Below are 919493 nucleotides of genomic sequence, written 5' to 3'. Positions count from 1 at the left end.
GATGTAGCCGGTGTCACCGGTGACGACACCGTTGTCGATGATGTCGGCGTTCAGGCTGGGCAGATACAGGGTGGCGCAGGTCTGGAGCAGCTGGAGACAGACCAGCAGCACGATGGGTTTCTTGTACGGGCCCAGATGGGCCCGCAGGAGTTTTATGAGCACGCGGGTCTCTCGGAATCGGCGGAAGGCAGAGGCCGAACCAGTTTCGCGTACGCCGTACTCCGAGAGCGAACCCTTTTCCCCAAGCCCGGGTCAAACCTGGAGCACGCGGGGAGAACCCGCGCGCTCCGGGGGCGCGGCGGCGCGCTCGGGCGTCATGGCCGCACGCCGACGCCCGCGCTCACTCCGGGTGGACGCCCCGGAAGGCCCCGGGATGGATCTGGTCCCGGGTCGCCGCGTACTGCTGACGCACCGCACCGCCGACCGCCAGCTCGTCGCCGGGCTCCAGCACCTGGGCCGCCGCGCCCTGCCAGGCCGGGGGAGTGCGCGGGTCGAGGGAGCCCTGCGAGACCCCGAGCGCCCAGGCCGCCTGCCGGGCCGCGCCGAGCGCCGCGTACTGGGCGGGCTGCGGCACCACGACCTGGGTGCCGAACACCGCCGGCGCCAGCGCCTGCACGGCAGGCAGCTCGGCGGCGGCGCCCAGCAGGAACACCCGCCGCACCTCCACACCCCGCCCGCGCAGGACGTCCAGGGCGTCGGCGAGCGAACACAGCATGCCCTCGAACGAGGCCCGCGCCAGATGCTCCGGCTTCATCGACTCGCGCCGCAGCCCGCTCAGGGTGCCCGCGGTGTGCGGAAGCTGCGGGGTGCGCTCACCTTCGAGGTAGGGCAGCAGGACGAGCCCCGAAGCGCCGGGCGTCGACTTCAGGGCGAGCGCGGACAGCTCCTCAAGACCGTCCACGCCCAGCATCTCGGCGGTGCCGCGCAGCGCGCGTACGGCATTGGAGAGGTGCACCACCGGCAGATGCATCCCGGTGGCGTCGGCGAACGAGGTGATCATGCCGCTCTGATCGGCGAGCGCCTCGTGGTGCACCGCCATCACGGACCCGGAGGCCCCCAGCGACACCACCGCGTCGCCCACCGCGACCCCGAGCCCGAAGGCCGCGGCCATGGTCTCGCCGGTGCCCGCGGAGATCAGCAGCCCTTCCGGGGTCATCCCGGCGGAGTCGGCGGGCCCGAGCACCTCGGGCAGCGCGGCGGAGTGCCCGAGGGCGATCTCCACCAGATCGGGGCGGTAGGAGGCGGACCCGGCCGACCAGTACCCGGTGCCCGAGGCCGCGCCCCGGTCCGTGGTCCGCCGGGCGGGCCGGCCCAGCAACTGCCACACGAGCCAGTCGTGCGGCTGGAGCACGGCGGCCACCCGCTGGGCGTTCTCCGGCTCGGTCCGCGCCAGCCAGCGCAGCTTCGCCACCGGCTGCGCGGCGCTCGGCACGGCCCCGACGGCCTCCGCCCAGGCCTGCCGCCCGCCCAGCGCGTCGACGAGATCGGCGGCCGCGACCTGCGCCCGCCGGTCGTTGCCGAGCAGCGCGGGACGCACGAGGTTGCCCTGCTGGTCCAGCGGCACGAGCCCGTGCTGCTGCGCGGAGACCCCGATGGCCTGCACGCCTTCGAGCAGCCCGCCGGAGGCCGCCTCACCGAGCGAGAGCAGCCAGGCCTGCGGATCGACCTCGGTGGCCTTCGCCTCGACCGGGTGGGCGGCGTACCCCTCCCGGAGCACGGCGCCCGACTCCGTGTCGCAGACGACGATGTGAGTGAAGGCGGAAGAACTGTCCAACCCCGCGACTATGCCCATACGGAGATTCTGCCGCACCACGCGACGTTCCCGTAACCGACGCCTTCGGCCGCCGGGCCCCCGTCGCTCAGGTGTTCGTGGTCCCCCAGTCGTCCTCGACGCCGCCGTTGTGGCTGCTGCGCTCCCGCAGCGACCGCACCCGCTCGGCGACGGAGGCGGGCACCTTGTCCCCGACCTTGTCGCTGACCGAGTGGTACGCCTTGCCCGCGATGTCCCGCCCGCTGTGCGCGGCACTCTCGGCGGCGTTGCGCACGGCGGGGTTCTCCGCGAACTGCCGGGCCGACTTCTTCAACTGCTCGTAACGCTCGCGCCCGGCTCGCGTGCCGAGCACGTAACCGAGGGCCACTCCGGCGATGAACGTGAGCCGGTACCGCATGGCTGCCACCCTTCCTACGCTTGGTGCGACGTGTGCAGCCCGCCTACCCGCGAGCACCCGAGATCACCCCGGGCGATACCGATTGGCGGAGCACCCCCCTGCTTGCGCTAATGTATGTGTCGCAGCGAACGCGCGCCGCCCGGCAGCCGCCAGGCAGGTACGATTTCGAAGCAACGCAGCAATCCCCTGTAGCTCAATTGGCAGAGCAGCCGGCTGTTAACCGGCAGGTTACTGGTTCGAGTCCAGTCGGGGGAGCGCGATCCCCTGTAGCTCAATTGGCAGAGCATTCGGCTGTTAACCGGAGGGTTACTGGTTCGAGTCCAGTCGGGGGAGCGGAACGGAAGAGGGCCCCTCGGGGTCCTCTTTCGCGTGTGGCCCGGATCCCCTTCCGGGGCCCCGGGCGGACCCGGAGGACGACTCTTTCGGGTCTCCTCGATCTCGCCCGCAACCGGGCAGCACGCAGCGACGTCCTCAAGATCAGGTGAAGCCGGTCAACCGGAGCGAGAGATCGTATGACCGGCTATGCTGCGGCAGACGGTGCGCACACTTGTACGCGCCACGCCGAAACGGGGCGGTAGCTCAGCCGGTTAGAGCAGCGGACTCATAATCCGTCGGCCGTGGGTTCGAGTCCCACCCGCCCCACCGAGCGATGACTGGCAGGAACGTTCCGACCAGCGTTGAAGCGCCCCAACTGGTGGAGACCAGAGTGGGGCGCTTCGGTGTTTCAGGGGTACTCGGCTCCGGGGGCCGCCGGGCGTGCGGGCGCGACCGTGAGGCGTCACGAATCACGCGAACGCGTGATGGCAGCCCCCGGCCGCTCCAGGATGCTCGGTCCGCAAGCTGACTGGATGCTGCGGCAGGAGGCCTACCGTGACCCGTTCTGTGCCGACGAACTCCTGGCTCGGGAGCCCGGACCATGGGTGAACACCGGCGTGACATCGATATCGCGGTCATCGGCGCGGGCGTGCTCGGGCTCGCGACCACGGACAGTCTGGTGCGCCGGGGCGCCGACGTCGTCTGCTTCGACGGGCGGGTGCCCGGCAGCGGGCTGTCCGGCGGGCTGACCCGGACGTTCCGGCACCGGCACGACGACGAGCGGCATGTGGCGCTCGCGGTGGACGGGCGGGCCGGGTTCGCCGAGTGGGAGCGGCGCAGCGGGAAGGTGCTGATCGGTGACGAGGGCGCCGTCTACGCCGGCATGGGGCCCGCCGATGTGAAGGGGCTGGCCCTGCACGGGGTGGCGCACCACTTCGTGGAGGCCGCCGGGCAGGACTCCGTGTTCCCCGGGCTCGCCCCGGTGGACGGTCCGCTGCTCGTCGACCCGGGGGCCGGAGCGATCCGGGCCCGGCACACCATCGACGCGCTCGTCGGCTGGGTGCGCGACCGGATCGTCAACGCCCACATCCACAGCGTCACCGTGCCCGCCGACGGCGACGGCGTGGAGATCCAGACCACCGAGGCCATCTACCGGGCCCGGCACGTCGTGATCGCCGCGGGCACCGCCGTACCGGCCCTCGCCCGGGGCGTCGGGATCGACATCCCGCTGGAGTCGCGGCTGCACGTGCGCCCGCACTTCCGGGTCCGGGGGCACGAGCCGGGCCGCACCCGGGCGTTGCCGTGCTGGGTCGACCGCGCCGGGATCTGGGGCGAGACGGTGTACGGGTCTCCGATCGGCGACACCGGGCGGTATGTGATCGGGCTCATCGGCACCGAGGTCGACATCCCGTTCGGCCCGGACGGCGCCCTGCCCGAGGGCAGCACCACCCTGGACGACGCCCGGCGGGTCGTCGCGTACGTCGAGCGGGCGCTGCCCGGACTCGACCCGGAACCCGTGGGCGTACGCGTCTGCGTGATGACCAAACTGCCGGCGGGCAGCGACGCGCTCCGGGCCTGGCACACCCCCGGCGTCACGGCCGTCGCCGGGCACAACCTGTTCAAGATGGCCCCCGTGCTCGGCGAACTCCTCGCCGACACCGCCCTGGAGGACCGGCTGCCCGACCGGCTGGCGGACGTCGGGGCCGGAGCTCTGGTCGCACCGTGACGGCGCCCCCCGCCGGCCGGATCGCGGTGACCGGGGCCACCGGCACGCTCGGCAGCGCGCTCGTACGGGAGTTGGCGGCGCGCGGCCACCGGCCCCTGGCGCTCGTCCGGCCGGGCCGGGCCGGGGCGGTCGTGGCGGCGGCGGACCCGGTCGAGGCGGAGCTGGGCGACGGCGGGCCGGAGGCCGTACGGCGGCTCGCCGAGGCGCTGTCGGACACCCGGGCCCTGTTCCTGCTGACTCCGTTCCACCCCCGGCAGGACCTGCTCCAGCGAACCGTCATCGAAGCGGCGGCGGCCGCCGGGGTCGCCCATGTCGTCAAACTGTCGGCCCTGGGCGCGGACCCGGAGTCACCGGTCCTCGTCCACCGCCAGCACGGCCTCGCCGAACGGGCCCTGGCCGACCGGGGCGTCGCCCATACCGTCCTGCGCCCCAACGCGTTCACGCAGAACGCCGCCCAGTGGCTCGGCACCATCGCCTCCCGGGGCGCCGTACTGCTCCCGGTCGGGCGGGCCCGCGTCAGCATGGTCGACGTACGGGACATCGCGGCGGCCGCCGCGACCCTGCTCATCGGCCGGCCCGGCCACGGCGAGGCGTACGAGCTGACGGGGCCCCGGGCGCTCACCTACGCCGAGGCCGCCGAGGAGCTGACGGCGGCCTCCGGGCGGCGGATCCGCTACCTGGACGTCTCCGAGGACGTGGCGCGCGAGGCGATGCTCGGGGCGGGCGTCCCGGCCTGGGCGGTGGCCGCCCGGCTCCAGCTGTACGCGACCTACACCGCCGGGGAGGCCGAGACGGTCACCGGGGCGCTGCGGGAGCTGACCGGACGGCCGCCGAGGCCGTTCGCGGACTTCGCGCGCCTGCTCGCGGAGCGCATCCGGGCCCTGCCCGCCCCCGGCCCGGCGGAGGTGACCCGGTGAGCACCGACAGCGATACCGTCCGCGGCCCGGCGGAGGTGGCCCGGTGAGCATCGACGTCGCCCCCGGCACGCTGGTCGTCTTCGCCGACATCGGGTGCCCCTGGGCCCACCTCGCCCTCTACCGGCTGCACACCACCAGGACCGCGCTCGGGCTCGACGATCGGGTGCGCTTCGACATCCGGGCGTTCCCGCTGGAGCTGATCAACGAGATGTCCACGCCCAAGACGATCCTGGACGCGGAGACCCCGGTCGTCGGCGCGCTGGAGCCGGCGGCCGGCTGGCAGATGTGGCAACGCCCCGACCACACCTACCCGGTGAGCACCCTGCCCGCGATGGAGGCCGTCGAGGCGGCCAAGGAGCAGGGGCTCGCGGCGAGCGAGACCCTCGATCTGGCCCTGCGCGTGGCGCTGTTCGGGCAGAGCCGCACCATCACCATGCGCCACGAGATCCTCGCCGTCGCCCGCGCGTGCGCCGGGGTGGACGCCGAGGAGCTCAAGCGGGCCCTGGTGCGCGGGCGGGCCCGGGCCGTCATCGAGGAGCAGCTGGCCGTCTCGCTGGGCGACGCCGTGCAGGGCAGCCCGCATGTGTTCGCTCCCGGCGGGCTCGACGCCCACAACCCGGGCGTCGAGCGCCACTGGCTCGGCCCGATGGGGGCCGGCTTCCCCGTCGTGGACCGGGACGAGCCCGGTCCCGTGTACGAGGCGCTGCTCAAGCGGGCCGCCCAGGGCTGAACCCCACGGAACAGCGACAGGAACAGCCACCGGAGCAGCGACGAACACAGCGGCGGAGGCCGCCCACCGGAGGAGTGTCGGTGGGCGGCCTCCGCCGCTGTGTCCTGTCGTGTCGCGGTGGCGTCGTGCCGCGGCCACCGCGACCACCACGCTCACTCCGGCACGATGATCATGCCGAAGTCCTCCGCCCGCTGCACCACCAGCTGTTCGTAGCCGACCGGCTCGTCCGGGCGGTCCTTCCCCGGCACGACCGGCGAGCCGATCTCCATGAAGAAGTTCTCGAAACCGGCCGGAGCGAGCACGAAGAGCAGCTTCGTGATTTTGCTGGAGTCATTGCGGAATTTGTGCTTCGCGCCGCGCGGAATGAAGATGAACGCGCCGCTCTCCGCCTTGATGACTTCGTCGCCCGACGCCACGGTGAGTTCACCGTCGAGAAGATAGAAGATCTCGTCCGCGTCGTTGTGGATGTGCATCGGCGGACCGTTGTCCGGGGCTATCTCCCCTTCGAGCAGGGTGAATCCCGGGCCGGTGGTGCCCTTTCCCGCCTTCACCGTGTACTTGTCGCCCTGCAGGGCCCAGACACTGGGCCCTTCGCCGGGAGCCACGTACGTAATCGATTCCGATCCTGTTCCAGCGCCCTGCGGGCCCCACGGGATACTCATCGGCTTCCTCACGGTCGTCGTCACGGTCGTCACGTCGTTGCCGTGGTCAAGTCAACCGGGGAGCCGTGCGCCGGGCATCACGTGATCACGTGATGTGGCGGTGCGCGCCGCGATGACATCTTCCCCGGAACAGGCATCCCGGCAGCTCGCCGGGGATCGTCGACAACGGAGGAAGAACCATGACCCCGGTATCGCGCAGACGACTTCTCACCGGCACCGCGGCGGCGGTGGGGGCCACGGCGCTGGTCGGGCCGGCCGAGGCGGCGGCGTCCGGGAGCCCCGCCCGTACGCGGCAGATCCGCGCGCTGACCGTGGCCCCGGCGGACATCCGCTACTCGGGGCTGACCAGCGGTCAGAACCAGCTGTTCAGCAGCAGGCCCGAGGCGATACGGCTGCCGAACAGCACCGCCCAGGTGGTCAGCGCGGTGCAGGAGGCGGTGACGGCCGGCAAGCGGATCAGCGTCCGCGGCGGAGGCCACTGCTACGAGAACTTCGTCGACCACCCGGACGTCAAGGTGATCATCGACATGTCGGCCATGCGCGCGGTCGCCCACGACGCGCGGATGAACGCGTTCTCGGTGGAGGGCGGCGCCACGCTCGGCGAGATGTACCAGGTGATGTTCCGGCAGTGGGGCGTCACCCTGCCCGGCGGGGCCTGCTACTCGGTCGGCGTCGGCGGCCATGTCACCGGCGGCGGCTACGGCAACCTGAGCCGCCTCCACGGGCTGGTCGTCGACTATCTGTACGCGGTCGAGGTCGTCGTCGTCGACCCCGATGGGCGGGCCCGCTCCGTCATCGCCACCCGCGAGGCCGACGACCCCCACCGCGACCTCTGGTGGGCCCACACCGGCGGTGGCGGCGGCACCTTCGGCGTCGTGACCCGCTACTGGTTCCGCTCGCCCACCGCGACCGGCACCAACCCCTCGGCCCTGCTGCCCGCCCCGCCCTCCGACGTCCTGGTGACCTGGCTCCAGTGGCCCTGGGACCGGCTGAACGAGCGGAGCTTCACCCGGCTCGTGCACAACTACGGGCTCTGGAACGAGCAGAACAGCGCGCCCACCTCCCCGTACACCGGGCTGACCGCCCGTCTGGAGCCCGGCCCGAAGGCGGCCGGCGGCGGCGTCCTGCTCGCCGTGCAGATGGACACCGCCGTTCCGGGCGCCTCCCGGCTCCTCGCCGACTTCCTGGCCGCCGTCAACGACGGCGTGGGCGTGACCCCCGTAAACGTTCAGGAGCTGCACCGGCTGCCCTGGTTCCAGGCCACCGGCTGGCCCGGGTTCTGGATGAGCAACCCCACCGACCGCTACAAGTACAAGTCCAGCTACCACCGCAAGGGGCTCACCGGCGAGCAGACGGCCGGCCTCTACCGGGTGCTCACCGACTCCGACTACGACCACCCGGCCTTCGTCGTCTCCATCGCCGCGCACGGCGGCCAGGTCAACGCGGTGTCCCCGACCGCGACCGCCCAGCCGCACCGCGACAGCGTGCTGAAGCTGCTGTGGGGCACCGCCTGGGCCAACCCCGGCGACGACGCGAAGCACTTCGCGTACATCCGGCGGGCCTACTCCACCGTCTACGCCTCGACCGGCGGGGTGCCCGTCCTCGACGACGTGACCGACGGCTGCTACATCAACTACGCCGACGGCGATCTCACCGACCGGGTGCGGCGCAACCGCTCCGGCGTCGCCTGGCACGACCTGTACTGGAAGCAGAACTACCCCGCGCTCCAGCGTGCCAAGTCCCGCTGGGACCGGCGGAACGTCTTCCGCCACGCGCAGTCCGTCAGGCCGGTCGGATCCTGACCCGCGCGGTCGGCGGGGCGCCCGGATCCCGGATCGCGGGAACCGGTGCCGGGCGCCCGTCGCTCAGCGGTCCGCGTGCCGGGCCAGGACCCGGTCCGCGAGAATGCCGGCCGCGCCCAGATAGCCCGAGGGCTCCAGCAGGTCCTTCGGCGCCCCGGGGCCGGTGAACAGCGCGGCGGCCTCCGGTACGGCGGCCAGCCGCTCGGCGAACGAGGCGCCGGGACCGCCCGCCGCCGCGCGCGCTTCCGTGACCTCCGACGCCGCCGCCTCCGAGGCCCCGGCCGCCTCCGCCGACAGCCGGGCCAGCAGCCGCTTCGCCGCCGCCTTGCCCACGGTCGGCGCGAGCAGCGCGTTGAGCCGTTCCGCGAAGAGCTCGCCCTCGCCCGACTCGAGGTTGGCGCGCATCCGCTCCGGGAACACCGTGAGCCCGGAGGCCAGTTCGGCCGCGCTGTCCGCCGCGCCCGCCGTCAGCCGCAGGCACTCCCGCAGCGGCTGCCACTCCGCGTGCCAGCCGCCCGCCGCCCGCTCGTCCTCGGAGACCAGCGCCTGGGTGAGGACGAGGGCGAGCGGCGGCACCTGGCGGGCGGCCGAGGCGATCAGCGTGGCGAGGACCGGGTTACGTTTCTGCGGCATGGCCGAGGAGGCGCCCCGGCCCTCGCCGGACGGCTCGGCCGCCTCCGCCACCTCCGTACGGGCCAACCCCTGGACGTCCACCGCGAGTTTGCCCAGCGTGCCCGCCGTGAAGGAGAGCACCGCGCCCAGGTCGGCGAACGGGGTGCGCAGCGCGTGCCAGGGCACCGAGGGGGCGGTCAGGCCGAGGCGTCGGGCGAACGGTCCGACCAGCTCGGTGCCCCGGCCGGGCAGCCCGCCGCCGACCGCCGCCGGGGTGCCGACGGCGTACTCGTTGTACGCGGCCAGGGTGCCCGCCGCCCCGCCGAGCTGGGCGGGCAGACCGGTGGCCAGCACCGCCCTCAGCCGGTCCGACGCGTCCAGCACCAGGCTCAGCCAGCCCGCCGCCTTGAGCCCGAAGGTGATGGGCACCGCGTGCTGCGTCAGCGTCCGGCCGGCCATCGGGGTGTCGCGGTGGAGCGCCACCAGCAGCGCCAGCGCGTCCGCCGTCCTGACCAGGGCGTCGTCGGTGTACCGCAGCGCCCGGGCGGCGACCAGGACGGTCGCGGTGTCCAGCACGTCCTGACTGGTGCAGCCGTGGTGCACATGCTCCGCCGCCTCGGGCGACAGCTCCGCCACCGCCTCGGTCAGCGCCCCGACGAGCCCGACGACCGGGTTCGCCGCCCGGCGCGAGCCATGGGCGAGCGCCACCGGATCGATCCGGCCCGAGCGGGCCGCCGCCCTGATCGGGCCGACCGACGAGGCGGGCACGATGCCCAGTTCGGCCTGGGTCTCGGCCAGCGCGACCTCCACCTCCAGCATGGCCTCCAGATAGGCGCGGTCGGAGACCAGCGGTTCCGCACCGCCGCCCGCCCAGACCGGGGAGAGCAGACCCACGTCGTGCCGATCGCCGTTCATGAGGCTCCTTGGGCGGTGGGGGCGGGGACGGCCGCCGGCGGGCAGCTGGTGGGCAGCCAGGGCAGCGGGATGTGGCGGCGCAGCGGGGCGTCGTGGCGGGCCGGAGCCGCGGCGGCCGGCCGGACCGCCGCCAGGCAGCGGCGCGCGATGGCGTCGCTGTCGCCGAGGATGACCGAGTTGACGCCGGGACGTACGCCCGCCGCCGTCACCCAGTGCACGGACTCGGTGGGCACCCCGAAGGCGAACCGGCGCGGATGCGGGCGGCGGGCCGCGTCCAGCAGGTGGTACGGCCTGCGCGAGACGGCCACCCCGCCGGTCTCGTGGAACCCGCCGGCGCCGTCCGGGATGCGGTACGGCGCGCACTGGCCCGAACGCAGCAGCGAGCGCAGCAGCGGATCGGTGGTGGAGCGGAGGTCGGGCTCGCTGAGCCGCGCCTCGATCAGCGCCGAGACCCGTACGCCGGAGGCGGGCGCTCCGGCCGACCGGAGGACGAACCCGCCGTGTTCCGGCTCCGGTTCGGCCCGCACCCCGGGCAGGCACATCCGGACGACGCCGGCCTCGACGAGGGCGATCAGCTCCTCGATCCGGCGGGCGGGCGGGCCGATCGAGAGATACGCGTTGAGCGGGGTGTACCAGGCCCGCAGCTCGTCGCGGTACGAACGGCCGTTGATGCCGGCGTGGTCGACCACCAGCCGTATCTCGTTGCGCAGATCGCGCAGCACGTCCAGGGCCGCCTTCAACGGGCTGCTCACATTGCCCTTCAGCGCCTCGGCCACATCCTCGCGCAGATGGTCGAGCAGCCACCCCTGGAACACCCACCGGTCCGCGAACTCCCGCTCACCGTAGGGCCGTTCGATCAGCGGCCAGGACCAGCGCCGCTCCGCCGGAATGCCGTGACGGTCCAGCAGCGCGGCCTCCTCGGCGCCCTCGGGGCCGCCCCGGGCCACGAACTCCGCGCAGAACACCGCACCGGCCGCCGGCTCGCCCCGCTCGGCGAGCAGCGCCCGGTAGTAGACCGCGCGCACCTCCCGGGAGACCAGCGGCCAGACGTGCTCGTTGAAGGACAGCGTTCCGGTGCTCCGGTGCCGCTCGCGCAGCTCCTCGATGACCGAAGGGGTCAGGAACAGCGGCTCGTGCCGCCCGGAGACGCCCTTCTCGTTCTCACCGCGCGCGTGGTACGGAATTCCGCGCCGCGACCCCGCGTACAGCACCGGCTCCAAACCCGACGGGCGGTACACCAGCGCCCCGCCGCCGTCGCGCTCGAACACCCCGCCGCGCCCGCCGGTCAGCAGCGCGACGACGTCGAAGAAGGTCAGCCCCATCCCCAGCAGCCCGGTCGGCTGCCCCGCCCCGATCGCGGCGAAGTCCACGTCGGCGGGGTTGGCGGGCGGGAAGTAGAGGAGCCCGTTGCGCCGCGCGTACCGCCCGAACTCCCGCTCCCGCGCGGTCGGTTCCACCGGTACGTGGCCCTGGGCCAGGACCACCGCGTCCAGCTCGGCCAGCTCGCCGCCCCGGTCCAGCGTGACCACCTGGGTCCGCCGGCCGCCCGGTGCGTCGCGCAGCGCCACGGCCGTGGCGTGATGGACCGTGATGGTCAGGTTGGGCGGAGCGCCGCGCCGCAGCCGGTCCAGGACCCACATCAGATAGTGCCCGTAGAGCCGGCGCGTGGGGTACGCGTCGGGGCCCAGCGCCGCCGCCTCCCGGCGGACGTCGGCCGGCAGCCCGCCCGAGCCCAGCTCCTCCAGCAGGGCCGCCCACTGGTGCAGGCTCGGGCCGGGCACGACCGGCCCCGCGCAGTCCACGGACTCGTCGCAGTACAGCGTGATCTGCGACGCCACCGTGTTCATCAGCAACTCGGCCCGCTGACCGGTGCGCCACACCTGTCCGCCGTCCGGAAACGGGTCGACCAGGTGCACGGCGTACCGGCGCTCGCGTGCGTACGGGAGACCGGCGTTGGCGCAGAGCCGCTCCACCACCGAGATGCCGCGCGGGCCCGCGCCGACCACACAGATGCGGGTGACGCCCCCATCGGCCGGTGCCGAAGCAGAAGCCGCCGTCGAAGCCGAAGCCGAAGCCGCCGTCGAAGAGGCCGACGGCGGATCACCGGCCGTCCGGCCCTCGTCCGTCTCCTGGCCGGTGAACGGCCTTGCGCTGTCATTCGGCATGACACTCCTCGGGCCCCGGGCCGTACACGGAGAACAATCGGACTACCCCGCGGACGCTATGCCGTATCGCCGCGGCGGCACATCACGCCAACGCGGGATATCGGCGGCCCGCGCGCGGAGTTCGGGCATCCGCGGATTTCCGGAACGCCGAAGCCCTACATCACGTGTATCCGTGATCCGGTACCCATCGCCGATGTGTAGAAATGAATGCGCGCAACGTCATGTGCCCCGATCATCCGGTGCGAGGACATATGCCAGCAGCGATCCAGAAGTTCGGCGGGAGTTCCTTGGCGACTCCCGAGAAAATCCGCCAGGTCGCGGAGGTCGTCGCCCGTTCCCATTCCGTGGAGCGGGGCTCGGTGGTCGTCGTCTCGGCCCGGGGCGAGGAGACCGACGTCCTGCTGGCGGCGGCCGCGGAGCTCGGCGCCGCGCCGCCGCCCCGGGAGCTCGACCAACTGCTCACCACGGGGGAGAACGCCGCCGCCGCGCTGCTCGCCGTCGCCCTGCACGACCGGGGGCTGCCCGCCGTCTCGCTGACCGGGCCGCAGGCGGGCATCCGGGTGAGCGGCACGTACGGCGCGGGGATGATCTCCGCGATCGAGACGGGCCGGCTGCTCGCCGAACTGGGGCGCGGCCGGGTCGTCGTGGTCTCCGGCTTCCAGGGCGGTGACGGGAGAGGAGACGTGATCACACTCGGCCGCGGTGGTTCGGACACCACCGCGGTGGCGCTGGCGGCCGTGCTCGGCGCCCGCGCCTGCGAGATCCACACGGACGTTCCGGGGATCTACACCGCCGACCCCCGGGTCGTACCGGAAGCGCGCGTGCTGCCCACCGTCGACGCGGCGGTGATGGCCGAAATGGCCTTCGCCGGGGCGCGGGTGATGCATTCGCGTGCGGTGGAACTGGCCGCGGCCAACGGTCTGGACGTGGTGGTACGCGGCTCGTTCTCGGCAGAACCCGGAACCACCATCCTCGGACGGAGCGCCGACATGCTCGAAACGCAGGAACCTGTCACTGCCGTCGCGCACGACATGAACATCGCGATGGCCCTCACCCGCTCGGACCGTGTACGCGACGGTCTCGCGGCGGACATCCTCACCGAACTGGCCCGGTCCGCCGTCCCCATCGACCTGCTCTCCTTCGGCGTCCCGGACGGTCCGGGCCTCCGGATGGGGTTCGCCGTGCCCGGCAGCAGGCTGCCCGCCGCGCGGGAGGCCATCGACCGGATCGCCGCGCACCTGGGCTGCGAGACGGAGGTCGACGAGAAGGTCGGCAAGGTCTCGCTGGTGGGGGTGGGCCTGCTGAACCGGCCCGACTGCACCGCGCGGCTCCTCGCCGTACTGGCCCGGCTGGACGCCACCCCGAGCTGGGTCTCCTCGACCAACCTGCGGGTCTCGGCGATCGTTCCGCTGGACCGGGTACCGGAGGCGGTCAACGCCCTGCACCAGGAGTTCGGCCTCGGCCGCGACGACCTCGAAGCGCAGACGCTGGTCACGGCATGACCGGTGACGAGCACAGAAGGAGCACCCCCATGACGCTCAACGGCTCGTTCGGCGCGCGCCTGCGCGCCCGCAAGCTCTACCGGAACTCTCCCGACCGGCTGCTGGTGGTCCCGCTGGACCACTCCGTCACCGACGGGCCCATCGCCTCGGCCGCGGGCCTGAACCACATGGTGGGCCGGCTCGCCGACAACGGGGTCGACGCGGTCGTGCTGCACAAGGGCACCCTGCGCCGCCTCGACCCCGAGCCCTTCACCCGGACCTCGCTGATCGTGCACCTCAGCGTGAGCACCATGCACGCCCCCGACCCCGACGCCAAGTACCTGGTCAGCGACGTCGAGAACGCCCTGCGGCTGGGCGCGGACGCGGTCAGCGTCCATGTGAACGTGGGCTCCGCGGGCGAGGCCGCCCAGGTGTCCGACATGGCCGCCGTCGCGGACGCCTGCGACCGCTGGAACATCCCGCTGCTGGCGATGATGTACCCGCGCGGCCCCGAGATCAGCGACCCCCGGGACCTGGTGCTCATCAAACATGTCGCCACCCTCGCCGCCGACCTGGGCGCGGACCTGGTCAAGGTCCCCTGCCCCCGTACGGTGACGGACCTGGCCGACGTGGTGAGCGCCTGCCCGGTCCCCGTCCTGGTGGCCGGCGGACAGGCCGCCGCCACCACCGAGGAACTGCTCGACGCGGTGGGCGACATCCTCGACACCGGCGTCGGCGGGCTCGCCATGGGGCGCAACATCTTCCAGGCCGACGACCCGGGCAAGCGCGCCCGCCAGATCGCCGACCTGGTGCACGCCCCGTCCGCCCGGTACGGCCCGGCCGGCCTCTGACCATCCCCGTCACCACCTCGCCCCATCCGGAACGCACCGAGGAAACCGAGGAAGAGGACCATGAAGCTCACCTGGCTCGATCTGCGCAAGAAGAACGACGTCACCCCCGCGATCCTGGAGGAGGCGGTGCACCAGCGGCTGGACGGTGTGGTGGCGTCCTCCGCGGCGGACCTGGCGGACCTCCCGCCGACCGTGAAGAAGGTGCTCTTCCCCGACGGCCCGGAACTGCCGGAGGACTTCGGCCCGGCCGACATCGTGATCGTGCGGCCGGAGCTGCACGGCGAGCCCGCCGCCCTCGCCGCCCGCCACCCCGGTGTGGAGTTCGGCCGGTACGTGGAGATCGTGGACGCCCCGACCCTGGAGGTGGCCTGCCGCGCGGCCGCCACCGAGCGGTGGAGCATCCTGTGGTTCCGCGACCCCACCAAGATCCCGCTGGAGATCGTCATCGCGGCGGGCAAGGCCGCCAAGGGCACCGGCAGCATCATCACGGTCGCCCAGGACGTCGAGGAGGCCGAGATCATCTTCGGTGTGCTGGAACTCGGCTCCGACGGCGTGATGCTGGCCCCGGCGAAGGTCGGCGACGCCACCGCCCTCAAGGCCTCGGCCGTCTCCCGCACCCCGGACCTCGACATGGTCGAACTCACCATCACCGCCACCGCCCACATCGGCATGGGGGAGCGGGCCTGCGTCGACACCGTCACGCACTTCCGCCAGGACGAGGGCATCCTCGTCGGCTCCCACTCCAAGGGCATGATCCTCTGCGTCAGCGAGACCCATCCGCTGCCCTACATGCCCACCCGGCCGTTCCGGGTGAACGCCGGAGCCATCCACTCGTACACGCTGTCCCAGAACTCCCGCACCCACTACCTCAGCGAACTCACCGCCGGCAGCAAGGTGCTCGCCGTCGACGTCAAGGGCCAGACCCGGGTGGTGGCCGTCGGCCGGGTCAAGATCGAGAGCCGTCCGCTGCTCTCGGTGGACGCGGTGGCCGCCAACGGCACCACGGTCAACCTGATCCTCCAGGACGACTGGCACGTGCGGGTGCTGGGCCCCGGCGGGGTCGTGCACAACAGCACCGAACTCAAGCCCGGCGACGTCGTCCTCGGCTACCTGCCCACCGCCGACCGGCACGTCGGCTACGCGATCGACGAGTTCTGCCTGGAGAAGTAGGCGGCGGACGCCGGGGCCCGGGGAACCGATCGGTTCCCCGGGCCCCGGGCCGTTCACCGGCCGTCCCGCTACGCGGGCACCGCCACGATCACGCTCGTGGGCGCCCGGGTCGGCCGGGTCTCCTTGTGCCGGAACCCGGCCTTCTCGAAGAGGTCCACGTACTCGGCCTCCGTCCGCACGTGCCCGGTCAGCAGCGTCAGCATCACGATGTCCTCGAACTTGCCGAAGTGCGGGGTGTCGCCCTCCGGCAGCACCTCGTCGATGATGATCAGCCGGCCCGAATCGCCCAGCGCCTTACGGATGTTGCGCAGGATCCGTACGGCGTCCTCGTCGTCCCAGTCGTGGATCGTCCAGGACAGCACATAGGCGTCGCCGCCCTCCGGAACCGACTCCAGGAAGTCCCCGCCGACGCACTCCGCCCGGTCCGAGAGCCCCAGACCGGCCAGCACCGCCTCCGCGTCCGGCACCACCCTCGGCAGATCGTGGACCACCGCGGTCATCTCCGGATAGCGCTGGAGCAGCGAGCCCACCAACCGCCCGTGCCCGCCGCCGACATCGACCAGCCGGCGCACGTCGGAGAGGTCGTAGGCGTCCAGCGTGCTGGAGTTGACCATCACCGACATGCTGCTCATCGCACTGTTGAACAGCGAGGCCAGCTCCGGGTGTTCGGAGAAGTACGTCCACCAGTCCGTGCCGTGCAGATGGTTGAACGACGGCTTCCCGGTGCGCAGGCTGTGGGCCAGCGCCCCGAAGGAGTTCTGCCGCTCGGGCAGTCCGACGTACCGCGCCAGGTCCCGCATCGACCCCGGTACGTCGCTGCGCAGCGTCGCCGCCAGCGGGGTCAGGGCGAAGGTCCGCGGCTCCACCTCCGTGAAGACCCCGACGCTCGCCAGCGCCCGCAGGCCCCGGTAGAGCGCGCCCGGGTGCGCGCCGGTCCGCTCCGCGATGTCGTCCACATGGCGCACCTCGTCGCCGATCGCGTCGGCGACCCCCAGATCCGCCACGGCGATGATCAGCTGGCTCACCAGCGAGCTGTAGAGCATTTCGTACATCCGGACCGGCGGAGGAACATCGCCGGTCGGCTCGGGGTCGAACTGGTAGCGGGTCATGAGCTGCTCTCCTCGGTGCCCGGCGACGAGGGCCGGACGAGTACGTCGGCGAAGTGTTCGCGCAGGCTGCGCTTGAGGACCTTGCCGGTGGCGCCGGTCGGGAAGTGCTCCGGCTCGGTGGCGAGCACCGCCGCGCTCAGGGCGGTGAGCCCCCTGGCGTGCAGTACGTCGTTGAGCGTGGCCAGCAGGTCGGCCGGGGCCTTCGCCCCGGGCTTCAGCAGGACCGTGGCGAAGGGCGCCTGCTTGCCGAGCGGCGGGGGAGCGTCGACCGCGACGACCGCGCAGTCGGCCACCTCGGGCAGGCCGAGCAGGATCGCCTCCTCCATCGGCAGGCTGTAGACCGGCCCTTCGGCGGTCTCGATGACGTCCGGCACCCGGTCCAGATGGAAGAACCGGCCGCGCCGGTCCCGGTAGACGATGTCCCCGGTCAGCCAGAAACCGGAGACGGACGACTTGCCCGTCAGCTCGGTGTTGCCCCAGTAACCCGGCGTCCTGGTCGGCGAGATGACGCCGAGCCTCCCCGCCCGGCCGGGGCCGAGCTGCCGTCCGTCCGGGTCGAGCACGGTGGCCCGCTCCACCACCTTGACCGGCCTGCCGACGCACCGGTCGTAGTCCTGCCGCTCCGGTTCGCTGACCTTGCGGAACAGCGCCATGCCCATCTCGGAGGAGCCGAGCCCGTCGATGAACCGGGAACCGGCCCGCGAGCTCCGCCCGCCGGGCCACCCGCCGGGCAGCGGGACCGGCAGCCTGCCGTTCCGCCCGCCGGGCCGCCGCCCGTGCCGGATGAGCGCCTTGATGTGCGCCTCGTGCGCGGAGTCGCCCGTGTTGATCCAGGTGTGGACGTTGCCGACCGCCGAGGGCGACAGATCGAGCCGGGCGAGTTCCGCGTACGTCTGCGGGAAGGCGACCACCAGGGTCGGCCGGAACCAGCCGGCCGCGTCGTGCACCGCCTCGCCCGAGGAGTCCGCCATGACCAGCGTCGGCAGCCCGAGCAGGGTGGCGGTCATCAGATAGCTGATGCCCGCCGAGTGGGTCTGCGGCAGCGCGGACAGCATCCGGTTGGAGCCCGCGTCGGGGAAGCTCACCAGCCGGTGCCGCTTGCCCCGGAAGAACTGCCGGTGGCCGAAGGTGACGGCCTTCGGCGGCCCGGTGGTGCCGGAGGTGTGGCACAGCATCACGAGGTCGTCCTCGCCGTGCCGGTAGGGGAAGACGCCGGGCAGCGAGGGCCGGGCGCTCCGGGTGCGCGGGAAGGTGCGCAGGTCCTTCTCGAAGGCCAGGGTCTTCGGCAGGCCGCCCGACTCGCGCAGCCGGTCGATGCCCTCGGCCGTGCCGACCAGGCCGTACACCCCGATCCGGGTCAGGTACTCGGCGGCCACGGCCGGCTTCATCCGGCCGTTGACCAGGGCGGCGATGGCGCCGAGCGAGCTCAGCGCCAGGAAGTGCAGGAAGGCGTCGATGCCCTCGCCGGCGTAGACGCCGACCGGGTCGCCCTTGCGCACGCCCGCCTCGTGGTACCAGGAGGCGTACGCATCACGTATCTCCGTCAGACGGTCGAGGCTCAGCCGCTCCAGACCGTCCTCCTCCGGGCCTCCCGCGTGCTGCGCGAGGAGGAAGGGGGCCGACGGGTCGGGGCTGACGGCACGGGCGTGATCGAGGAAACTGCCCACCCCCAGGGTGGGTTCGGCCAGGAGCCGGAGGCGGGCACGCAGCGGCATCCGTGCCGCCGGCGCGAGGCCCATGCTGATGACGCCGGTATTTTCGCGCATGCGTTCCTTCCGGGAAGAAGTGACGACGGGACCTGCGCTCGCGACGGCCGCCGCCGCCCGCGCGAGGGCGTGCGGCGGCGGCCGGAAGCGCTCGAAAGCACTCGGTAGCGCTCGGGAGCGGCCGGAGCGGCCGGATCAGCCCTCGTAGGCCGTCAGTTCGTAGCCGTCGGGGTCCTTGAACTGGAACTCCCGGCCGCAGAACCCGTCGCAGGGCGGCTTGGTGATGGTCACGCCGTGGTCCGCCACCGTCTTGGCCAGACCGTCCGGGTCCTTCGCCTTGATCCACAGGACGACGCCCCAGCCGAGTTCCGTCACGGAGTCCAGGTCCACCGTGGCCTGGCGCAGGGCGATCTTGATGGGCTCGGTCTCCAGCACGGCGGCGGTGGGGACCTTGGACTCCGTCTCCTTGAAGCCGATCACCTCCGTGTAGAAGCGCCGGGCCCGTTCGACGTCACGGACCTGGAGGGTGAGGAAGTTGGGTCCGATCGCGTTCGTCATGAAGTGCCTCTCTGCCGTTGCGTCACCAACCCTTGGACGGCTCAAGTGTGTTGGGGCACGGGATACGCGGCATCACGTGTTCTCGTGAACTCGGCCGGGCACGGGCGGACGCCGCCGGCTCAGGCCGGACCGGCCGGCGGGACCTCCTCGTGGGTCAGCACCTGACGGGTCAGCTCGACCCGGCTGGTCACCCCGAGCTTGGTGAAGCTGTGCCGCAGATGGCTGTCCACGGTGTGCGGGGAGAGGAACAGCTTCTCCGCCACCTCCCGGTTGGTCAGCCCCTGCGCCACCAGCCGCACCACGCGCAGCTCGGACGGGGTCAGCTGGTCCCACCGGGCCCGGGGCCCCTCGACCGGGTCCAGATCCCGGTCCCGCCCCCGGGTGCGGCGCCGCACCGCCAGGGAGCGCAGGGTCTTGCGCACGCGCAGGGCGTCGCCCCGGGCGCCGTGGTTCTGGTAGCGCGCCAGCGCCTCGTCGAGCAGACCGATCGCCGTGCTCCGGCCGCCCGCCTCGTTCTCCGCCAGCGCCAGGTCCTCGGTCGCCGCGGCGAGCGAGAGCGGCCGGGGCCCGGAGCGGTACGCCGACACGGCGGCGCGCAGCCGGTCCACGTCGTTGCGCAGGACGCCCTCGGCGTGCGCGGCGGCGGCGACCGCCGAGGCCACCGTGGGGTTACGGGTGGCGACCAGGCGCGCCGCCCCGGCGACGGCCGTGGCGCGTTCGCAGTCCCCGGCGCTCATCGCCGTACGGACCAGGCAGGCGCCCGCGTGCGGTTCCCGGGTGAGGAGCAGGGGCCGCTTCGGGACGCCGGAGTAGACGGGGGAGAGGGTGTCGTGAGCGGACTGCCGGTTCTCCTCCGCACTGTGCAGCAGGGCCGTCACCCAGGACAGCTCTTCGCGCGCCTCACCGCTCGCGGCCGCCGACAGCCGGGAGGCGTGGACGACGTGGCGGTTGGCCTCCGTCAGCTCGTGGCGGTGGACCGCCACCCGGATGCGCAGCGCGAGCGGCCCGACCGCGAGGGCCGGTGCGGCGAGCCGCTCACAGATGCGCACCGCCTCGACGGCGTCCTCGTCCGCCTCCTCCAGCTGCCCGGCCGCCAGCTTCAACTGGGCGCGGTGGTAGTGCCACATGGGCCGCACCCAGGGCAGCGCCACATGGTCGGAGGGGTCGCACCGCTCGGCGAGGATCTCCCCGGCCTGGTCGAACTCGTCCGACGCGGTCAGCGCGACCGCCAGCCACAGCCGGTGGTGGGCCCGGCTGGTCCGGTCCCCGTGGTCGCGGGCGATCCGCAGCGCCGCGCGGGCGTGCGCGACCATCTGCGCGTGCAGCCCCTGCACCTGGGCGGCCGAGTACCGCAGCGTCGTCCGGTGCATCAGTTCGGCGTACGGGGCCGGTGGCGGGGCGTGCGGAGCGGCCGTGCCGCCGGCGGCGCCGGTGAGGACGAGCCGCCCGGCCTCCGGCACGAACGGTCCGGCCTCCGGCAGGAACTGCCCCGTCTCCGGTACGAACGGCCCGGCCTCCGGCAGGAACTGCCCGGCCTCCGGCACCGACGGCGCGGCCGTCGGCACGAACTGTTCCGGCTCCGGCGCGAACCGGGCCTCCGCACGTACGGCGGCCGGGACGAGGCCGTCGCCCTCGCCCCGCCGGCCGAGCATCAGATGCTCCAGGAAGGTGGGCGCCGACCGGCCCTCGCGCCACAGGGTGGCGGCCGCCTCGCGGTGCAGGGCGGTCCGGGTGGGCTCGGAGAGCCGGTCGTACAGGGTCTCGCGGACCAGCGGGTGCCGGAAGGCGAGGGTGGGCCCCTCGTCCTCCAGCACCGACGCGGCGATCAGCTCGCCGATCAGCGGCAGCAGTTCCACCGGATTGCGGCCCAGCAGCCCGGCCGCCTCATGGATGGAGAACCTCTGGCCCAGCACGGCCACGGCATCCAGAATGCGCAGGCATTCATGGGAGAGCCCGCGCAGATGATGCACGACGGCCTGCCGGAATGCGGGTGCGGGCTCGGCGTCGAGGAGGACGGCGACACCGTCCTGAACGCACATCCTCCCGTCGGACAGGGAGGTGACGAGAAGTTCTTTGAGGAGAAAGGGATTTCCGTTGACGCGGGCCACCAGTGCGAGAACGTCGTCATCGGGGCGGGCGCCGATCAGTTCCGCGGATATCTCCGCCACGGCTTCCGGTGAAAGCGATTCCAGCCGGTGGTGCGCGGCCCCTTCCCGGATGAGCCAGTCGATGGTCTCCTGGGCATGACCGGGTGTGCGCGAGGTGCCGCGCGCCAGTAACCACAGGACCGGCAGGGTGACCGAGGCGTCGATCAGATTGCGCAGGGCGTCGGCGGTGAGATCGTCCACGAGGTGTGCGTCGTCGAGGGCCACGAGCAGCGGCCGGTCCCGGGTGGAGCGCCGGAGGAACTCCACGATGCGGTCGACCGGAGCGAGCGGATCGAAGGTCCGGCGATCGGTGAGGAGGACATAGTCCCGCGCGGAGAGATTCTCCCTCAGGACGCGGCGCAGGGTGCTGAACGGGGCTCCGGTGTCCAGGGGTACGGCCGTGCCGGCGACGAGGCCGAATCCCGAGGCCTCCCCGTGCATTCCGGCCAGGCGCAGCAGTTCGCTCTTCCCGGTCCCCGCGGCGCCTTCGACGACCAGGCAGCCGCCGCCCCCGGACGCCGCTCGCCCGAGGGCCTGTCGTATCTCGTGGAGGATGGTCTCTCTGCCCGGAAAAGCGGGCGCGGTGGATTTCACATCGTTGCCCATCAACATCCGTAACCTCAACAGATCAAGTCACTGAAATACTTCCGGCCTCCTGTCCGAGACGGCTCGGTGGCAGGCCCCAGGCACGGCTGGGCGGCGGGCGGGAAGAGTGTGCTTGGTGCGGTGCGAATTGCTGAGAAGTGAGTCTGACCCGGAACTGGGGGGATCTACCCCATTCACGGATTTCCAATCTGGCTGAAATGTTCTTGTCACGAGTCAGTGGCCTATTGTCGGGATACCGGTGTGTGATTGTCGCGATTTCGCTTGTGGCACGTTCGTATCCAGGCCCCCGCGCGGGGCGGGGGCCTGGATGGGGCGGGGCCGGGCGACCCCGGGCGGGCTCAGGCTTCCAGCAGCCTCAGCCCCACCACTCCGGCGATGATCGCCACGACACAGGCCAGCCGGGCCGCGGACGCGGCCTCGCCCTGGACGATGCCGGCGGTGACGACTCCCGCCGCGCCGATGCCGACCCAGACCGCGTAACCCGTGCCGACCGGCACCTCACGCAGGGCGAAGGTCAGCAGCACGAAGCTCAGCAGGGAGAAGGTGACGCCGATGACGCTGGGCCAGAGCTTGGTGAAGCCGTTCGATTCCTTCAGGGCCAGGGCCCATACGATCTCCAGCAGACCGGCCGCCGTCAGGATCACCCATGCCATCGCTCCTCCGCCCGTCCGTGTCGCCGGTCCGTCGGTGGTCATGGCGACGCACCGTCGCTTCCTGTCCGTCGCCGTCCGGCGACCCGGTCACGGTCAGGCGGTGTAGCCACCGTCGACCGCCAGTGAGGTGCCGGTGATCCACTGGGCGTCCGGGCCGGCGAGGAAGGCCACGGCCTTCGCGGTGTCGGCCCCCGCGCCCAGCACCTTCGCCGCGGTCCTCAGGCGCTCCTCCTCGGCCTCGTCCGTGCCGTCCGGGTTCATGTCGGTGACGGTGGGGCCGGGGTCCACGATGTTCGCGGTGATCCCCTTGGACGCCACGTCGTGCGCCAGACCCTTGGTGAAGCCGATCAGCGCCGACTTGCTCATGGCGTACAGCGTCACGTCCGGCACCGGCACCCGGGTGGCCCAGCAGCTGCCGACGCTGATGATGCGTCCGCCGTGTCCCAGGTGCGGGATCGCGGCCTGGGTGGCCAGGAAGACGGCCCGCACATGGACGGCCAGCGTGCGGTCGATCTCCTCCAGCGTCACGCCCTCGATCGGCCCGTAGGGGAAGATCCCGGCGTTGTTCACCAGGATGTCGAGCCGGCCGAGCTCGGCAGCCGTCTGCTCGACGGACCGGACGACGGCCGCCGGGTCCGCGCTGTCGGCCTGGATGGCCAGGCCCTTGCGGCCGAGCGCCTCGATCGACTTCACGACCTCCTGGGCCTTGTCGGCCGCGCTCACATACGTCAGGGCGACGTCCGCGCCCTCCTCCGCCAGTCGGAGGGCGGTCGCGGCACCGATCCCGCGGCTTCCTCCGGTCACCAGTGCCACCTTGCCCGCAAGCTGAGGCATCTCGCTCCATTCACGCTAAGGTATATATCTAGGTCGGACGATCCAGAAATACTAAACAGGCAGGATGTCCGGGGGTCAACCCTTCCCCGAGGAGGCACAGATGGCCGAAAGAGGCCGACCGCGCGCGTTCGACCGCGCCGCGGCGCTGCGGCGCGCGATGGAGACGTTCTGGGAGTTCGGGTACGAGGGCACGAAGCTCACGGACCTGACCGCCACCATGGGCATCAACTCCGCCAGCCTGTACAACACCTTTGGCTCGAAAGAGCAGTTGTTCCGCGAGGCCGTCGCGCTCTACGACAGCACCACGGGCTCGGCGACCAACCGGGCCCTGCGCGAGGCGCCGACGGCACGGGCCGCCGTGGAGGCCATGCTGCGCGGCAACATCGACACCTTCACCGACCCGGCGACGCCCAGCGGCTGCATGATCGTCCTGTCGGCCACCAACTGTTCGCACCAGAACCGGCAGGTCGCCGAGCATCTGTCCTGGTGGCGGCGGACCTCGGTCACGGATCTGGAGAAACGGCTCGAACGGGCCGTCGAGGAGGGTGAGCTGGCCCCGGAGACGGACGTCCGCTCGGTCGCCGCCTTCTACGCCACGATCCTGCACGGCCTGTCGATCGAAGCCCGCGACGGCGTCCCGCTGGAGCGGCTCCGCTCCACCGTCGACCACGCGGTCGCCCTGTGGGACTCGCTGGTACGGCAGCCGGTGGGGTGAGAACGCCCCGCCGGGAAGGCGCTGGCTACCATCCCGTGTGACCGAAACGAGCGAACCACCTGTACACCGCAGCCATATATTCGCCGACCTGACGCCGCTGCGGGCCTCGCCCGACTACCGGCGGCTCTGGTTCGGCAACACCGTCTCCTGGATCGGCCAGGGCATGACGGCCCTGGCCGTCTCGCTCCAGGTCTACGACATCACCGGGTCCGCGTTCTCCGTCGGGCTCATCGGCTTCTGCTCGCTCGTGCCGCTCGTCGTCTTCGGGCTCTACGGCGGGGCCGTCGCCGACACCGTGGACCGGCGCAAGCTCGGCCTGTTCAGCGCCACCGGGTCGTTCGTCCTCTCCCTCGTCCTGGCGGGCGCGACCGTCGCGGGCGTCGAACACGTCGGTCTGCTGTACGCGATCGTCGCCCTCCAGGCCGTTTGCTTCGCCCTCAACGCACCGGCCCGCTCCTCGATGATCGCCCGGCTCCTCCCGGCCGAGCAGCTGCCCGCGGCCAACGCGCTGACCACCATGACCAGCACGACGGGCACGCTCGTCGGCCCGATGCTCGGCGGACTGATCGTCGGCTGGTGGGGCTACCGCGCCGCGTACACCGTCGACGCCGTCTGCTTCACCGCCTCGCTGTACGCCATGTGGCGGCTGCCCTCGATGCTGCCCGACCGGCAGAAGAGCGACACGGGCAAGCGGGCCTCCGTCCTGGACGGGCTGCGCTTCCTCGGCACCCGGCCCAACCTGCGGATGACCTTCTTCACCGACCTGTGCGCGATGGTCCTCGCCCACCCCCGCGCCCTCTTCCCGGCCGTCGCCGTCCTCTGGTACGGGGGCGACGCCCGGACCACCGGACTCCTCGTCGCCGCCCCGGCCCTCGGCGCGCTGCTCGGCGGAGTGTTCTCCGGTTGGTTCGGCCGGGTCCGGCGGCACGGACTGGCGATCCTGCTGGCCGTCGGCTCCTGGGGCACCGCCATCGCCGTCTTCGGGCTCACCCGCGACCTCTGGCTGGGGCTGCTCTTCCTGGCGTTCGCCGGATGCGCCGACACCGTCTCCATGGTCTTCCGCAACACCATGCTCCAGGCGGCCGTGCCCGACGAGATGCGCGGCCGGCTCCAGGGCGTCTTCATCGTCGTCGTGGCGGGCGGCCCCCGCCTCGGCGACTTCCTGGCCGGTTCGGTCGCCGACCTCGTCTCGCCCGCCGTCGCCGTCACCGGCGGCGGCATCCTCTGTGTGACGGGCGTGGCCCTGCTCGCGCTGAAGTGGCGCGCCTTCGCCCGCTACGACGCCCGCGACCCGCAGCCGTGACCACGCCTCCCGTTCAGCCGACGATCGAGCGGGCGAAGCCCAGGTCCACGAGGTCCTGCGGGCGCAGCCGCAGCTGGTCGGCGGTGGCCCCGGTCTCCGACGGCGGCCGCTTGAGGATCGCGGCGGCCAGTTCGGGCGCGATGACCGAGAAGTAACTGTCCGCCGTGACATGGGTGTTGCCCGGAGCCGCGAGAGCCAGCGCCCCGCCCGAGCCGCCCTCGCCGATCACCAGGGTGGTCACCGGCACCCGGGCCGCCGCGATGGCCGCGAACGTCTCCGCGATGGCCGCGCCCGCCCCGGCCCGTTCCGCCTCGGCGTCGTTGGCCGCGCCCGGGGTGTCGACGAGGGTAAGCACCGGGGCGCCGAGTCGGTCCGCGAGCCGGATCGTCCGGGCCGCCGTACGGTATCCGGCCGGACGGGTCGCGGTGCCGCACTGCGCGACGTACGCCACCGCACTGCCGTCCGCGCGCAGCCCGAAGCCGCACAGCAGCCCCGGGTCCGTGCCGCCGCACCGGTCCCCGTGCAGCGGCAGCCGTACGGCGAAGTAGTCGGCCAGATACGCCTCCGCACGCGGCCGCCGGGCATCGCGGGCCCGCGCCACCGCCTCCCGTCCGGTCTCCGGCAGCCGCGCGGTGGCCGACGGTACGGCGGGAGCCGACGGTACGGGCAGGGCGCGGGGCACCGGGGCGGCGGGCGGCGGGTCGTGCGGCCGGGGCGGGGCGGCGTCGGGCGCGTCGGCCCCGGGCGCGCCGGACGGGTCGTGCGGGCCGGTGCCAGACGGCTGTGCGCCGGCCTGCGGCCCGAGCGCGCGCAGCCAGTGCGTCACCGTGGCGGCCAGCTCGTCGGCCGGTACCACCGCGTCCACCTGGCCCGCCGCGAACTGGCCCTCGGCGCTGTACGCGTACGGATCAGCGTCCGCCGGCCGCACCCGGGACCCGGCGAAGCCGACCTGCGCGCCCGGCAGGGCCAGCACCACATCCGCGCCGGCCCCCACCGTGGCCCAGCCGCCGCCGGTCGTCGGATCGCGGACCACGGCGATCTGCGGGAGCCCGGCCGCCCGCAGCCGGGTGGCGGCCGCCGCCACCCGCTGGAGCTGGGTGAGCGCGACCATGCCCTCCTGCATCCGGCTGCCACCGGTGGCGACGAGCGCGAGCAGCGGCAGTCGCCGGGTCAGGGCCAGCGCGTACGCGGCCTCCAGCCGGTCGCCCGTCCGCTGCCCCAACGAGCCGCCCAGGAAGCCGAATTCGAAGGAGAGGAGCACGCACGCGCGGTCGCCGACGACCCCGGTGCCGTACACCACGGACTCCTCCTCGCCGGTCCGCGTCCGGGCCCGCTCGCGCGCCGCGTCGTAACCGGCCCAGCCGAGCGGTCCGTCGGCCGGCAGCTCGCGCGGCGGCGGCAGGTGCTCGGTGAAGCCGGCCGGGCCGGTGAGCAGGGTGACGGCCTCGCGGGCCGTCATCCGGGCGGGGGTCTCGTCAGGCACGGAGCGACCTCTTCATGATCTTGCCCAGGTCGTTCCGGGGCAGGGCGTCCAGATAGCGCACGGTGCGCGGGCGCTTGTGCGGGGCGAGCTGGGCCGCCACATGGTCCGCCAGCTCCTCGGCGGCGGGCGGAGAGCCGGGGTCGGCAGCGACCACCCAGGCCACGACCCGTTCGCCGAGGTCGGCGTCCTCCTCGCCGGTCACGGCCGCCTCCCGGACGCCGGGATGGGCGAGGAGCACGTTCTCGATCTCGCCCGCGCCGATCTTGTAGCCGCCGCTCTTGATCAGGTCGGTGGCCTTGCGCCCGACGATGGCGACGTACCCGTCGGTGTCCACCGTGCCGACGTCGCCCGTACGGAACCAGCCGTCCGCCGTGTGCGCGGCGGCGGTGGCGTCGGGCCGGTTGAGGTAGCCGGTGAACAGATTCGGCCCCCGCACCTGGATCTCACCGATCGCCCCGGCCGCGTCGAGCACCGTGCCGTCCTCCTCCACCAGGCGCAGCTCCACACCCGCGAGCGGCGGGCCCACCGTGCCCGGGCGCGGTGGGCCGTCCGCCCGGATCCCCGTGTTCATCAGGGTCTCCGTCATCCCGTACCGCTCGATCACCCGCCGCCCGGTCGCCGCCGCGATGCGTTCGTGGTCGTGCACGGGCAGCGCCGCCGACCCGGAGACCAGCAGCCGGGCCGACGCCAACGCCCCCGCCAGCGCGTCCCGTTCGGCGGTGCCCGCGGGCGCGTCCAGCACCTCCGCCAGCCGGTGGTACATCGTCGGCACGCCGAAGAGCATCGTGCCTCCGGAGCCCAGTTCACGGGCCACGCAGTCGGCGGAGAACTTCCCCAGGTGGCGCAGGGAGCCGCCCCGGCGCAGCGGGCCGAGGACGCCCAGGATCAGCCCGTGGACGTGGAACAGCGGCAGCGCGTGGACCAGGACGTCGTCGCCGCTCCACCCCCAGGCGTCCTCCAGCGCGTCCAGCGACGCGGCGACGGCCCGGCGGGGCAGGACGGCTCCCTTGGGCGGGCCGGTGGTGCCGGAGGTGTAGACGATCAGGGCGGCGGCCTCGGGGTCCTCGACGCCCGCGTTCCCCTCCAGGCCCGCCGCGACGCCCGCGCGCTCCTCCGGGCCCTCCGCCGCCTCCCGCGCGTCCACCGTCACCCGCCGCAGCTTCTCCAGCCCGGACGGCAGTACGTCGTCGGGGCCCGCCAGCACCGCCGTGGGCGCGCTGTCGGCCAGGATGTGCGCCAACTCACGCTCTCCGGTACGCGGGTTGAGCGGCACGGCGGGCACTCCGGCCCGCAGCGCCGCGACCACCGCGATCACCGTCTCCGGCGTCGGGGTGGCCCAGACGGCGACCCGGCCCGCGTCCGCGACACGGGCGGCGAGCGCGGCGGCGGCCCCGGCCAGCCGGCCGTAGGTCAGCGAGAGATCACCGAAGCGGACGGCCTCCCGGGAGGCTGCCGGGCCGGTGGGGGACTGGAGCGCGGGAAGAAGGAGGGTCACCCGGGAAGCCTAGACGCCCCTATGGGTGGAGGCCCGGCGGAATCGCTGCACGAAGCACCGAACCGGAATTTTGACACGACCTTGACAAACTATTTTTGCGTTGCCAGCATGCAAAAAGCCTGCCCGGCAGGAGCGTTGGAGCGCTCTCCGGAAGCAAGAATCTGCCTGCGCCCGTGCACCGGCGCAGTCGTCGCACGCCTGCACGCCGCATGCCCGTACACCGTGCCCCGCACGTCGTGCACCCGCATGCCCGCACGCCGTACGCCCCGCGCACCGGGCCCCGTACGTCGCAAAGCGCGACAGCGCCTTGCCTGACAGACCCCACGTACCGTCAGGAAGGAACGACCGACCATGTCACCCGCACCCCCACGGTGGTCCAGATACGTCACCGCCCTCGCCGCTCTCCTCGCGGCCACGCTCGCCGTCCCCGCCGCCGGACCTGCCCTCGCCGCCGACCCCGAGGCCCGCGCCCCGCGCATCGCGGCCGACGACATCCCGGCCGCCGACTACCAGCAGGTCCAACTCGCCCTCGGCGCGGCCGAACTGGGCGAGGCCATGTCGCTCGCCGTGCTGCCGGACCGGTCCGTGCTGCACACCGCCCGCGACGGCACGGTCCGGCTGACCGACGCCGCCGGGGCCACGAAGACGGCGGGCAAGCTCGACGTCTACACCCATGACGAGGAAGGCCTCCAGGGCATCGCCGTCGACCCGGCCTTCTCGACGAACCGCTATGTCTACCTGTACTACTCGCCCCTCCTGAACACCCCGCCCGGCGACGCCCCCACCACCGGTTCCGCCGCCGACTTCGCGCCCTGGAAGGGCCACCTCAGCCTCTCGCGCTTCGTCCTCAAGGCCGACGGCACCCTCGACCTCGGCAGCGAGAAGGTCGTCCTGGAAGTCGAGAGCGACCGGGGCCAGTGCTGCCACGTCGGCGGTGACATCGACTTCGACGCCGCCGGGAACCTGTATCTGACCACCGGCGACGACACCAACCCGTTCGAGTCGAGCGGCTACGCGCCGATCGACGAACGTACCGACCGCAACCCGCAGTTCGACGCCCAGCGCTCCTCCGGCAACACCAACGACCTGCGCGGCAAGCTGCTGCGGATCACGCCCACGGCGGACGGCGGCTACACCGTCCCGGCGGGCAACCTCTTCGCCCCCGGCACCGCGAACACCCGGCCCGAGATCTACGCGATGGGCTTCCGCAACCCGTTCCGGATGTCCGTCGACAAGAAGTCCGGAGCCGTCTACATCGGCGACTACGGCCCCGACGCCGGAACCACCGACCCGAACCGGGGCCCCAGCGGTCAGGTCGAGTTCAACCGCGTCACCCGGCCCGGCAACTTCGGCTGGCCGTACTGCACGGGCACCAACACGCCCACGGAGACGTACGGCGAGTACACCTTCCCCAGCGGCCCGTCCGGCGCGAAGTACGACTGCGCCTCCGGCCCCGCCAACAACTCCTTCCGCAACACCGGCCTCGCCACCCTGCCGCCCGCCCAGCCCGCCTGGATCCGGTACGCCGGTGACGCGGGCTCACCGCCGGAGTTCGGCGGCGGCTCCGAGTCCCCGATGGCCGGACCCGTATACAACTTCGACGCGGACCTCGACTCCGCCGTGAAGTTCCCCGCCTCGCTCGACGGCCGCTTCTTCGCCACCGAGTACGGCCGCAAGTGGATCAAGCCGGTCGAGGTCAAGGCCGACGGGTCGCCGGGCGTCATCGACACCTTCCCGTGGACCGGCACCCAGGTGATGGACTCCGCGTTCGGCCCCGACGGCGCGCTCTACGTCCTCGACTACGGCACCGGCGCGAACAACCAGGCGCTCTACCGCGTCGAGTACCTCGCGGGCAGCAACCGGTCCCCGGTCGCCAAGGCCGCCGCCGACCGGAGCTCCGGGCCCACCCCGCTCGCGGTCTCCTTCTCCTCGGCCGGCAGCGCCGACCCCGAGGGCGGAAACCTCACCTACGCCTGGGACTTCGGCGACGGGGCCACCTCCACCGACGCCAACCCCGGCCACACCTACACCACCGCCGGGACCTTCAACCCGACCCTCACCGTCACCGACCCCGAAGGGCTCACCGGCACCGCGAGCCTGGTCGTGACGGCGGGCAACACCGCGCCCACCGTCACCCTCACCACCCCGGCCGACGGCAGCCTCTTCTCCTTCGGCGACTCCGTCCCCTTCACCGTGACCGTCAGCGACCCCGAGGACGGCACGGTCGACTGCTCCAAGGTCAAGGTCACCTACCTCCTCGGCCACGACAGCCACCGCCACCAGATCACCTCGAAGAACGGCTGCTCCGGCACCATCGACGTCCCCGTCGACGGGGAGCACGACAGCGCCGCCAACATCTACGGGGTCTTCGACGCCGAGTACACCGACGCGGGCGGGCTCACCACGCACAGCGACGCGATCCTCCAGCCCCGCCACCGCCAGGGCGAGCACTTCGCCGCCCAGAACGGCATCGAGATCGCCCCGCACGGCGCCGCCGAGGGCGGCGCGGCGGTCGGCTACACGGACGACGGCGACTGGGTCTCCTTCACGCCGTACGTGCTCTCCAACGCCGGCACCATCACGGCCCGGGTCGCCTCCGGCGGCGCGGGCGGCACCCTGGAGGTACGGGCCGGCTCCCCGACGGGCACCCTGCTCTCCTCCCTGCCCGTAGCCCCGACCGGCGGCTGGGAGAACTACGTGGACGTCACGGCGGACGTGAACAACGCCCCTGCCGGATCGACCGAGCTGTTCTTCGTCTTCACGGGCCCGACAGGTCAGGGCAGCCTCTTCGACCTGGACGCCTTCACCTTCAGCACTCAGGGAGCACAGGTGAACGACCGATGAGACGACCCCGTGTCCGCCGCCTCGCCTGCGCCGTGGCCCTCGCCCTCGGGGCGGCCCTCCTGAGCCCCGGCGTGCAGAGCGCGGCGGCCGCCGACCCGTACCAGGTCCTGGTCTTCTCCAAGACCGCCGGATTCCGCCACGACTCCATCCCGGCGGGCATCACCGCCCTCCACGAGCTGGGCGCGGCCAACGACTTCACCGTCACCGCCACCGAGGACGCGACCGCCTTCACCCCGCAGAACCTCGCCGACTACGAGGCCGTCGTCTTCCTCTCCACCACCGGCGACGTCCTGAACGACACCCAGCAGAGCGCCCTGAAGGGGTACGTGGACGGCGGCGGCGGATTCGTCGGCGTCCACGCCGCCGCCGACACCGAGTACGACTGGCCGGAGTACGAGGACCTGGTCGGGGCGTGGTTCCAGAGCCATCCGGCGATCCAGGAGGCCCGCCTCACCACCGAGGACCACGTCCACCCGGCGACCGCGCACCTGGACGACACCTGGACCCGGACCGACGAGTGGTACAACTACCGCTCCAACCCGCGCGACAGCGTCCACGTCCTCCAGTCGCTGGACGAATCCAGCTACAGCGGCGGCGAGATGGGCGGCGACCACCCGATCACCTGGTGCCACCCGCAGCAGGAGGGCCGCTCCTTCTACACCGGGCTCGGCCACACCATCGAGTCCTTCGCCGACCCGGACTTCCGCCAACTCCTGCTCGGCGGCGTGCAGTACGCGGCCGGGGCCGTCGAGGCGGACTGCGGAACCGGCGACCCGGGCCCGGACCCGGGCGGCGACAGCGCGGAGGCGGAGGCGTACACCTCCTCCTTCGGCGTCCAGAGCGCCGCCCACGGTTCGGCGAGCGGCGGAGCCACCCTCGGCTACATCGACGACGGCGACTGGGCGGGCTACTCCTCCCTCGACACCGCCGGGGCCACCGCCTTCACCGCCACCGTCTCCTCGGCCGGCGCGGGCGGCACGATCGAGGTCCGCTCCGGCTCCGCCACCGGCCCGCTCCTCGGCTCGGTGGACGTCGCCCCGACCGGCGGCTGGGAGACCTTCACCGAGGTCACCACCGCCCTGACCACCGCCGGGACGGGCCCGCTGTTCCTGCGGTTCACCGGGGGAGCGGGCGCGCTCTTCGACGTCGACCGCCTCACCCTGACCCGCGCCCCGGCCGCCGAGGCCGAGGGCTCGTCCAACGTGCACCTCTTCTACTACCCCTGGTACGGCACCCCCGACGGCTCGGGGAGCTGGCGGCACTGGCAGCAGGGCGGCCACACCCCGCCCGACTCCATCGGGGCCGACCTCTACCCGAAGCTCGGCCCGTACGACTCCGGAGACATCGCCGGAGCCGTCGACCAGCACATGGAGTGGGTGAAGCGGTCCGGCGCGGGCGTCATCGTCTACAGCTGGTGGGGGCAGGGCGGGTACGAGGACGGCCTCGCCGGTGACGTCCTGGACGCCGCCGCCCGCCACGGCATCGAGGTCGCCTGGCACATCGAACCGTACGGCGGCCGCACCGCCGCCTCCGTCGTCGACGACATCGCCTATCTGGAAGGGAAGTTCGGCGACCACCCCGCGTTCTACCGGGACGCGGCGAACGGCGACCGGAACGCCTACTACATCTTCGAGAGCCTCAAGATCCAGGACTGGTCGGCCCTCGACGCCGTCAAGGACACCGCCATCGTTCTCGCCCAGACCACCGACACCAGCAAGGTCGACCACTTCGGCGGGATCTACACCTACGACGGCATCGCCGGGGCCACCGCCCCCGGCTGGAAGAACGCGGGCGACTACGCCAAGGCCAACGGCCTGGTCTGGGCCCCCTCGGTCGCCCCCGGCTACATCGACGACCGCGCCGTCCCCGGCAACACCACCCCCACCCTGGGCCGCGCCGACGGCGCCTCCTACGACCTGGAGTGGAACAACGCCCTCGACCCGGCCATCGGCGGCGACCCCACCTGGGTCTCCGTCACCTCGTTCAACGAGTGGCACGAGGGCAGCTCCATCGAACCGGCCTCCTCCACCCCGCCCCCGGGCCACGGTTACGAGACCTTCGACGGGGCCTACGGAAAGACCGGGGATGCCGCCGAGACGGCCTACCTCGACCGGACCGCGTACTGGGCGGACCGGTTCGAACAGCGGCTCCGGCAGCGCTGACGGCCGCACCGGGCCAGGCGAACGAAGGGCCACGCACACGAACGGCCACGCACACGAACGGCCACGCACACGAACGGCCGCGTTCCGGCGGGAACGCGGCCGTTCTTCCGTGCCCGAGGGCTCACCCGTCGCGCTGGATGTTCCGCATCCGCCCGTACGCGTACACACACCCCGCCAGCGCCAGATCCGACAGCAGCATGAAGCCGATCGCGTAACTGTCCTTGGCGCTGTAGATCGCGCCCATCACCAGCGGCGGCACGAAGCCGCCCAGCCCGCCCATCGCGCCGACGATGCCCGTCACACTGCCCACCTTCGGCTGCGGCGTCACCTGCGAGACCAGGGCGAACACACTGCCGCTCGCGGTGCCGAGCCCGGCCGCCATGGCCAGCAGCGCGATCGTGCCGACCGGGTTCAGCGGCGGCTCGAAGGCCTGCACGATCGCCATCAGCGCGGCCAGCAGCAGGGCCGCCGAGGTCACCAGCGCCGGATGGGCCCGGTCCGAGAGCCAGCCGCCGATCGGCCGGAAGACGACCGTGACCAGGGCAAACCCGGCCGCCTTGGTGCCCGCTTCGGTCGGTGACATCTCGTACCAGGTCTTCAGGTACGTCGGCAGATAGACCCCGAACGCCACGATGCCGCCGAAGCCGATCGCGTACAGCGCCGACAGCTCCCACGTCACCCGCAGCTTCCCGGCCGCGCCGAGCCGGTGCACCAGCGTGTCCGTCGGGATCTTCCGGCCCGGGTGGTCGGTCACCAGCACGGCGGCCACCAGGGCGAACACCACCAGCGCGCCCGCCACCACGAGGAAGGGCAGGTTGTCGCCGTGCTTCGCGATGCGCGGGGTGAAGTAGCCCGACAGCGCCACCCCGCCCATGCCCATCCCGAACACACCCAGCGCGAAGCCCCGCTTGGCGGGCGGGAACCACGCGTTGACCAGCGGAACACCGATCGCGAACGTCGTGCCGCCGAGCCCGAGGAGAAAGCCGACGGCGAGCATCGCCCCGTAGGAGTTCTTCGCCGGGATCAGCAGCAGCACCGGCACGATCGTCAGCGCGGAGACCAGCGGGAACATCAGCTTCGCGCCGTACTTGTCGGTGAGCGCCCCCACCGGGATCCGGCCGAGCGACCCGACCAGCACCGGCACGGCCACCAGGAACGACTGCTGGAACGAGCTGAGCCCCAGCCGGTCCTTGTAGTCCCCGGACATCGGCGCGATCAGGTTCCACGCCCAGAAGGTCAGCGCGAAGCCGACCGTCGCCAGGACGAGATTGCGGTACGCGGCCGAGGGCGGCGCGGCCGCCGCCGGGACGGGCGGCTCGGGGGACTGCTTGACGGGGGTGTCCACACCCGCAAGTCAAGGGCGCGGGCCATCGAACGGCCCGCCGGGCTGCGCCGACCGGGGGACGGTGCGCGCCGCCGGCTTCACCCGGCTTCCTTCAGCCGATATCGCCGCAAGCTGGGACAATCACGGTATGGATCGGCTGGACAGGGAAATCCTCGGCATTCTCCAGGAGGACGCCCGGATCTCGTACCGGGATCTGGGCGTACGGGTGGGGCTCAGCGCCAACGCGGCGGGCGACCGGGTCCGCCGGATGCGCCGCGACGGGGTCATCCGCGGCTTCACCGTCATCGTCGACCCGGCCGCCGACACCCGTTCGGGCCTGGTCGTCTTCATCGATGTGACGCTGCGCCTCGACACGACGAACGAGGAGTTCGAGCGCTCGGTGCTGATGCTGCCCGGGATCACGGAGGTGGTCCATGTGACGGGCGGCCACGACTACCTCGTACGGGCCACCGCCGCCGACCCGGGAGCGCTGGACACGCTGCTGCGCCGGCTGAAGCGGGAGGCGGGCATCGCCCACTCCAACACCCGGATCGCGCTGCGGGCGGCCCCGAAACACTGAGACCGGGGCTCCTCGCCCGCGGACCGGGCCCCTGCGGGCGGGCCCCCTCGGCCCGGACCGGGACCGCCCGCAGGGGCCCGCCCGCCCGCCGGGCCCGGGATCAGATCGGGGTCTGCCAGGTCACCGTCGTCGGCCGGCCGTCGTCATCGCCGCGCCCGTCGTCCGCGACCACCAGCCGCACCCCGCTGCGCCCGTCCGGCAGCCGGACGGGCGCTTCCACCTCCACCTCGATCGCCGAGACCCCGGGCCTGCGGTGCGCGGCGGCCAGCGCCCCGCGCAGGGCGGCCAGCAGCTCCTTGCCCGGCTCCGCGCCCACCAGCGCGTCCACCGCCCCGGTGAAGTGCACCGACGGCGGGAAGCCCAGCAGCGCCGCCGCACCCCCGGTCTCCCGCAGCACCCGGCCCCGGAAGGTGCTCGGAGCCTCGGCGGGCGGCTGCTGGAGGGCGAAGATCGCGGTGCGCACCTCCTGGATGGTGGAGTCCAGCTCGTCCACCGCCCGGCCCAGCAGCTCCCCGGCCTCCGCCTCCGAGGCGGCCCGCCGCCGGGTCGACTCCAGCATCATCTCCGTGGCGAAGAGCCGCTGGACCACCAGATCGTGCAGGTCACGGGCGATCCGGTCGCGGTCCTCGTACACCGCGAGCTGCTCCCGGTCGGCCTGCGCGTCCGCCAGCACCAGCGCCAGCGCCGCCTGCGAGGCGAACTGGGTCGCCAGTAGCCGGTCCAGGTCCGTGTAGGGGCGCTCGCCGCGCCGCCGGGGAAGGGCGAGGGTGCCGATGAGCCGCCCGCCGCTCTGCAACGGCAGCATCATGCTCGGCCCGAACCGGGAGCGTACGGCGGTGGTCATCCGGGGGTCGGTGGCCGAGTCGTCGATGAAGACCGGCTCGCCGCCGAGCAGCTGCACCAGCACGGCGGAACCGGGCTCGATCACCGTGCCGACGATGCCCGCCGGATCGTCCTGCGTGGAGGCGGTGACGATCTCCATGCCGCCCTCCTCGGTCGGCTGGAGGATCACCCCGGCCGACGCGCCCGCCAGCGCCCGGGCGCGCTCGGCCACGGTCATCAGCGCGTCCGCCGCGTCGGTGCCGGTCAGCAGGGCGGTGGTGACGGCCGCCGCCCCCGCGATCCAGCGCTCGCGCTGCCGGGCCGTCTCGTACAGCCGGGCGTTGCCGATCGCGATGCCGGCCTGGGCGGCGAGGACCCGCAGCAGCGCCAGGTCCGTGTCGGTGAACGGCCCCGACGGCTTCCCGGCGAGGTAGAGATGGCCGAACACCTCGGTCTGCACCCGGATCGGGGCGCGGAGAAAACTCCGCACCGGCGGGCCGTCCGACGGGCTGCCCGGCGAACGGCCCGGCGAACGGCGGGGCGGACGGCCCGGCCGGGTCAGGGTGGCCGGACGCCCGGCGGGCTCGTCCGGGAAGAGGTCGAGGTGGCGCCGCTCCGCCTCCGTCATCCCGGCGGTGTACAGACCCTCGATCCGGTCCCGGTCCGGGTCCAGCACCCCGAGCGCGCCGTGACGGGCCCCGGTCAGGGCGGCGGCGGTGTCCACGATCTGCTGGAGGGTGGAGCCCAGCTCCAGATCGCTGCCGACGTTGAGGACCGCCTCCAGGAGCATCGGCAGCCGCCCGGCCGCCGCCGGACCGGGCTCCACGGGCCCCTTCACCCGCACCGTCCGGGCCGACGCCCCGTCCGTACCGACGGGCTCACCCCGCCAGGGGGTTCAGGACCATCGGCTGGATCTTGCCGTCCAGCATCGCGCCCAGACCGAGCACCGAGCAGACGTCGGGGCGCTCCGCGATGTGCACCGGCATCCCGGTCGCGTCGCGCAGCATCTGGTCGAGGCCCGGGAGCAGCGCGCTGCCGCCCACCATCATGATCCCGCGGTCGGCGAGGTCGGCCACCAGATCGGGCGGGCAGTCGCGGAGCACCTTGCCGACCCCGTCCAGCACCGCGGTGAGCGGGGTGTGGATGGCCTGCCGTACGGCGGCGGTGTCGACCTGCACCGAGCGGGCCAGCCCGGTCGCCACGTCCCGGCCGTGGATCTCGGTCAGGGCCGGGCCGGTGAGCTGGAGGCCGTTGCCGTGCAGCGCCAGCTGGAGCGGGCGCACGGACTGGCTCGGCAGCAACAGCTCGTGGTGCTGGCGCAGATGCTGGATGATCGCCTCGTCGATCGCGTTGCCGCCCACCGGGATCCGGACGGCGGTCACGATCGAGCCGAGCGAGAGCACCGCGATCTGGGTGGTGGCGGCCCCGCACACCATGATCATGGTGGCGGTCGGCTGCTCGACCGGCAGCCCGCAGCCGACGGCCGCCGCGATCAGCGTGTCCACCAGCTCGACCCGGCGCGCGCCGAGCCCGACCAGCGTCTCCACGGTCGCGCGCTGGGCCAGCGGATCGGCCTCGTGCGGGGTGCAGGCGGCGGCGCGCAGCCGGGGCTTGCGGCGCAACTGGCGACGGAGCTTGTCGCCCAGCAGATGACGCAGCATCCGCTGGGCCATCTCGATGTCGACGACGGTGCCGCCGGAGACCGGGCGGGCCACCCGGATGTACTCCGGGGTGCGGCCGGTCATCTGCTCGGCGAGCGCGCCGACGGCGATGAGGGAGCCGGTACGGGTGTTGACCGCGGCGACGCTCGGTTCGTCGACGACGAGCCCGAGCCCCTTGACGTACACCCGGGTCCTCGCGGCCCCGAGATCGACGGCGACATGGCAACGCTGCAACTGCTCAAGGCTGACGGTCACGGCGAGTTCTCCCGAGAGCGCGGATGGGGGCACCGGCGGCAGCCGGTCTCTCCTTGCATGGTCGCGCCGTCCGGCCCTTCGCGCGCGCTGAGCTGCGCCGTAAGGGGGCGGGAGCTGACGGCTCCTCAGCTCACCCCGTCGGCAGCAGCCGCTGGAACAGGCCCCAGGTGAACTCGGCCACGCGCTCCTGCCCGGTGGCCGGATCGGTGAGGGCCAGCGACCAGCGGGTCGGGGCGCTGCCCTCCATCGGCCGGGCCGGCGGAAAGGCGCGGGCCGCCTCGTCCACCGTGCACGACCAGGGGCGCAGATCGGTTACGGAGGTGAGGTCCGGGCCCGCCGCGCCCGGCGCCCGCACCAGCCACTCGTTCCACACGGCCCCGCCCGGACCGGCCGTCACCTCGAACCGCAGATCCGGCCAGAGCGGCACCGGCCACAGCAGCGCCTCGCACTCCAGGTCGCCGACCCGGCGCGGCAGGACCAGCTCCGGTTCGCCGAGCACCGAGCGGTAGCGCCGCAGCGATCCCCGCCCCCGGGGCGCGCGCACCATGGCCTGCCAGCGGCGGTTGGCCTCCCGCATGTCGGCGAGCGAGGCGCTCAGTTCGTGCCGGGCCTCCTCGACCAGGCCGGGCTGGAAATCGGCCATCCGGCGCAGCAGGACGAGCTGGAACCGGAGGGGGCCGAAGGGGGCGGGAGCGGTCATGTGGCCCATCCTCCCGCGTGTCAGGCGTATCGGACCGGCTGTCACCGGAATCCGTTCTTCCTCACACAATCCTCACCTGGGCGGCTTCCCCGGTTGTTCCGCGCCCGCCTAACCTGCGGGCGCCATGGATTACTGCCACCCGTGCCGACGGCATCTCAACGGAGCCCTGGCCTGCGCCGGGTGCGGTACGCCCGCGGAGGCGCTGGGCCCCTACGCGATGCCCGGGGACGCGGCCGCCGGGCCCGCGCCGGACGGGACACCCGCACCGGCCGACGAGACCGGCCCCCGACGCGGCACGCGGCGGGACGCCCGGACCGGAGGGCGGTCCGCCCGGCGTGAAGCCGCACGCGGCGCCCGGCGCGAGACGGCACATGACACCCGCCCCGGCTCCCGGCGGAAGGCCGGGCGGTCCGGCCGCTCCGGGCGCGGCAGCCACCGCCGGCGCGGCCGTACCGTCCTGCTCGCCGCCCTCGGGCTGCTCCTCGCGGCCGGTGCGCTGAGCCTGGCGGAACTGGCCCTGGAGCCCGGGCGGGACGACACCGCCGCCGACTTCGTGAGCGAGGCTTCGGGCGGTCCGGCCGAGCCCGCGCCCGCGGAGACCTCCGCCGACGCGCCCCGCGATCCCGGCCCGGTCGGCACCCGGGCCGGGGCGACCACGGGCCCCGGCACGGACGCCTCACCGGCCGGCTCCGGGGGCGGGGGCTCTTCGGAGTCGCCGAGCCCCGAGGTCTCCGGCACGGACGAGCCCACCGCCTCGCCGGACCCCGAGGACCCGGACCCGTCCGAGGCCCCCGACAGTCCGCCCGCCGATCCGCCGGGTCCGGGCGACCCGGACCCGGCGGAGCCGACCACCGCGCCCGCGCCCCCACCGCCCCCGGCCGAGCCGACGCCCACCCCGACGCCGTCCCCGACCTGCACCCGTTTCCTCTGGTGGTGCACGTAGGCGCGACGCCTACGGGGCCTCCTCGCCCAGCATCCGGCGCAGCAGATCCCGCAGCACCGTGCGCTCGGCGTCGGAGAGCCCGGCCAGCGGCTCCCGGGCGAAGTCCAACGCGTCCCGCAGCTCGCGGGCCGTACGCCGGCCCTTCTCCGTCGCGGCGGCCAGCTTCACCCGCCGGTCGGCCGGATCGGGCCTGCGCTCGACCAGCTCCCGGGTCTCCAGACGGTCGATGATCCCGGTCACGTTCGACGGCTCGCACTTCAGCCTGAGCGCGATCTTCCGCATCGGCAGCGGCTCCAGCGAGAGCAGCCCGAGCACCCGTGCCTGCGCGCCCGTGAGGGAGTGCTCGGCGGCGGCCCGGTCGTACTCCTCGTGGTAGCGCGCCACGACGGTGCCGATGAGCTCGACGACCTCAAGGGTCAGGGTGTCTGTGCGAGTGGCCATGGACGACAGCGTACCGATTTACTTGACATCATGAAATATTCAGGAGCATGGTTGTTTCATGTCATGAAGCTTTTCGCGCGGTAGCCAGTACGGCGCGGAGGCTCACCCCCCCCGTAGGACATTGAGGAGACACCGAGCCCATGTCTGCAGCACTTCCCACGTCCAGCCGTGAATGGCACCTCGTCGCCCGCCCGCACGGCTGGCCCAAGGCCGAGGACTTCGCGCTGCGTGAGGCCGCGGTCGCCGCTCCGGCCGAAGGCCGCATCCTCGTCCGCAACAAGTACTTCTCGGTCGACCCGTACATGCGCGGCCGGATGAACGACGTGAAGTCCTACACCCCGCCCTTCAAGCTCGACCACCCCATGGACGGCGGCGCGGTCGGCGAGGTCATCGCCTCGAACGCCGAGGGCTTCGCCGTCGGCGACCACGTCCTGCACGGTCTCGGCTGGCGCGAGATCGCCGACATGCCCGCCAAGCACGCGGTGAAGGTCGACCCCGACATCGCCCCGCTCTCCGCCTACCTCGGCGTGCTCGGCATGCCCGGGCTCACCGCCTACGCGGGCCTGTTCGAGGTCGCCTCCTTCAAGGAGGGCGACGCGGTCTTCGTCTCCGGCGCGGCCGGCGCCGTCGGCAGCCAGGTCGGCCAGCTGGCGAAGCTCAAGGGCGCCTCCCGGGTCATCGGCTCCGCCGGCTCCGACGAGAAGGTCAAGCTCCTCACCGAGGAGTACGGCTTCGACGCCGCGTTCAACTACAAGAACGGGCCGGTCCGCGACCAGCTCAAGGCCGCCGCCCCCGACGGCATCGACGTCTACTTCGACAACGTCGGCGGCGAGCACCTCGAAGCCGCGATCTCCTCGTTCAACCTGCACGGCCGCGCCACCATCTGCGGCATGATCGCCCAGTACAACTCCACCGAGCCGACCCCCGGCCCGAGCAACATGGCGCTCATCATCGGCAAGCGGCTGCGCCTCCAGGGCATGCTCGTCGGCGACCACGCCCACCTCCAGGGGCAGTTCGTCCAGGAGGTCGCCGGCTGGCTGGCCTCGGGCGAGCTGAAGTACCAGGAGACCAAGGTCGAGGGCATCGAGAACGGGTACGACGCCTTCGTCGGCCTGCTGCGCGGCGAGAACACCGGCAAGATGATCGTCTCCCTGGTCTGATCCCCGGTCCGACCCAGCTCCTGCGCTCACGGGCCACGCGTTAGGCTCGTCCACAGGCCGTCGCGATCGTGGGCGCGAGTCGCGGCGCACCAACCGGAGGAATCGTCACACCATGACCATCCAGAAGATCGACGTCGCCTACACCGCCGTCGCCACCGCCGAGAACGGCCGCGACGGCCGGGTCTCCTCCGACGACGGTCAGCTCGACGTCGTCGTGAACCCGCCGAAGGCCATGGGCGGCAGCGGCGCGGGCACCAACCCCGAGCAGCTCTTCGCGGCGGGCTACAGCGCCTGCTTCCAGGGCGCGCTGGGCGTCGTCGCCCGCCAGGAGAAGGCCGACATCTCCGGCTCGACGGTGACCGCATCGGTCTCCATCGGCAAGACCGAGGCCGGCGGCTTCGGCCTGGAGGTCGCGATCAGCGCCTCCATCCCGAACGTCGACGCCGCCACCGCGCAGGCGCTCATCGAGAAGGCCCACCAGGTCTGCCCGTACTCGAACGCCACCCGCGGCAACATCAAGGTCGAGCTCTCGGTCGCCTGACCGGTCGAGGCCCCGCGCGAGGACCGCACCCCACCCCGGGGTGCGGTCCTCGCCCCTTTCCGCACGCCGTACGCTGACGCCCATGAGCGATCTCGGGGCAGGATTCGGCTACTTGGTGAAGGGGCAGCGCTGGGTCCTCCAGCACGGACGGTGGTTCGGCTTCGGGCTGCTGCCCGGACTCGTCACCCTCGTCGTCTACGCCGGAGCGCTGATCGGACTCGGTTACGGGGCCGACGACTTCGTCGGCTGGGCGACCCCGTTCGCCGACGACTGGTCCTCGCCCTGGCAGGGCGTCCTGCGCACCGGGCTGACCGCGCTCGTCTTCGTCTTCGGGCTGTTCCTCGCGGTCATCACCTTCACCGCCGTGACCCTCCTGATCGGCCAGCCCTTCTACGACGCGCTCTCCGAGGAGGTCGAGCGCAGCGAGGGCGGCGAGGTCCCCGAGTCCGGACTGTCGCTCCGGCAGGAGCTGTGGATCTCCGCACGCGACTCCGTACGCATCCTGCTGCGCGTCGCCCTCTTCGGGATCGCCCTCTTCGCCTGCGGGTTCATCCCCGTCGTCGGCCAGACCGTCGTGCCCGCGATCGGCATCTGCGTCTCCGGCTACTTCCTGGCCGAGGAGCTGACCGGCGTGGCGCTCCAGCGCCGTGGACTGGCCCTGAAGAAGCGGCTCGGCCTGCTGCGCCGCCGCCGGGCCCTGGTGCTCGGCTTCGGCGTACCGCTCGCCCTGTCGTTCCTGGTCCCGTTCGTCGCGGTGTTCCTGATGCCCGGAGCGGTCGCCGGAGCCACGCTCCTCGCCCGCGACCTGATCGGCCCCGACCCGGGCTTCGCCACCGGCCCCGGCGGGGCCGCCGCCGAGGAGGCCCGCACCGCATGACCGAACTCCTGGCGGTCGCCGCCATCACCGTCCTCGCGGTCGTCTCCCCGGGCGCCGACTTCGCGATGGTCGTCCGCAACAGCTATCTGTACGGGCGCACCACCGGCGTCCTCGCGGCCACCGGCGTCGCGGCGGGCGTCCTGGTCCACGTCACGTACACGATGCTCGGCGTGGGGCTGCTCATCGCCTCCTCGACCGCCCTGTTCACCGCGGTCAAACTGGCGGGCGCCGCCTATCTGATCTACATCGGGGTGCGCACCTTCCTGGCCCGCGCCGATCTCGACGTCGATCTGACGGACCGGCCGGGGCTCTCCCCGTTCGGGGCGCTGCGCAGCGGTTTCCTGACCAACGCCCTCAACCCGAAGACGACCCTGTTCGTCGTCGCGACCTTCACCCAGGTCGTCGGACCCGGCACGGCGCTCTGGCAGCAGGCGGGTTACGGACTCTTCATGGCCGCCGCCCACCTCGGCTGGTTCTCGCTGGTCGCGCTGTTCTTCTCGCACTCCCGGCTGCGCGGCGCGATGCTGCGCCGGCAGAAGGCGCTGAACCGGTCGATCGGCTCGGTCCTGGTCGGCCTCGGCGTCACCCTGGGCCTGGCCCGCTGAGCGGAGCGCCCGAGGAGGCGGGGTCTCAGCGCACCGAGAACGCGTACGCGGTGCGCGAGACGAACTCCTCGCCCGGCCGGAGCACCGTGGAGGGGAAGTCCGGCCGGTTCGGCGAGTCCGGGAAGTGCTGGGTCTCCAGCGCGATCCCGGCGCACGGTCCGAACGGCCGCCCGTCGAAGTGGTCGGCCGTGTACAGCTGGAGCCCCGGCTCGCTCGTCCGTACCGTCAGCACCCGCCCGGACGCCGCGTCGTACAGCTCGGCGGCGACCCCCTCGGCATCCTCGGCCCGCTCGTCCAGCACGAAGTTCTGGTCGTACCCCGAGCCCACCGCCCGCATCTCCCGGAAGTCGAACCGGCCCCCGGCCACCGGCGCGAACGCCCCGGTCGGCACCGACGCCGCGTCCGCCGGCGTGATCCGCCCCGCCGCGATCCGCAACTGCTGCCCCAGCGCGCTCCCGCTCTCCGCGCCCGCCAGGTTCCAGTACAGATGGCTGGTCGGGTTCAGCACGGTCGGCGCGTCGGTCACCGCCCGGTAGCCGAGCCGCAGCTCCCCGCCGGGCCCCAGGGTGTACGTCACCGAGAAGTCGAGCCGCCCCGGATACCCCTCCTCGCCGTCCGTCGACACCAGGGACATCCGCACCCCGTCCGGCACCGCCACCGCGTCCCACACCCGCTTGTCGAAGCCCCTGGCCCCGCCGTGCAGATGGTTGCCGCCCTCATTGGCCGTCAGCCGGTGCGTCCGCCCGTCCAGGACGAACGACGCACCCCCGATCCGGTTCGCGTACCGCCCGACCACCGCGCCGAAGTAGGGGTTCGGGAACTCCTCGTAGCCCGCGACCTCCGGCAGTCCGAGCGCCACCGGGGCCCGCGACCCGTCCCGCGCGGGCGTCTCCACCGACTGCACGATCGCGCCGTACGTCAGGATCCGCACCCGGACCCCGTCCCGCTCCAGCGTCCACCGGCGTACGGGCGACCCGTCCGCGAGAACACCGAAGTCTTCCGTGTACGTGGCCGTGTCCGCGCTGGTCGTCATGGTCACCGACCCTACGCGGACGGCTCCGGGGCCGTGACGTTGCGGTAGGCGATCTCCGCCAGCCGGGCCTGGCCGTCGCGGCTCGGATGGAACCAGTCCCACGAGCTGAGCTGCGCCCCGCTGAAGCGGAAGTCGAACACCGCGCCGCCGTCGTACCGGCAGTACCGGTCCTTCGCGCACACGTCCCGCAGCACCTCGTTGTACGCCACCACCCGCTCGCGCACCGCGTCCCGCCGGGCCACGGCGGCCGGTCCGAGGTCGTCCGCGTCGGCGAGCATGGACTGACAGATCCCGAGGCCCCAGATCTTCTTGCCCAGCTCGTTGACCCGACCCGTCGACCAGAGCCGCTTCAGGTCCGGCACGCTGGAGACGTACACCTGCGCCTTCGGCGCCCCGGCCCGCAGCTGCCGCATCGACGCCTCGAACGACGCCCGGAAGTCCGCCACCGGCGTCATCAGCCGCACCGAGTCCCGGCACGCGTCGTTCGCGCCCGTCATCACCGTCACCAGCTCCGGCCGCTCCGCCGCCGCCCGCTTCATCTGCTCGGGCAGCTGCACCATCCGCGACCCCGACACCGCGTGGTTCCAGCTGCGGTCCGCCGCCTTCGACGGGCCGAGCAGCCGGACCGCGAGACTGCGCACCGCGTCGTCCGTGCCGGTCGCCCAGGACACCTCGGGGCAGTCGGCCAGCACCGAGCACGCGTCGAAGCCCCGGGTGATCGAGTCGCCGACCGCCGCGACCGACCGGGGCCGCGGGTTCCAGTCCGGTGTGGGGGTGGGGGAGGGGGACGGCGAGGCGCTGCGCTGGGCGGCCGGAGCGTTCCGCGACACGCCGCCGTCCGCACCGCCACCGCCGCATCCGGCCAGCGCGGCCGCACCGACGAACGAGAGCGCGCTCAGCGCCGCGGCGGCGGTACGCATTCGTGGGCGTGTCACACGCTCCGGCATCGGTCGGATCCCCTCCGGTCAACCCCTGGCTTATGCCTCTGGACATGCCCCCGGCAAGCACATGATCCCCAGGTCGGGGCGGTGCGCGCCCTGCCGGGTGAAACCCGGCGAATCAGAGGCCTGAGACCGACGGTACGTCACACGGACGGCCCCTGCGCACGGTAGCTTTTCCCCGTCGAACCAGTGGCGTCCCGCCCGCCCGCGTACACACGGGCGGCTCCGGTACATTACGTCACGTCACATACTGTCCCTTTTCAGGAGATTAACTCCCGATGCTGTTTACTGAAGACAACCTCGGGATCCGGCCGAAAAGAGGCGGTACGGGCGCGAGGCCGCTGGGGAAGGCGTACCTCGTCCCACACGGGAGGTTCCGGTGACGACACGTGGAGTCCTGTACGTTCACTCCGCACCGCGCGCGCTGTGCCCACATGTCGAGTGGGCAGTGGCGGGCGTCCTCGGTGTGCGGGTCCAGCTGGACTGGATCAGACAGCCGGCCGCGCCCGGCACCTGGCGGTCCGAATTCTCCTGGAAGGGCCGCGCCGGCACCGCGTCGCAGCTCGCCTCCGCCCTGCGCGGCTGGGACCTGCTGCGCTTCGAGGTGACCTCCGAGCCGTGCCCCACCGCCGAGGGCGAGCGCTACAGCTCCACCCCCGGCCTCGGCATCTTCCACGCCGTCACCGGCATGCACGGCGACATCCTGATCCCCGAGGACCGGCTGCGGGCCGCACTGGCCCGCTCCGTGCGCGGCGAGAGCGACCTGGAGACGGAGATCGCCTCGCTGCTCGGCAAGCCGTGGGACGACGAGCTGGAGTCCTTCCGCCACGCGGGCGAGGGCGCGCCGGTCCGCTGGCTGCACCAGGTGGTGTGATTCAAGCCCTTCCGGGGTTCCTCACCCCGCGGCGACCGGGGCGCAATTCAAGCCCCTCCGGCGATTGAGGAGCGGGGTCCGGGGCAGCGCCCCGAAAAACGATGAAGCCCGCCTCCCGGACGACCGGGAAGCGGGCTTCACTGAGTACGAGCGGTGGCGTTACACGGACCGGAACGCCAGCACCACGTTGTGCCCACCGAACCCGAACGAGTTGTTGATCGCCGCGATCGGCCCCTCGGGCAGCACCCGCGGCTCACCCCGCACGATGTCCGCGTCGATCTCCTCGTCGAGCTCGTCGACGTTGATGGTCGGCGGAGCGATGCGGTGGTGCAGCGCCAGGACCGTCGCCACGGTCTCGATACCGCCCGCGCCGCCCAGCAGATGACCCGTCATCGACTTCGTCGCGGAGATCGCGACATGGTCGAGGTCGTCGCCCAGCACCTTGCGCAGCGCCTTGATCTCCGCGAGGTCACCCTGCGGCGTCGACGTGGCGTGCGCGTTGAGGTGGACCACCTCGGACGGCTTGAGGTCGCTGGAGTCCAGCAGGTTCTGCATCGCGGCGGCGATGCCCCGCCCGGTCGGCTCGGGCTGCGCGATGTGGTGGGCGTCGGCCGACAGGCCCTGGCCCAGCACCTCGCAGTAGACCCTCGCGCCACGCTTGGCGGCGTGCTCGGCTGACTCCAGGACGACGACGCCCGCACCCTCGCCGAGGACGAAGCCGTCCCGGCCGGTGTCGTACGGGCGCGAGGCCTTCTGGGGCTCGTCGTTGTTCTTGGACATCGCCATCATGTTGGCGAACGCGGCGATCGGCAGCGGGTGGATCGCCGCCTCGGTGCCACCGGCGACGACCACGTCGGCACGGCCGGTACGGATCATCTCGACGGCGTACCCGATCGCCTCGGCGCCCGAGGCGCAGGCGGAGACGGGCGTGTGGACACCGGCCTGGGCGTTGACCTCCAGGCCGACGTTGGCCGCCGGGCCGTTGGGCATGAGCATGGGAACGGTGTGCGGGGAGACGCGGCGTACGCCCTTCTCCTTCAGCACGTCGTACTGGTCGAGCAGGGTGGTCACGCCGCCGATGCCGGAGGCGATGACCGAGCCGAGGCGCTCGGGGGCGATGGACTCGTCCTCGCCGGCCTTGGCGGTGTAGCCCGCGTCGGCCCAGGCCTCGCGCGCCGCGATCAGCGCGAACTGCGCCGAGCGGTCCAGCTTGCGGGCCAGCGGGCGGGGAAGGACGTCGCCCGGGTCGACGGCCGCGAGGGCGGCGATCCGGACGGGCAGTTCGGCGAAGCGCTCGCCTTCGAGAGGCTTGACGCCGGACCGGCCGGCCATCAGACCTTCCCAGGTCGATGCGGAGTCGCCACCCAGCGGAGTGGTTGCGCCGATACCGGTGACGACCACGGTGCGATTGGTCGAGTTCACTGGAAAATCTTCTCCACGTGTAGAGGGTCGTGAATCAGCGGCGCCACCGCCGGGTGGCGACACAGCCGGGCTGGGATCAGCCCTGGTGCTTCAGGATGTAGTCGGCAGCGTCGCCGACCGTCTTGAGGTTCTTGACGTCCTCGTCGGGGATCTTCACGTCGAAGCGCTCCTCGGCGGCGACGACGACCTCGACCATGGACAGCGAGTCGACGTCCAGGTCGTCGGTGAAGGACTTGCCCAGCTCGACGTCCTCCTCCGGGATACCGGCGATCTCGTTGACGATCTCGGCGAGACCCTTGACGATCTCTTCCTGCGTGGCGGCCATCTTGGCGCTCCTTCGGTGGGTTTCTTCGGTGTGCGTAGCTACGGACCCAAAAGGTCCGGTGTGCCTAGGGGAGGGTAACGACCGTCGCGGCGTAGACGAGACCCGCCCCGAAGCCGATGACGAGCGCGGTGTCGCCGCTCTTCGCCTGACCGGTCGCCAGAAGCCGCTCCATGGCGAGCGGGATCGAGGCGGCGGACGTGTTGCCGGTGGACTCGATGTCACGGGCGACCGTGACGTGCTCCGGCAGCTTCAGGGTCTTCACCATCGAGTCGATGATCCGCATGTTGGCCTGGTGCGGAATGAAGACGTCCAGGTCCTCCGGGGCGATCCCGGCCGCGTCCAGCGCCTGCTGCGCGACCTTCGCCATCTCGAAGACGGCCCAGCGGAAGACCGCCTGGCCCTCCTGCGTGATGGCCGGGAACTTGACCTCGCCCTTCGAGTCGAGCGGCAGCTGCGAGACGTCGCCGAGACGGAACTCGTTCCAGCCGACGGTCTGCTTGATGGTCTCGGACTTGTCGCCCTCGGAGCCCCACACGGTCGGGCCGATGGCCGGTTCCTGGGAGGGGCCGACGACGACCGCGCCCGCGCCGTCACCGAACAGGAAGGCCGTCGCGCGGTCCTCCAGGTCGGTCAGGTCGCTGAGCCGCTCCACGCCGATCACGAGGACGTACTCCGCGGAGCCCTCGACGACCATGCCCTTGGCGAGCGTGAGGCCGTAGCCGAAGCCCGCGCAGCCGGCCGAGATGTCGAACGCGGCGGGCTTGCCCGCACCGATCTTGTGCGCGATCTCGGTGGCGACGGCCGGGGTCTGCTTGAAGTGCGAGACGGTCGAGACGACGACCGCGCCGATCTGCCCGGGGTCGATGCCCGCGTCCGCGATGGCCTTGCCGGACGCCTCGATCGACATCGCGGCCACGGTCTCCTCCTCGGAGGCCCAGTGGCGGGTCACGATGCCGGAGCGGGAGCGGATCCACTCGTCGGACGAGTCGATCGTTTCGAGGATCACCTCGTTCGGCACGACCCGGGTCGGGCGGTAGCCGCCGACGCCGAGGATCCGCGCGTACGGGGCGCCCTTGCTGGGCTTGATCTTCGACATGCTCGCTCCTTAGACGCCTGCGTGCTCGGACATGAGCGCGCGGGCCGCGTCGAGGTCGTCGGGGGACTTGAGCGCGAGCGTCTTCACGCCGGGCAGCCCGCGCTTGGCGAGTCCGGTCAGCGTGCCGCCGGGGCTCAGCTCGACGAGTGCGGTGACGCCCAGGGACTGGAAGGTCTCCATGCACAGGTCCCAGCGGACCGGGTTGGCGACCTGCCCGACCAGCCGGGCGATGACCTCGGTGCCGGTGGCCACGGTGTGGCCGTCGGCGTTGGAAACGTAACGCACGGTCGGGTCGGAGACCGTGAGGTCACCGACCGCCGCGCGCAGCTTCTCCACGGCCGGAGCCATGTGGTGCGTGTGGAACGCGCCGGCCACCTTCAGCGCGACGACCCGGCGCACGCCCTCGGGCTTGTCGGCCTCCAGGGCGGCGAGCTGGGCGGCGGTGCCCGCGGCGACGATCTGGCCGCCGCCGTTGACGTTGGCCGGGGTCAGCCCGAGCTTCTCCAGGTGCGGGACCGTCACGGCGGGGTCGCCGCCGAGGAGGGCCGCCATACCGGTCTCGGTGACCGCGGCGGCCTCGGCCATGCCGAGTCCGCGGGTACGGACGAAGCGCAGCGCGGCCTCGTCCTCGATGACGCCGGCGAGCGCGGCGGCGGTGATCTCACCGACGCTGTGGCCCGCGACGACGTCGGGCGATGCGGCGTCCAGCGCGGTCGCCGAGAGCAGTCCGGCGGCGACCAGGAGCGGCTGGGCGACGGCCGTGTCGCGGATCTCGTCCGCGTCGGCCTTCGTGCCGTAGTGGGCAAGGTCGAGCCCGATGGCGTCGGACCAGGCCGCGATGCGGTCGGCGGCACCGGGGAGGTCGAGCCAGGGAGTCAGGAAGCCGGGCGTCTGAGCGCCTTGGCCGGGAGCGACGAGTACGAGCACCCTCACACTCTCTCTTGTGGACGGCTCCGCACGCCCGTGGGGACAGGGACGAAGAACCGTCGGGGGAATTGTTGAAGTCCAACAAAAGTCTAGGACTGAGGATCCGCAGCCGCCAAGCGCCCCAGGATCAGGGCGATCCGCAGCGTGAACGCGGAGCGCACATCGGAGGGTGACCACCCGGTGACGTCGGTCACACGTCGTAGCCGGTAGCGCACGGTGTTGGGGTGCACGAAAAGCATCCGGGCGGCGCCCTCCAGACTGCTCGCCTGCTCCAGATAGACACTCAGCGTTTCCAGAAGAGCCGAACCGGCCTCCTCCAGCGGTCTGTAGATCTCCTCCACCAACTGGTCCCGCGCGGCCGGGTCTCCGGCCATCGCGCGCTCCGGGAGGAGATCGTCCGCCAGGACCGGGCGCGGGGCGTCCTGCCATGCCAGGCACGCCTTCAGTCCGGCGGCCGCGGCCTGCGCGGACCGGGTCGCGGCCAGCAGGTCCGGCACGACGGGTCCGGCGACGACGGGCCCGGCGGCGTACGGCCCGATCAGGCCCTTCGCGACCTGGAGCGGATTGTCGCTGCCGCCCGCGATGACGACGAGCCGGTTGCCGAGGACCCCGGTGAGGACCTGGAGCTTGGCGTGCCGGGCGGCGCGCCGGATCGCCTCCACGGTCAGCTCGCTGTCCCCGTCGGGCGCGGTGCCGAGGACGACGCACACATGCTCGGGCGAACTCCAGCCGAGCGCGGCGGCCCGCGACACGGCCCCCTCGTCGGCCTCGCCGGAGAGCACCGCGTTCACCACCAGCGACTCCAGCCGGGCGTCCCAGGCGCCCCGGGCCTCGGCGGCCTGGGCGTAGACCTGGGCGGTGGCGAAGGCGATCTCGCGCGCGTAGACGAGGAGCGCCTCGCGCAGCACCGACTCGTCGCCGGGGGCGGCCACCTCCTCGATCGCGGCCTCCATGACCTCGATCGTGGTGCGCACCATCTCCACGGTCTGCCGCAGGGTGATGGCCCGGGTCAGTTCGCGCGGCGCGGTGCCGAACACATCGGTCGAGATGGCCTGCGGCGTCTCGGGATGCCGGAACCACTCGGTGAACGCGGCGATACCGGCCTGGGCGACCAGGCCGATCCAGGACCGGTTCTCCGGGGGCATCGCCCGGTACCACGGCAGCGATTCGTCCATGCGGGCAATCGCGTTCGCGGCCAGCCGGCCGGAGGACTGCTCCAGCCGTTTCAGGGTCGCGGCGTGCAGGTGGGCGTCGTGGGCGGGGGGCTGCTCAGGATCGGGTCGGGGCACGAGGACAAGACTGCCTTATCGGGCCGATGGATCGGTGGGCCGGGGCGACGGTGCCCCGTACCGGCGGGTAGCCGAACACCTGCCGGACACCGCCGTCGTCCGCGCGTCCGCACGGCTACCGTGGCCGGGTGATTTCCGTGCACCGGTCCGACGACCGCTACCGGGGCGGGGACGAGGCCGCCGGGATCGACACCCGGCACGCCCTCTCCTTCGGCCCCTTCTACGACCCGGACAACCTCCGCTTCGGCCCGATCCTGGCCTGCAACGAGGAGCGCCTCGTCCCGGGCGCGGGCTTCGAGGAGCATCCGCACAGCCATACGGAGATCGTCACCTGGGTCGTCGAGGGCGAGCTGACCCACCGCGACTCGGCCGGGCACTCCACCGTCGTCCGCGCCGGCGACGTGGCCCACCTCAGCGCCGCCTCCGGGGTCCGGCACGTCGAACGCAACGACGGCACGGTCCCGTTGACCTTCCTCCAGATGTGGCTGGTGCCGCTGGAGCCCGGCGGCGAACCCTCGTACACGGTGGTGCCCGGCATCGCCGACTCCACCCCGTACGCCCTGCCCGGCGCGGGCGCGATGCTCCATGTCCGCCGCCTGGCCGAGGACGAACGCACGGCGGTCCCGGACGCGGTGCGCGTGTACGTCCATGCGGTGCGGGGCCGGGTCGCCCTGGACGGCGAGGAGCTGGGCCCCGGCGACGCCGCCCGGATCACCGGCGCGGAGGGCCTGGAGGCGGTCGCGGTGGCGGGCCCCGCGGAGCTGCTGATGTGGGAGCTGGCGGGCTGAGGCCCCGCGCCGGGACCGCCGGAGGGCGGGGGCACGGGGCCTCGGTGGCCCAGGGGGCCGGTCGGGGTCAGCTGATGGACGTGATCCTTTGCCAGCCGCTGTTTCCGACCTGGATGCTCGGGCCGTGGACCGGGCCGGTGGCCGAGCTCGCGCCCTTGTAGAACTTCAGGGTGCCGTCGGCCGCGGTGGTCCACATGTCCGCGACGCCGTTGCGGTCGGCGTCGGCCGCGCCCGCGATCAGGGGGCGGTTGGTGACGGTGAAGTTGCTGCCGTACTGGGTCCGGCCGCCGAACGAGTTGTCCGGCAGACCGAAGTAGAAGTACAGGATGCCGTTACGGCTGCTCCGGGCCAGCAGGTCGACCCGGCCGTCCTTGTCGGCGTCGCCGGGAGCCGTCAGGTCCATCACGTCCCAGCCACTGTTGCCGATGACCACCGGGGCGGCGACGGTCGGCGTGGGCGCGGACTTCCCCTTGTACAGGTACAGCTTGTCGCTGTGCTGGACGACCAGGTCGGGGTGTCCGTCCCGGTCGACGTCCCCCACGCTGACCAGCTTCGAGGTGGTGGGCAGCCCGGTGAGGAGCTTGACCGGGGAGCCCAGGGTGCCGGTGCCGAGGTTGGGGTAGACACGCAGTTCGCCGCGGACGATGGCGACGACGTCCTCCATGGCGTCCCCGGTCCAGTCGCCGCGGTGCGTCACCGCGGCGCCCGACCAGCCGCTGTTGCCGATCTGGATCCGCGAGCCGAGGGCACCCGTGCCGGTGCCCGGGTAGACGAACAGCTTGCCCGTGTTGTCCACCGCGACCAGGTCGGGCTTGTTGTCGCCGGTCAGGTCGCCCGGGACGGCTGCCGTGGTGTCCGTGATCCAGCCGCGTACGTCGTCCACGCGGGTCGCGACGGCGCCCGTACGGGTCTCGGTGGCCGGTGTGCCGACGCAACCGCCCATCCAGGACCTGCTGGTGACGGCGAGCAGCTCCTGCCGCCCGTCGCTCTCGCGCAGGATCGGGCCGCCCGCGTCCCCCTGGCAGATGACCGTGTCGCCGACCGCCGTCAGCACGACGTTCGCCGAGGCGTCGCCGTTGGCGGTGAACTCCCCGGTGTGCAGCCGGTCGGGCACCCAGGTCGTCCTCGTCCGGCCGAACCCGGCCGCGGTCACGCTCTCGTCGGCCGTCGCCGGAGTGGCGGACAGGGCGACCGGCTGCACGGTGGCGACGCCCACGCCCAGCTTCACCAGGACCAGGTCACGGTCGGCGTGCGGGACGAGCTCGACGGCGGTCCGGACGGCCCCGCCCGTGGTCTGCGTCAGGTCGGTGCGGCCGACCGTGACGGTGGTCGTGACCTTGGGCTTGCCCGGCTGGACCACGCCCGTCGCGTCGGCGAAGCAGCTCGCGGCGGAGAGCACCCACCGCGGGTCCACGAGCGTTCCCGTACAGGAGCGGTCGGAGGCGCCGACGACGATCCTCGCGGTGTGCCCGAAGACGGCCGCGTCGGCCGGCGCCCCGTGCAGGGCCATGGCGGGCGAGGTGACGAAGCTCCCCGCCAGGGTTGCGGCGACAGCGGCGCCGACGGTCCGGATTGTGCGTCTGTGCGAACGAGGCACGACGTTTACCCCCACTGAATGAAGTTCCCGGGGCCCGCGCCTGCTGACGACGAGAGCCCGTAAGTGACGGGATTCAAACACGACTTGACCGGGTCTGTACGGCCAAGATCAGGCACAACGCGCAAAGTTCGCGGCGGACCGTATGGACTATGTCACTACAACCCTGTCCGTTTTGCGCACACGGGCTCGGCTACCCGGCGAGACGGGCCCGCCACAGGTCGCGGAGCAGCGCGATCTCGGCCATGTGGTGGATGAGCTCCAGATTGGCGTTGGCCAGCGTGCCCACGTACGCGTCGTCGGGGTCGGAGCCGTACGGGTACTGCGAGAGGCCGACCGTGTCGAGCTGCTCCTCGGTGAGCGTGCCCATGCTCGCGCGATGGAGGTCGAGCGTTGCCCAGAACCGCTCCAGCGCGAGCGAGGCGGACGGCGTGAAGTCGACCAGCAGATGCGGGTCCTGCCGCCGCTCGCCGAAGGTCCACTCCCAGCGGCCCGCGAAGTCGGAGTGCAGATGGCCCAGCCGCCACGCGATGGTCGTGATCGGTACGACGTCGGGCTCCGGCTCACCGGTGAACGCCAGGACCTCCTCGACCCGTTCGACGCTCACGCTCCAGTCCTCGGCGATCTTCGCGACGGACATGCCGTCCGCCGCCTGCCGCGCGACCTCCGCGTACTCGTTCGCCGGAATCTCCGGCGCCCCCTTGTCGAGCACCCAGTCGCCCGGCCCGTACGCCCGGGGCGTCGTGGCCTCCTCGCGCCGCCGGATCGACCAGCTGCCGGGCGCGGGCTCCCACAGATACTCCTCGTCCCCGAGCCCGTGCAGCCGGACCTCGGCCATCTCCCGCGCCTGGTCGAACTGCTCGATCAGAATGCTCAGTCGGTCGGTCCGCTGTTCCTGGCCGCTCATGCCCATCTCCCCTGTGATGCGTCCGTCGCGACGCGTCCGCGCCGTGACGTGTTCAGTCCTCGGAGCGCTTCTCCCGCTCGTCCGCCAGCCGGTCCAGTTCGCGCATCGCCTGGGAGTGCCCGCTGAGCCGTCGGCTCACATGGCCGGTCGTCGCCAGCGCGGTTCCCACGAGCGATACGGGTATGGAGAGCCCCAGCACGGCCAGCGCCTCGGGCCAGTCGCGCTCGTCCGCGCAGTAATCTCCGGCCCACACACCGTCGTTGGCCGTACCGCCCTCCGTGAACAGCCGCGCGGCGCACTCCTTCGTGTTGCTGCCGCGCGTCTCGACCTCGTAGTCGGTCAACAGCAGAACGGCGCACCAGCCCCACAGCAAGGCCCCCACGAACAGGAGCCCGACGCCCCAGTCGCGTGTGCGGGCGGCCCGTTCCCGGAATTCGAGGTCGTACTCTCGTGATCGCATGGCGGCCGAATCTAGCAGCGCACACATGTGCGGGTCTTTCCGGTTTCCGCCCCACGGGTCCCCGTTCCGCAGCTCTCCGTCCTACGGGTTCGCGTCCTTCCGCGCGCGGACGGCCAGGACGGCGACCAGGAGCGTCGGTACGAGCAGCAGCGAGAAGGCGATGGCATACCCGCCGAGGCGGCTCGCCCCGGCCGCCAGACCGGCGTTGAGCACGGCGGTGGCGAACGCCAGGACGACGACCTGCCCGAGGTTCATGTTGGTCTGCATGGCACTGGTGGTGTGGCCCAGCCGGTCCGGCGCGCTGTGCGAGAGCGAGAGCACCGTGACACAGGGGTCGAGCATGCCCATCCCGATCGCCGCCAGCGGCATGGCCGCCATCGCGAGCAGCGGCGACACCCCGGAGAAGCTGCCCACCACGGCGAAGACCACGGACGCCGCCATGACCAGCGCACCCACCGTGACGAGACGGTGCCGGGCGACGTCCTGGAGCAGCTTCCCCTGCACCCACGACGCGACCGCCCACAGTACGGCGGAGGCGGTGAACGCGACGCCGACCGTCACCGCGGCCACCCGCCGCTCGGTGATCAGCATCAGCGGAACCAGCGCCTCGATGGTGAAGTACGTCCCCGACGTCAGCCCGCGCAACAGCACCGCGGTGGGCAGGCCGCGAGCACTGCGCCAGGTGCCGGCCGGCAGCAGCCGGGGCGCGAAGACCACGAGGAGCGCGACCCCGGCGGCGACGAACAGCAGATGGCGCGTGTCCCACCCGGACACGCCGTACTGGCCGAGCGCCGCGCCCAGACTCAGCAGCGCCGCGACCAACAGCGGCGGCCGGGACGCGCGTTCCTCGGCGGGCGGAAGGTCGGCGGCCCGGGCGGCATCGCCCGCCGGGGCCCGACGCAACACCGCCACCAGGGCGACCGCGGGCAGCGCCGTCAGCGCGGCGAGGCCGTAGAAGACCACCCGCCAGGACCACGCCTCGGCGACCACACCGGCGATCGGCGGCCCGACCAGCGACGGGATGATCCAGCTCGCGCTCATCATCGCGAGCATCCTGGGCCGCAGATACTCGGGATACGACTGCCCGATGGCGGTCGTCACGGACACGGCCACCATCCCGGCGGCCAGTCCGTCGACGAAGCGGCCGACCACCAACTGCCAGATGGACAGGCTGGACGCGGACACCAGCAGCGTCACCACGGAGAGGACCATGCCGAGCGCCAGGGGACGGCGAGCCCCGGAGCGGTCCGCCCAGTGCCCGCCCAGCACCCCGCCGAGCAGACTGGCGGCCACGAAGCTGCCCGCGACCAGGGGGAACAGCGGCACGCCGTCCAGATCCTCGGCCGCCGTGGGCAGCGTGGGCACCACGGCGAGGGCGGCGAACCCGGTCAGGAACATCACCGTGGCGAAGGTCAGCGTGGCCGCCGCGTGCTGCCGGGAGAAGAGGCCCGGCAGTGCCTCGCCGGTGTCGCCGGAGTCGTTCGGCGAAGGGTGGACGGCCTGTTCCGCAGTCAATCGATGCCCCGTTGACGTAGCTCGACACCCCGAGGCTTGGTCTGGACCACCCGGGGCCAGGCGAGAAGCTATGTCAGGCCCGAAGCGTGGGCAACTGCTTTAAGGGCGGGCCGGTTACAGGCCTAGGTGTCCTGCTCGCCGTGTGATGCCGCAGGCGGGGGCAGCGCGCCGGGAGCCTGGCTTTCGCGTATCCGCCGTGCCCTCAGTGCGCGTCCCCAGAACATCCCGATGCCCAGCACAACCATCCCGCCTGCGGTTCTTACCCATGCGACGCCTGTAGCGTTGGCGGCGATCAGGATGAGCACAGCGAGGACCGTCAGCACCACGATGGGTCTGACCAGATCGCTGCGCGGCCTCATATGTCATCCCGCATGCGGTGCACGATCCTCTCCGTGCGAGCCGCGTCAGCGCAGCCCGTCCACGAACGCCTGCCAGGCGGGGGCCCCGAGGAGGATGGCGGGGCCGGTGGGGTTCTTGCTGTCGCGGACGGGGACGGAGCCGCAGGAGGGGGTGGGGGCGACCTCGACGCAGTCGCCGCCGGTGTTTCCGCTGTAGGAGGAGGTGCGCCAGGCCGCGCCGCCGGTGACGGTGCACTCGACGCAGTCGCCGCCGGTGCTTCCGCTGTAGCTGGACTTCCGCCAAACCGCGCTCGTCAGGTCAGGGCCGTGCTCCATAACGCTCCTCCATCACGCGGCTGATCCGCGCCACCGATTCCTCGACGGAGAGTGCGGTGGCCTGGAGGTGAGCGTATCGGAGCGAGGCCTCCCTGATGGTTTCAGGGTTGGCCGTCATATGGCCGGAGATGCGGTCCTCGGTGTAGATGATGTCCGGGTCGTCGTCGAAGCGCAGGAGGTTGAACGAGCCGTCCAAGCTCGCGTGTTCGCCCGCCTCGAACGGCAGCACCTGAATCCGCATCCACCGGTGCGTCGCGTGATCCAACAACTTCTGGAGTTGGGCCCGCATCACCTCGTGGCCGCCGATCGGCCGGTACAGCACCGCCTCGTCCAGGATCGCCCACGCCAGCGGCGGCTTCGCCCGCTCCAGGATGCGCTGGCGCTCCATCCGGGCGGCGAGCAGACCCTCCAGGTCGTCCGGCATACCGGTGGCCAGCACTGCCCGCGCGTAGTCCTCCGTCTGCAACAGCCCGTAAACCAACTGCGCCTGGTACGTGGAGATGTACGCGGCCTTCGCCTCCATGTCCGCGTACGGCTGGAACCACGTCGGCAGTTGGCTTCGCAGCACCAGGCCCACCAGGCGGGAGAACACTCCGTCCGTGCCCAGAGCCGCGTCCACGCGTTCCGAGAAGTCGCGGGTGGGGACCTTCTTCGTCGTCTCGACCTGGCCGACCAGCGAGCCCGTGCAGAAGATGGCGGAGCCCAACTGCGGCTGCGTCAGGCCCTGGGCTTCACGGTGGCGGCGCAACTCCGCGCCGTAGTAGGCGAGCGGTGAAGCGTCGGGATCGAGCGTCTGGATGTTGGCCACGGCGACGGACCTCCGGGTGCAACGCCTCGCGGCGTTCGTTTCGGTACGTAGCCGAGCGTAGCCATCACGTCGCAGCCTGGTGACATGAATCACGTAGTTGTCCCCCGGAGGGATCCCGGGGAGCCCGTCTACCGCTCCGACTTCGCCCTCGGCGAGCACTCCGCCCGGCATCTGCGCCGCGTGCTGCGGCTCTACCTCAAGGGCTGGGAGCTGACGTTCCTCGTCGACGCGGCGGAGCTGGCGCTCACCGAGCTGATCGCCAACGTCGTGCAGCACGTGCCCGACCGGCGCGGCCAGACCCTCATCTTCCGGTTGCCGCGCGGCGAGGGCGTCCGCGTCGAGGTCGCGGACAGCAGCCCCGTCCTGCCCCTCGCCATCACGGGCGACCCGCTGGACGACGGGGGCCGGGGGCTCGTCCTCGTCAACGCCGTCACCGACGACTGGGGCATCATCAAGCGGTGGGACGGCGGCGGGAAGACCGTCTGGTTCGAGTGCCTGACGCCGCCCGAGCTGGGCGGCAGCCGGTTCAGGACAGCTCGGCCAGAACCGCGTCCGTGAACGGGGTCCAGGCCTCCGCCGCCCACGGGCCGAAGGCGCGGTCGGTCAGCGCGACGCAGGCGACGCCCGCGACCGGGTCGATCCACAGGAACGTGCCCGACTGGCCGAAGTGCCCGAAGGTGGCCGGGGAGGACGTGTTGCCCGTCCAGTGCGGGGACTTGGAGTCGCGGATCTCGAAGCCGAGGCCCCAGTCGTTCGGGCTCTGGTGGCCGTAGCCCGGCAGCACGCCCTTGAGGCCCGGATGCACGACGCTCTGGGCCTCCAGGACCGTACGCGGGTCGAGCAGGCGCGGGGCCTGGACCTCGGCGGCGAAGCGGACCAGGTCGGCGACGGTGGAGACGCCGTCGCGGGCGGGGGAGCCGTCGAGGGTCGTGGAGGTCATGGCCAGGGGCTCCAGGACGGCCTGGCGCAGGTACTCCGCGAACGGGATGCCGGAGGCCTTGGCGATGTGGTCGCCCAGCACCTCGAAGCCCGCGTTGGAGTACAGGCGGCGGTTGCCGGGCGGGGCCGTCACCCGGTGCTCGTCGAAGGCTAGGCCGCTGGTGTGGGCGAGCAGGTGGCGCACCGTGGAGCCCTCGGGCCCGGCCGGCTCGTCCAGCTCCACGGCCCCCTCCTCGTACGCCACCAGCGCCGCGTAGGCCGCGAGCGGCTTGGTGACCGAGGCGAGGGGGAAGCGGTGGTCGGCCGGCCCGTGCGTGCCGAGGACCGTGCCGTCCGCCCGGACGACGGCGGCCGCCGCCGTCGTGACCGGCCAGGTGTCGATGATGCGCAGGCTCTCCATGTCCCCGAGCCTAACGGCCGTGCCCGGCATCCTGCCCCGGGCCCCGGGAGGCCCGAGGCCGCCGCCCCAGCCCGAGGCCATCGCCCGGTCCGAAGCCACTGCCCCCGGCCCGAGGCCATCGCCCCGGCCCGAGGTCACCGCCCCGGCCCGAGGCCGCCGCCCCGGTCCGAGGCCATCGCCCGGTCCGAGGCCATCGCCCGGTCCGAGGCCATCGCCCCGGTCCGAGGCCATCGCCCCGGTCCGAGGTCACCGCCCCGGTCCGAGGCCGCCGCCCCGGTCCGAGGCCGCCGCCCCGGCCCGAGGCCACTGCCCCCGGCCCGAGGCCATCGCCCCAGCCCGAGGCCGCCGCCCGGCCCGAGGTCACCGCCCCAGCCCGAGGCCGCCACTCCGGGCCCCAGGTCGCCGCCCGGGGCCCGAGACCTCACGCGGCCAGCGGTGCCAGCCGGGTGCCGAGTGCCATGATCCGCATCGCCCGCTCCGTGGCGTCGGCCAGGAACTCGTCGCTCCGGCCGATCGCCTCCACCAGCGTCATCGGCGCGGGCAGGATCGCGCTGTACGCGTCCACGCCCACCGCCCGCACGTCCTGCGCCCCCGGCCCGATCGTTCCGGCCAGCACCAGGACCGGCACTCCGGCGGCCCGGGCCCGCCGCGCCACCTCCGCCGGGATCTTGCCGCGTACGGTCTGGTGGTCCAGTGCGCCCTCCGCCGTGATCACGAAGTCGGCGCGGGCCAGCCGGGCGTCCAGGTCGAGGCCGTCGAGGAGGACGTCGTAGCGGGGGAGGAGCCGGGCTCCCACCGCCGCGAGTCCGGCTCCGAGGCCGCCGGACGCGCCCGTGCCGGGAGCCGTCCGCAGGTCGAGAGCCGCCGTCGCGAAGGCCGGGGCCAGGTCGCGGGTGAGGACGGCGGCCAGCCGCTCCAGGCCCGCCGACAGCAGCTCCACCTCCGCCGGGGTCGCCCCCTTCTGCGGGCCGAACACCCGGGCCACACCGCGCTTTCCGCACAGCACGTTGTACGGGTTGCAGGCCACGAGCAGGTCGGCCCCGGCCAGCCGGGGGTCGAGGCCGGATGCGTCGATGTGCTCCAGCTCGTGCAACGACCCGCCGCCGCGCCGGAGTTCACGGCCGTGCCGGTCGGTCAACCGGGCCCCGAGCGCCTGGAGCGCACCCGCGCCGCCGTCCGACGTACCGGAGTCGCCGCAGCCGACCAGGATGCGCCGGGCCCCCGCGTCCAGCGCCGCCCGGATCAGCTCGCCGACGCCGTACGTCGTGGTCGCGCCCGGGTGGCGGAGGTCCGGCGGCACCAGGGCGAGCCCGGCGACGGCCGCCATCTCGACGACGGCGGTCAGCGGACCGGGTCCGCCCAGCAGCGCGAAGTGCGAGGCGACCGGGTCGCCCACCGGGCCCGTCGCCGTGCACGGCACCAGCCGGCCGCCGCCCGCCAGGGCCAGCGCCTCCGCCGTGCCCTCGCCGCCGTCGACCAGCGGGATGAGGTCGAGATCGGCGTCGGGCAGCACCCGCCGTACGCCCGAGGCGATGGCCTCGGCCACCCGGGCGGCGGACAGCGACTCCTTGAAACCGCTGGGGGCGATGGCGATGCGGTGGGTCATGGCTGGGGCCTTTCGTTCGGATCGAGAAGGACGGGTACGCCGAGCAGCGGCCAGACGACGAGCGCGAAGGCGAGTACGAGGGCCGCCGTGAGCGGCGCGAGGAAGGCGGACAGCCGCAGCAGGTCGCGCGGCGTGTACGTCGGGGTGCCGGGCACGTCCGCGAAGAGCGCGACCGGCTTGGCCGAGGACGGCAGCGTGTGGCAGAAGCCGGCGGCGGCCGTGGACGCCAGCGCCGCCGTGACCGGGTTGACCCCGGCCCCGACCGCCGCCGCGACCACCAGCGGGACCAGCACGGAGGAGCGGGCGGAACGCGACTGGAGCGCCAGGTGGGCGGCCGTGCTGACGACGACCACGCCGGTCAGGAAGAGCCACGGGGGCGTGGACGCCCCGAGCGGTATCCAGCCCACCAGCCAGTCGGCCGCGCCCGAGTCGGAGAGGGCGACGCCCATCGCCATGGTTGCCGCCATGAACAGCAGCAACGGCCAGGGCACCGTCCGCAGGCCGTCCTTGAAGCGGACCGTGCCCAGCGCGGGCGAGGTCGCCACCAGCGCGCCGATCAGCGCGACCACGGCGGGCGACACCCCGTGCAGCGGCTCGCTGCACCAGAGCAGGACGACCGTCGCCAGCAGGAGTAGACACCGGGACTCGGCCGGGGTGAACGGGCCTTCGACGGCCGTCTCGGAGTGCTCCTGGATCTGCGCCGCCGTGATCGTGACCGGGCCCTTGCGGTCGGCCCGCCGGGTCGTCGTCAACAGCACCAGTTCGGCGGCGAGATGGGAGGAGACGACCGCCAACGGCAGCCCGACGACCAGCCATTGCACAAAGCTCAGCTGCTCCCCGGTCTGCTCCCACAGCACTCCGACCGTGATCAGGTGCGCGCCCGCCCCGATGAGCGTGGCGACGGCGGAGAGCAGGATGACGGTCGGGAAGAGCAGCGCCAGCATCACCACCAGGCGGGTTCGTTCACGGAGTGCGGCGGCCAGCGCCAGGAACACCGGAAGGGCGAGCGCGGCCCGGCCCGAGGTGGCCGGCACGGCGAACGCGGTGACGACCAGACCGGCCGTGGTCAGATGCGTCAACTGGCGTACGGTCCGGGCCCCGCCGACCAGGAAGACGGCGGCCCGGCCCGCCAGACCGGTCCGGGTCACGGCGGCCGCGAGGACGAAGGCGCAGATCAGCAGCCACACCGTCTCGTCGCCCAGGGTGGCGAACAAGGTCTCGCTGCTGATCACCCCCGTCACCGTCAGCGCCAGGCCCGCGCCGAGCGCGATGTAGGCGTCGTCCACCGGAGCGGCGATCCAGGCGGCGGTGGCCAGGACGAAGACGGCGAGCGAGAGCCGCCCGTCGGCGCTGAGGCCGGGGGCGGCGCCGGGGACGGCGAGGAGGGCGCAGAGTCCGAGGACGGCGCAGAGGCCGACGGTCTGCCGGAGGGTGAGAGGCACGCTGTACAGCCTCTGAAGGCGGGGTGAGCGGTCGATGAGCGGCCGGTTAAGGACTTTTCATCCGGCCGCGGCCCTCCCCGCAAGCCGTGGCCCGTCGTCGGCCACGGCCTCCGCCGGCCCGGCTCCCGCAGGCCGTGGCCCGCTGCCGCCGCGCGGAGCTACGGCAGCCGGTACCCCATGCCCCGTACCGTCTCCAGCCGCTCCGCGCCCAGCTTCCGGCGCAGCGCGCGGACGTACACGTCCACGATGTTGGAGCCGGGGTCGAAGTCGTACCCCCACACATGCGACAGGATCTGCTCGCGCGACAGCACCTGGCCCGGGTGGCGCAGGAACATCTCCAGCAGCACGAACTCGCGTGCCGTCAGGTCCACCGTCCGGTCCTCCGCGCGGGCCCGGCGCGTGCGCAGGTCCAGGGCGAGGCTGCCGCTGCGCAACAGGGTCACCTCGGGCGCGCGGGCGGCGGTGCGTTGGCGCAGCCGTACCCGGGCGAGCAACTCCTCGAAGCGGAACGGCTTCGTCATCCAGTCGTCGGCCCCGCCCTCCAGACCCGCCACGGTGTCTCGTACGGAGTCGCGGGCGGTGAGCACGATCACCGGCAGCGTGACGCGGGCCTCGCGCAGCTCCCGCAGCACGGTGAAGCCGTCCCGGCCCGGCAGCCCGATGTCGAGCACCATCAGGTCGAAACCGCCGGTCAGCGCATGGCCCAGCGCCAGGTCACCATCCTCGGCGACGACCGTGGTGAAGCCGTTGGCGCGCAGGCCCTTCTGGACGAACGAGGCGATGCGCTCCTCGTCCTCGGCGATCAGGATGCGGTTCATGAATCGGTCTCCAGCGTGATGACGAAGGTGGCTCCGCCGCCTTCGGTACGGCGTAGCTCCACGCGGCCGTGGTGGCCTTCCGCGATGGCTCTGACGATGGCGAGGCCGAGGCCCGCGCCGCTGGTGCGGGTGCCGCGCCGGGACGTGCCCCGGCGGAACCGTTCGAAGATCACTTCGGCGTCCTCCGGCGGAATGCCGGGCCCGTGGTCGGCGACGTACAGCTCCACGCGCCCCGCATCCGCCCGCGAGCCGATACGGATGCGCTGGCCGGGCACGGTGTGCTGGACGGCGTTCTGCGCGAGCTGGACCATCGCCTGCGTCATCCGCTGCTCGTCCAGGCGCACTTCGCGGTCCGCGACGCCGTCGAGCTGCCACTCCCGGTCGCCGAGGGTCCGCACCTTCACGAACACGTCGGCCGTCAGCTCCGCGAGCTGGACGGGCTCGGGGCGTACGAAGTCGGGGCGCTCGGCCCCCGCGAGCAGCAGCAGGTCCTCGACGATCCGGCTCATCCGGTCCAGTTCGTCCGTGACCAGCCGCACCGTCTCCTCCCGGTCCGCCGGATCGTCGCCCATCAGCTCCAGATGGCCCCGGACGATGGTGATCGGGGTGCGCAGCTCGTGCCCGGCGTCGTCGACGAAGACCCGCTGCGCGGCGAACGCCTGCTCAAGGCGGTCGAGCATCGCGTTGAACGTCTCGGCGAGGGCCGCGATGTCGTCCCGGCCCTCCACCGGGATCCGCCGGGTGAGGTCCTGCTCGGTCAGTTCCGCCGCCGTCGTCCGCACCAGCCGTACGGGCGCGAGGATGCGCCCGGCGACCGCCCAGCCGATGCCGGTCGTCATCAGCAGCGCCACCCCGGACAGCGCGAGCAGCGTCCAGAACGTCTGGTCGGCGACGGCCCGTTCGCGCTCCGGGTGGAAGGCGACGACGAACGCGCCGGGCTGCCTGCCCCCGGACGGCCCGATCGCGACCTTGGCCCAGCGCAGCTCGCCCTGCGGGCGCTCCAGCGTCCCGAAGGAGTCCTCGGAGGCGTGGATCCGGGTCAGCGAGGCCGTATCCCGCCACAGGGCGCTGTCCGGGGGTAGGTCGCGGCGCTGTCGGATGACGTCGGGCCGTGCGCCGGGCCGGCCGGTCAGACCCAGCAACTCCTCGTCGGGGTCGGCGTACTGCCGTTGCAGATAGACGCGGAGCAGCCGGTCCGCCGTGTCGAAGCGGCCTCCGGTGTCCGGATCCACCCCCTGCGGCACGAAGTTCGCGAACTCGCCGGTCTCCTGGGTGAGCAGCTGGCTGATGCGATGGTCCACGTCCCGCTGGAGGATCGAGCGCACGGTGACGGCGACCGCGCCCAGCGCGACCGCCATCACGACCAGCAGCCACAGCAGGATCCGCACCCGGGCGGAAATCCTCGGAAGGCCCAGCGACGACCGGCTAACCGTCATCACCGAGGTCGTCGTCGTCATCGTCGTCGTCGGCCGCGGAGGGGCCCGGCACGACGGAGCTGTCCGCGGTACGGGTCGGAGCGGGGGTGCCGCTCGGCGACGGCGGTGTGGGGCGTGGACTCTCGTCCAGCTGAATGGTGGGGGGCACCTTCGGCGCCTCCGAGGTGTCGGTCATGGCGTAGCTGGTGGCCGCTATGCCCAGCGGCACGGCGACGACGGCCGCCAGGGCCGCCAGACGAGGTGAGAAAGCCATGGGTTCACCCTGACGGCCCCGGGCGGTACGAACATGAAGCCAGGATGAACATTCCTTCATCTCGGGCAAACGCGACATATTAGCCCCGGGGGATGGGTGAGGAAGCCCCGATCGCGCTTGCTTCGAGTGCACTCCAAGGATCTAGCGTGGAGAGCATGACGGGCACAGGTACAGGCACGGACACGGGCAGCTACAGCATCAGCGAGGTCGTCGCCCGCACCGGGCTCACCGCGCACACCCTGCGCTGGTACGAACGCATCGGCCTCATGCCCCACGTCGACCGCTCGCACACCGGCCAGCGCCGCTTCAGCGACCGCGACCTGGACTGGCTGGCCTTCGTCGGCAAGCTGCGGATGACCGGCATGCCCGTCGCCGACATGGTGCGGTACGCCGAGCTGCTGCGCGAGGGCGAATCCACCTTCGAGGAACGGCAGGAACTGCTGGAGGCGACCCGCCGCGATGTGCTCTCGCGGATCGCGGAGCTCCACGACACCCTCGCCGTCCTCGACCACAAGATCGAGTTCTACGCGGGCGCCCGCAGGGCGCCGGAGAGGCACAGCGCCTGATGACTGGCAACGACAGCAACAAGATCGCCACCACGGAGCTCGGCGCCGGCGGACCCCGGGTCGGCGTCCAGGGGCTCGGCTGCATGGGCATGAGCGAGTTCTACGGAGACACCGACCTCGCCGCCGCCCGCGACACCCTGGACGCGGCCCTGGAGGCGGGCGTCACGCTCTTCGACACCGCCGACGCCTACGGGCGCGGGGCCAACGAGGAATTCCTCGCACCGTTCGTCGGGGCCCACCGGGACGAGATCACCCTCGCCACCAAGTTCGCGCTCGTCCGCACCGACGACCCGCAGTACCGGGGCATCAGCAACGACCCCGCCTACATCCGTACCGCCGTCGAGGCGAGCCTGCGCCGGCTGAACACCGACGTCATCGACCTCTACTACATGCACCGCCGCGACCCCGCCGTCCCGCTCGCCGAATCGATCGGCGCACTGGCGGAGCTGGTCCGGCAGGGGAAGGTCAAGCAGCTCGGCCTGAGCGAGGTCACCGGCCCGGAGCTGCGCGAGGCGTACGCCGTCCACCCGATCGCCGCCCTCCAGTCGGAGTGGTCGCTCTTCAGCCGGGACGTCGAGCGCAGCGCCGTCGGCGCTGCGGCCGAACTGGGCGTCACGCTCGTCCCGTACTCCCCGCTCGGCCGGGGCTTCCTCACCGGGGCCTTCACCGACGCGGGCAAGGACCTCGCGGCGAACGACTTCCGCGCCCACCAGCCCCGCTTCACCGGCGACAACGCCAGGACGAACGCGGCCCTGCTGGAGCCCGTCCACAAGATCGCCGCGGCCCACGGGGCGACCGCCGCACAGGTGGCCCTCGCCTGGGTCCAGCAGCGCGCCGAGGTCCACGGCCTGAACGTGGTCCCGATCCCCGGCACCCGTAAGCGCGGCCGCCTCCTGGAGAACGTCGCCGCGACCCGGCTGACCCTGACGGCGGACGAACTGGCCGCCCTGGAGCCGATCGCGGACCGGGTGGCTGGGGACCGCTACCCGGACATGAGCAGCACGGCGACGGTGCGGGAGCGGTAGCCCGGAGTGCCGCACTCGGGCACCACCCCCTCGGCCCCTCACGCCAGCCCCAGCGCGAACACCGCGAACCCCGCCGCGAGCAGCCCCGCCAGCGCGCGGCGGGCGTTCGCGGCGCGGGTGCCCGCCTGCCACGGGGCCTCGAAGCGGCGCGCGTACCGGGCGATCAGCACCAGCAGCCCGGCGAACACCGGCAGCCAGGCGAACCGGGCCAGCAGCCAGCCCACCGTGTCCGGCGCGGTCGTCAGCCCGGCCACCGTCGTGCCCGCCGCGCCCGCGAGCGAGGCCGGTACGGCGGCGGCCAGCATCGCCGTCTGGTGCCAGCAGAGGATCGTCATCGCCGACAGGTTGACCACCACGACCGGCGCCCACAGCAGCGGCTTGCTCAGCAGCCGCCCGAGCCGGTCGCGCAGCAGGATCGCCGCCCCGCTCTGCGCCGCAGCCAGCGCCACCACCAGCAGCGACGGCGGATGCGAGTTCGTCCGGGCCTCGCCCGGCACGCCGACCATCGACGCCGGGTAGTGGAAGGCGAGCAGCAGCACGGCGAACAGCACCCCGCCGCCGATCAGCAGCAGCCGCGCCCCGCGCCGGCCGATCCGCCCCTCGCCCCAGGAAACGCCCAGCTGATAGGCGAAGAGCCAGCCGGGCAGGATGTTGAGCGCGCTCAGCCAGGACGGCATCGCCTCCGCGAAGGGGCCGTAACGCAGGAAGTCCACCACCGCGACGGAGACCAGCAGCGGCAGCGCCGCCCAGCCGCCGAGCCGTCGTGCCAGCCGTACGCAGACCGGGGTGAGGGCCGTGACCACGGTGTACACCCCGACGAACCAGAGCGGCTGGATCACCAGCGTCGACGCCGTACGCAAGGTGTCGCCGGGCACGCCCAGCGCGGACAGCGCCGAGAGCAGCACCGCCCACACGGCGGTCACCCCGAGCACCGGCCGGCCGAGGCGGGTCAGCCGGCCGCCCAGCCAGGCGGCCGTCGTCGAGGTCCGGCGGCGGTAGGAGAGCACCGAGGCGTACCCGCCGACCAGGAAGAAGATGCCCAGCATCTGGAGCACCCAGCTGACCGGCGCGAACCCGCCGAAGGCCGAGAGCGGGCTCGCGTTGTGCAGTCCGTCGGCGTCCAGCCGGAACCCGCCGAGCATCCAGTGGCCGAGCGGCACGGCGAGCAGCGCCAGGGCCCGCAGGCCGTCGATCGCGCGGTCGCGGTGGGCGGGGGTGGAGGAGTCGATACGGGCGGCGAGCCGCCGGACGTCGCCGCGTACGGCGTTCTTCCGCAGTGGTGTCTTCGGTACGGCGTTCATCGGGTCGCACCTTCCGGAGTGGTCGTGCCCCGCGCGATGGCGGCGAAGGCCCGGAGCGAGTCCGTCCCGGGCGCGAAGTAGCCGGCGTGGCCCCGGGCCTCGTCCGCCGGTACGCGGCGGGCGCCGAACGCCGGGTCGGTCGGGTCCGTGCCGTGGCCGAGACCGGCGAAGCGCACGTTCGGCACGTTGTCGATCCAGTCGGTCGGGTCCTTCGCCGCCCACACCCGGGCCTTCGTCCGCAGCCCCGCGGCATCGTCCGCCCGCATGCCGGGGGAGCCGAGGACCACCAGGTCGGTGGCGGGCAGGCGGTGGGCGGCGATCCCGCAGACGACGGAGCCGTAGCTGTGGCAGAACATCGCCGGCTCGGGCAGCCCGTCCGCCGTCAGGCCCTCCGCGAAGCGGGTCAGCCGCCCGGCGCCCGCCTCCGCGAGCCGCCCGGTCGCCGCGTCCATGCCGACGCCGACGGGGGTGGTGTACCCGGCCCAGGCGATGACGGCGGTCTCCGGACCCGCCTCCACCTGCAGGGTCCGGGCCATTCCGGCCGGGGCCCCGTGGGCGGCGACCTTCCGGTCGAAGGTCCCGGCGTCGTTGTCGGACCCCGGCACCACCACCGAGACCCGCTTTGCCGCGCGCAGATCCCCGAACACCTCGGCGACCAGGCCGCGTCCGCGCGGGTCGAAGGCGAGGATCTGGCGTCCGGGCGCGGCCAGCGAACGGTAGCGGGGGTCGTCGGAGGCGGTCAGCGCGAGGGAGTTGGCGCGGTAACGCACCTCCAGCGGCGCGCCGTCCAGGTTCCCGACGACCGACGGGTGCCGCAGCACCAGCAGTTGCCGCTCCTTGGCGCTCAACCCGGCGAAGAACGACGCGACTTCGGCGGCCGTCGAGCGCTCCGGATCGGGCAGCTCCGCCCCCAGCGCCCGGTCCGCCCGCCACTGCGCGGTGCCCGGCGGCGGCCCGGTCAGCGCCTGCTGCGCATCCCCCGAAACCCAGCCCGCCGTTCCCGCCACCACGCTGGTGGCCAGTGCGAACGCGACCACGGTCCTCGCGTATCGACGCATCGTGCCCTCCCTCTCCGGATCCGCACCGAGCGGTGCGACCGGGAGGAAGGTAGGAAGCGGACGGGGGACGCGACGTCACACCGGGGAGCCAACTGCGGGGTGATACCGGGGTAGGGGGTGGACGAGAACCGGGACGTGCCGCCGGGCGCTCTCGTCGGGACGTACCACTTCGCCCCGGCGTCGGGACGTACCGCTACGCCCCCGCGTCCCCCGGAGTCACCAGCCCCGACTCGTACGCGAAGATCACCGCCTGCGCCCGGTCCCGCAGGTCCAGCTTGGCCAGCACCCGCCCGATGTGCGTCTTGACGGTCTGCTCGGCCAGCACCAGCCGCCCCGCGATCTCCTGGTTCGACAGCCCCCGCGCGATCAGCTCCAGCACCTCGCTCTCGCGCGGGGTGAGGCCGTTGAGCCGGAGCGCCTGGCCGCCGCGCGTCGCCCCGGCGGGCCGCTGCGCCGCGAAGTCCGCGATCAGCCGCCGGGTCACCGAGGGCGCGAGCAGCGCGTCACCGGCCGCCACCACCCGTACCGCCGCGATCAGATCGGCGGGCGGGGCGTCCTTCAGCAGGAACCCGGACGCCCCGGCGCGCAGCGCCTCGTACACGTAGTCGTCCACGTCGAACGTCGTCAGCATCAGCACCTTCGGCCGGTGCACCACGCCCACCGGCGGGTTCAACAGCTCGCGGGCGGCGGCCAGTCCGTCCATCTCCGGCATCCGGACGTCCATCAGGACCACGTCGGGATGCTGGTTGCGGCTGACGTCCACGCCCTGGCGGCCGTCCGCCGCCTCGCCCACCACGTCGATGTCGCTCTGCGCCGACAGCAGCGCCGCGAACCCGGCCCGCACCATGGCCTGGTCGTCGACGATGATCACGCGGATGGTCACAGATCCTCCGGAAGGGGTGGGACGGCAGAGGGCCGGGCGGACGGCGCGGTGGCCGGAGGCAGCGGCATCCGGGCGGCCACCCGGAACCCGCCGTCGGGCAGCGGCCCGGTGTCCAGCGTGCCGCCGGTCAACCGTACGCGCTCCCGCATGCCCACCAGCCCGTGCCCGGTGCCGGTGCTCTCCAGCGGCTCGGCGGGCTTCGGCGCGGGCCCGTTGACCACCAGCACGTTGAGATGGCCCGCGGACGCCCGGACCGAGACCTGGGTGCGCGCGCCGGGTGCGTGGCGCACCACATTGGCCAGCGCCTCCTGCACGATCCGGTACGCCGACAGATCCACCGCCGACGGCACCTCGCCCAGATCCGCGGCGAGCGACAGCTCCACCGGAAGCCCGGCCCGTACCGTCGCCTCCACCAGCTGCTGGAGCCGGTCCAGGCCCGGCTGCGGCGTCAGATCGCCCTCGGTTCCGTCGCTGCGCAGCACCGACAGCAGCCGCCGCATCTCGCCCAGCGACTCCCGCGCGGCCGCCGCGATGGCCGCGAACTCCTCCTGCGCGGGCTCCGGCAGACCCGGGATCCGGTAGGGCGCGGAGTCCGCCTGCACGGTGATCACCGACATGTGGTGCGCGACCACGTCGTGCAGCTCCCGGGCGATCCGGGTCCGCTCCTCCAGCAGCGTGCGCTGCGCCCGTTCCGCCTCGCTGATCGTCTCCTGCTCGGCCAGCCGCCGGGTCGCCTCGCCCCGTTCCCGTACCGCCCCGCCGATCACCAGGACCACCGCGCCGAGGATCGGCAGCAGCAGGGCGCTGCCGGTGCTGCGGTCGGCCGGCGCGATCAGATGCAGCACCAGCCCGGCCAGACACGTCGCCACCCATACGGAGACCGCGGTCCGCCGTGTCTCGCGCAGCCCGATGGCCAGCAGCAGGAAGAGGTAGGCGACCAGCACCGGCGGGATCCACGGCCAGACGTCGTGCTGCTCGGAGGGGTGCGCCAGCAGCACCAGCGCGCCCACGATGTCGGCCGGGAAGATGATCCACCAGGCCTGGAGCGGCCGGTGGGCCAGCATCAGCAGCGGAGCCGCCCCGGCCACCCCGAGCGCCCCGGCCAGCGCGCCCGGCACGTCGTACTGCGAGGTCAGGACGGTGATGGTGACCGGGATGAAGGTCGCGGCCAGGGCGAGCACCACGACGTACGGCAGCAGCCGCTGCCACAGCTTCGGGGCTTCGGCCAGCAGCGGCGTGGACGGATGGGAGGCGTGGGACAGCCCGTGGGCGAGCTCGCGCAGATTGCGGCGGGCGGCGCTCAGCAGGCCGTCGGCGGGCGGCGGGGGCCCGGCGGGGGAGGAGGATGAGGATGTGGATGTGGACATAGCCCGGTCAGCGTAGGCAGACCGGGGGCCCGGGGGAGTCATACCGGGGTTCCGACCTGCGGCCGGTCCGCCTCATACTCCGGTACGGGGTCACGGCTCGGCGGGCGTACGGCTGACGAGGTCGCGGCCCGCCGACCGTACGGCTGACGGGTCGCGGCCCGGTGACCGTGCGGGTCACAGCTCCGCGAGCAACTGGGCCTTCTTCGCGGTGTACTCGGCGTCCGTCACCAGGCCGGCCTGATGCAGTTCGCCGAGGTGATGTATCCGCTCGGCGATGTCCGCCGGGTCGCGCCGCCCGGCGTTCACCAGGGCCGGGGCGGAGGCGGCGGGTGCGGGCTGGGTCCTGCGTACGGACTCCAGGACGGCGGCGGCGAAGGGCAGCGACTCGTGCACCGGCCCGTAGCCCAGGCCGAACAGCACGGCGGCCGGATCCTGGTCCGGGCCGACGGACGGGGCCCCGGCGGGCACCCCGTCCGGCGCACCGCCGTCCACGTCCGCGGAGCCGCCGGGACCGTGCAGATCGCCCAGGCTGCCGCCGGTGCGGTGGTCGACCGGGGCGGCCGCGCGGGGCAGCAGCCGCAGATAGCCGTCGAGCGCCTCGGGCGAGCGCCATACGATTCCGGCCAACTCGCTCACGCGGAAGGTCTGGTCGCCGGCCTTCCACTTGGCGCTGGAGGCCCCGGTCCAGGACCACCGGAAGGAGATCCGCTCGCCGTCGAAGCCGGCCCGGCCGTCGTACGCCTTGAAGTTCATCGGGGCCTCGGGGGCCGCCACCAGGAAGCGGTCGGCGGGCTCGTCGGACGCCGGGTCCAGCAGGGCCCGCAGCTCGTCGGCGTAGTACTCGGCGAGCACCTCCCGCTCCGCCGGAAGCACCAGGCGATAGGGGTCGCACCCCTCCTTGAGCTGCCCGGCGGCAGCCTCCACCAGAGGATCGGCACCCGGTCGCGGCACGGCACGCAGGACCACCGTGCTCCGCTTGCCCGGGGTCAGCGTCACCGACGACAGCGCCGCATACGGGATGCGGCGTTCCCGCAGGCTCTGGAAGAGCTTCGGTGTGCGGATGCCCCGTTCGAAGCGGATGAGCACGGAGTCGGTGTCGAACTCCCAGGTGGCATGAATTCCGGCCAGCACATCACCCATGTGCCTCATCGTATGCGGCACAGTCGCCCGCGTCCCCCCTCGGAGTAAGTCCCAATTAATCCGCCCGACACGCTCCTCTACGCGCGTCAGCCGTCCCGCGCACCGGAAATACCGCTGTGGCATGCGCTGTCGGCACGCGCGCAGCTGACCGAGCCGTACGCTCCGACACCGATCGCGGCGAAGTTGTCCAGGCTCTCGGTGCCCGGTTCGAAGTAGCCGCTGTGCCCGGCGGCCCCCGCCGCCGAGACGATCCGCGCGCCGAACTCCGGGTCGACCGGATCAGCCCCGTGACCGATCCCGCCGAATTCGAGATGCGGTACGTCCCCGATCCAGTCGCCACCGTCCCGGGTCGCCCAGATCCGGGCGTCGGTCTCCAGCTGCCCGGCGTTGGCGGCCCGCATGCCCGGACTGCCCGCGACCGCGATGTCGGCCACCCGGTCGGGGGCCGAGTGCGCGGCCACCCCGCAGACCACCGAGCCGTAGCTGTGGCAGAACAGCGAGACCTTCGAGACGCCGGGCAGCGCACCGATCATCGCGTTCAGCCGGATCGCGCCGTTCGCCGCCAGACCGCCCAGCGCCGCGTCCATGCCGAGACCGGCCGGGGCGGTGTAGTCGGCCCAGGCGATGACGGCCGTACGGGTGCCCGGGGAGGCCGAGCGCTCCGCGCCGTACAGCGACTTGGCCATGCCGACGGGGGCCGCGTACTGGCGCCGGCTGCGTTCCAGGGTCAGCAGATGGGTGTCGACGCCGGGGACGACGACGGAGACCCGGGCGGCCCGGTCGAGGTTGCCGAACACCTCGGCCGCCCGGCCCTTCCCGGACGGATCGAAGGCCAGGATCTGGCGTCCGCCCTTGAGCAGCGACCGGAACCGGTCGAGCCGGGCCCGCGCCTCGTCGCGCCCGTCCGGCGAGAGCTTCTCGTCATGTGCCCGCACCTGCTCCACGGCCACGGCCTGTCTGAGGGCGACCCGGTTGGCCCGGTAGCGCAGCGTGACCGGTGCGCCGTTCAGATTTCCCACCACCGACGGGTACTTGCCCGCCAGCGCCGTCCGCTGTCCCGTGGTGAGGGTGGCGAAGAAGTGGGCCAGCCGATAGGCGGGGGCGTCGGCCTCCGGCAGCGAACGGCCCGCTATCCGGTCCCGTGCCCAGGCGGCGAGCGCGAGCTCGCGAGGCCCGTCGGGGTGCTGATCGCGGACGGCGCTCCAGCCCGTCGTCGCCAGCATCACGAACACGACCGCGACGGCGAGCAGCGCGCGCCATGCGGTCAACGTGGGAGAGGTGTCGAAAGAAGTCACTGCGCCACACCCTAGGAGACGCGCGTCGGCCACCGTGATTCGGGTGACGTACATCACCCGTCCGCAAAGGATTCACTCCGGATTTCTCACGGAGGGTCACCGTGGTTCCGGAGGTGCGCCCTTGTCGACGCGAGCCCGGCGTTTCGTGACCCGATGTCTGTTTCGTTCTCCGACGTCTACGGACGCCAGTCCCGGGCGAGGGCCGGGGCGAGCTGGTCGAGGTACTCCTCGGTCAGATCGCGCAGCGCCTCCACGCTCGGGTCGCGCCCCTGGCCCCACAGCTGGCCGGTCACCCGCATCACCCCGGAGAACGCGGCGACGGCCACCCGCGGCCGGGGGTCCCGGTCCACGTCCAGCCCCTCGCGCTCCGCGATCAGCAGGGCGATGTGGTTCTCCAGGGCGATACCGCGCCGCATATGGGCGGCGAGCAGGGTCGGGGTCGACTCGATCATCTGGTAGGTCCGCATATGGAGGTCGACCGTGATGACCTCCTCGATCGCCTCGCCGATGCTGTTCCACGCGCACAGCACCGCCCGGCGCATGGCCTCGAAGGGCGCCTCGTCCGCGGGGCGCCGGCGCAGCTCCTCGATGAAACGGGACTCGACCATCTCCTGCACCGCGAAGGTGGTGTCCTCCTTGCTCGCGAAGTAGCGGAAGAAGGTGCGCTGGGAGACCTCCACGGCGTCGACGATCTCGTCGACGGTGGTGCGTTCGTACCCCTGGGTGGTGAACAGTTCGAGGGCGGCGCGCAACAAGGCGTCGCGGGTGCGCTGTTTCTTGCGTTCACGCAGTCCGGCGCGGGGCTCGACTGTCTGCCCGTCGGTCACGTACCGGTCCCTCTTTTCCCGTGTTTGTCCAGCTCAGCATACCTGTGCGCTACGTGTGAGCTACGTGACAGTTACTGACTTGTGAATTGGTTTGTCAACTGTCAGCGGCTGTCACTAGTCTCCCCGTATGACTAGTCAGACCACCGTCGAGAAGGCGCCGCGGGAGCCCGAAGACAACGCAGTACCCGCCCCGGTCAAGGGGCTTCGCGGCCACCCCTGGCTGACCCTCTTCGCCGTCGCCATCGGCGTGATGATGGTCGCCCTCGACGGCACCATCGTCGCCATCGCGAACCCCGCGATCCAGAAGGACCTCGGCGCCTCGCTCGCCGACGTCCAGTGGATCACCAACGGCTATCTGCTCGCCCTCGCCGTCGCCCTGATCACCGCGGGCAAGCTGGGCGACCGCTTCGGCCACCGTCAGACCTTCCTCATCGGCATCGCGGGCTTCGCCCTCGCCTCCGGTGCGATCGGTCTCTCCAGCGAGATCTCGCTGGTCATCCTCTTCCGCGTGCTCCAGGGCCTCTTCGGCGCCCTGCTGATGCCGGCCGCGCTCGGCCTGCTGCGCGCCACCTTCCCCGCCGAGAAGCTGAACATGGCGATCGGCATCTGGGGCATGGTCATCGGAGCGTCCACCGCGGGCGGTCCGATCGTCGGCGGTCTGCTCGTCGAGCACGTCAGCTGGCAGTCGGTCTTCTTCATCAACGTGCCCGTCGGCATCGCCGCGCTCGCCTTCGGCCTGGTGATCCTCAAGGACCACCGCGCCGCCAACGCGCCGCGCTCCTTCGACCTCCTGGGCATCGCGCTGCTCTCGGGCGCGATGTTCGCCCTCATCTGGGGCATCATCAAGGCCGGTGAGTCCTGGGGCTGGGGCGACGGCCGGACCTGGGCGTGGCTGGGCCTCGCGATCCTGCTCTTCCTGGCCTTCGGCCTCTGGGAGACCCGGGTCAAGGAGCCGCTCGTTCCGCTGGGGATGTTCCGCTCCGTGCCGTTGACGGCCGGTGTCGTCCTCATGATGCTGATGGCCTTCGCCTTCATGGGCGGCCTCTTCTTCGTGACCTTCTTCCTCCAGGGCGTCCACGGCCTCAGCCCGGTCGACAGCGGTCTGCATCTGCTGCCGCTCACCGCGATGATGATCGTCTCCTCGCCGGTCGCCGGTCTGCTGATCACCAAGTTCGGCCCGCGCGTCCCGCTGGTCGGCGGCATGGTCTGCACGGCCACCGCGATGTTCGGCATGACCACGCTCACCGAGTCCACCGGCACCTTCGCCATGTCCCTCTGGTTCGCCCTGCTCGGCTGCGGGCTCGCCCCGGTCATGGTCGGCGCCACCGAGGTCATCGTCGGCAACGCGCCCATGGAGCTCTCCGGCGTGGCCGGCGGTCTCCAGCAGGCCGCCATGCAGGTCGGCGGCGCGCTCGGCACCGCCGTCCTCGGCGCGGTCATGTCCTCCAAGGTCAGCTCGGAGTTCGCGGAGAACTGGGCGGGCGCGGGCCTGCCCGGCGAACCCGACCCGAATCTGGAGCAGGCCGCCGAGTTCGGCATGGTCCCGACCGAGGCGCTCGCCAAGGCTCCCGGCATGACGCCGGACATCGTGGACCGCATCGGCGGGGTCATCCACGACACCTTCATGTCCGGCATGGGCCTGGCCTTCACGGTCGCCGGCGTCGTCGCGGTGATCGCCGCCTTCGTCGCCACGCTCACCAAGCGCGGCGCGAACGCCGAGGCCGGTGCCGGAGTCGGCCACATCTGACGCGCCCCGCACGACGAGGCAGATCGTCAACACAGTGCAGGTCACAGCCCCGCCGAATCCTTTCGGCGGGGCTGTCGCCTATCAGGGTGGCAACCCCCCGGCCCGCCTTCCGTACACCGCGCATGGTGACGCAGAGTGATCGGCGAACACATCGCCGACCGACCACGGGGGTTGATCCACCATGCGTACGACCACGACACCTACGACGAACACGACACCTACGACGGCCACGACACGTACGACGGCCACGACACGCATGACGGTCACGCGCACGACCGTTCTCGCGGCCGCACTGGCCGTCACCGCACTCGTTCCCCAGGCCCTGGCCCACGACCGGGCCGCGGCGGCTCCGGAGCGCTCCCCGGGGTCCTCGGGCGTCAGCCTCGGGTCCTGCGAGGCGGGCCGGCTCTGCCTCTGGAAGAAGCCCGACTTCACCGGCGCCCGCCACACCTTCGAGCTCTCCGACACCGACATCGAGAGCTGCGTCCCGCTGCCCAAGGGCGGCGACGCCCAGTCCCTCGCCAACCGCACCGGGCGGCCCGTCACCACCTACCAGTCCGCCGAGTGCGCGGAGACCGGCGAGTTCGAGACGTACCCCGGCGGCGGCACCTGGACGCCCCGCTCCCCGTACCAGGTACGCGCCTTCAAGATCTGGGAGAACTGAGCCCGGACACGCCGGAGGGGCGGCGACGCTTCCGCGCCACCGCCCCTCCGGGCCGAAACTTCCCTGCCTACGCGTCGCCGCCCGCCGCGCCCGGATCGGCCGCGGCCACGTCCAGGAGCTCGTAGCGGTCGACCGCCGTCTTCAGGGCCGACCGGTCGATCCTGCCCTCCTTGGCCAGCTCGGTGAGGACCGCCAGCACGATCGACTGCGCGTCGATGTGGAAGAACCGGCGGGCCGCACCCCGGGTGTCCGCGAAGCCGAAGCCGTCCGCGCCCAGCGACTGGTACGCACCCGGCACCCAGCGCGCGATCTGGTCCGGCACCGAACGCATCCAGTCCGAGACCGCCACGAACGGGCCCTGCGCCCCGTCGAGCTTCTTGGTCACGTACGGGACGCGCTGCTCCTCCTCCGGGTGCAGGAGGTTGTAGCGCTCCACGTCCACCGCCTCGCGGCGCAGCTCGTTCCAGGAGGTCGCCGACCAGACGTCCGCCTTGACGTTCCACTCGTCCGCGAGGATCTTCTGCGCCTCCAGGGCCCAGGGGACCGCCACGCCGGACGCCATGATCTGGGCCGGGATCTCGCCCTTCTCGCCCGCGCTGAAGCGGTGGATGCCCTTGAGGATGCCCTCGACGTCCACGTTCTCGGGCTCGGCCGGGTGCTGGATCGGCTCGTTGTAGACGGTGAGGTAGTAGAAGACGTCCTCGTTCGCCTCGCCGTACATCCGGCGCAGCCCGTCCTTCATGATGTGCGCGATCTCGAACCCGTACGCCGGGTCGTACGCGACACAGCCCGGGTTCGTCGAGGCCAGCAGCTGCGAGTGGCCGTCCGCGTGCTGGAGCCCTTCACCGGTCAGCGTGGTCCGGCCGGCGGTGGCGCCCAGCACGAAGCCGCGCGCGAGCTGGTCGGCCATCTGCCAGAACTGGTCGCCGGTGCGCTGGAACCCGAACATCGAGTAGAAGACGTACACCGGGATCAGCGGCTCGCCGTGCGTGGCGTACGCCGAACCGGCCGCGATCAGCGAGGCCGTACAGCCCGCCTCGGAGATGCCGTCGTGCAGCATCTGCCCGGTCGGCGACTCCTTGTACGCGAGCAGCAGATCGCGGTCGACCGCCTCGTACTGCTGCCCCAGCGGGTTGTAGATCTTCGCACTCGGGAAGAACGCGTCCATACCGAAGGTGCGGTACTCATCGGGCGCGATCAGCACGAACCGCTTGCCGATCTCCTTGTCCCGCATGAGGTCCTTCAGGATGCGGACGAACGCCATGGTGGTGGCGATCGACTGCGAACCCGAACCCTTCTTCGCAGCCGCGTACGTCTTGTCCTCGGGCTGCGGCAGAGGCTTCGCACGCACCACCCGGGTCGGGACGTAACCGCCCAGACCCTGGCGGCGGTCGTGCATGTACTGGATCTCCTCCGAGTCGCGGCCCGGGTGGTAGTAGGGCGGGTAGCCCTCGTCCAGCTGCTTGTCCGTGATCGGGATGTGCAGACGGTCCCGGAAGCGCTTGAGGTCCTCGACCGTGAGCTTCTTCATCTGGTGGGTCGCGTTGCGGCCCTCGAAGTTCGGCCCCAGCGTCCAGCCCTTGACCGTCTGCGCCAGGATCACCGTCGGCTGGCCCTTGTGCGCCTTGGCCGCCGCATAGGCCGCGTAGACCTTGCGGTGGTCGTGACCGCCGCGGCCCAGGTGCAGGATCTGCTGGTCGGTCATGTCCTTGACCATGTCCCGCAGCCGCGGGTCGTCGCCGAAGAAGTGCTCGCGGATGTACGCGCCGGTCTCCGTGGCGTACGTCTGGAACTGGCCGTCCGGCGTGGTGTTCAGCTTGTTGACCAGGATGCCCGTGCGGTCCTGCGCCAGCAGCGGGTCCCAGGAGCGGTCCCAGACCAGCTTGATGACGTTCCAGCCGGCGCCCCGGAACTGCGACTCCAGCTCCTGGATGATCTTGCCGTTGCCACGCACCGGGCCGTCGAGCCGCTGCAGGTTGCAGTTGACCACGAAGGTCAGGTTGTCCAGGCCCTCACGCGCCGCGATGGACAGCTGGCCCAGCGACTCCGGCTCGTCCATCTCGCCGTCGCCCAGATAGGCCCAGACGTGCGACTTGGAGGTGTCGGCGATGCCGCGCGCCTCCATGTAGCGGTTCATCCGTGCCTGGTAGATCGCGCCGAGCGGACCGAGGCCCATCGAGACGGTCGGGAACTCCCAGAAGTCCGGCATCAGCCGCGGGTGCGGATAGCTGGACAGGCCGTTCGGCGCCTTCGACTTCTCCTGGCGGAACGCGTCCAGCTGCGCCTCGCTCAGCCGGTCCAGCAGGAACGCGCGGGCGTAGATCCCCGGGGACGCGTGCCCCTGGAAGAAGATCTGGTCACCGCCGTCGCCCTGGTCCTTGCCCCGGAAGAAGTGGTTGAAGCCCACGTCGTACAGCGAGGCGGAGGACGCGAACGTGGCGATGTGGCCGCCGACGCCGATCCCGGGGCGCTGCGCCCGCGAGACCATCACGGCGGCGTTCCAGCGGGTCGCGTTGAGGACCTTGCGCTCGATCTCCTCGTCGCCGGGGAAGAACGGCTCGTCCTTCGTGGCGATCGTGTTCACGTAGTCCGTGCTGCGCATCTCCGGCACGGCGACGCGCTTCTCCCGCGCGCGCTCGATGAGCCGGAGCATCAGATAGCGGGCCCGCTCACGGCCGCGCTCGTCGACGGCGGCGTCGAGGGAGTCGAGCCATTCCCGGGTCTCTTCAGGATCGAAATCCGGGACCTGGCTCGGAAGGCCGCCAATGATGATCGGGTTGCGATCGGATCCGGAAGCCACACTGTTCCTTCGCTGTTCGGTGGTGCTCTACGGGGCCTGTTCACGGGGAACGGGCCCCCGTACGACTCTGCCAACTCTGTGTGCGCCGTCTCCATCGTGCTACCGCGAGGCCCCGAACGTCATCTCTACCGTGGGGTAACCCCGAGGTTCCGAAAACTCGTCGGAGGGGCACGAGTGTGGGCAGTGCGCGGCTGGGTACGGGCAAACCGCAACCTTACGCCCAAGGCGTCCAAGCGTTCCCAAAGGCTGTTCGACTCCGATTGGCGGATCGAAACCGCATAAGCTGAGGAAGGACGTAAACGGATGGAGCGACGCGGGGGAGACCCCGGGAAGCCGCCGGAGAGACTTGCCGGAACTTGCGGCGACGTGGCAGGGAACGTCACCGTATAGGCGGTCTCGCACGCTGGGTACTTGCGCGATTCGCCGAGCCCGTGTGGACTACGGCCAACGCCCCGCGCACGCGCGTGGCTGCAGCATTTTCCGAAGACATGATCAGGAGGCAACCCGTGAGCGCGACCGCGGACCACGCGGAGGAGCGGACCAACCCGGCAGCACGCCTGGGGTTCGAGCCCGGACAAGTGGTCCAGGAGATCGGCTACGACGACGACGTCGAGCTGGAGCTCCGTGAGGGCATTGAGGCCACTACCGGCCAGGAACTCGTCGACGAGGAGTACGACGACGTCGCCGACGTCGTCCTGCTCTGGTTCCGCGACGAGGACGGCGACCTTACGGACGCGCTGGTGGATGCCATTGGTCTGATCGAGGACGGCGGGATGGTCTGGCTGATGACGCCGAAGACCGGCCGTGACGGATACGTCGAACCGAGCGACATCAATGAGGCCGCCCAGACGGCCGGGCTCGCCCAGACCAAGAGCATCAGCGCGGGCAAGGACTGGACGGGCAGCCGTCTGGCCACCCCCAAGGGGGCCAAGGGCAAGCGCTGAACCACTCTCTGCACCACCCGAGGCCCTCGCGGGCGCACACCGTGCCCGTGAGGGCCTTCGTACGCCCGCGACCGGCCTGCGTAGGGTGGGTGTCACCCGGACGGACCCGGCCCGGGAAGCGGAGAAGCGGCGATAAGGATGCGTGTTTCCATGACGATCGAGGTCGGCAGTCAGGCCCCGGACTTCCAGCTCAAGGACAACCACGGCCGGACCGTGCGGCTGTCGGAGTTCCGCGGCGAGAAGAACGTGGTGCTGGTGTTCTACCCGTTCGCCTTCACCGGCGTCTGCACCGGCGAGCTGTGCGCGCTCCGCGACGAGCTGCCCCGCTTCGAGAACGAGGGCACCCAGCTCCTCGCCGTCTCCAACGACTCCATCCACACCCTGCGCGTCTTCGCCGAGCAGGAGGGCCTGGAGTACCCGCTGCTGTCCGACTTCTGGCCGCACGGCGAGACCTCGCGGGCTTACGGCGTCTTCGACGAGGACAAGGGCTGCGCGGTGCGCGGCACCTTCGTCATCGACAAGGCGGGTGTGGTCCGCTGGAGCGTCGTGAACGGCCTCCCGGACGCCCGGGACCTGAACGACTACGTCAAGGCGCTCGAAGCGCTCTGAGACGATCTCCTGGCGACGCCCGGTCAAAAGCCTGTTTTGGCCGGGAACCGGTCACTAGGATCCAATCGTTGATCCGATGCCAACGAACGACGGGGACGCTGGTGTCTGCCGGCCCCTGAGAAAACTACTGGAGGACTCGTGGGAGTCAGCCTCAGCAAGGGCGGCAACGTCTCGCTGACCAAGGCCGCGCCCAACCTGACCGCGGTCATCGTCGGTCTGGGCTGGGACGCCCGCACCACCACCGGGGGTGACTTCGACCTCGACGCCAGCGCGCTGCTGACGAACACCGAGGGCAAGGTCGCCACCGACGGCAATTTCGTCTTCTTCAACAACCTGAAGAGCCCCGACGGCTCCGTCGAGCACACCGGTGACAACACCACCGGTGAGGGCGAGGGCGACGACGAGGTCATCAAGGTGAACCTGGCCGGTGTGCCGGCCGACGTCGACAAGATCGTCTTCCCGGTCTCGATCTACGAGGCCGAGACCCGCCAGCAGAGCTTCGGCCAGGTCCGCAACGCGTACATCCGCGTGGTCAACCAGGCCGACAACACGGAGCTGGCCCGCTACGACCTCAGCGAGGACGCTTCGACCGAGACCGCCATGGTCTTCGGCGAGCTGTACCGCAACGGCGCCGAGTGGAAGTTCCGCGCCATCGGCCAGGGGTACGCCTCCGGCCTGCGCGGCATCGCCCAGGACTTCGGCGTCAACGTCTGAGGTTTCTGGCCCCAGGGTGTGTCCGGACCGGTTCCGGGCCGGACCCTGACCGGGCGCTGACGCCCGGCCCGGGCGTCGAAAGCGCCCGGCAGCGTTTTACACGACTCGGGGAGGACACACATGGGCGTCACGCTCGCCAAGGGAGGCAACGTCTCCCTCTCCAAGGTCGCACCCAACCTCACACAGGTGCTGGTCGGGCTCGGCTGGGACGCACGCTCCACCACGGGAGCCGCCTTCGACCTCGACGCCAGCGCACTGCTGTGCCAGTCGGGCCGGGTGCTCGGTGACGAGTGGTTCGTCTTCTACAACAACCTCACGAGCCCGGACGGCTCCGTCGAGCACACCGGCGACAACCTCACGGGGGAGGGCGAGGGCGACGACGAGTCCGTCATCGTCCGTCTCGACCAGGTTCCCGCCCACTGCGACAAGATCGTCTTTCCGGTCTCGATCCATGACGCGGACAGCCGGGGCCAGGCCTTCGGCCAGGTCAGCAATGCCTTCATTCGCGTCGTCAATCAGGCCGACGGTCAGGAACTGGCCCGTTACGACCTCAGCGAGGACGCCTCGACGGAGACCGCGATGATCTTCGGAGAGCTCTACCGGTACAACGGCGAGTGGAAATTCCGTGCAGTCGGGCAGGGGTACGCGTCGGGCCTGCGCGGCATCGCTCTAGACTTCGGCGTCAACGTTTCTTAAAGCCGCGCACGGCGCGGGGGGCCCCGACACACCGGGGGAGACCCTTTTACATAACACGATGGGGTAGCCAGTGGTTCTGAAAACCTTCGGCTGGTCGTTCGCGGTCACCGCGCTCGGCCTGGTCGCAGCGATCCTCTACGGGGGGTGGCAGGCTTTCGGCATCGTCGCGATCCTGTCCGTCCTGGAGATCTCGCTGTCCTTCGACAACGCGGTGATCAACGCCGGAATCCTGAAGAAGATGAATGCCTTCTGGCAGAAGATCTTCCTCACCATCGGCATCCTCATCGCCGTCTTCGGTATGCGACTGGTGTTCCCCGTCGTGATCGTGGCCGTGAGCGCCCAGCTCGGACCGATCGAGGCCATCGACCTGTCCTTCAACGACCCGGACAAGTACAAGGAACTGGTCACGGACGCCCATCCGTCGATCGCCGCCTTCGGTGGCATGTTCCTGCTGATGATCTTCCTCGACTTCATCTTCGACGAGGACCGTGACATCCAGTGGCTGCGCTGGATCGAGCGTCCGCTCGCCAAGCTCGGCAAGGTCGACATGCTGTCGGTCTGCGTCGCGCTGATCATCCTGCTGATCACCGCCATGACCTTCGCGACCAACGCCCACCAGCATGGTGGCGGTCACGCCGACAAGGCGTCGACGGTCATGCTCTCCGGCATCGCCGGTCTGATCACCTACCTGATCGTCGGCGGGCTCTCCGGCTTCTTCGAGAACAAGCTCGAAGAGGAGGAGGAGCGCGAGCACGAGGCCGAGGAAGAGGCCAAGAAGAAGGGCAAGCCCGTCACCGGGGTCGCTCTCGCCGGAAAGGCCGCGTTCTTCCTCTTCCTCTACCTGGAAGTCCTGGACGCCTCGTTCTCCTTCGACGGCGTCATCGGCGCCTTCGCGATCACCAACGAGATCGTGCTGATGGCCCTCGGCCTCGGCATCGGCGCCATGTACGTCCGTTCGCTCACCGTCTACCTGGTGCGCGAGGGCACGCTCGACGACTACGTCTACCTGGAGCACGGGGCGCACTACGCGATCGGCGCGCTCTCCGTCATCCTGCTGATCACCATCCAGTACGAGATCAACGAGCTGATCACCGGCTCGGTCGGTGTCATCCTGATCGCCCTCTCCTTCTGGTCCTCGGTCAAGCGCAACCGCGCGCTCGCCGCGGAATCCGGCGGGGACGGCGGCTCGGACACCAAGGCAGAAGTGTCCTCCGGGGTGTGACCCGGTAAGGATTGAGGAACGCTCTCTGCGGGGCGGCCCACACGGCGACGGCTCTCCGGGAACTCCCGGACCCGGCCCGGTGGCCGCCCCGCAGTGATGTCCGGGCGGCGCGGAACAGGTGGGGGTTGGTATGGGATTCTTCGACGGCCTGTGGCCGGGGCGGGCAGCGCAGTTCGACTCGGGCAACTCGACGTCGAGCGCCATCGTGCTGTCCAAGCGGAACGCCACGATCTCGCTCAGCAAGCAGGGCGCCCTGTCGGGCAACCTCCGGGTCAATCTGTCCTGGCGGATGCGGACCTCGGACATCGAGGGCCGCTCACGCCAGAGCGGCCGGCTGCGGCACCCCCTCCAGCTCTTCAAGCCCGAGGTGGTCCAGGCGCACACCCAGGGCGTCGTCAACGTCGACCTGGATCTCGGCTGCATGTACGAGCTGACGGACGGCACCAAGGGCGTCGTGCAGCCGCTGGGCAGCCTCATCGGCGACCTCAACGGCCCGCCCTACGTCCGGCTCAGCGGCGACGACCGGTTCGGCGCCCCCTCGGGCGAGACGGTCTACGTCAACCTCGACCAGCGCGACAAGATCAAGCGGCTGCTGTTCTTCGTCTACATCTACGACCGGACGCCCGCCTTCGACCGCACCCACGCCAAGATCACGCTCTACCCGGGCAACGGACCGCGCATCGAGATCGAGCTGGACGAACGCGCACCGCAGGCCCGCTCCTGTGCGGTGTTCACCGTGGAGAACGTCAAGGACGAGCTGATCGTGCGCCGCGAGGTGAAGTTCGTGTACGGCTTCCAGTCGGAGCTGGACCGGCTGTACGGCTACGGCATGCAATGGGGGCGCGGCTACAAGACCCGGACCTGAGCCCGGGGGGTGTGGCCGGCGGACCGGGACGGCTCAGGACCGGACGAGGCTCAGGACCGGACGAACTGCGGACCTTGTGGAGGCAGCACGAAATGGGGGTCGGGCGCGTGCGCGGCGGCTGCCGCGGGCTGCGGATAGCCGTACGCGGGTGGCGCGGCGGCCGGCTGCGGATAGCCGTACGCCGGCTGCTGGGGCGCGGCGGCGGCGGGGTGCGCGACCGGCGGCGGATAGCCGTAGGAGGGCTGCTGGTGCTGGACCGTGGCCTGGGAGTCGGGCCCGGCGGTCACGGGGGCTGCGGGCCCCGGCGGCACGGCCGGAGGCGGGGGCACGGCGGCCGGGAGCGGCCCCGCGGCCGCCGGAGCGGCCGGGTCCTGGGCGTCGTTCGCCGCCTCCGACTCGTCCACCGAGATACCGAAGGCGGTGGCCAGGCCGATCAGGCCGGTGGGATAGCCCTGGCCGACCGCGCGGAACTTCCACCCCTCACCGCGGCGGTAGAGCTCACCGCAGATGATCGCCGTCTCTTCCCCGGTCTCCGGCCGGACATCGAACACCGCCAGCGGATCGCCCTCGGCGAACGCGGCGTCGAACAGGAGTATCCGCAGGTCCGGCACCTGCTCGAAGGCGGCCCCGTCGGAGGAGGCCGCGATGACCACCTGGTCCACCGAGGCGTCGAGCGCCCCGAGGTCCGCCTCGATCGTGTCCGTCAGCCCTTCCGGGACGCTGCGCTTCGGCAGCCGCCGGACCAGGCCGGAGGGGTGCCGGGGCTGGTTGTAGAAGACGAAGTCCTCGTCGGACCGCACCCGGCCGGACGCACCGAGGAGCAGGGCGGAGGCGTCCACGTCGGGAACCCCGGCGCCCGGGGTCCAGCGCAGCACGGCCCGGACGGCCGCGGCATCGACAGGGACGTTCGAGCCCTTCAGCATCGTGTGCGTCATGACCGTCATCCTGCCTGCTGGGGGCCCGTGCGGACAACGCGGGGGGCGGCACGACCGTGCCCGGCGGCGGTGCGGGCCGGGCGTGACGATACCGCGCGAGGGGGTCGGACAAGGGTCGGGTAACCGGAAATTCATGTACATGGGGAACTGTTGACACCCGTCCGTACGTACTATTACCGGCCATACGTTGTTCGGCCGGTCAGGCAGTTCGGGGGAAAATCATGCGTCACTTCGGGCACATATCGCCCACTGCCCGCGAGGGCCTGTTCTTCCGGGAGCCCAGTACCTTCACCGCCGAATCGCCGGCCCGGATGCTCTCCGTCGCCCTGGGAGCCACGCTCTACTCCCCGGCCACCCGCCCGTCACTCGCCGACGACGTGCTCAAGCAGGCCGGGCGCGGCGTGGTCTCCATGGTGCTGTGCCTGGAGGACTCGATCGACGACGCCGAGGTGACCGGCGCCGAAGCCAACCTGATCAGGCAGTTCGCCGCGCTGGCCGCCCGCACCACGGCCCCGGGGACCGCCCCGGAGGGCCCGGCCGACGCCGGCGGCACACCGGACATGGCGGGAGCCGATGTACCGCTGCTCTTCATCCGCGTACGGGAACCGGCCCAGATCACCGACCTGGTGCGGCGCCTCGGCGACTCGGTCCGGATGTTGTCCGGTTTCGTACTTCCCAAATTCACCGAAGAGCGCGGAAGGCAGTTCCTGGAGGCGCTCGCCGAGGCCGAAACGGCGTGCGGCCGACGACTCTTCGCCATGCCGGTCCTCGAATCCCCCGAACTGCTCCATCTGGAGACGCGCGGCGACATCCTCCAGGGCATCGCCCGGAGCGTCGACAAGTACCGGGACCGGGTGCTCGCCCTGCGCCTGGGCGTCACCGACTTCTGCTCGGCCTACGGACTGCGCCGCGCGCCCGACATGACCGCGTACGACGTCCACATCGTCGCCTCCGTCATCGCCGACGTGGTCAACGTGCTCGGCCGGGCCGACGGCACCGGCTTCACGATCACCGGCCCGGTCTGGGAGTACTTCCGCCGCCAGGAGCGCATGTTCAAGCCCCAGCTGCGCCGCAGCCCCTTCCTGGAGGGCCGGGCCGAGGAACTGCGTACGGCCCTCATCGAGCACGACCTCGACGGACTGCTCCGGGAGATCGAGCTCGACCGCGCCAACGGACTGCTGGGCAAGACCTGCATCCACCCGTCGCACGTGGCGCCGGTGCACGCCCTGTCCGTGGTCAGCCACGAGGAGTACACGGACGCCCAGGACATCCTGAGCCCCGAGCGCGGCGGCGGCGGGGTGCTGCGCTCGGCGTACACGAACAAGATGAACGAAGTGAAGCCCCACCGGGCCTGGGCGGAGCGCACGCTCCAGCGCGCCGAGGTCTTCGGAGTGGCGAGGGAAGACGTCGGCTTCGTGGACCTGCTGGCCGCCGGCCTGACGAACTGAGCGCGCGTCGATGAGCGAGCGCGCGACGAGAGAAGAGACCGTGAACGTGGTGTGGTCGGGCAACTGGGTGGCCGAGCGGCTGGGAGTCGCCCTCGAAGGCGACGGAGAGCTCCGGGAGCTGCTGGGCCTCGCCCTGCGCCGCAACCCCAAGCGGGCGCATCTGCTGGTCTCCAACGTGCTGGGCAAGCACGTGCCGCAGCGGCCCTCGGTCGTGTACGGGGCGGGACACGGGCTCGGTGAGCGGGTACGGGAGCTGCTCGGCGAGGAGGAGGCCCGCCGCGCGGTGGTGCTCGGATACGCGGAGACGGCCACCGGCCTCGGCCACGCCGTCGCGGACGGCCTGCGGGACGCCCCGTACCTGCACTCCACCCGGCGTCCGGTGGCGGGCGTAGCGCAGGCGGGCGGCTTCGAGGAGTCCCACTCGCACGCCACCTCGCACCTGCTGCTGCCGGAGGACGGCGAGCTGCTGGCGGGTGGCGGGCCCGGCGAGGACGCCTCCACGCTGGTCCTGGTCGACGACGAGTTCTCCACCGGCAACACGGTCCTGAACACCATCCGCGCGCTGCACGCCCTGCACCCGCGCGAGCGGTACGTCATCGTCGCCCTGGTCGACATGCGCTCGGCCGACGACCGTGACCGGCTGACCGCCTTCGCCGCCGAGATCGGCGCCCGCGTCGACCTGGTGACCCGCAACACGGGCACGGTCACGCTGCCGGACGGCGTTCTGGAACGCGGCCAGGCGCTGGTCGCGGCACAGGAGGCGGAGCAGGCGGCACAGGCGGAGCGAGTGAGGCAGGCGGAGCGGGCCGGGCCGGCGGAGCAGTCCGGGCAGTCCGGGCGGGCCCATGAGACCGATGAGCATGCCGCCCCCGTCACCCGCGTCGACCTCGACTGGCCCGCGGGCGTCCCCGACGGCGGCCGGCACGGCTTCACCCCGGCCCACCGGGCGGCGCTCGAAGCGGCGCTCCCGGCCATGGCGGACCGGATCGCGGCCGCGCTGGGCGGCGGTGCACGCCAGAGCCACGGCCGGGTCCAGAGCCAGAGCCACGGCCGGGTCCAGGGCCAGGGCCCGGTCCAGAGCCCCCGCCGGATCCTCGTCCTCGGCTTCGAGGAGCTGATGTACGCGCCGCTGCGCCTCGGCACCGCCCTCGAAGCGGCCCTCGGGCCCGACGCCGAGGTCCGCTACTCCACCACCACCCGCTCGCCGGTCCTGGCCGTCGACGACCCGGGCTACGCGATACGCACCCGCCTCGTCTTCCCGGCCCACGACGACCCGGCGGACGGCCCCGGCGACCGGTACGCGTACAACGTGGCGGGCGCCGGCTTCGACGCCGTGGTCGCCGTCGTCGACTCCACCGCCGACACCCCCGAACTGCACGCCCCCGAAGGGCTGCTGGCCCGCCTGGCGCCCCACACCGGCCAGGTGCTCCTCGCGGTCGTCCCCTCGTACACCCCCACACCTGTCCCCCACGCGCAGGAGTCCACCGTGCTGCCCGAGCCCCTCCGAGGCCCCGACTTCTCCAGTTACGCGCCGGAGGACGTCGGCTGGCTGCTCCAGGACCTCTCGGACACCGAACTGGAGGCGCCCACCGAGGAGCGCGAGGAGGCGATCCAGAGCGGCGGCGCGCACTACGCGGAGTCACTGCCGGTGGAGTACCAGCCGAGCGCCGCGTACCAGGCCCTGTTCACCGCCGCCCTGGAGACCTCCGCCGCCCGCATCGCCCGCGCGGTGGGCACCGTCACCGAGACGGTCCTCGCCGAACGCGGCCCGCGCCCCGTGCTCGTCTCGCTCGCCCGCGCCGGAACCCCGGTCGGGGTGCTGATGCGCCGCTGGGCCCGGCACCGGCACGGCCTGGACCTGCCGCACTACGCCATCTCCATCGTCCGGGGCCGGGGCATCGACGCCACCGCCCTGCGCTGGCTGGCCGCCCATCACGACCCGGCCGACGTGGTGTTCGTCGACGGCTGGACCGGGAAGGGCGCGATCACCCGCGAACTGGCGGCGGCGCTGGAGGAGTTCGAGGCCGCGGGCGGACCGGCCGGCTTCGACCCGGAGATCTCGGTGCTCGCCGACCCGGGCGGCTGCGTCCGGACGTACGGCACCCGCGAGGACTTCCTCATCCCCTCGGCCTGCCTCAACTCCACGGTCTCCGGCCTCATTTCCCGTACGGTGCTCCGCGCCGACCTGGTCGGCCCCGACGACTTCCACGGCGGGAAGTTCTACCGGGAACTGGCGGACTCCGATGTCTCGGGTCTCTTCCTCGACACCGTCGCCGCCCGCTTCGACGAGGTGGCGGGCCAGGTCGCGGACGAGGCCAAGGAACTGCTCGCCGCCGACCGCGCCCCGACCTGGGAGGGCTGGGCGGCCGTCGAGCGGATCAGCGAGGAGTACGGCATCCACGACGTCAACCTGGTCAAGCCGGGAGTCGGCGAGACCACCCGGGTCCTGCTCCGCCGGGTCCCCTGGAAGATCCTCGCGAAGCGCGGCGCGGGCGCGGACCTGACCCACATCCGGCTGCTGGCCGAACAGCGCGGCGTCCCGGTCGAGGAGGTCGACGACCTCCCGTACAGCTGTGTCGGTCTGATCCACCCCCGGTTCACGCGCGGCGCGACGGGCGCGGACGGCAAGGCGGTGCAGGGCGCATGAGCGTGACCTCTTCGACCACCACCCTGGTGGCGAGCGACCTCGACCGTACGCTGATCTACTCGGCGGCCTCGCTCGACCTGTCCATGCCGGACGCGGAGGCCCCCCGGCTCCTCTGCGTGGAGGTGTACGGCCACAAGCCGCTCTCGTACATGACGGAGAGGTCGGCCGCCCTCCTCACCGACCTGGCCGGCTCCACGGTCTTCGTGCCGACCACCACCCGCACCCGCGAGCAGTACCACCGCATCCATCTGCCCGGCCCGGCACCCCGGTACGCGATCTGCGCCAACGGCGGCCACATCCTGGTCGACGGCGTCTCCGACCACGACTGGCAGCGGCGGGTCGAGACCCGGATCGCGGAGGAGTGCGCGCCCCTCACCGAGATCCGCGCCCACCTCGCCACCACCGCCGACCCGGCCTGGCTCCTCAAGGAACGGGTCGCCGAGGACCTCTTCGCCTACCTCGTCGTCGAACGCGCCCTGCTGCCCGAGGAATGGGTGAAGGAACTGGCCGCCTGGGCCCGCCCGCGCGGCTGGACGGTCTCGCTCCAGGGCCGCAAGATCTACGTGGTCCCGGCGCCGCTCACCAAGAGCGCCGCGATGCACGAGGTGGCCCGCCGCACCGGCGCCACGCGCACGCTCGCCGCCGGAGACTCCCTCCTCGACGCCGACCTGCTGCTCGCCGCCGACCTGGGCTGGCGCCCGGGCCACGGCGAACTGGCCGACGAGGGCTGGAGTGCCCCGCACGTGGTGGCCCTGGAAGAGCGGGGCGGGGCGGCGGGGGAGGAGATCCTGCGCCGCTTCCTGGCTGCCGCAGCCGGCTGATTTCGGCTGCGCGCGGGCGCGCGTTGCGCGAGGCTGGGGCCATGACCAAGGGCAACGACACAAAGATCACCGACGAGCTGTACGCGTACATGCTGGCCCACAACCCGCCGCTGGACCCGGTCCAGCGGGAGCTGGTGGACACCACGTACGCGGAATTCCCCGACCACGCGGGCATGGTGTCGGCCGAGGAGCAGGCCCCGCTGCTGGCCTTCCTCGTCCGGCTGGTGGGCGCCCGGCACGTGGTGGAGGTCGGCACGTTCACCGGGTTCAGCGCCCTGGCGATGGCCCAGGCGCTGCCCGCCGACGGCACGCTGATCGCCTGCGACATCTCGGAGGAGTGGACGGCGTACGGGCGCGAGGCCTGGGCGAAGGCGGGCGTCGCGGACCGGATCGACCTGCGCATCGCCCCGGCCCTGGACACCCTGCGCGCGATGCCCGCCGAGCCGCACATCGACTTCGCCTACCTGGACGCGGACAAGGGCGGCTACATCGCGTACTGGGAGGAGCTGGTGCCCCGGCTGCGGCAGGGCGGGGTCATCGCCACGGACAACGTGCTCTTCCACGGCGGGGTGACGGACCCGGAGGCGACGGGCCCGACGGCGGCGATCAAGAAGTTCAACGACCATGTGAGCGCCGACGCCCGGATGGACAGCGTCCTGCTGACGGTCGCGGACGGCCTGACGCTGTCCCGCAAGAAGTAGACCGGGTCTCAGCCGCAGCACCCACCGCCGCAGCAGCCTCCGCCCCCGCCGGACGGCGCGGGAGCGGAGCCGGCGGTGCCGCCCACGGCCACGGCGGACAGCAGCTTGACGGTGTCGTCGTGGCCGGCGGGGCAGGAGGCGGGGTCCGAGGACCGGGCCATGGGACGGCTGAGTTCGAACGTGTCTCCGCAGGTGCGGCAGCGGAATTCGTAACGGGGCATGGGCTCAGGCTAGAGCCATCGAGCCCCGGAGACCACGCCCCCTGACGCCGGAAGGATCAGGTGCCGCCGCCGCGCTCCTCGCGGATGTCGGAGACGACCCGGGCGGCGGTCTGCCGCACGGCCTCGGTCTCGGTCAGGAAGTGCCAGTAGTCCGGGTGGCGTCCCTCCAGCCCGGCGATGGCCCGCTCCAGCCGGGCGACGGAGTCGTCGAGCGGCCGGGCGTGCCGGGGGTCGGGCGTGTGCCGGCCGGCCATGGCGAGCCGCTGGGCGTCGCGCACCGCGAACCGGGTCCGCTCGATCTCCTGCTGCGGGTCCTTCGCCACGGCGTTCAACCGCTGCAACCGGTCCCCGGCGGCGGACACCGCCTCGTCCGTGGCGTTGAGCAGGGCACGGACCGTGGACAGCCGTGACGTGGCGTCCGCCCAGTGCTGCTCGTCGCGCGCCTTCGCCGCCTCCGCGAGCTTCTCCTCGGCCTGCCGTACGTTCACGGCGGCCTGCTCCGGGACGGGCTGGAGGTCCTGCCAGCAGGCGGCCGAGAAACGCCGCCGCAACTCGCTGAGCACCGGCTCCACCGAACCGGCCCGCGTCGTGAGCGCCTGCGCCCGGGTCCGCAGCGACACCAGCCGCCGGTCGATCTCGGCGGCCCGCTCGGGCAGCCGCTCGGCCTCGGTCCGTACGGCCTCGGCGTCGCGCAGCACCACATCGGCCCGCTGGAGCGTCTCCGCGACCCCGTGCTTCCCCGCGCCCTGGTTCAGCTTGGTCAGCTCCGGGGCGAGCGCGGCGAGCCGGGCGGCGAGCTCGTCGGCCCGCAGCCCCGCGGCCCGTACCGCGTCGAGAGCGTTGCTCGCGCCGAGCAGCGCCTGCCGGGCCCGCTCGACGGCGGGGGCGAGGCGGGCGAGCTGCGTCTCCGCGCTGCCCAGCAGCGGCCCGAGACCCTGCGCGAAGCGGTCCAGCTCGCCCTTGACCCGTACGAGGTCGTCCTTGGCCCGGGTCAGTTCCGTACGGGCCCGGGAGGCGACGGCGGGCTCCAGATCGTCCCGGTCCAGGTCATGGCTGTCGACGGCGGTGATGTAGGCGTGACTGACCTCGTCGATGCGCCGACCGAGCGCGGCGAAGTCCTCGGAGGCCTTGCGGCCGCGCGAGGAGCTGTCCACGGCGTTGATGGTCTCGATGGAGATCCTGAGATCACGCTGGGCGCTGTCCAGCTCGTAGAAGGCCTCGGCGGCGGCATCCTTCGCGGCCTGCGCCTCGGCCCGCTCGTTCTCCCCGCGCCCGCCGAACCACCGGCGCGTACCGCCACCGGCGAAGGCGGCGGGCAGCGTGGCGAGCACGAGGGGCACGGGCAGCAGCATCAACGCCAGAAGATCCCGCGCCCCGGAACCGGGGGAGCGCCGCCCGGGCAGGCCCTGCCCACCCTGACCACTCTGGACGGCGGAACTTCCACCCGCTCCTGCCTCCGGCCGCGCGTGTGTCGCCGTCACATCCCTCTCCCGTGCCGATTCGCCCTGCCCGGTACATTCTCCCACCAGGTAAGGACGAACACACGGGCCGGTTAGTTCGCGCTTCGCACCGTGACTTGGCCGTTGTCGCTGCGCGCCTTCACCACATGGGCGCTGTCGTCACCGCGCGGCACCTCGACGGAGACGTCCCCGTTGTCGGCGGAGGCGTCCACCGCGTACTTCTGCCCGCCCGGCGGCAGGTCGATGGTGATGCCCCCGTTGTCGCTCTCGGTGTCCACGAGATCGGGCACCGAACTGAAGCCCAGCCGGATCTCCCCGTTGTCGGCGCGGGCGACCACGGAGGAGCCGGAGATCCGGTCCGCCCGGATCTCCCCGTTGTCGCTCTTCAGCTTCAGCGCGCCGCTCGCCTCCCGGACGTTGATCTCCCCGTTGTCGGAGGAGAGGTCCAGCGCCCGGTCGAAGCCGGTGGCGGTGATCGTCCCGTTGTCCGACGCGGCCGTCACATCGACACCGCGCGGCACCTTCACCCGGTGCCGGGAATCGCAGTTGTTGAGCACGCCCTCGCACTTCACCCGGAGTGTGAGCGTGTCCTTCTCCATCTTCCAGACGGAGTCCGGCCCACTGCCGAACACCGACCACCCGTCGACCTGCCGCTCCACCTCGACCTGCTCCACATCGGCCGGCACGAGGTCCACGATCCCGTTCTCGGCCTCGATGGTCAGCACCTTCCCCGCCAGCGCGAAGGACTCCCGCTCGACGGGCGCGCCGTCCACATCCGTCCCCCCGCACCCGGTGAGAGCCAGCGCCAGCAACGCGACCCCGCCCCCGAGAGCGAGGGCCCGCCCGGGCGCCCCGGGGCGGGTGCGGGTCGGTGCGCTCGAAACGATGTCCACGATGATCGGTCCCCCAGTGCGTGCGGTACGTGCCACCGGACGTCGTTGCCGGTGCACTCGAACCGTATGCACCCGGGCCCTCCGGCGGGATCCGGACGGCTACCGTCTTCGGGGTGGGGTTATCCCCCGGAACGGTTTATGAGCAGGGGCCCCGGTCCATGTACGCTGTTGCCTCATCCACGGGTGCGTAGCTCAGGGGTAGAGCGCTGCTCTTACAAAGCAGATGTCGGCGGTTCGAAACCGTCCGCGCCCACCAGCGGAAGACATGGCGAAGGCCCCCGACCGATCATGGTCGGGGGCCTTCGTCATCCTGGCCGAGGGCCGGAACCAGGCATACGACACCGGGGCCGGCAACGGTCCGTTGCGGGGTACGCCGCTGGCCCACGCCGAGTTGAACGCGCTGGGCTCCGCCCGTACGGAATGGGACCTGGGCGCCACCACGCTCTGGAGCACCCAGGAACCCTGCTCGATGTGCTCGGCCGCCGCGTCGTTCACCGGGGTCGGCGCGGTGCGCTACCTGGCGCCCGACCCCTGGGCCCTGGCCACTGGGAACGAGGGTTCCTCCTCGGGGACGTGCGTGACCGGGGGCGGGTGGCTGGTCGCGGCCAACGCGATGTTCCTGAAGAGCGTCTCGGAGGCGGCGGAGGGCGGGGAGGAGCCGGCCACACTCGCGCGCAACCGCCTGCTGGAGCCGGAGACGGCTCACCTGCACGACGGTCTGCCTCCCGGGCTTCCGGCGTTCCCGTCGGTGCGGGTGTGGCTCTCGGAGGCGTGGCCGGGGATCATCGAGGCAACGGCCGTGCGCCGGCTGCGTACAGGCGGATGAAGCGTCTCTGCTTCCATCGTGCCGCGTGGCGACCCGGCGGCACACGGCGGTCGGGCCGAACGGCCAAGGACGAGGGGGCACTTCATGGGGCAGGCGCTGGCGGAGATCCTGGATGCCGCGGCGTGCGGGCGGTTTCCGGAGGCTGATGGGGGCACGACCGTGGTCGCCGCGCCGAGCGGCCGTGACACGGGGGTGATCGCCTTCACCGCGCACTCGGTCGTGTTCACCGACGAGGATCCCGGGTGGGTCCATGCGACGCTCGCCGCTCTGGACTGCGATGCGCTGGCCGCGACCATGCATCCCCGCTTTCTGCTGGCCCTCCTGGAACGCACCGGGCGGGTCACCGACACCATCGACCTGCTGACCGTGGCGTCCCCGCTGCCCGGTGCGCCCGGGCTGGAGCTGCGGGAGGTCACCGATCCCGTGCACCCGCGCGTGGTCAGCGCCCGTCGGCGGCGGGACGGGGTGCGGATGTGGGAGGTCGACGGGGGTGTGCTGGTGCTCGGGCGTGGGGTGGCCGGCCGGTGGGAGGTCGCCGTCGAGCTGGAGGAGAACGCCCGGCACCGGGGCCTCGGCCGGGCTCTCGCCACCGCCGCGCGGCACCTGGTGCCCCCGGGCGAACCGCTCTGGTCGCAGCAGGCCGCGGGCAACGCGCGCAGCATCCGGGCGTTCCAGGCCGCCGGGTTCCGGCCCGTCGGCTCGGAGGCGCTGCTCCTCGGCCACCGGGAAGGCGCGTGAGGGAGAGGGAGGGGGAGGGGAGAGGGGGTGTTGTTGTGGTGGGGGCTTGCGGCCGTGGTTGGTTTTCCGGGCGGCGTACGGGGGCTCCCGCTAGCCTGCTCTTCATGATCGACTCACCTGCCGAGCTGACCGACACCGAGACGGCCGCCGCCGCGGCGCTGGCCGGGGCGGCAGTCGTGCGCGCCCGGTACGGGCAGCTCCACTCCCGTATCGACAAGGGTGCCGGAGACTTCGCCACCGATGTCGACGTGGCGGCCGAGGAGGCCATCCTCGACGTCCTCCGCGCCGCCCGGCCCGAGGACGCGGTGCACGGCGAGGAGGGTGGCCGACGGGGTGCGGTCGGTGCGGGGCGGGAGTGGTTGGTGGACCCCTTGTGCGGGACGCTCAACTACGCCGTCGGCTCCCAACTGGTCGCCGTCAACGTGGCGTTGCGCGACGGTCCGGCGGCCGTGGCCGATCCGTTCAGCGGCGAGGTCTTCCTCACCGACGGAGAGACCGCCCGGGTCCGGTCCGGGGACACGGGCGACGCGCCGTTGGCTCCCACGGCGGACACCCGGCTGGTGGACGTGAACCTCGATCCGCCCTTCCCGGGCGCGCCCGGATTCCGGGCGGTGGACCTGCTGGCCCATCCCGGGTTCGTCGAGCACTTCCGCCCGCGCGTCGTCTCCACGTCGCTCGCGCTGGCCTGGGTCGCGGCCGGTAAGCGGGCCGCCTACGTCACCGACGGCGGCGACCTGAGCGGAAGCGTCCACTTCGCCGCCGGGATCGCCCTGTGCCGGGCCGCCGGCTGTGTCGTCACCGGGATCGACGGCGCCCCGGCCCGACCGGGCGGCCGGGGTCTCGTCGTGGCGGCGGACGCCGGGACGCACGAGCTGCTCATGTCCATGGTCGGCAGGCCCGGCCCCGGGCGCGGTGCTTGAACGGTCGCCTCCGCCCGTCTCCTCTCAGATGTGCAGTTCGGGCGGGAAGTCGGTCCAGCGGAGCTCGGCGGGCAGGTGCCCGGTGTCGTTGAACAGAAGGAGGGCCGGAGCGCGGCCGGGCGCGTAACGGATCACGGTCAGCGCGGCGTTGGCGTGGTTGAGGCCCAGCCAGCGCGACTTCGGGGCGTCCAGCGCGGCCCGGACGAGCCAGCCGGCCAGGAAGTTGTGGGTGACGAGGAGTTCGTGGCGGGGCTCGTCGCCCTCGACCGTGCCCGTGAACCGCGCGAGCGCCTCCTCGGCCAGCCCGGGACCCAGCTCACGCTCCGCCGCTGGGAAGCCGGCCAGCCGGGCGAGCGTCTCGTCGGCCGTCTCCGCCGGCAGCTCCTCCCGCGGCGGCAGGTACGGGAGGTAGTCGCCGGCCGGTTCGGAGGGAACCAGAGGAACGGCCGGAAGCCGCTCGCTTATCAGTTTCGCCGTCTGCTCGGCGCGCGGCAGCGGGCCGTGGTGGATCGCCGTGATCGGAGCCCCGCGGAGCCGCTCCCCGAGCAGCGCGGCCTGACGGCGGCCCGCGTCCGTCAGCGTGGTCTCGTCGGCGGACGCCTGACCGTGCCGGGTCACGTACAGATAGCGGGCAGCCGTGGTCGCCATGGGCGGGTCCTCCGTCGCGGTTCATGATCGTACGAACGTGGGCAGGGACGTCGGGCCACGCCCGGGCGGTTCCGTGGCGGGGCGGGCGGTCCGCCTCCCGGGATGCGCGGGGGCAGTGCTCAAGGCACCGTGGAGGCATGGCCGAGCACCCGCCCGTGATCGTCTATCCGCCTTCCGCGACCGGAGGGCGGCGGGTCACCGTGCACGGCCAGATCGTCGGACTGGCGCACGGGCGGGGCGAAGTGGCCGCGCTGCTGAGGGCCGCGGGGTTCGCCCCGGGGCCCGACAAGGTCGTCGAGCTGGACCGGCCCGGGCTGATCGAATGGCGCGGCGGCGACCTCGACACCTGGGGGTGATCCCGTGAAGCGCCGTCGTACGGTACGCGAGAGCGCCTCGATCGAACCGCCGCCCGGGTACTACGTGGCCGGGGCCGAGCCCCCCGACGCGGCGCAGCGCACGCTGATCCTGGACTGGGTGGTGAGCCGGCGCATCGCGAGCGGCTGGCGCGTCGAGTCGCGCTCCGGGAGCCAGGTGGTGCTGGTGCGCGGGCAGCCGGTGAACCATGTGCTGCACGCCTTCCTCACCGTCTTCTCGTGCCTGGTGTGGGGCATTGTGTGGGCCGGCGTCGCCCTCGTCAACCGGGTCGAGCGCGTGGCCCTCACCGTCGACGCCCAAGGACGCATCGTGACGGTCAGCGCGCCGTGACACATCACCCGAACGGGTGCGTCCAGGTGGCTCCGCGCGGGGGCCGCGAGGAACGTCGGAGCTGATCCGCCCGCACCACCGGGGCAGGTCAGGACAGCAGGCGCCCGGCGCCTGTTCCGACCAAGGAGGCCTCATGTCGCAGCCCAGCACACCCGGCGCCTCGCGCCCCGCCGACCCGCGTCCGGGGGGATACACCGGCAGCGGGTGGGCGGCCGGAGGAACAGTGTTCGCCGGTGTCCTGCTCTTCGTGGACGGCATCCTCGGAGTACTGAAGGGCATCGCGGGAATCGCCTCGAACGACGTCTACACGCGGATCAACGACTACGTCTTCAAGTTCAGCGTGACCTCGTGGGGCTGGATCCACCTCGTCCTCGGCGTGATCCTCATCCTCGTGGGCTGGGGCATCCTCAAGGGCGCGACCTGGGCCCGCGCGGCGGGCGTCGCCCTCGCCTCCCTGAACCTCATCGCCAACTTCATGTGGCTCCCGTACACCCCGGTCTGGGCCATCGTCACCATCGCGATCGACGTCTTCGTGATCTGGGCCCTGTGCACGGACCGGTCGGACCCGAGCGACCTGGTACGGAGCTGAACCGGCCGGGACGGCGGGCGGCGATGGATGCGGCGACGGGTGTCCGTTGTCAGTGGGGCGGTCCACACTGGAGACATGTGCCGCAGCATCAAGACGCTCCGCCCGCCCGCCCTCCCCGAAGAGGCCACCGAGGAGGACATGCGGGCCGCCGCCCTTCAGTACGTACGCAAGGTCTCCGGGTTCCGCGCGCCCGCCGCGCACAACCGTGAGGTCTTCGACCGGGCCGTCGACGAGATCACCGCAGCCACCATGAAGCTGCTCGACGGCCTGGAGATACGGGGCGCGGCCAAGGGCTGAGCCCCGTCGCCGCGCGACCGTCCTCGGTTCAGGGGGCGGCCGGAGCGGGTGTGCCCACCGCTGCCGGCCCGCCGGGGCCGGTGGGGCCGGTGGGCGCGACTGCCGGTGCCCCCGCGCCGGTCACCGTCACCGCTCCGGTCCCAGCCCCCGCCCTGGTCTCCGCCACTGTGTCCGTCTGCGCTGGCACCGGCGTCTTCGCGGCCTCCGCCGCGATCCCGGCCGGAGTCGCCGTCCGCGTCGCGGGGCGCTTCACGACGAACGCGGCCAGCGCGCCCGCCACGAACAGGGCCAGGACCGAAACGGCCGTGCCGAACCACGTCGAGCCCAGCCACCGGCCGCCGAAGTAGCCGAGCCCCACGCTGTAGCCCGCCCAGGCCAGGCCTGCAAGCGCGGACCAGGGCAGGAAGTCCCGCTTCCTGCGGTGGGCGGCGCCCGCGCCGAGGGAGACCACGGAGCGGCCCGCCGGAGCGAACCGGGCGATGATCACCAACGCGCCGCCGCCCCGGCTCAGGGCGGCGCCGAGACGTTCCTGCGCGGTGCTGAGACGCCGGGAGCGGGCGATGGCCCGGTCCAGCCGGTCACCTCCGCGCCAGGCGAGCCGGTACGCGACGAGGTCGCCGAGGACCGAGGCGGTGGCCGCGCACAGGATCAGCACGACGAGCGAGGGGACCTGCCCTCCGGTGCCCCCGCCGGCGCCGCTGACGGTGGTGGTGCCCGCCGCGGCCGCCGTGGCGGCCGTGATGACGAGCACGCCGCTGGGCAGCAGGGGCAGAAAGACGTCCAGGAGAACGGAGAGGGCGACCACCGCGTAGATCCATGGGCTGCTGGTCAGCGCGGCCACACTCTCTAGCACCGTCTACTACTCCCCGATCGTGTCAACGCCGCGACGTCGCAGGGGAGCGGCAGGGGCGGCAGGTTCAGCTGTACAGCGTACGCGTGAGGGTTCCCGGGGCCTCGTCCAGGTCGGGTGATGTTGTGCAGGTCACGTACACCTGGAGGCCATGCGCCCGTTAGGAGGGGTGAACGACCGGCACGAGGGCCGGTACGAGCGAGGAGCAGCGCATGACGGCATGGATGGTACGGACGGGACACGGGCCGTCGCACCCGAATTCCGGGCGGCGGAGGACGGACGTTCCGCGGGTCCCGGGGGTGCTGGTGGGCACGGTGGCTCTGCTGACGCTGGCCTGCGGTGTCGGCGTCGCCCACGCGACGGACGACGTGGCGCACGGTGGCCACGGTGCGGATGGTGCGCACGGGGCTCCTGCGGCGGGGAGCCCGGCACAGGAGCCGAGCGGCGGCGGCGGTCCGAGCCGCGGCGACGGCGCTGTCACGGCGGGCGGCAGTTCGTGGATGCGGGCCGCGGGGGTGTTCTCCCCGCCCGGTTCCTTCGTGCCGTCCGACGCGCTGACGTACGACACCCGGCTGGTGCCGGCGGGCGCGCGGATCGAGGTCACGCAGTTCACGGACCCGTCCGGCACCCGGGTCGGGGCCCGGCTGCGGGGGCTCGTGCCCGGCCGTGCGTACGGGATGCATGTGCACACCTCGCCCTGCGGCGCCGATCCCGCGGCGGCCGGTCCTCACTACCAGCACCGCCCGGAGCCGACCGCGGACCCGGCCAACGAGGTGTGGCTGGACTTCCGGACGGACGAGGACGGCGACGGGCGGGCGGAGGCCCTGCACGGCTGGGACTTCCGGGAGGGCGGGGCGCGGTCGGTGATCATTCACGACCGGCAGGGCGGTGCGGGGGAGCGGGCGGCCTGCTTCACGGTGCCGTTCGGGCCCGCCGGGGAGGTGTGACGGAGGCTCCGCACCGTACCTTCGGGCGGATCCCGGTGCGGGGGCGGACGCGGCGCGGGGGCGGTGCCCCGCCACCCCGTGCCGGGGCAGTGGGCACCGCCCCCGCGCCTGTGCGCCGCTCCTGCGGAGTCTCACCCGCGCACCGGGTCGGCGCCGGAACACGAGGGTCCGGGAGCGGGCGGGTGGGCGGACCGCCGGTCAGACAGGGACGGCCGGGGCCTGCTCGCGCCGGGCCGGGTCCTCGGTGGTGGCCGTCGTGCCGCGCGAACCGAAGAAGCGGTCCAGGGCGACCGCTCCCGGGCCGGTGAAGACCAGCAGCAGGAACGCCCAGCAGAACATCGCCGACGCCTCGCCGCCGTTCTGGATCGGCAGGAGCGCCTCGGGCTGGTGCACCTTGAAGTACGCGTACGCCATCGATCCCGAGGCGAGGAAGGCCGCGGCACGGGTGCCGAGGCCGAGGGCGACGAGGGAGCCGCAGACCAGCTGGATCAGGGCGGCGTACCAGCCGGGCCAGGCGCCGGTCTCCGCCTGGGTGCCGCCCAGCACTCCGAAGAGCGTGGCGGCGCCGTGGAAGGCGAAGAGCAGGCCGACGACGAAGCGGAAGAGGCTGAGCGCGTAGGGCTGTGCCTGGTTCAAGCGGATGAGCATGGGGGCGGGCTCCTTCGGTTGTGGTGGGGACGTGAACCGACCGAGCGCCTCAGGCTAGGAAAACCTCACTAGTGCTTGCAACTTCAACATTCCGTCGAGTGGCCGGATAGTGCTTCACTCTCAGGGGTGAGTGAACGCTCAAGAACCGTCTCCAGCTGGGCCCCCGCGCTGCCCGCTGTGGCCTGCACCAATGTCAGCGCAGACTTCCGGCCAAGCAACGTGAGCGTCATGAGCTGGTTACCGAACCAGGGCCCGCCGGCCCTGCTCCAGGTCACCGGCGGCGCTCCCGTGCGTCCGTGGCGGGCCAGTGCCCGGCCGATCCACCGGCCCGCCCGGCTCCAGCCGAACCGGAAGCCCGTCCGGATGGATCGCGGGATCGAGTTGTGCACGGGGGAACAGGTCAGCTGGAGGACGCGGGAGGCCGGGGCGACCCCGGAACCGGCGGTGGAACCGGGTCCGGAGCCGGTCGCGGGGGCGGGCCCGGTGTCCGGTCGGCGGGGTCCGGTGTCCGGCCACCGGGGTTCGGCGATGTAGGCGTGGTGCACATCGCCCGAGAGGACGCATACCGTCGCCGGGGCGTCCGGACCGCTTCCCGCCTCCCGCAGCAACTCCGTGAACCGGTCGAAGGATTCCGGGAAGGCGGCCCAGTGCTCCAGGTCGGACGCGCGGCGCAGCTTCTCGCCGAACCGTGCCCAGCGTCGCCCGCGTACGCCCGCGCACAGGGCGGCGTTCCAGTGCTCCGCGTCGTGGATGAGCGGCGGCAGCAGCCACGGCAACGAGCTGCCGATGAGCAGATGATCGTACGAAGTCGGGTCGTCCAGGACCGCTTCCCGCAGCCAGCCGGCCTCCTCGGCGTCGAGCATCGCCCGCTGCTCCTCGGCCAGGACGCGGGCCGCGCGGGTGTCGACCATCACCAGCCGTACTCGGCCGAAAACACGCCGGTAGCTCCATCGGGTCCGGGCGGGATCCGCGTCGGTCTCGGCGGCGAAGCGGCGCAGCGCCTCGGTGCCGTCGGGTGAGGCCCTGACCGCCGCGTACACGGGGTCGGCGGCCAGCTCGGCGGGGGAGAGATTGCCCAGATGCTGGTGGACCCAGTACGACATCAGCCCGCTGACGATCCGTTCGTGCCACCAGGGTGTGGCGCGCATGTCCCGCTGCCAGGCGGCGCTGGTGTTCCAGTCGTCGATGACGTCGTGATCGTCGAAGATCATGCAGCTGGGCACGGTGGAGAGCAGCCAGCGCACCTCGGGGTCGCGCCACGATTCGTCGTAGAGGTAGGTGTACTCCTCGTAGTCCGCGATCTCCGCGCCCGGCGGCTCGCGCAGATCCCGGCGGGCGGCGAGCCTGCGCCGGGTCGCCGCAGAGGTCTCGTCCGCGTACACCTGGTCGCCGAGGAGCAGCAGCACGTCGGGCCGCTCGGCCGCCGGGTCCGCCGCGAGCCGGGCGGCCAGCGTGACCAGGGCGTCCGGCCCGACGGGGTCGTGCCCGCCGCCGGGAGCGGCGGCCCAGCGGCACGACCCGAACGAGATCCGTACGCCGGGCGGTTCGGCCCCGGCGCCCGCCGACGCCGTAGCCGCGGTGGTGGCCGTGGTCGCCGTCGCCACCGGTGGTGTGGTGATGGTGCTCGGCGGGAGGCGGGCGTCGTCGGGCGGCCAGACGCGCCGGGGGCCGATCAGCACCTCGTACGCCGTGGTGGAGCCGGGGGTCAGGCCCGTCACCACCACCAGGGCGTAGTGGTGCCCGGCCACCGCGAAGGTCGGCGACGAACCCGAGGCGCCGTCCGCGCACCGGACCTCCACGGTGCACGGACGGCTCGCCTCGACCCAGACGGTCGCGGTGGACCCGGTCTCCCAGTCGACGTACCGCAGCAGTGGACCCAGGCGCAGTCCGGCCATGTGATGTCTCCTCGCGCCACCGTCACGGACGGGCTCCGTGGACCGGCTCCGTAACGTACAGAACGAGGAAGGGCCGCGCACCGGTTCCGGCGGGTCAGCAGCCGTTCAGGGCCGACTGCAGGGCGCTCTTCTCGGCGGAGTCCACGCTCAGGTTGTAGTGCTTCTTGACGTGGACCCAGGCGCGGACGTACGTGCACTTGTACGAGGAGCGCGGCGGCATCCACTCGGCCGGGTCCTTGTCGCCCTTGGACTGGTTCACGTTGTCGGTGACCGCGATGAGCTGGGGGCGGGTCAGGTCGTTGGCGAACGCCTGGCGTTGGGCGGTGGTCCAGCTGCTCGCGCCGGAGCGCCAGGCCTCGGCGAGCGGCACCATGTGGTCGATGTCCACGTCGGACGCGGCGCTCCAGGTCGCGCCGTCGTAGGGCGAGTACCAACTGCCGCTGACCGCGGCGCAGGAGGAGTCCTGCTGGACGTTGGTGCCGTCGCGCTTGAGGACGACCTCACGGGTGTTGCAGGCGCCCGACTGGGTGATCCAGTGCGGGAACTTGTCGCGGCTGTAGCCGCTGGACGAGCCCTCGGCGCCGACGGTGAGCTGGCCGAGGTAGGTGCGTGCGGTCGCCGCGCTGACCGGGGTGGGCATGGCGGCCTGGGCGTTGGGGGCGGCGAGCAGGGCGGACGAGGCGGCGAGTGCGGCGGTTGCTGCGACGACGGAGAGGCGACGCGCGTAGATACCGGACATGCGAACTCCCTTGACGTGGGGGGTGCGTGGGCGGGCGGTGGGTGGGCCCGGCCATCGTGGCGACGCCAGGTTTCTGCGGGGTGGGCGTCAGGTAACAGAGTGGCGACATGTGCACGTCACATCAAGGGGTGTGCAAGGGGAGTGACGGATCGCGGGGGCGCGCGGGTCCGTCACGGGGGGTTTGTCCGGGTGGTGTTGGGGGGTGGATCGGGGAGTGGGGGCGTGCGGGGGTGCGTGTACGCCCCCTTGGGGCTTGAGGGCTTGGGGCTCGGGGCTCGGGGTGCGCAGGGTGTCCGGGCCCTGCGGGGAGGCCGGGTGGTGATGGGGTCGGGGTGGGTGCGGCTCGCTCTATCGTTGCCGCGTGCTGCTTCCGGTCTCCCTCACGCTCGGCGTCGTTCTCGCCGTCCTGCTGGTCCTTGCCGCTGCCGTCGCCGCGTGGGCCTCGCTGGGCCGGTCGCGCGAGATTCTCGTCGCCGGGGTGCGGGCGGCGGCCCAACTCGCCGCCGTCTCCCTGCTCATCGGCTGGGTGGTCCGGTCCCTGGCGCCGCTTCTCGGGTTCGTGGCGCTGATGTTCGCCGTGGCGGTGTGGACCGCCGGACGCCGGGTCACCAGCAACCGCACCTGGCGCTGGGCGGCCGTGCCGATCGGGGTGGGCGTGCTGCCCGTGGTGGCGGCGCTGCTGCTCACGGGGCTCGTGCCGGTCCGGGGCCTGGCGCTCATTCCGGTGGCGGGCATCCTCATCGGCGGGGCGCTCACCGCGACCGTGCTCGCCGGACGGCGCGCCCTGGACGAACTCGCCGCCCGGCGCGGCGAGGTGGAGGCGGGCATGGCCCTCGGGCTGCTCGACCGGGACGCCCGGTTGGAGATCGTGCGGCCGGCGGCGTCGGACGCGTTGCTGCCCGGGCTCGACCAGACCCGGACGGTCGGGCTGGTCACGCTGCCGGGGGCGTTCGTGGGCATGCTGCTGGGCGGCGCCTCACCCGTGGAGGCGGGCGCCGTGCAGCTGTTCGTCCTGGTGGCACTGATGGCGGTTCAGGTGATGGCGGTCGCGACGGTCCTGGAACTGGTCGCGCGCGGGCTGCTGAACCGGGACTGAACGCCGGGGCCGGTGCAGGGGCCCGGACCGGGTGAGTCTCAGGCCTCGCCGATGTGCAGGCGGATCGAGCCGTCCTCGGCCGCCTCCACCCGTACCCGCGTCAGGTCCTCGACATGGGCGTCCGGTGCGAGGGCCGCCGCGCGCGGGCCGACGCCCACGACGCGCATGCCCGCCGCCCGGCCCGCCGCGATGCCCGCCTCGGAGTCCTCGAACACGATGCAGTCCGCCGCGTCGAAGCCCAGCTCCGCCGCGCCCTTGAGGAAGCCCTCGGGGTCCGGCTTGCTGGCGCCGACCTGCTCGGCGGTGACGCGGACGGCGGGCATCGGCAGCGCGGCCGCACCCATCCGGGCCGTCGCGAGCGCGGTGTCGGCGGAGGTCACCAGTGCGTGCGGCAGCTCGGCGATCGCGGCCATGAACGCGGGCGCCCCGTCGATCGGCATGACGCCCTCGACGTCGGCGGTCTCCTGGGCGAGCATCCGCCGGTTGTCCGCGTAATTCTCCTCCACCGGGCGGTCCGGGAGCAGCACGGCCATCGTGGCGTACCCCTGCCGGCCGTGCACCACCTTGAGCGCGGCCTCGGGGTCCAGTCCGTGCTCGACCGCCCATTGCCGCCAGCAGCGCTCGACCACCGCGTCGGAGTTCACGAGGGTGCCGTCCATGTCGAGCAGGAGGGCTTGTGCGGTGAGGACGGTGGCCGGCATCGGCTGCTCCAGAACGCGGGGAGGTGTACGAACGGCCCGGGTGCGCGTGCCGTGGGGCGGGGCGTACGCGGGCCGTGAAGGCGGTGCGGTACGTGGATGTGCGATACGGGGTTCCGCAGGCGTGTCCCGTACCAGAGCAACCCCCGCCCGCCGGTCAGGGAGTGCGGGCGGGAGCTACTTTGTTCCATCACGATACAAAAACCGCGCCCGGAACGCCAATCCCCCCGCCCGGCGGCCGCGCTCAGTGGCGTCCGCGTCCACTCGTCTCCGCCTCCAGCGCGCGCCGGGTGTTCGGCCCGTACACGCCCGCCGGGTCGCCCTGGATCGCCTTGTACGACTGGTAGACCGCCACGGCGTTCTCCACCCGGCCGTTGTAGTTCGCGTCGGACGGGCCCGAGTAGAGCCACACCTCCATGAGCCGGTTCTGGAGCTCGGCGACCTCCGGGCCACGGTCGCCGGGCCGCAGCGAGGGGCCGGCCAGTTCGGCGGGCGGCGCCTCGGCCGGCGGGGCCGAGGACGCGCCGCCACCGCCGTCCGGGGTGGCCGGTGCGCTCGCCGTCGGCGACGCGGACGCGGTGGCGGTCGGGGTGGGCTCCTGGCTCCTCGTCGGCGCGGCGGACGCGGACGGCGAGGCGGACGGAGTGGCCGGGGCGGACGGGGTACGGGACGGAGCGGCCGATGCGGAGGGCGACGGGGCGACCGACGCCGCCGGTTCGTCCTCGGTGTCCGGGACGCTCGTGGTGGCCTCCGGCAGCGCCTCGTCCCGGCTGTCGTCGCCGCCGAACAGCCCGCCGGCGAAGGCCGCCGTGCCGACCACCGCGGCCACGGCCGCCCCCACGGCGAGGGCCCCGAAGGGTCGCCTGCGGCGCGGCTGCACGGGGTCGGGAGCGAAGACCGGCTCCGCGCCGGCGGAACGTCTACGGCCCCCCGGTCCGGCAGGCGCACTCGCACCCGCGACCGTGCCCGTACCGGTATCCATGCCCGTACCCACGCCCACGCCCGGGCCGTCGTCGCCCAGGAACAGCGGCATCGTGGTCTCCGTGGCCCCCGGAGCGCTCGGGGTGCCGACAGGGGCGGTCGCCGCCTCCGGGGTCCCCGGCCCGCTCGTGGTGGCGGAACCCCCGGACTCCGCGAGTCCGCCCCCGCCCGCCCTTGCGTCGAGGTCCGTCAACGTCACGTACGGCCGGATGCGCAGCGGGTCGAAGTCCTCGGCCGCGGCGATCTCCGCCGTACGGGCGGCCCGCTGTTCGTCCTCCGTGAGCGGTGCGGCACCCGCGCCCGCGCCGCACCGGCACGGCACCCGGTGCTCCGTGCCGGGCTCCCCGGCCGTCCGTCTTCCGCACTCCGGGCATGCGTGTCCGGTCATCGTGGGTCCCCTCCCCTTGAACTGCCTGCGATTATGCAGCCCGCCCCGGGGAAGCCCAACGGGCTGCCGGGCCTCGCCTCGCCCTCGGCAGTACATAACAGGCCATAACAGAACGAAACGTCCAGGATGGGTGTGTAGCGGATCGGAGCGGATCGGATCCGTGCGTCCAGCGCATCGAGGAGACGACGCCCATGGCCCAGCAGCTGAGCCCGCCACCCCCGGCCCCCGGTGAGGGACAGTCCCACCGGAGCGTCCTGGTGGCGATCGGGGCGCTGCTCCTCGGCATGCTGCTCGCGGCACTCGACCAGACCATCGTCTCCACGGCGCTCCCGACGATCGTCAGTGAGCTGGGCGGACTCGACCACCTGTCCTGGGTGGTGACCGCCTATCTGCTGGCGGCCACCGCGGCGACCCCGCTGTGGGGCAAGCTCGGCGACCAGTACGGCCGCAAGAAGCTCTTCCAGACCGCGATCGTGATCTTCCTGATCGGCTCCGCGCTCTGCGGAATCGCCCAGAACATGCCCCAGCTGATCGGATTCCGCGCGCTCCAGGGGCTCGGCGGCGGCGGGCTCATGGTGCTGTCGATGGCGATCGTCGGCGACCTCGTCACGCCGCGCGAACGTGGCAAGTACCAGGGACTCTTCGGTGCGGTCTTCGGCGTGACGAGCGTCCTCGGACCGCTCCTCGGCGGCTTCTTCACCGAACACCTCAGCTGGCGCTGGGTGTTCTACATCAACCTGCCGATCGGCGTCGTCGCGCTGGTCGTCATCGCGGCCGTCCTGCACATCCCGGTCCGCCGCGAGAAGCACACCATCGACTACCTCGGCACCTTCCTCATCGCGTCCGTCGCCACCGCCCTGGTGCTCGTCGCCTCCCTCGGCGGTACGACCTGGGCCTGGAGCTCCCCGCAGATCATCGCGCTCGCGGTGCTCGCCGTCGTCCTGCTCGTGGCGTTCATCGCCGTCGAACGGCGCGCGGTCGAACCCGTCCTGCCGCTGAAACTGTTCCGGATCCGCACCTTCAGCCTCGTCGCCGTGATCAGCTTCGTCATCGGCTTCGCCATGTTCGGCGCGATGACCTACCTGCCGACCTTCCTCCAGGTGGTCCACGACATCACCCCGACGATGTCCGGCGTGCACATGCTGCCGATGGTGTTCGGCCTGCTGATCACCTCGACCGCCTCCGGCCAGATCGTCAGCCGGACCGGCCGCTGGAAGGTCTTCCCGCTCGCGGGCACGGCCCTCACCGCCGTCGGCCTCCTGCTGCTCCACAACCTCGACGAGAACAGCTCCACCTGGCTGATGAGCGCCTACTTCTTCGTCTTCGGCGCCGGTCTCGGCCTGGTGATGCAGGTCCTCGTCCTGGTCGCCCAGAACTCCGTCTCCTACCAGGATCTCGGCGTCGCCACCTCCGGCGCCACGTTCTTCCGGTCCATCGGCTCCGCGTTCGGCGTGGCCATCTTCGGCACCATCTTCGCCAACCGGCTGACCGGCCAGCTCACGGACGCGCTCGCCGGACAGTCGCTGCCGTCGGGCGTCGACGCGGGGCGGCTGGCCGCCGACCCCCGGGCCATCGGGCAGCTCCCGGCCGACCTGCGGCCCGGCGTCCTCGGCGCGTACTCGACCTCCATCACGGACGTCTTCCTGTACGCCGTCCCGGTCGTCCTCCTGGCCTTCGTCCTCGCCTGGTTCCTCCGCGAGGACAAGCTCCGGGGCTCGGTCACCGCCCCCGACGCCGGCCAGACCCTCGCCTCCAACCCCGTCGAGCGCTCCTCGTACGACGAGTGCGCCCGTGCGCTGTCGGTGCTGGCCACCCGGGAGGGCCGCCGCGAGATCTACGAGAAGATCACCGCGCGGGCCGGTTACGACCTGCTGCCCGCGGCCAGCTGGCTGCTCCTGCGGATCAAGCGGCACGGCACCGTCGAACCCGCCCGGCTCGCCGAGACCGCTCCCGTACCGCTGCATGTGATCACCGACGCGGCCCGGCAGGTCGAGGAACGCGGACTGGCCCGCCGGGAGGGCCTGCAGATGATCCTCACCGACGCGGGGGCCGAGGCCGTCGTCCACCTCTCCCAGGCCCGCGAGGACTCCCTCGCCGAGCTCCTCGGCGACTGGTGGGGCCCCGAGCGCCCCACCGACCTGGTCAGACTCGTCAGCGAACTGACCGCCGAGGTCAGCGGCTCGACCAGGGAGCGCCCGCACTCCCCGACGCCTCCCCGCGACCACGAGGCCCACCTGCGCCCCGACGAGCGCGAGGCCCACCTCCGGGCCCTCGACGACCAGGACGACCCCGGCCACCCGCACCCGCCCGCCTGAGCCCTCGACGGTTCACGCGCGCCGGGGCCGGGTCACAGCTCCTTGGCGAACCAGCGCTCCGCGTACGGGTTACGGCGGTGGAACGCCGGCACCTCCCGGTACCCGTGCTTCGTGTACAGCCCGCGCGCCTCGACCAGGTCGTGGCGGGTGTCCAGCCGCAGCAGCCGTACGCCGTACGACCTCGCCGCCTCCTCCACGGCGGCCAGCAGCAGCCCGCCGCCGCCCGTGCCCCGGAACGCCGGCCGCACGTATACCCGCGTCAGCTCCGCCGTACCCGGCCCGGCCGCCTCCGTCAGCACCAGCCCGGCACAGCTCGCGGCCTCGCTCCCGTATCGGCCGACGACGAACTGCCCGGTCGGCGGTACGAGCAGGCCGGCCCCGTCGTCGGCGAGTCCGTCGGCGATCTCCTCGGCGGTGGCGGGCCGCTGCCAGTAGCGGCTCGCGACCTCGTCGTAGTAGTCCCGGCGCAGTGCGCTCGCGTCGGGGGAGTCGTATCGTTCGGCGGTCACGGTCCAGGTCATGCGGGGCATTGTCGCCGCCGCACGGCCGCATGACGACGCAATTCCTATCGAGGGGGCAGCAGTGACGGATGTGGCCACGGGATCCACGGGACCCACGGGACCCACAGGAAGTACGGCATCCACCACCGGAGTGATCCAGCGTCTCGCCGAACGCTGGATACAGGACGGCATGGCCGCCGCGACGGCGGGAGAGGGCCGCGACGACCGCGACCGTACGGAACCGGGCAACCGTATGGAGCCGGGCACCGGCTTCGTGTGCTCGCCCGCCGGGCTGTGGCTCGCGCTGGCCGCCGTGGCCGCCGGTGCGCGCGGCGCGACCGCCGCCGAGCTGCGGGCCCTCCTCGGCACCGCGGACCAGGAGGCCGCGCCGGTCGTCACGGCGGTCGCCCGCGAACTGGCGGAGACCGGGGCGCTGGGCGTGGCCACCCGGGTCTGGAGCCGGGTGCCCGTGCTGCGCGCGTACCGGGAGGCGCTGCCGGACGTCCGCTTCGGCCCGATGGACCCGGCGGCCGTCGACGCCTGGGTCCGCGAGGCCACCGGAGGGCTGGTCGAGCGGCTGCCGCTGGAGATCACCGACGAGATCCTGCTCGCCCTGGTCAACGTGCTGGCGCTGAAGGCCCGCTGGGAGAAGCCGTTCGAGGCCTGGCGGACCCAGGACCTGCCGTTCACGGACGCGGCCGGGGCGGTCGCCCCGGTGCCGACCATGTTCGCCCACGTGCCGCTGTCCGACGCCTGGACGGTCGGCGGAGCGTACGTCGTCGAGCTCCGCTGCGCGCCCGAACCGGACGGCCGCCCCGGGGCCCGGGTCCGCCTGGTCCTGGGGGAGCCGGGTGCCGGGGCCGGCCGGGTGCTGCCCGCGGGCTGGGCGCCCCGGGCCTCGGGTGTTCCGCTGGACACCGACCGGGTGACCATCGGGCTGCCGAGGCTCGCGCTGCGGACCCGCGTGGCCGTCACCCGGCAGCTGCCCGCCCTCGGCATCCGGCTGGCCGCCTCCGACGACGCGGACTTCTCCGGCCTCTCGCCCGAACCGCTCACCATCTCCGACGTGGTCCAGGAGGCCGTGCTGAAGGTCGCCGAGGAAGGGGTGGAGGCCGCCGCCGTCACGGTGGTCGCCATGGCGCCGGCGGGCGCCGCCCCCCGGCCGCAGCGGGTGCACCACATCGCCTTCGACCGCCCGTTCGGCGTCGTCGTGCTGGCCGGGTCCGAGGACGTACCGCTGTTCACCGCCTGGCAGGCGGACGCCCCCGCCGCCGCCCCGAACGCCTGAGGCCTTCGGCGCCTTCTCATCCCCTTCTCATCCCCGCGAACGACTTCTTCCGGACCGCAGCAGGATGACAGTCAGGCAAAGAGGGGGTTGATTGTGTCTACCTCGTAGGGCAATGCGAGGCTTCATCCGGCATCGCCTCCAATCGAAGGGGCGGTGCATGGAACGGTGGGAGGGTCGGCGCAGCGTGGTGAATGCGGATCACAGTGTGCGCGGTGACGCGGCGGCGGACGCGGGAGCGAGGACCGGGCTGATCCGTGCCCTGCTCTGGCTGGTCGCGGCCGCGCTGGCGGTACGGCAGGTGGCGGCGGTGCTCCGGCAGCCACCGGGGGAACGGCTGCTCGACCTGGAGACCTGGATCGGGGAGAACGGCGTCCTGCACCTGACGGGCTCGCTGTACGAGAGCGGCCGGTTCACCGGGACGCCCTTCGCCGGACTGGTCCTGAAGCCGCTCACCTCCTCGGCCCAGCAGACCCTGGGCGTCGTGTGGACGTTCGGCTCACTGCTGCTCGTCGTCGCCCTCGGCGTCGTCGTGGCCCGGGCCCTGCCCACACCGGTGGGCCGCCGGACGGCCCTGCTCGCGGCCCCCGTCGCGATCAGCCTGTTCATGCTGTCGCTGCCGGTCCGCAACGCCCTGCACCTGGGCCAGACCAGCATCCTGCCCGTCCTGCTGGTACTGCTGGCCTGCTTCGTCGTCCGGGAGCACCGTGCGGCGGGTGTCCTCGTGGGCCTGGCCGCCGCCTTCCAGCCGGTGCTGCTCCTGTTCGCCGCCCTGCTCTGGCTGACCGGCAGGCGGCAGGCCTCGGTCGGCGCGGGCGCGACCTTCGCCCTCGCCACGGCCGTCGCCTGGGTCGCGGGGCCGAAGGACTCATGGACGTACTGGGTGCACCATCTCGCGGGCGCCGGGCTGGGCGAGCGGCCGGACAGCCTGGCCAACCAGTCGCTGCACGGCGCGCTGCTCCGGCTCGGCCTCGAAGGGCCGCTGGAGATCGCCCTCTTCCTGGTGCTCGCCGCCGCCGTCGTGGCCGTCGGTCTGCGGCGCGCGGTGCGGTACGCCCAGGACGGGCAGCTGCTCCTCGCGGTCGCCGTGACCGGCTGCGTCGTGGTCGCCGTCTCGCCGACCGCCTGGCAGCACCAGCTGCTCTGGGTGCTCCTCGCGGTCGTCGGCAGGGTCGGCAAGCGGGCCTCCGACCGGCTGGTCTGGCCGTCCGTGGTGGTGCTGGTCGTCACCCTGCCGGGCACGATGCTGCTGCCGAACCTCGAACCGCTCTTCCCGGTACGCGACAACGTGCTGCTCCTCGTGGCGCTCGGCGCGGCCTGCCTCGCCCCGTTCCTGCCCCGCACCTCGCCGTACTGGCAGCACCCGGTTCCCACCGACTACGCGAAGCCGGTCGCGGCGCGCTGGAGACGCGTGCCGCTCCTGCCGTTCTGGCGCCGGGTCCTCACCCGCCCCAACCTGCTGCTGGAACTCCTGCTGATCCGGGTCGTCTACGACGCGTACGCCCAGGTCCGCCTCGCCGCCCGGGCGGGCCGCCCGCTCGCCGAGGAGCACGGCCGGCAGATCCACGCCATCGAGCAGTGGCTGCACATCGACATCGAGCACTGGGTCAACCACACGGTCGTCCAGATCACCTGGCTGCGTGAATTCTTCGACTACTACTACTCCACGTTCCACTTCATCGTCCCGCTGACGATCCTCGGCGTGCTGTACGTGCGCCGCCCCGCCGACTACCGCTGGGTCCGCTCGTCCATCGGCTTCGCGACCCTGCTCGCGCTCGTCGGCTTCTGGCTCTACCCGCTGGCCCCGCCCCGGCTCATGCCCGGCCTCGGTTTCATCGACACCGTCCACGGGGTGCAGGACTTCGCGAAGCCCGACTACGGGACGCTGACCACGGTCACCAACCAGTACGCGGCGATGCCGTCGCTGCACTTCGGCTGGTCGCTGTGGTGCGGTGTGGTGATCGTGATGCTGGCCCCGAAGCTGTGGATGAAGGCGCTGGGCCTGCTGCACCCGCTCTTCACGATCGCCGCGATCGTGGCCACCGCCAACCACTGGGTGCTCGACGCGGCCGGCGGCGCGCTGGTCGTGTCGCTGGGCTTCGGGCTGACGTATCTGCTGTCGGGGCCGCGCAGGCTGGTGGCCGGGGAGCGGGAGGCGGCGGCGGAAGCGGAAGCCGTGGAACAGCCGCCCGCGGAACCCGCGGAACCCGCGGAAGCCGCAGATTCCGCGGAACCCGAGGTCGATGCGGAGCCCGTACCGGCAGGGAAAGCGGCAGGTACGGGCACGTAGACGGCAGAGGGAGAGCAGGCCGAAGGGGTGCCGGGACGATGGACGTCGTCCCGGCACCCCTTCGGCATGGATCGCCGCGCATCCATCGTCCGCCCGCGCGGCCGGTGCCGCCACTCGGGACCGGCGCACCGACGCACCGACGCACCGGCGCGATCGGCGTATTCGGCGTATTCGGTGTCAGGATTCCGCCGCCGTGGTCACCTGAAGCTGCTTGATCCCGTTGAGCCACGCCGAACGCAGCCGTCGCGGGTCCTCCAGCAGCCGCAGATCCGGCAGTACGTCGGCGATGGCGTTGAAGATCAGGTCGATCTCCATCACGGCCAGCGACTTGCCCAGGCAGAAGTGCGGACCGCCGCCGCCGAACCCGAGGTGCGGGTTGGGGTCGCGGGTGATGTCGAAGGTCTCCGGGGCGTCGAACACCTCCGGGTCGTTGTTGGCCGAGGAGTAGAACAGCCCCACCCGCTCGCCCTTCCTGATCCGCCGGCCGCCCAGCTCCAGGTCCTGGGTGGCGGTCCGCTGGAAGGAGACCACCGGGGTCGCCCAGCGCACGATCTCCTCGGCCGTCGTCTTCGGGCGCTCCCGCTTGTACAGCTCCCACTGCTCGGGATGGGTGAGGAAGGCGTGCATGCCGTGGCTGATCGCGTTACGGGTGGTCTCGTTGCCGGCCACCGCGAGCAGGATCACGAAGAACCCGAACTCGTCGGAGGACAGGTTCCCTTCGCCCTCCGCCGCGACCAACTGGCTGACGATGTCCTGGGCCGGGCACTCCTTGCGGGCCGCCGCCAGGTTCATCGAGTACGCCACGATCTCCATCGCCGCCTCGGCGCCGACCTCCTCGGTGATCGCGTACTCCGGATCGTCGTACGCGGCCATCTTGTTGGACCAGTCGAAGATCTTGGAACGGTCCTCCTGCGGTACGCCGATGAGCTCGGCGATGGCCTGGAGCGGCAGCTCCACCGCGATGTTCGTCACGAAGTCGAAGGAGCCGTCCGCGTCCGCCGACGCGAGGGCCGTCTCCACGATGGAGCGGGCCCGGGAGCGCAGGGCCGCCTCCAGCGAGCGCACCGCGCGCGGGGTGAAGCCGCGCTGGACGATCTGGCGGACCCGGGTGTGTTCGGGCGGGTCCATGTTGAGCATGATGAGCTTCTGGACGTCGATCTGGTCGCGGCTGATCGTCTCGTTGAAGCGGATGACGGCGGTGTTGGTGTTCGAGGAGAACAACTCGGGATGCGTGGAAACGTACTTGACGTCCGCGTGGCGGGTGACGACCCAGTAGCCCGCGTCGCCGAACCCGGAGATGTTGGGCGGCTGGGTGCACCACCAGACCGGCGCGGTCTCCCGCATCAGGGCGAACTCCGGGTGCGGCACGCGGGCCTGGAGGAGATCGGGGTCGGTGAAGTCGAACCCGTCGGGCAGATGGGGGCAGCGCATGGGCACCTCTCCACTCCGGATCTGATCGCGAACCGTCCGACGCCCCGCCCGGCCGGTTCACCTCTCTCCCCGGCATCCTGACGGACCATCAGAAGATGCCCGCAAGGTAGTAACGAGTTCTACAAGTGGCAAGGGCCGTGGCCGGATCTGTTGCCCCGGCGCCGTCGCCCGGCCCGCCGCCTCGCCGGAGGGCGTGCGTGCGGTGCGTGCACGCCCCTTGCGCAGCCGGGCCGCCGTCACGAGACTGCTTGCAGAACTAGAACGCGTACTAGTTCCTTCCGCGGGCGCCGGGACGCCCCCTGCGGAAGCGCGAGGAGAGGACGAGCTCATGGCCGCGGAACCCGTCATCGTCGAAGCCGTACGCACCCCCATCGGCAGGCGCGGAGGCGCACTCGCCAATCTGCACCCCGCCTATCTGCTGGGCGAGACCTACCGTGAACTTCTCGGCCGCACCGGCATTCAGGCCGACTGCGTCGAACAGATCGTCGGCGGCACCGTCACCCACGCCGGCGAGCAGTCGATGAACCCGGCCCGCAACGCCTGGCTGACGGTCGGCCTGCCGTACGAGACCGCCGCGACCACCGTGGACTGCCAGTGCGGCTCCTCGCAGCAGGCCTCCCACATGGTCGCCAACATGGTCGCCGCCGGGGTCATCGACGTGGGCATCAGCTGCGGCGTCGAGGCGATGTCGCGGGTGCCGCTGGGCAGCGGCTCCAAACACGGCCCCGGCAAGCCCTGGCCCGACGAGTGGAACGTCGACCTGCCCAACCAGTTCGAGGCCGCCGAGCGCATCGCCCGCAAAAGCGGTCTGACCCGGGAGCGGGTCGACGCGCTCGGCCTGCTCTCCCAGCAGCGGGCGGCCGCCGCCTGGGCGGAGGAGCGCTTCAAGCGCGAGACGTACGCCGTCCAGGTCCCGACCACCGAGGAGGAGCAGGCGGCGGGCCAGGGCATGTGGCGGCTGGTCGACCGGGACGAAGGGCTGCGCGACACCTCGATGGAGGCGCTCGCCGGGCTGAAGGCCGTCATGCCGAGCGCGATCCACACCGCCGGCAACTCCTCGCAGATATCGGACGGGGCCTGCGCCATCATGTGGTCCTCCAAGCGCATGGCCCGGGCCCTCAAGCTCAAGCCCCGGGCCCGGATCGTGGCCCAGGCCCTCGTCGGGTCCGACCCGCACTTCCACCTCGACGGCCCGATCGACGCGACCCGGGCGGTGCTCGGCAAGGCCGGCATGTCGCTGCGGGACATCGACCTCGTGGAGATCAACGAGGCGTTCGCGTCCGTGGTCCTGAGCTGGGCGCAGGAGTTCGAGGCGGACCTCGACGGCCTGGAGAAGGTCAACGTCAACGGCGGCGCGATCGCGCTGGGCCACCCGGTCGGCGCGACGGGCGCCCGGCTGATCACCACGGCCCTGCACGAACTGGAACGCCGCGACAAGGAGTTCGCGCTGATCACGATGTGCGCGGGAGGAGCCCTGGCGACGGGCACGATCATCCAGCGACTGTGAGCACGCCCCCCCCCCGCGTCCGGGGAGCCCTAGGTTCTGTCGTCAAATGTCACGCCCACATCAGGAGTGAGGCGAGGGTGACGGCTGCTTCGTAGGACTGGACGGTCTTGTCGTAGCGTGTGGCGATGCCGCGCCATTGCTTCAGACGGTTGAAGCACCGCTCCACGACGTTGCGGTGCTTGTAGGCCTCGCGGTCGAAGGCCGGCGGGCGGCCACCGCGGCTGCCCCGCCGGGCCCGGTTGCCGATCTGGTCGGCCCGCTCGGGAATCGTGTGGGGGATGCCGCGGCGGCGGAGCCAGGTGCGGATCGCCTTGGAGCTGTAGCCCTTGTCGCCCAGGACGTGATCGGGCCGGACGCGGGGACGGCCGGGGCCGATCCGGGGCACCCTGATCGCGTCCATCACGGCGGTGAACTGGGTGCAGTCGTTGGTGTTGCCGCCCGTCACGACGAAGCCGAGCGGACGGCCCCGGCCGTCGCAGGCCAGGTGCACCTTGCTGGTCAGACCGCCCCTGACCGGCCGAGGGCCGGGTCGCAGAGCCCCTCGAGCCCCGGCAGCATGCTGGTGGGCCCGGACGACCGTGGAATCGACCGACACCAGCCACTCGATGTCGCCCGCCGCGTCGGCCCTCGCCTGCGCGGCCCGCAGCATCCGTTCGAACGTCCCGTCCGCCGCCCACCTGCGAAAACGCGTATGCAGCGTGGCCCACGGCCCGTAGCGCTCGGGCACATCCCGCCAGGCCGTCCCGGTCCGGAACTTCCACACGATCCCGTTCAGGACCCTGCGGTCATCCAGCCGCTTCCGCCCCCGCAACGACACGGGCAGCAACGGCCGGACGAACTCCCACTCAGCATCAGACAGTTCATGACGACGTATCACGACACCATGATCCACCAACGATGATCATTTGAAGACACCGCCTAGGGCTCCTGGGCCACCTCCGGCTCCCCGAACGCCGCGCGCGCGTCGAAGGCGGCGCGGCGGGTGGCCCGGCGCAGCGCCTTCAGCAGGGTCGGCCCGAGCGTGAGGGTCAGGACCACGGTCAGCACCGCCCGCCCCAGGTCCCAGCCCAGCGAGGTCGCCGCGCAGTAGGCGAGGAACCGCACCAGGTTCTCGTGCAACGGGTCGCCCGCGACGAACGAGATCCCCGACCCCAGACCGGTGATGAGCGTCCAGCCCTGCAGATTCATCACCGTGCCGTACGCGAACGCCGCCACGCAGCCGTACAGCGCGAGCATCGCCAACTCGGCCCGCCCGCGCAGCCGGTCGGGCCCCGGCAGCAGCCCCGCGCCCATGGTGAACCAGCCCATCGACAGCATCTGGAACGGCATCCACGGCCCGACCCCGCCGGTCAGCAGCGCCGAGGCGAACATGGTCACCGAGCCGAGCACGAAGCCGAACCCGGGGCCCAGCACCCGGCCGCTCAGCACCATCAGGAAGAACATCGGCTCCAGGCCCGCCGTGCCCGCCCCGAGCGGGCGCAGCGCCGCCCCGACCGCCGCCAGCACCCCGAGCATAGCGACGGCCTTCGCGTCCATCCCGGACTCGGAGATCGTCGCCACCACCACCGCGACCAGCAGCGGCAGCAGCGCCGCGAACAGCCAGGGCGCGTCCCGCGCGTGCGCGAGCCCGGACCCGGCGTCCGCCAGCAGCGGCCACCCGAAGGCGACCACCCCGACGGCCCCGGTCAGCAGCAGCACGGCCACCGACTTCGGCCCGAGCCGCACGGGCCGGGGAGCCCGTTCCCGTACCTCCGTCACCGCCTTCACGCTCCCGCCTCCAGCGCCCCGCGCACCTGGGACACGGTCAGCCACTCCTGCGGGGCGAGGATCTTCGCCGTCTGCGGGGCGAACGCGGGGGAGGAGACCACCACCCGCCCGGTCGGGCCGTCCGCGACGACCTCCCCGTCGGCGAGGATCACCACCCGGTGCGCCAGCTCCGCCGCCAGCTCCACGTCGTGCGTCGCCAGGACGATCGCGTGCCCCTCGGCCGCCAGCCCCCGCAGGACGCCGACGAGCCGGGCCTTCGCCGCGTAGTCCAGACCCCGCGTCGGCTCGTCCAGCAGCAACAGCGGCGGCCGGCCCGTCAGCACCAGCGCCAGGGCGAGCGCCAGCCGCTGCCCCTCGGACAGGTCCCGGGGGTGGGTGTCGTCCCCGACGCCCGGCAGCAGCTGGGACACCAGCGCCCGGCAGGCGCCCTCCGCCGCGCCCGCGTCCCGGTCGGCGGCCGCGCACTCGGCGGCCACCGTGTCCGCGTACAGCAGATCGCGCGGCTCCTGCGGTACGAGGCCGACCCGGCGCACCATCGCCCGCGGGTCCGTCCGGGCCGGGGCCAGGCCGCCGACGCGCACCGTGCCCGCGGTGGGCTCGATCATGCCGACGAGCGCGCCGAGCAGGGTGGACTTGCCGGCCCCGTTACGGCCCATCAGGGCCACCGTCTCGCCCGGAGCCACGGTGAGCGTCACCCGCCGCAGCGCCTCGACCCGGCCGCGCCGCACCCCGAGCCCGTCGACCCGGGTGACCGGATCGGCGGCCGCAGGGGTGGCCGGGGCGGCGGACCCCCGCCCCAGGAGCCGGGCGAACCGGCCGGTCCGCGGCTGTACGACAGCGGCCGGAACGGGCACCTCCGACGCCCCCGACGGCCCCGACGGACCGTCCGCCCGCACCGGCACCGCGTCCGACGCGGCCTCCGGCGGCACCGCGTCCGCCAGCCGCTCCCGCAGCCCGCCCGCCGCGCGCCGGGCGTCCCGTACCGACAGGGGCAGCGGGGACCAGCCCGCCAGCAGCCCCAGCTCCGCCACCGGCGGCCGCACCGGCGACACCTTCATGATCCCGGCGGGCGGCCCCATCACGGGGGCCGCGCCCGGGGCGGGCAGCAGGACCACCTGGTCCGCGTACTGCACCACCCGCTCCAGCCGGTGCTCGGCCATCAGCACGGTCGTGCCCAGGTCGTGCACCAGCCGCTGGAGCACCGCGAGGACCTCCTCGGCCGCCGCCGGGTCCAGCGCGGAGGTCGGCTCGTCCAGCACCAGCACCTTCGGGTGCGGAGTGAGCACCGAACCGATCGCCACCCGCTGCTGCTGGCCGCCCGACAGGGTCGCGATGGGCCGGTCGCGCAGCTCGGCCAGGCCCAGCAGGTCGAGCGTCTCCTCCACCCGGCGGCGCATCACGTCCGGGGCCAGGCCCAGCGACTCCATGCCGTACGCGAGCTCGTCCTCGACGGTGTCCGTCACGAAGTGCGCGAGCGGATCCTGGCCCACGGTCCCGACCAGATCGGCCAGTTCACGCGGCTTGTGCGTACGGGTGTCCCGGCCGCCCACCGTGACCCGGCCCGACAGGAGCCCGCCCGTGAAGTGCGGGACGAGCCCGGAGACCGTACCCAGCAGAGTCGACTTGCCGACACCGGACGGGCCGACGAGCAGGACCAGTTCACCCTCGGGGACCGTGAGGTCGACGCCCGACAGCGTGGGACGCTCCGTGCCCTCGTACCGCACGGAGACCCGCTCGAACCTGATCACACCTGCTCCTTGCTGCGACGCGCCGGTGGTCCGGGCGCCCGGGTCGACGGCGGTACGGGGGCGACCAGCGCGGGCACCAGCCCGACCAGCACCGCGGCTGCGGGCCACAGCGGCAGCACCGGCGCGGTCAGCGGGACGACCCCGGGGTGCAGCGCGTCCGGATCCACCGCCCCCGCCCAGATCATCGCCGCCGCGACCACCACACCCGAGCACGCCACCAGCCAGGCCCGCGCACCCCACCGGTCCGGCCGGTAGCGGGTGCGCACCGAGCGCCGCCCGCCGAGCCGCAGCCCGGCCATCGCCGTGACCAGACCGGCCAGCAGCAGCGGCAGCCCGTACACCGCCCCCTGCGCGGCCAGCAGCCCGTACGTGCCGGCGCACACCCCGAGCAGCCCGCCCAGGGTCAGGACGTTCGTGGTGTGCCGGACGGCCGCCGGAACCTCGGCGGTACGACCGTAACCGCGCGCGTCCATCGACGCGGCCACCGCCACCGACTGCTCCAGCGCGCCCTCCAGCACCGGCAGCCCGATCTGTGCCACGGCCCGCACCCCACCGGTCGGCCGGCCCCGCAGCCGGCGCGCGGTGCGCAGCCGGACCACGTCGGCCACCATGTTCGGCGCGAACGTCATCGCGACCACGACGGCGACCCCCGCCTCGTACAGCGCGCCGGGCAGCGACTTCAGCAGCCGCGCCGGGTTGGCCAGCGAGTTCGCCGCACCGACGCAGATCAGCAGGGTGGCCAGCTTCATCCCGTCGTAGAGGGAGAAGACGAGCTGCTCGGCAGTGACCCGGCCACCGATCCGCACCCCCTGCGCCCAGTCGGGCAGGGGCAGTTCGGGAAGGACGAAGACGGTGTGCGAACCGGGGATCGGCGAGCCGAGGAAGACGGAGAAGACGAGCCGCAGCGCCACGACGAACAGCCCGAGCTTGACGAACGCGCCGTAGGACCGGGCCCACGGCGCATCCGTGCGCCGCGCCACCACCACATAGCCCGCCACCCCGACCAGCAGCCCCAGCAGCAGCGGGTTCGTGGTCCGGGACGCGGCGGTGGCGAGCCCCAGCGCCCACAGCCACCACGCCCCGGCGGGCAGCGCGTTGCCGCGGTCCGCCTCGGGGGCGTGCAGGGCGCGGCGCAGCAACCGTGCCGCGGCCGGGGAGGCGGTCACCGGCGGCGGCGGGCCTGGACCACGGCGGCGATGCCCAGCAACAGGACGGCGCCGATGCCGACGAGGAGCCCGACGGACGGACCGCCGCCGTCGCCTTCCTCGCCCTTTTCCTGGCCGTCGGCGGTCTTGGCCGGCTCGGACGGCTCCGCGCTGACGCTGTCGCCGGACACCTGCTCGCCGCAGCCCGACGCCGGATAGCCCGAGATCGCGCAGAGCATGGCACTGCTGTCGTACCGCAGCGGCTTCGCCACCGCGGCGAGCGCCTCCGCACTGCTGGCGTCCGGCGCGACCTGCGCGCACGCCGTACGCGGGGCGGGCGGCTTCTCGCCGTCCGGGGCGTCCGCCGCCGTACCCGGATCGATCACCAGCGCCACCCGCTTCTTCCCGTCCTCCGCCGGGGTGTCCGCGCAGATCGCCCCGAAGTCGGGGGCGCGGCGCGGCTGGTCGGCGTCGCCGGAGTCCTCGCTCACGGCGAACCGGAAGCCCTGGACCGTACCGTCGTCCGGGCGCAGGACCGACGGCCCCTGGGTGGCGTACTCCCAGTTCTTGCCGTTGCCCTGCCAGAAGGACCAGTAGCGGTATCCGGCGGCCTCGGCGGTGCCCGCGCCGAGCAGCACGGCCGAGGCGGCGACCAGGGCGGCGAGCAGCGCGACGAGCGGATTCCGCAACCGGGCGACGGCAGGGCTCGGCAACCGCGCGGGGACCGGCGTACGAGGTGTGCGCGGCGTACGGCTCACGGCTGCTGCTTCTTCCGCCGCATGCTGAGCAGGAAGCCGATGCCCGCGCCGGCGGCGAGACCGATGCCGATCAGCCACCCCAGGCTCAGCCCGCTGTCGTCGCTGTCGGTGCCGCTGGAGGGCTGCGGACCGGTCGGCGTGGGCGAGGGGAGGGCGGTGGCGGCGGGGGAGGGGCCCATCGAGTTGAGCTGCTTGACCAGGTCGACGCCGCCGAAGCTGCGGGCGTCCGCGCCGGTGGCGTGCGCCGCGAGGATCAGCTGCGCGGTGGCGGCCGGACCGCCCTGCTTCGCCCAGCCCGTGGCGTTCTTCTGCAGCCAGGAGACGGAGGCCTGGGCCTTGTTCTTGTGCCCGGAGGCGGCGAGCGCGACGACCGCGTCCGCGGTGTTGCCGTAGTCGGGCTGCGGCGTGCTGTCCTCGGCGCCCGGCATCGGGGCCTGCTCCAGGTACGGCTGCTTCTTCAGCGTGTCCGCGAGGAAGAAGGCGCCGTTCTGGGCGGTCTGCTCCGGGCTGAGGCCGTCGCCCTTGGTGCAGGAGGGGTCCTTGACCGCGTTGGACGTGCCGGAGGCGATGCCCTTGCCCATCAGACCGAGCACGGAGGCCGCGGTGGCGTCCGGGTTGGCGGTCAGCTCGCCCTTCTTGCCCGGCTGGTAGGCGAACGCGCCGCCGTCCTCGTCCTCGCAGGCGATGGCCAGGGACTGGAGCGCGGTGTACGGGGTGCTGCCGTCGGCGGTGGTGAGCTCGCCGACCGGGACGCCGGTGCGGGCGAGCGCGCCGATCACGATGGAGGTGGAGTTCGCGTCGCTGGGGCTGCCGGGGTTGTAGCCCCAGCCGCCGTCCTCATTCTGCACGGACTTCAGCCAGTCGGCCCCGTTGTTGGCGTCCTCGCGGCGCTGGTTGATCTCGACGAGGGCCTGGACGGCGATGGCGGTGGCGTTGGTGTCCATCACGGTCGACGCGTCGCAGGGCTGGGAGGTGTCGGCCCGGTACGAGGTGAACGCCCCGCTGTCGCACTGCTGCCCCACCAGCCAGTCCACCGCCTGCGTGGACGGCGTGACGTACTCGATCTTCTGCGCGAGGAAGGCCAGCGACTGCCGCCACACCCCGTCGTACGTGGGGTCCGTGGTGCCGTAGAGCCCGGCCGGCAGCTCCGCCGACGGGGAAGGGCTCGGCGCGGCGACCGCCACGGGGGCGGCCGCGCCCAGGAGCACGGCGGTGGTCGCGAGCGCGGCTGCGCTGCGGCGTACGGTCATGGCTGGCTGGGCCTCTCCTGCGAGGGCCGGACTCCCCGGGCGCACGAGGGCACCGGGCTCCGGCCCCGTATGCCTCGACGGTGCCGGCCACCGGGGTTCCGGTGGCCCGAGCCGGTCACGCTCCGCGGCGGGCGGTCCGGCTGCCGTCGGGCGGACGGGTCACGGCTGGGGCGCAGCGCCGGATTCGCACCGGCTTCCCCCTGTACGGGCATGATGACGACCTGCCCACTCTACCGGTCCGTAGGGGAGCGGCCGGGGCCTCACGTGGCGATGTACGTCACCGGCGGCGCGGGGCTCCGGGACTTCATGCGCTGCGGGGCTCGGGGGGCTCCATGCGCTGCGGGCCTCGGGGGCTCCGTTGCGCTCCGGTGGTTCAGACGGCGATGTACGTCACCGGGGGCCCGCCCGGCACGGCCTCCGCGCGGCCGAGCTTCACCAGCCGCCGCAGATGGGACTCGGCCTCCGACACGGCGATGGACCGCGAACCGTGCGGAATCTGCTCCCAGGGCCGGTTCCACTCCATCCGCTCGGCGAGCTGCCACGGGGTGAGCGGCGTGGCGAGCAGGGCGAGGAGCCCGGTCAGCCGCTCCTCGTGATGGTCCAGCAGCTCCCGCACCCGCCCGCCCGCATCGGTGAACGCGTGCTGGTGCGCGGGCAGCACCTCGGCCACCCCGAGCCGCCCGATCCGCTCCAGCGAGGCGAGGTAGTCGCCGAGCGGGTCGGTGACGGCGGTGTCGTCCGGATCCTCGTACAGCCCGATGTGCGGACTGATGCCGGGCAGCAGATGGTCGCCGGAGAACAGCCGCCCGTTCCCTTCCAGCCCGGCGGGATGCCGCTCCTCCAGATGGAGGCAGACATGGCCCGGGGTGTGCCCGGGCGTCCAGACGGCCCGCAGCTTCCGCCCGGCGAGGTCGAGCAGCTCGCCGGGCACGATCTCCCGGTCCGGCAGGGCGGCACGCAGCCCCGGCAGGGTCCGCAGCCGCCCTCCGCCGCGGGCGGCGCGCAACGGAGCGAGGTGGTCGTCCGGCGCGCCGACGGCGGCGAGCTTGCGGGTGAGGTAGTCGAGCCAGGTGCCGGGTTCGGATTCCCGGGTGCGGCGGACGATCGCGGTGTCGGCCTCGTGCATCGCGATCCAGGCCCCGGACGCCTCGCGGACCTGGCCGGAGAGGCCGTGGTGGTCGGGGTGGTGGTGGGTGATGACGACGCCGTGGATCTCGGTGACGGCGGTGCCGAGGGCGGAGAGCCCGGCGACCAGGGTGTCCCAGGAGGCGGGATCGTCCCAGCCGGTGTCGATGAGGACCGGGCCCCGGTCGGTGTCGACGAGATGGACGAGGGTGTGGCCGAGCGGGTTGTCAGGGATGGGCACCTTGATGCTGTGGACGCCTCCGCCGTGGTCGGTCACCTGAGGCACCTGCGTCACCTGAGTCATGGGCTTCCCATCTCCGCGCCGGCCTCCACTGTAACGAGAACTCGTTCCAGTGGTAGCCCGGGTCTACCAATTATTCGCCTCCGGGTGCGGTCCGCACCGTGGACTCCTGAAACGGGAACTGGTATCAGTTCTGACGAACAGTCAGTTAGGGTGTGCGGGTTCGCGGGAGGCGGCAGCCATGACGGAACGTACGGAGCTGGTGGAACACGGACACCTGTTCATCGGCGGGGAGTTCACCGACCCGCTCTCCACCGAGGTCATCGAGGTGATCTCGCCGCACACCGAACAGGTCATCGGCCGCGTGCCGCACGCGTCCGAGGCCGACGTGGACCGGGCGGTCGCCGCCGCCCGCCAGGCCTTCGACGAGGGCCCCTGGCCGCGCATGCCGCTGGACGAACGGATCGCGGTGATCACCCGGATCAAGGACGCCTTCGCCGTACGCCACGAGGAGTTCGCCCGCCTCATCAGCGCCCAGAACGGCACCCCGTACAGCGCGAGCGTCATGGTGCAGGCGCTGGCCGCGATGATGGTCTGGGACTCGGCGATCACGGTGGCCCGTACGTTCCCGTACGAGGAGCGCCGCGACGGCGTCCTCGGCCCGCTCCTGCTCCGCCGCGAACCGGTGGGCGTGGTGGCCGCGGTGGTCCCGTGGAACGTCCCGCAGTTCACGGCCGCGGCGAAACTGGCCCCGGCGCTGCTGGCGGGCTGCACGGCGGTGTTGAAGGTCTCCCCGGAAACCCCTTTGGACGCTTACCTGTTGGCGGACATCGCAGCAGAGGCAGGCCTGCCGCCCGGGGTCCTCTCCATCCTCCCGGCCGACCGTGAGGTCAGTGAGTACCTGGTGGGCCACCCGGATGTGGACAAGGTCTCCTTCACCGGCTCGGTGGCGGCAGGCCGCCGCGTCATGGAGGTGGCCTCACGCAACCTGACCCGCGTCACGCTGGAGCTGGGCGGCAAGTCGGCGGCGGTGATCCTCCCGGACGCGGACCTGGAGGCGGCGGTGGCGGGCATCGTCCCGTTCGCCTGGATGATCAACGGCCAGGCGTGCGTGGCCCAGACCCGCATCCTGGCCCCGCGCAGCCGTTACGACGAGATAGCGGAGGCCTTCGCGGCAGCGGCAGGCGCACTGAGCGTGGGCGACCCTTTGGACCCGACCACCGAGTTGGGCCCCTTGGTGGCACGCCGTCAACAACAACGCTCGCTGGACTACATCAAGTTGGGTCAGGAGGAGGGCGCCAAGATCCTCACGGGCGGCAGCGTGCCGGCCTCCCAGGAGCGAGGCTGGTACGTAGAACCCACCCTCTTCGGCTCGGTCGACAACTCGATGCGCATCGCCCGCGAGGAGATCTTCGGCCCGGTGATCTGCCTGATCCCGTACGGAGACGAGGCCGAGGCCGTCCGCATCGCCGACGACTCTCCGTACGGCCTCAGCGGCAGCGTCTGGACATCGGACACGGAACGCGGCATCGACGTGGCCCGCCGCGTCCGCACGGGCACGTACAGCGTGAACACCTTCAGCCTCGACATGCTCGGCCCCTTCGGCGGCTACAAGAACTCGGGCCTGGGCCGCGAGTTCGGCCCCGAGGGCTACGGCGAGTTCTTCGAGCACAAGATGATCCACCTGCCCGCCGGCTACCGGGAGGCGTGATGGGTGACCGCTGGCACGTGGAGGTCGACCGCTCGGTCTGCATCGGCTCCGGCATGTGCGTCAACCACGCGAGCGACGCCTTCCACCTGGACTCGGCCCGCCAGTCCCACCCGACCGAGGAGAACCGCGACGCGGGCGAACACGTCCTCGCGGCGGCGGAAGGCTGCCCGGTGGAGGCGATCACGCTGACGCTGGCGGGGTCGGGGGAGGTGGTTTTTCCGCCGGAGGAGTGAGGGGCCGCCGGGCCAGCGCAAGGGACTGGGCTGGCCATCAGCGGATCCCCAACCGATGAAAAGAGTCAGAGACCTCGGGAAACAGCTTCATCCGATAGTCTATGTAGAATCTTTTCAAGATCTGCAGCCGACTCGGCGCAGAATCTCTGATCACTTTGAGAAATCGCAACCATCGCTTCATTGAATTTACTCGCCGCCGGGCCGGCCTCTAGGATGAGCCGCCTTGGAACGATCATCCAGTTCTTTGCAGATCTAAATTCCCACTCGACTTTTGTTGTCGTCTCTTGCACAATGGAGTCGAGGATCTCTCGGATGTCTTCGCGAAGTTCAGCGAAACGCCAGCCGACGAACGCGACTTGCAGTTTGCCATCGTTAGGGTTTCGTTCAACCGGCGACCGAAACCAGACTACTCTGCCGAAGTGGCTTAGGGCTTGTTTGGCCAACTCGTTTCGCTTCATTCCAGACCCTTGTTTCCGCTTCTATTTCTATCGGCGACCCCATGGAGAGCCTATCTTGTATCCCCCATCGTTTCTGATGATTTTCTCACCGCCATTCTCTTAGTGCCCGTACCCGTATCGGAGTCGACTCTGCCTGCTGTGCGGCGCTGCAGGCGTGGCTCGTTGTGTGGACAGGTCCGGATCGCTCGTCACTTCGATGAGCCTCACTTCGGTATCTCCGCAGTCTTCGGGGAGGCGTGATGCGCCTCCTCCTCGACACCCCGATGATCCTCTGGTGGCTCGGTGATTCCCCGGAGTCGTCCGAGGAGGCCAAACACCTCCTCGATTCCGCCGACGCCGTACACATCAGCGCCGTCTCGCACTGGGAGATCACCTTCAAACAGCACCTCGGGCTGCTGGAGGAGCCGGGCGACCTGGCCCAGCGCGCACGCGACATCGCCTTTCCGCGTCTCCCCGTCACCGCCGCGCACGGGGTGCGGGCCGGGCGGCTGCCGATGGTCCGCGCCGAGCCCTTCGACCGGCTGCTCGTCGCGCAGGCGCAAGACCATCGGCTGGTCCTCGTCACCCATAACGCCTGGATCCCGCAGTACGACGTGCCAGTCATGCGGGTCTGACCGGCACGTCGTACTCCCGGTGCGACCGGCAGCTCAGACCGCCGGTTGGGCCTCCGTCTTCGTCGGGAGTGCGCCCTCCGGAGCCCGCCGCAGTGCCCGGATCGCCGGGACGCTGAGCATGACCGCCAGCAGGGCGAACGACATCACCGACGAGAAGATCAGCACCTCGTTCGCGCCGAACGCGTCCGCCGCCGGGCCCGCCAGGGCGCGGCCCAGGGGGATGACCATGATGGAGCCCGCGACGTCGTACGCCGAGACGCGGCTCAGGACCGTCAGCGGGATGTGCGACTGGACGCTCGTCGCCCACATCACGCCCCAGAACGCGAAGCCGTAGCCCGCGATCACGTGGGCGATCGCCGTGGCCGCGAAGGACCATTCCAGGGCCGGGGCCAAGGGGTTGAGCGCGAAGCAGAGCATCGCCAGGGCGCCCGCGACCAGGGGGCGGCGCGGGCGGACCCGCATGCCGATCAGGCCGCCGATGATCGTGCCCGCGCCGTCCGCCGAGGCGATCCAGCCGTAGCCGTTCGCCCCGTGCTGCTCGATCATCAGCGTCGCGCCCAGCGGCAGTGCGGGGCCGAACACGAACAGGCCGTAGACGGACCAGACCGCGATGACGCCCCACAGCCACTGGCGGGAGCGGAACTCCTGCCAGCCCGTCGCGAGCCTCCGCCACATCGGGGCGTCGCCCTCGTCGCGTTCCGTGTGCAGCTTCCGCAGGGGGAGCAGGACCAGGGCGCTGAGCGCGTACGCCGCCGCGATGACCAGGTACGAGCCCGAGACCTGCCAGTACGCGACCAGGATGCCCGCCAGGCCCGGGCCCAGCAGCGTGCTCAGGGCCTCGGAGATCCGCAGCAGCGCGTTGGCCTTCTGGATGTCCTCGGCGACCCGCGGGACCATGCTCGCCATGCCGGGCTGGAACATCGCCGTCGCGGCACCGCTCAGCGCCATCAGGCCCATGATCTGCCACAGCGGGACGCTGTCGGAGGAGAAGAGGAGAGCGGCCAGGGTGAGCATGGCCAGCATGCGCGCCACGTCCGCGCAGATCATCATCAGCTGGGGGGTGAACCGGTCCGCCAGCACGCCGCCGAACAGCACCAGCAGCACGATCGGGGTCATCCACGCGGCCAGCGCGTACCCGACGCCGCTCGCCCCGTGGCCGGCGCCCAGCACCGCCGTGGTGAGGGACACCATCAGCATGCCGTCGGCCAGCAGCGACGCGCTGCGGGCCGTGAAGAACAGCCGGAACCGGCCCGACCGCCAGGGGCTGGGCAGCGGTTCGGGCTTCTGGAGGGTCGTGTCGTCAACGCTCATGTCACACCTGCCGGCTCCTGCCGGTCCCTTCATCGATGGTGTTCAGCCGACGCCATGCGTCGCTCCGGTCCGGCTCGGTGGGCGGGTTCTCGACGATTACGTAGCGGTGGGGCGCCAGGACTCCCGAACCGGCGGCCGGAATGAGGGCGGTCAGCGCCCGGTGGGCCTCCTCGGGCGTCAACGGGGTGTCGCCGCGGGCGATGTACGCCGTCAGGTGCGGGTCCGTGCCTGACGCGCCTGCCGCTGAGCCGCCCGGTGCCGGTTCCTCCGCCACCCGTACCGGTAGTCCCCCCACCGCCCGGCCGAGCGTCTCGCGTACGGCCTCGGGCGAGACCCAGCAGCCGTCCACCCGGAGCCAGCCGGCCCCGCGTTCGGCGGGGCGGACCCCCGTCACCTCGGACAGCTCCTCCATCGGTACGTCCCCGGCGGCGGCCGCCTCCAGGAGCAGGACCAGGCCGGAGAGGAACCCCTCCGCCTCCTCGGGAGTGAAGAGCGAGGGGGCGGCCCACAGGGAGATGTGGAGCCGGGGCGCCGTCCGGTACGTGAAGGCGAGCAGCCGGGTCGGCAGCGTCTGGGGCGGCCCCCAGGTCAGCTCCTGCCCGGCGTCGTCGCCGTCCTGCGCGTCGGTGCCCAGGAGCGGGGCGGGCAGGGCGCTCACGTCGTTGAACACCACGTCCCGGCCGAAGTGGCTGCCGCGCTCGGTGGTGACCCGGTCGATCATCTCCCACAGCCGTACGGAGTCGAACTGACTGTGCCGGTAGGCGTTGAGCACCGCCCCCCAGGTCCGGGCGACCAGGGCGTCGAAGGCGGGCACCCGGACGTCCAGGTGAAGCAGCGCGTCCTGGGAGGTGGTGGTCACCGAACGGGCGACCCGGGTGTTGAACCGGTTGGCGCTCGGAACGGCGGTGACACAGCTGTCCTGGCCCGCCCGGTGGGCCACCAGCGCGCACCAGGCGGCCATCAGCACGGTGGCCTCGGGGTGTCCGGTACGGCGGGCCGCCTCGGCGAGCGCCCGGCCGCCCCGGCGGGAGCGGAGCGTCAGCTGCCGGGCCTCCTCGTCGGTCCCCGGCATCCTGCCGCGCGGCTCCGCGAACATCTCCTGCGGCCCGGTACGGAGGATCCGCTCCCAGTACCGCAGGGAGGCCTCCGACTTCCGCAGTCCGGCCGGGGAGGCCTCCACGGCGGCCAGGTCGACCGGGGGCAGGGACGTCAGCTCCGGCAGCTCCTTGCCCGCCAGCAGTTCGGTGAACTCCTCGCGCAGGATGGCCATCGCGCTGCCGTCCGCCACCGCGTGGCTGAACGCCAGTGCCACGTACGCCGGTTGTCCGGCGAGGGTGAGTAGCGTGATCCGCATCGGGAACTCCCGGTCCAGGGCGAAGCGCCCGGACCGTGCCGCCCGCGCCACCGACTCCGCGTACTCCGCCGGATCGGCGGGGAGTTCGGCGTGGTCGAGGACGGTCACCGTGAACGTGCCCTCCGCCGCCACGACCTGGTCGACCGGTGCGGCCTCCGGCGGGTGCGGGAAGGTGGTGCGGAGTCCCTCGTGCCGTACGGCCAGGGCGCGCAGGGCGTCGGTGACGGCCGCCACGGTGGTGGCCTCGGGGACGGGCCACACATCGTGGATGTTGATGTGGGTGGGATCGTCCCGCAGGATGCAGCGGATCATGTTGGCCTGGCCCATGGTGATCGGGCCGCGCCGTTCCGTACCGCCCGCGTAGGCGACGGTGACCGTGGTCGTGGCTGTGTGCGGGGGGTTTTGGCGCATCGTTTCCCTGTCGGCGGCGGAGTTCATCGGGTCACGGCCCGGACCTGCTGCTCCAGGCCCGCTTCGGCGCTCGCGCCGGACAGCGCCTCCCAGTGGTCCATCAGGAGTGCGAAGTCGGCCATGTCGTCCCGGGCCTCGTCCAGGAGCCGGCCGCTGTTCTCCGCGAGCGTGTCCGCGACCGTCGGGTAGCGGCCGCCGAGCCGTCGGTAGGCCCGGTCGATCACGTCGAGGCGGCGGGCGGCCTCCGTGCGGTCGAGATCGATGCTGTCGCGTACGAAACCGGCGACCACGGACGCCCGGATGTGGCCCCCGGCGTCGAGAAGCGCGTCACCGGCCTTCGCCGTCCTCGCGTACACGGCGTTGAGATACGTCTTCGCCAGCAGGAACTTCGCGAAGCGGAGCTGGTACGCGAGGAAGCCGTCGTCCGTACGCCGTTCCGCCGTATGGAAGTTGACGATGTGCCGGTTGTGCTGGAGGCCGGGCAGCCGGGCGTCGTGGGCGAGATGGAGAAGGAAGTAGTCGCTGCCGATGGTGTCGGTGGCGGGCGGCAGCGGGATCCTGCGGTAGACCTCGTGGTCGAGCGCGATGTTGCACATGTCCACGCGCATCGGGCTGATCGGGGCGAGCGTGGTGCGGTCGCCGTCGAACGCCCCGTTCCCCGCGCCCCGGAACGACTCGTCGATCAGATGCTTGCGCACGAATTCCGGGTATCCCTCGGGCAGCGACAGACCGATCAGTTCGCCGTACGTGTCCGGGTCGAGCTCGCGGATCTCCGCCACGTCCACCGACATCTCGCCCACGAACGAGCCGCCCGCCACCGCCACCCGGCGGTCGCCCGAGCCCGGTGGCAGCTTGCTCCTCGTCGCCGACTCCCGTACGTCCTCCGCCCGTCGGCCCAGGTGGGCCAGCTCCTGGTGGAGCGGGAAGACCGGCTCTCCGTCGAGGTGCTGGTAGCGGCTGTCGGAGTCCCGGCGGTGCACGGACGTGCAGCCGAGGGCCTGGGCGACGAGGAACGCCCGGTTGGTGCAGGCGCCGTAGGAGACGCCGGACGGCAGCATCAGGTCCAGCAGCCGGTCCGCCACGGCCGAAGGCGCGCCGGACCGTTCGGTCACCTCGCTCAGGAAGGCGCGCTGCTCGTCCTCGTCGAGGTGGTGGACGGTCACACCGGGGGAGGCGGGCAGCGCGGCCACCGCCTCCCGGTGCTCGGCGAGGACCGGCCCGGGGGAGGAGTCCAGGATCAGGAGGTGCACCTCGACGCCGAACTCCCGTGCCCCGTACGCCGCTTCCTCGCCGACCGCCGCGATGGTGCCGGAGCAGGCCCGGTGGGTGGGCAGGGTCAGGCAGACGCGGCGCACGAAGGCTCCCCGCTCGGAGCGGCGGAGGCCGCTCCGGCGTCACCCGGGGTGTCCTCGGTCTCCTCGACCGGGTCCTGCCAGGAGGCGAGGCCCAGCAACCGGCTGCCCAGAGCGTTCAGTTCGGAGGTCGGGTAGCGCTTGGACTCGGGCAGCACCGGGTCGCCGACCAGCGTGCGGTTCCAGCGCGGCGTCCGCAGATGGCGCCAGGACTCCACCCGGGACCTGCGCAGCCGCTCGTGCTCCTCCAGCGCGGGCATCATCGACAGGTACTGCACGGCCCGCACGCCGTTCTCGGAGAGGTTGCGCGCCACCCCGTGGGCCAGCAGGCCGTTCCAGATGAGCAGGTCGCCGGGGCGCAGATCCGGGCGTACGACCGGGAGTTCGTCCCGGTCGATGTCCGGGCGCAGCGGGTCCCGGTCACCGGGCTGGGCGACCTTCCAGGCGTCGAACTGGCGGAACAGCTCCGGGCAGCACTGGAACCCGCCGGTCTCCGGCCGGGTGTCGTTGAGCGCGATGATGCCCTGCACCCGCTGCGGCGGCACGGCGAGCGTGGTGTCGATGTCCCAGTGGAGCTCGATGTCGAAGCCCCGGTCCGTCGGTTCGATCAGGGCGCGGTCACGGTTGCCCCGGTTGGGCGGGTTGAGGTTGAGCCGGTCCAGGGTGACCCACAGCTCCTCGCAGTCCCACACGTCGACGAAGGCGTCGTACACCCGCTGCGACTGCCGGTTGTTCCACAGCAGTTGGTGGTGGTACGCCTCCACGAAGCCGTAGATGTGCAGCTGCTGGTCCAGTTCGGAGCGCAGCGGCCGGTCCTCGTACCAGCTCTCCGGCCGCTCCGGGTCCAGGCCCTGGAAGTCCCAGGTGAAGTCCAGCAGTTCACGCGCGACCGAGGCCGGGACCGCCTCGCGGACGATGACGTAGCCGTACGTCTGCCAGTGGGCGAAGTCCTCCTCGGACAGCACCCGCAGCGGACGCGACTTGTCGAGCTCCCGCAGGGCGGTCTGCGCGAGGTAGGCCTCGCCGTCCGCGCTGAAGTACGGGATGTCCGACGCCGCGCGGTGCAGGCGCGGCCGACGGCGAGGGGCGGGTGTCGTCATGAGGTTCATGGCAGGTTCTTCTCCTCGGCCGGCCGTGCGGCGACCCCGGGGGAGCGGGGTCGCCGCGGACGGCGGGACGGATGGCAGTGCCGTGGTGGGAGGAGCCGTGACCACGTCGATCAGCAGGATTGGTCCAGACCGCCTGAGCTGTCAAGTGCCGCGCACATATGGGGATATGGGGTGTGGTCATGTGCTTGACAGACATGGAATCGATACGTGGCGTTCGGTATTTTTGGTCTAGACAACAAGCGAGCGACGGGCCTAATGTCCAAGGGCGCGGCCGGGTTCGTGACGGGCTGTCAAGCCGTTTTCCCTGCCCGCGCTCCGGCCGGTGACGGCCCTGCTGACGGACCTGTCGACGGCCCTGCTCAGAGTCGCCGCCGTCATGGCGATGCGGTTCGTACATCCGGTGGGTCGCCGATGGCCGGCCCGACCGAGAAAGACGCGGTTTCATGAACACATCCAGCATCACGGCCCTGCCGGGTATCGAGCTGAAGAGCCCCGGTGCCGGGCTGATCACGCTGGACCCGGTCCGCACCGCGCTGCTGCGCGGGCTGGACGATCTGCTGACCGGTCTGGCCGCGCGGCTCTCCGCCCCCGAGGTCGTGGGGCCGCCCCTGCTGTCCGTCGACGGACTGGCACGGCTGGACTTCTTCCGCAACTTCCCCCATCTCGGCGTCTCAGCGGGGCGGTTCGGCCCGGACGTGCTCGACGGTCTGGCCTCCGGGGGCTCGCCCCAGGACCTCCCGCTGCACCCGACCGGCCATGTGCTGCCGTCCGCGACCTGCTACGGACTGCTGCTCTCCCTGGAGGGCCAGGACGTCGGCGAGGACGGGCTGCGGCTCTCGGCGGTCGGCCGCTGCTTCCGCAACGAGACCCACTACGACGGCCTGCGCCGTCTCTGGGGGTTCCACATGCGTGAGGTGATCTACCTCGGCACCAAGGGCGCGGCCTCCGAACACCAGGAACGCGGCGGCGAGTTCATCCAGGAGGTGGCCGGGCGGCTCGGCCTGACCCTGACCCGGGCGGCGGCCGACGACCCGTTCTACGACAACGGGGGATCGCGGGCCCGCCTGATGGCGCTGGACCCGGTGAAGTACGAGTACAGCGCCCCCGACGGCACGGCCATCGCCTCCGTCAACCGGCACCGCAACTTCTTCGGCGAGCGGCTCGGCATCCGCGCCGGCTCGCACGGTCCCGCGTACAGCTCCTGCGTCGCCTTCGGCGTCGAACGCTGGGTGCACGCGATGATCCTCGCCCACGGCACCGCCGAGCAGGCGCTGGAGCGGCTCCGCGCGGCCGGTTCCTGACCTCCGTCCGCCCGGCAGCCCTCGGAGTCCTTCGAGTCCTTCGAGTCCTTCGAGAACACAGAGCAAGAGAACGCAGAACAACGAGGAGCGGTTTCTCCCATGGAACGTGTCGTAGCGTGGCTCAACGAGAAGAATCCCGGCCTCGACGGCCCGATCGGTGTCGACGAGGACCTCATCGAGGCCCGTCTCATCGACTCGATGGACTTCCTGGAGTTCATCGATCTCCTGGAGGAGATCTCCGGAGACAGCATCGACCTGCAGGAGGTCACCATCGACGACTTCCGCACCCTCGCCCGCGTCAAGGAGCGCTTCCTGGGCTCCGTCGGCCTCGCCGAGGCGCAGGCGGGGTGAGTACGGGCCGGGTGAGCACGGGCCGGTGGTAACCCTCCTCCCGACGCCGTACGCGACGGGCGCGGCCACCGTCGCCCTGGTCGCCACCACCGCCGAGGTCCTCGCCTGCCCGGAGCTGGACGAGGACATGCTCGCCCCGTGGGAGCGGGACCGGCTCGCGGCGGTGCGGGTGCCCGCCCGGCGTGCCGATGTCGTGGCCGCCCGGCTGCTGCTGCGGCTGTGCGCCTCCCGGGTCACCGGGCGGCCGCCCCACGAGATGGGGCCCGCCCAGCGCTGCCCCGGGTGCGGGGAGAGCGGGCACGGACGGCCGTATCTGCCGGACCGCCCCGGCCTGGGCGCCAGTCTCAGTCACGCCGACGGGCTGGCCGCCGCGGCGGTCGGGCCCGGCCCGGTCGGTATCGACGTGGAGCCCTTGACCCGGCGGCCCGGGCCGCTGCCCGTACTGCGGCGGCTGCTGCCGGAGGCCGAGGTGGACGCCGCCCGCGCCGGGCCGGACCCCGGCCCGGCGCTGCTGCGGTTGTGGGTCCGGCGGGAGGCGCTGTTCAAGGCCGGGCGGGACGACGCCCGGCTGACCGAGTGGACGGACCACCGCCGTGCGGCCGTGGTGGCGCTGGCGGGCGCCCGGCCCCTCAGCCCCGCTCCGGCTCCGGCCGCTCCTTTGCCGTCAGGTCGATGAGGCGGCAGACCGTCTCGATGTCGATCTTCACCTGGGCGATCGAGGCCCGCCCCGACAGCCAGGTGATCAGCGCCGAGTGCCAGGTGTGCTCGATGACCCGGACCGCCGAGAGCTGCTCCGGGGTCGGGTGCTCCAGGCCCATCGCGTCCAGGATGATCGCCGTGGTGAGCCGGGAGACGGTGTCCACCTCGGGGCTCACGCTGCGGTCCGCGAAGGTCAGGGCGCGGACCATGGCGTCCGCGAGGTGCGGTTCGCGTTGCAGGGCGCGGAAGGCGCGCATCAGCGTTTCGGCCACTCGCTGGGCCGCGTCGTCACCGGCCGGCGGGCGCTTGCGGAGCGTGGTGTGCAGGTGCTGGAGCTGGTCCTGCATGGTCGCGACCAGCAGATGGATCTTGGAAGGGAAGTAGCGGTAGAGGGTGCCCAGCGCGACCCCGGCGGCCTCCGCCACCTCCCGCATCTGCACCGCCTCGAAGCCGCCCCGGCTGGCCAGCTGGGCGCTGGCGTGCAGGATGCGGCGGCGACGGGCCTCCTGGCGCTCGGTCAGCGGAGGCGCTGCCGGTCTGGCGTCCGCGGTCATGCTGTCCCCGATCCACGATCCGTGATCCATGGCTTGATACCGCACCCGGACGGACGAAGCGGCCCGGCCGGGCGCGCACAGCATGCCAGGGCGTCCGTCGTGGCGCGAATCACCTGATCCGGCCGTTCCGCCGACGCTACCTGCCGGTAGATTCGATGCACGCCGAACGATCAAGTGTGCAGCTTGTTCTATCAAGTCTGAAACTTGTTCTAGATTAGCGCGACCGGTTACGCTCCGGCGAACACGCAGTCAGAAGGGGGCCGAGTGTGACCGCTGAGGCCATAGAGACAGGCCCCCGCACGGGCGACGGCAGCTCCGCCGGGACCGGCGACCGGCCGTTGCGCATCGCACTCCTCACCTACAAGGGCAATCCGTTCTGCGGCGGCCAGGGCGTGTACGTCCGCCACCTCGGCCGCGAGCTCGCCCGGCTCGGCCACAGCGTCGAGGTCATCGGCGCCCAGCCCTACCCGGTGCTCGACGAGGGCGTTCCGCTCACCGAGCTGCCCAGCCTCGACCTCTACCGGCAGCCCGACCCGTTCCGTACGCCGAAGCGCGGCGAGTACCGCGACTGGATCGACCTGGCCGAGGTCGCCACCATGTGGACCGGGGGCTTCCCCGAGCCGCTCACCTTCAGCCTCCGCGCCCGCCGCCATCTGCTGGCCCGGCGCGGCGAGTTCGACGTCGTCCACGACAACCAGACCCTCGGCTACGGGCTCCTCGGCGAGCTCGGGGCCCCGCTGGTGACGACGATCCACCACCCCATCACCGTGGACCGCAGGCTCGACCTGGAAGCCGCGACCAGCCGCCGCCGACGCGCCTCCGTACGCCGCTGGTACGCCTTCACCCGGATGCAGAAGCGGGTCGCCCGCAAGCTGGACACCGTCCTCACCGTCTCCGGCTCCTCCCGCGACGAGATCGTCGAGGACCTCGGCGTGCGCGAGGACCGGATCAGCGTCGTCCACATCGGCGCCGACACCGACCTGTGGTCGCCCGACCCCTCCGTCGCCGAGGTGCCCGGCCGTATCGTCACCACCTCCAGCGCCGACGTCCCGCTCAAGGGCCTCGTCCACCTCGTCGACGCGCTCGCCAAGCTCCGTACCGAGAACCCCGCCGCCCACCTCGTCGTCGTCGGCAAGCGCGCCGAGGACGGGCCGGTCGCCCGCGCGATCGAGCGGCACGGCCTCGCGGACGCCGTCGAGTTCGTCAAGGGCATCAGCGACGCCGAACTCGTCGACCTCGTGCGCAGCGCCCAGGTCTCCTGCGTGCCCTCGCTGTACGAGGGCTTCTCGCTGCCCGCCGCCGAGGCCATGGCCACCGGCACCCCGCTCGTCGCCACCACCGGCGGCGCGATCCCCGAGGTCTCCGGCCGCGACGGGGAGACCTGTCTCGCCGTCCCGCCCGGCGACGCGGACGCGCTGGCCGGGGCGCTGGCCCGGCTGCTGGGCGACGCGGAGCTGCGCGCCCGGCTCGGCGCGGCGGGCCGGGCGCGGGTGCTGGCCAACTTCACCTGGGCCCGGGCGGCCGCCGGAACGGCCGAACTGTACCGTCGGGCGATCACCGCCCGCGGAGTCCGCAGGTGACCGTGGACTCCCGGGCGGCCGCGCGCCCCCGGGCGACCGCGGACCCGCTCGTCGCAACCCGTACCTCTGACCTCGAAGGCAGGCCCTCGTGCTGACCGTCGACTTCACCCGCTTCCCGCTCGCCGCCGGCGACCGAGTGCTCGACCTGGGCTGCGGTGCCGGCCGGCATGCCTTCGAGTGTTACCGGCGCGGTGCGCAGGTCGTCGCGCTCGACCAGAACGGCGAGGAGATCCGCGAGGTCGCCAAGTGGTTCGCCGCGATGAAGGAGGCCGGTGAGGCCCCCGAGGGCGCCACTGCCACCGCCATGGAGGGCGACGCGCTCAACCTGCCCTTCCCCGACGACTCCTTCGACGTCGTGATCATCTCCGAGGTCATGGAGCACATCCCGGACGACAAGGGCGTCCTCGCCGAGATGGTCCGGGTCCTCAAGCCGGGCGGCCGGATCGCCATCACGGTCCCGCGCTACGGCCCCGAGAAGATCTGCTGGACCCTCTCCGACGCGTACCACGAGGTCGAGGGCGGCCACATCCGCATCTACAAGGCCGACCAGCTCCTCGCCCGGATCCGCGAGGCCGGACTCAAGCCGTACGGCACCCACCACGCCCACGCGCTGCACTCGCCGTACTGGTGGCTGAAGTGCGCCTTCGGCGTGGACAACGACCAGGCGCTGCCGGTGCGCGCCTACCACAAGCTGCTGGTCTGGGACATCATGAAGAAGCCGCTGGCGACCCGGGTCGCCGAGCAGCTCCTCAATCCGGTCGTCGGCAAGAGCTTCGTCGCCTACGCCACCAAGCCGCACCTTCCGAAGGCCGAGGCGTGAGCACTCCCGAACAGACCGAACACCTCGTCCTGCCCGGCGTTCTGACGGCACGTCAGGCGTCCGAGACGGTCGCCGCCCTGCTCGCCGCGCAGCGGGCGGACGGGGCGCTGCCGTGGTTCCGGGGCCACCACCTCGACCCGTGGGACCACACCGAGACCGCGATGGCGCTCGACGCGGCCGGTGAGCACGAGGCCGCCGCCCGCGCCTACGACTGGCTCGCCCGCAACCAGAACGCCGACGGCTCCTGGTACGCCGCCTACCACGACGGCGACCCGCAGCAGCCGACCGACCGGGGCCTGGAGAGCAACTTCTGCGCGTACGTGGCCGTCGGCGTCTGGCACCACTACCTCGCCACCGGCGACGACGCGTTCGTCGACCGGATGTGGCCCACGGTCTACGCGGCCGTCGAGTTCGTCCTCGGCCTCCAGCAGCCCGGCGGGCAGATCGGCTGGAAGCGGGAGCCCGACGGCACGCCCGTGAGCGACGCGCTGCTGACCGGCTCCTCCTCGATCCACCAGGCGCTGCGCTGTGCGCTGGCCATCGCCGAGCGCCGCGAGGAGCCGCAGCCCGACTGGGAGCTGGCGACCGGAGCGCTGGCCCACGCGATCCGCAGCCACCCCGAGCGCTTCCTCGACAAGAGCCGCTACTCGATGGACTGGTACTACCCGGTCCTCGGCGGCGCGGTCACCGGGGCCGAGGCCACCGCCCGCATCCAGGAGAGCTGGGACCGCTTCGTGGTGCCCGGCCTCGGGGTGCGCTGTGTGCTGCCCAACCCCTGGGTGACCGGCGGCGAGAGCTGCGAACTCGCCCTGGCCCTCTGGGTGACGGGGGAGTCGGACCGGGCGCTGGAGATCCTCCAGTCCGTCCAGCACCTGCGCGCCGAGGGCGGGCTGTACTGGACGGGGTACGTCTTCGAGGGCAACCGGGCCTTCTGGCCCGAGGAGCTCACCACCTGGACGGCGGGCTCCCTGCTGCTGGCGGTGGCCGCTCTCGGGGGCGACGAGGCGACCACCGCCGTCTTCGCGGGCGAGCGGCTGCCGGTCGGCCTGGAGCCGGACTGCTGCCGCTGAACACGCCCTGAGACGGGGCCGGTTCAGCCCCGGCGGAGCCGGCCCGCCACCGCGTGCCCGATGAAGAGATAGACCGCGGCCGCCAGACCGTAACCGGCCACCACCCGCGCCCACGCCTTGTCGAACGTGAACAGGTCGTACGACCAGCCGGCCAGCCAGCGGGCCGAGTCGTGCACCCACTGCACGAAGTCGTTGCCGCGGTTGGCGTCCAGCAGGTACATCAGGATCCAGAGAATGATGATGAAGGCCAGGATGTCGGCCACGACGGCGATCACACGAGCCGCTGAACTGCTTCCTGAACGGGTTCTGGGAGACATGGAACTCTGGTTGCCGCTTTACGCAGGGTGAAACCCGGACGGCCCGCACCGGGTGGCGACCGGGGGGAGTACGGGCGACGCTGAACCGGAGTGCCGAGGTCCGTCACTCGCTGTGACATGCCCGGGTTGGCCCGTTCAGTCCGGTCAGGAGGCCCGCCGTGTTCCGTCCCGTACCGCTCCGCCGCACCCTGACCGCGCTGCTGCTGTCCTGCGCCCTCCTGGCGGGCGCCACCGCGTGCGGAGACTCCGGAGACTCCGCGGGCGGGAACGCGGCGAGCGCGTCGGCGGCGGCCGACCCCTCCGGCGCCGGCCCGTCGCCGTCCGCCGAGAAGCAGCGGCTCGCCAAGACCCGGTTCGTCGCCAACGCGGGGCTCGCGGCGGGTGCGACGTACCAGTGGATCGTGAAGCCGTACCGGGCCGGGACGTTCAAGAAGGGCGCGGAGGGCCGGCGTCTCGCCCTCGTCAAGGCGGGCCTGGCGGGCGGGTTCGCCTACAACCGGCTCAGGGCCGCGGCGGAGAACGCCAAGGGCGACCCGCTGCTGTCGAAGGCCGTCGCCCCGCTCACCGCCGGAATCGAATCGCTCAAGGGACTGGGGACGAAGCTCCGCAAGGGCGAGGCGGGCGAGGGCGATGTGGGCGCGTTCGAGAGCGTCATCGACAGCATCAAGAACGCCGGCAAGGACGCGGGCGCCGAGGTGAAGGAGAAGGTTCCCTCCACCTCCCAGCTGACCGGATAGCGGCGGCGCGACGATCCGGACAGCGGCGGCGGAAAAGATTCGGGTGGCCCTTCGCCCGCGGTCGTGACCATGTGGATGATATGAATATTCGGCTCGGCATGTGAAGTTGACGTGCCGGGTGGACGGTACGTGCCGAGGGGGCCTCGATTTCGGTCGAGCGGCGCATCACTGCTCCCTCGTGCGGCCGTTCCTGTGGCCCGACTACGAGAGGCTGATGAAGCAGTGAGAGCCCGTTCCTTCCTTTCCGCCGCCCTGGCGACCGCCGCCGTCACCGGAATCGTCCTGGTGGGCGCGCCGTTCGCCGGAGCCGAGCCCGGCGCCCCGGCCGCCGCCGCCGACGAGCTGCCGCCGGTGGCCGTGGAGGACTTCGCCTACCCGGAGGCGGACAAGATCTTCGCCGAGCAGGGCATCCTCCTCAAGCGCGGCGACGGACACATCCTGCTCGCGGACTGCGCGTCCGCCACCGGACTGGTCGAGGTCTTCTCGCGCGAGAAGGGCCGCTTCTGCTTCCGGGTCACCGGCAACAGCGGCTTCCTCTCGCTCGAACTCCCGCAGGTCTACGGGGTCAAGGGCAACGACTACACGCTGCGGGTCGACATGGAGGCCGTGGGCGGCGAAGAGGCCTCCTTCGACGTCCCGAAGAACACCTGGACGCCGGTCGGCGAGACCGCCGACCCCGAGAACCGCGACCACACGCTTCTCGAGATCCACGCCACCAAGTAGAGCGCGGTCCGTCCTTCCGTAACCAGCGAGGAATCCTTGTGTCTTCGAAACCCTCCCGCCGTGTGCGGGGTACGGCTCTGTTCGCGGTGGTCGCCGCGGCCGGGGCGATGACCGTGACCTCACCCGCCCAGGCCGTCGTCGGTGACGCGGTCGCCGACGGTACGTACGCCTTCACCGCGAAGCTCGACATCGGTGAGGGCGACACGAAGCGCGCCTGCACCGGTTCGCTGGTCGACGCCCAGTGGATCCTGACCGCGAGCAGCTGCTTCGCGGCGGCCGGGCAGCCGGCGTTCCCGCTGCCCGCCGGCGCCCCGGCGCAGAAGACCACCGCGACGATCGGGCGCACCGATCTGACCGGCACGGGCGGCAAGGTCGTCGAGGTGACCGAGCTGGTTTCGCGCAGCGACCGTGACCTGGTGATGGCCAAGCTGGCCCAGCCGGTCACGGACATCGCGCCGGTCCTGCTCGCGGACTCCGCCCCGGTGGCGGGCGAGAGCCTGCGGGCGGTCGGCTACGGCCGCACCGCGTCGTCCTGGGTTCCCGACCGGCTGCACGCGGGCACGTTCGACGTGACCGCGACCGGTGCGACGACGGTGGCCGTCACCCGCGACGGCGGCGCGATCTGCAAGGGCGACGCGGGCGGACCCGCCCTGCGCGAGCAGAACGGCACGGTCCTGCTCGCCGCCGTCCACAGCGCCTCCTGGGGGGCCGGCTGCTTCGGCTCCGACGAGACCCGCCCCGGTGCGGTGGAGTCCCGTACCGACGACCTCACCGACTGGGTCACCCAGGTCCGCGGACTGCCCCGGGAGTCCCAGGTCGCCTCGGGCGACTTCAACGGCGACGGCCGCGAGGACATCGCCGCGTTCTACGACAACGGCCCCTCCGTCGAGGGCAAGAACCGGGCCTCGCTCTTCGCCTTCTACAGCACCGGCACCGGCTTCGGCGAGCCCAAGCGGGTCTGGAGCACCCCGGGCGGCTTCACCTGGAGCAAGAGCCAGCTGACCTCCGGCGACTACACCGGCGACGGCAAGGCAGACCTCGCGGTCCTCTACGACTCCGGCTCCTCCGACACCGGCAACATCACCTCGCTGTACACCTTCACCAGCACCGGCACCGGCTTCAGCGCGCCGAAGCAGACCTGGACCACTCCGGGCGGCTTCACCTGGAGCAAGAGCAAGGTCACCTCCGGCGACTACAACGGCGACGGCAAGGACGACGTCGCCGTCTTCTACGACTCCGGCTCCTCCGACACCGGCCGGGTCTCCTCGCTGTACACCTTCACCAGCACCGGGACCGGCTTCGCCGACCCGCGCAAGACCTGGACCACCCCCGGCGGCTTCACCTGGGCGGCCGGCCAGGTCACCTCCGGCGACTACAACAAGGACGGCAAGGACGACATCGCCGTCCTCTACAACAACGGCACGTCTGCGGACGGCAAGTTCGTCTCGTCGCTGTACACCTTCGACAGCACCGGCACCGCCTTCGCCAACCCGCGCAAGACCTGGACCAGCAGCGGATCCTTCAACTGGAACGCCACCAAGCTGACGTCCGGCGACTACAGCGGCGACGGCCGGGACGACATCGCCGTCCTCTACAACCGGGGCACCACCGAGGCGGGCGTGCACCAGTCCGCGCTCTTCACCTTCACGAGCACCGGAACGGCCTTCGCCGCACCCCGCGAGGTGTGGACCAGCACCGGATCCTTCTCCTGGGCCGCGAGCCAGCCCGTGTCCGGCGACTTCGACAAGGACGGCAAGGCCGACGTCGGTGTCCTCTACCGCGCCGGAACCACCGTCGACGGCCGGCGCATCGACGCGCTGTTCTCGTTCACCAGCACCGGAACCGGAGTCAGGGCGCCGGTGAAGCACTGGACCGGCAGCGTCGTCTGACCGGCCGGACGCACAGGGCGGGCCGGACCGGCCGGACCGCCCCCTGACCGGCGGAAATCCGGGTGATCGACCCGGGTTCCGCCGGTTAGGGTGCGCCGCATGACGCTTCTCTCCCACGACCGTTACTGCGACGAGATCCTGGCCCAGACCGACGCCCTGCGCGCGGTGCTGACCGGGGCCGACCTCACCGCGACCGTCCCCACCTGTCCGGACTGGACCCTGCGGGAGCTCGCCGTGCACGTCGGCGGCGCGCACCGCTGGGTCGGCGAGATCGTCCGCGGCCGGGCCGCCGACGAGGTCCCGGAGGACAAGGTGCCCGGCTTCGCGGGTCCGGAGAGCGAGGATCCGGCCGCGCTCGACGCCTGGCTCGCCGAGGGCGCCGCCGCCACCGCCGCGGCGCTGCGGGCGGCCGGGCCGGACGCCGAGGTGTGGACCTGGGTGACCGAGCGGCGTACGGCCTTCTGGGCGCGGCGCATGACGCACGAGACGGCGGTGCACCGGGCGGACGCGGCGCTCGCCGCCCGCGCCCCGTACGCCGTCGACGCCGAGGTGGCCGCCGACACCATCGAGGAGTGGCTGGGCATCGTCTCGCTGGCCCAGGCGGAGGGCGACCCGGAGGCGGCCGAACTGCGCGGCGGCGGGCGGTCGTTGCATCTGCACGCCACCGATGTGCCCGGCGCGGAGTGGCTGATCGAGTTCGGCGAGGACCGCTTCACCTGGCGGCGCGCGCACGAGAAGGCCACGGTCGCGCTGCGCGGGACGCTCACCGATCTGATGCTCGTCTTCAACCGCCGCCTGGAGCCCACCAGTTCACGCGTCGAGGTGCTCGGCGACGCGGCGCTCCTGGACTTCTGGCTGGACCGCTCCTCGTTCGGCTGAACCGCCGTGCCTACGCGTTGAGTTCCGCCAGGACCCGCAGCGTGTGCGGGTCCGGGGCGGTGACCAGCAGATCCGTCACCGGGCCCTTGCGCCACAGCTCCAGCCGCTCCGCGATACGGGCGCGCGGCCCGATCAGCGAGATCTCGTCGGCGAACGCGTCCGGCACCGCCCGTACCGCCTCCTCCTTGCGGCCCTGGAGGAACAGCTCCTGGATGTGCCGGGCCTCCTCCTCGAACCCCATCCGGGCCATCAGGTCCGCGTGGAAGTTGCGGGCCGCGTGCCCCATCCCGCCGATGTAGAAGCCGAGCATCGCCTTCACCGGCCACAGCCCCTCGGCCACGTCCTCGCAGACGTGCGCACGGGCCATCGGCGCGATCATGAAGCCGTCCCGGAGCCCGGCGAGCGAGGCCCCGTAGACATCCGTGCGCAGCGGCGACCAGTACAGTGGCAGCCAGCCGTCCGCGATCTCCACCGTCTGCGCGATGTTCTTCGGACCCTCCGCGCCCAGCAGGACCGGGAGCGAGGCGCGCAGCGGGTGCGTGATCGGCTTCAGCGGCTTGCCGAGACCGGTGGCGTCCGGGCCGGTGTACGGGTGGGAGTGGAAGCGTCCCGCCAGCTCGACCGGGGCCTGCCGCGCCAGCACCTGCCGGATCACCTCGACGTACTCGCGGGTCGCGGTGAGCGGGCTCCTGGGGAACGGCCGCCCGTACCACCCCTCCACCACCTGCGGCCCGGACAGGCCGAGGCCGAGCAGCATCCGGCCGCCGGAGAGGTGGTCCAGGGTCAGCGCGTGCATGGCCGTCGCGGTGGGCGTACGGGCCGCCATCTGGACGATGCCGGTGCCCAGCCGGATCCGCGAGGTGTGGGCGGCGATCCAGGTCAGCGGCGTGAAGGCGTCCGAGCCCCAGGCCTCCGCCGTCCACACCGAGTCGTAGCCGAGCCGCTCGGCCTCCTGGACCAGGGCGAGCTGGCCGGGATCCGGGCCGCGGCCCCAGTATCCGAGCGCGAGTCCGAGCCGCATTCCGTTCCCTCCAGCCGTAACTGACGAAGCGTCAGGCAAGGGTGTGCGGGTTGGACTGTACGACAACGGCCCCCCGCCCGGAAGGGCGAGGGGCCGCGCGTTCGTGCGTACGGGATCAGCCGCGCTGGATGCCCGTGGTGTCCTGGAGGACGCCGCGACGGCCGTCCTGCGTCTGGGCGACGAGGCTCTGGCCGCGCTGCTCCACCGCGAGGTACCAGGTGCCCGGCGCCAGCTCGGCGATCGGGTTCGGCGAACCGTCCTCGCCGTACAGCGGACGCGCCACCGGAACGGCGAACCAGAACGGGGTGAAGTCGCCCGCCGGGGCCGCGCCGCCCTGCGAGGGCTGCTGGGCCTGGGCCTGGTCGGCCGGGGCGGGCTGGCCCTGCTGGGGCGCGCCCGGGTAGCCGTAACCCTGGCTCGGCTGGGCGCCGTACGGCTGCTGCTGCGCGCCCGGGTAGCCATAGCCCTGGCCGGGCTGCGCGCCGAACTGGGGCTGGCCGCCCTGCACGCCCTGTGCCGGGGCGGACGGGCTGAGCAGCGGGGCCTTGAGGAAGGGCACCAGCGGTCCGGCGATGGCGCCCGCGGCGAGCACCATGGTGGCGAGCAGGCCGAGGATCAGGCCGGCGCCGGCGTTGCTGATGTCGAGGATCGTCCAGAAGGCGGTCCACAGGGCGAACACGGTGAGCGCCACGCCGAACTGACCGAGGTCGAGCCCGGCGACCTTGCGGCCCGGCATCGCACGGCTGACGATCAGCAGCGCCGCGGCGATGACGCCGGCCAGGAAGACGCTCATCAGGAGCCCGAGCGAGTCCCAGGCGTTCGGGTTGTCCACCCGCGAGCAATCGATGCCCGACGGGCAGTAGCTGGAGTAGTCGAGGAAAGAGGCGATGAACAGCACGACCGCTGCTCCGATCACCACGCCGTCGCCTCGAGTGAGGGAGCGGATATTCACGTGAAGGTCCTTAGTCGGTCGTCTCGTCGGGGCGGTCGTCGCTGCCGCCTGTGCGGCGGTACGGCGTGAAGCTCGGGGGTGGCTCCCCATCGTACGGATGAATCTATCGTCTGCCCGGGCGGGTTGTGTCCCGGACCGGATCGTGAGCTGCTATCCCCCCACATATCGCCCATCGCCCCTCACTCATCATGAGCTGCCGCAGAGCTACCCCTTCAGGTAGCTGCTAATGCCGTCCGCCAGTCCTCGGGCCGCCTTCTGCCGCCAACTCGCGCTGGTGAGCAGGGCGGCGTCCTTCGGATCACGCATATTGCCGCATTCGACGAACACCTTGGGCACGGTCGACAGATTCAGTCCGCCGAGATCATTACGCGTGTCCAGACCGCTCTTTCCGCCGATGTAATTGGAAGGCGCGCTTCCGGTCGTGCGGACGAAGTGTCCGGCGATCCGTGCGCCGAGATCGGCCGAACTCTTCACGATCTTCGAGGTGTCGGAGCCGCCGCCCTTCACCGCCGCGGGCAGGATCACATGGAAGCCCCGGTTGCCCACGGCCGATCCGTCGGCGTGCACCGAGACCACCGCGTCGGCCTTCGCCTCGTTCCCGATCCGGGCCCGTTCGTCGATGCACGGCCCGAACGGCCGGTCCGCGTCGTGCGTCAGCCGGACCCGGGCGCCCTCGGCCTCCAGCAGTGCGCGCAGCCGGTGGGAGACGTCGAGGGTGAACCGGGCCTCCGCGTAACCGTCGTTCGTGGACGTACCGGTCGTATCGCACTCCTTGCGACCGGTGCCGATGTCGACCTTCTCGTTGATCTCCCGGGTGTGATCGCGGTTGCCCGGATTGTGCCCCGGGTCGATCACCACGGTCCGGCCGGTCAGCGGGCCCTTCGGCAGCGGTGTCGCGGAGGCGGACCCGGACGGCGTGGCCCCGGCCTCGGCGGATCCGGACGGTTCCGGCCGCTGGTCCTCCGGCGTCGCGGCCGTCGAGGACGCGCCGCCGGCACCCGGTCGCGGCGCGGCCGCACCGGTCTCGTCGGCTTCCGGGCCGCCACCGCATCCGGCGGCGGTCAGGCATACGGCGGCCAGCGCGGCGGCCACGGACAGGGGCCGGGCGCGGCGGGCGGGGGGAGGGCTGTCGTCGTACGGCACGCGGCGATGCTACCCACCGGCCTGCCGGGCTGCCCGGATCCCGGTCCGCGTCCGGCGACCGGGCGGCTCAGATCCCGGTGCCCGTACGGCGCAGCACCCGCAGCGAGTCCGTCACCGACACCTCGGTGAACGCCCCGGAGGCCAGGGCGCGCCGATAGATGCGGTACGGGGCCTGCCCGCCGTCGGCCGGGTCCGGGAACACGTCGTGGATCACCAGCAGCCCGCCGTCGGCGACATGCGGGGCCCAGCCCTCGTAGTCCGCGTTCGCGTGCTCGTCGGTGTGCCCGCCGTCGATGAAGACGAGCCCGAGCGGTCCACGCCACACGGCGGCGACCTGCGGCGACCGGCCGACGAGCGCCACCACGTGGTCCTCCAGACCGGCCCGGTGCAGGGTGCGGCGGAACGTCGGCAGCGTGTCCATCAGCCCGACCTCCGGGTCCACCACGCTCGGGTCGTGGTACTCCCAGCCGGGCTGCTGCTCCTCGCTGCCCCGGTGGTGGTCGACCGTGAGCGCGCTCACCCCGGCTCCCCGCGCCGCGTCCGCGAGCAGGACGGCGGAGCGCCCGCAGTACGTGCCCACCTCCAGCAGCGGCAGCCCGAGCGCACCGGCTTCGGTGGCGGCGGCGTACAGCGCGAGCCCTTCGTGGACCGGCATGAAGCCCTTGGCGGCCTCGAACGCGGCGAGGACCTCCGGTTCGGGCCGGGCAGAGAACGCGGCGGCGGTCACGGGGTTCCTCCAGGTGGGGCGGGGTGCGATCGACGGCGACCCATCGTGCCGTACGCCCCCGCCGAAGGGATCGGCGGGGGCGTACGCGGGGTGAGCCCGGGTCCGGGCGGCCCCCGGGCGGAACCGTCGACCCGAGGGTCAGCAGCTCTGCCAGAGGCGGGTCATGACGCGGACGCCGAAGCGCAGGCCCTCCAGCGGGACGCGCTCGTCCACGCCGTGGAAGAGGCGGCCGTAGTCCAGGTCGTGCGGGAGCTTCAGGCCCTTGAAGCCGAAGCAGCGGATGCCCAGGTGGGTGAAGGCCTTGGCGTCGGTGCCGCCCGGGTTGCAGTACGGGACGGGATGGCCGTCCGGGTCCTCGGCGCGTACGGCGTCGCACATCGCGTCGACCAGCGGGCCGTCGAACGTCGTCTCCATCGCGATGTCGTGGTTGACCCACGCACGGCTGACGGAGGGGAGCAGGAGCCGGTCGATCGTGTCGATCAGTTCCTGCTCATGACCGGGGAGGAAGCGGCCGTCGACGCGGGCGGTGGCCTTCCCGGGGATGACGTTGGTCTGGTAGCCGGCGGTGAACATGGTGGGGTTCGCCGAGTTGCGGAGCACCACCTGCATGAAGTCCGCCACCGGGCCGAGCCGGGCGAGGCTCGCCTCGATGTCGTTCTCGTCGAACGCGACGCCGTAGAGCCGGGCGGCCTCCTCCAGCAGGGCGCGGACCGGTTCGATCAGCCGGACCGGGAAGGTCGCGCGGCCGATCCGGGTGAGGGACTCGGCGAGGTCGGTGACGGCGTTCTCGTCGTTGGGCGACGAGCCGTGGCCGGCCCGGCCGTTCGCGGTGAGCTCCATCCAGGCCATGCCGCGCTGGGCGTTCTCGATCGGGTACAGCCGGCGCGTGTCGTCGAGGGCGAAGGAGAAGCCGCCGCCCTCGCCGATCGCCTCGGTGACCCCGGAGAAGAGGTCCGGCCGGTGCTCGACCAGCCAGTGGGCGCCGAACGTGCCGCCCGCCTCCTCGTCGGCGAGGAAGGCGAGCACCACGTCGCGGGCCGGCTTCGTGCCGGTGCGGGCGAAGTGCCGGGCGGTGGCGAGCATGACCGCCACCGTGTCCTTCATGTCGATCGCGCCCCGGCCCCAGAGATAGCCGTCGCGGATCTCGCCCGAGAACGGCGGCACCTGCCACTCGGCGGCGTCGGCGGGGACGACGTCCAGGTGGCCGTGGACCAGCAGCGCCCCGCGGGCGGGATCGGACCCGGCGACCCTGGCGATCACGTTGGCCCGGCCCGGGGCGGACTCGACCAGCTCGGAGGCGATGCCCACCTCGGCGAGGCGGTCCACCACCCAGTCGGCGGCGGCACGCTCGTCGCTGGTCGGGTTGGAGGTGTCGAACCGGATCAGTTCGGCGCAGAGGTCGACGACCTCGCTCTGGGCCTGCTCGGAGGCGGGGGTGAGGGTCATGCTGCTCCTGCCGGAGTGGTCGCGCGGGCGGCGGGGGCGGGGCTGCTGCCGTCCTCGTCGTCCAGGGTGGAGGTGCCGTACGGCCTGACCCAGCCCAGCAGGCCGAGGGCGCAGTACAGCAGGAAGGCGGTGGCCAGCGAGTTCAGGGCCGGGATGCCGCCGTCGTAGAACTTGCCGACGCAGAACGCCACGACCCAGATGACCAGGGACATCGGCACCCACGTGGGCGAGGTCAGCGGCAGGGTCTCCGCCTCGCGGGTGTCGTCCAGCGGCTTGCGCATCCGCTTCACGACCCAGTACTCGGCGACGATGATGCCGCCGATCGGCGGGATCATCACGCCCAGCAGGGAGAGGAACTCCGTGAAGTGGGTCATGATGCCGACCGCGGACAGGAGCGTGCCGGCGATACCGAGGACGACGGTGACCACACCGCGGTGCAGCCGCTTGCGGAAGACGACCTGGAAGAAGTTGACGACGCCGAGCGAGGAGCCGTACAGGTTCCAGTCGTTGATCTTCGCGGTGGACATCAGGACCACCATCACACCGAAGGCGCCCGAGGTGGAGAGCACGATGTGGGAGACGTCGCTCGACTTCACCAGATGACCGAGCAGCACGCCGACCATGCCGACGATGTACTCGGAGAGGATCATCGAGGAGGCGCTCTGCACGAAGACGTGCGAGCCCTTCTTGTTGTAGCGGGTCATCTCCGGGGAGACGATGGCGCCGGTCATGTAGCCGCCCGCGATGGCGGTGGCGGCGACGGCCAGCGGGATCGCCTCGCCGGGCGGCGGCGAGCTCATCAGCTCGCTGACCGAGTGGTCCTTCAGCGTCGTGATGATCGACCAGGCGACCATGCCGAAGAACAGCGGCGTGACGATCTTGGCGAACAGGGCCATGTACCGGAAGCCGAAGATGACCAGGCCCGTGATGGCGACGCCCGCGATCACGCACCACATCCAGGACGGTCCGCCGACCAGCGCCGAGACGCTGTTGCCGAAGATCGTGTTCTGGACGCCGAACCAGCCGACCAGGCTGACCGCGATGACGAAGCTGACCAGGGCCGAACCGTTGCGGCCGAAGCCCGTCCAGCGGGTGAGCATCGGGGTCGCCAGACCCTCGCGCATTCCGGCCAGACCGATCGCGAAGATCACGATCTCCAGGATCACCGCGCCGAGCGTGAAGGCGAGGAAGGCGTCCCCGAAGGTCATGCCGACGCCGATGGTGGCGCCCAGCGTGAACTGGGAGATCGAACCGGACTGGGCCAGCCACTGCAGGAGCATGGACCAGAAGCCGAAGCGCTTGTCGCGCGGGACTCGCGAGAGCGAGTAGTCGTCGCTGCCGATGCTCTTGACCTCGGGGGCCGTGGCGTCGGCCCGGTGGGCGGATGCCATCAGGACTCCTGGGTGGTGCGGCCGAGGGTCTGGAGGTGAGCCAGCGACCCGTAGCGGTGGACGAGGTTGTCGAACTCCACCGCGTCGTGGAAGTCCAGGCTCCCGGCGCCGAAGCCCTTGGCGACCTCCACGGCGTAGCGGGCGGCGGACGCGATGTCGCTCTCGTGACTCGCGCCCGTCTGGCAGCCCGGTACCGCGGCGGCCGAGGTGACCGCGAGACCGACGACCGGAGCGGCGGTCGCGGTGGCGGGCTGGAGGATCGAATTGATGTGGTGTGCACCGTTACCGTACGGCGTGATGTCCTGGGTGGTCACCGGGTATGTGACCAACGGCTCACCGGTCACCACGGCCAGCAGCTCGCCGAGCCGCTCGCTGACCCGGAGCACCCAGCCCTCCTTGACGGTGGGCGACAGGGCGAGCCCCTTGTGGTTGATGATCCGGTTGCCCTTGGTGGTGTCGATGGAGAGCACGGCCTCCATGTCGGCGGTCACCTCGTGCCGGTTCATCGTGGCGATGTCCACGGGCGAGCCCATGAACGGCACCGGGTCGTGCGGCTCGGTCGGCGCGTCCGGGCAGATGTGGGTGGCGACGACCACGTCACCGGGCAGCACATCGCCGCGACGGCGCATGTCGAGCAGCTTGGCCGCCGTGGCGAGGGCGGCGGCAGCGCCGTCGGCGTCGGAGACCAGACCGGTCGCCTCGGGCCGGGCGCCGATACCGCCGAGCCGGCCCACCACACCGAGGGTGCGGGCGTCGCCGCCGGACGTCCGGCCGTGGGAGCCGGGGATGCGGACGAGCACGAAGTCCGTCGAGCCCTGGTCACCCGTGACGGTGGTGACCTGCGCGGACGAGCCCTCGGCCCCCGCTGCGGCATCGAGGTACTCGACGACCGTCTTGCCATTGACCTGGGGATCGTCCAGAAGCTCGACGATGTCCAGTACGTACTTCAACATGGGGGCTTTCTCCTGATCCTGACACCCGCCCGGCGCTCGACGGGGGGAGCGCGGGGCGGGGTGCTGAGGCAACATTCGGGATCGGATAGCGTTGAGCGCAACTGTTTCCCGTTATTTGCAATTCCGGTCTGAATGGTGAGATGACGATGGCCGTATTCGATCTGGACCGGCGTACGCCCGCCGGGGCGCTGCAGACCGTCGACCGGGCCCTCCTGGTCCTGCTCGCCTTCGAGCGCACCCGGCCCGACTGGGGCGTCACCGAGGTCGCCGAGGAGTTCGGCTGGGACACCTCCGTCGCCCAGCGGCTGCTCGCCACCCTGGCCGGCCGGGGCTTCCTGGTCTCCGACCCGGCCACCCGCCGCTACCGCATCGGCCCCGCCGTGCTGCGGCTCGGCCGGCTCTGGGAGCGCTCGGGCTCACTGGAGCTGCTGGCCGGTCCGGTGCTGGAGGAGCTGCGCCGGACCACCGGCGACACCGTCCTGTTCTGCCTCCCGGACAACTTCCACATGCGCTGCGTGGCCGCCGAGGAGGGCGAGACCGGGCCGCTGCGCTACTACCCGCTGGTCGGCGAGCTCTACCCGGCGCACGCGGGCGCGACCAGCAAGTCGTACTACGCCCATCTGCCCGACGAGCAGCGCCACCGGCTCTTCCGGGGCCGCCCCATGGCGCGCTTCACGGACCGCACCGTCACCGAACCGGACCTGCTGGAACGGGAGTTCATGCAGATCCGGGCCCAGGGCTACGCCTGGACGGTCGGCGAGTACGACACCGGCATCGCCACCGTCGCCGTACCGGTCTTCCTGGGGCGCGAGCCGTACGGAAGCCTCAGCCTCGGCGGCGGTGAGGACCGGTTCCCTGGGGCGCCCGAGGACCGGCTCGACGCGCTGCGCCACGCGGCCCAGCTGCTGGAGCAGCGCCTCACCCACCCGCCGCAGCGGCCGAAGTCCCGCACCCGGCAGCCCCGCACCACCTGACCGACCCGCATCGCCCGACCGGCCCGCACCATCCGGCCGACCGATCCGCCCGACGTACCCGAGGACCCCGTGAATCTGCTCCTGCTCTCCAACTCCACCCAGTACGGCTGCGGTTACCTGGAACACGCCCTGGACACCGTCACCGCGTTCCTCCCCACGAACGCCCGCCTCGCCTTCGTCCCGTACGCGCTCGCCGATCACGCCACGTACACCGCCCGGGTCCGCGCTGCCCTGGAGCCGTCCGGCATCACCGTGCGCGGCGTCCACGAGAACGCCGACCCGGTCGCCGAACTCGCCGCGTCCGACGCCGTGTTCATCGGCGGCGGCAACTCCTTCCGGCTGCTCGCCGCCCTCTACCGCACCGGTCTGCGCGAGGCCGTGCGCGACGCGGTACGCAACGGGCTGCCCTACATGGGCGCGAGCGCGGGGACCAACATGGCCGCGCCGACCCTGCGCACCTCCAACGACATGCCCATCGTGCAGCCGCCGTCCTTCGAGACGCTGGGCCTGGTCCCGTTCCAGATCAACCCGCACTATCTGGACCCGGACCCGGCCAGCACCCACAAGGGCGAGACCCGCGAGGAGCGGCTCACCGAGTTCCTGGAGGAGAACGACGTGCCCGTGCTCGGGCTGCGCGAGGGCTCCTGGCTCCGTGTCGACGGGGACCGGGCCCACGTCCAGGGCGCCCGCCCCGCCCGGCTGTTCACCCGCGCGGCCGAGGCTCAGGAGCTCGCGCCGGGGTCCGACGTGTCCGGGCTGCTCACTACGGCGCCGCGGTTCGACGCTCCGGTGCGCTGACCGCGCTCCGCACGTCCTCCGCGGCCCGGGCGTCCTCCGCGGCCTGCGCGTCCTCCGCGCTGCTCGCCAGGAGTACCGGGTGCGCGGAGGGCCGCTGCGCGGGCAGGAACGCCGCCAGCACCAGGCCGATCAGTACCGCGCCCGTGGCGATCAGGAACGAGATCCGGAATCCCTCCATCGACGGCACCTGGGCCGAGCCCATCGTCACGGAGGTGTTGGCCAGCACCATGCCGATGACCGCGCTCGACACCGAGGTGCCGATCGAGCGCATCAGGGTGTTGAGGCCGTTGGCCGCGCCGGTCTCCGACGGGTCGACGGCCCCGATGATCAGGGCGGGCAGCGAGGAGTAGGCGAGGCCGATCCCGGCGCCGAGCACCACCGCGATCAGCACGGTCTGCCAGGCGGCGGAGAGCAGCCCGAGCCCGGCCCCGTAACCGACCGCGATGACCAGCATGCCGAGCATCAGCGTGGTCTTGGGGCCGCGGCGGGCCGAGATCCGGGCGTAGAGCGGGGCGACGAACATCATCGTCACGCCCAGCGGGGCCACGCAGAGACCGGCGACCACCATGGACTGCCCGAGGCCGTACCCGGTGGACGTGGGCAGCTGGAGCAGCTGCGGCAGCACCAGCGAGACCGCGTAGAAGGCCACGCCGACCATGATCGAGGCGAGGTTGGTGAGCAGCACCTCGCGGCGGGCGGTGGTGCGCAGATCGACGAGCGGCGCCGGGGTGCGGAGTTCGAACCGGCCCCACAGCAGCAGGGTGGCGACGGACGCGGCGAGCAGCCCGAGGGTCGGGGCCGAGGTCCAGCCCCAGTCGCCGCCCTTGGTGACGGGCAGCAGAAGGAGCACCAGGCCGAGCGAGAGCCCGAGGGCGCCGATCACGTCGAAGGTGCCGGGGGCGCGCAGCGGCGGCTCGGGGACGAGCGTGTACGTGAGCGCCATCGCGAGCAGTCCGAGCCCGGCCGAGCCGAGGAACAGCGCGTGCCAGTCGGCGTGCTGGGCGACCAGCGCGGCGGCGGGCAGCGCGAGGCCGCCGCCCACCCCGATCGAGGAGCTCATCAGGGCCATCGCCGAACCGAGCTTCTCGCGCGGCAGCTCGTCGCGCATGATGCCGATGCCGAGCGGGATGGCGCCCATCGCGAAGCCCTGGAGCGCACGGCCGGTGATCATCACGACCAGGTCGTCGGTGGACGCGCAGATCAGTGAGCCGATCACCATGACGGCCAGCGAGGCGAGCAGCATCCGCCGCTTGCCGTAGAGGTCGCCGAGCCGCCCCATGATCGGTGTGGAGACGGCGCCCGCGAGCAGCGTGGCGGTCATCACCCAGGTGGCGTTGGCCGGGTCGGTGCTCAGCAGGACCGGCAGGTCCTTGATGACCGGGACCAGCAGCGTCTGCATGACCGCGACGGTGATGCCCGCGAAGGCGAGGACCGGCACGATCGGTCCTGAGCGCGCTTTTCGCGGCTCGGGAAGCTCCTCCGCGTGCCGTATCCGTTGCGTCCTTCGCATGCGTGGGGCCTCCCGGGCAGCCGTCGATCACCCGGGCTCCCCCAAGTGCATGCAGGGTGAACGCTTCTCGGTGGCGGTGGTATTCCGGTTCGGATCCGGCAGTCTCCTGACCTTCCGTCAGATTGAAACGTGTTCTACTCTTGCGCCGTTCCAGTGGCTGCGACCGGCGGAGACGCGCATGGGCAGGGGCACGGCGATCGGTACCGGCATCGGCATCACCGAGGAGCACCGCGCGCTGGCGCACTCCGTACGGGGGTGGCTGGCGCGGGCCGCACCACCCGGCGAGGTGCGCAAACTCCTCGACGCACACGGCCCGGCGGCCACCGGCGTGCGCCCCGCCCACTGGGAGGCGCTCGCCGCGCAGGGGCTGACCGGTATCCATCTGCCCGAGGCGTACGGCGGTGGCGGCGGGGACCTCCTCGACCTCGCCGTGGTCCTGGAGGAGACCGCGTACGGGTCGCTGCCGGGGCCGTACCTCGCGACCGCGCTGGTGGGCGCGGTGCTGCGGAGGGCGGTGGGCCCCGGGACCGGTGACCTGCTCCGGGCGCTGGCCGCCGGGGACCGCACCGCCGCCTTCGCCCTCACCCCCGGCACCCTCACCGCCACCCCGGCCCCGGGCGGCCACCGGCTCGACGGGACCGCCCCGCCCGTCCTGACCGGCGAGGCGGCCGATCTGCTGCTCCTGCCCGCCGCCGACGCGTCCGGCGGGGTGCTCTGGTTCCTCGTGGACGCCGGGACCGACGGGCTCACCGTGCGCCCGCACCGCAGCGTCGACCCGACCCGGCCCACGGCCGAGGTGCGGGCCGACGCCGTCCCCGTACCGGCCCACCGGAACCTGCCGCTCGACGCCACCCTCGTCCGCGACCTGGCCGCCGTCCTCCTCGCCGCCGACGCCTGCGGGACCGCCGCCCGGAGCCTGGACACCGCCGTCGCGCACGCCGCCGTACGCGAGCAGTTCGGGCGGCCCGTCGGGGCGTTCCAGGCGGTCAAGCACCTCTGCGCCGACCTGCTCGTCCGCCTCGAACAGGCCCGCGCCCTCACCTGGGACGCGGCCCGCGCCGCCGACGAGAAGCCCGAGGTGCGCGGGCTCACCGCCGCCCTCGCCGCCGCCACCGCGCCGGAAGCCGCGTACACCTGCGCCAAGGACGCCATCCAGATCCTCGGCGGCATCGGTTTCACCTGGGAGCACGACGCCCACCTCCAGCTGCGCCGGGCCGTCCTCGCCCGCCAGCTCCTCGGCCCCGCCGACCTCCACCGGCTGCGCGCCGTCCGCCTCGCCGAGGCCGGAGCCCGCCGCGAACTCACCCTGGAACTCCCGCCCGAGGCCGCCCGCCACCGCACCGAGGCCCGCCCGCACCTCGCCGCCGCCCGGGGCCTCGCACCCCGCGAGGCCCGCCGTGCCCTCGCCGGCACCGGCTACGCCGCCCCGCACCTCCCCGCCCCGTACGGGCTGGGCGCCGGACCCGTACAACAGCTCGCGATCCAGCAGGAGTCACGCGAGCAGGGCATCCGGCTCAGCGACCTCTCCGTCGCCACCTGGGTGGTGCCGTCACTCATCGCGTACGGCACCGAGGAGCAGCGCGAGCGCTATCTGCCCGCCACCCTGCGCGGCGACCTCCAGTGGTGCCAGCTCTTCTCCGAACCCGAGGCCGGCTCCGACCTCGCCGCGCTCCGCACCCGCGCCGTACGGACCGACGAGGGGTGGCGGATCACCGGGCAGAAGGTCTGGACGAGCGCCGCCCGCACCGCCGACCACGGCATCCTGCTGGCCCGCACCGACCCGGACGCGCCCAAGCACCGCGGGCTCACCTACTTCCTGGTCGACATGAGGAAGGCCCGGGGCATCGACATCCGGCCGCTGAAGGAGATCACCGGCGACTCCCTCTTCAACGAGGTCTACTTCGACGACGTGCTGCTGCCCGCCGACGCCGTCGTCGGCGAGGTCGGCGGCGGCTGGCGGGTCGCCCGCGACACCCTGGGCAACGAACGCGTCCACATGGCCGACCAGATGACCTTCGACAGCGGGCTCGAAACGCTCATCGCCCGCTCGGCCGGCCTCGACGAGCCCGTCAGGGCCCGGACCGGCGCGCTCGCCGCCGAGGCCCACGCGCTCGGCTGCATCGGACTGCGCACCACGCTCCAGCAGGTCTCCGGCCGCGAACCGGGCGCCGGGGCCTCCGTCCGCAAGCTCGTCCAGACCCGCCACCAGCAGAAGGTCGCCGAGCTCACCCTCGAACTCCTCGGCCCGGACGGCGCGGTGGACGAACCGGCGGCGGGCGGACGGGCCCTCCACGGCTTCCTGATGTCCCGCTGTCTCACCATCGCGGGCGGCACCACCCAGATCCAGCTGAACGTCGTCGCCGAGCGGATCCTCGGCCTGCCCCGGGACTGACCACGGGAACGTGGAAGAGAGGAGTCGGAAGATGAAGGCCTACATCGTCGGCGTCGGCATGACGAGGTTCGAGAAGCCCGAGACCCGCGACTGGCAGTACTGGGACATGGTCCGCGAGGCGGGCACCGCCGCCCTGGACGACGCCGGGGTCCGCTACGACCAGGTCGAACAGGTCCCCGTCGGCTACTGCTTCCAGGCCTCCACCGCCGGACAGCGGGCCGTCTACGAACTGGGCCTGACCGGCGTCCCCGTCTACAACGTCAACAACAACTGCGCCACCGGCTCCACCGCCCTGATGCTGGCCCGGCAGTTCGTCGAGGGCGGCGGCAGCGACTGCGTCCTGGCCGTCGGCTTCGAGAAGATGGCCCGGGGCGCGCTGGGCGGCGGCTCCGACGGCGGCGACTTCGCGACCTCGCCCGTCGCCCGGCACTACGGGATCATGGCGGCCGGCCACGGCTTCGTGAACGCCCCGCCCACCGCCCAGATCTTCGGCAACGCGGCCCGCGAGCACATGGAGCGGTACGGGACGACGCCCGCACAGCTCGCGGCGGTCGGGGCCAAGAACCACCGGCACTCGGTGAACAACCCGTACGCCCAGTTCCAGGACCCGTACACGGTCGAGGAGGTCCTCGCCGCCCGCACCGTCCACCGCCCGCTCACCAAGCTCCAGTGCTCGCCCACCTCGGACGGGGCGGCGGCCGCCGTCGTCGTCTCCGAGCGGTTCGTCGAGCGGCACGGACTGGGGGAGCGGGCCGTGGAGATCGCCGCCCAGGCCATGACCACCGACACCGAGGCCTCCTTCGCCTCCGGCAGCTGCGTCGACGCGGTCGGCGCCCCGATGTCCAAGGCCGCCGCCCAGCAGGTCTACACGGCCGCCGGCCTCGGCCCGGACGACCTCGACGTCATCGAGCTGCACGACTGCTTCTCCATCAACGAACTCCTCACCTACGAGGCGCTGGGCCTGTGCGGCGAGGGGGAGTCCGGCAAGCTCGTCGAGTCCGGCGCGACCACCTACGGCGGGCGGTGGGTGGTGAACCCGTCCGGCGGGCTGATCTCCAAGGGCCATCCGCTGGGCGCCACCGGCATCGCCCAGGCCGCCGAGCTGACCTGGCAGCTGCGCGGCGAGGCCGGAGCCCGCCAGGTGCCCGGCGCCCGGACCGCCCTCGCCCACAACATCGGCCTCGGCGGAGCGGCGGTGGTCACCCTGCTGCGGCGCGGCTGAGCCGGAGGGGCCCCGGGGCCCATGACGTGTGGCCGGTGCTTCCCAGGCGTGGGGTCCGGGACCGTCGTCCTAGGTCCTGCGACCGGTGGCTCTGGCGCCGGACCTGGATCCGATACCGGATGTACGGGCCGTTCGCCGCCTGGGACCATGGCCGTCATGCCCGACGTCTCCGCGCCCGTCTCCGCCCCGCCCGCTCCCGCCCGAATACGGCCCAGCACCTGGGCCGTCGTGCTCGCCGCCTGCACCGGCCAGTTCCTCGTCGTCCTCGACGTCTCCGTCGTCAATGTGGCGCTGCCCTCCATGCGGGCCGACCTGGGGCTGAGCGCCGCAGGTCTCCAGTGGGTCGTCAACGCCTACTCGATCGCGTTCGCCGGGTTCATGCTCCTGGGCGGGCGGGCCGCCGACATCTACGGGCGCAAGCTGATGTTCCTCGTCGGGCTCGGCGTCTTCACCGCCGCCTCCCTCGCGGGCGGTCTCGCCCAGGAGGGCTGGCAGCTCCTCGCCGCCCGCGCCGCACAGGGCCTCGGGGCCGCCGTCCTCGCCCCGGCCACCCTCACCATCCTCACCGCGGCCGTGTCCGAGGGCCCGGCCCGTACCAAGGCGATCGGCACCTGGATGGCGGTCGGGGCGGGCGGCGGCGCGGCCGGCGGGCTCATCGGCGGGGTCCTGACCGACGCCCTCTCCTGGCGCTGGGTCCTCCTGATCAACGTGCCCGTCGGCGCTCTCGTCCTGATCGCCGCCGCCCTGCGGATCACCGAGGGCCGCGCGGGCGACCGCCGCCGTATCGACCTGCTGGGCGCGGTCCTCGCCACCACGGGCCTCGCCGCCGTCGCGTACGGCATCGTCCAGACCGAGGCCGAGGGCTGGACGGCCGCCGCCACGCTCGTACCGCTGCTCTCCGGCATCGCGGTGCTCGCCGCCTTCGTGCTGGTGGAGGCGCGGACCGCCGTTCCGCTGATCCCGCTGCGCGTCTTCTCCGCACGGGCCGTGTCCTCGGCCAATGTGTCGATGCTGCTCATGGGGTCGGCGACCTTCTCGATGTGGTACTTCATGACGGTGTACGCCCAGAACGTCCTGGGCTACACCCCGTTGAAGGCCGGACTCGCGCTGATACCGACCTCGGCCGCCGTCGTCATCGGCTCCAAGCTGGCCCCCCGCCTCATGGTGCGCACCGGGGCCAAGAGCCTCGCCGTCGCCGGGGTCCTGATCACCGCCGCGGGCTTCGGCTGGCAGTCCACGATGGGCGTGGACGGCTCCTACCTCACCGCGATCTGCCTGCCCGGCGTGCTGATGATGGCCGGGGCCGGGCTCGCCTCCACCCCGCTCGCCACCCTCGCCACCTCCGGCGCGGAGCCGGGCGATGCCGGACTCGTCTCGGGCCTGGTCAACACCTCCCGCACCATGGGCGGTGCGCTGGGCCTCGCGGTGCTCTCCACGGTCGCCGCCGCGCGCACCGCGGGCTCCGGGGGCGCGGCCGAGGTCACGGCCGGATACGCGCTCGCCTTCCGTACGGCGAGCGGGGTGCTGCTGGCCGGGGTGATCGTGATGCTGATCTGGCTGCCGAACCACCGCGCGCCCCGCTCCGGGCGTCACCCGGAAACAGTGATCTGACGCGACGTCAGCAGTCTTCCCAACTTCCGGGCCCTGCGTTATACATGGGCCATCGGCTAGAACGCGTTCTAGAAGGTGTGTCCGTTCCGGAAGGGGCGTGTCCTGCCGGTCACCGCACGACCTCGGTGCGGCCGACGGTGCGGACGGCCGTGCCGAGGTCTTTCCACCACCACGGACCACCCCACGGACCACCCCGGACCACCCCACGGACCGCCAAGGACGCCCAGGACCATCAGGGAGCTGCTTCGTCATGCCCATCGATGCCTCAGCGGCCCTCGCCGCCGAACCCCGCCGGGCCGAGATCGACTGGAACCACAAGGACGTCCAGCTCTACCACCTGGGCCTCGGCGCGGGCATCCCCGCCACCGACCCCGGCGAACTGCGCTACACCCTGGAGTCCCGGCTCCAGGTGCTGCCGAGCTTCGCCACCGTCGCGGGCGCGGGCACGGCCGCCTTCGGCGGCATGGGGGCGCAGGGCATCGACGTGGACCTCGCCGCCGTTCTGCACGGCGGGCAGTCCGTCCGCGTCCACCGCCCGATCCCGGTGACCGGCCGCGCCGTGCAGACCTCGAAGGTCGCGGCGGTGTACGACAAGGGCAAGGCCGCCGTCATCGTGCTGCGTACCGAGGCGGCCGACGACGACGGACCGCTGTGGACCAACGACGCCCAGATCTTCGTCCGCGGCGAGGGCGGCTTCGGCGGCGAACGCGGGCCGTCCGACCGGCTCGCCCCGCCGGACCGCGACCCCGACCGCACGGTCGAGCGGACCATCCGCGAGGACCAGGCGCTGCTGTACCGGCTCTCCGGCGACTGGAACCCGCTCCACGCCGACCCGGACTTCGCCGAGCTCGCCGGCTTCGACCGGCCGATCCTGCACGGGCTGTGCACGTACGGCATGACCCTGAAGGCCGTCGCCGACACCCTGCTGGACGGCGATGTCTCCCGGATCGCCGCCTACCGCACCCGGTTCGCCGGAGTGGTCTTCCCCGGCGAGACCCTCCGTATCCGGATGTGGACCGAGGACGGCCGCGTCCGGGTGACGGTCACCGCCGCCGACCGGGACGACGCCCCGGTCCTCGCCGACACGCTCGTCGAACACTCCTGAGCACACCAGCACCGGCGTCAGCGCCGGAACCCCGCCGAAGATGACGATGTGAGAGGAGCCGCACCATGCGCGCAGCCGTACTCCACGAGATAGGCCAGGAGAAGCTCGAAGTCCTCGACGACGTCGAGGCGGTGGGCTTCGGCCCCGGAAAGGTCAGACTCCGCATCCGCGCCACCGGCCTCTGCCACTCCGACGTCTCCGCGATGAGCGGCGTCCTCCCGCAGCCCGCCCCCTTCATCCCCGGCCACGAGGGCGCGGGCGAGGTCGTCGACATCGGCGACGGGGTGACCGGGCTGAGCGCCGGCGACCGGGTCCTGGTCTGCTGGCTGCCCGCCTGCGGCGCCTGTCCGTCCTGCAAGCGCGGCCAGACCCAGCTGTGCCTGGCCGGCTTCATGAACGCGGGCACCCCGAACTTCAAGCGCCCCGGCGGCGACGTCTTCGGCTTCGCGGGCACCGGCACCTTCACCGAGGAGGTCGTCGTCGGCGCGGGCTGCGCGGTGCCGATCCCCGACGACGTACCGTTCGAGATCGCCGCCCTGATCGGCTGCGGGGTCACCACCGGGCTCGGCGCGGCCATCAACACGGCGAAGGTGGAGGCCGGTTCGTCGGTCGCGGTGATCGGCTGCGGCGGCGTCGGCATCTCCACGATCCAGGGCGCCCGGGTCCAGGGCGCGGCGCAGATCGTCGCCGTCGACCCGGTCGCCTCCCGCCGCGAGGCGGCCCTCCGGTTCGGCGCCACCGAGGCCGTCGCCCCCGGTGAACTGGCCGACGCCAAGCAGCGCATCACCGGCGGCGAGGGCTTCGACTACGTCTTCGAGGTCGTCGGCAAGTCCGCCACCGCCCGCACCGCCTACGAACACACCCGCCGCGGCGGCACCCTGTGCGTCGTCGGGGCCGGGGCGATGGACGACCACTTCCAGGTCAACATGTTCGAGCTGTTCTTCGACGAGAAGCGCATCCTGCCCTCGATGTACGGCGGCGGGGACGTCCTGCGCTCCTACGAGCGGGCCATCGCGCTCTGGCGGGCGGGCCGCATCGACCTGGAGTCGATGATCACCCACCGGGTCCGGCTGGACGGGGTCAACGACGCCCTGGACCAGATGCGCACGGGCGAGTCGCTGCGCACCTGCATCGAGCTCTGAACCCCGCCCGCAGCCAAGGAACGCGAGGACCGTGATGTCACTTCCCCTTCCGCTGGACGGACTCTCCGCGATCGTCACCGGCGCGGGCCGCGGCCTCGGCCGGGCCGAAGCGCTCGAACTGGCCCGCCTCGGCGCGGCCGTCGTCGTCAACGACTACGGGCAGCCCGGCCGCGACGGCTCCGGCGAGGCCTCCGCCGCCCCCGCCGAGGAGGTCGCCGCCGAGATCCGCGCGGCGGGCGGCCGGGCCGTCGCCCATCTCGGCGACGTCTCCGACCACGAACAGGCGCGTCAGCTGGTCGAGTCGGCGATCTCGGCCCACGGCCGGCTCGACATCCTGGTCAACAACGCGGGCATCCTGCGCGATCGGATGGTCTTCTCGATGACCGAGGAGGAGTGGGACTCGGTCGTCCGCGTCCACCTCAAGGGCCACTTCAACACCACGCACTTCGCCGCCGCCCACTGGCGGACCCGCTCCAAGGAGACCGGCGGGCCGGTCTACGGCCGGATCGTCAACACCTCCTCGGAGGCCTTCCTCGCGGGCTCCGCCGGACAGCCCAACTACGCGGCGGCCAAGGGCGGCATCGTCGGTCTCACCACCTCCACCGCGCTGGCCCTCGCCAAGTACGGCGTCACCGCCAACGCCATCTGCCCGCGCGCCCGGACCCGGATGACCGAGGACGTGTTCGCGGGCTTCCAGGAACCGGCGGACGGCGCCCTCGACCCGCTGGCGCCCGAACACGTCTCCCCGCTCGTCGGCTATCTCGCCTCACCGGCGGCGGCCAGGGTCAACGGGCAGCTGCTCGTCGTCCACGGAGGCATGGTCGCCGTCGTCGAACGGCCCCGGGTGGCCGCGCGGTTCGACGCGACGAAGGAGACCTTCACCTTCGCGGAACTGGACGAGCTGCTCACCCCGTACTACGCGGACCGGCCCCCGAACGAGACCTTCGCCGCCGCCGAGGTGCTGGGGCTGAAGCGGCGGTAGCCGTACGTACGGATGCGAAGGGCCCGGACCGGCGGTCCTCCCGCCGGTCCGGGCCCTTCGCTCCGCACTGCTCGGCGGCTCAGGCCGCCCTGGACTGCTCTTCGGCGGGCCGGCGGTGGCGGCCGTGCGGCTGCACCGACGTGTTCTCCGCCGACGCACCCCCTCGGTGCTTGCCGGAACCACCGGTTCCGGACCCCTCGTCCGCCCCCGTCGGGCGCTGCTGGGTGGTGTCGGTCCGTGCTTCGGACATGTGGGAAGTCACCCCGTTGTGATCGCTTACTTCTGTCGCACCTACGTGTGTCGCAAGCCCCGCCACCGCCGTCCGACGCCGGTCACCGTCGGTACCCGCCCGTCACGGCCGCGTAGCCAGGGGTCGCAAGCTTAGTCAGATCGAGCGGCTCGGTGCAGAGGCGCCTGCCCCAACGGAACCGGCTTACACACAGCAGGAGCGCCGACAGCGGCGGACGGTTCCGTTCCGCCCGCACCGTCACTCGGACAGCCGGGTACGGGGGAGGGGTCGACGTCCTCCGGAGCCTCCAGCAGCGCCACGCCGCAGGGCGTCGCCGCGTTCGCGTACGGGAGGTGCAACACCCCGTCCCGGCTCCAGTAACCGGCCCCCGGCGCCCAGCCCAGCGGGGCCGCGAACTGGTGCAGCCGGCGGCCCGCCGGACGCCAGACGCCCACCCAGCTGCCCGCCGCCCCGTCGATCCGCAGCGCCACCGCACAGCTCTCCGGCATCAGCATCTGGCCCGGCTGCACCGCGAACGGGGTCACCGCCGCGTCCGCGAGGCGCAGGCACTCCGGGAACCTGACCGGCAGACAGCTCCCCAACACCCCCCAGCCGAGCCGGTCATGGCCCGGCGCGTCGGAGCGGAGCAGCAGCAGTCCGCTGTCGGCGTCCGCGAGCAGCAGCCGGTCATCGCTCTCCGGTGCGATCTGGAGCAGCGGCGTCACCTCGCCCTGCCTGCCCAGATCGACCGCGACCGCCTTCACCGGTCCGCCGCCCGGCGCCCGCCGGTCCAGCGCCAGCATCCGGCCCGCCCGGTCCAGCCACACCCCGCCCGAGCAGTGCCCGGGAATCCGGGCGACCTCCTCGGGCCCGAACGCCCCGCCCGCCACCAGCCAGAGCGACGACTCGTGCGCGCCGGCCGACAGGGCGTACACGCACCGGCCGTCCGGCGACGGCGGCAGCAGGGTCATCCGCGCGCACGCGACCGCGCCCAGCAGGAGTTCGCCGGTCCCCGGCCCGGTCGGGTAGAGCAGCGAGAACATCTGCCGGTCCGCCACCTGCCGCTGGATCAGCACCCGCCCGTCGGCGAGCGGCGCCACCTGGGTGTCCGGCTCCTCGGGCTGGTCCAGGGGCAGGGGCACCGCATACGGCTCGGGCCCGTCCAGCGTCCACCGCTCCGGATACCAGGCGCGCTCGCCCGGCGGGCCGGGGGCCGCGGTCAGCCGGGCGGCATAGGCCCCGTCCGCGGTGAGCGTGAACCCGCGGGGAAGGGGGGCGTCGTCGGCGTGCGACCGTGCGTCGGCCGCCGTGGACGACGCTTCCGCTTCTTCGCCGCCCCGGGCTTCCCGGGCTTGCCCGGCTTCGCTGTCTTCTCTGTCTTCCCCGGCTTCCCCGTCCGCCCCGGCGGGCCTTCCGGGCTCTTCCGGTTCGGGTTCCGCTTCCGGGTCCGCCGTCGTGGCGGCCCCGGCGGATCCACCCTCGATGGCACAGGCAGTCATGGACTCGTCACCTCCGGCTACGAAAGCTAGTTTTCGCACTTCCAGCCGAACAACACGAGCCACCGCACTTCACACATAAGGGTGGCGATGCCCGGATTCTCCTGAGGTGGCAGGGGTGAGTGTGCTGTCGGAGATGGCCACGTCTATGGTTAGGCGGCCCTAACCAAACACCCGTGCCCCCACGCACGTACGCGGACAACTGGAGTAAGTGATGTCCCTTCGACCCCGCGGTACCGCCGCAGTCGCCCTGGCCGTGGCGGCCGCTCTCTCCCTGTCGGCCTGCGGGGGCGGCGACGGCGGCGACGCGGACGCGGCGAAGTCCGACGCGGGCGGCGGCAAGAAGGCCGCCGTCGCCACGGGCGGCAAGGACTTCGCGGACGCGGCGAAGAAGACGGCGGCGTACGGCACCGACGCCGCGGCCGGCCAGTTCCCCCGTACGGTCACCCACGCCATGGGAAAGACCGAGATCAAGGCGGCCCCCAAGCGCGTGGTCGTGCTGGATGTCGGCGAGTTCGACAACGTGGTGTCGCTGGGCCTGAAGCCGGTCGGCTACGCCCCCAGCGAGGGCGACGCGGCCATCCCCTCGTACCTGAAGAAGGACGCGGGCGAGCCGAAGAGCGTCGGCACGATCAACAGCCTCAACCTCGAAGCCATCGCGGGCCTCCAGCCCGACCTGATCCTCGGCAGCCAGCTCCGCGCCGCGGACAAGTACGACGAGCTGTCCAAGATCGCGCCCACCGTGTTCTCCATCCGCCCCGGCTTCACCTGGAAGGAGAACTACCTCCTCAACGCCCAGGCGCTGGACCGCACCAAGCAGGCCGAGACGAACCTCGCCGCGTACGAGGCGAAGGCCGTCAAGCTCGGTGAGGACATCGGCCCCGACAAGCCGACCGTCTCGATGGTCCGCTACATGCCCGACCGCCTCCGGCTCTACGCCAAGGCCTCGTTCATCGGCACGATCCTTGAGGACGTCGGCCTGCCGCGTCCGAAGAACCAGCAGATCGACGACCTCGCCGCCGAGATCAGCCCGGAGAAGATCGACGAGGCGGACGCCGACTGGATCTTCACCGGCGTCTACGGCGACGCGAAGGCCACCCAGCGCGACACCGCCCGGTCCAACCCGCTGTGGAAGAACCTGAAGGCCGTCAAGGAGGGCCGGGCCAAGGACGTCTCCGACGAGACCTGGTACCTGGGTCTCGGCGTCACCTCGGCCGACCTCGTCCTCGACGACCTCCGCGCGGACCTGGTGAAGTGACCGCCCGGTCCGGTGAGAGCCGGCCGGTGACGTAACGATTCGTGTCCGGCCGCCGGTCCTGGCGTACAGGTCCGGCGGCCAGGGGCGGCGGGCGTGCCCGGACAGGTAGCCTTTCCCCCGTGCCCCGTCTGTCTGAAGTCATCGCCGCCCTCGACGCCCTCTGGCCCCCCGAGCGGGCCGAGGGATGGGACGCGGTCGGGACGGTCTGCGGCGATCCGGACGCGGAGATCGACCGGGTGCTGTTCGCCGTCGACCCGGTCCAGGAGATCGCCGACGAGGCCCTGGAGCTCGGCGCCCGGCTGATCGTCACCCACCACCCGCTCTATCTGCGCGGGACGACGACGGTGGCCGCCGACACCTTCAAGGGCCGGGTCGTCCACACCCTCATCAAGCACGACATCGCGCTCCACGTCGCGCACACCAACGCCGACACCGCCGACCCCGGCGTCTCCGACGCCCTCGCCGGCGCCCTCGACCTGCGCGTCACCGGGCCGCTCGTCCCCGACCCCACCGACCCCGCCGGGCGGCGCGGACTCGGCCGGATCTGCGAGCCGGCCCACCCCGAGACCCTGGCCGACTTCGCCGCCCGCGCCGCCGCCCGGCTCCCCGCCACCGCGCAGGGCATCCGGCTGGCCGGCGACCCGGAGGCACTGGTGCGTACCGTCGCCGTCAGCGGCGGCTCCGGCGACAGCCTCTTCGACGCCGTGCGCGCCGCCGGTGTCGACGCCTTCCTCACCGCCGACCTGCGCCACCACCCGGCGTCCGAGGCCGTGCAGCACTCGCCGCTCGGCCTCGTCGACGCCGCGCACTGGGCCACCGAATGGCCCTGGTGCGAGCAGGCGGCCGCCCAGCTCGACGCGCTTTCCGACCGCCACGGATGGGACCTGCGGGTCCATGTCTCGAAGCAGGTCACCGACCCCTGGACCACCCACCATTCCTCTGGAGCCCCCAACTGAACGCCGCGCCCGCCGACCAGATCCGACTTCTCGACGTCCAGGCCCTCGACCTCCGTCTCGCCCAGCTCTCGCACAAGCGCACCTCGCTGCCGGAGCACGCCGAGATCGAGCAGCTGAGCAGCGACCTCGCGCAGCTGCGTGACCTGCTGGTCGCCTCCACCACCGAGGAGAGCGACACCACCCGCGAGCAGACCAAGGCCGAGCAGGACGTCGACCAGGTGCGCCAGCGTGCCGTCCGCGACCAGCAGCGCCTGGACTCCGGCGCGGTCTCCTCGCCCAAGGACCTGGAGAGCCTCCAGCGCGAGATCACCTCGCTCGCCAAGCGCCAGGGCGACCTGGAGGACGTCGTCCTGGAGATCATGGAGCGCCGCGAGGCCGCCCAGGAGCGGGTCACCGAGCTGACCGGGCGGGTCGCCGCCGTCCAGGCCAAGGTCGACGACGCCACCGCCCGCCGGGACGCCGCCACCGCCGAGCTGGACGCCGAGGCCGCCACGGTGACCAAGGACCGCCAGGTCGTCGCCGAGGTCATCCCCGCCGACCTGCTGAAGCTGTACGACAAGCTCCGCGCCCAGCAGGGCGGCGTCGGCGCCGCCCGGCTCTACCAGCGCCGCTGCGAGGGCTGCCGCCTCGAACTGAACATGGCCGAGGTCAACGACGTGAAGGCCGCGTCCCCCGAGACGGTCCTGCGCTGCGAGAACTGCCACCGGATCCTGGTCCGTACCTCGGAGTCGGGCCTGTAATGAGCGTCGCCCGCCAGGTGGTGGTCGAGGCCGACGGCGGCTCCCGGGGCAATCCGGGGCCCGCCGGTTACGGCGCGGTCGTCATCGACCCGGCCACCGGCGAGCCGCTCGCCGAGGCCGCCGAGTACATCGGCGTCGCCACGAACAACGTCGCCGAGTACCGGGGCCTGATCGCCGGTCTGGAGGCCGCGAAGGCGCTGTTCCCGGACGCGGGTGACGCGCTGCGGGTCCACGTCCGGATGGACTCCAAGCTGGTCGTCGAGCAGATGTCGGGGCGCTGGAAGATCAAGCACCCCGACATGAAGCCGCTGGCCGCCCGCGCCGCCGCGATCCTGCCGCCGTCCTCCGTGACGTACGAGTGGATCCCGCGCGCCCAGAACAAGCACGCGGACCGGCTCGCCAACGAGGCGATGGACGCGGGCCGCGACGGCAGGCAGTGGGAGGCGTCCGCCTCCACGGCCGCCCTGGACGCCCCGTCCGCCCGCACCCCGATCGCTTCGCCGCCGGTGCAGGGCCCGCCCGGCGACCAGGCCGCGGGCGCGGCCAAGGCCCGCGCCGCGCTGGCGGCGGCACGTGGCGCGGCGGCCCCGGAGGGGCTTTTCCCGCTGCCGGAGGCAGCGGTTCCGGAGTCGGCCGCGCCGGAGACAACAGCCGCGCCGGAGGCGGCCGGAAGCGGTCCCGAGGCCGCCGGAGCCCCGCAGACCGGCTGGGGCGCGGCCCCCGACCTGGGCGCGCCCGCCACGCTCGTCCTGCTCCGGCACGGCGAGACCGCCCTCACGCCCGAGAAGCGGTTCTCCGGCAGCGGCGGCACCGACCCCGAGCTCTCCGCCACCGGCCGCGGCCAGGCCGAACGGGCCGCCGAGCACTTTGCCGCCCTGGGCACCGTCCAGGACATCGTCAGCTCCCCGCTGCGCCGCTGCCGCGAGACCGCCGCGGCCGTCGCCGCCCGGCTCGGCCTGGACGTCCGGATCGACGAGGACCTGCGCGAGACGGACTTCGGCGCGTGGGAGGGGCTGACCTTCACCGAGGTACGGGAGCGGTACGGCGACGACCTCACCGCCTGGCTCGCCTCCCCGGACACCGCCCCGACCGGCGGCGGCGAGAGCTTCACGGAGGTCACCGAGCGGGTCGCGGCCGCCCGGGACCGGATCGTCGCCCGGTACGCGGGCCGCACGGTCCTGCTCGTCACCCATGTGACCCCGATCAAGACGCTCGTCCGGCTCGCCCTGGGAGCCCCGCCGGAGTCGCTGTTCAGGATGGAGCTGTCGGCGGCCTCGATCTCCACGGTCGCTTACTACGGCGACGGCAACGCCTCCGTACGCCTGCTCAACGACACCTCGCACCTGCGCTAGCGGCGGGCGCGCATGAACTGGTCCACGGGGCTGCTCGGGTTCGCCGCCGGGCTGCTGATCTCGGTGGCCACCGCCCCGGTCGGGGTGTCCGGTGCGGTGTTCCTGCTGCCGGTCCAGATCAGCGTGCTCGGGGTGCCCAGCCCGGCGGTCACCCCGACCAACCTGCTCTACAACGTGGTGGCGGGGCCCGGGGCCCTGCTGCGGCACCACAGGGCCGGGACGCTCCGGGGGCCGCTGACCCGGCTGCTCGTGCTGGGCACGGTGCCCGGGGTCGTCGTCGGCGCGGTGATCCGGGTGTTCGCCGTGCCGGGCCCGTCGGTGTTCCGGCTGCTCATCGCCGTGCTGCTGCTGCCGCTGGGCGGCTGGCTCTGTCTGCGCACGCTGCGCCGCGCCTCCCGTACGGCGCCCGCACGGGAGCCCTCGGCCCGCGCCGTCACCCGGCTGGCCATGGCGGTCGGCGTCGCCGGTGGGATCTACGGGATCGGCGGCGGCTCGCTCCTCGGCCCGATCCTGGTCGGGCGCGGCATGCCGGTGGCGAAGGTCGCCCCGGCCGCGCTGGCCGCCACCTTCGTGACCTCGGTCGTGGGCGCGGGCACGTACGCGCTGCTGTCCCTGTCCGTCACCGGCGACATCGCGCCGTACTGGTCCCTCGGTCTGGCCTGCGGGCTCGGCGGACTGTGCGGGGGCTACCTCGGCGCCCGCCTCCAGCCCCGCCTGCCGGAGACGGCGCTGCGGCTGCTGCTGGGGGTGCTGGCGCTGGGCGTCGGCGGTCTCTACGCCGTACAGCTCCTGCGCTGAGCGGGCCCTCGCGGATCTACGGGGCGAGCGCCGCCGCCTCGGCCGCGAGCCGGGCCACCCGGTCCCAGTCCTTCGCCGCCACCGCGTCGGCCGGGACCATCCAGCTGCCGCCCACACAGCCGACGTTGGGCAGCGCGAGGTACGACGGGGCGGAGGCGAGCGAGATGCCGCCGGTCGGGCAGAACCGGGCCTGCGGGAGCGGCGCGGACAGGGCCTTCAGATAGGCCGTGCCGCCCGCCGCCTCGGCCGGGAAGAACTTCATCTCCCGCACCCCGCGCTCCAGCAGGGCCACCACCTCGGAGGTGGTCGAGACACCGGGCAGGAACGGCACCCCGGACGCCTTCATGGCCTCCAGCAGCGCGTCCGTCCACCCCGGGCTGACCAGGAACCGTGCCCCGGCGTCGACCGTGTCCCGTACGTGCTCCGGCGAGATCACGGTGCCCGCGCCGACCACCGCGCCCGGCACCTCGGCCGCCATGGCCCGGATCGACTCCAGCGCGGCGGGCGTCCGCAGCGTCACCTCGATCGCCGGCAGCCCGCCCGCCACCAGGGCCCGCGCCAGCGGCACCGCGTCGGCCACGTCGTGCAGGACGACGACGGGGACGACGGGCGCGAGATCCAGCACGGAGGCGGCGGGGGCGTCGGGGGCGGCGGACGGCACGGAGGAGGTCATGGGGCCATCCTGCCGCGAGCAAGGCGCTGGCTGCAACGAGCGTTGCGCAGAGTGCAACGTGACCGTCCCGGGGTGATCAACCGCTTCCGTCCCGGGTGGTCAGTGGATCTCCGTCACCACCACGTCCAGCGACCACGGCCGCCCGGCCCGCGCGGGGGCCTCGGCCTCCACCACGTACCCGAGATCCCGCACCGCCTCCACCAGCTCCGCAGGACCCTTCGGCCGCGCACCGGCGATCAGCAGATCGCGTACCAGCCGGCCCTTGGTCGCCTTGTTGAAGTGGCTCACCACGGACCGCTTCTCCACCCCGTCCACCAGCTGGGAGTGCAGCACCCGCACGCTCGCCGTGCGCGAAGCCACCTCGCCCTTCGGCTTCCAGGCCGACGCGTACGCCGAGGACCGCAGGTCCAGGACGAGCCCGTCCCCGGCGGCCTCGGGCAGGACGGTCTCCATCGGGGTACGCCAGTACGCGCCGAGCGCACCGAGGCCCGGCAGCTTCACGCCCATCGAGCAGCGGTACGGCGGAATCCGGTCGCCGATCCGGACCGCGCCCCACAGCCCCGAGAAGACCAGCAGCGACGAGGCGGCCCGCCGCCGCGCGGCCGTCTCCAGCGAGGCCAGGTCGAGGGCGTCGTACAGCACCCCGGTGTACAGCTCTCCGGCCGGACGGGTTCCGGCGGTACGCAGCTCGGCGTTCTTGCCGACCTCGCCCGCGAGACCCACGCTCAGGCCCAGCACCTCACGGGCCTTCTCCTCGTCCGCCTGGCAGAGCTCGACCAGCTCGTCCAGCACCGCCGCACGGGCCGGGGCGAGCCCCGGCAGCGACAGCGACTCCGGCTTCAGGGAAGCCCCGCGCCCCGAGGCGGCCTTTCCTTCGGAGGGCGGCAACAGCACGAGCACGGCGGTTCTCCTTCGTACGTACGGCGCAAGCGCGGACCCGGGCGGCGTGCGGGCTCACCGGGTCCTCGGCAAGGGTACGGGGACGGGCCGGCGCTTCCCGTACGGCAACGGCAACGGCAACGGCAACGGCAACGGCAACGGCAACGGCAACAGCAACAGCAACAGCAACGGCAACGACCCCGACCACGGGACGGCCGGACGGTCGCGGACCGGTACGGCGGCAGGCACGCACGCACGTGCCGACGGCCGGCGAGCGGGAAACACCGTCCGGGCGGGGGCGCTCGGCCCGGATGCCGCCCGCCCCCGCCCGGCCTACGCTCGGTCCATGCCCCGCCGCCACCTCCGTATGACCGGTGCAGCCGACTGCTCGCTCGGGACCGCCCTGCGGGCGCTGCGCACCGAGCTCGACCTGCCCGGCGCCTTCCCGCCCGAGGCGCTCGCGGAGGCGGCGGAAGCGGCGCGGAACCCGGACCTGGCGGCCCACGAGGACGCCACGGACCTGCCGTTCCTCACCATCGACCCGGCGAGCTCGACGGACCTCGACCAGGCGATGTTCCTGGAACGCCGCCGGGGCGGGTCCGGCTACCGGGTGCACTACGCCATCGCGGACGTCGCCGCGTTTCTCCGGCCGGGCGGCGCGCTCGACGCCGAGGCCCACCGCCGGGTCACCACCCTCTACTTCCCCGACGACCGGATCCCCCTCCACCCCACCGTCCTCTCCGAGGGCGCCGCCAGCCTCCTCCCCGGCGAGACCCGGCCGGCCGCACTGTGGCGGATCGACCTGGACGGCGACGGGCGGGCCGTCGCCACCGACGTACGCCGGGCCCTGGTCCGCAGCCGGGCGAAGCTCGACTACGCGGGCGTCCAGCGGCAGATCGACACGGGCACCGCCGAGGAGCCCCTCGCCCTGCTCCGGGACATCGGACGGCTGCGCGAGGAACAGGAGCTGGCCCGGGGCGGCATCTCGCTCGACGTGCCCGAACAGGAGATCATCGAGCACGACGGCTCCTACGGCCTCGCCTACCGCGCCCCGCTCCCCGCCGAGGCGTGGAACGCGCAGATCTCGCTGCTCACCGGCATGGCCGCCGCTCGCCTGATGGCCGACACGGGCACCGGCATCCTGCGCACCCTCCCCGTCGCCCCGGACGGAGCCGTCGCCCGGCTGCGGCGCTCCGCCCGCGCCCTGCGCATCGACTGGCCGCACCACGTCCCGTACGCCGAGGTCGTCCGCTCCCTCGATCCGGAGCAGGGCAACCACGCGGCGTTCCTCCTGGAGTGCACCACCCTCCTGCGCGGCGCGGGCTACACCGCCTTCGACCACGGCGAACTCCCCGACCCCGCCGTGCACGCGGCGGTCGCCGACCTCTACACGCACTGCACCGCACCGCTGCGCCGCCTGGTCGACCGGTACGCGTCCGAACTCTGCCTCGCCGCGACGGCGGGGAAGGAACCTCCCGCGTGGGTACGGGAGGCCCTGCCCGCCCTGCCGAAGGAGATGGCCGAGGGGACGCGCCGGGCCAACACCGTGGAGCGGTCCTGCGTGGACCTGATCGAGGCGGCGTTGCTGGAGGGTCAGGTGGGGCAGCTCTTCGACGCGTACGTCGTCGACGTGCAGGAGCGGAACCCCACCACCGGCACGGTCCACCTCCGGGACCCGGCGGTCGTCGGCCGGATCGAGGGCGGCACGGCCCCGCTGCCGCTGGGGGAGCGGCTGCGGGTCCGGCTCACGCAGGCGGGTCCGGCGTCGAGGACGGTGCTGTTCGCTCCGGCGTGAGCGGGGGAGTGAGCGCGGGCGTGGCCTGGGACGCGGGCGCGGGCGTGGGCTGGGGCGTGGCCCGGGGCGCGGGCTTCACGAGAGCCGCGACGGCCGCCCGGGGATCGTCCGCGTTGAACCGGAGCGTACGGGCGGTGCCGCGCCGGCCGAGCGGCCGCACGAACTCCACCGGCTCCGTCAGCTCCACGGTCACCGTCGTCTGGCTCCCCACCGCCAGGTCGAGCGTTCCGTCCTCGTCGACCCGGACCAGGCCGCCGCCCGGGAAACGCCGGTCCACCCGGGCGGCGGCGATGACGGCGGCGGGCACCCGGAGGTCGAACAGGGCGCCGTAGCGCAGCCGCAGCGAACCGTCCGCCTCCACCACGTGCGGCCGGGTCACGCACGCGGCGTGGATCGCGAGGACCACGACGACGCCGTACACATCCACGACGAGCAGGATCGCGTGGACCAGCGGCCAGGGGATCACCAGGGCCAGCACCACCGTCTCCAGGACGGAGACGAACGCGAAGGCGTACATCACCCCGGTCTGCGGCTCGGTGTACGGGACGGGCAGCGCCCCCTCCGGAATCCGGTGCCGACGGCGTACGACCCACAGCCCGAGGCTGTGCAGGGCCCGGAACTCGTGCACCACGAGCCGCCGCAACGCCACCGGCACCAGGGCGCCCACCGCCGACCGCAGGGCCTCCCGCCGCCCGGCCCCGTCCCGCCGCCGGGCCGCCGTGTACAGCCGCCACAGCACCGAGGCGTCCAGGACGAGCACGGCCACCACCAGGGCCTCGGCGCCCAGCAGGACCGGGGCGGGTATCCGTACCCCGGCCACCGGACAGACGACCAGGACCAGTTCGGCGGGCAGCACCGACCACGCGACGGCCCGGGCCGCCCGCAGCCCCACCGCCGTCACGGCGTTCCCCGGTGAACGCGCAGCCGGACCCGCTCGGCCAGGGCCACCATCACCCGGCGCACCACCTCGCGCTGCGCGGGCGGGTAGTCGTCGAGCAGCACCCGCCCGAACCCGCTCGGCGAGGGCTCCCCGTCCGGGATCACCGCCAGCACCTCGTCCGGCACCGCCGCCACCAGCTCGGCCGCCAGGGGCGCGATGCGCGGATCGTCCACCCCGGCCCCGGCCAGCTCGTCGAGCCGCTCGTACAGCGCGAGGACACCCGGATCCTCGGCCAGCGGCCGCAGCGCCGCGAACACCTCGGCCCCGGCCCCACCGCCCGCCGCGTCCAGCAGCGCCAGATGCTCGCGGTCCTTCGCGGCGGCCGGGGAGCCGGTGGCGGGCGCCTTCTCCAGAAGCGCGGCCAGGGCGGGGGAGAGGAACGGCCCGTCCGGGGTGAGCGGCGCCTCCAGCAGCACGGCCAGGACCTGCCGCCGCTCCTGGATCTCCCGCTCCTGCCGCGCCAGATCGGCGTCCAGCTCCCCGAGCACCTCGGCCAGCTCCCGCCCCGCGTCGTCGGCGAGCACGTCCCGCACCTCGTCGAGGGAGAGCCCGATCTCCGTCAGCCGCCGGATCCGGGCCAGCAGCACGGCATCGCGGACGGTGTACGCCCGATAGCCGTTGGCCTGCCGGGCGGGCTCGGGCAGGAGGCCGATGTGGTGGTAGTGCCGGACGGCCCGGGAGGTGACTCCCACGAGCGCGGCGATCTCTCCGATACGCATGCGGCCAGTAGAAACGTTGACGCTGCGACAAGGTCAAGCACCACGCTCCTCTGTGATGCGGAGACCGGGACTTCGGCCGAGGACGCCGGCAGGGCCGCCCGTAGGGCCCGGTAGGATGGCGATCACGGCAGACGAGTCGTGCGGACGGCCGCGTGAGGATCCCCGGATCCTCCCGAGGAACGTCCGGGCTCCACAGAGCAGGGTGGTGGCTAACGGCCACCCGGGGTGACCCGCGGGACAGTGCCACAGAAAACAGACCGCCCGGGACTTCGGTCGCGGGTAAGGGTGAAACGGTGGTGTAAGAGACCACCAGCGCCTGAGGTGACTCAGGCGGCTAGGTAAACCCCACCCGGAGCAAGGTCAAGAGGGGCCGTGCCGGAAACGGGACGGCCCTGCGTGAACGTCCGAGGGCTGCTCGCCCGAGTTCACGGGTAGACCGCACGAGGCCGGCAGCAATGCCGGTCCTAGATGGATGGCCGTCTCCACGGCCGCCGCGAGGCGACCGTGAGACAGAACCCGGCGTACAGCACGGCTCGTCTGCCCCCAAGAGCCCCTGGAGCCCCTGACCGGCGTCGAGCCGGCCAGGGGCTCTTTCCTGGCTCCCTGGCTTTCTTACGTTCTCGCTTTCTTCGCCGGCATCAGTACTTCGTGTACTTGATCCAGTCGTAGCGGGCGGTCAGCGGAGTGCCCGGATAGGTGAACCGGCCGAGCCAGTCGTCGACCCCGATCCCCGGCCACAGGTTGGTCATGATGCGCATCGGGCGGGTGGGGAGCGGGCCGCGGGAGCCGTTCTCCTGGTGGACGAGCCGACCGTCCACGAACCAGTTGATCGTGCCCTGGTTCCACCACTCGATGGCGTAGTCGTGATACCCGGCGGAGGCGTCGAACCCGAGGTCGATCACGGTCTCGTGGCCGCCGACACCGTTGGTGAAGTAGTTGGTCTGCATCTGGGTGGTGTTCTTGCCGAGGATCTCGACGTCGATCTCGTCCCAGGGCTGACCGTCGCTCGGGCCGGTGTAGGTGAAGAACCCGGTCACGACGCCTTCGCGCTTGACCGCCTGGAGCCGGGCCTCGAAGCGGCCGTACGAATACAGGTCGTTGGTGCGGTACTCGCCGGAGGCGTAGGGCTTGCCCGAGCAGCCGGAGGGGCAGGTCGCGACGTCGAGGTTCTGGCCCATGACGCCGCCGTTGAACCAGGTGTGGTCGGCGCGCCAGCCGACGTTGAACATGTCTCCGTTGGACCAGCCGTCGGCCTTGCTCCAGCGGCCGGTGTCGTGGAAGTCGAAGTTGTCGGTGAAGCTGCCGCCGACGGCGTACGCGGGGCCGGTCAGCGGGGAGAGGACCAGCGCGAGGGCGGCGAGCGGTGCGAGCAGCCAGCGAGGTGTGCGGAACCGACGCGATGTCGTGGGGGAGTGCATCTCGGCCTCCTAGTGCCGTGAAACCCATGTGCGGGACAGGCTCGGCGTCCGCTGACGGCACGACTGTGCGGGGGGAGGGACGCCTGTGGTGCGGAGAAACTGGGAGCGCTTCCAGAAAGTAGCAGCGCATGATGAGGGCGACAAGCGATAGGGCGTGCTCGGTCAGGCTGGAAGCGCTCCCGGTTTCGGTGCGCGGCAGCCGACAGCCGACAGCCCACCGCCGGTACCGGCCGGTGGCGGCGGGGTCGGCGCCCGTCAGGTACTGGAGCGCTTCACCAGACGGGTGGGCAGGATCAGCGGGCCGGAGGTGTGGCCCGCGATGAGCCCGACCAGCATCCGGGCCATCTCGCGCCCGAGCCCCCGGATCGGCTGGTGGATCGTGGTGAGCGCGGGCTCCGTGACCTGTGCGACGGCGAGGTCGTCGAACCCCACCACGGCCACGTCCCCGGGCACCGACCGGCCGGCTCCGCGCAACGCGCGCAGCGCGCCCGCCGCCATGTTGTCGTTGGCCGCGAACACCCCGTCCAGATCCGGATGCGCTTCCAGCAACCGGGCCATGGCGGCGGCTCCGGCGGCTTCGGAGAAGTCCCCCTCCTCGGGCGGGCGAGGCGGCAGACCGGCGAGCGTCATCGCTTCCCGGTAGCCACGATGCCGGGATCTCGCCACCTCGGTGTCCAGCGGCCCGCAGATCGTGACCACCCGGGTCCGCCCCCGTGCGAGCAGGTGGTCGGTCGCCTCCCGCGCGCCGCCGACGTTGTCGATGTCCACGTACCAGCGCGGTTCGAAGTCCACCGGGCGCCCGCCGAAGACCACCGGCAGCGGGCTCTCCTTGGCGATCCGGGCCAAGGGGTCGTCCTCGTGCGACGCCGTCAGCATCACCCCGTCGACGGCCCGGGAGCGCACGAGCCGTTCCACTCGCTCCCGGCCGCGCGGGGTGGCGGCCACGCACAGCATCAGGTTCAGGTCGGCCTCCTCCAGGGCGCCGGCCACTCCGGCGATGACCTGACCGAAGAACGGGTCCGTCAGCACCTCCGGGTCGTCCCGCGAGATGACCAGCGCGGCCGCACCCGCCTGACGCGTGGCCAGGGCACGTGCCTTCAGGTCGGGGACGTAGCCGAGCTTCCTGATCGCCCTTTCCACGGACTCGCGCTTGGCCCGGCTGACATGGGGAGCGTGGTTGATCACCCGGGAAGCCACCGACCGCGACACTCCGGCCAGTGCGGCCACCTCGTCGAGCGTGGTGTGCCGACGCGGCAGCTCCTCAGCCATGGACACCGGCTTTCCCTCGCGACGGATGTGGAAGCCCTTCCATTGTGGCCTGTCCGAGGTCCTGGCGGGGTGGCTGAGTCCCATGATCCGGTCATCCGCGTGACGGGCCGTGAGTCCGGGCGCGGCTGCTACTGCTCTTCCGTCGGCACCGGTATTTCACCTGCGCGCCGACACCTTGGCGTGGTCTGCTGCCCGCGGCCATGGTGCCCCGCCCGCACGGGCGGGGGCGTACGGGCCCTGAGACGGGAGTGGCGCGGGTGGCGGAGAGCGGGTACGTGGGCGGGGCCGGGGCGGCGGGCGCGGTGCGGATTCGCCGGGCGACCGGGCGGGACGCGGAAGCCGTGACGGAGGTGTTTCTGGCCTCCCGTGCCGCCGCCATGCCCTGGCTGCCCCGGATCCACGGCGACGAGGACACCCGCGCGTGGATCACCCATGTCGTGCTGCCCACCAGCACCGCGGTGTGGGTGGCCGAAGACGCGGGCGGCGAGGTGCTGGGGTTCGCCGTGCTGGCCGGGGGCGACGAGCTCGATCAGCTCTATCTGCGGCCCGACTCGTTGCGGCGCGGGATCGGGAGCCGGCTGCTGGCGGAGGTGCGCGGGGCGGTGGACGGGTCGATCGGCCTCTATGTGTTCCGGCGCAACGCCGCCGCCCGCGCCTTCTACGAGCGGCACGGGTTCACCGCCGTCGCGTTCGACGACGGCGGCCGCAACGAGGAGAACGAGCCCGATGTGTTCTACCGCTGGACGCCGTAGGACCACCGGGCCGCAGGTCAGATGACCGGCGGGCGGCCCAGCCGCGTCATCTGCCACACCGTGGACCAGCGCATCGGGCTGCGCTCGCCGCACGGGGTGCGGACGCCCTCGGCGAAGCCGCCCGCCCAGGCGCGCAGGCCCTTCGGGTCGCGGGTGCGGGCCAGCGTGAGCAGGGTCCAGGTGCCGAGGTAGGCGGGGACCAGGGGGAGGGGCAGGTTGCGGCGGGCGAGCCAGACGCGGTTGCGGGCCGTCATCCGGTAGTAGACCGCGTGCCGGGCCGGGGACGTCTTCGGGTGCTGGAGCAGCAGCTCGGGCTCGTACAGCACCTTCCAGCCCGCGTCGAGCGCGCGCCAGGCGAGGTCGGTCTCCTCGTGGGTGAAGAAGAACTCCGCGGGCCACAGGCCGGTCTGCTCCAGCATCTTCATGGAGAACGCGTGGCCGCCGCCGAGGAACGCGGTGACCTCGCCGCCGCGCATCGGGTCGCCCGCCCGCAGCCGCGGCACATGGCGGCGCTGCGTCTCGCCGAGCTCGTCCGCGATCCGGAAGCCGACGATGCCGAGCCGGTCGTCGGCCGCGAAGTGGTCCCGTACCCGCCGGAAGACGTCCTTGTCGACCAGCAGCCCGTCGTCGTCCAGCTCGATCACCACGTCCACGTCGCCGATCTCGGCGAGCCTGCGCAGCCCCTCGTTCCGGCCGCCCGGGCAGCCGAGGTTCTCCGGCAGCTCGATGGTGGTCACCCCGCCGTCGAGGTTCTCCAGGCCGGGCGTGGAGGAGTAGTCCGGGAGCTGCGTGCCGTTGCCGATGATCACGAGCCGGGTGGGCCGGACGTCCTGCATGGCGACCGACGCCAGCAGCGCCTCGACCGCCTGCGGGCGGTCCCCCATGGTCACGATGGATACGCCGATACGGGGTGCGGACGGTGCGGACAAGGTCGGTACTCCTGGGCTCGGCTGCCGGTCGTCGGCTGCTGGTCGGCAGCGGTGCCCGCGATCGTAACGCCTCGCTGTTCAGTTCGCGGTCGCCGCCCGGTCATCTGCGGGCCCGTCGGTGTTCAGCAGCGCGTACACGGTCATGTCCCGTCGCTCGTCGCCCACCTGCTGCCAGCCGCGCAGCAGCCCCTCCCGCCGGAAGCCGACATCCTCGGCGACCTGTGCGGAGGCGGTGTTCCACGGTTCGACGAAGAGCTGGAGGCGCGGGACGCCGAGGTCGCGCAGTGCCCAGCCCGTCACCGTACGCAGCGCGGCGCGGGCGACGCCCTGGCCCCGGGCGGACGCGGTGAGCCAGTAGCCGAGGGAGGCGCGGCCCTCCGGCAGATCGCGCAGCCACAGTCCGATCGCGCCGACCGGGCGCCGGTCCCGGGAGCGGACGATGGCGAACGGGTACCCGGTACCGGTGGCGGCGCGCGCCCACTGCCTGCGGACGAACGCCTCGGCGGCCGCGTTCGAGTAGCGGGCCGGGATGGTCGTGATGAGCGGGATGTACGGGTCGAGCGAGGCCTCGCGGACCAGCGTGAGGTCGCTCATCTCCCAGGGGCGCAGGACGAAGTCGGGGCCCGCGGACATGCTCGGGACGGTCAGCGGATCGGGACCGGGGGTGGGTGCGGGGTCGGGACCGGGGCCAGAGTCTGGGCCAGAGGCAGGGTCGGGACCGGAGTCGGGGGCGGCGCCGGGATCAGGGTTGGCGCCGGGGCCGGGCTTGGGGGCAGCCATGTCCGTATCCTCCCGCCGTCGATCCCGTTCCGCCCCCGGGGAGGCCGCCCCGCCCACGTACCGGTACCGCTCACGCGTCCTTCGGCCCGCGGCCCTCGTCTGTCAGGAAGTACCCGGCGAGCAGGGCTCCGGCCAGGACCAGGGCCGAGTTCACGAGGATGGCCGTGGAGACCCCGGACAGGACCGCTTCCGGCCCGGTCGCCGCCCCGGTGCCGGCGGTGACGACCGCGCTCATCACCGGGATGCCGAGGGCGATGCCGACCTGCTGCGTCATCGTCGCCAGTCCGGTGGCCCGCCCCTGTTCCGCGTCCGGCAGGCCCGAGGTGGCCGTGACCATGAAGCCGACGATCATCAGCATGTTGCCCACGCCGCCGACGAAGGTGGCGGCCAGCAGCAGCCAGATCCAGGCCCCGGAGGTGCCGAGGGCCACCAGGGCGAGGGTGGCCGCGGCCTGCACGGCGCCGCCCAGCACGATGGCGCGGCGGTTGCCGAAGCGGCCCACCGCCCGTCCGCCGAGCAGCCCGCCGACGACCGTGCCGATGCCCAGCACGCCGAACGCGAGGCCGGTGGCCAGCGCGGAGTAGTCGAGGACCTCCTGGAGGTAGAGCGTGAGCAGGAACACCAGCGAGGTCTCGGTGGCGAAGGCGATCAACCCGGCGGTGTTGCCCCAGACGACGCTGCGCCGCCCGAGGATGTGCGTCGGGACGAGCGGGGCCGCGGCCCGCTGCTCGATGCGGACGAAGGCGGCGAGGAGGACGGCTCCGGCGGCCAGGGCCGCCAGCGTGGCGGGGGTGGTCCAGCCGGTCTCGCCGGCCCGGGTGAGCCCGAGGACGAGCAGCAGCAGCCCGCCGGTGACGGTGACCGCGCCGGGCACGTCCAGCCGGGGGCGCCGCTCCGGCCGCGAGTCGGTGATCACGGACGGGGCCAGGGCCAGGACCAGGGCCGCTACCGGTACGTTGATGAAGAAGGCCCACCGCCAGGAGAGCAGGTCGGTCAGCAGGCCGCCGAGGATCGCTCCGGCGGTGAACCCGGCCGACATCAGGGCCCCGTTCAGCCCGAGCGCGCGTTCGCGCAGCGGTCCCTCCTTGAACGCGGTGGTCAGCAGCGCGAGTCCGGCGGGGGTGACGGCCGCGGTGGCCAGGCCCTGGAGCACGCGCGCGGTGAGCAGGACCTCGGGCGAGCCGGCGAGGCCGCCGAGCGCGGAGGAGAGGCCGAGGACGGCCATGCCGCCGATGAACAGGTTCTTGCGGCCCACGAGATCGGCGACGCGTCCGAAGAGCAGCGTGAATCCGGCTGCCGCGAGCGCGAAGGACGTGGCGATCCACTGGAGGTGGGCGAGCGAGAAGCCGAGCCCTTCCCCGACGACGGGCAGCGCCACGTTCAGGATCGAGAAGTCCACCGCGATCATGAACTGGGAGCCGAGCAGCAGCGCCAGTACGAGCTTCTGACGGCCGGTCATGCGGGGGCCGGCGGGCTCCGGGCCGGCCGTCGTCGGCCCAGTGGGTGCGGTAGTGGTGGTGGTACCGGGAGCGGTGCACGGTGTGGGCATGGCGGGGCGCCTCCTGTTTCTGTTCTGCTTCTGTTTCTGGGCGTTCCTGGACGGGAGAAGCGTTAACGGTCCTGTGGTTCCGTTAAGCTGGTGGCGTCACCGTAACAGGAGGGGTGGCTTTAATGGAACTGGAGACCCGTTATGACGTCTGATGGTCCCGCCGCCGACGGCGTGGAGCCCGGTACGGTGCGCCCCGGCGGCCGTACCGCCCGGGTGCGGGAGGCGGTGCTGCGGGCGACCGGCGACGCGCTGGTCGAGCACGGCTTCGACGGGCTCGACCTGGCCGATGTCGCCCGGCGGGCCGAGGTCGGCAAGACGACCGTCTACCGGCGCTGGTCCGCCCCCGCCGGGCTGGTGGCCGATCTGCTCTCGGACATGGCGGAGCAGTCGCTGCCGCGCGCGGAGACCGGGTCGCTGGCCGAGGACCTCCGGGCCAACGCCCGCCTCGTGGTCCGTACGCTCACCGATCCCCGGCAGGGCGCCCTCTTCGCGGCCGTGATCGCCGCCGCCACCTGCGACCCGCGCACCGCCGATGCCCTGCACCGCTTCTACGCGGTGCGGATCGAGGAGTGGTCGGGGTGCGTCGAGGAGGCCGTCGGCCGCGGTGAACTGCCGGTGGGCACGGACCCGGGCGAGGTGATCGCGGCGGTGTCGGCGCCGCTGTACTACCGGCTGCTGGCCAGTGGCGCCCCGCTGGACGAGGCGGCGGCCGACCGGGCCGCCGACGCGGCGGTCGCCGCCGCGCGGGCGGGGGTCTTCGTCCGCTGAGGGGGCCGGGGGAGTCTCGGCGGTGAGCCTGGGCGGCCTTGGTGGCGCGTGCGGGAAGCCGCTGCGGTGAGCCCGGGAAGTCCGGTGGGCGACCGGCTTCGTGGTGCCCGGCGGTACGTCGATAAAGTGCTGGAATGATATTCGGCAGATCCGGGTTCGGAGGCGCGGTCGCGGACTTCGAGGCCGCCTCCGTCGCGCAGGACGCCAAGCGGTCCGGCAAGGCGTTCCTCCGGCTGCAGGAGACCTACGGCCAGGCCAAGGAGTCGGAGGTGCTGGACGGCGGGCCGCGGCTCGCCGCCGTACTGGACCGGGTGCCGCCCGGCCCCCGTGCCGTCGTCGCCGTCCTCGTGGGTGCCTGTGTCGAGCGCGGTGCGGACGCCGAGCGCTGCGCGCCGGGCGTCCTCGCCGGGTTGCGGTCGGCGCTGGAGGAGGCCGTGGCGTTCGCCGACGCGTGGGCCGCGACCGGCGGCGGAGCCTTTCCCGTACCGCGCGACGGCGAACCGGGCGAGGACGTCGTCGAGCGTGCGGGCCTCGACGCGGCGCTCGGCTGGTGGACGCTCCGCCAGTGGGAGATGGCGGCCGTCGCCCTGCTCAACCACCGCGCGGTGCGCGCCCGGCTCGCCCCCCGGCATGAGCTGCTGCGTCTGCTCACCACCGTGGCGCGGGCGTCCGGCCAGGAGTTCAGGTCGCTCGCCCATGCCCTCCTGGTGCTGGACGAGGAACCGCTCGTGGCCCTCCACCGGGCGAGCGGCACCGGGTACTTCCTGCGGATCTCCGGCATCGGCGACAACTTCCAGCTGCACACCCTGCTCGCCGACGCGCTCATAGGCGGCGGCCATGTCGAGGGCCACGCGCCGTCGCCGCAGGAGGCGGCCGTCTGCCGGGAGACCCCCGGGCAGGTGGAGACCGTGGGCTCCTTCGACCTGGCGGCCCCGGACGGCACTCCGATCGGGAACGAGGGCGCTCCGGCCGGCATCCCGGTCGTCGACGGCGTCCGGCTGCTGGTCCTGGACGAGCCGTCCGTCCGGCTGTCCTGGCCGGCCGGGCGCTTCTTCCCCGGGATGCGCGGCGACGCCGTCCTGGAGCGCGCCCTCGAACCGGAGGAGACCGAGCGCTGGTTCACCCACGTCTCCCCGGCCAAGGAGTCCGCCGGGGCCGAAGAGCCCGCCGGGGCTCAGGGGTTCGCCGGCCGCTGAGCTGTGGCCCCCCGTGCGGCGGCGGCGCGCCGGTCAGCCGATCCTGGTGCCCGTTCCGCTGACCCGGACCCGGGCGTCGTCCGCGCGCAGTTCGACGGTGAGCGTGCCGGGGCGGCCCATGTCCGCCCCCTGGTGCAGCGTCAGCACCGCCGCCTCCGGTACGGCCCCGAGCTCGCGCGCGTACGCGCCGAAGGCCGCCGCGGCCGCGCCCGTCGCCGGGTCCTCCACGACCCCGCCCACCGGGAACGGATCGCGGACGTGGAAGACCTCGGGCCCCTCGCGCCACACCAGTTGCAGGGTGGTCAGGTCCAGCCGGTGCATCAGCGCTTCGAGCCGCGCGAAGTCGTAGTCCAGGTCCGCCAGCCGCTCCCGGGTGGCGGCGGCCAGCACCAGGTGCCGGGCGCCCGCGTAGGAGATCCGGGGCGGCAGGGCCGGGTCGAGATCGGCGGCCGCCCAGTCCAGGGCCGCCAGCGCCTCCGCCAGGTCCGCCGCTTCGGCCTCCTCGACCCGCGGGGCCACGCTGGTCAGGGTGGCGCGGAGCTCACCGTTCTCGCGGACGACGGTGACCGGCACCGTACCCGCGGCCGTGGCGAACTCCAGCTCGCCGGGACCGTCCCGCTCCGCCAGTGCGAGCGCCGTGGCGACCGTGGCGTGGCCGCAGAAGGGCACCTCGGCCTTCGGGCTGAAGTAGCGGATCGTGTACGCGCCTTCGCCGGTCCGCTCCGTCAGGAACGCCGACTCGCTGTAGCCCACCTCCGCCGCGACGGCGAGCATCCGCTCCGCGTCGAGACCGGAGGCGTCCAGGACGACACCGGCGGGGTTCCCGCCCGCCGGGTCGGCGGAGAAGGCGGTGTAGCGCAGGACCTCGGGCCCGTGATCACGTGTCATGCACCACTCCAACCGTGCCGCCGCGCCCCGCATTCCCGGTACGGCACGCGCACGGGCCGGTCGCGGCCCCCCGTTCCGCGACCGGCTCTCCTCGGGTGCGTCAGTGGCAGTTCTTGACGCCCTTGTTCGCCTTCGTGGACTTCTTCCAGGAGCAGGAGTCCTGGAGCTTTCCGTTCGGCTTGATCAGCCGGGCCTTGTCGCCGGTGTTGTTCCAGACGTACGAGCCCCGGTTCCAGTGCACGGTGCCCGAGACGTTCTTGCCCTTGCCGGTGCGGAGCTTGACGGTCTTGCCCGCGCCGATGCTGTAGCTGCCGAAGGTGTAGGTGTAGCCGGTGTTGTCCTTCACCTTGAAGCCCTTGAGCTGGACCTTCTTCTTGCTGTTGTTGTGGATGTTCACCCACTCGGCGTTCAGCGACTTCTTCGACCGGTCGTCCTTGCCGGGGCCGTCGTACTGAACCGTCCCGAAGTGCAGCCCGCCCTGGTGGGCGGCCGCCGTGGCCGGGGCCGCCGTGGCGAGGAGCGAGCCGGCCAGTGCGGTGGCGGCGGCCAGGGCGATCGGCGCAGCGGTGCGTATGCGCATGCGGTGTTCCTTCTGTGTCGTTCTGGTGAAGGCGTAACAGGATGCGATCATACGGACAGCACGCGCTTGCTCCCTCATAGTGAGAGAAATTGGCAAATCCGGTCAGTAAGTGGCCAGTTCGAGCCGTGTTCGGCCGAGTGCGGTCGCGTTCGGGCTCAGCCTCGTCCGACGTACGGCATGTTCGTCGCCAGGACCGTGACGAACGGGATGTTCGCCTCCAGCGGCAGCTCCGCCATGTGCACCACCGTCCGCGCCACGTCGGCCGCGTCCATCACCGGCTCCACCGCCAGCTCCCCGTTGGCCTGGAGGATCCCGGTCCGCATCCGCTCGGTCATCTCCGTCGCGGCGTTGCCGATGTCGATCTGTCCGCAGGCGATCCGGTAGGGGCGGCCGTCCAGCGACAGCGACTTCGTCAGCCCGGTGATCGCGTGCTTGGTCGCGGTGTACGCGATCGAGTGAGGGCGCGGCGCGTGGGCGGAGATCGAACCGTTGTTGATGATCCGGCCGCCCTGCGGGTCCTGCTCCTTCATCAGCCGGTACGCCGCCTGCGCGCACAGGAACGCGCCCGTCAGGTTCACGTCCACCACCGCCCGCCAGTCCTCGGCGGCGAGCTCCTCCAGCGGTACGCCGCCGGGGCCGAACGTGCCCGCGTTGTTGAACAGCAGGTCCAGCCGGCCGAACCGGTCCCGTACGGCGGTGAAGAGCGCGGCGACCTCGTCGGCATCCGTCACGTCCGTGGTGACGCACAGCGCCTCGGTGTCCCCGGCGGCGGCCGCCGTCTCCGCCAGCGGCTCGGCCCGCCGGCCCGCCAGCGCGAGCGACCAGCCCGCCTGCGCGAGGGCGAGCGCGACGGCCCGCCCGATCCCCGATCCCGCGCCCGTGACGACGGCGACCTTCCGCCGGGTCCGCCGGGCCTGCTCGGTCTGTGCTGTCTGCTCGGTGTTCATGGCCCGGCAGCGTACGGGACAGATCCGTGCACGGGGCACGCGGTGCTCATCGACCCGCCATGCGGATGTTGTGCACGCGACAACGGTGAGTCGTCGCGGGTGGCTGCCATGAATCCCGACAGCATCCGGGCTGAGGAGGGGCATATGACAGCCGCACAGACCATCATGACGCCCGATCAGAGCACCCGAGCGAACGAACTCCGCGCCGCCGCCCGCTTCCTGCGACCGGGCGTGGGGCGCAGGCGCTTCCTGACCGCCACCGGGGCCGCCGCCGCGCTCGCCTTCGCCGTGAACCTGCCCGCCGCCGGCACGGCGAGCGCCGCCGAACTCGACTCCCGACGGATCACCGAGGACCCGTTCACCCTCGGCGTCGCCTCCGGCGACCCGCACCCCGGGTCCGTCCTGATCTGGACCCGGCTCGCCCCGCGCCCCTACGAGCCGGGCGGCGGCCTGCCGGGCGCCCGGGTCGCGGTGCGCTGGGAGGTGGCCCGCGACGAGCGCTTCCGCCGCGTCGAGCGGCGCGGAACGGTCACCGCCCACCCGGAGTTCGCCCACAGCGTCCGCGCCGAGGTCCGGGGCCTCGACGCCGGCCGGATCTACTACTACCGCTTCCGCACCGGCGGCTGGACCAGCCCGGTCGGCCGCACCCGCACCGCCCCGGCCCCCGGAGCCCGCAACAGCTCCCTCACCCTGGCCGCCGTCTCCTGCCAGGCGTATCACGACGGGTACTTCACCGCCCACCGCCACCTCGCCGCCGAGGACGTCGACGTCGTCTTCCACCTCGGCGACTACCTCTACGAGTACGCCGTCACGGCCACCGGCGGCGCCCGGAACTACACCGACCGCACCCTGCCCGCGCACTACAACCGCGAGACGCAGAACCTGGAGGACTACCGGATGCGGTACGCCCTCTACAAGTCCGACCCGGACCTGCGCGCCGCCCACGCCGCCCACCCCTTCGTCGTCACCTGGGACGACCACGAGACCGAGAACAACTACGCGGGCGGGATCCCGGAGAACGACGTGCCCCCGGAGGAGTTCCTGCTGCGCCGGGCCGCCGCGTACCGCGCGTACTGGGAGAACCAGCCGCTGCGCACCCCGCAGCGCCCCACCGGCCCGGACATGACGCTCTACCGCCGCCTCCGCTTCGGCCGGCTCGCCCAGTTCGACATCCTCGACACCCGCCAGTACCGCAGCGACCAGGCGTACGGCGACGGCTGGCGCACCCCCGGGCCCGAGTCCGAGGACCCGGCGCGCACCATGACCGGGGCCACCCAGGAACGCTGGCTGATCGACGGCTGGCGGGCCTCCGACGCCACCTGGAACGTCGTCCCGCAGCAGGTCACCTTCGCCCGGCGGCGCGATGTGCCCGCCGACGCCTACAAGCTGTCGATGGACTCCTGGGACGGCTACCCGGCCTCCCGGCAGCGGATCCTGGCCGGGGCCGAGGCCGCCGGGGTGGAGAACCTGATGGTCCTCACCGGAGACGTGCACGTCTCCTACGCCTTCGACCTCAAGAAGGACTTCGACGACCCCGCCTCGCGCACCGTCGGCACGGAGATCGTCACCACCTCCGTCTCCAGTGGCAAGGACGGCGCGGACCGGCCCGCCAACTGGGAGAACCAGACCCGCGCCAACCCGCACCTGAAGCACTACAACGGGCGGCGCGGCTATGCCGTCGTCACCCTCGGCGCCGAGGAGGCCCGCGCCGACTTCCGTACGGTGGCGGCCGTCACGACCCCCGGAGCGCCGCTCGCCACCGCCGCATCCTTCGTCACCGAGGCGGGGAACCCGGGGCTCACCCCCGTGTAGCCGGGCTCAGCGGTCCGCCGGATAGCGGACGCCGATGCGGTCCCGCACCGCGTCGAGCGTCCGCATCACCGCGAGCGAGCCCGCCGTCGGGACGAGCGGCGACTCGGTCTCGCCCGCCCGCACCGCGCGCATCACCTCGGCGGCCTCGTACTGCATGCCCGAGAGCCCCTGCGGGCCGGGCCCCGAGGTGATCGTCTCCGGCTCCGCGCCCGCCCGCCGCAGCACGACGTGGTCCGGGTGGAAGAAGTCGCGCGGGATGTCGATCCGCCCGGCCGTGCCGATGACGGTCGCCGCCGTCGGGTGGTGGCCGACGATCGAGCACGAGAGCAGCGCGTTCGCGCCGGAGTCCCAGCCGAGCAGCATCCCCGTGTTCAGGTCGACGCCCTCGGGGGAGAGCAGCGCGTCGGCCTGGATCCGGTCCGGCTCGCCCAGCAGCAGGTGGGCGAACGACACCGGATAGACCCCGAGGTCCAGCAGCGCCCCGCCGCCCAGCTCCGGATCGCGCAGCCGGTGCCCCGGAGCGAAGTCGCCCGCGAAGCCGAAGTCCGCCTGTACGGTACGGATCTCGCCGATCGCCCCGTCGCGGACCAGCTCCGTCAGCCGGCGGACCACCGGGTTGAGGTAGGTCCACATGGCCTCCATCAGGAACAGGCCGCGCTCCCGGGCCAGCTCCACCAGCTCCACCGCCTCCCGGCTGTTGAGCGTGAACGCCTTCTCGCACAGCACGTGCTTTCCGGCCCGCAGCGCCAGCCCGGCCGCCGCGTGGTGCGCCGAGTGCGGGGTGGCCACGTACACCACGTCCACCGCATCGTCGGCGACCAGCTCCGCCCAGCTGCCGTAGGCCCGCCCGATCCCGTGCCGCTCCGCGAAGGCCCGCGCCGAGGCCTCCGTACGCGAGGCGACGGCCACCACCTCCGCGTCGGGCAGCTTCTGTACGTCCGCCGTGAACGTCGCGGCTATGCCGCCCGTCGCCAGAACACCCCAGCGCACCGTCTCACCCATGCCCGCCACCCCAGCCCGCCCGAAAAAGGTATCGACCACTCCGGCCGAGCTGAGAGCATAGATGCGGATTCAACGATGTGGAGAAGAGAATGCCGGACAGCGGCGGCAGCCGGGCCCAGCGAGCGCACATACCCACCTCCGGGACCGGTCCCGGAACCGACGCGGACCTCAGGACCGGCCCGGGTGCCGACGGCGACCCGACCGTCCCGCACGGCGACGCGGGCGCCCTCGCCGTCGACCCGGCGGCCCCGCAGGCCACCGCCCCCGCAGGCCTGCCGGAAGCCCCTGTCCTGCCGAAGGCCCCCGGAGCCCCCGGCCTCTCCGGCCCGGCGGCGAAGGCCGCCCGGCGCACCGGGCTCCTGGTCACCCTGGTCCTCGGCGGACTCACCGCACTGCCGCCGCTGTCCATGGACATGTACCTCCCGGCACTCCCCGCGGTCACCGACTCGCTGAGCGCCCCCGCCGCCACCATCCAGCTCACCCTGACCGCCTGCCTGGCCGGCATGGCCCTCGGCCAGCTCGTCGTCGGACCGATGAGCGACCGGTGGGGCCGCCGGAAGCCGCTGCTCCTCGGCATGGTCGTCTACGTCCTCGCCACCGCGATCTGCGCCCTGGCCCCCACCGCCGAACTCCTCATCGGCTTCCGCCTGCTCCAGGGGCTCGCGGGCGCGGCCGGCATCGTCATCGCGCGGGCCGTGGTGCGCGACCTCTACGACGGCGTGGAGATGGCCCGGTTCTTCTCCACCCTGATGCTGATCTCCGGCGTCGCCCCGATCATCGCGCCGCTGATCGGCGGCCAGGTCCTGCGGGTCACCGACTGGCGCGGCATCTTCGTCGTCCTGACCGGCGTCGGCATCGCGCTCACCCTCGTCGTGTGGAAGTGGCTGCACGAGACGCTGCCGCCCGCCGACCGCCACACCGGCGGCGTCGCCGACGCCCTGCGGACCATGCGCGGGCTCCTCGCCGACCGGGTCTTCACCGGCTACATGATCGCGGGCGGCCTCGCCTTCGCCGTCCTCTTCGCCTACATCTCCGCGTCCCCGTTCGTCGTGCAGGAGATCTACGGGGCCTCGCCGCAGACCTTCAGCCTGCTCTTCGGTCTCAACTCGATCGGCCTGATCGCGGTCGGGCAGATCAACGGCAAGCTGCTCGTGGGCCGGTTCAGCCTCGACAAGGTGCTCGGCTTCGGCCTCGCGGTGATCGTGCTGGCCGCCGTCGCGCTGCTGCTCATGACGACCGGCGTCTTCGGCGAGGCCGGACTGGTGCCGGTCGCGGCCGGGCTGTTCGTGCTGATGTCGGCGATGGGCCTCGCGATGCCGAACACCAACGCCCAGGCCCTGATGCGGACCAAGCACGCGGCGGGCTCCGCCTCCGCGCTGCTCGGCACGTCCTCGTTCCTCATCGGCGCCATCGCCTCCCCGCTGGTCGGCATCGCCGGGGAGGACACGGCCGTCCCGATGGCCGTCGTCCAGGTCGTGTGCGCGGTGGCGGCGGTGGCCTGCTTCCTGCTCCTGTGCCGCCCCTGGCAGCGCGCGGGACGCGAGGCCGGCGGCCTCTGAGGCCCCGAGGAGCGGGCCGGGGACGGCTCAGCCGGTGCGCGGGTAGCCGATCAGATGCGTGCGGTCCTGCCGGTCCGTCCAGCGGAACACCCCGACCCCCGTCGTCTCCGTCCCCGGCAGCCGGGCGTTGCGCGACAGCCGCTCGGTGCTCCAGGTCGCGAAGTCCATCGTGACCGGGAGCCCGCCGCCGCTCAGCGCCTCCGAGGCGTCGCGCGCGTTCTCCGCCCCGTACGCGATGCCGTCGTCCGTCACCGTGGCCAGGGTCAGATGGGCGGTGCCGCCCTCGTCCTCGAAGCAGCGGCCCTGCTTGGCCTCCAGATCGAACGCCAGGTTCCCGGCGATCAGATACTCGCCCGAGGGCGAGAGGACCGCCTGCGGATAGCGCCCCGGCTTTATGGCGGGCCGGTGGCACTCCACCGAGGCGAGCACCTCGCCGGTGGCCGCGTCGTGCACCGCCCACAGCTCATGGGTCGCCGCCCGCTTGGTCTTCTTCGCGGGCGCCCACTTCGCCAGCACCTGGTCCGTGGTCACCGACGTCACCACACCGCTGTCCCGCTCGGTGCCCTTGGGCGCCACCTTCCGGCTGAACCAGCCGCCGCGCACCCAGAACTCCCGGGCCCCGCCCAGCAGCAGGCCCCCGGCCGTCTGGCCGTGCACCTCGGTGAGCTGCTTGCAGGCCGTGCAGCCCTTGGGGTACTTCAGCTCCGCCGCGCCCAGTTCGGATACCTCGCCGGTGACCGGGTCGACCAGCGTGCTGTTCGCCTTCGCGTCGCTGATCACGATGTCCGGCCCGGTCGTGCTGACGTCCGGGGCCCCGGACCACGGCACCTCGACGCGCTGCCGCTTCCCGTTGGTGACGTCGTACAGATCGAGCGCGAGGAAGGTGCTCGACGGGGACAGCCCGTCGCCGACCTTCCCGTAGGACCAGGTCACGAAGAACTGCCGGTCGCCCTTGGTCACCGTGGCGAGCTTCGGGTAGTGCAGCGGGTCCGGCGGCCGCCAGGCCCGGCTCTTCCAGCCCAGCTCGCCGGTGGCCGTGTCGACCGTGCGCAGCCGGTAGCGGTTCCCGTCGGCCCGCTCCAGATAGGCCAGCAGACCCGTCGCGTGGGAGACGGTGACGTCGGGGGAGGAGCCGATGATCTCCCAGCCCCGGTCCGTCGTGTACTGCGGCGGAACCGTCAGCCGGGTCACCGGACCCGCGCTCGGCAGCACCGGCTTCGCCGCCCCGGAGGCCGCGTCGTCCTTCCCGCCGCGGTCGGGGCTGCCACCGCAGGTGGCCAGCAGCAGGAGCAGGGCGAGAAAAACCACCCCGCCGACCAGGGTCAGCCGCACGATCTTCTGTCTCATGGCTCCCCGCCGGACCATCGTGATCTCCTGCCGTCCACGCGCGGGCCAGCGTAGCAACAGGCTTCCGGCCGTGTGGAGTTCGGCGGAATCCTGTTCCGTACCGGTTACCTGGAACCGCGGTGCGGGCCCGCCGCTCGGACCGCGTGGTCTCCCGTACCCCCGGGGGCGGCGGTGAAGCGGAATGCGTCCGCCGGGTCGCCTCCGCCTACAATTCGGCGGTGAACGTCACCCTCCCCACCGCACAGTCCCTGCGCGCGGCGCTGGCCGGGCTGCTCGACGGACTGCCGCCCAAGCAGGCCACGCAGGCCGTCGACCGGCTGATCGCCAGCTACCGCGGGGAGACCCCGACGAACGCCCCGATCCTGCGCGACCGCTCCGACGTCGTCGCGTACGCCGGGTACCGCATGCCCGCCACCTTCGAAGCCGTACGGTCCGCCCTCGACGCCCTCGTCGAGGCCGCGCCCGGCTGGACGCCCGCCACCCACACCGACGTCGGCGGCGGCACGGGCGCGGCGAGCTGGGCGGTCGCCGGGGCCTGGGAGGGCCCGGCCACCACCGTCCTGGACTGGGCCGAACCCGCCCTCGCGCTCGGCCGCGAACTGGCCGAGGCCTCCGGAGTGCCGGCGCTCCGCGACGTGCGCTGGGAGCAGGCCCGGATCGGCGCGGCCCTGGAGCTGGCCCCGGCCGACCTGATCACCGTCAGCTACGTCCTCAAGGAGCTGACGGCCGCCGCCAGGACCGAGCTGGTCGACGCGGCGGCGGCCGCCGGGCAGGCCGTGGTGATCGTGGAGCCCGGCACCCCCGACGGATACGCCCGGATCATCGAGGCCCGCGACCGGCTGATCGCCGCCGGGCTGAGCATCGCGGCCCCCTGCCCGCACAGCGACGCCTGCCCGATCGCCCCCGGCTCCGACTGGTGCCACTTCTCGGCCCGGGTCAGCCGCTCCTCGCTGCACCGGCAGGTCAAGGGCGGCTCGCTCAGCCACGAGGACGAGAAGTTCAGCTACGTCGTCGCCACCCGCTTCCCCACCGCCCCGGCGGCCGCCCGGATCACCCGCAGGCCGCAGATCCGCAAGGGCCAGGTGCTGCTCGAGCTGTGCACCCGCGAGGAGGGCCTGGCCCGCTCCACGGTCACCAAGCGGCACGGCGAGCTCTACCGGGCGGCCAGGAACATCGCCTGGGGCGACCCCTGGCCGCCGGAGAGCACCGGCTGACCGCGTGACGGTGCCTAGCCGCGCAGCTCCTGGGTGCAGCACTTCACGCTGCCGCCGCCCTTGAGCAGCTCGCCCAGATCCATCGGAATCGGCTCGAAGCCCCGGTCCCGCAGCGGGTCCAGCAGCCCCGTCGCGCCCTGCGGCAGCAGCACGTGCCGCCCGTCGCTCACCGAGTTGAGGCCGAACGCCGCCGCGTCCGCCTCCCGGGCGAGCAGCGCGTCCGGGAACAGCCGGCGCAGCACCGCCCGGCTGGCGGGGGAGAAGGCGTCCGGGTAGTACATGATCTCGTCGGCCGCCGCGTCCAGCACACAGAGCGCGGTGTCCAGGTGGTAGTAGCGCGGATCCACCAGATCGAGGCCGATGACCGGCACCCCGAAGAACTCCTGGGCCTCCATGTGCGACAGCGGGCTGGAGCGGAAGCCGCGCCCGGCCAGCAGATACGAGGCGGTGACGGCGAAGTCCCCCTCGCCCTCGTTGACGTGCTCCGGCTCATGGACCTCGGCGAAGCCGTGCTCCCGGAACCAGTCCCGGTGCGCCCCGGCCTCCTCGAACCGCTCCCGGTACGCGAACAGCGCGCCGAGCACCCGGCCGTCGATCACCGTGGCGCCGTTGGCGGCGAAGACCATGTCCGGCAGATCCGGGCGGGGCGTGAGCAGCTCCACGGTGTGGCCGAGGGCGCGGTAGCGGTCGCGCAGGTCCTCCCACTGGGTCTGGGCCAGCGGCAGGTCGACGGGTTTGGACGGGTCCATCCACGGGTTGATGGAGTAGGTGACCCGGAAGTGCGTCGGCGCGCACATCAGGTAGCGACGAGGGGTGGCGTCACGGTTCAACTCGGGCTCCTCGCGATCGGCGGCGGTGGCCGCGGAACGGTGGGATGCGCACGGTCTGTGCGTGAGCCCATGGTGCGCCGTGCGCGCCGGATCCGCAGTGAACCGATCGGGTGGTTCACCGGACCGCCCGGTCACGGACACCGGGACGCCGCTCGACGGCACCGGGACGGCACGCGGCGGTACGGGACGGCACGCGGCGGTACGGCCGGCGCCGGGGCGCCGCGTACCGGGACCAAGACGATACGTATCGGCTCGCCCGGCGCTAGATTGGCCGTATGGCACCCACCAAGGCACCCGACTCCAGCCGCCGCAGCGACCGCTCCCGCCGCGCGATCCACGACGCCGCCCTCGCCCTCGTCGGCGAGGTGGGCTACCGGCGCACGACGATCGAGGGTATCGCCGCCCGTGCGGGGGTCGGCAAGCAGACCATCTACCGCTGGTGGCCCTCCAAGGCCGCCGTGCTGATGGAAGCCTTCCTGGACCTGGCGGGCCGGGCCGCCGATGAGGCCGGTCCGGAGTCCGGCGAGGCCGCGCAGGGCATCCCCGACACCGGCGATCTCGCCGCCGACCTCAAGCTCGTCCTGCGGGCCACCGTCGACGAGCTGAACGACCCGGCGCTGGCGGTCCCCACCCGCGCGCTGACCGCCGAGGGCATCGTGGACGCGAAGCTGGGTGCCGAATTCGTCGAGAAGCTGCTCGAACCGCAGCTCGCGTTGTACGTCACACGGCTGCGGGCCGCCCAGGAGGCCGGAGACGTCCGCGCCGACGCCGATCCCCGGATCGCCCTGGAGCTGCTGATCGGCCCGCTGATGCACCGCTGGCTGCTCCGGACGCAGCCGCTCACCCACGCGTACGCCGACGCGATCGTCGACTACACCCTCGGCGGCCTCACCCCACGGCCCTGACCCGGCGATGATCGATATCCGGTATGTGGCGACATCGGGCGTGATGGTGCTCACTCGGTGCAGTGGTACACGGCCTCGCTGGTGAACTCTGGCCACCCGAACCGCAGGATGGTGCGACCATGGACAGGCAACGCTGAGGTGAACTGCTGAGGTGAGGGGATAGATGGGCGCCGATTCCGGCCGTTTCCGCGGCACAGAGAGCAGGATCTCCCAGTGGCTGCGGCGACGTCCCAAATCACCGGGGGCCGAAGCCGAGGAGTCGGCCAGAGTGGAGCTGCTCCTGGCGGTCGCCGACGCGGGTATGCCCATCGCCCCCGCCGCCCACCCCGTCGGATACCGATGTTCGTGCGAACGCATCGGCTGTCCCACCCCCGCCCGGCACCCCGTCTCCTTCGCCTGGCAGACGCAGTCGACCACCGACCGCGCCCAGATCGAGCGCTGGGCCGCCGGTCAGCCACAGGCCAACTTCATCACCGCGACCGGCATGATCCACGACGTGCTGGACGTCCCGCTCACCGCCGGCCGCAGCGCCCTGGAGCGGCTGCTCGAAGCGGGCATCGACGTCGGCCCGGTCGCCCAGTCCGGCGAGGACCGGATGCTCTTCTTCACCGCCACCCGCGGCACCCCCGAGGACGAGGACGAGTGGTGGCCCTGCGAGCTGGACTGCCATCCCGAGACCATGGACGCCCATCCGGGCCTGCGCTGGCACTGCCGGGGCAGCTATGTCCTCCTGCCGCCCGCCCGCCTTCCCGGTGAGCTGGACGTCCACTGGGTGCGCGGCCCCGAGCACGAGCTGCCCGACCCGCTGACCCTGCTGGAGACGCTGACCGACGCCTGCGCACGGTATGCGGGCAGCGCCGAGCAGAGCGAGCTGGACCACGACGCGATCGCCTGGCCGCTGAGCCGCTGAGCCGGGCCGAGCGGCCTCCCGCCTTCGGCGAGCCGTCCGCCCGGGCCGCTGACGGCTCGGGCGGACGGCGCCGCTAGGCGCCCTTCGCCGCGACCAGGCCCGGAAGCCGGTTCAGCATCCGCACCTTGTCGCCGGAGCCCCCGCCGGAACCGGCCCCGGCCGCCCCGGCGCGCGGCGGCACGTGCACCAGCTGGCTGGAGACCCGCTCCTTGGTGAGGCTGCTGTTCACCTCGCCGGTCAGCAGCGCCTTCACATCCCGGTTGACCTCCGGCCTGAGCCCCTTCGCCGCGGTCTGCCGCTCGAAGTGCTTGCTGCTGAAGAAGACCAGCGCCCCGCCGTCCTCGGTGCGCAGCCCGAGCGGCGCGAACGCCGCCCCGGTCAGCGGCTGGTCGATGTACTGGTACGTGAACCCCGCCCGCCGGGTGGTCCGCCGCGTCTCGCGCCAGCCCGAGGTCGCCGTGCCCGGCGTGAACACATCGGGCTCGCCGTCCCGCAGATACGCGGTGTAGGAGGCGCTCAGATCCGCCGGGGCGACGGCCAGCTCCTCGTCCTGCGGCTCCACCGGGGTGGCGAGCCCGTCCTCGTCCAGGGTGAACTCCGGTACCTGGGACGGCGGGACGACCGCGAGATACGACGCCTTCCACAGCGCGTCGGGGCCCGACCGTACGAACACCACCAGCCAGCGGGTGTCCAGCTTCCCGCCGTCCTGGTCGCGGTTGGAGTCGGTGTCCGCGAGGAACCAGCGCGGCCAGCCCGCCTTCTTGGGGATGATGTAGGTCGCGTCGTCCAGCACCAGCGGCTTGTGCGCCTTGTTGCCGTCCGGGTTGTACGTCTGCCGGGCCTTCAGGCCCGCCTGGTTGATCGCGCCGAGCGAACCCGTCACCCGGTCCGCGTCCAGCGCCGGATCGAACGCCTTGTCCGCCGCGTTGTAGGCGTCGGTGAAGTCCTTCAGCGCCTGCGCGGCCTCGGACTTCTTCGCCCCGGGCAGCACTTCGAGCTCCCCGTGCACCGTCACACAGCCGCTCGCCGTCAGGCACAGCACCGTCGCCGTCGCGAGCCCCGCCGTCAGCCGACCCAGTCCAGGGTGTCTCGTCATCCGCTGCTTCCGCGCCTTCTGATCCGTCGCCCGCACTGACCGTCGAAACCCTACCCGGGCGGTGAACGGCGTGCGGGCGGGGACCGGATACAGCGTCCACACCGTGACCTGAGCGCGGACGAGCCCGCGAACCGCGTCAGTTCCGGCGTACCGGCACGATCAGCGGCGTACCCGTACGCGGATGGGGGAAGACCTCCACCGGCTGCCGGTAGACCTCGCCGAGCAGTTCCCCGGTGAACACCTCGTCCGGCGCGCCCAGTTCCGCGATCCGCCCGTCGTGCAGCACGGCGGCCCGGTCCGCGTACGCCGCGGCGAGGCCGAGATCGTGCAGCACGACCACCACCGCGTCCCCGGCGGCCGCCCGCTCCCGGCAGATCCGCAGCACCAGCTCCTGGTGGCGCAGGTCCAGGGCGGCGGTCGGCTCGTCGAGCAGCATCAGCGGGGCCCGCTGCGCCAGCACCCGGGCCAGCGCCACCCGGGCCTTCTCGCCGCCCGACAGCGCGGAGAACGGCCGGCCCGCGAACCGGGTCACCTCGGTGGACGCCATCGCCGCCGCCACCGCCGCGTCGTCCTCGTCCTCCCGCTCCGTACCGGCCCAGGGCGCCCGCCCCATCCGTACGACGTCCTCCACCGGGAACGGGAAGGACAGCGCGGCGGACTGCGGCAGCACCGAGCGGCGCAGCGCCAGTTCGGGCGCGGACCAGGCGCCGGCCGGGCGGCCGTCGATCCGCACCTCACCGCTCCCGGGGGCCAGATCGGCGGCCAGCGCCGCCAGCAGCGTCGACTTGCCCGCGCCGTTCGGCCCGACCAGGGCGACCACCTCGCCCGCGTGCGCGGTCAGATCGACGGAGTCCAGCACCTGCCGCTGCCCGAGCCGGACCGACAGGCCGGCCGCCTCGACGGCACAGGAGCCGGCGGCGACGGGCGAGGGCAGCTCCCGGGGACGTACCGCGAACAGGTCTCTCAGCGTCCTCATGCCCAACCACCTTGCTTACGACGGGTCCTGCGCAGCAGCCAGAAGAAGAACGGGCTGCCGAAGAGCGCGGTCAGCACCCCGAGCGGCAGTTCGGCGGGGGCCGCGACCGTACGGGCCGCGAGGTCGCCCGCCACCAGGATCAGGGCGCCGCCGAGCGCACTGCCCGGGACGAGGAAGCGGTGGCCGGGGCCGTTCGCCATCCGCAGCAGATGCGGGACGAGCAGACCGACGAAGGAGATGATCCCCGCGACGGCGACCGCGGCGGCCGTCAGCAGCGCCACCACCAGCACCAGCACGATCCGCAGCCGCTCCACGTCCACGCCCAGGTGCCGGGCGGGCCGCTCGCCGAGGGCCAGCAGGTCCAGCTTGCGCGCGTAGAACGGGGCGATGAGGAGCCCGGCCAGCGCGCACGGCAGCACCGCCAGCACCTTGGGCCAGGTCGCCTGGGAGAGCGAACCGAGCTGCCAGAAGGTGATCTGGGTGATCTGCGCGTTGTCCGCGAAGAAGATGAACAGACCGATCAGCGCGCCCGCGAAGGCGTTGACGGCGATACCGGTGAGGATCAGCGTCACCACCTCGGTCCGGCCGCCGGAGCGCGACAGCGCGTAGACGAGCAGCACGGTGGCCAGGCCCGCGACGAACGCGAAGACGGTGATGGTCCAGTTGCCGAAGAAGGTCAGGCCGAGCGCGATCGAGGCGACCGCGCCGACCGCCGCGCCCGCCGAGATCCCGATCACACCGGGCTCGGCCAGCGGATTGCCGAACACGCCCTGCATCAGGGCGCCCGCGCAGCCGAGCGACGCGCCGACGAGCACCGCGAGGGCGACCCGGGGGAGCCGTACGTTCCACAGGACGCTCTCGCCGACCCGGTCCAACGCCTGGCCGCCGAGCCCGATCCGGTGCTGCACGGAGGACAGGACGTCACCGAGCGGAATGTTGTACGCGCCGATCGCGGCGGACAGCAGACAGCCGGCGAGCAGGGCGAGGGAGAGCACGGCGGTGAGGACGAACGCCCTGCTGCGAGGGGACTTGGGCACAGCGCCCGCCGTGCCCTCCGCGTCCTTCGGCCCTTTCGCGCCCTTGCCCGTGGACTTCCCCACGGGCTCGGTGCGTTCCTCGTACGAGGTGGTCACCGGCCCTTGCCGCCCTTCGCGTACAGCTGCTCGACGATCTCGGTGAGCACCCGGTCGGTGCGCGGCCCGTAGTTGAGCAGCACCCCGTCGTCGACCGTGACGACCCGGCGGTCCATGCCGGCCGGGGTCTCCGCGATACCGGGGATCTTCACCAGGCCGTCCATGCCGCCGACCGACTCGAACCCCTTGGTCATCAGGAGGATCGCGTCCGGCGCGGCCTTGGCGAGCGCCTCGCTGGTGATGGCGGTGAAGTCCTTGCTCAGCCCCGACTCCTTGCCGGCGTCGACCGCGCCCGCCGCCTCCAGCAGCGAACTGGCCCCGGACTCCGCGCCGCCCAGCAGATAGACGGAGGCCGAACCGCGCAGATAGAGGAAGGCGACCCGGGGCTTCTTGCCGTCGGCGTGGTCCGGGATGGACTTCTGGACGTCGGCGATCCGCTTCTCGGTGCGCTCCTTCAGCTCGGTACCGGCCGACGGTACGCCCAGGGCCTCGGCGACGGTGTCGATCCGGCGGCCGACGTCGTCGAGCCCCTTGGCCGGCTCGACGACGAGCAGCGGGATGCCCGCGTCACGGATCTGGTCGATCGCCTCGCTCGGCCCGGTGGTGGTGTCGGCGAGGACGATCGTCGGCTTCAGCGAGAGCACGCTCTCCGCCGAGACGTCATGGGCCCGGGTCACCACCGGGAGCCTTTCCGCCTGTTCGAAGGTGGCGGTGATGTCCCGGGCGACGACCTGCTTGCCGAAGCCGAGCGTGAAGACGATCTCGCTGAGCGATCCGGTCAGCGGCACGATCCGGTCGGTGGAGCCGATCGTGACCTTCGTGCCGTCCGCCGAGTCGACCGTCACCGGCAACTTCGGTGCGGGCGGGGCCGCCAGCGGCTCGACCCGGTCGGCGTCGGCGGAGCTCTTGCCGGACGCGGACTTCGGCGCGGGACCGTCACCTCCGCCGCAGCCGGTCAGGACCAGGGCGAAGGCCACGGCGGCGGTGAGGGCGGCGGCCGCCCTGCCCCGGGCCGGGCGACGGCGGGCCGTGCGTCCGGTGTCCGGGCCCGTCGGGGCGAAGTCCTGCGAGATGCGCACTGGGCACCGTCCTGTCGTTCCGCGGCGTGCGGTGGGTGGTTCGGATGTGTGGAGATGGTGGAGGTGGCGGAGGGGTTCCGGCACAGGCTGGGAATACCTTAGGTTAGCCTTACCTAGGTATCCAGTCCTCGGAGGGGTCTCTCATGCTGCCGTCCAGATCGGCCCGCGCGCTCGCCGTCGCGCTTCTCGCGGTACTGCTGGGAGCCCTGCTCCCCGCCGCCACCGCGCAAGCGGCAAGCCGCACGGTGCAGGGCGGCCGCCTGGACTGGGGCATCAAGTCCTCCTTCCAGAGCTACGTCACCGGGCCCATAGCCAACGGCAGTTGGAACCTGACCGGTGGCGCGGCCACCGTCGGCGGCAGCCAGTTCCGCTTCCACTCGGCGACCGGCTCCTACGACCCGGACACCGGGGCGTTCAGCTCCGGCTTCTCCGGCGGGGTGCACTTCACCGGTCACACGAAGGCGGACGGCACCAACGAGCTGGACCTCACGATCAGTCGGCCCACCGTCCGGATCAACGGCGGCAGCGGCACGCTCTTCGCGGACATGGTCAGCAAGGAGCGGGGGACCGGCAAGGTCTCCAACCGCTCCCAGGTCCCGCTGGCCAGGCTCGGCCTCGGCGGGATCGACATGAAGGGCGGTTCCACCCCCGTCGCCCTCACCAACATCCCGACCACCCTGACCGCCGAGGGCGCCTCCGCCTTCGCCGGCTACTACACCGAGGGCACCCCGCTCGACCCGGTCAGCCTCTCCGTCGACACCAAGGGCGCGGCCGAGCCGAAGCCCTCCGCCCCGGACGAGAAGAAGGACGAGGACGGGAAGAAGGACAAGGCGGAGAAGAAGGACAAGGGGAAGGCGGGCCGCTTCGAGGACGCCGCCGTCGACTGGGGCGTACGCCGCACCTTCCGCGAGTACGTCACCGGCTCCATCGGCCAGGGCAAGTGGACGCTCGCCGACGGCGCCCAGGACGGCGGGGCCCTGTTCCGCTTCCCGCAGGGCAAGGGGACGTACGACGCCAAGAAGGAGACGCTGGACGCGGACTTCAGCGGCAGCATCCGCTTCACCGGCGCCCACGACCTCGACCTGAAGTTCGCCGCCGTGACCGTCGCCGTCACCAAGGGCGAGGGCACCCTCTCGGCCGACGTCACCAGCGAGGGCAGGACCACCAAGGGCGTCCCGATCGTCACCTTCGCCGCCGAGGACTTCGCGCCGAAGGAGGGCCTCGCCACCCTCACCGAGGCCCCCGCCACCCTCACCGCCGACGGGGCCGAGGCGTTCGGCTCGATGTACAAGGCGGGCACCGCGATGGACCCGGTCTCGCTCGCCGTGGCCGTCGACGAGAAGGCCCAGCTGCCCGCGCTGCCCGACCTCGGCAGCGAGCCGACGGCCGCCGCCGAGCCCACGAAGAAGGCCTCGGCCGAGCCCTCCGCCGAACCGGTCGCCGCCGCCTCCGACTCGGGCCCCGGCACCGGCACCTACGCCGCGATCGGCGGCGGAGTGCTGCTGCTCGTCGCGGCCGGAGCGGCGTTCTTCGCCCTGCGCCGCCGAGGCGCGCAGCCGGCCCCCGCGGCCGCCGACGCCTCCGCCGGCCCCGATTCCTCCCCGACTTCCTGACCCGGCACCCCCATGCGTGCCTTATGGATCATCACCCCCTCCCCCCACGCTTCGCTTCCACCCCCTGTCCCTTGAGGAGACACACCGACATGGCAGCAACTCGCCGCCCCATAGCCCTCGCCGCGGCCGTCGCCACGGTCGCCGCCCTCGGCGCCACCGCCTTCGCCCTCCCGGCCATCGCCGCCTCTTCCCCGGCGGCCGCGCCCGCCGCGGCCCCGAAGCTGGAGCTGGTGGACGGCAAGCTGGAGTGGGGCATCAAGGAGTCCTTCCGCAAGTACATCGCCGGCCCCATCGCGCAGGGCGAGATCACCGTCGCCGACGGCGCCCAGCAGGCCGACGGCAACGGGGTGTTCACCTTCACCGACGGCAAGGGCGCCTACGACACCGCGACGCACGCCTCGGACACCGCGTTCAAGGGCAGCGTCCGGTTCGAGGGCCACCACGGCGTGCTCGACGTCAAGCTGAGCGACATCAAGGCCGGCACGGGCCGTGAGACCGGCACCATCACCGCCGACTTCACCAGCAAGAAGACGGACGGCACCGTCGTCACCAAGGACGACGCCCCCATCGCCGCGCTCGACATGACCGACGTCAGGCCGGGCGGCGGCGCGGGCGGCGAGATGGTCTTCGCCGACATCCCGGCCACCCTGACCGCGGACGGCGCCGAGGCCTTCGCCGGCTTCTACGCGGAGGGCTCCGCCCTCGACCCGGTGACCCTGTCGGTCAAGCAGGCCCCCAAGCCCCCGACCGAGCCCCCGACCACGCCGCCGACCACGCCCCCGGTGACGCCCCCGCAGACCGGCAAGCCCACCGAGCAGCCGACCGGCCAGCCGACCGGCCCCACCGAGGAGCCCACCGGCAAGCCGACCCCGACCGCCTCCGAGACCGCCGCGCCCGTCAGCGGCCCGGTCGTCGACGGCACCCTCGACTGGGGCGTCAAGGAGAGCTTCCGCGCCTACGTCGTCGGCAACATCGCGCACGGCAAGATCGAGACGAGCGGCGGCGCCTCCGCCAAGGACGGCGGCTACCGCTTCACCAAGGCCACCGGCCTCCTCGACGCCGACAAGAACACCCTCGACGCCGCGTTCAAGGGCAAGGTGCGCTTCCTCGGCCACGAGACCAAGGGCGCGTACGTCCTCGACCTGTCGATCAGCAATCTGAAGGTCGACATCGAGGGCACCTCCGGCAAGCTCCTCGCCGACGTCTCCGCCAAGGACCAGGCGACCGGCAAGGTCAGCGAGTACGCCGCCCTGTCCTTCGCCGACCTGAAGGTGCCCGCCGGCGCGCTCGCCGCCAAGGACGGCATCGTCACCCTCAAGAACGTCCCGGCGACGCTCACCACGGACGGTGCCAAGGCGTTCGGCGGCTTCTACAAGAAGGGCGAGGAGCTCGACGCGCTGAACGTCGCGGTCTCCATCGACAAGGACGCCCAGCTTCCGGGCGACTCCACCGGCGGCTCCGGCTCCACCGGCGGTTCGGGCTCCACCGGCGGCTCCACGGCCGGCGGTTCCACCACCGGCGGCGGCACGGTCGGCGGCTCCACCGGCGGTTCGGTCGGCGGCTCCGGCGCTCTGGCCTCCACCGGCTCCGACGTCCCGACCGGCGCCCTGATCGCCGCCTCCGGTGTCGTCGTGGCGGCCGGCGCCGGTGTCGTGATCGCGGCCCGCCGTCGCCGCAACGTCACCGCCTGACCCACCCGCACCACCCGCACGTCCCCCCGGGGCCGTACCGGCAGCAGCAGTGCTCGCCGGTGCGGCCCCGCGGCCGTACCCGCTCGGTTCCCGCCCCGGCGCCGCACAGTGCTTGAATGCCCCCGTGAACGACTACGACGTACCCCGGGGCATCGACGTCCTGCGGGTGTTCTGCGGACCCGACGGCCGGCACGGCAACGCCCTCGGCGTCGTACGCGACGGAAGCGGCCACCCCGACGAGGCGTCCCGGCAGCGGCTGGCCCGGCAACTCGGCTTCAGCGAGACCGTGTTCGTCGACGACCCGGAGCGCGGGCGGGTGGACATCCACACCCCGGGGCTGCGGCTGCCGTTCGCCGGGCACCCGCTGGTGGGCACCGCCTGGCTGCTGGACCTGGAGATCCTGGAACTGACGGTCGGGGACGTGTTCGCGCGCCAGGACGGGGAGTTCACCTGGATCACCGCCCGCCCGGAGTGGGTCCCGCCGCGCACCCTCCAGCAGTACGCCACCGCCGCCGAGGTCGAGGCGCTGCCGGGACCGCCGCCCGGCGAGGGCTGGCTCTACGCCTGGGCCTGGGAGGACGAGGCCGCCGGGCGGGTGCGCGCGCGGGCCTTCCCGAGGCGCGGCGGGGAGGGCGGCATCGTCGAGGACGAGGCGACCGGCGCGGCCGCCCTGCTGCTCAGCGCCCACCTCGGCCGGGCCCTCAACATCACCCAGGGACGCGGCTCCCAGATCCTCACGGCACCCGCGCCGGACGGCACGGTGGAGGTCGGGGGCCGCGTCCTGATGGCCGTCCGGGGCTGAGCCCCGGACGGCCCGTGCAGTCGCGCTCTAGCGGATCGCGCCGCCGAACGCCTTGCCGGCGGCCGGCAGGCCGCCCTTGCCCGGCTCGTAGCTGGTCACGGCCTGGACCGCGCCGCCGGTGACGTTGGACCACGGCATCAGATGCGCGGCGCCACGGGCGCCGGGCCCGTTGGGCATGCCGATGTACAGATCCGTGGCGGTGGCGTGGATGCTGCTGCCGAGCAGCTCGTTGGTGCCGGGGACGCCGGGCAGCCCCGCCGCGCCGCCCGGGGAGATCCAGCGGTCCGTGAGGCCCGGGGCGCCCAGCAGCGAGAACGTCTGGACGGCGCCGGAGTCGACGACCGTGCCCTCGTTCTCGCCCGGGATGCCGACGGCCAGCAGCATCGACGTGGTCGTACCGACGGTCCTGGGCGAGGTGTTGACGACGGAGACCTGCTCGCCGAACCGGTCGCCCGTCTCGGAGCCCCCGGTGACGTCCGCCTTCTCCTGCTGGATGTCCTGGAGTTCGCTGACCGCGCCGCCCGCCGTGACGCGCAGGGTGACCACCCGGCCGGCGTTCGTCCTGTTCACGCCCGCGACCACGATGCCCTCGCCCGGCGAACCGACGGCGATGATCGAGTCGCCGTCCGCGGCCGCTCCCTCGGGCCGGTAGGAGGCCACCGACAGCGCCTTGCCGAACAGGTCGTTCGCCTCGGCCGCGCCGCTGATGCCCGCGGTGTCCTGGTTGATGGACTTCACCGGCGTCGGGATCTTCTCGGCGTTGAACTCGTGCTTCAGGATCTGGATCATGCCGGTGTTCGCGACGGTGCCGATGGCCTCGTTCGGGATGCCGATGGCCAGGTGGTTCGGCGAACCGGCGACGGAGTAGCCGAACTGGTCGCCGGTCTCGGGACCGCCCGCCACGCTCTCCTTGTCCTGGTTGATCGCGACGTTGGTGTCACCGCGTACGTAGATCGCGCTGCCCGCGTCCACGACGGTGCCCAGGTCCTCGCCGGGCACGCCGATCAGGATGTACGGGTCGCCCGCGGCGGTGGTCCCGGCGGCGATCGAGAAGCCCATGTGGTCCTTGGCCTCGGAGGCCGAGCCGAGAAGAGCTCCGGATCCGCTGCCCTGCTCGAACCAGGTCCCGCCGCGCCCCTTGCCCAGGCCCTCGGGCGAACCGTAGACGATCTGCGCCGCCCCGGCGTCGGCGACCTTGCCGATGTCCTCGTTGGGCACGCCGACCACCAGATCGGTGTAGCCGTCGGCGTTGTAGTCCACCGTGGCCAGCGCCGTACCGAATCCGTCGCCCGCCTCGGGGCCGCCGTTGACGCCGGGACCGCCCTGGATCACCTCGGACACGCCCGCCCCGTTGCCGTACACGACGCGGACCAGGCCGGCCTCGGCCACGGTGCCCACCGTCGCCTTCGGGTCGGCGATGGCGACATCGCGGTGGCCGTCGCCGTTGAAGTCGACGAACGGGGCGGCCGTCACGGTCTCGGAGAGCCAGCCGTCGAGGTCGTCGACGCGGCTGCCCACCGCGCCGGTACGGGTCTCCTCGGCCGGGGTGCCGAAGCAGCCGCCCTGCCAGGAACGGCTGTTGACGCCCACGAGGGTGGCACTGCCGCCCTGCTCGCGGAAGACCGGACCGCCGGTGTCACCGGCGCACACGGCGGCGCCGTCCACGCCGGTGATGTTCACGGTGGTGGCGTCCGACCCGTCGACCGAGAAGCGGCCCTGGTGCATCTTGACCGGGGCCCACTCGTCGGCGGTCCGGCCGAAGCCGGTGCCGGTGAGGGTCTCGCCCGGGGCGGGCGCGGTCGTGGCGAGGGCGGCCGGGGTGATGGTGGTGACCGGCTTGGACAGCCGGGCCAGCACCAGGTCCCGGTCGCCGCGGGGCACCAGCCGGACCACCGTGCGGACCTGGCCCGCGGTGGTGGTGCTGTCGGTGCGGCCGACGTACGCCGTGGTGGCGTCCTTCGGCGCGCCCGGCAGGAGCTGCTGGGCCTCGGCCGGGTTGTCCGCGAAGCAACTGGCCGCCGTCAGCAGCCAGTCACGGTCGACCAGCGTGGCGGTGCACGCGCGCTTGCCGTCGCCTATGTCCAGCCGTGCGGTGAACGCGTGGGCGTTGTCGGCGGACGGGGTTCCCACCACGGCCTGGGCCGCGGGAGCCAGAAAGGTGCCTGAGACGAGGGCTGTTGCCAGCAGCCCGCTCGTCACAGCCGCACGGGGGCGGAGTCGGGGCACGATGATATTTCCTGTCGCCGGACATGACTCCGCGGCGGGAATTCTCTCTTTCAGGCATGGCACCCACGCATCAGAAGGCCCCCCGCCCGGATGTCATGTGAAAGTGAAGTGAAGACGGCACGGGAATCTACCCGCAGGTGGATGGGGCGTCAAACCCCTTATGGCGAGCGGTATTTCCCTTTTCCGGCGGCAAAAAGGGGAAAAGCGGAAATGGGAAAAGCGCACGGCTCCACCAAACCTTCGGTGGAACCGTGCGCTCACAGCCCTGCGTTCACCCCGTGCTGCTAAGGGGTGTCTAAGCGCTGAGCGGGAAGACCTCGCCCAGCTCGCGGAAGACCGCGGTGTTCAGTGCGAAGGCCCGCTTGCACTCCTCGACGATGCGCTGCTTCTCCAGGTCGTCCGCGTTCACCGCGTCCAGCAGCTCGCGGTAACCCCGCTTGAAGGCGGCCGGGTTGGTGATCTCCTCGAAGACGTAGAAGCGCACGCCGTCGCCCTTGCGCTCGAAGCCCCAGGTCTTCTCCGCCTTGTCGCGGATGATCTGGCCGCCGGAGAGGTCGCCGAGGTAGCGCGTGTAGTGGTGGGCGATGTATCCCGCGGGCCAGGTGCGTGCGCACTCCGCGACCCGGTCCGCGTATGCGGCGGTGGCGGGCAGCGCCTCCAGGCCCTCGCGCCAGTTCGCCCCGCGCAGATGCGCCAGGTCGCGCTCCAGTTCGGTGGAGCGCATCAGCTCGGGCTGTATGAACGGCCCGGCGACCGGGTCGTTCCGCAGGGCCTCCGAGCCCTCCTCCAGCGCCCGGTACACGAACCACAGCTGCTCGGTGTAGCGCGTGTACGCGTCCACTCCCAGCCGCCCGCCGAGCAGGTCACCCATGAAGGTCGAGGTCTCGGCCTCGGTGTGCTGTTCGTGCGACGCGGTGCGGATGAGCGTCGAGAAGGGAGTGACGGTGGCGGTTGCGTCCAAGGCGGGCCTCCGGGGACCGAGGGGGACGGGAAGTCCAGAAAGAGACGGAAATATCGGCAGGCGACCGCCGCGACGGTGCGGCGGCGCGCGCCGGTACGCCCGATCCTCCTACTTAGGTTTACCTAAGTCAACTGGTTCCCGACTGCCTGTCGGTAAAAACCTACGCCCAGGGGGAGCGAAGGGTGCGCTTCTGACCGCTTCGGGGTGATTTACGGAAGGGTGAGGATGTCCGCTCCGGTCTCCGTGACCACGAGCGTGTGCTCGAACTGGGCCGTCCGCTTCCGGTCCTTCGTCACCACGGTCCAGCCGTCCTCCCACAGGTCGTACTCGTGGGTGCCCAGCGTCAGCATCGGCTCGATGGTGAACGTCATGCCCGGCTGCATCACCGTGGTGGCGTGCGGGCTGTCGTAGTGCGGAATGATCAGACCGGAGTGGAACGAGGAGTTGATCCCGTGCCCGGTGAAGTCACGGACGACCCCGTAGCCGAACCGCTTCGCGTACGACTCGATGACCCGGCCGATCACATTGATCTGACGCCCGGGCCGGACCGCCTTGATCGCCCGGTTCAGCGACTCCCGGGTGCGCTCGACCAGCAGCCGGGACTCCTCGTCCACGTCACCGCAGAAGTAGGTGGCGTTGTTGTCGCCGTGCACCCCGTTGATGTACGCGGTGACGTCCAGGTTCACGATGTCGCCGTCGCGCAGCACGGTGGAGTCGGGGATGCCGTGACAGATGACCTCGTTGAGCGAGGTGCACAGCGACTTCGGGAAGCCCCGGTAGCCGAGCGTCGAGGGGTACGCGCCGTGATCGACCATGAAGTCGTGGGCGGCCCGGTCGAGCTCGTCCGTGGTGACCCCCGGGGCGATGTGCTTGGCGGCCTCCTCCATCGCCTGCGCGGCGATACGGCCCGCGATGCGCATCCGCTCGACGGTGTCGGCGTCCTGGACCTCCGGGCCGGTGTACGGCTGCGGAGCCGGCTTCCCCACGTACTCGGGACGCCGGATGTTTCCGGGTACGGAACGGACGGGAGTGATCTCCCCTGGTACGAGAAGCGACTGGCCAGACATGCCAGCGAGTCTAACCAGCGGCCCCGGGGCACCATGGCAGGGAGGAAAGGAGCCGTCGATGGCCCTGTTCAAGAAGCGCACGGTCGGCAAACCGGGCGAATGGTACTACTGCCTGGAGCACAAGAAGGTCGAGGAGGGCCCGGAGTGCCCTGCCCTGAACCGCTTCGGCCCCTACACCTCCCGCGAGGCGGCCCAGCACGCCATGGACACGGCCCGCGACCGCAACCTGGAGTGGGACACGGACCCGAAATGGCACGACGAGGACAAATCAAGCCCGTCGGGCGGCCCCTCAAGCCCGTCCGGCGATTGAGGACGTCTTTCAGCCCCTCCGGCGTTTGAGGAGCGGGGTACGGGGCGGAGCCCCGGGTCACCCCTCCACCCGGGCCTCCCGCCTCCGCACCGCATCCTCATCCGTCTCCGAGTCGTACCGCACCAACTTCGGCAACGCCGCCGTCAACAGCACCACCGACGCCACGCACGCCACCCCGCCCGACCAGATCGCCGACCGGGTCCCCGTCCAGCCGGCCATCGCCCCGGCCCGCACCTGACCCAGCTGCGGGCCGATGCTGTACGAGAGCACCTCGATGCCCGCGAGCCGCCCCCGCAGCTCCTCCGGGATCGTCTGGTTCCAGATCGTCGCGCGCCCCAGCCCGCTCAGCATGTCGCCCGCCCCCGCCACCGCCAGGCACAGCAGCACCACCCACACGCTGGAGAACCAGCCCGCCGCGGCGATGGCCAGCCCCCACGCCGCCGCTCCGAACACCACGAACAGCCCGTGCCTGCGCACCCGTGACGTCCAGCCGCTGGTCAGCCCCAGCACCAGCGAGCCCACCGAGCCCGCCGCGTACATCAGCCCCAGCGACCACTCCGCGTCCAGCTCGTCCGCCAGGAACGGGAAGATCGTGTTCGGGAAGGCGAAGAACATCGCCGCCAGGTCGATCGCGTACGTCCCCAGCAGCACCGGCCGGCTCCACGCGTACCGCGCGCCCTCGACGATCCCGCGCAGCGACGGCTTCTGCGCGTCATGGGCCGGCGGCGCGGGCGAGAGCCGCAGACAGAGCACGACGGAGACGGCGAACGTGCACACCGTCACCGCGTACGCCGTGCCGTGACCGGCGTACGCCACCACCAGACCGGCCAGCGCCGGGCCCGCGATGGCCCCGATCTGCCAGCGCAGCGAGTTCAGCGCGGCCGCCGCCGTCTGCTGAGCGTGCGGAACGATCCGGGCCATCAGTGAGTCCAGCGCGGGCCGCTGGAGCCCGGCGAGCGCGGACACCCCGCCGGCCACCACGTACAGCGGCCACAGCAGCGGCTCCGGAAGCAGCGCGTTCACCAGCAGGATCGCGGCGAGCACCCCGAGCCCCGCCTCGGTCAGCAGGATGACCCGGCGGCGGTCCACCGAGTCCGCGAGCGCCCCGCCGTACAGCCCGAAGACCACCAGCGGCACCAGCTCGACCGCGCCCATCGCCCCGACCGCGAGCGGCGAGCCCGTGAGGTCCTTGATCTGGAGCGGCAGCGCGATGAGCGCCATGAAGCTGCCGAAGTACGTGATCAGGCCCTGCACCCACAGCAGCCGGAAGTCCGCCGAGGAACGCCACGGCGCGAGGTCCGGCAGCAGGGCGCGGATCCGGGCCGACCACGGCGAGGACGGGGGAGCCGAGGCGGACGGGGGAGGAGTCGGGGAGCCCGAGGGCGGGGGAGGTGCTGAGGTCACGAGGGGCCATGATCCGTACTGCCGGGCGTTCCGGGCAAGCCGATATTCCGGTACGCCCCACAACCGCGCTTCCGCCGCCCCCGGGCCGCCCGCCGGCCGCTCCTTCACCCGAACGGACGACCGCGCGGCGACCGGCGGGGAGGGCCGTCCGGCGACCGGGTCCGAGGGCCCACGAGGCGGCTTTCCCGGCGCTACCTGGCAGTAGGGTCGGCACCATGACTACACAGGACAGCGGCAGCGCGCCCAAGCCCCCCGCCAAGGACCCCTGGGACCTTCCCGACGTCTCCGGCCTGAGCGTCGGCGTGCTCGGCGGGACCGGCCCGCAGGGGCGCGGCCTCGCCTACCGGCTCGCCCGCGCCGGACAGCGGGTCACCCTCGGCTCCCGGGACGCGGCCCGCGCCGAACAGGCGGCGGCCGAGCTGGGCTTCGGCGTCGAGGGCGCGGACAACGCGGAGTGCGCCCGGCGCAGCGACATCGTGATCGTCGCCGTGCCGTGGGACGGCCACGCCAAGACGCTCGCATCCCTGCGCGAGGAGCTCGCGGGCAAGCTCGTGATCGACTGCGTCAACCCGCTCGGCTTCGACAAGAAGGGCGCCTACGCCCTCAAGCCGGAGGAGGGCAGCGCCGCCGAACAGGCCGCCGCCCTGCTGCCGGACTCCCGGGTCACCGCCGCCTTCCACCACCTCTCGGCCGTACTCCTCCAGGACGAGTCCATCGAGGAGATCGACACCGACGTCCTGGTCCTCGGCGAGGCACGGGCCGACACCGACCTCGTGCAGGCACTGGCCGGCCGGATCCCCGGAATGCGGGGCATCTTCGCGGGCCGCCTGCGCAACGCCCACCAGGTCGAGTCGCTGGTCGCCAACCTGATCTCGGTCAACCGCCGCTACAAGGCCCACGCCGGACTGCGCACCACCGACGTCTGACCGGGCCGCCGCCCTCGCGAAGGCTCCCGGGGCGGGGCGCAACGGGGCGACAACGGGGCATGGGGGACACTGGACGGGACCGCGACCCGTTCCCGACAGGAGCCGACCCCCATGCCCCGTATCGCTCTCTACGCCCTCGTCGTCTGCGTCCTCGCCGTCGCGGCGGCCGTGGTCTCCTTCGTACAGGGCAGCCTGCTCGGGATCGTCTGGGTGCTCATCGCGGGACTCTCGTCGAACATGACCTGGTACTACGTCCGCAGGCAGCGCGTGCTGACCGCCGCCGAAGCGGGCTGACCCTCCGCCACCTCCCCGCCCCTCCGCCGTTCGGGTCGAGAGGCCCGTCCGTGGGGCGCGTCCCGGAGACCTGGTGCCGCCCGGGGCCGACCATGTGACGGCCTCGCCACGGCCGTGGCGGGCCGACGAGGGAGGACCGCGTGGCAGACGCGAGGGACGACGGATACGGAGCCGGGTCCGGGGCCGGATCGACCGCACGGGCGGCGGAAGCGGACCGGGGCTTCCTGGGGGAGGTGCGCGACGCCGTCTCCACCCGGTCCGCGCTCGTCATGCTCGGGGTGCTCCTGCTCCAGCTCGGCTTCGCGCTCTCCTACATGGGCGCCTTCCACGCCCCCCAGCCGCACAAGGTGCCGATCACGCTGGTCGCCCCGGCCGCCGTCGAACGCGACCTGGTGGCCCGGCTCGACGCACTCCCCGGCGACCCCCTCCAGGTCACCCCGGTCGCGGACCGCGCCGAAGCACGGGCGCGGCTGCTGGACCGGCGCACCGACGCGGCCCTCGTCGTGGACCCGGCCCGCCGCACGGACACCCTCCTCGTCGCCTCGGCGGGCGGCCCGTCGGCCACCACGGCGGCCACGGAGATCCTCCAGGAGGTCGCGCGGGCGCAGGACCGGACCATCGTCGTACGCGACCTCCGCGCGCCCTCGGCGGGCGACTCGCGGGGCCTGTCGTCCTTCTACCTCGTCCTCAGCTGGACCATCGGCGGCTACCTCGCCGCCTCGGCCCTGAACATGGCGGCCGGCTCCAAGAAGCCCACCCTGCGCCGCACCCTGGTCCGGCTCGCCGCGATGCTCCCGTACGGCTTCGTCTCGGGCGTCGGCGGCGCGCTCATCGTCGGCCCGGTGCTGGACTGCCTGCCGGGGGCGTTCTGGGAGCTGGTCGGGATCGGCACCCTGGTGGTGTTCGCCTCCGGCGCCGTGGGCGTCGCCCTCCAGTCGGTGGCGGGCACGGTCGGCCTGGGCCTCACCATCCTGATCTTCACGGTCCTGGGCAACCCCAGCTCCGGCGGGGTCTACCCGTCCTCGCTGCTGCCCCCGTTCTGGGCGGCGATCGGCCAGGCTCTGCCACCGGGGGCCGGGACGACCGTGGTGCGCAACACCGTCTACTTCGACGGCAACGCCACCACCGGCGCCCTGTGGATCCTCGGCGCCTGGGCGTTCGGCGGGGTGGCCGTGGCGATCCTCGCGGCCGCTCTGCGGGAGAAGCGGAAGCGGGAACCCCGCACGGCGTCCGCCGTCCCGGCCTGAGAACGCGGGAACGGCGCCCGTCCGGGCCGCGCGGTCAGCCCACCGCGCAGCCCGGATCCTGCTCGTCGAAGAGGCCCCGCCAGAAGCGGTAGAGGTCGTAGCCGCAGTACCGCTGGTACTCCTCGACACCGAGCCCGCGCAGCAGTGCGTGGATCGCGTCGAAGAACACGATGTTCACCTCGGGGATCCACAGGATCGCGAACACCGCGATCAGCCCGAACGGCGCGATCGGCTCCACCTGGCGCCGGATCCTGTACGAGAGCCAGGGCTCGATCACCCCGTAGCCGTCCAGGCCCGGGATCGGCAGCGAGTTCAGGATCGCCGCCGTCACCTGGAGCATCGCCAGGAACGCCAGCGCGTACTGGAAGGCGCGCGGCACCCCGTCCAGCGCGTCCAGCCAGAACGGTGCCGTGCAGACGACCGCGAACGCCACGTTCGTCAGCGGGCCCGCCGCCGAGATCAGGCTGTGCTTCCACCGGCCGTGGATCCGGCCGCGCTCGATGTACACCGCGCCGCCGGGCAGCCCGATCCCGCCCATGATCACGAAGAGCACCGGCAGCACGATGCTGAGCAGCGCGTGCGTGTACTTCAGCGGGTTGAGCGTCAGATAGCCCTTCGCCCCGACCGACAGATCCCCGCTGTGCAGCGCGGTACGGGCGTGCGCGTACTCGTGCAGACAGAGCGAGACGATCCAGGCCCCGGTGACGAACAGGAAGACCGCGAAGCCGGTGGCGTCCGCGAAACCCGTCCACACCGCCCAGCCCGCGACCGCGGTGACGGCGGCGATGCCGAGGAAGACCGGGCTGATCCTCCGGTCGCCGGTCCTGGTTGCGGTGGTCATCGGTGCTCGACTCCTGAGGTGGGGGACACGAAGGGCGGGTGGCACCGGGCGCGGGCCCGGGAAGGGCGATCGTACGGTTTCGACGGTTCCGGCAGGGCGGGAACGTCGGGGAAGGGCGACGGAGTTCCACCCGGTCAACGCCGCGCCCCGCACCGTCACGGACAATGGGCCCGTGCGCTACTGCATCCTCGGCACCACCCGGGCACTCCGCGACGACGGTACGGCCGTCGCCCTCGGCGGGGCACGGCTGCGCGCCCTGCTCACCGTTCTCGCGCTGCACCCCGGACGGACCGTCCCGGCCGGCGCCCTCGTCGACGAGGTGTGGGACGGCGACCCGCCCGCCGACGCGGCCGGCGCCCTCCAGGCCCTCGTCGGGCGGCTGCGGCGGGCCCTGGGCCGGAGCGCCGTCGAGTCCGTGGCGGGCGGCTACCGGCTCGCCGCCCCGCCGGACGCGGTGGACCTGCACCGGTTCGAGCGGCTGGCGGGGGAGGGGAGCCGGGCCCTGGCGGACGGCGACGCCGCGAGCGCCCTCGCCGTCCTGGGCGAGGCCCTCGCCCTGTGGAACGGGCCCGCCCTCGCCGATCTGCCCGACCGTACGGCGACCGCGTCCCGCTGGGAGGCCCGCAGGCTCGACGCGCGCCGCGCCGCGTTCGGCGCCCTCCTCACCCTCGGCAGACCGGAGGCCGCGCTGCCCGAGCTGGCCGCGCTCTGCGACGCCCACCCGCTCGACGAACCGCTCCAGGTCCTGCGCATCACGGCCCTGCGGGACGCCGGACGCCCCGCCGAGGCGCTGGCCGCGTACGAGGAGGTCCGCACCCTCCTCGACGACCGCCTCGGCACCGCGCCGGGCCCGGCCCTGCGCGCCCTGCACGCCGACCTCCTCCACCAGGAGCCGGCCGAGCCGAACCCTTCGGGCCGGACCGGGCCGGGACTTCCGGGCCCGGCTGCACCGGAGGTCTCGGGCCCGGCTGCCCCGGAGCCCGCGGGCCCGACCGCCCAGGGTCAGGCCCTGGACCCGGCCCGGACCCCGACCGCCCAGGCGCCGGCACCACCGGCCCCGACCTCACCGGCCCAGGCGTCACCCGTAACAGCGCCCCCGCCCCCGCCCGCCTACGGAAACCTCCGGGCTCGGCTCACCAGCTTCGTCGGCCGCGACACCGATATCGCCACCCTGCGCGAGGACCTCGGCCGGGCCCGGCTGGTCACCCTGCTCGGACCCGGAGGGGCGGGCAAGACCCGGCTGTCGCAGGAGGCCGCGGAGGCCGCCGCCGAGGCCTGGCCCGACGGTGTCTGGCTCGCCGAACTGGCCCCCGTCGACGACCCGGACACCGTGCCCGAGGCCGTCCTCGGCGCCCTCGGGGCCCGCGAGACCGTGCTGCGTGGGGCGGGCGCCGAGGAGCTGCGCGCCGCCGACCGCACCGGTGACGACCCCCTCGTGCGGCTCACCGAGCACTGCGCCCCGCGCAGGATGCTGCTCCTGCTGGACAACTGCGAGCACGTCGTCGGGGCCGCGGCCGCCCTCACCGACCACCTCCTCACCCACTGCCCCCAGCTCACCGTCCTCGCCACCAGCCGCGAACCCCTCGGCGTACCGGGCGAGTTCGTCCGACCCGTCGAACCGCTGCCCGACCCGATGGCGCTGCGTCTGCTCGCCGAGCGCGGGGCCGCCGCCCGCCCCGGCTTCCGTACCGACGCGGACGAGGCGACCGCGGCCGCCTGCGCCGAGATCTGCCGACGTCTGGACGGGCTGCCGCTCGCCATCGAACTGGCCGCCGCCCGGCTGCGGATGCTCACTCCGCGCCAGATCGCCGACCGTCTCGACGACCGCTTCCGCCTCCTCACCAACGGCAGCCGGACCGTGCTGCCCCGCCAGCAGACCCTGCGCGCCGTCGTCGACTGGTCCTGGGACCTGCTCGACGCCGCCGAACGCGCCGTGCTGCGCCGCCTCTCCGTCTTCGCCGGAGGCTGCTCGCTGGCCGCCGCCGAGGAGGTCTGCGCCCTGCCCGTACCGGCCGACGGCGTCATCGTGGACGCCCTGGACGTCGCGCCGCTGCTCGGCTCCCTCGTCGACAAGTCGCTCGTCGTCGCCGCGCCGGGCGACGACGGGGAGATGCGCTACCGGCTGCTGGAGACGGTCGGCGAGTACGCCGCCGAGCGCCTTGACGAGGCCGCCGAACGGGACGCGGTGGAACGCCGCCATCTGACCCACTACCGCGAGCTGGCCCGGATCACCGGGCCGAAGGTGCGCGGCGCCGGGCAGTTGGCGGCCATCGCCGTCTTCCAGCGCGAGTACGAGAACCTGCGCAGCGCGCTCCGCCACGCCGTCGCCGTACGGGACGAGCACGAGGCGCTGTGCATCGTGCTGTCGATGGCCTGGTACTGGATGCTGCGCGATCTGCGCTCGGACGCCCGCCAGTGGGGCGAGTGGGCCGGCTCGCTCGGCCCCGACCCCTTCGCCGCGCCCGGCGTCCGGGCCCCCTCGCTCCTGGAGCGGGCCACCGACCGGCCGCCGCCGATGGACGACGAACAGCTCGCCGAGGCACGGCGCGGGGTGGCGCTCATCCAGCTGTCCGGTGTGGACGACGCGATCAGCACGTGGACGACGCCCGAGGGCAAGGCACGCCTGCGGATCATCGCCGACACCTACCGCCCCGGCATGCCGCAGACCTGCCGGATGCCCGGAACGCTGTGGATCTTCGCGATCCTGCTCACCGGCGACATGGACCGGTTGCACCGCCTGCTGGACGAGACGGTCCGGGCCACCCGGGTCTACGGCTACGAGTGGGAGCTGGGCTCCGCGCTCCACACCCGGGCCAACCTCCTCTCCAACAACCCCGAGCTGGTGGCGGACGCCCGCGCCGACGCCGACGAGAGCCTGGAGATCTACACCCGGCTGGGCGACGACTGGGGTGCTGCCGAGGCGCTCTCGGCGCGGGGCGAGGCCAACGAGCGGGCCGGTGAGTTCCTGGAGGCCCTGGACGACTACCGGGCCGCCGTGGAGTACGCGCGGAAGATCGGCGCCCAGAGCCAGGTGGGGCTGTTGCGCGCCCGGTACGCCGGCGCCCTCATCGAACTCGACCGTCTCCCGGAGGCCGAGGAGATCCTGCGCGACGTCACCGGGAACAGCCGGCAGTCGGGCCACGAGGCGACGCCGATGGCCCGTATGCACCTGGTCTTCGTCCTCGGGCTCCAGGGCCGGGTGGACGAGGCCCGTGAGGAGGCGGAGCTGGTCCGGGCGGACTTCCGGTCGCGCGATGTCGCCATCTTCGGCGGCTTCGTCTTCGGCGTGCTGGCCTGGCTGGACAATCTCGACGGCGACCACGCCTCCGCCCTGGACAACGCGCTGACCGCGCTGGCCGGTGCGCGGGAGCCGCTGTCGATGATGGTGGCCCCGCAGATGCCCTCGGCCCATCTGACGGCCATCGCCCAGGCGCTCGCCGGATTCGGGGGCGCCGACGCGGCGAAGGACGCCGCCCGGCTGCTGGCGTTCCAGGCGACGCTCCTGCCGAAGGCCCATGTGCCCAGCGTGATGGAGGCCCGCAACCTGGTGCTCGCCGACCGGGCCGTCCGGGCCCGGCTCGACGACGAGGCGGCGTTCACGGCGGCGTACGCGGAGGGCGGCGGCCTCACTCTCGACGAGGCCACCGCCCTGGCGGAGACGTACCGGCGGGCGCACCCACCCGCCTGAGACCCGTTGGCTCAGGCCTTCTTGCGGAACTTGGCCACCGCGAGCGGGGCCATCACCAGCGTGATGCCGGCCGCCCAGGCGAGCGTCAGCCAGACCGAGTGGGCGACCGGGCCGCCGCCCATGAGGCCGCGCACCGCGTCCGCCAGGTTGGACAGCGGGTTGTAGTCGGTGAAGGCCTGGAGCCAGCCCGGCATGGTCTGGGTCGGCACGAAGATCGAGGAACCGAACTGGAGCGGCATCAGCACCAGCATTCCCATCCCCTGGACGGACTGGGCCGTCTTCATGCTCAGCCCGAGCAGGATGAAGATCCACATGATGGCGGCGCCGAACACCGCCGCCAGCGCGACGGCCGCCAGGAGTCCGAACACCGAGGTGCCCAGGCTCATGCCGAGGGCGAAGCCCATCGCGAGCAGGATGGCGATGGCGACCATCATCCGGCCCAGCTCGACCACGATCTTGGCGATCAGCACCGAGGAGCGGGCGATCGGCATCGTCCGGAACCGGTCCATGACGCCCTTGCGGAAGTCGTCGTTGACGCCGGTGCCGACGGCCATGGCGATGTTCATGCCCATCATCGCCATCAGCCCGGGGATCAGGTAGTTCAGGTAGTCCTGCCGGTTTCCGCCGAGGCTGGCGCCGACCGATCCGCCGAAGACGTACACGAACAGCAGCGTGAAGATGACCGGCATCAGAAGGACGTCGAACATCGACTCCGGGTCCTTCTTGATCTGGAGCAGATTGCGCCGCGCCAGGGCCCCGATGTGCCGCAGATTGGCCCGCAGACCGATCCGGCCCTCCTCGTCGCGCGCCGTCACGGGCGCGGTTGCGGCGGTCCCGGCGGGGGCCGGGGGCAGTGTCGTGGTGCTCATGCGGCGACCTCCTGGGGAGCCTGGTCGGAGAGGGGTGCGGCCTTGTCGCCGGTGATCGCGAGGAACACCTCGTCGAGGCTGGGCAGCGCGGTGGAGACATGGGCGAGGGAGAAACCCCGGACGCCCAGCAGCCCGATCACCGCGGTCAGCTGCTCGTCGCTGAGGATCGGCACGTACAGCAGTCCTTCGTCCGGTACGGCCTGCGCCCCGGCGACGCCGTCGAGCCCGGCCTCCCGGACCGCCCGCGCCATCGCGGCCAGCTCCGCCGGGTCCGAGGGCCGGATCTGGAGGGTGCGGCCGCCGACCTTCGCCTTCAGCTCGTCGACCCCGCCCCGGGCGATGATCTTCCCCCGGTCGATCACCGTCAGCTCCTTGGCGAGCTGCTCGGCCTCCTCCATGTACTGGGTGGTCAGCAGGACGGTCGCGCCCTCGGCGACCATCCGCTGCACCTCGTCCCAGACCTCGTTGCGGGTCCGGGGGTCGAGCCCGGTCGTCGGCTCGTCCAGGTAGAGGACGGCGGGGCTGCCGATCATCGAGGCGGCCAGGTCGAGCCGGCGGCGCATCCCGCCGGAGTACTCCATGCAGGCCCGCTTGGCGGCCTCGGTCAGCGAGAACCGCTCCAGCAGCTCGTCGGCGCGGGCCCGCGCCTTCTTGCGGGGCAGATCGAGCAGCCGCCCGATCATGTAGAGGTTCTCCCAGCCGGACAGCTTCTCGTCGACCGAGGCGTACTGCCCGGTCAGACCGATGGTGCGGCGGAGCTGCCGGGGCTGCTTCACGACGTCGTGGCCCGCGACGACCGCGTGCCCGGCGTCGGGGGTGATCAGGGTGGACAGACAGCGTACGAGGGTGGTCTTGCCGGCGCCGTTCGGGCCGAGCACACCGAGGACGGTGCCTTCGCGGACGTCGAGGTCCACGCCGTCCAGTGCCTTGGTCTCGCCGTAGTGCTTGACCAGCCCCCGCACCTCGACGGCGTTCCGGCCGCTGCTGGGGTTCTTGTCGATGCTTTCCATGTCCACCAGCAGACCAGCGCCCGCCGACAGCTCACCGACAGCCCGCCGACACGGCCCGGCACCGGCCGCCGCGCAGGCGACAGCCCGCCGATGGGGGATGTCGGCGGGCTGTCGGTGGTGCGGGAAATGGCAGGCGGGACCCGGCGGGTCAGTGGAAGGTGTGCTCCGGCGCCGGGAACGTACCGCCGACGACCTCGTCCGCGAACTCCTTCGCCGCGTCGCCGAGGACCTGGCGGAGATTCGCGTACTGCTTGGTGAAGCGCGGCACCTTGCCGCCGGTCAGCCCGACCATGTCGGTGTAGACCAGCACCTGCGCGTCGGTCGCGGAACCGGCGCCGATCCCGACGGTCGGGATGTGCAGCGTACGGGTGACCTCGGCGGCCAGCTCGGCGGGCACCAGCTCCAGCACCACGGCGAACGCGCCCGCGTCCTGGACGGCCTTGGCGTCGCGCAGCAGCTGCTGCGCGGCCTCCTCGCCGCGGCCCTGCACCCGGTAGCCCATCGCGTTGACGGACTGCGGGGTCAGACCGATGTGGCCCATGACCGGGATCCCGGCCTCGACCAGCAGCCGGATCTGCTCGTGGGACCGCTCACCGCCCTCCAGCTTGACCGCGCCGACGCCCGACTCCTTGATCAGCCGGGTGGCGTTGCGCAGCGCCTGGACGGGGCCTTCCTGGTACGAGCCGAAGGGCAGGTCGGCGACGATCAGGGCCCGCTTGGTGCCGCGTACGACGGCGGCGGACAGCAGGGCGATCTCGTCCATCGTGACGGGCACGGTGGTCTCGTAGCCGAGGTGGACATTGCCCATCGAGTCCCCGACGAGCATGACCGGGATCCCGGCCTCGTCGAAGACGGACGCGGTCATCGCGTCGTAGGCGGTGAGCATGGGCCACTTCTCGCCGCGCTCGGTGGCGGCGGCGATGTCGTGGACGGTGATGCGGCGGGTGGACTTCCCGCCGTACAGCGCTTTGCCGCTGTCGGCGGGGGAGGACTGGCTCCCGCCCGCGGGGGAGGACTGATTCTGCGCAGCCTGAAGCGACATGGCCAACGGCTCCTTCGTCATCTCGAGGCGCCCTGACGGCGTCCCCGGATCCCTTCCATGGTGGCATCCCGCCCGGCCACTCGGGAAGTGGGCCCGCACACGGCGCCCCGGAGGCCATCGGGTAAAGCTTTAACAATACGAGACGGTCTCGTATCGAAATGGGTCTAGGATCGTCCCATGTCCATACCGTCCGGCGCTCCTGCCGCGCCCGCCGTGCCTCGTGTTCCCGAGGCGATCCACCGCCGCCGCTGGTGGATCCTCGCCGTCCTCATGTTCAGCCTGCTCATCGTGGTGCTGGACAACTCGATCCTGAACGTCGCGGTCAAGACGATCGCGAGCCCCGCCCCCACCGGCATCGGAGCCACCCAGAGCGAGCTGGAGTGGGCGATCAACTCCTACACGCTCGTCTTCGCCGGGCTGCTGTTCACCGCCGGTCTGCTGGGCGACCGCATCGGCCGCAAGAAGGTCCTCCTCGCCGGCACCCTGGTCTTCGGCCTCGGCTCCGCGCTGGCCGCCTTCTCCGCCTCGCCCGGTGAGCTCATCACCTGGCGGGCGCTGATGGGCTTCGGCGCGGCCTTCGTGATGCCCGCCACCCTCGCCGTCCTGATGAACGTCTTCGAACGCGACGAGCAGCCCCGGGCCATCGGCATCTGGGCGGGCAGCGTCGGCCTCGGCATCGCCATCGGCCCGATCACCGGCGGACTGCTCCTGGAGCACTTCTGGTGGGGCTCGATCTTCCTGGTGAACGTCCCCGTGGTGGTGATCGCCCTGGTCGCCATGGCGATCCTGGTCCCCGACTCCCGCGACCCGAAGCCCGGCAAGGTCGACCCGGTGGGCGTCGCGCTGTCCATCGTGGGTCTGGTCCTGCTGGTGTACGGGATCATCCGGGGCGGCGAACTGGCCGACTTCACCGACACCACCGTCCTGCTCTCCATCGTCGGCGGGCTCCTGGTCCTGGCCGGATTCGTCTGGCACGAGAAGCGCAGCAGCCACCCGGCCATCGACATCTCGTACTTCCGCGAGCCGGCGTTCGCCGCCGCCGTCGCCGCCATCGCGCTGGTCTTCTTCGCGCTGATGGGCGTGACCTTCTTCGCGGCCTTCTACCTCCAGAGCGTGCGCGGTTACACCGCCCTGGAATCGGGCCTGCTGATCGTTCCGCTCGCGGCCGCCCAGATGATCTTCGCGCCCCGGGCCCGGCTGGTCGTCGACCGCTTCGGCGCCCGCGCGGTCTGCACGGTCGGCATGCTGCTCGTCGCCGCCGGACTCGCCGCGTTCGCCCTGTTCGACGCCGGTACGCCGGTGTGGGTGATGTGCCTCGTCTTCTTCGTCCAGGGCACCGGGATGGCGCACGTCATGCCGCCCGTCACCGTCGCCGTGATGCAGGCACTGCCCCGCGAGAAGGCCGGTTCCGGTTCGGCCATCAACAACACCTTCCGCCAGGTCGGCGGCGCGCTCGGCATCGCGGTGCTCGGCTCGGTGCTCTCGACCGTCTACCGGGGCGACATCGAGGGCCACCTCGGCGCGGTACCGGCCGGGGCCAGGGAGGTGGCGGGCGAGTCCATCGAGGCCACGCTCGGCGTCGCCGAGAAGCTCGGCCCGGTGGCCGGAAAGCCTCTGGTCGCCGCCGCCAACGACGCGTTCATCGGCGCCATGCACGTGACCGCCCTCGGCTCGGCGGCCGTCGCCCTGATCGGCGCCGTCGTCGTCGGCCTGTTCCTGCCCGGCCGGACCCCCGCGGAGACCGCGGCCCCGGCGGACCCCCGGCCCGCGGAGAAGCAGCCGGTCCGCTGACGCCGCGGTGAGGTCCGTCGCCCCGCGTACCCCGGGTCGGCGAGAATCGGGGCGATGTACGTACGCGAGACGTCAGGCGGACGCACGGCGGACGTACGGCACGCGTACGGCGGACGTACGAGGAAGAGCGGCGCGGTGGAGAGGCGGCTTCAGGTGCAAGGCCAGCAGGGCCAGGACGACGACCGGGACCGGTACGGGGCACGGGGCGAGGGTGAGCCGCCGGCCGGGGCGGCGGATCCGGAGCCCCGCCGCGGCCGGCCCCGTTCCGCCGCGGCGGAACGGGCGATCCTGGACGCCGTCATCGCCCTCCTGGAGGCGGGCGAGCCGCTGGCGGGCCTCTCCATCGAGCGCATCGCGCGCACGGCGGGCGTCGGCAAGGCCACCATCTACCGCCGCTGGTCCGGCAAGGAGGAGCTCTTCGTCGACGTCGTACGCGATATGGAGCCCACCGACCCGCCCGTCTCCGGCACCGCCGGACTCGCCGATCTGCGCGTGATGCTGGAATCGCTGCGCACCCGGGGCCTCGCCCAGCGTTCCTCGGTGCTCCTGGTCAACATCTTCGCCCAGATGAAGAGCCACCCGAAGCTGTGGGAGGAGTACCACGGCACGGTGATCGCCCCCCGGCGCGTCGCGATGCTGGAGGCGGTGCGGCGCGCCGTGGCCGCCGGGGAACTGCGCGACGACCTCGACGTGGAACTGATCGACGACCTCTTCGTCGGCCCCATGCTCGTCCGCACGGTCCACCGCCCCGACGCGTCGCTGCCCGACGACCTCGCGGACCGCATCATCACCGCGCTGCTGCAGGGCCTCGCCCCGACAGCACGTGCCTGAACAGGGCGGGCGCGACCGGTACGAGTGTGATCGTTCTGTCACAAGGCGCCCGGGCCGGCCCCGGCCCGGAACCTCTCGTCCCGTCCCCGCCGTCCTGCACGTCGAAAGGCCGACGCCGGGATCGACGGCGGGGTCGACGGCGAGAATGCCGCCGCTCATCACCTAGGGTCGAGAGCGCGGCGATGTGCAGGGCAAGGCAGTGAGGACAGCGCGATGGTGCAGGCGTACGGAGCGGACACGGGCAACGGCAGCGCGGAGCAGCCGGAAACCGGCGGGTCCCGCTTCCGGGGCCTGCGGGACAGGCTGACGTCCGACCGGGGCATCTGGCGGCGCGGGATCGTGCTGGCCCTCTGCTCGGTGCTGCTGACCCTGCTGATGGTCGTCCACGCGCGGATCCCCAACCGGGTCGGCAACCTCGGCAGCCTCATCGAGACGTTCCTGCCGTGGGTCGCGGTCTTCATCCCGGTGCTGCTGGTCCTGGCCCTGGTGCGGCGCTCCGCGACCGCGCTGATCGCGCTGCTGCTGCCCGCCGTGGTCTGGCTCAACGTGTTCGGCGGCCTGCTCACCGACAAGTCCGGCAGCGGCGGCGACCTCACCGTCGCCACCCACAACGTCAACGCCGGCAACCCGGACCCCGACGGCACCGCCCAGCAGGTCGCCGGTTCCGGGGCGGACGTCGTGGCCCTCCAGGAACTCCCGGGCAAGCAGGTCTCCACGTACGAGAAGTCGCTGGCCGGCCGCTACCCGTACCACTCGGTCCAGGGCACCGTGGGCCTGTGGAGCAAGTACCCGCTGGCCGACACCAAGCCCGTCGACATCAAGATGGGCTGGACCCGGGCGATGCGCTCCACGGTCAGGACCCCGCAGGGCGAGGTCGCGGTGTACGTGGCCCACCTGCCGTCCGTCCGCGTGAAGCTGCACGCCGGATTCACCGCCAACCAGCGCGACAACAGCGCCGACGCGCTCGGCGAGGCCATCGCCGACGAACGGGTCGGGCGAGTCGTCCTGCTCGGCGACCTGAACGGCACGATGAACGACCGCTCGCTGAACGCGGTCACCTCCCAGATGCGTTCCACCCAGGGCGCGGCGGGCGACGGCTTCGGCTTCAGCTGGCCGGCGTCCTTCCCGATGGCCCGCATCGACCAGATCATGGTCAAGGGGGTCGAGCCGAAGTCGTCCTGGACGCTCTCGGCGACCGACAGCGACCACCTCCCGATCGCGGCCCGCGTGGAGCTGTGACGTACGGCCGTGGGGACCGGAGCGCTGCGGCTGCCGGGCCGGCGCAACGAGCCGTTCACCTGCCGGTAGACGCCCCGGCATAAACATCTGCGAGAATTTGTTCCGGTAACTTACATATAGGCGGTGTGAGCCGTCGCCCAGCATCCCCGGGTGCCGAGGCGACGGCTCCCGGCCGTGCGCCCCCGCCCTCCCCGCGTCGCGAAAGGTCCCTTCTCCATGCCCCTGGCTCTCCTCGCCCTGGCCGTGAGCGCCTTCGGCATAGGCACGACGGAGTTCGTCATGATGGGCCTGCTGCCCAACGTGGCGGACGACCTGGGCACCTCCGTGCCGACCGCCGGATACCTCGTGTCGGCGTACGCGATCGGCGTCGTCCTCGGCGCGCCGCTCCTCGCCGGCCTCGGCTCCCGCGTCCCGCGCAAGAAGATGCTGCTGCTCCTGATGGCGCTCTTCACCGTCGGCAACCTGGCCTCGGCACTCGCCCCCGACTTCGGCTGGCTGCTGGCGGGCCGCTTCCTCGCCGGACTCCCGCACGGCGCGTTCTTCGGCGTCGGCGCGGTCGTGGCCACCCGGCTGGTCGCCGAGGGCCGCCAGGCGCGGGCGGTGGCGACGATGTTCCTCGGCCTGACGGTCGCCAACATCGTCGGCGTCCCCGCCGCCACCCTGCTCGGCCAGCACCTCGGCTGGCGGGCCACCTTCCTCGTCGTGGCGGCGATCGGCCTCACCGCGATGGCGGCCCTGGCCCGCCTGGTGCCGGCCGTCCCGGTCGAGGCCCATCAGGACGTACGCCGCGAACTCCGCGCCCTCGGCAACCGCCAGGTGCTCCTCGGCCTGCTCACCGCGGTCTTCGGCTTCGCCGGGGTCTTCGCCGTGTACTCGTACCTCTCGGCCATGACCACCAAGGCGATGGGCTTCGGCGAATCCTCGGTCACGGTCGTCCTCGCCCTCTTCGGCATCGGGATGACCCTGGGCGCCCTGGCCGCGGGCCCCCTCACGGACCGGGCCCTGCGCCCGACCCTGTACGGCTCGCTCGGCGCGTTGGCGGTGATCCTGGTGGCCTTCCCGTTCACGGTGCACGTGCAGTGGGCGGCGCTGGTGATGGTGGTGCTGCTGGGCGGAGTCGGCTTCATGACGACGACCCCGCTCCAGATGCTGGTGATGAACAAGGCGAAGGACGCCCCGACCCTGGCCTCCGCCTCCAACCACTCGGCCTTCAACCTGGCCAACGCGGGCGGCGCCTGGCTGGGCGGCGTGGCCATCGCGGCAGGCTGGGGCTGGACGTCCCCGGCGTTCGTGGGCGCGGTACTGGCGGTGGCGGGCCTGGCCATCGCGGCAACGGCGGGGTATTTGGACCGGGGCGACGGAGGAAAGTCCCGAGTGGTGGCCAATTCCACCCAGCCCAGCCCCCACTCCACCCCGCCCGACGCCCACCCCACCCCGTCCGGCACCCATTCCAGCCCGTCCGACGCCCACTCCAGCCGGTCCGGCACCCACTCCAGCCCGTCCGGCGTTTGAGGACGGAACCTTCACGCCGGGCTGGCCCGAGGCAGCATCACCCTCGGGCCCGGCGGCCCACTCCAGCCCGTCCGGCGCTTGAGGACGGAACCGACACGCCGGACGGGCCGGACACCCACGTGGGAGCCCAGCCCGTCCGGCGCTCGAGGACAAAGGCGGCCGCCGGACGCCCCCGGCAACCACCCCCCCCCCGCTAGGACGACTCGCGCCAGCGATTAGTGATCGGCAACCGCCGATCCTTCCCGAACCCCTTCGGCGAGATCTTCGTCCCCGGCGGATACTGCCGCCGCTTGTACTCCGCCGTATCCACCATCCGCAACGTCTTCGCCACCAGTTCCGCATCGAACCCGGCCGCCACGATGGCATCCATCCCCTGGTCCCGGTCGACGTACATCTCCAGGATCGCGTCCAGGACGTCGTAGTCCGGCAGCGAATCCGTGTCGACCTGCCCCGGCCGCAGTTCCGCACTCGGCGGCTTGGTGATCGAGGCCTCCGGGATCGGCGGGGTCTGCCCCCGCTCCTCCGCAGCTTGGTTGCGCCACTTCGCCAGCCGGAACACGGCCGACTTGTACACGTCCTTGATCGGCCCGTAGGCCCCGACCGCGTCCCCGTACAGCGTGGAGTACCCCACCGCCAGCTCGGACTTGTTGCCCGGCGCCAGCACGATCTGCCCCTCCTGGTTGGAGATGGCCATCAGCGTCGTACCCCGCAGCCGCGCCTGGAGGTTCTCCTCGGCCAACCCGGTGAGCTGCAACGACTCCATGTACGCGTCGAACATCGGCGCGATCGGCACCGTACGGAAGTTGAGCCCGGTACGCCGCGCCAGCTCGGCCGCGTCGCCCTTGGAGTGGTCCGAGGAGTACTTCGACGGCATCGAGACGCCGTACACGTGCTGCGCACCGAGCGCATCGCACGCGATGGCCGCGCAGATCGCCGAGTCGATCCCGCCGGAGAGCCCGATCAGCACACTGCTGAAACCGTTCTTCGCGGCGTACGCGCGTAGCCCCACGACCAGCGCCGAGTAGATCTCCTCCTCGTCCGTCAGCCGCTCCGCGTACCCGCCCGAGAGCTCCGGCTCGTACGCGTCCACGGGCCGGTCGGACAGCACCACATGGTCGATGCGCAGCCCGTCGTCCACCACGCCCGAGGGCGCCACGGCGGCCGCGGCGGGCAGCTCCAGGTCGAGGATGACGCTGCCCTCGGAGAACTGCGGGGCGCGGGCGATGACCTCGCCCTCCTTGTCGACGACGATCGAGTCGCCGTCGAAGACCAGCTCGTCCTGGCCGCCGATCATCGCCAGATAGGCCGTCGTGCAGCCGGCTTCCTGGGCCCGCTTGCGGACCAGCTCCAGCCGGGTGTCGTCCTTGTCCCGCTCGTACGGCGAGGCGTTGATCGACAGCAGCAGCCCGGCCCCGGCGGACCGGGCGGCCGGGACGCGCCCGCCGTCCTGCCACAGGTCCTCGCAGATCGCGAGGGCCACGTCGATGCCGTGGACCCGGACGACGGGCATCGAGTCGCCCGGCACGAAGTACCGGAACTCGTCGAAGACGCCGTAGTTCGGCAGGTGGTGCTTGGCGAAGTTGAGCGCGATCCCGCCGCGGTGCAGCACGGCGGCGGCGTTGCGCGGAGACCCGGCGGGCTGCCCGTAGCGCGCCGCGGCGTGCTCGGAGCGGTCCAGGTAGCCGACGACGACCGGCAGTTCGCCGAAGCCCTCCGCGTCGAGCCGGGCGGCCAGCGCGCGCAGCGCCTGTCGCGAGGCCTCGACGAAGGACGACCGCAGGGCCAGGTCCTCGACGGGGTATCCGGTCAGCACCATCTCGGGGAACGCCACCAGGTGGGCGCCCTGCTCGGCGGCGTGCCGGGTCCAGTGGACGATCGCCTCGGAGTTGCCGGCGAGGTCGCCGACGGTCGAGTCGATCTGATTCAGTGCGAGGCGTAGTTGAGGCACGTCCGCCAGTGTAATCGTCTTTCTGACGCGATGTCCCGGCGGGCCGGGCAAAATCTGTTCCGGCCCGCCGAAACCGCAGGTGGAGGCAGCTATGTGCGCCGACCCGCAGAAGCCCTGGGACCCAGGGGGTGTCCGGCTAGCTGCGATAGCCGAGGACCGCCATCATCCCCGCCTCCGCGTGGTAGACGTTGTGGCAGTGGACCATCCACAGCCCCGGGTTGTCGGCGTCGAACTCCACGGTCAGCGACCGGTGCGGCAGCACGATCGCGGTGTCCTTACGGGCCCCGGCGGCGTTCCCGCCGAGCGCGAACGTGTGCCCGTGCAGATGGAGCGGATGCCACATGGCCGTCCCGTTGTCGAAGACGACCCGCACCCGTTCGCCCGCCTCGACCGGACGCCGCTGCTCCGCGCTGTACGGCTGCCCGTCGAAGGCCCAGTCGTACCGCGCCATCCCGCCGGTGAGCCGCATCTGGATCGTCCGGTCCGGCGCACGCCTCGCCAGCGCCACCGCCGGGTCCGGCGCCAGCCGCCCCGCCTCGATCAGCTTCCCGTCCAGCTCCTCGGGCCGTACGGAAGCGGCAGGCGCACGCCCGCTCCCGGTCCGCAGCACGGCGAGCGCGGACGCCTTCTTCCCCTCGGCCAGGGCGGTGAGCGGGAAGACCCCGTCCTCGGCGGTGACGAGGACGTCGTACCGCTCGCCCATCCCCAGCAGCAGCGCGTCCCCCGTGGCGTGCCGGACCGGGAACCCGTCGGTGTGCGTCACGGTCATCCGGTGCCCGCCGAGCGCGACCCGGAAGGCGGTGTCGCCACCGGCGTTGATGATCCGCAGCCGGATACGGTCACCGGGCCGCGCGGAGAAGGAGGACGGATCCTCCGGCACCCGCCCGTTGACGAGGTAGTGCGGATAGGCGACATCACCGGCGTCACCGCCGAGCAGCGCGCTGCGGGCGCCCATCATCATCCGGGAGGGCCCGGCACGGCCCGGCTCCTCCGTCTCCGCTCCGGACATGGTGTGCGCGCCATGATCCATCCCGCCGCCGCCCTCGCTCGTCCCCTCGGAACTCATCCCTCCGGAACTCATCCCTCTGGACAGCTCCTTCAGCACCGCGTCGGGCGTCGACCCGTCCACCCCGTCGACCCAGTCGTCGAGGACGACGACCCACTCCCTGTCGTACGCCAACGGCTCCTTCGGGTCCTCGACGATGAGCGGCGCGTACAGCCCCCGGTCCTGCTGGACGCCGGAGTGCGGGTGGAACCAGTACGTCCCCGGATGCGGCACGGCGAACCGATAGCCGAAGTCGGCCCCCGGTGCGATGTCCCGCTGGGTCAGCCCGGGAACCCCGTCCATGTCGTTGCGCAGGGCGAGCCCGTGCCAGTGCAGGGAGGTGGGCGCCGGCAGATGGTTGGCGAGGGTGAGCGCGAGCGTGTCGCCCGCCGTCACCCGCACCTCGCGCCCGGGCAGCCGGTCCCCGTACGCCCAGGAGGCGACGGTGGTACCGCCGCCGAGGTCGAGCCGGGTACGGGTGGCGGTGAGGGAGACCTCGCGCACGGGCCCGGAGCCGCGCGCCGCCTCGGCCGCCCGGACCTCCTTGCCGCCGGGGGAGACGTACGTACCGGAGTCCTGGGCGCCGCCGCCGGGGGAGTGGGAGCCGCCGTGGCCGCTGCCGCCGCCGGAACAGGCGGCGAGGGCTCCGGTACCGGCGACGGCGAGAGCGGCGCCGAGCACGGAGCGTCGGGTGGGTTGCATGGGCATGCTGCATACACCTCTGAGGAACTGTGGTTCGAGGAAGAGGAAAGGGAGAAGGGCGGAGGTGAACGCCCACTCCTAGATACGCAGCACCGAAACGCTGGCGAGCACCGATATCGGCGGCGGCGGATTCGGCAGCAGCGCGAGCGGAAGCCCCGCCCCCACCGGCGTACCGAGGGGCCGCCGGTCCGCACGCGCTCCGAGCAGCCGGGCGCCGACGAGCGCGAGGCCCCAGACGCCGAGGACGGCGAGGCAGACGGAGAGCGGATCCATGCCGCCCATGGGGGCGTCGGAGCCGGGGGAGCCGTGCGCCGCCGGGTGCGACGGGCCGGCGACGGGTGCGGCCGGGACCATGTGCTCGGCGGTGGAGGCGGTAGTCGTGGTGACCGCTGCGGATACATCGCTGTGCTCCGCCGGATGTCCGACCGTATGCATGGTGACGATCCCGAACAGCAGCGCGGCGAGCAGCATCAGCCGCCCGAACGTCCCGCTGCCGCTCCGCGCCGTACCCGCCATGCGGGCCACCCTACCCCCGGTGGGTATACGCACATACGGAGGCCCGGCACCCTCCGCCGGAGCGGGCCATGGGGTGCCGGGCCACTGTCGTACACGTGTGTCAGCTGCGGGAGTAGACCTTCTCGGCCCAGCCCGCGATCTGCTCCTCGGTGAGGTGCTGGGCGAGATCGGCCTCGCTGATCATGCCGACCAGCTTCTTGTTCTCGACGACGGGCAGCCGACGGATGCGGTGGGTCTGCATCTCCTCCAGGACCGCGTCCACACCGGCCTCCGCCTCGATCCAGCGGGGCGTGCCCTGCGCGAGATCGCCGGCCGTGACCTTCGCCGGATCGTGCCCCTTGGCCACACAGCCGACCACGATGTCGCGGTCGGTGATGATGCCGACCATCCGGTCCGAGTCACCGTTGGCGGAGACGGGCAGCGCGCCCACGTTGTGCTCGCGCATCAGCTGCGCCGCACGGTCGAGCGTCTCGTGGGCCGGGATCCAGCGGGCCCCGCTGTGCATGATGTCTTTGGCGGTCGTCATGGGGGATTTCCTCCTGCGTGCCGATGGCACTGCCGTACGGCCCCGAGCGCAACCCATCGTCGTGGGCCCGCCGGGGCCGCGCGACCGCAACCACCCGTTCGAGTGCGCTGCGGACAGGACGCAAGCTGACGCACCCGCACCCGCACCCGCACCCGCATCCGCACCCGCGGCCACCGGCCACCGGCACCGGCCACCAGGCACCGGCCACCGGCACCGGCCACGGTCACCGGCGACCGCTCACCCGCCGTCCGGGCGCGGCCCGCATCGGCTCAGGCCCGCATCGGCTCCGGCCCGCCCCGGCTCAAGCCCGCTCATCGGCTCAGGACCGAGGCGCGGCGCCCCGCTCGGCGAGCATGTCCCGCATCAGCCCCAGCTCGGACCGCTGCCCCTCGACCATGCCCCGGGCGAGCCGCCGCTCGGCCGGAACCGAGCACTGCGACGCACAGGCCTCGGCCATGGCGACACCGCCCTTGTGGTGGTCGGTCATCAACTGGAGAAAGAACACCTCTGCCTGCTCGCCGTCGAGCCGCCCGAGCCGGGCCAACTCGGAGCGACTGGCCATACCGGCCATGAGCACGCCGTCACCGTCACCGTCACCGCTGCCGCCACCACTACCGCTGGCGTCACCGTCCGAGTGGTGCCCGCCGTGGGCGTGCCGGCCCCCGCCTTCCATCCAGGCCATGGGCGGCTCCCCGCCGGGCGCGACCTTGGGCAGCTCCCACAGATCGAGCCAGCCGAGCAGCATGCCGCGCTGGTTGGCCTGGGTGTTGGCGATGTCGTAGGCGAGACGGCGTACGTCCTCGTCGTCCGTGCGGTCGCGGACGACGAAGGACATCTCGACGGCCTGCTGATGGTGGACGGCCATGTCCCGGGCGAACCCGGCGTCGGCGGACGAGGCAGCGGGAACACGCGTGTTTCCGCTCTCCTCTCCACTGCCGTCGCCACGCGCGGAGGCGACCGTGGCGGCCCCCGCGAAGAGCAGGGCGAGGACGACGGCGGCACCGGCGGCCAGGCGGACGCGCCGGGTCCGCCGCCGCTCCACGAGGACGTGAGGGTCGTGGCCGTCAGCTGCCGACCGCTCGTCGGTGACGTCCCGGGCCGTCACCGCGGCACCGTGGCCAGCCCGCCGGTGCAGGGGGCTCCGGGCTCGGGGGTCTGCGCGCCCTGGACGTACTGGGCGAGGAACTGGTCCACCCGCTTGTCGCCGGCGGAGTCCACGGTGACCTGCTTGCCCCAGGCGGAGAGCATGATCGCGCCCTCCTGGGCGGCGTACGGGCTCATCAGCGTGAACGGGGTGGCCTTGACGCGCTGGGCGAGCTTGGAGACCTCCGCGTCGGCGGCCGTGTCGTTGTACGTGATCCAGACCGCGCCGTGCTCCAGGGAGTGCACGGCGTTGACGTCCGGGAGGGGCTTTTCGTATACGTCGCCGTCGCAGTTCATCCAGGACGCGTTGTGGTCGCCGCCGACCGGGGGCTTCATCGGATAGTCCACGGTGCCCGCCACGTGCTGGCGGCCGAGCTTCGCGGCGTCCCAGGACTTCAGCCCCTCGATGGCCCCGCCCTTGGTGTCGTCGTGGGAGTCGCCGTGCCCGTCGGGGTGCTTGCCGTCCTGGGCGGAGGAGGCGTTGTCGGACTTCTCGTTCGCCTCGGAGTTCTCCAGCAGCAGGTACGAGCCGAAGGCGACGAGACCGGCCACGACGGCGGCGCTGACCCCTATGGCGATGGCCCGGTTGCGGGTGGAGCGAGCGCGCGGGTCGGAGGCCTGCGGCTGGGAGTACCGGGGGTCGAAGCTCATGTCGTCGCGTCCTTCTGCGAAGGGGGCCGGGAGGCGGGAGAACGGTCCGTGGACCGGTGCGCGCGGACGGGCGTGAATGCCGGTCGTCACCCGGTCGCCGCCCCCGTGCGCCACGGTCGCCGATCGTAGTGGGTGGCCGAGTGCTCCCTCTCACACCGAGTGCGTAATGTGGGTGAAATCCCGGGTCGCGATACTGGCTGTGTCCCCCTACCCCGGGCGGTGGTGCACGGACCGTCTGAACTGCAAGGATGTGGCAATGGACAAGCAGCAGGAATTCGTCCTCAGGACCCTTGAGGAGCGCGACATCCGCTTCGTGCGGCTGTGGTTCACCGACGTCCTCGGGTTCCTCAAGTCCGTCGCCGTCGCTCCGGCCGAGCTGGAGCAGGCCTTCGACGAGGGCATCGGCTTCGACGGCTCGGCGATCGAGGGCTTCGCCCGGGTCTACGAGTCGGACATGATCGCCAAGCCGGACCCGGGCACGTTCCAGATCCTGCCCTGGCGCGCGGAAGCCCCGGGCACCGCGCGGATGTTCTGCGACATCCTGATGCCGGACGGCTCGCCGTCCTTCGCGGACCCGCGCTACGTACTGAAGCGGATCCTGGCCAAGACGTCCGACCTGGGCTTCACCTTCTACACCCACCCCGAGATCGAGTTCTTCCTGCTGAAGAACAAGCCGGTCGACGGCACCCGCCCGACCCCGGCGGACAGCTCCGGCTACTTCGACCACACGCCGCAGAACGTGGGCATGGACTTCCGCCGCCAGGCGATCACGATGCTGGAATCGATGGGCATCTCGGTGGAGTTCAGCCACCACGAGGGCGCCCCGGGCCAGCAGGAGATCGACCTCCGCTACGCGGACGCGCTCTCCACGGCGGACAACATCATGACGTTCCGCCTGGTGATGAAGCAGGTGGCGCTGGAGCAGGGCGTGCAGGCCACGTTCATGCCGAAGCCGTTCTCGGAGTACCCGGGTTCGGGCATGCACACCCACCTCTCCCTCTTCGAGGGCGACCGCAACGCGTTCTACGAGTCGGGCGCGGAGTACCAGCTCTCCAAGGTCGGCCGCTCCTTCATCGCGGGCCTCCTGAAGCACGCGGCGGAGATCTCGGCCGTCACCAACCAGTGGGTCAACTCCTACAAGCGCATCTGGGGCGGCTCCTCCCGCGCGGCCGGCGCGGGCGGCGAGGCCCCCTCGTACATCTGCTGGGGCCACAACAACCGCTCCGCCCTCATCCGCGTCCCGATGTACAAGCCCGGCAAGACCGGCTCGGCCCGCGTAGAGGTCCGCTCCATCGACTCCGGCGCCAACCCGTACCTCACCTACGCGGTCCTGCTCGCCGCGGGCCTCAAGGGCATCGAGGAGGGCTACGAACTCCCGGCCGGCGCCGACGACGACGTCTGGGCCCTCTCCGACGCGGAACGCCGCGCGATGGGCATCGAGCCGCTCCCGCAGAACCTGGGCGAGGCGATCTCGCTGATGGAGAAGAGCGAACTGGTCGCCGAGACGCTGGGCGAGCACGTCTTCGACTTCTTCCTGCGCAACAAGAAGCAGGAGTGGGAGGAGTACCGCAGCGAGGTCACGGCCTTCGAGCTGAAGAACCTGCTGCCGGTGCTGTAGCGCCTGGAAGTAAGACTGCGGGCCGACAGTGGCGCACTGTCGGCCCGCAGTCGTAGCGGCGTCATCCTGGTGTGGTCAGGGTGCCGCGGCCCAGACGTAGAGAGGCCCGCTGACCGAGACTTCGTTGGTCGTCTCGTCGGCGATGTGCTCGATCACCGCCATCGCCACAGCGCCCTTGTCCGTGACGGAGCACACCGCGGCGCCTTCGACGAATCCCCGCCGCTCACGATCGGGGCGCTGCGCGAGCGCAAGCGCGCCGAAACCCGTGCCTGCCGCGGCCCGGCAGGAGTCGAACGACTTCGGGGCGTCGGCGCGGAGGAGTCCCACGCGGGTGTTGGGCAGTGCGCGCACCATGTAGTCGGCGATTCCGGTGCAGGTGTCGGGCCAGTACAACAGCTCTGCACCGCCGGGCTCCTGGACCGCGCCGTTGTCCTCGTCCTCCGTCCGGCTGGTGCCGTCGTCGAGGTCGACGAGTTGCTGTTCGTGCTGCGTGCACGGGACGGGCGCGAGACCCCACATCGTGCTGAGCGCCTCCGCGTACCCGTCGGGCGCCGTGAGGTCGGCTTCCGGCGTCGCGGATGAGGAGGCGGACGGTGTCTTGTCCGTGGCGGCGGGCGTCTCGGGCTCCGTCGCGTCCGCGTCCTCGGAGGGAGGGGTGCTGGACGCGCTGGGGGAGGCGGGCTGCGTGACGCTGTCGACCGGGCCGGGGGCGGGTGCGGCGGTCGGTCCGGAGCCGTTGCCCCCGAACGCCACGGTCACCAGGATGCCGACCAGGGGGATGGCGATACCGCCGACCCACCACGCCCATCGCGGAGGGTCGGTGCGCGGAGGCGTGGGAGGTGCGGGCGGGTACGGCGGCGGTGGTGGTGGAACCGGCGCTCCTGACCCTGGTGGTGTACCCATGTCCCCCTCCGGCAAGCCGACTTCGTGCGACGGCCCAGCGTAGCGATCATGAGGCGCGGTGCACCTGGGTTTCGCGGCATCTACGCCCCGTACCCGCCGCGCGACGGGTACAGGCCGACAGGTGGTGGCCGGTGGCGCTACACCGGCGGTGTTCCTCGCGGTGACGGGGCCGGTGGCGGGTTGGGCAGCGGTGGGCCCGGGTTCGGTGGGGTTTTCGGGGGGCCGCTGCCGTGTTTGCCGTCGTTCAGGAGCTTGCGGGTCGTCAGGCCGTAGATGCCGAACGGCGGGAAGAGGTCGACGCGGCGCGGGTAGTCGCCCTCCGCGCACTCCTCGCAGATCAGGTCACGGCCGGCGGGGGTCTGTCGGGCGGCGGTGACCGGGGCGTTCCAGCACGCCTCGCAGGTGCGGGTGTCCGTGGCGGAGAGGGTGATCATCCGGGCCTCCCGGGTGGGGCCGGTAACGCCTGGTGGGTGCTGCGCATCAGGTGCCTCCGTCTCTGGTGGGGCTGATGTGGCTGGTGGCGCTCACCGACGGGTCTCCCGCCAGACGCGGACGAGCTTCGTCGCGTCGGGGCAGATCGCGCCGGTCCGGCATGCGGTGCAGGTCATGGTGTGGCCGAGCAGGGCGCGGTACGCCGTGTCCGGGGATTCGGTCGTGGTCACGTTCGCCTCTCTGCTGATTTCGGCCCAGACGTATTCGGCGGCGCGGCTGAGCGTGTGGCCGTAGCGGTCCGCCGTGGCCAGGGCGGCCAGGACGGCCGTGTGGGCGGTGGCGCTCAACTCGGCGGGGAGATCGGCCTCGACGCGGAAGGCGTCCAGGCCGGTGGTGACGCGCGGTTCGGTGCCTGTGGCGGCGGCGAGCATGCCGGTCAGCGCCGCAACCCGCGCTTGTGCAGAGCGCACACTTCTCCCCTGGTGAACCGAATGTCACTCCATGTAATGCTGAGTATTCAGCTTCAACCTGATGGGTTAGCTTTGTCAACAGCGACGCCCATATCGACGCCGAACACACGGAGCTGCTCAAATGCCACGTGATACGCCGTACTTGAAGGTGGCGGATGCTCTGCGGGCTCGCATTCGGGCCGGCGACTGGGCGGTGGGGGACAAACTGCCGTCCCGGGCCCGGATCGCCGAGGAGTACGGCGTCGGCCAGTCCGTGGCGCAGCGGGCCATGGAACGTCTGATCATCGAGGGCATCCTCGAAGGCCGCGCCGGATCCGGTACGTACGTCCGCCGGGCCCGCGTGCGCCGGCGCATGGTCCGCTCACGTCAGCGCGAGCAGCACGGCAAGAGCCCTTTCGCCTCAGCGATGAAGGAGCTCGATCACGAGGCGGACTGGGAGTGCACCAGCACGGCGCGCGTCCCCGCGTCGGAGGACATCGCGGAACGGCTGGCGATCGAGCCCGGCGACCTCTGTGTCGTGACCGACTACGAGTTCCTCGCCGACGGCCTGCCCGTACAACTCGCCAAGAGCTGGGAGCCGATGGCCATCACCGACGGCACGCCGGTCCTCCTCCCGGAGATGGGGCCGCTCGGCAAGCTCGGCGTCGTCGAGCGCATGCGTTCCATCGACGTGAACATCGCCACCGGCATCGAGCTGCCCCGCCCGGCCCGCGCGACGCGTGAGCAGGCGAATCTGCTCGGGATCTCCGTCGGCGACCTGGTCATCGAGATCGAGCGCACGTACTTCGACCGGGACGGCCGCCCTGTCGAGACGGCGAACGTCACCGTGCCGGACATCCGGTGGGAGATCGCGTACGAGATCCGCGTCGATCAGCCGGATTCCTGAGCGGGGGAGAGGGTGTTGATGCCGGGCTCCTTTCGGGTCCGGCATCTTCGGTCGTCCGTGAGCCGGACCCGTAACTCGTAACCCGTTGTCCGTAACCGCGCGCCCGGCTTCGGCGGGTCAGGCCGTGATGACCGACGGTCCGGTGAACTCCGATGCCAGCGCGTCCATCAGGAGTTCATCGCAGACCGTGCCCAGCCAATAGCCCGCCTCGCGAAGGGTTCCCGCGGTGCGGAAGCCGGCCTTCTCGTAGGCGCGCACCCCCGCCTTGTTGGGGGCGAGGACCTTGAGCCAGACCATCCGCAGGTTGGTGATGTGGAACGCGTAGTCGAGGACCAGCCGGGTGGCGACCGTGCCCAGTCCGCGTCCGCGTGCCTCGGGGGCGAGCATCACGACGTACTCCGCCGTGCGTACGGACGGGTCGGGCAGCAGCGTGGCCACACCCGCCGGTACCGGACTGCCGGTGGCGAGGTCGTACACCGTGAAGCGGATGTTGTCCCCGCGCAGTTGATGGGCGATGCCCTCCGTGCGCGACTCCAGGGACACCGGCTGCTGGCGTCCGTAGCCGACCAGGAGCGCCGGGTCCTGTTCCCAACGCCAGTACGTCTCCACCAGGTCCGCCCGATACGGGCCGAGCGCACAGGTGTCGGTGCCGATCCAGAGAACGGGTTCAGAGGCGGTGCTGATGGCGGGCTCCGATGGTCAGCGCTGGTGTGTACGCGAGGGTCGAGGGCGGTTCGGCGACCGAAGCCCCGTCCACAGTCTGCACCCAGGCGTGCAGTCGGACGGGGTCCGCGGCGATTCCATGACACCAGACGACGGAGAGCCGTCGGGTCGCGAGCAGGAGCGTGGCAGCGACCGATTCTTCCAGGCAGGCAGTTCTTACGGGCGCATGCCACGCGGAACGGCGAACGGCCTGGACTGCCTCCGCTGCCTCTGTGGGAGAAGCCGGTCGACGCGTCGTGGAGGAGGACGCCCGCAGAGCCACGATGAGCCGGTTCATCGCCCGCTTCCTATTACCGGACCGCTTGATGCTCCATGTTGCGGCGAGAGCAGCGGCTGCCTCCGCGCTGAAGGGGCCGGTTCCCCGTGTGAGCCCCGCCGGATGCTCGGCCCCGCCCCAACTTGCCGGAGGCGCTGGTGCCGAGAGCGGCATGTCCCACGGCGTGTGCTTCTGCGTGGGGGACAGAACCCCTGTGCGAATCAGGTGGGCCGCCAGTGGTGGCGGCATTGCGGTGAGCCGACCGGATCGGGCCGCCTCCTGCCAGTGAGCCGCGCTCTTCGGCAGCAGACACTGCACATGGCCGGTCCGGTAGTCGATGAGAACCAGGACGTGGGGGAAGGCGACGGCATGGACGTGCCGGGAGGCGTGAGCGAACGGCGAAACGTCAGTCATGACACGGTCCCGCAGGCGTGGAGGTCCACACGGGCTCAGGTTCTCGAGCGTGCGCCGTCAGCCAGGCCTCGGCGCTGAGAGCCTGCTCGAGAGTGGCCAGCGGCATGGGCACGCCGGCTGCGGCCTGGCCCAGGGACGGAACCAGATGTGCGGCATCGATCAGCCCCATTTCTGCAAGGTGCCCGTGTGCCAGTTCAAGGAGTTCGGGCATGTTGGCCCGGAGGCCTGCGTAGTGGTCCGCGTCGAAGCTGCCTTTGGTCTGCCGGTTTGCGACGGTACGAGGTAATAGACCAGCCATCGCCTTGCCCAGAAGCGGTTTGTAGGAGTGGAGAGGGGGACGCAGGTCGATGGGCGTCCGGAGTACGGCGTCCACGACCAACGGGTCGAGGAAAGGGTTGTTGAGATCGATCCCCGAGGCCGCGGCCAGTTCGGCGTCCGCGGCAGCGGTGCGTGCGACTTCGCGGACCTCGTCCACCAGCGTGCGTACCGAGGCGTCGAGGCCAGGCATCCCGTCCGGGGCCGAGGCGGCTCGGAGCGCGCTGGCGCTCAGCAGGGCAGGCGCGGCGGCACCGGCCCACGAGGGATGGGGCAGCAGGGGAAACCAGCCGACCCTTCCATGGTCGCTGCGTCGCCTTCCACCGATGGAATCGACGAGTTCGGACAGGGCGCGAGCGCGGGCCGTCCGCGAGACGAGGACAGCGTCGCGCAAGAAGGGTACGGGAGACGCGCGGCGCAGCCTGGCCCAGCCGAATGCCTCGCTCACGGCACGCCTGATGCGGCCGTGGCGGACGAGGTCGGCAAGGTGGACGGGTGGCTGGAAGAACAGGCTGTCGCCGCCGTCGCCCGTCATATGGGTGCGGGTTCCGCATTCCTGCCGCAACCAGCGGAACTGCCCCATGAGCCGGGCCTGCGTGATCGTGGAGGGAGCCGGTTCGTCGGTCGCCGGAACGGCAGACATCGCGGTGTACGGCAGGTGCTTCGCCGACATCGCCAGCAGACGGTGATTGATCCGCCCGGAGTACGCATGGGCTGCCTGGCGTGCGTAGCGCAGGTCCGCGCCCGCGGTGTCGCCCTCGGGATGGATCGTGATGGCGTTGAGCCGCATGCCGTACGGGAGAGCGACAGCGGCGAGAGCAGCGACAGAGGTGGAGTCGAGTCCGCCCGAGAGGTCACAGGAGACCTCTGGATCCGACACGACTCTCTCGGTGACGGATGTGAAGAGCGCCGTGCGCAAACGCTCTGCGGGTGGTTGAGACTCGTCCGGATCTGGAATCCACGCTGTTGTTGTCCGAGGGGCGCTTCCGTCGACCGGCAGAACGATCCGGCACCCTGGTGGGAGTTGTCCGACACCCGCGAAGAATGTTCGTCCCTCGCAGAGCGCGGGAACCGACGGCAGGAAGATCGAGCAGGCGAGGCGTTCCACGTCCACCGTGGCACGAGTGAGTGAGGCCAGAGCCCGGGCTGAGCTGGACCATACCCACCCGTCGTCGTGGCCGACGAGATAGATGGGGCGAGCGGAGGCCGGGTCGGTATGGATCACGACGGCTTCTTCGGATTCCTCGATGACCGTATAGGTGCCTGGCCACCTCCAGGCGACGTCCTCGGGCAGCGCCGGACTCAGGCGGTGCAGATCGGATTCCTTCGCTCCGCACCGCCCGAGGATGAGCACCTGTCGCCGATCGCCGGGACTGGTCACGGACCGGACCGGAACGGCACCGAGCGCCCAGGTGTGGAGCCGCGAAGAGAGATGGCGAGATCCCACGGGTCGGAATCCCGGTCGGGAAGGGGAACCGCTACCACCGAAGATCATGGTCAGAACTCCAGAGTCGAGGTCAACCCGTGGGTGCGGGCGCTGGGGCCCGCACCCACGAGAAGGGATCAGCTGTTGTAGGCGCGGCGCTTGTCTTCGCTCTGGCCGCCGCCCTGACCCTCGGTGAGCACGGTCGCTTCACCGATCTCGACAGGGAGCAGGTCGTTCTCGTCGGTGTTCTCCGCGATCTGAAGTGGGTTCATGACGTTCTCCTTCTGTTGGGCGATGGGTGACTTGACGCCGGGCTGAACGGACCGGGTCGGGTGTGAGGAACGTGATCTGTCAGCGGTCGCTGACAGCCGTCAGGACCCCGGGCCCCGTACGGACGAGAGGCCGGAGCACGTTGAGGAACCGCTGGACGATGGCTTGCGATGCGCAACGAAGGTAGAGGGACCGTCGCTTGGCCGATGGCTCCATGGGCAGGGCCAGCTCTGCCCAGACCCGCTTGCCCCGCGAGGTGTTCTCGGCTCCGCAGGCGATCGACAGGTGCTCGACGAGCACCATGCCCCGGCCGCTTTCGGAGTCAAGGCTCGGGCGTCGGAACCGGGGCAGAACCGGGGAGCTGTCGTGGACTTCGATCAAGAGCCTGCTTCGGCCGATGTCCGCACGCACGGTCACCGTGAGCAGATCGCCGGCTCCGTGAGACACGGCGTTGGTGACCAGTTCCGAGACCACCGTGGTCATGGCCAGGTGGCTGTCCTCGTCCTTGGGCAGGTGCCAGGCGCTGACGAGGGCGAGCAGCCGCCGACGGCTGATCGCCGCCGAAGTGTCGGCGCGCACCAAGTAGAAGCTTTGGCAGCTCACATGCCTCACGAGAATCCCTTTCGTCGGAACACGCCCTGGACTCGAATGGGATGCCCACTCTCGGGAAAGGCTTGTTCCATCCGGTCGTTACGCCTGCTGGTGTTTACTCAACTCCGTTACGGGACAACAGTCGTGGGCCATCCAGTGGTGCAAATTCCTGCCGGGGGGCCGCTTTGGGGGGCCAGAAATCGACATGACACTTCCAGGAGCTTGGGGGACGGGCATGATGGCACCGGAAGGCATCGGGGCACTGCTGAGGGGAAGCCGTGAAGCGGCTGGCCTGACACGTGAAGAACAAGCGTCGGTGTTACAAGCGGCTCAGGGCGGAAAGTGGTTCGACCCGGAGAATTTGAAGCGCTGGGAGACCGAGCGGCGCCTGCCCACGCCGATCTGGCACGCACTGCTCGCCGAGTGCTACGGCAGGTCCACGGAGGAAATCGTGCGTGCCGTCGTGGCCAGCCGACGTCATCGAAGGCTCTATCGGCTGATTGATCAAGAAAAGAGGGAGGAGGGCTCGGTAGTGGACCGACGTCAGTTTCTCGGCGTGGCAGCGGCGGCTACGGGAATGGCGGGGGTGCCGGACATCTCGGAGGCGCGGCAGGGGATCAATGCGGGCCTGTCCGCCTCGGACGGCAGTGATCTCGCCTATCTGAACGGGGCATTCGAACGTCATCGCGGTGGATATCGGGGGCGTCCGCCCCATGAAGTGCTGGAGCAGATGAAAGTCGATCTCGACCTGCTGCGGGAGCTTCTCGGACGCCCTCACCCGGCTGCGGTGCGCAAAGACCTGGCGCGCACGGCCGCCGGCATCACCGGCTTGGTGGCTGTCATCCAGCATGATCGAGGCGAGCAACGGGACGCGGTCGGCTGGTTCGCCACGGCCGAGCAGGCCGCTCGCGAGTCCGGCGATCGCCACATGCTCGCCTGGGTGCTCAGTCGGCACGCGATGGTGCCGCTGAACTACGGAGCCCCGAACGCCGCCGCAGTGATGGCCATGCGAGCCCGAGCCGAAGCCGGCCGGTCTCCGAGTGCTGCCGCTGCTCTGGCCGCGGCCGTGACTGCGAGGTCACTCGCCTCCGTCGGGGACCGGGAGGGAGCGCTGCGAGCGGTCGGTGACGCCCGCGCCACCGCGGCGCGACTCGATTCGGCGCAGGTGGCCGATACCTGGTTCGGCTACCCGCCGCAGAAGCACCACGTGCACCTTTCCCAGGCGTTCACGCTCATGGGGCGGACCCGCGAGGCCTATGCCGAGCAGGAGTCCGCACTCGCGCTCACCAAGGCCCCGTCCGTCATGACTCGCGCGCTGGTCGCCGTCGATGGTGCGGCCTGCGTCCGGGCGGACGGCGATCCGACCACTGCGGCCGGCCTCGCCCTCGATGTCTGGCGTCAGCTTCCCCCTGCCTACCGGGGCGGCTTGGTCCGCTCCCGGGTCGAGTCGTTGTGCCAGTCACTTCCCGGGCGTACGGGGAACACGTTGCGCGAGGCACTGGCCGGCTGCTGAGGCCTTGCGGGGACGGCCAGATCACTCACCCTCACACGAACCCCCGCCCCATCTCGTCCAGGATCTCGTCGATCACCGCCGCCGGCTCCCGTGCCAGGTCCTCCTCGATCCACATGCGCATCGCGATCCGGAGCGAGGACAGGAAGCCCGCCGCCAGGACGATCGGGCGGACCGGGGCGGAGGACGGGCCCGGGCGGGTGGCCACGGCTTCGGCCAGGTCGCGTTCGAGGGTGGCGTGGTTGGCCAGTTGGCGGGCCAGGAGGGAGGGGTGGCGCATCGCCAGGCGGGTGCGGATCGCCCACTCACGTTCGGGGGGTGCCACCCGGTCCGCGAACTGGGCCACCGCCGCGCGCAGGGCCGGCCAGGCGGGTTCGTCGGTGGGGCGGTCGCGGACCGTGCGGACCAGGGCCCTGATCTGCTGTTCCTCGCCGTAGAGGAGGGCGTCCTCCTTGTTGGTGAAGTAGTTGGAGAACGTCCGGCGGGAGATTCCGGCTGCGTCCGCCACCGCCTCGACCGTCACGTGGTCGAAGCCGTGTTCCACCGTCAGGCGCAGGGTCGCCTCGTGCACGGCCTGGCGGGTGGCTTCCTTCTTGCGTTCCCGGAGGCCCGGTCCCGCGGTGCTGCTGTCCATGGGGGCATTATCCCCCGGGGTCCGAGATTGTTGCGCAGTGGGCAAAATTGCGCAGTGTGCATGTATGGTGAAGTCTTCTCCCTCCCGTACCGGCGTCGCGCGCGGACCAGCCCGTGGCCACCGCCTCGTACGGGCCTCTCGTACGAACTTTCCGGAGGTTGCGCGTGAGCGCAGCAGACACCGCCGCCCCGGCCGGGGCCCCCGCCGCCGCACCCATGGACCACCGCCACGTCCTGCGGTCCCTGAGCGGGCTGCTCATCGTCCTGTTCGTGGCGATGATCAGCAGCACCGTGGTCTCGGTCGCCCTCCCGCAGATCATCGGGTCCCTCGACGGCACGCAGTCGCAGTACACCTGGGTCGTCACCGCGACCCTCCTGGCCTCCACGGCCTCCACCCCGATCTGGGGCAAGCTCGCCGACCTGTTCAGCAAGAAGCTGCTGCTCCAGATAGCCATCGGGATCTTCGTCGTCTCGTCGGTCGCCTGTGGGTTCGCCCAGTCCACCGAGCAGTTGATCGCCTTCCGCGCTGTCCAGGGGCTCGGGATGGGCGCGCTCCAGGTGCTTGTGCAGGTGATCATCGCCGCGATGATCAGCCCGAAGGAGCGCGGCCGCTACAACGGCTACCTCGGCGGTGTCATGGCCGTCGCCACCGTCGGCGGTCCGCTGCTCGGCGGGTTCATCACCGACGCCTCCTGGCTCGGCTGGCGCTGGTGCTTCTTCATCGCCGTGCCCTTCACGCTGCTCGCCTCCGTGATGCTCGCCCGCACCCTGCACCTCGTCGAGGTCCGCCGGCCCGACACCAAGGTCGACTACCTCGGCGCCTCCCTCATCGCCGCCGGGGTCAGCCTCCTGCTCCTCTGGGTCACCTTCGTCGGCGACGACTTCGGCTGGCTCTCCTGGCAGAGCGCACTGATGGTCGGGGGAAGCGTCGTCATCCTGACGGCGGCCGTTCTCGTCGAGGCGCGCGTCAAGGAGCCGGTCGTTCCGCTGCACGTCGTACGCCGCCGGGACCCCGCCCTCGCCATCGTCGCCAGCCTCGCCGTCGGCATGGCCATGTTCGGCGGTGCGGTCTTCCTCGGGCAGTACTTCCAGATCGGACGCGGCTACTCGCCGACCGAGGCGGGACTCCTCACCATTCCGCTGATGGCGGGCGTGCTCGTCTCCTCCACCGTCGCCGGACGCCTCGTGTCGAAGACCGGCAAGGTCAAGCCGTTCATCGTCGCCGGTGTGGTCGTCCTCGCCCTCGGCTTCCTCGGCCTCTCCTTCATCGACCACCGGACCTCGCTCGTCCTGGTGTCGGCCGGCATGCTCGGCGTCGGCGCCGGGGTCGGCATGTCGATGCAGAACCTGGTGCTCGTCCTCCAGAACACCGTTCCGCTCAGCGAGATCGGCGCGGCCAGCGGGGCCATCACCTTCTTCCGCTCCCTCGGCGGCACCATGGGCGTCTCCGTCCTCGGCGCGGTCCTCGCCCATCAGGTCGCGAACAAGATCGCCGACGGGCTGACGAAGCTGGGAATCGATCCGGCCGCCTCCGGATCCGGCGGATCCACCCTCAACGTCGCCGCCATGCCGCCCCAGGTCCAGGACGTCGTCCGGGCCGCCTACGGGGAGGCCACCGGGCACATCTTCCTCATCTCGGCCGGCATAGCCGTGGTCGGTGTCATCGCCTCGCTGTTCCTGACGCCCACCAAGCTGCGGGACAGTGTGGATCTCTGAGCCCCCGCACGGCTCGTACCGCCCGCTTTCGCGCCCTCGCACGGGGTGCGGAAGCGGGCTGTTGTACTGTTGCGACCCCCGTACGCCACGGGAACGATGAGATCGACCGAGGAGGTGAGACCCATTACCGCTGGATCAGGCTGGGTGCTCACCCCGCGCGATCACATCGGACGACCGGCAGCAGCAGCGCCAGCACAAGCACCAGCACCCGCAGCGGCTGATCGGACGGTCTAGGACGATCGCGGAGCGCCCATCGGTTTTCCCGAAAGGCTTCGCTCGTATGCCGGTTCACCCCGCTCTCTCCTTCTCCACCGCCCTCTTCGCCTCCACCGTCGTCGCCCTCCGTCGCGCCGGCTGTGTCTTCGCCGAGGACGAGGCCCGCCTCCTCCACGAGGCCGCCGCATCCCCGGACGGACTGTCCGCCCTCGTCGAGCGCCGCGCCGCCGGGCTGCCCCTCGAACACGTCCTGGGCTGGGCGGAGTTCCACGGCCGCCGCTACGCCGTGGACCCCGGCGTCTTCGTACCCCGCCGGCGTACGGAATTCCTGGTGGCGCAGGCCGCCGCCCTCGCGCCCCGCCGGGCCGTCGTCGTCGACCTCTGCTGCGGGTCCGGCGCGCTCGGCGTCGCCCTGGCCGCCGCGTCGGAGGCCGCCGAACTGCACGCCTGCGACGTCGAACCCGCCGCCGTGCGCTGCGCCCGGCGCAACGTCGGCGAGCTGGGCCAGGTGTACGAGGGCGATCTCTTCGCTCCTCTTCCCGCCGCCCTGCGCGGCCGGGTCGACGTACTGCTGGCCAACGTCCCCTACGTCCCCACCGACGACGTCGAGCTGCTGCCCGCCGAGGCCCGCGTCCACGAACCGCGCGTCGCCCTGGACGGGGGCGGCGACGGCCTCGACGTCATGCGCCGGGTCGCCGCCGAAGCGCCCGCATGGCTCGCGCCGGGCGGCAGCCTGCTGGTGGAGGCGAGCGAGCGGCAGCGCGACACGGCGGTCGGGGTCCTGCGCGCCGCCGGGCTGAGCCCCCGGGTCCTGGTCTCCGAGGAGCTGTACGCCACCGTCCTCGTCGGGACGGCGGCGAACAGCCCCTTCGAGGATCACCCGAAGCGGTAGCGCGTCTGGCTGTACGGCTCCCCCTTGCCGAAACCGAAGGCCGTACGGGGGCGGACCGCGAACACCTGGGCGTGGCCCGCCTCCGCCTGGACGAAGCTGCCGTCCTCGACGTCGAAGTGCCAGTCGGAGCCGTACTTCGCCTCCCACTCCCGGGCCAGGGCGGTCAGCCGCTCGTGGTCCGTCACCCGGTCCGCCCGGCCCTCCACCACGACGTCGAACCCGGAGTCCAGGGTGTTCGCGCCCGTCGTCAGGACCACCTCGGGGTTGGCCGCCAGGTTGTGCGCCTTGCGCTCCTGCGGGCCCGTGCAGAAGTGGAGGGCGCCGTCGGACCAGACGCCGATCAGCGGCGTGACATGGGGGCGGCCGTCCGGGCGGACCGTGGACAGCCAGTACAGCGGGGCGTCGGTGAGCACGGCGGCCGCCTCCGGCCACGGGCGGGCCGGGGGCGTTCGGTCGTGGACATGGTTCCTCCGGGAGGGCGTCAAGGGGTGCTGTCAGGTGCTTTCCCCATGGGTGGACTCCGCCCCCGCCCCGAATTCATCGGCACAGGACTAGGCTCGGAGAGCTGTGACGCCGGCGAACGAAGCGGCCGAGCAGTTACGCAGATCGGTTCGGGCGGCGGGAGAGCGTGCAATGACGACGGTGCCGGGGCGCAGGAGCAGTACGTTCACCCGGTTGCTGCGGCACGGATTCACCGACCCGTCCGCCGCCGAGCAGCTCCTCGACCTGGACGCGCTCGCCTCCGTACGGTCGGATCCGGTCCTCCTGGAGGCGCTCGGGGCCACCGCCGATCCGGATCTGTCCCTGCGCGGACTGGTCCGGATCGTGGAGGCCGAGACGGCGGACGAGCGGCAGGTGCTGCTCGACACCCTCGTCACCGCCAAACCCCTGCGCGACCGGCTCCTCGGGGTGCTCGGCGCGTCGGAGGCGCTCGGCGACCATCTGGCCCGGCATCCGCGCGACTGGCAGGCGCTCGTGACCTACGAGGCGATCGACCTGCACCCCGGGGTCGCCGAGTTCGAGCGGGGGCTCGCCGACGCGGTCGACCCGGACTCGCTGCGGGTCGCCTACCGCCGGTGCCTGCTCACCCTCGCCGCCCGGGACGTGTGCGGCACCACCGACCTCGCCCAGACCGCCGCCGAACTGGCCGACCTCGCCACCGCCACCCTGCGCGCCGCGCTCGCCATCGCCCGCACGGCCGCGCCCGAGGACGCGGCGCAGTGCCGGCTCGCCGTCGTGGCGATGGGCAAGTGCGGCGGGCGGGAGCTGAACTACGTCTCCGACGTCGACGTGATCTTCGTCGGGGAGGCGCGCGACGGGGTCGACGAGACCAAGGCGATGCAGGCCGCCACCCGGCTGGCCGCCCACATGATGCGGATCTGCTCCGAGACCACCGCCGAGGGCACCATCTGGGAGGTCGACGCCAACCTCCGCCCCGAGGGGCGCAACGGGCCGCTGGTGCGCACCCTCAGCTCGCACCTCGCCTACTACCAGCGCTGGGCCAAGACCTGGGAGTTCCAGGCCCTGTTGAAGGCCCGCGCGGTGGCCGGCGACCCCGAGCTGGGCGCGGAGTACGTCGAGGCGGTGTCGCCGCTCGTCTGGGGCGCCGCCGACCGGGAGAACTTCGTCCCCGACGTGCAGAAGATGCGCCGCCGCGTCGTCGACAACATCCCCGCCGACCGCATCGAGCGCGAGCTGAAGCTCGGCCCCGGCGGCCTCCGTGACGTCGAATTCGCCGTCCAGCTCCTCCAGTTGGTGCACGGCCGCAGTGACGCCTCGCTGCGCAGCGGCTCCACCCTGGAGGCGCTGCGGGCGCTCGCCGAGGGCGGTTACGTCGGACGTGCGGACGCCGCGCAGCTCGATGAGGCGTACCGCTTCCTGCGCTCCATGGAGCACCGGATCCAGCTCTACCGGATGCGCCGCACCCACCTCGTCCCCGAGGACGAGGCGGATCTGCGGCGGCTCGGCCGGTCGCTCGGGATGCGCACCGACCCGGTGGCCGAGCTGAACAAGGCGTGGAAGCGGCACGCCTCCGTCGTACGGCGGCTGCACGAGAAGATCTTCTACCGGCCGTTGCTGGACGCCGTCGCCCAGCTGGCCCCCGCCGAGTCCCGGCTCAGCGCGAAGGCCGCGGCCCACCGCCTGGAGGCCCTCGGGTACGCCGACCCGGCCGCCGCCCTGCGGCACCTGGAGGCCCTCTCCTCCGGGGTCTCCCGCAAGGCCGCCATCCAGCGCACGCTGCTGCCGGTGCTGCTCGGCTGGTTCGCGGACTCCGCCGACCCGGACGCCGGGCTCCTCGGCTTCCGCAAGGTGTCCGACGCGCTCGGCAAGACCCCGTGGTACCTGCGGCTCCTGCGCGACGAGGGCGCGGCCGCGGAGAACCTCGCCCGGGTCCTCTCCGCCGGCCGCCTCGCCCCGGACCTGCTCATGCGGGCCCCGGAGGCGGTGGCGATCCTCGGCGATCCGGAGGGGCTCACCCCCCGCACCCGGGCCCACCTGGACCAGGAGGTGCTGGCCGCGGTGGGGCGGGCCGGGGACGCGGAGTCGGCCGTCGCGGTGGTGCGCGGGGTGCGCCGGCGCGAGCTGTTCCGTACGACGGCCGCCGACCTCATCGGCTCGTACGGCACCGAGGACAGCCCCGCCGAGCAGGACCACGGGGCGCTCGTCGACCGCGTCGGCTCGGCCGTCACCGACCTCAACGCCGCCACCATCGCGGGCGCGCTGCGGGCCGCCGTCCGAGAGCGGTGGGGCGACACGCTGCCGACCCGGTTCGCCGTCATCGGCATGGGCCGCTTCGGCGGGCACGAGCTGGGTTACGGCTCCGACGCGGACGTCCTCTTCGTCCATCAGCCGCGCGAGGGCGTGAGCGACGAGGAGGCGGGGCGGGCGGCCAACGCGGTCGTGGGGGAGATGCGGAGACTGCTCCAACTGCCGACCGCCGACCCGCCGTTGCTCATCGACGCCGATCTGCGGCCGGAGGGCAGGACCGGGCCGATGGTGCGCACGCTCAAGTCGTACGAGGCCTACTACCGGCGCTGGTCGCTGGTCTGGGAGAGCCAGGCGCTGCTGCGGGCCGAACCGGTGGCGGGCGACGCGGAGTTGGGGCGCGCGTTCATCGAGCTGGCCGATCCGTTGCGGTATCCGATGGAAGGGCTCGGCGAGGACGCCGTACGCGAGATCCGCCGGCTCAAGGCGCGGATGGAGTCCGAGCGGATGCCGCGCGGCGCGGACCCCACGCTCCACGCGAAGCTGGGGCGGGGCGGGCTGAGCGATGTCGAGTGGACCGTGCAGCTGATGCAGATGCGGCACGGGTGGTCGGAGCCGGGGCTGCGGACGACGCGGACGCGCGAGGCGCTGGCCGCCGCGTGTGCGGCGGGGCTGATTCCGGCGGAGGACGCGGAGACGCTGGACGAGGCGTGGGTGCTGGCCACGCGGGTGCGCAACGCGGTGATGCTGGTGCGGGGGCGGCCGGGCGACACGTTTCCGTCCGAGGCGCGGGAGATGACGGCGGTGGGGCGGTACCTGGGGTACGAGCCGGGGCATGTCGGGGACATGTTGGACGACTATCGGCGGATCACTCGGAGGGCTCGGGCGGTGGTGGAGGAGCGGTTCTACGGGGCGGCGTCTTAAGCGTTCGCTCCCGGGGCCCGGACCCCGCTCCTCAAACGCAGGAGGGGCTGATAAGGGCGCCCTCAAGCGCCGGGCGGGCTGACGGGCACCGGGGGTAGCGGCCCCGACCGGGCGAACAGGGTGTGGGGCGGACACGACGTCCGCCCCACACCCCGTTCCTCGCCGTACGAGGACTACGCCCTGCGCGCCCCGGCCGTTTCCGTCTCCGTCTCCGGCTCCGTCTCCGGCTTCGGCTCCGACGCCGGGCGCGGCAGTCTGGCGGCGCGCAGCCCGGTCAGCCGGCTCTTCCCGTCGCCGGACCCGGTGGGCACCCGCTTCGGCAGCCGGTGCGGCAGTGAGCCGTACCAGACGCGGGAGATCGCGTAACCGAACGCGAGGCAGGCCATGCCGCCCACCGCGTCCAGCCAGAAGTGGTTGGCGGTGGCCACGATGACCACGAGGGTGAGCGTCGGGTAGAGCAGGCCCAGAATGCGGGCCCAGGGCGCCGAGGCCAGGGCGAAGATCGTCAGGCCGCACCAGAGCGACCAGCCGATGTGCATCGACGGCATCGCCGCGTACTGGTTCGACATGTTCTTGAAGTTGCCCGACGCCATCGAGCCCCACGTCTCGTGCACCAGCACGGTGTCGATGAAGTTCGCGCCGTTCATCAGACGGGGTGGCGCCAGGGGGTAGAGGTAGTAGCCGAGCAGGGCCACCGCCGTCGTCGCGAAGAGCACGAGCCGCGTTGCCGCGTACCGGCCCGGGTGGCGGCGGAACAGCCAGACGAGGACGCCGATGGTCACGACGAAATGCAGCGTCGCGTAGTAGTAGTTCATCGACACGATCAGCCATGTCACGGAATTGACTCCGTGATTGACCGTTTCCTCGAAGGCGAGACCGAGTGTCTTCTCCGCCGACCAGATCCAGTCCGCGTTGCGCAGGGCCGCCGCCTTCTGCTCCGGAACGGCGTTGCGCACGAGTGAGTACAGCCAGTAACTGACCGCGATGAGCAGGATCTCGAACCAGAGCCGGGGACGGCGGGGCATCCGCAGCGAACGGAAGCGGGCGGACCAGCCGGACCCGGCCGTCCGGTCGGTCACGATGGGTGTAGGACCGGCCGTCGACCGGCCTTCCTGTGCTGTCACCTGTGTCTCACCCATAGGCAGAGAGTCTTCCATAGAGATTCCCCTGCCCCCGATCATCCTCCGGTCGGGTTCGGGTCGCACGTCCTGCGTCTCAAGGACGAGGCGGGGACCCTGAGCCGCCTGCGGGTCCGGCGGCCGTCGAGCCGCGAACCACCAGCTCGGGCATGAAGACGAACTCGCTGTGCGGGGCCGGGGTTCCGCCGATCTCCTCCAGGAGCGTGCGCACCGCGGCCTGGCCCATGGCCGTCACCGGCTGCCGGATCGTCGTCAGCGGCGGGTCGGTGAACGCTATGAGCGCCGAGTCGTCGTAGCCCACCACCGACAGATCGCGCGGCACGTCCTTCGAAAGCCGGCGGGCCGCCCGGATCGCTCCGAGCGCCATCATGTCGCTCGCGCACACGACCGCCGTGCAGCCGCGCTCCATCAGGGCGGAGGCGGCCGCCTGGCCGCCCTCCAAGGTGTACAGAGAGTGCTCGATCAACTCCTCCACCTCGTCCGGGGCGAGGCCCAGCTGCTCCCGCATCGTGGCGTGGAAGCCCTCGATCTTGCGGAGCACCGGAACGAAGCGCTTGGGGCCGAGCGCGAGGCCGATGCGCTGGTGGCCGAGTGCCACGAGATGCGTCACCGCGAGGCGCATCGCCGCCCGGTCGTCGGGCGAGATGAACGGCGCCTGCACCTTGGCCGAGAAGCCGTTCATCAGGACGAAGGGGACTCCCTGGCCGCGCAGTTGCTCGTAGCGCTGCACATCGGCCGAGGTGTCCGCGTGCAGCCCGGAGACGAAGATGATGCCGGAGACGCCCCGGTCCACCAGCATTTCGGTGAGTTCGTCCTCGGTGGAGCCGCCGGGGGTCTGGGTCGCCAGCACCGGGGTGTAGCCCTGCCGGGTCAGCGCCTGGCCGATGACCTGCGCCAGCGCCGGGAAGATCGGGTTCTCCAGCTCGGGGGTGATCAGGCCGACCAGGCCCGCGCTGCGCCTGCGCAGTCGCACCGGGCGCTCGTAGCCCAGGACGTCGAGCGCCGCGAGGACGGATTCGCGGGTGGTCGCCGCGACTCCGGGCTTGCCGTTCAGGACTCGGCTGACCGTCGCTTCACTGACCCCCGCCTGAGTTGCGATATCGGCAAGCCGTGCGGTCATGGGATGGGACTGTACCGGGCCCGTGTCGGATTGCCCACCGTGAGCGGGGTGGTGCGGAGACACCGCCGCGTGGCTGTCGGAGAGGTCTTCGGCGGGCTTCCCGGCAACGTCTTGCAAGGACTTGCGGCACCGGATCGCGGACTGCGGTCGGATCGTCGCACTGCGGATATGGCGTGTCCCACCTGCTTCTGCCAGGGGTCGGCGGCCGCCGTCAAGGGGGTTGACGGCAACCTTGAGGACACGCGAATGTAACGATCGCCAAGGCTTGCAGAAATCCTCCGCAAGGTCTTTCGATCGTCTTTCATCCTTGTTACGTTCACGTCGACCCGGCGCCGCGACGGAGCGGTACGGCAGTTGAAGGAGTTCAGATGCGACGTGGCATAACGGCCACCGCCCTGGTCGCGGCCCTGGCGCTCGCGGCGACCGCCTGCGGCAGCGACGACGAGTCCGGCGGCGGCAAGAGCTCGGGTGAGCTCTCCGGCACCGTCACCTGGTGGGACACCTCCAGCGTCGGCAGCGAGGACAAGGTCTTCAAGAAGCTCGCCGAAGGCTTTGAGAAGAAGCACCCGAAGGTCGACGTCAAGTACGTCAGCGTGCCCTTCGGCGAGGCACAGAACAAGTTCAAGAACGCGGCCCAGGCCGGCGACGGCGCGCCCGACGTGATCCGCTCCGAGGTCGCCTGGACGCCGGACTTCGCGAGCCTCGGCTACCTGGCCCCGCTGGACGGCACCTCCGCCCTGAAGAACCAGGACGACTTCCTCAAGCAGGCTGTCGCGTCCACCAAGTACGAGGGCAAGACCTACGCCGTCCCGCAGGTCATCGACTCCATGGGCATCTTCTACAACAAGAAGATGTTCAAGGAGGCCGGTGTCGAGGTGCCCGCGAACCTGGACGACCTCAAGACCGCGGCCAAGAAGATCAAGGACAAGACCGGCAAGACCGGCCTCTACCTCCGCGGCGACGACCCGTACTACTTCCTCTCCTTCCTGTACGGCGAGGGCGGCGACATGGTCGACGCCGGCTCCAAGAGCGTCACCATCGACAAGCCCGAGGGCGTCAAGGCGTTCAAGGCGGTCAAGGCCCTGGTCGACGACGGCACCGCGAAGACGGACGCCTCGGACGGCTGGGAGAACATGATGCAGTCGTTCAAGAACGGCGACGTCGCGATGATGATCAACGGCCCCTGGGCCGTCTCCGACACCCTGACCGGCAAGGAGTTCACGGACAAGGAGAACCTGGGCATCGCCCCGGTCCCGGCCGGCTCCGCCGCCCAGGGCGCCCCGCAGGGCGGCCACAGCCTCGCCGTCTACGCCGGCTCCAAGAACCTCGAGGCCTCCTACGCCTTCGTCGAGTACATGACGTCCGTGGACAGCCAGGCCACCGCCGCCGGCGAGCTGAACCTGCTGCCGACCCGCACCTCCGCGTACGCCAAGAAGGAAGCGGTCGACAGCGAGATCGTCGGCTTCTTCAAGCCGGTCGTCGAGACCGCCGTCGAGCGCCCCTGGATCCCCGAGGGCGGCAGCCTCTTCGAGCCGCTGCGCGTCGAGTACACCAAGGTCCTCACCGGCCAGACCACGCCGGAGAAGGCCGCCAAGGCCACCGGTGACTCCTACCGCAAGCTCCTCGAGGGCTGGAAGTAACAGGAAGGTTGTCCGACTGATGGCTGTCCACACCAGCCAGTCGGTGGTGAAGGCCGCGGGCGAGAACGTCGCCCGCGGCCGGAGCCGCGGTACTGGCACCCCACCGCCGACCCCCGGCCGTCTCCGGCGGGCCCTGTCGGTCCACTGGTACGCCTGGGCCATGGTCGCCCCGGTCGTCCTCGTGATCGGCGTGATCATCGGCTACCCGCTGGTCCGCGGCATCTACCTGTCGATGACCGACGCCGACGAGCGCAACGTCGCCCGTTCCATCGGCGTCAACGAGATTCCTGCCACCTACGAGTTCGTCGGCGCGGACAACTACATCGACGCGCTGACCGGCTCGCAGTTCCTCGGCACGCTCGGCTGGACGCTGGTGTGGACGGTCTCCTGCGTGAGCATCACGTTCGTTCTCGGCATGGCCCTGGCGAACATCCTCAACCGCCGCATCGCCGGACGCTCCGCCTACCGCATGGCCCTCATCCTGCCCTGGGCCATCCCCGGCTTCGTCTCCGTCTTCGCCTGGCGCTTCCTCTACAACGAGGAGCGCGGTCTGCTCAACAAGATCCTCGGCGGCGCCGGCATCGATGCCGTGCCGTGGCTGAACGACCCGACCTGGGCCAAGTTCGCGGTCATCGCCGTCAACGTCTGGCTCGGCATTCCATTCATGATGGTCGCCCTCCTCGGCGGGCTCCAGTCCATCCCCTCCGAGCAGTACGAGGCGGCCGAGATGGACGGCGCGACCGCCTGGCAGCGGTTCCGCCACATCACGCTTCCCGGACTTCGCCCGGTCTCCACCACGGTGGTCCTGCTCTCCACCATCTGGACCTTCAACATGTTCCCGGTGATCTTCCTGCTGACCCGCGGCGGACCCGGTGAGGCGACCCAGATCCTGGTGACCCAGGCGTACAAGTTCTCCTTCGAGATCAGCCCGCGCGACTACGCGCAGTCCTCCACCTGGGGCGTGCTGATCCTCGTACTCCTGATGCTCTTCGCCGTGGTCTACCGGCGAGTCCTGCGCTCCCAGGGAGACAACTGGTGACCACTGCGACCGACACCCCCGCCCGGCACGCCGTACGCAAGGTCCGCCTGCGCGGCGAGCGCTCCCCGCTCGCCTCCGTGGTCCTGCACCTGACCCTGATCGTCGCCTCGGTGATCGCGGTCTTCCCGGTGCTGTGGGTCCTGCTGACCTCGCTCAAGCCCGCGAAGTACGCGACCACCACGGACTTCTTCCGCGAGACGACGTTCGTCAACTACACGAACCTGATCCGCGACACGGAGTTCCTCAACTGGTTCGCCAACTCCGTGATCATCTCCGCGCTCTCCACCGTGATCGGCGTCTTCGTCGCCGCCACCACCGGATACGCGGTCAGCCGCTTCCGCTTCCCCGGCAAGCGCGGGCTGATGTGGACGCTGCTCGTCACCCAGATGTTCCCGGTCGCCGTCCTCATCGTGCCGATCTACAACATCATGTCGAGCCTCGGACTGCTCAACCAGCCCGCCGGTCTCGTCATCACCTACCTCACCATCTCGGTGCCGTTCTGTGCCTGGATGATGAAGGGCTTCTTCGACACCATCCCGCGCGAGATCGACGAGTCCGGCGAGGTCGACGGCCTCACCCCGTTCGGTACCTTCTTCCGGCTCATCCTGCCGCTGGCCAAGCCGGGCCTCGCCGTCACCGCGTTCTACTCCTTCATCACCGCCTGGGGCGAAGTGGCCTATGCCTCCGCCTTCCTGGTCGGCGACGAGAACCTCACGCTGGCCGGCGGGCTCCAGAAGTTCGTCAACCAGTACGGAGCCCAGTGGGGCCCCATGACCGCCGCCTCCGTCCTCATCGCCATCCCGGCCGCCCTGGTGTTCCTCTTCGCCCAGAAGCACCTCGTCACCGGCATGTCCGCCGGAGCCGTCAAGGGCTGAGCACCTCCCGGACCCCAGCACCCGCACGTACCACCGCACCCGTCACGGCGGCGCCGGAACCCGACCCGGACCCGGCGTCGCTCCCCACCCAGACACCTCAGGGACGACATGACCCAGCATCTCGCTGCCCCCTCCACCGGCACGTCCGACGACGCCCCGGGCCACCGCACCGGCTGGTGGCAGGACGCGGTGATCTACCAGGTCTATCCGCGGAGCTTCGCCGACGGCAACGGCGACGGCATGGGCGACCTCCCCGGCGTCACCGCCCGCCTGCCCCACCTGAAGGACCTGGGCGTCGACGCGGTCTGGCTCAGCCCCTTCTACGCCTCCCCGCAGGCCGACGCCGGCTACGACGTCTCCGACTACCGGGCCATCGACCCGATGTTCGGCAATCTGCTGGACGCCGACGCGCTGATCCGCGAGGCCCACGGCCTGGGCCTGCGCGTCATCGTCGACCTGGTCCCCAACCACTCCTCCGACCAGCACGAGTGGTTCAAGCGCGCCCTGGCCGAGGGCCCCGGCTCCGCCCTGCGCGAGCGCTACCACTTCCGCCCCGGAAAGGGCGCGAACGGCGAACTCCCGCCCAACGACTGGGAGTCGATCTTCGGCGGCCCCGCCTGGACCCGTACGGTGAACCCGGACGGCACCCCCGGCGACTGGTACCTCCACCTCTTCGCCCCCGAGCAGCCCGACTTCAACTGGGAGCACCCGGCCGTCGCCGACGAGTTCCGCTCCATCCTGCGCTTCTGGCTCGACATGGGCGTCGACGGCTTCCGCGTCGACGTCGCCCACGGCCTCGTCAAGGCCGAGGGCCTGCCCGACCTCGGCACCCACGACCAGCTCAAGCTGCTCGGCAACGACGTCATGCCGTTCTTCGACCAGGACGGCGTCCACGCGATCTACCGCAGCTGGCGCACCATCCTCGACGAGTACCCGGGCGAGAGGATCGCCGTCGCCGAGGCCTGGACGCCCACCGCCGAGCGCACCGCCAACTACGTGCGCCCCGACGAGATGCACCAGGCGTTCAACTTCCCGTACCTGGCCACCGCCTGGGACGCCGCCGAACTGCGCAAGGTCATCGACGCCTCGCTCGACGCCATGCGCCCGGTCGGCGCGCCCACCACCTGGGTGCTCTCCAACCACGACGTCACCCGGCACACCACCCGGTTCGCCAACCCGGCGGGGCTCGGCACCCAGATCCGTACCCCCGGCGACCGTGAGCTGGGCCTGCGCCGGGCCCGCGCCGCCTCGCTGCTGATGCTCGCCCTGCCCGGCTCCGCCTACGTCTACCAGGGCGAGGAGCTCGGTCTGCCCGACGTCACCGACCTGCCCGACGAGGCCCGCCAGGACCCCTCGTTCTTCCGCGCAGCGGGCCAGGACGGCTTCCGCGACGGCTGCCGCGTGCCGATCCCGTGGACCCGCGAGGGCAGCAGCCACGGCTTCGGCGACGGCGGCAGCTGGCTCCCGCAGCCGGCCGGCTGGGGCGAGCTGTCCGTCGAGGCGCAGACCGGCGTGGAGGGCTCCACCCTGGAGCTGTACCGTGCCGCGATCGCCGCCCGCCGCGACCACCCGGGCCTCGGCGCGGGCACCGGCGTCGAGTGGCTGGACGCCCCCGAAGGCGTCCTCGCCTTCGCCCGCCCGGGCTTCGTCTGCACCGTCAACACCACCGGCGCCCCGGTCCGCGTCGCCGCCCGCGGCCAGGTGCTGATCGCCAGCTCCCCGGTCACCGTGGACGGCGCCGAGGCCGAGCTGCCCGCCGACACCACGGTCTGGTGGACGGTGTGACACTGCCGTCGCCCAGGATCACGGCCGCGCCCCGCCTGTCCGACATCGCCGGACAGGCGGCGGTCAGCGAGGCGACCGTGAGCCGCGTCCTGAACGGGAAGCAGGGCGTCGCGGACTCCACGCGTCAGCGGGTGCTCGCGGCGCTCGACATCCTGGGCTACGAGCGGCCCGTACGGCTGCGGCAGCGCAGCGCCGGACTGATCGGCCTGGTGACGCCCGAACTCACCAACCCGATCTTCCCGGCGTTCGCGCAGTCCGTCGAACAGGTGCTGGCCGGGCACGGCTACACCCCCGTGCTCTGCACCCAGGTGCCCGGCGGGGCCACCGAGGACGAACTCGTCGAGCAGCTCGTGGAGCGGGGCGTCGGCGGCATCGTCTTCCTGTCCGGGCTGCACGCGGACACCTCCGCCGACCCGGAACGGTATGCCGCGCTCACCGAGCGCGGCATACCGTTCGTCCTGATCAACGGCTACAACGAGCGGATCAGCGCCCCCTTCTTCTCGCCCGATGACAACGCTGCCGTACGGATGGCCCTCGGGCATCTCGCCGACCTGGGCCACCGCCGGATCGGCCTGGCCATCGGCCCGCAGCGCTACGTCCCCTCCCGCCGCAAGCACGACGGGTTCGTGGAGGCGGCCGTCTCGGTGCTCGGCATGGACCGGGCGGGGGCCGAATCGCTGGTCTGCTCCACGCTGTTCAGCGTCGAGGGCGGTCAGGTGGCGGCCGGCGCCCTGCTGGACGCGGGCTGCACGGGCATCGTCTGCGGGAGCGACCTGATGGCCCTCGGAGTGGTCCGTGCCGCCCGGGGGAGGGGGCTGGAGGTGCCGCGCGACGTCTCGGTCGTGGGCTTCGACGACTCGCCGTTCATCGCGTTCACGGATCCGCCGCTGACGACGGTGCGCCAGCCCGTGCAGGCGATGGCGGCGGCCGCCGTGGGCGCGCTGCTGGAGGAGATAGGCGGAAACCCGGTGCAGCGCACGGAGTACGTCTTCCAGCCGGAGCTGGTCGTCCGGGGCTCGACGGCGGCGGTGCGCACCCAGGGCTGACGAGCCCCGGGGACACAGGAAGCAGGACAGGCACGCACAGGAGAGGCACCAGGAGTCGGCCCAGGACGGGCCGGCGGGGAGTTGTAGCGACTCCGGGTGCCTCTCTTGTCGTGACCGGCCCGGCCGGCCGGGCGCGTGGGGTCCGGCACCGCGCGAGCGACGCCGGAACCCCCGGCCGACCGGACCGGAGTCGGATGAAACGTAACAGGCGCGCAATATCTTGCGAAAGACCTTGCAGCGAGAAATCGCGCGGATGTCAGGAAGAAAACGCCGTTGTTTCACGGATGTGAGCGGCTGATGTCCAAAGGGTTGACCGGTGCCTGGCGGGCTCGTACGGTCTGGTCCGCGGCAAGGTTTGCATTCTTGCAGCAAGAACCTTCAGGAGCCTTGAGGGCATGGCGCGTTGCCGGCTGAGGCTGCACCGTCACCCGCGTTTCCCCCACCCGCAGGAGGAAAGACATGGCACGCAGACCCCTGTCTGTCGCGCTCGCCCTCGTGGCCGGCGCCGCCGCCCTCGTCATCCCCACCGGATTCGGCGCCGCGTCACCCGCGCAGGCCGCCGCTCCGGGCGACAAGGACGTCACCGCCGTGATGTTCGAGTGGAAGTTCGCCTCCATCGCCAAAGCCTGCACGGACGCCCTCGGTCCGGCGGGCTACGGCTACGTCCAGGTCTCGCCGCCCCAGGAGCACATCCAGGGCGGCCAGTGGTGGACGTCCTACCAGCCCGTCAGCTACAGGATCGCCGGGCGGCTCGGTGACCGCGCCGCCTTCTCCGCCATGGTCAACACGTGTCACTCGGCGGGCGTCAAGGTCGTCGCGGACGCCGTCATCAACCACATGGCGGCGGGCAACGGCACCGGCACCGGCGGCTCCCCGTACACCAAGTACGACTACCCGGGCATCTACTCCGGCGCCGACATGGACGACTGCCGCGCCCAGATCAGCAACTACAACGACCGCGCCAACGTCCAGAACTGCGAACTGGTCGGCCTGGCCGACCTGGACACCGGCGAGGACTACGTACGCGGCAGGATCGCCGGCTACCTGAACGACCTGCTCTCGCTCGGTGTCGACGGCTTCCGCATCGACGCCGCCAAGCACATGCCCGCCGGCGACCTCGCCAACATCAAGTCCCGGCTGAGCAACCCGAACGTCTACTGGAAGCAGGAGGCGATCCACGGAGCGGGCGAGGCCGTCTCGCCCTCCGAGTACCTCGGCACCGGCGACGTCCAGGAGTTCCGTTACGGGCGGAGCCTCAAGCAGGTCTTCCTCAACGAGAACCTCGCCCACCTGAAGAACTTCGGCGAGGGCTGGGGCTTCATGGAGTCCGGCAAGTCCGGCGTCTTCGTCGACAACCACGACACCGAGCGCGGCGGCGACACCCTCAACTACAAGAACGGTTCCGCCTACACCCTCGCCAACGTCTTCATGCTGGCCTACCCCTACGGCTCCCCGGACGTCCACTCCGGCTACGAGTTCAGCGACCACGACGCCGGACCGCCGGGCGGCGGCCAGGTCAACGCCTGCTACAGCGACGGCTGGAAGTGCCAGCACGCCTGGCGCGAGATCTCCTCCATGGTCGGCTTCCGCAACGCCGCACGCGGCCAGTCCGTCACCAACTGGTGGGACAACGGCGGCGACCAGATCGCCTTCGGCCGGGGTGACAAGGCGTACGTCGCCATCAACCACGAGGGCTCCGCGCTGAACCGGACCTTCCAGACCTCGCTGCCCGCCGGTGACTACTGCGACGTCCAGTCCGGCAACAGCGTCACCGTCAACGGCTCCGGCCAGTTCACCGCCACCGTCCTGGCCGGCACCGCCGTCGCCCTGCACGTGAATGCCCGTACCTGCTCCGGAGGCGGCGGCACGAACCCCGACCCGGGCCCCGGTGACGGCTCCTCCGGCGCCTCCTTCGGCGTCAACGCCACGACCCAGCCCGGCCAGAACATCTACGTCACCGGCGACCAGGCGGCCCTCGGCAACTGGAACCCGGCGAACGCGCCGAAGCTCGACCCGGCCGCGTACCCCGTGTGGAAGCTCGACGTGGCCCTGCCCGCCGGGACCACGTTCGCGTACAAGTACGTCCGCAAGGACGGCAGTGGCAACGTCACCTGGGAGAGCGGGGCGAACCGCACCGCGACCGTCCCGGCCTCCGGGAAGGTCACGCTGACCGCCGACGTCTGGCGCGGCTGACCCGTACCCCCTTCTCCGCGGGCCGGTGGCAGCGCCACCGGCCCGCAGCCCACCCTCCTGACACCAGCCGAGGAGCACCCTCCGTGTCCCGAACCACCTTGAGACGAGGGGCGGTGGCCGCCCTGTGCGCGGCGCTGCTGCCCGTCGTCCCGGCGGCCACCGCCGCCGCGTCGCCCCGGCCGCCGGCCCCGCCCTCCGACGCGAAACTGGCGAAGGAGGCGGCCCGGCACGACCTCACGCGCGAGCAGTTCTACTTCGTGCTGCCCGACCGCTTCGCCAACGGCGACGCCTCCAACGACCGGGGCGGGCTGACCGGTTCACGTCTCGACCACGGCTACGACCCCACCGACAAGGGGTTCTACCAGGGCGGCGACCTCAAGGGCCTGACGTCGAAGCTCGACTACATCAAGGACCTCGGCACCACCGCCATCTGGCTGGCCCCGATCTTCAAGAACCGGCCCGTCCAGGGCACCGGCAAGGACGCATCGGCGGGCTACCACGGCTACTGGATCACGGACTTCACCCAGGTCGACCCGCACTTCGGCACCAACGCCGATCTGGAGAAGCTGATCGACAAGGCCCACGCCAAGGGCATGAAGGTCTTCTTCGACGTCATCACCAACCACACCGCCGACACCGTCGACCACGCGGAGAAGGCCTACGGCTACAAGCCCAAGGGCGCCTTCCCCTACCTCGACAGGACCGGCCGTCCCTTCGACGACCGCGAGGGCGTCGGCAAGGTGGACCAGGACTCCTTCCCGTACACCCCGGTGCAGGCTCCCGGGGCGGAGAAGAAGGTGCCGTCCTGGCTCAACGACCCGACCATGTACCACAACCGGGGCGACTCGACGTGGGCCGGCGAGTCCACCGAGTACGGCGACTTCAACGGGCTCGACGACCTGTGGACGGAGCGTCCCGAGGTCGTGAAGGGCATGGAGAAGATCTACGAGAAGTGGGTCCGCGACTTCGACATCGACGGGTTCCGCATCGACACCGTCAAACACGTCGACCTGGACTTCTGGACCCAGTGGGCCACCGCGCTCGACGCGTACGCCGAGAAGCGCGGCCGGGACGACTTCTTCATGTTCGGCGAGGTCTACTCCGCCGACCCCGAGATCACCGCGCCCTACGTCACCCGGGGCCGCCTGGACTCGACGCTGGACTTCCCGTTCCAGGAGGCCGCCCGGCAGTTCGCCTCCCAAGGCGCGCCCGCCGACAAGCTCGCCTCGGTGTACGGCAACGACTTCCGCTACACCACCGACAAGGCCAACGCCTACGAGCAGGTCACCTTCCTCGGCAACCACGACATGGGCCGCATCGGGACCTTCCTGAAGCAGGACAACCCGAAGGCCGACGACGCGGAGCTGCTGAAGCGCGCCCGGCTCGCCAACGAGCTGATGTTCCTCGGCCGGGGCAACCCGGTGATCTACTCCGGCGACGAGCAGGGCTTCACCGGCGCGGGCGGCGACAAGGACGCCCGCCAGCCCCTCTTCGCCTCGAAGGCCGCCGACTACCTCGACGACGACCAGCTCGGCACCGACCGCACCCACGCCTCGAACGCGTACGACACCGAGCACCCCGTCTACCGCTCCATCGCCGCGCTGTCGAAGCTCACCGAGAAGCACCCGGCGCTGCGCGACGGCACCCAGATCGAGCGGCTCGCGGACGGCTCCGTGTACGCCACCTCGCGCATCGAGACGAAGCGGCCGTACGAATACCTCGTCGCCTCCAACAACGGCACGAGCCCGAGGACGGTCCAGCTCGCCACCGAGTCGGCCGGAATGAACTTCCGTACGGTCTACGGCGGTTCCGGCCAGGTCCGCAGCGGCAAGGACAAGAAGGTCACCGTCACCGTGCCCGCCCTCTCCAGCATCGTGCTGAAGGCGGACCGGGCCGTGGGCGCCCCCGCCGCCAAGCCCACGATCTCGCTGAAGGCCCCGGCCGCCGGCGCTACCGGCACCGTCGAGATCGCCGCCGACGTGGACGGCGGACAGCTCAACCGGGTCGTCTTCGCCGCGCAGACCGGCGACGGCAGGTGGAAGACGCTCGGCAGCGCCGACCACGCCCCGTACAAGGTCACCCAGTATCTGGACGCCTCGGTGCGGGCGGGAACGCCCCTGCGCTACAAGGCGGTCGTCGTCGACCGCACCGGCCGCACCTCCAGTGCCCTCGCCTCCACCACCGCCGGTCAGGCACCGGACCCCGGCAAGCCCGTCGCCGTCGAGCGCGACCGGGCCGTCGTCCACTACCAGCGCCCCGACGGCGACTACGACGGCTGGCAGCTCACGTCCGGCGAGAAGACCGCCGAGTTCATCGGCCGTGACGCGTACGGCGCGTTCGCCTGGATCGACGTGGAGGAGGGCACGGGCTCCCTTCCGTACACCGTCGAGAAGGACGGCAAGGCCGACGGCCCGGAGCGGACCGTCGACCTCGGCGTGACCGGACAGGTCTGGATCGAGCAGGGCAAGGACGAGCAGACGGCCGAGGCGCCCGAGACCCCGCCGCAGGACACCACCAAGGCCGTCCTCAACTACCACCGCCCGGACGGCGATTACGACGGCTGGGGGCTGCACACCTGGGCCGGCGCCAAGGAGCCCACCGACTGGGCGAAGCCGCTCGCGCCCGTGAAGAAGGACGCCTACGGGGTCACGTTCGAGGTGCCGCTCGTCGACGGCGCCACCACGCTCAGCTACATCCTGCACAAGGGCGACGAGAAGGACCTGCCCACCGACCAGTCCCTCGACCTCGCCACCTACGGCCACGAGGTCTGGATGCTCGGCGGCAAGCCCGGCTACCTCCTCCCGCAGACCGGCGGCGGCGCGGCCCCCGACCTCTCCAAGGCCGAGGCGCAGTGGATCGACGCGAACACCGTCGTCTGGAAGGTGAAGGCCACCGAGGCCACCAGCCAGCAGCTCGTGTACGCGAAGAAGGGCGGCATCTCCGTCGTGGACGGGGCGCTCTCCGACGAGGGGCAGTGGCTGCGGCTCACGCAGTCCGCGCTGAGCGACGCGCAGAAGGCGAAGTACCCGCATCTGAAGGACTATCCGGCGTTCACCGTCGACGCCCGCGACCGCGACCGCGTCCGGGAGTCGCTGCGGGGCCAGCTCATCGCCACCCAGCGTGCCGCCAACGGCGCTCTGCTCGCCGCCACCGGCGTACAGACGGCCGGCATCCTGGACGACCTGTACGGCAGGAAGGCCGCCTCCGCCGAACTCGGCCCGGTCTTCCGCAAGTCGACGCCCACCCTCTCCGTCTGGGCCCCGACCGCCGCGACCGTCGCCCTCGAACTCGACGGCCGTACCCACCCGATGAAGCGCGACGACCGCACCGGCGTCTGGTCGGTCACCGGGAAGAAGAGCTGGCAGGGCAAGCCCTACCGGTACGCCGTGACCGTCTGGGCGCCCACCGTCCAGAAACTGGTCACCAACAAGGTCACCGACCCCTACTCCACCGCCCTGACCGCCGACTCCGCCCGCAGCCTCGTCGTCGACCTCACCGACCCGAAGCTGGCGCCGCGCGGCTGGTCGGGCCTGAAGAAGCCCGCCGCCACCCCGCTGCGGGACGCCCAGATCCAGGAGCTGCACGTCCGGGACTTCTCCATCACGGACCGCACGGCCCAGCACCCCGGTGAATACCTCGCCTTCACCGACACCCGTTCCCAGGGCATGCGGCACCTCAAGAAGCTCGCCGACTCCGGCACCAGCTACGTCCACCTGCTGCCCGTCTTCGACATCGGGACCGTCCCGGAGAAGAAGAAGGACCAGGCGGAGCCCGCCTGCGACCTCCACGTCCACGCCCCCGACTCCGAGGAGCAGCAAGCCTGTGTGAGCAGGGCCGCCGCCAAGGACGGCTTCAACTGGGGCTACGACCCGTTCCACTACACCGTCCCCGAGGGTTCCTACGCCTCCGACCCGGACGGCACCCGGCGCACGGTCGAATTCCGGCAGATGGTCCAGGGCCTCAACCAGGCCGGTCTGCGCACGGTCATGGACGTCGTCTACAACCACACCGTCGCCTCCGGGCAGGACGACAAGTCGGTCCTCGACAGGATCGTGCCCGGCTACTACCAGCGGCTCCTGGAGGACGGCAGCGTCGCCACCTCCACCTGCTGCGCCAACACCGCGCCCGAGAACACCATGATGGGCAAGCTCGTCGTGGACTCGATCGTCACCTGGGCCAAGGAGTACAAGGTCGACGGCTTCCGCTTCGACCTGATGGGCCACCACCCCAAGGACAACATCCTCGCCGTCCGCAAGGCGCTCGACTCCCTCACGCCCGCCAAGGACGGCGTCGACGGCAAGAAGATCGTCCTGTACGGCGAGGGCTGGAACTTCGGCGAGATCGCGGACGACGCCCGCTTCGTCCAGGCCACCCAGAAGAACATGGCCGGCACCGGCATCGCCACCTTCTCCGACCGGGCCCGCGACGCCGTGCGCGGCGGCGGCCCCTTCGACGAGGACCCCGGCGTCCAAGGTTTCGCCACCGGCCTCTACACCGACCCCAACTCCTCGCCCGCCAACGGCACCCGCGCCGAGCAGAAGGCCCGGCTGCTGCACTACCAGGACCTGATCAAGGTCGGCCTCACCGGCAACCTCGCCGACTACACCTTCACCGACACCACCGGGCGCACGGTCAAGGGCTCCGACGTCGACTACAACGGGGCGCCCGCCGGATACGCGGCCGCACCCGGCGACGCCCTCGCCTACTCCGACGCCCACGACAACGAGACCCTCTTCGACGCCCTCGCCTTCAAGCTCCCGGCCTCCACCACGGCCGCCGAGCGGGCCAGGGCCCAGGTGGTGGCGATGGCCGCCTCCGTCCTCTCCCAGGGGCCCTCGCTCTCCCAGGCGGGCAGCGACCTGCTGCGCTCCAAGTCGCTGGACCGCAACTCCTACGACAGCGGCGACTGGTTCAACGCCCTGCACTGGGACTGCCGCGACGGCAACGGCTTCGGCCGGGGCCTGCCGCCCGCCGCCGACAACCAGGACAAGTGGCCGTACGCCAAGCCGCTGCTGGCCGCCACCGGCACCATCGCCCCCGACTGCGCCCAGATCGACGGGGCCTCGGCCGCCTACCGCGACCTGCTCACCATCCGCTCCACCGAGAAGGAGTTCTCCCTGAGCACCGCGGACCAGGTGCAGTCCGCCCTGTCCTTCCCGCTCTCCGGCAAGGACGAGACGCCCGGCGTGATCACCATGCGCCTCGGCAAGCACGTCGTCGTCCTCAACGCCGCGCCCGACACCGCCACCCAGCGGCTCGCCGCACCGGCCGGAAAGACGTACGCCCTGCACCCGGTGCAGGCCAAGGGCGCGGATCTTACGGTCAAACGAGCCAGGTACGACGGGAAATCAGCCACTTTCACCGTCCCGGGACGCACGGCGGCCGTCTTCACGCTGCGCTGACCTCGCGCGGCACTACGGTGACGGCAGACGTCGGCAACGGTGCCGCGACAGCCGTCCTGGTCCACCGGGCCGGTCCCGCTCTCCCCGCTGGGGAGGCGGGGCCGGCCCGCGGCCGTCGGCCCTCCGGCGCCCCCTGCCCCAGCGCGCGGACGGTGATGATGACCACGGTGGGATACCTTCCCGAGGAGACGAGCAGCTTCGTCGGGAGGCGGGCCGAACTGGCCCGGCTGCACACCGCGTTGACCACCCGGCGGATGACCACCCTGATCGGCCCCGGCGGCGTCGGCAAGACCCGGCTCGCGCTCCGGGCCGCCCGCGCCGCGGCAGACCGTTACGCGGACGGCGCGTGGTGGGCCGACCTCTCCCCGCTCTACGACGACGGGCTGCTGCTCCCCACCGTCTCCGACGCGGTCGGGCTCGCCGACCACACCCTGCGGATGCCCGTCGAGGCGCTCTGCGAATGGCTCGGCGACAAGCACCTCCTGCTGGTCCTCGACTCCGCCGAACACCTCCGCGCCTCCTGCTCGCACCTGCTGGCCGAGATCCTGACCACCTCCGCGCGGCTGACCGTCCTGGTCACCAGCAGGCAGCCGCTCGGCACCCACGGCGAACACGTCGTCGCGGTGCCCCCGCTCCCGGTCGACGGCGCGCCCGACGCCCTCCAGCTCTTCGCCGACCGGCTGCGCGCCGCCGACCCCGGGGCCGGTCTCGACGCCCCCGGCGACGAGGCGGCCGCCGCCGAGATCTGCCGCCGCCTCGAAGGCATCCCGCTCGCCATCGAACTGGCCGCCGCGGGCATCGGCCGGCACAGCGTGGCCCAGCTCGCCGACCGGATCGGCACCCGCTTCGACGCCCGCAGCGCCCCCTCCGGCACGCTCTTCGGCACGCCGTGGAGCACGCCCGGCCGGAGCGGCGGCCTCGCCCTCGGCCCCGGCTCCGGCACGCCGGGCGCGGGCGGACCGGGCGGGTCCGTCGGGCTCGGCGGGCCCGACGAGGACCCGGGCACGGCCCGCCTCGACCTCCTCGCCGACGCGACCGTGTGGCCCCGCCGCCACCGCACCCTGCGCACCGCCATCGGCTGGTCCCACGAGCTGTGCACCCCGCTGGAGCGTCTGCTGTGGGCCCGTCTCACCCCGTTGCGGACCGACTTCGACGAGGAGGTCGCCCGCGAGGTCTGCGCCGGGGGCCCGCTCACCGCCGACGAGGTGGACCGGGCGCTCCAGGGCCTCGTCGCCCAGTCCGTCGTCCAGCGCGACGGCGACCGCTACCGGATGCTCGACACCCTGCGCGAGTACGGCCGGATGTGGCTCACCGAGCTGGGCGAGGCCCGCGCCGCCGGCGACCGGCACGCGAGCAGCTTCCTCGGCCTCGCCCGCCGCGCCCACGAGGGCTGGACAGGGCCGGACCAGGTGTCCTGGTACCACAAGGTGTCCGACACTCACCTGGACCTGTGCGCCGCGCTGGAGCACCTGCTCGCCCACGACGTCGAAGGGGCCCAGGAGATGGCGGGCCGGGTCGGCTTCTTCTGGGCCTGCTGCGGCCACCTCTCCGAGGCCCGCAGCTACGCCCGGCGCGCCCTGGACGCGGGCCCCGCCGAGGGCCCCCACCGGACCAGGCTGCACTGGGTCATGGGCGTCGCGGCCCTGCTCCAGGGCGACTTCGCGACCGCCGAGAAGTACGGCGCGCTCTGCACGGCCGTCGCCCTGTACGACCGGGACCACGAGGGCATGCTCGGCGCGGCCTATCTCTCCGGCCTCACCCAGCTGATGACCGGGCAGCCCGCGGCGGCCCTGGAGGCGGCCGAGCGCGTCCTGCGGATGACCGGGAGCGTACCGGCGGGCTCGGCCCACCGGCTGCGCTGCCACCTCGTCACCGTCTTCGCGCTCACCGCGCTCGGCCGGCTCACCGAGTCCGAGGCGGCGGCCACCGCCCTGCGCCGGGCCTGCGAACGCGGCGGCGAGTACTGGACCCGCTCCTACGCGGACTACCAGCTCGCCCTGATCGCCCTGCTCCAGGGCCGCCCGGCGGACTCCGCCACGCACGCCCGGTCGATGCTCGCGGGCAAGCACCGGCTCCGCGACAGCTTCGGCATCGCGCTCGGCCTGGACATCCTGGCCGCGGCCATCGCCGCCCAGGGAGCGGGAGCCCAGGCCGCCCGGGTCTACGGCACCGGACACGCGTACTGGCGGATGGTCGGCCACCCCCAGCGCGGCACGCCCGAGCTGGGTCCGGTCCGCGAGACCTGCGAGCTCCAGGCGCGGGCGGCGGTCGGCGACGAGGCGTACCAGCGCGCCTTCGAGCGCGGCCAGTCCGACAACGCGGAGGTCGGTCTCGCCGCCGCGCTGCGTACCGGGCTCCAGCTCTGACCAGGAAGGGAGCGTCTCTCGTGTCCCCGGACTACCCGCATCCGCCGCCTTGCGGGTAAGGTTAGGCATGCCTAAGTAGCCACTTGGGTTCCGCTGACCCTCCCTGGAGACCTCGGATGCGTCTTTCCCGCCCCCGCGCCACGCAGCCGACCCGCGCCGAGCGTGTCCGGTCGATCCTGACCGTCGCCCACTCCATGACGGTGGTCAGCGACGGCCTGCACACCGAAGTCCGCCGCCTCGACGGCACGGGCGCGATGGGCCACATCCACCTGCATGCCCCGAACGACGGCAGCCACGCACCGAGCGGCGAACGCGTCCCGGCCCGCCTGGAGTTCACCGACATCGCCCCCACTCCCGTACGCGACCGGCTGCGCGCCCGCGTCACGGTCACCGGGCTGCTGGCCACCCCGTACGGCACCGACACGCAGGAGAGCACCTGCATGGAGTTCGGGCAGGCCGTCCTGGAGGACGCCGAGGGCCGCACCTTCGTCACCCTGGAGGAGCTGGAGGAGGTCGAGACCGACCCGATCGCCCCCTGCGAGGCGGGCATGCTCACCCATCTGGTGGACGACCACGCCGAACTCGTCCCGCTGCTCCTGCGCCTCGTCCACCCGCGCCCCGAGCGCGGCATGACCCGGGCCGTGCCGCTGGCGATGGACCGCTTCGGGCTGACCCTGCGGCTCGAATACCCCCGCACCCACGAGGACGTCACCCTGCCGTTCCCCCGCCCGGTCACCGAGATCGACCAGGCGGGCCCGCAGATCCACGCCCTGCTGGCCGCCGCCCGCCGCGTCTCCCACCGCAACGGCCTGCCCGCCTGAGCGGATCGCGGCGTCAGCGCGGCAGCCGCTGCGCCGGGACGGCGGGCGTATCCGGGGCGAACGCGGAGAGCCGGGACAGCAGTTCACCGAACGGGCCGTCCGCCGGCTCCTGGGACAGCACCCGCAGCACGATGCCCGCCATCTCCTGGTCGTACGCGGCGCTGACGGCGGCCAGCGCCGCGAAGTCGTGCACCAACTGCATCTCCAGCTCCTCGCGCGGAATGCGCCGCCCGTCCAGCCAGATCAGCGCCGTCGACTCGGCGAGCGAGACCCAGGAGCGGACCACCAGCTCCAGCCGGGCGGGCGGTTCGCTCACCCCGAGGTGCGTGATGATCTGCTCGTACGCGGCCTGCCGCACCCCGTCGATCATGGCGTTCGCCGTCGAGGAGCCGACCGCGGGCCCACCCCGCATCAGCGCCGAGAAGCCGGGCCCGTGCTCGTCCACGAAGTCGAAGAAGCGCCCCATCACCCGCAGCAGCCGCGCCCCCAGAGGCCCCTCCAGGGGCTCCAGGAAGCGGGCCGCCAGCTCGTCGGCGGCCCGCCGCAGCGCCGCCTCGTACAGGCTCTGCTTCCCGGGGAAGTAGTGGTACACCAGCGGACGGGAGATCCCCGCGGCGGCGGCGATCTCGTCGATCGACACATCCTCGGGCGAGCGGCGGCTGAACAAGTCCAGCGCGACGCCGATCAGTTGCTGTCTGCGCTCGTCGACGCCCATCCTGCGCCGCACCCCGGTCGTCATGCGAACAGCCTATCCGGGGCGCGGTCGCGCGGACCCTAGAGGTCCAGGACGAGACGCCCGCCCCGGCAGCGGGAGACGCAGATCAGCATCGAGTCGCCCCGCTCGTCCTCGGTCAGCAGCTCGTCGCGGTGGTCGATCTCGCCCTCCAGCACCCGCTGTTGGCAGGTCCCGCAGAACCCCTGCTCGCAGGAGTACGCGACATGGGGCAGCTCGGCGCGGACGGCGGCCAGCACCGACTGCCCGGCCGCGACCGGCACCGTACGCCCGCTGCGCCGCAGCTCCACCTCGAACGCCCCGGAGCTCGCGCCGGGGCCCGTCGCGGCCGAGAACCGCTCCAGGTGCAGCGGGTGCCCCTCGGGGAGCGCGGCGGCGACGGCCTCCATCAGCGGCTCGGGCCCGCAGCAGTAGACCGCGGTGTCCGGGGCGAGGTCCGCCAGCGCGCCCGCCACGTCCGGGTGCCCGGCCTCGTCCTGGGCGACGACCGTGACCCGGCCCCCGTCCGCGCCGAGCTTCTCGACCTCCTCCAGGAACGGCATCGACGCCCGCGACCGGCCCCCGTACAGCAGCCGCCACTCGGCCCCCGACGCGGCCAGCGAGCGCAGCATCGGCCACACCGGGGTGATGCCGATGCCGCCGACGACGAAGACGTAACCCGGGGCCTCGGTGAGCGGGAAACGGTTGCGCGGCCCGCGCACTTCCACCTCCAGGCCCTCCTGGAGCTGCTCGTGCACCTCCCGCGAGCCGCCCCGGCCGTCCGCCACCAGCCGGGTCGCCACCGTGTACGCACCGGTGTCCGAAGGGTCGCCGCACAGCGAGTACTGCCGCACCAGACCGGACGGCAGCACCAGATCCAGATGGGCCCCCGGCTCCCAGGGCGGCAGTCCGGCGCCTTCCAGCCGGAGCTGCACCACACCGTCGGCGACCACGGTCCGCCCGGTGATCAGCAGCCGGCGGACCGCCGTCGCCCGCCGTGCGGAGTGGCCCGATATCGGCTCGGGCAGCGCGGGCAGCGGCCACAGCGGTGACCGGGCGATCCGGCGTTTCAGGGCCCGGCGGGTGAGCAGGGCGGCACCGGCGACGACGGCGACGGTACGCAGACGGGGCAGCGCCATGGTTCAGGACCCTCCGGTCGTGGCGGCCTCGGCGGCGAGGGCGGCGGGGGAGCGGGTCAGATAGTCCACGGCCTGGGCCGTACTGCCCTCCTGCGAGGGGTGGTAGGACCGGCTGAGATAGCTGGGCACGGACCGCAGGATCGCGCCCGTGCTGGGCAGCGTGCCCTGCTTCCCGCTCGCGTGGAACGCCTTGAAACTGGCCTTGCCGTCCAGCAGCGTGGGGTCGTTCTCCATGAAGAAGCGGGTGCCGCGCTGCCAGAGGAACACCAGCGCGGAGAAGGCCGTCGCCCAGGTGCGCACCCGCCGCCGGTAGCCGCCGTCCACATGCATGAAGACGTCGAAGGCCACCGACCGGTGCTCGACCTCCTCCGCCCCGTGCCAGCGCAGCAGATCCAGCATGGTCGGGTCCGCGCCCCGGCGGTCCAGCGCCTCGGCGTTGAGTATCCAGTCGCCGAGGAACGCGGTGTAGTGCTCGATCGCCGCGATCATCGCCACCCGCTCCATCAGCCACCACTGCGACGCCCGCCCCGGCGGCAGGGTCCGGTCCCCGAGCAGCTTCTCGAAGAACCAGTCGACCTGCGCGGTGTACGGGGTCGGGTCGAGGCCCAACTCCCTTAGATGCGGCAGCACATCGTCATGGGCCTGCGAGTGCACGGCCTCCTGCCCGATGAACCCGATGACGTCCTCGCGGAGTTGGTCGTCATGGATGTACGGGAGTATCTGCCGGTACACGTGGATGAACCAGCGTTCCCCGGCCGGGAGCAGCAGATGGAGCACATTGATGGTGTGCGTGGTGAACGGGTCGCCCGGCACCCAGTGCAGGGGCGTCTTCTCCCAGGCGAAGGAGACCTTGCGGGCCTTGAGGGGCGTCCGCTCCGACGCGACCGCCGCTGGCTGCGTGTTAGACATGGTGTCAATGTACTGACGGGTATGCGGGGGGACCAGAGGCGTGCACGGATTTCCGTGCCGTTCCGCGAGGCCCCGCGCGATCATTGCCCGTATGACGAAACCCGTGCAGGCCCGGTCCTTCGACGCCATCGCCGCCGCCTACGACGCCCACCGCCCCAGCTACCCGCCCGCCCTGTTCGACGCCATCGAGGAGCTGGCCGGGGTGGAGCTCGCCGGAGCCCGGGTCGCCGACGTCGGCGCGGGCACCGGACTCGGCACCGCCCGGCTGTACGAGCGCGGGGCCCGGGTCACCGCGGTGGAGCCGGGCGACGGGATGGCCGAGCAGTTCCGCCGGAGCCTGCCGGACGTGCCCCTGGTCCGGGGCGACGGGAACAACCTGCCGCTGCGGACCGGCTCCATGGACCTCATCACGTACGCCCAGGCCTGGCACTGGACCGACCCCGCCCGCTCGATACCCGAGGCCCGCCGGGTGCTGCGGCCGGGCGGGGCACTCGCCCTGTGGTGGAACGACGGCGACCCGTCGGTGGAGTGGCTGGTCGAGCAGGAGAACCGGATGCGGGTCTTCTTCGGGGTGGAGATCCCCGCCGCCCCGAACCACCGGGCCCGCTTCCGCGCCGTGCTGCCCGACGGGCTGGACTTCCGCACCCGGCAGGTGGCCTGGAGCCGTCGCGTACCGGTCGACGCCCACATCGCCAACATGGCCACCCACTCCGATTTCCTGATCGGCGACCCGGTCGAGGTCCGCGACTTCTTCGACCGCGAACGGGCCCTGCTGGCCGCTCTGTTCCCGGACGGCGAGGTCGAGGAGGCCTATCTCGTGAGTCTTGCCGTAGCCCATCCCTGAGCCCGGAATCGGGTGCAGGATGGCCCGATGGCGACAGAACCGGAATGGCGAGGCGGGCGGCGCGGCGGGGCGACTGCGGTGGTCCTGGTGGGATTTCTGCTGCTGGCCGGGTGCAGTACGGAACCGGCCGACGACGGCAGGGGACAGCAGCGGCCCACGCCGAAGCCGGCCGCGACGGGCACGCTGGAGCAGCTGGCCGAGAAGGCCGGCTGCGACCCGAACGTGCAGACCGACGCGGCCGAGCTCAGGCAGGCCAACTGCAGGACGGACGAAGGACGTTACGTTCTCACCACCTTCGCCACCGACCGCGGGCAGCGGGAGTGGATCAACGAGGCCAAGGACTACGGCGGTTCGTACCTCGTCGGCCGGCGGTGGGTGGCCGTCGGCGATCCGGAGGTGGTCGCGGCGCTGCGCGGCCGGCTCGGGGGGACGGTGGAGACCGCCTCGCCTCACCACTCGGGGGACAGTGGCGGAGGGGGGAGCGAGGACGGGCACTCCGGTCACCACCCGGGCTGACCGCGCAGGTTCACGGGGGCCGCACGCGCCGCGTCAGCGGCAGCGGCGGCCGTCGTTGATGCAGCGCACCATCTTCTTCATCAGCCGCTCGTCGAAGACGTTGATGAAGTCACCGTGATCGGTGATGGGCTTGTGCAACTGCTCGGGGAAGGAGTCCACGGCGAAGCCCGGCCCGGGCGGCACGTCGTAGACGATGCGCTGCACCAGCTGCGGCACCGCCCGGAACCCGTTCGGGCACCGCCCGTTCTCCTGGGCGAACGCCACATGGGTGCGGTGGTTGGCGCTGTCGGTGTTCTGCCCGTCCCAGCAGTTCTGGAAGGCGAACGTCCGCACCACCTGACTGCCCTCGGGGCAGATCGGGTACTTGTCCGTCAGCTGGCGGTCCTCGAATCCGGTGCAGCTCCACGAGGCGTTGGCTTGGGCGTCGCCGTTGGTGAACGCCTTCGCGTCCCCGGTGATGATCCGCAGGAAGCGCGGCATCGCGGTGACCCTGCCGACGGGCGATCCGACGAACTTCAGCGTCACCTCGGACGGCGTCCGGATCTCGCCGACGTTCTGGTCCCGGCCGCCGCCGTCGGCGTCCACGTCGTTCTCGTCCTGCCCGTTCTGCAGCCGCAGGACGGGCCAGTAGTAGGTCGACCGGTCGCCCTGGTTGCGGCAGGTGGTCGCGCCGTCCGCCAGATCGTCGTCGCTCGCGAAGGCGTCGTTGGCCTGGTTGCCGATGTAATCGTGCATATGGTGCGCGCCGTTGCTCACGCCGGGCGCCACGATGACGTTGTCCGGGTTGAACTTCCCGTTCTCATTACGGCCGCAGTCGGTGGTGAAAGTGCCCCGGGACGCGCCGCGGCGCTGGCGGGGCCGGTCGACATTGGGCTGGACGGACTGGATGTCGACGAAATCGGCGGCCACGGGCCCGTTGCCGCCCTGGCCCTGGTCCTGCCCCGGGTCTCCGCCCTGGCCCGGATCCTGGCCGCCCGGGTCCTGGCCACCGTCCTGCCCCTGGCCGCCGTCCTGACCCTGACCTTCGTTCTGGCCCTGATTCCGGCCTTGGTCCTGACCCTGGCCGTCATCCTGGCCGCTGTCACCGCCACCGTTGTCTCCGCCGTTGCCGGGGCGGTTGTCGTCGGCGCGCAGGCTGCATCCGGCAAGGCTCTCCAGCCCCGCCGGTCGCTCGCCCACCCGTCCGATCGCGATGCCGATGCGGTCGAGGCTCGCGGTCCGCTTGCTGCGCAAGGGGCCCAGCACGGAGTTCTCGGCCAGCCCGGGGTCCCGGGCTATCTGCTCCTTCCGGTCCGCGAACTGCCGGTAGGCGTCGGTGATCTGGGTATCCATCGCCGCGAGTTCGCGGTCGACCTCCCCGCGGGCCTCGTCCGGCACCTCGGGCAGCCCGTTCACGGCTTCGGGGCAGTCGATGGTGGACATCTGCCGGCCGGCGGCGTTCTGCGTCCGGGTGGGCGGAGAACCGGACGGTCCTTCTCCCGCGGAGGCGTAGACATTGACTGCGACCAGACCGCCTCCCCCCAGGATCAGGGCTGCGGAGGCGGCAATGGCCCGGTTGGCCAGTGTGGAACGTTTCTTGCGCGATGTGCGTCGCATGGGACTCCTCTGCTTCGAGGGAGAAGCGTGACGTCCCATACGCGCGGGCCCCGCGACCCGTTCAGCCCGCCGGCCGATTCGTGCGAAGCTCCAGCCGGAAAGCGGTCCGAACCACCGGCTCTCAGGCGAAGACGGCCAATGGGGCGTCCACCGGGGCCGCCGTGAGCCGGTTGGCCAGGGTCGACAGGGTGTACGCGCCGATGCCCAGGACCACTTCGAGGGCATTCTGCTCGGTGTAGCCGTACGCGAGGAAGTCCCGCAGGACCGCGTCCTCCACCGCCCCCGCCGAGGCGATCACCTCCAGGGTGAACCGCCGTACGACGTCGAGCCGTTCGTCCGGCAACGGGCCGCCGTCGCGGTCGCGCAGGGCGGCGATCAGCGCCGGGCCGGCGTCCAGGGCGGTCAGCTTCGCGGTGTGCATCGCGACGCAGAGGTGACAGTCGTTGCGGGTGGCGATCGTCATGATCAGGACCTCGCGGGAGAGCGGGTCCAGGGTGCAGGACTCGAAGATCGCGCTGATCCTCAGGAAGCCGTCCAGGGCGTGCGGCGATGCGGCGAGCCGGGCGATGGCGGCGGGCCGGTAGCCCAGCCGCTCCGTCACCGCCTCCATGGCGCGGCGCGATGCGGGCGGGGCGGTCTCGGGGGTGAGATCGGGAAAGGGCATGGCGGGCCTTTCACGGAGATAGGGTCGACAACATGGTTGACGAAAAAAAGGTAAACCAGGTTGTCGAGTCTCGCAACGGCTTCGAGCTGCCGCTGCTCCTCCTCGCCGGCTTCCGCTCGATCATCGACGCCCTGCACCAGGACCTCGCCGAGCACGGACACCCCGGAACCCGCCCCGCGTACGGCTTCGCCCTCCAGGCCGTGGGCTCCGACGGCGCGGCCATCAGCGAGATCGGGCGGCGGCTCGGGGTCTCCAAGCAGGCCGCCGGGAAGACCGTCGAGAAGCTCGCGTCGCTCGGTTACGTGGAGCGCGCCCCGGACCCCGCCGACGGCCGGCGCACCCTGATCCGCCTCACCCCGCACGGCGTCGACCTGCTCACCCGGTCCGCTGAGGGCTTCGACCGGCTGCGGGCCCAATGGGCCCGGACGCTCGGCGAGGAGCGGCTGGCCGCCCTGGAGCGGGATCTGCGCACGATGGCCCCGGGCGGCGCGTTCCGGCTGGACGCGGCGGGCTGGTTCACGGACTGAGGGCGGGCCGGAGCGCGCGGAAGGGTCCGGAGGGGCTGGATCAGCCGTGGTCCAGATAGGCCAGCACCGCCAGCACCCGGCGGTTGTCGTCGTCCGACGGAGGCAGGTCGAGCTTCCCGAAGATGTTCGAGGTGTGCTTGGCCACCGCCCGCTCCGTGATCACCAGCTGGGCGGCGATGGCCGCGTTCGACCGGCCCTGGGCCACCAGCTCCATCACCTCCCGCTCGCGCGGGGTGAGGCCGCCCATCGGCCTGTCCTGCGAACGGCGCGACAGCAGCTGGGAGATGACCTGCGGGTCCATCGCCGTACCGCCCGCCGCCACCCGCCGTACCGCGTCGACGAACTGGTCCGCGTCGAAGACCCGGTCCTTCAGCAGATAGCCGATGCCGCCGTTGCCGTCCGCCAGCAACTCCCGTGCGTACAGCTGCTCCACGTGCTGCGAGAGCACCAGCACCGGAAGCCCCGGCCGGGCCCGGCGGGCGGCCAGCGCGCACTGCAGGCCCTCGTCCGTGTGGGACGGCGGGAGCCGGACGTCGACGACGGCGACGTCCGGCTCCAACTCGGCCAGTGCCTTGGTCAGTTCGGGCCCGGTCTCCACAGCCGCGGCGATCTCGAAGTCGTACGCCTCCAGCATGCGCACCAGGCCGTCGCGCAACAGGAAGAGATCTTCGGCTAGGACAACTCGCAAGGAATCTCCATGGTCACCATGGTGGGACCGCCCGCGGGACTGCTGACGGCCAGTACGCCGTCGAATGTACCCAGTCGCCGTTCGATTCCGCTCAGCCCCGAGCCCGATCCGACCACCGCACCGCCCCTGCCGTCGTCCGTCACGGAGATCCGGAGCATGCCCTCCGCGTGGTGCAGGTCCACGTAAATCCGTGTGGCCGCCGCGTGCTTCACCGTGTTCGTCAGGGCCTCGCTGACCGCGAAGTACGCCGCCGACTCCACCGGGGCCTCCGCCCGCCCCGGCAGCTCCACCGTCACCTCCGAGGCGACCGGCAGCCGCAGGGCCAGCGCCTTCACCGCGTCGCCGAGACCCCGCTCCGCGAGCACCGGCGGATGGATGCCCCGGACCAGATCGCGCAGTTCGGTCAGCGCCTCCGCCGACGACTCGCGGGCCATCGCCAGCATCTTCTTCGCCTGTGCCGGGTCCTTCTCGATCAGCGCCTCGATCGTGCCCAGGTTCATGCCCATCGCGACCAGCCGGGCCTGCGCACCGTCGTGCAGATCCCGCTCGATGCGGCGCAGTTCGGAGGCGGCCGTGTCCACGGCCTCGTGCCGGGTCTCCGTCAGCCGCTGAACCCGCTGCTCCAGCTCCTGGTCCTGGGTGGGCGCCAGCAGCGTACGGGCGAGCACGAAGTGCAGCCGCAACAGCGGCCGGCTCGCCCACATCCCGACGTGGAAGAGCGCGATCCCCAGGGCCAGCGCGGCGAGCCCGGTCAGCTGGCTGTCCACCGGCACGAACCCGTACCAGTACGGGTCGTCGCGGAACACGTGCCACAGGCCGGCCGCGAGCACGAGCCCCTCGACGGGGTAGATCATCAGGCCTGCCGCCAGGAACGCCACCACCGTGCCGGCCGTCATGTCGACCAGCAGCCACTGCAGGTCCCGCCAGGTCGCCGGGTCCTTCAGCATCAGCGAGGTGCGCTCCACCTGCCCGGTGACGCCCGTCCGCAGATCCTTCGGGAAGGGCCGGTACGGCACCGGAATCCGGACGTCCGACCAGGTCACCGCCCACAGCCGCCGCTGGTTGGCGTGTTTGCGGACCGCCTCCAGCACCACCGGGGTGGTGAACACCCCGATGCCCAGCAGGATGAAGGAGATCGAGAGGACCGCGAGGACGAACAGGGTGATGGAACCCGCCAGACCGGCGACCGCCAGGAACAGCCCCCGCCCCGCCGCCACCATCGACGGCCGCAGCCGCCCCGAGAACACCTTCATCGTGGTCCCTCTCCCCTCACCGGATCCGGGCTGTTCCCGGTCCGCAGCCAGTCTCACCCGGGCCGGGCCCGTCGCGTCAGCCGGTCCGCCACCCGGCGGGGGGTGTACCTGGCACCACCCCTTTATCCGCCCCCTACACCTCCGTGACCGGGGGCTTCGACGGCTGGGGCGGCCCGCGCCGGATTCCTAGATTCGAAGCGTCCCGATCCACCGATCCGACGCCTACCTCTGGGGGAGAGACCACATGAGGCGCAACCTCGCCGCACGCATCGGCGTGTGGAGCACCCACCACCGCAAGACGGCCGTTCTCGGCTGGCTGCTCTTCGTCGTGCTCGCCACAGGCATCGGCGGAGCCACCGGCATGGTCGAGATGACCAACGCGGAGAACGGCGCGGGCGAATCCGCCCGCGCCGAGCAGATCCTCCTCGACGCCGGACTCGACAAGCCCGCGGGCGAACTCGTCATGGTCTCCGCCCCCGCCGCGGGGGAGTGGAAGCCGGCCGCCGACGCCCTCGCCGACGCCGTGCGCACGACCGGCGAGACGCGGAACATCGCCCCGCCCGTCGCCTCGAAGGACGGCAAGGACGCCCTGATCACCTTCGAGATGAAGGGCGAGGCCGCCACCTCCTCCGACCGGATCCAGCCCGTCCTGGACGCGGTCGCCGCCGTCGGCGAGGACCACGCGGACATCGAGATCCACCAGTTCGGCGAGGCCAGCGCGGGCAAGTGGCTGGGCGACCTGCTGGCCGAGGACTTCAAGAAGGCCGAGTTCACCGCCGTACCGCTGGCCCTCGGCATCCTCCTCGTCGCCTTCGGCGCGGTCGTCGCCGCCCTGCTCCCGGTCGGCCTCGCCCTCACCGCGTGCATGGCCGCCTTCGGCCTCCTCTCGATCGCCAGCCACCAGTTGCACCTGTTCCAGACCACGTACTCGGTGATGTTCCTGATGGGCTTCGCCGTCGGCGTCGACTACTGCCTCTTCTACCTGCGCCGCGAACGCGACGAACGCGCCGCCGGGCGCGACGCCGAGACCGCCCTGCGCATCGCGGCGGCCACCAGCGGCCGGGCCGTCCTCGTCTCCGGACTCACCGTGATGGTCGCGATGGGCGGCATGTTCCTCTCCGGGCTCCTGCTGTTCAAGGGCTTCGCGCTCGCCACGATCATCGTCGTGTTCATCGCCATGCTCGGCTCGGTCACCGTCCTGCCCGCCCTGCTCTCCTGGCTCGGCGACCGCATCGACGCGGGCCGTATCCCGCTGCTGAACCGCCGGGCCAAGCACGGCCAGGCCGGCAGCGGCCGCATCGTCGGCCGGGTGCTGGGCCCCGTACTCGCCCGCCCCCGCGCCTTCGCCGTCGCCGCCGTCGTCCTGCTGCTCGCCCTCGCCGCGCCCGCCCTCGGCATGAAGACCGAATCCCTCGGCCTGGAGAAGCAGTTCGGCTCCGACTCGCAGCTCTCCATCGCCCACACCCGCATCACCGACAGCTTCCCCGGCGGCCCCGCACCCGCCCTCGTCGTGGTCACCGCACCCGACATCACCGCCCCGAAGGTCGCCCGGGCCCTCGACGGCTTCGAGGACGTCACCGTCCACCGGGGCAAGAACGTCGCCGAGATCGAGATCCCCCTCCCCGGCGGCACCACCGACCTCACCGAACTCCGCGAGAGGACCCTGCCCGCCGCCTTCGACGGCACCGGCGCGAAGACCCAGGTGACCGGCGAGATCGCGGGCTCCGTCGACTTCAACGACCAGTTGCGGCGCGGCATCGTCCCGGTCTTCGCCTTCATCACGGCGGTCACCTTCCTGCTGATGCTCTTCTGCTTCCGCAGCTACGTCATCGCCGTGACGTCCATCGTCCTCAACCTGCTCTCGGTGGCCGCCTCCTACGGCGTGATGACCGCCGTCTTCCAGCACGGCTGGGGCGCCTCGCTCATCGGTTCGGAGGGGGTCGGCGCGATCGAGGCGTGGATGCCGCTGTTCGTCCTCGTCGTCCTGTTCGGCCTGTCCATGGACTACCACGTCTTCGTCGTCTCCCGGATCCGCGAGGCGCGCGGCGGCGGCCTGGACAACCGGGCCGCGATCGAGACCGGCATCCGCCGCACGGCCGGGGCGGTCACCGGGGCGGCGGCCATCATGGTCGCGGTGTTCGCGGTGTTCGGAACCCTGTCCATGCAGGACATGCAGCAGATGGGCGTCGGCCTGGCCGTCGCGGTGCTGCTGGACGCCACCGTCGTACGGATGGTGCTGCTGCCCTCGGTGATGCTGCTCCTGGGCGAGCGCAACTGGCGTACCCCGCGCGGCCTTTCGCGGCTGCCGAGCCTGGAGCACGACGAGCCGGCCGAGCCCGTGCGCGACACCGTACGGGTCTGAGAGCACGCCGGTACGTGAACCGCCGGCACCACGGGAACACGGCGGCGGCCCCGGACCACGGTGAGGAGGAACCGTGGTCCGGGGCCGCCGTTGGTGCGGGTGCCGGTCAGGGCGTGTACTTGTACCCGACCCGGCGGACCGTCTGGATCGAACGGCGGTACTCCGCACCGAGCTTGCGGCGCAGCCGGGCGACATGGACGTCGACGGTGCGCCCGTCGCCCACATGCCCGTAGCCCCAGACCGTCGTCACCAGCTGGTCACGGGTGTGCACCCGGTGCGGGTGCGCCACCAGATGGGCCAGCAGCTCGAACTCCAGGTACGTGAGGTCGAGGGCGACGCCGTCGACCGAGGCCGTACGCCGGGTGGCGTCGATCCGGACCGGACCGGCGGGCGCCCTGTCGTCGGCGGCCGGGTCGGGCGCCGGCTGCTGGGGGAACGGCGAGCCGCCCGCCCGGTGCTGGGAGGCGGCGACCGCCCCCGCGAGCGCGGGCTGCTGATCGGCCGGCACGAGCACCAGGTAACCGATCATCGGCGGCTGACCCGGCAGCGCGGGCAGGGTGTGCGGCGGGGCCGGCAGCCAGGTGGCCCCGGGCGGGAGGAAGCCCGCCACATCGGCCGGGGCCGCGACCTCGTCGCGGTCGACCGCGCGCAGCCGGTGCCGGTTCGGGTGGGCGGGGAGGGAGCGGGCGGTGGGGTGGGCCGCAGCGGGCGCCGGGGACGCCGCGGTGGCGGCGGACGCGGCGGAGAAAGTACGAGTGTTCGCCATGAGGGTCAGCTCTTTCGCGCGAGGAGTCGTCTGGGACGGACTTGCGTCGTGCGCGCGGACCGAAGGCCGGGGTGAGCGGCTTTAGTGGGCCTGCGCGTTCCACGCGCGGCAACACACCCGGTCGAAATCATGGTGCTGACGGGAAGGCCAGAACGGTTCGAGGTCGCTGCGACCCGACGCGATGTGCTGGTAGCTGGCCATGTGCTCCATTGAAGCAGACATTGCGGCCGTGCATCAGACTCCTCTCACCCGTCGATACGGACCCTTGGCGTTACGTTCCTCACGCCGGGCCGCCGCGACGCACGAAGAGGGGCCCACCGGCGAACCGGCGGGCCCCTCTTCGTGCGTCCGGTACGTGACCGGCGGCGGGATCAGACCTGGTCGGCCTTCTCCAGCGCGGTGCAGCAGGTGTCGACGATCAGCCGCGTGACGACGTACGGGTCGACGTTGGCGTTGGGACGGCGGTCCTCGATGTACCCCTTCTGGTCCTGCTCGACCTGCCAGGGGATACGGACCGAGGCGCCGCGGTTGGAGACGCCGTAGCTGTACTCGTTCCACGGGGCGGTCTCGTGCAGACCCGTGAGCCGGTCGTCGATGCCCGCGCCGTAGTTCTTCACGTGGTCCAGCGGCTTGGAACCCTCGCCCAGCGACTCGCACGCGGTGATGATCGCGTCGTAGCCCTCGCGCATCGCCTTGGTGGAGAAGTTGGTGTGCGCGCCCGCGCCGTTCCAGTCGCCCTTGACCGGCTTCGGGTCCAGGGTGGCGGAGACATCGAAGTCCTCGGCGGTGCGGTAGAGCAGCCAACGGGCCACCCACAGCTGGTCGGAGACGTCCAGCGGGGACAGCGGGCCGACCTGGAACTCCCACTGGCCGGGCATGACCTCGGCGTTGATGCCGGAGATCCCGAGCCCCGCCGCCAGGCAGTTGTCGAGGTGCTTCTCCACGATCTCGCGGCCGAAGATCTCGTCCGCGCCGACCCCGCAGTAGTAGCCGCCCTGCGCGGCCGGGAAACCGCCCTCGGGGAAGCCGAGCGGCCGGTGGCCGTCGAAGAAGGTGTACTCCTGCTCGATGCCGAAGATCGGGGCCTGGCCCGCGAACTGCTCGGCGACCGGACGCAGCGCGGCACGGGTGTTGGACTCGTGCGGCGTCATGTCGATGTTGAAGACCTCGCACAGCACGAGGACGTCGTCGCCGCCGCGGATCGGGTCCGGACAGGTGAAGACGGGCTTCAGCACCCGGTCGGACGCGTGGCCCTCGGCCTGGTTGGTGCTGGAGCCGTCGAAACCCCAGATGGGCAGATCCGCCACGTCACCCGACGGCGCACCGTCCATGATCTTCGTCTTGGAGCGAAGCTTGGCGGTCGGCTCGGTGCCGTCTATCCAGATGTACTCAGCCTTGAACGTCACGGACGCCATCCTTTGCGGGTGCAGCGGTCTATGCAGCGCAGCTTGGCAAGACGCGATTTCCCGTCCGTTGCCCGGATGTGAACCCCGTGTTACCGAGGTTTCCTCTGTTTTGCCCGTGCGGAACGAGGCATCTGATCCGCCTCCGGTCCACCCCTGATCCACCCCGTCACCGGCCGACCCGAACGCTCACACATGGCCCTTGAGCAGCGCCGAGAACCCGGCCGCCCGCAGCCGGCGCACCAGCTCCTCCCGGCTCGACCCCAGCGCGGCGGCCGCCGTGTCCAGGTGCCAGTCGGCCCCGGCCACGGTCCGCAGCAGATGGCCGCGGCGGATCTGCGCGTCGGAGAGCCGGAACGTCTTGAGGTAGGCGACCCGCCCCCGGTGATCGGTGATCGTCTCCCCGATGTGCTGCCCGCCCGTGTCCCGGACGAACGGCGGCAGAAAACGCCACAGAGTGAAGGACGTCATCCGGTACACCTGGTCGAACGTGTACGAGGAGTCCAGCAGCTCCCGCGCGAACACGGTGTCGTGCGCCTCCTCCCACACCCGCTCCTGAGCCCGCGCGGCCGCCCGCAGCCCGCCGAGGTCCCGGATGTGCTCCTCGCCCCCGATCCGCACCGGCAGCTCCGGCACCGGCGCCCCGTACAGCGCGTACTGGTGCACCAGCTCCCCGTAGAGGTCCTCCACCAGCGAGGCGTGCAGAAGGCGGTAGTCGTCCGGGTGCGGGACGACGAAGGCGGCGGCGAGCGCGTCGGAGACGTACACCATCACCCCGCACTGGCCCGGGTGGATCTCGAAGATCCGCAGCGCGTCCGCGAGCCCGCGCACCGAGCGCCCGAGGTACGCGTCCTCGGCGCGCGGCGAGAGCCCGTCGCGCAGGGCCGTGCGCGACCACTCCTCCCAGGCGGTCGACGGACCGCCGAAGTGCAGCGCGAGATAGCCCTCCAGCGCCAGATGCAGCGGCAGGAACCGCAAGCGGTCGCCGGGCCGCCGCTTGGCCATCCGGTGATGCGGCAGCGGCGGCAGCACGGCGGCCCGGGGCGCGCCGCCCCCGCCGAACTGGGTGCCGTACGCGGCCGACTGCCGGCCCGCCTCCGGGCCGTCCTCGTCCGACCAGTCGGCGACCAGACCGTGCGGAATGTACGAGACATAGCGCTCCCGCGGCCCGAGCTCGACGATCCCCGCGCCCAGGCCCTCGTACACCTCGCGGTGCAGCCGCAGCCCCGCCACCGGCTCCGCGCGGACCAGCGGGACGAGCCGGACGCCGCCCCACACCTGCGAGGGCCGGGCGGTGAGCCCGGTCAGCTCCAGCCGGTTCACCGGACCACCGCCCCTTCCGCTTCTCCTTCTGCTTCTCCGGTGAACCGGGCCACGCGCCGGTCCAGATACGCGTACAGCTCCGCCGGCCCCGTACGCCCCTCCGCGAACCGGGCGATCTCCACCAGGGCGGGCAGATCCTCCGCGTCCCGGATCCCGGCGGTCGCCACCCCCGCCGCCAGCCGCCGCACATCGAAACCCTCGGCGTCGTATACGGGGTTGACGTGCACCACGGCCGTCCGCCGCTCCGGATCCAGCCGGCGCCGCCACACCCGCAGCACCTCGCCCGCGAGCCCGGCCGGGGCGTTGTCCCAGCCGTCCGAGACGATCACCAGCCGGTCCGGGGCCGCCCCGCCGGGACCCGGCTCCAGCGCGTCCAGGACCCGCATCCCCAGCGGGGTCGGCCCCCACGGGCGTACGAGCAGGGCGTCGCCCGCGCCCGAGGTCCACAGCCCCCGGTACGCGCCGGGCGCGGCGAGCGCCTCCAGCAGATGGTGACAGGCCAGCGCCACGGCGAGCGGCCGCCGCCGCTTCTGCCCCGAACCGGACGAGGAGAAGCTGTCGTCCAGCACCGCGTGCACCCGCCCCCAGCTCCCCGCTTGTGCGCCCGCCGCCCGGCGGGCCGCCGCGCGCAGGGCGCCGGTCAGTTCGGCCCGCCGCTCGGACCGCTGCTCGAAGCCGAGCGACAGCACATACAGGGCGATCCGGGTCAGCGGCATCACGGTCAGATCCACCTGCGCGGCCGCCGGAGCGTTCGGCCGCCGGTCGGCCGCCGCCCGCTGCTCCTGGGTACGCAGCCGCTCCAGCCGGGTCATCCGGGGCGCGGCCCGCTTCAGGAACACCTCGCGCTTCATCCCGTGCTTGGCGGCGAACCCCTCCGCGACGGTGAACGGCAGCTCGGCCACCGCCCCCTGCTCGTAGTGGGCGCGCCGCCAGGCGTCGAGCAGCCCGTGCTCGTAGCGGGGCAGCCGCCCCGGCCGGAACAGGAACGCCCCGACCTCGGCGAGCGGCGCGGCCCCCTCCGGGCAGGGCAGATGGATGTGCCGGGCGGCGGTCTTCAGCCCGGCGCGGTACTTCACGGCGTCATGGCCCAGATCCGGCCGGGCCGCCAGCCAGTCCCGCATGATCGCGCGGGTCCGCCGGTTGTTGACTCCGGCCCGGCGCAGCTCGCCGAAGAGCCGGTAGACGCGCGGCGGCGGCAGCAACGCCAGCCGGGCGGCGATGAGCCGGCCCTCGGTACGCCGCTCCTCGGGGCTCGCCTCGCCCGCCGTCTCCAGCAGCCGGCGCACGATGAGCGCCGCGTTGTGGTGGTTGATGTCCAGAGCCAGCGAAGCGGCGTACACCCGGCGGTAGTTGACCCGTACGTAGGCGTGCAGGAAGTCCAGGGAGAGCTGCTGGTCGGCGGCGCCGGAGCGGAACTCGCGCTGCCCGGTCGCGGTGATCGCCGCGTTCACGAAGAGCAGGACGTCCTCAGCGGCGACGAGGTCGGCGACGCGGCCGGCGACGAGGTCGGCGACGCGGTCGGCAGGGCTTTCGGTCGTGTTCATGGTCGTCCCCCGGGAGGCTGGAGTGCCGGCCGGGGAATGGAGGCGCGAACAACGAAATCATCGCTTCACAGGCAAGTCCCGGGAGTCGCGCCGGAGTCCCGCGGCCGGCCCCGGAAACGTAGCGGGGCAAGGCCGCTTCGCGCCACCGCATTCGGGGTCCGGGTGCCTTCCGGGGCGTGGCGGCGTGCGGGGCCGGGCATCCTGGCCCGGTGCCTGCCCGGGCCGGCGGGCGAGCGGGCGCGTGAACGCCCCGGCCCCCTGCCCGGCCGCCCGCCGCACCCGGCACACTGGCACGCATGACGACTGCAGGCACCACACCTCTGCGCATCGGCCTCCTCGGCACCGGCCCCTGGGCCCGCAACACCCAGGCCCCCGCGCTCGCCGCCCACCCCGGCGTCGAGCTGAGCGGGGTGTGGGGCCGCCGCGCCGAGGCGGCGGACGCCCTCGCCGCCGCGCACGGGACGCGCGCGTACACCGGTGAGGAGGGCATCGACGCGCTCCTGGAGGCGAGCGACGCGGTGGCCTTCGCGCTGCCGCCGGACGTGCAGGCCCCGCTCGCGGTCCGGGCGGCGGAGGCGGGCTGCCACCTCCTGATGGACAAGCCGGTCGCCACGACGGTGGCCGGGGCCCGCGCGGTGGCCGATGCGGCGGAGAAGTCGGGGGTGGCCTCGGTCGTCTTCTGCACGCTGCGCTTCGCGCCCGAGACCTCCGCGTGGATCGCCGAACAGGCGGCGGTGGACGGCTGGTTCACGGCCCGCGCCCAGTGGCTCGGCTCGCTCTACGCCGCGGGTTCGAGCAGCGAGTACGCGGACTCCCCGTGGCGGCGCGAGAAGGGCGGCCTGTGGGACGTCGGCCCGCACGCGCTCTCCGTGCTGATCCCGGTCCTGGGCGACGTCGAGCGCCTGACCGCCGCCCGGGGTCCGGCCGACACCACGCATCTGATCCTGCGCCACACTTCGGGCGCGTCCAGCACGGTGACGCTCGGGCTGAGCGCCCCGCCCGGCGCGGCGGGCGTCGAGATCGAGTTCCGGGGCGAGCGGGGCACGGCGTCGATCCCCGGCTGGGCGGGCGCGGAGACCGCGTTCCGGGGTGCGGTGGACGCCCTGGCCGAAGCGGTACGTACGGGGGTGCCGCACGCCTGCGACGCGCGCTTCGGCCGCCACCTCACGGAGCTGCTGGCGGCTGCGGAGGAGCAGGCACAGGCGGGCTGACCGGCGGCAGGGAGCGGCACAGGGCGTCGAGCGCCTCCGGGTAGGCGGATTCGGCGGGGGTCGCGTACCCGACGACGAGCCCGTCGCGGTGGGGGACGGGGGAGGTGGCGGCGGTACGTGTGGATCGGAGGGAGGCACCGGCGGTACCGGTGGTACGGAGGGAAGCAGCGGCGGTACCGGTGGAACGGGAGGGGCGTCCCGCCCCCGGGTGCCGGTAGACGCCCAGGCCCTCCACCGCCAGCCCCTGCCAGGCCGCCGCCCGGACCGCCGACCGCTCGGTGCCGGGCGGCAGCTCCAGCACCGCGTGCAGCCCGGCCGCGATCCCGGTGACCCGGACGTGCGGGGCCCGCGCATGCAGAGCGGCCACCAACTGGTCCCGGCGGCGGCGGTGGCGCTGCCGCATCCGGCGCACCTGCCGGTCGTACGCGCCCGACTCGACGAAGTCCGCGAGCGTCAACTGCTCGGTGGCGCTGGAGAACTGCTCCCGTTCGCCCTTGGCCGCGACGACGGGGGCGACGAGCCGCTGGGGCAGCACCATCCACCCGATCCGCAAGGCAGGCGAAAGGCTCTTGCTCACCGACCCCACCAGCACGACATGCTCGGGATCGAGCCCCTGGACGGCCCCCACGGGCTGCCGGTCGTAGCGGAACTCCCCGTCGTAGTCGTCCTCGACGACGAGCCCGCCGGTGGACCGGGCCCAGTCGACGACGGCCGCCCGCCGCGCGGGGTGCAGCGGCCCGCCGGTGGGGAACTGATGGGCGGGCGTGAGGAGGACGGCACGGTCGTGGCGGGTGAGCCCGTCGACCCGGGCGCCGTCCGCGTCCACGCCGAGCGGCCGGGTGCCGACCCCGTGCGAGGCGAGGATCTCGCGGTGGAAGGGCAGCCCGTACTCCTCCGCCGCCCACGGACCGCCGACCACCTCCGCGAGGAGCCGCAGCCCGTGCGCGGCCCCCGAGCACAGGACGATCCGTTCCGGCGCGGCCCGCACCCCGCGCACCCGGGCCAGATAGCCGGCCAGGGCCCGCCGCAGCTCGGGCCGCCCGTGCGGATCGCCGGGCCCGAACGCGTCGTCGGGGGCGGCGGCCAGCGCCCGCCGCGCCGAGGCCAGCCAGGCGGTGCGCGGGAAGACCGAGGGGTCCGGCTGCCCCTGGACCAGGTCATGGACCGGGCGGGCCGGGCGCTCGGGGGTACGCGGCCGATGCGCCGGGGTCACCGGGACGGCCCGCTCGGCGACCCGCGTCCCCGACCCCTGCCGGGCCGCCAGCCACCCTTCCGCGACCAGCTCCGCGTACGCGTCGGCGACGGTGTTGCGGGCCAGGCCCAGGTCGGCGGCGAGCGAACGGTAGGGCGGCAGCCGGGTGCCCGGGGCGAGCCGCCCGCTGCGCACGGCCTCGCGCAGCGCGGCCATCAGGAGGGCCCGGCGATTGCCCGTACCGGAGAGCTCCAGCGGCAGATCGCTGCCCAGGATCTCCGCGGAATTGACCCATGAATCCGTCATAGAAGTGCACCCCACACCCAGTCACCGATAGCCCTAGATTCGTACCCATGACGACGACGGAGATCAAGACGAACGACCGCACCGCCACCGAGGCCACCACCGTCCGGCCCAACACGGCCACGACCACACCCCGGCTGAACTTCGCGAAGGCGGCCCCGAAGGCGTTCCGGGCCGTGATCGGCCTGGACGCGGCGGCCCGCGAGGGCCTGGACCCGACCCTGGTCGAACTGGTCCAGATCCGCGCCTCGCACCTGAACCGGTGCGCGTACTGCCTGCACATGCACACCACGGACGCACGCAAGGCGGGCGAGAGCGAGGAGCGCCTGCACATGGTCGCGGTGTGGCAGGAGGCGGACCACTTCTTCACGGAGAAGGAGCAGGCCGCCCTCGCCCTGACGGACACGGTCACGAGGATCGGCGACGCGGGCGTGCCGGACGAGGTCTACGACCGGGCGGCGGCCCACTTCGACGAGGAGGAGCTGGCCCACCTGCTGGCCCTGATCTTCACGATCAACACGTGGAACCGCATCGCCCTGTCCACGGCGAAGCGAGCGGGCACGGACGAACGCTGAGGCGGTACGGCACGGCTGCACGGACTCTCATCCGGGCCACGGGCCACGGGCCACGGGCCACGGGCCCACGGCCTTCAGGCACCACGGCCTTCAGGCACCACGGCCTTCAGGCACCCACACCCTCAGGCACCCACACCCTCAGGCACCACGCGGTCTTCAGGCGCCACGCCCCAGAGCGTCCCGCACGGCTTCCTCGCTCCGTGCCACCACGGCCGTGCCGTCCTCGGCGGTGATGATCGGCCGCTGGATGAGCTTCGGGTGCTCCGACAGCGCGACGATCCACCGCTCCCGCGCACCGGCGTCCCGGGGCCACTCCTTGAGGCCCAGCTCCTTCGCCGCCGCCTCCTGCGTCCGCGTGATGTCCCACGGCTCCAGACCGAGCCGGTCCAGCACGGCCCGGATCTCCTCCGGCGACGGCACGTCCTCCAGGTAACGGCGGACGGTGTAATCGGCCCCTTCGGCGTCCAGCAGAGTGAGTGCGCTGCGGCACTTGGAACAGGCGGGATTGATCCAGATCTCCATGGGGCCAAGGTTACGCGAGGGGCTGCCGAAATGGCCTCTGGCCAGGGGCGATTGTCAGTGGGGGGCAGTAAAATGGAGGGAGTTCGTGAGGGTTCCACCACGCTGCCAGGAGGATGCCGATGGCCGTCGCCACAGTCACGACCGAGCCGCTCGACCGACAGCTCCCGATGCCCTTCCACCCGCCGCTTCCCGCGCCGCCCGCGAAGAAGCGGCTGCCCGCGGGCCGCCCCCGCGAGTGGTACGTCTCCCACAACCGCCGCCTCAAGGCCATGCGCCTGGCCATCGCCCTGCTCGACAGCGGGGTCTACCAGCCCTCCAGCGCCGGCAACCACCGGATACGGATCACCGCCGAGCGCCTGGGCATCCACCCGCCGTCCGACACCACCTGCCGCATGGTCCGCGCCCTGATCCGCTACGGGCGCTGACGCACAGCCCCGGCCTGCCGTTGTGCCCCCGGACCGTCTCGTCCGGGGGCACCCGGCTGCCGGGCTCCGCCCGTGCGGGACCATGGCCCCCTGACCGCACAAGGACTCGGGCGAAGGGGCATCACCATGGCAGCCGATCTCTGGACTTCGGCCCTGTCGCTCGCCGGTGTCGCCCTGGGCGGCGGCCTGACGGCTCTCGCCCAGCGCGCCACCCAGCGCTCGGCGGAACGCGTCGAGGAGCGCCGCCAGGCGGTGGCGACGACGGAGAGCCGCCGGGCCGAACAGATCGACGTGCTCAAGGAGTTCGTCACCTGCGCCCAGGCCGCGGAACGGGCCGCCTACCGCCGCCCCGACCCGTGGGGCGACGACGAGGACGGCTGGATGACGGAGACGGGCCCGGTGATGACCGCGCTGTGGACCGCGTCCGGCAATGTCACGCTCCTGTGCGCGGAGGCACTGCGCGAGCCGGTGAGGACGTACGGCCACGCGCTGAACGCCGCCGTGTGGCGCGACATCGGGGACGTCGAGGTCAACGAGCACCTGGAGGAGGCCAAGACGGCGTTCATGAACGCGGCACGGGCGAGCCTCGCCGGCTCCTGACCCGGTGAGGGCGACGGGTAGGATCCCAGCCCCATGAAGGCACTCATCTCCGTCGACATGGAAGGCGTCTCGGGCATCGTCCACCCCTCCGAGACGAACCCCGAGCGTGACGACTACCAGCGCGGCCGGGAGCTGATGACGGCCGACGCGAACGCGGTGATCGCGGGCGTCCTGGACGCCGAACCCACGGCCGACGTCCTGGTGGCGGACGCGCACGGCACCTTCCGCAACCTCCTGCCGGAGCGACTCGACCGCCGCGCCCGCCTGGTCCGGGGCAAGCCGCGCACGCTGAACATGCTCGCCGGGCTCGACGCGGAGACCGACGCGGCGCTGTTCGTCGGCTACCACGTGCGGGCGGGGGAGGGCCCGGGCGTGCTGGCGCACACGATGAACGACGCGATCCTCGACGTACGGGTGGCCGGCCGCTCGCTGGGCGAGATCGGACTCAACGCCGCGATGGCCGGCCACCTCGGCGTACCGGTCGTCCTGCTCAGCGGCGACGACGCGGCCTGCGCCGAGGCGGCCGACCTGATCCCCGAGGCGGTCACCGTCCCGGTCAAGGAGGCGCTGGGCGCGGCGGCCGCGGTGACCCTGCACCCGGAGGAGGCGGGGGACCGGTTGCGCCGGGCGGCGGCGGACGCGATCACGCGCCGCGCGGAGATCCCTCCCCTGACGCTCGCCCCCGCCCCGCTGGACGTGGAGGTCGACCTCGCGGGCGCGCACACGGTCGACCTGGCGACCCTCGTCCCGGGCGTCTCGCGCGCGGCGGGCGCCCGTACGGTCACGTTCACGGCCCCCGACTACGCGACGGCGTACCGCCTGATCCTGCTGCTCGCGCAACTGGCCACGATCAGGCCCGCCTAGGGCCTGTCGTGCCGATCAGGCCAGGCTCGCGGGGTCCGGCCTGATCGACAGGACACCGCCTAGTACCAAGGGCGGGTGTCGTGCGTGGGCAGCGGCCGCAGTTCCGGCCAGCGCGCCAACAGGCGCACGGCCAGGGCGGAGCTGAGGCGGCCCACCGCGAACAGGTGGTCGTGGTCGCGGGTCATGTCGGCGACCACGCCGAGGCGATGGACCAGTCGCTCGCGGGCGGAGACGAAGCCCCACTCGAAGTCCTCGGTGGGTACGCGAGCGAGCTGGTCGACCGTCCCGCGGTGGGCCCGCTCGACGAGCGCGTCCCCCTGGATCAGCCAGCCGGCGCACGCGTCGGCGAGGTCGCCCGGCACATCTCTGCCGGTGAGGCCGCGCCAGGTGGTTCGGTAGATGTCCTCGACCTCCGCGAGCGGGGCCGCGGTGACCGACATCGCGCACCAGCAGGTGGGGAAGCCGATGCGGAAGTAGGCGAGTTCGACCAGGCCGTTGCCGAGCGAGGCCCGTTCGAAGTCGACGAAACGGACACCGTCGGCGGTCCGCAGATCGTTGCCGGGGCATGGGTCGCCGTGCAGCAGCGCATGATGCGGGGAGGGGTTCAACCGGTCCACGAGAGCGGTGAGTTCATCGAGCACCGCGGACGGGACGGGCACGTCGAACGTACGGGCCAGGGCGAGGAAGGACTCCGCGTCGGCGGCCGTGGGTCCCGGCCAGGCCGGGAGTGCGCCCTCGTCGGCGGGTCCGGTCAGGGCGTGCAGTCGGGCGAGCGACTCGGCGTACCCCGGCATCCAGTCGTCCGTCCTGCCGAGGTCGTCGACATGCTCGAGGACCATCACCCGCGAGGGCGGGTCCGTGGCGAGCACCGCGGGAGCCACGGCGGGCCCGCTCGTCCGTCCCGCCAGGCGCAGCCCGGCCACCTCCCGCGCGAAGCGCGTGTCGGCGTCGGCGCGGGTGTCCCCGCCGTCGGTGATCTGCTTGACGACGACCTGACTCCGGTCGGCAAGCCGGACCCGCCACACCCGTGACCGCGGACTGCTGTCCAGGAGCTCGCTCCGGTCGGGGACGCCCACGGTGGAGCGCAACACTTCGTCGAACGGAAGCCGGTTGGGCATGCGGTCGAGCCTAAGGGCTGTCCCGCACTTCCGCACGCGCGCGGGAGCCGCGGTCCGGGTCGATCCCCGTTCCCGGACGCGCCCGGGGCCGCGCGTGGCGAAGGCCCCCGAAAACGCCTCGAACACGGCCCCGGTTGCCTCTAACGTGTCCGGGTGACAACCCAAGTGATCGTGCTGAACGGCGGCTCCAGCTCCGGCAAGTCCGGCATCGTACGTTGCCTCCAGGCGGAGTTGCCGACCCCGTGGCTCGCCGCCGCGATCGACACCTTCGTGGACTCCCTGCCCGCGTCCCTGAGGTCGGCAGGCGAAGGCATCGAGTTCGCGGCGGACGGCGGCGTGACCGTCGGCGAGGAGTTCCGGAGACTGGAGGCGGCCTGGCGCGAGGGCGTGGCCGCGATGGCGCGGGCGGGAGCGAACGTCATCGTCGACGACGTGTTCCTCGGCGGCCCGGCCTCCCAGGAAGGGTGGCGCAAGGCGCTGACGGGCCTGAACGTCCTGTGGGTGGGCGTCCACTGCGAAGGCGCGGTCGCGGAGGCCCGCGGCATCGCCCGGGGCGACCGCCCGAAGGGCATGGCCGCGGTACAGGCGGAGACGGTCCACCGGGGCGTGACGTACGACCTGGAGGTGGACACCACGCACACGGAGTCCCTGACCGTCGCGCGAGCGATCTCCCCCCACGTAACCTGACCGACCGACGCACCGACCGACCTGACCGCCCCCTGCATGCACGCACCAGTCTGGAGCCCGATGAGCGACCTGTGGACCGGCGAGAGGGTACGCCTGCGGGGCATCGAACCGCAGGACTGGGAGGGCTTCCGGGCCCTGGCCCTGCACACCGTGGACGCCCGCAACGCCGACGTGGTCGAACCCCCGCGCTCGGACGAGAGCTTCCGCGCCTGGGCCGCCGAACGCGCCGGCCGCACCCCGAACCCGGCCTCGTACCAACTGGTCATCGAGACCCGCTTCGAGCACGCCTTCGTGGGCGCGGTGTCGGTCGGCGAGACGGACGCGAGGGCGGGCCGCTTCCGTACGGGCATCGAGGTCACCCGCGAACACCGCCGCCAGGGCTACGCGGCCGAGGCCACCGAACTGGTCCTCACCTACATGTTCGCCGAACAGCGCTGCCACAAGTGCGAGGTGGAGGTCTACGCCTTCAACGACGCCTCGCTGGCCCTCTACCGCAAACTCGGCTTCGTGGAGGAGGGCCGCCTGCGCCAGCACGAGTTCTTCGCGGGCACGTACCACGACGTGGTCCTGCTGGGCATCACGGCGGACGAGTACTGGGCGGGGCGGACGCGGCCCTCACTGCGCTGACGCCGCGCCCACGCCACCCGTACGGACCCCTGACGATCAGTGGGCCCGCTGCCCCGTCGAGGCGGCGGAACTCGCGAACTCGAACTTGAAGTGGGTGCCGTCCAGTACGTCGCTGGCGATGACCTTCCACTGACCCGCCGTGGTGGTCTTGTACGCGCTCTGGCAGTAGTTGAGACCACCGCTGCTGCTGTAGAAGCAGACCCGCACCCTGCGGCTGGTGTTGGTCTTGATGTTGATGTCGGCACAGTTGCCGGTCGTGAAGTACGTGACGCTCTGCGGCTGGAGGAAGGCGCCCGACGGCTTGCTGTAGCTCCATGCGCTGCCGTAGCAGGACTGGGCGACGACATCCCCCTGGCCGGTCGCGCCTGCCGTACCGGCCGCACCGCCGACGAGACCGGCTCCGGCGAGCGTGCCGGTCATGGCGACGGCGAGGAGACGCTTGCGGATCTGCATGAGAACCCCCGTGTTGTCGATGCCTGCGGCCCGACCCCCGTTGAACCGGGCCGAAGGTCACCGGCGACCACGATGGCGGACCGGGCCCGGGTGCGGTACCTGGAATGTTGTAGGTACGGCCCGCTCCGCCCGCCCGCCACAGTGGCGGGAACCGCACGTCAGTACACCCAACGGGGAAGGGCCCTCCATGAACCTCCACAAGCGGTTCGCCACCGCCGCCATGACCGGCGCGCTCATCGGCGGTGGCCTGCTCGCCACCGGCAGCGCCACCGCGGCCACCCCGGGGGAGGTGGTCGCCCAGTCCTGCTACGGCAACGCCAAGACCTATACGAAGGCGGCGGGCACGCAGATCTACCCGAACTACCCCACGTTCAACTACCTCAAGACGACGAGCAGCTGCGCCGACATCAACATCAAGACCGGCACGGACCGTTACGTGAAGGTCTGCTTCCTCCCGCAGAGTGGTGGCAGGAGCTGCCAGGCCGACTACAAGCTCGCGAAGGCGGGCAGCTGGAAAGTGATCGCCACGAACGTCAAGGACAACACGCAGTACCAGTTCCACTTCCGGAGCGACGCCAAGTCGTCAGGCTCGTACGCTTCTTGACCGGACCGGACCGAACAGTTCACCTTCGTGGTCGGCACCGGCGGCGTGCTTCGGCCGGCTCCCCGACGCAGCGCCGCCGCATGACCTGCGCTGCTAGCGTCCCCCACGTGAACGACAGCGTGTACGTGGGCAACGCGGGCAAGGATGCGGCACTGGACCGAGGATGGCTCCTCGGCCACTTCAAGGACGCCGACGACCCGCGCCACAGCGAGGCCGTGGAGATCAAATGGGGCGTCCACCCGCGTGGGGACGCGCGAGCGCAGTGGGTGAGGGGCGAGGAACGCACGGCTCTCCTCGTCCTCATCAGTGGCCGCTTCCGCGTCGAACTGCCGGGCCGTGACGTCCTGCTGGCGGAGCAGGGCGACTACGTCGTGTGGGGGCGCGGAGTCGATCACTCATGGTTCGCGGAGGAGGAGTCGGTGGTCCTGACGGTCCGCTGGCCGTCCGTGCCGGGTTATGCGGTCCTGCCCGGTGACACCAGGGTGCCTGATTCCCGCTGACGTCGCCGTCGGGCAGAACCTCCTCCACCGGGCGGGCTTGCACCAGGCAGAGGCCCGGATCCTCGACGCTCCGGAGCCGGGAGACACCGGCACTCTCATCGTGCGAGCGAGGCGCGGCGCTCACTGTCCGGGACCATGAAGAAGGCCGTCGGCCGCACCCCCGGAGGGGTACGGCCGACGGCCCGCGGTCAGTGCGACCTGTGGCTCAGATGTCGAAGTACAGCTCGAACTCGTGCGGGTGCGGCCGCAGCTGGATCGGGGCGATCTCGTTCGTGCGCTTGTAGTCGATCCAGGTCTCGATCAGGTCCGACGTGAAGACGCCGCCCGCCTGGAGGTACTCGTTGTCCGCCTCCAGGGCGTCGAGCACGGCCGGGAGGGAGGTCGGGACCTGCTGGACGTTGGCGTGCTCCTCGGGAGCCAGCTCGTAGAGGTCCTTGTCGATCGGCTCGGCCGGCTCGATCTTGTTCTTCACGCCGTCCAGGCCCGCCATCAGCAGCGCGGAGAACGCGAGGTACGGGTTCGAGGACGGGTCCGGGGCGCGGAACTCGACGCGCTTGGCCTTCGGGTTCGAGCCGGTGATCGGGATGCGCATCGCGGCGGAACGGTTCCGCTGCGAGTACACCATGTTGACCGGGGCCTCGAAGCCGGGGACCAGGCGGTGGTAGGAGTTCACCGTCGGGTTGGTGAAGGCCAGCAGCGACGGGGCGTGCTTCAGGATGCCGCCGATGTAGTAGCGGGCCATGTCCGACAGGCCGGCGTAACCCTGCTCGTCGTAGAAGAGCGGCGAGCCGCCCTGCCACAGCGACTGGTGCACGTGCATGCCCGAGCCGTTGTCGCCGAAGATCGGCTTCGGCATGAAGGTCGCGGTCTTGCCATTGCGCCAGGCGACGTTCTTCACGATGTACTTGAAGAGCATCAGGTCGTCGGCCGCGGCGAGCAGCGTGTTGAACTTGTAGTTGATCTCCGCCTGGCCGGCCGTGCCGACCTCGTGGTGCTGGCGCTCGACCTGGAGGCCGTTCTTGTCCAGCTCCAGGGAGATCTCGGCCCGCAGGTCGGCGAAGTGGTCCACCGGCGGGGCCGGGAAGTAGCCGCCCTTGTAGCGGACCTTGTAGCCGCGGTTGTTCTCGACCGCACCGGTGTTCCAGGCGCCGGCCTCGGAGTCGATGTGGTAGAAGCTCTCGTTCGCCGACGTCTGGAAGCGGACGTTGTCGAAGACGTAGAACTCGGCCTCGGGGCCGAAGTACGCGGTGTCCGCGATGCCGGTCGAGGCGAGGTAGGCCTCGGCCTTCTTGGCGATGTTGCGCGGGTCACGGCTGTACTGCTCGCCCGTGATCGGGTCGTGGATGAAGAAGTTGATGTTGACGGTCTTGTCGCGGCGGAAGGGGTCCACCCGAGCCGTCGACAGGTCGGCGCGCAGCGCCATGTCGGACTCATGGATGGCCTGGAAGCCGCGGATCGACGAACCGTCGAAGGCCAGTTCCTCGGCCGGGTCGAAGGTCGCTGCCGGGATCGTGAAGTGCTGCATCACCCCGGGCAGGTCGCAGAACCGGACATCGATGAACTTGACGTCGTTGTCCGCTACGTACTTCTGCACTTCGTCGGCGTTCTGGAACATCCAACTCCTCCTACTCCCGGCCCGGGAGGGACGGGGTTGTAGCTCGTGGTGCGGCCAGTGCGGTGGCGCACGCTGGACCCGACCATAGGCAGGCGTGATTTCTCAAGCGTGACCCATTTGTTTCGCCCAAGTTAACCGGGGCGGTGGTGGGCGGCATCTCAGCGGCTGTCTCCGCGCGGCTGTTTCCGTGCCCCGCCCGGCCGGGGGCAAACATGGGCGCAGTACCGTGGACGGGTGGACAACAGGCAAGCAATCGGATCGTGGCTCTCGGGGCCCCGCGCGGCCGCCGAACAGATGGGCGCCGACTTCGGCTACCGGGGTAAGGGACTGGGGCTGCCCGAGGAGGGGCCCGGCTCGGTCGCTCCGCTCGGGCGGCGCTTCGGAGCCCTCTTCATCGACTGGTCGCTCTGCATGGTGATCGCATACGGGCTGTTCGCTCGCGGTGACCAGCAGGCGGCGGGGAACTGGGCGCTCGGGATCTTCCTCGTGATGAGCCTGCTGACCGTCGGGACCATCGGCTGCACCCCCGGGAAGCGGCTGCTGGGCGTGCGCGTCGTCGCCGAGGGCGGCGGCAGGCTCGGGTTCGTGCGGGTGGCCGTGCGGACCGTGCTGCTCCTGCTCGTCATCCCCGCGCTGGTCTGGGACCGCGACGGGCGTGGGCTGCACGACCGGCTGTCGCGGTCCGTGCAGGTGCGGATGTGACCCCCACCGCCCAGAAGCGTGAGGACCGCCTGGAGGCGTGAGAAACGGGGCGGCCCCGGGACCGTTCACCGGTCCGGGGCCGCCCCGTCGTGTTGCGTACGTCGGCCGCCGCCGTCAGCGCATCTTTCCGCCGCGCGGCATCCGCATGCCCTTGGGCATCGGGCCCTTCGGCAGTGGCATGTTGCTCATCAGGTCGCCCATCGCGCGCAGCCGGTCGTTGGTGGAGGTCACCTGCGGGCCGGTCAGGACGCGGGGGAGCTTCAGCATCTTGGTGCGGACCTTCTTCAGGGGCACCTGGCCCTCGCCGTTGCCGACGATGATGTCGTGCACCGGCACGTCCACCACGATGCGGGCCATCTTCTTCTTCTCGGCCGCCAGCAGGCTCTTCACCCGGTTCGGGTTGCCCTCCGCCACCAGGACGATGCCGGCCTTGCCGACCGCCCGGTGGACGACGTCCTGGCTGCGGTTCATCGCCACCGCGGGGGTGGTGGTCCAGCCGCGTCCGATCCGGTCCAGGACGGCGGCCGCCGCTCCGGGCTGGCCCTCCATCTGTCCGAAGGCCGCCCGCTCGGCGCGCCGGCCGAAGATGATCGCCATCGCGAGGACGGCCAGGACGAAGCCCAGGATGCCCAGATAGACCGGGTGACCGATCGCGAAGCCGATGCCGAGGAGGACACCGAACGTGAGGATTCCGACACCCGCGACGACAAGACCGATCTTGCTGTCGGTCCGCTTGGTCATCTTGTAGGTCAGGGCGATCTGCTTGAGCCGCCCTGCGTTCTCGGCGCTGTCCGCGCCTTCAGTTTTTGCCTTCCTCGCCATGTACCGAAGTTTACGTGGCGAGGGAGCGAGTCAGGAACGTGGGAGCGGTCCAGGAACGTGGGAGCGACCTAGGAACGGTGGTCGGCCACGGCTTCCAGCACGTGCTGGGCCTCCACCCGGTCCTTGGCGCGGCGGCGGTCCTCCAGGACGGCCGTCCAGGCGTTGCGGCGGGCGGTGCGCTGGCCGCTGCTCAGCAGCAGCGACTCGACCGCGCGCAGGGCGGTGGTGACGGACGGAAGAGCGTGGGCGCGGACCGGTGCGGCCTGCATCGTGGTGTTCCCCCTCGGAAGGATGCGCCCCGGGGGCGCGGATGAGTGTGGGAAGCGGTGACGGCGGCGGCCGACGGAGTCGCCGCCGCACGTGTACCTAGGGTCACTGCTTGGTGTTACCAGCGCGTGACCGGGCGGTCAAACACCAATGAAGCCTTGATTCCGGTGGAGCGCACGCCGAAGCGGTCCGTACGCGTCCCCCACCTGCGGGGAGCGTACGGACCGCTTCGGTCACGCGGTGACGGCGTGGTGGTCGCTCGTGAGCGGATTCACACGGCCGGTGCGGGCTGGACGGTCCCGGCGGCGACGCCGCGCGCCTCCATCGCCTGCTGGAACAGACGCCCCGCGCGGTACGAGGAGCGCACCAGCGGACCCGACATCACGCCGGAGTAGCCGATCGCGTCGGCCTCGTCCTTCAGCTCGACGAACTCCATCGGCTTCACCCAGCGCTCGACCGGGTGGTGCCGCACGGAGGGGCGGAGGTACTGCGTAATCGTGATGAGCTCGCAACCTGCGTCGTACAGGTCCTGGAGCGCCTCGCTGACTTCCTCGCGGGTCTCGCCCATGCCGAGGATCAGGTTGGACTTGGTCACCAGACCGGCCTCACGGGCCCGGGTGATGACCTCCAGGGAACGCTCGTAACGGAAGCCGGGGCGGATCCGCTTGAAGATCCGCGGCACCGTCTCCACGTTGTGCGCGAGCACCTCGGGGCGCGAGGAGAAGACCTCGGCGAGCTGCTCGGGCTCCGCGTTGAAGTCGGGGATCAGCAGCTCGACCTTGGTCGCGCCGGCCTCCCGCTCCGCGGTGAGCGTGTGGATCTGGCGGACGGTCTCGGCGTACAGCCAGGCGCCGCCGTCCTCCAGGTCGTCGCGGGCGACGCCGGTGATGGTGGCGTAGTTCAGGTCCATCGTGACGACCGACTCGCCGACACGGCGGGGCTCGTCGCGGTCCAGCGCCTGCGGCTTGCCCGTGTCGATCTGGCAGAAGTCGCAGCGCCGGGTGCACTGGTCGCCGCCGATGAGGAAGGTGGCCTCGCGGTCCTCCCAGCACTCGAAGATGTTGGGACAGCCCGCCTCCTGGCAGACCGTGTGCAGCCCTTCGCCCTTCACCAGCTGTTGCAGCTGCTTGTACTCGGGGCCCATCTTCGCCCGCGTTTTGATCCACTCGGGCTTGCGCTCGATGGGGGTCTGGCTGTTTCGGACCTCCAGGCGCAGCATCTTGCGCCCGTCGGGTGCGACAGCGGACACTCCGGCTCCCCTTTGCTATCTGCTGCGTTGGATTCGCGGTTCGCATCGCAGTTCGAATGCGCTTTGGATTCTTTGGCGAACACCAGGGTACGCCCGTACATCAAACGGTCCTACGCCTGCCCAACCTGCGGCCGGCGGGGCCTATTCCCCGGTCGGCGGCGGTGGTCGGGGCTACCGGCCGGTACGGCCGGTCGGCCCTAGGCGGGTGCGGGCGCCGGGGCGGATGTCGGAGCCGGGGCCGCGGCCTTCGGCTGCTCCACCGCCCGCGGAGCGAGCTCCGCGTTCTCCAGGATGTCCCGCAGGTGCTTCTCGATCACCGGCAGCACCTCCTCGATCGTGATCTCCCGGCCCAGCTCGCCCGAGAGGGACGTGACCCCGGCGTCGCGGATCCCGCACGGCACGATCCGGTCGAACCAGGTGTTGTCCGGGTTCACGTTGATCGCGAAGCCGTGCATCGTGACGCCCTTGGCGACCCGGATCCCGATCGCGGCCAGCTTGCGGTCCTCGCGGCGCTGGCCGGCGTTGGACGGGGCGTACTCCGGGCCGTTCAGCCGCGGGTCGAACTCCTCGTCCTGGAGCCGCGGGTCGAAGTCCAGCGAGAGGCCGCCCAGCGCCTGGCGCTGCTCGACCGGGTCGCCGAGCACCCAGACGCCGCTGCGGCCCTCGACCCGGCTGGTCTCCACGCCGAAGTCGGCGGCCGTGCGGATCAGCGCGTCCTCCAGCCGGCGCACGTGCGCCACGACGTCGACCGGGCGCGGCAGCTTCTGGATCGGGTAGCCGACGAGCTGCCCGGGGCCGTGCCAGGTGATCTTCCCGCCGCGGTCCACATCGATGACCGGGGTGCCGTCCAGCGGACGCTCGCTGTCCGCCGTGCGGCGTCCCGCGGTGTAGACGGGCGGGTGTTCCAGGAGCAGACAGGTGTCCGGCACCCGGTCCTCGAACCGGTCCGCGTGCACCTCCCGCTGCTTCTGCCAAGCCTCCGTGTATTCGACGGCCTGTTCGCCGAAGCCCAGACGGACGAACCGCAGCTCGCTCACCGATGCCTCCCTAGGTGGGCCCCGCATGCCCGGAGGGGTGTCCCCGGGATGACGGCGCCCTGCACTGATCGCGCCCGCATCCACTGTACGGCCGTCGCCCGAACGGCCCCCCGGCAGGTGGAACGGCCGCATTCCGGGCAGGTCGGCCCCGCACTCATGGGCGCGCCGGACCCGTGTCCCACGGTCTCACCGGTCGCGCACTCATGTGCCGGACGTTTCCGTCAGCTCTGTCCGGAATCCTCACACGATCGGATGAACGTGGAGCAAAGGGCGGCGATGACCGCCCCGGTGGCCGCTAAATTCGCGCCGTTCCCAAGAGGGCTGCCCGTCCGGCCCCGAAGGCAGGAGACCGTACAGCGATGTCGGAACGACCCCCGCAGCGCACGCCCAACCGCCGACTCGCCTCACTCATCGCCGAAGCCGGGTTCTCGCACGCCGGTCTGGCCCGGCGGGTCGATCAGCTCGGCCTCGAACACGGCCTCGACCTGCGGTACGACAAGACCTCGGTCACCCGCTGGCTGCGGGGGCAGCAGCCGCGCGGCACCACGCCCGCGCTGATCGCCGAGGTGTTCACCCGGCGGCTCGGGCGACGGCTCTCCGCCCAGGACCTCGGGCTCGACGCCTGCGCGCCCGTCTACGCGGGGCTGGAGTTCGCGGCCACGCCCACCGAGGCCGTCGACATCGTCAGCGGCCTCTGGCGCAAGGACTCCGGTACGCACACGGAGCTGCGCAAGATCGCCTTCACCCCCGCCGGACTCGTCGTGCCCAGCCGTGACTGGCTGATCGGCCGCGCCGACGAATGGGTGGCCCGGGACGGCGGCGCCGCCCGCCGGGCCGGGGGAGAGGCCGGGGCCTCCGGGCGTACGGACGGGGCGTCGCGCACCGAGGGCCGGGGCCTGCCGCGCCCGGCCGCCGGACCGCTGCGGCCCACGCCCCCGGGCCCGCCCGCCACCCATCCGCCCGCCGCGCACCCGCCGACCGGGTCCGGTGCGCTGCCCGTGGTCCCGCGCCAGCGGCAGACGACCAGCGGCACCGGGCTGCGGGTCGGCGGCGGGGACGTCGCCGCGCTGCGCTCGGTCGGCGAACTCTTCCGCACCCTGGACCACGCGTACGGCGGCGGCCATGCCCGGCAGGCCCTCGTGCGGTATCTGGAGCACGAGGCCGAGCCGATGCTCCGGGGCACGTACGGCGAGGCCACCGGGCGGCGGCTGTTCGCCGCGGTCGCCGACCTGACCCGGCTGGCCGGCTGGACCTCGTACGACATCGCCGCCCACGGCCTCGCCCAGCGGTACTTCGTCCAGGCGCTGCGGCTCGCCCAGGCCGCCGGCGACCGCGGCTACGGCGCCTATGTGCTGATCACGATGAGCCGGCAGGCGGTCTACCTCGGGCACGGCCGGGAGGCCGTCCAGCTCGCCCGGGTCGCCCAGCAGGGGGTCGGCTCCTCCGCCCCGCCGCTCGTCCAGGCGCTGCTGCACGCGGTCGAGGCACGCGGCCACGGCGTGCTCGGCGAGGCGCGCTCCTGCACCGCCGCCGTGACCCGGGCCGAGCACGCCCTGGAGACCGCCCGCCCCGGCGACGAGGTGCCGCACTGGGCCCGCACCTTCGACGAGGCGCAGCTCGCCGACGAGCTGAGCCACTGCCACCGCGACCTCCAGCAGTACCGGGCGGCCGCCCAGCACGCCGAGCGGTCGCTCGCGCTGCGCGCCCCGGCGTACGCCCGGAGCAGACTGTTCTGCCGGGTGGTCCTCGCCTCGGCCCGCCTCGGCCTGGGCGAGCTGGAGCAGGCCTGCCAGCTGGGCGCGGAGGCGGCCCAGCAGGCGGCCGAGATGCGCTCGGTGCGCGCCACGGAGTACGTACGCGCCTTCGAGCGCAGCCTGGAGCCCTACCGGGACGCCGTCGCCGTACGCGGCTACCGCGACCGGGTCGCCGCCCTCGGCTGAGCCCGCGGGCGCGGCGGCGACCCGGCCCAGGGGCTCACGCCGCCCGGGGCAGGCTCCCCTCGTGGGCGCCGGGCACGGCCAGGTCGGTGAGGATCGCCTCCGCCGCCCGGCGGCCGGAGTGCAGCGCGCCCTGGACCGAGCTGGTGTCGCGGTGGTCGCCGCACACATACAGCCCGGCCAGCACCCGCACCGGCCGGCGCGGATCGTGCGGGGCCTCCATCGCGGGCACCGCCTCCGGGTCGTGGTGGGCCGCCAGCAGCTCCCAGCCGTCCGTCGGCACGCCGTACAGCGACGCCAGATGCGCCCGCACCGAGCGGTCCAGGTCCGGCGGCGGGGTGCCGAGCACCGTCGAGGTGATCAGCGCCCGGCCCTCCGGCGCCCGCGAGGGGTCCACCTCGCTCATGACCGCGGTGTACGCCACCGGGCCCGACCGGTCCCCGTCCAGCACCAGCGACCTGCCCGTCGGCGGCGGGGCGGGCGCGGTGTGGTGAAGGACCGTCACCGGGTGGAAGGACGGCACCCGCAGACCGGGCAGCAGCTCCGCCGCCGCCCCCGCGCCCGTCGCCAGCAGCAGCGAGCGGCACCCCAGCTCGCCGTGTTCCTTGGTGCGTACGGAGGTGATGTCGGCGGCCGTCACATGCACCCCGGTCCGGACCGTGCCCGGCGGCAGCGAGGCCGCCAGCAGCTCCGGCAGCGCGGCCGAACCGCCCGCGGGTACGCACAGCCCGCCGCGTGCGTAGTCCCGCAGCGCGAGATCGGCGCACCGGCTCGACGTGGTGAGGGCGGGGTCGCTGAGCAGTGTGGTGAGGAGCGGGCGCAGGACGCCGTCGACCGTACGGGCGGGCAGCCCGACGCCGGCCAGCGCTCCGGCGACCGTGCGCTCCGGGCGGGCCAGCAGCCGGTCCCGGGGGGTGGCCGCCAGCCGGGACAGCGCCGCGCCCAGCCGGGCCCGGTCGATCGCCCCGGCCACCGCACCGCCCCGGCCGCCGCCGCGCGCGGGAGCGCCGTGCTCGTGCCCGTACGCGCTCTGCGCCGCCCAGGGCGTGCGGTGCGCTCTGGGGGCGCTCGAACGGGTGCGTACGGCTTTGAGCGCGCCCCTCGCGCTCCGTATGTCGCCGGTGAGATGGCGGCGGCCCTCACTGTGGACCAGGAGCCCCGGCGCGAACTCCCGCAGCTCCGGGGCGCCGAGCCCCGGAGTTCCGGTCAGCTCGGGCCAGGAGGTGCAGAGCAGCGGGCCGAGCCGGTCCAGCCGGAACCCGTCCACCTCGTCGGTGGCGAGCCGGCCGCCCACCCGGGGCTCGGCCTCCAGGACACTGACGCCGAGCCCCGCCCCGATGAGCAGGTGGGCCGCTGACAGGCCGGCGATCCCGGCCCCGATGATGACCACGTCTGCGTGGTGTGCCGTGCTGCGCACGTGCCCCTCCCCGAGTCGGTGCGACTGGTGGGGGGCTCTTGCCCCCAACAGGCCCCCGGAATGCCGGAGTTCGCATCGAGGCTAGGAGGATGGCTGATACTGGGTCAGACGCGCGCCGGGGAGCACCGGGGCACGGGGTCGCACACGCCGCGCCGGGCGGGCCGCGAAGGGGCCGACGGTCAGCGCCGCGCGGCTCGGATCGCCCCGTCGATGCCGGGGAAGGCGAACGTGAAGCCGGAGTCGAGCAGCTTCGCCGGGAGCACCCGCTGACTGCCCAGCACATCCTCCGCGAACTCCCCGAGCACCAGCCGCAGCGCGGGCGCCGGCGCGGGGAACAGCGTCGGGCGGCGCAGCACCCGGCCCATCGCGGCGGTCACCTCGGCGTTGGTGACCGGCTCAGGACCGGTCAGGTTCACCGGCCCGGTCAGCGACTCGGTGTCCAGGATGTGGCGCAGCGCCGCGACGTGGTCGTGCAGCGCGATGAAGCTCCAGTACTGCCGGCCGTTGCCCAGCTTCCCGCCGAGCCCCGCCTTGAACAGCGGGAAGAGCCGCCCCCAGGCCCCGCCCTCGCGGCCGACGCATCGAGGCGGATGGCGTGCACCGTACGGTCAGCCGCGCCGGGGAGCACCGGGGCACGGTCCCACACGCCGCGCCGGGGCCGCGAAGGCCGACGGTCGCGCCGCGCAGCCGGATCGTCCCCGTCGTGCCGGGGAAGGCGAACGCAGCCGGAGTCGAGCAGCTCGCCGGGAGCACCCGTGTCGCCCAGCACATCCTCCGCGGACCCGAGCAGCCGCGACGCGCCGGCGCGGGGAACAGCGTCGAGCCGCAGCACCCGGCCCATCGCGGCGGTCACCCGGCGTTGGTGACCGGCTCAGGACCGGTCAGGTTCACCGGCCCGGTCAGCGACTCGGTGTCCAGGATGTGGCGCAGCGCCGCGACGTGGTCGTGCAGCGCGATGAAGCTCCAGTACTGCCGGCCGTTGCCCAGCTTCCCGCCGAGCCCCGCCTTGAACAGCGGGAAGAGCCGCCCCCAGGCCCCGCCCTCGCGGCCGACGACCAGGCCGGTCCGCGCGTGCACCGTACGGATGCCGGCCTCCTCGGCGGGGGCGGTGGCCGCCTCCCACTCCTCGCAGACCGAGGGCAGGAACCCCTCCCCGGGCGGCGCGCTCTCGTCCACCGGCCGGTCCCCGGTGTCGCCGAACACCGGGAACACCGCATGGCACAGTGACCCCATGGCCGCACTGACCCTCCGCCCCGCCCGCCCCGCCGTGCCCGCCGACGACGACGAGCTCGCCGAACTCGACCGGTCCACCTGGTCGACGCTGCACGCGGTCCTGCCGAGGCCGGCGCCTCCGTACGAGCCCTTCTTCGACGAGGGGCACGGGCCGGAGGACTTCCTCGTGGTGGAGGCGGAGACGGCGGACGGGCGGACGGGCATCGCCGGGTACATCCGGCTCGTCCCGCCCACCCCGCTCGCCGCCAACGCCCACGTGCGCCAGATACGCGGCCTCGCCGTGGCGAACTGGGCACGCGGGGCCGGAGCCGGGCGGGCCCTGCTGCGGGCCGCGTTCGCCGAGGCCCGCCGCCAGGGCGCCAACCGGATCACCCTGCGGGTCCTCGGGCACAACGACCCGGCCCGCGCGCTGTACGCCTCCGAGGGCTTCGCCGTCGAAGGGGTACTGCCCGGGGAGTTCTTCCTGAACGGGCGTTACGTCGACGACGTCTGCATGGGCCGCTCGCTCGGCCCCGCCTGACGGGCCCGGCTACGGGGTGGGCCCGAAGCGTTCCCACAGCTCGGGGAAGCGGGCGGCGAGCGCCGCCTCGTCCTCGAAGTCGACCGGGCTGCCCAGCGGCTCGGCGGGCTGCGGCGGCAGCCCCAGGTCCGGCGCGACCACCCCGGTGAGCTGCTCGTACGCCTCGTCGGCCGCGTACCCCAGGTCCTCGCCGTCGCCGTCGATCTCCTCGTCGAACTCGTCCAGCAGCTCCGCCAGGGCGTCCGGATCGTGCAGCGCCCCCTCGAAGACCTCCCGGCCCTGGCCGATCAGCCAGCAGCGGAACCAGTCGAACGCGTCGTCGCTCGCCCCGCCCAGCAGCACGGCCGCCGCACCCCACAGATCCCAGGCGTAGGCGCGGTTGTAGCGGGCCTCGAAGTGCCGGGCGAAGTCCAGCACGGAATCGGGATCGAGCTGCGTCAGCCGTTCCACCAGCAGGTCGGCGTGGTCCTCGGGGTCGCCGTCGGCGGCCTCGCGGGTGCTGTCGATGATCTCCCAGAATTCCGTTTCGTCCATCACGGGTCCAGCATCCAGCCTGCCGGGGGCTCCCGCACGCGCAGACACCGAATTGAAGCCTTTCAGCGATACAGCTCGCGCAGGCGTTCGGCCGCTTCGGTGAACCGCGCCCGCAGCTCCTCGGGCGCCACCACCTCCAACTCGGGCCCCAGCGCCAGCAGCTGGCCGTACGCCACGTCCAGGGATTCCACCGGCAGCGTGAGCGTCCGCCACCCGTCCGGGCCCGGCTCCGAGGCCTCCGCCAGCGCCGCCGCGGCCGCCGCCCGGTCACCGGCGTACGCGAGCATCCGCCCGCCGCGCTCGGACACCCGTACGGTCACCTCGGTCCGCAGCAGGGACCGGGCGAACCCGGCGGCCCGCTCCGCCCAGAACCCGGGCAGATCGAAGCTCTCGTCCCGCTCGAAGCGCTCGTCGGCGGGGTCCGCGGCGGTGAAGCGGTCGATCCGGTAGACCCGGAAGTCCTCGCCCGCCCGGGCACAGAGGTACCAGACGCCGGCCTTGAGGACGAGACCGTACGGAGCCAGCTCCCGCGCCACCTCCGTACCGGCGTGGTCGCGGCCCCCGCCCCGGCGGTAGCGGGCCCGCAGCAGCCGGTCGTCCCAGACCGCGTCGGCGATGGCGGGCAGCAGGTCGGGGGTCTCCGGCTCGTGGTACCAGGAGGGCGCGTCCAGGTGGAAGCGGCGGGCGGCGGAGGAGGAGGCGTCGCGCAGCGAGGGCAGCAGCGCCGCCGACACCTTGAGGCGGGCCGCCGATGCCGCGTCCTCCAGGCCCATCTCGCGCAGCGCCGCGGGCAGTCCGGAGAGGAAGAGCGCCTCCGCCTCGTCCCGGGCGAGGCCGGTCAGCCGGGTGCGGTAGCCGCCGACGAGCCGGTAGCCGCCGGCCCGGCCGCGCTCCGCGTAGACCGGCACGCCCGCGTCGGACAGGGCCTGCGCGTCCCGGGTGACCGTACGCTCCGACACCTCCAGCTCGGCCGCCAGCTCGGCGGCGGTCATCGCGGGGCGGGCCTGCAGGAGCAGCACCATCTTGATCAGCCGGGCAGCACGCATGGGCCCATTGTGGCGGCAGGGCGGACCCGTCCCCATGCGAAACCCCCGGCCGCCGGGCAGGCGCGCTGTCGGACGCGCCCGCCCGGTGACCGGGGGTTCGGCTGGGGTTCTACGGGAGCGGTGCTCAGATCCCGTAACGCTCCCGTGCCTCCTTGACGGCCGAGGCCGGGATCTCGCCGCGCTTGGCGAGCTGCGCCAGCGAGGCCACCACGATCGACTGCGCGTCGACGCCGAAGTGGCGGCGGGCCGCGTCGCGGGTGTCGGAGAGGCCGAAGCCGTCCGTGCCGAGCGAGGACCAGTCCTGCTCCACCCACTGGCTGATCTGGTCCGGGACCTGGCGCATCCAGTCGCTGACCGCGAGCACCGGGCCCGGCGCACCGGCGAGCGCCTGGGTCACGTACGGCACCTGCTGCTCACCGCGGAGCAGCGCCTCGTCGGCCGCCAGCGCGTCGCGGCGCAGCTCGCCCCACGAGGTGGCGGACCAGACGTCGGCCGTGACACCCCAGTCGGCGGCCAGCAGCTCCTGGGCCTCCAGGGCCCAGTGGATCGCCGTACCGGAGGCCAGCAGCTGGAGGCGCGGCGCGTCCGCCTTCGCGGGCGTGCCCTCCTTGAAGCGGTACAGGCCCTTGACGATGCCCTCCTCGACGCCCTCGGGCATCGCGGGCTGGGGCTTCGGCTCGTTGTAGACCGTCAGGTAGTAGAAGACGTCCTCGGCGTCGGGACCGTACATCCGGCGCAGACCGTCCTTGACGATCACCGCCACCTCGTACGCGAACGCCGGGTCGTAGTTGAGCGAGGCCGGGTTGGTGGCCGCGATCAGGTGCGAGTGGCCGTCCGCGTGCTGGAGGCCCTCGCCCGTCAGGGTCGTACGGCCCGCCGTGGCGCCGACGATGAAGCCCTTGCCGAGCTGGTCGGCGAGCTGCCACATCTGGTCGCCGGTCCGCTGCCAGCCGAACATCGAGTAGAAGATGTAGAACGGGATCATCGTCTCGCCGTGCGTCGCGTACGACGTGGCGGCGGCGATGAAGTCGGCCATGGCACCGGCCTCGGTGATCCCCTCGTTGAGGATCTGGCCGTCCTTGGCCTCCTTGTAGTACATCAGCTGGTCGCGGTCGACCGGGTCGTACGTCTGACCCAGCGGCGAGTAGATGCCGGCCGACGGGAACAGCGACTCCATACCGAAGGTACGGGCCTCGTCCGGGACGATCGGCACCCAGCGCTTGCCGGTCTCCTTGTCCCGCATCAGGTCCTTCACCAGGCGGACGAACGCCATGGTGGTGGCCATCTCCTGCTTGCCGGACCCCTTGTACAGGGCCTTGAACGCGCGCTCCTCGGGCTGCGGCAGCGGCGCGGAGGCGTGCAGCCGGCGGGCCGGGGCCGGACCGCCGAGGGCCGCGCGGCGCTCCTGGAGGTAGCGGACCTCGGGGGAGTCGGCGCCGGGGTGGCCGTAGGGGACCAGACCGTCCTCGAAGGCGCTGTCGGAGATCGGGAGGCCGAGCAGCTCGCGCATGCCCTTGAACTCGTCGATCGACAGCTTCTTCATCTGGTGGTTGGCGTTCTTGGACTCGAAGCCCTTGCCGAGCGTGTAGCCCTTGACCGTCTGGGCCAGGATCACGGTCGGCGCGCCCTTGTGCTCGATCGCCGCCCGGTACGCCGCGTAGACCTTGCGGGCCTCGTGGCCGCCGCGCGAGGTGTAGAAACACTCGGCGATCTTCGCGTCGGTGAGCAGTTTCGCCAGCTCGACGAGGGCGGGCTCGGCGCCGAAGAAGTGCTCGCGGATGTAGGCGACGTCGCGGGTGGCGTACGTCTGGAACTGTGCGTCCGGGACCTCGCGCAGCCGGCGCAGCAGCGCACCCTGGGTGTCCAGCTGGAACAGCTCGTCCCAGGCGTTGCCCCAGAGCGTCTTGACGACGTTCCAGCCGGCCCCGCGGAACTGCGCCTCCAGCTCCTGGACCACGCGGAAGTTGGCGCGGACCGGGCCGTCGAGGCGCTGCAGGTTGCAGTTGATGACGAAGGTCAGGTTGTCGAGCTGCTCACGGGCCGCCAGCGCCAGGGCGGCGGTCGACTCGGGCTCGTCCATCTCGCCGTCGCCCAGGAAGGCCCAGACGTGCGAGTTGGCGGTGTCCTTGATGGAGCGGTTGGCCAGATAGCGGTTGAAGCGCGCCTGGTAGATGGCCGAGAGCGGGCCGAGGCCCATCGACACGGTGGGGAACTCCCACAGCCAGGGCAGCCGCCGCGGGTGCGGGTAGGAGGGCAGACCCTCGCCGCCCGCCTCCTGGCGGAAGTTGTCGAGGTGCTGCTCGGTGAGCCGCCCGTCGAGGAAGGCGCGGGCGTAGATGCCGGGGGAGGCGTGGCCCTGGATGTAGAGCTGGTCGCCGGAGCCGTCCCCCTCCTTGCCGCGGAAGAAGTGGTTGAAGCCGGTCTCGTAGAGCCAGGCCGCCGAGGCGAAGGTGGCGATGTGGCCGCCGACCCCGAACCGCGCACCACGGGTCACCATCGCGGCCGCGTTCCAGCGGTTCCACGCGGTGATCTTCGATTCCATCTCCAGGTCGCCGTCGAACGCGGGCTCGGCGGCGGTCGGGATGGTGTTGACGTAATCGGTCTCCAGCAGCTTGGGCAGCGCGAGACCGGCGCCCTCGGCGTGCTGCAGCGAGCGGCGCATCAGGTACGCGGCGCGGTGCGGGCCGGCAGCCTTGGTGACGGCGTCCAGGGAGGCCGCCCATTCGGCGGTCTCCTCGGGGTCACGGTCCGGGAGCTGGTCGAGCTCGCTCGGAAGCTTTCCTACGGGGTCGGTCATGATCGCCGCCTTCCGGAGAGGAGGGGGGTGGAGAAGGCTCTATCTGGCAGGACAGAGCGATGGGGCCGGTGGGCCCGCGAGTGAACTGTAAGGCGCTGATCGATGATCGATCAAAGGATTGAAGGCAAAACTTCTCGATACGAAGAAAAGTGGCATGGGGTGCCTCGAAACAGGGCACGGAGTGACGCGAAATAGCGTGCAAATAGGGCGCTGACCTGCACGGAAGAGCAGGTCGCGCACCAGATGATCGGAGCCTCGCGGACGGGTCAGGCGCGCGGCGCGCAGCCCAGCACATGCGCCTTCACCAGGGCCCCGATCTGCGGGTCCTCGGCGAGGAACGCGTCGATGAGCGCCTGGTGCTCCTCCGCGTACGACTTCTGCACCGTGCCCAGCCAGCGGATCGACAGGGCCGTGAACACCTCGATGCCCAGCCCCTCCCAGGTGTGCAGCAGCACCGCGTTCCCGGCGGCCCGCACCAGCTCCCGGTGGAAGCCCACCGTGTGCCGCACCTGCGCCTCGCCGTCGGCCAGCCGGTCCGCCTCGTACAGCGCGGCCACGTGCGGGGCCAGCGCCGAGCAGTCCTGGCCGAGCCGGGGGGCCGCCAGCTCGGCCGCGATCTGCTCCAGGCCGGCCCGGACCGGGTAGCTCTCCTCCAGGTCGGCGGCGGTCAGATTGCGGACCCGGACGCCCTTGTTGGGGGCCGACTCGATCAGCCGGAGCGTCTCCAGCTCGCGCAGCGCCTCGCGCACGGGCGTCTGGCTGACCTCCAGCTCGGTGGCGATCCGGCGCTCCACGATCCGCTCGCCCGGCTTCCAGCGCCCGCTGACGATCCCCTCCACGATGTGCTCGCGGATCTGTTCGCGCAGCGAGTGGACGACGGGCGGGGTCATGAGGTGCTCCTTCAGGGCAGACCGGTGCTGCCTACATCATCACGGTGGCGGTAGGCCTCCCGGGCTGTTTAGACAATACGGCGGCGCCCCCGCCCGGAAGGGTTCCGGACGGGGGCGCCGCTGGTGAGGCTGGTTACAGCGGGGGCGCTCACAGGCCGAGCTCGACCTCGAACTCACCGGCCTCCAGGATCGCCTTGACCGAGGTCAGGTAACGGGCGGCGTCCGCGCCGTCCACCAGACGGTGGTCGTAGGAGAGCGAGAGGTACGTCATGTCGCGCACCGCGATGGTCTCGCCGAGGTCCGGGTGGTCGATGACCACCGGACGGCGGACCGTCGCGCCGATGCCCAGGATGGCGGCCTGGTTCGGCGGCACGATGACCGTGTCGAACAGGGCGCCGCGCGAACCGGTGTTGCTGATGGTGAAGGTGGCGCCGGACATGTCGTCCGGCGTCAGGCCGCCACCGCGCGCCTTGCCCGCGAGCTCCGCGGTCTTCTTGGCGATACCGGCGATGTTCAGGTCGCCCGCACCCTTGATGACCGGGGTCATCAGACCCTTCTCGGCGTCCACGGCGATGCCGATGTTCTCCGAGTCGAAGTACGTGATGGTGCCCTCGTCCTCGTTGATCCGGGCGTTGACGACCGGGTGGGCCTTCAGCGCCTGGGCCGCCGCCTTCACGAAGAACGGCATCGGGGACAGCTTGACGCCCTCACGGGCGGCGAAGGAGGCCTTCGCCTGGTTGCGCAGCTTCATCAGCTTGGTGATGTCGACCTCGAGGACCGAGGTCAGCTGGGCCTGCGAGTGCAGCGCCTTCATCATGTTCTCGCCGATGACCTTGCGCATGCGGGTCATCTTGACCGTCTGACCGCGCAGCGGGGACGCCTCCAGCTTCGGCGCCTTGGCGGCCGCCGGAGCAGCAGCCGGAGCCGGGGCAGCGGCGGCGGCCTTGGCGGCCTCCGCGGCGGCGACGACGTCCTGCTTGCGGATGCGGCCACCGACGCCGGTGCCCTTGACCGAGCTCAGGTCCACGTTGTTCTCGGACGCGAGCTTGCGGACCAGCGGCGTGACGTACGCGCCGTCGTCACCGGTGGGCGCGGCCGGGGCGGCCGGCGCCGGGGCGACGGGGGCGGGCTGCGCCGGAGCCGGGGCCGGAGCGGCGGGAGCCGCCGGGGCCTGGACCGGAGCCGGAGCCGGGGCGGCCGGAGCCGGGGCGGCCGGAGCCGGGGCGGCCGGAGCCGGAGCGGCGGGGGCGGCCGGAGCCGGGGCGGGGGCCTCCTGCTTCGGGGCCTCCTGGACCGGGGCGGCGGGCTGCGCCGGAGCGGCGGCGGCCGGAGCGGCGCCCGGGGCGCCGATGACGGCGAGCTTGGCGCCGACCTCGGCGGTCTCGTCCTCGCCGACCACGATCTCCAGCAGCACACCGGCGACCGGGGCGGGGATCTCGGTGTCGACCTTGTCCGTGGAGACCTCCAGCAGCGGCTCGTCCTCGGCCACCTCCTCGCCGACCTCCTTGAGCCAGCGGGTGACGGTGCCCTCGGTGACGCTCTCGCCGAGCGCCGGGAGGGTGACGTCGGTGCCGGACGCGCCACCGGCCGGGGCGGCGGCCGGAGCCGGGGCCTCGGGAGCCGGAGCGGCGGGGGCCTCGGCAGCCGGGGCCGGAGCCTCGGCGGGGGCGGCGGGGGCCTCGGCGGCGGGGGCCGCGGCCTCGGCCGGAGCGCCCGAGCCGTCGTCGATGACGGCCAGCTCGGCGCCGACCTCGACGGTCTCGTCCTCGGCGACCTTGATGGAAGCCAGCACACCGGACGCGGGGGCGGGGATCTCGGTGTCGACCTTGTCGGTCGAGACCTCGAGCAACGGCTCGTCGGCCTCGACGCGCTCGCCCTCGGCCTTCAGCCAACGGGTGACAGTGCCCTCGGTGACGCTCTCGCCGAGCGCCGGAAGGGTTACGGAAACCGACATGGTTTCAGTTGCTCCTTACGAAAATGCGGAAGTGGTCGGTCGTCGCGCCCGGGACCGGGGGATCAGTCGTGGGCGTGGAGAGGCTTGCCGGCCAGCGCCAGGTGAGCCTCGCCCATCGCCTCGTTCTGCGTCGGGTGTGCGTGGATGAGCTGGGCGACCTCGGCGGGCAGCGCCTCCCAGTTGTAGATCAGCTGGGCTTCGCCGACCTGCTCGCCCATGCGGTCGCCGACCATGTGGACGCCGACCACGGCACCGTCCTTGACCTGGACGAGCTTGATCTCGCCCGCGGTCTTCAGGATCTTGCTCTTGCCGTTGCCCGCGAGGTTGTACTTGAGGGCGACGACCTTGTCCGCGCCGTAGATCTCCTTGGCCTTGGCCTCGGTGATGCCGACGGAGGCGACCTCGGGGTGGCAGTACGTCACCTTGGGCACGCCGTCGTAGTCGACCGGGACGGTCTTGAGACCGGCCAGCCGCTCGGCCACCAGGATGCCCTCGGCGAAGCCGACGTGGGCGAGCTGGAGGGTCGGGACGAGGTCGCCGACGGCCGAGATCGTGGGCACGTTGGTCTGCATGTACTCGTCGACCAGGACATAGCCGCGGTCCATCGCGACGCCCTGCTCCTCGTAACCGAGGCCCTGCGAGACCGGGCCGCGGCCGATCGCGACCAGCAGCACCTCCGCCTCGAAGGTCTTGCCGTCGGCGAGCGTCACGCGGACGCCGTCCTGGGTGTACTCGGCCTTGTCGAAGAAGGTGCCGAGGTTGAACTTGATGCCGCGCTTGCGGAACGCGCGCTCAAGAAGCTTGGAGCTGTTCTCGTCCTCGACCGGGACGAGGTGCTTGAGGCCCTCGACGATGGTGACCTCGGTGCCGAACGACTTCCACGCCGAGGCGAACTCGACGCCGATGACGCCGCCGCCGAGCACGATCGCGGACTTCGGGACGCGGTCCAGCTTCAGCGCGTGGTCCGAGGAGATGATGCGGTTGCCGTCGATCTCCAGGCCGGGCAGCGACTTCGGCACGGAGCCGGTCGCCAGCAGCACGTGGCGGCCCTGGACGCGCTGGCCGTTCACGTCCACCGAGGTGGGCGAGGAGAGCTTGCCCTCACCCTCGATGTAGTGGACCTTGCGCGAGGCGATGAGACCCTGGAGACCCTTGTACAGGCCCGAGATCACCTCGTCCTTGTACTTGTTGACGGCCTCCATGTCGATGCCCTCGAAGGTGGCCTTCACGCCGAACTGGGCCGACTCGCGGGCCTGGTCCGCGATCTCGCCCGCGTGCAGCAGCGCCTTCGTGGGAATGCAGCCGTTGTGCAGGCAGGTGCCGCCGACCTTGCCCTTCTCGATCAGGGCGACGTCCAGGCCCAGCTGCGCTCCGCGCAGGGCCGCGGCGTAACCGCCACTGCCACCGCCGAGGATCACTAGGTCGAAAACGGTGCTGGCGTCGTTCGCCACGTCACGTCCTCCATGCATGTGCGCCGTACGCCGGGCCCCGTCGCTGGGGTGTGACCGGCCGGTCGGCTGGTGTGCGGCCGCTTTTGTCTTCGGCCCTGTGGTGGGGGCCCTGTCCTGCCGAGAACCCATCTTCGCACTTGTCGACGGTGGGCGGGACGCGGGGCCCGGGTCCGGGACGGACGATCATCCGTTCCGGAGGGTTACTGCTGCGTAGATACCTACGGATTCGGTCGGTGTTCGTCGAGAGCGAAACCCGGTCTCCGCTCACCGGTTCCGCCCCGGACGGTCCCGCCCGGACAACACGTACGGCCCCGGACCTATGCCCGGGGCCGTACGCGTTCATCGGCGGGATCCGGCTCAGCCGAGGTCGCCGTCGGCGGTGCGCTCGGCGAGCCGCACCAGGGTGCGGACCGCGGAGCCGGTGCCGCCCTTGGGCGTGTAGCCGTACGGCGCGCCCTCGTGGAAGGCCGGGCCGGCGATGTCCAGGTGCGCCCAGGCGATGCCCTCGCCCACGAACTCCTTCAGGAACAGACCGGCGACCAGGCCGCCGCCCATCCGCTCGCCCATGTTGGCGATGTCCGCGGTGGGGGAGTCCATGCCCTTGCGGAGGTCGGCGGGGAGCGGCATCGGCCAGGAGGCCTCGCCGACCTCCTCGGCGATCTCGTGGATCGACGTACGGAAGGCGTCGTCGTTGGCCATCACACCGAAGGTGCGGTTGCCGAGCGCCAGCACCATCGCGCCGGTCAGGGTCGCCACGTCGACGATCGCGTCCGGCTTCTCCTCCGAGGCGCGGGTCAGCGCGTCGGCCAGGACGAGCCGGCCCTCGGCGTCGGTGTTGAGGACCTCGACGGTCTTGCCGCTGTACATGCGCAGCACGTCACCGGGGCGGGTGGCGTTGCCGGAGGGCATGTTCTCGGCCAGCGCCAGCCAGCCGGTGACGTTGACCTTCAGGCCCAGGCGGGCGGCCGTGACGACGGCGGCGAACACGGCGGCGGCGCCGCTCATGTCGCACTTCATCGTCTCGTTGTGGCCGGCCGGCTTGAGCGAGATGCCGCCCGAGTCGTAGGTGATGCCCTTGCCCACCAGGGCCAGGGTCTTCTCCGCCTTCGGGTGCGTGTAGGCGAGCTTCACCAGGCGCGGGCCGTGCGTGGAGCCCTGGCCGACGCCGAGGAGGCCGCCGAAGCCGCCCTTGACGAGGGCCTTCTCGTCGAGGACCTGGACCTTGATGCCGTGCTCCTTGCCCGCGGCGGTGGCCACGGCGGCGAAGGACTCGGGGTACAGGTCGTTCGGCGGGGTGTTGATCAGGTCGCGGGCCCGGTTGATCTCCTCGACCAGCGCGAGGGCGCGCTCGACCGCGGCCTTGTAGGCCTTGTCGCGCGGCTTGGCGCCGAGCAGCGCCACCTCGGCGAGCGGCAGCTTCGGGCCGCTGTCCTTGGACTTCGCGTCCTTGGGGGCCAGCTTGTTCTCGCCGCCCTGGTAGGCGGTGAAGGCGTACGAGCCGAGGAGCGCGCCCTCGGCGACGGCGGCGGCGTCCTCGACGGAGCCGGCGGGCAGCGCGAAGCCGGCCTTCTTGGAACCGGTCAGCGCACGGGCGGCGGTGCCCGCGGCGCGGCGCAGCGCCTCGGCGTCGTACGCGTCCTCCTTGTCCGGGACCGGACCGAGACCGACCGCGACGACGACCGGGGCCTTGAGGCCGGACGCGGCGGGCAGCTTGGTCAGTTCGCCCTCGGCACCGGTGGCACCCAGGGTTTCGAGGACGGCGGCGAGCTTTCCGTCGAACGCCTTGTCCACGGCCTCGGAACCGGGCGCCAGGACCGGTCCCTTGACGCCCTTGGCGACGCCGACGACGAGTGCGTCGGCGCGCAGCGTCGCCGCACCGGCAGTGCTGAGAGTGAGAGCAGTCACGGTGGTGAAATCTCGCTTCCGTTGAGTTCGAGTTCGGTCGAGGGGTGGGCCGACCGTGCCCGGCGCATCGTAGACGCCCCGACGATGTGCCGGGAATGAGCCTACGCGCGCGGTTCCTGCTCCGTGACGGCGGCGGGCCGTTCCCCTGCCGCCGCGGCCGGGAACGCCCGGTGTGCCGCGCCGTCAGGTACCGAGGGTCAGCACCACCAGCGCCGCCGTCGCCGCGGTCTCCTCGACGCCCCCGAAGACGTCCCCGGTGACCCCGCCGAACCGCCGTACGCAGTGCCGCAGCAGCAGTTCGGCGGCGGCGAGCGCGCCGACCACCGCCAGCGCGTGGCGCAGCGCCGCGTACGGGCCCAGCAGCGCGCCCGCCGCCGCGCACAGCGCCACCGTCACCACCACCGCGAGCAGTGCCCGCCCGGCCGGGACCGTGGCGGCCACCGTCGCCCCGAGCCCCTCCGGCCGGGCCGCCGGGACACCCTGACGGGACGCCAGGGTCATGGCGAGCCGGGCGGCGACGGCCGCGACGACGGCCCCGAGCGCCCCGTGCGCCCAGCCCTGCCCGTACAGCTCGAAGAGGACCGCGACCTGGGCCAGCAGCACCAGCAGCAGCGTGATGACACCGAACGGCCCAATGTCGGACTGCTTCATGATCCGCAGCGCGTCCTCGGCCGGCTTCCCGCTGCCGAGGCCGTCCGCCGTGTCCGCCAGGCCGTCCAGATGCAGCCCCCGGGTGAGCGCGGCCGGCACCGCCACGGACGCCACCGCCGCGAGCAGCGGCCCCGGGCCGGCCAGCAGCGACAGCGAGCCGAGGGCGGCGGCGAGCAGCCCCACGACGAGTCCGGCGAGCGGGGCGCAGAGCATCCCGGCGCGGGCGGTCGCGCGGTCCCAGCGGGTCACGCGGACGGGGAGCACGGTCAGGGTGCCGAAGGCGAAACGCAGCCCGTGGCTGTTCAGGGAGGTCACCGCGGGCAGGCTAGCCGCCGGCGCCCACCGATAGATTGGCCGAAACACGGCAAAGAGCTGCGAAACCGGATGTATCGGGAGTGGGTGGCATGGGTCACTGGTGGCACGACAACATCACGGAGCCGGGCAAGCTGCCGCTGCTCCTCGCGCTGGCCGCCTTCGTCCTGACCTTCGCGATCACCCGCACCATCACCCGCATGATCCGGGCCGGGAAGGGCCCGTTCCGCAACATCACCCCGGGCGGGGTGCACATCCACCACGTGGTGCCGGGGGTCGTGCTCTCGGTGATCGGCGGGTTCGGCGCGGTGGCCAGCGGGCGGCAGGGCGTGGCCGCCGGGGTCTGCGCGGTGATCTTCGGGGTGGGGGCCGGTCTGGTGCTCGACGAGTTCGCGCTGATCCTGCATCTGGACGACGTGTACTGGACCGAGGAGGGCAGGCAGAGCGTGGAGGTGGTCGTGCTGACCGCCGCGCTGGTGCTGCTGGTCCTGGCGGGCTTCTCCCCGCTCGGCGTCGACGACGTCACCGACGAGGAGCAGCAGGGCCGCTTCGGCGTCATCACCACCTACGTGATCAACTTCTGCTTCGTCCTGATCGCCCTGTTCAAGGGCAAGACGAGGATGGCGGTGCTCGGCACCCTCGTCCCGTTCGTCGCGCTGGTCGGCGCGATCCGGCTGGCCCGCCCGACCTCGCCCTGGGCCAGGCGTTTCTACCGCCACCGCCACCGGGCCCGCTCCAGGGCGCTGCTGCGGGCCTACCACCACGACGTGCGCTGGGTCGGGCCGCGCCGGAAGTTCCAGGACCTGATCGGCGGAGCGCCGGACCGGGTCCCGCTGCCGCCTTCGCCCAGATCCTGAAGCGCCCCGGAACCGCCCGCGCCCCGGTCCCGAGCGCCGCCCCGCCGCCCGAGCCACTCCCGTACGCCGCACACCACCAGGACGGCGGCGATGGCGGCCAGATGCTCGCGGCCCGCCAGGTTGTCCTTGACCAGGACCTCCACCACCATCGCGAGAACCACCAGCGCCCCGGTGAACCAGGCGCGTTGCCGGTGGCAGACGTACACCGCGAGCCCCACGACCGCCGCCGAAGGGCCGGTGTCCACCACCTGCGCGTCCGAGGCGGGCAGTCCGGGGAACGTCCCGGGGCCGAGTGCGACGCCGATCCGGGCGTACAGCGTCCCCGCCAGCGTCGCGAGGTACGCGACGGCCAGCGTGCGCCACCGCCCCAGGCACACCTCCGCGATGCCGAACACCAGCAGGATCTGCGCCAGCGCACCCCACACCGGCAGATCGAGCGCGGGCACGAACAGCGACAGCGGCGTCCGCAGGAGGGCGAGCCAGAGCGGGTCCTCGGCCCGTACGGCACCGAGGTTCCGCACCGGCCGGTAGCCCCACGCCTGGTTCTGCACCACCTGGACGGTCGCGGTCAGCGCCACCGCGGTCAGCGTCAGCGCGAGCGCCCGCACCCACCGTCCGGCGAGCCCCCGCCGTACGGTCGCGCACAGCGGGCCCCACTCCCGTACCGCCGCCCCGCGCAGGGCCGGGAGACGGCTCATCCGCTCTTCTCGAACAGCATGGAACAGGCCCCCGGTCGGTCGTCGGTCGGTCGTCGGTCGGTACGTGGGTACGTGGCGCCGGCGCGGATGCGCGCCGGGCCGCGGTCCCTCCCGAAGACGGGCCGGGGCAGCGCGAAGTTGAGCGGCACCGGAGTGATGCCGATCTCGTCCGCGCGAGGAGGAGGGCCGGGGCTCAGACGCCGTCGAGAGCCGCGGCGTCCGACTCCGTTTCCGATGCCACCGGGGCCTCCGGCTCCTCGTCCGGGGTCTTCTCCGGCTCACGCTCCGGCAGTTCGGCGGCGAGCGCCGCCGCGGCCTGCACCAGCGGCAGGGCCAGCAGCGCGCCGCTGCCCTCGCCGACCGTCACCCCGTGGTCCAGCAGCGGGGTCAGCGCCATCCGGTCCAGCGCCTTCGTCTGCGCGGGCTCCCCGCTGACCTGGCCCGCCAGCCACCAGTCCGGCGCCCGGAACGCCGCCCGCTGCGCCACCAGCGCGCAGGCCGCCGAGACCACCCCGTCCAGGATCACCGGCATCCGGCGCACCGCGCTCTGCAGCAGGAAGCCCGTCATCGCCGCCAGGTCCGCCCCGCCGGAGGTGGCCAGCAGCTCCAGCTGGTCGCCGAGCACCGGCCGGGCCCGGCGCAGCGCGTCCCGGATCGCCGCGCACTTGCGCATCCACGCCAGGTCGTCGATGCCCGCGCCACCGCGCCCGGTCACCACGGAGGCGTCCGTTCCGCAGAGCGCGGCGACCAGGGTGGCCGCGGCCGTCGTCCCGCCCACGCTGAGGTCGCCGAGCACCACCAGATCGGTGCCGGAATCCGCCTCCTCGTCGGCGACGGCCATGCCCAGCCGGACGGCCTGCTCGGCCTCCTCGGCGCTCATCGCGTCCTCGACGTCGATCCGCCCCGAACCCCGCCGCACCCGGTGCCGCACCACGGACTCGGGCAGCAGCTCCGGATCGCAGTCCAGCGACACGTCCACGATCCGCATCGGCACCGAGAAGCGCCGCGCCAGCACCGCGACCGGGCTCGCTCCGTCGAGGGCGGAGCGCACCAGCTCGTACGCGCCTCCCGCCGGCCGGCCGGAGACGCCCAGCTCCGCCACCCCGTGGTCACCGGCGAAGAGCACCAGACGCGGCTGCTCCACGGCCCTGACCGGCACGGACTGCTGCGCGGCGCTGAGCCACTCGCCCAGCTCGTCGAGCCGCCCGAGCGCCCCCGGCGGTACGGTCAGCCGCTCGCGCCGCTCCTCGGCATCGCGCCGGACACCCCCGTCGGGGCGTTGGATCAGGTCGGAGAAGTCGTCCAGGTTCACGGAGGTCTGCCTCGCGGGTCGTCACGTCGGGTCCGGTGCGGGAACCCGGCGGCGGGCCCCCGGGGCGGGTCCGCCGGACACGCCCTGCCGGGAACAGTACCGGTCGGCCCGGGGGACGGACCGGGCTCCGCAGGGCACGGCCCGACTCACCCCCGCAGCACCAGCACCTGACCCGCCACCACCAGCAGCACCTGCTCGCACTCCGCCGCCACCGCCGCGTTCAGCCGCCCCAGCTCGTCCCGGAACCGCCGTCCCGCCGCCGTCGCCGGAACCACCCCCGACCCCACCTCGTTGGTCACCAGCACCACCGGCCGCTGGGTCCCGCGCACCGCCGCGACCAGCTCCGCGACCCGCGCCCGCAGCGCCTTCTCGCCGCCGTCGTGCCACCGCTCGTCCTCCCAGGCCGCCACCCGGTCCATCGCGTCGGTCAGCCACAGCGACAGGCAGTCGATCAGCAGCGGCGGCCCGTCCGCCCGCAGCAGCTCCGTGAGCTCGCAGGTCTCCTCGGTCCGCCAGGCGCCCGGCCTGCGCTCCCGGTGCAGTCCGACCCGGGCCGCCCACTCCGGGTCGCCGTCGCGGCGGCCGCCGGTCGCCACGTACACCACCTCCGGGAACGTCTCCAGGCGCTGCTCCGCCTCCAGCGACTTCCCCGACCGCGCGCCCCCGGTCACCAGCACCCGGCGCGGCACGTCCGGCACCGCGTGGTACTCGCCCACCACCAGCGTCGTCCCGTCCGGCACCGCCCGCGCCCCGGCCGCCGCGAGCCGCCGCTCCAGCGCCGCGCCCGGCGGGGCGTCGTGGTCCAGGTGGACCGCGATCACCTCGGTCGTCGGGCCGACCGCGCCGGCCGACCGCAGCCGGGCCACCGCGTCGGGCCGTCCGATCACATCGAGGACGACCATGTCGTAGTGCTGCTCCGCGGGCCCGTCGAGCCCCGCCGGTGCGGCCCCCGGCGGCAGGTAGAGCAGCCGCTCGCCCTCCGGCGCGGTCACCTCGTACCCGGTCCCCGGCGCGTCCATCGCCACCGCCCGCACCCGGTGCCCGCTGATCAGCGTCAGGACCTGGCCGTCCGGCACCCGGGCGGCCGGCGGCAGCAGGGCGGGCAGTTCGACGGCGGGCCCGTCGTGCGGATGGGTCAGCAGCACCTGCCGGACCGCGCTCAGCGAGTGCCCCGCACGGGCGGCCGCGAACACCGCTCCGGGGGTGAGGTCCAGCAGCAGGGCGTCGTCGACCAGCAGGGCCGTCGCGGCCCGCGCCCACGGACCGCGGGCCGAGGCGCAGACCGCGCAGGGGCAGGAGGGGCGCGGCAGCCCTTCGGGGGCTCCGGTGCCGAGCAGAGTCAGTTCCACACCTTGATCCTCCCGCGTCCCCCGGCCAGGTGCGCGCCCGGCTAGGCTGCGGAGCAGCAACGCGACCCGGGAGGCTGGCATGGCGTGGACGTGGCGGTTCGAGAAGTCCGACGGTACGGAGACGGAGCCGGCGTTGCAGCCGGAGGAGTTCACCACCCAGGGCGACGCGGAGTCCTGGATCGGTGAGTACTGGAAAGAGCTCCTGGAGGGCGGCGCCGCACAGGTGACGCTCTTCGAGGACACCACCAAGATCTACGGCCCGATGAGCCTGCAGGCCGACAGCGCCTGACGCCCGGCCCACGGGAAGGGGCGGTACGGGAACCCCGTACCGCCCCTGTCTTCATGCTCTTCGGGCTCTTCAGGGGATCAGATCTCCCCGAGCGTGACCTCCGCCGTCCGGCTGTCGCCGTCGCGGGTGTACGTCACCGTCACCTTCTGGCCCGGCCTGTCACCCGCCAGCGCCTCCGAGAGCGAGGTGATCGTGGTGACCGCGGTGTCCCCGATCTTCGTGATCGTGTCGCCGGGCTCCAGCCCCGCCTTGTCCGCGGCCCCGCCCCGGTCCACGCTGACCAGCGCCACCCCGGCCGGGCGGTAGTTGTCGTCGACGACCGTGCGGCCGGTGATGTTCAGCGCGGCCCGGCCCGAGTCGGTGACCTTGCCGTCCTTGATGATCTGGTCGGCGACCGTCTTCACCATGGAGACGGGGATCGCGAAGCCGATGCCCGGCGCCGCGCTGTCGCCCATCTGCGGATCGGTCGCCGCGAGGGTCGGAATGCCGATCACCTGGCTGTCCAGATTGACCAGCGCCCCACCGCTGTTGCCCGGATTGATCGCCGCGGACGTCTGCACCATGTTGGCGATCGTCGCCCCCGTGCCACCGCCCGCCCGGCTCTCGCTCACGGTCCGGCCGAGCGCCGAGACGATGCCCTGGGTGACGCTGCTGGACAGGCCGAGCGGCGAGCCCATCGCCAGCACGATCTGGCCCACCTCGACCTTCTCCGCGTCGCCGAACTTCGCGGGCTTCAGCCCGTCCGGCACATCGTCGAGCTTGATCACGGCCAGGTCCTGCTCCGGGTAGGAGGAGACCAGCGAGGCGTTCAGCACCGCCTCCCCGGTGGCCACGCTGACCTTGAACTTCTTCTCGTCGCCGACCACATGGGCATTGGTGACGATGTGTCCCCGGTCGTCGTAGACGACCCCGGAACCGAGGCTGTCCGAGGCGTCGATCTGCACCACCGACGGCAGCACGTCGTTGATGACGGCCTGGTAGGCGTCCTGCAGATCGTCGGGGGCGCGCTTGACCGCACCCTGTGCCGTGCCCGAGGCGGGGGCCTCGGGCGCCGGGGCCGGAGCCGTACCGGAGCAGCCACCCGTCAGGGCGAGGGCGCAGACGGCGGCGGACAGGGGGATCAGCAGCCTGCGCGCCCGGCTGCGGGAGGGGGATGCGTCCATATCCGGAGTCTGGCGGCCGGCCCGTTCGGGTGCCCGTGCTGATGGGCCGAACGGGCCCGCTCAGCGGAAGTCGTCGGCGTGGTCCCGCGCCCAGGAACGGAAGGTGCGCGCGGGCCGGCCGAGCAGGCGCGGCACCGTGTCGGTGACGCGTTCGGGTACGTCCACGAAACCGGCCCACGCCTTCAGCCTGGCGTCCACGAAGCCGCTGTCGCCCCAGGCCTCCGTGAGCTGCCGACGGGCGGTCTCCACCGGCAGCTCCTCCCAGCGCACCTCGCGCCCGATCGCCTCGCCGATGATCCGGACCTGATCGGTGTGGGTGATCGCCTCCGGGCCGGTGAGCAGGTACGCGGATCCGCCGTGGCCCTCGGAGGTGAGCGCCTCGACCGCCACGTCCGCGATGTCCCGCTCATGGATCAGGGACCGGGCCGCGCCTCCGTAGGGCAGGCGTACGACGCCCTGTCGGATCTGGCCGGCCCAGCCCAGGGTGTTCGTCGCGAAGTCGATGGCCCGCAGGAAGGTCCACTCGGCTCCGGACCTGCGGATCAGCCGCTCGATCTCCTGGTGGTAGGAGGTGGCGGGCTCACCGTCGGCGAGGTCGGTGACATCGGTGGAGAGGTAGACCACGTGCCGGTCCGGTCCGGCCACCGCCTCCACGGTCTTGGGCTCCACCGGAAGGCCCGGCCACATCAGGAAGACCCCGCGCACCCCGCGCAGCGCGGCCTCCAGCGTCTCCGGAGCCGTGAGGTCGCCGGTCACGGCCTCCACGCCGTGCGGCAGTGCGGCCCGGTCCGGATCGCGGACCAGCGCACGCACCGGAACCCCCTTCGCCGCCAGGGAGGACACCACGTGCCCGCCCACTTTGCCCGTCGCACCGGTCACCAGAATCGTGTTCATACCGGGTACAACTTCCCCGGCCCTTGAAGGACACCGGTCCGTCGTCACTGGTCCGTCGTCACCGGCCTGCCGGTCCGCGGCCGCCCGTGAGCTCCGTCAGACGTACCGCGCAGTGCGCCACGGACACCAGCGTCGTGTGCCGGTGCCAGCCCGCGAAGGTCCGTCCGGTGAAGTCCCTGATGCCCAGGCGGCCGGTGACGTGCTCCAGGCCGTGATCGGCCGCCCGGGTCAGAGCGGTGAGAGCGGTCAGCCGCGAGACAGGTGTGTCGGCCATGTCGGTCAGCCACGGCCCGTCATCCGTGCCGTCCCCGCCCAGGAGCAGCAGATCGTCCGCACCCGGCAGGCTGTCCGGACGGGCCGCGCGCAGGGCCGAGCGCACCCGTACGGCGGGACCCGGAGCGTCGGCGGAGGCGAGACCACGGGCCGTCGCCAGGAGCCGGCGGGCGGAGGCCGGCCGGGCCGGGGCCCGGCCGGGGTTCCGGCCGACCACCGCGAGGGGGACGCCGCGGCCCGCCCGCACCAGGAAGGGCAGGCCCGCGGAGCGCAGCTGCTGGATCACACCGATCGCCTCCGCCTCGTCCACGGCGGCCACCACCGGGCGCACCGGCCGGTCCGCGGCCACCTCCAGACAGGCCCGTACCGCGCACTCACCGGGGGTCTCGGCGCGTACGGACGGCGGAATCGAACCGCGGTCGCGGAGCTCGGGGTCGTCGGCCCACGTACGCGGCAGCAGAAGGCGCCAGTTCAGCGGATGGCAGGTGTCGCCGGTGGCGGACCACAGCCCCACGGCGTACTGGACGTTGACCATCCGGCCCTGGTCGGGCGCGTAGCGCCGGTGGACCCCGACGGAGCCGTTGCCGTCCTTCGGCACGACCACCGGACGCAGCACCCAGGCGTCCGGGGCCGCCGCTTCGTCCATCACCGTGCTCAGCGCTCGGCGTACCGGCGCCCAGTCCCAGGTCGAGCAGCTGACGAAATGGTGCAGCCGCTGTTCGAGCGTGGTGCCGCCGCCCAGCCCCCGGGCCATGTTCCGGAAGGTCTTCCGGCCTTCGGTGGTGAGGAGGGCACGGACGTATCCATGGGCCCTCTCCCGCTGGTCGCTGCGCGGCAGCGAGGCGAACACGGTGGCGCAGAGATCCGCGAGGACCGGGGCGTCGACGCTGATCGGCCGGTGCGGTGGGCCGGTTGGCAGGACGTTGTCCATGATTCCCCCGTCGGTCGGCGATGGCCCGCTGTCGGTCCGGGCGGTCCGGAGGGCCGCGGCGCGCGCGGACTCCGGGCCCGCCGGTGGCCGCCCACCGCGCGGAACGCGGCGGACGGCCACCCGTGGGCACTCCGGTCAGGCGGTGGCGGGCTCCGCCGCCCGCGCCTTGAAGGCGCCCGCGCCGCCGAAGACCACCGCGGCGAGGAGCAGGCAGAGCACGGTGAACCCGGCCACCCCGTAGAAGCCTTCGAACTCGGTCAGCAGGACGCCGCCGACGAATCCGCCGATGGTCGTGCCGACGTACAGCGCCGTGGTCGCCAGCGAGGAGACCGTGCCCCTCGCCGCCGTGGTCTGCGACAGCAGCATGGCCATGAAGATGGGGTAGTTGATGCCGAGCATCGCGGAGCCGAGGGCCAGCAGGGTGATGGCGACGGCGAGGTTCGGCGCGAACGGAACGGCGCCGTACAGCACGACGAGCGCGACGAACGTGCAGGCGAGTGTGCGCGGTTCGCCGAGCCGCTTGATGACATGGCTGCCGAACACCGAGGTCAGCGCCATGCCGACGCCGAGCGCCATCATGGCGGCGCCGATGGCGCTCACGCCGAGTCCGAAGTCGCGCGAGAGCCAGGAGCCGATGAAGGAGATGGTCTCGAAGACCCCGGTCTGGTAGGCGAGATAGCCCACCAGGTACCAGGTGAAGATACGGGAGCGGAAGAGCCCCGCGTAGGTCGCGAAGAAGCCGGTCCGCTCGGTGGCGGGGGTGGCCTGGACCGAGGGGAAGACCCGGAAGAGGACGAGCCAGGCCACCGCGGAGAGGCCGGCCACCGCGAAGAACGGGACGTGCCAGGAGCTGGCGGCGAGCCAGCCGCCGAGCGGAACGCCCACGACCTGGGAGATCGACATTCCGGCGCCGGCGAAGCCCATGGTCTTGACCACCGCGTTCCCGGGGACCAGTACGGGGATCGACGCCCAGATCTGCGGAGTGACGAGCGCGGCCGACATCCCGGCCAGCACCCGGAAGAGGATCATGCTCCAGAAGCCCTGGGCCACCCCGCACAGCGCGGTCGCCGCGGCGAAGCCGGCGAAGCCGAGGAGCAGCACGCTGCGGCGGTCGCGGCCGTCCGAGAGCGGGCCCGCCACGAGGGCGAACAGGGCGAAGCCGAGGGCGTACGCACTGACCATCCAGCCGGAGACGCTGGTGGTCACGCCGAACTCGTCGGACAGCGTCGGGAGCATCGGCGCCACCAGGAAGGTGTCGGTTCCGATGACGAACATGGTGACGAAGGACAGCCAGGCGATCACCGTGCTGGACGGCTTTCGCTCAGGAGGAGCCGTGGTCGGCTGGGTGTTGGACTGCGTTGAACTCATGGAGGGGCACCGCCGTTGTCGCTGGGGTTTCGAGGTGCTCGGCCGCCGGCCGGCACCGTGGGGACGGAGGGGAGGGGAGCGGGGGAGGAGCCGGGAGGAGAGGGGCGGGGAGGGGAGGCGCGGTCAGGCGGCGGGTTTGCGGGCCCAGGCGGAGTAGACGTACGTGGAGACGTCGGGCGCCGGGTGGCTCTCCACCAGTTCGCGTGCCGCCTCGACCTGCTGCCCGGTGGCGAGGCCCGCGTCGACCAGGCTCGGCCCGCTCTGCACCATGCGGATGCGCAGCAGTTCGTCCTGGACGGCGTCGAGGCCGAGGCCGCCGGGCGTGACGGAGACACCGACCTCGTCGAGTCCGGCGGCGGCCAGCGCGGCAGGGAGTCGGCGTGCCCATGACAGGTCGATACCCTGTGCCGCCAGCGCGGCCAGCCAGGCGCCGTTGATCTGCTGCCACGCGGGATACGGCGAGTCGGCCGCGGGAAGGAAGTGCACGTCCTCCAGGACGATCCGCCCGCCGGGAGCCAGCCACCGGACGGCACGGCGGAGGATCGCCTCCCGGTCCGGCAGATGCATGAACACCGCGCGCGCGTGGATGAGATGGAACGAGCCGGCCGGGAAGTCCTCGTCGGCGATGTCGGTGGCCGACACCGTCAGTTGGGGCGCGTACTCGGCGTCGACGTACCGCGGGTCGATGTCGAGCGCGAGGACCCGCCCGTCCGGCACCCGGTCGGCCAGCCAGTAGGCGATGGAACCGGCCCCGGCCCCGATCTCCAGGCAGTGCCAGGAGGGTTCGACGCCGATCCGGTCCAGGATCGCCGTGGTGCCGGGGTCGTACACCTTCTCCAGCAGACGCAGCCGGTCGATCTCGGTCGGCAGATCCTTGCTCAGCAGCCCCGTGGCATAACCGTCGGCCGTCGCGGTGTCCGCGCTCATCGCGTGTCGTCCTTTCCGTGGTGACCGCCCGTCATGAAGAACGGATTCGGGAATCATTCGTCGAAGTATCCGGACGAGTGCAGAATGCGCAGCCACGTTCCGTCGGGCTGCCTCCTGGCCACCTGATAACGGCCGCGGCTGCGGTCCGCCGGACTCGTGGACGTGAGCGCGATATCGCCCGTCCGCAGGGTCGGAAGCGTCTCCTCCGACTCGAAATGCGTGTAGTGCTGCAACATGTGCGCGAAAGCCGTCCGAATGGCGTCCCTGCCCACGTGCTCCACGCCCATCGGGAACACCATGACGGCGTCCTTCTCGTAGAGCGCGGCCAGTCCGTCGGCGTCTCCCGCGTTGGCGCGGTCCACCCAGAGACGGGCCAGGTCCTCGGGTGTCGCGGCGTGCTCATATGCGGTGGTCATGGCTGTCGAACCTCTCTTCTCGACTGGTGTGCGGATCGGACGGAGGCCGTCCCGCGTCAGATGGAGGCCATCTCGCGCGCGTCGTAGACCGCGCGGATCGAGGTGATCCTGCCGTCCTCGACATGCAGCCAGTTGGCGACCTTGTTGGGCGAGGCGACGGACGTGTGCACGGTGAAGAAGGTCACCACGTCGGCGTCGGAGACGAAGGACCTCTCCACGACCAGATCGGTCATGACGCCGCCGAGCCGGGCGAGCGTGTCACGGCACTCGTCGGCATTGTCGATTTCCGCCAGCGGGCCCGAATAGCTGAATGTCCCGTCGGACAGAAGCAGTCTCAGGTCATCGAATCGCTTGCTCCGCCAGGCGTTGAAATAGGCGACTGCTACATCGCGCGGTTCCGCTGTCACACCGTCCTCGTTTTCTCTCCGTCCGATGGCTTGCAGAGAAATTGTGCGGGCCCCGGGGCGGCGGAGCGATGGCGGGCGCGGAACTATGTCAAGTCGCCGGGGCGGGCACGCCGATGGCGCGGCGGGCCCGTCGGCCGCCGCGCCATCGGCTGTGCTGTTCCGGCCGGTCTCAGGGCTGGAGACGCCGCACCGACCAGCCGTCGCCTTCACGGTCGTAGCGCAGCCGCTGGTGCAGCCGGTCCTCGCCGTTGGCCCAGAACTCCACGCCGTCGAAGCGCAGCAGATAGGCCACATAGCTCTGCGGGCGCGGCAGTACACCGCCGATCTCGGCCATCCGGTCGATCTCCGCGCGGATCGCCGCGAGGTCCACCAGCTCCTCGCTCTGCCGCGACACCACCGACGCCGGATACGTGAACAGGGGCCGGCTGAGCCACTTCTCCTCGGCCTGCTCCCGGCCGAGGAGCTCCACCGCACCGCTGACGTTGATCTGCTGACTGGTCTCGCGCCAGTACAGCGTGCCGGAGGCCCACGGATTCTCCGTCAGCTCCCGGCCCTTCTGACTGCCGAGATGCGTCGCGAAGACGATCCCCTCGTCGGTGATCTCGTTGACCGCCACGATCCGGCTCGACGGCCGGCCCCGCCGGTCCGCCGTGGCCAGGGCCAGCGCCTTCGGTTCGCGTACGCCGGTCCGCAGCGCGGTCTCGTACCACTGCCGGAACAGCCCGGCCGGACCGGCCGGCGGGTGGTGGTACTCGGGGAACGGGATCTCGACGGAACCGGTGAGGGTTTCCGACCTGCCTCCGGCCATGACGGCCTCCTTCTTCGACTGACGTACGGGGATGTGCGGGCCCGGAACGAGGGGCTGAGGGTGTGTCAGACCAGGGCTGTGCCACGGGAGAAGAGCGCTCCGGACCCGCCGACCTCGATGCTGTGGAAGCCCTCGGCGGAGCCCTCCGCCCGCGCGAGCATCAGAGAGGGGCGGCCCATCTCCACACCTTGCAGGATCTCGATCGGCTGTCCGTACGGGATCTGTCCGTGCCGGGCCAGATGGATGGCGAGCGGTCCGGCCGCCGATCCGGTGGCGGCGTCCTCGACGACGCCGTACGCCGGGGAGAACATCCGGCTGCGCCACCGCGTGCCCGACCCGGCGAAACAGTTGGTGGCCATGTCCGGGAACCGGGAGAGCGCACGGTGGTCCGGGTGTGCCTCGGACAGGGCCCGGATGTCGGGAAAGCCGACGAACACGTGGCGCGGGCCGTTGCGGTAGATCTCCACCGGCAGGGTGGAACTCTTCACGCCGATGGCCTCCAGCAGTTCGTCGGCGCGCTCGAACGGCTCCCAGGTGGGCACCGGCTGACGCATCCGCGCGGCCACCACCCGGCCCTCCGCACGGTCCAGTTCGAACGGCACGGTGCCCATCGCGGTCTCCAGCAGCAGCCGGTCCTGCCGGGTCCTGGCGCCGAGCGCGATGGCGGTGCCGAGCATCGGATGGCCGGCGAAGGGGAGTTCGTTCACCGGGGTGAAGATCCGGATCCGGGCGTCGCCGCCCTGCTCGGCGGAGAGCACAAAGGTGGTCTCCGAGAGGTTCATCTCCCGGGCGATGCTCTGCATGCGCTCCGCGGACAGGTCGTCGGCGTCGAGGAACACCGCCACCGGGTTGCCGCGGAGGGGCTCCTCCGCGAAAGCGTCCACGACCACGTACGTGTGCATCTGGCTGTCCTCCTGGTGGTTGTCGAGCGGGACGTTCACGGCAGCAGGACGTCGCGCACCAGGGAGCCGACGATGCGCGGCCCGTCCTGGGTGAGCACCGACTCGGCGTGGAACTGCATGGACGCGAAGTGCGGACCGCGCAGGGCGTGGACCTCACCGGAGCGCGGATCGCGGCAGACCTCCACGAGCCCGGTCCCGTCCACCTCCTTCTTGTCCGCCGTGCTGACCGCCGCGAACGTGTTGTAGAAACCGACGTTCTCCGTCCGGCCGAACAGATCGATCTCCCGCTGCACCCCCTGGTTCGGCATGTCTCTGCGCCGTAGTTCGAAACCGAGCCGCCGGCTGAGCACCTGATGGCTGAGGCAGACCGCGAGAAAGGGGCGGCGGTCCCGCAGCAGGCCGCCCACGGCGTCGTGCAGATGGCGGATCTTGGGATGCCCGGCGGCTCCCGGGTCTCCGGGGCCCGGCCCCATGACCACCAGGTCGTACGCGTCCGGCCGGTACTCCTCGTCGAACCGCCGTACGGTCACGGACATGCCGAGCGATCTGATCTGGCCGGCGATCATCGCGGTGAAGGTGTCCTCCGCGTCCACCACCAGCACCTCGCGCCCGGCCAGGTCGGCGACCGGGACCGACCGGCTCTGCGTCGGGTCCTGCCAGAAGCGCGCGATGTCGGTGTTGCGGCGCTCCAGAGCTGCCAGCACGGTCGGGTGGGTGGCGAAGCGGCTCGGACCGCTCTCCAGCGCCGCGATCAGACCGGCCGCCTTCGCCCGGGTCTCGGCCGCCTCCGCCACGGGATCGGAGTGGCGCACCAGGGTGGCCCCGACCCCGATCCGTACCCGTCCGGTCGCGGAGATGTCGGCGGTACGGATGACGATCGCCGAGTCCAGCGTGCGGCGCCGCCGCTCGTCACGGCCGATCAGGGCGACGACGCCGCTGTAGTAGCCGCGCCCCTCGGGCTCGTGCCGGCGGATGACACGGCAGGCGCTCTCCAGCGGGCTGCCGGTGACCGTCGGCGCGAAGAGCGTCTCGCGGAGAACCTCCCGGACGTCGCGGTCCGTGTGCCCCTCGATGAGGTACTCGGTGTGGGCGACGCGGGCCATCTCCTTGAGGTACGGGCCGACGACGCGGCCGCCGTCCGCACAGATCCGGGCCATCATCTTCAGTTCCTCGTCGACCACCATGTACAGCTCGTCGACCTCCTTGCGGTCGGCGAGGAAGTCGATGAGCCCCGGCAGTTCGGGGCCGGTCGGCGGGTAGCGGTACGTACCGCTGACGGGGTTCATCACGGCGGTGCCGCAGCCCTGGACACTGATGTGCCGCTCGGGCGACGCACCGACGAAGGTCCGGTCGCCGGTGTGCACGACGAAGGTCCAGTACGCGCCCGTCTCGCGCTCCAGCAGCCGCCGGAAGAAGGCCAGGGCGGCGCCCGGACCGTAGTCGGAGATATCGGCGACGAAGGAGCGCTTGATGACGAAGTTGGCTCCTTCGCCGGTGCCGATCGACTCCGTGACGACCCGGCGTACCGTCCGCGCGTACTCCTCGTCGTCGATGTCGAAGTGGGCGCCGGTCAGCACGGTCGGTACGTCCGGGACGGCCGCCATCACCCGCGCGAGCGGCACGCGTTCCTGACCGGTCACGGTGAGCGCGATCAGCGGTGCGCCGTCGTCCGCCGCGCTGAAGCCGCGCTCGGCGATCTGCCGGTACGGGACGACGGCCAGCACCTCGTGGCCGGGCTCCGCGTCCGGGGCCGAGGCGGGGCGCAGCGGGATGTCGGCCAGGGACGCGGGCCGGCAGACGTCGCCGACCAGGAGCTCCAGTTCGTCGGGGCCGGTCGCGCCGGGCCGGTGGAGCAGGGCGTACGGGCCCGGGTCCGGGCCGAGCACCCGGTCCAGCAGGCTCACCCGAGCACCTCCTTGGCGGTGACGACCATGGCACAGCGCTCGGCGGCGTAGCGCAGTGCCAGGTGGTGGTACTCCTCGGAGAAGTCGGCGACCGCGTCGGCCACCAGGAAGGGCCGGATGTCGTTGGTGAACGCCTCGACGGCCGACATCAGGACCCCGACGTGCGCGTAGACCCCGCACACGACGATCTGGTCCCGCCCGGCGTCCCGCATCCGCCGGAGCAGGTCGGAGCGGAAGAAGGCGCTGTAGCGCCACTTCGTGAACACCCAGTCGTCCGGCCGGGGCGCGAGTTCGTCCACCACCTCACGGTCGGCGGGCGCCGTACGCATGCCGGGGCCCCAGAAGTCCTTGAGCAGACCGCGCTGTTCCTCGTCCATGCCGCCGGGCTGAGCCGTGTACGCCACCGGCGCCCCGCGCTCCGCGAACCACTCGCGCAGCAGGACCGCGTTGCGCACCAGCGGACCGCGTACGTCGTCGGGAAAGGGCCGCAGGAAGTAGCGCTGCATGTCGTGCAGGAGCAGCACGCAGCGGTCCGGATCGACGGACCAGCGGGCCGTGTTGGCCGGCAGATCACCGGATGCCGGCAGCGGGTAGGAGTTGATACGGGGTATACCGGACACGTCCTGTGCCTCCTGGTTCTGGTTTCCGGGCTCTGGTTTCCGGGCTCCGGTTTCCGTGGGGCGGTGCGTCAGCCGTTCCAGGCCGAGACGACGCGCAGGGCCTGGGCCGGGTTCAGCCGCGGATCGCAGCGGCTGGTGTACCGCTCCGCGACGCGGCCGAGGGCCGCCTCGTCGTCCGCGCACTCGGTCACCGCGTCGGGCGTGGTCTCCAGGTGCAGCCCGCCCGCCACCCCGCCGGCCGAGACGACCGCCTCCCGGAAGGCGGCCGCCTCACGGGCCACCGTCTCCACCATCCGGGTCTTGAGGCCCCCGGGAGCCGGCACGGTGTTGCCGTGCATGGGGTCGGTCAGCCAGATCACCGGATGGCCGGCGCCCCGCACCGCGTGGACGAGGGCGGGCAGCCGGTCGGCGACCGTGTCGGCGCCCATCCGGGCGATCAGCGTGAGCCGGCCCGGCTCCCGGGAGGGATCGAGCCGTTCGCACAGGGCCCGCAGCTCGTCGGGGGTCATCGACGGGCCCACCTTGCAGGCGACCGGATTGAACACCTTGGAGAGCAGTTCCACGTGTACGGAGTCGAGCTGCCGGGTCCGCTCGCCGATCCAGGGCAGATGGGTGGAGCTGAGGTACAGACCGCCGTGCTCGTCCTGGCGCAGCATCGGGATCTCGTAGTCGAGCAGCAGCGCCTCGTGGCTCGTCCAGACCGGCGCCTCGATGCCGCTGCCGTCGGTGCGGCCCTTCCAGCCCAGATGCTCCACGATGTCGTTGGCCGCCATGTATCCGGCGAGGATCCGCAGCGGGTCGGGACGGCGGCTCTCCGGGGAGGGCTCCGGACCGTTCACCATGTCTCCCCGGTACGAGGGGAGTTCGAGGCCGTCGACGATCTCGGTGGGCCGGGACCGCGGCTTGGCGAACTGGCCCCCGATCCGGCCCACCCTGATCACCGGCAGATGGGTCGCCATGCGCAGCGAACCCGCGAGCAGGTCCAGGACGGCCGTCTTGCGCGAGACATAGCCGGTGGTGTGTTCGTCCACGTCCTCGGCACAGTCGCCCGCCTGGACCACCATGGCCTCGCCGGCCGCGGCCCTGGCCAGGAGTGAGCGCAGCGTCCGGATGTCCTGGGCCCGTACGAGCGGCGGGCGTGCCTCCAGGGTCTCCCGCACCCGCCGGAGCTGCTGCAGATCGCCCCACTCCGGCTGTTGCAGGGCGGCACCGCTCTCGATGCCGTGCAGTGCGTTGTTCATTCCGCTCTCCTGTCCGGAGGACGATCAGGTGGGTATGCCGGCGCGCTTGATCTCCGGCACGGGAATGCTGAGCGCACGGAGCTGCTCGAACGGATTCATGAACTCGCGGTTCTGCTTGATCTTCCCGTCCTCCAGTGCGAAGGAATGAAGGAAGTGGTTCTCGTAATATCCGTCGGGATATCCGGGGAAGCGGATGCTGCCGTGACCGTCGCATTCCACCCAGAAGTGGTTCGGGTCGTCCGTCCCGAAGACGCGGATGTTGTACCACTCCCAGTCCGGGAAGCACTGCAGCGACCAGACCGCGTGCTCGGCCAGCCGGTCCCGGCCCTTGATGACGATGGGGGAGCCGGTGTCCGTCGTCCACAGACCGCCGCTGCCGTCCTCGGTGAACAACTCGTGCCGGCGAAGCCGGTCCTGGCCTTTCGTGTTCATGTACGTCTCGACGACGGCGCGGTTCCTGCGGCGCAGCTCCACGGCATCGGTGAAGCCCTGGGAGTCATTGTTCTCGGGCACGCTTTTCCCTTCGCGGTGAACGGCGAGTGCTTACGTATAAAGACACTAGGGGCCGCATCACGGGCGGAGAAGAAAACCGCACACACGTTTTTCGGGGCTTTCGATATACCGTTGGATTTCCGGGACGGAGGCCGGGTGGTCAGGCCGCTCCCGAAGCCCCTCGTGCCACCGCTCCGGCGAGCGCGGCCCAGTCCGCGGCACGGCGGGCCGCCGCGGCCCGGACCAGCGGAGCGCAGTGGTCGGGAAGCGCCGCCGCGATCTCCCGCCACTGCTGTTCGCTGATCTCGGTGGCCAGGAGGGTGCGCAGGAGCAGCCGGCCGGGCTCGGAGCCCTTGAGCGAAGGATCCTTCACCAGCCTGCGCACCGTGTCGGTGGCGGTCGCGTCACATCGGTACACCGCGCCGGCCGGACGGGGAACCGCCGCGGGCGTCGTCGGCGGGGGCTCCTCACCGGCTGCCGGCCGGCCGGCGGGAACGGGGTCGTCGCCACGCAGCACCCGGTCGCGCACATCGCGGACCGTGGCGGTGGACACCCCGGCCAGCCGGGCGAGTTCCCGCAGCGAGGCGCCGGGGTCCGCGGTCATCAGCCGCGCGGCCAGCAGGCGGCCCTGTTCGCTGTTGACCGGCCGCACCGTGCCGTCGCGGCCCGTCCGGGTGGGCGACTGAGGAATTTCCTCGGTCGCACACCTGCGCAGGCGCCCCACGGTCTTTCCGCTGAGCCCCACGCACTCCGCGACGGACCGGTCGGACCAGTGCGGATGGGAGCGCAGGATCCGGGTCGCCGCCGTGCGCCGCTCGTCGAGCGTGAGCGGCAGTCCGTGCCGGACGTTCGCCCGCGCGGACAGGACGTAGGCGTCCGCCTCGCTTCCGTCGAAGAACCGGACCGCGATGTCCTGCCGTCCGCGCAGCACCTCGGCGGAGAGCCGGTGCATGCCGTCGATGACACGCAGGGTCGGCCGGTGCACGAGGACCGGCTCGAAGTCGCCCTCCAGCGCCGCGAGCACCTGCACGTGCTTCTCGTCGAGAGCGCCACGCGCCGAGTCGGCCGGCAGGAGCGAGTCGACCGGAACCCTCACCGGTGGTTCCTTCGCCACCGCGCCGCCGTGGCCGTCGGGCCGTGCCTCCCTGCGCGTCACCGAGCCGTCCCCCTTCCGGCCGGTCCGTCGGCCGCCACGTCAACCACATCTCCGCCGGCACGATCGTGCGGGACGGAGCGACGCGGGGCCAACAAGGATTCCGCGACTCCGTCAGGTGCGCGGTAATCCGTCAAGTCCGGCGGGCCGTCCTGGGGGAGAAACGGCGACCGGGCCTCCGTGTCGCATATGGATATCGGTTCGCCTTTTCTGTGGATCGCCTGTTGTTGCGCCTTTCGATGGCCTGTAGCACCGGTTCTCCGGTTCGCCATGCGTGGAAAAGGTGTCGCAAGGAACGCGCAGTCGACGGCTCGTTCCGTTCATCTGTTCACACAGATTTCATAAAGCGTGAGTTCGATGTCCGCGGCGCCTTCCCGAAGTCGCCTGCGACGCAGTGGCCGCAGTGTCCGGCCGCACTCGTCGGCCAGTCGTCGCAGCAGTCCGAGATCCCCGCGCTCGCTGAACTGGAGCAGCGCGGCGCCTCCGGGAGCCACCAACCCGGGCGCCTCGGACAGATAGCGCCGGTGCGCCCGGTAGCCCGGGTCCACATAGGCGCGCTCGATGTCGGCCTCGTACCGGTATCCGGCCGGAGCCAGCACGTAGTTGGAGTGCCAGTACACGGTGTCGAAGCGCTCGTGCGCGCCGAGCGGCTCGAAGAGATCCCCCTGCAGTGCGGTCAACCGCCCCGCCAGGCCGTGCCGTCGGGCGTTGAGCGCGGTGTTCCGGGCGGCGGCCGGGTTGATGTCCGTGGCCACCACCCGATCGCATCCGGCCAGTGCCGCGGACACCGCGATGACGCCCGTACCGGAGCCGATCTCCAGGAAGGAGCCCCGGCGGCGGAAGTCCTGCCCGCCGCCGGCGAGGCCCAGCAGTTCCATGGCCACGAGGGTCGTCGCCGAATGCGTGGGTGCGAACACCCCGTCCAGCAGGTCCCATTCGCGACCCGCCAGCGCGAAGACCCGGGAGCCGCCCGCGCTCGTCGGCGTCGCCCTGCTGCGTGCGAGCGAACCCGCGAAACCGGCTGTTCCTGTCATATTCACCCCTGTTGAAATCCGGGCATCGCTCCCCGGGTATGTCCTACGCGATGATTTCCGGCTGCACCGCGGCCCGAAAGGTGGTCCGGCGACCCTGCGAGCCGAAGAAGATGTGGCCGGAACACACCGTCGAATGCCGGAATAATGGACACTGCTTGCCGTGCCGTGCGGGAGGAAACTACGCTCTGCCAGCGATCTTGACTTCTGAACCGGGGGATTCAGTGGAATCAGAGACCTCAGAGAACGCTGAGAGCGATTTCGGAGTGGGCGAGATCCTCGACCTGCTGGCCAGGGACGCCCCTCCGGGGGACTTCGAGAGCCTGCTCCGCCGGGCCGGCGAGCTCCCCCTCGGACCCGACCGGAGGAACCGGCTCCGCCACGCCGTCCGCACGGCACTGGACATCCGTGCCACGACGGAGCGGCAACGCCGCCGCGAATCCGCGCTGGCGGCCCTGGTCGACACCGGGCGGGACATCTTCCGCCACAAGGGCCTGGACGAGCGCCTCGACGTCGTGACCCGGCACGCGCGACGGCTGCTGGGCCTCGACATGGCCTACGTCAGCCTGCGGATCGCCGACGGCGGCAGCTACGTCCACAACTCCGACGGTGACACCACGGCCCTCAACGTGGGCCTGGAGATGGACCGGGGACGCGGTCTGGGAGAGCTGGCACAGGACCGGAGCGCCCCGTACTGGACCGCCGACTACCTGGCCGACGACAGCTTCCCGCACACCGAGGAGATCGACCGGGTCGTCCGCTCCGAGGGCCTGCACGCGGTGCTCGCCGTGCCGATGTCGAGCGGCGGCCGGATGGTGGGAGCGCTGTACGGCGCGTCCCGGGCGGTCCGGCACTTCACACCGGACGAGGTCAGCCTGCTGCGTCTGCTGGCGGACCTGTCGGCGCCGGCGATCGAGGCGACCAGGCGGATGGACGGGGTCCGCTCGGAGCTGGCCCGCGCGCTCGCCGAGAACGCCCGCCTCGACGAGGAGCTCGCCGCGGCCCGCCGGCTGGCCGACGCCCAGACCACGCTCTCCGGCATGTGCCTGGAGGGCCGGAGCCTCCACGACATCGTCCGGTACGCGGCGAGCGCGCTGGGCGGCGACCTCGCCGTGCGGGACGCGGCCGGACGCGTGCTGGCCGGCACCGGCGAGCCGCCCCGGGCCGACGCCGCCTCGATGGTGCGCGGCATCGCGGACTCCAGGGCGGGCGCAGCCGCCGTACGACTCGCCGACGACCTGTGGGCCGCCCATGTGACCACCGGGGTGGAAGGCCCGGGACTGCTCATCTGCCGGACCGGGGAGGCGTTCGGCGACGAGCGCCGACGCCTGCTCCACTTCACCGCGCAGACCGTCGCCACCGTGCTGCTGCGCCACGACCTGGCGACCGCCGCCGGCCCGATCCGTGACGACTACCTCGACGATCTGCTCTCCGGAACCACCGGCGCCCCGCGCCATCTCGCCGAGCGGGCCCACCGGCTGGGCCTCGACCCGGCGGTCGACCATGTGATGGTGGTGCTGCGGCCCGAGGGCAAGCAGGGCGAGGCGGCGATCTGGGCCTCCTCCTACGCCTACCGGCACGCCGGTCTGAAGACCGTACGCCGTGAGTGCCTGGTGCTGCTCCTGCCGGGCTCGGACCCCTCGGCCGCGGCCAGGAGCGCCGTCGACGAACTGACGGCGCTGCTGGGCCACGCCGTGTCGGCCGGCGCCGCCGGACCGGTCCACGGCTTCGCCTCGGCGGACACGGCCTACGCGGAAGCGGTGCGCTGCCTGGACACCCTGATCGCGATCGGCGGCCGCGGCGGCGTCGCGGCCGCCGGTGACCTGGGCTTCCTCGGGCTGCTGGTCTCCGACGACCATGATGTGGAGGCCTTCGTCGCCTCCGCCATCGGCCCGGTCCTCGACTACGACCGGCAGCGCTCGACCGATCTGGCCGGCACGCTGGACGCGTACTTCTCCAACGGCGGCAGCCCCAGCCGTGCCGCGCTCGAACTGCATGTGCACACCAACACCGTGGCGCGCCGCCTGGAGCGGATCACCGATCTCCTCGGGGCCGACTGGCAGCGGCCGGCGACCGCGCTGGAGATCCAGCTCGCGCTCCGCCTCCAACGCGCCCGCGAGGCCGTCCGGCGCCCCTGATCCGGGCCCGCGCCCGGATCAGGCGGACCGCGGCCCGTGACCGTCGGCGGCGGACCGGGGCCCGCTCAGGGCGGCGACGGCGTGGGCGGCCGAGGCCAGGGTGATGTGCCGGTGCCAGCCGTTGAACGACCGGCCCTCGAAGTCCTTGAGGCCCACGTCCTCCCCGGCGGCGGCGAGATCGCGGCACGCCCTCCCGCCCAGCCGCGTCAGCCGCAGCAGCGCCGGAGCCGGCGCCGACGTCATGTTGGTCACCCACAGCGCCTGCGGTGAGTGCCCCGCCCCGTCCCACTCGCCGAGCAGCGACAGCTCCCCGCGGTACGGATCGGCCCCGCCGCTCTCCGCGCCCACCCGCACCGCCGCCGTCAGCGTCCCCCGCGACTCGCGGTACGCGCCCGGCTCGTCGGCCCACTCCACACCGCGCCGCAACCGCATGGCGGCCGTGGCGATCAGCCCGGCCGGCAGCGGGGCGCCGCCCCGGCCGGGCAGCGCGGGATCGTGGACGGTGAGCCGTGCCGTCGCGCCGATCCGCGCGATCACCGGGATGCCCACTTCGGTGAACCGGCCCATGGTGGCGGCGGCGTGGGCGATGTGGGTGTTCAGCACCACCGGTCGCGACGGCACGTCCCAGGAGCCCAGGACGTCCAGTGCCGCGGTCGCCGCGCACTCCTCCAGCGTCTCCTCCCGGGTGCCTTCCGGAATCTCGGCCTGCCGCCGGCGCAGCGGGTCCTGAACCCAGGAACCGGACAGGAACAGGCGCCAGTTGACCGGGGAGTTGAGGGTCCTCGATCCGTACCAGACGCCGAAGGCCCGCTGCCCGCGGAAGGCCCCGAGGCACGGATCGAAACCCTGGTCGACCCCGACGGACCGGTCACCGGCCTTGGGAATCGGCATCGGGTGCACCACCCAGGCCTGGGGCGGGTCGATCCGGGTGAGATATCCCGCCAGCGCCTGCCGGACCGGCCTCCAGTCCCAGGTGGAGCTGGAGATGAAGTGGTGCAGGCTCTGCTCGGTCGCCGCACCCCCGACGTGCGCGGCGATGTTGCGGATGGACTTGCGGCCCGGAGTGCTCAGCATGCCGCGCAGATACTGCTCGCCCTTGCGCCGCTGGTCGCTCCTGGCGAAGGAGGCGAACAGCACGTCGGCCATCGCCCGGGTCGCCTCTTCCCGTCCGCCTCCGCGCGCCGTGCCCGGCCACCGCACGGGGACCGCCGCCGTGTCCCGTACCGCCGTACTTTCGTCGCATGACACGGTCATTGGCTCCCCCTCGGACACCCGTGATTCCTGCCTACCGCCAGAGTGACCCGGCGGAGGCGGCCGTGCAGAGGTGTCCCGACGCCCTGACTGCGGCCCCCGCCAGTGGCGGGAGCACCGGGGGCGCGAGGAGAGACGTACGTGGAGAGGGCGGGCGCGGCGCTGTCAGCCGCGCACCCCGCACAGATGCAGCAGCGCCGCCACACCCCGGTACGGGTCGGTCCGCCCGGCCCGGTCCTCCAGGGTCAGGATCCGGTCCAGCTCCTCGGCCGGCGGCTCCGCCTCGCTCTCCACGCCGTCGGTGAAGACCCGCACCCCGTACCAGGCGTGCAGCGGCGCGGCGATGCCCGCGAGCGTGGCCCGCAGCGCGTCGAGCCGGTCCGCGCGCACCGTGGTGCCGAGGTGGTCGGTGTACGTGGCGGTGTCGAAGGCGGTCAGGGCCGCGCCGAAGTCACCGGCGAGCCCCGGGCGCATCGCGAGCGCGTCCGCGTTCCGTACGAGCAGGGAGAGCAGGCCGCCGGGGGCCAGCATCCGGGCGAGCCCGGCCAGCATCGGGTCCGGCTCCTCGACGTACATCAGGACGCCGTGGCAGAGCACCACGTCGAAACTGCCGGGCAGGAAGTGCACACCGGTGTCCCGGCCGTCGCCCTCGATCAGCCTGACCCGATCCCGGATGCCCTCCGGCTCGGTCGCCAGGGCCGCGCGGGCCGCCGTCAGCAGCCCGGCGTCCGACTCCAGGCCGGTCACCGAGTGACCGGCCCGCGCGAGGCGCAGCGCCTGGGTGCCCCGGCCCATGCCGACGTCCAGGACGCGCAGCCGCCGCCCCACCGGGAAGCGGGCGGCTATCTGCTCGTCCAGCTGCCGTGCGACGAGCTCCTGGCGGACCCGGTCGCGTACGCCGACGGGACCTGCCGGGCACGCCGAGGAGACCCCGGTCGTGCCGGAGGTCTCCGTGCTCAGGGCCGCTCTCCGCGCTTGACCTGCGGCTTCGGGAGCCTCAGTCGGCGCATCTGGAGCGTGCGCATCAGGCCGTACGCCACGGCTCCGCGCTTCGGCGTGTCCGGGAAGCGCTCGCGCAGCTGCTTCTTCAGGCGCAGCGACAGACCGATCGAGTCGATCACGATCAGGATGATCACGCCGAGCCAGAGCAGCAGCGAGATGCTCTGGATGTTCTGCACCTGGATCACGCTGAGGATCAGGATGATCACGGCGAGCGGCAGGAACCACTCGGCGATGCAGAAGCGCGAGTCCACGTAATCGCGGACGAAGCGCCTGACCGGGCCCTTGTCGCGGACCGGGAGGTAGCGCTCGTCGCCCGACGCGAGCGCCTCACGCTGCCGGGCCAGGTCGGCCCGGCGCGCTTCGCGCTGGCGCTTCATGGCCGCCTTGCGGTCGGTCGGCGCGCTGGACGCGGCACGTCGGCGCTGCGACTGGGCCTCGCTGCGCTTGGGGGTGGGGCGACCCTTGGGAGCCTGCGGGTCGCGGGGCTGCTGGGAGAGGTCCGCCGTCACCTTGTCGGTGGGGGCCTTCTCTGTCTTGGCACGGCTACGGAACACAAAACCCAAGGGTACGGGGTTCTCGCGCGGGCCCGTCGACCCGGGCGGGAACGATCCGGCAACGGACGGCGTCCTCGAAAGTGTTCGGGCAGGTGGCGACGGGTGGAGACGGGTGGATACGGGCGTTAACCGCCCGTTCCGGAGTTCGTCATGGAGAGGTCCCGGGGCCTCACCTACACCCTGGGCGGGAGCGTTCCGCGGGTGCAGTCGTCCTTGGGGAGGAGCACATCGGCGTCCGAACAGTGCGGTAATAGAGGCAGGGCCCGTACTGTGGGTTCTATCGGGAGTGCTGGAGCTCAGTCCGTCAGAAGGGGGCGCGCGAAGCCCATGAGCGGTGTCATGAAGCGTATGGGGATGATCTTCCGCGCGAAGGCAAACAAGGCCCTTGACCGGGCCGAGGATCCGCGCGAGACCCTCGATTACTCGTACCAGAAGCAGCTGGAGCTGCTTCAGAAGGTGCGCCGCGGCGTCGCCGACGTGGCGACGTCCCGCAAGCGCCTGGAGCTGCAGCTCAATCAGCTGCAGGGCCAGTCGTCCAAGCTGGAGGACCAGGGCCGCAAGGCGCTGGCGCTGGGCCGCGAGGACCTGGCGCGCGAGGCGCTCTCACGGCGCGCCGCCCTCCAGCAGCAGGTCACCGACCTGGAGACGCAGCACACCACGCTGCAGGGCGAGGAGGAGAAGCTCACCCTCGCGGCCCAGCGGCTGCAGGCCAAGGTGGACGCCTTCCGCACGAAGAAGGAGACCATCAAGGCCACCTACACGGCGGCGCAGGCCCAGACCCGGATCGGCGAGGCCTTCTCCGGCATCTCCGAGGAGATGGGCGACGTCGGCCTCGCGATCCAGCGGGCCGAGGACAAGACGCAGCAGCTCCAGGCGCGGGCCGGCGCCATCGACGAACTGCTCGCCTCCGGCGCCCTGGACGACCCGACCGGCACGGCGAAGGACGACATCGCCGCCGAGCTGGACCGGATCTCCGGCGGCAGCGACGTGGAGCTGGAGCTGCAGCGCATGAAGGCCGAGCTGGCCGGCGGCTCCTCGTCCTCGCAGCAGGCCATCGAGGGCGGCACGCAGGACAGTGCGCAGCAGTCGCAGCAGTCGTCCCCGCACAAGTTCGACAAGCAGTGAGGGCAGCGTCATGATCGTACGGATCATGGGGGAGGGCCAGGTCAAGCTGGCCGACAGTCACTTCGTCGAACTGAACGAGCTCGACGACGTCCTGCTCAAGGAGATGGAGAGCGGCGACGGCCCCGGCTTTCGCACGACGCTCCACGCGCTCCTGGACAAGGTGCGCGAGCTCGGCACTCCGCTGCCGGACGACTCCCTGGAGCCGTCCGAGCTGATCCTGCCGGCGCCCGACGCCACCCTCGAAGACGTACGCGCCATGCTCAGCGACGACGGCCTCATTCCCAACTGATTCCACGGGCCGGCCCCCGGCGGGCCCGTGGACCGGCCGCGTACCGTTGCTGGACGTGACCACCCTCTCGTCCGGCTTCGCGCGCGCCCGCCGCTGGCTCCGGGACCACCCGCTGGCGTTCGACGCGGCCCTGGCCCTCGGCGCCCTCGTCGCGATGATCGGCGGCTCCTTCGCCGACCCGGGCACCGGACACGGGCCGACCTTCGGCACCCGCACCCCCGAACCCCTCAGCGTCCTCCTGATGGTGCTCGCCGCCCTCGCCCTGGTGCTGCGGCGACGGCGTCCGATGGCGGTCCTCGCCGCCACCGGGCTCCTCTCGGCCACCGAGTACGTCCTGATGGACCCGCCGGCCCCGGTCGTGATGAGCGCGGTCATCGCGCTCTACACCGTCGCCTCGCGCACCGACCGCCCCACCACCTGGCGGGTCGGACTGCTCACCATGGGCGGGCTCACCGGGGCGGCGATGGTCTTCGGCTCGACCCCCTGGTACAGCCAGGAGAACTTCGGCGTCTTCGCCTGGACCGGACTGGCCGGAGCCGCCGGGGACGCCGTACGCAGCCGGCGCGCGTTCGTCGACGCCATCCGGGAACGCGCCGAGCGGGCCGAGCGCACCCGCGAGGAGGAGGCCCGCCGCCGGGTCGCCGAGGAGCGGCTGCGGATCGCCCGGGACCTCCACGACGTGGTCGCCCACCACATCGCCCTGGTCAACGTCCAGGCCGGGGTCGCCGCCCACGTCATGGACAAGCGCCCGGACCAGGCCAAGGAAGCGCTCGCCCACGTCCGCGACGCCAGCCGCTCCGCACTCAACGAACTCCGGGTCACCGTCGGCCTCCTGCGCCAGCAGGGCGACCCCGAGGCGCCCACCGAACCGGCCCCCGGGCTCGCCGTCCTCGGCGAACTGGTCACCACCTTCCGCAACGCCGGGCTCCCCGTCGAGGTGGCCCGCGCCTACCGCGACCCGCTGCCCGCCGCCGTCGACCTGGCCGCCTACCGGGTCATCCAGGAGGCCCTGACCAATGTCCGCAAGCACGCGGGCGCCGGGGCCAAGGCCGAGGTGAGCGTCGTCCGGGTGGGCGCCACCGCCGAGGTCACCGTGCTCGACAACGGCCGGGGGAGTGCCGGCCGGCCGCCCGGCTCCGGAGCGGCCGGCACCGCGGCCGACGACGGCCTGGACAGCGGCGGCCACGGCCTGGTCGGCATGCGCGAACGCGTCACCGCGCTCGGCGGCGCCCTCACCGCGGGACCTCGCTACGGCGGCGGGTTCCGGGTCCATGCGATCCTTCCGGTCGAGGCCCGCACGGGTGAACCGGAGCGGCCGGGCACAGCGGGCGGGACGGGGATCCGCCGATGACCCAGCCGACGCCCGAAGCCGGGGAGGCGCCGATCAGGGTGCTGCTCGCCGACGACCAGGCGCTGCTGCGCAGCGCGTTCCGGGTGCTGGTGGACTCCGAGCCGGACATGGAGGTGGTCGGCGAGGCCGCCGACGGGGCCCGGGCGGTGGAGCTGGCCCGCTCCACGGGCGCCGACGTGGTGCTCATGGACATCCGGATGCCGGGCACCGACGGACTCGCCGCGACCCGCATGATCAGCGCCGACCCGGAGCTGTCCGCGGTGCGGGTGGTCATGCTCACCACCTTCGAGGTCGACGAGTACGTGGTCCAGTCGCTGCGCGCCGGGGCCTCCGGCTTCCTCGGCAAGGGCGCGGAGCCGGACGAACTCCTCAACGCCATCCGGATCGCCGCGGCCGGCGAGGCGCTGCTCTCCCCGGCGGCGACCAAGGGCCTCATCGCCACGTTCCTGGCCCAGGGCGGCGACGCGGGGGAGGGGCCGGACAGCGCGGAGTACGCGGAGCGGCTGGCGGCGCTCACCGGCCGCGAACGCGAGGTGCTGATCCAGGTCGCGGGCGGCCACTCCAACGACCAGATCGCCGAGCGGCTCGCGGTCAGCCCGCTCACCGTCAAGACCCATGTGAACCGGGCGATGGCGAAACTGGGAGCCCGGGACCGGGCCCAATTGGTGGTCATCGCCTACGAATCGGGCCTGGTGCGGCCTCGCGCGGACTGACCGGACGGCGGTACGGCGTACTCCGGCGTACTCCAGCTGCGGTATGCGCGGCGTGAGAAAGCAGCCCGGGGGGCGACGTTTCGGCGACGCGCAGCGGAGATCGTAGGACTGGGCTGGAGGTGTCCCGCTATTTCCCTCCCCGCCCCTCTGCCGCGTACGCCACAGAAGAGAGACCCACCCATGTCCTGGCTGTCCAGATTCAGCCTCGCGCAAAGGGCCCTGATCGGGCTGATCTCGATCGTCGCGCTGGTCTTCGGCGCGATAGCGATCCCGCAGCTCAAGCAGCAGCTGCTGCCGACCATCGAACTGCCGATGGTCTCGGTGCTGGCGCCCTACCAGGGTGCGTCTCCCGATGTGGTCGAGAAGCAGGTCGTCGAGCCCCTGGAGAACTCCCTCAAGGCCGTCGACGGCGTCGAGGGCATCACCTCCACCGCCAGTGAGGGCAACGCCCTCATCATGGCGACCTTCGACTTCGGCGACGAGGGCACCAAGCAGCTCGTCGCGGACATCCAGCAGGCGGTGAACCGGGCCCGCGCCCAGCTGCCCGACGGCGTCGACCCGCAGGTGATCGCCGGTTCCACCGACGACATCCCGACCGTCGTCCTCGCCGTCACCTCCGACAAGGACCAGCAGGTCCTGGCCGACCAGCTCGACGCCACGGTCGTCCCGGCCCTCCAGGACATCGAGGGCGTCGGCCAGGTCACCGTGGACGGCGTGCGGGACCTCCAGGTCTCCGTCGTCCCCGACGACCGGAAGCTCGCCGCGGCCGGCCTGAACGCGGGCACGCTCTCCCAGGCCCTCCAGGCGGGCGGCGCCACCCTGCCGGCCGGCTCCTTCTCCGAGTCCGGCAAGAGCCGCACCATCCAGGTCGGCGGCGCCTTCACCTCGCTGAAGCAGATCGAGGACCTCCAGGTCGTCGCCAAGGACCCGGCGGCCGGCCCGGGCGAGGCAGGAAAGCCGGTGCGCGTCGGCGATGTCGCCGAGGTGAGGCAGGAGCCGTCCACGGCGGTCTCCATCACCCGCACCAACGGCAAGCCGAGCCTCGCCGTGATGGCGACGATGGACAAGGACGGCAGCGCCGTCGCCATCTCGGACGCCGTCAAGGACAAGCTCCCCGACCTCCGCAAGGACCTCGGCGCCGGCGCCGAGCTGACGGTCGTCTCCGACCAGGGCCCGGCCGTCTCCAAGTCGATCTCGGGCCTGACCACGGAGGGCGCGCTCGGCCTGGCCTTCGCGGTCGTCGTGATCCTGGTCTTCCTCGCCTCGATCCGTTCGACGCTGGTCACCGCGGTCTCCATCCCGCTCTCCATCGTCCTCGCGCTGATCGTGCTCTGGACCCGCGACCTGTCGCTCAACATGCTCACCCTCGGCGCGCTCACCATCGCCATCGGCCGGGTCGTCGACGACTCGATCGTGGTCCTGGAGAACATCAAGCGTCACCTCGGCTACGGCGAGGAGCGTCACGCGGCGATCATCACCGCGGTCAAGGAGGTCGCCGGAGCGGTCACCTCCGCCACCCTCACCACCGTCGCGGTCTTCCTGCCCATCGGTCTGGTCGGCGGCATGGTCGGCCAGCTCTTCGGCTCGTTCTCGCTGACCATCACCGCCGCCCTGCTGGCGTCCCTGCTGGTCTCGCTCACCGTCGTACCGGTGCTGTCGTACTGGTTCCTGCGCGCGCCCAAGGGCACCCCCGAGGACGCGGCGGAAGCCCGCCGTCTCGCCGAGGAGAAGGAAGCGGCCAGCCGGCTCCAGCGGATCTACGTCCCGGTCCTGCGCTTCGCGACCCGCCGCCGGATCACCAGCCTCGTCATCGCCGTCGCCGTGCTCCTCAGCACCTTCGCGATGGTCCCGCTGCTGAAGACGAACTTCTTCGACGCCGGTGAGCAGGAGGTCCTGAGCGTCAAGCAGGAACTCGCCCCCGGCACCAGCCTGGAAGCCGCCGACGAGGCGGCCCGCAAGGTCGAGAAGGTCCTCCAGGAGGACAAGGGCGTCAAGGACTACCAGGTCACCGTCGGCTCCTCCGGCTTCATGGCGGCCTTCGGCGGCGGCACCGGCGCCAACCAGGCCTCCTACCAGGTCACCCTGAAGGACGCCGCGGACTACGAGGACGCCCAGGACCGTATCGACGAGGCCCTCGGCAAGCTCGACGGCATCGGCGACACCACCATCGCCGCGGGCGACGGCTTCGGCTCCCAGGACCTGAGCGTCGTGGTCAAGGCCGCCGACGCCGACGTCCTGAAGAAGGCGGCCGAGGCCGTCCGTACCGAGGTCGCCACCGTCAAGGACGTCACCGACGTCCAGAGCGACCTGGCGCAGAGCGTCGGCCGCGCCGGAGCCGTCCGCGGTACGCCCGCCGGCACCGCGACGCTGGACGACACCGAGCGCGACATCGTCATCCGCTCCTCGAAGCCGGCCGCCACCATGGCCGAGCTGAAGGCCCTGCCGCTCGGCCCGGTCGAGCTGGGCGACATCGCCGATGTGAAGGTCGTCCCCGGCCCGGTCTCGATGACCCGGATCGACGGACAGCGCTCGGCGACGATCACCGCCAAGCCGGTCAGCGACAACACCGGCGCGGTCAGCACCGAGCTCGCGGAGAAGATCGACGCGCTGGACCTCCCCGAGGGCGCCACCGCCACCATCGGCGGCGTCACCGAGGACCAGAACGAGGCCTTCGGCCAGCTCGGCCTCGCCATGCTGGCGGCCATCGCGATCGTCTTCATGCTGCTGGTGGCCACCTTCCGGTCGCTCGTCCAGCCGCTGATCCTGCTGGTCTCGGTGCCGTTCGCGGCCACCGGCGCCCTGGCCCTCCTGCTCATCACGGGCACCCCGCTGGGCATCCCCGCGATGATCGGCATGCTGATGCTCATCGGCATCGTGGTCACCAACGCGATCGTGCTGATCGACCTGATCAACCAGTACCGCGCCCAGGGCCTCGGCATCATGGAAGCCGTCATCGAGGGCGGCCGCCACCGCTTCCGCCCGATCCTGATGACGGCGCTCGCGACCATCTTCGCCCTGCTCCCGATGGCGCTCGGCGTCACCGGCGAGGGCGGCTTCATCTCGCAGCCGCTGGGCATCGTGGTCATCGGCGGTCTGATCAGCTCCACGCTGCTGACCCTGTTGCTCGTGCCGACGCTCTACGCGATGGTCGAGCTCCGCAAGGAGCGCCGCGCCAAGAAGAAGGCCGCCAAGCGCGCGGCCAAGGCGGGCGCGGCGGACCAGCCGGAGCCGGAGGAGGCCCGCGAGGCCGAACCCGCGCAGGCCTGACCCGGCGGCCGGACGGAGCATCGGCCGGACAGCGAAGAGGGGCCTGTTCCACGCATCCGCGTGGGGCAGGCCCCTTCGGCGTACAAAGAGATCTCAGGCGTCCCCGCCCAGCGCTCGGATGATCCGGTGCCAGGCCTTCCCGTGCTGCTCGGGGAGCCGGACGCTCAGCGCGACCGTCTCCCGCACCAGCCGGGCGCGGGTCTCCTCGGGGGCCCGGTGCCGGAGCGCGGCCAGGTCGTCCGGTTCGAAGCCCCCGGTGGCCCCCGCGAGCACCAGGGCCACCTGCGCATGGGTGAGCGAGGAGAGCCGGTCGCCGAACACCTGGCCCTCGATGCCCCCGCCGTGCATCAGCGCCACCCCGTCCCCGGCCGCCAACGCCCGGTCCACGTACGCCTGGAGGGCCTCGCGGTCCTCGACGAGCCGGTACGCGGCGTCCAAGCCCTCGGCGCGGCCGATGTCGAGCATCGCGACATGGGCCAGCGGCGTGGCGTCGGGCGGCCGCACGGTCAGCAGCCGCGGGTGCTCCTCCAGATAGGCCCGCGACTCCTTCCAGTCCGCGCACTCCAGCCACTGGGCCAGCTGCTCCCGCAGGATCAGCTGGTCGTAGGCGGCGGTCACCCCGTGGGCGAGGACCGCGTCGCGGAGCAGCGCGTGCTGCCGCGCCCCGTGCGGATGCAGGATCGCCAGCTCGTCCAGGGCCGTCGCGGCCTCCTCGCCGCCGAGGACTTCGGCGTTGCGGGACCAGAAGTCGCGCGACCGGGGCCAGTTCGGCGCGAACATCCAGGCGCTGACGGCATCCAGGGTCTCCGTGGACAGGACGAGCCAGTCCGGCACGGGCGTGAAGGTCTCCTCCTCCCACGCCGTACGCACCGCCGCGCCGTCCTCGTACGCGCGCAGCGCCTGCCGGGCCCGTACGGTCACGGCGTCCGCGCCACCGGCCGCCTCCGCGTCCTCGTCGAGCCAGTTCACCAGCTCGGTGATCCCGGTCGTGGGCCAAGGAGCGGGGCAGCGCAGCAGAAAGGCGCTCCGCTCGACGCCGAGCCGCCGGGCGGTCGCCGGGGCGGCCCCGGCGAACTCCTCGACGGTCTCGTCGAACTCCTCGACGGCCGCCGCGTGTTCGCCGGTACGGGCGAGCGCCCGGGCCAGGTCGTCGAGAGCGGAGACCAGGGCGGCGTCGGGGCCGCCGGGGGACTCCGGCGTCAGCGACCGGCGCAGGGCCAGCGCCTCCCGGAACGCCTCCACCGCCCCCTCGGCGTCCCCGCCCCGCTCCAGGTGGGCGCCGAGTGCCTGGAGGGAGCCGGCCAGCTCGCCCAGGACGGCGTCGCCCTGTTCCCGCAGCAGCTCGACGGCCTCCCGCGCCGGAACCGAGGCCTCCTCCGGCCCTTCGGTACCGGCCAGGCTCCGGGCGAGGGTGCGCAGCGCGGCGGCCAGGCCCGGCCGGAAGACCTCGGGCCGCTCCGCGACCAGCTCGCGGTGGAGGGCCACGCCCTCCCGCGCCACCCGCAGACCCGCCCCGGTGTCGCCCTCCTGGTTGAGGTGACGGGCGAAGGCGTCCACGGCCGTGGCCAGCTCCGGACGGAACTCGGGCCGCCGGGCGGCGAGCACGCGGAAGCGGCCGCGCGCCTCGTGGGCCGCTTCGACCGCCCCGGAGGCGTCGCTCACGGCCGCGCGATGGTGGCCGAGCGCGTGGAGAGCCGCGGCGAGCCGGGGCAGGAAGGCGTCCGGATCCTCCTCGGCGAGGCTCCGGAGGAGCTCGACCGCCTCCTCCGCCTGCGGCACGGCCGCCACGGTCTCCCCGGCGTCCGCCAGCCGCGCGGCGTAGTTCAGGAGATACTCCGCGAGCGCCGGGACGGACGCGCCCGGCCGCTCCTCCTCGACCAGCTCGCGCTGGAGCCGCACGGACTGCTTCACGAACGGCACGGCGGCCGCCGGGTCCCCGGTGTCGGCCACACGGTCGCCCAGCGCGCCCATGGTCAGGGCCAGTTCGGCCTGGAAGTCGCCTGGGCGCTGCGTACCGAGCTCGGCGTAGATCCGCGCGGCCTCCTTCGCCGTGGCCAGTGCACCGGCGCGGTCCCCGGTGGCGGCGCGCAGGTGGGAGAGCCGGTGCAGGGCCGAGGCCAGGGCGGGCAGACCGGCGGGGTCCCGCCCGGCGGCGTCGCGCCGGTCGCGTACCTCGTGCTCCGCCCGCGCCAACGCGGCGGCTCCCTCCGCACGTGTCTCGTCGGCCACGCCCGCTTCACGCGTCTCGTCGCCCACGCCCGCCCCACGGTCCTCGTCGTTCATGCCCGCCCCACCGTTCTCGCCGTTCTCACCCGCGCGGTTCGCTGCGGTGAGTAGCAGCGTAGTTACGCGGTGACGTCATCGGCTGCCGTATGGAGGAACCGGCCGGACCGCGACCTGCCCACGGACCGCGAGAGCCCAGCAGGCCGGAGCCCGGCAAGCGAAAGCCCCGGTACGCCGGCCTGCGGCATACCGGGGCTTCCCGGGCGTCCCGGTCCCGGACCGGATGGGGCGTTACGGCAGCGCCAGCATCCGCTCCAGGGCGAGCTTGGCGTACTTCTCCGTCTCCGGGTCGACCTCGATCCGGTTGACCAGCTTGCCCTCGGCCAGCGACTCCAGGGTCCAGACCAGGTGCGGCAGGTCGATGCGGTTCATCGTCGAGCAGAAGCAGACCGTCTTGTCGAGGAAGACGATCTCCTTGTCCTCCTCGGCGAAACGGTTCGCCAGGCGGCGGACCAGGTTCAGCTCCGTACCGATGGCCCACTTCGAGCCGCGCGGGGCCGCCTCCAGGGCCTTGATGATGTACTCCGTCGAGCCCACGTAGTCCGCGGCGGCCACGACCTCGTGCTTGCACTCCGGGTGCACCAGCACGTTGACCCCGGGCATCCGGGCCCGGACGTCCTCGACCGACTCGACCGAGAAGCGGCCGTGGACCGAGCAGTGCCCGCGCCACAGGATCATCTTCGCGTCGCGCAGCTGCTCGGCGGTGAGGCCGCCGTTCGGCTTGTGCGGGTTGTAGAGGACGCAGTCCTCCAGGCTCATGCCCATGTCCCGTACCGCCGTGTTGCGGCCCAGGTGCTGGTCGGGGAGGAAGAGGATCTTCTCGCCCTGCTCGAAGGCCCACTCCAGGGCCCGTTTCGCGTTCGAGGACGTACAGATCGTGCCGCCGTGCTTGCCGGTGAAGGCCTTGATGTCGGCGGAGGAGTTCATGTACGAGACGGGCACCACCTGGTCGGCGACCCCGGCCTCCGTCAGCACGTCCCAGCACTCGGCGACCTGCTCGGCGGTGGCCATGTCGGCCATCGAGCAGCCGGCCGCCAGGTCGGGCAGCACGACCGCCTGGTCGTCGGTGGTCAGGATGTCGGCGGACTCGGCCATGAAGTGCACACCGCAGAAGACGATGTACTCCGCCTCCGGGCGCGCGGCCGCGTCACGGGCCAGCTTGAACGAGTCGCCGGTGACGTCCGCGAACTGGATGACCTCGTCGCGCTGGTAGTGGTGGCCGAGGACGAACACCTTGTCCCCGAGCTTCTCCTTGGCGGCGCGGGCGCGCTCCACCAGGTCCGGGTCGGACGGGGAGGGGAGGTCGCCGGGGCATTCGACGCCGCGCTCGCTCCTCGGGTCGGCCTCGCGGCCGAGCAGCAGCAGCGCGAGGGGTGTCGGCTGTACGTCCAGGGGCTGGGCCGTGGTCACGTCACGCACCCTTTCTTCTCTGCGTTCTGCTCTGCGCTTCGGCGAACGCGCCTTTTCGTCTATTTGACGCTATCTATCATAGCCGCTTCGTGTCACTTTGACGATGCCGATAGCGTCGATGTGACGCATCCCCCGGGCGACCGGGTGTGCGAGCATGAAAAGGAACAGACAAGCGCTGGGCCCGGAATGAATCCGCGGCCGAGGCGGTTGAACCGTCGGCAAGCAGTCCGTACAACCCGGGAGAGAAGCAGATGTCCGTATCGGACGAGACCACCACCGTGAGCGACGGCATCCTCCTGTCCGACGCCGCCGCCGCCAAGGTCAAGGGCCTGCTGGAGCAGGAAGGCCGCGAGGACCTGGCGCTGCGCGTCGCCGTTCAGCCCGGCGGTTGCTCGGGCCTGCGCTACCAGCTCTTCTTCGACGAGCGTTCGCTCGACGGTGACGTCGTGAAGGACTTCGACGGTGTCAAGGTCGTCACCGACCGGATGAGCGCCCCGTACCTGGGCGGCGCCTCCATCGACTTCGTCGACACCATCGAGAAGCAGGGCTTCACGATCGACAACCCCAACGCCACCGGCTCCTGCGCCTGCGGCGACTCCTTCAGCTAAACGCCGAAGGCGGGACACACGGCATACGGCGGCGGCCCCGGGAATCACTCCCGGGGCCGCCGCCGTACGTATGCCGTGCCGCCGTCCGCGTCAGCCGCGCGGCACCGCACCGCCCGAGGCCGCGTCGATCACCGTACGGTCGCCCAGCGGCTTCTCCAGCGTCACCGTCCGGGTCAGCTCCTTGGCGATCATGATGCAGGCCTTCTTGCCCTCCTGCGGCTTCTCCGTGACCGAGATCCGGACCTGGCCCGCGCTCTCCTGGGCGCTCGCCGTGTACGTACTGCACACACCGCCCCAGAACGTCACATCGAGGGTCCGCCCGTCCGTGCCGTACGAGGTCACCTTCCGGTCCCCGGAGGGCGTCGGCGTCCGAGGCTTCTCGATGAACTCCGGGTCCACGGCGACCTGCGTGACCGTGTGCTCGGGACCGCCCGGCGCCTGCCGGACCGTGAACAGCCAGGACGGCACCAGCGTCTGCCGGCCGTCCACGTAGTTCAGCGCCAGGCCGAACACCGCGTCCTCGACCGTCTGCGTCACCGGGGCCCGCTTGCCGTTCGACGGCACGCACTGCGGATCCGACGGGGACTTCTGCTCACCCTCCAGCGGGACGGGGGTGGCGCAGCCGCCGATGTCGCCGGAGGCGTCGCCCTTGCCCTTGCTCGCCGCGTTCAGCTGCTTCAGCGCCTCGTCCGCGCCGACCGTCGGATAGGTGGCGCCCTTCTCCAGCGCCTTCAGATGTCCGCTGCCGCCGGTCACCTTGCCGTCCGGGCCCACCTGGACCCCGGTCGACCAGCCGTACGTCGGGAGCCCGTCGATCTTCGGATCGGCGTTCACCACCCGGACGTCGCCCATCAGCTGGCCCGCGTTCAGCGCCGCGTCGTCCTGCCCGGCCGCCTTGAGGACCGGGACCGCGGCCGCCTTCGCCGCCTTCTCGCTCACCGGGTCGCCGCCCGGCTCCGCGGGCCCGTTCGCACACATCTTCCCCGGCTCGCACGGTGTGGTGGGGGTGGTGCGGGCGAACGTCCAGGTGCCCGGCGCCTGCTTCGTCACCTTCAGGAGCGCACCGGGGCCGTCGTCGTCGCCGACCACCCAGGACGCGCCCTCGGTGCGCGGCGAGCCCGGGATGCCCAGCGCCTTCGCCAGCCGGGCGACATCGGCCGACGCCACCGTGCCCTTCGCGTGGTGGACCGCCGCCTCGTCCGGGCCGTCCGGGAGGTCGCCCTCGGCCCGGTAGGTCACGGGCGGGCCGCCCGGATCCGGTTCACCGGGGGCGATGCCCGGGGGAGGGGTGTCGGAGGACGAGGCGGCCCGGTCCGGGCCGTCCGCGGCGGCGTCCAGGGCCAGCGGCGGGGCCTCGCCCTTCGCCGCCGCACCGCTGTCCGCCCTGCCGCCGTCGCCCGAAGCGGTCGAGGCCCAGTACGCCCCGCCGCCCCCGGCCAGCAGCACGGCCGCGGCCACCGAGGCCACCGCGAGCGGCGGACGCCGCCGCCGGGGGCCGGTCACGTCGTTGTCGGGTCGCTCGGTGCTCACCGGATCGCTCCTTCGACTGCGTTGCCGTCGCGGTGCCTACCGCGTGCCCCCGGACGGGGACACCGATGGGACGGAACAGAGGAGCGGGCGGTTCCCCCGGCCGACGGAGGTCCGGACGCGGTCGCCGTACGGTTTTCGCCGGAACCTGCAACGAAAGGGCCGAAACACGGTGCCGGCCGGCCCGGCCGGGTCCGCCCTCAGTCGCCGTACTCGGACATCGCGTCGATCAGCCGCGCCGACGAGGGCGGCACCGTCACCCCGTTGATCAGGGACGGCTTCACCGGAACCGGCGCGCTCTTCACCGGCGCCGTCCAGTGCGGAGCCATCCGCGCGCAGTCTCCGCGCAGTGCGGCCAGGCTCAATTCCGACTCGGGCAATGCGGTGTGCTTCGACATATCCGCACCGTAACCACGGTCGAGCTCAGGTAGAAAGCCCTACTATCGGGTAGTTTTCCCTTTTCCCGGCCGTCGGCTCACCCGGTAGCGTGAACTGTCACGTCGTCCCGGAGGGCGCACTCACGGCCCTTCGCCTTCCGCAGGAGTAGCCTCCCCGTGCGTATTGCAGTCACCGGCTCGATCGCCACTGACCACCTCATGACCTTCCCCGGCCGCTTCGCCGACCAGCTGGTCGCGGATCAGCTGCACACGGTCTCCCTGTCCTTCCTGGTCGACAACCTCGATGTGCGCCGGGGCGGTGTCGCCGCCAACATCTGCTTCGGGATGGGCCTGCTCGGCACCCGCCCGATCCTGGTCGGCGCCGCCGGAGCCGACTTCGACGAGTACCGCGCCTGGCTCGACCGGCACGGCGTCGAGACCGGTTCGGTCCGGATCTCCGAGGTGCTGCACACCGCCCGCTTCGTCTGCACCACCGACTCCGACCACAACCAGATCGGCTCCTTCTACACGGGCGCGATGAGCGAGGCCCGCCTCATCGAGCTGAAGAGCGTCGCCGACCGCGTCGGCGGCCTGGACCTCGTCTCCATCGGAGCCGACGACCCGGAGGCGATGCTCCGCCACACCGAGGAGTGCCGCTCCCGGAACATCCCGTTCGCCGCCGACTTCTCGCAGCAGATCGCGCGGATGGACGGCGACGAGATCCGCATCCTCCTCGACGGCGCCACCTACCTCTTCTCCAACGAGTACGAGAAGGGGCTCATCGAGTCCAAGACCGGCTGGAGCGACGAGGAGATCCTCGCCAAGGTCGGCCACCGTGTCACCACCCTCGGCGCCCGCGGTGTCCGGATCGAGCGGGTCGGCGAGCCGGTCATCGAGGTCGGCTGCCCCGAGGAGGAGACCAAGGCCGACCCCACCGGCGTCGGCGACGCCTTCCGGGCAGGCTTCCTCTCCGGCCTCGCCTGGGGCGTCGGCCTGGAGCGCGCCGCCCAGGTCGGCTGCATGCTCGCCACCCTGGTGATCGAGACGGTCGGCACCCAGGAGTACACCCTGCGCCGCACCCACTTCATGGACCGCTTCACCAAGGCGTACGGCCACGACGCCGCCGCCGACGTCCGTCAGCACCTGGCCTGATCAGGCGAGCCGGCGGACCACATAGGCCGAGCCCCGGTCCGCCGGCTCCTCGCCCACGTACTCCTGACCCCGCATCTCGCACCAGGCCGGGATGTCCAGCCGGGCCGCCTCGTCGTCGGCGAGCACCGTCACCGTGGCGCCCACCGCTACCTCTCCGATCACCTTTGCGAGTTCGATCACCGGGATCGGGCAGCGCCGGCCCAGCGCGTCGACCACCAGGGACGCGGCGGGACCGGGGGAGGGCGGCGTCGGGCGCGGGGCGGCCGGGACGCCGAGCCGCTCGCGCACCTCGGCCACCACCCCCGGCAGGACCTCCAGGAAGCGGTCCACGTCCGCGGCGGCCGTGCCCGGAGGCAGCGACACCCGGACGTTCCCCTCCGAGAGCACCCCCATCGCCTTGAGCACATGGCTCGGGGTCAGCGTGCTGCTGGTGCAGGACGAACCGGACGATACGGAGAATTCCCTACGGTCCAGCTCATGCAGCAGGGTCTCCCCGTCGACATAGAGACAGGAGAAGGTGACCAGATGCGGCAGCCGCCGCTCCGGATCGCCCACCACCTCGACATCGGGCACCCGCTCGGCCACCACCGACCGGATCCGGCCCACCAGGGCCCGCAGCCGCACCGACTCCGCCGCCGCCTCGTCCCGTACCGCGCGCAGCGAGGCCGCGGCCGCCACGATCGCCGGCAGGTTCTCGAACCCCGGAGCCCGCCCCGACTCCCGCTCCCCGGCCGGTCCTTGGGGCGAGAAACGGGTCCCCTTACGGACCGCGAGCAGCCCCACCCCGGCCGGCCCGCCCCACTTGTGCGCGCTCGCCGTCAGCAGCGACCAGCCCGCCGGGACCGGCCCCCAGCCGAGCGACTGGGCCGCGTCCACCAGCAGCGGCACCCCGGCCTCCGCGCAGAGCGCGGCGACCTCGGCCACCGGCTGCTCGGTGCCCACCTCGTGGTTGGCCGACTGGAGACAGGCCAGCGCGGTGTCCGCCCGCAGCGCCCCGCCGAACACCGCCGGGTCCACCGCCCCGGACCGCTCCACCGGGACCTCGGTGACCGAGCCGCCCGCCGCCTCGTGGGCCGCCGCCGAATGGAGTACCGACGAGTGTTCGACCGCGGAGAGGGCCAGATGGCGGCCGACACGCCGACGCCCCGAAAGAGCCCCGGCAATTCCGGCGTGCACCGCCGTCGTCCCCGAGGAGGTGAAGACCAGCTCGTCCGGGCGGCATCCGACGGCCTCCGCCGCCGCCTCCCGGGCCGCGTCCAGCAGCAGCCGGGCCCGTCGCCCCTCCCGGTACAGCCGGGCGGGATCGGCCCAGCCCTCGTCGAGCGCGGCAAGCAGCGCCTGGCGTGCGACGGGGTGCAGGGGGGCGGCGGAGGCGGCATCGAAGTAGGGCACCCCGCCACGCTAGCCCGCACCCGCCCCCACCTCGGCGGGGGCCGCCCCTTCCGGACGGGCGAGTGGCCGTCAGATGAGGGTCGGAGGGCCGGATTCCATCCCCAGGGGGTGTCGGGCGGCGCGTTGGGCACCCTCCCCGCGCGACCCCAAATAGCGTCCAGTAGGGTTTGGTCCGCATAAACATCCAAACCCCTGCCCGCGTCAGGGCCGGCGACCGACCAGAGACATACGGGCGCGCCGACCGTGCGGGCGAGACTCTCGGGAAGGCGCTACGTGAGTCCCAACGGCTCCGACCGCTCGTCGCGGCGCCCGATGCGGCGGAAGCTGCCGCAGGTGCTGACTGCGGGCCTGGTCCTGGCGACAGCCTCCGGTTGTTCATACAACTGGGAGGATTTTCCCCGCCTCGGAATGCCCACACCGGTAACGGAAGAGGCCCCTCGGATCCTCTCCCTCTGGCAAGGCTCGTGGGCGGCAGCGCTCGTCACGGGTGTCCTTGTCTGGGGGCTGATCCTCTGGAGCGTCTTCTTCCACCGGCGTAGCCGGACCAAGGTGGAGGTACCCCAGCAGACCAGGTACAACCTGCCCATCGAGGCGTTGTACACAGTGGTTCCCCTCATCATCGTCTCGGTGCTCTTCTACTTCACCGCGCGTGATGAGTCGAAGCTCCTCGAGCTCTCCGACAAGCCCGCCCACACCATCAACGTGGTCGGCTACCAGTGGAGCTGGGGCTTCAACTACATCGAGAAGGTGGACGGCCAGCCCGCGGCGGGCCCCGAGCTCCCCAAGGAACTCGACGCCATCCCCGACCGGTTCCGCAAGGACTTCCCCGAGGGCGCCGGCGGCGTCTACGACGTGGGCATCCCCGGGACCCGTAACCCGCAGAACGGCAACCCGGGTCCGACCCTGTGGCTGCCGAAGGGGGAGAAGGTCCGCTTCGTCCTCACTTCGCGTGACGTCATCCACTCCTTCTGGGTGGTGCCGTTCCTCATGAAGCAGGACGTCATCCCGGGCCACACCAACGCGTTCGAGGTCACTGCCACCCGCGAGGGCACCTTCATGGGCAAGTGCGCCGAGCTCTGCGGAGTCGACCACTCCCGGATGCTCTTCAACGTCAAGGTCGTCTCCCCGGAGCGTTACCAGCAGCACCTCAAGGAGCTCGCTGAGAAGGGTCAGACGGGCTACGTGCCGGCGGGCATCGCGCAGACGGACCCGGCCAGGAATGCGGAGAAGAGCCAACTGTGAGCATCCTCAACGAACCTCAGGGTGCCGCTCCGGCAGACGACTCGTACGAGGACGAACTGCCCGTGCGGCGCAAGCAGCCGGGAAACATCGTCGTGAAGTGGCTGACCACCACCGACCACAAGACGATCGGTACGCTCTACCTGGTCACCTCGTTCGTGTTCTTCTGCATCGGCGGACTCATGGCGCTCTTCATGCGCGCCGAGCTGGCCCGTCCGGGCACGCAGATCATGTCGAACGAGCAGTTCAACCAGGCGTTCACGATGCACGGCACGATCATGCTGCTGATGTTCGCGACGCCGCTGTTCGCCGGATTCGCGAACTGGATCATGCCGCTGCAGATCGGCGCGCCCGACGTGGCGTTCCCGCGGCTGAACATGTTCGCGTACTGGCTGTACCTCTTCGGTTCGCTCATCGCGGTGGCGGGCTTCCTCACCCCGCAGGGCGCGGCCGACTTCGGCTGGTTCGCCTACTCCCCGCTCTCGGACGCGGTCCGTTCGCCGGGTGTCGGCGCCGACATGTGGATCATGGGTCTGGCCTTCTCCGGCTTCGGCACGATCCTCGGTTCGGTCAACTTCATCACCACGATCATCTGCATGCGCGCCCCCGGCATGACGATGTTCCGCATGCCGATCTTCACCTGGAACGTCCTGCTGACCGGTGTTCTGGTCCTGCTGGCCTTCCCGGTCCTCGCCGCCGCGCTCTTCGCGCTGGAGGCCGACCGTAAATTCGGCGCGCATGTCTTCGACGCGGCCAATGGCGGCGCATTGCTCTGGCAACACCTCTTCTGGTTCTTCGGCCATCCAGAGGTGTACATCATCGCGTTGCCATTCTTCGGAATCATTTCCGAGGTCATCCCGGTATTCAGCCGCAAGCCGATGTTCGGCTACATCGGTCTGATCTCCGCGACGATCGCCATCGCCGGCCTTTCCGTGACGGTGTGGGCGCACCACATGTACGTCACGGGCGGTGTGCTCCTACCGTTCTTCTCCTTCATGACGTTCCTCATCGCCGTACCGACAGGCGTGAAGTTCTTCAACTGGATCGGCACGATGTGGAAGGGGTCGTTGTCCTTCGAGACACCGATGCTCTGGGCCGTCGGCTTCCTGATCACCTTCACCTTCGGTGGTCTGACCGGCGTCATCCTGGCCTCGCCCCCGATGGACTTCCACGTCTCGGACTCGTACTTCGTCGTCGCGCACTTCCACTACGTCATCTTCGGCACCGTGGTCTTCGCGATGTTCTCCGGATTCCACTTCTGGTGGCCGAAGTTCACCGGCAAGATGCTGGACGAGCGGCTCGGCAAGATCACGTTCTGGACGCTGTTCGTGGGCTTCCACGGCACGTTCCTGGTGCAGCACTGGCTCGGTGCCGAGGGCATGCCGCGTCGTTACGCGGACTATCTCGACGCCGACGGCTTCACCGCGCTGAACACGATCTCGACGATCTCCTCGTTCCTGCTCGGCCTGTCGATGCTGCCGTTCTTCTACAACGTGTGGAAGACCGCCAAGTACGGCAAGAAGATCGAGGTCGACGACCCGTGGGGTTACGGCCGTTCGCTGGAGTGGGCGACCTCCTGCCCGCCGCCGCGGCACAACTTCCTCACCCTGCCGCGGATCCGTTCCGAATCCCCGGCGTTCGACCTGCACCACCCGGAGATCACGGCGCTCGAACAGTTCGACCACCTCTCCGAGTCGGACAAGGCCCTCGCCGGCGGCAAGGAGGCAGGCAAGTGAAGATCCAGGGACAGATGTTCATCTGGCTGAGCGTCTTCATCCTCGCCATGGCCGCCGTGTACGGCCTGTGGTCGAAGGAGCCGGTCGGCACCACGGCGCTCTTCCTGGCCTTCGGGCTGTCCATCATGATCGGCTTCTACCTGGCCTTCACGGCCAACCGGGTCGACGCGATGGCCCAGGACAACAAGGAGGCCGACGTCGCCGACGAGGCGGGCGAGCTGGGGTTCTTCTCCCCGCACAGCTGGCAGCCGCTCTCCCTGGCGGTCGGCGGAGCCTTCGCCTTCATGGGCGTCGTCTTCGGCTGGTGGCTGCTGTACTTCTCCGCCCCCCTGCTCCTGATCGGCCTCTTCGGCTGGGTCTTCGAGTACTACCGGGGCGAGAATCGCACCCAGTGACACCGCACTCCGTGCCACCGCAGCGGCGGTGACACGCGCTACACCAGGAAAGGCCCGCATCGCCGAAGGCGACGCGGGCCTTTCGCTCGTTCGGAGTCACTGAACGCGCTGGAACGGATGAACCTTCTTAGCGTGGACGGCATGAACCACACGCCTCGCATCCGCACCGTAGTGAGCTGCACCCTGCTGGTCGTGACCCTCGCCGCGGGTGCGACCGCCTGTGGCTCGCCCGACGGTCACCCGCTCTCGACGAAGCCGTACGACGCGGGCGACCAGGTCTCCTTCAACGGCCCCTCCAAGAAGGAGAAGGCCGACCCCGACAAGCCCCTGGAAGTCACCGTCAAGGGTGACGACGGGCGCATCACCGACGTCAGCGCCGTGGACACCGGCGGCCGCCACCTCGCGGGGGAGCTCTCCGCCGACGGGAAGCGCTGGCGCTCCACCGCCCCGCTCGCGGCCGGCACCGGATACACCGTCAGGGTCTCCACCGAGAACGGCGACGGCGCCCCAGGCGTCCGTACGCTCTCCTTCGGCACCTCCTCGCCCAAGAAGCTGCTGAAGGTCGCCTTCGGCCCGGAGGCGGGCACCTACGGCGTCGGACAGCCCATCACGGCGGAACTCAGCGCTCCGATCACCGACAAGGCGGCCAGGGCCACCGTCGAGCGCGCCCTGAAGGTCCGCTCCACCCCGGCGGTCACCGGCTCCTGGTACTGGGTCGACGACAAGAAACTGCACTTCCGTCCGAAGGAGTACTGGCCCGCGAACGCCACCATCGAGGTGCGCTCCAACCTGGCGGGCATCAAGGTGACCAACGCCCTCTACGGAGCCGAGGCCAAGCCTCTGAAGCTCACCACGGGCGACCGGATCGAGGCCATCACCGACGCCTCGGACCACTCCCTGACGGTGTACCGCAACGGAGAAGTGATCAACACCATTCCGGTCACCACCGGCAAGCCCGGATTCTCCACCCGCAACGGGGTCAAGGTGGTGCTCGCCAAGGAGCAGTTCGTCCGGATGCGCGGGGAGTCCATCGGCATCGCGGCCGGCTCCTCGGAGTCGTACGACCTGCCGGTCTACTGGGCCACCCGGGTGACCTGGAGCGGCGAGTACGTCCACGCCGCCCCCTGGTCCACCGGCTCCCAGGGCAACGCCAACGTCAGCCACGGCTGCACCGGCATGAGCACGAGCAACGCCGAATGGTTCTTCGACACCGTGCGCGAGGGCGACATCGTCAAGGTCGTCGGCAGCGCCGGCGAGGACATGGACCCGTTCGGCAACGGGTTCGGCGACTGGAACCTCTCCTGGGAGAAGTGGCAGAAGGGCAGCGCCCTGAACGAAGGGGCGCCGGACAGCCCGCAGACCCTCCAGGCCGCCCGGCTGCGTCCCCACGTCTGACCCGGGCCGGTAAGTGCCCCGCTGCGCGGAACGGCCCTCAGCGGGGCACAGGGGCCGCTCAGGCCTCCACGGCGAGCCGGTGGCGCAGCAGCGCCGCCAGCGCGTCGGCGAACTCCACCGGGTCCACCGGGAGCGTCACAGCGGCGTCCGCACGGCTCCAGGTGGCCAGCCACGCGTCCTGCGGGCGGCCGATCAGCAGGAGCACCGGCGGGCAGCGGAAGATCTCGTCCTTGATCTGGCGGCAGACGCCCATGCCGCCGACGGGAGCCGTCTCGCCGTCCAGCACACAGACGTCGACGCCGCCGCCGTCCAGTGCCTTCAGGACGGCCGGGAGCGTCGCGCACTCCAGGAACTCCACCGGTGGGACGTCCGCGGCAGGCCTGCGACCGGCTGCCAGCCTCACCTGCTCGCGGATGTTGGCGTCGTCGCTGTAGACCAGGACCGTGGCGGTCGCCTGCATTGTTCCTCCGTGACATCGACGTCGTCGGGGCTCTCGGGGCATGAACCGATGCGCGGATCGTACTCCGCCCGACCGGCCGTCAGCACCGGTAATGACGACGATTCGATGGGCCGTTCGGCGCAGGGCAGGACCCCTGCAGACGGTACGGACACACCGAACGGCACCCCCCGGGGTGAGGGCGGGATAAGCGACCGACATAATGTCGGTCGTGGCGACAGCAACGACAGTAGAAACCGGGCACGCGCACCCGTCGGTCAATCGGCCGAACCTCACCAGCGTCGGAACCATCATCTGGTTGAGTTCCGAGCTGATGTTCTTCGCGGCCCTCTTCGCGATGTACTTCACCCTGCGATCGGTGATGGGACCCGATTACTGGAAGGAGATGGCCGGCCATCTGAACTTCCCGTTCTCGGCGACGAACACCACGATCCTGGTGCTCTCCTCACTCACCTGCCAGCTCGGCGTCTTCGCCGCCGAGCGGGGCGATGTGAAGAAGCTCCGCACCTGGTTCATCATCACGTTCGTGATGGGTGCGATCTTCATCGGCGGCCAGGTCCTGGAGTACACCGAGCTGGTCAAGGACGCGGGGCTCTCCCTCTCGTCCGACCCCTACGGCTCGGTGTTCTACCTGACCACCGGCTTCCACGGTCTGCACGTGACAGGCGGTCTCATCGCCTTCCTGCTGGTCCTCGGCAGAACGTACGCGGCCAAGAGGTTCACCCACGATCAGGCCACCGCCGCCATCGTCGTGTCCTACTACTGGCACTTCGTCGATGTCGTATGGATCGGCCTGTTCGCAACGATCTACATGATCAAGTAACCGGGGCTCGCACCCGCCCACCATCGACGCAGAAGATCCTGACACCGGGGTAATCCGTGAAAAAGCTCTCCGCACGACGACGCCATCCGCTGGCGGCGGTCGTCGTACTACTCCTCGCGCTGGCGGCCACCGGGGGGCTGTACGCCGCGTTTGCGCCTGCGGGCAAGGCGCAGGCCGATGAAACCGCCCAGTCCCTCGCCATCGAAGAGGGCAAGAAGCTCTACGCCGTAGGCTGCGCCAGCTGCCACGGAACCGGCGGTCAGGGCACCACCGACGGGCCGTCCCTCGTGGGCGTGGGCTCCGCCGCCGTCGACTTCCAGGTCGGTACGGGCCGTATGCCCGCGCAGCAGCCGGGCGCCCAGGTACCGAAGAAGAAGGTCATCTACACCCAGGCGGAGATCGACCAGCTGGCGGCGTACGTCGCGTCGCTCGGCGCCGGTCCCGTCACGCCGACCGACAAGCAGGTCGACCCGTCGGGCGCGAACGTCGCCAACGGTGGCGAACTGTTCCGCACCAACTGCGCCCAGTGCCACAACTTCACCGGTAAGGGCGGGGCCCTGACGGAGGGCAAGTACGCCCCCGACCTCGAAGGCGTGAGCCCGAAGCACATCTACGAGGCCATGCAGACCGGCCCGCAGAGCATGCCCTCCTTCCCCGACACGACGATGCCGGAGCAGGAGAAGAAGGACATCATCGCGTACATCGAGTCCGTGAACGGTGACGAGACGGAGAGCCCCGGCGGTCTGGCCCTCGGCGGTCTCGGTCCGGTCAGCGAAGGTCTGTTCGCCTGGATCTTCGGACTCGGCGCGCTCGTCGCAGTCGCCGTTTGGGTCGCGGCCCACACCGCTAAGGCCAAGAAGTCATGAGTAGCCAACAGATTCCAGAAGACAGCCTGCCCGTGGTGCAGGAGACCGCGCACGGCGCGGTCGAGGGTACGGACGACCCGTTCGCCGACCCGGGACTGCCGGCCCACCAGCCGCGCATCCAGGACCTCGACGAACGCGCCGCGAACCGCTCGGAGCGCGCCGTCGCGTTCATGTTCACCCTCTCGATGCTGGCGACGGTGGGCTTCATCGCCTCCTACGTCATCTTCCCGGTGGACAAGATCGTCTACATCTGGCCCTTCGGCCATGTGAGCGCGCTCAACTTCTCCCTGGGTCTCACCCTGGGTGCGGCGCTCTTCTTCATCGGAGCGGGCGCCGTCCACTGGGCGCGCACCCTGATGTCCGACGTCGAGGTCGCCGCCGACCGGCACCCGATCGAGGCGGAGCCCGAGGTCAAGGCCCAGGTCATGGCCGACTTCGCGGCCGGCGCCGAGGAGTCCGCGATCGGCCGTCGCAAGCTGATCCGCAACACCATGTTCGGTGCGCTGGCCCTGGTGCCGCTCTCCGGTGTGGTCCTGCTGCGCGACCTCGGTCCGCTGCCGGAGAAGAAGCTCCGCAACACCCTCTGGGCGGAGGGCAAGCAGCTCATCAACATGAACACGATGAAGCCGCTGCGCCCCGAGCACATCACCGTCGGGTCGCTGGCCTTCGCCATGCCCGAGGGGCTCGACCCGGAGGCGCACGACTTCCAGACGCAGATGGGCAAGGCCGCCCTGATGATCGTCCGCATCGAGCCGGACGACATCAAGGACAAGCGCCAGCGTGACTGGGCCCACGAGGGCATCGTCGCGTTCTCCAAGATCTGCACCCACGTCGGCTGCCCGATCAGCCTGTACGAGCAGCAGACGCACCACGTGCTCTGCCCGTGCCACCAGTCCACCTTCGACCTCTCCGACGGCGCTCGCGTCATCTTCGGTCCGGCCGGCCACCCCCTTCCGCAGCTGCGGATCGGTGTCAACAGCGAGGGCAACCTCGAGGCGCTCGGCGACTTCGACGAGCCCGTCGGTGCTGCCTTCTGGGAGCGCGGATGAGTACTGCGACAAAGAACCCCTCGGCCGCCGAACCGGCGAGCGGACGCAAGGCTCCGGCCGGCGAGCGGGTGGCCGACTGGGCGGACGGCCGGCTGGGCATCTACGGCCTGGCCAAGGCCAACATGCGCAAGATCTTCCCAGACCACTGGTCCTTCATGCTCGGTGAGGTCTGCCTCTACAGCTTCATCATCATCATCCTCACGGGTGTGTATCTGACGCTGTTCTTCCAGCCGAGCATGGGCGAGATCGTCTACCACGGTCCGTACGAGCCCATGCAGGGCATCCGGATGTCCGAGGCCTACGCCTCGACCCTGAAGATCAGCTTCGAGGTCCGCGGCGGTCTGCTCGTCCGGCAGATCCACCACTGGGCCGCGCTGATCTTCCTGGCCGGCATGTTCGTGCACATGATGCGCGTCTTCTTCACGGGCGCCTTCCGCAAGCCGCGCGAGATCAACTGGCTCTTCGGCTTCCTGCTGTTCGTGCTCGGCATGTTCACCGGGTTCACCGGCTACTCCCTCCCGGACGACCTGCTCTCCGGTACGGGTGTCCGCTTCACCCAGGGCGCGATCCTGTCCGTGCCGATCGTCGGCACGTACATCTCGATGTTCCTGTTCGGCGGCGAGTTCCCCGGCCACGACTTCGTGGCCCGGTTCTACTCGATCCACATCCTGCTGCTGCCGGGCATCATGCTCGGCCTGCTGGTGGCGCACCTGATCCTGGTCTTCTACCACAAGCACACGCAGTTCGCGGGTCCCGGCCGGACCAACAAGAACGTCGTCGGCATGCCGCTGCTGCCCGTGTACATGGCGAAGGCCGGAGGGTTCTTCTTCCTCGTCTTCGGCGTCATCGCGGCCATCTCGGCCATCGCCACGATCAACCCGATCTGGGGGATCGGCCCGTACCGGGTCGACCAGGTGTCCACCGGCGCCCAGCCCGACTGGTACATGGGCTTCGCCGAGGGTCTGGTGCGTGTGATGCCGGGCTGGGAGATCAACCTGTGGGGCCACACGCTCGTCCTGGGCGTGTTCATCCCGCTGGTCGCCTTCGGCCTGGTGCTCGGTGTCATCGCGCTCTACCCGTTCATCGAGTCCTGGATCACCGGCGACAAGCGCGAGCACCACATCCTGGACCGCCCGCGCAACGCCCCGACGCGTACCGCGTTCGGCGTCGCCTGGATCACGGCGTACTTCGTCGGCCTCGTCGGCGGTGGAAACGACCTGTGGGCCACGCACTTCCACCTGTCGATCAACTCGATCACCTGGTTCGTCCGGATCTTCTTCTTCGCCGGACCGGTCATCGCGTTCATCGTCACCAAGCGGATCTGCCTCGGCCTCCAGCGCCGCGACAAGGAGAAGGTGCTGCACGGTCGTGAGACCGGCATCATCAAGCGCCTGCCGCACGGTGAGTTCGTCGAGATCCACGAGCCGCTCAGCCAGGGGCAGCTGCACACGCTCACGGCGCACGAGCAGTACACGCCGCTCGAACTCGGCCCCGCGGTCGACGAGAACGGCGTCAAGCGCAAGATCTCCCCGGTGCAGAAGCTGCGCGCCAAGCTCAGCAAGGGCTACTTCGCCGACGGGAACCAGATCCCCAAGGCGACCCCCGAGGAGTACAAGGAGATCAGCGAGAGCCACAGCCACCACTGATCGCCTTACCTGATCGCCACCGCGAGAGCCCCGTCCACTCGATGGACGGGGCTCTTCGCGGTCCTCCCGGCTGGATAGGGTGGAGCCGATCCTTCTGACCGGCTGTGGACCCTGGAGCGGACCATGAACGTTGTGACCCCGAGCGGCGGCGACAGCGTGGCGGCCCACTCCTGGCCCGGCCTCCTGAACCCCCTGCTGCGCGGCGAGAACCTCAGCTCCGACGAGACCGCCTGGGCCATGGACCGCATCATGAGCGGCGAGGCCACCGACGCGCAGATCGCCGGGTTCGCCGTCGCGCTGCGGGCCAAGGGCGAGACCGTCGACGAGGTCACCGGACTCGTCCGCGCGATGTACGCCCACGCCAACACCATCCAGGTGCCCGGCCGAACCGTCGACATCGTCGGCACCGGCGGCGACCTCGCCAAGACGGTCAACATCTCGACCATGTCGGCGATCGTCATCGCCGGCACCGGCGCCAAGGTCGTCAAGCACGGCAACCGCGCCGCCTCCTCCGCGAGCGGCTCCTCCGACGTACTGGAGAAGCTCGGCGTCAACCTGGAGCTGACCCCGCAGCGGGTCGTCGAGGTCGCCGAGGCGGCGGGCATCACCTTCTGCTTCGCCGTGAAGTTCCACCCCGCCCTGCGGTACGCCGCCAAGGCCCGCAAGGAGCTCGGCGCGCAGACCACGTTCAACATCCTGGGCCCCCTCACCAACCCGGCCCAGGTGCGCGCCCAGGCGGTCGGGGTCGCCGACGCCCGGATGGCGCCCATCGTCGCGGGCGTGCTCGCCGACCGGGGCAACTCCGCGCTGGTCTTCCGCGGCGACGACGGGCTCGACGAGCTGACCACCACCGCCACCTCCCGGGTCTGGGTGGTCCGCGACGGCGCGGTCCGCGAGGAGGCCTTCGACCCGCGCGACGTCGGGCTGCCCATCGTGCCCGTCGAGGCGCTGCGCGGAGCCGACGCCTCGTACAACGCCGATGTGGCCCGCCGCCTGCTGGACGGCGAGACGGGCGCGGTACGGGAAGCGGTGCTGCTCAACTCGGCGGCCGCCCTGGTCGCGCTGGACCCGGGCGCCGGTCCGCTGGCCGAGCAGCTCGCGGCGAAGATCGCGGTGGCGGCCGAGGCCATCGACTCCGGAGCCGCCAAGCGTGCGCTGGAGCGCTGGATCGCGGCGAGCAACGCCTGAGCGGAGTCCCAGGCGCACGCGGTGTGACGCAGGGCGCAGTCCGGATGCCGGACTGCGCCCTTGCGCGTGTGCACACGTATGGCAAGATGCTGCGCAGGTCATGAGTGACAGCGACTACGGCCCCGGCCCGCTGTCCGGCAACCCTCCGTCCGTGGCGGGGTGCCCCGGGTGAAGACCAGGCCGTAGGCAGCGAGGTCTGCGGCAAGCGCGGGCCCCTCGGCATCCAGCGGATGCCAGCCCCCGGGGTCCTGGTCCCTAGGGAGCCTTCTGTGAGCAAGCGAATGCGCTAGGGCCTGTCGTCACATTCCCGTCTGCCGGGCGACGCCTGGCACGCACGCTCGCGGCGTTGCCGAAATGGCCAAGTAGCTCCGCTACGAGACCATTCCGGCGCCTTGCGATCGCACGCACCATGCGCCGCCCGGCCGCCCTTCGGGCGACGACGGGAATGTGACGACAGGCCCTAGGGCTCGTCCCAGGGCTTCTCCATGCCCTGTGCTGACCGCCCTTCTTCAGCGCACCTTCTTCCTTCTTTCTCCGCGCCGTCGCGTATCCGCAGGCGCGTGGATTTCGCCTGCCTGTTACGGGAGTTCGCCATGTCTGTCTCCACCGCTGTCCTCGATTCGTCGGTTTGTGCACCGCTGCCCGTTCTGGGGCAGGACGTCACGGTTCCGCTCGTCACCGGCGGTGAGGTCACCTACGCCGCGCTCGACTACGCCGCCAGCGCCCCCGCCCTCCAGCGGGTCTGGGACGACGTCGCCGCGTACGCCCCGTACTACGGCAGCGTCCACCGCGGCGCCGGCTACCTCTCGCAGCTCTCCACCGACCTCTTCGAGAACAGCCGCCGCACGGTCGCGGAGTTCCTCGGCTGCCGCGCCGAGGACCAGGTGGTCTTCACCCGCTCCACCACCGACTCCCTCAACCTGCTGGCCGCCGCGATCCCCGCCGACTGCCAGGTCTTCGTGTACGAGACCGAGCACCACGCCTCCCTGCTGCCCTGGCGCGACGCCCAGGTCACCTACCTCAACGCGCCCCGCACCCCGGCCCAGGCGGTGGAGACCCTGGAGCGCGCGCTCGCCGACCGCGACCCCTACGGCCCGGCCCTCGTCTGCGTCACCGGCGCCTCCAATGTGACCGGCGAGCTGTGGCCGGTGCGGGAACTGGCCGCCGCCGCCCACGCGCACGGCGCCCGCATCGTCCTGGACGCCGCCCAGCTCGCCCCGCACCACCCCGTCGACATCGACGAACTGGACGTCGACTGGGTCGCGTTCTCCGGCCACAAGCTGTACGCGCCCTTCGGCTCCGGGGTCCTGGCCGGCCGCGCCGACTGGCTCCAGGAGGCCGAGCCGTACCTCGCCGGCGGCGGCGCCTCCCGCAAGGTCGCCCGGCGCGCCGACGGTGGTGTGGACGTCGACTGGCACACCACGGCCGCCCGCCACGAGGCCGGTTCGCCCAACGTCATCGGCGTCTACTCCATCGCCTCCGCCTGCAAGGCCCTGACCGAGGCGGGCTTCGACTCCCTGGTGGCCCGGGAGCAGGAGCTGGTGGGCCGGGTCCGTGAGGGTCTGGCGGCGGTGCCCGAGGTGCAGGTGCTCTCGCTGTTCGGCGACGACGCGCCCCGGGTCGGCGTCATCTCCTTCGTGGTGCGCGGCTGGAACAGCTCGCACTTCGCCGCCGCGCTCTCCGCGGAGTACGGCATCGGCGTCCGCGACGGTCTCTTCTGCGCCCACCCGCTCGTGCGCACCCTGCTCGGCAGCGACCCGCAGGACCCGGGCGAGTGCGGCGCCCCCGAGGCCGAGCCGGGCGAGCGGTCTCTCAACGCGATCCGCGTCAGCTTCGGCGCCGGTACCCCCGACGAGCACATCGACCGCTTCCTGCGCGCGGTGACCGAGCTGGTCCGCGAGGGCGCCCAGTGGAAGTACCGCACCGAGGACGGCCGCTGCGTCCCGGACCGCGGCGAGGCCGCCCAGGTCTGAGGACGCGACCGTACGGAAACACCTCGGCCGGGGACGGGCGCGCTGCCCGTCCCCGGCCGAGGTGTGCCGGAGTTACGCGTCGAGGCCGATGGCGAACGCGGCTTCCAGGTCGTGCTGGGAGTACGTACGGAACGCCACATGGGTGTCGGTGCCCTCGACGCCCGGGATCTTGCTGATCCGGCCGGGGATGACATCGGCGAGGTCGTCGTGCCGGGCGACCCGGACCATGGCGATCAGGTCGTAGGTGCCGGTGACGGAGAAGACCTCGCTGACGCTGTCCAGCGCGGCGATGGCCTCGGCGATCTCCGGAATCCGGTCCACGCTGGTCTTGATGAGCACGATCGCGGTGATCACGGCTGGCTGTCTCCCTCGGTGGCTGGAACCTTCACTCTAGCCCTCCGCCCATAACGCACCCACGCGTACAGGAACCCGACCGCGAACCCGGCCACATGCGCCAGATACGCCACTCCCGGCCCCGCGTCCGCGCCCTGCGCCGCGGCCCACTGGAGGGCGAACCAGAAGACCAGCACGATCCAGGCGGGGAAGCGCAGCGGCAGGAAGAAGAGGAACGGGAACAGGCTGGTCACCCGGGTCTTCGGGAAGAGGTACAGGAACGCGCCGAGCACCGCCGAGATCGCGCCGGACGCGCCGACCAGCGTCTGCGCGGAGTCCGCGTGCGCCGCCGCGTAACAGACCAGCGCCACATAGCCGCAGCCCACGTAGAACAGCGCGAACTGCACCCGGCCCATGCGTTCCTCGGCCATCGCGCCGAACACGTACAGGAACAGCAGGTTGCCCAGCAGATGCAGCCAGCTGCCGTGCACGAACAGCGCGGTGAACGGCGTGATCAGGGCGTGCGCCGAGCCCTCCCACAGCTCCGCCGGGATCACCCCCCACCGCTCGAAGTACCCGGCCTGCGCGGCGAGCAGCGCGTCCTCGCTCCGGTGGGCGGCGCCGCCGAATCCGGAGAGCGGGCTGATCAGGAAGACCACGCCGCAGACGCCGATCAGTCCGTACGTGACCGGGGCGCCGCTCGACGCCGCCGCGTCCCGGATCCTCCCCGCCGTGGTCCGCCAGTCGGCCTGCCGCCACTCGATCATGTACAGAGCATGACGTACCGGCGGAGAACGGGACGGAGCGCCTCGCCGTGCCGATGCCTATACGCGAGGCCGTAGGGTTACGCCAGGACTTCCGCAGTTCGACGGCGCACCGCGAGATCCTTGACGTAGACAGGTGGAGTCGCGGCGGCGCGCCCGGCGCGGACTCCTGGAGACGACGAAAGAGGACGCAACGATGACGACGGTTCCCCTGCCGACCGACTCGACCCGCTGGCGCTGCACCCTGTGCGGCAACCTCACGCGCTTCGACGTGACCCGTTCCTCCAAGGTCGTGGAGTACGTGCACCTCGACCTGGCCGGTGAGTCGAGTGTCGAGGAGCGGGAGGTCGTCAGTGAGACCATCGAGTCGGTCCGCTGTCGTTGGTGCAACGCGGTGGATCAGATCGAACTGGTGGACAGGCCGGGTGCCGCTTCCTGAGGGAGCGCACCCTTCGACATATCTATGGGGTGACGGACGGTGGATCAGCCGACCAGCGGCGCCGGACCGGCCGATGCGGCCGACGGCGGTGCAGAGGCGCTCGGCCGTCCGCTGCCCGAGGGTGTGCGACGGCGGGTCGTCGCGCTGGTCTCGGACGCCTTCGGCGGACTGACCGTCTCCGAACTGCCCGCCCAGCTGCGGCAGTACGCCCGGTTCACCCCGACCCGGCGGGCCAAGTTCGCCGGGAACGCGATGGCCGCCGCGCTGGAGAGCGACGCCCTGTTCCGGCAGCGCATCGGTGAACGGCTGGCCCAGTCCCAGCCGGAGCTGACCGGTGCGCTGGAGGCGGGGTCGCCGCCCGCCGCCGCCGATCCCCTCGATGTGGCCGCGGCCGCCTATGTGCTGCGCCCGGCCGGCTGGGTCAAGCTGGTCGAGGCGGCCGGCGAGGAGGTCCAGCGCGCCGACGCCGAACGGGCGGACGAGGAGACCCGGCGCGAACTGGAGCAGCTGCGCGAGGAGCTGGAGCGGGCCCGCGCCCACACCCGCACCGAGACCGAGCGGCTGCGCACCGAGCTGGAGGCGGCCCGCAAGGAGGCCGAGTCGCTGCACCGCAAGCTGCGCAGCGCGCTCAGCGAGGTGAAGCGCGGCGAGGCGGCCCTGCGCCGCAGCGCCGCCGAGGCCGACGCCGTACGGGCCGATTCGGCCGCCCAGCTCTCCGCAGTGGAGAGCGAGTCGCGGCGGCTCAAGGGGCGGCTGGGGGAGGCCGAGGCGGCCCTGGAGGCGAGCCGGCGGGCCGCCCGCGAGGGCCGCTCGGTGGAGGACATGCGGCTGCGGCTGCTCCTGGACACCGTGCTGGACGCGGCCTCGGGGCTGCGCCGAGAGCTGGCGCTGCCCCCGGCGACGACGCATCCCGCCGACACCGTGGACGCGCTGGAGCCGGGCCGGATGTCGCCCAAGGACATTGCCACGCGGGCGCTTTCGGAGACCGATCCGGCTCTCCTCGACCAGCTGCTGGCGCTGCCGCAGGCCCACCTCATCGTGGACGGCTACAACGTCACCAAGACCGGCTATCCGCAGATGCCGCTGGAGAAGCAGCGGTTGCGGCTGCTGGGCGGCCTCTCGGTGCTCGCGGCGCAGACCGGCGCGGAGATGACCTGTGTCTTCGACGGGGCCGAACTGGCCGCCCCGGTGCTGCTCGCCCCGCCGAGAGGCGTACGGGTGCTGTTCAGCAAGCCCGGTGTCACGGCGGACGAGGTGATCCGTCAACTGGCCCGCGCGGAACCGCCGGGGCGGCCCGTGGTCGTCGTCTCGACCGACCGCGAGGTGGCGGACGGTGTGGCGAAGGCCGGGGCGCGGCCGGTCGCGTCCGTCATGCTCCTCAAGCGCCTTTCGCGCGTCTAGAGGAGTTTGCGCGGCATGTGTGACATGCCGGATTTCTGGGAACGTACCGTCAAGTCACCGCTACACGCGGTGGGGTGAGAGTAAAGAAGTGCCTGGTGTGACGAGAAAAATCCTGTGAGGATTTGAACTGATCACAAGATGGTCACTAGGGTCAGGCCTCGAACCTTCGCACGGTTGATCACCCATTGGGGGTGACGGCGAAGGAACCGCCGAGTCCGTCATGTGCACGGAGCCGGGGAATCTTTCCCCCACAAGCCCGGTAGGCGGCTCTGAGGAAGAAGGAGCTCGCCTTCGTGGCGTCCCACCGTCGTCCCAAGCAGCCGAGCCGCACCCGCGTGACCGTGCTCACCGCGACCGCCGCCGCGGCCGTGGCCCTGACCTCCCAGGCCGCCCACGCCGACCCCAAGCCGAGCAAGAGCGAAGTCAAGGCGAAGGTCGACAAGCTCTACCACGAGGCCGAGGCGGCCACCGAGAAGTACAACGGGGCCAAGGAGCAGCAGGACAACCTGAAGAAGGAAGTCGACGCGCTCCAGGACAAGGTCGCCCGCGGTCAGGCCGAGCTCAACACGCTGCGCGGCGAACTCGGTTCGATAGCCACCGCCCAGTACCGCTCCGGCGGCATCGACCCCTCGGTGGCCCTCTTCCTCGCCTCGGACCCGGACAGCTTCCTCGACCAGGCCTCCGCGCTCGACCAGCTGACGGTCAAGCAGACGGAAGCGCTGCAGAAGATCCAGTCCAAGCAGCGCACCCTCGCCCAGCAGCGCAAGGAAGCCCAGGACAAGCTCGGCGACCTCGCCGACGTCCGCAAGGCGCTCGGCGAGAACAAGAAGAAGTACCAGGGCAAGCTGGCCGACGCCCAGCAGCTCCTCAACACGCTGACCCAGGCCGAGCGGGCCAAGATGCAGCAGGAGGAGCAGCGCGCCAGCCGCGCCGCCAGCGACCGGGTCGAACTCGGCAACGAGGCCCCCGCGTCCGGCCGTGGCGCCGCCGCCCTCAGCGCGGCCGCCACCCAGATCGGCAAGCCGTACGTCTCCGGCGGCTCCGGCCCCAACTCCTACGACTGCTCCGGGCTGACCCAGTGGGCCTTCGCCCAGGCCGGCGTCTCCATCACCCGGACCACGTACACCCAGCAGAACGACGGCCAGCGCATCGGCCGCAGCCAGCTCAAGCCGGGCGACCTGGTCTTCTTCAACGGCCTCTCGCACGTCGGCTTCTACGCCGGCAACAACCAGATCCTGCACGCCCCGAAGCCGGGCACCGTCGTCCGCTACGAGTCGATGGACTACATGGGCACCTTCCAGTTCGGCGTCCGCATCTGACCGGACCGCGCCGGGCGGCACGCCACGGCACGCCCGAACGAGGGAATCGCCGCGCACCACGCTGACGCCGCCGCCCCGCCGGAGACCAAGGTCACCGGCGGGGCGGCGGCGTTCGGGCGCCTCTTCCGCCACCGGCGCGGTCTTTGGCCGGTGCGTAGTCGTCCGATTACTGTCTGGCTGCTGTGCGGCTCCCGGTCGTCGATCCGCCCGTCCCGGGCGGCAGGGGCCGCGCACTACCGCGTCAGCGGAAGGGAGTGCGGCTACCTGTGGTGTCCCATCGCCGTTCCACACAGTCCGGCTTCAACCGAGGCGTCCGGGTCACGGTCATCTCGGCGGCCGCCGCCACCGCGGCCGCGACCCTGACCGGGGCCCCGGCGAGCGCCGACCCGAAGGACACCCGGGAGAGCGCCAAGGCCGCCGTCGACCGGCTCTACGCGGAGGCCGAGCAGGCCACCGAGCGGTTCAACGAGGCCGGGGAGCGGGCGACCCGGCTGCGCGGCGAGGCGGACCGCGCCCAGGACGCCACGGCCCGGGGCCAGGAACGCGTCAACCGGATGCGCAACGCGCTCGGCGCCATGGCGGGCGCCCAGTACCGCACCGGCTCCATCGACCCGGCGCTCGCGCTGCTGCTCTCCGCCGACCCGGACAGCTACCTGGAGCAGGCCGCCGCCCTCGACCGGGCAGGCGCCCGCCAGGCGATGACCCTGGACAAACTCCGGCACGCCCAGCGCAGGATCGCCCAGACCCGCGCCGAGGCCACCCGCGCCCTGACCGAACTGGAGCGCAACCGGGCCGCCGTCACCCGCCACAAGCGCGCCGTCGAGGGGAAGCTCCGCGAGGCCCGCCGGCTGCTCGACGCGCTGCCGCCCGAGGACCGGGCCTCCTTCGACCGGGCCTCGCGCACCGGCCGTGACGGACTGCCCGACCTCTCCGGCATCGCCCCCGGCTCCGGCCGCGCGATGTCCGCCGTGGCCGCCGCCCACCAGGCGCTCGGCAGACCCTACGTCTGGGGCGCCAACGGGCCCTCCGGATTCGACTGTTCCGGCCTGATGCAGTGGGCCTACGCCCAGGCCGGGGTGAGCCTGCCCCGCACCTCCCAGGCCCAGCGCTACGCGGGCCGCATGGTGCCCCTCTCCCAGGCCCTCCCCGGTGACCTGGTCGCCTACCGCGCGGACGCCAGCCACATCGGCATGTACGTCGGCAACGGCCAGGTCATCCACGCCCCCTACCCGGGCGCCCCGGTCCGCTACGATCCGGTCGGCATGATGCCCGTCTCCTCGGTCACCCGGATCTGACCGTACGATCGGCAGGGTGGCCGTACGAGGACGTGGAGCGCGCGGGGGAGGCCCCCGGGAACGGCGGCGTGCGGCGGGCCTGCTGCTCGCCGCGCTCCTGACCGCGTCCGCCTGCACGGCCCCCGACGACCCGGACACCTTCCTCACCGCCGGCGCCCTCGACGCCACCCTGGCATCCCGCGCGGCGGCCGTCCTCGCCCAGGACCCGGCCGGCTACCTCGACGACCTCGCCCCGGAGGCCGCGAAACTGCGGGCCGCCCAGCGCACCGAACTGGCCCATCTCGCCGACGTGCCCCTGAAGTCCTGGACCTACGAGGTCAAGGGCATCACCAAGCAGGACGGCCGGTGGGCCACCGCCGACGTGGAGCTGCGCTACCGGATCGCCGGGTACGACACCGCCCCGGTCGCCACCCGCCGCGTCCTGGAGCTGATGCGCGACGGCGAACGCTGGTACATCACGGCCGACCGGCCCGCCAAGGGCTCCTCCGGGCAGCTCTGGCAGCAGGGCGACGTGGCGGTCGTCGAGGGCGCCCACAGCATCGTCCTGGGCGTCGGACGGGGCGAGGAGGAGCTGCGGCAGATCGCCGACACCGTGGACCTCGCCGTCCCGGCCGTGTCGGACGCCTGGCCGCGGCCCTGGACCCGCCGGGTGGTGGTCCTCGTCCCGGACTCCGTCGAGGACATGGCGGGACTGCTGGGCTCGCCGGAGGCCAGCTACCGGGGCATCGCCGCCGTCACCACCGGCGAGGTCGGCGGCACCGGCAAGCGCCCGGCCATCGCCGACCGGGTGATCGTCAACCCACAGGCGTACGCCACCCTGGGCAGCTTCGGCCAGCGGATCGTCCTGACCCATGAGACGACCCATGTCGCCACCCGGACCAGCACCTCCACCGCCACCCCGGTCTGGCTCTCCGAGGGCTTCGCCGACTGGACCGCCTACCGGGGCGAGGACCGCGCCGCCGACACGATCGCCCCCGAACTGGCCGAAGCGGTCCGCGACGGCCGGACCCCCGCCGAACTCCCCGCCGACCCGGACTTCGGCTTCGACGGCGACCCGGCGAAGCTCGCGGGGGCCTACGAGGGCGGCTGGCTGGCCTGCGAGCTGATCGCGGAGCGGTGGGGCAAGGAGAAGCTGATCGCCTTCTACGAGGCCGTGGGAGCCCACGACGGGCGCGAGGGGGCGGTGGAGCAGGCGCTGGACGCGGTGCTCGACACCACCCCCGAGCAGTTCACCGCCGACTGGCGCGACTACCTCGCCACCCGGCTCGGCTGACCGTCGACCGCGAGCGGGGCGGCGTCCGTACGCGGTACGCCCGGCACCGTCGACCGCCACAGCCGCCGCGCCGCGATCAGCGAGGCCGCCACCAGCAGCCCGTTCCGTACGAACAGGAGCGTCACGCCCCACGCGTCGCTCGCCACCACATGGCCGAAGCCGACCGGGAACTCCAGCACCGTCACCCCCGCCGCCACCAGCACCAGGACCGCCGGAAGCGTCATCGCGGCCGCCCGGAACGCCAGGCACACCGCCGCGAGCCCGACCAGCCACACCACGTACTGCGGGCTGATCACCCGGCTGGTCACCGTGAACAGCAGCACCGCGGTGAACGCCGCCTCGGCCGGGGTGTGCGCCGCGAACGACCCCGCCCGCAGCCGCCACAGCACCAGCCAGCCCGCCGCCAGGACGCCGAGCCCCAGCGCCAGCGTCGACACCAGCTCCACCTGCGGTCCGACGAACTCCAGCGAGCCGTAGCGCAGCTCCACCCGCCCCTCCCAGCCGAATTGCCGCGCCCCATGGAAGACCAGCGCCCCCAGCGACTCGACCTCCGTGCCCCGGTCCCGCTGGAAGGCCAGGAACGCGAACGCCCCCGGCATCCACAGCGCGAAGGAGACCGCGAGACCGGCCCCCGCCAGCGCCGCCGACCCCCAGGCCGCCCGCGTCGGACGCCCCTTCCGCACCCCCACCAGCAGCAGCGCCGGCCACCCCTTCAGCAGCGCCCCGAACGCCGCCAGCGCCCCCAGCGCCCGCGGCTGACGCACCCCCGCCAGCAGCGCCGCCACCGCCACCGCCGTCACCATCAGGTCGTACCGGGCGTACACCGTCGGCCCCAGCAGCGGCACCCCCACCACCCAGACCCACGCGCCCGCCGCCCTTATCCCCGGCCGCCGCCCCGCGTACAGCAGCAGCCCCAGCGTCAGGGCGTCGCAGAGCAGGACGAGGACGAAGAAGGCCGCCGCGTACTCCAGGAACGGCAGCAGGCCCGGGGAGAGGATCGCCAGGGCCGCTCCGGGCGGGTACTGCCAGGTGACGTCGTCCAGCGGGTACGTGCCCGTCAACAGCGTCTCGTACCAGCCCCGGTAGATCACCGACACGTCCACCGTGACGTCCGGGCCCGGCACTGTGACCACCTTGAACACACAGGCCAGCAGCCAGGCCCGGGTCAGCGCCCACACCGCGTACGGCCAGGGTCCCGCGCCGGTGGATGCCCGTCCCGTCATCGCCGTCCGCCTTCGTCGTCGCCGCCGGGCCCCCGACGGCCCATGATGCCGGGGGCCGTGCGCGTCAGCGGTGAAGCGCGGCCGTTCGGTACTGTCGGCGGCGATGGACAAGACCTTGATCGTGACCAATGACTTCCCGCCCCGCCCCGGTGGCATCCAGGCGTTCCTGCACAACATGGCGCTGCGCCTGGATCCCGACCGGGTCGTCGTCTACGCCTCCACCTGGAAGCGCGGCGAGGAGGGCGCGGCGGCCACCGCCGCCTTCGACGCCGAGCAGCCCTTCACCGTGGTCCGCGACCGCACCACGATGCTGCTGCCGACCCCGCGCGTCACCCGCCGGGCCACCGCCCTGCTGCGCGAACACGACTGCACCTCCGTCTGGTTCGGCGCGGCCGCCCCGCTCGGCCTGATGGCCCCGGCGCTGCGCCGCGCGGGCGCCCGGCGGCTGGTGGCCACCACCCACGGGCACGAGGCCGGCTGGGCGCAGCTGCCCGCCTCCCGGCAACTGCTGCGCCGCATCGGCGAAGGCACGGACACGATCACCTATCTCGGTGAGTACACCCGCTCCCGGATCGCCGCCGCCCTCACCCCGGACGCGGCCGGCCGCATGGTGCAACTGCCGCCCGGCGTCGACGAGAAGACCTTCCACCCGGGCTCCGGCGGCGACAGGGTCCGGGCCCGGCTCGGGCTCTCCGACCGCCCGGTGGTCGTCTGCGTCTCCCGCCTGGTGCCGCGCAAGGGCCAGGACACCCTGATCCTGGCCATGCCCGCGATCCTGGCGCAGATCCCGGACGCGGTGCTGCTGATCGTCGGCGGCGGACCGTACGCCGAGGACCTGAAGCGCCTCGCGGCGGAGACCGGCGTCCAGGACTCGGTGCGCTTCACCGGGGCGGTGCCCTGGGCCGAACTGCCTGCGCACTACGGGGCCGGTGACGTCTTCGCCATGCCGTGCCGGACCCGGCGGCGGGGGCTCGACGTGGAGGGCCTCGGCATCGTCTACCTGGAGGCGTCCGCGACCGGACTGCCCGTGGTGGCCGGCGACTCGGGCGGCGCCCCGGACGCGGTGCTCGACGGCGAGACCGGGTGGGTGGTGCGCGGCGGCAGTGCCGAGGAGTCGGCGGACCGGATCGTGACGCTGCTCGGCGACCCGGAGCTGCGGCAGCGGATGGGGGAGCGGGGCCGGGCCTGGGTCGAGGAGAAGTGGCGCTGGGACCTGCTGGCGGAGAAGCTCAAGACGTTGTTGTGACCGTACGGCGAAGGGGCCCGCGCTCTGCGAAAGGCGCGGGCCCCTCCGACGTATCCCCTCAGGCGCGGTAGATCGACTCCACCTCGTCCGCGAAGTCCTTCGCCACCACGTTCCGCTTCAGCTTCAGCGACGGCGTGATGTGGCCCGCCTCCTCGGTGAACTGGGCGGGCAGGATACGGAACTTGCGCACCGACTCGGCCTTGGAGACCGCCGCGTTGCCGTCGTCCACCGCCCGCTGCACCTCGGCCAGCAGCTCCGCGTCCTCACGCAGCGACAGGGCCGTCGAACCGGCCGGCTTGCCGTGCTCCTCGGCCCAGCGGCTGAGGAACTCCTCGTCCAGGGTGACCAGCGCGCCGACGAACGGGCGCCCGTCGCCGACCACCATGCACTCGGCGACCAGGGCGTGCGCGCGGATGCGGTCCTCGATGACGGCCGGGGCGACGTTCTTGCCGCCCGCCGTCACGATGATCTCCTTCTTGCGGCCGGTGATCGCGAGGTAGCCGTCCTCGTCGAGCGTGCCGATGTCCCCGGTGTGGAACCAGCCGTCGGCCAGCGCCTCGACGGAGGCGGATTCGTTCTTCCAGTACCCGGTGAACAGGTGCTCGCCGTGCAGCAGCACCTCGCCGTCGTCCGCGATCCGTACGACCGAACCGGGCAGCGGCTGGCCGACCGTGCCGATCTTCTGCCGGTCCCACGGGTTGAACGCGGTCGCCGCACAGGTCTCGGTCAGGCCGTAGCCCTCCAGGACCGTGAAGCCGATGCCCCGGTAGAAGTGGCCGAGCCGCTCACCGAGCGGGGCGCCGCCGGAGATCGCGAACTCGCCCCGGCCGCCGAGCACCGCGCGCAGCTTGCCGAAGACCAGCTTGTCGAAGAGCTTGTGCCGGAGCTTCAGACCGAGCGAAGGCCCCTGCGGGGTGCTCAGCGCCCGGCTGTAGGCGATCGCCGTGTCGGCGGCCCGGTCGAAGATCTTGCCCTTGCCGTCCGCCTGCGCCTTGGCGCGGGCCGCGTTGTAGACCTTCTCGAAGACCCGGGGCACACCCAGGATCAGCGTCGGCCGGAACGAGGCCAGCTCGTCGGTGAGGTTCTTGATGTCCGGGACGCAGCCGAGCTTGATCGGGGCCATCACCGAGGCCACCTCGACCAGCCGGCCGAAGACGTGCGCGGCCGGCAGGAACAGCAGCACCGAGCACTCGCCCGTACGGAACAGCGGCTTCAGCCGCTCCACCACGTTGCCGCACTCCGCGAAGAAGCTGCGGTGGGTGAGCACACAGCCCTTGGGACGGCCGGTGGTGCCCGAGGTGTAGACGATCGTCGCCGGGTCGTCCGCCTTGGCGCTGAGCATCCGCAGGTCCATGGTCTCGTCCGAGACCTCGGCACCCGCCTTGCCGAGCGCCTCCACGGCGCCCGCGTCGATCTGCCAGACGTGCTCCAGCTCCGGCAGCGCGTCCCGTACGGAGGCCACGGAGGCGGCGTGCGCGTCGCTCTCCACGAGCACCGCCACCGCCCCGGAGTCACCGAGGATCCACTGCACCTGCTCGGCGGAGCTGGTCTCGTACACCGGCACGGTCACCGCGCCCGCGCTCCAGATCGCGAAGTCCAGCAGCACCCACTCGAAACGGGTGCGCGACATCAGGGCGACCCGGTCGCCGGGCTGCACGCCCGAGGCGATCAGCCCTTTGGCGGCGGCTCTCACCTCGGCCAGGAACTGGGTGGCGCTGACGTCCGTCCAGACGCCGGCCACCTTGCGGCTCATCACCGCTACATCGGGATGCTGAGCGGCATTGCGGCGGATGAGATCCGTCAGGTTGCCGTCCGTCGGGACCTCGTACAGGGCCGGAAGGCTGAACTCGCGCAAGACTGCTGCTCCTCATCGGGCTCCGGTGCCACGGCTCTGTGTGACGCACCGGCTGCGGTCCAAGAATGGCGGGTGCTCAGTGGGGTGAGCACAACTGGACTGCCCGGACGTTACCCACCGGTACGCGGTTCCGGATAGGGGGTTCCGGCCAGATGTCTTATGCATCACACATATAAATGGCCCTTTCGCGCACAGTAGTCCACCGGTGTCCCGACGTGGAAGTAACCGCAGGTCCGGACGGTCTACCCAGCGATGGAACGGGCGGCCTAGGGTGATCCCATGCGAGGCAGCGAACCGGACAACGGGGGCTCGGCCGCCCGGTCCACCCGGATACACGTGGTCAGCGACGTGCACGGCAACACCGAGGCCCTGGCCCGCGCCGGGGACGGCGCCGACGCCCTGATCTGCCTGGGTGACCTGGTGCTCTTCCTCGACTACGCCGACCACTCGCGCGGCATCTTCCCCGACCTGTTCGGCAAGGAGAACGCCACCCGCATCGTCGCCCTGCGCACCGCCCGCCGCTACGACGAGGCCCGCGCCTTCGGCCGCGAACTGTGGGCGGGCCGCGACCGCAACACCGAGATCCTCGGCGCGGTACGCAGGCAGTACGCCGAACTCTTCGCCGCCTTCCCCACCCCGACGTACGCCACCTACGGCAACGTCGACGTCCCCGGCCTCTGGCCGGAGTACGCCCGCCCCGGCACCACCGTGCTGGACGGCGAGCGCGTCGAGATCGGCGGCCGGGTCTTCGGCTTCGTCGGCGGCGGCCTCAAGACCCCGATGAACACCCCGTACGAGATCAGCGACGAGGAGTACGCGGCCAAGGTCGAGGCGCTCGGCCCGGTCGACGTCCTCTGCTCGCACATCCCGCCCGAGGTCCCCGAGCTGACGTACGACACCGTCGCCCGCCGCTTCGAACGCGGCAGCACCGCCCTGCTGGAGGCGATCCGCGCCACCCGCCCCCGGTACGCGCTTTTCGGCCATGTTCACCAGCCGTTGGTCCGCCGGATGCGGATCGGTACCACCGAGTGCGTCAACGTCGGCCACTTCGCCTCGACCGGAAAGCCCTGGGCGCTCACCTGGTGACCGCGGGCGGCCGGGCCGTGGACCGGAGCGCCCCGGGCACGCGATAGCCTGCACAGCGGCAGGCTCCTGCCGAACGCGACCGGAAACACCGCACTGGAGGGCCACGGCGATGGCTGAACACACCAGCTCGAGCATCACGATCGAGGCGGCACCGGCCGACGTCATGGGCGTGATCGCCGACTTCGCCCGCTACCCGGAGTGGACCGGCGAGGTCAAGGAGGCCGAGGTCCTCTCCACCGACGACCAGGGCCGCGCCGAGCAGGTCCGCCTCGTCCTGGACGCCGGAGCGATCAAGGACGACCACGTCCTCTCCTACACCTGGACCGGCGAGAACGAGGTCAGCTGGAGCCTGGTCAAGTCTCAGATGCTGCGCTCCCTGGACGGCACCTACGCGCTCGCCCCGATCGGCGGCGGCGAGCGCACCGAGGTCACCTACCGGCTCGCCGTCGACGTCAAGATCCCGCTGCTCGGCATGATCAAGCGCAAGGCCGAGAAGGTCATCATCGACCGCGCCCTGGCCGGTCTGAAGAAGCGCGTCGAGTCCGCCCCGGGGACCTGAGAGCCGTGCGTACGGTACTGGTCACCGGCCTCGGCGGCGCGGGCCGCAGCACCGTCGCCGCCGCCACCGCACTGGCCGCCGCCGCACGGGGCGACCGCACCCTCCTGATCTCCGCCGAGGTCATACCCGGCCTCCCCGCCGGTACGGAACCCACCCGGGTCGCCGACCGCCTGGACCACGCCCGTATCGACTCCGGCGAGCACTTCCGCGCCGAACTCACCGAACTCCAGAAGCGCGCTTCCGGCGTCCTGGACCTGCTCGGCGCGGGCCGGCTGGAGGGCGAGGAGCTCACCGAACTCCCCGGCTCCGCGCAGCTCGCCCTGCTGCACACGCTGCGCCGGGCCGCCGAGGGCGACTGGTCCGGCTACGACACCCTCGTCGTCGACCTCCCGCCGTTCACCGAGGCCCTCGCCCTGCTCGCCCTGCCGCAGCAGCTGCGCCGCTATCTGCGCCGGCTGCTCCCCGCCGAACGCCAGGCCGCCCGCGCCCTGCGCCCGGTCCTCGCCCAGCTCGCCGGGGTCCCGATGCCCGCGCAGTGGCTGTACGAGGCCGCCGCCCGCAAGGACGAGGAGCTGGCCGCCGTCCAGGCCCTGATCGAGGACGGCTCCACCACGCTCCGGCTGGTCGCGGAGCCGGGCCCGGCCGCCGAGGACGCCCTGCGCACCGCCCGGACCGGCCTCGCTCTGCACGGACTGAGCGCCGACCTGCTGGTCGCCTCCCGGGTGCTGCCCCGGCACTCCTCCGACCCCTGGTTCGCCGCGCTCGCCGCCCAGCAGGAGAAGTGCCTGGACCACTGGAACCAGGACGTGGCCCCGGACGTCCCCGTGCACGAGGCCGCCCACCTGGGCCGCGACCCGCAGGGCCCGGACGACCTGGCCGCGCTGGAGCTCCCCGCCCCCGACGACCGCACGCCCGGCCGCGCCGAGGACCCCTGGTGGACCGAGGAGGAGACCGGCGCCGAGGAGACGCCGACGGTCCTCACCTGGTGCCTGCCGCTGCCCGGGGCCGCCAAGGAGGACCTGCGCCTGGTCCGCCGGGGCGACGAACTGCTCCTGACCGTCGGCCCCTTCCACCGGATCATCCGGATCGCCTCCGCGCTGCGCCGCTGCACCGTCTCCGGCGCGGCCCTGGCCGACGGGGTGCTGCGGGTGCGGTTCACCCCGGATCCGGCCCTGTGGCCGCGCACCTCCTGAACGGCGTGCGGCCATTCGGGTAACGTCGGTGGTACGTGAACCGCAGGCCGACCGTCGGCCGCCCGCGTCGCAGGAGTCCGCCATGAGTGAAGCCACCGATCGTCCCGTCGACGGCGACGCGTGGGCCGACGCCTGCGCCGAGGACCTCGCCGCCGAGAAGGCCCGCCGCCGGGCGCAGTACGGTACGCCACCCGGCTCCGCCGCCGAGGAGCTGCGCAAGCTGGTCGACGCAGTCGCCGACAAGGTCTCCTCGCTCCAGACCCCGCTGCTCGGCGTCGCCGCCCAGGGCGCGGTCCAGCAGGCCATCCGGCAGGCGAAGTCCGCCGTGGAACCCGTCATCGAGCGCAACCCGGAGCTCTTCGACCACCTCGCCGCCGCGGGCAACGAGCTGCTGGCCGCCTACCGCTCCGCGGTCGAGGGCCAGGAGAGCCGCTGGACCCGCACCACCGAGGGCGCGGCGGGCACCGCCGGCCCCGCGAAGCAGGCCGCCGAGGACCCGTCCGACCCCCGGGACGAAGGCCCCTCCGGCACCGAACGCATCGACCTCGACTGACCGGACACAACGGCCGGGACCGACCGGCCCCGGCCGGGCCGGGCCACGCCTCGGGTACGGTTGCCCCTAGCGGGGCTCGACCGAAACTGAGGGATTCATGGGACTCACCATCGGCGTCGATATCGGCGGCACGAAGATCGCGGCTGGAGTGGTCGACGAAGAGGGCCGGATCCTCTCGACGTTCAAGGTGGCGACCCCGCCGACGGCCGAAGGCATCGTCGACGCGATCTGCGCGGCGGTGGCCGGGGCGAGCGAGGGCCACGACGTGGAGGCCGTCGGCATCGGCGCCGCCGGTTACGTCGACGACAAGCGCGCCACCGTCCTGTTCGCACCGAACATCAACTGGCGCCACGAACCGCTCAAGGACAAGGTCGAGCAGCGTGTCGGCCTGCCCGTCGTCGTCGAGAACGACGCCAACGCCGCGGCCTGGGGCGAGTATCGCTTCGGGGCCGGCCAGGGCCACGACGACGTCATCTGCATCACGCTCGGCACCGGCCTCGGCGGCGGCATCATCATCGGCAACAAGCTGCGCCGCGGACGCTTCGGCGTGGCCGCCGAGTTCGGCCACATCCGGGTCGTCCCGGACGGACTGCTGTGCGGTTGCGGCAGCCAGGGCTGCTGGGAGCAGTACGCCTCCGGCCGCGCGCTCGTCCGGTACGCCAAGCAGCGCGCCAACGCCACCCCCGAGAACGCCGCCGTCCTGCTCGGTCTCGGCGACGGCTCGGTGGACGGCATCGAGGGCAAGCACATCAGCGAGGCCGCCCGCCAGGGCGACCCGGTGGCCATCGACTCCTTCCGCGAGCTGGCCCGCTGGGCCGGCGCCGGACTGGCCGACCTCGCCTCGCTGTTCGACCCGTCCGCGTTCATCGTCGGCGGCGGCGTCTCGGACGAGGGCGAGCTCGTCCTCGACCCGATCCGCAAGTCGTTCCGGCGCTGGCTGATCGGCGGCGAGTGGCGCCCGCACGCCCAGGTGCTGGCCGCTCAACTCGGCGGCAAGGCAGGGCTCGTGGGCGCGGCCGACCTGGCCCGCCAGGGCTGACCGGCCCGGCCGCATCCGAGCACGACGGACGCCCGTCGCCGCCCTCCGGGGCAGCGGCGGGCGTCCGTCGTAGGGTGGCCCGCATGGTCCTGACGCCGTTGCCCGACTCCCGTACCGAGCCGGACGGTTCAGCCGTGATCCGCGTGCTGAGCTACAACGTCCGCTCCCTGCACGACGACACCGCCGCACTGGCCCGGGTGATCAGCGCCTGCGCGCCCGACCTGGTCCTCGTCCAGGAGGCCCCGCGCTTCTTCCGCTGGCGCAAGGCCGCGGCCAGGCTCGCGAAGAGCAGCGGTCTGGTGGTGCTGAGCGGCGGGGCCACCGCCGCCGGGCCGCTGCTGCTCTGCTCGCTGCGGGCCTCCGTCGAGCGCACCGAGGACGTCCTGCTGCCGCTCACCCCCGGCCTGCACCGCAGGGGCTTCGCCACCGCCGTGGTGCGGATCGCCGGGGCCCGGCTCGGGGTGCTGAGCTGCCATCTGAGCCTCCAGCGCGACGAACGCCTCGCCCAGGCGGACCTGCTGCTGGAGCGGCTGGCGGCCATGGGCGTGGAGCACGCGGTGGCAGGCGGCGACCTCAACGACGTACCGACCGGGAAGGCCTTCCGGCGGCTGGCCGGGACGCTTCAGGACTGCCGGGCCGTCGCCCCGTGGGGCGGCGAGCTCACCTTCCCGCCCGACGCGCCCCGTAAGCGCATCGACGCGGTGTTCGCGACCCCGGGCATCGAGGTGCTCGGCTGCGGGGTGCCGAGCGGACTGCCCGGGGTGAGCGAGGACGACCTGAGGGCGGCCACGGACCATCTGCCGGTCCTGGCCGCCCTCAGGGTGCCCGTCACGCGCTGACCTACACGACCGCGCCGCGCCCCGGGTCGCCGTAGGTGTCGTCATCGTCGTCGTGCGGCATCCGGGCCACCAGGGTGGCGAAGCCGCCGAGGAAGCCGCCGATGCAGAGCGTGGTGAGCCACCACGTCATCTCCCACCGCAGCAGCACCGCGATCAGCATCAGCACCGGCCCGCCGATCACCGCGAGCCAGGCGAACTTCGCCGTGACGTCGGCCTCCGGCAGCGGCGGCGGCTCCGGGGGCACGAAATGACCCTCGTCCGCGTCGTCCGGCACATCGATGCCGTCGTCCTTGGACTCGGGCAGTTCGTAGTCCCGCGGACCGGCGACGCCGGGCGCGAAGACCACGGAACTGCCGAGCGGCTTCTTCTCCGGCGGCTTCGGGGGCGTCTTGCCGGACCCCTTGTCCGCCGGGTCACCGGCGGAGCCGTCGTCCGGCCCGGTCACATTGCGCTGGTCGTCCTCCAGCAGGGCCAGGTCCTCGATGGACTTGAACGGCTTGGCGCCCGGCGGGTCCGGCGGCTCCTCCCCGTACCCCGCGACGATCGCGGCCCACGCCGCGTCCTCGTCGATCGCCCGCTCCTGCTCCGCGCCCCCGTCGCCGGCCGGCTTCGTCCCCTCCGGGACGGCCGCGGGCTCCGTGGCGCGCGGTTCGCGCTCCTCGTCGCTGCCTGTGCGTTCCGCGTCGTGCTCAGCCACCGGACGTGCTCCCCTTCATCCCGACGTTCGGTGCGAGACGGCCGATGAACCGGTAGCTCTCATCGAAGATCCGCTCCGCATCATGGTCCAACGTCGCCACGTGGTAGCTCTGTTCCAGCAGGATCTCCGAAACATCCGTGGAGGAGATCCGGCCGAGGATCCGCGCGCTGTCCGCGGGCGGCACGACATGGTCCTGCGGGCTGTGCAGCAGCACCACCGGCTGGGTCACCTGGGGCAGCTCCCCGTCGACCAGCCGGAGGAACTTCCGCAGCGAGTGCGCGGCGTGCAGCGGCACCTTGGTGTAGCCCACCTCGTGCGAGCCCGGCAGCGCGATGTCGTCGGCCACGCCCTTCGTCGTCCGCACCAGGTGACGGGCGACGGGCAGCGCGTACGCCGAGAGGCCGTGCACCTTGTTGGCCGGGTTGACCAGCACCAGACCGCTGATCACGTCCCCGTGCTTGGCCGCCAGCCGCAGACTCAGCGCGCCGCCCATGGACAGCCCGAAGACGAAGACCTGCTCGCACTTCTCCGCCAGGACCCGCAGCTCCCGGTCGACCTCCGCGTACCAGTCCTGCCAGCCGGTGACCGCCATGTCCTCCCAGCGGGTGCCGTGGCCGGGCAGCAGCGGCAGCGAGACCGTCAGCCCGCGCTCGGCGAGGTGGTCGGCCCAGGGGCGCAGCGACTGCGGGGATCCGGTGAAGCCGTGGCAGAGGAGGACGCCGACCTCTCCGCCCTCGTGGCGGAACGGCTCGGCTCCAGGGAGGACCGGCACCAGGGTCTCCTGTTCATGGGACGGGGTGGGGGCGGGCGGGGCACCTGGGGGAGTGCTCGACGGATGACTTCACCGTACGCGACCGGACCGACACCGACCAGGGCCGTCACGCCCCCGGAGGCCGCCCCGCTGGGCCCGGGTGCGCAGCCGGGGCCCCTGCCGGGCAGAGGCCGCGACGGCCGCACAGGTTAAGGTCTGACCGACAGCACACAGGAGGCACAAGAGTTGATCTACGGCGCAATGAAGTTCTCCATCGGCGGGTCCCTGAAGCTCGCCTTCCGGCCGTGGGTGGAGGGCCTGGAGAACATCCCCGAGCGCGGTCCGGCGATCCTCGCGAGCAACCACCTGTCGTTCTCCGACTCGTTCTTCCTCCCGGCCGTGCTGGACCGCAAGGTCACGTTCATCGCCAAGGCCGAGTACTTCACCGCACCCGGAGTGAAGGGCAAGCTCACCGCCGCCTTCTTCAAGGGCGTCGGCCAGCTCCCCGTCGACCGCTCCGGAGCCCGCGGCGCGGGTGAGGCGGCGATCAGGGCGGGCATCCAGGTCGTCGAGAGCGGGGGCCTCTTCGGCATCTACCCCGAGGGCACCCGCTCGCCCGACGGCCGCCTCTACCGGGGCAAGCCCGGCGGTCTGGCCCGGGTCGCGCTGGCCACCGGAGCCCCGGTGATCCCGGTCGCCATGATCGACACCGAGAAGATCCAGCCGCCCGGCCAGGTGATGCCCAAGCTGATGCGCCCCGGCATCCGGATCGGCAAGCCGCTGGACTTCAGCCGCTACCAGGGCATGGACGGCGACCGCTTCATCCTGCGCTCGGTGACCGACGAGGTCATGTACGAGATCATGAAGCTCTCCGGCCAGGAGTACGTGGACATCTACGCCACCGCCGCCAAGCGCCAGATCGCCGACGAGGCGAAGGCCAGGTCGGAGGAGGCGAAGGCCAGGGCCGACGAGGCGAAGCGGGCCCAGAAGCAGGCCGCCGCGAGCGACGAGAACGGAACGGAACGGTCCGGCGCGTAACCGCGTCGTTCACCGTCCGGGGGGTGGGCCATGGCCAAGCGTGAGCGGGTCGTACGGATGTCGGTCGAGCTGCCGCTGTGGCGTGCGCTGACGGGCTACCGCGTCCTGACGATGATCTACGCGGTGCTCCTCGCGATCTTCGGCAAGGACAACGCCGGCCAGCAGAGGTTCGAGCGGCCCTGGGTGGCCGTCGCGTATCTGGCGTTCCTCTTCGTCTGGACGCTCGCCACGCTGCCGAAGGTCCGCTCGGCGGCGAGCTGCACCAAACGCTTCCTCGTCGCCGACCTGGTCGTCGCGCTGACCGGCATCCTGCTCACCCCGCTCGCCGACTTCGACAGCCAGTCCTTCGACGGCCCGACGCTGCCGTCGATCTGGACGGCCGGCGCGGTCCTCGCCTTCGCGATCAAGGGCGGCTGGCGGTGGGCGGCCTTCGCCTCCACCTTCGTCGCCGCCGCCAACATCATCCAGCGCGGCGAGCCCAGCCGGGACACCTACCACAACGTCCTGCTGGTCTGGGTCGCCTCCATCGCCATCGGGTACGTCGTCGAGGTCGCCCGCGCCAGTGAGCGCACCCTCGCCCGCGCCCTGGAGATCGAGGCCGCCACCCGCGAACGCGAACGGCTCGCCCGCGACATCCACGACAGCGTCCTCCAGGTCCTCGCCATGGTGCAGCGCCGGGGCACCGCCATCGGCGGTGAGGCGGCCGAGCTGGGCCGGATGGCCGGGGAACAGGAGGTCGCCCTGCGCACCCTGGTCTCCAGCGGCCTGGTCCCGCCGACCCGGGTCTCCGAGGACGCCGCCGAGGGCGCCGTGGTCCGCACGGTCGAGGTGGACGAGGCGGACGAGGCGGAGCGCTCCGGCGACGGGGTCACCTGTGACCTCAGGGCCCTGCTCGCCCCGCACGCCGGATCCCGTACGAGCTTCGCCGAACCGGGCGCCCCGGTGCTCCTGCCCGCCGCGTCCGCCCGGGAGCTGGCCGCCGCCGTCAGCGCCGCCCTGGACAACGTCCGGGTGCACGCCGGCCCGGACGCCCAGGCGTGGATCCTGGTCGAGGACGAGCCGGACGAGGTGATCGTCACCGTCCGGGACGACGGCCCCGGCATCCCGGAGGGGCGGCTCGCCCAGGCGGAGGGGGAGGGGCGGCTCGGGGTCGCGCTGTCCATCCGCGGCCGGCTGCGCGACCTGGGCGGCACGGCAGAGCTGATCTCGGTGCCCGGACAGGGCTGCGAGGTCGAGTTGAAGGTTCCGAAAGCACCGAAGGTTTCCCGGGGGAAGGCAGGATCGGCCCGATGAGCACGAACACACCGCAGGACGAGCAAGGGGCGGCGGACCGGCCCATCAAGGTGATGGTCGTCGACGACCACCCCATGTGGCGCGACGCGGTCGCCCGCGACCTGGCCGAGTCCGGCTTCGACGTCGTCGCGACCGCCGGGGACGGCCCGCAGGCGGTCCGCCGGGCCAAGGCCGTGGGCCCGGACGTCCTGGTCCTCGACCTGAACCTCCCCGGCATGCCCGGCGTCCAGGTCTGCAAGGAGCTCGTCGGCTCCCACCCGGGCCTGCGGGTCCTGGTCCTCTCCGCGAGCGGCGAGCACGCCGACGTCCTGGAGGCGGTGAAGTCCGGGGCCACCGGCTATCTGCTGAAGTCCGCCTCCACCCAGGAGCTGACCGACGCCGTCCGCTCCACCGCGGCCGGCGACCCGGTCTTCACCCCGGGTCTGGCCGGGCTGGTCCTCGGTGAGTACCGCAGGCTCGCCTCCGACCCCGCACCCGTGGCGTCGAACGAGCCCAAGGCCCCGCAGCTCACCGACCGGGAGACCGAGGTGCTGCGGCTGGTCGCCAAGGGGCTCTCGTACAAGCAGATCGCCGAACGCCTGGTCATCTCGCACCGCACCGTGCAGAACCATGTGCAGAACACCCTCGGCAAGCTCCAGCTGCACAACCGGGTGGAGCTCGTGCGCTACGCCATCGAGCGCGGCCTCGACGACGTCTGATCCGGCGGGCCCGGAAGCAGCGCCGTAATATGCGCGATATTCGCGTATATGCGGCGCTGCCCCTGTCCTGCCCTCCAGACACAGCTCGGGAGAACCCGTGGAAATCCTGGCCTTCGGTGTGCAGTCCGACGAGAAGCCCCTGATCGAGAAGGCCTTCGAGGGGCTGCACGAGGTCCGCTGTCTGGACGTCTTCCTGAACCGGGACACCGCGCCCATCGCGGCCGGTCACGAGATCATCTCCACCAGCGTCAACGCCGACCTCGGCTCCCCGGTGCTCCAGACGCTCGCCGCGGGCGGCACGCAGATGATCGCCCAGCGCTCCACCGGCTTCAACAACATCGACCTGGAGGTCGCCGAGCGCCTGGCCCTGCGCGTCGCCCGGGTCTCGTACTACTCGCCGTACTCGGTCGCCGAATTCGCCTGGACGCTCGCCATGGCCGTCAACCGGCGCATCATCCGCGCCGCGAGCCGCACCCGTGACTTCGACTTCCGCCTCGACGGACTGCTCGGCCGGGACATGCGCGGCCGGACCGTCGGCGTGCTCGGCACCGGGAAGATCGGCGAGGCGTTCACCCGGATCGCCCACGGCTTCGGCATGAAGCTGCTCGGCTGGGACGTGGCCCGGAACCCGGCCTGCGTCGAACTGGGCATGGAGTACGTCGACAAGGACCGGCTGTTCGCCGAGGCCGACCTGATCAGCCTGCACGTACCGCTGCTGCCCAGCACCCAGCACATCATCGACGAGGCCGCCCTCAAGGCGATGAAGGACGACGCGATCCTCGTCAACTCCAGCCGCGGCGGCCTCATCGACACCGCCGCTCTGGTCACCGAACTGCGCGCGGGCCGCTTCCTCGGCGTCGGACTCGACGTGTACGAGGCGGAGGCCGGACTGTTCTTCCTCGACAAGTCGCTGGAGGGCATCGACGACGACACCCTCGCCCGCCTGGTGACCTTCCCGAACGTCGTCGTCACCTCCCACCAGGCGTACTACACCGAGGACGCGGTGGGCCAGATCGTCGACGCGACCGTCCAGAACGTCACCGACTACCTGGCCCGCCGCCACAGCGAGAACGTCCTCGTACCCAGGACTCCCTAGAGGGCGCCCTGCCTCAGCTCGGCACGGGCAGCCCCGCCAGCAGCTCCGTCACGATCGCCGAGCCCCGCACGGTCAGCACCGACTCCGGGTGGAACTGCACCGAGGCGAAGCCCGGTCCGCGCAGCGCGTGCAGCTCACCGCTCTCCTCGTCACGGCTCACCTCGATGCCGTGCGCGGCCAGCTCGGCGGCGGCCGGGCCGTCGCACCGAGCGGTGAAGCTGTTGTAGAAGCCCACCGTCTCCGGCCGCCCGAACAGCTCGATCCGGGTCTGCGCCCCCTGGTACGGCACGGCCTTGCGCACGATCTCCAGTCCCAGCTCCGCCGCGATCAGCTCGTGCCCGAGGCAGACGCCCAGCAGCCCGTGCCGGTGGTCCCGCACCAGCTCGGCGGTGATCTCGCGCAGCAGCCGCATTTTCGGGTCGGTGAGATCGCCCGGATTCCCAGGGCCGGGGCCCAGCACCACGGGCCCCTCGTGCGCCCGGACCACCTCGCGCAGCCCCGGCTCGTCGTAGCGGCGCACCGAGACGTCAAGACCGGAGGCCCGCAGCAGATGGGCCAGCATCGCGGTGAACGTGTCCTCGCCGTCCACCACCAGCGCGTGCCCGGCCAGATCCCGGACCCGCTCCTGCATCCGCAGCCAGAACGGGGCGAGGGAACCGCGCCGGTCGTCCAGCGCCGCCCGCACCCGGGGGTCGGAGGCCAGCCGCGGCCGGTCCGCCTCCGCCGTCGGGCGGCCCGGCCGCACACCGAGGGCGGCCAGCACCCCGGCCGCCTTGGCGTGCGTCTCGGCGACCTCGCTCTCCGGGTCCGAATGGCGTACGAGCGTGGCGCCGACGGGCACCCCGAGCGAGCCGTCCGGGGCGATGTCGGCGGTACGGATCAGGATCGGCGAGTCCAGCGTCTGCGCCCCGCTGGCGTCCCGGCCCAGCAGGGCCAGCGCCCCCGCGTAGTAGCCGCGGCCCCCGGGCTCGTACCGCTCGATGACCCGGCACGCGTTCTGCACCGGGGAGCCGGTCACGGTCGCCGCGAACATCGTCTCGCGCAGTACGTCCCGCACATCCAGCGAGGACTTCCCGCGCAGCTCGTACTCGGTGTGCGCGAGGTGCGCCATCTCCTTGAGCCGGGGCCCGACGACCACCCCGCCCATGTCGCCCACCGTGCACATCATCTTCAGCTCCTCGTCGACCACCATGGACAGCTCCTCGCTCTCCTTGCGGTCGCCGAGGAACGTCAGCAGGCTCTCGGCGGTGGGCCCCCCGTCCGGGTAGCGGTAGGTCCCGCTGATCGGGTTCATCACGACCGTCCCGCCGGACATCCGCACATGCACCTCGGGGCTGGCACCGACCAGCACGCGGGCCCCGGTGTGGACGACGAACGTCCAGTACGCGCCCCGCTCGCCCGCCAGCAGCCGCCGGAACAGCGCCAGCGCGTCCGCCCGCCCGAAGCCGGGGATCTCGCCCCGGAACGTCCGCCGGATCACGAAGTTCGCGCCCTCGCCCTGCCCGATCTCGTCCCGGATCACCCGCCGCACGATGTCCGCGTACTCCTCGTCCGGCACGTCGAAGCCGTGGTCCGTCACGCTCACGTCATGGGCGGGCAGCGCCGCCAGCAGCTCCGCGAGCTCCAGCTCATGCGTCTCGTCGGCGACCAGCACGCTCAGCGGGGTGCCGTCGTCGCGCACGTCGAAGCCGCGCTCGGCGATCTGCCGGAACGGCACCAGGGCGAGCGCGGGCGACGCGCCCACCGGCAGATCGGCCAGCCGCTCCGCCTCCCGCACCCCGCCGATCAGCAGTTCGACGTGATCGTGGTCACGGCCGGGCGTACGCCGGCGCAGCAGGGCGAAGGGCGGGGCGTCGTCGGCGAGCAGCCGGCGGACGAGGGCGGCGGCGGACGGGGACGAGGTCTGGGACATGGGGAGCAGGTTCCTTCCGGACGGTCCGTACGGGGCCCACAGGGGATCCGCACGGGGTTCACAGGGAGAGGAACGGCTCCTGAACACAGAAAAAGCCGCCCCTCGGGCGGCCTTCGCGAAGTGTCAGCGCGATGAATCAGCGGGCCGCCGGATGAGCGGTCCACCACCAGTTCTGGATCGAGATCTGGATCTGTTGCGTCGACATGCTGCGACCCTAGCGGACGTTCCGGGCATCGGAGCGGGTGTCTCAACTATTGAGCGCTCGAATGGACGCCCTCCGCGAACCCGTAATGTTGTCCACGTGACCGTGAACGCCAATACCTCCGTCGCCGGTGGCAACACCTGGCGAGACCTTCCCGCGGCGCAGCAGCCCGAGTACCCCGACTCCGAGGCCCTGCGCGATGTACTCGCGGACCTCGCGTCGTATCCGCCGCTCGTCTTCGCCGGCGAGTGCGACCAGCTGCGCGCCCGCCTGGGAGCCGTCGCCAAGGGCGAGGCGTTCCTGCTGCAGGGCGGCGACTGCGCCGAGGCCTTCGACGCCGTGTCCGCCGAGCACATCCGGGCCAAGCTGAAGACGCTGCTCCAGATGAGCGCCGTCCTGACCTACGCGGCCTCCGTGCCCGTGGTGAAGGTCGGCCGGATCGCGGGCCAGTACTCCAAGCCGCGCTCCAAGTCGACCGAGACCCGCGACGGCGTGACCCTGCCGACCTACCGCGGCGACTCGGTGAACGGCTTCGCCTTCACCGAGGAGGCCCGGGTCCCGGACCCGGCGCGGCTGAAGCAGATGTACCACGCGTCCTCCTCCACGCTGAACCTGGTGCGCGCCTTCACCACCGGCGGTTACGCCGACCTGCGCCAGGTCCACGCCTGGAACCAGGACTTCGTGAAGTCGTCGCCGGCCGGTCAGCGCTACGAGGCTCTGGCCCGCGAGATCGACAACGCGCTGAACTTCATGAAGGCGTGCGGCACCGACCCGGCCGAGTTCAAGGCGGTCGAGTTCTACGCCTCGCACGAGGCGCTGCTGCTGGACTACGAGACGGCGCTGACCCGCACCGACTCGCGCACCGGCGAGCTGTACGACACCTCCGGTCACATGGTCTGGATCGGTGAGCGCACCCGCCAGATGGACGGCGCGCACATCGAGTTCGCCTCGAAGGTCCGCAACCCGATCGGCATCAAGCTCGGCCCGACGACCACCGTGGACGAGGCGCTCGGTTACGTCGAACGCCTCGACCCGGACCGCGAGCCCGGCCGGCTGACCTTCATCGTCCGCATGGGCGCCGACAAGGTCCGCGACAAGCTCCCCGAGCTGGTCGAGAAGGTCACCGCATCGGGCGCGACCGTCGCCTGGGTGACCGACCCGATGCACGGCAACACCTTCGAGGCCGCCTCCGGCCACAAGACGCGCCGCTTCGACGACGTCCTGGACGAGGTCAAGGGCTTCTTCGAGGTGCACAAGGGCCTCGGCACCCACCCGGGCGGCATCCATGTGGAGCTGACCGGCGACGATGTCACCGAGTGCGTGGGCGGCGGCCACGAGATCTTCGTGGACGATCTGCACCAGCGCTACGAGACGGCCTGCGACCCCCGGCTCAACCGCAGCCAGTCGCTCGACCTGGCCTTCCTCGTCGCCGAGATGTACCGCGACCAGTAGAAGTCTCCGCCGGACACACCTGTGGGGCACGGATCGATGTGATCCGTGCCCCACAGGCCGTCCCAGGACTTTTGCGCCGCCCGGGGGACGGGTAAGGTTAGGTTAGCCTCACCGACGAAGACCGGGACGGCGCCAGCGACCGACCCGCAGGGAGGTGAACCGCATGTACGTCTGCTCCTGTTTCGGCGTGACCGAGGCGCAGGTGAAGAAGCATGCGGACGCCGGTGCCTGCACACCCCGGCAGATCGCGTCGGCCTGCAAGGCCGGCACGGACTGCGGCGGTTGCGTCCGCCGCATTCAGGCGCTGCTGGGACGCGGCGACTGCCCGCGCCGCGAGCTGCTCGACCAGCGGCAGGAGCCCGTGGTCGCCTCCGTCGCCCGCCCGGCCCTCTCCGACGCCGCCTGAGCGTCAGCTCTCCGGCTGCTCGATCAGCTGGGCGATGTAGAGCGGCTCACCGAGCTTCTCGACCAGCTCCAGCTGGGTGTCGAGATAGTCGATGTGGTGCTCCTCGTCCTCCAGGATCGACTCGAAGATGTTCGCGGACGTGATGTCGCCCTTGCCGCGCATCACCTCGATACCGCGCTTGAGGCGGTCGATCGCCTCCACCTCGACCTGGCGGTCCGCCTGGAACATCTCGGTGACCGTCTGGCCCACCCGGACATGGAAAAGCCGCTGATAGTTCGGCAGGCCGTCGAGGAACAGGATCCGGTCGGTGAGGATCTCGGCGTGCTTCATCTCGTCGAAGGACTCGGCCCGGGTGTACTTGGCGAGCTTGGTCCACCCGAAGTTCTCCTGCATCTTGGCGTGCAGGAAGTACTGGTTGATGGCAGTCAGTTCGGCGGTCAGCTGCTCATTGAGAAACTCAAGGACCTCGGGGTCGCCCTGCATGGCAAAGGTTCCTTCCAACCGGTGATCGATCTGGCAAGTTGGCCAGATCCTCGCACCGCGCTCAGCGGCCGTCCAGTAAGTGCACGCTTAGTACGAGTTGCCCGGATGAGGTCCTTCCTGGTCATGACCACCCCTGCCTGTCTGTCACCATGGAGGCATGGGTCAGCCGGAAAGCCGGGAGAATCGCGAAACAGAGCAGTCCGAGCTTCCGCCGGGACAGCGACTGCAACGCGGATGGCCGGTCACCCACTACGGGCCCGTTCCCAAGTTCAAGCCCGACCGCTGGGAGTTCCGGGTCTTCGGAGCCACCGCCGACGGTGACAAGCACTGCTGGAACCACCAGGAATTCTCGGCGCTGCCGTTCTCCACGGTCGTCGCCGATCTGCACTGCGTGACGAAGTTCAGCATGCTCGGCGCCGAATGGGGCGGGATCCCCGCCCGTACGGTCCTCGAACTGGCGCCGCCCGCCCCCGACACCACCCATGTGATGGTCTGGGCCGAGTACGGCTTCTCCTCGAACCTGCGGTTGGCGGACTTCGCCTCCGAGCACACCCTCTTCGCCACCCACAAGGACGGCGAACTCCTCACCGCCGAGCACGGTTTCCCGCTGCGTCTCGTCGTTCCGCATCTGTACGCCTGGAAGGGCCCGAAGTGGGTCCGGGGCATCGAGTACATGACGGCGGACCGGCGCGGATTCTGGGAGGAACGGGGCTACCACAACATCGGCGACCCCTGGAGCGAGCAGCGCTACTCCTACCAGGAGGAGCCCGGGGACGGCCCCGAGTTGTAGCGGCTAGCGGGCGCCGCGCAGTTCCTTCAGCCGGGCCACGTCCGCCGCGTGCCCCTCCTTGCCGCCGGGGGTCTCGATGATCAGCGGTACGCCCTCGGTCGCCGGATGCGCGAACAGCTCCCGGAAGGGCTCCGCCCCGATGTGACCGGCGCCGATGTTCTCGTGCCGGTCCTTGTGGGCGCCCACCACGTCCTTGGAGTCATTGGCGTGGATCAGCTTCAGCCGCCCCTCGCCGACGGTCTCCACCAGCAGATCGAGCGTCTGCCGCATCCCCGCCGGGCCGGCCAGATCGTGCCCGGCGGCGTAGATGTGGCAGGTGTCCAGGCAGACGCCCAGCTTCGGGTGGGAATCCAGCGCCTCGAAGTACGGCCCGAAGTCCCAGGTCCGCGAGCAGAGCGAGAAGCCCTGGCCGGCCGTCGACTCCAGCAGCAGATCCGGATCGTCGTCGTGGGTCAGCTCGTCCAGCAGCGGGCGCAGGTGCTCCCGCACCTGGGCCAGCGCCTCGGCACGCGGCCGCCCGCCGGTCGCCGAACCGGTGTGCACCACCACGCCCAGCGCCCCGATCTCCCGGGCCCGCCGCAGCGAGTGGCGCAGGGACTCCACCGACTTCTCGACCGTCGCCTCGGTGTGCGAGCCGAAGTTGATCAGATAGGGGGCGTGGACGTACGCCGGGATCGAGGCCGCCGCGCACGCGGCGCGGAACAGCTCGTCCTGCGCCGGATTCCCGACGGGCGTCGCCCAGCCGCGCGGGTTGGCCACGAAGACCTGCACGGTCTCCGCCGCCAGCTCACGGGCGTACTCCAGGCCGACCTTGGCGAGCCCGCCGGCCACCGGGACATGTCCGCCGACCGGATTGCGCGGTGCGTCCATCTGGTTGCTAGAACCCCTTGGTCTTGATCGTGATCGTGGACCCCTCGGGGGCCTGCTCGCCGCCGTCCACCGACTGGCTCGCGATCGTGTCGCTGAAGGAGAGGAACGGCCGCTCGACCTCCACCTCGAAGCCCGCCTCCTCCAGGGTGCTCCGCGCCTCGTCGACGTCCCGGCCGGTGACGTCCGGGACGTCCAGCATCCGGGGGCCCTTGGAGATGGTCAGCTGGACCGTGTCGCCCTCGGCGGCCTCGGCGCCCTCGGCGGGGGACTGCTCGGTGACATCGCCCTCGACCTCGGCGGAGTGCACCCGGCCGGGCAGCACCTCGGCCTTCAGCCCTTCGGCCTCCAGCTCGGCGGTGGCGTCCTCGACCGAGAGACCGCTGACGTCCGGGACCTCCACGGGGGCGCCCTTGCTGACGACGAGCGCCACGGCCGTGTCCGGGTTGCGGTCCGTGCCCGCGCGCGGATCCGTGCGGATCACCTCGCCGCGGGCCACGCCCTCGCTGAACTCCTTGGTCACCATCCCGGGGGCCAGGCCCACCTTCTTCAGGGCGCGCCGGGCGTCCGCGAGCGAGCTGCCCACCACATCGGGCACCCGCACGATCTCCGGGCCCCGCGAGACGACGAGCTTCACCGCGCCGTTGCCCCGGATCCGCTCGCCCGAGGCCGGCTCGCTGCTCACGACCGAGCCGCGCTCGACGGTGTCGCTGAAGACCCGGTCCACGCCCTTGAGCCCGAGCCCCTCGTCGGAGAGCCGCTGCTCGGCGGTCTTCTGGGTCTGGCCGAGCAGCGAGGGGACCTGGGTGAACTGGCCGGAGTTGATGTACCAGACGCCCGTGCCGATGCCGAGCGTCAGCAGTACGGCGGTGAGGATCGTGATCAGCTTGCGGTGCGGCCCGCCGAACGGGCCGCTCCGGGCGGTCCCGCGCCGGGGGGCGGCGGGGCCCGCGGGCGGCATCTCCAGCCGGCTGGTGCGGTGCACTCCGGCCCCGTCGCCGTCCGCCGGGAGGGCCCGCGGGATCACGCTCGTACGGTCGTCCGCGCCGTCGTGCGTCCCCGACAGCGCCTGCGGCGGTACGGCGTCCAGCTCGGCGTCGGTCAGCGCGGCGCGCGCCTCACGGGTCTCGGCCAGCAGCAGCACCGCGTCGTGCGGGCGCACCTCGGGATTGCGGGCGGTCGCGCTCGCCACCAGGCTGTCCAGCGCGACCGGGAGCCCCGGCACGACGGCGGACGGGGCCGGGACGTCGGAGTTGAGGTGCTGGTAGATGACCTGGGCGGCGTTCTCGCCGGTGTGCGGCTTGGCGCCGGTCAGCATCTCGTACAGCACGACCCCGCAGGCGTACACGTCGCTGCGGGTGTCGGCGGAGCCGTGCTCGATCTGCTCGGGGGCGAGATACGACACCGTGCCCAGCAGCGAGCCGGTCGTGTCGGTGGCGGTGCCGACCGCCCTGACCAGGCCGAAGTCGGCGACCTTCACCCGGCCGTCGTCCCCTATCAGGACGTTCTCGGGCTTCATGTCACGGTGCACGAACCCGGCCCGGTGCGCGGCGCCGAGCGCGGCGAGGACCGGCTCCAGGATGTCGAGGGCCGCCCGGGGCTGCAGGGCTCCGCGCTCGCGCAGCACATCGCGCAGGGTGCAGCCCGCCACGTACTCCATCGCGAGATAGACGTACGCACCCTGGGCGCCCTGGTCGAAGACCGCGACGACATTGGGGTGCGCCAGGCGCGCCACCGACTTGGCCTCACGGATGAAGCGCTCGACGAACGAGACGTCGGTGGCGAGCGCCGGGTGCATCACCTTGAGGGCGAGCACCCGGTCCAGGCGGGTGTCCACGGCCCGGTAGACCGTGGCCATCCCGCCGACGGCGATGCGCGCCTCAATGCGATACCGGCCGTCGAGCAGCTGCCCGACAAGAGGGTCCTGGAGGGTCGTGTCCACCCCGAGAGTCTACGAGCCGCCACCGACACCCCGGACGGGCCGGGGCACTCCCGGGTCCGTTCTGCAGCCGATCCGTGACAGGGACAATTCAAGCCCCTCCTCAAGCCTCTCCGGCGATTGAGGAGCGGGGGCCCGGGGGCAGCGCCCCCGGACACGTACCGACGGCTCAGAACGCCGGCCGCTCCGGATCCAGCACCGCCCGCCCGTCCACCGGCGACGACGCCTCGGCGAAGCGGCGGCGCGGAATCCGCCCCGCCCGGTACGCGAGCCGCCCGCCCTCCACCGCATGACGCATCGCACCCGCCATCAGCTCCGGCTCCTGGGCCCGGGTCACCGCCGAGGCCAGCATCACGGCCGCGCACCCCAGCTCCATCGCCTGCGCCGCGTCCGAGGCCGTCCCGGCGCCCGCGTCGAGGATCACCGGCACCCCGGCACGCTCGACGATCAGCTCGAAGTTGTGCGGGTTGCGGATGCCGAGTCCGGAGCCGATGGGGGAGCCGAGCGGCATGATCGCCGCGCAGCCCACGTCCTCCAGCTTCCGGGCCAGCACCGGATCGTCGTTGGTGTACGGCAGCACGACGAACCCGTCGTCGACCAGGGTCTCCGCCGCGTCCAGCAGCTCGACGGTGTCCGGCAGCAGGGTCCGCTCGTCCGCGATCACCTCCAGCTTGACCCAGTCGGTGCCGAGCGCCTCCCGGGCCAGCCGGGCGGTCAGCACCGCCTCACCGGCGGTGAAGCAGCCCGCGGTGTTCGGCAGCACCTGGATGGAGAGCCGCTCCAGCACCGAGAGCACCGAACCCTGCACCGTCGGGTCCAGCCGGCGCATCGCCACGGTGGTCAGTTCGGTGCCGGAGGCGATCAGCGAGCGCTCCAGCACCTCCAGGCTCGGGGCGCCGCCGGTGCCCATGATCAGCCGGGAGCCGAAGGCGGCGGGCCCCAGGGAGAAGACGTCGTCCGACATGGTCAGCCTCCCTGCACGGCGGTCAGGATCTCGACGCGGTCGCCCTCGCCGAGCGGCGTGGCGGCCCACCGGCCGCGCGGGACGACGCTCTCGTTGACGGCGACGGCGACCCCGGAGCGGGCCGGGGTCACCGTGGCGACGAGGGCGTCCAGGGCGGTCCCGGCCACCACGGCACGGGCTTCCCCGTTCACCGAGACGGACACGGTGGCGGTCGCGGTGGCCTCCGGTGCGGCTGCTCGCGGTACGGCGACGGCATCCGGGACGGCGGGCTGCTGGGTCATACGGGCTGCTCCTGGAGTACGGGGGCGGCGGGGGCGGTCGCCGCGAAACGGCCGGGGGCGAAGGGGCGCGCCGGCTCGGGCAGCTCGCCGGTGGTCAGGGCGTCGGCCATCGCGTCCCCGGTGACCGGGGTCAGCAGGACGCCGTTGCGGTGGTGGCCGGTGGCGAGCAGCAGACCGGGCAGGGCGGTCGGGCCGAGCAGCGGGGCGTTGTCGGGCGAGGCGGGGCGCAGACCGGCCAGGGTCTCGGTGAGCGGCAGCTCGGTGATGCCGGGCACCAGTTCATGGGCGTCGCGCAGCAGCTCGTACACCCCGCCGGCGGTCACCGTGGTGTCCCAGCCCAGCTCCTCGCTGGTGGCGCCGACGACCAGCTCGCCGTTCTCGCGCGGTACGAGGTAGAGGTGGCCGCCGCGGACCACGGCGCGCACGGTGCGGCTGAGGAAGGGGGCGTACGCCGGTGGCACGGTGAGCCGCAGGACCTGGCCCTTGACCGGGCGGACCGGCGGCACGAACTCCGGCGGAAGCCCCGCGAGCCGGCCGCTGAGGCTGCCCGCGGCGAGCACGACCTGATCGGCCGCGAACACCGTACCGTCGCCGAGCAGCGCCCCGGCCGCCCGGCCCCCGGCGACGGTGAGCCGCTCGGCGGTCGTCCGGCGGAACGCGACCCCGGCCCGCTCGCCCGCGGTCAGCAGCGCCGCGGCGAGGCGGCGCGGATCCACCTGGTGGTCGCCGTCCACCCGCAGGCCGCCCCGCACGCCCGGGGCCAGCATCGGCTCCAGACGGCGGCACTCACGGCCGCTCAGCCAGGTCGATTCCAGCCCCGAACGCTCCTGGAGGGCGTGCAGTTCGCGCAGATGCGCGCGGTCGTCGGAGTCCAGCGCGACGGCGAGCGTGCCGCAGGTGCGGAAGCCGGTGTCCCGGCCGCTCGCCTCCTCCAGCTCGGCCACGAACGCCGGATAGCGGGCGGCGGAGGCGAGGTTGAGCCCGAGCAGCATCTGCTCGCCGTAGTGCAGTTCGGTGACGGCGGCCAGCATGCCCGCCGCGACCTGTGCGGCGCCGCCGCCCGGTGCGGGGTCCGCCACCGTGACGCGCAGCCCCCGCTGGGCGGCCCGCCACGCGGTGACCAGACCGATGATGCCGCCCCCGATGACGAGGACGTCGGATCCGGCGGTTCTCCGTGAGGCTCCTGAGGTGTTCCCCGAGGCGCACATGGGTGTCCAACCCCTCCCTTCGCCGGCATGACCCGGAGCAGGTTCGTACGGTCGGAGGCCGTCCAGCCTCCCTCTCAGCCCGGTGCGTCCGGGCTCCCGTGAGTGTTCTACCTTGGCCACCATAAACCCCGCCGTCCACCGCCCAGTCAGGGAGCAGCCACCATGGCCCGTTCGCTCGACGGACTCGTCCTCGCGCCCGTCGCCGACCAGGCCCCGGGCCAGGTCGGCACCCGCACCCGCTTCACGTACCACGAGCAAGGCGGCCGGATCTGGGCCGAGTACACGGGCGGCGACGTCGTCCGCGGCCATCTCGTCGGCACCCGGGACGGGGACGCGCTGGACTTCCGCTACGTCCAGCTCAAGCAGGACGGAACGACCTCGTCCGGACACTGCCTCTCCACCGTCGTCGACCTCGCGGACGGCCGGGTGCGGCTGGAGGAGCGGTGGCGGTGGGAGTCCCAGGAGGGCAGCGGGACCAGCGTGGTGGAGGAAGTGCCCTCCTGACGGCCGTCGTTCCGGCATTCCGCCGACCGCCTTCCTGACGATGCGTCAGGTGATTAAGGTGGGCAGGTGAGCGAGCAGCAGACGCAGAAGAGTCCGGACCGGAACGTCGTGGTCGTCGGAGCGGGCATGGCGGGCGTGCAGAGCGCCGTGGCCCTGCGCGAGGCGGGCTTCGCCGGGCCCGTCACCCTGATCGGCGCCGAGCCCCACCAGCCCTACGACCGCCCGCCGCTCTCCAAGGCCGTCCTGCTCGGCAAGGCCGAGCACTCCGCCTTCGACGTCGACTTCGAGGCGCTGGACATCACCCTGCGCCTCGGCCTGGACGTCACCGCCCTGCGCGCCGCCGACCATGTGCTGGACACCGCCGAGGGCCCCGTCCGCTATGACTCCCTCATCCTCGCGACCGGCGCGGAGCCCATCACCCTGCCCGGCGCCGAGGGCGTGCCCGGCGTCCATCTGCTGCGCACCCTCGACGACGCCGCCCGGCTGCGGCCCGTCCTGGACCGGCAGCACGACGTGGTCGTCGTCGGGGCGGGCTGGATCGGCGCGGAGTTCGCCACCGCCGCCCGGGCCGCCGGCTGCGCGGTCACCGTCGTCGAGGCCGCCGCCCGCCCGCTCGCGGGCACCCTGCCCGCCGAGGTGGCCGCCCCGATGGCCGACTGGTACGCCGACAGCGGTGCCGAACTCCTCACCGGAGCCCGGGTCGACCGCGTCGAGGAAGGAGCCGTCGTCCTCACCGACGGCCGCACCCTGCCCGCCGGAGCCGTGGTCGTCGGCATCGGCGCCCGCCCCGCCACCGGCTGGCTGGCCGGCTCCGGGGTCGAGCTCGGCCCGGACGGCTCGGTCACCGCCGACAGCGCGCTGCGCACCTCGCTGCCCGATGTGTACGCGGTCGGCGACTGCGCCTCCTTTCCCTCCGCCCGCTACGGAACACGCCTGCTGGTCCACCACTGGGACAACGCCCTCCAGGGTCCGCGCACCGCGGCCGCCGCGATCCTGGCGGCGCGGAGCGGCGAACCGGTCCCGGTCTACGACCCCGTCCCGTACTTCTGGTCCGAGCAGTTCGGCCGCTTCGTGCAGTACGCCGGCCACCACGCGGACGCCGACACCCTGCTGTGGCGCGGCGACGGGTCGGACGCGGCCTGGTCGGTGTGCTGGCTGCGCGAGGGGGCGCTCGTCGCCGTGCTCGCCGTGGGCCGCCCGCGGGACCTCGCCCAGGGCCGCAGGCTCATCGAGTCGGGGGCCGTCCTCGACCCGGAGAAGGTGGCCGACCCGGCCGTACCGCTGAAGTCCGCCGTCCTCTGAGCGCTCCGGGGCCGCCGCGGACACCCCCGTACGGTCGGCCCGGCTACCGGCTGTCAGTCCGGGATGGCACGCTTGTCCTTGTGACCGAGATTGACGCAAAGACCGATGCTCTCGTCCCCGCCTGGCTCCACCTTCCCGACATCGCGGAAATGCTCGATGTCCAGGTGACGCGCGTACGGCAGCTGGTCAAGGAGGGCCAGCTCATCGCCGTACGCCGTGGTGAGAACCGGACGCTCCAGGTGCCGGCCGCCTTCATCGACGGCGACCGGGTGGTCAAGGGCCTCTCCGGCACCCTGACCCTCCTGAAGGACGACGGCTATTCCGACGAAGAGATGCTGGAGTGGCTCTTCACTCCCGACCCGACCCTGCCCGGCACCCCCGCCCAGGCGCTGAGCGAGAATCGCGGTACGGAGGTGAAGCGCCGGGCCCAGGCGCTCGCCGTCTGACCGATACGACAGAGAGCGGAGCACGGGCCGCCCGGTGCGGCCCGTGCCCCGTCACGACCACGGGGGAGCTCCACCATGTCCACGCCTCGCGAGCAGCTGTCCGACGCCCGGCTCTATCTGTGCACGGACGCCCGTAAGCGCCAGGGCGACCTCCCCGCCTTCCTGGACGCGGTGCTCGCCGCCGGGGTCGACATCGTCCAGCTCCGGGACAAGGGCATGGAGGCCGCCGAGGAGCTGGAACACCTCGCCGTGTTCGCCGACGCCTGCCGCCGGCACGGCAAGCTCCTCGCGGTGAACGACCGCGCGGACGTCGCCCACGCCATCGGCGCCGACGTCCTGCACCTCGGACAGGACGACCTGCCGGTCCCCGCCGCCCGCGCGATCATCGGCGCCGACCGGCTGATCGGCCGCTCCACGCACGCCGAGGCCGAGGTCGACGCGGCCGTCGCCCAGGACGGCGTGGACTATTTCTGCACCGGCCCCTGCTGGCCCACCCCCACCAAGCCCGGCCGCCACGCCCCCGGCCTCGGCCTGGTGCGCCACGCGGCCTCCCTCGACCAGCCGCGCCCCTGGTTCGCGATCGGCGGGATCGACGCGGGCAATCTGGACCAGGTGCTGGACGCCGGGGCCCGCCGGGTCGTCGTCGTCCGGGCGATCACCGAGGCCGACGATCCGGCCGCCGCCACCGCCGACCTGGCCCGACGCATCCGGGCGCACGCGCTCTGACCTTCCGGGCCGTCCGGCCCACGTGTTCCGGCTCACGCGAACGGGGGATATCTCGGGCTCCTGTCCGAGGGATGGACAAGAGACCGACAAATCGGCGCAAAGTTTGCTGCTCTGGTTGGGTGAGTGTCCACCCCCTGGTTAACCTCCCCTTATGGCCCTTGGCACACCTTCCACCAGGACGGATCACGCCCGCACGGTGCGTGATCTGCTGGCGACCGGCAAAACGTCGTACTCCTTCGAGTTCTGGGCGCCCAAGACGGAAAAAGGTGAGCGGAACCTCTGGAACGCGCTGCGCCGCGTCGAGGCGGTCCGCCCGAGCTTCGTCTCCGTGACGTACGGAGCCGGCGGCTCCACCCGCGCCGGGACGGTCAAAGCCACCCAGGAGATCGCGGCGGACTCCACACTCACCCCCGTCGCCCACCTCACCGCGGTCGACCACTCGATCGCCGAACTGCGCAACATGGTCGGGCAGTACGCCGACGCGGGCATCAGGAACATCCTCGCGGTCCGCGGTGACCCGCCGGGCGACCCGATGGGCCCGTGGGTGGAGCACCCGCAGGGCGTGAAGTACGCCGCCGACCTCGTCCGGCTCATCAAGGAATCGGGCGACTTCTGCGTCGGCGTCGCGGCATTTCCTGAAATGCACCCCCGGTCGACCGACTGGGAGACGGACATCGGCCATTTCGTGGACAAGTGCCGGGCCGGCGCGGATTATGCGATCACGCAGATGTTCTTCCGCCCGGAGGACTATCTGCGGATGCGTGACCGCGTGGTCGCTGCGGGTTGCGAAACGCCGGTGATCCCCGAGGTCATGCCCCTTACCAGCGTGAAGCAATTGGAAAAGTTCTCCCAGCTCAGCAACGCGACCGTGCCCGCGTCGTTGAAAGAGCGCATCCTCGCGGCCAAGGACGATCCGGCCGCTGTACGCTCCATTGGCATCGAGTTCGCGACGGAGTTCTGCGCGAAGCTGCTGTCCGAGGGTGTGCCCGGACTGCACTTCATCACGCTCAACAACTCGACGGCTACGCTCGAAATCTACGAGAAACTCGGACTGCACAAGCAGTCGTGACCGGTCGTACCCGCCCCCGAAGCGGCGACGGCCGAAGGAGGGGGCGGGCGTGGGCTGGACGGTCCTCTACATCGCATTCGGTCTGGTGGCCCTGTGGCTGCTCGGCGAGGTGCTGCTGCAGTACAAGGCACGGCTGCGCTGGCGGCTCCTCGCCTTCGCCGGCTTCCTCGGCGTGGTGGTCGGGGTGCTGCTGGCCTCCGTCCCGGTCATCGTCGTCGGCACGATCGCCTTCGCCACCGGCCAGACCTTTGTGACGCTGTCCTTCCGGCGCGGCTTCTCCACCGGCTGGGCCATAGGCGGCAGCCCGGGGGAGAGCCGGCGTCGCAAGGGCGGCGGCGAGGGCGTCGCGGTGAAGGAACCCACGCTGGAGGTCTCGGACCTGGAGGTCGCCGGCCCCGGGTACGACCAGGCCCCGCCCGCGCCTTCCGTGCCGCCCACGCCGTCCGTCTACGAGACGCAGCCGATGCCCGACGACACCGGCCAGTACGGCGTGTACGGGGACACCGGCTACGACACGAACGGCAACGCCCACCAGGACCAGGGCCACGGGGCCGACCCCTCGGCGCAGCCGCAGTACGCCGCGTACGACCCGTACACCGGCTACGAGCAGCAGCCCGCCCAGGACCCCTACGCCGGGACGTACGACTACGGCACCGGCCAGCAGAGCTACGCCGCCTACTCCGACCCGTACATCGGCACCACCAACGGTGCCCCCTCCTACGGCGGTTACGACGCCTACGGCAACGGCAACGGCAACGGCTACGACAGCCAGGGCGGTCAGCAGAGTTACGCCGACCCCTACGCCCAGAGCTACGGCGCGGAGACGTACGGCACCGACACCCCGCCCGGCGGTGTCTGGGTCCCGCAGCAGCGCGACGCCGAGCAGTACCCCCCGATGGAGCCGGAGCAGCCCGCCGGGCCCGCCTCGTACGGCAACGGCTACGACACCGGCCAGAACGAGCAGTACCGCTACTGAGCCCCCGGCTGCCAGGGCGCGGCCCCGGCAGCCGGGCGTCCTCAGCGCGAGCCGCGGAAGTCGTCGCCCTCCACGACGAGTCCGGCCACCAGCGTCCCCGACATCCCGGCGTGCGCGAGTCCGCCGCCGGGGTGCGACCAGCCGCCCGCGCGATACAGCCCCGGCAGCCGGGTGGGATTGCCCGGGTGCAGATACGCGCCGCCCGCCCCGGCCAGCGCGGGCGGCGGCACCGCACCGCCCTCGGCCCCCGTCTCCGCCTCGGTCTCCGCCGGTGTGCGGATCTCCGTGTGCAGGATCCGCTCCCGCAGCCCGGGCACGGCCGCCGCCGCCCGCTCCACCAGGACGTCGGCGAACCGCTGCCGCACCGCCGCGTCCCGCCAGTCGACCGGACCCTGCGGGGCCACCGTCGCGGTGAGCGTCACCGCCTCGTGCTCCGCGTCCGGCCGGGTCGCCGGATCGTCGGGGCGCAGCACCGTCACCGTGGGGTGCCCGGCGACCCGGCCCCCGAACACCGCCTCCTGCTCCGCCGCACCCTGGGCGCTGTGCACCACGGTCCGGTGCACCGCGTCGGCCTCCCGGGCCCCGCGCACCGACAGCAGCACCGTGAACCGGCCCGCCGCGCCCGCGCCGGAGCCCGCCCGGACCGGCACATCGCCCGCGCCCACCGCCTGCTGACCCGGCACCAGATCCGGGCGCGGCCGGACCCCGAGCACCACCCGGTCCGCCTCGGCCACCGCACCGCCCGCCAGCTCCACGCCCGCCGCCCGGCCGTCCTTCTCCACGACCCGGACCACCTCGGCCCCGAAGACGAACTCCACCCGGCGGGCCACGCACCGCTCGTACACCGCCCGCGCCAGCTCCCGCATCCCGCCCCGCACGTACCAGCTGCCGAAGGTCTGCTCCATGTACGGCAGCAGCGCGGCGCTCGCGGGGGCGGAGCGCGGGTCGAGGCCGTGGGACAGCGCGTACCCGTCGAGCAGGGCGGCGAGCCGGTCGTCCGCCAGCTCCCACGCGCCGATCTCCGCGACCGTGCCCGCCTGCCGGGCCCCGCGCAGCAGACGCCGCTGCCGCACCGCCGGATACGGATCGCGCCCCAGCACCTGGTGGTCCGCCCGCAGGGGCTCCTCCAGAAGCGGTCGCCGCGACCGGTCCCAGGTGTCCCGGGCCCGGTCCATGAAGGCGCTCCAGCGCGCCCCGGCGCCCGCGCCGAGCGCCCCGTCCAGGGCGGCGGCGACCCCGGCCCGGGAGGCGTTGGGCAGCGACACCGCCGTGCCGTCCGCGAAGAGATGACGGCTCGCCGGATCGACCTGGGTCAGCGTCACGCACTGCTCCAGCGACTCCTTGCCGGTCTTCACGAAGAGATCGCGCTGGACGGCGGGGAGGTGCAGCAGCCCGGGCCCGGTGTCGAAGACGAAGCCCTCGTGCTCGAAGCGGCCCACCGAGCCGCCGTAGCTCGCGGACCGCTCGTACACCGTCACCCGGTTGCCCGCCACGGCGAGCCGGGCGGCCGCCGCCATCGCGCCCGTCCCGGCGCCGATCACCGCAATTCGTGCCATGCCGGTGACTTTATCGACCGGCGCCGACAGCTCAGCCAGGAGGCCAGGGACCGCCCGTCCCGGCCAGCCGTTTCTCCTCGCGGCGCTGGGCCCGGCGGCGCAGGAAGCGTCGGATCCGCGAGGCGAGGAAGACCACTATGACGATGCCCAGCACCAGCAGCACGGCCGCGATGATGGCGGCCGCCACCGGATTGAATATGGCGAACGTGACGACCCCGGCGACCCCGAGGTCCTCCGCGATGCTCATCCCGACGTTGCTGAAGGGCTCCGGAGAGGTGTTGACGGCCATCCGCGTGCCCGCCTTGACCAGATGGCTCATCAGCGCCGTGGAACCGCCGATCGCACCGGCCGCCAGCTCCGGCAGCGAGCCGCTCTCCCCGGCCAGCAGCGCGGCGATCACCGCCCCGGCCACCGGCCGGATCACGGTGTGCGCCGTGTCCCAGACCGAGTCCACGTACGGGATCTTGTCCGCCACCGCCTCGCAGAGGAACAGCACACCGGCCACGATCAGGACGTCGGTGCGTTGCAGCGCCGCGGGCACCTCGTCGGACACGCCGGTGGCGCCGAACAGGCCGAGCAGCAGGACCACCGCATACGCGTTGATCCCGCTCGCCCAGCCGCTTGTGAACACCAGGGGGATTACGGACACGCAGGCGATCGTAACGACCTCGCGCCGGACCCGGGTGGGGTTCGGCGCGGACCCCTGAGTACCCGTACTCAGGAACACAGATGAGTAGCTGCGCGGATAGGCCCCCACCTGCGCGGACGGCAGAGTGAGGGGCACGGAAGGGGCGCTGCGCCAGGACCGCCGGCACGGGGCGGCGGAACGGCGCGGTTCCCCCGACGCAACGGGGGTGCACGACGGAGGCCCGGGGACCACGGGGGACATGCGGGGTCACGGGGAACGGGTTTCCGACAAGCACGGAAGACGCCGGTCCGATGACGTTCGCGGGGGATGCGAACCTCAACGGCCGGCGTCTTCGGCTTTCCCGGTGGCTCACCGGACGTGCGGCCTCAGTGCCCGCTGACCCGCCCGTGCAGCAGCAGCGACAGCGCCGAGTGGACCTCGTCGATCGAGCGCTCCGGCTGGAACGCCTGCCAGTCCAGCGCCGCCACCAGCACCATCCCGACCAGCGCGGCGGCCGTCAGCGGGATGTCGATCTCCTCGCTCAGCTCACCGCTGCGCACCGCCTCGCGCAGCACGTCCTCGACGACCGCGACGGCCTCCTGACGCACCACCAGCAGGGTGGACTGCCAGGCGCGGTTGGTACGCCAGAGCTCGGCCACGTACAGCTGGGTGAAGGCCGGGTAGCGGTCGATGAAGGCGAGCCCGGCCCGGATCATCGCGTCCAGCGCCTCGACCCGGGTGCCGCCGCGCTCCGCGGACTCCTCGGCGGCGGCCCGCAGCGAGGCGGTGAGCAGCCCCACACCGTGCCGGAGCAGCTCCTCGAACAGTTCGGTCTTGCTCTTGAAGTTGTAATAGACCGTGCCCTTGGCGACCCCGGCCCGCTCGGCGATCTCGTCGACGGTGGTCGCCGAGAAGCCCTTCTCGGCGATGAGCGTCACCGCCGCCTCGTAGAGCTTCTGCCGGGTGGCCTGGCGGCGCGTGGTGCCACTGCTTTCCATGAGCCCGATTCTTCCAGGCCCCGGCGGACCCACCGGCCCGGCACCCGGCGCGCTCACAGGCTCAGCTCCGGGTGCAGCCGACTCAGGCTCCACACCTGCTTGCGGCGGGCGGTGAACGCGGTCAGGGCGAGCGCTCCGACCGTGAAGGCCGCCAGCACCGCGCAGCCCAGCCACACCGGGGTGAGCGGCCCGCCGGTGATCAGCCTGCGCAGCCCCTCGACGACGTACGTCATCGGGAGGTACGGGTGGATCGCGCCGAAGAAGCCGGGGCTGGTCTGGACGGGGTACGTACCCCCGGCCGAGGTCAGCTGGAGCATCAGCACCACCAGCACCAGGATCCGCCCGGCCGCGCCGAAGCAGGCGTTCAGCCACTGCACGATCGCGGCGAAGCAGCAGGTCACCAGGGCCAGGAAGCCGATCGTTCCGGCGGCGTGGGCCATCTGGAGGCCGAGGCCCCAGTGCAGGACGGCCATCAGGGCGCCGACCTGGGCCGTGCCGATGGCGGCGACCGGGAGCCAGCCGGCGAACGCGATCCGCCAGGAGGAGGCCCCGGCGGCGAGGGCCCGCCGGTTCATCGGCTGGATCAGCATGTACGCCACCATCGCGCCGACCCAGAGGGACAGCGGGATGAAGTACGGGGCGAAGCCGGTGCCGTAGTTGGGCGCGGCGTGCAGCGACTTGGAGGCCAGCTGGACGGGGTCGGCCATGACGTCGGTCCGCGCGTCGCGGTCCTTCTTGTCGTAGTCCGGGATCCTGTCCACGCCGTCGTTGAGGCCCTGGGCCAGTTCGGCCGAACCATCGCCGAGCCGGAACAGCCCGCCGTCCAGGTTCTCCGCACCGGTCTTGAGCTTGCCGACGCCGGTGTCCAGGTCGCTGGAGCCGGTCTGCGCGCCGCCGAGCCCGGTGTGCAGCGCCTGCGCGCCCTTGGCGACCTTGTGGGCGCCGGTGTTGAGCTCGTTGACCTTGGCCACGGCCGACGCCAGGTCGTCGTCCAGCGTCGGTGCGCGCTTCGCGAGGTCCTCGGCCTGCTTCTGGAAGGTGGTCAGCTGGGTGCTCAGCTTCTTCAGGTCGCCGTTCTGGTTGGTGACCAGGGTGTTCACATCGGCGGCGATCTTCGCGACGTCGACGGCCGTGACCTTGGCGCGCTCCAGCGGCGGGCAGACCGTGGCGTCGGGCTCCTCGGCCTCCTCGCACCGGGAGCGGTGGATCTCGGTCAGCTCGTCGGCCGCCTTCTTGGCCCCGGCGGCGGCGGTCGGCGCGTTCTTCACGAGCAGGTCGAGGTTGTGGCGTACGGCCGCGGAGGTGTCGGCGACCAGGCGTGCCGTGTCGCGGATGGACTTCCCGTTGTCCTGGAAGAAGGGCCGTACGTCGGTGGCGATGCCGTTGACCTTGTCGGCCAGGACCTGGGTGCCTCCGGCGACCTGGGCGGAGCCCGTGGCGAGGTCGCGCGAGCCCTTGTTCAGCCTGACGATCCCGTCGGAGAGCTTCTTGCTGCCCTCCTTGGAGTCCTTGAGGCCGTCCGCGAGGTCCTTGGAACCCTTCTTCGCCTTCGAGATGCCGCCCTTGAGGTCGTCGGCGCCCTTGGCCGCCTCGGCGGTCTTGTCGTGGAGATCGGAGAAGTTGATGAAGATGCGGTCCAGGAAGGACCGGGAGGCGTTGGTGGAGGCGGCGTTGCGCACCTCGCCGAAGACCGTCTTGGAGATCTGCCCGACGATGTAGTTGTTGGCGTCGTTCGTCCGCACCTGGAGCGCGCCGGTCTCGGGGGAGTCACCGCCGCTGGAGGCGATCTTCTCGCTGAAGTCGGACGGCATCGTCAGCGAGAGGTAGTACGTGCCCTCCTCGACGCCCTTCTCGGCCTCGGCGGCGCTCACCTCGTGCCAGGCGAAGACCTTGGAGTCGAGCAGCTTCTCGCTGATCTCGTCCCCGGCCGTGACGCGCTTGCCGCCGCTGCCGGCCCCCTTGTCGTCGTTGACCAGCGCGACGGGCAGCTTGTCGAGCTTTCCGTACGGGTCCCAGAACGAGCACAGGTACAGGGCGCCGTAGAGCAGCGGCAGGAGCAGCAGGGCCACCAGCGCGGCGGCCGGCAGCTTCCCCCTGCCGAACCGCTTCAGCTCAAGCGCGGCCAGCTTCGGCGATCGCATCGGCCGTCTCCTCGTCGGTGGGTTCCTGGGTGGCGGTTTCCTCGGCGGCGGACTCCCCGGCGGACTCCCCGGCGGACTCCTCCGCGGCGGGCGCGGTGCGCACGACCTGGGTGTTCTCCGGGGCCTCGCTGCACACGGCGAGCACGGTCGTCCCGGCGTCGGCCACGGAGCGCAGCAGCGCCCAGGCCCGGTCGCGCTCGGCGTCCGAGAGCTTGAGGTCGGTGTCGTCGACGGCCAGCAGCCGCGGCTTGCCGATCAGCGCCAGGGCGACGGACAGCCGCAGCGCCTCCAGCCGCTCCAGATCGCGTACGGAGGTGCGCCCGGACTTGGGCAGCGTGGCGGGGTCGAGGCCCGCGGCCTCCAGGGCCTCGTCGACCCGGGCCTCGGCCGCGGCCCGGCGCTCGGCGCGCGGGCGCAGGAGGGTGCGCAGGGAGGCGCCGTAGCGGCCCTGGAGGAGGGCGCGCTCGCCGAGGTGCTCGGCGACGGTGAAGGCGGGGTCCAGCTCGCTGACGCCCGGCACCGGGCCCAGGGCGGCGATCCCGCGGACCGCGGCGGCCTGCTTGGGCAGCCGGAGGCCGCCGGTCTCCGCATGGCCCTCGGTGGTCCGCATCCGGCCGGTCAGGGCGAGCAGCAGGCAGGTGCGGCCCGATCCCGACGGGCCCTCGATGGCCACCAGCGACCCTGGCTCGGCACTGAACGTCACGTTCCGGAAGACCCGGCCGCGCGGTCCCTCCAGTCCGAAGTCCTCGGCGCTGACAGCCGCGCCGTGCGGGCTCTCCACAGAGACCCTCCCCTAATTGAACTGACCAGTCAGTGCAAAAAGGTAGTCCGAACTCGCGCTCGAAGCAAAACGGCAGGTCGGGGCCGCATTCGGGCCGATTGTCAGTGGTGGCCGCCACCATGGACACAGACGGCCACGGAGCCGTCACACGACGACAGGAGGTTCGTCATGGCCAGCTCGTCCGCAGCCGCCGCCCCGCGGCGCCGCGCAGTCAGCCCTGCCCCCTCACTGACCGGTCCGGCCGGCGATGTCCACCCCGTGCTGCGTCGCAGCACGGCGCCGCCCGCCGCTCTCGAACTGCTCGCCAAGGCCCGCTCCGGCCTCGACGAGGCCGCCGTGCTCCACGAGCCCAACGAGCGGTACGCCACCGCCCACCTCGCCGCCCTGCGCACCGCGGCGGCCGTGCTGGCCGCCCGCGGCCGCCCCGAGACGAACAAGCGCCGCCGCGACCGCATCCGCAGCGCCTGGGAAGTCCTCCCGGAAATAGCACCGGAACTGACCGAATGGAGCGCGCTCTTCGCCTCGGGCGCCGACCGCCGGGCCCGCGCCGAGGCCGGAGTGCCCGGAGCCGCCGGCGAGCGCGACGCCGACGACCTGCTCCGCGACGCGGCCATGTTCCTGCGCCTGGTGGAACGGCTGCTGGTGCTCCAGCCGGTCCTCCCGCAACCCCGCCAGGAGCGTCCCGGCGGCGGGTGAGCTGTCCAGGGGCGCGAGGCAATAGGGTGGTGACCGCTCACATCACCACCCGCACTGTTCACGCTCCGCCGTCCCCGGCGGCACCGTGCCGAGGAGTCATCTGCCGTGTCGGACCAGCCGCGCCCCCGCGCCTCCCTCCGTACCGCCGTGGTCTGGGAGGTCCTCAAGGAGGCTCTGGACCGTCAGGTCAAGGCGACCGGCAGGGACGCCCTGGACGTCCTGGACACCGGCGGCGGCACCGGTAACTTCGCGGTGCCCGCGGCCCGGCTCGGCCACCGGGTCACCGTCGTCGACCCCAGCCCCAACGCGCTCTTCGCGCTGGAGCGCCGCGCGGCCGAGGCCGGGGTCGCCGACCGGGTCCGGGGCGTCCAGGGCGACATCCTCGGACTGTTCGACGTCGTGGAGCGCGACGGCTTCGACGCGGTGCTCTGTCACGGCGTCCTGGAGTACGTCGACGAGCCCGCCGAGGGCGTACGCAACGCGGTCGAGGCGCTGCGCCCCTCCGGCGCGCTCAGCCTGCTCGCCGCCGGCCTGGGCGGAGCCGTCCTGGCCCGCGCGCTCGCCGGTCACTTCACCGAGGCCCGGCAGGCGCTCACCGACCCGGCCGGCCGCTGGGGCGAGGGCGACCCGGTGCCCCGCAGGTTCACCGCCGATCAGCTCTCCGACCTGGTCTCCGATGCCGGACTGGAGATCGCCGCGGTGCACGGTGTCCGGGTCTTCGCCGACCTCGTGCCGGGGGTCCTGGTGGACACCGAGCCCGGCGCCCTGGAGGCGCTCCTCAAGCTGGAAGCGGCCGTCGCCGAGCAGCCCGCGTTCCATTCCGTCGCCACCCAGCTGCACGTTCTGGGCGAGAAGCGCCGCTGATCAGCAACGCAGCTGTGGACGGAGTGGGACTCAGGACCCCCGTAAGGGGCGTGCGCCCCGTATGATCGGGTGACACCATCCGGCATGGCGGATCGGTCGTCGGGGAATCTACGCCTCAGCAGCCGAGCCGACACAGCGGTCCGGACTGGCTGAACGCTAGAGGGCGGGTTTCACGGGGGCGAATCCCTGCCTATCCTGGAAGGGCCGCATACCGGTCGCCCCCGCGGCCGACGACGAGGAGGATCCCGTGCCGCTCTCGGAGCACGAGCAGCGCATGCTCGAGCAGATGGAGCGAGCGCTGTACGCCGAAGATCCCAAGTTCGCGACAGCGCTCGAGGGAAGCGGACTGCGTACGTACACCCGTAAAAGGGTCTACCAGGCGGTCGCTGGCTTCCTGGTGGGTATCGCGCTCCTCATGGCCGGAATGGTCGCCCAGCAGATCTGGATCAGCGTGGTGGGGTTCCTCGTCATGCTCGGCTGTGCCGTGCTCGCGGTCACCGGATGGCGCAAAGCGCCCAAGCCCGGTGAACAGCAGCCGGCCGCCGCGGACGGCGGGGACAGCGGCGCACGCCGCCGACCGAGACAACGCCGGTCGATGATGAACCGCATCGAACAGCGGTGGCAGCGCCGCCGCGACGAACAGGGCCAGTAACCGTCGGCCGAACGACTCGGTGCCGTTCACGCACCGGGCCGTGCCACGGCACGACGCAGGACACCGATGGGTGAGGGGCGGTCGCTTTCCGCGACCGCCCCTCACCCATGTGCCTGTGTGTGCCCGCCTCAGCCGTGCTGGCGCGAGAGGCGCCGCAGCCGGGCCGTCCAGCGACCGGCCCCCGGACGGTTCGCCCAGCGCTCGGCGAGTGCGGTGCGGCGCTCCGCGATGGCCCACACCACCCGGACGGACGAGCGGGGCAGGAGCGTTGCCCGCAGCCGGGCGCCCCGGCCCGCCGACGCCCGCAGACCCGCCCGTACCGCCAGCGCGTCCTCGGCCAGCCCGGCCGCGGGGCGCGGCTCGGGGGCGTACAGCACCTGCTCCACCGAGCCCGCGATCCGGTGCACGGCCTCGGCCGCGCCGGTGTCGAGCCGGCCCAGCCGCACGATCCTGGCCGCCGCCTTGCGGGGCGTCAGCGACTCGTCAGGACCGATGCCGTGGTCCCAGGCCGTATCGGTGATCTCCCGCCAGGCGGCCAGCGTCCGGGCCGCCGCGTCCGCGGGCGTCCGGCCCCCGGAGCCCAGCCGCCGGTTGCGCGTCCGGGTCCGCCACAGCAGCGGTGACAACGGCAGCACCACCGCCAGGACCGCCGCGAGGATCACCAGCAGCACCGTCCCGGCCGGGGTGCCCCGGTCGGTCGGCAGCGCCGCTCCCGCGTCCTGCGAGGGCCCGCACCCGCCTTCCTGGCGCAGCTGCGGCGGGCAGCTGTCATCGGCGGAGGGTGCGGCGGACGGCGCGTCCGAGGTGTCCGCGGACGGCTCGGCCACGTCGCTCGCGCTGTCCGTGGGGACCTCGGGCCGGGTGTACGAGGGAGCGCTGCCCCGGCTCGGGGTGGGCTCGAACCGGGTCCAGCCGACCCCCTCGAAATACAGCTCGGGCCAGGCGTGCGCGTCCCGCAGCCCGACCGACGTCGCGCCGTTCGCCTTCATGGTGCCCGGGGTGAAGCCCACCGCGACCCGGGCCGGAATGCCCAGCGTCCGGGCCATCGCCGCCATCGAGAACGAGAAGTGGACGCAGAAGCCCTCCTTGTCGCGGAGGAACCGGGCGATGGCGGACGAGCCGGTCCCCGAGGTGACCGTCGTGTCGTAGGTGAAGCCGCCGTCGGACGCGAACCAGTCCTGGAGCTTCACCGCCTGCTCGTAGGCGTTGGCCGCGCCCTCGGTGACCTCCTCGGCGGTGTCGGCGACCACACCCGGCAGCGAGCCGGGCACCCGGGTGTACTCCCGGACCAGCTCCTCCGGCGGTGTGCCCGCGGCGGCGAGCTGGTCCGCCGTCGGCTCGACGACCAGGCTGCCGACCTCGTACTGCGCGCCGCGCGTCGTCTGTCCGTCGTCGCCGACCAGGGTCCGGCCCTCGGGCTCGTACCGCCAACGGCCGCCGACGCGGACTTCGCTCGCCGGGTAGGGGAGCGGCAGATAGGTCTGCTGGTAGGAGCGCGAGGCGGAGATGTTCGTCCGGACCTCGGTGACCGCGACGTCCCCGCTCAGCCCGGTGGGCTGCGGGAGGCGCTCGGGCACGTCCGTCAGCCGCCGGGTGGAGGAACGCCACTCGCTGCCGTTGAACTCGTCCAGGGCCAGGATCCGGAGATAGAGGCTCTGCGGGTCCTCGATGTTGCTGCGGTACGTCATCACCTCCCGGTTGTCCGGCTGGTTGAGGTTGTTCTGCAACGAGACCAGCGGATTCACCGCGGAGATGGTGCCGCCGCCGCTGCCCTTGCCGTTCCCCGGGCCGCTGCCGCCCAGCAGACCGCTGTCCAGGGCGGGCAGCGCCAACGGGGCGACCAGCGCGATGCCGAGCGCCAGCACACCGATCCGCCGGCCGGTCCGGACGGGGGAGGTGCCGCCGCCCACCCCGGCCAACCCGTCGGACAGACCACCCGCACTCCGCGCGGCGCCGCCGAAGACGCGCCCCCACTGGGAGAGCCGGTCCCGGCCCTCCGCCAGCAGGAGCAGCAGATAGCCGGAGGCGGCCAGCAGGAACCACAGCCAGCTCGCGCCGCCGTCGGAGAGACCGGCCGCGACCGAATACAGGGCGAGCAGGGGCAGTCCGGCCGGGGCCGCGCTGCGGAAGGTCACCGCCAGGGCGTCCACCACGAGACCGATCAGCACCACCCCGCCGATCACCATCAGCTTGATGCCGTCGGTCAGCGGGGCCGGGGTGGAGTACGTGCCGACGTCCTCCCCGCCCGCCACCAGCAGCTCACCGAGCCGCATCACGGCCCCCGGTCCTGGCAGCAACCCGAACAGGGCGTGGTCCCGGGCGAACACCAGCGTCAGCAGCACCAGGGTGACCAGCGTCTGGAGGGCGATGGTCAGCGTCCGGGCCAGCGGCACCCGGCGCGCGAGGGCGCCGACCCCGCTCTGGACGCCGAGCAGCATCGCCGCCTGCACCAGCCAGCCGATCCCCTCCACCAGCGGGATCAGCGAACCCGCCGCCAGCAGTGTCGCCGCATAGGCGCACAGCGCCAGCCTGGCCCGCCCGCTCATGACCATCCCCCCGCGAAACCTGTCGTGCCGCCGCTCGGGGCGGACGGCGTGTCCGTGCGCATCCGGCCCGCCAGCTGCCACAGCGCGGGCAGCTCGGCCCCCGGCTCCACGGGCACCACCGTCCAGCCCGACTCGCGCAGCCGTCGCAGCCGCTCCTCGGTCCGATCCGGTGCGGCCTCCTCACCGGCCCAGGCGGCGCTGTCCAGGACGAAGGCGACGCCCGCGCCGGCGCGCTGCCGCATCCGGGCCGCGACCGCGGCCTGCTCCTCGTCCAGATCGCCGAAGAAGGCGATGAGCAGCCCCTCGTTGCCGCCGCGCAGCACGTCATGGGCGCGGGAAAGACCCCCGCCGTCGGAGTGGCCGACCACCGCGAGCGTGTCCAGCATCAGCCCCGCCGAGTCCGCGGACTCCTGGGTCGAGCCCGCGAATCCGCCGGACCCCTCGCCGGGCACCGCGTTGCCGTCGTCGGTGAGCAGCCGTACGGCGAAGCCGCGCTCCAGCATGTGCACCAGCGCGGAGGCCGCCCCCGAGACCGCCCACTCGAACGCCGAATCGGGTCCGGCGCCCTGGTAGGCGATCTGCCGGGTGTCCAGCAGAACCGTGCACCTGGCCCGCTGCGGCTGTTCCTCACGGCGCACCATCAGCTCGCCGTGGCGCGCGGTGGAGCGCCAGTGGACCCGGCGCAGGTCGTCACCGTGCCGGTAACCGCGCGGAATGATGTCGTCCTCACCGGCGAGCGCCAGCGACCGCTGCCTCCCGTCGCCGTACCCGGAGGCCTCGCCCGCCAGCCGCAGCGCGGGCAGCGGCACCGTACGCGGAATGACGACGAGGGTGTCGTACGCGCTGAAGGAGCGGGTCAGCTCGCACATGCCGAACGGGTCGCTGAGCCGCAGCTGCAACGGGCCCAGCGGATAGCGGCCGCGCAGGTCGGAGCGGACCCGGTAGGACACCTCGCGCCGGCCGCCCGCCTCCACCCGGTCCAGGACGAAGCGGGGGCGCGGACCGAGCACGTACGGAACCCGGTCCTGGAGCATCAGCAGACCGGTGGGCAGCCGGGAGACGTTGTCCATGCGCAGGTGCACCCGGGCCTCCGAGCCCGCGGGCACGCGGGACGGCGAGAGCCGCCGGGTGCCGGTCACCCGGTAGCGGGTGCGGTAGAGCACGGTCACGCAGACCAGCGGCAGCACGGCCAGCAGCAGCCCGACCCGCAGCAGGTCGCCCTGGCCCAGGACGTACGCGCAGACGGCGGCGGCCAGACCGGCGGCCAGGAAGGAGCGCCCCCGGGTGGTCAGTCCGCCCAGGGCCGCCCGGAGACCGCCCTTGCTGTCGCCGTCCTCCACGGCGCCGGGCTCGCCGCCCGCCATCACAGCCGCCGTGCGCCGTGCTGCTGGTTGTACAGCGGGCGGCCCGGCTCCTGCCCGGCGGGCGCGGGCGGCGCGGTGCCGCCGGCCGAGGTCGGCACCGGGGTGCGCTGGATGATCTCCAGGACCACCTGCTCCGCCGTGCGGCGGTTCAGCTGCGCCTGGGCGGTGGGCAGCAACCGGTGCGCGAGCACCGGCGTGGCCAGCGCCTGGACATCGTCCGGCAGGGCGTAGTCGCGCCCGCTGAGCGCGGCGGACGCCTTCGCGGCGCGCAGCAGATGCAGCGTCGCGCGCGGGGAGGCGCCGAGTCGGAGGTCGGGGTGGCTGCGGGTGGCCGCGACCAGCTCCACGGCGTAGCGCCGTACGGCGTCGGCGACATGCACCGTACGGACGGCGTCGATCAGCTTCACGATGTCGTGGGCGTGCGCCACCGGCTGGAGGTCGTCCAGCGGGGAGAGCCCCCCGTGCACATCGAGCATCTGGAGCTCGGCCTCCGGGCTGGGATAGCCGATGGAGACCCGGGCCATGAACCGGTCGCGCTGGGCCTCGGGCAGCGGGTAGGTGCCCTCCATCTCGACCGGGTTCTGGGTGGCCACCACCATGAACGGGTCGGGCAGCTCGTAGCTGTGCCCGTCGATGGTGACCTGGCGCTCCTCCATCGACTCCAGCAGCGCCGACTGCGTCTTCGGCGAGGCGCGGTTGATCTCGTCGCCGATCACGATCTGGGCGAAGATCGCGCCGGGCTTGAACTCGAAGTCCCGCCGCTGCTGGTCGAAGATCGACACACCGGTGATGTCCGAGGGCAGCAGGTCGGGCGTGAACTGGATCCGTCGCACCGAACAGTCGATGGACCGCGCCAGCGCCTTGGCCAGCATGGTCTTGCCGACCCCGGGAACGTCCTCGATGAGGAGATGCCCCTCGGCGAGCAGCACGGTCAGCGAGAGCCGTACGACCTCGGGCTTGCCCTCGATCACACTCTCCACCGACCTGCGCACCCGCTCTGCTGTGGTGGTCAGATCAGTGAGGCTCGCTCGATCGTCATAGGTCGTCACCCGGCCCTCCTCGGCCCTTCGCGCAGGGGCCGTCGCGCGTACCCGCGCGGCCCACCCCGAAAAATCGGACACTCCTCCGGAAGGCCCGGCGGAGGTCACACCCGCATTCTTGTTGCCGTTACCGCTTCGTGTCACTCGCCTGTGGATAAGTGGGTGTGAAAAGTCAGCTTCTGTCACGATTTCGCCACCGTGAGCCACGGTGTTGGGTGCGTGAGGTGCGGCGGGGGGCCGGGAAACGAGGGGGATGCGTTCAGGAAACGGAGTCGATCTCGCGCAGCAGACCGGTGGTCACGTCGAACACGAACCCGCGCACGTCGTCGGTGTGCAGGAGGAACGGCGAGGTGCGCACCCGCTGCATCGACTGGCGCACGTCCTGGTCGGCGTCCGTGTAGGCCTCCACGGCCCAGGCCGGACGCTGGCCCACCTCGCGCTCCAGGTCCTGCCGGAAGTCCTCGGTGAGGGACTCCAGACCGCAGTTGGTGTGGTGGATCAGGACCACGCTGCGGGTGCCGAGCGCCCGCTGGCTGATGGTCAGCGAACGGATCACGTCCTCGGTGACCACACCGCCCGCGTTACGGATGGTGTGACAGTCGCCGAGCTCCAGACCGAGCGCGGCGTGCAGGTCGAGACGGGCGTCCATGCAGGCGACCACGGCGACCTGGAGGACCGGGCGCGCGTCCATGCCCGGGTCGCGGAAGTCCTGCGCGTATCCGGCGTTCAGCGCGACGAGCCGGTCGGTGACCTGGCCCCCTTCGCGGACCGCCGGAGCGGAGGACGTCACGGACTCGGCGGCGGGGGTAGCGGAAGTCGACATGGATACGACGTTAGCGTTCCCACCTGGCACGGGCGGGCTGTGAGAGCGGACAAAGAACGTCAACACGGCTTGTTGTGAGCTAACCCACAGAACTCGGGGGGACGCGCCTGTTCGAGTGAGTTCGGCGCATCCGTACGGGTGGAGCGACGCGCTGCGCGGTTCGTTGATCGCGCATCGATCGAATGGCAGGGTGGACTAAAGTAACGCGAAGTCACCATCCACCTCCGTACCCACTGCCCCACGGCACCCCCCGCACCTTCTGCAATATTCCGTATTTCCCCCGTGATGTGCGGCGTACGTGCGACCCGGCCCTCTCCCGCTCTCGGTCGGCCGACGCCACTTCCCCGGCGCCGGCGGACCTCCCCTTCAGAGCGGGCGGGGACCAGGACGTACGTGCCGGCCGCGCGGGACAGAGCCTGAGAGGGCGCATTGAGCCAGACCCGACACGTCCCGGTGATGCTCCAGAGGTGTCTGGACCTGTTGGCCCCGGCTCTCCAGGACCCGGCCCACCCGGAGCCCGTGGTCGTCGACTGCACCCTCGGCCTCGGCGGACACAGCGAGGCCCTGCTCGCCTCCTTCCCCACCGCCCGGCTGATCGCCCTGGACCGCGACAAGGAGGCGCTCCGCCTCTCCGGCGAACGGCTCGCCCCCTACGGCGACCGGGCCACCCTCGTCCACGCGGTCTACGACGAGCTTCCCGAGGTCCTCGAACGGCTCGGCGTCCCGAAGGTCCAGGGCGTGCTGTTCGACCTCGGCGTCTCCTCCATGCAACTGGACGAGGCCGACCGCGGATTCGCGTACGCCCAGGACGCCCCGCTCGACATGCGCATGGACCAGTCCACCGGTGTGAGCGCCGCCGAGGTGCTCAACACCTATCCGCCCGGCGAACTGGTCCGGATCCTGCGCGCGTACGGCGAGGAGAAGCAGGCCAAGCGGATCGTCTCCGCCGTCGTGCGCGAGCGCGAGAAGGAGCCGTTCAGCAACAGCGCCCGGCTCGTCGAGCTGATCCGCGACGCGCTGCCGCAGGCCGCCAAGCGCACCGGAGGCAACCCCGCCAAGCGGACCTTCCAGGCCCTGCGCATCGAGGTCAACGGCGAGCTGAGCGTCCTGGAGCGGGCCATTCCGGCCGCCGTGGACAGCCTCGCCGTCGGCGGCCGGATCGCGGTGCTCTCCTACCACTCGCTGGAGGACCGGCTGGTCAAGCAGGTCTTCGCGGCCGGCGCGGCCAACACCGCGCCCCCCGGGCTGCCCGTCGTCCCCGAGCGCTACCAGCCCCGGCTCAAGCAGCTCACCCGGGGAGCCGAGCTGCCCACCGAGGAGGAGGTCGCCGAGAACCGGCGCGCCGCCCCCGCCCGGCTGCGCGGCGCCCAGCGCATCCGCGAGGAGGAGCGGTGACCACCGGGACCGGGCGCCGCACCGGGGGAGTCGCGGGGTGAGCAAACCGGCCGCACCGCTGAAGGGACGGGCCGCGCGGCTCGCCCGGCTGATGCCGTCCACCGGGCCCAGCACCGCGGCCCGCACGCCCTTCGTCCTGCTGGTCGTCCTGCTCCTGGGCGGCGGGCTCATCACCCTGCTCCTGCTGAACTCCGCCCTCAACGAAGGATCGTTCAGGCTCAGCGAGCTGAAGCGGGACACCACCGAGCTCACCGACGAGCAGCAGGCCCTCCAGCGCGACGTCGACAGCCGCTCCCAGCCCGACGCCCTGGAGAAGCGCGCCCGGGAGCTGGGCATGGTCCCCGGCGGCAGCCCCGCCTTCCTGAACCCCGACGGCACGGTCCGCGGCGACCCCGCCGAGGCCACCGCCCCGCCGTCGCCCAGCCCCAGTCCCAGCCCCACCCCGAGCACCGACGCCACCCCGGACCCCGACGCCCCCGCAGCCGGGACCCCGGCCTCGGCCGGAACCTCCGGTTCCCCGTCGCCCTCCGGATCCGTGTCCGCGACCGGCCCCGACCCCGCGGCCGCCCCCTCGGCGGAGAACAGCCCGCCCCCGACGAGCCCCGGCAGGTGACGCAGTGCCGCCCAAGGAACCGCCGCGCCGCCGCGTCCCCGGACCGGCCCGCCCCCGTAACGCGGGACAGGGCTCCGGCCGCTCCGGCGCACGCCCACCGGCCCGCCGCCCCCGCCCCGCCCCGGGGCGCACCACCGCGCGCGGAGGGACCCCGCGCTCCCTGCGTCTGGGCAGCCCGCGCCCCCGGCTGCGGCTCGTCAGCCTCGGGCTGACGCTGGTCATGCTGGCCTTCGTGGCCCGGCTGCTCCAGGTCCAGGCCGTCGACGCCAGCGCGTACGCGGCCAAGGCCGAGAAGAACCGCTACCTGGAGTACACGGTCGCGGCCGAGCGCGGCGAGATCACCGACCGCAAGGGCGTCGCCCTCGCCACCAGCGTGGACGCGCACAACATCACCGCCGACCCGAAGATGTTCACGCCCGAGGACAGCAAGGCCCCCGACGCGCCCCAGCAGGCCGCCGCCCTGCTCGCCCCGATCCTCGGCAAGGACGTCGACGAGCTGGTCAAGAAACTCTCGACGCCCAAGTCGCGCTACACCGTCCTCGCCTACCGGCAGACGCCCCAGGTCTGGAAGCAGATCAAGGACCTCAAGACCGTCTTCGCCGAGAAGGCGTCCGAGGACAAGCTCAAGGGCGGCCCGGGGGCCAACGTCCTGGCCGGCGTCCTCCAGGAGCCCACCACCAAGCGCGTCTACCCCAACGGGGATCTCGCCGCCGGAATACTGGGATTCGTCAGCGACGACGGCAAGGGCGGCGGCGGCCTCGAATCACAGCTGAACAAGGAACTCGCGGGCGAGGACGGCAAGATCCGCTACGCCCAGGCCGGCGGCCGTCGCGTCCCCACCGCGGGCAGCAGCGAGATCCCGGCCGTGCCCGGCTCCGACGTCGAGCTGACCATCGACCGCGACATCCAGTGGGCCGCCCAGAAGGCCATCAGCGACCAGGTCGCCAAGTCCAAGGCCGACCGCGGCTACGTCATCGTGCAGAACACGAGGACCGGCGAACTGCTGGCCATGGCCAACGCCCCCGGCTACGACCCCAACGACCTCTCCCAGGCCACCTCGGCGTCCCTCGGCAACGCGGCCCTCCAGGACGTGTACGAGCCCGGCTCCACCAGCAAGGTCATGTCCATGGCCGCCGTGCTGGAGGAGGGGGCCGCCACACCCGGCACCCACGTCACCGTCCCCAACCGGCTGCACCGCGGCGACCGGCTCTTCAAGGACGACGTCGACCACCCCACCTGGTACCTCACGCTCAACGGGGTCCTCGCCAAGTCCAGCAACATCGGCACCATCCTGGCGACCGGTCAGCTCGGCAAGACCCAGGCGGAGTCCAACCAGGTCCTCTACGACTACCTGCGGAAGTTCGGCCTCGGCAAGAAGACCGGGCTCGGCTACCCCGGCGAGTCGCCCGGCCTGCTGGCCCACCCGAAGGACTGGTCGACCTCGCAGCAGTACACGATCCCCTTCGGCCAGGGCCTCTCCATCAACGCCGTCCAGGCCGCCTCGGTCTACTCCACGGTCGCCAACGGAGGCGTACGGGTCGCCCCCACCCTCGTACGCGGAACCAAGGGCTCCGACGGCCGCTTCACCCCGGCCGAGGCGCCCGAGGAGAACCGGGTGGTCAGCGAGAAGACCGCCAAGACCCTGGCGACCATGCTGGAGTCCGTCGTCGACGACCGCGAAGGCACCGGCACCAAGGCCGCCATCCCCGGCTACCGGGTCGCCGGCAAGACCGGCACCGCCAACCGGGTCGACCCCGTCCGCGGTGTCTACAAGGGCTACACCGCCTCCTTCGCGGGCTTCGCCCCCGCCGACAATCCGCAGGTCACCGTCTACTGCGCGATCCAGAACCCCACCAAGGGCAGCTACTTCGGCGGCCAGATCTGCGGCCCGATCTACAAGCAGGTCATGGAGTTCGCGCTCAAGACGCTCCAGACCCCTCCGTCCGGCAGCGAGCCGCCCCGGCTGCCGGTGTCCTTCAAGCCCGGCGAGTGAACACGGGGATGCGCGAGCATCTCCTCCAAGGGAACCCTCAGTGACAACCATCACCCCCGATCCCGGGAACCGGAACGAGAACCGCCGGAACCAGGGTGCCTCGCTTCGCGAGAGCCCGCACCGGCCCGGTACGCTCACCGCCGTGCCCCACGCTGATCAGTCCCAAACCTCTCAGAAGGACGCGCCTGTGACCTACCCGGGAGCGCCCCGACCGGACCGGCTCCGGCCCACCCCTCTCGGCGAGCTGGCCGGCCGGCTCGGCGTCGAAACGGCCGGGTCCGGTGAGATCACCGGCATCACGCACGACTCGCGGGCCGTGCGCCCCGGCGATGTGTACGCGGCCCTGCCCGGCGCCCGCCTCCACGGCGCCGACTTCGCCGCCCAGGCCGCCGGCCTCGGCGCCGCCGCCGTCCTCACCGACCCCGCCGGCGCCGAACGCGCCGCCGCCACCGGCCTGCCGGTCCTGGTCACCGAGAACCCGCGCGCCGTGATGGGCGAGCTGGCCGCCGACATCTACGGGCGGCCCGGCATCGGCCTCCTCCAGATCGGCATCACCGGAACCTCCGGCAAGACCACCACCGCGTACCTCGTCGAGGGCGGACTGCGCGCCGCCGGACGGCCCACCGGGCTGATCGGCACCGTCGAGATGCGGATCGGCGACGAGCGCATCAAGTCCGAGCGCACCACCCCCGAAGCCACCGACCTCCAGGCCCTGTTCGCCGTCATGCGCGAACGCGGCGTCGAGGCCGTCGCAATGGAGGTCTCCAGCCACGCCCTGGTGCTCGGCCGGGTCGACGGCTGCGTCTTCGACGTCGCCGTCTTCAACAACCTCAGCCCGGAGCACATGGAGTTCCACTCCGGCATGGAGGACTACTTCCAGGCCAAGGCCCGGCTCTTCACCCCCGAGCGCAGCCACCGCGGCGTCGTGAACTTCGACGACGAGTACGGCCGCAGGCTCATCACCGAGTCCGGGGTGCCGGTCACCAGCTTCTCCGCCGAGGGCCACCCGGACGCCGACTGGCACGCCGAGGACGTCGAGGTCGGACCGCAGGACAGCACCTTCACCGCCGTCGGCCCCAAGGGCGAGCGGATCACCGCCCGCGCCCCGCTGCCCGGCCCGTTCAACGTCGCCAACACCCTCGCCGCGATCGTCACACTGGCCGTCGCGGGCGTCGACCCGCAGATCGCCGCCGACGGCGTCGCCGCCGTCCCCGGAGTGCCGGGCCGCCTGGAGCGGGTGGACGCCGGACAGCCCTACCTCGCCGTCGTCGACTACGCGCACAAGACCGACGCCGTCGAGTCCGTCCTGCGCTCCCTGCGCAAGGTCACCGAGGGCCGGGTGCACATCGTCCTCGGCTGCGGCGGCGACCGCGACACCACCAAACGCGGCCCGATGGGCGCCGCCGCGGCCCGGCTCGCCGACACCGCCGTACTGACCTCCGACAACCCCCGCTCCGAGGACCCCCTCGCGATCCTCGCCGCGATGCTCTCCGGCGCCGCCGAAGTGCCCGTCCACGAGCGCGGCGACGTGCTGGTCGACGCCGACCGCGCCTCGGCCGTCGCCGCCGCCGTCGCCCGCGCCGAACCGGGCGACACCGTCCTCGTCGCGGGCAAGGGGCACGAACAGGGCCAGGACATCCACGGGGTGGTACGCCCCTTCGACGACCGCAAGGTCCTGCACGCAGCCATCGAGCGGTCCCTGACGCGCCCCGGCGCCGCGGACCGTGCCCCTCACCACGAGAACAACAGTCAGGGATGACCAAGTGATCACCCTTTCCCTCGCCGAGATCGCCGAAATCGTCGGCGGGCAGCCGCACGACATACCGGATCCGGCAGTCACCGTGACCGGACCCGTCGTCATCGACTCCCGCGAGGTCGTGCCCGGCAGCCTGTTCGCCGCGTTCGCCGGCGAACGGGTCGACGGCCACGACTACGCCCGGCGCGCCGTCGAGGCGGGCGCGGCAGCCGTCCTGGCGGCCCGGCCCGTCGGCGTTCCGGCGATCGTCGTGGACGACGTCGTCGGCGCGCTCGGAGCCCTCGCCCGCGCCGTCGTCGAACGCCTCGGCACCTCCGTCGTCGCGCTCACCGGCTCGGCGGGCAAGACGTCCACCAAGGACCTGATCGCGCAGCTCCTCCAGCGCCACGGCCCGACCGTCTGGACGCCCGGCTCCCTCAACAACGAGATCGGGCTGCCGCTCACCGCCCTGAGCGCCACCGCCGAGACCGAGCACCTGGTCCTGGAGATGGGCGCCCGCGGCATCGGCCACATCAGCTACCTCACCGAGCTGACCCCGCCCCGGGTCGGCCTGGTCCTCAACGTCGGCTCCGCGCACCTCGGCGAGTTCGGCAGCCGGGAGGCCATCGCCCAGGCCAAGGGCGAGATGGTCGAGGGCCTGCCCGAGGACGGCTGCGCCGTGCTCAACGCGGACGACCCGCTCGTCCGCGCCATGGCCTCGCGCACCAAGGCCCGCGTCCTGCTCTTCGGAGAAGCCCCGGAAGCGGACGTACGGGGCGAGAAGGTCCGGATGACCCCCGACGGGCGGCCCGCGTTCGAGCTCCACACACCCACCGGGTGCAGCGACGTGACCATGCGCCTGTACGGTGAGCACCACGTGTCGAACGCGCTCGCCGCGGCCGCCGTCGCCCATGAGTTGGGCATGTCCGTGACCGAGATCGCCGAGGCGCTCTCGGAGGCGGGCACCCTCTCCCGCTGGCGCATGGAGGTCACCGAGCGCGGGGACGGTGTGACGGTTGTCAACGACGCCTACAACGCGAACCCCGAATCCATGAGAGCCGCACTGCGTGCGCTGGCTGCCATGGGCCAGGCCCGAGGGGCCGACGGGGGGCGCACCTGGGCGGTGCTCGGTCAGATGGCCGAGCTCGGTGACGCGTCGCTCGCCGAGCACGACGCGGTCGGACGGCTCGCCGTCCGGCTCAACGTCAGCAAGCTCGTCGCTGTCGGGGGGAGAGAAGCCTCCTGGCTGCAACTGGGCGCATATAACGAGGGTTCGTGGGGTGAGGAGTCGGTGCACGTGTCCGACGCACAGGCGGCCGTCGACCTGTTGCGCAGTGAACTGCGCCCGGGAGACGTCGTGCTGGTGAAGGCGTCCCGGTCGGTCGGCCTGGAGAAGGTCGCCCTGGCACTGCTGGAGAACTCGACCGAGGGCGAGGTCGCCGGCCGATGAGGCAGATCCTCTTCGCGGGGGCCATCGGGCTCTTTCTGACCCTGGTCGGTACTCCGCTGCTGATCAAGCTGCTGGCCCGCAAGGGCTACGGCCAGTTCATCCGGGACGACGGCCCGCGCACGCACGGCAGCAAGAAGGGCACGCCCACGATGGGCGGCATCGCCTTCATCCTGGCGACGATCGTCGCGTACCTTCTCGCGAAGGTCATCACGGGTGAGGACATCCGCTACTCCGGCCTCCTCGTGCTGTTCCTCATGGCCGGGATGGGCCTCGTCGGCTTCCTCGACGACTACATCAAGATCGTCAAGCAGCGTTCGCTGGGTCTGCGGGCCAAGGCGAAGATGGCCGGGCAGCTGATCGTCGGCATCGCCTTCGCGGTGCTCTCGCTCCAGTTCCCCAACTCCATGAACTACACCCCGGCCTCCACCCGGCTCTCGTTCGTCGAGGACTTCGGCTGGTCGATCGGCCCGGTGCTGTTCTGCGTCTGGGCGCTGTTCATGATCCTCGCCATGTCCAACGGCGTGAACCTCACCGACGGCCTCGACGGACTGGCCACCGGCGCCTCGGTGATGGTCTTCGGCGCCTACACCTTCATCGGCCTCTGGCAGTTCCAGGAGTCCTGCGCCAACGCGGACAACCTGACCAACCCGAGCGCCTGTTTCGAGGTACGCGACCCGCTCGACCTCGCCGTCGTCGCCGCCGCGCTGATGGGCGCCTGTTTCGGCTTCCTGTGGTGGAACACCTCGCCCGCCAAGATCTTCATGGGCGACACCGGCTCGCTCGCCCTCGGCGGCGCCCTCGCGGGCCTCGCGATCCTGTCCCGCACCGAGTTCCTGCTCGCCATCCTCGGCGGCCTCTTCGTGATGATCACCATGTCCGTGGTCATCCAGGTCGGTTCGTTCAAGATGACCGGCAAGCGGGTCTTCCGGATGGCGCCGCTCCAGCACCACTTCGAACTCAAGGGGTGGTCCGAGGTCCTTGTCGTGGTCCGCTTCTGGATCATCCAGGGCATGTGCGTGATCGTCGGCCTCGGCCTCTTCTACGCGGGATGGGCAGCCAAGAAGTGAGCACCGTGGACTGGCAGGGCAAGCACGTCACCGTCGCCGGGCTCGGCGTCAGCGGCATCCCCGCCGCCCGCGCCCTGCACGAGCGCGGCGCGCTCGTCACCGTCGTCAACGACGGCGACGACGAACGCGCCCGCGCGCAGGCGGCCGAACTGGAGGCGCTCGGCATCACCGTGCGCCTCGGCGACGGCGCCACCCTGCCGCCGTCCACGGAACTCGTCGTCACCGCCCCCGGCTGGCAGCCGGACAAGCCGCTCTTCCTGGCTGCCGCCGAGGCGGGCGTACCGGTCTGGGGCGACGTCGAACTGGCCTGGCGCCTGCGCGGCGACAACGGCCGCAAGGCCGCGCCCTGGCTCGCGGTCACCGGCACCAACGGCAAGACCACGACCGTGCGGATGCTGGCCTCCATCCTGGAAGCGGCGGGCCTGCGCACCGCGGCCGTCGGCAACATCGGCGTATCGCTGCTGGACGCCGTCCTCGGCGAGACGGAGTACGACGTCCTCGCCGTCGAACTCTCCAGCTACCAGCTGCACTGGGCGCCCTCGCTGCGCGCCCACTCCGCCGCCGTCCTCAACCTGGCGCCGGACCACCTCGACTGGCACGGCTCGATGGAGGCGTACGCCGCCGACAAGGGCCGCGTCTACGAGGGCAACACCGTGGCCTGCGTCTACAACGTCGCCGACCCGGCAACCGAGGACCTGGTCCGCGAGGCCGACGTCGAGGAGGGCTGCCGGGCCATCGGCTTCACCCTCGGCGCCCCCGGCCCCTCGCAGCTCGGCGTGGTCGACGGCATCCTCGTCGACCGGGCGTTCGTCGCCAACCGCCAGAAGCAGGCCCAGGAGCTGGCCGAGGTCACCGACGTCACCCCGCCGGCCCCGCACAACATCGCCAACGCCCTCGCGGCCGCCGCCCTCGCCCGCGCCTTCGGCGTGGAACCGGCCGCCGTACGCGACGGACTGCGCGCCTTCCGGCCGGACGCCCACCGCATCGAACACGTCGCGGACATCGGCGAAGTCGCCTACGTGGACGACTCCAAGGCCACCAACACCCACGCCACCGAGGCCTCGCTGGCCGCCTACGACTCCATCGTCTGGATCGCCGGCGGACTGGCCAAGGGCGCCACCTTCGACGACCTGGTCATCGGCGCGGCGAAGCGGCTGCGCGGCGTCGTACTGATGGGCGCCGACCGGGCACTGATCCACGAAGCCCTGACGCGACACGCCCCCGAAGTCCCGGTGGTCGACCTCGACCGGACCGACACTGGGGCGATGTCCGAAGCGGTCGCGCGGGCCGCCGAGCTCGCCCGGCCGGGCGATACGGTACTGCTGGCCCCGGCCTGTGCCTCGATGGACATGTTCACCAACTACAACAAGCGGGGCGAGGCGTTCGCGGACGCGGTCCGCGCACGCGCCGACGAGAGCGCCTGACCGACCGGGCCTCCGCGCCCGGGGTCACCGGCCCCGGGGCACGAGCAGTGGAGGGGACAGCGACAATGCCGGCCGACGAGAGATTCGCCGTACGGCGGGCGAGCGCACGGGCCTCGGTACCCCGCCCCCTCGCGGCGCCCGCCCCCGCCGGCGCACCGCTGCCCCCCGGGCTCGCCCTGCGCGGACGCCTCGCCACCGGCGCCCGGCGCCCCGAGGCACCGCGCGGCTCCGGACGCGGCGGTTCCGGGCGCGGCGGTTCCGGCTCCCGTACCCCGCGCTCCGGGCGTCGCGGCGGACCGCGCCGGGCCTACGAGCGGGCACGGCGGGCCTGGGACCGGCCGCTGACCGCCTATTACGTGATCCTCGGCTCCAGCCTCCTGATCACCGTGCTGGGCCTGGTGATGGTCTACTCCGCCTCGATGATCAAGGCGCTGGACATCAGCAAGCCCGCGACGTACTTCTTCGGCAAGCAGTTCCTCGCCGCCGTCATCGGCGGCGGGCTGATGCTGATCGCCGCCCGGATGCCCGTGAAGCTCCACCGGGCGCTGGCCTACCCGATACTGATGGTCACCGTCTTCCTGATGATCCTGGTCCAGGTGCCGGGGATAGGGATGTCGGTCAACGGCAACCAGAACTGGCTCTACCTGGGCGGCCCGTTCCAGCTCCAGCCCAGCGAGTTCGGCAAGCTGGCCCTCATCCTGTGGGGCGCCGACCTGCTGGCCCGCAAGCAGGACAAGCGGTTGCTGACGCAGTGGAAGCACATGCTCGTGCCGCTCGTCCCGGTCGCCTTCATGCTGCTCGGACTGATCATGCTCGGCGGCGACATGGGAACCGCGATCATTCTCACGGCGATCCTGTTCGGTCTGCTCTGGCTGGCCGGCGCCCCCACCCGGCTCTTCGCCGGAGTCCTCGGCTTCGCCGCCGTCCTCGCCTTCCTGCTGATCAGAACCAGCCCCAACCGGATGTCCCGGCTCGCCTGCATGGGCGTGAGCGAACCCGATCCGGAGGGCGGCTGCTGGCAGGCGGCCCACGGAATCTATGCTCTGGCGTCCGGCGGATGGTTCGGTTCCGGGCTGGGTGCGAGTGTGGAAAAATGGGGTCAACTGCCGGAACCCCACACCGACTTCATCTTCGCGATCACCGGTGAGGAACTGGGTCTGGCAGGGACGCTGTCCGTGCTCGCCCTGTTCGCGGCTCTAGGCTATGCGGGTATCCGCGTGGCCGGACGCACGGAGGACCCCTTCGTGAGGTATGCCGCGGGAGGCGTGACCACGTGGATCACGGCCCAGGCCGTGATCAACATCGGTGCGGTGCTCGGCCTGTTGCCGATCGCCGGGGTTCCGCTCCCGCTGTTCTCCTACGGGGGGTCGGCCCTGCTGCCGACGATGTTCGCGGTCGGGCTGATGATCGCCTTCGCACGGGAGGATCCCGCCGCGAAGGCGGCCCTGGCCATGCGGAGGCCCGGGGTGAGATGGAAGACGATGAGACGGCGCGTCAAGAAGCGTTCGTCCGGAGAGCGGTGAATTTCGGTGCATGTCGTACTCGCCGGCGGGGGGACCGCCGGACACATCGAGCCCGCGCTTGCCCTCGCAGACGCCCTGCGCAGGCAGGACCCGACCGTGGGAATCACTGCCCTCGGCACGGAACGCGGACTGGAGACCAGGCTCGTGCCCGAGCGGGGATACGAGCTGGCGCTCATCCCCGCGGTCCCGCTGCCCCGTAAGCCCACGCCCGAACTGATCACCGTCCCGGGCCGGCTGCGCGGCACCATCAAGGCGGCCGAGCAGATCCTGGAGCGCACCAAGGCGGACTGCGTGGTCGGCTTCGGCGGCTACGTCGCGCTGCCCGGCTATCTGGCCGCCAAGCGGGCCGGTGTGCCGATCGTGGTCCACGAGGCCAACGCCCGCCCCGGCCTGGCCAACAAGATCGGCTCGCGGTACGCCCACGGGGTCGCCGTCTCCACCCCGGACAGCAAGCTGCGCGGCGCCCGCTACATCGGCATCCCGCTGCGCCGCACCATCGCCACCCTGGACCGCGCCCGGGTCCGCCCGGAGGCCCGCGCCTCCTTCGGCCTCGACCCCAACCTGCCCACGCTGCTGGTCTCCGGCGGCTCGCAGGGCGCGCGCCACCTCAACGAGGTCGTCCAGCGGGTCGCGCCGCTGCTCCAGCGCTCCGGGATCCAGATCCTCCATGTGGTCGGCCCGAAGAACGAATTGCCGCGGATCGACAACATGCCCGGGATGCCGCCCTACATCCCGGTACCGTACGTGGACCGGATGGACCTCGCGTACGCCGCGGCCGACATGATGCTCTGCCGCGCCGGCGCGATGACCGTCGCCGAACTCTCCGCCGTCGGGCTCCCCGCCGCCTATGTTCCGCTGCCCATCGGCAACGGCGAACAGCGGCTCAACGCCCAGCCGGTGGTCAACGCCGGCGGCGGCCTGCTGGTGGACGACGCGGCGCTCACCCCGGAATGGGTGCAGGGCAACGTCCTGCCGGTACTGTCGGACCCCCACCGGCTGTACGAAATGTCCCGCGCCGCGGCCGAGTTCGGCCGGCGCGACGCCGACGACCTGCTTGTCGGCATGGTGTACGAAGCGATCGCCGCGCGCCGTTAGGCGTACGGCGCGATGCGGTGCGGACCCGGGGCGGGCGCCCCGGGTCCGGCGAAGGAGCGAGCGTGGCCGGACCGACGACCGCCCAGCGCGGCGCACCCGGGCGGGCGGACACCTCCGCGCGACCGCCGCACATCGGCCCCGAGGGGCCCCGGATCAGCCGCCGTCTGCTGCTGATCCTGATCGGCGTCGCGGCCGCCCTGCTCGCCGCGTTCGTGATCTGGGTGCTCTACGGCTCCTCCTGGCTCCGCGTCGAGAAGGTCACCACGAGCGGCGTCGAGGTCCTGACCCGCGAGGAAGTGGAAGCGGTTGCCGCCACTCCGATCGGCGCCCCGCTGGTCTCCGTGGACACCGACGCCATGGAGCGCCGGTTGCGCCAGAAGTTGCCTCGTATCGACACAGTTGATGTCGTTCGGTCCTGGCCGCACGGCATCGGCCTTAAGGTGACGGAACGGAAGCCGGTCCTGCTCGTCGAGAAGGACGGGAAGTTCGTGGAAGTGGATGCCGAGGGCGTGCGCTTCGCGACCGTGGACAAGGCGCCGAAGGGCGTGCCCCTGCTGGAGCTGACTCCCGAACCGTCCGCGAGCCTGCGCCGTTTCGGCGGTGACCGTCTGTTGCGGGAAGCGGTCCGGGTGGCCGGGGACCTTCCGGCGGGCGTCGCGAAGGACACCGAGGCCGTGCGCGTCACCTCGTACGACGCGATCTCCTTGCGGCTCACCCGCGATCGTGTGGTGACCTGGGGGAGCGGCGAGGACGGACCGGTGAAGGCGCGGGTGCTCGGTGCGCTCATGAAAGCCGCCCCCAAAGCGGGACACTTCGACGTAAGCGCTCCCACCGCCCCGGCGGTATCGGCGAGTTGACGGGCATTTGTGCTGGCCAGCACCCTGGTTGGTCAGCGCTACGGGTGATCACATAGGGTGAAAAGAAAAACGGGAGGTTCGGCGTGTTCGTTGAACGTGCGCCACTTGTCGACTTAGTGTCCTGTTCGGAAGAGTCCAGGAAGCAGACACACTGGTAACCCTAAACTTCAGCGTTAGGGTTTGGGTCGGCGTTCGGACCGTCCCCATCGACATCAGTCGTCGCCGCGGGGCCACCGCAGAGCGACGACACGTAACTCGAGGCGAGAGGCCTTCGACGTGGCAGCACCGCAGAACTACCTCGCAGTCATCAAGGTCATCGGTGTCGGCGGCGGTGGTGTCAATGCCATCAACCGAATGATCGAGGTCGGTCTCAAGGGCGTCGAGTTCATCGCGATCAACACGGACGCACAAGCCCTGTTGATGAGCGACGCCGACGTCAAGCTCGACGTCGGCCGCGAACTCACCCGGGGCCTCGGCGCCGGGGCGAACCCGGCCGTCGGTCGTAAGGCGGCAGAGGACCACCGTGAGGAGATCGAGGAGGTCCTCAAGGGGGCCGACATGGTCTTCGTCACCGCCGGAGAGGGCGGCGGCACCGGCACCGGCGGCGCACCCGTCGTCGCCAACATCGCGCGCTCGCTCGGCGCCCTGACGATCGGCGTGGTCACCCGCCCGTTCACCTTCGAGGGCCGGCGACGCGCGAACCAGGCGGAGGACGGCATCGCCGAACTCCGCGAAGAGGTCGACACCCTCATCGTCATTCCCAACGACCGCCTGCTGTCCATCTCGGACCGCCAGGTCAGCGTGCTCGACGCGTTCAAGTCGGCCGACCAGGTGCTGCTCTCGGGTGTCCAGGGCATCACCGACCTCATCACCACGCCCGGTCTGATCAACCTCGACTTCGCCGACGTCAAGTCGGTCATGTCCGAGGCCGGATCGGCGCTCATGGGCATCGGCTCGGCGCGCGGCGACGACCGCGCGGTGGCGGCCGCGGAGATGGCGATCTCCTCGCCCCTCCTGGAAGCCTCCATCGACGGCGCCCGCGGTGTCCTGCTCTCCATCTCCGGCGGCAGCGACCTCGGTCTCTTCGAGATCAACGAGGCCGCCCAGCTGGTGAGCGAGGCGGCGCACCCCGAGGCCAACATCATCTTCGGCGCCGTCATCGACGACGCCCTGGGCGACGAGGTGCGGGTCACCGTGATCGCCGCGGGCTTCGACGGCGGACAGCCGCCCGCCCGCCGGGAGAACGTCCTCGGCGCCAACAGCAGCAAGCGCGAGGAGCCGGCCGCCCCGGTCAGGTCCTCCGTCGAGCCCGCACGTCCGACCGGCGGACTCGGTTCCGTACCTCCGCGCGAGGAGAGCCCGGCCCCGGCCGAGCCCGCCCCCGCGTCGGCTTCGAGCGAGAGCGCGCTCCCGCAGGTCTCTCCGCCGCACGTCCCGCCGGCCCGTCCCTACCAGGACACCCAGGCCGAAGAGCTGGACGTACCGGACTTCTTGAAGTGATAGGTCAGCATCGGGCGGCAGCCGTCACGGGCAGCGCTCATTTCGCCTTCACCGACCGGTGGGGCGGAGTGAGCGCCGCTCCGTACGGTGAACTCAACCTCGGCGGCGCGGTCGGTGACGACCCCGCCGCCGTCGGCGCGAATCGCGAGCGCGCGGCCCGCGGCCTCGGCATCGACCCGGCCCGCGTCGTCTGGATGAACCAGGTGCACGGCCGGGACGTCGCGGTGGTGGACGGGCCCTGGGGCGCGGACGCGGAGATTCCGGCCGTGGACGCGGTGGTGACCGCCCGGCGCGGGCTGCCGCTCGCGGTCCTCACCGCCGACTGCACCCCCGTACTGCTCGCCGACCCGGACGCCGGAGTCGTCGGGGCGGCGCACGCCGGGCGGCCGGGGCTGGTCGCCGGAGTCGTGCCGGCGGTGGTGGAGGCCATGGTCGCGCTCGGCGCACAACCCTCCCGGATCACCGCGCACACCGGACCGGCCGTCTGCGGACGGTGTTACGAAGTGCCCGAGGCGATGCGGGCCGAGGTCGCCGAGGCCGTCCCCGGCACCTGGTCCGAGACCAGCTGGGGAACGCCGGCGGTCGACGTCACCGGCGGAGTCCACGCCCAGCTCGCCGCCCTCGGGGTGGCGGACCGGCACTCCTCGCCGTACTGCACCCTGGAATCGGGCGACCACTTCTCGTACCGCCGCGACCGCACCACCGGGCGGCTCGCCGGATATGTCTGGTTGGACTGATAGGGCATGACGGACCGTAAGGCTCAACTCGCCGCGAATCTGGCACAGGTGGAGGAAAGGATCGCCTCCTCCTGCGCCGCCGCCGGTCGCAAGCGCGAGGAAGTGACCCTGATCGTGGTCACCAAGACCTACCCCGCGAGCGATGTGCGGATCCTGCATGAACTCGGTGTGCGCCATGTCGCGGAGAATCGTGACCAGGACGCGGCCCCCAAAGCCACCGCTTGTGCGGATCTTTCGCTGACATGGCACTTTGTCGGACAATTGCAGACGAACAAGGTTCGTTCTGTGACCAGTTATGCCGATGTCGTGCAGTCGGTCGACCGCGCCAAGCTGGTCACCGCTCTCTCCGCCGCCGCGGTGCGCGGGGAGCGCGAACTCGGCTGTCTGGTCCAGGTCGCCCTGGACGCGGAGAGCGGCGAGCGCGGTGAGCGCGGCGGTGTCGCGCCGGACGGGGTCGAGGAGTTGGCGGCCGCGATCGACGCGGCGCCCGGGCTCCGGCTCGACGGACTGATGACCGTGGCGCCGCTGGCCGGGGAGTACGCCGGCCGGCAACGGGCCGCGTTCGACCGGCTGATGGAAATCTCATCCCGCCTGCGCGCCGGTCATCCGGCTGCGAACATGGTCTCCGCAGGTATGAGCGGGGACCTGGAGGACGCGGTGGCGGCCGGAGCGACACATGTACGCGTCGGTACGGCGGTACTCGGAGTCCGACCCCGGCTCGGGTAACGTCGCGAAGCAAGTCGGACCACAGCAGAAAATATGGTCATTACCGCCCAGGGCGGACAGGCCACCGTGGATCGCGGGCACTTGGTGACGAATGCCGATCCACCACAGAGCGGAGGACTCGGAGCATGGCCGGCGCGATGCGCAAGATGGCGGTCTACCTCGGCCTCGTGGAGGACGATGGGTACGACGGTCCGGGGTTCGACCCCGATGACGAATTCGAACCTGAGCCGGAGCCCGAGCGCGACCGGCGGCGGCATCAGCCCCCGCACCAGGTGGAGCGGGAACGCGAGCGGGATCGCGAGCGTGAGCGCGAAAGGGACGAACCGGTACGAGTGGTGCAACCACCCGCCCAGCGCGAGCCGGTTCAGCTCCCCGCGGAAAGCGGGCGACCCGCCCGAATCGCCCCCGTGGCATCCATCACACCTGAACGCCCGAACATGGAGAAGAACGCACCGGTGATCATGCCCAAGGTCGTGTCCGAGCGGGAGCCGTACCGCATCACCACGCTGCACCCCAGGACCTACAACGAGGCCCGTACCATCGGGGAACACTTCCGTGAGGGCACTCCGGTGATCATGAATCTCACGGAGATGGACGATACGGACGCGAAGCGACTTGTCGACTTTGCCGCGGGACTCGTCTTCGGACTCCATGGCAGCATTGAACGCGTGACGCAGAAGGTGTTCCTGTTGTCGCCTGCTAACGTCGATGTCACGGCGGAGGACAAGGCCCGCATCGCAGAGGGCGGATTCTTCAACCAGAGCTGAGAACACGACACCGGGAACAACCCGGCCGAGAGGCCGGTGCCGGCCACGAGGCCGGAGCTACGAGAGCCAGGGGAGAGGGAACAGCGGGACATGGGCGTCGCACTGGATGTGGTCTATATCGCGCTGATGTGTTTCCTCATCGTGCTGATCTTCCGGCTGGTCATGGACTATGTCTTCCAGTTCGCACGTTCATGGCAACCCGGCAAGGCGATGGTGGTCGTACTTGAGGCCACCTACACTGTCACCGATCCACCGCTCAAGCTTCTGCGGCGGTTCATCCCGCCGCTGCGTCTCGGGGGCGTGGCACTCGACCTGTCCTTCTTCGTTCTGATGATCATCGTCTACATCCTGATCAGCGTTGTGGTCAGGTTGTGAGCGATACGGTCTTGCCGACTGCCGACGACTACGTAGAGGTGAAGAAGAGATGCCGTTGACCCCCGAGGACGTGCGGAACAAGCAGTTCACGACCGTCCGCCTCCGAGAAGGCTATGACGAGGACGAGGTCGATGCCTTTCTAGACGAGGTCGAATCGGAGCTGACCCGTCTGCTCCGTGAGAACGAGGACCTGCGCGCCAAGCTGGCCGCCGCGACGCGTGCCGCCGCGCAGAACCAGCAGCAGCAACAGCAGCAGGGCATGCGCAAGCCTCCGGAGCAGCAGGACCGCCCCGGTGCGCCCGTTCCCGCCGCCATATCCGGACCGCCGCAGCAGCAGCAGCCCCCGCAGATGGGTCCGCCCCAGCTGCCCGGTGGCGCGCCGCAGCTGCCCGCAGGTCCCAGTGGCCACGGCCCCCAGGGTGGCCACGGCCCCGGTCCGCAGGGCCCGCACGGCCCCGGCCCGATGCAGGGCGGTCCCATGGGTGGCCCGATGGGCGGCCCCATGGGTCAGCACCCCCAGCAGCAGCAGATGCAGCAGATGCAGCCGCCGCAGATGCAGCAGCAGGGGCAGGGCCCCGGTGGCGACAGCGCCGCCCGTGTCCTCTCGCTCGCCCAGCAGACCGCTGACCAGGCGATCGCGGAGGCCCGTTCCGAGGCCAACAAGATCGTCGGCGAGGCGCGCAGCCGTGCCGAGGGTCTGGAGCGCGACGCGCGCGCCAAGGCCGACGCCCTGGAGCGGGACGCGCAGGAGAAGCACCGCGTGGCGATGGGCTCGCTGGAGTCGGCCCGCGCGACGCTGGAGCGCAAGGTCGAGGACCTGCGTGGCTTCGAGCGCGAGTACCGCACGCGGCTGAAGTCCTACCTGGAGAGCCAGCTGCGTCAGCTGGAGACCCAGGCGGACGACTCGCTCGCCCCGCCGCGGACGCCGGCCGCCGCTTCGCTGCCGCCGTCGCCCTCGCTGGCTCCGGCCGGTGCGGGTGCGATGGGTCACTCCATGGGCGGCTCCAACCACGGTGGCCATGGTGGCCAGCAGATGGGTGGCGGCCAGTCGATGGGCGGTGCGCCGTCCTACGGTGGCCAGCAGCAGATGTCGCCCGCGATGACGCAGCCGATGGCGCCGGTGCGGCCGCAGGCGCCGCAGCCGATGCAGCAGGCGCCTTCGCCGATGCGTGGGTTTCTGATCGACGAGGACGACAACTGAGCGGTATGCGCTCGCTGAGCGCGTAGCCGTCGGCAGGCAAAGGGCCGGGCCCCGGGTTTCCGGGGCCCGGCCCTTGCCGGGCGAGGCCGGGGTGCCCTCAAGCGCCGGGCGGGCTGATTTTCGGGGCTCCGCCCGGACCCCGGTCCTCAAACGCCGGACGGGCTGGGAATGCCGAGCGCCGGGCGGGCTGGGAATGCCGAGCGTCGGTACACCCAGCCCGTCCGGCGCTTGAGGACATCTTTGAGCCTGGCCGGCGATTGAGGCGCGGGGTTCGGGGCGGAGCCCCTGAGGAAGGGCCCGCCGGAACGGATTCCGGCGGGCCCTTCGGGCTGTTCCTACCGCTTGCGCAGGCGGAACGTGAGCGCCAGGCCCTCGTCCTCGAACGCATCGCCGTACGTCTCGTCCGCCTCGCCCTCCGCGTAGTCCAGGGCCAGGACCTCCTCGGAGATCAGGGAGGCGTGCTCCGTGAGGGCCTCCGCCGTTGCCGGGGACGTCGTCGTCCAGCGGACGGCGATGCGGTCCGCCACGTCCAGGCCGCTGTTCTTGCGGGCCTCCTGGATCAGGCGGATCGCGTCACGGGCCAGGCCCGCGCGGCGGAGCTCCGGGGTGATCTCCAGGTCCAGGGCGACCGTCGCGCCCGAGTCCGAGGCGACCGACCAGCCCTCGCGCGGGGTCTCCGTGATGATCACCTCGTCGGGGGCGAGGGTGATCTGCTCGCCCTCCACCTCCACCGTCGCCGTGCCCTCGCGCAGGGCGAGGGAGAGCGCTGCCGCGTCCGCCTCGGCCACGGCCTTGGCCACCGCCTGCACGCCCTTGCCGAACCGCTTGCCCAGCGCGCGGAAGTTCGCCTTCGCCGTCGTGTCGACCAGCGAGCCGCCCACCTCGGAGAGCGAGGCCAGCGATGTGACGTTCAGCTCTTCCGTGATCTGCGCCCGAAGGTCGGCGGGCAGTGCGTCGAAGCCGTTCGCCGCCACCAGGGCCCGGGACAGCGGCTGGCGCGTCTTCACGCCCGACTCGGCGCGCGTCGCCCGGCCCAGCTCCACCAGGCGGCGCACCAGCGCCATCCGGGAGGAGAGCGTCGGGTCGATCGCCGATGCGTCCGCCTTCGGCCAGGAGGACAGGTGGACCGACTCCGGGGCGTCCGGCGTCACCGGGGCGATCAGGTCCTGCCAGACCCGCTCCGTGATGAACGGGACCAGCGGGGCCATCAGACGCGTGACCGTCTCGACCACCTCGTGCAGCGTGCGCAGCGCCGCCTTGTCGCCCTGCCAGAAGCGGCGGCGCGAGCGGCGTACGTACCAGTTGGAGAGGTCGTCCACGAACGCCGAGAGCAGCTTGCCGGCGCGCTGGGTGTCGTACCCCTCCATCGCCACCGTCATCTGGTCGACCAGCGCGTTGAGTTCGCTCAGCAGCCAGCGGTCCAGGACCGTGCGGTCCGCGGGGGCCGGGTCGGCCTCGGAGGGGGCCCAGCCGGACGTGCGGGCGTACAGGGCCTGGAAAGCCACCGTGTTCCAGTAGGTGAGAAGTGTCTTGCGGACCACCTCCTGGATCGTGCCGTGGCCCACCCGGCGTGCCGCCCACGGGGAGCCGCCCGCCGCCATGAACCACCGCACCGCGTCCGCCCCGTGCTGGTCCATCAGCGGGATGGGCTGGAGGATGTTGCCCAGGTGCTTGGACATCTTGCGGCCGTCCTCGGCGAGGATGTGGCCCAGGCAGACCACGTTCTCGTAGGACGACTTGTCGAAGACCAGCGTGCCGACCGCCATCAGCGTGTAGAACCAGCCGCGGGTCTGGTCGATGGCCTCCGAGATGAACTGCGCCGGGTAGCGGCTCTCGAAGATCTCCTTGTTCTTGTACGGGTAGCCCCACTGCGCGAACGGCATCGAACCCGAGTCGTACCAGGCGTCGATGACCTCCGGGACGCGGTACGCCTCCAGCTGGCAGTTCTCGTGCGTGCAGGTGAAGGTGATCTCGTCGATGAACGGGCGGTGGGGGTCGAGGGACGACTGGTCCCGGCCCGTCAGTTCCGTGAGTTCGGCGCGCGAGCCCACGCACGTCAGGTGGTTGTCCTCGCAGCGCCAGATCGGCAGCGGCGTGCCCCAGTAGCGGTTGCGGGACAGCGCCCAGTCCACGTTGTTGTTCAGCCAGTCGCCGAAGCGGCCGTTCTTGACCGAGTCCGGGAACCAGTTGGTCTTCTCGTTCTCCTGGAGGAGACGGTCCTTGATCGCGGTCGTACGGATGTACCAGGACGGCTGCGCGTAGTAGAGCAGCGCCGTGTGGCAGCGCCAGCAGTGCGGGTAGCTGTGTTCGTACGGGACGTGGCGGAAGAGCTTGCCGCGGGCGTCCAGGTCCGCGGTGAGCGCCTCGTCGGCCTTCTTGAAGAAGACGCCGCCGACCAGGGGGAGGTCTTCCTCGAACGTGCCGTCGGGGCGGACCGGGTTGACCACCGGGAGGCCGTACGCGCGGCAGACCAGGAGGTCGTCGGCGCCGAACGCGGGGGACTGGTGGACCAGACCCGTACCGTCCTCGGTCGTGACGTACTCGGCGTTGACCACGTAGTGCGCCTCGGCCGGGAAGTCGACCAGGGCGAACGGGCGCTCGTAGGTCCAGCGCTCCATCTCCGCGCCGGTGAACGACCGGCCGGTGGCCTCCCAGCCCTCGCCCAGCGCCTTCTCCAGCAGCGGTTCGGCGACGACGAGCTTCTCCTCGCCGTTCGTCGCGACGACGTACCGGACGTCCGGGTGCGCGGCGACGGCCGTGTTGGAGACCAGCGTCCACGGGGTGGTCGTCCAGACCAGGAGGGCCGCCTCGCCGGCCAGCGGGCCGGAGGTGAGCGGGAAGCGGACGAAGACCGAGGGGTCGACGACCGTCTCGTAGCCCTGGGCCAGCTCGTGGTCGGACAGGCCGGTGCCGCAGCGCGGGCACCAGGGGGCGACCCGGTGGTCCTGGACCAGCAGGTCCTTGGTGAAGATCTCCTTGAGCGACCACCACACGGAGTCCACGTACTCCGGGTCCATCGTGCGGTACGCGTCGTCCAGGTCGACCCAGTAGCCCATGCGGGTCGTCAGCTCGGCGAAGGCGTCGGTGTGCCGGGTCACCGACTCACGGCACTTGGCGTTGAACTCGGCGATGCCGAACGCCTCGATGTCCTTCTTGCCGTTGAAGCCCAGCTCCTTCTCCACCGCCAGCTCGACCGGCAGGCCGTGGCAGTCCCAGCCGGCCTTCCGGCCGACGTGGTAGCCCTGCATGGTGCGGAAGCGGGGGAAGACGTCCTTGAAGACGCGGGCCTCGATGTGGTGCGCGCCCGGCATGCCGTTGGCGGTGGGCGGGCCCTCGTAGAAGACCCACTCGGGGCGGCCCTCGGACTGGTCGAGGCTCTTGGCGAAGACCTTGCTCTCGCGCCAGAAGTCGAGCACGGCGTGCTCCAGCGCGGGCAGGTCGACCTGGGCGGGTACCTGGCGGTACTGCGGCGATGTCATGTGCGGCTTCCTCCGGCGGACGTCTTCCACTTCCGTCGGAGGGACGAGAGCCGGATCTGCTCCCGCGGTACCACCCTCCTTGGCCCTGGGCGTGTGCCCCTGGCCCCCTCATTGGGGTCGCGATGCCGGGTCTAGTGGCCTGGCTCCCATGGGCGTGACCCACGTGTCCAGACGTTCTTCCGGCGGCTCCGGGGTGATCTTCACGTCGCGCTCGCCCCCGGGCTCCCACCGTCCCCGGGTCGCTGCTGGCCGCGTACGACGCTACTCGTCCCATCCACGCCTCTCGCTGGGCCCAGTGTACGGGCCCGTACGGGCGACGGCCGACCGGTTATCGGCGGCGCGCGGGCGTGACCCGAGTGGCGGGACGGGGCGTCCGGAGTTCCCGGCGGCGGCCGGTGGCCGGATTACCGGGCGGGGAGCTGGGAACAACGGAGGCAGGCGCGCCACGACCGGACACGGGGAGGGGCGAGATGGCGGCGTGCCCCGTTGCCGCGGGGCTGGAGTCGATTTATCGTCCCAGCACGATTCGCGAGCAAGATCACAATATGTGAAGGGGCCGCGGCCATGGTGGCGAAGAAGACGGCGGAAGAGACCGCGGCCGAGCACGACGGCACCCACGAGCCACCGGCCGGCCAGGAGGCCGCGCCCGCGAAGAGGACGGCGAAGAAGGCCGCCGCCAGGAAGACGGCGGCCAAGAAGACGGCGGCGAAGAAGACCGTGGCCAAGAAGGCCGCGGCGAAGAAGACGGCGGCCGGCGAGAAGCCCGTCGCCAAGAAGACCGCCGCCAAGAAGAGCGCGGCCAGGAAGACGTCGGAAAAGGCCGCGACGGCGGCCACGGAGGCGGCCCCGGCCGCCGAGCAGACGGGAGCCCCAACGGTGGTAGCCAAGAAGAGCGCGAGTCGTCCCGCGGCAGGCGGACAGGCCACGGCCCCGGTGCCACCGGCCCGCGCCGCCGCCCCCGACGAACTGGCCGTCCGGCCCGGGGAGGACCCCTGGACGCCCGAGGAGGTCACCGAGGCGCGCACCCTGCTCACCAGCGAGATCCTGCGGCTCCGCAGCGAGCTGGAGGCCTCCGGCGCGGCGCTCGCCGGGCTGATGCGGGACTCCGGCGACGGCGCGGGCGACGACGAGGCCGACACCGGCACCAAGAACATCACCCGCGAGCACGAGCTGTCGCTCGCCGCCAACGCCCAGGAGATGCTGGAGCAGACCGAGCGGGCGCTGGCCCGGCTGGAGGCGGGGACGTACGGCCTCTGCGAGATCTGCGGCCAACCGATCGGCAAGGCGCGGATGCAGGCCTTCCCCCGGGCCACCCTGTGCGTCGAGGACAAACAGAAGCAGGAGCGGCGCGGCTGATCCGCACAGGTGTGTCGTACCCTCATCCGAAGGCATGCACCTAGGGTTGAGGGACTTACGTGGCAGAGGCGGAGCGCATCATCGGTACGCCGGAGAATCCCGAGGCCGAGGGCACGGACGAAGGCGGCAGCACGGCCGCCGACGCCGCCGTGAACGCGGGCCGGGGCAAGCGGAAGGTCCTCGTCCTGCTGAGCGTGGCCGTCGTGGCCTATCTCCTGGACCTGGTCAGCAAGATGATCGTGGTCGCGAAGCTGGAGCACCAGCCGCCGATCGACATCGTCGGCGACTGGCTGCAGTTCCGGGCGATCCGGAACGCGGGCGCCGCCTTCGGGTTCGGCGAGGCGTTCACGGTGATCTTCACCATCATCGCCGCCGGTGTGATCGTGGTGATCGTCCGGCTGGCCCGCAAGCTCTACAGCCTGCCGTGGGCCATCGCCCTGGGACTCCTCCTGGGCGGTGCGCTCGGCAACCTCACCGACCGGCTCTTCCGGGCGCCCGGTGTGTTCGAGGGCGCGGTGGTCGACTTCATCGCCCCCAAGCACTTCGCCGTCTTCAACCTCGCCGACTCCGCCATCGTGTGCGGCGGCATCCTCATCGTGATCCTCTCCTTCAAGGGCCTCGACCCCGACGGGACCGTGCACAAGGACTGACCGTCCGCACGGACCGGGCGGGGCCGGGCCGCGCGGAGAGCTTTCCGCGCAAGGCATACTCGACAGGTGAGTACGCACCCCGAGATCCGCACCCTGCCCGTACCGGACGGCCTGGAAGGCGAGCGTGTCGACGCCGCCATCGCCAGGATGTTCGGTTTCTCCCGCACCAAGGCCGCCGAGCTGGCCGCAGCCGGGAAGGTCCAGGTGGACGGCTCGGTGGCCGGGAAGTCCGAGCGGGTCCACGGGGGCGCCTGGCTGGAGGTCGAGATGCCCGGGGCGCCCGCTCCGGTCCAGATCGTCGCCGAGCCCGTCGAGGGCATGGAGATCGTCCACGACGACGACGACATCGTCGTCATCATGAAGCCGGTCGGCGTCGCCGCCCACCCCAGCCCCGGCTGGACCGGCACCACCGTCATCGGCGGCCTCGCCGCCGCCGGCTACCGGATCTCCACATCCGGCGCCGCCGAGCGCCAGGGCATCGTGCACCGCCTCGACGTCGGCACCTCCGGCCTGATGGTCGTCGCCAAGTCCGAGCGCGCCTACACCCTGCTCAAGGCCCAGTTCCGCGACCGGGTCGTCGACAAGAAGTACCACGCCCTCGTCCAGGGCCACCCGGACCCGATGAGCGGCACCATCGACGCCCCCATCGGCCGGCACCCCAACCACGACTACAAGTGGGCGGTCACCGCCGAGGGCAAGCCGTCGGTGACCCACTACGACCTGATCGAGGCCTACCGCGCCGCCAGCCTCCTCGACATCAAGCTGGAGACCGGCCGCACCCACCAGATCCGGGTCCACATGTCCGCCCACCGCCACCCCTGCGTCGGCGACCTCACCTACGGCGCGGACCCGACCCTGGCCAAGCGCCTCGGGCTGACCCGCCAGTGGCTGCACGCCGTGCGGCTCGGCTTCGAGCACCCGAGCGACGGCAGCTGGGTGGAGTTCTCCTCCACCTACCCGGCCGACCTCCAGCACGCCCTCGACACCATCTCCGCGGAGAGCCAGTGACCGCCGGGCCCACCCCGTACAGCACCCGCAGGGCCGTCGAGGAGAGCGATCTCGCCGCCTGCTTCCAGGTCCGCAAGGACGTCTTCGTCGGCGAGCAGAACGTGCCCGAGGAGCTGGAGTACGACTCCTACGACGCGACCGCCGTGCACGTCCTGGCCGTCGCCGCGGACGGCACCGCGCTCGGCACGGGCCGGCTGCTGCACGGTGCGGACGCGGCCGCGAAGACCGGCGGCGACCCGGCCGTCGGCTCGCTGGGCCGGCTCGCCGTGAGCCGTGCCGCCCGCGGTCTCGGGGTCGGCGCGGCCCTCGTCGTGGCCATCGAGGACGAGGCGCGGAAGCTGGGCCTGGCCGCCGTCGACCTGCACGCCCAGACCCATGCCCTCGGCTTCTACGAGCGGCTCGGATACGCCGCGTACGGCCCCGAGTTCCCCGACGCGGGCATGCCGCACCGGGCGATGCGGCGGGAGATCCACCCGGTCTGAACGCCGGAAGCGGGGGGTATCGGCTGAATCGCACACCCCGCGTGGCAGGGTGGAGTCCTTGTTCGGCCGCTCGTGACGTGCCGGACCCGCACGCTCCGGAAGGCCCCTCGTGGAACAGATGTCCCTGCTGCTCCTGCTGTTGCTCGGGGCCGTGGTCACGGTGCCGCTCGGAGCACGGCTGGGGCTGCCGGCACCGGTGCTGATGACGCTCGTCGGCATCGCGATGGCGTTCATGCCGTTCGTGCCGAACGTGGACGTCCCGCCGGAGATCATCCTCCCCGCGCTGCTGCCGCCCCTGCTCTACGCCACCGTGCAGCGCACCTCCTGGCGGCAGTTCGCCGCCAACAGGCGGCCGATCTTCCTGCTGGCCGTGGCCCTCGTCTTCGTCACCACGGCCGCCGTCGCCGCGGTCGCCAACTCCATCGTGCCGGGGCTGCCCATCGCCGCGGCCGTCGCCCTCGGCGCGCTCGTCGCCCCGCCCGACCCGGTCGCGGCGACCGCCGTGGCGGGCTCCGTGGGGCTGCCGCGCCGGCTGGTGTCGATCCTGGAGGGCGAGGGGCTCTTCAACGACGTGACCGCCATCGTGCTCTACCACGTGGCCATCGCCGCCGCCGTCAGCGGCACCTTCTCGCTCCCCGAGGCCTTCGGACTGCTGGTCCTCTCCGCCGTCGTCGCGGTCGCCGTCGGCCTCGCGCTCGGCTGGCTCACCATCAAGCTGATGAACCTGCTCGGCGACGCCACCCTCCAGGTCGGCCTGACCCTGCTGGTGCCCTTCGTCGCCTACGTGCTGGCCGAGGAGCTGGAGGGCTCCGGGGTGCTGGCCGTCCTGACCATCGCGCTGTTCCTCGCCGAGCACACCGCCGACGCCGACGACGTGCTGGGCCGGCTCACCGGACGTACCTTCTGGGACATCGTCGACACCCTGGTCACCGGCGTCGCGTTCGGGCTCATCGGCCTGGAGCTGCACACCGTGTTCGGCACCGCCGACGGGCACGCCCTGGAGATGGTCGGCTGGGGGCTCGCGATCGTCGCCGTCGTCGTCGGCGTACGGCTGCTGTGGCTGCTGCCCGCGACCTGGCTCGCCAAGAAGCTGCACACCCGACGCGACGTCAGCGAGGAGATCCCCACCAGCTGGCGGGAGACCGTCGTGATGTGGTGGGCCGGGATGCGCGGGGTGGCCTCGGTCGCCCTGGCGCTGGCGATCCCGCTGGAGACCGATGACGGGCAGCCCTTCCCCGGGCGCGACGAGATCATCTTCATCGCCTTCGCCGTGATCATGGCCACCCTGGTCTTCCAGGGGCTCACCCTGCCCTGGCTGGTGCGGAAGCTGAGGGTCCGGGCCGACACCGACGCCGAGGAGGCGCTGGAGCGGGACCTCGCCATCCGGGCCGCCAAGGCCGCCAAGTACCGCCTCAAGGAGATCCAGGAGGTCGAGGACTTCCCCGAGGAGGTCGTGGAGCGGCTCCAGCGCGCCGCGTACGACATCGGGGCCCGGATCAGCCCGGACATGGTCGACGAGGAGCGGCGCGAGGCCTACGCCAAGCGCGCCGAGCGCTTCAAGGCGGTCAGCCGGGTCCAGCGCGAGATGATGTCGGCCGCCCGCCACGAGGTGCTCTCCGCGCGCAGCGAGCCCGGCTCCGACCCGGAGGTCGTGGACCGGGTGCTGCGGTATCTGGACTTCCGCTCGCTGCGCTGAGCCTTTGGCGGCCTCAGCCGCGGCCCGTGCGCGGGGCCTTGGAGTCGCCCCGGTCGACGGGCGGCGACGTCCCGTTGCGGCCGGGCCGGTCCGTCCCCGCACCCGTCGGCTCCGCCCACTGCTCGCCCGGCGGCAGCACGGCGGGCGCGGTGGCGATCCGCGGCAGCGCGTACGGATGGTGGTCGCGCAGCCAGCCGATCAGCTGCTCACGCACCGCGCAGCGCACCGTCCAGATGTCGTTCGCGTCCTTCGCCGTGACCACCGCCCGCACCTGGATCGTGGACGGCGTCGTGTCGGTGACGGCCAGCGACCAGTCCCGGCCGTCCCAGGCCGCGATGTCGCCGAGCAGGTCCCGCAGCTTCTCCCGCATCGCGGCGACCGGGGCCGAGTGGTCCAGGTGGAAGAAGACCGTGCCGGTCATCTGCACCCCGCCGCGCGACCAGTTCTCGAACGGCTGGCCGGTGAAGTACGAGACCGGCATCGTGATCCGCCGCTCGTCCCAGGTCCGCACCGCCAGGAACGTCAGGGTGATCTCGTCGATCGTGCCCCACTCGCCGTCCACCACCACGGTGTCGCCGATCCGCACCATGTCGCCGAACGCGATCTGGAGCCCGGCGAAGAGATTGCCGAGCGTCGACTGGGCGGCGACGCCCGCGACGATGCCGAGCAGTCCGGCCGAGGCCAGCATCGACGTGCCGACCGCCCGCATCGGAGGGAACGTCAGCAGCATCGCCGCGATGGCGACGACGGTCACCACCGCTATCACCACCCGCTGGATCAGCGTCACCTGGGTCCGGACCCGGCGGACCCGGGCCGGGTCGCGGGTGGCCGTGGCGTACCGGGCGTAGCTGGCCTCCACGACCGTCGCCGCGATCCGCACCACCAGCCAGGCGGACGCGCCGATCAGCACCAGGGTCAGCACCTGGCCGATCCCCGCCCGGTGGTCCCACACCCAGTCGATCCTCGTCTGGCGGTAGCTGCCGCGCAGCAGCGCCGTGATGACCACCACCTGCAACGGAGGCCGGCAGCGCCGCAGCAGCCCCCACAACGGGGTCTCGTGGTGACGGCTGTCGGCCCGCCGCAGCAGCAGGTCGGCCAGCCAGCCGATCAGCAGGGTGATCACCACGGAACCGCCGATGACGATCAGCGGGCGCAGCACGCTCTCCATTGCCTCGTCCTCCTGGCTGTAGGGCGGACCTCAGGGCACAAATGGCACCATGGGCCTCATGAACATCATGCTTTTCCACTCGACGTACGGGCTCACGCCCGCCGTGCACGCCGCGGCCGCGCGCCTCAGGGACGCCGGCCATGAGGTGCGCGTGCCCGATCTGTTCGAGGGGCACACCTTCGACACGGTGGAAGAGGGCATGGCCCACAAGGACGAGATCGGCAAGGACGAGCTGCTCAGGCGTGCCGTGCTGGCCGCCGCGCCCTACTCCGACCAGGGGCTCGTCTACGCCGGTTTCTCCCTCGGCGCGGCGACCGCGCAGACCCTGGCGCTCGGCGACGCGAAGGCCCGCGGGCTGCTGCTGTTCCACGGCACCTCCGACATCGCGGAGAACGCATCGGTGGACGAGCTGCCCGTCCAGCTGCACGTCGCGGACCCGGACCCCTTCGAGTCCCACGACTGGCTGAACAGCTGGTACCTCCAGATGCAGCGGACCGGTGCGGACGTGGAGGTCTACCGCTACCCGGGGGCCGGGCACCTGTTCACCGACCCCGATCTGCACGACTACGACCAGGCGGCCGCCGAGCAGACCTGGAAGGTCGCACTCGGCTTCCTCGCCACCTTGTAGAAGCGGTCCGGCCCGCTCAGCGCACCGGTCGGTCGGCCCGCTCGACGCGCTGGGTGCCCCGGCGGGTGCGGTAGGAGCGGGTCCAGGCGGTGGTGGCCTCCCGGTCCGTCTTGTCGGACAGCGTGTAGTAGTCCATCTGCGCCCGCTCCGCGGTGACGTCCAGCACCCCGTAACCGTGGGCGTCCATGTCCACCCACTTCACATGGCGGTTGGCCGCCCGCACGGCCGCCGCCGCGACCACGGACACGGTCCCCGGCGCGACCCGCAGGATGTCGTCGAGGTTGTCCGAGGTCACCGACGTGACGACGAACTCCGTGGCGGCCGACGCCGACAGCGGATACGTGGCCGCCTTCACGGGTACGTCGTTGGCCCAGGCCATATGGATGTCACCGGTCAGGAACACCGTGTCGGCGACGCCCCGGTCCCGCAGATGCGCGACCAGCTCCCTGCGGTCGTCGGTGTAGCCGTCCCACTGGTCGACGTTGACCGCCAGGCCCTCCTTCGGCAGCCCCAGCAGTCCGGCCAGCGGCTCCAGCAGATGCGCGGGCAGCGCGCCGAAGGCGACCGGCGAGATCATCACCGAGGTGCCGACCAGCTTCCAGGCCGCGTCCGACCCGGCCAGCCCCGCCTTCAGCCAGTCCAGCTGGGCCCGGCCGGTGACCGTGCGCTCCGGATCGTCCACCGCCCCGCTGCCGACCGACGCCTGCTCGGAGCGGAAGCTGCGCAGATCCAGCAGATGGAGTTCGGCGAGCCGCCCGAACCGCAGCCGCCGGTAGACGGTCCCCTCGGTGGAGGCCCGCACCGGCATCCACTCGAAGTACGCCTGCTTGGCCGCCGCCACCCGCTGCTCCCAGGCCCCCTCCGCGACCGGCGTATGGTTCTCCGCACCGCCCGACCAGGCGTCGTTGGCGAACTCGTGGTCGTCCCAGATCGCGATCACCGGGTGCGCCGCGTGCAGCGCCCGGAGATCGGCGTCGGTCTTGTAGTTCCCGTGCCGGGTGCGGTAGTCGGCGAGGTCCAGGATCTCGTGGGCGGGCCGGTGCGCGCGCAGCGTGGTGCCCCGGGTGCCGTACTCGCCGGTCCCGTACTCGTAGAGGTAGTCGCCCAGGTGCACGACCGCGTCCAGGTCGGGCCGGGCGGCGAGATGCCGGTACGCGGAGAACCAGCCGGCCTCCCAGTTGGCGCAGGACACCACGCCGAACCGGATGCCGGACACGGCGGCGTCGGTGGCGGGCGCGGTGCGGGTGCGGCCGACGGGGGAGACCACGGCGTCGGCGGTGTCGTCGCCCGCCGTGAAGCGGAACCAGTACGCGGTGGCCGGCCGCAGCCCCCGTACGTCGGCCTTCACCGTGTGGTCGGACGCGGCCGATGCGATCGTCGTGCCGGTCGCGGATATCCGGGTGAACTCCCGGTCCTCGGCGACCTCCCAGCGCACCGGGGTGTCCGCGCCGAGCCCCGAGCCGGGCTCCGCGCCGGGCTCGGGGGTGACGCGCGTCCACAGCAGGACGCCGTCGGGCAGCGGGTCACCGGAGGCGACGCCGTGCAGGAAGGCGGGGGCCCCGGCGGCCCGGGCGGGGGCCGCGGAGGTGACGGACGCGGTGGCGAGCACGGGGACGGCGGCGGCGCTCGCGGCGGCGGCCCGTACGACGGTGCGGCGGCTCGGCGAGGGAAGGTGTCGACTGGTCACGGCCGATCACCCTACGGGCGCGTACGGCGAACGGGCGGGCGAACAGAGGAAGTTCGCCCGCCCGTCGGGAAACGGTCGCCGGCCGGTGGCCCGGCGGACCCCGGAGCGGCCGGAGGCCGCCGGGGTCCGGAGGCGTTACGCCTTGAGCGCCTTGTCGATGGCCTTGGTGAACTCGTCGGCCGTCATGGGGGCGTTCTCGCTGCCCTCGCTGGTGATCTTCTCGCCGTCCATCTTCAGGGTCGGCGTGCCCTGCACCCCGCTCTTGTCGAAGGTCTTGGACATCTTCATCGCCCAGGCGTCGAAGGTGCCGTCCTCCACGTTCTTCTGGAAGTCCTTGTTCCCCTTCAGCGCGTCGACCGAGTCCGCGACCTCGATCAGATAGCTGTCCTTGGCGAACTTGTCGTCGCTCTCCTCGGGGTGGAACTTCGCCGAGTACAGCGCGGCCTTGTACTCCAGGAACGCCTCGGGGCTCACGTCCAGCGCGGCGCCGAGCGCGCTCAGGGCGTTCTTGGAGCCCTCGCCGTTGTCGGTGTTGTCGATGAAGGTCGCGCCGACGTACTTGACCTTGTACTTGCCGGCCTCGACGTCCTTCGAGACCGTCTCGCCGACGCCCTGCTCGAACGTGGCGCAGACCGGGCAGCGGGAGTCCTCGTACAGCTCCAGGGTCTTCTTCGCGCCGGACTCGCCGACCACTACGGTGGTGCCGTCCTTGCCCGAGGTGTTCTTCGGCGCGGTGACGTTCTTCGCGTCCGCCGCCGCCTCCCAGGCGTCCGGCTTGTTCAGCTGCATCACGCCGTAGGCGATGCCGCCGAACACGGCGAGGGCGGCGACGACCGAGCCCGCCACGACGAGCTGCTTGCGGCTCTTGTCCTTCTTGGCCTGGCGCTCGCGCTCGGCCCGCAGCCGCTCGCGGGCCGCCGCCTTGTTCGCCTGGGTGTTGCGCTTGCTCATGATCGTTCTCCGTGGGTACGTGTGTGGGGAGTGGGCCTGCCGTGTGTCGCGCGTCGCCGTGCCCTCAGGCAGCGGCGTACGGCGCGGACGGCGGACCCCTGCGGCCCACACAGTGCACGAGGAAGCGGGCGGTCAGCGGCGGGTGCGGACGCCCGGCGGGCCGGGCCCGGCGAGCCGCGGAACGGACGCCCGCGCGCACCACGGCGACCGCGGTCAGCAGCGGCCGGAACGCCAGCAGGGCCGCCGCGCGCACCAGCCCGGCCAGGGCCGCCTCGCCGCGCCGCAGCCAGGCCGCGGCCAGCAGCCCGACCGCCACATGGGCGACGAGCAGCAGCCACGGCACGGCCGGTCCCGGCTGGGCGAGGAGCGCCGCCGCACGGTCGCCCGCACCAGCCACATCGGCCAGCGGGGTGCCCACCGCGCCGACGCCCGCGATCCGGGCCCCGCCCGTGCCGACCTCACCGCCGCCGCACAGGACGTCGAAGCCCACCGCGCGCAGCGGACCGGCGACCGGGCCGCCGGCCGCTCCGTAACAGAGGTGCTGGCCCGTGGTGAAGAGCGTGTCGGCGGCCAGCTCCAGCGGGACCAGCAGCCCCGCGATTGCCCCGAAGCCGCGCTCCCGGCCGGCCAGCGCGTACGCCACCGCGAAGACGACGCCCGCCAGCAGCGCCACCGCGGTCAGCGGCAGCGGAACCCGGGAGAGCAGCACGTGGGACGCCGTGGACAGGGTGACGACGAGCGCGGTGAAGACCGCCGCGCGCGCGACCCTGAGCTGCGTCCCTGAGATGTCCATCGCCGGAAAGTGTGTCATGCGTGGAGGTAAGCGGACCTTAAAAGAGGCTGAGAGTCCCCGGGCGGGGCCGCCCGGGGACTCTCAGGCCCTACAGGCCCGGGATCCGGCCGTTGCGGAAGAGGTCCACGAAGATCTGGTGGTCCGCGCGGGCCCGGGCCCCGTAGCTGTGGGCGAAGTCGACCAGCAGCGGCGCGAAGCCCTCCTCGTCGGCCGCGATGGCCGCGTCGATCGCCCGCTCCGTGGAGAACGGCACCAGCGAGTGGCCGCTCTCGTCGTCGGCGGCCGCGTGCATGGTGGCCGTCGCCCGGCCCAGGTCCGCGACGACCGCCGCGATCTCGTCCACCTCATCGATGTCGGACCAGTCCAGATCGACCGCGTACGGCGAGACCTCGGCGACCAGCTGACCGGAGCCGTCCAGCTCGGTCCAGCCCAGCCACGGGTCCGCGTGCGCCTGGAGCGCGCGCTGCGAGATCACCGTGCGGTGCCCCTCGTGCTGGAAGTACTCCCGCACGGCGGCGTCCGTGATGTGCCGGGAGACCGCCGGGGTCTGCGCCTGCTTGAGGTAGATCACCACATCGTTCTCCAGGGCGTCGCTGTTGCCCTCCAGAAGGATGTTGTACGAGGGCAGCCCGGCCGATCCGATGCCGATGCCCCGGCGGCCCACCACGTCCTTGACCCGGTAGGAGTCCGGCCGGGTCAGGCTCGACTCCGGCAGCGTCTCCAGATACCCGTCGAACGCGGCCAGCACCTTGTAGCGCGTCGCGGCGTCCAGGTCGATCGCCCCGCCGCCGTCCGCGAACCGGCGCTCGAAGTCCCGGATGACCGTCATCGAGTCCAGCAGCGAGAAACGTGTGCGCGAACGGGCGGCCCGCAGCGCGCCCAGCAGCGGGCCGTCCGCGGTGTCCAGCGTGAACGGCGGTACCTCGTCGTTCTTCGCGCCCGTCGCCAGCGCGTGGATCCGCTCGCGGTAGGAGGCGGCGAAGATCCGGACCAGCTCGGTGATCTGCTGGTCGGCCAGCGCCTTCGCGTAACCGATCAGCGCCACGGAGGCGGCGAACCGCTTCAGGTCCCAGGTGAAGGGGCCCACGTACGCCTCGTCGAAGTCGTTGACGTTGAAGACGAGACGGCCGTTGGCGTCCATGTACGTGCCGAAGTTCTCCGCGTGCAGATCGCCGTGGATCCATACCCGGCCGGTGCGCTCGTCCAGGAACGGGCCGCCGTGCCGCTCCCGCTCCAGGTCGCTGTAGAACAGGCAGGCCGTGCCCCGGTAGAAGGCGAAGGCCGAGCCCGCCATCTTGCGGAACTTGACCCGGAAGGCGGCCGGATCGGCGGCCAGCAGCTCCCCGAAGGCGGTGTCGAAAACGGCGAGAATCTGCTCCCCGCGCTGCGCTGCGCCGGTCTGCGTTTCCGACATCTCTTGCTGCCTCCTGCTGTAGCTGGCGTGTCTGGCCGGACCCCGGGCCCAGGTGACCGAGTGCATGACAAAACGGACACGTGTCCCGCCTTCTCCAACGCTCGGCGGAAGCCGGGAGTGCCCGTCGTTCGACTCCGTCACGTCGTAGACTTCCACGCTGTCCCCCCGTCCGTCATCGCCCGACTTCCCGGAGGCCCGACGCCGTGACCAAGCCGCCCTTCACGCACCTGCACGTTCATACCCAGTACTCGCTGCTGGACGGTGCGGCGCGGCTCAAGGACATGTTCGAGGCGGCCAACGAGATGGGCATGACGCACATCGCGATGACCGACCACGGCAACCTCCACGGCGCGTACGACTTCTTCCACTCGGCGAAGAAGGCGAACGTCACGCCGATCATCGGCATCGAGGCGTACGTCGCCCCGGAGTCGCGCAAGCACAAGCGCAAGGTGCAGTGGGGACAGCCGCACCAGAAGCGCGACGATGTGTCCGGATCCGGTGGTTACACCCACAAGACGATCTGGGCGTCCAACAAGACCGGGCTGCACAACCTCTTCCGGCTCTCCTCCGACGCGTACGCCGAGGGCTGGCTCCAGAAGTGGCCCCGGATGGACAAGGAGACCATCTCCCAGTGGTCCGAGGGGCTCATCGCCTCCACCGGCTGCCCCTCGGGCGAGGTGCAGACCCGGCTGCGGCTCGGCCAGTTCGACGAGGCGGTCCAGGCGGCCTCCGACTACAAGGACATCTTCGGCGAGGGCAAGTACTTCCTGGAGCTGATGGACCACGGCATCGAGATCGAGCGCCGGGTCCGCGACGGGCTGCTGGAGATCGGCAAGAAGCTGAACATCCCGCCGCTCGTGACGAACGACTCCCACTACACGTACGCCCACGAGGCCACCGCCCACGACGCCCTGCTCTGCATCCAGACCGGCAAGAACCTCTCGGACCCCGACCGCTTCCGCTTCGACGGCACGGGCTACTACCTCAAGACGACGGACGAGATGTACGCCGTCGACTCCTCCGACGCCTGGCAGCAGGGGTGCGCCAACACCCTCCTGGTCGCCGAGCAGATCGACACCTCCGGCATGTTCGAGGCGAAGAACCTCATGCCGAAGTTCGAGATCCCGGACGGCTTCACGGAGATCACCTGGTTCCAGGAGGAGGTCCGGGTCGGCATGGCCCGCCGCTTCCCGAACGGTGTCCCCGACGACCGGCAGAAGCAGGTCGAGTACGAGATGGACATCATCATCCAGATGGGGTTCCCGGGGTACTTCCTGGTCGTCGCCGACTTCATCATGTGGGCCAAGAACAACGGCATCGCCGTGGGCCCCGGCCGTGGCTCCGCCGCCGGTTCGATCGTGGCCTACGCGATGGGCATCACCGACCTCGACCCGATCGAGCACGGTCTGATCTTCGAGCGGTTCCTCAACCCCGAGCGCGTCTCCATGCCCGATGTCGACATCGACTTCGACGAGCGTCGGCGCGTCGAGGTGATCCGGTACGTCACCGAGAAGTACGGCGCCGACAAGGTCGCCATGATCGGCACCTACGGCAAGATCAAGGCCAAGAACGCCATCAAGGACTCCGCCCGCGTGCTGGGCTACCCGTACGCGATGGGCGACCGCCTCACCAAGGCCATGCCCGCCGACGTCCTCGGCAAGGGCATCGACCTCAACGGCATCACCGACCCCAAGCACCCGCGCTACAGCGAGGCCGGCGAGATCCGGGGGATGTACGAGAACGAACCGGACGTCAAGAAGGTCATCGACACCGCCAAGGGCGTCGAGGGCCTCGTCCGGCAGATGGGCGTGCACGCCGCCGGCGTCATCATGTCCAGCGAGCCGATCGTCGACCACGCGCCCGTCTGGGTCCGGCACACCGACGGCGTCACCATCACGCAGTGGGACTACCCGCAGTGCGAGTCGCTCGGCCTGCTGAAGATGGACTTCCTCGGCCTGCGCAACCTGACGATCATGGACGACGCCATCAAGATGGTGAAGTCCAACAAGGGCATCGATCTGGAGATGCTCTCGCTGCCGCTGGACGACCCCAAGACGTACGAACTGCTCTGCCGCGGTGACACGCTCGGCGTCTTCCAGTTCGACGGCGGGCCCATGCGCTCCCTGCTCCGCCAGATGCAGCCCGACAACTTCGAGGACATCTCCGCCGTCTCGGCCCTCTACCGGCCGGGCCCGATGGGCATGAACTCGCACACGAACTACGCGGAGCGCAAGAACGGCCGCCAGGAGATCACCCCGATCCACCCGGAGCTGGAGGAGCCCCTCAAGGAGGTCCTCGGCCTCACCTACGGCCTGATCGTCTACCAGGAGCAGGTCCAGAAGGCCGCCCAGATCGTCGCCGGGTACTCGCTCGGCGAGGCCGACATCCTGCGCCGCGTGATGGGTAAGAAGAAGCCCGAGGAGCTGGCGAAGAACTTCGTCCTCTTCGAGAAGGGCGCCAAGGAGAAGGGCTTCTCCGACGCGGCGATCAAGGCACTGTGGGACGTCCTGGTGCCGTTCGCCGGGTACGCGTTCAACAAGGCGCACTCCTCGGCGTACGGCCTGGTCACCTACTGGACCGCCTACCTCAAGGCGAACTACCCCGCCGAATACATGGCGGCCCTGCTGACCTCGGTCAAGGACGACAAGGACAAGTCCGCGGTCTACCTCAACGAGTGCCGCCGCATGGGCATCAAGGTGCTCCCGCCCAACGTCAACGAGTCGCTGTCCAACTTCGCCGCCCAGGGCGACGACGTGATCCTCTTCGGCCTGACCGCCATCCGCAACGTCGGCCAGAACGTCGTCGACTCGATCATCCGGTCCCGCAAGGCGAAGGGGAAGTACAGCACCTTCCCCGACTTCCTGGACAAGGTCGAGGCGGTCGTCTGCAACAAGCGCACCGTGGAATCGCTGATCAAGGCCGGCGCGTTCGACGAGATGGGGCACACCCGCAAGGGGCTCGTCGCCCACCACGAACCGATGATCGACAACGTGGTGCAGGTCAAGCGCAAGGAGGCCGAGGGACAGTTCGACCTCTTCGGCGGCATGGGCGAGGAGGAGAGCGACGAGCCGGGCTTCGGGCTCGACGTGGAGTTCTCCGACATCGAGTGGGAGAAGGCCTACCTGCTCGCCCAGGAACGGGAGATGCTCGGCCTGTACGTCTCCGACCACCCGCTCTTCGGCCTGGAGCACGTGCTGTCCGACAAGGCCGACGCCTCGATCTCCCAGCTCATGGGCGGCGACTACAGCGACGGCTCCGTCGTCACCGTCGGCGGCATCATCTCCGGCCTCCAGCGCAAGATGACCAAGCAGGGCAACGCCTGGGCCATCGCCACCGTGGAGGACCTGGCCGGCTCCATCGAGTGCATGTTCTTCCCCGCCACCTACCAGCTGGTCTCCACCCAGCTCGTCGAGGACACCGTCGTCTTCGTCAAGGGACGCCTCGACAAGCGCGAGGACGTGCCCCGGCTGGTCGCCATGGAGATGCAGGTCCCCGACATCTCCAACGCCGGGACCAACGCCCCCGTCGTCCTCACCATCCCCACCGTGAAGATCACCCCGCCCATGGTCACCCGGCTCGGCGAGGTGCTCAGCCACCACCGGGGCGACACCGAGGTACGCATCAAGCTCCAGGGCCCCCGCAAGACCACCGTCCTGCGGCTGGACCGGCACCGGGTCAAGGCCGACTCGGCGCTCTTCGGCGACCTGAAGGTGCTGCTCGGCCCGTCCTGCCTGGCCGGCTGAGCCCGAGCACGACACGACAGACATGACGAGAGGGGCGTCCCGCCGGTGCGGGGCGCCCCTCTCGCCGTCCTCAACGCCAGTCTCTACCGCGAGCGGCCGACGGGTCAGTTGTGGCCGAAGCGTCGCTGATGCTTGCGCGCCACGTCGGACGGGCTGCCCTGGGCCTGCGCCTGCGACTGGTTCTGGGACTCGAACGCCGTCGACTTGGCCTGCTCCGCACTACGCTCCGACGCGGACGCGCGGTCGTGCTGGCTGCCCTGCTTGCGGTTCTTGTTCTTGGCCATGGTGAATGCCTCCTGTGGGGAATCCTGGGGGGCCAGGACCGCTGTCAGACTCACATAGCGCTGCAAACACCGCATGTTGGATCATTACCGTGCGTAGCGGTTTCCGCGGTGGCCTGCCGTTCCGCCGCCTTTTCGCCTTCTTCCCGTATTCCTTTCCGGATCCGCCACGCCGATGATCCAGTTCCGGCCGTTAACCCCCGCGAGGTCGGGCAGACTCGAAGGAAACCCTGGGTAAGCGGACCCGGTCATCGAGGAGCGGGCCGCTGAACCGTTCCCGAATTCTGGAAGAGGGTGGAACGCGTGGACCGTTGCGTCGTCCTGGTGGACGCCGGCTACTTGCTGGGCGCAGCCGCGAGTCTGCTGGCAGGAGAGCCCGCCCGTTCCCGCATCACCGTCGACCACGCGGCCCTCATCCAGGGGCTCCGCGAGCGCGCCGAGGCCGACACCCAACAGCCCCTGCTGCGCATCTACTGGTTCGACGGCGCCCCCGACCGGGTGCCCCAGCCCGAGCACCGCCGGCTCCGCGTGATGCCCCGCGTGACCGTACGGCTGGGCGCCCTGACCCGCAGCGACGGACGCTGGGCGCAGAAGGGCGTCGACGCCGCCATGCACGCCGAGCTCACCGAACTCGCCAGGAACCGGGCCTGCTCCGATGTGGTCCTGGTGACCGGCGACGGCGATCTGCTGCCCGGTCTGATGTCCGCCAAGGAACACGGCGTCGCCGTCCACCTCTGGGCCGTACAGGCCGCCGACGGCGACTACAACCAGTCCGAGGACCTGGTCGCCGAGGCCGACGAACGCCGGGTCCTCGACCGGGCCTGGATCACCAAGGCGGTACGCGCCAAGGACACCGGCGGCAGCTGCGCCCCGCCGCCCGCCCCGCGCCCCGAGATCGCCGCGATCCTCTCCGCACCGCTGCCCGAGGCGGCCCTCGCCGCCTCCGCCGAACGCGCCTCCGAGGCCCAGGCCGCCGCCGCCCGCAGCGGCACCGAGGCCCCCGCCGAGAACGCCCCCGCCGCCGCCTCGCCGGACACCCCGTCCGTCCCCGGGCACAAGACCGTCCCCACCCCCAAGGACCTGGCCGCGCTGCGCGCCCACGCCACCCACCCCGACCGCCAGCACCCGCCCCAGCCCGCGGGCGCCACCCTGCGCTGGTCCTCCGACAAAGGGTGGGTGGAGCGCGGCGGCCCCCTCGGCGAGCCCGCCGAGACCGCGTCCCTGCCGACCCTCGCCCAGGTCACCAGCGCCGAACAGCGCTGGGCGGACCGGGAGGAGGACATCACCACCGTCGGCGGCGACCCCTTCGAGGTGGGCCAGGTCTTCGCCCGCCGCTGGATGGAACGGCTGCCGGAAACGGTCCACCTGCAGAGGCTCTCCACCATGTACCCGCGCATCCCGCACCGGATCGACGGCGAACTGCTGCGGTACGCGGCCCGCTTCGGACTCCTCGCCCACAAGGACGACCAGATCGACGAGCACGACCGCTACGCGATCCGGGCCGGCTTCTGGCGGGAGATCGACGTACGGGCCGCCGCCGAGCACGTACCGGCGGGGGAGTAGGCCCGATCACCGGACACGCCCGGCCACCCGTGCGCGGGGCGACGCGGGGTGGCCCCGGACGCGAGCCGGGGCGGGTGACCCCGTACCCTCGTACCTCGTGAGTACGGGCACAGCACAGGCGCAGAGGGACACCGGCACCGTGTGCGCGGTGCGCGATCTGGTCAAGACCTATCCCGCCGCCCGGGGCCGCCGAGGCACCCCCGCGACCCCCGAGATCCGCGCCACGGACAGCATCAGCCTGGACGTCGAACGCGGCGAGATCTTCGGACTGCTCGGCCCCAACGGCGCCGGCAAGTCCACCCTGGTCCGTCAGCTCACCGGACTGATGCGGCCCGACTCCGGCAGCGTCGAGGTGCTGGGCCACGACCTCGTACGCCACCCCGAGCGGGCGTCCCGGCTGATCGGCTACCTCGGGCAGGAATCCACCGCCCTCGACGAACTGACCGTCTCCCTCGCCGCCGAGACCACCGGACGGCTGCGCGGCCTCGCCGTACGGGAGGCCCGCGCCGAGCGCGACGCCGTCCTGGAGGAGCTGGGCCTCACCGAGATCGCCGGGCGGCCCCTGAAGAAGCTCTCCGGCGGTCAGCGCCGGCTCGCCTGCTTCGCCGCCACCCTGGTCGGCGACCGGCCCGTCCTGGTCCTCGACGAACCGACCACCGGCATGGACCCGGTCGCCCGCCGCGCCGTCTGGGCCGCCGTCGACCGCCGCCGCGCCGAGCGCGGGGCCACGGTCCTGCTGGTCACCCACAACGTGATCGAGGCCGAGACCGTCCTCGACCGGGTCGCCGTCCTCGAACGCGGCCGGGTCATCGCCTGCGACACCCCGGCCGGGCTCAAGGAGAAGGTCGCCGGGGAGGTGCGCGTCGAGCTGATGTGGCGCGAACGGGCCCCGCTGGACGTCCCCGAGGTGGCGGCGCTGCGACCGTCCGCCCAGGAGTCCGGGCGGCGCTGGGTACTGCGGCTGAGCCCCGACGAGGCGCGGGCCGCGGTCGCCGCGGTGACGGGCGGCGCGGCCTTCGCCGCGCTCGACGATTTCACCCTGGCCACACCCAGCCTGGAAGATGTCTATCTCGCGCTCGGGGGAGACGCGGCCAATGCGACCAAGGGGCTGGTGAAGGCGTGAGGGACAGGACAGGCGTGGGGAACGTGAACGCCGCGGACGCGGCGGACGTACTCGACAGGGTGGACGGTCCGGACGTGTGGTACGTGCCGGACGGGTTTGACCTGGTGGACGTGTCTAAGGGGAGCGGCCTGAGGTGACGAGCATCATTCCGGCCAGGACCGTACCGTCGCGCGTCCGGCCCGGGCCCGGCCCGTCCGGCCAGGCCCCCGCCCGTACCGTCGCCGAGCCCCTCGCCCCGCGCGCCAGGCTGCTGCCCTCGCTGGCCGCCGTCTACCGCGCCCAGCTCTCCCGGGCGCGGGTCGCCCGGATCCCGCTGCTCTTCGTGGCGACCTTCCAGTCCGTCGGGATCATGGTCCTGATGCGGGGTGTCGTGGACGGCGGCGCGGAGGCCCGCGCGGTGGTCGCGGGATCCAGCGTCCTGGTCGTCGCGTTCGTCGCGCTCAACCTGCTCGCCCAGTACTTCGGGCAGCTGCGGGCGTCCGGCGGGCTCGACCACTACGCCACGCTGCCCGTGCCGCCTGCCGCGGTGGTGCTCGGGGCGGCCGGGGCGTACGCCTCCTTCACCGTGCCCGGCACCATCTTCACCGCGATCACCGGAAGCGTGCTGTTCCAGCTGCCGCTGACCCATCTGTGGGTCCTGGTGGCCGTCGTGCCGCTCTCCGGAGCCGCCCTGGCCGGTCTCGGCGCGGCCCTCGGGCTGCTCGCCCCGCGCCCGGAGCTGGCGACCCTGCTGGGGCAGCTGGGCATGTCGGCCGCCCTGCTGCTCGGGGTGCTGCCCGCCGAGCGGCTGCCGGAGCCGGTGGGGTGGGCGCGCGATCTGCTGCCCTCGACGTACGGGGTCGAGGCGCTGGCCCGGTCCTTCGACGCCCGCCCGGACTGGGGGATCATCGCCTTCTTCCTCGGGATCTGCGCGGTGGTGGGGGTTCTCTCGCTGGCGGTGGCGACGTGGGCGTACCGGCGGGCCGCCGTACGGTAGCCGGTGAGGCGCCTCACAGGGTGGCCTGGCACGATGGCAAGGTGACCGCACCTCTGACGCCGCCTCACCAGCCCGGCCCCCACGATCCGTGGCAGGCCCCGCCCTCGGGCTCCCACCTCGCGCCCTTCCAGGGCTCGCCGGACGACCCGGACACGGCCACCGAGCTCCGTCAGGCCGCCGTCGTCGTGGTCCTGGTCGCGCTCGCGGGCCTCGTGCTCGGGCTGCTGTGGCTGTGGTTCGCGCCGCGTGTGCCGCTGGTCTCCGACGACACGGCCGTCTTCCTGAAGAACAGCGAGGGCGAGGAGGCGATCGGCGCGGACGGCACGTTCGTCCTGCTGGCCATCGGCTTCGGGGTGCTCTCCGCCGCCGCCGTCTTCTGGCGGTTGCGCCGCGGGGGCGTCCTCGTGGTCGTGGGTCTGGCGCTGGGCGCGGTGCTCGGCTCGCTGCTGGCGTGGCGGGTCGGCATCTGGCTGGGGCCGTCGTCCGATGTGGTGGGCCGCGCCCGGGAGGCCGGTCAGGGCGTCACGTTCGACGCGCCGCTGGAGCTGCACGCGGTGTGGGTGGCGATGATGGCCTGGCCGTTCGCGGCGATGGGGATCCATCTGCTGCTCACGGCGGCGTTCGGGCCGCGGGATGTGGAGCCGGACTGGGTGGGGTCGGGGTACGCGAAGTATTACGGGGAGCCGGATTCCGGGGCTCCGGCGCCGCCTGCGGGGAGCGGTGGGCCGGCGTAGGGGCGCCTGCGGCGGGCCTGTTCCCCTACCCGCCCCTTCCCGAAACCGGGGCTCCGCCCCGGACCCCGCTCCTCAAACGCCGGAGGGGCTGGATTTTCCAGCCCGTCCGGCGATTGAGGACATCTATCAGGCGCGCGCGATCTCCGCGAACGTCGCCCCCGTCAGCTCCGCCAGATCCGTCGCCGCCAGCTCGACCTCCAGGCCCCGCCGGCCCGCCGACACGCAGATCGTGGCGTGCGCGCGCGCCGACGCGTCCAGCACCGTGCGCAGGCGCTTGCGCTGGCCCAGTGGGGAGATGCCGCCGCGGACGTAGCCCGTGGTGCGTTCCGCGGCCGCCGGGTCCGCCATCGCGGCCCGCTTGCCGCCCACCGCGGCGGCCAGGGCCTTGAGGTCCAGGGAGCCGGCCACCGGGACCACCGCCACCGTCAGAGCGCCGTCGACGTCCGCCACCAGGGTCTTGAAGACCCGGTCGGGGGAGACGCCCAGGGCCTCGGCAGCCTCCTCGCCGTAGGACGGGCTCGCCGGGTCGTGGTCGTAGGCGTGGACCGTGAAGGCGGTGCCCGCCGCGGTCAGGGCGACCGTGGCGGGGGTGCCGCCCGACTGCTGCTTCTTGGGCTTCTTCGCCAACGCGGGCCGGTCCTTGTCAGTTGGGGTGGGTGGGGGCCCGCGTCAGGTCCGTCGCGGGCAGCGAGGGCAGGTGCCGGATGACCGCGGTCTCCTTGCGCAGCAGCGTCAGCTCCTCGCGCAGCCGGGTCGCGGTGTCCGGGGCCTGGAGCAGCCGCTGTTTGGTGGGGACGTCCAGGACCGTGGCCGCGGCGACCAGGTAGGAGATCACCGACGGGTCGTCGGGGAGGTCGGCGCCGGTCGCCAGCGAGCGTTCGCTCGCTCCGGCCAGCCGCTTCTGGTAGGCGCGGAAGGCCCGCAGAACGCCCTCCGCCAGGGCCCCGGCCTCGTCGCCCTCGTCCTCGCCGGGCGGCTCCTCGGCCAGGTCCTCGACCTCGGCGGTCAGATACGGGCCGCTCGTCTCGACCGACAGCAGCCTGACCCGGGTGGTGCCGGTGGCCAGGACCTCGAAGCTGCCGTCGGCGCGCTCGCGGATCGTCGCCGCGTCGGCGACGCAGCCGACCCGGTGGAAGGTCTGGATCGGATCGGGGCCGAAGCCCTCCGCCGGGGCGCGCTCGGCGGGCGGGGCCGCCGCGACCGTGTCCGGCATGCCGGTGGCCGTCGGGGCGATCTCGCGGCCGTCGCGGATCGCGACCACGACGAAGCGGCGAGGTTCGTCCTCGTCGCTCTTCAGCAGCTCCCGCATCATGGCGCGATATCGCTCTTCGAAGACGTTGAGCGGCAGCACCAGGCCGGGGAACAGCACCGCGTTGAGCGGGAAAAGGGGAAGGCGGGCGGTGGTCACAACGCTCAAGCGTAATGGCCCCGGGGGCGGCCGTGGTCGGCCCGGTTGCGCAACGGGGTCAGCGAGGCCACCTGGAGCCGTGCGCCGTCCCGCGCGTCCATGAACCGGCCGAGCGCGTCGTCGGACACCGACGACCACGGGAACGACGTCGCGTGCAGCCCGATCAGGTTGAACTGGTGCAGCGCCTCCGCCCAGCGGCCCCGGGTGAGCAGGACGTACGCGAGGAGGTTGCGGACCTCGGCCGGCCACGGGTCGCCGGGCCGGTAGGCGGCGGAGAGCCCGATCGCCAGGTCGGCCGCCGCGTCGATCCGCTCCTCCAGTACGGAGGTGGTCCGGCCGACCGCCTGGGTGTCCAGGAGCAGCGCGAAGGCCGCCCGGACCGGCAGGGCCTGCACCAGGGAGTCGGGCCGGGCGTCCGCCGCGGCCTGCTCGGCGAAGTCGAAGCACTCGCGGTGCGAGCCGTACCAGGCGGCCGACAGATAGCGCAGCGCCGCCACATGGCAGCCGTAGTGGTGCGCGGAGCGCCGTACGGCCTGCTCCCACAGCGACTCGAAGGCGGTGTGCGTGGCGTGGGTGCCGCGTGCGTGGTCCAGGGCGAGCCGCCACGGCACGGGGTCGTGCGGGTCCGCCTCGGCGGCGGCGGTGATCAGCGGGCCGACCTCGCGGAGCCGTTCCGCGCGGGCGGGCGACTCCCAGGCCCGGCGGACCGCCAGCTCCGCCTTGACCAGCAGCGCGTCCGGATCGCGCGGGGCGGCGGCCAGCCACTGGTCGAGCCAGCCGTCCCGGCTGCGGGCGAAGGTGACCAGCCGGCCGAGATAGCGGTCCCGGTTCTCCCAGTCGGCGGTGTCCCGGGTGGCGGCGAGCAGCTTGGCGGCCGGTTCGTGGTCGCCCAGGGCAGCGGCGACCAGCGCGGGAGAGAGCCGCTCGTCGGGGGCGTCGAGCAGCACCGCGTCATCCGCGGACAGTCCGGCGGACAGCGGAGGGCTGTGCCGGATCATGCGCGCGGTACTGAGCAGAGCGCGAAGGAAGGCCATGGTGCAGACCATTGAAAAGGCCTGGTGGGGGCCGCGCCAGGGGTGTGCTGTGAAGCTTCTGTGCCGAGTGAATGGGTTGTATCGGGCCAGGTCAAGAAAAGGCAAAGGAATGGGTGTTGGTTGGCTTGATTGCGCTCTCCCGTGCGGCCCGTCAGCCCCTGTGGCCCCCCGGGGCGGACGGCCGGAACCTCGGCTCCGACCGCCCGCGGCCGCCCGGGAACGCCCCTGCGGTCACCCCCTGCGCAGCATCCGGGAGGCCCCGGCCGCCACCGTGGTGGCCAAAACCCACCCCACCAGCACCAGACCGGCCGCGGCCCACTGCCAGGCGCCCTCCATCCGCCAGTAGCCGTCCTGCCCGAGGTTGATCACCGGGATCAGCAGATCCAGCGCGTACAGCGCGGGATTCCACATCGGAGACTCGTCGTCCTTGACCGCGGGCGGGGTGTGCTGCGCGAAGGCCGCCGTGCCCGCCGCCCACAGCACCGCCATCCACACCGCCGCCCGCCCCGGCCGGTAGCCGTACGCCACCGTCCAGTCCTGGAGATACCCCCAGGCCTTCGCGGCGGGCGGCAGCGTCTCGCGGCGGCGGCGCTGCTTGGCGAGCAGCACCTCGCGCGCGTCCGCGTCCTCGCCGCTGCTGCGCATCACCGTGGCCAGCCGCTCGTACGGCTCGGGGACGTACTCCGGCGTCGCGGCCTGCACCCACGCCAGGCGCCGGGAGAGCGGGAAGTGGCCGTAGGGGACGAGGTTCTCGTAGACGAAGCCGCCCATCGCCAGACCGCCGGGGCCCGGCCAGCTCGTCGACAGGTCGATCAGGGTCACCACCTTCGCGCCGTTCAGGACGACCCGGCCCTCCTCCGGGCGCTCCGCGTTGAACCGCAGCTCCGGCGTCACGATCCGGCGCATCGACAGCTCCTCCTGCCGGGTCATGACGAACCGCGCCTTGTGCAGGTCCACCGCGTCCCCGAACCGCCCGTCGTCCAGGCGCACCCCGCCCCGGCACTCGAAGATCTGCGAGCGGGTGCCGCGCGCCGGGGTCGGGGCGTAGACCACGCCGTACGGGGGAGTGGTGCCCTGGTTCCCGGTGTCGACGCTCACCCACGCCTCGGTCATGTAGAGCGTGCGCTCCACCGTCAGCTGCGGGGCGTTCAGCGCGCGCCGGTCCTCGGCGGCCCGCAGCCGGCTGCCGCGCAGGCTCAGCGAACCGCCCACCTTCGTGCCGCGCAGACTCAGCTCGCCGAGCGTCTCGACCATCTCGGCCTGCAGGTCCTGCGCGACCGTCATGCCGTCCCCGACGACGGCCCGCCCGTGCCGGTCCGGGCCGACGCTGAGCTGGTTGATCAGCAGGTCCGTGCCGATCTGGGCGTCGGTCAGCCGGATGCCCCGGTCGATCCGGCAGCGCGGCAGATGCAGATCGCCCTCGGTCTGCAGCCGCGCCGCCTCCAGCCGGGGCAGCGCGCAGCCCACCAGCCGCAAGGTCGTGAAGTGGCACTCCGGGAGCACCACCTCCTGCTCGAAGCGGCAGCCGGTCAGCTCCACGTACGGAGCCACCCGGCCACCCGCCAGATCCAGCTTTCCGGTGATCCGCACCCCCCGGAGCTTCAGCGCCGCCACCCGGCCGGGCCGGGCGGGCGGACCGCTCAGCAGCAGCCGTGCCACCGTGCGCGCGCCGACGCTCCGCTCGGGCCCCCACGCCTGCGGGGTGAACGGATCGTTCTGGGTCGTGTCGTAGCTGCGTAAGTCATAGGTGGTCCCGTTGCGGAAGGACTGCCACATGCCCAGCTCCGCTGCGCTGAGGCCGTCCGGGATATCGCCTTCGTGCGGCTCGGTCACGGCCGCTCCCTCCGTGCACACATGCTGTAGTGCCGTTATTCCCTGGTGTGACGTCGTGAAGCCAGTGGTCAGCAGTGACAGCCGGACATGGCCGAGACGCGTATCGGCCAGTGGTACGAGCGACCGGTATCAGCCAGTGATACGGGCGACCGGACGCTCCGGACGGTCTGAGAGAATTGCCGTGTGATCTCTCGAATCGATCTGCGCGGTGACACCCTCCCCGAGGGTGGAGCCCTGCGCGACCTGCTGCCCCGTGCCGAGTTCGACGTGGAAGCCGCCCTGGAGACGGTGCGGCCCATCTGCGAGGACGTACGCCATCGTGGCTCCGCGGCAGTGATCGAGTGGGGGGAGAAACTCGACGGTGTCCGGATCGAGTCGGTCCGGGTGCCCGCCGAGGCCCTGACGAAGGCCCTTCAGGAACTGGACCCCGCCGTCCGCGCCGCGCTGGAGGAGTCGATCCGCCGCGCCCGCCTCGTCCACCGCGAGCAGCGCCGCACCACGCACACCACCCAGGTCGTCCCCGGCGGCACCGTCACCGAGAAGTGGGTGCCCGTCGAGCGCGTCGGGCTCTACGTCCCCGGCGGCCGCGCGGTCTACCCCTCCTCCGTCGTGATGAACGTCGTCCCGGCCCAGGAGGCCGGCGTCGAGGGCATCGCCGTCTCCTCCCCGCCGCAGAAGGACTTCGGCGGCCTTCCGCACCCCACGATCCTCGCCGCCTGCGCCCTGCTCGGCGTCGACGAGGTGTACGCCGCCGGCGGCTCCCAGGCCGTCGCGATGTTCGCGTACGGCACCGAGGACTGCCCCCCGGTCAACCTGGTCACCGGCCCCGGCAACATCTACGTCGCCGCCGCCAAGCGCCTCCTCAAGGGCCGCATCGGCATCGACGCCGAGGCCGGGCCCACCGAGATCGCGATCCTCGCCGACGCCACCGCCGACCCGGTGCACGTCGCCGCCGACCTGATCAGCCAGGCCGAGCACGACCCGATGGCCGCCGCCGTCCTGGTCACCGACTCCGCGGAGCTGGCCGCCGCCACCGAGGCGGAGCTGGTCCCGCAGGTCGCCGCGACCAAGCACATCAAGGACCGCATCGAGCCCGCGCTCGCCGGCCGCCAGTCCGCGATCGTCCTGGTCTCCTCGATCGAGGACGGCCTCACGGTCGTCGACGCGTACGGCGCCGAGCACCTGGAGATCCAGACCGCCGACGCGGCCGCCGTCGCCGGCCGCGTCCGCAACGCCGGAGCGATCTTCGTCGGCCCCTGGTCGCCCGTCTCGCTCGGCGACTACTGCGCCGGCTCCAACCACGTCCTGCCCACCGGCGGCTGCGCCTGCCACTCCTCGGGCCTCTCCGTGCAGTCCTTCCTGCGCGGCATCCACATCGTCGACTACACCCGCGACGCGCTCGCCGAGGTCACCCACCATGTCGTGAACCTCGCCGAGGCGGAGGACCTCCCCGCCCACGGCGCAGCGCTCAAGGCACGGTTCGGCTGGAAGGTTCCGCAGCAGTGACGAACGGCAGCACCACCCCCCGTAACCCCTGGGACGAGCTCCCCATCCGCGACGAACTGCGCGGCCAGTCCCCGTACGGAGCACCCCAGCTCGACGTCCCCGTACGGCTCAACACCAACGAGAACCCGTACCCGCTCCCGGAAGCGCTCGTCGACCGCATCGCCGAGCGGGTCCGCGAGGCCGCCCGCGGCCTCAACCGCTACCCCGACCGGGACGCCGTCGAACTCCGCACCGAGCTGGCCCGCTACCTTTCGCGGACCGCCGGACACGCGGTGACCGCGTCCCACGTCTGGGCCGCCAACGGCTCCAACGAGGTCCTCCAGCAGCTGCTCCAGACCTTCGGCGGGCCCGGCCGCACCGCGATCGGCTTCGAACCCTCGTACTCCATGCACGCCCTGATCTCCCGGGGCACCGGCACCGGCTGGATCTCCGGGCCGCGCAACGAGGACTTCACCATCGACGTGGACGCCGCGCGCGCCGCCATCGCCGAGCACCGCCCCGAGGTCGTCTTCATCACCTCGCCCAACAACCCCACCGGAACGGCGGTGAACGCGGAGACCGTCCTCGCGCTGTACGACGCCGCGCAGGCCGCCGGGCCCTCGATCGTCGTCGTCGACGAGGCGTACGGCGAGTTCAGCCACCACGCATCGCTGCTCCCGCTGATCGAGGGCCGCCGCAACCTGATCGTCTCGCGGACCATGTCCAAGGCGTTCGGCGCGGCCGGGCTCCGCCTCGGCTACCTCGCCGCCGACCCGGCCGTCGTCGACGCGGTCCAGCTGGTGCGGCTGCCGTACCACCTCTCCTCCGTCACCCAGGCCACCGCGCTCGCCGCCCTGGAGCACACCGATACGCTGCTCGGGTACGTCGCGCAGCTCAAGAGCGAGCGCGACCGGCTGGTGGCCGAGCTGCGCGCCATCGGCTACGAGGTCACCGACTCGGACGCCAACTTCGTCCAGTTCGGCCGCTTCGACGACAGCCACGCCGTCTGGCAGAGCATCCTCGACCGGGGCGTCCTGGTCCGGGACAACGGCGTACCGGGCTGGCTGCGGGTCACCGCGGGCACCCCGGCAGAGAACGACGCGTTCCTCGATGCGGTACGCGAACTCAAGAAGGAGCACGACGCATGAGCCCCCGCGTAGGCCGCGTGGAACGCACCACCAAGGAAACGTCCGTGCTCGTCGAGATCAACCTCGACGGCAGCGGAAAGGTCGATGTCGCCACCGGGGTCGGCTTCTACGACCACATGCTCGACCAGCTCGGCCGCCACGGCCTCTTCGACCTCACGGTCAAGACCGAGGGCGACCTGCACATCGACACCCACCACACCATCGAGGACACCGCCCTCGCGCTCGGCGCCGCCTTCAGGCAGGCCCTCGGCGACAAGGTCGGCATCTACCGCTTCGGCAACTGCACCGTCCCGCTGGACGAGTCGCTCGCCCAGGTCACCGTCGACCTCTCCGGCCGCCCCTACCTGGTGCACACCGAGCCGGAGAACATGGCCCCGATGATCGGCGCCTACGACACGACGATGACCCGCCACATCTTCGAGTCCTTCGTCGCCCAGGCGCAGATCGCCCTGCACATCCACGTCCCGTACGGGCGCAACGCCCACCACATCGTCGAGTGCCAGTTCAAGGCCCTCGCCCGGGCCCTGCGGTACGCCTCCGAGCACGACCCGCGCGCCGCCGGCATCCTGCCCTCCACGAAGGGCGCCCTGTGACCGGCCTCAACACCATCCTGATCGTCGTCGGCCTCTTCCTGGCCGGCGGCGTCTACTCCTTCGCCAAGCAGGGGATGCCCAAGGGCGTCATCGTGCTGCTGTCGATCGGCTCCGTGATGTGCCTGGTGGCGGGCATCCTGCGGATCCAGGGCCTGTGGGACTGAGGACAGGTACGTCATGAGTGAGAACCAGAAGAAGGTCGTCGTCTTCGACTACGGCTTCGGCAACGTCCGGTCCGCCGAGCGCGCCCTCGCCCGCGTCGGGGCGGACGTCGAGATCACCCGCGACTACGACCGCGCGATGAACGCCGACGGGCTCCTCGTCCCCGGCGTCGGCGCGTTCTCCGCCTGCATGGACGGGCTGAAGCGGGCCCGCGGCGACTGGATCATCGGCCGCCGGCTCTCCGGCGGCCGCCCGGTCATGGGCATCTGCGTCGGGATGCAGATCCTGTTCGAGCGCGGCATCGAGCACGGCGTGGAGACCGAGGGCCTGGACGAATGGCCCGGTACGGTCGGCCCCCTGAAGGCCGACGTCGTCCCGCACATGGGCTGGAACACCGTCGAGGCCCCCGGGGACTCCCGGCTCTTCGCCGGTCTGGGCCCCGAGGCCCGCTACTACTTCGTGCACTCCTACGCGGCGCACGACTGGTCCCTCGAAGTCACCAACGCCAAGATCCGTGCGCCCAGGGTCACCTGGGCCACGCACGGCGAACGGTTCGTGGCCGCCGTGGAGAACGGCGCGCTGTGGGCCACCCAGTTCCACCCCGAGAAGTCCGGCGATGCCGGCGCCCAGCTGCTGACCAACTGGATCGAGACGCTGTAATGCCGAAGCTTGAACTGCTCCCCGCCGTCGACGTCCGCGACGGCCAGGCCGTCCGCCTCGTGCACGGCGAGTCCGGCTCCGAGACCTCCTACGGCTCCCCGCTGGAGGCCGCCCTCGCCTGGCAGTCCGCCGGCGCCGAGTGGCTGCACCTCGTCGACCTGGACGCCGCCTTCGGCACGGGCGACAACCGCGCCCTGATCGCCGAGGTCGCCGGGGCCATGGACATCAAGGTCGAGCTGTCCGGCGGCATCCGCGACGATGCCTCGCTGGAGGCCGCCCTCGCCACCGGCTGCCGCCGCGTCAACCTCGGCACCGCCGCCCTGGAGACCCCCGAGTGGGTCGCCAAGGTCATCGCCGAGCACGGCGACAAGATCGCCGTCGGCCTCGACGTCCGCGGCACCACCCTGCGCGGCCGCGGCTGGACCCGCGACGGCGGCGACCTCTACGAGACGCTGGCCCGCCTCGACTCCGAGGGCTGCGCGCGCTACGTGGTGACGGACATCGCCAAGGACGGCACCCTGGAAGGCCCCAACCTGGGCCTGCTGCGCGACGTCTGCGCCGCCACCGACCGCCCGGTCGTCGCCTCCGGCGGGGTCTCGTCCCTGGACGACCTCCGCGCGATCTCCCTCCTCGTCCCCGAAGGCGTCGAGGGCGCGATCGTCGGCAAGGCGCTGTACGCGAAGGCGTTCACCCTGGAAGAGGCGCTCAAGGCGGTCGCCGTATGACGGACGCCGCTTCCGCCGTGCGCCGGATCTCCACCGGCGCACCCTGGGAGGAGAAGTTCGGCTACTCGCGCGCCGTCGAACTCCCCAACGGGCTCGTCCTGGTCGCCGGCTGCACCTCGGTCGTCAACGGCCAGATCTCCGCGGGTTCCCCGTACGAGCAGACCGTCACCGCCTTCGACGTCGCCTTCGCGGCGCTGGAGCAGGTGGGCCTGAGCCGCGAGGACGTCGTCCGCACCCGGATGTACCTCACGCACGCCCGGGACGTGGACGAGGTCGGCCGCGCCCACAAGGAGCTGTTCGACGCCGTACGCCCCGCCGCCTCCATGATCATCGTGTCCGGTTTCGTGGACCCGAGCCTGGTCGTCGAGGTCGAGGTCGAGGCCTACCGAGGAGGTGCGCGGTGACCCTCGCCGTACGCGTCATCCCCTGCCTCGACGTCGACAACGGCCGGGTCGTCAAGGGCGTCAACTTCCAGAACCTGCGCGACGCGGGCGACCCCGTCGAGATGGCCAAGCTGTACGACGCCGAGGGCGCCGACGAGCTGACCTTCCTCGACATCACCGCCTCCAGCGGCGACCGCGAGACGACGTACGACGTGGTCCGCCGCACCGCCGAGCAGGTCTTCATCCCGCTCACCGTCGGCGGCGGCGTCCGTACCCCGGACGACGTCGACAAGCTGCTGCGCGCCGGGGCGGACAAGGTGGGCGTCAACACCGCCGCCATCGCCCGCCCCGACCTCATCCGCGAGATCGCCGAACGCTTCGGCCGCCAGGTCCTGGTGCTCTCGGTCGACGCCCGCCGCACGCCCGAGGGCACCTTCGAGGTCACCACGCACGGCGGCCGCAAGGGCACCGGCATCGACGCCGTCGAGTGGGCGCACCGGGCCGCGGAGCTGGGCGCGGGCGAGATCCTGCTCAACTCGATGGACGCCGACGGCACCAAGGACGGCTACGACACCGAGATGATCGAGGCGGTACGCAAGCACGTCACCGTCCCCGTCATCGCCTCCGGCGGCGCGGGCCGGCTCGCCGACTTCGCCCCGGCGATCGAGGCGGGGGCCGACGCGGTGCTCGCCGCGTCCGTCTTCCACTTCGGCGACCTGCGGATCTCCGAGGTCAAGGGCGCCCTGCGGGAAGCGGGCCACCCGGTCCGCTGAGCCCGTACGCGGTACGAGGCGGTATCACCGGTCCGCCGAGACCGGTGATACTGCCGATGCGTATCCACGGGCCGCACCGTGAGAGTGGCGTACGCCGGCGAACGACGCCGGCGGCCACGCGGTGCACCCCGACAGCCCCGGGACGACGGGCTCATGGGCCTCGCGTGGTGTGGTTCCCCCCGCCACCACCGAGAGGATTCCCCGTGCAGCAGCACCTCCCCTCCGGCACCATCCCCCCGCACCCTTCCCGCCCGAGCCGCACCGGTACGTTCCTGGGCCGTTCCCGTACGTCGACGGGGCTGGTGGCCGCCGCCGCGGCCACCGCCGGCCTTCTGCTGACCGGCCTGGCACCCGGCGCCCAGGCCGTCGCCGCCAACCCCTACGAGCGCGGCCCGGCCCCCACCAACGCCTCCATCGAGGCGAGCCGCGGCTCGTACGCCGTCTCCCAGACCTCCGTCTCCTCGCTCGTCGCGAGCGGATTCGGCGGCGGCACCATCTACTACCCGACCTCCACCGCCGACGGCACCTTCGGCGCGGTGGTCATCTCGCCCGGCTTCACCGCCTACGAGTCCTCCATCGCCTGGCTCGGACCACGCCTGGCCTCCCAGGGCTTCGTGGTCTTCACGATCGACACGAACACCACGCTCGACCAGCCGGACAGCCGGGGCCGCCAACTCCTCGCCGCCCTGGACCACCTGACCCAGCGCAGCTCGGTACGGACCCGGGTCGACGCCTCCCGGCTCGGCGTGATGGGCCACTCGATGGGCGGCGGCGGCTCGCTGGAAGCGGCGAAGAGCCGTACGTCGTTGAAGGCGGCGATCCCGCTGACCGGCTGGAACACCGACAAGACCTGGCCCGAACTGCGCACGCCCACCCTGGTGGTCGGCGCGGACGGGGACACGGTCGCGCCGGTCGCCACGCACTCCAAGCCCTTCTACACGTCGCTGCCCGGCTCGCTGGACAAGGCCTACCTGGAGCTGCGCGGAGCCTCGCACTTCACGCCGAACACCTCCAACACGACGATCGCGAAGTACAGCATTTCCTGGCTGAAGCGATTCATCGACAACGACACCCGCTACGAGCAGTTCCTCTGCCCGCTCCCGCAGCCGAGCCTGACCATCGCGGAGTACCGGGGCAACTGCCCGCACACCGCGTAGATCCGGCGCTCCGGACCCTGCCGCGCTGTGCTCCGGCACAACGCGGCAGGCCTCCGTCTGGGAGCCCGCACCGCACCGGCCCGTCCCCGCGCGGGACCCGGACACGGCGCTTCCTCCCTCGCCGAGGCGAACGTACGGTGCCGATGTGACCTCATCGACGACCGTGCGCAGTCCGCTCCGGCTGTACGGCCGGGATGCCGAACTCGCCACTCTGGAAAGCCTGTTGGAGCTGTTGCGGCGCGGAGACGGCGGCGCGCTCGTCCTGGCCGCACCACCCGGCCTCGGCCGTACGGCACTGCTGCGCGCGGCCGCGGAGGCGCACCGGGACCGGGGGCCGGTGCTGTACGCCACGGCCACCGGGGCGATGCGCGCGGTGCCCGGGGGCGGATTGGGTGCGCTGCTCGGGTCGGTGGCGGCCGGCTCCGACCCGCTCGGGCCGCTTGCCGCGGGGCGTGCTGCCGCCGGCCCGTCGCCCGCCGCGCCGCCCGGCGCGGATCCGCGTGGTCCGTCCGCCGCCGGGCCCGCCGCCATCGGTTCGCCGGCTCCGTCGGGCCCGGGGCCGGCCGCTGCCGATCCGCCGCCCGTCGCTCCGCGTGTCTCGGCCCCGGTCGGCCCGCTTGCCGCGGGCTCCGCCGTCACCGGTTCGCCGTCCGCCGTCCCGGCCGGCTCGGTCCCGCGTGACTCGGCCCCGCCTGGTCCGCTTGCCGCCGGGCCCGCCGTCACCGGTCCGCCATCCGCCGCTTCGCCCGGCTCGGGTCCGGGTGGTCCGTCCGCCGCCGGGCCCGCCGTCACCGGTCCGCCATCCGCCGCGCGGCCCCCGGCCATCAGCCCCGACGCGCTGCTCGGCCGGTTGCGGGAGCTCAGCGTCGGGCGGCCCCTGTTGGTCTGTGTGGACGACGCGCACGCCTGGGATCCGGCGTCCCGGGACGCCCTCGCTCTCGTGGCCCGCGGGCTGGGCCCGGGCAGCCGGATCCTCGTCCTGCTCACGGCCACCGACAGCACCGCCTTCGCCGGACTGCCCACGCTGCAGCCGGCGCCCCTGGACGAAGGCGCCGCCGGGGCGCTCCTGGACCGGCTGACCTCCGGTACGGAAGGGCTGGACCCGGTCGTCCGCGCCGAACTCCTCCGTGAGGCGGCCGGAAACCCCCGCCTGCTCGCCGGACTCGCCGGCCGCCTCACCCCGGACCAGCTCGCCGGCCGCACCCCGCTGCCCTTCCCTCTGCCCGGCGGCGAAGCGGTGCTGGCCGCCCATGCCGAACGCCTCGACGGCCTCCCGGACCGGACCCGCGCCCTGCTCCTGCTCGCCGCAGCGGCCCAGGAGCATGAGCCGGACGGCGCCGGTGCGGACGCCCTGCTCCTGCTGCGCGCGGGCACCCGCAGCGGACTGCCCCGCACCTTCCTGGACCGGGCCCTGTTCGGTACGAGCGTCACCGGCTCCATCCTTCAACGGGCAGGCAGCCGCGTCCACTTCACCCACCGCCTCGTCGCCCGCGCCGTACTCCACCACGCCCCCTGGCCCCACCGCCGCGCCGCCCACGAACTGCTCGCCACCCTGCTGACGGAGGCCGCCCCCGCGCCTCCGTCGGCCGCGCCTCCGCCAGGCACCGCCCCTGCCTCGCCCGTCCCGCTGGCCGCCCTGGTGCAGCGGGCCTGTGCCGCGCCCGGGCCGGACGCCGTGCTGGCCGCCCGGATCGAAGCGGCCGCCGTCGCCCCCTTCCCGCACGCCGAACGCTCCGCCGCCCTCGCCCGTGCCGCCCAGCTCTCCACCGAACCGGCGTCGCGCGCGGCCCGGTTCGCCGGGGCGGCCGAGCAGGCGGGGCTGGCGGGCGACCCGTGCCTGGCGCGTGCCCTGCTGGCCAGGGCCGGACCGCGTACGGTCGGCGCGGCGGGCCCGGGCGGCGATCCCGGGCAGGGTCTCGCGCCCTACGTGCACGGCATGCTCGCCCTGCGCTCCGGGCCCGCGGCCGACGCCCACGAAGCGTTGCTCGCCTCGGCCGGGCTGCTCGCGCCGCACGATCCCCGCCGGGCCCTCGACGCCCTCCTCGGCGCGGCCGAGGCCGCCTGGGCGGCGGGGGACGCACTCGGCTACCTCGATGCCATGAACCGCCTCGCCCGCAGCCCGGTGGACCCGGACCTGGAGCACTACCGGGCCGGCATGTGCGCCGTACTCGAAGGGCGTACGGCCGAGGGTCACGCCCTGCTCCGCCCCTGCCTCGACCCGGCCGGTGACCCCGGCGCCCCGGCCGCGCTGCTGCGGTCCGGGGTCGCGGCGCTGGTGCTCGGGGACGTCGCCGCCGCCTGCCGCGCGGGGGCCCGTGCGCTCGCCGCCGTACGGACCAGAGGGCCCGAAGCGCTGCTGCCGCAGGCCCTCGAACACCTCGCCTACGCCGAACTGCGGGCCGGGCGGCACGCCGGTGCGCGGGCCCACGCGCTGGAAGGGCTGCATGCCGCCCGCCGTACGGGGCAGCCCAACAGCTCCGCCCATCTGCACGCCGTGCTCGCCCTCGCCGCCTCCGTGGAAGGGCCCGCCGAGGCGTGCGCCGCGCATGCCGAGGCCGCGCTGGCCGGGGCGGGGCCGCACGGGCTGGCCCAGGCCGGCACCCTCGCCACCTGGGCCCGGGCCCGCGCGGACCTCGCCTCCGGACGGCCCGGCGAGGCGGCCGCCCGGCTGGCCCCGCTGGTCGGGACCGGCCCGGGCCGGGGCCACTTCGCCGTCCGGACGCTCGCCGTGCCCTGCTGGGTCGAGGCCGCCGTGCTGGCCGGCCGGCTGCCCGAGGAGTCCGGCGAACTCCACGCCGCCGTCGACGAGTTCGCGTCCTGGACCGCCCGGACCGCCGACCCGGGCGCGCCCGCCCAACTCGCCCGCTGCCGGGCTCTGCTGGCCCCCGCCGACGCGGCCGACGCCCGTTACGCCGAGGCCCTGGACCACCACGGCCGGGCCGGCGGCGACTTCGAACGGGCCCGCACCCAGCTGCTGTACGGGCAGTGGCTGCGCCGCCGTCGGCGTACCCGCGAGGCCCGCGGCCCGCTGCGCGACGCCCTGGTCGCCTTCCAGCGCTGCTCGGCCCGCGCCTGGGCGGAAAGGGCGGCCGGGGAGCTGCGGGCGGCGGGGGAGCCGGTCGCGGAGCGGCGGGACGCGCCGGGCGAACCGCTGGCGGCGCTCACCCCCCAGCAGCAGCGCATCGCCCGCTGCGTCGCCGAGGGCGCCACCAACCGCGAAGTGGCGCTGCGGCTGTCGCTCAGCCCGCGCACGGTCGACCACCACCTCCGTAACGTCTTCGCCGCCCTCGGCATCCGCTCCCGTACCGAACTGGCCCGGCTGCTGAGCCCCTGACGCCCCGGGTGGCCGGGAGGTTGCGAGACCGTGATGACGAGTTCCGCGCAGACCCCTAGGTACCGACTGGGCGGTATGTCATTCTGCGGGCGTCAGGATCGTGTCGCCGCGCTCGCGCCCCGCCCGGGCCGGTGCGCCGGGCCCGCCGCGCGCGCGGCCGGCCGTATCCCGGTGGAGGCCGCCATGCCACAGGTCGTACGTCCGCGGATCGGGGCCCTGACCGGCCCGCCCCCGACAGCACCGTTGCCGCACCGCTTCCGTTCGCTGGCCGACCGCGAGGCCGTGGAGGTGCTGCACCGGGCCGCCCGGGTCCTCGTCGCCTCGCTGCCGGCCCTCACCGACCGGCTCGTCGAGGCCCTGTACGCCCAGGAGCCCGGCTACCGGGCGGCGATCGAGTCCGACCGGGCCGAGGTCTGGCAGGAGGTCCACCACTCGCTGCGGCACAACGTGGGCTCGCTGATCCAGCCCCGGGAGTTCCGCGAGTCCGCCCACCGCACCTCCCGCTGGATCGGCGAGATCCGCGCCGAGCAGGGCGTACCGCTCGACGCCGTCCTGCACGCCTTCCGGATGGGCGGCGCGATGGTCTGGCAGGACCTCGTGGACGAGACCGCCCGGCGCGACCCCGAGGACGTACGGCTGCTCGTCCATGTCGCCGCCGATGTGTGGAACTTCGTCGACGAGCACTGCGGGATCGTCGCCGACGCCTACCGGCAGGCCGAGCGGCGGCTGACCTGGCGGCGCGAGAACCGGCAGCGCCTCATGGTCGCCGCCCTGCTGGACGGCACCGCCAGGATCGCGGACCTCGCCGATGCGGCCGTGATGCTGGGGCTGCCGGAGCAGGGCCGGTACGCCGTGCTCGCGGTGGCCACCGCGCCGCGCGGGCCCGGGGCCGCCGCCCGTCCCGCGCTGACGCTGCCCGCCGCCCCGGAGGCGGTGGTGCTCTGGCATCCGGGCCAGGACGCCGAGTTCGCGATCCTGCCGCTGGCGGGCGCGCCCGGTGAACTGAGCGAGCTGGCCGCCGCGCTGGACGTACCGCCCGGCGCCCGGGCCGGGATCGGCTCCGCCGTCGAGGGCCTGGCCGCGCTCGGCGACGCCCGCCGGCTGGCGGAGACCGCGCTGCGCGCCTGCCCCGCGTCCGGCGGCACCGTCCTGCTCGACGAGCACCTCCCGGACGCCCTGGTCGTCTCCTCCCCGGCGCTCGCCGGAGCGCTCGCCGACCGGGTGCTGGGCCCGCTGGACCGGCTTGACCCCGCCGACCGCGACGTCATCGTGGAGACCCTCACCGCCTGGCTGGACGCGGACGGCTCCGCGCAGCGGGCGGGCGCGCGGCTCTACTGCCACCGCAACACCGTCCTCAACCGCCTCCGCCGCTTCGAACAGCTCACCGGCCGCTGCCTGACCCGGCCCCGGGACGCGGTGGAGGTCTCGCTCGCGCTGGCCGCCCGCCGGCTGCTCGGCGCCTGAAGGAACGCCACGTCCGAAAACTGCGCAACAAATATTGCGCAATTCTTCTTGCGCAACGTTTCCTGCGCGTCTACGGTCAGGTCATGCCCAGTGAAGAGCGACGCCGCGTCTCCGACCTCGACACCCTCAAGGCGATCGGCCACCCCCTGCGCCTGAAGCTCTACCGCGCCCTGCACATCAAGCGCACCGCCACCGCCTCCCAGCTCGCCGAACTGGTCGACGAGGCGGTCTCCCTCGTCAGCTACCACCTGCGCAAGCTCGCCGACAGCGGACTGATCGAACCCGCCGAGGGCCAGGGCACCGACGGCCGGGAACGCTGGTGGCAGCCGTCCTCCCGCGGACTGACCTTCAGCGACGAGGACTTCGACGACGCGCCGGACAAGGCGGCCGTCTACGCCGCCGCCAACCGGATGTCCTTCGACCAGCACGTCGAGCTCTACCGGGCCCACCAGGACTCCCGGCACACCTGGGACACGGAATGGCGCAGCGCCTCCTGGAGCTCGGAGAACCTCCTCCGGCTCACCGCCGGGGAACTGGCCTCGCTCAGCCGGGAGATGGGCGCGCTGATCGACCGTTACGAGGAAGCCGGCCGTGCCCGCGACGAGGCGGGCGACACGGAGGGCCGGGAGAGCGTCGCCCTGCACACCTACGGGTTCCCCTTCCGCCCGTGAGCCCGCCGATCCTTCCGGACCGCCTCACTTCCTCAGGGACGAACCCATGACCACCACCGTGGAATGCCCCGAACGGCCCGCGCACCGCGACCCGAACGTCCTGCGCTGGCTCGGCGCGTACACCGCGTCGATGATCGGCGACAGCGTCTACTTCATGGCCCTCGCCTGGGCCGCCGCCCGCACCGGCAGCGCCTCCGGCACCGGCCTGGTGCTCGCCGCCGGCTCCCTGCCCCGGGCCCTTCTGATGCTCGGCGGGGGAGTGCTCGCCGACCGGCTCGGCCCCCGCCGCGTCGTCATCGGCAGCGATGCCGCCCGCGCGCTCCTGGTGCTCTCGCTCGCCGCCGTCCTGGTCCTCACCGCGCCCACCGTGGGCGTCCTGGTGGCCGTCGCCCTGCTCTTCGGCGCGGTCGACGCCCTGTTTCTGCCCGCCGTCGGAGCGCTGCCGCCCCGGATCAGCGGCCCGGGCCAGCTCGCCCGGATCCAGGGCCTGCGCGCACTGGCCGCGCGCGGCTCCTCGATCATCGGCGCGCCGCTGGGCGGGGTCGCCGTGGCCACCGGCGGACCCGCGCTCGCCTTCGCCGCCGCCGGGGTGCTCTTCGCCCTGTCCCTGCCGCTGCTCCTGCGACTGCGGATCAGACCACTGCCCGAGCCCACGGAGACCTCCGGTGAGGCGCCGGCCGCCGAGAAGGCCCCCAACGCCTGGCACGACCTCGTCGACGGGCTCCGGTACATCCGCCGCCACCCGCTGCTCGGCCCGCTCATGCTCGTCATCGCCCTCAGCGAGCTCGGCTTCGTCGGCCCGCTCAACCTCGGCCTCATCCTGCTCTCCGAGCAGCGCGACTGGGGCGCGGCCGGCATGGGCTGGATCGTCGCCGGATTCGCCGGCGGAGCGGCCGGGTCCGCCCTCGTCCTCGCCGTCCGGGGCCGGGTGCCGCGCGCCGGGACGGTGATGTGCCTGATGGCCCTCGTCGGCGCCACCGGCATCGCCGCCCTGGCGCAGGTGCCCTCGGTGGCCCTCGCCGCCGCGATCGCCGCGTTCGTCGGCCTCACGGCCGGGCTGGCCGGGGCGCTGTGCGGAGCCCTCGTCCAGACCGCCGCCGACCCGGCGTACCTGGGCCGAGTCACCTCCGTATCGACGTTCTTCACCTACGCCATCGCCCCGCTGAGCTACCCCGTCACCGGGGCCGCCGTCGCCCTCTGGGGCACCGGGCCGGTCTTCGCGGTCAGCGCGGCCGTGTGCGCGGCGGGCGGCGTGATGGGTCTGGCCGTCACCACGCTCCGCCGCGCCGAACTGCCCCGCTGACCGGACGGGCTCCAAGCGGACCGGCCCCGACCGGACCCGTCCCGACCGGACGCGACCCGACCTGTGCGGCCGGGTCCGGGGCTACAGGGGCTACATCCCCAGCTCGGCCGACTTCAGCCGCTCCACCGCCGCCTGGTCGCCCTCCACCTCGACGTCCGCCGCGTCCTGCCGGCCGAACGCGTACAGCAGCAGCTCGGCGGGCTCCCCGGTCACCGTCACCACCGGCGTCCCCCTGTGCGCCACCGCCGTCTGGCCGTCCGGGCGGCGCAGCACCAGCCCCACCGGGGACCGGCGGCCCAGCAGCCGGGCCGTCTTCTCGGTCCGGGACCACAGCACATCGGTGAAGACCGGGTCCAGCTCACGGCGCGACCACTCCGGCTGGGCCCGGCGTACGTCCTCCGTGTGGACGAAGAACTCGACGGTGTTCGCCGCCTCGTCGATCTGCTTGAGGGACATCGGGGAGAACCGGGGCGGGCCGGTGCGGATCAGCTGGATCAGTTCCTCGTACGGCTTCGCCGCGAACTCCGCCTGCACCCGCTCCAGCCGGGCCTTCAACGCACTCACCAGCAGCCCGCCCGCCGCGTCCGCGCGGCGTTCGCGGACCACCACATGGGCGGCCAGATCGCGGGTCTTCCAGCCGTCGCACAGCGTCGGGGCCTCGGGACCGGCCGCTTCCAACAGATCGGCGAGCAGAAGACGTTCACGCTTCGCATGGGTCGACATGCCCGCCAGCGTACGACCGCCGCCCGGGGTCCGCCCAGTGGACGTCCGCCCGGAAAGCCCTCGCGACCACGGCACAATGGGCCCATGACCAGCACGCCCGGCGCCACGCCACCCGCCAGCAGCCTCGACCCGGCCATCGCCGCCCGCCTCAAGCGCGGCGCCGACGGCCTGGTCCCGGCCATCGCCCAGCAGTACGACACCGGCGAGGTGCTGATGCTCGGCTGGATGGACGACGAGGCGCTGCACCGCACCCTCACCACGGGCCGCTGCACCTACTGGTCGCGCAGCCGCCAGGAGTACTGGGTCAAGGGCGACACCTCCGGTCACGTCCAGCAGGTGAAGTCCGTCGCCCTGGACTGCGACGCCGACACCGTCCTGGTCAAGGTCGACCAGACCGGCGCCGCCTGCCACACCGGCGACCGCACCTGCTTCGACGCCGACGTCCTCCCCCTCCTCGACCAGTAAGGTCACCGGCCATGGATCTCGACACCTTCCGCAAGCTGGCCGTCGACCGCCGTGTCGTCCCCGTCAGCCGCCGCCTCCTCGCGGACGGCGACACCCCGGTCGGCCTGTACCGCAAGCTCGCCGCCGAGCGCACCGGCACCTTCCTGCTGGAGTCCGCGGAGAACGGCCGGACCTGGTCGCGCTACTCCTTCATCGGTGTCCGCAGCGACGCCACCCTCACCGCCCGCGACGGCCAGGCCCACTGGCTCGGCACCCCGCCCGTCGGCGTCCCGGAGACCGGCGACCCGCTGGACGCCCTGCGTGCCACCGTCGAGACCCTGCACACCCCGCGCGACCTGGTGAGCGACCTGGGCCTGCCGCCGTTCACCGGCGGCATGGTCGGCTATCTCGGCTACGACGTCGTCCGCCGCCTGGAGAAGATCGGCGAGCACGGCGGCGACGACCTGAAGCTGCCCGAGCTGACCATGCTCCTCACCTCGGACCTCGCCGTCCTCGACCACCAGAACGGCACCGTCCTCCTGATCGCCAACGCGATCAACCACAACGACCTCGACACCGGCGTCGACGAGGCCCACGCGGACGCCGTCGCCCGCCTCGACGCGATGGAGCGCGACCTGCGCCGCCCGGTCGAGAACGCCCCCGCCGTCCTGCCCCCGTCCGAACTGCCCCCGTACACCGCGCTGTGGGGCGGCGAGGCCTACCAGGCGGCCGTCGACGACATCAAGGAGCGCATCCGGGCCGGCGAGGCCTTCCAGGTCGTGCCCTCCCAGCGCTTCGAGACCCCGTGCACGGCGAGCGCCCTGGACGTCTACCGGGTGCTGCGGGCCACCAACCCGTCCCCGTACATGTATCTCTTCCGCTTCGACGGGTTCGACGTCGTCGGCTCCAGCCCCGAGGCCCTCGTCAAGGTCGAGGACGGCCGGGCCATGGTCCACCCGATCGCCGGGACGCGGCACCGGGGCGTCACCCCGCAGGAGGACCAGGCCCTCGCCGACGAACTCCTCGCCGACCCCAAGGAGCGCGCCGAGCACCTGATGCTCGTCGACCTCGGCCGCAACGACCTGGGCCGGGTCTGCGAACCGGGCAGCGTCGAGGTCGTCGACTTCATGTCGATCGAGCGCTACTCCCACGTGATGCACATCGTCTCCACCGTCACCGGCCGCGTCACCGACGACCGCACCGCCTTCGACGTCCTCACCGCCTGCTTCCCGGCCGGCACCCTCTCCGGCGCCCCCAAGCCCCGCGCCATGCAGATCATCGAGGAACTGGAGCCGAGCCGCCGCGGCCTGTACGGGGGCTGCGTCGGCTACCTCGACTTCGCCGGGGACTCCGACACCGCCATCGCCATCCGCACCGCCCTGCTCCGCGACGGCACCGCGTACGTCCAGGCCGGAGCCGGGGTCGTCGCCGACTCCGACCCGGTCGCGGAGGACACCGAGTGCCGCAACAAGGCGGCCGCCGTGCTCCGCGCCGTCCATACGGCCAACCGGCTCCACGACCGCTGAACCGGTAAGGGATAGTGGAAGGCGTGAGTGCCGTCCCCGTACCCCAGCCCCGTGCCCGAACCGCCGACTCCGCGTCCGGCGCCGCGCCCGACTCCGCGGGGAGCCGTCGCTCCCTCGCGGCCGGTCTGCTCCTCGGCGCGGCCGGTGCGACCGTCGTCCTGCTCGCCTCCGGGCAGACCTGGGCCGAGGGCCAGGCGGCCACCGGCGGCGGCGCCCTGCCGCTGACCGCCGACGGCCGGGACGTCACGGGCGTCCCCGCCGCCCTCGCCATCGTCGGTCTCGCCGCCCTCGTCGCCGTCTTCGCGGTACGCGGCGCGGGCCGCCGGATCGTCGCCGCGCTCCTGGCGCTCAGCGGCCTCGGCGCCGCCCTCAGTGCCTGGGCCGGCGGCTCCGACAGCGCGGCCCTCGACGAGGAGGCGGCCAGGACCACCGGTGACGCGGCGGCCACCATCCACGCCCTCAGCCACACCGCCTGGCCCTACGTCACCGCCGTCGGCGGCCTGCTGATCCTGCTGGCCGGGCTCCTCGCCCTGCGCTACGGCAGCCGCTGGCCCGCCATGTCCGGAAAGTACGAGCGCGACGGCACCCCCCGCCCCGGCAAGGCGCCCCGCACCGCCCCCGACCCGGACCGGCCCGAGGACCTGTGGAAGGCCCTGGACCGCGGCGAGGACCCGACGCGCGAGGCGTGACCCCACGCTCACCTCTCGCTGTCCCGTACGGGACAATGGAGCCGAGCCGTCCTGCGGGCGGCGGCCACACGTACAGCGTCACCCACGGCGCAACACCAACGAGGAGCAACTCATGGCGGGCACGAGCCACGGACACACCCCGGCCGCCTGGACCGGTGCCATCATCACGTTCATCGGGTTCTGCGTCGCAGGCGTCTTCATGGTCGCGGCCAACCCGCTCGGCTTCTGGGCCGGTATCGCCGTCGTCTTCGCCGGAGGTCTCGTGGGCCTCGCCATGCGGGCCGCCGGTCTCGGTGTGCAGAAGGAGTCGCCCGAGCTGATCGAGGCCCGGGAGCGTGCCGGACGGGCGCAGATCTCCCACTGAGCCGGTCGCCGGGCCGGCCCGGCGACCGACACGCAGACAGGCGCAGCCCCGGTGGGGCTGCGCCTTTTCGCGTCGTCGGGGGACAATCACCGGGTGGACGCCTCGCCTACCCCCGCCGCCCCCCAGCCGCCGGACCATGATCCCGCCGAGCACGACCGGCCCCGCCCGGCCGCCGACCCGCAGGGCGTCGGCCCCTGGAACCTCCCCCTGACGGCCTGCCCCACCCCGGACATGGCCCACCCAGAGCTCGAACCCCCTGATCCAGCCCGCCCGCCGCTTGAGGATGGACCCCTCGCTGTTCCAGCCCGCTCACCGCGTGAGGCCGGAGCCGCTGTCCCAGCCCGTCCGCCGCTTGAGGACGGACCCGCTGATCCAGCCCGTCCGGCGTTTGAGGACGGAACCCTCGGCAGGGAGAGCCCGCAGCTCACAGGATCCTCGGGCGAGGGGCCCTCGCAGGTGCCCGGCCCCCAAGGCCACGGTTCCGTCCTCAAACGCCGGACGGGCTGGGTGGGCACAGCCGAACGTCAGTCCGACCGGACAGGCCGGGTGGGCGCGGCCGAACGTCAGTCCGGCCGGGAAGGCTGGGTGGGCGCGGCCGAGCGTCAGGCGGACCGGGAAGGCTGGGTGGGCGCGGCCGAGCAACAGGCTGACCGAGCAGGCTGGGTAGGCGCGGCCGAGCGTCAGACGGACCGGGCAGGCTGGGTGGGCGAGGCCGGACGCCCGGCGGCTCGGGCGGGCCGGTTGCGTCGGCTCGGTACGCCCGTAGGGATCCTCGCCGCCGTCACAGCCGCCTTCGGCTACGTCGGCACCGTCGACCCCAACGACCCCGGCCACTACCCCGTCTGCCCCCTGCTCAGGCTGACCGGCGTCCTCTGCCCCGGCTGCGGCGGACTCCGCAGCGCCCACGCCTTCATCACCGGCGACCTCGGCACGGCGCTCTCCGCCAACGCGATCGCCACCGTCGGCTACGTCCTCTTCGCCGCCGTCTGGGTCCTCTGGCTGACCAGGGCCTGGCGCGGACAGCCCCTGCGGATCGCCCTGGCCCCCGCCTGGTGGTGGGGCGTGGGCGCCGTCCTGCTGGTCTTCACCGTGGTCCGGAACCTGCCGTTCGGCTCCGCACTGGCCCCCTGAATGCCCAGGTAGTGGGACGCCACGTGGCCGGATGCGAGCCCCGGGCGCTCCTGCGGATACCATCGGTATGGCTGATCCTGTTCCCTCATCACCGTTCGGAAGGGGGCCGCTCGCGTGAGTGTGCTCGACGAGATCATCGACGGCGTACGCGCCGACCTCGCGGAGCGGCAGGCGCGCGTCAGCCTCGACGAGCTGAAGGAGCGCGCGGCCCGCGCTCCCCAGGCCAAGGACGGAGTCGCCGCCCTGCGCGGCGAGGGCGTGACCGTCATCTGCGAGGTCAAGCGCTCGTCCCCCTCCAAGGGGGCCCTGGCCGCCATCGCCGACCCGGCCGCGCTCGCCGCGGACTACGAGGCGGGCGGCGCGTCCGTCATCTCGGTCCTCACCGAGGAGCGCCGCTTCGGCGGCTCGCTCGCCGACCTGGAGGCCGTCCGCGCCAAGGTCGACATCCCGGTCCTGCGCAAGGACTTCATCGTCACCTCGTACCAGCTGTGGGAGGCCCGGGCGTACGGCGCCGACCTCGCCCTGCTGATCGTCGCCGCCCTCGACCAGGAGGCCCTGGTCTCCCTGATCGAGCGGGCCGAGTCGATCGGGCTCACCCCGCTCGTCGAGGCGCACGACGAGGAGGAGGCGGAGCGCGCCGTGGACGCCGGAGCCAAGATCATCGGCGTCAACGCGCGCAACCTGAAGGACCTCAAGGTCGACCGCTCCACCTTCGAGCGCGTCGCCCCCGAGATCCCCGACCACATCGTCAAGGTCGCCGAGTCCGGTGTCCGCGGCCCGCACGACCTGATCGCGTACGCCAACGCAGGCGCCGACGCCGTCCTGGTCGGCGAGTCCCTGGTCACCGGCCGCGACCCGCGCGCCGCCGTCGCCGACCTGGTCGCCGCGGGCGCCCACCCGGCGCTCCGCCACGGCCGCGGCTGACCGGGGCGGACGACAGCGACCATGACCGGACGTCCCGTGCCCCGCACCCGACCGGGCCTCGGCCTGGCCGGGTCCCCGGCCAGGGACCCGCACGCCCCGCTGGCGCGCGGGTGCAGGCCGCGCGGCTGCCGGGCGCCCGCCCGGCGCGTGCACGGACGGCGCGTGCGGTACGTCATCGGCGACGAGCCCGGCCAGGTGAACGGGATGCGATGGCGCCCGGGGTCCGCGCAGTAGCGAGCCCCGGCCGACGTACCGCAGCACCCGTCCCGTACGTACGACCGCACCGCCCCGACCGCACGCCGGTCGCGGTGGGGCTCGCTCCTTTGCGCATACGGTGCATCCATCCGTTGCCATGCCAAGGAGCACGTCGCATGTCGTCCGACTTCTTCATTCCGGACCCCGAGGGTCTGATCCCCAGCGCCGAGGGCTATTTCGGCGCGTACGGCGGCAAGTTCATCCCGGAGGCGCTCGTCGCCGCCGTGGACGAGGTCGCCGTCGAGTACGACAAGGCGAAGGCCGACCCGGCCTTCGCCGCCGAGCTCAACGAGCTGATGGTCGACTACACCGGCCGGCCCAGCGCGCTGACCGAGGTGCCGCGCTTCGCCGAGCACGCGGGCGGCGCCCGGATCTTCCTCAAGCGCGAGGACCTGAACCACACCGGCTCGCACAAGATCAACAACGTGCTGGGCCAGGCGCTGCTCACCAAGCGCATGGGCAAGACCCGCGTCATCGCCGAGACCGGCGCCGGCCAGCACGGCGTCGCCACCGCGACCGCCTGCGCCCTCTTCGGCCTCGACTGCACCATCTACATGGGCGAGATCGACACCCAGCGCCAGGCGCTGAACGTCGCCCGGATGCGGATGCTCGGCGCCGAGGTCGTCGCCGTGAAGTCCGGCTCGCGGACCCTCAAGGACGCCATCAACGAGGCGTTCCGCGACTGGGTCGCCAACGTGGACCGTACGCACTACCTCTTCGGTACGGTCGCGGGCCCGCACCCCTTCCCCGCGATGGTCCGCGACTTCCACCGCGTCATCGGCGTCGAGGCCCGCCGCCAGATCCTGGAGCGCGCGGGCCGCCTCCCGGACGCGGCGGTCGCCTGCGTCGGCGGCGGCTCCAACGCTATCGGCCTCTTCCACGCCTTCATCCCCGACGCCGACGTCCGCCTGGTGGGCTGCGAGCCGGCCGGGCACGGGGTGGAGACCGGCGAGCACGCGGCGACCCTCACCGCGGGCGAGCCCGGCATCCTGCACGGCTCCCGTTCCTACGTCCTCCAGGACGACGAGGGCCAGATCACCGAGCCGTACTCCATCTCGGCGGGCCTGGACTACCCGGGCATCGGCCCGGAGCACTCCTACCTCAAGGACACCGGGCGCGGCGAGTACCGCGCGGTCACCGACGACGCCGCCATGCAGGCCCTGCGCCTGCTCTCGCGCACCGAGGGCATCATTCCGGCCATCGAGAGCGCCCACGCGCTCGCCGGCGCGCTGGAGCTCGGCAAGGAGCTGGGCAAGGACGGGCTGATCCTCGTCAACCTGTCCGGCCGCGGCGACAAGGACATGGACACCGCCGCCCGCTACTTCGGGCTCTACGACACCGACGCCGCCGTCGAGGCGGACGCCGACAGCGACCGCGCCGAGATCGAGGGGGACGCCAAGTGAGCGGCAACATCGAGCTGTTGAACACCACCCTCGCCGCGGCGAAGGCGGCGGACCGGGCGGCGCTCATCGCCTACCTCCCGGCGGGCTTCCCGACCGTCGACGGCGGCATCGAAGCGGTCAAGGCCGTCATCGCGGGCGGCGCGGACGTCGTCGAGATCGGGCTGCCGCACAGCGACCCGGTCCTCGACGGGCCGGTCATCCAGACCGCCGACGACATCGCCCTGCGCGGCGGCGTCCGGATCGCCGACGTGATGCGCACGGTCCGTGAGGCGTACGAGGCCACCGGCGTCCCGATCCTGGTCATGACGTACTGGAACCCCATCGACCGGTACGGCGTCGAGCGCTTCACCGCCGAGCTGGCCGAGGCGGGCGGCGCCGGGTGCATCCTGCCCGACCTGCCGGTCCAGGAGTCCGCCCTGTGGCGGGAGCACGCCGAGAAGCACGGTCTCGCCACCGTCTTCGTCGTCGCCCCCAGCAGTCAGGACGCCCGCCTCGCCACCATCACGGCGGCCGGCAGCGGCTTCGTCTACGCCGCCTCGCTGATGGGCGTCACCGGCACCCGCGCCTCCGTCGGCGCCCAGGCCCAGGACCTGGTGGGACGCACCCGCGCCACCACCGATCTGCCGGTCTGCGTCGGCCTCGGCGTCTCCAACGCGGCACAGGCCGCCGAGGTTGCCGGGTTCGCCGACGGTGTGATCGTCGGCTCGGCCTTCGTCAAGGCCATGCTGGACGCGCCCGACGAGGCCGCCGGCCTCGCCGCCGTCCGCTCCCTGGCGGGCGAACTGGCCGAAGGTGTTCGAAAGCGCTGAGCCGTGAACCACCCGAATGGGTGGATTGTGGACCGGGGAGGCGCGGAGGCGCCTCCCCGGTTCGTTTCCCGGGTGTGAGCGACAAGATCCCTGAGGGAAACAGAAGCGCGCGTGAGCGCCTGGCCCAGCAGCGCGAGCGGGAGAAGGGGCGCGAGAAGCGCCGCCGGACCCTGATCGTCGCCTCGGCCGTGGTCGGGGTGCTCGCCCTGGCCGCCGTGGTCGGCCTGATCGCGGCCAACGCCGGCAAGGACGACGGCGGCGACACCGCCTCCGGTCCCGCCATCGCCCCGTCGGGCGCGACCGGCGAGGCCGCCCTGACCCTCCCGGTCGGCGCGCCCGACGCCCCGTCCACCCTCACCATCTGGGAGGACTTCCGCTGCCCGGTCTGCGCCCAGTTCGAGAACGCCTTCCGGGACACCATCAAGGAGCTGGCGGACGAGGGCCAGGTCAAGGTGGAGTACCACCTGGCCACGATCATCGACGGCAATCTCGGTGGCACCGGCTCGCTGCGCGCCGCCAACGCCGCCGCCTGCGCCCAGGACGACGGCAGGTTCGCCCCGTATCACGACGTCCTCTTCAGCAACCAGCCTCCCGAGCCGGACGACGCCTTTGGCAAGAACAGCCGGCTGATCGAGCTGGCCGGGAAGGTCGAGGGGCTCGACACCCCGGGCTTCCGCAGCTGTGTGGAGGACGGCGAGCACGACAGCTGGGTGAAGAAGTCCGACACGGCGTTCCGCGAGGGCGGCTTCCAGGGCACGCCGACGGTGCTGCTCAACGGGGAGTCCGTCTTCCCGAGCAAGGGCGACGAGCAGATCTCCCCGGAGAATCTGAAGAAGTGGGTCGCCGCGGCCAACAAGGGCAAGAAGCCCGGCACCGACGCTCCGGCCACCCCGGAGGAGGGCGCGTCCGAGGGCTCGTCCGACCCGGCCGCCCCGTCGTCCGCCGCCGGTTCCTGACCGGCCTCCGCGACCGCCCGTGACGCGGTCCTCGTTACCCAGACGTTGCCGGGTGGCTTGCCGTACCCACCGCCCGGCAAGGTAGCGTCGACCTCGCCATGAACCTTGCCTTCATTCCCAGCCCGTCGACCGGCGTGATCGAGCTCGGCCCGATCCCGCTCCGCGGCTACGCGTTCTGCATCATCATCGGTGTCTTCGTCGCCGTCTGGTTCGGCAACAAGCGCTGGATCGCCCGGGGCGGCAAAGCCGGCACCGTGGCCGACATCGCCGTCTGGGCCGTGCCCTTCGGTCTCGTCGGCGGCCGGCTCTACCACGTGATCACCGACTACCAGCTGTACTTCAGCGACGGTGAGGACTGGGTCGACGCCTTCAAGATCTGGGAGGGCGGCCTCGGCATCTGGGGCGCCATCGCGTTCGGCGCCGTAGGGGCCTGGATCGGCTGCCGCCGCCGGGGCATCCCGCTGCCCGCCTGGGCCGACGCACTGGCCCCGGGCATCGCCATCGCCCAGGCCATCGGCCGCTGGGGCAACTGGTTCAACCAGGAGCTCTACGGCAAGCCCACCGACCTGCCCTGGGCGCTGGAGATCAGCGACGGCCCGAACCGGGTCGCCGGGACGTACCACCCGACCTTCCTGTACGAGTCGCTGTGGTGCATCGGTGTCGCGCTGCTGGTCATCTGGGCCGACCGCCGCTTCCGGCTCGGCCACGGGCGGGCGTTCGCGCTGTACGTCGCGGCCTACTGCGCGGGACGCGGCTGGATCGAGTACATGCGGGTCGACGAGGCCCACCACGTCCTGGGCCTCCGCCTGAACGTGTGGACCGCGATCCTCGTCTTCGTCCTCGCCGTCGCCTACATCGTGATCTCCGCGAAGATCCGCCCGGGCCGCGAGGAGATCGTCGAGCCCGACCGGGACGCGGACGCCACGAAGAGCACCGAGGACGCGAAGACCGCCGCCGCCGACGCCGCCGGGAAGGACGGCGCCGAGGACGCGGACGCGCCGGAGACCGACAGCGCCGACGAGGACCCGCTGAAGAAGGACCGGCTCCGGAAGGACTCCGCCCCCGAGGCGGCCGACAAGAGCTGACCGCCCGCGCCCCGCACGGCGCGCGCCCCGCACTGCCCCGATCGCCGGGCGGACCTGAGAAACCTCAGGACCGCCCGGCGATCGCCAGTGTGCGGCGGGCGGACGCCACCACCGCCGCGTCCACGAACCGCCCGTCCGGCAGCGCCAGCGCCCCCGCCTCCACCGCCGAGGCCGCGACGATCTCCTCCGCCGCCTCGATCTCCTCGGCCGTCGGCCGGAACGCCCGCTCGATCACCTCCAGCTGGCGCGGATGGATCGCCGCCCGCCCCAGCAGCCCGAGCGCCCGCCCCCGTGCGCACGAGGTCCACAGCCCGTCCAGGTCCCGGACGTCGGGGAACACCGACTGGGCGGGCGGCGGCAGCGCGGCCGCCCGGGCCGCCACCACCAGCCGGCTGCGCGACCAGTCGAGCCCGCGGTCCTCCCGTACGCCCAGGTCGGCCCGCAGGTCCGCCTCGCCCAGCGCGACGCCCCGGACCGCGGGGTCGGCCGTGGCGATCGAGTACGCGTGCTCCACGGCGAGCGCCGACTCCAGCAGCGGATACAGCGGTACGCCGGGGGCCACCGCCGCCACATGGTGCACCGAGACCGCGTGGGTGATCTTGGGCAGCCGCAGACCGGACAGCCCCGGCAGCCCCGTCAGCGCCCGGATGTCGTCCTCGCCGTGCACCCGGACATGGACCGGTACGGCGTCCGGCGACGCGGTCACCGGGTCCGCGAGGAGTTCGGCGGTGGCGGAGCGCGCGTACTCCTTGCGGTCCGGGGCGACGGCGTCCTCCAGGTCGACGATCACCACGTCCGCCCCGCTGCCCAGCGCCTTGGCCACCACCTCCGGCCGGTCCCCGGGCACGTACAGCCAGGTCAGCGGCGGCCGGCCGGGCGGCACGGGAGCGTCCTCCGGCAGCGGAGGGACGGCGGCGGCCGTGCAGTCGCTCACAGCGCCCCCTGGTCCCGCAGCGCCGCGATCCGGTTCTCCGAGAGACCCAGCCCGGCCAGGATCTCGTCGGTGTCCGCGCCGTGCGGGCGGCCCGCCCAGCGAATCCCGCCCGGCGTCCCCGAGAGCCGGAAGAGGACGTTCTGCATCCGCAGCGGCCCCAGCTCCGGGTCGTCGACCTCGGCGATGGTGCCCAGCGCCCGGTACTGCGGGTCCTCCATCACCTCCCGTACGTCCTGGATCGGCGCGACGGCCGCCTCCGCCTTCTCGAAGCCGTTGATCACCTCCTCGCGGCTGTGGCGGGAGATCCAGTGGCCGACCGCCCCGTCCAGCTCCTCGGTGTGCTCGGCCCGGGTGGTGCCCGCGCCGAACCAGGGCTCCTCGATCAGGTCCGGGCGGCCGACGAGGCGCATCACCCGCTCGGCGACGGACTGGGCGGAGGTGGAGACCGCGACCCAGTGGCCGTCGGCGGTGCGGTAGGTGTTGCGCGGGGCGTTGTTGCGGGAGCGGTTGCCGGTGCGCGGCTGGACATGGCCGAGCTGGTCGTACCAGAGCGGCTGCGGGCCCAGCACGGTGAGGATCGGCTCGATGATCGCCAGGTCCACCACCTGCCCCTCGCCGGTCTTCTCCCGCCCGGCGAGCGCGGCCATCACCGCGTACGCCGTGGCCAGCGCGGCGATGGAGTCGGCGAGCCCGAACGGCGGCAGCGTCGGCGGCCCGTCCGGCTCCCCGGTGATCGCGGCGAACCCGCTCATCGCCTCGGCGAGCGTCCCGAAGCCGGGGCGGTGGGCGTACGGCCCGAACTGGCCGAAGCCGGTGACCCGGGCCAGCACCAGACGCGGGTTGACGGCGTGCAGCTCCTCGGGGCCGAGCCCCCAGCGCTCCAGGGTGCCGGGCCGGAAGTTCTCCACGATGACGTCCGTCCCGGCGGCCAGCCGGAGCAGCACGTCCCGGCCGCCGGGCGCGGACAGATCGAGGGTGAGGGCGCGCTTGTTGCGGCCGAGCAGCTTCCACCACAGGCCCACCCCGTCCTTGGCGGGCCCGTGCCCGCGCGAGGGGTCCGGCTTACGGGGGTGCTCGACCTTGATCACATCGGCGCCGAAGTCGCCGAGCATGGTGGCCGCGAGCGGTCCGGCGAAGAGGGTGGCCAGGTCGATGACCTTCAGCCCGGTCAGCGGTCCCGCCGCTGTCGTACTCGTCGGGCCTGCTGCTGTGGTGCTCATACGGTCTCCGCCTCGATCTCGCTCCGGTAAGGCATGGACGTGGACGCGCCCGGTTTCTGGACGCAGAGCGCGGCGGCCGCGGAGGCGAAGGCCAGCGCCTTCGCCACCGGCCGCCCCTCACCGAGCGCCACCGCCAGCGACCCGACGAAGGTGTCTCCGGCCCCGGTCGTGTCGACGGCGTTCACCGAGGGCGCCTCGAAGAGCACCGGCTCGCCGCCCCGGGCCGCGTACAGACAGCCCTTCGCGCCGAGCGTGACGATCACCTCGGGCACCCGGCGCAGCAGGATCTGAGCGGCGGCGTGCGGTTCGGCCTGCCCGGACAGCTCGGCGGCCTCGTGCTCGTTGGGCACCAACAGGTCGATGTGGTCGAGGAGTTCGTCGGGCAGCGGCTGCACGGGGGCGGGGGTGAGGATGGTGCGGACGCCCTGGGCGCGGGCCGCGCGGGCTCCTTCGACGACGGCGGACAGCGGGAGTTCGAGCTGCATCAGCAGCAGATCGGCGGCGGCGATCGCCGCGATCTCCCCGGGTCCGAGCGCGGTCACCACACCGTTGGCGCCGGGGATCACCACGATCGCGTTGGACCCGGTGTCGTCGACCACGATGTGCGCGGTGCCGCTGGGGCCCTCGGCGGTGTGCAGCAGATCGGTGTCCACCCCCGCGTGTTCGAGGCCGTCGCGCAGCAGGGTGCCGTAGACGTCGTCGCCGACCGCGCCGATCATCGTGACCTCGCCGCCCGCGCGGGCGGCGGCGACGGCCTGGTTGGCGCCCTTGCCGCCGGGGATCGTCCGGAACTCCCGTCCGGTGACGGTCTCGCCGCGGCCGGGGGCGCGGGCCGTGTAGGCGACGAGGTCCATATTGGTGCTGCCGAGCACCGCGATACGGGTCATGGGCGCAGAGCCTCCTGATGGGTCAGTGCGGCGAGGGTGTCGAACCCGGTCCGGTCGAAGCCGGGTACGGAGGTGGCGAGCCGGTTCTTCAGCGGAGCCGTCCACCGTTCGGGCAGGGCGTCCGGCCCGCCCGCCAGCAGCCCGGCCAGCGACCCGGCGGTCGCCCCGTTGGAGTCGGTGTCCCAGCCGCCCGAGACCGCGCGGCCGATCGACCGGGTGAAGTCGCCGTCGGCGTGGGTGAGGGCGGCGGCCAGCAGCGCGGCGTTGGGCAGTACGTGCACCCAGTGGTGGGTGTCCGCGTACGCGGCGTGCAGCCGGTCCACCACCACGTCGAACTCCCCTTCCGTACGGGCGGTTTCGATGCCGAGGCGGATCGCGCGGGCGTACCGCGAGTGCGGCGGCACCACCCGCAGCCCGGCGGCCAGGCAGCCGTGCACATCGCTCTCGCCGCCCGCCGCGACGGCCAGCGCGGCGGCGGTGAACATCGCGCCGTACACCCCGTTGCCGGTGTGGGTGAGGACCGCGTCGCGGTGGGCCTGGGCGGCGGCCCCGGCCGGGTCGCCGGGGTGGGTCCAGCCGTGCACGTCGGCCCGGATCTGCGCGCCGATCCACTCCCGGAACGGGTTGCGGAAGCGGGCGGTCTCCGGCGGTTCGACGCCCGCGAGGAGATTGCCGTACGCGATGCGCTCGGCGGTGAACGTCCGGCCGGCCGGCAGTTCGTCCAGCCAGAGCCGGGCGAGATCGGCGGTGGTGAAGGACCGCCCGTGCCGCTGGAGCAACAGCAGGGTGAGCAGGGGGTGGTTGAGGTCGTCGTCCTCCGGCATGCCGTCGATGTTCTCGGCGAGCGAGGTGGGGGCCGAGCGGCGGTTCCAGGGGTGGGCGGCGAGCAGTTCGGCGGGCACGCCGTGTGCGGTGAACCAGGTGGAGAGCGGCCAGTTGCCGGTGGCGCGGGCCAGGGCCCGGATGCCGGTCAGCGGCAGCTTCTCGACCGGCTTGCCGAGCAGACAGCCCGCCGCCCGGCCCAGCCAGGCCGCGTGCAGCCGGTCCCGGCCGACCGGGAAAGGCGTGTCCACGGGGCCCGGCCAGTGCGGGCAGGCGGCGACGATCGCGTCCAGGTCGGTGGGCTCGTCGGCGGCCAACGGCGATTCCAGCAGCGCGAGTTCGTCGAGCAGCCGCTCGGCCAGTGCGCGCAGTCGCGGCGGCGCGGGCGGTTCGGACGCGCCCGCGCGGTCCGGGGCGGGCGCGCCCCCGGCCGCGTACCACCGCTCCTCGATCTCCCGGGCGTCCCGGCCGTCCAGCGCGGCCTGCCGCAGCTCGTGCCCGACCAGGTCCTCCGGCTGCACCCAGGTGAGGCGGAGGTTCATCGGGTACCGGCCAGCGCGGTGAACGTCTCCTCGTGGGCCCGGCGGCGCTCCAGGTCCCGGGCGAAGACCTCCCGGGCGACCTCCGTCAGGGTCCGGGCGGGGGTGTGCAGGTCCAGCCGGCTCGCCTCCGCGACGGTGGCCGCCCAGTCGGCCGGGACCTCACCGCCGAGCGCGCCCACGATCGCCCCGCTCATCGTCGCGATGGAGTCGCAGTCCCGCCCGTAGTTCACCGAACCGAGCACCGTACGCCGGTAGTCGCCGCCCCCGACCAGCAACATGCCGAGCGCGACGGGCAGTTCCTCGATGGCGTGCAGCCGGGAGGGGCGGCGCGCGCCGAGCGAGGGGGCCCGGTAGTCGGGGCCGACCGTGTCGAAGGGCTCCACCGCGGCCCGCAGCGGGGCGAGCGCGGCCTCGAAGTCCTCGTGGCGCGCGGCCACTTCGCAGACCGCCTCGATCGCGGAGCGGGTGCCGTCCTTCGCCAGGGCGAGCGCGGCGTCGACCACCGCCTCCGGTGTGGCGCCCGGGCGGCACGCGGCGGCGACGGCGGCCGCGAAGACCCCGGCGGCCTCCCGCCCGTACGAGGACTGGTGCGGGGCCGCGACCTCCAGCGCCTCGGCGTAAGCGGCCCGCGGATCACCGGCGTTGACCAGCCCGACCGGGGTCATGTACATCGCCGCCCCGCAGTTGACGATGTTGCCCGCACCGGCCTCGCGCGGGTCGATGTGCCCGTAGTGCAGCCGGGCCACGATCCACTTCTCCGCCAGGAAGATCCGCTGGAGCGGCAGCGCCTCGGCCTCCAGCTCCGGGATCCAGCGCGGGGAGAGCAGATCCGGTACGAGATGGTCGGCGACGGCGTACGCGTCGAGGTGGTCGCGGACCTTCGCGTAGACCCGGATCAGCGCATGGGTCATCAGGGTGTCGTCGGTGACGTGCCCGTCGCCCTTGTGGTACGGCGCGATGGGGCGCGCGGTGCGCCAGTCCTCGCCGTACCAGGGGCCGACGATCCCGGTCACCCGGCCGCCGTGGCGTTCGGCGATCTGCTCGGGGGTCCAGCCCTCGACCGGGCCGCCGAGCGCGTCGCCGACGGCGGCTCCGACGAGGGCCCGGGTGATCCGGTCATCGAGTCCGGGCGTGGTGGGGGAGGGGTGCGGGGCCGAGGGGGCGGCTTCCATGGCCGTTGTGGGCGTCATGCCGGAATTGTCCACCCGGGGTGGCCGGTTCCGTGGCTGCCAGCAGCCCGGCGAGTTCGATCAGGTCCGTGCCCGCGAGCCGGGGCAGCGCGCAGCCCGCCAGCGTCCGGCACGCCTCGCGCCAGCCCGCCGGTACGGCGGTGATCGAGCCGATCGCCCCGGTCAGCGCCCCGGCCAGGGCGGGCGCGGAGTCCGCCACCCGGGAGAGGCAGGCGGCGGCCGGGAGCGCCTGGGCGATCTCGCCCCGGGCGGCGGTGGTGAGGGCCAGGGCGACGGGGACGGTCTCCGCCGCCGCGATCCCGTAGCTGTAGACGTGGTCCACGATCTGGTGCTCCAACACCGGGACCAGGGCGAACGCCCCGGCCGGCTCGTCCGCGAACTCCCGGGCGAGGCGGACCGCGTGCACGGCGTTGCGGGCGATCTCGATGCCCTCGGGGAGCTGCTCCAGGGCGGCGTTCACCACGGCGTCGACGTCCGCCCCGGCCAGCGCCACGGCGACCGCCGCCGCCATGGCCCGCGCCCCGTGCACCCCGTCGCCGTCCTGGGTGTAGCGGGCGTCGAACTCGGCGAGCGCGGCCGCCTCCGCCGGATCGCCCGGGTGGACCACGGCGAGCACGGCGGCCCGGACGCACGCGGCGTCGTCGAAGTAGTGCGGGTTGTCGTGCCCGGTGGCGGGCGGCCGCAGCCCGGCGGCCAGATTGCCGAGCCCGGCCCGCACCGAGATCCGGGCCCGCAGCGGCAGCACCGCCGCCTCGACCTCGGGGGCCCGGGCGCTGGCGGCGGCGACGGTGGCGGCCAGCGCGTTCCAGGCCCGGTCGACCGCGTCCCGCATCCGGCGGCCGGGGGCCAGGCCCGCCGCGTCGTCGGCCGCCGCCGCCAGCACCGTACGGGCGGCGAACGCGGCCCACTCGGCGTCGTCGGACGGCCCGAGCCGCAGCGGCTCGGGCGGCTGGTTGAGGGCGATGGGCACCGGGAGCGTGGTGGTCGCGTTCTGCTCGGCGAAGGTGTCCAGCTCCCGGGTGAGCCGCCGGGTCCACTCGGGCATCCGGGCCGCCCGGTGCCGGGCGGCGGGCCACCCGGCGGCATCGCCCGCCGCCAGCCCGAGCAGCAGCCCCTCGATCCGGGCCCGGCGGGTGGGCGCGGGGGTCCCGATGGTCGTGCGCGCCGAGGGCGTCGCCGCCTCTCCCGCGGAGGTCGTCGCCGGGCGGCTCCTGACCGGTCCGCCGGTCGCGGTCGTCGCCGGGCGGCTCCTGACCGGTCCGCCGGTCGCGGTCGTCGCCGGGCGGCTCCTGACCGATTCGCCGGTCGCGGTCGTCGCCGGGTGGCTTCCGGCCGTTCCGCCGGTGGCGGTCGTCGTGGGCGCGGCCGGGGCCCCGGCCGTCTCGCGGGCCGCGGTCATCGCCGCTCCTCCCGTACGGGCGCGAAGGCGGCGGCCACGGACGCCATGTCCCGTACGGCCGACGGCTCGCGACCGCCGCCCCGCTCCTGGGGGTGTTCCGCCGCCCCGGCCGCTCCCGGATCGTCCGGCGTCAGCAGCTCCGCGATGTCCAGCACGTGGTAGCCGCGCATCGAGGGCAGACAGCTGCCCCGGACCGGGCCGATCGCGGCCGCCCAGTCCGGCGGGATCGAGCTCTCCCCGTGCAGCGCCCCGGCCAGGGCGCCCGCCACCGCCGCCGTCGTGTCCGCGTCGCGGCCCATGTTGACGGCCGTGAGCACCGCCGTCCGGAAGTCCCCGCGCGCCGCCGTGAACGCCCCGAACGCCAGGCCCACCGCCTCCGGCGCCAGGTCCGTCCACGGGTAGCCGGCGATCACCACCGCCGAGCGCACCGCCCGTTCCATGGTGAGCCGGTCGGGGTAGGGCCGCTGGGCCGCCGCCACCGCCCGGCGCAGCGACCGGGCGGTCCAGGAGTCCATCGGGACCACCGAGAGCGCGGCCGCGATCACCGAGGCGAGGCCCGAGCCCACCATCGCCGCGGCCACCCCGGCCGCCACCGCCTGGCCCCCGTAGATCCCCTCGCCCTCGTGGCTGACCCGGCCGTCCACCGCGACCAGCCGGGCCGCCTCGGCGGGGCGGCCCGCCGCGAACACCCCGAAGGGCGCCGCCCGCATCGCGAGCCCGTCGCTCCAGGCGTGCCGGTGCTGGGCCGAGATGGGCGCGGCCAGGCCCCGGCGCAGATTCTCCAGCGTGCCGCGCTCGCTGAACCCGGCGCCCCGGAACGGGCCCTCGTCCAGATCGGCGATCCAGTGGTGCCAGGCCCGCTCCACGTGGGAGACGTCGAGCGCCGAGCCGTGCCGGGCCAGCAGCAGCCCGGAGAAGATCGCGTACTCCGTGTCGTCGGTGCCCGCCGGGTCATCGCTCACGAAGCCCTCGATCCGCCCCCAGCGGCGGCGGATCTCGGAGGGCCGCAGATTCTCCGCCGGGGCGCCGAGCGCGTCCCCGACCGCCAGGCCCAGCAGCGCACCCCTGGCCCGGTCATTGCCGACGGCCGTGTCCATCGCGTCGCCCTTCCGCTCGTCCGGCGAGTCCGTATCCGGGCCCTGTCCGTATCTGTGCCACGCGGAGGCCGGTCGGAGGCGGGAACGGGCCGGAAAAGGGCCACTCGGATGACCGGCCGGATAGCTGAGGCTGGCCTTTCTTCGCAGGTCAGAGGGGTGGTAAGCCAGGCCTGCCTTGCTGGCGGCGGTCGCCCGACCGGCGTACATTGGACTTTGTCGAAAGTTGTACGGAATGGGGAGAAGGGCACCGTGGCCATCATCGAGACCAACGCCGATCTGCACGAGGCGCACCGGGACAACCACACCCACCGGGATGTGAACGGCGGCTGGCTGCGGCCCGCCGTCTTCGGCGCGATGGACGGTCTGGTCTCCAACCTCGCCCTGATGACCGGGGTCGCGGGCGGCGCGGTCTCCCAGCAGACCATCGTGATCACCGGCCTGGCCGGGCTTGCGGCCGGGGCCTTCTCCATGGCGGCGGGCGAGTACACCTCCGTCGCCTCGCAGCGCGAACTGGTCGAGGCCGAGCTCGACGTCGAACGCCGCGAACTGCGCAAGCACCCCCAGGACGAGATGGCGGAGCTGGCCGCGCTCTACGAGTCGCGCGGCGTGGACGCCCCGCTGGCCCGCGAGGTCGCCCGGCAGCTGTCGCGCGACCCGGACCAGGCGCTGGAGATCCACGCCCGCGAGGAACTCGGCATCGACCCGGGCGACCTGCCCTCACCGCTGGTGGCCGCCGTCTCCTCGTTCGGCGCCTTCGCGCTCGGCGCCCTGCTGCCCGTCCTGCCCTACCTCCTCGGAGCGAGCGCCCTGTGGCCCTCGGTGCTCCTCGCCCTGCTCGGCCTCTTCGGCTGCGGCGCGGTGGTGGCCCGGGTGACGGCCCGCAGCTGGTGGTTCAGCGGACTGCGCCAGCTCGCCCTCGGCGGCACGGCGGCGGCCCTGACGTACGGGCTCGGCACGCTGTTCGGCGTGGCCGTCGGCTGATCCGGAGCGGGGCGGCGGACGGCGTAACCCGGTCGCCCGAACAGCGCAACCGCCCGGCAACGTGTGTGACGTACGTCTTGGCGCCGCCCACTGGGCGCGACAGGCTCCGCGGCCGTAAAATGAGACGCTATGCAGCGCTACACATAAGTAGCCGTTACTCGGTGGTTTCGTTTCCCGTGCCGCCGGGCAAGAGCCGTAAGCACCGCAGGCAACGACGCCTGCTCTCTGCGACTCCCCGGGCGCCGATCGTTCCGACCGCGACCCACCCCTTGGTAGAGCCGGTCACCTCTGGTCACCCAGTCACTTCCGGTCACCACGGTGTCCGCATACTGGAACAAGCCTTCCGCTTCTTGAGAAGCGCCCCATCATGTAACCTGCACGAAATTTCGCAGAGGGCCAACGTCGTCCCTCGGCACCGCAAATGCCACGACGACGACGGGAGAGCCGATGCGTATCGACGCCTGGTCGCCCATGGACGGTCGCCCCGCCCAGCAGGGGATGTACGACCCCCGTAACGAGCACGACGCCTGTGGCGTCGGGTTCGTGGCCACTCTGACCGGTGTGGCCAGCCATGAGCTGGTCGAGCAGGCGCTGACCGTACTGCGCAACCTCGAACACCGCGGCGCCACCGGCTCCGAGCCCGACTCCGGCGACGGCGCCGGCATCCTCTGCCAGGTCCCGGACGCCTTCCTGCGCGCCGAGACCCCTTTCGAACTTCCCGAGGCCGGCTCGTACGCCGTGGGCATCGCCTTCCTGCCCGCGGACGACTCCACCGAGGCCGTCCGCACGATCGAGGAGATCGCCGCCCAGGAGGGCCTGAAGGTCCTCGGCTGGCGCGACGTCCCGGTCACCCCCGCACTTCTCGGCAACGGCGCCCGCGCCACCATGCCCACCTTCCGCCAGGTCTTCGTCGCCGACGGCGAGTCCACCGGCATCGTCCTGGACCGCAAGGCGTTCGTCCTGCGCAAGCGTGCCGAGCGTGAGGCCGGGGTGTACTTCCCCTCGCTCTCCGCCCGCACCCTCGTCTACAAGGGCATGCTCACCACGGGGCAGCTGGAGCCGTTCTTCCCGGACCTCTCCGACCGCCGCTTCGCCTCCACGGTCGCCCTGGTCCACTCCCGCTTCTCCACCAACACCTTCCCGAGCTGGCCGCTGGCCCACCCGTACCGCTTCGTCGCGCACAACGGCGAGATCAACACGGTCAAGGGCAACCGCAACTGGATGAAGGCCCGCGAGTCCCAGCTCGCCTCCGAACTCTTCGGCCAGGCGCAGCTCGACCGGATCTTCCCCGTCTGCACCCCGGACGCCTCCGACTCGGCCTCCTTCGACGAGGTCCTGGAGCTGCTCCACCTCGGCGGGCGCTCGCTGCCGCACGCGGTGCTGATGATGGTCCCCGAGGCGTGGGAGAACCACGACTCCATGGACCCGGCCCGGCGCGCCTTCTACCAGTACCACTCCGCGATGATGGAGCCCTGGGACGGCCCGGCCTGCGTCACCTTCACCGACGGCGTCCAGGTCGGCGCGGTCCTCGACCGCAACGGTCTGCGCCCCGGCCGCTACTGGGTCACCGACGACGGCCTCGTCGTCCTCTCCTCCGAGGTCGGCGTCCTCGACATCGACCCCGCGAAGGTCGTCCGCAAGGGCCGCCTCCAGCCCGGCAAGATGTTCCTCGTCGACACCGCCGAGCACCGCATCATCGAGGACGACGAGATCAAGGCGTCCCTCGCCGCCGAGCAGCCCTACCAGGAGTGGCTGGAGACCGGCGAGATCGAGCTGAGCGACCTGCCCGAGCGCGAGCACATCGTGCACACCCACGCCTCGGTCACCCGCCGCCAGCAGACCTTCGGCTACACCGAGGAAGAGCTCCGCGTCATCCTCGCGCCGATGGCCCGCACCGCCGGCGAACCGCTCGGCTCCATGGGCACCGACTCGCCGATCGCCGCGCTCTCCGAGCGCCCCCGGCTGCTCTTCGACTACTTCACCCAGCTCTTCGCCCAGGTCACCAACCCGCCGCTGGACGCCATCCGCGAGGAGCTCGTCACCTCGCTGCGCTCCTCGCTCGGCCCCCAGGGCAACATCCTGGAGCCGACCGCCGCCGCGGCCCGCAGCGTCACGCTGCCCTTCCCGGTGATCGACAACGACGAGCTCGCCAAGCTGATACACATCAACGCCGACGGCGACATGCCGGGCATGCGGGCCGCCACCCTCTCCGGTCTCTACCGGGTGAGCGGCGGCGGCGACGCCCTGGCCGCCCGGCTGGAGCAGATCTGCACCGAGGTCGACGCCGCCATAGAGGACGGCGCCCGCCTCATCGTCCTCTCCGACCGGCACTCCGACGCCGAGCACGCCCCGATCCCCTCGCTGCTGCTCACCTCGGCCGTCCACCACCACCTCATCCGCACCAAGCAGCGCACCCAGGTGGGCCTGCTGGTCGAGGCCGGGGACGTCCGCGAGGTCCACCACGTCGCGCTGCTCATCGGCTACGGCGCCGCCGCCGTCAACCCGTACCTCGCGATGGAGTCCGTCGAGGACCTGGTCCGCGCCGGTACGTTCATCGAGAACATCGAGGCCGAGCAGGCCATCCGGAACCTGATCTACGCGCTGGGCAAGGGCGTCCTCAAGGTCATGTCCAAGATGGGCATCTCCACCGTCGCCTCCTACCGCGGCGCCCAGGTCTTCGAGGCCGTCGGCCTCGACGAGGCCTTCGTCGCGACGTACTTCAACGGCACCGCCACCAAGATCGGCGGCGCCGGCCTGGACGTCGTCGCCAAGGAGGTCGCCGCCCGGCACACCAAGGCGTACCCCGCGTCCGGCATCGCGGCCTCGCACCGCGCGCTGGAGATCGGCGGCGAGTACCAGTGGCGCCGCGAGGGCGAACCGCACCTGTTCGACCCGGAGACGGTCTTCCGCCTCCAGCACGCCACCCGCAACCGGCGCTACGACATCTTCAAGCAGTACACGGACCGGGTGAACGAGCAGTCCGAGCGCCTCATGACGCTCCGCGGCCTCTTCGGCTTCGACTCCGGCCGCGAGCCGATCTCCCTCGACGAGGTCGAGCCCGCGTCCGAGATCGTCAAGCGGTTCTCCACCGGCGCCATGTCGTACGGCTCGATCTCCCGCGAGGCGCACGAGACGCTCGCCATCGCGATGAACCAGCTCGGCGGCAAGTCCAACACCGGCGAGGGCGGCGAGGACCCCGACCGTCTGTACGACCCGGCGCGCCGCTCCTCCATCAAGCAGGTCGCCTCCGGCCGCTTCGGAGTGACCAGCGAATACCTGGTCAACGCGGACGACATCCAGATCAAGATGGCCCAGGGCGCCAAGCCCGGCGAGGGCGGCCAGCTGCCCGGCCACAAGGTCTACCCGTGGGTCGCCAAGACGCGTCACTCGACGCCCGGCGTCGGCCTCATCTCGCCGCCGCCGCACCACGACATCTACTCCATCGAAGACCTCGCCCAGCTGATCCACGACCTCAAGAACGCCAACCCCGCGGCCCGCATCCACGTGAAGCTGGTCTCCGAGGTCGGCGTCGGCACGGTCGCCGCCGGTGTCTCCAAGGCCCACGCGGACGTCGTCCTCATCTCCGGCCACGACGGCGGAACGGGCGCCTCCCCGCTCACCTCGCTCAAGCACGCGGGCGGCCCCTGGGAGCTCGGCCTCGCCGAGACCCAGCAGACGCTGCTGCTCAACGGCCTGCGCGACCGCATCGTCGTGCAGACCGACGGCCAGCTCAAGACCGGCCGCGACGTCGTCATCGCCGCGCTGCTCGGCGCCGAGGAGTTCGGTTTCGCGACCGCGCCGCTCGTCGTCTCCGGCTGCGTCATGATGCGCGTCTGCCACCTGGACACCTGCCCGGTCGGCATCGCCACCCAGAACCCGGTCCTGCGCGACCGGTTCTCCGGCAAGGCCGAGTACATCGTCAACTTCTTCGAGTTCATCGCCGAAGAGGTCCGCGAGATCCTCGCCGAGCTGGGCTTCCGCTCCATCGAGGAGGCCGTCGGCCACGCCGAACTCCTCGACACCGACCGCGCGATCACCCACTGGAAGGCGCAGGGCCTCGACCTCGCCCCGCTCTTCCACGTGCCCGAGCTGCCCGAGGGCGCGGTCCGCCACCGCATCGTCGAGCAGGACCACGGCCTGACGAAGGCGCTCGACAACCAGCTGATCAAGCTGGCCGCCGACGCGCTGGGCGCCGAGAGCGCCGAGGCCGCCCAGCCGGTCCGGGCCCAGGTCGCGATCCGCAACATCAACCGGACCGTCGGCACCATGCTCGGCCACGAGGTGACCAAGAAGTTCGGTGGCCCGGGCCTGCCCGAGAACACCATCGACATCACCTTCACCGGCTCGGCCGGCCAGTCCTTCGGCGCGTTCGTGCCGCGCGGGGTCACCCTGCGCCTGGAGGGCGACGCCAACGACTACGTCGGCAAGGGCCTCTCCGGCGGCCGCGTGATCGTCCGGCCCGACCGGGGCGCCGACCACCTCGCCGAGTACTCCACCATCGCCGGCAACACCATCGGCTACGGAGCCACCGGCGGCGAGATCTTCCTGCGCGGCCGCACCGGCGAACGCTTCTGCGTCCGCAACTCCGGCGCGCTGGTCGTCTCCGAAGGCGTCGGCGACCACGGCTGCGAGTACATGACCGGCGGCCAGGCGGTCGTCCTCGGCGAGACCGGCCGCAACTTCGCCGCCGGCATGTCGGGCGGCGTCGCGTACGTCATCGACCTCAACCGCGACGACGTCAACGTCGGCAACCTCGGCGCCGTCGAGGAGCTGGACGACACCGACCAGCAGTGGCTGCACGACGTCGTGCGCCGCCACCAGGAGGAGACCGGCTCCACCGTCGCCGAGAAGCTCCTCGCCGAGTGGGACACCGCCGTGACCCGCTTCAGCAAGATCATCCCGTCCACGTACAAGGCAGTGCTCGCCGCCAAGGACGCCGCTGAGCTCGCCGGTCTCTCCGAGCAGGAGACCACCGAGAAGATGATGGAGGCGGCGACCCATGGCTGACCCCAAGGGCTTCCTGACCACCGGACGCGAGGTCGCCCAGACCCGCCCCGTGGCCGAGCGCGTCAAGGACTGGAACGAGGTCTACGTTCCGGGCTCCCTGCTCCCGATCATCAGCAAGCAGGCCGGCCGCTGCATGGACTGCGGCATCCCGTTCTGCCACAACGGCTGCCCGCTCGGAAACCTCATCCCCGAGTGGAACGACTACGCCTACCGCGAGGACTGGACCGCCGCGTCCGAGCGGCTGCACGCCACGAACAACTTCCCGGAGTTCACCGGGCGGCTGTGCCCGGCCCCCTGCGAGTCGGCGTGCGTCCTCGGCATCAACCAGCCCGCCGTCACCATCAAGAACGTCGAGGTCTCCATCATCGACAAGGCGTGGGACAGCGGCGACGTCACCCCGCAGCCGCCCGAGCGCCTCTCCGGCAAGACCGTCGCCGTCATCGGCTCGGGCCCGGCGGGACTCGCCGCCGCCCAGCAGCTGACCCGGGCCGGCCACACCGTCGTCGTCTACGAGCGCGCGGACCGCATCGGGGGCCTCCTCCGCTACGGCATCCCCGAGTTCAAGATGGAGAAGTCGCACATCAACCGCCGCATCGAGCAGATGCGCCTGGAGGGCACCAAGTTCCGTACGGGGGTGGAGATCGGCCAGGACATCGACGCCGCCAAGCTCCGCCGCCGCTACGACGCGGTCGTCATCGCGGCCGGTGCCACCGTCTCCCGCGACCTGCCGGTCCCCGGCCGTGAGCTGAACGGCGTCCACTTCGCGATGGAGTACCTGCCGCTCGCCAACAAGGTGCAGGAGGGCGACCTGACCGTCGCCCCGATCCACGCCGGCGGCAAGCACGTCGTCGTCATCGGCGGCGGCGACACCGGCGCCGACTGCGTGGGCACCGCCCACCGCCAGGGCGCCGCCTCCGTCACCCAGCTGGAGATCATGCCGAAGCCGGGCGAGGACCGGAACGCCAACCAGCCGTGGCCGACCTTCCCGATGCTCTACAAGGTCACCTCCGCGCACGAGGAGGGCGGCGAGCGGGTCTACTCCGTCTCCACCACCCACTTCGAGGGCGACGAGGACGGCAATGTCCAGGCCCTCCACCTGGTGGAGGTCGAGTTCAAGGACGGTAAGCTGGAGCAGAAGCCCGGCACGGAGCGGCGCATCCCCGCGCAGCTCGTCACGCTGGCCATGGGCTTCACCGGCACCGACCAGTCCAACGGTCTGGTCCAGCAGTTCGGCCTGGAGCTCGACCAGCGCGGCAACGTCGCCCGCGACGAGAGCTACGCGACCAACGTCGACGGCGTCTACGTCGCCGGTGACGCGGGACGCGGCCAGTCGCTGATCGTGTGGGCCATCGCCGAGGGCCGCTCCGCCGCCCGCGGAGTGGACCGCTTCCTGACCGGGACCAGCGCCCTGCCGGCCCCGATCCGCCCGACGGACCGGTCCCTGCTGGTCTGAGCACCACCCGGGTTCCCCCTGGGCCACGCGGCCCGGGGGAGCCCCCACAAGACGTCCCGTACAACGGCGTACGGAACTGAACGCGGCGCCTGCCCGTCCCCGACCGGACATCAGCGGGCGCCGTGGCGCGTCCGGGGCCGGGGAGGTCCCGGCCCGGATCGGCAGGACATCCCCTAGGCTCAAGGCCTGCCGAACACCGAACGGGGGAGCCGTCATGCGCGGTGCGGACACGGCCGTGGGCGGGAGCGGCCCGGCCATCAGCCTGACCAAGGTCCAGGAGACGGCTCCGGCCCTGGTCAGCCTCTACAAGAGCGCCGGGGTCTCGCTGGAGAAGCGCGGCCTCGGCGGTCACCGGGCGGCCGTCTACCTCGTCCTCGACTACTCCGGTTCGATGAAGCCCTATTACCAGGACGGCAGCGTCCAGGCGCTGGCCGACCGGGTCCAGCTCTGGCGGCCCACCTCCGCGCACGAGACGACGGCAGCGGGTTCATCTTCTCCACCCGACGGTTTCGCGCAGAGTCACGGCATCGCCCTCGACAGGCCACCACCGGTGGAGGTCGAGTTCAGGACGGTAAGCTGGAGCAGAAGCCTGGCACGGAGGCGCATCCCCGCAGCTCGTCACGCTGGCCATGGCCTTCACCGGCACCGACCAGTCCAACGGTCTGGTCCAGCAGTTCGGCCTGGAGCTCGACCAGCGCGGCAACGTCGCCCGCGACGAGAGCTACGCGACCAACGTCGACGGCGTTCATGTCGCGGTGACGGGACGCACAGTCGTCGATCGGTGGGCCATCGCCGAGGGCTGGCTCCTGCCGCCGGCGGAGTGGACCGCTTCCCCGACTGGGACCGCGTCTGCCGGCCCCGATCCGCCTGACGGACCGGTCCCGGCTGGTTCAGTGACCACCTGGGTTCCCCTGGCCACGCGGCCCGGGAGCTCCTCAGCCGCGACGTCCCAACGGCGTACGGAACTGAACGCGGCGCCTGCCCGTCCCCGACCGACATCAGCGGCGCGCTGGCAAGCGTCCGGGCCGGGAGGTCCTGGCCCGGATCGGCAGGACATCCCCAGCCTGGGCCCTCCGCTGAACACCGGAACGGGGAGCCAGCTCACAAGCGGCCTGTCAGTCGCCCTGTCCGGGCCCGGCAGGCCCGGCGGTCACCGGCGGCCGCCTGCTCACCGGTTTCGACAGTTCGAAAAGTGGCCGACGCCTCCAAATGGCATCACCGGGCACGGCCCCGTCGTCCTTTCTCCACCGACGTCGACCGCACCACATCGCCGACCACGCCTCGAGAGACGCGTCGCAAGAAGCGATGCCGCCGTTCGACCACTTCGATAGCGGCTCGCCGCTCGCCCTGGTCCTTTGACGGCGCTGACTAACAAGCTGCCGAGCGCCCTGCAAGGGCGCGCTGAACCCGTTCGGCTTGGCAACGTCGTCGACGCAGCCCCTCGGGCCGTTACGTGCCCCACCGATCGGTCGCGAGTTCCTGCCTGCCGCCCGGTCGTCAATCGTCTGGTGATTGTGGCTGGATCCGCGGCGCGCTGCTGACTGACCGCGTCAGCCCGAGCGCTCGACCGTGATGCCGACTCCTCTGCTTCTGACCGCATCCCCGTCGACGGCGCAGTGGTTCGCGGCGGTCGTCGACGAGCCCTGTGGCCGCACCGTTACTGGCGATTCGCCTGCCCGGCGTTTCCCGTGACAGTGCCATTCCCGCAGCGGTCGCCGCTGACGCGGCGCGGATGGCACTGCCGTATCGCGACAGAAAGCGGATGACGTGCATCGCGCCCGGTGCGCAACGTCGACGCGAATGGTGATCCGCCACATGCCCGATAACGAGAACGCTTGATGACATTGGCCGCCAGTCATCCCGCAGGGTGAGGGCGACGAGACGTGAGATCCGAATCCGTCCACGCCCGTCGGAGTCGAACGGCCGGGTGGTTCTTGGCCTGGACGCCGAGATCGGCGGCCTTTTCGTGGCTCCGGAAGCACAGGGCACCGGGATGGGCCGACGCCTCGTCGAGCACGCGGCGGCGCTGCACGGCTCCCTGACCCTCGAGGTGTACGAGAAGAACACGCGGGCCCGCGGCTTCTACGCCCGGATGGGCTTCGTGGAGGAGAGCCGTCGTGTCGACGAGGAGTACGACGAGGTCCTGCTCAAGCTCGTCCGGCCGGCCCCGGAGACGGTCCGGAGCGATGAGGCGGTCGGCCCGGTCTGACTCCATCCCGGGGTCCGCCCGCCTGTCGTGCCCAAATGCCGACAGGAGATGTCGGGTATCCGGTGTTGCATGGCGCCCATGACGTCTTCATCGCCTTCATCCGCACCTGCACCCGCACCCGTCTCCTGGGAGAGGTTCGCCGCCGCCGAACCCGACTTCGCCGACACCGTCGAGCGCCGCTTCCGCCTCTACAAGCACCACGTCCTGGCCACCCTGCGGAAGGACGGCTCGCCCCGGGTCACCGGCCTGGAGGCCGACTTCCGCTTCGGTGAGCTGCTGCTCGGCATGATGCCGGACTCGCTCAAGGCCCTGGACCTGCGCCGCGACCCGCGCTTCGCGCTCCACGCCAACCCGGGCCCCGACGCCGAGATGAACGACGGCGACGTCCGGGTCAGCGGCCGGGCCGTGGAGATCACGGACCCGGAGCTGATCGCCCGCTTCATCGAGGAGGCCACCCCGCCCGAGCCCTTCCACCTCTTCCGGGCCGAGCTGAGCGAGGTGGTCCGCATCGGGCTCGACGGCGACGAGCTGGTCATCCGGTCCTGGCGGCCGGGGCAGCCGCTGCGCACGGTACGCCGGAAGTGACGCCGGCCCGGCGGGCGGAGCGGACCCGGCTCGGAGCCGCCCGCCCGGCCGCCTGGCCCGGACCGGGGGCGCTCGCCCCGCCGACGCCCGGGGCCCGGACCGGAGGCGCTCACCCCGCCAGCACCCGGGCCCGGCACGCGGACGGCGTCCCCCAGGCGTCCCGCAGCGGCCGGGCCCGGCGCAGCCACCAGGCGAGGGCCGGCTCCTCGGTGTAGCCGATCGCGCCGTGCGACTGGAGCGCGGTGCGGGCCGCCGCGTACCCGGCCTCGCCCGCCGTCACCTTCGCCGCCGCGACCGCCGCCCCGGCCCCGGACGGCCCCTCGGCCAGCTCCACCGCCGCCCCGTACAGCAGCGGGCGTGCGAACTCCAGGCCCAGCAGGGTGTCCGCCAGCCGGTGCTTGACCGCCTGGAAGGAGCCGACGGGCACCCCGAACTGGGTGCGCTGCTTCACGTACGCCACCGTCGCCCGCAGCAGCTCCTCCCCGCAGCCCAGCGCCAGGCCCGCCGTCGCGAACGCCGCCCGGTCGCCCGCCGCCCGCGCCGCCTCGCGCACCCCCGGCCCGGCCGCCACCACCTCGCCGTCCGGCTCCGGCCGGAACAGCCGCCGCGCCGGATCCACCGAGACCACCGGTGAACCCGGGCCCGGCGCGATCCGCAGTTCGTCGCCGGTCACCGTGAACACCGCGTCCGCCGCGTCCGCGTCCAGCGCGTACGGCCCGTGCCCGTCCAGCAGCAGCGACACCACCGCCGTACCCGCCGCGATCCTCGGCAGCCACTCCTTCGCCGCCGGGCCGCCCACCCCGCCCAGCAGCTCCCCGGCCGCCAGGGTCTCCGCCACCGGACCGGGCACCGCGTGCCGCCCCAGCTCCACGCAGGCGACGGCGCTCTCCACGGGGAGCGGACCCAGACCCCCGTACGCCTCCGGAACCGCCAGCGCGAACACCCCGGCGTCCGCGAGCCGCCCCCACAGGGCCCGCCCCGGCCCGTGATCCCCGGCCGCCCACGCCCGCAGGACCGCCGGGGTGTCGGCCGCCGTCAGCAGCGCGTCCAGGGAGCGCCCGAACTCCCGCTGCTCGTCGGTGAGCAGGAAACGCATCAGCGCCGTCCTTTCGGCAGGCCGAGCAGCCGCTCGGCGATGATGTCGCGCTGGATCTCGTTCGTCCCGGCGTAGACCGGCCCCGCCAGGGCGAAGACGTATCCCTGCGCCCACGCCGTGTCCGCCCGTTCCGCGTCCGGGCCCAGCAGGTCCAGCGCCGTCTCGTGCAGAGCGATGTCGTAGTCCGACCAGAACACCTTGTTCAGGCTGGACTCCGGACCGAGCGACGCCCCCGCCGCGAACCGGGCCGCCGAGGCGGCCGTGAACAGCCGGTACGCCCGCGCCCCGATCACCGCGTCCGCCACCCGGTCCCGCAGCGCCGTGTCCGCCGGGTCGCCCGCCTCCCGCCACAACTCCGTCAGCCGGTCGGCGGCGGCCAGGAAGCGGCCGGGGGAGCGGAGTGTGAGCCCGCGTTCGTCCCCCGTGGCCGACATCGCGATCCGCCAGCCCTGCCCCGGCTCCCCGATGACGTCCTCGTCCGGTACGAAGACCTCGTCCAGGAAGATCTCGGCGAACGCCGGCTTCCCGTCCAGCCGGCCGATCGGACGCACCGTGACCCCGGGGTCCCGCAACCCGAACATCAGGTACGTGAGTCCCTGGTGCGGTTTCGCCGCCCCCGGGTCCGTACGGAAGATCCCGAACGCCCGGTCCGCGAACGCAGCCCGCGAGGACCAGGTCTTCTGCCCCGACAGCAGCCAGCCGCCCGCCGTCCGCACCGCCCGCGAGCGCAGCGCCGCCAGGTCCGACCCGGCCTCCGGCTCCGACCAGGCCTGCGCCCAGATGACCTCGCCGCTCGCCATCGGGGGCAGTACCCGGGTCCGCTGCTCCGCCGTGCCGTGGGCGAGGAGGGTGGGGGCGAGGAGGCTGACCCCGTTCTGCGAGACCCGGCCCGGCGCGCCCGCCGCCCAGTACTCCTCCTCGAACGCCAGCCAGCCGAAGAGATCCGCGCCCCGGCCCCCGTACTCCTGCGGCCAGGAGACCGCCGACCACCGGCCTCCGTACAGCTCCGCCTCCCACGCCCGGTGCGCGGCGAACCCCTCTCCGGTCTCCAGGGAGGGCAGCGGCCGGGCGGGTACGTGCTCGCGGAGCCAGGCCCGGGCCTCGGCCCGCAGCGCCCCGGTCCGTGCTGTCTGCGCCAGGTCCATGGGGCCTGCCTTCCGTAAGGCCGTTCCCTAACAAGTGTTTGGTAGGTTAACGTACGGCTCACGCACCGTCGAGAAGTCGGGGGAACGGGCCATGGACGCACCGCCGTACCTGCCGGGACACGGACTGCTGGCCGGCCGCACCGCCGTGATCACCGCCGCCGCCGGAGCCGGCATCGGCGGCGCCACCGCCCGCCGCTTCCTGGAGGAGGGCGCGCGCGTGGTGATCGGCGACGCCCACGCCCGCCGGCTGAAGGAGAGCGCCCACGCCCTCGCCGACGCGTTCGGACCCGACCGCGTCACCCATCTGACCTGCGACGTCACCGACGAGGAGCAGGTGGCCGCCCTCTTCTCACACGCCGAACACACCCACGGCGGCCTCGACATCGTCGTCAACAACGCGGGCCTCGGCGGCACCGCCGAACTCACCGAGATGACCGACGACCAGTGGACGAGCATCCTCGACGTCACGCTGAACGGCACCTTCCGCTGCACCCGCGCCGCCCTGCGCTCCCTCAAGGCCGCCGGAACCGGAGGCGTCCTCGTCAACAACGCCTCCGTCGTCGGCTGGCGCGCCCAGCGCGGCCAGGCCCACTACGCCGCCGCCAAGGCCGGCGTCATGGCCCTCACCCGCTGTGCCGCCCTCGAAGCCGCCGACTACGGCGTGCGCGTCAACGCCGTCGCCCCCAGCCTCGCCATGCACCCGCACCTCGCCAAGGTCACCTCCGCCGAACTCCTCGCCGAACTCACCGAGAAGGAGGCCTTCGGCCGGTACGCCGAACCCTGGGAGGTCGCCAACGTCATCGTCTTCCTCGCCAGCGGCTACTCCTCGTACATGACCGGCGAGGTCGTCCCCGTCAGCAGCCAGCGTGCGTGAACACACAAGCCATGGACGGACAATGGCCGGGTGCCTACCAAGAAGAAGCCCCAGGTGACCCCCACGCCGGAGCGACGCCGAGAACTGCTCGCCACCGCCGCCGAGGTCTTCGCCGCCCAGGGATACAACGCCACCACCGTCCGCCGGATCGCGGACGAGGCCGGGATGCTCGCGGGCAGCCTCTACTACCACTTCGATTCCAAGGAATCGATGCTCGACGAGATCCTCTCCACCTTCCTCGACGAGCTCTGGCAGGGCTACGACGCGGTCCTGGCGGCCGGCCTCGGCCCCCGCGAGACCATCGAGGCCCTGGTCACCGAGTCCTTCCGGGAGATCGACCGGCACCGCCCCGCCGTCGCGATCTACCAGAAGGAGTCCAAACACCTCGCCACCCAGCCGCGCTTCGCCTACCTCGTCGACTCGCAGACCAAGTTCGAGAAGGCCTGGCTCGGCACCCTGGAACGCGGCGTCGCCGAAGGCGTCTTCCGCGACGACCTCGACATCCGCCTCACCTACCGCTTCGTCCGCGACACCGTCTGGGTCGCCGCCTCCTGGTACCGCCCCGGCGGACACCACAGCCCCGAAGAGATCGCCCGGCAGTACCTCTCGATGGTGCTCGACGGCATCGCCCTGCGTATCTAGCCACCTCTCGATGACCGAGGAGCAGCAGCCATGACCGAGGCCTACATCGTCGAAGCGGTACGCACCCCCGTCGGACGGCGCGGAGGAGGCCTCGGGGCCGCCCACCCCGCCGACCTCGGAGCCCATGTGCTGCGCGAGCTGATGGCCCGCTCGGGCGTCGACCCGGCTGCCGTCGAGGACGTCGTCTTCGGCTGCCTGGACACCGTCGGACCGCAGGCCGGCGACATCGCCCGTACGTCATGGCTCGCCGCCGGACTGCCCGAGGAGGTCCCCGGCGTCACCGTCGACCGGCAGTGCGGCTCCTCCCAGCAGGCCCTCCACTTCGCCGCCCAGGGCGTCCTCTCCGGCACCCAGGACCTCGTCGTGGCGGGCGGCACCCAGAACATGACCCAGATCCCCATCGCCTTCGCCTCCCGCCGGGCCGCCGAACCCCTCGGCCTCACCCAGGGGCCCTTCGCGGGCAGCGAGGGCTGGCGGGCCCGCTACGGCGACGCCCCCGTCAACCAGTTCCACGGCGCCCAGCTGATCGCCGAGAAATGGGGCATCGGCCGCCGCGACATGGAGGAGTTCGCCCTCACCTCCCACCGGCGGGCGGTCCGCGCCGCCGACGAGGGCCGCTTCGCCCGCGAGACCGTCGCGTACGGGGACGTCGTCGCGGACGAGGGGCCGCGCCGCGACACCACCCTGGAGAAGATGGCCGGCCTGAAGCCGGTCGTCGAGGGCGGCACCATCACCGCCGCCTGCTCCTCCCAGGTCTCCGACGGGGCCGCCGCCCTGCTCATCGCCTCCGAGCGGGCCGTCGCCGAACACGGCCTCACCCCACGGGCCCGCATCCACCACCTGTCCGTACGCGGCGAGGACCCGATCCGGATGCTCTCGGCCCCGATCCCCGCCACCGCGTACGCCCTGAAGAAGACCGGCCTCACCATCGACGCCATCGACCTCGTCGAGATCAACGAGGCGTTCGCCCCGGTCGTCCTCGCCTGGCTGAAGGAGACCGGCGCCGACCCCGAGCGGGTCAACGTCAACGGCGGCGCCATCGCCCTGGGCCACCCGCTCGGCGCGACCGGCGCCCGGCTCATGACCACGCTGCTCCACGAACTGGAACGCACCGGCGGCCGCTACGGTCTCCAGACGATGTGCGAGGGCGGCGGACAGGCCAACGTCACCATCGTCGAGCGGCTCTGAGACACCCGGAACTCCGGGATACCCGGCATACACCTTCTGGTCAGCCAAGCTTTCCCTCCGGCGGCGTGGCGTGATCCACCGCCGGAGGAGAGGACGTGCTAGGGTGTTTCCCGTTGCAGTTTTGGTACCCATGAACTTTATGTGCGCCTGACGGGAATGCTTCCTCAGGCGCATTATTGTTTTCCGGCTTTCTCCGGATGGGGCTCAATGCGGCGACTTGGAATCCGTAAAGTGCGGATTTCCGGCACTGCACCTCTTTTAGGAGAATGACATGGCTACTGGAACCGTGAAGTGGTTCAACTCGGAAAAGGGCTTCGGCTTCATCGAGCAGGACGGCGGCGGCGCCGACGTCTTCGCCCACTACTCCAACATCGCCACCTCGGGCTTCCGTGAGCTCCAGGAGGGCCAGAAGGTCTCCTTCGACGTCACGCAGGGCCAGAAGGGCCCGCAGGCGGAGAACATCGTCCCGGCCTAATTGCCGGACGCGTACCTCGCTGACCGGGGCCCGCACCGTGAAGGTGCGGGCCCCGGTTTGTGCTGTCCGAGCGACCATCCGTCGCAACAACCCGTTCTGTGCGCACATCCTGGGGGCGCACCCGGACGGCCGGGCCGGCACATCGCAGTAAACCCACTCGGCAGTTGCCCAGGAATCCCCCAGGAGGGCAATTCCCCATGACCAGCTCCGAACGCTCCGAACGCCAGGACCGCACCCCCCGCTCCCGTCCGGCCCGTGGCCGAGGCCGCGGCCAGGGCGCGGGCCCCCAGGCCGCCTCGAACGGCCGGGGCGGCGCACCCCGCTCCCGTAACCAGGGCGGCTCCAAGCCCGCGGCCCGCCGCAAGCCCGCTGTCGCGCAGCCCGCCGAGTTCGCTCTGCCGGAGACCGTGACCCCCGCGCTGCCGTCCGTCGAGGCCTTCGCCGACCTCGACATGCCCGCCGCGCTGCTGAAGACCCTCGCCGCGCAGGGCGTCACCGAGCCGTTCCCGATCCAGGGCGCGACCCTGCCGAACTCGCTGGCCGGCCGCGACATCCTCGGCCGCGGGCGCACCGGCTCCGGCAAGACCCTCGCCTTCGGCCTGGCCCTGCTGGCCCGCACCGCCGGGCGCCGCAGCGAGCCGCGCGCCCCGCTCGCCATGGTCCTCGTCCCCACCCGGGAGCTGGCCCAGCAGGTCACCGACGCGCTGACCCCGTACGCGACCGCCGTGAACCTGCGGATGGCCACCGTCGTCGGCGGCATGTCGATCACCAAGCAGTCCGCCACCCTGCGGCGCGGCGCCGAAGTCCTCGTCGCCACCCCGGGTCGGCTCAAGGACCTCATCGAGCGCGGCGACTGCCGCCTGGACGAGGTCTCCATCACCGTCCTCGACGAGGCCGACCAGATGGCCGACATGGGCTTCATGCCGCAGGTCGTCGCCCTGCTCAAGCAGGTCGAGGCGGACGGCCAGCGCATGCTGTTCTCCGCGACCCTCGACAAGAACATCGACCGGCTCGTCAAGATGTTCCTCACCGACCCGGTCGTGCACTCCGTCGACCCGTCCGCCGGTGCGGTCACCACGATGGAGCACCACGTGCTCCACGTCCTGGACGAGACCGACAAGAAGGCCGTCGCCACGAAGATCGCCGCCCGCGACGGCCGGGTGATCATGTTCGTCGACACCAAGCGCGCCGCCGACCGCTTCGCCAAGCGGCTGCTCGCCAGCGGTGTACGGGCGGCCGCCCTGCACGGCGGCCGCTCCCAGCCGCAGCGCAACCGGACGCTCGACCAGTTCAAGACCGGTGAGGTCACCGCGCTCGTCGCGACGAACGTCGCGGCCCGCGGCATCCACGTCGACGACCTCGACCTGGTCGTCAACGTGGACCCGCCGACCGACCACAAGGACTACCTCCACCGCGGCGGGCGCACGGCGCGCGCCGGGGAGTCCGGCAGCGTCGTCACGCTGGTGCTGCCCGAGGAGAAGCGCGAGATGACCCGGCTGATGCAGGACGCGGGCATCGCGCCGCGCACCACGCGGGTCACCTCCGGCGACGCGGAACTGTCCCGGATCACGGGCGCGCGTGAGCCGTCGGGCGTCGCGATCGTGATCGAGGTACCGCAGCCGACCCCGCCGAAGCAGAGGGCCCGGTCGGGCGGTTCGGCGGGCTCCGGTTCCGGCGGGGGCGCGGTGCGTTCCGGCAGCCGGGGGCGGGGCCGGCGCGGGGCCGGCGGTGCCGGCGGGACCGGGGGCGGTGCGGGGCGCTCCGGCGGTGCGGGGCGCTCGGGCGGCGAGGCCCGCGGCGCCGGCCGCTCCGGGGCGCCGGCACGCGGCCGCCGGGCGGCGTAGGGCCCCTTCAAGCCGTCCGGCGATTGAGGACCCAGGTCGCACTTCAGGCCCTCCGGGGATTGAGGACCGCCGGTCGTACTTCAGGCCCTCCGGTCTTTGAGGACCGCCGGTCGCACGTCAAGCCGTCCGGCGATTGAGGACCGGGGTCCGGGGCAGAGCCCCGAAAGCCCCGGGCCGGGGCTTTGTCCTCAATCGCCGGACGGGCTTGATGGAGGGCCGTCAAGGTCTTCTCCGCCTCCGCCAGGATCCGTGTCACCAGCCCCGCCACACTCGGCAGATCCTCGATCAGGGCCGCCACCTGGCCGGAGGCCATGATGCCGAGGTCCGTGCGGCCCTCCACCATCGACGCCCTCAGCAGCATCGGCGCGTTCGCCGCCATCAGCACCTGGCTCCAGCTCAGCTCCTTGCCGTGCCGCATCGCCAGGCCGTCGCGGACCATGCCCGGCCAGCTCAGGCCGGACAGCCGGCGGAAGCGGGACGCCCGGCGCACCGCCCCGTACAGCGAGCGCAGCCGGCCCGCGCCCTCCAGCTCCGCCACCAGCTCCGTACGGAGCATCCGGTGCGGCAGCCCGTCCACCGCCCGCGTCAGCGTGATGTCCTGGGCGGCCGCCGCCAGATAGCGCGCCTTCACCGCGTCCGGGACCGTGGAGTCCGAGGTCAGCAGGAACCGGGTGCCCATCGCGACGCCCGCCGCCCCGTACGCCAGCGCCGCCACCAGCCCCCGGCCGTCGTGGAAGCCGCCCGCCGCGACCACCGGGATGTCCACCGCGTCGACCACCTGCGGCAACAGCACCGTGGTGGCGACCTCCCCCGTGTGGCCGCCGCCCTCGCCGCCCTGCACGATCACCGCGTCCGCGCCCCACGCCGCGACCTTCTCCGCGTGACGCCGGGCCCCCACCGACGGGACGACGACCACGCCCGCGTCCTTCAGCTCCGCGATGAGGTCCTTCGACGGGGCGAGCGCGAACGACGCCACCCGTACGCCCTCCTCGACGATGATCCGTACCCGCTCCCGGGCATCGCCCGCGTCCGCCCGCAGATTCACCCCGAACGGCGCGTCGGTCCGGGACCTCACCTCCCGTACGGCGGACCGCAGTTGCTCCGGCGTCATGGTCGCCGACGCCAGGATGCCCAGCGCCCCGGCCCGCGCGGTCGCGGTGACCAGGCGGGGGCCCGCCACCCAGCCCATCCCGGTCTGCACGATCGGGTGCCGGACGCCGACGAGGTCGGTCAGGGCGGTACGCATCAGACCCTGACCTCCCGGTCCCGGGTGCGGGCCGGGTCGACGACCTCGCGGATCAGGGCGAGTTCGGCAGGGGAGGGGGCGCGGGTGAACGGGACGTCGGCGGGGACCGTGAGCGGGAAGCCCGTCGCCTCGCGGACCCTCTCCACCGTGACGCCCGGGTGGACCGAGGCCAGCCGCATCGAGCGGTCCGGCGTCGCGAAGTCGAAGACCCCGAGATCGCTGACGACCCGGGGGATGCGGTGGAAGCGGGTGGCCGAGGGGCCGGCCGCCCGCGCGCGGTCGTGGCCGACCCCGCAGACCATGTCGACGCGTTCGACGAAGACCCGGGGCGAGTGCCGGGGGATCCAGTAACTCACCGGGTTGTTCAGGGTGTTGACCGGTGCTCCACGCACTCCCAGGAGCTGGCGGGCCGGTTGCTCCCAGTCGCCGATGCAGGAGATGTTCTGGTTGCCGAACCGGTCGATCTGGCTCGCGCCCATCATCACGTGCCGCCGCCCCCCGGTCACCAGGGCCAGATGTCTGCGGTACGGGAGCCAGCCCTCCGGCTCGCCGTCCGGGCCGACGAGCGTCGCCTCGCCGTCCGTGAGCAGCAGGTCGGGCGCGAAGGTCAGCCGGGCCAGCCGCGCGCCGACGGACGGCACCGCGCCCATCGGACTGGCCAGGATCTCGCCGCCGCCCCGCCAGGCCTCCGCGCAGGCGATCACGCAGTACTCGGCACGGGTGGCGCTCTCCACGGCGGACGCGTTCACTTCTGCTCCTCGTGCCAGGTGCGGACCGCCTGCTGGTAGCCCTTCTCGTCGCCGTCCGGCGGCAGGAAGCGGGCCGCGAACGCGGCCCAGGCGGCGGGATCGGCCGCCGCCGTCGCGTACGCCTTCTGGAACGGCTCGTCGCGCGGGTGGTCGGGGACGCAGGAGGTGAAGTGCGCCCCGCCCGGCGTCTCCACGACACCGGTGACGGCGTGCCGTTGGACGAGGAGGTTCGACAGCGGCCGCCCGCCCTCCGTCAACTCCCGGGCCTCCACCAGGCGTTCGCAGGAGACGTACGCCGCGTCCGCCGCCTCGCAGAACAGGTCGTCGAAGTACGGGTCGGGGCCGAGGTACTGGCCGTTGCCGAGCCGGTCCGCCCGGTTGAGGTGGACCAGCGCCGCGTCCATCCGCAGGGCAGGCGCCGCCACGAACTCCTCGCCGTCCTCGTACGGTGAAGTCACCGTGCGCAGCCCGGGGTTGACCCGCATCACGTCCGAGCCGAGCCCGGCCCGCACCGGCAGGAACGGCAGCCGGTTCGCCGCCGCGTGCAGCCCCCACATGAACATCGCCTCGTCGATCTCCGTCAGCGCGAACGCCCCGCGCTGCCGGGCCGCCCGGTAGTGCGGCTCCAGCGGGATCGAGTCGAGCGTCACGAACGCCGTGACCAGACGGCGGATCCGCCCCGCCGCCGCCAGCAGGCCGACGTCCGGGCCGCCGTAGGAGATCACCGTGAGATCGGTGACCGATGACCGCAGCAGTGCCCTGACCAGCGCCATCGGCTTGCGGCGCGAGCCCCAGCCGCCGATCCCGATCGTCATCCCGCTGCTCAGCCGGCCGACGACCTCCTCGGGCGTCATCGTCTTGTCGCGTCGCTGCGGGGGAGTGGTCACGGCCGTGCCTCCTTGCCGAAGGTGTCGCGGACCCGGGCGGCGGTCCCGGCGAGGTTCGCCTCGAAGGTGAACCCCTGCTCGAAGCGGTAGCTGCGCTGTACGTCGACGGGGTCGATGCCGTTCAGCGCGGCCTTGGCCAGCCGCAGCAGATGGCCGTCCTTGGCGGCGATCTCGGCCGCCAACTCCAGTGCGGAGGACATCAGTTGTTCGGTCGGGACCACCCGCCAGACCGAGCCGTGGGCGAGCAGTTCGGCGGCGGTGACCGTGCGCGAGGTGTAGTACAGCGTGCGCATCAGGTGCTGCGGCACCAGACGGGCGAGGTGGGTCGCGGCGCCGAGCGCACCCCGGTCCAGCTCCGGCAGACCGAAGACCGCGTCCTCGCTCGCGACGATCGCGTCGGCGTTGCCGACGAGGCCGATACCGCCGCCCAGGCAGAAGCCCCGCACCGCCGCGACGACCGGGACCTCGCACGCGTACACCGCCGCGAACGCCTCGGCGCAGCCCCGGTTGGCGCCGATCAGCGCCCCGTGCCCCGGATCGCGCTGCAACTCCTTGATGTCGACGCCCGCGTTGAAGCCGCGCCCGGCGGCGGCCAGGACGACGCAGCGCACCTCCGGGTCGCGGCCCGCCGTCCGGACGGCGTCGGCCAGGTCGTACCAGCCCTGCACGGGCAGCGCGTTGACGGGCGGACGGTCGACGGTGACGACGCGGACGCCGTCGTTCCCGGGAGGCGACGCGGTGGAGACAGTCATCGGAGGATCAGCTACCTTTCCACCAAACATTTGTTAGGTGGACGGTAGCAGTCACGCCCCCGCCCGCCAACCAGGCCCACGTCCCAGGGAGTTGCGATGACCGAACCCACCGCCCCCACCGCACACCGTGCCGGACTCTGCGCGGGCCGGGTCGTCGCCGTCACCGGCGCCGGGCGAGGGCTCGGCCGGGCCCATGCGCTGGCCTTCGCCGCCGAAGGAGCACGGGTCGTCGTCAACGACCTCGGCGTCCGACCCGACGGCAGCGGGGGCGGGGGCTCCTGCGGACCGGCCCGTGAGGTCGCCGAGGAGATCGTCGCGGCGGGCGGCGAGGCCGTCGTCCACGGCGGCGACATCGCCACCGCCGAAGGCGCGGCCTCCCTCGTCACCACCGCCCTGGACGCCTTCGGCCGCCTCGACACCCTCGTCAACAACGCGGGCTTCCTCCGCGACCGGATGCTCGTCAACCTGGACGAGGACGACTGGGACGCGGTGATGCGCGTCCACCTCAAAGGCCACTTCCTGCCCCTGAAGCACGCCGCCGCCCACTGGCGGGCCGAGGCCGGGGCGGGCCGCCCACCGGTCGCCCGGGTGATCAACACCAGCTCCGGCGCCGGACTCCTCGGCAGCGTCGGCCAGGGCAACTACGCGGCGGCCAAGGCCGGAATCGTCGCCCTGACCCTGGTCGCGGCGGCCGAACTGGGCCGGTACGGAGTCCAGGTCAACGCCCTCGCCCCGGCCGCCCGGACCCGGATGACCGAACAGGTCTTCGCCGCGACCATGGCGGCCCCGGGGGAGGGCGCGTTCGACGCGATGGCCCCCGCGAACGTCTCGCCCCTCGTCGTCTGGCTCGGCTCCGCCGCGAGCGACGGGGTGACGGGCCGCGTCTTCGAGGCCGAGGCGGGCCGCATCACCGTCATGGAGGGCTGGCGCCCGGGCCCCACCGACGACCGGGGCGCGCGCAGGTCACCGGCCGAGGCGGGCGGGACGGTGCGCCGGCTGCTGGCGGAGGCGGCGGAGCCGGGGCGGGTCTACGGGGCGTCCTGAGGGGAATGACGCGGGCCGGGTCGTCCGTGCCGGGAAACCCGCTTGCGGGGGCCGTCCCGTACCGGACACCCTCGCAGCACACGACCACAGGAACAGGGCCCGAACCGATGAACGAGTTCTGCTGGATGGACCTCAAGACCCACGACCCGTCCGGCACCGCCGCCTTCTTCTCCTCCGTGCTGGGCTGGGACTTCGCCGTGGACGAGGAGTTGTGGCGGCGGGCCGTCACGATCTCCGCCGGAGGCGCCCGGATCGGTGGGGTGAGCGACCTCGCCCAGCCGGTGTACCCGCCCGGAACGCCACCGCACATCGCCTACTACCTCGCGGTCGACGACGTGGACCACCGTACGGCTGTGGCGGTCGGGAACGGAGCGCGGATCGTCGTCCCGCCCTTCGACGCGGGGGACCAGGGCCGGATCGCCACCCTGGTCGACCCGGTGGGCGCGGCCTTCTCCCTCTGGCAGCGGCACAGGCCCGCCGGGTGGCCGGCGCCCGCCACGGTCGACGCCGGCCCGCACCGTACGGTCCTGGTCTGCGAAGACCCCGAGCGGGCCCGGCAGTTCTACGCCGCCACGATCGGCGCGCCCCTCGGCCGGGCCGACTTCCGGGCAGCCGTCCCCGGTCCGGCCGCCACCGACTCCGCACCGCGGTGGGAACTGGCCATCGGCGTGGACGACCTGGACGGGGTGATCCGGCGCGCCCGCGCCCACGGCCAGGAACCCGACACGCTCCCCGCGGAGGGGGACGGCCGTCGTGCCGTGCGGCTGCGCAGTCCGGAAGGGCTGACGTTCCGGATCCAGGAGGAGGATCGCCCTGGGCCGGTCTTCCTGGAGACCGACCGGCTCGTCCTGCGCCCCGTCACCGCCGCCGACGCCCCCGATCTGCTCGCCCTCGACAACGACCCCGCTGTCATGCGGTACATCAACGGCGGCCGGCCCACCAGCCCCGAGGACATCCGGGACCGGACCCTGCCGAGGCTCCTCCACCACTACCCGTGCACCGGAACCCGCGGCTACTGGGCCGCGCGGCGGAAGGACACCGGGGCCTTCCTGGGCTGGTTCGGACTCCGGCCGCTGGCCGACCACGACCCCGCCGTCGTCGAGCTCGGCTACCGGCTGAACCGGGCCGCCTGGGGCCGCGGTTACGCCACCGAGGGGGCGCGGGCCCTGGTCGACAAGGGGTTCACCGACCTCGGGGTCCAGCGGGTCACCGCCAACACCATGGCGGTCAACACGGGATCCCGGCGCGTGATGGAGAAGGCGGGGCTGACCTTCCTGCGGGCCTACACCGAGGACTGGCCGGAGGTCATCGAGGGCTCCGAGCACGGCGACGTGGAATACGAGCTCACCCGGGAGGGGTGGGCGCGTAGCCGGCAGCCGGTGGGGCGGGGCGGCCCGGGCGGTGTCTACGCCGGTGCGCCCAGCAGGGCCGCGATCTCGGCGTGCCCCGTGTGCTGGTCCACGCCCGCCGACGGCACCCCGTCCCGGAGCAGCTCCACCGCTGTCGTCTCCTCGCCGTCGCGCCGGTCGTGGAGCGTCACCGTCTCGATGCCGGAGCCGTACATCTCCTCCAGCCGCCGCCGCAGCTCCCGCTCCGGATCGAGTCCGGCGATGCGCCGCGCCTCGGCCAGGGCCAGGGCCACCGCGGGTTCCTGGCCCTGCGCGCCCGCGCCGTGCGCGAGCAGTGCCCGTACCGTGCGCAGGGATCCGCGCTGGGCCGCCAGCACGAGCATCGACTCCCCCTGCGGGCCCGGCAGCAGCGGGTCCGCGCCATGGGCGAGGAGCAGCTCCACCGTCGCGGAGTGCCCCAGGCCGACCGCCCACCGCAGCGCCGTGAAGCCGAACTCCTCGCGCAGATCCGGCCGGGCCCCGGCGGACAGCAGCGCCTCCACCACCTCGGTGTGCCCGCCGCACGCCGCCCCGCACAGCGGCAGGTCGCTCGCCCCGGGCCCGCTCGCCCGGTCGGGGTCGGCCCCGGCGGCGAGCAGCAGGCGTACCGCTTCCAGGCGGTCCTGGACCGACGCCAGATAGAGCGCCGTCGTGCCCTCCTCGTCGCTCGACTCGGCCCGCGCACCCGCGCGCAGGGCCCGTACGACCGCGTTCTCGTCCTCGTACAGCGCGTCGAACAGGCATGGTTCGTCCCTGATCGGCTCGTTCGTCATGCTTCGATCCTACGGCGGGCCGCCGACACCGCCCCGGCTCAGGTGTCGCACTCCAGAGCGGTCCGGCACAGCCCGCAACGCGCGGTGAACCGGCCCCGGACGGGGACCCGGATGCGCTGGTGGCAGGTGGGGCAGGGGAAGGAGACGCGCAGGCCGCCGTCGCCGGTCTCGAAGGTGTACGGAACGCTCGGGTCCGGGGCGGCGCCGGGGTGGTCCTGGGCGAACCGGCGGTCCTTGGCGTAGCGGCGGCGGCCCGACCAGCCCGCGGCGGTCAGTGGCGGCCGGCGCAGATCCCGCAGCGCCCGCTCCCGGCCCCTGGTGTACGCGGTGTACGCCTGGGGGCTGGTGAACCACGGCGAGGGGTCCTCGTCGAAGGCGAACGCCCGCTTGGCCAGGACGTATCCGAACTCCTCCGGGGTGAGGTAGCCCAGCTTCTGGCGGGAGGTGGCGTCCTCCCGGAACGCGTCCAGCAGCAGCCAGCCCGCGCCGAGGTAGGCCGTCGTGGTGTCGGTCAGGATCTCGTTGGCGCGGGTCCCGGGGAACTCCAGGCCGAGCCGGTGCAGCAGCACATGGGTGACCTCGTGCGCGAGCGCCGCCCCGATGTCCCTGCGGTGGGTGCGGAAACGGTCGTTGAGCTCGATGAAGTACTCGGGGCCCGCGGTGAGTTCCACGCTCGCCGCGTGCTCCATCGCCCGGAAGCCGACGATCATGCGGGCCTCGGGCAGATGGAGGTGCTGGACCAGGGAGCGCGCCACCCGCTGGGCTCCCAGGTGCAGATCGTCCTGGTCCGCGAACGCGGCGTCGGCGGGCGGGAGGCTGGTGGCGTAGGCGTGGACGCCGTCCGCGGAGAGCCGGCGGTAGAGCGCGGTGATGGCGGAGCGGACCGTGTCCAGATGCGGAAAGCCATGGACGACGGGTGCGCCCGGAGGGCTGTTCGCCACGTCGGACCCCCCATCCGCGACGGTCGACGGACCTCCACTGTATGCCGGGCCGGAAACCCGCCGATGATCTTGGCTGAAAAGTGCGCCTTGTGGCAGCGGTCACCCGGCACCGATAATCGGATCGTTCTTGTCGGGTACATGACTAATTCGGCTTCGGTGCCGGAGGCCGTCACCCCGGCCGGGACGTGCGTGCCGGACCGCGCAACCCCACAGCAGCACCGGAATCCCGCCTACCGGAAACCCGCGTACCGGGACTCCTGCACCACAACGCAGCAGCGCAACCTCCCACAGCAACCCCCCACACGAAATCCCCCCACGAAAGAAGGCGTCCGTGAAGCTTCTGACCGTGCTGAAAAGGTGTTCCGTCGCCATAGCCGCCGTCGCCCTCGCGACCGTCAGCCTCCAGCCCGCCGCCGCGGCCCCCCAGCCGATCGTCGGCGGAGAACGCGCCGAACAGGGCGAGTTCCCCTTCATGGTCCGGCTCTCCATGGGCTGCGGCGGTGCGCTCTACGCCCAGGACATCGTCCTCACCGCCGCCCACTGCGTGGACGGCTCGGGCGACGACACCTCGATCACCGTCACCGGCGGTGTCGCCGACCTCCAGTCGCCCGACGCCGTCGAGGTCCAGTCCACCAAGGTCCTCCAGGCCCCCGGCTACAACGGCACCGGCAAGGACTGGGCGCTGATCAAGCTCGCCCAGCCGATCGACCAGCCCACCCTGAAGATCGCCACCGACGACACCTACGACGAGGGCACCTTCACCGTCGCGGGCTGGGGCGCCGACCGTGAGGGCGGCAGCCAGCAGCGCCACCTGCTGAAGGCCGACGTGCCGTTCGTCTCCGACGCCGACTGCTCGTCCGCCTACGGCGGCGACCTCGTCGCCGACGAGGAGATCTGCGCCGGCCTCCTCGGCACCGGCGGCGTCGACAGCTGCCAGGGCGACTCCGGCGGCCCGATGTTCCGCAAGGACGACTCCGACGAGTGGGTCCAGGTCGGCATCGTCAGCTGGGGCCAGGGCTGCGCCCGCCCCGACTACCCGGGCGTCTACGCCCAGGTCTCGCACTTCGCCGGTGACATCGCCTCCGCGGCCGACTCGCTCTGACCCACCTCGGAGCCCGGCCACAGGTCACCGCACGTCCGGCCGGTGATCACGGCTGAACCACCCCGGGAGCGCCCGTACGAACGGGCGCTCCCGGACCCAGTTCCACCCGCGGCTCGCCCGCCTCCTCCAGCTCCAGCACCCACACCTCGTTGACGCCATCGCGTAGCACCGGACCCGGCACGTACAGAGTCCGCTGCGGGCCCGCCGACCAGTACCGGCCCAGGCAGAAGCCGTTCACCCAGACGAACCCGCGCGTCCAGCCGGGCAGTTCGAGACCGGCGTGATCGACCCCCGGCACGCCGGTGACACCTGAGCCGCCCGTGACGCCCGCGGCGTCCCCGACCGTGAACGTCCCCCGGAACAGGCCCGTCCGCCCCGCCTCACCCGTCCCCGCGGCGGCCTCCACCGGACCGAACGGGACCGCCGCCACCGTCTCCGCCGCATCGAAGGCGTCCAGCCGCAGCGCCCGGGCCCGTACCCCGTGCAGATACTGCCGCTCGTGCAGCACTCCGCCCGTCACACCCTTCGGCTCACCCAGCCGCGGCCCGTAGTTGACCCGGCCCAGCGACTCCACCCACAGCTCGACCTCCGCCGGGCCCGCCACCGGCTCCGGCAGCGGCCCGGACTCCTCGGTCAGCACCCCGGCCCGCACCCCGTCCACGTACACCACCGCCCGGTCCCGCAGCCCCGAAACCCCCAGCGGATACGCCTGGCGCGGCCCCGGCACCGCCACCCGGTAGCGCACCAGGCCCCGGTCCACGCCCAGCTCCTCGAAGGTCGGCGGCACCCCCGACTCCGCCGTCTCCGGATCGCCCAGCACCTCCAGTACGTCCCCGAGCCCGGCCCACCCGTCCAGCTCCACTCGTACCGGCCCGGCCAGCCCCACCGGCTCCGGCGGCAGCGCGGGCAACGGCCCCTCGGCGTACCCCTCCAGGACCTCCCGGAACAGCCGGAACTTCTCCGTCGCCCGCCCGTACTCGTCGACCGGCGCGTCGTAGTCGTACGACGTCACCGTCGGCTGGAACACCCCGTCCTGCAACGGGCCACCGCGGTTCGCCCCCGCCCAGCCGCCGAAGTTCGTCCCCCCGTGCGCCATGTAGACGTTCACCGACGCCCCGCACTCCAGGATCTCCCGCAGCGCCCCGGCCGCCTGCCCCGGATCCCGTACGACGGGTTCGGCCCCCCAGTGGTCGAACCAGCCGCACCAGAACTCCATGCACATCAACGGGCCCTTCGGCTGGTGCCGGCGCAGCACCTCGAAGCCCTCCCGCGCCCCCGAACCGAAGTTCGCCGTCGCGAGGAGACCCGGCACCGAACCACCGGTCAGCATGTGGTCCTCCGGGCCGTCCGACGTGAACAGCGGAACCGTCACCCCGCACTGCCGCAACAGCCCCGCCAGCCACTCCAGATACGCCGCGTCGCTGCCGTAACTCCCGTACTCGTTCTCCGCCTGGACGAGGATCACCGGACCGCCCCGGCCGGTCTGCCGCCGCACCACCTGCGGCAGCAGCCGCCGGAACCACCGCTCCACCACCGCCCGGTACTCCGCGTCCCGGGTCCGCACCCGCCGCCCGAACCGGCCCGTCACCCACACCGGGAGACCGCCGTTCTCCCACTCGGCGCAGATGTACGGCCCCGGCCGCACGATCGCCCACAGCCCCGCCCGCTCCACCGCGTCCAGGAACCGGCCGAGCGCCCCCACGTCCCGGACCTCGCCCTCCCGGGGCTCGTGCAGATTCCACGGTACGTACGTCTCGACGCAGTTCAGCCCCATCGCGGCGAGCATCGCCAGCCGGTGCTCCCACTGCTCCTCGTGCACCCGGAAGTAGTGCAGGGCGCCCGACAGCAGCCGTACGGGCTTCCCGTCGAACCGGAAGCCGTCGTCCCCCACGGTGAAGTCGGTCATCGCGCTCGTACGCTCCTGTGCCCGGCCGCACCCGCGGCCCTGAGGTGAATTGGTCCGACCACCTTCACCTCTGGCGCGCACCGGGTCCATGGACAAAGATCGCTGCTGATTGGACACAATTGACCGGCACGACGCGCAGGACACCGGACGCGACGCGCAGGACATCGGACCGGACGCGCGGACCACGGACACCACGCGCAGGACGACGTGCGCGGAAAGGAGAAGCGGGATGCCGACCTACCACACCTGGATGCGCTTCTTCACGCCGAGCCCGCTCCACCACCGCCTGGGCCTCGTCTGCCTCGGCGTCGGCCTCCAGCACGGCGCGCTGCCCACCGTCGGACCCCGCACCCTCGACCACCACGTCGCCGTGGTCGTCAACTCCGGCACCGGCTGGTTCAAGGGCCCCGACGGCCGCCGCACCCCCGTCACCGGCCCCAGCCTGATCTGGCTGACCCCCGGCACCCCCCACCACTACGGCGCCGACCCCGGCACCGGCTGGGACGAGAGCTTCGTCGACTTCACCGGCCCCGCCACCGCCACGTACACCGAACTCGGCTACATCGAGCCCGACCGCCCCCTCGTCCCGCTCTCCGACACCGCCGCCCCGCGCGCCGCCGTCAGCCGCATCGTGCGTGCCGCCCGGCGCGGCAACCCCCTCCTGGAGGTGGAGACCGGGGCCGCCGTCCACGAACTCCTCGTCTCGCTCCGCCGCGCCCGCGCCGACATCGGCCCCGACGGCGATCCGGTGCTCCAGGCGCTGGCCCGCGACGCGTACCAGCCGCTCACCGTCGCCGAGCACGCCTCCCGGCACGGCATGACCCCCGCCGAACTCCGCACCGCCGTACGGCGCGGAGCCGGCTGCAGCCCCAAGGACTATCTGCTCGGCATCCGCCTGGGCCGGGCCAAGGAACTCCTCGCCGCCACCGACCTGCCGGTCGCCGCCGTGGCCCGCCGCGTCGGCTACGACGACCCCGCCTACTTCTCCCGGCTCTTCGCCCGCCGGGTCGGCACCGCCCCCGTCCGCTTCCGCGAACAGCAGGGCCGCAGCGTGCCCGGCGGCTGGAGCGACCGGGTGCCCGATCCGGACGACCCGCCGACGATCACCACCTGACGGCGGCCGTCTAAGCTCGCTGACCATGAGCACGAGCGAAATCGACCCGTCCGTCCAGGCCGAGCTGAACCGGCTGCGCGAGAGCATCGACAACATCGACGCCGCCGTCGTCCACATGCTGGCCGAGCGCTTCAAGGCCACCCAGCAGGTCGGCCGCCTCAAGGCGGACCACCGGCTGCCGCCCGCCGACCCGGCCCGCGAGACCCGCCAGATCGCCCGGCTCCGGCAGCTGGCGCAGAGCGCGAACCTGGACCCGGCGTTCGCCGAGAAGCTGCTGAACTTCATCATCGCCGAGGTGATCCGCCACCACGAGCGCATCGCCGACGAGACGGGTAACGGCGACGGCGGCGAGCCCCGCACGGGAACCGGAGCGCCCACCGGGGCCTGATCGTACGCAGGACTCCGGGACCGGGTGGGCCGGGGGAGGCGGAAGAGGGGGAGGCCGTCCATTCACCCTCGCCGAGGACGAGGACCGGGTCGAACATCACCACGACGGCCGCCAGGAGCAGGAACGCCAGGGGCCCGACCATCATCGGCAGCATGATCGAGACAGCGGTGTCACCCCCGGGCGGCCGGGCGCCGTGGGCCTCGTGCAGTCGCACCGCGAGACCGCTCATGCCCGTGTAGTGCATGCCGGTGACGGCGACGCCCATCACCAGGGCGGCGCCGAGGCTCGGCAGGAACCCTGCGGCCTTAGGGTCGCCTTCCCGCATGGCCAAATCCAGCCGTCTCAAGACGGGGCGAAAGGGATGAAAGCTGCGTAAATCATGGGTTGTTAGGTATATATCGAGCCGATCGGCATCATGGTCAAGACACTCCGGCGCAAGGCATCGCAGCGACCGATCGCCACCCCGCCCGCCACGGCACGGACCCTGCTCGCCCTCCGCGGCACGGACCCCGCCCGCCCACCCGGCGGTCCGCCCGTCCGCCCAGGGAGAAACCCCGCTGTGCCCGCCGTCCCCCGTACGGCAGCATGGAGCCATGTCCGTACTGACGCGCGACGAAGCGCAGACCCGAGCCCAGTTCCTCGACGTGGAGCGGTACACGATCGCCCTCGACCTCACCACCGGCGAGGAGGCCTTCGACTCCGTCACCGCCATCCGGTTCACCGCCCGCGCGGCCGGAGACACCTTCGTCGAGGTCAAGCCGGCCACCCTGCGCTCGATCAGCCTCGACGGACACCCCCTGGACCCCGCCCTCCTCGACGGCAACCGCTACCCCCTCACCGGGCTCACCGCGGGCCCCCACGAGCTGCACATCGACGCCGCGATGCACTACTCCCGCACCGGCGAGGGCATGCACCGCTTCACCGACCCCACCGACGGCGAGACGTACCTCTACACCCAGCTGTTCATGGAGGACGTCCAGCGCGTCTTCGCCGCCTTCGACCAGCCCGACCTCAAGTCCGTCTTCGCCATCGACGTCACCGCCCCCGAAGGCTGGACCGTCCTCGGCAACGGCGTCGCCGAACACACCGGACAGGGGCGCTGGACCATCGCCCCCACCCCCCTCATCTCCACCTACCTCGTCGCCATCGCCGCGGGCCCCTGGCACTCGGTCACCACCGAGCACGCCGGACTGCCCTTCGGCATCCACTGCCGCCGCTCGCTGGCCCCCTACCTCGACGCCGACGCCGACGAGATCCTCGACATCACCCGCGCCTGCTACGACCGCTACCACGAGAAGTTCGACGAGCCCTACCCGTTCGACTCCTACGACCAGGCCTTCGTCCCCGAGTTCAACGCCGGCGCCATGGAGAACCCCGGACTCGTCACCTTCCGCGACGAGTTCGTCTACCGCTCCGCCGTCACCGACACCGAACGCCAGACCCGCGCCATGGTCATCGCCCACGAGATGGCCCACATGTGGTTCGGCGACCTCGTCACCCTCACCTGGTGGGACGACATCTGGCTGAACGAGTCCTTCGCCGAGTACATGGGCTACCAGACCCTCACCGAAGCCACGCGCTTCACCGACACCTGGGTCGACTTCGGCGTCGCCCGCAAGGGCTGGGGCTACGACGCCGACCAGCGCCCCTCCACCCACCCCGTCGCCCCCGACCCCGACGCCGTCCCCGACACCGCGTCCGCCCTCCTCAACTTCGACGGCATCAGCTACGCCAAGGGCGCCTCCGCCCTGCGCCAACTCGTCGCCTGGCTCGGCGAGAAGGACTTCCTGGCCGGCATCAACGCCCACTTCGCCCGCCACCGGTTCGCCAACGCCACCCTCGCCGACTTCATCGACAACCTGGCCTCCGCCACCGACCGCGACGTCCACGCCTGGGCCGAACAGTGGCTGCGCACCACCGGCATCGACACCCTCACCGCCGAGACCGGCACCCCCGAGCCCGCCGCCGCCCCCAACGCACCGAACGGCAACGGCAACGGCCAGTCCTGGTCCCTCACCGTCACCCGCGACGGCTCCCGCCCCCACCGCATCACCGTCGGCGCCTACGACCACGCCCTCGGCACCCAGGCCGGACCCGGCCACCTCGCGCTGCGCGACCGCTTCGAGATCGACGTACCCGGCGACGGCACCCCCACGATCCGCCCCGGCCGCCGCCCCGCGCTCGTCGTCCTCAACGACGGCGACCTCACCTACGCCAAGGTCCGCCTGGACACCGCCTCCTGGGACACCGTCCTGACCGGCCTCTCCGGCATCCCCGACGCCCTCACCCGGGCCGTCCTCTGGAACACCGCCCGCGACATGGTCCGCGACGGCGAACTCGACCCGGCCACCTACCTCGCGACCGCCCGCACCCACCTCCCGCACGAGAGCGACCTCGCCCTCGTCCAGGGCGTCCTCTCCTTCGCCGCCGGACAGATCGCCGCCCGCTACGTCGCCCCCGAGAACCGCCCGGGCGCCCTCGCCACCCTCACCGACCTCTGCCGCGACCTCATCCGCCGCACCGAGGACGGCTCCAACCCCGGCCTGCGCCTCATCGCCGTACGCCACTTCATCGACGCCGCCACCCAGCCCGACACCCTGCGCACCTGGCTCGACGAGGACACCGTCCACGGCGGACCCGAACTCGACCCCGAGCTGCGCTGGCGCATCCTCACCCGGCTCGCCGTCCTCGGCGCCACCGACGAGACCACCATCGCCGCGGCCCTCGAAGCCGACCCCAGCGCCACCGGCCGCGAAGGCGCCGCCCGCTGCCGCGCCGCCCTGCCCACCCCCGAGGCCAAGGCCGCCGCCTGGGACGCCCTGTTCACCGACGACACCCTGTCCAACTACCTCTTCACCGCCACCGCCCAGGGCTTCTGGCAGCCCGGCCAGGAAGAGCTGACCGGCGACTACGTGCCCCGCTTCTACCCGGAAGCCACCGCACTCGCCGCCCGCCGCGGCCCCGCCATCGCCGAGGCCGCCGGACGCCACGCCTTCCCCGCGTACGCCGTCGACGCCGAAAGCCTCGCCACCGGCACCCGCGCCCTGGAGGACCCGGCCCTCATCCCCGCCCTGCGCCGCAAGCTCGTCGACCAGCTCGACGACCTCCGCCGCGCCCTCGCCGTACGGACATCGGCTGACCGCTAACGGGTATCAGCGCGGCCCGGACGACCGTCGTCCGGGCCGTCGTTCCCCGACCGCAGATCGGCGAGCAGCTCCGCCTGGCCCGACAGCACCCCGGTCAGGATCGTCCGCGCCACCCGCAGCAGCTCCGCCACCCCCGGGTCGGCCAGCGAGTAATGGACCGCCGAGCCCTCCCGCCGGGCCGTCACCAGACCCGCGCGGCGCAGCACGGCCAGCTGCTGCGAGAGATGGGCGGCCTCGACCCCCACCTCGGTCAACATCTCCGAGACCGCGTGCTCGCGTTCACTGAGCAGTTCGAGCACCCTGATCCGCACCGGGTGCCCCAGCGTCTTGAAGAACTCCGCCTTCAAGCGGTACAGCGGCGTACTCACCGGCGGGGCCCCGTTCCGCACGGCGGAAACCCGCCGCACCACACCTGACCAGAACTCTTCTCCATGGGTTCATCCTCGCGCCTTCGCACCACGAGGATGAACCCGGGGACCGGCCCGGCCGGGTCAGGCCTTCTTCAGGAACTCGGTCTTCAGCACGAGCCCCTTGACCTTCTTCGTGTTGCACTCGATCTCACCGGCGCGCCCGGTGAGCCGGATGTTCTTCACCAGCGTGCCGCGCTTGAGCGTCTCCGACGTGCCCTTCACCTTCAAGTCCTTGACCGTGGTCACGGAGTCACCGTCCGCCAGCACGGTCCCGTTGCTGTCCTTCACGACGATGTCGCTCATGGCGCTCTCCTGCTCTTCTCCACCCGGTACAGATCTTGCACCGGACATCTCTCAACGATCATGTGACCGGCCGTTCCGCCGCAGCGGCAGCGTGACCCATATGCTCTTGCCGCCCTCGTCGACATCGCCCCGCACCACCGCGCTGCCGCCCAGACCATGGGTCAGCTCCATCACGGTCGCCAACCCCCGACCCGGCGCTATGCCGGCGGACGCGAACAGCGCCGGGCGGTACGGATGGCGGTCGTGCACACCGAACGCGAACGTGTCGGGGCCGCCCGCGAACACCACCGTCACATTCGGCGAGAGCTCCGCCGCGTGCCGCACACTGTTGGTCACCAGCTCACTGACGATCAGCAGCGCCGGATCCCGGCACGGCTCCTGCGCCGCCACGCCCCACTCCGCCAGCACCTGCTCGGCGGTCTCCCGGGCGATCCGCACGGCCGAACCCAAGGTGGGCAGCGTCAGCACATGCCGGTACGGCAAGGTGTCCGGAGGCGTGATCATCGGGCCGCCTCCTCGGCCGGAGCCGCCACCGGCACCTCCCGGCCGCCCCGGGCCGGCCCCACCCCGGCGGCCGCCACCGCCCCGTCACCCCGCGCCGCACCGGCCACCGCCAGCCGCTCCCGGGCCGCGCCGAACGCCTCGGACGCCGTGGCGTACTCACGCCCCTCCCGCCGCAGCAGCTCCAACGCCCCCACCGACTCCAGCGCCCGCCGCTGATCCGGCCGGATCCCGGAGGCCAGCACCACGATGCCCCGCCCGTTCAGCCGGTGCACGGTGTCCTTCAGCGCCAGCGCACCGGTGGCGTCCACCGTGGTCACCCGGCACATGCGCAGGATCACCACCCGTACGCCGGAGATCTCACCCAGCTCCAGCAGCGAACGGTGCGCCCCGGCGAAGAACAACGGCCCCTCGACCCGGTACGCCACCACCTGCCCGGCCGTCCCGGCAAGCTCGCCGCCGCCGTCCGCGTCGCCGCCCTTGTACGGTTCCGCGCCCGGCAGCTCCGGCACCTCGCCGCCGTACGTTTCCGAGCCCGGCAGCTCCGGCACACCGTCGTCGTACGGATGCACCCGGTCCACCCGCGCCTCCGCCGCGACCGCGCGCAGGGCCAGCAGTCCGGCCACCGCCAGCCCGATCACGACCGCCAGCACCAGATCCAGCACCAGGGTCGCCACCGCCGTCAGCACCAGCACCACCGCGTCCGACCGCGTCGCCCGCGCCATCGCCCGCAACGCCCCCACCTCGACCATCCGCACCGCCGTGGCCAGCAGCACCCCGGCCAGCGCGGCGAGCGGGATCCGCGACACCAGCGGAGCCGCCGCGAACACGATCACCGCCAGCACCGCGGCGTGCGTCAGCGCCGCCAGCCGCGAACCCGCGCCCGTACGGACATTGACCGCCGTCCGCGCGATCGCCGCCGTCGCGGGCACCCCGCCGAACAACGGCGCGGCCAGATTCGCGATGCCCTGCCCGAACAGCTCCCGGTCCGGATCATGCTTCTGGCCCGTCGTCATCCCGTCCGCCACCGTCGCCGACAACAGCGACTCCAACGCCGCCAGCGCCGCCACCGCGACCGCCGGAGCCACCAGCGAGCCCACCGCCGACACATCCAGGAACCCGAGCGAAGGCGCCGGCAGACCCGCGGGCAGCGCACCGATCGGCGTCGCCCCGTCCAGATCGAACAGCTGTACGGCCAGCGTCGCCGCGACCACCGCCACCACCGAGAACGGCACCCCCGGGCGCAGCCGCGCCCCCGCCAGCATCAGCCCCGCCACCCCGACGGTGATCGCGAGCGCGGTCCAGTTCGGGCCGCCCGCGAACTCCTCGACCGCCCGCCACGCCACCACCAGCACCTTGTCGCCCTCCGGGGCGGCCACCCCCAGGGCGTTCGGAATCTGCTGGAGGGCGATCACACACGCGATCCCGAACGTGAACCCCTCGACCACCGGCGCCGGCACGTACCGCATCGACCGGCCCGCCCGCAGCAGCGCCAGCACGATCAGCAGGCCTCCCGCCATCAGCCCGACCGTCAGCACCCCGCCCGGACCGTACTCCGCGACGATCGGCACCAGGACCACCGTCATCGCCCCGGTCGGGCCCGACACCTGGAGGTTCGACCCGCCGAACACCGCGGCCAGCGCCCCCGCCACCACCGCCGTCGCGAGCCCCGCCTCCGCGCCCAGCCCCGACGCCACCCCGAAACCGAGCGCGAGCGGCAACGCCACGATCGCCACCGTCAGACCGGCGAGCAGATCACGGCGCGGAGCACGGGCCATGGCCGCGAAGTCCGCGCGCACGGGCAGCAGCGCCCGCACCCGCCCCCGACCCCGGGCCGCCACATCCGGGAACCCGCTCACGGCGCGGTCACCTCGGCCTCCCGCAGCTCGGCCAGCAGCCCGTCCCGGTCGGACAGCATCTCCGTCAGGATCCGCCGCGCGGCCCGCATCAGCTCGGTGACATCACCGCCCGCCAGCTCGTACACCACCGTGGAACCCTCCCGGGTCGCGGTGACGATGCCGGACCGGCGCAACACCGCCAGCTGCTGCGAGAGCGCCGAAGGCTCCACCTCGATCGCGGCCAGCAGATCCCGCACCGGCAACGGCCCCGCCTGGAGCAGCTCCAGGACCCGGATACGCACCGGATGCCCGAGCATCCGGAAGAACTCGGCCTTGGCCTGGTACAGGGGGACCGGCACGGCGGAACCTCTCCTCGGCAGTACGTCACCGCCGCGGGCGGAAGAGCCGGGCGGGGGCCGCGAACCGCGCACGACGGCGGAACGGCCCACACAGCATGTAGTGAATTGCAGAATTTCGCAATTCACTCATTGAGCAACACCACGTGAGACCACACCGCCGCACCCCACCCGCACACCCATCCAGAACCCGCACACCCATACCACCCCGACCCCCACCGGCCCGGCCACACCGACCGCCAGTACCCCTTTCGAGTTCAGATCGTTGACCTCTTCGGCCGCGCCACCCGAAACCCGGGACAAGCTGGCATGTCCACCCCCGCGCACCCCGAAGGACCACCCCACCCATGCCCACCCCGCCCCTCGCCGGAGGCACCGCAGGCCCCGACGCACTGCGCCCCCTCATCGACACCGTCCTCACCGCACTCCACGACGGCGCGACCCTCCGCGGCGGCCCCCTCCCCGCAGGCGGACCCGACACCGTCACCCCCCGCACCCGCACCGCCACCCACCCCCTCATCCCCGACCACGGCACCGGCGCCCACCACGCCCTGCGCACCCTCGTCACCGCCCTCGCCGCAGGCGCCGCCGACCCCGCCCACCCCCACTGCGCCGCCCACCTCCACACCCCGCCCCTCGCCCTCGCGGCCGCCGCCGACCTCGCCGCCAGCGCCCTCAACCCCTCCATGGACTCCTGGGACCAGGCCCCCGCCGCCTCCGCCCTCGAAGCCGACCTCACCAGCGCACTCGCCGCCGAGATCTACCCCCGCACCCCCTCACCCGACGCCGTCATCACCACCGGCGGCACCGAAGCCAACCAACTCGCCCTCCTCCTCGCCCGCGAACGCCACGGCCCCGTACAGACCGTCTGCGGCGCCAACGCCCACCACAGCATCGCCCGCGCCGCCTGGCTCCTCGGCCTCCCCGAACCCGTCGTCGTCCCCGCCCCCACCGGCACCCTCGACCTCGCCGCCCTCGACGAAGCCCTCACCGAACTCCACCGCCCCCTCCTCGTCGTCGCCACCGCCGGAACCACCGACACCGGCGAGATCGACCCCCTCGACGCCATCGCCGACCTCTGCACCACCCACGGCGCCGAACTCCACATCGACGCCGCCTACGGCGGACCCCTCCTCCTCAGCCCCACCCACCGCACCCTCCTCCACGGCCTCGACCGCGCCCACAGCGTCACCCTCGACCTGCACAAACTCGGCTGGCAACCCGCATCCGCCGGCCTCCTCGCCGTACCCGAACGCCACCACCTCACCCCCCTCCACCACCACGCCCCCTACCTCAACGCCGACGACGACACCGAAGCCGGCCTCCCCGACCTCCTCGGCCGCTCCCTGCGCACCACCCGTCGCCCCGACGCCCTCAAGATCGCCACCACCCTCCAGGCCCTCGGCCGCACCGGACTCGCCGACCTCGTCGACCGCACCGTCGCCACCGCCCACCACCTCGCCGATCTCATCGCCACCACCCCCACCCTCGACCTCTACGACCGCCCCACCATCAGCACCGTCCTCTTCCGCCCCACCGGAACCGACGACCACACCGTCGCCACCGTCCGACGCACCCTCCTCCAGCGCGGCCACGCCGTCCTCGGCCGCGCCCACGCCGAAGGCCGCCTCTGGCTCAAAGCCACCCTCCTGAACCCCCACACCACCCCCGACGACCTCCAAGCACTCCTGGACCTCGTCACCGCCACCACCACCGACCTCCTGACCGGCCCCGTCACGGCCACCCCGGCCGACCTCGGCACGGCCACCCCGGCCGACCTCGGCACGGCCACCCCGGCCACCCCGGCCGACCCCGGCCCGGCCACCCCGGCCGACCTCGGCCCGGTCTCCCCGGCCGACCCCGTCACGGCCACCCCGGTCTCCCCGGCCGACCTCGGCCCGGCCGCCCCGGCCGACCCCGGCCCGGTCTCCCCGGCCACCCCGGCCGGCCTAGGCCCGGTCTCCTCGGCCGGCGCCACCCCCGGCACCACCCACCCCACCCCCCACCCCACGGAAGGCGACACCCCGCGATGACCGACCGGCCCGCCCACGAACCCGACCAGCCACACGACCTCGTCGGCATCGGCATCGGCCCCTTCAACCTCTCCCTCGCCGCCCTCGCCCACACCATCCCCGCCACCCCCGGCGACCCCCGCCCCCTCGCCGCGACCTTCTACGAACAACGCCCCGCCTTCCACTGGCACCCCGGCCTCCTCCTCGACGGCGCCAGCCTCCAAGTCCCCTTCCTCGCCGACCTCGTCACCCTCGCCGACCCCGCCAGCCCCTGGAGCTTCCTCAACTACCTCCGCACCCGCGACCGCCTCTTCCCCTTCTACTTCGCCGAGCGCTTCCACATCCAACGAGCCGAATACGACGCCTACTGCCGCTGGGTCAGCGAACAACTCCCCGGACTCCACTTCGGCCACCAGGTCGACGCCGTCCGCTGGAACACCGACCGCGCCCTCTTCGAAGTCGACTTCACCCAACTCGACCGCGACGGCGAAGCCGAAGCCCTCGGCCGCGCCTACGCCCGCCACATCGCCCTCGGCATCGGCACCGAACCCTTCGTCCCCGAACCCCTCAAACCCCTCGCCGAAGCCGAAGCCGTCCCCGTACTCCACTCCGCCGACTACCTCCGCCACCGCGAACGACTCCTCGCCGCCGGACACATCACCGTCATCGGATCAGGCCAGTCCGGCGCCGAGATCTTCCTCGACCTCCTCCGCGCCCGCCCCGAAGGCGCCGAGAACATCCACTGGCTCGCCCGCACCCAGGCCTTCGCCCCCATGGAGTACTCCAAGCTCGGCCTGGAGCACTTCACCCCCGACTACAGCCGCTACTTCCACGCGCTCCCCGAATCCGCCCGCGACGAACTCGTCCCCCGCCAATGGCAACTCCACAAAGGCATCGACGCCGACACCATCGCCGCCATCCACGACGAGCTCTACCGCCGCACCCTCCACGGCGGCTGGCCCGACGCCACCCTCACCCCCGGCGTCCACGTCCGCACCGCGGGACGCCTCGCCAACACCCGCGTCGAACTCCACCTCGAACACACCCAGCAAGGCACCCGCACCCGCCTCACCACCGACGCCGTCATCCTCGCCACCGGCTACCGCGAACGCCCCCTCGACGCCCTCCTCGGCGGCCTCGACCCCTACCTCCGCCGCGACGCCTCCCACCGCCCCCGTATCGACGACCAGTACCGCCTGATCCTCGACCCCACCGTCACCGGACACGTCTACGTACAGAACGCCGAACGCCACACCCACGGAGTCGGCGCCCCCGACCTCGGCCTCGCCGCCTGGCGCAGCGCCACCATCCTCAACAACCTCACCGGCGCCAACCCCTACCCCCTCCCCGAACGCACCGCCTTCACCACCTTCGGCCTCACCCCCCAACCACCCGGAATCCCGTCCCAGGCCCCCGCACTCGTCCCCCTCAGCCAGACCCTCTGACCCCCGGGGACAACGAACGGCCCGGGCCCCCACCGAAGGAGACCCGGGCCGAACGAACAGCACACACCCAGCAGCGTTACGGGAACACCGGCGTCCCCTCACGCGTCAGCCGCCACCCCACCGAAGCGAACGCCGCCGGATCCACCGAACCCTTCTCCCGCACCCACCCGATGATCGTGTTCCGGATCTCGTCCGAATCCGCCCACAGCTGCTGCGCACCCGGCACGTGCGGGAAGTTCCCCCCACCACTCGCCCGGTAGTTGTTCACCGCGAACACGAACCGCGCCGCCGGGTCGATCGCCTCGCCCTCGAACGACAGACCCACGATCCGCGAACCCGCCGGCTGCGCGATGTCGACGTCGTACGTCACGCCCGACACCGCGTCGTAGTTGTAGTCCGGAATCCCGTCCGCGTTCGTCAGCTTCGCCGTGTCCACCGGACCACCCGCCGGCGTCCGCACGTAATACCGCGCCGAATACTCCAGATAGTCCTTCAGCTGGGCGCCCGTGATCAGCCGCGCCTCCAGCGTGTTCTCGAACGGATACAGCCCCGCCGCGTCCTTGATCGTCACATCGCCGGCCGGAATCCCCGCCGTACGCGAGAAGCACGACGCCTGCGACAGCACCGGCAGCGCCGCGTACTCCCCGCCCGCCAGCGCCGCCTTCACCGTCTCCGTCTGCACCACGTTGATCAGATCGATGATCGGCTCGTCCTTCCACGGCGCGTCCGCCGTCGACATCGCCACCACCGACGTACCGATCACCTGGTTGACGTACTCCACCACCTTGCGGTGCTCGCGGCGCAGCAGCGACGTCACCTTCCGGTCCTCCGGCACCGTGTTGGAGTTCAGCACCCGCGAACCGGCCTTCTCCACCGTCCAGCGGCCCTTCTCCCACACCAGGTCGAAGTCGAACAGCGTCAGCCGCTGCCCCCACTTCGCCGGCTCCGACAGCACGACCTGCTTGCCGGTCTCCTTGTTCGTCACGAAGTGCTCGGCGATCTCCACATGCGCGTGGCCCACCAGAATCGCGTCGATGCCGGGCACCTGCTCCGCCACCAGAGCCGCCGCGTTCTCCACGTACGGCAACTGGTCACCCCACGACGAGGTCCCCGAGGAACCCGAGTGCGCCGACACGATCACCACGTCGGCACCCATCGACCGCAGCTTCGGCACCCACTTCGCCGCCTGCTCCTCCAGACCCGGGAACACCATCTTCCCGCCCACATTCGCCTTGTCCCAGATCGCGATACCAGGATTCGTCAGCCCCAGCACCGCCACCCGCACATCACGCCCGCACGGCGTGTGCATCCGCTTGACGACATACGGAGCGAACGCCGGCCGCAACGTCTTCGCATCCAGCGCATTCGCCCCCAGCAGCGGGAAATCACACTGCTCCTCGAATTTCCGCAGCACCGGAATGCCGTAATTGAACTCGTGATTCCCCAGCGCAGCCGCGTCGTAACCGATCGCGTTCATCGCCCGCGCCATCGGATGCACCGGACCACGCCGCGCCGTGATCGGATCCACCTTCGCGTAGTAGTACGACAACTGCGTGCCCTGAATCGTGTCACCCGCGTCGATCAGCAGCGTGTTCCGGCGGCCCTTCTCCCGACGCACCTGATCCACCAGCGTCGAGATCTTCGCCAGACCGACGTCGTTGTGCGCCGAGTCGTCGTACTCCTTGTCCGTGAAGTAGTCCCAGTTGAAGACGTTCCCGTGCAGGTCGGTCGTGCCCATCACCGTGAACGAGTACCGCTTCGGAGGCCGCCCGTGACCATGCCCGTGGCCCTGCCCCGTGGCCTCCGCCGCACCCGCCGAGCCGACGACCGCACCGCCCGCCATCGCCACACCCGCACCCGCGGCGGCCGAACGGCCCAGAAACGTCCTACGGTTCAACGGCATCTCTTCACTCCTCGTTCAGTAGGGCAACGCGCGTAGATTCTGGCCCAGCACCCCACACCCGCAACACCCCACGCAGGTTTCGATCTGATGACCACCCGGCACACACCCCGTGGTGACACCCGCCGTGCCACAGTGAACACATGACCGAAACCCCCACCCCCGCACCCCACCCCTCCCACGGCACCCCCACCGCCCCCCACGTCACCGTCCGCGGCGAAGCCCACCTCGAAGTCGACCCCGAAATCGCCCGCATCACCGTCACCCTCACCGCCCGCAACACCGACCGCCGCACCACCCTCGACGACCTCACCCGCCGCAACGCCACCACCCTCGACCTCATCAAGGGCTACGGCGACGCCATCGAAAAACTCGAAACCGGCACCCTCGCCATCCGCCCCGAACTCACCCGCCACGGCCGCGGCGAACGCATCCGCGCCTACCACGGCAGCATCCAACTCACCGCCACCCTCAGCGACTTCACCGTCCTCGGAGAACTCGTCGCCCGCCTCGCCGACCAGGAACTCACCCGCGTCGACGGACCCTGGTGGGCCCTGCGCCCCACCTCACCCCACCACGCCGCCGCCCGCCGCCAAGCCGTCCAGGAAGCACTCCAGCGCGCCCGCGAATACGCCGAAGCCCTCGACACCCGCATCGACGCCCTCCTCGAACTCAGCGACACCGGAAGCGTCGGCGGAGCCACCTTCGCCACCGCCACCTACGGCGGCGCCGGCATCATGCGCTCCGCCCGCGCGGAATCCGCCGCCGACGCGGCCCCCGTCGACCTCGAACCCGTACGCCAGAACGTCGACGCCCAGGTCGAAGCGGCCTTCACCCTCATCCCGCCGAACCTCGGATAAACGCTCATCAGAGCACCCCGCCGCACAATTCAACACTTGTCAATAACCCTTCATCCAAAGGTTGTTGAGGTGTCATACGGAGCCAAATACCTACCCGTAGGTAAGGTTTAGGCTCGAACCATGCGCCGAGCGAAAATCGTTTGTACCCTGGGACCCGCCACCGACTCATACGACCAGATCAAGGCCCTGGTCGAAGCGGGAATGGACATCGCCCGCTTCAACCTCAGCCACGGCAGCTACGCCGAACACGAAGAGCGCTACCACCACGTCCGCAAGGCGTCCGAGGAAACCGGCCGCAGCGTCGGCATCCTCGCCGACCTTCAAGGCCCGAAGATCCGCCTCGGACGCTTCCGCGAAGGCCCCGTACTCCTTGAACGCGGCGACACCTTCACCATCACCGTCGAACCCCTCGAAAACCAGGGCACCGGCGACATCTGCGGCACCACCTACGACGGCCTCGCCGCCGACGTCACCACAGGCGAACGCATCCTCGTCGACGACGGCCGCGTCACCCTCGAAGTCACCGACGTCGACGGCCCCCGCGTCCACACCACCGTCATCGAAGGCGGCATGGTCTCCGACAACAAAGGCCTCAACCTCCCCGGCGTCGCCGTCTCCGTCCCCGCACTCTCCGAAAAGGACATCGACGACCTCCGCTGGGCCCTGCGCACCGGCGCCGACATCATCGCCCTCTCCTTCGTCCGCACCGGACGCGACATCGACGACGTCCACCGCATCATGGACGAAGAAGGCCGCCGCCTCCCCGTCATCGCCAAGGTCGAAAAACCCCAGGCCGTCGACAACATCGACGACATCGTCGCCGCCTTCGACGGCATCATGGTCGCCCGCGGCGACCTCGGCGTCGAAATGCCCCTGGAACAGGTCCCGATCGTCCAGAAGCGCGCCATCAAGCTCGCCAAGCGCAACGCCAAACCGGTCATCGTCGCCACCCAGATGCTCGACTCGATGATCGACAACTCCCGCCCCACCCGCGCCGAAGCCTCCGACGTCGCCAACGCCATCATCGACGGCACCGACGCCGTCATGCTCTCCGGCGAGACCAGCGTCGGCAAATACCCCATCGAGACCGTGCGCACCATGGGCCGCATCGTCGAAGCCGCCGAGGAAGACCTCCTCGCCAAGGGCCTCCCGCCCCTCACCGAACGCAACAAGCCCCGCACCCAGGGCGGAGCCGTCGCGAGGGCCGCCGCCGAAATGGGCGACTTCCTCGGCGCGAAGTTCCTCGTCGCCTTCACCCAGAGCGGCGACACGGTCAAGCGCCTCTCCCGCTACCGCTCGCCCATCCCGCTCCTCGCCTTCACCCCCGACGAAGCCACCCGCGCCCAGCTCAACCTCACCTGGGGCGTCGAGACCTTCCTCGGCCCGAAGGTCGACTCCACGGACGCGATGGTGGCCCAGGTCGACGAGGAACTGCTGCGCATCGGCCGCTGCAAGAAGGGCGACGTCGTGGTCATCACCGCCGGCTCCCCGCCCGGCGTGGCAGGCTCCACGAACCTGGTCCGCGTCCACCACATCGGCGAGGACGACAGCCCGAAGTAGGGCGGCTCAGTATTTCGGCCCGACGTGCGCATCCATGAGGGCGACGGATGCCCGTCGGGCTACGGAGATGTTGTAGGGCCTGCCCGCGCGCGTGCAGTGCGTCCAGACGATGCCGAGCGTGTCGAGGGTGTCGGTGTAGAGACGGCGGATGTCGTCGGAGACGTTGGTGAACCAGTACCGGGGGTACTCGTAGCGCTTGCGTTCGCCGCCGACCACGCGTGTGGTCCAGTTGGTGAGCCGACAGCCGTCGGAATGGATGAGGCCTCGGATGAGCTGCCAGGGATGCGTGTCGACGATCCTCTGCTGCCAGGGCTCCAGAGCGATCTCGCGCTCGTGCTTCCTGCCCGGACCGTGCTGCGGGAAGTAGCAGACGAGGTGCTTCGAGTACACCTTGATGTTGTGGCAGCCGGTCCTGCGGACCCGGCATGTGGCGTTGTCCGGGAAGGCCCTGCGTAACGCTTTCTCTGCCTCGTCCTGGATGCCGGGCCATGTGTCATCCAGCGTGATCATGAGGCTCGGTGCCCGATGGGCCGAGTAGCGGCTGATATGGCCGTCGCCCAGGTAGAGCCCGAGCAGATACGCATAGGCGGGCTCGTCGAGTTCTGTGCCGTCGCATCGGTGGCAGGACGGGTCGTGCGCCCCAGGGCATTCACCACGCTTGGCGCGGTCCATGTGCAGCCAGTAGGAGACGGTGCCGTACGGCACGTTCAGCCGGCGAGCCACTTCGGCATTCCTGGTGCCGCTCCGAAGGAGCGAGAGCGCCTGCTGGTGTACCTCAGTGCTGTGTGCGTTCATTCGTCCACTCTTGGTGGAGAGGGGCGACCTTGGGCAGCGAAAAGCGGATGTTCACGCGAAAGTGAACATCCGCTCCGCAAGATGTGCCGGGTATGGGATTCGAACCCACATGTCCTTTCGGACAGAGGTGTTTGAGACCTCCGCGTCAACCAATTGCGCCAACCCGGCGTGGTGGCCGATCAGCAGTGTACCTGGTGTCAGAAGGCGGCAGCAGATAGGTAGGCTGCTTCGCAGCAGCGCCTGGCCTGAATCAAGGAGCCCCGTGACCACCCCCGAGTCGCCCCAGCCCGTAGACGCCGTCGACGACGACAAGTCGCACGTCCCGCCGCTGACGACCCGCGTCGTCATCGCCGAGGACGAGGCCCTCATCCGCCTCGACCTCAAGGAGATGCTGGAGGAGGAGGGCTACTCCGTCGTCGGTGAGGCGGGCGACGGGCAGCAGGCCGTCGAGCTGGCCCGGGAGCACAAGCCCGACCTGGTCATCCTGGACGTGAAGATGCCGGTCCTCGACGGCATCTCCGCCGCCGAGAAGATCGCCGAGGAGTCCATCGCCCCGGTCCTCATGCTCACCGCCTTCTCGCAGCGCGACCTCGTCGAGCGGGCCCGGGACGCCGGGGCCATGGCGTACCTGGTGAAGCCGTTCAGCAAGAGCGACGTGGTGCCGGCCATCGAGATGGCCGTCTCCCGGTTCGCCGAGCTGAAGGCGCTGGAGAGCGAGATCGCGGACCTGTCCCAGCGGCTGGAGACCCGCAAGCTGGTGGACCGCGCCAAGAGCATCCTGCAGACGGATTACGGGCTCTCCGAGCCGGCCGCGTTCCGGTGGATCCAGAAGACGTCGATGGACCGCCGGATGTCGATGCAGCAGCTCGCGGAGGCGTTGATCGAGGACGCCGAGGAGAAGAAGAAGTCGGCCGAGTAGCCGCGTACACGCCGTACCCGTACGCGTACATCCACGGGACGAGAGAGGCCCGCACCCGGAGCGAACCGGGTGCGGGCCTCTTCCGTACGGCAGGGGCGTCAGTCCTCGCCGAGGTACGCCTTGCGGACCGACTCGTCGTGGAGGAGGTCCGAGCCGGGGCCGGAGAGGACGATCTTGCCGACCTCCATGACGTGGCCCTGGTCCGCGAGGGACAGGGCGGCCTGGGCGTTCTGCTCGACGAGCAGGATCGTGGTGCCCGCCGCCTTGAGCTCGACGATGGTCTCCATGATCTTCTGCATCATGATCGGGGAGAGTCCCATGGAGGGCTCGTCGAGCATGAGCAGCTTGGGCTGGGACATGAGGGCGCGTCCCATGGCGAGCATCTGCTGTTCGCCGCCCGAGAGGGTGCCCGCGGCCTGCTTCCGGCGTTCCCCGAGGATGGGGAAGAGGTCGTAGGCGCGCTGGACGTCCTTCTCGATGCCTGCCTTGTCGTTGCGGAGGTAGGCGCCGAGGAGGAGGTTCTCGGCGATCGTCAGCCGGGGGAAGATGTGGCGTCCCTCGGGGGAGTGGGCGATGCCCAGGGAGACGATCTTGTGGGCGGGGATGTTGGTCAGCGGCTTGCCCTCGAAGAGGATGCGGCCGCTGAGCGGCTTGAGCAGTCCGGAGAGGGTGCGCAGGGTGGTGGTCTTGCCCGCGCCGTTGGTGCCGATGAGGGTGACGACCTGGCCGGCTTCGACGGTGAAGGAGATGCCCTTGACCGCTTCGATCTTGCCGTAGGCGACCCGGAGGTCTTCGACCTCTAGCAGTGCGGTCATCGGGTGCCCTCCTCATCGGTGCTGGTGGTGTCGGGCGTGGTGTCCTTCGCCGGGGTGGTGGTGCTGGTGGCCCCGGCGTGGGCCTCGGCCGCTTCGACCTCGGCGACTTCTTCGGCGCCGGGGGCGCCTTCGAAGGGGGTGCCGAGGTAGGCGGCGACGACGCGTTCGTCGGCCTGGACGTCGCCGGGGGTGCCCTCGACGAGCTTTTCGCCCTGGACGAGGCAGGCGACGCGGTCGCAGAGGTTGAAGATGAACCGCATGTCGTGCTCGATGACGAGGACGGCGATGCCCTGGTCCCGGATGGCGAAGATGAGTTCTTCGGTGACGCGGGTTTCCTGGGGGTTCATGCCTGCGGTGGGCTCGTCCAGGAGGAGGAGTCCGGGGTCGCTGGCCAGGGCGCGGGCGATTTCCAGCTTGCGCTGGTCTCCGTAGGGGAGGTTGCGCGCGAGGTGGTCGGCCTTGTCCTGGAGGCCGATGAACTCCAGGAGTTCCATGGCGCGTTCGCGGCTGGCGTCTTCTGCCTTGTGGTAGCCGGGGAGGCGCAGGAGGGCCGACCAGAGGCCTTCCTTGGTCCGGGTGTGGCGTCCGACGAGGACGTTTTCCAGGACGGTCATGTTGGCGAAGAGCCGGATGTTCTGGAAGGTGCGGGCGATGCCTGCCTGGGTGACGAGGTGGGGCTTGGGCGGCAGGACGGTGCCCTTGTAGCTGACCTTGCCCTCGGTGGGGACGTAGAGGCCGGTGAGGCAGTTGAAGAAGGTGGTCTTGCCGGCGCCGTTGGGGCCGATGAGACCGACGATCTCGCCGCTGTTGACGGTGAGGTCGACGCCGCGTACGGCGGTGAGTCCGCCGAAGCGCATGGTGACGCCGCTGGCGTCGAGCACCGTGGTGGTCGTGGTGGTGGTCATGTGATCACGCCCCCGCCTTCGTGGTGCCGGCGGCCTGGTCGGTGAGTGGGACGTCCGGTGGGACGTCGAGTTGGCCGGTCTCGTGGAATTCGAGCTGCTTCCTGCGGTCGGCGACGAGTCCTTCGGGGCGGAAGCGCATCAGGAGGATGAGCGCGATGCCGAAGAGGAAGAGCTGGTAGTCCTGCATGAACTGCAGCTTGGCCGGGATGAGGTAGAGCAGCGCGGCGCCGACGAGGGGTCCGCTGAGGGTTCCCATGCCGCCGAGGATGACGGCGGCGAGGAGGAAGGCGGAGTTCGGGGGCACGGAGCCGGCGAACTGGTACTGCTCGGGCGTCACGGTGTAGGAGACGTGGGCCTGGACGGTACCGGCGAGTCCGGCGAGGGTGGCGCCGAGGGCGAAGGCGAGCAGCTTGAGCCGGAAGGCGTTGATGCCCATGGCGGTGGCCGCGGTCTCGTCCTCGCGGATGGCGACCCAGGCGCGGCCGATGCGGGATTCTCCGGAGCGTCGGAAGACCAGGACGACGACGGCGGTGAAGACGAGCATCAGCAGGTAGTAGTTGGCCGACCTGCCGAGGGTGAATCCGGCGACGTCGTGGCTGACGCCGAAGTCGAAGCCGAAGAGGTTGAGGTCGGGGATGCTCGGGATGCCCTGGGAGCCGTTGGTGAGGTCCGGGCCGCTGACGCCGTTGAGGGCGTTGACGGTGAGCCGGAAGATCTCGCCGAATCCGAGGGTGACGATGGCGAGGTAGTCGCCGCGCAGTCGCAGGGTCGGGGCGCCGATGACGACGCCGAAGACCAGTGAGGCTGCGGCGCCCGTGAGGACGGCGGCCCAGAAGGGGAACTGGACGCCGACCGGGGAGAGCGGGGAGCCGGAGACCAGGGCGGCGGCGTAGGCGCCGACGCCGAGGAAGGCGACGTATCCGAGGTCGAGGAGGCCGGCGAGGCCGACGACGACGTTGAGGCCGAGCGCGACGGTCGCGAAGATGAGGATGTTCGCGCCGATGAGGGCGTACTGCTCGTTCTGCTGGGTGAAGGGGAAGCAGAACGCCGCGATGAGGGCGGCGGTGAGCGTGACGTTGCGGTGCTTGGTGGTCAGCCGGGTGATCCGGGCGATGAGCCCGGCCCGGGTGAGGGCGGTGAAGCCGAACGCGACGCTGATGATGTAGCCGATGAAGAGTTCGGCGTACTCGGTGTCGATGCCGTAGGTGAAGACGTGCAGGGCGACGCCGAAGGCTCCGGCGATGATGAGGATCTCGGCCCAGTTGGGGAGGTCCTTGGCGCGTGTGGGAGCGGGGGCCCGGAGGCTGTTGACGAAGCGGTTGAGCGGGGTGGGGCGGGTGGTGTCGTCGAGTTCCTGGTCGGCGGGGAGGCCGAGGGCGGCGACGGTGGCGATGATCGCGCCGGCGAGGCTGACCCAGGCTCCGGGTTCCAGGTTGACGACGCCGCCGAGTTTGACGGCGATGGCGCCGATGGTGAAGCCGGTGGTGCCGAGGACGCCGATGGCAGCGAGTCGGACGGGGCTGTTGGCGCCGCCCGGGGTGAGCCAGCGAAGTCCCTTGATCCCGTAGCCGGAGAGGGCGAAGAGGAGGGTGAGGACGGCGCCGACGAGGGTGAGGACCTGGAGGCCGCCGGGGTAGCCGGTGACGGTGAGGTCGCCGGGGAATTCGGCGGTCCAGGTCCAGGCGAGGAAGGTGCCGATGAGGGCGATGGCCGCGCCGGCGGTGGTGAGGTGGCGGGCTGCGGGCAGCGCGATGAGGGGGCTGCCGGCGGGTGTGGTCTTGGTGGTCATGGTCATCACGCCCGATCCGCGACGCGTTCGCCGAGCAGGCCCTGGGGGCGTACGAGGAGGACGATGATGAGGAGCGCGAAGGCCCACACGTCCTTCCAGGCGCCGCCGCCGAAGAGTTCCATGCCGGGGACTTCGCTCATGTAGCCGGTGGCGAGGGCTTCGGCGACGCCGAGGACGATGCCGCCGAGCATGGCGCCGTAGATGTTGCCGATGCCGCCGAGCACGGCCGCGGTGAAGGCCTTGAGGCCCATGATGAAGCCCATGCGGAAGCCGATCTGGCCGTTCTTGAGCCCGTAGGCGACGGCGGCGACGGCGGCGAACGCGGCACCGATGGCGAAGGCCATGACGATGATGCGGTCGGTGTTGATGCCCATGAGCTTGGCGGTGTCGGGGTCCTGCGAGGTGGCCTGCATGCCGCGGCCGGCCCGGGTCTTGGAGACGAAGAAGCCGAGGGCGAGCATGCACAGGGGGGCCACGATGAGGACGAAGACGTCACCGCGCTGGATGGTGGCGCCGAGGATGTCGAAGGCTTCGCCCTCGAACTGGGGGAAGGAACGGTCCTTCGTGGCGTTGGGGTACCACATCCACACCGCTTGCTGGAGGGCGAGGGAGAGCCCGATGGCGGTGATGAGTGGTGCCAGGCGTGGACCGCCGCGCAGGGGCCGGTAGGCGAAGCGTTCGGCGGCCATGCTGATGGCGACGGCGGCTATGACACCGCCGACGATCATGAGGGGTATCGCGGCTATGAGGGAGAATCCGGACGGAAGCCCGAGGTAGACCGTGAGGGCTCCGAAGCCCCCGATCATGAAGATCTCGCCGTGCGCGAAGTTGATGAGCTGGATGATTCCGTAGACCATCGTGTAACCGATCGCGATGAGACCGTACATCGCGCCGAGGATGAGTCCATTGGCCAGCTGTTGCGGCAGTTCGTTCACCGCAGGGCCTCCGTGGAGTGGTTCGGATATGGCACCGCGCGGGAGGGCTCGTAGCGCTCCCGCGCGGTCTGGTTGCTTTGTGTGACGGTGGCGGGGCCGTGGCCCGGCCGGTGATTACTCGACGGTGCCGCTGACCTTGGAGACCCACTTGCCGCCGGTGACCTGGTAGGCGGTCATCAGGGTGTTGGTGGTGTCGCCGAACTCGTCGAAGGAGACGGGGCCGGTGACGCCCTCGAACTTGACCTTGTCCATGGCCGCGAGGACCTTGGCGCGGCCGTCCTCAGCGGGGATCTTGCCGTCGTTCTCGGCGGCGACGATCTTGACGGCCTCGATGATGGACCAGGTGGCGTCGTAGGTGCCGCCGCCGTAGGCCTCGTAGGCGTCCTTGTAGCCGGCCGTCTTGTAGTCGGCGATGAACTTCTTGGCGGACTCCAGCTCCTCGACGGGCTTGCCGACGGAGGTGGCGATGTCGCCTTCGGCCTTCTTGTTGAGGGAGATGAAGTCGGCGCTGTACATGCCGTCGCCGCCCATGAAGGGGATCTTGACGCTGTCCTTGATCTGCTGGCTCAGCGGGGCGCCGGCGGGGTACTCGCCGCCGTAGTAGACGGCCTTGGCCTTGGAGCTCTTGACCTTGGTGGCGACGGAGTTGAAGTCGCGGTCCTCGGGGTTCACGTGGTCGGTGCCGACGATCTTGCCGCCGAGCTCGGTGAACTTCGCCTTGAAGGAGGCGGCGAGGCCGGCGCCGTAGGGCTTCTGGTCGTCGATGAGGTAGACGTCCTTGATCTTCGCGGTCTCGAAGAGGTACTTGGCCGCGAAGGCGCCCTGGATCTGGTCCGTGGTGGCGGTGCGGAAGTAGGACGCGAAGGGGCGCTTCTTGTTGCCGGTCTTCCAGTCGTTGCCCTGGGTCAGCTCGGTGCCGGTGTTGGCGGGGGAGACCTGGGTCAGCTTGGCGTCGTTGAGCGGCTTCTGCATCGACTGGGCGACGCCGGAGTTCAGCGGGCCGACGACACCGAGGACCTCTTTGGTGCCGATGAGCTTGACCGCGTTCTGCTGGCCGACGGAGGGCTGGGCCTGGTCGTCGAGTGCTTCCAGCTTGAAGGTGATGCCGGGAACGGTCTTGTCCTTGTTCGCCGTCTTGACGGCGAGCTCGGCGGAGTTCTTGATGCCGAGGCCGAGGGCGGACAGGTCGCCGGTGAGCGGGGCGTCGAGGCCGATGACGACCGTCTGGTTGCCTCCGTCGCCGCCGCTGCTCTTGCTGTCGTCGCGCGACCCGCAGGCGGTGAGCGTCAGTGCTCCGGTGGTGAGCACTGCGGTGAGTATGAGCAAAGAACGGTGTCGCACGAGAGGGTCCTTTCCCTGGCGCGGCGCTCCTCGGGCATGAGGTGCCGTGATCTTCGCCGGGCCGTACTGGGTTGGTACAGGGCCGTGCAGCAGACGCGCCCGGCGGCGCGGTGACTGGCCGTGACTCTAAGCGCAGCCGGGGGCCATCGGGATGGGTCGGCTGCGGATGTGACTCTCTTGTTATGCCCTTGAGCAAGGCTTGAGGTTCCTGTGAGGGGATGTGCGGGTTTCGCCTGTACTGCGCAGTGCCCACATGGTGAGAACGCGCAGCTCTGCTAAGGGGCTTGAGGCGATCTTGGTGCTGTCGCGCGGATCGGGGCGCGAGGGCGGCGGGGGAGGCCGGCCGGGGGTGCGGGGGGTGGGGTGCGGGCTTTTTCGTGTATTGCCCAAACGTTACGCAGTGTTACATGTGTGGGATATGTGTGCTGCTTCGCCGGGTCGGTTGTCGCTGTTGAAGCAGGTCATGGAACGGGGGTGGCCGTCAAGGGTGTTGACCGTGGGTTTCCATCAACTTCCGCTATCTGCTTCGGATATGGGAACGCGTGGTCCGGAATGCGGTGTGGTCGTGGTGGGGGATGCACCGGAGTCGCGGTGTGGTCGCGGAGGGTGGCCGGTGGGTGGCGGTGCCTGGTGGCGTACGGGGTGGAATCGTCGCCGGTACGGCGAACGGCCTGCCGACGTCGGTCGGCAGGCCGTTTCGGGTGCTGCGGTGGTTCAGCCCGCTTCGGGCTTGGGGACGTCGCGGAGCAGGCAGGTGAGGCGCGCGGTGCAGACCCGCTTGTCCTGTTCGTCGGTGATGACGATCTCGTACGTGGCGGTGGAGCGGCCCCGGTGCACCGGGGTGGCGACGCCGGTGACGAGGCCGTTGCGGGCGCCCCGGTGGTGGGTGCAGTTGAGGTCGACGCCGACGGCGAGCTTGGCGGCTCCGCCGTGGAGCATGGAGCCGATGGATCCGAGGGTCTCGGCGAGGACGGCGGAGGCGCCGCCGTGCAGGAGGCCGTAGGGCTGGGTGTTGCCTTCGACGGGCATGGTGCCGACGACGCGGTCGGCGGAGGCCTCGACGATGGTGACGCCCATGCGTTCGCCGAGGTGGCCGGCGGAGAAGAGGGCGGGCAGGTCGACGCCGAGTGCCGCGTACTCGTCGATGACTTCCTGCGGGAAGAGGGGTGCGGTGTGCTCGCCCATGGGTCCGGCTCCGTTCGTCTGCGCTGGTTCGTTGGTGTCTGCACTGTTCTTATCAGACGGCTGAGCGGACGCTTAGGGAGTGGCGGTTTTCAGTCGTCGCCGGGGGCGCTCCGGGGTTCCTCGAAGCGGATGACGACCGACTTGCTGGCCGGGGTGTTGCTGGTGTCGGCCGTGGAGTCCAGGGGGACCAGGACGTTGGTCTCGGGGTAGTAGGCGGCGGCGCAGTCCCGGGCGGTGGGGTAGTGGACGATGCGGAAGCCCTCCGCGCGGCGTTCGACGCCGTCCTTCCACTCGCTGACGAGGTCGGTGTACGCGCCGTCGGCGAGGCCGAGGGCGGCGGCGTCCTCGGGGTTGACCATGACGATGCGGCGGCCGCCCTTGATGCCCCGGTAGCGGTCGTTGAGGCCGTAGATGGTGGTGTTGTACTGGTCGTGGGAGCGCAGGGTCTGCAACAGGAGCCGGCCGTCGGGGAGTTCGGGGTACTCGACGGGGGCGGCGGTGAAGTTGGCGCGGCCGGTGGCGGTGGGGAAGCGGCGTTCGTCGCGCGGGGCGTGCGGGAGGGTGAAGCCGCCGGGGTGGGCGATGCGGGTGTTGAAGTCCTGGAAGCCGGGGACGACGCGGGAGATGCGGTCGCGGATGGTGGCGTAGTCCCGTTCGAAGGCTTCCCAGTCGGTACGGGAGCGGGCGCCGAGGACCGCGCGGGCGAGGCGGGCGACGATGGCCGGCTCGGAGAGCAGGTGGGGGCTCGCGGGGGTGAGGTTGCCGCGGGAGGCGTGGACCATGCCCATCGAGTCCTCGACGGTGACGAACTGCTTGCCGCCCGCCTGGACGTCCTTGTCGGTGCGGCCCAGCGTCGGCAGGATCAGGGCGCGGGCGCCGGTGACGGCGTGGGAGCGGTTGAGCTTGGTCGAGACGTGGACGGTGAGGCGGGCACGGCGCATCGCTGCCTCGGTGACGGCGGTGTCGGGGGTGGCCGCGACGAAGTTGCCGCCCATCGCGAAGAAGACCTTCGCCTCGCCGTCGCGGAGCGCCTGGATGGAGCGCACCACGTCGTACCCGTGGTGGCGCGGCGAGGTGATGCCGAACTCCTTGTCGAGGGCGTCGAGGAAGGCCGGTGCGGGCCGTTCGAAGATGCCCATGGTGCGATCGCCCTGGACGTTGGAGTGGCCGCGCACGGGACAGACCCCGGCGCCGGGGCGGCCGATGTTTCCGCGCAGCAGGAGGAAGTTGACGACTTCGCGGATGGTGGGCACGGAGTGCTTGTGCTGGGTGAGGCCCATCGCCCAGCAGACGATGGTGCGCTTCGAGGCGAGGACGAGAGCGAGTGCCTCCTCGATCTCGGCGCGGGTGAGCCCGGTGGCCCTCAGCGTCTCGTCCCAGTCGGCCGCCTCGGCGGCCTGGGCGAACTCCTCGTAGCCGTGGGTGTGTTCGGTGACGAACGCGGTGTCGACGGCTCCCTCGGTGGCGAGGATCAGCTTGTTGAGGAGGCGGAAGAGCGCCTGGTCGCCGCCGATCCGGATCTGGAGGAACAGGTCGTTGAGCGGGGTGCCCTTGATCATGCCCTGCGGGGTCTGGGGGTTCTTGAACCGCTCCATGCCCGCCTCGGGCAGCGGGTTCACCGAGACGATCTTCGCTCCGGATTTCTTGGCCTTCTCCAGGGCGGAGAGCATCCGGGGGTGGTTGGTGCCGGGGTTCTGGCCGGCGACGATGATCAGGTCGGCCTGGTGGAGGTCCTCCAGCGAGACGCTGCCCTTGCCGATGCCGATCGTCTCGGTGAGCGCCGAGCCGGACGACTCGTGGCACATGTTGGAGCAGTCCGGCAGATTGTTGGTGCCGAACTCACGGGCGAAGAGCTGGAGCAGGAACGCGGCCTCGTTGCTGGTGCGGCCCGAGGTGTAGAAGAGGGCCTCGTCGGGGGAGCCGAGTGCGGTCAGCTCCTCGGCGATGATCGCGAAGGCCCGGTCCCAGGTGATGGCCTCGTACCGGTCGGCACCCTCGGGGAGGTACACCGGGTGGGTGATCCTGCCCTGCTGGCCCAGCCAGTAGCCGCTGCGCCCGGCGAGATCGTCGAGCGGGTGGGCGGCGAAGAAGTCGGGGGTGACGCGGCGCAGCGTCGCCTCCTCCGCGACGGCCTTCGCGCCGTTCTCGCAGAATTCGGCGGTGTGCCGCTTGTCGCCCTCGGGCCAGGCGCAGCCGGGGCAGTCGAAGCCGTTCTTCTGATTGACCTTGAGGAGGGTCTGCGCGGTGCGGCGCACGCCCATCTGCTGCTGGGCGATGCGCAGGGAGTGGGCGACGGCGGGCAGTCCGGCGGCGGCGTGCTGGGCCGACTCGACCTGCGGGGCGTCCTGGACCGGGTCACCGGTCGGCGGCTTGGTGGCCATGATGCTGCTCCCCTTCGAGCGCTCTTCCGCGTGGCGGCGTACTCATGTTCTTGTCCTCACCATCGATCCTGTCACGGCCCCGCGGAAGTCGTGCCGGTCCGGATTGTCAGTGGTCCGTGGCAGGATCGGGGGCGTGGCTGAGACGGCATCGAAGAAGACGGCAGACAACCGACCGCGCCTGCTCCTCATGGACGGGCACTCCCTGGCGTACCGGGCGTTCTTCGCCCTGCCCGCGGAGAATTTCACGACGGCGGTGGGGCAGCCGACGAACGCCGTGTACGGCTTCATGTCCATGCTGGCGAACACCCTGCGTGATGAGGCGCCCACACACTTCGCGGTCGCGTTCGACGTGTCCCGCAAGACCTGGCGTGCCCAGGAGTTCCCGGAGTACAAGGCGAACCGCTCCAAGACCCCCGACGAGTTCAAGGGGCAGGTCGAGCTGATCGGCGAGCTGCTGGACGCGATGCACGCGGACCGGTTCGCGGTGGACGGTTTCGAGGCGGACGACGTCATCGCGACGCTGGCGACCCAGGCCGAGGCGGCCGGGTTCGAGGTGCTGATCGTCACCGGCGACCGGGACTCCTTCCAGCTGATCACGGACAATGTGACCGTGCTGTACCCCACCAAGGGGGTCTCCGAGCTGACCCGGTTCACCCCGGAGAAGGTCGTCGAGAAGTACGGACTCACCCCGCGGCAGTATCCGGACTTCGCCGCCCTGCGCGGCGACCCGTCGGACAACCTCCCGGGCATCCCCGGCGTCGGCGAGAAGACGGCCGCGAAGTGGATCAACCAGTTCGGTTCGTTCGCCGAGCTGGTCGAGCGGGCCGAGGAGGTCAAGGGCAAGGCCGGGCAGAATTTCCGCGACCATCTGGACGCGGTGAAGATGAACCGCGTGCTGACCGAGATGGTCCGTGACGTGGAGCTGCCGAAGACCCCGGCCGAGCTGGAGCGCGCTCCGTACGACCGCACGGCGGTCACCGGTGTCCTGGACATACTGGAGATCCGCAACCCGAGCCTGCGCGAGCGGCTGCTGGCCGTCGACCCGGGTGCGGCGGAGGCCGAGCCGCCCGCGCCCGCCGCCGGGATCGAGCTGGACGGGGCGGTGCTCGGCTCCGGCGAGGTCGCCCCGTGGCTGGCGGAGCACGGCGCGCAGCCCCTCGGCGTCATGACCGTCGACACCTGGTCGCTCGGCGCCGGTACGGTCACCGAGATCGCGCTCGCCGCCGCCGACGGGGCCGCCGCCTGGCTGGACCCGACGCAGCTGGAGGAGGCCGACGAGCAGGCGTTCGCCGCCTGGGTGTCCGACCCGGCCCGGCCGAAGGTCCTGCACAACGCGAAGAACGTGATGCGGGTGCTGCCCGAGCACGGCTGGCGGCTCGAAGGCGTCACGATGGACACCGCGCTCGCCGCGTATCTGGTGAAGCCGGGCCGCCGCTCGTTCGCCCTGGACGCGCTGGCCGTGGAGTATCTGGGCCGCGAGCTGGCCCCGGCCGCCGCGTCCGACGGGCAGCTGGCCTTCGGCGCGGACGACCGGGCCGAGCAGGACGCCCTGATGGCCCAGGCCCGCGCCGTCCTCGACCTGGGCGACGCGTTCACCACCCGCCTCAAGGAGGTGGGCGCCGCGGAGCTGCTGCACGACATGGAGCTGCCCACCTCGATCCTGCTGGCCCGCCTGGAGCGGCACGGCATCGCCGCGGACCGGGCCCATCTCGAAGGCATGGAGCAGCAGTTCGCCGGGACCGTGCAGCAGGCGGTGAAGGAGGCGCACGCGGCGGTGGGCCGCGAGTTCAACCTCGGATCGCCCAAGCAGCTCCAGGAGATCCTCTTCGGCGAGCTGGGCCTGCCGAAGACGAAGAAGACCAAGACGGGATACACCACGGACGCGGACGCGCTGGCCTGGCTGGCCGCGCAGACCGAGCACGAGCTGCCGGTCCTGATGCTGCGCCACCGCGAGCAGGCCAAGCTGCGGGTCACCGTCGAGGGCCTGATCAAGACGATCGCCGCCGACGGCCGGATCCACACCACGTTCAACCAGACGGTCGCGGCGACCGGCCGGCTCTCCTCCACCGACCCGAACCTGCAGAACATCCCCGTCCGCACCGACGAGGGCCGGGCGATCCGCCGCGGCTTCGTCGTCGGCGACGGCTTCGAGACGCTGATGACGGCGGACTACAGCCAGATCGAGCTGCGCGTCATGGCCCACCTCTCCGAGGACGCCGGTCTCATCGAGGCGTTCACCTCCGGCGAGGACCTGCACACCACGGTCGCCTCGCAGGTCTTCGGCGTCGAGAAGGACGCGGTCGACGCGGAGATGCGCCGCAAGATCAAGGCCATGTCCTACGGCTTGGCCTACGGTCTCTCCGCGTTCGGCCTCTCCCAGCAGCTGAACATCGACCCCGCCGAGGCCCGGGTGCTGATGGACACCTACTTCGAGCGGTTCGGCGGGGTACGGGACTATCTCCACCGGGTCGTCGAGGAGGCCAGGGCCACCGGCTACACCGAGACGATCCTCGGCCGCCGCCGCTATCTCCCCGACCTCAACAGCGACAACCGGCAGCGCCGCGAGGCCGCCGAGCGGATGGCGCTCAACGCCCCGATCCAGGGCACCGCGGCGGACATCGTGAAGGTGGCGATGCTGCGGGTGGACAAGGCGCTGACCGAGGCGGAGCTGACCTCGCGGATGCTGCTCCAGGTCCACGACGAAATCGTCCTGGAGATCGCCGAGGGCGAGCGGAAGCAGGTGGAGGAGATCCTGCGCCACGAGATGGCGAACGCCGTCGAGCTGCGCGCCCCGCTGGACGTCTCGGTCGGCGTCGGCAAGGACTGGGAGTCGGCCGCGCACTGAGCCGGCGGCGCCCCCGCGTCACGGGGTGGGCCCGGAACCGCTTCCCGGTTCCGGGCCCACCCCTGTCTCCGCCACCGCCCCGAGCCGCTTGCCGTTGGTCGCTACCGCGCCCGGCCGGCCGGCTCTCCGGTGCGGGACTCCTCCGGTACGGACCCGGACCGGCCCGGACCCCGGGCTCCCCGGCGCAGCCGCAGCCGCATCCCCACTCCGTACAGCAGCAGCCCGGCCGCCAGCCCGGCGCCCGCGCCGAAGCAGGCCGTCGGGATGATGTCGAGCGGGGTCTCCACCCGGCCGAAGTGGGCGTACCAGCGGGCGCACCGATGGACCACGCCGGCCAGCACGCACACGGTCAGCAGCCCGAGCGCGCCCCACCGTTCCCGGCGGCCGAGCACCGGCACCTCCACGGGCGCGGGGGCCGGTGCGGTGCGGCGCAGCCCGGTGGCGGCGAACCAGCCGATGACCACGAGGGCCAGGGCCGAACTCCCGTACTGCACGAGCTGGAACACCGGATGGCCGCCGACGCTGCGGCTGAGCACCGGCAGCAGCTCCGTCCCCCACCGGCTGTGGTGGGTGAACGCGTCCCACACCACATGGGTGGCCGCCCCCAGCGCGCCGGAGACGGCGAACCACAGCCAGGCGGACGGCCCGAAGGAGGCGCGCGTCCACCGCTGCCCCCGGACGAACGCGTGCACCCGGCCCCGTACCCGTACCGGCAACAGCGCCACCAGCGGCTCCCGCAGCAGCGCCCACACCGCCACCAGCGCCGCGGCGATGGCCACGTTCACCGTGACCACCCCGAGGAAGGTGTGGGTGAACGAACCGAACTCCATCGCCCCGGGAACCACCGTGTCCGCGAAGTAGGTGATGTCGGGCGCGAACGAACCGGCGACGAGAGCCGAGGGGAACAGCGGCCACCGGGCGGTCCCGTTCCGGCGGATCGCCGGGAGCACGGCGGCGGCATGACTGAGCGTGAACGGCATGGCGGCAAGTATGCGGGACCGTCAGGGCACCCTTGCGTGGCCGACCGGACAACGTGCGAACGGGAACGTGAGAAAACCGTAAGAAGCGGTCAGGGCTCGGTGTCCGGGCGACACAAGTTGCCGTAGGGTCGCTGGAGTCCTCGCGCTGGGGAGCGCGAGCAGCCTTCGAGGGGGAGGGACCGGAACGTATGGCAGCGCACATTCGCCGACGTCTGCGCAAGGGGGCCACGACCACCGCGGTGGCGGCGGCCGCCGTGGCGGCACTCGCGGCCTCGCAGGCGCCCGCCGCGACCCTGGCCGACGGATCCGCGGGCAACGGCGACCCGAAGGCGGCGGGCGAGGACACCGCGAGCGCCGACAACGACGGCGCCGCGACCGGCAACTCGCCCTACTACACGGACCTTCCGCCCCTGGTCACGCCCGACAAGCCCGGATCCTCCAGTAATCTCCCGGCCACCGGCAGTGCGGAAGCGGGCATTCCGGCCTCGATCCTCGCCGCGTACAAGCAGGCCGAGCAGACCGTGGCGAGCACCGACCCGAACTGCCGGCTGCCCTGGCAGCTCCTCGCGGCGATCGGCAAGGTCGAGTCCGGCCAGGCCCGTGGCGGACGGGTCGACGCCAACGGCACCACCACCTCCCCGATCCTCGGCCCGGCCCTCAACGGCCAGGGCTTCGCGCTGATCAAGGACACCGACGGCGGGGCGTACGACGGCGACGCGGTCCACGACCGCGCGGTCGGCCCGATGCAGTTCATCCCCTCGACCTGGGCCTCCTGGGGTCAGGACGCCAACGGCGACGGCCGCAAGGACCCCAACAACATCTACGACGCGGCGCTCGCCGCCGGCCGCTACCTCTGCGCCAACGACCGCGATCTGGCCATCGCCGCCGACCTCGACAAGGCCGTGCTGAGCTACAACCGCTCCACGGAGTACCTGCGCACGGTCCGCTCCTGGTTCTCCTACTACCAGCGCGGTACGCACGAGATCCCCGACGGCACCGGAACGCTGCCCACCACCCCGAGCACCCCCTCCCCGAACCCGGGCCCGAGCACCGGCCCCAGCGTCACCCCGAGCCCGAAGCCCTCCCCGGGCAAGCCGGGCGGAAAGCCGAGCCCCGGCCCCTCGAAGCCCGGCGGCGGCTCCACCAGCCCGACGCCGAAGCCGCCCACCCCCACCCCCACGCCTACGCCGCCGGCCGAGACCTTCGGCTCCCTGGAGAACGCGGGCACCGGCCCGCTGCGCGCCACCGCGGGCCAGGAGTTCGACGAGCGGGTCTCCGTCCGCGCCCGCAACGCGCTCGGCGCCCCGCTCGCCAAGGTGCCCGTCACCTTCACCGTCACCGGGAACACCGGCACACTCTTCACCGGCGGCAAGAAGACCGTCAAGGTGACGACCGGGGCCGACGGCACCGCCACCGCCCCGGCGCTCCAGGCCGGCGAGAAGGCCGGGGAGTTCACGGTCACCGCCGTCGCCGGCGTGGGCAGGCCGCGCACCCTGACCTACGCGGCGACCGTCACCGCCCGCCAGGCCGACGCGATCGCCCGCACCGACGAGAAGGAACTTCTCGCCGCGCCCGGCGAGAAGTTCGGACACGCCGTCACCGTCAAGGCCACCTACAAGGACGCCGTCGCGGCCGGAGTGGCCGTCACCGCCACGATGGTCAAGGACCCGCTGGGGCTCATCGACAACGACAAGGGCCCGTACTTCAAGGACGCGGACGGCAAGCCGGTCCGCACCCTCACCACCCTGACGACGGACGCCGACGGTGTGCTCCGGCTCCCGGAGATCTTCGCCGACGACACCGAGGGCACCTTCACACTGCGCCTCACCACCGAGGGCGGCGCCTCGGTCGTCATCGAGCTCACCGTCCGGGCCCCGGAGGAGACGGCGCCCGAGGAGACCGACCCGGAGGAGCCCGTGCCGGGGAAGACGGAAACCCCCGAGGCCTGAGACCGCCGCACCGTACCGCCGCCGCACAGCCCCTTCACCACCCGGTGGAGGGGCTGTCCGCTCTGTTCTCATCTCGCGCCCCGGTTGCTACGGTGCCCCAGCCCTGACGGCCCATCAGGTCGCCGTCGTCGGACCACGCCCCGGGAGGCCGAGCATGCGTGCCCTCGTCGCCGCCGCCATCGGACTGGCCGCCGCCCTCGCGCTCGTGTTCACCCTCTCCGCCGTCGGCTCACCGGCCGGGGAGACCTCGCCCGAACCGCTGCTGACCACCGTCCCGGGCCCGAAGAGATAGCCGCCGCAGAGGGAGAGGTCACCACCATGCGCCGCCGAGCCGGTCTCGTACTCCTGGCCTTCGCCGTGTTCTTCGCCGCCCTGTCACCACTGTTGCGTTGGTACGCCTTCCCGCGCCTGGCGAAGGTCCCGCCGAGCCAGTACCAGGAAGTCGTCCTGGAGGCGTCCCCCGCGACCCTCCTCGACTACACCACCCTCAAGGCGAAGAAGGTCGACAAGGTCACCATCGTCCAGACGCTCAAGGGCAACGTCGAGGAGTCCGAGAAGATCGAACGCAGCGCCGGCCGCGACGTCGTCGTCTGGGACGCGCTCTCCTACATCCAGGGCCCCGACGGCACGATGGTCTCCGAGATACCCGAGCGCTACATCTTCGACGCCCACACCCAGGCCCCCGTCAACGCCACCGGCGAAATGGTCGACGGCGACCCGGTCCGGCGCGAGGGCATCGAGTTCAAGTGGCCCTTCCTCACCGAGAAACGGGACTACGAGTACTTCGACGCCCAGAGCCGCACCACCGCCCCCATCCACTACAGGGGCACCCGCACCTTCCGCGGCCTGGAGGTCTACTACTTCGAGCAGACCATCCCGTGGACCGAGGTCCCGATGCCGAAGAAGATGCCCATCGAGGGCATCACCGCCGAGCAGATCGCGCAGACCGGCATGACCCGCTGGTACACCACCAAGCGGATGTTCTGGGTCGACCCGGTCACCGGAGCCCCCGTCAACGGCGAGGAGATCCACGAGGAAGAGCTGCGCAACGCCAAGAAGATGGGCATGTCCGAGGACACCGTCACCGCGTTCTCCGGTCATGTGAAGATGCGCGAGGACTACATCGTGGACACCGTCGACCTGGTGAAGTCCCAGCGCGTCCTGGTCCTCCTGCTCACCTCGTACCTGCCGTGGGGGTTCCTGGGGCTGGGTGTCGGACTGTTCGCCCTGGCGCTGTGGCTGGAGGCGCGCTCGCGTACGCCGCGAAGCCCTACGAGCGCTTGAGCCGCGCCGAGGTGAACCGTGTCGCCGGTACGGTCGCGGGGTCCTCCGGCCACGGATGCTTCGGGTAGCGGCCGCGCAGCTCCGCCCGGACCGCCCGGTAGCCCTCCCGCCAGAACGACGCCAGGTCCGCCGTCACGGCCGCGGGCCGCCCGGCGGGGGAGAGCAGGTGGACCAGGACCGGTACCCCGGCCAGCTGCGGCGTCTCGGCCAGCCCGAACAGCTCCTGGAGCTTCACCGCCAGCACCGGCTGCTCACCGCCGTACTCCACCCGGATCCGCGAACCGCTCGGCACCTCGATCCGCTCCGGCGCCAGCTCGTCCAGCCGGACCGCCTCCCCGGTCGCCCAGGGCAGCAGCCGCCGCAACGCCTGGCCCGCGTCGATCCGCCCCAGGTCCGCCCGGCGACGGGCCCGCGACAGCTCCGGCTCCAGCCACGCCCCGGTCTCCGCGAGCAGCGCCCCGTCCGAGACGTCCGGCCACGGCGACCCCAGCACCCGGTGCAGGAACGCCAGCCGCAGCCGCAACTGCTCACTGTCCCGGGTCCACCGCAGCAGCCCGAGCCCCTCCCGCCGCAACCCCTCCACCAGGGCCCCGCGCACGAGCTCCGGATCGGGCTGCTTCAGCGGCCGTACCGCCAGCTCCACCGCCCCCAGCCGGTCCACGGACCGGGCCACCACCTCGCCGTCCACCCAGCGGACCTCCTCGCCCCGCACCCGCAGATGCCCGGCGGCCGACAGTGCGGTGGGCTCGTCGACCACCGCGGCCAGCCGTACCCGCGCGGAGGCCGCGTGGGAGGGCCGGTCCGCGACCGTCACCGCCAGCCAGGGCGCGCTGCGCAACCGTGAGCCGTCCCGCAGCTCCGCGCCCGTGCCCGACGCCATCAGGAAGGCCCCGTCGCCCCGGGCCCGCGCCACCCGCTCCGGAAACGCCAGCGCGGCGACGAGCCCCACGACGGCGTCATCGGTGCGGCCTTCACCGGTGCCGGCCTCGCTCACCTGGCCCGACAGCCGGCGCACCTCCTGCTTCCACCGCGCCGCATACCCGTCCTGGCCCCGGCGGGCCGCCCGCAGCGCTGCCGCCAGATCGTCCCCGTACTCCCTCGGCGGCTCCTCGCTCAGCAGGGCCACCACCTCCGCGGCCCGCCGCGCCCCGGCCTCCCGCGCACCGTCCAGCAGGGCCCGCGCCAGCCGGGGGTGCAGCCCGAGCCGGGACATCCGTACCCCCCGGTCGGTCACCCGGCCCTCGCCGTCCACCGCGCCGATCGCCTCCAGCACCTGACGCGCCGCGCCCATCGCCCCGGCGGGCGGCGGGTCCAGCAGCGCGAGCGACGCGGCGCCCGGATCGCCCCAGCACGCCGCCTGGAGCGCGAACGCGGCGAGGTCGGCGACCTTGATCTCCGGCGACGGGAAGGGCGCGAGCCGCCCGTCCTCGGCCTGGTCCCAGCACCGGTACACCGCCCCCGGAGCCTCCCGCCCCGCCCGCCCGGCACGCTGCCGCCCGGCCGCCCGGGAGGCCCGTACGGTCGTCAGGGCGCTCAGGCCCCGGGCGTGGTCGGTACGGGGTTCGCGCGCGAGACCCGAGTCGACGACGACCCGCACGCCCGGCACCGTCAGCGACGACTCCGCCACCGAGGTCGCCAGCACCACCCGCCGCCCCTCGGCGGAACCGGCCAGCACCGCGTCCTGCACGGCGGCCGGAGCCCGCCCGTGCACCTGAAGAACCTCCGCGTCCACCCCGGCGAGCTGCCCGGTCACCCGCGCGATCTCCCCGACCCCGGGCAGGAAACAGAGCACATCGCCCTCCCGCTCCGCCAGCGCCCGCCGCACCGTCGCCGTCACATGCGCCAGCAGTGCCGGATCGACCCTCATGCCGTGCGGCGGCTTCACCGGACGGGCGGGCGGCGCCCAGACCACTTCCACCGGGTACGAGACGCCCTCGGCCTCGACGACCGGGGCGTCGCCCAGCAGCCGCGCCCAGCCCTCCGCGTCCGTCGTCGCGGACGCCGCCACCAGCCGCAGATCGGGCCGGATCGCCTCCCGTACGTCCAGGAGGAAGGCCGCGACCGTGTCCGCGTCCAGATGCCGCTCGTGGCACTCGTCGATGATCACCGCGTCCACCCCGGCCAGCTCCTGGTCCCGCTGGAGCCGCTGGAGCAGCACCCCCGTGGTCACGACCTCCACCACGGTCCCCGGGCCCACCGCACGCTCGCCGCGCACCGTGAACCCGACCCGCTCGCCCGGCCGCTCGCCCAGCAGCCAGGCCATCCGCCGCGCCGCCGCCCGCGCGGCGATCCGGCGCGGCTCGGCGACCACGACCCGGCGCACCGGGCCCGGCCCGGTCAGCCCCGCCAGCACCAGCGGCACCAGCGTCGTCTTGCCGGTGCCGGGCGGGGCGCACAGGACGGCGACGCCCCGGTCGTCGAGCGCACGCTCCAGGGCGGGCACGGCGGTGCGGACGGGGAGGCGGTCCAGGGCTTCGGTACGGATCACGCCCCCAGTGTCGTACGGGCGCACCGGGTACGGACGGTCGGTCCCGCCCGCACCCGCATGCCTCAGGCCCGCTCGCAGACGAAGATCGCCGTGCCCGGGATCAGATGGCCGCGCAGCGGGGACCAGCCGCCCCACTCCTGGTCGTTCCAGGCGGGCCATTCCGGTTCCACCAGGTCGACCAGCCGGAAACCGCCCGCCACCACGTCCCGGACCCGGTCGCCCAGCGTGCGGTGGTGTTCCACATAGACGGCGTCGCCGTTCTCGTCCTGCTCCACATAGGGGACGCGGTCGAAGTAGGAGGCGGCGACGGAAAGGCCCTCGGGGCCGGGCTCGTCGGGGAACGCCCAGCGGATCGGGTGCGTCACGGAGAACACCCAGCGCCCGCCGGGCCGCAGCACCCGGTGGACCTCACGGAAGACCTGGACGGGGTCGGCGACGAACGGCACCGCCCCGTACGCGGAGCAGGCCAGGTCGAAGGAGCCGTCCCGGAACGGGAGCCGGCCCGCGTCCGCCTCGACCAGCGGCAGGCCCTCGCCGATCCGCAGGGCGTGCTGGAGCTGGCGGTGCGAGAGGTCGAGCGCGACCGGGCGGGCGCCCTGGCCGGCCAGCCAGCGCGAGCACTGGGCGGCCCCGGCCCCGATCTCCAGGACGTCGAGGCCCTTGAGGGCGGCGGCGGGCCCCAGCAGCGCGGCCTCCGCCTCGTCCAGCCCTTCCGGACCCCAGACGAAACGGTCGTCCCCCAGGAAGCCGCCGTGGTCCGACTGGTACTCGTCGGCGTTCCGGTCCCACCAGCCGCGGCTGGCCCGGCTGCTCTCCGCGCCGTCCGCCGCCCGGCGGGTGGCCTCGGGCTCCGCGGGCTCCTCGGGTGCCGGGAGCCCCGGGTGTTCCGGGCGTTCGGAGGAGTAGGTTCCGTGGATCTCTTGGCTCATCGTGCCCGTCGTTGTAGTTTGCCTTCACCCGCCGCGCGCGGTACGTACCAGGGGGCGCACCCCGGAGGTACGGACGTGCGTCCGCGGCGCTGTGCCGTAGTGTTCTCGGCCCGATCTGGCCTCGGAGAACATGAGTTGTGCCGGGATTGGGGCGATGTGCCCCGGGTGTGCGCCTTCGCGCATTGACCCTGTCCGGCTGCCCCCGTATGCTACAAGTTGCGCTGCGAGCCTGCGCGCCTCAGACCTAGCAGGCCGCGCTCGCGTCTGTTGCATGTCCCCTCGGTTGTCGAGGCGTCTCTCCGGAAACGGATGGCGCTTTCCAGGCTGTCCGGCTTCTGCAGAGGCGATACGGGCTTTCGGCGTAGCAGTACCTACGACTCTCTGTCCGTACCGGAGCCCTTTCCCACATGACGAGCAGCACCGAGACCACCGCCACCACTCCGCAGGTTGCGGTCAACGACATCGGCGACGCGGACGCGTTCCTCGCGGCGATCGACGAGACGATCAAGTACTTCAACGACGGCGACATCGTTGATGGTGTCATCGTCAAGGTTGACCGGGACGAGGTTCTCCTCGACATCGGTTACAAGACCGAAGGTGTCATCCCGAGCCGCGAGCTCTCGATCAAGCACGACGTCGACCCGAACGAGGTCGTCAAGGTCGGCGACGAGATCGAGGCCCTGGTTCTCCAGAAGGAGGACAAGGAAGGCCGCCTGATCCTCTCGAAGAAGCGCGCTCAGTACGAGCGTGCCTGGGGCACCATCGAGAAGATCAAGGAAGAGGACGGCATCGTCACCGGTACCGTCATCGAGGTCGTCAAGGGTGGTCTCATCCTCGACATCGGCCTCCGTGGCTTCCTCCCGGCGTCGCTCGTCGAGATGCGTCGTGTCCGCGACCTCCAGCCCTACGTGGGCAAGGAGCTCGAGGCCAAGATCATCGAGCTGGACAAGAACCGCAACAACGTGGTCCTGTCCCGCCGTGCCTGGCTCGAGCAGACCCAGTCCGAGGTTCGCCAGACGTTCCTCACCACCCTGCAGAAGGGTCAGGTCCGCTCCGGCGTCGTCTCCTCGATCGTCAACTTCGGTGCCTTCGTGGACCTGGGTGGCGTCGACGGTCTCGTGCACGTCTCCGAGCTGTCCTGGAAGCACATCGACCACCCCTCCGAGGTTGTCGAGGTCGGTCAGGAAGTCACCGTCGAGGTCCTCGACGTCGACATGGACCGCGAGCGCGTCTCCCTGTCGCTCAAGGCGACGCAGGAAGACCCGTGGCAGCAGTTCGCCCGGACGCACCAGATCGGTCAGGTCGTCCCGGGTAAGGTCACCAAGCTCGTTCCCTTCGGTGCGTTCGTGCGCGTCGACGAGGGCATCGAGGGTCTGGTCCACATCTCCGAGCTGGCCGAGCGCCACGTGGAGATCCCGGAGCAGGTCGTCCAGGTCAACGACGAGATCTTCGTCAAGGTCATCGACATCGACCTCGAGCGCCGCCGCATCAGCCTCTCGCTGAAGCAGGCCAACGAGTCCTTCGGTGGCGACCCGGCCTCGGTCGAGTTCGACCCGACGCTGTACGGCATGGCCGCGTCGTACGACGACCAGGGCAACTACATCTACCCCGAGGGCTTCGACCCCGAGACCAACGACTGGCTCGAGGGCTTCGAGGCGCAGCGCGAGGTCTGGGAGACCCAGTACGCCGAGGCGCAGCAGCGCTTCGAGCAGCACCAGGCCCAGGTCATCAAGTCCCGCGAGGCCGACGAGGCCGCTGCGGCCGAGGGCGCTGCTGCCCCGGCCGGCGCTGCTCCGGCCGCCTCCGGCGGCAGCGGTGGCGGCGGCGGTTCGTACTCCTCGGAGTCGGCGGACAACTCCGGCGCCCTGGCGTCGGACGAGGCCCTTGCCGCGCTGCGCGAGAAGCTCGCGGGCGGCCAGAGCTGACGCTCTGACCCCGGCGGCTCATCGGCTGCAGTAGCTGTAGAGCGTGGAGAGTGAGGCCCGTTCCCTTCGGGGGGCGGGCCTCACTCGCGTGTTCAGCCCGTCATGGCGTCACGGCGATGTTGGTCAGCCCCTTGCCGCCGGTGACGGTATTGCTCGCGTACACGGTGGTGCGGCAACTGGAGCTGTTGTTGGTGACGTTGATGGCGAGCTGCTTGTCGCCCGTGGCCCCGGTCAGGTTCGAGGAGTTGTTCCGGAAGACGGTGCCGCAGCCCCAGCCGCTCTGCTGGGTGTGCGTCTCGTAGCCGTTGTTGGTGGTGCGTGACCCCTTGTTGCCCTCGACCAGGACGTTGTTGCCCTTCACGTCGACCCAGGAGTCGTCGTAGTTGGCGCCCGTCAGCCCGTGGCCGTCGAAGGTGTTGCCGATGATCCTCGCGCCGGTCGTGCCTTCCTTGATGTCGATGGACTCGCCGCCGACGTCGGGGCCGATGGTGTTGTTCAGGATCTGCACGTTGTCGCTGCGGTCGGAGAGATCGCCGGCCGAACCGACGTACACGCCCTCGCCCATGCCGCGCCCGTTCTGCCCGGTGTCGTGGATCCGGGAGTTCTTCAGGACGCCGTCCTTGCTGGACTTGCGGAAGTGGACGCCCTCCATGTCGAGGTTGTGCACGGTCACCGAGTCGATCACGACCCCGTTCGCCGCGTCGGCCATGATGCCCTTCTGGCCGCCCTTGATCGTGACGCCCTGGACGGTCCAGTACGAGGCGCCGTTCAGGTGCAGCCCGTAGCCGCCGCCCGCCGTCAGGACCGCGCCGCTGGAGCCGGTGAGGGTGATCCGGGCCCCGGAGGTGCCGGGCCGGGTGGCCTTGAAGTTCCCGGTGTACGTGCCGTCGGCCAGCCGGATCGTGTCGCCGGGGGAGACGGTGGTGAGCGCCGCCTTGAGCTGGGCTGCGGTGCTCACGTCGATGACCGCGGCGTTCGCGGGCCCGGCGCCGGCCAGGGTGAGACCGCCGGCGGCCAGGGTGGCGGCGAGCAGGACGGTGAGGGGGGAGCGGGTGCGCATGGGGGTGCCTTCCCGTCGGAGGGGTCCAGGGTGTTCTCGTACATGAACATGGAACGTGTGTCTGAACGTGTTGCCTCGTGACGGTAGGGACGGCGGCGGGGCGCGTCAAGGTCTGGACCAGGATCGGCGGGCGGCGCCGGGCGCGGCGAAACGCTCACGCGGCGTGGGCGGCTGACATGCCGTCACCCGCTCGTTCCGGGGAAAGGTCCGTGTACGGGGAATGCTGGTGCCGCCGGTCGCGTTCTTCCCTAGGAACACGAGGAGGAGCGGTAACCGTGCCTGATCCGCAGAGTTTGTACGAATGGGAGCCGAAGGGCCTGGCCGTCGTCGACATGGCGCTGGCGCAGGAGTCGGCCGGCCTGGTCATGCTCTACCACTTCGACGGCTACATCGACGCGGGCGAGACCGGCGAGCAGATCGTCGACGGCCTGCTGGAGACCCTGCCGCACCAGGTCGTCGCGCGCTTCGACCACGACCGGCTCGTCGACTACCGCGCACGGCGTCCGCTGCTCACCTTCCGGCGCGACCGCTGGACGTCCTTCGAGGCCCCGACCCTGGAGGTCCGGGTGGTCCAGGACGCCACCGGAGCCCCCTTCCTGCTGCTGTCGGGCCCCGAGCCGGACGTGGAGTGGGAGCGGTTCGCCGCCGCCGTCGAGCAGATCGTCGAGCGCCTCGGCGTCCGGCTCGCGGTGAACTTCCACGGCATCCCGATGGGCGTCCCGCACACGCGCCCCGTCGGCATCACCCCGCACGGCAACCGCACCGACCTGATGCCCGGCCACCGCAGCCCCTTCGACGAGGCCCAGGTGCCCGGATCCGCCGAGGCCCTCGTCGAGTACCGGCTGATGGAGTCCGGCCACGACGTCCTCGGCGTCGCCACGCACGTACCGCACTACGTGGCCCGGTCCTCCTACCCGGACGCGGCGCTGACCGCGCTGGAGGCCATCACGGCCGCGACCGGTCTGGTGCTGCCCGCCCTCGCGCACTCCCTGCGCACCGAGGCGCACCGCACCCAGACCGAGATCGACCGGCAGATCGGCCAGGGCGACGAGGAGCTCGTCTCCCTCGTCGAGGGCCTTGAGCACCAGTACGACGCCGTCGCCGGCTCCGAGACGCGCGGCAACCTCGTCGCCGAGCCGGTCGACCTGCCGTCCGCCGACGAGATCGGCCGCGAGTTCGAGCGCTTCCTCGCCGAGCGGGAGGGCGAGGGCTGAGCGCCCCGGCCCGGCCCGTAGGCTGCGGCCCATGCTGAAAGTGGGCCTGACCGGCGGCATCGGAGCCGGTAAGAGCGAAGTGTCGCGGCTGCTCGTCGAGTACGGCGCGGTCCTGATCGACTCCGACCGGATCGCCCGTGAGGTCGTCGAGCCCGGGACGCCCGGACTCGCGGCCGTCGTCGAGGAGTTCGGGCCGGGCGTCCTGACCGGCGACGGCGTCCTGGACCGTCCGGCGCTCGGCGCGCTCGTCTTCGCCGACGACGAACGCCGGGTCGCGCTCAACGCGATCGTGCACCCCCTGGTCGGCGCCCGCGCCGCCGAGCTGGAACGGGCGGCCCCCGAGGACGCCGTCGTCGTCCACGACGTGCCCCTCCTCACCGAGAACGGTCTCGCCCCCTTCTACGACCTGGTCGTGGTCGTCGACGCCTCCGCCGAGACCCAGCTCCACCGGCTCGTGACGCTGCGCGGCATGACCGAGTCCGACGCCCGGGCCAGGATGGCCGCCCAGGCGACCCGCGAGGAGCGCCGGGCCGTGGCCGACCTGGTCGTGGACAACGACGGGCCGCGCGAGGCGCTGGACGCACAGGTCCGCGAGGTCTGGGACGAGCTGGTCCGCCGGGCTGCCGCCGCCGGTTGAGTCCGCGTGTGCGGACGCCCCGGCCGGAATACCGCGACCGGAGCGGACGTTGCACACGCGCGAGGAAGCGATGGTGGATCCGTGCGATACGACCGCGAGGAGATCGCGAGGAGATCGCGAGGAGAGGAAGGGACGCGACCGTGCCCGAGAGGAACCCGGAGACCGACGTCATCGACTTGCGCGCGGCCGAGCACCTGCTCGACGCCCGGGACCCGCGGGGCGCCGTCAAGCTCCTCGACTCGGTGATCGCCGCCCACCCGGAGAACACCGCCGCCCGGCTGCTGCGAGCCCGCGCCTTCTTCGCCGCCGCCCAACTGCGCCCCGCCGAGCTGGAGTTCGAGCTGGTGCTGGAGCGTGAGCCGGACAACGCGTTCGCCCACTTCGCGCTGGCCCGCACCTTCGAGCGGGCCGGCCGCCCCGAGCGCGCGACCCGGCACTTCCGCCTGGCGGCGGCGCTCGACCCGAAGCCGGAGTACCTGCGGGCCGCGAAGTTCGACGAGCGGGACTGAGCGGGGCGGGGCAGGGCCGGGCGGGCTTGAGGGGGCGGCGGGCCCGCGACGGATCCTAGGGCCGCCCGCCGTCGCCGCCGCCACCCGGCCGGCGCGGGCGGCCGTCGCCGTGGTCCGGTTCGTACGGCGGGACGTCACGGCCCGGCTGGTAGTGCGGGCCCTGGCGCATGCGGTACGTGATCACGCCGAGGTCCACCACCGCGAACAGCAGCACGACCGCGCAGGCCGCCGCCCAGCCGGGCCGCCCGTTCAGCGCGAAGGCCACCAGGCCGAAGAGCGCCCAGGCCATTCCCCACAGGCTCAGCCAGAGCCGCATCCGCAGCGGACTGCGGGCGGTCACGGGTTCACTCCCCGTACGCATGGCGATCACCTCACTCACCAGCATGGACCCACCCGGCGGCGGACGGAACAGCGGCAGGGCGGGGAGACGGGGCAGCGGCGGGGCGGGGAACCGTGCCCGGCGGCGGCTCGTTCGTCCGGCATGGGCGAATCACTGGTACGCGAGGGGTATGCGGGGACCGGTCCCGGAGCGATCACACCGGACGGGTGCGCGGTGGAGCTGTACCGCCGGCTGGCCGTCGGCGAGGAGCCGGACGTGATCGCGAGTGTGGCCCCCGCCGGTGCGAGCATCCTGGAGCTGGGCTGCGGGGCGGGCCGGGTGACGCACCCGCTCGTGCGGCGCGGATTCGATGTGACGGCGGTGGACGAGTCGCCGGAGATGCTGGAGCAGATCGTCGGGGCGCGCACGGTGCGCAGCCCCATCGAGTCGCTGGACCTGGGCGACGAGCGGTTCGACGTGGTGCTGCTCGGATCCTTCCTGGTCCACGCGGGCGAGCACCGGGTGCGCGACGGAATGCTGCGCGTCTGCCGGGCCCATGTGCGGGACGACGGGATCGTCCTCGTCCAGCGCGAGGGCGTGGCGCACCGCTCGGAGCTGCCGTGGGAGCGGACCGACCCGTCCGGCGGGCTGGTCCGGATCGTCTCCGCGGATCCGGTGGGCGACGGCGTGCGCTCGGTGCGCGCGGAGTATCACTTCGACGACGCGCGGTGGACGCAGACCTTCCTGTCGCGGGAGCTGTCCGACGCGGACCTCGCCGGGTATCTGGCGGCGGCCGGACTCACCGTGGACCGCACCCTCACCGACGACGGCACCTGGCTGCTGGCCCGCCCCGCGCTCTGACCGGCCGTGGCGCTCCTCGGCGCGGGCGCTGCTCAGTGCACGAAGCTGTAGCTGCGCCACGGGCCGCTGCCCGGCGCCGTCACATCGCTGAACCTGGTCGGCACATAGGTCGTCCCGCCGCCCGTGCAGTTACGCGTGCGGTAGAGGATCACGTCGACCAGCGTCCCGTTCTCCACCTCGTGGGCTCCCGCCGGGGCGATCCGGTGGCAGCCGCGTACCGACGGGCTGTTCACCTGCAGCACCGCTTCGCGCTCCGTCGTGTACGTCACCGGGCCCACGGCGGTGCGTCCGAGCCCGGAGCAGCCCGTGGCGGCGAGAGCGAGGAGCGTGGCACCGGCGGCGATCCCGAGGCGGCGTCGGCGGTGAACGGTGGCGGTCACGGACATGGGCGGGTCCTCGTCTGCTCGTCCGGTGCTCGTCCGGCGATCGGTACGTCGGGAAGACGTGCTGGCGCTGGCCACCCTGCCCGCCCGGGACCGGCCCGGCATCCTGTGCGCGGCCGACCGGGCGAGCGGCCGTCCGACGGAGACGCGACGAGAGTTCACCAGGCGCTCATGACGGGCATAAAATAATAAAAGGTGCTATATGGGCGCGTGGGTGTCCGCTCCCTTCCTCCCAGGGGGTCGTCATGGCTCAGGAACTGGTGATCGCGTTGGTGGCGGTGCTCTGCGCCGCGGTGCTCTACGTGGCGTCGGCGGCGCGGGTGATCCGCCAGTACGAGCGGGGCGTCGTGCTGCGGCTGGGCCGGCTGCGGGAGGACGTGCGGCGGCCGGGCTTCACGATGGTCGTGCCGGGCATCGACCGGCTGCGCAAGGTCAACATGCAGATCGTCACCATGCCGGTGCCCGCCCAGGACGGCATCACCCGGGACAACGTCACCGTCCGCGTGGACGCCGTCATCTACTTCAAGGTGGTCGACCCGACGAACGCCGTGATCGCGGTGGAGGACTACCGGTTCGCGGTCTCGCAGATGGCCCAGACCTCACTTCGGTCGATCATCGGCAAGAGCGATCTGGACGATCTGCTGTCCAACCGCGAGAAGCTGAACCAGGGGCTGGAGGTCATGATCGACAGTCCGGCGGTCAGCTGGGGCGTACAGATCGACCGGGTGGAGATCAAGGACGTCTCGCTGCCGGAGACCATGAAGCGGTCGATGGCCCGCCAGGCCGAGGCCGACCGCGAGCGGCGTGCCCGGGTGATCAACGCCGACGCGGAGCTCCAGGCCTCGAAGAAGCTGGCGCAGGCGGCCGGTGAGATGTCCGCCCAGCCCGCCGCGCTCCAGCTGAGGCTGTTGCAGACCGTGGTGGCCGTCGCGGCGGAGAAGAACTCCACGCTGGTGCTGCCCTTCCCGGTGGAGCTGCTCCGGTTCCTGGAACGCGCGCAGCCGCAACCGTCACCGGCGGCGGAGGCAAGGGAAACGGCGACGGGGCGCGACGGCGACGCACCGCCCGCACCACCCGCCCACCTCGCCGTCCCACCGTCCCCGGCCGCCTCCGAGCAGCCGTTCACCCATCACTGAGCGTGGTGGGACCACGCGCGGATCCAGGCCGGCGACCGACTGGCCCCCGCGTCGCTGAGCTGGGGTGATGGCGTCGCCGTCCGCAGTGTCAGACCTCCCGCCTAGACTCGCGGAGTCAGCACATTCCGTGCCGACGGAGACCGTGGATCAGGCGGGAGGGGGTGGCGGACATGACGGCACGAGCCCATGAGGGCGGGGCGCGGGGCGCCGAGGGCGCGACCGGCGCCGCCGACATCGGCCGCCTGCTGCGGGGCGCGGCGGTCTTCCTGCCCGGTCCGGTGCCCAGGGACGGCCGCATCGCCTTCTGGGACCCGCACCAGGACGGCGACGACCCGCGGCACGACGACGGTGCGCAGGGCAGGGGCGGCACGCCCTTCGGGTACGGGGACGCCACCGGGCGCCCCGACTCCGTCCCGTGCACCACCGCCCGGCTCACGGTCGTCCGGCCGGACCCGGCGGCGGGCCCCGGGCGCGTCCGCACCGCCGAGGTGCGCGCGGCACTGCTGTCCGTGGCCGACGCGCTGCCCGTGCTCGTCCGGGCCCGTCATCAGGCGTCCGCCCACCCCGCCGCCCGCTGCTGGGGCGCGGCCGCGCTGCACGCCCTCCAGCTCGTCGCCCGAGGCCGGCTCCTCCCCGGGCTCACGGCGGACGGCCACGACGCCTGGCGGGCCGGCCCGAGGGACGCCGAGGACGTCGCGCATCTGCGGGCGGTCGCCGCCGCCCTGCCGCCCGAGGGACACGCGGTGCCGGTCCCCGCTTCCGCCCCGCCCCGGCTCCCCGAACCCGAGACCCTGATCGGGGCGTTCCTGGACGCCGTCGCCGACACACTGCCGCGCACACCCGCCGCGGCGTTCGCGATGGGCGCCCCGTTCGCCGCCCGTGAGGCCCAGCATCTGCCCCACGCCGCCGCCTGGGCCGTCGAGGTGGCCTCGGGCCTGGACGCGGGCGTGCGGGTCTCGCTGCGCCTGGACCTCTCCGCGTACGAGCTGTTCGACACCGCCGACACCTACGCGGTCACGGCCGCCCACGAGGAGGCGGAGGCCGCCCACGCGTCCGGCGGTCCCGAGCATCCGGACGATCCGGCGGTCCGCCCCGCCGCCGCGGCGATCGTGCAGGTCCACAGCCTCGCCGATCCGACGTACGTGGTGGACGCGGCGGCCCTGTGGAACGGCGGGGCCGGCGAGCCGTTCGGGCCGCGCGCCCAGGTCGACGCGGTGCTGGCGCTGCGCCGGGCCGCCCGCGTCTGGGCCCCGCTGGAACGGCTCCTGGGGCAGCCCGTCCCCGATGTGCTCGCGATCACCGAGGACGAGCTGTACGAGCTGCTGAGCGACGCCGGATCCCGGCTGGCCGCCGCCGGGGTCGAGGTGCGCTGGCCGCGCGAGCTGGCCCGTTCGCTCACCGCGGCCGCCGTCGTCCGGCCCGCGCCCGGATCGGCCACCGACGGCACGTCCTTCTTCGACGCCGAGCACCTCTTCGCCTTCGACTGGCAGCTGTCCCTGGGCGACGAGCGGCTGACCGAGGCCGAGATGGACCTCCTGGCCGAGGCCCACCGCCCGGTGGTGCGGTTGCGCGACCAGTGGGTGGTCGTCGACCCCGCCCTCGTACGCAAGGCGCGCAAGCGGGAGCTGGGGCTGCTGGATCCGGTGGACGCGCTGGCCGTCGCGCTCACCGGCAGCGCCGAGGTGGACGGTGAGCGGGTGGATGCCGTGCCCGCCGGGGCGCTGGCCGCGCTCCGTACGCGGATCCTCAGCCAGGACCTGACGATCGCGCCGCCGCCCGGTCTCGACGCGACCCTGCGCGACTACCAACTGCGCGGTCTGGCCTGGCTGGACCGGATGACCTCGCTCGGACTCGGCGGCTGCCTCGCCGACGACATGGGCCTCGGCAAGACGATCACCCTCATCGCCCTCCACCTGCACCGCGCGCACCCCTCGCCCACCCTGGTGGTCTGCCCCGCCTCCCTCCTCGGCAACTGGCACCGCGAGATCAACCGCTTCGCCCCCGGCGTCCCGGTGCGCCGCTTCCACGGCACGGACCGCACCCTGAGCGATCCGGACGGCGGCTTCGTCCTCACCACGTACGGCACCATGCGCTCCAGTGCCGCGCAGCTCGCCGAGCAGAGCTGGGGCCTGGTCGTCGCCGACGAGGCGCAGCACGTCAAGAATCCGCACTCCTCCACCGCCAGGGCGCTGCGCACCATCCCCGCCCCGGCCCGGGTCGCCCTCACCGGCACCCCCGTCGAGAACAACCTCTCCGAGCTCTGGGCGCTGCTCGACTGGACCACTCCCGGACTGCTCGGCCCGCTCAAGGCGTTCCGGGCCCGGCACGCCCGGATCGTGGAGAGCACCGACACCGCCGCGGGCCTCGGCAACGAGGAGGCGGTGGAGCGGCTGTCCCGGCTGGTGCGCCCCTTCCTCCTGCGGCGCAAGAAGTCCGACCCCGGCATCGCCCCCGAGCTGCCGCCCAAGACGGAGAGCGACCACCCCGTCCCGCTCACCCGTGAGCAGGCCACGCTCTACGAGGCGGCCGTCCGCGAGACGATGGCGCAGATCGAGGCGGCGGAGGGCATCGCCCGCCGGGGCCTGATCATGAAGCTGCTGACCTCGCTCAAGCAGATCTGCAACCACCCCGCCCAGTATCTGAAGGAGGAGCCCACCCGGCTCGCGGGCCGCTCCGGCAAGCTCGCCCTCCTCGATGAACTGCTCGACACGATCCTGTCCGAGGACGGCTCGGTCCTGATCTTCACCCAGTACGTGTCGATGGCGAAGCTCCTCTCCGCGCACCTCGCCTCCCGCGCGATCCCCTCCCAACTCCTGCACGGCGGTACGCCGGTGCCCGAGCGGGAGCGGATGGTGGACCGCTTCCAGTCCGCCGAGGTCCCGGTCTTCCTGCTCTCCCTCAAGGCGGCCGGCACGGGGCTGAACCTCACCCGCGCCGCCCATGTCGTCCACTTCGACCGCTGGTGGAACCCGGCCGTGGAGGAGCAGGCCACCGACCGGGCGTACCGCATCGGCCAGACCCAGCCCGTCCAGGTCCACCGGATCGTCGCCGAGGGCACGGTGGAGGACCGGATCGCCGAGCTGCTGGAGTCCAAGCGGGCCCTGGCGGACGCGGTGCTCGGCAGCGGCGAGAGCGCCCTGACCGAGCTGAGCGACCGGGACCTCGCCGACCTCGTATCGCTGCGGAGGCCCGCATGAGTCCCCGGATGAGCCCGCGCCCGGCCCCGCGCCCGACCACCGGCCCCGCCGCCCGCAGGTCCGCCCCGCGCGCCCGGATCGGCCCGGACGATCTGCGGCGCACCTTCGAGGCGGTGCCCGCCCGCACCTCCGCCGAGGGCGAGCCCTTCGCGGACAGCTGGTGGGGCCGGGCCTGGGTGGACGCGCTGGAGTCGCTGTCTATGGACGAGGCCCGGCTCGCCCGCGGCCGTGCGTACGCCGACGACGGCCAGGTCGCCGCGATCACCGTCACCCCGGGCCGGGTCGTCGCCTATGTGCACGGCAGCCGGGCCCGCCCCTACCGCGCCGAACTGCGGCTGCGCACCTTCGCCGACCCGGGCTGGGAGGCGCTGCTCGACGCGGTCGCCGAGCGACCCGGCCATCTGTCCGCGCTGCTCGCCAAGGAGATGCCGCACTCCCTGGCCCGTACGGCACAGGAGGCCGGTGTCCGGCTGCTGCCCGCAGCCGACGACCTCGACCCCAGCTGCACCTGCCCCGACCACGGGCGGCCCTGCAAACACGTCGCCGCGCTCTGCTTCCAGACGGCACTGCTGCTCGACAGCGACCCGTTCGTCCTGCTGCTGATGCGCGGCCGGGGCGAGCGCGAGCTGCTGGAGGAGCTGGGCCGGCGCAACGCCGAGCACTCCGCCCGTGAGCGCCCCGCCGCCCCCGCCGTGCCGTCGGTCGGAGCCGAGGAGGCGTTCGCCGGACGCTTCCTGCCCCCGCTCCCGGCGCCCCTCCCGGTCCCGCCGCACCCCGGCCAGCCGCCCTCGTACCCGGATCTGCCCGGCGCCCGCGACCCGTTGGGCCTGGACCACCTCGCCACCGACGCCGCCGCCCGCGCCCACGCCCTGCTGGCCACGGGCCGCGATCCGCTGGCCGGGTTCACCGCCTGGCAGGACGCCGTCCGCCTCGCCGCCTCGCGGCCGACGGCCGGGCTCACCGCCACCACCCGCGCGCTCTACCGCGAGCTGGCGTACGCCACCGGCCGCACCACTACCGACCTCGCCCGCGCCGTCGCCGCCTGGCGGCAGGGCGCTGCCGGGGGCCTCGCGGTCCTGGAGACGCCCTGGGACCCGCCGGCCGGGCCCTTCGACCGGGCCAGGCCCGCGCTCGCCGCCGCCGGCTACCCGCGCTTCACGCCCTGGCGCAACCACCTGACCCACCCGGCCGGTTCGCTCCAGCTCCGCTTCGGCCAGGACATGCGCTGGTACGGCTACGAGTCCGACCCCGGCGCCGACGACTGGTGGCCGCGAGCCGCCCCGGACCCCGACCCGGTGTCGGCCCTCGGAGCCCTGCTCGCCGGAGACTCCGTCCCGGACACCGCCGGCGACGACGACCCCCACTACGTACGGTAAAACCCTTGGCCACCAGGGTGTTGTTCTTGTTAGCGTCCTCGACGTGGCGAAACTCAATCAGATCATCGCAGTGGAGAAGGGCGTCAAGTCCAAGGCACACCAGGACCTGACGGCGGCCCATCACGGCCTCCAGAAGACCGGACTGCTGGCCGGGATCTCCCGGACCTACCAGCCCAAGGACGAGGAGGGCGAGCAGCTTCCGCCCGAGTCGACCCTGGTCCAGGTCAAGGCCGAGGACGTGCTGCGGGACACCGCGGCCACGCTGACCCGCCTCTTCGACGTGACCGCCACGAAGGACTGGGCGAACTGCACGGCCCGGGCCGATGTGAAGGTCGACGGACGGGTGCTGGTGAGCGAGGTGCCGGTGTCGTACCTGCTCTTCCTGGAGAAGCAGCTGACCGACCTGAACACCTTCATCCGCAAGCTGCCCGTGCTGGACGCCGCCGAGGCCTGGGTGCAGGACCCGTCGACCGACTCCTGGAAGACCGAGCCGGTCCGCACCCTCCGCACGAAGAAGGTGCCCCGCAACCACGTCAAGGCGGAGGCCACCGACAAGCACCCGGCGCAGGTCGAGGTGTACTACGAGGACGTCCCGATCGGGTACTGGACGACGGTGAAGTTCTCCGGCGCGCTGCCCGCGCGGCGCGTCAACGAACTGCTGGACCGGATCGAGAAGCTCCAGCAGGCCGTGAAGTTCGCCCGCGAGGAGGCCAATGGCGCGGACGTCACCGACCAGCGGGTGGGTGATGCGGTATTCGGTTACCTCTTCGGGTGACCGACCATGGATTCCCCGGCCGCCGATCAAGGGGGCCGGGGTGCGCGAGGAGCGCAAGCTGAAACTGAAGCTTGTCGTGAAGGCGCGGTACCAGTGGAGGTTCGACTCCTCCCTCCGGCACGGGCCGGAGTAGCCCAAGTTGGCAGAGGCAGCCGCCGTCAATCTCAGACTCTTGCTCCAGACTCAGCATTCGCCGCCGATCGCCGGATCGAACGGGCCCGGGCCCGTGCGCGTCGAAATGCCGGTTCAAGTCCGGCCCGCAGAGCTTCGATCTGCGGTGGTCCAAAGGCAGGACGCGACGACATCAGACTGACCCGGATCCTTAAACGTGCCGGCGTGCCCGATGGGCGGCACACTCAGGGCCCGGAGGCCGGCTACGCCTCCGGGCCCGCTCCCGCTCCCCGGGTCCGACGGAGACCGGAGCCGACCACGCGGGCACCGGACCCGCGGGGCACCATGCAGGACGTGCGAGGTACAGACGTGCAAGGCGCAGACGTGCAAGGAACAGACGACGCGCAGTCCACGGCCGCCCGGCTGCGGAAGATCTGTGACGAGGTGTCGGACCGCTTCTACGAGCGGGCCGACGTGGTGCGCACCCTCGTGGTGGCGCTGCTGGCCGGACAGCACTCGCTGGTGCTCGGCCCGCCCGGAACGGCGAAGTCCGAGATCGCCCGGGAGCTCACCGGCAGGGTCGAGGGGGCCGCCTACTGGGAGATCCTGCTGTCGAAGTTCACCGCGCCGACGAGAATGTTCGGCCCGGTCGACGTCGCCGCGCTGACCCGCGGGGAGTACCGCCAGGTCTACGAGGGCCGCGCCACGACCGCGCACGTCGCGTTCATCGACGAGATCTTCAAGTGCTCGACGGCGGCGCTGAACGAGACCCTCGGCTACCTCAACGAGCGGATCTACCACCCCGAAAGCGGCGGGGAGCCGATTCGCTGCCCGCTGATCGGCGCCATCACGGCGAGCAACGAACTGCCCACCGGGGAGGAGACGGCCGCGATCTACGACCGGCTGCTGGTGCGGATCGAGGTCGGATACCTGGCGGACCCGTCGAACTTCGCCGCGCTGGTCCGCTCCGCCGTCAGCCGGCCGACGGCCCCGGTCCGTACCACCGTCGAACTGGCCGCGTTGCAGGAAGCGGTGACCCGGTCCGTCCCGGCCGTGGCCGTCCCCGACGCCGTCGTGGACGCGGTGTGTTCGCTGCGCGCGGCTCTGCGCCGCAAGGAACTCGTCGCCTCCGACCGCCGCTGGCGGCAGGCGGTGGGGCTCCTCCAGGCGTCCGCGTACCTCGACGGACGCCCGGCGGTCACCGAGACCGACCTGACCGTACTCACCCATGTGCTGTGGGACTCCCCGGCCCAGCGCCCCACCGTCGAGCGCGAGGTACTGCACCTGGTCAACCCCGACGCCAAGGAGGCGCTCGACCTGGCCGATGCCATCGACGAGTTGGAGGCCCAGCTCGACGCCATGGCAGGGCAGTCCCGCGAGGCGCTGAGCGACTGGGTCATCAAGAAGGCCCACAACAAGCTCGCCACGGCGGGCAGGAGACTGGAACAACTGCGCGCCGAGGCGGCCGGCGCCGGCCGCTCCACCGCCGCCATCGACCGGGTCACCGGCCGTCAGCGCGCCGTCCGCGCCCGTGTTCTCACCGAGGCGCTCGGTATGGACGCGAGCATGGTCCAGGACCGGCTCTGACCGCCGGGAGGAGCAGCGGCACGGGCAGCGAGCCGGTCGCCCTCAGCGCACTGGCGGGCCGGGCCCGGACGTGGCTGGGTCACTCCGCTGCCGAGCGGTGCACCGGGGTCGTCCTCGCGGACCGGTTCGAACGGTTCACCTGGCACGACACCTGCGAACAGTCCGAAGGGCTGCGCGAGCTGGCCCGGGAGCTGGGTGAGCGTCACGACCACGCCGCCGACCTCCTGGCCGATGTGTTCCTGGCCGCCTACAAGGCCGGCCTCCGACTGCGCGAGCGCACCGAGATGGATCCCTCACGGCTGGTCAACCACCAGGTCGTCGCCGCGCTGGTGGAGTCACCGGACTTTGCCGCGCTGCGCCGGGAGACCGTCGGTGACCCCTACGCGGCAGCCCTGGCCGTCCTCGCCCAGTCCGGCGCCCTGCGCAGGATGCTGGAGCGTTCCCAGGACGCCCAGGGGCGGGCCGAGCAGGCGGCGAGGACCCGCCAGGACGCCGAAAGAGCGGCGACCGCCGTGGCGGAGGCGCTCCGGCAGGCCGCCGAAGAGGCCGATGAGGACGGCGGCGTACCGGCCTCGACCGCCGATGCCCTCCACCGCGCGATCGAGGCGGCCGAGGCGGTCGGGTCGGCTGCGCGGCGCGCCGCCCAGGACGCCGCGCAGGGCGCCGCGGCCGTCCCCGGCCTCCGGGCCGCCGCGCACCGGGCGGCGGGCGAGGCCGCCGAGGCCGTGCGGGAGGAAGCCGTGCTGATGCGGGCCTGGGGCGTGGGCTCCGGTGAGCTGGAGCGGATGCCGTACGCGCGGCGCGCCCGTCTCGCCGAGCGGCTGCGGGCCGGCCGTCTCGCCCGCTGGGCCGAACTGATCGGGCGCTTCCGGCAGATGGCCGACGGGGAGCGGGCCCGCAAGGTGGAGAGCACCGCCGGGGAGCTCGTCGGCGTCACGCTCGGCGACGACCTCTCCCGCCTGATCCCCTCCGAACTGGCCAACCTCGGCCTGCCCGAGCTGCGCGCCGTCTTCGCCGCGCGGTACGCCGCCGGGGAGCTGATGCTGTACGACAGCCGGGGCGAGCAGCCGACGGGGCGGGGTGCCGTCATCGCGTGCGTGGACACCTCCCACTCGATGTACGCGGCGGGGCCCGGCGGGGTCACGCGGGAGGCGTGGTCCAAGGCGTGCGCCCTGGCGCTGTTGGACCAGGCCCGCCACGCCGGGCGCGACTTCGTCGGCATCCTGTTCTCCGCCGAGGACCGGATCCAGGTCTTCCGCTTCCCGGCCGGCCGGTCCGCCGGCATCGAGCAGGTGCTCGACTTCGCGGAGACCTTTCTCGGCGGCGGCACCAGCTACCAGGCTCCCCTGACCGTGGCCCGCGAACTGCTGGAGGAGGAGTTCGACGACGCCACCGACCCGCGCGCGGACATCGTGATGATCACCGACGACGAGTGCGGCGTCACCGAGGAATGGATGCGCGGCTGGAACGAGGCCAGGCGGGTGCTGGGCTTCCGCCTCTTCGGACTCGCCGTCGGCGCCCCGGGCGCGGCCGAGGCCGGCTCGGTCCTGGACGCCCTGTGCGACAACCTCCGCTCCATCGAGGACCTCACGGACGTCCACGCCGCCGCCGACCTGTTCCGCCTCATCTGAACCCGGCCGGGCCGTACGCGCACCTCACTGGCGATATCCGTTCAGGAAGCGGCCGATGCGGCTGATCGCCGCGTCGAGATCGTCGGCGTACGGAAGCGTCAGGATGCGGAAGTGGTCCGGGCGCGGCCAGCTGAAGCCGGTGCCCTGCACCACCTGGATCTTCTCCCGCAACAGCAGATCCAGCACGAACCTCTCGTCGTCGACGATGGGGTGCACCTTCGGATCGATGCGTGGGAAGGCGTACAGCGCGCCCTTCGGCTTCACGCACGAGACGCCCGGGATCTCGTTCAGCCGCTCCCAGGCCCGGTCGCGCTGCTCGTGCAGCCTGCCGCCCGGCGCGACCAGCTCCTTGATGGACTGCCGGCCCCCGAGCGCGGCCTGAATGGCGTACTGCGCGGGCGCGTTGGGGCACAGCCGCATGGAGGCCAGCATGGTCAGGCCCTCCAGATAGTTGCGGGCGTGCTGGCGCGGGCCGGACACCACCATCCAGCCGGAGCGGAACCCGGCCACCCGGTACGTCTTCGACAGGCCGCTGAAGGTGAGGCAGACCAGATCCGGGGCGAGGACCGCCGCGCTGTGGTGCTCGGCCCCGTCGTAGAGGATCTGGTCGTAGATCTCGTCGGCGAAGACCATCAGGTGGTGCCTGCGGGCCAGATCCAGGATGCCTTCGAGGATCTCGCGCGGATAGACCGCGCCGGTCGGGTTGTTCGGGTTGATGATCACGACGGCCTTGGTCCGGTCGGTGATCTTCGACGCCATGTCGGCGAGGTCCGGGTTCCAGTCGGACTCCTCGTCGCAGACGTAGTGCACGGCCTTGCCGCCCGCGAGCGTGGTCACCGCCGTCCACAGCGGGAAGTCCGGGGCCGGGATCAGCACTTCGTCGCCGTCCTCCAGCAGTGCCTGCACCGCCATCGAGATCAGCTCGGAGACCCCGTTGCCGAGGAACACGTCGTCCACGCCGACCTCGGTCAGCCCCATGGCCTGGTAGCGCTGGACGACCGCCCGCCGGGCCGAGAGGATGCCGCGCGAATCGGTGTAGCCGTGTGCCTGGGGCAGCATCCGGATCATGTCCTGGACGATCTCCTCGGGAGCCTCGAAACCGAAGAGCGCCGGGTTGCCCGTGTTGAGCCGGAGCACGCTGTGGCCCGCCTCCTCCAGGGCGTTGGCGTGCTCGATGACCGGGCCCCGGATCTCGTAGCAGACCTCGTTGAGCTTGCTGGACTGCCGGAACTCCATGCGCTGCCTCCCGAGCCGAATTGCGATACTTGGTTTTACCAAGCTTCAGCTTGGAAAGTCCAACAACATGTCTAGACTGCGTCGCATGCCACGTCAGCAGCAGCCAGCAGCACGCCCCGCCCGTCGCCGGAGCTACGACCAGTTCGACGCCACCGCCCGCGCCCTCGACTCCGTCGGCGACCGGTGGACGCTGCTGATCGTCCGTGAACTGCTGGGCGGCCCCCGCCGGTACACGGACCTGCACGCCGATCTGCCCGGCGTCAGCACGGATGTGCTGGCCTCCCGGCTCAAGGACATGGAGCAGAGCGGGCTGGCCCTGCGCCGCAAGCTGCCGCCCCCGTCGGCGGCCTCCGTCTACGAGCTGACCGAACGCGGCCACGGGCTGCGGACCGTCCTCGCCGCCCTCGCCGCGTGGGGCGCGCCCGCCCTCGCCGAGCGCCGCCCCACCGACGCGGTCCGGGCCCACTGGTTCGCACTGCCGCTGCTCGGCGCCCTCACCGGACTCACCCAGGACGGCGTCCTCGAAGTCCGGCTCGACGAGGGCGAGTTCCACCTCCATGTCGGCGGGGGAGCGGGGGCCGTGCTGCCGGGCGCCGAGGCGTACGGACCGGTGTACGGATACGGCCCCGCCGACCGCCCCGACGCCCGGATCGTCCTCGACGCCGGGGTCTGCCTGGACCTCGCGCGGGGCGCGGCGGGGCTCGCGGAGGCGGTGAAGGACGGCCGCGTCGAGGTGTCCGGCGAGAGCCCGCTCGCCGCCGAACTGCGGGGGACCTGAGCCGGGTTCCGGGGGCCGGAGGGCTCGCGGGGCGGTCGCGCGCGGATCCGGCGATGATGGAGCCGTGCGACTCGAAGCGATCACCTGGGAACGGCTGGCCGGCGAGCTGGCCCGGTACGGCGACGGGCTGTCCGCGGCGGACGGCGGGCCCTGGCTCGCCCTCGGCATCGACGGCGCCCCGGCCGCCCGCACCGGCGAGTGCGCCGAACGCGTCGCCCAGGAGCTGCGGCTGCTCGGCCGCTCGGTCCTCGTCGTCTCCACCGAGGGCTTCCTGCGGCCGGCGAGCCTGCGCTTCGAGTACGGGAAGCAGGACCCGGACACGTACGTCGACGGCTGGTTCGACACCGGGGCGCTGTGGCGCGAGGTGTTCGGGCCGCTGGAGGCGGGCGGCTCCGGCCGGGTGCTGCCCGATCTGTGGGACCCCGTGACCGACCGGGCGACCCGGACCCCGTACCACGCGCTGCCCGAGGGCGGGGTCGTCGTCGTGCACGGCCCGTTCCTGCTGGGGCACTGGTTCCCGTTCGCGCTGAGCGTCCATCTGCGGCTGTCCCCGGGGGCGTTGCGGCGGCGTACGCGGGAGTCGGAACGCTGGACCCTGCCCGCCTTCGCCCGGTACGAGGAGGTGGCGCCCTCGGAGCGGGCGGACGTGGTGGTCCGGGCGGACGACCCGTCGCACCCGGCCTGGTCGGGGCTGCCCGGGGGCGGATGAACCGCGCGGTCGGGCCGCCGGCGGTTCCCGCCGTACGCGCGGTGCGCCACCCGCGCTCAGCGGACCGGTGGCCGCCCGCCCACCATGGCCACCGCCTCGGCGCCCGCCCGGCAGCCCGCGGCGGCCGCGGTCAGGTCGTCCGCCCCGGCCAGCAGAGCCGCCAGGAACCCGCCGGTGAACGCGTCGCCCGCGCCCGTCGAGTCGACCGGCTCGCGCACCGGCGGGGCGAGGGCGCGGCCGGTCACCTCGCCCCGGGCGGCCACCACGGCTCCCCGTGCGCCCAGGGTGACGACGACGCGCGGGAACCACCGGCTCAACTCCGCCGCCGCGGCCTCGGGTCCGGGCAGCCCGGTGAGCAGCCGGGCCTCGTCCGCGTTCGGCAGCAGCAGCTCCGCCCCCTCCGCGAACTCCAGGAACCGCTTCGGCCCCAGCTCGCCGAGGAACCCGGCCGACGCCGGATCCACGCTCACCGGAACGCCCCGCTCCACGGCGGTGCGCAGGGCGAGGAGGGCGGCGGCCCGGCTCGTCGCGGCGAACAGGAGATAGCCGGAGAGATGCAGCCGCCCGACGCCGTCGAGCATCGAGGGCGCGAAGTCCTCGGCGGCGAGCCGCAGCACCGCCCCGCCGTCGGTGAGGAACGTACGCTCGGCCGCCGCGTCGACCAGGGCGATGACGGTCGCCGTCGGAAGCTCGTCGTCCACCGCCAGGAACGCCCGCACCCCCGCCCGCTCCAGCGCCCGACGGTGCCAGTCGGCGGACTCCGCGCCCGCCCGGGCCAGCAGCCGGACGTCCGGACAGCCCGAACGCGCCGCCCAGCAGGCGACATTGGCCCCCGCGCCGCCCGGCACCGTACGGATCCGGGCCGCCGTGTCCGTACCGTGGGCGAGCGCCGATCCGTACCGCGCGACCACGTCCGTGACCACGTCGCCCACCACCAGCAGCCCACCGCCCGCCGCCGCAGCGCTCACCGGGCACCCGCCGCCGCGACGGCGATCCGCGCCGCGAGAGCCACGTTTCCGCGTACGGCCGCGAGGTTCGCCTCCAGCGACGCACCCCCGGTCCGCCGCATCAGCTGGTCCAGCAGGAACGGTGTGACGCCCTGCCCCGAGATGCCCCGCTCCCGGCACGCGTCCAGCGCCTCCGCCAGCACCCGGTCGTGCAGCGCCGGATCCAACTGATCCCGCTCCGGTACGGGGTTGGCGACGATCAGCGCGGCCGCCGGGCCGCCCAGCGCCTCCTTCACCCGGATCACCTCCGCCACCTCCTCGGGGCTGTGCACCGTCCAGTCGACGGGTTCGCCGGAGCTGCTCAGGTAGAAGCCGGGGAAGCGGTCGGTGCCGTAGCCGACGACACAGACGCCGAGGGTCTCCAGCCGCTGGAGGGTCGCCGGGACGTCGAGGATCGACTTCACGCCCGCGCAGACCACGGTGATCCCGGTGCGGGCGAGCAGCCGCAGATCGGCCGACTCGTCCTGGTTCTCCGCCCATTCCCGGTGTACGCCGCCGAGCCCGCCGGTCGCGAAGACGCCGACGCCCGCCCGGGCCGCCAGGAACGCCGTCGCGGACACCGTCGTCGCCCCGCTCGCCCCGGAGGCGAGCGCCGGGGCGAGATCGCGGTGCCCGAGCTTGCGTACCGCCGGATCACCGGCGATCCGTTCCAACCGGTCCTCGCTCAGGCCGACATGGGCCACCCCGTCCAGCACGGCGACGGTCGCCGGGACCGCTCCGGCGGACCGGACGAGGCCCTCCAGCTCCAGGGCCACGGACAGGTTGCGCGGGCGCGGCAGACCGTGCGCGATGATCGTCGACTCCAGCGCCACGACGGGCAGACCGGCGCTCAGAGCGGCGCGCACCTCCGCCGAGAGCACCGGCTCGTAGGGTTCCGGCTCGTTGGTTTCCGGTGAGTTCTGAGGCATGCCCCATCCCTGTCGCGGGCGGAAGGGGCGCAAACCACGGGCGGACGTTCTCCGGCGGGTCCTGGTCACCCGGTGGCCGGAAGCGGTCGCTAAGGTGACCGGCCATGACGACAAACGACCAGGTCCCCGCCTCCTTCGCCGTGCACATCCCGGACGCCGAACTCGTACCGGAACCTCTCGATCCGGCGCAGATCGTCTCGGGCGATCCCGTGGTGACGGGGAAGGTGCTGTGGGAATCGCCCGACGGCCGGCAGATCCGCGGCATCTGGCAGATCACGCCCGGCGTGGTCACCGACACCGAGGCGAACGAGCTGTTCGTGGTCGTCAGCGGCCGGGCGACGGTCGCGGTCGAGGGCGGGGCGACGCTGGAGATCGGCCCGGGGGACGCGTGCGTCCTGCGCGAGGGCGACCGGACGACCTGGACCGTTCACGAGACGCTGCGCAAGGCGTACCACATCAGCCTCTGACGTCTCCCGGGCCGCTGAGGTCTTCCGGCCGCCGCAGACCCCGGCGCAGCGCGAGCGCGGCGACCGGCAGCAGCAGGGCGGCGCCGATCGCGTTCAGGCTGCCGTAACCCCACTGGGCGACGATCACCCCCGCCGCCGCCCCGCCGACGCCTGCCGCCGCGCTCATCGTCAGGTCCGACAGCCCCTGCACGGCCGCCTGGGCGGACCGGGGCACCGCGTCGGTGAGCAGCGCCGAACCGGCGATCATCCCGGCCGACCAGCCGAGGCCCAGCACGAACAGGCCCGCGGCGGTCTGCCCGTGCCGGGGCCCGGCGGTGCCCGCGAGCAGCGCGGCGAGGCTCAGCAGCCCGACGGCCAGCCCGATCACGGCCGGCCGTCCGAACCGGTCGGCCAGCCACCCCATCACCGGCGAGAACGCGTACATGCCGGCGATGTGCCCGCTGATGACGAGCCCGATCAGCTGGAGGTCGGCGCCGTGCCGGCCCAGGTCGACCGGGGTCATCACCATGATCGACACCATGGCGGTGTGCGACACGGTGACCGTCACCAGGGCCAGCCGTGCCATCGGCGACTCCCGCACCGCCTCGACCCCGGCGCGCAGCGACCGCTTCGGCGGCCCCGCCGGGCCCTCCGGAGCCAGGGCCCGGGCGGTGAGCAACGGGTCCGGGCGCAGCGCGAGCGCCACGACGAGCCCGGCGAGCAGGAACACGGCGGCCGAGCAGAGGAACGGCCCGGCCGCCTCGGGCACCGGCGTACCGCGGAACAGCCGGCTCGCCGGGGCCGAGATGTTGGGCCCCAGCACCGAGCCGATCGTGGTGGCCCACACGACGGTGGAGATCGCCCGCCCCCGCCGCTCCGGCCCCACCAGGTCGGCCGCCGCGAACCGGGCCTGGAGACCGGCCAGCGACCCCGCGCCGAACCCGGCCATGCCGAGCAGCAGCAGCGGGAAGCTGGGCAGCATCGTGGCCAGGACCACCAGCCCACCGCCCAGCGCACCGATCAGATAGGCGAGCACCAGGCCGGACCGGCGGCCCCGGGAGGTCATCAGGGCGGCCAGCGGCAGTGACAGCAGCGCCGTGCCGACGACGGAAGAGGTCGGCGCCAGGCCGGACAGCGCCTCGGATCCGCTCACCTCGGCGGCCAGCATCGGGGCCAGCGCGATACCGATGGCCACACCGAGGCCGCCGAGTATCTGGCTGACGATGAGCACCGCCGACGTCCGGCGCTGGAGCGCGGGCAGCCCGGCGGCCGGGACCTGGGGGAGGGAGAGGGGTCGCGTCACCGGCGCAGTGTGCCACCGCCCGGCCGCCGCCGTGCACCCGGGCGAGTGAAACGAGCCCGACCAGGGGCCTGTCGTGCGGACCCGACCCTGATCGACAGGCCCTAGAACAGCGGCTCCGGCAGGACCCCCTCCAGCGCCAGCAGCTGTCGTTTGGTCTCCAGGCCGCCGCCGAACCCGCCCAGGCCGCCGTCGCTCTCCACCACCCGGTGACACGGCACCACCACCGGCAGCGGATTGGCCCCCATGGCCGCGCCCACCGCCTGCGCGCCCTCCGGCCGGCCGACCCGCGCCGCCAGCTCCCCGTACCCGACGACCGTCCCGTAGGGCACCCCGGACGCCAGCTCGCGGAGCACCTCACGGTGGAAGCCCGAGGCCAGCGACCAGTCCAGAGCCAGGTCGAAGTCCTCCCGCCCGCCCGCGAAATACGCCGCGAGCGCGCGTATGGGCTCGGCGAGCCGCGCCGAGCCGGGCGCCTCCACCGGCTCCGCGCCGAATCCGGTCCGCAGCCGGCCGAGCATCGCGTCCCGTACGTCGGGGCGGGCGTGGAAGGACACGCTCACCAGGCCGGTCGCGGTCGCGGCGAGCAGCAGCGGGCCGATGCCGCTGTCCACGACGGCCCATTCGACGGCCGGCCCGCCCCCGGTCCCGTAATCGTTCATGCCGACCACCGTACGACCGGGCACTGACAGCGGCGGTCCCGTCGGCGGAAACCGGCGGGACCGACAGCGCGCCGGGTCAGCTCGTGGCGTCGCGCACCACGTCGGGGAAGTTGGTGATGATGCCGTCGACCCCGAAGTCGCGGGCCTTCACCGCGTCCGCCGCCTTGTTGACCGTCCAGGTGTTCACCCGCAGCCGCTTGCCGTGCGGGCCTTTGAGCCGCTGGACCGCCGCCACGTAGTCGGCGCCGATCGTCGCGTACGAGGGGTTGATCTGATCGGTGAACGCCGCGTACGAGGGCAGGTCGGCCACCGCCGGGGTGCCCAGGAAACCGGTCGTGATGTCCGGGCGCAGCGTGTGCACCTGCTTCACGCTGTCGGCGCCGAAACTCTGGATGACCAGCCGGTTCCGTACGTGGGAGCGGTCCAGCCACCCCGACCGGCCCAGCACCCGGATGATGTCGCGTTCGATGCCCGGGTAGGTCGCCGGGCTCTTGATCTCCAGGAGCAGCTTCTGCCGGTTGCGCTCCAGGCGGTTCAGGAACTGGGTGAGGGTCGGGATCCGGGCCCCGGTGAACTGCGCTCCGAACCAGCTGCCCGCGTCGAGCTTCGCCAGCTCCGCCGCGGTGAAGTCCTTGACCGCCCACGGAGCCCGGTCGGGGAAGACCTGCTCGGCGTCGGTCGTGCGCTTCAGATCGGTGTCGTGCAGCACGACGAGCACGCCGTCGCGGGTGCGGTGGACGTCGTTCTCGACCCACTCGATGCCGAGGGCGTCCGCGGCGTCGACGGCGGCGAGGGTGTTCTCCGGCGCGTAGCCCGATGCCCCCCGGTGCGCCACGACGACCGGGGCCGTCTGCCGCTCCGGGGCCTCGGGCCGCTCGGCGGGCAGCAGCAGGGCTCCGGCGCCGAGCAGGGCGGCGGCCGTGGTGGAGGCGGTTGCGGTACGGACGAACACGGGGACTCCTCACGTCGGGAGTGTGCGGACACGCAGAGAGTGACAGCGGCCCGCCAACGCCCGGCGGGGCTGCGGTGGCCGCGGAATGAACGGAACCTTCGGTCCCGGGGACCACCGCGGAGCACGGCAGAAGACCGTGCCGATAAAATGTGCTTTCTTTGTCTGCCTGCCGGGACTCGCCCCTTGGGGACCCTCCTCGACCCCGGGCTTTCTCGAAGGGCGTACGCACATGCAGGGAACAGTCGACGGATTCACCTACGGCCTGGTGACCCCGGTCGCGGCCTTCCTCATGGCCGCACTGGGAGCCGCCCTCGGACTCCGCTGCACCACCCGGTCCCTCCGTACCGCACGCTCCTTCCGGGCCGGCTGGCTGGCGCTGGGTTCGCTGTCCATCGGCTCCGGGGTGTGGACCATGCACTTCGTCGCGATGACGGGCTTCACCGTCCAGGAGGCTCCGATCTCCTACGACAAGCCCCTCACCTTCTCCGGCCTGGCCGTGGCCGTGGTGATGATCGGCATCGGCATCTTCATTGTCGGGTACCGGGGCGCGACCCGCATGGCGTTGATCACCGGGGGCACCATCACCGGCCTCGGTATCGCCTCGATGCACTATCTCGGCATGGCGGGCATGCGCATGGACGCCCGGTTCGCGTACGACACGCCCCTCGTCGTCCTCTCGGTGCTGATCGCCGGGGTCGCCGCCACGGGCGCGCTGTGGGCGGCCGTCAGCCTGCGGGGAGCCCTCTCCGGCCTCGGCGCGAGCATTCTGATGGCCGTCGCGGTGACCGGAATGCACTACACCGGCATGGCCGCGCTGGACGTGCATCTGCACCTGCCGCCCACCCTGCCGAACGACCTGGCCGACGTCCTGCCCCGCGACCGGCCCGCCGAGATCATCGGCCCGATGCTGGCCGGACCCGCCTGTTTCCTGCTCCTGGCCGCCGTCGTGCTCCTGTTCGACCCCCGGGCCATGACGGGCGAACCCGACCCGTACCAGCGGGCCGGGCACCACCCGCGGAGCATGGTCCGCGAGGGCGCGGGAGGGCCGCGGTACCGCTGATCCGGGGCCGTTGTCAGTGGCGAGCCGTACGGTGGTTGTATGCGGCCCGTTTCCAAGATCGAACGTTCGGTGGCGCCCTTCGAGGTCGTCAGTCCCTACCAGCCCAGCGGCGACCAGCCGGCGGCCATCGCCGAGCTGGAGCGGCGTATCCGCGCCGATGAGAAGGACGTCGTGCTGCTCGGCGCGACCGGCACCGGCAAGTCGGCGACCACCGCCTGGATGATCGAGAAGCTGCAGCGCCCGACCTTGGTGATGGCGCCGAACAAGACGCTCGCCGCCCAGCTGGCCAACGAGTTCCGTGAGCTCCTGCCGAACAACGCGGTGGAGTATTTCGTCTCGTACTACGACTACTACCAGCCCGAGGCGTACGTCCCGCAGTCGGACACCTACATCGAGAAGGACTCCTCGATCAACGAGGAGGTCGAACGGCTGCGCCACTCGGCGACCAATTCGCTGCTCACCCGCCGCGACGTCGTCGTGGTCGCCTCCGTGTCCTGCATCTACGGCCTCGGTACGCCGCAGGAGTACGTGGACCGGATGGTCCAGCTCAAGGTCGGCGAGGAGATCGACCGCGACCAGCTGCTGCGCCGCTTTGTCGAGATGCAGTACAGCCGCAACGACCTGGCGTTCACCCGTGGCACCTTCCGGGTCCGGGGCGACACCATCGAGATCTTCCCGGTCTACGAGGAGCTCGCCATCCGCATCGAGATGTTCGGCGACGAGATCGAGGCCCTGTCCACGCTCCACCCGCTGACCGGCGAGATCATCAGCGAGGACCCCACGGTCCACGTCTTCCCCGCCAGCCACTACGTCGCCGGGCCCGAGCGCATGGAGAAGGCCGTCAGCGGCATCGAACAGGAGCTGGAGCAGCGCCTGGCCGAGCTGGAGAAGCAGGGCAAGATGCTGGAGGCCCAGCGGCTGCGCATGCGCACCACGTACGACATCGAGATGCTCCGCCAGATCGGCACCTGCTCCGGCGTCGAGAACTACTCGATGCACTTCGACGACCGCGCCCCCGGCACCGCCCCCAACACCCTCCTCGACTACTTCCCGGACGACTTCCTCCTCGTCCTGGACGAGTCCCACGTCACCGTCCCGCAGATCGGCGCGATGTACGAGGGCGACGCCTCCCGCAAGCGGACCCTCGTCGACCACGGCTTCCGGCTGCCGTCCGCGATGGACAACCGGCCGCTGAAGTGGGAGGAGTTCCTCCAGCGGATCGACCAGACGGTCTACCTCTCCGCCACCCCGGGCAAGTACGAGCTCTCGCGCGGCGACGGGTTCGTCGAGCAGATCATCCGCCCCACCGGACTCGTCGACCCCGAGGTCGTGGTCAAGCCCACCGAGGGCCAGATCGACGACCTGGTCCACGAGATCCGCAAGCGCACCGAGCGCGACGAGCGGGTCCTGGTCACCACGCTCACCAAGAAGATGTCGGAGGACCTCACCGACTACTTCCTCGAGCTCGGCATCCAGGTCCGCTATCTGCACAGCGACGTCGACACCCTGCGCCGCATCGAGCTGCTGCGCGAGCTGCGCTCCGGCGAGTACGACGTGCTCGTCGGCATCAACCTCCTGCGCGAGGGCCTCGACCTTCCCGAGGTCTCCCTGGTGGCCATCCTCGACGCCGACAAGCAGGGCTTCCTGCGCTCCGGCACCTCGCTCATCCAGACCATCGGCCGCGCCGCGCGCAACGTCTCCGGCCAGGTCCATATGTACGCCGACAAGATCACCCCGGCCATGGCGCAGGCGATCGACGAGACGAACCGCCGCCGCGAGAAGCAGATCGCCTACAACACCGAGCGCGGCCTCGACCCGCAGCCGCTGCGGAAGAAGATCAACGACATCGTCGCGACCATCGCCCGCGAGGAGGTCGACACCGAACAGCTCCTCGGCACCGGGTACCGGCAGGGCAAGGAGGCCAAGACCCCGGTCCCCGCGCTCGGCGGCAAGGCGGCCAAGGGCGGGGCGAAGGGCGGGGCGGCCTCGCCCGGCGCGGTGGTCAGCGACCGGCCCGCCGCCGAACTGGCCGGGATCATCGAGGAGATGACCGACCGGATGCGGGCCGCCGCGGCGGACCTGCAGTTCGAGGTGGCCGCCCGGCTGCGCGACGAGGTCGGTGAACTGAAGAAGGAACTGCGTCAGATGAAGGAAGCGGGCCTCGCCTGATTTCCGGCATCGCGGCCGGCTTCGCTGCCGATTCCCGCACCGGGGCCGGCCCGGGTTCCGGCGCCACTTCCGCCGCACCGGGCGGGCCCCGCCCGGTGTGTTGCAAGACCGACACAAAAACGGACCGAGCCTGCTGCCGCCCGGGGTGGAATGCGTAGGGTGCGGGGAAACCGCACACGGATGGTTGCGGGGCAATGCCGAGAGGGGACAGCGCGTGACGGTCAATATGACCAAGGGTCAGGCCATCAGCCTGCAGAAGAGCGACGGGGGGACCCTGACCGCGGTACGGATGGGGCTCGGCTGGCAGGCGGCTCCGCGCCGTGGCCTGTTCGGCTCGCGCACCCGCGAGGTCGACCTGGACGCCTCGGCGGTGCTCTTCGCCGACAAGCAGCCGGTCGACGTCGTGTTCTTCCGCCACCTCGTCAGCGACGACGGCTCGGTCAAGCACACCGGTGACAACCTGGTCGGCGGCGCGGGCTCCGGCGGCGACGACGAGGCGATCCTCGTCGACCTCCAGCGCGTGCCGGTCCACATCGACCAGATCGTCTTCACGGTGAACTCCTTCACCGGGCAGACGTTCCAGGAGGTCCAGAACGCCTTCTGCCGCATCGTCGACGAGACCAACGGCCAGGAGCTCGCCCGGTACACGCTCGACGGCGGCGGCCAGTACACCGCCCAGATCATGGCGAAGGTGCACCGCGTGGGCAACGGATGGCAGATGACGGCCCTCGGGAACCCGGCCAACGGCCGCACCTTCCAGGACCTGATGCCGTCGATCCTCCCGCACCTGTAGGACCCGGACCGGTCGGCGACGACCGGCACCGAAACGGGGCGGGGCGGCTCCGGCGGCACCGGCCGCCGGGAGCTGCCCCACGCACGGCACGAACGGCACGGCACGGCACGAACGGCACGGCACGGCACGAACGGCACGGCACGGCACGAACGGCACGGCACGGCACGAACGGCACGGCACGGCACGGCACGAACGGCACGGCACGGCACGAACGGCACGGCACGGCACGAACGGCACGGCACGGCACGAACGGCACGGCACGGCACGAACGCGACAGCACGAACGCGGTATCGCACGGCACCGCACCCACGGGCGCGCGGGCCATCGTCGAGGGGGACAGGGCAATGACGGCCGAACTGGTCCGGGGGCAGAACCACACCTTGCCCCAGACCCGTCTGGAGATCCGGGTGTCGGCGGGTACGCCCGTCGTGGCCGGAGCCACCCTCGGCGACGAGCGGGGCACGGTGCGCGGCGTCGAGTGGATCGCCCACCCCGTCTCGCCCCAGCTCTCCGGCATCGAGGTCTCCCGGCAGGCGGCGGCCGACCACCGGCTCGCCGTCGACCTGGAGGCCCTGCCCGACGGCGTCCACCGGGTCACCGTGCTGCTCGCGCTCCCCGTCGGAGTCGGCGGCCCGACCCGGTTCGGCGCCGTCCCCGCCCCCTTCGTCGCCGTCACCGGGCTCGACGGCGCCGAGATCGCCACCTTCACGCTGACCGGCCTGGACGCCGAGTCCGCCGTCAGCGCCCTGGAGCTCTACCGCCGCCAGGACGCCTGGAAGGTCCGCGCCGTCGGCCAGGGGTATGCCGGCGGGCTCGCCGAGATGCTCGCCGACCAGGGCGTGGCCGAGGCCGCCGGGCTGGCCGGATCCATCCAGGAGGCCGTCACCCGGAGCCTGGCCCGCTCGGTGGCCCCGCCGCCGCCCCGGACCCCGGGAGGCGACCGCGTACGCCGCACGACGGGCGCCGCCGACCACCGCCCGCCCACACCGCCCCCGGCCCCGGAGCCCCCCGAGCCGCTGACCGACCCGGCCGCCACCGGACCGGCGCAGACCGCCCGGCCGCACCCCGCCCCGGGACCGGCCGCCGCCGGGTCCGCCGGTGCCGGCCCCATCAACTACGCGCACCCGGGGCGGCAGCACGCCGCGCCTCCGACGCCGCCGCCCACCGCGCCGCCGGCCCAGCCCGGACAGCCCGCGCAGCCGGTCGCGGGCGACGCCACCGGCTGGTCGATGGACGAGCGCCTCTACAACCAGATCTGGGGCATGTTCGAGGACCTGGCCCGCGCCGTCGCCGCCTACCGCAGCGCCGTCGACTTCGCCGAGTCCCGGATGGACCAGGAGCTCGACCGGGCCCTGTCCGACCCGCGCAACCGGATCGGCGGCGCGGGCGACCGCGCCCGCGAGACGGCCCGCGCCAAGCGCGACGAGCTGACCTCACGGGCCCGGGAGGCCCTCGACCGCGATCTGGCCCAGCTGGCCGCCGAGTCGGCCGTCGTCGAACCCGCGCTGCCGGCCGCGTACGCCGGGTGGGGCAACCCCGTCTGGCACGCCCACCGCATCCCCATGGAGATACCGATGGCCCTGCGCATCGGCGACCTCCATCTTCCCGAGCGCACCGACCTGCGCATCCCGCTGCTCGTCCGGCTGCCGCTGGAGCGCGGGATCTGGGTGGACAGCGGCCGGGCGGCGTCCGAGGCGGCCGCCCTGATCGACACGGACCGGCTGCGCCGGCTGGCCATGGAGACCGCGGTCGCCCACGTGGCGCGGCTGCTCGCGGTGTATCCGCCCGGGGAGTTCGCGGTGCACGTCATCGACCCGGCGGGCTCGGCGGCCGGTCCGCTCGCGCCGCTGGTCGACGCGGGCGTCCTCGCCGGGCCGCCCGCCGCCGGACCGGGGGGAGTGGCCTCGGTCCTCGCCCACCTCACCCGGCGGGTGGACCTGGTGCAGATGGCGGTGCGGGCCGGGGCCGCCGACTCGCTGCCGCCCGACCTGGACACCGGGGAACAGCTCCTGGTGGTCAACGACTTCCCGCACGGCTTCGACGACCGGGCCGTCACCCAGCTCCGCTATCTCGCCGACGAGGGCCCCTCGGTCGGAGTGCATCTCCTGATGGTCGCCGACCGGGAGGAGGCCAGTGCGTACGGGCCGGTCCTCGACCCGCTGTGGCGTTCGCTGCTGCGGATCACCCCGGTCGCCGACAGCCACCTCGCCGACCCCTGGGTCGGGCACGCCTGGACGTACGAGCCGTCGGCGATCCCGCCGGGCAGTCGTGTCCTGGAGCAGGTCCTCGCAGCGGTGGCCGCCGCCCGCCGAGCCGCCGGCCGCTAAAGGTAAACCGCTCTGACCTGCCGTTTTGACGAGTTCTTTACTCTTCTCTTTACCTTTTCTTGGTGATTCCTGTACTGTTCGGGGCACGGAGGGGAGTACTCCTTACGCGACGTCCCGTCAATACGGACCGTTTTTCGGTCCCGGGGCGCCGGTCCAGGCGCGCACACCGCGCGCAGGGATGGAAGAGACCTCCGGCAGCGACGACGCTGATCCAGTTGCCGTAGCGAACTGCCGGAGGCGCAGTGGACGTTTCATGGACCGTTTGGGCCCTGACCATCTTTGGTCTGTCGGCCCTGATCGCCGTCGACTTCTTCATCGGGCGCAAGCCCCATGACGTGTCGACCAAGGAAGCCGGAATCTGGACGATCGTCTGGATCGCGCTGGCCGTCCTCTTCGGAGTCGGCCTCATGGTCTTCGGCGAGAGCCAGGCCTCCGGCGAGTTCTTCGCGGGATTCATCACCGAGAAGTCGCTGAGCGTCGACAATCTCTTCGTCTTCGTCCTGATCATGGCGAAGTTCTCGGTGCCCTCACACCTCCAGCAGCGCGTGCTGCTCATCGGTGTGCTCATCGCCCTGGTGCTCCGGGCGATCTTCATCGCCGCCGGCGCCGCCGTGATCGCGAACTTCTCGTGGGTGTTCTACATCTTCGGCGCGTTCCTGATCTACACCGCCTGGAAGCTCATCCAGGAGGCCCGGGCCGACGAGGACGAGGACGACTGGGAGGAGAACCGCCTCCTCAAGAAGATCGAGCACCGTTTCGGTGTCGCCGACCAGTACCACGGCACGAAGCTCTTCATCCAGAAGAACGGCAAGCGCATCCTGACCCCGCTGATGGTGGTCATGCTCGCCATCGGTATGACGGACGTGCTGTTCGCGCTGGACTCCATCCCGGCGATCTTCGGCCTGACCCAGGACCCGTACATCGTCTTCACGGCCAACGCGTTCGCGCTGATGGGTCTGCGCCAGCTGTACTTCCTCATCGGGGGTCTGCTGAAGAAGCTGGTCCACCTCAGCTACGGCCTGTCGGTGATCCTCGGCTTCATCGGCGTCAAGCTGGTGCTGCACGCCATGCACGAGTCCGGGGTGAACACGCCCGAGATCTCCATCCCCTTCTCGCTCAGCGTCATCGGCGGCGTCCTGGTGATCACCACGATCACCAGCCTCATCGCCAGCAAGAAGCAGGTGGCGGCCGAGGCGGAGGAGGCCGCGAAGGCCGCGAAGGCGGAGACCGCCGGCCCGGCCGACGAGGAGAGCAAGAGCATCAGCGGCTGACCCGGGGCCGCCCGGAGCGGCACAGGGGCACCACGGCGGCGGCCGGGGTGGAAACGGCGAAGGCCGTCCACCCCGGCCGCTTTCGCGTGATCCGGGAACCGTGGCGGGCTACCAGCCGCGGGCGCGCCACTCGGGCAGCTGGGGCCGCTCGGCGCCGAGCGTCGTGTCGTGCCCGTGGCCCGGATAGACCCACGTCTCGTCGGGCAGCCGGTCGAACAGCTTCGTCTCGACGTCGTGCAGGAGGCTCGCGAAGGCCTCGGGGTCGTCATGCGTGTTCCCGACGCCGCCGGGGAAGAGGCAGTCCCCGGTGAACAGGTGCGGGGCGCCGTGCGGGTCGTCGTAGACCAGCGCGATGGAGCCCGGGGTGTGACCGGTCAGATGGCGGGCGGTCAGCTCGACCCGGCCGACGGTCACGGTGTCGCCGTCCTCGACCAGGACATCGGTCGGCACCGGGATGCCCTCGGCGTCGTGGCGGCCCGCGTACGTCCGGGCGCCGGTCGCCCCGACCACCTCGGCCAGCGCCTGCCAGTGGTCCCCGTGCCGGTGGGTGGTGACGACGGACGCGATGCCGTCGTCACCGATCAGCGCGAGCAGGGTCTCCGGCTCGGCGGCGGCGTCGATCAGCAGCTGCTCGCCGGTCGCCCGGCAGCGCAGCAGATAGGCGTTGTTGTTCATCCCGCCGACGGCGACCTTCGAGATCATCAGATCCGTCAGTTCGTGCACGCTCGCCGGTCCGCCGACCTTCACCGCTCCGCTGTACGTCATACGGCTCAGCCTATAGCGGGGGCAGGGCGGGCAGCGGGCCTCCGGCCACCGTCAGGGCGGAGCCGTCCCGGCGGCCGCAGAGCCAGCCCATCAGCTCGGCGGCGGGCCCCTGCACCGTCACCAGGGCGCTCGGCGGGCCGCCGCCCGTGCTCCAGGTGCGGCCGTCCTGATCGGTCAGCGCGGTCGCGGGCACGTCCTGGTTGCCCGAGAAGCGGTCCGTCAGGAACGCGATCTCCCGCGACACGAACTCCGCGGGCAGGTCCTCCAGCTCGTAGCCGATGTCGAGGTCGACGTGGTGGATCTCCACCTCGATCAGCCGCCGGAAGGGCACCCGGGCCGCGGAGTCCGTCACGCCGTTGCGCAGGGTGACCGTACGGGACCAGTCGGCCGGTTCGGCGGCGACCGCCAGGAAGCCGTCCGCGCTCTCCCGCAGGTCGGTCAGCTGCTCGTGCGCCGGGCGCGGGGCGCCGTCGGCGATGTCGGCGTCCCGGGTTTCGCTGCTCGCGTACATCGGGAGGCCCCGGAGAACATTTCCGAGCGCGTCGGCGTTACGTGACAGGTGGGCCAGAACGTGGCCCCGACTCCATCCGGGCAACCGTGACGCTCCGGCGACCGAGACGTTGTCCAGTTTGCCGACTGCGTCGAGCAGCCGTTCGGTCGCCCCGCGTACAGCTCCCAGGTCGTGCGCATGATCAATCATGCGACCGAGCCTAGCTCCGCCACTCATTCGGGTGAAGGAGTCGACGGTCGGCCGTAAATCGAATGTGCGTGCTATACGCTCGGAATCGAAAGCTTCGTACACCGCTGTGGCGCCCCCCATACCCTGGGAGAGGGGCTCAGTTCCCCCAGCTTCTCTCTAGAAAGGTGCGGACCGGCGTGGCCGACCGTCTCATCGTCCGTGGCGCGCGCGAGCACAACCTGAAGAACGTCTCGCTCGACCTGCCCCGCGACTCCCTCATCGTCTTCACCGGGCTCTCCGGGTCGGGCAAGTCGTCCCTCGCGTTCGACACGATCTTCGCGGAGGGCCAGCGCCGCTACGTGGAGTCGCTCTCCTCGTACGCCCGGCAGTTCCTCGGCCAGATGGACAAGCCGGACGTCGACTTCATCGAAGGCCTCTCCCCGGCGGTCTCCATCGACCAGAAGTCGACCTCGCGCAACCCGCGCTCGACGGTCGGCACCATCACCGAGGTCTACGACTACCTCCGGCTGCTCTTCGCCCGGATCGGCAAGCCGCACTGCCCCGAGTGCCACCGCCCCATCTCCCGGCAGTCCCCGCAGGCCATCGTCGACAAGGTCCTCGGCCTGCCCGAGGGCAGCCGCTTCCAGGTCCTCTCGCCGCTGGTGCGCGAGCGCAAGGGCGAGTTCGTCGACCTCTTCGCCGACCTCCAGACCAAGGGCTACAGCCGCGCCCGGGTCGACGGCGAGACCATCCAGCTCGCCGAGCCGCCCACGCTCAAGAAGCAGGAGAAGCACACCATCGAGGTGGTCGTCGACCGCCTCACCGTCAAGGACAGCGCCAAGCGCCGGCTGACCGACTCGGTCGAGACCGCGCTCGGCCTCTCCGGCGGCATGGTCGTGCTCGACTTCGTCGACCTCCCCGAGGACGACCCCGAGCGCGAGCGGATGTATTCCGAGCACCTCTACTGCCCGTACGACGACCTCTCCTTCGAGGAGCTGGAGCCGCGCTCCTTCTCCTTCAACTCGCCCTTCGGCGCCTGCCCCGACTGCACCGGCATCGGCACCCGCATGGAGGTCGACCCGGAGCTGATCGTCCCGGACGAGGAGAAGTCCCTCGACGAGGGCGCGATCCACCCCTGGTCCCACGGCCACACCAAGGAGTACTTCGGCCGCCTCATCGGCGCGCTCTCCGAAGCCCTCGGCTTCCGTACGGACATCCCCTGGGCCGGGCTGCCGCAGCGGGCCAAGAAGGCCCTGCTCTTCGGCCACAAGATCCAGACCGAGGTCCGCTACCGCAACCGCTACGGGCGCGAGCGCGCCTACACCACCCCCGCCTTCGAGGGCGCGGTGCAGTTCGTCAAGCGGCGGCACACCGAGGCCGAGAGCGACTCCAGCCGGGAGCGCTTCGAGGGTTACATGCGCGAGGTGCCCTGCCCGACCTGTGAGGGCACCCGGCTCAAGCCGATCGTCCTCGCGGTGACGGTGATGGAGAAGTCCATCGCCGAGGTCGCCGCCATGTCGATCAGCGAGTGCGCCGAGTTCCTGGGCCGCCTCAAGCTGAACGCCCGCGACAAGAAGATCGCCGAGCGGGTGCTCAAGGAGGTCAACGAGCGGCTGAAATTCCTCGTCGACGTCGGCCTGGACTATCTGTCGTTGAACCGCGCGGCCGGCACCCTGTCCGGCGGCGAGGCCCAGCGCATCCGGCTCGCCACCCAGATCGGCTCCGGCCTGGTCGGCGTGCTGTACGTCCTGGACGAGCCGTCCATCGGCCTGCACCAGCGCGACAACCACCGGCTGATCGAGACCCTGGTCCGGCTCCGCGACATGGGCAACACGCTCATCGTCGTCGAGCACGACGAGGACACCATCAAGGTCGCGGACTGGGTCGTGGACATCGGCCCCGGCGCCGGAGAGCACGGCGGCAAGGTCGTCCACTCCGGCTCGCTCAAGGAGCTGCTGGCCAACAAGGACTCGATCACCGGCCAGTATCTGGCGGGCAAGCGGTCCATCCCGACGCCGGACATCCGCCGCCCGGTCGACCCGGCCCGCAGCCTCACCGTGCACGGCGCCCGGGAGAACAACCTCCAGGACATCGACGTCTCCTTCCCGCTCGGCGTCCTCACCGCCGTCACCGGCGTCTCCGGGTCCGGGAAGTCGACCCTGGTCAACGACATCCTCTACACCCACCTGGCCCGCGAGCTGAACGGCGCCAAGTCGGTCCCCGGCCGGCACACCCGGGTCGACGGCGACGACCTCGTCGACAAGGTCGTGCACGTCGACCAGTCGCCGATCGGCCGGACGCCCCGGTCCAACCCGGCGACGTACACCGGAGTCTTCGACCACGTCCGCAAGCTCTTCGCCGAGACGATGGAGGCGAAGGTGCGCGGCTATCTGCCGGGCCGCTTCTCCTTCAACGTCAAGGGCGGCCGCTGCGAGAACTGCTCCGGCGACGGCACCATCAAGATCGAGATGAACTTCCTGCCGGATGTCTACGTCCCGTGCGAGGTCTGCCACGGAGCGCGCTACAACCGGGAGACCCTGGAGGTCCACTACAAGGGCAAGTCCATCGCCGAGGTACTGGACATGCCGATCGAGGAGGGCCTGGAGTTCTTCGAGGCCGTCCCGACGATCGCCCGCCACCTCCGCACGCTCAACGAGGTCGGCCTCGGCTATGTGCGGCTGGGCCAGTCCGCGCCGACCCTCTCCGGCGGTGAGGCGCAGCGCGTCAAGCTGGCGAGCGAGCTCCAGAAGCGCTCCACCGGCCGCACGGTCTACGTCCTGGACGAGCCGACCACCGGTCTGCACTTCGAGGACATCAGCAAGCTGATCACCGTGCTCTCCGGCCTGGTGGACAAGGGCAACACCGTGATCGTCATCGAGCACAACCTCGATGTCATCAAGACCGCCGACTGGGTCGTCGACATGGGCCCCGAGGGCGGCAACGGCGGTGGCCTGGTGGTCGCCGAGGGAACGCCGGAGCAGGTCGCCTCGGTGCCCGCCAGCCACACCGGGAAGTTCCTCCAGTCCATCCTGGACGCGGACCGGATCAGCGAGGCGGCGGTGCCCTCCGGACGCGGGACGGCCCGCAAGGCGACCGCCCGCACGACCGCCCCGGCGAAGAAGACGGCCGCCGCGGCCAAGAAGGCCACGGGCGCCAAGGCGAACGCCTCGGGCGCCAAGGCCACCACGGCCAAGGCGGTCACCGGCAAGAAGGCCGCCGCGAAGAAGACCACCCGCGCTCGCAAGGCCTGAGCGAAGGAGCGACGACGGCGGCCCCCGCAGGACGAAGGGGGCCGCCGTCGCGCGTCGGCGCCGAGCGGTCCGGCCCGGTCGCAGGGGATCCGGTCCCCGCCGGTATCGTCGGTTCTGTCACCGGCACGCGGGGCCGCCGTCGCCGCCCCGCCCGTCCGGCGACCCGATCCACCCTGGGATCCGCCGTGATCCACCCCGAACAACGACCCGTGGAGCCCGCATGCCCGGTCTGCCCGCCGCCCGCCGTACCGTGCTGAAGGGTGCCGCGCTCGCCGGTGCCGCAGGGCTGGGAGCGGCCGCCTGCTCCACCGATTCCAAGCTCGGCCACGCCAAGAACCCCACGCCCACCGCACCCGTCGACCTCGGGGCCGCCTCCGAGGTGCCCGTCGGCGGAGCCAAGCTCTACCGCGAGCAGCGCCTGGTCGTCGTCTGCCCGGCGAAGGGCGAGTACAAGGCGTTCTCCGCCCAGTGCACCCACGGCGGCTGCGTCCTGGACAAGGTCGAGGGCACCGAGGGCCACTGCCCCTGCCACGGCAGCCGCTTCGACATGACCACGGGCCAGCCGGTGAAGGGCCCGGCCACCGTGCCGCTGCCCGCCGTCCCGGTCACCGCCGAGGGCGGAAAGCTCGTCGCGGGCCCCGACGCCTGAGCCTTCCGACTCCCGGGACCGGACGCCGGGTCGTTCACTCCCAGTCCCAGTCGATCCCGATCAGGCCCGGCCGTACGCCCTCCTCCACCAGGTGCACGGTCCGGTGCCGCCCGGTCAGCGTGAGGTCGCCGCGGGCCCCGCGCACCGCCCCCGCCGACGCCTGGGCGAACCGGCGGCACCGCACCGGGAGCGCCCCCTCGTCGAAGCCGACCTGGAGCACGTACTGGCCGCCCCCGAAGGTGAAGCCGCGCACGTACTCACCGCTGGTCCCGCCCGTACCGTCGTCGAAGCCGTAGCCGAAGAGATACGTCTCACCGGATCGCAGCCGGGTGTCGAAGAGCAGCTCCGCCACCAGCACCCCCGCCTCCCGGTCCCAGCGGATCCGGCCCGTCCGGCAGTTCTCCAGGGCCCGCACCGCGATCCGCGACGGATCGCAGCCGGGGTCGCCCCGGTGCACCGCGAGATAGCGGTCGACGCCGTCGCGGTGCGCGCGCACCACATGCCGCGACGTGCGGCCCGCCAGCTCGCGCCGCGCCCCGATCCGTACCCGCTCCTGGTGCCCCACGGTGTGCAGCCCGCCGTCCACGGGTGACTCCATCGCCGCGAGCAGCCGCTCCACCGAGCCCGACGCCTCCATCAGCGAGCGGTACGAACGGGTCGCCGGACGGTCGCCCTCCGCCGGGGCGTCGCCGTCCCGCAACAGCCTCAGCAGCGAGTCGTCCGGCAGCGCGAGGACCTCCTCCAGCGCCCGCACCGCCCGCAACGACTCGGCCCGCCGGGGGCGGCGCACCCCCTGCTGCCAGTAGCTGAGGCTGGTCACCCCGAGTTTGACGCCCCGGTGCGCCAGATGGTGCTGCACCCGCTGGAGCGGCAGCCCGCGCACGGACAGAGCGGTGCGCAACGCCAGATGGAACGGTCCGGTCCGCAGTACCTGCGCCAGTTCGGTCTCGGTCTGCCGCATGGCGGGCCTCCGGTGAACGTTCACGTGGGGAGTGGCGACACCGGCCCCCGGGGGATGCGGGGGAGCAGGTGACCGGGGCGGGGCCGTTCACATGGACGCCGTGCCGTTCACACCGTGATGTCACCTCGCATTGAAGCGTGTTGACCTGCTCCGGACAACGCCGGATGCTCATCGTCAGCGTCCGGACGCGCTCCTCCGATCCCCACCCCCGCCTTGGGAGGAACGCCATGCGCAACCGAAGAGTCAGGCCCGGAAGGTTCTCGATCCCCGCCCTCCTGGCCGCCCTCCTGCTCGCCGTCCCCGCGGGCACCGCCACCGCGGCCCAGGCGCCGGCCGGAGCCGGCTCCACCGTCGCCGCCGCCCAGCGGCTCGACATCACCATGCAGGCACAGCAGCAGACCAACTGGTGCTGGGCCGCCGCGGGCAACACCATCGCCTCCTGGTTCGGCCGCACCTACTCCCAGAACCAGTTCTGCAACGCCTCCTTCAACCGCGGCCAGAACACCCAGTGCCCCAACTGGCAGGCCACGCTCGGCAACGCCCAGACCGGTCTGTCCTGGGCCGGGATCAGCCCCGGCAGTTACGTCACCGGCTGGCTGCGCTACCCGACCGTGCAGGCCGAGATATCCGCCCGGCGCCCCATCGAGACCCGTATCCAGTGGTCGTCCGGCGGCGGCCACATGCATGTCGTCTACGGGTACGACGACGCCAACAGCTGGGTCTACTGGGGCGATCCATGGCCCTCCAGCAACCGCTACAACTGGGCCTCGCACGCCTGGTACGTCAACAACAACGAGTTCTCCTGGACCCACTCGCTCTACCGGATCGGGGCGTGAGGACATGAACTCCACCACCCGGCGCACCGACACCGCCCGGCGCACCACCGCCCGCCGCATCGCCGTCGCCACCGCCCTCACCGGCGCCGCCCTGTTCACCGCCGCCGCCCCCGCCCTCGCCGACGACGGCCCGGCGGCAGCGCCGAAGCTCACCGCGGCCACCCTCGAAGCGGCTCACGAGGCCGCGACCGAGCCGGCGACGCTGGACACCCTGTCCCGGTTCTTCGCCCGGGAGTCCGCGGTGAGCAGGGCGGAGGCGGCCCCCCGGATCACGGGGAAGGCGGTCCCCGTCCGTACGCTCTCCGCCGCGTTCGTCGCCGGGAAGCCCGGGGCCGCCCCGAGCACCCTGGACTACCTGGCCACCACCGCCGTCTCCTCCGACGGACAGAAGGCCTCCCTGTGGACCGTCCCCGCCGGAACCGGAACCGGGAGCGGCGGCGACTGGCAGGTGGTGAACATCGCCACCGGCGACGACGAGGCCCGCTACACCGCACAGGGGGCCCGCGCCCTGCCCGGCGGCACCGTGTTCCGCGAACCGCAGATCGACGCCTGGTACGTCCACGACGGCTCCCGGGTCCTCCCGCTCGACGAGGACGCGACGACCGCCGTCGGAGCGAAGGGCACCACGCTCGACGCCTACCGGAACCGGGTGCGGAAGGCCTACGGGGACAAGCTGCCCGGCTCCGCATACGCCCGCTCCGGCAAGGCGGGCGGCTACGGCCCCGAGGCGGCCGGCGGACCCGCACCCGCCCCCGGCCCGGTCCAGGGCCCGGTCGCCGGCCCGGTCGCCGGCCCGGCCGCCGGTCAGGCCCCGGACACCGCCGCCGGCCCCGCGCTCGCCGGAGCGGCGACCGGATCGCCGGACACGGCCCTGACCGCCGTCTCCACCACCGCCGGAGCCGGGGCGCTGCTCGCCCTGGCGCTGTGCGGGGCGGCCGCCGTACGCCGCCGGAGCCGTACTGGGCGATCCCCGGCCGCGGACGCCTGAGCGGCGGCGTCACCGGGCCCGCGGGCCCGCGCTCCGGGGTGCGCACACCCCACGGCACCCCGGAGCGCGGCACCGCCCCGGCACCACCCGAGGACGACGCACTGTCACTGCCCGCAAGTAGGGTGTGAGACATGGCAGACCCCTCCAGCTACCGCCCCAAGCCGGGACAGATCCCCGACTCCCCGGGGGTCTACAAATTCCGCGACGAGCACCGCCGGGTGATCTACGTCGGGAAGGCCAAGAACCTGCGCCAGCGCGTGGCCAACTACTTCCAGGACCTGGCGAACCTCCATCCGCGGACGCGCACGATGGTCACCACCGCCGCCTCCGTGGAGTGGACGGTCGTCTCCACCGAGGTCGAGGCGCTCCAGCTGGAGTACTCCTGGATCAAGGAGTTCGACCCCCGGTTCAACGTCAAGTACCGCGACGACAAGAGCTATCCGTACCTCGCGGTCACGCTCAACGAGGACTTCCCCCGCGTCCAGGTCATGCGCGGCGCCAAGAAGAAGGGCGTGCGCTACTTCGGTCCGTACGGCCACGCCTGGGCGATCCGCGAGACCGTCGACCTGATGCTCCGCGTCTTCCCCGTCCGCACCTGCTCCGCCGGGGTGTTCAAGAACGCCGCGCGCACCGGCCGCCCCTGCCTGCTGGGGTACATCGGCAAGTGCTCGGCCCCCTGCGTCGGCCGGGTCACCCCCGAGGAACACCGCGAGCTGGCCGAGGACTTCTGCGACTTCATGGCCGGGCGCACCGGCACCTACATCCGCCGCCTGGAGAAGGACATGATGCAGGCGGCCGAGGAGATGGAGTACGAGCGGGCCGCCCGCCTCCGCGACGACGCCGAGGCCCTCAAGCGGGCCATGGAGAAGAGCGCCGTCGTCCTGGCCGACGCCACCGACGCCGACCTGATCGCCGTCGCCGAGGACGAGCTGGAGGCCGCTCTCCAGATCTTCCACGTACGCGGCGGCCGGGTGCGCGGCCAGCGCGGCTGGGTCACCGACAAGGTCGAGGCGGTCGACACCTCCGGCCTCGTCGAACACGCCCTCCAGCAGCTGTACGGGGAGGAGCGCGGCGACGCCGTCCCCAAGGAGGTCCTGGTCCCGGCCCTGCCCGAGGACACCGAAGCGGTCTCCCAGTGGCTCGCCGAGCGCCGTGGCTCCCAGGTCAGCCTGCGCATCCCGCAGCGCGGCGACAAGAAGGACCTCATGGTCACCGTCCAGCGCAACGCCCAGCAGGCGCTCGGGCTGCACAAGACCAAGCGCGCCTCCGACCTGACCACCCGCTCCCGCGCCCTGGAGGAGATCGCCGAGGCGCTCGGCCTGGACACCGCCCCGCTGCGCATCGAGTGCTACGACATCTCCCACCTCCAGGGCGACGACGTGGTGGCCTCCATGGTGGTCTTCGAGGACGGCCTCGCCCGCAAGAGCGAGTACCGCCGCTTCCAGATCAAGGGCTTCGAGGGCCAGGACGACGTCCGCTCGATGCACGAGGTGATCGGCCGCCGCTTCAAGCGCTACCTCCAGGAGAAGGAGCGCACGGGGGAGTGGGAGGAGCAGCCGACGGACACCACAGCCGACGGGCCCGCCCCCACCGGGCCCGCCCCCACCGGACCCGCCCCCACCGGACCCGCTCCGGGCCCCGTCCCCGCGCTCGCCCCGGCAGCCGAGGACGGCGAGCCCCGGGAGGACGACGGCCGGCCCAAGCGGTTCGCCTACCCGCCGCAGCTCGTCGTCGTCGACGGCGGACAGCCGCAGGTCGCCGCCGCCCGGCGCGCCCTGGACGAGCTGGGCATCGACGACATCGCCGTCTGCGGACTCGCCAAGCGCCTCGAAGAGGTCTGGCTCCCCGGTGACGACGACCCCGTGGTCCTGCCCCGCTCCAGCGAGGGCCTGTACCTCCTCCAGCGCGTCCGGGACGAGGCCCACCGCTTCGCCATCACCTACCAGCGCGCCAAACGCGCCAAGCGCATCCGCTCCAGCCCCCTCGACGACGTCTCCGGCCTCGGCGAGACCCGGAAGCAGGCTCTGATCAAGCATTTCGGCTCGGTGAAGAAGCTCCGGCAGGCGACAATCGACGAGATCTGCGAGGTGCCCGGGATAGGGCGAAGGACGGCGGAATCGGTGGCCGCGGCCCTCGCCTCGACCGCTCCCGCGGCGCCTGCCGTGAACACGGCCACAGGAGAGATCATTGAAGAGGACGACGGGGGCAGCTCATGACCGAGAACAGCCACGAGACCGCACAGAACACCGCAGACCGAGCAGACGGAGCAGCAGACGTGAGTACGAACACCCCGAACGAGACGGGTGAGGCGGCCATCCCCGAGCTGGTGATCATCTCCGGGATGTCGGGCGCCGGCCGCAGCACCGCCGCCAAGTGTCTGGAGGACCTCGGCTGGTTCGTCGTCGACAACCTGCCGCCCGCGCTGATCCCCACCATGGTGGAGCTCGGAGCCCGCTCGCAGGGCAACGTGGCCCGGATCGCCGTCGTCGTCGACGTGCGCGGCCGGCGCTTCTTCGACAACCTCCGCGAATCCCTCGCCGATCTGGAGGCCAAGCACGTCACCCGGCGGATCGTCTTCCTGGAGTCCTCCGACGACGCCCTCGTGCGCCGCTTCGAGTCCGTCCGCCGCCCGCACCCCCTCCAGGGCGACGGGCGCATCGTCGACGGCATCGCGGCCGAGCGCGACCTGCTGCGCGAGCTGCGCGGCGACGCCGACCTGGTCATCGACACCTCCAGCCTCAACGTGCACGAGCTGCGGGCCAAGATGGACGCCCAGTTCGCGGGCGAGTCGGAGCCGGAGCTGCGGGCCACGGTGATGTCCTTCGGCTACAAGTACGGCCTGCCGGTCGACGCCGACCTGGTCGTCGACTGCCGCTTCCTGCCCAACCCGCACTGGGTCCCCGAGCTGCGCCCCTTCACCGGCGTCAACCCGGAGGTCTCCGACTATGTCTTCGACCAGCCGGGAGCCAAGGAATTCCTCAACCAGTACACCGAACTGCTCCAGCTGATCGCCGCCGGCTACCGCCGCGAGGGCAAGCGCTACGTCACCATCGCGGTGGGCTGTACCGGTGGCAAGCACCGTTCCGTCGCCATGTCGGAGAAGCTCTCGGCCCGCCTCGCCGCCGAAGGCGTCGAGACCGTCCTCGTGCACCGGGACATGGGGCGAGAGTGACCGGACGCAATCTGCGGATGCGGCGCCTGAGCCGCGCCACCTCGGCGCTCTCCGGCCGCAAGCGCGGTGCCCAGCCCAAGGTCGTCGCGCTCGGCGGCGGCATGGGTCTCTCGGCGTCCCTGGCGGCGCTGCGCCGGATCACCGGCGACCTCACGGCCGTGGTCACCGTCGCCGACGACGGCGGCTCCAGCGGCCGGCTGCGCGAGGAGCTGGGCGTCCTGCCCCCCGGCGACCTGCGCAAGGCGCTCGCCGCGCTGTGCGGCGACGACGACTGGGGCCGCACCTGGTCCCGGGTCATCCAGCACCGCTTCGAGTCCAAGGGCGACCTCCACGAACACGCGGTCGGCAATCTGCTGATCGTGGCCCTGTGGGAACAGCTCGGTGACCATGTCCAGGCGCTCGACCTGGTCGGCAAGCTGCTCGGCGCGCACGGCCGGGTGCTGCCGATGTCGGCCGTCCCACTGGAGCTCCAGGCGCTGGTCAAGGGCCACGACCCCGACCTGCCCGACGCGATCGTCACCGTGCGCGGCCAGGCCACGGTGGCGCTCACGCCCGGCGAGGTGCAGTCCGTGCACGTGGTCCCGCCCGACCCGCCGGCCGTCCCGGAGGCCGTGGAAGCGGTCCTGGACGCCGACTGGGTGGTCCTCGGCCCCGGCTCCTGGTTCTCCTCCGTGATCCCGCACCTGCTCGTGCCGGAACTGCTCGACGCACTGGTCACCACGAAGGCCCGCAAGGTCCTCTCGTTGAACCTCGCGCCCCAGCCCGGTGAAACAGAAGGCTTCTCACCGCAGCGTCATTTGGAGGTTTTGGGACGACACGCCCCTAAACTCGCCTTGGACGTGGTGCTGGCCGATGAGGCCGCCGTGCCCGACCGTGAGTCCCTCGCCGATGCCGCAGAACGGCTCGGAGCCGCGGTCGAGCTGGCGCCGGTGGCATCGCCCGACGGCGTTCCGGTCCATGATCAGGAGCTGTTGGCCGCCGCGTACGACCGTATTTTTCGGATGCATGGAAGGATCGGCCCATGGCGATGACGCCAGCGGTGAAGAACGAAATCTCTCATCTTCCCGTCACCCGGACCTGCTGCAGGAAAGCAGAGGTCTCGGCGATTCTTCGGTTCGCGGGCGGGCTGCACCTGGTGAGCGGCCGGATTGTGATCGAGGCGGAGCTGGACACCGGCAACGCCGCCCGCCGCCTCAAGCGCGACATCCTGGAGATCTTCGGGCACAGCTCGGAGCTGATCGTGATGGCCCCCGGCGGACTGCGGCGCGGCTCGCGCTATGTCGTACGGGTGGTGGCGGGCGGCGACCAGCTGGCCCGCCAGACCGGTCTGGTGGACGGCCGCGGCCGTCCGATCCGCGGGCTGCCCCCGCAGGTGGTCTCGGGGGCCACCTGCGACGCCGAGGCCGCCTGGCGCGGAGCCTTCCTCGCCCACGGTTCGCTCACCGAGCCCGGCCGCTCCTCCTCGCTGGAGGTCACCTGCCCGGGCCCGGAGGCGGCTCTCGCCCTGGTCGGGGCGGCCCGCCGGCTCTCCATCGCCGCCAAGGCCCGCGAGGTGCGCGGCGTGGACCGGGTGGTCGTCCGCGACGGCGACGCGATCGGCGCCCTGCTGACCCGGCTCGGCGCGCACGACGCGGTGCTGGCCTGGGAGGAGCGGCGGATGCGGCGCGAGGTCCGCGCCACGGCCAACCGGCTCGCCAACTTCGACGACGCGAACCTGCGCCGCTCGGCCCGCGCGGCGGTCGCCGCCGGGGCCCGGGTCGGGCGGGCGCTGGAGATCCTCGGCGAGGAGGTCCCCGAGCACCTCGCCGCCGCGGGGCGGCTGCGCATGGAGCACAAGCAGGCATCGCTGGAGGAGCTGGGCGCGCTCGCCGACCCGCCGCTGACCAAGGACGCGGTCGCCGGCCGGATCCGCCGACTGCTGGCGATGGCCGACAAGCGGGCCCAGGATCTGGGCATCCCCGGCACCGAGTCGACGCTCAGCGACGAGCTCGCCGACGGCCTGGTCGGCTGACCTGCCGACTCGGCGGCGAGCGCGGGACGTTGGTCCCGGACCCGCCGGGACCAACGTCCCGGCGGGCGTGACGGAGGCCCGTGCACCTACTGGTGAGTACGGGCCTCCGGCCGTATCCGGTGGCGCGTAGGGCCCCTCTCGATGTCACTCCCGAGCCCGTGGAGAGGTAGGGTCGGAAGCGGTCGGGGACATCCCTATACAACTCGCCGGCGTCGAAAACCGGCGTACCTAACGAGGAGATCGGTTCGTGACGATCCGCGTAGGCATCAACGGCTTCGGCCGCATCGGTCGCAACTACTTCCGCGCGCTGCTCGAGCAGGGTGCGGACATCGAGATCGTGGCTGTCAACGACCTGGGTGACACTGCGACCACGGCCCACCTGCTGAAGTACGACACCATCCTGGGTCGTCTCAAGGCAGAGGTCAGCCACACCGCCGACACCATCACCGTCGATGGTCACACCATCAAGGTGCTCTCGGAGCGCAACCCGGCCGACATCCCCTGGGGTGAGCTGGGCGTCGACATCGTCATCGAGTCGACCGGCATCTTCACCAAGAAGGCCGACGCCGAGAAGCACATCGCAGGCGGCGCCAAGAAGGTCCTCATCTCGGCTCCGGCCAAGGACGAGGACATCACCATCGTGATGGGCGTCAACCAGGACCAGTACGACGCGGCCAACCACAACGTCATCTCCAACGCCTCCTGCACCACCAACTGTGTGGCGCCGATGGCCAAGGTTCTCGACGAGAACTTCGGCATCGTCAAGGGCCTGATGACGACGGTCCACGCGTACACCAACGACCAGCGGATCCTGGACTTCCCGCACTCGGACCTGCGCCGCGCCCGCGCCGCCGCCGAGAACATCATCCCGACCACCACCGGTGCCGCCAAGGCCACCGCCCTGGTCCTCCCGCAGCTCAAGGGCAAGCTCGACGGCATCGCGATGCGCGTCCCGGTCCCGACCGGCTCCGCCACCGACCTGGTCGTCACCCTCCAGCGCGAGGTCACCAAGGACGAGGTCAACGCCGCGTTCAAGAAGGCCTCCGACGACGGCGCCCTCAAGGGCTTCCTGACGTACACCGAGGACCCGATCGTCTCCTCGGACATCGTCGGCGACCCGTCGTCCTGCACCTTCGACTCCTCCCTGACCATGGTCCAGGAGGGGAACTCGGTGAAGATCCTCGGCTGGTACGACAACGAGTGGGGCTACTCCAACCGTCTCGTCGACCTCACGGTCTTCGTCGGCGAGCAGCTCTGATCCTCGGGTCGGCAGGCACATCGATGTGAGCGAAGGGGCTCGACCGGCGCAACGACGCGCGGGTCGAGCCCCTAGGTCGTGTCGACAGACTGCCGTCTGCCGCGCGACGCCTGGCACGCACGCTCGCAGCGTTGCCGAAACGGCCAAGTAGCTCCGCTACGAGGCCATTCCGGCGCCTTGCGATCGCACGCACCAGACGCCGCGCGGCCCGGCCTCCGGCCGGACGACGGCAGTCTGTCGACACGACCTAGCATGCTCATCGGTCCTTCCAAGGAGTAAACGGAACAGATGAAGACGATCGACGAACTTCTCGCCGAAGGGGTCGCGGGCAAGCGGGTATTCGTCCGCGCCGACCTCAACGTGCCGCTGGACGGCACCACGATCACCGACGACGGCCGTATCCGCGCCGTTCTCCCGACGGTCGCCAAGCTCGCCGAGGCCGGCGCGCGCGTCGTCGTCGCCTCGCACCTCGGCCGACCCAAGGGCGCCCCGGACCCGGCGTTCTCGCTGGCGCCCGCCGCCGCCCGCCTGGGCGAACTCCTCGGCGCCGACGTCGCCTTCGCCACCGACACGGTCGGCGAGTCCGCCCGCGCCACGGTCGCCGGCCTCGCCGACGGCCAGGTCGCCGTCATCGAGAACCTCCGCTTCAACGCCGGCGAGACCTCCAAGGACGACGCCGAGCGCGGCGCCTTCGCCGATCAGCTGGCCGAGCTCGCCGACGTCTACGTGGGCGACGGCTTCGGCGCCGTACACCGCAAGCACGCCTCGGTCTTCGACCTCCCGGCCAGGCTCCCGCACTACGCGGGCTACCTCATCGCCACCGAGGTCGGCGTCCTGAAGAAGCTCACCACCGATGTGAAGCGGCCGTACGCGGTCGTCCTCGGCGGCGCCAAGGTCTCCGACAAGCTCGGGGTGATCGACCACCTGCTGGAGCGGGCCGACCGCATCCTGATCGGCGGCGGCATGGCGTACACCTTCCTCAAGGCCCAGGGCCACGAGGTCGGCAGCTCGCTGCTCCAGGAGGACCAGATCCCGGCCGTGCGGGAGTACCTGCGGCGCGCCGAGGAGAAGGGCGTCGAGTTCGTCCTGCCCGTCGACGTCGTGGTAGCCCCCGCCTTCCCCGACCTGAAGACCAAGGCCCCGGCCGAGCACACCACCGTCGCCGCCGACGCCATGCCGGCCGGCCAGATGGGCCTGGACAACGGACCGGAGACCAACAAGCTCTACGCCTCGAAGCTCGCCGACGCGGCCACCGTCTTCTGGAACGGCCCGATGGGCGTCTTCGAGCACCCCGACTTCGCCGACGGCACCCGCGCGGTCGCCCAGGCGCTCGTCGACTCCCCGGCCTTCAGCGTCGTCGGCGGTGGCGACTCCGCCGCGGCCGTCCGCATCCTGGGCTTCGACGAGAATGCTTTCGGACATATTTCGACCGGTGGTGGCGCGAGCCTCGAATACCTCGAGGGCAAGACGCTTCCCGGGCTCGCCGCACTGGAGGACTGACCTTTCATGACCACCCGCACCCCGCTGATGGCGGGCAACTGGAAGATGAACCTCAACCACCTCGAGGCCATCGCCCACCTCCAGAAGCTCTCCTTCGCCCTGGCCGACAAGGACTTCGAGGACGTCGAGGTCGCCGTCCTGCCGCCCTTCACCGACCTGCGCACCGTGCAGACCCTGGTCGACGGCGACAAGCTGAAGATCAAGTACGGCGCCCAGGACATCTCGGCGCACGACTCCGGCGCGTACACCGGTGAGATCTCCGGCCCCATGCTCGCCAAGCTGCGCTGCACCTACGTGGCCGTCGGCCACAGCGAGCGCCGCCAGTACCACGGCGAGAACGACGAGATCTGCAACGCCAAGGTGAAGGCCGCCTACAAGCACGGCCTGACCCCGATCCTCTGCGTCGGCGAGGGCCTGGACATCCGCAAGGCCGGTGACCAGGTCTCCTACACGCTCGCGCAGCTCGACGGCGCCCTGAAGGACGTCCCGGCGGAGCAGGCCGAGTCCATCGTGATCGCCTACGAGCCGGTCTGGGCCATCGGGACCGGCGAGGTCGCCACCCCCGAGGACGCCCAGGAGGTCTGCGGTGCGATCCGCGGCCGACTGGCCGAGCTGTACTCGCAGGAGCTGGCCGACGCCGTCCGTATCCAGTACGGCGGCTCGGTGAAGTCCGGCAACGTCGCGGCCATCATGGCGCAGCCCGACGTGGACGGCGCGCTGATCGGCGGCGCCGCGCTGGACGCCGACGAGTTCGTCAAGATCGTCCGCTTCCGCGACCAGTGAGTATGCGGTAGCGCCGATCCGTCGTACCCTTGCGGGGGCCGAGGGGGTCACCACCCCTGCGGCCCCCGCTGTACGTACAGGCAGTAGTCAAGAATTCCGGAAAGTAGGGACCAGCCGTGGTTTTGGCGTTCCAGATCGCTCTGATCGTCTTCAGCCTGCTGCTGATGCTGCTGGTGCTCATGCACAAGGGCAAGGGCGGCGGCCTCTCCGACATGTTCGGTGGCGGAATGCAGTCCTCCGTCGGTGGCTCCTCCGTCGCGGAACGTAACCTCGACCGCATCACCGTCGTGGTCGGTCTGGTCTGGTTCGCGTGCGTCGTGGTGCTCGGTCTGCTCGTCAAGCTGGACAGCTGACCGTCGTCCGCGCCTGCCGGTGACGGTGTAACTCCTTCCACTGGACGCGCGTTGGGCCTTACGTAGACTGGGGCATCGCTCGACTCACGCAGGGAGTTACGACCGTGGCAAGTGGCAACGCGATCCGGGGAAGCCGGGTCGGAGCGGGGCCGATGGGGGAGGCGGAGCGGGGCGAGTCCGCGCCGCGCGCCCGCATCTCCTTCTGGTGCTCGAACGGGCACGAGACGCAGCCGAGCTTCGCCCATGACGCGCAGGTGCCGGACATCTGGGACTGCCCGCGCTGCGGCTTCCCGGCCGGCCAGGACAAGGACAGCCCGCCCGACCCGCCCCGCACCGAGCCGTACAAGACGCATCTGGCGTACGTACGCGAGCGGCGCAGCGACGAGGACGGCGAGGCGATCCTCGCCGAGGCGCTGGCCAAGCTCCGCGGCGAGATCTGAGACTCCACCGCGGTACGGCTCCACGGACCACCCAGTCGTTCACCGGCCGGACACCTCACGGGTGTCCGGCCGTATCGCGTTCCCGCGCCACCGCCCTCCTCCACGCCGTCCGGCTCCTCGATCAATTAGGTTTGTGGGGCAGCGGGGATGCTGATGACGAGTGAGAAGTGGGCTGATATCCCGGATGAACGCAGCAAGCCGAACCAAGCTCAACCAGACGCCCGAGTGGACGGCTCTCGCCGAGCACCGTGAGGGGCTCGGCGCCCCCCAGCTGCGCGAGTTGTTCGCACGGCAGCCGGACCGCGGCACCGCCTACACCCTCCGGGTCGGCGACCTCCACCTCGACTACTCCAAGCACCTGGTCACCGACGAGACGCTGCGCCTGCTGCGCGAGCTCGCCGCCGCCACCGGGGTCGCGGAGCTGCGGGACGCGATGTTCCGCGGCGAGAAGATCAACACCACCGAGGACCGGGCGGTCCTGCACACCGCGCTCCGCGCCCCGCGCGACGCGGTGATCGAGGTCGACGGTGAGAATGTCGTCCCCGCCGTGCACGCCGTCCTGGACAAGATGGCCGGCTTCGCCGAGAAGGTCCGCTCCGGACAGTGGACCGGCCACACCGGCAAGCCGATCAAGAACATCGTCAACGTCGGCATCGGCGGCTCCGACCTCGGCCCCGCCATGGCGTACGAGGTGCTGCGCTCCTTCACCGACCGCGCGCTCACCGTCCGCTTCGTCTCCAACGTCGACGGCGCCGACCTGCACGAGGCCGTCCGCGACCTCGACCCGGCCGAGACGCTGTTCGTCATCGCCTCGAAGACGTTCACGACGATCGAGACCATCACCAACGCCACCTCCGCCCGGGACTGGCTGCTGACCGAGCTGAAGGCCGGTCAGGACGCCGTCGCCCAGCACTTCGTGGCCCTGTCGACCAATGCCGAGAAGGTCGAGGAGTTCGGCATCGACACGGCCAACATGTTCGAGTTCTGGGACTGGGTCGGCGGCCGCTACTCCTTCGACTCGGCGATCGGCCTCTCGCTGATGGTCGCCATCGGCCCGGACCGCTTCCGCGAGATGCTGGAGGGCTTCCACCTCGTCGACGAGCACTTCCGCACCGCGCCGCCCGAGGAGAACGCCCCGCTCCTCCTCGGCCTCCTCGGCGTCTGGTACGGCAACTTCTTCGATGCCCAGTCGCACGCGGTGCTGCCCTACAGCCACTACCTCTCCCGGTTCACCGCCTATCTCCAGCAGCTCGACATGGAGTCCAACGGCAAGTCCGTCGACCGCGACGGCGACCCCGTGGACTGGCAGACCGGGCCGGTCGTCTGGGGCACGCCCGGCACCAACGGGCAGCACGCGTACTACCAGCTGATCCACCAGGGCACCAAGCTGATCCCGGCGGACTTCATCGGCTTCGCCGCCCCGGTCCACGACCTGCTGCCCGGGCTGATCGCCCAGCACGACCTGCTGATGGCCAACTTCTTCGCCCAGACCCAGGCGCTCGCCTTCGGCAAGACGCCCGAGGAGGTCCGGGCGGAGGGCGTGCCCGAGGACCTGGTCCCGCACAAGACGTTCCGGGGCAACCACCCCACGACGACGATCCTCGCCGACAAGCTGACCCCCTCGGTCCTCGGCCAGCTCATCGCGCTCTACGAGCACAAGGTCTTCGTCCAGGGCGCCATCTGGAACATCGACTCCTTCGACCAGTGGGGCGTCGAGCTCGGCAAGGTCCTCGCCAAGAAGATCGAGCCGCTGTTGACCGGTGACGGCGGCGCGGACGCCGGGCAGCTCGACAGCTCCACCGCCGCCCTGGTCGACGCCTACCGCACGCTGCGCGGGCGCTGATCCGATGCCACAGGGGGAGGGGACGGCGGTGGTGCTGCGGCCGCCGCGCAACACGCTGAACGAGCGGGCCGTCGGCTGGTGGCGGGCCCAGTGGCTGCTGCTGACGGCCGTGCCCGTCGTGCCGCTCGCGGTGCTGGGCGCGCTGATCGCCCCGGCCCGCTTCTGGCTGCTGCTGCCCGCCGCGGTCCTGGCCGTGGCGGGCACGGCGGCCGCCGTCCTCTTCCCCCTGTGGTGGTTCCGTACGCACCGCTGGGAGGTCACCGAGGAAGCGGTGTACGTCCGCACCGGGTTCTTCTGGCAGGAGTGGCGGATCGCCCCGATGTCCCGGATCCAGACCGTGGACACCGTGCGCGGCCCACTGGAGCAGTTCTTCCGGCTCGCCACCGTCACGGTCACCACCGCCTCCGCCAAGGGCGCGGTACGGATCGCCGGGCTGGACCACGAGGTCGCCGCCGACCTCGCCGGGCAGCTCACCCGGATCACCCGCGACACCCCCGGCGACGCCACGTGAGCACCGTCGCCCCGCCAGCCGACTGGCACCGCCTCGACCCCCGTACGGTCCTGGTCACCGCCCTCGTCGTGGCGGGGGTCGTCGCGGGTGCGGCCATCCCGGTCACGCTCGGGCTCACCCGCTGGTTCAGCCTCCCCGTCGCCGTGCTCCAGGTGTTCGCCGGAGCCGTCCTGGTCATCGGGGCCGCGGCGGGCGCCGACCGGGTCCGCTGGCACCGCACCCGCTACCGGATCGGCGAGGAGCGCGTCGACCTCCACACCGGCCTGCTGATCGTCAAGCGCCGTTCCCTGGCCCGCGGCCGTATCCGCACGGTCGATCTCACCGCCAACCTGCTGCTGCGCCTCCTGGGCCTGGTCACCGTCAGGATCGGCACCGGCGAACAGGGCTCGGAGTCCACCCTCGAACTGGACCCGGTCACCCGCACCGAGGGCGAACGGCTGCGCCGCCTCCTCCTGGAGCGCGCCGCCACCGCACCCCCCGGCGTCCACCGCGAGGGCGAACTGGCCGTCCTGGACCCCCGCTGGATCCGTTACGCCCCGGTCTCCTTCGTCGCCCCCATGCTCGGCGGGGCGGCTGCCGGGGCCGTGATGCAGGTCAGCGACTGGGTCGGGGCCCAGGGCCAGGTCATCGAGTGGGTCGGCGACCGCTTCCGGGAGACCCCGCTGCTCTGGGTGATCATCGTCCTGGTCCTGGCCGCCCTGGTCGCGGGCGTCGTCGGGGCGCTCGGCCTCTGGATCGAGATGTGGTGGAACTACCGCCTGGAGCGCGAACCGGGCGGCACCCTGCGGGTGCGGCGCGGACTGTTCACCTCCCGGTCCATCTCCGTCGAGGAGGCCCGGCTGCGCGGCGTCGACCTGGTCGAGCCGCTGGGCGTCCGGCTGCTCGGCGCGGCCCGCCTCGACGCCATCACCACCGGCCTGGCCAAGGACCACGAGGCCAGGAACGCCGACCACAACACCCTGCTCCCGGCCGCACCCCGGACCCGGGCCGACGCCGTCGCCGCCGACGTCCTGCGCGAGGCGGACACCCCGACCGGCGCCGCGCTCACCCCGCACCCGCGCGCCGCCCGGGGCCGCCGGCTGCGCTGGTCGCTCGCCGCGGTCCTCGGCCCGGTCCTGGTCCTGACGCTCCTCGGGGCACTGCTCACGCCGGTGCTGCTGTGGATCGCGCTCGGCTGTGCGGTGGTGGCCGCCCCGGTGGCGGTGGTGCTCGCCCTGGACGCGTACCGGGCGCTCGGACACACGCTCTCCGGCCGCTATCTGGTCACCCGCTCCGGCACGGTCCGCCGCTCCACGGCCGCCCTGGAGCGGGCCGGCGTGATCGGCTGGACGGTCAAGCAGTCGGTCTTCCAGCGCCGGGCCGGACTGCTGACCATCACGGCCACCACGGCCGCCGGAGGGGGCGCGTACACGGCGTACGACACCGACGCCGCCGAGGGCCTCACCTTCGCCGCCGAGGCCGTCCCCGGGCTGCTGGAGCCCTTCCTGGAGCGCCCGCCGAAGGACGTCTGAGGCCGGTCAGCCGCCGTGCGTCGTGTCGATGACGCAGAAGCGGTTGCCCTCGGGGTCCGCGAGCACCACGAAGTCCGGGTCCGGCGGATAGAGGTCCCACGCGACCCTGGTCGCCCCGAGCCCGATCAGCCGCTCCACCTCGGCCTCCCGGGTGTCGGAGTACAGGTCGAGGTGGACCCGGGGGACCTCCTGCACGGGGGAGGTGGAGCGCCCCAACGACACGCCGACGCCGGGCCCTTCGACCGGGACCAGCACCACCCAGTCGTCCGTGCCCTCTTCGCGTTCGGTGTAGGTGAGCGCCGCCTTCCAGAAAGCGGCGGCCCTGCTCACGTCGGTCGCACCCATCACCACGGTTCCGATATGCACCATGGCGCGAGCCTTTCACGACGAAGGCCCGGACCGCTCGGGAAGAGCGGGCCGGGCCTTCGGGGGTGAACGCTCAGGCGGAGGCGGGCGGATACAGCGCGCGCGGCAGCTGCGAGGCCGCCGCCGCGTCCAGCAGCCACAGCGTGCGGCTGCGGCCGTACGCACCCGCCGCCGGGGCCTGGATCTCCCCGGCCCCGGACAACGCGATGGCCGCGGCCTCCGCCTTGTCCTCGCCGGCCGCCAGCAGCCACACCTCGCGCGCCGCGCGGATCGCCGGCAGCGTCAGCGAGACGCGCACCGGCGGCGGCTTGGGAGCCCCGTGCACACCGACGACGGTGCGCTCGGTCTCCCGTACCGCGGGCAGCTCCGGGAAGAGCGAGGCCACATGCGTGTCCGGGCCGACGCCCAGCATCAGCACGTCGAACGTGGGCACCGGACCGTGGTCCTCGGGACCCGCGGCGGCGGCCAGTTCGGCGGCGTAACCGGCCGCCGCGGCATCCGCGTCGTCGCCGTACGGGCCGTCGGACGCGGGCATCGCGTGCACCCGGGCCGGGTCGAGATCCACCGCGTCGAGCAGCGCCGCACGGGCCTGGGTGACATTGCGCTCCGGGTCGCCCTCCGGCAGGAACCGCTCGTCGCCCCACCACAGGTCCAGCCGCGACCAGTCGACCGCGTCCCGGGCGGGCGCGGCGGCGAGCGCGGCCAGCAGGCCGTTGCCGTTGCGCCCGCCGGTCAGCACCACCGAGGCATGGCCCCGGGAGGCCTGGGCGTCCACGATCCTCGTGATCAGCCGGGCCGCCGCGGCCTGGGCCATCAGCTCCTTGTCGCGGTGGACGACCAGTTGAGGAGGCGTCACTTGGAGGCCGCCTTCTTGGCCGGGGCCTTCTTCGCCGCGGGAGCCTTGGCCTCGGGGGTCTTGTCGGCCTTGTCCGCGGCGCCTTCGACCGGCTTGGCCGTGACCTCGCCGCCCGCGTGCAGCTTGTCGACGCCGAACTTCACCGCCGAGGCGTAGGTGTTGTCCGGGTCGAGCCGGCGCAGCTCCTCCGCCAGCAGCTCGGAGGTGTCCCGGCGCTTGAGCGCCACCGCGCGGTCCGGCTGGTTCTGCATGGAGAGCGTGGCCAGCGAGCCGTCGGCCCGGTCCAGGACGATGACGCCGTTCTTCGTCTCCATCCGGACCGCGGTGAGACCGGGGCCCTGGGAGAGCGTGCGCTCCACCGGGACGCCCAGCCGGTCCGCGAGCCACATGGCCAGCAGCTCGCAGCTCGGGTTGTCGCTCTCGCCCTCGACGGTCGCGGCGATGACCTCGGCCGGCTGCTGGTCCAGCGCGGCGGCCAGCATCGAGCGCCACGGCGTGATCCGGGTCCAGGCCAGATCGGTGCTGCCGGGGCTGTACGTCGCCGCCCGCACCGCCAGCTCCTCGATCGGGTGCTCGGCGGAGTAGGTGTCGGTGATGCGGCGCTGGGCGAGCGCCCCGAGCGGGTCCTTCGCCGGGTCGGCGGGGGCGTCCTCGGGCCACCACACCACGACCGGGGCGTCCGGCAGCAACAGCGGCAGGACCACCGACTGGGCGTGGTTGGCCAGCTCGCCGTGGAGGCGCAGGACGACCGTCTCGCCGGTCCCGGCGTCCGATCCGACCCGGACCTCGGCGTCGAGCCGGGCGTCCCGGCGGGCCCGCGGCGAACGGCTGACCCGCTTGATCACCGCGATGATCCGCGAGGGGTGCTCGCGGGAGGCGTCGCCGGCCGACTTGAGCGCGTCGTACGCGTTCTCCTCGTCGGTGACGATGACCAGCGTGAGCACCATGCCGATGGCGGGGGTGCCGATCGCCCGGCGGGCCGAGACCAGCGCCTGGTTGATCTTGCTGGACGTGGTTTCCGTGAGATCGATCTTCATGGCCGCCTCCAGCTCCGTCCGTCACGTGCGAGCATCTCGTCGGCCTCGGCCGGACCCCAGGTGCCGGCCGCGTACTTCGCGGGCTTGCCGTGCTTCTCCCAGTACTCCTCGATCGGGTCGAGGATGGTCCAGGAGAGTTCGACCTCCTGGTGGCGGGGGAAGAGGTTGGCGTCGCCGAGCAGGACGTCCAGGAGGAGCCGCTCGTACGCCTCCGGGCTGGACTCCGTGAACGACTCGCCGTACGCGAAGTCCATCGTGACGTCCCGGACCTCCATCGAGGTGCCGGGCACCTTGGAGCCGAAGCGCACGGTGACGCCCTCGTCCGGCTGGACCCGGATGACCAGGGCGTTGCCGCCCAGCTCCTCGGTCGCGCTCGACTCGAAGGGCAGATAGGGGGCGCGCTTGAAGACGACCGCGATCTCCGTGACCCGGCGGCCGAGCCGCTTTCCGGTCCGGAGGTAGAACGGCACGCCCGCCCAGCGGCGGTTGTTGATCGTCAGCTTGATCGCCGCGTAGGTGTCGGTCGTCGACTTGGGGTCGATGCCGTCCTCCTCGCAGTAGCCGAGGACCTCCTCGCCGCCCTGCCAGGCGTGCTCGTACTGGGCGCGCACGGTGTGCGCACCGAGGTCCTCGGGCAGCTCGACGGCGGTGAGCACCTTGAGCTTCTCGGCGACCAGGGCCTTCGGGTGGAAGGAGCCGGGCTCCTCCATCGCGGTCAGCGCCAGCAGCTGGAGCAGGTGGTTCTGGATGACGTCACGGGCGGCGCCGATGCCGTCGTAGTAGCCGGCCCGGCCGCCGATGCCGATGTCCTCGGCCATCGTGATCTGTACGTGGTCGACGTAGGACCGGTTCCAGATCGGCTCCCACATCGTGTTGGCGAACCGCAGCGCCAGGATGTTCTGGACCGTCTCCTTCCCCAGGTAGTGGTCGATCCGGAAGACCTCGTTGGGCGGGAAGACGTCGTGCACGAGCTGGTTGAGCTCCTGCGCGCTGGCCAGGTCGTGACCGAAGGGCTTCTCGATGACGGCACGCCGCCAGGAGCCCTCCTTCTGGTCGGCCAGGCCGTGCTTCTTCAGCTGCTGGACGACCTTGGGGAAGAACTTCGGCGGCACGGAGAGGTAGAAGGCGAAGTTGCCGCCCGTCCCCTGTGCCTTGTCGAGCTCCTCGATGGTCGCCTTGAGGGTCTCGAACGCCTCGTCGTCGTCGAAGTTGCCCTGGACGAAGCGCATCCCCTGGATGAGCTGCTGCCAGACCTCCTCGCGGAACGGCGTACGGGCGTGCTCCTTGACGGCGTCGTGGACGACCTGCGCGAAGTCCTCGTCCTCCCAGTCGCGGCGCGCGAAACCGATGAGCGAGAAGCCCGGCGGAAGCAGGCCGCGATTGGCCAGGTCGTAGACGGCAGGCATCAGCTTTTTACGGGACAAATCGCCCGTGACGCCAAAGATGACCAGGCCCGACGGCCCCGCGATACGCGGGAGCCGTCGGTCCTGTGCGTCACGGAGCGGGTTGGCTCCGGGAACAGCAGACAAAGTGGTCAGCCCTCCGAGGGGGCGAGGCGCGAAAGCTCCGCCTCGGTCGACTTGAGCAGGTCGTTCCAGGACGCCTCGAACTTCTCGACGCCCTCGTCCTCCAGCACCTGCACGACGTCGTCGTACGAGATGCCGAGCTTCTTGATCGCGTCGAGGTCGGCGCGCGCCTGGTCGTAGCCGCCGGAGACGGTGTCACCGGTGATCTCGCCATGGTCGGCCACCGCTTCCAGCGTCGCCTCCGGCATGGTGTTCACCGTGTTCGGCGCCACCAGCTCGTCGACGTACAGCGTGTCCTTCAGCGCCGGGTCCTTGACGCCGGTCGAGGCCCACAGCGGACGCTGCTTGTTGGCCTGCGCCTTGTCCAGGGCCGCCCAGCGGTCGGAGGAGAAGACCTCCTCGTACGCCTCGTAGGCCAGCCGGGCGTTGGCCAGCGCGGACTTGCCCTTGGCCGCCTTCGCCTCGTCCGAGCCGATGGCGTCCAGACGCTTGTCGATCTCGGTGTCCACCCGGGACACGAAGAACGAGGCCACCGAGTGGATCTTGGAGAGGTCCAGGCCCGCGGCCTTCGCCTTCTCCAGGCCCGCCAGGTAGGCGTCCATGACCGCGCGGTAGCGCTCCAGCGAGAAGATCAGCGTCACATTGACGCTGATGCCCCGGCCGATCGTCTCGGTGATCGCCGGCAGGCCGGCCTTGGTCGCCGGGATCTTGATGAGCGTGTTCGGCCGGTCCACCAGCCAGGCCAGCTGCTTGGCCTCGGCGACGGTGGCGACGGTGTTGTGGGCCAGGCGCGGGTCGACCTCGATGGAGACCCGGCCGTCCTGGCCGTCGGTGGCGTCGAAGACCGGGCGCAGGATGTCGGCGGCGTCGCGGACGTCCGCCGTCGTGATCATGCGCAGCGCTTCCTCGACGGTGACCTTGCGGGCGGCGAGGTCGGTGAGCTGCTGCTCGTAACCGTCGCCCGAGGAGATCGCCTTCTGGAAGATCGACGGGTTGGTGGTGACGCCGACGACATGGCTCTGGTCGATCAGCTCGGCCAGGTTGCCGGACGTGATCCGCTTGCGCGACAGGTCGTCGAGCCAGATCGCCACGCCCTCGTCGGAGAGGCGCTTGAGTGCGTCTGTCATGAGTTGCATCTCCTACTAGTCGTATCTACCGGCGTCAGCGCGCGGCGGCTTCGAGAGATTCCCGCGCGGCGGCGGCCACGTGCTCGGGCGTGAAGCCGAACTCGCGGAACAGCACCTTCGCGTCGGCCGAGGCGCCGAAGTGCTCCAGCGAGACGATCCGGCCCGCGTCGCCCACGTACCGGTACCAGGTCAGGCCGATGCCCGCCTCGACGGCGACGCGCGCCTTGACCGACGGCGGCAGCACGCTGTCCTTGTACGCCTGGTCCTGCTCCTCGAACCACTCGACCGACGGCATCGAGACCACCCGGGTCGGCACACCGGCCGCCTGGAGCTGCTCGCGCGCCTCGACGGCGACATGGACCTCGGAACCGGTCGCGATGAGCAGCACCTGCGGCTCGCCACCGTCGGCCTCGAAGAGGACGTAACCGCCCTTGGCCGCGTTCTCGTTCGCCTCGTACGTCGGCACGCCCTGGCGGGTCAGCGCCAGACCGTGCGGGGCGCCCTTGCCGAACACCTTGGTGTAGCGGCGCAGGATCTCGCGCCAGGCGATGGCGGTCTCGTTGGCGTCGGCCGGGCGCACGATGTTCAGGCCCGGGATGGCGCGCAGCGCGGCCAGGTGCTCGACCGGCTGGTGGGTCGGACCGTCCTCGCCGAGGCCGATCGAGTCGTGCGTCCACACGTACGTCACCGGCAGGTGCATCAGCGCGGAGAGCCGCACCGCGTTGCGCATGTAGTCGGAGAACACCAGGAAGGTGCCGCCGTAGATGCGGGTGTTGCCGTGCAGCGCGATGCCGTTCATGGCGGCGGCCATGGCGTGCTCGCGGATGCCGAAGTGGATCGTCCGGCCGTACGGGTCGGCCTCCGGCAGCGGGTTGCCCGCCGGGAGGAACGACGACGTCTTGTCGATCGTCGTGTTGTTCGAGCCCGCGAGGTCGGCGGAGCCGCCCCACAGCTCGGGCACGATCTCGCCGAGCGCCTGGAGCACCTTGCCGGACGCGGCACGGGTGGCCAGGCCCTTGCCGGGCTCGAAGACCGGGAGCTTCTCCTCCCAGCCCTCGGGCAGCTCGCCCGCGGCGATCCGGTCGAAGGAGGCGGCGCGCTCCGGGTTGGCCGTGCGCCAGGCGGCGAACGACTTGTCCCACTCGGCGCGGGCCTCGCGGCCGCGGTCCAGGGCCTGGCGGGTGTGGCCGATGACCTCGTCGGAGACCTCGAAGGTCTGCTCCGGGTCGAAGCCGAGGACCTGCTTGGTCGCCGCGATCTCGTCGTCGCCGAGCGCCGAGCCGTGCGCGGCCTCGGTGTTCTGGGCGTTCGGGGCGGGCCAGGCGATGATCGAGCGGGCCGCGATGAACGAGGGGCGCTCGGTCTCGGCCTTGGCCGCCTGGAGCGCCGCGTACAGACCCGCCGGGTCCAGGTCGCCGTTGGGCGCCTGGTCGACCCGCTGGACGTGCCAGCCGTACGCCTCGTACCGCTTGATGGTGTCCTCGGAGACCGCGGTCTCCGTGTCGCCCTCGATCGAGATGTGGTTGTCGTCCCAGAGCAGGACCAGGTTGCCCAGCTTCTGGTGCCCGGCCAGCGAGGACGCCTCGGCCGAGATGCCCTCCTGGAGGCAGCCGTCACCCGCGACGACCCACACCATGTGGTCGAACGGGGAGGTGCCGGGGGCCGCCTCGGGGTCGAACAGGCCGCGCTCGTAGCGGGCGGCCATCGCCATGCCCACCGCGTTGGCGACACCCTGGCCCAGCGGACCGGTGGTCGTCTCGACGCCGGTGGTGTGGCCGTACTCCGGGTGGCCCGGGGTCTTCGAGCCCCAGGTGCGGAAAGCCTTGAGGTCGTCCAGCTCCAGGCCGTATCCGGCGAGGTAGAGCTGGATGTAGAGGGTCAGGCTGGAGTGGCCGGCGGAGAGGACGAACCGGTCGCGGCCGGTCCACTCGGCGTCCGCGGGGTCGTGCCGCATCACCTTCTGGAAGAGGGTGTACGCGGCAGGCGCGAGGCTCATGGCCGTGCCCGGGTGGCCGTTTCCGACTTTCTGTACGGCGTCCGCGGCGAGAACACGGGCGGTGTCCACGGCCCGCTGGTCCACATCGGTCCACTGGAGGTCTGTGGTGGTCGGCTTGATGCTCACCCTGAGTCAGGGCTCCTCTCCACTGTTGTAAACCGGTGACTGTTGCCGCACCGGGCGCTGTCGAGCCTACCCCCGTTGCCGGACACGGTTTCCGTGCACTTTCCAGGGTGTGGGCGACCCGTGGACTTCGCCTCCCGACGGAATGCACATCCGGCGAACAGTCACCCTCAACACGACCCCACCCCCGCGAAGGGCGGTGTATCCCCAACGTCTAGAGTGGTCGAGTTCGCGCAAGTCTTCACAAGGGCCTCCGGCCCGGAGCTTGCTGGGATTTCTCTGTCAGGGGTGTGCGTGACGGCCGTCGAGTCCCGACCCGCAGGGGTCGCCTTGACTCCCAGCCCAGGGGGCCATCGCCCGTTCGGGGCCCGCGTCAAGGCATTCGTGGCGCTTACCAAGCCACGGATCATCGAGCTGCTGCTCATCACCACCGTTCCGGTGATGTTCCTGGCTGCCCAGGGAGTACCCGATCTGTGGCTCGTTCTCACGACCACCATCGGGGGATATCTCTCCGCGGGCGGCGCCAACGCGCTCAACATGTACATCGACCGGGACATCGACGCGCTGATGGACCGCACGTCCCAGCGCCCGCTGGTCACGGGCATGGTCAGCCCCCGCGAATGCCTGGCCTTCGGCATCGGCCTCGCGGTGTTCTCCACGCTCTGGTTCGGACTGCTGGTCAACTGGCTCTCGGCCGCCCTGGCGCTCGGCGCGCTGCTCTTCTACGTCGTCGTCTACACGATGCTGCTGAAGCGCCGCACCTCCCAGAACATCGTCTGGGGCGGCATCGCGGGCTGCATGCCGGTCCTCATCGGCTGGTCGGCCGTGACGAACACGGTCTCCTGGGCCGCCGTCATCCTCTTCGCCGTCATCTTCTTCTGGACGCCGCCGCACTACTGGCCGCTGTCGATGAAGGTCAAGGACGACTACGCCCGGGTCGGCGTCCCGATGCTCCCGGTCGTCGCCTCCAACCGGGTGGTCGCCAAGCAGATCGTCCTCTACAGCTGGGTGATGGTCGCGGTCTCGCTGCTGCTCACCCCGCTCGGCTACACCGGCTGGTTCTACACGGCGGTGGCGCTGCTGTCCGGCGGCGCCTGGCTCTGGGAGGCGCACGGCCTGCAGAACCGGGCCAAGGCCGGGGTGACCGGGGCCAAGCTCAAGGAGATGCGGCTGTTCCACTGGTCCATCACCTATGTCTCGCTCCTCTTCCTCGCCGTCGCGGTGGACCCCTTCCTCCGCTGACAGCCCCTGAACACCCCGCTTCCGGCGTACGGGCGGGTCGCGTGGCACAAGCCACGTGACCCGCCCGTCGCCAGTTCATCTACCCGTCGGTAGCATCCTGTTCATGGCAGAGACGGCAACAGACGCAGCAGAGACCGGGCAGACCTCGCGCACGGACGCCCGGAAGGCGGCGCGCGCGGAGCGCAGGGCGACGAAGCTCGCCCACCAGATCGGCGCCTTCGCCAAGGAACACGGCGGAGCCGAGGGGCAGCTCGCCTACATCGGCGAGGCCGGCGCCCGTATCGTCCTGGTCGGCCAGGACGGCGCCTGGGGCGACCTGGTGGCCCCGACCTACGCGGTGGCCGAGAGCGCGGCCACGAAGTCCGGCATCACGATGCACGAGGAGTTCGACGGCGAGTTCGCCCTCAAGGTCCGCACTGGCCCGTACGAGTGGTCCCGGATGGCCGGTATCCAGGTCGGCGGCCCGTCCAACGACCGCTGAGGCTTCCGCCCGGACGGTGTCCCGCCCGGGGGCTCACCCGTTAGGCCGTGCATACGCACGCCGTCCCAGGGAGCCCCGGATGACCGACCCCGTGCCCGTGGCCGACCTGGTCGACCAGAACTGCCACGGCGTCCTGCGCACCGAGCTGGGCCTCGGCACCTTCGAGGCCCGGCTCACCGCCGCCGGCGGCGCTCCGCCCGCCTCCGGCACCACCTTCTTCGACAGCCAGACCGGCTTCGCCGTGCGCCGCTGGTGCCCGCCGCCGCTCGGCCTCGAAGCGCACTGCCCGCCCGCCCACTACCTGGCCCGCCGCCGGGAGCTGGGCGTCGCCGAGACCTCCCGCCGCCTGCTGCGCGCCTCCGGGGTCTCCGCCCACCTCGTCGACACCGGACCGGCCGGCGACCTCACGGGACCGGCCGAGCTGGCCTCGGCGGCCGGCTCCCAGGGCCGGGAGATCGTCCGGCTGGAAGTCCTCGCCGAACAGGTCGCCGACACCTCCGGCACCGTCGACGCCTTCCTCGTCAACCTGGGCGAGGCCGTCCACACCGCCGCCTCCTCGGCCGTCGCGTTCACCTCCGGCGGCACCGACGGCCCCTTCGCCGCCCCCGAGCCGCCGGGCCCGGTCCGGGTGCGGGCGGCGGCCGGCCGGTGGCTGGCCGGGCGGGATGAGGAGCGCAGGGACGCCCGCCGGGGCGCGGGGGACCGGGACCGCCGCCCGGTGTCCGCCGAGCCGGAGCTGCTGGACCATCTGCGCTGGTCCGCGGTGGCGTGCGGGCTGCCGCTCCAGCTGCGCCTGGGCGCCGCGGACCCGGCCCGTCTCGCGGACTTCGCCGCCGCGACCGAGGGGCACGGCTGTGCCCTGGTGCTCCTGCACGGCTACCCGTACCACCGGCAGGCCGCGGCGCTGGCCGGGCGGCACCCGCATGTCTACGCGGACCTCGGGGCCGTGGCGGCGCGTACCGGGGCGCGGGCGGCCGGCGTGCTCGCGGAGATCATGGAGCTCGCGCCGTTCGGCAAACTGCTGTTCTCCAGCGGGGCGCAGGGGCTGCCGGAGCTGCATCTGGTGGGCGCGCGGCAGTTCCGCGAGGCGCTCGGGCGGGTGCTGGGCGACTGGGTCGCGGACGGCGCCTGGACCCGTGAGGACGCGGCCCGGGTCGCCACGATGATCGGTTCGGGCAACGCGCGCCGGGTGTACGGGCTGGAGTGAGCAGCGGTGAGGGGCGGCAGGCTCCCCGAGCCCACCGCCCCTCACCCGCCGTACGTGTGTCGGGTCAGACGGCCGTCGCCGGTGCCGTCTCCGACTGCTCGGCGGCCGGGCCGGGCAGCGGGGCGGGCACGTCGTCGCCGCGCTCGCGCATGCTCAGGACGAGCCGGACCACGGCGATCAACAGGATGGCCGAGCCGAACATGTGGACGCCGACCAGGATCTCCGGGACGTCGCTGAAGTACTGGACGTACCCGATCGCGCCCTGGGCGAGCAGCACGAGCAGCAGGTCACGGGCGCGGGCCCGGGTGTCGGCGGGGGCGTCGACCACCCGCAGGGCCAGCCACATCGCGATGGCCAGGGCGCAGACCACCCAGGCGGCGATGGCGTGCACATGGGCGGCGGCCGACCAGTCCCACGGCATGCGCGGTACGTCGCTGCTGTCGCCGGCGTGCTTGCCGGAACCCGTCACCGAGGTGCCCAGCACGATCAGCACCACCGTGGTTGCCACGATCGCCCAGGTCAGCCGGCGCACCGGCAGCGGGGCCCGGGGCCGCGGCGGGCCGTCGCCCTCGCCGATCCGCACCCAGGTGACCACGGCGACCGCGAGGAGCACGTTGGCCAGCAGGAAGTGCCCGGCCACCGTCCACGGGTTGAGGCCCGCCCAGACGGTGATCCCGCCGAGCACGGCGTTGCCCAGCACGATCCAGAACTGCAACCAGGCGAGCCGGGTCAGCTTGCGGCGGCGCGGCTTCATCGAGCTGACGGCGATGATCGCCCAGCCGACCGCGGCCGACAGCACATAGGTCAGCATCCGGTTGCCGAACTCGATCGCGCCGTGCAGCCCCTGCTCGGGCGTCGCGAACAGGCTGTCGTCGGTGCACTTGGGCCAGGTGTCGCAGCCGAGGCCCGAACCGGTGAGCCGGACGGCCCCGCCGGTGATGATGATGAAGACGCTCATCACGACGGCGGAGAGCGCGGCGCGCTTCACCGCCTTGGTGGACGGCGTCCAGCGCTTGGCGATGAGGGAGATGGGGGTTTCCACGCGGACCATCGTAGGACGGGGCTTGTGCGCGTTTTCACGAGGGGTGGTTCATGGCGGCTTGCCCGGGAAGATCCCTGCCGCCGCGTGCTACTCCCAGCGGAAGAACTTCGCCGCAGCGCCGAGCCCCAGCACCGCCCACACCGCCAGGATCCCGGCCTGGGCCCACGGCATCGACGCACCGTGCTGGAGGACGTCCCGCAGCCCCTCGGAGAGCGCCGAGACGGGCAGCAGCCCCAGCACCGACTGCACCGCGTCCGGGAACTTCTCCAGCGGCACGATGACTCCGCCGCCGACCAGCAGCAGCAGGAACACCAGGTTGGCGGCGGCGAGTGTCGCCTCCGCCTTCAGCGTCCCGGCCATCAGCAGCCCGAGGCCGGAGAACGCGGCGGTGCCGAGGACGAGCAGCAGCAGTACGGCGAGCGGGTTGCCGTGCGGCGACCAGCCGAGCGCGAAGGCGATGACCGTCAGCAGCACGATCTGGAGCACCTCGGTGACCAGCACCGACAGCGTCTTCGCGGTCATCAGCGCCCAGCGGGGCAGCGGGGAGGCCCCGAGCCGCTTGAGGACCCCGTAACGGCGCTCGAAGCCGGTGGCGATGGCCTGGCCGGTGAAGGCCGTGGACATCACGGCGAGCGCCAGGACGCCCGGGGCCAGGAAGTCGACCGACGCTCCCGGGCCGGTGTCCACGATGTCGACCGCGCTGAACAGCACCAGCAGCAGCGTCGGGATGATCACCGTCAGCAGCAGCTGCTCGCCGTTGCGCAGCAGCATCCGGGTCTCCAGCGCGGTCTGCGCGGCGATCATCCGGGGGAGCGGGGCGGCTCCGGGGCGCGGGGTGTACGTACCGGCGCTCATGCGTGCGGCTCCTTGCCGGCCAGTTCCTTGCCGGTCAGTTCGAGGAAGACGTCCTCCAGGGTGTGCCGCTCCACCGAGATGCCCTCGGGCATCACGCCGTGCTGGGCGCACCAGGAGGTCACGGTGGCCAGCAGCTGCGGGTCGACGGCCCCGGTGATCCGGTACGTCCCCGGCAGCGGCTCGGCGGCCCCGGAGCCGTCGGGCAGCGCCTTGACCAGGGAGCCGAGGTCCAGCCCCGTACGCCCGGTGAAGCGCAGGGTGTTCTCCGCGCCGCCCCGGCAGAGCTGCTCCGGGCTGCCCTGGGCGATGACCCGGCCCGCGTCGATGATCGCGACGTCGTCGGCGAGCGCCTCGGCCTCGTCCATGAAGTGGGTGGTCAGCACCACGGACACCCCGTCGGCGCGCAGCTCGCGCACCAGGTCCCAGGTGGAGCGGCGGGCCTGCGGGTCGAGCCCGGCGGTCGGCTCGTCCAGGAAGACCAACTCGGGTCGGCCGATGACCGCCATGGCCAGGGAGAGGCGCTGCTGCTGGCCGCCGGAGAGCCGCCGGTAGGTGGTGCGGCCGCAGTCGCCGAGGCCGAGGCGCTCGATCAGGGCGTCCACGTCGAGCGGGTGGGCGTGCAGCCTGGCCATGTGGCGCAGCATCTCGTCGGCGCGGGCGCCGGAGTAGACGCCGCCGGACTGGAGCATCACCCCGATCCGCGGGCGCAGCCGCTCCGCGTCGGCGACCGGGTCGAGCCCGAGGACCCGTACGGTGCCCGCGTCGGGGCGGCGGTAGCCCTCGCAGGTCTCGATCGTGGTGGTCTTCCCGGCGCCGTTCGGGCCGAGGACGGCGGTCACCGCGCCGGTCGCGACCATCAGATCGAGGCCGTTCACCGCGGTCTTCGTGCCGTACCGCTTCACCAGGCCTCTGACCTGTACGACGGGCTCGTTCTCCATGGCGCGTAAGTCTAGGCAGGGTCCCGGAGGGGGCGGCTCCCGGGGCCAGATTAGGTAACCCTAAGTGACGAACCACACCGAAGATCGTTCCGGACCGTGGTTGTCAGGGGCGAAGGAATTACGCAACAATGGTGTTGTGAAATACGACGGACGGGCTCCCCAGGAGGAACTCGCGACCGGTGAGCGTTCGACGCGCAACCGGGTCGCGCGCTCCATCCTGGACCACGGCCCCTCCACCGTCGCGGACCTCGCGAAGCGCGTCGGCCTCACCCAGGCCGCCGTCCGCCGCCATCTGGACGCCCTCGTCTCCGACGACGTGGTCGAAGCCCGTGAACAGCGGGTCTACGGCGCGCGGACCCGTGGCAGGCCCGCCAAGGTGTTCGCCTTGACGGACTGCGGCCGGGACGCCTTCGACCAGTCCTACGACAAGCTGGCCGCCGACGCCCTGCGCTTCATCGCCGAGTCCGGGGGCGACGAGGCGGTCCTCGCCTTCGCCCGCGCCCGGATGGCCGCGATGGGCGAGGCGTACCGCACGGCGGTCGAGGCCGCGGCGCCCGAAGGCCGCACCGAGGCCCTCGCCAAGGCCCTGTCCGCCGACGGGTACGCTGCTATGGCGCGAAGCGCGCCGGGCCCGCAGCAGGGCGAGCAGCTGTGCCAGCACCACTGCCCGGTGGCGCATGTCGCCGAGCAGTTCCCACAGCTGTGCGAGGCGGAGACGGAATTCTTCTCCAGCCTCCTCGGGACCCATGTGCAGCGTCTGGCCACCCTCGCCCACGGCGACGGAGTGTGCACGACGTACGTGCCACGCAGTGGCCACGCGGCACCCCTACAGACCACCCATTCAGCATCTGCAAGCACGGCCGGGAGGAACCCCGCATGACGCTCCCCACGGAGACTGCCCACCCTGAGCTCGAGGGTCTGGGTACGTACGAATTCGGCTGGGCCGACTCCGACGCGGCAGGCGCGGCGGCGAAGCGCGGTCTGTCCGAGGCTGTCGTCCGCGACATCTCGGAGAAGAAGAACGAGCCCGAGTGGATGCTGAAGCTGCGGCTCAAGGGCCTCCGGCTCTTCGACAAGAAGCCCATGCCGAACTGGGGCTCCGACCTGTCGGGCATCGACTTCGACAACATCAAGTACTTCGTGCGGTCCACGGAGAAGCAGGCGGCCTCCTGGGAGGACCTGCCCGAGGACATCAAGAACACGTACGACAAGCTCGGCATCCCCGAGGCGGAGAAGCAGCGCCTCGTCGCCGGCGTCGCCGCGCAGTACGAGTCCGAGGTCGTCTACCACCAGATCCGCGAGGACCTGGAGGAGCAGGGCGTCATCTTCCTCGACACCGACACCGCGCTGAAGGAGCACCCGGAGCTCTTCAAGGAGTACTTCGGCACCGTCATCCCCGTCGGTGACAACAAGTTCGCCTCGCTGAACACGGCCGTGTGGTCCGGCGGCTCGTTCATCTACGTGCCCAAGGGCGTCCACGTGGACATCCCGCTCCAGGCCTACTTCCGTATCAACACGGAGAACATGGGCCAGTTCGAGCGGACGCTGATCATCGTCGACGAGGACGCCTACGTCCACTACGTCGAGGGCTGCACCGCCCCGATCTACTCCTCGGACTCGCTGCACAGCGCCGTGGTCGAGATCATCGTCAAGAAGGGCGGCCGCTGCCGCTACACGACCATCCAGAACTGGTCGAACAACGTCTACAACCTGGTCACCAAGCGGGCCGTGGCCTACGAGGGCGCGACCATGGAGTGGGTCGACGGCAACATCGGCTCCAAGGTGACCATGAAGTACCCGGCGGTCTACCTGATGGGCGAGCACGCCAAGGGTGAGACCCTGTCCATCGCCTTCGCGGGCGAGGGCCAGCACCAGGACGCCGGCGCCAAGATGGTCCACATGGCGCCGAACACCTCCTCCAACATCGTCTCCAAGTCGGTGGCGCGAGGCGGCGGCCGTACGTCCTACCGCGGACTGATCGAGATCGGCGAGGGCGCGCCGGGCGCGAAGTCCAACGTCCTCTGCGACGCTCTGCTCGTCGACACGATCTCCCGCTCGGACACCTACCCCTACGTCGACGTCCGCGAGGACGACGTGTCGATGGGCCACGAGGCGACCGTCTCCAAGGTCTCCGAGGACCAGCTCTTCTACCTCATGAGCCGCGGACTCACCGAGTTCGAGGCCATGGCGATGATCGTGCGCGGCTTCGTCGAGCCGATCGCGAAGGAGCTGCCCATGGAGTACGCCCTGGAGCTCAACCGGCTGATCGAGCTGCAGATGGAGGGTTCGGTCGGCTAGGTCCTCGCCCGAGGACCACCGGGACGGCCGTTCGAGGCCGTCCCCGCCCCACCGAATCCCCCGAGTTCTTGACTTAAGAAAGCGAGCACTACGACAGCCATGGCTGAGGCTCAGAACACTCCGGCGGGCTCCACCACCGCCGGCTCCATCGCGGTGGCCGCCGAGTCAACCGTCGCCACCCGCATGAGCGCACCCCCCTCCTTCGACGTCGCGGACTTCCCCGTCCCGCACGGCCGCGAGGAGGAGTGGCGCTTCACTCCGCTGGAGCGGCTGCGCGGGCTGCACGACGGCACCGCGGTCGCGAACGGCGGCGGCGTGAAGGTCGCCATCGAGGCGCCCGAGGGCGTCACGGTCGAGACCGTCGGCCGCGACGACTCCCGGCTCGGCAAGGCCGGTACCCCGGTGGACCGGGTCGCCGCCCAGGCGTACAGCTCCTTCGAGCAGGCCTCGGTCGTCACGGTCGCCAAGGAGGCCGTGCTCACCGAGCCGATCCGGATCGCCGTGCACGGCGAGGGCGGTGTCGCCTACGGCCACCAGCTCATCCAGCTGGGCGCCTTCGCCGAGGCCGTCGTCGTCATCGACCACACCGGTGACGCGGTGCTCGCCGCCAACGTCGACTACGTCCTCGGCGACGGCGCGAAGCTGACCGTCGTCTCCGTCCAGGACTGGGACGACACGGCCGTCCACGTCGGCCAGCACAACGCGCTGGTCGGCCGGGACGCCTCCTTCAAGTCGATCGTCGTCACCTTCGGCGGCGACGTGGTGCGCCTGCACCCCCGGGTGGCGTACGCGGCCACCGGCGGCGAGGCCGAGCTCTTCGGGCTGTACTTCACCGACAAGGGCCAGCACCAGGAGCACCGCCTCCTGGTCGACCACAACACCCCGCACTGCAAGTCCAACGCGGTGTACAAGGGCGCCCTCCAGGGTGACGGCGCGCACGCCGTCTGGATCGGCGACGTCCTCATCCAGGCCGCGGCCGAGGGCACCGACACCTACGAGATGAACCGGAACCTCGTCCTCACGGACGGCGCCCGGGTCGACTCCGTGCCCAACCTGGAGATCGAGACCGGCGAGATCGTCGGCGCCGGCCACGCCTCGGCGACCGGCCGCTTCGACGACGAGCAGCTCTTCTACCTCCAGTCCCGCGGTATCCCGGCCGAGGAGGCCCGCCGCCTGGTCGTGCGCGGCTTCTTCGCCGAGCTGGTCCAGCAGATCGGTCTGCCGGACGTCGAGGAGCGGCTCATCGAGAAGATCGAGGCCGAGCTGAAGGCGTCCGTCTGATGTCCTTCGTCAAAGCCTGTGCGCTGAGTGAGCTGGAGGACGACACCCCCAAGCGGGTGGAGCTCGACGGCACACCCGTCTCCGTCGTCCGCACCGAGGGCGAGGTGTTCGCGATCAACGACATCTGCTCGCACGCGAACGTCTCCCTCTCGGAGGGCGAGGTGGAGGACTGCGCGATCGAGTGCTGGCTGCACGGATCCGCGTTCGACCTCCGCACCGGCAAGCCGTCCGGCCTTCCCGCGACGCGCCCCGTCCCCGTATACCCCGTAAAGATCGAAGGGGACGATGTGCTCGTCTCCGTCACCCAGGAGTCCTGAGTCACCCATGGCAACGCTTGAAATCCGCGACCTGCACGTCACCGTCGAGGCCGACAACGCCACGAAGGAGATCCTCAAGGGCGTCGACCTGACCGTGAAGCAGGGCGAGACCCACGCCATCATGGGCCCCAACGGGTCCGGCAAGTCCACCCTCGCGTACTCGCTCGCGGGTCACCCCAAGTACACGATCACCGGTGGCACGGTCACCCTGGACGGCGAGGACGTCCTGGAGATGTCCGTCGACGAGCGGGCCCGCGCCGGCCTGTTCCTCGCCATGCAGTACCCGGTCGAGATCCCCGGTGTCTCGGTCTCCAACTTCCTGCGCACCTCCGCCACCGCGATCCGCGGCGAGGCCCCCAAGCTGCGGACGTGGGTCAAGGAGGTCAAGGAGACGATGGCCGAGCTCCAGATGGACCCGTCCTTCGCCGAGCGCAACGTCAACGAGGGCTTCTCCGGCGGTGAGAAGAAGCGCCACGAGATCCTTCAGCTGGAGCTCCTCAAGCCGAAGATCGCCGTCCTGGACGAGACCGACTCCGGCCTGGACGTCGACGCGCTCAAGACCGTCTCCGAGGGTGTCAACCGGGTCCGCGAGACCGGCGAGGTCGGCACCCTGCTGATCACGCACTACACCCGCATCCTGAAGTACATCAAGCCCGACTTCGTGCACGTCTTCGCCAACGGCCGCATCGCCGCCTCCGGCGGTGCCGAGCTGGCCGACCAGCTGGAGAACGAGGGCTACGAGGCCTACACGAAGGGTGGCGCTTCCGCGTGACTGACGCCCGACAGGGGCTCACCGGCCTCCTCGACACCGAGGCGATCCGCAAGGACTTCCCGATCCTGGACCGCACGGTCCACGACGGCAAGAAGATCGTTTACCTGGACTCCGCGGCGACCTCGCAGAAGCCGCGTCAGGTCCTCGACGCGCTCAACGCGTACTACGAGCGGCACAACGCGAACGTGCACCGCGGCGTCTACACGATCGCCGAGGAGGCCACCGCGCTGTACGAGGGCGCCCGCGACAAGGTCGCCGCCTTCATCAACGCACCCAGCCGCGACGAGGTGATCTTCACGAAGAACGCCTCGGAGTCGCTGAACCTCGTGGCGAACATGCTCGGCTGGGCGGACGAGCCCTATCGGGTGGACCGTGACACCGAGATCGTCACCACGGAGATGGAGCACCACTCCAACATCGTGCCGTGGCAGCTGCTCTCGCAGCGCACCGGCGCGAAGCTGAAGTGGTTCGGCATCACCGACGACGGCCGCCTCGACCTGTCGAACATCGACGAGATCATCACCGAGAAGACGAAGATCGTCTCTTTCACGCTGGTCTCCAACATCCTCGGCACCGTCAACCCGGTCGAGCAGATCATCCGCCGCGCCCAGCAGGTCGGCGCGCTGGTCTGCATCGACGCCTCGCAGGCGGCCCCGCACATGGTGCTCGACGTGCAGGCGCTCCAGGCCGACTTCGTGGCCTTCACCGGTCACAAGATGGTCGGCCCGACGGGCATCGGCGTGCTGTGGGGACGGCAGGAGCTCCTGGAGGACCTGCCTCCGTTCCTCGGCGGCGGCGAGATGATCGAGACCGTGTCGATGCACTCGTCGACGTACGCCCCGGCGCCGCACAAGTTCGAGGCCGGTACGCCCCCGATCGCCCAGGCCGTCGGCCTCGGCGCGGCCGTGGACTACCTCTCCTCGATCGGCATGGAGAAGATCCACCAGCACGAGAAGGCGATCACCGAGTACGCGGTGAAGCGTCTCCTGGACGTCCCCGACCTGCGGATCATCGGTCCGGCGACGGCCGAGGACCGCGGTGCGACGATCTCCTTCACGCTCGGCGACATCCACCCGCACGACGTGGGCCAGGTCCTCGACGAGCTGGGCATCGCCGTCCGGGTCGGCCACCACTGCGCCCGCCCGGTCTGCCTGCGGTACGGAATTCCCGCGACGACGCGAGCGTCGTTCTATCTGTACTCCACGCCCGCCGAGGTCGACGCCCTGGTGGACGGTCTGGAGCACGTCCGGAACTTCTTCGGCTGAGGGCGGACTGGTGAAGCTGGAATCCATGTACCAGGAAGTGATCCTGGACCACTACAAGCACCCCCACGGGCGCGGCCTGCGGGACGGCGACGCCGAGGTGCACCACGTCAATCCGACGTGCGGTGACGAGATCACGCTCCGGGTGAAGTACGACGGCGAGACCATCGCCGACGTGAGCTACGAGGGCCAGGGCTGCTCCATCAGCCAGGCCTCCGCCTCCGTGCTGAACGATCTGCTCGTCGGCAAGGAGCTGTCCCAGGCGCAGAAGATCCAGGACACCTTCCTGGAGCTGATGCAGTCCAAGGGCCAGCTGGAGCCGGACGACGCGATGGAGGAGGTGCTGGAGGACGCGGTCGCGTTCGCCGGTGTCTCCAAGTACCCCGCCCGGGTCAAGTGCGCGCTGCTGAGCTGGATGGCGTGGAAGGACGCGACGGCCAAGGCGCTGTCCGAAGGGAAGACCGCATGAGCGACAACGAGACCGTGACCATGAAGCCGGCCTCCGAGGAGGAGGTCCGCGAGGCGCTCTACGACGTCGTCGACCCCGAGCTGGGCATCGACGTCGTCAACCTCGGCCTGATCTACGGCATCCACGTCGACGACGCCAACATCGCCACCCTCGACATGACCCTGACGTCCGCGGCCTGCCCGCTGACCGACGTCATCGAGGACCAGGCGAAGTCCGCCACGGACGGCATCGTCAACGAGCTCCGGATCAACTGGGTCTGGATGCCGCCGTGGGGCCCGGACAAGATCACGGACGACGGGCGCGAGCAGCTGCGCGCGCTGGGGTTCAACGTCTGATCCCGCGATCCCGAGCACGAAGCGAACGGCCGTGCCCACCGGAGACCTCCGGTGGGCACGGCCGTTCGCCGTTCCCGGTCGCTCAGACGTGGGCGGGCGGCGGGCCGTACTGCTCGGGCAGCACCGATCCCGCCGCCTGGGCCAGCACCGGGCCCAGGTTCTCCGTGCGTATCCGGCGGTCGACGTACAGCAGGCCGACGACCAGCGGCGGGAAGATCGCCGTGAACAGCTGGGCGATCATCTGGCTGACGAACGACAGCACGATCAGCCCGCCGAACACGGCGATGAGCTGCCCGCCGCTCGGGTCGGCGCCGATGTCCGCGGGGTCGAACAGGCCCGGAAGCATGCCGGCCATCTGGAACGGCATCTGGATCATGTAGCCGATCATGGAGGCCATCGCGTAGGCGAGCAGGCCGACGCCGAAGACCCGCCACCAGCTGTCCCGTACCAGCTGGGCCGAGCGGCGCAGGGCCGCGACCGGGCGCTGGTTCTCGAAGACCACGACCGTGGGGGCCAGCGAGAACCGCACCCAGAGCCAGATCGCCACCGGGGCGACGAGCAGCGTGCCGATGATGCCGAACCACATCAGCGGCAGGATGCCGTCCTCGTCGCCCAGCGAGACGATGTAGATCATCAGCCCGGCGAAGGCGGTCATGAAGAGCACCATCGGGATGATGGCGATCAGCCCGGTCAGGAACACCGTGCCGATGATCGACCAGACCCGCGACCACGAGCGGCGCCAGACGGCGCCGAAGCGGATCGGGCGGCCCAGAACGGCCTCCTGGAGCACCACCGGCACCGCCGCCTGCACCACGGCCGAAGCCAGCAGATAGACGAGCATGCCGATGATCATCAGCACGCCGAACGCGACGCCCAGCGGGACCAGTTCCGACGCGTCCGGAGCGTCGGGGGAGCCGGCCGTCAGCTCGTCCCACTGGGTCGCGACGGCGGACGCGGCCACCACCAGCGCGACGATCATCACCAGCGTCGCCGCGCCGAAGAGCGTCAGCGCCATGCCGATCAGTGGCTTCCAGTACCGCCCGAGCGTCGTGAAGGCGCCGCTGAGCATGTCCGAGATCCTCAGCGGCGCCAGGGGTATCACCCCGGGCTTGGGCGGTGCCCATCCGCCGTACCAGCCTCCGGCCGGTCCCTGCGCGCCTCCGTCGAAGGGTCCCCCACCGTGGGGCGCGCCCCCGTACGGGCCACCGCCCCACCCTGCGTCCTGCGCCACTGCGTCTCCGTCGTGTCGTCGGCCCGTCGCCGGGCCGTGTTGTCGGTCGGCACACCGTAGCGCCCCTGGCGTGGGCCGATGATATGTACGGCCGTACGCAACGTTGGGTACCGTCGTACACATGGGATACGCATACGGACTGCTGGCCGCCGCCATCGCGGCGGAGGTGGCCGGGACGACTGCCATGAAGTACAGCGAGGGCTTCACCCGGCTCTGGCCCTCGCTCGGCACCGTGGTGGGCTACCTGATCGCCTTCACCCTGCTCGCCCAGACCCTCAAGACCCTCTCCGTGGGCACCGCGTACGCCATCTGGGCCGGCGTCGGCACCGCTGCCGTGGCCCTCATCGGCATCCTGTTCCTCGGGGAGTCCGGCAACCTGGTCAAGATCGCGGGCATCGCCCTGATCGTGGCCGGGGTCGTCGTCCTCAATCTGGGCGGGGCCCACTGATGGCCCGGCGGTACGACCCCGACCGGCGTACCCGGATCATCGACGCGGCGCTGCGCGTGATCGCGGCCGACGGCATGGCCGGGCTCAGCCATCGCACTGTGGCCGCCGAGGCCGATGTGCCGCTCGGCTCGACCACGTACCACTTCCGCTCCCTCGACGAACTCCTGGTCGCCGCCCTGCGCCGGTGCAACGAGAACTTCGTCCAGGCCCTGCGCGGCAGCGAGGTGCTGGCCGCGCCGGGGTCCATACCCCAGGGGCCCGGCGGCCTCGCGGAGGAGCTGGCCCGGCTGCTGGAGAGGTGGTTCGCGGGCGAGCGCGGGGCCGTCGAGCTGGAGTACGAGCTGTATCTCGCGGCCCTGCGCCGCCCCGCGCTGCGCCCCGTCGCCGCCGAGTGGACCGAGGAGGCCGTCGAGCTGCTGTCCCGCCGCACCGACCCGCGGACCGCGCGGGCCCTCGTCGCGCTGATGGACGGCGTCTGCCTCCAGGTCCTGCTGACCGGCGGCACGTTCGACGTGTCCGGCACCCGCGAGATGCTGGCCCGGATCGTCGACGGCGGCGTCCGCGCCGAGAGCGGCGCCTGAACCGGCCCCGTGGCCGCCCCGCTCACTCCGCCGGGCGGCGGACCGCTTCCAGCGCCTCACGCACGCTCGCCCCGATGTCCGTGACCGGGTACAGCACCTCGCGGATCGTCCGCCCCCGGTCCACCACCAGCGTCAGCCGCTTGAGTCTGCTCACACCCGCCGCCCGGAACGTCGGCAGCCGCAGCGCCGCCGTCAGCGCCAGGTCCGCGTCCGAGAGCAGCGGGAAGCGCAGCCCCTCCTTCTCCGCGAACGCGCGCTGCTCGTCCGGGCGTTGCACGGACACCCCGTGCACGGTCGCGCCCGCCGCCGTGAACTCGGCCAGCTGATCGCGGTACGTGCACGATTCGAGGGTGCAGCCGCTCGCCCCCGGGATCCCCGCCCAGCCCGGCGGATAGGCGTCGCGGGTGGCGTAGGCGCTCGGGAAGCAGTACAGGACGGTGTGCGCGGTGTCGGCGACCGGGTCGCGGAGCTGTCCGTCGTTCCCCGGCAACAGCAGCTCCGGCAGCCGCGTTCCCTTCAGCGCCCGCACCCGGGCCGCCTCCTGCGAGGCCTCCGTCGTCGTGGCCATCGTCTCCCCTTCCCCCAGCACCCAGGTGTCGCCCCAGTCCTGGAGCGCGATCAGCACGGGCAGCAGCGCCCGGCCGCGCGGGGTGAGGCGGTACTCGTACCGGACCGGGCGGTCCTGGTACGGCTCCCGTGACAGCACGCCCGCGTCGACCAGCAGCCGCAGCCGCTCGGTCAGCACCTTGCGCGAGACGCCCAACTCCTGCTGGAGCGCGTCGAACCGGTGCACCCCGCGCGCGGTGTCCCGCACGATCAGCAGGGTCCACCAGTCGCCCACGACGTCGAGCGCCTGCGCGATCGAGCAGTCGGCGTCGGCCAGGCTGGTGCGCTGAGGCATGTCGTTCCTCCGGTTGTGGCCGCCGTCCGCCCCGCCCCGCCCGGGGTCCTTTTCCGTTGACCCCGATGCAATCATGCTGCCATAGTCCGTTCCCATAAGGAACTCACTGCATGGGGGGCTCACCGTGGGTGCGGGATTCGTACGGAGGGGGCGGGGGACGGGCATGGTGCGCGGGGTGCCGAGGACGGTACGGCTGCTGGCGCTCGGGGCGTTCCTCAACGCCGTCGTCAGCTTCACCTTCGTCTATCTCTTCGTGTACCTCGTCGGGCCGCGCGGTCTGACCGTCACCCAGGCCGGAGTGATCAGCGGCGTGGGCGGCATCGGCCTGGTCGCGGGGAACTTCACCGGCGGCTGGTTCGGCGACCGCATCGGCCACCGCCGCGCCCTGCTGACCGGCGCCTGCGTCAGCGGGGCGGCGCTCGTCGTCCTGCCCGCCCTGCCGGTCGCCGCCCTGTACGCGGTGCTGCCGGTCGCCCAGTACGCCGCCGGCGTCGTCCGGGCAGCCAACGCCGCCCTCGTCGCGGTCTCCGTGCCCGAGGGCGGAAGCCGCCGCCAGAGCTTCGCCCTCTTCCGCTTCGCCGCCAACGGCGGCTTCGCCGTCGGCCCGCCGCTCGGCGCCCTGGTCGCCACCCGCTTCTCGTACGACTGGCTCTTCGTCGCCGACGGCATCGGCACCCTGCTCTTCGCCCTCTACGCCGCCCGGATCCTGCCCGCCCGCGGCAGCGTCCACTCCGCACCCGCCCACGACCCGGACGCCCCGAGCCTCCTGCGCGAACTGCGGGCCAGGCCCGCCGTCCTGGTGCTGCTCGCCGCGATCGTCGTGATCGACCTCGTCTACCGGCAGCAGTACTCGACCCTGCCCGTCTTCCTCGCCGACCACGGGCACTCCACCCAGCTCTACGGCTGGCTCCTCGCCGTCAACGGCGGCGTCATCCTCTGCCTCGAACTGCCCGCCGCCCACGCCCTGCGCCGACGCGCCCCGCTCGGCCTCGTCGGCGTCGGAATGCTGCTCGTCGGGCTCGGCTACGCCGTCCTCATCCCCGGCGCCGGCGTGCTGCTCGCCGTCACCATGATGGTCTCGCTGACCCTCGGCGAGATCCTCTACAAGACCCCGGCCACCGCCTACGTCGCCGACCAGGCGCCCGGCCACGCCCAGGGCCGCTTCCAGAGCCTGTACGCGGGGGCCTCGATCAGCGGCCAGGTGATCGCCCCGCCGCTGGGCGCCGCCCTGTACGCCGCCGCTCCCGCCCTGCTCTGGCCGCTCTGCGCCCTGCTCGCGGCGGGCGCGGGAGCGGCGGTGCTGGCGGCGCGGCGGCTGCCCGGGCCGGGGGAGCGGGTGCGGGCGGCGGGGAAGGGGCCGCACGCTGAGACCGGTTCGCCCGAGCGGGCCCCGGCCGGTTAGGTTGCTGTTCATGACCGACACGACTTCCCAGGGCTCTGCCCGTACCACCGGCGCCGTCGCCGCCGGCCTCGCCACCGTCGCCGGTGACGGCACCGTCCTCGACACCTGGTTCCCCGCCCCCGAGCTGACCTCCGACCCCGGCCCGGCCGGTACGACGCGGCTCACCCCGGACGAGGCCGTCAACCGGCTCGGCGAGGGCGCGGCCAAGGCGATCGGCGTGGACGCCCGGCGTGGCGTCGAGGTCGTCGCCGTGTCCACGGTCATCTCCTCGCTCGACGACAAGCCGCTCGACGCGCACGACGCCTACCTGCGTCTGCACCTGCTCTCGCACCGGCTCGTCCAGCCGCACGGCCAGAACCTCGACGGGCTCTTCGGGCTGCTCGCCAACGTCGCCTGGACCTCGCTCGGCCCGGTCGCCGTCGACGACCTGGAGCGGGTGCGCCTCAACGCCCGCGCCGAGGGCCTGCACCTCCAGGTCACCTCGGTCGACAAGTTCCCGCGTATGACGGACTACGTCGCCCCCAAGGGCGTACGCATCGCCGACGCCGACCGGGTCCGGCTCGGCGCGCACCTCGCCGCCGGGACCACCGTCATGCACGAGGGCTTCGTCAACTTCAACGCGGGCACGCTCGGCACCTCCATGGTCGAGGGCCGGATCTCCGCGGGCGTCGTCGTCGGCGACGGCTCCGACATCGGCGGCGGCGCCTCCACCATGGGCACCCTCTCCGGCGGCGGCAACGTCCGCATCGTCATCGGCGAGCGCTGCCTGGTCGGCGCGGAGGCGGGCGTCGGCATCGCGCTCGGCGACGAGTGCGTCGTCGAGGCCGGTCTGTACGTCACCGCCGGCACCCGCGTCACGCTGCCGGACGGCCAGGTCGTCAAGGCCCGCGAGCTGTCCGGCGCCTCGAACATCCTCTTCCGCCGCAACTCGGTCACCGGCAGCGTCGAGGCCCGCCCGAACAACGCGGTGTGGGGCGGGCTCAACGAGGTCCTGCACGCCCACAACTAGTCGCAGCGGTAAGGCTTTCAGGCCGCGAGGAGCTCCTCGTGCGCCTTCCGCAGCCCGTCGGTCGCCTCGCGCCCGGCGGGCTGCAGCGGTTCCCGGACCGGTCCGGCGTCCAGGAGCGCCTTCGCGGTGACGGTCCCGGGCAGCCCGCTCGCCATCATCAGCTCGACGAGCCGGGCCGTGAGCCCGTTGAGCCGGGCCGCCTCGTCGGTGCGGCCCGCGTCGAACGCGTCCAGCGGCGCCCGCATCCGGCGCGGCGCCACGTTCGCGACCGTACTGACGTAACCCGCGCCGCCCACCGCGTACAGCGGCAGGTTCAGCTCCTCGCAGCCCGAGTAGTACGCCAGCGAGGTGCGGGCCAGCACCTTCGTCGCGCCGAGCAGGTCGTAGGAGCAGTCCTTCACCGCGACGATCCGCGGGTGCTCCGCCAGCCGCAGCAGCGTCTCCGGCTCGATCCGGACGCCGGTGCGGCCGGGGATGTCGTACAGCATCAGCGGCAGACCGGTGGACTCCGCGACCCGCAGGAAGTACGCCTCGACGGCGGCCTGCGGCGGGCGGCTGTAGTACGGGCTGACCACCAGCAGCCCGTCCGCGCCCGCCTCCTCGGCCTCCCCCGCCAGGCGCAGGGCGTGCGCGGTGTCCGGGCTCCCGATGCCGGAGAGCAGTGGCACGCCGTCGCCGACCTCCGCCCGGACGGCCCGCAGCAGCGCGGACTTCTCGGCGTCCGTCGTGGTGGGCGACTCGCCCGTGGTGCCGCTGAGGACGATCCCGTCGCAGCCCTCGGCCACCAGGCGCGCGGCGTGCGCACGGGCGGTGTCCGGGTCCAGGGCGCCGGTGGCGGTGAAGGGCGTGATCATGGCGCAGAGTGCGCGGCCGAAGGGGCGCGGTGCGGTGGCGGTCATGCCCGAAGTGTCGGCTCCTGGAACCTCGTAGGTCCACTTAGATCTTCTTGGGGTGATCGGCAAGGGATGCTGAAGGGTCCGCCGTGGTGGCAGCCGCGTCTGACATGATCGAACGCACGGACGACAGGCCCGCGGTGTCGGGCCGCGTGGCGAGGGGTGGGGGACATGGGTGTGGGCGTACGGGTACGGAGACGGGCCTCGGCCGTCCTGCTGGCGGCCACGCTGACGGCGCTCACCGGCTGCTCCGGCTTCCTGGTCCCGGCCGGCGAGGGCGAGGAGCCGGACCCCACGCCGTCCGTCTCCGCCTCCCGGCCCGGCCTCGTCCGCGCCGAGACGCTGCCCCCGACCCCCACGCCGGGGGCCGACGCGCCCGGCTACGGCGCACCCGCGCAGACCGGCCCGACCTCCGCCCCGCCCGGGAAGTGCCCCGCCTCCGGAGTCGTGGTGGACATGGGCCCGGTGGAGACCGGAATGATGCACCGGGCCGTCGTGCTCACCCTCACCAACTGCGGCCACAAGCCCTACGCCGTCGACGGCTACCCCTGGGTCCGGGCGCTCGGCGAGGACGGCCGCCCCCTGCCCGTCAAGGTCAACGAGGACGGCTCGTACTTCGGCGGAGACCCGGGCCCGAAGAAGCTTCTGCTGGACCCCGGCCTCACCGTGAAGTCGATCCTGGCCTGGGTCTCCACCCCCGAGGGCGGCGATCTCATCGAGGGCGACGCCCTGGCGATCTCCGCCGCCCCCGGCCTCCCGGTGCGGGTCTTCCCGCTGGAAGGCCATGACATCCGGCTGATGGACGAACTCAACACCACGGCCTGGCGCACCGAACTCGGCGGCTGAGCGGCGGACTTCAGCCCTGCGGTGCGGCGGGGGCCGTGGGAACGGTGTGGGTGACCCAGGCCGCACCGGGGCCGGGCGAAGCCCCGGGCGGGGCAGTCGGTGACGTCCGGGGCAGTCCGCCCGGCGGAGCCTCGGGCCGCAGGTGCAGCAGAAAGGCCGGGGGCTCGTCCGGATAGCCGGGCAGGCCCTCCCGCAGCACCAGACCGCTCTGCCGGTACGTGCTCGGCGCGACGGCCACCGTGCTGCCCGCGAAGGGCGCCGTGACCGGGCGGTGCACATGGCCCGCCAGCACCCGGACGACCCGGGGGTACGCGGCGACCACCTCGGCCAGCGCGGGCCCGTCCGCCAGACCCATCGCGTCCAGGAACGGAATGCCGACCGGGACCGGCGGGTGGTGCAGACAGACGAGGGCCGGTACGCCGGGCCGCCGGGCGAGGGTCCGGTCCAGCCGGGACAGCTGCCCGGCGCCCAGCCGCCCGCCGGGCGCACCGGCCACCCGCGAGTCCAGGACCACGACCGTGAGCGCCGGGTGCTCCACCACGTACGACGTGAGCGTCCCCCCGCCCAGGAACCGCGTCCCGCCGAACACCTCCACCAAGGCCTGTGGCGCATCGTGGTTGCCCGCCACCAGGTGCAGCGGCAGCGGGAACGCGCCGACCTCCTCGCGCAGCGCCGCGTACTCGCCCGGCTCCCCGCGCTCGGTGAGATCACCGGTGATCACGGCACAGTCCGGCAGCGGGTCCAGGGCCAGCACCCGGCGCAGGGCGGCCCGCAACCCCGCCGCGGGGGCCACCGCCCCGGGGCCCGTGGTGATGTGCGGATCGCTCAGATGGGCCACGGAAAGGGTCATGCCGGCCAGCCTTCCCCGGCCGCCTCCGACCGCACCCGCGCCCCATCACGCCGTGGGCGAACGGAGCACGCGGGCGCTCCCACGGGAACGGCCTTGACCTCGACCGGACTTGAGGTGTGACGGTGGTGACCACGACGCACCGACCGGCGCGCGTCACGAAGGGAACACCGCCATGACCACGCACCTCATCGACCGCCCCGACCCGGCCCGCACCGACGCCCGCATCGCCAAGGTCAGCACCTGGAACGTCGGAACGCCGCAACGGCAACGCGAGGCCGTCGACGCCATCAGGAAGACCTGGGAGAGCCGGGCATGGCCGCACCCCGGACTGCTCTCCTACAGCGTCCACGCCGGGGAGGACGGCGCGACCCTGCTCCACTACTCCCAGTGGACCGGCGAACAGGCCTTCCAGGACTTCGTACGCGAGGTCCGCGACGGCCGCAACGCCGAGATCGACGCCGCCGTCCCCGGCATCGAACGCCTCGCCCTGCACACGTACGAGCTGTACCGCTCCGGACTCCGGGCCGAGGGCGACACCCGGGAGACCGGCTGCGTCGTCATCGTCGACGTGGAGTTCGACGGGCCCGACCCGGACCGGCAACGCGCCTGGGTGGACGCCGTGTTCGAGGCGCTCGGCGAAGAGGCCGAACTGCCCGCCGGCGGCATCGCCGCGCACTTCCACACGAGCACCGACGGCTCCCGGGTCCTCAACTACGCCGAGTGGGAGAGCGCCGGACACCACATCGCTGCCCTCGCCGCACCCGGCGAAGGCGTCGGATCCCCGTCCCCGCTCTGGGAACGCGTCCAGAAGTACCCGGGCATGACCGGAGGCGGCGTGAACCGCTACACCCCCGCGCTCAGCATGGCGCCGGGCGCGGGCGCATAGCCGCGCGGCCGGGTGGCATGCGGAGAAGCGGCGGGCGGCAAACCTCCCCTTGCGTCTAGGCTTGGGCGGCTGAACCGCGTACGCACCCCGTGCGCCCCCGAGCCCGCACCGAGGAGAACCCCCGATGTCCGCAGAGCGCCCCTCCCTGCCGCCGGTGCGGCTGAACTCCGAGGCCGAACTGGCACGGGACGCGCTCGCCGCACCGCTGTTCGTCCGCGCCGTCAGGCTCGCCCGCTGGGCCGGACCCGACACCCGGGTCGGCGCGGGCGGCGAACTCTCCGAGGCGCAGCTCCCGGCGGCCGCCGAACACCTCGGGCTCGCGGCCGACGAGGACGGTGCCGCGTACGCCAGCGAGGCCTGGCGGCTCGCCGTGGACACCGGCCTCCTCGACGTCACCGACCCGGAGGAGGACGGCGAGGACGGGGCGGACCCGGACGGCGAAGGCACCGTCACCGCGGGCGAGAACCTGGCGCTGCTCACCTCCGGCTCCCCGCAGGACATCCTCGGCATCTGGCTCGACGGCCTGGATGCCGTGCACGCCGACGCCACCGCGCCCGTCCTGGACGACTTCGCGGACCTCGTCGGCGAGGACGGCTCGATCGACTTCGACGCCCTGGACTGGGATCCGGAGGCCGAGGCGGAGTTCCTCGACGGCGTCCTCGGCAACCTCTATCTGCTGACCCTCGCGGACAACGGCGCGGGCGAAGGCCCGGTCCCGCTGCCCGCCCTCGCCGCCTCGATGATCGTCCCCGACGACATGGGCGAGCCCACCGACGACATCCTGGAGCAGGTGTCGGAGGCGATGATGCGCCTCGACGACCAGTTCCGGCTCCTCGAACCCATCGGGATCGTCGCCTACCGGCCGGTCGACGAGGCGTTGCTGGTCGAGGAGGGCGAGGCGCCGGTGGACGCCGCCGGAGCCGACGACGAGGACGTCACCCGGTACGGCATGGTCCAGCTCACCCCCCTCGGCCTGTACGGCATCCGGGCCCGGATGCTGGAGGCCGGGGTGGACGCGCCCGCCGTCGGCGACCTCGCGGGCAAGGGCGCCGACGCCCTCCTCGACGGCATCGCCCACTACCCGGAGTCCGCCGCCCGCGCCGAGGTCAAGCTCTGGCTCGACGGGTACGCCGAGGGCGCGGTGGCGGCCGCGGCCGAACTGCTGGCCGCCGCACGCGGCACGGACGAGGGCGCGCCGCTGCGCCGCCTCCACTGTCAGCAGGCCCTCGCCCTGGCCGGCCCCGAGGCGGAGCCCGCCGTACGCGCGGTGCTCGGCGACCCGGAACTCGGCGGCCTGGCCCGCGTCTGGCTCGCGGAGCGCGGCGCGGCCGATGTGCCCGCCCCGCCGGAGGACATGATCTTCTGGCTGGCCATCGACACGATCGCCGCCCAACTGGACGCGGACGGCGAGCTGGACGAGCTCCAGGGCCTGGTCGAGGGCCTCTCCGCGCAGCACAGCGGCTTCTTCGACGAGGTCTGGCGGGTCGACCACCCGGCCACCGCCGATGTGCTGGAGGCCATGGGCCGGCTGCACAGCGACAAGAAGGCCGCGAAGGACGCCCGCAAGGCGGCGTTCAAGGCCCGGTCGCGCGCGGGGGGTTGAGAGAAGCCCTGGGTTCCTCCAGGAGACCCGATCGGGAGCGGCGCTCAGGCGGAGAGTGCCGCTCCTGCAAAGCAGACGTCTGCACCCGGCCGCCTCAGGAGCCCTGCGGAGCCGTGGCCGTGTGCTGGTACGCCCGGATCGCCGTCGTGCCGATCCGGGCGTACCAGCCGGATGCGTCCGCCGCGAGGTCCCTGATGTCGCCCACCGCCCAACTGCGCTGCTCCGCACCCCGGTTCACCTCCAGCGCCCGGCACAGCTCGCCGGTGGCCGCGTACACCGTGCCCCCGGCCACGGCCGGCGGCACCTGGCCGACTCCGCCGAGCGTCGCCGCCCAGCGCTCCTCGCCGCTGCGGAGGTCGAGGCACTGGAGAACCCCCGCCCGTGCCCAGTGCAGCAGCGATCCGCCGGCCGTCACCGGGGCCCGGACGCCGCCCGTGCCCGCGGGCCAGCTGGTGTCCAGGCCCACCGTGCCCGCCGACCAGAGCGCGCGGCCGGTGGTGGGCGCGTAGGCGTGCACCCGGCCCCCGGTGGCCACCAGCACCGTGGAGCCGACGGCGGCCAGCGCGCTTGATCCGGAACTCGCCCCGCCCTTCAGCACGGCGGTGGCCAGTCGGCCGCCGTCCCGCGCCCGGACGAAGTGCAGCGCGCCCCCGCCGCCCAGCAGCGCGAAACAGCCCGCCTCCGGAACCGCCGCCAGCGCGGCCACCGGTCCCTCGAACCCCTCGTACGTCCAACGGAGTTCACCGCTGACCGCGTCCACGCACCGGATGTCGTCACCGCCGTCGTCGGCCAGCAGCACCGACCGGTCCAGCACGGCGGGCGGCCGGGCCTCCGCCGTGCCCCCGGTCCAGCGCCGCGCACCGGTGCGCAGATCCACGGCGTTCAGCGTCGGCCCGTCGCCGTTCACCGTCGCGGAACCGGAGATCAGGACTCCGGAGGCGACGGTGAACCACAGCGGAGTCGGGTGCTCCGCCTGGGTGCCGTGCGCCGTGCCCGTCGCCAGGTCGACCGCGTCCAGCCCCACATCGGCCGCCGCCAGCACGGACCCGGACACGCCCCATTGCGTCGGCGCGGTCTCCTCGGCGTCGGCCAGCCACCGGCGCCCGGCGTCGCGGACCCGCCGAGCGGTGACGTAACCGCCACCGCCGCCCGCGCCGCCGATGTCCTGGGCGGCGACGCCGTGCACCAGCAGCGCATCCCCGGTCACCCGCAGCGCGTCCACGGTGGTGCGGTCGTCCTCGGGGGCCAGGGTCCAGCGCAGCGCCCCCGGCCGGGTGTCGCCCGGCCGCACCCGCAGCGGGTCCTCCACCCGCTGCTCCCGCTCGTCCTCGCCGCCGCCGCGCAGGAAGGCGTAGGTGAGGAGCGAGGCGAGTCCGCCGCCTCCGGCCAGCAGCAGACCGCGCCGGGCCAGCTCCCCGCGCCGCGCGGCCGGACCCTCCCCGGTGACCGTGGGAGGCGGCGAGGGCAGAGGGCGGGTGCGGGCGGGCGCGGGCGCGGTGGCAGGCCGGGTCGGACCGGTCGCGGGCCGTGTCTCCGGAGCGGCGGTGTCCTGCCCGCCGACGGTCGCGGGCCGCGTCTCCGGAGCCGACTCCGGGGTTGAGGCGCCGGGCCCGCCGCCCTCCTCGGCCGGTTTCCCGGGAGCGGGCTCCGCCGCCTCGCCCAGGACCAGCGAGCGCAGCGGATCCGTACGCCACCACAGCGGCGGACGCGGATCCGTGGTGGCCCGCAGCACCTGGCCCACCGTCGGCCGGCGGCCGGGGTCCTTCGCCAGGCAGGCCGTCACCACCTCCCGTACCTCGTCGGGTACGTCGGTGAGGCCGGGCTCCTCGTGGACGGCCCGGTAGAGCAGCACCGCGGGGGTCGCCGAACCGAACGGGCTGCCTCCGGTGGCGGCGAACACCAGGACCGCCCCGAGCGCGAACACGTCGGCCGCCCCGGTGACGACGGTTCCGGTGATCTGTTCCGGGGCGATGAACCCCGGAGTGCCGATGACGTCGCCCGCCCCGGTCAGCCCGTGGTCGCTGATCGCGCGGGCGATCCCGAAGTCGATGACCCGGGGCCCGTCGGCGGTGATCAGCACGTTCGACGGCTTCAGGTCGCGGTGGACGAGCCCCGCCCGGTGGACGGCCTCCAGCGCCTCGGCGAGCGCCGCGCCCAGGGACCGTACGGCGGCGGGCTCCAGCGGTCCGGTCGCCGCCACCGCGTGCCGCAGCGTGACGCCCGGCAGATACGCGGTGGCCAGCCACGGCCGCGCCGACTCCGGATCCGCGTCGAGCACCGCCGCCGTGTGCGCACCGGTCACCGCGCGGGCGGCGGCGGCCTCGCGGCGGAACCGTTCACGGAAGTGCGGGTCGGCCGCCAGGTGTTCGTGCACCGTCTTCACCGCGACCGTCAGCCCGCCGGGCGTCCGGCCCAGATAGACGGTGCCCATGCCGCCCGCCCCGAGCCGGCCCAGCAGCCGGATGGTGCCGAGCCGTTGGGGGTCGCCGGGGAGCAGGGGGCCCGTCACGCGGACTCCGGTCCGGTGAAGGTCCGCACGGTCCCGCCGACGCAGACATGGAGGAGGCCCCCGCCCGCGGCGGCCCGCAGCGCCCCGTCCGCCTCGACGGGCACCGACCACAGCCGGCGGTTCCGGGCCGCGTCCAGGGCGTGCACACCCCAGCGCGCGCCCTCCCCGGCCTTCTCGCCGCCGCCCGGCTGCGGCCCGGTGGCATACAGCGTGCCGTCCGCCACCAGCGGCGGCCCGTCGGCCTCGACGCTGCTGCCGTCGTCACCGGCGAGCCGCCCGATGTCGCCGCGGCTCCAGCGGATCCGGCCGCTCCGGGCGTCCAGCGCGGTGACCCCGCCCGGCGTCGCGGCGTACACCGCACCGTCGGTCGCGGTGGGGGTGACCGTGGGCGATCCGTCGAGCTTCCGGCGCCAGGCGGTGCGCCGGGTCGCCAGATCGACCGGGACGATCCGGCCGCCCCTCGCGTAGTACCGGGTGCCCGAGGCACCGGGGTGCGCCTGCGGGAACGGGGCGCCGCCGGGTATCTCCGATTCCCTCACCGGTACCGCGCCGGAGGTCCGCAGCACGAGCAACGGCTCCTCGGCGGCGGCCCCGGAACGGGCCGGCGGGCGGAGCCCGACGGCCAGCCGCCCGCCCGCCGCGTCGATGCCGGTCACCGCGGCCCGCGTCCCCTCGTGGAACCAGAGCGCCTTTCCCGTACGCGAGTCGAATCCGTAGGCCCGCCAAGGGCGTTCGCCCAGGGTGCGCTTCTCCCACCGGGTCGCGTCGGAGGCGTAGGACACCAGCGCGGTCGTCGCGCCGTCGACCGCGAGGAACGCCGACTGGCCGTCGGGGGCGTCGGACGTCCGGGCGCCGGGCGGGTGGACCGGCACGGCCGACCAGCGCCGGTTGCCGGTACGGGCGTCGAGCGTGAGGAGTTCCGGTGCGAAGAGCAGCCCGGAGCGCAGCAGATGCACCCGGTCGCCGAGCGGCCGGACGGCCGTGACGCCCTGGACCGGATACCGCCACCGCACCGCGCCGGTGGCCGCGTCGAGCGCGGTCACCGCGGCCCCGTCCGTGATGAGGAGCGCGCTGCCGTGGCGCAGCACCCGTCCGGTGTGGCCGAGTTCGCCGACGGTCCTGGTCCACAGCGGACGGCCCCGGGTCCAGCGGGTCGCCGGCCGCGGTGCGGGCTGCCGCGAGCCGGCCGGGTCGTCCTTCTCGGTGAGCCGGAGCAGCGCCGCGCCGCCGACGCCCCCGCCCGCCACGAGCGCGGCCCCGCCGAACGCGAGCAGCCGCCGCCTGGTCGGGCCCCGGCCCGGCGTTCTGTCGTACGGGACGGCGTCCTGCGGCGCGGCGGCGGGACGGGCCCGGTACGGGACGGCGTCGGCCGGGGTGGTCGCGGTCGCGGGCGTTGTGGGGGCGGGTGCCGCGTCGGCGGGGGCCGGATCGGGTTCCGGATCGGGTTCTGGATCGGGTACGGCTGTGGGGCCGGGACCGGGACCGGGACCGGCATCGGCGGCCGGAACGGGCACGGCGGTCGCCGCGGCGGCCCGGACGGTCCTGGCGCGCTCGCCGGGTTCGTCGCCCTCGTCGCCCGCCACCAGCGCCGCGACGCCGTTCTCGTGGTCGCGGACCAGGCCGGACACCGGCTCCCGCTCCCACCACGCGTCGGCCGGTGACCGCTCCGCGCACCAGCTCAGCACCTCGGCCACCGTGGGGCGCTCCGCCGGGTCGCCCGTCAGGCAGGAGGCGAGGAACGCGCGCCACTCGTCCGTCGGCGCCCCGCCCAGATCGGCCTCGCCCCGCACCGTCCGGTACAGCACCTGGTGGGCGGGGCCGGAACCGAAGGGGGCCCGGCCCGTCGCCAGCCGGGCGAGCAGGGCCGCGAGGGCGAACACATCGGCGGCGGGGGACGGTTCGTCGTCGGCCGTCAGCAGTTCGGGGGCGATGAAGCCGGGGGAGCCGATCACCTCCCCGGTGTCCGTGAGGGTCTCGTCGGCCGCCCGCCGGGCGATGCCGAAGTCCAGGACCTTGGGGCCGCCCCGGGTGAGGATCACGTTCGACGGCTTCAGATCGCGGTGGACCAGCCCGGCCCGGTGGATGCTCGCCAGCGCCTCCGCGAGCGCCGCCCCCAGCCCGGCCAGCGGCCCGGCGTCCAGCGGCCCGAGCGCCCCGGCGGTCTCGGCGAGCGTCGGGCCGGCACAGAATTCGGTGGCCAGCCACGGCCGTACGGCATCGGGGTCGGCGTCCAGCACCGCCGCCGTGAAGGGGCCGGCGACCGCCCGCGCGGCGAGCGTCTCGCGGCGGAACCGTTCCCGGAACTGCGGGTCGGCGGCGAGGTGTTCATGGACGGTCTTCACGGCCGCCAGCCGGCCCGACGCCGTACGGGCCAGATGGACCCGGCCCATACCGCCTTCGCCGAGCAGCGCCACGAGCCGGTACCCCGCGACCTGCTCCATCCTGTGCGCCCCCTCGTGCCGTCGGTCCGTGCCGCCGGTCCGTGTCGATGTTCCGTGCCGCCGGTCCGAGCCCGGGGACGATCACCCCGGAACCATTCTGTGCGACGCCCGCGCCCCTCGGTTCGGTTGCACCCCGAAATTCCGTCGCGTGCGGGCGGCCCGTTCCCTAAGGTCATGGACATGCACCTCCCGGTGCGAAGGCGGCGGCTCCTTCCTTTCAACGAAATGTGCCGCAGCCACTGCTGATCTCGGGAGGCGCGAGCGCCGGGGTGCCCGGTGCGCAGGCGACGGATACTTCTGGATCCGAGGTGCGCGGGTTCGATTCCCGCCCGGCTTCGGCCGGTAGCTCAGCGGTCAGAGCATCGGACTGTTCTCCGTCGCCGACTCCTGATCTCGGGCACCCCGTTCCGCCGCCGCGCCCTTCCCCAGGAATTCGGGGGAATTCTTCTCATGGCCCGTTTCAATTTCCGTACCCACCGGCCCCGGTCCGCCCGGTCCGGGCCCACCTCGCCCGTCACGACCACCGGCACGCTCGCGCCCAACCACCGGGGCGGCGTCGGGCAGGTGCGCGACGCCCGCTCCGAGCTCTTCCTGCTCGCCGTCGCCAACTTCGTGGCCCAGGACACCGCCTACGAGGGCGGGGACCGGCGCGACGACCGCTTCGCCGCGCTCGTGCGCCGGCTCGCCGTGGAGGACCCGGCGTGGACCGCGGGGCTGCTCCACTGGCTGCGCCGCGACGGGCAGATGCGGACCGCTTCGCTGGTCGGCGGCGCGGAGTACGTGGCGGCGCGGCTGGCGGCCGGGTGCACCGAAGGGCCCACGAACCGGCAGGTCATCGACTCCGTACTGCTGCGCGCCGACGAGCCGGGCGAACTGCTCGGCTACTGGACCGCCCGCTACGGGCGCGCCCTGCCGAAGCCCGTGAAGCGGGGCGTCGCCGACGCCGTGCGCCGCCTCTACACCGGCCGCGCGCTGCTGAAGTACGACACCGCGTCCAAGGGCTTCCGGTTCGGCGACGTGCTCAACCTGGTGCACGCCGCGCCCGACCCCGCCAAGCCCTGGCAGGGCGAGCTGTTCCGGTACGCGCTGGACCGCAGGCACCGGCCGGAGAGCGCCGAGCCGCCCGCCGCCGACCGCACCCTGAGCGCCCACCGGGAGCTGATGGAGCTGCCGGTCGCCGAGCGTCGCCCCGTCGTCACCGGACCCGGCGGCGCGGAGCGGCTGGCCGAGGCCGGGATGACCTGGGAAGCGCTGGCGGGCTGGCTGCAGGGGCCGATGGACGCGGCGGTGTGGGAGGCGGTGATTCCGTCGATGGGCACGATGGCCCTCGTCCGGAACCTCCGGAACTTCGATGAGGCCGGCGTACGGGACGAGGTCGCCGCGCTCGCCGCGGCCCGGATCAGCGATCCGGAGGCCGTGGCCGCGTCGCGCCAGTTCCCCTTCCGCTACCTCGCCGCGTACCGGCACGCGCCGTCGCTCCGCTGGGCCCACCCGCTGGAGCGGGCGCTCGGGCACTCGCTGGGCCAGGTGCCCGCGCTGCCCGGCCGCACCCTGGTCCTGGTCGACCGTTCCGGTTCGATGGGGGCGCCGCTCTCCGAGCGCTCCCGGCTGAACCGGGCCGACGCCGCGGCCGTCTTCGGCGCGGCACTGGCGCTGCGCGCCGCCGACGCGGACCTCGTGCAGTTCGGCACGACCAGCGCGCCCGTCTCCTTCCGCCGGGGCGAATCCGTCCTGCGGGTCCTGGACCGCTTCGGCGACCTGGGCGGTACGAACACGGCGGAAGCGGTACGACGGCACTACCGGGACCACGACCGGGTACTGATCGTCACCGACGAGCAGGCCTCGTACACGCGGGGTGGCGACGCGACCCGGAGCGTTCCGGACACGGTGCCCGTCTACACCTGGAATCTGGCCGGATATCGCCTCGGCCACGCCCCGTCCGGCGACCGGAACCGCCACACGTTCGGGGGGCTTTCCGACGCGGCGTTCCGCATGGTTCCGCTGCTGGAGGCGGGCGGAAGCGCTGACTGGCCGTGGTGAGCGCTGATTACGAATCCGGCACGTCTGGGGCCCCGGGCGTCGGCGGGCATGGCGTCGGGCCTTCACAGGGCGCATACTCGACGTAATGAAACAGTCAGCCGGATCCCGGCGTCACCTGCCTTCCAGTCCCTTCAACCGCCCGGCCCAGGAGGCCCCACCGGTCGAATGCTTCGATGTGGGCGACAGGGTGTCGCACGACCAGTTCGGGCTCGGCAGGATTCTTGCTGTCGAGGGCGACAACGACGCAGTCCTCATCGACTTCTCGGGGCGTCAGGGAAGGATCCTGAGCCCGTACTCCAAGTTGACCAAGCTCTGAGACGCGGGACGAGCCCCGTGCCCGTCCTCGGCAGCGTCCGCCTTCTCCGGATCCGGGGCGCCTGAAGAGATTTCAGGCGCCCCGGACTCCGTTGTGGGCCGTCCCGGCTCCGTTCGGGCCTTCCGGACGGAGGGCCCACGGTGGCTACAGGGCCTGGGCGGCGGGCTTCACCATGCCCCGCACGGTGCGCGACTTCACGAAATCGCCCATCGCGGTCATCTCCCACTCGCCGGTGAACTGCTTGATGAGCTTGGCCATCATCACGCCGGTCTGCGGCTCCGCGCCGGTGAGGTCGAAGCGGACCAGCTCCTCGCCGGACGCGTCGTCGATCAGCCGGCAGTAGGCCTTGGCGACCTCGTTGAACTTCTGGCCGGTGAACGAGTTCACCGTGAAGACCAGGCCCGTCGCCTCGGCCGGGATCCGGCCCAGGTCCACGACGATCGTCTCGTCGTCGCCCGCGCCCTCACCCGTGAGGTTGTCACCGGAGTGCTTGATGGCCCCGTTCAGGATGGTCAGCTTGCCGAAGTAGCAGCTGTCCAGGTGGTTGCGGTTGGGGCCGTACGCGATCACCGACGCGTCCAGGTCGATGTCCTTGCCGCGGAACGCGGGCTCCCAGCCCAGACCCATCCTGACCCGCGAGAGCAGCGGGGCGCCGCCCTTGACGAGGGACACGGTCTGGTTCTTCTGGAGACTGACCCGGCCCTTGTCCAGGTTGATCTTCCCGGAGCCCACGGGCGGGGCGGCGGGGGCCACCGGGGGAGCGGGCGGCGCGGGCGGCGCGATCCGCGGGTCGACGGGGGCGGCGGCCGGCGGTGCGGGCGGAGCGACCGGGGCGGGGGCCACCGGCACCGGCGGGGCGGCCGGGGCCGCGGGCTCCTCGACCGAGACGCCGAAGTCCGTGGCGATGCCGGCCAGCCCGTTGGCGTAGCCCTGGCCGACCGCGCGGGCCTTCCAGGCGCCGTTGCGCCGGTAGACCTCGATGACCACGAGCGCCGTCTCGGCGCCCAGCTGCGGCGGGGTGAACGTGGCGAGCGCACTGCCGTCGTCCGCGTTGCGCACGGTGGCGGTGGGCTCGATGCCCTGGAAGGTCTGGCCGGCGGCGTCCGGGCTCGCAGTGACGACGATCTTCTCGATGCCCGGCGGGACGGCCGTGGTGTCCACCACGATCGCGTCCGGTGCGGAGCCTCCGCCGGAGCGGTAGGTCACACCGGGGCCCGAGGGCTGGTTGTAGAAGATGAAGTCGTCGTCGGAGCGCACCTTGCCGTCGGCGGTGAGCAGCAGGCCCGAGACGTCGAGCCGCACCGGAGCGGCGACGTCCACCGCCACGCGGGCGGCGGAGAGAGGAATGTTCGAGCCGGGGGTCATAGCGGTCATGAACGGGGTAACGAACGACCCGGCTTTGCCGTTCCCTTACCTTCGCCGCCTTCGGCCAGATGGTTTCCGGCCGCCCGGAAGCGGTTCACCGGCGGCCGGGCAGCGGCCGGGCAGCGGCTCAGCGGCGGTTGCGCGGGTGGTTGCGGGCGGTGCGCTCGTTGCCGTGCTTGTACGCGCCCGTCCAGCGCGCCATCACCAGCTGCGCGTCACCCGACACCACCTCGGCCAGGAACTTCTCCGCCCGGCCGCCGCGCAGGGTGCCCGCCGGGCGGCCCTGGTGGGTGATGGTGACGCTCTGGTCGCCGTGCTGTTCGTACTGGAATCCGGAAGGTCTCGGCATGTCCGTATCCTGCCCTCCCGGCCGCGCCCGCGTCGCCCGGATTTCCGGTCGGTCTCAGTGCGGCCAGATCGGCGGATCGGTCAGGAAGTGGCCGCCCACGCAGGCGTGCGCCGGATTGTCCGGGTCCAGCTCGCCCTGTTCGGCGATGAGTTTCGCGGCGTACGGTTCCGAGTCGTCCTGCGGTGTGTAGCCCAGGGCCCGGGCCGAGGTCAGGTCCCACCACAGGCGGGTGTTGGCGGAGGAGCCGTGGACGACGGTGTGGCCGACGTCCTCCGCGGTGAGGGCCGCGTGGAAGAGGCGCGCGCCGTCGGCGGGGCTCATCCAGACCGACAGCATGCGTACCGAGGTGGGTTCCGGGAAGCAGGACCCGATCCGTACCGAGACGGTCTCGACGCCGTGCTTGTCCCAGTAGAGCTGGGCCAGGTCCTCACCGAAGCACTTCGAGAGCCCGTAGAAGGTGTCGGGGCGGCGCGGGGTGTCCAGCGGGATGAGCGGATCGCCCGGACCGGGGCGGGGGGTGTAGCCGATGACGTGGTTGGAGGAGGCGGCCACGATGCGGCGTACGCCTTCCTCGCGAGCCGCCTCGTAAAGGTGGTACGTGCCTTCGATGTTGGCGTTGAGGATCTTGTCGAACGTGGATTCCAGGGAGATGCCGGCCAGGTGGATGATCGCGTCCACTCCGCGTACGGCTTCGCGCAGCGCCTTCCGGTCGTTCAGGTCGGCGGTGATGGCCTGTGGTTCGTCCTCCACCGGGACCAGGTCGAAGAGCCGCAGGTCGTAGCCGTACGCGGGCAGCAGTCCTCGCATCAGGGTGCCGAGGCCGCCCGCGGCGCCGGTGAGCAGGACGGTACGGGGAGCGGTCATACGGGGTCTCCTCGGGGCGTACGCGAGGCGCGCTGTGCGCAATCCTGGCTGGCATTCACATGCGTGGACAAGTTAGGGAGGGGAGGCGAGGCGCGTCAAGAGCGTGCGTCCGCCTTGACCTGCCATCGGAAGCTGCCTTAGTGTGACGGTGTTCAGAAATATGGACACCGATCAGAATTGTGCACGCCTGAATCTGCTCAGGGAGCGCCCGTGACCTCAGCCCCCCTTGCCGCCCGGCTCAGCGAAGTCGCCGGGCCGCTCTTCTTCCCCGTGACCGCCTTCGGGCCGGACGGCGCCGTCGACCTCGATGTCTTCCGGGCCCATGTGCGGGCCGGGATCGATGCCGGAGCCGCCGCGGTCTTCGCCTGCTGCGGCACGGGCGAGTTCCATGCGCTGACCCCCGAGGAGTTCCGCCTCGCGGTCGCCGCCGCCGTGGAGGAGACCGCCGGGCAGATCCCGGTCGTCGCCGGGGCCGGCTACGGCACGGCGCTCGCGGTCGCGTTCGCGCGGGCCGCCGAGGAGGCCGGCGCGGACGGGCTGCTCGCCATGCCGCCCTATCTCGTCGTCGCCGACCAGGAAGGGCTGCTGAACCACTACGCGGCGCTCGCGGCGGCCACCGGTCTGGAGACGATCGTCTACCAGCGCGACAACGCGATCTTCACCCCCGAGACGGTCGTCGCCCTGGCCCGCACCCCCGGCATCATCGGGCTCAAGGACGGCCACGGTGACCTCGACCTCATGCAGCGCATCGTCAGCGCGGTCCGCACCCACCGGCCCGACGGCGACTTCCTCTACTTCAACGGACTGCCCACCGCCGAACTCACCGGTCCCGCCTACCGGGGCATCGGCGTCACCCTCTACTCCTCCGCCGTCTTCGCCTTCGCCCCCGACATCGCCCTGGCCTTCTACCGGGCCCTGGACTCCGGCGACGTCGCTCTGGTCGACGCCCTGCTCGACCACTTCTACCGGCCGCTCGTCGAACTGCGCGCCAAGGGCCGCGGATACGCCGTATCCCTGGTCAAGGCCGGAGTCCGGCTCCAGGGCCTGGACGTCGGCGAGGTACGCACCCCGCTCACCGAACCGCCCGCCGCACACGTCAAGGACCTCATCGAGATCATCGCGAGCGGCCGCGCCCTGCTGGAGGAGCGCACCACCGCGGGGGGCCGGGCGTGAAGGCGGGCGTCTTCCTCTACCCGTGGGACGTCGTCGGCGACCCGGACGCCGCCGCCCGGATCGCGGACCTCGGCGTCCGGCAGGTCACCCTGGCCTCCGCCTACCACTCCACCCGGGCCCTGACCCCCCGTCACCCCGCCCACCGCATCGTCACCGCCGAGCACGCCGCCGTCCTCTACCCGCCGGACCCGGACCGCTGGGCCGGACGCGGCCTCGCCCCGTACCGCCAGAGCTGGACGCCCGGCGACGATCCGTACGGGGAGGCCGCCGATGCGCTGACCGCCGCCGGTCTTGAGGTGCACAGCTGGGTCGTCCTCGCGCACAACTCGCGGCTCGGCGCGGAGCACCCGGACACCTCCGTGGTCAACGCCTACGGGGACCGCTACCCCTGGGCCCCCTGCATCGCCCGCCCCGTCGTGCGCGAGCACCTCGTGGACCTCGCGGCGGAGGCCGCCGCCCGGCCCGGCGCGCACGGCACCGAACTGGAGTCCTGCGGCTGGTACGGCTTCGCCCATCTGCACGCCCACGACAAGGTCGCCGGGGTGGGCCTCGGCGACGCCGCGCAGTACCTGATGTCGCTGTGCTTCTGCCCGGAGTGCCGTCAGGGGTACGAGGAGGCCGGCGCCGATCCCGGCGAACTGGCCGCCGCCGTACGCCGCGCGCTGGAACCGGCCTGGTCCGGCGCGGGTTCCCCGGAGTCGGGCCGGGAGGGCATCGAGAAGCTGCTCGGGCCCGGCCACGCGGACGCCACGCTGCGGTGGCGCGGCCGGGTCGCCCGCGCGTTCCAGGAAGCCGCCGTCGCCGCGGTACGGGCCGAGGCCCCGCCCGGTTTCCAGGTGCTGCTGCACGCGGACCCCGCCCCGTACCGCACCGGCGCCAACGTCGGCGTCGAGGCGGACCACATCCTGGCCGTGGCCGACGGCGTGGTGCTGCCCTGCACCGGGTCCGACGCCGCCCGGGAGGCGGTCCTCGGGCCGTTCGCCGGGCGGGGCGGGGTGCGCGCCGCCAACTTCGGGATCGTCACCGGGATGGGCGGCAGCCCGCGCACCCTGGAGCGCGACGCGGCCCACGCCGCCTCGCTCGGCGCGGACCAACTGCGCCTGTACCACGCGGGACTCGCCTCGGGCCCGGACCTGGAAGCGGTCACCGCGGCGCTCTCACGGCTGGGGTGAGACGGGCGCGCGGCGGTGGTGCGCTTCACGGCCGGGGTGGCGCGGGGGCGCGGCGGTGGTGCCGTCGCGCCCCCGACGCCAGCACCACCGCGGCCAGCACCCCCGCAGCCCCGGCCACCGCCGTCAGCACCCGTACGTCCACCACCGCGACCAGCCCCGCCCCCAGCGCCAGGGCCACCGCGTTGGGCGCCGTCATCAGCGAACCCGCCGTCGCCGCCGTCCGCCCCAGCACCGCGTCCGGCGTCTCCCGCTGCACCGCCGTCATCGCCGCGATCAGCACACACGGCAGTCCGCACCCGATCGCCGCGCTCGCCGCCAGGGCCACCGCGTCCGGCGACACCGTCCTCGCCCCGACGCCCAGCGCGAACAGCGCGATCCCGCCCGCCGCGAACACCCGCTCCGGCAGCCGCCGCAGCAACGGCCCCACCAGCAGCCCCACCGCCACCGAACCGGCGCCCTGTACCGCGTACAGCACCCCCGCGTACGCCGGCCCGCGGCCGAGCACATCGTCGACGTACGCGAAGGTCACGGCCCCGTTCACCCCGGCCAGCAGCATCGTCGCCGCCCCCGCAGCCACCAGCGGGCGCAGCACGGCCGAGGTGCGGATCCGTCGCAGCCCGACGGCGAGTTCACCGCGCCGGGCCCCCGCCGGGACCGGGTCCCGAAGCGGACTCCGTACCGGCAGACGGGCGAAGACCAGGGCGGCCAGGGCGCAGGTCGCCGCGTCCAGCAGGGCCACCGCCGGGCCGCCGAACCGGGTGTACAGGCCCGCGCCCGCCAGCGGAGCGACCAGTTTCATGCCCTCGTTGGCCGTCATCCGCAGCCCGTTGAAGTCCGCCAGCAGCGAGGCGGGCACGGTGCGGGCGACGAGCGCCGCCTCCGCCGCGTCGAGGAGCACACCGGCCGCCCCGTAGAGCACCAGCACCACGAAGACCAGCCAGACCGTGCCGGCCGAGTCGACCAGCACCAGCGTGGCCAGCAGGCAGGCCACCGCCAGATTGACCCGCACCAGCAGCGCCCGCCGGTCCATCCGGTCCGCGAGCGCGCCGAGCGCGGGCCCGGCGAGCACCGGGGCCCACATCGCGCACACCGTCAGCGCCGCCAGACTGTTCGACCCGGTCAGCGACTTGACCCAGATGCCCGCCGTGAGCGACATCGCCGACGTACCGAACCCGGAGACGACCACCCCCGCCAGACAGCGCCCCGCCGTCCGGTCCCGCAGAACCCGCCCCACCGCCGAACCGCCCACGCCACCCGCCCTCCTCCGCCTCGATCTCCACACCCGCTCCGTGCGGCTCATGCTGCGGAGTAAGGCGTTCGGCGGGCATCGGGCGGATGCCCTAGAGGTCGCCGGGCGATCCATGGGGCACACGGCCGCCGCTACGGTGTTCCTCCGAGCGCTCGACGAAGATCCGGTGCAGATCGCGGGCGGCCCGGGACACCGAACCCGTACGGCTGCGCTGCACCACCAGCAGCACCGTGGTGGCATCGCCCGCCAGCGGCCGGCAGGTGATCGCCCCGGTCCGCTCCAGCGGATCCCCGACGACGCTGTAGTCCGGGAGCACCGTGACCCCCAGCCCCTCCGCCACCATCAGCTTGCCCATCTCCGCGCCGTCGGCGGAGTACGAGAACGAGGGCACCCGGCCCTTCAGCAGCCGGTGCGTGAAGCGGTGCATCAGATAGCCGGCACGCATCACGATCAGCGGCTCGCCCAGCAGATCGTCCACCCCGACCGACTCCAGCGCGGCCAGCGGGCTGTCCTTCCGCAGGCAGACGACCGGGCGGCCCCGGATCAGCTCCGTGGTGTCCAGGTCCGGCGCGATGTCGTCGCCGTCCAGGTAGTTCACCAGCCCGAGATCGACCGCGCCCTCCAGCAGGGAGCGGTGGATGACGGACTGCTGGGCCGCGATCACCTCCACCTCGGTGCCCGAGTGCAGCGCGCGGAACGCGCGGATCGCCGGGACCAGCAGCGGGACCGTCGCCGCGAACACCGTGCCGAGCCGCACCGTGCGGCTGGTGCGGTGCTGTTCGTCGGCGGCCCGGCGCAGCCGGTCGACCGCGTCCAGCACCCCGATGATGTGCGGCAGCAGTTCGCGCCCCGCCTCGCTGATGGTCGCCCCCGACCGCTTCCGGTCCAGCACGACGACGCCCAGCTCACGCTCCAGATTCCGCACCGTCTCGCTCAACGCGGGCTGGGACAGATGCAGTTCCTCCGCCGCCCGGCGCAGCGACCCCAGCCGGGTGACCGCCTCGATGTACTCCAGCTGTTCGATGCGCATCGCTCTTCCCCATCTCCGGAGGCGGTGGAAGGGGAACCCTATCGCTCCTTCGTCGATGCCTTCTCGACCTGGAGCGTTCCCGCGCCCTACCCTGGAACCCGAAGGCGCCCCGTGATCCACCGGGCGCCCGCCGCGGAACGCGAAAGGAGAGGGATGTGCGCCGCTTGACCCGTCGCCGCCACATCGACCTCGGCCGCGTTTCCAGCGCCTTCTGTTGTTCCCGCTGACGCGAGGTCCGAGGGGCCGACCCCTCCCTTCGCGATCCCGCGCACCCGCGCGTACACCCGTATCCGGCCGTGTGAGCCCGTGCACGCCCGCGCGGCTCCTTCGCCGTGCCCATCGCCCCTGATCGGGTTTCACGATCACCGGGGCCGCCGCGCCGTGCCCGCCACCGCGCCCGACCCGCCTTCCTGCTCCGGGAGAACCACATGTCCCCTCCGCCCTCCGCCGATCCGGTGCGCTTCGCGTACTGGGTCCCCAACGTCAGCGGTGGCCTCGTCACCAGCACGATCGAACAGCGCACCGACTGGGGGTACGACTACAACCGCGAACTCGCCGTCCTCGCCGAGAACAACGGCTTCGACTACGCGCTCAGCCAGGTCCGCTACATGGCCAGCTACGGCGCCGAGTACCAGCACGAGTCCACCTCCTTCAGCCTCGCCCTGCTGCTCGCCACCCAGCGGTTGAAGGTCATCGCCGCCGTCCACCCCGGCCTCTGGCACCCCGGCGTCCTCGCCAAACTCGGCGCCACCGCCGACCACCTGAGCAACGGGCGCTTCGCCGTCAACGTGGTCAGCGGCTGGTTCAAGGACGAGTTCACCGCGCTCGGCGAACCCTGGCTGGAACACGACGAGCGCTACCGCCGCTCCGAGGAGTTCATCCGGGCCCTGCGCGCCGTCTGGACCGAGGACCACGCCGAACTCGCCGGAGACTTCTACCGCATCCGCGACTTCTCGCTGAAGCCCAAGCCGATCGCCGCGCCGGACCGCCCGCACCCGGAGATCTTCCAGGGCGGCAACTCCACCGCCGCCCGGCAGATGGCCGGCCGGGTCTCCGACTGGTACTTCTCCAACGGCAAGGACTTCGACGGCGTCACCGAACAGATCAGGGACGTGCGCACCGCCGCCGAGAGCGCCGGACGCACCCCGCCGCGCTTCGGCCTCAACGGCTTCCTCATCGCCCGCGACACCGAGGCGGAGGCCCGCGACACCCTGCGCGAGATCGTCGCCAAGGCCGACACCGAGGCCGTCCACGGCTTCGGCTCGGCCGTCAAGCAGGCGGGGAGCTCCACCGCCGACGGCAAGGGCATGTGGCAGGACTCCTCCTTCGAGGACCTCGTCCAGTACAACGACGGCTTCCGTACGGGGCTGATCGGCACCCCGGAACAGATCGCGGAACGCATCGTCGCCTACAAGCGCCTCGGCGTGGACCTGCTGCTCCTCGGCTTCCTCCACTACCACGAGGAGGTCGAGTACTTCGGCAAGAAGGTGCTGCCGCTCGTCCGCGAGCTGGAGGACCACCACCACGCACCCCTCTCCCCGGAAGGTTCGTCATGAGCACCGCAGCGCCCACGCAGTGGAAGACCCTCCCGTCCCCCGACAGCCCCGACGCCTGGATCGAGCGCGCGGCCGAGGTCGCCGCGCTCCTCGCCACCGACGCCGCCGCCCGCGACCGGGCGGGCGCCACCCCGTACACCGAGATCCGGCTCCTCAAGGACTCCGGACTCGTCACCCTGCTCGGCCCGGCCGAGCACGGCGGCGGGGGACAGGACTGGACGACCGCCTACCGGGTGATCCGCGAGGTGGCCAAGGCCGACGGCTCGATCGGGCAGCTCCTCGGCTACCACTACCTCTGGAACTGGGCCGCCCGCCTCGTCGGCACCCGCGAGCAGTGGGAGCACGTCGAGGCCGAAGCGGTCCGGCACACCTGGTTCTTCGGCGGCGCGGTCAACCCGCGCGACAGCGACGTCGTCGTCACCGAGGACGGCGACGACCTCGTCTTCACCGGCGCCAAGACCTTCTCCACCGGCAGCAAGGTCTCCGACGTCACCGTGCTCGAAGGCGTCCTGGAAGGCACCGACCAGCACATCTTCGCCATCGTGCCGTCCGACAGCCCCGGGCTCACCTTCCACGACGACTGGGACAACATCGGCCAGCGGCTCACCGAGAGCGGCGGCGTCACCATCGACGGCGTCCGCACCCCGTGGGCCTCCGCCGCCGGTTACGTGGACAAGGAGTTCCGGCCCCGCGTCTACAACACCCTCAACGTGCCCACCATCCAGCTGGTGTTCATCAGCTTCTACCTGGGCATCGCCGCCGGAGCCCTGGAGACCGCCGCCACCTACACCCGCACCAAGACCCGCTCCTGGCTGCACGGCGGATACGACCAGGCCGTCGACGAGCCGTACGTCATCGACATCTACGGAGACCTCACCGCCAAGCTCTGGGCCGTGGAAGCCCTGGCCGACGCGGTCGCCGCCGAGGGCCAGAAGCTGCACGACGCCCCGGACGAGGTGACCGCGCAGTCCCGTGGAGCGTTCGAGGTGCGGGTCGCCGCCGCCAAGGCCCGGGCCACCGAGGTCGCGCTGGAGGTCACCAGCCGCGTCTTCGAGGTCACCGGCGCCCGCGCCACCGCCTCCGCCGAGGGCCTCGACCGCTTCTGGCGCAACGTCCGCACCCACACCCTCCACGACCCGGTCGCCTACAAGCGGCGCGAGGTCGGCCGCCACGTCCTGACCGGCGAACTCCCCGAACCCACCTGGTACTCCTGACCGGCCCCGGGCCCGGGGCGGACCGCCACCACCACCGCCCCGGGCCCGGCGCCCTCCCCAGAAACGAGGCTCCATGGCCACCGTCCTGTCCGTCTCCGGCAGCCCCTCCGCCACCTCCCGCACCGCCCGCCTGCTCCGCCACCTCGACGCAGACCTGGCCGCCCAGGGCCACGAGGTGATACCGCTCGACGTCCGCACCCTGCCCGCCGAGGCCCTGCTCGGCGCGGACTTCGCGCACCCCGAGATCGTCCGCGCCACCGAACTGTTCGCCCGCGCCGACGGCATCGTCATCGGCACCCCCGTCTACAAGGCCGCCTACTCCGGGCTGCTGAAGACGCTCCTGGACCTGCTGCCGCAGTACGCGCTCACCGGCAAGACCGTCCTCCCGCTGGCGACCGGCGGCACCACCGCCCATGTCCTCGCCCTCGATTACGCGCTGCGCCCGGTGCTCTCCTCGATGGGCGCGGCCCACATCGTCCAGGGCTGGTTCGTCCTGGACCGGCACATCACGGCCGGCGACGACGGGGGAGTGGTCCTGGACCCGGCCTCCGCCGCCCCGCTCGACCAGGTGGTCGCCCAGTTCGCCGCCGCCCTGGACCGGACCGTGCCCACAGCTTCCGCCCCCGTCCCCGCCACCCGCTGACCCCGACCCGTACCCACCCTGGAGGCAGGCCCGTGACCGCGCCGACCCGACGACGACCAGCCATCACCGCGCGGGTGATCCGCGACGACGCCGAGGCGCTGCGCACCGCCGCCGAACTCGCCGAGGAGTTCCGCCCCGGCGCCTCCGGACGGGACGCCCGCCGCGAGCTGCCGCGCGCCGAACTCGACCGGCTCACCGCCACCGGCCTCCTCGCCGTCACCGTCCCGGCCGAACACGGCGGGGCCGACGTGTCCGCCGCCACCCTCGCCGAGGTCTTCCGGCTGCTCGCCTCCGCCGACGCCAGCCTGGCGCAGATCCCGCAGAGCCACTTCGCGTACGTCAACGTGGTGCGGCAGCAGGGCAGTCCGGAGCAGCGGGCCTTCTTCTTCGGCGAGGTGCTGGCCGGCCGGCGCTTCGGCAACGCCCAGTCCGAGGCCGGGACCAAGCACCTCCAGGACATCCGCACCCGGCTGACGGCCGCCAAAGACGGCTCGTACCTCCTCACCGGCGTGAAGAACTACTCCACCGGAGCCCTCTTCGCCGACTGGATCCCGGTCCTCGCCCGCGCCGAGGACGACCTGCTCCATGTCGCGTACGTCCCCGCCGACGCCCCCGGCCTCACCGTCACCGACGACTGGGACGGCATGGGCCAGCGGACCACCGCGAGCGGCACGGTCGAACTGGCGGACGTCGTGGTCCCCGCGGCCCACGTCGTCCCGCACCACCTCACCTTCACCGGCCCCCAACTGCACGGCGCTCTGGCCCAGTTGCTGCACGCGGCCATCGACGCCGGGATCGCGGCCGGGGCGCTGGCCGAGGCGGTGGAGTTCGTCAGGACGCGGAGCCGGCCCTGGTTCGAGAGCGGGTACGAGACCGCCGCCGAGGACCCGCTCCTCATCCAGCGCTTCGGCGAACTGGACCTGCGCCGCCGGGCCGCCGACGCGCTGCTGGCCACCGCCGCCCGGGCCGTGGACACCGCCCGGGCCCACCTGGACGACGACAGCGCGGCCGAGGCGTCGATCGCGGTCGCGGCGGCGAAGGCGTACGCCGGGAGCGCGGCCCTGGAGATCGCCGACGCGCTGTTCGAGGTGTCCGGGACGCGCGCCGCCCTCGACGGCCTCAACCTCCACCGGCACTGGCGCGACGCCCGCACCCACACGCTGCACGACCCGGCGCGCTGGAAGATCCAGCACCTCGGACGGTACGTCCTGAACGGCACCCGCCCGCCCCGCCACGGCCTGCTGTGACCGCCCTGTCCCGTACGGAAACCGCTTCGGAGAAACGATGTCCCTGACCTTCCACTGGTTCCTGCCCACCAACGGCGACAGCCGCCATGTCGTCGGCGGCGGCCACGGCACCCCGGTCACAGCGGCCGGCGGCGACCGCCCGCCGACGGTCCGCTACCTCGCCCAGATCGCCCGCGCCGCCGAGGATCTGGGCTTCACGGGAGCACTCACCCCCACCGGGGCCTGGTGCGAGGACGCCTGGCTGACCACCGCGATGGTCAGCCAGCACACCGAACGCCTGAAGTTCCTCGTCGCCTTCCGCCCCGGCTTCGTCTCGCCCACGCTCGCCGCCCAGATGGCCTCCACCTACCAGCGGCAGACCGGCGGACGGCTGCTGCTGAACGTCGTCACCGGCGGCGAGAGCCATGAGCAGCGCGCGTACGGCGACTTCCTCGACAAGGACGCCCGCTACGCCCGCACCGGCGAATTCCTGGAGATCGTCCGGCAGTTGTGGGACGGCAAGACCGTCGACCTGGCGGGCGAGCACCTGCGCGTCGAGCAGGCCCGGCTCACCCGGCTCCCCGACCCCGTCCCGGAGGTCTACTTCGGCGGCTCCTCCCCGGCCGCCGGACAGGTCGCGGCCCGTCACGCGGACGTCTACCTCACCTGGGGCGAACCGCCCGCCCAGGTCGCGGAGAAGATCGCCTGGATCAGGGGGCTCGCCGCCGAACAGGGCCGTACCGTACGGTTCGGCATCCGGCTCCACGTGATCACCCGGGACACCTCCGGTGCGGCCTGGGCCGAGGCGGACCGGCTGCTCGCGGGCTTCGACCCGGACACCGTGCGGACGGTCCAGGAGGGCCTGGCCCGCAGTGAGTCCGAGGGGCAGCGGCGGATGCTGGAGCTGCACGGCGGCGGCCGGGACGGTCTGGAGATCCACCCCAACCTGTGGGCCGGCATCGGGCTCGTCCGGGGCGGCGCGGGCACCGCGCTGGTCGGCAGCCACACCGAGGTGGCCGAGCGCATCCGGGAGTACCACGCCCTGGGCATCGACGAGTTCGTGCTCTCCGGCTACCCGCACCTGGAGGAGGCGTACTGGTTCGGCGAGGGCGTGCTGCCCCGGCTGGCCGAGGCGGGACTCTGGACACACCCGGCGGGGCCGGTGCGCGCGGGCGGCGGCGCGGAGATCCCGTTCGCGGGCGGGGCGCGGTAGCGGCCGGCCGGCCCCGCGGGTGCGGCGTCCATGGCAGCGGCAGTCCGGTCGGCCGACTGTGCGCGGCGCGCGTCAGCCGCCGGCGCCGACCGCCGACCGCCGGATCTCCTCCGCGAGTTCCGCCGTCGAGGTGGTCAGCACCATGTGGTCCGCCTCCGGCAGCACCACATGCCGTCCGTGCGGCGACTGCCGGGCCCGGTACGCGTGCGAGGCCGTCGCCCGGTCCCGTACGGACTGCGGCATGCCCGGCGACACCCGGCCCGCCGACACCACGGTCACCGGCAGCCCCGCCAGCCCCGGCGGGTTCTCCAGCAGGGCCCGCAGATCGCCCGCCGTGTCCTCCAGCTCCCGGCCCCGGGTGCGGGTCATGGCGACGGTGTAGCCCTCGGCCCGCATGTCGGCGGCGGCGTCGGGCGGCAGCGCGGCGGTGAGCGAGCGGTAGGCGCGGCCCAGCAGTCCGAGCCGGGCCAGCGCGACCGTCACCAGCTGCCCGATCCGCTCGGTCCGCCGCATCGACGGCCGGAACAGCAGGTCGCACGACTCGTCGGTGGGGTCGACGAGCACCAGGCCCGCCACCCGGGCGGGCTGCGCTGCGGCCGCCAGCCGCACCAGCGGCCCGCCCCAGCTGTGCCCGACGAGGAGGAACGGACCGCCGGGGCCGACGCGTTCGAGGTGGTCCAGCAGATCGCCGAGATCGTCGGCGAGCGCGTCCAGCCGGCGCGAGACCCCGGCCGGGGCCGCCGGACTGCGGCCGAGCCCGCTGCGGTCGTACACCACCGTCGGCGCGACCTCGGCCAGTCCGGCCTGGGCGCCCGCCCAGGAGGAGCGGCCCGCGGCGAGCCCGCCCTCGAAGACCACGGTGGGCCGGCCGTCCGCTCCGGCGGGGCCCGGCAGCCACTGGTAGTACAGCTCGCGCCCGTCGCGGGTACGGGCCCGGCCCGCCTCGCCCTGGCTGTGGGCGGGGGCGTCGGCTTCGCGCCCCGTACCGTGCTCCGCCGGAGCCATCCCCGTACCTCCCACACGTCCGTACGTCGGCACATTGGCACATTGGCGCCCCGGGACCGTCCGGGGCGCCAAGTAAGGCAAGGGTAACCTAAGTCAGGGCTTTCCGGGGTGCCCGCTCACCGTTCCAGCGCCGCCTTCATCATCTTCTGCGCGACCGGCGCGGCCAGTCCGTTGCCGCTGACCTCGGAGCGCGCCGACCCGGAGTCCTCGACGATCACCGCGACCGCGACCTCCTTGCCGCTGCTGTCGTCCTTCGCGTACGAAGTGAACCAGGCGTACGGGGTGTTGCTGTTGTCCACGCCGTTCTGCGCGGTGCCCGTCTTCCCGCCGACCTCGGCCCCGGCGATCCTGGCGTTGGTGCCGGTGCCCTCCTCGACCACGGTCACCATCGCGCTGCGGAGCTGCTCCGCGGTCCCCTCCTCCACCACGCGCTTCGTCTCGCCGTCCTCGGTCTCCTCCAGCACCGTGCCGTCCCCGTCGGTCACCTGCGACACCATGTGCGGCGCGGCCAGCTCACCGCCGTTGGCCAGCGCGGCGGAGACCATCGCCATCTGGAGCGGGGTCGCGGTGACCTCGAACTGGCCGATCCCGGTCAGCGCCGTCTGCGCCTCGTCCATCCCGGTCGGATACACGCTCTTCGCCGCCCGCACCGGGACGTCCAGCTTCTCGGTGTCGAACCCGAAGGCGTCCGCCATCTCCTTGACCTTGTCCTGGCCGAGGTCGGCGGCGGCCTTCGCGAAGACGTTGTTGCAGGAGTACCGGAGCGCGGTGCGCAGGGTCGCGTTCTCGCAGGGGGCGGACGCGTTCTCGTTGCGCAGGACCGTGCTGGTGCCGGGCAGGGTGTACGGGTCGGGGCTGTCGGTGCGCTCGTCGACCGAGCCGTAGAGCCCGTTCTCCAGCGCCGCCGCCGCGACCACCAGCTTGAACGTGGAGCCCGGCGCCAGCGGCTGCCGCAGCGCCCGGTTGACCAGCGGCTTGTCCGGATCGTCCAGCAGCTTCTGCCAGGCATCCCCGTCCGTCGTCCCGCTGATCTTCGACGGGTCGTACGAGGGCGTCGAGACCATGCCGAGGATCCGGCCGGTCTTCGGGTCGATGGCCACCGCCGCGCCCTTGTCGTCGCCGAGCGCCTCGTAGGCCGCCTTCTGGACGCCCGGGTCGATGGTGGTGAGGACGTTGCCCGGCTTCGCCTGCCCGCCGGTGATCAGGTCCTCCGGGTTCTTCAGCCGGTCGTCCGTGCCGTCCAGGACATCACCGTGGATGCCCTCCAGCTGGGTCGCCCCGTACGCCTGCGAGCTGTAGCCCGTGACGGCCGCGTACAGCTCGCCCTGCGTGTAGGTCCTCTTGTACCGGAGGTCGCCGCCACTGGTCCCCTTCGATCCGGTGACCGGCGAACCGGCCACGATGATGTCCCCCAGCGGCTGCGCGTACCGCGCGATGGTGTTCCGCCGGTTGTGCTCGTCGTCTGCGAGCGCCTTGGCCTCGTAGCCCTGCACCCACGTCGCCCGCACCAGCAGGGCGAGCACCATGAGCAGACAGAAGACCGAAGCGCGCCTGATTGTCTTGTTCATCCCGCTGGAGGGACGAGCGGCGGCGTTCCGCCCGTTCCCGATCGTGCCGCTTCTCACCGATTTCTCACCCGGCCCACCGGCCCGTGACGCTCAGCCCGGGGTGATGAAACCGGACTCGTACGCCGCGATGACCGCCTGGGTACGGTCCCGGGCGTCCGTCTTCGCGAGGACCGCCGCCACATGGGTCTTCGCCGTCGCCGGGCCCACCGCGAGCCGGCCCGCGATCTCCGCGTTGGTCAGCCCCGCCGCCATCAGCCGCAGCACGTCCGCCTCCCGCCCGGTCAGCCGCGCCACCCACGCCGGGGCCCCGGCCGTCCGCCGCGCGGTGTGCGCGGCGGCCAGCGTGCGCACCGCCGCCGGATAGAGGAGCGAGTCGCCGCACGCCACCAGGCGCACCGCCTGCACCAGCTCCTCGGCCGCCGCCCGCTTCAGCAGGAATCCGGCCGCCCCGGCGTGCAGGGCCTCGTACACGTACGCGTCGTTCTCGAAGGTCGTCACGACGACGATCCTCGGCGGGTCCTCCAGCGTGGCGAGGATCTGCTCGGTGGCCCGGATGCCGTCGATCTCCGGCATCCGCACGTCCATCAGCACCACGTCGGGCCGCAGCTCCCGCACCACGGAGACGGCCTCCGCGCCGGTGGCGGCCTCGCCGACGACCTCGATGCCCTCCTCGGCGTCCAGGATCACGCGCAGCGCCGTACGCACCATCCGCTCGTCGTCCGCGAGCACCACCCGCACCGGAGTCCCGCTCATCGCCGCTCCTCGGTCCGCCCGGCGGTGTCCGGCACCGGGCCCCGCGCCATCACCGCCAGCGGCAGCCGGGCGGTCAGCCGCCAGACGCCGTCGTCCGCGCTCGCCCCCGCCGCGGTCCGGCCGCCCAGCAGGACGGCCCGCTCCGCGATGCCGCGCAGCCCGCGACCGCCTCCGGGACGTACCACGGCGGGCCGTTCGCCCAGCGGATTCTCCAGCACGATCTCCAGCTCCCGTTCCCTCTCCCGTACCGCGATCAGCAGCCGCACCGGGGGCGCGTCGCCGCCGCCGTGCCGCAGGGCGTTGCTCAGCCCCTCCTGGACGATCCGGTACGCCTCCCGCGAGACCACCGGGTCCACCACGCCCGGATCGCCCGGATCGCCCTCCCGCTCGTACGCCACCGGCACCCCGGAGTACGCCAGCAGCCCGTCGAGCGCGTCCAGCCCCGGTCCGTACGCCGTGTCCGCCGCGCCGTCCGGCTCCCCGTCCTGCCGCAGCAGCCCCAGCACCGAGTCCAGCTCGCCGACCGTCCGCCGCGTCGTCTCCTCGATGGCGGTCAGCGCCTCCCGGACGAACTCCGGATCACGGTCCAGCACCCGGCGCGCCGCCCCCGCCTGAAGGGTCACGGCGCTCAGCGCATGGCCCACCGAGTCGTGCAGCTCCCGAGCGAGCCGGTTGCGCACCGCCAGATCCGCCGCGCGGCGCTCGGCGGCCGCCAGCCGGTCCTCGGGCGTCGGCCCCAGCAGCACCGGAGCCCGCCGGGCCAGCGCCTGCCCGGCCACGGCGGCGACCAGTGCCAGCGCCACCAGCATCGCGATCCCGGCGAACGGCGCGAGGGCCAGGGCCCACGGCTCCCGCAGCACGCGGGGCCCGTCGAGCAGCCAGGTGCCGCGCAGCCCGGAGAAGAACGGCAGGGCGGCCACCGCGACCGCGAACGGCGGCAGCGTGAGCGTCGCCCCGCTGACGATCCCGCCGAGCGCCAGATGCAGGGTGTACCACCCGGCGGTACGCACCCGGGCCTGCCGGGTCCGGGCGGGCCCGTCGGCCAGCAGCACGGGCGGCACCCCGCACAGGGCGCGGGCGGCGGCCACGCACAGCGGCCGCACGAGGGCGAAGAAGCCGGTGACCGCCGCCATCGGCAGGGCGAGGCCGAACGCGACGAACTGCCCGGACAGCGAGGAGAAGACCGGTTCCCCGCCGTTGACCATGCCCACCAGGACCGTGCCGACCAGGAAGTACGGCATCAGCAGCGCGCCGCCGATGATCAGATGCAGCCAGCGCAGCCGCGCCCGCCGTCCGAACAGCGCGGCGAGCGGCTTCATGACACCCGGCTGCCGGATGACGGGGCAGAGACAGCTGAGGCAGGAGGAGCGGCAGGGGCGAGTACCGGGGCCCCGGTAGTCGCGGCGGTCGCGGGCAGCGCGGAGGCCGCCGCCGCGCGCTCCGCGAAGAAGTACGCGCCCAGCGTCGCGACGAGCGCTCCGGCCAGCATCTGGCCAGCGTAGGTCACCGTCATCGCCGCCGTCGGCTGGTCCGCCGCCTCGCCCGCCCCCATCAGTGCGGCCACGCTCAACCAGCCGCCCCAGCAGGCTGTTTCCGCCGAGCCGGCCCAGACCAGGGCGAGCGGCAGACGCAGCGGGAGCCGGCCGGTGCGCCGGAAGGCGAGCAGCAGCACTCCGACGACGGTGACCACGACGAAGAGCAGGTTGACGGCCTCCAGGACGTAGAAGTCACTGGTGCGGTCCGCCGCCCGGCCCGCGTTGAGCCCGGCGGTCGAACCGCCGGCCCACATCAGGTGGGCGATGCCGGGCAGCAGGGCCGCCAGAGCCGCGGCGACGGCGGTCGCGCGCAGGGCGGGCGCGGTCGGGCTCTCCGGCAGATCACGGAGCCGCCCCTGCCACAGACGGCCCCAGCGCTCCTTGGCGTACAGCGCGAAGAGGGCGCCGAGGGCGAGGCCCTGGACGATGAAACCGCCGTAGACGACGCCGAAGACCCATGGGTCGAGGAACGGTTCGGAGGCCCCCTCGCCGACCGGCCGCCCGTCGCCGCCGCCGAGGAGCCTGACGAGCAGCTGGATCGGGAAGCCCGTCATGATCGGCAGCAGCAGACCGCTCGCCACCCACATCGGCGCCACCAGCAGCCAGGCGGGCACCCGCCTGCCCCAGGGCCGGGTGAGCAGCAGGGCGAGGACGATGACGGCGGCATCCATCAGCACCGTGACCCCGTTGGCGACGCGCAGCGCGGTTCCGCCGTCGAGCAGCGGGCTGCCGTCCGGGACACCGACCCGACCGCCCGCGATCCAGGCCGCCTTGAGCCCGATGTACGGCAGACAGGACACCATGGCGACCGCCCGGAGCACGGTCCGCGCCCGGCCGACTCGGTACGGGGCCGCCGCGGGCGGTTCGGTGGGGTGCGGGGACGCCTCGGGAGGCCGGTTCGCTGTCATGCGCCCAGGATTCCGCGCCGGCCACCGCCCGCACGTCCTGCCCGCCGACGATCCGTCTCCGCCGCACGGGGGAGGCCCCGGAGCCGGGCGTCCCCCGGCGGTCAGAGCCTGCGGGTCGCGAGGGTCAGCCGGTCCCGGGCGTCGAACAGGGCGTCCTTCACCATCTGTTCGTGCGCCGGGGTGAGCCGGGCGACCGGCACCGAGCAGCTGATCGCGTCGCGCGCGGGCGTCCGGTAGGGGATCGCCACCCCGAAGCAGCGCAGGCCGAGCGTGTTCTCCTCGCGGTCCACCGCGTAGCCCTGCTCGCGGACCAGCCGCAGCTCCTCGATGAGCTTCTCGCGGTCCGTGATGGTGTGCTCGGTCAGCGCGGGCAGCGACTCGGGCAGCATCTTGCGGACCTGCTCGTCGCTGTGGGTGGCCAGCAGCGCCTTGCCGAGCGAGGTGGAGTGCGCGGGCAGCCGGCGGCCGACCCGGGTGAAGGGGCGCAGATAGTGCTGGGACTGCCGGGTGGCGAGATAGACCACGTTCGTCCCGTCGAGACGGGCCAGGTGGATGGTCTCCGTGGTGTCGTCGGACAGCCGGTCCAGGGTGGGCCGGGCGGCGGCCACGACCTCGTCGCCGTCGATGTACGACGTACCGACGAGCAGGGCGCGGACGCCGATCCCGTACCGGGTGCCCGTCGCGTCCGTCTCCACCCAGCCCAGCTCCACCAGGGTGCGCAACAGCATGTAGAGGCTGGACTTGGGATAGCCGACCGCCTCCTGGACGGCGGCCAGCGAGTGCATGCCGGGCCGCCCCGCGAAGTATTCGAGGAGCTCCACGGTCCGTACCGCGGACTTGACCTGTGCCCCACCGGACTCGGCGACCGACATCGCCCACGCCCCCTTCTCCAGCTTCTCCGCTTCCCGGCCGAACGCCGTCCGAAAAGCTCGCCACCACGATTGCCAACACGGAACGTACGGAAATAGAGTCCCAGCACATTCACGATCAGGAACTCTGTTCAGAATACCGAACACTTGCTGATCCGCGGCGAAGACGGTCGGACGATGGCCGCAGGACGGGAGGGAATCACGGTGAGCGCAGCACCAGTCTGGAGTGTCGACCCCCGAACCGGGAACCCGCGTGAGCAGGTTGCCGTGGAGGCCACGGCCGAGGAGGTCGACCGGGTGGTCCGGGCGGGCCACGCCGCCCGCGACGCACTCGCCGACCGTGCGGCGCGTGCCGCGTTCCTGCGGACGGCGGCGGAGCTGCTGGAGGAGTCCGGCGAGCACATCATCGAGGCCGCCGACGCCGAGACCGCCCTCGGGCCGGCCCGGCTCACCGGTGAACTGGCCCGGACCGCCGCGCAGTTGCGGGCCTTCGCCGAGGTCGTCGACGAAGGCGCCTACCTCGACGTCCACATCGACCACGAGGACGGCTCCCGCACCCCGCCCTGGCCCGACCTGCGCCGCTACAAGATCCCGCTCGGAGTCGTCGCCGTCTACGCGGCCAGCAACTTCCCGCTCGCCTTCTCCGTGCCCGGCGGCGACACCGCGAGCGCGCTCGCGGCCGGCTGCCCGGTCGTCGTCAAGGCGCACCCCGACCACCCGGCCACCTCCGAACTCTGCGCCTCGGTGCTCCGCCGCGCCGCCGCCCGCACCGGGCTGCCCGAGGACGTGCTGACCCTGGTCCACGGCTTCGAGGCGGGCGTCGAGCTGATCCGCCATCCGCTGGTGAGCGCGGCGGGCTTCACCGGCTCGGTACGTGGCGGACGCGCCCTGTTCGACGCCGCGGCTGCGCGCCCCGCCCCCATCCCCTTCCACGGCGAACTCGGCTCGCTCAACCCGGTGGTGGTCACCGGGACGGCCGCCGCCGAGCGCGCCGGGGAGATCGGTACGGGACTCGGCGGCTCGATGACGCTCGGCGTCGGCCAGTTCTGCACCAAGCCCGGCTTCGTCCTGGTCCCCGAGGGCGCGGCGGGCGACCAGCTCCTGAAGACCCTCACCGAGGCCGTCAGCTCCACCGGCTCCGGCGTCCTGCTGGACCACCGCATGCGGGACGCCTTCGTGACGGGCGTACAGGAGCGGGCCGCGCTGCCCGACGTCGGCGCGCCCGTCACCCCCGGCGCGGGCGGCGAGCACACCGTCTCCGCCGGATTCCTCACCGTGCCGGCCGCCCGGCTGACCGCCGAGGGCCCGCACGACGCGCTGCTGGAGGAGTGCTTCGGCCCGGTCACCGTGATCGCCCGGTACACCTCCGTCGACGAGATCGCCGCCGTCCTGGCCCGGCTGCCCGGAAACCTCACCGCCACCCTCCACACCGCCACCGAAAGCCCCGACCCCGACGCGGCCCGCCTGCTGCCCGCCCTCACCCCGCTGGCCGGCCGCATCCTGGTCAACGCCTGGCCGACCGGCGTCGCCGTGGCCCCCGCCCAGCACCACGGCGGCCCCTACCCCGCCACCACGTCCACCTCCACCTCGGTCGGCGCGACGGCGATCGAACGCTGGCTGCGCCCGGTCACCTACCAGTCCACCCCCGAGACGCTCCTCCCACCGGAACTGCGCGAGGACAACCCGCTGAACCTGCCCCGCCGGGTGGACGGACGCCGGGCGTGACGCGCCACCCCGCACGGGAATCACCAGGCCGGATCAGGTGTTCGCATCGGTGACCTGACCTGCGGAGGTCCCCTCCGCACGCCCGTCCGCGACCCCTGGAGAGAAGAAGAGTCATGCGCGTCGAGATCTGGAGCGACATCGCCTGTCCGTGGTGCTACATCGGCAAGGCCCGCTTCGAGAAGGGCCTCGCGGAGTTCGCCCACCGGGACGAGGTCGAGGTGGTGCACCGGTCCTTCGAGCTCGACCCGGGGCGGGCCAAGGGGGAGACCGAGCAGGTCGTCGACATGCTGGCCGCCAAGTACGGGCGGACCCGCGAGGAGGCCGCCTCGATGGAGGCCAACGTCGCGGCCAACGCGCAGTCCGAGGGGCTCGGGTACCGCACCGAGGGCCGTGACCACGGCTCCACCTTCGACATCCACCGGCTGCTGCACCTGGCCAAGGCCCGGGGCCGGCAGGACGAGCTGCTGACCCTCGCCTACCGGGCGAACTTCGCCGAGGAGCGGTCCGTCTTCGACGACGAGGTGCTGCTCGCCCTCGCCGTGGAGGCCGGGCTCGACGGCGACGAGGCCCGTGCGGTGCTCGCCGACCCCGAGGCGTACGCGGACGACGTGCGGACCGATGAGCGTGAGGCGGCCGAACTGGGCGCCAACGCCGTGCCGTTCTTCGTTCTCGACCGGCGGTACGGGATCTCCGGCGGCCAGCCGTCGGAGGTCTTCGTCCAGGCGCTGGAGCAGGCCTGGAAGGACCGCCCCGCCACCGCGCTGACCACCGTCGGCGGGGACGCGGCGGGCTGCGACGCGGACGGGGCCTGCGAGGTCCCGGGGAGCTGAGCTCCGGCGGACGCGGTTCACCAGTGATACATAAGCGATCCTTGGGTGCACCCCTTAACTCTCAGTAATTGACTTTGGGTTGAGGGGGCTTCAGGGTGGACGTATGACGATCCTCGCGCCCATCCAAGCCGCAGCCGTCGAATTCGCGCCCGAGGTCACCTACCTCAACACCTCCAGCTGGGGTCTGCTGCCCCGCCGGACGATCGCCGCCGTCAAGGCCCTGGCCGACGAGAACGCCGTCGGCCGGCGGGAGGGGGCGGGCAGCTTCGACGCGGTCGAGGCCGCCCGGGTCGGGTTCGCCCGGCTCGCCGGGGTCCACCCCGACCGGGTCGCCACCGGCGGTTCCGTCACCGTGCACGTCGGCCTGATCGCCGCTTCGCTGCCGGCCGGTGCCGAAGTCCTCTGTCCCGAGGGCGAGTTCGCCTCCGTGGTCAGCCCGTTCGCGCTCCGCGGCGATCTGCGCGTACGGTACGCGCCGCTCGCGGACCTCGCCGGGGCCGTACGGCCCTCGACCGACCTGGTCGCCTTCTCCGCGGTGCAGTCGGCCGACGGCCGGGTCGCCGACCTCGCCGCCGTCCGCGCGGCCGCCGCGGCGCACGGGGCCCGGACCCTGCTGGACGCCACCCAGGCGGCGGGCTGGTTCCCGCTGGACGCCGGGGCGTACGACTACACCGTCACCGGTGGCTTCAAGTTCCTGCTCTGCCCGCGCGGTACGTCGTTCCTGACGGTCACCGAGGAGGCGCAGGACACCCTGCCGCCGCTCTTCGCCGGCTGGGTCTCCGCCGGTGCGCCCTGGGCGAGCAACTACGGCCCGCTGGAGCGCCTCGCCCCGACCGCCCGCGGCTTCGACGAGCCGCCTGCCTTCCTCTCGTACCACGGGGCGGAGCACTCCCTCGCCCTGCTCGCGGAGGTCGGCCCCGACGCCCTGCACGCGCACGCCACCGGGCTCGCGGCGCGGCTGCGCGCCGGGCTGACCGGGCTCGGGCGCGAGGTGGTGCCCGGGGAGTCGGCGATCGTCTCCGTACCGGGGCTGCAGGGCCGTCGGGACGATCTGATGAAGGCCGGGATCGCCGTCTCGGCCCCGGCCGGGAATCTGCGGATCTCCTGCCACCTCTACAACACCGAGGCCGATGTGGACCGGGTGCTGGAGTTCCTGGCCTGACCGCTCCGCGTGCGTCCGGGGGCCGTACGGCTCAGCGCCGGTCGGGGCAGTCCGCGGTCTCCCGGCAGAGGTTCTCCTCGACCTTCGCCAGCAGCCGCGCCAGCTCCGCGCGCTCGGCCGGGTCCAGGCCCGCGAGCGTGTGCTCCTCCAGGCTGCCCCAGGCGGCCTCGACCGCGGTGTGCAGCGCGCAGCTCTCGTCCGTCGCCTCGACCAGTACGGCCCGCCGGTCGGCCGGGTCGGGGCGGCGGCGCACATGCCCGGTCTGCTCCAGTCGCTGGAGCATCTTCGTGACCGTGGACGGGTCCAGCTCCAGTGACCTGATCAGCTCCGTCTGACGGACCGCCCCCCGGTCCCACAGGTGCATCATCAGCAATTCCTGCCCCGGGTAGAGCTCCACCCCCTTGAGCGCTTTGCCCGCCGCGATCCGGTGCAGCCGGGCCACCCGGGAGACGGCGTGGCTCACCGGCCCGCCGATCGCCGTCGTGGGCAGCGCGTCGGTACAGGACTCTTCCGCGGGGGCGGCGTGGCCGGTGGTCATGGCGGGCTCCTGGGGTCCTCGGGCCGGACGGGCTCTGGCGGGGGCTTTCGGTGGCGGCTTCCGATGATGCCCGACCGGATGCCGGACTGAACGCCCGACGGTTTCCCACGACTTTACCTTGGTCGGCCAATGAATGGGCTATGGTGGCCGTCGGCGCCGATGCTTGGCCGACCACATACTTTCTTGGGAGCCTTCATGACCACCGCTTTCGACCCGATCGACCTGTCCGGCACCCCGCTGGCCAACCGCATCGCCCTGGCCCCGATGACCCGCAGCCGGGCCGGTGAGGGCGGCACCGCCACCGAGCTCACCGCCACCTACTACGCCCAGCGCGCCTCGGCCGGCCTGGTGATCACCGAGGGCATCCAGCCGTCCGCCGTGGGCCAGGGCTACCCCTCCACGCCCGGGCTGCACAGCGCCGAGCAGGTCGCCTCGTGGCGTACGGTCACCGACGCGGTGCACGCGAAGGGCGGCAGGATCTTCGCCCAGATCATGCACGCGGGCCGCATCGGCCACCCGGTCCTGCTCCCCGACGGCCTCGTCCCCGTCAGCGCCTCCCCGGTCAGGGCCGAGGGGCAGGTCTACACCCACGTCGGCCCGAAGGACTTCGTCGAGCCGCACGAGCTGACCGACGCCGAGGTCCGCGCGACCGTCGCCGACTTCGTCACTGCCGCCCGCAACGCCGTGGAGGCCGGATTCGACGGGGTCGAGCTGCACGGCGCCAACGGCTACCTCATCCACCAGTTCCTCGCCCCCAACACCAACCTGCGCACCGACGCCTGGGGCGGCTCCGACGAGGCCCGCACCCGCTTCGCCGTCGAGGTCGTCAAGGCCGTCGCCGCCGAGATCGGCCCGGAGCGCACCGCACTGCGCATCTCGCCCGGCAACCCGTACAACGACATCGACGAGCCCGCGCCGGAGGCCACGTACACCGCGCTGGTCCGGGAGATCGAGCCGCTCGGCCTCGCCTATCTGCACATCCTGGAGGCCGTCCCGATCCGCGAGCTGACCCTCGCCCTGCGCAAGGCCTTCTCCGGGACCGTCGTCATCAACGTGCACTCCGACGGCCCCACCGGACCCGGCGACCACACGGTGATCGACGACGGCATCGCCGACCTGATCTCCTACGGGGCGCTCTTCCTCGCCAACCCGGACCTGCCCGCCCGGCTGAAGGCGGGCGGCCCGTTCAACACCCCCGACCCGTCGACCTTCTTCGGCGGCGACGCCCAGGGCTACACCGACTACCCGGCGCTCGACGCCGTCTGATCCGCCGGGGGCCGCCCGTCCCACCGCCACGAGGTGCGGCGCGGGTGGCCCGGCAGCTCGGCGCGGCCGGTGGCCCACAGCAGGACGGTCCACCGGTCGCCGCCCGCCGGGGCGTCGGGGAAGAGCCGGGCCAGCACCCGGTCGCAGAGCGCCGGGGACGGCGACCACTCCAGCCCCAGGCCCTCGGCGAGGTCGTACGTGTGCACCAGGGTCTCCACCACGCCCATCGCGGCGAAGCCCTCCGGGTCGGAGATCCCGTACCCGTGGTACGAGCGCACCCCGGGCGGCGTCGTCCGCGCCATCGAGGCCAGCAGCGCCCCGCTCGCCTCCAGCGTGGCCAGCAGCCCGGCGGTCCCCGCCGTCCGGTCGGCGAAGACCGCGTTGTGCGGCCCGCCCTCCCGGTCCGGCGCCCACCGGTAGGGCACATCGTGGTCCAGCGGAGGCGTACGAGGGCCCAACTGCGCCGCGTACGCGAACAGATCGTCGCTCAGGTGCTCCACCGTCTCCCAGCAGGTCCACGTGAGGCTTCCGGCGGGCGTGTCCCAGCGGTCCGCCGGGGCACCGGCCAGCGCGTCCACCGCGAGCCGCACCGCCGAGGTCACATCGTCGGCCGTCACCGGCAGCCGGGTGCCGGTCAGCGCCGCCCGCTCGGCGGCGGAGCACTCCACACAGAACTCGTTGCCCTCGGGATCGGCGAGCGTCACCCAGCCCCGCCCGTTCGGTCGGCGGTGGTCGCCCACCAGCGTGGCCCCGAGCGCGAGCAGCCGCTCGACCTCCTCGTCCCGGGAGCGGTCCTGCGGCTGGATGTCCAGATGGACCCGGTTCTTGGTCTGTTTCGGATCCTCCACCCGGACGAAGAGGATCGCCGTGCCGGGCGCCTCGACCAGCGCCTCCGGATCACCGGGGGAGTCCTCGTCGGAGAGCGGGGCGTCGAGCACCTGGGCCCAGAAGGCGCCGAGTCCGTAGGCGTCGGAACAGTCGATCGTGATGTGGCGTACGTGGGAACTCATGGCGGACACCCTGTCCGCTGACCCGGCCCCGGTCCAGCGAGTTACGCGCGCAGGGCCGGGACGGCGTACCGTCCCGGCCCCGACTCCCTGGTGCGTACGGCTACTTCACCGGAGTGAAGTCCCGCGCCCCGATGAACTCGGGGCGGCGGATCGGAGCCGCGAAGGGCTCCTCGGCCGCGTTCTCCACGCTGTTGAAGACGATGAAGACATTGCTGCGCGCGTACGGGGTGATGTTGTCGCCCGAGCCGTGCATGGCGTTGCAGTCGAACCAGGTCGCCGAACCGGCCTTGCCCGTGAAGAGCCTGATGCCGTGGCGGTCGGCCATCTTCGTCAGCGCCTCGTCGGACGGGGTGCCGGCGTCCTGCATCTGGAGCGACTTCTTGTAGTTGTCCTTCGGCGTCTCGCCCGCACAGCCGAGGAACGACTTGTGCGAACCGGGCATGATCATCAGCCCGCCGTTGGTGTCGAAGTTCTCGGTCAGCGCGATCGACACGGACACCGTCCGCATGTTCGGCAGACCGTCCTCCGCGTGCCAGGTCTCGAAGTCCGAGTGCCAGTAGAAGCCCGAGGCCCCGAAGCCCGGCTTCACATTGATCCGGGACTGGTGGACGTACACGTCCGAGCCGAGGATCTGGCGGGCCCGGCCCACCACCCGCTCGTCACGGACCAGCCCGGCGAAGACCTCACTGATCCGGTGGACCTCGAAGACGGACCGCACGTTCTGCGTCTGCTTCTCGACGATGGAGCGCTCGTCGGCGCGGATCGCCGGGTCGGAGATCAGCCGGTCCAGCTCCGCCTGGTAGACGGCGACCTCGTCCGGCGTGATCAGCTGCTCGATGCTGAGGAAGCCGTCGTGCTCGTAGCTCTGGAGGTCCTTGGCGACGATCGGGCCCGGTGCGCCCGGCGCGGACCAGATGACCGGGTCCTGGCGGGGAGTGGTCATCTCGGCGGCGCCGCGCGAGGGGTACAGATCGGCGCGTACTTCGGTGGTCATGGTTCAGCCCTCCTCGGTCAGCAGTGGGTAGACACCGTTCTCGTCATGGTCCTCCCGTCCGGTGACGGGGGGATTGAAGACGCACACGCAGCGGAAGTCGGTCTTGGGCCGCATGGTGTGCCGCTCATGTCCGTCCAGCAGATACATCGTGCCGGGCGTGATCCAGTGCTTCTCGCCGGTCTCGTCGTTGGTGAGCTCGGCCTCGCCCTCGGTGCACAGCACCGCCTCGATGTGGTTCGCGTACCACATGGAGGTCTCCGTGCCCGCGTACAGCACGGTCTCGTGGAGCGAGAAGCCCACCTTCTCCTTGGCGAGCACGATGCGCTTGCTCTCCCAGGTGCCGGACGCGGCCTTCACATGCCGGTCGGTGTTCTCGATGTCACTGAACGATCGGACGATCACGGTGAGCGGTTGCCTTTCTCTTCTCTGCACGGGCCCCGGGCCTCGCGGCCCGGGACCTCTTCTTCTGCGCCTGCCCCGGCCGTTCCGGGTCAGGCTGTCTCGCGGACGCAGCGGGCCAGCGTGCGCAGGCCCTCGTCCAGTTCCTCGGGGGTGACGGTCAGCGGCGGCAGCAGCTTGACGACCTCGCTCTGCGGGCCCGAGGTCTCCAGCAGGAGCCCCAGCTCGAAGGCGCGGGCGCAGACCGCCGAGGCGCGCGCCGGGTCCTCGAACTCCATGCCCCACACCAGGCCCCGGCCGCGGAACTGCGCGGTCGGCTCCTCGGCGCAGATGGCCAGCAGCGTCTGCTCGACCTGCTCGCCGCGGGCCAGGGTCTGCTTCTCCATCTGGCCGTCCGCCCAGTAGGCGTCCAGCGCGGCGGCGGCCGTGACGAAGGCCGGGTTGTTGCCGCGGAAGGTGCCGTTGTGCTCGCCCGGCTCCCAGATGTCCAGCTCCGGCTTGAACAGGCAGAGCGACATCGGCAGTCCGTAGCCGCTGATCGACTTCGACAGCGTGACGATGTCCGGGACGATGCCGGCCTCCTCGAAGGAGAAGAAGCCGCCGGTACGGCCGCAGCCCATCTGGATGTCGTCGACGATCAGCAGCATGTCCTGGCGCTCGCACAGCTCCTTGAGCGCGCGCAGCCACTCGGCGCGGGCCACGTTGATGCCGCCCTCGCCCTGGACCGTCTCCACGATCACGGCGGCGGGCTTGTTCAGCCCGGAGCCCTGGTCCTCCAGCAGTCGCTCGAACCACAGGAAGTCGGGGACCGTGCCGTCGAAGTAGTTGTCGAACGGCATCGGGGTGCCGTGCACCAGCGGGATCCCGGCACCGGCCCGCTTGAACGCGTTGCCGGTGACGGCCAGCGAGCCCAGCGACATGCCGTGGAAGGCGTTGGTGAACGAGACGACGGACTCGCGGCCCTTGACCTTACGGGCCAGCTTCAGCGCCGACTCGACGGCGTTGGTGCCGGTCGGGCCGGGGAACATCACCTTGTACGGCAGGTCGCGCGGCCGCAGGATCACGTTCTGGAACGTCTCCAGGAACGCGCGCTTGGCGGTGGTCGCCATGTCGAGACCGTGGGTGATGCCGTCGCGCTCGATGTAGTCGATCAGCGCTCGTTTCAGCACCGGGTTGTTGTGGCCGTAGTTCAGCGAACCGGCCCCGGCGAAGAAGTCCAGGTAGGTGTGGCCGTCCTCGTCGGTCAGCCGGGCGCCCTGGGCGCGGTCGAACACGGCGGGCCAGCCGCGGCAGTAGCTGCGGACCTCGGACTCAAGGGTCTCGAAGACGCTCAGTGCGGGCGGGGTGATGGTCACAGCGGATCTCCTGCGTGAGGGGGTGTGACGGGCGGTGGTCGAGTGCTCCCCGCCGCACGGAGGCGGCCGGGACCGCGCCGGGTGGTCGGCCGGCGCGAAAAGTCTGGGAGGCCGGGCGTACGGGTCGGGTACGCCGGGGTGGCGGCCGGGCGGGTGCGGCCGGCGAACAGGCCGGTCAGGCGGCGAACGGGCCTATCCGGTAGAGCACCTCGGGCAGATGCGTCCCTTCGGGGAACAGCGCGCCGTCGAAGAGCACCTCCTGCTCCAGCGCGACGTCGTGGCGCTGGGCGTAGGACGTGAACAGCCGGTCGGATGCGGTGTTGTCCGGGGTGATCGTCGTCTCCACGGACGACAGGCCCTGGTCGGCGGCGACCCGGGCGGTCAGCGCGTCCAGCAGAGTGGCGGCCAGCCCCTTGCCGCGGTGGGCCTGGTCCACGGCCACCTGCCAGACGACGAGGGTCCGGGGGCGGTCGGGCCGGATGTAGCCCGTCACGAAGGCGATGGGCTCGCCGTTCTCGCCACGGGCGACGACGGAGGTCGCGGCGAAGTCACGACACCACAGCAGGTAGCTGTACGAGGAGTTCAGGTCCAGGACCTGGGAGTCGCGGGCGATGCGCCAGATCGCGGCTCCGTCCTCCACTCGTGGGGTGTCGATACTGAGGAATTCGCTTCGGGCACGGGCAAAATCTGCTGGTGCGGCGGTCATGGGAATTGAATTTACCCAGCAAATTTCGAAATTGCATCGACGTGAAGGGTTGGGTGAAGCGCCTTCGTGTGTTATCAGGCGTGCGCGAGATCCGCCATGATCCGGGTGGTTTTTCAGGCTCTTTGTCCCGAATTTTTCGGGCATAACGCCGCCGATGTGGAGTCGGTCACAGGGTTGTAACTCTCCTGAGACGTGTCCGAATCACGAAGTTCGATGCCCGAAAAACTTCCGCGTTTAGGTACCGGGAAAGCGGGCAGAAGAATGCGGGGAGCTGCTTTCGATAAAGCAGCTCCCCGCATTATGAATATCAGCGGCCCGGCCAGGTTTCCGAAACGGCGGCCCGGGCAGCATCGATATCGACCCGCAGGCCCGCATCGGTCAGCGCCGACCCCAGAGCCGCGAGCGAGGACAGCACCGCGTCCCGCGTCGCATCCGCCCCGTAGTGATTGACCCGGATCATCTCCTTGGACAGCGCCCCGCCGCCCGCGACGAGCGGGAGCGAGGGATCGGCCGCCAGCGCGTGCGCGACCAGCGCGGCGGCGTCGGTCCCCGCCGGGGCGCGCAGCGTCGTGGCCACCGGAGCGGCGTCCCGCGCGGCGTGGACGTACGGCTCCAGACCGCCGCCCAGTGCCACCGCACCCGCCCGGGTCGCCGCGGCCGCCGAGGCGTGGCGGGCCATCACCGTGTCCAGGCCCGTGTCCTCGATCCGCGCCACACAGGCCTCCAGGCCCAGCATCTCCAGCTGCGCCGGGGCGTGCGGCAGCGCCTTGCGGCCCCCGTCGATCCAGCGCTCCTTCCAGTCCAGGAGGGAGAGGTAGGAGCGGCGCGGGGCGGCCGGGTTGGCGGCCATCCGCTCCCAGGCCCGCGCGCTCACCGACACCGCGGAGACCCCGGCCGGCCCGCCCATGGCCTTCTGCGCGCCGATCACGCACAGGTCGACGCCCCAGGCGTCCGGCAGCAGCGGCTCGGCGCCCACCGAGGCGACCGCGTCCAGCATGAACAGCGCGCCGTGCGCCCGGACCACCTCGCCGATCTCCGCGACCGGATTGGTGTTGCCGGTCGCCGCCTCCGCGTGCACCAGCGAGACGAAGTCGATCTCCGGGTGCGCGGCGAGCGCCTCGGCGACCTGGCCGGCCGTCACCGCCGTGTGGAAGGGCACCGCGAGGTCGACGACCTGCGCGCCGCAGTCCCGCAGCCAGTTGCCGAAGGTCTGCCCGTAGGGGCCGGTGACCACGTTCAGCGCGGTCGAGCCGGGCCGCGCGCCGCTGCGGATGCAGCCCTCCAGCGGCAGCAGCGCCTCGCCCTGGGTGATGACGACGTCCTGCTCCGTGGCGAGGAGCCGGGCCACGGACCGTTCGATCGCCGCGAAGCGGTCGGCGGTGAGCGGCGGGAGGTCGAGGAAGGGGTGCGTCACGGTGGGGCTCTCTTCGGGTGCGTGCGGCGGTCGGAAAGACACCGGCAGCCTACCGACGGCCCTCCGGCGGCCTCGTACAGTGCCGCCTATGAGTGATCAGGAGGAACAGCGGGTGCTGCGGGTGAAGGGCCGGGTGCTCGTCGGCCCGGACGAGGTGCGGGACGAACTGTGGGCCGTGGACGGGCGGATCACCTACGAGCGGCCGCCCGGCGCGGACCGCGCGGTGACCGTCACCGGCTGGGCGCTGCCCGGTCTGGTCGACGCGCACTGCCATGTGGGCCTGGACGCGCACGGCCCGGTCGACGCGGCCACCGCCGAGAAGCAGGCGCTCGCCGACCGGGAGGCCGGAACGCTGCTGATCCGGGACGCCGGATCGCCCTCCGACACCCGGTGGGTCGACGACCGCGAGGATCTGCCGAAGATCATCAGGGCCGGCCGGCACATCGCCAGGACCCGCCGCTACATCCGTAACTACGCCCATGAGATCGAGCCCGGCGACCTCGTCGCGTACGTGGCCCGGGAGGCCCGGCGCGGGGACGGCTGGGTCAAGCTGGTGGGGGACTGGATCGACCGCGACGCCGGGGACCTGACCGCCTGCTGGCCGCGCGGCGAGCTGGCGGCGGCCATCGCCGAGGCGCACCGGCTCGGCGCCCGGGTCACCGCGCACTGCTTCGCCGAGGAGTCGCTCACCGACCTGGTCGAGGCGGGCATCGACTGCATCGAGCATGCCACCGGCCTCACCGAGGAGACCATCCCGCTCTTCGCCGAACGCGGGGTCGCGATCGTCCCGACGCTGGTCAACATCGCCACCTTCCCGGACCTCGCGGCGGGCGGCGAGGCCAAGTTCCCCCGCTGGTCCGCCCATATGCGGCAGCTGTACGAACGCCGCTACGACACCGTGCGCGCCGCGTACGACGCGGGCATCCCGGTCTACGTCGGCACCGACGCGGGCGGCTCGCTGGCGCACGGCCTGGTCGCGGGCGAGGTCGCCGAGCTGGTCAAGGCGGGCATCCCGCCGCTGGAGGCCCTCTCCGCCACCGCGTGGGGAGCCAGGCGCTGGCTGGGGCGGCCGGTGCTGGAGGAGGGCGCCCCGGCCGACCTGGTCGTGTACGACGAGGATCCGCGCGCGGACGTGCGGGTGCTGGCGGCTCCTCGGCACATCGTGCTGAACGGGCGCGTGATCGGCTGACGGCGGCGCGGTGCCGTGTCGGGGGCGGCGCGGCGCTGTGTTGACGGGCAGTGACGGAGGCGGCCCCGGCTCGTTGAAGCACCTCTGTGTACGTCGTGGTGTCGTCCGGTGTGTTCGGGTGCCGTACGACCGGAGCCGGGTGAAACGAGTGACACCGGGGAACGCGCGTGCCGAAAGATTCGAATGTGCGCGCGGAAACCCCCCTTTGGGGTGAACTCACGCCAGGTATCCGCCAGTTCACCCTCAGTGCGTAAAGATTCACGGAGTCGAGGCCGCCGGCACGGGCGATGTCCCCCATTGGACCGTGCCGGTGGCTCCATGTCTCTTGTGGGGGTTCCACCATCTTGAACAGCAACACCTTCCGTCTCGCCGCCCTGGCGGTCGCCGCCGCCCCCGTCGCCCTGCTTGCCGCCGTCCCCGCGCACGCAGCCCCGGCGACGCCCACCACCGGCGAGGGCAGGGCGAGCGCGGTCGTGCTCCGTACCGGGCTCGACGTCTCGCTCCTCAACAAGTCCGTCCAGGTGCCCCTCAAGGTCACGCTCAACGAGGTGCAGGCGCCGGCCAGCGCCGAGAAGACCGCGCTGACCGTGGACGTGGACGGGGTGCAGGGCCGGCCGGTGAGCGTTCTGCGCGCCGATGTGGCCACCGCGAACGCCACCGTGGACGAGCACAAGGCCGAGGGGTACACCAACCTCGCGAAGGCGCGGATCCATGTCCCCGGACTCACCGCGCTCTCGCTCATCGAGGTCGAGAAGGTCACCTCCAAGGCCGTCTGCGAGACCGGCAGGAAGCCCGTCGCCGAGTCGAACGTGCTCGGCCATGTCGCGGTGCTCGGCAAGAAGGTGACGCTCAGCGCGGGCGGGCCGACGCAGGTGTCGGTGCCGGGCGTCGGTGAAGTCTCCCTCCATCTGTCGAAGACCGTCACCACCGAGCGCACGGCGGCCGCGACGGCGCTCCAGCTCAAGGTGTCGGTCAACCCGCTGAAGCTCAACGTCGCCGAGGTGGAGGGCGAGGTCACCCTCGCCGAGGCCACCTGCGAGACCCCGAAGGGACCGAAGACCCCCGAGAAGCCGGGCACCACGGACGGCGGCTCCACGGACGGCGGCTCCACCGGCGGCGACGCGGGTGACGGCGGCAAGAGCGGCGACGTGAAGACGCAGACCGGCTCCGACACCGGTCCCGCCCCCACCGAGGCCAACCTCGCCGAGACCGGCGGCAGCTCCACCACCCCGTACATCGCGGGCGGAGCGGCCCTGCTGCTGGCCGTCGGCGCGGGCGCCACGGTGGTGGCCCGCAGGCGCAGCAGCAGCCAGAGCTGATACGCGAAAGGGGGCGGCGTCCGCACGACGGACGCCGCCCCCGGGGCCTGCAGGGCTCCTCAGCGCCCCGATCTCGCGGGCAGCGCCTGCACGGCCTGGTCCAGGGCCTGGAGGAAACGATTGGTCGTGGCCCGGTCGCGGACCGCGAGCCGCAGCCACTGCGGCCCGAGCCCCGGGAACGTATCCCCGCGCCGGGCCGCGAAGCCCAGCAGCCGCAGCCGCTCCCGCACCTCCGCCGCCCGCTCCAGACGCACCAGGACGAACGGCCCCCGGGCCGCTTCCACCGCCTCCACCTCGCTGAACTCGGCCAGCCCGGCGAGCAGATGGGCCCGGTCCACGGTGATCCGGTCCGCCGCCTCGGCCGCCTCCACCAGCGCCCGCGGCTCCATGCACGCCTCCGCCGCCGCGAGCGCCGGGGTGGACACCGGCCACAGCGGCTGCGCCTCCGCGAGCAGCGCCACCGTCTCCGGCTCGGCCAGGACATAGCCGATCCGCAGCCCGGCGAGTCCCCAGGTCTTGGTGAGACTGCGCAGCACCACGAGCCCCGGGATGTCCGTCCGCCCGCACAACGCCTCGCGCTCGCCCGGCACGACGTCCATGAACGCCTCGTCGACCACCAGCGTCCGCCCCGGCCGCGCCAGCCGCTCCAGCAGGGCCGCCGGATGCAGCACGGACGTCGGGTTCGTCGGATTGCCGATCACCACGAGGTCCGCCTGCTCGGGCACGGCCGCCGGATCGAGCCGGAAACCGTCCTCCGCCCGCAGCAGCACCCGGCCCACCCCGTGCCCGGCCGCCCGGAGCGCCGCCTCCGGCTCGGTGAACTGCGGATGCACCACGACCGGACACCGGGCCGGAAGGGCCCGGGCGATCAGGACGAACGCCTCGGCCGCGCCCGCCGTCAGCAGCACCCGCTCCACCGGCAGCCCGTGCCGGCCGGCGACCGCGGCCCGGGCGGAGGACCCGTCCGGGTAGGCGGCCAGCGAGGCGAGCGACGCGGCTATCCGCTCGCGCAGCCACTCCGGGGGAGTGTGGGTACGGACGTTCACGGCGAGATCGGTCAGATTCTCGCCGCGCACCTCCGCGTCGCCGTGGTGGCGCAGGTCGGGCCCGGCGCTCTCGATGTTCTGTGTGGGGGGAGTCATGGCAGCCATGGTGAACGGGCGCGAGCCCCCCGTCACCGGTGAGGTGGAACTTTTCCTCCCGGAAACATCGAAAGTCCCGGTGGCGGACGGAAGACGCCGGGCCACCGCGCAGGTCGCCACCCCCGCGGACGCGGTGTTCGCGCCCGTGGCACGGGTCTTCGGCACCACCAGCTCGTCCGCCTCGATCAGCGCCGCAGCCTCCGCGACCGACCCGGTCCCCACCGCCGCGCCCACCGCGCCCGAGGGGTGCGGCACACGGACCGCGGCCAGCGCCCCGGCCGGATGCGTCCGCACCGGCACCCCGAGCCGGGCCGCCGCCGCCACGATCCCCGGCTCGTCCCCCTTCGCGTCGACCGTGGCCACCTCCACCACGTCCGCCGCGTCCAGCCCGGCCCCGCTCAACACCGCCTCGATCAGGGCGAACACCGCATCGCCGGAGGCGCCGCGGCGCGCGCCGACCCCCACCACCAGACTGCGGGCGCCGGACTCCGGTCCGGGGCCGACGGATGCTCCGGTCATCGGCGGAGTCCTGCCTTTCAGGTCAAACGTCGCGGTGGTGCGTCGGTGGTACGTCAGGGGTACGGAGGCGGCGGGCGCGGCCGGTCCGTATACGGAGCACGGGCCCGGGCGGCAGGAGAGGCGCCGCGAGCCACGCCGGTAAGGACACCCTGAGATGCGGAGGGAGGGCGTGATCGGCTAGCAAGGCCCCATGGCGGTGTTCGTCGCGCTCGGCGCGTTCCTGATGACCCTGGCCGGCGGCTGGGTCGCCCAACGCGTCACCGACCGCCGCCACCTGGTGCTCGGCTTCGCGGGCGGGCTGATGCTCGGTGTGGTCGGACTCGACCTCCTGCCGGAGGCGATGGAGGCCGCGGGCACCCCGGTGTTCGGCGTGCCCGCCGCCCTGCTGCTGTTCGTCGGAGGCTTCCTGGTGGCCCATCTGGTCGAGGGTCTGCTCGCCGTACGCCAGGTGGCACACGGGGCGAGCGGCGAACGCGTGCCGGAGGTGGGGCTGACGGCGGCCGCCGCGATGGTCGGCCACAGCCTGATGGACGGCATCGCGCTCGGCGCCGCCTTCCAGGTCGGCGGATCCATGGGCCTGGCCGTCGCGCTGGCGGTGATCAGTCATGACTTCGCCGACGGATTCAACACGTACACCCTCACCCGTCTGTACGGGAACGCCCGCCGCAAGGCGCTCCTGATGCTGTTCGCGGCCGCTCTTGCGCCGGTCGTGGGCGCCGCGACGACGCTGCTGTTCACCCTTCCGGAGGAACTGCTCGGCGGCTATCTCGGCTTCTTCGGCGGCGCGCTGCTCTATCTGGCCGCCGCGGAGATTCTTCCCGAGGCGCACCACTCCCATCCCGCCCGCTCCACCCTTCTCTGCACCATCGGGGGCGCGGGCTTCATCTGGCTGGTCGTCGGCATCGCCGAATGAGCCGTGCGTACGCCCGCTCACGCCGCCGAGGCGAACGCGCCGGCCGCTCACCGCGCCCGGCAGTGCCCGACGAACCGCCGGGCCACCTCGGGGGCGGCCGCCCAGTGCGTGTGCAGATAGCTCGCGTGCACGCCGAGCCGGACGTACCCCTCGACCCGCCGCTCCGGCTGGTGCATGCCCCAGGCCGGGGTGGTCCCGGCGCCCGGCTCCAGCACCGTGCGGTGGAACTCATGGCCGCGCATCCGGGTGCCCGCCACCGCCAGCGCGCTGTCCGAGACCGCGACCGCCTGCCGGTACCCGAGCGTGAGCCGCTCCGACATCCGGGCCTCGGCGTCCAGCACCCCGCACATCGGCTTCCCGTCCAGCTCCCGGGCCAGATACAGCAGCCCCGCGCACTCGGCCGCCACCGGAGCGCCGCCCAGGGCCAGCTCCGTGACCGCCCGCCGCAACGGCTCGTTCGCCGACAGCTCGGGGGCGTACATCTCCGGGAACCCGCCGCCGATCACCAGACCCGCCGTGCCCACCGGCAGCTTCTCGTCCCGCAGCGGGTCGAAGGTCACGACCTCCGCGCCGGCCGCCGTCAGCAGCTCGGCGTGTTCCGCGTACGCGAAGGTGAACGCCGCCCCGCCCGCCACGGCGACGACGGGCTTCTCCGCACCGGGCGCCGGGGCGTACGCGGGCTCCCACGGTTCGTCCGTCAGCGCGGGAGCCGTCCGGGCCAGCGCCATCAGCGCGTCCAGGTCGCATCCGGCGAGCACCCGCTCGCCCATGGCGCGTACGGCGTCCACCGCGTCGCCCTGCCGCTCGGCCACCGGCACCAGACCCAGGTGACGCGAGGGCGTCGCGACCTGCGGGGCCCGCCGGATCACGCCCAGCACCGGCAGGCCGGACTCGTCCAACGCGTCCCGCAGCAGCGCCTCGTGCCGGTCCGAGGCCACCTTGTTCAGGATCACCCCGCCGATCCGCACCTCCGGGTCCCAGGAGGCGAACCCGTGCACCAGGGCCGCCACCGACCGGGACTGCGAGGAGGCGTCCACCACCAGCACCACGGGCGCCCTGAGCAGCTTCGCCACCTGCGCGGTCGACGCCAGCTCACCTTGGCCCGAGGCACCGTCGTACAGCCCCATCACGCCCTCGACCACCGCGAGATCGCACCCCGCCGACCCGTGCGCGAACAGCGGGGCGATCAGCTCCGGCCCGCACATGTACGCGTCGAGATTGCGGCCGGGGCGGCCCGTCGCCAGTGAGTGGTAGCCCGGATCGATGTAGTCCGGGCCCACCTTGTGCGGCGAGACGGCGAGACCGCGCGCGGCGAAGGCGGCCATCAGACCGGTGGCGACGGTGGTTTTGCCGCTGTTGGAGGCCGGAGCGGCGATGACCAGACGGGGCACGGTCACCACTCGATGCCCCTCTGGCCCTTCTGTCCCGCGTCCATCGGGTGCTTGACCTTCGACATGTCGGTCACCAGATCGGCGGCCTCGATGAGCGCGTCCGGCGCGTTGCGGCCGGTGATCACCACGTGCTGGGTGCCGGGCCGGTTCCGCATCACCTCGACGACCTCGTCGGTGTCGATCCAGCCCCAGTGCATCGGGTAGGCGAACTCGTCGAGCACGTACAGCTTGTACGTCTCGGCCGCCAGGTCGCGCTTGACCTGCTCCCAGCCCTCGCGGGCCTTCTCCTCGTTGTCGAGCTGACCGTCGCGCTGGACCCAGGACCAGCCCTCGCCCATCTTGTGCCAGTCGACGGTGCCGCCCTCGCCGCTCGCGCCCAGCACCTTCAGCGCGTTCTCCTCGCCGACCTTCCACTTCGCCGACTTCACGAACTGGAACACCCCGATCGGCCAGCCCTGGTTCCAGGCCCGCAGCGCGAGCCCGAAGGCGGCGGTCGACTTGCCCTTCCCGATGCCCGTGTGGACGAACAGGAGCGGGCGGTTGCGCCGCTGCCGGGTGGTGAGCCCGTCGTCCGGCACCGATGTCGGCTGTCCCTGCGGCATTAAGCGGCCCTCCCGGCTGCGGTGACGTCCTTGACGAGCCCGGCGATCGAGTCGGCCCGCAGCTCGTCGAGCGTGACGGCGGTGCCTCCCAGTTCCCGGGCCAACTCCCCGGCGAGACCGAGGCGTACGTACCCCGACTCGCAGTCCACGACGACCGAGGCCGCCCCCTCGGACCGGTGCAGCCGTGCCGCCCGACCCGCGAGCGCCACGGGCTCCGGCCCGCCGGTCGCCCGCCCGTCCGTGACGACGACGAGCAGGGGCCGCCGCGACGGATCGCGCAGCCGCTCCACCCGCAGGACGTCATGGGCCTTGAGCAGCCCGGCGGCGAGCGGAGTGCGCCCGCCCGTCGGCAGCGACTCCAGCCGTGCGGCGGCCGCGTCCACCGACGAGGTCGGCGGCAGCGCCACCTCCGCCTCCTTGCCCCGGAAGGTGACCAGACCGACCTTGTCCCGCCGCTGGTAGGCGTCCAGCAACAGCGACAGCACGGCCCCCTTGACCGCGCTCATCCGCTGCCGGGCCGCCATCGACCCGGAGGCGTCCACGACGAACAGCACGAGGTTGCCCTCACGCCCCTCCCGGGTCGCCTGCCGCAGATCGTCCCGGCGCACCACGAGCCCGCGCCCGGCCCGCCCGCGCGCCCGCTGGTGCGGGGCGGCGGCCTGCACGGTCGCGGCCAGGTGAAGCTTGGTCAGCGACCCCTGCGGACGGCGCGCGCCGGTCGTACGCCCGTGCTCGGTACGGGCCCGGGAGCGCCGCCCGGCAGCGCCCTCACCGAGCCCCGGCACGCTGAGCATCTTCGTCCGGAACGGCTCGGCGGACGCCACCGGCTGCTGCTCGGCCCCGGTGGACCGGCCGGGCGCGTCGGGGGTGCCCTCGGGAGCCTGCGACGGCGTGTCGCCGTCCTCGCCGCCCTGGCCCTGCGGCGGCGTACGGTCGCCGTCGGCCTGCGGCGGCACACCCCCGCCGCCACCGCCGTCGTCGTTCCCGCCACCGTCGGGGTCGGGATCGGGCTGGTCATCGTCGTCGTGGTCGTCCTGCGGACCGGCCTCGTCCAGGGTCTGGTCGAGCTTGTCCTCGTCCAGGCCCGGCGCGTCGAAGGGGTTGCGGCGACGCCGGTGGGGGAGTGCGAGGAGCGCGGCCTGCCGCACGTCGTCGGCGGTGACCTCCTCGCGCCCCGCCCAGGCGGCCAGCGCGGTGGCGGTGCGGGCCATCACGATGTCGGCCCGCATCCCGTCCACCTCGAACGCGGCGCAGGTGGCGGCGATCTGCCGCAACACGCCGTCGCCCAGCACGACACGGGGCAGCAGGGCGCGCGCATCGGCGATCCGCTGCCGCAGGGCGCTCTCCTCCTCGGCCCAGCGCGCCGCGAAGCCCTCGGGATCGTCGTCGTACGCGAGCCGGCGCCGCACGACCTCGACCCGCTCGTCGGTGTCCCGGGACGCGGCCACCTCGACGGTCAGCCCGAACCGGTCCAGCAACTGCGGCCGCAGCTCGCCCTCTTCCGGGTTCATCGTCCCGACCAGCAGGAACCGCGCGGCATGCCGTACGGAGACGCCCTCGCGCTCCACGTACGAGGCGCCCATGGCCGCCGCGTCCAGCAGCAGGTCCACCAGGTGGTCGTGGAGCAGGTTGACCTCGTCGACGTACAGGATCCCGCGATGCGCGTCGGCCAGCAGCCCCGGCTCGAACGCCTTTACGCCCTCCGAGAGCGCCCGCTCGATGTCCAGCGCCCCCACGAGCCGGTCCTCGGACGCGCCGACGGGCAGCTCCACGGTCCGCGCGGCCCGCGACACACCGGCCGCCTCCGCGTGCGGCCCGTCGGGACACGCCGGATCGGGCGAGGCCGGGTCACAGGAGAACCGGCACCCGGGCACGACGGCGACCTCGGGCATGAGGGCGGCCAGCGCACGCACGGCGGTGGACTTGGCGGTCCCCTTCTCCCCTCGCACGAGCACCCCGCCGACAGCCGGACTGACCGCGTTCAGCAACAGCCCGAGCCGCAGGTCGTCCTGCCCGACGATCGCGGTGAAGGGATACGGCGTACTCACAAGGCCTCCTGGTCGACATGCTGTTCAGCTTCCTGCCCAAGCCCGGCGGACCCGGCAAAATCAAGCCCCTCCGGCGATTGAGGAGCGGGGTCCGGGGCAGCGCCCCGGCTCTCCGGAGCCCCCGCACCGAACGACGGCGCCCCCGGCGGCACGAACGGCAACCCGGACGGCGCCCCGCCCTCGATCAACCGCCACAACGCATCCGTATCCGCGTGCTCCTCCACCAGATCCCCCAGCCGATCCAGCTGCTCCTCCCGCAACACCCCGAAACTCGTGTCCGGCGCGGGAACGAACCGCCGCCCGGCGGCCCGGGCCACCTCCACCAGGAACCGCCGCCGGAACGCATCGCTCTCCAGCGACCCGTGCCAGTGCGTCCCCCACACCGCACCCACCCGGCACCCGTCCAGGAACGGCTCCCCGCCCCGTACATCGGCCACCCCGTGGTGGATCTCGTACCCCTCCACCGGCTCGCCCAGCGCCGAACCGACCGGCCGCGCCAGCGTCTTGTCCCGGTCGAAGCGAATCCGTACGGGAAGGATCCCCAGCCCGTCCACGACCCCCGCCCGCGACTCCACCTCGTCCTCGATGCGCTCACCGAGCACCTGGAACCCGCCGCAGATGCCGAGCACCGGCCGGCCCTCCGCCGCCCGCCGCACCAACGCGTCCGCGAGCCCCCGCTCGCGCAGCCAGGCCAGCGCCTTCACCGTGCCGCGCGTCCCGGGCACGATCACCAGGTCCGCGTCGGCCAGCTCATCGGCCCGGTCCGCGAACCGCACGACGACGCCCGGTTCGGCGGCCAGCGCGTCCACATCGGTGAAGTTGGACATCAACGGCACCGCGCAGACCGCCACCCGCAGCACGTCCTCCCCGTGCGGCGGCGCCACGACCGACTCCCGGACCGCACCGCGCAGGGACACCCGCAGGCCGTCCTCCTCGTCGATGCCGAGCCCGTGGGCGTACGGCAGCACTCCGTACGTCCGCCGCCCGGTCAGGCCGTGGAGCATGTCCAGCCCCGGCTCCAGCAGTGAGACGTCGCCCCGGAACTTGTTCACCAGATAGCCCGCGACCAGTGCCTGGTCCTCGGCGCTCAGCAGCGCCGTCGTGCCGAAGAACGAGGCGAACACCCCGCCCCGGTCGATGTCACCGACCACCAGCACGGGGAACCGAGCGGCCCGCGCGATGCCCATGTTCACGATGTCGGTCCGCCGCAGATTGATCTCGGCCGGCGACCCGGCCCCTTCGCAGATCACCGCGTCATGGCTCGCCCGCAGCTGCTCCAGACAGTCCGTGACCGTGCCGAGCAGCGCCTCCTGACGGCCCCCGTGGTACCCCCGGGCGCTCATCTCGCCGACCGGCTTCCCCATCAGGACCACCTGGCTGGACCGGTCGCCGCCGGGCTTCAGCAGCACCGGGTTCATCAGGGCCGTCGGCTCCACCCGGGCGGCCTGCGCCTGCATCGCCTGGGCCCGCCCGATCTCCGCGCCCTGGCGGGTCACGAAGGAGTTCAGGGACATGTTCTGCGCCTTGAACGGCGCGACCTTCACGCCCCGGCGCACCAGCCACCGGCAGATGCCCGCCGTGACGACGCTCTTGCCCGCGTCCGATGTGGTGCCCGCGACCAGCAGTCCGCCGCTCATGCCCGTCCCCGCTTCCGTCCCACGACTGTCCGGCCCACCACGCACACCCCGAGGGCCAACGCACTCACCCGGCGCGAGAGCCGCACCGCGCGTTCGATGTCCGCGCCCCGGACCTCCCGTCCGGCCGCCCCGTTGAGCACCGGCCGGTGTTCGACGCGCCCCGCGTACGCCAGCGTCCCGCCCAGCCGTACGCCGAGCGCCCCCGCGAACGCGGCCTCCACCGGCCCCGCGTTCGGGCTCGGATGGCGCCCCGCGTCCGCCTTCCAGGCGCGTACGGCCTCCGAGGGCCGCCCGCCCGCCACGACGGCCAGCGCGGCCGTCAGCCGCGCTCCGGGCCACCCCGCGAGGTCGTCCAGGCGGGCCGAGGCCCAGCCGTAACGGCGGTGGCGGGGCGACTTGTGGCCGACCATCGCGTCCAGGGTGTTCACGGCCCGGAAGCCGACGAGCCCCGGCACCCCGCCGATCGCCCCCCACACCAGGGCGCCGACGACGGCGTCCGAGGTGTTCTCCGCGACCGACTCCACCACGGCGCGGGCGATCTGCGGCCCGTCCAGGGAGTGCGGATCACGCCCGCACAGATGCGGCAGCCGCTCCCGGGCCACCTCCAGGTCCCCGGCGGCCAGCGCGCCGCCGATGGCGCGGGCCTCCCGGCCCAGCGACGTACCGCCGACGACCGACCACGTGGTGGCGGCCGTCAGCGCGACGGCGAGCGCGGGGCGTCCCCGTACGGCACGGGCGGCCAGTGCGGCGGCCCCCACGGCGCCTCCGGCGCACAGCAGGGTGTGCAGCGCACCCCGGCCCCGGTCGTCACGCCACAGCAAGGACTCCACCCGCGCGGCGGCCCGGCCGAAACCGGCGACGGGATGGCCCCGCCGGGGGTCGCCCAGAGCCGCGTCGGCGATCAGCCCGGCGGTGGCGCCGTAGGCGAAGACACGGTCGGCACGCACGGTTCAGCCCGCCGCGGGCAGAGGCGTTCCGGCACGAAGAGGTACGGGACGAGGCACAGGATGCGGCGCACGGCGGCCGGGCATGGCGTATGTCCTCACTCAGGGTCCGCGCCCTGGTTCGACGTGACCGGCGACAAGAGTCTCCTGGCTTCCCGGATCCGCAGTTCCCCCGGCCTTCCAGCCCTCGTCGGGAGGGCCGTGACATCCGGTGTGGGGGAGTGCTCCCCGGTGACAGTGGCGGGACCGCGCCGGATTCTCACCGGCTTCCTCTTCTGTCGCCGTACATGGCTCCGGCAGTCCACCACGCTGCGAGAACGGCAGTCAACTTGCTGTTGACCTGCGGAGCTCCAGTGTGCGCAGACGCACATCGGGCCGGACACACGAGGTGTGTCCGGCCCGAAGGAGTGCGGTGGAACGGGGTCAGGCGACGATCAGATAGATCCCGTACGAGACCGCCGCCACGCACAGCGCGAAGCAGGCGTACGCGCCGGTGCGCGCCAGCGCCACCGATCCGCCGGAGGCGCTGCCTCCGGCCGTGGCGGACTGCTTGGAGAGGGCGACGATGCCCAGGGTGAAGAGGCCGACCAGCGCGACGGTGACCACGAGACTGACACCGAAGACGGAGGCGAGAGCTGCCCAGTCGATTTTCATGCGGATCTGTCCTTACACCGTGGCCGGCGGCCGGGCCGGGTCGTCGGGCGCCGTGGCCGGAGCCGGGATGGTGGTCATGAGGTCGGAGGCCGGGACGCCGACGGGCGGCGGCTGGACCGCGGCGATGGCGGTGGTGACGACGCCCTGCGGCTCGTCCTCGCCGGCGGCCGTGTCGTTGACGTTGGTGTGGTCGACCGGCTGGCGGCGCGAGGCCAGCCAGATCGCGAAGGAGCCGCCGACGAGCAGGATCGCGGTGACGGTGATGCCCCAGGTGCCCTGCTTGGTCAGGAACTCGGCGCCCGCGCCGACCAGACCCGCGGCCGGCAGCGTCAGACCCCAGGCGACGAACATCCGGGTGGCGGTGGACCAGCGGACCACGCCCCCCTTGCGGCCGAGGCCCGCGCCCATCACGGCACCCGAGCAGGACTGGGTGGTGGAGAGCGAGAAACCGAGGTGCGAGGAGGCCAGGATGACGGTCGCCGCACTGGTCTGGGCGGCGAAGCCCTGCGGCGGCTTGAGGTCGGTCAGGCCGCTGCCCATGGTGCGGATGATGCGCCAGCCGCCGAGGTAGGTGCCGAGCGCGATGGCCAGACCGGCGGAGACGATGACCCACATCGGCGGGTTGGAGCCGGGGGCGAGGACGCCGCCGGTGACCAGGGCCAGGGTGATGATGCCCATCGTCTTCTGGGCGTCGTTGGTGCCGTGGGCGAGCGAGACGAGACCGGCCGAGGCGATCTGTCCGGCCCGGTAGCCCTTGGCCGTCGACTTCAGCTGGTTCGGGTCGGTGACGTTCCGGTTGATCCGGTACGTCAGCCGCGTGGCCAGCATCGCGGCGAGGCCGGCCACCAGCGGGGCGGCGATCGCCGGGAGCAGCACCTTGGTGACCACGGTGCCGCCGTTGATCGAGGACCAGCCGGCCGACATGACCGCGGCGCCGATCAGACCGCCGAACAGGGCGTGGGAGGAGCTGGAGGGCAGGCCGACCAGCCAGGTCAGGAGATTCCACAGGATGGCGCCGACGAGCGCCGCGAAGATGACCTCGGTTCTGAGGCCGTCCTCGTTGACAATCCCGCCGGAGATCGTCTTCGCGACCTCCACCGACAGGAACGCGCCGATCAGGTTGAGAACGGCGGACATCGCCACCGCTGTCTTGGGCTTCAGTGCGCCGGTCGAGATGGTGGTGGCCATCGCGTTGGCGGTGTCGTGGAAACCGTTCGTGAAATCGAACACGAGAGCTGTTACGACCACAATCGCAAGCAGCAGCGTGATGTGTTCCATTTACCCAGGCAATCGTTCGACGTCAGTGGCTCGTGGACCGTAGGCAACCTGGGTGAACGGAAGATGAACTGGACAGGGCGTTGCGGTGACCCCAAACGGAGTGGGCCGCTTCCGCTTGTGTGCGGGAGAGGTTGCGGGATGCCTGTGGGGTGCGGCGTGGACTGCCCTTTGCCGCCCGTTGGCGAACATTTTGACCGGCTGTTCGGCGCCCGGAAGAGATCCCCGTCACGGCCCGCGTGACGTTCCGGTTGCGCGCCGTCGCGCCTACGCTCGCCCCATGAGCGAGCAGCACCCGGAATCCGTGGCAGAGACCTGGCGGGACGTCGTCGCGACGGCCCGCCGCAGCGCGTCGGACGGGCTGGTCGTCGGCACCTCGGGCAATGTGTCCGCCCGGGTCGGCGATCTGGTCCTGGTGACGCCCAGCGGGGTGCCCTACGACCGGCTCGGACCCCACGACGCGGTCGGCGTCGACCTGGACGGCCGACAGGTCATCGGGGAGCTCGGGCCGACCAGCGAACTCCCTCTCCACCTGGCGGTCTACCGCTCCACCGACGCCGCCGCCGTGGTCCACACCCACGCCGTGCACGCCACCGCCGTCTCCACCCTCGTCACCGAGGTGCCGCTGATCCACTACGCGGCCGCCATCCTCGGCGGCCCGGTCCGCACCGCCGCCTACGCCCGCTACGGCACCCCGGAACTGGCCGAGGCCATGCTCGAAGCCCTCCGGGGCCGGACCGGCTGTCTGCTCGCCAACCACGGCACCGTCACCTACGGCGACACCCTCGACCGGGCCTACGAGCGCACCGCCCAGCTGGAGTGGCTGTGCCGCCTCTGGCTCACCGCGAGCTCCGTGCCCGGCCGCGCCCCGGCCCTGCTCGACCCGGCCCAGCTGGCCGAGGTGACCGAGGCGCTCAAGGGATACGGCCAGCCCGGCTGACCCGCGCCCGCAGCCCGGACGGCCCCCGTCCGCTGGCAGCCCGTCACCCGCGCCACGACACTGAAGCGGTGCGCCCGGTAACCGCGACGGCAACGGCCGTCACCTCGATCCTCGGCGTCGGTGCGGCAGCGGTCGCGGCCGGCCGGTACGCCAGTGACGTCGCCCTCAGGGCGACGCCCGGACGTCCCCTCCCCGCCGACCGCAGACTCACCGTGCACGCCACGGCGGCCGGGCAGGTCACCCTGACCCGCTCCTTCTCGGCGCTCCGGCCCGGCACCTGGGGTCTCGCCGGACCCGGCGTCCACGCGGTCGTCGGACCCGTCGTGGACGGGGCCTCCCAGGCCGCCGACACGGTCGTACGGAGACTGGAGAGCGTCGGCCAGGGGCTCCTCGAACCCGGCGCGAAGGTCCGCCTCACCCCCGCGCTGTACGGCGGCGACCCGGGCAGCGACCTCGGCCTGGACCACCAGGAGGCCGAGATCCCCGGCGAGCTGGGCATCCTGCCCGCCTGGTACGTCCCCGGCGCACGCGACACCTGGATCATCACCGTGCACGGCCTCGGCGCCACCCGGGCCCACCCCATGAACCTCATGGGCTTCCTGCACGCCCAGCGCTTCCCGATCCTCGACCTCGCCCACCGGGGCGACCCCGGAGCCCCGCGCCCCGCCGACGGCCTCGGCCACTTCGGCGCCTCCGAGTGGCGCGACCTCGACGCCGCCATCCGTCACGCCCTGCGCCACGGGGCACGGAACGTCATCCTCCACGGCTGGTCCACCGGCGCCACCATGGCCCTGTACGCCGCCGTCGAGTCACCGCTCCGCGACCGGATCGGCGGGCTCGTCCTCGACTCGCCGGTGCTGGACTGGCCGGTCACCCTGCGCGCCCTGGCCGCCGCCCGCGGCGTCCCGGCCGCCCTGCTGCCGCTCGCCGTCCGCGCCGCCCAGGGCCGGACCGGGATGAGCCCGGCCCCGGTGCTGGAGACCTCGGCGGCGGCCTCGCTGCGCGCCCCGACCCTGATCCTGCACGGCCCCGACGACACCATCGCCCCCTGGGGGCCGTCCCGGGAGCTCGCCGCCCGCCGCCCGGATCTGGTCAGCCTGCACGCCGTGGCGCAGGCTCCGCATGCCTCGATGTGGAACGTCGACCCGGCCCGCTACGAAGAGACCCTGCGGCGCTTCCTCACGCCGCTGATGTGAGCCGATGGGGTGAACTCTCCCCCTTGCCGTCGCGCCGGGGGAACCTTTCACGTACCGGTGAAACGCCTTCCGTTTGGGCTTTCGGGCCGTCAGGGGCAAGACTGCTCCCGTGACGTCCCGTACTCCGCGCGACTCCAGGCTGCGACTTGTCCGCCCGCGACCCCTTGCCACCGCCCGCAAGGCCGTGACCACCCGGCGCACCAGGCCGGCTCCCCGGCCCCCCGAGGGCACCCCGCCCCGCACGGAACTGGCACGCCAGGCCAGGGCCGTGCTCGCCGACGCCGTACGCATCGCCCACTGGGCCGCCGGCACCCCGGGGCCCGGCACCGCCGCCCCGCTCGCGGCCCACGCCCTCGAACGGGCGGCCACCGCCCTGGAGCTCTCCCCGGCGCAGGTCCGCGCGGGCTGGGACCGGGCCCGGCTGGCCGGACTCATCGAGCTGCACGGCGACACCGCCCGCCCCGGCTGGCGGCTGCGCGCCTGGGACCGGGACGACTCCGCCGTGCTGCGCGGCTGGGTGGCGCTCTTCGACGCCTGGTCGCTCGTCCACGCCGCGCCCGAGGACATCGAGGCGGGCGCGGTCGCCGAAGCCGTCGAGGCCGTGCCCCAGGTGCTCTCGCTCCTCCAGCTCTCCGCGGGCCCCGTCACCGTCCCCGCCCTGCTGGACCTCCTCGGCCAGCGCGTCGCCGAACTCCAGGAGGAGCGCTGCGAAGTGCCCCTGGGCCCCGGCAGAACCGCGCCCGCCGCCCCGGAGGCGGCCGAGGACACCATGAGCGCCGCCGCACCCGCTCGCAGCGCCGACCTCAACGCCCTGCTGCTCGACTGGGCCCTGGAGGGCCTCGCAGCCGTCGGGGCGCTGACCCTCGGCACAGGACACGCCACCCTCACCCCGCTCGGCAACTGGGCGGTCTGGGTCAAGCTGGAACAGATCTGCGTCGCCGCCCAGAGCCCGGCCGGCAACATCGAGCAGTCCGCCGCCGACATGCTCCTCGGCTGCGCCCGGCTCACCCCCGGACCGGCCCGCGACGAATACCGCGCCTGGCTCGCCGCCCGCACCGTCGGCAGCGCCGTCGCCGAACTGCTGGCCGTCGCCCGGGGCGAGGACGCGCTGCTGCGCGGACTGGCCTTCGAGGCGCTGAGGGTCGTCGGCGCCCCCGCCGAACCCGAGGTCCGCGCCGTGCTCGCCGAACCCTCGCTGCGGCCCTACGCGCTGCTCTGGCTCGCCGAGTACGAGGGCAACGACCCCGACGACGCCCAGGACGTCCTCAGCCGCGAGGAGTCCACCTGGCTCTGGGTCGACACCGCGGCCGCCGTCGCCGACCACGGCGAGACCGGGCTGCTGGTGCGCCACCTCGACTCCGCCGTCCAGGGCACCGTCCCGGCCCTGCTCGACGAGGTCAGGGCCGTCGGCCACCCGCGCACCGTCCAGGTCCTGGTCGCCCTGGCCGCCGCCCATCCGGACCCGGCCCTGGCCAAAGCGGTCCGCCGGGCCGCCTTCCAGGTGCACACCGGAGGAGCCTGAACCGTCCGCCGCCGGGGTCCGCTCAGCCGGACCCCGGGGCGTACGTCCCGAAGCTCCACACATTGCCCTCGGCATCCCGCGCCATGTAGTCCCGCGAGCCGTAGTCCTGGTCGGTCGGCTCCATGAGGATCTCCACGCCGAACTCCTTGGCCCGGGCGCAGTGCGCGTCCACCTCGTCCACCACCACGTACACCCCCGCCGGGCCGGCGCCCGCCATCGCCCGCGCGAACACGCCCTCGCGCCCCTTCGAACCGAGCATCACCCTGCCGTTGCCCAAGGACAGCTCGGCATGGAGCACACTGCCGTTCTCGCCCTCGTAGACCGCCTCCTCGGTGAAGCCGAGGCCCTGCGTCAGCGTTCTGATCGCGGCCTTCGCGTCGTCGTACAGAATCGTCGGATAGATCGTGGGAACGCCGCTCCCCGCGCCTGCCATCGCACTCACCTCTCCTGGATGTCCGCCGCGCCTGATGTGATCTGCGTCTCAGTCTTCCATCCGCCACTGACAACGCCCTGTCGGACGGCCTCATCGCAGGCCGGGACGGGCGGTCGGCTCAGGTGAAGGTGTTGCACCGGGCCATGTCGCCCGTACGGAACCCGGTGGAGAACCACTGCTGCCGCTGCGCGGCCGAACCGTGCGTCCACGACTCCGGGGTGACCCGGCCCTGGTACCTCTCCTGGATCCGGTCGTCGCCGACCGCCGCCGCCGCGTCCAGGCCGTCCCGGATGTCCGCCCGGGTCAGCTCCGTGATCAGCGGCCGGCCGGTCGACTCGTCCGGCGTCGTCGTCGCGTGGTGCGCCCAGACCCCGGCGTAACAGTCGGCCTGCAGCTCCACCTTCACCGCGTTGCTGTTCTCGCCCTGCCGCCCGTCCTGCGACCGGCCCAGCGTTCCCATCTGGTTCTGCACGTGGTGGCCGTACTCGTGCGCCACGACGTACGCCTGTGCGAACGGCCCGCCGCTGGAGCCGAACTTCGTCCGCAGGTCGTCGAAGAACCCGAGGTCCAGATAGACCTTGCGGTCACCGGGGCAGTAGAACGGCCCGACCGCCGAGGTGGCGGCCCCGCACGCGGTGCCCACCCGCTGGCTGAACAGGACCGTTCGCGCGCCCGCATAGGAGGCGTCACGCCGTGCGAACTCCTGACGCCAGAAGTCCTGCACGCTGTTGACCACCGCCACCGTCCGGCAGTCCTCCCGGCTGTTCGCGTCCTGCCCCTTCAGACAGCTCTCCTGCACCTGCCCGGCCGACGACGAGGTCGCCGCCGGGTCCGCGCCGTCCGAGGTCAGCCCGAGCTGATCGGGGCCGACGCCGAAGAGCAGGCCCAGGATCAGGGCGATCACCCCGGCGATGCCGCCGCCCACGGTGGCCTTCCCGCCCGGGATCCGGCTGCCCCGGACATCCTGGACCTCGGACGTGTCCAGATCGGCGTCGTCGTCGAACTGCACGGTCGCACCACCCTCGGGCTCGGGCGGGCGACGGGGTGACGCCCTGCGCCGAGTATCGGACGGTTCGTCCCACCGGGCATGCGGAAAAGGAGTTGCGCGCCGCCAGTAGAATGGGCCGTATGGCCTTCCTCCTTGTGCATTAGCGGCGTCGAGAGACCTCCGCCCTCGTCCCTCCGCCGTCCATACTGCCCTGGAGTTTTTCCCGTGATCACCGCTTCCGGCATCGAGCTGCGCGCCGGCGCCCGCATCCTCATCGAATCCGCTTCCTTCCGTATCGCCAAGGGCGACCGCATCGGCCTCGTCGGCCGCAACGGAGCGGGCAAGACCACCCTCACCAAGTGCCTCGCGGGCGAGGGCACCCCCGCCGGGGGCACCATCACCACGTCCGGCGAGGTGGGCTACCTCCCGCAGGACCCGCGCACCGGCGACCTCGACATCCTCGCCCGCGACCGCATCCTCTCCGCCCGCGGCCTCGACACGATCCTGCGCAAGATGCGTGAGAACGAGGACCGGATGGCGAACGGACAGGGCGCCACCCGCGAGAAGGCGATGAAGAAGTACGAGCGCCTGGAGACGGAGTTCCTCACCAAGGGCGGTTACGCCGCCGAGGCCGAGGCCGCCACCATCGCCGCCGCGCTCAGCCTGCCCGACCGGGTGCTCGGCCAGCCCCTGCACACGCTCTCCGGCGGTCAGCGCCGCCGCGTCGAGCTGGCCCGGATCCTCTTCTCGGACGCCGACACCCTGCTCCTGGACGAGCCGACCAACCACCTCGACGCCGACTCCATCGTCTGGCTGCGCGACTACCTCAAGTCCTACCGCGGCGGCTTCGTCGTGATCTCCCACGACGTCGAACTGGTCGAGACGGTCGTCAACAAGGTCTTCTACCTCGACGCCAACCGCTCCCAGATCGACATCTACAACATGGGCTGGAAGCTCTACCAGCAGCAGCGCGAGGCCGACGAGAAGCGCCGCAAGCGCGAGCGCCAGAACGCCGAGAAGAAGGCCGCGACCCTCAACGCGCAGGCCGACAAGATGCGCGCCAAGGCCACCAAGACCGTCGCCGCCCAGAACATGGCCAAGCGCGCCGACCGGCTGCTCTCCGGCCTGGAGGCCGTACGGGTCTCGGACAAGGTCGCCAAGCTGCGCTTCCCCGACCCCTCGCCCTGCGGCAAGACCCCGCTGATGGCGGAGGGCCTGTCCAAGTCGTACGGCTCGCTGGAGATCTTCACCGACGTCGACCTCGCCATCGACAAGGGCTCCCGCGTCGTCATCCTCGGCCTCAACGGCGCCGGCAAGACCACGCTGCTGCGCCTGCTCGGCGGCGCGGAGAAGCCCGACACCGGCCAGGTCATCGAGGGCCACGGCCTCAAGCTCGGGTACTACGCCCAGGAGCACGAGACCCTCGACCCGGAGCGCACGGTCCTGGAGAACATGCGCTCCGCCGCCCCCGACCTCGACCTCGTCGCGGTCCGCAAGACGCTCGGCTCCTTCCTCTTCTCCGGCGACGACGTCGACAAGCCGGCCGGGGTGCTCTCCGGCGGCGAGAAGACCCGGCTCGCGCTGGCGACCCTGGTCGTCTCCTCCGCCAACGTGCTCCTGCTCGACGAGCCGACGAACAACCTCGACCCCGCCAGCCGCGAGGAGATCCTCGGCGCGCTGCGCACCTACAAGGGCGCCGTCGTCCTCGTCACCCACGACGAGGGCGCCGTCGAGGCGCTCCAGCCGGAGCGGATCATCCTGCTCCCGGACGGTGTCGAGGACCTCTGGGGAGCGGACTACCGCGACCTCGTCGCCCTCGCCTGATCCGCCGGGATAGATCATTCGGCCTACGCGTGATCCATCATCTGCGTGAGGGCGTCTCGTACTCCGGTGGTGCGCCCCGCGCTCACGCGCCGCGCGCCCCTTTTCCGGCGTTCTCTCCTCGTACGGCCCTGACCTGCCCGTTCTCGGGTCGGTGAGGGCCGTACGCCCGTGTGCGCCCGCTGGAATCAGGGATTCCGATCGCGTCGACGCGCTTCTCGTCCGGGAAACCGCTCGCACCGACCTTGCCGAATGGGTGGCCAGGAAGCGCGGGAGGGGTGATCATGAGAGTCCAGAGCGCACTTCCCATGAGGAGGCACGGGTGGCCGAGACTCTGAAGAAGGGCAGCCGGGTAACCGGCGCCGCGCGTGACAAGCTCGCGGCAGACCTGAAGAAGAAGTACGACTCCGGTGCGAGCATCCGGGCGCTGGCCGAGGAAACCGGCCGCTCCTACGGATTCGTCCACCGGATGCTCAGTGAGTCCGGAGTGACGCTGCGAGGACGCGGCGGCGCGACACGAGGCAAGAAGGCCGCTTCGGCCTGAGGCCTCCGCGGTTTCGGTGTCATTCGGGCCCAACGGAATTCGGGGTGGCCACCCGGCTGACCGCAAGGTCGTCCGGGTGGTTACTGTTCAGTCACTTAGTTCCTGAGTGCTGACTGCACCCGATCCGGAGGCGCCCCATGACCTCGCTCGACACTGTGCTCGACAAGGACGGCGTACGGCTCACCGTCGACGATGCCGTCGCCACGGTGACGCTCACCAACCCGGCCAAGCGCAACGCTCAGTCTCCCGCTCTGTGGCGGGCGTTGACCGAGGCCGGACGGGCGCTGCCCGGCACCGTTCGGGTCGTGGTGCTCCGCGGCGAGGGCAAGTCCTTCTCCGCGGGCCTCGACCGGCAGGCCTTCACGCCCGAGGGTTTCGACGGCGAGCCGTCGTTCCTCGACATGGCGCGTGGCCCGGAGTCCGAGCTCGACGCGACCATCGCCGAGTACCAGGAGGCGTTCACCTGGTGGCGCCGCAACGACCTCGTGTCGATCGCGACGGTCCAGGGCCACGCCATCGGCGCCGGCTTCCAGCTCGCCCTTGCCTGCGATCTGCGGATCGTCGCCGAGGACGTGCAGTTCGCCATGCGCGAGACCAGCCTCGGCCTCGTTCCCGACCTCACGGGCACCCACCCCCTGGTGCACCTCGTGGGGTATGCCCGTGCGCTCGAAATCTGCGCCACCGGCCGCTTCGTGCACGCCGAGGAGGCCGAGCGCACCGGCCTCGCCAACCTCGTGGTCCCCGCCGACCAGCTCGACGCGGCGGCCCGCGACCTCGCCGCCGCCCTGGTGGCGGCCCCCCGCGACGCCGTCGTCGAGACCAAGGCACTCCTCGGCGGCGCGCTCGCGCGTACCTACGAGGAGCAGCGCGTCGCCGAGCGGGCGGCCCAGGGCCGCCGGCTCCGCGATCTGGCGGGCATCACCGACTGACCACGTCCGTGACCAGCACCGACACCGGCAGCCGCGCCTCCGTGGCCGCCGCCACCGCGGTGCGCACCGACCGGGCGACATCGAGAGCCCGGTGGTCACCGGCCGTCGCCACCTCGACCCGCACATGGTCCCGGTCGGTGTGCACGGGGCTGCCCAGGGCCCGGGTCAGCGAGACGACGCCCGGCGCCCCGGCGGCCGCCGTCGCCACCGGGCCCTCCGGCTCCGCGACCCGGGCCGCCGCCGTTCCCGGCTCCGTCACCTGATCGGGCGCACCGCCCTCCAGCAATGCCGTCACCGTCAGATCCACCTCGGCGATCTCCAGCCCCAGCCGGGCGGCGGCGGCCGTGAGGAGCGCCGCGCGCAGCGCCGCCGCGGTGTCCGGCAGCGGCCGGTCCGGGGTGGCCGAGAACTCCGCCCGAATCCGCAGCGCCACCGGCGGCAGCCCGCCCGGCGGAGTCGGGGGCGGAGCCGGATCGCCCGGGGCCCTCGCACCCTCCTGGCCGCTCCCGGCGACCGCCTCCTCCGTCGGGCCGATCCGCAGCTTCCCCAGCACCGTCCCGGGGTGGGCCGCCGCCCCGCGCAGCACCGAGGCGGCCGCCGTCTCCGCGATCCACGCGCCGTCCGCCGGGCCGCCCAGCGGCAGCAGTCTGCCCAGACCGAGCCGCTGCCGTACCTCGGCGGTCCATCCATCGGCCCTCCGCGGGCCCTGCGCCGTTGTCATCGCCCCAGCCTGCCGCATCCACGGCGCGGGATGGGGAAAGCGCACTTAACGTGGGCAAGGAAGTCCAACTCTGCCCCGAAGGGATGAGCAGCGATGACTGACACCTCCCAGCGCACCAACCCCGACAGCGGTTCGGGCGGCACATCTCCGCTGAACAAGCGCGGCGGCGGCGACCCGGGCACCCGGGGCCGTACCACCATCGCCGACGGCGTTGTCGAGAAGATCGCCGGAATGGCGGCCCGCGACGTGGTCGGCGTTCACGCGATGGGCAGCGGCCTGTCGCGGACCTTCGGCGCCGTCCGTGACCGGGTCCCCGGCGGCGGCAAGTCCGTCACCCGCGGTGTGAAGGCGGAGGTCGGCGAGTCCCAGGCGGCCCTCGACCTGGAGATCGTCGTCGACTACGGCGTGTCCATCGCCGATGTGGCCCGCGACGTCCGCGGGAACGTCGTCGCCGAGGTGGAACGCATGACCGGTCTCGAAGTCGTCGAAGTCAACATCGCCGTCAGCGACGTCAAGCTGCCGGACGAGGATGACGACGAGGACGAGCCCTCCCAGCGGGTCCAGTAGCCCTTTCGCCGCTCCGTCGCACGGCAGTTGAGGAGAGAACACGATGAGCATGGCTGTCGCCGGTCTGTTGGCCGGCATGGCGCTCGGGTTCGCCGGATATTTCGGCGGGTTCGGAGCCTTCGTACTGGTGGCCGCCCTGGGCGCGATCGGCTTCATCGCCGGCCGCTTCCTGGACGGTGACCTGGAGCCCGGCGACTTCTTCCGGAGTCGCGAGCGCGGCGACCGGCGACGGTGACGGCGGTGACCGGCCGGGTCGCCGCCGCGGAACGGGGCGAGACCCGGATCGCCGACCGCGTCGTCGCCAAGATCGCCGCCCAGGCGGCGAAGGAAGCGGTCACCGATCCGCCCGAGGACGGGGCGTCGCCGCGAGCCACGGTCACCGTGCACCGCGACGCCGCCCGGGTCCGGGTCGTCCTGGAGCTCGGCTACCCCTGTGACATCGGCCGTCAGTGCGGCGCCGTGCGCAGCCGGGTCGCCCAGCGCGTCAAGGCGCTCGCCGGCATGGAGGTGCCCGAGGTGGCCGTACAGGTCGAACGGCTGCACCCCGCCGGAACGAGCGCCGCCGCACAGGGGAGGATCCGATGACCGAACCCGGTGAACCGACCGGCTCCACCCGGCGGATGCCCACCGTGGCACCGGGCGACGGCGAGACGCCGACCCCGGTCCCGGACACGTCGGCCGACGCCCGCGCACCGGTCCCCACCCTGGAACAGGGCGACGGACGGGCCGGCCGCTTCTGGTCCGCGCGCCGGGTTCCGGCCGCCCTGCTGGCCCTGGTGCTCCTGGGCGCGGCCGGACTGCTGCTCTACGACATCGCCGCCGTACGGGCCGACCGTCCGGCCATGCAGTGGCGTCGCTCGCTCGCCGACGGCCTCGCCGAACGGCAGCTGGACGATGTCGCGGTGCTGATCGGTGCGGCCGTCGCGGCGTTGATCGGCCTCTGGCTGATCCTGCTGGCCCTCACCCCCGGACTGCGCGACCTGCTGCCGATGCGCCGCGACCGCGCCGACATCCGGGCCGGGCTCGACCGTACCGCCGCCGCACTGGTCCTGCGGGACCGGGCCGTGGAGGTGTCCGGCGTGCAGTCCGTACGCGTCCGCATGGGACGGCGGAAGGCGAAGGTGCGGGCCCTCTCGCACTTCCGGGAACTCGACGACGTACGCACCGACCTGGACGACGTACTGGAGAAGGCCGTCCGGGAACTGGGTCTGGCGAAACCGCCCGCCCTCTCCGTCCAGGTGCACCGACCGGCGAAGAAGGGATGAGCCGCATGCGCTCCACCGTCAACCGGGTCCTGCTGGCCCTGGCCGGACTGGTGCTGGTCGTGGTCGGCGGAGCCGTGTTCGCCGCCGGCCTCGGCGCGTCCGTACCGTCCTGGTGGCCCTGGGACGGAAAGAACGACGTCCTGCTCAGCGTGGCCGACCGGCACCGCTGGCGCGACGACGGCTGGTGGTGGCCGACCGTGATCGCGGTCCTCGCCGTCCTGGTGATCCTCGCCCTGTGGTGGTTCCTCGCCCAGCTCCGCCGCGGCCGGCTCGCCGACGTGCTGGTCGACAGCGGCGACGGCGAAGGCGCACAGCTGCGGGGCCGCGCCCTGGAGGGCGTGCTCGCCGCGGAGGCGGGCGACCTGGACGGGGTGGCCCGCGCCCAGGCGATGCTGACGGGCCGCCGCACCGCGCCCCGGGCCCGGCTCCGGCTGCTGATGGAGCCGCACGCCGCGCCGCTCGGAACGCTGACCGCGATCGGCGACGGGGCGCTGGCGCACGCCAGGGAATCGGCCGGTCTGGAGACGCTTCCGGCCGAGGTACGCCTCAAGGCCGTCAAGCACCGCGCGGAGCGGGTGTCCTGACGGCCCGTGGGCGTACGGTCGGGAGCGCGGGCTCAGAAGCCGCTCCGGAACCCCCCGTCGACCGGGACCATGATCCCCGTCAGATAGGAAGCGGCGGGGGAGAGCAGGAAGGCCGCGGTCCTGCCGAACTCCTCGGGCGTCCCGTAGCGCCGCAGCGGGATCCGCGCCTCGTTGGCGGTGCGGGCGGCCTCCGCGTCGCCGGACAGGGCGTCCAGCTCACGGACCCGGTCGGTGTCGATCCGGGCGGGCAGCACGCCCACCACCCGGATACCGCGCGGGCCCAGCTCGTCGGCCAGCGACTTGGCGAAACCGGCGAGACCGGGACGCAGCCCGTTGGAGATGGTCAGCCCCGCGATCGGCTCGTGCACCGACCCGGAGAGCACGAAGCCGATCGCCCCGCCCTCGCCGAGCGCGGCCGCCGTCGTCCGGGCGAGCCGTACCGCTCCCAGGAACACCGACTCGAACGCCGTCTGCCACTGGTCGTCCGTGTTGTCCGCGACGAAGCCCGGGGGCGGCCCGCCGACGCTGATGAGGATGCCGTCGAGCCGCCCGAAGCGTTCCCGCGCGGTGTCCACCAGACGCTGGGCGGCCCCCGGGTCGGCGTTGTCCGCGGCGACCCCGAGCGCGTCCGGGCCCAGCTCGGCGGCGGCCTCCGTCACGGCCTTCTCGTCCCGGCCGGTGATGATCACTTTCGCGCCGTCGGCGGCCAGGGCGCGGGCCGTGGCGTTGCCGAGGCCCCGGGTCGCTCCGGTGACGATGTAGACGCGGTCCTTCAGTCCAAGATCCATGGCCCTATCCTGCCGGGTCCTCCCCGGCCAGGTCGACAGCGGAGTTCACCAGTCCGATATGGCTGAAGGCCTGGGGGTAGTTGCCCAGCTGCCGCCCCGCCGCGACGTCGTACTCCTCGGCCAGCAGCCCCAGGTCGCTGCGGAGCTCCAGCAGCCGTTCGAACAGGGCCCGCGCCTCGTCCGGCCTGCCGATCCGCCGCAACGCGTCGACCAGCCAGAACGAGCAGGCGAGGAACGCCCCCTCGTCGCCCGGCAGACCGTCCACCGAACCGCCGTCGGTGCTGTAGCGGCGGACCAGACCGTCGCTGCCCAGCTCGTCGCGGACCGCGTCGACCGTGCCGATCACCCGGGGATCGTCCGGCGGCAGGAACCCGGTCCGCACGATCAGCAGCGTCGAGGCGTCCAGCTCCCGTGACCCGTAGGACTGGGTGAAGGTGTTCCGCTCGGGGTCGTACCCCTTCTCGCAGACCTCGGCGTGCACCGCGTCCCGCATCGCCCGCCAGCGGTCCGCGTCGCCGGGCAGCTCCGGGTTCTCCTCCAGCGAGCGCACCGCCCGGTCGGCCGCGACCCAGGCCATCACCTTGGAGTGCACGAAGTGCCGCCGGGCGCCGCGGATCTCCCACAGCCCCTCGTCCGGCTCCCGCCAGGTCGACTCCAGGAAGCCGAGCAGGCTGAGCTGGAGGTTCCAGGCGTGCGGCTTGTCGTCGAGACCGGCGACCCGGGCGAGCCGGAGCGCGTCGATGACCTCGCCGTACACATCGAGCTGCCGCTGCCGGACGGCCGCGTTGCCGGTGCGCACCGGCCGGGAGTGCTCGTACCCGGTGAGCCAGGGCAGCTCCGCCTCGGGCAGCCGGCGCTCGCCCGCCAGCCCGTACATGATCTGCAGATCGGCCGGGTCACCGGCGACGGCCCGCAGCAGCCAGTCCCGCCACGCCGCCGCCTCCTCCAGATAGCCGGCCGAGACCATCGCCCCGAGGGTCAGCGTGGCGTCCCGCAGCCAGCAGAAGCGGTAGTCCCAGTTCCGTACGCCGCCGATCTCCTCCGGCAGCGAGGTGGTCGGGGCCGCCACGATGCCGCCCGTCGGGGCGTACGTCAGCGCCTTCAGGGTGATCAGCGAGCGCAGCACGGCGTCGCGGTACGGCCCCTCGTACGTGCACCGCGCGGTCCACTTCGCCCAGTCGTGCAGCGTGTGCTTCAGCGCCTTGTGCGGGTCGATCAGCTTCGGGCGCGGCGAGTGCGAGGGGTGCCAGGTCAGCACGAACGCCACGCTGTCGCCCTCGGCCACGGTGAACGAGGAGCAGGTGCTGAACTGCTGGCCCCACGTCTTGACCGGCGGCTCGCTGCGCAGCCATACGGAGTCGGGGCCCGCGACCGCCACCCGGTGACCGTGCGAACGCCGCACCCAGGGCACCACCGAACCGAAGTCGAAGCGCAGCCGCAGCACCGAACGCATGTCGACGCTGCCGCTGACGCCCTCGACGATCCGCATCAGGTCCGGCGACCTGTCGCGCTGGGGCATGAAGTCGATGACCTTCACCGTGCCGGTCCGCGTCTCCCAGTACGTCTCCAGGACCAGGGAGTCGGGCACATAGCCGCGCCGGGTGCAGGTGTCGGAGGCGCCGGCGCCCTGGGGCGCGATGCGCCAGTGGCCGTTCTCCTCGGTGCCGAGCAGGGCGGCGAAGCAGGCGCCGGAATCGAAGCGGGGCAGGCAGAGCCAGTCCACCGAACCGTTCCTGCCGACGAGCGCGGCGGTCTGGAGATCGCCGATCAGGGCGTAGTCCTCGATGCGTGGGGTCACGCCTGGCGTTTTCCCGAACCGGGCCGATGTCAACCAGCCCGATGGTGTGCCGCCGGCCTCAGGCGCTCGCCGGCTCCGGCTGCTCGGCGGCCTCGGCCGTCGCGTTCTCGGCCGCGGCCTGCTCACGGTCGCGCTTCTCACGGCGTACGAGAATGATCCAGCCGACCGGGACCGCGGCGACGAACAGCCACCACTGGACGGCGTAGGCCATGTGCGGGCCGATCGAGCTGTCGTCGGGGCGGGCGATCTGCTCGGGCAGATCACCGGAAGGGGCGGGCTCGGTCTGCTCGATGTAGCCGCCGAGAACCGTCCGGGACAGCAGCTGCGACTGCTGGTCGCTGTTGATCAGCATCACCTGCCGGTCCGGCAGTCCCGCCAGGTCCTTGATGCCGCTGCTGCCGGTCGTCTCGTCCGCCTTGAGGCGGCCGGTGACGGTCACTTCGCCGCGGGGCGCGGGCGGCACGTCGGGGAAGGCGGTCTGGTTCGGCGCGGCCGGCACCCAGCCCCGGTTGACCAGGACGGTGCCGCCGTCCTTGAGGTCCAGCGGGGTCAGCACATGGACGCCGATGCGGTCGTCGTCCGAGGTCCGGCGGCGGACGACCACCTCGTGCTCGGTGTCGAACGTGCCCGTCGCGGTGACCGTCCGCCAGTAGTCCGAGCGCGGGACGGTGTGCCCGGGCGAGGTGAGTTCGGTGACCGGGACCGGCCGCGCGGCGAGGTTCCGCGAGATCAGGCTGTTCTGCTCGACCCGGTGTTCGTGCCGGTGGAACTGCCAGAAACCCAGCTCGATCATCGTCGGGATCAGGACGAGGCCGAGCAGGGTGAGGATCACCCACTGCCGGGTCAACAGGAAGCGGTACACCCCATGACCGTACAACCGGGGTCATGGGGTGCGGCACTCAGGGGTGCTGCCGGAGCGATCCGGCAATGAGACGCTTCCTCACACTTTGTCCACGATGCCCGCCTTCCCCTCGGCGCGGGCGCAGTGGGCGCCGCAGTACCAGTGCCCGTCGACCTCGACACCCTGCCCGATCACCTGGACCCGGCAGTGCTCGCAGATCGGCGCCATGCGGTGGATGGCGCAGGAGAAGCAGTCGAAGACGTGCACCGCACCCTGTGCGTGCACCTCGAAGGACATGCCGTAGTCGTTTCCGCAAACCTCGCAACGTGCCATGCGCCACAGGGTGGGACGCCCGGTGGTCAGGGGGCGAGCGGCCGCCGGGCGAGTCGTGCCCGGTTCACTCCGATGACGGCGGCGGCGCCTGCTGCGGCAGGACGGCCCCGTCGGCGGGGGCCACATCGCGCAGCAGATGGGTGAAGGCGCTCTCCTCCAGGATCGGCGTGCCGAACGACCTGGCCTTCTGCGTCTTGGACGTGGCCGCGTCCGGGTCGTTGGTCACCAGCAGACTGGTCAGCCGCGACACGCTGGTCGCCACATGGAGCCCGGCCTCGATCGCCCGGTCCTCCAGCAGCTCCCGGTCGATCGAGGTGTCCCCGGAGAAGGCCACCCGCATCCCCTGCTGGAGCGGCTTCTCCTTCTCGTACCGCCCCGGATTGGGATACGGGCAGGCCGGCCGCTTGCGCGAGGGCCGCCAGCTGTTCTGCCGCGAGGGCTGATACCCGACGCGCGGGGCGACGGGGGAGTCCGACCACTCGGTCAGCGGACGGCACTCCAGCAACGGCAGCCGCACCCCGCCCCTGGCCGCCGCGTGCAGACTCGGCCGGAACGCCTCGGCCAGCACCCGGGCGTCGTCCAGGGCGTGGTGGGCCTGCTGCTGGACGACCCCGAAGTGCGCGGCGAGGGTGGCCAGCTTGTGGTTGGGCAGCGGCAGCCGCAGCTCCTTGGCGAGCGCGATGGTGCACAGCCGGTGCTCGACCGGGGCGATCACCGAGGCCCGTGCGTACTCCCGGGCGATCATCGACCAGTCGAACGCCGCGTTGTGCGCCACGAGCACCCGGTCCGCGAGCCGCGCGGACAACTCCTCGGCCACCTCGGGAAAGAGCGGCGCCCCTTCGAGCACGTCACTCGTCAGCCCGTGGATCCAGACGGGACCGGGGTCCCGCTCCGGGTTGACCAGCGTGTACCAGTGGTCCTCGACGTTGCCCAGGGCGTCCAGCCGGTAGACGGCGGCGGAGATGATCCGGTCGTCGCGGGCGAGGCCGGTGGTCTCCACGTCGACGACCGCGTACCCCTGGGGGTAGGCGGTCGGCCACGGTGCGGCTGTCTGGCGGTCGTCGAGCATGGTCACAGAGAATACGGGCCATGACTGACAGTCCCCTATTCGGCCGCCACGGTCGGGGGACCAGGCGGTCAGGGGAGGCGGACGATCCGTTCCGGCGGGAGGAGTTCGGCGCCGGTGACGGGGGTGTCGTGGGCCAGGTGGACGGTCAGGTGCTCGGAGGCGGCGAGCGGCGCGAGGTCGTAGCACTCGGCCTTCCCGGACAGGCGCAGGGTCGTCAGCGAGGGCAGCTCCGCGAGCGGGGCGAGCCCGGATGTCAGGGCGCACTCGGCCAGCGTCAGCACCCGCAGCCCGGTCAGAGGCGCCGTCAGGTTCAGGTCGAGCGCCGGAATCCGGATGAGCCCCAGGTCCCGCAGGCCGTGCAGGGCGGGCGTCCGGACGAGCTGCCGGAACTGAGTTCCGCCGTACAGCGTCAGATCCCGCAGGCCCGTCCAGTCCTCCAGGCCCTCCAGGTCGAGATACCGGGACTCCGCCAGCAGGTCGAGCCGGGTCACCTGCGGGCACGCCGGCAGTTCACCGACGCTCTCCATGAGGAAGGGGTGACCCAGCGCCAGATAGCGGAGGGCGGGCAGGTCGGCGAGCGGGGCGGGGTCGAGTTCCGGATGGAGCTGGACGAGGGAGAGCCATTCCAGTCCGGTGCGGGCGAGCGGCTCGATGGTCCGGATCCGCGGACAGTTGCTCAGACCGAGCTCGCGCAGTCCGGGCATGGCGGCGAGCTGACGCACCCCGATGAGCCGCGCGTTGTGCCAGACGAACACGCGCCGCACATCGGTGCGAGACGTCACCGGCGACAGATCGTGGCGGTCGCCCGACAGATTCACACTGTGCGCCCGCGGTACGTGCTTCAGCGCCGACAGATGGCGGTCGGACTTCACATAGACGTAGGTGTCCTCCCAGCAGGGGCCCGCCAGCACCTCGCGTGCGTAGCGCTCCGGGTCGAACCGCTCCCAGGCCATGGAGACCTCGTACGTGATCAGGCTCCGCTCGTCGTCCCGGAACTGCCGGACCAGTTCGTAGGCGGTCTCGCCGCCCACCGCGGCCGCCGTCCGCACGACCGACGCCGCCTCGCGCTCGCTCAGGCCGTCCAGCATCGACGACAGCAGCTCCAGCGCCAGGTCGCCGACCTCGGCCAGCTGGTCGATGCTCTCCTGGCTGTCCGGCGGAAGCAGCCGTTCCGTCCGCGCCTCCACCGCCTCCCGCACCGACGGATCCAGCTCCGGCGCGTGGCCCAGGCTCGCCGCCGCCAGCAGGATCAGCCGGTGCTCGTGGCCGGGCTCCGCGTCGGCCCGTTCCAGGAACGAGGTGAGCAGGGCGGCGCGTTCGTCGGGCCGCGCGTGGCCCACCGCCATCTGGACCACGTCGTCCCACCGGTCCTCGTGCGCGTGGCGGACCAGCACGCCGAAGTCGCGTACCTCCACCGCCGCCTTGGCGCCGAGGTAGTCCTGGAAGGTGCGGTGCACGAAGTCCACCGCACCGGGCACGGGCTCGCGGAGCAGACCGCTGCGGTTGAGCAGATGGGTGAAGACCTGCTCGGGCGTGCCCCGGACCTGGGACATGGAGCGCAGCCAGTCGGCGATCAGCGACACCGCCTCGTCCTGCGCGGCCTGCACGAGGTCGTTGCGGATCAGCCAGTACGCGAGACGCTGCAGCAGTGTGGTCTGCTCCTCGCGGGTCAGGTCGACGCCTTCCACGCCGGAGACCTCGCGCTCGTTGTCGCGCCGCACCAGCAGCATGTCCAGCGCCGCGTCGTACAGCTCCTTGCGCGCTCGCGGCAGTTGCATCCGGCGGTCCCGGTTCAGCGCGCAGAGCAGCGCGCACATCAGCGGATTCGTCGCCAGCCGCGCCAGGTCCCGGCGGGTTCCGACCGCCCGGCGGAGCGCGCTCTCGTACGTCTCCAGCTCGGCGCGTTCCTCGTCCGACCGGCACTCGGAGCGGGCCGCCCGGTGCCAGTGGCCGATGAAGGCGTGGATGTCGTCGCGGCGCATGGCCAGCAGCGTGTGCGGTTCGAAGCCGGAGCCGGACAGCCAGCTCTCCGGGACCGCCGAAGGACGGGTCGTCACCACGTACCTGGCCCGGGGATAGGCGGTGATCAGGTCCTTCAGCCAGCGCTCCGTGCGCCTGCGCAGCCGGTCCGGCACCTCGTCGACACCGTCCACCAGGACCAGCGCCCGGCCCTCCAGCATCAGCCGGTCCGCCCAGCCGTCCGGGGCCGAGCCGTGCAGCGGTACGCCGGCCGCGCGCAGGAAGTCCGCCGGGGCGGGCAGCGCGTCGCGGGCGGTGAAGGCCCGCAGGCGCAGGACGAACGGGACGCACCGGTTCCAGTCCGCCAGCTCGGTGCCGAACGTCCGCCGCGCGGCGTTCAACGCCAGCCACTGCACCAGCGTGGTCTTGCCCGAACCGGCCGGGCCGCGCAGCAGCAGCCGGGTCCGCTCGCCGAGCGCCTCCTCGATCCTGGCCGTGGTCCGTACCGGCTCGTCCGGTCCGTGCGCGTGGCTGCCCTCGTAACCGCTGACCGATGTCCGGACCGGCCCGCCGAGACCGGGCGGGCCGGCCGCCTCGTAACCGCTCACCGAGAGACTGATGTAGGCCGTCTCCAGCGGCCATTCGCTCGCCGACCGGCCGAGCGTCAGCCCGAACAGGCCCATCCGGCTGTTGGCCGTCGCCATGAACTCCGCGTACCGCCGCTCGAAGTCCAGATCCGCCGCGTCCGGGCGCGGACCGACCCGGGCCCGGACGTCCTCCACCAGCTCCCGCGTCCGGCCCGTCGCGCGGACCTGCTCCACCGCCGCCCGCGCCGCGAACGACGGATGGGCCGTGAGCTGTTCCACCAGGTGAGCGCAGCAGTCGCCGAGCAGGTCCTCGTACAGGTCCACGGCCCGCTCCGAGAGCCCGGCGGCGGGGGCCGACAGCTCGGCGCTCAGCCGGTCCGGATCCAGGTCCAGCGCGAACAGCCGCCCGGCGTCCGGTTCGCCCGCCGCCGCGAACGTGTCCTGTACGGAGGCGACCGCGGCCAGCCGCTCGTGCTCGGGCAGGTCGGCGAAGGAGTCGGCCATCCGCCCCGCGAGCACCTCGGCCAGCCGGTCCGGCTTCGCGGGGCGGGGGAGGGGGCGGACCGGGGACGGGACCAGGCGCGCGCCGGGCTTCGGGGTCAGCAGTGCCTTCGCGGCCGCGCCGATCACCGTCGTGGCCAGCCGTAACACCGCAACTTCCGTACCCGACACGAGCGTTCCTCCCCCTCGGCGACACGCGCTCGCAAATCCTACGACCGGTCCCTTGGCAGAAGGTGCCAAAGACTGCTGACAACGGGTCTCGCATACTTGTGGGTAACAACGTCTAGCCCTCGCCGCCCGGCGGCCCTACGGTGCTCGCATGGAGCCGAACCTGCCCGATGTCGTGCTGTGGTCGATACCGGCCTTCGTCCTGCTCACCGTGATCGAGATGGTCAGCTACCGCCTCCACCCGGACGAGGACGCCGCCGGGTACGAGACCAAGGACGCCGCCACCAGCCTCACCATGGGCCTCGGCAGCCTGGGCTTCGACCTGCTGTGGAAGATCCCCATCCTGGCCATCTACATGGGGGTCTACGAGCTGACGCCGCTGCGGGTGCCCGTGCTGTGGTGGACCGTCCTGCTGATGCTCCTCGCGCAGGACTTCTTCTACTACTGGTCCCACCGCGGCCACCATGTGATCCGGATCCTGTGGGCCTGCCACGTGGTCCACCACTCCAGCCGGAAGTTCAACCTCACCACCGCGCTGCGCCAGCCCTGGACCTCCGCGACCGTCTGGCCCTTCTACCTGCCGCTGATCGCCTGCGGGGTGCACCCGGCGGCGCTCGCGTTCTGCCAGTCGGCCAACCTCGTCTACCAGTTCTGGGTGCACACCGAGCGCGTCGGGAAGCTCCCGCGCCCCTTCGAGTACGTCCTCAACACGCCCTCGCACCACCGCGTCCACCACGCCTCGCAGGGCAGCTACCTGGACCGCAACTACGGCGGGATCCTCATCGTCTGGGACCGCATGTTCGGGTCCTTCGCGGCCGAGACCGAGCGGCCCGTCTACGGACTCACCAAGAACATCTCCACCCACAACCCGCTGCGCGTCGCGACCCACGAGTAGAGCGGGCGGGACCGGGCGGCCGGGGGCGGCGGCCGGCAGGCAGCCGCGCCGCCCCGCCGCACCGGTGACCGCCAGCCCCGGCGCGCCGAGCGCTTCGCCCGGCCCGTGCTGCTCGCCTTCCTCCTCGCCGCCGCCGTCGACCTGGCCGGGCTTCTCGCCGGGGCCGAGACCGTCCACCTGGTCGCCAAGCCGCTGCTGATGCCGTTGCTCGCCGGGTACGCGGCACTGCGCGGCGGACCCCGGGTGCTCGTCGCGGCCCTGCTGTTCGGATGGGGCGGCGACGTCTTCCTGCTCGCCGACAACGACCTGGCCTTCCTCGTCGGCATGGCCTCCTTCGCCGTCGGCCACGTCTGCTACCTGACGCTCTTCGGGCGGGGTGAGGGGCGAGGCCGTGGTCCCGCACCGCTGGTCACCGGGGCCGGGTACGCCGTCGTCCTCGTCGTCTTCCTCGTGCTGATCTGGCCGGACCTCCCGGCGGACCTGCGGATCCCGCTGACCGGCTACAGCCTGCTGCTCACCGCCATGGCCTGGCGGGCGGGCGTGCTCGGGCGGTACGCGGCGGCTGGCGGGGCGCTCTTCCTGCTCTCCGACGCCCTCATCGCCACCGGCATCGCCGACTGGCCGCAGGCGCCCGCCCCCGACTTCTGGGTGATGGTCACCTACATCGCCGCACAGGCCCTGCTGACCCTCGGGGCGCTCCGGGCGCTCGGGGCGAGCCCGGCGGGGGCGTACCGTGAGCGGGGTACCAGCAGCTGAGACCGGCAAGGACCCCGAACGTATGCGCGCCACCGTCATCCACGCCCCCCACGACATCCGGGTGGAGGAGGTGCCTGACCCGAGGATCCAGCGGCCCACCGACGTGGTGCTGAGGGTCCTGCGGGCCTGCATCTGCGGCAGCGACCTGTGGGCCTACCGGGGCGAGTCGGCCCGGCGGCCCGGACAGCGCATCGGCCACGAGTTCCTCGGCGTCGTCGAGGAGGCCGGCCCCGGCGTCCGCGGCTTCGCGGTCGGCGATCTGGCCGTCGCCCCGTTCGTCTGGTCCGACGGCACCTGCACCTACTGCGCCGAGGGCCTCACCACCTCCTGCCCCGAAGGCGGCTTCTGGGGCTCGGTCAGCCCCGACGGCGCGCAGTCGGACGGCGGACAGGGCGAGGCCGTCCGCGTCCCCCACGCCGACGGCACCCTCGTCCGGCTCCCGGCCGCGGCCGCCTCCGACGACCGCCTCCTCACCGGTCTGCTGGCGCTCTCCGACGTGCTGGGCACCGGCCACCACGCCGCCGTCGGCGCGGGCGTGACCCGGGGCTCCACCGTCGCGGTGGTCGGCGACGGCGCGGTCGGCCTGTGCGGGGTGCTCGCCGCCAAGCGGCTCGGCGCGGAGCGCGTCATCGCGCTCGGCCGCCACCCCGCGCGCACCGACATCGCCCGCCGCTTCGGCGCGACCGACGTGGTCGCCGAACGCGGCGAGGCCGCCCTCGCCGCCGTCCGTGAGCTGACCCGGGGCGAGGGCGCGCACAGCGTCATCGAGGCCGTCGGCACCGAGCAGTCGATGCGCACCGCCCTCGGCATCGTCCGCGACGGCGGCTCCATCGGTTACGTCGGCGTCCCGCACGGCAGCGGGACGGGCGTGGACCTCGGTGTGATGTTCGGCCGGAACATCGCGCTGCGCGGCGGCGTCGCCCCCGTACGCACGTACATACCGGAGCTGCTTCCCGACGTGCTGGACGGCACGATCGACCCGTCGCCCGTCTTCGACCGGTCCGTCGGGCTGGACGAGGTGCCCGTCGGCTACAAGGAGATGGACGAGCGGACCGCCCTGAAGGTGCTCATCAGGCCGTAGCGCGCCGCGGCGCCCCGACGCGGGCGAGGGCCCGGGGAGGTCGTCCTCCCCGGGCCCTCGCCCGTCGTTCGGCCGGGTGCCTACCAGCGCACCGCGTCCAGAGCGTCCACCACTCCGGCCCCGTAGAAGCCGTTGTAGTTCTTGCCGCCCTCGCAGACCGCGTCGATGACGCCGTCACCGTTGATGTCGTACGGCTCGCCGCACGCCTTCGCGTCCGCCTGCAGCGTCAGCAGGGCCTTGACCGCGGCCGGCGAAGCGTAGGGGTGCTTGGACTTGATCAGCGCCACGACGCCCGCGACATGCGGGGACGCCATCGACGTACCGGCCTTGTAGCCGAACTTGCCGCCCGGCAGGGTCGACAGGATCAGCCCGTTGACGGCCGGCGGCTCGGGGGTCTGGTAGACCGTCGAGTCACCGCCCGGGGCCGCCACGTCGATGATGCCCTTGCCGTAGTTCGAGTACGAGGACTTCAGGCCCTTCGCACCCGTCGCGGAGACCGTCACGACACCCGGCAGCATGGTCGGGATGTCCGGGCAGGCGCTCGGGTCGATCGTCCGGGTGACCGGCTCGGTGTCGTTCGGGCTGGTCGTGTCCTCGATCGCGTCGAGCGCCAGGTCGTGGCGGGAGTTGCCCGACGCCGCGACGTTGACCGTCCCCTTGCGCTCCGCGTACTTCACGGCACGGGTCAGCGCGTCGACCAGGGCGCCCTGGTCCGGGTCGTTCTTGCAGTTGAACAGCCACGGGTCGGTGTAATAGCTGTTGTTGGTCACGTCCACGCCGCGCTCGGCGGCCCAGAGGAACCCGCAGACGACGGCCTCGGTGTAGAAGAACCCGTCCGGGTTCGACACCTTGATGCCCGACACCTTCACGCCCGGGGCGACACCGGTGACCCCGACGCCGTTCTTCGCGGCGGCGATGGTGCCCGCCACATGGGTGCCGTGGTCGCTCTCGCCCGCCGCCGGACGCCAGGAGCCGGCGGTGGTGTCCGGAGCGCCCGACACACAGTTGACCGAGGCACGGCTGTCGAAGTTCGGGGCCAGGTCCGGGTGGGTGTCGTCGACGCCCGTGTCGATGACGGCGACCGTCACCTTCTTCGAGCCCAGCGTCTTCTGGTGCGCCTTGTCCGCCTTGATGGCGGGCAGTGACCACTGGAGGGGCTCCAGCGGGTCCTCGCCGGCCGTCGCCTGCGCGGCGGCGGCCGCCGCCTGCTCGGCGGTGAGCGGCTGCGCGATCGAGCCGACGTCCTTGGTGGCCTGCGGAACGATCGGGTTGGTGCGGGTGGCGCCCGCCGACTCCACGCCGCGTGCCCGGCGGATCGTTTCGCCGAAGGCCGGGTTCTGCGAGTGGACGACGATGACGCCGATCTGCTCATAGGCGACGACGACGGTGCCGCCGGCCTTGGCGATCGCCTTCTTGACGTTCTTGACGGTGCCGTGGCCGCCCCGGGTGTTGACCACGTAGGACAGCTTCGGCCCGTCGGTCCGGACGCTCGCGGCGGCCTGCTCGCCGGTGGGCGCCGCCGTGGCCGTCGCGGTCGGCAGGAAGCCGAGCGAGGCGGTCAGCGCGAGTCCGACGGGCACCGCGAGTGCGCGGGTCCGTCTCGATGCCAGATGAGCCATGGGTTCTCCACATCATCCGTGCCGAACGACCGGACACCTGGCGTGTTCGGTCGCGTACATGACGAGTGAAGCTATCGCTGATCATCCCGGCACATCAACGTTTCCGGGCAAGTGAGTTCGAAGAGTGACCGATGCGGCCGAACGTGGACGGGCGCCTTCCGGCCGGGGGGCCCGCGAGGACGCGTCCGAGAAGGCGAACGAGAAGGCGAAAGACGCGGTGAACCGCTTCGTCGCGCCCTCCGTGCCGTTGTCCAGGAGGTACATCACCGTCCCCGCCGGTAACGAGGCCTCCCATGACACCCACCGTCCCCCAGACCACCGCACCCGCGTCGCGAGGAGATTCCGTGGCTACCGATGCACCGCCGCCCGAGGGCACCGCGCCCGCCGGACCCCACCAGCCCACCACCGAGGCCTTCATCGCGATGCAGGCGAGCCCGGACTTCGCCGACCTGCGCCGCTCCCACCGCTCCTTCGCCTTCCCTCTGACCATCGCCTTCGTGACCTGGTACCTGCTGTACGTCCTGCTCTGCAATTACGCGGGCGGATTCATGGCCACCAAGGTCGTCGGCAACATCAACATGGCGCTCGTCCTCGGACTCGCCCAGTTCGCCACCACCTTCCTCATCGCCTGGCTCTACTCCCGGCACGCCGCCACCAAGCTCGACCCCAAGGCCGAGGCGATCAAGTCCCGTATGGAGGCCGACGCATGAGCGCCGCCCACGCCCTCTATCCCACCGTCCAGCTCGCCGCCACCGAGGGGGCGAGCGAACACCGGCCGCTGATCATCACGCTGTTCGCCGCCTTCGTCGTGGCGACCCTCTTCATCACCGTCTGGGCGGGCCGCCAGACCAAGAGCGCCGCCGACTTCTACGCGGGCGGCCGCCAGTTCACCGGATTCCAGAACGGACTCGCGGTCTCCGGCGACTACATGTCCGCCGCGTCCTTCCTCGGCATCGCCGGAGCCATCGCGCTCTTCGGATACGACGGCTTCCTGTACTCCATCGGCTTCCTCGTCGCCTGGCTCGTCGCCCTGCTCCTGGTCGCCGAACCGCTGCGCAACTCCGGCCGCTACACCATGGGCGACGTCCTCGCCTACCGGATGCGCCAGCGCCCCGTCCGTACCGCCGCCGGTACGTCCACGATCGTCGTCTCGATCTTCTACCTGCTGGCCCAGATGGCCGGCGCGGGCGTCCTCGTCTCGCTGCTCCTCGGCATCACCAGCGACGCCGGGAAGATCCTCATCGTCGCCCTGGTCGGCGTGCTCATGATCCTCTACGTCACCATCGGCGGCATGAAGGGCACCACCTGGGTGCAGATGGTCAAGGCCGTCCTGCTCATCGCGGGCACCCTGCTCATCACCTTCCTGATCCTGCTGAAGTTCAACTTCAACATCTCCGACCTGCTCGGCACCGCCGCCAGCAACAGCGGCAAGGGCGCGGCCTTCCTGGAGCCCGGCCTGAAGTACGGCGTCGACAACATCTCGAAGCTGGACTTCATCTCGCTCGGCATCGCCCTGGTCCTCGGCACCGCCGGCCTGCCGCACATCCTGATCCGCTTCTACACGGTGCCCACCGCGAAGGCCGCCCGTAAGTCCGTGAACTGGGCGATCGGCATCATCGGCGCCTTCTACCTGATGACGATCGTGCTCGGCTTCGGCGCCGCCGCGATCCTCAAGCCCGGCGACATCGTCGCCTCCAACAAGGCGGGCAACACCGCGGCGCCACTCGCCGCACTGGAGATCGGCGGCGGCTCCGGATCCACCGGCGGCGCCATCCTCCTCGCGGTGATCTCCGCCGTCGCCTTCGCCACCATCCTGGCCGTCGTCGCCGGACTCACCCTCGCCTCCTCCTCGTCCTTCGCGCACGACATCTACGCCAACGTCATCCGCAAGGGACAGGCCACCGAGAAGGAGGAGGTCCGCGCCGCGCGCTGGGCCACCGTCGCCATCGGCATCGTCTCCATCGGACTCGGCGCGCTCGCCCGCGACCTGAACGTCGCCGGGCTCGTCGCCCTGGCCTTCGCGGTCGCCGCCTCCGCCAACCTGCCGACGATCCTCTACAGCCTCTTCTGGAAGCGTTTCACCACCCAGGGCGCCCTGTGGTCCATCTACGGAGGTCTCGCCTCCTCCGTCCTGCTGGTGCTGTTCTCGCCGGTCGTCTCCTCCAAGCCGAGCTCGATGTTCCCGGGCGTCGACTTCGCCTGGTTCCCGCTGGAGAACCCCGGCCTGATCTCGATCCCGCTCGGCTTCCTGCTCGGCTGGGTCGGCTCGCTGATCTCCAAGGAGAAGCCCGACACGGACAAGTACGCCGAACTGGAGGTCAAGTCCCTCACCGGCGTCGGAGCCCACTGAGCACACCGGAGCGGGCGGGCCCGTTCGGCCCATCACCCACCACCCGCGGCCGGGCCGCGTCGTAGAGTCCTACGACGCGGCCCGGCCGCACCTCGTGGCAAACGGGCCACGCCGTTGTCACACGTCTCACGTAGGCTCGGAAGTACCGGTAGCCGCAGAAGAGCGACCGCACCGCCCCGGGGGAGGGATCCACCGTGCTCATCGACACCTACGACCGGGTCGCCACCGACCTGCGCGTGTCACTCACCGACAAGTGCAACCTGCGCTGCACCTACTGCATGCCCGAAGAGGGCCTCCAGTGGCTCGGCAAGAGCGAGCTGCTCTCCGACGACGAGATCGTGCGCCTGATCCGCATCGCCGTCACCTCGCTCGGCATCACCGAGGTCCGCTTCACCGGCGGCGAGCCCCTGCTGCGCCCCGGCCTCGTCTCCATCGTCGAGCAGTGCGCCGCGCTCACCCCGCGCCCCCGCATGTCGCTCACCACCAACGGCATCGGACTCAAGCGGACCGCCACCGCCCTCAAGGCCGCCGGCCTCGACCGGGTCAACGTCTCGCTGGACACCCTGCGCCCCGACGTCTTCAAGACCCTCACCCGCCGTGACCGCCACAGGGACGTGCTGGACGGCCTGGAGGCCGCCCGTGAGGCCGGGCTCACCCCGGTGAAGGTCAACTCCGTCCTGATGCCGGGACTCAACGACGACGAGGCCCCCGAGCTGCTCGCCTGGGCCGTGGCCAACGACTACGAGCTCCGCTTCATCGAGCAGATGCCGCTCGACGCCCAGCACGGCTGGAAGCGCGACGGCATGATCACCGCCGGGGACATCCTCGCCTCGCTGCGCACCCGCTTCACCCTCACCGCCGAGAGCGACGCCTCCCGCGGCTCCGCCCCCGCCGAGCGCTGGACCGTCGACGGCGGCCCGCACCGCGTCGGCGTGATCGCCTCGGTCACCCGCCCGTTCTGCCGCGCCTGCGACCGTACGCGGCTCACCGCCGACGGCCAGGTCCGCACCTGCCTCTTCGCCCGCGAGGAGACGGATCTGCGCGGGGCGCTGCGCGGCGACGCACCCGACGAGGAGATCGCCCAACTCTGGAAGACGGCGATGTGGGGCAAGAAGGCGGGCTCCGGGCTGGACGACCCGTCCTTCCTGCAGCCCGACCGCCCGATGTCGGCGATCGGCGGCTGACGCTCAGGCGCCCTGCGAGCCCTCGGAGCCCTCGGGGCCGGACTCCCAGTCCTTCAGCGCCACGACGTCCTTGAGGAAACCCCGTACACCGAGGAACGAGGACAGATGCTCCCGGTGCTCGTCGCAGGCCAGCCAGGTCTTGCGCCGCTCGGGCGTGTGCAGTTTCGGGTTGTTCCAGGCGAGCACCCACACGGCGGCGGCCCGGCAGCCCTTGGCGGAACAGAGCGGGGCGCCGGTGGGACTCTCGGCGGACGTATCGGGAAAGATCACGCCACCCAGCCTAAGTCAGGTGCTCCGCGAGCTTCCTGACGCATCCCCGGCCGGAGAAAGGGCGACGCCGAGCAGCCACGGGGGGAGCTGCCCGGCGTCGGTCCGTCGCTCCGACGGGGGATGCGGAGCGCACTCGAAGTATGTCACGGGGACCGGGGTGCGGTGCACCGGAACGTCATGATTGATCTGAGCTTTTCGTGAGCTTCGCGGTACCCGCGAGGTCAGGTGTGCTCCTGCGGCGGCGGGACCCGGCCGGACGCCCCGTCGGCGGCCCCGGACTCCGCGGAACCGGCCACCGGAGCGGCCTCCAGAGCGGGCCGCATCGGCATCTGCACGAACGTCGTCGGGAGCGAAGTCGCGTTCTCCCGCCCCGCGTTGGCGATGACCACCGCCACATACGGCAGCAGCACACCCAGGACGAGCGCCACGATCGCCACATGCCGCTCCACGTTCCACAGCACCGCGGCCAGCACCACCGACACCGTGCGCACCGACATCGAGATCACATACCGCCGCTGTCGGCCGCGGACGTCGTCCGTGAGCCCCTGACGGGCGCCCGTGATCCGGATGACCTCCGGACCCGCGTTCCTCCGCAGCATGCTCCACCACCAGATCTCGTCGCCGGACGCTCCCCGGACCGGGCCGCATCCACGGTACGCCCGGCGTCCGCCGAGCAGGAGACCGGGGCGCGTTCGGCGCAACGGGCCGGGTCCCCCGTACGGCCCAACCGGGCATGCGGCGGCCGGACGGCGGGCCAAGACTGGGCGAACGCGCACTCCGCGCCGTACGAGGAGGCGAAATGAGCTGGTTGTGGGCAATCATCGTGGGATTGGTGCTCGGTGTCATCGCCAGAGCGATCCTGCCCGGTAAGCAGGACATCCCGCTCTGGCTGACGGCCGTGTTCGGCATCCTCGGCAGCATCCTCGGCAACGCCGTGGCCGGATGGATCGGCGTCGAGGACACCAAGGGCATCGACTGGATCCGTCATGTGCTGCAGCTGGCGGGCGCCGTGGCGGTCGTCGCCGTCGGCGACATGGCCTGGCAGGCGATCCGGGGCAACCGGAAACAGAGAACCTGACCCGCACAGGTCACCCGGAAACGCCGCGGCCGGACACGCGAGAGACAGCGTGTCCGGCCGCGGCGGCGTCATACCGGGGGAGTCAGCCCGCCGGACGGACCTCCACGGCCGCCAGGTTCTTCTTGCCCCGGCGCAGCACCAGCCAGCGCCCGTGCAGCAGCTCCCCGGCGTCCGGCGCGACCTCACCGTCGGCGACCTTCACGTTGTTCACGTAGGCGCCGCCCTCCTTGACCGTGCGCCGCGCCCCCGACTTGCTGGGCGCCAGGCCGACCTCCACCAGCAGGTCCACCAGCGGACCCAGCTCGGCGACCGTGGCATGCGGCACCTCGGACAGGGCCGCGCTCAGCGTCGCCTCGTCCAGCTCGGCCAGATCGCCCTGCCCGAACAGCGCCTTCGACGCCGCGATCACGGCGGCGCACTGCGCACCGCCGTGCACCAGCGTGGTCAGCTCCTCGGCCAGCGCCCGCTGCGCCGAACGCGCCTGCGGCCGCTCCTCGGTCAGCTTCTCCAGCTCCTCCAGCTCCGCACGGCTCCTGAAGCTGAGGATGCGCAGGTAGCGGGAGACGTCCCGGTCGTCCACGTTCAGCCAGAACTGGTAGAACGCGTACGGCGTGGTCATCTCCGGGTCGAGCCAGACGGCGCCGCTCTCGGACTTGCCGAACTTCGTCCCGTCCGCCTTCGTCATCAGCGGCGTCGCCAGCGCGTGCACGACCGCCCCCGGCTCCAGCCGGTGGATCAGGTCGATACCCGCGGTGAGGTTGCCCCACTGGTCGCTGCCGCCCTGCTGAAGGGTGCAGCCGTGCCGGCGGTACAGCTCCAGGAAGTCCATGCCCTGGAGCAGCTGGTAGCTGAACTCGGTGTAGCTGATGCCCTCCTGCGACTCCAGCCGCCGGGCGACCGAGTCCTTGGTGAGCATCTTGTTGACCCGGAAGTGCTTGCCGATGTCCCGCAGGAACTCGATCGCGGACATGCCCGCGGTCCAGTCCAGGTTGTTGACCATCGTCGCCGCGTTCGGGCCCTCGAAGGTGAGGAAGGGCTCGATCTGCCCCCGCAGCCGCTGCACCCAGGCCGCGATGGTCTCCGGGTCGTTCAGCGTGCGCTCGGCGGTGGGCCGCGGGTCACCGATCTGCCCCGTGGCCCCGCCGACCAGCGCGAGCGGCTTCAGGCCCGCCTGCTGGAGCCGCCGCATGGTGAGCACCTGGACCAGGTGCCCCACGTGCAGGCTCGCGGCGGTCGGGTCGAAGCCGCAATAGAAGGTGACGGGACCGTCCGCGAGAGCCTTGCGCAATGCGTCCTCGTCAGTGGACTGGGCGAACAGCCCGCGCCACTTCAGCTCGTCGACGATGTCCGTCACGGTTGCGTGTCTCCTTGTTTTGCGTCATGGGATTGCAACATGAGGTTGCAACGTCTCAGTCTAGGCGGGTCATACGCCCGGGCTGACCGAGCTCATGTTGAAGTCCGGGATGCGCAGCGCGGGCATCGCGGCCCGGGTGAACCAGTCGCCCCACTCGCGCGGCAGCGTCTTCTCCGTACGCCCCGCCTCCGAGGCCCGCGACAGCAGGTCCACCGGCGATTCGTTGAACCGGAAGTTGTTCACCTCGCCGACCACCTCGCCGTCCTCGACCAGATAGACGCCGTCCCGGGTCAGCCCGGTCAGCAGCAGCGTCGCCGGGTCCACCTCGCGGATGTACCAGAGGCAGGTCAGCAGCAGTGCCCGGCCGGTCGTCGCGGCGACCATCTCCTCCAGCGACTTCTCGCCGCCGCCCTCCAGGAGCAGGTTGTCGATGCCCGGGGCGACCGGCAGGCCGGTCAGGTCCGCCGTGTGCCGGGTGGTCGTCAGCCGCTCCAGCCTTCCCTCCCGGACCCAGTCCGTCGGGGCCAGCGGCAGCCCGTTGTCGAAGACGGAACCGCTGTCGCCGGAGGAGTGGGCGATCACGAACGGCGCCGACTCCAGACCCGGCGCGTGCGGGTCGCTGCGCAGGGTCAGCGGAAGCGGGGCGAGCTGCTCGCCCAGGCGCGTACCGCCGCCCGGAGTGGAGAACACCGTCCGGCCCTCCACCGCGTCCCGCGCGGTGGACGACCAGAGCTGGTAGATCAGCAGGTCGGCGACCGCGGTCGGCGGCAGCAGCGTCTCGTACCGGCCGGCCGGCAGCTCGATGCGCCGCTCCGCCCAGCCCAGCCGCCGCGCCAGCTCCGCGTCCATCGCCGCCGGGTCGACGTCCTTGAAGTCCCGGGTCGCCCGGCCCGCCCACGCCGAACGCGTCCGGTCCGGCGACTTCGCGTTCAGTTCCAGCGTCCCGTTCGGCTGGTCGTGGCGCAGCCGCAGCCCCGTCGACGTCCCCAGGTAGGTGGAGGTCAGCTCGTGGTTCGCGAACCCGTACAGCTCGCGGCCCCCGGCGCGGGCGCGGGCGAAGGCGTCGCCGAGCGCCGGGGCGAAGTCCGCGAAGACCTCCGAACCGGTCTCGGCGGGCGCGTCCGTGAAATCGGGGGATGAGGGCACCCCGCTCACCAGCGGCTGCGCGTCCTCGGCCGGACCCGCGCCCCGGGCCGCGGCCTCGGCGGCGCGCACCAGCGGCTCCAGGTCGTCCGTGGTCACGGCGGACCGGGAGACCACGCCGGACGCCGTGCCCTGCGCGCCGTCGACGGTCGCGATGACGGTCAGGGTCCGCCCCCGGGTCACCCCGTTCGTGGTGAGCGCGTTGCCCGCCCAGCGCAGATTGGCGGAGGACTCCTCGTCGGCGATGACCACCAGGCCGTCCGTGGTGGACAGCTCCAGGGCCCGCTCGACGATCTCGTACGGCTTGCTGACGCGGCTCATCGTCCGGCCTCCTGCGTCGTATTGAGGATGTTGACGCCCCGGAAGAGGGCGGAGGGGCAGCCGTGCGAGACCGCCGCGACCTGGCCCGGCTGGGCCTTGCCGCAGTTGAACGCGCCGCCGAGGACGTACGTCTGGGGGCCGCCGACCTTCTCCATCGAGCCCCAGAAGTCCGTGGTCGTCGCCTGGTACGCCACATCGCGCAGCTGCCCGGCGAGCCGGCCGTTCTCGATGCGGAAGAAGCGCTGCCCGGTGAACTGGAAGTTGTAGCGCTGCATGTCGATCGACCAGGACCGGTCGCCGACCACATAGATCCCGCGCTCGACCCCGCCGATCAGATCCTCCGTGGACAGCCCGCCCGGATCCGGCTGGAGCGACACGTTCGCCATGCGCTGTACGGGGACATGGCCCGGCGAGTCCGCGAACGCGCAGCCGTTGGAACGGCCCAGGCCCGTCAGCTTCGCGATCCGGCGGTCCAGCTGGTAGCCGACCAGCGTGCCGTCCTTCACCAGGTCCCACGACTGCGCCTCGACGCCCTCGTCGTCGTACCCGACCGTCGCGAGGCCGTGCTCGGCGGTGCGGTCGCCCGTCACGTTCATCACGGGGGAGCCGTACGCCAGCTTGCCCAGCTGGTCGAAGGTGGCGAACGAGGTCCCGGCGTACGCCGCCTCGTACCCCAGCGCCCGGTCCAGCTCGGTGGCGTGGCCGATCGACTCGTGGATGGTCAGCCACAGGTTCGACGGGTCGACGACCAGGTCGTACGCGCCCGCCTCGACGCTCGGCGCGCGCATCTTCTCCGCGAGCAGCCCGGGGATCTCCTCCAGCTCGGCGTTCCAGTCCCAGCCGGTGCCGGTCAGATACTCCCAGCCCCGGCCCACCGGCGGCGCGATCGTGCGCATCGAGTCGAACTCGCCGGTTGTGCCGTCCACCGCGACGGCGGTGAACTGCGGGTGGATCCGCACCCGTTGCTGCGTGGTGACGGTGCCCGCCGTGTCCGCGTAGAACTTGTTCTCGTGCACGGCCATCAGCGACGCGTCCACATGCGCGACGCCCTCCGCGCCCAGCAGCCGCCCGCTCCACTCGGCGAGCAGCGCCGCCTTCTCCTCGTCCGGTACGGAGAAGGGGTCGACGTCGTACGCCGAGACCCAGGTCCGCTCACCGTGCGACGGCTCGTCCGCCAGCTCCACCAGCTCGTCGGAGCCGGCGGCCGCGATCACCTTCGCCGACAGCTTGGCCATCGCGACGGCCTGCGAGGCCACCTTCGCGGCCGCGTCCATCGTCAGGTCCACGCCCGAGGCGAACCCCCACGCCCCGCCGTGCACCACGCGGACCGCGTAACCGAGGTCCGTGCTGTCCGACGCCCCGGCCGGCCGCGCGTCCCGCAGCCGCCAGGAGGCGCTGCGCACCCGCTCCAGCCGGAAGTCGGCGTGGGTGGCGCCGAGCGCCCGTGCTCGGGCGAGCGCCGCGTCGGCCAGCGCGCGCGACGGCAGGGCCAGGAATGACTGATCTACCTCGTGGGGCACAGGGAGTTCCCTTCTCGATACACCACGGCAGTGAACCACGCCGGAGGGTGACCGCACCGGGGGATATCGCGGACGCGTGCGCCGACCATGCAAGTCCGCGGACTGTAGGAACCCGACAGCACCCCGGACAAGCCACTGTCAGGGCCCGATTCCTCGATCGGAGCACGGTACCGATAGGTTTTCGAGGTACCACACAGCCAAGGAAAGGGTGATCCGTTGAGCCGCTCGGTTCTCGTCACCGGAGGAAACCGGGGCATCGGCCTCGCCATCGCCCGCGCCTTCGCCGACAACGGCGATCAGGTCGCGATCACCTACCGTTCCGGAGAGCCGCCCCAGGTCCTCGCCGAGGCCGGTGTCCTCGCGGTCCGCTGCGACATCACGGACGCCGAGCAGGTGGAGCAGGCCTACAAGGAGATCGAGGAGAAGCACGGCCCCGTGGAGGTGCTGGTCGCCAACGCCGGCATCACCAAGGACCAGTTGCTGATGCGGATGTCGGAGGACGACTTCACCTCCGTCGTCGACACCAACCTCACCGGCACCTTCCGGGTCGTCAAGCGCGCCAACCGCGGCATGCTGCGCGCCAAGAAGGGCCGCGTCGTCCTGATCTCCTCCGTCGTCGGCCTCCTCGGCTCGGCCGGTCAGGCCAACTACGCCGCCTCCAAGGCCGGGCTGGTCGGCTTCGCCCGGTCGCTGGCCCGTGAACTCGGCTCGCGGAACATCACCTTCAACGTCGTCGCCCCCGGTTTTGTCGACACCGACATGACCCAGGTGCTCACCGAGGAGCAGCGCAAGGGCATCGTGTCCCAGGTGCCGCTCGGCCGCTACGCGCAGCCCGGGGAGATCGCCGCCGCGGTGCGCTTCCTCGCCTCCGACGACGCGTCGTACATCACTGGAGCCGTCATTCCCGTTGACGGCGGATTGGGCATGGGTCACTGATCACCATGAGCGGAATTCTCGACGGCAAGCGCATCCTGATCACCGGGGTGCTGATGGAGTCGTCCATCGCGTTCCACGCCGCCAAGGTGGCCCAGGAGCAGGGTGCCGAAGTCATCCTGACGGCCTTCCCCCGCCCCACCCTGACCGAGCGCATCGCCAAGAAGCTGCCGAAGCCGGCCAAGGTCATCGAGCTGGACGTGACCAACCAGGAGCACCTGGACCGCCTGGCGGACCTGGTCCGCGAGGAGCTCGGCTCGCTGGACGGCGTCGTCCACTCCATCGGCTTCGCGCCGCAGGACGCGCTCGGCGGCAACTTCCTCAACACGCCGTTCGAGTCCGTCGCCACCGCGATGCACGTCTCGGCGTTCTCGCTGAAGTCGCTGGCCATGGCCTGCAAGCCGCTGATGAGCGAGGGCGGCTCGATCGTCGGCCTCACCTTCGACGCCCAGTACGCCTGGCCGCAGTACGACTGGATGGGCCCGGCCAAGGCCGCGCTGGAGGCCACCTCCCGCTACCTCGCCCGTGACCTGGGCAAGGACGGGCTGCGCTGCAACCTGATCTCCGCCGGCCCGATCGGCTCGATGGCCGCCAAGTCCATCCCGGGCTTCTCGGAGCTGGCCGACGTCTGGAACCACCGTGCCCCGCTCGCCTGGGACATGTCCGACCCGGAGCCGGCCGGCCGCGGCATCGTCGCCCTGCTCTCCGACTTCTTCCCGCGCACCACGGGCGAGATCATCCACGTCGACAGCGGCGTGCACATGATGGGCGCCTGACCGCGCACCACCCCCGCGAGACGGCCCCCGGCCGCGTACCCCCGGTTCCTCCGGAGGCGGTACGCGGCCGGGGGCCGTTCACGGTCCGTGGCCGCCCGCTGCCGCTCCGGTCGAAAAGTCGGCCGATCCACCGCAGAATGAGGAGGAACCGGACTTCTTGTCAGGCTGCGGGAGGGAGATCGCCGTGCGTCCCACGCGCCGCCGAACCCGTCTCCTGCTGGCCGCCCCGGTGGTCGTCGCCGCCCTCGCCGTACCTCTGGGCGTCCACGCCGCCAGAGGGGCCGACTCCGGTACGGGGGAGGAGCCCCCGAAGCCCGAACCGGCCGGCTCCGAGTGCCGTACGTCCATAGAGGGCTCCCGGGTCGTCGCGTACTGCCACAACCCCTACCCCTCCACCGACCTCGTGCGGCTGCACACCGAGTGCGACCGCTGGTGGGACGTCGACGCGGACGGCGCGACGGTCGCGGTGGAGCCCGGCCGGACCGTACGGCTGGAGGACCGCTGCTGGAAAGAGGTGGCCACGGCCTGGGTCAGCCACCGCCCCGCGCCCCTGTGAACGGGCCCGGGGGAGAGCCTCAGACCCGGTCCGCCAGGCAGTTCAGCGCATGGCTCGCCGCCTCGGCCGCCGCCGTCTCCGCGTCCCCGGCCCGGATCGCCTCGACCAGCCGGCCGTGGTCCATGTGGTTCTCCGGCCGCAGCTCCGGACCCACGTCGCCGCGCAGATAGTCGCGCAGCAGATCGCCGAGGTCGGCGTAGAGCTCGGTCAGGACGTCGTTGTGCGAGGCCGCGACCACCGCCAGGTGCAGCGTCGCGTCCGCCGCCACGAACGCCTCCGCGTCGCCCGAGGACCAGGCCTCCTCCCGGCGCGCCATCAAGGTGTCCAGCTGCCGCAGATCCCGGTCGGTGCGCCGGGCCGCCGCCAGCCGAGCCGCCGACGACTCCAGCGTCGAGCGCAGCTCCGCTATGTGCCGGGGGTCGGCGGCCGCGAACCTGCGGTGCATCACCCCGGCCAGCTCGCTCGTGGCGATCACATAGGTGCCGGAGCCCTGCCGGATGTCCAGCAGCCCGTTGTGCGCGAGCGCCCGCACGGCCTCGCGCACGGTGTTACGGGCCACCCCGAGCTGCTCGACCAGTTCGGGTTCGGTCGGGATCCGTGAGCCGACCGGCCACTCGCCCGAGGTGATCTGGTTCCTCAGCTGGGCGATCACCTGGTCGGCGAGTGCCGAACGCCGCGGAGACGTCAGCGCCATGATGCTCCTAGTTCGTGAGCTGGTCGGGTCCGGGCCCGGATTCTCTCAGGAAGCCGGGGAGATCAGGGGAGATCGGAGGACGGAACGGATTGGACAATCAATCATCCCATGATTCTATGATGGCTCCATGCCGGACGACGAGACGCAGACCCCGACCCTGGACCGCGGCCCCGCCGCGCGCACCTCCCACGACCCCCGGGCCGAACGGCTCCCCGGTACGGACGGGGCGCCCGCGCCCTGGCTGCTGCGCCTCATCGCCGTCGGGCTCGTCCTGGCCGCCCTGAACCTCCGCCCCGCCATCACCAGCCTCGGCGCCCTCCTCGAAGAGGTCCGCGAGGGGCTGCACATGAGCGGCAGCGTGGCCGGCGTCCTCACCTCCGTACCGCCGCTCTGCTTCGCCGTCTTCGGCGTCATGGCACCGCGCCTGGCCCGCCGCTTCGGCGCGGGCACCGTCGTCTGCGCGGGCATGGCCGCCATCGCGGCCGGCCTGATCATCCGCCCGTACATCGGCTCCACCGCCGGATTCCTGGCCGCCAGCGCCCTGGCCCTGATGGGCATCGCCGTCAGCAACATCCTGATGCCGGTGATCGTCAAGCGCTGGTTCCCCGACCGCGTCGGCACCATGACCGGCCTCTACTCCATGGCCCTGGCCCTCGGCACCGCCCTGGCCGCCGCCGTCACCGTCCCCCTCACCGGGGCGCTGGGCGGCAGCTGGCAGACCGGCCTCGCCCTCTGGGCCGTGCTCGCCGCCGTCGCCGTGCTGCCCTGGATCGTCCTCGTACGCGACCGCACCCCGGCCCCCGGCCAGGCGGGCCCGGCGGTCGCGAACGCCGCCGAGGCGCCGGCCCTGAAGATCACCCGCAGCCGCACCGCCTGGGGCCTCGCCTGCTTCTTCGGGCTCCAGGCCACCGCCGCGTACATCACCATGGGATGGATGCCGCAGATCTTCCGCGACGCCGGGGTCTCCGCCGGCACCGCCGGGGTCCTGCTCGCGGTCACCATGGCGATGGGCGTCCCGCTCGCCTTCGTCATCCCCCGGGTCGCCTCCCGGCTCAAGCAGCAGGGCCCCATCGTCGTCGTCCTCGGCCTCTGCGGCCTGATCGGCTACGGCGGCCTCTACCTCGCCCCCGCCGCCGGAGCCTGGGCCTGGGCCGTGCTCCTCGGCGTGGCCAACTGCGCCTTCCCGCTCGCCCTCACCATGATCGGCATGCGGGCCCGGTCCGGCGCGGGCGTGGTCCGGCTCTCCGCCTTCGCCCAGTCCACCGGCTACCTCCTCTCGATCCCCGGCCCGCTGCTCGTCGGCGTGCTCTACCAGCACAGCGGCGGCTGGGGACTGCCGATCGCCCTGATGGCGGGCCTGATGATTCCCCAGATGGTGGCCGGGATCCTGGCAGGCCGGGACCGGACGATCGAGGACGAATGCTGAGATGCGACACTGACGTCATGCCAGTGCTCGATCCGAATCCCCAGAACGGCCAGAAGAAGCTTCTCCTCGTGTTCGGGGCGATGCTCCTCATCACCGTGGTCATCGGTGTGATCGCCACGATCGCCTCACCCTGACACCCGAGAACCCGGGCGGTCCCGGTGAGGGGTGGTGCTAGCCCCACCTTCCCCTAGGGGGCCAGGGTCAGGGTGAAGTGGGTGGATCACCGGATGGGGCCGGCCGCCTCCAGTCCGTAGGTTCTTCGGTATCGACCCGATGACCCACGGAGGCGGACATGCCGGCACCGACGCACACCAGGTCCCACCGACCGGCCGCCGACGGTGTCGAGATCCGGCTGCCCTGGTGGGCCGTCGCCCTGCCCGCCGTCGCCTTCGCCGCCCTGCTGCTGATGATCCTCAGCCCCGGGCAGGCCCATGCCGCCACCGGCGACCCCGCGCTCGGACAGCTGATCGAGCGCACCCTCCAGCTGCTGTCACGCTGAGGCGAAGCCGCCCCGGACCAGCCTGCCAACTCCCCGGACGAGCACGTCAACACCCTGCGCCCGAGGCCGCGTTTCATGCGAAGCTGAGGTGTATGAGCGTCGAGACACCTCGCAGGATCGTCCTTCTCCGGCATGCCAAGGCGGAATGGTCACAGGCTTCCGATCATGAGCGCCCACTCGCCGAGCGCGGCCGGAAGGACGCGCCCGTGGCCGGCCGCAGGCTCGCCGATTCCGGCATCGACTTCGATCTGGCCCTCTGCTCCAGTGCCGCCAGGACACGGGAGACCTGGAAGCTGGCGGTCCATGAATTCTCCCAGCGCCCCCGCACCGTCTACGAGGAGAGGCTGTACGAGGCCTCCCTCGGCGAACTGATCGCCCTGTTCAACGAGACCCCGGACGAGGTGCGCAACCTCCTGGTGATCGGCCACAACCCCGGGATGCACGGGGCCGCCGACGCCCTCTCCGGCTCGGCCGACGGCGACACCCTGGCCCGGATGACCCGGGACGGCTTCCCCACCGCCGCGTACGCCGTGGTGGAGTTCCCCGGCTCCTGGAAGAGCGTGGAGCACGGGGCCGGCAAGCTCACCGAGTACTGGACGCCGAACGACTGAGCGCACGCACAGGGCCCCGGCACCGCCGCGGTGCCGGGGCCCTGTCACCTGTCCGGGTTCAGTCGACGAGGCCGTCCGCCGCCTCGACCTCCTCGCGGGTGATGCCCAGCAGATAGAGCACGGTGTCCAGGAACGGCACGTTCACCGCGGTGTGCGCCGCCTCGCGGACCACCGGCTTGGCGTTGAACGCGACGCCGAGCCCGGCGGCGTTCAGCATGTCGAGGTCGTTCGCCCCGTCGCCGATCGCCACCGTCTGGGCCAGCGGCACCCCCGCCTGCTCGGCGAAGCTCCGCAGCAGCCGCGCCTTGCCCGCACGGTCCACCACCTCGCCGACGACCCGGCCGGTGAACTTCCCGTCCACCACCTCCAGGGTGTTGGCCGAGGCGAAGTCGAGGCCGAGCCGCTCCTTCAGGTCGTCCGTGACCTGGGTGAAGCCGCCGGAGACCACGCCGACCTGATAGCCGAGCCGCTTCAGCGTACGGATCAGGGTGCGGGCGCCGGGGGTGAGCCGTACCTCGGCGCGGACCTTGTCCACCACCGAGGCGTCCAGACCGGCCAGCAGTGCGACCCGGGCGTGCAGCGACTGCTCGAAGTCCAGCTCGCCGCGCATCGCCTGCTCGGTCACCTCGGCGACCTTGTCCTCGCAGCCCGCGTGCGCCGCGAAGAGCTCGATCACCTCGTCCTGGATCAGCGTGGAGTCGACGTCCATGACCACCAGCCGCTGGGCCCGCCGGCTCAGCCCCGCCGAGACCACCGCGACGTCCACGCCGATCTCCGCCGCCTCCGTGGCCAGCGCGGTCCGCAGCTCCTCGGTCCCGGTCCCCGACACCGCGAACTCGACGGCGGTCACCGGGTACTTCGCCAGCCGGAAGACCCGGTCGATGTTTCCGCCGGTCGAGGTGATGGTGGCCGCTATGGCGGCGGTCGACTCCGCGGTGAGCGGGTGTCCCAGCACCGTCACATGGGAACGGCCGTCACCGCGGGGGCGGTTGTCGCCGATGCCGGAGATGATCTCGGCCTGCAGCTTCAGGGAGTCGGCCCAGCTGTGCACGGTCGCCCGCAGATCGCCCTCGGTGCTGCCGCCCGCGGTGGGAGCGGTCACCAGGGCGCACAGCACGATGCGGCCCCGCGTGACGACCTGCTCGATGTCCACGACGTCCACCGCGTACGCGGCGAGGGTGTCGAAGAGCCCGGCGGTGATGCCCGGACGGTCCTTGCCGAAGATCTTGACGAGAAGGGTGGGTGCGTCGCCGCCCGGAGGGGTCGCGTCACCGGTCCCGTCGACCCGACGGGGCTCAGGGGGCTCAGAGGGCTCAGGAGACGAGAGGGGCTGAGGTGGCTGAGATGCGCTCATGGTGCTCCCACCGTAGCGGTCCCGCGACCTCGTCCGGTCGCCCGTCCCGACTGCCGGACGGAATCACCCGGGCACCGCTTCCGGCGCTGCGCGGATCTGGCCGGTACGGGTCTTGCGCACCGCCATGTCGGCTGTCCTGTATCACCCGCTATGACGTCACTGAACATTCTCTGGGCGGTAACCGGCTCTTCATCCGGACTTCGCCCGTTCCACTCGTGTTTCGACCCCTGGTTTCGGGGTGTTCGCGCAGGTCTCCGCGCGGTCTTCACCCGCCCGACTTTCCGATCGGGGACTGGTCCTGGAATAGTTCCCCACGATGTTCAGCATCCCTAGACTCCCTGCGACGGGGGTAACACGGGGGACAACTAGTGGGGCGCGGAGTGCCGGAACTCGTACTGGAATTGAATGGCAGCACCTGGACGCTCGATCCGTCCAGGACGTACACCCTGGGACGTGATCCGCAGGGCGACCTGTCGATCGACGACGCCAGGGTCTCGTGGCGGCATGCCACGATCAGCTGGAGCGGACGCAGTTGGTCCATCGAGGACCACGGCAGCACCAACGGCACCTATGTGCAGGGCCGGCGGATCCAGCAGGTGGAGATCGGCCCCGGCTCGGTGCTGCACCTGGGCAACGCCACCGACGGGCCGCGGGTGAGCCTCAGCGCGGGCGCGGGGGTCGCCGGCGGCCAGGCGGCCGGTGCCGCCGCCCAGCAGGCTCCCGTGCAGCAGCCTCACCAGCAGCCCCAGGGCGCTGGCGCGGGCTGGCACGGACAGCAGGCGCCCGCACACCAGGCCCCGGCCCAGCATCAGGCCCCGGCTCCGCACCAGGCTGCTGCCCCGCAGCAGGCCTGGCAGCAGCCGCAGGCGCCCCAGCAGCAGGCCCCGCACCAGCAGCCTCAGCAGCCTCCGCGTCAGCAGGTGCCGCACCAGCAGGGCCCCGGGCAGCCGGGCGGTCCGGGGCAGGGCGGTGCCGCGGGTGCGCCGCCGGTCTACGGCGACCGCAGCCCGACCACGTTCCACCAGCTGGCCCTCGGCCGGGTCATGCGCATCGGTCGTGCGCTGGAGAACGAGCTGGTCGTCTCCGACCTCCAGGTCTCCCGCAACCACGCCGAGTTCCACGCGACGCCCGACGGCCGCTTCGAGATCCGCGACCTCGGCTCGCACAACGGCACGTACGTCAACGGTCTGCCGCTCCACAAGTCCGGCTCGGCCCTCATCGGCCCGAACGACATCGTCGGTGTCGGTCACTCGACGTTCCGGCTGGTCGGCGACCGGCTGGAAGAGTTCGTCGACACCGGTGAGGTCTCCTTCTCCGCCCGCCACCTCACGGTGACGGTCGACGGCGGCAAGCAGATCCTCAAGGACGTCTCCTTCGGCGTCCCCGAGAAGTCGCTGATCGCGGTCATCGGCCCGTCCGGTTCCGGAAAGTCCACCCTGCTCAAGGCGCTCACCGGCTACCGGCCCGCCAACCAGGGTGACGTCCTCTACGACAACCGAAACCTGTACAAGCAGTTCGCCGAGCTGCGCCAGCGCATCGGTCTGGTCCCGCAGGACGACATCCTGCACAAGGAACTGACCGTCACCAAGGCCCTCAAGTACGCGGCCAAGCTCCGCTTCCCCGCGGACACCACCGAGGCCGAGCGCCAGTCCCGGATCACCGAGGTCCTCGCCGAGCTCAAGCTCGACATCCACAAGGACAAGAAGATCACCTCGCTCTCCGGCGGCCAGCGCAAGCGCGTCTCGGTCGCCCTGGAGCTGCTCACCAAGCCCTCGCTGATCTTCCTGGACGAGCCGACCTCCGGCCTCGACCCGGGCATGGACCGCGATGTCATGCAGCTGCTGCGCGGCCTCGCCGACGACGGCCGAACCGTGCTCGTGGTCACGCACTCGGTCGCCGAGCTGGCGATCTGCGACAAGCTCCTCGTGATGGCGCCCGGCGGTTCCGTCGCCTACTTCGGTCCGCCGGAGGAAGCGCTGAACTTCTTCGGGTACACCAGCTGGGCCGACGTCTTCTCCGCCTTCGAGAACTACCGCGACTACGACTGGGCGGGCCGCTGGCGCGGTTCGCAGCACTACCAGATGTACGCCGCCGACATCGACGCGGTCGCGGCCCAGCCGGTCAACATGCCGCCCCCGCAGCAGATGCGCCCGCCGAAGCCGCAGGGCTGGATGGCACAGCTGTGGACGCTGATCCGGAGGTACGCCTCCGTCATCGCGTCCGACAAGGGCTTCATGGGCCTGATGCTGATCCTGCCCGCGGTGCTGGGCGTGGTCAGCGTGGTCATCCCGGCCGAGTTCGGACTCGGCGATCCCACCCCGCCGTCCCGGTTCAACGGCAAGGCCGGGACGATCATGCTGATCCTCGCGGTCGGCATGTGCTTCTCCGGCGCCGCCAACTCCGTACGAGAGCTGATCAAGGAACGGGTCATCTACGAGCGCGAACGGGCCACCGGCCTGTCCCGCTCCGCGTACCTGATGTCCAAGGTGATCGTCCTCGGCGTGATCACCGCCTTCCAGGGCGTGATCATCTGCGGCATCGGCTTCGCCACCCGCCAGCTGCCGGACGAGGGCCTGATCATGCCTCCGGCCGTCGAGGTCTGCCTCTCGATCATCGCGCTGGGCTTCACGTCGATGATGGTGGGTCTGGTCATCTCCTCGCTGGTGAAGACCGCCGAGAAGACCATGCCGCTGCTGGTGATGTTCGCGATCGTCCAGGTCGTCTTCACCGGTGTGCTCTTCCAGGTGTACGGGTCGCCCGGCCTGGAGCAGTTCGCCTGGCTGATGCCGTCCCGCTGGGCGATGGCCGCGGCCGGCGCCACGCTGGACCTGGGGCGTCTGACGCCGCCGTGGGACCCGCAGAAGCCCACCGACCTCGACCCGCTGTGGGAGCACACCGCGGGCCAGTGGGGCATCAACATCACGGTTCTGCTCGCGCTCGGCGTGATCTGCGGCATCGCGGTCGCGCGACTGCTGCGCCGCCACGAGCCCGAGGTCATGCGCAAGTAGGCACCGGACACCGGATACGACGCCGAGGCCGGCACCCCCGCGGGGTGCCGGCCTCCGGCATGTGTACGGCTGGGCGCAGCGGCTCAGTACGCGCTGTTCACGTTGTCCATGGAGCCGTAGCGGTCGGCCGCGTAGTTGCAGGCGGCGACGATGTTGGCGACCGGGTCGTACAGGTCCTTCTTGGTGCCCGCCACGTGGTAGCGGTCGAAGGTGGGCTGGATCACCTGGAGCAGACCCTTGGAGGGGATGCCGTTCCGGGCGTTGATGTCCCAGTTGTTGATGGCCCAGCGGTTACCGCTGGACTCACGGATGATGTTGCGGTGGATCCCCTCGTAGGAACCGGGGATGCCTTCCTTCTTCATGATCGACATGGCCTCGCGGATCCAACCGTCCAGGTTGTTCGCGTAGACGGGCTTGCGCGCGGTGGAGCGGTTGGCCTTCTCGGTCGCGCGCTTCTTCGCGTCCGCCTTGGCCTTGGCGGCCTTCTCGGCCTTGTCCTTGGCGTCGGCGGCGGCCTTGGCCTTCGCCTCGGCCGCGGCCTTCGCCTTGGCGGCCTTGGCCTTGGTCTCGGCGGCGGCCTTCGCCTTGGCGGCGTCGGCGGCCTTCACCAGCTTCTCGGCGGTGGAGTGCTGCTCGATCATGCTGTTCTGCACGGTCTTGGCCTGGGCGGAACCCGCGGCGTTGGTGAAGGCCACGGGAGCGGCGGCCGTCGCGGCCTGCGGGGCTATCTCGGCCTCGGCGTTCGACGGGACGAGAGAGAAGGTCAGGGCGGCGACGCCAAGGGCCGACACACCGGCCACAGTGATCTTCTGGACCTTGTTCAGACGACGGACACGGCTGGGAATGCGAGTCGCAGACATGTAGGGCTACCTCTTCGAATGCTCAGGTGTCCTCACGGAGGACGAGACCGGAGGCGGTGTTGCGTACCTCCGTCGGGGACGAGAGCAATTCTTAGCGGCAGCAAAATCCTGTGGCAAAGGTGTGACGTACGAAGCCGGGTAGTGGAAGAGGGTCCCGTTCGTCCGAAATGACCCCCGCTCAGGCCTGCTCAAATCGCCCTTATGTGTCCACTAGGTGCGTTCGTAAGTGATGTAGGCCCTATGCCTGGGCTCACATCGGCGACGTAACAGTCTCACCACTCGTTGCTGGAGCAATCCGGAGCGTTACGTTCCTCATCCCGCAGGAGGAGGTGGACGTCCCCGAACTCGTGCCAGAGGTACCGCTCCTGGAGCGCCGCCTCGTACCCGAGGCGCAGCGCCTCGCGCCCCGCCACCGCCTCCAGCATCAGCAGGTGCGAGGCCCGGGGTTCGTGCAGCCCGGTCAGCAGCCCGTCCACCACCCGCACGCCCCGGCGCGGCGTCACCACCAGATCCGTCCACCCCGCCACCGGCCGCACCAGCCCGTCCGCCCCCGCCGCCGACTCCAGCGCCCGCACGGCCGTGGTGCCCACCGCGATCACCCGCCCGCCCGTCGTACGGTCGCCGCCGCGCGCCGCCCGTACGGCGTTCACCAGCCACGCCGTCGCCGGCGGCACCGAGAACCGCTCCGGGTACGGCGGCTCGTGCGCCTCCGCCGACGCCACCCCCGTATGCAGGGACAGCGGAGCGAACAGCACCCCCCGGCGCACGAGCTCCGCCACCAGCGCGGCGGTGAAGGGCCGCGCGGCACTCGGCATCTCCGCCGAACCGCTCCCGTCCGGCGAGGGCGCCGCGAACACCGTCTGGTACGCGGACAGCGGCTGATCCCGCTCCGTGTACCCGTACCGGATCGGCCGCCCGTACCGCCGCAGGAACTCCGGCACGGAGTCCGGCACCGGCCCCCGCATCGACCTCGCCGCCTCCTTCTCCGCCTCCGATTCCCGCACCAGTCCTCGCATCGGATCGGCGTCCGGCACCGGCCCCCGCATCGGCCTCGCCGCCTCCTCCGCCGCTTCCGACTCCCGCACCAGCCCCGGCACCAGCCCCTGCGCCGACTCCGCCTCCGACCTCGACTCCGGCATCGGATCCCGCTTTGGGACCGACGTCGGCCTCCACTCCGGCCTCGGCACCGGCCGCGTCCTCTCCGGCCCCGGCATCGATTCCGCCCCCGGCCCCGACTGAGGCTCCGACAAGGACATCGACATCGGCTCCGGCACCCGAGCCCACCACAGCCGCGCCCCCGACGCGGGCCCCAGCGGCTCCTCGACCACCAGGGTCCGCCCGCCCGGCAGCCGCACCACCGCCCCCGCCGGACCGCCGGGCCGCGGCCCGGTGGCCCCCGCCGCGCCGGGCGCCCGCAGCTCCACCGCCCACCGCCCGTCCGCACCCCGCGTCGAGAAGTGCACGACGACCCGCTCCCCGCCGACCCGCCCGTTCACCGCGGCGGGCAGCGTCATGGAGGTGTTCACCACCAGCACGTCCCCGGCCCGCAGCTCCCCGGGCAGCTCCCGGAACGCCCGGTGCGAGACCGCCCGCCCCCGCGACACGAGCAGCCGTACGTCGTCACGCCCCGCACCCCGCTGCTCGGCCGGTACCCGGGCCGACAGGCCGTCCGGCACCCGCAACGCCTCCAGCCCCCCGGCACCGCCACCCCCGCACCCCGGCCCGCGGTCTCACCGGTGGGCCCGTCGCCCGCTCCCGCCGAGCCGGGCCCCGGGGCCGCGACGCCTTCGGCGGCCGCCCGCGCACCGCCGGACCGGGGCGGTCCGGCGGTGCGGAACGAGGCGCCCGGTCCGGCCCTGCCCGGGCCGGGGGCACTCGTGCGGTCCTCGTCCATCCGCACCCCGCCCGGGCGCCGCCCCGGCGCGCTCATCGCCGGCCCCCGCCCGGGGCGCCCGGTTCCGCCAGCAGCGCCGGGGCGGCGAACCGCCCACCGGCCGGCCGCTCCCGCAGCAGCCGCAGGAACGCGGGCGCCACGCTCTCCGGCGACGGCCGCGGCTCGTCCGCCTCCTCCGGGACCGCCGCGGCGAACAGATCCGTCGCCATGTCACCCGGGTCGACGGCCCACACCCGCAGCCCCGGCTCCTCCTCACCCAGCACCGCCGCCAGCTGGTCGAGAGCCGCCTTCGACGCCCCGTAACCGCCCCACGTCGGATACGGCTCCGCCGCCGCGTCCGAGCTGATCACCACCACCGACCCCGCCTCCGAGGCCCGCAGCAGCGGCAACGCCTCCTGTACGAGACCGAGCGCCGCCACCACATTCGTCTCCAGCGCCCGCCGCAGCCCTTCCAACGGCAGCACGTCCAGCCGGACCAGCGGCTCCGCGCCCAGCACGCTCGCGTTGCTCACCAACAGGTCGAGACCGCCCAGCGACCCGGCGGCGGCCACCAGCTCCGCCCGGTGCGCCGCGTCCGTGACATCACCCGGCACGGCCACCACCCGCGTCCCGTACCGGGCGCGCAGCTCCCGCGCCGTGTCCTCCAGCACGTCGGCGGTCCGGGCGTCCACCACCAGGTCCCATCCCTGCCCGGCCAGCGCCGCCGCCAGCGCGCGCCCCAGCCCCTTCGAACCACCCGTGATCATCGCGACCGGCATGACGACCGTCCCCTTCGTACCCTCGGCGTCACCGGGAGACCCCGGCGCTCCCAACGTAGAAAGCCCGGACCGCGCCGCGCCTCGCCCGCGAGCCGCACCCTCTCCCGGCACTTCGACGTAGGACCCGAGCGGTCCTACGACCTCCGACCGAGAGGCGCGCCCGCCCGGACCTAGGCCCCCGCACGCCCGGCACCGCCCCCGGCCCGATACGGCCGCTCGGTCCCCGCCGGTACGGTGATCCCATGAGCCATCGCCCACCGTCGGGCCTCGCCGCGGTGAGTGCCGCACTGCTCGCCATGAGCCGGCACCTGGAAGTGGGCGACGTCCTGAAGACGATCGTCGCCTCCGCCCGCGAGCTGCTCGACGCCCAGTACGCGGCCCTCGGCGTCCCGGACGACCACGGCGGCTTCGCCCAGTTCGTGGTCGACGGCGTCAGCGACGAACAGTGGAAGGCCATCGGCCCGCTGCCCCGCCAGCACGGCATCCTCGCCGCGATGCTGCATCAGGCGAAGCCCGAACGCCTCGCCGACGTCCGCAAGGACCCGCGCTTCGAGGGCTGGCCCGACGCCCACCCCGACATGTCCGACTTCCTCGGCCTGCCCATCATGGACGGCGACGAGATCATCGGAGCGCTGTTCCTCGCCAACAAGATGTGCCCCAAGCCCGACGGCGGCTGCGGCTTCACCGCCGAGGACGAGGAACTGCTCCAGATCCTCGCCCAGCACGCCGCCATCGCTCTCACCAACGCCCGCCTCTACGAGCGCAGCCGCGAGCTGACCATCGCCGAGGAACGCTCCCGGCTCGCCCATGAGCTGCACGACGCGGTCAGCCAGAAGCTGTTCTCGCTCCGCCTCACCGCGCAGGCCGCCACCGCCCTCGTCGACCGCGACCCCGCCCGCGCCAAGGGCGAACTCCAGCAGGTCGCCGTCCTCGCCGCCGAGGCCGTCGACGAACTGCGGGCGGCGGTCGTGGAGCTGCGCCCGGCCGCCCTCGACGAGGACGGTCTGATCGCCACCCTCCGTACCCAGATCCAGGTCCTGGACCGGGCGCACACCGCCGAGGTCGCCTTCGAGAGCTGCGGCGTACGCGCACTGCCCGCCGCCCAGGAGGAAGCGCTGCTCCGCGTCGCCCAGGAGGCCCTGCACAACGCACTGCGCCACTCCCGCGCGGAGCGGGTGAGCGTCACCCTGGCCCGGCGCGGCGCGGCCACCGTCCTGCGCGTCACCGACGACGGCGTCGGGTTCGACCCCACCGCCGTCCGGCGGGCGGGCCGTCACCTCGGCCTCGTCTCGATGCGCCACCGGGCGAGCAGCGTCGGCGGCCGACTCACCGTTGCCTCGGAGCCCGGCAAGGGCGCCACGATCGAGATGGAGGTTCCCGGTGGCTGACAAGATCATCAGGGTGCTGCTGGTCGACGACCATCAGGTGGTCCGCCGAGGACTGCGTACGTTCCTGGAGATCCAGGAGGACATAGAGGTCGTCGGCGAGGCGTCCGACGGCGCGGAGGGCGTGGCCCGGACCGAGGAGCTCCGCCCCGACGTCGTGCTGATGGACATCAAGATGCCCGGCACCGACGGCATCGAGGCGCTGCGCCGCCTGCGCGAGCTCGACAACCCGGCGAAGGTCCTCATCGTCACCAGCTTCACCGAACAGCGCACGGTGGTCCCCGCCCTGCGCGCCGGAGCCTCCGGTTACGTCTACAAGGACGTCGACCCCGACGCCCTGGCCGGCGCCATCCGCTCGGTCCACGCCGGTCATGTCCTGCTCCAGCCGGAGGTCGCCGGCGCACTCCTCGCCCAGGACGACGCGGGCACCGGCACGGGCCGGGGGAGCACGCTCACCGAACGGGAACGCGAAGTCCTCGGCCTCATCGCGGACGGCCGTTCCAACCGCGAGATCGCCCGCGCACTCGTCCTCTCGGAGAAGACGGTCAAGACGCACGTCTCGAACATCCTGATGAAGCTCGACCTGTCCGACCGGACCCAGGCGGCCCTCTGGGCGGTACGCCATGGAGCGGCGGGCTGACGTCGCCGCCGACGCGGGTTCCCGTCCGGACCGAGATTCATACTGTCGGGTGTATGTCACCCGTACGGCGCATCCTTCCGGGGTGCGCGGCGTTCTCCAGGACGTGCTGCGGCGGCTCGTCGCAGCCTCTCTAGGAGGAACCTGAAGTGAAGAACCTGAAGAAGGCCGCCGCCGTCACCATGATCGCGGGCGGGCTCATCGCCGCCGGCGCCGGAGCCGCCTCCGCCACCGGCCACAGCGGTGCCGGCGCCGAGGGCCTGGCCGCCCACTCCCCGGGCGTCGCCAGCGGCAACCTCGTGCAGGTTCCCGTCGCCGTCCCGGTGAACGTGGTCGGCAACACGGTCAACGTGGTGGGCCTGCTCAACCCGGCCTTCGGCAACCTCGGCCTCAACCACTGACCCGAGCCCCACCGCGAAAGCCGGACGGCGCCTCCCATCCCCAAGGCCCCGCCCGGCTTTCGCACACCCCACCCGCTTCCAGCCCGCCCGGCCACTTCCCAGCCCGTCCGGCGCTTGAGGACGGAACCGCCCAGACGGAGCCCCCGCACCATCTCCAGCCCGTCCGGCGCTTGAGGACAAAAGGCCCGCGGCCTACCGCCGAACCTCCCCGCCCTCCACATACGCGTTGTACGCCGCCACCAACGCCCGCCGAGCCACCCGCTCCACCGGCCGCAACGCCTCCCCCCGCGCCGCGATCTCCGACGCGCTCACCGCACCACCGTGCCCGTTCTCGTACGCCACCGAGACCAGCAGCCCCACCCGCTGTGCCATCTCCAGCACCCGCACCGCCCGCGGCGGATACCCGGGCGCCAGCACCTCGCGCCCCCGGCTCCGTTCCGCCCGCGCCCGGTACGCGTCCACCGCCGCCTCGGCCACCGGACCGGACCCGGCCACGTCCAGCCGCGACAGCACCGCCGTCGCATCCCGCAACGCCTCCGCCAGCTCCCGCTCCGCCTCGCCCAGCGACGGCACATCCGCGGGCGGCGCCTCCCGTACCGGCAGTACCCGCCACACCACCTCGACGTGCAGATCCCCCTCCGGCCCCGCCTCGCTCACCTCGGGCACCAGTCCGTACGGCACCCCGTACGCGACCACCGCCTCCTCCGCCTCCAGCGCCCGCGCATTGAAATCGGGCGGACCGCTCAACCCCAGCGGATGCCCCGGCACCGGCAGCGCCACCCGGAACCCGGTCGCCCCGAGCCTCCTCAGCCGGCCGAGCGCCAGCGTGAGCCCGACCGGCTCCGCCTCACCCGGCAGCCCCTCGACGCGGTGCACCGCGTCCTGTCCGACAATCGCGAGGGCCGCCTCGTCCGGCGAGACGAGTCCCGCCAGAAGCGCGTTTCCCCAAGCGGCCAACAACCCTGAACGTGGTTCGACAAGCATGCCGACAGACTAGGCAACGGCCGGGAACGCCCCTCACGCCTGAACCGCTCGCGCGGTGGCGTAGGTTTTCCTTGGGAGCCGTGCCCACCGGCACGCGAAGATCGACGAGACTGCTTGGGGAGACAACGCGCCATGAGCGATGTGTTGGAGCTGGTGGACGTATCCGTGGTCCGCGACGGACGCGCTCTGGTGGACGATGTCTCCTGGTCGGTCAAGGAGGGGGAGCGCTGGGTCATCCTCGGCCCGAACGGCGCCGGCAAGACGACCCTCCTCAACCTCGCCTCCAGCTACCTCTTCCCCAGCAAGGGAACGGCCACGATCCTCGGTGAGCGGCTCGGCGGCGTCGGCACCGACGTCTTCGAGCTCCGCCCCCGCATCGGCATGGCCGGCGTGGCGATGGCCGACAAGCTGCCCAAGCGCCAGACGGTGCTGCAGACGGTCCTCACCGCCGCGTACGGCATGACCGCCACCTGGCACGAGGACTACGAGGCCGTCGACGAGGAGCGCGCCCGCGCCTTCCTCGACCGCCTCGGCATGACCGAGTACCTGGACCGCAAGTTCGGCACCCTCTCCGAAGGCGAGCGCAAGCGCACGCTCATCGCCCGCGCCATGATGACCGACCCCGAACTGCTGCTGCTGGACGAGCCCGCCGCCGGACTCGACCTCGGCGGGCGCGAGGACCTCGTCCGCCGCCTCGGCCGCCTCGCCCGCGACCCGTTCGCCCCCTCCATGATCATGGTGACCCACCACGTCGAGGAGATCGCGCCCGGGTTCACCCACGTCCTCATGATCCGCCAGGGCAAGATCCTCGCGGCCGGTCCCATGGAGACCGAGCTCAGCTCCCGTAACCTCTCCCTCTGCTTCGGCCTGCCGCTCATCGTCGAGCACACCGGCGACCGCTACACCGCCCACGGCCTGCCGCTCTCCTGACCGAGGCCGCCGCACGAGGTCGTCGCACGAGGCCATCGCACCCCGATCGGCAGGCGGTTCACCGCAGTTGACCCCCGTGCGCCCTGTCGGTGACGCACCGACAGTCCTACGATGACCATGTGGACATCGACGCATGGGTGTGGTGGCTGATCGGCGCGGTGGGACTGGGCATCCCTCTCGTCCTGACCGCGATGCCCGAGTTCGGGATGTTCGCCGTCGGGGCGGTGGCCGCATCGGCCGTCGCCGCCCTCGGCGGCGGAATCGTCGCCCAGGTGCTGGTCTTCGTCGTGGTCTCGGTCGCGCTGATCGCCGTCGTGCGCCCGATCGCCGCCAGACACCGGGCCGGACAGACCGGGCAGGCCAGCGGAATCGACGCCCTGAAGGGCCGTCAAGCGGTCGTGCTGGAACGGGTGTCGGCTGACGGCGGCCGTATCAAGCTCGCCGGCGAGGTCTGGTCGGCCCGCTCGCTCGACGCCGACCAGGTCTTCGAACCCGGCAGCCAGGTCGATGTCGTGGACATCGACGGAGCGACGGCCGTGGTCATGTGACCGAAGCGCGCACGAGGCGGGCCACGGTCTGCCAGACTCGAAGTCGATCATGTCGATCATCAGGGAAACCCGGGCCGGCCCACAACGCCACGGCCACCGGCCGCATCTGAGGACCGACCCCGATCACCGCGATCCACCGGCCAACCGAAGGGCACGAGAGACACGATGCAACCGATCATCATCGTTCTGATCATTCTGGTGGTGCTCGTCTTCATCGCCCTGATCAAGACGATTCAGGTCATCCCGCAGGCCAGCGCCGCCATCGTCGAGCGATTCGGCCGCTACACCCGCACCCTGAACGCGGGCCTGAACATCGTCGTCCCGTTCATCGACTCGATCCGCAACCGGATCGACCTCCGTGAACAGGTGGTGCCCTTCCCGCCGCAGCCGGTGATCACCCAGGACAACCTGGTCGTCAACATCGACACCGTCATCTACTACCAGGTGACCGACGCCCGCGCCGCGACCTACGAAGTCGCCAGCTACATCCAGGCGATCGAGCAGCTCACCGTCACCACCCTCCGCAACATCATCGGCGGCATGGACCTGGAGCGGACCCTCACCTCCCGCGAGGAGATCAACGCGGCCCTGCGCGGCGTCCTCGACGAAGCGACCGGCAAGTGGGGCATCCGCGTCAACCGCGTCGAGCTCAAGGCGATCGAGCCGCCGACCTCCATCCAGGACTCGATGGAGAAGCAGATGCGCGCCGACCGCGACAAGCGCGCCGCGATCCTCACCGCCGAGGGCATCCGGCAGTCCCAGATCCTCACCGCCGAAGGTGAGAAGCAGTCCGCGATCCTGCGCGCCGAGGGTGAGGCCAAGGCCGCCGCCCTGCGCGCCGAGGGCGAGGCCCAGGCCGTCCGTACGGTCTTCGAGGCCATCCACGCCGGAGACCCGGACCAGAAGCTCCTCTCGTACCAGTACCTCCAGATGCTCCCGAAGATCGCCGAGGGCGACGCCAACAAGCTCTGGATCGTGCCCAGCGAGATCGGCGACGCCCTCAAGGGCCTCAGCGGAGCCTTCGGCAACCTCGGCGGCGGCATGCCCGGCTTCAACACCGGCGGCGACGGCGGAAACGGGGGCAACGGCGGCAATGGGGGCAACGGCGGCAAGGGCGGCATCCCGGCCCCGGTGGAACGACGCGAGGAACCCCCGGTCTACTGACCCCCGATCCCCTTCGTGCATGATCAGTGAGGCCCCTCGACCTTCATGGCGGGGAGGCGTCACTGACCACCGAAGGAGATGGCGTTGTCCATCTGGGAAATACTCGCCGTCTTCGCGGCCGGAGTCGGAGCGGGCACGATCAACACGATCGTCGGCTCCGGCACCCTGATCACCTTCCCCGTCCTGCTCGCCACCGGCCTCCCCCCGGTCACCGCGACCGTGTCCAACGCCCTGGGCCTCATCCCCGGCTCCATCAGCGGAGCCATCGGCTACCGCAAGGAACTGACCGGCCAGCGCCGCCGCATCATCAAACTGAGCATCGGAGCCGCCGTCGGCGGCCTCACCGGAGCGACCCTCCTGCTCGCGCTGCCCTCCACGGCCTTCGAGACGATCGTCCCGGTCCTGGTCGCGCTGGCGCTCGTCCTGGTGATCCTGCAACCACGCATCAGCAAAGCCGTCCAGCGCCGCCGTGAGCACACCGGCACCGCGCCCCGCACCGACGGCGGCCCGCTCCTCTTCGTCGGCCTGATGCTCGCCAGCGTCTACGGCGGCTACTTCACCGCCGCCCAGGGAATCATCTACCTCTCCCTGATGGGCATGCTGCTCGACGACACGATGCAGCGCCTCAACGCCGTCAAGAACGTCCTGGCCGCCGTGGTCAACACCATCGCCGCGCTGTTCTTCCTCTTCGTCGCCCACTTCGACTGGACGGCCGTCCTCCTCATCGCGGTCGGCTCGGCCATCGGCGGCCAGATAGGCGCCAAGGTCGGCCGCCGCCTCAGCCCCACCGTCCTGCGTGCCCTCATCGTGGCCGTCGGCACGGTGGCCATCGTCCAGCTGCTGCTCCGCTGACACACGTGGGCCCGCCCCCTCACAGGGACGGGCCCACGCATACATCACCAGACGTACACCGACTACGTCACAGCTCCCCGCGACCGCATCGCACGACCGCCGCCATGCCCTACGCGGCCGCTGCCCGGTCCAGCCACTCGGGCAGCTCCGCCCGGTCGCCGGCCCCCATCGCCAGCAGCATCGCCTCGGCGGGGGAGGGGACGAACGGCTGCTTCAGCAACGGCATCTCCGCCTGCTCCGGCGTCCGGGCCGCCTTGCGGTGGTTGTCCTCGGCGCAGGAGGCCACCGTGTTCAGCCAGGTGTCCTGCCCGCCCTGGGCACGCGGCACCACGTGGTCGACGGTGGACGCCCGCCGCCCGCAGTACGCGCACCGGTGCTGGTCCCGTATCAGCACACCCCTTCTGGACCACGGTGCCTGTCTTCGGAACGGCACCCGTACGTACCGGCAGAGCCTGATCACCCGGGGCGCGGGAATGTCCACGGCGGCACCACGCATACGGAGCTCGGGATGCGACTGCTCGACGACGGCCTTGTCCGTCAGGATCAGGACCACCGCACGGTTGAGCGTCACTGTCGACAGCGGCTCGAAGCTCGCGTTGAGAACCAGCGTGTCACGCATCCTGCCCACCTCCCGTGTGCCGCCCGCCCCCTGGCAGGCCCGGATCAACTCTGGCTGGGCAGGCCGCGATGGACAACGCAATAAAAAAATGCCCTGCTCTGATCTCTCCAAGACCAGAGCAGGGCAAACAGCAAACGAACTACTCGTCGGCCCGGCCGTCGGCGGGAGCCTGGTACTCACCGATCAGCTGCGCACGCCCGAGTGTGTGGAACCGCAGGTTGAACCCGACCACCGCGGGCGAGGAATCACTGTCGATCCCGAGCTTCTCGGTGTCCACCGCGTAGACGGTGAACACATACCGGTGCCGTTCCCCGGTCGGCGGCGCGGCACCGCCGAACTCCTTGGAGCCGTAGTCGTTACGGACCTGAACGGCGCTCTCGGGCAGCCCCTTGAACTCACCGCCGCCCGCACCCGCCGGCAGTTCGGTCACCGACACCGGGAGATCGAAGAGCACCCAGTGCCAGAACCCGCTGCCTGTGGGGGCGTCCGGGTCGAAACACGTCACGGCGAAGCTCTTGGTCCCCTCGGGGAAACCCTCCCACCGCAGCTGCGGCGAAACGTTCCCACCCGCAAGCACCTGGGCATCGCCCAGCACGGCCCCCGGCGCGAGATCGTCGCTCACCACCGTGAACGCCGGAACCTCCGGATGGAAGTCGTGCGGGAGCGGGGCCCTCTTCGGCTCGGTCACGTCTGGCACCTCTCCTGATCGGTTCCTCTGCCTTCCGGCCCGACTCTAGAGGGGACGACGGCAGTTCGACGACAGGCCGTCCTAGAGCCAGTTGCGCTGTCCGCCGACCTGGGCGAGCCACTGGTTGAGGTACGCCGCCCAGTCGGTCTGCTGGTAGTCGTGCAGCCCCACCTTGAACGCGCGGTAGGAGTCGCTGCCCTCGCTGAACAGTCCCGGCTTCTTGTCCATCTCCAGGATGACGTCCATCTCGCGGTCGTCGGCGACGAACGTCAGCTCCACCTGGTTCAGCCCGCGGTACTGCGTCGGCGGGATGAACTCGATCTCCTGGTAGAACGGCAGCCGCTGACGCGTACCGCGGATGTGCCCGCGCTCCATGTCCGCGCTGCGGAAGCCGAAGCCCAGCTGGCCGAAGGCGTTCAGGATGGCCTCCTGCGCCGGCAGCGGGTGCACGTTGATCGGGTCCAGGTCACCGGAATCCAGCGCGCGGGCGATCTCCAGCTCGGTGGTCACCCCGATGTTCATCCCGCGCAGCTGGTGGCCGCCGAACATCGTGATCGGCGTCTCCCACGGAATCTCCAGGCCGAACGGCACGACGTGCACCGCGCCGGGCTGCACCTCGAACGCGCCGCCGAGGTTCAGCTTGGTGAACTCGATGTCCTGCTTGGTCTCCTGGTCCCCGCTCTCGACCTCGACCCGCGCCTGGAGCCCGACGTTCAGTCCCTCGATCTGCTGGGCGACCGAACCGCCCTGGATCCGCACCTCGCCCTGGACGACCCCACCGGGGACGACGTTCACCTCGGTGAGCTCGGTCTCCACCGAGGCACCGCCGGCACCCATGCTCGCGAGCAGCCGCTTGAAGCCCATAGTCACTCCTTCTAGGTCCTGACCCCTACATACGCGCCACGACGGTAGCCGGTTCCCGTCCGGGCGATCCCAGTACCCTCGGACGCCATGACCAAGCGCCAGGACCGCACCCCACTGACACGCGACTTCTTCGACCGCTCCGTACTGGAAGTCGCCCCCGACCTCCTGGGCCGCACGCTCGTCCGACGTGCCGAGGAGGGCACGATCGAGCTGCGCCTGACCGAGGTGGAGGCGTACGCGGGCGAGGTCGACCCGGGCTCGCACGCCTTCCGGGGCCGTACCGCCCGCAACGGCGTGATGTTCGGTCCGCCCGGTCACACGTACGTCTACTTCACGTACGGGATGTGGCACTGCCTCAACCTGGTCTGCGGTCCGGAAGGCCGGGCGAGCGGGGTCCTGCTCCGAGCCGGCGAGATCGAGCTCGGCGCCGGCCTGGCCCGCCACCGACGCGTATCGGCCCGCAACGACAAGGAACTGGCCAAGGGCCCGGCCCGTCTCGCCACCGCCCTCGACGTCGACCGCGACCTGAACGGCAGCGACCTCTTCGACGGCCCCGCCCCGGCCCTGTCCGTACTGCACGGCACTCCGCCACCCCGTGATCTCGTACGCAGCGGCCCCCGCACCGGGGTGGGCGGCGACGGGGCCCACCAGCCGTGGCGCTTCTGGATCGAGGGTGACCCCACCGTCAGCCCGTACCGCGCCCACGCACCGCGCCGTCGGCCGAGCCGCAAGGCGACTTGACGCACCTTCGGTGGACGCCTAATGTAGTCCGAGCCGCTTGACACGGGTACCGCTGTCGGCACGGTCCATCGGACCGCACCGAGCCACCCGAAGTGGCCAAACCACTACCTACGATTCACCCTGGCGGGTGTGAATTCGGCGTGCCCGCAATTCGCCCCATCAGCTCGATTATGAGCTGCCAAGGGAATCGGCTAACGTAGTGGACACGCCGAAAGGCAAGGCCACTCCACAGGCCACCGGAAATCGAATTCGGACCGGAAACGGAACGAAAAGAGTCTGGTAAAGTTGGAACCGCCGGAAAGGGAAAACGCGAAAGCGAAGAACCTCGAAAGCGCCCCGCTTCGACCGGGAATCGGACACGAAAGAGTCTGATAGAGTCGGAAACGCAAGAACGAAGGGAAGCGCCCGGAGGGCCCCGGTGAAACGGGACCGAAGGAAGCGTCCGTTCCTTGAGAACTCAACAGCGTGCCAAAAGTCAACGCCAGATATGTTGATACCCCGGCCTGCTTCGGCAGGTTGGTGGTTCCTTTGAAAGTCCTGCCGTTCCGCTCCTTGTGGGTGGCGGTAGGCAATACACAGCGAGGACGCTGTGAACAACGGGTCTTATTCCGACCGGTTGTTCCGCTCTCGTGATGTGTGCACCCGATTACGGGTAAACATTCACGGAGAGTTTGATCCTGGCTCAGGACGAACGCTGGCGGCGTGCTTAACACATGCAAGTCGAACGATGAAGCCGCTTCGGTGGTGGATTAGTGGCGAACGGGTGAGTAACACGTGGGCAATCTGCCCTTCACTCTGGGACAAGCCCTGGAAACGGGGTCTAATACCGGATAACACTCTGTCCCGCATGGGACGGGGTTAAAAGTCCGGCGGTGAAGGATGAGCCCGCGGCCTATCAGCTTGTTGGTGGGGTAATGGCCTACCAAGGCGACGACGGGTAGCCGGCCTGAGAGGGCGACCGGCCACACTGGGACTGAGACACGGCCCAGACTCCTACGGAGGCAGCAGTGGGGAATATTGCACAATGGGCGAAAGCCTGATGCAGCGACGCCGCGTGAGGGATGACGGCCTTCGGGTTGTAAACCCTTTCAGCAGGGAAGAAGCGAAAGTGACGGTACCTGCAGAAGAAGCGCCGGCTAACTACGTGCCAGCAGCCGCGGTAATACGTAGGGCGCAAGCGTTGTCCGGAATTATTGGGCGTAAAGAGCTCGTAGGCGGCTTGTCACGTCGGATGTGAAAGCCGGGCTTAACCCCGGGTCTGCATTCGATACGGGCTAGCTAGAGTGTGGTAGGGAGATCGGAATTCCTGGTGTAGCGGTGAAATGCGCAGATATCAGGAGGAACACCGGTGGCGAAGGCGGATCTCTGGGCCATTACTGACGCTGAGGAGCGAAAGCGTGGGGAGCGAACAGGATTAGATACCCTGGTAGTCCACGCCGTAAACGTTGGGAACTAGGTGTTGGCGACATTCCACGTCGTCGGTGCCGCAGCTAACGCATTAAGTTCCCCGCCTGGGGAGTACGGCCGCAAGGCTAAAACTCAAAGGAATTGACGGGGGCCCGCACAAGCAGCGGAGCATGTGGCTTAATTCGACGCAACGCGAAGAACCTTACCAAGGCTTGACATATACCGGAAAGCATCAGAGATGGTGCCCCCCTTGTGGTCGGTATACAGGTGGTGCATGGCTGTCGTCAGCTCGTGTCGTGAGATGTTGGGTTAAGTCCCGCAACGAGCGCAACCCTTGTTCTGTGTTGCCAGCATGCCCTTCGGGGTGATGGGGACTCACAGGAGACTGCCGGGGTCAACTCGGAGGAAGGTGGGGACGACGTCAAGTCATCATGCCCCTTATGTCTTGGGCTGCACACGTGCTACAATGGCCGGTACAATGAGCTGCGATGCCGCGAGGCGGAGCGAATCTCAAAAAGCCGGTCTCAGTTCGGATTGGGGTCTGCAACTCGACCCCATGAAGTCGGAGTTGCTAGTAATCGCAGATCAGCATTGCTGCGGTGAATACGTTCCCGGGCCTTGTACACACCGCCCGTCACGTCACGAAAGTCGGTAACACCCGAAGCCGGTGGCCCAACCCCTTGTGGGAGGGAGCTGTCGAAGGTGGGACTGGCGATTGGGACGAAGTCGTAACAAGGTAGCCGTACCGGAAGGTGCGGCTGGATCACCTCCTTTCTAAGGAGCATCTAGACCCTGTTAAAGGGGTCCAGAGCCACTACGTCGGCAAATGTTCGACGGTGGTCAGCTCATGGGTGGAACGTTGACTATTCAGTACCTGGTGGTTCAGCCGGGACGCGAGTACTGCTCCTCGGAGCGTGGAAAGCGAACCGAATGAATTCCGGGTACTGGGCGCGCTGTTGGGTGTCTGAAGGTACGGCCGAGAGGCTGCCTTCGACGCCGGCCCCAGTGAACTCGTCCTGTTTGGGCGGGGTGATGGGTGGCTGGTCGTTGCTTGAGAACTGCACAGTGGACGCGAGCATCTGTGGCCAAGTTTTTAAGGGCGCACGGTGGATGCCTTGGCACCAGGAACCGATGAAGGACGTGGGAGGCCACGATAGTCCCCGGGGAGCTGTCAACCAAGCTTTGATCCGGGGGTTTCCGAATGGGGAAACCCGGCAGTCGTCATGGGCTGTCACCCGCTGCTGAACACATAGGCAGTGTGGAGGGAACGAGGGGAAGTGAAACATCTCAGTACCCTCAGGAAGAGAAAACAACCGTGATTCCGGGAGTAGTGGCGAGCGAAACTGGATGAGGCCAAACCGTATGCGTGTGATACCCGGCAGGGGTTGCGCATTCGGGGTTGTGGGATCTCTCTTTTACAGTCTGCCGGCTGTGAGACGAGTCAGAAACCGTTGATGTAGGCGAAGGACATGCGAAAGGTCCGGCGTAGAGGGTAAGACCCCCGTAGCTGAAACATCAGCGGCTTGTTTGAGAGACACCCAAGTAGCACGGGGCCCGAGAAATCCCGTGTGAATCTGGCGGGACCACCCGCTAAGCCTAAATATTCCCTGGTGACCGATAGCGGATAGTACCGTGAGGGAATGGTGAAAAGTACCGCGGGAGCGGAGTGAAATAGTACCTGAAACCGTGTGCCTACAAGCCGTGGAGCGTCGCACAAGGACTTGTCCTTGTGTCGTGACTGCGTGCCTTTGAAGAATGAGCCTGCGAGTTAGCGGTGTGTAGCGAGGTTAACCCGTGTGGGGAAGCCGTAGCGAAAGCGAGTCCGAATAGGGCGTTTGAGTTGCACGCTCTAGACCCGAAGCGGAGTGATCTAGCCATGGGCAGGTTGAAGCGGAGGTAAGACTTCGTGGAGGACCGAACCCACCAGGGTTGAAAACCTGGGGATGACCTGTGGTTAGGGTGAAAGGCCAATCAAACTCCGTGATAGCTGGTTCTCCCGAAATGCATTTAGGTGCAGCGTCGTGTGTTTCTTGCCGGAGGTAGAGCACTGGATAGGCGATGGGCCCTACCGGGTTACTGACCTTAGCCAAACCCGAATGCCGGTAAGTGAGAGCGCGGCAGTGAGACTGTGGGGGATAAGCTCCATGGTCGAGAGGGAAACAGCCCAGAGCATCGACTAAGGCCCCTAAGCGTACGCTAAGTGGGAAAGGATGTGGAGTCGCAGAGACAACCAGGAGGTTGGCTTAGAAGCAGCCACCCTTGAAAGAGTGCGTAATAGCTCACTGGTCAAGTGATTCCGCGCCGACAATGTAGCGGGGCTCAAGCGTACCGCCGAAGTCGTGTCATTCCAGCATGTACCAACGGGGCTGGGATGGGTAGGGCGTCGTGTGCCGGGTGAAGCAGCCGCGGAAGCGAGTTGTGGACGGTTCACGAGTGAGAATGCAGGCATGAGTAGCGATACACACGTGAGAAACGTGCGCCGATTGACTAAGGGTTCCTGGGTCAAGCTGATCTGCCCAGGGTAAGTCGGGACCTAAGGCGAGGCCGACAGGCGTAGTCGATGGACAACCGGTTGATATTCCGGTACCCGCTTTGAAACGCCCAGTACTGAATCAGGCGATGCTAAGTCCGTGAAGCCGGCCCGATCTCTTCGGAGTTGAGGGTAGTGGTGGAGCCGATGAACCAGACTTGTAGTAGGTAAGCGATGGGGTGACGCAGGAAGGTAGTCCAGCCCGGGCGGTGGTTGTCCCGGGGTAAGGGTGTAGCCCGTGTGGTAGGTAAATCCGTCACACGTTAAGGGTGAGACCTGATGCCGAGCCGATTGTGGTGAAGTGGATGATCCTATGCTGTCGAGAAAAGCCTCTAGCGAGTTTCATGGCGGCCCGTACCCTAAACCGACTCAGGTGGTCAGGTAGAGAATACCGAGGCGTTCGGGTGAACTATGGTTATGAACTCGGCAAAATGCCCCGTAACTTCGGGAGAAGGGGCCATCACCGGTGATAGCACTTGCTGCTTGAGCTGGGGGTGGCCGCAGAGACCAGCGAGAAGCGACTGTTTACTAAAAACACAGGTCCGTGCGAAGCCGTAAGGCGATGTATACGGACTGACGCCTGCCCGGTGCTGGAACGTTAAGGGGACCGGTTAGCTGACTTTCGGGTTGGCGAAGCTGAGAACTTAAGCGCCAGTGAACGGCGGTGGTAACTATAACCATCCTAAGGTAGCGAAATTCCTTGTCGGGTAAGTTCCGACCTGCACGAATGGCGTAACGACTTCTCGACTGTCTCAACCATAGGCCCGGTGAAATTGCACTACGAGTAAAGATGCTCGTTTCGCGCAGCAGGACGGAAAGACCCCGGGACCTTTACTATAGTTTGATATTGGTGTTCGGTTCGGCTTGTGTAGGATAGGTGGGAGACTTTGAAGCGGCCACGCCAGTGGTTGTGGAGTCGTCGTTGAAATACCACTCTGGTCGTGCTGGATGTCTAACCTGGGTCCGTGATCCGGATCAGGGACAGTGTCTGATGGGTAGTTTAACTGGGGCGGTTGCCTCCTAAAGAGTAACGGAGGCGCCCAAAGGTTCCCTCAGCCTGGTTGGTAATCAGGTGTTGAGTGTAAGTGCACAAGGGAGCTTGACTGTGAGACCGACGGGTCGAGCAGGGACGAAAGTCGGGACTAGTGATCCGGCAGTGGCTTGTGGAAGCGCTGTCGCTCAACGGATAAAAGGTACCCTGGGATAACAGGCTGATCTTCCCCAAGAGTCCATATCGACGGGATGGTTTGGCACCTCGATGTCGGCTCGTCGCATCCTGGGGCTGGAGTCGGTCCCAAGGGTTGGGCTGTTCGCCCATTAAAGCGGTACGCGAGCTGGGTTTAGAACGTCGTGAGACAGTTCGGTCCCTATCCGCTGTGCGCGTAGGAATATTGAGAAGGGCTGTCCCTAGTACGAGAGGACCGGGACGGACGAACCTCTGGTGTGCCAGTTGTCCTGCCAAGGGCATGGCTGGTTGGCTACGTTCGGAAAGGATAACCGCTGAAAGCATCTAAGCGGGAAGCCTGCTTCGAGATGAGTATTCCCACCCCCTTTGAGGGGTTAAGGCTCCCAGTAGACGACTGGGTTGATAGGCCAGATGTGGAAGCCCGGTAACGGGTGGAGCTGACTGGTACTAATAGGCCGAGGGCTTGTCCTCAGTTGCTCGCGTCCACTGTGTTGTTCCCGGGTTGCGAACAGTTGTCGCACCGGTTGAACAGTTTCACTACTTAATTGAAGAGTGTGCTTGTTCGCTAGAACCCGATAGGGTTTCGGTGGTCATTGCGTTAGGGAAACGCCCGGTTACATTCCGAACCCGGAAGCTAAGCCTTTCAGCGCCGATGGTACTGCAGGGGGGACCCTGTGGGAGAGTAGGACGCCGCCGAACAATCTTTCAAGGACCCCTGGTCCCAGCGTTCATGCTGGGACCAGGGGTCCTTTTGTTTTTCCCGAAGCGCGTCGGATGGTCGGCTGCGCGAGAATGTCTGTGGTACCCGAAGACAGGAGTCACACCCATGTCCACCAACTCTCCCGACGATCGTCCGGAGCGCGAGCCGCGTCGCCGGGACGGCGGTGACGGGGGCGGTTACCGCGGTGGTCGTGACGACCGGTCCGGTTCCGGCGCACCTCGACGCGACAACGACCGTGGCGGCTTCCGTCGCGACGACAACAGGCCCTCCGGCGGTGGCTCCGGCGGCGGTTTCCGTCGTGACGACCGGGACCGCGACCGTGGCCCGCGTCGTGACGACAGCCGGCCGACCGGTGGTGGCTTCCGTCGTGATGACAACCGGGGTGGTGGCTCCGGCGGCGGTTTCCGTCGTGATGACAACCGGGGCGGCGGTTCCGGTGGTGGGTTCCGTCGTGATGACCGGGATCGGGATCGTGATCGTGGGCCGCGTCGTGATGATGACCGTGGTGGGTACCGGGGTGGTCAGCAGCGTGATGACCGCGGTGGCCGTCCCGGTGGTGGCTTCGAGCGGCGCGACGACCGGCCGCGCGGTCCGCGTCGCGACGACGACCGCCCCTCCGGTGGTGGCTTCCGTCGTGACGACAGCCGGCCCTCTGGTGGTGGCTTCCGTCGTGACGACAACCGGCCCTCTGGTGGTGGCTTCCGTCGCGATGACAACCGGCCCTCTGGTGGTGGCTTCCGTCGCGATGACAACCGCGGTGGCGGTGGCTTCCGGCGTGACGACAACCGCGGTGGTGGCTTCGAGCGGCGTGACGACCGGCCGCGCGGTCCGCGTCGTGACGACGACCGGCCCTCCGGCGGTGGGTTCCGTCGTGATGACCGTGATCGGGATCGTGATCGCGGGCCGCGTCGTGATGACGACCGTGGTGGGTACCGGGGTGGTCAGCAGCGTGATGACCGGGGTGGCCGTCCCGGTGGTGGCTTCGAGCGGCGCGACGACCGGCCGCGCGGTCCGCGTCGCGACGACGACCGCCCCTCCGGTGGTGGCTTCCGTCGTGATGACAACCGTGGTGGTGGTTCCGGCGGTGGCTTCCGTCGTGATGACAACCGGGGCGGCGGTTCCGGTGGTGGGTTCCGGCGTGATGACCGTGATCGTGATCGTGGGCCGCGTCGTGATGACGACCGTGGTGGGTACCGGGGTGGTCAGCAGCGTGATGACCGCGGTGGCCGTCCCGGTGGTGGCTTCGAGCGGCGCGACGACCGGCCCCGTGGCCCCCGTCGCGACGACAACCGTGGTGGTGGCTCCGGTGGCGGCTTCCGCCGTGACGACAACCGGGGCGGATACCGCGGCGGTCAGCGCGACGACCGGGACCGTGGTGGGTTCCGTCGTGACGACCGGGACAGGGACCGGGACCGTGAGCCGATCAAGCGGCTGCCGATCCCGGACGACGTCACGGGCGACGAGATCGACAAGGACGTACGCCAGGAGCTCATGAGCCTGCCGAAGACCCTTGCCGAGGACGTCGCGCGCAACCTCGTCATGGTGGCCCGGCTGATCGACGAGGACCCCGAGGAGGCGTACGCGTACTCCCGGATCGCCCTTCGGCTCGCGTCCCGTGTCGCCGCCGTGCGTGAGGCGGCCGGGTTCGCGGCGTACGCGACGCAGAAGTACGCCGAGGCGCTCGCCGAGTTCCGGGCGGCCCGGCGGATGACCGGGTCCGTGGACCTGTGGCCCGTCATGGCGGACTGCGAGCGCGGGCTCGGGCGGCCCGAGCGGGCGATGGCCATGGCCGGAGACCCCGAGGTGCAGAAGCTGGACAAGGCCGGGCAGGTCGAGATGCGGCTGGTGGCCGCCGGGGCGCGTCGTGACATGGGTCAGATCGACGCGGCCATCGTGACGCTCCAGAGCTCCGAGCTGGCTTCCAACTCCGTACAGCCGTGGACGCCGCGTCTTCGCTACGCGTACGCGGACGCCCTGCTGGAGGCGGGCCGCGAGGACGAGGCGCGGGAGTGGTTCGGGAAGGCGCTGGAGGCGGACAAGGACGGTTCCACCGACGCGTCGGACCGGCTCGCCGAGCTCGACGGCGTCGAGTTCGTCGACGTCCTCGGTGACGATGACGATGACGCGGCCGACGAGGTCGCGCCCCGTGCCGAGGACCGGTCCGATGCTCGTGAAGACGAGGACGACGAGGACGACGAGGACGACGTCGACCTGGATGGTCCGGCTGACGGTTCGGCCAAGGCTTAGCGGCTGACGAAGAGGGGCGGCACTCCGACCGGAGTGCCGCCCCTCTTTTTTCGTTCTGCTTCGTTCTTCTTCGTGTCCGGGGCTTCCACCCGACGGGTCAGTCGAGGGTGAGGCTCCGCATGACCAGGCCCGTGGCCGGCTTCGGGCCGAACGACGTCGACTTGCGGGGCATGGTGACGCCCTGCCGGGCCAGGTCCCGGACGACCTCTTCGCGTACGGGATGCATCAGGACCGCCGTGGCGCCGAGGCGTTCCGCCTGTTCGACGGCGGCCGCGGTGTCGTGGATGTAGCCGATGTGCTCGGGCGCGTCGGGGATCTTCCACACGTCGTCGAGCAGCGCGGAGTGCAGGACCGTCGCGTCCAGGGTGCGCCAGGCGTCGGGGCGGTCCGTCCGGACGGTACGGGCCAGCAGGGCCGGGTCGGGGCGGTCCACCAGGTGGAAGCCGCCGTCGCCGGCGAGAAGGAACGCGTTGCCCCCGGCCGCCGCCTCGGCCAGGGCGTCGAGAGCCCGGGAGAGCGGCCCCTCGACCTGCTGGACGCGGAAGAGGCCGGTGAGCGCTTCCAGGGCCCGGGCGACCGGCAGCCCGCGCAGGAGCCGGTGGATGGCGCGGACCTGGAGCGGGTGGCGGGCCGTGTCGACGAGGAGGACGAGGCCGTAGTCCCACGGCCCCGGCGCGGTCCGTTCCCGCTGGAGCCGGAGATAGGTGGCCCAGCGGTGGTGGCCGTCCGCGATCAGAGCCTGGTGCCGGGCGAGGTCTGTCTCGATCTCGCCGCGCTCGGCAGGGTCCGTCACGGCCCAGAGCCGGTGCCGGAAGCCGTCCTCCGTCGTGGTGGCGAGCAGCGGCTCCCGCAGAACCGTGCGCTCGATCACCGCGCCCGCCCCGGTCGGCGTCCCCTCGTCGCCGCGGTAGGTCAGCAGCAGCGGTTCCAGGTGGGCCCCTGTCGTACGCATCAGCTCCGCGCGGTCCGCGACGACGTCGTCCATGACGTCCTCGTGGGGCAGCACGATGCCGTCGGCGGCGGGGGAGAGGGCCAGGGCGCCGATCAGGCCCCGCTGGAGGATCTCGTCGTTGCGCTGCTCGTAGACGTACAGCACGGGTTCCGGGTCCGGGGCGATGACCCCCTCGGCCTGCCAGCGCTCCAGGGTGGCGGCCGCCTGCCGGTGGCGGTCCCGCGCGGTGTCGGCCTGAGGGAGGATGAGGCGCACGATGTTGTGCGGATCCGCGGACTCCAGGTGGTGCAGCCCGTCGGGCCGGACGACCACGTCGTACGGGGGCGAGGTCACGGCGGCAAGGCTGCCGACCCGCTCGGGGACGTAACGCAGTCCGCGGAACGGGATCAGCCGCAGCCCCTGGTCGACGGGACCTGAAGTGTTCATCAGGGCATCGTATGTGTGCAGGGGGCATACGCGATGATCGGGGCAGATGCAGAGCAAAGAGGAGCGAGTCATATGAGCCACCAGCAGGACAGGGTCCGGCCGGAGGGAAGCGGCACGGCGCTGAGCGAGGCGTACGACACGGCTCTCCTCGACCTCGACGGGGTCGTGTACGCGGGCGGCGAGGCCATCGCCCACGCCGTGGAATCGCTGGCCGAAGCACGGGCCGGGGGCATGCACCTCGCCTATGTCACCAACAACGCGCTGCGGACGCCGGACGCGGTGGCCGAGCACCTGACGGAGCTCGGGGTGCCTGCGGAGCCCTCCGACGTGATCACCTCCGCCCAGGCCGTCGCCCGGCTGGTGGCCGATCAACTGCCGCCCGGGGCACAGGTGCTGGCGATCGGCGGCGAGGGGCTGCGGGTCGCGCTGCGCGAGCGCGGGCTGGTGCCCGTGGAGTCGGCTGACGACGACCCGGCCGCCGTGGTCCAGGGGTACGGCGGGCCGGACATGACCTGGGGGCGGTTCGCCGAGGCGAGCTACGCGATCCGGCGCGGGCTGCCCTGGTTCGCGTCCAACACCGACCTGACCATCCCCGGAGCCCGGGGCATCGCGCCCGGCAACGGGGCCGCCGTCGAGGTCGTGCGCATCGCCACCGGAGCCGAGCCGCAGGTCGCCGGGAAGCCGTTGCCGCCGATGCACCGCGAGACCGTGCTGCGGACCGGGGCGAAGCGGCCGATCGTCGTCGGCGACCGGCTGGACACGGACATCGAGGGCGCGTTCAACGGCGGCGTGGACTCGCTGCTGGTGCTCACCGGGGTGACCGACGCGGCCCAGCTCCTCGCCGCTCCGCCGCAGCACCGGCCGACCTATGTGGACCGGGATCTGCGGGGGCTGCTGACCGGGCAGCCCGAGGTGGTGCCGGCCGGTGAGGCGTACCGGTGCGGGGGCTGGACGGCCGCCGTACGCGCGGACGCGCTGACCCTGGAGGGCGAGGGCGACGCGCTCGACGGACTGCGGGCGCTCTGCGCGGCCGCCTGGAGCTTCGCCGACGCGGGTGTGTGCGAACTGAAGGCGGGAAAGGCTCTCGCCGGGCTCGGGCTCTGAGACGGTCCCGGGCTCCGGGAGGGGCTCGGGCTCTGCGAGAGGCCGCCGCCCGACGTCCTTGGCCCGCGAGGGTGTTGAGGGTCCTGGAAGCGTGGGGCGGCGGCCCGGACCCGTGGCGTCAAGAGGAAGATAGGCTAACCTAACCTGGCGCTGCTCGGTGGTCTGCCCGTGCCCCGCGCCGTGCCGCTCCACCTCACCGACTCCGGGAGTACGACCATGCAGCGCCTCACCGCAGAATCGGTGACCCTCGGCTACGACCAGCGGGTCATCACCGAGAACCTCTCGGTGGAGATTCCCGACAACTCCTTCACCGTGATCGTCGGTCCCAACGCCTGCGGCAAGTCGACCCTGCTGCGGGCGCTCGCCCGGATGCTGAAGCCGAGCCACGGGCAGGTGCTGCTGGACGGGCAGACCATCCACCAGCTGCCGGCGAAGAAGGTCGCCCGGACGCTGGGGCTGCTGCCGCAGTCCTCCATAGCCCCGGACGGGATCACCGTCGCCGACCTCGTGGCCCGCGGCCGGTACCCCCACCAGGGGCTGCTGCGGCAGTGGTCGCCGGAGGACGAGCGGGTGGTCGAGGAGTCCATGGAATCCACGGGCGTCGCCGAGCTGGCCGACCGCTATGTCGACGAGCTGTCCGGCGGTCAGCGGCAGCGGGTCTGGATCGCCATGGCGCTGGCCCAGCAGACGCCGTTGCTGCTGCTCGACGAGCCGACGACGTATCTCGACATCCAGCACCAGATCGACGTCCTCGACCTGTGCGCGGAGCTGCACGAGACGCAGGGGCGGACGCTGGTCGCCGTGCTCCACGACCTGAACCACGCCGCGCGGTACGCCACGCATCTCATCGCGATGCGGGACGGGACGATCGTCGCGGAGGGGCCGCCTTCGGAGGTCGTCGACGCGGAGCTGGTGGAGCGGGTGTTCGGGATGCGGTGCCAGGTGATCGATGATCCGGAGACGGGGACGCCGCTTGTCGTGCCGGCCGCGCGCAAGGCGCGGAAGGTTGCCGCCTGAAAGGCTTTGTTCTCCATCGCCGGACGGGCTTGATACGGCCGGGCTCGGTTTCCTACAGCAGTGATTTCAGTTTCAGCAGGTCCCTGAAGCCCGCCTCCAGGCGTACGCGGCCCGACGCCCACGCCTTCGCGAAGTTCAGGTCGCCGTTCACCAGCGCCACCAGGTCGTCGCTCGTCATCGCGAGTCTGATCTCGGCCTTCTCCCGGGGCGGTCCCTCGACCGTGTCCCGCACCGTGATCCGGCCGTCGGCCAGCCGGCCGGTGAAGGTGATGTCCAGATCCTTGATGTGACAGCTCAGCGAGCGGTCGAGGGCGGCGGCGCCGCGCACATCGCCCTCGGCTGCCGCGAGGTTGTCGGAAAGTTCGTCGAGTGCGCTGCGGCACTCCGCCATGGTCGCCATCGTGCTCGACGGTACACCGGCCTGTCGATGTAGCGTTTCGGCATGAGCGACTGGACACCGGAGGCGGGGACACCGCCCGCGAGCACGCCCGATGAGCCGGTGACCGTGGAGCCGGCCGCCGATGGGCCCTCCTTCGAGCCCGCCGAGCCCACGCCCCTCGGTGTCGTGCGCACTCCCACCGGTCACGCCGCGGTGGACGCCCGGCTGGAGCGGCTGGCCGATGCGGACCACCTCCCGGCGGACGGGCACGTCGAGGTGTACGAGGATGTACACCGTGGGCTGCGGTCCGAGCTGACCTCGCTGGACGAACGTCCGGCCGCCGCACCCGGTCCCGTACCCACGCCATCGCACCGCACGCACGACACGCGTCACGACAACAGGAGCTGAACCCAACGTGGCAGGAGTGGCACGTCGCCGCCTCGACGCCGAGCTGGTACGCCGCAAGCTCGCCCGCTCGCGCGAGCACGCGAGCCAGCTGATCGCCGCGGGGCGGGTCACCGTGGGCCGGACCACCGCGACCAAACCCGCCACCCAGGTCGAGACGGCCGCCGCGATCGTCGTCACGAAGGACGACGACGACCCCGACTACGTCTCCCGCGGCGGTCACAAGCTGGCCGGGGCGTTCGCCGCCTTCGTGCCGCTCGGGCTGACGGTGGAAGGGCGGCGGGCGCTGGACGCCGGGGCGTCGACCGGCGGGTTCACCGATGTGCTGCTGCGGGCCGGGGCCCGGCAGGTCGTCGCCGTGGACGTCGGCTACGGGCAGCTCGCCTGGTCGTTGCAGTCGGATGAACGGGTCGTCGTCAAGGACCGTACCAACGTACGGGAGTTGACCTTGGAGGACATCGACGGGGAGGCGGTCGACCTGGTGGTGGGGGACCTGTCCTTCATTCCGCTGGGCCTCGTGCTGCCCGCCCTCGCCCGGTGCGCCGCGCCCGACGCGGACCTGGTCCTCATGGTCAAGCCGCAGTTCGAGGTGGGCAAGGAGCGGCTCGGCAGCGGCGGAGTGGTGCGGAGCCCGGAGCTGCGCGCCGAAGCGGTACGGGAGGTGGCGCGTCGGGCCTGGGCGCTCGGGCTCGGCGTACGCGGGGTGACGGCCAGTCCGCTGCCCGGACCCTCGGGCAACGTCGAGTACTTTCTGTGGCTGCGGGCCGGCGCACCCGAGCCGGATCCCGCGGATATCGACCGTGCAGTGGCGGAGGGGCCTCGTTGACGACGCATGTGACGACCGATACGGCACGAACAGTCTTTCTTCTGGCGCACACCGGCCGTCCGGCCGCGATCCGCAGCGCGGAGCTCGTCGTGCAGGGCCTGCTGCGCAACGGGCTCGGCGTGCGGGTCCTGGCGACCGAGGCGGCCGATCTGCCGCTGCCGGACACCGTGGAGACCGTCACGGACACCAGCCCCGCCGCCGTGGACGGCTGCGAGCTGCTGATCGTCCTCGGCGGTGACGGCACCCTGCTGCGCGGCGCGGAGTTCTCCCGCGCCTCCGGGGTGCCGATGCTCGGCGTCAACCTCGGACGCGTCGGTTTCCTCGCCGAGGCGGAGCGCGACGACCTCGACAAGGTGGTCTCCCGGGTCGTCACCCGCGACTACGAGGTCGAGGAGCGCATGACGATCGACGTGCTGGTGCACAGCAACGGCGACGTCGTGCACACCGACTGGGCGCTCAACGAGGCGGCCGTGCAGAAGGTGTCGCCCGAGCGGATGCTCGAAGTCGTCCTGGAGATCGACGGCCGTCCGGTGACCGGGTTCGGCTGCGACGGGATCGTCTGCGCGACCCCGACCGGTTCGACGGCGTACGCCTTCTCGGCGGGCGGGCCCGTCGTCTGGCCCGAGGTCGAGGCGCTGCTGATGGTCCCGATCAGCGCTCACGCGCTGTTCGCCAAGCCGCTGGTGACCTCGCCCAGGTCCGTCCTCGCGGTCGAGGTCCAGCCGCACACCCCGCACGGGGTGCTGTGGTGCGACGGCCGGCGGACCGTGGAGCTGCCCGCCGGCGCCCGGGTCGAGGTGCGGCGCGGTGCGGTGCCCGTACGGCTGGCGCGGCTGCACCAGGCCTCGTTCACCGACCGTCTGGTGGCGAAGTTCGCGCTGCCCGTCTCGGGGTGGCGGGGCGCGCCGCACTGACGGTCACCGGGAGCGCCGGTGGCCCCCGTCCTCCCCGGGAGAGTGAATCCGGGAGCGGGGGCCGTCGCGCGTCCGGCCCGCGACCTCGTAAGGTCATGTCCGTGTTGGAGGAGATGCGGATACGGTCGCTCGGAGTCATCGACGACGCGGTGGTGGAGCTGTCACCCGGCTTCACCGCGGTCACGGGTGAGACCGGCGCGGGCAAGACCATGGTCGTCACGAGCCTCGGGCTGCTGCTCGGTGGACGCGCGGACCCCGCTCTCGTACGGGTCGGGGCCAAGGCCGCGGTCGTCGAGGGCCGGATCACGGTGTCCGAGGGCGACGCGGCGGCGCTGCGGGCCGAGGAGGCCGGGGCGGAACTCGACGACGGTGCGCTGCTCATCAGCCGTACCGTTTCGGCCGAAGGGCGCTCACGGGCCCACCTCGGCGGCAGATCCGTGCCGGTGGGTGTCCTGACCGAGCTGGCGGACGAACTCGTCGCCGTGCACGGCCAGACCGACCAACAGGGGCTGCTCAAGCCCGCGCGGCAGCGGGGCGCCCTGGACCGCTACGCCGGGGACGGGGTGGAGGTTCCGCACGCCACGTACGCGGCGGCCTACCGGCGGCTGCGCGCCGTCGCCACGGAGCTGGAGGAGCTGACCACCCGGGCCCGGGAGCGGGCCCAGGAGGCGGATCTGCTGCGGTTCGGCCTGAACGAGGTCGCGGCCGTGGAGCCGTTGCCGGGCGAGGACGTCGAGCTGGCCGCCGAGGCGGAGCGGCTCGGGCACGCCGAGTCCCTCGCCTCCGCCGCCTCCCTCGCGCACACCGCGCTGGCGGGGAACCCGGAGGATCCGGAGAGCGTCGACGCCACCACCGTGGTCGCCGCCGCCGGGCAGGCCCTGGACGGGGTCCGGGCCCACGATCCGGCGCTGGCCGCGCTGGCGGACCGGGTGGGGGAGATCTCGATCCTGCTCGCCGATGTCTCCGGCGAGCTGGCCGGGTACGCGGACCAGCTCGACGCCGACCCGCTGCGGCTGGCCGCCGTGGAGGAGCGCCGGGCCGCGTTGACCGCCCTGACCCGTAAGTACGGGGAGGACATCGCGGCCGTGCTGGCCTGGGCCCAGGAGGGCGCGGGCCGGCTCACCGAGCTGGAGGGCGACGACGAGCGGATCGGCGAGCTGACCGCCGAGCGGGACGCGTTGCGCGCCGAACTGTCCGTGCTCGGGCAGGCGTTGACCGACGCGCGTACGGAGGCCGCCGCCCGGTTCGCGGAGGCCGTGACCGAGGAGCTGGCCTCGCTCGCCATGCCGCACGCCCGGGTCTCCTTCGCCATCCGGCAGACCGAGGCGGCGGACGAGGCGTCCGGCATCGACATCGGCGGGCGGAGCGTCGTCTACGGCCCTTCGGGCGCGGACGAGGTGGAACTGCTGCTCGCCCCGCACCCGGGCGCCCAGCCCCGGCCGATCGCCAAGGGCGCGTCGGGCGGTGAGCTGTCCCGGGTGATGCTCGCGGTCGAGGTCGTCTTCGCGGGCTCCGACCCCGTACCCACGTATCTGTTCGACGAGGTCGACGCGGGCGTCGGCGGCAAGGCGGCGGTCGAGGTCGGCCGCCGGCTCGCCAAGCTCGCCCGGTCCGCGCAGGTGGTCGTCGTGACCCATCTGCCGCAGGTCGCGGCCTTCGCCGACCGGCAGTTGCTGGTCGAGAAGACCGTGGACGGCTCGGTGACCCGCAGCGGGGTCACCGTCCTGGAGGGCGAGGACCGGGTCCGGGAGCTGTCCCGGATGCTGGCGGGCCAGGAGGACTCCGAGACGGCCCGCGCCCACGCGGAGGAGTTGCTGGCCACGGCCCGCGCGGACGGGTGAGGCCGTGAGCCGGCGGCTCGGAGGGGCCGCCGGGGTGCAAGGGCCTCCTGCGCCGCCGCGCCGACCCGGCGTGGCGGCGGGGGCGGGGGAAGCGGGTTGGCGAGGTCGGGTGAGGTGGGCGGACGACCGCCGGGCGGCAACTTTGCGCCTTAGGGTTCACCCGTGAGGGTGATGCGGTGCGGTCGGTTGTCGCCGCGTGTGGGGCAGCAACGTTACGCCGGTCCCGGAACGTGCGTACGGACTGGCATCCTTGGCGCTGTCCTTACCGCCGACTCCGGAGCCCCGGGGAGCCAATCAACGTGTCACAGCTGCGTACGGTCCAAGTCCTGGGCGGCGGAAGTGCGGGCAGCAGCGCGCACGTCGGTTCGCTGGCCGCCGGGCTGGTGGCGCGAGGAGTGCAGGTGACCGTCTGCGCCCCGTCCGCCGTGGACCGCGCCTACGACTTCACGGCGACCGGCGCCCGCTTCCTTCCGGTGCCCCGGCGCAGCGACCCGGCCGCCGTCGCCGCGCTGCGGGCGGCCTGCACGGGCGCGGACGTCGTCCACGCCCACGGGCTCCACGCCGCCGCCCGCACCGCCCTCGCGCTCAGCGGGCGCACCGTGCCCCTGGTGATGACCTGGCACACGCGGCGGTACGCGGAAGGCGCTCGCCGCCAGATCCTGCATCTGCTGGAACGGCGTGCCGCCCGGGCGGCGTCCGTGGTCCTCGCGCCCTCCTCCGACCTGGTGGACCGGGCCCGCGAGCGGGGTGCGCGCGATGCCCGGTTCGCCCCGGTCGCCGTCCCGCCGCCGCGCCCGGCCGAGGCCTCCGCCGCCTCCGCTGCCGACGACGAAGCCAAGGTGCGGGCCGAACTGGGCGCGGTGGAACGGCCGTTGCTGATGGCCGTCGGCAGTCTCGTACCGCATCACGGCTTCGACACCCTGCTGGACGCGGCCCGCGCACTGCGGCACCTGGACCCCGTGCCGCTGCTCGTCATCGCGGGGGAGGGGCGCGACCGGGGCGCCCTGCAACGGCGGATCAGGGACGAGGAGTTGCCGGTCACTCTCATCGGACGCCGGGACGGTGTGGGGGAGTTGCTGGCCGCCGCCGATCTGGCCCTGCTGCCGAGCCGGTGGGAGGGTCGTTCCCTGCTGGCGCAGGAGGCGCTGCGGGCCGGGGTGCCGCTGGTCGCCACCGCGGTCGGCGGTGTGCCCGAACTGGTCGGCAGCGCGGCCGAGTTGGTGCCGTACGGCAATGCCGAGGCGCTCGCCCGTACGGTCGTGCGGCTGCTCGGCGACCCGGCGGCGCGCGCCCGGCTCGCCGAGGCCGGACGGGTGCAGGCGGCGGGCTGGCCCACCGAGGACGACACGATCGCGCATGTGCTCAGCGTCTACGACGAGTTGGCGCAGCCGCTGGCCACGGGGCGGGCGCGCTGAGCGGACGTGCGGGGCGGGGCGCGCCGACGCCGAGCACGGTGGGCGGGCGGCCGGGCCGCTGCGTGCCCCGGCCGGTCAGGTCGTGTGGCGGCGGGCCCGCAGCGCCAGGCTCAGCGCCAGCACCGTCTGCGGGTCGTCCAGGTCCGTGCCCAGCAGTTCGCCGATCCGGGCGAGGCGGTTGTAGAGCGTCTGGCGGTTGAGGTGCAGATCGCGGGCGGTCTCCGCCTTGCGGCCCGCGTGCGCCAGATACGCCTGGAGCGTCGGCAGCAACGGCGGGCGCGAGGTGCGGTCGTGTTCGCGCAGCGGGCCGATCGCCCGGTTCACGAACGCCGCCAGGTCCGGATGGTCCCGCAGCCGCCACAGCAGCAGGTCGATGTCGAGCCGCCGGGCGTCGTACCAGGGCCGGTCGTCCAGTCCCTGCGCGGCCGTCGCCGTCTCCGACGCGTGCCGCAGCCCCGCACCCGCCGCGGCCCAGCCGCCCGCGACGCCGACCACGACCACCGGCGGCTGCGAACCGGCCCGGTCGAGACCGGCCCGCTCGACGCCCGCCCGCAGCGCCGCCGCCACCCGGTCCGCCACCGCCGTGCGCTCGCCCTCCGACCGCAGCCCCAGCAGCAGCGGCACCCGCCCCTCCACCGGCCGCACGCCGAGCAGCACCGGCACCCCGACCGAGGCCAGCTCCTCCAGGACCGCACGGGCCAGCAGCGCCCAGTTGCCCGACGGCGACAGCTCGGGGGCCAGCCGCATCACCACCGGGAGGAGCGGGGTGTCGCCGGGCTGGAACCCGAGCACCCGGGCCTGGGCGGGGGCGTCCTCCGGGGCGATCCGGCCCTCCGCGAGGTCGGTGAGGAAGTCGCCCCGGCCCCGGGCGGCCAGCTCCTCCTCCTGCCGGGCCTGCATCAGGACGACGGCGAGGAGCCCCGCCGCACGCTCCGCCGCCATCCGGTGCACGGTCGCCAGCGGCCCGGCCACCGCGAGCAGCACCAGCCGCGCCCGTACCGACGCGGTCTCGGGCCCGCCGCCGGGCACGTCCACCAGCACCGCACCGGTCGGCGGGCTCTCCCGCGCCGCCCGGTCGCCGCGCATGCCCTCCCAGACCTGGAGCGGGTCCGCGCCCACCGGTCCTGTGCCGGTGGACGCCGCGTACAGGAGCTGGCCGTCGGGCGTCTCCAGGAAGACCGGGTTGGCGGTGAAGTCCGCGAGGATCCCGAGGACCTGCGGCACCCCGCCGCCGTCCAGCAGCGCCCGGGTGGCACGCCGGTGCACCTCCTCCGCCTGCTGGAGCAGCGCGTAGTGCCCGTTGACGATCTCGGTGTGCACCTCCTCGGTCACCGCGACGAACGGCACCTCGCGGTGCAGCTGGACCAGCGGAAGACCGGCCGCGCGGGCGGCGTCCACGATGGAGGCGGGCAGCCGGCCGAAGCGCGGGCCGAGCTCCACCACCAGGGCGGCGATGGACCGGTCGGCGAGGCGGCGGACGAAGGCGCGCTGTTCGGCGGGGCGGGCGCCCAGGCCCAGGCCGGTGGTCAGGAGCAGCTCGCCGCCCTTGAGGAGCGAGGCGATGTTCGGGACCTCGCCCGCGTGCACCCAGCGCACCGTACGGTTCAGCCGGTCGGCGCCGGCCACCACCTCCGGGAGCCCGGCGCGCAGCCCGGGCAGCTCCAGCGCCCGCTGCACGGTGATTCCGCTGTGGCTCTCCACGTACCCGGCCCGCTTTCCCCTGGTGCTCTGCCCGCTTCCCGGGCGGTCGTCCTGATCCGGACTGTCCTGTTCAGGACGCTACCGCCCGGGGTACGGGGTGCGCATCGCAGGGGAGGCCCGAATACCGTGCTCAGGCCGTCACCGCTCGCCCAGCAGCCCCACCAACGCCCCTCGACTGCGACGCAGTTCGTCGATCTGGGCGTCCATCGCCGCCAGCTCCCCGTCCAGGATCTCCCGCAGCTCCGCACACCAGTCGAACTCCGGCCGCTCGCCCCCGGCGCACGGCAGTACCTCACGGATCACCTCCGTGGACAGCCCGGCCCGCAGCAGCGCGCGGATCTTCCGTACGGAGGCGACCGCGTCCTCGTCGTACGCGCGATAGCCGTTCGTGCCGCGCCGGGCCTCCAGCAGCCCCTGCGCCTCGTAGTACCGCAACGACCGCGCGCTGACGCCCGTCCGCCGCGACAACTCCCCGATCAGCATGGTTCCCCGCCCTCGACGCTTGACCTTGACACCGGTGTCAGGCTCTAACGTCCCGGCCATGAACGAAGATTCCCCGCACATCGCGCACCTCGACGGCCGGCCGGCGACCACCGACGACCTGGCGCCGCTCGCCTTCTCCGGCCACGCCCACTTCACCGCCGCACAGATCCGCGACGGGCGGATCCGGGGCCTCGACCTCCATCTGGAGCGGTTGCGGTCCGCGTCGGTGGAGCTCTTCGGCCGGGCGCTGCCCGAAGACCTGGTCCGCGCCCACCTCCGTACCGCTCTCGCCGCCGCACCGGCCGCCGACCTCTCCCTGACGGCCACGGTCTCCTCCACGGCCGGCGAGTTCACCGCGACCGAAGCGGACCTGACGCTGCTGGTACGGACCGGGCCCCCGTCGACCGGTCCCGACGGCCCGCTGGCGCTCGCAGCGGTCGGGCACGAGCGGTTTCTGCCGCACATCAAGCACGTCGGCGAGGTCGCCAAGACCCACCTCCTGCGGCAGGCGGCCGCCGACGGCTTCGACGACGCCGCCTTCCTGGACCGGGAAGGCCGCTTCAGCGAGGCGACCATCTGGAACCTGGTGTTCTGGGACGGCGAAGCGGTGGTGTGGCCCGAGGCCCGCGTCCTGACCGGCACGACGCTGGGCATCGTCCGCCGACAGCTGGACCGGCTCGGAGTCGGGCAGCGGACCGCCGCGATCACCCCCGACGACCTGCCCGCCCTCGCCGGCGCGGCCGTCATGAACTCCTGGACCCCGGGGGTTCCGGTCCACCGCATCGGCACCACCGAGCTGCCCGCCGCGCCCCGGTTCCTGGAGACCCTGCACCGGGCGTACACAGCGGAACCGCCCACCGCGCCGTGAAAGGGCTCGATGGGCGGTTCGGTGACCGGACTCAGCCCACGTACGCGCCGCTCGCCGTCAGTCGCAGGGCCGTGTCGATCAGCGGGACGTGGCTGAACGCCTGCGGGAAGTTGCCGACCTGGCGCTGGAGGTTGGAGTCCCACTCCTCGGCCAGCAGCCCCAGGTCGTTGCGGAGGGCCAGCAGCTTCTCGAACAGCTGGCGAGCCTCGTCGACCCGGCCGATCATCGCCAGGTCGTCGGCCATCCAGAACGAGCAGGCCAGGAACGCGCCCTCGTCGCCCGCCAGACCGTCGACGCCCGCGTCCTCGCCCTCCGTCGGATAGCGCAGGATGAAGCCGTCCTCCGTGGACAGCTCCCGCTGGATCGCCTCGATCGTGCCGATGACCCGCTTGTCGTCCGGCGGCAGGAAGCCCATCTGCGGGATGAGCAGCAGCGAGGCGTCCAGCTCCTTCGACCCGTAGGACTGGGTGAAGGTGTTGCGCTCCTTGTCGTAGCCGCGCTCGCAGACGTCCCGGTGGATGTCGTCGCGCAGCTGGTGCCACCGCTCCAGCGGGCCTTCGACGTCACCGGACTCGACCAGCTTGATCGTCCGGTCGACCGCGACCCAGGCCATCACCTTGGAGTGCACGAAGTGCCGGCGCGGGCCGCGCACCTCCCAGATGCCCTCGTCGGGCTCCTCCCAGTGCTTCTCCAGATACTCGATCAGCTTGAGCTGGAGGCCCATGGCGTAGTCGTTGCGGGTGAGACCCGTCATGTGCGCCAGGTGCAGCGCCTCGGTGACCTCGCCGTAGACGTCGAGCTGGAGCTGGTTGGCCGCGCCGTTGCCGACGCGGACCGGGCCGGAGTTCTCGTAACCGGGCAGCCAGTCCAGCTCCGCCTCGCCGAGCTCGCGCTCACCGGCGATGCCGTACATGATCTGGAGGTTCTCCGGGTCGCCCGCCACCGCCCGCAGCAGCCACTCGCGCCAGGCGCGGGCCTCTTCCCGGTACCCGGTGCGCAGCAGCGAGGAGAGGGTGATCGCGGCGTCCCGTAGCCAGGTGTAGCGGTAGTCCCAGTTCCGTACGCCGCCGATCTCTTCCGGGAGCGAGGTGGTCGGGGCTGCCACGATGCCGCCGGTGGGCGCGTACGTCAGGGCCTTCAGCGTGATCAGGGAGCGGACGACCGCCTCCCGGTAGGGCCCGTGGTACGTACATTGATCGACCCATTCACGCCAGAAGTTCTCCGTCGCCTCCAGCGAGCTCTCCGGCTCCGGAAGGGCCGGCGGCTCGTGGTGCGAGGGCTGCCAGCTGATGGTGAACGCCACCCGCTCGCCGGGGCCGACGGTGAAGTCGGAGTAGGTGGTCAGGTTCTTGCCGTACGTCTCCGCCTCGGTGTCCAGCCAGACCGAGTCCGGCCCGGCGACGGCGACCGTACGGTTGTCCACCTTGTGCACCCAGGGCGTCACGCGGCCGTAGCTGAAACGCATCCGCAGTTCCGAGCGCATCGGCACCCGGCCGCTGACGCCCTCCACGATCCGGATCAGCTGCGGCGCACCGTCACGCGGGGGCATGAAATCGGTCACGCGTACGGTGCCGCGCGGCGTGTCCCACTCCGACTCCAGGACGAGGGAGTCGCCGCGATAACGCCGCCGGTCGGCGAAGGCCGGTTCTGTTCCTTCCGCTCTCGCGGGGCCCAGGCGCCAGAAGCCGTGCTCCTCGGTGCCCAGCAGCCCCGCGAAGACGGCGTGCGAGTCGAAGCGGGGCAGGCACAACCAGTCGGCTGTGCCGTCCCGGCAGACCAGGGCGGCGGTCTGCATGTCTCCGATGAGTGCGTAATCCTCGATGCGCCCGGCCACGTGCGTCTCCAGTCGAACGGCCATGTCGCCCCGTCAAAGGGCGCTTACTGCGGGTCAAGGGGGTCGTAGGGTCTTTCACCCGGGAAGATCCGACGAGTTCCTGTACCGGGTGGGCGGCCTGGGTGGTGCCGCCGCCCGGCCGTCTCGGCAGCGAGTGTTTGAGCAGGATACGACGCACCACGAAGATCCGCGCGACGGTCTCAGCAAGATCTCTGAGCTGATCGGGTGGGACGTGAAGCGCCTGAGGTGATGGTGTGACGCCCTTGTGCAGGGTGTGGCCGGAAGCAGCCTCCCGTCGTCGCTGTTACCCTGGTAGCCCGTGGACCGGTGGTCGTTCGCGACAGCGCACGAGGCCCCCGAACCGCAGCGACGGCACCCCCGGAATCTCCGGCTCGGCTGCCGGTACGCACCTCAGAATCGCGACCACGGGAGCCCCCTTTGGCTATGCAGCCCACATCCACGACGACCAAGCACATCTTCGTCACCGGGGGTGTCGCCTCCTCCCTCGGCAAGGGTCTGACTGCCTCCAGCCTGGGTGCCCTGCTCAAGGCACGGGGCCTGCGGGTCACCATGCAGAAGCTCGACCCCTACCTCAACGTCGACCCCGGCACGATGAACCCCTTCCAGCACGGCGAGGTGTTCGTCACCGACGACGGCGCCGAGACCGACCTGGACATCGGCCACTACGAGCGCTTCCTCGACGTCAACCTCGACGGCTCCGCCAACGTGACGACCGGCCAGGTCTACTCCCAGGTCATCGCCAAGGAGCGGCGCGGTGAGTATCTGGGCGACACCGTCCAGGTCATCCCGCACATCACCAACGAGATCAAGCACCGCATCCGCCGCATGGCCACCGACGACGTGGACGTCGTCATCACCGAGGTCGGCGGCACGGTCGGCGACATCGAGTCGCTGCCGTTCCTGGAGACCGTCCGCCAGGTCCGCCACGAGGTCGGCCGCGACAACGTCTTCGTCGTGCACATCTCGCTGCTGCCCTACATCGGCCCCTCCGGCGAGCTGAAGACCAAGCCCACCCAGCACTCGGTGGCCGCCCTGCGCAACATCGGTATCCAGCCGGACGCCATCGTGCTGCGCGCCGACCGCGAGGTCCCCACCGCCATCAAGCGGAAGATCTCGCTGATGTGCGACGTCGACGAGGCCGCCGTGGTGGCCGCCATCGACGCCAAGTCGATCTACGACATCCCCAAGGTGCTGCACACCGAGGGCCTGGACGCCTACGTCGTGCGCAAGCTCGACCTGCCGTTCCGCGACGTCGACTGGACCACCTGGGACGACCTGCTGGACCGGGTCCACAACCCCGACCACGAGGTCACCGTCGCGCTGGTCGGCAAGTACATCGACCTGCCCGACGCCTATCTCTCGGTCACCGAGGCGATCCGCGCCGGCGGCTTCGCCAACAAGGCCCGGGTCAAGGTCAAGTGGGTCACCTCCGACGACTGCCGGACCGCCGCCGGCGCCGCCGAGCACCTGGGCGACGTCGACGCGATCTGCATCCCGGGCGGCTTCGGCGAGCGCGGTGTCGACGGCAAGGTCGGCGCCATCCGCTACGCCCGCGAGAACAAGGTCCCGCTGCTCGGCCTCTGCCTCGGCCTCCAGTGCATCGTGATCGAGGCGGCCCGCTCGCTCGCCGAGATCCCCGACGCCAACTCCACCGAGTTCGACGCCGCCACCTCCCACCCGGTCATCTCGACCATGGACGAGCAGCTCGCCTTCGTCGAGGGCGCGGGCGACCTCGGCGGCACCATGCGGCTCGGCCTCTACCCGGCCAAGCTCGCCGAGGGCTCCCTGGTGCGCGAGGCCTACGCCGGTGAGCCGTACGTGGAGGAGCGCCACCGCCACCGCTACGAGGTCAACAACGCCTACCGCTCCGAGCTGGAGAAGAAGGCCGGACTGGTCTTCTCCGGCACCTCCCCGGACAACAAGCTCGTCGAGTACGTCGAGTACCCGCGCGAGACGCACCCCTACCTGGTCGCCACGCAGGCGCACCCGGAGCTGCGGTCCCGCCCGACCCGCCCGCACCCGCTCTTCGCGGGTCTGGTGAAGGCCGCCGTCGCACGCAAGGTCGGCGCGGGCGAGTAGGTCCGAGGCATTACGGTTGACCGGGGTACGGATCCTTCATGGATGCCGTGCCCCGGTTTTTCGTTCTGTACGCGGGAGGACGCACATGGGTATCCAGGACACGCCCGAGGAGTGGCAGGTCACCGAGACCGTCACCCCCTTCACCGGCAACAAGACCAGCGTCCGCACCGACCAGGTGGTGATGCCCGACGGATCCGTCCACGGCCGTGACTACCAGGTCCACCCGGGCTCCGTCGCCGTCCTCGCCATCGACGACGAGGACCGGGTCATCGTCCTGCGCCAGTACCGCCACCCGGTACGGCACCGGCTCTGGGAGATCCCGGCCGGACTGCTCGACATCCCGGGCGAGAACCCCCTGCACGCCGCCCAGCGCGAGCTGTACGAGGAGGCGCACGTCAAGGCCGAGGACTGGCGGGTGCTGACCGACGTCTACACCACGCCCGGCGGCTGCGACGAGGCCGTGCGCATCTTCCTCGCGCGCGATCTCTCCGAGGCGGAGGGCGAGCGGTACGCGGTCTCCGAGGAGGAGGCCGACATGGAGCACGCCCGGGTGCCGCTGGCCGAGCTGGTCCGTTCGGTGATCGCGGGGGACGTGCACAACAACTGCCTGGTCGTCGGGGCGCTCGCGCTCACCGCCGTCCGCGCGGGCGACGGCGTCGACTCGCTGCGCCCGGCCGAGGCGCCGTGGCCGGCCCGCCCCTTCGACGCCTGACGGCCCGATGCCTGACGGACCGATGGCCTGACGGTCCATCCGAAGAAATGACTAAATGAAGAAATGCTGATCCGATCGGGGGATGTCGGGGCCGGTCCCGCCCCGCTCCGCGGTGATCGTCCCCGTCGCTGAACTACGCTCGAAAGGTCCCGACCGGAGTTCCGGCGGGCACCGCGTGCAGCGAAGTGGAGCGTGGCTCGTGACCGATCAGGCGGTGGACACCAGCGGCCCGGCAAAGGCCCCGGGGACCGAGGAGCCGTCCGGCGCCGCCCCACCCCGATTCTTCGGCCGTGAACGCGAGTTGAAGGCGCTGCGGGCGGACATCGAGCGCGCCGGTCTCGACACCCTGGCCGGCCGCAAGGCCCCCCGCGCCCGCGTCCTGCTGATCGCGGGACGCCCCGGATCCGGGCGCAGCGCCCTCGCCGAGGAGCTGGCCGGGGCGCTCACCGGAACCGACGCCGCCGGGGCCGCCGCGAGCGCGACCGGCGCACTGCCCTGGGCGGTTCCGGGTACGGGCTCCGGCGACTACCCCGACGGGGTGCTCCGGGTCGGCCTCACCGATCCCGGCGGCGAGCGCGTCCCCACCGAACGCTCCGCGGGCGAGATCCTCGGCCTCCTCGGGGTGGCGGTCCCGCCCGGCGCCGATCAGGACGAGCTGTCCGAGATGGTCCGCGAGGCCCTCGCCGTACGCCGGCTCGTCCTGCTGCTCGACGACGCGGCCGACGCCGAACAGGTCGACCCGCTGCTCCCGGAGAACCCGGACTGCCTGGTCCTCGCCACCGCGACCGGACCGCTCACCGGCATCCCCGACGTGCGGCCCTGCACGCTGGGCGGACTGGAGAAGGGCGCGGCGGTGCGGCTGCTGGCCCGCGCCATCGGCCAGGTCCGCATCACCGTCGACCCCCGCACCGCGGAGGCCCTGGCCGAGGAGTGCGGGGGACAGCCCGCCGCGCTCGCCCTGGTGGGCGGTCTGCTCGCCGCCCACCCGATGGCCTCGGTCGCCGATGTCGCGGGGCAGCTGCACGAGCTGCCCGACTCGGGCGAGCAGCCCACCGGAGCCCGCCCGCTGGCCCGGGTGTTCCGGCTGGTCCACGACTCGCTGCCGCAGGCCGCCGCCCGGATACTGCGTCTGCTGGCCCTGGCCCCCGCCGGACTCGCCGACGCCCACACGGCCTCCGCGCTGGCCGGCTGCTCGGTCTCCGCCGCCCGCTCCACGCTCGACGACTTCGTGAAGCTCGGGCTGCTGCGGACGGACGGCGCGGCCCACCCCCAGTACGCGGTGCCCGGCTGCCTCGCCCCGATGCTGCTGGCCCTCCTGGAGGACCGGGACCGGCCGGGCGAGATCCAGCTCGCCCGCGCGCGGATGCTGGAGCGGACCGTGCGCCGGCTTCAGGCCTGCCGGGCGGTCACCGAGCCGGAGGGCTCCACCGCCCGCCGCAAGCTCGCCGGACTGCCCCGCTCGCTGCGCTTCCCGAGCGCCGAGGAGGCGGGGGCCTGGCTGCGGGTCCGCCAGCCCGCCCTGCTCGCCTCGGCCCGGCTCGCCGTGGCCGACGGCGAGCTCGACACCCTGGCGCGACGCCTGGTGGCCGCCCTGGTGCGGGCCCTGGCCGCGCACCGAGGCACGGAGGAGGCGGCCCCCGAGCTGTACGGGCTGCACGGTCTCGTCCTGGACGTGGCGCTCCGCCGCGAGCTGCCCCGCGAACAGGCCGCCGCCCTGCTGAACCTCGCCGACCTGGACGCCCGCACCGGCCGCACCCGGGAGGCGCTGACCCGCTACCGGGCCGCGCTGGACGCCGGAAAGGCCGCGAAGGACCTGTACGCCACCGGCCGCGCGATGGAATCCGTAGGCGGCGCGTACGAGGAGCTGGGGGACTACCACCGGGCCGCCGACTGGTACGGCCGGGCGCTCTCCCAGCGGCTGACCCAGGGGGAGCGCGCGGACGAGGCCCGGCTCTACGGGCGGCTCGGCGCGGTCCACACGTACGCCGGGCGCTACGGCGATGCGCTGCGGAACTGGCGGGCCGCCGCCTCCGGCCACCGCAGGCTCGGCGATCCGGCGGCCCAGGCGCGGGCGCTCAGCGAGGCCGCCCGGGTCCAGGAGTACGCGGGCCGGCCGCACGACTCGCTCCAGACCTGCCGGGAGGCCGTCGAGCTGGCCCGGCGCGCCGGTGACGTGCGGCTTCAGGCGGCGCTGCAGCTCCGGCTCGCCGACACCCTCGACCGGCTCGGAGACCCCGCGGCGGCCGGGCTGCACCGGGGTGCGGCCGACAGATTGCTGGGCGAGGAGGCTCCAGCCTACGAAATCCGCAGTACTTCGACAGAAAAATAAAGCTTTGTAAGGCTAGACAGCGCGAAGTCCTTCATTAGACTGGCTCTGCCGCGTTCCTCCGTGGCGTCTCCATTTATGATGTATATGTCCGGGTGTGTTCCGTTGTGCCCGGGTAACCCTCCGAGCCAAGGACCGTGATCGACGTGAAGGTCGGCATCCCCCGCGAAGTCAAGAACAACGAGTTCCGGGTGGCGATCACCCCCGCCGGAGTGCATGAGCTCGTCCGCCACGGCCACCAGGTCGTCATCGAGCACGACGCCGGCGTCGGCTCGTCCATCCCGGACGAGGAGTACGTCGCCGCCGGTGCGCAGATCCTGGCCACCGCCGACGAGGTCTGGGCCGCCGCCGACCTGCTGCTGAAGGTCAAGGAGCCGGTCGCCGAGGAGTACCACCGCCTCCGCAAGGACCAGACGCTCTTCACCTACCTGCACCTCGCCGCCTCCCGCGAGTGCACCGACGCGCTGCTGGCCTCCGGCACCACCGCCATCGCCTACGAGACGGTCGAGACCGCGAACCGCGCGCTCCCGCTGCTCGCCCCGATGTCCGAGGTCGCGGGCCGCCTCGCCCCGCAGGTCGGCGCGTACCACCTGATGCGCTCGGTCGGCGGCCGCGGCGTGCTGCCCGGCGGCGTGCCCGGCACGGCGGCCGGCAAGGCCGTCGTCATCGGCGGCGGCGTCTCCGGCTGGAACGCCACCCAGATCGCCGTGGGCCTCGGCTTCCACGTCACGCTGCTCGACCGCGACATCAACAAACTGCGCGAGGCCGACAAGATCTTCGGCACCAAGGTGCAGACCGTCGTCTCCAACGCCTTCGAACTGGAGAAGGCCGTCGTCGAGGCCGACCTCGTCATCGGCGCCGTGCTGATCCCCGGAGCCAAGGCCCCGAAGCTGGTCACCAACGAGCTCGTCGCCAAGATGAAGCCCGGAAGTGTACTTGTCGACATTGCAATCGACCAGGGTGGCTGCTTCGAGGACTCGCGTCCGACGACCCACGCCGAGCCGACCTTCCCGGTCCACAACTCGGTCTTCTACTGCGTCGCCAACATGCCCGGCGCGGTGCCCCACACCTCCACCTACGCGCTCACCAACGCGACGCTGCCCTACATCGTGGAGCTCGCGAACCGCGGCTGGGCCGACGCCCTGCGCCGTGACGCCGCGCTGGCCAAGGGTCTCAACACCCATGAGGGCCAGGTGGTTTACCGCGAGGTGGCCGAGGCGCACGGCCTTCCGCACGTCGAGCTGAGCACGCTCCTCGGCTGACGGGTCAACCCCTTTCGTCAACATCGGGACTCCGGCCGGACCTTGCCGAGCAAGGTCCGGCCGGACGCGTATCGGGCCCGGTGAGGCCCTTGCGCAACTCGCGTCGAACGTAACCCTTTACCCGTTTCGTGCTGCGGTGAAATGTGCGGCTTGGCCGCTGTGCACCCTTGACAGCAAGGCGTTCGATTGCCGACACATCGGGCCGGGTCCGGCGGATTGTGTTGCTGCGGACCGGTGACACGCCATAGAGTCGCCAATCGTCGGCATGGTGCCACGCTGACCTATCGATAAGTTTCCTGGTCACGTCCAAGGAGGTAAGACGACTTGTGAATGAGTCGACAATTACTCCTGGGGGTGGTCAACCAGGGATGCCTGCACGGGGTCTGAGCCCGATCGGGCTCGAAGCTGTCGGCTCCGTCGCGGTCCGCACCTTCGCCACCCAACAGCACATGACGACAGCCCCCCAGATGATGGACGGCCTACACGTGAACGCCACGGCCGGCAACGAGAGCAGCCGGGACACCGACCGCTTCGCCGACTTCGCCGAGGTGCCCGAGGGGCACTTCTACGACCCCGACGCCGAGTACGAGCCCGATCCGGAGTACGCGGCCACCCTCGCGCCCGACGCCGCGCGTCAGCGCCGCGAGCGCATCGGCCCGACCGGACGGCCGCTGCCGTACTTCCCGATCCCGGGCCCCCTGACCGACCACGGCCCCGCGAAGATCATCGCGATGTGCAACCAGAAGGGCGGCGTCGGCAAGACCACGTCGACCATCAACCTGGGCGCCGCGCTCGCGGAGTACGGACGCCGGGTCCTGCTCGTCGACTTCGACCCGCAGGGCGCGCTCTCCGTCGGCCTCGGGGTCAACCCGATGGAGCTGGACCTCACCGTCTACAACCTGCTCATGGAGCGGGGCATGGCGGCCGACGACGTCCTGCTCAAGACCGCGGTCCCCAACATGGACCTGCTGCCCAGCAACATCGACCTCTCCGCGGCCGAGGTGCAGCTCGTCAGCGAGGTGGCCCGCGAGTCCACGCTCCAGCGCGCCCTGAAGCCGCTGATGGCCGACTACGACTACATCGTGATCGACTGTCAGCCCTCGCTCGGCCTGCTCACCGTGAACGCCCTGACGGCCGCTCACAAGGTCATAGTGCCGCTGGAGTGCGAGTTCTTCGCGCTGCGCGGGGTGGCGCTGCTCACCGAGACCATCGAGAAGGTCCAGGAGCGGCTCAACCCGGAGCTGGAGCTCGACGGCATCCTCGCCACCATGTACGACTCCCGTACGGTGCACAGCCGTGAGGTCCTGGCGCGCGTCGTCGAGGCCTTCGACGAGCACGTCTACCACACGGTCATCGGGCGCACGGTCCGCTTCCCGGAGACCACGGTCGCCGGCGAGCCCATCACCACCTACGCCTCCAACTCGGTCGGCGCGGCCGCCTATCGCCAGCTCGCCAGGGAGGTGCTCGCCCGGTGTCACGCCGAGTGAGTCTGCCGGGGGCCGACGAGCTGTTCCGTACCACCGGAGGCGGTATGGGCCTCCAGTCGTCCTCCCCGGCGGAGCGGCGGCGCAAGGCGAACGGCGAGCCCCGGGTGCCCGCACCCGCGGGGGAGAGCGACCCCTCCGGCCAGACCCCGTCCGCCGGCCACGAGGAGCACGCCGCGGCCGACGCCGACGGCGGCGACTCGCGCGGCCGCGCCGAGGCCGAGCGCCCGCCGGCCGCCAAGGCCGCCCCCGGCGAGCGCCCCGCGCCCGCCGCGGCCCCGGCCGAGCAGCCCCCGGCGGTCCAGCAGCAGCGCAGGCGCGGCGGCGGACGCGGCGCGAACCGCCGCCCCAGCGGCCGGGAACGCCACGACGAGAAGATCACGGTCTACGTCTCCGCCGAGGAGCTGATGGACCTCGAACACGCCCGGCTCGTCCTGCGCGGCGAACACGGCCTCGCCGTCGACCGCGGCCGTATCGTCCGCGAGGCGGTGGCGGTGGTCCTGGCCGACCTGGAGTCCCGGGGTGACGCGAGCATCCTCGTACGGCGGCTGCGCGGCCGCTGAGCGGCACGGCGCGGGTAGCCTGTCGTGACGACAGGCCCTGGACCCGCCGACCGGCGCGGCCCGTCCACGCCACCGCCCCACCCCTGGATCCCCATGCCCACGCCCGACGACACCGCCACCCCGCGCCGCCGTGCCCTGGGGCGGGGGCCGGGCGTGGCGGCGTTCCCGGAGCCGGAAGCCGTACCGGAGCCCGCGACGCAGCCGGCGCCCGTACCGGAGCCGGAGGCCGTTCCCGTACCGGCGGTCGAGCCGGCGCCCGTACCGGCGGCCGAGCCGGAGCCCGTGGAAGAGGGCGAAGAGGGCGAAGAGGGCAAGGAACAGCCTGAGAGCGACGACAAGCGGTTCACCGTCCGCCTGGTGAACTTCGAGGGTCCCTTCGATCTCCTCCTCCAGCTGATCTCCAAGCACAAGCTGGACGTCACCGAGGTCGCGCTCTCCAAGGTCACCGACGAGTTCATGGCGTACATCCGTGCCATGGGCCCCGACTGGGACCTCGACCAGACCACCGAGTTCCTCGTCGTCGCCGCCACGCTGCTCGACCTCAAGGCCGCCCGGCTGCTGCCCGCGGCCGAGGTCGAGGACGAGGCCGATCTCGCGCTCCTGGAGGCGCGGGACCTGCTCTTCGCGCGGCTGCTGCAGTACCGCGCGTACAAGCAGATCGCCGAGATCTTCCAGGGCCGTCTGGAGTCGGAGGCCCGCCGCCACCCCCGTACCGTCGGGCTGGAGGACCACCACGCCGCGCTGCTGCCCGAGGTGGTCATCAGCATCGGGCCCGAGGGCTTCGCGAAGCTCGCGGTGAAGGCGATGCAGCCGAAGCCGAAGCCCCAGGTGTACGTCGACCACATCCACGCCCCGCTGGTCAGCGTCCGGGAGCAGGCGGGCCTGGTGGTGGAGCGGCTGCGCGAGGCCGGGGCGGCGGTGAGCTTCCGGGTGCTGACCGAGGACGCGCCGGACACCCTGACCGTGGTCGCCCGCTTCCTGGCCCTGCTGGAGCTCTACCGCGAGAAGGCCGTCACCCTGGACCAGGACGAGGCGCTGGGCGATCTGCTGGTGGCCTGGTGCGGCGGGGAGGGCGCGGAGCCGGTGGTGACGGACGAGTTCGACCAGGAGCTGAACGGGACCCCCGAAGAGGAGGACGTACGGGAATGAGCGCGCAGCCCACCGCACAGGACGACGGCGGACCGGACGACGGCAGCGCGGTCGCCTCGCTCGATCTCAAGCCCGCCCTGGAGGCGGTCCTCATGGTCGTCGACGAGCCCGCCACCGTCGACCACCTCGCCAAGGTGCTCCAGCGGCCCCGCCGGGCCGTGGCGGACGCGCTGCGGGAGCTGGCCGACGAGTACACCGTGCAGCGCCGGGGCTTCGACCTGCGGCTCGTCGCGGGCGGCTGGCGGTTCTACACCCGGCCCGAGTACGCGGCGGCCGTGGAGGGCTTCGTCCTGGACGGCCAGCACGCCCGGCTCACCCAGGCCGCGCTGGAGACCCTGGCGGTCGTCGCGTACCGGCAGCCGGTGAGCCGGTCCAGGGTCTCGGCGGTGCGCGGAGTGAACTGCGACGGGGTCATGCGGACCCTCCTCCAGAGGGGCCTGGTGGCCGAGGCGGGCGCGGAACCCGAAACAGGTGCGATCCTGTACAGGACGACGAACTACTTTCTGGAGCGAATGGGCCTGCGCGGCCTGGACGAGCTCCCGGAGCTCGCGCCCTTCCTCCCGGAGGCGGACGCGATCGAGGCTGAGACGCTAGAGGGTGTGCCGTCGTTCGATCCGGACGCACCGGACACCCCGGATACTCACGCAGACGACAAGACGGAATTTTGATGCGAAGCAGTGGCAGGAACAGCGGAAGCGGCAGCGGCGGCAGCGGCCGGAGCGGCGGTCAGGGCGGCCGTCCCGGTCAGGGCGGCGGACGCGGTCAGGGCGGGCGTGACGGCGGTGGGTCCTTCCGCCAGGGCCAGGGCGGCGGCCCGGGCGGGCGCTCCGGCGGCCAGGGCGGCGGCGGACGCGGCGGCAGCCAGGGCGGGCGTCCCGGAGCCCCGGGCGGGCGTCCCGGCGGCCAGGGCGGCCGTCCGGGCTCTCAGGACGGGCGCAAGAGCTTCCAGGGCGGACGTGACGAGCAGGAGCAGCGCCCCCGCCGTCCCCGCCCGGAGGAGCGCCGCTACGACGTCGGCAACGACGCCCCCGGCGCCCGGGGCGGCGAGGACGGCCCCCGCAAGGGCCGCGGCTCGGCGGCCCGCGGCGGCGCCAAGGGCGGCCCGAAGCCCGCACAGGGCGGCAACCGCGGCGGCTTCCGGCGCGGCGGCGCCCCCTCGCGCCCCCGTGAGCTGGACGCCAAGATCGAGCAGCGCAACCGCGACCGGTACGCGAACAAGCCCGACATCAAGCTGCCCAAGACCCACCCGGGCGCCGAGCAGGAGGGCGAGCGGCTGCAGAAGGTCCTTGCCCGGGCCGGCATGGGCTCGCGCCGCGCGTGCGAGGAGCTGATCGAGCAGTCCCGCGTCGAGGTCAACGGCGAGATCGTCGTCGAGCAGGGCATGCGCGTCGACGTGCACAAGGACGAGATCAAGGTCGACGGCCTCACCGTCGCCGCCCAGTCGTATCTCTTCTTCGCGCTGAACAAGCCCGCCGGTGTCGTCTCCTCGATGGAGGACCCGGACGGCCGTCAGTGCCTCGGCGACTACGTGACCAACCGCGAGACGCGGCTGTTCCACGTCGGCCGGCTGGACACCGAGACGGAGGGCATCATCATGCTCACCAACCACGGTGAGCTGGCCCACCGCCTCACGCACCCGAAGTACGGCGTGAAGAAGACCTACCTGGCCGCCGTCCAGGGCCCGCTGCCGCGCGACCTCGGCAAGCGGCTCAAGGACGGCATCCAGCTGGAGGACGGCTACGCCCGCGCCGACCACTTCCGCGTCGTCGAGAACACCGGCAAGAACTACCTGGTCGAGGTGACCCTCCACGAGGGCCGCAAGCACATCGTCCGCCGGATGCTCGCCGAGGCGGGCTTCCCGGTCGAGCGGCTCGTGCGGACGTCCTTCGGGCCGATCCCGCTGGGCGACCAGAAGTCCGGCTGGCTGCGCCGCCTCACCAACACCGAGGTCGGCATGCTGATGCGCGAGGTCGGCCTCTAGCCGCATCCGCACCCACGCGACGGCCCGCGGCCGGTTCTGTTCGAACTTTCCGAACAGAACCGGCCGCGGGCCTTTCGCGTTCCCCGTCCACCCTTTATAGTCAGAGTGACTATAAAGAAGGAGGCGGGCGTGAGTCTCGCGGACGTACTCGATCCCCTGCAACAGCCCCTGGTGACGATCCTGGACACCCCGGTCAGCTGGACCGAGTTGCTGGGCTTCGGCAGCGGGGCGCTCTGCGTCTGGCTCGTGGCCCGCCAGCACCTCGCCAACTGGCCGATCGGCATCGCCAACAACCTCTTCTTCATCCTGCTGTTCGCCCAGTCCGGTCTGTACGCCGACGCCGGCCTCCAGATCGTCTTCATCACCCTCGCCGCGTACGGCTGGTGGACCTGGACCCACGGGGGTGGACCAGGGACATCGGTCCTGCCGGTGCGCAGGACGACCCGCACCGAATGGGCCTGGCTGCTCGCGGCGGGGGTGGTGGGGACCGCCGGGATCACCCTGCTGCTGTCCCGGGCCACCGACTCCACCGTCCCGTTCTGGGACGCGCTGACGACGTCCCTGTCGCTGATGGCGACGTACGGGCAGTGCCGCAAGCGGCTGGAGTCCTGGTGGCTGTGGATCGCCGCCGACGTGGTCTACATCCCGCTCTACGCCCACAAGGGGCTGTACCTGACCTCGCTGCTGTACGCCGGATTCCTCGCGCTCTGCCTGATCGGCCTGCGCAACTGGCACCGCGACCTGACCGCACGCACCGCACGGACCCCGGAGGCGGCCGCCGTATGAAGCGCTACGAACACGGCCTGGTCCTCGGCAAGTTCTACCCGCCGCACGCCGGCCACCACCACCTCGTCCGGACCGCCCAGGACCGCTGCGAACGGCTGACCGTGCTGGTCTGCGCCGCCTCCGTGGAGTCCGTCCCGCTCGCCGACCGGGTCGCCTGGATGCGCGAGATCCACCCGGACGTCACGGTGGTCGGCGCGGTCGACGACACGCACATGGACGTCAACGATCCCGCGGTCTGGGACGCGCACATGGCCGTCTTCACCGCCGCCGTGCCCGAGCGGGTGGATGCGGTCTTCACCTCGGAGGCGTACGGGGAGGAGCTCGGCCGCCGCTTCGGCGCCGCGTCCGTCCTCGTCGACCCCGACCGCACCCTCTTCCCGGTCTCCGGCACCGCCGTGCGCCAGGACCCGGCCGGCTGCTGGGACTTCCTCCGGCCGCCCGTACGGGCCGCCCTCGCCCGCCGCGTCGTCGTCCTCGGCGCGGAGTCCACCGGCACCACCACCCTCGCGCGGGCGCTCGCCGCCCACTACCGGGCACGCGGCGGGGTCTGGGCGCGCACCGGATACGTCGCCGAGTACGGCCGCGAGTACAGCGAGCACAAGCTGGCCGCCCTGCGCGAGCGGTGGCCCGGGGCCGCCTGGGAGGACGTCACCTTCACCACCGACGACTTCCCGCTCATCGCGAGGGCCCAGAACGCCCGCGAGGAGGAGGCCGCCCGCGCCGGATCCCCGGTCCTCGTCTGCGACACCGACTCCTTCGCCACCACCGTCTGGCACGAGCGGTACGTCGGCGGCCGCAACCCGCTCGTCGAGGAGATCGCCGACCGCGCCGCCCACCACCTGTGGCTGCTCACCGACCACGAGGGCGTCGCCTTCGAGGACGACGGGCTGCGCGACGGCGAGGAGCTGCGCCCCTGGATGACCGACCGCTTCCGCGCCGAACTCACCCGCACCGGACGGCGATTCATCGAGGTCACCGGCCCGCCCGAGACCCGGCTCGCCACCGCTGTCACCGCCGTCGACGAACTCCTCGCCACCGGCTGGGACTTCGCCGCACCCCTCCCGGAGAAACGATGAGCACCCCCGCCCCCGAGGGCTACGACCCCTACGCCTTCGCGCCGTTCGCGGTCACCGTCGATCTCGCGGTCTTCACCGTCCGCGAGGCCCGACTGCACGTCCTGCTCGTCGAACGCGGCCAGGAGCCCTTCCGGGGCCGGTGGGCGCTGCCCGGCGGCTTCCTGCTGCCCCGCGAGTCCGCCGAGGACGCCGCCCGCCGCGAACTCGCCGAGGAGACCGGCCTCGGCCCCGGCACGATCGGCGCCCTCCACCTCGAACAGCTGCGCACCTACACCGCCCCGGACCGCGACCCGAGGATGCGGGTCGTCTCCGTCGCGTACGCCGCACTCCTGCCGGACCTGCCCGAACCGCGCGGCGGCGGCGACGCGGCGAGCGCCCGGTGGTGGGACGCGGGCGCCACCGGGCCGCTGGCCTTCGACCACGACACGATCCTCGCCGACGCCCACGACCGGATCGGCGCCAAGCTCGAATACAGCTGTCTGGCCACCGCGTTCTGCCCCGCCGAGTTCACCCTCGGCGAGCTCCAGCAGGTCTACGAGACCGTCTGGGGCGTCGAGCTGGACCGCCCCAACTTCCGGCGCAAGGTCCTGAACGCGCCCGGCTTCGTCGAAGCCGTCGAGGGCCCGCCGCGCCGCACCGGCGGACGGGGCAAACCGGCCGCCCTCTACCGGGCGGGCGACGCCACCGCCCTGCACCCGCCGCTCCTGCGTCCGGCGCAGCCCGACGCTCCCCACTCCGCACCGGAAGGACGAGACGGATGACCATCGCCACCCCACCCCTCACCAAGCAGGCCGCGACCGGCGTCCTGACCGGGCTCGCCCTCGGCGACGCGCTCGGCTTCCCCACCGAGTTCAACGACGTGCCCGCCATCCTCGCCAAGTTCGGCCCCTGGCGGCAGCTGCCCCTGCTGACGCCCGCCGTCGTCTCCGACGACACCCAGATGACGATCGCGCTCGGCCGCGCCATCCGCACCGCCATGGACAGCGGACTGCTCACCCCCGAACGGCTGGTGGGCCCGGCCCGCGACGAGTTCGTCGCCTGGTACCACTCGCCCGACAACAACCGGGCCCCCGGCAACACCTGCCTCACCGCCTGCCGGCTGCTCGAACACACCCGCGTCTGGCAGGAGGCCAGCCAGACGCACTCCAAGGGCTGCGGCGCCAACATGCGGGTCGCCCCCGTCGGCCTGGTCCCCGGCCTCAGCGAGGAGCAGCGGGCCGGCGCCGCCCAGCTCCAGGCCGCCCTCACCCACGGCCACCCCACCGCGCTGGCCGCCTCCGACCTGCTGGCCCGCGCGGTGTTCCTGCTCGCCCAGGGCGCCGAACCCCTCGGCCTGATCGGGCAGTTGCGCAGCTACGCCGTGGACAACCGGGGCCGCTACCACACCCGCTGGCTCGGCGACCTCTGGCGCCACGCGGGCGACGCCACCCCGCAGGCGTACATCCAGCGCGGCTGGGACGAGTGCCTGGCGGCCCTGGAGACCGTACGGGACGCCCTGCGCGACCCGTCGCCGGAGACCGACCCGTGCGAGCGGACCGGCGACGGCTGGATCGCCGAGGAGGCCCTCGCCACCGCCCTGCACTGCTTCCTGCTCTTCCCCGAGGAGCCCGTCACCGCCCTGCGCCGCGCCGCCTGCACCCGGGGCGACTCCGACTCGATCGCCTGCCTGACCGGGGCGCTGGCCGGGGCGCACCTGGGCGCGGCGGCCTGGCCCAAGGAGTGGTCCGAGCGCATCGAGTACCGCAGCGATCTGCTCTCCCTCGCGGCGCTCTGGGACGCTTGAGCCATGACCACCGCCATCGACGACCTCCTCGCGCGGGCCGGCCTCCCGGTCACCGACCTGCGCCCGGATCTCGAACACGCCCCCGGCCCCCTGGCCTTCGCCACGGTCTCCGGCGCCCATCTGTACGGCTTCCCCTCCCGGGACTCGGACGTGGACCTGCGGGGGGTCCACGTCCTGCCCGCCGAGGACCTGCTGGGGCTGCACGAGCCGGAGGAGACCCGCACCCGGATGTGGGAGCGCGACGGGGTCGAGCTGGACCTCGTCACCCACGACCTGCGCAAGTTCGTCCGGCTGATGCTCCGACCCAACGGCTACGTACTGGAGCAGCTGCTGTCCCCGCTGGTGGTGCACACCGGCCCGCTCCACACGGAGCTGGCCGCGCTGTCCCCGGGCGTCCTCACCCGCAACCACGCCCACCACTACCGGGGCTTCGCGGTGACGCAGTGGCGGCTGTACGGGAACACCGGCGAACTGAAGCCGCTGCTCTACACCTTCCGGGCCCTGCTCACCGGCATCCACCTGATGCGCACCGGCGAGGTGCTGGCCCATCTGCCCACCCTGATCGAGGGGACCGACGCCCCCGCGTACCTCCCGGACCTGATCGCCGCGAAGGCCGAGGCCGAACACGGCACGGCGACGACGGGCCCGGACGAGGAGACCCTCGCCCGGGACGTGACGGAGCTGCACCGCGTCCTGGACGAGGCGCGGACCCGCTCCCGGCTGCCGGACGCGGTGACGGTCCTTCAGGACCTGCACGACCTCGTCGTACGGGCCAGGCTCGCGGCACTCCGGGACGTCTGATCACCCGGAGTCCCGTGCCGCCGAGGCCCGCCGGGTCCGGACGAGGAAGTCCTCCACGGCCGCCCGGTCGGGTTCCGGCGGCAGCGGGGAGCGGGCCGCCGCCTCGTCGTTCTCCTCGCCGAGGCGGTTCATCCGGCGCTCCACCTCCGGCCACGGAACCTCGCCGCGCTTCACCGCCAGCAGCTCCTCGCGCGCCTCGCCGACCTCGATGCGCAGCTCGCCCGTACGCAGCAGATCACGGCTGCTCGCCAACAGCCGCAGCAGATGCATCGCGTGCTTCCAGCGCGGCGCCCCGTGGACCCGTACGTCCGCCTCCAGCTTCCTGCGCTGACCCAGCGCGTACCGGACGAACGTGCCGTGCGCGAGCCGCGACAGGAACGCTCCGCGCAGGGCCAGCAGGGCGTGGCCGGTGTCGTCCACGGACTCCACCAGTGGCGAGTGCAGGCACTCCAGCACATTCGGGTTGGCCCGCAGCGCGAGTTCGCAGAAGCGTTCCAGCTCCCAGGAGAACTGTTCCGGCGCGGGGCCCTCGACATGCGTCGGCGGCTTCTCGAAGCGCCAGAACAGCGGAGTCGGCGCGAGGAACACACCGCGCCGGTCCGTGTCGCTGTCCTCGGTGGCCAGTCCGAAGGCGCGCGAGCCCATGACGCACGCGTAGACCGTGTGGTCGCGTACGAGCGCTTCCTCGGCAGGAGTGATCATGGCCGCGAGCGTACGGGGGAGCAGGCGGCCGCGCCCCCGGATATCCGGGCCCGCCCTCAGCCCAGCCGGATCGTTCCGCCCGAGACGCTGATCCGCTCGGCGGGCAGCGGCCGGGGCGCCGGGCCGGCCTCGACCGCCGCGTCCGTGATGCTGAATCTACTGCCGTGGCAGGGGCAGTTGATGGTGCCGTCACTGACCGTCGAGACGAGACAGCTCGCATGGGTGCAGACGGCGGAGAACGCCTTGAACTCACCCTCCTCCGGCTGGGTCACCACCACCTTCCGCTCCTTGAAGACGGTTCCGCCGCCGACCGGGATGTCCCCGGTCGCGGCCAGCTCGACTCCGTCCGAAGCGCCCGGCGACGCCCCGTCCGAGGCGGTGGGCGTCCCGCTCGTGTCACCGCCGCCGCCCTCGTCGGAGGATCCGCAGCCGGTGGCCAGGGCCGCGGCGCCGGCCGCACCCGCGGCCAGCACCGTCCTTCGCCGTGCGTTCAATGGGGCTCCTTCGGTGGCAGGGGTGGTGTCATCGTCGCGGCGGCGGGCCCGCAGGTGAAGCAACCGGGCGGACCGTGCGCCCGCCCGAGTGGCAGATGGGGTGATTTCGGCCGACATTGAGCCGGTGCGCGCACCTCATCGGAGAGGGCGCGCGCCTCACGAAGGGCGGAACCCATGGCGGGAAACGATCTCGGCAGCCTTCTCGGCGGTCTGCTGGGCGGCGGACAGGGCAGTGGCCAGGGCGGCGGACAGGGGCCCGGCGGGGCCGGGAACATCCTCGGCTCGCTGCTGGGCGCGCTCGCCGGGGGCACGGGCGGGACGTCCGGGGGAGCGGGCGGCGGCAACGCCCTCGAAGGGCTGATCGGCATGCTCACCAGGTCGGGCCTCGTCGACCAGGCGCAGTCCTGGGTCGGCACCGGCGACAACAAGGCCGTCAGCGGAGCCCAGATCGCCGAGGCGCTGCCCGACGAGACCCTGCGGAAGGTCGCCGAGGACTCCGGCGTCTCGCCCCGGGAGGCGGCCGAGCAGATCGCCCGCGCGCTGCCCGAGACGGTCGACAAGCTGACCCCGAGCGGCCAGGTCCCGCAGGGCGGCTCGATCGAGGACCTGATCAAACAGCAGAAGCTCTGAACCGGACGGCGGAAGCTCTCCGACGGTCCGGCCGCCGACCCCCGGGTCGATTTCCTGTACAGTTGTCCAGGAAATCGACCAGGAGGCCCTTCGTCATGCATGTCGCAGCTCAGGTTCTGGTGGCGCTCGTCGCGGTCATCCACCTCTACTTCCTCGTCCTGGAGATGTTCCTCTGGGACACCGACCGCGGCCGCAAGGCCTTCGGCACGACCGCCGCCTTCTCCCGCGAGAGCGCCACGCTCGCCGCCAACCAGGGCCTCTACAACGGCTTCATGGCCGCCGGACTGATCTGGAGCCTCTTCGCGAGCGATCCGGTCGCCCACCAGACGCAGATCTTCTTCCTCATCTGCCTGGTCGTCGCCGGTGTCTACGGGGCCGCCACCGTCAGCCGGAAGATCCTCTACGTCCAGGCCGGGCCCGCCGCCCTCGCCCTCGCTCTCGTCCTCCTGGCCGGCTGAGGCCGATGGGCCCCGCGGTGACGGACGGCAGCGGCGACCCGCGGACCGCGCGCACCAGGGCCAGGCTCCGCGCCGCCCTGCTCGCCGCCTGCGAGGAGCGGCCGCTCGACCGGGTCAGCGTCTCGCAGGTGGTCCGGGGCGCCGGGGTCGGCCGGGCCACGTTCTACCTCCACTACGACGATCTGCACGCCCTCGCCGTGGAGGCCTGCGCCGAGATCGTCACCCGGGCGGTCGACGCCCTGCACGCCTGGGACGGCGCGCCCCCGGGCCCCGACGACCCGCCGCCCCCGCTCGGCGAGCTGCTCGCCGAGGTCGGCGCCCGTACGCCCGTCTACCGCAGCCTGCTCCGGGAGGGCGGCGGCGGACCGCTCGGCGAACTGCTCCACGCCGAACTCCGCCGGCGCAGCCTCGACGAGCTGCGCGCCCGCCGCCCGGGCGACCCCGGCCAGGACCTCACCGCGAGCGCCGTCGCCGGACTCTTCACCGGAGTGCTCGCCGACTGGGTGCACGGGCACACCGCCGTCGCCCCCGACGCTCTCGCCGCCCGGATCTGGCGGATGCTCCTGGCCGTGCACGCCACCGCCCGTCTCACGGACGGAACACCGTGATCGCCGCCGCCCCGGCCGCCCTAGGCTGAGCGGAGCGGCGGCCCGCACCGAATAGCGCCGGGCCGAAGACGCGGCGGAGCAGCGACGAGCGAGGAGTACGACGTGGCGGTACGAGCGGTCCGGGGCGCGGTCCAGCTGGACCGGGACGAGGCCGGGCACATGGACGAGCGGGTCGGTGAGCTGCTGACCGCCGTCCTGGAGCGCAACGAGCTCGTCGCCGACGACCTGATCAGCATCTGGTTCACCGCCACCCCCGATCTGCACAGCGACTTCCCGGCCGCCGCCGCCCGCGGCCTCGGCATCGTCGACGTACCCCTGATCTGTGCCCAGGAGCTGGACATCGACGGGGCCATGCCCCGGGTCGTCCGTATCCTCGTGCACGTCGAGACCTACCTCTCGCGCGCCGAGATCAGCCACGTCTACCTCGGCGCCACCGCCACCCTGCGCAAGGACATCGCCCAGTGAGAACCGCCCTCGTCATCGGAACCGGGCTCGTCGGCACCTCCGCCGCCCTCGCGCTGGCCGGCCGGGGCATCCACGTGCACCTCGTCGACCACGACCCCGCGTCCGCCCGCACCGCCGCCGCGCTCGGCGCCGGTACGGACGAGGCGCCCGAGGGCCCCGTCGACCTGGCGATCGTCGCCGTACCGCCCGCCCACACCGCGGCCGTCCTCGCCCGGGCGATGCGCGACGGCGTGGCCCGCGGCTACCTCGACGTCGCCAGCGTCAAGGGCGGCCCGCGCCGCGAGCTGGAGGCGCTCGGCCTCGACCTCGCCGCGTACATCGGTACGCACCCGATGGCGGGCAAGGAGCGCTCCGGGCCGCTGGCCGCGACCGCCGACCTCTTCGAGGGCCGCCCCTGGGTCCTCACCCCGACCCGGGACACCGACACCGAGGTGCTCAACCTCGCGCTGGAGCTGGTCGCCCTGTGCCGGGCCGTCCCCGTCGTCATGGACGCCGACGCCCACGACCGGGCCGTCGCCCTCGTCTCGCACACCCCGCAGCTGATCTCCTCGATGGTCGCCGCCCGGCTGGAGGAGGCCGACGAGACCGCCGTACGCCTGTGCGGCCAGGGCATCCGCGACGTCACCCGGATCGCGGCATCCGACCCCCGGATGTGGGTGGAGATCCTCTCCGCCAACCCCGGCCCGGTCGCCGACGTCCTCGCCGGGGTCGCCGCCGACCTGGCGGAGACCGTGGCGGCGCTGCGCGGCCTGCACTCCGCCGACGAGGAGAAGCGGCGCGCGGGCACCGACGCCATCGAGGACGTCCTGCGGCGCGGCAACGCCGGCCGCGTCCGGGTCCCCGGCAAGCACGGCGCGGCCCCCACCGCCTACGAGACCGTCGCCGTCCTCATCGGCGACAAGCCGGGCGAGCTGGCCGCGATCTTCGCCGACGCCGGCCGGGCCGGGGTCAACATCGAGGACGTCCGCATCGAGCACGCCACCGGCCAGCAGGCGGGCCTCGTCCAGATCATGGTCGAGCCCAGCGCCGCCCCGGTCCTCGGCGCGGCCCTCCAGGAACGCGGCTGGTCGATCCGCGGCTGACCCGGTCCCGTACGGGCGGCCCGCCCCGTCACGTACGAAGGGAGCGGCGCCACCCCCGCGCGGGTGGCCCGCCTCCCCCGTACGGGGTACAAGGGCACGCCCGGTACTCGGTAACCTGGTACGAGGCCGCCCGCAGGCCCGTCCGCCCCGCCCCGTGTACCAGGAAGGTGTCCACCACCGTGGAAACCGCACGCCCCTCCGTGATCGTCGCCATCGACGGGCCCTCGGGCACCGGCAAGTCGAGCACCTCCAAGGCCGTCGCCGCCAAGCTCGGCCTGAGCTACCTGGACACGGGCGCGCAGTACCGGGCCATCACCTGGTGGATGCTGAACAACGGCATCGACGTGGGCAACCCGGAGGAGATCGCCACCGCCGCCGCCAAGCCCGTGATCGTCTCCGGCACCGACCCGGCCGCCCCGACGATCACCGTCGACGGCGAGGACGCCTCCGGACCGATCCGCACCCAGGAGGTCACCTCCAAGGTCAGCGCCGTCAGCGCGGTCCCCGAGGTGCGCACCCTCATCACCGCGCTCCAGCGCTCCATCGCCGCGGCCGCGACCGGCGGCATCGTCGTCGAGGGCCGGGACATCGGCACCACCGTGCTGCCCGACGCCGACCTCAAGATCTTCCTCACCGCCTCCCCGGAGGCCCGCGCCGCCCGCCGCAGCGGCGAGGTGAAGGGCTCGGACCTGACCGCCACCCGTGAGGCCCTGATCAAGCGCGACGCCGCCGACTCCGGCCGCAAGACCTCGCCGCTCGCCAAGGCGGACGACGCCGTCGAGGTGGACACCACCGAGCTGACCCTCCAGCAGGTCATCGAGTGCGTCGTCACCCTCGTCGAGGGGAAGCGGGTCGCCGCGTGAGCGATGCCACAGGCGCGCCCACGCCGCGCGGAGCGGCCGTCGGGCGGTCCATCGGCATCGGCCTGATGTACGGGCTGTTCAAGCCCCGGGTGCTCGGCGCCTGGCGGGTGCCCGCCGCCGGACCCGTCATACTCGCGGTGAACCACTCCCACAACATCGACGGACCGATGCTGATGGGCACCGCACCCCGGCCGGTGCACTTCCTGATCAAGAAGGAGGCGTTCGTCGGCCCCCTCGACCCGTTCCTGCACGGGATCGGCCAGATCGAGGTGGACCGTACGACCGTCGACCGCACCGCCATCAGCCACGCGCTCGGCGTACTGGAGGACGGCGGAGTCCTCGGGATCTTCCCGGAGGGCACCCGGGGCGAAGGAGACTTCGCCTCGCTGCGGGCCGGACTCGCGTATTTCGCGGTACGGGGCGGGGCGCCCATCGTCCCCGTGGCCGTCCTGGGAAGCACCGAGCGCCGCGGACGGTTGATACGGGGGCTGCCCCCGCTGCGCAGCCGGGTCGACGTCGTCTTCGGCGACGCGTTCGACGCGAGCGCCGGCGACGGGCGGCGGACCCGCAAGGCGCTGGACGAGGCGACCCTGCGGATCCAGGCGCGGCTCACCGCCCACCTGGAAAGTGCCAAGCGCCTCACCGGGCGATAGGCCAGACTTGAGTACTTGAGTAGTGGGCCGCGCTGATCGCGGCCCATCGATGATGATGCAAAGAGGAACGGACTTCATGAACGACCAGATTCACTCCGACGGCTCGGGCCACGAGCACGGAGAACTTGGCGATGCCGAGTACGCGGAGTTCATGGAGCTCGCCGCGCAGGAGGGCTTCGACCCCGAGGAGGTCGAGGGCGCCCTCGGCGAGGCCGGTCACGGCCCGCTCCCCGTGCTCGCCGTGGTCGGCCGCCCCAATGTCGGCAAGTCGACCCTGGTGAACCGGATCATCGGCCGCCGCGAGGCCGTCGTGCAGGACAAGCCCGGCGTCACCCGCGACCGCGTCAGCTACGAGGCCGAATGGGCCGGACGCCGCTTCAAGGTCGTCGACACCGGCGGCTGGGAGCAGGACGTGCTGGGCCTCGACGCCTCCGTCGCCGCCCAGGCCGAGTACGCCATCGAGACGGCCGACGCGGTCGTCTTCGTCGTCGACTCCACCGTCGGCGCCACCGACACCGACGAGGCCGTCGTCAAGCTGCTGCGCCGGGCCGGCAAGCCCGTCGTCCTGTGCGCCAACAAGGTCGACGGCCAGAGCGGCGAGGCCGACGCCACCGCCCTGTGGTCGCTGGGCCTCGGCGAGCCCTACCCGGTCTCCTCGCTGCACGGCCGCGGCACCGGCGACATGCTGGACGCGGTCCTGGAGGCCCTGCCGGACGCCCCGGCCCAGAAGTTCGGCACCGCGCTCGGCGGCCCCCGCCGGATCGCCCTGATCGGCCGCCCGAACGTCGGCAAGTCCTCCCTGCTGAACAAGGTCGCGGGCGAGGACCGGGTCGTCGTCAACGAACTGGCCGGCACCACCCGCGACCCGGTCGACGAGCTGATCAACCTCGGCGGCATCACCTGGAAGTTCATCGACACGGCCGGTATCCGCCGCCGGGTCCACCTCCAGGAGGGCGCGGACTACTACGCCTCGCTCCGTACGGCCGCCGCCGTGGAGAAGGCCGAGGTCGCCGTCGTCCTGATCGACTCCAGCGAGTCCATCAGCGTCCAGGACCAGCGCATCATCACCATGGCCGTGGAGGCCGGGCGCGCGCTGGTCGTCGCGTTCAACAAGTGGGACACCCTCGACGAGGAGCGCCGCTACTACCTGGAGCGCGAGATCGAGACGGAGCTCGCGCAGATCTCCTGGGCGCCCCGCGTCAATGTCTCGGCCGTCACCGGCCGGCACATGGAGAAGCTGGTCCCGGCCATCGAGACCGCGATCGAGGGCTGGGAGACCCGTGTCCCCACCGGCCGGCTCAACGCCTTCCTCGGTGAGATCGTCGCCTCCCACCCGCACCCGATCCGCGGCGGCAAGCAGCCGCGCATCCTCTTCGGCACCCAGGCAGGCACCAAGCCCCCGCGCTTCGTGCTCTTCGCCTCCGGCTTCCTGGAGCACGGCTACCGCCGCTTCGTCGAGCGCCGGCTCCGCGAGGAGTTCGGCTTCGAGGGCACCCCGATCCACATCTCGGTCCGGGTCCGCGAGAAGCGCGGCCGCAACAAGTAGCACCGGCACACGACGAAGCCCCGGACGCTCTCGCGAGAGCGTCCGGGGCTTCGTCGTGCGGCTTGCGCCCCCGGCTCTGTCCGGCCTTCGTACGGCCTCAGGAGTCGCGTGACCCCGGCGGCAGCGCCGCGGGCCGGGGCCGCCCCGCGTGCCGCCCCACCCGCTGCCAGGAGCCGAGCGTCCCGGTGTGCTGGCTCTGGCCGCCGCTGCCGCCGCTTCCGCTCTGGCCGTTGTGCCCGCCGTGGCCGTTGCCGTGTCCGGAGGCGGTGGAGTGACCGCTCAGCGGTGTCCTGGAGGCGAAGAGACCGGCGCCGAAGGCCGGGAAGCCGAGATTCTCCTCGCCACTGCGGTCACCCGGCAGCGCCCGGAACGAGCGCCGGTACTCGGAGTACAGCGCGTCGTAGATCGGGGTGGGGGACACGCCCCCCGACGGATCCTGCGAAGGACGCATGGCAGGGATCTGACTCTGATGCTGGCGGGAGGAGTCGTATGAGTGCACGTAGGTGCCAACGACCTCAGCGCCCGTCGGATGCGGCCCCGCCGGAGAAATCGCTGTTCGGCGGGGGTGCCCGAGCTGGGCGGACATGATCAGGTCCCGGCCAGCGGCATCGACGCGGCGACCAGGAGCCCGTTGACCGCGGCCTTCTCCAGGGCGTCCCGGAGCAGGTCCTCGCGTGGCTGCTGGCCGATGGTCCCGGCCGGGGCGGCGAAGACGAGGACCGTCTGCGACTTGTTGACCGCGGCCCGCCAGCCGTCGGTCACCTGGAGCGGCTGGTGCGCCTGCCACCAGGCGACCGGGTTGCCGCCGCCGGCGCTCGGCTGGAGCACGGCGTGCAGCTGGCCCACCGCCAGCAGCACGGACCAGCCCGGAAGGACCTCCGGCAGCCGGTTCATGTCGGGGGCCGGGCGGAAGCCCTGCTCCAGCAGCAGCTGGAGGAACTCGTCGCCCCCGCTGCCGTCGGTGCCGGGCCGGGCGACCGGGCCGGTCGGTTCGACGACCAGGGCCGGGCGGAGATCGTCCTCGATGAGGACGAGTCCGCTGGTGATGCCGAGGACGGCCTGTTCGGGCATGAGCCCCTCCGTATTCGTCTGCTCGCTGCCGGTGATGCTGCGCACCGCGCCCTGGAGCTGGTCCTCCGCGACCTTGACGACCTGCGAGGGGATGCACGTCGCGTGGGCGAACGCGAGGACGGCGGTCTCGTCGCCGATGAACAGCACCGTGCTGGTGCGTTCCTGGTCGGAGTCGCCGGGGGTGCGGCAGGAGGTGCAGTCGTAACTGCCCGGGGCGTTGTCGCCGACGAGCAGCCGGTCGGCTTCGTCGTCGCCGATCTCGGCGCGTACGTCCTGGCTGACGTCGAGCATGCGCGGCACGGGGGCTCCTCGAACTCGGTGCGTGGGCCGGGTGGTTCCCGGCTCATGAAGAGACAACGCGGGATCCGTGGCCGGGGTCACGCACCGGGGCGTACGGAAGTGAGGAACAGGTCGACACATCGGTACGTCGAGGAGTCGACCCGCGGCCCGTCGTACGGCCCGTCGCACGGCTCGTCGCACGCCCCGGCATACGGCCGTGGCACTCGCCCGGAATCTTTTACCCGGGCGCAGGCAACCTACCGGCATGGAGCCTCGTCAAGCTCGAAGGAAAGCATTGGCCAACGGATGACGGGGCAGGCGACCGGTCGACCGTACCGGTGGCCGGTGGGCGCGTTCCCGTGACGTCCGGGCCCGCGGTCATCCGGATCGAAAGATTCCGGAACCCGCAGGTCAGCGGTGGTCCGGGTGGCGGGACGGGGATCCCGTGCGCGCCTTTCCGGACGCTCGCGCATTCCCGGTGTATTCCGGACGGGAATGCGCTCGGAAGTACAGCTTTGACAGGCCGGATCGACTGGGGGAAACAGCTACACCATGCATATCTCTTTTCTTCTGCACAATGCCTACGGAATCGGAGGAACGATCCGGACGACGTTCACCCTCGCCCGTACGCTCGCCGAGCGGCACGACGTCGAGATCGTGTCCGTCTTCCGGCACCGTGACGCACCCGTCCTCGGCGCGCCCGAGGGCGTGACGATGCGCCACCTCGTCGATCTGCGGAAGAAGAGCGCCACGTACGACGGCGAGGACGCCGAACACGCCCGGCCCGCCGTGGTGTTCCCGCGCGGGGACAGCAGGCACAAGCAGTACAGCAGGCTCACCGACGCCCGGATCGCCGCCCATCTCCGGACGGTCGAGGCGGACGTCGTCGTCGGCACCCGCCCCGGTCTCAACGTGCACATCAGCCGGCAGACCCGCCGCGGACCGGTGCGCGTCGGGCAGGAGCACCTGACGCTCGACAGCCACGGTTACCGGCTGCGCCGCGAGATCGCCCACCGGTACACCCTGCTCGACGCGCTGACCACCGTCACCCGTGCCGACGCGGACGACTACCGCAGCCGGCTGAAGCTGCCGGGCCTGCGGATCGAGACCATCCCCAACGCCGTTCCCGAGCCCGCCGGTCCGCCCGCGGGCGGCGACCTGAAGTGGGTCGTCGCGGCCGGCCGGCTGCACCGGGTCAAGCGCTACGACCTCCTGGTGCGGGCCTTCGCCCAGGTCTCCGCGGCCCGCCCCGACTGGCGGCTGCGCATCTACGGCGGCGGGGACGCGACCGGGAACGAACAGGCGTCGCTCCGCGCCCTCATCGACGAACTCGGCCTGCACAGCCAGGTGTTCCTGATGGGCTCGGTCAACCCGATGGAGGCCGAGTGGCCCAAGGGGTCGATCGCCGCCGTCACTTCGGAGCGCGAGTCCTTCGGCATGACGATCGTCGAGGCGATGCGCGCCGGTCTGCCGGTCGTCGCCACCGACTGCCCGCACGGACCCGCCGAGATCATCGAGGACGGGGCCGACGGACGTCTGGTGCCGGTCGGCGACCCGGACGCGACCGCCGCCGCGCTGCTCCAGCTGATCGAGGACGACGAACTGCGCCACCGGATGGGCGCGGCCGCACTCGCCTCCTCGGCCCGCTTCGACCCGGCACGGATCGCCGAGCGCCACGAGAGTCTGTACACCGAGCTCCTCGCCCGTGGCGCCCAGGGGCGCGGCCACAGCGCCCTGAGCACCGCACTGCACCGCACCCGGGGCAGCGTCCTCGACGGGGCCTACGCCCTGCGCTACAAGGCGGCCGACGTGCTCCGCGGGAAGAGGTCCGCGTGACGGCCCCGGCGCCGTAGCCGGGGACAACGGGCGGCGGACAACGGACGGCTGACAACGTGCGGCCGACAACGGGCGGCGGGCGGCCGTGGTGGACCGGCACAGCGGTCAACAGCTGTCCGCTGCTCCTGGCAGACTCGCCGCATGTTGGAGACCTCCGCACGACTGCTGCGCCTGCTCTCACTGCTCCAGGCTCACCGGGACTGGTCCGGCGCCGACCTCGCCGACCGGCTCGGCGTCACCCCGCGCACCGTGCGCCGGGACGTCGACAAGCTGCGCGAACTGGGCTACCCGGTGAACGCCAGCCGTGGCACCGGTGGCGGCTACCAGCTCGGGGCGGGCGCCGAGCTGCCGCCGCTGCTGCTGGACGACGAGGAGGCCGTCGCGGTCGCCGTCGGTCTGCGCACGGCGGCCGGACACGGCATCGAGGGCATCGGCGAGAGCTCCGTACGCGCCCTGGCCAAGCTCGAACAGGTGCTGCCGAACCGGCTGCGCCGCCGGGTGGGCGCGCTCGGCGCGTTCACCGTGCCGATGCTGCACGGCCCGGAGGCCTCCGCGGTCGACCCCGGCGTGCTCACCGAGCTGGCCGGGGCCTGCCGGGACGCCGAGCGGCTCCGGTTCGCCTACCGGACCCATGACGGGGAGGACTCCCGGCGCACGGTCGAACCGCACCGGCTCGTCTGCACCGAGCGCCGCTGGTATCTGGTCGCCTGGGACCTGGAGCGGGCGGACTGGCGCACCTTCCGGGTGGACCGGATCACCCCGACCCCGCCGCACGGCCCCCGTTTCACCCCGCGCACCCCGCCCGCGGAGGATCTGGCGGCGTACGTCTCGCGGGGCGTCGCGGTCTCGGCGTACGCGGCCCGGGCCGTGATCCTGCTCAAGGCCCCGTTGGCGGAGGCCGCCCGCCGGGTGTCGCCGTCCGCCGGGGTGCTGGAGGCGGTGGACGAGGACACCTGCCGGCTGATCACGGGGGCGCCGGACCTCACCGTGCTGGTGATCCATGTGCTGATGATGGGCATCGATTTCGAGGTCGTCGAGCCTTCCGGCCTCACCGAGCTGATGCGGGAAGCGCGGGACCGGCTCACGCGCGCGCTCGACGGACCGTGAGACTCCGGACGGGGTGAGGGAAACGTGCGGAAAGGAAAGACCGGTTTAAGCGGGCGGGAAATTCCGGTGCCCCGGCCATTCGGGCGACGATCCCCCGTGATGGGAAAAGGAGCAGGTCACCCCGGTGATTCCGGATCGCTGCCGGAGCGCTCTTCCCGCCGGTGAACGGAGGTTCTCGTTAATGCGCGACGGGGCTTCCGGCCGGTCCGTTCGGGTGAATGGAACCGCGTATACGCGTGTGGGGATCCTGTGACACAAGCGTGACCGCCACGGCATGTGGAGATGCAGTCGAACGCCTCTCCGGCCCGGCCTTCCGTCACGGTCCGGGGCCGCCTACGGTGAAGGCATGGCATCTCTACCGACCCCTCCAGCACAGCCGGACGACGCCGCCGAGTCGTACGTCGGCCTCGCCGCCGACGCCGCCGAGCGGCAGGCCAGAAGCCGTGGCTGGGACACGGTCCGGGCCGTCCCTCCGGGCACGTTCCTCACCATGGAGTTCCGCCACGGCCGGATCAACTTCCAGGTCGAGGGCGACACCGTGACGCGCTGCTGGGTGGGCTGACCCGCCCCGTCGCACCCGGGCCCCGACGGCCGAAGGCCCCGACCGCGGTCGGGGCCTTCGGCGTACGGACGGAGGTGGTGCGTGCCGCCCCCGAGGGTTCGGGGGAGCGGTGGATCAGCCGCCGGACAGCGGGCGGGCCGGGCTGCCGGTGCCGCGCGGGCCCCGTTCCGCGTGCGGCGGCGGACGGCGTACGCCCGCCGGGGCGACCGGCATGCCGCCCGGTCGTGCGGGGTGCCCGGTGTGCGCCCGCGCCCTGGCGCCCGCCGGATGCCCGGCGGGCAGCACCGGTTCGACCGAGGCGGTCACGGCCTCGGCGGTGAGACCGTCGGTGGCCATCGACTGCGGCAGCAGCACCGGCTGCGGCCCGGCGTCGGCCACGGGCGCCGGACGGGTGCCGCCACGCCGCTCCCGCCACCGCTCGCGCATCGCGAAGATCCAGGCCTCGGTCCGGGCGATCAGCGGCTCGAACCAGGGCAGCGCCAGCAGGATGAGCAGCCCGGCCGCCCAGCCCAGCACGACATCGCTGAGCCAGTGCGTACCGATGTACACGGTGGTGAGACCGACGCCCAGCGACACCGTCGCGGACACCGCCGACAGATAGCGCCTGGCCCGCGGTGTGGTGGCCAGATAGGCGAGGATTCCCCAGGTCACGACGGCGTTCGCGGTGTGCCCGGAGGGAAATATATCGCCGCCGGCGAACATCTCGGCCGAGCCGATCTGCGTCGCGTAGTGCGGGCCGAGCCGCCCGAGCCCCAGCTTGACCGCGCCCACCGTCACATTGAGCAGCAGCAGGGCCGTGCCGAGGACCAGCAGCGGCCGCAGCGTGTGCTGACGCCAGGAGCGCCAGCCCAGCCAGCAGGCGACCATCACCGCCGTGGGGCCGCGCTGGCCGAGCACGACGTAGTAGTCCAGGAAGGCGTGGAGTTCGGGCCACTGCTGGTAGGGCCGGAACAGCATGACCTTCCAGTCCAGGGCGACCAGCCAGGACGTGATCAGCACCGCCCAGACGATGGCGAGATAGAACGCCAACGTCCCGCCGAAGAGGGCGATGCGGTGACGGCTCATCCGCGGTGCCTCTATCTTCGGCGGTTCCGGCTCCCGGTCCAGCCGGGCAAAGATGTCGGTACGCACCCAATCGACGTTACAGCGAGTGAGTGTGTGAGCAGGCCAATCCGGGCTCTTTGTGATGACGATGTGATGTGGACTTTGTCTCGGAACGGCGTCTTTTCCGGGCGCGGAGAAGAATCTCCGTGATCTTGTGGCCAATAGCCCGCCGGTTCCGTTCGTAAGCGTGTTTGATCTCTCGGAAAAACAGTCGCACCGAAATCCGTGGCATTCGATCCCGCCATTCGGGGGAGGCGCACGCCGTCGCGTCACGCCCCGCCCGACCCGCCCGGACCCCGCCCCCGCAGGGCTCCGGGCCCCTCCGCCGGGAGCCCCCCGACCGCGCCCGGAATGGCGTACGCCACACTGAGCGGCGGACCGCGGTATGACGTGCACCACGTGTGACCACACCGAACTCGCGTACGCTGACGGCTCACTCGCCCGTCGATGCCGGGCCCGAGGGACGCACCCCACGTCACCGTCGGTCCGCCGAGCGCGAGGGACTCATCGGGAGGTACGTAGATGTCCGGGACGACCACGGCCGGGGTCCGGCTGCGCAAAGCCGCCGACGACGCCAACCGCTGGGTCGTCCTGGTCGTCCTCTGTCTCAGCCTTCTGGTGGTCGCCCTCGACGCGACCGTGCTCCATGTCGCGGTTCCGTCCCTCACCGAGGACCTGCGCCCGAGCGGTACGGCCCTCCTCTGGATCGTCGACGCCTACCCCCTCGTCTGCGCCTCGCTGCTCATCCTCTTCGGCACGCTGGGTGACCGGATCGGCAGACGGCGTGTGCTGCTGCTCGGCTACGCGCTGTTCGGCGTCGCCTCCGCGCTCGCCGCCACCGCCGACACCCCCGCCGTCCTGATAGCGGCCCGCGCCCTCCTCGGCGTCGGCGGCGCGATGATCATGCCCGCCACGCTGTCGATCCTGCGCCAGGTCTTCCCCGACCGCCGGGAGCGGGCGCTCGCCATCGGGGTGTGGACCGCGGTCGCCGCCGTCGGCGCCGCCACCGGACCGGTCGTCGGCGGCTTCCTCGTCGAGCACTTCTGGTGGGGCTCGGTCTTCCTGATCAACATCCCGCTGATGGCCGTGATCCTGCCGCTGGGCCGCTGGCTGCTGCCCGAGTCGCGCGGCGGCGACGACGGCCCCTGGGACGTGCTGGGCGCGCTGATGGCCGCGGCCGGTGTGCTCGGCGTCGTCCTCGGCGTCAAGCGCCTGGGCGGCGGCGCGGGGCTCCTGGACCCGGTCTCGCTGGGCCCGCTGGCCCTCGGCCTCGCGCTGCTGATCCTCTTCGTGCGCCGCCAGAAGCGCCGCAGGCATCCGCTCATCGACATCTCGATGTTCGCCCGCCCGGCCTTCTCCACCGCCGTCGGCTGCATCGTGCTCGCCATGCTCGCGCTGGTCGGCCTCCAGCTGATCGCCGTCCAGTACCTCCAGCTGGTGCTGGGGCTCAGCCCGCTGGAGACCGGGCTGCGGCTGCTGCCGCTCACCTTCGCGGCGATGGCCGCGGGCGCCACCGGCTCGTACACCCTGCGCCGCATCGGTCCCCGCCGCATGGTCGGCTGGGGCTTCGTCCTCACCGCGGCCTCGGTGCTGCTGCTCACCTCGATGGGCCAGCACGACCGGCCCGCGCTGCTGACCTGTGCCTTCGTCCTGCTCGGCTTCGGGCTGCAGACCACGCTCTTCGGGGCGTACGAGTCGATGCTCAGCGACGCCCCGCCGGAGCGGGCGGGCGGCGCGGCGGCGATCGGCGAGACCTCCTACCAGCTGGGCGCGGGCCTCGGCATCGCCCTGCTCGGCAGCGTCATGAACGCCGCCTACGCCCCCGGCCTCTCCTCCCTGCGCGAGAAGGGCGTCCCCGCCCGTGCCGGGGCCGAGGCCTCCCACTCGCTGGGCGAGGCCTATCAGGTGGCCGCGCAGCTCGGCGGCCCGATGGGCGACCTGCTGCGCTCCACGGCCCGGCACGCCTTCGTCGGCGGCCTCCACATCACGCTCTTCGTCAGCGCGGGGCTGCTGCTGCTCGGGGCGCTGGCCGCGCTGCGGCTGCCGAAGGTCATGGACTGCCCGCCGAAGGAGCCCTGCCGCCGGGCCGAGGCCGAGACCCACCCGGCCGAGCCGCAGGCCGCCGGTTCCCGGGCCCCGAAGGCGACCGCCCCCGGCCCCCGGGCCGCCGAAGCCGTCCGTCCGGCCGGCCGGGACCGTTCGGCCCCGCGTCGGCTGCTGCCCGCGCGGCGCGAGCCGGCCGAGGCGACCGGCTCTGGACGAGCGGCACACTGAGCCGTACCGTCAGCACGACGCCCTGACTACCACTGCTAGTTTTCGGAGGGCGGGCGTCTCCCGGTCCCTCCGAGCACCGTGCGAGCCGCCGGAGGCACCCTCATGTCCAGCACCGAGTCCGCGAAGCCGTCGAAGCTCCCGCCGTTCGACGCCGCCGATCCCCTCGGCATCGACGATCTGCTCGGCCCGGACGACCTCGCGATCCGCGACACCGTCCGCACCTGGGCCACCGACCGCGTCCTGCCGCACATCGCCGAGTGGTACGAGAAGGGCGAGCTGCCCGGCATCCGCGAGCTGGCCCGCGAGCTCGGCGCCCTGGGCGCGCTCGGCATGTCGCTCGACGGGTACGGCTGCGCCGGGGCGAGCGCCGTCCAGTACGGGCTGGCCTGCCTGGAGCTGGAGGCCGCCGACTCCGGGATCCGCTCGCTCGTCTCCGTACAGGGGTCGCTCGCCATGTACGCGATCCACCGCTTCGGCTCCGAGGAGCAGAAGCAGCGGTGGCTGCCCGGCATGGCGGCGGGCGAGATCATCGGCTGCTTCGGCCTGACCGAGCCCGACCACGGCTCCGACCCGGCCGGGATGCGGACGTACGCCAAACGCGACGGCGAGGACTGGATCCTCACCGGCCGCAAGATGTGGATCACCAACGGCTCGGTCGCCGGGGTCGCCGTCGTCTGGGCGCAGACCGACGAGGGCGAGGACGGCCGGGGCATCCGCGGCTTCGTCGTCCCGACCGACGCCCCCGGCTTCTCGGCGCCCGAGATCCACCACAAGTGGTCGCTGCGCGCCTCGGTCACCAGCGAGCTGGTCATGGACGAGGTGCGGCTGCCCGCCGACGCGGTGCTGCCGGACGCGCAGGGGCTGCGCGGCCCGCTCAGCTGTCTGAGCCACGCCCGCTACGGCATCGTCTGGGGGTCCATGGGTGCGGCGCGGGCCAGCTTCGAATCCGCCCTCGACTACGCGCGGAGCCGGGAACAGTTCGGCCGGCCGATCGGTGGCTTCCAGCTCACCCAGGCCAAGCTGGCGGACATGGCCCTGGAGCTGCACAAGGGCATCCTGCTCGCCCACCACCTGGGCCGCCGGATGGACGCGGGCGGGCTCCGGCCGGAGCAGGTCAGTTTCGGCAAGCTGAACAATGTGCGGGAGGCGATCGAGATCTGCCGCACCTCGCGCACGATCCTCGGGGCCAACGGAATCTCGCTGGAGTACCCGGTGATGCGGCACGCCACGAACCTGGAGTCGGTGCTCACCTACGAGGGCACCGTGGAGATGCACCAGCTGGTCCTGGGCAAGGCGCTCACCGGTCTCGACGCCTTCCGGTGAGGGGGCGCGCCGGGACGCGCGCGCCGACCGGATGCGTTGACCGGATCTTTCCGGCGAGCGCCCTGCTCAGCTCTGGTTGAAGAAGCCGTCGGCCTTGCGGCCGGCGGCTTCGCCCGCCACCACCTGGGTGTCGGCGGGGGACAGCAGGAAGACCCGGGTGGCCACCCGGTCGATCGAGCCGCGCAGGCCGAAGATCAGCCCGGCGGCGAAGTCCACCACGCGCTTGGCGTCGGCGGGGTCCATGGCCGTGAGGTTGACGATCACCGGGACGCCGTCCCGGAAGAGCTCACCGATGGCCCGCGCGTCCCGGAAGCTGTCCGGGGTCACGGTCGCGATCCGGCGGTCCCGCTCCTCGGCCGCCTCCGCGGCCACCTGCACCCGCGGGTCGGTGACCCAGGCCTGGTTGCCCGTGCCCGTCTCCGTACCCTCGGCGTACTCGTCGTCGTAGTACCGCTCGTCGTTGTCCTCCACGAGGCCCAGCCAGGCACTCGCCTTGCGCACCGATCCCATGGACGCCTCCTCTCACCGCGGTTCTGTGGCGTTCCGCATCTCTTTCGTATCCCTATGGTCGTCCATGATGCGGATACCGCGCCAAGTAGATAGTCGGCTCGCAGGCGATTCGTGACGCTACTGGTGCAGAGGATGTGGCGATTCGTCAGGGTTGGTCCCGCATAAGGGGGGTTGCGAAAAGAAAATATGATGCTCCGGGCCGTACGGGTGATCCTGCCGACGGACGGGTGAACGGATGGCTGGATACGATGCATGCCGGTCCGGTGCAGCGAGCGGCGCGCACCGGCGATGCGGATCCCGGGGGATCGTCGTGTTCGGAATCGTCAGGCCCTGTACCCATCGGCTCTCCGAGGGGCTCAGGACCGAGTGGATGGCCCATCTCTGCGGTCTCTGCCTGGCCCTGAGGGCGGATCACGGACAGTTCGCCCGGATCGTCACGAACTATGACGGCCTGATCGTCTCCGTCCTGACGGAGGCTCAGACGGGCCGTACGCCCGAGGGCCGCCGCACCGCGGGCCCCTGCCCGCTGCGCGCCATGCGCACCGCGCCGGTCGCCAAGGGCGAGGGGGCCAGGCTCGCCGCCGCCGTCTCACTCGTCCTCGCCTCGGCCAAGGTCCGCGACCACGTCGCCGACCGGGACGGGCTGTTGGCCCGCCGCCCGGTCGCCGCCGCCGCACGCCGGGTCGCCGCCGGATGGGACCGGGCGGGCGCGCGGACCGGGGCGGCCCTCGGCTTCGACACCGCGCTCCTGGTCGACGCGGTCGACCGGCAGACCGGCATCGAGACGCTCGCCGGGCTCGGCACCCCGCTGCTGACGGTCACCGAACCCACCGAGACCGCCACCGCCGCCGCCTTCGCGCACACCGCCGTGCTCGCAGGGAAGCCGCAGAACGCCGCACCGCTCGCGGAGGCCGGCCGGCTCTTCGGGCGGCTCGCGCACCTGCTGGACGCCGTGGAGGACCGGGAGACCGACGCCGCGTCGGGCGCCTGGAACCCGCTCACCGCCACCGGCACCCCGCTGACCGAGGCGCGCCGGCTCTGCGACGACGCGCTGCACGGCGTACGGCTCGCCCTGCGCGAGGTGGAGTTCACCGACGGCAAGCTCGTCCACGTCCTGCTCGCCCATGAGCTGCGGCGCTCGGTCGACCGGGCGTTCGGCACCTCCTCCTGCTCGCACCAGGAGGGCCAGGGGCAGCAGGGGCTGCTGCTCCCGGACGCCTCCTTCGGGCCTCCGCCGGGCAACCCGTACGGAGCGCCGCCCGGCAACCCGTACGCCCCCGGCGGCCCCGGCTCCGCGCCGCCCCCGCCGCGCCCGCCCCGCGACCGGCGCGGGCTGATCGCCGGCTGTCTGGTCTGGGTCGGGCTCGCCTGCACCTGCCAGATGTGCTGCGGGAGCTTCGAGGACCCCTGGACCAGGGAGCCCCGGCAGGCGCCGTGCCAGAACTGCGGCGACTGCTGCGAGGCGTGCAGCTGCTGCGGCGACTGCGGCGAGGGCTGCTGCTGTTGCGGAGACTCCTGCGGCTGCGACTGCTGACGCCCGCCCGGCCGACGTCGGCTGCCGGGCCGACGTCGGCTCGCCTCACCCTGCCTCGGCACACTTCAGCTCACTTCAGCTCGGGCGGCGAGATCTCGGAGGCCTCGATCCCGGACTCGGTGGTGCCCCACTTCTTCAGGATGCGGTCGTAGGTCCCGTCCTCCTTGAGCCGGTTCACCGCGGCCTGGAAGGCGGGGGCCAGCGGGGTGCCCTTCTTGAAGGCGAAACCCACGTCGAGCCGCTTGAACTCGTTGAGGAAGCGCAGCCCTTCCTGCTGGCTCACCGCGTACCGCAGCCCGTTGATGGTGGACATCACCACATCGGAGCGGTTCTGCTGGAGCGAGATCCAGACGGCCGCCTGGTCGGAGTAGGTCTTGACCCTGTACGGCTTCTTGCCCGCCTCCGCGCACCGGGGCAGATTCTCCTGGAGCGTCACCTCGAAGGTGGTGCCCGCCCCGGTGGCCACGTCCAGCCCGCACAGCTGGGTGAGGTCGGTGACCTTCTTCAGCTCGCTGTCCTCGCGGACCGCGAAGCCCTGCCCGTCGTTGATGTACGTCACGAAGTCGATGGTCCTGCGGCGTACGTCGGTGACGCCGAAGTTCCCCGTGCCCAGGTCGTACTTCCCGCTGCCGAGCGCCGGCAGGATCGCCTCGAAGGACGCCACCTCGCGCTTCAGCTTCAGCCCGAGCACCCGGGCCGCCGCGTCCGCGAAGTCGATGTCCGCACCGGCCAGCGTGGAGCCGTCCTCCTCGTAGAAGGCCCCGGGCGGGGCGCCGACGGAGGAGGCGATCCGCAGCGTGCCCGCCTCACGGACCCCGGCCGGCAGCAGCTTCGCCGCGGCCTCGTCCTTCTTCACCGCGGAGACCACGTCCGTCGTCGGGGTCTTTCCCTTGACGGCGCCCTTGTCGGATCCGCCGCCCGCCGCGTCGGTCGGCTCGGCGCAGGCGGTGAGCGTCAGTGCGGCCACGGTGATCAGAGCGAACAGGGCGGTATACCGGGATCGGGACATGGCGGTGCTTCTCCGGGTTCGTCAGGGTAGGCCGACCGCCTCCGGGCCACGGCGGCACGGGGCCACGGCGGCACGGAGGGGCGGCGGGAGTGTTCGGCGGTGCGAGGGGAGGGCGAAGCGGTGTGGTGAAGGTGAAGTCACGCGAGGAACGGGGCTCTAACGCCGAAGAGAGCGGCGTGAGCAGGAAGAACCGGACAGCAGAGGGTCAGCTCAACAGGAAGAGGACCACACGCGACCGAAGTCGATGTGGGAGCGGGTGACCAGCCACTGCTGCGGATGCATGGGCCAAGTGGAACAGGCATCCGAGTGCACGTCAACCAAGGTGAGATGTACGGCTCACAGTGTGGACAGGCTTGACAACGCCCCGTGTACGCCGCTTATCTCGAAGACGGACCGGCGCTGAGGGGCCCGGTCCGTGTGTGGTTTCCGGTGTGAAGGTACGCCCCGTGTTCGATCTGAGCATCCACGGAGCTCCCGCATGCCCCCGCAGACCGTCTCGCTGCCCCCTTCCTCTTCCTCCGCCTCTTCGCCGGCGCTCGCCAAGGACGCTGCCGACGCTGTGCCGCGCATCGTCCCCGTACGCCGAACTGGCCGCTGGGCAGCGGCAGTTGTCGTCCTGGCGCTGCTCGCGCTGGCGCTGAACTCCGTCGTCCGCAACGACGCCTTCCAGTGGGACGTCGCGCTCTCCTACTTCGCCACCGTCCCCGTGCTGCGCGGACTCTGGCTCACACTCTGGCTCACCGCGGTGGTCATGGTGCTCGGCTTCGCGCTGGGCGCGCTCCTCGCCGTCCTGCGGCTCTCCGGCAACCCCGTTCTCCAGGCGGTCAGTTGGGGCTACGTCTGGCTCTTCCGGTCCACGCCGATCCTGGTCCAGCTGCTGTTCTGGTTCAACATCGGCGCGCTGTACCCGCAGATCCTCGGCGTCTCCACGGTCAGCCTCCTCGGCCCGGTCACCATCGCCGTCATCGGGCTGACGCTGCACGAGGCCGCGTACGCCGCCGAGGTCGTGCGCGGCGGGATCCTCTCCGTCGAGCGCGGACAGGTCGAGGCCGCCCAGTCCCTCGGCCTCGGCCCCTGGCGGCGGTTCCGGCGCATCGTGCTGCCGCAGGCGATGCGCTCCATCGTGCCGCCGGCCGGGAACATGCTGATCGGCACGCTCAAGGGCACCTCCATCGTCAGCATCATCGCCGTGCAGGACCTGCTGTACTCCGTCCAGCTCGTCTACCACCGCACCTACCAGGTCATCCCGCTGCTCCTCGTCGCCACCGTCTGGTACGCGCTCGTCACCACGCTGCTGAGCATCGGCCAGCGCTCTGTGGAGCGGTACTACGCCCGTGGCTCGGCGGGTGCGCGATGAGCTCCGCACCCAGTGTCGTGGTGATCGGCGGCGGCCCCCGGGGCACCGGCGTCATCGAGCGCATCGCCGCCAACGCCGGTGAGCTGTACGGGGATCAGCGCCTGGACATCCACCTGGTCGACCCCCACCCGGCGGGCGGCGGACGGATCTGGCGCCCCGATCAGTCGCCGTTGTTGTGGATGAACTCCATGGCCGAGGACGTCACCATGTTCACCGACGAGACGGTGGAACTGGCCGGACCCGTCGTGGCCGGCCCGGCCCTGGACGCCTGGGCCGAGGACGTCCGCGCGGGCCGTGTCGTGCCGGACGCGGACCCCGCCGTGCTGGCCGAGATACACGGCCTCCGCGGAGCGGACTTCCCCACCCGCCGCCTCCAGAGCGCCTACCTGCGCTGGACCTACGACCGCGCCCTGGCCGCCCTGCCGCCCGGCATCACCGTCCACGAGCACCGCACCACCGCCCTCGCCGTCACCGGCGCGCGCGGCGAACGCCAGCGCGTCCGGCTCCAGGACCGCACCGAACCCCTGCTCGCCGATCTCGTCGTGCTGACCGTGGGCCACCTCGACGCCGAGAAGGACCCCGAGCAGGAGGAGCTCGGCGCCTTCGCCCGCCGGCACGAACTGGTGCACCTGCCGCCCGACTTCACCGCCGACAGTGATCTGGCAGCCCTGCGCCCCGGCGAGCCGGTCATCGTCCGCGGCTTCGGCCTCGCCTTCATCGACCTGATGGTGCTCCTCACCGAAGGACGCGGCGGACGCCACGAGGACGGCGTCTACCTGCCCTCGGGCCGCGAACCCGTGCTGTACGTCGGATCGCGGCGCGGCGTCCCGTACCACGTGAAGATCGGCTACGGCTGGACCGGCGAACGCCCGCCGCTGCCGCGGTACGCGGACCAGGCGTGGGCCGACGAGCTGCTGAGCCGGACCGGGCCGGTCGACTTCCGGCGCGACGTCTGGCCGGCGGTCGCGAAGGAGCTGGGCCACGCCCACTACCACCGGCTGTTCACCGCCCACCCCGAGCGCACCGCCCTGGCCCACGGGGTCTTCGCCGAGAAGTACGCCGCCGCCGGCCCGGGCAGCGCCGAACTGGCCGGGATCGTCGCCGAGGCCGTACCCGACCCCGCCGACCGGCTCGACCTCGACGCCCTCGACCGGCCCCTCGGCGGGGTCCGCCTCGACTCGCCCGAGGCCCTCCAGGAAGCCCTGCGCGACTACATCACCGCCGACCTGACCCGCCGTCACGACCCGGCGCACAGCGAGGACCTCGCGGTCTTCCTCGGGCTGCTCTCCGCCTACGCCCAGCTCGTCCGGCTCGGCGACATCGGCGACCGGTGGCACGGGTTCTTCAGCTATCTGGCCTCCGGCCCGCCCGGACCCCGCCTCCACCAGCTCCTGGCCCTCTCCCGGGCCGGCGTCGTCCGCTTCCTCGGCGCGGACCTCACCGTGGAGAAGGACGAGGAGCGCGGCGTCTTCCGGGCCACCAGCGCCACCGTCCCCGGCGCGCACACCGAGGCCCGCGCCCTGGTCGAGGCCCGCCTGCCCGACCCCTCGCTCCGGCACACCGCGAGCCCGCTGCTGCGCGCGCTGCGCGACGACGGGGCCGCCGTCACCGAGACCGGCCTGCTCTCGGTGGACCCGGCCGACAGCCGGGTGCTGGACCGCGCGGGCCGCCCGCACCCGCGACGCTTCGCGCTGGGCCCGTTCACCACCGCCCGCAGCAGCGGCGCGTTCACCCGGCCCCGGACCGGCGGCCCCGCCTTCCGGCAGAACGACGCCGCCGCGCGCGCCGCGCTCACCTTCCTGCGCGACCTCTCCTGTCGCGGTCGGCTCGCCTCCTGACCTGCCGCCCGCCTCTTTCCGTACCACCGCCGCCTGAGCGCCCAAGGACTCCTCTCATGTCGCTGACCAGCGATCCACCCATCGACCCACCCACCCGGCCCGATCAGCCGTCCGATCCGGCCGCCGGCCCGCCCACGGACAAGGCGGCCGACCACGAGGCGCTGACCGTCGTGCCCGTACGCCACCCCTGGCGGTGGGTCGCCATCGTCGCGACGGCCGTCCTGGTGGCGCAGTTCCTCAACGGGCTGATCACCAACCCCGGCTGGGAATGGGACGTCTTCGCGCAGTTCTTCACCGCGCCGACCATCCTCAAGGCCGTCTGGGTCACGCTCCAACTGACCGTCTACGGAACGGCGATCGGCTTCGCGCTCGGTGTCGTCCTGGCCTTCATGCGGCTGTCGGCGAGTGTGTTCCTGAGGACGGTCGCGTACGGCTACATCTGGGCGTTCCGCTCGATCCCGCTCATCGTGCAACTGCTGTTCTGGTTCAACCTCGCCTATCTCTACAAGGAGTTGCAGTTCGGCATCCCGTTCGGGCCCGGCTTCTTCTCCTTCGACACGATGAACCTCGTCGGGGCGACGAGCGCGGCCGTCCTCGGTCTCGCCCTGCACCAGGCGGCGTACGCGGCGGAGATCGTGCGCGGCGGCGTACTGGCCGTCGGCGCGGGCCAGTTGGAGGCCGCGGCCGCCCTCGGCATACCCAAGGTCCGGCAGCTGCGGCGGATCGTCCTGCCGCAGGCGATGCGCTCCATCCTGCCCAACGCCGCCAACGAGATCATCTCGCTGTTCAAGGGCACCTCGATCGTCTCCGTCATGGCGATCGGCGAACTCTTCTACCAGGTGCAGGTGGTCTACGGCCGCAACGGCCGGGTGGTGCCCCTGCTGATGGTCGCCACCGTCTGGTACATCCTGCTGACCACCGCGCTCTCCGTCCTCCAGTACTACGTCGAACGTCACTACGCCAAGGGGGCCGTGCGATGAGCGCACCCAGCGATGCCATGGTCGAGATCCGCTCCGTGCACAAGAAGTTCGGCTCCCTGGAGGTGCTGCGCGGCATCGACCTGTCCGTCCGGCCCGGCGAGGTGACCGTCATCCTCGGCCCCTCCGGCTCCGGCAAGTCCACCCTGCTGCGCACCATCAACCACCTGGAGAAGGTCGACCAGGGCTGGATCAGCGTGGACGGCACCCTGGTCGGCTACCGCCGGGACGGCAACAAGCTCTACGAGCTGCGCGAGCGCGAGGTGCTGCGCCAGCGCACCAAGATTGGCTTCGTCTTCCAGAACTTCAACCTCTTCCCGCACCTCACCGTCGTGGAGAACATCATCGAGGCGCCGGTCTCGGCGCTGCGCCGCCCCCGCAAGGAAGCCGTCGCGGCGGCCGAGAAGCTGCTCGACCGGGTCGGCCTCTCCGACAAGGCGGCCGCCTACCCCGCACAGCTCTCCGGCGGCCAGCAGCAGCGCGTCGCCATCGCCCGCGCCCTGGCCCTGGAGCCGCGTCTGCTGCTCTTCGACGAGCCGACCTCCGCGCTCGACCCCGAACTCGTCGGCGAGGTCCTCGACGTCATCAAGGACCTGGCCCTCGGCGGCACCACGATGATCGTCGTCACCCATGAGATCGGCTTCGCCCGCGAGGTCGCCGACACGGTCGTCTTCATGGACGAGGGCCGCATCGTCGAGCAGGGCCCGCCCGCCGACGTACTCGACCACCCCACCCAGGAACGCACCCGCGCGTTCCTCTCCAAGGTTCTCTGACCCGCCCGTATGTTCCGCACCCTCGCAAGGAGTACCCACGTGTCCGTCCGCCGCGGCATCACCCTCGCCCTCGCCACCCTCACCGCCACCGGTCTGCTCACCGCCTGCGGCTCCGACCCCTCCTCCGACCTGGCAGCCCCCAAGGGTCACAAGGACACCGGGGTCAACATCGGACCCGACCAGGACCGCATCAGAGGCAAGAAAGTCGCGGCCGCCGCCGACCTCGTACCGGAGGCGATCCGCAAGCGCGGCACGCTGAAGATCGGGGCCAGTGCGGACGCCTCGCCGCCGCTCGGCTTCTACGCCACCGACGACAAGACCCGGATCGGCTCCGAGATCGACATCGCCACCCTCGTCGCCGACACCCTGGGCCTCAAGCCGCAGTTCGAGGAGGTCTCCTGGGAGAACCTCTTCGTCGGCCTGGACAGCGCCAAGTTCGACGCCGTCCTGTCCAACGTCACCGTGACCGAGGAGCGCAAGGAGAAGTACGACTTCGCCACCTACCGGCTCGACAACATCGCCTTCGAGGCCAAGAAGGGCTCCGGCTGGAAGGTGAAGGAGCCGGCCGACGTGGCGGGCAGGACGATCTCCGTCTCCTCCGGCACCAACCAGGAGAAGATCCTCGTCGAGTGGAGCGAGGAGAACGTCAAGGCCGGGCGCAAGCCGGTGGAGATCAAGTACTTCCAGAAGGACACCGACTACTACCTGGCCCTCCAGTCCGGCCGTATCGACGCCCACCTCGGCCCGAGCCCCACCGCCGCCTACCACGTCGCCACGGCGGGCCAGTCCGAGATCGTCGGCCAGCTCTCCGGCGCCGGCGGCGACCTCCAGGGCAAGATCGCCGCCACCACGAAGAAGGACAGCGGCCTGGTCGAGGCGTACGCCGCCGCGATCAACCACATCGTGCAGGACGGCTCGTACGGCAAGGTCCTGGAGCGCTGGGGGCTCAGCGGCGAGGCCGTGGAGAAGTCGGAGATCAACCCGCCCGGCCTGCCCAAGACCAAGAGCTGACGACAGGCCCTGACGGCGTCGTCGTGGCCGGGCTCCGTCCGGCCCGGCCACGACGACCCCCGCGCGGCCCCCGACCGACCGCAGACCCGAGAGGTCCCCGCCATGTCCGCCCGTACATCCCTCCATCTGGCCGCCGAGATCGGCGGCCCGCCGCACTACGACGCCGGTCACTACCTCCGGCTGGCCAAGCTCGCCGAGGACGGCGCGCTCGACTACGTCACCCTCGGCGACTCCTTCGCCCGCCCCGGGCTCGACGCGCTCGCCGTCCTCGCCCGCGTCGCGCCCGCCACCGACCGCATCGGGCTCGTCCCGACCGTCACCACCACCCACACCGAGCCCTTCCACGTCTCCTCGGCCGTCGCCACCCTGGACTGGGTGAGCCGGGGCCGCGCGGGCTGGAGCGCGGACGTCTCCACCACCGAGGCGGAGGCCCGGCTCTTCGGCCGCCGCACCGCCGCACCGCCCGCCGCGCTGTGGCAGGAGGCCGGGGAAGTGGCCGACGTCTCCGGGCGGCTGTGGGACAGCTGGGAGGACGACGCCGAGATCCGGGACGCCACCACCGGCCGCTTCATCGACCGGGACAAGCTGCACTACGTCGACTTCGAGGGCTCCACCTTCACGGTGAAGGGCCCGGCGATCGTGCCGCGCCCGCCGCAGGGCCGCCCCGTCACCGTCATCGACGCCACCACCGGACCGGCCCGCGAGGCGGCCGCCCGGCACGCCGACGTCGTCCACATCCGGGCCACCACCCCCGAGCAGGCGGCCGCCGTCCGCGACGAGGTGCGCGCCAAGGCCGCCGCCCACGGGCGCGACCCCGGGACCCTGCGGGTCCTGGTCGCGCTCACCGTCGACCTCGGCGACGTGGAGACCGCGCCGGAGCCCGGCCTGGAGAGCGGACCGCAGCTCGCCGGGCGCGGCACCTACTTCCGGGGCGGCCCGGTCGACCTCGCCGACCTCATCGCCCAGTGGCACCGGGCGGGCGCGGCCGACGGCTTCCACCTCACACCCATCACCCCCGAACGCGACCTCGAAAGGATCGTCAACGGCACCGTGGCCCTCCTCCAGCACCGCAGTCTCTTCCGCACCTTCCACCCCGGCGGCACCCTGCGCGAACACCTGGGGCTCGTCCGCCCCGTCAGCCGGTACGCCGCCGCCAGGACCGCCGCGAAGGAGGCCTGACCGTGCCCCGTCCGATGCACCTCGCCGCCCATTTCCCCGGCGTCAACAACACCACCGTCTGGGCCGATCCGCGCTCCCGCAGCCAGATCGAGTTCTCCTCCTTCGAGCACCTGGCCAGGACGGCGGAGCGCGGGAAGTTCGACTTCTTCTTCCTCGCCGAGGGGCTGCGGCTGCGCGAGCACAACGGCCGCGTCCACGACCTCGACGTGGTCGGCCGGCCCGAATCGCTGACCGTGCTGAACGCGCTGGCCGCCGTCACCGAGAAGCTCGGCCTGGCCGCCACGGTCAACGCCACCTTCAACGAGCCGTACGAACTGGCCCGCCGGCTCGCCACCCTCGACCACCTCAGCGCGGGGCGCGCCGCCTGGAACGTGGTGACCTCCTCCGACGCCTTCACCGGGGAGAACTTCCGCCGCGGCGGCTATCTGGACCGGGCCGACCGGTATACGAGGGCCGCCGAGTTCGTCGCCACCGCCCGGGAACTGTGGGACTCCTGGACGCCCGACGGCACATCGAGGCCCTTCACGCACGAGGGGCCGCAGTTCACGATCTCCGGTGAGTTCACCGTGCCGCGCTCGCCGCAGGGCCACCCGGTGGTCATCCAGGCCGGGGACTCCGACGAGGGCCGGGAGTTCGCCGCATCGGCCGCCGACATCATCTTCACCCGGCACGGCACCCTGGAGGCGGGCCGGACCTTCTACGCCGACGTCAAGGCGCGGCTCGCGGCGTACGGCAGGCAGCCCGACAGCCTCAAGATCATGCCCGGTGTCACCGTGGTGACCGGCGACACCGACGCCGAGGCCCAGGAGAACGCCGCCGAGATCCGCCGGCAACAGGTCTCGCCGCAGAACGCGATCCTCACCGCCGAACAGATCTGGGGCACCGACCTCTCCGCGTACGACCCCGACGGGCCGCTCCCCGACATCGACCCGGTCCCCGACTCCGAGATCACCCAGGGCCGGGTCCGGCACGGCGATCCCTTCGCGATCGTCGCCCGCTGGCGTGCGCTCGCCGAGGCCAAGGGGCTGTCGCTGCGGCAGACCGTCATCGAGACGACCACCCGGCAGTCGTTCATCGGCTCGCCCGCCACGGTCGCGGCGGAGCTGACCGCGTTCGTCGACGAACGGGCCGCCGACGGCTTCATCCTCGTCCCCCATCTCACCCCCGGCGGCCTGGACGACTTCGTCGACCGGGTCGTGCCGCTCCTCCAGGAGAGCGGAGCTTTTCGCTCCGAATACACCGGCTCCACGCTGCGGTCGCACCTCGGCCTGCCGGAGCCGGTATGGAAAGGTTGACCGCATGAGCACGGACGCAACGCAGCAGGAGCAGGGCGGCGGGCCGGATGCCGCGCAGGACTGGCAGCGGTGGCACGAAGGGCGCGTCGTCGCCGTCGCCGCCCCGTACGGCCCGCTCGCCCTGACCGGAACCCACTGGCTCTCCGACTACCCGGAAGGTCGAATTCCGGCCGTCCCTGGGCACTGGCGCGAGGACGGCGACGAGGTGGTCCTCACGGCCGCCGCCGAGGACGGCGTCGTGGTCGACGGCAAGCCGCTGACCGGCGAGGTCCGGCTCGGCGCGGACCGCGGGCCGATCGACGACTCCCGGGTGGCGCAGGGCGGGCGGCGACTGGTGGTGCTCCGCCGCGAAGGGCTCTGGGCGGTACGGGACTTCGACCCGGGATCGCCCGCCCGGCACGCCTTCTCGACCATCGAGGCCACTCCGTACGACCCCCGCTGGGCGCTGCCGGGGACCTTCCGGCCGTACGGCGGCGACCGGACCGTACGGGTGGCCAACGCGGACGGGGTCGAGCGCGGTCTCGGGCTCGGCGGCGAGATCGCCTTCACGGTGGACGGCGAGGAGCACACGCTCCAGGTCGCGGTCGAACCGGACGGGTCGCTGTGGGCTGTCTTCGCCGACGCGACCAGCGGGAACAGTAGCTACCGCTTCCGCTTTCTGCGGCCCGGCGCGCCCGCCGCCGACGGCAGCGTGAACGTCGACTTCAACCGCGCGCTGCTGCCGCCGTGCGCCTTCGCCGATCACTTCATCTGCCCCTTCCCGCCCCCGGGCAACACGCTCGCCGTGGCGGTCCCGGCGGGGGAGCGGAACCGGATCGACGCCTGAGCCGCGGAAGCGGTCCCTCCGGCCCCGGCAGCCCCATGGCTCCCGGGGCCGGATGCGTAAGGGGTCCAGGTGGCCGAAAGGCATGCTTGCGCCTCTCGTCCGGCCCCCTCGATACTCCGGTCAGCGATTGTCAGGGGCACGGCAACTCCGGAATCCGGACAGGCCCCCGACTGCGCCTCACGGGCCCGCCACCCCACAGGAGGGCCCCCGATTCCCCTCGGAGGAACCCGAAGTGAGGATCAAGCGCACCAACAACCGCTCGAACGCGGCGAGACGCGTCCGTACCACGGCCGTCCTCGCGGGGCTCGCCGCCGTCGCGGCGATGGCTATCCCCACCGCGAACGCCGAAACCCCCCGAACGTTCAGCGCCAACCAGCTGACCGCGGCGAGCGACGCCGTGCTCGGCGCCGACATCGCGGGTACCGCCTGGAACATCGACCCGCAGTCCAAGCGCCTCGTCGTCACCGTGGACAGCACGGTCTCGCAGGCGGAGATCAACCAGATCAAGAAGTCGGCCGGAGCCAACGCCGATGCCCTGCGCATCGAGCGCACCCCCGGGAAGTTCACCAAGCTGATCTCCGGCGGCGACGCGATCTACTCGAGCACCGGACGCTGCTCCCTCGGCTTCAACGTCCGCAGCGGCAGCACCTACTACTTCCTCACCGCCGGTCACTGCACCGACGGCGCGAGCACCTGGTGGGCCAACTCGGCCCGCACCACCGTGCTCGGCACGACCGCCGGGTCGAGCTTCCCGAACAACGACTACGGCATCGTGCGCTACACCAACACCACCATTCCCAAGGACGGCACGGTCGGCGGCCAGGACATCACCAGCGCCGCCAACGCCACCGTCGGCATGGCCGTCACCCGCCGCGGCTCCACCACCGGTACCCACAGCGGTTCGGTCACCGCGCTCAACGCCACCGTCAACTACGGGGGCGGCGACGTCGTCTACGGCATGATCCGCACCAACGTGTGCGCCGAGCCCGGCGACTCCGGCGGCCCGCTCTACTCCGGCACCCGGGCGATCGGTCTCACCTCCGGCGGCAGCGGCAACTGCTCCTCCGGCGGCACGACCTTCTTCCAGCCGGTCACCGAGGCGCTGAGCGCGTACGGCGTCAGCGTGTACTGACCGGCCCCGCCCGGCAGCGTACGGAGCTGTCCGTACATACGTGCCCCCGTCCGGAATTCCGGACGGGGGCTCCCGCTCGCCGGGGGCTCTTGAGAGGATGTCGCCACGACGGGTCGTCGTGACGGGGCGACGGGGGCAGACCCGCCCCCGAGGTGTGCTCCGCCGGCATCAGGGGGTTGCAGGTCCGTGAATCGCATCGGAGTGACCGGTCACCGCTCCATCCCCGCCGAGGCCGAGGCGCATGTGCGCGCGGGGCTGCGGGCCGCGCTGTGCGGCCTCGACGGGGCGACGCAGGCGTTCTCCAGTCTGGCGGTCGGCGCCGACCAGATCTTCGCCGACCTCGCCCTCACCTGCGGCGCCGAACTGACCGCCGTGATCCCCAGCGGCGACTACGAGGCCTGCTTCGAGAACGCCGCCGACCTCGCCCGCTACCGGACGCTCAAGGCCCGCGCGGTGCGGGAGGTCCGCCTCGACTTCCCGCACTCCACCGACGAGGCCTACTACGCCGCGGGCGCCTACATCGCCGACCACTGCGACCGGCTGCTCGCGGTCTGGGACGGCCTCCCGTCCCGCGGCCTCGGCGGCACGGGCGACATCGTGACCTACGCCCGCACCCTGGGCCGCCCGGTCACCGTGATCTGGCGCGACGGAGTCCTGCGCGGCTGACCCGGGCCGGGCGGGACCTCACACGCGGTGCCGGACCAGCCAGTCGGTGTGCTCCGGCGACACGATCCGCTCGGTCTCGAACACCGCCGCCGGCCAGTGCCGTTCGGTGAGGGTGGTCTCCATGGCGGCCTGCATCGACTCCAGGTCCTTCTCCACCAGCGAGTGCGCCGAGATCAGCGGATGGTGCCGGCGCATCTCGTTCCAGGCGAGACAGGCCGCCGCCGCCGCGGACAGCGCCCCCGTCAGACCGAACGACCGGCCCACCCCGAAGGTCTGCAACACGCTCAGCGCCAGCGCCGGCAGCGTCAGCGCGACGATGGCGCCCGACCACAGCAACGCACCGCGCCGGGAGGCCTGCTGACGCCGGCGGTACCAGCGCCGCTGCTCGATGAGCCGGTCCCGTACGTAGGTCTCCTTGCGGACCGTGTAGGCCTTGTTCCGTAACGCGCGCATGGACTCCGTGATGAGACCGCCGGAATCCGGCAGTTCCTCGCGCGGATCGGCCCAGCCCACCTTCCGCAGCTCCTGGAGGCCGTCCTCCAGACGATTGGCGAACAGCGCCTCCGGGTGCCCGGACGCACTGTCGAACGGCGCGCCGTGGACCGCGTAACGCCAGCAGTTGGACTTGATGAACTCCGCCGCGGAACGGTTCAGTTGCCAATGCGACTTTGCTTTGCGCTGGGAGGCGAGGAACGTCATGAAGAGCACGCCCAGGTACGCCAGCACCGCGGCCCCGTACAGGGCCCTGGACGCCGGACCGTCCTCGGCGTGCCAGGGCAGCGCGGCGGGCACCGTGCCGGCCACGAGCAGCGCCAGCTGCACCCGGGTGGTGTTCACGGCCTCGCGCTGGCGGGCCACGGCGACCGCGTCCGTGTGGTGGAACAGGGCCGGCAGGTCCTCGTTCCTGAAGACCATGGATCTCAGCGGCTCGGGCAACGCCGTCATGGTCGCCTCCGTCTGCAGTTGTCGTATGACCCGGCCGGTCGTCGCGCCTGCCCCGCCCGGGGCCACGAGAGTAGGGGGGAGGGCCGGACGCGGCAAGACCGTACCGGCTCCGCGGAGGGTCGGTGTGGCAGGGTTCGGCCACTTCCGCGCAGGTGTTCTTCCGCGCCCGGCGGCGCTGTGGCAAGGTTGCCCAACTGGACTGAACAGCAGGTGAGTTGCCGCCTTCACCGGCGGCCGCGATCACCGCCGGGCGAGGGAGGGGCCATCGAGGGTGACGGAGCCGGACGGGTGGATGACGACATCCCGCTCCGGGACAGCCGGCGCAGCGTGCGCCGCAGCCCGCTGTTCTTCACCGCCCCCCTGGTGCTGCTCGCGGCCCTGACCCTGATCCTCCTGTGGGAGGCGGTCCGGGCCAATGTCTCGCCCGGCGCCCGGGACGACTGGCCCTGGCGGCTGCAACTGCTGGACATGGAGGCGCTCGGAAGCCTGCTGGCCGTGGCGGCGGGCGCCGTACTGGCCAGGGCGCAGTACGCCCGCACGGTCCGGCCCTACCTCGGCTGGCGCGGCTCCTGGCGCAAGGGCCTGCTCGCCGAGGGGGAACCCGCGTGGCGCGTCGGGATACTGAACGGCGGTCAGCACATCGCCGTGATAGAGAGCTGGGAGTGCCGCGTGGTGCTGCGCGGCGGGCCCGACACGGCGACGGCGCCCTGGGTCGCCGTCCCGGACGTCGTGACCACCCTGACCGCGGACGGTCTCTCGGCGGGGCAGGACTACCAGCTCATCGCCTTCGGGAAGGGCTTTCCGCTGGTCGGCACCGGGAACTACGAGACCGTGCCGGTGGGGGTGTTCTCGGAGCGGTTCGTCGAGCGGGTCGACGCGCTCCAGATCCGGGTGCGGGTCACGGACGTCGTGGGCGACAGCCACGAACGCGTCCTGGACTGTGTGCGCGGTGCCCGGGCGGAGTACAACGTGCCCGGCGCGGAACCGGTGAACGAGTGAACCGCCATCGCTTCCGGGACGTCCCGGCGCGTACGGCCGATGCCCGGCCGGCCCGGTCCGGATGCGCCCGCCCGCCACCTGTGCGGGTCGCTTCGCCGGCGACGGAATGCCTCTCACCTGCACCGGCCGGCGAACGTGCGGACGGCGCTCCGGCCCGTGGAATCCGCCGCTCGTCCTCCGCTCACCCGAGCGGTCGCGCGGAAGAGATGTTTCGACGCGAAAAACCCGATGTGAAGGCTGGTCCGCCGGCATGTGCGGGGGCCCCAGCGGTAGTAAAGTGCGCGTGCCGGGCCGTGTGATGACACGGAATCCGTGCAGCATTTCAATGTCCGGAAACAGACCCCTTCAGGATCCCCCTAGGACGGCCGTGAAGACCTACGGAACCACCCCCGCCTTCGCCTCTGCGAAGACCCGCGCGACCCTCGCGGCGACCGACGTCCGCAGCGCCGAGGCCGCCAGGAAGCTCGACCGTGCAATCGGTGCGACAACGGCCCGGTCCACCCGGATCTCCACTTTCAGTTCGGCTCTCTGAGCCGGCGTCAGAAGTGGATAGAATGGCGGAATGACAGGACCCCTGGTCCCCTTCCGTGAATTCGTGCTCAAAGTGCACAGCAGGTGTGATCTTGCCTGCGACCATTGTTATGTCTACGAACACGCAGATCAGAGCTGGCTGACCCGCCCCAAGACCATCTCCGACGAGGCGATTTCGTGGACCGCCCGGCGCCTGGCCGAGCATGCGACGACTCATGCGCTTCCCTCCGTCACAGTGATCCTGCACGGCGGGGAACCGCTCCTGGCAGGGCCCGCGCGATTGCGACGGGTCTGCGAGGAGCTCGGCTCGGCCCTGAACGGCATCGCTGAGCTGGACCTCAGGATCCACACCAACGGCGTCCAGCTCAGCCCCCGTTATCTCGACCTCTTCGACGAGTTCCACGTCCGGGTCGGGATCTCGCTCGACGGCGACCGCGCGGCCAACGACCGCCACCGGCGGTTCGCCAACGGACGCAGCAGCCACCCGATGGTGATGCGGGCGGTCGAACTGCTCCGCGAGGAGCGCTACCGCCACCTGGACCTCGGCCTGCTCTGCACGGTCGACATCCACAACGACCCGGTGGCCGTGCACGACGCCCTCGCCGAGCTCGAACCCCCGCTCGTCGACTTCCTGCTGCCGCACGCCACCTGGGACGACCCGCCGCCACGCCCGGACGGCTCGCCCACCGCGTACGCCGCCTGGCTGCTGGCGGTCTTCGACCGCTGGACGGAACAGGGCCGGCCCATGCCCGTCCGGATGTTCGCCTCGGTGCTCTCCAGCCTGAACGGCGGCCCCAGCCTCACCGAATCGCTCGGCCTCGCCCCCACCGACCTCGTCGTCATCGAGACCGACGGAAAGCTGGAACAGGTCGACTCGCTCAAGAGCGCCTACGAGGGCGCCGCCGCCACCGGGTTCGACGTCTTCAGCCATACGTTCGACGAGGTCGCGGCCCACCCCGGCGTCCGGGCGCGCCAGCTCGGACTGGCCGGAGTCAGCGAGACCTGCCGCCGCTGCCCGGTCGTGCGGTCGTGCGGCGGCGGGCTCTACACCCACCGGTACCGCTCCGGGTCCGGCGCCGACGGCGGCTTCGACAACCCCTCGGTCTACTGCGCCGACCTGGCCGCGCTGATCCGCGGCGTCGAGGAACGGACCGCCGCCGCCACCGAGTCGCCCGCCGTCCGGGCGCCGGACGCGCTGCTCGCCGCCCACCTGGACCTGACCCGCACCCTGCTCGCCGCGCTCCACGACACCCTCGACGGACAGGGCGGAGCGCTCTGGGACGAGGCCTGGCGGCTCGCGGCGAGCGTGGAGGCCGACGCTCCGGGCGCCGACGCGCTCGACACGGTGCTCGCCCACCCCTACACCCGCGGCTGGCTGGTCGGCGCCCTGGAGGACGTCCACGCCGGCCGCGGCCTGACCGAGCCCGCCGCCGAACGGCTCGGCGCATGCGTGGCCGCCGCCGCCGTCAGGGCCGGGATCGACCTGCCGGTGCCGGTGGCGTACCGCGACGGGAGCCTGCATCTGCCCACCCTCGGCACCGCGGTCCTCGGCGGGCCGGGGGAGCGGGGCGTGGCGGTGGTGCGCGCCACGGACGACGGCTTCCTCGTCCGCCGGCCGGACACGGGCACCGACGGCGTGCCCGCCGCTCCCGGCCCGGAGCTGCGGATCGCGCACGAGGAAGCGGAGGGCCCGCACTGGCGTCCCGTCCGCGTCCTGCGGCAGGCACCCGCTCCGGCTCTCCTGCTGGACGACCTCGACCCCTTCCGCGACGGCTTCGGCACCGCCCCGGCCGAGCGGCTCACCGCGGAGCGGGCCGACGCCTGGGGGCGCCGGATCGCCGACGCCTGGGCGCTGCTGGCCGACGCCGTTCCGGAGCAGGCGGCCGAGGCGGCCCGGACGCTCACCACGGTGACCCCGCTGGCCGCCGGCACCGCCGAGCCGGGCCGGCCCGGCCACGGCGCGCTCGGCGTCGGCGAGGCGGCCGACGGCAAGGAGCTGGCACTCGGCCTGCTGAGCGGATTCCGCCGGGCGAAACTGCGGGCGCTCGGTGAAGTGACGGATCTTTACGCCTTGGACGGTACCTGGGAACATCGAACGCCCTGGGGGAGCGAACACGTGACGTTCTCCCGACTGCTGGCGGAGACATTCGAACGGGCGGGGCTCGGGCTTTACGATCCGCGCTTCCTCACGGGTGTTCCGGAGGCCCTCGACATGATCGAGAACGCGGCGGAGGTGACGGTCGACGGAAAACAGCTGATCGCCGCTGTCCGCAAGGAGATCAGCGGAACACGGAGTGCGGCCGGGAGGAATCGCGGCAGGACCGTCCCGCCGTCCGGTCATCCTTCGAACGTCCTGTCGTCTGACCGGAAAGTGACGTTCGAATGACCGAACGGCAGGGGGGTGGAAAGCGGTCCGCTCCGGAATGATGAGTTCGCTTGCACTCCCTTCCTCCTTCCGGGATGCGAGTGCTCACACAGGACGGGGGTCGTGTGCACGCATCGACGCAACAGCGAGCGGTGGGCCATCGGCCGTATTTCTTTCTGAGTTACGCCCACACACCGGGATACGGCGGCGGCACGGACCCCGATATGTGGGTCGAGCGGCTGTTCCAGGATCTCTGCGGTCATGTGATGGCGATGACCGACTTACCCGCGGGCGCGCCCGCGGGATTCATGGACCGGGAGATACGCTCCGGCGAGGGCTGGTCGGAACGGCTCGGTGACGTCCTCGCCACCTGCCGGGTCTTCGTTCCGCTGTTCTCGCCGCGCTACTTCGCCAGCGAGATGTGCGGCAAGGAGTGGTACGCCTTCGAACAGCGGGCCATCCACCACCGGGCCCGCTCCAACCAGCCGGCCGAGGCCATCGTCCCGGCCCTCTGGGTGCCGGTGCCGCCGAGCCAACTGCCCGGCTCCGCCGAGCGGTTGCAGTTCAACCACCGCGACTTCGGGGAACGGTACGTCAGCGACGGCCTCTACGGTCTGATCAAGCTCCGGCTCTTCGCCGAGGAGTACGAACGGGCCGTCTACGAACTGGCCAAACGCATCGTCAGCGTCGCCGACTCGGTCCGTATCGACACCGGCCGACCCGTCGACTACCGCCTGGCGCCCAGCGCCTTCGGATCCCCCAGCAGCGGGGTCGGCGCACCCCGGCCGATGCAGATCACCATCGCGGCGCCCACCCGCCACGATCTGCCCGAGGGCCGCAACAGCGACCACTACGGCGACCACCCCCAGGACTGGAACCCCTACTACCCGGCCGCCGCCCGCCCGCTGGCCTATGTGGCCGAGGAACTGGTCCGCTCGCTCAACTACCAGGCGGTCATCACCTCGTTCGACGAGGACCGGCACGACGGCAAGGCCCCGCCCAGCACCCCCGAGATCCTGCTCGTCGACCGCTGGGCCCTGAGGGACGAGGACCACCGCCGCAGGCTCGCGGCCTTCGACGCCGAGAACCGGCCCTGGGTGACCATGGTCGTGCCGTGGAGCCGCGACGACCACCAGAGCAGAGCGGCCGAGACCGAGCTCATCGAGAAGCTCGAAGCGACCATGCCGATCAAGATGGGCCAGGGCCGGGCGCTGTGCCGCGCGGCGGCGAAGGGAGTGCCCACGATGGAGGCGTTCGGCCAACTCCTGCCCCAGGTCGTCGAGGTGGCCGCCCAGCAGTATCTGAAGCACGCCAAGGCCTACCCGCCCGGGCCCGGCGGCGGATCCGGCGAGCGGACCCGGCTCACCGGCCCCATGGGCGCCACGAGCTACATACCCGACCCGCACGACCCTGCGACGGAAGCGGAGGACCTATGAGTGCCGGTCGTGACGGGCGCATCGTCACCTTCTACTCGTACAAGGGCGGTACCGGGCGCACCATGGCGCTCGCCAACGTCGCCTGGATCCTCGCGGCCAACGGCAAGCGCGTGCTGGCCGTCGACTGGGACCTGGAGGCCCCCGGGCTGCACCGGTTCTTCCACCCGTTCCTCGACCCGGCCACGCTCGGCGCCACCACCGGCGTGATCGACCTGATCACCGAGTACGCCTGGGCCGCGACCAGCCCCGCCCAGCGCGCCGAGGACTGGCACCGCGACTACGCCCGCATCCAGCCGCACGCCGTGTCGCTGACCCCGGAGTCGCTGGGCTGGGAGTTCCCGCAGGGCGGCACGCTCGACTTCGTCTCCGCCGGACGGCAGAACCGCGAGTACAGCGCCACCGTCTCCACCTTCGACTGGGACAACTTCTACGACCGGTTCGGCGGCGGCCACTTCTTCGACGCGCTGCGCGACGACATGAAGGCCAACTACGACTACGTCCTCATCGACAGCCGCACCGGTCTCAGCGACATCGCCGACATCTGCACCGTCCACCTCCCGGACGTGCTCGTCGACTGCTTCACCCTCAGCGACCAGTCCATCGACGGCGCCGCCTCCGTCGCCCGCCAGATCGCCGAGCGCAACACCGGCCGCCCCATCGCCCTCTACCCCGTCCCGATGCGCATCGACGAGGGCGAGAAGGAGAAGGCGGACGCCGGGCGGGCGCTGGCCCGGCTCAAGTTCGACCGGCTGCCCCGCGATCTGTCCGGCGACGAACTCACCGCCTACTGGGGCGCGGTGGAGATCCCCTACCGCCCGTACTACGCCTACGAGGAGACGCTCGCCACCTTCGGCGACGAGGCCGGTCTCACCAACTCGCTGCTCTCCGCCTTCGAACGGCTCACCGCGGTCATCACCGAGCGGGAGATCACCTCGATGCCCCCGATCGGCGAGGAGATCCGGCTGCGGATCCGCGACGCCTTCACCCGGCGCAGGCCCGCCCTGCCCGCCGATCTCCACCTCAGCTATGTGGCGGAGAACCGGATGTGGGCCGACTGGCTCGAATCGATTCTCACCCGGGCCGGCTTCCGGGTCGTGCCGCGCGACGTCTCCGCCGAACGCCCGCCCGAGGAGCAGGCCGACACCAATGCCGAGAACGCCGCCCGCACCGTCGTCCTGCTCTCCAGCGCCTATCTGAAGTCCCAGCGCGCGGTCGAGCTGTGGGAACGCACCGCCGCCGAGGCCGTCGGCAGCGGCCGCCGCCGGCTGGTTCCGCTGCGGGTCGGGGACGTACGCCTGACCTCTCCGTACATCGACCGCAACCCCGTCGACCTGTTCCGGCTGGACGAGGTGCACGCCACCACCGCCGTGATGCGGGCCCTGGACCGCCCGGTGCAGGTGGCCGACGGGGTGTCGCCCGGACCCCGCTTCCCCGGCACCGTGCCGAGGATCTGGAACGCGCCGCCCCGCAACCCCGGCTTCACCGGCCGCTCGCTCGTCCTGGAGCGGATGCGCGACCAGCTCGGCGGCGGCCTCGCCGTCGTCCTGCCGCAGCCGCAGACGCTGTACGGACTCGGCGGCGTCGGCAAGACCCAGGTGGCCCTGGAGTACGTGCACCGCTTCATGGCCGACTACGACTTGGTGTGGTGGATATCGTCCGAGCAGCCCGACGACGTGGTCGCCTCGCTCGCCGAACTCGCCGTCCGGCTCGGCGCCCAGGGCGGCGACGACATGGCGGCCGCCTCCCAGGAGGCCGTCGACCTGCTGCGGCGCGGGGTGCCGTCGGACCGCTGGCTGCTGGTCTTCGACAACGCGGACGACCCCGAGCAGCTGCGCCGCTACTTCCCGCAGGGCGGCTCCGGCCACATCCTGGTGACCTCCCGCAACCAGAGCTGGTCCCAGCACGGCGACGCGCTGCCCGTGGACGTCTTCCTCCGCGAGGAGTCCATCGAGCATCTCCAGCGCCGGGCCCCGGGGCTCAGCGACGAGGACGCCGCCCAGGTGGCGACCGCGGTCGGCGACCTGCCGCTGGCCGTGGAGCAGGCGGCCGCCTGGATCGCGGAGACCGCCACCCCCATCGACGCCTATCTCGAACAGCTCGCCCAGCAGGCGCCCCAGGTCCTCGCACTCAACCAGCCGGCCGGCTACCCGGAACCGGTCGCCGCGACCTGGAACATCTCCATCGCCCGGCTCAAGGAGCGCTCGCCCGCCGCCGTACGGCTGCTCCAGCTCTGCGCCTTCTTCGCCCCCGAGCCGATCTCCGCGAACCTCCTCTACAGCAAGGAGATGATCGACGCGCTGAAGCCGTACGACTCCTCGCTCCAGGAGAAGCTGGTGCTGGGCCGGGTCATCCGGGAGATCGGCCGGTTCGCCCTCGCCAAGGTCGACCAGGTCTCCAACTCCATCCAGGTGCACCGCCTCGTCCAGGCCGTGATCAAGGCGCAGCTCAGCGAGGAGGAGCAGCGCGAGGCCCGGCACGTCGTCCACCGCATCCTGGCCGGCGCCCGGCCCGACGACGACGAGCCGATAGACAACCCGGAGACCTGGCCGCGCTTCGCCACGATCTGGCCGCACCTCGGCCCCTCCGACGCCCGCAACTGCAAGGAGCCGGAGACCCGCAGGCTGCTGATCGACCGGGTCCGCTACCTCTGGAAGCGCGGCGACGTCAGGACCGCCGGGGCGCTGGGCGACGAACTGCGGGAGATCTGGGAGGAGAAGCTGGGCGAACGCGATCTGCAGTACCTCTACCTCTGCTTCCACCTCTCCAACATCCTGCGCACCCGCGGGCGTTACGTGGAGGCGAAGGAGCTGGACGAGTTCACCCTGGAGCGCCAGCGGGCGGTGCTGGGACCCGAGCACCCGCACACGTACATGACGACCAGCAGCCTCGCCATCGACCTCGGTCTGCTGGGGGACTACGCGCGGGCGATCGAGATGGCGACCGAGGCCCACGAGGGGTTCGGCCAGATCTTCCACGACTCCCACCCCCGGACCCTGGCCGCCGCCAACAACCTGGCCCTGAACCTGCGCAGCGTCGGCCAGTACGCCCGCGCCCGGGAGATCGACCAGGACGTCTACGACCTCCGCTCCCAAGTGCTGGGAGCCCAACACCCCTACAGCCTCTCCTCCGCCATGAACCTCGCCCGTGACCTGCGGGAGGTCGGGCGGTACGAGGACTCGGTGGGGCTGCTCAGCACGACGTACAACAGCTTCAAGGAGACGATGGGGCGCAGCTTCCCGGCCACGCTGAGCGCCGCGAAGAGCCTCGCGGTGTCGTTGCGCAGGGCCGGCCGGCTGGAGGACGCGCGCCGTCTCACGGTGGCGACCCGGGCCCGCTACCGGGCGAAGTACACCATCGCCAACCCCGATTCGCTGGCCTGCGACCTCAACCTCGCCGCCGACCTGTTCGCGGCGGGCGAGAGCGCCGAGGCGAGGGACACCGCGCAGGAGGTCGTCGATCAGTACATGAAGGTGCCGGGGGAGAAGCACCCGTACACGCTGGCGGCGCAGAACAACCTCGGCGTCTATCTGACGGGGGCCGGGGAGCCGGAGGCGGCGGAGCGGGTGCTGAAGCTGGTCGTCGCCGGCATGCGGGAGACCTTCGGCCGGGACCACCCCAACACCCTGTTCTGCGTGATGAACCTGGCCAGCGCGACCGCGGACCGGGGCGAGCTGGACCTCGTGCTGGAGACCGAGCAGCGGCTGTCCGGGCAGCTGCGCGAGGCGCTCGGGACGCACCATCCCGAGACCCTGGCCATGACCTCGAACATGGCGGTCACGCTCGACGCCATGGGGCGGGAGGACCAGGCGGTGCAGCTGCGGGCGGAGATCGTCCCCGAACTGTCGCGGCAGCTCGGCGACGACCATCCGCTGGCACGCGTCGCCCGGACCGAGGAGCGGTTCCGACGGGAACTGGAGCCGATGTCGGTGTGACCGGCCCTGGACCGGCCGTGCCGGGAGGGATCACCCTCCCGGCACGGCCGTCGGCAGCGTCCGGTACGGGTGCTCCCGCGCGTCCAGCAGCCAGTCCAGGACCCGGGGCAGCATGGGGAACGCGTCGAAGTGGGCCGCCGACGGTTCGAGTACGGCGGTGGCGCCCGGGATCTGCCCGGCCAGCCAGCGGGAGTGGCCGACCGGGGCGAAGACGTCCTGCACCCCGTGCCAGAGCAGCACCTCGCCGGTGATCCGGGCGGGATCGAACCCCCAGGGGCTGGAGAACGCGAGGGCGTCGTCGATCCAGCCGTACGCCGAATGACGCAGTCCCTCGCTGTAGTTGCGCAGCAGCATGGATCGGATCCCCGCGTCGTTGACCACCATCCGGTCGGAGTCGGTCAGCTCCCGGCGCAGATCGTCCAGGAGCCGGACGGGGTTCCGCCGGATCTGCGCGGAGCGGTCGATGAAGGACTCCGCCAGGCCGTCCGGGTCGTCCGCCGCCGTGGAGTACGCGAGGACATTGGACGCGGTCATCCCGTCGAACCAGTCGAGACCCGCCGCGTCCGGGGGCGCGAGACTGACCAGCGCCGCGGTCCGGGTGATCCGTTCCGGCATCAGCGCCGCGCAGGCCAGGGCGTGCGGGGCGCCGCCGGAGCGGCCCACCACGGCGAACCGCTCCAGGCCCAACGAGTCGGCGATGGCCCGGACGTCCTCGACGACGTCCTTGATCCGGCGGCCCTCGTGCCGGTCGCTGTCGCCGTATCCGGGGCGGTCGTAGGTGATCAGCTGCGTATGGCGCTGGTACAGCACCATGCCCCGGGGAGCGGGGCCCAGCCTGCTGCCCGGGGTGCCGTGCAGGAGGAAGACCGGTCTTCCCCGCGGATCCCCCATCCGCTCCACCATCAGATGCCGGCCGTCCGCCGTGAGCACCCGATTGCGCACCCCGTGCCTCCTCCGCTCGGTCATCCGGCGGGCGCGTGCCGCCTTTTCGATGATGACCCATCAGGGGCGTTACGGGGACTGTTCGACGACAGGAACTGTGAAGGTACGGAGAGGCTCCCGGCGGACGAAGCGGACGAGGTCCGTCGCCATCCGGACGCGCGGGCACGCCATCCGGACCGGCAGGGGCGAAAACCGGACAGGCCTAGTCCTCACCCAGGGGCGGTCAACGGTTGCACCGGGTGTTCGCGAACGGAATCGACGTGGTGTGACCCGGGGTAGGTGAACGCCTCGCGTGCGAAGCGTCTGTGTCGTGTGCACGTCTGGAAGTCGGCCTTGTGTGCGTATCGGGGCCTCGGAATAGTGGGCGCCCCATCCTCCGTGTACGAGCACCCCACTTGCTCCGTGCACGGCCCCACAGGAGGTCGAAGTTGAAGCATCGACGCATATCGAGGAAGCGCGCGACGCTGGCCGGCTCGGCCGTCGTCGCTCTGGTCGCAGCGGGTTTCACGTTCCAGTCTGCGAACGCCAGTGACGATGTGCCGGAGTTCGCGGTCAAGACGCTCGGCGTGGACGCGGCCGGAAAGCTGGCCACCACTCTGGACCGTGACCTGGGCGCGGCCGCGGCGGGTTCGTACTACGACAGCACGGCGAAGGCCCTCGTCGTGAACGTCGTCGACGAGGCCGGCGCCGAGCAGGTCCGCCAGGCGGGCGGCAAGGCCAGAATCGTGGAGAACTCCCTCGCCGAGCTGAAGTCGGCGCGGCAGACCCTCACCGACAAGGCGACCATCCCGGGCACCTCCTGGGCGGTCGACCCGGTGACCAACAAGGTCAAGGTCACCGCCGACAGCACGGTGGACGGCGCGGCCTGGAAGAAGCTCTCGGCCGTGGTCGACGGCCTCGGCGGCAAGGCCGAACTGAACAAGGCGGCGGGCGAGTTCAAGCCGCTGATCGCGGGCGGCGACGCGATCTGGGGCTCCGGCTCCCGCTGCTCGCTCGGCTTCAACGTGGTCAAGGACGGCGAACCGTACTTCCTGACCGCGGGCCACTGCACCGAGTCGGTCACCAGCTGGTCGGACACCCAGGGCGGCGCGGAGATCGGGGCGAACGAGGGCTCCAGCTTCCCGGAGAACGACTACGGCCTGGTCAAGTACACCTCGGACACCGAGCACCCGAGCGAGGTGAACCTCTACGACGGCTCCACCCAGGCGATCGCCCAGGCGGGCGACGCGACGGTCGGCCAGCAGGTCACCCGCAGCGGCTCCACCACCCAGGTGCACGACGGCGAGGTCACCGCGCTGGACGCCACGGTCAACTACGGCAACGGCGACATCGTCAACGGCCTCATCCAGACGACGGTCTGCGCCGAGCCGGGCGACAGCGGCGGCGCCCTCTTCGCGGGCGACACCGCGCTCGGTCTGACCTCGGGCGGCAGCGGTGACTGCTCCTCGGGCGGCACGACCTTCTTCCAGCCGGTTCCGGAGGCGCTGGCCGCCTACGGCGCCGAGATCGGCTGACGTAACACCGCACCACCGCACGACGGCGCGAGGAAGGGCCCCCGGTTCACCGGGGGCCCTTCCCTCTGCCCTGGTGCGGTCGGCTCAGGCGGCCCGGGGCAGGTTGCGGGAGCCGACGTCCGCCGGGGAGACGCCGAAGATCTTCACGGCCTGGTAGTAGGTCCAGGCGGTGCTGTTGCACGAGGTCTTCGTCGCGCCCGAGTAGCCGGCGCACACCCGCTTGAGGTCCTCGTAGAAGGCGGAGTCGATCCGGGCCTTGTTGGCGGAGAACGTGCCCGCGGCCTTGTAGTTCCGGTAGCCGAAGTCGTGGCGGGCACAGGAGTTCTGGAACGGGAAGCCGAAGGGGTTGTCGGGGGAGCTGCTGCAGTAGTCCGTCGACCAGTCGAAGCCGTACGCGGACCAGGCGCCCTGGTTGTTGCGGGCGGCGTTCCACGCGTTGTGGCTGGAGGCGCTCGTCTGGGTCCAGGAACTGAGCACCTGGGGCTTGTCGGCGGGGGCGGCCGAGGCGGAACCGGCGGTGATCAGGGCGAGCGGGAGCGACAGCGCGACCGCGGTGAGCGGGACCGTGAATCGACGACGCATGAGCGACCTCCGTGGGGGTGAAAGGAAGTGGTCCTGACCGTGCTCCTCGTCGGGTGGTACGAGGGGCAGGGACAGCATGTCGTCATGGACCTGTCATGCCTAGTCGTCGCACGGACCGGACATCAAGAATTGGGCGGTACGTCAGATGGGGCCGCCGTCACGGCGGCCCCACAGGCGGATCTTCACGGAGGAAAGGGGCGAAGGCGAAGGCCGGCGGGAAGGGCCCCGGCCGACGTCAGACCGGAGTCGATCCGCCGGCGCCCGGCCCCGGGGCGGCGGCCGTGACCGTGGCGTCCACCGGGTCCGCGTCCGTTCGCTTCCGCAGCGACAGCAGCAGGGTCAGCGCCGTACCGACGACCGCCCAGGCCGAGAGCACCAGCAAGGGCCCGGTGACCGCGTTGCCACGGAAGTAGGCGATCGAACGGGCCGTCCAGGTGCCCGCACCCGGAGGGAGGGCCGGGCCGATCGCCCGCCAGAAGTCCGGGAGCATCGGGAGCGGGAAGGCGCCGCCCGCGCTCGGGTTGCCCGCGATGACGATGATCAGGACGGCCAGACCGATGCCGACGATCCCGGTCAGGGCCTGCAGGGCGAGCGTGGTCATGCCGACCGCGAAGACGACCAGGGCGCCCAGACCGGCCAGCCCCCAGAAACTGCCGGGCAGCGCGCCGAGGACCGGCCCGATGACGAGCGCGCCGCCGATGCCGCCGACGACGGAGTACAGCGCCATCGTTCCGGTCCGGATCACCGCGCGCTGCCGGTTGGCGGGTTTGGCGCCGGCGCTGATCGCCAGGATCGAGGCGCAGAGATACCCGCCGACGCACCAGCCGACGACCAGGTAGAAGGACGAGAGCCCGTTGAAGTCCTCGCCGGACGCCGGGGCGACGTCCACGGTCCGCACCGCCCGCCCCTCGGAGTCCTCGACCCCGGTGAGGATCCGCTCCAGAGCGGTGACCAGGGCGGTCCCGCCACCGGAGGCGACCAGCAGGGTGTCGGTGCGGCCCTCCGCCGCGACGATCAGGGCGCCGTCGATGTCACGGTTCATGATCTGCTCGCGCGCCTCGGCCGCGCTGCTCACCGCACGGGGGTCCAGCGGTCCGCCGGGCAGTCCGTCCAGCCGGTCGACGAGCTGCTGGGACATCTGCTGCGGGGCCACCACCCCGAAGGCGACATCCGTCGCCTTCGGCTTGTGCAGCGCCCCGACGTAGGAGGCGATGAAGAGCAGTTGCAGCGCGACCACACCCACGACGAGCAGGGCGGCCCGTGGGGTGACGGCGGTCTTCACCTCGTCGACGAAAGTCATGCCCCCACCGTCCGGGCGGGGCAGGGGTCACGCAGTCGGGGCGGGGCCGAACGGCTTACGGGACGGGCATCGACTTTCCTTTCGTAAGGGCATACCTGTCAGTAAGCTACGGATGTGAACGGGAACGTGGAATCCGAGGCCGATGTCGAGGGCGACAAGGCGGTCGCGTTGAGCGACGCCTTCACGGCGGACTGTCCGGCCCGCACGGTGCTGAATCACGTCAGCAGCCGCTGGGGGGTGCTGATCCTGGCCGCGCTGCAGGAGGGGCCGATGCGCTTCTATGTGCTGCGGAACAGGATCGGCGGCATCAGCGAGAAGATGCTGTCCCAGAATCTCCGGGTCTTCGTGCGGGACGGCCTGATCGCCCGTGAGGTCGAAGCCACGGTGCCGCCCCAGGTGACCTATTCGCTCACCCCTGTCGGGCGGGAGTTGGCGGCCACGCTCGGCGGCCTGGTCGAGTGGATCACGTATCGGATCGGAGACATCGTCGCCGCGCGCGAGCGCCACGACGAGACGAGCTGACTCCACCTGCGGGCCGGCGCATGGGTCGCGCTAACCATTAGGTACGTCCTTACCTTTCGAAAGCTCACCACCTACGGTAAGCCTTTCGGGCTGTGCGGCCCGGAAGGGAGATCTTCGGTGGACACTGAACTGGCCCCACGCGCCGGGGTGCGCGAGTGGATCGGGCTGGCGGCGCTGGCACTGCCCGCGATGCTCGTGATCATGGACATGAGCGTGCTCCATCTGGCGCTGCCGACCCTCAGCAAGGATCTGGAGCCTTCCGGAGCGGAACTGCTCTGGATCACCGACGTCTACGGGTTCGTCATCGCCGGCGCGATGATCACCATGGGCACACTCGGCGATCGCATCGGCCGGCGCCGGATGCTGATGATCGGGGCCGTGGCCTTCGGCCTCGCCTCGGTGCTCGCCGCCTACGCGCCCACCGCGGAGACGCTGATCGTGGCCCGCGCGCTTCTCGGCCTCGCCGGTGCGGTACTGGGCCCCTCGACGCTGTCGCTGATCAGCGCCATGTTCCACGACGCCAAGCAGCGCTCGTTCGCCATCACGGTGTGGATGACGAGCTTCATGCTGGGCGGCGCGGTCGGCCCGCTGGTCGGCGGTGTGCTGCTGGAGGCGTTCTGGTGGGGCTCGGTCTTCCTCGTGGCCGTGCCGGTCATGGTGTTCCTGCTGGTGGCGGGCCCGCTGGTGCTCCCGGAGGTCCGTAACCCGGACGCGGGCCGACTCGACCTGACCAGCGCCGCGATGTCGCTGGCCGCCATCCTGCTGGTCGTGTTCGGCGTGAAGGAGTTCGCCAAGGAGGGCGTCGCCTGGCTACCGCTGCTGGCCCTGATGCTCGGTCTTGTGATCGGCGCCCTCTTCGTCGCGCGGCAGCGCCGGCTCACCGACCCGCTGCTCGACATGAAGCTCTTCGCGAACCGCGGCTTCAGCGTCTCCCTCGGCACGCTGACCTTGACCGTGGTGTTCATGCTGGGCAGTCAGTTCCTCATCGCCCAGTACATCCAGATGGTGGTGGGCATGGAACCGCTGGAGTCGGCGGTGTGGAGCCTGCCGATGGTCGTCAGCGGAACCCTCGCGATGTTCGTCGCCCAGGGCGTGGCGGCTCAGGTGGGCAAGGCGTACGTCTTCGGCGCCGGCCTCGCCGTCGCCGCCGTCGGCTTCACCGTGCTCGCACGGGTCGACAGCGGATCCGGGATCGGAATCGTCGTCACGGCCGCGTCGCTGCTGTTCGCCGGTCTGATGCCGGTCTCGTCCCTCGGGATCGGGATGATCGTCGACGCCGCGCCGCCCGAGCAGGCGGGCTCGGCGGCCGCGGTGGGGGAGACGACCCAGGAACTGGGCGGTGCCCTCGGCATCGCGGTCCTCGGCAGCGTGCTGAACGTCGCGTACCGCAGCGGGGTGGCCGGCTCGGTGCCGGACGGTGTTCCCGCCTCCGCCCGCGAGTCGGTCACCGACAACCTGCCCGCGGCGCTTGAGGCCGCCGGAAGGCTGCCCGGGGAGGCGGGGTCCCAACTCATCGCCGTGGCACGGCAATCCTTCGCCCAGGGCCTCGCCTGGATCGCGATGGGAGCCGTACCGGTCATGCTCGCGCTGGCCGTCACCGCCACGCTGCTGCTCCGGAACGTGGGTCGCCCGGACGGAGGCGTGGTCGAGGGAGGGGGCGCGGACGATGCGGAGGGAGAGGTGGCGTCCACGGCGGGGCGGGCGGAGTCCTGACCGCCCCGCCATCCCGCTACTCGATCCACGGTGGAGCCGCGCCATTTTTTACCGACGCGTAACTTCCCTCGCCACCTTACTCGTGCGTAATTTGGCATGAGCACGCACAGCTTGTGGTCCGGGCCACAGGGCGCACCGCCATCGCACCTCCCTTGAGCCGCAAGGAGATCCCACGATGCTGCCCTGGATCCGTGCTGCGCGCGTTCCCCGCGCGCGCAGCCTGCTCGCCGCCCTGCTCCTCTCCCTCACCGTTCTCGTCGCCCCCACGGCGACCGCGAGCGCGGCCCCCGCCGCCGAAGCGGCCACCTCGCGTGGCTGGAACGACTACTCCTGCAAGCCCTCGGCCGCCCATCCCCGCCCGGTCGTCCTGGTCCACGGAACCTTCGGGAACTCGATCGACAACTGGCTGGTCCTCGCCCCCTACCTGGTCAACCGGGGCTACTGCGTCTTCTCCCTCGACTACGGCCAGCTGCCCGGGGTGCCGTTCTTCCACGGCCTCGGGCCCATCGACAAGTCCGCCGAACAGCTCGACGTGTTCGTCGACAAGGTGCTCGACGCCACCGGAGCCCCGAAGGCCGACCTCGTCGGCCACTCCCAGGGCGGCATGATGCCGAACTACTACCTGAAGTTCCTCGGCGGCGCCGACAAGGTCAACGCCCTCGTCGGCATCGCCCCGGACAACCACGGCACCACGCTGCTCGGCCTCACCCAACTGCTGCCGTTCTTCCCGGGCGTCGAGAAGTTCATCAACGACAAGACCCCCGGACTGGCCGACCAGGTCGCGGGATCGCCCTTCATCACCAAGCTCACGGCGGGCGGCGACACCGTCCCCGGGGTCCGCTACACCGTCATCGCGACCAAGTACGACCAGGTCGTGACGCCGTACCGCACGCAGTACCTGGACGGGCCGAACGTACGCAATGTCCTCCTCCAGGACCTGTGCCCGCTCGACCTGTCCGAGCACGTGGCGATCGGGACCATCGACCGCATCGCCTTCCACGAAGTGGCCAACGCCCTCGACCCGGCCCGTGCCACGCCGACCACCTGCGCCTCGGTCATCGGCTGACCCACCGCACGTGAACGGGCCGGGGCCCGCCGTCCGATGGTGCGGACGGCGGACCCCGGCCCGTCGATGACCTGCCGCGCCCGACGTCCCGGAGGGACGCGGCAGGGGTACGAAGGGGGGGTGCTGCGGCGGTCAGCGGCCGTGGCGCCCCGTCGCGGCGGCGGCCCGCCGGCGCTGCGAGGCGAACAGTACGGCCGCACCGGCGGCGAGCACTCCCGCGCCCCCGATCGCCAGATACGTGCTGCTGCCGGAGCCGCCCGTCTCGGCCAGCACCTCGTCCTTGCCCGCGGTGTTGACCTCGGGCGCGTTGCCCTCGGCCTTCTTCTCCGGAGCCGCCGGAGCGGCGGCGTTGACCTTCGCCCCGGTGTTCGCGTCGTCGTCGCCGTGGCCGTTGTGCTCGACGGAGGACTTCTCGGCGCCCTCGGTGATGGCCTCCTCGGACGGCGCGGAGGGGGCCGGCGCCGGAGCCTCGGCGCCGCCGTCACCACCGGCCCCCTGCTCGCCCTTCCCCTCTTCCTTCTCCGCCGACCCGCTGCCCGCCGACGCGCCGCCGAACGTCACGTCGGAGCAGGCGTAGAACGCCTCGGGGGAGTCGGAGCGCTGCCAGATCGTGTAGACCAGCTGCCGCCCGGAGCGCTCGGGGATCGTCCCGTCGAAGACGTACGAACCGTCCACCAGCGCCGGGTCGGTGACCTCGGCGAAGGGCTTCGCCTCCAGGTCCGACCAGGCCAGCGGCTTCGCGGCGTCATAGCCGGGCTTGGTCATGTACAGCTCGAACGACCCCCTGTGCGGGGCCGTCGCGCGGAACCGGAAGGTGTGCTTGCCCGCCGACAGCGCGGTGGCCGGCCAGTCGGCGCGCGGCAGGTCGAGCCCCTTGAACTTGTCGTTGGCCGCGCTGCACAGCTTGCCGTCCGGGATCAGATCACGGTGCTTGCCCGCCGCGTTGGCGATGTTCACCCCGTTCCAGTCGTACAGCGCCTGCGTACCGCCCGCCGCGACCGCCGCCTGGCACGCCGCCGACTTCGGGCTCTCCGGCCCCTCCGCGAAGCACGCGGACACCCGGCTCACCGGATCGGTGAGCGAACCGTGCGCCACGGCCGGGGTGGCGGTCAGCCCCGTCAGCGCGAGCGGTGCGAATCCGAGGGCGAGGATCCCGGCGGCCTTGCGACGAGCGGTCATGGATGGACTCCTTCTGAACGGCACTGCTGCGGCACAGCTGTTGGGGGGTGGCGATCAGCAAGCTAGCCGCTCGGAAGCCCGAAAAGGCCTGCTGGGAGGGGGCGATGGCGATCCTTATGGTCGCTTTAAGGCACGGCTAAGAGGGCCCTCAGGAAGGAGGCGCGATACCCGACGGGGGTCGCGGACGGGCATGGTCGACCTGATGTGCGTGCGCGAGGCCCGGGGTCGGTCGTCGTGCGGGCTCAGCCCGTCCAGCGGTAGCGGCGTTCCGGCCGGCCCGCGCCTCCGTAGCGCAGGGTCACCGCCGCCCGGCCCGTGCCGGCGAAGTACTCCAGGTAGCGGCGCGCGCTGACCCGGGACAGGGCGCCCGCCTCGGCGCACTCCGAGGCCGACAGGCCCTCCGGGTGGTCGCGCAGGGTGCGTTCCACCAGCTCGGCCGTGGGGGCGGCCAGGCCCTTCGGGAGCTCGCGGGAGCCGGGCGGGCGGGTGCCGAAGATCTGGTCGACGTCCTCCTGGCGGGCCTCGCCCAGCTCGGCCAGGCGGGTGCGCAGCGAGGCGACATGGCGCATCTGCTCCTGGAGGGCGGACCGGCTGAACGGCTTGATCAGGTAGTGCAGGGCGCCGGCGCGCAGCGCGGCCCGGATGACCCCGGCGTCCCTCGCCGCCGTGATGAACAGGGCGTCCGTGCTGGGGCGTGAGGCGTCCCGCTCCTCCGCCGCACGCAGCGCGCGCAGGACGTCGATCCCGTCCATGTCGGGCAGGTAGATGTCGAGCAGCACCAGATCGGGGCGCAGCCGCTCGGCCGCGCGCAGGGCGTCCGCGCCGTTGTGCGCCACCCCGGCGACCGTGAACCCGTCCATTGCGGACACATAGCGGCTGTGCAGTTTCGCGACCATGAAGTCGTCGTCCACCACCAGCACAGTTGTCACGCCGACACGCTAGGGCGCGACCGCAACGACCACAACGTCCGTTGATACCGGAAGGGAGACAGCTTCTTAACGCGCAGGCAACATGTGGGCCACTTCACAGCGAAAGGCGGAACCCGTGCGACTGCGCACTCTCCTCGCCCTGCTCGGGGCCGCGTTGCTGGTGGTGGTGGGGCCGCCCCTGCTCTCCACCGGTGACGGTTCGGACACCGGTACCCAGATTCCCGGGCTCCGCTTCATGGTCCCCAACACCCCCGGCGGCGGCTACGACATCACCGCGCGCACCATGGCCAAGAACGCCGAGGACGCCGGACTCACCCACAACATCGAGGTCTTCAACCTGCCGGGCGCCGGCGGCACGGTCGGCCTGACCCGGCTCGTCGGCGAACACGGCAACGGCAAGCTCGCCCTCTCCATGGGCCTCGGCGTCGTCGGGGCCGTCCACACCAACAAGTCCCCGAGCACGCTCGCCGACACCACCCCGATCGCCCGGCTCACCGAGGAGCCCGACATCGTGGTGGTCGCCAAGAACTCGCCCTACCGCACCATCGCCGACCTGCTCGCCGCCTGGAAGAAGGACCCGGCCCGCGTCCCGGTCGGCGGCGGGTCCTCGCCCGGCGGCCCGGACCACCTCGCCCCGATGCTCATGGCGCAGGCCGCCGGCATCGCCCCGAGGACCGTCAACTACGTGCCGTTCGACGGCGGCGGCGAACTCCTCGCCTCCATCCTCGGCAACAAGGTCGGCTTCGGGGTCTCCGGCCTCGGCGAGTACCGCGACCAGATCGAGGCGGGCGAGCTGCGGCTGCTCGCCGTGACCGGCCCGAAGCGGGTGCCGGGCCTCGACGCCCCCACCCTGCGCGAAGCCGGACTCGACACCGAGTTCACCAACTGGCGCGGCATCGTCGCCCCGCCCGGTCTCTCGGACGCCGAACGCGACAAGCTCACCGGTCTCATCCGCGAACTCCACGCCTCGAAGCAGTGGAAGGAGTCGATGAAGAAGAACGGCTGGGACGACGCCTTCCTCGCCGGTGAACCCTTCGGCGACTTCCTCGACGAGCAGGACCGGCGCGTCGCCACCGTCCTCAAGGAGCTGGGACTGTGACCACCGAATCGACAGAACCCGCCGGGCCCACCGAACCCACCGGACCGGCCGAGACCGCCGAACCCCCGGCAGCCGGCGGCGGTGCCCGCGCCTGGCTGCGCGAGCACTCCGAACTCGGCGTCTGCGTGCTGCTGTTCGCGCTCGGCGCGCTCGTGCTCACCGACGCGCTCACCATGAACGTCGACATCGCCCAGCGCGGACCCATCGGCCCCCGCACCGTGCCCTTCGTCGTCGGCGCCGGGCTCCTGCTGGTCGGGGCGCTGCTCGCCGTCGACGTCCTGCGCGGCGGACGCGGCGAGGCCGAGGGCGGCGAGGACGTCGACCTCGACGAACCCGCCGACTGGCGCACCGTCCTCCTGCTCACCGGAGTCTTCCTCGGCGCCGCCGTCCTGATCGGCCCGCTCGGCTTCCCGATCGCCGGGGCGCTGCTCTTCTGGGGCTCCGCCTACGCCCTCGGCAGCCGCCATTACGACCGTGACCCGCTCATCGCGGCCGGGCTCTCCCTCTTCACCTACTTCGTCTTCGACAACCTGCTCGGTGTCCCCCTTCCGGGCGGCCCGCTGATGGGGGTGCTCTGACCGATGGATTCCCTCAACTCCCTCATCGACGGCTTCGGTACCGCGCTCACCCCGATGAACCTGCTGTGGGCCGCCATCGGCGTCCTGCTCGGCACGGCCATCGGCGTGCTGCCCGGCATCGGACCCGCGATGGCCGTGGCGCTGCTGCTCCCGGTGACGTACGGACTCGACCCGACCGGCGCGTTCATCATGTTCGCGGGCATCTACTACGGCGCGATGTTCGGCGGATCCACCACCTCGATCCTCCTCAACACCCCCGGTGAGAGCGCCGCCGTCGTCGCCGCGATCGAGGGCAACCCGATGGCGAAGGCCGGACGCGGCGCCCAGGCGCTCGCCGCCGCCGCGATCGGCCACTTCGCGGGCGGCATGATCGGCACCATCCTGCTGGTCGTCCTCGCCCCGACCGTCGCGTCGCTCGCCATCGGCATCGGAGCCCCCGACTACTTCGCGATCATGGTGCTGGCCTTCATCGCCGTCACCTCCGTCCTCGGCGCCTCCCGCATCCGCGGCATCGCCTCGCTCCTGATCGGCCTCACCATCGGACTGGTCGGCCTCGACCAGATGACCGGCCAGCAGCGCCTGACCTTCGGCTCGCTCCAACTCGCCGACGGCGTCGACGTGGTGATCGTCGCGGTCGGGCTCTTCGCGATCGGCGAGGCCCTCTGGGTCGCCGCCCATCTGCGCCGCTCCACCGGAAAGCCCATCCCGGTCGGCCGGCCCTGGCTCGGCCGCACCGATCTGAAGCGCACCTGGAAACCCTGGCTGCGCGGGCCCGCCATCGGCTTCCCGTTCGGAGCCATCCCGGCGGGCGGCGCGGAGATCCCCACCTTCCTCAGTTACGTCACCGAGAAGCGGCTCTCCAAGCACCGCGACCAGTTCGGCAAGGGCGCCATCGAAGGCGTCGCCGGACCGGAGGCCGCCGCCTCCGCCTCCGCCGCCGGGACGCTCGTCTCGATGCTCACCCTCGGCCTGCCGACCACCGCCGTCGCCGCCGTGATGCTGGCCGCCTTCCAGCAGTACGGGATCCAGCCGGGGCCGCTGCTCTTCGAACGGGAACCGGAGCTGGTCTGGGGGCTCATCGCCTCGCTGTTCGTCGGCATGGTGCTGCTGCTCGCCCTCAACCTGCCGCTCGCCCCCGTCTGGGCGAAGCTCCTGCGGATCCCGCGCCCCTATCTGTACGCGGGCATCCTCTTCTTCGCCGCCGTCGGCGCGTACGCGGTCGGCGGCGAGTCCCTCGACCTGGTGATCCTCCTGGTCATCGGGCTGATCGGGTTCGGGATGCGGCGGTACGGGCTGCCGGTGCTGCCCGCCGTCATCGGAGTCATCCTCGGCCCGGCCGCCGAACAGCAGCTGCGCCGCGCGCTCCAGATCAGCGACGGCAGCGTGAGCGGCCTCGTCAACACCCCGTTCTCGGTCACGGTCTACGTGATCGTGGCGCTGATCGTGGCCTGGCCGCTGATCGGCCGGCTGATCGCACGGCTGCGCGGTGGCCGGAAAACGGCCGAGGAGTCCCGCACTGTCCGTGGCGGCTGAGAGCATCGGAGCCATGACCACGATCGACTGGGACGCGGCGGCCGGATCCTTCGACGAGGAGCCCGACCACGGGCTCCTCGACCCCGCGGTGCGCGACGCCTGGGCCGGGCGGCTGGAGAGCTGGCTGCCCGCCACCCGCGGCGATGTGCTGGACCTGGGGTGCGGCACCGGCAGTCTCTCGTTGCTCGCCGCGGGCCAGGGCCACCGCGTCACCGCCGTCGACCGCTCGCCCCGCATGGCCGAAAGAGCCCGGGCCAAGCTCGCCGGGACCGGCGCGGAGGTCCTCGTCGGGGACGCCGCCCGGCCCCCGGTCGGCGAGCGGGCGTTCGACGTGATCGTGGCCCGGCACGTCGTCTGGCTGCTGCCCGATCCGGCGGCGGCCCTGGAGCACTGGTTCGGCCTGCTGAAGCCGGGCGGGCGGCTCGTGCTGATCGAAGGGGTGTGGGGCGGGGCGGGTCTGTCCGCCACCACGCTCACCGCCCTGCTCTCCGCCCACACCGAGCGCATCCACCACGAGGACCTGGCCCCCGACAGCCGGCTCTGGGGCAAGAAGGTCGACGACGAACGCTATGCGCTGGTCGCCCGCGCGATGCCGGCGTACCGGCACACCGAAGTGGTCGACGTCCATCTGATCCTGCGGCGCGGTCCGGACGTCCTGCTGGCCCGCCGCTCCAACACCGGGTATGCGGACGGGCTGCTCCACATGCCGTCCGGCCACGCGGAGGACGGCGAGGACGTCCGCGAGGCGATGATCCGGGAGGCCGCCGAGGAGATCGGCCTCGCACTGGACCCCGACGAGCTGCGGGTGGCCCTGGTGATGCAGCACCGGGGCCCCGGCGGCGGGGCGCGCATGGGCTGGTTCTTCGTCGCGGAGTACGACCCGGAGCGCCCGCCGCGCAACGCGGAGCCGGAGAAGTGCTCCGAGCTGGACTGGTTCCCGCTGGCCGCGCTCCCGGACGACATGGTGGCGTACTGCCGTGCGGGCCTGGACGGCTACCGCTCGGGCGAGCACTTCATGATCCACTGGCATCGCGACGGGGAGCCGATCGCGTACGTCCCGGGTGGCGTCGGCCGGGCCGTCCCGCTGCCCGCCGCCGGGGAGACCACCGGCCGGGTGCACCACATCGAGCTGTGGGTCGCGGATCTCGCGGCGGCGGAGCGCAGTTGGGGCTGGCTGCTGGACCGGCTCGGCCATGTCCCGTACCAGCACTGGGCCCACGGCCGCAGCTGGCGGCGCGGCGACGCGTATGTCGTGCTCGAACAGTCGCTGGATCTGGCCGCGGGCGGCCACGACCGCCGCCGCCCCGGGCTCAACCACCTGGCGTTCCACATCGCCGACCGGGCCGCCCTCGACGCACTGGTGGCCGAGGCCCCGGCGTACGGCTGGCGGCTGCTGTTCCCCGACCGCCATCCGTACGCCGGCGGCGACGGCCACCACGCCGCCTATCTGGAGGACCCGGCGGGATACGAGGTCGAGCTGGTCGCCGGATCCCTGCCCCGCCCCTGAGCCGCCGGGCTGTCCGTACGGGCCCCGCCGTGTGTCCGGTGTGCCGTGCGTGATGGACTGGCGTGCGTTCACCGAGGTCACGGGGGAGAGATGACAGCCGAGGAGACCGGGCCGCCGACGCCCGCCGCGACAGAGCCCGCAACCGACGTCGCACCGGACCAGGGCCTGCGGGACGCCCGCCGGATGGACTCCTGGTCGATCGCGTGGATGTTCCTGGCCCTGGTGGTCTGGGGATGGTTCGCGTTCCTGATGCTCGCCGACTACGGCCCGGAGTCCGACGGCAGAGCGAGGTGCCGGGGTCCGCTGATCGGCCCGTTGTCCGAAAGCCCGCTCTGCGAGAGCGCGTTGCGGGAGTGGCCCGCGCTGCTGGGCATCCTCGCGCTGGCGGTCCTGACGACCGTCATCGCGGCGGCGACCATGGTGTACGCCAAGGTTCTCTCCCGGCTGGACCGCCGTGACGCGCCCGGCGAGCAGCCGCCGCAGGGCTGAGAGCTGACCCACCGGCGCTCGGGCCCACCGGACCGGCCGGCCCACGCCGTCGCGCCGGTCGGCCGGGAAGAGCGACGTGACCGGTGCACCCCGCCGCGCCGGTCAGCCGAGAAGACCGGCCAGCCCCTCGGCCCGGGCCAGGGCCTCCAGTTCGTCCAGGGCCGAGGCCGCCGCCCCGGCCGCCGCGGGATCGCGCTCGGCCAGACCGCTCTCCTCGAACTCGTCCTCGTCCAGCCGCAGCACCGACGAGCCGTCCGCCGACACCCACAGGTCCAGGTCCAGGTCCTCGACCGCCAGCACGCCGTCCGCGAGCACGGCGGGCCGGGTGATGTCGCAGTACCAGCCCTTGAGCACACCGCCGCCGGTGCGGACCTCCTTCACCGCGAACCACCGGTCCCGCCAGTAGTGCTCGGTGAACACGTCGCCCGGCTCGAACCGGACGAAGCCGAAGTCCCGTGGTCCGGGCGCGGCCCACGGCGCCCGGACGGTGACGCGGACGCCGTCGTCGCGGACCAGCTCCGCCGGATACCTGATCTTGGTGCGGCCCGCCTTGGACAGGGCGACGACCAGCCCCTTCGTACGGTCCGCCCGGGGTTCAGAGGGTGCGGACATGGCGGACCTCCGTCGCGCAGATCTCGTAGCCGAACCAGGCGTTGACGGCCAGCATCGGGCCGTTGCCGGTGTCGTTGGAGGTGTAGGCGTCCGTGTAGCCGGCCGCCCGCGCCCGGTGCAGCGAGTCGTTCTTCGCCAGCTTCGCCAGACCCCGCCCCCGGAACTCCCGCAGGGTGCCGGTCATGGCGCTCAGATACGTCCGTACGCCGTCGGTGGTCGCCGCGCTGAACGCCGCCACCTTCCCGTCCACCAGCGCCACCGACGTCAGCCCCTGGTCGAAGGCCGGGTGCTGCCAGACGTTCGTCAGCCAGTCCTCGTAGTCGTCCAGCTCGGAGGTGATGTCGCCCGGCTCGTCCGCCGTCACCTCGGCGTCCGCCTCGAACAGCCGCCGGGGATCGTCCGCGAAGTCGGAGCCGGGCCGCAGCTCGACGCCCACCGGGAGCTCCTGACGCGGCGGCAGGGTCCCGCCCGCGAGGTCCAGCCGCTGGAAGTGGGCCGAGCGCTTGGGCTCATAGCCCCGCTTACGGGCGAACTCCAGGCTCTCCGGGTTGTCCAGCACCCACGCGTACAGCACCCTGGCCCCGACATCGGCCAGGTGCTCCTCCGCCGTACGCAGCAGCAGCGAGCCCGCACCGCGGTGGGTGCGGCCGGGGAGCGTCTGCGGGGTGAAGTAGCCCTGCCCCGGCTCGGGGCTCTCGTGGGCGATGCCCGCCTGCGCCGTGGCGATGATCTCGCCGTCCTCCTCGGCGACCAGCAGCCGGTAGTGCCGGTCGGGATGGGCGTGGGCGAGGTCGTGGACGACCTGTTCGGGGGTGGCCACCATCCAGGGGACCGATGCCCGGCGGGCCTGGGTCCAGGCCTCCGCGTCGGACGGCCGGAAATCGCGCACGATCACAGTCATGCGGTGGACCGTATGCGCAGCCGCGCCCCGAACGCCTCCCCTTTTTCCGCCGGTGGGGGAGAATCGGCACCGTGACTGACAAGATCGTCCTCGACCCGGACTCCGGCATCGCCCCGTACGAGCAACTGCGCACCCAGCTCTCCGAACTGGCCCGTTCCGGCGCGCTCCCGGTCGGCCACCGGCTCCCGACCGTACGCGGCTTCGCCGAGGAGCTGGGCCTCGCCGCCAACACCGTGGCCAAGGCCTACCGGGCCCTGGAGGCGGACGGGGTGATCGAGACCCGGGGGCGCAACGGAACCTTCGTCGCGGCCGCCGGGGGAGCGGCCGAGCAGCGGGCCGCCACCGCCGCGCAGCTGTACGCGGAGACCGCCGAACGGCTCGGCCTCACCCGGCAGCAGGCCCTGTCGCTGGCGAAGGACGCGGTGCGGGCCGCGTACGGGGACTGAGCCCTCGCCCGTGACGCCCGGCGTCACGCCGGTGACAGCCGACGTGACGCCCATGACAGCCGGCGTCACACCTGCGACACCCGGCGTCGGAGCCTCAGAGGTACAGCCCCGCGTCCGCCCCCGCGTCCTGCTTCGGCACCGACGCGGGGCCGATGCCCCGGCGCAGCGCGTACAGCTCGGCGAGGGAATTGCCCTCCCGGCCGACCCCTTCGTCCGTGCCCAGCCAGGCCACCGACTCCTGACGGGTCAACGGGCCGACCTCGATCCTGGCCAGGCAGCGGCCGGGCCGTACGACCGCCGGGTGCAGCCGCTCCAGGTCCTCGTTGGTGGTGACCCCCACCAGGACGTTGCGGCCCTGGCCGAGCAGACCGTCGGTCAGGTTCAGCAGCCGGGACAGGGCCTGACCCGCCGTGTGCCTGGCCTCGCCGCGGATCAGCTCGTCGCAGTCCTCCAGGAGCAGCAGCCGCCACCGCCCCTTCGCCGTGCCGTCGTCCTCGCCGATCGCGATGTCCATCAGATAGCCGACGTCGTTGAAGAGCCGCTCGGGGTCCAGCACACAGTCGACCTGGCACCAGTCCCGCCAGGACCGGGCCAGGGTGCGCAGCGCGGACGTCTTTCCGGTGCCGGGCGGGCCGTGCAGCAGGAGCAGCCGGCCCGCGATGTCGTCCGGCGTCACCTTCATCAGCCGGCCCATGGCATCGGCCACCGGCGCGGTGTAGTTGGGGCGGATCTCGTCCCAGCTGCCGGCGGTGATCCGGCGGGTGGTGCGGTACGGGCCGCGGCGCGGCGAGACGTACCAGAAGCCCATGGTGACGTTGTCGGGCTGGGGCTCGGGCTCGTCCTGCGCCCCGTCCGTGGCCCGGCCGAGGATCCGCTCCGCCAGCTCCGGGCTGGTCGCGGTGACGGTGACGTCCGCGCCCCGGTTCCAGCGGGAGGCCAGCAGCGTCCAGCCCTCGCCCTCCGCGAGCGTGGCGCTGCGGTCGTCGTCCCGGGCGGCCCGCAGCACGGTGGCGTCCGGCGGCAGCAGCGTCGCATCCGCCTTGACCCGGTCGAGGGACGAACTGTGCGCGTACGGCTGCTCGCCCGTCGCGAAGCGGCCGAGGAAGAGCGCGTCGACGACGTCGGACGGTGAATCGCTGTCGTCGACGGTGAGCCGGATCGGCAGAGCGGATTCGGGGGAGTCAGGCATGGCGCCCATGATCCGGCACGACGCCACCCCGTGCACCCGGGTTTCACGGGGCGACAAGGAGGTACGGCGGAGCGCCCGTTGAACTTCCGGGGGCGGACGGAAGCACAACACCCCTATTTTTGGCATGAACACTTCCGGTGCGGTGAGGGTGCTGCTACTACGGAGTAGCGCAGATACCCCCTGCTCAAGGAGGTTCCATGAAAATGTCCAGACTCGTGGCGTTCTCGTCCTCTCTCCTGCTCGGCGCCGCCCTCGCCCTCACCGGTGCGGGGATCGCGAACGCCGACTCGTCCGCCGCGGCCGTCGACTACGTCGCCCTCGGCGACTCGTACTCCTCCGGCGTCGGAGCCGGCAGCTACGACGGCTCCAGCTGCAAGCGCAGCAGCCGCGCCTACCCCGCCCTCTGGGCGGCCGCCAACTCCCCCACCACCTTCGACTTCGCGGCCTGCTCCGGAGCCAGGACCGGAGACGTCACGGGCAGTCAGCTCGGCAGGCTGAACGCCTCGACCGACCTCGTCTCGATCTCCATCGGCGGCAATGACGCGGGCTTCGCCGACGTCATGACGACCTGTGTGCTCCAGTCCGAGGCCACCTGCCTCAACCGGATCGCCACCGCCCGGGCCTACGTCGACTCCACCCTGCCCGGCAGGCTGGACTCCGTGTACACGGCCATCCGCGCCAAGGCCCCCTCCGCGCGGGTCGTCGTCCTCGGCTATCCCCGCTTCTACCAGCTCGGCGGCGGCTGCATCGCCGGACTGAGCGAGAAGGAACGCGCCGCCATCAACGGGGCGTCCGACCACCTCAACTCGGCCACCGCCAAGCGGGCGGCGGACCACGGCTTCGCCTTCGGCGACGTCAGGACGACCTTCACCGGGCACGAGATCTGCTCGGGCAACTCCTGGCTGCACAGCGTGAACTGGCTCAACATCGGCGAGTCCTACCACCCCACCGCCGCCGGGCAGTCGGGCGGCTATCTCCCCGTGTTCAACTCCGCCCTCTGAAGCTCCGCCCTCCGAAACCCCGTTCTCCGAAGCCTCATGGCTGAGGCTTCCCTCGCCCGCCGCCCCCTCGCACGGTCCGTGCGGGAGGGCGGTCGGGCAAACCCTCCGAACCGCGCGAACCACCTGAACCGCCTGAACCACCCGAACTGTCCGAAGTCGCCCTGGAATCGCGCGAATTCGGTAACGGGCCGTCAACCTCCGTATGTGTGTGCGCAATCCTGTGGCCGGGAACACGGGTGTCACCGAGGGACGATAGGGTTAACCTGCCCGGACCGGGTGCCCTCGTACGGGTGGGGAGTGACATGGAACAGATAACGGTGCGAAGCAGGCCGCGGGTGCCTGCCATCACATGCGGGAGCGGTGCGACCAGTACGCGCCTCGACCGCCATCTCGCGGTGCTCGGCGGCCCCGTCGTCCCGCAGCGCGAGTCGGCGGAAGCGACGCTGCTGATGCGCGAGCTGACCTCGCGTGATGCCGCGCACACCCGCCGGAGCAGGAGCGCGCGTGTGTCGCTCTTCGCGCCGCTGCGGCGACTGCGGCGCTCGCTCTTCGGCAGCCGCCGCTGACCCACGGCACGGCATCACCCGCCCCGGACCGGCCCACCGCTCGGGACGGACCAGGTCAGGCGATCACTCCGTCCCGGCGCAGCACCGATGTCTGCTCGTCCGTCATCCCCAGGGCTCGCAGCAGCGCATCGGTGTGTTCCCCCAGCGCCGGAACGGCACCCATCCGCGCCTCCTCGCTCCCCGGCAGCGTGATCGGCGGCAGCAGCGCCCGCAACGGCCCCACCGGTGACTCCACTTCCCGCCACCGGTCCCGTGCCGCGAGCTGCGGATGCACCGCCACATCGGCCACCGTGTTCAGCCGCGCGCAGGCGATGCCCGCCGCCTCCAGAGCGGCCAGCGCCTCACGCCCCGTCAGACCCGCCAGTGCCCGGCCCACCACCGCATCGGTCCGCGCCCGGTTCGCGGTGCGTGCCGCGTTCGTCGCGAAGTCCGGATCCTCGGCCAACTCGGGCCGTCCGAGCACCTGTTCCGCCAGCCGCCGCCACTCCCGGTCGTTCTGCACGGAGAGCAGAACCTGCTCGCCGTCGGCCGTGGGGAACGCGTCGTACGGCGCGATCACCGAGTGCGCGAGACCGGTACGCGCCGGGGGAGCGGAGCCGTGCATCCCCTGGTGCAGCGGGTGGCCCATCCACTCGGCCAGCGCGTCCAGCATGGAGACCTCCACCGGTCCGCCCCGCCCGGTGGCGCCCCGTCGCAGCAGCGCCGCGAGCACCCCGGAGAACGCGTACATCGCCGCCGCGATGTCCGCCGCCGGAACGCCCGCCTTCACCGGCCGCTCCGCCGTCCCGGTCACCGAGACCAGCCCCGCCTCGCACTGCACGAGCATGTCGTAGGCCCGCTTGTGCGCGTACGGCCCCTCCGCCCCGTAGCCGGAGATGTCGACCGCCACCAGACGCGGGTGCGCCGCGCAGAGCGAGGCGGCGTCCAGCCCCAGCCGGGCCGCCGCCCCCTGGGCCAGGTTCTGCACGAAGACATCGGCACCGGCGACGAGTTCACGGACCACCGCCAGTCCGCGCGGGTCCTTCAGATCGACGGCGAGGGACTCCTTGCCCCGGTTGCACCAGACGAAGTGCGAGGCGAGACCGCGCGCCGCCGTGTCGTAACCGCGCGCGAAGTCGCCGCCGTCCGGGCGCTCCACCTTGATGACCCTGGCCCCGAGGTCGGCGAGCTGACGGGTGGCGAAGGGGGCGGCGACCGCCTGCTCGACGGCCACCACGGTGATGCCGTCGAGGGGGAGTGGCATGGAGTTCATGACCCCGTGCATACCCGCTGACCGGCGCTTTCGCCACTTCCTGTGGTCCGGACCGCCGCTCACGGCAGCGCGAGTCCTCCTCCGGCCGCCGCTACAGCAGCGCGAACTGCCCCTCCGGGCCCTCCTCCTGGTGTCCGAGGACGGATGCCGGATGCCGTGCGGAGGACGGGACCGGCAGCACCCCGGCCGCCCGCAGCTCGGCCGGACCGATCAGCGGACCCGCCGCCAGCGCGGCCCGCAGCTCCTCGCGGGGCCCCGCCGTGCCGTCCAGCAGGGCGAGTACGGTGATGAGTTCGAGCAGCTCCGAGGTCCACTCCCGGGGCCAGCCGCGCGCACCGGCCGCGTCCAGGCCGCCCGGCGCCGCCCCCTCCGGCACCCGGCCCGCCGCCGCTGCCGTCCGGCGCCCGAACCAGAGTTCCAGCACCCGTACCCCGCCCACCGTGAACTCCCAGGCCGTCGCGGGCACCGGTGAGATCCGGCCGTCGCCGACGACCAGCGCCTCGTCCCCGGCGTCGTACGACAGCTCCGTGGGCCGGGCCGGGAGCGCCGCCCGTACATAGGGCCTGCGCCCGCCCGGCAGCCGGGGCCGCTCCCCGCCCCGGGCCCCGCGCGACTGGAGCCGCAGCAGCTCCCGGCCGAGCGCCACTCCCGACGACCACACCTCCGCGTCGGCCGGCAACGGGACCCGGAGACCGGTGGCAGCGGGCCGGGCGGCGGCCAGGATCCAGGCCAGCACCGCTTCCGGGGCGAACGCGTCCGGGTCCGTCCCGCCGCCGAGCCGCCCGCGCAGCAGCTCGGGGAGCCCCGGCGCGAGGTTGGGTTCCGTGCCGCCGGGCCTGCGGTACAGCGGCCTGATCCGGCCGGGCCGCCCGGCGGGGGAGTGCCCGTCGGGCAGCAGCGCGGTCACGGACAGGGCGGGCCCGGAGTCCTCGGGGGCGCAGCTGTGTTCCACCGCGAAGAGCTGCTGCTCGTCGGCGACCCGCCACAGCTCCGGACGGGCCGCGTCGATCAGCCGGTGGTCGGGCAGCAGCCACTGTTCGTCGTAGGGGCCGTGCAGGATCCGTACGGGGTCGGGGCAGGGTCCGGGAGTCCGGGCGAAGCGGGCCGTGCCGGTCGACTGGCCGGGCAGGGCCGCGACCGAGGTGTGCGGTGTACGGGAGCGGGTGGGCGCGAACAGCCGCTCCTGCTCGGCGGCGTCCGCGGCGGCCAGCCGTTCCCAGCGGGCCCGGAGCGCCACCGGGTCGGGGCCGCTCACCCAGGCGCGGCCGGTTCGCAGCGGCCGCACCGACCACGGCATCAGCTCGTCCAGCGGCACGAACGCGTCGAGCGGCGAGGACTCCGTGTCCCCGCCGGATCCGGCCGCCGCCGTCCTGCGCGCTGCCACCGAGTCGTCCCCCTGTCCCGTGTCCCGTTTCCCCTGTCCGCCGTGGCGCTCTCGCATCGTAACGGCGGGCGGCGGCCCCGTGGGGCGGGGTCAGTGGGCCTCCACCGTCACGGAGAAGGAGAACCGGTCGCCCCGGTAGCGGATCCGGGCCACGTCCACCACCTGCCCCTCCGCGTCGTACGTCACGCCCGTGTAGTGCAGGATCGGGCTGAGCAGCGGGACCTGGAGCAGCTCGGCGGTCACGGGGTCGGCGAGCCGGGCCTCCACCGTGTCGGTGATCCGGGAGATCCGCACCCCGACGACATCGCGCAGAACCTTCGTCATCGGCCAGCGTTCGAGGTCGGCCACGTCGATCCGGGCGGCGATGTCGGGACGTACCGCGTTCTCCGCCCAGTTGGTGGGCTCGTCGCTCTCCCCGTCGCGGCGCAGCCGGCGGTAGCAGGTCACCTCGGAGCAGTCCGGGAAGAACTCGGCGAGATCGCCGGGCACCGCCGTCGGACCGTGTCCGAGCACGGTCGTCGCCTCCCCGGACTGCTGGGCCACGATCGCGTCGACCGAGCCCAGCAGCCGCACCGGGGAGACCCGCCGGGCGCGCGGCTCGATGAAGGTGCCGCGCCGCCGGTGCCGGCTGATCAGCCCTTCCGTCTCCAGCTCCTTGAGCGCCTGGCGCATGGTGAGCACGCTGACACCGTAGTGCGCGGCGAGCTGCTCCTCGGTGGGCAGCCGGGCGGAGGCGTCCTGCGGGCGGCCCAGTATGGAGGCCCGCAGGGACTGGGAGACCTGGTACCAGAGCGGCAGCTTCCGGTTCAGGACGAGCGAGTCGGGGGCGAAGGCGGGCGGCCGGCACGGCTGCTCCACAGCGTGGTCCGCCCCGGCCTGTCCGTGGCTCTCTGTCACGTCGTCCCCGTCCCGTACCCGTATCCTCCGGCCCTTCCGCCGCCTATGGCCGGAAGTTGCGGCTCAGACCCTGCCACACGTCGTCGTAGCCGCGCTGCAGATGGCCGGCGCCGGCCGCCTGCGCGGTCGCCGTGACCGGCCAGCGGGTCTCGAACATGAAGGCCAGACCGTCGTCGATCTTCTGCGGCTTCAGCTCCGCCGCGCTGGCCCGGTCGAAGGTCTCCCGGTCCGGTCCGTGCGCCGACATCATGTTGTGCAGGGAGCCGCCGCCGGGCACGAAGCCGTCCGCCTTCGCGTCGTACGCCCCGTCGATCAGCCCCATGTACTCGCTCATCACATTGCGGTGGAAGTACGGCGGGCGGAAGGTGTCCTCGCCGACCAGCCAGCGCGGCGCGAAGACGACGAAGTCCACCCCGGCCAGCCCCGGTGTGTCGGACGGCGAGGTCAGCACCGTGAAGATCGACGGGTCGGGGTGGTCGTAGCTGATCGTGCCGATCACATTGAACCGGCGCAGGTCGTAGACGTACGGGGTGTGGTTGCCGTGCCAGGCCACCACATCGAGCGGCGAGTGGTCGTACGTCGCCGACCAGAGGTTCCCGCAGAACTTGTTGACCACCTCCACCGGGCCCTCGTGGTCCTCGTACGCGGCGACCGGGGCGAGGAAGTCCCGGGCGTTCGCCAGACCGTTGGCGCCGATCGGGCCGAGGTCGGGCAGCGCGAACGGGCGGCCGTAGTTCTCGCAGACGTAACCGCGCGCGGTCTCCTCCAGCAGCTCCACCCGGAAGCGGACGCCGCGCGGGATCAGCGCGACATGGCCCGGGTCGGCCCGCAGCAGGCCCAGCTCGGTGCGGAGCAGCAGTCCGCCGCGCTCCGGGACGATCAGCAGCTCGCCGTCCGAGTCGCTGAACACGCGGTCCGTCATCGAGGCGTTGGCGCTGTAGAGGTGGATCGCCATCCCGGCGCGCTGGGTGGTGTCGCCGTTGCCGCCGAGCGTCCACAGACCGCTCAGGAAGTCCGTGCCGGGCGCGGGGTCGGGCAGCGGATTCCAGCGCAGCCGGTTCGGGTCCGGCACGGTCTCGGTGAACGGCGCCGAGCGCAGGCCCCCGTTGTCGGTCCGGGTGAACGCCGGGTGGGCGGCCGAGGGGCGGATCCGGTAGAGCCAGGAGCGGCGGTTGTCCGCGCGCGGCTCGGTGAAGGCGGAGCCGCTCAGCTGCTCCGCGTACAGCCCGAGCGGGGCGCGCTGGGGGGAGTTGCGGCCGTGCGGCAGCGCCCCGGGCACCGCCTCCGAGCTGTGCTCGTTGCCGAAGCCGGAGGAATACGTCAGCCCCTCGGCCGTCTTCCTCGCCTGGTCGATCGCGCTCATCCCGCACTCCCGGTGCCCAAGAAAGCCCTCGGACCCGCCGGACGACGAATCCTATGCACCACCGTAGGAATAGGGGCGGGGCACGTCAACGGCATACATCGCGCCATTCGTGGCGGGTGCGGCGTCGTGCGAGCCCGCTGTGACGCGTCCGCAGGGGCGTCCGCCGGGCATCTGCCGTTCGCCGGGCGGCGGGGGCACGGCATCATGGGGCCCGTGCCTCAGCCCCCTGTCACCCCGAACCTCCGTCGCGCCCCCGTGCAGCAGCGCAGCGCCGACCGCCTGGCCCGGATACTCGACTCCTGCGCCGGTCTCCTCGACGAGACCGGCTACGAGCAGCTCACCACCCGGGCCGTCGCCGAGCGCGCCGAAGTGCCCATCGGCTCCGTCTACCGCTTCTTCTCCAACAAGCGCGCGCTCGTCGACGCCCTCGCGCTGCGCAACCTGGACACCTACGCCGACCGCATCACCGCCCGGCTCGCGGACCTTCCCGCCGACGACTGGCGCGCCGCCATCGACGCGGTGCTCGACGAGTACCTGGCGATGAAGCGGAGCGTCCCCGGGTTCGCGCTCGTCGACTTCGGGCCGCCGTTTCCCGCCGAGGGCGCGGCGGACGACGCCAACCGGCGGCTGGCGGACCGGCTCGCCGTGCTGCTCGCCGGTCACCTCGGCCGCCGGGCCGACGAGAGGATGTCCCGGGCGATCCTGGTGAGCGTGGAGGCCGCGGACGCGCTGCTGCAGCTCGCCTTCCGTACGGAGCCGACGGGGGACGCGGCCATCGTCGCCGAGACCCGGACCCTGGTCAGGTCCTACCTCGCCCACACGCTCGACTGAGCGACGGCCTCCCGCACTTCCTTCTCCTCCGCTCTCCTCCGCTCTCCTTCGTGCGACACCTCCCCGCCGTGCGTACTGGTCGGTATGCTCGGCCGGGCCGGGGCTTCCAGCCCGCCCGGCCCATGTCCGTGTGCCGTCGCCGCAGCCGCCCCGGGGAGGGCCCATGTCCCACGACTCCCGCACCGCACCGCGTATCTGCCCCCTCTGCGAGGCCACCTGCGGCCTCACCCTCACCATCGAGGGCACCACCGTCACCGGTGCGCGCGGAGACCGCGACGACATCTTCAGCAAAGGCTTCATCTGCCCCAAGGGCGCCTCCTTCGGCGGGCTCGACGCCGACCCCGACCGGCTGCGCGTCCCCCTCGTGCGCGGCGACGACGGGGAGCTGCGCGAGGCGACCTGGGGCGAGGCGTTCGACCGGATCGCCGCACGGATACCGGACCTGGTGACGGCCCACGGCCCGCAGGCCGTCGGCGTGGTCCTCGGCAACCCCAACGTGCACACGATGGCCGGCTCCCTCTACCCGCCCCTGCTGCTCGCCGCCCTGCGCACCCGTAACGTCTTCACCGCCAGCACCCTGGACCAGATGCCCAAGCACGTCTCCAGCGGCCTGCTCTTCGGCGACGCGCACGCCATCCCCGTACCGGATCTCGACCGCACCGGCCATCTCCTCCTGATCGGCGCCAACCCACTGGAGTCCAACGGCAGTCTCTGCACCGCCCCCGACTTCCCCGGCCGGCTCAAGGCCCTGCGCCGGCGCGGCGGCACCCTCACCGTCATCGACCCGCGCCGCACCCGTACCGCCCGGCTCGCCGACCGGCACGTCGCGATCCGGCCCGGTGCGGACGCCCTGCTGCTGGCCGCCCTCGCGCACACCCTCATCGCGGAGAAGCTCGCCGACCCCGGGCCGCTCGCCGAGCACCTGGAAGGCCTCGACGAACTCGCCGTCGCCCTCGCGGACTTCACCCCGGACGCGGTCGCTGCCGCCTGTGACGTGGACGCGGACACCATCACCGCCATCGCCCGTGAACTCGCCGCCGCCCCCACCGCCGCCGTCTACGGGCGCATCGGCAGCTGCACCGTCGAGCACGGCACCCTCGCCAGCTGGCTGGTGGACGTCCTCAACATCCTCACCGGCAACCTCGACCGGCCCGGCGGCGCCCTCTTCCCGCTCTCCGCCACGGCCCGCCCGCCACGTCCCGCCGCCCCCGGCAAGGGCTTCGCGCTCGGCCGCTGGGCGAGCCGGGTCTCCGGGCATCCCGAGGCCAAGGGCGAACTCCCCATCGCCGCCCTCGCCGAGGAGATCGACACCCCGGGCGAGGACCGTATCCGCGCCCTGGTGGTCATCGCGGCCAACCCCGTGCTCTCCGCGCCCGACGGCGACCGGCTCGACGCGGCACTCACCGACGGGCTCGACTTCATGGTCAGCGTCGACCCGTATCTCAACGAGACCTCCCGGCACGCCGATGTCGTCCTGCCCCCGCCGCCGCCCTCGCAGAGCGCCCACTTCGACTTCGCGTTCAACAGCTTCGCCGTGCACAACCAGGTCCGCTACACCCGCGCCGCCGTGCCCCTGGAGGACGGGCGGCTGGACGAGAGCGAGATCCACGCGCGGCTGATCCTCGCGGTGAGCGGCCTGCACGGCGCGCCGCCCTCCGCCGTGGACGACCTGGCCGTCGACGCCGCCCTCACCCGGGCCGGAGCCCCGAAGGAACGGGCCGCCGAACTCACCGGCGAGAACGGCCCCGAACGGCGACTGGACCTGATGCTGCGCCTCGGCCCGTACGGGCTGACCCTGGAGCGGCTCCTCGCCCACCCGCACGGCATCGACCTCGGCCCGCTGAAGCCCCGGGTCCCCGAAGTGCTGCGCACCCGCTCCGGCCGGATCGAACTGCTCCCGGAGCCGATCGCCGCCGATCTGCCGCGGCTGCGCCGGGCGCTGGGCGACCGCCCCGCCCCGCTCGTCCTCGTCGGCCGCCGCCATCTGCGCTCCAACAACAGCTGGATGCACAACGTCGGTTCGCTCACCGGCGGGTCCAACGTCTGCACCCTCCAGATCCACCCCGACGACGCGGCCCGCCTCGGACTCGTGGACGGGGCCACCGCCCGCATCGAGTCGTCGGGCGGCGGCATCGAAGCCCCGACCGAGATCACCGACACCGTGCGCAGCGGGGTGGTGAGCCTGCCGCACGGCTGGGGCCACAACCGCCCCGGCACCCGGATGTCGGTCGCCGCCGCCGACCCCGGGGCGAACGTGAACCAGCTGCTCGACGGCACACTCCTGGACCCGCTGTCCGGCACGGCGGTCCTGAACGCCATCCCGGTCTCCATCACCCCAGCTCACTAGCACCACCGCGCTGACCTGGGGTTTTGCTCTTATTGCTCACAGGTCAACATCTTGTTAACGCTGCGAGAAGGCCCCTAACGTCATCCGGACCGACCGCCGAGACCGGTGGGAGTTCAAGGATGAACGTTAGGTATCCCCCATGCTGACAATCCTCGGCTTCGCCATGATCGCGACCTTCCTGGTCCTGATCATGACGAAGAAGATGTCGCCGATCGCGGCGCTGGTACTGATCCCCGCACTGTTCTGTGTCGCCGTCGGACAGGGAGCGCAGCTCGGCGACTACGTCATCGAAGGCGTCGGCAACCTCGCCCCCACCGCCGCCATGCTGATGTTCGCCATCGTCTACTTCGGCGTGATGATCGACGTCGGCCTCTTCGACCCGATCGTGCGGGGCATCCTGCGGTTCTGCAAAGCCGACCCGATGCGCATCGTCGTCGGTACGGCGGTGCTCGCCGCGATCGTCTCGCTGGACGGCGACGGCTCCACCACCTTCATGATCACCGTCTCGGCGATGTATCCCCTCTACAAACGCCTGAAGATGAGCCTGGTCGTGATGACCGGTGTCGCGGCCACCGCCAACGGCGTCATGAACACCCTGCCCTGGGGCGGCCCCACCGCCCGCGCGGCCACCGCCCTCAAGCTGGACGCCTCCGAGATCTTCGTGCCGATGATCCCGGCGCTGGCCATGGGGCTGCTCGCCGTGTTCGTGCTGGCGTACGTGCTGGGCCGCCGGGAGCGCAAGCGTCTGGGCATGCTCACCCTCGACGAGGCGCTGGCCCGGGAGCCGGAGCCGGAGACCGTGTCCGCCGGCGTCGGCGGCGCCGGAGCCACCGGTGGCGAGGACCGCCTCCGCAAGGGCTCCGCGGCCTCGGCAGGCGGTACGGGCACGGACGCAGGGGCGGGTACGGGTGCCGGAGCCGATGCCGCAGACGGCGACGGGGACGAAGAGTTCCAGGGCCTCGACCCGAACCGGTCCACGCTCCGCCCGAAGCTCTACTGGTTCAACGCCGGTCTCACCGCCGCCCTCCTGACGGCGATGATCATGGAACTGATGCCGATCCCGGTGCTCTTCCTGCTCGGCGCGGCCCTCGCGCTCACCGTCAACTTCCCCCACATGCCCGACCAGCGGGCCCGGATCGCCGCGCACGCCGACAACGTCCTCAACGTCTCCGGCATGGTCTTCGCCGCCGCCGTCTTCACCGGAGTCCTCACCGGCACCGGCATGGTCGAGCACATGGCCGACTGGGTGGTCGGCGCGGTCCCCGACGCGATGGGCCCGCACATGGCCATCGTCACCGGCGTGCTCAGCCTGCCGCTCACCTACTTCATGTCCAACGACGGCTTCTACTTCGGCGTCCTCCCGGTCCTCGCCGAGGCGGGCGCGGCCCACGGCGTCTCGCCGCTGGAGATCGCCCGCGCCTCGCTGGCCGGTCAGGCCCTGCACATGTCCTCGCCGCTCGTGCCCGCCGTGTACGTCCTCGTCGGCATGGCGAAGGTCGAGTTCGGCGACCACACCCGCTTCACCGTCAAGTGGGCCGTCCTCACCTCGCTCGTGGTGCTCGCGGCGGGCATCCTCTTCGGCATCATGTGATGACCGTCCGACCGCGAACCGGGCCCGGCCGGGGCTGGCTGCTGCGCCTCGTCATCGCCTTCGCCTTCGCGCAGGGGGCGGTGTCGATGGCACGGCCCGCCGTCTCCTACCGGGCCCTCGCGCTGGGCGCGGACGAGGCGGCCGTCGGCGTCATCGCCGGGGTCTACGCCCTGCTTCCGCTGTTCGTCGCCGTGCCGCTCGGCCGCCGCACCGACCACGGCCGCTGCGCGCCCCTGCTGCCGCTCGGCGTCCTCCTGATCTCCGGCGGCTGCGCGCTCAGCGGGGTCGTCTCCTCGCTGCCCGCGATGGCCGCCTGGAGCGGGGTGATGGGACTGGGCCACCTGTGCTTCGTGATCGGCGCGCAGTCGATCGTGGCCCGGCAGTCCGCGCCCGACGAACAGGACCGCAACTTCGGGCACTTCACCATCGGCGCCTCGCTCGGCCAGCTCATCGGCCCGATCGCGGCCGGTGCGCTGATCTCGGCCGACAGCGGTGCGCTGGGCCGTACGAGCGCCCTCGCGCTCCTCGTGTCGGCGGGGGTCTGCGCGGTCGCCCTCACCTCGCTCTGGCGCATCGAGCACCGCCGGGCCACCGGCTCCGGCCCGGCCCCCGGCCACAAGGTCCCGGTCCGGGCGATCCTGGGCGCGCGCGGCGTCCCGGCGGGCATCTTCATCAGCATGGCGGTGCTGTCCGCCACCGACATCCTCACCGCCTACCTGCCGGTCGTCGGCGAACACCGCTCCATCGCACCGGCCACCGTCGGACTGCTGCTCAGCCTGCGGGCCGCCGCCACGATCGCCTGCCGGCTGGTGATGACACCGCTGCTGCGGCTGCTGGGCCGCCGCGCACTGCTGACCACCAGCTGTCTGCTCGCCGGGCTCCTCTGCGCGGGCGTCGCCCTGCCCGTGTCCGTCCCGGTCCTTGCGGTCATGCTGGCGGTCCTCGGCTTCTGCCTCGGCGTCGGCCAGCCGCTGTCCATGACCACCGTGGTCCGGGCGGCCCCCGCCCAGGCCCGGTCCACCGCGCTCGCCCTGCGGCTGACCGGCAACCGGCTCGGCCAGGTCGCCGCCCCCGCCGCGGCGGGCCTGATCGCGGGCGCGGTGGGGGTGGCGGCCCCGTTCGCGCTGCTCGGCGTGCTGTTGCTCGGCGCGGCGGGACTCGGACTGCGCGGCGAGGCCCGTACGAAGCCGGCCCGGGCCGCCGCGGACCCGGCGCCCGCCCCCGTACCGCCAAACCCGGGACCCGTACCGCCAAACCCGGGACCCGTACCGCCGGACCCGGCACCCGTACCGCCGGACCCGGCACCCGTACCGCCGGCCGTCCGGGACACGACCGAATCCTCCGGCTGACCGACCCCGTACGCCCCAACCTTCGCGCGAGTCATTCCCACACCCCGCCCGGTGGGCTAGCTTCCACACAGCCGCTCCCCACCGCGATGCCACCACTTCCCTCCGGGCGGACCTTCATGACGCGCGCGATCTCCCTGCACCAAGTCAGCAAGAGCTACGGCCGGGACCGGCGGGCCGTCGACCGGTTCACGCTCTCCATCGATCCGGGCGAGTTCGTCGTCCTGCTCGGCCCCTCCGGCTGCGGCAAGTCCACCGTGCTGCGCATGATCGCGGGCCTGGAGGAGATCACCGAGGGCGAACTGCTCCTCGACGGGGAGTACGCCAACCACGCCCCGCCACGCGAACGCGGCATGGCGATGGTGTTCCAGAACTTCGCGCTCTACCCGAGCATGACCAACCGGGCCAACATCGGTTTCCCCCTGAAGCTGGAGAACCCCCGCGAGGACACCACCGCGCGGGTCGAAGCCACCGCCCGGATGCTCGGGATCGAGCACGTCCTCGACCGCTACCCGGCCCAGCTCTCCGGCGGCGAACGCCAGCGGGTCGCGATGGGCCGGGCCATCTCCCGCCGCCCCTCCGTGTTCCTGATGGACGAACCGCTCTCCAACCTCGACGCGAAGCTGCGCAGCCATCTGCGCGCCGAGATCGCCCTGCTCACCAGGGAACTGGGCGTCACCACCGTCTATGTGACGCATGATCAGGCCGAGGCGATGTCCCTCGGCGACCGGGTGGCCGTACTGCGCGGCGGAGTCCTCCAGCAGGTCGGTACGCCGCGCGAGGTCTACGCCCTGCCGGACAACGTGTTCGTGGCCGCCTTCATCGGCACCCCGCGCATCAACCTCCTCCAGGCCGTCGTGCACGCCCCGTTGGAGGGTCGGATGTCGATCGACCTCGGCCGTCAGCGGCTCGCCCTGCCCGAACCCCTCAGCCCCGACCACCAGTTGCTCCGGATCCAGCAGGGCCGGCGGATCATCGTGGGGCTGCGCTCCGAGGCGGTCCGGATCGCCCCGCCCAGCCAGGCCCGGCCCGGGGAGGTCGCCCTCAGCGGCATCGTCGAGCACGTCGAGTACCAGGGGCACGAGGCGCTGGTCCACCTCAGGACCGGTTCGCGGCCCGCCGTCGTGCCGGACCTCGAATCCGCCCGGCCCCGGGCGATGCCGCGCCGCCGCCGGGCCGCGGCGGGCGGCGGAGGCGGGGTCGGCGTCCTGGAACGGCTCAGAGGGCGGGCGGCCGGCCGCATCAGCGGCCCGGTCGTCACCCTCGACGAACCGGCCGAGGACCCCACCGGGATCCAGGGCCCCGACCGCCCCGCCACCCCCTCCGGCGACCTGGTCGTGCGCACCGGCCCCGACATGCGGCTGCGGACCGGGGGACAGGTGCCGCTGCTGGTGGACCTGGCCCATCTGTACGTCTTCGACCACTACGGCCGCCGCATCTGCCCGCTGCCCCACGACGTTCCCGGGCTGGAAGACACTCCTTAGGGGGTTGCTCGGTCCTGTTCAGCGGCCGGTCGAGCCGTCGATCAGTTCGCGGAGGATGTCCGCGTGACCCGCGTGGCGGCCGGTCTCCTCGATCATGTGCGTGAGCGCCCAACGGGCACTGGGAGAAGGGCCGTTCGGTCGCGCGTGCGGCACCGGTGAGCCGAGGTCGGCGCAGGTGTCGAGGACGTCGTTCGCCTCCGCGACCGCCTTCCGGTAGCGGGCGACGACCTCGGCCGCGCCGTCCTCGGGAGCGGCACGGAAGGTCCCCGGCCAGTCGGCGACCGACTCCCCGAGGAAGGTGGACCGCTCGACGAAGGTCAGATGGTGGAGCAGGCCGAGCAGATTCGTGCCCGAGGGCACCCCGGCGGTGCGGACCTCCGGCTCCGGGGCGCCCTCGACCTTCGCGGCGATCGAGGCGCGTACGTAGTCGAGGAAGCCGCGCAGCACCTCGATCTCGCTGCCGCCGGTCCGTGGCGGCGGGGTGTCCCGGCGGCGGGAACGTCGGCGGGGGCGGGGCGCGGCGGTCATGGTGTCTCCTCAGTGGCCGGTCAGCCGGTCAGCCGGCTGGTCGGTCGGGGCGCTCGGGCGGTCGGCCGGTTGGTCGGTCGGTCGGGCGGTCCGGATGCGCGGGCTCGCCCCAGTCTTGCCCCGGCGGCCGTCGCCAGGGCAAGGCCTCATGCCGTTCCGGCAACCCGGCCGGGCGGGTTCGCGCGCGCAGGGGTGTGCGCGTCCGGCGTGACCGGAGTCTCGGAAGGCTCCCTGGCGCCGGAAAACTAACGGCGCTAGTTTGGGCGGGTGCGACGTGTGCCCGCGCCGCACGGCTTCGGCGCTCCGCACAGCACGTCCGGGAGGAAACAGCCATGCAGGCCCATGACCAGATGTACATCGACGGCGCCTGGCGGCCCGCCGCCGGCCAGGACACGATCGCGGTCGTGAACCCGGCCGACGAGCAGGTCATCGCCTATGTGCCGGCGGGAACCGCCGAGGACGTCGACGCGGCGGTACGGGCCGCGCGCGCCGCCTTCCCCGCCTGGGCCGCGACCCCGCCCGCCGAGCGGGCCGCCCGGCTCACCGCGCTCGCCGACGCGCTGGCCGCCCGCAAGGACGAGCTGGCCGCGACGATCACGGCCGAGCTGGGCTCGCCGCTGCCGCTGTCGCAGATGGTCCACGCGGGCGTGCCCGTGCTGGTGGCCGCCTCGTACGCCGAACTGGCCGCCCGCCACACCTTCGAGGAGCGCATCGGCAACTCCACCGTGCTGCTGGAGCCGGTCGGCGTGGTCGGCGCGATCACCCCCTGGAACTACCCGCTCCACCAGATCGTCGCCAAGGTCGCCCCCGCGCTCGCCGCGGGCTGCACCGTCGTCCTCAAGCCCGCCGAGGACACCCCGCTGACCGCCCAGCTCTTCGCGGAGGCCACCGAGGCGGCCGGTCTGCCGCCCGGGGTCTTCAACCTGGTCACCGGCCTCGGACCGGTCGCTGGACAGGCGCTCGCCGCCCACGAGGGTGTCGACCTGGTCTCCTTCACCGGCTCCACCGCCGTCGGCCGGAAGATCGGCGCCACCGCCGGGGCCGCGATCAAGCGCGTCGCCCTGGAGCTGGGCGGCAAGTCCGCCAATGTGATCCTGCCCGGTGCGGATCTCGCCAAGGCGGTCAACGTCGGCATCGCCAACGTGATGACCAACTCCGGCCAGACGTGCAGCGCCTGGACCCGGATGCTGGTGGACGCGGAGCGGTACGACGAGGCCGTGGAGCTCGCGGCGAACGCCGTCACCAAGTACGTACCCGGCGAACGGGTCGGACCGCTCGTCAACGCCAAGCAGCAGGACCGGGTGCGCGGCTACATCGCCAAGGGCGTCGAGGAGGGCGCCCGGCTGATCGCGGGCGGCCCGGACGCGCCGCTGGAGACCGGCTACTACGTCAGCCCGACCGTCTTCGCCGACGTCACCCCGGACATGACGATCGCCCAGGAGGAGATCTTCGGCCCGGTGGTCTCGATCCTGCGGTACGAGGACGTCGACGACGCGCTCCGGATCGCCAACGACACCGTGTACGGGCTCGCCGGGGCCGTGTGGGCGGCCGACGACGAGGAGGCGGTGGCCTTCGCCCGCCGGATGGACACCGGGCAGGTCGACATCAACGGCGGACGGTTCAACCCGCTGGCGCCGTTCGGCGGTTACAAGCAGTCGGGGGTGGGGCGCGAGCTGGGGCCGCACGGTCTGGCGGAGTACCTCCAGACCAAGTCGCTCCAGTTCTGACCCCCCGTAGCCCTTTCCCCTTCCCCGTAAGGAGCCTGTTCGTGGTCCGCGCCGCCGTACTGCCCGCCGTCGGAGCTCCGCTGGAGATCACCGACATCGTCCTGCCGGAGCCCGGCCCCGGCCAGGTGCGCATCGCGCTCGCCGCGGCGGGGGTCTGCCACTCCGACCTGTCCCTGTCCAACGGCACCATGCGCGTCCCGGTGCCCGCCGTCCTCGGCCACGAGGGAGCGGGTACGGTCCTGGCGGTCGGCGAGGGCGTCACCCAGGTCGCGCCCGGCGACGGCGTGGTCCTCAACTGGGCGCCCTCCTGCGGCTCCTGCTTCCACTGCGGCATCGGCGAGGTCTGGCTCTGCGCCGACGCGCTGAAGGGCACCGCCAACCGCCACGCCCGTACCGCGGACGGTACCGACCTCCACCCCGGCCTCAACGTCGCGGCGTTCGCGGAGGAGACCGTCGTCGCCGCCAACTGCGTGCTGCCCGCGCCCGACGGCATCCCGCTCACCGACGCCGCCCTCCTCGGCTGCGCGGTCCTGACCGGCTACGGCGCGATCCACCACAGCGCCCGGGTCCGCGAGGGCGAGAGTGTCGTCGTCTTCGGCATCGGCGGCGTCGGCCTCGCCGTGCTCCAGGCCGCCCGGATCGCCGGAGCGTCCCGGATCATCGCGGTCGACGTCTCCCCGGCCAAGGAGGAGCTGGCCCGGCAGGCGGGGGCCACCGACTACGTCATCGCCTCCGCCACCACCCCGCGCGAGATCCGCAAACTGACCGGCGGCCAGGGCACGGACGTCGCGGTCGAGTGCGTCGGCCGCCCCGCGACCATCCGGGCCGCCTGGGAGTCCACCCGGCGCGGCGGGCGCACCACGGTGGTCGGCATCGGCGGCAAGGACCAGGACGTCACCTTCAACGCCCTGGAGATCTTCCACTGGGGCCGGTCGCTCACGGGCTGCGTGTACGGCAACAGCGACCCGGCCCGCGATCTGCCCGCCCTCGCCGACCACATCCGCGCGGGCCGCTTCGACCTGTCGATGATGGTCACCGAACGCATCGCCCTGGACGGCATCCCCGCCGCCTTCGACAACATGATCGCGGGCAAGGGCGGCCGGGCGCTGGTGGTGTTCCAGAACGCCGCTAGTAGTCCGTCGTCCGGGAGGTCGAGCTGACGGGCCCGAGCAGCCGGGCGTCCATCTCGCCCTCCTCGAACAGCCGGGAGGCCGGGCCCACGATCAGCGGGTCCGGCTTCCCGACCACCTCCGGGTCCTTGCCCGGGTAGTCGAAGCGGTCCAGCACATGCCGCATCGCCTCCAGCCGGGCCCGCTTCTTGTCGTTGCTCTTCACCACCGTCCACGGCGCGTCCGCCGTGTCGGTGTGGAAGAGCATCAGCTCCTTGGCCTCCGTGTACGCGTCCCACTTGTCCAGCGAGGCCAGGTCGACCGGGCTCAGCTTCCACCGTCGTACGGGGTCGATCTGCCGGATCATGAACCGGTTGCGCTGCTCGTTGCGGGAGACGGAGAACCAGAACTTCACCAGGTGGATGCCGTCCCGGGCGAGCATCCGCTCGAAGCCCGGCGCCTGGTGCATGAACTCCAGGTACTCGCGGGTCGTGCAGAACCCCATCACCCGTTCCACGCCCGCCCGGTTGTACCAGGAGCGGTCGAACAGCACGATCTCCCCGGCGCTCGGCAGATGCGCCGTGTAGCGCTGGAAGTACCACTGGGTGCGCTCGCGCTCGGTCGGCTTCTCCAGCGCCACCACCCGGGCGCCGCGCGGATTGAGATGCTCGGTGAACCGCTTGATCGTGCCGCCCTTGCCCGCCGCGTCCCGGCCCTCGAAGAGGATCACCAGCCGTTCGTCGCGCTCCTTCACCCAGTGCTGGAGCTTCAGCAGCTCGATCTGGAGCGCCCGCTTGGCCTTGTCGTAGTCGCGGCGGCGCAGCTTGCGGTCGTAGGGGTAGTCCTCGCGCCAGGCGTCGCGGGCGTGGCCCTTCGGCGTCACGAGGACCGGATCGTCGTCCCCGCTGTCGACCACACCGAACCCGTCCAGATACGGCCCGCCGTAACGGGCCGCCCGCCCCGCCTCCTCGCGGTCGGCCTTCTCGGACCTCTCGGCCTTCTTACGGTCGCCCTGCGCTCCGGTCCTCCGTGTCATGACGGCTTCCCTCCACCGGCCCAGCGGGATTTCCGCGTGTGGGCCCAGTCTGCTGACGGCTCCGGGAGACCGCCACCCCGACCAGGCAGAGCAGCCCGCCGAGGACCCCGAGCAGGGTCGGCACCTCGTCCAGCAGCAGCCACGCCATGAGCACCACCAGCGCCGGAACGGCGTACGTGGTGGCGCCCATCCGGCCCGCGGTGGTCCGGGCCAGGGCGTAGCCCCAGGTGGTGAAGGCCAGCGCGGTCGGGAAGACGCCCAGGTAGATCATGTTCAGCGTGGCGGACATGGGGGCGTCGGCCGCCTCGGAGACCAGCACCCCGGTGAACGGCAGGCAGGCGACGGCGCCGATCAGGCAGCCGAAGGTGTTGATCTGCAGCGAGGAACCGTACGCGAGCGCCGGCTTCTGGCTGACCACGCCCAGCGCGTACGCCACGGCGGCCAGCAGGCACAGTGCCACGCCCAGCACGGAGGAGCTGCCGTGCCCGGACATCGCGAGGCCGACGACGACCGCGCCCGAGAACGAGATGCCCATGCCCAGCAGCAGGCGGCGCGGCAGTCCCTCGCCGAGCATGCGGGCGCCCATCAGGGCCATCAGGATCGGCCCGATGTTCACCAGCATCGCCGCCGTCCCGGCGTCGACCTCCTGCTCGCCCCAGTTGAGCGCCACCATGTAGAGCCCGAACCAGAGCACGCCGGAGGTGACGATCCCGCGCCAGGCGCCGCGCCCGGGCAGCCCCTCCCGCCGTACGAGGAGGATCGCCCCGAGCACGAGCGTGCCCGCCAGGAGCCGGCCCAGGGCGAGGGCGCCGGGGGAGTAGGACTCGCCGGCGCTGCGGATGGAGACGAAGGCGGAGGCCCACAGCACGACGGTGGTGCAGGCTGCGGCGGTGGCCCGCCAGGGGTGGGCCGGTGGGGAGGCCGGAAGCGGTGTCGGGGTCGTCGTCATGGCCACGACCGTAAAGCCGAAACGCTTCGCCCCCCACCGAATTGTCAACCCCCGTCAATCGACGCCCGTCCGCCGCGCATGGACGGAACCGTGCCCCTTCAAGCCCGTCCGGCGATTGAGGACGGAACCGGTGCTTGGGGTGGGCGGCACCCTTGCTTCCCGGACACGGAGGGGTCGCCCGGGACCACCGCCACGGTTCCGTCCTCAAACGCCGGACGGGCTGGGTGGGCGCCGGTCGTCGAGGGAGCCCGGGGCGATGTCCAGGAGGTCCGACAGCGCCCCCACCCCCGCCGGAGTAGCCCGCACCGCCCTCCCCGACCCCACCCGCTCGCACCACCCCACCGCCAGCACATGCGCGCACAGCGCCGCCCCCGCCGCCCCCGCGAGGTGGGGCCGCCGTTCCGTCCAGTCCAGGCAGCCCCGGGCCAGGGGGCGTCGGGCCGAGCGGTCCAGGGGGATGCCCAGGGCGGCGAACCACTCCAGGCCCGCCTCGGTCAGCGCGAACCCGGTGTCCTGCCGCAGCAGCCCCCGTACCGTCATCGCCTCGGTGATCCGGATGCCGAGCCGTCCGGCGAGATGGTCGTAACAGGTACGCCCCCGGGCCAGCGCACTGCTGATGCTCGCCGCCCGCAGCGAACGCGGCCGCTCCGGCGCGTCGGGCGCCGCGTGCGAGGCCAGTTCCTCCACCAGGTGCGCGGCCCGCTCGTCGGCCAGCCGGACATAGCGGTGACGGCCCTGCCGCTCCTGGGCCAGCAGCCCGCCCGCGACCAGCCGCCCCAGGTGCTCGCTGGCGGTGGATGGGGCGACGGAGGCGTACCGGGCCAGCTCACCGGCGGTCCAGGCCCGCCCGTCGAGCAGGGCCAGGCAGAAGGAGGCGCGGGTCTCGTCCGCGAGGAGGGCGGCCAGTGCGGCGAGCCGCGGGGCCGCCGCGTCGTGCGGCCGGGGGCGCTGTCGCGGGGAACGGTCCATACGTCCAGGGTGCGTCAGGGACGGTTCGGCGCCGGCCGAACCGTCGCCGCGCCGTCGCCCACCGGCCGCGCGTACTGCTCGTACTGGAGCGCCAGCCCGTCCAGCAGCGCCCGCAGCCCGGTCTCGAAGGCCCCTTCGTCGACCTGGCTGCGGTGGTCGGCCAGCAGATGGGCCTGGCCGAGGTGCGGGTAGTCGGCGGGGTCGTAGGCCGTCTCGTCGTCCACGAAGCCCCCGGCGAACGACCCCAGCGCCGAACCGGTGATGAAGTAGCGCATCAGCGCCCCGATCCGGGTCGCCTGGGCGGGCGGCCAGCCCGCTCCGGTCATCGCCCCGAACACCGCGTCGGCGACCCGCAGCCCCGCCGGCCGGCGGCCCGGCCCCCGGGCCAGCACCGGGACGATGTGCGGGTGCGCGGCGAGCGCGGCCCGGTAGGACAGGGCCCAGTCGTGCAGGGCCGCGCGCCAGTCGCGCGGGTCCGACTCCTCGAACATCGACAGATCGACCTGTACGGAGACCGCGTCGGCGACGGCGTCGAGGATCTCCTCCTTGTTGCGGAAGTGGTTGTAGAGCGAGGGCCCGCTGACCCCCAGCACGGCCGCCAGGCGACGGGTGGAGACGGCGTCGAGCCCCTCGGAGTCCACGAGTGCGCTCGCCGCCTCGACGATGCGGTCTCTGCTGAGGAGGGGCTTGCGCGGTCGGGCCATGCGGCTCATAGTAGGGCCTGCGAACCAGAAACTAGCAGTGCTAATTAAAGTGCGCCCGAGCGGCGCTCAGGAGAGGCAGTGGGTGGCGCACGATGGACCTGACGCTGAGCGAGGAGCAGGAAGCCGTCCGGAAGCTGGCCGAGGACTTCGTCGCCCGCGAGGTCGCCCCCCATGTCGTCGCATGGGACCGGTCCGAGAATGTCGACAGGTCGATCGTCGGTAAGCTCGGCGCCCTCGGCTTCCTCGGTCTCACCGTCCCCGAGGAGTACGGCGGCTCCGGCGGCGACCACCTGTCCTACTGCCTGGTCACCGAGGAGCTGGGGCGCGGCGACTCCTCCGTGCGCGGCATCGTCTCCGTGTCGCTCGGGCTGGTGGCCAAGACCATCGCGTCCTGGGGCGACGAGGAGCAGAAGCGGTCCTGGCTGCCCCGGCTCACCTCCGGCGAGGCGATCGGCTGCTTCGGCCTCACCGAGCCCGGCACCGGCTCGGACGCCGGGAACCTCGCCACCAGGGCCGTCCGCGACGGCGGAGACTACGTCGTCAACGGCACCAAGATGTTCATCACCAACGGCACCTGGGCCGATGTCGTCCTGCTCTTCGCGCGCACGAACGACACCCCCGGCCACCGGGGCGTCTCCGCCTTCCTCGTCCCCACCGACGCCCCGGGCCTCACCCGCCGCACCGTCCACGGCAAGCTCGGACTGCGCGGCCAGGCCACCGCCGAACTGGTCCTCCAGGACGTCCGGATACCGGCGTCCGCCCTGCTCGGGCCCGAGGGCAAGGGCTTCTCCATCGCCATGTCCGCCCTCGCCAAGGGGCGGATGTCGGTCGCGGCGGGCTGCGTCGGCATCGCCCAGGCCGCCCTGGACGCGGCCGTGCGCTACGCCGGCGAGCGCGAGCAGTTCGGAAAGCCCATCGCCCGCCACCAGCTCGTCCAGGAACTGCTCAGCGACATCGCCGTGGACGTGGACGCCGCCCGGCTGCTCACCTGGCGGGTCGCCGATCTGATCGACCGGGGTCAGGAGTTCGCCACCGCCGCCTCCACGGCCAAGCTGTACGCCTCCGAGGCCGCCGTCCGCTGCGCCAACAACGCCCTCCAGGTCTTCGGCGGCTACGGCTACATCGACGAGTACCCGGTCGGCAAGCTGCTGCGCGACGCCCGGGTGATGACGCTCTACGAGGGCACCAGCCAGATCCAGAAGCTGATCATCGGCCGCGCGCTGACGGGCGTCTCCGCGTTCTGACCCGGCGCCGGGACCGTTCCGGCCGGAGTGCGGGCCCGTACCGCCCGGTGCTCGTGCTCGGCCTCGTACAGGCGTCCGACGTCTGAGTACGGGCCTGAGTACGGGCGCGGATGTGGTGTGCGCCACGTCGGGCGGATGCTGAACCCATGAGTGACACGACATCGGTCAAGCAGCAGAGCACCGCGGCCTTCTACCTGCAGGCCGTCGCCTCCTTCATGGTGGCGATCGCCGCGGTCGCCTTCGGTATCTTCTTCCTCGACGCCGACGCCTGGGTGCGCGGCTTCCTCGCCATCGGCGTGCTCTACCTCGTCACGTCCTGCTTCACGCTCGCCAAGGTGATCCGGGACCGCCAGGAGGCCGGGCAGATCCACAGCCGGGTCGACCAGGCCCGGCTGGAGAAGATCCTCGCCGAGCACGACCCCTTCCAGAAGCTCTGACCCCACGGGGTCGGCGGGACATCCCCTAAGCGCTTGCTCAGGTTCGGGGTATGGTGTGCGTCCTGCTGACGGAGAGGGGCCCTGGGCGATGAGTGCGGTGGAGGAGACGAGCGGCGAGGACGCGCCGTGGGGCGAGGTCACTCCCGAGGCGGCCAGGCGGCTCCTCGTCGCCGCCGTGGACGCCTTCGCCGAGCGCGGGTACCACGCGACCACCACCCGTGACATCGCCGGCCGGGCCGGGATGAGCCCGGCCGCGCTCTACATCCACTACAAGACCAAGGAAGAGCTGCTCCACCGGATCAGCAAGATCGGCCACGAACGGGCGCTGCACGTCCTCGACGCCGAGGCCGACCGGGACGGCACGGCCGCCGAACGGCTCGCCGGGGCTGTCCGCTCCTTCGTCCGCTGGCACGCGGAACGGCACACCACCGCCCGGGTCGTGCAGTACGAGCTCGACGCGCTGGGCGAGGAGCACCGCACCGAGATCGTCGCCCTGCGGCGCAGGAGCGACGCGGTGGTGCGCCGGATCATCAGCGAGGGGGTGCGGGACGGCGAGTTCGACGTCCCCGACATCCCCGGCACCACGCTCGCGGTGCTGTCCCTCTGCATCGACGTGGCCCGCTGGTTCAACGCCCAGGGCAGCCGCACACCCGACGAGGTCGGCGAGCTGTACGCCGACCTCGTCCTGCGGATGGTCAAGGCCCGCCGGGTTCAGAAGTAGTAGCGGGACACCGACTCGGCGACACAGGCCGGCTTCTCACTGCCCTCGCGCTCGACGGTGACGACCGCCGTGACCTGCACGCCGCCGCCCACCTCCGTGACCTCGCGGAGCACCGCGGTGGCCCGCAGCCGCGAGCCCACCGGGACGGTCGAGGGGAAACGGACCTTGTTGGTCCCGTAGTTGATGCCCATCTTCATGCCCTCGACCCGCATCACCTGCGGGACCAGTGCGGGCAGCAGCGAGAGCGTCAGATAGCCGTGCGCGATGGTCGTGCCGAACGGTCCGTCCTTCGCCCGCTCCGGGTCCACATGGATCCACTGGTGGTCCCCGGTCGCCTCGGCGAACAGGTCGATCCTCTTCTGCTCGATCTCCAGCCAGTCGCTGTGTCCCAGCTGCTCGCCCACTCCGTCCCGCAGCTCCTGCGCGGACGTGAAGATCCTCGGCTCTGCCATGTTCCCGGTCCCTGCCTTCCGGCTCGACGCGCTGTCCGCGCGATGTCTAAGCGCTTGCTCAGCATTGTCCGGAGGGGCGTTCCTGTCAACGACATGGCAGTAGGTTTGAGGGGTGCCACAGATCCCACAGACACTCCACGAACTCTCAGTCGGCCAGCTCTCGGCGCGCAGCGGCGCAGCCGTCTCGGCCCTGCACTTCTACGAGTCCAAGGGCCTGATCGCCTCCACCCGCACCAGCGGCAATCAGCGCCGCTACTCACGGGACGCGCTGCGCCGGGTCGCCTTCGTCCGGGCGGCACAGCGCGTCGGCATCCCGCTGGCCACGATCCGGGACGCACTCGCCGAACTGCCCGAGGAGCGCACGCCCAACCACGAGGACTGGGCCCGCCTCTCCGGGGCGTGGCGCAAGGAACTGGACGAGCGCATCACGCAGTTGCACCGCCTGCGCGACCATCTGACCGACTGCATCGGATGCGGCTGTCTGTCGCTGGAGACCTGCGTGCTGTCCAACCCCGACGACATCAGCGGTGAACGGATCACCGGCTCCCACCTGATGCCCGAGCGCAAACCGTCCTCCTGAGCGCCGGCGCACGACCGGACCCCTGGCCCTCCGGCCCCGTCCACCGGGGCCGGGCGGCCGCGCGGAACGCCGGGCCTCACGCCGCCTGTACGGCCGGCCTCCGGTGCCGCGGCAGCCGGGCCCTGGCCAGGGTGCGGTCGGTGAGCGCGGGCCGCGGCACGACGATCCCGCAGCCCGTGCACACCGGGCCCGCCCACGGCTCGTCGCCCCGCTCCTGCCGCCACTCGATGCCGGTGCCCGCGCAGACCGGGCAGGCGGAGCCGGGGCCGGCGCCGAGAGCCGCGATCAGCCGGCGCAGGACCTCGGCGAGCGGTTCGGTCGGATGGACGCCGGGGTCGGTGCAGCGGGCCACCCCGTGACCGCCCCAGGTGCGGCGGTGCCAGTCGTCGAACGCGCCGGGCCGCCGCAGGCCCGCGTGCTTCTCGCGCCGCCGCCGCTCGGCGAACCCCGCCTCGTACGCGAGCCACACGGCCCGCGCCTCCTCCAACTCGTCCAGCGCGCGCATCAGACGCACCGGATCGGGCGCCCGGTCCTCGGGATCGATCCCGTGCCGGGCGCACAGATGGTCCCAGGTCGCCCGGTGCCCGTACGGGGCGAACCTCTCCAAACACTTGCGCAGGGAATACCGCCGCAGGGCCAGATCACCCAGCGGATCGCGTACCTGTCTCGCAAGACTCCGGAAACCGGCCATGACACCGCCACCTCCGTCGCTCGTCCTTGGACGTCAAGGAATGGACGTACGCCTGCCCGTTTCGGCTCCATCGAAAGATGAAATCCGTCCATTGGCCGAGACACCCCATGTGGGACGGGGTGCCACGGGCGGAAGCGGAACGGCGCACGGGCCGGTGGTGCGCGGGCGTGCTTCCTCGCGCGGGTGGCGAAATCCCATGGCGGCGGCACGGCCCCGTGCGGTTGGGTTCCCCCATGACGACAGCTCGCCCGCGCCTGGAAATGATCACCGCCGACAATGTGCTCGACGCCTGTCGGCTGGAAGTAGCGCCTGAGCAGCGCAGGTTCGTCTCCCCGGTCGCGCAGTCCCTGGCCGAGGCCTATGTGCATCCCGACCTCGCCTGGCCCCGGCTGATCTGTGACGGTGACCGCGCCGTCGGCTTCGTGATGGCGTACTTCGACCTGCCGTTCGACTTCGACGCGGGGGTGCCGGACGCCCCGCCCCGCTCCGGGCTCTGGCGGCTCGCCGTCGCCGCCGGTGAGCAGGGCCGGGGCTACGGGCGGTTCGCCGTCGGAGCGGTCAACGAGGAGATCCGCCGACGCGGCGGGACGGTCTCGACCGTCACCTGGAAGCCCGGAGAGGGCGGTCCCGAGGAGTTCTACCTCGGGCTCGGCTACCGCAAGCGGGGCCTCACCGACGACGGCGAGTACCTCGGCGACCTGGATCTCGCGGCAGCCTGAGCCCGGGGGCTAGCCCCCGTACCGCAGATACCTCCGCCGCTTCGCCCGGAACGCCGACAGGTCCCGCTGCCAGGCCCGTACGACCTCGTCGGTGTCCGCGCCCGCGTCGATCATCGTGCGGACCCGGGTGTTCCCGGTGAGCTTGTCGATCCAGTTGTCCGGCCGCCAGGCGAAGCCGCTCCAGGTCTGCTTCGCCGTCACCAGCAGGGCGATCCCGGTGCGGACCGGGTCGAACACCTCCCGGTCCTGGACGTGCACCTGCACCCCGCCCACCGTCTTCCCCTCGAACTTGGAGAACACCGGAGCGAAGTACGCCTCGCGGAAGGCCACCCCCGGCAGCTCCAGCGCGTTCGCGGCGGCCGCCCAGCTACGGTCGATGCCCTCCGCGCCCAGCAGTTCGAAGGGGCGGGTGGTGCCCCGGCCCTCGGAGAGGTTCGTGCCCTCGAAGAGACAGGTGCCGGAGTAGACGAGAGCCGTCTCGGGCGTGGGCATGTTCGGGCTCGGCGGCACCCACGGCAGCCCGGTGTCGTCGAAGAAGTCCGAGCGCCGCCACCCCGACATCGTCACCACGTCCAGCCGCACCGGATTCTCGTGCAGGAACTCCGCGTTGAAGAACAGCGCCAGCTCCGCCACCGTCATCCCGTGCGCCTGGGCGATCTCCCGGCGGCCGACGAACGTGGCGAACGCCGGGTCCAGCACCGGCCCGAGCGCGGCCCGCCCGGTCACCGGGTTCGGCCGGTCCAGCACCACCAGGCGTTTGCCCGCGAGCGCGGCCGCCTCCATGCAGTCGTACAGCGTCCAGATGTACGTGTAGAAGCGGGCGCCCGCGTCCTGGATGTCGAAGACGACGGTGTCCACGCCCGAGGCGGTGAAGACGTCCGCGAGGTCCTGCCCGCTCTTGAGGTACGTGTCGTAGACCGGCAGCCCGGTCGCCGGGTCGTCGTAGCGCCCCTCGGAGCCGCCCGCCTGCGCGGTGCCCCGGAACCCGTGCTCGGGGCCGAACACGGCGGTCAGGTTCACCCGCGCGTCCGGGTGCATCACATCGACGATGTGCCGGACGTCGGCGGTGACGCCGGTCGGGTTGGTGACGATGCCGACCTTCTGGCCCCGCAGCAGCCGGTAGCCGTCGGCCGCCAGCCGGTCGAAACCGGTACGCACCCGGCCGCGTCCGGGCCCGGACCCGGGCGAGGCGGCGGCGGGACCGGTGCCGGCCGCCGTCGCCGCGAGCGCTCCCACGGCGCCTCCCGCGGCCAGCAAACCACGTCGGGACAGGCTCATTCCGCTACCTCCATGATCGCGCCGACTGTCATGGCCACGCACGCTAGCGCGGGCCGGGGCCGTGCGGAACGACCCGGGCCGCGCCGATTCCCCGGGCCGGCCCCCGTACTCCTCCCGGGCCCCCGTCCGGTCCGTTCCCGACCCTTCCCCGATGACATACCGACCGGTTAGTCTGCCGGTGCGGTCGGACGGGACCGGACGGGGCCGGACGAGGAAGGGCGGGATGACGATGGGTTCGGTGCAGGACGCCGGCGTAGTGGTCACAGGGGCCGGAGGCGGCATCGGAGCCGCCCTGGCCCGCAGGTTCGCCGCCGGGGGAGCGCGGGTCGTCGTCAACGACCTCGACCTCGCCCGGATCGAGCCGCTCGCGAAGGAGATCGGCGGGATCGCCGTCGCCGGGGACGCCTCGGGCATCGTGGACGCGGCCCGGGAGGCGCTGGACGGCACGGTGGACGTCTACTGCGCCAACGCGGGCCTCGCCTCGCCCGGCGACGCGTTCGCCGACGAGGAGGTCTGGGCCGCCGCCTGGGACGTCAATGTGATGGCCCATGTCCGCGCGGCCAGGGCCCTGCTGCCGGAGTGGCTGGAGCGCGGCAGCGGCAGGTTCGTCACCACCGCGTCCGCCGCCGGGCTGCTGACGATGATCGGCGCGGCCCCGTACAGCGTCACCAAGCACGGGGCGGTCGCCTTCGCCGAGTGGCTCTCGCTCACCTACCGCCACCGCGGCGTCAAGGTCCACGCGATCTGCCCGCAGGGCGTCCGCACCGACATGCTCACCGCCGCCGGTTCGGCCGGCGAGCTGGTCCTCGCCCCCGGCGCCATCGAGCCGGACGCCGTCGCCGACGCCCTGTTCGAGGCGATGGACGCCGACCGCTTCCTGGTCCTGCCGCACCCGGAGGTGGCGGGCTACTACCAAGCGCGCGCTGTCGAACCGGACCGGTGGCTGGGCAATATGAACCGCCTCCAGCAGAAGTGGGAGGCGAGCGGCGCATGAGCGACCAGAACCCCGGAACCGTGAACTCCGGACCTGCGGCCTCCGGGCCCGTGGACTCCGCCGCCACGACGTCCGCCGCGCCGGCCGCCGCCGGCTCCATCTACGCCGCCCAGCCCTGGCTCGCCCTGCTCAGCGACGCCCAGCGCGCCCCCGTCACCCCGCCCGCGACCGTGCTGCACGCCTGGCGGGCGGCCGTGGACCGGGCCCCGGACCGCCCGGCCCTGGCCTACTTCGACGGCCGCCTGAGCTACCGCGAGACCGACGCGCTGTCCGACTCGGTCGCCGGGCACCTCGCCGCCCGGGGGCTGCGCCGGGGCGACCGGGTCGCGATCATGCTCCAGAACAGCCCGCACTTCGTCCTCGCGCTGCTCGGCGCGTGGAAGGCCGGGGCCACCGTCGTCCCGCTCAACCCGATGTACAAGTCCGGCGAGGTCGGCCACGTACTCAAGGACGCCCAGGTCACCGCGCTGATCTGCGCGGACCGGGCGTGGGAGGCGTATCTGCGGGACACCGCGGCGGCCGCCCCGGACCTCACCATCGCCCTCACCGCCTGCGAGCTGGACCTCCAGAGCGTGAACGACCCCCGCGTCCTCGGCTTCGAACGGCTGCCCGCCCCCGGCCCCGACGACCTCGCGGACGATCTGCTGGCCGCCGCCCGCGCCGGCCACCCGGCCCCGGCGGACCGCGAGCTCACCGCCGCCGACACGGCGCTGATCAGCTACACCTCAGGCACCAGCGGCACCCCCAAGGGCGCGATGAACGCCCACGGCAACATCATGGTCAACGCCGAACGCCAGCGCACCGGCCATCCGATCGCCGAGGGCTCCGCCTACTTCGCGCTCGCCCCGCTCTTCCACATCACCGGCATGGTCTGCGAGCTCTCCGCCTGCTTCGCCAACGCGGGCACCCTCGTCCTGGCCTACCGCTTCGAGGCGGGCGTCGTCCTGGAGGCCTTCGCCGCCCACCGCCCCGCCTACACCGTCGGCCCCTCCACCGCCTTCATGGCCCTGGCCGCCCACCCGGACGTCACCCCGGACCACTTCTCCTCGTTCCGGGTGATCTCCTCCGGCGGCGCGCCCCTGCCGCCCGCACTCGTGGAGAAGTTCCGCGCGGGCTTCGGCCCGTACCTCCGCAACGGCTACGGACTCACCGAGTGCACCGCCCCCTGCGCCTCGGTCCCGCCCGAGCACGAGGCCCCCGTCGACCCGGTCTCCGGCACCCTCTCCGTCGGCGTGCCCGGACCCGACACCGTCGTACGGATCCTCGACGAGGAGGGGCGGGAGGTGCCCTTCGGGGAGCAGGGAGAGATCGCGGTGCGCGGCCCCCAGGTCGTCTCCGGCTACTGGAATCTCCCCGAGGCCACCGCCGCCGCCTTCCCGGACGGCGAGCTGCGCACCGGCGACATCGGGTTCATGGACGCGGCGGGCTGGCTGTACGTCGTCGACCGCAAGAAGGACATGATCAACGCCTCCGGGTTCAAGGTCTGGCCCCGCGAGGTGGAGGATGTCCTCTACACCCACCCGGCGGTGCGCGAGGCGGCCGTCGTGGGCGTGCCCGACGCGTACCGGGGGGAGAGCGTCCGGGCGTACGTGAGCCTGCGTCCGGGGGCCTCCGTGGAGCCCGGCGAGCTGGGCGCGTACTGCGAGGAACGGCTCGCCGCGTACAAGTATCCGCGCGAGGTGGAGATCCTGACCGAGCTGCCGAAGACGGCGAGTGGGAAGATCCTCAGGCGGGAACTGCGTTCCCACCGCTAGAACAGCGTCGAAACAGCACACGCACAGTACGAAAGGAAGGTGGCGGCTCATGGCCAAGGCGACGGATCAGAACGGCACTCCCGTCCCTCAGAGGCTGCTGGCCGCCGCCACCCGGCTCTTCGCCGAGCGCGGGTACGACCGCACCTCGGTCCAGGAGATCGTCGAGGCGGCGGGCGTCACCAAGGGGGCGCTGTACCACTACTTCGGCTCCAAGGAGGACCTGCTCCAGGAGGTCTACGCCCGGGTGCTGCGGCTCCAGCAGGAGCGCCTGGACGCCTTCGCGGGCGCCGAGGCGCCCGTCGAGCAGCGGCTGCGCGACGCGGCGGCCGACGTGGTCGTCACCACCATCGACAACCTGGACGACGCGGCGATCTTCTTCCGCTCCATGCACCACCTGAGCCCGGAGAAGAACAAGCAGGTGCGCGTCGAGCGCCGCCGCTACCACGAGCGCTTCCGGGCCCTGATCGAGGAGGGCCAGCGCGCCGGCGTGTTCTCCTCGGCCACCCCCGCCGACCTGGTCGTCGACTACCACTTCGGCTCGGTCCACCACCTCTCCACCTGGTACCGCCCGGACGGCCCGCTCAGCCGCCAGGAGGTCGCCGACCACCTCGCGGACCTGCTGCTGCGGGCCCTGCGTCCGTAGGGGGCGTCCGGCCCTCCGGCACCGGAGGGCCGACCCGGTGGCCCGCTCCGCTCGGCGGGGCGAGTCTGGATGTATGAGGTTCGTCCGGCCTCCACCGGAGGCGTCAGCGTTCACGGGGAGAGGTCTGTTCGTTAATAGAACGGACCTGTCCGGTTTCCGCTCTTGACGGAGCACTGTCATTTCCCTGAGCATCGGTCACGCATCGCGCACAGCCAGCTCCAGGACCCGACCGGGCACCGCGCGGCCGGGTACCCCCCGCACGTTCCGTCAGTCCCCAACGGAATCCGGAGCCCGTGAATGAGACCGAACCGCTTCACCCTGCGCAGATCCCCCGCGGCCGTCGCCGCCGTAGCCCTCGGAGCCCTCCTCGCGACCGCCGCGCCCAGCGCCCAGGCCGCCGGGGCGCCGACCCCGGAGGCGGTCGCGGCGGCGGCGCCCGACATCCCCCTGGCCAACGTCAAGGCCCACCTCACCCAGCTCTCGACGATCGCCGCGAACAACGGCGGCAACCGCGCCCACGGCCGCCCCGGCTACAAGGCGTCCGTCGACTACGTGAAGGCCAAGCTCGACGCGGCCGGATTCACCACCACGCTCCAGCAGTTCACCTCCAACGGCGCCACCGGCTACAACCTGATAGCCGACTGGCCCGGCGGCGACGCGAACAAGGTCCTGATGGCCGGGGCCCACCTCGACTCGGTCTCCTCCGGCGCCGGGATCAACGACAACGGCTCCGGCTCGGCCGCGGTGCTGGAGACCGCCCTCGCCGTCTCCCGCGCCGGGTACCAGCCCGACAAGCACCTGCGGTTCGCCTGGTGGGGCGCCGAGGAGCTGGGGCTGATCGGCTCGAAGTACTACGTCAACAACCTGCCGTCCGCCGAGCGTTCCAAGCTCTCCGGGTACCTCAACTTCGACATGATCGGCTCGCCCAACCCCGGCTACTTCGTCTACGACGACGACCCGGTCATCGAGAAGACCTTCAAGGACTACTTCGCGGGCCTGAACATCCCCACCGAGATCGAGACCGAGGGCGACGGCCGCTCCGACCACGCCCCGTTCAAGAACGTCGGCGTCCCCGTCGGCGGGCTCTTCACCGGCGCGGGCTACACCAAGTCCGCCGCCCAGGCGCAGAAGTGGGGCGGGACCGCGGGCCAGGCCTTCGACCGCTGCTACCACTCGTCCTGCGACAGCCTGAGCAACATCAACGACACCGCCCTGGACCGCAACAGCGCCGCCGCCGCCCACGCGATCTGGACCCTGTCCTCCGACAGCGGCGAACCGCCCACCGGCGAAGGCGTGTTCAGCAACACCGACGATGTCGCCATCCCGGACGCGGGAGCCGCGGTGACCTCGTCGATCGCGGTCACCGGACGGACGGGCAACGCCCCGGCCGCCCTTCAGGTGGGCGTCGACATCAAGCACACCTGGCGCGGCGACCTGGTCGTCGATCTGCTGGCGCCGGACGGCAGCGCGTACCGGCTGAAGAACTCCAGCAGCGGCGACTCGGCCGACAACGTCATCACGACGTACACGGTCAACGCCTCGAGCGAGGTGGCCAACGGCTCCTGGAAGCTCCGCGTCCAGGACGTGGCCCGTCAGGACACCGGCTACATCGACAGCTGGAAGCTCACCTTCTGATTCCCGCCGTACGTGTACGGCCGCGGCCCCCTCCCGACGAGCACCTCGGGAGGGGGCCGCACCGCCGTCCGTCACACGTACCGCTTGATCTCCCGCCGGGCCAGCGACCGCTGGTGCACCTCGTCCGGCCCGTCCGCCAGCCGCAGCGTCCGTGCCGAGGCCCACAGCTCCGCCAGCGGGAAGTCCTGGCTCACCCCGCCCGCGCCGTACAGCTGCACCGCGGAGTCCAGGATGTCCACCACCGCGCGCGGAGTGGCGATCTTGATGGCCTGGATCTCGGTGTGCGCGCCCTTGTTGCCCACGGTGTCCATCAGCCAGGCCGTCTTCAGCACCAGCAGCCGCAGCTGCTCCACCGTGACCCGGGCGTCCGCGATCCAGTTCTGCACGACGCCCTGCGCGGCCAGCGGCTTGCCGAACGCCGTACGCGCCACCGCCCGCCGGCACATCAGCTCGATGGCCCGCTCCGCCATCCCGATCAGCCGCATGCAGTGGTGGATCCGGCCCGGACCCAGCCGCGCCTGCGCGATGGCGAAACCGCCGCCCTCCTCGCCGATCAGGTTCGCCGCGGGCACCCGTACGTCGTGGAAGACCACCTCGGCGTGACCGCCGTGCGAGTGGTCCTCGTACCCGTACACCTGCATCGCGCGCCGCACCTCCACGCCCGGGGTGTCGCGCGGCACCAGGATCATCGACTGCTGGCGGCGGATGTCCTCGCCGTCCGGATCGGTCTTGCCCATCACGATGAAGACCGCGCAGTCCGGGTTCATCGCCCCGGAGATGTACCACTTACGGCCGTTGATGACGTAGTCATCGCCTTCCCGCGTGATCCGGGTCTCGATGTTCGTCGCGTCCGAGGACGCCACGTCCGGCTCCGTCATCGCGAACGCCGAGCGGATCTCCCCGGCGAGCAGCGGCTCCAGCCACTGCTTCTTCTGCGCGTCGGTGGCGAACTGGAAGAGCACCTCCATGTTCCCGGTGTCCGGGGCCGCGCAGTTCGTCGCGGTCGGCGCGAGGTGCGGGGAGCGTCCGGTGATCTCCGCGAGCGGGGCGTACTGGAGGTTCGTCAGCCCGGCCCCGTACTCCGCGTCCGGCAGGAAGAGGTTCCACAGCCCCTGCCGCCGCGCCTCGGCCTTCAGCTCCCCGACGACCGCGGGCGTGTCCCACGGCGAGGCGAGCCGGGCCCGCTGCTCCTCGGCGACCTGCTCGGCCGGGTACACGTGCTCGTCCATGAACGCGAGCAGCCTGCTCCGCAGCTCCTCGGTACGGGCGTCGAATGCGAAGTCCATGGGGGTTCAGCCTTCCTGGAGGGTGGTGAGGCCGTGCTCGATGAAGGCGGGGACCAGATCGCCGATCCGGTCGAAACCCGCGCCGACCGTCTGGCCGAGGGTGTAGCGGTAGTGGATGCCCTCCAGGATCACGGCGAGCTTGAACCAGGCGAACGCGGTGTACCAGGAGATGGCGGAGGTGTCCCGGCCCGAACGGGCCGCGTAACGCTCGATCAGCTCGGCGGGGGACGGGTGGCCGGCCGCGCCGCTGGTGGTGGAGACCGGCGACTCGGGCAGCCCGAGGTCGGAGCTGTACATCACGAGCAGCCCGAGGTCGGTCAGCGGATCGCCGAGCGTGGACATCTCCCAGTCGAGGACGGCCTTGATCCGGTCGTCGGAGCCGAGCAGCACGTTGTCCAGGCGGTAGTCGCCGTGGACGACGGTGGGCGCGGGGGAGGAGGGCAGCGCGCGGCCGAGGGCGGCGTGCAGTTCGTCGATGCCGGCCAGGTCGCGGTTGCGGGAGGCGTCCAGCTGCTTGCCCCAGCGCCGCAGCTGCCGGTCCAGGAAGCCCTCGGGACGCCCGAAGTCCCCGAGCCCGACGGCTTCGGGGTCCACGGCGTGCAGGTCGACCAGGGTGTCGACGAGCCCGAGGACCGCCGCCCGGGTGCGCTCGGCGCCCAGTGGGGCGAGCTGCTCGGCGGTGCGGTACGGGGTGCCCTCGACGTACTCCATCACGTAGAACGGGGCGCCGATCACCGCGTCGTCCTCGCAGAGCAGCAGGGGCTCCGGCACGGGTACGGCCGTGGGGTGCAGGCCGCTGATCACCCGGTGCTCGCGCGTCATGTCGTGCGCGGTGGCCAGCACATGGCCGAGCGGAGGCCTGCGCACCACCCACTGTCCCGTCCCGTCGCCGACGACGTACGTGAGGTTCGAGCGACCGCCCTCGATCAGCCGCGCTTCGAGGGGTCCGCTCACCAGCCCCGGCCGCTCGCGGTCGAGATGGCCACGCAGCAGCTCCGGGTCGAGACCTGGTGGGGGGACTGGGCTCATGGTGCGTACCTCCGGGCGACGGCGATGGTGATGGCTATGGCTGCGGAACGAGGTGTCCGAACGATCCCAACCATGATGCCGACCAGTCGGTATGTCGTCCAGTGCCTCCCCGGAACCGGTCGACGGGAAGTCCGTCACGACCCTGGCGGCGATATGCATCCTTGAATACAGTTCATGTATGCATACAGCTCTGGTGATCGACGACGTCCGGCTCACCCCGATCCTCGTGTCCGACCCGCCCCTGCTGAACACCCAGGGCGTCCACCAGCCCTACACCCCGCGCCTGATCGTGGAGGTCGTCACCCGGGACGGAACGACCGGCGTGGGGGAGACGTACGGCGACAGCGCCTACCTGGAGCCCGCGCGTTCGCTCGCCGAGGCGCTGCCCGGCCGGGCGGTCACCGATCTGAACGGACTGTTCGCCCTGGCCGAGGAGGTGTGCGGGGACGCGCACCCGCACACGGCCGACGACCGGGTCGACGCCGGCGGGCTGCGCGGCGTCAGGAACGCCGAGAAGATCCGGCTCTCCGTCGTCTCCGCCTTCGAGGTCGCCTGCCTGGACGCCCTCGGCAGGATCCAGGGCCTGCCGGTGCACGCCCTGCTCGGCGGCAAGGTCCGCGACACCGTCGAGTACAGCGCGTACCTCTTCTACCGCTGGGCCGCCCACCCCGGCGCGGGCGAGACCGACGACTGGGGCGCGGCGCTCGATCCGGCCGGCGTCGTCGCCCAGGCCCGGCGCTTCGCCGACACGTACGGCTTCGGCTCCTTCAAGCTCAAGGGCGGCGTCTTCGAGCCCGACCGGGAGATCGCCGCGATCCGCGCCCTGGCCGAGGCGTTCCCGGGCCGACCGCTGCGCCTGGACCCGAACGGCGCCTGGACCGTACCCACCTCGCTGTACGTCGCCGACCAGCTGAAGGGCGTCCTCGAATACCTGGAGGACCCCACCAGCGGCACGGACGGCATGGCCATCGTCGCCGCGTCCACCGACGTCCCGCTCGCCACCAACATGTGCGTCACCACCCTCGCCGAACTCCCGGACGCCTTCGCCCGCGACGCCGTCCGGATCGTCCTGAGCGACCACCACTACTGGGGCGGCCTCACCCGCACCCGGGAACTGGCGGCCATCTGCCGCGCGTTCGGCGTCGGCCTCTCCATGCACTCCAACACCCACCTCGGCATCAGCCTCGCCGCGATGACCCACGTCGCCGCCACGGTGCCGGACCTCGCGTACGCCTGCGACAGCCACTACCCCTGGCAGACCGAGGACGTCATCACCGAGCGCCACACCTTCACCGACGGCCGGCTGACCGTCTCCGACGCCCCGGGCCTCGGCGTCGAACTGGACCGCGACCGCCTCGCCGCCCTGCACCGCCGCTGGCTGGAGGACGACGGCGGTCACCGCGAGCGGGACGACGCGGCGGCGATGCGCGTCGCCGACCCGGAGTGGGAGACACCGACGGTCCCGCGCTGGTGAGCCGTCCGGCGACGGCCGACACACCGCCTACGCCGGCTCCTCCTCGTCCCACTTCTGCGCGGCGGCGAACGCCTCGCCGTGCTCCGCCGACCAGCGGCCCAGCGCCTCGATCGGCTCCAGCAGCGTGCGGCCGAGCGGCGTGAGCGCGTACGCGGCGTGCGGGCCGGAATCCTCCGCCGCCCGGCGCTCGACCAGTGCGTACGACTCCAGCCTGCGCAGCGTCTCGGTCAGCACCTTGGAGCTGATGGAGCCGATCGAGGCCCGCAGATCCCGGAACCGGCGCGGCCCCGGCGCCAGCGCGCAGATCACCACGGCGTTCCAGGTGTTGGCCAGCAGGTCGAAGCCGAGCCTGGCCCGGCAGTCCGCGAGCACCCGGTCCATGTCCTCACCTCTCCCGCTCTCTCCGGTCTCTCCCGCCGGGCCGGTGGGCACCGAACGGTAACCACCGGCCCGCCTAGCGTTCCGTACCGAGCACATCACACCGGACGGCGGACGAGGAGAGATCCATGCGGATCGGCATCATCGGAACGGGCTCCATGGCCCAGGCGCTCGGAGGCTCCTGGGCCCGGGCCGGGCACGACGTCCTCCTCGGAGGCCGCTCGCCGGACCGCACCCGCCTCCTCGCCGCGCGCACCGCCGCGCACGCGGGCACCCCGGCCGAGGCCGCCGCCTTCGGTGACGTCACCCTGCTAGCTCTGCCGTACGACGCGGTGGCCGGCGTCCTGGCCGCCCTGCCGCCGCTGCGCGACCGGGTCCTGATCGACTGCACCAACGCCGTCGGCCCCGGATACACACTCACCACCGGCGACGGGCCCGGGGCCGCGCGGACGATCGCCGACGCGACCGGGGCCCGGGTCGTCAAGGCGTTCAACCACCTTCCGGCCCACCTCTGGTCCACGCCCCGGCCCGAAGCCCCGGGCCCGACGACCGTCCCGCTCTGCGGCGACGACGAGGCGGCCCTCGCGCTGGTCGCGGAGCTGGTCCGGGACCTGGGCCACCGGCCCCTGACGGTCGGCGGGCTGGACCGGGCCGCCTACCTGGAGACCACCACCGCCTTCCTCATCGGCCTCTGGCACTCCGGCCACGACCCCCGCACGCTGCTGCCGCCGCTCACGGCGGTACGGCCCTGAGTTGCGGCGACCCTGACCTGCGCGGAAGGTCGAGGGATGAAGGCGATCAGCTACCACGCGTACGGCTCCGCGGACGTCCTGGAGTACGGCGAGCGGCCCGACCCCAAGGTCGGCCCCGACTCCGTCCTGGTGAAGGTCCGGGCCGCCGCCGTCAACCCGGTCGACTGGAAGGCCCGCGAGGGCTACCTCCAGGCGGGCCTCGAAGCCGTCTTCCCGGTGATCCCCGGCTGGGACGTCTCCGGGGTCGTCGTGCAACCCGGCGTCGCCGTCGACGAGTTCGCGGTGGGCGACGAGGTCATCGGCTACGTCCGCGAGGACTTCCTCTCGCGCGGTACGTTCGCCGAGTACGTCGCCGCCCCCGTGCGCACCCTCGCCCGCAAGCCGCTGCGCCTCAGCTTCGAGGAGGCGGCGGGCCTGCCGCTGGCCGGGCTGACCGCGTACCAGGTGCTGCACCGCACGCTGAAGGTCCGCGAGGGCGACACGGTCCTGGTCCACGCGGCGGCCGGCGGCGTCGGATCGCTCGCCGTCCAGATCGCCCGGCACGCCGGCTGCCGGGTCGTCGGCACCGCGAGCGCCCGCAACCACGAGCATCTGCGCAGCCTGGGCGCGGAGCCGGTGGAGTACGGCGAAGGCCTCGTCGAACGGCTGCGGGAACTGGTCCCGGGCGGCTTCGACGCCTCCTTCGACACGGTGGGCGGCGACGCCCTGCGCGCCTCCGCCGACACCCTCGCCCCGGGCGGCCGACTCGCCTCCATCGCGGACAGCGAGGTCTTCTCCTACGGCGGCCGCTACGCCTTCGTGCGCCCCGACGCCCACGATCTGGCCCAGGTCGCGGAACTGGCCGAGCAGGGCATCGTCACCGTCCACGTGGACCGGGTGTTCCCGCTGGAACAGGCCGCCGACGCGTACCGGCTCAACCAGGAGGGGCGGACCCGCGGCAAGATCGTGGTGACGGTGGACTGGGACGCCTGAGGAACCCCGCCGGCTCGGGTACGCGCGGAAGCCGTCCTGCGGTCAGAACAGCATCGCCGCCGCGAACACCGCCAGCGCCACCGTGCACAGGGTCGCCGCGAGCGCGGCGCGCGGCGCGAGCGGAGCGGGACGCGCCGCCGCCATCCGCAGCATCCGGCGGTGGGCCACCAGCAGGAACCCCAGCCAGGCCAGCGCGCTCAGCGAAACCGCGACCAGCGCGGCCGGGGTCGCCCCGGAGTGCAGCGCCTGCCGCCCCGCCAGCACCGCGACGACCGTGGCGGACAGCGTCGTACGCCGCCAGGCCAGCCGGGTCCGCTCGGGCTGCAGCCCGGGATCCCGGTCCGCCGTCGCCGTCACCTGCCCTCCCAGCCGAAGAGGACCACCACCACCATCGCCACCGCGACGACGGCGACCACCAGACTCAGCAGCGTCGGAAAGCGGGACACCGGCAGATCCTCGCCCCGCCGCATCGCCCGCTCGCAGCGCACCCAGTGGTTGACCGCCCGCAGCGCGCAGAGCACCCCGGCGGCCAGCAGCCCGAGCGCGAGCCCGGCCCGCACGCCCCACGCCAGCTCGGGCAGGAACTGGTCGACGGCGAAACCCCCGCCGATCAGGGCCAGAGCCGTCCGGATCCAGGCGAGGAACGTCCGCTCGTTGGCCAGCGAGAACCGGTAGTCGGGGGTGTCGCCCTCCTCCCGGACCCGCTGCGGCGCGAACCACAGCCGTACGCTCTGCGCGATCTTGTTCACACGGGAAACCCTAGGCGGTGTGCGCGGCGCGGGCCCGGTCAGCCGGCCCGGAGCTCCCGCAGCCTCCGGTACGCCTCGACCCCGTCGGGCACCCAGGGCCAGTCGCCGAGCCGCCGCTCCAGCTCCTTCTCGTCCAGGAAGGCGTGCCAGGCGACCTCCTCGGCCTGCGGGTCCACCGGCAGCTCGCACCGCACCTGGTAGACGGCCGACCACCAGGTGTGCCCGCCGTCGGCGTAGAGGAACCGGAACAGCGGCTCCGGCTTCGGCAGCCCCGAGACCCCCAGCTCCTCCTCCGCCTCGCGCAGCGCCGCCTCGTCGTAGGACTCGCCCGCGCCCACCACCCCGCCGACGAACATGTCGTAGTGCGAGGGGAAGACCAGCTTCGTGGCCGTACGCCGGTGGACGAAGACCCGGCCCCGCGCGTCGCGCGCCTCGATGAACACGCAGCGGTGGCGCAGCCCCCGTGCGGTCGCCTCGCCGCGCGGGGCCTGCCCGATGACCTCGTCGTTCTCGTCGACGATGTCCAGGATCTCGTCAGAGGGCGTCATACGTTTCATCCAACAGCACCCGGACGGTTGACGTGGCAGCGGCCGGTACCCAAGATCTGACGCACGGGTAACTTGAACGATTCTCCCGCCCCTGAGCCGCCCCGAACAGGATGGAACCCATGGCGTACGACGCTGATGTGATCGTGATCGGGGCAGGACTCGCCGGGCTGGTGGCCACCGCCGAACTGGTCGACGCCGGCCGTTCCGTGATCCTCCTCGACCAGGAGCCCGAGCAGTCCATCGGCGGCCAGGCGCACTGGTCCTTCGGCGGCCTCTTCCTCGTCGACTCGCCCGAGCAGCGCAGGCTGCGGATCAAGGACAGCCGGGAACTGGCGCTCCAGGACTGGTACGGCACGGCCGGGTTCGACCGCGAGAAGGAGGACCACTGGCCGCGGAAGTGGGCCGAGGCGTACGTCGACTTCGCCGCCGGTGAGAAGCGCTCCTGGCTGCACCAGCAGGGGCTGCGGATCTTCCCGGTCGTCGGCTGGGCGGAGCGCGGCGGCTACGACGCGACGGGCCACGGCAACTCCGTCCCCCGCTTCCACATCACCTGGGGCACCGGCCCCGGTGTCGTCGCCCCCTTCGAACGGCGGGTCCGCGAGGGCGTCGCCAAGGGGCTCGTCCGGCTGAGGTTCCGCCACCGGGTCACCGGCCTCGCCCGCACCGCCGGGGCGCTGGACACGGTCACCGGCGAGATCCTGGAGCCCAGCGCGGCCGAGCGCGGCACCGCGAGCAGCCGGGAGGCCACCGACACCTTCGAGCTGAAGGCCCAGGCGGTCGTCGTCACCTCCGGCGGCATCGGCGGCAACCACGAACTGGTCCGCGCCCAGTGGCCCGAGCGCCTCGGCACCCCGCCCGAGAAGATGCTGTCCGGGGTGCCCGCGCACGTCGACGGGCTGATGCTCGGCATCGCCGAGAAGGCGGGCGCGCACCACATCAACCGCGACCGGATGTGGCACTACACCGAGGGCATCGAGAACTGGAACCCGATCTGGGCCAAACACGGCATCCGGATCCTGCCCGGCCCCTCGTCGCTCTGGCTGGACGCGCGCGGCAAGCGGCTGCCGGTCCCGCTCTTCCCGGGCTTCGACACGCTCGGCACCCTCGAACACATCATGGGCTCCGGCCACGGCTACACCTGGTTCGTGCTCAACCAGCGCATCATCGGCAAGGAGTTCGCGCTCTCCGGCTCCGAGCAGAACCCGGACCTGACCGGCAAGTCGGTCCGCGACGTGATCGGCCGGGCCCGCGCGGATGTGCCCGCACCGGTCAAGGCGTTCATGGACCACGGAGCCGACTTCGTCGTGGAGAAGGACCTCGACGCACTCGTCCGGGGCATGAACGCGGTGACGGGCGACGGCCTGATCGACGCGGCCGAGCTGCGCCGCGAGATCACCGCCCGCGACCGGGAGATCGCCAACCCGTTCACCAAGGACCTCCAGGTCACCGCGATCCACGGGGCCCGCGCCTACCTGGGCGACCGCCTGATCCGCACCGCGAAGCCGCACCGGATCCTGGACCCGGCGGCGGGCCCGCTGATCGCCGTCCGCCTCAACATCCTCACCCGCAAGTCCCTGGGCGGCCTGGAGACCGACCTGTCCTCCCGCGTCCTGACCGCCGAGGGGACCCCGATCCCCGGCCTGTACGCGGCGGGCGAGGCGGCGGGCTTCGGCGGCGGCGGAGTCCACGGCTACCGCTCCCTGGAGGGCACGTTCCTGGGCGGCTGCATCTTCTCGGGCCGAGCGGCGGGCAGGGCAGCGGCGCAAGCGCTTTGAGCCTTTCAAGCCCCTCCGGCGATTGAGGAGCGGGGCCCGGGGCGGAGCCCCGGCAGTCAGATCAACCGCTCGACCACCCGAAACCGCTCAGCCACGATCATCGTCCCGTCATGCACCGTGAACGCCGGATCTCCCATCGCCTCCCGCATCTCCGCACTGTGCCAGAACCGCTCGTGCCCCGCCCGCCACTCCGCCACCGAGGCATACCCCTCACCCTCGTCCAGCGCATGCCGCAGATCCACGGCTCCCAGCGGCAGCACCCGTACGTCGGTCACCTCGACCACCGCGACCTCCCGCCCGTCCGAGTCGATCAGCGCGGAGCGCTCGCCCACCGGCGGCAGCTCCTCCTGCTCCAGCTCGTACTCGCGGAGCAACCCGGTGGTGGACACCTTCTCGCCGGAGAGCACGGCCGCCACCAGCCGGTCGCGCAACGGCCCGGGAAAGGCGAGAAGGAAGGGCTTCAGAGGTTCGTGTCGCTCCATGCGACCAGTGTGGCACCAGTGTGTCCGGCGTCACCCCGCCCCGCCCGCACGCTGCGCCGATACGGTCGACGGTTCGACCAGATCAAGCCAACTGGCCGGTATGCCGGAGCAGTTGCGGGCCGACGCCCCTTGACGTGGGGCATTGCCTACCGCTTTGCTGTGCGCGATCATCTGCTCGCACACCGCATCGAAAGAAGTCCGCGGCATGCCCCCGCCTCCGCCGCCCCTGGGCCGCTCCCGTCGTCGGGGCAGCCGCTCGGACCACGTCTTCGACCCGGCCCTCGACGACGACGAACTCATCGCCGCACGCGGCCGCTTCACCCAGGGCAGATGGTCCGAGGCGCGCACCCTGCTGGTGGACACCGGGCGGGACTGGGACCGGCGCGGACATCGTTTCCTGGCCCTCGCCGAGACCTCGTCCGCCGTGGACTGGGCCGGTGACTGGCTGCTCGTCGAACCCGAGAGCGCCGACGCCGCCATCCTGCTCGGCTGCGCCCGGGTCGCTCGCGCGCTGCGGCCCAAGGCCAAGGCGAACGACGCCGCCCGCGCCCGCGAAGCCTGCCTGGCCGCCGCCCGCCTCACCCCGGAAGACCCCACCCCCTGGCTCGCGCTGCTCCTCCTGGACCGGGCCCGCGACGACGGCGTGGACGAGACCGGCAGGCTCTTCGAGGAGGTGCGCTCCCGCCACCCGGACCACCACCACGCCCACCATGTGATGACCGCGCTGCTGGCCGAGAGCAACCCCGCCAGCGGCCACGACCCGCTTCACGAGGTGTACGACTTCGCCGCCTGGGCCGCCGAACTGGCCCCCGCCGACTCCCCGCTGGCCGTGCTCCCGGTCGTCGCCCACGCCGAGCGCTACCGCGTCCTGGTCGCCGCCGGCATCGAGTCCGACGACCCGGCGGCCTCCGAGCACTGGTCCGGACGCCGGGCCCGCCAGGTGATGAAGGCCGCCTTCGACTGGTGGCTGGAGTGGGAGCGCGAGGACCACCCGCGCCACCGCCTCGACCTGAACTTCCTGGCGCACGCCAAGGTCTGCGAGGGCCGGCCCGCCGAGGCCGCCGCCCTCTTCCACCGCATCGGGCCCTACGCCACCGCCGCGCCCTGGTCGTACTCCGGCCGGGAGCCCCACGCCGCGTTCACCGCCGCGCGCGCCTACGCGCTCGGCACCCCGTGAAGCACGAAGGACACCACCCACCACGCCCACCGCGCTCACCATGAAGAAGGGACCAACCCCGCCATGTCGACCGGCAGTTCATTTTCCAGTGAGACCGGCACCACGAGGGGAACGGCCGATACCGGCGGGATCAACACCTACAAGGGCGAGGAGCGCGCCCTGCGCGCGAACCGGCTCGGCACCCCGGGCCTCCTGCTGTCGGTGGTCGCGGCCAGCGCTCCCCTGATGGTGGTCGCCGGGGTGATGCCCACGGTCTTCGGCGTGATGGGCATCGTCGGCCAGCCGCTGCTCTACATCATCCTGGGCCTCGTCCTGATGCTGTTCAGCGTCGGTTACGCGGAGATGAGCCGGCACGTCCACAACGCCGGCGCGTTCTACGCGTACATCGCCCGCGGGCTCGGCCCGACCGCCGGCGCCGGGGCCTCGCTCGTGGCGCTGGTGGCGTACAGCGCGATGCAGGTCGGCATCTACGGGATCCTCGGCTTCGAGGTGTCCGGCATCTTCGCCACGTACCTCGACATCGAGCTGGCCTGGTGGATACCGGCCCTGGTGTCGGCCGCCGTCGTCGGCGTCCTCGGCTGGCTGAAGATCGACCTCAACGCCAAGGTGCTCGGCGTCCTGCTGGTCATCGAGTGCGCCCTCGTGGTGATCTTCGACATCGCCGCTGTGAGCAAGCCGGGCCCCGAGGGCCTGTCGCTGCACGCCTTCAACCCCGAGACCCTCACCGGCGCCGGGCTCGGCACCGCGCTCTGCTTCTGCATCGCCGCGTTCGTCGGCTTCGAGCAGGCCCCGGTGTACGCGGAGGAGACCAGCCGCCCGCAGATCGTGGTCTCCCGAGTGATGTTCCTCGCGGTGGGCTACGCCGCGCTGTTCCTGGCGATCAGCTCCTGGGCGCTGACCGTCGCGGCCGGACCCGGTTTCATCGCCGACACCTCTCTCAAGGAGGGCCCCGGCATGCTGTTCGGCCTCACCGAGGAGCGGCTCGGCTCCACCTTCACCGACATCCTGCACATCCTCTTCGTCACCGGTATGTTCGCGGCCCTCCTCAGCTTCCACAACGTGGTGGCCCGCTACGCGTTCGCGATGGGCCGCGAGGGCCTGCTGCCCGCCCGCTTCGGCCGTACCAACCGGGCCAGCGGAGCCCCCGGCACCGGCTCGCTGCTCCAGTCCGCCGTCTCCGTCGTGATCATCGCGGCCTTCGCCTTCACCGACGACAACCCGGTCGGCGACCCGACCGCCCCGGTCCTGCGGCTGTTCACCTGGATGGGCAACGTCGGGGCGCTCGGCGTCATCCTGCTGATGGCCGCCGCCTCCTTCGCCGTCATCGCCTTCTTCGTCAAGCGCGGCGCCGGCCGTGCACAGGCCCCGCGTCTGGTCGCCTCCGCCCTCGCCGGACTCGCACTGCTGGCGATCGCCGTCTTCACCGTCCGCGACTTCGACGTCCTCGTCGGCTCCGGACCCGGCTCGGCGCTCAACTGGCTGCTGCCCGGCGTGATCATCCTCGCCCTCGCCGTCGGCCTGGTGTACGGCGCGGTCCTGCGCTCGGTCAAGCCGGAGGTGCACGCCCGGATCGGACTCGGCAACGAGGCGTTCCAGCTGGAGAAGGCGGCCGAGAGCGAGTCGGCCCGCCGCTGACCGCTCCCCGAGGGGGCCGGGAGATCTTACCGAACGATGACGAGCACCCGCATCCCCTGGTGACAGGGGAGTGCGGGTGCTCGAATGTCCGGGTGGACAACCGCCCGACCGATACCGAAGGCGCCCCCGTGGGCCGCCGCCTCGTCCTGTCCGTGCTGGGACTGGGCGCTGCCGCCGTTGCGGGCGCGCCGCTGCTCCAGCGAGGCATGGAGAACGGCCTCGGCGCGCTCGCCGACAAGGACCCGACCGGGCTGACAGGGCTGCTGCCCAACGGCGGCGGGTTCCGCTACTACTCCGTCGCCTCCTCCGTACCGAAGAAGGGCCCCGCCGACTACCGCCTCACCGTCGGCGGACTCGTCGCCCGGCCCTCCACGTACACACTGTCCGATCTGCGGGCCCTGCCGCAGACCCGGATGGTCCGGGACGTCCAGTGCGTCACCGGCTGGCGCGTCCCCGACACCCCCTTCGAGGGCGTCAGGCTCTCCGAGATCCTCGACGCGGCCGGAGTGCGCCCCGGCGCGAAGGCCGTCCGCTTCACCTGTTTCGACGGCGCCTACAGCGAGAGCCTCACCCTCGACCAGGCCCGCCGCCCCGACGTGCTGGTCGCCCTGCGCATGCAGGACCGGGGCCTCACCCACGCGCACGGCGGTCCCGTCCGCCTGTACGTGGCCCCGATGTACTTCTACAAGTCGGCGAAATGGCTCTCCGGGATCACCGTCACCGACGCGGTCCGCCCCGGCTACTGGGAGGAGCTCGGCTATGACGTCGACGCCTGGGTCGGACGGTCCAACGGCCGCGATGACACCCCCACCGCCTGAACCGGCCTCCCGGGTACACCGGTTCGGCCCGGCGCAGCGCTGGGTGCACCGGACGACATCCTGGCTCGTGCTCCTCTGCGTGGCGACCGCAGCCTGCCTGTACGTGCCCCAACTGTCCGAACTCGTCGGCCGTCGCCGGCTCGTGGTGACCGTCCACGAGTGGTCGGGCCTGCTCGTCCCCGTACCGCTGCTGCTCGGCCTGGCCTCCCGTGAGCTGCGCGTCGACCTGACCCGGCTCAACCGGTTCGGGCCGCACGACCGGCGCTGGCTTCGGGCGGTGCGCCGCCGCGACCACCGGGCCTCGGCACGGCCTGCCGGCAAGTTCAACGCGGGCCAGAAGCTCTACGCGTCGTGGATCGCCGGGGCGCTCCTCGTGATGCTCGGCACCGGGCTGCTGATGTGGTTCACCTCGCTCGCGCCCCTGGTGGTACGCACGGGAGCCACCTTCGTCCACGACTGGCTGGCCCTCGCCATCGGCATCGTGCTGGCCGGTCACCTCGCGATGGCGTACGCCGATCCCGAGGCGCGGCGCGGCATGCGGACCGGGTCGGTCGACCCCCACTGGGCGCGGACCGAACACCGGCTGTGGCAGCCGGAAGAGGGCCGGCCCCCTTCACCCTCCCGGGCGGGCGACCGGCCCCCTGCGGAGTCCGGGACGTAACGGCCGCGCGCTACAGCAACAGCGACAGCAGCAGGATGAAGGCCATGGCCACCACGGAGATGATCGTCTCCATCACGGACCAGGTCTTCACCGTCTGGCCGACGTTCATGCCGAAGTACTCCTTCACCAGCCAGAACCCGGCGTCGTTCACATGGCTGAAGAAGAGCGAACCGGCGCCGACGGCCAGCACCAGCAGGGCCGCGTGCGAGGTCGACATGTCGGCGGCCAGCGGGGCGACCAGACCGGCGGCCGAGATGGTGGCGACGGTGGCCGAGCCGGTGGCGAGGCGGATCGCGACGGCGATCAGCCAGCCCAGCAGCAGCGCGGGGATCGACCAGTTCTCGGAGAACTCCAGGATCATCTGGCCCACCCCGGCGTCGATCAGCGTCTGCTTGAAGCCACCGCCCGCGCCGACGATCAGCAGGATCCCGGCGATCGGGGCGAGGGACTTCTCCACGGTGCCGGCCAGCCGGTCCTTGGTGAATCCGGCGGCCCGGCCGAGCGTGAACATCCCGACCAGGACGGCCGCGAGCAGGGCGATCAGCGGCGAACCGATGACCATGGTGACCTTCTGGAGGCCGTTCTCCGGGTTGTCGACGACGATCTCGACGAGCGCGTTGAGCAGCATCAGGACGACCGGCAGCAGGATGGTCGCCAGGGTCGCGCCGAAGCTCGGACGGCGTTCCAGGTCCTCGGAGGGGCGCTGCGGAATCATGTTCTCCGGCGGCTTGATGTCCACCCAGCGCGCGGCGTAGCGGGAGAACACCGGACCGGCGATGATCACCGTCGGGATGGCGACCAGCACGCCGAGCGCCAGCGTCACACCGAGGTTGGCGTCCAGGGCGTCGATCGCGACCAGCGGGCCGGGGTGCGGCGGGATCAGCCCGTGCATCACGGAGAGACCGGCCAGCGCGGGGATGCCGATCCGCATCAGGGAGTAGTTGCCGCGCTTGGCGACGAGCAGCACGACCGGGATCATCAGCACGATCCCGACCTCGAAGAACAGCGGCAGCCCGATGATCGAGGCGATCAGGACCATCGCCCAGGGCATCACCTTGCCGCTGGCCTTCGCCAGGATGGTGTCGACGACCTGGTCGGCCCCGCCCGAGTCGGCGAGCAGCTTGCCGAGGATGGCGCCGAGCGCGATCAGGACGCCCACGCCCGCGACGGTGGAGCCGAGGCCGGTGGTGAAGCTGGCGATGGTGTTCGCCGGGGCGGCCCCGGCGAAGGAGCCGAGCGCCAGCGAACCGATGGTCAGCGCCAGGAACGCGTGCATCCTGAGCTTGGTGATGAGGAGAACGATGACGGCGATGCCCGCCAGGACGGCGATGCCCAACTGAGCGTTGCCTGCCGAGGTGATCGGTTCGGCGGCGTCCGCTGCCAGCATCTCGACGCTGAGACTGGTCACGGTGATGGTCCTTAGTCTTCGAGCCGGCGCAGCGCGGCGACGGCTCGCTGGGTGATTTCCGTAGGAGTGCCGGACACGTCGACGCTCACCCCGGCCTCGTCGGCCTGGAGCGGCTGCAGCGTCGCGAACTGGGAGTCGAGCAGTGCGGTGGGCATGAAGTGGCCCTTGCGGTCCGCCATCCGCTCCTCGATCAGCGACCGGTCACCGGTCAGATGCAGGAAGACGGCGTCCGGCGCCCCGTCCCGCAGCCGGTCCCGGTAGGCCCGCTTGAGCGCGGAGCTGGAGACGACCCCGCCGAGCCCCGCCCGCCCGTGCGCCCACGCACCGATGGCGTCCAGCCAGGGCCGGCGGTCGTCGTCGTCCAGGGGGGTGCCGGCCGACATCTTGGCGATGTTCGCCGGGGGATGGAAGTCGTCGCCCTCGGCGTACGGAACGCCGAGTTCGGCGGCGAGCAGGGGACCGATCGTGGTCTTGCCGGTTCCTGCCACGCCCATCACCACGACGACGTGGGGGGTGCTGATGCGGGGTGCGGTGTTCATGGGGGTGTCTCGCTGTCTTCTTCGACATCGGTCCGTCGCGCTACTGAAACCCATTAGGTACGACTTATTCAAGACCCTGTGACATAAACGTCGTACTTATTATTCCCGTGGGCCGCCCCGTAGGCTTGACCCATGACCACACAGAGCCAGGGGCTGCATACACATGTGCTGGACACCCTGGGTCTGGAGATCTCCTCGGGCCAGTGCCCGCCGGGCAGCGTGCTGCGCACCGACGAGCTCGCCCAGCGCTTCGACGTCTCCCGTACGGTCGTCCGCGAAGTGGTCCGGGTCCTGGAATCGATGCACCTGGTCGAATCCCGCCGCCGTGTCGGCGTGACCGTCCGCCCCACCGAGACCTGGAACGTCTACGACCCCCAGGTCATCCGCTGGCGCCTGGCCGGCTCCGACCGCCCGCGCCAGCTGCGCTCCCTCACCGTCCTGCGCTCCGCGATCGAACCCGTCGCCGCCGGACTCGCCGCCCGCCACGCCACCGCCGAGCAGTGCGCCGAGCTCACCGAACGCGCCCTCGGCATGGTCGCCACCTCACGCGGCCAGCAGTTGGAGGGCTACCTCGAACACGACATCGCCTTCCACCGCATCGTCCTCAACGCCTCCGGCAACGAGATGTTCGCCCGCCTCGGCGACGTCGTCGCCGAGGTCCTCGCGGGCCGCACCCACCACCAGGTGATGTTCGAGGACCCCGACCCGGCCGCCGTCACCCTGCACGTCCGGCTCGCCGAGGCGGTCCGCGAGGGCGACCCGGAGGCCGCCGAGCGGATCACCAAGGAGATCGCGGTCGGCGCCCTGCACGAACTGGACGTCCTCGCTCCGTAGAAGGTCTCCCAAGGCGTACGGTGGTCCGCGATCGATCTTCGCGCAGCGCGGGAGCAGGGAGAGCAGGGTTATGGCACAGCAGGTGCAAGCGGTCATCGCACCGGGCAAGAACGAGCCGGTCAGGGTCGAGACGATCGTGATCCCGGATCCCGGCCCCGGCGAGGCCGTCGTGAAGATCCAGGCGTGCGGCGTCTGCCACACCGACCTGCACTACAAGCAGGGGGGCATCAACGACGAGTTCCCCTTCCTCCTCGGCCACGAGGCCGCGGGCGTCGTGGAGTCGGTCGGCGAGGGCGTCACGGACGTCGCCCCCGGCGACTTCGTCATCCTCAACTGGCGTGCCGTGTGCGGCCAGTGCCGCGCGTGTCTGCGCGGCCGCCCCTGGTACTGCTTCGACACCCACAACGCCAAGCAGAAGATGACGCTGCTGGACGGCACGGAGCTGTCGCCCGCCCTCGGCATCGGCGCCTTCGCCGAGAAGACCCTCGTCGCCTCCGGCCAGTGCACCAAGGTCGACCCGGAGGTCGCCCCCGAGGTCGCCGGACTCCTCGGCTGCGGCGTCATGGCGGGCATCGGCGCCGCCATCAACACCGGCCAGGTCGGCCGCGGCGACTCGGTCGCCGTCATCGGCTGCGGCGGCGTCGGCGACGCGGCCGTCGCCGGAGCCCGGCTGGCCGGAGCGGCGAAGATCATCGCGGTCGACATCGACGACCGCAAGCTGGAGACGGCGAAGAAGATGGGCGCCACCCACACCGTCAACTCCCGCTCCACCGACCCGGTCGAGGCCATCCGCGCCCTCACCGACGGCAACGGCGCCGACGTCGTCATCGAGGCCGTCGGGCGCCCGGAGACCTACGAGCAGGCCTTCTACGCCCGCGATCTGGCCGGCACGGTCGTCCTCGTCGGCGTCCCCACCCCGGACATGAAGCTCGAACTGCCGCTCCTGGACGTCTTCGGCCGCGGCGGTTCGCTCAAGTCCTCCTGGTACGGCGACTGCCTGCCCTCCCGCGACTTCCCGATGCTCGTCGACCTCCACCAGCAGGGCCGCCTCGACCTCGCCGCCTTCGTCACCGAGACCATCGGACTCGGCGACATCGAGCAGGCCTTCGCCCGGATGCACGACGGCGACGTCCTGCGCTCGGTGGTGGTCCTCTGATGGCCGCCCGCATCGACCACCTGGTCACCTCCGGCACCTTCGCCCTCGACGGCGGCGAGTGGGACGTCGACAACAACGTCTGGATCGTCGGCGACGACACCGAGGCGATCGTCATCGACGCCGCCCACGACGCCGCCGCCATCGAGGCCGCGCTCGGCGGCCGGGCGCTGCGCGCCATCGTCTGCACCCACGCGCACAACGACCACATCGACGCCGCCCCCGCCCTCGCGGCGGCCACCGGCGCCCCGATCCTGCTCCACCCGGACGACCTGCCGCTCTGGCAGCAGACCCACCCGGACCGCGCCCCCGACGGCACCCTCGCCGACGGTCAGGAGCTGACCGTGGCCGGCACCACGCTCACGGTCCTGCACACCCCGGGCCACGCCCCCGGCGCGGTCTGCCTGTACGCCCCCGGGCTGGGCACGGTCTTCACCGGCGACACGCTCTTCCAGGGCGGCCCCGGCGCCACCGGCCGGTCCTTCTCGTCGTTCCCCACGATCATCGACTCGATCCGCGACCGGCTGCTGACGCTCCCGGGCGACACGACGGTCCGTACCGGCCACGGCGACCCGACCACCATCGGCGCGGAGGCCCCGCAGCTCGACGAGTGGATCAAGCGCGGCCACTGAGCGCCGCGCGCCTCACCCCTCCGGCCAGGCGGAGAGCCGCAGCCCGCTCACGAAGCGGCGCGGCTCCCCGCCGACCGGATCGGTGAACTCCAGCACCCGCGCCAGCAGTTGCAACGGCCGCGAGAAATCGTCGGCGGCCCCCTCCGCCACCACCACCGGATACAGCGGATCGTGGACGATCGGCAGCCCCAGCGCGTTCAGGTGGACCCGCAGCTGATGCGTCCGCCCGGTGGCGGGCACCAGCCGGTAGCGACCCAGCGGCCCCCGGTGCTCCACCAGCTCCACCCGGCTCTCACTGTTCGCCTCGCCCGCCTCCTCCCGGGCGGCGAGCACTCCGCGTTCCTTGACGATCCGGCTCCGTACGGTTCGCGGAAGAACCAGCTCCGGATCGTACGGAGCCACCGCCTCGTACTCCTTCCGCACCAGCCGGTCCCGGAAGAGCGTCTGGTACGCACCCCGGTCCTCCGGCCGCACCACGAAGAGCACCAGCCCCGCCGTCAGCCGGTCCAGCCGGTGCGCGGGCTGGAGGGCGGGCAGCTCCAGCTCCCGCCGCAGCCGGGCCACCGCGGTCTCGGTGATGTGCCGCCCCCGGGGCGTGGTCGCCAGGAAGTGCGGCTTGTCCGCGACCACGATCCGCTCGTCCCGGTACACGACCCCGACCGGGAACGGCACCGGCTCCTCCGGCGCGAAGTCCCGGTGGAACCAGAGACACCGCCCGGCGGTATACGGCTCCGAGCCCCGCACCGCGACCCCGTCGGCCCCCACGAACCGCCCGGCCGCCAGCATCCCGGCCACCCGGTCCGCCCCGATCGCCCCGCCGAACCGGTCGGCCAGATGCGCCCCGACGGACGCCCACCGCCCCTCCGGATCCTCCGGCAACCGCACCCGCACCGCGTCGATCCCGTCCCGCTGGGGGAGCGGAGCGGCGGGCGGCTTCCTGCGACCCCGCATCTTCGCCCCTCTCCGTGGCCGGCCGGTGACGCAAAAGAGCCCCACCGAAGTGGGGCTCCTGCTGGTGTCCGAGGGGGGACTTGAACCCCCACGCCCGATAAAGGGCACTAGCACCTCAAGCTAGCGCGTCTGCCATTCCGCCACCCGGACAAGGTGTCTGTCTTCGCGGGCCGTGCCCGTTCCGACGTGGAAAACCATAGCAAACATTCAGGGGTGCTCGATCACGCCCCGATGGCTGTGAACGGTGCGTGACGGGGGGTGCGCGGCCTTGGGCGTACGCCGTGGGCGCGGGAGGATGAGAAGGAGCACCACAGCGACAGTGGAAGGAACCAGCGTGAGCGAGAGCAACACGGGCAAGGCCGGCACCGGCAGGGCCGAGCAGGAGGTCGTCGACCTCTGTCGTGACCTGATCCGGATCGACACCAGCAACTACGGCGACCACTCGGGCCCCGGTGAGCGGCTCGCGGCCGAGTACGTCGCGGAGAAGCTCGCGGAGGTCGGTCTGGAGCCGCAGATCTTCGAGTCGCACAAGGGGCGGGCCTCCACCGTCGCCCGGATCGAGGGCGAGGACCCCTCCCGTCCGGCGCTCCTCATCCACGGGCACACCGACGTCGTGCCGGCCAACGCGGCGGACTGGACGCACGACCCGTTCTCCGGCGAGATCGCGGACGGCTGCGTCTGGGGCCGGGGCGCGGTCGACATGAAGGACATGGACGCGATGACCCTCGCGGTCGTCCGCGAGCGGATGCGCAGCGGCCGCAAGCCCCCACGCGACATCGTGCTCGCCTTCCTCGCGGACGAGGAGGCCGGCGGCACGTACGGGGCCCGCTATCTCGTGGACAACCACCCGGGTCTCTTCGAGGGCGTCACCGAGGCGATCAGCGAGGTCGGCGGCTTCTCCTTCACCGTCAACGAGAACCTGCGGCTGTATCTGGTGGAGACGGCCCAGAAGGGCATGCACTGGATGAAGCTGACCGTGGACGGCACCGCCGGACACGGCTCGATGATCCACAAGGACAACGCCATCACCGAGCTGTCCGAGGCGGTCGGGCGGCTGGGCCGGCACAAGTTCCCGGTGCGGGTCACCAAGACCCTGCGGCACTTCCTGGACGAGCTCTCGGACGCGCTCGGCACCGAGCTGGACCCGGAGAACATGGACGAGACGCTCGCCAAGCTCGGCGGCATCGCCAAGCTCATCGGCGCCTCCCTCCAGAACACCGCCAACCCCACCCAGCTCGGCGCGGGCTACAAGGTCAACGTCATCCCGGGCCAGGCGACCGCCCACGTCGACGGCCGGTATCTGCCGGGGTACGAGGAGGAGTTCCTCGCCGACCTCGACCGGATCCTCGGCCCCAACGTGCGCCGCGAGGACGTGCACGCGGACAAGGCCCTGGAGACCACGTTCGACGGCGCCCTGGTCGACGCGATGCAGACCGCGCTGGTCGCCGAGGACCCGATCGCCCGAGCCGTGCCGTACATGCTCTCGGCCGGCACCGACGCCAAGTCCTTCGACGACCTCGGCATCCGGGGCTTCGGCTTCGCCCCGCTGAAGCTGCCGCCGGAGCTGGACTTCGCCGGGATGTTCCACGGCGTCGACGAGCGGGTGCCGGTCGACGGTCTGCAGTTCGGCGTGCGGGTGCTCGACCGGTTCATCGACCACTCCTGACCGCCGAGTGACCGACTCGCCGCCGATTCGGCCACCTGTGCGGACATGTCCGAACGGGTGAAACGAGCCGTTCACACGTAGCCCCGCGAATTCCTCCTCGTTACAAGGTTTGCGGTCCGCGGCTGGGACCGCATTTTCCAACTAGGAGGAATCATGATCAAGAAGGTCGTCGCAGTTGCGGCTGCCACCGGTGGCCTCGTTCTCGCGGGTGCGGGCATGGCTTCCGCCGACGCGGGCGCCCAGGGTGCGGCCATCGGCAGCCCCGGCGTGCTCTCCGGCAACGTCGTCCAGGTTCCGGTCCACGTGCCGGTCAACGTGTGCGGCAACACGGTCTCCGTGATCGGTCTGCTGAACCCCGCCTTCGGCAACACCTGCGTCAACGCCTGATCGTTGAACGTCAACCCGTAAGGGTTTGAGCTCGACCGGTCCCGGAGTGCACTCCATGCACTCCGGGACCGTTCGGCATTCGGCTCCCGCACGGTCATGTCCGGGGGTTTTTCGGAAGCCAGAAGGCAGGAAACGAACCTATGCGACAGGTCACTCGTAAAGGCCTGATCACCATGGCGGCTGCGGGCGGAGTGCTCGCGCTGAGCGGCGGGTACGCCCACGCCGACTCCGGGGCGGCGAGCACCGCCTCCGGCTCGCCGGGTGTGCTGTCCGGCAACTCGATCCAGGCACCGATCGACATCCCGGTCAACGTCTGCGGCAACTCCGTCAGCGTCGGCGGACTGCTCAACCCCACCAGCGGAAACGACTGCGGAAACGGATCAGCAGGATCCGACCGTTCGGCCGACGGCTCGGCCGCTCCGGAGACCCGCTCGGTCCCCGGCGGCTCCGGCAACGGCGCGCAGGCGGGCGACACCACCGCCTCGGACCGGACCTCCGACGCCTCGGACCGGACCTCCGAGCCCGGCACCGGCCGGCACAGGGCCCCGGACGGCGGCGCCACGGCGGAAGGGGTCGCCAAGGGCTCGCCCGGCATCCTCTCCGGCAACTCGGTCCAGGCGCCGATCGACATCCCCGTGAACCTCTGCGGGAACAGCGTCACCATCGGCGGGCTGCTGAACCCCGCCTTCGGCAACAGCTGCTCCAACGACGCCGAGGTGCCGCCCCCGCCGCCCGAGGAGCCCGAGGTTCCCCCGGTCACGCCGGAGACGCCGGTCACCCCGCCGGTCGACCAGCCGCCCGAGCCGAATGCTCCCGAGACCCGGAACATTCCGCAGGAGCAGCTCGCGCAGACCGGTGGGGGCGGGCTCGAACTGCTCATCCCGGCCAGCGCGGGACTGCTGCTCGCCGGCGCGGGATCGGTTCTCTACCGACGCTCGCGCAGCGCCGCCTGATCCGGGCGCGCACAGCACGGCACACCCCACGAAGGAGGAGCGGGCCCCGCGACTGCGGGGCCCGCTCCATGTCACCAGGTGGCCCGTAGCTGACGGATGATCCGCCTGCGCAGCCGCACCCTGCGGCTGCCGTCCCTGCGGAGCGTCAGGCGGTCCAGTTCCCAGTGTCCGTACTCGGCGTGGTCGGTCAGGAGTCGGGCCGCTTCCTTGCGGGAAACCCCGCGCGGCACGTACACGTCGACGAATTCGTATTCCGGCATCGCATCTATTGTGCGGGCAGAGCCCCGGTACGGATAGCGTCTGCACTATGTCTGATGCTGCGCAGCCCACCGCTGCCGAGGTACGTGCCGCCGCCGAAGCGGTCAAAACCGCGATCGACCGTCACCTCGACGCGGTCGAACGCCGTACCGGGGACGACGACCCCGCCGTCTACGACGCGTTCAACGCCCTTGCCGCTGCCGCCGAGGTCTACGACGAACTCCTCTACGACCGCTACGACGAAGTCACCCCCTTCGAGATCCCCGGTGCGGACGACTCCCTGCCTCCCTACGCCGGTCCCGCGGAGCCCAGCGCGCTCAGCGTCCTGATCCGGCGCGACTACGTGGTCGCGGAACCCCCGCGGCTGCTCGCACAGGCTCAGCGCCTCGCCGACCTCGACGCGGGTCCGGGCGACGGGCCGGACGCGGCCGCGGTCGTCGGCACCAGCGTCCACGCCGCGCTCGGTGTGCTCTTCGGCGAGTACGAACCGGACGAGATCGCCTCCCGCCACAAGGAGTTCGGACTGGAGGAGGGCGACTCCACCCTGTGGGTCTCGGCCGGTGAAGCGCCGCCGGAGCCGGGGGAGTGGCTCGGCGCCCCGTTCGAGGACGCCGACCCCGAACTGGTGGTCTGCCGCTTCGACGTCAGCGCGGTCTTCGACGAGGAGGACGAGACGGACGAGGACTTCGCCGGACCCGCGGTGGGCGGCCGCTGACCCACGCTCCTTCGACTCGACTCGACTCGACTTCGCTCCCGCACCGGACGTGACGGTGGGGCCCCGGTGCACCGCGCACCGGGGCCCCACCGCTGTCCTCGGTCGGTTACGTCACGAAGCCGCGTCGGGCGTCGGAAGCGCCTCCAGCAGCGGGCGCAGCCGGGTCGTCCGCTCCTGGGCCGGAATGTGCGCCACCGCGTGCGGAAGTGCCTGGTCCACCCCGTGCACCACGGACAGATGCCGCTCGCCCCGGCCGAACGCGGTGTACACCCACGGCCTGCTCAGCCCCTGCGCGGCATCGCCCGGCAGCACCACCACCGCGGCGGGCCAGCGCATCCCGGCCGCCTGATGGGCGCTGAGGGCCCAGCCGTGCCGCACCGACGACTCCACCCGCTCCTGCGGTACGACGACGGGGACGCCCCCGCAGTCCAGCCGCAGCCCCTCGGCGTCGGCCGAGCGCACCACCCCGGGCACCGTGCGGCCGGGCGCGGGCACATGGACCACCCGGTCGCCCGGGTCGAAGCCGCCGAACCGGCCGGGCCCCGGGTTGAGCCGCTGCTTCAGCGCCTCGTTCAGCGCCCTGGTCCCGGCGGCCCCGCCATGGCCCACGGTGATCACCTGGGTCTCCTCGGCGGGGATGGAGAACGCCCGGGGCACCGAGTCGGCGACCAGCTGCACGGTGCGGTGGACCGCCTCGCCCGCGTCGCGGACCGGGACGATCACGACCTCCTTGCCCGGGGCGTCGACCTGGTGCAGCTCGCCGATGCCGATGCCGGAGACCAGCTCGCCGATCGGCCCCGGGTCCGGGGTGCGGGAGACGACCTGCGGGCAGGCGCGGGCGGCCAGCACATCGGCGAACACCCGCCCGGCCCCCGCCGAGCCCAGCACGCCCGGGTCGCCGCTCAACACCAGCCGGGCGCCGTCGGCCAGCGCCTCGACCAGGACCGCCGCGTTCTCCACGTCCAGCTGCGGGGCGTCCAGCACGACCAGCAGGTCCAGGGCGAGCGCCCCGTCCTCGTCCCGGCCGGGGCCCTGCGCGCCGGACAGCAGACCGGCCAGGGTGACCGCCGTGTCCGGATCGCCGACGGCCGCCGCGAGCCTCCGTCGGCCGTCCTCGCTGTGGGTCGCGCCCAGGGCCCGCAGGCCCAGGCCGCGCGCCGCCGCGATCAGCGCGGCAGGCTCGGCCCGCGCCGCCTCGCCGCCGCTGTGCGCGACCAGCCCGGCGGCGGCGGTCGTACGGATCAGCTCGGCGGCCGACGGGCTCGGGGCCGCGGCGGCCGCCTCCGCCCAGTCGGCGGCCTTCTCACAGGCGTTGACCAGCCGGGCCAGGCCGTCGGCGAGACTCTCCTCGGCCAGGGCGTAGCGGTCCAGGCCCAGCAGGACCTGGGCCGGCTCCCGGTCCGCGTCCTCCGCGAGGCCCGATCCGTCCGCCGCGCCTTCTTCGTCCCCTTCGCCGTCCGCCGCTTCGGCGTCGTCCGGCTCCAGATCGTCGCCTTCCTGGAAGACCAGGGCGACACCCTCCTCGACGGCGTTCCGCACCGCCGCGTCCGGATCTCCGACCGCGCGCTCGGCGAGTGCCGCTCGTACGGCCCCGGCGTCCAGCGCCGTATGCCCCTGGAGGGCGGCGCGCTCCAGCAGCCAGCCGACCAGGGCCGCCGTCCTGCGCCCGTCGTCCGGACCGCAGCCGTCGCCCAGCAGGGCCCGCGCGAAGCCGTCGGCCTGCTCCGGCCGCACCCCGGGCACCGCCAGCAGCTGCCAGGGGTCGGTGCGCAGCAGCTCGGCCGCCTGCTCGCCCAGCACACCTACGGCCGGGCGGGCCAGCGCCTCGGGCGCCCCGCCCGCCACGAGCACCGCGCGCACCGCGTCCAGGGCCTCCGGCGAGGCGGCCTGCGGGGTGGGGGCGGCGGGCACCGAAGCCCGGGGCGGCTGTGCGGCGGTGGCGGCCGGTTCGGGTCGCCGGGCGGCCGGGGCCGGGGCGGGTGAGTCGAAGAACGCGGTGCCGGACTTCTCGCCGCTCTCCACGGCCCGGACGGCCGCGAGCAGCTCGGCGGCCGTACCGCTGAGACCGGTGCCGGCGGCGATGGGCGCGGTCTTCTCCGCCTTGCGCTTCTCGATCCGCTCCCGCAGCTCGCGCTGGGCGGCCAGCTCGGCCTGCGCCTCCGAGAGTTCGGGGACGGCCGGGGCCTCGGCGGTGCCGTCGGCGGTCACGGCATCGGCATCGGCCTCCGGGCTTCCGGCGGATTCCTCGGCAGGCGCGTCCTCGACGCCGTCGGAACCGTCCTCGGCGTCGGCGTCGGCCCGGCCGGCCTCCGCGTCGGGCACCTCGGCCGGGCGGTCCTCCGCCGCGGCCACGTCGGTGCCGGACACCTCGGGGCCGGACACCTCGGCCGCGGGCTCCCCGGCGCCGGCCGCGTCGCCCGGCGGCTCGGTGGCTCCGGGCGCTTCGGGCGCGTCGGCGTGCGCGGAACCCTCGGCACCGGTGTCCGGCGGGGACACGGTGTCCTGTGGTGTGTCCGTGCCGACGGTGCCGGGGGTCTCCCCGGGAAGCGCAGTCACAGCGTGCTCCAGTCGTGATCGGGATAGCGGTGCACGGGCGCCGACACATCGTCGAGCGCCTGGCAGATCTCGTAGGGAAGACTAAGCGCCTCCACCGACAATGCCTCCGCGAGCTGACCGGCGTTGCGCGCGCCGAGGATCGGCGCCGCCACCCCGGGCCGGTCCCGCACCCAGGCGAGCGCCACATGGAGCGGGCTCGTCGCCAGACCGTCCGCCGCCGTCGCCACCGCGTCGGTGATCCGGGCCGCCGCGTCGTCGAGATACGGCTCGACGAACGGCGCGAGCCGCTCGGACGCGCCCCGGGAGTCGGACGGAGTGCCCTGGCGGTACTTCCCGGTGAGCACACCGCGCCCCAGCGGCGAGGACGGCAGCAGCCCGATGCCGAGGTCCAGCGCGGCGGGCAGCACCTCGCGCTCGATGCCCCGCTGGAGCAGCGAGTACTCCATCTGCGTACTGGCCAGCCTCGTGCGCACCCCGGGCGCGGCGAGCTGCCAGGTGGCCGCCTTCGCCAGCTGCCAGCCGCAGAAGTTCGACACGCCCGCGTAGCGCACCCGGCCCGAGGAGACGGCCAGGTCCACCGCCTGAAGGGTCTCCTCCAGCGGGGTCGCCGGATCGAAGGCGTGGACCTGCCATAGATCCACGTGGTCCGTGCCGAGCCGCTCCAGGGACGCGTCCAGGGCGGCCAGGAGGTGTCCGCGCGAGCCGTTGACGCGGCGGTAGGGGTCGGGGACGTTTCCGGCCTTCGTGGCGATGACCAGATCCTCGCGCGGCACCAGGCTGCCGACGAGCCGCCCGAGCAGGTATTCGGCTTCGCCGCCCCCGTACACGTCGGCGGTGTCCACCAGAGTGCCGCCCGCGTCCCAGAACGCCTTGAGCTGGTCGGCGGCGTCGTGCTCGTCCGTGTCCCGGCCCCAGGTGAGGGTGCCGAGCCCGATCCGGGACACGCGAAGGCCGGTACGGCCGAGATGCCTCTGCTCCATGGGCGCTGAGATTACTGGCCACGGCCCCACGGGGTGCAGGGCCTGTGGACAACCCGAGGTCCGCCGGGCCTGCCGGATCGCCGCCGCCCGCGCTAGAGTCCGGAGAAAGGGACGTTACTGATCAGTAAGGGGAGCGGCTATGCGGCTCGGCATCAATCTCGGTTACTGGGGCGCCGGCATGGACGGCGACAACCTCGCCGTCGCGCAGGAGGCCGACCGGCTCGGCTACGACGTCTGCTGGGCGGCCGAGGCGTACGGCTCCGACGCCCCGACCGTGCTGACCTGGGTCGCGGCCCAGACCGAGTCGATCGACGTCGGCTCCGCGATCATGCAGATCCCGGCCCGGCAGCCCACCATGACGGCGATGACCGCCGCCACCCTCGACTCGCTCTCCGGCGGCCGCTTCCGCCTCGGCCTCGGCGTCTCGGGCCCGCAGGTCTCCGAGGGCTGGTACGGCGTGAAGTTCGACAAGCCGCTGGCCCGCACCCGCGAGTACGTCGAGATCGTCCGCAAGGCGATGACCCGCGAGCGCGTCTCGTACGAGGGCGCCCACTGGACGCTGCCGCTCCCCGGCGGCCCGGGCAAGCCGATCAAGCTCACCGTGCACCCCCAGCGCGAGCACATCCCGCTCTACATCGCCGCGATCGGCCCCAAGAACCTGGAGCAGACCGGCGAGATCGCCGACGGCGCCCTGCTGATCTTCCCCTCCGCCGAGCACCTGGAGGAGACCGCGATCCAGCCGCTGCGCGCCGGCCGCGAGAAGGCGGGCAAGACCATGGAGGGCTTCGACGTCAGCCCGACGCTGCCGCTCGCCGTCGGCGACGACGTGAACGGCCTGGCCGACATGTTCCGTCCGTACACCGCCCTGTACGTCGGCGGCATGGGCAGCCGGAAGCAGAACTTCTACAACCAGCTCGCCCAGCGCATGGGGTACGAGAAGGAGGCCGCCGAGATCCAGGACAAGTACCTCGGCGGGGACAAGGCGGGGGCGGCCGCCGCCGTGCCGCACCAGCTGATCGACCAGACCGCGCTGCTCGGCCCCGTCGAGCGGATCGCCGAGCGGATGCAGGCGTACGCCGCCGCCGGGGTCACCACGCTCAACCTCGCCCCGGCCGGCTTCACCCTGGAGGAGCGGCTCACCGCGCTCCGCGCCGGCACGGACGCCCTGGAGCGCTCCGGCCTCGCGTAACGCCCGCGGGCAGCACTACGGCCGTGGTGGGGGCTCGGGGGTCTTCCCCGCCACGGCCGTCACCCGGAACAACGCGCCGCACGCCCAAGGGTTACGCCGCGCGGCGGGCGGGGCTCGTGACGGTCGCCGTGTGCGGTCGGTGACCGTTCCGGTTGCCGACCGCCGTACGGCGCATTTGACTCTTCCTGCGGACAACTGCTCCGCGGACGTGAGCTCCGCGGGCAACGGGTACGGAGGTGGCCGTCATGCTCTCAGCGCAGACCCTGTTCCAGGAGATCCTGGACGACGACGAGTCCTACCGGCTCTTCTGTTCCATCGCCGCGAGCGGTGAGTCCCAGGGCGGCTGGGAGAACGCCCGGATCGCCGCCCTCGTCCCGGAGGGCCGCCGCGAGCTGGCCCCCAGGATCGTCCGGCACGGCGCCGACGAGGACAAGCACGGCCGGATCTTCAACGCCCTCCTGAAGAAGCGCGGACTGCCGCCCGTCGAGGTCCCGCCGGAGACCGACTACACGATGCTCCTGGAACAGCAGGGCATCGGTCTCGCCCACTCCCGGCTGCGCGGCGAGGAGCGGCTCACCGAGCGCGACATCATCACCTATCTGGCCCACAGCCGGATCACCGAGCAGCGCGCCTCCGAGCAGATGCAGCTGCTGCGCCGGTACTTCGCCGACCACCCCGACATCGGGCGCGCGGTGAAGATGATCTCCAACGACGAGGACAACCACCTCGCCTACTGCCACGAGGAACTGCTCGCCCTCGCGCGCGAGGGACACGGCCGGACCATCCAGCGGATCATGCGCGAGTGCGCCCTGGCCGAGATCCGGGTCTACCGCGACGTCAGCCTCGCCGTGATGGCCGCCATGGGCCGCATCCTCGGCTGGTCGCGCCCCAAGGCCGCGGTCCTCGCCGCGGGGATCCACGCGGTGTACGCGTACGAGCGCCTGATCGGCTGGCGGCGCATGGTGACCCTGGAGATGCCGGAGCGCCGCAACGCGCTGGGCAGCCCCGCCGCACCGGAACACGAGTACGCCTGAGAGTTCCTCGGCCCGCGACCGGCCCGCGACCGCCGGGCCTCAGAGCCAGCCGCGCCGCTTGAACAGCCGGTGCAGACCGAACACGGCGCAGACCATCAGCGCGATCACCGCCGGATAGGTCCACACCCAGTGCAGCTCCGGCATGTGGTCGAAGTTCATGCCGTAGACCCCCGCCACCATCGTCGGGACGGCGGCCATCGCCGCCCAGGCGGAGATCTTGCGCATGTCGTCGTTCTGCCGCACGCCCATCTGCGCCAGATGCGCCGACAGGATGTCCGAGAGCAGCCGGTCCAACCCCTCCACCTGCTCGTTGGCGCGCGTCAGATGGTCGGCCACGTCCCGGAAGAACGGCTGCGCGTGCTCGTGGACGAACGGCACGCCCGCACCCGCGAGCCGGGCCATCGGTGCCGTCAGCGGACCGGCCGCCCGGCGGAACTCCAGCACCTGCCGCTTGAAGGTGTAGATCCGGGCGGCGGTGTTCTTCGAGTCGCCGGAGCCGGTCGGTGCGAAGACCTGCGTCTCCAGCTCCTCCAGGTCGACCTGGAGCTCGCCCGCCACCTCCATGTAGTGGTCCACGACCGCGTCGCTGACCGCGTACAGCACCGCCGTCGGACCGTGCTTCAGGACCTCGGGCTCGGACTCCAGCCGCCGGCGCACGGCCGCCAGCGGGGCGCCCTCGCCGTGCCGGACCGTCACCACGAACGCGTCCCCTATGAAGACCATCAGCTCGTCGGCGCTGACCGTGTCGCTCTCGGGCTCGTAGACGACCGGCTTGAGCACCGCGAACAGCGAGTCGTCGTACACCTCCAGCTTGGGCCGCTGGTGCGCTCGCAGCGCGTCCTCCACGGCCAGCGGGTGCAGCCCGAACTCGTCGCGTACGCGGTCGAACTCCTCCTCCGTCGGCTCGTGCAGCCCGATCCACAGGAACGCGTCGTGCGAGGCGCGCGCCTCGTCCAGGGCGTCGGAGAGGTCGTCGGGCCGTTCGGTACGGCGCCCGTCCCGGTAGATGGCACAGTCCACGATCACGGCGGGCATTCTTCCCCGTGAACCGCCCCCGCGCACCTCGGACGTACGCTGGCGGGTATGCCCACGCTGATCCTCGTACGCCACGGACGCTCCACCGCCAACACCGCCGGAGTGCTCGCGGGCCGCACCCCCGGCGTCCTCCTCGACGAACGCGGCGCCGCACAGGCCGAGGCGCTGCCCGCGCGGTTCGCCGGCCTGGCCCCGGTCCTCGCCGTCAGCAGCCCCCTGGAGCGCTGCCGCCAGACGCTCCAGCCGCTCCTCGACGCCCGCCCCGGTCTGCCCCTGCACACCGAGGACCGGATCAGCGAGTGCGACTACGGCCACTGGTCGGGGCGGAAGCTGGCCGAACTCGCCGACGAGCCCCTGATGTCCGTCGTCCAGCAGCACCCCTCGGCGGCGGCCTTCCCGGGCGGCGAGTCCATGCGCGCGATGCAGGCCCGCGCCGTCGACGCCGTACGCGACTGGAACGAGCGGGTCGAGGCGGAGCACGGCGAGGACGCCACGTACGTCATGTGCTCGCACGGCGACATCATCAAGTCCCTCGTCGCCGACGCGCTGGGCATGCACCTGGACCTCTTCCAGCGCGTCCACGTCGACCCCTGCTCGGTCACCGCGATCCGCTACACCCGGCTGCGCCCCTTCCTCCTGAGGCTCGGCGACACCGGGGATCTCGCCGCCCTCGCGCCCCGCGAACAGTCCGTCGGGGCGGACGCCGCCGCCTCGCCCACCGGTGACGGCACGTCGGACGCGGCGGTCGGGGGCGGCGCGGGCGCGCCGTGATCGCTCCGGGCAGTAGGGTGGACGCGCCGTAGCGCCGCCCAACCACCATCGAAGCTCAAGGGAGCAGGACGTGTCCCGTCAGGTGTTCCTCTACGACCCACCGGACCGATTCGTGGCCGGTACGGTCGGGTTGCCTGGCCGCCGTACGTTTTTCCTGCAGGCGTCCTCCCAGGGCCGGGTCACCAGCGTGGCGCTGGAGAAGACCCAGGTCGCCGCGCTCGCCGAGCGGATCGACGAACTGCTCGACGAGGTCGTGCGCCGCACCGGAGGCAATTCGCCGGTGCCCGCGGTGGCCCCGACCGACGTCTCCGACACCGCGCCGCTCGACGTGCCCGTCGAGGAGGAGTTCCGGGTCGGCACCATGGCGCTGGCCTGGGACGGCGAGGAACAGCGCATGATCGTCGAGGCGCAGGCCCTCGTCGAACTCGACGCGGACTCCGAGGACGACCTCGCGGAGGCCGAGGAGAAGCTCCTCCAGGACGAGGAGAACGGTCCGCCGATGCTCCGCGTCCGGCTCAGCGGCGCGCAGGCCCGCGCGTTCGCCAAGCGCGCCCTGGACGTCGTCAACGCCGGACGCCCGCCGTGCCCGCTGTGCAGCCTGCCGCTCGATCCGGAAGGACACGTATGCCCGCGCCAGAACGGATACCGTCGCGGAGCCTGACGGACACCGAGCTGCTCACCCTGCTCACCGAGGGCGCGATCACCGTCCTCGGGCAGGTCGGCGGGGCGTCCAACGCGGTGCTGCACTGCACGGTGGCGTACGACGGCGAGGAGCGCACCTGCGCGTACAAGCCGGTCGCGGGCGAGCAGCCGCTGTGGGACTTCCCCGACGGCACCCTCGCCCAGCGGGAGGCCGCCGCGTACGAGATCTCCCGGGCGACCGGCTGGGACCTGGTGCCGCCGACCGTGCTGCGGGAGGGGCCGTACGGGCAGGGCATGGTCCAGCTCTGGATCGACGGCCCCGAGGACGGTGAGGACGCCCCCGAGCTGCTGGCGCTCGTCGAGGGCGAGGAGCCGGGCGATGGCTGGAAAGCCGTGGGCTTCGCGGACGTGGGGGAGGGGAAGACCGCGCTCCTCGTGCACGCGGACGACGCCCGGCTGCGGCGGCTCGCCGTACTGGACGCGGTGATCAACAACGGCGACCGCAAGGGCGGCCATCTGCTGCCCGCGCCCGGCGGACGGCTCTTCGGCATCGACCACGGGGTCACCTTCAACGCCGACGACAAGCTGCGCACCCTGCTCTGGGGCTGGGCGGGCGAGCCGCTGACCGAGGAGGCCCTGGCGGTGCTGGGGCGGCTCGCGGCGGAGCTGGCGCCGGACACAGCCCTCGCCACCCGGATGGCCGAACTCATCACGGCGGCCGAGCTGGAGGCCCTGCGGGAGCGGGTCGACGGGCTGCTCAAGGGCGGAGTGCACCCACGGCCGAGCGGCCAGTGGCCGCCCATTCCCTGGCCGCCGGTGTAGCACGCGCCCGACGGCGACCCCGCCTTTTACCTCCTGCCGGCGGTTTCCCGCAAGAAGGCCTCTTCGGACAGGTTTCCGGTGCCGGTTCGTATCCGGAAGCATCATCCGGTTACGCTCATGACATGCATGCCTGGCCCGCTTCTGAGGTCCCCGCCCTGCCTGGCAAGGGCCGCGACCTTCGGATCCACGACACCGCGACCGGCGGACGGATCACCCTTGACCCCGGTCCCGTCGCCCGCATCTACGTCTGCGGCATCACGCCGTACGACGCGACCCACATGGGTCATGCGGCGACCTACAACGCGTTCGACCTCGTTCAGCGCGTGTGGCTCGACACCAAGCGGCAGGTTCACTATGTCCAGAACGTGACCGACGTGGACGATCCGCTGCTGGAGCGGGCCGTGCGCGACGGTCAGGACTGGACCGAGCTCGCGGAGCGCGAGACGGCGCTCTTCCGCGAGGACATGACCGCCCTGCGGATGCTGCCCCCGCGGCACTACATCGGAGCGGTCGAGGCGATACCGGGCATCGTGCCCCTCGTCGAACGCCTCCGGGACGCGGGCGCCGCCTACGACCTGGACGGCGACATCTACTTCTCCGTCGACACCGACCCGCACTTCGGCGAGGTCTCCGGCCTCGACGCCGAGGCGATGCGCCTGCTCTCCGCCGAACGCGGCGGCGACCCGGAGCGCCCCGGCAAGAAGAACCCCCTCGACCCGATGCTCTGGATGGCCGCCCGCCCGGGCGAGCCGAGCTGGGACGGGGGCTCGCTCGGCGCGGGCCGCC

At 72.1% G+C, this 919493-nt stretch carries 827 protein-coding genes, 6 tRNA genes, 3 rRNA genes, 1 other RNA gene, 10 pseudogenes and 3 riboswitches (2 of these 850 only partly in view); of the genes and pseudogenes, 466 read left to right on the top strand and 381 right to left on the bottom strand.

What is annotated here, in order from left to right:
• From KV381_RS10195 to KV381_RS10185, 3 genes are all read right to left on the bottom strand, one after another.
• Window positions 1–162: the 5' portion of an ABC transporter ATP-binding protein gene (locus KV381_RS10195; RefSeq protein ID WP_030622149.1), read on the bottom strand. The gene continues 1572 nt to the left of window position 1, outside the view; only the first 162 of its 1734 coding nucleotides appear in the window; the start codon lies at window positions 160–162; its stop codon lies off the left edge, out of view.
• 178 nt (window positions 163–340) lie between these two features.
• The gene (locus KV381_RS10190) at window positions 341–1792 is read right to left on the bottom strand and encodes an FGGY family carbohydrate kinase (RefSeq protein WP_030622152.1); all 1452 of its coding nucleotides are present in this window, start codon (window positions 1790–1792) and stop codon (window positions 341–343) included.
• 67 nt (window positions 1793–1859) lie between these two features.
• Window positions 1860–2168, bottom strand: a complete 309-nt coding sequence (locus KV381_RS10185) for a hypothetical protein (RefSeq protein ID WP_030078067.1) — start codon at window positions 2166–2168, stop codon at window positions 1860–1862.
• A gap of 182 nt (window positions 2169–2350) precedes the next feature.
• Between KV381_RS10185 and KV381_RS10180 the strand changes: the two genes are divergently transcribed.
• From KV381_RS10180 to KV381_RS10155, 6 genes are all read left to right on the top strand, one after another.
• Window positions 2351–2423 (top strand) — tRNA-Asn (locus KV381_RS10180).
• Between the two features lie 5 nt (window positions 2424–2428).
• A tRNA-Asn gene (locus tag KV381_RS10175) sits at window positions 2429–2501 on the top strand.
• Window positions 2502–2736: 235 nt separating this feature from the next.
• Window positions 2737–2810: transfer RNA gene (locus tag KV381_RS10170), tRNA-Ile, on the top strand.
• Between the two features lie 274 nt (window positions 2811–3084).
• Window positions 3085–4209 carry an FAD-binding oxidoreductase gene (locus KV381_RS10165; protein WP_030078069.1) on the top strand — a complete coding sequence of 375 codons (1125 nt, stop codon included), beginning with the start codon at window positions 3085–3087 and terminating at the stop codon, window positions 4207–4209.
• A complete protein-coding gene (locus KV381_RS10160; RefSeq protein WP_193463914.1) occupies window positions 4206–5126 on the top strand; it encodes an NAD(P)H-binding protein in 921 nt (306 codons plus the stop codon). Before KV381_RS10165 ends, KV381_RS10160 begins: the two co-directional genes overlap by 4 nt.
• A 43-nt stretch (window positions 5127–5169) precedes the next feature.
• Window positions 5170–5856, top strand: coding sequence for a DsbA family protein (locus tag KV381_RS10155; RefSeq protein ID WP_030078073.1), 687 nt, complete (start codon window positions 5170–5172; stop codon window positions 5854–5856).
• A 152-nt stretch (window positions 5857–6008) separates the two neighbouring features.
• Here the strand turns inward: KV381_RS10155 and KV381_RS10150 are convergent, their stop codons facing one another.
• Window positions 6009–6461, bottom strand: coding sequence for a cupin domain-containing protein (locus tag KV381_RS10150; protein WP_050495505.1), 453 nt, complete (start codon window positions 6459–6461; stop codon window positions 6009–6011).
• A 236-nt stretch (window positions 6462–6697) separates the two neighbouring features.
• Here KV381_RS10150 and KV381_RS10145 point away from each other — a divergent pair, with 236 nt between their 5' ends.
• On the top strand, window positions 6698–8320 hold the full coding sequence (locus KV381_RS10145) for an FAD-binding oxidoreductase (protein WP_030078077.1): 1623 nt from the start codon (window positions 6698–6700) through the stop codon (window positions 8318–8320).
• 63 nt (window positions 8321–8383) lie between these two features.
• Here the strand turns inward: KV381_RS10145 and pcaB are convergent, their stop codons facing one another.
• Window positions 8384–9847, bottom strand: a complete 1464-nt coding sequence (pcaB, locus tag KV381_RS10140) for a 3-carboxy-cis,cis-muconate cycloisomerase (protein ID WP_218785089.1) — start codon at window positions 9845–9847, stop codon at window positions 8384–8386.
• A complete protein-coding gene (locus KV381_RS10135) occupies window positions 9844–12012 on the bottom strand; it encodes an FAD/NAD(P)-binding domain-containing protein (RefSeq protein WP_078611077.1) in 2169 nt (722 codons plus the stop codon). The genes pcaB and KV381_RS10135 overlap by 4 nt, the downstream gene beginning before the upstream one ends.
• A 251-nt stretch (window positions 12013–12263) precedes the next feature.
• Between KV381_RS10135 and KV381_RS10130 the strand changes: the two genes are divergently transcribed.
• The 3 genes from KV381_RS10130 to KV381_RS10120 are packed head-to-tail and all read left to right on the top strand — an operon-like array spanning window position 12264 to window position 15514.
• Entirely contained in the window at window positions 12264–13514 is a 1251-nt protein-coding gene (locus KV381_RS10130) for an aspartate kinase (protein WP_030078083.1), read from the top strand.
• 29 nt (window positions 13515–13543) lie between these two features.
• Complete coding sequence (locus KV381_RS10125; protein ID WP_030078085.1) at window positions 13544–14344, top strand: 2-amino-3,7-dideoxy-D-threo-hept-6-ulosonate synthase; 801 nt, start codon at window positions 13544–13546, stop codon at window positions 14342–14344.
• A gap of 60 nt (window positions 14345–14404) precedes the next feature.
• A complete protein-coding gene (locus tag KV381_RS10120; protein ID WP_030078087.1) occupies window positions 14405–15514 on the top strand; it encodes a 3-dehydroquinate synthase II in 1110 nt (369 codons plus the stop codon).
• Window positions 15515–15582: 68 nt separating this feature from the next.
• Here KV381_RS10120 and KV381_RS10115 read toward each other — a convergent pair whose 3' ends face one another.
• The 6 genes from KV381_RS10115 to KV381_RS10090 form a co-directional block, all read right to left on the bottom strand.
• The gene (locus KV381_RS10115) at window positions 15583–16623 is read right to left on the bottom strand and encodes a methyltransferase (protein ID WP_030078089.1); all 1041 of its coding nucleotides are present in this window, start codon (window positions 16621–16623) and stop codon (window positions 15583–15585) included.
• Window positions 16620–18389, bottom strand: a complete 1770-nt coding sequence (locus KV381_RS10110; RefSeq protein ID WP_086777817.1) for a class I adenylate-forming enzyme family protein — start codon at window positions 18387–18389, stop codon at window positions 16620–16622. Before KV381_RS10110 ends, KV381_RS10115 begins: the two co-directional genes overlap by 4 nt.
• A 135-nt stretch (window positions 18390–18524) precedes the next feature.
• Entirely contained in the window at window positions 18525–18887 is a 363-nt protein-coding gene (locus tag KV381_RS10105; protein ID WP_218785088.1) for a VOC family protein, read from the bottom strand.
• A 119-nt stretch (window positions 18888–19006) separates the two neighbouring features.
• Window positions 19007–21640 (bottom strand): AAA family ATPase, encoded by a 2634-nt coding sequence (locus KV381_RS10100; protein ID WP_218785087.1) that lies wholly within the window; start codon window positions 21638–21640, stop codon window positions 19007–19009.
• 338 nt (window positions 21641–21978) lie between these two features.
• The gene (locus KV381_RS10095) at window positions 21979–22293 is read right to left on the bottom strand and encodes a multidrug efflux SMR transporter (protein ID WP_030622184.1); all 315 of its coding nucleotides are present in this window, start codon (window positions 22291–22293) and stop codon (window positions 21979–21981) included.
• Between the two features lie 93 nt (window positions 22294–22386).
• Window positions 22387–23127 carry an SDR family NAD(P)-dependent oxidoreductase gene (locus KV381_RS10090; protein ID WP_030622187.1) on the bottom strand — a complete coding sequence of 247 codons (741 nt, stop codon included), beginning with the start codon at window positions 23125–23127 and terminating at the stop codon, window positions 22387–22389.
• Between the two features lie 100 nt (window positions 23128–23227).
• Here KV381_RS10090 and KV381_RS10085 point away from each other — a divergent pair, with 100 nt between their 5' ends.
• Window positions 23228–23842 (top strand): TetR/AcrR family transcriptional regulator, encoded by a 615-nt coding sequence (locus KV381_RS10085; RefSeq protein ID WP_030622189.1) that lies wholly within the window; start codon window positions 23228–23230, stop codon window positions 23840–23842.
• 37 nt (window positions 23843–23879) lie between these two features.
• Window positions 23880–25145, top strand: a complete 1266-nt coding sequence (locus tag KV381_RS10080) for an MFS transporter (protein ID WP_193463908.1) — start codon at window positions 23880–23882, stop codon at window positions 25143–25145.
• 13 nt (window positions 25146–25158) lie between these two features.
• Here the strand turns inward: KV381_RS10080 and KV381_RS10075 are convergent, their stop codons facing one another.
• Both KV381_RS10075 and KV381_RS10070 read right to left on the bottom strand, forming a co-directional pair.
• Entirely contained in the window at window positions 25159–26628 is a 1470-nt protein-coding gene (locus tag KV381_RS10075) for a carboxyl transferase domain-containing protein (protein ID WP_193463907.1), read from the bottom strand.
• Window positions 26621–28123 (bottom strand): acyl-CoA synthetase, encoded by a 1503-nt coding sequence (locus tag KV381_RS10070; protein ID WP_218785086.1) that lies wholly within the window; start codon window positions 28121–28123, stop codon window positions 26621–26623. The genes KV381_RS10075 and KV381_RS10070 overlap by 8 nt, the downstream gene beginning before the upstream one ends.
• A 351-nt stretch (window positions 28124–28474) precedes the next feature.
• Here KV381_RS10070 and KV381_RS10065 point away from each other — a divergent pair, with 351 nt between their 5' ends.
• Together KV381_RS10065 and KV381_RS10060 are read left to right on the top strand one after the other, a co-directional pair.
• Complete coding sequence (locus KV381_RS10065) at window positions 28475–30967, top strand: PQQ-dependent sugar dehydrogenase (RefSeq protein ID WP_218785085.1); 2493 nt, start codon at window positions 28475–28477, stop codon at window positions 30965–30967.
• The gene (locus tag KV381_RS10060) at window positions 30964–33129 is read left to right on the top strand and encodes a ThuA domain-containing protein (RefSeq protein ID WP_218785084.1); all 2166 of its coding nucleotides are present in this window, start codon (window positions 30964–30966) and stop codon (window positions 33127–33129) included. Before KV381_RS10065 ends, KV381_RS10060 begins: the two co-directional genes overlap by 4 nt.
• Before the next feature lie 121 nt (window positions 33130–33250).
• Here KV381_RS10060 and KV381_RS10055 read toward each other — a convergent pair whose 3' ends face one another.
• Window positions 33251–34474, bottom strand: a complete 1224-nt coding sequence (locus KV381_RS10055; protein WP_218785083.1) for a NarK/NasA family nitrate transporter — start codon at window positions 34472–34474, stop codon at window positions 33251–33253.
• A gap of 127 nt (window positions 34475–34601) precedes the next feature.
• Here KV381_RS10055 and KV381_RS10050 point away from each other — a divergent pair, with 127 nt between their 5' ends.
• Window positions 34602–35033 (top strand): Lrp/AsnC family transcriptional regulator, encoded by a 432-nt coding sequence (locus KV381_RS10050; RefSeq protein WP_030078115.1) that lies wholly within the window; start codon window positions 34602–34604, stop codon window positions 35031–35033.
• A 100-nt stretch (window positions 35034–35133) separates the two neighbouring features.
• Here the strand turns inward: KV381_RS10050 and KV381_RS10045 are convergent, their stop codons facing one another.
• The 3 genes from KV381_RS10045 to KV381_RS10035 all read right to left on the bottom strand — a co-directional run bounded on the left by KV381_RS10045 (window position 35134) and on the right by KV381_RS10035 (window position 38471).
• Complete coding sequence (locus KV381_RS10045; protein ID WP_218787193.1) at window positions 35134–36645, bottom strand: GAF domain-containing protein; 1512 nt, start codon at window positions 36643–36645, stop codon at window positions 35134–35136.
• An 88-nt stretch (window positions 36646–36733) separates the two neighbouring features.
• Window positions 36734–37771: a rod shape-determining protein gene (locus KV381_RS10040; RefSeq protein ID WP_030078118.1), complete on the bottom strand. Its 1038-nt coding sequence runs from the start codon at window positions 37769–37771 to the stop codon at window positions 36734–36736.
• Window positions 37772–37901: 130 nt separating this feature from the next.
• On the bottom strand, window positions 37902–38471 hold the full coding sequence (locus tag KV381_RS10035) for a hypothetical protein (RefSeq protein ID WP_218785082.1): 570 nt from the start codon (window positions 38469–38471) through the stop codon (window positions 37902–37904).
• 124 nt (window positions 38472–38595) lie between these two features.
• Between KV381_RS10035 and KV381_RS10030 the strand changes: the two genes are divergently transcribed.
• Window positions 38596–39414 carry a hypothetical protein gene (locus tag KV381_RS10030; RefSeq protein ID WP_218785081.1) on the top strand — a complete coding sequence of 273 codons (819 nt, stop codon included), beginning with the start codon at window positions 38596–38598 and terminating at the stop codon, window positions 39412–39414.
• 9 nt (window positions 39415–39423) lie between these two features.
• Here KV381_RS10030 and KV381_RS10025 read toward each other — a convergent pair whose 3' ends face one another.
• Entirely contained in the window at window positions 39424–39855 is a 432-nt protein-coding gene (locus KV381_RS10025) for a MarR family winged helix-turn-helix transcriptional regulator (protein ID WP_030078127.1), read from the bottom strand.
• A gap of 140 nt (window positions 39856–39995) precedes the next feature.
• On the opposite strand from KV381_RS10025, the gene KV381_RS10020 reads away from it, so the two are divergent.
• The 4 genes from KV381_RS10020 (at window position 39996) to KV381_RS10005 (ending at window position 43038) form a co-directional block, all read left to right on the top strand.
• Window positions 39996–41015 (top strand): NADP-dependent oxidoreductase, encoded by a 1020-nt coding sequence (locus tag KV381_RS10020; RefSeq protein ID WP_030078129.1) that lies wholly within the window; start codon window positions 39996–39998, stop codon window positions 41013–41015.
• A gap of 112 nt (window positions 41016–41127) precedes the next feature.
• Complete coding sequence (locus KV381_RS10015; protein WP_006124225.1) at window positions 41128–41556, top strand: organic hydroperoxide resistance protein; 429 nt, start codon at window positions 41128–41130, stop codon at window positions 41554–41556.
• An 82-nt stretch (window positions 41557–41638) separates the two neighbouring features.
• Window positions 41639–42433: an EI24 domain-containing protein gene (locus KV381_RS10010; RefSeq protein ID WP_218785080.1), complete on the top strand. Its 795-nt coding sequence runs from the start codon at window positions 41639–41641 to the stop codon at window positions 42431–42433.
• Window positions 42430–43038 (top strand): LysE family transporter, encoded by a 609-nt coding sequence (locus KV381_RS10005; RefSeq protein ID WP_030622208.1) that lies wholly within the window; start codon window positions 42430–42432, stop codon window positions 43036–43038. The genes KV381_RS10010 and KV381_RS10005 overlap by 4 nt, the downstream gene beginning before the upstream one ends.
• Before the next feature lie 25 nt (window positions 43039–43063).
• Here KV381_RS10005 and KV381_RS10000 read toward each other — a convergent pair whose 3' ends face one another.
• Both KV381_RS10000 and KV381_RS09995 read right to left on the bottom strand, forming a co-directional pair.
• Window positions 43064–44071 carry an aldose epimerase family protein gene (locus KV381_RS10000; RefSeq protein WP_218785079.1) on the bottom strand — a complete coding sequence of 336 codons (1008 nt, stop codon included), beginning with the start codon at window positions 44069–44071 and terminating at the stop codon, window positions 43064–43066.
• Between the two features lie 11 nt (window positions 44072–44082).
• Window positions 44083–44991, bottom strand: a complete 909-nt coding sequence (locus tag KV381_RS09995; RefSeq protein WP_218785078.1) for an SGNH/GDSL hydrolase family protein — start codon at window positions 44989–44991, stop codon at window positions 44083–44085.
• A 400-nt stretch (window positions 44992–45391) separates the two neighbouring features.
• Here KV381_RS09995 and KV381_RS09990 point away from each other — a divergent pair, with 400 nt between their 5' ends.
• Window positions 45392–45886 (top strand): DUF3145 domain-containing protein, encoded by a 495-nt coding sequence (locus KV381_RS09990; protein WP_030078141.1) that lies wholly within the window; start codon window positions 45392–45394, stop codon window positions 45884–45886.
• Between the two features lie 159 nt (window positions 45887–46045).
• Here the strand turns inward: KV381_RS09990 and fabF are convergent, their stop codons facing one another.
• The 5 genes from fabF to KV381_RS09965 all read right to left on the bottom strand — a co-directional run bounded on the left by fabF (window position 46046) and on the right by KV381_RS09965 (window position 50945).
• Entirely contained in the window at window positions 46046–47308 is a 1263-nt protein-coding gene (gene fabF, locus KV381_RS09985) for a beta-ketoacyl-ACP synthase II (protein ID WP_030078143.1), read from the bottom strand.
• 76 nt (window positions 47309–47384) lie between these two features.
• Window positions 47385–47633 (bottom strand): acyl carrier protein, encoded by a 249-nt coding sequence (locus KV381_RS09980; RefSeq protein ID WP_006124218.1) that lies wholly within the window; start codon window positions 47631–47633, stop codon window positions 47385–47387.
• 64 nt (window positions 47634–47697) lie between these two features.
• Window positions 47698–48729: a ketoacyl-ACP synthase III gene (locus KV381_RS09975; RefSeq protein ID WP_098026158.1), complete on the bottom strand. Its 1032-nt coding sequence runs from the start codon at window positions 48727–48729 to the stop codon at window positions 47698–47700.
• 9 nt (window positions 48730–48738) lie between these two features.
• Entirely contained in the window at window positions 48739–49656 is a 918-nt protein-coding gene (locus KV381_RS09970; protein WP_030622217.1) for an ACP S-malonyltransferase, read from the bottom strand.
• Window positions 49657–49745: 89 nt separating this feature from the next.
• Window positions 49746–50945 carry a CdaR family transcriptional regulator gene (locus KV381_RS09965; RefSeq protein ID WP_030078149.1) on the bottom strand — a complete coding sequence of 400 codons (1200 nt, stop codon included), beginning with the start codon at window positions 50943–50945 and terminating at the stop codon, window positions 49746–49748.
• 128 nt (window positions 50946–51073) lie between these two features.
• On the opposite strand from KV381_RS09965, the gene KV381_RS09960 reads away from it, so the two are divergent.
• Window positions 51074–51733: a pirin family protein gene (locus KV381_RS09960; RefSeq protein WP_218785077.1), complete on the top strand. Its 660-nt coding sequence runs from the start codon at window positions 51074–51076 to the stop codon at window positions 51731–51733.
• A gap of 67 nt (window positions 51734–51800) precedes the next feature.
• On the opposite strand, the gene KV381_RS09955 is transcribed toward KV381_RS09960, so the two are convergent.
• The 6 genes from KV381_RS09955 to KV381_RS09930 form a co-directional block, all read right to left on the bottom strand.
• Entirely contained in the window at window positions 51801–53243 is a 1443-nt protein-coding gene (locus KV381_RS09955) for an FG-GAP-like repeat-containing protein (protein ID WP_218785076.1), read from the bottom strand.
• A 277-nt stretch (window positions 53244–53520) separates the two neighbouring features.
• Window positions 53521–54234, bottom strand: coding sequence for a hypothetical protein (locus KV381_RS09950; protein ID WP_030078155.1), 714 nt, complete (start codon window positions 54232–54234; stop codon window positions 53521–53523).
• A 52-nt stretch (window positions 54235–54286) separates the two neighbouring features.
• Complete coding sequence (locus KV381_RS09945) at window positions 54287–54694, bottom strand: hypothetical protein (RefSeq protein WP_030078157.1); 408 nt, start codon at window positions 54692–54694, stop codon at window positions 54287–54289.
• 81 nt (window positions 54695–54775) lie between these two features.
• Window positions 54776–56209, bottom strand: a complete 1434-nt coding sequence (locus KV381_RS09940; protein ID WP_218785075.1) for an MFS transporter — start codon at window positions 56207–56209, stop codon at window positions 54776–54778.
• A 404-nt stretch (window positions 56210–56613) separates the two neighbouring features.
• Complete coding sequence (locus tag KV381_RS09935; RefSeq protein WP_218785074.1) at window positions 56614–56883, bottom strand: DUF397 domain-containing protein; 270 nt, start codon at window positions 56881–56883, stop codon at window positions 56614–56616.
• Window positions 56867–57691, bottom strand: coding sequence for a helix-turn-helix transcriptional regulator (locus KV381_RS09930; protein WP_218785073.1), 825 nt, complete (start codon window positions 57689–57691; stop codon window positions 56867–56869). Before KV381_RS09930 ends, KV381_RS09935 begins: the two co-directional genes overlap by 17 nt.
• Before the next feature lie 84 nt (window positions 57692–57775).
• On the opposite strand from KV381_RS09930, the gene KV381_RS09925 reads away from it, so the two are divergent.
• Window positions 57776–58249, top strand: a complete 474-nt coding sequence (locus tag KV381_RS09925; protein WP_218785072.1) for an ATP-binding protein — start codon at window positions 57776–57778, stop codon at window positions 58247–58249.
• Here the strand turns inward: KV381_RS09925 and KV381_RS09920 are convergent.
• From KV381_RS09920 to KV381_RS09895, 6 genes are all read right to left on the bottom strand, one after another.
• Entirely contained in the window at window positions 58218–59030 is an 813-nt protein-coding gene (locus KV381_RS09920; protein WP_030078166.1) for a serine hydrolase, read from the bottom strand. The two genes, KV381_RS09925 and KV381_RS09920, sit on opposite strands and share 32 nt — an antisense overlap.
• Before the next feature lie 421 nt (window positions 59031–59451).
• A complete protein-coding gene (locus KV381_RS09915) occupies window positions 59452–60636 on the bottom strand; it encodes a glycerate kinase (RefSeq protein WP_218785071.1) in 1185 nt (394 codons plus the stop codon).
• A complete protein-coding gene (locus KV381_RS09910) occupies window positions 60633–62078 on the bottom strand; it encodes an SLC13 family permease (RefSeq protein ID WP_098027060.1) in 1446 nt (481 codons plus the stop codon). The genes KV381_RS09915 and KV381_RS09910 overlap by 4 nt, the downstream gene beginning before the upstream one ends.
• A 158-nt stretch (window positions 62079–62236) precedes the next feature.
• Window positions 62237–62896 (bottom strand): response regulator transcription factor, encoded by a 660-nt coding sequence (locus KV381_RS09905; RefSeq protein WP_030622236.1) that lies wholly within the window; start codon window positions 62894–62896, stop codon window positions 62237–62239.
• Window positions 62893–64332, bottom strand: a complete 1440-nt coding sequence (locus KV381_RS09900) for an ATP-binding protein (protein ID WP_181008065.1) — start codon at window positions 64330–64332, stop codon at window positions 62893–62895. The genes KV381_RS09905 and KV381_RS09900 overlap by 4 nt, the downstream gene beginning before the upstream one ends.
• The gene (locus tag KV381_RS09895) at window positions 64322–64585 is read right to left on the bottom strand and encodes a hypothetical protein (protein WP_030078176.1); all 264 of its coding nucleotides are present in this window, start codon (window positions 64583–64585) and stop codon (window positions 64322–64324) included. Before KV381_RS09895 ends, KV381_RS09900 begins: the two co-directional genes overlap by 11 nt.
• A 155-nt stretch (window positions 64586–64740) precedes the next feature.
• Between KV381_RS09895 and KV381_RS09890 the strand changes: the two genes are divergently transcribed.
• Together KV381_RS09890 and KV381_RS09885 are read left to right on the top strand one after the other, a co-directional pair.
• On the top strand, window positions 64741–65151 hold the full coding sequence (locus tag KV381_RS09890) for a MerR family transcriptional regulator (protein ID WP_030078178.1): 411 nt from the start codon (window positions 64741–64743) through the stop codon (window positions 65149–65151).
• Entirely contained in the window at window positions 65151–66176 is a 1026-nt protein-coding gene (locus tag KV381_RS09885) for an aldo/keto reductase (RefSeq protein ID WP_030622238.1), read from the top strand. Before KV381_RS09890 ends, KV381_RS09885 begins: the two co-directional genes overlap by 1 nt.
• A gap of 38 nt (window positions 66177–66214) precedes the next feature.
• Here KV381_RS09885 and KV381_RS09880 read toward each other — a convergent pair whose 3' ends face one another.
• From KV381_RS09880 to KV381_RS09850, 7 genes are all read right to left on the bottom strand, one after another.
• Complete coding sequence (locus tag KV381_RS09880) at window positions 66215–67477, bottom strand: acyltransferase (RefSeq protein ID WP_218785070.1); 1263 nt, start codon at window positions 67475–67477, stop codon at window positions 66215–66217.
• Window positions 67474–68535, bottom strand: coding sequence for an alpha/beta hydrolase (locus KV381_RS09875; protein ID WP_103538342.1), 1062 nt, complete (start codon window positions 68533–68535; stop codon window positions 67474–67476). Before KV381_RS09875 ends, KV381_RS09880 begins: the two co-directional genes overlap by 4 nt.
• A gap of 193 nt (window positions 68536–68728) precedes the next feature.
• Window positions 68729–69418, bottom strand: a complete 690-nt coding sequence (locus tag KV381_RS09870) for a response regulator transcription factor (protein WP_030622245.1) — start codon at window positions 69416–69418, stop codon at window positions 68729–68731.
• The gene (locus tag KV381_RS09865) at window positions 69415–70785 is read right to left on the bottom strand and encodes a sensor histidine kinase (protein ID WP_218785069.1); all 1371 of its coding nucleotides are present in this window, start codon (window positions 70783–70785) and stop codon (window positions 69415–69417) included. Before KV381_RS09865 ends, KV381_RS09870 begins: the two co-directional genes overlap by 4 nt.
• Before the next feature lie 174 nt (window positions 70786–70959).
• The gene (locus tag KV381_RS09860; protein ID WP_103538345.1) at window positions 70960–71925 is read right to left on the bottom strand and encodes a DUF4429 domain-containing protein; all 966 of its coding nucleotides are present in this window, start codon (window positions 71923–71925) and stop codon (window positions 70960–70962) included.
• An 86-nt stretch (window positions 71926–72011) separates the two neighbouring features.
• Window positions 72012–73220: an alpha/beta hydrolase gene (locus KV381_RS09855; RefSeq protein ID WP_030622252.1), complete on the bottom strand. Its 1209-nt coding sequence runs from the start codon at window positions 73218–73220 to the stop codon at window positions 72012–72014.
• A gap of 176 nt (window positions 73221–73396) precedes the next feature.
• The gene (locus KV381_RS09850) at window positions 73397–74047 is read right to left on the bottom strand and encodes a TetR family transcriptional regulator (protein WP_098026447.1); all 651 of its coding nucleotides are present in this window, start codon (window positions 74045–74047) and stop codon (window positions 73397–73399) included.
• A 250-nt stretch (window positions 74048–74297) separates the two neighbouring features.
• Between KV381_RS09850 and KV381_RS09845 the strand changes: the two genes are divergently transcribed.
• Window positions 74298–75794 carry an MFS transporter gene (locus KV381_RS09845; RefSeq protein ID WP_373307673.1) on the top strand — a complete coding sequence of 499 codons (1497 nt, stop codon included), beginning with the start codon at window positions 74298–74300 and terminating at the stop codon, window positions 75792–75794.
• A 256-nt stretch (window positions 75795–76050) separates the two neighbouring features.
• Window positions 76051–76458: a peptidase inhibitor family I36 protein gene (locus KV381_RS09840; protein ID WP_030078198.1), complete on the top strand. Its 408-nt coding sequence runs from the start codon at window positions 76051–76053 to the stop codon at window positions 76456–76458.
• A gap of 67 nt (window positions 76459–76525) precedes the next feature.
• Here the strand turns inward: KV381_RS09840 and aceE (KV381_RS09835) are convergent, their stop codons facing one another.
• Entirely contained in the window at window positions 76526–79258 is a 2733-nt protein-coding gene (aceE, locus tag KV381_RS09835) for a pyruvate dehydrogenase (acetyl-transferring), homodimeric type (RefSeq protein WP_030078200.1), read from the bottom strand.
• A 506-nt stretch (window positions 79259–79764) separates the two neighbouring features.
• On the opposite strand from aceE (KV381_RS09835), the gene KV381_RS09830 reads away from it, so the two are divergent.
• The 6 genes from KV381_RS09830 (at window position 79765) to KV381_RS09805 (ending at window position 84308) form a co-directional block, all read left to right on the top strand.
• A complete protein-coding gene (locus KV381_RS09830) occupies window positions 79765–80202 on the top strand; it encodes a DUF3052 domain-containing protein (protein ID WP_030078202.1) in 438 nt (145 codons plus the stop codon).
• 150 nt (window positions 80203–80352) lie between these two features.
• A complete protein-coding gene (locus tag KV381_RS09825) occupies window positions 80353–80811 on the top strand; it encodes a peroxiredoxin (RefSeq protein WP_003969401.1) in 459 nt (152 codons plus the stop codon).
• 138 nt (window positions 80812–80949) lie between these two features.
• Entirely contained in the window at window positions 80950–81525 is a 576-nt protein-coding gene (locus tag KV381_RS09820; RefSeq protein WP_030622260.1) for a TerD family protein, read from the top strand.
• 120 nt (window positions 81526–81645) lie between these two features.
• Window positions 81646–82221 carry a TerD family protein gene (locus tag KV381_RS09815; RefSeq protein ID WP_030622261.1) on the top strand — a complete coding sequence of 192 codons (576 nt, stop codon included), beginning with the start codon at window positions 81646–81648 and terminating at the stop codon, window positions 82219–82221.
• Between the two features lie 70 nt (window positions 82222–82291).
• Window positions 82292–83443, top strand: coding sequence for a DUF475 domain-containing protein (locus KV381_RS09810; RefSeq protein WP_030075770.1), 1152 nt, complete (start codon window positions 82292–82294; stop codon window positions 83441–83443).
• 130 nt (window positions 83444–83573) lie between these two features.
• Entirely contained in the window at window positions 83574–84308 is a 735-nt protein-coding gene (locus tag KV381_RS09805) for a Tellurium resistance (protein ID WP_030075772.1), read from the top strand.
• Between the two features lie 50 nt (window positions 84309–84358).
• On the opposite strand, the gene KV381_RS09800 is transcribed toward KV381_RS09805, so the two are convergent.
• Complete coding sequence (locus KV381_RS09800; RefSeq protein WP_078611012.1) at window positions 84359–85252, bottom strand: TerD family protein; 894 nt, start codon at window positions 85250–85252, stop codon at window positions 84359–84361.
• Window positions 85253–85464: 212 nt separating this feature from the next.
• On the opposite strand from KV381_RS09800, the gene KV381_RS09795 reads away from it, so the two are divergent.
• From KV381_RS09795 to KV381_RS09780, 4 genes are read left to right on the top strand one after another with little or no spacing between them, the layout of a single operon-like run.
• Complete coding sequence (locus tag KV381_RS09795; protein WP_218785068.1) at window positions 85465–86691, top strand: HpcH/HpaI aldolase/citrate lyase family protein; 1227 nt, start codon at window positions 85465–85467, stop codon at window positions 86689–86691.
• A 10-nt stretch (window positions 86692–86701) separates the two neighbouring features.
• A complete protein-coding gene (locus KV381_RS09790) occupies window positions 86702–89338 on the top strand; it encodes a phosphoribosyltransferase (protein ID WP_218785067.1) in 2637 nt (878 codons plus the stop codon).
• Entirely contained in the window at window positions 89335–90159 is an 825-nt protein-coding gene (locus KV381_RS09785) for a hypothetical protein (protein ID WP_030075780.1), read from the top strand. The genes KV381_RS09790 and KV381_RS09785 overlap by 4 nt, the downstream gene beginning before the upstream one ends.
• A gap of 41 nt (window positions 90160–90200) precedes the next feature.
• Complete coding sequence (locus tag KV381_RS09780) at window positions 90201–90860, top strand: O-methyltransferase (protein WP_103536293.1); 660 nt, start codon at window positions 90201–90203, stop codon at window positions 90858–90860.
• 8 nt (window positions 90861–90868) lie between these two features.
• Here the strand turns inward: KV381_RS09780 and KV381_RS09775 are convergent, their stop codons facing one another.
• The 3 genes from KV381_RS09775 to KV381_RS09765 form a co-directional block, all read right to left on the bottom strand.
• Entirely contained in the window at window positions 90869–91081 is a 213-nt protein-coding gene (locus KV381_RS09775) for a zinc ribbon domain-containing protein (RefSeq protein ID WP_030075784.1), read from the bottom strand.
• Window positions 91082–91137: 56 nt separating this feature from the next.
• Window positions 91138–92562 carry a hypothetical protein gene (locus KV381_RS09770; RefSeq protein WP_373461008.1) on the bottom strand — a complete coding sequence of 475 codons (1425 nt, stop codon included), beginning with the start codon at window positions 92560–92562 and terminating at the stop codon, window positions 91138–91140.
• Between the two features lie 71 nt (window positions 92563–92633).
• Window positions 92634–93434 carry a DUF4097 family beta strand repeat-containing protein gene (locus KV381_RS09765; protein ID WP_030622278.1) on the bottom strand — a complete coding sequence of 267 codons (801 nt, stop codon included), beginning with the start codon at window positions 93432–93434 and terminating at the stop codon, window positions 92634–92636.
• Window positions 93435–93615: 181 nt separating this feature from the next.
• Between KV381_RS09765 and KV381_RS09760 the strand changes: the two genes are divergently transcribed.
• The 4 genes from KV381_RS09760 (at window position 93616) to KV381_RS09745 (ending at window position 95918) form a co-directional block, all read left to right on the top strand.
• Window positions 93616–93690 (top strand) — tRNA-Val (locus tag KV381_RS09760).
• 9 nt (window positions 93691–93699) lie between these two features.
• Window positions 93700–94260 (top strand): deaminase, encoded by a 561-nt coding sequence (locus KV381_RS09755; RefSeq protein WP_256995035.1) that lies wholly within the window; start codon window positions 93700–93702, stop codon window positions 94258–94260.
• Between the two features lie 84 nt (window positions 94261–94344).
• Window positions 94345–94998, top strand: a complete 654-nt coding sequence (locus KV381_RS09750) for a GCN5 family acetyltransferase (protein WP_030075827.1) — start codon at window positions 94345–94347, stop codon at window positions 94996–94998.
• A gap of 104 nt (window positions 94999–95102) precedes the next feature.
• Window positions 95103–95918, top strand: a complete 816-nt coding sequence (locus KV381_RS09745; protein ID WP_030622283.1) for an inositol monophosphatase family protein — start codon at window positions 95103–95105, stop codon at window positions 95916–95918.
• Between the two features lie 24 nt (window positions 95919–95942).
• Here the strand turns inward: KV381_RS09745 and KV381_RS09740 are convergent, their stop codons facing one another.
• Window positions 95943–96566, bottom strand: a complete 624-nt coding sequence (locus KV381_RS09740) for a histidine phosphatase family protein (protein ID WP_218785065.1) — start codon at window positions 96564–96566, stop codon at window positions 95943–95945.
• A gap of 137 nt (window positions 96567–96703) precedes the next feature.
• Between KV381_RS09740 and KV381_RS09735 the strand changes: the two genes are divergently transcribed.
• The 4 genes from KV381_RS09735 to KV381_RS09720 all read left to right on the top strand — a co-directional run bounded on the left by KV381_RS09735 (window position 96704) and on the right by KV381_RS09720 (window position 98157).
• Window positions 96704–96922 (top strand): hypothetical protein, encoded by a 219-nt coding sequence (locus KV381_RS09735; protein WP_006124168.1) that lies wholly within the window; start codon window positions 96704–96706, stop codon window positions 96920–96922.
• A 4-nt stretch (window positions 96923–96926) separates the two neighbouring features.
• A complete protein-coding gene (locus KV381_RS09730; RefSeq protein ID WP_030075834.1) occupies window positions 96927–97271 on the top strand; it encodes a hypothetical protein in 345 nt (114 codons plus the stop codon).
• A gap of 133 nt (window positions 97272–97404) precedes the next feature.
• Entirely contained in the window at window positions 97405–97860 is a 456-nt protein-coding gene (locus KV381_RS09725) for a hypothetical protein (protein ID WP_030075836.1), read from the top strand.
• Between the two features lie 75 nt (window positions 97861–97935).
• A complete protein-coding gene (locus KV381_RS09720; RefSeq protein WP_030075838.1) occupies window positions 97936–98157 on the top strand; it encodes a DUF2277 domain-containing protein in 222 nt (73 codons plus the stop codon).
• Window positions 98158–98185: 28 nt separating this feature from the next.
• Here KV381_RS09720 and KV381_RS09715 read toward each other — a convergent pair whose 3' ends face one another.
• The gene (locus KV381_RS09715; protein ID WP_050504698.1) at window positions 98186–99010 is read right to left on the bottom strand and encodes a DedA family protein; all 825 of its coding nucleotides are present in this window, start codon (window positions 99008–99010) and stop codon (window positions 98186–98188) included.
• Between the two features lie 209 nt (window positions 99011–99219).
• On the opposite strand from KV381_RS09715, the gene KV381_RS09710 reads away from it, so the two are divergent.
• A complete protein-coding gene (locus KV381_RS09710) occupies window positions 99220–99954 on the top strand; it encodes a superoxide dismutase family protein (protein ID WP_218785064.1) in 735 nt (244 codons plus the stop codon).
• A 198-nt stretch (window positions 99955–100152) separates the two neighbouring features.
• Here the strand turns inward: KV381_RS09710 and KV381_RS09705 are convergent, their stop codons facing one another.
• From KV381_RS09705 to KV381_RS09695, 3 genes are all read right to left on the bottom strand, one after another.
• A complete protein-coding gene (locus tag KV381_RS09705) occupies window positions 100153–100602 on the bottom strand; it encodes a DoxX family protein (protein WP_030081097.1) in 450 nt (149 codons plus the stop codon).
• A gap of 83 nt (window positions 100603–100685) precedes the next feature.
• Window positions 100686–102497 carry an alkaline phosphatase D family protein gene (locus KV381_RS09700; RefSeq protein WP_218785063.1) on the bottom strand — a complete coding sequence of 604 codons (1812 nt, stop codon included), beginning with the start codon at window positions 102495–102497 and terminating at the stop codon, window positions 100686–100688.
• 94 nt (window positions 102498–102591) lie between these two features.
• Window positions 102592–103236 carry an HNH endonuclease family protein gene (locus KV381_RS09695; RefSeq protein WP_086780182.1) on the bottom strand — a complete coding sequence of 215 codons (645 nt, stop codon included), beginning with the start codon at window positions 103234–103236 and terminating at the stop codon, window positions 102592–102594.
• A gap of 361 nt (window positions 103237–103597) precedes the next feature.
• On the opposite strand from KV381_RS09695, the gene KV381_RS09690 reads away from it, so the two are divergent.
• Window positions 103598–104332 (top strand): ABC transporter permease, encoded by a 735-nt coding sequence (locus KV381_RS09690; protein WP_218785062.1) that lies wholly within the window; start codon window positions 103598–103600, stop codon window positions 104330–104332.
• 38 nt (window positions 104333–104370) lie between these two features.
• On the opposite strand, the gene KV381_RS09685 is transcribed toward KV381_RS09690, so the two are convergent.
• Window positions 104371–105033, bottom strand: a complete 663-nt coding sequence (locus KV381_RS09685) for an HAD-IA family hydrolase (protein WP_030081088.1) — start codon at window positions 105031–105033, stop codon at window positions 104371–104373.
• 241 nt (window positions 105034–105274) lie between these two features.
• Window positions 105275–106399, bottom strand: coding sequence for a peptidoglycan-binding protein (locus tag KV381_RS09680; RefSeq protein WP_218785061.1), 1125 nt, complete (start codon window positions 106397–106399; stop codon window positions 105275–105277).
• Between the two features lie 191 nt (window positions 106400–106590).
• Between KV381_RS09680 and KV381_RS09675 the strand changes: the two genes are divergently transcribed.
• A complete protein-coding gene (locus tag KV381_RS09675; protein ID WP_030081084.1) occupies window positions 106591–108714 on the top strand; it encodes an MFS transporter in 2124 nt (707 codons plus the stop codon).
• Window positions 108715–108746: 32 nt separating this feature from the next.
• Here KV381_RS09675 and KV381_RS09670 read toward each other — a convergent pair whose 3' ends face one another.
• A complete protein-coding gene (locus KV381_RS09670; protein WP_030081082.1) occupies window positions 108747–109235 on the bottom strand; it encodes a GNAT family N-acetyltransferase in 489 nt (162 codons plus the stop codon).
• A gap of 61 nt (window positions 109236–109296) precedes the next feature.
• Between KV381_RS09670 and KV381_RS09665 the strand changes: the two genes are divergently transcribed.
• Window positions 109297–110502, top strand: a complete 1206-nt coding sequence (locus KV381_RS09665; RefSeq protein WP_256995034.1) for a serpin family protein — start codon at window positions 109297–109299, stop codon at window positions 110500–110502.
• A gap of 157 nt (window positions 110503–110659) precedes the next feature.
• Window positions 110660–112789, top strand: coding sequence for a bifunctional glycosyltransferase 87/phosphatase PAP2 family protein (locus tag KV381_RS09660; protein WP_218785060.1), 2130 nt, complete (start codon window positions 110660–110662; stop codon window positions 112787–112789).
• A gap of 177 nt (window positions 112790–112966) precedes the next feature.
• Here the strand turns inward: KV381_RS09660 and KV381_RS09655 are convergent, their stop codons facing one another.
• On the bottom strand, window positions 112967–114220 hold the full coding sequence (locus KV381_RS09655) for a cytochrome P450 (RefSeq protein WP_030081077.1): 1254 nt from the start codon (window positions 114218–114220) through the stop codon (window positions 112967–112969).
• Between the two features lie 328 nt (window positions 114221–114548).
• On the opposite strand from KV381_RS09655, the gene KV381_RS09650 reads away from it, so the two are divergent.
• A complete protein-coding gene (locus KV381_RS09650) occupies window positions 114549–115727 on the top strand; it encodes a steroid 3-ketoacyl-CoA thiolase (protein WP_030081075.1) in 1179 nt (392 codons plus the stop codon).
• A gap of 49 nt (window positions 115728–115776) precedes the next feature.
• Here the strand turns inward: KV381_RS09650 and KV381_RS09645 are convergent, their stop codons facing one another.
• The 7 genes from KV381_RS09645 to KV381_RS09615 all read right to left on the bottom strand — a co-directional run bounded on the left by KV381_RS09645 (window position 115777) and on the right by KV381_RS09615 (window position 123824).
• On the bottom strand, window positions 115777–116604 hold the full coding sequence (locus KV381_RS09645) for an IS5 family transposase (RefSeq protein WP_373461006.1): 828 nt from the start codon (window positions 116602–116604) through the stop codon (window positions 115777–115779).
• A 41-nt stretch (window positions 116605–116645) separates the two neighbouring features.
• Window positions 116646–117494 carry an ECF transporter S component gene (locus tag KV381_RS09640; protein ID WP_098027015.1) on the bottom strand — a complete coding sequence of 283 codons (849 nt, stop codon included), beginning with the start codon at window positions 117492–117494 and terminating at the stop codon, window positions 116646–116648.
• Complete coding sequence (locus KV381_RS09635; RefSeq protein WP_218785059.1) at window positions 117491–119242, bottom strand: ABC transporter ATP-binding protein; 1752 nt, start codon at window positions 119240–119242, stop codon at window positions 117491–117493. Before KV381_RS09635 ends, KV381_RS09640 begins: the two co-directional genes overlap by 4 nt.
• On the bottom strand, window positions 119239–120408 hold the full coding sequence (locus KV381_RS09630) for an energy-coupling factor transporter transmembrane component T (protein WP_218785058.1): 1170 nt from the start codon (window positions 120406–120408) through the stop codon (window positions 119239–119241). The genes KV381_RS09635 and KV381_RS09630 overlap by 4 nt, the downstream gene beginning before the upstream one ends.
• The gene (locus tag KV381_RS09625; protein WP_030081062.1) at window positions 120405–121145 is read right to left on the bottom strand and encodes an SCO2322 family protein; all 741 of its coding nucleotides are present in this window, start codon (window positions 121143–121145) and stop codon (window positions 120405–120407) included. The genes KV381_RS09630 and KV381_RS09625 overlap by 4 nt, the downstream gene beginning before the upstream one ends.
• Window positions 121142–122395 (bottom strand): prenyltransferase/squalene oxidase repeat-containing protein, encoded by a 1254-nt coding sequence (locus KV381_RS09620; protein WP_030081060.1) that lies wholly within the window; start codon window positions 122393–122395, stop codon window positions 121142–121144. Before KV381_RS09620 ends, KV381_RS09625 begins: the two co-directional genes overlap by 4 nt.
• Window positions 122396–122768: 373 nt before the next feature.
• Window positions 122769–123824, bottom strand: a complete 1056-nt coding sequence (locus KV381_RS09615; RefSeq protein WP_030081059.1) for an MBL fold metallo-hydrolase — start codon at window positions 123822–123824, stop codon at window positions 122769–122771.
• A gap of 178 nt (window positions 123825–124002) precedes the next feature.
• On the opposite strand from KV381_RS09615, the gene KV381_RS09610 reads away from it, so the two are divergent.
• Window positions 124003–125472, top strand: coding sequence for an aldehyde dehydrogenase (locus KV381_RS09610; protein ID WP_218785057.1), 1470 nt, complete (start codon window positions 124003–124005; stop codon window positions 125470–125472).
• The gene (locus KV381_RS09605) at window positions 125472–125705 is read left to right on the top strand and encodes a ferredoxin (RefSeq protein ID WP_030081055.1); all 234 of its coding nucleotides are present in this window, start codon (window positions 125472–125474) and stop codon (window positions 125703–125705) included. The genes KV381_RS09610 and KV381_RS09605 overlap by 1 nt, the downstream gene beginning before the upstream one ends.
• Before the next feature lie 65 nt (window positions 125706–125770).
• On the opposite strand, the gene KV381_RS09600 is transcribed toward KV381_RS09605, so the two are convergent.
• Window positions 125771–126163 (bottom strand): hypothetical protein, encoded by a 393-nt coding sequence (locus tag KV381_RS09600; RefSeq protein WP_158688299.1) that lies wholly within the window; start codon window positions 126161–126163, stop codon window positions 125771–125773.
• Between the two features lie 239 nt (window positions 126164–126402).
• On the opposite strand from KV381_RS09600, the gene KV381_RS09595 reads away from it, so the two are divergent.
• Window positions 126403–126777 (top strand): type II toxin-antitoxin system VapC family toxin, encoded by a 375-nt coding sequence (locus tag KV381_RS09595; RefSeq protein ID WP_030081053.1) that lies wholly within the window; start codon window positions 126403–126405, stop codon window positions 126775–126777.
• 33 nt (window positions 126778–126810) lie between these two features.
• Here the strand turns inward: KV381_RS09595 and KV381_RS09590 are convergent, their stop codons facing one another.
• Genes KV381_RS09590 through KV381_RS09575 form a run of 4 tightly spaced genes read right to left on the bottom strand, consistent with a single transcriptional unit; the run spans window position 126811 to window position 132314 of the window.
• The gene (locus KV381_RS09590; protein WP_030081051.1) at window positions 126811–128088 is read right to left on the bottom strand and encodes an MFS transporter; all 1278 of its coding nucleotides are present in this window, start codon (window positions 128086–128088) and stop codon (window positions 126811–126813) included.
• Window position 128089: 1 nt separating this feature from the next.
• On the bottom strand, window positions 128090–129880 hold the full coding sequence (locus KV381_RS09585; protein WP_218785056.1) for a condensation domain-containing protein: 1791 nt from the start codon (window positions 129878–129880) through the stop codon (window positions 128090–128092).
• Window positions 129877–131208 carry a DUF6271 family protein gene (locus KV381_RS09580; RefSeq protein ID WP_218785055.1) on the bottom strand — a complete coding sequence of 444 codons (1332 nt, stop codon included), beginning with the start codon at window positions 131206–131208 and terminating at the stop codon, window positions 129877–129879. Before KV381_RS09580 ends, KV381_RS09585 begins: the two co-directional genes overlap by 4 nt.
• Complete coding sequence (locus tag KV381_RS09575) at window positions 131190–132314, bottom strand: phytanoyl-CoA dioxygenase family protein (RefSeq protein WP_256995033.1); 1125 nt, start codon at window positions 132312–132314, stop codon at window positions 131190–131192. Before KV381_RS09575 ends, KV381_RS09580 begins: the two co-directional genes overlap by 19 nt.
• A gap of 443 nt (window positions 132315–132757) precedes the next feature.
• Here KV381_RS09575 and KV381_RS09570 point away from each other — a divergent pair, with 443 nt between their 5' ends.
• From KV381_RS09570 to KV381_RS09560, 3 genes are all read left to right on the top strand, one after another.
• Window positions 132758–133615: a hypothetical protein gene (locus KV381_RS09570; RefSeq protein ID WP_030622342.1), complete on the top strand. Its 858-nt coding sequence runs from the start codon at window positions 132758–132760 to the stop codon at window positions 133613–133615.
• A gap of 99 nt (window positions 133616–133714) precedes the next feature.
• Window positions 133715–133966 carry a hypothetical protein gene (locus tag KV381_RS09565; protein WP_030081041.1) on the top strand — a complete coding sequence of 84 codons (252 nt, stop codon included), beginning with the start codon at window positions 133715–133717 and terminating at the stop codon, window positions 133964–133966.
• Window positions 133967–133991: 25 nt separating this feature from the next.
• Window positions 133992–134642 (top strand): 4'-phosphopantetheinyl transferase superfamily protein, encoded by a 651-nt coding sequence (locus KV381_RS09560; protein ID WP_230544000.1) that lies wholly within the window; start codon window positions 133992–133994, stop codon window positions 134640–134642.
• Here the strand turns inward: KV381_RS09560 and KV381_RS09555 are convergent.
• Window positions 134596–135219, bottom strand: a complete 624-nt coding sequence (locus tag KV381_RS09555) for a TetR family transcriptional regulator (protein ID WP_193464693.1) — start codon at window positions 135217–135219, stop codon at window positions 134596–134598. The genes KV381_RS09560 and KV381_RS09555 overlap by 47 nt on opposite strands.
• A gap of 266 nt (window positions 135220–135485) precedes the next feature.
• On the opposite strand from KV381_RS09555, the gene KV381_RS09550 reads away from it, so the two are divergent.
• The 3 genes from KV381_RS09550 to KV381_RS09540 all read left to right on the top strand — a co-directional run bounded on the left by KV381_RS09550 (window position 135486) and on the right by KV381_RS09540 (window position 138689).
• Window positions 135486–136799, top strand: a complete 1314-nt coding sequence (locus tag KV381_RS09550; protein ID WP_030081036.1) for a glycosyltransferase family 4 protein — start codon at window positions 135486–135488, stop codon at window positions 136797–136799.
• A gap of 88 nt (window positions 136800–136887) precedes the next feature.
• The gene (locus KV381_RS09545) at window positions 136888–137619 is read left to right on the top strand and encodes a class I SAM-dependent methyltransferase (RefSeq protein ID WP_030081035.1); all 732 of its coding nucleotides are present in this window, start codon (window positions 136888–136890) and stop codon (window positions 137617–137619) included.
• Window positions 137616–138689 carry a prenyltransferase gene (locus tag KV381_RS09540; RefSeq protein ID WP_218785054.1) on the top strand — a complete coding sequence of 358 codons (1074 nt, stop codon included), beginning with the start codon at window positions 137616–137618 and terminating at the stop codon, window positions 138687–138689. The genes KV381_RS09545 and KV381_RS09540 overlap by 4 nt, the downstream gene beginning before the upstream one ends.
• Window positions 138690–138712: 23 nt before the next feature.
• Here the strand turns inward: KV381_RS09540 and KV381_RS09535 are convergent, their stop codons facing one another.
• On the bottom strand, window positions 138713–139006 hold the full coding sequence (locus tag KV381_RS09535; protein WP_063751842.1) for a hypothetical protein: 294 nt from the start codon (window positions 139004–139006) through the stop codon (window positions 138713–138715).
• Between the two features lie 158 nt (window positions 139007–139164).
• Between KV381_RS09535 and KV381_RS09530 the strand changes: the two genes are divergently transcribed.
• The 4 genes from KV381_RS09530 (at window position 139165) to KV381_RS09515 (ending at window position 143234) form a co-directional block, all read left to right on the top strand.
• The gene (locus KV381_RS09530; protein WP_086777853.1) at window positions 139165–139743 is read left to right on the top strand and encodes a hypothetical protein; all 579 of its coding nucleotides are present in this window, start codon (window positions 139165–139167) and stop codon (window positions 139741–139743) included.
• Between the two features lie 222 nt (window positions 139744–139965).
• The gene (locus KV381_RS09525) at window positions 139966–140466 is read left to right on the top strand and encodes a hypothetical protein (RefSeq protein WP_030622354.1); all 501 of its coding nucleotides are present in this window, start codon (window positions 139966–139968) and stop codon (window positions 140464–140466) included.
• Window positions 140467–140528: 62 nt separating this feature from the next.
• Window positions 140529–142355 carry an FG-GAP-like repeat-containing protein gene (locus KV381_RS09520; RefSeq protein ID WP_030622356.1) on the top strand — a complete coding sequence of 609 codons (1827 nt, stop codon included), beginning with the start codon at window positions 140529–140531 and terminating at the stop codon, window positions 142353–142355.
• Between the two features lie 99 nt (window positions 142356–142454).
• Window positions 142455–143234 carry a maleylpyruvate isomerase N-terminal domain-containing protein gene (locus KV381_RS09515; RefSeq protein ID WP_030081026.1) on the top strand — a complete coding sequence of 260 codons (780 nt, stop codon included), beginning with the start codon at window positions 142455–142457 and terminating at the stop codon, window positions 143232–143234.
• Window positions 143235–143244: 10 nt separating this feature from the next.
• Here KV381_RS09515 and KV381_RS09510 read toward each other — a convergent pair whose 3' ends face one another.
• From KV381_RS09510 to KV381_RS09480, 7 genes are all read right to left on the bottom strand, one after another.
• Window positions 143245–144255 carry an LLM class F420-dependent oxidoreductase gene (locus tag KV381_RS09510; protein ID WP_086777854.1) on the bottom strand — a complete coding sequence of 337 codons (1011 nt, stop codon included), beginning with the start codon at window positions 144253–144255 and terminating at the stop codon, window positions 143245–143247.
• A gap of 115 nt (window positions 144256–144370) precedes the next feature.
• Window positions 144371–145207: a DUF5336 domain-containing protein gene (locus KV381_RS09505; protein ID WP_086777855.1), complete on the bottom strand. Its 837-nt coding sequence runs from the start codon at window positions 145205–145207 to the stop codon at window positions 144371–144373.
• Between the two features lie 204 nt (window positions 145208–145411).
• Window positions 145412–146350, bottom strand: a complete 939-nt coding sequence (locus KV381_RS09500; protein ID WP_103537363.1) for an N-acetylmuramoyl-L-alanine amidase — start codon at window positions 146348–146350, stop codon at window positions 145412–145414.
• Window positions 146351–146417: 67 nt separating this feature from the next.
• Complete coding sequence (locus KV381_RS09495; RefSeq protein ID WP_373461201.1) at window positions 146418–147005, bottom strand: class I SAM-dependent methyltransferase; 588 nt, start codon at window positions 147003–147005, stop codon at window positions 146418–146420.
• A gap of 210 nt (window positions 147006–147215) precedes the next feature.
• Complete coding sequence (locus KV381_RS09490) at window positions 147216–148523, bottom strand: M20/M25/M40 family metallo-hydrolase (RefSeq protein WP_103537365.1); 1308 nt, start codon at window positions 148521–148523, stop codon at window positions 147216–147218.
• On the bottom strand, window positions 148520–149914 hold the full coding sequence (locus KV381_RS09485; protein WP_193462220.1) for a cytosine permease: 1395 nt from the start codon (window positions 149912–149914) through the stop codon (window positions 148520–148522). The genes KV381_RS09490 and KV381_RS09485 overlap by 4 nt, the downstream gene beginning before the upstream one ends.
• Window positions 149914–150867, bottom strand: a complete 954-nt coding sequence (locus KV381_RS09480; protein WP_030081012.1) for a DUF1177 domain-containing protein — start codon at window positions 150865–150867, stop codon at window positions 149914–149916. The genes KV381_RS09485 and KV381_RS09480 overlap by 1 nt, the downstream gene beginning before the upstream one ends.
• A gap of 146 nt (window positions 150868–151013) precedes the next feature.
• On the opposite strand from KV381_RS09480, the gene KV381_RS09475 reads away from it, so the two are divergent.
• Together KV381_RS09475 and pepE are read left to right on the top strand one after the other, a co-directional pair.
• Window positions 151014–151841 carry an IclR family transcriptional regulator gene (locus KV381_RS09475; RefSeq protein ID WP_030081010.1) on the top strand — a complete coding sequence of 276 codons (828 nt, stop codon included), beginning with the start codon at window positions 151014–151016 and terminating at the stop codon, window positions 151839–151841.
• Between the two features lie 69 nt (window positions 151842–151910).
• Window positions 151911–152639, top strand: a complete 729-nt coding sequence (gene pepE, locus KV381_RS09470; RefSeq protein ID WP_218785053.1) for a dipeptidase PepE — start codon at window positions 151911–151913, stop codon at window positions 152637–152639.
• On the opposite strand, the gene KV381_RS09465 is transcribed toward pepE, so the two are convergent.
• Window positions 152605–154149, bottom strand: coding sequence for an MFS transporter (locus KV381_RS09465; protein WP_218785052.1), 1545 nt, complete (start codon window positions 154147–154149; stop codon window positions 152605–152607). The two genes, pepE and KV381_RS09465, sit on opposite strands and share 35 nt — an antisense overlap.
• Before the next feature lie 178 nt (window positions 154150–154327).
• On the opposite strand from KV381_RS09465, the gene KV381_RS09460 reads away from it, so the two are divergent.
• From KV381_RS09460 to KV381_RS09435, 6 genes are all read left to right on the top strand, one after another.
• Window positions 154328–156541 carry an acyl-CoA dehydrogenase gene (locus KV381_RS09460; RefSeq protein ID WP_218785051.1) on the top strand — a complete coding sequence of 738 codons (2214 nt, stop codon included), beginning with the start codon at window positions 154328–154330 and terminating at the stop codon, window positions 156539–156541.
• Window positions 156542–156572: 31 nt separating this feature from the next.
• Window positions 156573–157763 (top strand): lipid-transfer protein, encoded by a 1191-nt coding sequence (locus KV381_RS09455; protein WP_218785050.1) that lies wholly within the window; start codon window positions 156573–156575, stop codon window positions 157761–157763.
• A gap of 147 nt (window positions 157764–157910) precedes the next feature.
• Window positions 157911–159374: an MFS transporter gene (locus KV381_RS09450; protein ID WP_218785049.1), complete on the top strand. Its 1464-nt coding sequence runs from the start codon at window positions 157911–157913 to the stop codon at window positions 159372–159374.
• Window positions 159375–159624: 250 nt separating this feature from the next.
• Window positions 159625–160479, top strand: coding sequence for a MaoC/PaaZ C-terminal domain-containing protein (locus KV381_RS09445; RefSeq protein WP_193462225.1), 855 nt, complete (start codon window positions 159625–159627; stop codon window positions 160477–160479).
• 65 nt (window positions 160480–160544) lie between these two features.
• Window positions 160545–161621 carry a Zn-dependent alcohol dehydrogenase gene (locus tag KV381_RS09440; RefSeq protein ID WP_030080998.1) on the top strand — a complete coding sequence of 359 codons (1077 nt, stop codon included), beginning with the start codon at window positions 160545–160547 and terminating at the stop codon, window positions 161619–161621.
• A 34-nt stretch (window positions 161622–161655) separates the two neighbouring features.
• A complete protein-coding gene (locus tag KV381_RS09435) occupies window positions 161656–162603 on the top strand; it encodes a 3-oxoacyl-ACP reductase (RefSeq protein WP_030080996.1) in 948 nt (315 codons plus the stop codon).
• A gap of 79 nt (window positions 162604–162682) precedes the next feature.
• On the opposite strand, the gene KV381_RS09430 is transcribed toward KV381_RS09435, so the two are convergent.
• Entirely contained in the window at window positions 162683–162853 is a 171-nt protein-coding gene (locus tag KV381_RS09430) for a hypothetical protein (RefSeq protein ID WP_167396285.1), read from the bottom strand.
• 131 nt (window positions 162854–162984) lie between these two features.
• The gene (locus tag KV381_RS09425) at window positions 162985–164331 is read right to left on the bottom strand and encodes a hypothetical protein (protein ID WP_030080994.1); all 1347 of its coding nucleotides are present in this window, start codon (window positions 164329–164331) and stop codon (window positions 162985–162987) included.
• 211 nt (window positions 164332–164542) lie between these two features.
• Here KV381_RS09425 and KV381_RS09420 point away from each other — a divergent pair, with 211 nt between their 5' ends.
• From KV381_RS09420 to KV381_RS09400, 5 genes are all read left to right on the top strand, one after another.
• Complete coding sequence (locus KV381_RS09420) at window positions 164543–165586, top strand: ABC transporter substrate-binding protein (protein WP_030080988.1); 1044 nt, start codon at window positions 164543–164545, stop codon at window positions 165584–165586.
• A 119-nt stretch (window positions 165587–165705) separates the two neighbouring features.
• Window positions 165706–166542 (top strand): Nif3-like dinuclear metal center hexameric protein, encoded by an 837-nt coding sequence (locus tag KV381_RS09415; protein ID WP_218785048.1) that lies wholly within the window; start codon window positions 165706–165708, stop codon window positions 166540–166542.
• Window positions 166539–167282 carry a zinc ribbon domain-containing protein gene (locus KV381_RS09410; protein ID WP_179889503.1) on the top strand — a complete coding sequence of 248 codons (744 nt, stop codon included), beginning with the start codon at window positions 166539–166541 and terminating at the stop codon, window positions 167280–167282. The genes KV381_RS09415 and KV381_RS09410 overlap by 4 nt, the downstream gene beginning before the upstream one ends.
• On the top strand, window positions 167282–168634 hold the full coding sequence (locus KV381_RS09405; protein WP_218785047.1) for a bifunctional RNase H/acid phosphatase: 1353 nt from the start codon (window positions 167282–167284) through the stop codon (window positions 168632–168634). The genes KV381_RS09410 and KV381_RS09405 overlap by 1 nt, the downstream gene beginning before the upstream one ends.
• Before the next feature lie 12 nt (window positions 168635–168646).
• Complete coding sequence (locus KV381_RS09400) at window positions 168647–169432, top strand: sulfite exporter TauE/SafE family protein (protein WP_030080980.1); 786 nt, start codon at window positions 168647–168649, stop codon at window positions 169430–169432.
• Between the two features lie 16 nt (window positions 169433–169448).
• Here the strand turns inward: KV381_RS09400 and eda are convergent, their stop codons facing one another.
• Both eda and yaaA read right to left on the bottom strand, forming a co-directional pair.
• A complete protein-coding gene (gene eda, locus KV381_RS09395) occupies window positions 169449–170105 on the bottom strand; it encodes a bifunctional 4-hydroxy-2-oxoglutarate aldolase/2-dehydro-3-deoxy-phosphogluconate aldolase (protein WP_030622408.1) in 657 nt (218 codons plus the stop codon).
• A gap of 99 nt (window positions 170106–170204) precedes the next feature.
• A complete protein-coding gene (gene yaaA, locus KV381_RS09390; protein WP_030080976.1) occupies window positions 170205–171005 on the bottom strand; it encodes a peroxide stress protein YaaA in 801 nt (266 codons plus the stop codon).
• A 346-nt stretch (window positions 171006–171351) separates the two neighbouring features.
• Between yaaA and KV381_RS09385 the strand changes: the two genes are divergently transcribed.
• Complete coding sequence (locus KV381_RS09385; RefSeq protein ID WP_030080974.1) at window positions 171352–172779, top strand: RNB domain-containing ribonuclease; 1428 nt, start codon at window positions 171352–171354, stop codon at window positions 172777–172779.
• Here KV381_RS09385 and KV381_RS09380 read toward each other — a convergent pair.
• A complete protein-coding gene (locus tag KV381_RS09380) occupies window positions 172730–173680 on the bottom strand; it encodes a hypothetical protein (protein WP_086780066.1) in 951 nt (316 codons plus the stop codon). The genes KV381_RS09385 and KV381_RS09380 overlap by 50 nt on opposite strands.
• Entirely contained in the window at window positions 173677–174438 is a 762-nt protein-coding gene (locus tag KV381_RS09375) for a MerR family transcriptional regulator (RefSeq protein ID WP_218785046.1), read from the bottom strand. Before KV381_RS09375 ends, KV381_RS09380 begins: the two co-directional genes overlap by 4 nt.
• 132 nt (window positions 174439–174570) lie before the next feature.
• Here KV381_RS09375 and rnpB point away from each other — a divergent pair.
• Window positions 174571–174978: RNase P RNA component class A (gene rnpB / locus KV381_RS09370), an RNA gene on the top strand.
• 98 nt (window positions 174979–175076) lie between these two features.
• On the opposite strand, the gene KV381_RS09365 is transcribed toward rnpB, so the two are convergent.
• Window positions 175077–175856, bottom strand: a complete 780-nt coding sequence (locus tag KV381_RS09365; RefSeq protein WP_098026346.1) for a glycoside hydrolase family 16 protein — start codon at window positions 175854–175856, stop codon at window positions 175077–175079.
• A gap of 255 nt (window positions 175857–176111) precedes the next feature.
• Entirely contained in the window at window positions 176112–177125 is a 1014-nt protein-coding gene (locus tag KV381_RS09360; RefSeq protein WP_218785045.1) for a LacI family DNA-binding transcriptional regulator, read from the bottom strand.
• Between the two features lie 257 nt (window positions 177126–177382).
• Between KV381_RS09360 and KV381_RS09355 the strand changes: the two genes are divergently transcribed.
• Entirely contained in the window at window positions 177383–177877 is a 495-nt protein-coding gene (locus tag KV381_RS09355; protein WP_256995032.1) for a GNAT family N-acetyltransferase, read from the top strand.
• Window positions 177878–177894: 17 nt separating this feature from the next.
• Here the strand turns inward: KV381_RS09355 and KV381_RS09350 are convergent, their stop codons facing one another.
• From KV381_RS09350 to KV381_RS09340, 3 genes are all read right to left on the bottom strand, one after another.
• Window positions 177895–178806 carry a glycosyltransferase family 2 protein gene (locus KV381_RS09350; protein WP_030080954.1) on the bottom strand — a complete coding sequence of 304 codons (912 nt, stop codon included), beginning with the start codon at window positions 178804–178806 and terminating at the stop codon, window positions 177895–177897.
• Window positions 178807–178884: 78 nt separating this feature from the next.
• On the bottom strand, window positions 178885–179439 hold the full coding sequence (locus KV381_RS09345) for a GNAT family N-acetyltransferase (protein ID WP_256995031.1): 555 nt from the start codon (window positions 179437–179439) through the stop codon (window positions 178885–178887).
• 217 nt (window positions 179440–179656) lie between these two features.
• Window positions 179657–181045 carry an MFS transporter gene (locus KV381_RS09340; protein ID WP_103538157.1) on the bottom strand — a complete coding sequence of 463 codons (1389 nt, stop codon included), beginning with the start codon at window positions 181043–181045 and terminating at the stop codon, window positions 179657–179659.
• Window positions 181046–181276: 231 nt separating this feature from the next.
• On the opposite strand from KV381_RS09340, the gene KV381_RS09335 reads away from it, so the two are divergent.
• Complete coding sequence (locus KV381_RS09335) at window positions 181277–181903, top strand: TetR/AcrR family transcriptional regulator (protein WP_103538158.1); 627 nt, start codon at window positions 181277–181279, stop codon at window positions 181901–181903.
• A gap of 134 nt (window positions 181904–182037) precedes the next feature.
• Window positions 182038–183099: a hypothetical protein gene (locus tag KV381_RS09330; protein ID WP_103538159.1), complete on the top strand. Its 1062-nt coding sequence runs from the start codon at window positions 182038–182040 to the stop codon at window positions 183097–183099.
• Window positions 183100–183132: 33 nt separating this feature from the next.
• Here the strand turns inward: KV381_RS09330 and KV381_RS09325 are convergent, their stop codons facing one another.
• From KV381_RS09325 to KV381_RS09315, 3 genes are all read right to left on the bottom strand, one after another.
• A complete protein-coding gene (locus KV381_RS09325; RefSeq protein ID WP_030622440.1) occupies window positions 183133–183987 on the bottom strand; it encodes a PhzF family phenazine biosynthesis protein in 855 nt (284 codons plus the stop codon).
• 100 nt (window positions 183988–184087) lie between these two features.
• A complete protein-coding gene (locus tag KV381_RS09320) occupies window positions 184088–184567 on the bottom strand; it encodes a lamin tail domain-containing protein (RefSeq protein ID WP_030080941.1) in 480 nt (159 codons plus the stop codon).
• A gap of 155 nt (window positions 184568–184722) precedes the next feature.
• Window positions 184723–185514 carry an SDR family oxidoreductase gene (locus KV381_RS09315; protein ID WP_030080939.1) on the bottom strand — a complete coding sequence of 264 codons (792 nt, stop codon included), beginning with the start codon at window positions 185512–185514 and terminating at the stop codon, window positions 184723–184725.
• A gap of 144 nt (window positions 185515–185658) precedes the next feature.
• On the opposite strand from KV381_RS09315, the gene KV381_RS09310 reads away from it, so the two are divergent.
• Entirely contained in the window at window positions 185659–187326 is a 1668-nt protein-coding gene (locus tag KV381_RS09310) for an alkaline phosphatase (protein ID WP_218785044.1), read from the top strand.
• Window positions 187327–187332: 6 nt separating this feature from the next.
• Here the strand turns inward: KV381_RS09310 and KV381_RS09305 are convergent, their stop codons facing one another.
• Window positions 187333–188328 carry a Gfo/Idh/MocA family protein gene (locus KV381_RS09305; protein ID WP_030622445.1) on the bottom strand — a complete coding sequence of 332 codons (996 nt, stop codon included), beginning with the start codon at window positions 188326–188328 and terminating at the stop codon, window positions 187333–187335.
• Window positions 188329–188417: 89 nt separating this feature from the next.
• Here KV381_RS09305 and KV381_RS09300 point away from each other — a divergent pair, with 89 nt between their 5' ends.
• Entirely contained in the window at window positions 188418–189887 is a 1470-nt protein-coding gene (locus KV381_RS09300) for a multidrug effflux MFS transporter (protein ID WP_218785043.1), read from the top strand.
• A gap of 27 nt (window positions 189888–189914) precedes the next feature.
• Here the strand turns inward: KV381_RS09300 and KV381_RS09295 are convergent, their stop codons facing one another.
• A complete protein-coding gene (locus tag KV381_RS09295) occupies window positions 189915–191234 on the bottom strand; it encodes a hypothetical protein (RefSeq protein WP_030080931.1) in 1320 nt (439 codons plus the stop codon).
• 218 nt (window positions 191235–191452) lie between these two features.
• On the opposite strand from KV381_RS09295, the gene KV381_RS09290 reads away from it, so the two are divergent.
• Entirely contained in the window at window positions 191453–192448 is a 996-nt protein-coding gene (locus KV381_RS09290; protein ID WP_218785042.1) for a small ribosomal subunit Rsm22 family protein, read from the top strand.
• Window positions 192449–192462: 14 nt separating this feature from the next.
• Here the strand turns inward: KV381_RS09290 and ddaH are convergent.
• A pseudogene (gene ddaH / locus KV381_RS09285) lies at window positions 192463–193299 on the bottom strand (dimethylargininase); the annotation flags it as partial.
• 254 nt (window positions 193300–193553) lie between these two features.
• On the opposite strand from ddaH, the gene KV381_RS09280 reads away from it, so the two are divergent.
• Together KV381_RS09280 and KV381_RS09275 are read left to right on the top strand one after the other, a co-directional pair.
• Window positions 193554–194183, top strand: coding sequence for a TetR/AcrR family transcriptional regulator (locus tag KV381_RS09280; protein ID WP_030080925.1), 630 nt, complete (start codon window positions 193554–193556; stop codon window positions 194181–194183).
• Between the two features lie 163 nt (window positions 194184–194346).
• Window positions 194347–195093, top strand: a complete 747-nt coding sequence (locus KV381_RS09275; RefSeq protein WP_030622456.1) for a bifunctional DNA primase/polymerase — start codon at window positions 194347–194349, stop codon at window positions 195091–195093.
• A gap of 73 nt (window positions 195094–195166) precedes the next feature.
• Here KV381_RS09275 and KV381_RS09270 read toward each other — a convergent pair whose 3' ends face one another.
• From KV381_RS09270 to KV381_RS09255, 4 genes are all read right to left on the bottom strand, one after another.
• Window positions 195167–196189: a hypothetical protein gene (locus KV381_RS09270; RefSeq protein ID WP_103538163.1), complete on the bottom strand. Its 1023-nt coding sequence runs from the start codon at window positions 196187–196189 to the stop codon at window positions 195167–195169.
• 136 nt (window positions 196190–196325) lie between these two features.
• Entirely contained in the window at window positions 196326–197165 is an 840-nt protein-coding gene (locus tag KV381_RS09265; protein ID WP_030080919.1) for a heme ABC transporter ATP-binding protein, read from the bottom strand.
• A complete protein-coding gene (locus KV381_RS09260; RefSeq protein WP_181007923.1) occupies window positions 197162–198298 on the bottom strand; it encodes an iron ABC transporter permease in 1137 nt (378 codons plus the stop codon). The genes KV381_RS09265 and KV381_RS09260 overlap by 4 nt, the downstream gene beginning before the upstream one ends.
• Entirely contained in the window at window positions 198295–199377 is a 1083-nt protein-coding gene (locus KV381_RS09255) for a hemin ABC transporter substrate-binding protein (RefSeq protein WP_030080915.1), read from the bottom strand. Before KV381_RS09255 ends, KV381_RS09260 begins: the two co-directional genes overlap by 4 nt.
• A 143-nt stretch (window positions 199378–199520) precedes the next feature.
• Between KV381_RS09255 and KV381_RS09250 the strand changes: the two genes are divergently transcribed.
• The 3 genes from KV381_RS09250 to KV381_RS09240 all read left to right on the top strand — a co-directional run bounded on the left by KV381_RS09250 (window position 199521) and on the right by KV381_RS09240 (window position 203483).
• Window positions 199521–200990 carry an HtaA domain-containing protein gene (locus KV381_RS09250; protein WP_030080913.1) on the top strand — a complete coding sequence of 490 codons (1470 nt, stop codon included), beginning with the start codon at window positions 199521–199523 and terminating at the stop codon, window positions 200988–200990.
• Between the two features lie 89 nt (window positions 200991–201079).
• On the top strand, window positions 201080–202681 hold the full coding sequence (locus tag KV381_RS09245) for an HtaA domain-containing protein (protein WP_218785041.1): 1602 nt from the start codon (window positions 201080–201082) through the stop codon (window positions 202679–202681).
• 124 nt (window positions 202682–202805) lie between these two features.
• Window positions 202806–203483 carry a PhzF family phenazine biosynthesis protein gene (locus tag KV381_RS09240; RefSeq protein WP_030622468.1) on the top strand — a complete coding sequence of 226 codons (678 nt, stop codon included), beginning with the start codon at window positions 202806–202808 and terminating at the stop codon, window positions 203481–203483.
• Between the two features lie 27 nt (window positions 203484–203510).
• Here the strand turns inward: KV381_RS09240 and KV381_RS09235 are convergent, their stop codons facing one another.
• From KV381_RS09235 to map, 3 genes are all read right to left on the bottom strand, one after another.
• Window positions 203511–205712 carry a trypsin-like serine protease gene (locus tag KV381_RS09235; protein WP_373461200.1) on the bottom strand — a complete coding sequence of 734 codons (2202 nt, stop codon included), beginning with the start codon at window positions 205710–205712 and terminating at the stop codon, window positions 203511–203513.
• 292 nt (window positions 205713–206004) lie between these two features.
• Window positions 206005–206670, bottom strand: coding sequence for a heme oxygenase (biliverdin-producing) (locus tag KV381_RS09230; RefSeq protein ID WP_218785040.1), 666 nt, complete (start codon window positions 206668–206670; stop codon window positions 206005–206007).
• A 209-nt stretch (window positions 206671–206879) separates the two neighbouring features.
• On the bottom strand, window positions 206880–207737 hold the full coding sequence (gene map / locus KV381_RS09225) for a type I methionyl aminopeptidase (protein ID WP_218785039.1): 858 nt from the start codon (window positions 207735–207737) through the stop codon (window positions 206880–206882).
• A gap of 58 nt (window positions 207738–207795) precedes the next feature.
• Here map and KV381_RS09220 point away from each other — a divergent pair, with 58 nt between their 5' ends.
• Window positions 207796–208047 (top strand): hypothetical protein, encoded by a 252-nt coding sequence (locus KV381_RS09220; RefSeq protein ID WP_218785038.1) that lies wholly within the window; start codon window positions 207796–207798, stop codon window positions 208045–208047.
• 57 nt (window positions 208048–208104) lie between these two features.
• Here KV381_RS09220 and KV381_RS09215 read toward each other — a convergent pair whose 3' ends face one another.
• Window positions 208105–209364: an MFS transporter gene (locus KV381_RS09215; protein ID WP_030622475.1), complete on the bottom strand. Its 1260-nt coding sequence runs from the start codon at window positions 209362–209364 to the stop codon at window positions 208105–208107.
• Window positions 209365–209666: 302 nt separating this feature from the next.
• Here KV381_RS09215 and npdG point away from each other — a divergent pair, with 302 nt between their 5' ends.
• The 3 genes from npdG (at window position 209667) to KV381_RS09200 (ending at window position 211918) form a co-directional block, all read left to right on the top strand.
• Window positions 209667–210377, top strand: a complete 711-nt coding sequence (gene npdG, locus KV381_RS09210) for an NADPH-dependent F420 reductase (RefSeq protein WP_030080898.1) — start codon at window positions 209667–209669, stop codon at window positions 210375–210377.
• Window positions 210378–210488: 111 nt separating this feature from the next.
• A complete protein-coding gene (locus tag KV381_RS09205) occupies window positions 210489–210671 on the top strand; it encodes a hypothetical protein (protein ID WP_030080896.1) in 183 nt (60 codons plus the stop codon).
• A gap of 140 nt (window positions 210672–210811) precedes the next feature.
• Window positions 210812–211918 carry a DUF3533 domain-containing protein gene (locus KV381_RS09200; RefSeq protein ID WP_256995029.1) on the top strand — a complete coding sequence of 369 codons (1107 nt, stop codon included), beginning with the start codon at window positions 210812–210814 and terminating at the stop codon, window positions 211916–211918.
• Between the two features lie 34 nt (window positions 211919–211952).
• Here the strand turns inward: KV381_RS09200 and KV381_RS09195 are convergent, their stop codons facing one another.
• A complete protein-coding gene (locus KV381_RS09195) occupies window positions 211953–212759 on the bottom strand; it encodes a site-2 protease family protein (RefSeq protein WP_030080892.1) in 807 nt (268 codons plus the stop codon).
• Between the two features lie 172 nt (window positions 212760–212931).
• Here KV381_RS09195 and KV381_RS09190 point away from each other — a divergent pair, with 172 nt between their 5' ends.
• On the top strand, window positions 212932–216447 hold the full coding sequence (locus KV381_RS09190) for a BTAD domain-containing putative transcriptional regulator (protein ID WP_218785037.1): 3516 nt from the start codon (window positions 212932–212934) through the stop codon (window positions 216445–216447).
• Window positions 216448–216458: 11 nt separating this feature from the next.
• Here KV381_RS09190 and KV381_RS09185 read toward each other — a convergent pair whose 3' ends face one another.
• From KV381_RS09185 to panB, 3 genes are all read right to left on the bottom strand, one after another.
• Window positions 216459–217316, bottom strand: a complete 858-nt coding sequence (locus KV381_RS09185) for an ABC transporter permease (protein ID WP_193462246.1) — start codon at window positions 217314–217316, stop codon at window positions 216459–216461.
• Window positions 217313–218326 (bottom strand): ATP-binding cassette domain-containing protein, encoded by a 1014-nt coding sequence (locus KV381_RS09180; RefSeq protein ID WP_193462247.1) that lies wholly within the window; start codon window positions 218324–218326, stop codon window positions 217313–217315. Before KV381_RS09180 ends, KV381_RS09185 begins: the two co-directional genes overlap by 4 nt.
• Window positions 218327–218474: 148 nt before the next feature.
• Window positions 218475–219368, bottom strand: a complete 894-nt coding sequence (gene panB / locus KV381_RS09175; protein WP_030622484.1) for a 3-methyl-2-oxobutanoate hydroxymethyltransferase — start codon at window positions 219366–219368, stop codon at window positions 218475–218477.
• A gap of 177 nt (window positions 219369–219545) precedes the next feature.
• Here panB and KV381_RS09170 point away from each other — a divergent pair, with 177 nt between their 5' ends.
• From KV381_RS09170 to KV381_RS09155, 4 genes are all read left to right on the top strand, one after another.
• Window positions 219546–221159, top strand: coding sequence for a DHA2 family efflux MFS transporter permease subunit (locus KV381_RS09170; RefSeq protein ID WP_030622486.1), 1614 nt, complete (start codon window positions 219546–219548; stop codon window positions 221157–221159).
• Between the two features lie 54 nt (window positions 221160–221213).
• Window positions 221214–221990, top strand: a complete 777-nt coding sequence (locus KV381_RS09165; RefSeq protein ID WP_247594932.1) for a TetR/AcrR family transcriptional regulator — start codon at window positions 221214–221216, stop codon at window positions 221988–221990.
• A 213-nt stretch (window positions 221991–222203) separates the two neighbouring features.
• On the top strand, window positions 222204–223229 hold the full coding sequence (locus KV381_RS09160; protein ID WP_193462249.1) for an endonuclease/exonuclease/phosphatase family protein: 1026 nt from the start codon (window positions 222204–222206) through the stop codon (window positions 223227–223229).
• A 216-nt stretch (window positions 223230–223445) separates the two neighbouring features.
• Window positions 223446–224741, top strand: a complete 1296-nt coding sequence (locus KV381_RS09155; protein WP_218785036.1) for an MFS transporter — start codon at window positions 223446–223448, stop codon at window positions 224739–224741.
• Between the two features lie 193 nt (window positions 224742–224934).
• Here KV381_RS09155 and KV381_RS09150 read toward each other — a convergent pair whose 3' ends face one another.
• The 6 genes from KV381_RS09150 to KV381_RS09125 form a co-directional block, all read right to left on the bottom strand.
• On the bottom strand, window positions 224935–226689 hold the full coding sequence (locus tag KV381_RS09150) for an NAD+ synthase (RefSeq protein ID WP_218785035.1): 1755 nt from the start codon (window positions 226687–226689) through the stop codon (window positions 224935–224937).
• A gap of 136 nt (window positions 226690–226825) precedes the next feature.
• A complete protein-coding gene (locus tag KV381_RS09145; protein ID WP_030622496.1) occupies window positions 226826–228442 on the bottom strand; it encodes a multicopper oxidase family protein in 1617 nt (538 codons plus the stop codon).
• 72 nt (window positions 228443–228514) lie between these two features.
• Window positions 228515–228952 (bottom strand): hypothetical protein, encoded by a 438-nt coding sequence (locus tag KV381_RS09140; protein WP_030622498.1) that lies wholly within the window; start codon window positions 228950–228952, stop codon window positions 228515–228517.
• A gap of 100 nt (window positions 228953–229052) precedes the next feature.
• The gene (locus tag KV381_RS09135) at window positions 229053–229478 is read right to left on the bottom strand and encodes a CBS domain-containing protein (RefSeq protein WP_030622500.1); all 426 of its coding nucleotides are present in this window, start codon (window positions 229476–229478) and stop codon (window positions 229053–229055) included.
• Between the two features lie 319 nt (window positions 229479–229797).
• A complete protein-coding gene (locus KV381_RS09130) occupies window positions 229798–230520 on the bottom strand; it encodes a DUF305 domain-containing protein (RefSeq protein WP_030622505.1) in 723 nt (240 codons plus the stop codon).
• 59 nt (window positions 230521–230579) lie between these two features.
• Window positions 230580–231272 carry a DUF3105 domain-containing protein gene (locus KV381_RS09125; protein ID WP_030622507.1) on the bottom strand — a complete coding sequence of 231 codons (693 nt, stop codon included), beginning with the start codon at window positions 231270–231272 and terminating at the stop codon, window positions 230580–230582.
• Window positions 231273–231528: 256 nt separating this feature from the next.
• Here KV381_RS09125 and glnA (KV381_RS09120) point away from each other — a divergent pair, with 256 nt between their 5' ends.
• Entirely contained in the window at window positions 231529–232890 is a 1362-nt protein-coding gene (glnA, locus tag KV381_RS09120; protein ID WP_030080862.1) for a type I glutamate--ammonia ligase, read from the top strand.
• Between the two features lie 75 nt (window positions 232891–232965).
• Here glnA (KV381_RS09120) and KV381_RS09115 read toward each other — a convergent pair whose 3' ends face one another.
• From KV381_RS09115 to KV381_RS09105, 3 genes are all read right to left on the bottom strand, one after another.
• Window positions 232966–233643 (bottom strand): hypothetical protein, encoded by a 678-nt coding sequence (locus tag KV381_RS09115; protein ID WP_256995028.1) that lies wholly within the window; start codon window positions 233641–233643, stop codon window positions 232966–232968.
• 287 nt (window positions 233644–233930) lie between these two features.
• Window positions 233931–234227, bottom strand: coding sequence for a hypothetical protein (locus tag KV381_RS09110; protein WP_030080858.1), 297 nt, complete (start codon window positions 234225–234227; stop codon window positions 233931–233933).
• Window positions 234228–234317: 90 nt separating this feature from the next.
• Window positions 234318–234656: a hypothetical protein gene (locus KV381_RS09105; RefSeq protein ID WP_030622520.1), complete on the bottom strand. Its 339-nt coding sequence runs from the start codon at window positions 234654–234656 to the stop codon at window positions 234318–234320.
• A 160-nt stretch (window positions 234657–234816) separates the two neighbouring features.
• Here KV381_RS09105 and KV381_RS09100 point away from each other — a divergent pair, with 160 nt between their 5' ends.
• Window positions 234817–235581: a GntR family transcriptional regulator gene (locus KV381_RS09100; RefSeq protein ID WP_030622523.1), complete on the top strand. Its 765-nt coding sequence runs from the start codon at window positions 234817–234819 to the stop codon at window positions 235579–235581.
• A gap of 117 nt (window positions 235582–235698) precedes the next feature.
• On the opposite strand, the gene KV381_RS09095 is transcribed toward KV381_RS09100, so the two are convergent.
• The 5 genes from KV381_RS09095 to KV381_RS09075 form a co-directional block, all read right to left on the bottom strand.
• Complete coding sequence (locus tag KV381_RS09095) at window positions 235699–236235, bottom strand: GNAT family N-acetyltransferase (protein WP_050495592.1); 537 nt, start codon at window positions 236233–236235, stop codon at window positions 235699–235701.
• Window positions 236236–236248: 13 nt separating this feature from the next.
• Window positions 236249–236734, bottom strand: a complete 486-nt coding sequence (locus tag KV381_RS09090) for a lasso peptide biosynthesis B2 protein (RefSeq protein WP_247594939.1) — start codon at window positions 236732–236734, stop codon at window positions 236249–236251.
• 232 nt (window positions 236735–236966) lie between these two features.
• Window positions 236967–238784 (bottom strand): albusnodin/ikarugamycin family macrolactam cyclase, encoded by a 1818-nt coding sequence (locus KV381_RS09085; RefSeq protein ID WP_030080852.1) that lies wholly within the window; start codon window positions 238782–238784, stop codon window positions 236967–236969.
• 68 nt (window positions 238785–238852) lie between these two features.
• Window positions 238853–238987, bottom strand: coding sequence for an albusnodin family lasso peptide (locus KV381_RS09080; protein WP_107057946.1), 135 nt, complete (start codon window positions 238985–238987; stop codon window positions 238853–238855).
• 79 nt (window positions 238988–239066) lie between these two features.
• Window positions 239067–239564, bottom strand: coding sequence for an ATP-binding protein (locus tag KV381_RS09075; protein ID WP_234024590.1), 498 nt, complete (start codon window positions 239562–239564; stop codon window positions 239067–239069).
• A gap of 247 nt (window positions 239565–239811) precedes the next feature.
• Here KV381_RS09075 and KV381_RS09070 point away from each other — a divergent pair, with 247 nt between their 5' ends.
• Window positions 239812–241089: a twin-arginine translocation signal domain-containing protein gene (locus KV381_RS09070; protein WP_247594934.1), complete on the top strand. Its 1278-nt coding sequence runs from the start codon at window positions 239812–239814 to the stop codon at window positions 241087–241089.
• Between the two features lie 31 nt (window positions 241090–241120).
• On the opposite strand, the gene KV381_RS09065 is transcribed toward KV381_RS09070, so the two are convergent.
• Entirely contained in the window at window positions 241121–241720 is a 600-nt protein-coding gene (locus tag KV381_RS09065) for a TetR family transcriptional regulator (RefSeq protein ID WP_030622527.1), read from the bottom strand.
• Window positions 241721–241884: 164 nt separating this feature from the next.
• Between KV381_RS09065 and KV381_RS09060 the strand changes: the two genes are divergently transcribed.
• Both KV381_RS09060 and KV381_RS09055 read left to right on the top strand, forming a co-directional pair.
• The gene (locus KV381_RS09060) at window positions 241885–243435 is read left to right on the top strand and encodes an MFS transporter (RefSeq protein ID WP_030080843.1); all 1551 of its coding nucleotides are present in this window, start codon (window positions 241885–241887) and stop codon (window positions 243433–243435) included.
• Between the two features lie 280 nt (window positions 243436–243715).
• Window positions 243716–244543, top strand: coding sequence for a putative protein N(5)-glutamine methyltransferase (locus KV381_RS09055; protein ID WP_030622530.1), 828 nt, complete (start codon window positions 243716–243718; stop codon window positions 244541–244543).
• On the opposite strand, the gene KV381_RS09050 is transcribed toward KV381_RS09055, so the two are convergent.
• Window positions 244528–245028: a pyridoxamine 5'-phosphate oxidase family protein gene (locus tag KV381_RS09050; protein ID WP_218785033.1), complete on the bottom strand. Its 501-nt coding sequence runs from the start codon at window positions 245026–245028 to the stop codon at window positions 244528–244530. The genes KV381_RS09055 and KV381_RS09050 overlap by 16 nt on opposite strands.
• 148 nt (window positions 245029–245176) lie before the next feature.
• Between KV381_RS09050 and KV381_RS09045 the strand changes: the two genes are divergently transcribed.
• The gene (locus KV381_RS09045) at window positions 245177–248173 is read left to right on the top strand and encodes a bifunctional [glutamine synthetase] adenylyltransferase/[glutamine synthetase]-adenylyl-L-tyrosine phosphorylase (protein WP_030622536.1); all 2997 of its coding nucleotides are present in this window, start codon (window positions 245177–245179) and stop codon (window positions 248171–248173) included.
• A 173-nt stretch (window positions 248174–248346) separates the two neighbouring features.
• Here KV381_RS09045 and KV381_RS09040 read toward each other — a convergent pair whose 3' ends face one another.
• Window positions 248347–249312, bottom strand: coding sequence for a phosphatase PAP2 family protein (locus KV381_RS09040; RefSeq protein ID WP_373461001.1), 966 nt, complete (start codon window positions 249310–249312; stop codon window positions 248347–248349).
• A 76-nt stretch (window positions 249313–249388) separates the two neighbouring features.
• Window positions 249389–250432, bottom strand: a complete 1044-nt coding sequence (locus KV381_RS09035) for a LacI family DNA-binding transcriptional regulator (protein WP_030622541.1) — start codon at window positions 250430–250432, stop codon at window positions 249389–249391.
• 368 nt (window positions 250433–250800) lie between these two features.
• Here KV381_RS09035 and KV381_RS09030 point away from each other — a divergent pair, with 368 nt between their 5' ends.
• The 9 genes from KV381_RS09030 (at window position 250801) to KV381_RS08990 (ending at window position 267599) form a co-directional block, all read left to right on the top strand.
• A complete protein-coding gene (locus KV381_RS09030) occupies window positions 250801–252072 on the top strand; it encodes an extracellular solute-binding protein (RefSeq protein ID WP_218785031.1) in 1272 nt (423 codons plus the stop codon).
• Between the two features lie 19 nt (window positions 252073–252091).
• The gene (locus tag KV381_RS09025; RefSeq protein ID WP_030622545.1) at window positions 252092–253111 is read left to right on the top strand and encodes a carbohydrate ABC transporter permease; all 1020 of its coding nucleotides are present in this window, start codon (window positions 252092–252094) and stop codon (window positions 253109–253111) included.
• The gene (locus KV381_RS09020; RefSeq protein WP_030080828.1) at window positions 253108–253986 is read left to right on the top strand and encodes a sugar ABC transporter permease; all 879 of its coding nucleotides are present in this window, start codon (window positions 253108–253110) and stop codon (window positions 253984–253986) included. Before KV381_RS09025 ends, KV381_RS09020 begins: the two co-directional genes overlap by 4 nt.
• A 108-nt stretch (window positions 253987–254094) precedes the next feature.
• On the top strand, window positions 254095–255771 hold the full coding sequence (locus KV381_RS09015) for a glycoside hydrolase family 13 protein (RefSeq protein WP_030080827.1): 1677 nt from the start codon (window positions 254095–254097) through the stop codon (window positions 255769–255771).
• Window positions 255756–256817, top strand: a complete 1062-nt coding sequence (locus KV381_RS09010) for a LacI family DNA-binding transcriptional regulator (RefSeq protein ID WP_030080826.1) — start codon at window positions 255756–255758, stop codon at window positions 256815–256817. The genes KV381_RS09015 and KV381_RS09010 overlap by 16 nt, the downstream gene beginning before the upstream one ends.
• Before the next feature lie 459 nt (window positions 256818–257276).
• Window positions 257277–259010, top strand: coding sequence for a carbohydrate-binding module family 20 domain-containing protein (locus tag KV381_RS09005; protein ID WP_218785030.1), 1734 nt, complete (start codon window positions 257277–257279; stop codon window positions 259008–259010).
• 83 nt (window positions 259011–259093) lie between these two features.
• Window positions 259094–264412, top strand: a complete 5319-nt coding sequence (pulA, locus tag KV381_RS09000) for a pullulanase-type alpha-1,6-glucosidase (RefSeq protein ID WP_218785029.1) — start codon at window positions 259094–259096, stop codon at window positions 264410–264412.
• Window positions 264413–264567: 155 nt separating this feature from the next.
• Complete coding sequence (locus KV381_RS08995; RefSeq protein WP_086779114.1) at window positions 264568–266778, top strand: regulator; 2211 nt, start codon at window positions 264568–264570, stop codon at window positions 266776–266778.
• 116 nt (window positions 266779–266894) lie between these two features.
• Window positions 266895–267599 carry a DUF2470 domain-containing protein gene (locus tag KV381_RS08990; RefSeq protein ID WP_030080821.1) on the top strand — a complete coding sequence of 235 codons (705 nt, stop codon included), beginning with the start codon at window positions 266895–266897 and terminating at the stop codon, window positions 267597–267599.
• A 13-nt stretch (window positions 267600–267612) separates the two neighbouring features.
• On the opposite strand, the gene KV381_RS08985 is transcribed toward KV381_RS08990, so the two are convergent.
• Genes KV381_RS08985 through KV381_RS08975 form a run of 3 tightly spaced genes read right to left on the bottom strand, consistent with a single transcriptional unit; the run spans window position 267613 to window position 270359 of the window.
• Window positions 267613–268338: a TetR/AcrR family transcriptional regulator gene (locus tag KV381_RS08985; RefSeq protein ID WP_030080819.1), complete on the bottom strand. Its 726-nt coding sequence runs from the start codon at window positions 268336–268338 to the stop codon at window positions 267613–267615.
• Between the two features lie 35 nt (window positions 268339–268373).
• A complete protein-coding gene (locus KV381_RS08980; RefSeq protein ID WP_218785028.1) occupies window positions 268374–269450 on the bottom strand; it encodes a PDR/VanB family oxidoreductase in 1077 nt (358 codons plus the stop codon).
• 3 nt (window positions 269451–269453) lie between these two features.
• A complete protein-coding gene (locus tag KV381_RS08975) occupies window positions 269454–270359 on the bottom strand; it encodes a metal-dependent hydrolase (protein ID WP_218785027.1) in 906 nt (301 codons plus the stop codon).
• A gap of 91 nt (window positions 270360–270450) precedes the next feature.
• Here KV381_RS08975 and KV381_RS08970 point away from each other — a divergent pair, with 91 nt between their 5' ends.
• Together KV381_RS08970 and KV381_RS08965 are read left to right on the top strand one after the other, a co-directional pair.
• A complete protein-coding gene (locus KV381_RS08970) occupies window positions 270451–271203 on the top strand; it encodes a class I SAM-dependent methyltransferase (protein ID WP_086779112.1) in 753 nt (250 codons plus the stop codon).
• 27 nt (window positions 271204–271230) lie between these two features.
• Window positions 271231–271719, top strand: a complete 489-nt coding sequence (locus KV381_RS08965; protein WP_218785026.1) for a hypothetical protein — start codon at window positions 271231–271233, stop codon at window positions 271717–271719.
• Window positions 271720–271752: 33 nt separating this feature from the next.
• On the opposite strand, the gene KV381_RS08960 is transcribed toward KV381_RS08965, so the two are convergent.
• Both KV381_RS08960 and KV381_RS08955 read right to left on the bottom strand, forming a co-directional pair.
• Window positions 271753–273315: a DUF1996 domain-containing protein gene (locus KV381_RS08960; protein ID WP_218785025.1), complete on the bottom strand. Its 1563-nt coding sequence runs from the start codon at window positions 273313–273315 to the stop codon at window positions 271753–271755.
• Window positions 273316–273436: 121 nt separating this feature from the next.
• Entirely contained in the window at window positions 273437–273979 is a 543-nt protein-coding gene (locus tag KV381_RS08955) for a carboxymuconolactone decarboxylase family protein (RefSeq protein WP_218785024.1), read from the bottom strand.
• A gap of 32 nt (window positions 273980–274011) precedes the next feature.
• On the opposite strand from KV381_RS08955, the gene KV381_RS08950 reads away from it, so the two are divergent.
• Complete coding sequence (locus KV381_RS08950; protein WP_218785023.1) at window positions 274012–274506, top strand: MarR family winged helix-turn-helix transcriptional regulator; 495 nt, start codon at window positions 274012–274014, stop codon at window positions 274504–274506.
• A 40-nt stretch (window positions 274507–274546) separates the two neighbouring features.
• Here KV381_RS08950 and KV381_RS08945 read toward each other — a convergent pair whose 3' ends face one another.
• Together KV381_RS08945 and KV381_RS08940 are read right to left on the bottom strand one after the other, a co-directional pair.
• Complete coding sequence (locus KV381_RS08945) at window positions 274547–275194, bottom strand: response regulator transcription factor (protein WP_098026371.1); 648 nt, start codon at window positions 275192–275194, stop codon at window positions 274547–274549.
• Window positions 275179–276447 carry a sensor histidine kinase gene (locus KV381_RS08940; protein ID WP_218785022.1) on the bottom strand — a complete coding sequence of 423 codons (1269 nt, stop codon included), beginning with the start codon at window positions 276445–276447 and terminating at the stop codon, window positions 275179–275181. Before KV381_RS08940 ends, KV381_RS08945 begins: the two co-directional genes overlap by 16 nt.
• A 244-nt stretch (window positions 276448–276691) precedes the next feature.
• On the opposite strand from KV381_RS08940, the gene KV381_RS08935 reads away from it, so the two are divergent.
• Entirely contained in the window at window positions 276692–278809 is a 2118-nt protein-coding gene (locus KV381_RS08935; RefSeq protein ID WP_218785021.1) for an MMPL family transporter, read from the top strand.
• Between the two features lie 106 nt (window positions 278810–278915).
• Here KV381_RS08935 and KV381_RS08930 read toward each other — a convergent pair whose 3' ends face one another.
• From KV381_RS08930 to KV381_RS08915, 4 genes are all read right to left on the bottom strand, one after another.
• Complete coding sequence (locus KV381_RS08930) at window positions 278916–279575, bottom strand: winged helix-turn-helix domain-containing protein (protein WP_030080796.1); 660 nt, start codon at window positions 279573–279575, stop codon at window positions 278916–278918.
• 371 nt (window positions 279576–279946) lie between these two features.
• Window positions 279947–280981 carry a glutamine synthetase gene (gene glnII, locus KV381_RS08925; RefSeq protein ID WP_030080794.1) on the bottom strand — a complete coding sequence of 345 codons (1035 nt, stop codon included), beginning with the start codon at window positions 280979–280981 and terminating at the stop codon, window positions 279947–279949.
• Window positions 280982–281167: 186 nt separating this feature from the next.
• The gene (locus KV381_RS08920) at window positions 281168–282301 is read right to left on the bottom strand and encodes a hypothetical protein (RefSeq protein ID WP_098026370.1); all 1134 of its coding nucleotides are present in this window, start codon (window positions 282299–282301) and stop codon (window positions 281168–281170) included.
• Entirely contained in the window at window positions 282298–283845 is a 1548-nt protein-coding gene (locus KV381_RS08915) for a hypothetical protein (protein WP_218785020.1), read from the bottom strand. Before KV381_RS08915 ends, KV381_RS08920 begins: the two co-directional genes overlap by 4 nt.
• A gap of 296 nt (window positions 283846–284141) precedes the next feature.
• Here KV381_RS08915 and KV381_RS08910 point away from each other — a divergent pair, with 296 nt between their 5' ends.
• Window positions 284142–285056, top strand: coding sequence for a Gfo/Idh/MocA family protein (locus tag KV381_RS08910; RefSeq protein WP_098027397.1), 915 nt, complete (start codon window positions 284142–284144; stop codon window positions 285054–285056).
• On the opposite strand, the gene KV381_RS08905 is transcribed toward KV381_RS08910, so the two are convergent.
• Window positions 285010–286554: a PLP-dependent aminotransferase family protein gene (locus KV381_RS08905; RefSeq protein WP_218785019.1), complete on the bottom strand. Its 1545-nt coding sequence runs from the start codon at window positions 286552–286554 to the stop codon at window positions 285010–285012. The two genes, KV381_RS08910 and KV381_RS08905, sit on opposite strands and share 47 nt — an antisense overlap.
• Before the next feature lie 47 nt (window positions 286555–286601).
• Between KV381_RS08905 and KV381_RS08900 the strand changes: the two genes are divergently transcribed.
• Window positions 286602–287126, top strand: a complete 525-nt coding sequence (locus KV381_RS08900) for a carboxymuconolactone decarboxylase family protein (protein ID WP_218785018.1) — start codon at window positions 286602–286604, stop codon at window positions 287124–287126.
• A 156-nt stretch (window positions 287127–287282) separates the two neighbouring features.
• Here KV381_RS08900 and KV381_RS08895 read toward each other — a convergent pair whose 3' ends face one another.
• Window positions 287283–287648, bottom strand: coding sequence for an ArsC/Spx/MgsR family protein (locus KV381_RS08895; protein WP_030622574.1), 366 nt, complete (start codon window positions 287646–287648; stop codon window positions 287283–287285).
• Window positions 287649–287767: 119 nt separating this feature from the next.
• Between KV381_RS08895 and KV381_RS08890 the strand changes: the two genes are divergently transcribed.
• The 3 genes from KV381_RS08890 to KV381_RS08880 all read left to right on the top strand — a co-directional run bounded on the left by KV381_RS08890 (window position 287768) and on the right by KV381_RS08880 (window position 289537).
• A complete protein-coding gene (locus tag KV381_RS08890; protein WP_030080781.1) occupies window positions 287768–288073 on the top strand; it encodes a hypothetical protein in 306 nt (101 codons plus the stop codon).
• Window positions 288074–288199: 126 nt separating this feature from the next.
• A complete protein-coding gene (locus tag KV381_RS08885) occupies window positions 288200–288673 on the top strand; it encodes a hypothetical protein (protein WP_218785017.1) in 474 nt (157 codons plus the stop codon).
• 33 nt (window positions 288674–288706) lie between these two features.
• Window positions 288707–289537, top strand: a complete 831-nt coding sequence (locus KV381_RS08880) for a M55 family metallopeptidase (protein ID WP_030080776.1) — start codon at window positions 288707–288709, stop codon at window positions 289535–289537.
• A gap of 59 nt (window positions 289538–289596) precedes the next feature.
• Here KV381_RS08880 and KV381_RS08875 read toward each other — a convergent pair whose 3' ends face one another.
• Window positions 289597–290655, bottom strand: a complete 1059-nt coding sequence (locus KV381_RS08875; RefSeq protein ID WP_218785016.1) for a phosphotransferase — start codon at window positions 290653–290655, stop codon at window positions 289597–289599.
• 153 nt (window positions 290656–290808) lie between these two features.
• Here KV381_RS08875 and cpt point away from each other — a divergent pair, with 153 nt between their 5' ends.
• Both cpt and KV381_RS08865 read left to right on the top strand, forming a co-directional pair.
• Complete coding sequence (gene cpt / locus KV381_RS08870) at window positions 290809–291342, top strand: chloramphenicol phosphotransferase CPT (RefSeq protein ID WP_218785015.1); 534 nt, start codon at window positions 290809–290811, stop codon at window positions 291340–291342.
• Between the two features lie 60 nt (window positions 291343–291402).
• Window positions 291403–291969, top strand: coding sequence for a GNAT family N-acetyltransferase (locus tag KV381_RS08865; RefSeq protein ID WP_086777927.1), 567 nt, complete (start codon window positions 291403–291405; stop codon window positions 291967–291969).
• A gap of 36 nt (window positions 291970–292005) precedes the next feature.
• On the opposite strand, the gene KV381_RS08860 is transcribed toward KV381_RS08865, so the two are convergent.
• On the bottom strand, window positions 292006–292422 hold the full coding sequence (locus tag KV381_RS08860) for a hypothetical protein (protein WP_050504705.1): 417 nt from the start codon (window positions 292420–292422) through the stop codon (window positions 292006–292008).
• Between the two features lie 187 nt (window positions 292423–292609).
• On the opposite strand from KV381_RS08860, the gene KV381_RS08855 reads away from it, so the two are divergent.
• Together KV381_RS08855 and KV381_RS08850 are read left to right on the top strand one after the other, a co-directional pair.
• Window positions 292610–293026, top strand: coding sequence for a hypothetical protein (locus KV381_RS08855; protein ID WP_218785014.1), 417 nt, complete (start codon window positions 292610–292612; stop codon window positions 293024–293026).
• A 107-nt stretch (window positions 293027–293133) separates the two neighbouring features.
• On the top strand, window positions 293134–293526 hold the full coding sequence (locus tag KV381_RS08850; protein ID WP_030622587.1) for a hypothetical protein: 393 nt from the start codon (window positions 293134–293136) through the stop codon (window positions 293524–293526).
• Between the two features lie 205 nt (window positions 293527–293731).
• Here KV381_RS08850 and glnA (KV381_RS08845) read toward each other — a convergent pair whose 3' ends face one another.
• Window positions 293732–295141, bottom strand: coding sequence for a type I glutamate--ammonia ligase (gene glnA / locus KV381_RS08845; RefSeq protein ID WP_030080762.1), 1410 nt, complete (start codon window positions 295139–295141; stop codon window positions 293732–293734).
• A gap of 294 nt (window positions 295142–295435) precedes the next feature.
• Between glnA (KV381_RS08845) and KV381_RS08840 the strand changes: the two genes are divergently transcribed.
• A complete protein-coding gene (locus KV381_RS08840; protein ID WP_030080760.1) occupies window positions 295436–295843 on the top strand; it encodes an RDD family protein in 408 nt (135 codons plus the stop codon).
• A 114-nt stretch (window positions 295844–295957) separates the two neighbouring features.
• Here KV381_RS08840 and KV381_RS08835 read toward each other — a convergent pair whose 3' ends face one another.
• The 4 genes from KV381_RS08835 to lipB all read right to left on the bottom strand — a co-directional run bounded on the left by KV381_RS08835 (window position 295958) and on the right by lipB (window position 299218).
• Window positions 295958–296665 (bottom strand): DUF4191 domain-containing protein, encoded by a 708-nt coding sequence (locus KV381_RS08835; RefSeq protein ID WP_030080758.1) that lies wholly within the window; start codon window positions 296663–296665, stop codon window positions 295958–295960.
• Window positions 296666–296733: 68 nt separating this feature from the next.
• On the bottom strand, window positions 296734–296934 hold the full coding sequence (locus KV381_RS08830; RefSeq protein ID WP_003969591.1) for a hypothetical protein: 201 nt from the start codon (window positions 296932–296934) through the stop codon (window positions 296734–296736).
• 269 nt (window positions 296935–297203) lie between these two features.
• On the bottom strand, window positions 297204–298181 hold the full coding sequence (gene lipA / locus KV381_RS08825) for a lipoyl synthase (protein ID WP_030080755.1): 978 nt from the start codon (window positions 298179–298181) through the stop codon (window positions 297204–297206).
• Between the two features lie 197 nt (window positions 298182–298378).
• Entirely contained in the window at window positions 298379–299218 is an 840-nt protein-coding gene (gene lipB, locus KV381_RS08820; protein ID WP_218785013.1) for a lipoyl(octanoyl) transferase LipB, read from the bottom strand.
• A gap of 359 nt (window positions 299219–299577) precedes the next feature.
• Between lipB and KV381_RS08815 the strand changes: the two genes are divergently transcribed.
• The gene (locus tag KV381_RS08815) at window positions 299578–301158 is read left to right on the top strand and encodes a hypothetical protein (RefSeq protein WP_030080751.1); all 1581 of its coding nucleotides are present in this window, start codon (window positions 299578–299580) and stop codon (window positions 301156–301158) included.
• Between the two features lie 34 nt (window positions 301159–301192).
• Here the strand turns inward: KV381_RS08815 and KV381_RS08810 are convergent, their stop codons facing one another.
• From KV381_RS08810 to KV381_RS37040, 3 genes and pseudogenes are all read right to left on the bottom strand, one after another.
• Window positions 301193–302572, bottom strand: a complete 1380-nt coding sequence (locus KV381_RS08810; protein WP_218785012.1) for an FAD-dependent oxidoreductase — start codon at window positions 302570–302572, stop codon at window positions 301193–301195.
• 179 nt (window positions 302573–302751) lie between these two features.
• A pseudogene (locus KV381_RS08805) lies at window positions 302752–303150 on the bottom strand (DUF1731 domain-containing protein); the annotation flags it as partial.
• Window positions 303151–303625: 475 nt separating this feature from the next.
• Window positions 303626–303772, bottom strand: a pseudogene (locus KV381_RS37040) (epimerase); the annotation flags it as partial.
• A 31-nt stretch (window positions 303773–303803) separates the two neighbouring features.
• On the opposite strand from KV381_RS37040, the gene KV381_RS08795 reads away from it, so the two are divergent.
• Window positions 303804–304325 (top strand): GNAT family N-acetyltransferase, encoded by a 522-nt coding sequence (locus KV381_RS08795; protein WP_218785011.1) that lies wholly within the window; start codon window positions 303804–303806, stop codon window positions 304323–304325.
• A 9-nt stretch (window positions 304326–304334) separates the two neighbouring features.
• Here KV381_RS08795 and KV381_RS08790 read toward each other — a convergent pair whose 3' ends face one another.
• The 8 genes from KV381_RS08790 to KV381_RS08755 all read right to left on the bottom strand — a co-directional run bounded on the left by KV381_RS08790 (window position 304335) and on the right by KV381_RS08755 (window position 315868).
• Window positions 304335–304859, bottom strand: coding sequence for a DUF4240 domain-containing protein (locus KV381_RS08790; protein ID WP_030622599.1), 525 nt, complete (start codon window positions 304857–304859; stop codon window positions 304335–304337).
• A 62-nt stretch (window positions 304860–304921) separates the two neighbouring features.
• Window positions 304922–305905 (bottom strand): YafY family protein, encoded by a 984-nt coding sequence (locus KV381_RS08785; protein ID WP_030080741.1) that lies wholly within the window; start codon window positions 305903–305905, stop codon window positions 304922–304924.
• Window positions 305906–306029: 124 nt separating this feature from the next.
• Entirely contained in the window at window positions 306030–308702 is a 2673-nt protein-coding gene (gene aceE / locus KV381_RS08780; protein ID WP_218785010.1) for a pyruvate dehydrogenase (acetyl-transferring), homodimeric type, read from the bottom strand.
• 266 nt (window positions 308703–308968) lie between these two features.
• The gene (locus KV381_RS08775; protein WP_030080737.1) at window positions 308969–309592 is read right to left on the bottom strand and encodes a GntR family transcriptional regulator; all 624 of its coding nucleotides are present in this window, start codon (window positions 309590–309592) and stop codon (window positions 308969–308971) included.
• A gap of 148 nt (window positions 309593–309740) precedes the next feature.
• Window positions 309741–311546 carry a 2-oxoglutarate dehydrogenase, E2 component, dihydrolipoamide succinyltransferase gene (sucB, locus tag KV381_RS08770; protein WP_218785009.1) on the bottom strand — a complete coding sequence of 602 codons (1806 nt, stop codon included), beginning with the start codon at window positions 311544–311546 and terminating at the stop codon, window positions 309741–309743.
• Window positions 311547–311608: 62 nt separating this feature from the next.
• Complete coding sequence (gene lpdA, locus KV381_RS08765) at window positions 311609–312997, bottom strand: dihydrolipoyl dehydrogenase (protein WP_030080732.1); 1389 nt, start codon at window positions 312995–312997, stop codon at window positions 311609–311611.
• Window positions 312998–313354: 357 nt separating this feature from the next.
• Entirely contained in the window at window positions 313355–314902 is a 1548-nt protein-coding gene (locus tag KV381_RS08760; RefSeq protein ID WP_030080730.1) for a leucyl aminopeptidase, read from the bottom strand.
• 183 nt (window positions 314903–315085) lie between these two features.
• Window positions 315086–315868: an adenosylcobinamide-GDP ribazoletransferase gene (locus KV381_RS08755; protein WP_218785008.1), complete on the bottom strand. Its 783-nt coding sequence runs from the start codon at window positions 315866–315868 to the stop codon at window positions 315086–315088.
• Window positions 315869–315957: 89 nt separating this feature from the next.
• Between KV381_RS08755 and KV381_RS08750 the strand changes: the two genes are divergently transcribed.
• Window positions 315958–316722, top strand: coding sequence for a hypothetical protein (locus tag KV381_RS08750; protein ID WP_086777977.1), 765 nt, complete (start codon window positions 315958–315960; stop codon window positions 316720–316722).
• Here KV381_RS08750 and KV381_RS08745 read toward each other — a convergent pair.
• From KV381_RS08745 to KV381_RS08735, 3 genes are all read right to left on the bottom strand, one after another.
• A complete protein-coding gene (locus tag KV381_RS08745; protein ID WP_179889608.1) occupies window positions 316620–317420 on the bottom strand; it encodes a hypothetical protein in 801 nt (266 codons plus the stop codon). The genes KV381_RS08750 and KV381_RS08745 overlap by 103 nt on opposite strands.
• A 193-nt stretch (window positions 317421–317613) precedes the next feature.
• The gene (cobT, locus tag KV381_RS08740; RefSeq protein ID WP_030080722.1) at window positions 317614–318732 is read right to left on the bottom strand and encodes a nicotinate-nucleotide--dimethylbenzimidazole phosphoribosyltransferase; all 1119 of its coding nucleotides are present in this window, start codon (window positions 318730–318732) and stop codon (window positions 317614–317616) included.
• Between the two features lie 146 nt (window positions 318733–318878).
• Window positions 318879–320081 (bottom strand): bifunctional adenosylcobinamide kinase/adenosylcobinamide-phosphate guanylyltransferase, encoded by a 1203-nt coding sequence (locus KV381_RS08735; protein WP_218785007.1) that lies wholly within the window; start codon window positions 320079–320081, stop codon window positions 318879–318881.
• Window positions 320082–320160: 79 nt separating this feature from the next.
• On the opposite strand from KV381_RS08735, the gene KV381_RS08730 reads away from it, so the two are divergent.
• On the top strand, window positions 320161–320370 hold the full coding sequence (locus KV381_RS08730; RefSeq protein ID WP_030080718.1) for a hypothetical protein: 210 nt from the start codon (window positions 320161–320163) through the stop codon (window positions 320368–320370).
• Window positions 320371–320447: 77 nt separating this feature from the next.
• Here KV381_RS08730 and KV381_RS08725 read toward each other — a convergent pair whose 3' ends face one another.
• The 15 genes from KV381_RS08725 to KV381_RS08655 form a co-directional block, all read right to left on the bottom strand.
• Window positions 320448–321533 carry a S1C family serine protease gene (locus KV381_RS08725; RefSeq protein ID WP_218785006.1) on the bottom strand — a complete coding sequence of 362 codons (1086 nt, stop codon included), beginning with the start codon at window positions 321531–321533 and terminating at the stop codon, window positions 320448–320450.
• A gap of 60 nt (window positions 321534–321593) precedes the next feature.
• The gene (locus tag KV381_RS08720) at window positions 321594–322427 is read right to left on the bottom strand and encodes an NmrA family NAD(P)-binding protein (RefSeq protein ID WP_086777975.1); all 834 of its coding nucleotides are present in this window, start codon (window positions 322425–322427) and stop codon (window positions 321594–321596) included.
• A gap of 58 nt (window positions 322428–322485) precedes the next feature.
• Entirely contained in the window at window positions 322486–323631 is a 1146-nt protein-coding gene (locus KV381_RS08715) for a transposase (RefSeq protein ID WP_086777974.1), read from the bottom strand.
• Window positions 323632–323766: 135 nt separating this feature from the next.
• On the bottom strand, window positions 323767–324999 hold the full coding sequence (locus tag KV381_RS08710; RefSeq protein ID WP_050504709.1) for an MFS transporter: 1233 nt from the start codon (window positions 324997–324999) through the stop codon (window positions 323767–323769).
• 123 nt (window positions 325000–325122) lie between these two features.
• Window positions 325123–325926, bottom strand: coding sequence for a trans-aconitate 2-methyltransferase (locus KV381_RS08705; protein ID WP_063755514.1), 804 nt, complete (start codon window positions 325924–325926; stop codon window positions 325123–325125).
• 53 nt (window positions 325927–325979) lie between these two features.
• Window positions 325980–326342, bottom strand: a complete 363-nt coding sequence (locus KV381_RS08700) for a nuclear transport factor 2 family protein (RefSeq protein WP_030622624.1) — start codon at window positions 326340–326342, stop codon at window positions 325980–325982.
• A 56-nt stretch (window positions 326343–326398) separates the two neighbouring features.
• Window positions 326399–326749: a nuclear transport factor 2 family protein gene (locus KV381_RS08695; protein WP_030622628.1), complete on the bottom strand. Its 351-nt coding sequence runs from the start codon at window positions 326747–326749 to the stop codon at window positions 326399–326401.
• A gap of 169 nt (window positions 326750–326918) precedes the next feature.
• Window positions 326919–327557 (bottom strand): phenazine biosynthesis FMN-dependent oxidase PhzG, encoded by a 639-nt coding sequence (gene phzG / locus KV381_RS08690; RefSeq protein WP_030080702.1) that lies wholly within the window; start codon window positions 327555–327557, stop codon window positions 326919–326921.
• A 65-nt stretch (window positions 327558–327622) separates the two neighbouring features.
• On the bottom strand, window positions 327623–328498 hold the full coding sequence (locus tag KV381_RS08685) for a PhzF family phenazine biosynthesis isomerase (protein ID WP_281727696.1): 876 nt from the start codon (window positions 328496–328498) through the stop codon (window positions 327623–327625).
• Window positions 328495–330363 (bottom strand): anthranilate synthase family protein, encoded by a 1869-nt coding sequence (locus KV381_RS08680; protein WP_030080699.1) that lies wholly within the window; start codon window positions 330361–330363, stop codon window positions 328495–328497. The genes KV381_RS08685 and KV381_RS08680 overlap by 4 nt, the downstream gene beginning before the upstream one ends.
• Window positions 330360–330983, bottom strand: a complete 624-nt coding sequence (locus KV381_RS08675) for an isochorismatase family protein (protein WP_030622630.1) — start codon at window positions 330981–330983, stop codon at window positions 330360–330362. The genes KV381_RS08680 and KV381_RS08675 overlap by 4 nt, the downstream gene beginning before the upstream one ends.
• A gap of 68 nt (window positions 330984–331051) precedes the next feature.
• Entirely contained in the window at window positions 331052–332224 is a 1173-nt protein-coding gene (locus KV381_RS08670) for a 3-deoxy-7-phosphoheptulonate synthase (RefSeq protein ID WP_030080694.1), read from the bottom strand.
• A 24-nt stretch (window positions 332225–332248) separates the two neighbouring features.
• Window positions 332249–332737, bottom strand: a complete 489-nt coding sequence (locus KV381_RS08665; protein WP_030622632.1) for a PhzA/PhzB family protein — start codon at window positions 332735–332737, stop codon at window positions 332249–332251.
• Window positions 332738–332876: 139 nt separating this feature from the next.
• A complete protein-coding gene (locus KV381_RS08660; protein WP_158688298.1) occupies window positions 332877–333872 on the bottom strand; it encodes a hypothetical protein in 996 nt (331 codons plus the stop codon).
• 317 nt (window positions 333873–334189) lie between these two features.
• The gene (locus KV381_RS08655; protein WP_032785483.1) at window positions 334190–334903 is read right to left on the bottom strand and encodes a 50S ribosomal protein L11 methyltransferase; all 714 of its coding nucleotides are present in this window, start codon (window positions 334901–334903) and stop codon (window positions 334190–334192) included.
• A gap of 263 nt (window positions 334904–335166) precedes the next feature.
• On the opposite strand from KV381_RS08655, the gene KV381_RS08650 reads away from it, so the two are divergent.
• Entirely contained in the window at window positions 335167–337038 is a 1872-nt protein-coding gene (locus KV381_RS08650) for a helix-turn-helix domain-containing protein (RefSeq protein WP_230543348.1), read from the top strand.
• An 18-nt stretch (window positions 337039–337056) separates the two neighbouring features.
• Here the strand turns inward: KV381_RS08650 and KV381_RS08645 are convergent, their stop codons facing one another.
• From KV381_RS08645 to KV381_RS08635, 3 genes are all read right to left on the bottom strand, one after another.
• Window positions 337057–338292, bottom strand: a complete 1236-nt coding sequence (locus KV381_RS08645; protein WP_256995027.1) for a transposase — start codon at window positions 338290–338292, stop codon at window positions 337057–337059.
• 162 nt (window positions 338293–338454) lie between these two features.
• Window positions 338455–339147: a methyltransferase domain-containing protein gene (locus tag KV381_RS08640; RefSeq protein ID WP_323185788.1), complete on the bottom strand. Its 693-nt coding sequence runs from the start codon at window positions 339145–339147 to the stop codon at window positions 338455–338457.
• Between the two features lie 98 nt (window positions 339148–339245).
• A complete protein-coding gene (locus tag KV381_RS08635; protein WP_030080682.1) occupies window positions 339246–339845 on the bottom strand; it encodes a DUF3043 domain-containing protein in 600 nt (199 codons plus the stop codon).
• 339 nt (window positions 339846–340184) lie between these two features.
• Between KV381_RS08635 and KV381_RS08630 the strand changes: the two genes are divergently transcribed.
• The 5 genes from KV381_RS08630 (at window position 340185) to KV381_RS08610 (ending at window position 346590) form a co-directional block, all read left to right on the top strand.
• Window positions 340185–340970: a PspA/IM30 family protein gene (locus KV381_RS08630; protein ID WP_030080680.1), complete on the top strand. Its 786-nt coding sequence runs from the start codon at window positions 340185–340187 to the stop codon at window positions 340968–340970.
• A 10-nt stretch (window positions 340971–340980) separates the two neighbouring features.
• Window positions 340981–341259: a hypothetical protein gene (locus KV381_RS08625; protein ID WP_006123934.1), complete on the top strand. Its 279-nt coding sequence runs from the start codon at window positions 340981–340983 to the stop codon at window positions 341257–341259.
• A 55-nt stretch (window positions 341260–341314) separates the two neighbouring features.
• Window positions 341315–342610, top strand: a complete 1296-nt coding sequence (locus KV381_RS08620; RefSeq protein WP_218785005.1) for a sensor histidine kinase — start codon at window positions 341315–341317, stop codon at window positions 342608–342610.
• Window positions 342607–343323: a response regulator transcription factor gene (locus tag KV381_RS08615; protein WP_218785004.1), complete on the top strand. Its 717-nt coding sequence runs from the start codon at window positions 342607–342609 to the stop codon at window positions 343321–343323. The genes KV381_RS08620 and KV381_RS08615 overlap by 4 nt, the downstream gene beginning before the upstream one ends.
• Window positions 343324–343503: 180 nt before the next feature.
• On the top strand, window positions 343504–346590 hold the full coding sequence (locus tag KV381_RS08610; RefSeq protein ID WP_218785003.1) for an efflux RND transporter permease subunit: 3087 nt from the start codon (window positions 343504–343506) through the stop codon (window positions 346588–346590).
• Window positions 346591–346683: 93 nt separating this feature from the next.
• On the opposite strand, the gene KV381_RS08605 is transcribed toward KV381_RS08610, so the two are convergent.
• On the bottom strand, window positions 346684–348873 hold the full coding sequence (locus tag KV381_RS08605) for a tetratricopeptide repeat protein (protein WP_218785002.1): 2190 nt from the start codon (window positions 348871–348873) through the stop codon (window positions 346684–346686).
• A 231-nt stretch (window positions 348874–349104) separates the two neighbouring features.
• Window positions 349105–350283 carry a quinolinate synthase NadA gene (gene nadA / locus KV381_RS08600; protein WP_086777870.1) on the bottom strand — a complete coding sequence of 393 codons (1179 nt, stop codon included), beginning with the start codon at window positions 350281–350283 and terminating at the stop codon, window positions 349105–349107.
• A 251-nt stretch (window positions 350284–350534) separates the two neighbouring features.
• On the opposite strand from nadA, the gene KV381_RS08595 reads away from it, so the two are divergent.
• Window positions 350535–350891 carry an iron-sulfur cluster assembly accessory protein gene (locus tag KV381_RS08595; RefSeq protein WP_003969624.1) on the top strand — a complete coding sequence of 119 codons (357 nt, stop codon included), beginning with the start codon at window positions 350535–350537 and terminating at the stop codon, window positions 350889–350891.
• Window positions 350892–350981: 90 nt separating this feature from the next.
• Here the strand turns inward: KV381_RS08595 and KV381_RS08590 are convergent, their stop codons facing one another.
• The gene (locus KV381_RS08590) at window positions 350982–352421 is read right to left on the bottom strand and encodes a hypothetical protein (protein ID WP_218785001.1); all 1440 of its coding nucleotides are present in this window, start codon (window positions 352419–352421) and stop codon (window positions 350982–350984) included.
• Between the two features lie 197 nt (window positions 352422–352618).
• The gene (locus KV381_RS08585; RefSeq protein WP_030080661.1) at window positions 352619–352816 is read right to left on the bottom strand and encodes a hypothetical protein; all 198 of its coding nucleotides are present in this window, start codon (window positions 352814–352816) and stop codon (window positions 352619–352621) included.
• Between the two features lie 156 nt (window positions 352817–352972).
• On the opposite strand from KV381_RS08585, the gene KV381_RS08580 reads away from it, so the two are divergent.
• On the top strand, window positions 352973–353947 hold the full coding sequence (locus KV381_RS08580; RefSeq protein ID WP_030622650.1) for a carbohydrate kinase family protein: 975 nt from the start codon (window positions 352973–352975) through the stop codon (window positions 353945–353947).
• Here KV381_RS08580 and KV381_RS08575 read toward each other — a convergent pair whose 3' ends face one another.
• The gene (locus tag KV381_RS08575; protein ID WP_030622651.1) at window positions 353948–355339 is read right to left on the bottom strand and encodes a cysteine desulfurase/sulfurtransferase TusA family protein; all 1392 of its coding nucleotides are present in this window, start codon (window positions 355337–355339) and stop codon (window positions 353948–353950) included.
• Between the two features lie 273 nt (window positions 355340–355612).
• Here KV381_RS08575 and coxB point away from each other — a divergent pair, with 273 nt between their 5' ends.
• The 4 genes from coxB to KV381_RS08555 all read left to right on the top strand — a co-directional run bounded on the left by coxB (window position 355613) and on the right by KV381_RS08555 (window position 360104).
• A complete protein-coding gene (gene coxB, locus KV381_RS08570) occupies window positions 355613–356581 on the top strand; it encodes a cytochrome c oxidase subunit II (RefSeq protein WP_030080655.1) in 969 nt (322 codons plus the stop codon).
• On the top strand, window positions 356578–358314 hold the full coding sequence (ctaD, locus tag KV381_RS08565) for a cytochrome c oxidase subunit I (RefSeq protein WP_030622653.1): 1737 nt from the start codon (window positions 356578–356580) through the stop codon (window positions 358312–358314). Before coxB ends, ctaD begins: the two co-directional genes overlap by 4 nt.
• Window positions 358311–358709, top strand: a complete 399-nt coding sequence (locus KV381_RS08560; protein ID WP_030086552.1) for a cytochrome c oxidase subunit 4 — start codon at window positions 358311–358313, stop codon at window positions 358707–358709. The genes ctaD and KV381_RS08560 overlap by 4 nt, the downstream gene beginning before the upstream one ends.
• Window positions 358710–358850: 141 nt before the next feature.
• A complete protein-coding gene (locus KV381_RS08555) occupies window positions 358851–360104 on the top strand; it encodes an Ig-like domain-containing protein (protein ID WP_030086554.1) in 1254 nt (417 codons plus the stop codon).
• Between the two features lie 58 nt (window positions 360105–360162).
• Here the strand turns inward: KV381_RS08555 and KV381_RS08550 are convergent, their stop codons facing one another.
• On the bottom strand, window positions 360163–360564 hold the full coding sequence (locus KV381_RS08550) for a response regulator transcription factor (protein ID WP_030086556.1): 402 nt from the start codon (window positions 360562–360564) through the stop codon (window positions 360163–360165).
• A gap of 199 nt (window positions 360565–360763) precedes the next feature.
• Here KV381_RS08550 and KV381_RS08545 point away from each other — a divergent pair, with 199 nt between their 5' ends.
• The 6 genes from KV381_RS08545 to KV381_RS08520 all read left to right on the top strand — a co-directional run bounded on the left by KV381_RS08545 (window position 360764) and on the right by KV381_RS08520 (window position 368106).
• Window positions 360764–361384, top strand: a complete 621-nt coding sequence (locus tag KV381_RS08545; protein ID WP_030086558.1) for a heme-copper oxidase subunit III — start codon at window positions 360764–360766, stop codon at window positions 361382–361384.
• Between the two features lie 56 nt (window positions 361385–361440).
• Window positions 361441–362250, top strand: a complete 810-nt coding sequence (locus KV381_RS08540) for a c-type cytochrome (RefSeq protein WP_030622655.1) — start codon at window positions 361441–361443, stop codon at window positions 362248–362250.
• Complete coding sequence (locus tag KV381_RS08535) at window positions 362247–363299, top strand: ubiquinol-cytochrome c reductase iron-sulfur subunit (protein WP_030086562.1); 1053 nt, start codon at window positions 362247–362249, stop codon at window positions 363297–363299. The genes KV381_RS08540 and KV381_RS08535 overlap by 4 nt, the downstream gene beginning before the upstream one ends.
• The gene (locus KV381_RS08530) at window positions 363296–364945 is read left to right on the top strand and encodes a cytochrome bc complex cytochrome b subunit (protein WP_030086564.1); all 1650 of its coding nucleotides are present in this window, start codon (window positions 363296–363298) and stop codon (window positions 364943–364945) included. The genes KV381_RS08535 and KV381_RS08530 overlap by 4 nt, the downstream gene beginning before the upstream one ends.
• A gap of 123 nt (window positions 364946–365068) precedes the next feature.
• Window positions 365069–366133, top strand: a complete 1065-nt coding sequence (trpD, locus tag KV381_RS08525) for an anthranilate phosphoribosyltransferase (RefSeq protein ID WP_030086567.1) — start codon at window positions 365069–365071, stop codon at window positions 366131–366133.
• 96 nt (window positions 366134–366229) lie between these two features.
• Window positions 366230–366347, top strand: a riboswitch (SAM riboswitch).
• Between the two features lie 379 nt (window positions 366348–366726).
• A complete protein-coding gene (locus KV381_RS08520) occupies window positions 366727–368106 on the top strand; it encodes an aminotransferase class V-fold PLP-dependent enzyme (RefSeq protein WP_218785000.1) in 1380 nt (459 codons plus the stop codon).
• 72 nt (window positions 368107–368178) lie between these two features.
• Here KV381_RS08520 and KV381_RS08515 read toward each other — a convergent pair whose 3' ends face one another.
• The gene (locus tag KV381_RS08515) at window positions 368179–368460 is read right to left on the bottom strand and encodes an Lrp/AsnC family transcriptional regulator (RefSeq protein ID WP_003969641.1); all 282 of its coding nucleotides are present in this window, start codon (window positions 368458–368460) and stop codon (window positions 368179–368181) included.
• Entirely contained in the window at window positions 368457–369206 is a 750-nt protein-coding gene (locus KV381_RS08510) for a rhomboid family intramembrane serine protease (RefSeq protein ID WP_030086570.1), read from the bottom strand. Before KV381_RS08510 ends, KV381_RS08515 begins: the two co-directional genes overlap by 4 nt.
• 193 nt (window positions 369207–369399) lie before the next feature.
• Between KV381_RS08510 and KV381_RS08505 the strand changes: the two genes are divergently transcribed.
• From KV381_RS08505 to KV381_RS08485, 5 genes are all read left to right on the top strand, one after another.
• Window positions 369400–369642, top strand: a complete 243-nt coding sequence (locus KV381_RS08505) for a hypothetical protein (RefSeq protein WP_003969643.1) — start codon at window positions 369400–369402, stop codon at window positions 369640–369642.
• 39 nt (window positions 369643–369681) lie between these two features.
• Window positions 369682–371043 (top strand): NYN domain-containing protein, encoded by a 1362-nt coding sequence (locus tag KV381_RS08500; protein WP_030086571.1) that lies wholly within the window; start codon window positions 369682–369684, stop codon window positions 371041–371043.
• A gap of 293 nt (window positions 371044–371336) precedes the next feature.
• Window positions 371337–372362 (top strand): NlpC/P60 family protein, encoded by a 1026-nt coding sequence (locus KV381_RS08495; RefSeq protein WP_030086572.1) that lies wholly within the window; start codon window positions 371337–371339, stop codon window positions 372360–372362.
• 266 nt (window positions 372363–372628) lie between these two features.
• Window positions 372629–373657: a C40 family peptidase gene (locus tag KV381_RS08490; protein WP_086779477.1), complete on the top strand. Its 1029-nt coding sequence runs from the start codon at window positions 372629–372631 to the stop codon at window positions 373655–373657.
• Between the two features lie 16 nt (window positions 373658–373673).
• The gene (locus tag KV381_RS08485) at window positions 373674–374930 is read left to right on the top strand and encodes a hypothetical protein (RefSeq protein WP_086779476.1); all 1257 of its coding nucleotides are present in this window, start codon (window positions 373674–373676) and stop codon (window positions 374928–374930) included.
• Here KV381_RS08485 and KV381_RS08480 read toward each other — a convergent pair.
• On the bottom strand, window positions 374906–376153 hold the full coding sequence (locus KV381_RS08480; RefSeq protein ID WP_218784999.1) for a glycosyltransferase 87 family protein: 1248 nt from the start codon (window positions 376151–376153) through the stop codon (window positions 374906–374908). The two genes, KV381_RS08485 and KV381_RS08480, sit on opposite strands and share 25 nt — an antisense overlap.
• 103 nt (window positions 376154–376256) lie before the next feature.
• Between KV381_RS08480 and KV381_RS08475 the strand changes: the two genes are divergently transcribed.
• Window positions 376257–377399 (top strand): glycosyltransferase family 4 protein, encoded by a 1143-nt coding sequence (locus KV381_RS08475; RefSeq protein ID WP_030622665.1) that lies wholly within the window; start codon window positions 376257–376259, stop codon window positions 377397–377399.
• A 58-nt stretch (window positions 377400–377457) separates the two neighbouring features.
• Here the strand turns inward: KV381_RS08475 and KV381_RS08470 are convergent, their stop codons facing one another.
• Window positions 377458–379254 (bottom strand): long-chain fatty acid--CoA ligase, encoded by a 1797-nt coding sequence (locus KV381_RS08470; RefSeq protein ID WP_030086583.1) that lies wholly within the window; start codon window positions 379252–379254, stop codon window positions 377458–377460.
• 279 nt (window positions 379255–379533) lie between these two features.
• Between KV381_RS08470 and KV381_RS08465 the strand changes: the two genes are divergently transcribed.
• The 6 genes from KV381_RS08465 (at window position 379534) to KV381_RS08440 (ending at window position 384523) form a co-directional block, all read left to right on the top strand.
• On the top strand, window positions 379534–380340 hold the full coding sequence (locus tag KV381_RS08465; protein WP_086778875.1) for a metallophosphoesterase: 807 nt from the start codon (window positions 379534–379536) through the stop codon (window positions 380338–380340).
• Window positions 380341–380449: 109 nt separating this feature from the next.
• Window positions 380450–380899, top strand: a complete 450-nt coding sequence (locus KV381_RS08460) for an SRPBCC family protein (RefSeq protein ID WP_030622669.1) — start codon at window positions 380450–380452, stop codon at window positions 380897–380899.
• Window positions 380900–380904: 5 nt separating this feature from the next.
• Window positions 380905–382092: an ArsA family ATPase gene (locus tag KV381_RS08455; protein WP_218784998.1), complete on the top strand. Its 1188-nt coding sequence runs from the start codon at window positions 380905–380907 to the stop codon at window positions 382090–382092.
• A gap of 82 nt (window positions 382093–382174) precedes the next feature.
• Entirely contained in the window at window positions 382175–382645 is a 471-nt protein-coding gene (locus tag KV381_RS08450; protein ID WP_030086590.1) for a DUF5304 domain-containing protein, read from the top strand.
• Between the two features lie 97 nt (window positions 382646–382742).
• Entirely contained in the window at window positions 382743–383684 is a 942-nt protein-coding gene (locus KV381_RS08445) for an ROK family glucokinase (protein ID WP_030086593.1), read from the top strand.
• Between the two features lie 83 nt (window positions 383685–383767).
• Entirely contained in the window at window positions 383768–384523 is a 756-nt protein-coding gene (locus KV381_RS08440; RefSeq protein ID WP_030622674.1) for an endonuclease/exonuclease/phosphatase family protein, read from the top strand.
• A 1-nt stretch (window position 384524) separates the two neighbouring features.
• Here the strand turns inward: KV381_RS08440 and KV381_RS08435 are convergent, their stop codons facing one another.
• Together KV381_RS08435 and KV381_RS08430 are read right to left on the bottom strand one after the other, a co-directional pair.
• The gene (locus tag KV381_RS08435) at window positions 384525–385220 is read right to left on the bottom strand and encodes a hypothetical protein (protein ID WP_030622676.1); all 696 of its coding nucleotides are present in this window, start codon (window positions 385218–385220) and stop codon (window positions 384525–384527) included.
• Window positions 385213–385992, bottom strand: a complete 780-nt coding sequence (locus KV381_RS08430; protein WP_030086599.1) for a carboxylesterase — start codon at window positions 385990–385992, stop codon at window positions 385213–385215. Before KV381_RS08430 ends, KV381_RS08435 begins: the two co-directional genes overlap by 8 nt.
• Before the next feature lie 225 nt (window positions 385993–386217).
• Between KV381_RS08430 and KV381_RS08425 the strand changes: the two genes are divergently transcribed.
• The 4 genes from KV381_RS08425 (at window position 386218) to KV381_RS08410 (ending at window position 390096) form a co-directional block, all read left to right on the top strand.
• Window positions 386218–387009: a 1-acyl-sn-glycerol-3-phosphate acyltransferase gene (locus KV381_RS08425; protein ID WP_030622678.1), complete on the top strand. Its 792-nt coding sequence runs from the start codon at window positions 386218–386220 to the stop codon at window positions 387007–387009.
• A gap of 30 nt (window positions 387010–387039) precedes the next feature.
• A complete protein-coding gene (gene macS, locus KV381_RS08420; protein ID WP_030086602.1) occupies window positions 387040–388302 on the top strand; it encodes a MacS family sensor histidine kinase in 1263 nt (420 codons plus the stop codon).
• Window positions 388299–389000 carry a response regulator transcription factor gene (locus KV381_RS08415; RefSeq protein WP_030086604.1) on the top strand — a complete coding sequence of 234 codons (702 nt, stop codon included), beginning with the start codon at window positions 388299–388301 and terminating at the stop codon, window positions 388998–389000. The genes macS and KV381_RS08415 overlap by 4 nt, the downstream gene beginning before the upstream one ends.
• 97 nt (window positions 389001–389097) lie before the next feature.
• Window positions 389098–390096, top strand: coding sequence for a 2-hydroxyacid dehydrogenase (locus tag KV381_RS08410; RefSeq protein ID WP_030622679.1), 999 nt, complete (start codon window positions 389098–389100; stop codon window positions 390094–390096).
• A 13-nt stretch (window positions 390097–390109) separates the two neighbouring features.
• On the opposite strand, the gene KV381_RS08405 is transcribed toward KV381_RS08410, so the two are convergent.
• Together KV381_RS08405 and KV381_RS37035 are read right to left on the bottom strand one after the other, a co-directional pair.
• Window positions 390110–392008, bottom strand: coding sequence for an anthranilate synthase family protein (locus KV381_RS08405; protein WP_193462304.1), 1899 nt, complete (start codon window positions 392006–392008; stop codon window positions 390110–390112).
• A 136-nt stretch (window positions 392009–392144) separates the two neighbouring features.
• Window positions 392145–392213 carry a trp operon leader peptide gene (locus KV381_RS37035; protein ID WP_106429850.1) on the bottom strand — a complete coding sequence of 23 codons (69 nt, stop codon included), beginning with the start codon at window positions 392211–392213 and terminating at the stop codon, window positions 392145–392147.
• 102 nt (window positions 392214–392315) lie between these two features.
• Between KV381_RS37035 and KV381_RS08395 the strand changes: the two genes are divergently transcribed.
• Both KV381_RS08395 and KV381_RS08390 read left to right on the top strand, forming a co-directional pair.
• Window positions 392316–393662, top strand: a complete 1347-nt coding sequence (locus KV381_RS08395; protein ID WP_167396384.1) for a class II 3-deoxy-7-phosphoheptulonate synthase — start codon at window positions 392316–392318, stop codon at window positions 393660–393662.
• A 163-nt stretch (window positions 393663–393825) separates the two neighbouring features.
• Entirely contained in the window at window positions 393826–394068 is a 243-nt protein-coding gene (locus KV381_RS08390; RefSeq protein WP_030086612.1) for a bacterioferritin-associated ferredoxin, read from the top strand.
• Between the two features lie 3 nt (window positions 394069–394071).
• Here KV381_RS08390 and bfr read toward each other — a convergent pair whose 3' ends face one another.
• Entirely contained in the window at window positions 394072–394551 is a 480-nt protein-coding gene (bfr, locus tag KV381_RS08385; RefSeq protein WP_003969666.1) for a bacterioferritin, read from the bottom strand.
• Window positions 394552–394708: 157 nt separating this feature from the next.
• On the opposite strand from bfr, the gene KV381_RS08380 reads away from it, so the two are divergent.
• Window positions 394709–395341, top strand: a complete 633-nt coding sequence (locus KV381_RS08380; protein WP_030086614.1) for a sulfite oxidase-like oxidoreductase — start codon at window positions 394709–394711, stop codon at window positions 395339–395341.
• 3 nt (window positions 395342–395344) lie between these two features.
• Here KV381_RS08380 and KV381_RS08375 read toward each other — a convergent pair whose 3' ends face one another.
• The 5 genes from KV381_RS08375 to thiO form a co-directional block, all read right to left on the bottom strand.
• Window positions 395345–396211 (bottom strand): deoxyribonuclease IV, encoded by an 867-nt coding sequence (locus KV381_RS08375; protein WP_218784997.1) that lies wholly within the window; start codon window positions 396209–396211, stop codon window positions 395345–395347.
• Between the two features lie 7 nt (window positions 396212–396218).
• Window positions 396219–398150: a Stk1 family PASTA domain-containing Ser/Thr kinase gene (pknB, locus tag KV381_RS08370; RefSeq protein WP_218784996.1), complete on the bottom strand. Its 1932-nt coding sequence runs from the start codon at window positions 398148–398150 to the stop codon at window positions 396219–396221.
• Window positions 398151–398316: 166 nt separating this feature from the next.
• Window positions 398317–399111: a thiazole synthase gene (locus KV381_RS08365; RefSeq protein WP_030622682.1), complete on the bottom strand. Its 795-nt coding sequence runs from the start codon at window positions 399109–399111 to the stop codon at window positions 398317–398319.
• A gap of 2 nt (window positions 399112–399113) precedes the next feature.
• Window positions 399114–399392 (bottom strand): sulfur carrier protein ThiS, encoded by a 279-nt coding sequence (gene thiS, locus KV381_RS08360; protein WP_218784995.1) that lies wholly within the window; start codon window positions 399390–399392, stop codon window positions 399114–399116.
• Window positions 399389–400600: a glycine oxidase ThiO gene (thiO, locus tag KV381_RS08355; protein ID WP_218784994.1), complete on the bottom strand. Its 1212-nt coding sequence runs from the start codon at window positions 400598–400600 to the stop codon at window positions 399389–399391. The genes thiS and thiO overlap by 4 nt, the downstream gene beginning before the upstream one ends.
• Window positions 400597–400710, bottom strand: a riboswitch (TPP riboswitch). (Overlaps the previous gene by 4 nt.)
• A 52-nt stretch (window positions 400711–400762) precedes the next feature.
• Here thiO and KV381_RS08350 point away from each other — a divergent pair.
• From KV381_RS08350 to KV381_RS08325, 6 genes are all read left to right on the top strand, one after another.
• The gene (locus KV381_RS08350; RefSeq protein WP_030086626.1) at window positions 400763–401104 is read left to right on the top strand and encodes a hypothetical protein; all 342 of its coding nucleotides are present in this window, start codon (window positions 400763–400765) and stop codon (window positions 401102–401104) included.
• 126 nt (window positions 401105–401230) lie between these two features.
• On the top strand, window positions 401231–402406 hold the full coding sequence (locus KV381_RS08345) for an NAD(P)/FAD-dependent oxidoreductase (RefSeq protein WP_373461199.1): 1176 nt from the start codon (window positions 401231–401233) through the stop codon (window positions 402404–402406).
• 80 nt (window positions 402407–402486) lie between these two features.
• Window positions 402487–402852, top strand: coding sequence for an Rv2175c family DNA-binding protein (locus tag KV381_RS08340; protein WP_030086629.1), 366 nt, complete (start codon window positions 402487–402489; stop codon window positions 402850–402852).
• 75 nt (window positions 402853–402927) lie between these two features.
• Entirely contained in the window at window positions 402928–403578 is a 651-nt protein-coding gene (thiE, locus tag KV381_RS08335) for a thiamine phosphate synthase (protein WP_218784992.1), read from the top strand.
• A 151-nt stretch (window positions 403579–403729) separates the two neighbouring features.
• Window positions 403730–404647 carry a methylenetetrahydrofolate reductase [NAD(P)H] gene (gene metF, locus KV381_RS08330; RefSeq protein WP_030622690.1) on the top strand — a complete coding sequence of 306 codons (918 nt, stop codon included), beginning with the start codon at window positions 403730–403732 and terminating at the stop codon, window positions 404645–404647.
• Window positions 404648–404696: 49 nt separating this feature from the next.
• The gene (locus KV381_RS08325; protein ID WP_218784991.1) at window positions 404697–405623 is read left to right on the top strand and encodes a hypothetical protein; all 927 of its coding nucleotides are present in this window, start codon (window positions 404697–404699) and stop codon (window positions 405621–405623) included.
• Window positions 405624–405664: 41 nt separating this feature from the next.
• Here the strand turns inward: KV381_RS08325 and KV381_RS08320 are convergent, their stop codons facing one another.
• From KV381_RS08320 to KV381_RS08300, 5 genes are all read right to left on the bottom strand, one after another.
• Complete coding sequence (locus KV381_RS08320; protein WP_218784990.1) at window positions 405665–407179, bottom strand: NAD(P)/FAD-dependent oxidoreductase; 1515 nt, start codon at window positions 407177–407179, stop codon at window positions 405665–405667.
• Between the two features lie 31 nt (window positions 407180–407210).
• Window positions 407211–407828 carry a DUF4126 domain-containing protein gene (locus KV381_RS08315; protein WP_030622695.1) on the bottom strand — a complete coding sequence of 206 codons (618 nt, stop codon included), beginning with the start codon at window positions 407826–407828 and terminating at the stop codon, window positions 407211–407213.
• Window positions 407829–408193: 365 nt separating this feature from the next.
• Window positions 408194–408805: a TetR/AcrR family transcriptional regulator gene (locus KV381_RS08310; RefSeq protein ID WP_098024243.1), complete on the bottom strand. Its 612-nt coding sequence runs from the start codon at window positions 408803–408805 to the stop codon at window positions 408194–408196.
• 53 nt (window positions 408806–408858) lie between these two features.
• Window positions 408859–410946 carry a YhgE/Pip family protein gene (locus KV381_RS08305; protein ID WP_218784989.1) on the bottom strand — a complete coding sequence of 696 codons (2088 nt, stop codon included), beginning with the start codon at window positions 410944–410946 and terminating at the stop codon, window positions 408859–408861.
• Entirely contained in the window at window positions 410918–411727 is an 810-nt protein-coding gene (locus KV381_RS08300) for an ATP-binding cassette domain-containing protein (protein ID WP_218784988.1), read from the bottom strand. The genes KV381_RS08305 and KV381_RS08300 overlap by 29 nt, the downstream gene beginning before the upstream one ends.
• A gap of 168 nt (window positions 411728–411895) precedes the next feature.
• Here KV381_RS08300 and KV381_RS08295 point away from each other — a divergent pair, with 168 nt between their 5' ends.
• From KV381_RS08295 to KV381_RS08285, 3 genes are all read left to right on the top strand, one after another.
• The gene (locus KV381_RS08295) at window positions 411896–412423 is read left to right on the top strand and encodes an SAV_6107 family HEPN domain-containing protein (protein WP_030086645.1); all 528 of its coding nucleotides are present in this window, start codon (window positions 411896–411898) and stop codon (window positions 412421–412423) included.
• A gap of 105 nt (window positions 412424–412528) precedes the next feature.
• Window positions 412529–413287 (top strand): methyltransferase, encoded by a 759-nt coding sequence (locus tag KV381_RS08290; protein ID WP_030622700.1) that lies wholly within the window; start codon window positions 412529–412531, stop codon window positions 413285–413287.
• 247 nt (window positions 413288–413534) lie between these two features.
• Window positions 413535–413939: a DUF3040 domain-containing protein gene (locus KV381_RS08285; protein ID WP_030086649.1), complete on the top strand. Its 405-nt coding sequence runs from the start codon at window positions 413535–413537 to the stop codon at window positions 413937–413939.
• 128 nt (window positions 413940–414067) lie between these two features.
• On the opposite strand, the gene KV381_RS08280 is transcribed toward KV381_RS08285, so the two are convergent.
• The 4 genes from KV381_RS08280 to KV381_RS08265 all read right to left on the bottom strand — a co-directional run bounded on the left by KV381_RS08280 (window position 414068) and on the right by KV381_RS08265 (window position 419712).
• Window positions 414068–416485 (bottom strand): DUF3488 and transglutaminase-like domain-containing protein, encoded by a 2418-nt coding sequence (locus KV381_RS08280; RefSeq protein WP_218784987.1) that lies wholly within the window; start codon window positions 416483–416485, stop codon window positions 414068–414070.
• The gene (locus KV381_RS08275; RefSeq protein WP_086777156.1) at window positions 416482–417849 is read right to left on the bottom strand and encodes a DUF58 domain-containing protein; all 1368 of its coding nucleotides are present in this window, start codon (window positions 417847–417849) and stop codon (window positions 416482–416484) included. Before KV381_RS08275 ends, KV381_RS08280 begins: the two co-directional genes overlap by 4 nt.
• Window positions 417849–418898 (bottom strand): MoxR family ATPase, encoded by a 1050-nt coding sequence (locus KV381_RS08270; protein ID WP_030086655.1) that lies wholly within the window; start codon window positions 418896–418898, stop codon window positions 417849–417851. The genes KV381_RS08275 and KV381_RS08270 overlap by 1 nt, the downstream gene beginning before the upstream one ends.
• Window positions 418899–419148: 250 nt before the next feature.
• Window positions 419149–419712 (bottom strand): carbonic anhydrase, encoded by a 564-nt coding sequence (locus KV381_RS08265; RefSeq protein ID WP_030086657.1) that lies wholly within the window; start codon window positions 419710–419712, stop codon window positions 419149–419151.
• Window positions 419713–420141: 429 nt separating this feature from the next.
• On the opposite strand from KV381_RS08265, the gene rsmH reads away from it, so the two are divergent.
• The 16 genes from rsmH (at window position 420142) to KV381_RS08185 (ending at window position 438170) form a co-directional block, all read left to right on the top strand.
• Window positions 420142–421107 carry a 16S rRNA (cytosine(1402)-N(4))-methyltransferase RsmH gene (gene rsmH, locus KV381_RS08260; RefSeq protein ID WP_030086660.1) on the top strand — a complete coding sequence of 322 codons (966 nt, stop codon included), beginning with the start codon at window positions 420142–420144 and terminating at the stop codon, window positions 421105–421107.
• A 37-nt stretch (window positions 421108–421144) separates the two neighbouring features.
• On the top strand, window positions 421145–421720 hold the full coding sequence (locus KV381_RS08255; protein ID WP_098027003.1) for a septum formation initiator family protein: 576 nt from the start codon (window positions 421145–421147) through the stop codon (window positions 421718–421720).
• 4 nt (window positions 421721–421724) lie between these two features.
• Complete coding sequence (locus KV381_RS08250) at window positions 421725–423713, top strand: penicillin-binding protein 2 (protein ID WP_218784986.1); 1989 nt, start codon at window positions 421725–421727, stop codon at window positions 423711–423713.
• Window positions 423714–423753: 40 nt separating this feature from the next.
• Window positions 423754–425472, top strand: coding sequence for a UDP-N-acetylmuramoyl-L-alanyl-D-glutamate--2,6-diaminopimelate ligase (locus KV381_RS08245; protein ID WP_032785492.1), 1719 nt, complete (start codon window positions 423754–423756; stop codon window positions 425470–425472).
• 4 nt (window positions 425473–425476) lie between these two features.
• Window positions 425477–426898: a UDP-N-acetylmuramoyl-tripeptide--D-alanyl-D-alanine ligase gene (gene murF / locus KV381_RS08240; RefSeq protein ID WP_030086668.1), complete on the top strand. Its 1422-nt coding sequence runs from the start codon at window positions 425477–425479 to the stop codon at window positions 426896–426898.
• Window positions 426895–427965 carry a phospho-N-acetylmuramoyl-pentapeptide-transferase gene (gene mraY, locus KV381_RS08235; RefSeq protein ID WP_030086670.1) on the top strand — a complete coding sequence of 357 codons (1071 nt, stop codon included), beginning with the start codon at window positions 426895–426897 and terminating at the stop codon, window positions 427963–427965. The genes murF and mraY overlap by 4 nt, the downstream gene beginning before the upstream one ends.
• Window positions 427947–429389 (top strand): UDP-N-acetylmuramoyl-L-alanine--D-glutamate ligase, encoded by a 1443-nt coding sequence (murD, locus tag KV381_RS08230; protein ID WP_193462318.1) that lies wholly within the window; start codon window positions 427947–427949, stop codon window positions 429387–429389. The genes mraY and murD overlap by 19 nt, the downstream gene beginning before the upstream one ends.
• Before the next feature lie 65 nt (window positions 429390–429454).
• Window positions 429455–430912 carry a putative lipid II flippase FtsW gene (gene ftsW / locus KV381_RS08225; protein WP_218784985.1) on the top strand — a complete coding sequence of 486 codons (1458 nt, stop codon included), beginning with the start codon at window positions 429455–429457 and terminating at the stop codon, window positions 430910–430912.
• A 6-nt stretch (window positions 430913–430918) separates the two neighbouring features.
• A complete protein-coding gene (murG, locus tag KV381_RS08220; RefSeq protein ID WP_007451369.1) occupies window positions 430919–432007 on the top strand; it encodes an undecaprenyldiphospho-muramoylpentapeptide beta-N-acetylglucosaminyltransferase in 1089 nt (362 codons plus the stop codon).
• A gap of 62 nt (window positions 432008–432069) precedes the next feature.
• A complete protein-coding gene (locus tag KV381_RS08215; protein ID WP_030086677.1) occupies window positions 432070–432864 on the top strand; it encodes a cell division protein FtsQ/DivIB in 795 nt (264 codons plus the stop codon).
• Window positions 432865–433140: 276 nt separating this feature from the next.
• Window positions 433141–434364, top strand: coding sequence for a cell division protein FtsZ (ftsZ, locus tag KV381_RS08210; RefSeq protein ID WP_218784984.1), 1224 nt, complete (start codon window positions 433141–433143; stop codon window positions 434362–434364).
• Entirely contained in the window at window positions 434361–435101 is a 741-nt protein-coding gene (pgeF, locus tag KV381_RS08205) for a peptidoglycan editing factor PgeF (RefSeq protein ID WP_218784983.1), read from the top strand. Before ftsZ ends, pgeF begins: the two co-directional genes overlap by 4 nt.
• Window positions 435102–435107: 6 nt before the next feature.
• Entirely contained in the window at window positions 435108–435827 is a 720-nt protein-coding gene (locus KV381_RS08200; RefSeq protein ID WP_030622723.1) for a YggS family pyridoxal phosphate-dependent enzyme, read from the top strand.
• A 125-nt stretch (window positions 435828–435952) separates the two neighbouring features.
• On the top strand, window positions 435953–436594 hold the full coding sequence (locus KV381_RS08195; protein WP_030086685.1) for a cell division protein SepF: 642 nt from the start codon (window positions 435953–435955) through the stop codon (window positions 436592–436594).
• Between the two features lie 90 nt (window positions 436595–436684).
• Complete coding sequence (locus tag KV381_RS08190; RefSeq protein WP_006123846.1) at window positions 436685–436969, top strand: YggT family protein; 285 nt, start codon at window positions 436685–436687, stop codon at window positions 436967–436969.
• Window positions 436970–437018: 49 nt separating this feature from the next.
• Window positions 437019–438170, top strand: a complete 1152-nt coding sequence (locus tag KV381_RS08185) for a DivIVA domain-containing protein (RefSeq protein WP_030086687.1) — start codon at window positions 437019–437021, stop codon at window positions 438168–438170.
• A 335-nt stretch (window positions 438171–438505) separates the two neighbouring features.
• Here the strand turns inward: KV381_RS08185 and ileS are convergent, their stop codons facing one another.
• The gene (gene ileS, locus KV381_RS08180; protein WP_218784982.1) at window positions 438506–441649 is read right to left on the bottom strand and encodes an isoleucine--tRNA ligase; all 3144 of its coding nucleotides are present in this window, start codon (window positions 441647–441649) and stop codon (window positions 438506–438508) included.
• Between the two features lie 564 nt (window positions 441650–442213).
• On the opposite strand from ileS, the gene KV381_RS08175 reads away from it, so the two are divergent.
• The 5 genes from KV381_RS08175 (at window position 442214) to KV381_RS08155 (ending at window position 446841) form a co-directional block, all read left to right on the top strand.
• Window positions 442214–443005, top strand: coding sequence for a histone H1-like repetitive region-containing protein (locus KV381_RS08175; protein ID WP_086779750.1), 792 nt, complete (start codon window positions 442214–442216; stop codon window positions 443003–443005).
• Between the two features lie 59 nt (window positions 443006–443064).
• On the top strand, window positions 443065–443655 hold the full coding sequence (lspA, locus tag KV381_RS08170) for a signal peptidase II (RefSeq protein WP_030086693.1): 591 nt from the start codon (window positions 443065–443067) through the stop codon (window positions 443653–443655).
• A gap of 66 nt (window positions 443656–443721) precedes the next feature.
• Window positions 443722–444663, top strand: a complete 942-nt coding sequence (locus tag KV381_RS08165; RefSeq protein WP_030086695.1) for an RluA family pseudouridine synthase — start codon at window positions 443722–443724, stop codon at window positions 444661–444663.
• On the top strand, window positions 444660–445145 hold the full coding sequence (locus KV381_RS08160; protein ID WP_218784981.1) for a GNAT family N-acetyltransferase: 486 nt from the start codon (window positions 444660–444662) through the stop codon (window positions 445143–445145). Before KV381_RS08165 ends, KV381_RS08160 begins: the two co-directional genes overlap by 4 nt.
• 109 nt (window positions 445146–445254) lie before the next feature.
• Complete coding sequence (locus KV381_RS08155) at window positions 445255–446841, top strand: Na+/H+ antiporter (RefSeq protein WP_030086699.1); 1587 nt, start codon at window positions 445255–445257, stop codon at window positions 446839–446841.
• Window positions 446842–446854: 13 nt separating this feature from the next.
• Here KV381_RS08155 and KV381_RS08150 read toward each other — a convergent pair whose 3' ends face one another.
• Window positions 446855–448009 carry a mechanosensitive ion channel family protein gene (locus tag KV381_RS08150; protein WP_103538227.1) on the bottom strand — a complete coding sequence of 385 codons (1155 nt, stop codon included), beginning with the start codon at window positions 448007–448009 and terminating at the stop codon, window positions 446855–446857.
• A gap of 49 nt (window positions 448010–448058) precedes the next feature.
• On the opposite strand from KV381_RS08150, the gene KV381_RS08145 reads away from it, so the two are divergent.
• Window positions 448059–448637, top strand: coding sequence for a dienelactone hydrolase family protein (locus KV381_RS08145; protein ID WP_030086703.1), 579 nt, complete (start codon window positions 448059–448061; stop codon window positions 448635–448637).
• A 16-nt stretch (window positions 448638–448653) separates the two neighbouring features.
• Here KV381_RS08145 and KV381_RS08140 read toward each other — a convergent pair whose 3' ends face one another.
• The 4 genes from KV381_RS08140 to KV381_RS08125 form a co-directional block, all read right to left on the bottom strand.
• On the bottom strand, window positions 448654–450324 hold the full coding sequence (locus tag KV381_RS08140; protein WP_218784980.1) for an alkaline phosphatase: 1671 nt from the start codon (window positions 450322–450324) through the stop codon (window positions 448654–448656).
• A 135-nt stretch (window positions 450325–450459) separates the two neighbouring features.
• Window positions 450460–451275 carry a DsbA family protein gene (locus KV381_RS08135; protein ID WP_030086708.1) on the bottom strand — a complete coding sequence of 272 codons (816 nt, stop codon included), beginning with the start codon at window positions 451273–451275 and terminating at the stop codon, window positions 450460–450462.
• A gap of 64 nt (window positions 451276–451339) precedes the next feature.
• Window positions 451340–452068 carry a hypothetical protein gene (locus KV381_RS08130; RefSeq protein ID WP_030086710.1) on the bottom strand — a complete coding sequence of 243 codons (729 nt, stop codon included), beginning with the start codon at window positions 452066–452068 and terminating at the stop codon, window positions 451340–451342.
• Window positions 452069–452156: 88 nt separating this feature from the next.
• A complete protein-coding gene (locus KV381_RS08125) occupies window positions 452157–453482 on the bottom strand; it encodes a DUF2252 domain-containing protein (RefSeq protein WP_218784979.1) in 1326 nt (441 codons plus the stop codon).
• A 203-nt stretch (window positions 453483–453685) separates the two neighbouring features.
• Here KV381_RS08125 and dnaE point away from each other — a divergent pair, with 203 nt between their 5' ends.
• Window positions 453686–457225 (top strand): DNA polymerase III subunit alpha, encoded by a 3540-nt coding sequence (gene dnaE / locus KV381_RS08120; protein ID WP_218784978.1) that lies wholly within the window; start codon window positions 453686–453688, stop codon window positions 457223–457225.
• A gap of 104 nt (window positions 457226–457329) precedes the next feature.
• Here dnaE and KV381_RS08115 read toward each other — a convergent pair whose 3' ends face one another.
• Window positions 457330–457509 (bottom strand): hypothetical protein, encoded by a 180-nt coding sequence (locus KV381_RS08115; protein ID WP_030086715.1) that lies wholly within the window; start codon window positions 457507–457509, stop codon window positions 457330–457332.
• Between the two features lie 291 nt (window positions 457510–457800).
• Here KV381_RS08115 and KV381_RS08110 point away from each other — a divergent pair, with 291 nt between their 5' ends.
• The 4 genes from KV381_RS08110 (at window position 457801) to KV381_RS08095 (ending at window position 461902) form a co-directional block, all read left to right on the top strand.
• A complete protein-coding gene (locus tag KV381_RS08110) occupies window positions 457801–459069 on the top strand; it encodes an NYN domain-containing protein (RefSeq protein WP_030086716.1) in 1269 nt (422 codons plus the stop codon).
• 139 nt (window positions 459070–459208) lie between these two features.
• Window positions 459209–460192, top strand: a complete 984-nt coding sequence (locus tag KV381_RS08105; RefSeq protein WP_030086717.1) for an ABC transporter ATP-binding protein — start codon at window positions 459209–459211, stop codon at window positions 460190–460192.
• A gap of 133 nt (window positions 460193–460325) precedes the next feature.
• Window positions 460326–461168: an ABC transporter permease gene (locus KV381_RS08100; protein WP_030086719.1), complete on the top strand. Its 843-nt coding sequence runs from the start codon at window positions 460326–460328 to the stop codon at window positions 461166–461168.
• Between the two features lie 20 nt (window positions 461169–461188).
• The gene (locus KV381_RS08095; protein WP_218784977.1) at window positions 461189–461902 is read left to right on the top strand and encodes an ABC transporter permease; all 714 of its coding nucleotides are present in this window, start codon (window positions 461189–461191) and stop codon (window positions 461900–461902) included.
• 126 nt (window positions 461903–462028) lie between these two features.
• On the opposite strand, the gene ybaK is transcribed toward KV381_RS08095, so the two are convergent.
• From ybaK to KV381_RS08075, 4 genes are all read right to left on the bottom strand, one after another.
• Complete coding sequence (gene ybaK, locus KV381_RS08090; RefSeq protein ID WP_030086841.1) at window positions 462029–462529, bottom strand: Cys-tRNA(Pro) deacylase; 501 nt, start codon at window positions 462527–462529, stop codon at window positions 462029–462031.
• A 16-nt stretch (window positions 462530–462545) separates the two neighbouring features.
• Complete coding sequence (locus KV381_RS08085) at window positions 462546–463310, bottom strand: LON peptidase substrate-binding domain-containing protein (protein WP_030086839.1); 765 nt, start codon at window positions 463308–463310, stop codon at window positions 462546–462548.
• 5 nt (window positions 463311–463315) lie between these two features.
• Complete coding sequence (locus tag KV381_RS08080) at window positions 463316–464356, bottom strand: hypothetical protein (protein ID WP_218784976.1); 1041 nt, start codon at window positions 464354–464356, stop codon at window positions 463316–463318.
• A 219-nt stretch (window positions 464357–464575) separates the two neighbouring features.
• Window positions 464576–466177 (bottom strand): oxidoreductase, encoded by a 1602-nt coding sequence (locus KV381_RS08075; protein ID WP_218784975.1) that lies wholly within the window; start codon window positions 466175–466177, stop codon window positions 464576–464578.
• A 183-nt stretch (window positions 466178–466360) separates the two neighbouring features.
• Here KV381_RS08075 and hisD point away from each other — a divergent pair, with 183 nt between their 5' ends.
• The 13 genes from hisD (at window position 466361) to KV381_RS08010 (ending at window position 480035) form a co-directional block, all read left to right on the top strand.
• Entirely contained in the window at window positions 466361–467683 is a 1323-nt protein-coding gene (gene hisD / locus KV381_RS08070; protein ID WP_030086827.1) for a histidinol dehydrogenase, read from the top strand.
• Window positions 467680–468810: a histidinol-phosphate transaminase gene (locus KV381_RS08065; RefSeq protein WP_030086825.1), complete on the top strand. Its 1131-nt coding sequence runs from the start codon at window positions 467680–467682 to the stop codon at window positions 468808–468810. The genes hisD and KV381_RS08065 overlap by 4 nt, the downstream gene beginning before the upstream one ends.
• A complete protein-coding gene (hisB, locus tag KV381_RS08060; protein WP_030086823.1) occupies window positions 468807–469403 on the top strand; it encodes an imidazoleglycerol-phosphate dehydratase HisB in 597 nt (198 codons plus the stop codon). The genes KV381_RS08065 and hisB overlap by 4 nt, the downstream gene beginning before the upstream one ends.
• Window positions 469400–469567, top strand: coding sequence for a hypothetical protein (locus KV381_RS08055; protein ID WP_003969742.1), 168 nt, complete (start codon window positions 469400–469402; stop codon window positions 469565–469567). Before hisB ends, KV381_RS08055 begins: the two co-directional genes overlap by 4 nt.
• 13 nt (window positions 469568–469580) lie before the next feature.
• Window positions 469581–470225: an imidazole glycerol phosphate synthase subunit HisH gene (gene hisH / locus KV381_RS08050; protein ID WP_218784974.1), complete on the top strand. Its 645-nt coding sequence runs from the start codon at window positions 469581–469583 to the stop codon at window positions 470223–470225.
• Window positions 470225–470950, top strand: a complete 726-nt coding sequence (gene priA / locus KV381_RS08045; protein ID WP_030086818.1) for a bifunctional 1-(5-phosphoribosyl)-5-((5-phosphoribosylamino)methylideneamino)imidazole-4-carboxamide isomerase/phosphoribosylanthranilate isomerase PriA — start codon at window positions 470225–470227, stop codon at window positions 470948–470950. Before hisH ends, priA begins: the two co-directional genes overlap by 1 nt.
• Window positions 470947–471354, top strand: coding sequence for a RidA family protein (locus tag KV381_RS08040; RefSeq protein WP_030086817.1), 408 nt, complete (start codon window positions 470947–470949; stop codon window positions 471352–471354). Before priA ends, KV381_RS08040 begins: the two co-directional genes overlap by 4 nt.
• On the top strand, window positions 471351–472106 hold the full coding sequence (gene hisF / locus KV381_RS08035; RefSeq protein ID WP_015607959.1) for an imidazole glycerol phosphate synthase subunit HisF: 756 nt from the start codon (window positions 471351–471353) through the stop codon (window positions 472104–472106). Before KV381_RS08040 ends, hisF begins: the two co-directional genes overlap by 4 nt.
• A gap of 203 nt (window positions 472107–472309) precedes the next feature.
• Complete coding sequence (locus KV381_RS08030) at window positions 472310–473263, top strand: dienelactone hydrolase family protein (protein ID WP_098026020.1); 954 nt, start codon at window positions 472310–472312, stop codon at window positions 473261–473263.
• Window positions 473264–473408: 145 nt separating this feature from the next.
• Window positions 473409–476597, top strand: coding sequence for a helix-turn-helix transcriptional regulator (locus KV381_RS08025; protein ID WP_218784973.1), 3189 nt, complete (start codon window positions 473409–473411; stop codon window positions 476595–476597).
• 183 nt (window positions 476598–476780) lie between these two features.
• The gene (locus tag KV381_RS08020; protein WP_218784972.1) at window positions 476781–478061 is read left to right on the top strand and encodes a CdaR family transcriptional regulator; all 1281 of its coding nucleotides are present in this window, start codon (window positions 476781–476783) and stop codon (window positions 478059–478061) included.
• Window positions 478062–478144: 83 nt separating this feature from the next.
• Window positions 478145–478732 (top strand): transcriptional regulator, encoded by a 588-nt coding sequence (locus KV381_RS08015; protein ID WP_193462328.1) that lies wholly within the window; start codon window positions 478145–478147, stop codon window positions 478730–478732.
• Window positions 478733–478778: 46 nt separating this feature from the next.
• Window positions 478779–480035, top strand: a complete 1257-nt coding sequence (locus KV381_RS08010) for an MFS transporter (protein WP_218784971.1) — start codon at window positions 478779–478781, stop codon at window positions 480033–480035.
• A 90-nt stretch (window positions 480036–480125) separates the two neighbouring features.
• Here the strand turns inward: KV381_RS08010 and KV381_RS08005 are convergent, their stop codons facing one another.
• Window positions 480126–480758: a TIGR03085 family metal-binding protein gene (locus KV381_RS08005; RefSeq protein ID WP_030086800.1), complete on the bottom strand. Its 633-nt coding sequence runs from the start codon at window positions 480756–480758 to the stop codon at window positions 480126–480128.
• Between the two features lie 84 nt (window positions 480759–480842).
• Between KV381_RS08005 and hisI the strand changes: the two genes are divergently transcribed.
• The 11 genes from hisI (at window position 480843) to lgt (ending at window position 490344) form a co-directional block, all read left to right on the top strand.
• Window positions 480843–481223, top strand: a complete 381-nt coding sequence (gene hisI, locus KV381_RS08000) for a phosphoribosyl-AMP cyclohydrolase (protein ID WP_030086797.1) — start codon at window positions 480843–480845, stop codon at window positions 481221–481223.
• Between the two features lie 11 nt (window positions 481224–481234).
• Complete coding sequence (locus KV381_RS07995) at window positions 481235–482728, top strand: anthranilate synthase component I (protein ID WP_030622755.1); 1494 nt, start codon at window positions 481235–481237, stop codon at window positions 482726–482728.
• Between the two features lie 14 nt (window positions 482729–482742).
• Window positions 482743–483417: a TIGR02234 family membrane protein gene (locus tag KV381_RS07990; RefSeq protein ID WP_030086794.1), complete on the top strand. Its 675-nt coding sequence runs from the start codon at window positions 482743–482745 to the stop codon at window positions 483415–483417.
• A gap of 112 nt (window positions 483418–483529) precedes the next feature.
• A complete protein-coding gene (locus KV381_RS07985) occupies window positions 483530–483781 on the top strand; it encodes an HGxxPAAW family protein (RefSeq protein ID WP_030086792.1) in 252 nt (83 codons plus the stop codon).
• A gap of 702 nt (window positions 483782–484483) precedes the next feature.
• Window positions 484484–484912 carry a DUF2752 domain-containing protein gene (locus KV381_RS07980; protein ID WP_218787187.1) on the top strand — a complete coding sequence of 143 codons (429 nt, stop codon included), beginning with the start codon at window positions 484484–484486 and terminating at the stop codon, window positions 484910–484912.
• A 114-nt stretch (window positions 484913–485026) separates the two neighbouring features.
• A complete protein-coding gene (gene trpC, locus KV381_RS07975) occupies window positions 485027–485836 on the top strand; it encodes an indole-3-glycerol phosphate synthase TrpC (RefSeq protein ID WP_014045367.1) in 810 nt (269 codons plus the stop codon).
• 21 nt (window positions 485837–485857) lie between these two features.
• Window positions 485858–486070 carry a tryptophan biosynthesis modulator TrpM gene (gene trpM, locus KV381_RS36400; RefSeq protein WP_078611262.1) on the top strand — a complete coding sequence of 71 codons (213 nt, stop codon included), beginning with the start codon at window positions 485858–485860 and terminating at the stop codon, window positions 486068–486070.
• 137 nt (window positions 486071–486207) lie between these two features.
• Window positions 486208–487494, top strand: a complete 1287-nt coding sequence (trpB, locus tag KV381_RS07970) for a tryptophan synthase subunit beta (RefSeq protein WP_030622761.1) — start codon at window positions 486208–486210, stop codon at window positions 487492–487494.
• Window positions 487491–488303: a tryptophan synthase subunit alpha gene (gene trpA, locus KV381_RS07965; RefSeq protein WP_030622763.1), complete on the top strand. Its 813-nt coding sequence runs from the start codon at window positions 487491–487493 to the stop codon at window positions 488301–488303. Before trpB ends, trpA begins: the two co-directional genes overlap by 4 nt.
• 74 nt (window positions 488304–488377) lie before the next feature.
• Window positions 488378–489259: a thioredoxin domain-containing protein gene (locus KV381_RS07960; protein ID WP_030086784.1), complete on the top strand. Its 882-nt coding sequence runs from the start codon at window positions 488378–488380 to the stop codon at window positions 489257–489259.
• A gap of 98 nt (window positions 489260–489357) precedes the next feature.
• Entirely contained in the window at window positions 489358–490344 is a 987-nt protein-coding gene (gene lgt / locus KV381_RS07955) for a prolipoprotein diacylglyceryl transferase (RefSeq protein ID WP_098027095.1), read from the top strand.
• 64 nt (window positions 490345–490408) lie between these two features.
• Here the strand turns inward: lgt and KV381_RS07950 are convergent, their stop codons facing one another.
• Genes KV381_RS07950 through KV381_RS07920 form a run of 7 tightly spaced genes read right to left on the bottom strand, consistent with a single transcriptional unit; the run spans window position 490409 to window position 498435 of the window.
• Window positions 490409–491245 carry a CoA ester lyase gene (locus KV381_RS07950; protein WP_086779565.1) on the bottom strand — a complete coding sequence of 279 codons (837 nt, stop codon included), beginning with the start codon at window positions 491243–491245 and terminating at the stop codon, window positions 490409–490411.
• Window positions 491246–491274: 29 nt separating this feature from the next.
• Complete coding sequence (locus KV381_RS07945) at window positions 491275–492498, bottom strand: CaiB/BaiF CoA-transferase family protein (protein ID WP_030086778.1); 1224 nt, start codon at window positions 492496–492498, stop codon at window positions 491275–491277.
• On the bottom strand, window positions 492495–493385 hold the full coding sequence (rbsK, locus tag KV381_RS07940; RefSeq protein WP_030086776.1) for a ribokinase: 891 nt from the start codon (window positions 493383–493385) through the stop codon (window positions 492495–492497). Before rbsK ends, KV381_RS07945 begins: the two co-directional genes overlap by 4 nt.
• The gene (locus KV381_RS07935; RefSeq protein ID WP_218784970.1) at window positions 493382–494749 is read right to left on the bottom strand and encodes an ADP-ribosylglycohydrolase family protein; all 1368 of its coding nucleotides are present in this window, start codon (window positions 494747–494749) and stop codon (window positions 493382–493384) included. The genes rbsK and KV381_RS07935 overlap by 4 nt, the downstream gene beginning before the upstream one ends.
• Window positions 494746–495939, bottom strand: coding sequence for an ADP-ribosylglycohydrolase family protein (locus KV381_RS07930; RefSeq protein ID WP_218784969.1), 1194 nt, complete (start codon window positions 495937–495939; stop codon window positions 494746–494748). The genes KV381_RS07935 and KV381_RS07930 overlap by 4 nt, the downstream gene beginning before the upstream one ends.
• Window positions 495866–497338 (bottom strand): ADP-ribosylglycohydrolase family protein, encoded by a 1473-nt coding sequence (locus KV381_RS07925; protein ID WP_256995026.1) that lies wholly within the window; start codon window positions 497336–497338, stop codon window positions 495866–495868. The genes KV381_RS07930 and KV381_RS07925 overlap by 74 nt, the downstream gene beginning before the upstream one ends.
• Window positions 497335–498435: an ADP-ribosylglycohydrolase family protein gene (locus KV381_RS07920; RefSeq protein WP_030086763.1), complete on the bottom strand. Its 1101-nt coding sequence runs from the start codon at window positions 498433–498435 to the stop codon at window positions 497335–497337. Before KV381_RS07920 ends, KV381_RS07925 begins: the two co-directional genes overlap by 4 nt.
• 249 nt (window positions 498436–498684) lie before the next feature.
• Here KV381_RS07920 and KV381_RS07915 point away from each other — a divergent pair, with 249 nt between their 5' ends.
• The 4 genes and pseudogenes from KV381_RS07915 to KV381_RS36395 form a co-directional block, all read left to right on the top strand.
• Window positions 498685–499416 carry a VIT1/CCC1 transporter family protein gene (locus tag KV381_RS07915; RefSeq protein WP_030086761.1) on the top strand — a complete coding sequence of 244 codons (732 nt, stop codon included), beginning with the start codon at window positions 498685–498687 and terminating at the stop codon, window positions 499414–499416.
• Between the two features lie 447 nt (window positions 499417–499863).
• Window positions 499864–504423, top strand: a complete 4560-nt coding sequence (gene gltB, locus KV381_RS07910; protein ID WP_218784968.1) for a glutamate synthase large subunit — start codon at window positions 499864–499866, stop codon at window positions 504421–504423.
• Window positions 504416–505876, top strand: a complete 1461-nt coding sequence (locus KV381_RS07905; protein ID WP_030086752.1) for a glutamate synthase subunit beta — start codon at window positions 504416–504418, stop codon at window positions 505874–505876. Before gltB ends, KV381_RS07905 begins: the two co-directional genes overlap by 8 nt.
• 214 nt (window positions 505877–506090) lie before the next feature.
• A pseudogene (locus KV381_RS36395) lies at window positions 506091–506356 on the top strand (VWA domain-containing protein); the annotation flags it as partial.
• Between the two features lie 83 nt (window positions 506357–506439).
• Here KV381_RS36395 and KV381_RS37030 read toward each other — a convergent pair.
• Window positions 506440–506625: a hypothetical protein gene (locus KV381_RS37030; protein ID WP_218784967.1), complete on the bottom strand. Its 186-nt coding sequence runs from the start codon at window positions 506623–506625 to the stop codon at window positions 506440–506442.
• 1160 nt (window positions 506626–507785) lie between these two features.
• On the opposite strand from KV381_RS37030, the pseudogene KV381_RS07895 reads away from it, so the two are divergent.
• Both KV381_RS07895 and KV381_RS07890 read left to right on the top strand, forming a co-directional pair.
• Window positions 507786–508085, top strand: a pseudogene (locus KV381_RS07895) (GNAT family N-acetyltransferase); the annotation flags it as partial.
• A 69-nt stretch (window positions 508086–508154) separates the two neighbouring features.
• Entirely contained in the window at window positions 508155–508670 is a 516-nt protein-coding gene (locus tag KV381_RS07890) for a pyridoxamine 5'-phosphate oxidase family protein (RefSeq protein WP_103546861.1), read from the top strand.
• A 109-nt stretch (window positions 508671–508779) separates the two neighbouring features.
• On the opposite strand, the gene KV381_RS07885 is transcribed toward KV381_RS07890, so the two are convergent.
• Together KV381_RS07885 and KV381_RS07880 are read right to left on the bottom strand one after the other, a co-directional pair.
• Window positions 508780–509766: an acyl-CoA dehydrogenase family protein gene (locus tag KV381_RS07885; protein WP_218784966.1), complete on the bottom strand. Its 987-nt coding sequence runs from the start codon at window positions 509764–509766 to the stop codon at window positions 508780–508782.
• Complete coding sequence (locus tag KV381_RS07880; RefSeq protein ID WP_030086742.1) at window positions 509766–510911, bottom strand: acyl-CoA dehydrogenase family protein; 1146 nt, start codon at window positions 510909–510911, stop codon at window positions 509766–509768. Before KV381_RS07880 ends, KV381_RS07885 begins: the two co-directional genes overlap by 1 nt.
• Before the next feature lie 91 nt (window positions 510912–511002).
• Here KV381_RS07880 and KV381_RS07875 point away from each other — a divergent pair, with 91 nt between their 5' ends.
• The 5 genes from KV381_RS07875 (at window position 511003) to KV381_RS07855 (ending at window position 515934) form a co-directional block, all read left to right on the top strand.
• Complete coding sequence (locus KV381_RS07875; RefSeq protein ID WP_030622795.1) at window positions 511003–511785, top strand: SDR family oxidoreductase; 783 nt, start codon at window positions 511003–511005, stop codon at window positions 511783–511785.
• A 30-nt stretch (window positions 511786–511815) separates the two neighbouring features.
• A complete protein-coding gene (locus KV381_RS07870; RefSeq protein WP_030086738.1) occupies window positions 511816–512427 on the top strand; it encodes a TetR/AcrR family transcriptional regulator in 612 nt (203 codons plus the stop codon).
• 30 nt (window positions 512428–512457) lie between these two features.
• Entirely contained in the window at window positions 512458–513615 is a 1158-nt protein-coding gene (locus KV381_RS07865; RefSeq protein ID WP_218784965.1) for an acetyl-CoA C-acetyltransferase, read from the top strand.
• Between the two features lie 271 nt (window positions 513616–513886).
• On the top strand, window positions 513887–514090 hold the full coding sequence (locus KV381_RS07860; protein WP_003969786.1) for a cold-shock protein: 204 nt from the start codon (window positions 513887–513889) through the stop codon (window positions 514088–514090).
• Between the two features lie 197 nt (window positions 514091–514287).
• Window positions 514288–515934, top strand: a complete 1647-nt coding sequence (locus KV381_RS07855) for a DEAD/DEAH box helicase (protein WP_030622799.1) — start codon at window positions 514288–514290, stop codon at window positions 515932–515934.
• Between the two features lie 43 nt (window positions 515935–515977).
• On the opposite strand, the gene KV381_RS07850 is transcribed toward KV381_RS07855, so the two are convergent.
• From KV381_RS07850 to KV381_RS07835, 4 genes are read right to left on the bottom strand one after another with little or no spacing between them, the layout of a single operon-like run.
• Window positions 515978–517180, bottom strand: coding sequence for a nitronate monooxygenase family protein (locus tag KV381_RS07850; protein ID WP_256995025.1), 1203 nt, complete (start codon window positions 517178–517180; stop codon window positions 515978–515980).
• Window positions 517180–517929, bottom strand: a complete 750-nt coding sequence (locus KV381_RS07845) for a CoA-transferase subunit beta (RefSeq protein WP_098026332.1) — start codon at window positions 517927–517929, stop codon at window positions 517180–517182. The genes KV381_RS07850 and KV381_RS07845 overlap by 1 nt, the downstream gene beginning before the upstream one ends.
• Window positions 517926–518816, bottom strand: coding sequence for a CoA transferase subunit A (locus tag KV381_RS07840; RefSeq protein ID WP_256995024.1), 891 nt, complete (start codon window positions 518814–518816; stop codon window positions 517926–517928). The genes KV381_RS07845 and KV381_RS07840 overlap by 4 nt, the downstream gene beginning before the upstream one ends.
• On the bottom strand, window positions 518813–519568 hold the full coding sequence (locus KV381_RS07835; RefSeq protein WP_030079647.1) for an enoyl-CoA hydratase family protein: 756 nt from the start codon (window positions 519566–519568) through the stop codon (window positions 518813–518815). Before KV381_RS07835 ends, KV381_RS07840 begins: the two co-directional genes overlap by 4 nt.
• A 96-nt stretch (window positions 519569–519664) precedes the next feature.
• Here KV381_RS07835 and KV381_RS07830 point away from each other — a divergent pair, with 96 nt between their 5' ends.
• The 3 genes and pseudogenes from KV381_RS07830 to KV381_RS36380 all read left to right on the top strand — a co-directional run.
• Window positions 519665–520612: an SDR family oxidoreductase gene (locus KV381_RS07830; RefSeq protein WP_098026335.1), complete on the top strand. Its 948-nt coding sequence runs from the start codon at window positions 519665–519667 to the stop codon at window positions 520610–520612.
• 5 nt (window positions 520613–520617) lie between these two features.
• Window positions 520618–521058: pseudogene (locus KV381_RS36385) on the top strand (VOC family protein); the annotation flags it as partial.
• Window positions 521059–521406: 348 nt separating this feature from the next.
• A pseudogene (locus KV381_RS36380) lies at window positions 521407–521985 on the top strand (GNAT family N-acetyltransferase); the annotation flags it as partial.
• Window positions 521986–522017: 32 nt separating this feature from the next.
• Here KV381_RS36380 and KV381_RS07820 read toward each other — a convergent pair.
• Window positions 522018–522773, bottom strand: a complete 756-nt coding sequence (locus KV381_RS07820) for an ankyrin repeat domain-containing protein (protein ID WP_030622805.1) — start codon at window positions 522771–522773, stop codon at window positions 522018–522020.
• 38 nt (window positions 522774–522811) lie between these two features.
• Window positions 522812–523714 carry a hypothetical protein gene (locus KV381_RS07815; protein ID WP_179889551.1) on the bottom strand — a complete coding sequence of 301 codons (903 nt, stop codon included), beginning with the start codon at window positions 523712–523714 and terminating at the stop codon, window positions 522812–522814.
• 331 nt (window positions 523715–524045) lie between these two features.
• On the opposite strand from KV381_RS07815, the gene KV381_RS07810 reads away from it, so the two are divergent.
• Window positions 524046–524816, top strand: coding sequence for a trypsin-like serine protease (locus tag KV381_RS07810; RefSeq protein ID WP_030079638.1), 771 nt, complete (start codon window positions 524046–524048; stop codon window positions 524814–524816).
• Window positions 524817–524862: 46 nt separating this feature from the next.
• On the opposite strand, the gene KV381_RS07805 is transcribed toward KV381_RS07810, so the two are convergent.
• A complete protein-coding gene (locus KV381_RS07805; protein WP_218784964.1) occupies window positions 524863–526722 on the bottom strand; it encodes a beta-galactosidase family protein in 1860 nt (619 codons plus the stop codon).
• Between the two features lie 229 nt (window positions 526723–526951).
• Between KV381_RS07805 and KV381_RS07800 the strand changes: the two genes are divergently transcribed.
• The 3 genes from KV381_RS07800 to pepN all read left to right on the top strand — a co-directional run bounded on the left by KV381_RS07800 (window position 526952) and on the right by pepN (window position 531370).
• On the top strand, window positions 526952–527836 hold the full coding sequence (locus KV381_RS07800) for an AraC family transcriptional regulator (RefSeq protein ID WP_030622808.1): 885 nt from the start codon (window positions 526952–526954) through the stop codon (window positions 527834–527836).
• Between the two features lie 25 nt (window positions 527837–527861).
• Window positions 527862–528224, top strand: a complete 363-nt coding sequence (locus KV381_RS07795; RefSeq protein ID WP_218784963.1) for a chorismate mutase — start codon at window positions 527862–527864, stop codon at window positions 528222–528224.
• A gap of 593 nt (window positions 528225–528817) precedes the next feature.
• On the top strand, window positions 528818–531370 hold the full coding sequence (gene pepN / locus KV381_RS07790) for an aminopeptidase N (protein ID WP_218784962.1): 2553 nt from the start codon (window positions 528818–528820) through the stop codon (window positions 531368–531370).
• Here pepN and KV381_RS07785 read toward each other — a convergent pair.
• The 5 genes from KV381_RS07785 to KV381_RS07765 all read right to left on the bottom strand — a co-directional run bounded on the left by KV381_RS07785 (window position 531367) and on the right by KV381_RS07765 (window position 534781).
• Window positions 531367–531738, bottom strand: coding sequence for a metalloregulator ArsR/SmtB family transcription factor (locus KV381_RS07785; RefSeq protein WP_032790241.1), 372 nt, complete (start codon window positions 531736–531738; stop codon window positions 531367–531369). The two genes, pepN and KV381_RS07785, sit on opposite strands and share 4 nt — an antisense overlap.
• Before the next feature lie 123 nt (window positions 531739–531861).
• Window positions 531862–532083: an alkylphosphonate utilization protein gene (locus KV381_RS07780; protein ID WP_030079631.1), complete on the bottom strand. Its 222-nt coding sequence runs from the start codon at window positions 532081–532083 to the stop codon at window positions 531862–531864.
• 51 nt (window positions 532084–532134) lie between these two features.
• Complete coding sequence (locus tag KV381_RS07775) at window positions 532135–532587, bottom strand: anti-sigma regulatory factor (RefSeq protein WP_030079629.1); 453 nt, start codon at window positions 532585–532587, stop codon at window positions 532135–532137.
• Entirely contained in the window at window positions 532584–534362 is a 1779-nt protein-coding gene (locus KV381_RS07770; protein ID WP_218787183.1) for a SulP family inorganic anion transporter, read from the bottom strand. Before KV381_RS07770 ends, KV381_RS07775 begins: the two co-directional genes overlap by 4 nt.
• Window positions 534363–534439: 77 nt before the next feature.
• A complete protein-coding gene (locus tag KV381_RS07765) occupies window positions 534440–534781 on the bottom strand; it encodes a metalloregulator ArsR/SmtB family transcription factor (RefSeq protein WP_030079622.1) in 342 nt (113 codons plus the stop codon).
• Window positions 534782–535125: 344 nt separating this feature from the next.
• Here KV381_RS07765 and KV381_RS07760 point away from each other — a divergent pair.
• Together KV381_RS07760 and KV381_RS07755 are read left to right on the top strand one after the other, a co-directional pair.
• Window positions 535126–536508: pseudogene (locus KV381_RS07760) on the top strand (aspartate aminotransferase family protein); the annotation flags it as partial.
• Window positions 536509–536807: 299 nt separating this feature from the next.
• The gene (locus KV381_RS07755) at window positions 536808–538235 is read left to right on the top strand and encodes a lysine N(6)-hydroxylase/L-ornithine N(5)-oxygenase family protein (protein WP_218784961.1); all 1428 of its coding nucleotides are present in this window, start codon (window positions 536808–536810) and stop codon (window positions 538233–538235) included.
• A gap of 76 nt (window positions 538236–538311) precedes the next feature.
• Here the strand turns inward: KV381_RS07755 and KV381_RS07750 are convergent, their stop codons facing one another.
• Window positions 538312–540138 (bottom strand): bifunctional UDP-sugar hydrolase/5'-nucleotidase, encoded by a 1827-nt coding sequence (locus KV381_RS07750; RefSeq protein ID WP_218784960.1) that lies wholly within the window; start codon window positions 540136–540138, stop codon window positions 538312–538314.
• Window positions 540139–540278: 140 nt separating this feature from the next.
• Here KV381_RS07750 and KV381_RS07745 point away from each other — a divergent pair, with 140 nt between their 5' ends.
• Window positions 540279–540995 carry an SIMPL domain-containing protein gene (locus KV381_RS07745; RefSeq protein ID WP_218784959.1) on the top strand — a complete coding sequence of 239 codons (717 nt, stop codon included), beginning with the start codon at window positions 540279–540281 and terminating at the stop codon, window positions 540993–540995.
• 120 nt (window positions 540996–541115) lie between these two features.
• Window positions 541116–542555: a pyruvate kinase gene (gene pyk, locus KV381_RS07740; protein ID WP_030627580.1), complete on the top strand. Its 1440-nt coding sequence runs from the start codon at window positions 541116–541118 to the stop codon at window positions 542553–542555.
• Window positions 542556–542561: 6 nt separating this feature from the next.
• On the opposite strand, the gene KV381_RS07735 is transcribed toward pyk, so the two are convergent.
• Window positions 542562–543350, bottom strand: a complete 789-nt coding sequence (locus KV381_RS07735) for a helix-turn-helix domain-containing protein (RefSeq protein ID WP_218784958.1) — start codon at window positions 543348–543350, stop codon at window positions 542562–542564.
• 84 nt (window positions 543351–543434) lie between these two features.
• Window positions 543435–543518, bottom strand: a tRNA-Leu gene (locus KV381_RS07730).
• 94 nt (window positions 543519–543612) lie between these two features.
• On the opposite strand from KV381_RS07730, the gene KV381_RS07725 reads away from it, so the two are divergent.
• Window positions 543613–544269 (top strand): ANTAR domain-containing response regulator, encoded by a 657-nt coding sequence (locus KV381_RS07725; RefSeq protein ID WP_003969810.1) that lies wholly within the window; start codon window positions 543613–543615, stop codon window positions 544267–544269.
• 98 nt (window positions 544270–544367) lie between these two features.
• Here KV381_RS07725 and KV381_RS07720 read toward each other — a convergent pair whose 3' ends face one another.
• From KV381_RS07720 to KV381_RS07690, 7 genes are all read right to left on the bottom strand, one after another.
• Entirely contained in the window at window positions 544368–545084 is a 717-nt protein-coding gene (locus KV381_RS07720; RefSeq protein WP_030079610.1) for an ABC transporter ATP-binding protein, read from the bottom strand.
• Window positions 545081–545989 (bottom strand): ABC transporter ATP-binding protein, encoded by a 909-nt coding sequence (locus KV381_RS07715; RefSeq protein WP_030079608.1) that lies wholly within the window; start codon window positions 545987–545989, stop codon window positions 545081–545083. The genes KV381_RS07720 and KV381_RS07715 overlap by 4 nt, the downstream gene beginning before the upstream one ends.
• A gap of 4 nt (window positions 545990–545993) precedes the next feature.
• Entirely contained in the window at window positions 545994–547778 is a 1785-nt protein-coding gene (locus KV381_RS07710) for a branched-chain amino acid ABC transporter permease (RefSeq protein WP_218787182.1), read from the bottom strand.
• A 5-nt stretch (window positions 547779–547783) separates the two neighbouring features.
• Window positions 547784–548713: a branched-chain amino acid ABC transporter permease gene (locus KV381_RS07705; protein ID WP_030079604.1), complete on the bottom strand. Its 930-nt coding sequence runs from the start codon at window positions 548711–548713 to the stop codon at window positions 547784–547786.
• Window positions 548714–548827: 114 nt separating this feature from the next.
• Window positions 548828–550039: a branched-chain amino acid ABC transporter substrate-binding protein gene (locus tag KV381_RS07700; RefSeq protein ID WP_030079602.1), complete on the bottom strand. Its 1212-nt coding sequence runs from the start codon at window positions 550037–550039 to the stop codon at window positions 548828–548830.
• A 729-nt stretch (window positions 550040–550768) separates the two neighbouring features.
• On the bottom strand, window positions 550769–551239 hold the full coding sequence (locus KV381_RS07695) for a PaaI family thioesterase (protein WP_086780209.1): 471 nt from the start codon (window positions 551237–551239) through the stop codon (window positions 550769–550771).
• An 89-nt stretch (window positions 551240–551328) separates the two neighbouring features.
• Complete coding sequence (locus KV381_RS07690) at window positions 551329–553620, bottom strand: FdhF/YdeP family oxidoreductase (RefSeq protein WP_218784957.1); 2292 nt, start codon at window positions 553618–553620, stop codon at window positions 551329–551331.
• A 133-nt stretch (window positions 553621–553753) separates the two neighbouring features.
• Here KV381_RS07690 and polA point away from each other — a divergent pair, with 133 nt between their 5' ends.
• A complete protein-coding gene (polA, locus tag KV381_RS07685; RefSeq protein ID WP_218784956.1) occupies window positions 553754–556465 on the top strand; it encodes a DNA polymerase I in 2712 nt (903 codons plus the stop codon).
• A gap of 101 nt (window positions 556466–556566) precedes the next feature.
• Here polA and KV381_RS07680 read toward each other — a convergent pair whose 3' ends face one another.
• Entirely contained in the window at window positions 556567–557445 is an 879-nt protein-coding gene (locus KV381_RS07680; protein WP_218784955.1) for a DUF4184 family protein, read from the bottom strand.
• 188 nt (window positions 557446–557633) lie between these two features.
• Here KV381_RS07680 and KV381_RS07675 point away from each other — a divergent pair, with 188 nt between their 5' ends.
• The 3 genes from KV381_RS07675 (at window position 557634) to KV381_RS07665 (ending at window position 560678) form a co-directional block, all read left to right on the top strand.
• A complete protein-coding gene (locus KV381_RS07675) occupies window positions 557634–559394 on the top strand; it encodes a lytic murein transglycosylase (RefSeq protein WP_218784954.1) in 1761 nt (586 codons plus the stop codon).
• A gap of 154 nt (window positions 559395–559548) precedes the next feature.
• Window positions 559549–559686 (top strand): SPW_0924 family protein, encoded by a 138-nt coding sequence (locus tag KV381_RS07670; protein ID WP_103537614.1) that lies wholly within the window; start codon window positions 559549–559551, stop codon window positions 559684–559686.
• 26 nt (window positions 559687–559712) lie between these two features.
• The gene (locus KV381_RS07665; protein ID WP_030079590.1) at window positions 559713–560678 is read left to right on the top strand and encodes a DUF3068 domain-containing protein; all 966 of its coding nucleotides are present in this window, start codon (window positions 559713–559715) and stop codon (window positions 560676–560678) included.
• Here the strand turns inward: KV381_RS07665 and hrpB are convergent.
• Together hrpB and KV381_RS07655 are read right to left on the bottom strand one after the other, a co-directional pair.
• A complete protein-coding gene (hrpB, locus tag KV381_RS07660; protein ID WP_218784953.1) occupies window positions 560665–563166 on the bottom strand; it encodes an ATP-dependent helicase HrpB in 2502 nt (833 codons plus the stop codon). The genes KV381_RS07665 and hrpB overlap by 14 nt on opposite strands.
• A 62-nt stretch (window positions 563167–563228) precedes the next feature.
• Complete coding sequence (locus KV381_RS07655) at window positions 563229–564095, bottom strand: class I SAM-dependent methyltransferase (RefSeq protein WP_103537425.1); 867 nt, start codon at window positions 564093–564095, stop codon at window positions 563229–563231.
• Window positions 564096–564502: 407 nt separating this feature from the next.
• Between KV381_RS07655 and rpsA the strand changes: the two genes are divergently transcribed.
• Complete coding sequence (gene rpsA / locus KV381_RS07650) at window positions 564503–566020, top strand: 30S ribosomal protein S1 (protein WP_003969826.1); 1518 nt, start codon at window positions 564503–564505, stop codon at window positions 566018–566020.
• Window positions 566021–566120: 100 nt separating this feature from the next.
• Here the strand turns inward: rpsA and KV381_RS07645 are convergent, their stop codons facing one another.
• Window positions 566121–567080, bottom strand: coding sequence for a right-handed parallel beta-helix repeat-containing protein (locus KV381_RS07645; protein ID WP_218784952.1), 960 nt, complete (start codon window positions 567078–567080; stop codon window positions 566121–566123).
• 275 nt (window positions 567081–567355) lie between these two features.
• Here KV381_RS07645 and KV381_RS07640 point away from each other — a divergent pair, with 275 nt between their 5' ends.
• The 3 genes from KV381_RS07640 to KV381_RS07630 all read left to right on the top strand — a co-directional run bounded on the left by KV381_RS07640 (window position 567356) and on the right by KV381_RS07630 (window position 569440).
• Window positions 567356–568294, top strand: a complete 939-nt coding sequence (locus KV381_RS07640; protein ID WP_030627562.1) for a PAC2 family protein — start codon at window positions 567356–567358, stop codon at window positions 568292–568294.
• Window positions 568295–568325: 31 nt separating this feature from the next.
• Window positions 568326–568931: a dephospho-CoA kinase gene (gene coaE / locus KV381_RS07635; RefSeq protein WP_218784951.1), complete on the top strand. Its 606-nt coding sequence runs from the start codon at window positions 568326–568328 to the stop codon at window positions 568929–568931.
• A gap of 140 nt (window positions 568932–569071) precedes the next feature.
• The gene (locus KV381_RS07630) at window positions 569072–569440 is read left to right on the top strand and encodes a tetratricopeptide repeat protein (RefSeq protein WP_218784950.1); all 369 of its coding nucleotides are present in this window, start codon (window positions 569072–569074) and stop codon (window positions 569438–569440) included.
• Window positions 569441–569495: 55 nt separating this feature from the next.
• Here the strand turns inward: KV381_RS07630 and KV381_RS07625 are convergent, their stop codons facing one another.
• A complete protein-coding gene (locus KV381_RS07625) occupies window positions 569496–569825 on the bottom strand; it encodes a DUF6343 family protein (protein ID WP_103546708.1) in 330 nt (109 codons plus the stop codon).
• A 96-nt stretch (window positions 569826–569921) separates the two neighbouring features.
• Between KV381_RS07625 and KV381_RS07620 the strand changes: the two genes are divergently transcribed.
• Entirely contained in the window at window positions 569922–570620 is a 699-nt protein-coding gene (locus tag KV381_RS07620) for a bifunctional 2-polyprenyl-6-hydroxyphenol methylase/3-demethylubiquinol 3-O-methyltransferase UbiG (protein WP_218784949.1), read from the top strand.
• Between the two features lie 32 nt (window positions 570621–570652).
• On the opposite strand, the gene KV381_RS07615 is transcribed toward KV381_RS07620, so the two are convergent.
• Window positions 570653–571006 (bottom strand): hypothetical protein, encoded by a 354-nt coding sequence (locus KV381_RS07615; RefSeq protein WP_030079569.1) that lies wholly within the window; start codon window positions 571004–571006, stop codon window positions 570653–570655.
• A gap of 242 nt (window positions 571007–571248) precedes the next feature.
• Here KV381_RS07615 and KV381_RS07610 point away from each other — a divergent pair, with 242 nt between their 5' ends.
• From KV381_RS07610 to KV381_RS07580, 7 genes and pseudogenes are all read left to right on the top strand, one after another.
• Window positions 571249–572139 carry a slipin family protein gene (locus KV381_RS07610; protein WP_218784948.1) on the top strand — a complete coding sequence of 297 codons (891 nt, stop codon included), beginning with the start codon at window positions 571249–571251 and terminating at the stop codon, window positions 572137–572139.
• 170 nt (window positions 572140–572309) lie between these two features.
• Window positions 572310–575336 (top strand): DEAD/DEAH box helicase, encoded by a 3027-nt coding sequence (locus KV381_RS07605; RefSeq protein ID WP_218784947.1) that lies wholly within the window; start codon window positions 572310–572312, stop codon window positions 575334–575336.
• The gene (locus KV381_RS07600) at window positions 575333–576712 is read left to right on the top strand and encodes an SWIM zinc finger family protein (protein ID WP_373460994.1); all 1380 of its coding nucleotides are present in this window, start codon (window positions 575333–575335) and stop codon (window positions 576710–576712) included. Before KV381_RS07605 ends, KV381_RS07600 begins: the two co-directional genes overlap by 4 nt.
• Before the next feature lie 43 nt (window positions 576713–576755).
• Entirely contained in the window at window positions 576756–577487 is a 732-nt protein-coding gene (locus tag KV381_RS07595) for a hypothetical protein (protein ID WP_030079561.1), read from the top strand.
• A 34-nt stretch (window positions 577488–577521) separates the two neighbouring features.
• A pseudogene (locus KV381_RS07590) lies at window positions 577522–577607 on the top strand.
• A 336-nt stretch (window positions 577608–577943) separates the two neighbouring features.
• On the top strand, window positions 577944–579185 hold the full coding sequence (locus KV381_RS07585) for an AAA family ATPase (RefSeq protein WP_218784946.1): 1242 nt from the start codon (window positions 577944–577946) through the stop codon (window positions 579183–579185).
• A 233-nt stretch (window positions 579186–579418) separates the two neighbouring features.
• The gene (locus KV381_RS07580) at window positions 579419–580816 is read left to right on the top strand and encodes a VWA domain-containing protein (protein WP_193462353.1); all 1398 of its coding nucleotides are present in this window, start codon (window positions 579419–579421) and stop codon (window positions 580814–580816) included.
• 24 nt (window positions 580817–580840) lie between these two features.
• Here the strand turns inward: KV381_RS07580 and KV381_RS07575 are convergent, their stop codons facing one another.
• Complete coding sequence (locus KV381_RS07575) at window positions 580841–582052, bottom strand: pyridoxal phosphate-dependent aminotransferase (RefSeq protein ID WP_193462354.1); 1212 nt, start codon at window positions 582050–582052, stop codon at window positions 580841–580843.
• A gap of 85 nt (window positions 582053–582137) precedes the next feature.
• Here KV381_RS07575 and KV381_RS07570 point away from each other — a divergent pair, with 85 nt between their 5' ends.
• Window positions 582138–582830, top strand: a complete 693-nt coding sequence (locus KV381_RS07570) for a winged helix-turn-helix transcriptional regulator (protein ID WP_230543356.1) — start codon at window positions 582138–582140, stop codon at window positions 582828–582830.
• A 64-nt stretch (window positions 582831–582894) separates the two neighbouring features.
• On the top strand, window positions 582895–583539 hold the full coding sequence (locus KV381_RS07565; protein WP_218784945.1) for a uridine kinase: 645 nt from the start codon (window positions 582895–582897) through the stop codon (window positions 583537–583539).
• Window positions 583540–583595: 56 nt separating this feature from the next.
• Here the strand turns inward: KV381_RS07565 and KV381_RS07560 are convergent, their stop codons facing one another.
• Complete coding sequence (locus KV381_RS07560) at window positions 583596–584507, bottom strand: carbohydrate kinase family protein (RefSeq protein WP_086778242.1); 912 nt, start codon at window positions 584505–584507, stop codon at window positions 583596–583598.
• The gene (locus tag KV381_RS07555) at window positions 584504–585454 is read right to left on the bottom strand and encodes a pseudouridine-5'-phosphate glycosidase (protein ID WP_098026999.1); all 951 of its coding nucleotides are present in this window, start codon (window positions 585452–585454) and stop codon (window positions 584504–584506) included. The genes KV381_RS07560 and KV381_RS07555 overlap by 4 nt, the downstream gene beginning before the upstream one ends.
• A 104-nt stretch (window positions 585455–585558) precedes the next feature.
• Between KV381_RS07555 and KV381_RS07550 the strand changes: the two genes are divergently transcribed.
• Complete coding sequence (locus KV381_RS07550) at window positions 585559–585921, top strand: cupin domain-containing protein (RefSeq protein ID WP_030079545.1); 363 nt, start codon at window positions 585559–585561, stop codon at window positions 585919–585921.
• Here KV381_RS07550 and KV381_RS07545 read toward each other — a convergent pair.
• The 3 genes from KV381_RS07545 to KV381_RS07535 all read right to left on the bottom strand — a co-directional run bounded on the left by KV381_RS07545 (window position 585911) and on the right by KV381_RS07535 (window position 588814).
• Window positions 585911–587131, bottom strand: coding sequence for an MFS transporter (locus KV381_RS07545; protein ID WP_103537100.1), 1221 nt, complete (start codon window positions 587129–587131; stop codon window positions 585911–585913). The two genes, KV381_RS07550 and KV381_RS07545, sit on opposite strands and share 11 nt — an antisense overlap.
• 173 nt (window positions 587132–587304) lie before the next feature.
• Entirely contained in the window at window positions 587305–587862 is a 558-nt protein-coding gene (locus KV381_RS07540; RefSeq protein ID WP_030627523.1) for a methylated-DNA--[protein]-cysteine S-methyltransferase, read from the bottom strand.
• 76 nt (window positions 587863–587938) lie between these two features.
• Window positions 587939–588814: a glycerophosphodiester phosphodiesterase family protein gene (locus KV381_RS07535; protein ID WP_030079539.1), complete on the bottom strand. Its 876-nt coding sequence runs from the start codon at window positions 588812–588814 to the stop codon at window positions 587939–587941.
• Window positions 588815–589043: 229 nt separating this feature from the next.
• On the opposite strand from KV381_RS07535, the gene KV381_RS07530 reads away from it, so the two are divergent.
• The 5 genes from KV381_RS07530 (at window position 589044) to KV381_RS07510 (ending at window position 596434) form a co-directional block, all read left to right on the top strand.
• The gene (locus tag KV381_RS07530) at window positions 589044–589874 is read left to right on the top strand and encodes an MHYT domain-containing protein (protein WP_098026997.1); all 831 of its coding nucleotides are present in this window, start codon (window positions 589044–589046) and stop codon (window positions 589872–589874) included.
• Between the two features lie 39 nt (window positions 589875–589913).
• The gene (uvrB, locus tag KV381_RS07525) at window positions 589914–592043 is read left to right on the top strand and encodes an excinuclease ABC subunit UvrB (protein ID WP_218784944.1); all 2130 of its coding nucleotides are present in this window, start codon (window positions 589914–589916) and stop codon (window positions 592041–592043) included.
• 214 nt (window positions 592044–592257) lie between these two features.
• On the top strand, window positions 592258–592836 hold the full coding sequence (locus KV381_RS07520; RefSeq protein WP_030079532.1) for a TerD family protein: 579 nt from the start codon (window positions 592258–592260) through the stop codon (window positions 592834–592836).
• Between the two features lie 344 nt (window positions 592837–593180).
• Complete coding sequence (locus KV381_RS07515; protein ID WP_218784943.1) at window positions 593181–595163, top strand: TerD family protein; 1983 nt, start codon at window positions 593181–593183, stop codon at window positions 595161–595163.
• A 242-nt stretch (window positions 595164–595405) separates the two neighbouring features.
• Window positions 595406–596434, top strand: coding sequence for a TerC family protein (locus KV381_RS07510; protein ID WP_030079528.1), 1029 nt, complete (start codon window positions 595406–595408; stop codon window positions 596432–596434).
• Window positions 596435–596542: 108 nt separating this feature from the next.
• Here the strand turns inward: KV381_RS07510 and KV381_RS07505 are convergent, their stop codons facing one another.
• Window positions 596543–597199, bottom strand: a complete 657-nt coding sequence (locus KV381_RS07505) for an MBL fold metallo-hydrolase (RefSeq protein WP_030079526.1) — start codon at window positions 597197–597199, stop codon at window positions 596543–596545.
• 10 nt (window positions 597200–597209) lie between these two features.
• Window positions 597210–597899: a maleylpyruvate isomerase family mycothiol-dependent enzyme gene (locus KV381_RS07500; RefSeq protein WP_098026948.1), complete on the bottom strand. Its 690-nt coding sequence runs from the start codon at window positions 597897–597899 to the stop codon at window positions 597210–597212.
• 176 nt (window positions 597900–598075) lie between these two features.
• Here KV381_RS07500 and uvrA point away from each other — a divergent pair, with 176 nt between their 5' ends.
• A complete protein-coding gene (gene uvrA, locus KV381_RS07495) occupies window positions 598076–601129 on the top strand; it encodes an excinuclease ABC subunit UvrA (protein ID WP_030627513.1) in 3054 nt (1017 codons plus the stop codon).
• A gap of 220 nt (window positions 601130–601349) precedes the next feature.
• On the top strand, window positions 601350–601778 hold the full coding sequence (locus KV381_RS07490) for a Rieske (2Fe-2S) protein (protein ID WP_030079520.1): 429 nt from the start codon (window positions 601350–601352) through the stop codon (window positions 601776–601778).
• A gap of 34 nt (window positions 601779–601812) precedes the next feature.
• On the opposite strand, the gene KV381_RS07485 is transcribed toward KV381_RS07490, so the two are convergent.
• Window positions 601813–602739: a hypothetical protein gene (locus KV381_RS07485; protein WP_030079518.1), complete on the bottom strand. Its 927-nt coding sequence runs from the start codon at window positions 602737–602739 to the stop codon at window positions 601813–601815.
• Between the two features lie 227 nt (window positions 602740–602966).
• Here KV381_RS07485 and KV381_RS07480 point away from each other — a divergent pair, with 227 nt between their 5' ends.
• The 14 genes from KV381_RS07480 to KV381_RS07415 all read left to right on the top strand — a co-directional run bounded on the left by KV381_RS07480 (window position 602967) and on the right by KV381_RS07415 (window position 617945).
• Window positions 602967–603575 carry a papain-like cysteine protease family protein gene (locus KV381_RS07480; protein WP_030079516.1) on the top strand — a complete coding sequence of 203 codons (609 nt, stop codon included), beginning with the start codon at window positions 602967–602969 and terminating at the stop codon, window positions 603573–603575.
• Between the two features lie 4 nt (window positions 603576–603579).
• Window positions 603580–604563 carry a hypothetical protein gene (locus tag KV381_RS07475; RefSeq protein WP_218784942.1) on the top strand — a complete coding sequence of 328 codons (984 nt, stop codon included), beginning with the start codon at window positions 603580–603582 and terminating at the stop codon, window positions 604561–604563.
• Window positions 604564–604694: 131 nt separating this feature from the next.
• Entirely contained in the window at window positions 604695–606779 is a 2085-nt protein-coding gene (gene uvrC, locus KV381_RS07470; protein ID WP_030627510.1) for an excinuclease ABC subunit UvrC, read from the top strand.
• Entirely contained in the window at window positions 606776–607735 is a 960-nt protein-coding gene (gene rapZ / locus KV381_RS07465; RefSeq protein WP_030627508.1) for an RNase adapter RapZ, read from the top strand. Before uvrC ends, rapZ begins: the two co-directional genes overlap by 4 nt.
• On the top strand, window positions 607732–608766 hold the full coding sequence (yvcK, locus tag KV381_RS07460) for a uridine diphosphate-N-acetylglucosamine-binding protein YvcK (RefSeq protein ID WP_030078789.1): 1035 nt from the start codon (window positions 607732–607734) through the stop codon (window positions 608764–608766). Before rapZ ends, yvcK begins: the two co-directional genes overlap by 4 nt.
• Window positions 608757–609746, top strand: a complete 990-nt coding sequence (gene whiA, locus KV381_RS07455; RefSeq protein ID WP_030078784.1) for a DNA-binding protein WhiA — start codon at window positions 608757–608759, stop codon at window positions 609744–609746. The genes yvcK and whiA overlap by 10 nt, the downstream gene beginning before the upstream one ends.
• 247 nt (window positions 609747–609993) lie before the next feature.
• Window positions 609994–611004, top strand: a complete 1011-nt coding sequence (gene gap / locus KV381_RS07450; protein ID WP_030078781.1) for a type I glyceraldehyde-3-phosphate dehydrogenase — start codon at window positions 609994–609996, stop codon at window positions 611002–611004.
• A 288-nt stretch (window positions 611005–611292) separates the two neighbouring features.
• Window positions 611293–612504, top strand: coding sequence for a phosphoglycerate kinase (gene pgk, locus KV381_RS07445; RefSeq protein ID WP_030078779.1), 1212 nt, complete (start codon window positions 611293–611295; stop codon window positions 612502–612504).
• Window positions 612505–612510: 6 nt separating this feature from the next.
• Window positions 612511–613287, top strand: a complete 777-nt coding sequence (gene tpiA, locus KV381_RS07440; RefSeq protein ID WP_030078777.1) for a triose-phosphate isomerase — start codon at window positions 612511–612513, stop codon at window positions 613285–613287.
• Window positions 613288–613403: 116 nt separating this feature from the next.
• A complete protein-coding gene (gene secG / locus KV381_RS07435; protein ID WP_030078776.1) occupies window positions 613404–613640 on the top strand; it encodes a preprotein translocase subunit SecG in 237 nt (78 codons plus the stop codon).
• Between the two features lie 104 nt (window positions 613641–613744).
• Complete coding sequence (locus tag KV381_RS07430) at window positions 613745–614080, top strand: RNA polymerase-binding protein RbpA (protein ID WP_078566397.1); 336 nt, start codon at window positions 613745–613747, stop codon at window positions 614078–614080.
• A 184-nt stretch (window positions 614081–614264) separates the two neighbouring features.
• A complete protein-coding gene (gene pgi, locus KV381_RS07425; protein ID WP_098025973.1) occupies window positions 614265–615923 on the top strand; it encodes a glucose-6-phosphate isomerase in 1659 nt (552 codons plus the stop codon).
• A 4-nt stretch (window positions 615924–615927) separates the two neighbouring features.
• The gene (locus tag KV381_RS07420) at window positions 615928–616434 is read left to right on the top strand and encodes a PH domain-containing protein (protein WP_218784941.1); all 507 of its coding nucleotides are present in this window, start codon (window positions 615928–615930) and stop codon (window positions 616432–616434) included.
• On the top strand, window positions 616431–617945 hold the full coding sequence (locus tag KV381_RS07415; RefSeq protein ID WP_218784940.1) for a PH domain-containing protein: 1515 nt from the start codon (window positions 616431–616433) through the stop codon (window positions 617943–617945). Before KV381_RS07420 ends, KV381_RS07415 begins: the two co-directional genes overlap by 4 nt.
• 6 nt (window positions 617946–617951) lie before the next feature.
• On the opposite strand, the gene KV381_RS07410 is transcribed toward KV381_RS07415, so the two are convergent.
• The 6 genes from KV381_RS07410 to tkt form a co-directional block, all read right to left on the bottom strand.
• Window positions 617952–618314: a VOC family protein gene (locus tag KV381_RS07410; protein ID WP_030078769.1), complete on the bottom strand. Its 363-nt coding sequence runs from the start codon at window positions 618312–618314 to the stop codon at window positions 617952–617954.
• Window positions 618315–618384: 70 nt separating this feature from the next.
• Window positions 618385–619167, bottom strand: coding sequence for a 6-phosphogluconolactonase (gene pgl, locus KV381_RS07405; RefSeq protein ID WP_030078767.1), 783 nt, complete (start codon window positions 619165–619167; stop codon window positions 618385–618387).
• Complete coding sequence (opcA, locus tag KV381_RS07400) at window positions 619164–620204, bottom strand: glucose-6-phosphate dehydrogenase assembly protein OpcA (protein ID WP_030078765.1); 1041 nt, start codon at window positions 620202–620204, stop codon at window positions 619164–619166. The genes pgl and opcA overlap by 4 nt, the downstream gene beginning before the upstream one ends.
• Complete coding sequence (gene zwf / locus KV381_RS07395; protein WP_030078764.1) at window positions 620201–621733, bottom strand: glucose-6-phosphate dehydrogenase; 1533 nt, start codon at window positions 621731–621733, stop codon at window positions 620201–620203. Before zwf ends, opcA begins: the two co-directional genes overlap by 4 nt.
• Window positions 621734–621738: 5 nt before the next feature.
• Complete coding sequence (gene tal, locus KV381_RS07390) at window positions 621739–622857, bottom strand: transaldolase (RefSeq protein ID WP_030078763.1); 1119 nt, start codon at window positions 622855–622857, stop codon at window positions 621739–621741.
• 34 nt (window positions 622858–622891) lie between these two features.
• Window positions 622892–624979 carry a transketolase gene (gene tkt / locus KV381_RS07385; RefSeq protein WP_218784939.1) on the bottom strand — a complete coding sequence of 696 codons (2088 nt, stop codon included), beginning with the start codon at window positions 624977–624979 and terminating at the stop codon, window positions 622892–622894.
• Between the two features lie 285 nt (window positions 624980–625264).
• Between tkt and KV381_RS07380 the strand changes: the two genes are divergently transcribed.
• The 3 genes from KV381_RS07380 to KV381_RS07370 all read left to right on the top strand — a co-directional run bounded on the left by KV381_RS07380 (window position 625265) and on the right by KV381_RS07370 (window position 627906).
• Window positions 625265–626218 carry a heme o synthase gene (locus KV381_RS07380; RefSeq protein WP_030627489.1) on the top strand — a complete coding sequence of 318 codons (954 nt, stop codon included), beginning with the start codon at window positions 625265–625267 and terminating at the stop codon, window positions 626216–626218.
• 103 nt (window positions 626219–626321) lie between these two features.
• A complete protein-coding gene (locus tag KV381_RS07375; RefSeq protein WP_030078757.1) occupies window positions 626322–626699 on the top strand; it encodes a hypothetical protein in 378 nt (125 codons plus the stop codon).
• A 79-nt stretch (window positions 626700–626778) separates the two neighbouring features.
• A complete protein-coding gene (locus KV381_RS07370; RefSeq protein ID WP_218784938.1) occupies window positions 626779–627906 on the top strand; it encodes an amidohydrolase family protein in 1128 nt (375 codons plus the stop codon).
• Window positions 627907–627970: 64 nt separating this feature from the next.
• Here KV381_RS07370 and KV381_RS07365 read toward each other — a convergent pair whose 3' ends face one another.
• The 3 genes from KV381_RS07365 to KV381_RS07355 form a co-directional block, all read right to left on the bottom strand.
• The gene (locus tag KV381_RS07365; protein WP_086778555.1) at window positions 627971–628957 is read right to left on the bottom strand and encodes a heme A synthase; all 987 of its coding nucleotides are present in this window, start codon (window positions 628955–628957) and stop codon (window positions 627971–627973) included.
• Between the two features lie 78 nt (window positions 628958–629035).
• The gene (locus tag KV381_RS07360) at window positions 629036–629803 is read right to left on the bottom strand and encodes an ABC transporter permease (RefSeq protein ID WP_218784937.1); all 768 of its coding nucleotides are present in this window, start codon (window positions 629801–629803) and stop codon (window positions 629036–629038) included.
• Complete coding sequence (locus KV381_RS07355) at window positions 629800–630741, bottom strand: ABC transporter ATP-binding protein (protein WP_218784936.1); 942 nt, start codon at window positions 630739–630741, stop codon at window positions 629800–629802. The genes KV381_RS07360 and KV381_RS07355 overlap by 4 nt, the downstream gene beginning before the upstream one ends.
• Before the next feature lie 136 nt (window positions 630742–630877).
• On the opposite strand from KV381_RS07355, the gene KV381_RS07350 reads away from it, so the two are divergent.
• From KV381_RS07350 to KV381_RS07315, 8 genes are all read left to right on the top strand, one after another.
• Window positions 630878–631621 (top strand): metalloregulator ArsR/SmtB family transcription factor, encoded by a 744-nt coding sequence (locus KV381_RS07350; protein WP_098026581.1) that lies wholly within the window; start codon window positions 630878–630880, stop codon window positions 631619–631621.
• Window positions 631618–633039, top strand: coding sequence for a Fe-S cluster assembly protein SufB (gene sufB / locus KV381_RS07345; RefSeq protein ID WP_030078747.1), 1422 nt, complete (start codon window positions 631618–631620; stop codon window positions 633037–633039). The genes KV381_RS07350 and sufB overlap by 4 nt, the downstream gene beginning before the upstream one ends.
• Before the next feature lie 99 nt (window positions 633040–633138).
• A complete protein-coding gene (sufD, locus tag KV381_RS07340; RefSeq protein WP_030078744.1) occupies window positions 633139–634320 on the top strand; it encodes a Fe-S cluster assembly protein SufD in 1182 nt (393 codons plus the stop codon).
• Window positions 634320–634637 (top strand): bifunctional 3-phenylpropionate/cinnamic acid dioxygenase ferredoxin subunit, encoded by a 318-nt coding sequence (locus tag KV381_RS07335; protein WP_010061308.1) that lies wholly within the window; start codon window positions 634320–634322, stop codon window positions 634635–634637. Before sufD ends, KV381_RS07335 begins: the two co-directional genes overlap by 1 nt.
• A gap of 7 nt (window positions 634638–634644) precedes the next feature.
• A complete protein-coding gene (sufC, locus tag KV381_RS07330; protein ID WP_030627479.1) occupies window positions 634645–635409 on the top strand; it encodes a Fe-S cluster assembly ATPase SufC in 765 nt (254 codons plus the stop codon).
• Window positions 635406–636674 carry a cysteine desulfurase gene (locus tag KV381_RS07325; RefSeq protein ID WP_030078739.1) on the top strand — a complete coding sequence of 423 codons (1269 nt, stop codon included), beginning with the start codon at window positions 635406–635408 and terminating at the stop codon, window positions 636672–636674. Before sufC ends, KV381_RS07325 begins: the two co-directional genes overlap by 4 nt.
• Window positions 636675–636684: 10 nt before the next feature.
• A complete protein-coding gene (gene sufU, locus KV381_RS07320; protein ID WP_276609250.1) occupies window positions 636685–637140 on the top strand; it encodes a Fe-S cluster assembly sulfur transfer protein SufU in 456 nt (151 codons plus the stop codon).
• Entirely contained in the window at window positions 637137–637475 is a 339-nt protein-coding gene (locus KV381_RS07315) for a metal-sulfur cluster assembly factor (RefSeq protein WP_007448467.1), read from the top strand. The genes sufU and KV381_RS07315 overlap by 4 nt, the downstream gene beginning before the upstream one ends.
• Before the next feature lie 82 nt (window positions 637476–637557).
• Here the strand turns inward: KV381_RS07315 and KV381_RS07310 are convergent, their stop codons facing one another.
• Window positions 637558–638544 carry a hypothetical protein gene (locus KV381_RS07310; RefSeq protein WP_218784935.1) on the bottom strand — a complete coding sequence of 329 codons (987 nt, stop codon included), beginning with the start codon at window positions 638542–638544 and terminating at the stop codon, window positions 637558–637560.
• A gap of 283 nt (window positions 638545–638827) precedes the next feature.
• Between KV381_RS07310 and KV381_RS07305 the strand changes: the two genes are divergently transcribed.
• Window positions 638828–639154: a multidrug efflux SMR transporter gene (locus KV381_RS07305; protein WP_030078731.1), complete on the top strand. Its 327-nt coding sequence runs from the start codon at window positions 638828–638830 to the stop codon at window positions 639152–639154.
• Window positions 639154–639735 carry a TetR/AcrR family transcriptional regulator gene (locus tag KV381_RS07300; protein ID WP_098026584.1) on the top strand — a complete coding sequence of 194 codons (582 nt, stop codon included), beginning with the start codon at window positions 639154–639156 and terminating at the stop codon, window positions 639733–639735. Before KV381_RS07305 ends, KV381_RS07300 begins: the two co-directional genes overlap by 1 nt.
• Window positions 639736–639757: 22 nt before the next feature.
• Here the strand turns inward: KV381_RS07300 and KV381_RS07295 are convergent, their stop codons facing one another.
• A complete protein-coding gene (locus tag KV381_RS07295; RefSeq protein WP_218784934.1) occupies window positions 639758–640636 on the bottom strand; it encodes a winged helix-turn-helix transcriptional regulator in 879 nt (292 codons plus the stop codon).
• Between the two features lie 163 nt (window positions 640637–640799).
• Between KV381_RS07295 and KV381_RS07290 the strand changes: the two genes are divergently transcribed.
• Both KV381_RS07290 and dapD read left to right on the top strand, forming a co-directional pair.
• Window positions 640800–642038, top strand: a complete 1239-nt coding sequence (locus KV381_RS07290; RefSeq protein ID WP_030627470.1) for an MFS transporter — start codon at window positions 640800–640802, stop codon at window positions 642036–642038.
• 10 nt (window positions 642039–642048) lie between these two features.
• Window positions 642049–643047, top strand: coding sequence for a 2,3,4,5-tetrahydropyridine-2,6-dicarboxylate N-succinyltransferase (gene dapD, locus KV381_RS07285; RefSeq protein ID WP_030078723.1), 999 nt, complete (start codon window positions 642049–642051; stop codon window positions 643045–643047).
• 17 nt (window positions 643048–643064) lie between these two features.
• On the opposite strand, the gene dapA is transcribed toward dapD, so the two are convergent.
• The gene (gene dapA / locus KV381_RS07280) at window positions 643065–643946 is read right to left on the bottom strand and encodes a 4-hydroxy-tetrahydrodipicolinate synthase (RefSeq protein WP_218784933.1); all 882 of its coding nucleotides are present in this window, start codon (window positions 643944–643946) and stop codon (window positions 643065–643067) included.
• Between the two features lie 165 nt (window positions 643947–644111).
• On the opposite strand from dapA, the gene KV381_RS07275 reads away from it, so the two are divergent.
• Window positions 644112–644786, top strand: coding sequence for a DUF4232 domain-containing protein (locus KV381_RS07275; RefSeq protein WP_218784932.1), 675 nt, complete (start codon window positions 644112–644114; stop codon window positions 644784–644786).
• Between the two features lie 10 nt (window positions 644787–644796).
• Here the strand turns inward: KV381_RS07275 and KV381_RS07270 are convergent, their stop codons facing one another.
• Window positions 644797–645636, bottom strand: a complete 840-nt coding sequence (locus KV381_RS07270; RefSeq protein WP_050495519.1) for a phosphodiesterase — start codon at window positions 645634–645636, stop codon at window positions 644797–644799.
• A 172-nt stretch (window positions 645637–645808) separates the two neighbouring features.
• On the opposite strand from KV381_RS07270, the gene KV381_RS07265 reads away from it, so the two are divergent.
• A complete protein-coding gene (locus KV381_RS07265) occupies window positions 645809–646522 on the top strand; it encodes an antibiotic biosynthesis monooxygenase (protein WP_218784931.1) in 714 nt (237 codons plus the stop codon).
• A gap of 124 nt (window positions 646523–646646) precedes the next feature.
• Window positions 646647–648125 (top strand): hypothetical protein, encoded by a 1479-nt coding sequence (locus KV381_RS07260; RefSeq protein WP_030078713.1) that lies wholly within the window; start codon window positions 646647–646649, stop codon window positions 648123–648125.
• A gap of 94 nt (window positions 648126–648219) precedes the next feature.
• On the opposite strand, the gene KV381_RS07255 is transcribed toward KV381_RS07260, so the two are convergent.
• Complete coding sequence (locus KV381_RS07255) at window positions 648220–650634, bottom strand: protein kinase (protein WP_218784930.1); 2415 nt, start codon at window positions 650632–650634, stop codon at window positions 648220–648222.
• A complete protein-coding gene (locus tag KV381_RS07250) occupies window positions 650631–653075 on the bottom strand; it encodes a PQQ-binding-like beta-propeller repeat protein (protein WP_218784929.1) in 2445 nt (814 codons plus the stop codon). The genes KV381_RS07255 and KV381_RS07250 overlap by 4 nt, the downstream gene beginning before the upstream one ends.
• Window positions 653076–653525: 450 nt before the next feature.
• Between KV381_RS07250 and KV381_RS07245 the strand changes: the two genes are divergently transcribed.
• Both KV381_RS07245 and KV381_RS36370 read left to right on the top strand, forming a co-directional pair.
• On the top strand, window positions 653526–655115 hold the full coding sequence (locus KV381_RS07245) for a TROVE domain-containing protein (RefSeq protein WP_030627455.1): 1590 nt from the start codon (window positions 653526–653528) through the stop codon (window positions 655113–655115).
• Window positions 655116–655200: 85 nt separating this feature from the next.
• Window positions 655201–655431: a hypothetical protein gene (locus KV381_RS36370; protein WP_003969918.1), complete on the top strand. Its 231-nt coding sequence runs from the start codon at window positions 655201–655203 to the stop codon at window positions 655429–655431.
• Between the two features lie 144 nt (window positions 655432–655575).
• Here the strand turns inward: KV381_RS36370 and KV381_RS07235 are convergent, their stop codons facing one another.
• The 3 genes from KV381_RS07235 to KV381_RS07225 form a co-directional block, all read right to left on the bottom strand.
• On the bottom strand, window positions 655576–656805 hold the full coding sequence (locus tag KV381_RS07235; protein ID WP_032786643.1) for a TerD family protein: 1230 nt from the start codon (window positions 656803–656805) through the stop codon (window positions 655576–655578).
• 118 nt (window positions 656806–656923) lie between these two features.
• Window positions 656924–657145 (bottom strand): hypothetical protein, encoded by a 222-nt coding sequence (locus KV381_RS07230; RefSeq protein WP_030078703.1) that lies wholly within the window; start codon window positions 657143–657145, stop codon window positions 656924–656926.
• Between the two features lie 54 nt (window positions 657146–657199).
• Complete coding sequence (locus KV381_RS07225) at window positions 657200–658009, bottom strand: NAD(P)-dependent oxidoreductase (RefSeq protein ID WP_218784928.1); 810 nt, start codon at window positions 658007–658009, stop codon at window positions 657200–657202.
• A 210-nt stretch (window positions 658010–658219) separates the two neighbouring features.
• Between KV381_RS07225 and KV381_RS07220 the strand changes: the two genes are divergently transcribed.
• Together KV381_RS07220 and KV381_RS07215 are read left to right on the top strand one after the other, a co-directional pair.
• Window positions 658220–659182, top strand: a complete 963-nt coding sequence (locus tag KV381_RS07220; RefSeq protein ID WP_030088722.1) for a 5-dehydro-4-deoxyglucarate dehydratase — start codon at window positions 658220–658222, stop codon at window positions 659180–659182.
• The gene (locus tag KV381_RS07215; protein ID WP_218784927.1) at window positions 659179–660354 is read left to right on the top strand and encodes a hypothetical protein; all 1176 of its coding nucleotides are present in this window, start codon (window positions 659179–659181) and stop codon (window positions 660352–660354) included. Before KV381_RS07220 ends, KV381_RS07215 begins: the two co-directional genes overlap by 4 nt.
• Window positions 660355–660379: 25 nt before the next feature.
• Here KV381_RS07215 and KV381_RS07210 read toward each other — a convergent pair whose 3' ends face one another.
• Window positions 660380–661603 carry an MFS transporter gene (locus KV381_RS07210; RefSeq protein ID WP_256995023.1) on the bottom strand — a complete coding sequence of 408 codons (1224 nt, stop codon included), beginning with the start codon at window positions 661601–661603 and terminating at the stop codon, window positions 660380–660382.
• A 91-nt stretch (window positions 661604–661694) separates the two neighbouring features.
• Window positions 661695–662633 (bottom strand): LysR family transcriptional regulator, encoded by a 939-nt coding sequence (locus KV381_RS07205; RefSeq protein WP_032786642.1) that lies wholly within the window; start codon window positions 662631–662633, stop codon window positions 661695–661697.
• A 155-nt stretch (window positions 662634–662788) separates the two neighbouring features.
• Between KV381_RS07205 and KV381_RS37025 the strand changes: the two genes are divergently transcribed.
• The 6 genes from KV381_RS37025 (at window position 662789) to KV381_RS07180 (ending at window position 668485) form a co-directional block, all read left to right on the top strand.
• Window positions 662789–662860: a putative leader peptide gene (locus tag KV381_RS37025; RefSeq protein ID WP_350310323.1), complete on the top strand. Its 72-nt coding sequence runs from the start codon at window positions 662789–662791 to the stop codon at window positions 662858–662860.
• Window positions 662861–663061: 201 nt separating this feature from the next.
• Window positions 663062–664189, top strand: a complete 1128-nt coding sequence (gene sfnG / locus KV381_RS07200; protein WP_086778917.1) for a dimethylsulfone monooxygenase SfnG — start codon at window positions 663062–663064, stop codon at window positions 664187–664189.
• Window positions 664186–665403, top strand: a complete 1218-nt coding sequence (locus KV381_RS07195; RefSeq protein WP_030627434.1) for an acyl-CoA dehydrogenase family protein — start codon at window positions 664186–664188, stop codon at window positions 665401–665403. Before sfnG ends, KV381_RS07195 begins: the two co-directional genes overlap by 4 nt.
• A gap of 73 nt (window positions 665404–665476) precedes the next feature.
• Complete coding sequence (ssuE, locus tag KV381_RS07190) at window positions 665477–666046, top strand: NADPH-dependent FMN reductase (protein ID WP_030088709.1); 570 nt, start codon at window positions 665477–665479, stop codon at window positions 666044–666046.
• A 74-nt stretch (window positions 666047–666120) separates the two neighbouring features.
• Window positions 666121–667293 (top strand): SfnB family sulfur acquisition oxidoreductase, encoded by a 1173-nt coding sequence (locus KV381_RS07185; RefSeq protein ID WP_218787180.1) that lies wholly within the window; start codon window positions 666121–666123, stop codon window positions 667291–667293.
• A 37-nt stretch (window positions 667294–667330) separates the two neighbouring features.
• Window positions 667331–668485, top strand: coding sequence for an LLM class flavin-dependent oxidoreductase (locus tag KV381_RS07180; protein ID WP_193462374.1), 1155 nt, complete (start codon window positions 667331–667333; stop codon window positions 668483–668485).
• Window positions 668486–668557: 72 nt separating this feature from the next.
• Here the strand turns inward: KV381_RS07180 and KV381_RS07175 are convergent, their stop codons facing one another.
• The 6 genes from KV381_RS07175 to KV381_RS07150 all read right to left on the bottom strand — a co-directional run bounded on the left by KV381_RS07175 (window position 668558) and on the right by KV381_RS07150 (window position 675126).
• Window positions 668558–669490 (bottom strand): alpha/beta fold hydrolase, encoded by a 933-nt coding sequence (locus tag KV381_RS07175; protein WP_218784925.1) that lies wholly within the window; start codon window positions 669488–669490, stop codon window positions 668558–668560.
• A 116-nt stretch (window positions 669491–669606) separates the two neighbouring features.
• A complete protein-coding gene (locus KV381_RS07170; RefSeq protein ID WP_218784924.1) occupies window positions 669607–671058 on the bottom strand; it encodes a penicillin-binding protein 2 in 1452 nt (483 codons plus the stop codon).
• Between the two features lie 90 nt (window positions 671059–671148).
• Window positions 671149–671811, bottom strand: coding sequence for a response regulator transcription factor (locus KV381_RS07165; RefSeq protein ID WP_218784923.1), 663 nt, complete (start codon window positions 671809–671811; stop codon window positions 671149–671151).
• Window positions 671808–673130 (bottom strand): sensor histidine kinase, encoded by a 1323-nt coding sequence (locus KV381_RS07160; RefSeq protein WP_218784922.1) that lies wholly within the window; start codon window positions 673128–673130, stop codon window positions 671808–671810. The genes KV381_RS07165 and KV381_RS07160 overlap by 4 nt, the downstream gene beginning before the upstream one ends.
• Window positions 673127–674254, bottom strand: a complete 1128-nt coding sequence (locus tag KV381_RS07155) for a hypothetical protein (RefSeq protein WP_256995022.1) — start codon at window positions 674252–674254, stop codon at window positions 673127–673129. Before KV381_RS07155 ends, KV381_RS07160 begins: the two co-directional genes overlap by 4 nt.
• Before the next feature lie 101 nt (window positions 674255–674355).
• Window positions 674356–675126: an IclR family transcriptional regulator gene (locus tag KV381_RS07150; RefSeq protein WP_030088694.1), complete on the bottom strand. Its 771-nt coding sequence runs from the start codon at window positions 675124–675126 to the stop codon at window positions 674356–674358.
• A 201-nt stretch (window positions 675127–675327) separates the two neighbouring features.
• On the opposite strand from KV381_RS07150, the gene KV381_RS07145 reads away from it, so the two are divergent.
• From KV381_RS07145 to KV381_RS07135, 3 genes are all read left to right on the top strand, one after another.
• Window positions 675328–676848: an aldehyde dehydrogenase (NADP(+)) gene (locus KV381_RS07145; protein WP_078611307.1), complete on the top strand. Its 1521-nt coding sequence runs from the start codon at window positions 675328–675330 to the stop codon at window positions 676846–676848.
• 113 nt (window positions 676849–676961) lie between these two features.
• A complete protein-coding gene (locus tag KV381_RS07140; RefSeq protein ID WP_103536853.1) occupies window positions 676962–677678 on the top strand; it encodes a DsbA family oxidoreductase in 717 nt (238 codons plus the stop codon).
• 103 nt (window positions 677679–677781) lie between these two features.
• On the top strand, window positions 677782–678840 hold the full coding sequence (locus tag KV381_RS07135; protein WP_218784921.1) for an aminotransferase class V-fold PLP-dependent enzyme: 1059 nt from the start codon (window positions 677782–677784) through the stop codon (window positions 678838–678840).
• A 31-nt stretch (window positions 678841–678871) separates the two neighbouring features.
• Here the strand turns inward: KV381_RS07135 and KV381_RS07130 are convergent, their stop codons facing one another.
• On the bottom strand, window positions 678872–679378 hold the full coding sequence (locus tag KV381_RS07130) for a MarR family winged helix-turn-helix transcriptional regulator (RefSeq protein ID WP_218784920.1): 507 nt from the start codon (window positions 679376–679378) through the stop codon (window positions 678872–678874).
• Between the two features lie 195 nt (window positions 679379–679573).
• Between KV381_RS07130 and KV381_RS07125 the strand changes: the two genes are divergently transcribed.
• Entirely contained in the window at window positions 679574–680644 is a 1071-nt protein-coding gene (locus tag KV381_RS07125; protein ID WP_030088682.1) for an alkene reductase, read from the top strand.
• Here KV381_RS07125 and KV381_RS07120 read toward each other — a convergent pair.
• From KV381_RS07120 to KV381_RS07095, 6 genes are all read right to left on the bottom strand, one after another.
• Window positions 680620–681654: a VOC family protein gene (locus KV381_RS07120; protein ID WP_218784919.1), complete on the bottom strand. Its 1035-nt coding sequence runs from the start codon at window positions 681652–681654 to the stop codon at window positions 680620–680622. The two genes, KV381_RS07125 and KV381_RS07120, sit on opposite strands and share 25 nt — an antisense overlap.
• 100 nt (window positions 681655–681754) lie before the next feature.
• Complete coding sequence (gene thpD / locus KV381_RS07115; RefSeq protein ID WP_030088678.1) at window positions 681755–682648, bottom strand: ectoine hydroxylase; 894 nt, start codon at window positions 682646–682648, stop codon at window positions 681755–681757.
• A 3-nt stretch (window positions 682649–682651) separates the two neighbouring features.
• Window positions 682652–683050: an ectoine synthase gene (locus KV381_RS07110; RefSeq protein ID WP_006123624.1), complete on the bottom strand. Its 399-nt coding sequence runs from the start codon at window positions 683048–683050 to the stop codon at window positions 682652–682654.
• 89 nt (window positions 683051–683139) lie between these two features.
• On the bottom strand, window positions 683140–684402 hold the full coding sequence (gene ectB, locus KV381_RS07105; protein ID WP_030088675.1) for a diaminobutyrate--2-oxoglutarate transaminase: 1263 nt from the start codon (window positions 684400–684402) through the stop codon (window positions 683140–683142).
• Window positions 684403–684577: 175 nt separating this feature from the next.
• Window positions 684578–685108: a diaminobutyrate acetyltransferase gene (gene ectA, locus KV381_RS07100; RefSeq protein WP_078611306.1), complete on the bottom strand. Its 531-nt coding sequence runs from the start codon at window positions 685106–685108 to the stop codon at window positions 684578–684580.
• A 307-nt stretch (window positions 685109–685415) separates the two neighbouring features.
• Window positions 685416–686522 carry an alanine--glyoxylate aminotransferase family protein gene (locus tag KV381_RS07095; RefSeq protein WP_030627406.1) on the bottom strand — a complete coding sequence of 369 codons (1107 nt, stop codon included), beginning with the start codon at window positions 686520–686522 and terminating at the stop codon, window positions 685416–685418.
• Between the two features lie 88 nt (window positions 686523–686610).
• On the opposite strand from KV381_RS07095, the gene KV381_RS07090 reads away from it, so the two are divergent.
• Entirely contained in the window at window positions 686611–687711 is a 1101-nt protein-coding gene (locus KV381_RS07090) for an amidohydrolase family protein (RefSeq protein ID WP_030627401.1), read from the top strand.
• A gap of 344 nt (window positions 687712–688055) precedes the next feature.
• Window positions 688056–689030 (top strand): SCO1860 family LAETG-anchored protein, encoded by a 975-nt coding sequence (locus tag KV381_RS07085; RefSeq protein ID WP_218784918.1) that lies wholly within the window; start codon window positions 688056–688058, stop codon window positions 689028–689030.
• 59 nt (window positions 689031–689089) lie between these two features.
• On the opposite strand, the gene cobC is transcribed toward KV381_RS07085, so the two are convergent.
• Window positions 689090–690691 (bottom strand): Rv2231c family pyridoxal phosphate-dependent protein CobC, encoded by a 1602-nt coding sequence (gene cobC, locus KV381_RS07080; RefSeq protein WP_218784917.1) that lies wholly within the window; start codon window positions 690689–690691, stop codon window positions 689090–689092.
• 190 nt (window positions 690692–690881) lie between these two features.
• Between cobC and KV381_RS07075 the strand changes: the two genes are divergently transcribed.
• Window positions 690882–691604 carry a ZIP family metal transporter gene (locus tag KV381_RS07075; RefSeq protein WP_030088663.1) on the top strand — a complete coding sequence of 241 codons (723 nt, stop codon included), beginning with the start codon at window positions 690882–690884 and terminating at the stop codon, window positions 691602–691604.
• Window positions 691605–691651: 47 nt separating this feature from the next.
• Here the strand turns inward: KV381_RS07075 and KV381_RS07070 are convergent, their stop codons facing one another.
• From KV381_RS07070 to KV381_RS07040, 7 genes are all read right to left on the bottom strand, one after another.
• Complete coding sequence (locus KV381_RS07070; RefSeq protein ID WP_030088662.1) at window positions 691652–693004, bottom strand: cobyrinate a,c-diamide synthase; 1353 nt, start codon at window positions 693002–693004, stop codon at window positions 691652–691654.
• Entirely contained in the window at window positions 692998–693597 is a 600-nt protein-coding gene (gene cobO, locus KV381_RS07065; RefSeq protein ID WP_018512216.1) for a cob(I)yrinic acid a,c-diamide adenosyltransferase, read from the bottom strand. Before cobO ends, KV381_RS07070 begins: the two co-directional genes overlap by 7 nt.
• The gene (locus tag KV381_RS07060) at window positions 693597–695645 is read right to left on the bottom strand and encodes a putative cobaltochelatase (RefSeq protein WP_218784916.1); all 2049 of its coding nucleotides are present in this window, start codon (window positions 695643–695645) and stop codon (window positions 693597–693599) included. Before KV381_RS07060 ends, cobO begins: the two co-directional genes overlap by 1 nt.
• A complete protein-coding gene (locus tag KV381_RS07055; RefSeq protein WP_218784915.1) occupies window positions 695642–697282 on the bottom strand; it encodes a cobyric acid synthase in 1641 nt (546 codons plus the stop codon). The genes KV381_RS07060 and KV381_RS07055 overlap by 4 nt, the downstream gene beginning before the upstream one ends.
• A complete protein-coding gene (locus tag KV381_RS07050) occupies window positions 697279–698229 on the bottom strand; it encodes a cobalamin biosynthesis protein (protein WP_030088656.1) in 951 nt (316 codons plus the stop codon). Before KV381_RS07050 ends, KV381_RS07055 begins: the two co-directional genes overlap by 4 nt.
• A gap of 137 nt (window positions 698230–698366) precedes the next feature.
• A riboswitch (cobalamin riboswitch) is annotated at window positions 698367–698501 on the bottom strand.
• Window positions 698502–698649: 148 nt separating this feature from the next.
• Window positions 698650–698880 (bottom strand): hypothetical protein, encoded by a 231-nt coding sequence (locus KV381_RS07045; protein WP_010061387.1) that lies wholly within the window; start codon window positions 698878–698880, stop codon window positions 698650–698652.
• A gap of 12 nt (window positions 698881–698892) precedes the next feature.
• Window positions 698893–700158 carry an inorganic phosphate transporter gene (locus KV381_RS07040; protein WP_030627386.1) on the bottom strand — a complete coding sequence of 422 codons (1266 nt, stop codon included), beginning with the start codon at window positions 700156–700158 and terminating at the stop codon, window positions 698893–698895.
• A 277-nt stretch (window positions 700159–700435) separates the two neighbouring features.
• On the opposite strand from KV381_RS07040, the gene KV381_RS07035 reads away from it, so the two are divergent.
• The 3 genes from KV381_RS07035 (at window position 700436) to KV381_RS07025 (ending at window position 703813) form a co-directional block, all read left to right on the top strand.
• Complete coding sequence (locus tag KV381_RS07035) at window positions 700436–701095, top strand: class II aldolase/adducin family protein (RefSeq protein ID WP_218784914.1); 660 nt, start codon at window positions 700436–700438, stop codon at window positions 701093–701095.
• A 68-nt stretch (window positions 701096–701163) separates the two neighbouring features.
• Window positions 701164–702291, top strand: coding sequence for an alpha/beta hydrolase (locus KV381_RS07030; RefSeq protein ID WP_030627383.1), 1128 nt, complete (start codon window positions 701164–701166; stop codon window positions 702289–702291).
• A 184-nt stretch (window positions 702292–702475) separates the two neighbouring features.
• Window positions 702476–703813: a hypothetical protein gene (locus tag KV381_RS07025; protein ID WP_030088648.1), complete on the top strand. Its 1338-nt coding sequence runs from the start codon at window positions 702476–702478 to the stop codon at window positions 703811–703813.
• A 22-nt stretch (window positions 703814–703835) separates the two neighbouring features.
• Here the strand turns inward: KV381_RS07025 and KV381_RS07020 are convergent, their stop codons facing one another.
• Window positions 703836–704246: a VOC family protein gene (locus KV381_RS07020; protein WP_030088646.1), complete on the bottom strand. Its 411-nt coding sequence runs from the start codon at window positions 704244–704246 to the stop codon at window positions 703836–703838.
• A 118-nt stretch (window positions 704247–704364) separates the two neighbouring features.
• On the bottom strand, window positions 704365–705255 hold the full coding sequence (locus KV381_RS07015; protein ID WP_030088644.1) for a neutral zinc metallopeptidase: 891 nt from the start codon (window positions 705253–705255) through the stop codon (window positions 704365–704367).
• Window positions 705256–705459: 204 nt separating this feature from the next.
• Between KV381_RS07015 and KV381_RS07010 the strand changes: the two genes are divergently transcribed.
• The 3 genes from KV381_RS07010 (at window position 705460) to KV381_RS07000 (ending at window position 708528) form a co-directional block, all read left to right on the top strand.
• Window positions 705460–707058: an ABC-F family ATP-binding cassette domain-containing protein gene (locus KV381_RS07010; RefSeq protein WP_030088642.1), complete on the top strand. Its 1599-nt coding sequence runs from the start codon at window positions 705460–705462 to the stop codon at window positions 707056–707058.
• Between the two features lie 319 nt (window positions 707059–707377).
• A complete protein-coding gene (locus KV381_RS07005; protein WP_006123601.1) occupies window positions 707378–707599 on the top strand; it encodes a helix-turn-helix domain-containing protein in 222 nt (73 codons plus the stop codon).
• A 137-nt stretch (window positions 707600–707736) separates the two neighbouring features.
• Window positions 707737–708528 (top strand): enoyl-CoA hydratase/isomerase family protein, encoded by a 792-nt coding sequence (locus tag KV381_RS07000; RefSeq protein ID WP_218784913.1) that lies wholly within the window; start codon window positions 707737–707739, stop codon window positions 708526–708528.
• Here the strand turns inward: KV381_RS07000 and KV381_RS06995 are convergent.
• The gene (locus KV381_RS06995; RefSeq protein WP_030088631.1) at window positions 708518–709249 is read right to left on the bottom strand and encodes a hypothetical protein; all 732 of its coding nucleotides are present in this window, start codon (window positions 709247–709249) and stop codon (window positions 708518–708520) included. The genes KV381_RS07000 and KV381_RS06995 overlap by 11 nt on opposite strands.
• 93 nt (window positions 709250–709342) lie before the next feature.
• Here KV381_RS06995 and KV381_RS06990 point away from each other — a divergent pair, with 93 nt between their 5' ends.
• Genes KV381_RS06990 through amaP form a run of 5 tightly spaced genes read left to right on the top strand, consistent with a single transcriptional unit; the run spans window position 709343 to window position 711665 of the window.
• Window positions 709343–709816: an Asp23/Gls24 family envelope stress response protein gene (locus KV381_RS06990; RefSeq protein ID WP_030088629.1), complete on the top strand. Its 474-nt coding sequence runs from the start codon at window positions 709343–709345 to the stop codon at window positions 709814–709816.
• Between the two features lie 43 nt (window positions 709817–709859).
• A complete protein-coding gene (locus KV381_RS06985; protein WP_006123598.1) occupies window positions 709860–710051 on the top strand; it encodes a hypothetical protein in 192 nt (63 codons plus the stop codon).
• On the top strand, window positions 710048–710401 hold the full coding sequence (locus KV381_RS06980; RefSeq protein WP_030088627.1) for an Asp23/Gls24 family envelope stress response protein: 354 nt from the start codon (window positions 710048–710050) through the stop codon (window positions 710399–710401). The genes KV381_RS06985 and KV381_RS06980 overlap by 4 nt, the downstream gene beginning before the upstream one ends.
• The gene (locus KV381_RS06975; RefSeq protein ID WP_193462386.1) at window positions 710398–711081 is read left to right on the top strand and encodes a DUF6286 domain-containing protein; all 684 of its coding nucleotides are present in this window, start codon (window positions 710398–710400) and stop codon (window positions 711079–711081) included. Before KV381_RS06980 ends, KV381_RS06975 begins: the two co-directional genes overlap by 4 nt.
• 5 nt (window positions 711082–711086) lie before the next feature.
• The gene (gene amaP, locus KV381_RS06970) at window positions 711087–711665 is read left to right on the top strand and encodes an alkaline shock response membrane anchor protein AmaP (RefSeq protein ID WP_032786640.1); all 579 of its coding nucleotides are present in this window, start codon (window positions 711087–711089) and stop codon (window positions 711663–711665) included.
• Between the two features lie 32 nt (window positions 711666–711697).
• On the opposite strand, the gene KV381_RS06965 is transcribed toward amaP, so the two are convergent.
• From KV381_RS06965 to KV381_RS06940, 6 genes are all read right to left on the bottom strand, one after another.
• Window positions 711698–712453 carry an SDR family oxidoreductase gene (locus KV381_RS06965; RefSeq protein WP_030088621.1) on the bottom strand — a complete coding sequence of 252 codons (756 nt, stop codon included), beginning with the start codon at window positions 712451–712453 and terminating at the stop codon, window positions 711698–711700.
• A gap of 4 nt (window positions 712454–712457) precedes the next feature.
• A complete protein-coding gene (locus KV381_RS06960) occupies window positions 712458–714251 on the bottom strand; it encodes a glycoside hydrolase family 15 protein (RefSeq protein WP_086778951.1) in 1794 nt (597 codons plus the stop codon).
• A gap of 58 nt (window positions 714252–714309) precedes the next feature.
• The gene (locus KV381_RS06955; protein ID WP_086778953.1) at window positions 714310–715113 is read right to left on the bottom strand and encodes an SURF1 family protein; all 804 of its coding nucleotides are present in this window, start codon (window positions 715111–715113) and stop codon (window positions 714310–714312) included.
• 78 nt (window positions 715114–715191) lie between these two features.
• A complete protein-coding gene (locus tag KV381_RS06950; RefSeq protein ID WP_007459448.1) occupies window positions 715192–715425 on the bottom strand; it encodes a hypothetical protein in 234 nt (77 codons plus the stop codon).
• Window positions 715426–715489: 64 nt separating this feature from the next.
• A complete protein-coding gene (locus KV381_RS06945) occupies window positions 715490–716500 on the bottom strand; it encodes a DEDDh family exonuclease (RefSeq protein ID WP_030088613.1) in 1011 nt (336 codons plus the stop codon).
• Between the two features lie 62 nt (window positions 716501–716562).
• Window positions 716563–719712, bottom strand: coding sequence for an NACHT domain-containing NTPase (locus KV381_RS06940; protein WP_218784911.1), 3150 nt, complete (start codon window positions 719710–719712; stop codon window positions 716563–716565).
• Between the two features lie 148 nt (window positions 719713–719860).
• Here KV381_RS06940 and KV381_RS06935 point away from each other — a divergent pair.
• The 3 genes and pseudogenes from KV381_RS06935 (at window position 719861) to KV381_RS06925 (ending at window position 722441) form a co-directional block, all read left to right on the top strand.
• A pseudogene (locus KV381_RS06935) lies at window positions 719861–720803 on the top strand (sterol desaturase family protein).
• Window positions 720710–721360, top strand: coding sequence for a lysoplasmalogenase (locus KV381_RS06930; RefSeq protein WP_218784909.1), 651 nt, complete (start codon window positions 720710–720712; stop codon window positions 721358–721360). The pseudogene KV381_RS06935 and the gene KV381_RS06930 overlap by 94 nt, the downstream one beginning before the upstream one ends.
• Window positions 721361–721382: 22 nt before the next feature.
• Entirely contained in the window at window positions 721383–722441 is a 1059-nt protein-coding gene (locus tag KV381_RS06925; protein ID WP_030627354.1) for a zinc-dependent alcohol dehydrogenase family protein, read from the top strand.
• Window positions 722442–722521: 80 nt separating this feature from the next.
• Here the strand turns inward: KV381_RS06925 and KV381_RS06920 are convergent, their stop codons facing one another.
• Window positions 722522–724060, bottom strand: a complete 1539-nt coding sequence (locus KV381_RS06920) for a S8 family serine peptidase (RefSeq protein ID WP_030088603.1) — start codon at window positions 724058–724060, stop codon at window positions 722522–722524.
• Window positions 724061–724404: 344 nt separating this feature from the next.
• Between KV381_RS06920 and KV381_RS06915 the strand changes: the two genes are divergently transcribed.
• The 3 genes from KV381_RS06915 (at window position 724405) to moaA (ending at window position 727594) form a co-directional block, all read left to right on the top strand.
• Complete coding sequence (locus KV381_RS06915) at window positions 724405–724770, top strand: DUF485 domain-containing protein (RefSeq protein WP_030627350.1); 366 nt, start codon at window positions 724405–724407, stop codon at window positions 724768–724770.
• On the top strand, window positions 724767–726410 hold the full coding sequence (locus tag KV381_RS06910; RefSeq protein WP_030627347.1) for a cation acetate symporter: 1644 nt from the start codon (window positions 724767–724769) through the stop codon (window positions 726408–726410). The genes KV381_RS06915 and KV381_RS06910 overlap by 4 nt, the downstream gene beginning before the upstream one ends.
• A gap of 194 nt (window positions 726411–726604) precedes the next feature.
• Window positions 726605–727594, top strand: a complete 990-nt coding sequence (gene moaA / locus KV381_RS06905; RefSeq protein ID WP_030627344.1) for a GTP 3',8-cyclase MoaA — start codon at window positions 726605–726607, stop codon at window positions 727592–727594.
• Window positions 727595–727597: 3 nt separating this feature from the next.
• On the opposite strand, the gene KV381_RS06900 is transcribed toward moaA, so the two are convergent.
• A complete protein-coding gene (locus KV381_RS06900) occupies window positions 727598–727864 on the bottom strand; it encodes a hypothetical protein (RefSeq protein ID WP_030627341.1) in 267 nt (88 codons plus the stop codon).
• A 221-nt stretch (window positions 727865–728085) separates the two neighbouring features.
• Window positions 728086–728463, bottom strand: coding sequence for a DUF3099 domain-containing protein (locus KV381_RS06895; RefSeq protein WP_030088593.1), 378 nt, complete (start codon window positions 728461–728463; stop codon window positions 728086–728088).
• 200 nt (window positions 728464–728663) lie between these two features.
• Here KV381_RS06895 and KV381_RS06890 point away from each other — a divergent pair, with 200 nt between their 5' ends.
• Window positions 728664–728942, top strand: coding sequence for a GlsB/YeaQ/YmgE family stress response membrane protein (locus tag KV381_RS06890; protein WP_030088592.1), 279 nt, complete (start codon window positions 728664–728666; stop codon window positions 728940–728942).
• An 82-nt stretch (window positions 728943–729024) separates the two neighbouring features.
• On the opposite strand, the gene tyrS is transcribed toward KV381_RS06890, so the two are convergent.
• The 3 genes from tyrS to KV381_RS06875 form a co-directional block, all read right to left on the bottom strand.
• Entirely contained in the window at window positions 729025–730296 is a 1272-nt protein-coding gene (tyrS, locus tag KV381_RS06885) for a tyrosine--tRNA ligase (RefSeq protein WP_030088591.1), read from the bottom strand.
• 69 nt (window positions 730297–730365) lie between these two features.
• Window positions 730366–731760, bottom strand: a complete 1395-nt coding sequence (locus tag KV381_RS06880) for a metallopeptidase TldD-related protein (protein WP_030088589.1) — start codon at window positions 731758–731760, stop codon at window positions 730366–730368.
• The gene (locus KV381_RS06875; protein WP_030088587.1) at window positions 731757–733280 is read right to left on the bottom strand and encodes a TldD/PmbA family protein; all 1524 of its coding nucleotides are present in this window, start codon (window positions 733278–733280) and stop codon (window positions 731757–731759) included. Before KV381_RS06875 ends, KV381_RS06880 begins: the two co-directional genes overlap by 4 nt.
• Window positions 733281–733496: 216 nt before the next feature.
• Here KV381_RS06875 and fabG point away from each other — a divergent pair, with 216 nt between their 5' ends.
• From fabG to KV381_RS06860, 3 genes are all read left to right on the top strand, one after another.
• On the top strand, window positions 733497–734216 hold the full coding sequence (gene fabG / locus KV381_RS06870) for a 3-oxoacyl-[acyl-carrier-protein] reductase (protein WP_030088585.1): 720 nt from the start codon (window positions 733497–733499) through the stop codon (window positions 734214–734216).
• 5 nt (window positions 734217–734221) lie between these two features.
• On the top strand, window positions 734222–734989 hold the full coding sequence (gene fabI / locus KV381_RS06865; protein ID WP_030088583.1) for an enoyl-ACP reductase FabI: 768 nt from the start codon (window positions 734222–734224) through the stop codon (window positions 734987–734989).
• Between the two features lie 184 nt (window positions 734990–735173).
• On the top strand, window positions 735174–735545 hold the full coding sequence (locus KV381_RS06860) for a hypothetical protein (RefSeq protein WP_030088581.1): 372 nt from the start codon (window positions 735174–735176) through the stop codon (window positions 735543–735545).
• A gap of 19 nt (window positions 735546–735564) precedes the next feature.
• Here the strand turns inward: KV381_RS06860 and KV381_RS06855 are convergent, their stop codons facing one another.
• Entirely contained in the window at window positions 735565–736239 is a 675-nt protein-coding gene (locus KV381_RS06855; protein ID WP_030088579.1) for a FadR/GntR family transcriptional regulator, read from the bottom strand.
• A 127-nt stretch (window positions 736240–736366) separates the two neighbouring features.
• On the opposite strand from KV381_RS06855, the gene KV381_RS06850 reads away from it, so the two are divergent.
• The 4 genes from KV381_RS06850 (at window position 736367) to KV381_RS06840 (ending at window position 738775) form a co-directional block, all read left to right on the top strand.
• Complete coding sequence (locus tag KV381_RS06850) at window positions 736367–737665, top strand: MFS transporter (protein ID WP_218784907.1); 1299 nt, start codon at window positions 736367–736369, stop codon at window positions 737663–737665.
• A 17-nt stretch (window positions 737666–737682) separates the two neighbouring features.
• Window positions 737683–737799: an SGM_5486 family transporter-associated protein gene (locus KV381_RS36365; protein ID WP_007446146.1), complete on the top strand. Its 117-nt coding sequence runs from the start codon at window positions 737683–737685 to the stop codon at window positions 737797–737799.
• A gap of 158 nt (window positions 737800–737957) precedes the next feature.
• Complete coding sequence (locus KV381_RS06845; RefSeq protein WP_030627331.1) at window positions 737958–738164, top strand: hypothetical protein; 207 nt, start codon at window positions 737958–737960, stop codon at window positions 738162–738164.
• Between the two features lie 92 nt (window positions 738165–738256).
• The gene (locus tag KV381_RS06840; RefSeq protein ID WP_030088573.1) at window positions 738257–738775 is read left to right on the top strand and encodes a histidine phosphatase family protein; all 519 of its coding nucleotides are present in this window, start codon (window positions 738257–738259) and stop codon (window positions 738773–738775) included.
• A gap of 58 nt (window positions 738776–738833) precedes the next feature.
• On the opposite strand, the gene serB is transcribed toward KV381_RS06840, so the two are convergent.
• Window positions 738834–740129, bottom strand: coding sequence for a phosphoserine phosphatase SerB (gene serB / locus KV381_RS06835; protein ID WP_030088571.1), 1296 nt, complete (start codon window positions 740127–740129; stop codon window positions 738834–738836).
• A gap of 368 nt (window positions 740130–740497) precedes the next feature.
• On the opposite strand from serB, the gene KV381_RS06830 reads away from it, so the two are divergent.
• Window positions 740498–743137, top strand: coding sequence for an FHA domain-containing protein (locus KV381_RS06830; protein ID WP_030088569.1), 2640 nt, complete (start codon window positions 740498–740500; stop codon window positions 743135–743137).
• Window positions 743138–743220: 83 nt separating this feature from the next.
• Here the strand turns inward: KV381_RS06830 and KV381_RS06825 are convergent, their stop codons facing one another.
• From KV381_RS06825 to KV381_RS06810, 3 genes are all read right to left on the bottom strand, one after another.
• On the bottom strand, window positions 743221–743997 hold the full coding sequence (locus KV381_RS06825) for a transglycosylase SLT domain-containing protein (RefSeq protein ID WP_030088567.1): 777 nt from the start codon (window positions 743995–743997) through the stop codon (window positions 743221–743223).
• Between the two features lie 272 nt (window positions 743998–744269).
• The gene (locus tag KV381_RS36360; protein WP_373461198.1) at window positions 744270–745688 is read right to left on the bottom strand and encodes an S-adenosylmethionine:tRNA ribosyltransferase-isomerase; all 1419 of its coding nucleotides are present in this window, start codon (window positions 745686–745688) and stop codon (window positions 744270–744272) included.
• 235 nt (window positions 745689–745923) lie between these two features.
• Complete coding sequence (locus KV381_RS06810) at window positions 745924–746649, bottom strand: SDR family oxidoreductase (protein ID WP_218784905.1); 726 nt, start codon at window positions 746647–746649, stop codon at window positions 745924–745926.
• Window positions 746650–746891: 242 nt separating this feature from the next.
• Here KV381_RS06810 and KV381_RS06805 point away from each other — a divergent pair, with 242 nt between their 5' ends.
• From KV381_RS06805 to KV381_RS06795, 3 genes are all read left to right on the top strand, one after another.
• On the top strand, window positions 746892–748037 hold the full coding sequence (locus KV381_RS06805) for a GAF domain-containing sensor histidine kinase (protein WP_218784903.1): 1146 nt from the start codon (window positions 746892–746894) through the stop codon (window positions 748035–748037).
• Window positions 748030–748674: a response regulator transcription factor gene (locus KV381_RS06800; RefSeq protein WP_030088560.1), complete on the top strand. Its 645-nt coding sequence runs from the start codon at window positions 748030–748032 to the stop codon at window positions 748672–748674. The genes KV381_RS06805 and KV381_RS06800 overlap by 8 nt, the downstream gene beginning before the upstream one ends.
• Before the next feature lie 146 nt (window positions 748675–748820).
• Window positions 748821–749072, top strand: coding sequence for a chaplin family protein (locus KV381_RS06795; protein ID WP_030088558.1), 252 nt, complete (start codon window positions 748821–748823; stop codon window positions 749070–749072).
• Window positions 749073–749264: 192 nt separating this feature from the next.
• On the opposite strand, the gene KV381_RS06790 is transcribed toward KV381_RS06795, so the two are convergent.
• Window positions 749265–750056: a hypothetical protein gene (locus tag KV381_RS06790; RefSeq protein ID WP_218784901.1), complete on the bottom strand. Its 792-nt coding sequence runs from the start codon at window positions 750054–750056 to the stop codon at window positions 749265–749267.
• A 132-nt stretch (window positions 750057–750188) separates the two neighbouring features.
• Here KV381_RS06790 and KV381_RS06785 point away from each other — a divergent pair, with 132 nt between their 5' ends.
• The 4 genes from KV381_RS06785 to KV381_RS06770 all read left to right on the top strand — a co-directional run bounded on the left by KV381_RS06785 (window position 750189) and on the right by KV381_RS06770 (window position 753550).
• Window positions 750189–750986, top strand: coding sequence for an ABC transporter ATP-binding protein (locus tag KV381_RS06785; RefSeq protein WP_086779473.1), 798 nt, complete (start codon window positions 750189–750191; stop codon window positions 750984–750986).
• A 119-nt stretch (window positions 750987–751105) separates the two neighbouring features.
• Window positions 751106–751534 (top strand): NfeD family protein, encoded by a 429-nt coding sequence (locus KV381_RS06780; RefSeq protein WP_030088552.1) that lies wholly within the window; start codon window positions 751106–751108, stop codon window positions 751532–751534.
• Window positions 751535–751699: 165 nt separating this feature from the next.
• Window positions 751700–752698: an SPFH domain-containing protein gene (locus KV381_RS06775; protein WP_030627312.1), complete on the top strand. Its 999-nt coding sequence runs from the start codon at window positions 751700–751702 to the stop codon at window positions 752696–752698.
• Between the two features lie 84 nt (window positions 752699–752782).
• Window positions 752783–753550: a sulfite exporter TauE/SafE family protein gene (locus KV381_RS06770; protein ID WP_030088548.1), complete on the top strand. Its 768-nt coding sequence runs from the start codon at window positions 752783–752785 to the stop codon at window positions 753548–753550.
• A gap of 109 nt (window positions 753551–753659) precedes the next feature.
• Here the strand turns inward: KV381_RS06770 and KV381_RS06765 are convergent, their stop codons facing one another.
• From KV381_RS06765 to KV381_RS06755, 3 genes are all read right to left on the bottom strand, one after another.
• Entirely contained in the window at window positions 753660–754169 is a 510-nt protein-coding gene (locus tag KV381_RS06765; protein WP_030088546.1) for an HNH endonuclease, read from the bottom strand.
• 139 nt (window positions 754170–754308) lie between these two features.
• Entirely contained in the window at window positions 754309–754857 is a 549-nt protein-coding gene (locus KV381_RS06760; protein ID WP_086779471.1) for a YbhB/YbcL family Raf kinase inhibitor-like protein, read from the bottom strand.
• 81 nt (window positions 754858–754938) lie between these two features.
• Window positions 754939–755721, bottom strand: a complete 783-nt coding sequence (locus KV381_RS06755) for a sporulation protein (protein ID WP_030088542.1) — start codon at window positions 755719–755721, stop codon at window positions 754939–754941.
• A gap of 87 nt (window positions 755722–755808) precedes the next feature.
• On the opposite strand from KV381_RS06755, the gene KV381_RS06750 reads away from it, so the two are divergent.
• From KV381_RS06750 to KV381_RS06725, 6 genes are all read left to right on the top strand, one after another.
• Window positions 755809–756462 (top strand): DNA-3-methyladenine glycosylase, encoded by a 654-nt coding sequence (locus tag KV381_RS06750; RefSeq protein WP_086779470.1) that lies wholly within the window; start codon window positions 755809–755811, stop codon window positions 756460–756462.
• Window positions 756463–757121: 659 nt separating this feature from the next.
• A 16S ribosomal RNA gene (locus KV381_RS06745) occupies window positions 757122–758643 on the top strand.
• 309 nt (window positions 758644–758952) lie between these two features.
• A 23S ribosomal RNA gene (locus tag KV381_RS06740) occupies window positions 758953–762056 on the top strand.
• A 111-nt stretch (window positions 762057–762167) separates the two neighbouring features.
• Window positions 762168–762284: ribosomal RNA gene (gene rrf, locus KV381_RS06735) — 5S ribosomal RNA — on the top strand.
• Together the 16S, 23S and 5S rRNA genes form the textbook arrangement of a ribosomal RNA operon.
• Before the next feature lie 341 nt (window positions 762285–762625).
• Window positions 762626–763801 carry a hypothetical protein gene (locus tag KV381_RS06730; protein WP_218784899.1) on the top strand — a complete coding sequence of 392 codons (1176 nt, stop codon included), beginning with the start codon at window positions 762626–762628 and terminating at the stop codon, window positions 763799–763801.
• A complete protein-coding gene (locus KV381_RS06725) occupies window positions 763798–764553 on the top strand; it encodes a tetratricopeptide repeat protein (protein WP_218784897.1) in 756 nt (251 codons plus the stop codon). The genes KV381_RS06730 and KV381_RS06725 overlap by 4 nt, the downstream gene beginning before the upstream one ends.
• A gap of 97 nt (window positions 764554–764650) precedes the next feature.
• Here KV381_RS06725 and KV381_RS06720 read toward each other — a convergent pair whose 3' ends face one another.
• Window positions 764651–765931 carry a DUF1015 domain-containing protein gene (locus KV381_RS06720; RefSeq protein WP_030085859.1) on the bottom strand — a complete coding sequence of 427 codons (1281 nt, stop codon included), beginning with the start codon at window positions 765929–765931 and terminating at the stop codon, window positions 764651–764653.
• 72 nt (window positions 765932–766003) lie between these two features.
• Here KV381_RS06720 and KV381_RS06715 point away from each other — a divergent pair, with 72 nt between their 5' ends.
• The gene (locus tag KV381_RS06715; protein WP_218784895.1) at window positions 766004–767035 is read left to right on the top strand and encodes an HAD-IIA family hydrolase; all 1032 of its coding nucleotides are present in this window, start codon (window positions 766004–766006) and stop codon (window positions 767033–767035) included.
• 216 nt (window positions 767036–767251) lie between these two features.
• Window positions 767252–768052 (top strand): ABC transporter ATP-binding protein, encoded by an 801-nt coding sequence (locus tag KV381_RS06710; protein ID WP_030085856.1) that lies wholly within the window; start codon window positions 767252–767254, stop codon window positions 768050–768052.
• A 52-nt stretch (window positions 768053–768104) separates the two neighbouring features.
• Here KV381_RS06710 and KV381_RS06705 read toward each other — a convergent pair whose 3' ends face one another.
• Window positions 768105–768452: an SCP2 sterol-binding domain-containing protein gene (locus KV381_RS06705; protein WP_030085855.1), complete on the bottom strand. Its 348-nt coding sequence runs from the start codon at window positions 768450–768452 to the stop codon at window positions 768105–768107.
• A gap of 42 nt (window positions 768453–768494) precedes the next feature.
• Between KV381_RS06705 and KV381_RS06700 the strand changes: the two genes are divergently transcribed.
• The 5 genes from KV381_RS06700 (at window position 768495) to KV381_RS06680 (ending at window position 773832) form a co-directional block, all read left to right on the top strand.
• The gene (locus tag KV381_RS06700; protein ID WP_030085854.1) at window positions 768495–768839 is read left to right on the top strand and encodes a hypothetical protein; all 345 of its coding nucleotides are present in this window, start codon (window positions 768495–768497) and stop codon (window positions 768837–768839) included.
• A 7-nt stretch (window positions 768840–768846) separates the two neighbouring features.
• On the top strand, window positions 768847–769662 hold the full coding sequence (locus tag KV381_RS06695) for a TlyA family RNA methyltransferase (RefSeq protein WP_030085853.1): 816 nt from the start codon (window positions 768847–768849) through the stop codon (window positions 769660–769662).
• Window positions 769663–769670: 8 nt separating this feature from the next.
• Complete coding sequence (locus KV381_RS06690; protein ID WP_030085850.1) at window positions 769671–770576, top strand: NAD kinase; 906 nt, start codon at window positions 769671–769673, stop codon at window positions 770574–770576.
• A 95-nt stretch (window positions 770577–770671) separates the two neighbouring features.
• Window positions 770672–772417: a DNA repair protein RecN gene (recN, locus tag KV381_RS06685; RefSeq protein WP_030085848.1), complete on the top strand. Its 1746-nt coding sequence runs from the start codon at window positions 770672–770674 to the stop codon at window positions 772415–772417.
• 299 nt (window positions 772418–772716) lie between these two features.
• Window positions 772717–773832 (top strand): glycosyltransferase family 4 protein, encoded by a 1116-nt coding sequence (locus KV381_RS06680; RefSeq protein WP_218784893.1) that lies wholly within the window; start codon window positions 772717–772719, stop codon window positions 773830–773832.
• 75 nt (window positions 773833–773907) lie between these two features.
• Here KV381_RS06680 and KV381_RS06675 read toward each other — a convergent pair whose 3' ends face one another.
• Window positions 773908–775533: a PucR family transcriptional regulator gene (locus KV381_RS06675; protein WP_218784891.1), complete on the bottom strand. Its 1626-nt coding sequence runs from the start codon at window positions 775531–775533 to the stop codon at window positions 773908–773910.
• Between the two features lie 138 nt (window positions 775534–775671).
• The gene (locus KV381_RS06670) at window positions 775672–776016 is read right to left on the bottom strand and encodes a MerR family transcriptional regulator (RefSeq protein WP_086778794.1); all 345 of its coding nucleotides are present in this window, start codon (window positions 776014–776016) and stop codon (window positions 775672–775674) included.
• 58 nt (window positions 776017–776074) lie between these two features.
• Here KV381_RS06670 and KV381_RS06665 point away from each other — a divergent pair, with 58 nt between their 5' ends.
• Window positions 776075–776884, top strand: a complete 810-nt coding sequence (locus tag KV381_RS06665; protein ID WP_086778793.1) for an aminotransferase class IV family protein — start codon at window positions 776075–776077, stop codon at window positions 776882–776884.
• A 31-nt stretch (window positions 776885–776915) separates the two neighbouring features.
• Here KV381_RS06665 and KV381_RS06660 read toward each other — a convergent pair whose 3' ends face one another.
• On the bottom strand, window positions 776916–778718 hold the full coding sequence (locus KV381_RS06660) for a glycoside hydrolase family 15 protein (RefSeq protein ID WP_086778792.1): 1803 nt from the start codon (window positions 778716–778718) through the stop codon (window positions 776916–776918).
• A 444-nt stretch (window positions 778719–779162) separates the two neighbouring features.
• On the opposite strand from KV381_RS06660, the gene KV381_RS06655 reads away from it, so the two are divergent.
• The 14 genes from KV381_RS06655 to KV381_RS06590 all read left to right on the top strand — a co-directional run bounded on the left by KV381_RS06655 (window position 779163) and on the right by KV381_RS06590 (window position 794741).
• Window positions 779163–780818: a CTP synthase gene (locus tag KV381_RS06655; protein WP_218784888.1), complete on the top strand. Its 1656-nt coding sequence runs from the start codon at window positions 779163–779165 to the stop codon at window positions 780816–780818.
• Window positions 780819–780903: 85 nt separating this feature from the next.
• Window positions 780904–781530, top strand: a complete 627-nt coding sequence (locus tag KV381_RS06650) for an NUDIX hydrolase (RefSeq protein ID WP_030085834.1) — start codon at window positions 780904–780906, stop codon at window positions 781528–781530.
• Window positions 781531–781729: 199 nt separating this feature from the next.
• On the top strand, window positions 781730–783859 hold the full coding sequence (locus KV381_RS06645; RefSeq protein WP_218784886.1) for a tetratricopeptide repeat protein: 2130 nt from the start codon (window positions 781730–781732) through the stop codon (window positions 783857–783859).
• 143 nt (window positions 783860–784002) lie between these two features.
• Window positions 784003–785118, top strand: coding sequence for an alanine dehydrogenase (ald, locus tag KV381_RS06640; protein WP_086778799.1), 1116 nt, complete (start codon window positions 784003–784005; stop codon window positions 785116–785118).
• 368 nt (window positions 785119–785486) lie between these two features.
• Window positions 785487–786605, top strand: coding sequence for a ParA family protein (locus tag KV381_RS06635; protein WP_003970030.1), 1119 nt, complete (start codon window positions 785487–785489; stop codon window positions 786603–786605).
• Complete coding sequence (locus KV381_RS06630; RefSeq protein ID WP_030630955.1) at window positions 786602–787165, top strand: hypothetical protein; 564 nt, start codon at window positions 786602–786604, stop codon at window positions 787163–787165. Before KV381_RS06635 ends, KV381_RS06630 begins: the two co-directional genes overlap by 4 nt.
• Before the next feature lie 93 nt (window positions 787166–787258).
• Entirely contained in the window at window positions 787259–788314 is a 1056-nt protein-coding gene (locus KV381_RS06625; RefSeq protein WP_218784884.1) for a ScpA family protein, read from the top strand.
• The gene (scpB, locus tag KV381_RS06620) at window positions 788311–788982 is read left to right on the top strand and encodes an SMC-Scp complex subunit ScpB (protein WP_030630960.1); all 672 of its coding nucleotides are present in this window, start codon (window positions 788311–788313) and stop codon (window positions 788980–788982) included. Before KV381_RS06625 ends, scpB begins: the two co-directional genes overlap by 4 nt.
• Window positions 788982–790295: a pseudouridine synthase gene (locus KV381_RS06615; protein WP_030630963.1), complete on the top strand. Its 1314-nt coding sequence runs from the start codon at window positions 788982–788984 to the stop codon at window positions 790293–790295. Before scpB ends, KV381_RS06615 begins: the two co-directional genes overlap by 1 nt.
• 129 nt (window positions 790296–790424) lie before the next feature.
• Window positions 790425–791081: a nicotinamide riboside transporter PnuC gene (gene pnuC, locus KV381_RS06610; protein ID WP_218784882.1), complete on the top strand. Its 657-nt coding sequence runs from the start codon at window positions 790425–790427 to the stop codon at window positions 791079–791081.
• On the top strand, window positions 791078–792157 hold the full coding sequence (locus KV381_RS06605; protein ID WP_218784880.1) for an AAA family ATPase: 1080 nt from the start codon (window positions 791078–791080) through the stop codon (window positions 792155–792157). Before pnuC ends, KV381_RS06605 begins: the two co-directional genes overlap by 4 nt.
• Window positions 792154–792918, top strand: coding sequence for an NUDIX domain-containing protein (locus KV381_RS06600; RefSeq protein WP_030630971.1), 765 nt, complete (start codon window positions 792154–792156; stop codon window positions 792916–792918). Before KV381_RS06605 ends, KV381_RS06600 begins: the two co-directional genes overlap by 4 nt.
• Window positions 792915–793940, top strand: coding sequence for an ADP-ribosylglycohydrolase family protein (locus KV381_RS06595; protein ID WP_030630975.1), 1026 nt, complete (start codon window positions 792915–792917; stop codon window positions 793938–793940). The genes KV381_RS06600 and KV381_RS06595 overlap by 4 nt, the downstream gene beginning before the upstream one ends.
• Before the next feature lie 3 nt (window positions 793941–793943).
• Complete coding sequence (locus KV381_RS06590; RefSeq protein WP_218784878.1) at window positions 793944–794741, top strand: DNA polymerase beta superfamily protein; 798 nt, start codon at window positions 793944–793946, stop codon at window positions 794739–794741.
• Here the strand turns inward: KV381_RS06590 and KV381_RS06585 are convergent, their stop codons facing one another.
• Complete coding sequence (locus KV381_RS06585) at window positions 794742–795443, bottom strand: DNA polymerase beta superfamily protein (RefSeq protein WP_030630981.1); 702 nt, start codon at window positions 795441–795443, stop codon at window positions 794742–794744. It lies immediately after the preceding gene.
• A gap of 56 nt (window positions 795444–795499) precedes the next feature.
• Window positions 795500–795937, bottom strand: a complete 438-nt coding sequence (locus KV381_RS06580) for a Rieske (2Fe-2S) protein (protein WP_103538233.1) — start codon at window positions 795935–795937, stop codon at window positions 795500–795502.
• Between the two features lie 174 nt (window positions 795938–796111).
• Between KV381_RS06580 and KV381_RS06575 the strand changes: the two genes are divergently transcribed.
• The 8 genes from KV381_RS06575 to der all read left to right on the top strand — a co-directional run bounded on the left by KV381_RS06575 (window position 796112) and on the right by der (window position 802242).
• Window positions 796112–796567, top strand: a complete 456-nt coding sequence (locus KV381_RS06575; RefSeq protein WP_086778454.1) for a YidB family protein — start codon at window positions 796112–796114, stop codon at window positions 796565–796567.
• 95 nt (window positions 796568–796662) lie between these two features.
• Window positions 796663–797025 carry a DUF1304 domain-containing protein gene (locus KV381_RS06570; protein WP_030630989.1) on the top strand — a complete coding sequence of 121 codons (363 nt, stop codon included), beginning with the start codon at window positions 796663–796665 and terminating at the stop codon, window positions 797023–797025.
• A gap of 5 nt (window positions 797026–797030) precedes the next feature.
• Window positions 797031–797633, top strand: coding sequence for a TetR/AcrR family transcriptional regulator (locus KV381_RS06565; RefSeq protein ID WP_030630992.1), 603 nt, complete (start codon window positions 797031–797033; stop codon window positions 797631–797633).
• A gap of 102 nt (window positions 797634–797735) precedes the next feature.
• Window positions 797736–798098 (top strand): chorismate mutase, encoded by a 363-nt coding sequence (gene aroH, locus KV381_RS06560; RefSeq protein ID WP_030085806.1) that lies wholly within the window; start codon window positions 797736–797738, stop codon window positions 798096–798098.
• Window positions 798095–799180 carry a prephenate dehydrogenase gene (locus KV381_RS06555; RefSeq protein ID WP_218784876.1) on the top strand — a complete coding sequence of 362 codons (1086 nt, stop codon included), beginning with the start codon at window positions 798095–798097 and terminating at the stop codon, window positions 799178–799180. Before aroH ends, KV381_RS06555 begins: the two co-directional genes overlap by 4 nt.
• A gap of 167 nt (window positions 799181–799347) precedes the next feature.
• Window positions 799348–800043 (top strand): (d)CMP kinase, encoded by a 696-nt coding sequence (cmk, locus tag KV381_RS06550; protein WP_030085802.1) that lies wholly within the window; start codon window positions 799348–799350, stop codon window positions 800041–800043.
• Window positions 800040–800696 carry a 1-acyl-sn-glycerol-3-phosphate acyltransferase gene (locus tag KV381_RS06545; protein ID WP_103538231.1) on the top strand — a complete coding sequence of 219 codons (657 nt, stop codon included), beginning with the start codon at window positions 800040–800042 and terminating at the stop codon, window positions 800694–800696. The genes cmk and KV381_RS06545 overlap by 4 nt, the downstream gene beginning before the upstream one ends.
• A 76-nt stretch (window positions 800697–800772) precedes the next feature.
• Window positions 800773–802242 (top strand): ribosome biogenesis GTPase Der, encoded by a 1470-nt coding sequence (gene der / locus KV381_RS06540; protein ID WP_030631001.1) that lies wholly within the window; start codon window positions 800773–800775, stop codon window positions 802240–802242.
• A 97-nt stretch (window positions 802243–802339) separates the two neighbouring features.
• Here the strand turns inward: der and KV381_RS06535 are convergent, their stop codons facing one another.
• Together KV381_RS06535 and KV381_RS06530 are read right to left on the bottom strand one after the other, a co-directional pair.
• A complete protein-coding gene (locus KV381_RS06535) occupies window positions 802340–802693 on the bottom strand; it encodes a hypothetical protein (RefSeq protein WP_218784875.1) in 354 nt (117 codons plus the stop codon).
• A gap of 137 nt (window positions 802694–802830) precedes the next feature.
• Window positions 802831–803613 (bottom strand): hypothetical protein, encoded by a 783-nt coding sequence (locus tag KV381_RS06530; RefSeq protein WP_030085794.1) that lies wholly within the window; start codon window positions 803611–803613, stop codon window positions 802831–802833.
• A gap of 531 nt (window positions 803614–804144) precedes the next feature.
• Here KV381_RS06530 and KV381_RS06525 point away from each other — a divergent pair.
• From KV381_RS06525 to KV381_RS06515, 3 genes are all read left to right on the top strand, one after another.
• Window positions 804145–805428, top strand: a complete 1284-nt coding sequence (locus tag KV381_RS06525; protein WP_103538230.1) for a glycosyltransferase family 4 protein — start codon at window positions 804145–804147, stop codon at window positions 805426–805428.
• Between the two features lie 141 nt (window positions 805429–805569).
• On the top strand, window positions 805570–806535 hold the full coding sequence (locus tag KV381_RS06520) for a YafY family protein (RefSeq protein ID WP_030085790.1): 966 nt from the start codon (window positions 805570–805572) through the stop codon (window positions 806533–806535).
• Window positions 806536–806881: 346 nt separating this feature from the next.
• Window positions 806882–807097 (top strand): I78 family peptidase inhibitor, encoded by a 216-nt coding sequence (locus tag KV381_RS06515; protein WP_030085788.1) that lies wholly within the window; start codon window positions 806882–806884, stop codon window positions 807095–807097.
• A 114-nt stretch (window positions 807098–807211) separates the two neighbouring features.
• Here KV381_RS06515 and KV381_RS06510 read toward each other — a convergent pair whose 3' ends face one another.
• Window positions 807212–808228 carry a phosphatase PAP2 family protein gene (locus tag KV381_RS06510; RefSeq protein WP_218784873.1) on the bottom strand — a complete coding sequence of 339 codons (1017 nt, stop codon included), beginning with the start codon at window positions 808226–808228 and terminating at the stop codon, window positions 807212–807214.
• Between the two features lie 495 nt (window positions 808229–808723).
• On the opposite strand from KV381_RS06510, the gene KV381_RS06505 reads away from it, so the two are divergent.
• Window positions 808724–810475 carry an MFS transporter gene (locus KV381_RS06505; protein WP_218784871.1) on the top strand — a complete coding sequence of 584 codons (1752 nt, stop codon included), beginning with the start codon at window positions 808724–808726 and terminating at the stop codon, window positions 810473–810475.
• 102 nt (window positions 810476–810577) lie between these two features.
• Window positions 810578–811798, top strand: coding sequence for an acyl-CoA dehydrogenase family protein (locus KV381_RS06500; protein WP_030085782.1), 1221 nt, complete (start codon window positions 810578–810580; stop codon window positions 811796–811798).
• A gap of 66 nt (window positions 811799–811864) precedes the next feature.
• Here KV381_RS06500 and KV381_RS06495 read toward each other — a convergent pair whose 3' ends face one another.
• Window positions 811865–812308, bottom strand: a complete 444-nt coding sequence (locus KV381_RS06495; protein WP_030085780.1) for a cell division protein SepF — start codon at window positions 812306–812308, stop codon at window positions 811865–811867.
• Window positions 812309–812618: 310 nt separating this feature from the next.
• Between KV381_RS06495 and KV381_RS06490 the strand changes: the two genes are divergently transcribed.
• The gene (locus KV381_RS06490) at window positions 812619–813842 is read left to right on the top strand and encodes a DUF5685 family protein (RefSeq protein WP_030085778.1); all 1224 of its coding nucleotides are present in this window, start codon (window positions 812619–812621) and stop codon (window positions 813840–813842) included.
• Window positions 813843–813912: 70 nt separating this feature from the next.
• Here the strand turns inward: KV381_RS06490 and KV381_RS06485 are convergent, their stop codons facing one another.
• A complete protein-coding gene (locus tag KV381_RS06485) occupies window positions 813913–814851 on the bottom strand; it encodes an ABC transporter substrate-binding protein (protein ID WP_218784869.1) in 939 nt (312 codons plus the stop codon).
• A 478-nt stretch (window positions 814852–815329) separates the two neighbouring features.
• Between KV381_RS06485 and KV381_RS06480 the strand changes: the two genes are divergently transcribed.
• The 10 genes from KV381_RS06480 (at window position 815330) to KV381_RS06435 (ending at window position 825905) form a co-directional block, all read left to right on the top strand.
• Window positions 815330–816208, top strand: coding sequence for an amino acid ABC transporter permease (locus tag KV381_RS06480; protein WP_098024585.1), 879 nt, complete (start codon window positions 815330–815332; stop codon window positions 816206–816208).
• A complete protein-coding gene (locus KV381_RS06475) occupies window positions 816205–818046 on the top strand; it encodes an FAD/NAD(P)-binding domain-containing protein (RefSeq protein WP_218784867.1) in 1842 nt (613 codons plus the stop codon). The genes KV381_RS06480 and KV381_RS06475 overlap by 4 nt, the downstream gene beginning before the upstream one ends.
• Window positions 818047–818102: 56 nt before the next feature.
• The gene (locus KV381_RS06470) at window positions 818103–819026 is read left to right on the top strand and encodes an amino acid ABC transporter permease (protein ID WP_030085769.1); all 924 of its coding nucleotides are present in this window, start codon (window positions 818103–818105) and stop codon (window positions 819024–819026) included.
• Between the two features lie 17 nt (window positions 819027–819043).
• Window positions 819044–819796, top strand: a complete 753-nt coding sequence (locus KV381_RS06465) for an amino acid ABC transporter ATP-binding protein (RefSeq protein ID WP_086779285.1) — start codon at window positions 819044–819046, stop codon at window positions 819794–819796.
• Between the two features lie 39 nt (window positions 819797–819835).
• A complete protein-coding gene (locus KV381_RS06460) occupies window positions 819836–820807 on the top strand; it encodes an ABC transporter substrate-binding protein (RefSeq protein WP_030085763.1) in 972 nt (323 codons plus the stop codon).
• A 102-nt stretch (window positions 820808–820909) separates the two neighbouring features.
• Window positions 820910–821986, top strand: a complete 1077-nt coding sequence (locus KV381_RS06455; protein WP_218784865.1) for an LLM class flavin-dependent oxidoreductase — start codon at window positions 820910–820912, stop codon at window positions 821984–821986.
• Window positions 821987–822000: 14 nt separating this feature from the next.
• The gene (locus KV381_RS06450) at window positions 822001–823281 is read left to right on the top strand and encodes an NtaA/DmoA family FMN-dependent monooxygenase (RefSeq protein WP_086779293.1); all 1281 of its coding nucleotides are present in this window, start codon (window positions 822001–822003) and stop codon (window positions 823279–823281) included.
• A 4-nt stretch (window positions 823282–823285) separates the two neighbouring features.
• Entirely contained in the window at window positions 823286–824107 is an 822-nt protein-coding gene (locus tag KV381_RS06445) for a DUF1684 domain-containing protein (protein ID WP_030085756.1), read from the top strand.
• A 232-nt stretch (window positions 824108–824339) separates the two neighbouring features.
• Window positions 824340–825239: a S1 family peptidase gene (locus KV381_RS06440; protein ID WP_030631033.1), complete on the top strand. Its 900-nt coding sequence runs from the start codon at window positions 824340–824342 to the stop codon at window positions 825237–825239.
• Window positions 825240–825425: 186 nt separating this feature from the next.
• Window positions 825426–825905 carry a hypothetical protein gene (locus tag KV381_RS06435; protein WP_030631047.1) on the top strand — a complete coding sequence of 160 codons (480 nt, stop codon included), beginning with the start codon at window positions 825426–825428 and terminating at the stop codon, window positions 825903–825905.
• Window positions 825906–825923: 18 nt separating this feature from the next.
• Here the strand turns inward: KV381_RS06435 and KV381_RS06430 are convergent, their stop codons facing one another.
• Window positions 825924–826850, bottom strand: a complete 927-nt coding sequence (locus KV381_RS06430; protein ID WP_030085750.1) for a DUF4231 domain-containing protein — start codon at window positions 826848–826850, stop codon at window positions 825924–825926.
• Between the two features lie 288 nt (window positions 826851–827138).
• Between KV381_RS06430 and KV381_RS06425 the strand changes: the two genes are divergently transcribed.
• The 5 genes from KV381_RS06425 (at window position 827139) to fxsT (ending at window position 836113) form a co-directional block, all read left to right on the top strand.
• Window positions 827139–827849, top strand: a complete 711-nt coding sequence (locus KV381_RS06425; protein ID WP_218784863.1) for a hypothetical protein — start codon at window positions 827139–827141, stop codon at window positions 827847–827849.
• Window positions 827850–828216: 367 nt separating this feature from the next.
• A complete protein-coding gene (locus KV381_RS06420; RefSeq protein WP_103512799.1) occupies window positions 828217–828381 on the top strand; it encodes an FXSXX-COOH protein in 165 nt (54 codons plus the stop codon).
• A 30-nt stretch (window positions 828382–828411) separates the two neighbouring features.
• Window positions 828412–830766, top strand: coding sequence for a radical SAM/SPASM protein FxsB, inactivated metallohydrolase extension form (gene fxsB, locus KV381_RS06415; RefSeq protein ID WP_218784861.1), 2355 nt, complete (start codon window positions 828412–828414; stop codon window positions 830764–830766).
• A gap of 74 nt (window positions 830767–830840) precedes the next feature.
• Entirely contained in the window at window positions 830841–832181 is a 1341-nt protein-coding gene (fsxC, locus tag KV381_RS06410) for an FxsC protein (protein WP_170994531.1), read from the top strand.
• The gene (fxsT, locus tag KV381_RS06405; protein ID WP_218784859.1) at window positions 832178–836113 is read left to right on the top strand and encodes an FxSxx-COOH system tetratricopeptide repeat protein; all 3936 of its coding nucleotides are present in this window, start codon (window positions 832178–832180) and stop codon (window positions 836111–836113) included. Before fsxC ends, fxsT begins: the two co-directional genes overlap by 4 nt.
• A gap of 30 nt (window positions 836114–836143) precedes the next feature.
• Here the strand turns inward: fxsT and KV381_RS06400 are convergent, their stop codons facing one another.
• Window positions 836144–837055, bottom strand: a complete 912-nt coding sequence (locus KV381_RS06400) for an alpha/beta fold hydrolase (protein ID WP_030085741.1) — start codon at window positions 837053–837055, stop codon at window positions 836144–836146.
• Between the two features lie 335 nt (window positions 837056–837390).
• Between KV381_RS06400 and KV381_RS06395 the strand changes: the two genes are divergently transcribed.
• Window positions 837391–838569: a S1 family peptidase gene (locus KV381_RS06395; RefSeq protein WP_218784857.1), complete on the top strand. Its 1179-nt coding sequence runs from the start codon at window positions 837391–837393 to the stop codon at window positions 838567–838569.
• A gap of 84 nt (window positions 838570–838653) precedes the next feature.
• Here the strand turns inward: KV381_RS06395 and KV381_RS06390 are convergent, their stop codons facing one another.
• Complete coding sequence (locus KV381_RS06390; RefSeq protein WP_030085739.1) at window positions 838654–839151, bottom strand: phospholipase; 498 nt, start codon at window positions 839149–839151, stop codon at window positions 838654–838656.
• Between the two features lie 235 nt (window positions 839152–839386).
• Window positions 839387–840451, bottom strand: coding sequence for a DUF3533 domain-containing protein (locus tag KV381_RS06385; RefSeq protein WP_193464453.1), 1065 nt, complete (start codon window positions 840449–840451; stop codon window positions 839387–839389).
• A 126-nt stretch (window positions 840452–840577) separates the two neighbouring features.
• Between KV381_RS06385 and KV381_RS06380 the strand changes: the two genes are divergently transcribed.
• From KV381_RS06380 to KV381_RS06370, 3 genes are all read left to right on the top strand, one after another.
• Entirely contained in the window at window positions 840578–840973 is a 396-nt protein-coding gene (locus KV381_RS06380; RefSeq protein ID WP_218784855.1) for a helix-turn-helix domain-containing protein, read from the top strand.
• A 117-nt stretch (window positions 840974–841090) separates the two neighbouring features.
• Window positions 841091–842686 (top strand): MFS transporter, encoded by a 1596-nt coding sequence (locus KV381_RS06375; protein WP_256995020.1) that lies wholly within the window; start codon window positions 841091–841093, stop codon window positions 842684–842686.
• Between the two features lie 175 nt (window positions 842687–842861).
• Window positions 842862–843752 carry a triacylglycerol lipase gene (locus tag KV381_RS06370; RefSeq protein ID WP_098024573.1) on the top strand — a complete coding sequence of 297 codons (891 nt, stop codon included), beginning with the start codon at window positions 842862–842864 and terminating at the stop codon, window positions 843750–843752.
• A gap of 132 nt (window positions 843753–843884) precedes the next feature.
• Here KV381_RS06370 and KV381_RS06365 read toward each other — a convergent pair whose 3' ends face one another.
• Window positions 843885–844931: a lytic polysaccharide monooxygenase gene (locus KV381_RS06365; RefSeq protein WP_103538150.1), complete on the bottom strand. Its 1047-nt coding sequence runs from the start codon at window positions 844929–844931 to the stop codon at window positions 843885–843887.
• 242 nt (window positions 844932–845173) lie between these two features.
• A complete protein-coding gene (locus KV381_RS06360) occupies window positions 845174–845827 on the bottom strand; it encodes a response regulator (RefSeq protein WP_256995229.1) in 654 nt (217 codons plus the stop codon).
• A 148-nt stretch (window positions 845828–845975) separates the two neighbouring features.
• Here KV381_RS06360 and KV381_RS06355 point away from each other — a divergent pair, with 148 nt between their 5' ends.
• From KV381_RS06355 to KV381_RS06335, 5 genes are all read left to right on the top strand, one after another.
• Entirely contained in the window at window positions 845976–846959 is a 984-nt protein-coding gene (locus KV381_RS06355; RefSeq protein WP_030085731.1) for a tripartite tricarboxylate transporter substrate binding protein, read from the top strand.
• Entirely contained in the window at window positions 846956–847537 is a 582-nt protein-coding gene (locus KV381_RS06350; RefSeq protein WP_103538739.1) for a tripartite tricarboxylate transporter TctB family protein, read from the top strand. The genes KV381_RS06355 and KV381_RS06350 overlap by 4 nt, the downstream gene beginning before the upstream one ends.
• 3 nt (window positions 847538–847540) lie before the next feature.
• Complete coding sequence (locus KV381_RS06345) at window positions 847541–849070, top strand: tripartite tricarboxylate transporter permease (RefSeq protein WP_030085728.1); 1530 nt, start codon at window positions 847541–847543, stop codon at window positions 849068–849070.
• Window positions 849071–849083: 13 nt separating this feature from the next.
• Entirely contained in the window at window positions 849084–850577 is a 1494-nt protein-coding gene (locus tag KV381_RS06340) for a trifunctional class I SAM-dependent methyltransferase/NUDIX hydrolase/VOC family protein (protein WP_218784853.1), read from the top strand.
• Between the two features lie 90 nt (window positions 850578–850667).
• Window positions 850668–851066 (top strand): hypothetical protein, encoded by a 399-nt coding sequence (locus tag KV381_RS06335; protein WP_218784851.1) that lies wholly within the window; start codon window positions 850668–850670, stop codon window positions 851064–851066.
• Between the two features lie 102 nt (window positions 851067–851168).
• Here KV381_RS06335 and KV381_RS06330 read toward each other — a convergent pair whose 3' ends face one another.
• Both KV381_RS06330 and KV381_RS06325 read right to left on the bottom strand, forming a co-directional pair.
• Window positions 851169–851678 (bottom strand): DUF402 domain-containing protein, encoded by a 510-nt coding sequence (locus tag KV381_RS06330; RefSeq protein WP_218784849.1) that lies wholly within the window; start codon window positions 851676–851678, stop codon window positions 851169–851171.
• Entirely contained in the window at window positions 851662–852579 is a 918-nt protein-coding gene (locus KV381_RS06325) for a GNAT family N-acetyltransferase (protein ID WP_218784846.1), read from the bottom strand. Before KV381_RS06325 ends, KV381_RS06330 begins: the two co-directional genes overlap by 17 nt.
• Before the next feature lie 71 nt (window positions 852580–852650).
• Between KV381_RS06325 and KV381_RS06320 the strand changes: the two genes are divergently transcribed.
• Complete coding sequence (locus KV381_RS06320) at window positions 852651–853025, top strand: GntR family transcriptional regulator (protein ID WP_098024561.1); 375 nt, start codon at window positions 852651–852653, stop codon at window positions 853023–853025.
• Window positions 853026–853119: 94 nt separating this feature from the next.
• Here the strand turns inward: KV381_RS06320 and KV381_RS06315 are convergent, their stop codons facing one another.
• Window positions 853120–854214 (bottom strand): DUF5925 domain-containing protein, encoded by a 1095-nt coding sequence (locus KV381_RS06315; RefSeq protein WP_103538741.1) that lies wholly within the window; start codon window positions 854212–854214, stop codon window positions 853120–853122.
• A gap of 197 nt (window positions 854215–854411) precedes the next feature.
• On the opposite strand from KV381_RS06315, the gene KV381_RS06310 reads away from it, so the two are divergent.
• Together KV381_RS06310 and KV381_RS06305 are read left to right on the top strand one after the other, a co-directional pair.
• The gene (locus KV381_RS06310; protein ID WP_218784844.1) at window positions 854412–855215 is read left to right on the top strand and encodes an SGNH/GDSL hydrolase family protein; all 804 of its coding nucleotides are present in this window, start codon (window positions 854412–854414) and stop codon (window positions 855213–855215) included.
• A gap of 302 nt (window positions 855216–855517) precedes the next feature.
• On the top strand, window positions 855518–855781 hold the full coding sequence (locus tag KV381_RS06305) for a hypothetical protein (protein ID WP_003970092.1): 264 nt from the start codon (window positions 855518–855520) through the stop codon (window positions 855779–855781).
• A gap of 55 nt (window positions 855782–855836) precedes the next feature.
• Here the strand turns inward: KV381_RS06305 and KV381_RS06300 are convergent, their stop codons facing one another.
• The 4 genes from KV381_RS06300 to hmgA all read right to left on the bottom strand — a co-directional run bounded on the left by KV381_RS06300 (window position 855837) and on the right by hmgA (window position 860677).
• On the bottom strand, window positions 855837–857033 hold the full coding sequence (locus tag KV381_RS06300; protein WP_218784842.1) for a CaiB/BaiF CoA-transferase family protein: 1197 nt from the start codon (window positions 857031–857033) through the stop codon (window positions 855837–855839).
• Window positions 857034–857124: 91 nt separating this feature from the next.
• Window positions 857125–858417: a type ISP restriction/modification enzyme gene (locus tag KV381_RS06295; RefSeq protein WP_218784840.1), complete on the bottom strand. Its 1293-nt coding sequence runs from the start codon at window positions 858415–858417 to the stop codon at window positions 857125–857127.
• Window positions 858418–858507: 90 nt separating this feature from the next.
• Entirely contained in the window at window positions 858508–859314 is an 807-nt protein-coding gene (locus KV381_RS06290; RefSeq protein WP_030085711.1) for a GntR family transcriptional regulator, read from the bottom strand.
• A gap of 43 nt (window positions 859315–859357) precedes the next feature.
• Window positions 859358–860677 (bottom strand): homogentisate 1,2-dioxygenase, encoded by a 1320-nt coding sequence (gene hmgA / locus KV381_RS06285; RefSeq protein ID WP_030085709.1) that lies wholly within the window; start codon window positions 860675–860677, stop codon window positions 859358–859360.
• A 204-nt stretch (window positions 860678–860881) separates the two neighbouring features.
• On the opposite strand from hmgA, the gene KV381_RS06280 reads away from it, so the two are divergent.
• The 5 genes from KV381_RS06280 (at window position 860882) to KV381_RS06260 (ending at window position 868276) form a co-directional block, all read left to right on the top strand.
• Window positions 860882–861508 (top strand): TetR/AcrR family transcriptional regulator, encoded by a 627-nt coding sequence (locus tag KV381_RS06280; protein ID WP_030631088.1) that lies wholly within the window; start codon window positions 860882–860884, stop codon window positions 861506–861508.
• Window positions 861509–861671: 163 nt separating this feature from the next.
• Window positions 861672–863855, top strand: coding sequence for a molybdopterin-dependent oxidoreductase (locus KV381_RS06275; protein WP_218784838.1), 2184 nt, complete (start codon window positions 861672–861674; stop codon window positions 863853–863855).
• Between the two features lie 139 nt (window positions 863856–863994).
• On the top strand, window positions 863995–865446 hold the full coding sequence (locus tag KV381_RS06270) for a CitMHS family transporter (RefSeq protein ID WP_103538745.1): 1452 nt from the start codon (window positions 863995–863997) through the stop codon (window positions 865444–865446).
• Window positions 865446–866795 (top strand): MFS transporter, encoded by a 1350-nt coding sequence (locus KV381_RS06265; RefSeq protein WP_103538746.1) that lies wholly within the window; start codon window positions 865446–865448, stop codon window positions 866793–866795. Before KV381_RS06270 ends, KV381_RS06265 begins: the two co-directional genes overlap by 1 nt.
• Before the next feature lie 116 nt (window positions 866796–866911).
• Window positions 866912–868276: an ABC transporter ATP-binding protein gene (locus tag KV381_RS06260; RefSeq protein WP_193464466.1), complete on the top strand. Its 1365-nt coding sequence runs from the start codon at window positions 866912–866914 to the stop codon at window positions 868274–868276.
• 18 nt (window positions 868277–868294) lie between these two features.
• Here KV381_RS06260 and KV381_RS06255 read toward each other — a convergent pair whose 3' ends face one another.
• Window positions 868295–868804, bottom strand: a complete 510-nt coding sequence (locus KV381_RS06255) for a DinB family protein (RefSeq protein WP_218784836.1) — start codon at window positions 868802–868804, stop codon at window positions 868295–868297.
• 332 nt (window positions 868805–869136) lie between these two features.
• Between KV381_RS06255 and KV381_RS06250 the strand changes: the two genes are divergently transcribed.
• A complete protein-coding gene (locus KV381_RS06250; protein WP_218784834.1) occupies window positions 869137–870531 on the top strand; it encodes an aldehyde dehydrogenase family protein in 1395 nt (464 codons plus the stop codon).
• Between the two features lie 41 nt (window positions 870532–870572).
• Entirely contained in the window at window positions 870573–871691 is a 1119-nt protein-coding gene (locus tag KV381_RS06245) for a Zn-dependent alcohol dehydrogenase (RefSeq protein WP_050504994.1), read from the top strand.
• Here KV381_RS06245 and ppk2 read toward each other — a convergent pair.
• From ppk2 to KV381_RS06225, 4 genes are all read right to left on the bottom strand, one after another.
• Complete coding sequence (gene ppk2 / locus KV381_RS06240; protein ID WP_218784832.1) at window positions 871660–872676, bottom strand: polyphosphate kinase 2; 1017 nt, start codon at window positions 872674–872676, stop codon at window positions 871660–871662. The genes KV381_RS06245 and ppk2 overlap by 32 nt on opposite strands.
• A complete protein-coding gene (locus tag KV381_RS06235; RefSeq protein WP_218784830.1) occupies window positions 872642–873625 on the bottom strand; it encodes a DMT family transporter in 984 nt (327 codons plus the stop codon). Before KV381_RS06235 ends, ppk2 begins: the two co-directional genes overlap by 35 nt.
• A 204-nt stretch (window positions 873626–873829) precedes the next feature.
• Entirely contained in the window at window positions 873830–874594 is a 765-nt protein-coding gene (locus tag KV381_RS06230; protein ID WP_218784828.1) for a helix-turn-helix transcriptional regulator, read from the bottom strand.
• 14 nt (window positions 874595–874608) lie between these two features.
• Entirely contained in the window at window positions 874609–875298 is a 690-nt protein-coding gene (locus KV381_RS06225) for a TetR/AcrR family transcriptional regulator (RefSeq protein WP_030085684.1), read from the bottom strand.
• A 92-nt stretch (window positions 875299–875390) separates the two neighbouring features.
• Here KV381_RS06225 and KV381_RS06220 point away from each other — a divergent pair, with 92 nt between their 5' ends.
• The 3 genes from KV381_RS06220 (at window position 875391) to KV381_RS06210 (ending at window position 877700) form a co-directional block, all read left to right on the top strand.
• Window positions 875391–876542: an acyl-CoA dehydrogenase family protein gene (locus KV381_RS06220; protein WP_218784826.1), complete on the top strand. Its 1152-nt coding sequence runs from the start codon at window positions 875391–875393 to the stop codon at window positions 876540–876542.
• A 146-nt stretch (window positions 876543–876688) separates the two neighbouring features.
• The gene (locus KV381_RS06215) at window positions 876689–876979 is read left to right on the top strand and encodes a YiaA/YiaB family inner membrane protein (RefSeq protein ID WP_030085680.1); all 291 of its coding nucleotides are present in this window, start codon (window positions 876689–876691) and stop codon (window positions 876977–876979) included.
• An 88-nt stretch (window positions 876980–877067) separates the two neighbouring features.
• Window positions 877068–877700: a TetR/AcrR family transcriptional regulator gene (locus KV381_RS06210; RefSeq protein ID WP_103537194.1), complete on the top strand. Its 633-nt coding sequence runs from the start codon at window positions 877068–877070 to the stop codon at window positions 877698–877700.
• Here the strand turns inward: KV381_RS06210 and KV381_RS06205 are convergent.
• Complete coding sequence (locus tag KV381_RS06205) at window positions 877691–878152, bottom strand: MaoC family dehydratase (protein WP_086778726.1); 462 nt, start codon at window positions 878150–878152, stop codon at window positions 877691–877693. The two genes, KV381_RS06210 and KV381_RS06205, sit on opposite strands and share 10 nt — an antisense overlap.
• Before the next feature lie 112 nt (window positions 878153–878264).
• Here KV381_RS06205 and soxR point away from each other — a divergent pair, with 112 nt between their 5' ends.
• Window positions 878265–878732: a redox-sensitive transcriptional activator SoxR gene (gene soxR, locus KV381_RS06200; RefSeq protein ID WP_030085674.1), complete on the top strand. Its 468-nt coding sequence runs from the start codon at window positions 878265–878267 to the stop codon at window positions 878730–878732.
• Window positions 878733–878808: 76 nt separating this feature from the next.
• On the opposite strand, the gene KV381_RS06195 is transcribed toward soxR, so the two are convergent.
• Complete coding sequence (locus KV381_RS06195; RefSeq protein WP_030085672.1) at window positions 878809–879423, bottom strand: hypothetical protein; 615 nt, start codon at window positions 879421–879423, stop codon at window positions 878809–878811.
• Between the two features lie 233 nt (window positions 879424–879656).
• Here KV381_RS06195 and KV381_RS06190 point away from each other — a divergent pair, with 233 nt between their 5' ends.
• Window positions 879657–880142, top strand: coding sequence for a GNAT family N-acetyltransferase (locus tag KV381_RS06190; RefSeq protein WP_030085670.1), 486 nt, complete (start codon window positions 879657–879659; stop codon window positions 880140–880142).
• Between the two features lie 9 nt (window positions 880143–880151).
• On the opposite strand, the gene KV381_RS06185 is transcribed toward KV381_RS06190, so the two are convergent.
• Window positions 880152–881420, bottom strand: coding sequence for an exo-beta-N-acetylmuramidase NamZ domain-containing protein (locus KV381_RS06185; protein ID WP_030085668.1), 1269 nt, complete (start codon window positions 881418–881420; stop codon window positions 880152–880154).
• Between the two features lie 223 nt (window positions 881421–881643).
• Between KV381_RS06185 and KV381_RS06180 the strand changes: the two genes are divergently transcribed.
• The 4 genes from KV381_RS06180 to KV381_RS06165 all read left to right on the top strand — a co-directional run bounded on the left by KV381_RS06180 (window position 881644) and on the right by KV381_RS06165 (window position 886446).
• Entirely contained in the window at window positions 881644–882414 is a 771-nt protein-coding gene (locus KV381_RS06180) for an SDR family oxidoreductase (RefSeq protein WP_218784824.1), read from the top strand.
• A complete protein-coding gene (locus KV381_RS06175; protein WP_247595061.1) occupies window positions 882411–884168 on the top strand; it encodes an AMP-binding protein in 1758 nt (585 codons plus the stop codon). Before KV381_RS06180 ends, KV381_RS06175 begins: the two co-directional genes overlap by 4 nt.
• A 49-nt stretch (window positions 884169–884217) precedes the next feature.
• A complete protein-coding gene (locus KV381_RS06170; protein ID WP_030085662.1) occupies window positions 884218–884811 on the top strand; it encodes a TetR/AcrR family transcriptional regulator in 594 nt (197 codons plus the stop codon).
• Between the two features lie 297 nt (window positions 884812–885108).
• Window positions 885109–886446 carry a M28 family metallopeptidase gene (locus KV381_RS06165; protein WP_218784822.1) on the top strand — a complete coding sequence of 446 codons (1338 nt, stop codon included), beginning with the start codon at window positions 885109–885111 and terminating at the stop codon, window positions 886444–886446.
• Between the two features lie 71 nt (window positions 886447–886517).
• On the opposite strand, the gene KV381_RS06160 is transcribed toward KV381_RS06165, so the two are convergent.
• Window positions 886518–887732, bottom strand: a complete 1215-nt coding sequence (locus KV381_RS06160) for an acyl-CoA dehydrogenase family protein (RefSeq protein ID WP_218784820.1) — start codon at window positions 887730–887732, stop codon at window positions 886518–886520.
• A gap of 6 nt (window positions 887733–887738) precedes the next feature.
• Window positions 887739–888761 (bottom strand): phosphotransferase family protein, encoded by a 1023-nt coding sequence (locus tag KV381_RS06155; protein WP_218784818.1) that lies wholly within the window; start codon window positions 888759–888761, stop codon window positions 887739–887741.
• A gap of 178 nt (window positions 888762–888939) precedes the next feature.
• Between KV381_RS06155 and KV381_RS06150 the strand changes: the two genes are divergently transcribed.
• Window positions 888940–890235 carry an enolase C-terminal domain-like protein gene (locus KV381_RS06150; protein ID WP_030085656.1) on the top strand — a complete coding sequence of 432 codons (1296 nt, stop codon included), beginning with the start codon at window positions 888940–888942 and terminating at the stop codon, window positions 890233–890235.
• A 27-nt stretch (window positions 890236–890262) separates the two neighbouring features.
• On the opposite strand, the gene KV381_RS06145 is transcribed toward KV381_RS06150, so the two are convergent.
• Window positions 890263–890616, bottom strand: coding sequence for a helix-turn-helix domain-containing protein (locus tag KV381_RS06145; RefSeq protein ID WP_218784816.1), 354 nt, complete (start codon window positions 890614–890616; stop codon window positions 890263–890265).
• Between the two features lie 125 nt (window positions 890617–890741).
• Between KV381_RS06145 and KV381_RS06140 the strand changes: the two genes are divergently transcribed.
• Together KV381_RS06140 and KV381_RS06135 are read left to right on the top strand one after the other, a co-directional pair.
• The gene (locus KV381_RS06140) at window positions 890742–891365 is read left to right on the top strand and encodes an NADPH-dependent F420 reductase (protein ID WP_193464473.1); all 624 of its coding nucleotides are present in this window, start codon (window positions 890742–890744) and stop codon (window positions 891363–891365) included.
• Window positions 891366–891401: 36 nt separating this feature from the next.
• On the top strand, window positions 891402–892337 hold the full coding sequence (locus tag KV381_RS06135; protein ID WP_030085650.1) for an NADP-dependent oxidoreductase: 936 nt from the start codon (window positions 891402–891404) through the stop codon (window positions 892335–892337).
• A gap of 42 nt (window positions 892338–892379) precedes the next feature.
• Here KV381_RS06135 and KV381_RS06130 read toward each other — a convergent pair whose 3' ends face one another.
• Genes KV381_RS06130 through KV381_RS06120 form a run of 3 tightly spaced genes read right to left on the bottom strand, consistent with a single transcriptional unit; the run spans window position 892380 to window position 893634 of the window.
• On the bottom strand, window positions 892380–892694 hold the full coding sequence (locus KV381_RS06130; RefSeq protein ID WP_030085648.1) for a DUF202 domain-containing protein: 315 nt from the start codon (window positions 892692–892694) through the stop codon (window positions 892380–892382).
• Entirely contained in the window at window positions 892691–893086 is a 396-nt protein-coding gene (locus tag KV381_RS06125) for a YidH family protein (protein WP_030085646.1), read from the bottom strand. The genes KV381_RS06130 and KV381_RS06125 overlap by 4 nt, the downstream gene beginning before the upstream one ends.
• Window positions 893087–893124: 38 nt before the next feature.
• A complete protein-coding gene (locus tag KV381_RS06120; protein ID WP_218784814.1) occupies window positions 893125–893634 on the bottom strand; it encodes an NUDIX hydrolase in 510 nt (169 codons plus the stop codon).
• A 119-nt stretch (window positions 893635–893753) separates the two neighbouring features.
• Here KV381_RS06120 and KV381_RS06115 point away from each other — a divergent pair, with 119 nt between their 5' ends.
• Window positions 893754–895409, top strand: a complete 1656-nt coding sequence (locus KV381_RS06115) for an FAD-binding dehydrogenase (protein WP_030085642.1) — start codon at window positions 893754–893756, stop codon at window positions 895407–895409.
• Window positions 895410–895465: 56 nt separating this feature from the next.
• Here the strand turns inward: KV381_RS06115 and KV381_RS06110 are convergent, their stop codons facing one another.
• Window positions 895466–895891: an ASCH domain-containing protein gene (locus KV381_RS06110; RefSeq protein WP_193464474.1), complete on the bottom strand. Its 426-nt coding sequence runs from the start codon at window positions 895889–895891 to the stop codon at window positions 895466–895468.
• Between the two features lie 205 nt (window positions 895892–896096).
• On the opposite strand from KV381_RS06110, the gene KV381_RS06105 reads away from it, so the two are divergent.
• From KV381_RS06105 to KV381_RS06090, 4 genes are all read left to right on the top strand, one after another.
• Window positions 896097–897068 (top strand): hypothetical protein, encoded by a 972-nt coding sequence (locus KV381_RS06105; RefSeq protein WP_030085638.1) that lies wholly within the window; start codon window positions 896097–896099, stop codon window positions 897066–897068.
• A 63-nt stretch (window positions 897069–897131) separates the two neighbouring features.
• A complete protein-coding gene (locus tag KV381_RS06100; protein WP_218784812.1) occupies window positions 897132–898703 on the top strand; it encodes an APC family permease in 1572 nt (523 codons plus the stop codon).
• Window positions 898704–898795: 92 nt separating this feature from the next.
• A complete protein-coding gene (locus KV381_RS06095; protein ID WP_030631143.1) occupies window positions 898796–899521 on the top strand; it encodes a molybdopterin-dependent oxidoreductase in 726 nt (241 codons plus the stop codon).
• Window positions 899502–900182, top strand: coding sequence for a cytochrome b/b6 domain-containing protein (locus KV381_RS06090; protein WP_050495747.1), 681 nt, complete (start codon window positions 899502–899504; stop codon window positions 900180–900182). The genes KV381_RS06095 and KV381_RS06090 overlap by 20 nt, the downstream gene beginning before the upstream one ends.
• A gap of 10 nt (window positions 900183–900192) precedes the next feature.
• Here the strand turns inward: KV381_RS06090 and KV381_RS06085 are convergent, their stop codons facing one another.
• Both KV381_RS06085 and KV381_RS06080 read right to left on the bottom strand, forming a co-directional pair.
• Complete coding sequence (locus KV381_RS06085; RefSeq protein ID WP_030085628.1) at window positions 900193–901590, bottom strand: GntP family permease; 1398 nt, start codon at window positions 901588–901590, stop codon at window positions 900193–900195.
• Between the two features lie 11 nt (window positions 901591–901601).
• Window positions 901602–902129, bottom strand: a complete 528-nt coding sequence (locus KV381_RS06080; RefSeq protein ID WP_030085626.1) for a gluconokinase — start codon at window positions 902127–902129, stop codon at window positions 901602–901604.
• 132 nt (window positions 902130–902261) lie between these two features.
• Here KV381_RS06080 and KV381_RS06075 point away from each other — a divergent pair, with 132 nt between their 5' ends.
• From KV381_RS06075 to KV381_RS06065, 3 genes are all read left to right on the top strand, one after another.
• On the top strand, window positions 902262–902963 hold the full coding sequence (locus KV381_RS06075) for a FadR/GntR family transcriptional regulator (protein ID WP_030085624.1): 702 nt from the start codon (window positions 902262–902264) through the stop codon (window positions 902961–902963).
• 70 nt (window positions 902964–903033) lie between these two features.
• Entirely contained in the window at window positions 903034–904119 is a 1086-nt protein-coding gene (locus tag KV381_RS06070) for an S-(hydroxymethyl)mycothiol dehydrogenase (RefSeq protein WP_030085622.1), read from the top strand.
• The gene (locus KV381_RS06065) at window positions 904119–904748 is read left to right on the top strand and encodes an MBL fold metallo-hydrolase (protein WP_030085620.1); all 630 of its coding nucleotides are present in this window, start codon (window positions 904119–904121) and stop codon (window positions 904746–904748) included. The genes KV381_RS06070 and KV381_RS06065 overlap by 1 nt, the downstream gene beginning before the upstream one ends.
• Before the next feature lie 12 nt (window positions 904749–904760).
• On the opposite strand, the gene KV381_RS06060 is transcribed toward KV381_RS06065, so the two are convergent.
• Both KV381_RS06060 and KV381_RS06055 read right to left on the bottom strand, forming a co-directional pair.
• On the bottom strand, window positions 904761–905699 hold the full coding sequence (locus KV381_RS06060; RefSeq protein WP_030085618.1) for an RluA family pseudouridine synthase: 939 nt from the start codon (window positions 905697–905699) through the stop codon (window positions 904761–904763).
• Between the two features lie 62 nt (window positions 905700–905761).
• Window positions 905762–905849, bottom strand: a tRNA-Leu gene (locus tag KV381_RS06055).
• Window positions 905850–906033: 184 nt separating this feature from the next.
• Between KV381_RS06055 and KV381_RS06050 the strand changes: the two genes are divergently transcribed.
• From KV381_RS06050 to KV381_RS36905, 3 genes are all read left to right on the top strand, one after another.
• Complete coding sequence (locus tag KV381_RS06050; protein WP_030085616.1) at window positions 906034–907365, top strand: M20/M25/M40 family metallo-hydrolase; 1332 nt, start codon at window positions 906034–906036, stop codon at window positions 907363–907365.
• Between the two features lie 153 nt (window positions 907366–907518).
• Complete coding sequence (gene chpH / locus KV381_RS06045; RefSeq protein WP_006123411.1) at window positions 907519–907752, top strand: chaplin ChpH; 234 nt, start codon at window positions 907519–907521, stop codon at window positions 907750–907752.
• 140 nt (window positions 907753–907892) lie between these two features.
• The gene (locus KV381_RS36905; protein ID WP_030085612.1) at window positions 907893–908705 is read left to right on the top strand and encodes a chaplin; all 813 of its coding nucleotides are present in this window, start codon (window positions 907893–907895) and stop codon (window positions 908703–908705) included.
• A gap of 71 nt (window positions 908706–908776) precedes the next feature.
• Here KV381_RS36905 and KV381_RS06035 read toward each other — a convergent pair whose 3' ends face one another.
• The gene (locus KV381_RS06035) at window positions 908777–908965 is read right to left on the bottom strand and encodes a DUF5703 family protein (RefSeq protein WP_003970138.1); all 189 of its coding nucleotides are present in this window, start codon (window positions 908963–908965) and stop codon (window positions 908777–908779) included.
• A gap of 47 nt (window positions 908966–909012) precedes the next feature.
• On the opposite strand from KV381_RS06035, the gene KV381_RS06030 reads away from it, so the two are divergent.
• On the top strand, window positions 909013–909678 hold the full coding sequence (locus KV381_RS06030) for a hypothetical protein (protein WP_030085601.1): 666 nt from the start codon (window positions 909013–909015) through the stop codon (window positions 909676–909678).
• A 111-nt stretch (window positions 909679–909789) separates the two neighbouring features.
• On the opposite strand, the gene KV381_RS06025 is transcribed toward KV381_RS06030, so the two are convergent.
• A complete protein-coding gene (locus KV381_RS06025; RefSeq protein ID WP_218784810.1) occupies window positions 909790–912234 on the bottom strand; it encodes a helix-hairpin-helix domain-containing protein in 2445 nt (814 codons plus the stop codon).
• The gene (locus KV381_RS06020; protein WP_030631164.1) at window positions 912231–913214 is read right to left on the bottom strand and encodes an aldo/keto reductase; all 984 of its coding nucleotides are present in this window, start codon (window positions 913212–913214) and stop codon (window positions 912231–912233) included. Before KV381_RS06020 ends, KV381_RS06025 begins: the two co-directional genes overlap by 4 nt.
• A 139-nt stretch (window positions 913215–913353) precedes the next feature.
• On the opposite strand from KV381_RS06020, the gene KV381_RS06015 reads away from it, so the two are divergent.
• Together KV381_RS06015 and KV381_RS06010 are read left to right on the top strand one after the other, a co-directional pair.
• Complete coding sequence (locus tag KV381_RS06015) at window positions 913354–914403, top strand: LLM class F420-dependent oxidoreductase (protein ID WP_030631168.1); 1050 nt, start codon at window positions 913354–913356, stop codon at window positions 914401–914403.
• A 245-nt stretch (window positions 914404–914648) separates the two neighbouring features.
• Window positions 914649–915437, top strand: coding sequence for a hypothetical protein (locus KV381_RS06010; protein WP_030085585.1), 789 nt, complete (start codon window positions 914649–914651; stop codon window positions 915435–915437).
• A gap of 39 nt (window positions 915438–915476) precedes the next feature.
• On the opposite strand, the gene corA is transcribed toward KV381_RS06010, so the two are convergent.
• Window positions 915477–916472 carry a magnesium/cobalt transporter CorA gene (gene corA / locus KV381_RS06005; RefSeq protein ID WP_030085584.1) on the bottom strand — a complete coding sequence of 332 codons (996 nt, stop codon included), beginning with the start codon at window positions 916470–916472 and terminating at the stop codon, window positions 915477–915479.
• Window positions 916473–916520: 48 nt separating this feature from the next.
• On the opposite strand from corA, the gene KV381_RS06000 reads away from it, so the two are divergent.
• The 4 genes from KV381_RS06000 to mshC all read left to right on the top strand — a co-directional run.
• Window positions 916521–917243 (top strand): histidine phosphatase family protein, encoded by a 723-nt coding sequence (locus tag KV381_RS06000; RefSeq protein ID WP_030631170.1) that lies wholly within the window; start codon window positions 916521–916523, stop codon window positions 917241–917243.
• Between the two features lie 70 nt (window positions 917244–917313).
• The gene (locus KV381_RS05995) at window positions 917314–917904 is read left to right on the top strand and encodes a DUF3090 domain-containing protein (protein WP_030085580.1); all 591 of its coding nucleotides are present in this window, start codon (window positions 917314–917316) and stop codon (window positions 917902–917904) included.
• Window positions 917868–918707, top strand: coding sequence for an SCO1664 family protein (locus tag KV381_RS05990; protein ID WP_030085578.1), 840 nt, complete (start codon window positions 917868–917870; stop codon window positions 918705–918707). Before KV381_RS05995 ends, KV381_RS05990 begins: the two co-directional genes overlap by 37 nt.
• 122 nt (window positions 918708–918829) lie before the next feature.
• Window positions 918830–919493, top strand: the 5' portion of a protein-coding gene (gene mshC / locus KV381_RS05985; protein ID WP_086778022.1) for a cysteine--1-D-myo-inosityl 2-amino-2-deoxy-alpha-D-glucopyranoside ligase. Its footprint extends 566 nt past the window's final position; only the first 664 of its 1230 coding nucleotides appear in the window; it begins with the start codon at window positions 918830–918832; the stop codon falls past the right edge of the window.

Origin of the sequence: Streptomyces sp. WY228, from assembly GCF_019287315.1 — a bacterium.
Lineage (GTDB): Bacteria > Actinomycetota > Actinomycetes > Streptomycetales > Streptomycetaceae > Streptomyces > Streptomyces caviscabies.
Note: the sequence above shows the minus strand (reverse complement) of the source record. Positions and strands in the feature narration are given on the sequence as shown.

Bases quoted from the DNA above. Each gene is read 5' to 3' on its own strand.
- KV381_RS10190 (WP_030622152.1), bottom strand. From the start codon at position 1,792: ATGGGCATAGTCGCGGGGTTGGACAGTTCTTCCGCCTTCACTCACATC.
- KV381_RS10185 (WP_030078067.1), bottom strand. From the start codon at position 2,168: ATGCGGTACCGGCTCACGTTCATCGCCGGAGTGGCCCTCGGTTACGTG.
- KV381_RS10165 (WP_030078069.1), top strand. From the start codon at position 3,085: ATGGGTGAACACCGGCGTGACATCGATATCGCGGTCATCGGCGCGGGC.
- KV381_RS10145 (WP_030078077.1), top strand. From the start codon at position 6,698: ATGACCCCGGTATCGCGCAGACGACTTCTCACCGGCACCGCGGCGGCG.
- pcaB (WP_218785089.1), bottom strand. From the start codon at position 9,847: ATGAACGGCGATCGGCACGACGTGGGTCTGCTCTCCCCGGTCTGGGCG.
- KV381_RS10135 (WP_078611077.1), bottom strand. From the start codon at position 12,012: ATGCCGAATGACAGCGCAAGGCCGTTCACCGGCCAGGAGACGGACGAG.
- KV381_RS10130 (WP_030078083.1), top strand. From the start codon at position 12,264: ATGCCAGCAGCGATCCAGAAGTTCGGCGGGAGTTCCTTGGCGACTCCC.
- KV381_RS10125 (WP_030078085.1), top strand. From the start codon at position 13,544: ATGACGCTCAACGGCTCGTTCGGCGCGCGCCTGCGCGCCCGCAAGCTC.
- KV381_RS10120 (WP_030078087.1), top strand. From the start codon at position 14,405: ATGAAGCTCACCTGGCTCGATCTGCGCAAGAAGAACGACGTCACCCCC.
- KV381_RS10115 (WP_030078089.1), bottom strand. From the start codon at position 16,623: ATGACCCGCTACCAGTTCGACCCCGAGCCGACCGGCGATGTTCCTCCG.
- KV381_RS10110 (WP_086777817.1), bottom strand. From the start codon at position 18,389: ATGCGCGAAAATACCGGCGTCATCAGCATGGGCCTCGCGCCGGCGGCA.
- KV381_RS10105 (WP_218785088.1), bottom strand. From the start codon at position 18,887: ATGACGAACGCGATCGGACCCAACTTCCTCACCCTCCAGGTCCGTGAC.
- KV381_RS10100 (WP_218785087.1), bottom strand. From the start codon at position 21,640: ATGGGCAACGATGTGAAATCCACCGCGCCCGCTTTTCCGGGCAGAGAG.
- KV381_RS10095 (WP_030622184.1), bottom strand. From the start codon at position 22,293: ATGGCATGGGTGATCCTGACGGCGGCCGGTCTGCTGGAGATCGTATGG.
- KV381_RS10090 (WP_030622187.1), bottom strand. From the start codon at position 23,127: ATGCCTCAGCTTGCGGGCAAGGTGGCACTGGTGACCGGAGGAAGCCGC.
- KV381_RS10085 (WP_030622189.1), top strand. From the start codon at position 23,228: ATGGCCGAAAGAGGCCGACCGCGCGCGTTCGACCGCGCCGCGGCGCTG.
- KV381_RS10065 (WP_218785085.1), top strand. From the start codon at position 28,475: ATGTCACCCGCACCCCCACGGTGGTCCAGATACGTCACCGCCCTCGCC.
- KV381_RS10060 (WP_218785084.1), top strand. From the start codon at position 30,964: ATGAGACGACCCCGTGTCCGCCGCCTCGCCTGCGCCGTGGCCCTCGCC.
- KV381_RS10050 (WP_030078115.1), top strand. From the start codon at position 34,602: ATGGATCGGCTGGACAGGGAAATCCTCGGCATTCTCCAGGAGGACGCC.
- KV381_RS10045 (WP_218787193.1), bottom strand. From the start codon at position 36,645: ATGCTCCTGGAGGCGGTCCTCAACGTCGGCAGCGATCTGGAGCTGGGC.
- KV381_RS10035 (WP_218785082.1), bottom strand. From the start codon at position 38,471: ATGACCGCTCCCGCCCCCTTCGGCCCCCTCCGGTTCCAGCTCGTCCTG.
- KV381_RS10030 (WP_218785081.1), top strand. From the start codon at position 38,596: ATGGATTACTGCCACCCGTGCCGACGGCATCTCAACGGAGCCCTGGCC.
- KV381_RS10025 (WP_030078127.1), bottom strand. From the start codon at position 39,855: ATGGCCACTCGCACAGACACCCTGACCCTTGAGGTCGTCGAGCTCATC.
- KV381_RS10020 (WP_030078129.1), top strand. From the start codon at position 39,996: ATGTCTGCAGCACTTCCCACGTCCAGCCGTGAATGGCACCTCGTCGCC.
- KV381_RS10015 (WP_006124225.1), top strand. From the start codon at position 41,128: ATGACCATCCAGAAGATCGACGTCGCCTACACCGCCGTCGCCACCGCC.
- KV381_RS10010 (WP_218785080.1), top strand. From the start codon at position 41,639: ATGAGCGATCTCGGGGCAGGATTCGGCTACTTGGTGAAGGGGCAGCGC.
- KV381_RS10005 (WP_030622208.1), top strand. From the start codon at position 42,430: ATGACCGAACTCCTGGCGGTCGCCGCCATCACCGTCCTCGCGGTCGTC.
- KV381_RS10000 (WP_218785079.1), bottom strand. From the start codon at position 44,071: ATGACGACCAGCGCGGACACGGCCACGTACACGGAAGACTTCGGTGTT.
- KV381_RS09995 (WP_218785078.1), bottom strand. From the start codon at position 44,991: ATGCGTACCGCCGCCGCGGCGCTGAGCGCGCTCTCGTTCGTCGGTGCG.
- KV381_RS09980 (WP_006124218.1), bottom strand. From the start codon at position 47,633: ATGGCCGCCACGCAGGAAGAGATCGTCAAGGGTCTCGCCGAGATCGTC.
- KV381_RS09975 (WP_098026158.1), bottom strand. From the start codon at position 48,729: ATGTCGAAGATCAAGCCCAGCAAGGGCGCCCCGTACGCGCGGATCCTC.
- KV381_RS09955 (WP_218785076.1), bottom strand. From the start codon at position 53,243: ATGGCCCTGCACGGGGCGCCGGCCGACGCGGCCGTCTTCGGGCACACC.
- KV381_RS09950 (WP_030078155.1), bottom strand. From the start codon at position 54,234: ATGAGCGGCCAGGAACAGCGGACCGACCGACTGAGCATTCTGATCGAG.
- KV381_RS09945 (WP_030078157.1), bottom strand. From the start codon at position 54,694: ATGCGATCACGAGAGTACGACCTCGAATTCCGGGAACGGGCCGCCCGC.
- KV381_RS09935 (WP_218785074.1), bottom strand. From the start codon at position 56,883: ATGGAGCACGGCCCTGACCTGACGAGCGCGGTTTGGCGGAAGTCCAGC.
- KV381_RS09925 (WP_218785072.1), top strand. From the start codon at position 57,776: ATGAATCACGTAGTTGTCCCCCGGAGGGATCCCGGGGAGCCCGTCTAC.
- KV381_RS09920 (WP_030078166.1), bottom strand. From the start codon at position 59,030: ATGGAGAGCCTGCGCATCATCGACACCTGGCCGGTCACGACGGCGGCG.
- KV381_RS09915 (WP_218785071.1), bottom strand. From the start codon at position 60,636: ATGACCCACCGCATCGCCATCGCCCCCAGCGGTTTCAAGGAGTCGCTG.
- KV381_RS09905 (WP_030622236.1), bottom strand. From the start codon at position 62,896: ATGAACCGCATCCTGATCGCCGAGGACGAGGAGCGCATCGCCTCGTTC.
- KV381_RS09900 (WP_181008065.1), bottom strand. From the start codon at position 64,332: ATGACGGTTAGCCGGTCGTCGCTGGGCCTTCCGAGGATTTCCGCCCGG.
- KV381_RS09895 (WP_030078176.1), bottom strand. From the start codon at position 64,585: ATGGCTTTCTCACCTCGTCTGGCGGCCCTGGCGGCCGTCGTCGCCGTG.
- KV381_RS09890 (WP_030078178.1), top strand. From the start codon at position 64,741: ATGACGGGCACAGGTACAGGCACGGACACGGGCAGCTACAGCATCAGC.
- KV381_RS09885 (WP_030622238.1), top strand. From the start codon at position 65,151: ATGACTGGCAACGACAGCAACAAGATCGCCACCACGGAGCTCGGCGCC.
- KV381_RS09880 (WP_218785070.1), bottom strand. From the start codon at position 67,477: ATGAACGCCGTACCGAAGACACCACTGCGGAAGAACGCCGTACGCGGC.
- KV381_RS09875 (WP_103538342.1), bottom strand. From the start codon at position 68,535: ATGCGTCGATACGCGAGGACCGTGGTCGCGTTCGCACTGGCCACCAGC.
- KV381_RS09865 (WP_218785069.1), bottom strand. From the start codon at position 70,785: ATGTCCACATCCACATCCTCATCCTCCTCCCCCGCCGGGCCCCCGCCG.
- KV381_RS09860 (WP_103538345.1), bottom strand. From the start codon at position 71,925: ATGGGTGATGTGCTGGCCGGAATTCATGCCACCTGGGAGTTCGACACC.
- KV381_RS09845 (WP_373307673.1), top strand. From the start codon at position 74,298: ATGATGGTCGCCCTCGACGGCACCATCGTCGCCATCGCGAACCCCGCG.
- KV381_RS09840 (WP_030078198.1), top strand. From the start codon at position 76,051: ATGACGGTCACGCGCACGACCGTTCTCGCGGCCGCACTGGCCGTCACC.
- KV381_RS09825 (WP_003969401.1), top strand. From the start codon at position 80,353: ATGACGATCGAGGTCGGCAGTCAGGCCCCGGACTTCCAGCTCAAGGAC.
- KV381_RS09815 (WP_030622261.1), top strand. From the start codon at position 81,646: ATGGGCGTCACGCTCGCCAAGGGAGGCAACGTCTCCCTCTCCAAGGTC.
- KV381_RS09805 (WP_030075772.1), top strand. From the start codon at position 83,574: ATGGGATTCTTCGACGGCCTGTGGCCGGGGCGGGCAGCGCAGTTCGAC.
- KV381_RS09800 (WP_078611012.1), bottom strand. From the start codon at position 85,252: ATGACGGTCATGACGCACACGATGCTGAAGGGCTCGAACGTCCCTGTC.
- KV381_RS09795 (WP_218785068.1), top strand. From the start codon at position 85,465: ATGCGTCACTTCGGGCACATATCGCCCACTGCCCGCGAGGGCCTGTTC.
- KV381_RS09790 (WP_218785067.1), top strand. From the start codon at position 86,702: ATGAGCGAGCGCGCGACGAGAGAAGAGACCGTGAACGTGGTGTGGTCG.
- KV381_RS09785 (WP_030075780.1), top strand. From the start codon at position 89,335: ATGAGCGTGACCTCTTCGACCACCACCCTGGTGGCGAGCGACCTCGAC.
- KV381_RS09780 (WP_103536293.1), top strand. From the start codon at position 90,201: ATGACCAAGGGCAACGACACAAAGATCACCGACGAGCTGTACGCGTAC.
- KV381_RS09775 (WP_030075784.1), bottom strand. From the start codon at position 91,081: ATGCCCCGTTACGAATTCCGCTGCCGCACCTGCGGAGACACGTTCGAA.
- KV381_RS09755 (WP_256995035.1), top strand. From the start codon at position 93,700: ATGGCGAAGGCCCCCGACCGATCATGGTCGGGGGCCTTCGTCATCCTG.
- KV381_RS09750 (WP_030075827.1), top strand. From the start codon at position 94,345: ATGGGGCAGGCGCTGGCGGAGATCCTGGATGCCGCGGCGTGCGGGCGG.
- KV381_RS09745 (WP_030622283.1), top strand. From the start codon at position 95,103: ATGATCGACTCACCTGCCGAGCTGACCGACACCGAGACGGCCGCCGCC.
- KV381_RS09740 (WP_218785065.1), bottom strand. From the start codon at position 96,566: ATGGCGACCACGGCTGCCCGCTATCTGTACGTGACCCGGCACGGTCAG.
- KV381_RS09735 (WP_006124168.1), top strand. From the start codon at position 96,704: ATGGCCGAGCACCCGCCCGTGATCGTCTATCCGCCTTCCGCGACCGGA.
- KV381_RS09725 (WP_030075836.1), top strand. From the start codon at position 97,405: ATGTCGCAGCCCAGCACACCCGGCGCCTCGCGCCCCGCCGACCCGCGT.
- KV381_RS09720 (WP_030075838.1), top strand. From the start codon at position 97,936: ATGTGCCGCAGCATCAAGACGCTCCGCCCGCCCGCCCTCCCCGAAGAG.
- KV381_RS09710 (WP_218785064.1), top strand. From the start codon at position 99,220: ATGACGGCATGGATGGTACGGACGGGACACGGGCCGTCGCACCCGAAT.
- KV381_RS09705 (WP_030081097.1), bottom strand. From the start codon at position 100,602: ATGCTCATCCGCTTGAACCAGGCACAGCCCTACGCGCTCAGCCTCTTC.
- KV381_RS09700 (WP_218785063.1), bottom strand. From the start codon at position 102,497: ATGGCCGGACTGCGCCTGGGTCCACTGCTGCGGTACGTCGACTGGGAG.
- KV381_RS09695 (WP_086780182.1), bottom strand. From the start codon at position 103,236: ATGTCCGGTATCTACGCGCGTCGCCTCTCCGTCGTCGCAGCAACCGCC.
- KV381_RS09685 (WP_030081088.1), bottom strand. From the start codon at position 105,033: ATGCCGGCCACCGTCCTCACCGCACAAGCCCTCCTGCTCGACATGGAC.
- KV381_RS09680 (WP_218785061.1), bottom strand. From the start codon at position 106,399: ATGACCGGACACGCATGCCCGGAGTGCGGAAGACGGACGGCCGGGGAG.
- KV381_RS09675 (WP_030081084.1), top strand. From the start codon at position 106,591: ATGGCCCAGCAGCTGAGCCCGCCACCCCCGGCCCCCGGTGAGGGACAG.
- KV381_RS09670 (WP_030081082.1), bottom strand. From the start codon at position 109,235: ATGACCTGGACCGTGACCGCCGAACGATACGACTCCCCCGACGCGAGC.
- KV381_RS09660 (WP_218785060.1), top strand. From the start codon at position 110,660: ATGGAACGGTGGGAGGGTCGGCGCAGCGTGGTGAATGCGGATCACAGT.
- KV381_RS09655 (WP_030081077.1), bottom strand. From the start codon at position 114,220: ATGCGCTGCCCCCATCTGCCCGACGGGTTCGACTTCACCGACCCCGAT.
- KV381_RS09650 (WP_030081075.1), top strand. From the start codon at position 114,549: ATGGCCGCGGAACCCGTCATCGTCGAAGCCGTACGCACCCCCATCGGC.
- KV381_RS09620 (WP_030081060.1), bottom strand. From the start codon at position 122,395: ATGACCGTACGCCGCAGCGCAGCCGCGCTCGCGACCACCGCCGTGCTC.
- KV381_RS09615 (WP_030081059.1), bottom strand. From the start codon at position 123,824: ATGACTCAGGTGACGCAGGTGCCTCAGGTGACCGACCACGGCGGAGGC.
- KV381_RS09610 (WP_218785057.1), top strand. From the start codon at position 124,003: ATGACGGAACGTACGGAGCTGGTGGAACACGGACACCTGTTCATCGGC.
- KV381_RS09605 (WP_030081055.1), top strand. From the start codon at position 125,472: ATGGGTGACCGCTGGCACGTGGAGGTCGACCGCTCGGTCTGCATCGGC.
- KV381_RS09600 (WP_158688299.1), bottom strand. From the start codon at position 126,163: ATGAAGCGAAACGAGTTGGCCAAACAAGCCCTAAGCCACTTCGGCAGA.
- KV381_RS09595 (WP_030081053.1), top strand. From the start codon at position 126,403: ATGCGCCTCCTCCTCGACACCCCGATGATCCTCTGGTGGCTCGGTGAT.
- KV381_RS09590 (WP_030081051.1), bottom strand. From the start codon at position 128,088: ATGAGCGTTGACGACACGACCCTCCAGAAGCCCGAACCGCTGCCCAGC.
- KV381_RS09585 (WP_218785056.1), bottom strand. From the start codon at position 129,880: ATGAACTCCGCCGCCGACAGGGAAACGATGCGCCAAAACCCCCCGCAC.
- KV381_RS09575 (WP_256995033.1), bottom strand. From the start codon at position 132,314: ATGAACCTCATGACGACACCCGCCCCTCGCCGTCGGCCGCGCCTGCAC.
- KV381_RS09570 (WP_030622342.1), top strand. From the start codon at position 132,758: ATGAACACATCCAGCATCACGGCCCTGCCGGGTATCGAGCTGAAGAGC.
- KV381_RS09565 (WP_030081041.1), top strand. From the start codon at position 133,715: ATGGAACGTGTCGTAGCGTGGCTCAACGAGAAGAATCCCGGCCTCGAC.
- KV381_RS09555 (WP_193464693.1), bottom strand. From the start codon at position 135,219: ATGACCGCGGACGCCAGACCGGCAGCGCCTCCGCTGACCGAGCGCCAG.
- KV381_RS09535 (WP_063751842.1), bottom strand. From the start codon at position 139,006: ATGTCTCCCAGAACCCGTTCAGGAAGCAGTTCAGCGGCTCGTGTGATC.
- KV381_RS09515 (WP_030081026.1), top strand. From the start codon at position 142,455: ATGACGCTTCTCTCCCACGACCGTTACTGCGACGAGATCCTGGCCCAG.
- KV381_RS09510 (WP_086777854.1), bottom strand. From the start codon at position 144,255: ATGCGGCTCGGACTCGCGCTCGGATACTGGGGCCGCGGCCCGGATCCC.
- KV381_RS09495 (WP_373461201.1), bottom strand. From the start codon at position 147,005: ATGCCGGTCCACGAAGGGCTCGCGCTGTACGCCGCCGCCACCGAAGCC.
- KV381_RS09490 (WP_103537365.1), bottom strand. From the start codon at position 148,523: ATGACCCTCACCCCCGCCTCCGAGCAGGCCCAGAGCGAGGTCGTCGAC.
- KV381_RS09485 (WP_193462220.1), bottom strand. From the start codon at position 149,914: ATGGCATCCGCCCACCGGGCCGACGCCACGGCCCCCGAGGTCAAGAGC.
- KV381_RS09480 (WP_030081012.1), bottom strand. From the start codon at position 150,867: ATGTTGAAGTACGTACTGGACATCGTCGAGCTTCTGGACGATCCCCAG.
- KV381_RS09475 (WP_030081010.1), top strand. From the start codon at position 151,014: ATGGCCGTATTCGATCTGGACCGGCGTACGCCCGCCGGGGCGCTGCAG.
- KV381_RS09465 (WP_218785052.1), bottom strand. From the start codon at position 154,149: ATGCGAAGGACGCAACGGATACGGCACGCGGAGGAGCTTCCCGAGCCG.
- KV381_RS09460 (WP_218785051.1), top strand. From the start codon at position 154,328: ATGGGCAGGGGCACGGCGATCGGTACCGGCATCGGCATCACCGAGGAG.
- KV381_RS09455 (WP_218785050.1), top strand. From the start codon at position 156,573: ATGAAGGCCTACATCGTCGGCGTCGGCATGACGAGGTTCGAGAAGCCC.
- KV381_RS09450 (WP_218785049.1), top strand. From the start codon at position 157,911: ATGGCCGTCATGCCCGACGTCTCCGCGCCCGTCTCCGCCCCGCCCGCT.
- KV381_RS09445 (WP_193462225.1), top strand. From the start codon at position 159,625: ATGCCCATCGATGCCTCAGCGGCCCTCGCCGCCGAACCCCGCCGGGCC.
- KV381_RS09440 (WP_030080998.1), top strand. From the start codon at position 160,545: ATGCGCGCAGCCGTACTCCACGAGATAGGCCAGGAGAAGCTCGAAGTC.
- KV381_RS09435 (WP_030080996.1), top strand. From the start codon at position 161,656: ATGTCACTTCCCCTTCCGCTGGACGGACTCTCCGCGATCGTCACCGGC.
- KV381_RS09430 (WP_167396285.1), bottom strand. From the start codon at position 162,853: ATGTCCGAAGCACGGACCGACACCACCCAGCAGCGCCCGACGGGGGCG.
- KV381_RS09425 (WP_030080994.1), bottom strand. From the start codon at position 164,331: ATGACTGCCTGTGCCATCGAGGGTGGATCCGCCGGGGCCGCCACGACG.
- KV381_RS09420 (WP_030080988.1), top strand. From the start codon at position 164,543: ATGTCCCTTCGACCCCGCGGTACCGCCGCAGTCGCCCTGGCCGTGGCG.
- KV381_RS09405 (WP_218785047.1), top strand. From the start codon at position 167,282: ATGAGCGTCGCCCGCCAGGTGGTGGTCGAGGCCGACGGCGGCTCCCGG.
- KV381_RS09400 (WP_030080980.1), top strand. From the start codon at position 168,647: ATGAACTGGTCCACGGGGCTGCTCGGGTTCGCCGCCGGGCTGCTGATC.
- eda (WP_030622408.1), bottom strand. From the start codon at position 170,105: ATGACCTCCTCCGTGCCGTCCGCCGCCCCCGACGCCCCCGCCGCCTCC.
- KV381_RS09385 (WP_030080974.1), top strand. From the start codon at position 171,352: ATGACCGGTGCAGCCGACTGCTCGCTCGGGACCGCCCTGCGGGCGCTG.
- KV381_RS09375 (WP_218785046.1), bottom strand. From the start codon at position 174,438: ATGCGTATCGGAGAGATCGCCGCGCTCGTGGGAGTCACCTCCCGGGCC.
- KV381_RS09365 (WP_098026346.1), bottom strand. From the start codon at position 175,856: ATGCACTCCCCCACGACATCGCGTCGGTTCCGCACACCTCGCTGGCTG.
- KV381_RS09360 (WP_218785045.1), bottom strand. From the start codon at position 177,125: ATGGCTGAGGAGCTGCCGCGTCGGCACACCACGCTCGACGAGGTGGCC.
- KV381_RS09345 (WP_256995031.1), bottom strand. From the start codon at position 179,439: ATGTCCGCGGGCCCCGACTTCGTCCTGCGCCCCTGGGAGATGAGCGAC.
- KV381_RS09340 (WP_103538157.1), bottom strand. From the start codon at position 181,045: ATGACCGGCCGTCAGAAGCTCGTACTGGCGCTGCTGCTCGGCTCCCAG.
- KV381_RS09335 (WP_103538158.1), top strand. From the start codon at position 181,277: ATGACGTCTGATGGTCCCGCCGCCGACGGCGTGGAGCCCGGTACGGTG.
- KV381_RS09330 (WP_103538159.1), top strand. From the start codon at position 182,038: ATGATATTCGGCAGATCCGGGTTCGGAGGCGCGGTCGCGGACTTCGAG.
- KV381_RS09325 (WP_030622440.1), bottom strand. From the start codon at position 183,987: ATGACACGTGATCACGGGCCCGAGGTCCTGCGCTACACCGCCTTCTCC.
- KV381_RS09320 (WP_030080941.1), bottom strand. From the start codon at position 184,567: ATGCGCATACGCACCGCTGCGCCGATCGCCCTGGCCGCCGCCACCGCA.
- KV381_RS09315 (WP_030080939.1), bottom strand. From the start codon at position 185,514: ATGAACACCGAGCAGACAGCACAGACCGAGCAGGCCCGGCGGACCCGG.
- KV381_RS09310 (WP_218785044.1), top strand. From the start codon at position 185,659: ATGACAGCCGCACAGACCATCATGACGCCCGATCAGAGCACCCGAGCG.
- KV381_RS09305 (WP_030622445.1), bottom strand. From the start codon at position 188,328: ATGGGTGAGACGGTGCGCTGGGGTGTTCTGGCGACGGGCGGCATAGCC.
- KV381_RS09300 (WP_218785043.1), top strand. From the start codon at position 188,418: ATGCCGGACAGCGGCGGCAGCCGGGCCCAGCGAGCGCACATACCCACC.
- KV381_RS09295 (WP_030080931.1), bottom strand. From the start codon at position 191,234: ATGAGACAGAAGATCGTGCGGCTGACCCTGGTCGGCGGGGTGGTTTTT.
- KV381_RS09280 (WP_030080925.1), top strand. From the start codon at position 193,554: ATGGCACCCACCAAGGCACCCGACTCCAGCCGCCGCAGCGACCGCTCC.
- KV381_RS09275 (WP_030622456.1), top strand. From the start codon at position 194,347: ATGGGCGCCGATTCCGGCCGTTTCCGCGGCACAGAGAGCAGGATCTCC.
- KV381_RS09270 (WP_103538163.1), bottom strand. From the start codon at position 196,189: ATGACGAGACACCCTGGACTGGGTCGGCTGACGGCGGGGCTCGCGACG.
- KV381_RS09265 (WP_030080919.1), bottom strand. From the start codon at position 197,165: ATGAGGACGCTGAGAGACCTGTTCGCGGTACGTCCCCGGGAGCTGCCC.
- KV381_RS09250 (WP_030080913.1), top strand. From the start codon at position 199,521: ATGCTGCCGTCCAGATCGGCCCGCGCGCTCGCCGTCGCGCTTCTCGCG.
- KV381_RS09245 (WP_218785041.1), top strand. From the start codon at position 201,080: ATGGCAGCAACTCGCCGCCCCATAGCCCTCGCCGCGGCCGTCGCCACG.
- map (WP_218785039.1), bottom strand. From the start codon at position 207,737: ATGTCTGGCCAGTCGCTTCTCGTACCAGGGGAGATCACTCCCGTCCGT.
- KV381_RS09220 (WP_218785038.1), top strand. From the start codon at position 207,796: ATGGCCCTGTTCAAGAAGCGCACGGTCGGCAAACCGGGCGAATGGTAC.
- npdG (WP_030080898.1), top strand. From the start codon at position 209,667: ATGACTACACAGGACAGCGGCAGCGCGCCCAAGCCCCCCGCCAAGGAC.
- KV381_RS09205 (WP_030080896.1), top strand. From the start codon at position 210,489: ATGCCCCGTATCGCTCTCTACGCCCTCGTCGTCTGCGTCCTCGCCGTC.
- KV381_RS09195 (WP_030080892.1), bottom strand. From the start codon at position 212,759: ATGACCACCGCAACCAGGACCGGCGACCGGAGGATCAGCCCGGTCTTC.
- KV381_RS09185 (WP_193462246.1), bottom strand. From the start codon at position 217,316: ATGAGCACCACGACACTGCCCCCGGCCCCCGCCGGGACCGCCGCAACC.
- KV381_RS09180 (WP_193462247.1), bottom strand. From the start codon at position 218,326: ATGGAAAGCATCGACAAGAACCCCAGCAGCGGCCGGAACGCCGTCGAG.
- panB (WP_030622484.1), bottom strand. From the start codon at position 219,368: ATGTCGCTTCAGGCTGCGCAGAATCAGTCCTCCCCCGCGGGCGGGAGC.
- KV381_RS09170 (WP_030622486.1), top strand. From the start codon at position 219,546: ATGTCCATACCGTCCGGCGCTCCTGCCGCGCCCGCCGTGCCTCGTGTT.
- KV381_RS09165 (WP_247594932.1), top strand. From the start codon at position 221,214: ATGTACGTACGCGAGACGTCAGGCGGACGCACGGCGGACGTACGGCAC.
- KV381_RS09160 (WP_193462249.1), top strand. From the start codon at position 222,204: ATGGTGCAGGCGTACGGAGCGGACACGGGCAACGGCAGCGCGGAGCAG.
- KV381_RS09155 (WP_218785036.1), top strand. From the start codon at position 223,446: ATGCCCCTGGCTCTCCTCGCCCTGGCCGTGAGCGCCTTCGGCATAGGC.
- KV381_RS09145 (WP_030622496.1), bottom strand. From the start codon at position 228,442: ATGCCCATGCAACCCACCCGACGCTCCGTGCTCGGCGCCGCTCTCGCC.
- KV381_RS09140 (WP_030622498.1), bottom strand. From the start codon at position 228,952: ATGGCGGGTACGGCGCGGAGCGGCAGCGGGACGTTCGGGCGGCTGATG.
- KV381_RS09135 (WP_030622500.1), bottom strand. From the start codon at position 229,478: ATGACGACCGCCAAAGACATCATGCACAGCGGGGCCCGCTGGATCCCG.
- KV381_RS09125 (WP_030622507.1), bottom strand. From the start codon at position 231,272: ATGAGCTTCGACCCCCGGTACTCCCAGCCGCAGGCCTCCGACCCGCGC.
- glnA (WP_030080862.1), top strand. From the start codon at position 231,529: ATGGACAAGCAGCAGGAATTCGTCCTCAGGACCCTTGAGGAGCGCGAC.
- KV381_RS09110 (WP_030080858.1), bottom strand. From the start codon at position 234,227: ATGATCACCCTCTCCGCCACGGACACCCGCACCTGCGAGGCGTGCTGG.
- KV381_RS09105 (WP_030622520.1), bottom strand. From the start codon at position 234,656: ATGCTCGCCGCCGCCACAGGCACCGAACCGCGCGTCACCACCGGCCTG.
- KV381_RS09100 (WP_030622523.1), top strand. From the start codon at position 234,817: ATGCCACGTGATACGCCGTACTTGAAGGTGGCGGATGCTCTGCGGGCT.
- KV381_RS09090 (WP_247594939.1), bottom strand. From the start codon at position 236,734: ATGCCGCTCTCGGCACCAGCGCCTCCGGCAAGTTGGGGCGGGGCCGAG.
- KV381_RS09085 (WP_030080852.1), bottom strand. From the start codon at position 238,784: ATGATCTTCGGTGGTAGCGGTTCCCCTTCCCGACCGGGATTCCGACCC.
- KV381_RS09080 (WP_107057946.1), bottom strand. From the start codon at position 238,987: ATGAACCCACTTCAGATCGCGGAGAACACCGACGAGAACGACCTGCTC.
- KV381_RS09070 (WP_247594934.1), top strand. From the start codon at position 239,812: ATGATGGCACCGGAAGGCATCGGGGCACTGCTGAGGGGAAGCCGTGAA.
- KV381_RS09065 (WP_030622527.1), bottom strand. From the start codon at position 241,720: ATGGACAGCAGCACCGCGGGACCGGGCCTCCGGGAACGCAAGAAGGAA.
- KV381_RS09055 (WP_030622530.1), top strand. From the start codon at position 243,716: ATGCCGGTTCACCCCGCTCTCTCCTTCTCCACCGCCCTCTTCGCCTCC.
- KV381_RS09045 (WP_030622536.1), top strand. From the start codon at position 245,177: ATGACGACGGTGCCGGGGCGCAGGAGCAGTACGTTCACCCGGTTGCTG.
- KV381_RS09040 (WP_373461001.1), bottom strand. From the start codon at position 249,312: ATGGGTGAGACACAGGTGACAGCACAGGAAGGCCGGTCGACGGCCGGT.
- KV381_RS09035 (WP_030622541.1), bottom strand. From the start codon at position 250,432: ATGACCGCACGGCTTGCCGATATCGCAACTCAGGCGGGGGTCAGTGAA.
- KV381_RS09030 (WP_218785031.1), top strand. From the start codon at position 250,801: ATGCGACGTGGCATAACGGCCACCGCCCTGGTCGCGGCCCTGGCGCTC.
- KV381_RS09025 (WP_030622545.1), top strand. From the start codon at position 252,092: ATGGCTGTCCACACCAGCCAGTCGGTGGTGAAGGCCGCGGGCGAGAAC.
- KV381_RS09015 (WP_030080827.1), top strand. From the start codon at position 254,095: ATGACCCAGCATCTCGCTGCCCCCTCCACCGGCACGTCCGACGACGCC.
- KV381_RS09005 (WP_218785030.1), top strand. From the start codon at position 257,277: ATGGCACGCAGACCCCTGTCTGTCGCGCTCGCCCTCGTGGCCGGCGCC.
- KV381_RS08995 (WP_086779114.1), top strand. From the start codon at position 264,568: ATGATGACCACGGTGGGATACCTTCCCGAGGAGACGAGCAGCTTCGTC.
- KV381_RS08990 (WP_030080821.1), top strand. From the start codon at position 266,895: ATGCGTCTTTCCCGCCCCCGCGCCACGCAGCCGACCCGCGCCGAGCGT.
- KV381_RS08985 (WP_030080819.1), bottom strand. From the start codon at position 268,338: ATGACGACCGGGGTGCGGCGCAGGATGGGCGTCGACGAGCGCAGACAG.
- KV381_RS08980 (WP_218785028.1), bottom strand. From the start codon at position 269,450: ATGGCGCTGCCCCGTCTGCGTACCGTCGCCGTCGTCGCCGGTGCCGCC.
- KV381_RS08975 (WP_218785027.1), bottom strand. From the start codon at position 270,359: ATGTCTAACACGCAGCCAGCGGCGGTCGCGTCGGAGCGGACGCCCCTC.
- KV381_RS08970 (WP_086779112.1), top strand. From the start codon at position 270,451: ATGACGAAACCCGTGCAGGCCCGGTCCTTCGACGCCATCGCCGCCGCC.
- KV381_RS08965 (WP_218785026.1), top strand. From the start codon at position 271,231: ATGGCGACAGAACCGGAATGGCGAGGCGGGCGGCGCGGCGGGGCGACT.
- KV381_RS08960 (WP_218785025.1), bottom strand. From the start codon at position 273,315: ATGCGACGCACATCGCGCAAGAAACGTTCCACACTGGCCAACCGGGCC.
- KV381_RS08955 (WP_218785024.1), bottom strand. From the start codon at position 273,979: ATGCCCTTTCCCGATCTCACCCCCGAGACCGCCCCGCCCGCATCGCGC.
- KV381_RS08950 (WP_218785023.1), top strand. From the start codon at position 274,012: ATGGTTGACGAAAAAAAGGTAAACCAGGTTGTCGAGTCTCGCAACGGC.
- KV381_RS08940 (WP_218785022.1), bottom strand. From the start codon at position 276,447: ATGAAGGTGTTCTCGGGGCGGCTGCGGCCGTCGATGGTGGCGGCGGGG.
- KV381_RS08935 (WP_218785021.1), top strand. From the start codon at position 276,692: ATGAGGCGCAACCTCGCCGCACGCATCGGCGTGTGGAGCACCCACCAC.
- KV381_RS08930 (WP_030080796.1), bottom strand. From the start codon at position 279,575: ATGGCGAACACTCGTACTTTCTCCGCCGCGTCCGCCGCCACCGCGGCG.
- KV381_RS08915 (WP_218785020.1), bottom strand. From the start codon at position 283,845: ATGAACACGACCGAAAGCCCTGCCGACCGCGTCGCCGACCTCGTCGCC.
- KV381_RS08910 (WP_098027397.1), top strand. From the start codon at position 284,142: ATGACGACTGCAGGCACCACACCTCTGCGCATCGGCCTCCTCGGCACC.
- KV381_RS08905 (WP_218785019.1), bottom strand. From the start codon at position 286,554: ATGACGGATTCATGGGTCAATTCCGCGGAGATCCTGGGCAGCGATCTG.
- KV381_RS08900 (WP_218785018.1), top strand. From the start codon at position 286,602: ATGACGACGACGGAGATCAAGACGAACGACCGCACCGCCACCGAGGCC.
- KV381_RS08895 (WP_030622574.1), bottom strand. From the start codon at position 287,648: ATGGAGATCTGGATCAATCCCGCCTGTTCCAAGTGCCGCAGCGCACTC.
- KV381_RS08890 (WP_030080781.1), top strand. From the start codon at position 287,768: ATGGCCGTCGCCACAGTCACGACCGAGCCGCTCGACCGACAGCTCCCG.
- KV381_RS08885 (WP_218785017.1), top strand. From the start codon at position 288,200: ATGGCAGCCGATCTCTGGACTTCGGCCCTGTCGCTCGCCGGTGTCGCC.
- KV381_RS08880 (WP_030080776.1), top strand. From the start codon at position 288,707: ATGAAGGCACTCATCTCCGTCGACATGGAAGGCGTCTCGGGCATCGTC.
- KV381_RS08875 (WP_218785016.1), bottom strand. From the start codon at position 290,655: ATGCCCAACCGGCTTCCGTTCGACGAAGTGTTGCGCTCCACCGTGGGC.
- KV381_RS08865 (WP_086777927.1), top strand. From the start codon at position 291,403: ATGAGCGACCTGTGGACCGGCGAGAGGGTACGCCTGCGGGGCATCGAA.
- KV381_RS08860 (WP_050504705.1), bottom strand. From the start codon at position 292,422: ATGCAGATCCGCAAGCGTCTCCTCGCCGTCGCCATGACCGGCACGCTC.
- KV381_RS08855 (WP_218785014.1), top strand. From the start codon at position 292,610: ATGAACCTCCACAAGCGGTTCGCCACCGCCGCCATGACCGGCGCGCTC.
- glnA (WP_030080762.1), bottom strand. From the start codon at position 295,141: ATGTTCCAGAACGCCGACGAAGTGCAGAAGTACGTAGCGGACAACGAC.
- KV381_RS08840 (WP_030080760.1), top strand. From the start codon at position 295,436: ATGGGCGCCGACTTCGGCTACCGGGGTAAGGGACTGGGGCTGCCCGAG.
- KV381_RS08835 (WP_030080758.1), bottom strand. From the start codon at position 296,665: ATGGCGAGGAAGGCAAAAACTGAAGGCGCGGACAGCGCCGAGAACGCA.
- KV381_RS08830 (WP_003969591.1), bottom strand. From the start codon at position 296,934: ATGCAGGCCGCACCGGTCCGCGCCCACGCTCTTCCGTCCGTCACCACC.
- KV381_RS08815 (WP_030080751.1), top strand. From the start codon at position 299,578: ATGTCGGAACGACCCCCGCAGCGCACGCCCAACCGCCGACTCGCCTCA.
- KV381_RS08795 (WP_218785011.1), top strand. From the start codon at position 303,804: ATGGCCGCACTGACCCTCCGCCCCGCCCGCCCCGCCGTGCCCGCCGAC.
- KV381_RS08790 (WP_030622599.1), bottom strand. From the start codon at position 304,859: ATGGACGAAACGGAATTCTGGGAGATCATCGACAGCACCCGCGAGGCC.
- KV381_RS08785 (WP_030080741.1), bottom strand. From the start codon at position 305,905: ATGCGTGCTGCCCGGCTGATCAAGATGGTGCTGCTCCTGCAGGCCCGC.
- aceE (WP_218785010.1), bottom strand. From the start codon at position 308,702: ATGACCGACCCCGTAGGAAAGCTTCCGAGCGAGCTCGACCAGCTCCCG.
- KV381_RS08775 (WP_030080737.1), bottom strand. From the start codon at position 309,592: ATGACCCCGCCCGTCGTCCACTCGCTGCGCGAACAGATCCGCGAGCAC.
- sucB (WP_218785009.1), bottom strand. From the start codon at position 311,546: ATGTCGGTTTCCGTAACCCTTCCGGCGCTCGGCGAGAGCGTCACCGAG.
- KV381_RS08750 (WP_086777977.1), top strand. From the start codon at position 315,958: ATGGGTCACTGGTGGCACGACAACATCACGGAGCCGGGCAAGCTGCCG.
- KV381_RS08745 (WP_179889608.1), bottom strand. From the start codon at position 317,420: ATGAGCCGTCTCCCGGCCCTGCGCGGGGCGGCGGTACGGGAGTGGGGC.
- KV381_RS08730 (WP_030080718.1), top strand. From the start codon at position 320,161: ATGGCGTGGACGTGGCGGTTCGAGAAGTCCGACGGTACGGAGACGGAG.
- KV381_RS08725 (WP_218785006.1), bottom strand. From the start codon at position 321,533: ATGGACGCATCCCCCTCCCGCAGCCGGGCGCGCAGGCTGCTGATCCCC.
- KV381_RS08720 (WP_086777975.1), bottom strand. From the start codon at position 322,427: ATGAACACGATTCTGGTGACCGGTGCGACGGGCAAAGTGGGCGGGCAC.
- KV381_RS08715 (WP_086777974.1), bottom strand. From the start codon at position 323,631: ATGGACAACGTCCTGCCAACCGGCCCACCGCACCGGCCGATCAGCGTC.
- KV381_RS08710 (WP_050504709.1), bottom strand. From the start codon at position 324,999: ATGAGTTCAACGCAGTCCAACACCCAGCCGACCACGGCTCCTCCTGAG.
- KV381_RS08705 (WP_063755514.1), bottom strand. From the start codon at position 325,926: ATGAGCGCGGACACCGCGACGGCCGACGGTTATGCCACGGGGCTGCTG.
- KV381_RS08700 (WP_030622624.1), bottom strand. From the start codon at position 326,342: ATGACCACCGCATATGAGCACGCCGCGACACCCGAGGACCTGGCCCGT.
- phzG (WP_030080702.1), bottom strand. From the start codon at position 327,557: ATGGCCGGAGGCAGGTCGGAAACCCTCACCGGTTCCGTCGAGATCCCG.
- KV381_RS08670 (WP_030080694.1), bottom strand. From the start codon at position 332,224: ATGAACAACGCACTGCACGGCATCGAGAGCGGTGCCGCCCTGCAACAG.
- KV381_RS08655 (WP_032785483.1), bottom strand. From the start codon at position 334,903: ATGACAGGAACAGCCGGTTTCGCGGGTTCGCTCGCACGCAGCAGGGCG.
- KV381_RS08645 (WP_256995027.1), bottom strand. From the start codon at position 338,292: ATGACCGTGTCATGCGACGAAAGTACGGCGGTACGGGACACGGCGGCG.
- KV381_RS08630 (WP_030080680.1), top strand. From the start codon at position 340,185: ATGAAGCGTATGGGGATGATCTTCCGCGCGAAGGCAAACAAGGCCCTT.
- KV381_RS08625 (WP_006123934.1), top strand. From the start codon at position 340,981: ATGATCGTACGGATCATGGGGGAGGGCCAGGTCAAGCTGGCCGACAGT.
- KV381_RS08615 (WP_218785004.1), top strand. From the start codon at position 342,607: ATGACCCAGCCGACGCCCGAAGCCGGGGAGGCGCCGATCAGGGTGCTG.
- KV381_RS08610 (WP_218785003.1), top strand. From the start codon at position 343,504: ATGTCCTGGCTGTCCAGATTCAGCCTCGCGCAAAGGGCCCTGATCGGG.
- KV381_RS08605 (WP_218785002.1), bottom strand. From the start codon at position 348,873: ATGAACGACGAGGACCGTGGGGCGGGCGTGGGCGACGAGACGCGTGAA.
- KV381_RS08595 (WP_003969624.1), top strand. From the start codon at position 350,535: ATGTCCGTATCGGACGAGACCACCACCGTGAGCGACGGCATCCTCCTG.
- KV381_RS08585 (WP_030080661.1), bottom strand. From the start codon at position 352,816: ATGTCGAAGCACACCGCATTGCCCGAGTCGGAATTGAGCCTGGCCGCA.
- KV381_RS08555 (WP_030086554.1), top strand. From the start codon at position 358,851: ATGAACCACACGCCTCGCATCCGCACCGTAGTGAGCTGCACCCTGCTG.
- KV381_RS08550 (WP_030086556.1), bottom strand. From the start codon at position 360,564: ATGCAGGCGACCGCCACGGTCCTGGTCTACAGCGACGACGCCAACATC.
- KV381_RS08545 (WP_030086558.1), top strand. From the start codon at position 360,764: ATGTCGGTCGTGGCGACAGCAACGACAGTAGAAACCGGGCACGCGCAC.
- KV381_RS08535 (WP_030086562.1), top strand. From the start codon at position 362,247: ATGAGTAGCCAACAGATTCCAGAAGACAGCCTGCCCGTGGTGCAGGAG.
- KV381_RS08530 (WP_030086564.1), top strand. From the start codon at position 363,296: ATGAGTACTGCGACAAAGAACCCCTCGGCCGCCGAACCGGCGAGCGGA.
- trpD (WP_030086567.1), top strand. From the start codon at position 365,069: ATGAACGTTGTGACCCCGAGCGGCGGCGACAGCGTGGCGGCCCACTCC.
- KV381_RS08520 (WP_218785000.1), top strand. From the start codon at position 366,727: ATGTCTGTCTCCACCGCTGTCCTCGATTCGTCGGTTTGTGCACCGCTG.
- KV381_RS08510 (WP_030086570.1), bottom strand. From the start codon at position 369,206: ATGATCGAGTGGCGGCAGGCCGACTGGCGGACCACGGCGGGGAGGATC.
- KV381_RS08505 (WP_003969643.1), top strand. From the start codon at position 369,400: ATGACGACGGTTCCCCTGCCGACCGACTCGACCCGCTGGCGCTGCACC.
- KV381_RS08480 (WP_218784999.1), bottom strand. From the start codon at position 376,153: ATGACGGGACGGGCATCCACCGGCGCGGGACCCTGGCCGTACGCGGTG.
- KV381_RS08475 (WP_030622665.1), top strand. From the start codon at position 376,257: ATGGACAAGACCTTGATCGTGACCAATGACTTCCCGCCCCGCCCCGGT.
- KV381_RS08465 (WP_086778875.1), top strand. From the start codon at position 379,534: ATGCGAGGCAGCGAACCGGACAACGGGGGCTCGGCCGCCCGGTCCACC.
- KV381_RS08460 (WP_030622669.1), top strand. From the start codon at position 380,450: ATGGCTGAACACACCAGCTCGAGCATCACGATCGAGGCGGCACCGGCC.
- KV381_RS08450 (WP_030086590.1), top strand. From the start codon at position 382,175: ATGAGTGAAGCCACCGATCGTCCCGTCGACGGCGACGCGTGGGCCGAC.
- KV381_RS08445 (WP_030086593.1), top strand. From the start codon at position 382,743: ATGGGACTCACCATCGGCGTCGATATCGGCGGCACGAAGATCGCGGCT.
- KV381_RS08440 (WP_030622674.1), top strand. From the start codon at position 383,768: ATGGTCCTGACGCCGTTGCCCGACTCCCGTACCGAGCCGGACGGTTCA.
- macS (WP_030086602.1), top strand. From the start codon at position 387,040: ATGGCCAAGCGTGAGCGGGTCGTACGGATGTCGGTCGAGCTGCCGCTG.
- KV381_RS08415 (WP_030086604.1), top strand. From the start codon at position 388,299: ATGAGCACGAACACACCGCAGGACGAGCAAGGGGCGGCGGACCGGCCC.
- KV381_RS08405 (WP_193462304.1), bottom strand. From the start codon at position 392,008: ATGTCCCAGACCTCGTCCCCGTCCGCCGCCGCCCTCGTCCGCCGGCTG.
- KV381_RS08390 (WP_030086612.1), top strand. From the start codon at position 393,826: ATGTACGTCTGCTCCTGTTTCGGCGTGACCGAGGCGCAGGTGAAGAAG.
- bfr (WP_003969666.1), bottom strand. From the start codon at position 394,551: ATGCAGGGCGACCCCGAGGTCCTTGAGTTTCTCAATGAGCAGCTGACC.
- KV381_RS08380 (WP_030086614.1), top strand. From the start codon at position 394,709: ATGGGTCAGCCGGAAAGCCGGGAGAATCGCGAAACAGAGCAGTCCGAG.
- KV381_RS08375 (WP_218784997.1), bottom strand. From the start codon at position 396,211: ATGGACGCACCGCGCAATCCGGTCGGCGGACATGTCCCGGTGGCCGGC.
- KV381_RS08365 (WP_030622682.1), bottom strand. From the start codon at position 399,111: ATGTCGGACGACGTCTTCTCCCTGGGGCCCGCCGCCTTCGGCTCCCGG.
- thiS (WP_218784995.1), bottom strand. From the start codon at position 399,392: ATGACCCAGCAGCCCGCCGTCCCGGATGCCGTCGCCGTACCGCGAGCA.
- thiO (WP_218784994.1), bottom strand. From the start codon at position 400,600: ATGTGCGCCTCGGGGAACACCTCAGGAGCCTCACGGAGAACCGCCGGA.
- KV381_RS08350 (WP_030086626.1), top strand. From the start codon at position 400,763: ATGGCCCGTTCGCTCGACGGACTCGTCCTCGCGCCCGTCGCCGACCAG.
- KV381_RS08345 (WP_373461199.1), top strand. From the start codon at position 401,231: ATGGCGGGCGTGCAGAGCGCCGTGGCCCTGCGCGAGGCGGGCTTCGCC.
- thiE (WP_218784992.1), top strand. From the start codon at position 402,928: ATGTCCACGCCTCGCGAGCAGCTGTCCGACGCCCGGCTCTATCTGTGC.
- metF (WP_030622690.1), top strand. From the start codon at position 403,730: ATGGCCCTTGGCACACCTTCCACCAGGACGGATCACGCCCGCACGGTG.
- KV381_RS08320 (WP_218784990.1), bottom strand. From the start codon at position 407,179: ATGGCACGAATTGCGGTGATCGGCGCCGGGACGGGCGCGATGGCGGCG.
- KV381_RS08310 (WP_098024243.1), bottom strand. From the start codon at position 408,805: ATGGAAAGCAGTGGCACCACGCGCCGCCAGGCCACCCGGCAGAAGCTC.
- KV381_RS08305 (WP_218784989.1), bottom strand. From the start codon at position 410,946: ATGCGATCGCCGAAGCTGGCCGCGCTTGAGCTGAAGCGGTTCGGCAGG.
- KV381_RS08295 (WP_030086645.1), top strand. From the start codon at position 411,896: ATGGCCAGCTCGTCCGCAGCCGCCGCCCCGCGGCGCCGCGCAGTCAGC.
- KV381_RS08280 (WP_218784987.1), bottom strand. From the start codon at position 416,485: ATGAGCGGGCGGGCCAGGCTGGCGCTGTGCGCCTATGCGGCGACACTG.
- KV381_RS08275 (WP_086777156.1), bottom strand. From the start codon at position 417,849: ATGGCGGGCGGCGAGCCCGGCGCCGTGGAGGACGGCGACAGCAAGGGC.
- KV381_RS08265 (WP_030086657.1), bottom strand. From the start codon at position 419,712: ATGTCGACTTCCGCTACCCCCGCCGCCGAGTCCGTGACGTCCTCCGCT.
- mraY (WP_030086670.1), top strand. From the start codon at position 426,895: ATGAGGCAGATCCTCTTCGCGGGGGCCATCGGGCTCTTTCTGACCCTG.
- murD (WP_193462318.1), top strand. From the start codon at position 427,947: ATGGGCAGCCAAGAAGTGAGCACCGTGGACTGGCAGGGCAAGCACGTC.
- ftsW (WP_218784985.1), top strand. From the start codon at position 429,455: ATGCCGGCCGACGAGAGATTCGCCGTACGGCGGGCGAGCGCACGGGCC.
- KV381_RS08200 (WP_030622723.1), top strand. From the start codon at position 435,108: ATGACGGACCGTAAGGCTCAACTCGCCGCGAATCTGGCACAGGTGGAG.
- KV381_RS08195 (WP_030086685.1), top strand. From the start codon at position 435,953: ATGGCCGGCGCGATGCGCAAGATGGCGGTCTACCTCGGCCTCGTGGAG.
- KV381_RS08190 (WP_006123846.1), top strand. From the start codon at position 436,685: ATGGGCGTCGCACTGGATGTGGTCTATATCGCGCTGATGTGTTTCCTC.
- KV381_RS08185 (WP_030086687.1), top strand. From the start codon at position 437,019: ATGCCGTTGACCCCCGAGGACGTGCGGAACAAGCAGTTCACGACCGTC.
- ileS (WP_218784982.1), bottom strand. From the start codon at position 441,649: ATGACATCGCCGCAGTACCGCCAGGTACCCGCCCAGGTCGACCTGCCC.
- KV381_RS08175 (WP_086779750.1), top strand. From the start codon at position 442,214: ATGGTGGCGAAGAAGACGGCGGAAGAGACCGCGGCCGAGCACGACGGC.
- KV381_RS08150 (WP_103538227.1), bottom strand. From the start codon at position 448,009: ATGGAGAGCGTGCTGCGCCCGCTGATCGTCATCGGCGGTTCCGTGGTG.
- KV381_RS08145 (WP_030086703.1), top strand. From the start codon at position 448,059: ATGGGCCTCATGAACATCATGCTTTTCCACTCGACGTACGGGCTCACG.
- KV381_RS08135 (WP_030086708.1), bottom strand. From the start codon at position 451,275: ATGAGCAAGCGCAACACCCAGGCGAACAAGGCGGCGGCCCGCGAGCGG.
- KV381_RS08130 (WP_030086710.1), bottom strand. From the start codon at position 452,068: ATGGACATCTCAGGGACGCAGCTCAGGGTCGCGCGCGCGGCGGTCTTC.
- KV381_RS08125 (WP_218784979.1), bottom strand. From the start codon at position 453,482: ATGTCGGAAACGCAGACCGGCGCAGCGCAGCGCGGGGAGCAGATTCTC.
- KV381_RS08115 (WP_030086715.1), bottom strand. From the start codon at position 457,509: ATGGCCAAGAACAAGAACCGCAAGCAGGGCAGCCAGCACGACCGCGCG.
- KV381_RS08080 (WP_218784976.1), bottom strand. From the start codon at position 464,356: ATGGTCTGCACCATGGCCTTCCTTCGCGCTCTGCTCAGTACCGCGCGC.
- hisB (WP_030086823.1), top strand. From the start codon at position 468,807: ATGAGCCCCCGCGTAGGCCGCGTGGAACGCACCACCAAGGAAACGTCC.
- hisH (WP_218784974.1), top strand. From the start codon at position 469,581: ATGAGTGAGAACCAGAAGAAGGTCGTCGTCTTCGACTACGGCTTCGGC.
- priA (WP_030086818.1), top strand. From the start codon at position 470,225: ATGCCGAAGCTTGAACTGCTCCCCGCCGTCGACGTCCGCGACGGCCAG.
- KV381_RS08040 (WP_030086817.1), top strand. From the start codon at position 470,947: ATGACGGACGCCGCTTCCGCCGTGCGCCGGATCTCCACCGGCGCACCC.
- KV381_RS08020 (WP_218784972.1), top strand. From the start codon at position 476,781: ATGCCACAGGTCGTACGTCCGCGGATCGGGGCCCTGACCGGCCCGCCC.
- KV381_RS08015 (WP_193462328.1), top strand. From the start codon at position 478,145: ATGCCCAGTGAAGAGCGACGCCGCGTCTCCGACCTCGACACCCTCAAG.
- KV381_RS08010 (WP_218784971.1), top strand. From the start codon at position 478,779: ATGACCACCACCGTGGAATGCCCCGAACGGCCCGCGCACCGCGACCCG.
- KV381_RS08005 (WP_030086800.1), bottom strand. From the start codon at position 480,758: ATGTCGACCCATGCGAAGCGTGAACGTCTTCTGCTCGCCGATCTGTTG.
- hisI (WP_030086797.1), top strand. From the start codon at position 480,843: ATGACCAGCACGCCCGGCGCCACGCCACCCGCCAGCAGCCTCGACCCG.
- KV381_RS07995 (WP_030622755.1), top strand. From the start codon at position 481,235: ATGGATCTCGACACCTTCCGCAAGCTGGCCGTCGACCGCCGTGTCGTC.
- KV381_RS07985 (WP_030086792.1), top strand. From the start codon at position 483,530: ATGGCGGGCACGAGCCACGGACACACCCCGGCCGCCTGGACCGGTGCC.
- trpM (WP_078611262.1), top strand. From the start codon at position 485,858: ATGACCGGACGTCCCGTGCCCCGCACCCGACCGGGCCTCGGCCTGGCC.
- trpB (WP_030622761.1), top strand. From the start codon at position 486,208: ATGTCGTCCGACTTCTTCATTCCGGACCCCGAGGGTCTGATCCCCAGC.
- lgt (WP_098027095.1), top strand. From the start codon at position 489,358: ATGAACCTTGCCTTCATTCCCAGCCCGTCGACCGGCGTGATCGAGCTC.
- KV381_RS07945 (WP_030086778.1), bottom strand. From the start codon at position 492,498: ATGAGCACCACAGCAGCAGGCCCGACGAGTACGACAGCGGCGGGACCG.
- rbsK (WP_030086776.1), bottom strand. From the start codon at position 493,385: ATGACCCGTATCGCGGTGCTCGGCAGCACCAATATGGACCTCGTCGCC.
- KV381_RS07935 (WP_218784970.1), bottom strand. From the start codon at position 494,749: ATGAACCTCCGCCTCACCTGGGTGCAGCCGGAGGACCTGGTCGGGCAC.
- KV381_RS07930 (WP_218784969.1), bottom strand. From the start codon at position 495,939: ATGACGCCCACAACGGCCATGGAAGCCGCCCCCTCGGCCCCGCACCCC.
- KV381_RS07925 (WP_256995026.1), bottom strand. From the start codon at position 497,338: ATGACCGCGGCCCGCGAGACGGCCGGGGCCCCGGCCGCGCCCACGACG.
- KV381_RS07920 (WP_030086763.1), bottom strand. From the start codon at position 498,435: ATGGACACGGCCGTCGGCAATGACCGGGCCAGGGGTGCGCTGCTGGGC.
- gltB (WP_218784968.1), top strand. From the start codon at position 499,864: ATGCGTATCGACGCCTGGTCGCCCATGGACGGTCGCCCCGCCCAGCAG.
- KV381_RS07905 (WP_030086752.1), top strand. From the start codon at position 504,416: ATGGCTGACCCCAAGGGCTTCCTGACCACCGGACGCGAGGTCGCCCAG.
- KV381_RS37030 (WP_218784967.1), bottom strand. From the start codon at position 506,625: ATGAACGCCGTCGACGTTGGTCGCGTAGCTCTCGTCGCGGGCGACGTT.
- KV381_RS07890 (WP_103546861.1), top strand. From the start codon at position 508,155: ATGGCGCCCATGACGTCTTCATCGCCTTCATCCGCACCTGCACCCGCA.
- KV381_RS07885 (WP_218784966.1), bottom strand. From the start codon at position 509,766: ATGCGTTTCCTGCTCACCGACGAGCAGCGGGAGTTCGGGCGCTCCCTG.
- KV381_RS07880 (WP_030086742.1), bottom strand. From the start codon at position 510,911: ATGGACCTGGCGCAGACAGCACGGACCGGGGCGCTGCGGGCCGAGGCC.
- KV381_RS07875 (WP_030622795.1), top strand. From the start codon at position 511,003: ATGGACGCACCGCCGTACCTGCCGGGACACGGACTGCTGGCCGGCCGC.
- KV381_RS07865 (WP_218784965.1), top strand. From the start codon at position 512,458: ATGACCGAGGCCTACATCGTCGAAGCGGTACGCACCCCCGTCGGACGG.
- KV381_RS07860 (WP_003969786.1), top strand. From the start codon at position 513,887: ATGGCTACTGGAACCGTGAAGTGGTTCAACTCGGAAAAGGGCTTCGGC.
- KV381_RS07855 (WP_030622799.1), top strand. From the start codon at position 514,288: ATGACCAGCTCCGAACGCTCCGAACGCCAGGACCGCACCCCCCGCTCC.
- KV381_RS07850 (WP_256995025.1), bottom strand. From the start codon at position 517,180: ATGCGTACCGCCCTGACCGACCTCGTCGGCGTCCGGCACCCGATCGTG.
- KV381_RS07835 (WP_030079647.1), bottom strand. From the start codon at position 519,568: ATGACTGTCTCCACCGCGTCGCCTCCCGGGAACGACGGCGTCCGCGTC.
- KV381_RS07830 (WP_098026335.1), top strand. From the start codon at position 519,665: ATGACCGAACCCACCGCCCCCACCGCACACCGTGCCGGACTCTGCGCG.
- KV381_RS07820 (WP_030622805.1), bottom strand. From the start codon at position 522,773: ATGACGAACGAGCCGATCAGGGACGAACCATGCCTGTTCGACGCGCTG.
- KV381_RS07805 (WP_218784964.1), bottom strand. From the start codon at position 526,722: ATGACCGACTTCACCGTGGGGGACGACGGCTTCCGGTTCGACGGGAAG.
- KV381_RS07800 (WP_030622808.1), top strand. From the start codon at position 526,952: ATGCCGACCTACCACACCTGGATGCGCTTCTTCACGCCGAGCCCGCTC.
- KV381_RS07795 (WP_218784963.1), top strand. From the start codon at position 527,862: ATGAGCACGAGCGAAATCGACCCGTCCGTCCAGGCCGAGCTGAACCGG.
- pepN (WP_218784962.1), top strand. From the start codon at position 528,818: ATGTCCGTACTGACGCGCGACGAAGCGCAGACCCGAGCCCAGTTCCTC.
- KV381_RS07780 (WP_030079631.1), bottom strand. From the start codon at position 532,083: ATGAGCGACATCGTCGTGAAGGACAGCAACGGGACCGTGCTGGCGGAC.
- KV381_RS07775 (WP_030079629.1), bottom strand. From the start codon at position 532,587: ATGATCACGCCTCCGGACACCTTGCCGTACCGGCATGTGCTGACGCTG.
- KV381_RS07770 (WP_218787183.1), bottom strand. From the start codon at position 534,362: ATGGCCCGTGCTCCGCGCCGTGATCTGCTCGCCGGTCTGACGGTGGCG.
- KV381_RS07755 (WP_218784961.1), top strand. From the start codon at position 536,808: ATGACCGACCGGCCCGCCCACGAACCCGACCAGCCACACGACCTCGTC.
- KV381_RS07750 (WP_218784960.1), bottom strand. From the start codon at position 540,138: ATGCCGTTGAACCGTAGGACGTTTCTGGGCCGTTCGGCCGCCGCGGGT.
- KV381_RS07745 (WP_218784959.1), top strand. From the start codon at position 540,279: ATGACCGAAACCCCCACCCCCGCACCCCACCCCTCCCACGGCACCCCC.
- pyk (WP_030627580.1), top strand. From the start codon at position 541,116: ATGCGCCGAGCGAAAATCGTTTGTACCCTGGGACCCGCCACCGACTCA.
- KV381_RS07735 (WP_218784958.1), bottom strand. From the start codon at position 543,350: ATGAACGCACACAGCACTGAGGTACACCAGCAGGCGCTCTCGCTCCTT.
- KV381_RS07720 (WP_030079610.1), bottom strand. From the start codon at position 545,084: ATGACCGCACTGCTAGAGGTCGAAGACCTCCGGGTCGCCTACGGCAAG.
- KV381_RS07715 (WP_030079608.1), bottom strand. From the start codon at position 545,989: ATGACCACCACCACGACCACCACGGTGCTCGACGCCAGCGGCGTCACC.
- KV381_RS07710 (WP_218787182.1), bottom strand. From the start codon at position 547,778: ATGACCACCAAGACCACACCCGCCGGCAGCCCCCTCATCGCGCTGCCC.
- KV381_RS07695 (WP_086780209.1), bottom strand. From the start codon at position 551,239: ATGGGCGAGCACACCGCACCCCTCTTCCCGCAGGAAGTCATCGACGAG.
- KV381_RS07690 (WP_218784957.1), bottom strand. From the start codon at position 553,620: ATGGCCACCAAGCCGCCGACCGGTGACCCGGTCCAGGACGCCCCGCAG.
- KV381_RS07680 (WP_218784955.1), bottom strand. From the start codon at position 557,445: ATGCCGTTCACGCTCAGTCATGCCGCCGCCGTGCTCCCGGCGATCCGC.
- KV381_RS07675 (WP_218784954.1), top strand. From the start codon at position 557,634: ATGGCAGCGCACATTCGCCGACGTCTGCGCAAGGGGGCCACGACCACC.
- KV381_RS07670 (WP_103537614.1), top strand. From the start codon at position 559,549: ATGCGTGCCCTCGTCGCCGCCGCCATCGGACTGGCCGCCGCCCTCGCG.
- KV381_RS07665 (WP_030079590.1), top strand. From the start codon at position 559,713: ATGCGCCGCCGAGCCGGTCTCGTACTCCTGGCCTTCGCCGTGTTCTTC.
- KV381_RS07655 (WP_103537425.1), bottom strand. From the start codon at position 564,095: ATGAGCCAAGAGATCCACGGAACCTACTCCTCCGAACGCCCGGAACAC.
- rpsA (WP_003969826.1), top strand. From the start codon at position 564,503: ATGACGAGCAGCACCGAGACCACCGCCACCACTCCGCAGGTTGCGGTC.
- KV381_RS07645 (WP_218784952.1), bottom strand. From the start codon at position 567,080: ATGCGCACCCGCTCCCCCCTCACCGTCCTGCTCGCCGCCACCCTGGCC.
- coaE (WP_218784951.1), top strand. From the start codon at position 568,326: ATGCTGAAAGTGGGCCTGACCGGCGGCATCGGAGCCGGTAAGAGCGAA.
- KV381_RS07625 (WP_103546708.1), bottom strand. From the start codon at position 569,825: ATGCTGGTGAGTGAGGTGATCGCCATGCGTACGGGGAGTGAACCCGTG.
- KV381_RS07620 (WP_218784949.1), top strand. From the start codon at position 569,922: ATGGGCGAATCACTGGTACGCGAGGGGTATGCGGGGACCGGTCCCGGA.
- KV381_RS07615 (WP_030079569.1), bottom strand. From the start codon at position 571,006: ATGTCCGTGACCGCCACCGTTCACCGCCGACGCCGCCTCGGGATCGCC.
- KV381_RS07610 (WP_218784948.1), top strand. From the start codon at position 571,249: ATGGCTCAGGAACTGGTGATCGCGTTGGTGGCGGTGCTCTGCGCCGCG.
- KV381_RS07605 (WP_218784947.1), top strand. From the start codon at position 572,310: ATGACGGCACGAGCCCATGAGGGCGGGGCGCGGGGCGCCGAGGGCGCG.
- KV381_RS07600 (WP_373460994.1), top strand. From the start codon at position 575,333: ATGAGTCCCCGGATGAGCCCGCGCCCGGCCCCGCGCCCGACCACCGGC.
- KV381_RS07585 (WP_218784946.1), top strand. From the start codon at position 577,944: ATGCAGGACGTGCGAGGTACAGACGTGCAAGGCGCAGACGTGCAAGGA.
- KV381_RS07575 (WP_193462354.1), bottom strand. From the start codon at position 582,052: ATGGAGTTCCGGCAGTCCAGCAAGCTCAACGAGGTCTGCTACGAGATC.
- KV381_RS07570 (WP_230543356.1), top strand. From the start codon at position 582,138: ATGCCACGTCAGCAGCAGCCAGCAGCACGCCCCGCCCGTCGCCGGAGC.
- KV381_RS07555 (WP_098026999.1), bottom strand. From the start codon at position 585,454: ATGCCTCAGAACTCACCGGAAACCAACGAGCCGGAACCCTACGAGCCG.
- KV381_RS07550 (WP_030079545.1), top strand. From the start codon at position 585,559: ATGACGACAAACGACCAGGTCCCCGCCTCCTTCGCCGTGCACATCCCG.
- KV381_RS07540 (WP_030627523.1), bottom strand. From the start codon at position 587,862: ATGAACGATTACGGGACCGGGGGCGGGCCGGCCGTCGAATGGGCCGTC.
- KV381_RS07530 (WP_098026997.1), top strand. From the start codon at position 589,044: ATGCAGGGAACAGTCGACGGATTCACCTACGGCCTGGTGACCCCGGTC.
- uvrB (WP_218784944.1), top strand. From the start codon at position 589,914: ATGCGGCCCGTTTCCAAGATCGAACGTTCGGTGGCGCCCTTCGAGGTC.
- KV381_RS07515 (WP_218784943.1), top strand. From the start codon at position 593,181: ATGACGGCCGAACTGGTCCGGGGGCAGAACCACACCTTGCCCCAGACC.
- KV381_RS07505 (WP_030079526.1), bottom strand. From the start codon at position 597,199: ATGACGTACAGCGGAGCGGTGAAGGTCGGCGGACCGGCGAGCGTGCAC.
- KV381_RS07500 (WP_098026948.1), bottom strand. From the start codon at position 597,899: ATGATTGATCATGCGCACGACCTGGGAGCTGTACGCGGGGCGACCGAA.
- KV381_RS07490 (WP_030079520.1), top strand. From the start codon at position 601,350: ATGCCCGGTCTGCCCGCCGCCCGCCGTACCGTGCTGAAGGGTGCCGCG.
- KV381_RS07485 (WP_030079518.1), bottom strand. From the start codon at position 602,739: ATGCGGCAGACCGAGACCGAACTGGCGCAGGTACTGCGGACCGGACCG.
- KV381_RS07480 (WP_030079516.1), top strand. From the start codon at position 602,967: ATGCGCAACCGAAGAGTCAGGCCCGGAAGGTTCTCGATCCCCGCCCTC.
- KV381_RS07475 (WP_218784942.1), top strand. From the start codon at position 603,580: ATGAACTCCACCACCCGGCGCACCGACACCGCCCGGCGCACCACCGCC.
- uvrC (WP_030627510.1), top strand. From the start codon at position 604,695: ATGGCAGACCCCTCCAGCTACCGCCCCAAGCCGGGACAGATCCCCGAC.
- rapZ (WP_030627508.1), top strand. From the start codon at position 606,776: ATGACCGAGAACAGCCACGAGACCGCACAGAACACCGCAGACCGAGCA.
- whiA (WP_030078784.1), top strand. From the start codon at position 608,757: ATGGCGATGACGCCAGCGGTGAAGAACGAAATCTCTCATCTTCCCGTC.
- pgk (WP_030078779.1), top strand. From the start codon at position 611,293: ATGAAGACGATCGACGAACTTCTCGCCGAAGGGGTCGCGGGCAAGCGG.
- tpiA (WP_030078777.1), top strand. From the start codon at position 612,511: ATGACCACCCGCACCCCGCTGATGGCGGGCAACTGGAAGATGAACCTC.
- pgi (WP_098025973.1), top strand. From the start codon at position 614,265: ATGAACGCAGCAAGCCGAACCAAGCTCAACCAGACGCCCGAGTGGACG.
- KV381_RS07420 (WP_218784941.1), top strand. From the start codon at position 615,928: ATGCCACAGGGGGAGGGGACGGCGGTGGTGCTGCGGCCGCCGCGCAAC.
- KV381_RS07410 (WP_030078769.1), bottom strand. From the start codon at position 618,314: ATGGTGCATATCGGAACCGTGGTGATGGGTGCGACCGACGTGAGCAGG.
- opcA (WP_030078765.1), bottom strand. From the start codon at position 620,204: ATGAAGATCGATCTCACGGAAACCACGTCCAGCAAGATCAACCAGGCG.
- tal (WP_030078763.1), bottom strand. From the start codon at position 622,857: ATGACAGACGCACTCAAGCGCCTCTCCGACGAGGGCGTGGCGATCTGG.
- KV381_RS07375 (WP_030078757.1), top strand. From the start codon at position 626,322: ATGGCAGAGACGGCAACAGACGCAGCAGAGACCGGGCAGACCTCGCGC.
- KV381_RS07370 (WP_218784938.1), top strand. From the start codon at position 626,779: ATGACCGACCCCGTGCCCGTGGCCGACCTGGTCGACCAGAACTGCCAC.
- KV381_RS07365 (WP_086778555.1), bottom strand. From the start codon at position 628,957: ATGGTCCGCGTGGAAACCCCCATCTCCCTCATCGCCAAGCGCTGGACG.
- KV381_RS07360 (WP_218784937.1), bottom strand. From the start codon at position 629,803: ATGAGCGCCGGTACGTACACCCCGCGCCCCGGAGCCGCCCCGCTCCCC.
- KV381_RS07355 (WP_218784936.1), bottom strand. From the start codon at position 630,741: ATGGAGAACGAGCCCGTCGTACAGGTCAGAGGCCTGGTGAAGCGGTAC.
- sufB (WP_030078747.1), top strand. From the start codon at position 631,618: ATGACGCTCCCCACGGAGACTGCCCACCCTGAGCTCGAGGGTCTGGGT.
- sufD (WP_030078744.1), top strand. From the start codon at position 633,139: ATGGCTGAGGCTCAGAACACTCCGGCGGGCTCCACCACCGCCGGCTCC.
- KV381_RS07335 (WP_010061308.1), top strand. From the start codon at position 634,320: ATGTCCTTCGTCAAAGCCTGTGCGCTGAGTGAGCTGGAGGACGACACC.
- sufC (WP_030627479.1), top strand. From the start codon at position 634,645: ATGGCAACGCTTGAAATCCGCGACCTGCACGTCACCGTCGAGGCCGAC.
- KV381_RS07315 (WP_007448467.1), top strand. From the start codon at position 637,137: ATGAGCGACAACGAGACCGTGACCATGAAGCCGGCCTCCGAGGAGGAG.
- KV381_RS07310 (WP_218784935.1), bottom strand. From the start codon at position 638,544: ATGCTCAGCGGCGCCTTCACGACGCTCGGGCGGTACTGGAAGCCACTG.
- KV381_RS07305 (WP_030078731.1), top strand. From the start codon at position 638,828: ATGGGATACGCATACGGACTGCTGGCCGCCGCCATCGCGGCGGAGGTG.
- KV381_RS07300 (WP_098026584.1), top strand. From the start codon at position 639,154: ATGGCCCGGCGGTACGACCCCGACCGGCGTACCCGGATCATCGACGCG.
- KV381_RS07295 (WP_218784934.1), bottom strand. From the start codon at position 640,636: ATGCCTCAGCGCACCAGCCTGGCCGACGCCGACTGCTCGATCGCGCAG.
- KV381_RS07290 (WP_030627470.1), top strand. From the start codon at position 640,800: ATGGTGCGCGGGGTGCCGAGGACGGTACGGCTGCTGGCGCTCGGGGCG.
- dapD (WP_030078723.1), top strand. From the start codon at position 642,049: ATGACCGACACGACTTCCCAGGGCTCTGCCCGTACCACCGGCGCCGTC.
- dapA (WP_218784933.1), bottom strand. From the start codon at position 643,946: ATGACCGCCACCGCACCGCGCCCCTTCGGCCGCGCACTCTGCGCCATG.
- KV381_RS07275 (WP_218784932.1), top strand. From the start codon at position 644,112: ATGGGTGTGGGCGTACGGGTACGGAGACGGGCCTCGGCCGTCCTGCTG.
- KV381_RS07270 (WP_050495519.1), bottom strand. From the start codon at position 645,636: ATGACCCTTTCCGTGGCCCATCTGAGCGATCCGCACATCACCACGGGC.
- KV381_RS07265 (WP_218784931.1), top strand. From the start codon at position 645,809: ATGACCACGCACCTCATCGACCGCCCCGACCCGGCCCGCACCGACGCC.
- KV381_RS07260 (WP_030078713.1), top strand. From the start codon at position 646,647: ATGTCCGCAGAGCGCCCCTCCCTGCCGCCGGTGCGGCTGAACTCCGAG.
- KV381_RS07250 (WP_218784929.1), bottom strand. From the start codon at position 653,075: ATGGAGCAGGTCGCGGGGTACCGGCTCGTGGCGCTGCTCGGCGAAGGC.
- KV381_RS07245 (WP_030627455.1), top strand. From the start codon at position 653,526: ATGGCCCGTTTCAATTTCCGTACCCACCGGCCCCGGTCCGCCCGGTCC.
- KV381_RS36370 (WP_003969918.1), top strand. From the start codon at position 655,201: ATGAAACAGTCAGCCGGATCCCGGCGTCACCTGCCTTCCAGTCCCTTC.
- KV381_RS07235 (WP_032786643.1), bottom strand. From the start codon at position 656,805: ATGACCGCTATGACCCCCGGCTCGAACATTCCTCTCTCCGCCGCCCGC.
- KV381_RS07230 (WP_030078703.1), bottom strand. From the start codon at position 657,145: ATGCCGAGACCTTCCGGATTCCAGTACGAACAGCACGGCGACCAGAGC.
- KV381_RS07225 (WP_218784928.1), bottom strand. From the start codon at position 658,009: ATGACCGCTCCCCGTACCGTCCTGCTCACCGGCGCCGCGGGCGGCCTC.
- KV381_RS07205 (WP_032786642.1), bottom strand. From the start codon at position 662,633: ATGCGCATCGAACAGCTGGAGTACATCGAGGCGGTCACCCGGCTGGGG.
- sfnG (WP_086778917.1), top strand. From the start codon at position 663,062: ATGTCCCCTCCGCCCTCCGCCGATCCGGTGCGCTTCGCGTACTGGGTC.
- KV381_RS07195 (WP_030627434.1), top strand. From the start codon at position 664,186: ATGAGCACCGCAGCGCCCACGCAGTGGAAGACCCTCCCGTCCCCCGAC.
- ssuE (WP_030088709.1), top strand. From the start codon at position 665,477: ATGGCCACCGTCCTGTCCGTCTCCGGCAGCCCCTCCGCCACCTCCCGC.
- KV381_RS07180 (WP_193462374.1), top strand. From the start codon at position 667,331: ATGTCCCTGACCTTCCACTGGTTCCTGCCCACCAACGGCGACAGCCGC.
- KV381_RS07175 (WP_218784925.1), bottom strand. From the start codon at position 669,490: ATGGCTCCGGCGGAGCACGGTACGGGGCGCGAAGCCGACGCCCCCGCC.
- KV381_RS07170 (WP_218784924.1), bottom strand. From the start codon at position 671,058: ATGAACAAGACAATCAGGCGCGCTTCGGTCTTCTGTCTGCTCATGGTG.
- KV381_RS07165 (WP_218784923.1), bottom strand. From the start codon at position 671,811: ATGAGCGGGACTCCGGTGCGGGTGGTGCTCGCGGACGACGAGCGGATG.
- KV381_RS07160 (WP_218784922.1), bottom strand. From the start codon at position 673,130: ATGAAGCCGCTCGCCGCGCTGTTCGGACGGCGGGCGCGGCTGCGCTGG.
- KV381_RS07155 (WP_256995022.1), bottom strand. From the start codon at position 674,254: ATGACAGCGAACCGGCCTCCCGAGGCGTCCCCGCACCCCACCGAACCG.
- KV381_RS07150 (WP_030088694.1), bottom strand. From the start codon at position 675,126: ATGTCGGTCGCCGAGTCCGGTGGGGCACAGGTCAAGTCCGCGGTACGG.
- KV381_RS07140 (WP_103536853.1), top strand. From the start codon at position 676,962: ATGCGCGTCGAGATCTGGAGCGACATCGCCTGTCCGTGGTGCTACATC.
- KV381_RS07135 (WP_218784921.1), top strand. From the start codon at position 677,782: ATGACGATCCTCGCGCCCATCCAAGCCGCAGCCGTCGAATTCGCGCCC.
- KV381_RS07130 (WP_218784920.1), bottom strand. From the start codon at position 679,378: ATGACCACCGGCCACGCCGCCCCCGCGGAAGAGTCCTGTACCGACGCG.
- KV381_RS07125 (WP_030088682.1), top strand. From the start codon at position 679,574: ATGACCACCGCTTTCGACCCGATCGACCTGTCCGGCACCCCGCTGGCC.
- KV381_RS07120 (WP_218784919.1), bottom strand. From the start codon at position 681,654: ATGAGTTCCCACGTACGCCACATCACGATCGACTGTTCCGACGCCTAC.
- thpD (WP_030088678.1), bottom strand. From the start codon at position 682,648: ATGACCACCGAAGTACGCGCCGATCTGTACCCCTCGCGCGGCGCCGCC.
- ectA (WP_078611306.1), bottom strand. From the start codon at position 685,108: ATGACCGCCGCACCAGCAGATTTTGCCCGTGCCCGAAGCGAATTCCTC.
- KV381_RS07090 (WP_030627401.1), top strand. From the start codon at position 686,611: ATGAGTGATCAGGAGGAACAGCGGGTGCTGCGGGTGAAGGGCCGGGTG.
- cobC (WP_218784917.1), bottom strand. From the start codon at position 690,691: ATGACCGGAGCATCCGTCGGCCCCGGACCGGAGTCCGGCGCCCGCAGT.
- KV381_RS07075 (WP_030088663.1), top strand. From the start codon at position 690,882: ATGGCGGTGTTCGTCGCGCTCGGCGCGTTCCTGATGACCCTGGCCGGC.
- cobO (WP_018512216.1), bottom strand. From the start codon at position 693,597: ATGCCGCAGGGACAGCCGACATCGGTGCCGGACGACGGGCTCACCACC.
- KV381_RS07055 (WP_218784915.1), bottom strand. From the start codon at position 697,282: ATGAGCGGCGGACTGCTGGTCGCGGGCACCACATCGGACGCGGGCAAG.
- KV381_RS07045 (WP_010061387.1), bottom strand. From the start codon at position 698,880: ATGAAAATCGACTGGGCAGCTCTCGCCTCCGTCTTCGGTGTCAGTCTC.
- KV381_RS07040 (WP_030627386.1), bottom strand. From the start codon at position 700,158: ATGGAACACATCACGCTGCTGCTTGCGATTGTGGTCGTAACAGCTCTC.
- KV381_RS07035 (WP_218784914.1), top strand. From the start codon at position 700,436: ATGAGCGAGCAGCACCCGGAATCCGTGGCAGAGACCTGGCGGGACGTC.
- KV381_RS07020 (WP_030088646.1), bottom strand. From the start codon at position 704,246: ATGGCAGGCGCGGGGAGCGGCGTTCCCACGATCTATCCGACGATTCTG.
- KV381_RS07000 (WP_218784913.1), top strand. From the start codon at position 707,737: ATGACCTCGCTCGACACTGTGCTCGACAAGGACGGCGTACGGCTCACC.
- KV381_RS06995 (WP_030088631.1), bottom strand. From the start codon at position 709,249: ATGACAACGGCGCAGGGCCCGCGGAGGGCCGATGGATGGACCGCCGAG.
- KV381_RS06990 (WP_030088629.1), top strand. From the start codon at position 709,343: ATGACTGACACCTCCCAGCGCACCAACCCCGACAGCGGTTCGGGCGGC.
- KV381_RS06985 (WP_006123598.1), top strand. From the start codon at position 709,860: ATGAGCATGGCTGTCGCCGGTCTGTTGGCCGGCATGGCGCTCGGGTTC.
- KV381_RS06975 (WP_193462386.1), top strand. From the start codon at position 710,398: ATGACCGAACCCGGTGAACCGACCGGCTCCACCCGGCGGATGCCCACC.
- amaP (WP_032786640.1), top strand. From the start codon at position 711,087: ATGCGCTCCACCGTCAACCGGGTCCTGCTGGCCCTGGCCGGACTGGTG.
- KV381_RS06965 (WP_030088621.1), bottom strand. From the start codon at position 712,453: ATGGATCTTGGACTGAAGGACCGCGTCTACATCGTCACCGGAGCGACC.
- KV381_RS06950 (WP_007459448.1), bottom strand. From the start codon at position 715,425: ATGGCACGTTGCGAGGTTTGCGGAAACGACTACGGCATGTCCTTCGAG.
- KV381_RS06925 (WP_030627354.1), top strand. From the start codon at position 721,383: ATGCGCGCCACCGTCATCCACGCCCCCCACGACATCCGGGTGGAGGAG.
- KV381_RS06920 (WP_030088603.1), bottom strand. From the start codon at position 724,060: ATGGCTCATCTGGCATCGAGACGGACCCGCGCACTCGCGGTGCCCGTC.
- KV381_RS06910 (WP_030627347.1), top strand. From the start codon at position 724,767: ATGAGCGCCGCCCACGCCCTCTATCCCACCGTCCAGCTCGCCGCCACC.
- KV381_RS06895 (WP_030088593.1), bottom strand. From the start codon at position 728,463: ATGCTGCGGAGGAACGCGGGTCCGGAGGTCATCCGGATCACGGGCGCC.
- KV381_RS06890 (WP_030088592.1), top strand. From the start codon at position 728,664: ATGAGCTGGTTGTGGGCAATCATCGTGGGATTGGTGCTCGGTGTCATC.
- KV381_RS06880 (WP_030088589.1), bottom strand. From the start codon at position 731,760: ATGAGCCGCGTCAGCAAGCCGTACGAGATCGTCGAGCGGGCCCTGGAG.
- fabI (WP_030088583.1), top strand. From the start codon at position 734,222: ATGAGCGGAATTCTCGACGGCAAGCGCATCCTGATCACCGGGGTGCTG.
- KV381_RS06855 (WP_030088579.1), bottom strand. From the start codon at position 736,239: ATGGCGCTGACGTCTCCGCGGCGTTCGGCACTCGCCGACCAGGTGATC.
- KV381_RS06850 (WP_218784907.1), top strand. From the start codon at position 736,367: ATGCCGGACGACGAGACGCAGACCCCGACCCTGGACCGCGGCCCCGCC.
- KV381_RS36365 (WP_007446146.1), top strand. From the start codon at position 737,683: ATGCCAGTGCTCGATCCGAATCCCCAGAACGGCCAGAAGAAGCTTCTC.
- KV381_RS06845 (WP_030627331.1), top strand. From the start codon at position 737,958: ATGCCGGCACCGACGCACACCAGGTCCCACCGACCGGCCGCCGACGGT.
- KV381_RS06840 (WP_030088573.1), top strand. From the start codon at position 738,257: ATGAGCGTCGAGACACCTCGCAGGATCGTCCTTCTCCGGCATGCCAAG.
- serB (WP_030088571.1), bottom strand. From the start codon at position 740,129: ATGAGCGCATCTCAGCCACCTCAGCCCCTCTCGTCTCCTGAGCCCTCT.
- KV381_RS06825 (WP_030088567.1), bottom strand. From the start codon at position 743,997: ATGTCTGCGACTCGCATTCCCAGCCGTGTCCGTCGTCTGAACAAGGTC.
- KV381_RS06810 (WP_218784905.1), bottom strand. From the start codon at position 746,649: ATGCCGGTCGCGATGATCACGGGTGGTTCGAAGGGGCTGGGGCGCGCG.
- KV381_RS06805 (WP_218784903.1), top strand. From the start codon at position 746,892: ATGAGCCATCGCCCACCGTCGGGCCTCGCCGCGGTGAGTGCCGCACTG.
- KV381_RS06790 (WP_218784901.1), bottom strand. From the start codon at position 750,056: ATGCTTGTCGAACCACGTTCAGGGTTGTTGGCCGCTTGGGGAAACGCG.
- KV381_RS06785 (WP_086779473.1), top strand. From the start codon at position 750,189: ATGAGCGATGTGTTGGAGCTGGTGGACGTATCCGTGGTCCGCGACGGA.
- KV381_RS06775 (WP_030627312.1), top strand. From the start codon at position 751,700: ATGCAACCGATCATCATCGTTCTGATCATTCTGGTGGTGCTCGTCTTC.
- KV381_RS06765 (WP_030088546.1), bottom strand. From the start codon at position 754,169: ATGCGTGACACGCTGGTTCTCAACGCGAGCTTCGAGCCGCTGTCGACA.
- KV381_RS06755 (WP_030088542.1), bottom strand. From the start codon at position 755,721: ATGGGCTTCAAGCGGCTGCTCGCGAGCATGGGTGCCGGCGGTGCCTCG.
- KV381_RS06750 (WP_086779470.1), top strand. From the start codon at position 755,809: ATGACCAAGCGCCAGGACCGCACCCCACTGACACGCGACTTCTTCGAC.
- KV381_RS06725 (WP_218784897.1), top strand. From the start codon at position 763,798: ATGAGCCTGCCGAAGACCCTTGCCGAGGACGTCGCGCGCAACCTCGTC.
- KV381_RS06720 (WP_030085859.1), bottom strand. From the start codon at position 765,931: ATGAACACTTCAGGTCCCGTCGACCAGGGGCTGCGGCTGATCCCGTTC.
- KV381_RS06715 (WP_218784895.1), top strand. From the start codon at position 766,004: ATGAGCCACCAGCAGGACAGGGTCCGGCCGGAGGGAAGCGGCACGGCG.
- KV381_RS06710 (WP_030085856.1), top strand. From the start codon at position 767,252: ATGCAGCGCCTCACCGCAGAATCGGTGACCCTCGGCTACGACCAGCGG.
- KV381_RS06705 (WP_030085855.1), bottom strand. From the start codon at position 768,452: ATGGCGACCATGGCGGAGTGCCGCAGCGCACTCGACGAACTTTCCGAC.
- KV381_RS06700 (WP_030085854.1), top strand. From the start codon at position 768,495: ATGAGCGACTGGACACCGGAGGCGGGGACACCGCCCGCGAGCACGCCC.
- recN (WP_030085848.1), top strand. From the start codon at position 770,672: ATGTCCGTGTTGGAGGAGATGCGGATACGGTCGCTCGGAGTCATCGAC.
- KV381_RS06670 (WP_086778794.1), bottom strand. From the start codon at position 776,016: ATGCTGATCGGGGAGTTGTCGCGGCGGACGGGCGTCAGCGCGCGGTCG.
- KV381_RS06665 (WP_086778793.1), top strand. From the start codon at position 776,075: ATGAACGAAGATTCCCCGCACATCGCGCACCTCGACGGCCGGCCGGCG.
- KV381_RS06655 (WP_218784888.1), top strand. From the start codon at position 779,163: ATGCAGCCCACATCCACGACGACCAAGCACATCTTCGTCACCGGGGGT.
- KV381_RS06650 (WP_030085834.1), top strand. From the start codon at position 780,904: ATGGGTATCCAGGACACGCCCGAGGAGTGGCAGGTCACCGAGACCGTC.
- KV381_RS06635 (WP_003970030.1), top strand. From the start codon at position 785,487: ATGCCTGCACGGGGTCTGAGCCCGATCGGGCTCGAAGCTGTCGGCTCC.
- KV381_RS06625 (WP_218784884.1), top strand. From the start codon at position 787,259: ATGCCCACGCCCGACGACACCGCCACCCCGCGCCGCCGTGCCCTGGGG.
- scpB (WP_030630960.1), top strand. From the start codon at position 788,311: ATGAGCGCGCAGCCCACCGCACAGGACGACGGCGGACCGGACGACGGC.
- KV381_RS06615 (WP_030630963.1), top strand. From the start codon at position 788,982: ATGCGAAGCAGTGGCAGGAACAGCGGAAGCGGCAGCGGCGGCAGCGGC.
- KV381_RS06605 (WP_218784880.1), top strand. From the start codon at position 791,078: ATGAAGCGCTACGAACACGGCCTGGTCCTCGGCAAGTTCTACCCGCCG.
- KV381_RS06600 (WP_030630971.1), top strand. From the start codon at position 792,154: ATGAGCACCCCCGCCCCCGAGGGCTACGACCCCTACGCCTTCGCGCCG.
- KV381_RS06595 (WP_030630975.1), top strand. From the start codon at position 792,915: ATGACCATCGCCACCCCACCCCTCACCAAGCAGGCCGCGACCGGCGTC.
- KV381_RS06590 (WP_218784878.1), top strand. From the start codon at position 793,944: ATGACCACCGCCATCGACGACCTCCTCGCGCGGGCCGGCCTCCCGGTC.
- KV381_RS06585 (WP_030630981.1), bottom strand. From the start codon at position 795,443: ATGATCACTCCTGCCGAGGAAGCGCTCGTACGCGACCACACGGTCTAC.
- KV381_RS06575 (WP_086778454.1), top strand. From the start codon at position 796,112: ATGGCGGGAAACGATCTCGGCAGCCTTCTCGGCGGTCTGCTGGGCGGC.
- KV381_RS06570 (WP_030630989.1), top strand. From the start codon at position 796,663: ATGCATGTCGCAGCTCAGGTTCTGGTGGCGCTCGTCGCGGTCATCCAC.
- KV381_RS06565 (WP_030630992.1), top strand. From the start codon at position 797,031: ATGGGCCCCGCGGTGACGGACGGCAGCGGCGACCCGCGGACCGCGCGC.
- der (WP_030631001.1), top strand. From the start codon at position 800,773: ATGAACGACCAGATTCACTCCGACGGCTCGGGCCACGAGCACGGAGAA.
- KV381_RS06535 (WP_218784875.1), bottom strand. From the start codon at position 802,693: ATGCGTCCTTCGCAGGATCCGTCGGGGGGCGTGTCCCCCACCCCGATC.
- KV381_RS06525 (WP_103538230.1), top strand. From the start codon at position 804,145: ATGCATATCTCTTTTCTTCTGCACAATGCCTACGGAATCGGAGGAACG.
- KV381_RS06520 (WP_030085790.1), top strand. From the start codon at position 805,570: ATGTTGGAGACCTCCGCACGACTGCTGCGCCTGCTCTCACTGCTCCAG.
- KV381_RS06515 (WP_030085788.1), top strand. From the start codon at position 806,882: ATGGCATCTCTACCGACCCCTCCAGCACAGCCGGACGACGCCGCCGAG.
- KV381_RS06505 (WP_218784871.1), top strand. From the start codon at position 808,724: ATGTCCGGGACGACCACGGCCGGGGTCCGGCTGCGCAAAGCCGCCGAC.
- KV381_RS06500 (WP_030085782.1), top strand. From the start codon at position 810,578: ATGTCCAGCACCGAGTCCGCGAAGCCGTCGAAGCTCCCGCCGTTCGAC.
- KV381_RS06495 (WP_030085780.1), bottom strand. From the start codon at position 812,308: ATGGGATCGGTGCGCAAGGCGAGTGCCTGGCTGGGCCTCGTGGAGGAC.
- KV381_RS06485 (WP_218784869.1), bottom strand. From the start codon at position 814,851: ATGTCCCGATCCCGGTATACCGCCCTGTTCGCTCTGATCACCGTGGCC.
- KV381_RS06480 (WP_098024585.1), top strand. From the start codon at position 815,330: ATGCCCCCGCAGACCGTCTCGCTGCCCCCTTCCTCTTCCTCCGCCTCT.
- KV381_RS06475 (WP_218784867.1), top strand. From the start codon at position 816,205: ATGAGCTCCGCACCCAGTGTCGTGGTGATCGGCGGCGGCCCCCGGGGC.
- KV381_RS06470 (WP_030085769.1), top strand. From the start codon at position 818,103: ATGTCGCTGACCAGCGATCCACCCATCGACCCACCCACCCGGCCCGAT.
- KV381_RS06465 (WP_086779285.1), top strand. From the start codon at position 819,044: ATGGTCGAGATCCGCTCCGTGCACAAGAAGTTCGGCTCCCTGGAGGTG.
- KV381_RS06455 (WP_218784865.1), top strand. From the start codon at position 820,910: ATGTCCGCCCGTACATCCCTCCATCTGGCCGCCGAGATCGGCGGCCCG.
- KV381_RS06450 (WP_086779293.1), top strand. From the start codon at position 822,001: ATGCACCTCGCCGCCCATTTCCCCGGCGTCAACAACACCACCGTCTGG.
- KV381_RS06445 (WP_030085756.1), top strand. From the start codon at position 823,286: ATGAGCACGGACGCAACGCAGCAGGAGCAGGGCGGCGGGCCGGATGCC.
- KV381_RS06430 (WP_030085750.1), bottom strand. From the start codon at position 826,850: ATGACGGCGTTGCCCGAGCCGCTGAGATCCATGGTCTTCAGGAACGAG.
- fxsB (WP_218784861.1), top strand. From the start codon at position 828,412: ATGACAGGACCCCTGGTCCCCTTCCGTGAATTCGTGCTCAAAGTGCAC.
- fsxC (WP_170994531.1), top strand. From the start codon at position 830,841: ATGCGAGTGCTCACACAGGACGGGGGTCGTGTGCACGCATCGACGCAA.
- fxsT (WP_218784859.1), top strand. From the start codon at position 832,178: ATGAGTGCCGGTCGTGACGGGCGCATCGTCACCTTCTACTCGTACAAG.
- KV381_RS06390 (WP_030085739.1), bottom strand. From the start codon at position 839,151: ATGCGTCGTCGATTCACGGTCCCGCTCACCGCGGTCGCGCTGTCGCTC.
- KV381_RS06385 (WP_193464453.1), bottom strand. From the start codon at position 840,451: ATGACTTTCGTCGACGAGGTGAAGACCGCCGTCACCCCACGGGCCGCC.
- KV381_RS06370 (WP_098024573.1), top strand. From the start codon at position 842,862: ATGCTGCCCTGGATCCGTGCTGCGCGCGTTCCCCGCGCGCGCAGCCTG.
- KV381_RS06365 (WP_103538150.1), bottom strand. From the start codon at position 844,931: ATGACCGCTCGTCGCAAGGCCGCCGGGATCCTCGCCCTCGGATTCGCA.
- KV381_RS06360 (WP_256995229.1), bottom strand. From the start codon at position 845,827: ATGGTCGCGAAACTGCACAGCCGCTATGTGTCCGCAATGGACGGGTTC.
- KV381_RS06345 (WP_030085728.1), top strand. From the start codon at position 847,541: ATGGATTCCCTCAACTCCCTCATCGACGGCTTCGGTACCGCGCTCACC.
- KV381_RS06340 (WP_218784853.1), top strand. From the start codon at position 849,084: ATGACCACGATCGACTGGGACGCGGCGGCCGGATCCTTCGACGAGGAG.
- KV381_RS06335 (WP_218784851.1), top strand. From the start codon at position 850,668: ATGACAGCCGAGGAGACCGGGCCGCCGACGCCCGCCGCGACAGAGCCC.
- KV381_RS06330 (WP_218784849.1), bottom strand. From the start codon at position 851,678: ATGTCCGCACCCTCTGAACCCCGGGCGGACCGTACGAAGGGGCTGGTC.
- KV381_RS06325 (WP_218784846.1), bottom strand. From the start codon at position 852,579: ATGACTGTGATCGTGCGCGATTTCCGGCCGTCCGACGCGGAGGCCTGG.
- KV381_RS06315 (WP_103538741.1), bottom strand. From the start codon at position 854,214: ATGCCTGACTCCCCCGAATCCGCTCTGCCGATCCGGCTCACCGTCGAC.
- KV381_RS06310 (WP_218784844.1), top strand. From the start codon at position 854,412: ATGAAAATGTCCAGACTCGTGGCGTTCTCGTCCTCTCTCCTGCTCGGC.
- KV381_RS06305 (WP_003970092.1), top strand. From the start codon at position 855,518: ATGGAACAGATAACGGTGCGAAGCAGGCCGCGGGTGCCTGCCATCACA.
- KV381_RS06300 (WP_218784842.1), bottom strand. From the start codon at position 857,033: ATGAACTCCATGCCACTCCCCCTCGACGGCATCACCGTGGTGGCCGTC.
- hmgA (WP_030085709.1), bottom strand. From the start codon at position 860,677: ATGAGCGCGATCGACCAGGCGAGGAAGACGGCCGAGGGGCTGACGTAT.
- KV381_RS06280 (WP_030631088.1), top strand. From the start codon at position 860,882: ATGGGGCCCGTGCCTCAGCCCCCTGTCACCCCGAACCTCCGTCGCGCC.
- KV381_RS06275 (WP_218784838.1), top strand. From the start codon at position 861,672: ATGTCCCACGACTCCCGCACCGCACCGCGTATCTGCCCCCTCTGCGAG.
- KV381_RS06270 (WP_103538745.1), top strand. From the start codon at position 863,995: ATGCTGACAATCCTCGGCTTCGCCATGATCGCGACCTTCCTGGTCCTG.
- KV381_RS06265 (WP_103538746.1), top strand. From the start codon at position 865,446: ATGACCGTCCGACCGCGAACCGGGCCCGGCCGGGGCTGGCTGCTGCGC.
- KV381_RS06260 (WP_193464466.1), top strand. From the start codon at position 866,912: ATGACGCGCGCGATCTCCCTGCACCAAGTCAGCAAGAGCTACGGCCGG.
- KV381_RS06255 (WP_218784836.1), bottom strand. From the start codon at position 868,804: ATGACCGCCGCGCCCCGCCCCCGCCGACGTTCCCGCCGCCGGGACACC.
- KV381_RS06250 (WP_218784834.1), top strand. From the start codon at position 869,137: ATGCAGGCCCATGACCAGATGTACATCGACGGCGCCTGGCGGCCCGCC.
- ppk2 (WP_218784832.1), bottom strand. From the start codon at position 872,676: ATGACACGGAGGACCGGAGCGCAGGGCGACCGTAAGAAGGCCGAGAGG.
- KV381_RS06235 (WP_218784830.1), bottom strand. From the start codon at position 873,625: ATGACGACGACCCCGACACCGCTTCCGGCCTCCCCACCGGCCCACCCC.
- KV381_RS06230 (WP_218784828.1), bottom strand. From the start codon at position 874,594: ATGGACCGTTCCCCGCGACAGCGCCCCCGGCCGCACGACGCGGCGGCC.
- KV381_RS06225 (WP_030085684.1), bottom strand. From the start codon at position 875,298: ATGGCCCGACCGCGCAAGCCCCTCCTCAGCAGAGACCGCATCGTCGAG.
- KV381_RS06220 (WP_218784826.1), top strand. From the start codon at position 875,391: ATGGACCTGACGCTGAGCGAGGAGCAGGAAGCCGTCCGGAAGCTGGCC.
- KV381_RS06215 (WP_030085680.1), top strand. From the start codon at position 876,689: ATGAGTGACACGACATCGGTCAAGCAGCAGAGCACCGCGGCCTTCTAC.
- KV381_RS06210 (WP_103537194.1), top strand. From the start codon at position 877,068: ATGAGTGCGGTGGAGGAGACGAGCGGCGAGGACGCGCCGTGGGGCGAG.
- KV381_RS06205 (WP_086778726.1), bottom strand. From the start codon at position 878,152: ATGGCAGAGCCGAGGATCTTCACGTCCGCGCAGGAGCTGCGGGACGGA.
- KV381_RS06195 (WP_030085672.1), bottom strand. From the start codon at position 879,423: ATGGCCGGTTTCCGGAGTCTTGCGAGACAGGTACGCGATCCGCTGGGT.
- KV381_RS06190 (WP_030085670.1), top strand. From the start codon at position 879,657: ATGACGACAGCTCGCCCGCGCCTGGAAATGATCACCGCCGACAATGTG.
- KV381_RS06185 (WP_030085668.1), bottom strand. From the start codon at position 881,420: ATGAGCCTGTCCCGACGTGGTTTGCTGGCCGCGGGAGGCGCCGTGGGA.
- KV381_RS06180 (WP_218784824.1), top strand. From the start codon at position 881,644: ATGACGATGGGTTCGGTGCAGGACGCCGGCGTAGTGGTCACAGGGGCC.
- KV381_RS06175 (WP_247595061.1), top strand. From the start codon at position 882,411: ATGAGCGACCAGAACCCCGGAACCGTGAACTCCGGACCTGCGGCCTCC.
- KV381_RS06170 (WP_030085662.1), top strand. From the start codon at position 884,218: ATGGCCAAGGCGACGGATCAGAACGGCACTCCCGTCCCTCAGAGGCTG.
- KV381_RS06165 (WP_218784822.1), top strand. From the start codon at position 885,109: ATGAGACCGAACCGCTTCACCCTGCGCAGATCCCCCGCGGCCGTCGCC.
- KV381_RS06160 (WP_218784820.1), bottom strand. From the start codon at position 887,732: ATGGACTTCGCATTCGACGCCCGTACCGAGGAGCTGCGGAGCAGGCTG.
- KV381_RS06155 (WP_218784818.1), bottom strand. From the start codon at position 888,761: ATGAGCCCAGTCCCCCCACCAGGTCTCGACCCGGAGCTGCTGCGTGGC.
- KV381_RS06150 (WP_030085656.1), top strand. From the start codon at position 888,940: ATGCATACAGCTCTGGTGATCGACGACGTCCGGCTCACCCCGATCCTC.
- KV381_RS06145 (WP_218784816.1), bottom strand. From the start codon at position 890,616: ATGGACCGGGTGCTCGCGGACTGCCGGGCCAGGCTCGGCTTCGACCTG.
- KV381_RS06140 (WP_193464473.1), top strand. From the start codon at position 890,742: ATGCGGATCGGCATCATCGGAACGGGCTCCATGGCCCAGGCGCTCGGA.
- KV381_RS06135 (WP_030085650.1), top strand. From the start codon at position 891,402: ATGAAGGCGATCAGCTACCACGCGTACGGCTCCGCGGACGTCCTGGAG.
- KV381_RS06120 (WP_218784814.1), bottom strand. From the start codon at position 893,634: ATGACGCCCTCTGACGAGATCCTGGACATCGTCGACGAGAACGACGAG.
- KV381_RS06115 (WP_030085642.1), top strand. From the start codon at position 893,754: ATGGCGTACGACGCTGATGTGATCGTGATCGGGGCAGGACTCGCCGGG.
- KV381_RS06110 (WP_193464474.1), bottom strand. From the start codon at position 895,891: ATGGAGCGACACGAACCTCTGAAGCCCTTCCTTCTCGCCTTTCCCGGG.
- KV381_RS06105 (WP_030085638.1), top strand. From the start codon at position 896,097: ATGCCCCCGCCTCCGCCGCCCCTGGGCCGCTCCCGTCGTCGGGGCAGC.
- KV381_RS06100 (WP_218784812.1), top strand. From the start codon at position 897,132: ATGTCGACCGGCAGTTCATTTTCCAGTGAGACCGGCACCACGAGGGGA.
- KV381_RS06090 (WP_050495747.1), top strand. From the start codon at position 899,502: ATGACACCCCCACCGCCTGAACCGGCCTCCCGGGTACACCGGTTCGGC.
- KV381_RS06080 (WP_030085626.1), bottom strand. From the start codon at position 902,129: ATGAACACCGCACCCCGCATCAGCACCCCCCACGTCGTCGTGGTGATG.
- KV381_RS06075 (WP_030085624.1), top strand. From the start codon at position 902,262: ATGACCACACAGAGCCAGGGGCTGCATACACATGTGCTGGACACCCTG.
- KV381_RS06070 (WP_030085622.1), top strand. From the start codon at position 903,034: ATGGCACAGCAGGTGCAAGCGGTCATCGCACCGGGCAAGAACGAGCCG.
- KV381_RS06065 (WP_030085620.1), top strand. From the start codon at position 904,119: ATGGCCGCCCGCATCGACCACCTGGTCACCTCCGGCACCTTCGCCCTC.
- KV381_RS06060 (WP_030085618.1), bottom strand. From the start codon at position 905,699: ATGCGGGGTCGCAGGAAGCCGCCCGCCGCTCCGCTCCCCCAGCGGGAC.
- chpH (WP_006123411.1), top strand. From the start codon at position 907,519: ATGATCAAGAAGGTCGTCGCAGTTGCGGCTGCCACCGGTGGCCTCGTT.
- KV381_RS36905 (WP_030085612.1), top strand. From the start codon at position 907,893: ATGCGACAGGTCACTCGTAAAGGCCTGATCACCATGGCGGCTGCGGGC.
- KV381_RS06035 (WP_003970138.1), bottom strand. From the start codon at position 908,965: ATGCCGGAATACGAATTCGTCGACGTGTACGTGCCGCGCGGGGTTTCC.
- KV381_RS06030 (WP_030085601.1), top strand. From the start codon at position 909,013: ATGTCTGATGCTGCGCAGCCCACCGCTGCCGAGGTACGTGCCGCCGCC.
- KV381_RS06020 (WP_030631164.1), bottom strand. From the start codon at position 913,214: ATGGAGCAGAGGCATCTCGGCCGTACCGGCCTTCGCGTGTCCCGGATC.
- KV381_RS06015 (WP_030631168.1), top strand. From the start codon at position 913,354: ATGCGGCTCGGCATCAATCTCGGTTACTGGGGCGCCGGCATGGACGGC.
- KV381_RS06010 (WP_030085585.1), top strand. From the start codon at position 914,649: ATGCTCTCAGCGCAGACCCTGTTCCAGGAGATCCTGGACGACGACGAG.
- corA (WP_030085584.1), bottom strand. From the start codon at position 916,472: ATGCCCGCCGTGATCGTGGACTGTGCCATCTACCGGGACGGGCGCCGT.
- KV381_RS06000 (WP_030631170.1), top strand. From the start codon at position 916,521: ATGCCCACGCTGATCCTCGTACGCCACGGACGCTCCACCGCCAACACC.
- KV381_RS05990 (WP_030085578.1), top strand. From the start codon at position 917,868: ATGCCCGCGCCAGAACGGATACCGTCGCGGAGCCTGACGGACACCGAG.